Here is an 885824-nt window from a genome sequence, read left to right as displayed (position 1 = left end):
TCGCCTTCATCCATCACCGTCTCGGAGAATCCGGCATTTCGCCGAGTTTCGACGAGATGCGCGAGGCGCTGAACCTCAAGTCCAAGTCGGGCGTCCATCGCCTGATCGGTGCGCTCGAGGAACGTGGCTTCATCCGCCGCCTCGCCAATCGCGCCCGCGCGCTCGAGGTGGTCAAGCTTCCCGAAGGGATGGACACCGCCACCGATACCCCCGCCAAGGCGATGCACGTCGCTCCTGCCCCCGCCAATGACGTGGTGGAAATCCCGCTGCACGGCCGCATCGCCGCGGGCACGCCGATCGAGGCACTGCAGGGCACCGAGGGTTTCCAGGTCCCAGCGGCCCTGCTCGGGCCCGGCGAGCATTACGCGCTCGAGGTGTCGGGCGATTCGATGATCGAGGAAGGCATACTCGATGGCGACTTCGCGCTGATCCGCAAGGTCGATACGGCGCGCGACGGCGAGATCGTGGTCGCACTGGTCGACGAGGAAGAGGCGACGCTCAAGACCTATCGCCGCGAAGGACCGACCGTGCGCCTCGACCCTGCCAACGCGTCCTACGAGCCGCAGCGCTACGAGGAAGCCCGCGTACGGATCCAGGGTCGGCTTGCCGGCATCATCCGGCGCTATTGATGAGCGGCGCGCTTCCCGTCGGCGCCGCGCTCTTGTTGGCGCTGGCCGCCTGCGCCCCGGCGGCCGACGACGAGGCGCGCGAGACGACCACACAGGAGAATGAAGTGCCCAAGGCCCGGCTCGACTATTTCGAACTTCCCGCCAAGGACGCCGAAGCGGTCGCCAAGGCGCGCGCTTTCTACGAACAGGCCTTCGCCTGGGAAATGACCGAGTTCGCGCCCTTCTACGTGGCGACGACCACCGGCGACACCGACATCGGCATCTCGGCCGCCTCCGACGAGGACAAGATCGAATTGCCGCTGCCCGTCATTCGCGTGCCCGACCTTGAAGCCGCACTCGAGGATGTCGAGGCGGCGGGCGGACGCATCACCCGCCCGATCTTCGCCTTTCCCGGCGGTCGCCGCTTCCACGCGGTCGATCCGGCCGGCAACGAGATCGCGGTCTACCAAGTCGCCGAGGAGAACGAGGTGGATGCCGGCTAGTTCTTGGGGCTAGTCTTCGGCGGTGGTCGGGTCGATCACTGCGCGCACGCGGCTGATCGAATTGGCTGGAAATCCCGCCGTTTCGGCATGCTGTCGGATCTGCGCCTCGTCGTCGGCGCGATAGACGCAGTATATCTTGTCGTCGGTGACATAGCTCTGCACCCACTGGATTCCCGGGCCCATCTCGCGCAGCACCGCGCAGCTTCCCTGGCTGGCGCTCTTCAATTCATCGGGGCCGAGCTTGCCGACCCCCGGCATGTCGCGTTCGATCACGAATTCAGGCATGGCGCGCCTCCCTCTGTCGAAGCGCGGAGCATAACACCGTTGCCCTCGCCACCCTAGCGTTGCCAGGGATGCTCTCCACCCTCGCTTCGCACGCTGCGTAGCGCGGGCACGTCGCCGATCCGGATCGAGATGCCGCCGCTTCGTTCGAGCGCGGGCCGGTCGAGCTTGAGCCAGCGCGGCGCACAGGCGTCGGGAAGCCTGCGGTCGGCCACCACGACGTCGGCGATGGCGCAGGCCGCGACGAGATCGCGCCACCGCATGAAATCACGGCTGCGAAGGGCAAGCAGGTCGAGCCGCCGCCCGTTCCGCTCGATCCGTGCCGTGCACGAGTCGCGATTGCACCGCGCGCCCGGAAAGGCGTCGAGTGCGATGGGATCGCCGTCGAAGCCTGCCGCTTCGCTCAACATGTCGCGCGTGAAGTCGCCGCTGCGCGCGCGCAACATCGCAGGCACGCCGCCTTCGATGATCGCCACGTGCCGCCCGTCTCCCGTCACCAGCAGGTCCGGGCCCTCGACGCTTGCCGTGCAGAGGAGCCCTGCAGCCATGGGGACGATGCCCCATCGCCGCACGGGGCCGCGCCACACGAACAGCCACAACCCGCCGGCAACGCACAGCGCGAACGCGACTGTCGGCATCGACGGCACCATGGCCACGGCGCCCTCTGCCCCCGAAACGGTCGTCGCAAGCCCCGCGAGCAAATCGAGCGCCTTGCCCGCGCCCCACCAGAACGGCGCTCCCGCCCCCACGAGATCGGCTGACAGCGCCAGCGCCAGCAGCGGCATCACGACAAAGGTCGTCAGCGGAATGGCGAAGAGGTTGGCGACCACGCCGTACAGCCCCGCCTTGTGGAAATGGTAGAACGCGAACGGCATCAGCGTGACCTCGACCGCGAGGCCCGTCAGCAGCAGCGCCAGCACGCCCCGGCCGAACCGCGCCGGAAGGCTTTCCTCTCGCCGTGCGATCCAGCCCGAGACGCGCGGGTTGGCATGGAGTACGATGATGGCGGTCACCGCGGCGAAGCTCAGCTGGAAGCTCGCCCCCGCGATCGCCTCGGGCCGCACCAGCATGATGAGCAGCGCACCCACCGCGACCAATCGGAGGCTGAGACTGTCGCGCCCGAGGGCCAGCCCGGCCAGCACCAGCAGCGCCGCGATGCACGCGCGCACGGTCGGCACCTGCATGCCGGTCAGCAGCGTGTAGCCGATCCCTGCCGCCGCGCCGAAGGCGGCCGAGACGAGCACGAGGTTGGTCGACAGCGCCAGTCGCGGCGATAGCGCCAGCAACTTGAGCGAGAGCAGCATCGTTGCCCCCACGACCGCGGCAATATGCAAACCCGACACGGCAAGCAGATGGGCAAGCCCCGCCCGCCTCATCGCCTCCGCGAGCCCGTCCTCAACTGCGTTTTTGTCGCCCGTGGCAAGCGCGGTCGCGATCCCGTCGCCCTGCCCGGGCAATCGCTCGCGCACATGCGCGCCGATCGCGGCGCGCACCCCGTCGATCGACTTGCCTCGAGCCGGGCGCAACACCTCGACCTCGCCGAGCGCGGTTCCGACCCCGCCGATCTGAGAAAACCACGCCTTGGCCGCGAAATCGTAACCGCCGGGCAGCGCGCGCGTCGGCGGGGGCATCAGCCGCGCCCGCACGTCGATCCGTGCGCCAGGCCCGATCCCCGGGACGACCTGCGCTTCTCGCAACGTCACCCTGAGGCGCGGCGGCAGCGCGGCACCCTCGGGCACCACCGTCAGCCTGACCTTGTTCTTGGCGACCAGCGGCTCGACACGCTCGACCTCGGCGACGAACCGCTCGACCGACACGCGCTCGATGCGCGGTGCTGCGACCCGTTCGGCGCGCCACCAGATCCATCCCATGCCGGCCGCCAGTAGCAGTCCGCCGACCAGCATCGCGCGCCCCGTGCGTCCGGGCACCGCCACACCGGCGAGCCCCAGCCCCGATCCGGCCGCGATCACCGCGCTCCACGCGTGCGCGTCGGGCAGCGCGAACCACAGCGCGATGCCCGTCCCGAACAGGACGACCGCCCATAGCGGGAGCTGGCCCCGCTCGGCCTCGAGGAATCGTTCGATCTGCCGCCCGAGCAGGCGCAGCCGGGACGTGAATTTTGTGTCGTCTCCCGGTAGCGACGCGGCAGCGTCCGTGTTAGGGGCGCTGGCCAAATCCATCACTGACCAGAACCAAGAGGAAAATGCGCGTGAGCGCAAGCGACAAGATCCCCGGCGTGGTGACGCGCTTTGCCCCCTCCCCGACGGGCTATCTCCACATTGGCGGCGCGCGCACCGCGCTGTTCAACTATCTCTTCGCGCGCCACCATGGCGGCAAGTATCTCGTGCGCATCGAGGATACCGACCGCAAGCGCTCGACCCCGCAGGCGATCGAGGCGATCCACGACGGGCTCGAATGGCTCGGCCTCCTAGGCGACGACAAGCCGACCTACCAGTTCGAGCGCGCCGCGCGCCATGTCGAGGTCGCCAATGCGCTGCTCGAGAGCGGCAACGCCTATCGCTGCTACCTGACCAGCGAGGAACTCCAAGCCCGCCGCGAGAAGGCACAGGCCGAAAAGCGGCCGTTCCGCATCAATTCGGAATGGCGCGACCGCACTCCCGGCGCGGAGCAGGATGGCCAGCCATTCGTCGTGCGCCTCAAGACGCCCAGCGAAGGCGAAACCGTCATCGAGGACGCCGTCCAGGGCCGCGTCGCGGTGAAAAACGAGGAAATCGACGACTTCATCCTGCTGCGCTCGGACGGCACGCCGACCTACATGCTCGCGGTGGTGGTTGACGATCACGACATGGGCGTCACCCACGTCATTCGCGGCGACGATCACTTGAACAACGCCTTCCGCCAGCTTCCCCTGATCCGCGCGATGGGCTGGCCCGAGCCGACCTATGCCCACGTCCCGCTGATCCACGGCGCCGACGGGGCCAAGCTGTCCAAGCGGCACGGCGCGCTCGGTGTCGATGCCTATCGCGACGAAATGGGCCTCCTGCCCGAAGCGCTGTTCAACTACCTCCTGCGCCTCGGATGGGGGCACGGCGATGCCGAGATCATCAGCCGCGAGGAAGCGACCGAATGGTTCGACCTTGCCGGCGTCGGCAAGAGCCCCGCGCGTTTCGACACCAAGAAGCTTCTGAACCTCAACGGCCACTATATCCGCGAGGCCGACGATGCGCGCCTCGTCGAGCTGGTCGCGCCAAAGCTGATGCTCGACGACGAGGCGGGCCGCGCGCTGCTCCTCAAGGCGATGCCCGAACTCAAGGCCCGCGCGCAGGACCTCAACCAGCTCGCCGAGAGCGCCCATTTTCTGTTCGTCACCCGCCCGCTCACGATGAGCGAGAAAGCCGCATCGTTGCTCGACGACGAGGCGCGCCCGTTGCTCGCGCGCGCCTATGCAGCCCTCGCGGCTGCCGAGCGTTGGGATCTCGAGAGTGTCGACGCCGCGATCCGCACGGTTGCGGAAGAGGCGGAGGTTAAGCTAGGGAAGCTCGCCCAACCGCTGCGTGCAGCGCTCACGGGCAGCAATACCTCGCCGGGCATCTTCGACGTGCTCGTCCTCCTGGGACGCGACGAAGCCCTCGCCCGCATTGCCGATCAAAGTGGAGCCAAAGAATGACCGACAAGACCGCTGAACTGAAGACCGAAGGCGGCGACTACCAGTATCCCGTCCTTCCCGGTTCGGTCGGCCCGGACGTCATCGACATCCGCAAGCTCTACGGCCAGACGGGCAAGTTCACCTACGACCCAGGCTTCACCTCGACCGCCAGCTGTCAGAGCGCGATCACCTATATCGACGGCGACAAGGGCGTGCTGCTCCACCGCGGCTACCCGATCGACCAGCTGGCCGAGCATTCGACCTTCATGGAAGTGGCCTATCTGCTGCTCCACGGCGACCTGCCGAAGAAGGATGAGCTCGAGGATTTCTCCAAGACCATCACCTACCACACGATGGTCCACGAGCAGATCGTGCACTTCTTCCGCGGGTTCCGCCGCGACGCGCACCCGATGAGCGTGATGTGCGGCGTGGTCGGCGCGCTTTCGGCCTTCTATCACGACAGCACCGACATCACCGATCCGACGCAGCGCCTGGTCGCCTCGCACCGCATGATCGCCAAGATGCCGACCATCGCGGCGATGGCTTACAAATATTCGATCGGCCAGCCCTTCCTCTACCCGCAGAACGACCTCAGCTACACGGGCAACTTCCTGCGCATGACGTTTGGCGTCCCTGCCGAGACTTATGAGGTCAACCCGGTCATCGAACGCGCGATGGATCGTATCTTCATCCTCCATGCCGACCACGAGCAGAACGCCTCGACCTCGACCGTGCGTCTTGCAGGGTCCTCGGGCGCCAACCCGTTCGCCTGCATCGCGGCGGGCATCGCCTGTCTGTGGGGCCCGGCGCATGGCGGCGCCAACGAGGCCGCATTGAACATGCTGCGCGAGATCGGAGATGCGAAGAACGTCAAGTCGTACGTCGATCGCGCCAAGGACAAGAACGATCCGTTCCGCCTGATGGGCTTCGGCCACCGCGTCTACAAGAACTACGATCCGCGCGCGAAGGTCATGCAGCAGACTGCCGAGGAAGTGCTCAAGGAACTGAACATTTCCGACCCGGTCCTCGACGTGGCGCGCGAGCTCGAGCAGATCGCGCTCAGCGACGAATATTTCATCGAGAAGAAGCTCTACCCGAACGTCGATTTCTATTCGGGTATCATCCTCAACGCGATCGGCTTCCCGACCGAGATGTTCACCGCGCTGTTCGCGCTCGCCCGCACCACCGGTTGGGTCGCGCAGTGGAACGAGATGATCTCGGATCCCGAGCAGAAGATCGGCCGCCCGCGCCAGCTCTATGTCGGCGCGACGCAGCGCGACTACGTCCCGGTGGGCGAGCGCTAGGACTTCTTACAACGACTTAGAAAAGGCACGCAGCCCGATGAGGTTGCGGGCCTTTTTATTCGACGGACGGCAACGTCAGCGTAAAGCGCGCACCTTCGCCCGCCGCGCTGTCGAGCGCGATTTCGCCGTCCATCGAGCGCGCGAGGCGGCGCGAGATAGCCAACCCCAGCCCGGCGCCGGTGCCGTCGTCCATGCCGAGCCTTTCGAACTTCTCGAAGATTCGCTGCTGGTCGGCACGCCCGATGCCCGGTCCCTGATCGGCGATGGTGACCGTCGCGCGTTTGTCCTCGGCATCGAACACGATCGCGACCGTCCCTTCGGCGGGCGAGTGGCGGATGGCGTTGCCGAGGATATTGACGAGGATCTGGACGATCGCGCGCCGTTCGCCGACCGCGTGCACCGGCTCGCCCTCCTCCTCGATTTCGATGTCGATGCGCTTGGCCTCGGCCGCTGCCGTCACGAGTCCCGCCGCCTCGCGCGCGACGTCCTGCAATTCGACCGCCTCGCGCTCGGCGACCACCTGTTCGCTCATCGAGCGGATCACCGACAGAAGATGCCGCCCGGCGGTGGCGATGTCGCCGGCATAGTCGGCGTAGTCCGAACGGATCGGCCCGTCCGAACGGTCGACGATCTGGTCGGCGGCCTTGATGATACGGTCGAGCGGCGAGCGCAGCGTGCGGTCGAGCGCTTCCTCGTCCTCGCTGGCGACATGCGCGGGCTCTCCAGCGTCGATCGCCTCGACCCGCACGCGGTAGCCGGCGAAATCGCCGTCGCGCGAAAAACGCGGCTCGCCCGACAGGAGAACCTCGCGCTTGCTCGCGCGGTGCAGCGCTTTCTGTCCATCGAAGGGCTGGCGCGTCGCCACCGCCTCGAGCAGCGCGAAACCGCCGTCCTCATCCTCCCCGAGCGCGAACAAGCGGGTCAGGCCCCTCCCTTCGTCGAGTGTGCCCAGCAGGCTGGCCGCGTTGTCATTCCCCTTTTCGAGCGCCAAGGCCGGGTCGAGATCGAGCATCGCGCCCTCGCCGCCTTGCACGCCATGCACCTCGTCGTCGGGCCACTTGCTCGTCTCCCCGCCGAAGCGCGGCGCGCTTGCGGGCCGCTCGGACCATTGTTCGATCGACAGCGCATATCCCTCGGCATCGGGCGTCACGCGCAGCCAAAGGTCAATATCGCCGTTCTCGCTCGCCACCATCGCGGGGCGGCTGACCGCGACGCCGAGCGACCGGGCGAGCCGCGCGATCTCGGCCATCTGCGGCGGCGCAAGCGGCGCGCCGATGCGCGCGCCGGCTCCCTGCTGCAACCGTTCGAGCGCGGAATCGGCCGACACCAGGCGCAGGTCGGCGTCGAGTCGGCCGGAAACAGGCAGCGTCATGCTCATGCCGACAGCCTCTCCAGCGCGGTGCGAAATTCAAGCGGGCGTTGCCGGTCGGCGCGGAGCCGTTCGAGCGCGGCACGATCTGCACCGTCGAAGCGCGCGATGGCCCGCGCCGCATCGAGCGACGGCACAAAGGCGATCCACGACGACAACAGGGCCGCCGCGCTCCCTCGGTCGAGGCCCGACAGGGCCAGCAGGTCGCCCAGTACGTCTTCGGCGGGCCGCGTCAGCGCATCGAGCGCACTCGTGGTCGCCCCGCCGGCACGCCGTGCCAGCATCGATGCCAGCAGAACCGCGTCGCCCGTGAAACTGGCCGCGATCAGCCGTTCGGGTCCCATCTGTCCTGCCGCGTCGAGCGCGCGCGCAAGCCGGTCGGCGAGCACGAACAGGCCTCGCGACTCGTCGTAGCCACCCAACATTGACTTGGCCGCTTCGAGCGCCCTGTCGTGCCCGACCCGTGCATCGACTGCCACAAGCGCCGCGGTCCGCAAAAGCAGTGCCCCCGCAGTTTCGGCATCGAGATCCTCGAGAAGGAGCCGCATCGCCGTGCGCCGCCCCTTGCCCGTCACGTAATCCATCGCCGCGGCAGCGACGCTGCCCTGCGCATCGCCGACCAGCTCGACCAGCAACCCTTCGTCGTTCGCCGTCACGGGTGCTGGTCGCAGTTCGCCGGCCTGCGCGAACAGGATCGCGGTCTCGATCAGACCGGGAATGACGACCAGCCCCGTCGCGCGCAGCCGTTCCAGCGCCTTGCTGCCTGGAAGGTCGAGCGGTTCGCCGATCACCACCGCGAACCGGTCGAGCAGGTCGGCCAGCAGCGCTTCCATCCGGCGATCGAGCGCGGCGCGCTGCCGCTCGGTCGGACGGGCCTTGGCGGGGATCACGATATCGGCGAGGATCGCGGACAGCCGGTCGCCCCCCGCGCCGCGCGCGAGGGTAGCGGCCGCATCGCGCACCGCTACGAGGGTCGGACGATCTGCGTTCATGTCGGGCCGAGAATGGCCGAAACAGGTTAATTTGGGGTCAACCTTGCGGCGGATTGCGCACCCCGTGCTGCACCCACAGCGCCGAGACGAGCGCATAGACTGCCACCACGCCAAGTCCGGTCAGCCACGCCCCGAACGCCGCGAAGGGCATCAGGAGGACAATCGCGGGCCGTCTGCGAAAGGTGAACAGGTCGAACCTGGGCGCCCCCATCGCCTTGCGCAGGCCGCGCCCGAGCTCCGCGATGGCCGCCGCGCCGCCGCCGAGCACCGCGGCGCCCCAGCCCTCCGAAAGCGCCAGCGAGCCGCCGAGCGCGAGCAATGCGAGGAGAAAGAAGGGCCAGCTCAACCATTGTTCGATCAACCCTGGCGGCAGCGGCTTCATCCGCAGCGACGCCACCCTTTGCGCGACGAGGTCGAACGGCATCGAGAACAGCAACAGCGCCAGCCCCGCCCACCACCACGACAGCCCGAACGACGCTGCACCCGCCAGTGTCAGGAGCGGCGAAACTGCACCTAGCAGCCGCGGCCGCACGCCGGTTCCAGCCAGCTTGAGCACCATCCAGTCCTCGAGTGGCGCCATCGGCCCGCGCGCCACCCAGTCCTCGCGCCGCGCCTTGGACGCCGCCATCAGCCGCCGGGAGAATTCCGCCCCGTCCGCGGCACTCGCGACGACCAGCGGCCCGCGTCCGTCGCGTTCGTCCGACGGCACCAGCGCCGCATTCTTCTGGATCGCGCGCCTGAGCAGCGTCGAGGGCAGGTCCCAGTCGCCCAGCATCGCCGCTGTCGCGCCGACCTCGCCTCCTGCGACCAGCGCCGCCCCGCCCCATCGGTTGGCAAGGTCGATCCGCTCGAATTTCTCGTGGCGCTCGTCGTCGGGCAGGCTCAGCGCGGCCGGCACGCCCGCTTCGACCAGGGCCGCAAGATCGCCGGTCTCGGGCGCGATGCCATCGGACAGAAGTAGGACCTGCGCATCTCCCTCGAAGCGCGAGGCCGCTTCTCCCGCGCCCTCGGCGAGGATGACGGGCAAGCCTTCGCTGCGCAGCCGCTCGGCCAGTTGCACGAGCGCTGCCGGCGGCTGGTCGACGACAAGCACGATCGGCGCCGCTCCCAGCGCGGCGCAGCAGCGCGCCTGGTAGTCGACGAGCGGCCGCCCGGCGAGCGGCACCAGCGCGCGCAGACGCCCGTCGTCGCATTCGTCATAGGCCCCGATCAGCGCCGCGAGCGCCATGGTCCACCCCCTTGATTCGCCATAAGGTCATGGCCGCTGCTTGGCCGCATTTCCACCCCCGAAACAGGCTTTCGCCCGCGCGCGAAGTTGGTAAACTCCACGGTCATGAGTGCACAGCCCAGGCCCGACATGCCCGCTTACGACCCCGCGACCGACGAGATGCTCCTGACCGAGCCGGCCGCGGCCCCCGAATTCGACGCCAGCGCCTGGCGCGCCACGGTGGAGGAAGAGGAGCCCGCCCGGCCCGGTGCGCGGATCCTGCTGGGCAGCACGCTATCGCTCCTCTCGCTGGGCTGGCTGGCCTATTGCGGATGGTCCGCAGGCCGCGCGCTCGCCTCCTTGCCCGTCACCTCGCCCGACGTGGCCCAATGGGTCGCGATCGCCGCGGCCCCGCTCGCCTTGTTCGCGCTCGTCTGGATCATGTTCGGCCGCACCCGCCGCCGCGAGGCCGAAGCCTTCACCCGCTCCGTCATCGCGATGAAGAGCGAGGCGCACGCGCTTGAAAGCCAGCTGGCCGCGCTCACTCAGTCGCTCGCCACCGGCCGCGACCAGTTTTCCGCGCTCGCCGGCGAGGTCGAGGCGATGGCCACCCAGCGTGCCGAAGCGCTCGCCGGGGTGACCCGTGAACTCGGAATCGGTGCCGAGACGCTGGCCGCGCAGGGCGAACGGCTCGATGCCACCACCTCTCGGGCCCGCGAGGACATGGGCGTGCTGATGAATGACCTGCCGCAGGCGGAAGAACGCGCCCGCGCTTTCGTCGCGCAGCTCGAGCAAGCGGGAAGCAGCGCCGGGAGCGAACTCGAAGCGCTCGAAGCGCGGCTCGCCGCCATCGGCCAGGCCGGCACCGAAGCGGAAACGCGCGTGCGCAGCGCGGGCGAAGCGCTTGAAGCCCAGCTCCACAATCTCACCCAGGCCGGCGACAGCGCGCACCGCAGTGTCGAGGAAACCCGCGCCGCGACTGCCGAGACGGTCGACACGCTGCTCGAACGCACTGCCGACGCGCTCGCCGACATTCGCGGCGGGATCGACATCCAGGCCGCTGCCGTCTCCGCATTGGTCGCACAGGCGCAGGCCGGCATGGCGCACAGCGGTAGCAAGGCCGCCGAACTGCTCGGCAGCAGCATCGAGGGCGCCGATCGCGCGATCGCGGCACTGTCCGAGCGCGTTGCGGCGCAGGACGAGGCCGGACGACGCATGCTCGCCGACCTCGACAGCGCGCTTGCCGGGATCGACGAACGCTATTCGCAGCTCGCCGCCGACGGCGATGCACGCGCCGCCGCGATGGCCTCCACACTTGCCGAAGTGCGCAGCGCGCTCGCCGAGACCGCCGACATGGGCCGCGATCAGTCGGGCGATCTCGACGCGCTCGCCAATCGGACGCGGGACATCCGCAACCAGGTCGACGCGTTGGCCGCCAACGTGCGCGACCAGCTCATCGTCTCCTTCAACGACGCTGAACATGGCGCCGGACGCCTGCTTGCCGCGGGTGAAGCGGCACGCCCCGTCGCCGAAGCCGTCCGCGAGGCCACCGGCGAGGCCGCCGACCGCCTCGAAGCATCGTCCGCCATGCTTGCCGAGCAGCAGGAGCGCGTCGCCGCGCTGCTTGGCGACCTCGAAGGCCGCTTGGGCTCGACCGGCAGCCACGTTTCCGTCCTGCGGGAAGCGCTCGCCGCCGCGCAGCAGGAGGCCGAAACGCTCTCCAGCCAGACCAGCCCGGCGCTGGTCGACGCCCTCGTGCGCGTCAAGGACGCCGCGGCCCATGCCTCCGAGCGTGCCCGCGAAGCGATCCGCAAGGTCATTCCCGAAACCGCCGGCGAACTCTCCGACGCTACTGCCCGGGCGCTCGAAGCGGCGCTACGCGAAGGAGTCGAAAAGCAGCTGTGCGAGGTCGACGCGCAGGCCGCGCGCGCGATCGACGCCGCCAAGGCCGCGAGCGATCGCCTCGCCGGCCAGATGCTGTCGATCGGCCAGACCGCGGCCGCGCTCGAAGCCCATCTCGAAGATGTCGCCAAGACCGATCGCGAAGGGGCCAGCGAGGACTTTGCCCGCCGCGTTGCGCAGTTGATGGAATCGATGAATTCGGCCGCAATCGACGTCGGCAAGATTCTCGCCGAGGACGTCGACGAGAAGAGCTGGAACGCCTACCTCAAGGGCGAACGCGGCGTGTTCACCCGTCGCGCGGTCAAGCTCATCTCCTCGGCCGACGCCCGAGCCATCGGCCAGCACTACGAAAGCGACCCCGAGTTCCACGACGGCGTCAACCGCTACATCCACGATTTCGAGGCAATGCTGCGCCGCGTTCTGGCGGAGCGCGACGGGTCGGTCATCGCGGTCACCTTGATGTCGAGCGACATGGGCAAGCTCTACGCCGCGCTCGCGCAGGCGGTCGACCGCAAGCTCTAGTGGTAGAAGTCGAGGTCCGACGCCTCGACCCATCCGAACGCGTAATTGGCGACAAACAATCCGGTCAGGAGCGCCGCGACGACACAAGCGCGCAGGAGGTGGCGCCTAAGGTCGAACCGGTGCGGTGCGCTGTCGGCTTGCCCGGGTACGAGTTCCTCGCCCGCTTCCTGCGACGTGCGCACACCGAACGGCAGCATCAGGAACGCGACCGCGACGAAAACCAGGAAGTAGATCGCCAGCACCGAGCCGACCTGCATCAGTCGACTCCTGCGAGCATCACTTCGACGATGGGCTTCTTGCCGGTCCAGGTCGTCGCGCAACGCCGGACGGCGAGCCGTACCTTCTCGCGCGCTTTCTCCTCCGATATCCCGGATTCCCAGGCACGCGCCGCGCTATCCGCGCAGTCGGCGATGAAGTCGTCATGATCGGCCTCGACCGGCACGCCCAGCGCGTGCACCGCGACTTCGCCCGCCAGGGCGCCATCCGCGCCAATCGGCAGCGCGACTGCGATCATGCCCTGGAAACCAAGCTTGCGGCGCTGGTTCATCGTCTGCCCGTCGGCAGGCAGGATCACGTCGCCATCGAGGATCAGCCGCCCGGTACGCACCACATCGACCCGCTCGGGATCGCCGGGCGCCAGGCGAATGACGTCGCCGTTGCGCTGCACCACCGCGTGGGGGATGCCGTGTTCGAGGCCGAGCCTGGCCTGTTCGCGCATGTGGCGCATCTCGCCATGGACCGGGACCAGCACGTCGGGCCGGATCCAGTCGTACATCTGCTTGAGTTCGGGCCGTCCGGGGTGACCCGACACGTGGACATGTGCCTGCCGCTCGGTGACCATCGTCACCCCCATGTCCGAAAGCTGGCTCATGATCCGCCCGATCGCGATCTCGTTGCCCGGGATCTGCTTGGACGAAAAGACGACCGTATCGCCCTCGGTCAACTTGAGCTGGTGCTGCCCCGCCGCGATCCGCGCCAGCGCGGCGCGCGGCTCGCCCTGCCCGCCGGTCGCGATGATCATCAGCTGGCGGCGCGGGATCGACATGGCGTCCTCGAAGCGCACCGTTTCAGGGAAATCGAGGAGGTAGCCGGTCGACTGCGCGACGCGGATGATGCGGTCGAGGCTGCGCCCCGCGACGCACAGGGTGCGCCCTGTCTCGGTCGCGATCCGGCCGAGCGTCTCGAGCCTTGCTGCGTTGGAGGCGAAGGTGGTGACCAGCACGCGCCCCTCGGCCTCCTCGACCGCTTTCAACAGCCCGTCATGCACGCCCTGCTCGCTGCCCGAAGGCTTGTCCTGGAAGACGTTCGTGCTGTCGCACACGAGCGCGCGCACACCCTCGTCGCCGATCATCTGCATCGCTTCGTCGCCGGTCGGCGTGCCGAGCACCGGCTGCTCGTCGATCTTCCAGTCGCCGGTATGGAAGATCTTGCCGTGCGGCGTGTCGATCAGCACCCCGTTGCCTTCGGGAATCGAGTGCGACAGCGCGACGAAGCGCACGTTGAAGGGCGCAAGATCGATGCCCCCGTCACGCGGGATCGTCTTGATCTTGAGCTGCCCGGTCAGGCCCTCGGCCTCGAGCTTTTCGCGGATCAGCCCGGCGGTGAACGGGGTCGCGTAGAGCGGGACCTTCAATTCGTCGGCGAGATAGGGAATCGCGCCGATATGGTCCTCGTGGCCGTGGGTCAGGACGATCCCGACCAAGTCCTTCTGCCGCTCCTCGATGAACTCAAGGTCAGGGAGCACCAAATCGACGCCCGGATACCAGGGGTCGGCGAAGGTCAGCCCCAGATCGACCATCAGCCACTTGCCGCGGCAGCCGTAGAGATTGACGTTCATGCCGATCTCGCCCGACCCGCCCAAAGCGAGGAAAAGAAGTTCGTCGCCCGGCGTCATCGCTTAGTGGCTTCCTTGTGCAGCAGCATCAGGCCGCGAATGGTTAGGTCCGGCTCGACCGCGTCGAACAGGCCTTCGGGGAACAAGGTCGCGAGGCCCCCCGTCCCGATCACCGTCACCGGACGCCCGATTTCCTTGCGCGCACGTTCGATCAGCCCCTCGATCATCGCGACATAGCCCCAATAGACCCCCACCAGCATCTGGTCCTGCGTGGTCTTGCCGATGACGCTGTCATTTTCGGGCTTCTCGATCGCGATTTTGGGCAATTGCGCGGTCTTGCCGGTGAGCGCATCGAGCGACAGGTTGATGCCCGGCGCGATCACTCCGCCCTTGTAGGCGCCGGTATAGTCGCAAATATCGAACGTGGTCGCGGTGCCGAAATCGACGACCACGATGTCGCCTTCGTGGCCCGCATGCGCTGCGAGCACGTTGAGCCCGCGATCGGCACCCAGCGTCTCGGGTTCGGGCACATCGAGCCGCATCGGCCAGGCCGCTTCCCCCTGCCCCGCGACGAGCGGTTCGACCTTGAAATAGCGGCGGGCCAGCGTCGAGAGATTGTGCAACGCGCGCGGCACCACCGTCCCGATGATGACCGCGTCGACATCGGCAAAGGCGATTTCCTCGAGTTCGAGCAACTGCTTGAGCCACACGGCATATTCGTCCGCGGTGCGTCGCGCCTCGGTCGCGATACGCCAGCGCGCGCGAATCTCGCCCTCCCCGCACAGGGCGAAGACGATGTTGGTGTTCCCGGCATCGATGGCGAGCAGCATGCGCCCGCCCTAGCCGTTCCGGCTGTCCTTGGCGAGGTCGACGTCGCCCGCGCGCACGATCTCGACTTGGCCGCCGCCCGTGTCGAGCCGCAACGCGCCATCGGCATCGAGCCCCGCGAACGAGCCCGTGATCGGCGCGCCCTCGCCGCCGTGGACAGTGAGTTTCGTGCCGACCGGATGCGCGCGCTGCAGCCAGGCCATGGCTAGGCTCGCCGGGTCCGCGCTGCGCCAGGCGCCAAGGAGCCGCGCGAAGCTTCCCGCCAGCACCGGCGCGAACGCCTGCGGAGCGATCTCGACATGGGACGCGAGCGCTGCCGTCTCGCGCCCTTCGATCGCGGGCGCTTCGGCAAGGTTGACCCCGAAGCCGATCACCACCCGCCCGCTCGAACGCTCGGTGAGGATGCCAGCGAGCTTGGCGCCGTCCAGCATCAGGTCGTTGGGCCATTTGAGCTGCAGCGCGGCCTCGGGTGCGAGCGTGGAGACAGCGTCATGGAGCGCGAGGCCCGCGACCAGCGACAGGCTTGCGGCCTCGGGATCGCGCTCGTTCAGCACGACCAATGTCGAGCCGAAGAAATTGCCGTCGAGGCCCTGCCATTCGCGGCCCTGACGCCCACGCCCGGCGTCCTGCCTGCGCGCGACCAGCCAGTCGCCTTCGACCGCCTCGGCCAGGCCCATCAGGTCGCTGTTGGTCGACCCTGTCTGCTCGACGAGGCGGATGCGTCCCAGCGCGCGCCCCCTAGAACAGCGCCGCGGCGGCGGTGTTGGCCGCTTCGCCGATCGGGCCGATGAGGAGGTAGCCCAAGGGGCTGACGAACAAGGCGGCGATGAGGATGAAGGCCATTTCGAGCGGCGCGCGCACGGTGCCGACCGGCTCGCCATGCTCGTCGTCGAAATACATCACCTTGATGATCTTGAGGTAGTAGAAGGCGCCCACGACGGTGCCGAGGATGCCGACCACCGCCAGCCAGATCAGGCCCGCATCGACCGCCGCGTTGAAGACGAGCAGCTTGGGCCAGAAGCCGAACAGCGGCGGGATGCCCGCGAGGCTGAACATGAAGACGGCGAGCGCCGCCGCCAGCCCCGGGCGCCGCCGCGACAGGCCCGAGATGCGCTCGATCTCCTCGACCGGCTCGCCCTTGTCGTCGACCAGTTGGAGCACGACGAGGAAGGCGCCCACGGTCATGACGACATAGACCGCCATGTAGAAGAGTACGCTCGACACGCCCGCAGCGCCGCCCGCGGCGAGACCGATCAGCGCGAAGCCGACATTGTTGATCGACGAATAGGCAAGCAGGCGCTTGAGGTTCGTCTGGCCCCACGCCGCCACCGCGCCGAGCAGGATCGAGGCGAGCGCCGCGAACACGACGATCTGGCGCCACGCGTCGATCGCCGGGCCGAGCGCCTCGATCGCGACGCGCACGGTCAGCAGCATCGCGGCGACCTTGGGCGCGGAAGCGAAAAAGGCGGTGACCGGGGTCGGCGCGCCTTCGTAGACGTCGGGCGTCCACATGTGGAACGGCACCGCGCTGACCTTGAAGGCGAGGCCCGCGAAGGTGAACACCAGCCCGAACAGGAGGCCCAGCGACATCGTCTCGGCGCGCCCGAAGGCGGCCGCGATGCCGGTGAACTGGGTCGTCCCGGTAAAGCCGTAAAGCAGGCTCATCCCGTAGAGCAGGATGCCCGAGGCGAGCCCGCCGAGGACGAAATATTTGAGCCCCGCCTCGGCCGAGCGCGCGTCGGTGCGGCGGTAGGAAGCGAGGACGTAGGCCGCGAGGCTGTTGAGTTCGAGGCCGACATAGAGGGTGACGAGGCTGGTCGAGGAGACCATCACCGCCATGCCCACGGTCGCCAGCAGCACCAGCACCGGATATTCGGGCCCGTGCTCGTCCTTGTGGCCGAACCAGCGGTGCGCGGCGATGATCGTGACCGCCGCTGAGCCGAAGATTAGAAGCTTGCCGAAGGTCGCGAAACTGTCCGCGACGAGCAGGCCGCCAAACAGCACGCCGCCGGTCGAGGGCTCGCCGGTGAGCAGAAGCACCGCGCTTGCCGCGACGAGCAGGGCAACCGTGCCCCAGGTGGTGATCTTGGTCGCACGCGATCCCATGGTCGAAGCGGTCAGCATCAGCACCGGCTCACCGAAAATGAGGATGAGCTCAGGCAGGATGGCAGCGAAATTGTAGGTCATTGCGCGGCCTCCCCTGCCGCATGGGCGTCTTCATGATGCTCGGCTTCGGCCGCAGCCGCCGAAGGGTCGCCCTCGGTCAAATGCGCATCGCCTTCGGGCGCGGCGGTCTCGAGCCTCTCGAGCAGCAGGCCGACATCGTCGCGCATCGGCGCCAGGAAGCTTTCGGGATAGACGCCCATCCACATCACCACCGCCGCGATCGGAGCCAAGAGCAGCCATTCGCGCTTGTCGAGGTCGGGCATCGCCGCGGCGTCCGCGTTCTTTTGCGTGCCGTAGCAGATGCGCCAGTAGAGCCAGAGCATGTATGCGGCGCCCAGGATGATGCCCGTGGTCGCAACGATCGCGCCCCAGCTCGACATTTCGTAGGTGCCGACCAGCGCGAGGAATTCGCCGACGAAGCCGCTGGTTCCGGGCAGGCCGACGCTCGCCATGGTGAACAGCAGGAACAGGAGCGCGTAGCCCGGCATGTTGTCGGCGAGCCCGCCGTAACGCGCGATCTCGCGTGTGTGGAGGCGGTCGTAGATGACGCCGACGCACAGGAAGAGCGCGCCCGAGACGAGGCCGTGGCTGAGCATGACGACGAGCGCGCCCTCGATGCCCTGCCGGTTGAAGGCGAAAAGGCCGAAGGTGACGAACGCCATGTGCGCGACCGACGAATAGGCGATCAGCTTCTTCATGTCCTTCTGCACCAGCGCGACGAGGCTGGTGTAGACCACCGCGATGCCCGACAGCCCGAACACCAGCGGCACGAAGTCCGCGCTCGCGTCCGGGAACATCGGCAGGCTGAAGCGCACGAAACCGTAGCCGCCCATCTTGAGCAGCACGCCCGCCAGGATGACCGAGCCCGCGGTCGGGGCCTGCACGTGCGCATCGGGAAGCCAGGTGTGGACCGGCCACATCGGCATCTTGACCGCGAAACTGGCGAAGAAGGCGAGCCACAACCACCATTGGACGCCCGGCGCGAAGTCGTAGGCCATCAGGTCGGGGATGAACGATGTGCCGGCGGTCAGCACCATGTAGAGCATCGCGACCAGCATCAGCACCGAGCCGGCCAGCGTGTAGAGGAAGAACTTGTAGGCCGCCTTGATCTTCTCGACGCCGCCCCAGATGCCGATGATCAGGTACATCGGGATGAGGCCGCCCTCGAAGAAGATGTAGAAAAGCATCAGGTCCTGCGCCGCGAACACGCCGATCATCAGGGCTTCCATCAGGAGGAAGGCGGCCATGTATTCTGGCACGCGGTTCTGGATCGCGCGCCAGCTCGCCCCGATGCAGATCGGCATCAGGAAAACGCTGAGCATGATCAGCATCAGCGCGATGCCGTCGATGCCGAGCGCCCAGGCAGGCACCAGTGCTCCTTGCGCAAATTCCGCATATTCGACGAACTGCCAGCGCGGCCCGCCGATCTGGTAGTTCGCCCACAAGACGATGCCGAGCACGAAGCAGGCGAGCGTCGTCAGCAGCGCGGTCCAGCGCGCCGCGTTGGCGCCCATGAAGAGCACCGCGATCCCTGCCACCAGCGGCAGGAGGATGAGGATCGAGAGAATGGGGAATTCCATTACCGCGCCCACCAGAAGGCCCAGCTTGCCGCGGCGATCAGGCCGAGCAGCATGACGAGGGCGTAGCTATAGACATAACCCGACTGGAGGCGCGCGGTGAGCTTGTTGCCAAGCCCGACCACCGTCGCCGCGCCATGCGGGCCGAACCGGTCGATGGTCTGCTCGTCGCCCCGCTTCCACAGGACCCGGCCGAGCCACAACGCCGGCTTCACGAACAGCACATGGTAGAGTTCGTCGAAATACCATTTGTGCATCAGGAAATTGTGCAGCCCCGAGAAATGCTCGACGAAACGCCGCGGCGCGTCGGGGTCGCGGATATAGTTCTGGTAGGCGATGGCGAGGCCCGTCAGCATGACGAGACCCGGCGCAAGCTTCACCCACAGCGGCACTTCGTGCGCGGCGTGGACGAGATGCTCGTCAAACGCGAGGCTACCGGCCCAGAAGGCGGTGCCTTCCTCGCCGAAGAAGTGATGGTGGAAGCCGAAGCCCGCGAACACCGCGCCCAGCGCGAGCACGCCGAGCGGCACGAGCATGGTCCACGGGCTCTCGTGCGGATGGTAGCCCGCCGTGCCCTCGACTGCCTTGACGTCGTGGTCGTGCGCGCTGTCATGGTCGGCCGCCATCTCGCTCTCGTCCTCGTGGACGTGGTGGACGGCGTGCTGGATATGCTCGCTGCCCGCCCAGCGCGCCTTGCCGAAGAAGGTCAGGAAAACGAGGCGCCAGCTGTAGAAGCTGGTCAGCAGCGCCGCGAGGATGCCGATGAAGAAGGCGACCCCGCCCGGCGTCGTGCCGGCCGCGAACGCGCTCTCGAGGATGGCGTCCTTGGAATAGAAGCCGGCGAAACCGAACACGCCGATCACGCCCACGCCGGTGATCGCGAGCGTGCCCGCCATCATCGCCCAGAAGGTGAGCGGGATCTTCTTCCGGAGACCACCGTAGAAACGCATGTCCTGCTCGTGGTGCATCGCGTGAATGACCGAGCCGGCGCCCAGGAACAGCAGCGCCTTGAAGAAAGCGTGGGTGAAGAGGTGGAACATGGCCGCGCCGTACGCGCCAACGCCTGCGGCGAAGAACATGTAGCCCAATTGCGAACAGGTCGAATAGGCGATCACGCGCTTGATGTCATTCTGGACCGTGCCGACCGTCGCCGCGAAGATCGCGGTGGCGGCGCCGACATAGGTGACGACGTCGAGCGCATGTTGGCTCGTCTCGAACAGCGGCGAGAGGCGGCACACCATGAACACGCCCGCCGTGACCATCGTCGCGGCGTGGATCAGCGCGCTGACCGGGGTCGGGCCTTCCATCGCGTCGGGAAGCCAGGTGTGGAGGCCCAATTGCGCCGACTTGCCCATCGCGCCGACGAACAAGAGCAGGCAGATCAGGGTCAGCGTATCGACCCGCATGCCGGCAAAGCCGATGGTCGACCCCGCCATGTCGGGCGCGGCGGCGAGGATCGCGGGGATCGAGACGGTACCGAACACGAGGAACGCGCCGAAGATGCCCAGCGAGAAGCCGAAATCGCCTACGCGGTTGACCACGAACGCCTTGATCGCGGCCGCGTTGGCCGAGGGCTTGTGGTACCAGAAACCGATCAGGAGGTAGGAGGCGAGACCGACTCCTTCCCACCCGAAGAACATCTGCACCAGGCTGTCGGCGGTCACCAGCATCAGCATCGCGAAGGTGAACAGCGAGAGGTAGGCAAAGAAGCGGGGCTGCGAGGGATCTTCCTCCATGTAGCCCCAGCTGTAGAGGTGGACGAGGCTCGAGACTGTCGTCACCACCACCAGCATCACCGCGGTCAGCGTGTCGACGCGCAGCGCCCAGTCGACGCTGAGGTCGCCCGAGTTGATGAAGTCGAGGACGGGCACGACCGTCTCGGCATTGCTGCCGGTGAGGAAGCCGAAGAATATCGGCCAGCTAAGGAAGCAGCTGAGAAACAGCGCGCCGGTGGTGACCAGCTTGGCCGGCATCTTGCCGATCATGCGGCCGCCCAGCCCCGCGATCATCGCGGCCAGAAGCGGCAGGAAGACGATAAGCTTGATCGAGAGATCCATCAGCCGTGCATCCGGTTGACGTCGTCGACGGCGATCGAGCCGCTGCGACGGAAGAAGATGACGAGGATCGCGAGGCCGATGGCCGCTTCGGCGGCGGCGACGGTCAGCACGAACATGGCGAACACCTGGCCGACGAGGTCGCCGAGATAGGCGCTGAACGCCACCAGGTTGATGTTGACGGACAACAGGATCAGCTCGATCGCCATCAGCATCAGGATGATGTTGCGGCGATTGAGGAAGATGCCGAGCACGCCGATCGTGAACAGGATCGCGGCCACGGCTAAATAATGCGACAGACCGATCACAGCTCGACCCCTTTCCCGCTTTCCGGCTGGGTCAGGCGGATCGCTTCTTCGGGATCGCGATTGACCTGGCGGTGGATATTCTGCCCGCGCGCATCGCCGCGGCTACGATGGGTCAGCACGATCGCCCCGATCATCGCGACCAGCAGGATCAGGCCCGACAGTTCGAACGGCACGAGGTAGCGGCTGAACAGGAGGTCGCCGAATGCGATGATGTTGGGCTGCGCGGTGTCGACCGGCTTGTCGCCGATGATCGGCCCCGAGCGGCTCGCGGTGACCGCGATCACGATCTCGGCGAGCAGCACCAGCGCGATCAGGAGACCGAACGGCAGGTTGGCGGTGAAGCCCGAGCGCAGTTTCGCGAAATCGATGTCGAGCATCATCACGATGAACAGGAACAGCACCGCGACCGCGCCCACGTAGACGAGGATCAGCAGGATCGCGATGAATTCCGCGCCCAGTAGGAGCATCAGCCCCGCCGCGTTGAAGAAAGCGACGATCAGCCACAGCACCGAATGGACCGGGTTGCGCGCGAAGATGACGAGCAGCGCCGACAGGACCGTCAGGCTGGCGAACAGGTAAAAGGCGATGGTGGCGATCATGAAGTTGCGCGGCCCCTACCGATACGCCGCATCGGCGGCAAGATTGGCGGCGATGGCGCCTTCCCAGCGGTCGCCGTTGGCGAGCAGCTTGGCCTTGTCGTAGAGCAGTTCCTCGCGCGTTTCGGTCGCGAATTCGAGGTTGGGCCCTTCGACCACGGCATCGACCGGGCAGGCTTCCTGGCACAGGCCGCAATAGATGCACTTGACCATGTCGATGTCGTAGCGCGTGGTGCGGCGGCTCCCGTCCTCGCGCGGTTCGGCCTCGATGGTGATCGCCTGCGCGGGACAGATCGCCTCGCACAATTTGCACGCGATGCAGCGCTCTTCCCCGTTCGGGTAGCGGCGCAGCGCGTGCTCGCCGCGAAAGCGCGGGCTCTGCGGCGCCTTCTCGTAGGGGTAGTTGATGGTCGCCTTCGGCTTGAAGAAATATTTCAGCGTGAGGAGATGCGCCTTCACGAACTCCCACAGGGTGAAGGCCTTGATCGTGCGTGCGATCACAGCGCGCCTCCCGAAGTTTTGGTGAGCATCAGCCAGCCCGAGACGAGAAACACGAAAAGCAGCGACAGCGGCAGGAAGATCTTCCATCCGAGGCGCATCAGCTGGTCGTAGCGATACCTCGGCACGGTCGCCTTGACCCACCCGAAGACGAAGAAGAACAGCCCCATCTTGAGGAACAGCCAGATGATGCCGGGCACCGCGTAGAGGATTTCGATGTCGAGCGGAGGCAGGAAGCCGCCCCAGAACAGGATCGCGTTCAACCCGCACATCAGGATGACGTTGGCATATTCGCCAAGCCAGAAGAGCGCGAAGCTCATCGATGAATATTCGGTCTGGTGCCCCGCCACGAGCTCGCTCTCCGCTTCGACCAGGTCGAAGGGCGTGCGGAACGTCTCGGCCATCGAGGAGATGAGGAACACCACCGCCATCGGGAAGAGAAGCGGGTTGAAGCCGAAGCCGTTGAGGATGCCCAGCACATGGCCTTCCTGCGCGAGCACAATCTCGGTCAGGTTGAAGCTGCCGGCCCACAGGATCACGGTGATGATCACGAAGCCGATCGAGACTTCGTAGCTGACCATCTGCGCAGCGGCGCGAAGCGCGGAAAAGAAGGGATATTTGGAGTTGGACGCCCAGCCCGCGATGATCACGCCATAGACGCCGAGCGAGCCCACCGCGAGGATGTAGAGCAATCCGATATTGATGTCGGCGAGCACCACGCCGACGTCGAACGGCACCACCGCCCACACGATCAACGCGATGGTGAAGGTGATGATCGGCGCGATCAGGAACAGCGCCTTGTTGGCGCTGGACGGGATGATCGTTTCCTTGAGGAAGACCTTGAGGCCGTCGGCGAAGCTCTGCAGCAACCCGAACGGGCCGACCACGTTGGGCCCTCGGCGAAGCGCGATTGCGGCCCAGATCTTGCGCTCGGCATAGATGATCATGGCGACGGCCAGCATCAGCGGCAGCGCGATGAGCAGGATACCCGATACGGTCGCCACGAACCACGCCCAGTCGTGGCTCATGCCGAGACTTTCGAAAAAGGCGGTCATTCGGCAGCCTCCGCGAAGGTCTCGCCATGGACCAGTTCGGCCGAGCAGCGATGCATGGTCGGACTATGGCGCGCGATGGCGTTGGTCAGGTAGAAATCCTTGATCGGATAAGCGATCGGACCCTTACCCTTGGTCTCGATCTTGGGCGGATCGAACGGCAGGTCGACGATCGTCCCGTCCTCGACGCCCAGCGCCGGCACCGCTTCAATCATGGCTGCACGCAATTGGTCGAAACGGTCGAATTTCAACGGCTTGCCGAGGATATCGGAGACGGCGCGGAAGATCGTCCAGTCCTCGCGCGCTTCGCCCGGCGCGAAGGTCGCGCGCTCGGCGCGCTGCACGCGGCCCTCGATATTGACGTAGGTGCCGTGCTTCTCGCTGTAGGCCGCGCCCGGCAGGATAAGGTCGGCCTGCTTGGCCCCCTTGTCGCCATGGTGGCCGACATAGACCTTGAACGCCTTGGGAAAGGCGTCGTCTGCCATCTCGTCCGCGCCTAGCATCAGGACCAGCTTGGGGTTCGCCTTCTGGACGCCCTTGAGGCCGTCCTCGTGCGCGTAGCCGAGCATCAACCCTGCCATTCGAGAAGCGGCGGTGTGGAGGATATTGAAGCCGTTCCACTCGCCGCGGATGACGTTGAGCGCGTGGGCGGCGGCATGGGCATCGCCCTGCCCGCCCGCGGCCAGCAGGCCCGGCCCGGCGATGAAAACCGGCCGCTCGGCCTTTGCGAACGCGTCCGCGACGTGAGCAGGAAGCTTGGCAAGCGTCTCGAGGTCCTCGCCCAGCCACTCGACCGGGTAGGTGAGATCGACTTGCGGCCCGACCGCGAACACCTTGGCCCCGCGTCGCACCGCCTTGCGGATGCGCGTGTTGACCAGCGGCGCTTCCCAGCGCGGGTTGGTGCCCGCGAGGAAGATCGCATCGGCATCCTCGAGATGCGCCAGCGGCGTGTTGAACGCCACGGCACCGAGATTGCCGACGTTATAGTCGAGGCCGGTCTGGCGCCCTTCGAACAGCTTGCCCTTCTGGCCCATCAGCAGCGCCTGGGCGGCGAACATCGTCTCGGCGTCGACGAGATCGCCCGCTATCGCGGCGACCTTGGTCTTGGCCTCGCTCAGCTTGTCGGCGAACAGCTGGAGCGCCTCGGCCCAGCCCGCTTCGCGCAGCTTGCCGTTCTCGCGGATCCACGGACGATCGAGCCGCCCGCGCACCAGCGCGTCGACATGGTGACGCGTCTTGTCGTGCGCCCATTCCTCGTTGACCGCATCGTTGATGCGCGGCAGCGCGCGCAGCACCTGGCGCCCGCGCACGTCGAGGCGGATATTGGTCCCCAGAGCGTCCATCACGTCGATCGAGGCGACCTTCTTGAGCTCCCACGGACGCGCTTCGAAACTGTAAGGCGCCGACAGCAGCGCCCCGACCGGGCAGAGGTCGACGAGATTGCCCGACAATTCGCTCGATACGGCCTTTTCGAGATAGGTCGTGATCTGACTGTCCTCGCCGCGGTAATACATGCCCAGTTCGGGCGTGCCCGCCACTTCCTCGGCAAAGCGCACGCAGCGGGTGCATTGGATACACCGGGTCATGGCCGTCTTGACGATCGGCCCCATATATTTGTCCTCGACCGCGCGCTTGTTCTCGTCGAAGCGCGAGAAACCGCGGCCATAGGCCATCGCCTGGTCCTGGAGGTCGCATTCGCCGCCCTGGTCGCAGATCGGGCAGTCGAGCGGGTGGTTGATGAGGAGGAACTCCATCACCCCCTCGCGCGCCTTCTTGACCATCGGCGTGTCGGTGCGGATTTCCTGCCCCTCGGCAGCGGGCAGCGCACAGGAAGCCTGCGGCTTGGGCGGCCCGGGCTTCACCTCGACGAGGCACATGCGGCAGTTGCCCGCGATCGACAGGCGCTCGTGATAGCAGAAACGCGGGATTTCCTTGCCCGCCAGCTCGCACGCCTGAAGGACGGTCGCGCCTTCCGGGACCTCGAGTTCGACGCCGTCGACGGTCAGCTTGGGCATCAGCCCTCCCCTCCGGTCTGGTTGTGCGCGTAGAGGCGATAGGCGGCCAGCGCGATCAGCGAGCGCAGCCCCTCGCGGGTGAATTCGGCCTTCGCGTCGGCCGGAACGCAGGTCGGCAGCACCGGCGCCAGCGTCTTGAACGCGGCCAGTTCCTCGTCGCTGACGAGATCGGTCGCGAGCAGGGCGGCGGTCTCACCCGGCGCCTTGCGCACGATGCAGTAGGCCATCAGGTCGGCCGGGCTCTGCACCTCGATCGACGGAAGGTCCTCGCGATAGGCGGTGTGGGCCGCCAGATCACCCAGCAGCGCATCCTTGATCAGAAGGCCCTCGGCGATCGAGGCCGCGAACACCACACCCGACGAGCGCAGCCCATGGCTATAGGTCTTGCAGCGTGCCGCAGCCTTGCCGAGCTTATCGCCAAGCTTGCGGTACTCGTCGCTCTTGTAATCCATCGTAACGTACTGGGCGGAAAGATCGGGGCGGCTGGCCGCGACGCAGTGCCCTACGTCCTGCAGTGCCTGCGCCACCTCGGCGTCCGACTTGGCCGCCACCGGCTTGTCGGCGGCACCTGCTGCCGAAGAGAGAACGAGGCCTGCGCCAGCCATCGCGAGGAGCGCCATCCGACCGCTTTTTCTCGCCCGCATGAACATGCCTTCCAACATCTGCCCTTTCCGTTCGGGTCGGAGATCGGCCCCTTCGCGCGAAGGGAAAATCCGCCCGGTCGACACGCGCGCGAACGGCGGGCGCCAATCGGCCCGCCACGCGCGGTGCCTCTTTGGCGGGGACGCTCGTGAAGCGCAACCCTTGAAGCGGGCTTTTGCACCCCAAAAAACGGCGAAACCGGCAGACCCGAAGGTCCGCCGGTCCCGTTCGCTCCCGATGCGGGGCGCGAGGCCGGGTCAGCCGGCCGGTGCGAACAGGTCGCGCGTCGCCTCGTTGACGCTCGCGCGGTAGAGCGCTTCCGAGAGAAACGCGCGCAGCACGCTGCGGCTGAGGTCGGTCGGCCGCTCCTCGCCGGCGCAATAGGGCGCCGCCACGAACATCGCGTCGAGCAGCGCCTTTTCATCCTCGTCGCCCGCGTTCGAGCGCGCCACGCGGTCGGCCAGCGAGAGGTCGCTGAGCACCAGGCAGTCGGCGACATCGATCAGTGCCTTCTCGCCCTCCGTACGACCGGCATTGCGGTCGAATTCGCTCGCACGGAACGCCTTGAGCCGATCGGCGGTGACCGTCGAGGGAAGCGCGGGCGCGGCCGGAAAGGCGACCAGATACGCGCCCTCGGACAGGAGCCCACGGCGCAGCCCGCTCTTGAGAACGTCCTGCGCGTCGCACACACTCGCCTCGTCCTTGAGCCCCTCGAATGCGGCCTTTCCGGCAGCGGAATTGGGTTCATGCGACAGCGCGGCTTCGACCGCGTCCGCCTGCTTGGTCGACACGCAGCGCGCCGCCTCGACATAGGTGCGATAGTGGGCGAACGCCTTCTCGCTGTCGCGATCGGGCAGAAACGGCCCGTAGGATTTGGCGACTTCGGTATCGAAGATCGACCCGTTCGCCATTTTCATGCGGATCTCGCGCATGCGCGTCACGCGCTCGTAATAGCCGCTCGAAAACTGTGCCTGTGCGGTCCCGACCGAAAAATTGGCCACGACCAGGATCATCATCGCCTTGGCGATACGCTTGAGATTGAAGGTCTTCACATGATTCCCCATTACTCGATCGAACTAGCTCGATCCCAAGCCGGTCGTTGCGCTCGCGTTTCTGAAGCGTGGATGAACGCGCGCCTAGCCGCCCATCAGGAAAACGAGCCGGGCTTCCTCGTTGACATGTGCCCGATAGAGAGCGTCCATCACGAAGGCCCGCAGGAACGTCGTGCTGACCCTGTCGGGACGTCTCCCCGCGCATTGCGGCGCCGCGTTGAACAGCGCGTCCATCACGATCGTCTCGTCATCCGACCCGTGCACGGTCCTCGCGAGCAGGTCGGCGATCGCCGGATTGGTCATGACGAGGCAGTTGCTCGCCCCGATCAGCACGGAATCGGCCTCGATGCGGTGTGCGTTCCAGTCGACTTCGCCGTCCACGAAACGCGCGACCGCGGCAGAATCGACGTTGCGCGGAAGCGGCACCTGGTCGGGATGGGCCGCGAGGTAGGCGGCTTCCGACAACATGCCGCGCTGGAGGGCGAGAACCGTCGTCGTCGGAGAGCCGCAATTTCCCCCGCCCGTAAAGAGGGCCGCGAAGAGCTCCTGCTCCTGACTCGACAACGGGCGCATCGCGAGGGCCTGCTCGACGCCGACCCGGTTCGCCTCGACGAGGCATTTCGACACCTCGAGCGCCCTCCCGTAGGCGGCCAGCGTGTCGACGGTATCTCTTTCGGGACGGTAGCGGACTTCCTCGCCCTTGAGCTCGTAGGCGCGGTTCTGGACGCGTTCGGTCAGGATGTCGCGCAGGGCGACGGTCCCGGGCTTGTCGTACTTCTCACCGACATTGTCCTGCGCGAGGAGGGGAAGCGTCGCTCCGGCAAGAAGGAGCGACGCTGCAAGGCATCGCAAGGTCGTGCGCAGGGTCATCGCTGCTCTCGCGCGTGCTCCTTCTTCCTCGTCGGGCCCCGCCCCTGGCGACTAGCCGCCCAGCATGAAGACCGGCTTGCCAATCTCGCTGTTCGAAGCGCGGTAGAGCGCGTCCATGATGAACGCCCGCAAATAGGTCTTGCTGACCACCGTGGGCCGCGCGCCCGCGCAATCGGGGGCCGCGTTGAACAGCGCGTCCATCACCTTTTCTTCATCGCCGGTCCCGTGCTGGGTCCGCGCCAGAAGGTCGGCGACCGCCGGGTTCGAGATGACGAGACAGTTGGCCGCATCGATGAGCATCTTGTCCGCGGGCGAGCGCTCGTCATTCCATTCGCGCTGGCTGTCGCGGAAGGCCTTCACCGCACCCGAATCGACGTGCATCGGCAGCGGCACCTGCTCGGGATAGTCGTTGAGATAGGCCGCTTCCGAAAGCATGCCGCGCTGGAGCGTGAGCACGACCGTGGTCGGCCCGCCGCAGCCCTTGCCCTTGGAAAACAGGCGATCGAACTTGAATTCTTCCTTGCGGGTCGCCGGCTGCGTATCGAGCGCTTCCTTCACCGTGTCGCCGAGCGTGCGGTCGATACAGGCCGAATTGTGGAGCGCCATGTCGTACGCGCCCAGCGTGTCGGGCGTGTCCTTGCTCGGATCGTAGGTGACGTTCTTGCCCTTCAATTCGCCGTAATCGCGAATGCCGCGTTGATCCATGACCTTCTGCCGGGCCTGCCGGCCTTCCTTGCCGGTTATCCCCTGCGCATAGGCACCGCTTGTCGCGACCATCGCCGCGAGCGAACACATCGCCAGAATCTTACGCATCTCGACTGTCCTCCCTACCCAAGGCCCGACTGCGCCGAACCTGTGTTACACAACCAGAATAACCTATTCGCGCGCAAGGAAAAGCCCCGCCGTCGCTGGCGCGACCGAAGCGCGCTGGAGCGCACTGGCAAAGTAGGCGCGCAAATAGGCGAGGCTGATGAACGCAGGGCGCCGATCGCCCGCACAGCGCGGCGCGTTGACGAACAAAGCGTCGATCAGCGCCACTTCCTCTTCGCTGCCAGGCCGGGACCGCAGGAGCGCGTCGGCGGTCTGCAGATCGCTCGCCACCAGGCAGTCGCTCGCCCCCGACAGCCGCACCTCGGCAAGCGGGCGGTGTTCGTTGCGCTTTTCTTCCTCGGCCGCAAAACGGTCGACCAATGTCTCTTCGACGATGGCGGGAAGAGGCGGCGGCGAGGAATGTCTCTCAAGGTAGAGCGCTTCTGCGACCATGCCGCGAGCGATCGCCGGGTCGCCGGGCAGTACTCCCGCACAGCTCGTGCCTTTTCCTGTCAGGCGTGCGAGCGAACGGCGCTCCTTGCTTGACAGCGGGGCATTGGATAGCGCGCGCTCGGCTTCGTCGGACCTGGATGCCACCAGGCATGACGCCAGTTGCGTGCCTGCCGCGTAGGCCGCAAACTGCGCCTCGCTGTCTTCTTCGACGTCGAATTCGAAACGATTGCCGGCCTTTTCGGGCAACCTGACGATGACGAGAAAATTGGGCTGGTCGGCCTCGGCCTGGTCCTTCCCGTAGACCGGTCCCTGGCGCTGCACGGCCGTCTGGGCCAGCGAGGGTGTCGTTCCGCAGAGCCCTACGACCGCGACCGCCGCAATGACCATCGCGCGCATGGCGGAAAGATTACCGCAACTGCGCGCGAATGGAAACTCGGGGGAGCGGGAGGGCCTTACTCGGCCGCTTCGAGCTGCCCGCCCGCTTCGGCGACGCGGCGTTCGAGTTCGGGGCGGAAATGGCGGATGAGGCCCTGGATCGGCCACGCCGCCGCATCACCCAGCGCGCAGATCGTGTGACCCTCGACCTGCTTGGTGACGTCGAACAGGCGGTCGATCGTGCCCGCGTCGGCATCGCCGGTGCGCAGCTTTTCCATCGTGCGCCACATCCAGCCCGTGCCTTCGCGGCAGGGCGTGCACTGGCCGCAGCTTTCATGCTTGTAGAAATAGCTGATGCGGCTGATCGCGCGGACGATGTCGGTCGACTTGTCCATGACGATGACGGCGGCGGTGCCAAGACCCGAGCCCAGTTCCTTGAGCCCGTCGAAATCCATCGGCGCGTCCATGATCTGCTCGGCCGGGACCAACGGGACGGACGAGCCGCCCGGGATCACGGCGAGGAGGTTATCCCATCCGCCCTTGATGCCGCCGGCATGGAGGTCGATCAGTTCACGGAACGAGATCGACATCGTTTCCTCGACGACGCATGGCTTGTTCACGTGGCCCGAGATCTGGAACAGCTTGGTGCCGGCATTGCCCTCGCGTCCGAAGCTCTTGAACCACTCCGCGCCCCGGCGAAGGATGGTCGGGACGACCGCGATCGATTCCACGTTGTTGACGGTGGTCGGGCAGCCATAGAGGCCCGCGCCCGCCGGGAAAGGCGGCTTCAGTCGCGGCTGACCCTTCTTGCCCTCGAGGCTTTCGAGCATCGCGGTCTCTTCGCCGCAGATATAGGCGCCCGCGCCGCGGTGAACGAACAGGTCGAAATCGTAGCCCGACCCGGCGGCGTTCTTGCCCAAGAGGCCGGCCTCGTAGGCTTCGGCGACGGCGTTCTCGAGAACCCGCGCTTCCTGGATGAATTCGCCGCGAATGTAGATATAGCCCGCACGCGCGCGCATCGCGAAGCCGGCCAGGAGTGCGCCCTCGACCAGCTTATGCGGGTCGTGGCGGATGATCTCGCGATCCTTGCACGAACCGGGCTCGGATTCGTCGGCATTGATGACGAGGAAGTTGGGACGGCCCGGCGTCGGCTCCTTGGGCATGAAGCCCCACTTCATGCCGGTCGGAAAGCCCGCACCGCCGCGCCCGCGCAGCCCCGAATCCTTGACCATCTCGATGATCGTGTCCTGGCCGAGCTTCATGAGGTCGGCGGTCTTGTCCCAGTCGCCGCGCGCCTGCGCGCTTTTCAGGTCCGCGCCCTGGAAGCCATAGACGTTGGTGAAGATGCGGTCCTTGTCGGCCAGCGGGGTGGTCGAACCCATCACTTCTTCTCCAGGAGCTTGGTCGCGCCGAAATAGAGCGCCACGGCCAGCGCCACGCCGATCGCGAGGCCCAGAAGACCCTTGAGGATCTTGAACGCGATGACGATGGCGAGGATCGCGATGACGATCTTGACGAGCTGCTGCATCACTCGCCCGCCTTTCGCGACGCGATCGCGATGAAGACGATGCCGATCGTGAGAAGCGAGATGCCGATCGCGGTGTTACCCGTGATCATGAAGGTCGCACCTGCCGCCATGAACGCGGCCCCAGAGATCTTCTTCTTCTGCGCGTCGTTCATCACCATTGTCCCCGATAGTCGTAGTTGCGCTCGGCCATTTTCTTGAGGCTGGTCGGCCCGCCCTCGGGGCAGCTCGCCTGTCGCCCGGTCTGCGGGCCGGGTTTGACGTCCTTGTCCTCGGCCAGCGCGTCGAGGATCTCGCTCATCCGCTTCTCGGTGAGGTCCTCGTAATTGTCGTCGTTGATCTGGACCATCGGCGCGTTGGCGCACGCGCCCATGCACTCGACCTCGGTCAGGGTGAACAGCCCGTCGGGCGTGGTCGCGCCCTTGACCATGCCGCGCTTCTTGCACGCGGCCAGCACCTCGTCCGACCCGCGCAGCATGCACGGCGTCGTGCCGCATACCTGGACGTGATATTTCCCGACCGGCACGAGGTTGTACATGGTATAGAAGCTGGCCACTTCCATCACGCGCACCGTCGGCATCGAGAGCGCGTTCGCGACGAACTCGATCACCGGGATCGGCAGCCAGCCCTGCGTCTCGGTCATCCGCCCGACCTGCCGCTGGGCGAGGTCGAGAAACGGCAGGCAGGCCGACGCCTGGCGCCCTTCGGGATACTTGGCGAGGATGCGCTTGGCTTCGGGCGCGGACGTCGCGTCCCACGCAAAATCGCCCCACTGGCTACGCAGCTCGGGCGTATCGGCGGCGAAGTGACGATAGGCCATTAGCGGTCACACTCCCCAAAGACGACGTCGATGGCGCTGAGCACCGCGGTCGTATCGGCCAGCATGTGGCCCTTCATCATGAAATCCATTGCCTGCAGGTGGCTGAACGCGGTCGGCCGGATCTTGCAGCGATAGGGTTTGTTGGTGCCGTCCGCGACGAGATAGACGCCGAATTCGCCCTTGGGGCTTTCGGTCGCGACATAGACTTCGCCGGCGGGCACGTGATAGCCCTCGGTGTAGAGCTTGAAGTGGTGGATCAGCGCTTCCATCGACTGCTTCATCTCGCCTCGCTTGGGCGGGAAGACCTTGCGGTCGAGGCTGCCGATCGGCCCCTTGGGCATTTCGGCGAGGCACTGGCGCATGATGCGCGCCGACTGGCGGACTTCCTCGACGCGGACCATGAAGCGGTCGTAGCAGTCGCCCTTGGTCCCCACTGGCACGTCGAAGTCCATGCGGTCGTAAACCTCGTATGGCTGCGACTTCCTGAGGTCCCACGGGATCCCCGCGGCGCGGATCATCGGACCCGAGAAGCCCCAGGCCAGCGCATCTTCCTTGCTGACCACGCCGATATCGACGTTGCGCTGCTTGAAGATGCGGTTGTCGACGACGAGGCTCATCGCGTCCTCGAACAGCGGCATGCGCTTGTCGAGAAACTCGCTCATCTGCGCGAGCACCTTTTCCGGGATGTCCTGGTGGACGCCGCCGACGCGGAAATAGTTGGCGTGCATGCGCGCGCCCGACACGGCTTCATAGAGCTGCATCGTGTCTTCGCGCACCTCGAACAGCCACAGGTTGGGCGTCATCGCGCCCACGTCCATGACGTGGCTGCCAAGGTTCAGCATGTGATTGGAGATGCGGGTCAGCTCCGCCATCAGCACGCGGATATATTGCGCGCGCAGCGGCACCTCGAGGCCCAGCAGCTTCTCGACCGCGAGCACGTAGCTGTGCTCCATGCACATAGGCGAGCAGTAATCGAGCCGGTCGAAGTAAGGCAGCGCCTGCGCGTAGGTCTTGTACTCGATCAGCTTCTCGGTGCCGCGATGGAGCAGGCCGACATGCGGGTCGACGCGCTCGACGATCTCGCCGTCCAGCTCCATGATCAGCCGCAACACGCCGTGCGCAGCCGGGTGCTGCGGACCGAAGTTGATCGTGTAGTTCGAGATGGTCTCGTCGCCCGCCGTGTTGGGCTGGTCGAGGACGATCTCGTGATCGACCTTGCGCGCCGCGTCGAAGTCCATCGCGCGCTCATCCGGGAAGGTCTGGATTTCGACCTTGGTCGTCATTCAGTGTCTCCCGTCTCGGGTGCGTCCTTGGCGGTGGTCTCGCCGCCTGCATTGTCGGCCTTCCTGGCAGCCGGCTTGCGCGCCTGCTTCTCGGCCTTCTTGTTGGTCGGCTCGCCGGCCCCGGTGTCCGACTTCTCGTCGGTCGTCTTGGGGACGGGCGGCGGCGCCTTGGCAGCCACCTTCTCGCTCGTCGGCGCCTTGGCGGGCGTCGGCGCGCCGGGCGCCTGACCTTCGGCCTTCTCGTCGCCCGGCAGGCGATATTCGGGCCCTTCCCACGGCATCAGGAAGTCGAAGCTGCGGAAGTCCTGCGCCAGCTTGACCGGCTCGTAGACGACGCGCTTCTCGGCCTCAGAATAGCGCAGCTCGACATGGCCCGTCATGGGGAAGTCCTTGCGCAGCGGATGGCCCTCGAAGCCGTAATCGGTGAGGATGCGGCGAAGGTCGGGATGGTTCGAGAAGTTGACCCCGTAGAGGTCGAACACCTCGCGCTCGAGCCAGTTGGCGACGGGCCACAGCCCCGTCAGCGATGGCACCGGCGTCTCTTCGTCGGTCTTCACCTTGAGGCGCACGCGGTGGTTATGCGTGACCGAAAGGAAATGGTAATTGACCTCGAACCGCTCTGCGCGCTCCGGATAGTCCGCGCCCGCAATCTCCATCAGCTGCTGGTAGCCGAACTCGTCGCGCAGCGCCTTGGCCGCCGCGACCAGCCCGTCGCGCGTGACGGTGAAGGTCAGTTCGCCGACATGGTCCTTGGTGTCGACCAGCGCCTTGCCGATCGCCTTGGCGTACTGCGCGGCAAAGCCATCGCGCTCCGCGATCCTGGGGGCAGCGCTGCTCATCGCTCGATCGTCCCCTCGCGGCGGATCTTCCGCTGCAGCTGCATGATGCCGTAGAGCAAGGCTTCCGCGGTCGGCGGGCAGCCCGGCACGTAGATGTCGACCGGCACGATGCGGTCGCAGCCGCGAACGACGCTGTAGCTATAGTGATAATAGCCGCCGCCATTGGCGCAGCTGCCCATCGAGATGACGTAGCGCGGCTCGCTCATCTGGTCGTAGACCTTGCGCAGCGCGGGGGCCATCTTGTTGCACAGCGTGCCCGCGACGATCATCACGTCGCTCTGGCGCGGGGACGCGCGCGGTGCGACACCGAAGCGTTCGAGGTCGTAGCGCGGCATGTTGACGTGAATCATCTCGACCGCGCAGCAGGCGAGCCCGAAGGTCATCCACCACAGCGAGCCGGTGCGCGCCCACTTGAACAGGTCCTCGGTCGTAGTGACGAGGAAACCCTTCTCGTCCAGTTCCTGGCGCATCGCCTCGAACTGCTTCATGTCCGGCCCGCCCGGGACGAGACCCGCGGCGCGCGCCAGCTCCTCCTCGGTCGGATAGGGATTGGCCTTGGGGTCGAGGATCACTCCCATTCCAGCGCCCCCTTCTGCCAGGCGTAGACGAGGCCGAGCGTCAGCTCGACGAGGAACAGCATCATCGCGACCCACGCGGTCCAGCCGAGGCCGAGCACGCTGACCGCCCACGGGAAGAGGAAGGCGGCCTCGAGGTCGAAGATGATGAACAGAATGGCGACGAGGTAGAAGCGCACGTCGAACTGGTCGCGGCTGTCCTCGAACGCGGGAAAGCCGCATTCATATTCGGAAAGCTTCTCGGCATCGGGCTTGTGGGCGCCGGTCAGCCGCGCAACGATCATCGGCAAGCCGACGAACGCGGTCGACAACGCCAGCGCGATGGCGAGGAAAATAAGGATCGGCAGATATCCTGCGGCGACGTCGGCCAAAGGGGGTCTCCCGGGGAGGATCGAAACTGGCGCGGCTTTAGGACAGCAAGACGAGGCCCGCAACCGCCCAGTTGCTCGAAATTGCCTTTCCGCGCCGCTCTAGCGCAGCGCGCCCGCGACCAGCTTGTGCAGCTTGGTGTGGAGTTCGCCGTTTGCGGCGAGATATTCGCGCCGCTTCATCATTCGGTCCTGGCCGCGATAATCGGTCACGAAGCCGCCGGCTTCCCTGATGAGCAGCAGGCCCGCTGCGACATCCCACCAGTCGAGGTCGTCTTCCCAGAAGCCGTCGATGCGCCCGGCCGCGACATAGGCAAGGTCGAGGCTCGCGGCCCCCATGCGGCGGATGCCCGAGACTTCGGGGGCGATCGCATTGTAGAGCTTGGTCCACTCGGTCGGCTTGCCGCGCCCCATGTGCGGGATGCCGGTGCCGATCAGGCTCTCGTCGAGATATCGACGCGAGGAAACGCGCAGGCGGCGGTCGTGCAGCCATGCGCCGCGGCCCTTCTCGGCCCAGAAGCTCTCGTCGGTGAGCGGCTGGTAGATCATCGCGTGGGTGATCTCGGGATCGCCGTTGGGCTTCTTGTCCTCGACCGCGATCGAGATGGCGAAGTGCGGCAGGCCGTGGAGGAAGTTCGAGGTCCCGTCGAGCGGATCGACGATCCAGCGCGGCTTGTCGGGATTGCCCTTGATCTCGCCGCCTTCTTCGAGGAGCAGGCCCCAGTCGGGGCGCGCATGCTGCAATTCCTCGACGATCGTCTTCTCGGCGCGTTTGTCGGCCATCGAGACGAAGTCGGCGGGGCCCTTCTTGGACACCTGCAGCTGCTCGACCTCGCCGAAGTCGCGGCGCAGGCGCGGCGCGGCCTTGTGCACGGCGCGCTGCATGACGGTGATGAGGCCGGAATGCGAAACCATCTAGTCTTCCTTGTCTGCCGGGTGCGCGACGATCAGCAGCCGCACCTCCCCTTCCGGGTGCGCGACGTGGGATTCGCCCTGCCGGATGACCATCATGTCACCCGTCTCCATCCACACCCGGTGTTCACCGGTCGCGTCGCGATACTGCATGTCGACGCGCCCGTTCAGCACCACGAACAATTCATCGGTGCTGTTTTCGTGCCAATGAAACGGACGATCGGCCCACAGCACCATCGTGCGGGCATTGCCGATCGTCGCGATCGGCTTGCCGTCCCAGGCCTCGCTCGCGCGATAATCTGCGACGCCCGTGACGACCTCCACCATCAGTCGGCGCGCTTGACGTAGGTGCACTCGCCGGTGTCGACGATCACGCGCGTGCCGGTGGTGATGTGCGGCGGCACCATGATGCGCACGCCATTATCGAGGACGGCCGGCTTGTAGCTCGACGACGCCGTCTGGCCCTTCACGACCGCATCGGCCTCGACGATCTCGTGCTCGGAGAATTGCGGCAGCTCGACGCTGATCGGACGCTCGTCATACATTTCGAGCATCACGTCCATGCCGTCGGTCAGGAACGCGACCTGGTCGCCGAGCATGTCGGCGGGGAGCGTGATCTGCTCGAAGCTTTCCTTGTCCATGAAGGTCAGGTCATCGCCGTCGGCGAACAGGAACTGGAATTCCTTGGTATCGAGACGCACGCGCTCGACCGTCTCCGCCGAGCGGAAACGGACATTGTTCTTGCGACCGTCGATGAGGTTCTTCAGTTCGACCTGCATATAGGCCCCGCCCTTGCCGGGCTGGGTGTGCTGGATCTTTACGGCACGCCAGATGCCGCCTTCATATTCGATGATGTTGCCGGGACGAATGTCGACGCCGCTGATCTTCATGATGATCGCCTATATGCTGCTTACGGTTGAAAAGAGCCGGGAACGGCGCGCCGTTCCTTCAAGCGCGTGCCCCTAGCCGTTCGCGCGCCGTCCGGCAAGCAATGGATAGGGATTGATCGGGCGGCCTTCCCACCAGCTTTCCTCGGGCTCCATGCGGTGGATCGCGAAATGGAGGTGCGGCCCGTCTGGCGAGGCGTTGCCGGTCGAGCCGACCGTGCCGAGCGCGTCGCCGAGGCCCACGGCCTGACCTTCCTTCAGCCCCGGCGCATAAACGTCGAGATGGGCGTAATAATAGATCCAGCGTTTGTCCTTCGAGCGGACGTAAACCGTCTTCCCGCCGCCGCCTCGCGAGAAATAGATCTTCTCGACCGTGCCCGGCGCGGAGGCGACCACGGGCGTGCCCGTATCGGCCATGATGTCGATGGCGTCATGACGCCTGGCCCCACCCGCGCGGGCCTGCGTAAAGGTGTCGACCAATTCGTCGGGCGCAATCCCTGCAACCGGCACTGCCATCCCCGACGGCCCCACCTCGATCGCCTCGGCGAGCGTGACGGGATCGGCGTCCGGATCGAGCGCGACCTCGCGCGCCGCGCGGCGCTGGGGTTCGTCATCGTGGATCGGTCGCTCGGCCCGTTGCTCGTTGCCCCCGCCCTTTGCGACCGAGATCATCCCGCTCATGAAGGCGGTCAGCCAGAAGGCGCTGACCAGCACCGCGGTGACGAGGATGGTGCCGAGCGTCCTCACCCTAGGCGACGAACTTGGCCTTGAAGCCCGGATCGAGGATCCGCGACAGGGTCAGCACGTCCCAGTTGGTCATGCGCAGGCAACCGTGGCTCTCGGTATAGCCGATCGTCTGCGGCTCGGGCGTGCCGTGAATGCCGTAATGCTCCTTGGTGAGGTCGAGCCAGGCGACCCCGACCGGTCCGTTGGGACCCGGCGGGAGCATTGTGTCCTTCTTCGAACTGTCGACGTCCCAGAACAGGTCGGGCTGGTAGTGGAACGGCGGCAGGAAGGCGAAGGTCGTCACCTTCCAGTCGCCCAGTGGCAGCGGGTCGTGCTCCGAGCCCGTGGTAACGGGGAAGGTCGCGACCAGTTTGTCGTCCTTGTCCCACACGCGCATCTGCCCGTCCGACTTGTCGACCGTGATCCTCACGCCGCGCTTGCGGGGTTCGGGTTCGATGTTGAGCGCGTTGAACATGTCGCGATATTCGCTCTTCACCGAATAGTCGCGGCTGGTCGGCAGCACGTTGGGCAGCTGCAGCACGGTCCCGATCCTGACGTTGCGCGCCTTGTCGCCGTTGAGCGCGATCAGCGTCTCGCGCGTGGTGTGAAACCGCTCGGCAACTTCCTCGAGCAGGTTCTCGTAGGCCATCGCGTCGAGTTCGGCCTGTTTCTCGGCGTCGTCGGGGATCGTCACGAAGGGCGAGCCGAACTCGGTCTCGTCGATCCGCAGCATCCGCGTCGGCTTGCGCTTGTCGACCTTGAGCGCCTTTCTCGTCGGAGTATCGAGTTCGCCCGTCACCTCGAGCCCGCGGGCTTCCTGGAACCCCTTGAGCGCGGCGGTGAAGTTCTTGCCTTCGCGCCCGTCGATCACGCCCGGCGAAAATTGCGCGCGGTCGAGCAGGACCATCGCGTGGAACACGTCGTTGTCGAGGTCCGCGAAGGTGCGCTGGTCCGAATCCTTCTCGTCGAGCGCGGTCGACCCGTAGGTGCGGCCCGGCTTGGTCGTCGCCTCGCCCGCTGCCTTTTCCTTGCCCTTGGCCGTGGCCTTGGCGGGCTTTTCCGTCTTCGACTGGGTCGCCTGCGCCTCGGCGTCGTCGGCGATGAAAGCGCCGCCCGCGGCAAGCGCGACGACGGCGGCGAAGGTGGTAATGATTGGGAAACGCGGCACGATGAAATCCTTTCGCGGATGGAACATGTTTTCCCACCCAACGCGAAAGCCCGCCGATTTATCCGAAAAAGTTCAGCCTTCTGCCGCCAGCGCGGCGAACTTGGACACCACCGAGGCAGGATCGTCCGATCCCCACACCGCTCCCGACACGGCAAGGAAGTCCGCGCCCGCCGCGATCAATGGCGCGGCATTGTCGGGCGTGATCCCGCCGATCGCCACGCACGGCAGCTCGAACAGGCTTGCCCACCAGCTCAGGATGCCCGGTTCGGGCCGATGCCCGGTGTCCTTGGTGCCGCTGTCGTAGAAGGCGCCGAAGGCAACATAGTCCGCCCCCTTCTCGCCGGCTTCCATCGCCAGGTGGCGACTGTCGTGGCAGGTCACCCCGATCATCTTCGAGGGTCCGAGCACCGCTCGCGCTTCCTTCACGTCGCCGTCGCCCTGCCCGAGATGCAGCCCGTCGGCATCGAGCCGCTTGGCAAGCGCCAGGTCGTCATTGACGATGAAGGCGGTATCGAATTCGGCGCAGATCGCCTGCAAGGGCGCGGCCAGCCGTGCTGCCTCGTGCTGGTCCCTGCCCTTCACGCGAAACTGGAACGCCGCGACCGGCCCGCCCGACAGCGCCGCGCGCAAGCGGTCGGGAAAATCTCCGTCCACCTCGAGCGGGCTGATCAGATAGAGTTCGCACGGGTGCTCGCGCGCGGGCGGCGGAAAAACGGAATTGTCGAAGGGTTCGTTCATCTGGCGCTCATTAGCGGGAAGCGAAGCTGAAAAAAATGGGGATGCTGACGATGATCTCGATGGCCGTGCCGACGGCCCTGTCGCCTGCGGTGACGCTGGGCGAGACGGCGACGCTCGAGACGGTCGAGTTCACCCCGATCGGCGTGGTCGAGGACAGTCGCTGCCCGATCGACGTGGTGTGCATCTGGGCGGGCCGCCTTGCGGTCACGTTCCGCATCCAAGCAGGCCGCGACGTGCTGTTCCGCACGCTCGAGCTCGGGGGAAGCGACAAGGTTCCGGGCGGGCGACTCGAATTCGTGTCCGCCGCGCCCGAAAAACGCTCGGTCGGCACCATCGCGCTCGGCGACTACCGGTTCCGCCTGCGCCTCGTCCCCGATCAGGCGACCGACGCCTCGTAGATCTCGTCGATCGCACCGCCGAGCGCGCCGTCGAACTGCGCATCGTCCATGTCGGCCCTCAAGTCCTCGAGCAGCGCGCGGCTGAAGCTCGCGATCATCCCGCGGTTTCGCGCCAGTTCGGAGACCGCGTCGGCGCGGCTATAGCCCCCCGACAGCGCCACCACGCGCATCACCTTGTCGTGTGCGACCAGCGGCGCGAACAGGTCGGCCTGCTTGGGCAGCGAGAGCTTGAGCATGATCTCGCGACCGCTCTGCTGGCCGGCGAGCGCGCGCATCAGTTCCTGAAGGAGCAGCATGTCGGCTTCGCCGCGGCTCTCCGACTTGATGTTCACTTCGGGTTCGACGATCGGCACCAGCCCCGCATCGAGGATACGGTTCGCCACTTCCATCTGCTGGTCGACGACCGCGCGGATGCCATCCTCGTCGGCATGGTTGATAACCGAACGCATCTTGGTCCCGAACATGCCCTTGGCGACCGACTTCTCGAGCAGCGCATCGAGCTTGATCAGCGGTTTCATCATCTGGACGCCATTTTCTTCCTCGGCGAGCCCCTCGTCGACCTTGATGAAGGGAACGATGCCAAGCTCCTTGAGCTTGTCGGGCACGGCCATGCCGTCGATCTCGCCGTCCATCGTGCGCTCGAACAGGATCGCGCCCAGGATCTTTCCGGTCGAGAAGCTGGGCGACGTAATGACGCGGCTGCGCATCGCGTGGATCAGCGCGAACATCTCCTCCTCGCTGCCCCAGGCGTCCTCGGTCAAGCCGTAGGCCCCGAGCGCCTTGGGGGTCGAACCGCCCGACTGATCTAGCGCGGCGATGAAGCCGTTCCCGCCCCTGATCTGCGCCGTCATCTGGTCCTTGTTCATGCCGTTCTCGCTCCCGCTGGCTTGTCCGAATTGTCCCGCGCCGATTAGCCGCGCCGACGCCGACGCGCAACAGGCCAGCCGGAACATTCGCGCTTCTTGGTTCGTGTTGCGTTCGAGGGAGACGAGCACATGCCATCCGACCAGCAGAAGATCATCTGCGAAGCCGCTGAAGAGGGAATGTTCGCGGGGCTCAGCGCGGTCCTCGTCAACGCCAGCCTCAAGCACCCGTCCGAGCCCAGCCACACCGACACACTGCTCGATGTAGTCGAAGAAATCTTCAAGTCGCAGCAGGTCGAAGTCGACCGTATCCGCCTGTCCGACCACCCGCTTGCGCCCGGCGTCTATCCCGACATGACCGAGCATGGCTGGGCTGCCGATGCATGGCCCGACCTTGCGCCGCGCGTGCTCGGTGCCGACATCTGCATTCTCGGCACGCCCATCTGGCTGGGCGAAAAATCCTCGCTCGCACAAGCCTTCATCGAGAAGCTCTATGCCCATTCGGGCGAGACCAACGAAAAGGGCCAGTACCGCTTCTACGGCAAAGTCGGCGGCTGCGTCGTCACCGGCAACGAGGACGGCATCAAGCATGTCGCCATGGGCGTGCTCTATTCGATGAGCCACGTCGGCTACACGATTCCGCCCCAGGCCGATTGCGGCTGGATCGGCGAGGCCGGCCCGGGCCCCTCTTATGGCGACAAGAAGGACGACGGCACCCGCGTCGGCTTCGACAACGTCTTCACCCAGCGCAACACCACTTTCATGGTCTTCAATTGCCTGCACCTCGCGAAGTTGCTCAAAGACGCGGGGGGCCTTCCCGCGATCGGCAACGTCAGAAGCGAGTGGGATGACGGCTGCAAGCCGGGCTGGCCCAATCCGGAATATCGCCGCGACTAGGAACCGTCGCTTCGCGCCGGGGTTGGAACGCGCGTGAAACTGCTCGACCTTTGCACCGAAAGCCTCAAGGGTCGCCATCGTCCGGACACCTGGGTTCTGTTGGCCTTTCTCGCTGGCGCAGCCATCCTGTTCGGGCTTTTCAGACTTGCGAGCGAGATCGCCGAGGGCGACAGTTTCGCCTTCGACAAGGCGATCATCACCGGCCTTCGTGACAGCGCCAACCTCGCCGAGCCGATCTTCCCGCACTGGGTGACCAGCGCGATGATCGACGTGACCGCGCTCGGCGGGGTTACCGTACTCACCCTCGTCACCATTTTTGCCGTCGGATACCTGGTCGCGATCGGGCGACACCGCGCCGCCCTGTTCGTCGCCTCGTCGGTCGCGCTCGGCGGGATCGCGACCAAGATCATGAAGGACCTGTTCGTGCGCGCGCGCCCCGACCTCGTGCCGCATCTCGTTCCCGTCGACAGCGCCAGTTTCCCGAGCGGCCATGCGATGAACAGCGCGCTCGTCTATCTCACGCTGGCCGCGCTTGTCGCGCGCACCCGCACCCATACGGGCGTGCGCATCTACCTGATGAGCGCCGCGCTCGGCCTCACGCTCCTCGTCGGTTCAAGCCGCGTCTATCTCGGCGTCCATTGGCCGACCGACGTGATGGCCGGGTGGGGAGTTGGCGCCCTGTGGGCCGCCCTCTCCTCGCTCGTCGCCAAGGCGCTTCAGCGCGAACGCAAAATCGAACAGCCGACCGAAGGCGAGGAAGTCGACCCGAAGACCGCGACGGCCTGACGGTCGCCTAGCGCCAGAGTTGGAGTTGGCGGATCGCGCCTGGGATGTCCTCGTCCGTATCGATCCGCGAGACGCTGCGCTCGGCGAGGTTCCACTTGTAGGTGAGGTTGGACAATCGCCAGCAGTCGGTGATCCAGAAGGTCCCTGACCAGTCCCCCCCGTCGAGCTTCATCTCGAGATCGGCAGCGGCCGCGAACCAGGCGGTGTAGCCATGCTTGCGCACGAACACGTCGCGGAAGCGATAGGCCGAGACCGTCCAGCGCGTGCGCGCCGCCTCGATCCAGCTGGGCCGGTCGAGCAGCAGGCTCTTCTGCGCGCCCACGATCAGCATCATGTCGCGCCGCGTCAGCTTGCGGATGACGCGCGTGTCGCCCTGGATCCACCCGCGCATGAGCTGATGCTCGAGCGTCTCGATCTTCGAGGATATGTCGGCCACGATTATTCCTCGAGCGCTGCGACGCCCGGCAATCGCTTGCCTTCCATCCATTCGAGGAACGCGCCGCCAGCGGTCGAGACGAAGCTGAAGTCGTCCGTCACTCCGGCATGGGCCAGCGCTGCGACCGTGTCGCCGCCGCCCGCTACCGAGGTCAGTGAGCCACCCTGCGTCAACGCCGCGGCAATCTTCGCCAGAGCCACCGTGGCGGCATCGAACGGTTCGGTCTCGAACGCGCCTAATGGCCCGTTCCACACCAATGTGCGGCAATTTTTGATCGCATCGCCGAGCGCCTCGACTGCGGCCGGCCCGATGTCGAGGATCATCTCGTCGTCCGCGACCTCGTGCACGTTGCAGGTCCGCAGGCTGTCCGGGTTTGCTTCGAATTCCTTCGCCACCACCACGTCATAGGGCAGATGGATTGTGCAGTCGGCGCGGTCGGCGGCCTCGAAGATCGCCTCGGCATCGCCGAGCAGGTCCTTCTCGCACAGCGACTTGCCGACATCGACCCCGCGCGCGGCGAGGAAGGTGTTGGCCATGCCCCCGCCGATGACGAGGTGGTCGACCTTGTCGACGAGATTGGTCAACACCGTCAGCTTGGTCGACACTTTCGCACCGCCCACGACCGCCGCGACCGGATGCTCGGGATTGCCGAGTGCGGCTTCGAGCGCCTTCAGTTCCGCCTCCATCGCGCGGCCCGCGAAGCTCGGCAGGTGCTCGGTGATCCCGACCGTCGAGGCGTGCGCGCGGTGCGCTGCGGAGAAGGCGTCGTTGACGTAAAAGTCGCCGAGCGCCGCCATGCCGGCAGCGAGCGCGGGATCGTTCTGCGTCTCACCTTCGTGAAAACGGGTATTCTCGAGAATGCCGATATTGCCCGGCAGCATGATCGAGATGGCGCGCGCCGCCTCCTCGCCCTGGCAGTCCTCGATGAACTTGACGCTGCGCCCGGTCAGCTCGTGAAGCGGGCTGACGAGGAGCGCAGTCGACATGTCTGGGCGCTTGCGACCCTCGGGACGCCGGAAATGCGACAGGAGCAGCACGATCGCTCCCTTGTCGGCGAGCTCGGTGATGGTCGGCAACACCGCGCGAAGACGCGTGTCGTCGGTGACGTCGCCGTCGGCCATCGGCACGTTGAGGTCGGCGCGCACGAGCACGCGCTTGCCGCGAAGGTCCTGAGGCAGGTCGTCGAGGGTCTTGAAGGCGGCCATCGTACTTACAGCAGCCCCGCCATCACGCCCGCCGTGTCGATCATGCGGTTCGAGAAGCCCCATTCGTTGTCGTACCAGCTGACGACGCGCGCGAGCTTGCCTTCCAGGACCGCGGTCTCGAGGCTGTCGACCGTCGAGGAGGCCGGGTGGTGGTTGAAGTCGCTCGAGACGAGCGGCTGCGCGGTGAAGTCGAGCACGCCCTTCATCGGCCCTTCGGCAGCCGACTTGAGCGCCGCGTTGATCTCGTCCGCGCTGGTGTCGCGACCGGGCGTGAAGACGAGGTCGATCAGCGACACGTTGGGGGTCGGCACGCGCACCGACGACCCGTCGAGCTTGCCGTTCAACTCGGGGAGCACGAGACCAACCGCGCGCGCCGCGCCGGTGGTGGTCGGGATCATGTTCTGCGCCCCGCCGCGCGCCCGGCGCATGTCCGAATGCATCTGGTCGAGCATGCGCTGGTCGTTGGTGTAGCTGTGGACCGTGGTCATGAAGCCGCGCTCGATCCCCACGAGGTCGTGGAGGACCTTGGCCACCGGGGCGAGGCAGTTGGTGGTGCAGCTGGCGTTCGAGACGATCATGTCGTCGGCGGTCAGGACGTCGTGGTTGACGCCGTAGACGACCGTCTTGAGGTCGCCCTTGGCCGGCGCCGAGATGAGGACGCGCTTGGCACCGGCGTCGAGGTGCGGGCTAGCCGCGTCGACCGACTGGAAGAAGCCGGTGCACTCGAGCACGATGTCGATGCCCATGTCGCCGTGCGGAAGCTTGCCCGGCTCGCGCTCCTTGGTGACCTGGATGGTCTTGCCGTTCACGCGGATCGCGTCGCCGTCGACTTCGACCTTGCCCGGGAAGCGCCCGTGCGTGCTGTCATACTGGAACAGCAGCGCGTTCGAATTGGCGTCGGCAAGATCGTTGATCGCGACCAGTTCGAGATCGTGATCGGTTCGCTCGAGCAGGGCGCGAGCGACGAGGCGGCCGATGCGGCCGAAGCCATTGATGGCGACTTTGGTGGTCATAGTCCCAGTTTCTCCAGGATTTTGGGGGTGATCTGATCGGCGGTGAGGCCGAATTTCTCGTACAGAGCCTCGGCCGGGGCGCTCGCGCCGAACCGGTCGATGCCGAAGTTCATGCCGTGGATGCCGGTGTAGCGTTCCCAGCCGAAGGTCGTGCCCGCCTCGATCGAGACGCGCAGCACCTTGGTGTTGGAAACGTCGGGCAGGATGTCATGGCGATAGGCGTCGTCCTGCGCGTCGAACCGGTCGGTCGAGACCATCGAGACGACGTCGGCGCCGACCCCCTTGGCCTCGAGCTTCTCGGCGACCTCGAGCGCGACGTGCGTTTCCGAACCCGTCGCGATGAGGATGACGCGGCGATCCTTGCCCGCAGCCTTGAGGCGATAGCCACCCCTGGCCGACAGGTTCTCGCCCGCCTTCTCGAGCCGCACCGCGGGCAGGTTCTGCCGCGACAGGGCGATCAGGCTCGGCCCGTCGCTTGCCAGCGCGTCCGCCCAGGCTTCCGCCGTCTCGACCCCGTCGGCAGGGCGATATACGTTGAGTCCCGGCATCGCGCGCAGCGACTGGAGGTGCTCGATCGGCTGGTGCGTGGGGCCGTCCTCGCCCAGCCCGATACTGTCATGGGTCATCACGTGGACGACCTTCGCGCCCTGCAAGGCGCCGAGGCGGATCGCGCCGCGGCTGTAGTCGGAGAAGACGAGGAACGTGCCGCCATAGGGAAGCACGCCCCCGTGCAGCGCCATGCCGTTCATCGCCGCGGCCATGCCGAACTCGCGGATGCCGTAATAGATGTAGCGCCCGCCATAGTTCGACCGGTCGAGCACGCCGAGGTCGCCCGTCTTGGTATTGTTCGAGCCGGTCAGGTCGGCCGACCCGCCGATCGTCGAAGGCACCACCGCGTTAATTGCTTCGAGGGCGACTTCGCTCGCCTTGCGGGTCGCCATCTTGGGCGCCTTGGCGACCAGGTCGTCGAGCAGCGGCGCGAGCCAGCTGTCGTCAAGCTTGCCGTCCATGCGCGCGAGGAATTCCTCGCCCTTCTCGTGGTTTGAAACTCGCTCTTCCCACGCCTTGCGCGTGTCGGCGTGGCGCTTGCCTGCAGCGCGCCACTCCTCGGCGACGTCGTCGGGAATGACGAACGGCTCGGCATCCCAGCCCAGTTCTTCGCGTGCTGCCGCGATCTCGTCAGCGCCCAACGGAGCGCCGTGCGTCGCCGCCGTGCCCTGCTTGGTGGGTGCGCCGAACCCGATGATCGTCTTGCAGCGGATCAGCGAAGGCTTGGGACTTGCCTTGGCCTCCTCGATCGCGTCGTGGACGCTCGAGGCACGGTGCCCGTCGCATTCGACCGTGTGCCAGCCCATCGCCTCGTGGCGCGCCATCACGTCCTCGCGGCGCGACAGGTCGGTCGGTCCGTCGATGGTGATGCGGTTGTCGTCCCACAGAACGATCAGCCGCCCGAGTTCGAGGTGCCCGGCAAGGCCCACGGCTTCGTGGTTGATGCCTTCCATCAAGCAACCGTCGCCCGCGATGACATACGTATGGTGGTTGACTAGCGCCTCGCCATAGGCCGCGTTCAGGTGACGCTCGGCGATCGCCATGCCGACCGCGGTCGCCAGCCCCTGCCCGAGCGGACCGGTGGTCGTCTCGACGCCCGCCAGTTCGAAATTCTCGGGGTGCCCCGCGCACGGGCTGCCGAGCTGGCGAAAATTCTTGATGTCGTCCATCGTCGGACGCGCGTAGCCGGTCAGGTGCAGGAGCGCGTAGATCAGCATCGAGCCGTGCCCCGCCGACAGCACGAAGCGGTCGCGATCAGGCCAATGCGGATCGGTCGGATCGAACTTCAGATGCTGGGTGAACAGCACGGTCGCGGCATCGGCCATGCCCATGGGCATGCCCGGGTGACCGGAATTGGCGGCCTGGACCGCGTCCATCGCCAGGGCCCGGATGGCGTTGGCGAGACGGCGTTGGGTCGGCATGCGCTCTCCATGGTTGGACCGCCGGGGAGAATCGCCCGCCGGACGTGCGCCCCGCTATCGCGGGACAACCCGCAATGGTCAACCGCACCCGGACCGACTTGCCGAGGCCCGCTCCATTGCGTAGGCGTATTGACCGATGAGTGACGCCCGTCTCCTCGCCGCCCTCGAAAGGGCCCGCCAAGCCGCCGCGCGGATCGAATCGGCGCTGGCCGCCCGTCCCGCCGAGAATGCGGACGCTTCCGACGACGCGCTGCGCCGCAAGCTCGGCCCCATCCTCGCCGATCTCGACCGGCTGCTCGCCGACGCGGAGGGACACTGATGGCTGACGTCGAACTCACCATTTGCGGCCGTCCCTACCAGGTCCGTTGCCGCGACGGGGAAGAGGAGAACCTGCGCGCCGCCGGTCGCCTCGTCGACGCCAAGTGCCGCGAGGCCATCGCCGGGCTCGGCACGCTGACCGAGGCACGCCAGTTTTTTTTCGCCGCGCTACTGCTTGCCGACCAGATGAACGAGGGTCCGGGCGAGGCCGCCGTGGCCGGCGCAGAGACCGATCCTCAGGTGGCGATGGCCGCCGAAGCCCTTGCGGAAAAACTCGAATCCATCGCTTCGGCACTTGAGAGCGGGGCCGGTGCGCACTAAATGCGCCTCGACGGGTTCTGCCTGGCACGAGCGTTCGACTATCCCTGAGGCTTTCTACATCCTAGGGAGCCGTCCCTACCCGGACCCTGGTTCGGGATACATGGCGCCCACCTGACGTTTTGGCGTCAGAGGATACAGAGGCAAACGACCATGGCGGTCCCGTCACCCACGCCCCGATCGGAAAAGGACGCGCTGCGACGCGCGGTGCGCAAGGCGCGCATGGCGCACGTCTCCTCGCTCGGGATAGAAACGCGCCACGCGCTCGAAGAACAGCTTGCCGAGCATCTCTCCGCGATCGTCGCCGGCGCGACCATCGTCGCCGCCTACGTGCCTATCGGCACCGAGATTTCCCCCGCCCCGCTACTGGCCCGCGCCCGTCGGCTCGGCAAGACCATCGCCTACCCGGCCTTCGACCACGGCAGCGACACTTTCCGATTTCGGGCCGGCGACCCGGTCATGCCCGGCCCCCACCGCATCCAGCAACCCGGCCCCGACGCGCCCGAGGTCATTCCCGACCTCGTGCTCGTGCCGCTGATCGCCTGCGGACCGGACGGCACGCGGCTCGGCCAGGGCAAGGGTCATTACGACCGCGCGCTCGCCGGGCTCGAACGCGGCCGGGCGCGCTTCGTCGGGCTCGGCTGGAAGGTGCAGCGCATCGACGATGCGATTCCCGCCGACGAGTGGGACGTCGCGCTCGACGGCTTCGCCTGTCCGCGGTTCCTCGAATGGTTCGGCGAGGCCGATGACGCCTGAACACCAGCCCAACCCGCGCCAGCTCGTCGGCATGGCCGGCATCGTCGTGTGGATCATCGCCTGGACCGCCGCGATCGTGTCCTTCGCGGACGCGATCTCGAGCTGGCCGGTGCTCATCCAGGCGCTCTTCTACCTCGTCGCCGGGCTGGTCTGGATCCTGCCCCTCAAGCGCGTCCTGATGTGGATGGAAACGGGTCGCTTCCGCTCCTGAGCGGATCGTCGATACGAAAAAAGCGGCCCCGAAGGACCGCTTCTTAGCCGCTGATTCCTAACGGAAAAAGTGGCGCGAGTGACGGGGCTCGAACCCGCGACCTCCGGCGTGACAGGCCGGCGCTCTAACCAACTGAGCTACACCCGCTTGGTGTGTGGCGGCGCAATTAGGAGAGGGTCTTGACCCTGTCAACACGCTAAGCGCGCTTTTTGCGCCTCAATCGTCTTTTTCCTCGTCCTCGCCGGCATGGGTGAGCGTTCCCTCCTCGAACAGGAAGCCCGCAATGTCGGGCGTCCCGGCGGCGGCGAACACCGTCTTGATGATGATCAGGAGCGGAATGGCGAGCAGCGCGCCGGTGGTCCCCCACACCCACGCCCAGAAGCTCAGCGAGAGGAGGATGAGGAGCGGCGACACGCTCACCCTCTTGCCCACGAGAAGCGGCGTGATGAGGTTGGCCTCGACCGTGTGCAGCCCGATGAAGATCAGCGGAGGAAGCAGCGCCGCCCACGGGTCGACGAAGCTCATCAGCCCGCCGAGCCCGAGCAGCAGCGCGGACGCGATCGGTCCCAGATAGGGGATGAAGTTGAGCACCGCGACGATCCCGCCCCACATCACGGGCGAATCCATGTTGAGCGCCCACAGGACGCCCGCAGTGATCGCGCCCAAGGTCAGGTTCACGAGGCTGATCGTGCCGAGATAGGTCGAGGTCGCCTCGACTACCTGCTGGATCACCCGCGCGGTGGTCAGCGCCCCCTCGAAGCTCCCGCGCGAGACGATCGTGCGCTCGCGCATCGCGGTCCACCCGGCGAGGAGGAAGAACACCAGCAACGTCGCGAAGAAGAACTGGATGACCGCGAACGGCGCCGAGGTGGCGAACAGGTCTAGTAGGCTGTTGGGCGTCTCGATCGTCACCGTCTGCCCCGGCGAGCCCCCGGCCAGTTGGACGAACACATTTTCGATGAACGTGTCGATGGTCGCGTAAAATTCGAGGATCGGCGCCAGCGCGCTGCGCACCCGGTCGATCCGGTCGGGCAGCAGCGCAAACCAGTCGATCGCGGGCAGCACGATCGAGGCGACGACGAAGGTCGCGAACGCCAGGAACAGGACGAGGCTGATCAGCGCGGCAAGCCACGAGGGAAGGCCCCGCCGCTCGAACCACTGGAGCAGCGGCACCAGCGCGATCGCGATCACCATCGCCGCGGTCACCGGCAGGAAGAATTCGGCCCCTGCCCTGAGCGCGAAGGGTAGCGCGAGGATCAGCCCGGTCCCGCCGAACAGCGCCAGCGCGGCGAGCAGCCGCACGCGCTTCACCTCGAGCGTGTGCTGGTCGTCGGGATGGAGCGGCGATTCGCCCGGGCGCGCGGGGTTGGTGGTCATGCCGCCACCCTAGCCGCACGGCAGGCGCGCTAGAAGGGTTGCGGATGCGTAATTAAAAATCGTGGCCGCGACGACACAGCGTTGCGGCGCAGGCCCTGGTACCTCCGGTCGGACTCGAACCGACACTTCTTTCGAAACTCGATTTTGAGTCGAGCGCGTCTACCAATTCCGCCACGGAGGCAGGGCGCGGCCTAGCTAGTGCAGGCTGCCGGTGGGTTCAACCGTTTAAGCGGCGTCGCGCGCGATGTGCTATGATGCCCCGCCAGGACAGACCCGGAGTGCAGTCATGTCGCTACCCCAGCTCGAACGCCCCTTCCTCACCGACGGCGGGCTCGAAACCGACCTCATCTTCAACCACGGCTTCGACCTGCCCGAATTCTCCTCGAGCACGATGTTCTCGAGCCCCGAGCGCATCAAGGCGCTCAAGGACTATTACCGGCCCTATCTCGACACGGCCGAGCGGCACGGGGTCGGCTTCATCCTCGAAAGCCCGTCATGGCGCGCCAGTCCCGACTGGGCCCCGCGCCTCGGGCTTTCGCGCGACGAGCTGGAGGCGCGCAATGTCGCTGCGATCGACATGATGCGCGACCTGCGCGCCGCCTATGCCGGCCGCCTGCCGATCGTCATCTCGGGCCAGGTCGGGCCGCGCGGCGACGGCTATGTCCCGGGGGAGGCGATGACGATCGAGCAGGCACGCGAATATCACCGCTGGCAGGCGGGCATTCTCGCCCATGCCGGGGCGGAGATGATCACCGCGATCACCATGACCAACGTCAACGAGGCCGCAGGGGTGGCGCTGGCCGCGCATGACGCGGGCGTACCCTGCGCGATCAGCTTCACGGTGGAGACGGACGGCCGGCTGCCCGAAGGCGTGACGCTGGGCGATGCCATCCGCGCGGTCGACGCGGCCACCGACAGCTATCCTGCCTACTACATGGTCAATTGCGCCCATCCCGATCATTTCGACGCGGTCCTCGACGCCGACGCCGACTGGGCGCCGCGCCTGATGGGGCTTCGCGCCAACGCCTCGCGCATGAGCCATGCCGAACTCAACGAGATGGAAGTGCTCGACGACGGCAATCCCGACGAACTCGGCGGCCAGCATCGTGCCCTGATGCAGCGCTTCGCGCACCTCAAGGTGCTGGGCGGGTGCTGCGGCACCGACCACCGCCACATCGCCGCCATCGCCGACCAGTGTTTCCCCAGGCGCTAGACGTCACGCCCGCGGCGCCTGGTGACGGTAGCTGAGCGCCTCGGCGACGTGGATCCGCCCCACCTCGACCGCGCCCGCGAGATCCGCGATGGTCCGCGCCACGCGCAGCACGCGGTGGTAGCCGCGCGCCGACAGGCCCATCGCTGCCGACGCCTCGGTCAGCAGGCGCCGTCCGGGTTCGTCGGGCGTCGCCGCCGCCTCGAGCGCTTCGCCTTCCAGCTCCGCATTGGTGCGCATTCCCGACCCGTTGCAGCGCTGGCGCTGCCTCGCCCGCGCCTCGCCGACGCGCGCGGCGACCTCCGCGCTTCCTTCGGCTGGCGGGGGTAACGACAGGTCGGCAGCGCTGACCGCGCCCACTTCGACGCTCATGTCGATGCGATCGAGCAGCGGCCCCGAAATGCGCGCCTGATAGTCGGCCGCGCAGCGCGGCGCGCGGCTGCACGCACGTGCGGGATCGCCGAGGTGCCCGCAGCGACACGGGTTCATTGCCGCGACGAGCTGCACCCGGGCGGGATAGGTGACGTGCGCGTTGGCGCGCGCCACGCTCACCCGCCCGGTCTCCAGCGGCTGGCGGAGACTGTCGAGCACCGGCCGCTGGAATTCCGGAAGTTCGTCGAGAAACAGGACGCCGAGATGCGCGAGGCTGATCTCGCCCGGCCGGACCTTCAGCCCGCCGCCGACCAGCGCGGGCATCGAGGCCGAGTGGTGCGGGCTGCGGAACGGGCGCCGCCGCTTGAGCCTCCCGCCCTCGAGCGTTCCCGACACGCTCGCGATCATCGAGACTTCGAGCGCTTCCGACGAATCGAGCGGTGGCAGGATCGAGGGAAGGCACGCCGCGAGCATCGACTTGCCCGACCCGGGCGGCCCGCTCATCAGGAGATTATGCCCGCCCGCCGCTGCGATCTCGAGCGCGCGCTTGGCGGTCTCCTGGCCTTTCACTTGCTTGAGGTCGGGCCCCTCGCCCAGGGGCTCGGCGTCGCCCGGCTGGGGCGCAGGCAGCAGGCACGTGCCCTTGAAATGTGCGGTCAGCGCGAGGAGGTCGGGCGCGGCCAGCACCTCGACATTGCCCGCCCAAGCCGCCTCAGGCCCCTGCGCTGCGGGGCACACCAGCCCCCGCCCCGTCTCCGACGCATGGAGCGCGGCGAGCAGCACGCCGGGCGAGGCCGCGAGCCTTCCGTCGAGCCCGAGCTCGCCCACTACGACATAGTCGGCGAGCATTTCCGCATCGAGCGCCCCCAGCGCCGCAAGCAGCGCCAGCGCGATCGGCAGATCGTAGTGCGAGCCTTCCTTGGGCAGGTCGGCAGGCGACAGATTGACCGTGATCCGCTTGGGCGGGAGCGCAAGCCCGACCGCGTTGAGTGCCGCGCGCACCCGCTCGCGGCTCTCGGCGACGGCCTTGTCGGGCAACCCGACGATGACGAAGGCGGGAAGGCCGGCCGACAACTGCACCTGCACCTCGACGCTGCGCGCCTCGAGGCCGAGATAGGCCACCGTCATGGCAGTCGCGACCATCAGCGGATCGCCTGGGAATGAAGCACGTTCCTCCTGGCTCGGCACCCGCGATCCTATCGCAAGCGTAACGGTTGGCAAGTCCGTGCGCGATCTTTCCGCACATCTCGTCGAATTGCCCCTTGTCGTGCGCGCCCGCGCGACCCACATGGGCGCCATGGCGGGCGAGCGTAACAAGTGGGTCGACAACGAGCCGGCACGGACCGTCGTGTTCCTCGTCGGCGTGGTCCTCTTGATCGCCTCGCCCGTGGTCGGCGCGCTGCCCGGCCCCGGCGGCGTCTTCGTCGCGGCGGCGGGTCTCGCGCTGATGCTACGCACCTCGAAGTGGGCGCGCCGTCAATATGTCCGCTTCAAGCGCTGGCAGCCCGAGGCGGGTCGATGGACCGACTGGGGCCTGCGCCGCCGCTCCGCCCAGCGCCGCGAGGCACTCCGCAAGGCGGAAAAACGCGGTTCTCGCAACGAGGGCGGATCGGGCAATTGACTTCGTGCACAACTTTGCCTATCCGCGCCCCCAACGAGGCCGCGCCAAGCGGCCCTTTTTCATTCTTTCGTAAGGGCATGAGCCATGAAGCGCACTTTCCAGCCGAGCAACCTCGTCCGCAAGCGGCGTCACGGGTTCCGCAACCGCATGGCGACGGCGAGCGGGCGCAAGGTCCTCGCGGCGCGCCGCGCCAAGGGCCGCAAGAAGCTGTCGGCGTAACCACGCTTACGCGGCGGCAGGATTTCCTCGCCGCCAATCGCGGCAAGCGCGTCCCCACCAAGGGGTTCGTGCTGCTGGTCCGCGACCGCGAGGACGGCGATCAAACTATGCGATACGGTCTCACCGTCAGCCGCAAGGTTGGCGGTGCGGTCGTGCGCAATCGCATGAAGCGCCGGTTCCGCGAACTGGTCCGCGCCCACCTCGCCGAGCACGGCCTTGCCGGCGCCGACCATGTCCTGATCGGCCGCGCCTCGGGAATCGAGCGCGATTTTTCCAAGCTTTCCGACGACCTTCTCTACGCGCTCGCCAAGGCGAAAAGCGCGTGATCGGCAAGCTCATGATCCTTGCCACCCGCGCGTGGCAGAAGGGGCCGTCCAAGATCCTGCCGCCGACCTGTCGCTACCAGCCGAGCTGTTCGGCCTATGCGATCACCGCCATCGAACGCTATGGAGCGGCAAAGGGCAGCTGGCTTGCCATCAAGCGCATCGCGCGCTGCCATCCATGGGGGGGACAGGGGCACGACCCCGTTCCGTGAGAATTCGGAGAATTTGAGTGAACGACAATCGCAACATGATCCTCGCGATCGTCCTCAGCGCGCTGGTGCTGATCGGATGGTCGATGCTGTCGGATCGCTACATGCCGACCTCCGGCCCGCAAACGCAGGAAGTGGTCGAAGGCGAAGTCGTTGCCGTTCCCCAGCCACAGGCCGACCCCGCCCCTGACAGCCCTGCCGAGCTGCGCGAAGTCGCCCAGGTCATCGCCGACACCGACCGCGTCGCGATCGACACGCCCGAACTCAACGGCTCGATCAACCTGACCGGTGCGCGCATCGACGATCTCGTTCTCATCAAGCATCGCGAGGGTCTCTCGGACGAGACTCCGCCCATCCGCCTGCTCACCCCGGCGGGTGCCAAGCAGAGCTATTTCGCCCAGTTCGGCTGGTCGGGTGACGGCATCGAGACTCCGGGCCCGACGACGAAGTGGACCGCCGACAAGTCGCGCCTCGTCCCCGGCGAACCGGTCACCCTGTCGTGGAGCAATGGCACCGGCCAGACCTTCAAACTGATCGTCGCCATCGACAACGGCTTCCTCTTCACCGTCGACCAGCGCGTCGAGAATCGCGGCACCGGCGCCGTGGCGGTCCAGCCCTATGCACTCGCCAGCCGCGCCGAGGCCGGCACCGAGAAGAGCTTCTGGACCATTCACCTCGGCCCTGTCGGCGTGTTCAACGACGCCGCCAACTACGACATCGACTGGGAGGGTCTCGAGGAAGCGGGTCCCAACGGCGAGACGTTCGACAGCACCGGCGGCTGGGTCGGTTTTACCGATAAATACTGGCTCACCGCGCTGATCCCCGCCGACGGCGAACGGGTCACCGCCAGCCTCAAGCAGAACAAGCGCACCGGCGCCTTCCAGGCCGACTATGCCGGCCAGAAGCAGATCGTCGCGGCCGGTCGCCAGGTCACGACCGAGGCGCGCCTGTTCGCGGGCGCCAAGGAAAAGCGCTGGCTCGACGCCTACGAGGACCAGGGCATCCAGATGCTGTCCAAGTCGATCGACTGGGGCTGGTTCGAATGGTTCATGCGCCCGATCTTCGATCTCTTGCGCTACCTGTTCAAAGCGACCGGCAATTTCGGCGTCGCGATCATCATCCTGACTGTGATCGTGCGCGGCCTGCTCTTCCCGCTCGCCAACAAGCAGTTCCGCTCGATGGCCGGCATGCGTCGCATCCAGCCCAAGCTGAAGGCGCTCCAGGAACGCTACAAGGACGACAAGCCGCGTCTCCAGCAGGAGATGCTCAAGCTCTACCAGACCGAGAAGATCAACCCGGCTGCGGGCTGCCTGCCGGTCCTGCTGCAGATCCCGATCTTCTATGCGCTCTACAAGACGCTGATGGTGTCGGTCGAAATGCGCCACCAGCCGTTCGCGCTGTGGCTGCAGGACCTCTCCGCGCCCGATCCGCTGACCCCGGTCAACTTGTTCGGCCTGCTCGACTTCACGCCGCCAAGCTTCCTCGCCATCGGCGTGCTGCCGATCCTGCTCGGCATCTCGATGTGGCTGCAGTTCAAACTCAATCCCGCGCCGATGGACCCTGTCCAGAAGCAGGTCTTCGGCATCATGCCGTGGGTGCTGATGGTGATCATGGCGCCGTTCGCGGCCGGGCTCCAGCTCTACTGGGTGACCTCCAACATCCTCACCATCGCCCAGCAGAAATGGCTCTATCACAAGTATGACGTCGAGCATGCCGGCGACACGATCATCGAGGCGAAGGCGAAGAAGTGACCGACACGCTCGAAGAACGGGCGCGCAAGCTCCTGACGGGCAAGGTCGACTTCCTGAAGTCGGCCCCCGAACTGAAGTTCCTGCCCGATCCGGACGTCCCCGAGATCGCCTTCGCGGGCCGTTCGAACGTCGGCAAGAGCTCGCTTCTGAACGCCCTGACTGCGCGCAAGAAGCTTGCGCGCACGTCGAACACGCCGGGTCGCACGCAGGAACTCAACTTCTTCGACGTGGGTGAGCCGATCGCGTTCCGGCTGGTGGACATGCCGGGCTACGGCTTCGCGGAAGCGCCGCTCAAGCTGGTCGAGCGCTGGCGCCGGCTGGTGAACAGCTACCTCAAGGGCCGCGCGGTCCTGAAGCGCGCTTTCGTGCTCATCGATTCGCGCCGCGGGATCAAGCCGGTCGACCGCGAGGTGATGACCATGCTCGACGAAGCGGCGGTCAGCTACAACCTCGTCCTTACCAAGGCCGACAAGGTCAAGGCGAGCGAGCTCGAGCGCGTACGAGAAGCGGTCGCGACCGAATCCGCCAAGCATCCCGCCTGCCACCCCGTCCTCTTCGCCACCTCGAGCGAGAAGGGCATGGGGCTCGCCGAACTGCGCGCCGCCATCCTCGAGGCCGTCGAACAATAGGAGCCGCGTCCCCCATGAAACTCGTCATCGGCAACCGTGCCTATTCGTCCTGGTCGATGCGCGGCTGGCTCGCTCTCAAGGCCTCGGGCGCCGCATTCGAGGAACTGGTGGTGCCGCTGTTCGGCAAGGAATGGGACGAAGCGCGCGGCGGCAACGAGTTCGCGCCGGGCGGCGGCAAGGTGCCGATCCTGTGGGACGGCGATAACGTCGTGTGGGACAGCCTCGCCATCATCGAGACGATGGCGGAGCGCGCCGAGCCCGGCACCTTCTGGCCCGAGGATGCGGATGCGCGCGCGATGGCGCGCTCGATGGCGGCCGAGATGCATTCGAGCTTCATGGCGCTGCGCCGCGACCTGCCGATGAACACGCGCCGCCGGATCGACGACCACCCGCTTTCGGCCGAGGTCCGCACCGACATCGAGCGAATCCTCACGCTGTGGGCGCAGGCGCGCGCGCGTCACGGCTCGGGCGGCGACTATCTGTTCGGCACGTGGAGCGCGGTCGACATGATGTTCGCGCCCGTCGTCACCCGTTTTGTGACCTACAAGGTCCCGCTGCCGCCCTTCGCGATCACCTATGCCGAGGCCGTCCTCCACCATCCCCACGTGGTCGAGTGGATCGAGCTGGCCGAGGACGAGCCGTGGGTGATCGAGGCCTACGAACCTTCGGACAAGGACGCCTGATGATCGATCCCGTCGCCCTCGCCGCCGACCTTATCCGCGTTCCCAGCGTGACGCCCGCGCGCGGCGAGGTGTTCGACGTGCTCCAGGCCGCGCTCGAACCGCTGGGCTTCACCGTCCACCGCTTCGTGCTGGGCGAGGAGCCCGACGGCCCGACCGAGAACATGGTCGCGATCCGCGAGGCCGGGGCCGGGCCCCATCTCGCCTTTGCCGGCCATCTCGACGTGGTCGAGCCCGGCGGCGGCTGGGAGACCGATCCGTTCGAACCGCATATCGAGGACGGTGTCCTGACCGGACGCGGCGCCACCGACATGAAGAGCGCGATCGCCGCCTTCGTCGCCGCGCTCGACGGCCTGCCGCACAAGGGCACGCTGTCGCTCATGATCACCGGTGACGAGGAAGGCTACGCCACCTATGGCAGCCCGAGGATCATCGAGTGGATCGAAGAGCGCGGCATCCGCCCCGACATGATGCTGATCGGCGAGCCGACGTCGGTGGATCGCCTGGGCGACACCATCAAGCAGGGCCGCCGCGGGTCGGTAAACATGTGGATCACCGTGCCCGGCCACCAGGGCCACGTCGCCTACCCGCACCTCGCCGACAATCCGGTTCCCGCACTGGCGAAAATCATCGCGGCGGTCGAGGCCGAGCATTGGGACGACGGCACCGACGCCTTCCAGCCGTCCAACCTCGAATTCACGGGCATCGACACGCCGACCCATGCCTCCAACGTCATTCCGGGCGAGGCCAGCGCGCAATTGAACATCCGCTTCAACGACCTCCACCACGGCGAAGCGCTGGTCGACCGCGTGCGCGAGATTGCCCATTCGATCGCGCCCGACGCCCATCTTCGCGCGCGCATTTCGGGCGAGGCGTTCCTCACGCCCGAAGGCCCCCTCACCCACATGCTGGTCGCCGCGATCGAGGAGGAGACCGGCATTACTCCCGAACTCTCGACCAAGGGCGGCACGTCGGACGGGCGCTTCTTCCACAAGATCTGCCCGGTGATCGACTTCGGCCTGCCCAATGCGAGCATGCACAAGGTCGGCGAACACGCACGGCTCGAAGACATCGCGAGCCTCGCGCGGATCTACCGGCGGTTCGTGGAAAAGGTGTTCGCCTAGGTCAGGCGACGTTGCGCGCCGCTTCGTCGGACGCGTCGACCCACGCGAAGAATTCGTCGCGCTCCATCGGCTGGGCGAAGAGGTAGCCCTGCACGGTGCGGCAGCCCATGGCGCGCAGGATCTCGGCCTGGCTCTCGGTCTCGACCGCTTCGGCGACGATCTCGGCGCCGACCGCGTGAATCAGCGTGACGACCGCCTGGACGATCTCGCGCGCCTGTTCGTTGGTGTCGATGTCCGCGATCAGCGAGGGGTCGAGCTTGACCCGGTCGAGCGGCATCGCACGCAGGCGGGCGATGTTCGAATAGCCGGTTCCGAAATCGTCGATCGCCACGGTGGCGCCGTCTTCGCGCAGCTGGGCGATCGCCTCGATCTGTTCAGGGCTGCACTGCATCGCGGTGGTTTCGGTGAATTCGAGTTCGACGAGGCTCAGCGGCACGCCGCGCTCGTCGAGGATGGTGCGCATCCGGTTGAAGAAGTCGGCCCGGTCGAGCTGGCGCGGCGAGATGTTGAAGGCGAGCCGTCGTGCTTCGCCGCGGTTTGCCCAGTCGGCAAGCAGCGAGGCGCATTCGGCCATCACCCAGTCGCCGATGTCGGCGATCAGTCCCGACTTCTCGGCAATGCCGATGAAGCTGTCGGGGTGCCGGCGTCCCTCGCGCGGATGGTTCCAACGCAGGAGCGCCTCGGCGCCCGTCATCTTGCCGGTGGCAAGGTCGACCTGCGGCTGCATCGCCATGGCGAATTCGCCGCGCTGCAACGCTTCGGTCAGCGCGTGTTCGGTGGCGATCTTCTCCTCGTGTTCGCGCAGGAGATCGTCGGAAAAGACGATGTGCTGCCCACCGCCCAGCGCCTTGGCGCGGTACATCGCGATGTCGGCCGCGCGCATCAGCTGTTCGATGGTGGTGCCGTGCTCGGGCACCAGCGCAACGCCGATCGAGGCGCCGATGTCGATCGAGTGGCCGTGCAATTCGAACGGTTCCGCGATCGCGAGCGCGATGCGACGCGCGACGCGACCGGCATGGTCGGCCGAGGTCAGGCGCGGGAAGAAGATGGTGAACTCGTCGCCTGCCAGCCTGGCGAGCAACGGGCGCTGGCCGCCCACCTGCTCCATCTCGGCGGTGACGACGACGCGCAGGCGGTTGGCGACCATGGTCAAAAGCTGGTCGCCGCGCGCATGGCCGAGGCTATCGTTGACGCCCTTGAACCGGTCGAGATCGACAAACAGCATCGCGGCGAGCCGGTCATTGGCGGTCTCGCCCAAGGCCTTGTCGGCCTCGGCTCGGAAGTGGAGCCGGTTGGGCAGCGAGGTGACCGGATCGTACATGCCCAACGCGTGGGCATTCTCGATCGAGGCGCGCACCTCGGCGAACAGGTGATCGACCGCCTTGGCGACATCGGGCATGGCGCGCTGCACAATGGCGGGCGCAGGCGTGGCGAAATCGCCGTCCTCGACCGCGAGCAGCCGGTCGCCCAGGGCCGAAAGGGCCCGCGCGCTCTCCGAATTGGGGCGCTCCGAGGCGATGTAGCAGATCAGCAGGCAGAAGGCGCCCGCCACCAAAGAGGCCAGGATCTGCTCGTTGAAATCGGTGATGTAGAGGAACGCGATGAGCGAGAAGAGGAACGACGCAACGCCCGCCAGCCCCGAGAGGATGGCGTTCGAGATCTTCTGCGCGGTCCCGTTCTTCTTCATCGAAAAGGAAAAATCCTGCTCGGCATCGGGCCTTGCGGCCTGCCCCTGTAATTCGAGCAACCAGCCCTAAACGGAGAGGGTTAAGAAAGGGTGGAGGATTGGGGGCTTTTTTGCCGACTTTCCGGTCGGAACGGGGATGGTTACCGCGCCGGGCGCTTGCGCCGCAGGACCAGGTAGAGCGCGCCGCGCCCGCCATGACGCGGATGCGCGCCCCGTACCGCCGCGATCTCGCCCGCATGGCGCGAGGCCGACAACCACCCCTCGACCGCGGCGCGAATCCGACCTCGTTCGATCGGCGGTTCGCCCCTGGGCGCGTGCCCGGTAATCAGGAGAACCAGCCGGTCGCCCGCGTGCAGCGCCTGCTCGATCCCGAAATCGATTGCCTCCCAGGCATCGTCGAGCCGGTGGCCGTGGAGGTCGATCACCCGGTCCGGCGCGACCTTGCCCCCCGCCAGGCGCTTGTCCCACCCCCCGTCGAGCGTCGCGTCCCGATGCGGGCGCGGCGGCGGCGGCGTGGCGGCGCGATGTGCGCTCGGCGGTGCGGATCTGCGAGCGGGACGTACGCGGGGCAACGAGGGAGCGGGTTCGGGCGCGGCCACCGCGCGGTCGGTCCCGTCGCGCGACAGCGGCTCGATGGTTGCCGCCACCTTGGCCCACAATGCCTGTTCCTCAGCGCTGAGCTTGCGCACGGGCCGCCGCCCCTTTGGGAAGAAGGAGGAGCGCGCTTCCCGACTTGGAAAAGCCGCCCGCGATCGCCGCGGCCTCGGGGCCTGCGCCCCAAAAGGTGTCGAACCGGTTGGCGCCCTTGATCGCGCCGCCCGTGTCCTGCGCGACCCACAGTCCGTCGCCGAGCGTGTCGGCGAGATCGAGCCACACCGGCGCGCCCAGCGGAACGAACCTGGGGTCGGCCGCCACCGTCCCGCGCGGCGTCACCGCCACATCCATCGCCCCGATCGGGCCTTCGCCGGTCAGCTCGCGGAAGAAGATGTAGCTCGGATTTTCCTCCATGATCGCGCGGCCCTCGCGCGGGTTCGCGCGCAGCCAGTCCTTGATCTTCTGCATCGTGACCGGGCTGTCGATCAGCCCGCGCTCCTTCATTGGCTTGCCGATCGCGACATAGCTGCGCCCGTTCTGCCCGGCATAGCCGATGCGCATTACGCTGCCGTCGTCGAAGCGCACCCGCCCCGAGCCCTGGATGTGGAGGAAGAACAGGTCGACCGGGTCGGCCGCATAGGCCAGTTCGAGCCCGCGCCCGTCAAGCGCCCCCGCATCGATCGCGGCGCGGTCGTGGTAGAGGACGAAGTCGCCATTCTCGTCGGTGCGTCCCCTGCCCTCGCCGCTGCCGTCGGTGAAGGTCCCGCGAGTGAGGTCCTTGGGCAAGGCGTGGATCGGCGTGTCGCAGCCCGGGCGCGGCATGCGGCACCCGGCGATCTCGGGCTCGAAATAGCCAGTCGCGAAGGCGCTGCCGTCGCCGACCTTCACGAAGGAAAATCGCGTGGCAAAGAAGGTCGCGGCCATCGCGGGATCGACCACCGCCGCCTCGGCGCACAGGGGCGCCCAGTCGCCGGGCTCGGTCAGCCCCGAAACGTCCTCGCGCACCAGGAGCTTGGGGCAGCTGCGGCGGAACGAGAAGAGGGCCCGCTCGGCATCGGCCTGCGGCAACGCCACGGCGGCCGTCACCGATACGCCAAGCGCGAGCGCGCTCGCGGGGACGCTCGGCGCGGTAACGACGGGCGGAGGCGGTGCGACCGGACGGGTCGCGCAGGCGGTCAGGAACAGCGTGCCGGCGAGGGCGGAGAGGCGAAGCCTCATGCCTCCTCGTCGGTTTCGACGAGAATCCAGTTGGGGTCGGCGGCGGCGATATCGCGCTTGAAGGTCCAGCGGTCGCGCGTCTGGACCGCGTCGCTGGTCGAGCCGGCGACGACGTCGCCCGCTTCGTTGCGCGTGACCGCGGCGATGTCGGCCTCGAAGCGCACGTCGATCTCGGCGATGGTTCCGTCGAGCTGGGCGGCCGCGATGAGCGCCTGCTCGACTGCCACGAGGCGATTGTCGAGGGTCAGCTTCTGCGCCTCGCGCTGCGCGATCGCCTCGGCGAAGGCGTCGGCGACATTGTCGGCGACGAACGGGCGAACCGTGTTCATGTCGCCTTTCCAGTAGGCTTCGAGGATCATGCGGTAGGCCGCCTCGGCGCCCTCGAGGAAGCTGCCGACGTCGAAGGAAGGGTCGGCGGCGATCAGCGCGCGCACGCCGGGACCCGCCATCGGCAAGTAGGCCATGCTCGATTCGTCGAACCCGCCGGGCTCGCCCGCTGCGTGGACCGGCACCGTCTTGGGCGCCGGCGCTTCGGGTTCCTTGACCAGCGGCTGCTCGTGCCCGGTACGCTCTCCCAGCACGCTGTAGAGGCGAAGGCCGACGAACAGGGCGACAAGGGCGAGAATGACGATGGCGGTCAACGAAACTACCTTCCGGGGTGAAACGATCGAAGTCCTACATAGTGTCGGTCGCGCCATGTTTCAAAGAGATGAACACGACCAACAGGCCTGAACGCTCGGCAGGCGCGCCGAGTTGCCTTGCCCCGCCCCTGCTGCTAGTCGCGCTAGCGACGAAATCGCCCCTTCGAACGGGGCGAATCCGCTTCTTCAGACTTCCAACCAATCAGGACGATTTTTCCATCATGGCCGACGAAACCCCGCAGCAGCCCATCCAGCCGCAGCAGAATGGCACCACCGAGTCTTCCGGACCGCAGGTCGCGACCCTCGCGCAGTACGTGAAGGACCTTTCGGTCGAGAACCCGAACGCCCCGCAGGTCTACCAATACCGCACCCAGGGTAAGATCGACCTCGACTTCAAGATCGACGTCAACAAGGTCTCCGACGACGTCCACGAAGTGGTGCTCAAGATCGAGGCGCGCGGCGCCTCGGAAGAAGGCGTGCACTTCGTCGTCGACCTGTCCTATGCTGGCCTGTTCGGTATCCGCAACTTCCCCGAGGAGCAGCTCCACCCCTACCTGATGGTCGAGGCACCGCGCATGCTATTCCCGTTCGCGCGCCAGATCCTGGCGACCGCGACGCAGGAAGCCGGCTTCCCGCCGCTGATGCTCGACCCGGTCGATTTCGGCGCCGCCTACATGGCGCAGGCCAATGCCAACGCGCAGGCGATGGCCGCGGCGGGCGAGGAACCGGCGGGCAACGCGTAACCCGCATCGTCACAAGGGGTAGACCGGCATGAACCTGGTCAAGGCCGGCGGCACCATCGGGGGCCTGACCCTCGTCAGCCGCATCCTCGGTTTCGTCCGCGAGATGATCTTCGCGCGGGTGATGGGCGCGTCGGCCGCCGCCGAAGTGTTCGTGTGGGCCTTCACCCTTCCCAACCTCCTTCGCCGCTTCCTCGGCGAGGGCGCGTTCAGCCAGGGCTTCGTTCCCCTGTTCGCGCGCCGCATCGGCGAGGACGGCGACCTTAGCGAGGCAAAGAAGTTCGCGGAGGAAGTGCAGGCGGTGTTCCTGCCTGCACTGATCCTCGTCACCGCGATCTTCGTGATCGCGATGCCCGCGGTTGTCGCGGTTGCGGCGGCCGGCTGGGCGGACGATCCGGAAAAGAGCGCGCTCGCGGTCGCGCTCACCCGGATTACCTTCCCCTACCTCATCTTCATCGCGATGGTGTCGCTGTTCAGCGGCATCCTCAATTCGCTCCACCGCTTCACGGCCGCCGCCTTCGCGCCGACCCTGCTCAACGTGTGCCTCGTCGGTGCGCTGCTGCTGGTGCGCGACGGCGGGCCCGCCACCGCCTTCGCGATGGCATGGGCGGTGATCGCGGGCGGCGTGCTCCAGCTCATCCTGCTGATCGCGGCGACCAAGCGCGCCGGGCTGACGCTGCGCATCCTGCCACCGCGCATGACCCCGCGCGTCAAGGAACTGCTGGTCATCATCCTCCCCGCCATGCTCGGCGCGGGCGGCTATTATGTCAGCCAGATGTTCTACGCCTATTTTGCCACGCGCCTGCCCGAGGGAAGCTATGTCTACCTGAGCCAGGCCGACCGCCTGAACCAGCTTCCGCTGGCGCTCGTCGGCTCGGCGATCGGCACCGCCATCCTCCCCTCGATCAGCCGCTTCATCGGGCAGGACAAGCCGGTCCAGGCCGCCAACGTGCAGGGCCGCGCGACCGAGCTTGCGATGCTGCTGACCATCCCCGCGACCATCGCGCTGATGGTCGCGGCGGGCCCGATCATGACCGTGCTGTTCGAAGGCGGCCGCTTCACCGCAGAGGATGCCGCAACCAGCGCGATGGTCCTTTCGCTGCTTGTCACCGGGCTTCCCGCCTACGTGATGATCAAGGTGCTCGCGCCCGGCTTCTACGCGCGCAAGGACGTCAAGACTCCGGTGTTTGTCGCGATGGGTACGCTCGGGCTCGGCGTCGTCGCCAACTTCGCGCTGATCGACACGTACGGTATCCTCGTCCTGCCCGTTTCGACCGCGATCGCGGCGTGGCTCAACGCGCTGATCCTCTACGTGCTCCTCGCCCGCCGCGGCCATTTCCGGCTCGAGGGCTGGCTCGCCGCGCGGCTCGTCAAGCAGCTCGCCGCGGCCGCCGCGATGGGCGCCGCGATCTACGTGACGCGCGGCCTGCTCGACGGCTGGTTCGCCGCCTCGGTCGGGCGCCGCCTCGTCGGCACGCTCGCGCTGGTCGGCGTCGGCGGCATCGTCTATTTCGCCATCGCCTGGACGATCGGCGCGATGGACAAGGAGGATATCCTCATCCTCCTTCGCAAGAAGAAAGTGACCACGGACACCCAATGACCCAGATGCGTGTAGTTTCGGGCATCCAGCCCACCGGCGACCTTCACCTCGGCAACCTGCTGGGCGCGATCCTGCGCTGGGTGCGCATGCAGGAGGAGGCCGAATGCCTCTTCTTCCTCGCCGACCTCCACGCGATCACGGTCTACAACGATCCGACCAAGCTACGCGCGAACATCCGCGAGATGGCCGCCGCCTTGCTCGCCAGCGGTGTCGATCCGGCCAAATCGACCCTGTTCGCTCACAGCCAGGTGCCCGAACATGCCGAACTGCAATGGATCCTCGGCTGCACCGCGCGCATCGGCTGGCTCAACCGCATGACGCAGTTCAAGGCGAAGAGCGGCAAGAACAAGGAGACGGCGAGCGTCGGCCTCTACACCTACCCCGTCCTCCAGGCTGCCGACGTGATGCTCTACAACGCGACCCATGTCCCCGTGGGCGACGACCAGAAGCAGCATATCGAGCTCGCCCGCGACATCGCGATGAAGTTCAACAACGACTATGGCGTCGAGCTGTTCACCGCGCCCGAGCCGTTCATCGGCGGCGGCGCGGCAGCCCGCGTCATGTCGCTGCGCGACGGCAACGAGAAGATGTCGAAGTCGGCGGAAAGCGACATGACCCGTATCAACCTGACCGACGACGACGACACGATCGCGCAGAAGGTCCGCAAGGCGAAGACCGACCCCGAGCCGCTGCCCGAGACCGCCAAGGGCCTCGAGGCGCGGCCGGAGGCCAAGAACCTCGTCGGCATCCTCGCCGCGATCGAGGATCGCAGCGTCGACGCGGTGCTCGCCGAGCATGCCGGCAAGGGCTTCGGTGACTTCAAGCCGGTGCTCGCCGATGCGCTGGTCGGCCTGCTCTCGCCGCTTCGCGCCCGGCTCGAGGAGTTCCGCCGCGATCCCGCGGAGCTCGACCGCATTCTCGATGCGGGCGCAGCGCGCGCGCGCGAGCTTGCCATTCCCACTGTTGCAGCGGCCAAGAAAGCGGTCGGCCTGAGTCGCTGACCCGACGTTCGGGCTTAAGCATGCGTTCACGACGAAACGTGTTATAACCCCGCCAGAACAACGGTTTATGGCGAGGGATCTGTCATGCGTAAATTTGTGAAAGCGGCGCTCGCGAGCGTGGCCATCATGGGCCTCTCGGCGTGCGCCACCGGGCTGCCGACCAAGGTCAGCCGCTATCAGGCCATGCCGGCGACGGCGGGCCAGAGCTTCGTGGTCGTACCCAAGGATGCCGCCAAGATCGGCAGCCTCGAATTCGAGCGCTTCTCGGCGCTGGTCAGCAACGCGATGCAGCAGCAGGGCTATGCGCCGGCCGCCTCGATCGAGGATGCCACCATGGTCGTCCAGGTCGGCTACGACGTCGACGACGGTCGCACGCGCATCGTCCACGACCCGCTGTACGACAGCTACGCCTATCGCAGCTACTGGGGTGCCCGGGCGCCGTTCTATTACTCGCGCTATCGCCCCTATTATTCGCGCTATCGCTATTACGGGCCGCGCCGCGCCTTCTATTATGGCTGGGACGATCCGTTCTGGTTCTCGCCCTACGGCCAGCGCATCCAGAGCTACACCGAGTATCGCAGCGAGCTCGAGCTCGACATCCGCCGCACCGCGGACAGCCAGATGCTGTTCGAAGGCACCGCGCAGGCGCGTTCGCGCACCGACGACTTGGGCACGCTGATGCCCAACCTCGTCACCGCGATGTTCACCGACTTCCCGGGCAAGTCCGGCGAAACGGTCCGCATCACGGTCAAGCCGGACAAGGACGAGCGCTAGGGCGCGCCTTCCGCGACGGAAACGATCAAGGCCCGCCGGTCACATGTACCGGCGGGCCTTTTTCATGCCAGTTGGGGACTGGACAGGGGTTGCCCTTCGTCAGCCTTCGAGCTGGCGGGTCAGCAGGCGGATGTCGGCGTCCAGCTCGGCGTCGGCGGCGCGCAGCCGCTCGATCTGCTTCACGGCATGGATCACCGTCGTATGGTCGCGCCCGCCGAAGCGACGGCCGATATCGGGCAGCGACTTGGGAGTCAGCTGCTTGGACAGGTACATGGCGACCTGCCGCGGCCGGGCCACTTCGCGGGCGCGTCTGGCTGAGGTCATCTCGGCTTTCCGGATGCGGAAATGCTCGGCGACCTGCGTCTGGATTTCGTCGATCGAGATGCGGCGCTGGTTAGCGCGCAGCACGTTGGCGAGGACTTCCTCGACGAACGGCACGTCGATCTCGCGTCCCGTCATCATCGCGTAGGCGGCGATGCGGTTCAGTGCGCCCTCGAGCTCGCGGATCGAGTTGGAAATGCGGCGCGCGAGGAACTCGATCACCGCCGGCGGCATCTCGACCCCCGGCAGCGCGTCGAGCTTGGCGCGCACGATGTTGAGGCGCAGCTCGTAATCGGCCGGGTTGATGTCGGCGACGAGGCCCCACGACAGGCGCGAGAGGATGCGCGGCGCGATGCCGTCGAGATCCTGCGGCGCACGGTCCGAGGTGATCACCAGGCGGCGGCCCGCGGTGATGATCTCGTTCATCGTGTGGAAGAATTCTTCCTGCGTCGAGTCCTTGCCCGCGATGAACTGGACGTCGTCGATCAGCAGGAGGTCGGCGCTGCGCAGACGATGCTTGAAGCCGATCGTGTCGTTCTCGCGCAGCGCGCGGACGAACTCGACCATGAACTTCTCGGCCGACATGGACACGACGCGCGCGCCTGGATTGGCCTCGAGGAAAGCCTGGCCGATGGCGTGCAGCAGGTGGGTCTTGCCCCGGCCCGTGCCCCCGTGGAGGAAGAGCGGGTTGAAGCCCACGCGGTCCGCGCTCGCCAGCGTGCGGGCAGCCGTCGCGGCGACTTCGTTCGCCTTGCCGACGACGAAGGTCTCGAAACGGTAGCGCGAATCGAAATTGGGCGCGGAGGGATCACGCTCGGCGCTCGCGCCCGCGCTGGCCGGCTCGGCCTTCGGCGTGTCCTCGAGAATCAGAAGCGGCGACGGACGCGGACCATCGGCGGCGGCAACCACCTTGACCGACGTGACGATCGGCAGCGCGCTGGTCCAGGCCAGTTGGAGGCGGTCGCCGAAATGCGAAGTGACCCAGTCGGCCATGAACTGGCTCGGCATGACGATCGACAGTTCGCCGCTCTCGGCATCGAAGTCGCCGAGCTCGGCGGGCTTGAGCCAGCCGTCGAAAGTGCGTGCGCCGCAGTCCCGGCGAAGGTTCGCGCGAATGGTTTCCCAGGCGGCATCGAGCGGGGTCGCAACGACCTCCCTGCCCTTGTCCTGGCGCGCAACCTGTCCTTCGCCCTGCACTGGCTCGCGCCTCCTTGAAGTTGCCTCAGACAGGCAAAGGTCACCCGTCGCGCGGATCACATGGACCCGGCGCCGAAACGGTACCCTCTGACTTGCCCCCCGGGGACGGAATCGCGCCCGGAAGACTATTTTTAAGGACGCGCGGGGGGCGCTTTCAACCCCCGTTTTTTCATAAATGTGAAATAAACAGTCTTGACACTGAAAAGCCGCGAAAAATTGCAGAAACGACGGTTTTCTGGGCTTTCCCTCTTCATGCTGCCAGAACCCCGAAATGCGAATCGCGGGAAATGCTGGCTTTTCATGAAGTCCTGAATCGAGACGGGCCGCCGGCTCTCGCCGACGGCCCGTGTCGAACCTGCGGTAAACGCGGAGTTAACCGAGCGAAGCGACCCGCTTCGACAGGCGGCTGACCTTCCGCGACGCGGTGTTCTTGTGCATCACACCCTTGGCGACGCCGCGGGCGATCTCGGGCTGCGCGGCCTTGAGCGCGGCTTCCGCGTCGGCCTTCTTGCCGCCGGCGATGGCGGTTTCAACGGCCTTGATGAAGGTGCGGATACGGCTCACGCGCGAACCGTTGATCTCCGCACGACGCGCATTGCGGCGGATGCGCTTACGGGCTTGCGGCGTGTTCGCCATAGTGTGACCTCGTCCTGTCTAAATCGTTGTGCGTTCAATGAAAAAACGGCGCGTTGCTGTCCAGCTCGCACCGGGTTGGCGCTCCCCTAGCGACAAGGGCGCCATCCGTCAACACTCTAGCGCTGGCAGGAAGGGCAGAAAAAGGTCGATCGCCCGCCCTGCACGATCCGCTTTACCGCGCCCGCGCACGAACGGCACGCCTCGCCCTCGCGCCCGTAGACGTCGAACGACTTGGCGAAATAGCCGAGTTCGCCGTCGGGGGCGGCAAAGTCGCGCAGCGTCGATCCCCCCGCCGCGATCGCTTCCTCGAGCACTTGCGGGATCGCCGCCGCCAGCAGATCGAGCCGCGCTTTCGCGATCCGCCCGCCCGCGCGGCGCGGGTCGATGCGCGCGCGGTAGAGCGCCTCGCACGCATAGATATTGCCCAGCCCCGCGACGATACGCTGGTCGAGCAGCAGCAGCTTCACCGCCGCGCTGCGCCCCGCGAACCTGTCCTTGAGCCACGCCCCGTCGATCGCCTCGCCGAGCGGTTCGGGCCCCAGTCCGACGAACGGCTGGAAGGCGTCGAGCGAGTCGTTTGCCACCAGGTCGACCGACCCGAACCGGCGCGGGTCGTTGAGCGCCAGGCGCCGCCCCTCCTGCGTCTCCAGCACCAGGTGGTCGTGGGCCCCGATCTCGTCGGGATCGATCCGCCAGCGCCCCGACATGCCGAGGTGGAAGATCATCGTCTCGCCGCGGTCGGTCGCGACCAGTCCGAACTTGGCGCGGCGCGACAGGCCGGTCACGCGCGCCCCCGTCAGCCGCTGCCCCAGCCCATCCGGAAATGGCCGGCGCAGGTCGGGCCGACGCACCTCGACCCGCGCGATGCGCTGGCCGTCGAGGACGCGTTCGAGACCGCGCACGGTCGTTTCGACTTCGGGAAGTTCCGGCATGGCGCCACGCGATAAAGCGGCTTTGTCGCACCGCCAAGCCCTGCTAGGGCCGCCCCCATGAGCGACGACAAAGTCCAGTTCGGCGACCGCCTGGTCGACCGCGACGAGAAACAGCGCCTCGTCGGTGGCGTGTTCAGCTCGGTCGCGCGCCGCTACGACGTCATGAACGACCTTATGAGCGGCGGCATGCACCGGCTGTGGAAGGACCGCTTCGTCGCCAAGGTGAAGCCGCGCCCCGGCGAGGCCATTCTCGACATGGCGGGCGGCACGGGCGACATCGCGTTCCGCATGGCCAAGAAGGGCGCGCATGTCTCCGTCTCGGATATCAATCCCGACATGCTCGCCGTCGGCATGGAGCGCGCCGAGAAGAAGCCCGGTCTGCCGCTCGCCTGGCAGGTCGAGAATGCGGAAGATCTCTCCTTCGAGGATGCGAGCTTCGACGCCTACACGATCGCGTTCGGCATCCGGAACGTCACCGACATTCCTGCAGCCCTCAGGGAGGCGCACCGCGTCTTGAAGCGCGGCGGCCGCTTCTACTGCCTCGAATTCTCGACCAGCGAATGGCCGGGTTTCGGCAAGGCCTACGAACTCTATTCCGAGAACGTGATCCCGAAGATCGGCAAGGCCGTCGCCGACGACGCGGACAGCTACCAGTATCTCGTCGAATCTATCCGCCGCTTCCCGCGCATGCACGACTTCGAGGCGATGATCCGCGAGGCCGGCTTCGTCTCGACGAGCGTCGAACCCATTCTCGGCGGCCTTGTCGCCATCCATGGCGGCTGGAAGATCTAGCGCGTCGATGGCCGGTTCGCTGACCCACCTGTTCCGCCTCATGCGCTGGGGCCGTACGCTGGCCCGCCACGGCGCGCTGACCGGGATCGAGCGCGATCCGCTTACCCCGCCCGGGGCCAAGCGGCTGGCGCGCATCGCCCGCTTCGGTGCCAGCATTCCCGCCAAGCCCGACTATGCCGCCGCGCTCCAGGAAATCGGCCCCGCCGCCATCAAGCTCGGCCAGGCGCTCGCCACCCGCCCCGACCTTGTCGGCGAGGAAGCGGCCACCAACCTCCTCAAGCTCCAGGATTCGCTGCCGCCCGCCCCCTTCGCCGACGTGCGCCGAGCGGTCGAAAAGGCGCTCGAAGCCCCGCTCGAGACGTTGTTCGCCGAATTCGACGAGGAGCCGGTCGGGGCCGCCTCGATCGCGCAGGTCCACCACGCCGTCACCACCGAAGGCCGCGAAGTCGCGGTCAAGGTGCTGCGCCCAGGCATCGAGGACGTGTTCGCCGACGCCATCGAGACCTACGAATGGGCCGCTGCCCATGTCGAACTGCTGGGCGGCGAGGCCGAGCGGCTGCGCCCGCGCCAGGTCATCGCTTATTTCAAGCAATGGACTCGCCGCGAACTCGATCTCCAGCGCGAGGCGGCTTCGGCCTCCGAGCTCAAGGAGAAGATGATCGCCGAACCCGGCTTCATGGTCCCCGAGATCGACTGGAGCCGCACCGCGCGCCGTGTCCTCACCATGGAGTGGATCGAGGGCATCAAGCTGACCAAGCGCGACGAGCTCATCGCGGCGGGCCATGACTTGAAGCAGCTTGCCGAGATCCTCGTGCGCGCCTTCCTGCGCCAGGCGGTCGTCGACGGTTTCTTCCACGCCGACCTTCATCAGGGCAACCTGTTCGCGCTGCCAGACGGGCGCCTGGCCGCGGTCGATTTCGGCATCATGGGGCGCATCGACCGCCGCGCACGGCTGTGGCTCGCCGAAATCCTCTACGGCCTCATCACCGGCAATTACCGCCGCGTCGCCGAAATTCATTTCGAAGCGCAGTACGTGCCCTCGCACCACAATGTCGACGAGTTCGCGACCGCGCTGCGCGCCGTAGGCGAGCCGATTCGCGGCCTTCCGGTCAAGGATATCAGCGTCGGGCGCATGCTCGAGGGCCTGTTCGCGATCACCCGCGATTTCGACATGGCGACCCAGCCCCATCTCCTCCTCCTCCAGAAGACGATGGTGATGGAAGAAGGCGTTGCCACCGCGCTCGATCCCGACATCAACATGTGGGAAGCGGCCGAACCGTTCCTCAAGGACTGGCTGCGCACCGAGCTCGGTCCCGAGGCCTATCTCGCCGACCGCATCGTCGACATCGTGCGCTCGTTGAAGAAGCTCCCCCACCTCATCGACAAGATCGACGCGAGCTACCCCGAACCGGGCGCCGCGCCCCCGCCCCCGCCGCTTCCCGAGGTGCAGGTCATCCGCGGCGGCAGCTGGCTCGGCTACGCGTTCACCGCGCTCCTTGCGGGCGCGGTAGGCGCCGCGGCGATGCTTCTCGCGGGCACGCTTTCCTGACCCGAGCGACGTGATTTTTTCGTGATGACGGGGTGATTTCTTCCGTTTTGCCGCGCGCGGGACTAACCTGCGGCAAGATTGGGGAAGTGCGTTGAACCTTGTCTGGACCCAAGGAGACTCTCCCGGGCCGGCCGCCTTCGAGGACGGCCGCATCGTCCTTGCGCATCTCGACCCCTTCCTGCTCGGCGGTGCCGAAATCCACCCCGCCTCGCTTCTCGTCATCGATCGCCAGCGCCAGGAACACCGCATCGAACCACGCGCGATGCAGGTCCTTGTCGCGCTTCACCGTGCCGATGGCGACATCCTCTCCCGCGAGGACCTGATCGGGACTTGCTGGGACGGGCTCAACGTCTCCGACAACGCGATCAGCCGCGTCATCTCGCAATTGCGCAAGCTCGCCCGCGAACTCGACGAGGAACGCTTCGAGATCGAGACCGTCCCCAAGGTGGGCTATCGTCTCGCCGGTCGCGAGACCGAGCCGCTCGCCCCGAGGGATCGACCCGCCCGCTGGACGCTCGCCCTCGCGGGCGCGCTCGCACTTCTGGGCGGATCGATCCTCGTCGCGACCTTCGTCGAGCGGTCGGGCCCGAGCGTGACCGAAACGGTCGAGGCTGCCGATCACGCGCTGCTGTCCGACGCGCTGTCCGCCTACGAAAAGGGCGATAGCGCCGCGATCGCCGAAGCGATCGATTCGATGAGCGCCCTGACCCGGCGGCGCCCCGACATGGCAGGGGCCTGGGCGATGCTCGCCATGGGACGCCGATTCCAGGAGGAGTTCGGGCTCGAAAGCAAGGACCCGCACGTCAACGCGGCGACGGCCGATATCCTGTTCGACCGCGCGCGCCGCCTCGATCCGGACAATCCCTACTTGCTCCATACCGAGGCCGCGCTGCACATCTTCTTCGACCAGCCCCAGCGCCCCGACCTCGCACTCGCCCTGCTCGACAAGGCGATCGCGCTCGACCCGGGCAACGCGCATCACTGGCACCTCGCGGCCCTGTCCGCCGAACTCGCCTTCGACCACGAGCGCATGCTCGAAGCCTCGAGCCGCTTCGCCCAACTGGCCCCCGACGACTTCAAGCTTCCCACCCACGCCTACATCGCCTGGCGCTCGGGACGGGGGGACGACGCGCGCCGCTGGCTCGAACGCTACGGCGAATCCAACCGCCGCCCCGGCAACCGCGAGGCCGCTCGGGCCCTGCTGGCCGGGATGGAAGGCGACTGGTCGACTTTCGCGGTCGCGATGCGCCAGGCGTCTCGCGCAGCCGGCGAGGCCGACGTGCGCACCTACGAGAACCTTGCCGACGCGGCGATCATGCGCATGGGCTACGCGCCGCTACTGCTGGGCAAGCGACGCGGCGCGATTATCGCCCGGATCGCCGCGGGCAACATCCCCGCCGAGCCTTACGCGCAATGGGACACGGTCAATCGCGTCGGTGCCTGGTTCCTTCCGATCGGCGACATCTCGATGGAGCGCCTGGTCTCGACCGGGCGGAGCGGGGAGGTCGTCGACTTCTACGATGACAATTATGGCAGTCCGGAAGCGCTGATGGCGCGGCACAAATACGGTCGGCTGGCCTTCGTCGAATGGTCGCCCTGGCTCGTCCTGGCGATGCGCGCGCAGGGCCGCACGCAGGATGCCGAGCGTATCCTCGACGTCGCGCTCGACATGACCCGTGCCATCAAGCGCTCGCGCGCGACGCCCGGCACGATGCTCGAGCGCCGCGCGCGCCTCGAGACCCTCGCCGGCAATCGCGACGAAGCGCTGCTGCTGATCGAGGAAGCGAGCCGCCGCGACTGGATGATCGCGATCGACCCTCGCCTCGCAGATCCGGTCGGTCCGCCATCGCTCGCGTCGAACCCCATCTACGCCTCGCTGCGCGATAATCCGCGTTTCCGCGCGATCGACGCCCGCTACGCGGCGAGGATCGATCGCGAGGCGCGGGAATTCGGCGCCGCCGTCGACATGCCGCTCTCCCCGCTGCGCGCACCCGCGTCCTGACCAAGCCCACTTTTTACGCAAATCCAGACATTTACCTTTCGCCCCCGCGCGATTGCGCCTAAGGCGCGCGCCATGCCCCATCAAATTCCCACGGCGCTCGCCGCCGCGCTCGACGCGCGCGGCTACGATACGCTGACCCCCGTCCAGTCCGCCGCCGCCGCCCCGGAGGCCCACGGCCGCGACCTCATCGTCTCGGCGCGCACCGGCTCTGGCAAGACCGTCGCCTTCGGCCTCGCCATGGCGCACGACCTGCTCGAAGAGGACCGCCTCCCCTTCGCCGTCGCGCCGCTCGGCCTCGTCATCGCCCCGACCCGCGAGCTCGCGCTCCAGGTCGCCAAGGAACTCGCCTGGCTTTATGCCGAAGCCGGCGCGCGCATCGTCACCTGCGTCGGCGGGATGGACCCGTTCAAGGAGCGCCGCGCGCTGCAGGGCGGCGCGCACCTCGTCATCGGCACGCCCGGGCGCCTGCGCGACCACCTCGAACGCGGCGCGCTCGATCTTTCGGCGATCCGCACCGCCGTCCTCGACGAGGCCGACGAGATGCTCGACATGGGCTTTCGCGAGGAACTCGAGGAAATCCTCGACGCGACGCCCAAGGAGCGCCGCACCCTCCTATTCTCGGCGACCATGCCCAAGCCGATCGTCGCGCTCGCCAAGCGCTACACCGACGATCCGCTGCGCATCGAGACGCTCGCCGAGCGCGAGGCGCATGCCGACATCGCCTACCAGGCGATGCTGCTCGCCCCGTCCGACCTCGAACATGCGGTGGTCAACCTGCTGCGCCTCCACGAGGCCGACACCGCGATCCTGTTCTGCGCCACGCGCGAGGCGGTCCGCCGACTTCATTCGAGCCTCCACGAGCGCGGGTTCGCCGCGGTCTCGCTGTCGGGCGAGATGAGCCAGTCCGAACGCAACCGCGCGCTGCAGGCGCTGCGTGACAAGCGCGCGCGCGTCTGCGTCGCGACCGACGTCGCCGCGCGCGGCATCGACCTGCCCTCGGTCAGCCTCGTCATCCATGTCGAGCTGCCGCGCGACGCGGAAGCGCTCCAGCACCGCTCGGGCCGCACCGGGCGCGCGGGTCGCAAGGGCACCGCCATCCTGATGGTCCCCTACCGCGCGCAGCGCCGCGTCGAATCGATGCTGCGCCACGCCGGGATCCGCGCCGAGTGGATCGAACCGCCGACGCCCGAAACCGTGCGCGCCGCCGACCGCGACCGCCTGTTCGCCAAGCTTGCGCTGCCCGACGATCCCACGCCCGATGAAACCGAGTTCGCTGCCGAATTGGCCGACGCGCTGACCCCTGAGGCGATGGCGCTTGCGCTCGCTCGCGCGCTCAAATCCGACCTTCCCGAACCCGAGGATATCATCAGGCGCCCGCAGCGGGGCGAAAAGCCCGACGGTGCGCCTCAGCCGCGCGAAGGGTTCGAGGACAGCGTCTGGTTCCGCATCAATGCCGGTCGCCGCCACAATGCCGACCCGCGCTGGCTGCTCCCGGTGATCTGCCGCTACGGCCACATCACGCGCAACGAGATCGGCGCGATCCGCATCGCGGCGGCCGACAGCTATTTCGAAGTGAAGTCGCGCGCCGTGCCGGGCTTTCTCGATGCGCTCAAGCGCGCCACCATCGCGCCCGAGGACGAGGGCATGGTGATCGAGCAGCAGCTGCGCGGTCCTGCCCCGCAGGCGCCCAAGGGCGGACCCTCGCGCCGCAAGCACCAGCAGCAGAAGAACCGCGAGCGTCACGAGCGCCGCCAGGGCAAGCCGCAGCGTCACCGCATCAAGGGCTGACGCGTCGCGGCGCCGATGGGCGCGAAAAAGCCTTCCCTATTGGGATTTCGCCCGCCACCCTCCCCGGCATGCCGACGACTCGCCGTCAATTCGTCTCGCAGCCCGCGATAACCCTTCCTGCGCCCTGCGCCGGAAGGCCGACCCTGCGTAGACTTTCCCTCGCTGGGGAGGTGCGCTGATGGCCCGCCTGCTGCTCATCGTCGGGGGCGGGATCGCCGCCTACAAGGCTGCCGAGCTCATCCGCCTGGCGCGCAAGCAGGGCCACGAGGTGACCCCCGTCCTGACCAACGGCGGATCGCATTTCGTCACTCCGATGAGCCTTGCCGCGCTTGCCGAAAGCCCGGTCTATACCTCGCTGTGGGACCTGAAGGACGAGGCCGAGATGGGCCACATCCAGCTCTCGCGCGCCGCCGACCACGTGCTCGTCTGCCCGGCCACCGCCGACCTTCTCGCCAAGATGGCGGCGGGCGTTGCCGACGATCTCGCTACCACGCTGCTGCTCGCGACCGACAAGCCGGTCACCGTGGCGCCTGCGATGAACGTGCGCATGTGGCAGCACGCCGCGACCCAGCGCAACGTCGCACAATTGCGCGCCGACGGCATTACCGTGCTCGATCCCGACGAGGGCGCGATGGCGTGCGGTGAATTCGGCCCGGGCCGCCTGCCCGATCCCGAAGCGATCCTCGCCGCGCTCCCGCTCGGGGAGGCCACCACCGCGCCACTGGCGGGCCCCGACGGGCCGCTTTCGGGTCGCCACGTGCTCGTCACCGCAGGCCCGACGCACGAACCCATCGATCCGGTGCGCGTCATCGCCAACCGGTCCTCGGGCAAGCAAGGGTTCGCCATCGCCCGCGCCGCAGCCGCTGCCGGTGCGCGCGTCACGCTGGTCGCGGGCCCTGTGGTGCTCGCCACGCCCGCAGGCGTCACCCGCATCGACGTCGAGACCGCGCGCGAGATGCGCGACGCGGTAATGGGCGCGCTGCCCGCCGATGTCGCCATCATGGTCGCCGCAGTCGCCGACTGGCGGGTCGAGCCATCCGACACCAAGCTCAAGAAGGACGCGGGCGCGCCCGACCTCCAATTCGAGCGCAATCCCGACATCCTCGCCGAACTGGGCGAGCATCCCGACCGCCCCGGCCTCCTCGTCGGCTTTGCCGCCGAAACCGACGATGTCGTCGCCAACGCGACCGCCAAGCGGGCGCGCAAAAAGGCCGACTGGGTCCTCGCCAACGACGTCTCGGGCGATGTCATGGGTGGGGACCGCAACCGCATCCACCTCGTCACCGCCGACGGCAGCGAGGATTGGGACGAAGCGTCGAAAGACGCGGTCGCCCAGCATCTTGTCACCAGAATTTCGGAAAGCCTCTCATGACCATCTCGATCCAGATCGCCCGCCTTCCGCATGGCGAAGACCTGCCCCTTCCCACCTATGCCACCGACGGCGCGGCGGGGATGGACGTGGTGTCTGCCGAGGACGTGATCATCCCGCCCGGTGGGCGTCACCCGGTCGCGACCGGCTTTCGCGTCGCCATCCCCGACGGCTACGAGATCCAGGTGCGCCCGCGCTCGGGCCTCGCCTTCAAGCACGGCGTCACCGTTCCCAACACGCCCGGCACGATCGACAGCGACTATCGCGGCGAACTGAAGGTGCTGCTGATCAACCATGGCGGCGAGCCGTTCGTGATCAAGCGCGGCGAGCGCATCGCCCAGATCGTCCCTGCCGCAGTCACCCGCGCCTCCTTCGCCGAAGTCGAGGAACTCGATGACACGGCGCGCGGTGCCGGGGGGTTCGGCTCGACCGGCCAGTGACCAGCCTCAGCGACGACGAACTCGACCGCTACGCGCGGCACATCGTCCTGCCCCAGCTGGGCGGGCACGGGCAGAAGGCATTGAAGGCCGCGCGCGTCGCGCTCGTCGGCGCAGGCGGGATCGGTGCCGGGGTTCTTCCCGCGCTGGTGGGCGCCGGCATCGGCCGCCTCACCCTGATCGATGCAGACGACGTCGACCTCTCCAACCTCCAGCGCCAGCCCCTCTACCGCACCGAGGATGTCGGCAAGGCAAAGACCGACCTCGCCGAGGACTGGGCTACCGCGCGCAATCCGCACGTCGCGTTCGACACCCACGGCGTGCGCATCGATGCCGACAATGCCGCTACCTTGCTCGAAGGCCACGACCTCGTCATCGACGGCACCGACAACTTCGCCACCCGCCTCGCCGTGTCCGACGCCTGCGTTTCGCTCGGAATCCCGCTGATTTCGGCAGCCGGCCAGCAATTCCAGGGACAGGTCGCCCTGTTCAAGGGCCAGCCCTGCTATCGCTGCTTCGTCGGCGACGCGTTCGATGCGGACGATTGCGACACCTGCGCCGAACTGGGCGTGCTGGGCGCGCTGACGCTGACCATGGGAAGCTTCGCCGCCATGCTCGCCATCCGCCACCTCGCGGGGATCGGTCCCGACAGCGCGGGCTCGCTCCATCTGTTCGACGGCGTGCAAGCGAGCTGGCGGCAGATCAAGATCGCCGCCGACCCCGCCTGCCGCGCGTGCGGCCAGGGGAGGGACTAGGCCTTCTTCTTGCGCGTGGTCCGGCGCTTCTTGGCGGGACCCTTGGCGGCCTTTTCGTCGATCAGCCGCACCGCTTCCTCGAGCGTAAGGCCCTCGGGCTCGGTCCCCTTGGGCAGCGTCGCATTGGTCTTGCCGTCGGTGACGTAGGGCCCGTAGCGCCCGTCCATCACCTTGACCTCGGCCTCGCTCGCCGGATGCTTGCCTAGGACCTTCAGCGGTTCGCGGCTCCCGCGCCCCCCGCCGCCCTTCTTGGCCGCGGCCTCGGCGAGCAGCACGACAGCCTGGTTCATGCCGGTCTCGAACACGTCCGCGGTCGACTTGAGCCGCGCATAGTTGCCGTCATGCGCCAGGTAGGGCCCGTAGCGCCCGATCGACGCCGTCACCGGCTTGCCCGTCTCGGGATGGTCGCCCAGCGTGCGCGGCAGCGACAGGAGCTTCTTCGCCATCGCCAGGTCGAGCGCATCGCTCGGCACGTCCTTGGGCAGCGAGGCGCGCTTCTTCTCCCCGTCGACTTCCTGTTCGACATAGGGACCGAAGCGACCGACCTTGAGTTCGATCCCCTCGCCCAGTTCCATCGGCCCGTCCTGCGCCGCTTCGCCGCGCACACCGAAGGGCCGCGTATATTTGCACTCGGGATAGTTGGAGCAGGCGACGAACGCGCCGAACTTGCCCCCGCGCAGCGACAGCGTGCCGTCGTCGCATTTGGGACAGGCGCGCGCGTCCGATCCGTCGCCCTTGTCCGGGAACAGCCAGGGCGAAAGGAAGTCGTCGAGCGCGGCGGTGATGTCGGAGGGCTTCTGTTCCATGACCTCGCCAGCCTTGGGCTTGAAGTCGCGCCAGAAGTCGCCGAGCATCCGCTGCCAGTCGAGCCGGCCGCCCGAGATGTCGTCGAGCTCTTCCTCGAGTTCGGCGGTGTAGTCGTAGTTCACGTAGCGTTCGAAGAAGCGCTCGAGGAAGGCCGTCACGAGACGCCCGCTCTCCTCCGGCACGAAGCGCTGCTTGTCGAGCCGCACATACTCGCGGTCCTTCAGCGTCTGGAGCGTCGCAGCATAGGTCGACGGGCGCCCGATGCCGAGCTCCTCGAGCCGCTTGACGAGGCTCGCCTCGGAGAAACGCGGCGGGGGCTGGGTGAAGTGCTGGGTCGCCTCGACCTTGGTCTTGGCCGGCGCGTCGCCCTCAGACATCATCGGCATCCGGCCCTCGTCCTCGCTCTCGGCGTCGTCGCGGCCTTCCTCGTAGAGCGCGATGAAGCCCGGAAACTTCACCACCTGGCCCGTCGCGCGCAGCGTGCAGCGACCGGTGCCGTCGACCAGTTCGATCGTCGTGCGCTCGAGGCGCGCGGCCGCCATTTGCGAGGCGAGCGCGCGCTTCCAGATCAGGTTGTAGAGCCGCGCCTCGTCGCCGCTCGCGGCATGATCTCGCGAGAAGTCGGTCGGGCGGATCGCCTCGTGCGCTTCCTGCGCATTCTTGGCCTTCGACTTGTACTGGCGCGGCTTGTCCGGGAGATAGCCCGCGTCATAGCGATCCGCGACCGCGCGCCGCGCCGCCGAGAGCGCTTCGCCCGCCATCTGCACGCCGTCGGTACGCATGTAGGTGATCGCGCCCGCCTCGTAGAGCCGCTGTGCGAGGCTCATCGTGTGGCTGGCGGAAAAGCCCAACTTGCGCGCCGCTTCCTGCTGCAGCGTCGAGGTCGTGAAAGGCGGCGGCGGGTTCTTCGTGAGCGGCTTGGTCTCGATGCTCGAGACCGTGAAATGTCCCGCCTCGACCGCCGCCTTGGCCTTGTCGGCGCTGCCCTTGTCGCCGATCGTCAATCGGTCGATCTTGTCGCCATCGAACCGGACCAGCCGCGCCTGGAAGGGTGTGCCGTCAGCCTCGAACGTCGCGCCGACCTGCCAATATTCCTGCGGCACGAACATCTCGATCTCTCGCTCGCGATCGACGATGAGGCGTAGTGCGACCGACTGGACGCGGCCCGCCGAACGCGCGCCCGGCAGCTTGCGCCACAGGATCGGCGAGAGGGTGAAACCGACCAGATAGTCGAGCGCGCGGCGGGCGCGATAGGCATCGATCAGGTCGATATCGAGATCGCGCGGCGCGGCCATCGCGTCGGTCACCGCCGACTTGGTGATCGCGTTGAAGGTGACGCGCTGGACGTGGTCCGGCAGCGCCTTCTTCTTGGCGAGCAGTTCCTGGACGTGCCAGCTGATCGCTTCGCCCTCGCGATCGGGGTCGGTCGCGAGAATCAGCGTGTCGGCGCCGGCCGCCGCGTCGGCGATCGCCTTGACCTGTTCCTTGTTGCGCTTGTCGGCGTTGATCGCCCACTTCATCGCAAAATCGTCGTCGGGATCGACCGAGCCGTCCTTGGGCGGCAGGTCGCGGACGTGACCGTAGCTGGCGAGCACCTTGTGCCCAGGTCCCAAATATTTTTCGATGGTCTTGGCCTTGGCCGGCGATTCGACGATGACGAGCTTCAAGTTGGGGCTTCCCTATACGTGTGTACGCGCGATGATCGGTCGAGCGGCGATCCCGTCAAGCGGGAATGAGACTGACCCGACCCCCTGCATGACGGTCGAGACGCCCGGCCAGGTCGAGTTCGAGCAGGGCAAGCTGGACCTGGGCAAGAGCAACGCCCGACTGGCGCACCAGTTCATCGACCGACACGGGCACCGGCCCGAGCAGCGCCTCGACCTCGGCGCTCGCCGCATCGTCGGGCACGGCGGGAAGCGGCGCGGGCTCACGCTCCTCGGCGACGGCTGCGCTGGCACGCGCATCGAGGGGCGACAGGCAGGCGATGACATCGTTCGCGTCCTGGACGAGGCTCGCCCCGTCGCGGATCAGCCCGTTGCACCCGCGTGCCCGCGGGTCGAGCGGCGAGCCCGGCACCGCCATCACCTCGCGCCCCGCCTCGGCCGCCAGCCGCGCGGTGATCAGCGAACCCGAGCGCGGCGCGGCCTCGACCACCACCACGCCGTCGGACAGGCCGGCGATGATGCGGTTGCGGTAGGGGAAATGGCGCGCCCGCGGTTCGGTGCCCGGCGGCATCTCGGCGACCAGCAGGCCGCGTTCGGCGATGTCTGACTGGCGCGCCTCGTTCTGCGGCGGGTAGGTGATGTCGAGCCCTCCCGCGATGACCGCGATCGTGCCGGTCTCAAGCGAACCGTCATGCGCGGCGCTGTCGATCCCGCGCGCCAGTCCCGAAACGACGACGCGCCCCTCCTGCCCGAGGTCGCGCGCCATGCCGCGCGCGAAGCGGCAGGCGGCCGCGCTGGCGTTGCGCGCGCCGACCATCGCGACGGCAGGACGGTCGAGGAGGTTAAGTCTGCCCTTTGCGGTCAGCAGCGGCGGCGCGTCCTCGAGCGCGGCGAGGCGGCGCGGGTAGAGCCCCTGGCCGAGCGCAAGATAGTGGCCGCCCAACCGCTCGACCCGTTCGCGTTCGCGTTCCGCCTCGGTGGGGGATACAACGCGCGGGGCCTTGCCGCGTCCCCGCCGCGCGAGATCGGGGATCGCCTCGATACCCGCTCGGGCCGAGCCGAAGCGGGTGAGGAGCTGGCGATAGGTGACGGGGCCGATGCCGGGGGTCCGGATCAGGCGGATGCGATCAGTCAGATCCTCGATGGTCGGTCTCGCTCGATTGTTCACGAGAAGAGCCAATGCGCGGCTCTTTTCCAGCGACGAGGCGTCGCAGATTCTCGCGATGCTTCCAGACGATGAGAAGCGTGAAACCGAGCAGCATGGGTACGAGATTTTCCGCCCCGGCAAAGGCGGCAGTGACGGGCGCCGATACGGCAGCGACGAGGCCCGACACCGAAGAAATGCGCACGACGAGAAGCAGGCCGATCCACACCAGCGCGTAGACCAACGCCGCGACCGGCAGCAGCGGGACGAGGACGCCGAACAGGGTCGCGACGCCCTTGCCGCCCCTGAACCTGAGCCAGACGGGGTAGAGGTGGCCGATCAGCGCGCCCGCCGCAGCGTACATGGCGGCAAGATCGCCAACCTGCGTTTTGGCCAGCGCGACCGCGACCGCGCCCTTGATCGCATCGAGCAGGAGGACCGCGGCACCCAGTCCCTTTCCGCCCGCGCGCGCCGCGTTGGTCGCGCCGATATTGCCGGAGCCGACGTCGCGAAGATCGCCCTTCCCCGCCATTTTCGCGAGGATCAGCCCGAACGGGATCGAGCCGAGCAGGTAACCGAGGCCGAGCATCAAAAGGTGATCGAGTGGCGGCATGGCACGAGGCCTATCGGCTTCGTGACGCCAGCGCAATGTTGCACCGATGCGCAGGGACGGCCACATGGGGGCGATGGAGCCCGGCGCCCCCCTCCTCTTCTTCGATTCGGGTATTGGCGGCCTGTCGATCCTCGGACCGACGCGCGCACTGCTGCCCCATGCCCCGATCGTCTACGCCGCCGACAATGCCGCCTTCCCGTACGGGACACGCAGCGAAGGCGAGATCGCGGCGCGCGTTCCGGCCCTTCTCGGGCGGCTGGTCGAACGTTTCCGCCCGCGCCTTGCGGTCATCGCCTGCAACACGGCGAGTACCATCGCGCTCGATCATGTCCGTGCCGCGCTCGATATCCCGGTGGTCGGCACGGTCCCGGCGATCAAGCCCGCCGCCGAGCGCTCGAAGAGCCGCGTGATCGGCGTGCTCGGCACCGAGGCGACCGTGCGCCAGCCTTATGTCGACAATCTCAGCCGCGATTTCGCGGGCGATTGCACCGTCATCCGCTACGGCTCGGCGGCCTTGGTCGAACTGGCGGAGCGCAGGCTCGCGGGCGACACGGTCTCGAAGGACGAGGTGGTTGCCGCCGCGCAGCCCTTGTTCGAGGCCGCAAACGGAGCCGAGATCGACACGGTCGTTCTCGCCTGCACCCATTTCCCCCTCCTCGCCGACTGGCTCGAGGAAGCGCATCCCGGTGTCGCCTTCGTCGACGGCGGCGCGGGCATCGCGCGGCGGATCGACTATCTGACCAAGGGGCAGCCTTGGCCGGACACGGCAGGCGACGGCATCGCGGTATTCACCGCCCCGCCACCCGACACCCTGCGCCCGGCGCTCGAAAAATTCGGATTGAGCCAGATCAAGACGCTTTGACGACAAAGGCCCTAGGGGCTTCGGGTGTGGTAAATTGCCGCAAGTGGCTATAAAGGGCCGCCAAACCGTAACTGAGTGCGAGAGCGGGAACGAGACGCGTGGACTATAACGGCATCTTCAAGGCGGCGATCGATCGGCTCCATGACGAGGGCCGCTACCGCGTGTTCATCGACATCCTGCGCACCAAGGGCGCCTACCCCAACGCGCGCTGCTTCCACGGCCATAACGGCCCCAAGCCGATCACCGTGTGGTGCTCGAACGACTATCTGGGCATGGGCCAGCACGACAAGGTCGTCGCGGCGATGGAAGAAGCGCTCCACGAGGTCGGCGCAGGCTCTGGCGGCACGCGCAACATCGGCGGCAACACCCACCTCCACGTCCAGCTCGAAGAAGAACTCGCCGACCTCCACGCCAAGGAAGCCGCGCTGCTGTTTACCTCGGGCTACGTCTCGAACGAGGCGGCGCTGTCGACCATCGGCAAGCTGCTTCCGGGCTGCATCATCTTTTCGGACGAGCTCAACCACGCCTCGATGATCGCGGGCATCCGCAATTCGGGCTGCGAGAAGCGCGTCTTCCGCCACAACGATCTCGAGCATCTCGAGCAGTTGCTGCTCGAAGTGCCGGCCGACGCGCCCAAGCTGATCGCGTTCGAAAGCGTCTATTCGATGGACGGCGACATCGCGCCGATCGCCGACATCTGCGACCTCGCCGACAAATATGGCGCGCTGACCTATCTCGACGAAGTCCACGCGGTCGGCATGTACGGCGCCAAGGGCGGCGGCATCTCGGAGCGCGACGGGGTCGCGGACCGCGTCACCATGATCGAGGGCACGCTCGGCAAGGCGTTCGGCGTAATGGGCGGCTATGTCGCGGCCAGCAAGATGATCATCGATTGCATCCGCTCCTACGCGCCGGGCTTCATCTTCACGACCTCCCTGTCGCCCGTCCTGGTCGGCGGCGCGCTGGCGAGCGTACGGCATCTCAAGGGCTCGAGCGTCGAACGCGAGGCGCAGCAGGCCGCCGCCGCGCTGCTCAAGCGCAAGTTCGCCGAGGCCAACCTGCCGGTGATGCCGAGCGTGACCCACATCGTGCCGCTGCTCGTCGGCTGCCCGGTCAAGGCCAAGCGGATCAGCGACATCCTGCTCGCCGAATACGGGCTCTACGTGCAGCCGATCAATTTCCCGACCGTCCCGCGCGGCACTGAGCGGCTGCGCTTCACGCCCGGCCCGTGCCACACCGAGAAGATGATGGACGAACTGACCGGCGCGCTGGTCGAGATCTGGGACCGGCTCGAACTCGACTTCGCGAAAGCCGCCTGACGGCGTCCGCGATGGCAGACGCGGACTTCCGGCACGACACTCCCGACGAATTGCAGGCGGCGCTCGACGCCGACGACGCGTTGGCGGCGCGTTGGGACGACCTCACCGATCTAGCGCGCAACGAATATATCTGCTGGATGACCTCGGCCAAGAAAGAGGAGACGCGCGACAAGCGGTTCGCGCGCCTCAAGGAAGAGGTGCTCGACGGCAAGCGCCGCCCTTGCTGCTGGCCGGGATGCCCACACCGGCGCGAATCCGCGCAAAAATGGTTCGACTAGGCGCGAGCGTTCATTCTTCGAGCATCTTCGCGCCGGCCTCGAGCCAGGGCGTCGATTCCACCAACCTGTAGCCCGGCATTTTCGCGGCGAAGTGACGCAGCCAGTAGCTGTGGCCCATGCCGTAGACGATCAGCACGCGGTCGCCCGGCTCAGCGACCTGCATCGCCTTGCCGAAGATCTTGGCGTTGCGCATCATCCAGTAGGCGTAGAGTTCGGGGCCCGGCTGGTCCTCGGTATCGCCCGCCGCCATCATCATCAAATAGGGTGCATGGGCGCGCGCGGCGGACTCGGCGGTGTTGAGCTTGGCGAAATGGGCGGGGATGGTCATCGCCTTCATGTCGGTGGCCATCTCGGCGACGGCAGCCTCGCCATAGGCCATCATCGCCTGCATTTCGGCTTCCATGCCGTGATCCATCGCGAACTGCTGGACGCTGCCGACAGGGAAATAGTTGGGTTCACCCTCGGAAGGCTGCTCGTCGATCGCATAGACCGGCACCCCCGCCAGCCCCGCGACACGGTAGCCGATCTGGATTCGCTCGTTGCGCGTCTCGGCGAGGATCGCGGGATCGAACGCGTCGGAGAAATCGGCGACCAGCTGGCTCTCGTCGCCCGGCTGCTGTTCGATCATCACCTTGGTCGGCTTCCACGCCGCCAACGCGCGACCCATCGCATCGAGTTCGCGCTGATGTTCGGGCGTCAGCACGTCGTCGGCAGCCATGTTGTGCACGTCCCGCCCGGGATTGGCGAAATGATAGCTGCCTACCACCATCACGTGGATCGGCCTGGCTTCTTCGGCGGGCACGGCCTGCGCCAGCGCCAGCGCGGCGAGAATAAATTTCATGGAAGGCTCCCCTGCTCACTGTCTTATCGAACTAGTACACAGGGGGCACTTCCCTCGCAAGAGCCGGGCTAGTCCGCCATGGGCAGCGTTCCCGCGACGGGCCAGTCGCTGTCGCCGATCCGCTCAAGCGTCATCTCGAAGAACTTCATCTCCTCGCGCCCGGGCATCTCGACGAAGCCCGTCTCGTGCCAGCGCCCCTCCTCAAGCCGTGTCTCGTAGCGGATCTTCGCGGGGCCGCGCTCGATGAACCAGTCGAAGCCATTCTCCCGCAGCTCGATCGGGAAGGTACCTCGCTGGCCGTTGGCGACCGCGTTCAATGTGTAAGCCTCGGTCGCCGTATCGTAGTGCACGACCCCGAGCGCGTTGAACTCGACCTTGCCGGTATCGGGGTCGTAGCCGCGTCCTTCGACGACCTTGACGCTGCCTTCGAGGAACGGGCCGACCCGCTCGGTCTGGACCAGTTCGATCCGCCCGCCCGGCCCCACCTGCGACGCGGTTCCGCGCCAGTGCCCGTCCATCCAGGCAAACGGCGCCATCGCCTCGACCTGCTCGGCCATGACCGCATGATGGTCCGGCGCCTGGGCCGCGACCGGGTTCGCCGCCAGCAGCGCGGCGCCGATCATCCATGTCCCCCACTTCATCTTGAATCTCCCTGCCTGTCCGTGCCAGCCAATGCGGCATGGCGATCGACGACAGGAAAACGGCGGGCACGCCGCCGAGCAAGGCGGACTTCGCCAATCCGGCGCAGCGCTTCGCGAACCGGGCCCTGCCGCGCCGCTCCGAGCGCGTACTGGTCCTCGCCACGCTGGTGGCGACCTTGTTCTGCGGCCTGTCTGGTCCGTTCGGCACGTTCGCGATGCCGCTGGGCCAGCGATTGGCCTTCTGGGCGATCCTGTTCGGGATCAACGCCCTCCTGTGGGGCTGGTGGTTCCGCGTGCGGTCGACCCCCCGGATCGGCTGGAAACGCGTGGCGGCAGAGGGGGCCTTCCTCTTCTCGCTGCCGATGCCGCTCGAGATCGAAGGGGTCGGGCGGCTGGTCGGCCAGCCGATGGCGCTCCACTGGCCGAGCATCTGGCTCCAGACGGCGGCGCTGGCGGGGATCGTCGGCATTGCATTGCTCGTCGTCATGGCACGCGGCGAGCGCACGCGGGCGGCCAAGGGCCTGCTGTTCCGCGAGGGGTTCGGCGATGGCAGCGCGCTCGCATCGATCCGCGCCGAAGACCATTTCTGCCGCCTTGCCGACCGCGAGGGACGCGAGAAGCTCGTCTATGCGCGTTTTTCGGACCTGGTAGAGGAAGTCGAGGCGCTCGACGGCCTCGTTGTCAGGCGCGGCTGCTGGGTGGCGGCGGGCGCGGTCACGGGGGTCGCGCGCGAGGGTCGCCGCTGGCAGGTCGCGCTCGCCGACGGCAGCCGCATCGCGGTTCCCGACGGCAAGGTCGGCGAATTACGTGCGGCGGGGTGGATCTGAGCCACCTTCGGGGTGGCGAATCGCGGCCCCCTCCCCTAGGTCTTGGACATGCGCATCGCACTTGCTTCCGACCATGCCGGCGTCGAGCTGAAATCGACGCTTCTCCACTGGCTCAAAGACGCCGGTCACGAGGTCACCGATCTCGGCCCCCATTCCACCGACAGCGTCGATTATCCCGACTATGGCAAGGCACTCGCCGACCATGTCGCGGAGAATGCGGGCACGATGGGGATCGCGATCTGCGGCTCGGGGATCGGCATCTCGATCGCGGTCAACCGCAACCCCGCCTGCCGCTGCGCACGGGTCGACGAACCGCTGTCGGCCGCGCTCGCCCGCCAGCATAACGATGCCAACGTGATCGCGCTCGGCGAACGGCTCGTCGGCGTCGACATGGCCAAGGCCTGCGTCACCGCGTTTCTCACCACCGAATTCGAAGGCGGGCGCCACCAGCGCCGCGTCGACAAGCTCAGCTAGGATTTTCTGCACGATGGCCACCGCGACCAGCGACATCCGCCCCGACGACTTCTTCTCCGCCGGCGTTGCCGACAGCGATCCCGCCATCGCCAAGGCTATTCGAGCCGAGCTCAAGCGCGAACAGTCGCAGATCGAACTGATCGCGTCCGAGAATATCGTCTCCAGGGCGGTGCTCGAAGCGCAGGGCTCGGTGCTGACCAACAAATATGCCGAAGGCTATCCGGGGCGCCGCTACTACCAGGGCTGCGCGCCCTCGGATTCGGTCGAGCAGCTCGCCATCGACCGCGCGAAGCAACTGTTCGATTGCGCCTACGCCAACGTGCAGCCGCATTCGGGAGCGCAGGCCAATGGTGCGGTGCTGCTGGCGCTGGTCAAGCCCGGCGACACGATCCTCGGCATGAGCCTCGATGCCGGAGGCCATCTCACCCACGGCGCCAAGCCCGCGCTGTCGGGCAAGTGGTTCAACGCGGTCCAGTACGGGGTCGACAAGGACACCCACCTCATCGACTTCGACGAGGTCGAGGCACTGGCGCGCGAGCACAAGCCCAAGCTGATCATCGCGGGCGGCAGCGCCTATCCGCGCACCATCGACTTCAAGCGCTTCCGCGAGATCGCCGACGAGGTCGGGGCCTATTTCCAGGTCGACATGGCGCATTTCGCAGGGTTGGTCGCAGCGGGTCTCCACCCCTCGCCCCTGCCCCACGCGCACGTCGTCACCACCACCACCCACAAGACGCTTCGCGGCCCGCGCGGCGGCATGATCCTCTCCAACGACGAGGATCTGGGCAAGAAGTTCAACTCGGCGGTCTTCCCGGGCCTCCAGGGCGGTCCGCTGATGCACGTCATCGCCGCCAAGGCGGTCGCGTTCGGCGAGGCGCTCGAGCCCGGCTTCAAGACCTATTCGAAAGCCGTGATCGAGAATGCGCAGACGCTCGCGGAGACCTTGAAGGGCCGCGGCGCGGACCTCGTTGCGGGCGGCACCGACACGCATGTCGCGCTCATCGACCTGCGCCCGCTCGGCATTACCGGCAAGGACGCCGACGAAGCGCTCGAGCGCAGCGGCATCACCTGCAACAAGAATGGCGTGCCCTTCGACCCGCTGCCGCCGATGAAGACCAGCGGTATCCGCGTCGGCAGCCCGGCAGGCACCACGCGCGGCTTCGGCAAGGCGGAGTTCGAGCAAATCGGCCACATGGTCGCCGACGTGCTCGACGGCGTCGCCAAGACAGGCGGCGAAGGCGACCCTTCGGTCGAGGCGGCGGTCAAGGCCAAGGTCGAGGCGCTGTGCGCCCGTTTCCCGATCTACGAGGGTTGAATTGCGCTGTCCCTTCTGCACCCACGAATCGAGCCAGGTGAAGGACAGCCGTCCTTCCGAGGACGGCGCGGCGATCCGGCGTCGACGCCAGTGCGAGGGGTGCGGCGCGCGCTTCACCACCTTCGAGCGCGTCCAGCTGCGCGACCTCACCGTCGTCAAGAAGGATGGCAAGCGCGAACCGTTCGAGCAGGCCAAGCTGATCGCCGCCATCGGCCATAGTTGCCGCAAGCGCGACATTTCCGAAGGCCAGATCGAGCGGCTGGTAAACTCGATCCAGCGCCAGCTCGAAACGCAGGGCGACGAGGTCAAGGCGCAGGCGATCGGCGAGGCGGTGATGGACGGGCTGAAGGCCTTGGACAGCGTCGCCTACATCCGCTTCGCCTCGGTCTATCGCGACTTCAAGGAAGCCGGCGACTTCGCGGAGATTGCAGGTTCGGTCGACGACGAATAAGGGCTGGCGCCATGCACAAGCCCGTGATCGTCCTCGTCAATCCGCAGCTCGGCCAGAATATCGGCAAGGCTGCGCGCGCCATGCTCAATTTCGGGCTGACCGAGATGCGCCTAGTCGCGCCGCGCGACGGCTGGCCCAATCCGGAAGCCGGCCCTGCCGCGAGCGGCGCCGACATCGTGCTCGAGAAAGCAGAGGTTTTCGAGACCACCGCCGACGCGCTGGCCGACTGCAACCTCGTCTTCGCCTCGACCGTGCGCCGTCGCGACCTCGTCATGCCGGTCGTCGGCCCCGCCGAGATGGCGCGTGAGATCCATGCGAGCGACGGGCGCACCGCCATCCTGTTCGGGCCCGAACGCTCGGGGCTGGAGACAGAGGATGTCGGGCTGGCCGACAAGATCGTCACCGTGCCGATCAATCCCGAGTTCGGCAGCCTGAACCTCGCCCAGGCGGTGATCCTCCTCGCCTATGAATGGTCGAAGTCAGAGGCGCTGGCGCAGCCGACCGACAAGCAGGCCGAACCGCCCGCGCCCAAGGCCGAGCTCGACGCATTGGTCGGGCATCTGAACGAGGCGCTCGACGAGAAGGGCTATTTCTTCCCCGAGGAGCGCACCGAGGCGACCAAGCAAACGCTGCGTTCGATCCTGACCAAGCCGGCCTGGTCGAGCCGCGAGATGAAGGCGATCCACGGCGTCATCCGGGCCCTCGCCCAGCCCAAGCGCGAGCGTTAGTCGCGCGTTTCGTCGTAGCGTTCGAACTCGTAGGCGATCGACTGCTCCATCAGCTCTTCCCACACCGGCCATAGACGCTCGGCGGGCAGCCCGGCCGCGCGCGCTGCGGCGGCGACCTTGGCATGGACGTCGTCCTTACGATCCTGGTCGCGCACCGCCTCGCGGGTCGGCTTGATGCGCGCGGCGGCCTCCATGTAGCCAAAGCGGCGCTTGAGGAGGGCGACGAGCTGGCGGTCGACCTCGTCGACGCCTGCGCGCACGTCGGTCATGGAAGCACAGTCCTGGGGATCGCGAATGTCGGTCATAAGCGGCTCATTGCCAAAGCAATTTGTGCGCCGCAACGCTTGACTGAAACGGGGGGCTGGGCTAGGCGCGCCCTCGCAAATTGATCCCGCATGCCTGGTGAAGCGGAGATCGCATCGAGTGCAACGCTCGATGGTGCGCTCCAGGTGACTGATATAAAAAGCAAATTGGAGATTACTGATGTCGAAGCGTTCCAGCGCCAAGTACAAACTCGACCGCCGCATGGGCGAAAACGTCTTCGGTCGCCCGAAGAGCCCGGTCAACCGCCGCGAATACGGTCCCGGCCAGCACGGCCAGCGCCGCAAGGGCAAGATGAGCGACTTCGGTCTGCAGCTGCGCGCCAAGCAGAAGCTCAAGGGCTATTACGGCGACGTCACCGAAAAGCAGTTCAAGCGCACCTTCCAGGACGCCTCGCGCATGAAGGGCGACACCTCGGTCAACCTCATCGGCCTGCTCGAGCGCCGTCTCGACATGGTCGTCTACCGTGCCAAGTTCGCGCCGACCATCTGGGCCGCGCGACAGCTCGTCAGCCACGGCCACATCATGGTCAACGGCGTGAAGTGCAACATCGCCTCGCGTCGTATCGACGTCGGCGACGAGATCAGCCTCGGCAACAAGGCCAAGGAAATGGCGCTCGTGCTCGAGGCGCAGAGCCTCGCCGAGCGTGACATCCCCGACTATGTCGCGCCCGACGGCGATCACAAGGTGACCTTCACGCGCGTTCCCACGCTCGACGAGGTGCCCTACCCGGTCCGCATGGAACCGAACCTGGTCGTCGAATTCTATTCGCGCTGATCCTTCCAGGAAATCACGCGTTCGAAGAGGGCGGCCCTTTCCGGGTCGCCCTTTTTCGTTCAAGGAGCGCCACATGACAGCACCCCTTCCCGAATGGGCTCATCACGACGCGATGTGGATCGGCTTTCCGAGCCACGCCGACCTGTGGGAGGACGACCTCGCGCCTGCACAGGAGGAAGTGGCCGCGCTCGCCACCGCCTTGTGGGCCGACGGCAAGGGCGAGGAAATCCGCCTCGTCGCCGCGACCCCCGAAGCCGCCGACCGCGCGCAGGCACTATGCCCCTTCGCCAAGGTAATCGTCGAGCCGTTCGGCGACGTGTGGCTGCGCGATACCGGCCCGATCGTGATGGGCAGCGGCGACACGCGGCGCGCGCAGGGCTTCGGCTTCAACGGCTGGGGCGGCAAGTACGAGCTGGAAGGCGACGACACGATCGGCGAGCGGCTCGCGGGAACCGCCTCGCTCGACTACGCCAAGGCAGACTGGATCCTTGAGGGCGGCGCGGTCGACGGAGACGGCACCGGCGTATTGCTGACCACCGAAGAGTGCCTTCTCAACCCGAACCGCAATCCCGAACTCTCGCGCGAGGAAATCGAGGGCCGCCTGAAGCGCGACCTTGGTGCAACCCGCGTGGTGTGGCTCGGCAAGGGGCTCGCCAACGACCATACCGACGGCCATGTCGACAATCTCGCGCGCTTCGTAGGCGAAGGCCGCGTCGCGATCCCCCAGCCCGACGGCGAGGAGGATCCCAACGAGGAAGCCTATGCCGCCGCGGCCGAGGCGCTGCTCGACGCCGACCTCGAAGTCACGGCCATCCCCTCGCCCGGCAAGGTCGTGCGCCCCGACCCGGAGACCGGCGAGCCGACCATCGTGCCCGCAAGCTACATGAATTTCCTGATCGGCAACGCTGCGGTCGTCGTCCCCGTCTATGGCAGCGAGAATGACGGCGATGCGGTCGAGGCGATCGCCGCGCTGTTTCCCGACCGCAAGGTCGTCGGCCTGCGCGCCGACCACCTCCTGACCGGCGGCGGCTCGTTTCACTGTATTTCCCAGCAGGTGCCCCGATGACCAAGCTCAAAGTCGCCGCACTCCAGCTCGCCCTCGGCGGCAGCGCGGACGAAAATATCGCCGCCGTCAGCGAACTCGTGCGCGAAGCCGCGGGCAAGGGCGCCGAGGTCGTGCTGCCCCCCGAACTATTCGAAGGCCCCTATTTCTGCCGGGTCGAGGACGAGGATTATTTCGCGACGGCCAAGCCCACCGCCGAGCACCCTAGCGTACTCGCGATGCAGAAACTCGCCGACGAACTCGGCATTTACATCCCGACCAGCTTCTTCGAGGCGGACGGCCCGCACCACTACAACACGCTCGCCATGATCGGGCCCGACGGCAAGGTCATGGGCACCTATCGCAAGAGCCACATCCCCGACGGGCCAGGCTACGAGGAGAAATTCTATTTCCGCCCCGGCAACACCGGCTTCAAGGTGTGGGAAGGGCCCGCGCGCGCCAGCCTCGGCGTCGGCATCTGCTGGGACCAGTGGTATCCCGAGACTGCGCGCGCGATGATGCTGATGGGCGCGCAGATCCTCTTCTACCCGACCGCGATCGGGACCGAGCCGCACGACCCCGACCTCGACACGAGCCGCCTGTGGCGCCGCGCGATGATCGGCCACGCAGTGTCCAACGTCGTTCCCGTCGTGGCGGCCAATCGCATCGGCGACGAATGCGGGCAGCGCTTCTACGGCCACAGCTTCATCTGCGACGAACGCGGCGACCTGCTCGCCGAATTCGGTGCCGAGGATACAGGTGTGCTGGTCGCCGAGCTCGATCTCGCCGCCGCGAAGAAGCACCGCGCCGCGTTCGGCTTCTTCCGCGACCGCCGCCCAGAGCTTTACGGGCGGCTTGTCGAAGACATCTAGAGGTCGCGCCGCAGGTAGACGCTGTCGACCGGCTTGCCGTCGTAGAGCATCGCGTCCTTCTTGTAGCCCGAGCGCGTAAAGCCGAGTTTCTCCATCAGGCGCAGCGAGCCGCCATTGGCGGGGTCGACGTCGGCGACGAGGTGCGGAACCGAGCGGGTGCGCAAATAGTCGATCAGCGCGCTCATCGCCTCGGTCGCGATGCCCTGCCCCCAATGATCGCGGCGCACCAGCACGCCGAACTCGGGCAATCGCCAAGGCCCGACCTTGCCGAGCAGTTCGCCGTCCTTCTCGATCACGAAATCGTCGCCCAGCGCGGGATCGGATTCGACCATCGACTTCACCCACTTTTCGGTCTGCTGGCGCGAAGCGTGCGGCGGGGTCGACCAGTGCGCCATCGTCTCGGCATCGGTGAAGATCGCAGCAAAGCCGTCGACATCGTCCATCGTCGCGCGGCGCAGCACCAGGCGGTCGGTCGTCAGCCGGTCGGCGCGCTCCCCCGCCATCGGATGCGCGGCAGCCTTCTGCATCGCCTCGAAGAACATGTCGTCGGTGAGGCGGCCGGTATTCTGGTTGTAGCGGCTGCAATGATAGGAACTGACGAGGCGGATGCCGTTTTCTGCCTCGTAGACGGTGCCGTGCCCGAACTTGGCACGGCTCGGCTTGAGGCCCAGCGCACGGCAGGCGGCGTCATGGGCGATCTTGCCAAGCGCGAACAAGGTGCGGACGTTGGGGAGCGTGGCGAGCGATTCCTCGAGGAACGGGCGGCAGGTGGCGATCTCCTGCGTGGTCGGCTTGTTCTCGGGCGGCAGGCATTTGACCGCATTCAGGATGATCGCGCCCTTCAGCTCGAGCCCGTCATCGGCGCTCGCCCCGTATTGCCCGCTCGACAGGCCGAGCCGCATCAGGCTGTCATAGAGGAGGTCGCCGGCATAATCGCCGGTGAAGGGCCGCCCCGTCCGGTTGGCCCCGTGCTTGCCCGGCGCCAGCCCGATCACGGCCAGATGCGCGTTCGCATCGCCGAACGCGGGCACGGGTGCATTATACCAGTGGGGATGCTCGGCGCGGCAAGCCATTCGAAAATCGACGAGCCGCGGACAGAGCGGGCAATCGCGCGGCGGCTCCACCTCGGGCAGCGGCGAAAGGTCGGAAGGGCTGGCCTTGTGCATGGCAAGGGGATAAGCGGCGCCCATGATCGAGGCTAGCCCCCACGTCTATCTGGTCGGGATCGGTTCCAATCGCCGTCACGTCCGCCACGGGCGGCCGACCGGCGTGGTCGAGGCCGCGATCGCGCGGCTCGATGCCGAATTCGACCTGTTCGACGCCTCGCCCGTGATGATCAACCCCGCGATCGGCGGCGCGGGCCGCGACTTCGCCAATGCTGCCGCGATGGTGGTGAGCGCGCTCGCGCCCGAGCCGATGCTCGACGCTCTCAAGGCGATCGAGCGCGATTTCGGGCGGCGCAGCGGCAGGCGCTGGGGCGAGCGCGTGCTCGACCTCGACATCCTCGCCTGGGACGGCGGGCGTTATCGTTCGCGCCGCTTGACCGTGCCGCATCCCGGGCTCGCCGCCCGTCCCTTCGCAGCGCTTCCTGCAGCCAGCATCGCGCCGCACTGGGCATTGCCCGACGGACTTTGTCTGCGCCATGTGCGCGAACGGGTTGGCAAGCGGGTCCCGCGCCGCTAACGAAGCGCCGACCCGGACGGATGGGCCGTTAGCTCAGTTGGTAGAGCAACTGACTTTTAATCAGTAGGTCGCTGGTTCGAGCCCAGCACGGCTCACCATCCGGGTCGCTTTTCCCGCTCCTTCTGCTCCATTATGGCGCAAGTCCGCGCTCGACGCGCCGTCGCGGTTTCAAAATATACGCGTTGGTAACTACCCGCGCCTTACCCCTTGGACTTGGCCGGTCGCCCTTGGCGGTCCGCGCCCAGTCGAAGGAGGGCGAACGTGGAAGAAGTGCCGGTCGAAACGACGCTCTATTCGCTACGCAACACCCCGCCCGCACCCGAGGCCGAACCGGGCGACGACGACCGCCGCGAGGGCGAACGCCACCTGACCTTGTTCCGCGTCGGCTCGATCCTGGTCGACGGCATGCGCGAACTGTGCCTCATCAAGAACGTGTCGGCGGGCGGGATGATGATCCGCGTCTACCGCCCGATGGACGAGGGCACTTCGCTCAGCGTCGAATTGAAGAACGGCCATCCCGTTTCGGGCAAAGTCACCTGGACGAAGGGCAACAGTGTCGGCGTCGCCTTCGACTGCCCGATCGACGTCGTCGACCTGCTCGCCACCAGCAACGAGGGCCCCCGTCCGCGCATGCCGCGGATCGAGGTCGAGAGCGCGGTCACCCTCCATGTCGACGGACTGCCCTATCGCGGCATGGCCTGCGACATCAGCCAGGGCGGCATCAAGGTCGCGCTCGATCGCGATCTCAAGGTCGACGAGGACGTCGTCGTCACCCTGCCCGGCCTCGCCCCTGAAGCCGGCGTCGTCCGCTGGCGCCATGCGGGCGAAATCGGCATTACCTTCAACCGGCTCATGCCGCTGTCGGGACTGGTTGACTGGCTGCAGGGACAGCGCGGCGAATTGCGCAAGGCGAGCTAAGCCGCCAGCTTCCTGTCGTTCGGATCGATGCGGCTCAGCCGAACGGGCGTACGAGCGGATCGCCCCACACGTAATTTTCGGCAAAGCGCTTCTCTTCCGGAGTCAGCTTCTGTGCCGAGAGGCCCGGACGCGCGAATTTCGGCTGCATCTTCGCGCGTTTCTGCGGCACGTGACGCATCACGATATCGATCGGCAGAAGCAGGTCGAAGGCGATGCCCGCCCGATTGCCCTCGCGCCAGGCGACCTTGCCCGATACGCGGATATCCTGCTTGATGAAGAGGAGCTTGTCGCCCTCCCCGGGGAGGGGCTCGCCCTCGATCATGGCGCCGTGGGGCGACAGGTTGCGCAGCTTGACGTCCCGCTCCTCGCCAGCCACGTCGATCGACGCGGTCATGAGGACATGGCTGCGACGGGCGCGGCGATTCTGGCTTGAGCTGCTTTCGTCCATAGCCCCGAGTCTAGCGCGGCAGGTGTTAAAAAGTGGTTAAATCGAGCCCAAAGAACTACGCTTTTCCGGCATTTTCGGCCCTACTCATCTTATTAACGGGGATTATGGGTGGTGCCACGAACGCGTTCGATTCGAACGTCGTGGGCGCACTGGCCGAAGTCCGTTCGCAGCGCCCGGAGTTTGAAGCCGCGTTGGCATCGCTCACCCACCTCGGCGGCGGCGTGACGCTGATCGGCGCCGCGACGCTGGGCGCGCTCGCGCTACTTCTTCGCAAGCAATTCCGCGAATGCCTGTTCCTGATCCTTTCGACCGTTGGGGCTCGCTTCATGATCGAACTGGTCAAGTTCGTCGTCGAGCGCCCCCGCCCCGCGTTCGACGAGCACCCGGTCTATACGACCAATTTCAGCTTCCCTTCGGGCCATGCCGGCAATTCGATGGCGACTTTCCTCGCCCTCGCTTGGTTCCTTTCGCCGCCCGAACAGCGCAAGCCGATGATGGTTGTCGGCGTGTGCGCGTCGCTCGTGATCGGGATGACCCGCCCGGTGCTGGGCGTCCACTGGCCAAGCGACATCATCGCCGGCTGGGCGTTCGGCGCGCTGTGGGTGTGGCTGATGGTGAAAATCAGCGAACGCGGCGCAGGCGCAGCATGAGGTTGTTGGCGGGCATCGCGCGCCTCTCGGAAAGCTGAAGCCCGCGCGCGCCCGCTTCGCGCGCCATATCCTCGACTGTGCGCAAGCCCCATGCGGGATCGCGCGCGCGCAAGCTCTCGTCGAACGCCTCGTTGGACGGCGCGGTCGCCTGTCCCTCCTCGCGCCACGGCCCGTAGAAGATAAGCGGCGCGCCCTCGGGCAACAGCCGCGCGGCACCGTCCAGCAATCCGAGCGTCGCCTCCCACGGTGCGATATGCGCCATGTTGATCGAGACGAGCGCATCCGCCCGCTCGATCGGCCAGACGGGCTGCGCCACGTCTATCCTGATCGGCGCCAGGAGGTTCGGCGTCCCGTGCTCCTCGCGCCACGCGGCGATCGAGGCGAGCGCGTTTTCGTCACGGTCGCTCGGCAGCCAGTCGAGGTCGGGGAAGATGCGCGCAAACGCGAGCGCGTGCTCGCCCGTCCCGCTCGACGTCTCGAGCACCAGCCCGGTGCGCGGCAGCCAGTCGACCAGGACGTCGCCGATCTGGCCGACGTTGCGCAGCGCCGCCGGGGCGTAGCGCTTCGCGTCCGCGCCGAGATCCCCCATCTCGTAGGGGCCTTCGTTCACGAGGCGCTGCGCAGTCCCGCCATCGCGCGCGCACGACGCTCGCGCACCAGCATCCACACGAATAGGCCCAGCGGCCCAGCCATCAACGTCAGGAACAGGATCGGTCCTTGCACCCAGCGGCTGACCATCTTGTGGTCGGCATCCTTGGCGATCCACTGACCGACGAACAGGTCGAAGGCGAGATAGTGGATCCAGCCGATCGTTACGCCCGCGTCGCTCATGAACAGCGTGCGCACTTCTTCGACACTACCGAAGCCCCCGCCCTCGCCCAAGCCGCCGTTGGCGACCAGCAGCGAGACGAGGCTGACGGCATAGGTCAGCGAGAGCAGCCCGATGCCGAGATAGAAGATGAGCGCATGCGTCTTGGGACCGCGCGGCATGAATATCAGCGCGGCCCAGGGCAGCAGCACCGCCGTGTTGGCAATGGTGAAGAGTGTCGCCCAGTCCATCAGCCGCCCCCGTATTTCGCCGCCATGCCGGTACCCGACGCTTCGGGGACAGCCTCCTCGTAGGCGAGCACGGGCTTCCTCGCTGCCTGCGTCTCGTCGAGGCGGCGGCGCGGCGCGTAGTAGGGTGCGGCCTTCATGCTTTCATCGCCCGCCTTGGCGCGCTCCGCGACCGAGCGGAAGGCGGCGATGAACTGGTCGAGGCCCGCCTTGCTCTCGGTCTCAGTCGGTTCGACCAGCATCGCGCCGTGGACGACCAGCGGGAAATACATGGTCATCGGGTGATAGCCCTCGTCGATCAGCGCCTTGGCGAGATCGAGCGTCGAGAGGCCGTCGGCGAAGCCTTTGTCCCCGAACAAGGCCTCGTGCATGCACGGCCCCGAATGGGCGAAGGGCGCATCGAGCACGTCCTCGAGGCTGCGCAGCACGTAATTGGCGTTGAGCACCGCGTCCTCGGCGACCTGCTTCAATCCGTCCGCGCCGTGGCTGAGGATGTAGGTCAGCGCGCGGGTGAACATGCCCATCTGCCCGTGGAAGGCGGTCATACGCCCGAAGCTCTGCATCCGCTTGCCGAAATGCTCCTCGGCGAAGCTGTCGGCTGACTCTTCTTCGACCAGGTGCACCACGCCGTCCGCGGTGCGCGCGGTGTAGGGCAGCGGCGCGAACGGGCTCAAGGCTTCCGACAGCACCACCGGCCCCGAGCCCGGCCCGCCGCCGCCATGCGGGGTCGAGAAGGTCTTGTGGAGGTTGATGTGCATCGCGTCGACGCCAAGGTCGCCCGGGCGCACCTTGCCGACGATCGCGTTGAAGTTGGCCCCGTCGCAATAGACGAACCCGCCCGCCTCGTGGACCGCGTCCGAGATCGCCTTCATATCGCGCTCGAACAGGCCGAGGGTCGATGGGTTGGTGATCATCACGCCCGCCACGTCCGGCCCGAGCCGGCTCTTGAGCGCATCGAGATCGACGCGCCCGTCCGCATTGGCGGGAATGTCCTCGATCTTGTAGCCCGCGAAGGCCGCCGTCGCCGGGTTGGTCCCGTGCGCGCTTTCGGGCACCAGGATCACCTCGCGCGCATCCCCCCGCGCCTCGAGCGCGGCGCGGATGCACAGGATGCCGCAAAGCTCGCCATGCGCGCCCGCCTTGGGGCTCATCGCGACGCCGTGCATCCCGGTCAGCTTCAAGAGCCAGAAGGCGAGTTCGTTGATCACCTCGAGTGCCCCGCGCACGGTGCTGGTCGGCTGCAGCGGGTGGACGTCGGCAAAGCCCGGCATCCGAGCGACCTTCTCGTTCAACCGCGGATTATGCTTCATCGTGCAGCTGCCGAGCGGAAACAGGCCGAGGTCGATCGCGTAATTCTGGCGCGACAGGCGCGTATAGTGGCGCACCGTCTCGGGCTCGGTCAGGCCGGGAAGCCCGATCGCGCCGTCACGCGCGAAGTCGCCGAGGCGGCTGGTCGTGTCGCTCGCAGAGGTGGGCATCTTCGGCTGTTCGACACCGGCAAGGTCGAGCTTGCCGGCAAAGGCGAAATCGACGCCCGTCGTCTCGGTATCGCCGATCTCGAAAATCAGCGGCTCCTCGAGCATCAGTGCGCGATTTCCGGTGGTCGTGTCCGGACCGCTCATCGCATTGTGGCCTTCGACGGGGGTGCCGGGCTTCCAGCCCGATGCGTTGGGATTGCTCATTTCAAGGCCTCCTTCAGCGCACCGCACAGGGCGTCGATATCCTCTTCGCTGGTGGTCTCGGTGACCGCGACGAGCAGCGCATCGTCGAGCCCCTCGCTGTCCGGATAAAGCCGCCCGAGCGAGACGCCCGCCAAGATGCCCTTTTCGACAAGATCGCGCACCAGCGCGCGCGCATCGCGCCCGACCTTGAGGGTGAATTCGTTGAAGAAATGCGCGTTGAGCAGCGTGACGCCCGGAACCGCTGAAAGCCGGTCGGCGGCGATGCAGGCGAGCCGGTGGTTCTCGGCCGCGAGCGCACGAAGCCCCTTTTCCCCCAAGAGGGTCATGTGAACACTGAATGCCAAGGCGCAAAGCCCTGAATTGGTGCAGATATTGCTGGTCGCCTTCTCGCGGCGGATATGCTGTTCGCGGGTCGAAAGGGTGAGCACGTAGCCGCGCTTTCCTTCCGCATCGACCGTCTCGCCGCACAGGCGTCCCGGCATCATGCGGACGTGCTTTTCGTCCTTGACCGCGAATAGGCCGAGATAGGGCCCGCCGAACTGGAGGCCGACGCCGATCGACTGGCCCTCGCCCACCACGATGTCGGCGCCCAGATTGCCCGGCGCCTCGATCGCGCCGAGCGCGACCGGTTCGGTGTTGACCGCGATCAGCAGCGCACCCTTGTCGTGCGCCGCCTCGGCGATGCGCTTGAGGTCGGGGATGCGGCCGAGAATGTCGGGATACTGGACAACGACGCAGCTCGTTTCTTCGTCGATCCGCGCGATCAGCCCGTCATCGTCGGGCCGCGGCGTGAGGCTCGGCGGCGCGCCCGCGATTTCGTCCTCGGTAAACTTGGCCATGGTCCGCACGACCTCGGCATAATGCGGGTGGAGCGCGCCCGAGAGCACGACTTTCTTCTTCTTGCCGCGCGCGATGCGGCTCGCCATCGCCACCGCTTCCCAGCAGGCGGTCGAGCCGTCGTACATCGAGGCGTTCGCCACCGCGCAGCCGTAGAGGCGCGCGACCTGGCTCTGGAATTCGAACAGCATCTGCAGCGTGCCCTGCGCGATTTCGGGCTGGTAGGGCGTGTAGGCGGTCAGGAATTCGCCGCGCTGGATGATATGGTCGACACTGGCCGGCACGTGGTGGCGATACGCCCCCGCGCCGAGGAAGAAGGGCGCATCGGCCGCCGCGAGGTTCTTCTTGGAGAGCGCGCGCATATGCTTCTCGACCGCCATTTCGCTGGCATGGGTCGGCAGCCCCTCGACCAGTCCGGACAGCCGCGCTTCCTGGGGCACGTCAACGAACAGGTCGTCAATCGACTTCGCCCCGACCTTGGCCAGCATCTCGGCCCGATCTCCGTCGGACAGCGGCAAATATCGCATCAGTTCGGTTTCCTCATGGTGAAGCGCAGACGCTTGTAGTCGGCGGTGTCTTGTCCCCAGCGGTCGGCGACCGCGGCGGCGTAATCGTCTCTCTCGTCTTCGGGCATGCCGAGCCTATCGAGCCAGCCCGAGCGGAAGGTGCGGATCCAGCCCGCGACGCCCTCCTCGCCGAGCGGCGTCGGGCGATCGATCAGTTCGGCCTCGATGTCGGCAAAGCCCGCGCGGGCGTAGACGTCGGAAAATTCAGGCGGAGACGGGTACCAGTTGGAAGCCCCCTCGCCTTCGTAGCCGCGCGCTTTCGCCTCGACTTCGAGCGCGCCGAGCAGCCCCGCGATATTGCCCGCACCGCCCATCTCGCCGACGAAGCGCCCGCCGGGCTTCAGCGCGGCATGGATGCGAGTGGCGACGAGGTCGCGGTGCGCGCCGATCCAATGCAGGGCGGCGTTGGAGAAAGCGGCGTCGAATTCGTCCGAGAAGGTCATCGCCTCGGCATGGGCGAGATGCGTGGTGATCCCGCGCTCCGCGGCGACCGCGAGCAGTTCGGCATTGGGATCGACCCCGATCACGTCGGCGCCTGCCTCGACCAGCCTGATCGTCAGCGCGCCGTCCCCGCATCCCACGTCAAGAATGCGTTCGCCCGGCTGCGGCGCGAGGAGGTCGACGACGGGCGCGCCGAGCGCGGGGACGAACGCCCCCGCCCCGGCATAATCGGCGGCCTTCCAGTGGCCGGAAGAGGCCGCCGTCGTCATTACAGGCTCTCGCAGTGCGCCTTGTAGGCGTCCTCGTCCATCAGCCCGTCGAGCTCGCTCGTGTCCGATAGTTTCAGCTTGAAGAACCAGCCCTCGCCCTCGGGATCCTCGTTGATCAGCCCGGGATTGTCGGCGAGCGCGTCATTGCCCTCGGTCACCTCACCCGAAACCGGCGCGTAGACGTCGGAGGCGGCCTTCACCGATTCGACCACCGCCGCATCGTCGCCCTTGGACACTTCGCGACCCGCTTCGGGCGCCTCGGCGAATACGATGTCGCCAAGCGCGTAGGCGGCGTGCTTCGTGATCCCGACTGTGGCGCTGTCGCCTTCGACGCGGACCCACTCATGTTCCTTGGTGTAATAGGTGGTCATGCTCACGCTCCCTGTTTGCGGAAATAGCGGTGGGGGACGAAGGGCATCGGCGCCACTTCGGCCTGGAACAGCTTGCCGCGCTGTTCGAGTTTCACGTGCGTGCCGGGTTCGGCCATCGCGGCGGGCACATAGGCCATCGCGATCGGACGCCCGAGCGAGGGCGAATGGCCGCCCGAAGTCACCTTGCCGACCTCGTTGGCCTGGCGGTCGAGAACGCCCGCACCCTCGCGCACCGGCTGGCGCCCGTCGACGAACAGGCCGACACGAACCGCAACCGGCCCGTTCTCGAGTTCGCCCAGGATCCGCTCGTCGCCCGCAAAGCCGCCTTCGGCGCGGCGGCGCTTGCCGATCGCGAAGTTAAGGCCCGCCATGACCGGCGTGATCTTCTCGTCGAGGTCGTGGCCGTAGAGCGGGAGGCCCGCTTCAAGACGCAGACTGTCGCGCGCGCCCAGCCCGATCGGCTTGACGCGTTCGTCGGCGACCAGAGCGTCGGCCACCGCCTCGACCGCGTTCGCGGCGACCGAAATCTCGAACCCGTCCTCGCCGGTATAGCCCGAGCGGCTGATCCACGCGCGCGTGCCCGCAAGATCGAACAGGCCGCCCTGCATGAAGGCGAGTTCGGCAACCCCCGGCGCAAGTGCGTCGAGCACCGCGGCCGCTTCGGGTCCCTGCAGCGCGAGCAGCGCCTGCTCCTTCATATGGTCGAGCACGACCGTGTCGGGCAGGCGGCGGCGCATGTCCGCGATGTCGCCCTCCTTGGTCGCGCCGTTGACGACGAGGTAGAAATGATCGTCGCGCCGCGTCGCCATCAGGTCGTCGATGATGCCGCCATGCTCGTTGAGCAGCATCGTGTAGCGCAGCCGCCCGTCCTTGAGCGCCTTCAATTCGCCCGGCATCAGTTTTTCCAGCTCGCCGTCGACGTTGCGGCCGGTGAGGATCAGCTGGCCCATGTGGCTGACATCGAACAGGCCGGCATGCTCGCGCGTCCACAGATGCTCGGCGATGATGCCCTCGTACTGGATCGGCATCTCGTAGCCCGCGAACGGGACCATGCGCGCGCCTTTCGCGCGGTGCCAGGCATCGAGGGGTAGGGTCGCGGGGTCGGCCATCGTCATTCGGGTCCTCTCACGGGCAGCAACCGACGGCTGCTACCGATTGATCCGGACCCCCATCTGTCGCGTGACCTGAGAGTTTCCCTTGCCGAATCGACGGCAAGGTTACGCCTTCGGTGGCCGTTGCGCCTTCATCGGGCGCGCGGGCGCTTTCCAGAGTGTCCCAGCGGGTCTCGCGCGGTCCGGATGCCTGAGAGATTCCGGGGGCGGTTGCTCCTTCGGCGACCCGTAGCCCGAGGGCGACGGATACTCTCCCGCGCGATCCCCCGGCAGGCCCGTTACCAGCCCTGCCCGAAGACGCGCACAGCCTTGGCCCAGCGCGAAGCTCCAAGTCAATCGCACGCAGGCGCGCGCGTGAAATTTTCGCCTTATCGGGTCGCGTTGTAGCGCAGCTGCGCATCCGACAGCTGGAAGCCGACAAGGTGCTCGAAGGTCGCACGGGCGACCGCTTCGCGCACCACCGGAATGGTCAGCGGGTCGATGGCGGCATCGACTTCGCCCGGCTTGCGCTCGCGGGTCAGTTCGGCGCGGACGTTGTCGGGCAGCGTGACCGCGGCGCGGCTGACACGAATGGTCGACGTGCCCTGCGCCTGCGCGGTGACGGCACCGTCGGCGAAGTAGAGCGACACCTGCCCGACGCGCTTGGCGACGACCGAGGTGCCGCCCTGCATGGCGACGTTGAAGATCGGGAGCGTGACGGTGCGCGCCGGACCAGCGTCGCGGCGCTGGCCGAGGACGTCGAAGGTCGCGGTCGAGATGACGTCCGCGCCGGTGTCCGAGCAGCTGCCGCGAAGGTTGGTGAGGGTCGCGACCACGTCGATGTTGGCCGAGCTCGCGGCGTTACCCGAGAAACTGGTGACGTCGCCGGTGCCGGCCGGGATCCCGACCTGCGGGCAGAGCGAGCGGGCCGTGTAGACCCCGCCGTCCTCGAGACGGTCGCCGCCCCCGCAGGCAGTGAGCGAAGCAAGCGCGACGAGCGACAGGAGACGGAATTTCACGGCAGCAAACCTCGTGGACTGTTCGAAGAGCGATTGGCGCCATCCATAGGAAGCGCCTTCCAAGCCTGCAAGCAATCGCTTACATCGGCGCTCAAATGAGTGTCTCCAAATCCCCCCTCACCGTCCACGTCGCGGCGCCGCGCGGCTTCTGCGCGGGCGTCGACCGCGCGATCAAGATCGTCGAGCTCGCGCTCGAACGCTACGGCCCGCCTGTCTACGTGCGCCACGAGATCGTCCACAACCGCTTCGTCGTCGACCGACTGCGCGGGCTGGGCGCGGTATTCGTCGAGACGCTCGATTCGGTGCCCGACGGGCGCCCGGTCGTCTTTTCCGCCCACGGGGTCCCCAAGGCGGTGCCCAGCGCGGCCGAAGCGCGCGGGCTCGACTATCTCGACGCGACCTGCCCGCTCGTCTCGAAGGTGCACCGCCAGGCGCAGCGGATGGTGGATAACGGGTTTCACATCGTCTTCATCGGACACGCCGGGCATCCGGAGGTCATCGGGACTTTCGGACAGGTGCCGCACGGCACCATGACGCTGGTCGAGACCGAGGAGGACGCGCGCGCGCTGGCCGTGGCGAACCCCGAGAAGACGGGCTTCCTGACCCAGACCACGCTGTCGGTCGACGATACCGCGGCGATCATCGAGATCCTGAAGCAGCGCTTCCCCGCGATCCAGGCGCCCAAGAGCGAGGACATCTGCTACGCCACCTCCAACCGGCAGGCGGCGGTCAAGTCGATCACCGCGAAGTGCGAGCGCATGCTGGTGATCGGCGCGCCCAACAGCTCCAACTCGCGCCGCCTCGCCGAAGTCGCCGACCGGCTCGGCGTTCCCGCCCGGCTGATCGAGCGGGCGGGCGACATCGACTGGGCGTGGCTCGGCAGTCCGCAGGCGATCGGCATCACCGCCGGCGCGTCGGCCCCCGAGGTCCTGGTGCGCGAAGTGATCGACGCCCTCGCCGAGCGATTCGACGTGACCGAAATCGAAGCCGAGCACGAGCCCGAAGGCATGGTCTTCAAGCTGCCGCGCCAGCTGGTCGCCTGACGTGGCCGGGGGGAGCGGAACCGGGATCGTCGAGATTTTCACCGACGGGTCGTGCAAGGGCAATCCGGGGCCCGGAGGCTGGGGCGCGGTGCTGCGCTGGAACGGCGAGGAGCGCGAATTGTCGGGCGGCGACGTCGAGACGACCAACAACCGCATGGAGCTGATGGCCGCGATCGAGGCGCTCAATGCCCTGAAGCGCCCGTGCCGGGTCGAACTGACCACCGACAGCGTCTACGTGCGCGACGGGATCACCAAGTGGATCCACGGCTGGCGCAAGAACGGCTGGAAGACCGCGGCCAAGAAGCCGGTCAAGAATGCCGACCTGTGGCAGGCGCTCGACGAGGCACAATCGCGCCACCGCATCGACTGGCACTGGGTCAAGGGCCATTCGGGCCACCCGGAGAACGAGCGCGCGGACGAACTGGCGACTGCGCAGGCCAAGAACTGGGCGGGCGACTAGTCGCCGTCAGCGAGACCGGGCGCGACTAGGACAGGCGCGACGGGTCGAACGGCGCCGGGTCGAGGCCCTCGGCCGCCCCCGCTGGAGGGCGATCGAGGAGCAGGGCGGCGGCGAGATCGGCCGCGGCGGGCGCGGTCTGAATCCCGAATCCGCCCTGGCCCGCGCACCAGAAGAAGCCGGGCAACCGCGGATCCCATCCGAACACCGGCACGCGATCGGGGGCGAAGCTGCGCAGCCCCGCCCACTTGCGCTCGACCGCCTCGATCTTCCAGTCGACGACCTGCTCGAAGCGATCGATCGCGGTGGCGACGTCGAGTTCTTCGGGCGCGGCATCGCACGGATCGCTCGCGATCTCGTCGTGCGGGCTAAGCCAGATCGTCCGCTCCCCCTCTCCGCGAAAATAGAAGGTCCCGGCCGCATCGGTGACGAGCGGCAGGTCGCGCAGCCCCGTGCGGTCTAGCCGCAGTTGGACCATCGTGCGGCGCAGCGGCGCGATGCCGACCGGCGCGGCGCCTACCGCGTTCGCGACGTCGTCCGCCCATGCACCGGCCGCATTGACGATGACGCGCGCGGTGACGCTCCGTCCGCCCGACAGCGAGACCAGCCAGCCATCGCCCTCGCGCACTGCCCCGAGGAGACGGCAGTCGGTCGCCACCGTGCCGCCATCGCGGCGGAACGCGGACAGATAGGCCTGGTGGAGCCGCGCGACGTCGATGTCCGAACATCCCGGTTCGGCCAGTCCCGCCTGCCAGCGCGGCGCAAGCCCCGGCAGCAGCGCCTCGAGCGCCCGGCGGTCCATCGCGCGGGTGTCCACCGGGGCCGGGAGGACGGGGAGCGCGGCCGCATCGGGCGCGATGTGCACCGCGCCGCGCCGGCGCAGGAAACTCGTCCCGCCAAGCCTTGCCGGCGGCTCGGCCAGCACCCTGCCCGACGCACTGCTGAGCGGGGCGACGGCGGGGCCGCCATAGCTTTCGAGCCAGAACGAGGCCGAACGCCCGGTTGCGTGGTAGCCGCACTGGCTTTCCGCCTCGACCAGCAGCACCTGCCTGCCTTGCGCGACCAGCGCGGCGCCGAGGCTCGCCCCGGCGATACCGCCGCCGACGATCAGGATGTCGCAAGTGGTGGAAGGCGCGTCCATCGCGGGTTGGTTACGGTTTGGAAAGCCGGATCGTCTAGGCCCTTGTTTCATGATCAACGGCATTTTCACCGAAATCCTGGTCGGCCTCTTCGCGCTGCTGATGGTCTATGCGGCCGTGCGCGATGTGCAGACCTACCTTATCCGCAACCGGTTGAGCCTGGCTGTGGCGCTGCTCGCGCCGCTCTACTGGTGGAGCAGCGGCCTGCCGCTGTGGCCCGACGCGGCGATCCAGGCGGGAATTGCCGCCGGCCTGTTCGCCCTGCTCGCGGTCGCGTTCAGATTCGGCGTGATGGGTGGCGGGGACGTCAAACTGGCGACCGCAGCGGCGCTGTGGTTCTCGCCGATGGGCACCGCGCGATTCCTTGTCGTCATGTCCATCGCGGGCGGAATCGTAACGCTGGTTGCTGCGCTCAATCACAAAATTCGCGGAAAAGAAGGAAATCCGAAGATCCCGTATGGCGTCGCGATCGCCATCGGCGCGCTTTGGAATGTCGCCCAACGCTTTCTTAACCATTTTGCCTGATCTCTAGGCAGCATTGAGGGGACCCATCTGGGGAGGCGTATTCGCCATGAACGCAAAGAAACTGATGTTGCTCGTCGGAGCACTGGTCATCGCGGTGGTTGCCGCTGTCATGGCCAAGAACATGTTTGCCGGGGCCGGTGCCCAGCAAGCCAACGCCGCGCCGGTCATCCCGGTAGGGCCGAAGGTGCTGATCGCCAAGAAGCCGCTTCCGGTCGGCACCATCATCGAGCCTGATTCGCTCGTCTTCCAGCCGTGGCCCAAGGAGATGATCCAGGGCACCTACTACACGGAAGAGGAAGAGGATGCGGATCCGGCCGCGCTGTACGGCACCGTGGTTCGCACCGCGATCGCTGCCGGCCAGCCGATCACCCGCGGCTCGCTCGTCGGCCCCAACGACCGTGGCTTCCTCGCCGCGGCGCTCGGGCCGGGCATGCGCGCCATCACGGTCCCCGTCTCCGCCACCAGCGGCGTCGCCGGCTTCGTCTTTCCGGGCGACCGCGTCGACCTCGTGCTGACCCAGCAGGTGGAAGGAGAGGACGGTCCCCCGCTCAAGACGTCGGAAACGATCGTGCGCAACCTGCGCGTGCTCGCCACCGACCAGCGGATCGACGAGAAGAACGAGGACGGCGAGATCGAGGTGAAGACCTTCTCGACCGTGACCGTCGAAGTCACGCCCAAGATCGCCGAGAAGATCGCCGTCGCGCAGTCGATCGGCGACCTCAGCCTCTCGCTGCGCTCGATCGCCGACAACACGGCCGAGCTCGAGCGTGCGGTGGCGGCGGGCGAAGTGGTCGTTCCCGAGGACGCCACCCCGGGCGAAGAGCGCAAGCTCCTCCTCGCGGTCGCCAATCGTCCGATCGATACCAACCCGACTTATACTGTCGGCGGCCAGGTCTCGCGCTTCCAGCGCTCGTCCATCCCGTCGCAGAACCGCGGCGGCGGCAATACTGGCGGAGGCGGCAATGGGAAGCCGGCCGCGAGCAGCGCCCCCGTCTACGCAAGCGGACCGGTCGTCCGGGTCGCGCGCGGCAACAACGTCACCGTCGTTCCGGTGGGAGCTCGCTAACATGACCTACAAGCATGCCCAAAACCGCCGCCCGCTGATGGCCGCCGCGCTCACCGCGCTGGCGATCGCCACCAGCCCGGTCGGCCTCGCCGCCCCGGCGGCCGCTGCCCAGACGGGCGCCGTGGCCCCGGACGAAACGCTCAACCTGTCGGTCAACACCGGCACCCTGGTCCAGCTGCCCGGCTCGATGAGCGACCTGTTCGTCGCCAACGATGCCATCGCGGATGTCCAGGTGCGCTCGAACCGCCAGATCTACATCTTCGGCAAGAATGCCGGCGAGACGACGGTCTACGCGACCGGTGCCGGCGGCAACGTGGTCTATTCGGCCAAGGTGCGCGTGGGCAACAACGTCTCGTCGATCGACGAGATGCTGCGCCTCGCCATGCCCGAAGCCAGCATCGTCGCCACGCCGATGAACAACCTCATGCTGCTGACCGGCACCGTCGCCGATCCCGACGACGCCTCGACTGCCCAGCGCCTTGTCCAGGCCTATGTCGGCGAGGGCACGGGTGTCGTGAACCGGCTGCGCACCGCGACGCCGCTGCAGGTCAACCTGCAGGTCCGCATCGCCGAGGTGAACCGCACCATGGTCAAGAAGATGGGTCTCAACATCTTCTCGAGCGACAAGACGGACGGGACCCAGTTCTCGATCAACCGCGGGGACATCATCCCCTCGGGCGGTAATAACGGGTTCGCCATCCAGAACGTGCCTGGCGGTTCGACCATCGGTCTGGCCGGCAAGCTGTTCGGTGTCGACCTGATCGGCGCGCTCGACTTGGCGGAGAATGACGGTCTCGTCACCACGCTCGCGGAACCGACCCTGACTGCCCTTTCGGGCGAGACGGCGAGCTTCCTGGCGGGCGGCGAATTCCCCGTCCCGATCAGCGCCGAGCTCGGCCAGGTGACCATCGAGTACAAGGAATATGGTGTCGGCCTCGCCTTCACTCCCTACGTTCTCGCCGACGGCCGCATCTCGATGCGCGTGCGTCCGGAGGTTTCCGAACTGACCGCGGAAGGCTCGATCCGCCTCAACGGCTTCGACGTGCCGGGTATCACCACCCGCCGCGCCGAGACCACGGTGGAACTGGGTTCGGGCCAGAGCTTCATGATCGCGGGACTGCTGCGCAACGCGGCGACCAACGACATCGAAAAGGCGCCGTTCCTCGGCGACCTGCCGATCATCGGGTCGCTGTTCCGTTCGACCAGCTACCGTCGCAGCGAGACCGAACTGGTCATCATCGTGACGCCCTACCTGGTCAAGCCCGTGTCGCAGAAGCTTTCGCTGCCGATCGACGGCTATCGCGCGCCTTACGACGCCGATCGCTACCTCCTCGGCAAGACCTACGAAGGCGTCTCGGGCCCTGAAGGCGTGACCGGTCGCCCGGTCATGGTCGACCAGCCCGCCGTCGCTCCCGGCGTTGCCCCGGCCTCGACGGCCGCGCAGCCCGGCTTCTCGATGTAAGCCGCGGGATAGGAAAGGATCTCACGATGAAGAAAATCGCACTTTTCCTGGTCGCCTCGACCCTCGCCGGCTGCACCTACGGTCCCGAGGACGACGCCCGCCGCGGTCTCGCCGCGGTCAAGGTCCCGGTCGTCGAGCGCACCAACTATGCCTATGACGTGCCAGTCTCGGCCGCGGGCGTCACCCCTGCCGGAGAGGCCGCGCTCGATGCGTGGATGAGCTCGCTCGGCGTGGGGTACGGCGACCGCGTCTATCTCGACGGCATGGGCGCCAGCTATGCCCGCGACGACGTCGCGCGTATCGCCGGCCGCTACGGCCTGCTGCTCGCCCAGGGCGCTCCGGTCACGCAGGGCTCGATCGAGCCGGGCACGGCGCGCATCGTCGTCAGCCGCGCGCGGGCGACCGTGCCGGGCTGCCCCGACTGGGACGACACGTCCAACCCCAACCCGGGCAACGGCACGATGGCCAATTACGGCTGCGCCGTGAACGCCAACCGCGCCGCGATGGTCGCCAATCCCGAGGACCTCGTCTTCGGCCGCGCGGGCACCGGCGTGATCGATCCGCGCACCACCATCCGCGCGCTCGACAGCTATCGCGCGCAGCGTCCGACCGGCGAAACCGGCCTGCAGGACATCACCACCAAGAAGGAGGACAAGTAATGAACGCGCCTTTCCAGGCTCGCGCGGGCCTCCGCGAACCGTTCACCGCCTTCGTCTGCGACGACGAAACCGTCGACATGCTCCGCCCGATCGCGGTCGAGTATGGCTGGTCGCCGGACAAGGTGAACAAGGGTGGACTTCGCAACGCCGTGCAGTCGCTGTCGGTCAGCGCCAGCCCGAACGTCCTGTTCATCGACCTGTCGGAATCGGCCGACCCGCTCAATGACATCAACGCCCTCGCGGAAGTCTGCGAGCCGGGCACGATCGTCATCGCGGCAGGTCAGGTCAACGATGTCCGCCTCTACCGCGACCTCGTCGCGTCGGGCATCCACGACTATCTGCTGAAGCCGTTCACGGTCGACCAGCTGCGCGATACCTTCTCGGCCGCGCAGGCGATGCTGTCGGGTCCGCGCACCGAAGCGCATGTCGACAAGCCCCACGTGATGACCGCGGTCATCGGCGTGCGCGGCGGTGTCGGCGCCTCGACCATCGCAACCTCGCTGGCCTGGATGTTCGGCGAGAAGGCGCATCGTTCGACCGCGCTGCTCGACCTCGACATCCATTTCGGCACGGGCGCGCTCAGCCTCGACCTCGAGCCGGGCCGCGGCCTGACCGACGCGATCGAGAATCCGAGCCGCATCGACGGGCTGTTCATCGAGCGCGCGATGGTGCGTGCCAACGAGCGCCTCTCGGTCCTCTCGGCCGAAGCGCCGATCAACCAGCCGATGATGACGGACGGGACCGCTTTCTTCCAGCTCCAGGAAGAGATGAAGAACGCGTTCGAATCGACCGTCATGGACCTGCCGCGCCAAATGCTGATCCAGTATCCGCACATGGTGCACGACGCCCACGTCGCCGTGGTCGTCAGCGAACTGTCGCTCGCCGCGACCCGCGACACGATCCGCATCCTCGCCTGGCTCAAGTCGAACGCGCCGCAGACCAAGGTCATCGTGGTCGCCAATCGCGTGCCGGGCGGCGGCGCGCTCGAAATCTCCAAGAAGGATTTCGAGCAGTCGATCGAACGCGGCATCGACGTCGTGTTCCCGGCCGACCCCAAGGCGACCGCGCAGGCCGCCAAGCTGGGCAAGCCGCTCGCCGAGATCGCGCCGGGCAAGATCGCCCAGCCGTTCGCGACGCTGTCCAACATGGTGCTCAGCCATGCCTCGGACGACGGGGCGGACATCGTCGAGAAGAGCGGAAACGGCAAGTCGATCGTCGACGGTCTCAAGTCGATGCTCAGCAAGCCCAAGGCCGAAGCCGCGTAACGAACGGGTGAGAGGGGACGGGGCTCACGCGCCCCTCCCCGACCCCGCCACGAGTTGAAGGAAGTCCACCGATGCTGATCGCCATCTTCGCCATCATGCTGCTGGGTGCCGGCATCCTCGCCTACAAGGGGATGAGCGGTCCCTCGCCGCAAAAGGCGCTCAAGCGCCGCGTCGAGGTCATGCGCAACCGCCACGCGGAAGGCGGCGCGCTCAAGGCCAGCGCGCAGATGCAGATCCGCAAGCTGATGGAAAAGCGCCAGAGCAAGGTCGAAGGCCTCGCCTCGACGCTGATCCCGCGCCCCGCGCTCCTCAAGCTGCGTCTCGACCAGACCGGCAAGAAGATCAGCCTGGGCAAGTATGCGATGGTCTCGCTCGGGATTGCCTTCTTCGTGATGGCGCTGCTGCTGCTGCGCGGCGCGCCCTTCTTCCTCGCCTTCTTCGTCGGCCTGTTCGTCGGCATCGGCGTGCCCCACATGGGCGTCGGCTTCCTGATCAAGAAGCGCATCAAGAACTTCAACACCAACTTCCCCGATGCGATCGAACTGATGGTGCGCGGCCTGCGTTCGGGTCTGCCCATCACCGAGACGCTCGGAATCGTGGCGGGCGAATTGCCCGGCCCCGTCGGCACCGAATTCTCGGCCGTGTCGGACAAGATGAAGATCGGCAAGACGATGGAGGCCGCGCTCCAGGAAACCGCGGACCGCCTCGGCACGCCCGAATTCCAGTTCTTCGTCATCACGCTGGCGATCCAGCGCGAGACGGGCGGCAACCTCGCCGAAACCTTGTCCAACCTTGCCGACGTGCTGCGCAAGCGCGCGCAGATGAAGCTCAAGATCAAGGCGATGAGCTCGGAATCGAAGGCCTCGGCCCTGATCGTGGGCTCGCTCCCCTTCATCGTCTTCACGCTCGTGTGGATGATCAACCCGAACTACATGGCCAACTTCTTCGTCGACCAGCGCCTCATCGTGGCCGGTCTCGGCGGCCTCGTGTGGATGTCGATCGGCGCCTTCATGATGGCCAAGATGGTCAACTTCGAGATCTAGGTGGAACCCATGGACACTCTTACCCACCTCATCGTCGCCGCTGCCGGCCCCACCCTTCTGGGCGTGGACGTCATCTGGGTCGCCACCATGCTCTCGGCGGTCGCCACGATGGCGGTGCTGACCGCGATCTACGCGGCGACCACGGTCAAGGACCCGATGGCCAAGCGCGTCAAGGCGCTTAACGAGCGCCGCGAGCAGCTCAAAGCCGGCATCGTCGCCTCGACCAACAAGCGCAAGAGCCTGCGCCACAAGAACCAGACCGCGGATTCGGTCCGCAACTTCCTTTCGCAGTTCAAGATGCTGCAGGAAGACCAGGTCAAGAAGACGCAACAGAAGCTGATGCAGGCCGGTATCCGCAACAAGGATCTGGCCGTCTACATCATCGCCGCGCGCTTCGTCGGCCCGATCGTGCTGGGCGGCATGGTGGCACTGGTCATCTACGGCTTCGACTATTTCCCCGAGTGGGGCTGGTTCAAGAAATATGCGGCCACCGCCTGCTCGATGATCCTCGGCTACAAGGCATCGGACCTGTGGCTGAAGAACAAGATCACCAAGCGCAGCCAGCTGATCCAGAAGGGTCTTCCCGACGCGCTCGACCTGCTGGTCATCTGCGCCGAGGCCGGCCTTACCGTCGACGCCGCATTCGACCGCGTGTCGAAGGAACTCGGCAAGGCCTACCCCGAACTGGGCGACGAATTCGGCCTGACCTCGATCGAGCTGGGCTTCCTCAACGAACGCCGCCAGGCGTTCGAAAACCTGTCGCGCCGCGTCGACCTCGATGCGGTCCGCGGGGTGGTGACGACCATGATCCAGACCGAGAAATACGGTACGCCGCTCGCGTCGGCGCTGCGCGTCCTCTCGGCGGAATTCCGTAACGAGCGCATGATGCGCGCCGAGGAAAAGGCCGCGCGCCTCCCGGCGATCATGACCGTGCCGCTCATCCTGTTCATCCTGCCGGTGCTGTTCATCGTCATTCTCGGCCCGGCGGCCTGTGCCATCTCGGACAACTTCATCAACCGGTAGGCCAGACACACGAGCTTCCCTGGTGGGGGGAAGGACCGCCGTCGTCCGCGTACGTGGACGGCGGCGGTTTCGTTTTCAGGAACAAGCACGCCTCACGCGCGTCGAAGCGGAGAGATCGCAACAATCACGGAGACGCCCATGACCGCCTTCACACCCGACCAGTGGGTCATTCTCGCCCTCGTGTTCGTGCTCGGCATCCTCGTCGGCCTGTTCCTGCTGTCGGGCCGCGGCAAGAAGTGGAAGACGCTGTATCGCGCCGAAGTCGAACGGCGCGAGGCGATCGAGGCCGACTATAAGGCGTCCGAGACCGAATGGCGTGAGCGCGACAGCCTGCGCGCCGCCGCCCTCAAGGACAGCGACCGCGACGGCAAACCCGATATAGTCGACTGATACGCGCCCTTCTTCCGGCGCGTCGGCCTATCCCTCGATCTTCGAGAAGTCCGCGACCCCGTTGACCAGCGCACGGAAGCGCGCGAGCAGGCCGAGGCGCCGCTTGCGCTTGCCCGCATCCTCGTCGTTGACCGTGACATCGTCGAAGAAGGCGTCGATCGGCTGGCGGATGGACGCGAGCGCTCCCATCGCCCTGGTGAAGTCCTCCTCGCCGATCGCCTGCGTCACGACGGGCCCCGCCTTGACGAGCGCATCGGCAAGCGCCCGCTCGGCCGGTTCGAGGTCGGGATCGGACATCGCCGCAGCAGCGCTCGCCTGGCCCTGGTCGACCAGGGCAAGCGGGTCTTCCTCGCCGTCCTGCACCAGCGTGCCCGGGATCGCCCCCTGCCCTTCGACGCCTTCCTTCTTGAGGATGTTGGCGGCACGCTTGTAGGCGGCGTGGAGGTTGGCGCCGTCGTCCGTGTCCATGAACGACTGGAGCGCTTCGACCCGCGCGAGCAGGCGCACGAGATCGTCCTCTCCGCCCAGCGCGAACACCGCGTCGATCAGGTCGTGGCGAATACCCGCTTCCTTCTGCTGGACCTTCAACCGGTCGGCGAAGAAATCGAGCAGCGGATCGATGCCGGCGCGGATATCGGCGGCGAACTGGATATGTTCGAACTGCGCTTCGCGGCCCGACACGGCGCGCTGCAGCTCGCGGATGGTGGGCGAGCGGCCAAGCGCCTTGGTCAGCCCTTCGATCACCGACCGGGCGACGTCGCGACGACGCTCGTCCATGCGCTGCTGGTAAAGGTGGTAGCTCGCCCGCAGCGCCATCATGGCGAGCGAGGCGCGCATCCCGGTCTCGAGCACCTGGCGGATCACCGCGAGCGCGGCGCGGCGCAGCGCGAACGGGTCCTTCGACCCAGTCGGCGGCAGGTCGACCGCGAAGAAGGAGACGAGCGTATCGAGCTTGTCGGCCAGGCTGACCGCGACAGTGACCGGCGCGGTGGGGACATCGTCGCCCTGCCCGACCGGTTTGTAATGGTCGCGGACCGCATCGGCGATCGCGTCGGGTTCGCCCTGCGCCCGCGCGAGGTGGCCGCCGATGATGCCCTGCAACTCGGGAAACTCGCCGACCATGCCGGTGACGAGGTCGTTCTTGGCGAGCCGTGCGGCGCGTTCGACCGCGTCGGGGTCTGCCTTGACGATGCCTTCCTCGGCCATCCAGCGGGCGAGCCGCGCGACGCGCTCGACCTTGGCGGCGAGCGTTCCCAATTTCTCGTGGAAGACGATGTCGCCCAGCTTGGGCGACAGGCTGGCGAGCGGAACCTTGAGGTCGTTTTCCCAGAAGAAGCGCGCATCGGACAGGCGCGCGGCGAGCACGCGCTCGTTGCCCGCAACGACCGCGTCCGGCTCCTTGCTGTCGATGTTCGAGGTCAGCACGAAATTGGGCGCCATGCGCCCGTCCTTCCCGCGCATCACGAAATATTTCTGGTCGAGCCGCGCGGTCAGCTGGATCACTTCCTCGGGCACGTCGAGGAAAGCAGGATCGAAGCTGCCGAGCAGCGGTACCGGCCATTCGGTCAGGCCCGCATTTTCGATCACCAGGCCCTCGTCCTCGATCAGTTCGTGGCCGGCCCTGGCGGCGGCATCGGCCGCGCCCTTGCGCACGATGTCCTGGCGTTCCTCGTGATCGACCAGCACGTGGCAGGCGCGCAGTTTCTCGACATAGTCGTGCGCGCCGCCGATGGTGATCTCGCCCGGGTGGTGAAAGCGGTGGCCGAGCGTGGCGGCGCCTGACGATATACCCGTCGGAATATTCGTAAACCGCGTGTGCGTCTCGTCTCTCGTCACCTTGATCTGCTTCAGATCAACAGGAACGACGCTCTCGCCGAGGATCGCGACGATGCGGTGGAGCGGGCGCACCCAGCGCAGGCTCTCGCTCGAGGCCGAGCGCGGCCCCCAGCGCATCGACTTGGGCCAGGGAAAATCGCGAACGATGGCGGCGATGGCGGGCCCGAGAATGTCGGCGCTCGCCCGCCCCGGCTTGTCGATGACCGCGAAATAGGTCGCACGGCCTTTTACGTCGCGCACTTCGAGCTGGTCGCGCGTCACGCCATTCTTGCGACAGAAGCCCTCGACCGCTTGGTCGGGCGCGCCCTCGGGCGGCCCCTTGGCTTCCTCGCTGACGGCTTGGGTCTGCTCAGGCAGCCCGGTCGCGATCAGCGCCAGTCGGCGCGGGGTCGAATAGGTGGTGATGCCGTCCGCCTTGAGACCCGCAGCATCGAGCTGCGCCCTGAACAGGCGTTCGAGGTCGGCGCGCGCCTGCGCCTGCATGCGGGCCGGAATTTCCTCGGAAAAGAGTTCGAGCAGGAAGTCGCTCACGTGTCATACCCCATATGCTCGATCCACGCCGCGCAGGCGCCCTTGGCGAGGTCGCGCACGCGGCCGATATAGGCCTGGCGCTCGGCCACCGAGATGACGCCGCGCGCCTGCAGCGTGTTGAAGATGTGGCTGGCCTTGATCGCCTGCTCGTAGGCCGCGATCGGGACGCCGTGCTCGAGGCTGTTCTCGGCCTCCGCGGCGGCCTTCTTGAACGCGTCGAACAGGCTATCCGTGTCAGCCACTTCGAAATGCCATTTCGACATCTGCTTCTCGTTCTCGAGGAAGACGTCGCGGTAGGTCATGCCGTGATTGTTGAACTGGAGGTCGAACACGTTGTCGACGCCCTGGATATACATGGCGAGGCGTTCGAGCCCGTAGGTCAGTTCGCCCGCGACCGGCTTGCAGTCGAACCCGCCGACCTGCTGGAAATAGGTGAACTGGGTCACTTCCATCCCGTCACACCACACTTCCCAGCCGAGCCCCCAGGCGCCCAGCGTCGGGCTTTCCCAATCGTCCTCGACGAAGCGGATGTCGTGCTTGAGCGGGTCGATCCCGATCTGGGCGAGGCTCCCGAGATAAAGGTCCTGGAGGTTTTCCGGGCTCGGCTTGAGCATCACCTGGTACTGGTAATAATGGCCGAGGCGGTTGGGGTTTTCGCCATAGCGCCCGTCGGTCGGGCGGCGGCACGGCTGGACGTAGGCGGCGCGCCACGGGTCGGGGCCCAGCGCGCGCAGCACGGTTGCCGGGTGGAACGTCCCCGCGCCCATCTCCATGTCGTAGGGTTGGAGGATCGCGCATCCCTGTTCGCCCCAATAGGCGTGCAGCGTCAGGATCAGGTCTTGGAAACTCAGCATGATGGGGATGCGCTTTGCCCACGCATGCGCCCCCGGTCAAGAAACCCTTGAAATCGAGACGAAATGGAAGGTTATCGCGACATTGTGTCAGGAGTTGTTGACATTGTCAGCGAATCGCGACAATATGTCACCATTACCTGACAAAAGGACGTGATTACATGACTTCGCAAACCGGCCTGAAGCGCAACTCGCCAAAGCTCGTCGCCATCGTCATGCTCTTTGGAGCCGCGGGCATCGCCATCGGCTACGCGCTGGGCAAGCTGATTTTCTGATCCGATGAAGAACGAGCTCAGGGTCCTGCGTGCGATCGCCGGGTGGAGCCAGGCCGAACTGGCCGGCCGCCTCGACGTCTCGCGCCAGGCGGTCAACGCGATCGAGACCGGAAAGCACGATCCCTCGCTGCCCCTCGCCTTCAAGATCGCCCGCCTGTTCGAAAAGTCCATCGAAGAGATTTTCCATGACCAATGATGACAGCATGACCGGTGAACAGCGCCTCGCGGCCCGCCGCGCCCGCTTTTGGAAGACCATCCTCGCCGCCATGGCGGTCAGCTCGATCGCGGGATTCGCCACCGGCGTGGGCGCGGGACGCGGCGGGCTCGACCTCCTGACCAGCCCCGTCTTCGCGATCGCCGCAGTCCTTGTCGGGGTCGTCGGCCTCGTGGTGACGTCGATCTGGTTCTACCGCAGCGTCGACGAACTGGAGACGGCCGACAATCTGTGGGCCAGCCTCTACGGCCTCTATTTCTACATCGCCGCCCTGCCGGCATGGTGGCTGCTGGAGAAAGCGGGCCTCGTGCCTGCGGTCAACCACTGGGCGATCTACGCCGCCACGCTGGTCTTCACCGTCCTCGTCTATGGCTGGCGCAAGCTGGCCGCCCGATAAAATTCCACCAAGACCCCTTCGTAAAAAAAGGAACCACCCGACATGATCAAGACCCTTCTAGCCTCGGTCGCCTTCGTCGCCCTGAGCGGCTGCGCCACCGCCGAGACCGGCATGGACGTCACCGCGGCCGCCGAGGCCCCTGTCGTCGCCAGCGGACCCGCGATGTGGAAACTCGCCGACGAGGACACCACCATCTACCTGCTCGGCACCTTCCACATGCTGCCCGAGGGCCTGGACTGGCAGGATGCGCGCATCCGCCGGGCGATCGACGAGGCCGAGGAACTCGTCATCGAGGTCGACCTCGACCTCGACAACCCGGCCGCGGTGGCGCCCACGCTCCAGGAAATGGGCTTCACTCCCGGCCAGGCCCCGCTGCTCGAGCGCGTGCCCGCCGACAAGCGCGACCGGCTGACCACGATGGTCGCCGAGAGCGGGCTGCCGATACAGGCCTACAACATGATGGAGAGCTGGTTCGCCGCGACCACCCTCGCCTCGCTGCAGATCCAGAAGATCGGGTTCGATCCCAAGTCGGGGGTTGAGTACAAGCTGCGCAGCGCTTTCGTCGAGGCCGGCAAGCCGATCGGCGAACTCGAAAGCCTGCGCAAGCAGCTCGGCTACATGGACACGCTGAGCGAAGAAGCGCAGCGCGCCTTCCTTGCCGACGTCGTCACCGACGAAGAGGAGTATCGCACCATGATGGAGAAGATGCAGTCGGCCTGGGTGGCGGGCGACGTCGCCAAGATCGCGGAGACCTTCAACGACGACTTCGACAGTTCCGAGGAGCTGTACGACGCGCTCCTGGTGCGCCGCAACGCCGACTGGACCGACCAGCTCGAGGCGCGCCTTGCCCAGCCGGGCACGATCCTCGTCGCGGTCGGCGCGGGCCACTTCGCGGGCGAGAACAGCGTGATCGACATGCTCAAGGCCGAAGGGCTGACCGTCACGCGGGTCCACTAAGTCCCCGCGAATACGCGAAAAAGGAAGGGCGTCGCTTGCACAAAGCGGCGCCCTTGCCTATAGGCGCGCTTCGACCGTCGCCATGGTCATCCCTGGAGGCGTGGCGAGAACCGGTCGAACAACGAAATTATCTTTTGGAGACAAGCAAATGAGCGATCAGCTGACGCTGCCCGCCGAGCCGCGCGAAGGGGTTGGCAAGGGAGCCTCCCGTGCACTTCGCCGCGATGGTCGGGTGCCCGCCGTGATCTACGGCGACAAGAAGGATCCGGTTTCGGTTCACGTCGAGGAGAAGCTCCTCGTCAAGATGCTGCAGACGGGCCACTTCATGAACACCGTCGTGTCGGTGGAAGTGGGCAAGGACAAGCACCGCACCCTTCCCAAGGACGTGCAGTTCCACCCGGTCACCAGCCGTCCGGTCCATGTCGACTTCTTCCGCCTTGCCAAGGATGCGACCGTCCAAGTCGCCATCCCGGTGCACTTCACGGGCGAAGAAAAGTCGCCGGGTCTCACCCGCGGCGGCGTGCTCAACGTCGTTCGTCACGAGCTCGAGCTCATTTGTGACGCCAGCAACATCCCCGACCAGATCGTCATCGACCTGGCCGGCCTCGACATCGGCGATTCGGTCCACATCTCGGCGGTCGAGCTGCCGGAAGGCTCGAAGTCGGCGATCGACGATCGTGACTTCACGATCGCGGGCGTCGTGGCGCCGTCGGCGATGAAGTCGAGCGAAGAGGAAGAGGAAGAAGTCGCGGCTGACGAAGTTCCCGCGATGGAGCAGGATGGCGACGAAGCCGAAGGCGATGCCGAGGGCGACGCCGAGGCCAAGGCCAAGGACGGCGAATAAGCCTCCCGCCAATCCGGCACTCACGAAAAAACGGCCGTCGCCCCTGTGGGCGGCGGCCTTTTTCTTGGCTAAGGAGTGCCCATGCAATTGTGGGTGGGGCTCGGCAATCCGGGCGACAAATATCAGGCGCACCGGCACAATGTCGGGTTCATGGCCCTCGACGAGATCGCCGAGGTCCATCGCTTTTCGCCGTGGAAGAAGCAGTTTCGGGGGCTGACCGCCGAAGGGCGCATCGGGAGCGACAAGATCGTGCTCCTGAAACCGCAAACCTACATGAACGAAAGCGGCGGGTCGGTTCGCGCCGCGCTGGATTTCTACAAGCTCGACCTCGGTGACGTCACCGTCTTCCACGACGAGCTCGACCTTACCCCGATGAAGGTCAAAGTGCGCATGGGCGGCGGGCTGGCGGGCCATAACGGCCTGCGCTCGATCGACAAGCATCTCGGCAAGGATTTCCGCCGCGTGCGCATCGGCATCGGCCATCCCGGCTCGAAGGACCGCGTCACCGGCCACGTGCTCGGAAATTATCACAAGAGCGAGATCGACGCGCTCGGCCGGATGCTCGCGGCGATCGGTGCGGAAGCCGACCGGTTGGCCGAGGGCGACGACGCGCGTTTCATGAACGACGTCGCCCTGCGTTGCCAGGACTGACTATTTGGTCTTCGCGGGTGCCTTCTTGCGGCCGTCGACCTTCCTGACGGCGGGTTTCTTGTCGCCACCCGGAAGTTGGGCCTGGCCGTAACCGCCGCGAAGCTGTTCTTCGGCCGCGGCGCGCATCTTGGCGTGATTGACGACGACCTTCGCGTTGAAGGCGATCGTCACGCGCTCCTCTTCCGAGCTGTTGGGGTGCACCCAATGCTTCTGGGTCGACGGGAAAACGAGGAGCGTACCCTCGGTTGGCTTCATCGGGATCGAGCCCATGAAATGCTTGGCTTTCACCAACCCCTGCCCGGTCGGCGCGGAGCGGCAGTCGATGAACTCGATCGCGCCCGCCGAAGGATTCTCGTCCTTCTGCAGCGCTTCGGGAATCTTGACGTAATAGGCGCCCGACCAGAACGCGCCCGGATGGTCGTGCGGGATGTTGTAGCCGCCCGCCGGGTTGACGTTGACCCAGCCGTCGCACTCGAGCTTCAACTTGGCGAGCATGTCCTTCTGACCCGCGACGCGGCGGGTCAGCGCGGCAACCGCCTGCAGGATCGCCTGGGAAAGTTCGCGGTGCGCTGGCTCGGGGCGCTGGAAAAAATCGAGAGTCGAGTGCCAGCCGGCGCGGTTCGAGCGGGTGATCCCCTCCTCCGCCTTGCGCCGCACCTCGATCTCCTCGAGCAACTGCTTGTTGATCCGCTCGAAGTCCTTGATCTCGAACGCCGCGACCGGCGTCGGGAACAGCATCTGCAACGCCTTCAACTCGTGTGCCACTGAACGAAGCCCCCCTGATAGAATGTCACGCCACTATCGGCGGCGAGGGCTTGACGTTGCAAGGCAAAAAGGGATGCAAGGGCGCGCATGACCCGACTATTGTTCGCCTCGCCGCTCCACGAGGGCCGCATCGACGATCCCGACCTGCTCGACGAGCTTGCCTATTCGATCCGCACGCTCGCCGAAGACGACAACGCCGGACGCCGCTGGAGCAGCGAAAAAGGCTATAAGGGCTATACGAGCTACGCATCGCTCGACGACCTGCCGATGCGCGACCCCGTCTTCGCGGACCTGAAGAAATTGCTCGAAAAGGAAGCGCGCGGCTTTGCCAAGGAGCTTGCCTGGGACGTGCGCCCGAAAATCGACAGCCTATGGGTCAACCTGATGAAGCCGGGCGCGGTGCATTCGGCGCATATCCATCCGCATTCGATCCTGTCGGGCACGTTCTACGTCGAGATTCCGGACGGCGCGGGAGCGATCCGCTTCGAGGATCCGCGCCTGGCGATGATGATGGCCGCGCCCATCCGCAACGAGCACGCGCCCGAGCATCTGCGGCCCTTCATCGACATCGCCCCCGAGCCCGGCACCCTGCTCCTGTGGGAAAGCTTCCTTCGCCACGAGGTGCTGCCCCACCGCGGCAAGGGCGAGCGCCTCTCGGTTAGTTTCAACTTCGCCTAGCCGATCGGCGAACCCGGCGGGAGGTCGGGCAACGCGCCCGGCATGGCCAGCCGCGCGTCCATCCGCTCGCGGTCGAGTAGCAGCGCGCCCAGTCCGCGGCCCCAGCTGTCCGCCTCGCTCGACCCGGCATTGCCGACCAGCGAGGCACCCAGCGCGTGCATCCGGTCGTCGATTGCCACTGCGATGCTCGGCGAGAGCGCAGGGTCGCGTGCCGTCTTCGCCAGCGCGAGCACCGCCACGGTCGCCACGCGCCGCATCGCGGCATTGCCGCGCGTGCCGGTGAAGGCCGCACCGATCAGTCTGTCGACCACTTCCAGCGGCGCAGGGACGCTGGCATCGGCGGCATGCTGGGCTTCCATCCGGTCGAGCCGGTCGGGGGCAAGTAGCGGCGCGATCACCGCCATCGCCGCGACTTCGCTGGCTGCCATCGGGTCGAACACCGGCCCGCCGGCCGTGTCGATCAGCTCGATCGCGCGCTGGCGGTCGTAGCTCGCCTCGCTCGCCGAGAGATAGGGCAGCACGTCGGCGGGCACCGCGAGCCGCTCGGGCGTGAGCGCCGAGAGGAGGACGTCGAGCGCCTCGTGCTGCGCCGCCCCGGCCACGGTCTGCGCGCGGGCCGCCTCGCCCGCCAACGCGGTCGGGACATACACCCCGCCCAATTGTTTGGCGGCGGCTTCGGCCTGGTAGCGATGGAGGAGCCAGATCGGCACGAAGGCGCGGCGCAATTCGGCCTGGCTCGCCCCGGCCGGCACCGCCGCGATCGAGAAGCGGTCGACCGCCGCGTCGCGCACCGCGAGCACGCGCTGCAGCTCGGCGACCGGCTGGGCGCCGTCGTCCCACAATCCGCCCTCGGGATGCGCCGCGCCGAGCGGGCGCGCCACCGGATCGGCGACGAAACGCAGGCCCGCGGCGCGCGCTGCCGCGACCTTGGGCGCCGCTTCGGCATCGGTGCGCGCGCCATAGGCATAGTCGACGAGGAACTTGTCCCACGCCCCCACCCCTACGCCGTAGGCGTCGGCGAGCGAGAAGGCCCCGTCCTCGGTGAGCGTCACGCGCGGCGCGGGATAGTCCATCACCGAGTAGCGCTCCTGCGTAGAGGCGGCGAAATTGTGCGAAAAACCGAGCGCGTGGCCGACCTCGTGTGCGCCCAGTTGGCGGATGCGCGCGAGCGCGGCGTCGATCGGATCGTTGGGATCGCCCGTCCCCGTCAGCCCCGCGCCGACCAGCGCCTGGAAGATCATGATGTCCTGCCGCACGCGCAGCGAGCCGAGCTGGACGAGTCCCTTCACCAGTTCGCCCGTGCGCGGATCGAACACCACCCCGCCATAGGACCAGCCGCGCGTCGCGCGGTTGACCCAGTTGACGACGTTGTAGCGCACGTCGAGCGGGTCGGCGCCCTCGGGCAGCAGCTCGACCCGGAACGCGTCGATGAGCCCCGCCGCATCGAACGCGTCGCGCCACCAGCCGACGCCTTCGATCAGCGCCTGGCGCACGCCTTCGGGGGCAGCCGGATCGACGTAGAAGACGATCGGCTTCTTCACCCGGCTGCGCGCCGCGCCCGGCTCTTCCTTCTCGAGGCGGAAGCGGATCATCAGGTCGCGCACCATCGGCTGGCCGAGCGGCGCGGAGGCGTCGACGACCTGCGTCCCGAAACTGTAGCCGTAGGGCGCGAGGCGCGGCTGGTAGCCGGGCTCGGGCAGCGCGATCAGGCTGTGCCGCAGGCGAAAACTAAGCGTCCCGTGATCGGGTGCGATGTTGGCGATCTCTGGCTTGGGCTTGTCCGAAACGACCGTCAGCAGGCTCGAGACTTCCGCGTTCTTCGGGAAGATCCTGACCTCGTCGGCGAGGACCAGGCTGCGCTCCTTGTCGAGCGAGAAATCCCCGCCCCCGCCATCGCCCAGCGTGCGGGCGATGCCGAAATCGTCGCGCAGGAAGAAGGCGGACAGGTCGATGTCGAACGCACCGTCGGCGCGCACCTTGTCGATCTTTCCCGTCCACAACACCGACTTGGCGAAGCTGCGGTCGATCGCGCGCTGTTCGTCCTCGTTGCCGCGCGAGGCGATGAATCGGCTGTTCTGCACCTCGGCGACGAGCCGGTCGCCGACCTTGCGCAGCACCAGCAGGCGGCTGTCGCTCGTCACCCCGCGGTCGAGGACGATCTGCGCCGAGCCCAGCCCGCTTTCGAGCTGCGAGACGTAGATGTAGCGCCCGACCACGCCATCCGCGCCAGGAGCCGGAAAACGGAACAGGAGCTTGCTGTCGGCCTTGCTCGCAAGCGTCATCAGCGGCGCGTCCTGCGCCCCGGCGGGCGTTGCCAGCACCAGCGCTGCCCCCATCATCGCCGTCCCGATCAATCGCTTCATGCCGCCTGCTCCCGATGTCCTTGCGCCGGCGCAATGAACCACACGGACGCCCGCTGCGGTAGCCCCTTCATTTCCGCACCGCTTTTGGCTAGGGGCAGCGGCAACCTCCCCTTACTTTCCAGGACCTCGTTTCATGGGTTTCAGATGCGGTATCGTCGGACTGCCGAACGTCGGCAAGTCCACCCTGTTCAACGCGCTCACCGAGACGCAGGCGGCGCAGGCGGCCAACTACCCCTTCTGCACGATCGAGCCCAATGTGGGCCAGGTCGCGGTGCCCGATCCGCGCCTCGACACGCTCGCCAAGATCGCGGGGTCCGCCAAGATCATCCCGACCCAGCTCGCCTTCGTCGACATCGCCGGCCTCGTGAAGGGCGCGTCGAAGGGCGAGGGCCTCGGCAACCAGTTCCTCGGCAACATCCGCGAGGTCGACGCGATCGTCCACGTGCTGCGCTGCTTCGAGAATGACGACATTCAGCACGTCGACAATCACGTGAACCCGATCGCCGACGCGGAAGTCGTCGAAACCGAACTGCTCCTCTCCGATCTCGAAAGCCTCGAGAAGCGCGTCCCCAACCTCGTCAAGCGCGGACAGCAGGGAGACAAGGAAGCCAAGATCGCCGCCAGCGTGCTCGGTCAGGCACTGGAGCTCTTGCGCGAAGGCAAGCCTGCGCGCCTCGTCGAGCCCAAGGACGACGAGGAGGCACGCGTGTTCTCGCAGGCGCAGCTGATCACCGCCAAGCCGGTGCTCTACGTCTGCAACGTTAACGAGGACGAAGCTGCCGAAGGCAACGAATATAGCGCCGCCGTGTTCGAGAAGGCCAAGGCCGAGGGCGCCAACGCGGTGATCGTGTCGGCCGCAATCGAGAGTGAGCTCGTGGGCATGGACATGGACGAGCGGATCGCCTTTCTCGAGGAGATGGGGCTCCACGAGACCGGGCTCGCGCGGGTCATCCGCTCGGGCTACGATCTCCTCCACCTCATCACCTTCTTCACCGTCGGCCCCAAGGAAGCGCGTGCCTGGACCGTGGAAAAGGGATCGAAGGCGCCCCGCGCAGCAGGCGAGATCCATACCGATTTCGAACGCGGCTTCATCCGCGCCGAGACGATCGCCTACGACGATTATGTCGAACTGGGCGGCGAGACCGCGGCGCGTGACGCGGGCAAGCTCAGGCAGGAAGGCAAGGACTATGTCGTGAAGGACGGCGACGTCCTCCACTTCAAATTCAACGTTTGATTCAGGGCGCCCCGCGCGCCTAGCGTGCGGGCCGATGGAGATCGATCTACAACGCCAGGTGGAGCGCGCGCGGCAGGAACCCCGCCTCCTGCGCGCGGGCGAGGCGCTGGTGGCCAACGACCTTCCGGTCGCCGAACAGCTGCTGCGTCCCTACCTCAAGGAGCGCCCGACCGACGTCTTCGCCATCCGCATGATGGCCGAACTCGCCGCGCGCGTCGGCCGTCTGCCGGACAGCGAGAATCTGCTGCGCCGCGCGCTCGAACTGGCCCCCGACTTCACCGCTGCGCGCGCCAACCTCGCGACCGTCCTTTACAAGCAGAACCGGTCGGGCGAAGCGATCGCCGAACTGGAGCGGATCGAGAAGAGCGGCGAAGCGGGCCTTGGCCATCACAGCCTCAAGGCGGCGGCGCTGAGCCGCATCGGCGGCCAGGAGGAAGCGCTGGCGCTCTACCGCCTCATCCTCGACGCGCGCCCCGACGAACCCAAGTTGTGGATGAGCTACGGTCATCTCCAGCGCACCGTCGGAGAGCAGGCCGAATGCATCGACGCCTACCGCAAGGCGATCGCGCTCGAACCCACGCTGGGCGAAGTCTGGTGGAGCCTCGCCAACCTCAAGACCGTCAAGTTCGACAACGACGACGTGGCGGCGATGAATGCGGCGCTCGAGGTACCCAACCTCGACATGCAGGATCGCTTCCACCTCCATTTCGCGCTCGGCAAGGCCCTGGAGGATCGCCGCGAAGTCGACGCCTCGTTTAGTCATTATGCGCAGGCCAATCGCCTGCGCCGCGCCATCGCGACCTACGACCCGCAGGACATCGCTCGCCATGTCGAACGATCGATCGCGGTCTTCACGCCCGACCTGTTCGCCGCGCATGCCGGTGAGGGATGCGGGCGCGACGATCCCATCTTCGTTCTCGGCATGCCGCGCGCAGGCTCGACGCTGGTCGAACAGATCCTCGCCAGTCATCCGGCGATCGAGGGTACCGCCGAATTGCCCGATATCCCGGCGCTCGTCCGCCGCCTCGACGGCCGCGAGATGCGCGGCGACGACAGCGACTATCCGGAATGCCTCGTCGACATCGACGGCGCGACGCTGAAAGCACTGGGAGAGGAGTATCTCGACCGCGCTCGTATCCAGCGGTTCACCGATCGCCCCTTCTTCATCGACAAGTTGCCCAACAATTGGGCCCATGTCGGCTTCATCCGGCTGATCCTGCCCAACGCGAGGATCATCGATGCGCGGCGCGATCCGATGGATTGCTGCTTTTCCAATTTCAAGCAGCACTATGCGCGCGGCCAGCGCTTCTCCTACGACCTCGCCGACATCGGCGCCTATTATCGCGACTACGTGACGCTGATGCGCCACTTCGACGATGTGCTGCCGGGCGTCGTCCACCGCGTCATCCACGAGGATCTGGTCGAGGATCCCGAAACGCAGGTGCGCGCGATGCTCGATTTCCTGGGCCTGTCGTTCGACCCTGCCTGCCTTGCCTTCCACGAAAATCCGCGCGCGGTGCGGACGGCCAGTTCCGAACAGGTGCGCCAGCCGATCACCCGTTCGGGGATCGGGCGATGGATGCCGTACGAACCGTGGCTGGACCCGCTCAAGCAGGCGCTCGGAACGGTGCTGGAGGACTGGCGCCGCTGAGCGCAAGGCCGTTTCGCCGTCGAAAAGGATTGACGGGACACCCCCAAAAAAGACAGCTTCATGACGGGCTCTCAAGGGGGATTATCCGCATGCGCCTTTTCCAACACGATACGCAGCTTTTGCGGCGGGCCGCCACGGCACTGCTGGCCACCACCATCTTCGTGACGCCGGGGCAGGCCCTGGCGCAGGACGCGGCGCCCGCGGATCCTGCGGATTCGTCCGCCAGGGCCGACGATCGGCCGGTCGAAGGCGAGATCATCATCACGGCGCAGAAGCGCGCGGAAAACCTCCAGGACGTGCCGATCGCCATCACCGCAATCACGACCAAGACGCTCGAGGACCAGCAGGTCGACGACTTCCGCGACTATGCGCGGCTCGTCCCGTCGCTGTCGTTCAAATCCGGCGGCGGCGGCGGCAGCGCCGACGGGCCGGGGACCAACAATGTCTATTTCCGCGGGGTCGCCTCGGGCGAGAACGCCAACCATTCCGCCTCGCTTCCCAGCGTCGGCACCTATCTCGACGAACAGCCGATCACGACGATCCAGGGCGCGCTCGACGTCCATATCTTCGACATCGCGCGCGTCGAGGCGCTGGCCGGCCCGCAGGGCACGCTCTACGGCGCCTCGAGCCAGGCTGGCACGGTGCGCATCATCACCAACAAGCCGGACACGTCTGGCACGTATGGCGACGTCAATCTGGAACTCAACAACGTTGCGCACGGCGGGTGGGGCTATACCGGCGAAGCCTTCGTCAACATGCCGCTGAGCGACCGCGCCGCGGTGCGCGTGGTGGGCTGGTATCGGCACGATGCCGGCTACATCGACAACATCCCCGGTCAGCACGTGATGACCGAATATACCTACGATTCCGACCTCGGCCCGGTCCCGACCGGCAACACGCAGACGCTCGACAATGCCGCGTTCGCCGAGGAGGACTATAACGACGCCGATACCTATGGCGCGCGCGCCGCGCTCAAGATCGACCTCGACGAGAACTGGACTGTCACGCCGTCAATCGTCGGCCAGTCGCAGAAGACCCACGGTTCCTTCGCCGAGGAACGCGGCCTCGGCCCGCTCGAGACGATGCAGTTCAACCCCGAGATGACCAAGGACCGCTGGTACCAGGCGGCGCTGACCGTCGAGGGCAAGCTCGGCAATTTCGACATGACCTATGCCGGCTCGCACATGCAGCGGTCGGTCGATGCCAGCCTCGACTATTCGGATTACGCCTACTTCTACAACGAGCTGTACGGCGCCTACTGGTACGACAACAGCTATACGCCGATCACGCCCAACCAGCTGATCGACATTCGCGATCGCTACAAGAAGCAGTCGCACGAATTGCGTTTCACCTCGCCGTTCGAGAACCGACTGCGCGCGGTCGCCGGACTGTTCTACCAGCGGCAGGAACACAATATCCAGCAGGACTACCAGATCCCGGGGCTCGCCGACTTCCTGGTGGTCGACAACACGAACGACGTGTGGCTGACCAAGCAGCTTCGCGTCGACCGGGACTACGCCGTCTTCGGCGAACTGTCCTACGACATCACGCCGCAGCTGACCGCGACGGCCGGTGGCCGCTGGTACAAGTTCGACAACTCGCTGGTCGGCTGGTTCGGGTTCAACAACTTCACGGACGACGGGCTCGGTTACAGCAGCAATCCGGACTATCTGTGCGCGGCCCCGCCCGTGGTCGACGGCTCGCCCTGTACCAATCTCGACAAGCGCACCAAGGACGACGGCTTCGTCCATCGCCTGAACCTGACCTACAAGGCCAACGACGACCTGCTCGTCTACGCGACCTGGTCGAAGGGTTTCCGGCCCGGCGGCGTCAACCGACGAGGCAGCTTCCCGCCATACAAGCCCGATTATCTGACCAATTACGAGGTCGGCGCCAAGTACAGCTTCGGCCGCGGCGCGCATCTCAACGTCGCGGGCTACATGGAAGACTGGCAGGACATGCAGGTCTCGGTGCTCGGCCTGAACGGACTGACCGTCGTCCAGAATGTCGGCAACGCCCGCATCTGGGGCGCGGAAGCCGACTTGTTGCTGCGGCCGGTCCCCGGTCTGACCTGGAGCACGGGCGTCGCCTACAATAATGGCAAGTTGCGGCAGGATTTCTGTTTCGACCAGGATGCCGCCGACTGCCAGGATACGGGCTTCTACGGCGGGCTCGACCTGCTCGCACCCAAGGGCGCGAGGCTGCCGCTCACCGCGCGGTGGAAAGGCAGCAGCAGCCTTCGCTACGAGTGGGGCCTGACGGAAGCCACGAGGGCCCACGTGCAGAGCTCGGTGACATACGAGGGAACGCGCCGCCGCGACCTGAGGCCCGGGATCAACGAGATCTACGGCAACCTCAAGTCCTATGCCGAAGTCGACGTGTCGGGCGGTATCGAGCGCGGGCCGTGGAGCGTGGACCTGTTCGCCAAGAACCTGTTCGATGTGCGCGGGCAGTTGTCGAAAGGCATCCAGTGCCGCGAGGAAGTATGCGGAGACCAGCTCGGCACGACCTCGATCGGCGGCAAGATCTACACCGTGGTCACGAGGCCGCGCACGATCGGCCTGAGGCTCGGATACAAGTTCTAGTAAAGGTCGTCGGCTCCCCGTTGCGCCGCGCGCAATCCGGCGCAACAAGGGAGCCATGATCTATTTCGAGGACATGGATGTCGGCGCGCGCCACGAGTTCGGGTCGAAGACGGTGAGCCGCGAGGAAATCGTCGACTTCGCGACCCAGTACGACCCCCAGCCCTTCCATCTCGACGATGCGGCGGCCGCCATGACCCCCTTCGGAAGGCTCGCCGCCTCGGGCTGGCATACGGGGGCGATGACGATGCGGATCGTGGTTGACGCGTGGTCCGACAAAGGATTCATGGGGGTCGGTTCTCCCGGCCTCGACGAACTGCGCTGGCTCAAGCCCGTCTATCCGGGCGATACGATCCGCGTCTCGAGCGAGGTCGTCGCGAAGCGCGAGAGCCGCTCGCGCCCCAATCTCGGCTCGGTCTGGTCGGACGTTCTCGTCCACAACCAAGACGACGTGCTGGTGATGAAATATACCTCGATCGTGATGATGTTGCGGCGCCCCGCCTAGGAGCCGCAGCGCCACACGCCCAGCACGGGCTTGGACCCGGGTACGGTCAGTTCGGCGATCTGGGTTTCGATCCCCGTCTCCGACATCGCCCCGCGCGAGCCGGCGGCGCTGATCACGATCGGCATCTCGCGACCGGTAAAGGCCATGCCCCGCCGCAACGCCTCGAACCCGCCCATGCGCGAGCCGTCGACGACGCTCACCGACCCGTTAAGCTTGTAGGCGCCCTTGGCGACCGAGGTCGGCGTCGGCGCGGCGGTCGCGACGAACAGCACGCTGTCCTTGGGACTTTCGAACGCGCAGCCGGTCCCGGCGGGCAGGAGGTCCGCGAACTCGGCATAGGTCATCGGCTGGAAGGCGGGCGCGGGCGCAAGCCCCGGGGTGCCGCAGGCGGCAAGCCCGAGAACGGCGATGGCGGCAGCAGGCATACGCATGACTAGTCTCCCTCGAACGCCATCAGGCTTTTGACGGCGATACCGGCATCCTCCAGTCTGGCCGACCCTCCCAGATCGGGCAAGTCGATCACGAAACGCGCGCCCACCAGCTCGCCCCCTGCCCGCTCGACCAGCCGCGCCGCGGCCATCGCGGTCCCGCCGGTGGCGATCAGGTCGTCGACGAGGAGCACGCGCGCACCCGGCGAACAGGCATCGACATGGATGGCGAGCCGGTCGGTGCCATATTCGAGCGCATAGTCCTCGGCGATGGTGGCGCCGGGCAGCTTGCCGTCCTTCCGCACAAGAAGCAGGCCCGCGCCCAGTTCCTTTGCGAGCGCACCGCCGACCGCGAACCCGCGCGCGTCGATCGCGGCCACGAGATCGACGCGCCCAGAGACGCTGGCTGCCAGCGCCTCGATGGTCGCGCGAAACCCTGCCGGGTCGACCAGCAACGTGGTGACGTCGCGAAACTGGATGCCCGGCTTGGGAAAGTCGGGAATGGTGCGCACCAGGTCGCGCAGGTCGAGGTGGCTCTCGCTCATCCCATGACCCCTAACGAAAAACGGCCCGGTTCGCGAGGAACCGGGCCGCTTTCTTTTCCGGTTGCGAAGACGATCAGCCTTCGACGCCGCGTCCGTGCGCCGCGGCATCCGCCTTGGCGTCCTCGCGGTGGGCCATGTGCTCGGGATCGAGCGGGCCCTTGGGCGCAACCTTACGCTTCGCCTCGGCCCAGATGTTCCGGTAGGACATGTAGGCGAGGATGGTCGCGACCAGCAGGAACAGCAGGCTGGCGACGCCGGCGCGGTGACGCGATTCGAGCTTGGGCTCGGCGGTCCAGATCAGGAAGGCCGAGACGTCCTTGGCCATCTGCTCGACCGTCGGCTCGGGATTGCCTTCCGCGTAGGTCACCTGGCCGTCCGACGTCAGCGGCGGCGGCATGGCGATGTTGAGGTTGGCGAAATAGGGGTTGTGGTGCAGCCCTTCGCCCGGCGCCGCCGAGGGGAATTCCTCGAGCAGCTTCTCCGACGGCGCTTGGTAGCCCGTCAGCAGCGAATAGACGTAGGGAGCCCCGCCCTCGCGCGCCTTGGTGATCAGCGAGAGATCGGGCGGAAGAGCGTTGTTGTTGGCCGCGCGCGCCGCGACTTCGTTGGCGTAGGGGTGCGGGAAGCGATCCGACGGGATCGCCGGACGGGTCGCCGCCTCGCCCGTGTCCGGGTTGATCGAGGGGACCTCGATCTGCCAGTTGGCCGCGATCGCCTTCACCTCGGCCTCGTTGTAGCCGAGGTCCTCGAGGTTGCGGAACGCGACATACTGCAGCCCGTGACAGGCCGCGCAGACTTCCTTGTAGACCTGGAAGCCGCGCTGCAGCTGCTGGCGGTCAAACTTGCCGAGCGGGCCGTCCGAGGCGAAGCTGACCTCCTTCGGGTGAAGGTGGAATTCGTGCTCCGCGGTCGGTGCGGGCGGCTCCGAGATATACTGGGCCAGGTTGGTCACCAGCGAGATCAGGAGGACGCCGGCAAAGCCGAGACCGACGAGAAATCCGAGAATGCGAACCATGTGTCGTTCCGTCCCCTCTTAAGCGTTGTCGCTCTTGGCGAGCCCGTAGGGCGCGCTTTCCTCTTCCTCACCATGCAGCACCGAGGCCGAGATGGACGACGGCAGCGGCAGCGGCTTCTCGAACTTCGAGATGAGCGGCAGGATGATGAGGAAGTGGGCGAAGTAGTAAGCCGCGCAGATCTGGCTGACCGCGACGACCGTCGGGGTCGCCGCCGAACCGCCGGCCCAGCCGAGCAGGGCGACGTCGACGATCAGCAGCCAGAAGAAGCGCTTGAACACGGGGCGATAGTGCCCCGAACGCACCGGCGAGCGATCCAGCCACGGCAGGAAGAAGAGCAGCAGGATCGATGCGAACATCGCGAGCACGCCCCACAGCTTGGCCGGGATGATGAAGTCGACGGTGAAGGCGCGCAGGATCGCGTAGAACGGCCAGAAATACCATTCGGGCACGATGTGCGCCGGCGTCGCCAGCGGGTTCGCCTCGATATAGTTGTCTGCATGGCCGAGCGCGTTGGGCAGGAAGAACAGCACAGCCGCGTAGAGCATCAGGAAGGCGAGCATGAACCAGCCGTCCTTGGCCGTGTAGAACGGGTGGAAGGGCAGCGTGTCCTTCTCGTTCTTGACGTCGACGCCGGTCGGGTTCGACGAGCCCGGGATGTGGAGCGACCAGATGTGGAGCACCACGACGCCCGCGATCACGAACGGCAGCAGGTAATGCAGCGAGAAGAAGCGGGTCAGCGCGGCCTGGTCGGGCGCGAAGCCGCCCAGCAGCCACACGCGCAGCGGCTCGCCGACCAGCGGGAAGGCCGAGAAGAAGCCGGTGATGACCTGCGCGCCCCAGTAGCTCATCTGGCCCCAGGGGAGCACATAGCCCATGAACGCGGTCGCCATCATCAAGAGGTAGATGACGAGGCCGAGCATCCACACCATCTCGCGCGGAGCCTTGTACGATCCGTAGAACAGGCCGCGGAAGATATGGATGTAGATGACGATAAAGAAGAAGCTCGCCCCGTTGGCGTGGGCGTAGCGAAGGAACCACCCGGCGTTGACGTCGCGCATGATATGCTCGACCGACCAGAAGGCCCCGCCCGTGAAGCTGTAATAGTGCATCGCGAGCACGATGCCGGTGATGATCTGGATCGTCAGGAAGACGCCCGACAGGACACCGAAATTCCACAGGTAATTGAGGTTGCGCGGCACCGGGTAGCCGCCACCGATCGCGCCGTAGACGAGGCGCGGGAGCGGCAGGCGGTCATCCATCCAGCGACCGAGCGCGGTGGTGGGTTCGTAGGGTTTTGCCCAGGCAAAGCTCATGGTCTCTTTTCCCCGTTAACCGATCGTCACGACGGTGTCGGACGTGAATTCATACTCGGGCACTGCCAGGTTGAGCGGTGCCGGGCCTTTGCGGATGCGCGCAGCCGTGTCGTAGTGCGACCCGTGGCAGGGGCAGAAATAGCCGCCATATTCGCCGCGATTCTCGCCCTCGCCCACGCCCAGCGGGACGCAGCCCAGATGGGTGCACACGCCCAGCGTGATCAGCCAGTTCTCCTTGCCCTCCTTGGTCCGCTCGGCAAGCGTCTGCGGATCGCGAAGGTCGGACGTCTTGACCGCGTTGGCCTCGGCGATTTCCTTCTTGGTGAGGTTGCGGATGAACACCGGCTGCTTGCGCCAGCTGGTCTTGATCGCCTGGCCCGGCTCGACCTTCGACACGTCGACCTCGATCGAGGCGAGCGCGAGCACGTCGGCGGGCGGCGCCATCTGCCGCACCAGCGGGACGGCGACCGCGGCCGCGCCGACACCGGCGAAGCTGACCGCAGCAATGTTGATGAAATCGCGGCGACGAACGCCTTCTTGTCCGTCGCCTTCCTTCAGAAGCGGGTCAGCCTGTTCGACCGTTGCCATGATGATCCTTCTTGTTCCACGCTTGGGGAACGGCCCGGTAAAGACGCCCGGACCGGCTTGGCGCGCCTGATAGCGTCTCGGCACAAAGTTGCAAACGGTCAATTTCGGCTTTGCGGAGGCGCGCGCTTGTAACAAGGCCCGTTCCGACGCTATCGCGCGGCCCATGCGGATCGCCCTCTACTGCCCCGAAATCGCCGGCAATGTCGGCGCGGTCATGCGCACAGCGGCCTGTTTCGGCGTCGGCGTCGACCTGATCGAGCCGATGGGGTTCGCCTGGGAAGACAAGCGAGTGCGGCGCGCCGCGATGGACTATATCGACGCGGTCGAAGTGAGGCGCCACGCGGGCTGGATCAGTTTCCTCGAGACGGTCGGCGATGCACGCCTCGTCCTCGGCAGCACCAAGGCCAGGGCAAGCCTCTACGACTTCGCGTTCCGCCCCGACGACATCCTCTTGTTCGGGCAGGAGAGCAGCGGGGTGCCGACCCATGTGCGCGCGCGCGCCGATGCCGCCTACCGCATCCCGATCCGCGCCGAGGTGCGCTCGTTCAACCTTGCCATCTCGGCCGCCATCGCCACATCCGAAGCCTTGAGACAGACCGGAGAATTTCCCGCATGAGCCCGCTCGATCCCCAGCAACAGGCCGCCCGCGACTGGTTCGAATCGCTGCGCGACCGCATCTGCGCCGAGTTCGAGGCGATCGAGCGCGAAGCCGGCAGCGATGCGGCCTTCGAATACATCCCGTGGGATCGCACCGACGAGAGCGGCGAGCCGGGCGGCGGCGGGGTGCGCGGCCAGATGACGGGCGAAGTGTTCGAGAAGGTCGGCGTCAACGTCTCGAGTGTCGGCGGCTCGTTCTCCGAGGAATTCGCCAAGGCTATTCCCGGCGCCGAGGAGGATCCGCGCTTCTTCGCCACGGGCATCAGTCTCGTCGCGCACATGAAGAACCCGCACGTCCCCGCGGTCCACATGAACACGCGCTTCCTCACGACGACCAAGCGCTGGTTCGGCGGCGGCGCGGACCTCAACCCCGCCATCCCCTACGAGGAGGACACAGGGGCCTTCCACGCGCGCCTGCGCGCCGCCTGCGCCGCGCACGACCCGACCTATTACGAGCGCTTTTCAAAATGGGCGGACGACTATTTCTGGCTGCCGCACCGCGAGGTCGCGCGCGGGGTAGGCGGCATCTTCTACGATCGGCTCGACGCCGAGGGGGACCGGTTCGAGCCGCACTTCGCCTTCACCCGCGACGTCGGCGAGGCCTTCCTAGATGTGTTTCCCAAGATCGTGCGCGGGCGCATGGACGAGGCCTATGACGACGAGGACGTCGGCAAGCTGCTCGACTTCCGCGGGCGTTATGTCGAGTTCAACCTGCTCTACGACCGCGGCACGTTGTTCGGGCTCAAGACCGGCGGCAATATCGATGCCATCCTGATGAGCCTCCCCCCGCTCGCGCGCTGGCGCTAGCCCATCGCGCCCGTGTCGGGCACTGACGGGGTCGCGGCGGCCTGCGAATAGAGCCGCGCGACGATACCGAGGAAGACGAGGCTGAGGCCCGCCTGCACGCTCGCGGCGAGGAAGCCGAGCAGCAGCGCGGACAGGCTCATCGGTTCGGGCGGCCCGAAGGCGAGCGTCGCGACCAGTCCGAAGACCAGCCCCGCAACCAGCATCACGACCAGCGCCGCGACCGCGATCATCAGGACGAACCCGAACAGGCGCCAGAACTGGCCGCGCGTGAGCGCCCAGCTGCGCTTGATCATGGTGATCGGGTTCGACGTTTCGGTGACCGCGACCGCCGACACCATCATCATGCGCACCGCGACCGCGATGATGACGAGCACCCAGGCGAGGACCAGCATCAGGCCCGCCCCGCCCAGCTGGCCCGCCTCGAGCCGCTGGTCGAGATCCATCGCTTCGTCGGTCCCGATCGCGGCCACCAGCAGCACCATCAGGAGGAGGACCATCGGGATCACCCAGATAAGCATCGCTGCGAGCGCGGGAAACAATTTGCGAAATCCCGTCGCGATCGCCTCGCCCACGGTCGCGCCGCGCTTGAGGAAGACCGCGGTGATCGCCAGCGCACCGGCCTGCCCGACCAGCCCGACGATCAGCCCCATCAGCCCGCCGCCACCCCGTTCGGCATTGGGATTGGTCGCGGACGGATCGATCATCGCGAGAAGCGCGAAGGGCAGCACGATCATCGCGGCGGCCACCAGCACGAGGTGCTTGCCGTCCGCCGCGAGGATTTCGCGGGTCTCGTCCCAGGCGCGTCCGACCGACAGTTTCATGATCAATCCCCCTACATTTGGTTCGCGCCCTTATCGCAGCGCGCCGCGCCGAAAGGCAACGGGGTTGCGCACGCCGCGCGCGCAGCGCAAAGCCTGCCGCCATGATCGACGGTGTCGAATGGCAGGTCTCCCCCGGGCTCGTTCCCTACGATGTCGCGCTGCGCGACATGGAGCAGCGCGTCGCCGACATCCAGGCGGGCGAGGCGCACGAGCGCGTCTGGCTGCTCGAACACCCCCCGCTGTTCACCGCGGGCACCAGCGCCGACCCGGTCGAGCTGATGAACCCGCAGGGCTTTCCGGTGCACGAGGCGGGGCGCGGCGGGCGCTACACCTATCACGGGCCGGGCCAGCGGGTCGGCTATCTCAACCTCGACCTTGCCCGGCGCGGCAAGGACATCCGCCACTTCGTCCACAGCCTCGAAGGCTGGATGATCGCCTCGCTCGCCCGCCTCGGGATCGAGGCACGGCGCGAGGAAGGCCGTATCGGCCTGTGGGTCGGCCAAGGCGAGTACGAGGCCAAGATCGGCGCGATCGGGGTGCGCGTGAAGCGCTGGGTCACCCTTCACGGCTTCTCGATCAACGTCGCGCCCGACCTCGCCCATTTCGGCGGCATCGTGCCGTGCGGCATTTCCGACTATGGTGTCACCAGCCTTGAAAAGCTCGGGCTCGGCGCCGACATGGCTGACCTGGACACGGCCCTGGAGGCGGAATTCCCCGCCTTTCTCTCGGCCCTCGGCAAGGACTGACAGATGCGCAAATTCCTCCTCGTTTCCGCCTTCACCCTCCCGCTGGCCGCGTGCGGCGGCGACAAGACCGAAGAGGAAGTCGTGCCGACCGGCAACGAGGCGGTGGCCCCGATCGGCGAGGAAGGCGGCGACGTCACCGCGATCGATGCCGCGACCAATGCCGACGCCAAGCTGGTCGACGATCTGGGCATCGACGACGAGGACGAAGGTACCGGCGACGGCGCCGAGTAGCGCGTCAGGCCAATCCCAAAATCTTGTGCGTCTGGAGGCTGAGCCTCCAGCGCGGACGGTCCATCACCAGCTGGATCGCGGCCTCGGTATTTTTCTCGATCTCTTCGCCGTCCATCGGCTGAAGCAAGAAGTGGTCGAAATCGAGCGCCTCGAGCTCGTCAAGGTCGAACGGCTGCGGCCAGACGAGCTTCAGTTCGTCGCCCGAGGTCTGCACCAGCTCGCTTCCATATTTGGGGCTGACGCACAGCCAGTCGATGTCCTCGGGCGCCGAAATCGTTCCGTTGCTTTCGACCGCGATGCGGAACCCCTCGGCGTGGAGCGCGTCGATCAGCGGCGTATCGAGCTGGAGCAGCGGCTCGCCCCCGGTGATCACGACGAGGCGGCCCTGCCGCCCCTCGCCCCATAGATCGGCGACCCGCGCGGAGAGCGCGGTGGCCTCGGCGAACTTGCCGCCATTGACCCCGTCGATGCCAACGAACTCGGTGTCGCAGAACTGGCAGACCGCCTTGAATCGATCCTCCTCGCGCCCGGTCCACAGGTTGCAGCCCGCAAAGCGCAGGAACACCGCGCGGCTGCCCGCCTGCATCCCTTCGCCCTGGAGGGTCAGGAAGATTTCCTTGACCGCGTACGCCATCAGGCCGGCTCCACGCCTTCGCCATAGCGCGTGCTGTCGGCGAGCCCCGCCTCGACGAACCCCTTGTGGCGCAGGCGGCAGGCATCGCAGCGCCCGCACGCGCCGCCGTCGGGCAGCGGGTCGTAGCAGCTGTGGCTGATCGACGGGTCGAGCCCGAGCCGCGCTGCCTCGCGCGCGATGTCGGCCTTGGTCATGTGGAGGAGCGGCGCGTGGACGGTGAAGCCGTCGCCTTCGACCCCCGCCTTGGTAGCGCGGTTGGCGAGCGCCTCGAACGCTTCGACGAAGGCGGGGCGGCAGTCCGGATAGCCCGAATAATCGAGCGCGTTGACTCCCACGAACAGGTCGTGCGCCCCGGCTGCCTCGGCCCAGGCGAGCGCGAGGCTCAGGAACACCGTGTTGCGCGCGGGCACGTAGGTGACGGGAATCCCTTCTCCCACCCCGTCCTTGGGCACGTCGATATCGTCGGTGAGCGCGCTGCCCCCGAAGGCCGACAGGTCGAGCGGCAGGATGATGTGCCGATCGGCAAGCCGTGCGGCGACGCGCTTGGCGGCCTCCAGCTCGACGCGGTGGCGCTGGTGATAGTCGATGGTGAGCGCGAGCACTTCGAAGCCCTGCTCGCGCGCGAGCGCGGCGCAGACCATCGAATCCAGCCCGCCCGACAGAAGGATGACGGCCTTGCGGCTCATACCTTGAACCCCATCCGCGAGAGCATGAAGAAACTCAGCCCGTAAAGTACCAGCGTGCCCACGACCGCGATGGTCATCGCCAGCCAGAAGGTCACCCCGTTGCGCAGCATGACGGGAATGGCGATGAACATCGGCAGCGAGGGGATGATGAAGGCGAGCACCGAGGTCGACAGCGCAGCGACCCGCTCGCTGTCGCCCGTCTCGGCGTAGAGCAGGCTCATCGCGAGAATCGAGGTCAGCGGCAGCGCGGCGACCAGCCCGCCCCAGCTGGGCCAGCGCTTGGCGACGACCACGACCAGCGCGGTGACGATGCCGGCGAACGCGGCCTTGGCGAAAAAGGACAACATGCGCCGCGCCTTAGCGGGGCAAGGCGACCGTTGCTAGCGGCAGTTGCCGATGCGGCGGGCGTGGAGCACACGGTGGAAGGGCAGGCCGCGATCGATGCCCTGCGTCTCGATCCGCATCGCGCGCGGCGTCACCATCTTTAGGTGCGACTGGCCGAACCCGCCGCCGGTGCAGCTATAGTGGATCGTCGCGCCAGACGGGCCATCCGATACCGTCGTCATCTCGCACTGGCGGCGCCAATGTTCGGTCCGCGCGAGCATCGCGGGATCGGTGACGCAAAGCTGGCGATGAGCCTCGCGCGCGCCCGGTTCGGTGAGAACCCACAGCCCCGGCTCCGCCCCGCGCAGCGATTCGGGCCCGACACGCGCATCGGCGTCGGACGCTACGATTCCCGCCAAAAACAGGCAGGAAACAAGGGGCAAGGCGAAGTTCATCGTGCGCAGCATAGCGGAATTCATGTTAACGCGCGTTAAATCACTTGGCGACGTGGTCGGGCGCGATCGGGAAGCTGGTCGCGCAAAAAGCGCAATCGACGCGGATCATGCCGTCGTCGCCGACCATCTCGGCGCGCTCGCTTTCGGGAAAGCGCGAGATGACCGACGCGATATAGTCGGCGTTGCAACGGCATCCCTTGACCAGTGCCACCGGTTCGAAGGTGCGCACCTCGTCTTCCTCGTGGAACAGGCGCCACAAGAGGTTGTCGAGCGGAAGGGCGGGATCGGCCAGTTCGGAGTCCTTGACCGAACCGGCGAGGATCGCGACGTGCGGCCAGTCCGGGTGGTCGAGCTTGGTGTGGAGCCGGTCGCGCCCTTCCTCGCCCTCGGGCAGGTGCTGGAACATGATCCCGCCCGCGATCCAGCCCGTCTCCGTCTTCTCGGTCGCGAGCCGCACGACCGACGGGATCTGTTCCGACTGCGCGAAGAAGCTCTCGGCCGCCTGCGCGAGGCTCTCGCCCTCGAGCGGCACGACGCCCTGGTAGCGCTCGTCGCTGGCCGGCTGGTCGAACGTGATCGCCAGATATCCCTTGCCGAACAGCGAAAAGAGCGTCGGGTCGGCCGGCGCTTCGGCCAGCCGAACCGGATCGTGGCGAATGTAGCCGCGCAACTCGCCCGCCTTGTAGTCGCACACGAGAAGGTCGACGATCCCGCTTTCCGTCTGCGCCTGCATCGTCAGCTGGCCGTTGGGATCCTTGAGCAGCGAGCCCAAAAGCGCAGTCAGCGCCAGCGCCTCGGCGAGCAGTTTCTCGAGGACCGGGGGGTAGCCGTGGTTGGCGAGGATCTGGTCGAGGACCGGGCCGAGACGCACCAGCCGCCCGCGCGCGCCGCGCGATGCGATCATCGCGCGGATCGTGACGTCGAGCGTCATGTTCGTCCCGGCCGTCTCGCTCATCAGCCCTCGAATTCGTCAGCCGCCTTCGACAGCTTCTGGACGAACTCCTGGATATGCTCTTCCTCGATGACGAGCGGCGGCAGGACGCGCATCACGTTGTCGCCGGCGGCGACCGCGAGCAGGCCGACGCCCTCGCGCATCCAGTTGACGAAGGCCCGGCTTTCGAATTCCGGCTTCATCTTGACGCCGAGCATGAGACCCATGCCGCGCACGCTCTCGAACTTGTCGGGGTGGTTTCCGATCATCTGCTCGAGGCTCGTGCGCAGACGCTCGCCCATCGCGGTGACGTGATCGAGGAAGCCCGGCGCGGTGATCGCGTCGAGCACCGCCTCGCCCGCCGCCATGGCGAGCGGGTTGCCGCCGTAGGTCGAGCCGTGCGTACCGATGACCATGCCGCGCGCCGCCTTTTCGGTGGCGAGACAGGCGCCGAGCGGGAAGCCGCCGCCGATACCCTTGGCCGAGGCGACGATGTCGGGCTCGATGCCGTACTGCTCGTGGGCGAAGATGGTGCCGGTGCGGCCCATGCCGCACTGGACCTCGTCGAGGACGAGCATCAGGTCATTCTCGGCCGCCAGCCCCTCGAGGCGAGTCATGAATTCCTGCGTAGCGGGACGGATGCCGCCCTCGCCCTGGACCGGCTCGACAAGGAAACCGGCCGTATTGTCGTCAATCAGTGCGGCAGCCGCGTCGGCATCGTTGAACTCACAATATTTGAAGCCGGGCAGCAGCGGCTCGAACCCGTCATGCATCTTGGGGCTGTTGGCGGCCGAGATGGTCGCCATGGTGCGCCCGTGGAAGGCGTTGTTGAAGGTGATGATATCCTTCTTGTGCGGGTTGCCGCCGACATGATGGTAGCGGCGCGCGGTCTTGATCGCGCACTCGACGCTTTCGGCGCCCGAGTTGGTGAAGAAGACCGTGTCGGCAAAGGTCAGATCGACGAGCCGCTGGGCGAGCGCTTCGCCCTGCGGGCTGCCGTAGAGGTTGGAGACGTGCATCAGCTTGGCGGCCTGTTCCTGGATCGCCTTGATCAGCCCGTCGTGGCTGTGGCCCAGGAGGTTGACCGCGATCCCGCTCGCAAAGTCGAGATAGCGCTTGCCGTTCTCGCCGATGAGATAGACCCCGTCGCCTTCGACCGGCCTGGTATCGCAGCGCGGATAGACAGGCATGAGCGGCGTGATCGACATAAAATCAGTCTCCTTCGGGTCCGGGATATGGGGCGCGGCGGACCGTTGTGAAGGGGCCGCCTCCTCGCCGCCGCCTATATCGCGGGGCCGCAGGGCGGCGTCAAAGGAAAAGGGCGCCCGGTGGGGGAACCGGGCGCCCTTCCTGCCGGCGGGCCAGAGGGTTGTCCGCCGGAGTAGGTATTGGTGTCAGGCCCTAGTAGCGGCCGCCGCGATACTCCTCGCGGTCCCAGCGGCCGTCGCGCTCCCAGCGATCGTCGTCGCGGTCGTAGCGGTCGTAGCCCTGGTACCCGTAACCGTAATTGCCCCAGCGGCGCCCGTCGTGCAGCTCGCGCTGGATCGCGGCGCGCAGGGTGCGGATGCCCTGGCGGGCGTTGCGGTATTCGCCACGGCTGAGGCCGTTATAGCCCATCCGGCCGATCCGGTGCTGGAGGCGTTCGGCCTGGCGATCGAGCTGGCGCGCCTCGCGCTTCGAGATGGCGTCGATGCGGTCGAAGTGGCGGATATCGCGGCGCATCTGCGCGACGCGGTCCTGCATCTCGCGGATCTTGCCGTAGGCGAAGTGGCGTCCGCCGCGATAATCCTGGCGGTCATAGCCGCGCTCGTAACCGCGCTCGTAGCGGTCGCCTTGGTGGTTCCAGTCGCGCGCGGCGGCGGGGGTGGCGGCCAGCATGCCCGAAAGAGCGATGGCGGCGGCGGTGGGGACGATGAACTTACGCATGTGTCTCTCCTTGGGGGGGTCTTCAACGATGAATTGAAGACTGCGCCCGCCGCCTTGAGGAGAGCCTGAATGCGCTGGTTATTCGGCGTTCATCAGGGGAAATTCGAGCCAAGCCGTTGACGGGATTTCAGTTTTTGATCTTCCAGCCGCTCTTGAGGAGCGCCCAGACGCCCGCGAACAGCACGAGATTGAGCGCCAGTAAGCCCAGCGCACCGGCCATCACCGGCGAATCGGCGACCCCGAGGAAACCGTACCGGAAGCCCGAGATGACGTAGAAGAAGGGGTTGGCGTGGCTCAGCGCCTGGAAGGTCGGCGACAGGGCCTCGACCGAGTAGAAGGTGCCCGACAGGAGCGCCAGCGGCGCGACCACGAAGTTGGTGACCGCGGCGGCATGGTCGAATTTCTCCGCCCAGATCGAGGTCATCAGCCCGAAAAGCGAAAGGAGCAGCGAGCCCATCAGCCCGAACCACAGGGCGACGAACGGATGCGCCGCATGGACCGACACGCCCGGCGCCAGCCACATCACCAGCCACACGGCGAAGCCGACGAGGAAGGCGCGCGTCACTGAGGCGCCGACCATTGCCGCGATCAGTTCGCCGATCGACAGCGGGGGCATCAGATAGTCGACGATCGTTCCCTGGATCTTGCCGACGAGCAGCGAGAAGCTCGCATTGGCGAAGGCATTCTGGATCATCCCCATGACGATGAGGCCCGGGGCGAGGAAGGTCGCGAAATCGACCCCCATCACCTCGCGCCCGCCGCGCCCGAGCGCGACCGTGAAGATGACGAGATAGAGGAGCGTGGTGATCGCCGGTGCCCAGACAGTTTGCATCTGCACCTTGAAGAACCGCCTCACCTCCTTGATATAGAGGGTCTTGAGGCCTCCCCAGTTGACGCCGCCGAGGATCGGCTCGCCGGGTGGGGTGTTAATCCATCGAGGGGTCTTCTCGTTCACGCGGCAAGCGACTATCTGCTGCCGGCGCGCGAGACAATGCGGAGAAAGAAATAAATGTCCTGGACCGAAGAACGGATCGATCGGCTGAAGAAGATGTGGGCCAAGGGCTCGACCGCCAGCCAGATCGCCGAGGAACTGGGCGGGGTGAGCCGCAATGCCGTGATCGGCAAGGCGCACCGCCTGGGCCTCGAATCGCGTCCGTCACCGGTCAAGGCCGGCGAGAAGAAGAAGGCCGCGCCCAAGAAGAAGGCCGCACCCAAGGAAAAGGCCGCGCCCAAGGCCAAGCCTGCGCCCAAGGCCGCCGCGCCCAAGCCCAAGCCCGCGCCCAAGGAGCCCGCACCCCAGCCCGCCGCCGCCAAGCCCGCCGCATCCGCCGCCGCCGCGCCGCAACCCAAGCCCGCCAAGCCGGGTTCGGAGAACGTCCAGTATCGCTCGGTCGGCCCCGGCGGCTTCATCCGCCAGGGTCCCTCGGACCAGCAGGCGCCGATCCCGCCCGCACCCCCGCGCCGCCTGATCCCGGCCAAGCCGAGCGAGGACGTGGCGCACAAGACCAGCCTGCTCGACTTGAACGAACGCGTCTGCCGCTGGCCGATGGGCCATCCGGGCGAGCCCGACTTCCACTTCTGCGGCGAGCCTGCCAACCCGGGCTTTCCTTACTGCGTCGCGCATTGCGGGGTCGCCTACCAGGCCCAGCTCCCGCGCCGCGACCGCAAGCCCCCGCCCCCGCTGCCGTTCGGCGGCCCGCGGGTCCGCTGACCAACCGGTTCAAAGGAAAAGGCCTCGGATCGCTCCGAGGCCTTTTCCTTTGGGCGCCTGAAATATCCCTAGGCGTCTTCGGGTTCGCGCTGGCGTCTTGCGATCCGCTTGGGCTCGTCCTGCGAGGCGCCACTTCCGATTTCGATCGTCCGCGGCTTCATTGCTTCGGGGATTTCACGCTTGAGCGAGATGGACAGGACACCGTTGTCCATGTCCGCTCCCGTCACCTGCACGTGATCGGCGAGCCCGAAGCGTCGTTCGAATGACCTCAGGGCTATTCCGCGATGGATATAGTCGTGTCCGTCCTCGCTGGCCTTCCTGCCCTTGACGACCAGCTGATTCTGTTGCGCGGTGATCTCGATGTCGTCGGACCGGAAACCGGCAAGCGCGAGATCGATGCGATATTCATCGTCGCGCATCTTCACCAGATCGAAGGGCGGAAAATTCTCGCCCGTCTCGCCGGCACTGTTTTCAAGAAGATCGAAGAGCCGGTCGAAACCGATGGTCGACCGACGATAAGGCGAGAAATCGAATGCGCTACGCATGATAAGTCCTCCTTATGTTGAGCAACCTGGCGGGAGGAGCGCGTTCGCGAGTGAAACGTCGATCCACCCGTCGCCGGACCCTGCAAGGCATCCGGCTACCAGAATCTAGGTCACTGTGAAGACGGTTCAAGGGGTGGGCGCGTCCTCGATACGGACCACCAGGTGCGCGACGGGCTTGTCCTTCCCCATTACGTAGACGGGAGTGTTCACGTCGTCAGTCGGCAACGGCTGGGGGATCGGAAAGGATCAGCACCGGGTGCGACCTATCCCTCATCCAGATAGCAAATCGCATGCAAGCCCCGCTGCCGTTCGGCGGTCCGCGGGTCCGCTGACGGGTTCGTCACGCGTTCATCACGCACGACGAGACAAATCACGTCGCGATCACGCAATCATCACGTTTCCGGCAGGAGCGCCCGGGCCCCTGCCGGTAGGCTTCTCGCCATCAACCTTTGAAGGGAGATGGACGATGAAGACAATGGCAATCGCCGGCCTTGCGGTCTCGGCGCTCGTGCTCGGCAGTCCCGCTTCGGCACACGAGCCGACCTGTTCCGGATTCGGTACTCTCGCCAATCACGGCAACCATGTCGTGGGCGACTACGTGTCCGGGCTCGGCGGGTTCGATCTGGGGGACGGCATGGGCTGGCCGCCTCCGGGCCATGAAGTCGGCGCCGCGAACAAGGCGAATGGCGGCGCGCTCACCCCGGGTGGCCCCGGACCCGGCAGCCACTTCGAATGGGGCGGAGCGCCCGGCGCCTCGTTCTGCAACGATTCCAATTCGCCCGGATATCATTACGACGATCTGGGCTTCTAGGGCTCCATGCGAAGCTCCCGGGAGACGGTAGTCTTCCGGGGGCTTTGCCTAGTCCTCGACCTCGGCTTCGTCCGCCGCGATGCGAACCATCAGGTGCGCGTAGGGCGTGTCCTTCCACATCACGTAGACGGGATCGGCGGGATCGCTCGAGAGGCCTTCATAGGCGGCCGGATCGGGCAAGATCACCATCAGGTGCGGCCCGTCCTTGATCCACTGATTGTCTTGCGTCGGCGCGGTTTGCGTCGGATCGATGTTCGAGACGCCGGGCGCACCGCCCTCGCCCGCCAGCATGTAGGAGATGCCGAAGCTCGACCCCTCGTAGGGCTCGCCCTTCATGAACGCGCCGAGCAGCGCCATCCATGTGGCGTCATTGCACATCGGGCCCATCATCGCGCTCTCGGGCATGCAGGTGAACCCGTTGGTCCCTTCGCGCAGCACGGTGCCGTCGAGCCCGATCACGGTGGCTTCGGCGGTGACGTCGGCGGGGCCGGCGGACAGCGCGCTCTGCATCTGCTCTTCGGGATCGGGCGTGGCATAGGCGGCTGCGGGCAGCGCGGCCAGCGCAAGCATGACGTGACGAATTTTCATGGGCTTTCCCCTCCGGTGGAACGGGACGCAACTGGGGGCTTTATACGCCTCCAGCGCCCTCAAGGCCACACCGGGCCGCCCGAACACCGCCCTCGCCGCTTTGTCGCTTGGCAGTGCCGCTTTGCGCCTCCTATAGCTTGGCCACGATGTCCGACGATCTCTTCGATTCAAAAACTTCCGTCACTTCCTCCGAATACGACGCCTCCGCGATCGAGGTATTGGAGGGGCTCGAGCCCGTCCGGCGCCGCCCGGGAATGTATATCGGCGGAACCGACGCGCGCGCGCTCCATCACCTTGCCGCCGAGGTCATCGACAATTCGATGGACGAGGCGGTCGCGGGCCACGCCAGCCGGATCGAGATCGAGCTCGAAGAGGGCAACCGCCTGACCGTGACCGACAACGGGCGCGGCATCCCGGTCGACCCGCATCCCAAGTTCAAGGACAAGTCGGCGCTCGAGGTGATCCTCACCACGCTCCACTCGGGCGGCAAGTTCGAGGGCAAGGCCTACGCCACCTCGGGCGGCCTCCACGGCGTGGGCGTTTCCGTCGTCAACGCGCTCTCCACCGAGACGGTGATCGAGGTCGCGCGCGACAAGAAACTCTACCGCCAGGCCTTCTCGCGCGGGCACGCGACGGGGAGGCTTGAAGAAGTCGGCGCAGCGCCCAACCGGCGCGGGACCAGTGTCACCTTCACGCCCGATCCCGAGATTTTCGGCGACGATGCCGCATTCAGCCCCAAGCGGCTCTACACGCTGGCGCGCTCCAAGGCCTACCTGTTCGCGGGCGTCGAGATCCGCTGGAAGTGCGCGCCCGCGCTCGCCTCCGAGGATGTGCCGCAAAGCGCGACCTTCAAGTTCGACAACGGCTTGGCCGACCATCTCGCCGAACAACTCGAGGGGCGCGAGTGCATCACCAACCCGCCCTTCACCGGTTCGCAGGACTTTCCGGACGACCAGGGCAAGGTCGAATGGGCGGTGGCCTGGCCGGTCTGGTCGGAAGGCGCGCAAAGCTATTACTGCAACACCATTCCCACCCCCGATGGCGGCACCCATGAAGCGGGCCTGCGCAACGCGCTGACGAAGGGGCTGCGCGGGTTCGGCGACCTGATCGGGGAGAAGAAGGCGTCCAAGATCACCGCCGACGACGTGTTCGGCGGGATCGAGGCGATGCTGAGCGTCTTCATCCGCAACCCCCATTTCCAGAGCCAGACCAAGGACCGGCTGACCAGCCGCGAGGCGACGCGCTTCGTGGAAAATGCGGTGCGCGACCATTTCGACCATTATCTCGCCGACAACATGGACCGTGGCCGCGCGCTCCTGGGCGCGATCATCGAGCGGATGGACGAGCGGATGAAGCGCCGCGCCGAACGCGAGGTGAAGCGCAAGACCGCGACCAGCGCGCGCAAGCTGCGCCTGCCCGGCAAGCTCACCGACTGTTCGTCCGACGATGCCGAGGGCACCGAACTGTTCATCGTCGAAGGCGATTCGGCGGGTGGCAGCGCCAAGCAGGCGCGCAACCGCAAGACCCAGGCGATCCTGCCGATCCGCGGCAAGATCCTGAACGTCGCTTCGGCCACGCGCGAGAAGATCCACGCCAACCAGGAGATCGCCGACCTCAGCCTCGCGCTGGGCTGCGGGATGCGCGACCAATTCTCCGAAGACGCGCTGCGTTACGAGAAGGTCATCATCATGACCGACGCCGACGTCGACGGCGCACATATCGCGACGCTGCTGATGACGTTCTTCTTCCAGGAAATGCCCGAGCTGGTGCGGCGCGGGCATCTCTACCTCGCGCAGCCGCCGCTCTACCGCCTGACCGCGGGCTCGACCTCGGCCTACGCGCGCGACGACGCCCACCGCGCCGAACTCGAGGCGAGCCTCTTCAAGAACAAGAAGGTCGAGGTCAGCCGCTTCAAGGGTCTCGGCGAGATGAACCCCAACCAGCTCAAGGAGACCACCATGGACCCCGAGAGCCGCAGCCTCATCCGCATCACGCTGCCCGAACAGTATCAGGACCGTCATCCCGTCAAGGAGCTGGTCGAGAAGCTGATGGGCAAGAATGCCGAGCATCGCTTCCAGTTCATCCAGGCCAACGCCGCCGGACTGGAAGAGGACGCCATCGACGCCTAGCCGAGGGTTTCACCTGAGCGAAAAGCCGCCTAAGGGTACCGCCATGGAAACGCGCCGCAGACCGCCACAACTGGCGCTGCTCAAGCAGAAGTCGACGCTGGGGGTGGGCGCGCAGCTCACCATCCGCTTCGTCCTTCTGATCCTTCTGCTCGGCGTCATCATCGCCGTCCACTGGATCGAACGCGACAGTTTCCGCGACAATGTCGACGGCTCGATGAGCTTTGCCGACGTCATCTATTTCACCATGATCTCGGCGACCACCACGGGCTATGGAGACATCGTCCCCGTGACCGAGCGCGCGCGCCTGTTCGACGCGCTCGTCGTGACGCCGGCCCGGATCTTCTTCATCCTGATCCTCGCCGGGACTGCCTATTCGTTCGTGATCAAGAGAAGCTGGGACAAGTGGATCATGCGCCGACTGCAACGTACCCTTGAAGACCATATCGTCGTCGCCGGATACGGCACGTCGGGATCGGAGGCGGTCGCCGAACTGGTCGCGCGCGGCTACGACCCGCGCAAGATCGTCGTCATCGACCAGAATGGCGAGGCGCTGTCCAACGCCGAACGGCTCGGCTGCATCATCATGCAAGCCGACGCCACTCGCGACGAGACGCTCGAGGCCGTGCGCATCCGCAACGCCTCGACCATGATCGTCTCGGCGGGGCGCGACGACACCTCGATCCTCATCACGCTGACCGCGCGCCACCTATGCCCCGACCTGCCCATCAGCGTGGCGGTGCGCGCCGAGGACAACGAGTTTCCCGCGCGCGCCGCGGGCGCCACGACGGTGATCAACCCGGTGAGCTTCGCGGGTCTCCTGCTCGCGGGTTCGGCGCACGGCGCGGGCATCGCCGACTATCTCGCCGACCTTGCCTCGGCGACCGGACGCGTGCGCCTCCACGAGCGCGAGATCGAGAATTTCGAGATTGGCAAGGCGCTGAACGAGGTCGCGATCGGGCTGGGCGTGCGGATCCTGCGCGGCGGCAAGACGATCGGCTTCTGGGAAGAAGGCTCGAAGAGGCTCGAGGCGGGGGACCGCATCATCGAGATCATCCCGGGCGTCGCCTTCCCGCCCTGCCCCGTCCCCTAAGCCCCTCTCGAGACGCCTAGATTTCGCCTTGAAGTGCGCGTAAAGGCGCGCCCAATCATGGCAACCAAGATCCCTTCTCCGCCCCGCGTGGGCATGGTCTCGCTCGGCTGTCCCAAGGCGCTGGTGGATAGCGAACGCATCCTGACCAAGCTGCGCGCCGACGGCTACGACATGTCGCCCGACTATGCCGGCGCCGACGTCGTGCTGGTCAACACGTGCGGATTCCTCGACAGCGCCAAGGAAGAGAGCCTCGAGGCGATCGGCGAAGCCATGGCCGAGAACGGGCGCGTGGTCGTCACCGGCTGCATGGGCGACGAGGCCGAGCTGATCCGCGCGCGCTTCCCCGACGTCCTCGCCATCACCGGCGCGCAGCAGTACGAGCAGGTCGTCGAGGCGGTGCACGACGCCGCGCCGCCGTCTCTGAGCCCTTACGTCGACCTGGTGCCGCAGCCCGACGTCAAGCTGACCCCGCGCCACTACAGCTATGTGAAGATTTCCGAAGGCTGCAACCACCGCTGCGCCTTCTGCATCATCCCCTCGCTGCGCGGCGACCTCGTCAGCCGCCGCCCAGACGCGATCCTGCGCGAAGCGGAAAAGCTGGTCGCTGCGGGGACGAAAGAGCTGCTGATCATCAGCCAGGACACCAGCGCCTACGGGCTCGACCTCAAGCATGCCACCTATCCGCTCAAGGGCGGCGACGTGGTGCGCGCGCACATGGTCGACTTGGCCGAGAAGCTGGGGCAGCTGCGCACGCCGGACGGCGAGCAGCCGTGGGTGCGGCTGCACTACGTGTACCCCTACCCCTATGTAGACAAGGTCATCCCGCTGATGGCCGAGGGCAAGCTGACCCCCTATCTCGACATTCCCTTCCAGCATGCGAGCCCGAAGGTGCTCAAGCTGATGAAGCGGCCGGCCAACGAGGCCAAGGTGCTCGAGAGGCTCAAGACCTGGCGCGCCATCTGCCCCGACATCGCGGTGCGTTCGAGCTTCGTGGTTGGCTTCCCCGGCGAGACCGAGAAGGATTTCCAGTACCTCCTCGACTGGCTCACCGAGGCGCAGCTCGACCGCGTCGGCGCGTTCCGCTTCGAGCCCGTCGAGGGCGCGGCGGCCAACGCCCTGCCCGACGCAGTGCCCGAGGAAGTGAAGGAAGAGCGTTACCAGCGGATCATGGCGCATTGCGCCGCGATCTCGGCGGCCAAGCTCGAGGCCAAGGTCGGCAAGGAAATCGACGTCATCATCGACCTCGTCGACGAGGAAACGGGCGGCGCCACGGGTCGCAGCAAGGCCGATGCGCCCGAGATCGACGGCGAGGTGCACCTGCGCGACGCGCGCCACCTCAAGGCCGGCGATTTCGCGCGCGTGATCGTCGAGGATGCCGACGAGCACGACCTGTTCGGGGTGCCGGTCGGAGGCTAGCGCACCCTGCTAGCGCTGCGTCACCGTCTCGACGAGGTCGCCGCTGTCGATCCAGGTCGCGGGCCGCACGTCGGCCGTGGTTTCACCCAAGACGCGCGCAATATTGTCGAAATAGGCCGGCAGTCCTTCGGCGGAGAGGCCCGGGCCGGTCGCGAGCTGGTAGTGAAGGTGGGGGAAGAGCGAGGTGCCCGACATGCCCGCGCGGGCGACCTTCTGGCCCTGCGCAACGCGATCGCCGACCTTCACCGTGATCGAGCCGGTGCGGAAGTGGCCCATCTGGCTGTATTCGCCATTGCCGTGGTCGATAACGAGATAGTTGCCGAACAGCGCCGCGAGCGGATCGCGCGCGAACAGTTCGGGATCGACCCCGGCCGGCGCGTCCCCCGCCTCGTTGTAGAGCGCGACGACGGTGCCCGCGGCGGGCGCGACGACGTCCATGCCGTAGCTGTAATTGTCGTCCGGCGCGTCCGAGCCGGCGGCGTGGAAATTGCCGTCTTCGTCCGCGCGGACGAAGTCGAAGGAATAGCGGCTCGGGTTCGACGTGATCTCGAGCGCCTTCATCATCGGGCTGCTGAACGAGAAACGGCGGTGGTGGCCGTAGAAATCGTGCCCGTCCCACACCAGCACGCGCCCCTCGACCGGCAGCACGAGGCGGGTTTTCGGCGCGTAGGGCTGCGGCGAGACGGTCATCGTTTCGACGATCTCGTTCTCGTCGGCGTCGAGGAACAGGAATTCTAGGTCGATCCGGCCGATCGGGATGTCGGCGGCGAGCGTGTGGAATGGGTTGTAGAGCGTGTGCGGCTCGCCCGGCGCGAAGGAGGTCGCGGGGAGCGTCGCGATTCCCGGCGAGGCCCCGTTGTCGTTGACCTCGAGCCGCTGGACGATCGCACCCGAGGGATCGCGGACCGCAGCGCGGACCGCGTAAAGCTCGAGCGGGCCGTCGGTTTCGTTGGTCAATTCGATGTCGAAATTGATCGCCTGCCCGAGACGGGTGGTCTCGATCAGCGGTTGCGGCGGGTAGAGGCGGTGCGCGACCGGATCTGCCGCGGCGGGTTGGGTCAGGGCCAAGAGCAGGCTGGCGACGAACATCGATTACTCCAACAGTGTGTTGTGTCCCTAATACACAACTTCCAAAGAGGTGCAAGCGACCATGTCGGGTTCGTCGGCGGAAACGCGACGCTCAGGACCGCGAACAGTCAGACGACGCCCGCGATCAGGAGCAGGTCAGGCGGCGCTGGTCGAGGAAGGTCGGGACGGCGTGTTCCATTCACCGAACTTGGCACGATCCCGGGGTCGATCATGGTCGCCATGCGCGATTGGGACTGCCGAACATATGGACGTGGTTCGGAAGGGCTGATCGTGGGTCTTGCATGGAGCCTTCGCAGCCTCCACTCATTTCCCTGACATGACCGACTTCTCCCCGCTCCTGAAGGCCGACACCGGCCAGGCCGCCACCACTATCCATCTCGTCGACGAGAACAGCTTCGCCGACTGGCGCAAACACCAACCCGCCAACATCCGCGCATTGGTCGATGCGCGGCGCTACGACGGCAAGAAGGCGTATGCCTCGATGATCCTGCCGGGCGAAAAGGACGAGGACTGGTCGGTCATCTCGACTGTCGCCAATGTGAAGGAGCTCTCCCCCTGGTGCCTCGCGCGGCTCGGCGAAGTCCTGCCTGCGGGCAGCTACCGTCTCGCGGGTGATCTCACGCCCGGGCCTGCCGCGCTCGGCTGGCTGCTCGCCCAGCACAAGTTCGACCGCTATCTCACGTCCAAGCCCGAACCCGCCGGCCCGCGCGTGCTGCTGACCGGCAAGGCGGCCGACATCGACCGCACCGTTGCGCTCGCCGAGGCCACCGTCATGGTGCGCGATCTCGTCAACACGCCCGCCGAAGACCTGGGGCCGGCCGAGATCGAGGCGGTCATCTGCGACCTCGGCAAGACTCACGGCGCCGACGTCACCGTCCACCAGGGCGACGGGTTGGCGAAAGACTTCCCGATGGTGCACGCGGTCGGCAAGGCCGCCGCCGCGGGCCGCGAACCGCGCCTCGTCGAACTAGAATGGGGCAACAAGGATGCCCCCCGCCTCGCGATCGTCGGCAAGGGCGTGGTGTTCGATTCGGGCGGGCTCGACATCAAGGCGTCCAAGGGCATGCGCATCATGAAGAAGGACATGGGCGGCTCGGCCCATGCCATCGCGCTCGCGCGTCTGGTGATGACCTTGAAGCTGAAGGTGCGTCTCCACCTCGTCATCCCGACGGTCGAGAACGCCATCGACGGGCGTGCGCTGCGTCCCGGCGACATCATCGCCAGCCGCAAGGGGCTCACTGTCGAGATCGACAATACCGATGCCGAAGGCCGCCTGATCCTTGGCGACGCGCTGGCGCTCGCCGGCGAGAAGGAGCCCGGCCTCGTCATCGATTTCGCGACGCTGACGGGTGCGGCGCGCGTCGCGCTCGGCCCCGACCTTCCCGCCATGTTCGCCAATGACGACGCGGTGGCAACCGCGCTCGAGGAAGCAGGGACCGACGAAGGAGATCCGTTGTGGCGAATGCCGCTGTGGGACGGCTACGACAAGATGCTGGCCTCCGACATCGCCGACATGGCCAACAGCTCCGACAGCGGCTTTGCCGGCTGCATCACCGCCGCCTTGTTCCTGCGCCGCTTCGTCGATGCCGGAACGCCGTGGATCCACTTCGACACGTTCGCCTGGAATCCGTCCGCGCAGCCAGGTCGACCCAAGGGCGGCGAGGCGCTGGGATTGCGCGCGGCGTTCGCGTTGATCGAGGAGCGCTACGGTCGTTAGCCCGTAGTTTGTGTCGCCTGTCCGACACTTCCTCGCCAAGTGGTTGGTTTTTATCGACCAAAATCGAAATGGGAACGCAACAAAGTCGGATTTGGGCGGTTAAATCATCGTACGCGACGTGAAAGGATGGCAAGCGATGAGCGATCTCTCGCTGACCCACTGGATGCGCGCACTGATCGGTTATGTTCGTTCGGGGTCCCCGGATCTCACCAACCGCCAGATGGCGCTGCTCCTCTTGGTCTATCTTACCCCCGGGCCCCATACGGTGCGCGGCCTCGCCCGCTCGCTGGGCGTTTCGAAACCCGTTGTCACTCGTGCCTTGAATACGCTCGGCGGTCTCGGCTATCTGCGCCGCGAACGCGATCAGGACGATCGCCGCAACATTTTCATCGTACGCACACACGACGGGGCCGATTTCCTTGAACAGTTCAAACGACAGCTCCGCCTCGGCGGGAACGGATCGACCGAGCCACGGCGGGTCGAAAAGCGCGAGCCGGTCCTCGTCGCACACAACTGAGGAATTCGGGCTCACCGGTCCGTCCGCGGCGCTGCCCGATCCCCTTACGCACGCCTATCGCAAGGATCTTGCCGACGTCGCCCTCGCGGGCACCGTCATCGCGTCGCATTACGCACAGCCCGTCGCCCGGTCGCTCCGGCGCGATGCCACGCTGCGCAGTGAACCAGACGCGGCCGCCGACGCGGTCACGCAGCTGGAGGAAGGCGCACCGTTCGACCTCCTCGATTCGCGCGGGCACTGGGCGTGGGGATACGGCGGCCCGGACCGGCTTGTCGGCTACGTCCCGATCGAAGCTCTGAGCTAAGGCCCGAAGCCTACTTCCCGCGCTTCTTCCGAAGCGCCCGCCAGCGCGCCGCATTCTCGTTGTGCTCAGCCAGTGTCTTGGCGAACACGTGCCCCCCGCTTCCGTCCGCGACGTAATAGAGCGCGTCGGTCTCGGCCGGCGCCAGCACGGCCTTGAGCGCATCGACCCCAGGATTGGTGATCGGCCCCGCAGGGAGGCCCGCGATCGCGCGGGTGTTGTACGGGTTCGGATCGGCCAGTTCGGACTTGCGGATCATCCGTCCGAGCGGGCGCCCCTTCGTGATCGGATAGATTGTCGTCGCGTCCGCGCCGAGCTTCATGCCGAGCCGCACGCGGTTCGAGAGCACGCCCGCGACCATCGGCCGCTCGTCGGCCTTGGCGGTTTCCTTTTCGACCACCGAGGCCAGCGTGACCGCTTCCTGCGGCGTGGTCACGACGCTGGTCTTGGAACGCGTCGGCCACAATTCCTTCAGCGCCTCGTCCATCGCGGCCGTCATGCGGGCCAGCACCGCTTCGCGGGTTTCGCCGCGCTGGTAGCTGTAGGTGTCGGGAAGCACGCTGCCTTCAGGCGGAAGCGGCGCTTCGCCGACGAGATGGGGCGCTGCCTGCAGTTTTTCCTGCACCAGGACGCTCGGCAATCCCTCCGGGATCGTCACCATGCGCTGGACGGGCGTCGCGTGCTGGACGATGTCGAGAATGTCCGCCGGGCTCGCCGCGGCGGGGATGGCGAACTCTCCGGTGCGGATCGGATCGCTTCCCCCTAGCACGCGCGCCAGCAGGCGCCAACGATCGGGCGACATCGCGATCTGCCCGTCATTCGCCAGTTGCTGGCCGAGACCGGCGATGCTGGTCCCCTCCTCCACGACGACGACCGTCTCCTCCTCGATCGGGCCGTCACCCCACCAGCTGTTGGTGACGAGGAAGAAGGCGAGCAGCAGTAGCCCGAGACCGACGACCAGCGCGCGGATCATATAGGCGTCAGATCTTCTTCATGATCAGCGAGGCGTTGGTCCCGCCGAAGCCGAAGCTGTTATTGAGCACGGCATTGACCTCACGCTTCTTCGCCTCGAGCGGGACGAGGTCGACGCCCTCGGTGCCCTCGTCGGGATTGTGGAGGTTGAGCGTCGGCGGCACGATCTGGTCGCGGATGGCAAGGATACAGAAGATACTCTCCACAGCGCCAGCGCCGCCCAGAAGGTGGCCGATGGCGGACTTGGTCGAGCTCATCGAGGCGCCGCCGATATCGTCGCCGAACAGCCGCTTGACCGCGCCCAGCTCGATCGTGTCGGCCATGGTCGAAGTGCCGTGCGCGTTGATGTAGTCGATATCGCCAGGCTCCATGCCCGCTTTCTTGAGCGCCGCCTGCATCGAGCGGTAGGCGCCGTCGCCGTCGGGGGCGGGCGCGGTGACGTGATAGGCATCGCCCGACAGGCCGTAGCCGACCACTTCGGCGTAGATCTTCGCGCCGCGCGCCTTGGCGTGTTCGTATTCCTCGAGCACGACGACGCCCGCGCCCTCGCCCATCACGAATCCGTCGCGATCCTTGTCGTAGGGGCGCGAGGCCTCGGTCGGGCGGTCGTTGAAGCTCGAATTTAGCGCGCGTGCCTGCGCGAAGCCGGCCACGCCGATCGGGCAGATGGTCGCTTCCGCGCCGCCCGCGAGCATGATGTCGGCATCGCCGTCCTTGATCATCCGCGCCGCGTCGCCGATCGAGTGGGCACCGGTCGAGCAGGCGGTCACGACCGCGTGGTTGGGCCCCTTGAGCCCGTACTTGATCGAGACCTGGCCCGAGATGAGGTTGATGAGGCGGCCGTGGACGAAGTGGGGGCTGACGCGGCCCGGGCCGCGTTCCGCCAGCACGAGGCTCTCGCTCTCGATGCCCGGCAGACCGCCGATGCCCGACCCGATCGAGCAGCCGGCACGCAGCTTCATTTCCTCGCTCATATCCTCGAGCCCGGCATCCTCGATCGCCTGGCCCGCGGCGTCGATGCCGTAGACGATGAACGGATCGACCTGGCGCTGCACCTTGTGGTCGACGCGCTTGTCGGGATCGAACCCGTATTCATGGTCCGCCGGTTTCACCTCGCAGGCGATCTGGCATTTCTGGTCGGAAGCATCGAAACGGGTGATCGGTCCCGCGCCGCTCTTTCCGGCGAGGATATTCTTCCAGCTCGTCTCGACGTCGCCGCCCAGCGGCGTCACCAGCCCGAGACCCGTCACTACGACACGGCGCATGCATTCATCCTTCTTGGCGATAAACGAAACAGGCCCAGCCCCTCGGTCTCGCGAGAGCGCTGAGCCTGTCCTTGTCTTCCTCCTGGCCGCCCTTGATGGCAGGCCACCCCTCGTCCAGGCTCAGGGTAACGGAGAAGGGCTTAGCCCTTGTTGTTCTCGATATAGTCGATCGCGTCCTTGACGGTCGTGATCTTCTCCGCGGCATCGTCGGGGATTTCCACGCCGAACTCTTCTTCGAACGCCATCACCAGTTCGACGATGTCGAGGCTGTCCGCGCCCAGATCATCGATGAAGCTCGCATCCTCGGTGACCTTGTCGGCGTCGACGCCGAGATGGTCGACGACGATCTTCTTCACCCGATCCGCAGTCTCGCTCATAAAGATTCCTCCGTTAGAATTTGCGCCTGCCCTAGCCGCCCCGCGCGGCCACGGCAAGCCTGTCGACAGCGTGCCCCGCTTTCCCTAGCGTCGCCGCCATGTCCGACCGCCGCCCCCTCACGCCAGGCGAGATCGATCTCGCCCGCTCCATGTTCGGTGGCGAGATCGACTATGCGCGGGTCGAGATCGTGCGCAGGAAATGGTGGCCGCTCCAGCCCAGAGGGGTCGTCATGGCGCCGACGGGCAATATCCACTTCCACCCGCAATCCGAGCGCTATTCCGACGATTTCTCGAAGGAGAATCTCGGGCTCCAGGGGCTCTTCATCCACGAGATGACCCATGTCTGGCAGACCCAGCGCGGTGGCCGCTGGTTCCTCCCGCTCGCCCGCCATCCGTTCTGCCGCTACGCCTACGAGGTCAAGCCCGGGCGCCCGTTCGACCGGTACGGGCTCGAGCAGCAGGCCGAGCTGGTGCGGCATCTCTTCCTGCGCCAACGTGGCCGCAAGACGCCGCGCGACACCGAAATCGCGGTTCTCGGCGCCGATTTTCTCCCGTTTCGCGGGGTTTAGCGTCGTTTTCCGACCTGTTGCAGGAATGTGACGCGGAGCGGCGAATTAACCATTCTGTCCGAATTTGCCTTTGTGAAAAGGCCCGCGTGACTCATCCTTTCCCCCTACGCGACAAACAGGGGAGTTTCGCGATGAAGATCACCAATTTCGCAACGCGCCTGCTGGCCGGTTCGGCCATGGCGGCGCTTCTGTCGGTACCCGCGTACGCCCAGTCGACCGAAGAGCAGAAGGCGCAGGTCGCCAATACGCCCGAGGAAACCAACGAGGGCGTCATCATCGTGACGGCGACCAAGCGCGCCTCGACGGTGCAGGACGTGCCTTTCTCGATCAACGCGCAGACGGAAGAAGACATCCAGCGCGCGAACGCGTCGACCATGGAAGACCTCTCGCGCGATATCGCAGGTCTCTCAATCCAGAACCTCGGACCGGGGCAGAGCCAAGTGTCGGTTCGCGGCGTGTCGGCCGGCCAGGTCATTCGCGACCAACCGGGCGTCAAAGAGCAGGTCGGCGTCTATCTCGACGAATCGGTCATCTCGCTGTCGCTGTTCACACCCGACTTCGACCTGTTCGATCTCAACCGCGTCGAGACGCTGCGCGGTCCGCAAGGCACGCTGTTCGGTTCGGGCAGCGTCGGCGGCACGCTGCGCTACATCACCAACCAGCCCCGTACCGACCGCATGGAAGGCACGATCGAGGGCAATATCAACATGGTCGAGGAGAGCGATGTCGGCGGCCACTTGAAGGCCGCGATCAACGTTCCGCTCAGCGACACGCTGGCAGTGCGCGCAGTCGGCTATTTCCAGCAGTTCGCGGGATTCATCGATTCCGTCGGCCCGTTCAATAAGGAAAACGTCAACGACGGCAGCCGCGTGGGCGGACGCCTTTCGCTGCTGTTCGAACCGTCGCCGAACGTGCGGATCACCCCGCGCATCGTCTACCAGGAACTCAAGACCAACGGCTTCAACCGCCAGGAATTCTTCAACCTCTACTCGAACGAATTCACGACGCCGTCCTACACCTATGGCGAGCGTGAACAGTATCTGCTGGTCGAGGAAGGCTTCGACGACGAGACGCTGCTCGCGGATCTCACCGCAAGCTTCCAGTTCGGCGGTGTCGAATTGACGTCGATCTCGAGCTTCATGGACCGCGACATCGTGGTCAGCCGCGACGCCAGCGCGCTCACCGGCAGCATCTCGGTCGACTTCGGCTTCTCTGACGACGTCGTCAACCTGCCTTCGAACCTGGTCGACACGACGGATCTCAAGAGCTTCACACAGGAAGTGCGGCTCGCGTCGACCGGCGCGGGCCCTCTCCAGTGGGTCGTCGGCGCATTCCACTCGGAAGTCGATCGCGACTACGGGCAGTTCCTGCCGACCCCGGGCTATGCCGACGTTATCGATGCGGCTGGCGCTCCGGGTGACGCGGAAGCGGCCGCCGGACCGTTCGACCCGGATTCGCCGTACAACTCGGTCGTGCCGTTCGATATCCGTCAGGACGCGATCTTCGGCGAGGCGAGCTACGAGTTCGGCAAGCTGACCGCGACTGCGGGCCTGCGTTACTTCGACTTCAAGGAATCTCGCTCGCTGCTGTTCCAAGGCTTCTTCACCGGTCTTTCGGTGCTCGAACAGGAAACCTCCTCGGACGGGTTCAACCCGCGCTTCCTCTTGAGCTACGAAGCGACGCCGAACCTCAACATCAACGCGCAGGTTTCCAAGGGCTTCCGCCTTGGCGGCGTCAACGATCCGCTCAACGAACCGCTCTGTACGGATGACGACATCGCCATCTTCAAGCCGTTCGCGGGGAGCTACGAAGACGAGTCGTTGTGGAACTACGAAGCCGGGGTGAAATATTCCCGCGGCAACGTCACGTTCAACTCGGCGGCCTTCTACACCGATATCAAGAACCTCCAGACGACCATCGACGCGGGCAGCTGTTCGTCGCGCATCGTGTTCAACGCCGAAAAGGCGCACACGATGGGTGTCGAAGCGGAATTCTCCGTCAGCCCGGCCGACGGTCTCGACCTGTCGCTGTCCGGCTCGCTGGTGGAAGCCGAGTTCGACACGAGCCTGCCGGGCGATCTTCCGTCGATCACCGGCATTCGTGACGGAAACCGCCTGCCGAGCGTGCCGAAGTTCCAGATGGCGGCGAGCGCCTACTACCAGCAGCCGCTTTCGAGCCGTGCCGACTGGTTCGTATCGGCGAGCGTCCAGCACGTAGGCTCGCGCTACACCCAGCCGGCCGACCAGGAACGCAATCCCCGCGACTTCCCGCACGAACTGATGTTCAACGGCATGGACGGGACCGAAGTGACGACGGTCGATCTCGAACTGCCCAGCTACGAGCTCGTCAACTTGTCGGCGGGCGTCAAGCTCTACAACGGGCTCGACGTGTCGCTCTACGTCAACAACCTGCTCGACGAGAACGCGCTCATGTCGTTCGACCGTGAGCGTGGCGGGCGTGCCCGTCTCGGCTACAATATCGGTCAGCCGCGCACGATCGGCCTGACGGTGCGCAAGCAGTTCTAGCGTCATCCGTCACCGCGAAACGAAAGGGCCGGGGGCACGCGCTCCCGGCCCTTTTCATTTGCGATCGAGGCTGGCGGCGCGGCGAATGTCCTTGTCGCGCCCGAACATGTGAAGCAGCGCCTGGATCTCGCGGCGACCGGGCACGTACAGCGGCATGTCGCGCACGCGGATTTCCTTGCGGCTCTCGATGAAGACCCGGCCCCAGTGGTCGCCGTGGCGAACCTCGAGCCCCGCCATGAACTCGACGCGGACGGGCGGGCGCGTCCAGTGTCCGTAAAAATGCGAGCGGAACTGCTCGTGCCCGTCTCCCGCGATGTTTTGAAGACCCAGTCGTGCGAACAGCGGCTCGGCGTCGGGCTCGGCAAGGAGGATGTCGATATCCTCGACCCGGTCCTTCTCGCCGCCCTGCAATGCGACGGCGGCCGAACCGATCACCCACCAGCGCGCACGCGCATTCGCCATGGCCATCCCGGCCATGACCAGGCTTTCCTCGAGCGCGGGGCTCAGGGCTTCCTCGCCACCCCGACCATCGCCGGACGCAGCAACCGGTCCTTGAGCTTGTAGCCGGGCTGCATCTCCTCGACGATAATGCCAGGTTCGGCGTCGTCGGTCGGGATTTCCACCATCGCCTGGTGGACGTTGGGGTCGAGTTCGAGCCCCTTGGCGGGGACGCGCTCGATGCCCTGGCGCTGGAAAATGGCATCGAGTTCGCGCAGCGTCGCCTCGATGCCCTCAATGAAGCTCTTGGCGCGGCCTTCGCGTGCTTCGTCGGGCACATGGCTCAGCGCACGCTCGAGATGGTCGCGCACGCTCAGCATCTCGCGCGCGAAACCCGAGGCGGCGTAGGCGGCCGCGTCGGTCTTTTCCTTCTCCAGCCGGCGGCGCACGTTCTGCACCTCGGCGGCCGCGTAGAGCGTCTTCTGCTGCGCTTCCTCGAGCTGCGCTTCCAATTCGGCCACGCGATCGTGCTCGGCCAGCTCGGGCGAGCCTTCGGCGGTCTCGTTGCGGATTTCCTCCGCTTCGTCGTGAAGATCGTGTTCGTCGTTCATCATTGCATCCGTCTGGTAAGCGCTTCGGCGGTAAAGTCCACCATCGGGACCACCCGCGCATAGTTCAACCTCGTGGGTCCGATCACCCCGACAACGCCCACCACCTGCCCGTCGCTCCCGCGATAGGGCGCCGCGATGACGCTCGAGCCGGATAGTGCGAACATCCGGTTCTCGGACCCGATGAAGATGCGGCAGCCTTCGGCCTCGCGCGCATCGTCGAGCAGGCGCGCGATATCGCGCCGGTCTTCCAATTCTTCAAGGAGCTGGCGCACGCGTTCGAGATCGGCGGTGGCGTCTTCGTCGAGAAGGTTGGCCTGCCCCGAGACGATCAGCACCGGCCGGTCGGCCCCGTCCTTGCGCCATTCGGCGAGCCCCTTGGCGACCAAGGTGGCCGCGGCGCGGTCGAGCTGTTCGCGGCGACTGGCGATCTCGGCGGCGAGCCGCCTGCCCGCTTCCTCGAGCGTCAGGCCCGAAAGCCGCGCGGAGACGTAATTGCCGATTTCGGTCAGCGCGAGCGGGCTGAGGCCGGGTTCGACCTCCATCACGCGGTTTTCCACCTCGCCCCCCTCGCCCACCAACACGGCGAGCGCGCGCGCCTCGTCGAGCGGGACGAAGCTCAGCTGTCGCAGGCGCAATTGCTGCTTGGGCGCAGTCACCACGCCGGCGCAGCAGGACAGGCCCGAAAGCGTCTGCGTGGCGGCGCGCAGCGCCTCTTCCACGCTGCGCCCCTCGATCTCGCGCTCGATCGCCTCGCGGGCATGCCTTGGCGGCAGGCTCGCCTGCATGATGCCGTCGACGAACAGGCGCAGCCCGATCTCGGTCGGCATGCGGCCCGCGCTGGTGTGCGGGTGGGTCAGGAGACCGCGCTCCTCGAGCTGGCTCATCACCCCGCGCACCGAGGCGGGCGAAAGCTGGACACGCTCGGAAATCGCCTTCGAACCGACCGGCTGGCCGCTGTCCAGATAGGCCTCGACGACCTGCGCGAAAATGTCGCGCATGCGGGTCGTCAGGGCGGTAATCGGCTCGCTCATGGGGCCGATGTAGGGTCGGACGGGCGAATGCTCAACGCCCTGCGATCATCGCCCCGATCGGCAGGTGGCGCGGTGCCGCGCGAAGCGCCTCGAACATGGCGGCGTTGCCCTCCATGTCGCAGCCGTAATAGGCGCTCAGCCGGTCGCTTCCGCCGGAATCGGTCCAGCGTACGACGACACCGTCGAGGTCGGTCGCGATCCTGCCGTTGCAGGCGCCATCGACTAGCGACCGATCGCCGTCGGGCCGCCACGGCGCGAGGGTCGCCGCGAAGGCGTCGAACTGGCCGCGCGTGACCGTGAAATGGTGGATGCCGAGCGCGCTTACGTGCTCCTTGCCTTCGAACGTGCCCACGCCGTCGGACGATACGGTTACCTCGTAGACCGGGCAGGCACCGAAACAGTTCTGGGTCTCGTAGGAAATCACCTGCGGCCCCTCGGGGGCCGGCGGAATGGCCATGCAGCCGGCAGTCGTCGCGGCAAGGCCCAGGGCGATCAGGATACGCATTGCACTCTCCCTTCCCTCGCGAGCCTAGCGGGGCTAGGGCGAAGCGCAACCAACAAGGAGAATTGCATGCGCCCGTCTGGCCGCGCCCCCGACGAATTGAGGACGCTCACCATCGAACCCGGTTTCACCAAGCATGCCGAGGGTAGCTGCCTCGTCAGCTTCGGCGACACGCGCGTGCTGGTCACCGCGTCGGTCGAAACACAGCTGCCGCCCTGGCTGCGCGGCAAGGGCAAGGGATGGGTGACGGGCGAATACGGCATGCTCCCGCGTTCGACCCACACGCGCGGCAATCGCGAGGCGGCGCGCGGCAAGCAGTCGGGCCGCACGCAGGAAATCCAGCGCCTGATCGGCCGCAGCCTGCGCGCGGTCGTCGACCTGAAGAAATTGGGCGAGCGGCAGGTCACGCTCGACTGCGACGTGATACAGGCCGATGGCGGCACGCGCACCGCGTCCATCTCGGGCGCGTGGGTGGCGATGCGCATCGCCATCGACAGATTGCTCGAGCAAGGCGCGATCGAGCACGATCCCATCGAGACGCAGGTCGCCGCGGTCAGCTGCGGCATCTTCGAGGGCACCCCGGTGCTCGACCTCGACTATGCCGAGGATTCGAGCGCCGATTCGGACGGCAATTTCGTGCTCACCGGCGACGGCAAGATCGTCGAGGCGCAGATTTCCGCGGAAGGCGACCGGTTCGACGAAGAAGGCCTGCTCCGCCTGATGCGGCTGGCGCAGATCGGGTGTAACGAGATTTTCGAGGCCCAGCGCAAGGCGACCGGCAGATGAAGAAAATCGGCGAAAAACTGGTCATCGCGACCCATAACGAGGGCAAGCTTCGCGAAATTCGCGAACTGCTCGCCCCCTACGGCATCGATTGTGTCGGTGCCGCCGAGGCCGGGCTTCCCGACCCGGAGGAGACCGGGGTGACCTTCGTCGACAATGCCGAACTCAAGGCGCGCCAGGCCGCCGACCTGTCGGGACTGCCCGCGCTTGCCGACGATAGCGGCCTGGCGGTCGACGCGCTTCACGGCGATCCCGGCGTGCGCTCGGCGCGATGGGCCGAGGACAGCGAGGGCAAGCGCGACTTCGGACGCGCGATGGAAAAGGTCTGGAACGCCGTCGAGGATGCGGGCGACGACGCCGGTCACGACGCCCATTTCGTGTGCGCGCTCTCGCTCGCCTGGCCCGACGGGCGCATCGAGACGTTCGAAGGCAAGGTATTCGGTACGCTGTGCTGGCCACCGCGCGGCGACCAGGGGTTCGGCTACGACCCGATGTTCGTCCCCACCGGGCATGACATCAGCTTCGGCGAAATGGACCCTGCGGCCAAGCACGCGATGAGCCATCGCGCCGACGCGTTCGCCAAGCTGGTCGCCTGGCTCGACGCCTAGTCGAGCCTGACGCCGTCCTTGTTGCCGGGCGGCGAATAGCGGCAGACGAAATAGTCCTTGTCGCGCGAGGAGGCGAGCGCGCAGCCGACATGGGTGGTCGTAGGCCAGATGATCTGAGTGTAGTGGCCGACGTCGTACCAGTCGCCCGAGCGACTGTTGTTCGGGAACACGCCCGAGCGAAACAGGCGCACCTCGTCGGTGAAGCTGCCGACCATCTCGTGATAGGTGAAATAGCCGCGCTGTCCGCGCCAGATATTCTCGCCCTGCTTCTTGCGGCGCCCGGGCGTCCTGTCGTGCCCGAACTGCCCGGTGCGCGCCATGTAGCTAGCATGGCCGTAGGCCTCGTCCGCCAGCGTCTCGTCCCACTGGAGCGGCCCCAGCCCGTGCATCGCGCGGGCGCGGTTATGTTCGGCGATCGTCTGCAGGCGCAGATGGTCCTCGCCACGATGTGCCATGTTGGAAGCGGCGGCGGGAATTGCCAGCGCCATCAGTCCCAAGCCCATGAAACTCCTCGACAACATGGCCCCATGCTGGCGCGCGAGGGTTAACAAATGCCTGTTCGCGCGAGCCTTGCGGCGCTAGGGCGCGAGGCGACCATGGCCGCCCCCATCGCCCCATCCCAGGAAGAGCCGCTCGCGCTCTACGTCCACTGGCCCTTCTGCGTCAGCAAATGCCCGTATTGCGACTTCAACAGCCATGTCCGCGAGCGCGTCGACGAGGATGCGTGGCGCAAGGCCCTGCTGGCCGATCTGGCGCACGAAGCGGCGCTGACCGAGGGGCATCGACTGACCAGCATCTTCTTCGGCGGCGGCACGCCGTCGCTGATGGATCCGCGCACCGCCGAGGCGGTGATTGCGGCAGCGCGCGACGTCTGGCCGGTCGCCGAGAATCTCGAGATCACGCTCGAGGCCAATCCCAACAGCGCGGAGGCTGCGCGCTTCGCCGACCTCGCTGCGGCGGGCGTCAATCGCTTCAGCCTCGGCATCCAGCGCTTCGACGATGAAGCCCTCGCCTTTCTCGGCCGCGCCCATTCGGCCGACGAGGCGATGCGCGCCCTCGACATGGCGCAAGGCGCCGCCGACCGGGTCAGCTTCGACCTCATCACCGCGCTTCCCGGCGACACGGTGGAAGGCTGGGAAAGGACGCTGCGCCATGCCCTCTCGCTCGGCACCGAACATCTCTCCATGTACCAGCTCACCATCGAGCCCGGCACCCGGTTCGAAACGATGGTGCGCAAGCAGGACTTCACCCCGCTCGACGAGGACACGTCCGCGGAAATCTTCGAGCTGACGCAGGACGTCGCCGAGGCGGCGGGCATGCCGGCCTACGAGATTTCCAACCACGCCCGGCCCGGTGCTGAGAGCCGCCACAACCTCGCGTACTGGCGCTACCGGCCTTACGTCGGCATCGGTCCCGGCGCGCATGGACGGCGCGGCGGCATGCGCACCTTTCGCCATAAGAAACCCGAGAACTTCCTCTCTGCCGTCGCGCGCAACGGGCACGGGCTGCGCGAGGAAGAGGCGCTGACCCCGCTCGAAGCTGGGCGCGAGGCGCTGGTGATGGGGTTGCGGCTGGCCGAGGGGATCGACCCGGGCGCGCTGGCGCAGCGGCTCGGGGCGCCGCCGCTCCTCGACGAGGAAGCGACCGACCGCCTCGTGGCGCAGGGCCTCCTCGCGCGCGAGCACGGCCGGGTGCGACTGACGCCGCCGGGCCGGCTGCTGCTCGACGCGATCCTCGGGGAAATCGCCGCCTAGAAGGCGCTCGCCGCGGGGTCCGCGACCGCGGTTCCCGTCTGGGTGACCCGGCGGATCTCCAGCGCGCGCTCGGCGACATTGTCGCTGCCGAAGCGGAAGATGCCGTCGACCCCGCCGAACCCGTCCTTGTCGCGCAATTCGCCGACCGGGAAGCGCCCACCCGCGGGCCACTGGCGCGCGAGGCGCACGGTTAGCAGGACCGCGTCATAGCCGAGACTCGACAGGCGATAGGGCGCGGCGTTGTACCGTGCGCGGTACCGCGCCGAGAGCTGGTCGAATCGACCGTCGGGGACCGAAGCGTAGATCGCGCCGCGTAGCGCCGGAACGCTGCCGAGGTCGCGATCGGCGGCCCACAATTCGTTTCCGATCAGGCGGCCGGTCAGCTGCAGCCTGGGCGCGACCGACTTGGCCACCGCGCCGCCGTCACCAATCACGATCGCGTCGATTGTCGAAGCCTTGCCGTTGAGACGACCGATCGCGGCATCGATCGCGCTGCGCGAGCGCTCGTACGTCTCGAGCGCGGCGACTTCGCCGCCGCTGTCGTTGACGGTCTTGAGGAACGCGTTGACCGAGCGCTGGCCGTAGAGGCTGTTGGGAATGAGCCCCGCAAAGCGCTTGACGCCCTGCGAGCGCGCGAACTTCACCGACCGGGCGATCGACTGGGTCGGGGTGAACCCCATGATGTAGACATTGTCGCCCGCCACGCCCTCGTCGTTCGAGAAGGCGATCACCGGCACGCCGCCAGCCTTGGCGATGGGGCCGACCGCGCGGACATTTTCCGACAATAGCGGGCCGAGGATCAGGCGATTGCCCGCCGCGAGCGCCGCATTGGCCGCGCCTTGTGCGCCGCCGCTGGCCGCCGTGTCGTAGATCGTCAGGCGGATCGATTCTTCCTTGCTGTCGAGCAGCGCCATCTTGGCGGCATTGGCGATCGAATTGCCGACCGCGGCATTGTCACCGGTCAACGGGACGAGCACCGCGACGTTGTTGCGCGCGCCAGGCGTCGGAGTGACCGTGCCGGGCGTCGGCGTGGGCGTGGAGATATCCGTCTTGGGTCCCGTCTGGCAGGCACCGAGACCCAGCGCAGCCGCCGCTCCCAGACCAAGCAGAAACGACCGACGAGCTTGCCTTTTTGCCAGAGATGCCATGATGTCCTTCTTCACATGAACCAGCCTTTCCCCCCCGGCCTGTATATCGTCGCCACGCCAATCGGCAATCTTTCCGACCTCACCGGGCGCGCAGCCGAAGTGCTAAAGGGTGCCGATCGCGTGCTGGCCGAGGACAAGCGCGTCACCGCAAAGCTGCTCCACCATATCGGCGCCAAAGTGCCGATGACGGCCTATAACGACCATAGCGACGCGTCCCTGCGCGAGACTGTCGTCGCCGACCTTCACGACAAGGTCGTGGCGCTGGTGAGCGACGCGGGCACCCCGCTCATTTCCGATCCGGGCTACAAGCTCGTGCGGGCAGCGCGCGCGGCGGGCGCGGCGGTCCACACCATCCCCGGCCCCTCGGCCGTCATCGCGGCGCTGACGCTGGCGGGACTTCCCACGGATCGCTTCCTGTTCGCGGGTTTCCTGCCGCCCAAGGCGAAGGCCCGCGGCGATGCGCTCGCCGAGCTGGCGGGACTTCGCGCCACGTTGGTCTTCTACGAAAGCGGGCCGCGCCTTGCCGCCAGCCTCGCCTCGATGGCCGAAGCGCTCGGCAACCGCGAAGCCGCCGTCGTGCGCGAGATCAGCAAGCTCCACGAGGAGACCGTGGCCGGCTCGCTCGCCGAACTCGCCGAGCGCTACGAAGGCGCCCCGCCCAAGGGCGAGATCGTGGTGGTGGTTTCCCCGCCGACCGCGCCACAGGCCGCCAGCGATACGGACCTCGATGCGGCAATCGACGAAGCGCTCACCCGCCTCAGCCCGAGCCGGGCGGCCGCCGAAGTCGCGGAACGCCTCGGTATCCCGCGAAAGCGCGCCTACGCCCGCGCGCTCGAAAGGGCCGGGAACTGAACGCGCGCCGCGACGCCGAAGCGCGCGGGCGGCGCAGCGAGACGATCGCCGCCTGGTGGCTGCGCCTGAAGGGCTGGCGCATTCTCGATACGCGGGTGCGTACGCCTGCGGGCGAGATCGACCTCGTCGCGCGGCGCGGGCGCATCGTTGCCTTCGTCGAGGTGAAGGCACGGCCGACCATCGAGGAAGCCCGCCGCTATCTCGATGCACGCGCCCTGCAGCGGGTCGCGCGCGCCGCCGAAGTGCTTGCCCCCCGCTATGCACGCGAAGGCGACGACATCCGCATCGACGGACTGCTGTGCGCGCCCAAAAGCCTGCCGCGCCACCTTCAAAACGTCTGGCACGGGTGACAAGCGCCCGCTTTGGCCCTACCCGCTGAGCCATGAGCCTGACCGTCGCCGTCCAGATGGACCCCATCGAGACCATCGCCATCAAGGGCGATTCGACCTTCGCGCTGATGCTCGAGGCGCAGGCGCGCGGACACGAGCTGCTCGAGTTCCAGCCCAGGCACCTCAGCTACGAGGATGGCCGCGTCTACGCCGCCGCGCGCCCGGTCTCGGTGCAGCGGGTCGAGGGCGACCACGCCACGGTGGGCGAGCGCAAGCGGATCGACCTCGGACGGGATAGCGACGTTGTGCTGATGCGCCAGGACCCGCCCTTCGACATCGGTTACATCACCGCGACCTACCTGCTCGAGCGCGCCGCGCGCGAAACGCTGGTGCTCAACAATCCTGCCGCGGTCCGCGACGCGCCCGAAAAACTGTTCGTGCTCGATTTCGCCGACTTCATGCCGCCTACGCTGATCACGCGTTCGCTGGACGAGGTTCGCGCCTTTCACGACAAGCATGGCGACATCGTCCTGAAGCCGCTCCACGGAAAGGCGGGCGAAGGCGTGTTCCGCGTCCGCGAGGACGGCGCCAACCTTGCCAGCCTCGCCGAACTGTTCGGCACGATCTGGAAGGAGCCGTTCATCGCGCAGGCCTTCCTCCCCGCGGTCAGCGAAGGCGACAAGCGCATCATCCTCGTCGACGGCGAAGTCGCGGGCGCGATCAACCGCATCCCGGCCAAGGGCGAAATCCGCTCCAACCTCGCTGCAGGCGGGCGGGCGGAGAAAGTGTCGCTGACGGCCCGCGAACAGGACATCTGCGCTAGCCTCGGCCCGATCTTGCGCGAACGCGGGCTGCTGTTCGTCGGGATCGACGTCATCGGCGGCATGCTCACCGAGATCAACGTCACCTCGCCCACCGGCATCGTCGCGCTCGACCAGTTCGAGGGAAGCAACACGGCGGGCATGATCTGGGACGCGATCGAGGCGAAACTGTCCGCATGAGCGACTGGGTCGTCCAGCTGATCGAGCAGTCGTCCTATCTCGGCATCGCCTTCCTGATGCTGCTCGAGACCGTATTCCCGCCGATCCCGTCCGAACTCATCATGTCCATCGCGGGCATCAAGGCGGGCCAGGGGCAGCTCGATTTCGTCTGGGTTGTCGCCGCGGGCACGACGGGCGCGATGCTCGGCAACATCTTCTGGTATCTTGTCGCGCGCGCGCTCGGGCTCCAGCGATTTCGCCCCTTCGTCGAACGGTGGGGCCGCTGGCTGACGTTGACCTGGAAGGAAGTCGAGCGGGCCGAGAAATGGTTCGCGCGCCATGGCGGCTTCTTCGTGATGATTGGGCGCATGGTGCCCACAATCCGAAGCCTCGTGTCGGTCCCAGCGGGCCTCCTCAAGATGCGCTTTCGCACCTTCGTCATCGCCTCGACCCTCGGTACCGCGTGCTGGACCGCCCTTCTCGCCTTCGCGGGGTTCAAGCTGGGCGAGAATTTCGAACAGATCGACGTCTATCTCGGCCCACTCTCCAACGCGGTCATCGTGGTGCTGGGCCTAGGCTATGCGTGGCGGGTGTGGACGCATCGCAATGTCGGGAAAAAGAGCCGGAACGACTAGGTTTCCGGCGCATGTCGGCCAATTTTCGATCCCGAGAATTCATCCGTTCCGGTGATTTAGGACGGCGTTAACCCCGTGCCGCGCCAGTGGGTCTCGCCCGCTTGCGGGTCGGTCGCGTCTGGTCCCGCGATCGTTCGCGATCCCGGTGCCTGCCCGCTCCCCCGCCCGGGCACCGGGGTCGCCTTTGACGATCGCTTAGGCGCGAGGATGCGCGTTGCGCCACACGTCGAGCAGCCGCGCCGCATCCACCTTCGTATAGATCTGGGTCGAGGAGAGGCTGGCATGGCCGAGCAGCTCCTGCAGCGAGCGCAGGTCGGCGCCGCCGGACAGGAGGTGGGTCGCGAAACTGTGGCGCAGCGCGTGCGGGGTCAGCGTATCGGGAAGGCCCAGCTGGTGGCGCGCGTTGCGCACGGCGCGGCGCACCATGTCGGGCGACAATTCGCCCCCGCGAACGCCCCTGAACAACGGATCGCTTGGCGCCAGCGGCCAGGGGCAGTCGTCTGCATAGGCCGCGATCGCCTCGCGCACCGCAGGCACGAGCGGCACGACACGCGTCTTGTTGCCCTTGCCCGTCACCCGCAGCGTCGGCCCGAGGGGAAGGCAGCTGGCGCGAAGGCCGGTCGCTTCGGACACGCGCAATCCCGCGCCGTAAAGCAGGAGCAGGATCGCAAGATCGCGCTTGCCCGCCCAGTCGAGCCGGGCGAGGTCGCGTGCCTCATGGGCGAGCGCGATCGCCTCGTCGGGCGCGGCGGGACGCGGCAATGTCCTGGGGCGCTTGGGCGCGCGCGTGCGGGGCACTTGGGGCGTATTGCCGGCTTCCTCTGCGGCGAAGGTCAGGAAACCGCGCACCGCCGACATCTCGCGCGCTGCCGACGAGGCGCCCAGTCCCGACGCACGGCGGTCGGCAAGGAAGGCGCGCAGGTCGGCGGCAGAGAGCGCCAGCAGGCCGAACCGTCCGATCTCCTCGCCGCGATGTCGGCCCAGAAACTCGATGAAGCGATGCGCGGTCGCCACGTAGGCGCGCACCGTATGCGGGCTGCGGCGACGGTCGTGTGACAGGTGATCGGCCCAGCGCCGCGCGGTCGCGCGTGCCGGATGGTCATCGTCCCCGCTCAGTCGGTACCCCTCAGCCACCGCGAGATGATAGCATCGAGGCTGCGTCCGAGAAAGGCGAGCAACGCCTCGCCTTCGCCCGCGGCAAGATCGCGCCCGGCACGTTCGCCGATGAGGAGGACGCCGAAGGGCGTGCCGCAGCCGCGCTGGCCGATGCGGATCGACGCTTCGCTGGCGATGGACGCGGCATCGGGCCCGAATAGCGGGTCACCCTGTCCGCCGCTGCGCAGGAGCACGGGCGCGGCACGCTCGTGCGCCCTGGCGACCCATTCGCGTTCGAGCGCGAACGTCCCGCTGGGGTCCACACGAAACGCCTTGTCGCCGACGACGAGCGCAATGGTCGCGCAGTCGATCCCGAGCAGCCCCGGCCAGTCGCGCGTGACGACGGCGAAGGAGTCCTCAAGCGTCGGCGCGGCCATCAGCGCCAGTACCGCCTCGTGAATCGCCGCGGTCGCGCCGGCGTGACCGCGCGCGAAGGCGATGAGGTCGGCGCGTGCCGCCTCGGCCTCGCCGAGACGGTCGCGCAGGCGGGCCACCGCCCGCTCCTCGAAGGGAATCACCCGTGCCATCGCGCCAGCATGGCGCGGCAAGGTTAATTTCCGGTGCTCAAAGTCGCGCTTGCAGGGGCCGGCGCGAGATAATCCTTGACCGCCTCAAAGTTCAGCGGGCGCCCGAGAAAGGCCTCGATCATCGCATCGGGCGACCGCTTGCCGCCCGAACGCAGCACCTCGTCTCGATAGGCGTGCGCGGTCGCCTTGTCGTGCATCCCTGCCGCGGTGAAGCGCGTCTGCAGGTCGAGCGCGATCGCCTTCGACCAGTCGTAGGTATAGTAATTGGACGAATAGCCGTAGAGGTGGCCCCACATGCCGAGGAACGCCCCCTCGCCGAGCGGCACCATCAGATAGTCGGTCATCGCCTTGCGGAACACCGCCACGACGTCGACCGGAGGCGGGGTTTCGTACAGCGCAAGCGAGGCCGCGGACAATGCCAACCCAGTTCGCATCGACTGCGCACGGCCGAAACGGCGCGCGAGGTTGGCGCGCTCTACCAGCGCTTCGGGGATCGTCTCGCCCTCGGCATTGCGCGCAAAGGTGGCGAGCGTGGGATAGTCGAACGCCCATTCCTCGAGGAAGGTCGAGGGCGCCTCGCCGAAATCGCCGGGCAGCGCCGAGCGTGATTGCATCGCATAGGGCTGGTGATCGGAATACATCTTCTGCACGAGGTGCCCGAACTCGTGCAGGAAGGTCACCGCCTCGCCATGGTCCATCTGCCCGGCCTTGGAGAAATTGGTGATCAGCGCGGCGACCGGCAGGTCGCCATCGCGCATGCCCTGGCGGATCGAGAATTGCGCGGCATGGTTGAACTTGCCCTCACGCGGGTAGAGGTCGAGATAGAAGCGGCCGAGCGTGCTGCCGTCCTCGTCGCGCATCTCCCAGGTGGTGACGCTCTCGTCCCACACCGGGGTAGCCCACGGCGCGAAGGTCGCGCCGAACAGGCTTGTCATCAGGTCGAAGATGCCCTGCCGGGTCGCGTCGGTCGTGAAATATTGCCGCAGCTCGGCGGCGTCGACGCGGTGGCGCTGACGGTCGAGCTTGTCGGTGAAATAGGGGATGTCCGACCATTCGAGCGTGTCGATCGTCGGGTCGATCGTGCGCGCGAACTCGGTCAATTCGGCCAGTTCGCGCGTCGCGATGTCCTTCGATAGCGCGCCCATCTGCTCGAGAAAGTCCCATGCCCGTTCGGGCGATCCGATCATCCGGTCGGACATCGAGGCAGCGGCGTGGCTGTCGAAGCCGAGCAGCTTCGCGCGCTCGGCACGCTTGTCGATCAGCGCTTCAAGCACCGGCTTGTTCTCCGGCCAGGCGACGTCGAGCATCGCGCGGACGGCCGCGCGCCGGGTTCCGCGCAGGTCTGCGAACTGGATCACCGGCTGGATGTCGGGCGCAGCCGTGGTCACCACCACCAACCCGTCGTCGTCCGCGGGATGCGCTTCAAGCCAGTCGGCCGGCAACCCGACGAGCGCGGCCGGCGAAAATCGGATCTTGCCCTGATTCTCGGCGATGTTGCGCCCGAAGTCCGCGCCGAGCCCGGCGATTTCCTTTTCGAGCGCGGCAATTGTCGCGCGCGCCTCCGGGGCCAGCGTCACCCCCGACAATCGCATCGAATTGAGCTGGTCTTCAAAGCCGTAGCGCAAGTCCTCGGGAATGCTCTGCATCGGGATCGCCGACAGGCGCGCGTAGATCGCCGGCGACAGGAACAAGTCGGTGTCGAATGCCGCCGCGCGCGTCGAACAGGCGATCGCCGCGTCGCGGATCGCCTTGTCCTTGTTGGTCGCGCCGATGACATCGTTCTCGCCATAGACCGCCCGCACAAGTTGGAGCAGCCGGTCGTGGGCAACGAGGTCCTTTTCGAGGCTTGCCGGCCCGGTTTGCGCCTCGAGCCGCGCCTTCCCCGCCTCGAGCAGTGCCATCCCCTCGTCGCAGCGTGCGGACACTGCGGCGGCGTCCTTGGGCACCATCGGCAGCGCGGCGGTAAAGGCATCGACTTGATCGCCCGTCGCGGCGTGCGCGGACGGAACGAGGCTCGCCGAAGCGAGGAAAAGGGCAACGAGATGACGCATGGCAGACAACCCCCTGACGGCCGGGACGGCCGGATCGTCGCCAGCTTAATCCAGGTTAGGCCGATTAGCCAATGGTCTGGCCGGTCGCTTCCCAGTCCTTGAGGAAGGCAGCGAGGCCCTTGTCGGTCAGCGGATGATCGAACATGCGCCAGATGACCTCGGGCGGTGCGGTCATCACGTCCGCGCCCAGCTTGGCGCTGTCGTGGATGTGGATCGGGTTGCGCACCGAGGCGACGAGGATTTCGGTGTCGAAATCGTAATTGTCGTAGATGAGGCGGATGTCGGCGATCAGTTCGATGCCGGGATAGCCGACATCGTCGTGACGCCCGACGAACGGCGAGATGAAGCTCGCGCCCGCTTTTGCCGCGAGCAGCGCCTGGTTGGCCGAGAAGCACAGCGTCACGTTGACCATCGTCCCGTCGCCGGTGAGCTTCTTGCAGGTCTTCAGCCCGTCGATGGTGAGCGGCACCTTGATCGCGATATTGTCGCCCAGCTTGCGTAGCACCTCGGCCTCGCGCATCATCTCGTCATGGTCGGTTGCGACCACCTCGGCCGACACGGGGCCGTCCACGATGCTGCAGATTTCGCGGGTGACGTCCATGATGTCGCGCCCCGCCTTCTTGATCAGCGAGGGGTTGGTCGTCACACCGTCGAGCAGGCCCGTTGCGGCAAGTTCGCGAATGGCATCGGTGTCGGCAGTGTCGGCGAAGAATTTCATGGGGTCGCTCCCGTCTCTGGCGCAAAAGTCGCCCAAGCGATAGCGATTGGGCCTGCCCCCGTCACCCGATTCGAAAGGGAATTTTCCATGAGCGAGCATGTCCGGATCGAACGTGACGGCGCCGTTCTCGCGATCACGCTGGCGCGCCCCGAGCGGCGCAACGCCATCACGGTCGCCATGTACGCCGCGCTCGCCGAGGCGATCGAAGGCGCCAAGGGCGACGAGTCAGTCCGCCTGATCACGCTGCGCGGCGAGGGCCAGGACTTCACCGCGGGCAACGACCTGATGGATTTCATGGCCGAAATGCCGCGCGATGGCAGCGACATCCCGGTGTGGCGTTTCCTGCGCGCACTGGCCGACAACGAGGTGCCGATCCTCGCGGGCGTCCACGGCAACGCGATCGGCATCGGCACCACCATGCTGCTCCACTGCGACCTAGTCGTCGCAGAGCGCGGGTGCCGCTTCAAAATGCCGTTCACCGAACTCGGCCTCGTCCCCGAGGCGGCCAGTTCGATGATCATCCCGCAGCTGGCCGGTCGGCGCGTCGCCGCGAAGGTGCTGCTGCTCGGCGAGAGCTTCGGCGCGGACGAGGCGCTGGGCTACGGGATCGCCAGCCACGTCGCCGACGAAGGCGGGCTCGAGGCGGAATTCGATCGCGTGAAGGCGCGTTTCCTGTCGCGCCCGCCCCAGTCGGCACGGCTCACCCAGACGCTGCTGCGCAAGGTCGACCGCGACGCAGTGCACGAGCGGATGAGGACCGAGAACGGCCATTTCGCCGAGCGGCTCACCTCGGACGAGGTGCGCGAGGTGATTACCGCCTTCTTCGCGGCGCGCGCGAAGGCCTAGTTGGCGGTGTAGACGCGCTTCGACTTGTCGATGGCGACCGTCGGGCCCTCGAAGAAGATGAAGTCGGTCGGCTGCGAATAGCTGATCGCGATCGTCTTGTAGCCGTTGGCGCTATCGGTCGTGATGACAGCATCCTGCAGCGTGCCGTTGTGCGTGCCGAATTCCCGCGCGACGATATAGGCCTTGATCTCGTCGTCGGTCGGGGTGGGGTAGATGTTCGCGTAGCGCGCCCCCTCGCCCAGCGCGTGCTGCACGCCGGCATTGGCCCAGAAGACCAGGCCGAGCTGCCACAGCCCGAGAATGAAGCTCAGGAAGAGCGGGAGGGCGAGCGCGAACTCGACCGCGGCCGCGCCGCGTTCGCTGTCGCGAAGCGTCTTGAAGATCTTGCTCATTGCGTGCGGATCCCTGCGTGGCCGTTGATGTCGTAATTGCCGTTGTCGTTGGCGCCGAACACCTTGAGCGGGAACATCGGCTCGTATTCGCTCTGGATGTCGACCGACAGGTAGCGCGCGTAAGTCGTCCCCGACGTGCAGGTGGTGTCGTAATTGTCCTGGCGAACGCCGTCGCATTCGAGCCACGCATCGACGGTGACCTCGCTGGCATCGACGCCTGCAGTCGCGGCGGCCTCGGCGCGCAAGGTGCCAGTCGTCGTTCCATTTGCCGAACGCTGCATGACCTTTTCGACGGCCCGCTGCGCAGACTGCTCGAGGTTGAGCTTCTCCGAATATGCGAGGCTGAGGTCCGATACGCCGATGATCAGCGTGATCAATACCGGCGCGACCATGGCGAGTTCGATCACCGAAGTGCCGCGCTCGTCCCGCTTGAGAAGGTTGAGAAATTTCTTCATTTTCTTACCCCACCAACCGGATGTGCTGGCCCGCAAAGCTCGATGCGCCGCTGTCGGAATCGCAGGTGTTGGAAATGTCGCTGGTGCCCGAAAAATAGACGCGGCGCGCGACGAGCTGCATGCACGCCGTATTCATCCCTGCCGTACCATTTACCGTCAGCTGCTGGCTCGGGAAGTACAGCGCGCCTTCCAAGATCGCGTCAGCGTGCCCGTTGATCTTGTTGGGGCTCGACGCCGAGCTGGACGAAGTGTCGGTGGCGCGACGATCCTGGTAGATCGCAATGCCCTTGAACGTGCCGCTGTCGGGCGACTCGATCTTGTATTTGGCACCCGCGTTGATATCGACGTTGCCGATCGTCGCGGTGCTGCTCGAGCTGATGTTGGTCAGGACGATGGTGACGCCATCGGTCGCGATCAGGTCGGCCTGAGATCCAAGGTCGAAGTCGCCGCCATTGATGTAATAGATGCCGGGCTCGAACTTGGCCTTCGCGCCGATATCGATATCGCTGTAGCAACCGGGACCGAACGTGTGCCTGCCGCTGGAATCGGTAGAAATGGGCGACGCACCGCCACCGATGACGTTGCCGCTCGAATTGATGCGGATACTGCCGCCGTTGCAGGGCGTGGGCGGCGACGGATTGACGCTGGCAAACGGGTCGGGCTGGGCAACCGTGAACGGCAGGAACGTCGTATCGTCGCCCCAGTTGCCTTCCGTGTCGATGCCACCCACGGCCGCGATCGGCGAGGCGTCGACGGTCGAGGCACCAGTGGCGACCGCCGCGTCGAGCGACGTCGAATTGGTGATCATGCCGCAACCCAGATCGAGCCTCGCGCTACCGGTCGCGGTAATGCCGGTCGCACCCGTATTCTCGAGGCTGACGACGCAATATTCGCCGACCGGGACGATGGCCGCGGTCCCCGCAGCCGTGATCGTGATCGGCTCGGACAAGAACAAGGCCGTGAAGGTCAGCGGGCGCTGAACGCTCAGTTCGACGCGTACCGCCTTGCTGTAGGTGCCGGTGTCGGCGGGATAGGTGATGCCCGGCGTGCCCACGATGGCGAGCCCGGTGGTGTTGTTATGGGCCAGGTCCGTGTTGACTGCATTCGAGACGGTCTGGCCCTGCATTTCGGCGTAGACGCCCGCGAACGCGGCGGAGTCGGCAGCGCGCTGCAGCTGGCGCTTGGTGACGGTCCACTGGACGGTGTCCGTGGCAAGGCCTGCCGCACCGATCACCATCGGCATGGCGGCGGCCGTCAGGATCAGCACGTTGCCGCGCTTGTCGTTCCAGATACGCTTCAAAAGCTTCTTCATACCCACCTCCGGCGTGCGGTTTCCACGCATGGTCATCGGGCCGGATAGCGCGAACAGGGTATGTGAAGCCTTATGAGGCGTGGTTGACGAATGCCTAACCACGTTTCCGATGCGGCAGGTCTTGCAGGGACTTGTCATGCGTATTACATGGATAACACAGTGATTGTTATTGCGTTGCGCCGCCCCGCACGCCACCTTCAAGGCGAACGGGCGACGCACCGATAGAGGGACATTCGATGGAAGAGACCAAGACCGAGACCCAGACGGCGACCAAGATCAAGCTCGATCCGCCCGAGGCGCTGCAGCCGATCGCCGTCCACCAGGCGGAGGGGCTGGTGCCCTTGAAGGAGGAGGAACGCTCCGAACTCGACAAGAAGGTCGACGCCTTCATCGACGAATTGGCCGCGCTCGACCCCAACAGCCCCGAATTCGGCAAGAAGGTCGACCAGCTGACCGCAATGGGCCGCAAGGAAATCTCGGAGGCCGCAGGCGCCAGCTCGCGCTTCCTCGACCGCCCGGTCAAGGCGATCGACAGTGATACCGGCATCGGCGCCGACCTGACCGAGCTGCGCCGCACGGTCGAGGATCTCGACCCGCGCGAGAATTCCAAGGCGCTGACCGGGCGCAAGCTTCTCGGCATCATCCCGTTCGGCAAGCGCGTGAACCGCTATTTCGACAAGTATCGCAGCTCGCAGAGCCACATCAGTGCGATCCTCGGCCGCCTCCAGAACGGCAAGGACGAATTGCTGATGGACAATGCCGCGATCGATACCGAACGCGCCGGCCTGTGGAAGACGATGCACAAGCTCGAGCAGATGGTGCACATCTCCAAGACGCTCGACGGCCAACTCGAGTCCAAGGCGGCCGAGCTCGACGCCACCGACCCGGCCAAGGCCAAGGCGATCCGCGAGACCGCGCTCTTCTACACCCGCCAGCGTACGCAGGACCTGCTGACGCAGATGGCGGTCACCGTGCAGGGCTACCTCGCGCTCGACCTCGTCAAGAAGAACAATGTCGAGTTGGTGAAGGGCGTCGACCGCGCCTCGACCACCACCGTTTCGGCGCTGCGCACCGCGGTCACCGTCGCGCAGGCGATGAGCAACCAGAAGCTGGTGCTCGAACAGGTCACCGCCCTGAACACGACGACCGCCAACATGATCGATTCCACCGGCGAGTTGCTGCGCACCCAGACGGGCGCGATCCACGAGCAGGCGGCCAGCTCGACCATTCCGGTCGAGACGCTCCAGCGCGCTTTCCAGAACATCTATGACACGATGGACCAGATCGATACGTTCAAGCTCGCCGCGCTCGACAACATGAAGCAGACGGTCAACGTGCTCGAGGGCGAGATGAAGAAGTCGAAGGGCTATATCGCGCGCGCCGAAGGCGTCGAGCAGGGCCGCAAGGAGCAGCAGGCCAGCCCGTTCGAGGCGATCGAGAGCCGCTGACGCCACGATGAGCATCTCCGACCTCACGCGTACGATCGAACACCACTTCAAGGAGATGGACCGCGCCGCGGCCGTCAACGTGAAGACCGACCGTGCGCTCGCCCGCGCCGACCGCATTCTCGAGCGCGCCGACGAAGCGCACGGGGCGGCCCGGCAGGCGCGCAAACGCGAATATGAGCGCGTCATGGGCGACCTAGGCGGGCGGCTGGCGCGGATCGGGATGGCGGTCGGAGCGATCAGCCTCATCACCATCGGCATCGGCCTGTTCATGCCGATCGGCTTGTTCGGCTTCATCGCCGCGGTCGGCCTCGCCATCGGCGTCGCCGCGCTGCTCGCCATGTGGAGCCCGAACGATACCGTCCGTCCCTCGCCGGTCATCTCCGACGATCTTTCCAACGCCGAGATGGTGTCGCGTTTCGACAGTTTGCTGACGCGCGCGCGCCCCTCGCTCCCCTCGGCCGCGAGGGTCGAGGTCGACCTCATTCACGCCAAGCTGCCCGACCTCAAGAAGGCGCTGTCGCGGGTCGAGGCGATGAACGAACATGCGCAGGAAGCGCGCCGGCTGATGTCGAAGCACCTGCCCGGCCTGATCGAGCGCTATTCGCACGTGCCCCCTTCCTATCGCGACGCGATCGACGGCGAGGGCCTGACGGTGGACGAGCGGCTGGTCGACGGGCTCAAGGCGGGCCGCGAGGCGCTCGGCGAACTCGGCGAGAAGATGGCGCAGCGCGATCTCGCCGCGCTCGAGACGCAAGGCCGCTTCATCAAGGCCCGCTACAAGGGCGAGGAAGACCTCTAGCCGCTTTTATTCAGGGACCTGAATGTCCCAAGCCGCCGGCGAATGAGTGTAGAAGAAGCATGGAACCTCCGACACGCATTCGTGCCCGTGGAGGCGACCTCCGGCCATCTGGAAATAATGGCCCGGCCCCACCGCGACCCGAGTGCCTCCATCGAGAATATTGACCATCTCGCCTGAAACGAAGACGCCTTCATAGCTGCCCGAATGGGTGTGCATCGGGACACTCGCGCCCGGCGCCAAGCGCACGAACTTGCCGTGACCTTCCTTGGCCCAGTCGCCGAAGGCAGGTGCGAAATCGACCCCAGGTATGATTTCGACCCACTCCAATTCGCTGGCCGCGAGATTCTCGGGGCCGTGGGCAGCTGCCGCCGTGCCCAGCGCAAGCAGGCCGATCGCTAATGTCCTAATCATGTCATTCCCTCCTGTAGAAGGAGGAAGACTAGACCCAAAGTTGCTCCAAGTTAAGGCCGTCAGCCGACGACGCCGCGGGCGCGCAGCGCCGCGATCTCGTCCGCCTCGAGCCACCGCAACAAGACATCGTCCGAATGTTCGCCCAGCGCGGGCGGCGCGAGTTCGGCATCGGCGCGCATCCCGTCGAGGCGGATCGGCGATCCCACCATCGGCACTTCGCCCAAGGCCCCTACCCCGCGCTGCTGCCTCGCGCCGCGGTGCAGCGCCTGCGGGTCGGCGAGCGCCTGCGTGATCGTGTTGATCGGGCCCGCCGGGATGCCCGCCTCGAGCAATTCGTCGAGCCAGTCGGACGCCGGCCGGTCGGCAATCACCGCCCCGATCTTGGCGACGATCGCCTCGCGATTGGCGACGCGCGCCGCGTTGGTTGCGAAGCGCTCGTCGCTCGTCCACTCGGGATGGCCGCAAATCTCTGCCAGCCTCGCGAACTGGCCATCGTTGCCGACCGCGATCACCAGCGGCTGGTCGCTGGCCCGGAAGGGCTGGTAGGGCACGATATTGGGGTGGCCGTTGCCGAGCCGCTGCGGGTCTCGTCCCGAGACGAGCGCATTCGACGCCTGGTTGGCGAGGACCGCGAGCTGCGTGTCGAACAGCGCCATGTCGATCACCGCCCCCTCGCCCGTCCGCTCGCGCTCGTGCAAGGCCGCAAGGATGGCGCTGGCCGTGTACATCCCGGTGAAAATGTCGGCGATCGCCACCCCGACCTTGAGCGGCCCGCCGCCCGGTTCGTCGTCGGGAAGGCCGGTGACGCTCATCATCCCGCCCATCGCTTGGATGATATAGTCGTAGCCCGCGCGCGGCGCGTAGGGCCCGTCCTGCCCGAAGCCGGTCACCGAGGCCGTGACGAGGCGCGGATTGGCGGCGCGCAGGCTATTCGCGTCGAGCCCGTATTTCTCGAGCCCGCCCACCTTGTAATTCTCGACCAGCACGTCGGCATCCGCTGCCATGCGGCGCACGACCTCGGCCCCTTCGGGCGTCGCGAAGTCGAGCGCGAGACTCTTCTTGCCGCGATTGGCGGCGAGGAAATAGGCCGCGACCTTCTCGCCTTCATGCTCGTGCCAGGGCGGCCCCCAATGGCGCGTGTCGTCGCCCGCGCCAGGCTTCTCGACCTTGATCACCTCCGCGCCGAGGTCTGCAAGGAGCTGCGTGCACCACGGCCCCGCCAGCACCCGGCTGAGGTCGAGCACCTTGAGCCCGGCAAGCGGTTTCGCGCTCACGAGGCGCGTTTCCACGGCTTCATGTCGGCGAGCACCGCACGCGCCGCGTTGTGTCCCGGCGCGCCGGTCACCCCGCCGCCCGGATGCGCGCCCGAGCCGCAGAGATACAGGCCCGGCAGCGGCATGCGATAGTCGGCGGCGCCGATCATCGGGCGTGCCGAGAAGAGTTGGTCGAGCCCCATCTTGCCGTGGAAGATGTCGCCCCCGATCAGCCCGAAGCGGCGCTCGAGGTCGAGCGGCGAGTGGATCTGGCGGTCGATGACGCTTTCGGCAAAACCCGGCGCGTAGCGGTCCATGGTCGCGATGACATGATCGGCCGCCTTCTCGCGCACGTCGTCCCAGCTCGTCCCGCCCGGCAATCGGTAGCGGAAATGCTGGCAGAACAGGCTCGCGACATGCTTGCCCTTGGGCGCGAGCGTGGGGTCGAGCGTCGAGGGGACAAGCATCTCGACCACCGGCTCGTCCGACCAGCCGTGGAGCACCGCGCTGGCATGCGCGCGCTCCATGTAGTCGAGGCTCGGGCCGATGATGATGCCGGCGGTGAGGTGATTGCCGCGCCCCGGGAGCGCGGTGAAGTTGGGCAGCCGCGACAGCGCCACGTTCATGCGGAAGGTCGCGCTCTCGCACGACCAGTTGGCGAAGTGGCGCTCGACCGGCCGCTCGACCGCGCCCTCGGGCACCAGCCGTTCGAACAATAGCTTGGGATTGACCCCGGCGATGACGCGGCTCGCGCGGCGCGCCTTGCCGCCCGCGACCACGCCCACCGCGCGGCCTTTCTCGACGATGATCTCCTCGACCGGCGTGTTGAGGACGATGTCGACGCCGGCCTCGCGCGCGGCGCGCGCCATCGCCTGCGTGATCGCGCCCATCCCGCCGATCGCGTGCCCCCACGCGCCTTCGACCCCGTTCACTTCGCCAAAAAGATGATGGAGCAGAACGTAGGCGGTGCCCGGCGTGTAGGGCGAGGCGAAATTGCCGACGATCCCGTCGAAGCCGAACAGTGCCTTGGCCAACTCGCCTTCGAAATAGCTGTCGAGGATCTCGCCCGCGCTGCGCGTCGCAAAGCGGTGGAGCGTGTCGATTTCCTTCGTATCGAGCCCGACGAGGTCCTTGCCGAGCGCCAGGAGCTTCGGCAGCCCCGACAGGCCCGCGCCCGCCTCGACCGGTGCGCGCAGCAGCCACTTCTTGATCAGCCCGACGACGATCTCGAGATCGGCGATGTAGCGGTCGTAGGCGCGCCCGTCATTGGGGCGCCGCCGCGCCAGTTCCTGACGCGTCAGCCCGTCGCGCCCCGCGAGCAAGTAGTCGTGTCCCTTGCCGGGCAGGAAATTGTCGATCTTGCGCAGCACGATCTGCAGCCCGTGGCGCGCCAGGTCCATGTCGGCGATGACCTTGGGATTGAGCAGACTGACCGTGTAGCTCGCCGCGCTGTTCCGGAAGCCGGGCGAGAATTCGTCGGTGACGGCCGCGCCGCCAACCGTTTCCGCCGCCTCGACGATCGTGACCTTAAGGCCCTTCTTGGCGAGGTAATAGGCGCAGACCAGCCCATTATGCCCCGCTCCGATGACAATCGCGTCGCTCATTACCGCATCAACACCAGTTCTTCAGCCATGGTCGGGTGGAGCGCCACGGTCGCGTCGAAATCGGCCTTGGTCAGCCCCGCCTTCACCGCGATCGCTGCAGCCTGAAGAATTTCGGGCGTCTCGGGCCCGATCATGTGGATGCCGACCACCTTGTCGCTGACCGGCTCGACGACGAGCTTGTAGAGCGAGCGTTCGTGGCGGTTGGCGAGCACGTTCTTCATCGCGCGGAAGTCGGACGTGTAGGTCTTTACTTCGTTGCCGAAGCGCTCGCGCGCCTGGCTCTCGGTGAGCCCGACCGCGGCGACCGGCGGGTGCGAGAAGACCGCGTTGGGGACGAAGTCGTAGTCGACCGTGCGCGGCGCGTCGCCGAACTGCGTGTCGGCGAAGGCGTGTCCCTCGCGGATCGCGACCGGGGTCAGCTGGATGCGGTCGGTGACGTCGCCCACCGCGAACACCCCCTTGGCGCTCGTTTGGTTATACTCGTCGACCTTGATCGCGCCCTTGTCGTCGAGCGAGACGCCTGCGACCTCGCAGCCGAGATCGTCGGTCTTGGGGATGCGCCCGGTGGCGAAGACGAGCTGGTCGACTTCCATGTCGTCGCAACCCTTCATGGTCAGGTGCAGGCGGCCGTCGTCCATCTTCTCGATCGTCTCGAAGGTCGAGTTGAAGCGGAAGTCGATGCCCTTGGTCATCGAGATCTGGAGCAGCCGGTCGCGCACTTGCTCGTCATAGCCGCGCAGGATCGTGTCGGAGCGATTGACGATCGTAACATGCGCGCCGAACTGGTTGAAAATGCCCGCGAATTCGTTGGCGATATAGCCGCCGCCCGCAATCGCGACGCGCTTGGGCAACTCGGGCAGGTGGAACACCTCGTTCGAGGTGATGGCATGCTCGATGCCCGGAATGTCCGGCATGAAGGGCCACGCGCCGACCGCGACGAGAATCTTGTCGACGGTCACCGTCTCGCCGGTCGACAGTTGGACCTTGCCCCCGCCCGCGAGCCTGCCGCGCGCCTCGTAGAGGTCGACCTTGTTGTTCTGGAGTGTCTGGCGGTAGAGGCCCTCGAGCCGGTCGACTTCGGCGAGTACGTTGTCGCGCAGCGTCGGCCACACGAAGCGCTTTTCCGGGATGTCCCAGCCGAACATGGCCGCATCCTCGATGTCCTCGGCGAAATGCGCGCCGTAGACGAGCAATTTCTTGGGCACGCAGCCGCGAATGACGCAGGTCCCGCCAACGCGGTAGTCCTCGGCGATGCCAACCTTCGCGCCATGTCCCGCCGCGATGCGTGCCGCGCGCACCCCGCCCGAACCCGCGCCGATCACGAACAGGTCGTAATGTTCAGCCATCTTGTGCCTCGTTACGCGGATCGAGCCGGATCCAGCCGGCGGAAAAGTCGGTGACGATCAGGTAGTGGCGAAGAATCGACGTGCCGACGTTGATGAGGTCCCCGTCGGTCTCGTCGACCGACGCGATCAGCCCGTCGAACGTGCGCCCGGCCAGCGTCAGCGTCGGGAGCGCGACGAGGTCGCGTTCGTGCGCGCCGCCGATCCCGCCCGCCGTCTCGGTGCCCACGACCTCGAGGCCGAGGCGATCGACCAAGGCGCGCGAGACTTGCGGCCGGCTGCCGTTGCCGAGGTCGAACAGCGCGGGCACGACCACTTCGCCGAGCCGCGCCGGGATCGTCGCCAACCCTTGTGCCTCGCCGAGCGGAAGAACGGTGCCGGGACCGATCGCGTTTTCGGCGAGGGCGATGGTGCCGCCCTCGATGTCGATCGCGAGCCGCGCTCTGTCGAACAGCGAGCGGCCGACGATGAGGTCGAGCGGGCGCCCGACGAGCCGCGCCGAGACATCCTGCAGATCGATGATAGCGGCGGGTGCTTCGAGAGCGAGACCGAGCGCGTCGACATGAACGCTTTCCAGCAGCACTGCGTCCTGCGGCCCCGCGCCGGTCCCGCGCGCTTCGGTCGCTTCGCCGTCGGCCTGCAGGCCCGCGCGCGCCGCGAACTCGGGAGAGAGGATGCTGACCTCGGCCCCGCTGTCGAGAAGGGCGCGGGTCTCGACCCCGTTGACGCGCGCATCGAGGAACAGGCGGTTGCCGACCGTTTCGAGCGGTTCGGCCCCGGCCGGAGACGCGCCCAGCAGCGCAAGAAGGACGAAAATACGCTTCACAAGCCTGCCTTTTCCATGAGGGCGCGGGTCGAGGTATCGAATCCTTCGCGCGCCTCCGGGTCGTCGATGGCGCGCGCCATTTCCTTGCCGAGTTCGACCCCGAACTGGTCGAACGGGTTGATGCCGAGAAGCGCCGCCTCGACGAAGGTGCGATGCTCGTAGAAGGCGATCAATGCGCCCAGCGAGTGCGCATCCAGGCGCTCGAGCAGGATCGTCGCCGACGGACGATCGCCCGGATACGCGCGCGCAGGATCGTCATGATCGCGCCCCGTCATCAGCGCCGCCCCTTGCGCGAAGGCGTTGAGGAGCAGCTGACGGTGCTGGCGCGGGTCCTGGCTGTCCTCGTTCTCGATCACCGCGACGAATTCGACCGGAACGAGATGGCTGCCCTGGTGGAGCAGTTGGAAGACGGCGTGCTGCGCATCGGTGCCGACCCCGCCCCACAGAATCGCCGAGGTCGGGCGGTCGAGATGCTCGCCGTTGGCGGTGACGCCCTTGCCGTTCGATTCCATCACCAGCTGCTGGAGATAGGGCACGAGAAGCCGCAGCCGTTCGTCGTAGGCGAATACCGCGCGCGTCTCGGCATGGCGGTTCTGGGTGTAATAGAGGTCGCTGAAGGCCGCGATGACCGGCGCGTTCCCGGCCAGCGGGGCAAGCTTGAAATGGCGGTCCATTGCCGCCGCGCCCTCGAGCATCGCCTCGTAGGCGTCCCAGCCGAGCGCCAGCGCGATCGACACGCCGACCGACGACCACAGAGAATAGCGCCCGCCCACGCTGTCGGCGAAGGGCAGGATGCGCGTCTCGTCGATCCCGAACGCGATCGCCTTGTCCGGGTTGGCGGTCACCGCGACGACCTGCGCCGCCGGGTCCTCGATGCCCGCACCCTCGAGCCATTCGAGCGCTGATTCGAGATTGGCGAGCGTCTCGGTGGTGGTGAAACTCTTGGACACGGCGACGACCAGCGTCGTGCCCGGGTCGAGCCCGATCAGCGCCTCGTCCATCGCCTCGCCGTCGATATTGGCGAGTGTGCGCAGCTCGAGCTTGGTGCCGCCCCGCCCCAGCGCGTCGACCGCGAGCGCCGGGCCGAGCGCCGAGCCGCCGATCCCGATGTGGAGGATCGCGTCGACTTCGCCGAACGCTTCGGCCTCGATCGCATCGACCAGGCTGCGCATGCGCTGGCGCAGCATGGCAGCGATGCGGTTGTCCTCGCCCGCCCCCTCACCGCGCTCGGCGACGTGCGTGGCCGCACGCCCCTCGCTCGGATTGACGACCTCGCCCGCGAACAGCGCGCGGCGCTTGCCCTCGAGATCTGCGGCGCTTGCGAGCGCTTCGAACGCGTCGAGAAGATCGCGTTCGAGATGGGTCTTCGACCAGTCGAAGCGAATCCCCGCCGCGTCGGTGACCAGTCGGTCGAGGCGATCGGGTTCGGCGGCGAAGAGCGCCTCGATCGGCGGAACCTCGAACTCCTCGATCTGGCTCCAGGCGGCGGCAAGGCTGTCGGAATCGCTCATCGCGCTCCTCTTAGCGTTCGTCGATGCGATTGCCATCCCCGCTTGACCTTCCCGCGCGATGCGAGAAGAAGCGCCCTCCATGACCGATCAGCAGACCAGGGCGGACGAGACGCCGGAAAAGAAGGAGGGCTCGCTCTGGCGATTCCTGATCGGCCTCGCCATTTTCGCCTGGATCCTGCGCAGCTTCATCGTCGCCCCTTTCTCGATCCCGTCGGGTTCGATGCTGCCGACGATGATGATCGGCGACTATCTGTTCGTCGCCAAATGGCCCTACGGCTATTCCCGCTACAGTTTCCCGCTGCAGATCCCCTCGTTCGACGGGCGCGTGCTCGAGAATGTTCCCGAACGCGGCGACGTCGTCGTGTTCCGTCCGCCCGGGCAGGAGGACGTCGACTTCGTCAAGCGCGTGATCGGTCTTCCGGGCGACACGATCGAAGTGCGCATGGGCACCGTGATCCTCAACGGCAAGCCGATCCCCAAGCAGCGGCTCGCCAATTTCGCGATGCCGATCAGCGAGAACAGCCCGTGCCGCGTGGTCGGCAACGCGGTGCCGCAGGTGCGCAGCCTCGAGGACGGCACCGAGGCCTGCCTTTACCCCGCTTATCGCGAGACGCTCCCGGGCGGACGCTCCTACGTCGTGCTCGACCAGGTCAACACCCCCGCCGCGGACACGTACGGCCCGATCACCGTGCCAGCGGGGCACGTCTTCCTGATGGGCGACAATCGCGACGACAGCCTCGATTCCCGCTTCTCCCCCTTCCAGGGCGGGATCGGGTTCGTTCCGATCGAGAACCTCGTCGGGCGCGCGATCGGCAATTTCTGGTCGACCGACGGCAGTGCCAACTATCTCCTTCCGTGGACCTGGCTCACCGCGCTCCGGCCGGGCCGCATCGGGGTCGGCTACGGCGGATGACGAGCGCCGCCAAACTCGCTCTTGCGCTATTCGGGGTCGAACCCGCCGATCCGGCCCTGTTCGAGCAGGCGCTGACCCACGGCAGCCGCAAGGGCGACGAGAATTACGAACGGCTGGAATTCCTGGGCGACCGCGTGCTCGGGCTGGTCGTCGCGCGCTGGCTTTACGACCGTTTCCCCCACGAGGCGGAAGGCAAGATGAACCGGCGTTACGCCGCGCTTGTCGCCCGCGAGACCTGCGCCGAGGTCGCGCGCGCGATCAAGCTCGCCTCGCACATCCGCCTCTCCCAGCAGGCGCGCGAGAATCGCGCGGAGACCAGCGACAACGTGCTGGGCGACGTCGTCGAGGCTTTGCTCGGCGCGCTCTATCTCGACCAGGGACTGGCGCCGTGCGAGGACTTCATCAAGGCGCAATGGGCTCCCTTCCTCGACGAACAGCGCAAGGCGCCCGTCCACCCCAAGAACGAGCTGCAGGAACTCGCCGCCAAGCTCAATATCGGCACCCCGCGCTACGAGATGATCGGGCGCAGCGGCCCGCACCACGCCCCCAGCTTCCGCGTCCGCGTGACGCTGGCCGGAGGGCGCGAAGCGGAAGCAGACGGCGCGTCCAAGCAGGAAGCGGAGACCGCCGCAGCGGCTGCGCTGTTGGAGAATTTGCAATGACCAAGACTTGCGGCCTCGTCGCCGTGCTCGGCGCGCCCAATGCGGGCAAGTCGACCCTCGTCAACGCGCTCGTCGGCCAGAAGGTCGCGATCACTTCGCCCAAGGCGCAGACCACGCGCACCCGACTGATGGGGATCGCGATCCACGGCGAGGCACAGCTCTTGCTGCTCGACACGCCCGGCATCTTCGCGCCCGGCCGCCGGCTCGACCGCGCGATGGTCAAGGCGGCCTGGGAAGGCGCCGAAGACGCCGACCGGCTGGTGGTGCTAGTCGATGCCTCGACCGGACTCAACAAGAAGGCGCAGATGCTGGTCGAGGGCCTCGAAGGTCGTCCCGAGGCCAAGATCCTCGTCCTCAACAAGGTCGATGCCGCCAACAAGGCGGATATGCTCAAGCTCGCGCAGGACCTCCACGACCGGCTTTCGCCCGAAGCGGTGTTCTTCATCTCGGCGACGCTCGGCGACGGGGTCGACGATCTGAAGGCGCACCTCGCCTCGGTCATGCCCGAGGGGCCGTGGCACTTTCCCGAGGACCAGCTGTCGGACGCGACCGACCGCATGATCGCAGCCGAGATGACCCGCGAGCAACTCTACCGCCAGCTTCACCAGGAACTGCCCTACGCGTCGGCGGTGGTGACCGAGAAGTGGGAGGATCGTCCCGACGGGTCGACCGCGATCCACCAGCAAATCCGCATCGCCCGCGACAGCCAGAAGGGCATCGTGCTGGGCAAGGGCGGCTCGAAGCTCAAGTCGATCGGCGAGGCGGCGCGCAAGGAGATCTCCGAGCATCTCGGGCGCAAGGTCCACCTCTTCCTCCACGTCAAGGTCGACCCCAAGTGGGACGAGGACCGCGACGTCTACGAGGAAGTCGGACTCGACTGGTCAGCCTAGCAGTTCGTCGACGAAGGAGGGCACCAGCTCGCTTGCAGGGCCCATGCGACTTTCGTCGAAGAAGATGCTGCCCTGGCTCGGCTCGAGGTTGAGCTCGAGCGTCCGCGTGCCGCGATAGCGTGCGGTCTGGACGAAACCCGCCGCCGGATAGACCGCTCCCGAGGTGCCGATGGAGACGAACAGGTCGGCCTGCATCAGCGCCGCCTCGATCGCGTCCATGCCGTAGGGCATCTCGCCGAACCAGACGATGTCGGGGCGCAGCGCCGGCTTGCCGCAAGCGGGGCATGACGGGCCGTCGAGCAATGTTGCGGGGCTTCGGGCGCGCGCGTCGCAGGCGAGGCACCAGGCGCTGTTCAGTTCGCCGTGCATGTGGAGGATGCGCCTCGCTCCTGCCCGCTCGTGCAGGTCGTCGACATTCTGGGTGACGATCAGCAACTCGCCGTCCCATTCGGCATCGAGCCGCGCGAGGGCTTCGTGCGCCCGATTGGGCGCGACGCTCGCAAGGTTCGCGCGGCGCGCATCGTAGAATCGCTGGACGAGCTCGGGATCGCGGGCGAAGGCCTCCGGCGTCGCGACGTCCTCGACGCGGTGCCCTTCCCACAGCCCCTCGGGCCCGCGAAAGGTCGCCAGCCCGCTCTCCGCGCTGATCCCGGCTCCGGTCAGGACGACGATGTTGCGAAAATCACGCATCGCACCGCCATTCGCAGAAAATGGCCCGTTTCGAAACCGTCATGCTGTTGACATCAATGTCAATTATGCGATGGTTCCGACATGGTTGACGCGTATCATCACCAGATCGGCATCCGGCAGGACGACATCGATCACATGGGTCACGTCAACAATGCCGTCTATCTGAAATGGGTACAGGACGCGGTCGTGCGCTACTGGGAATCGATCGCGCCGCCCGATGCGGTCGCGCGCCACCTGTGGGTCGCGCTCAAGCACGAGATCAGCTACCGCCGCCCGACTTTCCTCGACGACGACGTCGTCGCGGACGTGATCGCCGAGAAGATGCAGGGTGCGAAAGTCTTCTTTACCACGATCATCAAGCGCGGCGAGGAAGTGGTGGCCGAAGCCAAGAGCACGTGGTGCTGTCTCGATGCCGCCTCCAGGCGCCCTGCCCGCCTTGCACGCGACGTCGCCCGGCGCTTCCTTCCCGAACTTTGATCCAGGTTAGACTCTTCGCGAAAAACGGCGCATAAGGCCGCCCGCGGGGAGACAAGGCCCCAGACAGATTGCGATCCGCCTGAGGCGTGTGCGTAGACAAGTAGCTCCCCGGGGACCCCGGGCCCGATGGCCCGGCAACAGGGAGACTGACATGAAGAACTGGATGATCGGGGCGGCCGCGGCCGCGACCCTCGCTTTCGCCACGCCTGCAAGTGCGCAGCAATGGCCGCTGGTGGGCGGCGACTATTGGGAAGTGACCGGCATCGACGTCGATGACGGACACGGCCTCGACTATGCGAACTACATCGCCAACCGCTGGATGGCGAACCAGGAATTCGCCAAGTCGCAAGGCTGGATCAACAGCTACTACGCCTTCGCCAACGTCCATAATCGCGAAGGCGAACCCGACATCTATCTCGTGACGACCTTCAACGACTGGCCCGACAATGCCGAAAGCGACCGTCGCCAGGCGGCTTACGAGGCCTACATGAAGCGCACGACCGCCCAGCTCCAGGCCGAGAGCGGCGAGCGCGCCAAGTTCCGCACCATCGGCGGTACGATGCTGCTGCGTCACCTGACCAAACGCTAAGGTTGCAAGACCGGCGACGCGGCCATCGTCGCGTCGCCGGTTGCACAACAGGGCCGAACGCGCCAATCAATCGATCATGGCCCTTTCGCTCAATCTCTTCGCCCCCGACGGCCGCATGGGCCGGGCGATCGCCGACGCCGCCCGCGAGGAAGGCGTTTCCATCGTCACCGAAGGCGGCGACGTGCTGGTCGACTTCTCCGCCCCCGACGCGCTGCGCCAGAGCATCGATGCGGCAGTCAGCGCGGGCATGCCGCTGCTGGTCGGCACCACCGGGCTCGACGAAGGACATAAGGACCTGCTCGCGAGCGCCGCGCAGGACATTCCCGTCCTCTACGCCCCCAACACCTCGCTCGGGGTCGCCTTGCTCGCCGACCTGGTCGAGCGCGCCGCGCGCGTGCTGGGCCGTGACGATTGGGACATCGAGATCCTCGAGGCGCACCACAGGAAGAAGGCCGATGCGCCCTCGGGCACCGCGCTCCACCTCGGTCTTGCCGCCGAGCGCGGACGCGACGAGGACGCCAAGGACGAGATGGGCCGCTGCGGCACCGGGCTGGCGCGCGAGACCGGCAGCATCGGCTACGCGGCGGTGCGCGGCGGCACTGTCGCGGGCGATCATGACGTCCTGTTTCTCGGCCCCGACGAGCGGCTGATTCTTTCGCACCGCGCTGAAAGCCGCGCCATCTTCGCGCGCGGCGCGATCGCGGCGGCGCGCTTTCTCAAGGCCCAGTCGCCCGGCCTCTATGCGATGAGCGACGTCATCGGCTGACATGAAGAAGGCCGACATTTTCGAATTCTATTCGCGGCTCGCCGAGGACAATCCCAACCCCGAGACCGAACTCGCCTACGGCAACCCGTACCAGCTGGTGGTCGCGGTCGCGCTGTCGGCGCAGTCGACCGATGTCGGGGTCAACAAGGCGACGCGCGCCCTGTTCGAAAAGGTGAAGACGCCGCAGCAGATGCTCGATCTGGGCGAGGACAGGCTCAAGGCGCACATCGAGACCCTCGGCCTGTTCAACCAGAAGGCGAAAAACGTGATGAAGGCCGCGCAGATTCTCGTCGACGAGCATGGCGGCGAAGTGCCCGAAGAGCGCGAGGCGCTCGAGAAATTGCCGGGCGTCGGGCGCAAGACCGCCAATGTGGTTCTCAACTGCGCCTTCGGGCACGAGACGTTCGCGGTCGACACGCATATCTTCCGCGTCGGCAACCGCACCGGCCTGGCGCGGGGCAAGACCCCGCTTGCCGTCGAGAAGACGCTCGACAAGGTCACGCCCCAGCCCTTCCGATTGGGCGCGCACCACTGGCTGATCCTCCACGGACGCTATGTCTGCAAGGCGCGCACGCCGGAATGCTGGCGCTGCGTGGTGGTGGATCTGTGCGCCTACAAGCCCAAGACGCCCGCGCCAATGCCGAAGAAAAAGTGAGCCTTCAACGATTTAGCACGACCTCGGCCTAATTGTTACAATATTGTTACGAATCAATGACATAGCCATGACTTTTCCTTTGCAATATCGAGACTCTCCTGTAGTATGTCGGGCAACGACAGCTTGAGGAGACGACCATGCGCACGATGATCCTCGCCGGTATGGCCGCCCTTCTGGCCACCCCTGCCCTCGCCGATGGCGGCGAAGTCAATTATCGCGAAGGCGCGCTCGGCTTCGATGCGATCGTTGCGCAGGATTATGAAAAGGCCGAGGCGCAGCTTCTCAAGGCCAACGGGGTTAGCCGCAACGATCCCGCGCGCCTCATCAACCTGGGACATGTCTTCGCCAAAACCGGCCGCGCTGCCGAAGCCAAGGTCATGTTCACCCGCGCCGCCGACGCACGCGATGTCGCGCTGGTACTGGCCGATGGGTCGGTCGCGAGTTCGCGCGAGCTGGCGCAGGCCGCGCTTTCACAGCTCGACGATTAAGCTCGGTTCCCCTCACCTGCGGGCGTCGCCGGATTAGCTCCAGCGGCGCCCGTATCGCGTCCCGAGACCGGTCAGCACCTCGTATTGCGACAGGCCGGCCTGCTCGGCGACCTGTTCGAGATCGAAGTCGAGCGGCAGCCAGTCGCCTTCGCGCCAGTCGGGCGAGCGGGTGATGTCGACCGCGACGAGGTCCATCGACACGCGCCCGATCAGCGGGAGGTTGGTGTTGGCGAGGCGCACGTGGCCGTGGCCCGACAGGTTGCGCGGATAGCCATCGGCATAGCCGATATTGAGGATGGCGACGGGTGTGTCGCGATCGGCGACGAAGGTGGCACCGTAACCGATGCTCTCGCCCGCCTTGAGTGTGCGCAATTGCAGGATCTGTGCTTCGGGGGTCACCACGGGCCGGATATGGCCGCGAGCTTCGGTGCGCGGAATACCGCCGTAGAGGGCGAGCCCCGGGCGGGTGAGGTCGAAGCCATAGTCGGGGCCGATGCAGGTACCGGCCGAATTGGCGAGGCTGTAACGGGCCGCGTCGAACCGCGCCTTCGCGTCGCGAAAACGCTCGAGCTGGCGCGTGTTCATCGAATGATCCTCGTCGGCACAGGCGAGATGGCTGTGGAGCGTGTCGACCGTCAGCCCCTCGACGGTCCCGAGATCCTCCAGCGACAGGCCGAGCCGATTCATGCCGGTATCGACCATCAGGTCGCAGGGCCGCTCGGGCGCCATCGCGCGCCAGCGGGAGACTTGCGCCATGCTGTTGAGGATCGGGCGTGCCGCGCTGTTCGCTGCCGCCTCGCCATCGTCCGGGCCGACGCCGTGGAGCACGGCCAGACGGACGCCTTCGGGCAGGTCGCCGAGCGCCTCCGCCTCGTCCCAGGTCGACACAAAGAAGTCGCGCGCGCCCGCTTCGGCCAGCTTGTCGAGTACCGCGCGCGCGCCAACGCCATAGCCGTCGGCCTTGATCGCCGCGCCGGCGGGCGCGCCGCCGCGCTCCTGCAACCAGCGCCAATTGGCGACAAGGGCATCGGAATCGAGGTGGAGGCGCAGCGGCTTGTGGGTCACGGCCCTGCCCTAGCCAGCGGCATCGCTGTCGTCGAGCGTCGCCTTGGCCGCATCCCAGTTTTTTCCGTCGAACTCTGTGACGTCGAGCGCGACCCCCTCGTCGAGGCAGTGCGCGTTGACGCTCCACGCGTCGGGATGGCTGCGCGGCTGGTAAAAACTCTTTACGCCGCAATGACGGCAGAAGAGATGTTCGGCCGTCCCCGTCCCGAAGCGGTAGGAGGTCAGCGCCTCCTCGCCTGACAGCAGCGCGAACCGGTCGTGCGGGACGACGAGGTGGAGAAAGCCGGTCATGCGGCACACCGAACAGTTGCAGTCGAGCACGGGGAGCGGCGGCGCGCCGACCTCGGCCTCGAACCGCACGGCGCGGCAATGGCATCCCCCCTTGATCTTCACGTCTCGTCCTTCCCGAGCAGGGTCGAATGGATGTGCATCTCGCCAAGCAGGGTGCGGTGCACCGGGCACTTGTCGGCGATTTCCATCAGCTTCGTGCGCTGATCCTCGTCGAGGTCGCCGGTGAATGCCAGCGTCTTGTCGATCGCCTCGATCCGGTCCTCGCCGCCCGCCACGTCGCTTTCGCAGTCGCGCGCATGTTCGCGGCTATGTTCGAGCTCGACACGCACCGAGGTCAGCGGCCACTTCTTGCGCTGCGCATACATCTGCACGGTCATCGCGGTGCAGGTGCCCAGCGCCGACAGGAGGAGGTCGTAGGGCGTCGGCCCGTCATCCTCGCCGCCCACCGCCTTGGGTTCGTCGGCGATGAAGCCGTGGGTCGCGGTGGTGACGTGCTGCGCGAACTTGCCGCCCGCGGTCTCGACCCTTACCACGCCCTCGAGCGGCGGCTCTTCGTCCTCATGCGGCGTATCGGCGATGTAGCGAGTCATCCATGCCGCGATCATTTCGGCGGCATAATGCGCCGCGCCATCGGCGGTAAGGAGATGGTCGGCCTCGTCGAGGCTGACGAAGCTCTTGGGGTGTCTGGCGGCCTTGAAGATAGCGCGGGCATTGTCGATCCCGACCACCTCGTCGCCCGGCGCGTGCATGACGAGCAGCGCGCGGTCGAGGTTGGCGAGCCGCTTTGCCTGCGGCTGGCCCATCGCCTGCTCGACGAACGCCTTGCCGACGGTGAATTCGCGGCCCGCAATCTCGACCGCAGCGCGGCCTTCTTCCTTCACCGCGTCTAGCTGGTCGCCGAGATGGCCGAGGACGTGAGCGGTGTCGAACGGGGCGCCGATGGTCGCGACTGCGCGGATTTCCTCGATCCGCGGCGCGGCGGCAATGACCGCGGCCCCGCCGAGACTGTGCCCGACGAGGAGGTTCGGCGCGTGTCCCGCCGCGCGCAGCGCGTCGGCCGCCGCGACGAGGTCGTCGACATTGGTGAGAAAGCCGCTGTCGGCGAACTCGCCCTCGCTCTTGCCGAGCCCGGTGAAGTCGAAACGCAGCACCATCACTCCCTTGGCCGCGAGGGCCTGGCTGATGAAGGTCGCCGCGCGGCTTTGCTTGGTGCAGGTGAAGCAGTGGGCGAAGATCGCCACCGCGCGCGGGGCCCCGTAGCGCGGGCGTTCGAGCCGCCCGTCGAGTTGTTGCCCCTCGGCGCCCTTGAAACGAAAGACTTCAGTACTGTGCATGCAGCCTCCAGATGCACAAAGGGGCGGAACCCCTCCGAGTTCCGCCCCCTCGGGAGCCAGCGATGCACTTGCCTAGCGCTTGGCGAGCTGGACCGGACGCGCCTTGGCCAGAACGTCGGCGACGACGTCGGCACGGCACTGCTTGATCGCGGGGCCGCTCATGCGGTCGGCCGAGGAACGGTCCCCGCAGGCGTCGGCGGCGGCATGCTGGGCACGCTGCTCGGCGGTTGCGCGGCCTTCGGCGCTCGAAAGGTCGAGGTCGGCGACCTGGACGCTCACGCGGACGGGTTCGGCATTCGCTACGCCCGGAACGGCGATCGCCAGGCTTGCCAGCGCTGCCATGCTCATCATCAACTTGGTCATTGGTCTTCTCCCATTTTGGGGACCGCCACGCCCGGCGACCCGATGGGGACTCCATTTACGCCTCGAATTTCACGCCCGGCAGCCACAAGATCGCCCGCACGTTCTGCATTTTTGCAGATGCGCGGACTCACGAGGCACGCTATCTTCTCGGCATGTTCGACTGGAACGACCTCAGATATTTCCTCGCCGTGGCCGAGGCGGGCAGCACGCTCAAGGCGGCGCGCGCGCTCGGCGCGAACCAGACGACGGTCGCGCGCCGCGTTCACGCGCTCGAGGCGTCGCTGGGTCACGCGCTGTTCGAGAAGCAACGGTCGGGCTACCGGCTGAGCGAGATGGGCGAACGCCTGCTCGATCTCGCGCGGGCGGTGGAGCAGGCCGCGAACGCGGTGGCCGCCGAAGCCGCGGCAAGCGCCAGAAGCCTGTCGGGAACGGTCCGCCTCACCGCCAACGAGGTCTATTCCGCAGCCGCGATCACGCCGCTGCTCGTCCGTTTCAAGCAGACGCATCCGGAGATCCGCATCGAACTCGATCATTCCTCAGCGATCCGCGACCTGGGCAAGGGGGAAGCCGACATCGGCTTTCGCGTCGACGACGCGATCAAGGGCGACGCGCTGATCGCCAGGCGCATCTGCGAGGATCGCTGGACCTTTTTCTGCAGCGCGCACTATGCGGCCGACCATGGCAAGCCCAGAAGCGTCCGCGACATCGTCAACAGCCACGTGGTCGGGGGCGGCGCGCCCGGCATCCGGGAAATCTACGAGCGCTGGCTGGAAACCCATGCACCGGGCGTCGAGCCGGTGATGACCTACGACAGCACCTCGGGCCTTCTGGCGGCGGTGCGGTCGGGCGCCGGGCTGGCTGCGCTCCCGGTCTTCGCGGTCGGCGACGACCCTTTGCTGATCCAGTGCTTCCCGTCCAATCCGGTCAAGCGCCACATCTGGCTCGTCACCCACGAACGCGTCCGGGCCGCGCCGCACGTGCGCGCGGTGATGAGCTATCTGGGCGACGAGCTGACCAAGCGCGCCCGCGCGCTCGGCCTGCCCTAGGTCACTCGACCGTCACCGATTTCGCGAGGTTGCGCGGCTGGTCGACGTCGGTGCCTTTGGCGACCGCGACGTGATAGGCGAGCAGCTGCACGGGGATGGCGTAGACGATCGGCTGGATCAGCGGGTGCGCCTTGGGCATCTCGATCGTCGCAAGGCAGCCCTCGCCCGCTTTCTCGAGGCCTTCGGCATCCGAGACGAAGATGATCTTGCCGCCGCGCGCGCGAACTTCCTCCATGTTCGAGACGGTCTTCTCGAACAAGGGTCCCGAGGGGGCGAGCACGATCACCGGCACGGCGTCGTCGATCAGCGCGATCGGGCCGTGCTTCATCTCGCCCGCCGCATAACCTTCGGCGTGGATATAGCTGATTTCCTTGAGTTTCAGCGCGCCTTCCATCGCCAGCGGATAGTCGGGGCCGCGGCCGAGATAGAGCACGTCGCGCGCCGGCGCGACGAGGTGCGCCATCGCAGCGATATCCTCGTCATGATCGAGCGCCTCGTTCATGATCTCGGGCACCTTCTGCAGCCGGTCGACTAAGTCGGCCTCCTCTTCCTCGCTCATCCGCCCGTTTGCGCGGGCGAGGTTGGCGGAGAAGGCGGCGAGCACCGCGAGCTGGCAGGTGAAGGCCTTGGTCGAGGCGACGCCGATCTCGGGGCCGGCATGGGTCGGCAGCACGATGTCCGCCTCGCGCGCCATGGTCGAGGTCGGCACGTTGATCACCGCGGCGATGATCTGCCCCTCTTCCTGCGCGTGGCGTAGCGCCGCGAGCGTGTCGGCGGTCTCGCCCGACTGCGAGATGAACAGCGCGAGCCCGCCTTTCTCGAGCACCGGCTCGCGGTAGCGGAACTCGCTTGCGACATCGATGTCGACGGGCACGCGCGCGAACTGCTCGATCCAGTATTTGGCGACCATGCCCGCGTAGAAGCTGGTGCCGCACGCGACGATGGTCACGCGGCGGATCGACGACAGGTCGAGGTCGCTGTCGGGCAGCGCCACCTTGCCCTCGTAGGGGCGCACGTAGGACTGGAGCGTCTGGGCGACCACGATTGGCTGCTCGAAGATCTCCTTCTGCATGTAGTGGCGGTAATTGCCCTTCTCGACCGAGGCGGCAGACGCACCCGACAGGACGATCTCGCGCTCGACGCGCTGGTTGTCCTTGTCGTAGATCTCGATCTCGTCGCGCGTCAGCACGACCCAGTCACCATCGTCGAGATAGGCGATGCGCTGCGACAGCGGCGCGAGCGCGATCGCGTCCGACCCTAGGTAATTCTCGCCCTCGCCATAGCCGACCGTCAGCGGCGAGCCGTGGCGCGCGCCAATGATGAGACCGGGATGGTCGCGGAACAGGAAGGCCATGCCGAACGCGCCGTGAAGGCGTGACAGGACGGCGGCCACCGCGTCGCGCGGCTCGGCCCCGCCCTCGATCTCGCGGGCGACGAGGTGCGCGACGACCTCGGTATCGGTGTCGCTCTCGAAGGTGCGTCCCTCGGCTTCGAGTTCGGCGCGCAGCGGTTTGAAGTTCTCGATGATGCCGTTGTGGATGATCGCGACCGGCCCGACGATATGCGGGTGCGCATTCTTGACCACCGGCGCGCCGTGGGTCGCCCAGCGCGTGTGCGCGATCCCCGTCGTCCCGTGGAGCGGCTTGTCGGCGAGCACGGCGGCGAGATTGTTGAGCTTGCCCTCGGCGCGGCGACGATCGAAGTCGCCTTCGTCGAGCGTGCAAATGCCGGCGCTGTCATAGCCGCGATATTCGAGCCGCTTGAGCCCGTCGAACAGGCGATCCGCCACGGGCCTGTCGCCCACGATCCCGACAATTCCGCACATGGGGCCTGCTTGCGCTCCTTCCTCGCTTGAACGGGCGCTGCTATGCACGTTGGAGGGGCAAGGCACAAGGAGGCGTTCGCCCCACATATTGCAGGGGAATTGCCATGCGTTCGAGCCTGTTTGCCGCGGTTGCCGCCCTCGCCCTTTCGGTCCCTGCGAGCGCCGATGCGCCGCCCGCTTCCTACTACGAGACGAAGGGTCGTCCCGACAGCTGGTCGGGGGGCGTCACCATGCTTCCGATCGAGACCGAGGCGGGCACCTTCAAGGTCTGGCTGAAGCGGCACGGCAACAATCCCGACTACAAGTTGCTGCTGCTCCATGGCGGCCCCGCCATGGGGCACGATTTCCTCGAGGTGATGGATGCCTATCTCCCCCAGACGGGCATCGAATTCTATCAGTACGACCAGCTCGGCTCGGGCTGGAGCGACCGGCCGGACAATGACGACCTGTGGACGATCGAACGCTATGTTGATGAAGTCGACCAGGTGCGCGAGGCGATCGACGGCGATGCGTCCAACTTCTGCCTGTTCGGAACGAGCTGGGGCGGCATCCTCGCGATCGAATATGCGCTCGCCCATCCCGACAAGGTCAAATGCCTGGTCATTTCGAACATGATGGCCTCGATCCCGGCCTATAATGCCTATGCGAAGGACGTGCTGATCCCGCAAAAGGATCCCGAGCAGGTTGCGCTCGTCCTGCAGCTCGAAAAAGAAGGCAAGACCGACGATCCGCGCTACGAGGAAACGCTCGTTCCGATGTGGTACGAGCAGCACGTGATCCGGCGTCCGCACGATCAATGGCCGCACGGCCTGCTCCGCACCTTCTCGCGCGCCAACATGCACATCTACACGCTGATGCAGGGGCCGAGCGAGATGGGAGCGAGCGGTCGGCTGGCCGACTGGGACCGCACCGCCGATCTCCACAAGATCGACGTGCCCACGCTCGTCATTTCGGGCAAGTACGACACGATGGATCCGGCCCACATGGCGTGGATGGCCGAGACCCTGCCGAAAGGCGAACTCCTCGCCACCGAGGGGAGCCACCTTTCCATGTACGACGATCAGGACACTTACTTCGGAGGCCTGATCGCGTTCCTGGAGAAGATGAAGGACTAGCCCTTCTTCGCCTTCTGGCGTTCGCGGAAGCGGGCTGCCCAGCCCTTGAGGCCGCGCTGTTCGCCGCGCGCGATGGCGAGTTCGTCGGCCTCGACATTCTTGGTCACGACGCTGCCCGCGCCGACGATCGCGCCGTCGCCGATCGACACCGGCGCGACCAGCGCACTGTTCGACCCGATGAAGGCGCCCTCGCCGATCTGGGTCCGATACTTGCCGAACCCGTCATAATTACAGGTGATGGTGCCCGCGCCGATATTAGCCTTCGCGCCGATCTCGGCATCGCCGAGATAGGTCAGGTGGTTGGCCTTGGCGCCCTTGCCCAGGCGGGTCTTCTTCATCTCTACAAAATTGCCGACCTTGGAGCTCTCTTCCATCACCGCGCCGGGGCGCAGGCGCGCGAACGGGCCGACTTCGCAGCCGCCCGCGATGCTCGCACCCTCGATGTGGCAGAAGGCGCGGATGGTCGCGCCGTCGGCGATTTCGACGCCGGGACCGAACACGACATGCGGTTCGATGGTGGCGTCGCGGCCCAATTTGGTGTCGTGGCTAAACCAGACGCTATCGGGATCGACCAGCGTTGCCCCCTCGTCGAGCGCCCGGGCGCGGCGGCGCTGCTGCCAGTCATGTTCTAGGTCGGCCAGCTCGCGGCGCGAATTGACGCCCGCGGTCTCGAACGCCTCGCCCTCGATCGCAACCGAGTGGCGGCCTTCGTCGGCCGCGACCATGACCACGTCCGGCAGGTAGAATTCGCCTGCCGCATTGTCGTTACCAACTTTGCCCAGCCAGTCGAACAGATCGCCTTTCATCGCTGCCATCATGCCCGAATTGCACAGGCGCACTGCGCGTTCCGCCTCGTTGGCGTCCTTGAACTCGACCATCTTGGAGATGCGGTCGCCCTCTCCGAGGATGACGCGACCGTACGACTTGGCGTCTGCCGGCGAGGACGCCAGCACGACCACAGCGGGATTGTCGTGCGCACACAGGCGACCGAGCATGCGGGTCAGCGTCTCGGGCGTGACGAACGGCGTGTCGCCGTAGAGCACGACGACAGGGCCCTCGAAGCCTTCGAGCGCGTCTTCGGCCTGCTGGACGGCGTGGCCGGTGCCACGCTGTTCGGCCTGCAGCGCGGTCGCGACTTCGCGACCGGCGAGCGCGGCCTCGACCTGGTCGCGGCCCTTGCCGACGACGACAACGCGCCGCGTGGCCCCCAGCCCGTCGACCGTGTCGAGCAGGTGGAGCAGCATCGGCTTGTCGGCGATCGGGTGCAGCACCTTGTGCGTGTCGGACCGCATTCGCGTGCCCTGGCCGGCCGCCAGGATCACGACGGCAAATTCGCGCATCTGGATCATGGGCAGCGCTCATGCACGGGCGCGCCCGCTTTTCCAAGCGGTTTCACGGTCGTTCCGCCGTGCGGAGCGATCGATCGGGCCTTAGCTGGCCTTGCCCTTGGGTGCGGCTTTCTTCGCGGTCGTCTTGCGCGCCGCGGGCTTCCTGGCGGCGGGCTTCTTGACTGCAGCCGTCTTGCGGGCGGTAGTCGCCTTCTTGGCGGCAGGCTTCTTGGCCGCAGGCTTCTTGGCTGCCGTCTTTCGCGCAGGCGCCTTCTTCTTCGGCGCCGCCTTCTTGGCAGCCGGCTTGGCGGCATCCTCGTCGAGCCAGTCGCCCGACATGGCGCGCTGGGCCGCATCGGCCACAGCCTCGGCGATGACCGCACCCAGCCTGGTCGCATTCTCGACCGCCGCGCTGGTCGCCTTGCTCATCTGGTCGGCGGCATCGACACCGGCATTCTTGATCTTGGCGCGCGCCTTGGGACTGGCCGCGATCATCGCGGCAGCCGCGGTCAGGCCGGCCGCGAGCATCTCGCGGCTCAGCGCCATCTTGGTCAGCTTGTCGAAATCGAAGTCGGGCTTCTTCGCACGGGTCCCGCTGGTCTTGGTGGATTTCTTAGCCATGTCACCCTCCGTCTGCTGCTTCACAAAACAAGACTATTCTAGGCCCGAAACGTTCCGTCTTGCGCCCTTTTCGATCAGACGCGGCAGTCTTCGACGACCCGCGCAAGCCTTGGCCAGGACGGGACGACGAGCGGCATGTGTCCTTCTTCGAGGAACAGGATACGGCCCCGGCTGAACGCCATCCAGTCGCCGATCGCGTCGGAAGCGTGCCACGCGGCCGGCTGAGGCAGCCAGCGATCGCCGTTGGTGGTCGAGATCAGCAGCCGGGTTCCCGGCATCGCCTGTCCGTCGAGAACGACGCTCAGTCGCCGCGTCATCTTGTCGCAGCGCACCTCGACCCGCCCGCCATAGCTCGCGACGCTCGCGAGCGGGGCAGCGGCATAGGTCCACGTACCCGGGGCGACTCCGCGGTCGCGCCACGCCTCGACTACCGGGATGTCGGCAACGAACAGGGCCAGCGCGGGCAGGATCAAAGCTTGTCGACCTTGGCCTTGAGCGCCGCCAGCTCCGCCTTGAGCGCGGCGAGTTCGGCATCCTTCGACGCCTCGTCGGCTCGTGCGGACTTGGCCGCGCCGCTGCCGCCCGAAAAGGCGCTTGCGGCGGACTGGAACATTTCCATGTTGCGCCGCGCCATGTCGGTGAAGGCCGAGGCGTCGAACGCGCCCGCGCCCATCGATCCGCCCATCATCGCCGCCTGCTGCTGCTTGAAGGCGTCCATCGCCGCTTCGAGATAGTTGGGAACCGCGCCCTGCATGTTGCCGCCATACATGCTGATCAGCTGGCGCAGGAAGGAGACCGGCAGCATGCCCGCGCCGCCCGCTTCCTCGTCGACGATGATCTGGGTCAGCACCTGGTGGGTGATGTCCTCGCCCGACTTGGCATCGATCACCTCTACGTCGCGGCCCTCGCGGATCATCCCGGCAAGCGTGTCGAGCGTGATATAGGCCGAACGCTCGGTGTCGTAGAGACGGCGGTTGGCGTATTTCTTGATGACGACCTTGTCGCCCTTTGTCTTGGCCATTCATGGCTCCTTCGCGGCATGAACGAACGAGCCTAGCCCTGCACCTTCCGCACCGCAACATAAGCCTCATGTTGCGCAACATAATCATCGCGAAAAACGCTCGGTGTAACCTTCTGCAGACCCCCAGCGAACAAGGAGCCAGCGGGGTGCTGGTGCCTCCCGCATCACAAAAGGGAGTTCGATGATGAAAACCGTTTCCACCCTTGGCGCTGCGACGGCCTTGCTGGCGCTCGCCGCCTGTTCCGACGGCGCGCCCGCCGCCAATGATGGCGAAGTCGCCGAAGCTGTCGAGCAGGCCGAAATGGCTGCCGACGCAAGCGACCAGGAGAAGTGCTATGGCATCGCGCTCGCCGGCAAGAACGACTGCGCGGCGGGCCCGGGCACGAGTTGCGCGGGCACCTCGAGCGTCGATTACCAGGGCAATGCCTGGAAATATGTCGATGCGGGCGACTGCGAAGCGAGTGGCGGCCAGCTGGAAGCGTTCGAAGGTACGGGCAACCCGGCGCAGGCGGAAGCCTGACCGGGTGGCCGGCGTCCCGCACGACCAGCCCCCGCCGCCGCGTGGAGGAATTGGCCTGAAATCTCAGCATTTCGGCGCCTGCCTCGACGCAGCGGAGCGGGGCGTCGGCCCTTCCTTCGTCGAGGTGCATCCGCAAAATTTCATGATGGAAGGCGGGCCGATGCACGATTGGCTGGGTGCGCTGCGCGACGCGCTACCCGTCAGCTTCCACTCGGTCGGCCTGTCGATGGGCGATCCCGGCGGGCTTGACGAGCCGGAACTCGAACGTCTTGCGATCTTGTGCGATCGATACGCCCCGGCCCTCGTCTCGGATCATCTGAGCTGGTCGAGCCTTGGCGGCGAAAAGGTGCCCGACCTCCTGCCCTTGCCGATGACCGACGAGACGCTCGATCATTTCGCCGCGCAGGTTGGCCGCGTGCAGGACCGGCTCGGTCGTCCGATGCTGATCGAGAATCCCAGCCGGATGACCGCCTTTCGCATGGATGCTTATGACGAGGTCGATTTTCTTCACGCGCTCGCGCGCCGTGCCGGCTGCGGGCTGCTCGTCGATGTCAACAATGTGCTGGTGAGCCAGATCAATCTCGGCATCGACGCATTTGCCTATGTCGACGCGATAGACGGCTCTCTCGTGGGCGAAATCCATGTCGCGGGGCACAGCGTCGCGACGTACGACGACGGCACGAGCCTTGCGGTCGACGATCACGGCTCACCCGTGTCGGAGGAATGCTGGTCGCTGCTCGACCGGCTCGTCTCGCGCATCGGTCCGCGCCCGGTCCTGGTCGAGCGCGACAATGCCGTCCCGTCCTTTGAGGATCTCATGGCCGAAGCAACACGCGCCAACGCGATCCTTGCGCAGGAAGTCGCCCGTGTCGCCTGACCTCCAGACCCAGATGATGCGCGCGCTGCGCGGCGGCCCGTCCTGTTTGCCAAGCGAATTGCTTTCGGGCACGCGCCGGGCCCAGCTGCGCGCGCTCAAGGCCCATGCCAATACGATCAATCATGCGCGCCGCATCGCGCTCGAAGACAGTTTCAAACGGACGCGCGAGCTGGTTGGTCACGACACATTTCACGAAGTCGCCGAGCGCCACCTCGAATCACCCGCCACAGTCGAGTTGCCGCTTCGCTCGATCGGGTGCGGAATGGCGGCGCGCTTTGCAACGCCGCGGGCACGCGATCTTGCGACGGCGGAGTGGGCCTGGCTGGAAGCGCACGGCGCAGCCCGCGCACCCGCGTTGACCCTGCGGACCATTGGCGACCAGCGACCCGAACGGCTGGTCGACATTGCGGTCCAGCCTCATCCGGCTTGCCGCCTCGTGGCGCTCGAAGACGCCGATGCCCTCCTGTGGAATCCATCCCAGACCGGCGCCGGTGACATGCTGCTCGTCACTCGCCCCGCGAACGACATCCGCCTCACGCGCATCGGAAGAAGCGCAACGCGGTTGCTGGCCCTGGCAAGGAAACGCACGACCCTCGGCCGCCTGCTCGACGAGGACGCCGCTGCCACCACGACCCTCGTGCAACAGGGCGCGCTCAGGCCCGTGCTGGAGCTGGTGTTATGAGCCGGCTTTACGCCCGCCTCGTCTCGCTTGCCGATCGGCAGCCAGTGCGCGACCTCGTTCTCCTGTTCGTGCGCATCGCGCTGGGCGCGATCTTCTGGCGTTCGGGTCGGACAAAGGTCGAAGAGGGCAGCCTGTTCGAGATTTCCGACACGACCTACACCCTGTTCCGCAACGACTATTCTTCGGTCCCGCTTCCCGCCGACCTCGCTGCGGTCGCCGCAACGGCTGGCGAACATGTCCTGCCGATCATGCTTCTCCTTGGGCTTGGAACGCGCTTTGCCGCTGCGGGGCTCATCGCGATGACCCTTGTCATTCAGCTGTTCGTCTATCCTTTGGCCTGGTGGAGCGTGCACATGAGCTGGATCGCGATGGGACTGGTGCTGCTGACCCAGGGATCGGGAAGGATTGCGCTCGCCCCGGCAATAAGCCGTAAGATGGCAAGATGATCCTCACCGACGACGATCTCAGGCGGCTGATGGCGCGGGCGCAGGACGGCGACCGCCCGTCCTACCGCGCCGCGCTCGCGGCCGCGCGCGACTGGCTGGTGCGCTATTACACGCGGCGCATCGCGCCCGACATGGTCGACGACCTCGTCCAGGACACGCTCCTCGCGCTCCATGCCAAGCGCGCGACCTACGATGCGACGCGCCCCTTCTATCCGTGGCTGGCGGCGATCGCGCGCTATCGATGGATCGATACGCTGCGCAAGCTCGAACGCGCGCCGCAGACGATCGAGGATGAGGATATCGCCGTCCGCTCGGACGAGGAGCCGGTCCTCGCGCGCCTCAGCCTGGAACGGCTGATGACCCACCTTTCCCCGACCCAGGCCAGCTGTATCACCCTCGCCAAGGTCGAGGGACGAAGCATCGCGGAAACCGCCGAAATCACCGGCCAGAGCATCGCGGCGGTCAAGGTCAACATCCATCGCGGCCTCAAGAAGCTCGCCGCCCTCGTCGAAAGCGAATGACATGAACGACCTCCTCGATCGCCTCGCCGACGATGTCCGGCCCGTCCGCCCGCTGTCGCTCGGTCATGGCCGGATTCTCGCAGGGACGGCGGCGCTCGCGACGATCGCCACGGTGCTGGTCGTCTTTGGCGTCCGGCCCGACCTTGCGGACGGAAACCCCGCGTCGCTGACGCTCCTTGTCGCGGGACTGTTCGCGCTGCTGGCCGTTGCGGCCGGCTGGAGCGCGACCCGGCTCGCGCGGCCCGCCGTCGGGGGACCGCAGGGCGGTGCGCATTGGGTGCTCGCGGCGACGTTGCTGCTGCCTGCGGTGAGTATCGTGGAATTCGTCTCCGGCAGTGCGGGGACGATGGACGTCGCCTTCGGGCTTCGCTGTTTCGCCTGGGGGCTGGCGTCGGGCCTTTTCACCGGGGTCGTGCTGACGCACTGGCTGCGACGGGGCGCCACGGTGCTGCCGGAAAAGGCCGGAACGCTCGTCGGCCTGACCGCAGGCGCGGTCGGAGCGCTGGCCATCACGCTCGAATGTTCGGGCAGCGGGCTTGCCCACCTGGGCCTGTGGCATGTCGCCAGCGTGATCGTCGCCGCCCTGCTCGGCCGCGTCCTCGTGACGCCGATCCTGCGCTGGTAGCCGGGACGCGAAAAGGGCGCCGCCGGGCAAACCGACGACGCCCTCCCTTCTGCCCTTCGGGGGATCAGAAGCCGATCGAGAGCCCGGCCTTCACGCCGTGGCTGTCGAAGCCCTTGGACATGGTCCCGTCATAGCCGATCGAGACCTTCATGCGGCCCTTGGCGTAACCGAGGCCCGCGCCCAGGCGCAGCGCATCCTTGGCGATCGGCATCGCGCCGATCGACGCGCTCGCCGGGCTGTCGGCGAATGCGATCGAGGCACTGCCCATCCGGTCGCCCCAGGCGCGGCGCAGCCCCGCCATGGCGTCGAACGACACACCGTTGGCCGATCCCGCACTGACCCGCAGCCCGGCATCGCCGAACGTCACGTCGCGGTCGAGATCGCTCACGTCCAGCGCGGTGATGCCGCCCGTCTCGGTGAGGTCGTCGAGGGACAAGGAGACATGGCTGAGCCCGACGAACGGCTCGAGCGTGATCTGCGACATCGCGAAGCCGTAGCGCGCCTCGCCATGGAAGGCGGAGACGCTGGCATCCATGTCGCCCACGACCGTTGCCGAGATCGTGCCGAGGCGCGTATCGCGGGTCACGACGCCGTCGCTCCAGCCGAACAGCGCGCCCGCAGTGACGCCGAAGCCCGACTCCGACGACCAGTCGACCCGGCCGTCGAGGAAGCTCATGTCCGCGTCCGACAGATCGAACGCATCGCTGTCCTGCCACAGCCGCCCGCCGCCCAGGCTGACGACGAGGTCGCCCGCATGGTAGCCGAAGCCCGCCGCCAGGCCGCTGCCGTCGAGATCGACTGCTCGGTAATTGCCGCGCGCGTCGGCCTTGGCGTTGGTCAGCACGCCGCGGCCCCACACGAACACGCCGTCTCCCTCGGGCGCCCCCGCGTCGAGCTGACGGCGCAGGAGGTCGGTCGTCTCGATCATTGCCGAGGCGAGCGCGGGATAGGCCTCACCGGTCAGCGTTTCGAAATCGGCCGCGACCTTGTCCTGCCCGAGGACCAAAGCGGCGTCGTAGAGCGCGTTGCCGAAGCCGAGCGCCTCGACCAGCCCGCCCACGATCGACTGGTTGGCGGTGTCGCCATATTCCGAGAAGTCGATATCGTTGCGGGTCAGCGTGAGCGTCACCGCGTTGGCGCCATAATCGAACGTCGGGTCGAGGAAGGCGAAGTTGGTGGTGACCGTGCCGAACTCGCCGGTGACGCCGTCCTCTGCGGTCAGCACCGTATATTCGGTGACTGGCGCGTAGAGCCCGTCCTCGGCAAGGATGGTCGCGGTGGCCCCGCCCAGCTCGGCCGCGCCCGTCACTTCGACGAGGTCGGCGTCGCCCGCGGCATTCACCTCGATCTCGAAGATGCTGTCCGCGTCGAGCGTCAGGTCGCCCGCGATGACGAGGTGGCCGATCGAATTGCCGGCGCCCAGCGTGCCACCGTCGACGACCACGTCGCCGACCGTGCCGTTGCCGCCGAGGCGACCGCCGGTTTCGACGAAGAAGTCGGCCTCGGTCATCGTGCCGTTGACAGCGAGCGTGCCGCCCGTGATCTCGACATCGCCCGCATAGCTGACGTCGCCGGTGAGGTTGAGCGTGCCTTCGCCGTCCTTGACGATGGTGCCCGTGCCGGTGATGTCGCCCGCGAAAACGGTGTCGATCATCTGGTCGAGAGTCAGGACGATTTCGCCGAGGATCAGCGTCCCACCGGTGCCCGACAGCGATGCGATGGTCTGCGCCCCGCCTGCGACACCCGACAGGTCGAACGTGCCGCCCACCAGGTTGAGTTCCGTCGTCTCCGCGAGCGTTCCCGACAGCGAGATGCCGCCGGCGTGGATGGTCGTCAGCCCGCTGTAGGCGTAGTCGCCGGCGAAGAAGAGCGTGCCGTCGCCATACTTGTCGAACTCGCCGCTGCCGGAGAAATCGCCCTCGAACGTGTAGTTTCCGTCACGGTCGAAGATGAAGTTGCCGTTGTTGACGAGATCGCCGGTGAAGTTTCCGGTCGCACCACCCTCGCCAAGCTGGAAGGTGCCGCCCGCGACCGTCTCGACCGTGCCCGAATAATTCGCGCCTGCCCCGGTGATGAGGAAGGTCCCGTTCTCGACGAGGACGCCGCCCGTATTGCCGATGAGGAAGCCGTTGCTGAGCGACAGCGTGCCTTCGCCGACCAGCGCCAGCGTGCCGTCGCCGGTGAGCGTCCCCGACCAGAAGTCGGACGCCTGCGCGGTGCCGGTGATGTCGAGCGCGTAGCGCCCGTCCACATCGACCGCGAGCCCGTAGACCGACGCGACGCCAGCCTCGGCGGCGACGATCAGTTCGGCGCCGTCCGCGATGGTGACATTATCGTAGCTCGATGCGGCGCCATCGGCGCGGAAGCTTCCGCTGACGACCTCGAGATTCTCGACATTGACCGTCTCGGCCACTTCGCCAACCGCCGCCGGGCCGTCCGACTGGACGAGCCGCAGCGTGTCGGTGCCGTCGCCCAAGTCGACCACGCCTTCGATATGACTGGTCTCGGTCGTCTCGACGAGGTCGTTCGACACGGTGCCGAACACGGCGCCGAGATCCCCGCCGATCAGCGTGCCCTCGTTGCGCAGGGTCGCAGCGCCCGCGGTTCCGCTCGTCGCGCCGAAATAGACGGCATATTCGCTACCGCCGGAAATCGTGCCCTGGTTGAGCAAATAGCTCGAACCGTCGGAATAGAGCGCGACACCGGTGGTGCCGCTGGTCACGCTTGCGCCCTCGCTCACCGTCATCGTCGCCGCAGTGCCGCCGTTCGCGATCGCGCCCTGGCGGATAGCGCTGGTGATGTCCCCGTTGACAGTGACGTTCGCCGTGCCGGTCGGGGAATAGGCGTAGGCGCCGTAACGGTAGGTTTCGACCGTACCGTTGATCGTCACGTCCGAAGACGTGCCTCCCTGGACGAAGGCACCGTAGCTGCTTGCCGCCGAGATATCGCCGATGACGACATCGGCCGCACCGCTGGCGAGCACATAAGCGGCGCGCCCGACGCCCGTTCCCATGAGGATCGAGTCGACCGTGGCAGAGATGTCGTGGCCTTCGGCATAGAAGTTGACGCCGTTGGTGCCGGTGCTCTCCGATACGCCGCTGTCGATCGTCACATCGCCACTGGTCACGACCGCGATGGCCGATCCACCAAGGCCATTCGTCACGCTGTACTCGCTGTTGACGGTGACGTTGCCGGTGTCCGACAGCACGAGAATGCCGTCACCGGTATACGAGCCGTTCCATCCGGTCGCTTCCGAGATGGTCGTGCCCGCATTGACCACGACGTCGCCGCTCGTCGTCTCGACGATGATGGCACGGCCTGCCGTGCCCGAGGCATAGGCGACATTGACGTCGACCGTGACAAGGCCGTCCGTGGCATTCACGCCGATTGCATCGCCGTTGTAGGCCGTCGCCGAAACCTGCCCCGCCACGTCGATATCGACCGCGCCGGTGGCGTCCAGGTACATTCCGCTGGTGCCACCGGAGATCCCGCCTTCGACGTCGCTTGAGACGATCGTGATGTCGTTGCCGTAGGCTTGAATGCCGACATTGCCGTAAGACGTGATCGAATTGGCATCGATCAGGATATTCGGCCGATCGCCGTCGGCACCGGTCGCGAAGACGCCGTAATTATTCACTGCAAGCTGGTCGACGAAGACCTGGATCTGGTCTTCGGCGCGCGCATAGATGCCGCGATTGTCGGAGCCGCCGTCGACGATTTCGCCCGCGCTGATCGTGACGCTGCCGGCATCGGCGATCCCGGCGACGATCAGGTTGCCGCTTCCCCAATGGGTCGCCTGGGTCGCCGTGATCGAGACGTCGCCGGCATCGCTCTGTCCGTAGATGAGCGTGCCGTCGTCTCCGAAGCCTTCGGCGACGGTCACCGAGACATCCGCCCCCGTCTGGCCGATCGCGGACAGGAGCGTCGAATTATATCCGTACACCTGGCCCGTGCCGATCGACGCGGTCGCGAACCCGCCGGTCGAAATGGCGGCCATACCGTCGCTGGTCCGGCCTGTTCCGTCATAGTCGGTCCCGGTTGCAGCGATGGTGAGTTCGTTCGCGATCAGCGTGACGTCGCCGCTCGAAATCCCGAGCATGCCGAACGCCTGTTCGCCGTCGAGGTACATCGTATCGACCAGGACGCTGATCGGTCCGCTGTTCGAGTTCGCGTAGAGGCCGGTGACATATCCCTCACCACTAGCCGAAATCGATCCGAACATGCCGTCGATCAGGCCCGCATCCGTTTCCAGATAGACGACCTCGCCATATTCGCCCGGTTCGAAGGTCGAAGTGATCGTGGTGACGTCGGCATCGACATAGCCGCCCGTCGAGATCAGCGAGAGCGCGGCAGGCGCGCCTTCGAGTGCTTCGGTCTGGTAGACGATGCTACCGGCCTGCGAGAGGAAATAGCCGGCCGAAGCGGGCGTCGCGCCGACGAGCAGCGGCAGCGCCGTCGTGGCAGCAAGAGTCGCGTAAAGGCCGCGGCGACCGCGGCAGGAATGATACTTATACATTCAGGTCCCCCGAAAATGGTGGCGCGAATTCGCACCTTCCTCCGGCGGGAAATACCGGCGGGAAGAAATGCCCTCGCCGGGGAACGCGCGACAGGTCGGTACTCGTTCGACCTGTCCGAATTAAATTTGCGTTATTGCCGTGTCATACCACAAATTGATTATGGTCGATGTCCGCGACCGACACGAACTGTCGCACGAGGTCGACCAGTTCGGCCTGGCGTGTGCAGTGCGTCTTCATCATCGCGTTGCGCAGCTGTACACGCACCGTCTGCAAGCTCGTCCCGCGTAGCTTGGCGATCGCCTCGGCGGTCTTGCCGTTGGCGAGATGCCGCACCACGGCTGCTTCGCTCGACGTGAGATGGAATGCCTGTGCGATCGCGCTCTCGTGCGCTTCGCCCAGCGTCTGCGGGAAATTGACGATGAGAACGGCGCGGCGGCCGAACCCCTCGGTTCCGAACGGCATCATGGACAGGACGACCGCGCTGCCGTCGGGACGCACGAAGCGCCCGCTCGTCGCCTGCGCGCCGCTCTTGCTGGTGGCGGCCTCGATCGCGCGCTCGAACCATTTGCCAGACCCGTTAAAGCCCGCGACCTTCCCGCCCGATTCGAGGAGGAGGTCGCCTTCCTTGAGGAACCGCAGGCCCGCCTTGTTGGCCTCGACGAAATGGCCTTTCTCGCCCAGCACGATCGCGGCCGCCTGGAGCCGGTCGGCGACCATCGCGAAACCCTGCTCGGCGACTTCCGAGGTGCGCAGGCGGGCGCGGGATTTCTGCAAAGTCTCCAGCGCATGTCCGAGCCGTGCCAGCTCGGCGACATCCTCGTCGGTGAAATCGCCCTTGTCCGGGCCCTTGTGCAGCGCCATCGCCCCCATGCCGAGCGGCGAGACGGCGGGAAGGCTGAGCGCGTAACAGATGTCGTATCCCCGTGGCAGCAGGAACTTGCGATACAGGTCGCTGGCCACGAAGGCCTCGGTCGGGACGTGGTCCGACATGCGCAATGCACGCCCCGATTCCAGCACCGACATCGACGCCGCCATCCACGGGTCCTTCTCGGAATAATGGAGGAAATAGTCACCCAGGTCGCTCTCGCCGAAATAGTTGGCGGAAATGACCATCCGGAACTCGCCGTCATGACCGAGCCACCCCATCAGCATCGAGGTGAGGTCGAAGCGGTCGATCAACTTGTCTGCGAGGGAAGTCAGGGCGGCATCGTCGTGCGAGGCCTGGTAGATGTGGTCGATCAACGCGTCACGCATAGTGAACTCATCATTGTTTTCGCGACGGTTCTGCCAGAAATTTCCGGCTTGAAAAGATGGATTCGCACCGATGGTTTTGCTCGAGAACCACGCGAGGGCTTGCTCCCCTTCCCCCTTCGGGTTAGGCGGCGCGAACCGGCCGGCATTGCACCCGTAGCTCAGCTGGATAGAGCGCTGCCCTCCGAAGGCAGAGGCCACAGGTTCGAATCCTGTCGGGTGCGCCAGCCGCAAGAGCGAAGGCGGGAGCGATGACGGGCGACGACGGCTTTACCGACTATTACGCCCTCCTGCAGGTCAGCCCCGACTGCGACCCGAAGATGCTCGAGGTCGCGTTCCACTATTTCGCGAAAATCTACCATCCCGACCGCGTCGAGACGGCCGACGTCGACAAGTTCACGCAAGTCCGCAAGGCGTACGACGTCCTTTCGGACCCGGAAACGCGATCGGTCTACGACAGCGCCTACATCAAGCGCGGCAACGGGCAGGCACCCAAGCCCGTCGAGGGCGTCGACTTCGACGAAAAGGCGGCCGTCGACGATGCCGAAAAGCACGCAAGGCTGCTTTTCGAACTCTACAAGCGTCGGCGCGCGAACGGGGCGGAACCGGGCCTAGGCGGCTGGCAGCTCCAGGAGAGCCTGGGTTGCAGCGACAACCAGTTCGCCTTCCATGTCTGGTATCTAAAGTCCAAGAAGCTCATCGAGACGACCGAACAGGGCACAATCGCGATCACGGTGGAAGGCGTCGACCATGTCATCTCGACCAGCCGCACCGAACAGGCGGTGCAACGGATGATCAGCCAGTCCGAAGGCTCGAACGAGGACTGAGCGCACGGCGCTCAGTCGGCCTCCCGCAAACTTTCGAGCAGCGCGGCGAGATGACGCTGCAGGGCCGCCCGGTCGCCTGCCTCCAACCCTCGGACCATATCCGCTTCGACATCCAGAATGTCCGCCGCGATCGAGGCATAGGCCGCCTCGCCCCGGGTCGTGAGGTGCAGATGGCCCAGTCGCCCGTCGCTGTCCGAGGCGCGACGCTCGACCAGACCCTTTTCGATAAGGCTCTTGACCGCTCGGCTGACGATCCCCTTGTCCATCGGGGTCACGGCAACGACTTCGCGCGCGGTGCGGCCCGGCACCTCCGCCACTGCCGCCATCACGCGCCAGTGGGATAGATTGAGCCCTTCGCGGCGTTTCACCACCGTGGCAATCCGGCGCGAGACGAGGTCGGCGAGGAGCACAAGCTGGTAGGGCAGGAATGCGCCTAGTCGGATCGCGTTCTTCGAATTGACATCCATGGCCGCCACCTAGTAAGTTGTGAATACAACCAGTTGCTTATTGCAACAAAGTGTCATTTTTCGCGGGCCAGCGCAAGTCGCCCGCCACAAGAGGACCCGCCCATGCCCGACCTGTTCGACAATCCCATCGGCCTCGACGGTTTCGAGTTCGTCGAATTCTGCGCGCCCGAGAAGGGTCTCCTCGAGCCGGTGTTCGAAGCGATGGGCTTCACCCATGTCGCCAACCACCGCTCCAAGGACGTGCAGCTGTGGCGCCAGGGCGGGATCAACCTCGTCGCCAATTACGAGCCGGGAAGCCCGGCCGCCTTTTTCGCCGCCGAGCACGGGCCGGGCGCGTGCGGCATGGCCTTTCGGGTGCGCGACGCGGGCGCAGCGATGGAACGGCTCCTCGAACGCGGTGCCAAGCCGGTCGACACCGATGTCGGGCCGATGGAGCTATTTATTCCCGCCATCCAGGGCATCGGGGGCGCGCACATCTACCTCGTCGATCGCTATGCCGACGGACCGGACGAGGATGCGCTGACGATCTACGACATCGATTTCGAGTATCTCGACGGCGTCGAGAAATGGCCGAAAGGGGCGGGGTTCACCCGGATCGACCACCTCACGCACAACCTTTACGGCGGGCGCATGAAGTACTGGGCCGACTGGTACGAGAAGCTCTTCAACTTCCAGGAAATCCGCTACTTCGACATCAAGGGCGAGTATACCGGCCTGACCTCCAAGGCGCTGACCGCGCCCGACGGCAAGATCCGCATCCCGCTCAACGAGGAAGGCGAAGGCGGCAAGGGCCAGATCGAGGAATATCTGCGCGAGTATAACGGCGAGGGCATCCAGCACATCGCGCTCATCTGCGACGACCTTGTCGGCTGCTGGGACAATCTCAAGACGTCCGGCGTCCCGTTCATGACCGCGCCGCCCGCGACCTATTACGAGATGCTCGACGAGCGCCTGCCGGGACACGGCGAGAATGCCGAGGACCTCAAGACGCGCGGCATCCTGCTCGACGGGACCACCGAGGGCGGCGCGCCGCGCCTGCTGCTCCAGATCTTCGCCGAGGCGCAGGTCGGGCCGGTCTTCTTCGAATTCATCCAGCGCAAGGGCGACGAAGGCTTCGGCGAGGGCAACTTCAAGGCACTGTTCGAGAGCATGGAACGCGACCAGATCGCGCGCGGCGTGCTCAAGGTCGAGGAGAAAGCGTGATGACCGACCACCCCGTGAAGCTCGGCGGCGTCCACCATGCCGCCTATCGCTGCAAGGACGCCAAGGAGACGGTCGAGTGGTACGGCCGCGTGCTCGGCATGGACTACACCACAGCCTTTGCCGAAGACCATGTCCCCTCGACCGGCGAATACGATCCCTACATGCATGTCTTCCTCGACGCGGGGAACGGCAACATCCTCGCCTTCTTCGAGCTGCCCAATCAGAAAGACATGGGTCGCGACGAGAACACGCCGGCCTGGGTCCAGCACCTCGCGTTCCGCGTCGGCAGCGAAGAGGAACTCGAAGCAGCCAAGGCGCATATCGAGGCGGAAGGGATCGACGTGCTCGGCCCGACGCACCACGGCATCTTCAAGTCGATCTACTTCTTCGACCCCAACGGCCACCGCGTGGAGCTCGCCGCCGACATCGGCACCGACGAGCAATATGCGGAGCTGAAGCGCGTCGCCCCGCTGATGCTCGACGAATGGAGCGAGACCAAGAAGGCGCCCAAGCACGCCGACTGGCTCCACAAGATCGCGCGCGAGGCGCACGGGCTCGAGGATACGTCGCCGCAATAGGCGCTAGGCCGCCGGCCAAGTCTCCAGCACCTCGACGAAGCGACTGAGCCACGCATTGGTCTGGTGGCCGTCGACGACGCGGTGATCGATGGTGAGCGTGACGTAGGCCATCGGGCGGATCACCATCACGTCCTGACCATCGAGTTCGCGCACGACGACGCGCTTTTCCAGCTTGCCGATGCCCAGGATCGCGGCCTGGCCCTGGTGCAGAATGATCGGGCTGGCGAGCAGGCTGCCCGAGACGCCGTGGTTGGAAATCGTGAAGCTGCCGCCCGAGACGTCCTTGCGGTCGAGCTTGCCCTCACGCGCCTTCGTCGTCAGCGCGTCCAATGCCTTGCCCGCCTCCTCGAGACTCAGCGAACCGACGTCGCGCACGACAGGAACGACAAGCCCCTTGTCACCCAATGCGGTGCCGACACCGATGTCGATGGTCGACGAAACCGCGATGCGGTCCTCTTCCCAGCGGCCGTTGATCGCGGGGGCGACCGCCATCGCTTCCGACGCGGCCTTGAGAATGTAGGCGGTGTAGCTGAGCTTCACGCCCTTCGCTTTCATCGCCGCCTTGTGCGCGGCGACGGCGGAGAAATCGCATTCGAATAGCGCGGTGACATGAGGCGCGGCGGTAACCGCTTTCACCATGTTCTCGGCGATCGTCTTGCGCATCCGGTCATGGGGGATGTCCTGCGCGGCGAACGGCTCGACCACGCGCGGCTGCGCAGTCTTGGGCGCGCCGACATGGCTGACGGTGGCGGAGGCGACCGCGCGATCGACATCTTCGAGCGTGATGCGCCCGTTCTTGCCCGTGCCCTCGATATGGCCGGGGTCGATATCGTGCTGGATGACGGCGCGCTTCACCGCGGGCGACAGGCGCGTTTCCTTCATCACCGCAGGCTTGGTCTCGCTGGCGGGCGCGACCTTGGGCGCGTCGACTTTGGCGGGCGCCTCCTCGGCCTCGGGCGTTCCGCTTGCCTCGCCCGACGGATCGATCCTGCCGAGCAGCGCTCCGGGTTCGGCCTCTGAATCGGTGTCGAGAATGATTTGCGTGAGCACGCCAGCCGCAGGCGCGGGCACTTCCTGCGTGACCTTGTCGGTCTCCAGCTCGACCAGCGGATCGTTCTCGGCGACGCTCTCGCCGACCTTGACCAGCCATGCGCGCACGACCGCCTTGGTGCCTTCCTGCTCGTCGGGAACATGGACGTCGATCACGCCTAGAACTCCAGCATTTGGGCGATTTTCGCCTTGATGTCATCGACAGACGGGACCGCCGCGTCGAGTAGCTTGGGATGATGCGGGCTCGGGATATCTGGCATCGTCACGCGCTCGACCGGTGCGTCGAGATCGAGGAACGCCTTGTCGGCGACCACCGCCGCGATCTCCGCGCCGAACCCGCCGGTACGCAAGTCTTCGTGGACGATCAGGCAGCGATGGGTCTTGGCAACGCTTTCCAGCACCATTTCCTCGTCCCACGGCATCAGCGTGCGCAAGTCGATGACATCGGCGGAAACATCCTTCGCCGCCGCCTCGCAGCGCGGCGTCATCGCGCCCCACGTGACGATGGTGATCTTGTCGCCCTCCCTCGTCTTCTTCGCGCGGCCGAACGGCAGCACGTAGCCGTCGCCCGGATAGGGCCGGCGCGCCCAGGCATCGTCGAGCATCGCGCGATGTTCGAAGAAGATGGTGGGATCGTTCGAACGCAGCGCCATGCGCAGCAGCCCGACCGCGTCTTCGGCATTGGACGGCACCGCGACCTTCCAGCCCGGATTGTGCACGAACTGCACTTCATTTGTCTGGCTGTGCCACGGGTCGCCGCACTTGAAGAAACCGCCCGGGATGCGCAGCACCATGGGGGCGGCGAAGCGGTTGTTGGTGCGCCAGCGGATCGTGCCGCAGTCGTTGATCTGCTCGGTCGCGGGCTCGGCATATTTGCGGAACTGGATTTCGGGCACGGGCAGCAGCCCCGCCATCGCCATTCCCACCGCACGCCCGACGATGCCTTCCTCGTTGAGCGAGGTATCGAACACCCGGTCGTGGCCGAATTTCTCCTGGAGGCCCAGCGTGACCGCGTGGACGCCGCCCTTGGGGCCAACATCCTCGCCGAACACGCTCATCTTAGGGTTCGCCTCAAGCTCCTGGTCGAGCACCTTGCGGATCGCGGTGACCATGTTGATGCGCTGGCCCTCTGGACGCGGGTCCTCGTGCGTGCCGTCCAGCGAGAGCCCCGCCTGCCCGCCGACCTTGGCATGGTCGCCCTCGAAATAGACACCCTTCGCCACGTCCTCGGGCGAAGAGACCCCCCTCGCCTCGGCCCGCTGGCGCGCATCGTCGACTTCTCGTTCGACCGAGGCTTCGATCATGTCCCAGTCGAGATTGTTGGCCTTCGCCTTCAGCTTGGGCAGCGGGTCGCGCGCCCATTCGGCGGCGATTTCCTCGTCGCTCTTGTAGGCCTGCGTGTCCTGCGCGCTGTGCCCCTCGAGGCGCGGCACGGTCAGACGGAGCAATGCCGGCCCCTTGCGGCCTCGGACATGGGCGAAAGCCTTTCCGATGAGGGAGGCGGCTTCTTCGGGATCGGTCCCGTCGCCGTTGAAGATTTCCAGCCCCTTGAAGCTGCCGAGATTGGCCGCGATGTCCTGCCCGGGCGTTTGGTAGGTCGAAGGCACCGAGATGCCATAGCCGTTGTCCTCGACGTAGAAGAGCAAAGGCAGCTGCTGCGTCGTCGCGATGGTCAGCGCCGACCAGAAACCGCCCGTCGCGCAGCTGGCATCGCCGCCCAGCACGACCGCGATCGCGCCCGTATCCTTCTCTCCCAGCACCTTGGCCTTGTAGGTGATCGCCTGCGCCCAGCCGGCGGCGGGCGTGTATTGCGCGCCCACCCCGCCGCACATGGGGAGCGCATGTGCGCCGCCAGGGTTGGGATAGTTGAACACGACGCCGATATCGCGCCCGTCCGAATAGCCGCCCTCGCGGCCCATGCCCGACCCGAGCGCATCGGCGAGGTCGACGCCCAGCGCCAAGAGCATCGGGCGCGAGCGGTAGTAGCCGCACGCCGCATCGCCATCGCGCAAATGCAGGCCGAGCATGACCTGCGCCATGTCGTGGCCGCGTGCGGAGAATTGGTAGAGCACTTTCTTGGCCGGGACGAGTTCCTCTTCCTCGAGCCGGTCCATCTCGCGGCTGGTGAGGACGAGGCGCGCGACGTCTTCCCAGCTAAAGGCCGGCTCGTCGGTCGAAGTGTCGTCGCGGTCGAGCACGCTAGCCATCCATCGCCTCCAGCACCGCCGCGGCAAAGCGGTCGACGTCGTGATCGCCCATACCGACCACGTTGAAGCGCCCGCTGTCGGCCATGTAGATCGCGTATTTCTCGCGCAGGCCATCGACCTGTGCGGGGGTGAGCGGGAGCATCGAGAACATGCCCTTCTGCTCGGCGATGTAGGCGAGGCGCGGGTCCTTGGCCGCGATCCGCTTGCGCAGGTCGTTGATGCGCCCGCGCATGATCTCCAGTTCGTCGAGCCACTCGGCGCGCAATTTCTCGTCATCGAGTACGGTGCGCACGACCGCCGCGCCATGATCGGGCGGCATCGACCACATCTCGCGCGCGATCTGCATCACGTGGTCCATCGCGATCTTGCCCTGGCTCTCGTCCGCGGTCTTGAAGAACAGGCAGCCGACGCGGTCGCGATAGACGCCGAAATTCTTGTCGCAGCTCTGCGCCACGATGATCTCGTCGCAGGCCGAGACCAGCCCGCGCAGCCCCGCCGCATCCTCGTCGATCCCGTCGCCCAGCCCCTGATAGGCGATGTCGACGACGGCGAGGATGCCCTTGTCGGCGATCTTGGCGCGCAGCTTGGCCCACTGGCCGGCATCGAGGTCCGCGCCCGTGGGGTTGTGGCAGCAACCGTGAAGCAATGCGACGTCGCCCGGCTCGGCCGCGTCCATCGCCTCCATCATCGCGTCGAAATCGATGCGGCGCTCGTCCTTGAGGTAATAGGGATAGCGCACGATCTTCAGACCGGCGCCTTTGATGATCGGCTCGTGGTTGGCCCAGGTCGGAGTGCCCACCAGCACGCGCGCATCGGGGCGCGCCGCCTTGACCAGCTTGAACGCCAGCGTCAACGCGCCGCACCCGCCCGGCGTCTGCAGGGAGAAGATGCGCTCGTCGCCCGCCAGTTCGTCGCCGAACACGATCGGCTTCAAAAGCTCGGCGTAACGCGTATCGCCCTTCATCCCGAGATAGGACTTTGTCTCCTGCCGCTCGTGGAGCAGCGCTTCTGCTTTCTTGACCGCGGAAAGGATCGGGGTCGCCCCGTTCGAGGAGCGGTATACGCCGACGCCGACGTCGATCTTGTCGGGACGCTCGTCGGCCATCGCCATCGCGATGAGCCTCAAGAGGCTGTCGGTTTCGATCGGCTGGAGCTGGCTCAGCAGGCCCTGTTCGTTTCCCATGCGGGCGGGCTTAGCGGGAAAGCGCCCTTTCCGCAAAGCCCCCAACGCGGCTTCACGCGTCGTAGTCGACCTTGACGCCCTCGCCCTTGGGGACCGACTGGCAGGTCAGCACGTATCCCGCCGCGATTTCCTCGTCTGTAAGGCCGTAGCGGGCGCCCATCTCGACTTCTCCTTCGGTCACCTTGGCGCGGCAGGTCGCGCACACGCCCGCCTTGCAGGCGAACGGCGCGGGCAGCCCCGCTTCGCGCGCGGAATCGAGGATATTGTCGCCGTTGAACTCGACCTTGCGCGCGCGCCCGTCGAGATTGACCCACATGGTCGTGCCCGACGCCTCTTCCTTGGCCTGCTGCATCTGCGCGGCCTCGGCCGCCGACGGGCGGCCCGCGGTGAAGCGCTCGATATGGATCCGGTCCTCGGCGACACCCGCATCCTTGAGCGCGGCTTCGGCGGCATCCATCATCGGGCCGGGGCCGCAGATGAAATAGGCATCGACCTCCTTGGGTGCGTGCACCAGCTCCTCGATCACCGCATCGCACGTCTCGCGGTCGAGCATGCCGTTGAACAAGTCGATGTCGCCTGCTTCGTCCGAGAGGAAGTGGAATAGTTCGAACCGCCCCATGTAGCGATCCTTGAGATCGCTCAGGGCGTCGAGGAAGATGACCGACGAGCTGTCGCGATTGCCGTAGAACAGCGTGAAGCGCGCGTGCGGCTCCACGCTTAGCGCGGTGCGGATCAGGCTCATCACCGGGGTGATGCCCGACCCGCCGGCAAAGCCGACATAGTGACGCGGGGGCGCGTCGGGCGCGAAATCGTAGGTGAAGCTGCCGTGGGGCGGCATCACCTCGATCGCGTCGCCGACATCGAGGTGGTCGCCAACCCAGTTGGAGAAGACCCCGCCCGCGATGCGCTTGACGGTGACCTTGAGCGCCCCCTCGTGCGGCGCGACGCATAGCGAATAGTTGCGGCGCACTTCCTCGCCGTCGATGTCCGCCTTGAGCGTCAGGTGCTGGCCCGCACGAAAGCGGAATTTCTCCGCCAGCTCGTCGGGCACGAGGAAGGAAACCGAATTGGCCTCGTCGGTTTCGGCGACCTTTTCGGCCACCGTCAGCGTGTGGAAATGCTCGCTCATCCTACCACTTCGCGTCCGGATAGGCGCGCGGCAGGAACTGCATCACCGCGAGGAGGTGGCCGAGATGCTCGCTGTGGTGGCCGTGACGCCCGCCCAGGATCGGGCGCTGGTCGTCGGGCACCGTCAGCTTGGCCTCGGCCAGCACAGCCGCGATAGCCTCTCGATATTCGGCCTCGAACTCGCGCGGGTCGACCGCGATGCCGGCGTCGATGACCTTCTGAAGGTCCTCGTCGACATGGAACAGTTCGGGGACGAAGCGCCACATCCAATCGAGCCCTTCGGCCATGCGCCGCGCGCTTTCCTCGGTGCCGTCCCCCAGCCGCACGACCCAGTCGCTCGCCAGTTCGCGGTGATAGGCGACTTCCTTGACGCCCTTGGCGGCAATGGCGGCAAGGTGACCGTCCTTCGAGCCCGCCAGCCGCCCGAGCAGCATGTGGTGCCAAGTAGAATAGAGGAATTGCCGCGCCATCGTCCGGGCGAAATCGTCATTGGGCTGCTCGACCATCAGGCAGTTGCGGAAGTCGAGGACGTCGCGGTGGAAGGCGAGCGCGTCGGCGTCCCTGCCCTCGCCCATCGCGCCGGCTGCGCCACCCAGCAGGTGCGTCGCCTGACCGATCAGGTCGAGCCCCATGTTCGCAAGGCTCAGGTCGACTTCGATCGTCGGCGCGTGGCCGCACCATTCCGACAGGCGCTGGCCGAGGATCAGCGCGTCGTCGCCGAGCATCAGGTAATAGGCGATGGTCGCTTCGTCGCGGCTTCCCGCGGTCGGCGCATCGAAGCTGCCGACGGAAGTGCCGTCTTTGGCCTTCGCCTTCGCTTCTTCTTCGGGCGAGATGGTCGGCAAGCTGGGCATCAGATGTGCTTCACCTCGTCCGGGATCTCGTAGAAGGTCGGGTGGCGGTAGATCTTGTCTTCGGCGGGCGCGAAGGTCGGGCCTGCCTGGTCGGGATCGGAGGCAATGATGTCGTCCGACTTGACGACCCACAGGCTCACCCCTTCGAGGCGGCGCGTATAGGTGTCGCGAGCATGGTGCAGCGCCATTTCCTTGTCGGGCGCGTGGACCGACCCGACATGGCGGTGCGAAAGACCGCCCTTCGCGCGCACGAACACTTCCCAAAGCGGCCAGTCGTGACCGGACATCTCACTCTCCTCGTGTCATGCAGCCTTGTTGCCCGCGCCGGTTGGCACGAGCCTTGACGACAATCAAGCCGCGGCGGCGGCGCGCTTCTTCGCTTCGTGGGCGTCGGCGGCCTCGCGGACCCAGGCGCCCTTGTCCCAGGCGTCGCGGCGTGCCTTCATGCGTTCCTTGGCGACCGGGCCCTCGCCGCGCACGACCGCGTAGAATTCCTCCCAGTCGATCTCGCCGAAATCGTAACCGCCCTTTTCCTCGTTCCAGGCAAGGGCATCGTCAGGGACGGTCAGCCCGATATATTCGGCTTGGGGCACGGTGATGTCGACAAACTTCTGCCTGAGTTCGTCATTGGTCTCGCGCTTGATCCGCCAGCGCATCGAGCGTTCGGTATTGGGCGAATTCTCGTCGGGCGGGCCGAACATCATCAGCGAAGGCCACCACCAGCGGTTCATCGCATCCTGCGCCATGCGCTTCTGCTCGGGCGTACCGGCCATCAGGTGCATCATCGCCTCGTAGCCCTGACGCTGGTGGAAGCTTTCCTCCTTGCACACGCGGACCATCGCGCGGGCGTAGGGACCGTAGCTGGTGCGCTGCAGCGGCACCTGGTTCATGATCGCCGCGCCGTCGACCAGCCAGCCGATCGCGGCGATGTCCGCCCAGGTGAGCGTGGGATAGTTGAAAATGGTCGAGTATTTCGCCTTGCCCGAATGGAGCGCCTCGATCATCTCCTCGCGGCTCGTCCCCAGCGTCTCGGCGGCGCAGTAGAGGTAAAGGCCATGCCCGCCCTCGTCCTGTACCTTGGCGAGCAGGATCGCCTTGCGCCGGAGGTTGGGCGCGCGGGTGATCCAGTTGCCCTCGGGGAGCATGCCGACGATCTCGCTGTGCGCGTGCTGCGAAATCTGCCGCACCAGCGTCTTGCGATAGGCCTCGGGCATCCAGTCCTTGGGCTCGATGAACTCGTCGGCGGCGACGCGGGCCTCGAACGCTTCGACCAGTGCCGGGTCTTCCGCGCCGTCGATCGGCGTGACGTTCTTCTTCTCGGGCTGCTTGTCGAGTTCGGTCGTGTACATGGCAGCCTAGATAGGCGGGAAGACCGGCAAATTCAATTCGCGGCAAAGTCGACCGGGCCCCCGTCCCCCAAGAGCAGGAGCCCGGTCGATGTCCGTCCGTCCTAACGGCGAGCGATGGGGCTGCCGCGATTGGGAAAGGCGCGTCCGAACTGCGAAAAACATCGGTCTTCCGCGGATTCGTCACCAAGTGATGCTTTGGTGATTTTGTCGTGATGGCAGACCGGGATCAGAGATAGTCGGCGGTGACCGTGATGACGCCTTCATAGTCGCCGGCAGCATCGGACGGCACCACGATGGTCCCCCCGACGCCGAAATCGACGCCCTTGTTGCCTGAATTGGGGAGTTGGAGAAGCGTCGGTCCGTCGGCCGTGAAGCCGATCGTCGCGCCGCTCACGGCATTGACGAGATCGGCGCCCGTCACCGAGATACTGACCTGCGCCGAATTCGACCCCATGATGTTGTAGAGGCCCGGGAGCGGCGCCCCCGAACAGCGCAGCGGCACGGGACAGGTCAGGGTTCCGTCCCGCGTCATCGTGACCGCAGTCGGGCTCGCGCCCGCTTGCAGCCCGACGATCAGGCCGAAATCGAGGTCCTGGAGCTTGGTCAGCACGACCGGCTTCTTGAGCTGCACCGAGACCTTGGCCGACGCCTTGACCGACTGCGCATGCGCCAGCGACGGCGCGCCGATCAGGAACGCGGCGAGCAGCAGTCGCAGGAAGGTGGCAGGCAATGTCATCGTGCAATCTGGTCCTTGTCGCCTGCCTTGCTAGGCGAACGAGGTAAAAACGGGGTTAACCAAGCCCACGACGCTTCGGCCCCTTGTGCGCCGCGCGAGCAGGCCTAGAAGAAGCGCCATGACCTACGAGAGCATCCGGATGGAGCGCGACGGGCATGTCGCGCGCATCACCCTCAATCGCCCCGACCGCCTCAACAGCTTCACCCGCGCGATGCACGCCGAACTGCGCGACGCCTTGTTCAAGCTGGACGATGCGCGCGTCGTCGTGCTGACCGGCGAAGGGCGCGGTTTCTGCGCGGGGCAGGACCTCAATGACCGCAACGTCGCGCCGGGCGACGCCGTCGACCTGGGCGAGACGGTCGAGGAAAGCTGGAACCCGCTGATCCGTACGATTGCAACGCTCAAGCAGCCGGTCATCGCACGCGTGAATGGCGTCGCGGCCGGCGCGGGCGCCAATATCGCGCTGGCCTGCGACATCGTCATTGCCGCCAAGTCGGCCAAATTCATCCAGGGCTTCGCCAAGCTGGGCCTCATCCCGGACAGCGGGGGCAGCTGGCACCTGCCGCGCCATGTCGGGCAGGCGCGCGCCCTCGGCCTCGCGCTGACCGACGAAACGCTGACTGCCGAACGGGCCGCCGACTGGGGGCTGATCTGGAAAGCGGTCGAGGACGAGGCGCTCGATGCCGAAGTCGATGCGCTGGCAGCAAAGCTTGCCGCCTCCCCGCCGCTCGGGCTGGCGGCCATCAAGAAATTGATCCGCACCAGCTGGAAACGCAGCCTCGACGAGGAACTCGACCTTCAGCGAGACGAGATGCGCCGCCTCGGCTTCACCGAGGATTACAAGGAAGGCGTCGCTGCCTTCCTCGAAAAGCGCCAACCCGAATTCAAGGGGAAGTGACGTGAAGACCCTCGAACTGCTCAACTATGCCCGAGACGAATGGCAGCGCGGCGACGGGATCCGCGACATTCCCAGCGCGATCGACGGCAGCACGATCGCTTCGACCGGCTCGGACGGGCTCGATTTCGCAGGGATGCTCGACCATGCGCGCAATGTCGGCGGGCCTGCGCTGCGGGCGATGACCTTCCACGAGCGCGCATGGATGCTCAAGGATCTCGGCCTCGCCATCATGGCGCGCAAGGACGAACTTTACGCGCTCAACCCGCACACCGGCGCGACCAAGGCCGACGGCTGGATCGACATCGATGGCGGCGCGCTCACGCTGCTGAGCTACTCATCGACCGGCCGCAAGAAGCTTCCCGACGCGCACGTGCTCCTGGACGGAGAACTCGAACCCCTGTCGAAGGGCGGCAGCTTCGTCGGCCAGCACATCCTCACCCCTCACCAGGGCGCGGCGGTCCACATCAACGCCTACAACTTCCCCGTCTGGGGCATGCTCGAGAAGATGGCGCCAACGCTGCTTGCGGGCATGCCGTGCATCGTCAAGCCCGCCACCGCGACCGCCTATCTGTGCGAGGCCGCGTTCCGCATCCTGATCGAGACCGGCAAGGTCCCCGAGGGCGCGATCCAGCTGATCGTCGGCGGTGTGGGCGACCTGTTCGACCACCTCACGGGCCAGGACGTGGTGAGCTTCACCGGCTCGGCAGCAACCGCAGGCAAATTGAAAAACCACCCCACGGTGCTGCGCGAGAGCGTCAAGTTCGTCGCCGAACAGGACAGCCTCAACGCCTCGATGCTGGGCAGCGACGCCACCCCCGGTACGCCCGAGTTCGACCTGTTCGTCGCCGAGGTGGTCAAGGAGATGACCACCAAGGCGGGGCAGAAATGTACCGCGATCCGCCGCGTGATGGTTCCGCATGGCCAGGTCGACGCGGTGCAGGATGCGATCACCGAAAAGCTCGCCGCGCTGACCATCGGTGACCCGCGCGAGAAGGAGACGCAGCTGGGCTGTCTCGTCTCGTGCTCGCAGCGCGACGACGTGCGCTCGAAGGTCGCCGAGCTGGTCGCAGGCGGCGCGCGCATTGTGTTCGGGGATCCGGATGCCCAGGTGGGACCCGAGGGCGGCGCGGCCCTGTCCCCCATCCTCCTGCGCGCCGACGATCCGTGGGAGAGCGATGCGGTGCACGACGTCGAAGCGTTCGGCCCCGTCGCCACAGTCATGCCCTACAAGGACATGGACGACGCCATCGCGCTCGCCAATCGCGGCATGGGGAGCCTCGCCATGTCGCTGTTCACCCATGACGAAGCGATTGCTGGCGAATTTATCCGCGGCGCGGCTGCCTTCCACGGGCGCATGCTCGTCATCAACCGCGACAATGCAAAAGAGCAGACCGGCCACGGCTCGCCCCTCCCCGTCCTCGTCCATGGCGGCCCTGGCCGCGCGGGCGGCAGCGAGGAGATGGGCGGCGTGCGCGGGGTAAAGCATTACATGCAGCGCACCGCGATCCAGTCGACCCCCTCGATGATCGCCGCGATAGCGCAGCAATACATCCCGGGCGGCCCCAAGCGGAAGCTCGACACGCATCCGTTCAAATTGAAGATGAGCGAGTTAAAGATCGGCGATACGCTGTACACCGACAGCCGCACGGTCAGCGTCGAAGATATCGAACAATTCGCCGAGTTCACCGGCGACAAGTTCTACGCCCACATGGACGAAGAAGCCGCCAAGGCGTCGCCCATCTTCGAGGGGCGCGTCGCGCACGGCTATTTGATCCTGAGCTTCGCGGCGGGCCTGTTCGTCTACGCGCCGCCAGGGCCGGTGTTGGCCAATACGGGGCTCGAGAATTTGCGCTTCCTGACCCCGCTCTATCCGGGCGATTCGATGCGGGTCGAACTCACCGTTCGGACCAAGTCGATCAAGTCGGACGAGACCGGCGTGGTGCGCTGGGCGGTGGAGATTTTCAACCAGCGCGACGAACTCGTCGCAACCTACGACCTTCTCACCGAAAACGTGCCCTAGGGCCGGGAACGTTTCCCCTTCCGTACCGGTTCATCCCTTTGAAACGAAAGTGAAAAAGGGAGTACCGCCATGCAAGTCCGCGAAGTAATGACCGCCAGCCCCAAGACCGTTAGGCCCGAGACCTCGATCCGCGAGGCCGCAAGCTTCATGCTCAGCGAAGATACCGGCTCGCTGCCCGTGTGCGACGGCGAGACCGTCCTCGGCATGATCACGGACCGCGACATCGCGGTTCGCGGCGTTGCAGAGGGCAAGAGCCCGGACTGCAGCGTCAGCGACCTGATGACCGAGCACCTGATCGTCGCGCGAGACACGGACGACACCAGCGCGATCGCGCAGAAGATGTCGGATCACCAAGTCCGCCGTCTGCCCGTGATCGACGAGAACAAGAAGCTGGTCGGAATCGTCAGCCTCGGCGACCTCGCCCGCTCGATCAAGGATAGCGATGCGAGCACCGCGCTCGAAGGCGTCAGCGAGAAGGGCGAACTGCACAATCAGTCCTAGGCGCATGACGCGCCTCTAGCGCAAAAAAAGGCCCGGCGGGATCGCTCCTGCCGGGCCTTTTTGCGTCTCGCGTCGGTGCCGATCAGTCGATCTTGGCAATCGCCTCGTCGACCATCTTCCGGTCGGCTTCGCGATCGGCCTTCTCGGCGATGATCGCGGCAGCGGCGGCCGTGGCGGCATTGGCGGCGCGCGCCTTGACCTCGGCGATCGCGGCGCGGCTTTCGGCCTCGATCTTGGCCTCGGCCATCGCCTTCTTGCGTTCGACCAGCGCCTTGGCGTCCTGGGCAGCCTTGGCGACGATCGCCTCGGCGTCTTCCTCGGCGCGGGCGACGATCGCCTTGGCGTCCTTGGCAGCAGCCTTGGCCTTCTTCTCGTATTCCGCCTTGAGCGCTTCGGCCTCGGCGCGAAGCTGTTCGGCTTCGGCAAGGTGCTCGCGGATCGCGGCGATTTTGGCGTCCAGGGACTTGCCGATCGCGGCAGGCACCTTCTTCCACAGCATGAGGACGATCACGAACGTCATCGCGATCGCGACGATCACGGCGCCATCGGTCAGATAGCCGCCGGCCTCCGCATGGGTCGCGACTTCGGGTTCGATCACGGCTTCGCCGGCATGGGTGGTGTCGGCCATGGCTTACTTCCCCTTGGCCAGAGCGGCAGCGACGGCAGCGCTCGCGGTCTTCTTGTCGACCGTGAGACCGGCAATCTTGGCCACCATGTCCTGCGCCGCCTCGGCCGCGACCGCTTCGATCTCGGCCATTGCCGCCTTGCGGGCGTCCGCCAGCTCGGCAGCCGCAGCGTCAAGCTTCTTGCCGATCGAGGCATCGGCGCGCTTCACGCTCGCCTCGGTCTTCTTCGCGGCAGTCGCCTTGGCTTCGCCGGCGAGCCGGCTAGCCTCGGCACGGCTCTTGTCGAGCGCGGCGCGATAATCTTCCTCGAGGCTGTCCGCGCGGGCGCGGGCTTCCTCGGCCGTCTTGAGGTCGGCCGCGATCTTGGCGTCACGCGCATCGACCGTCGCCTGGATCTTCGGCAGCATGCCGTAGCCCACGACGATCAGGATGAGCCCGAAGAAGATCGCGAGCCAGAACAGCTGCGATGCGTAGATTTCGCCGATTTGGGCGATCTGCGGCATTGGCCGACCCCTAGAAAGCTAGACTTGTGGCTTACGCGACGAAGAGCAGGATCATCGCGACGACGAACGCCAGCAGGCCGAGAAGCTCGGCAGCGGCGAAGCCGATGAACAGGCGACCCTGCTGGCCGTCGGCGGCCGCCGGGTTGCGCAGCGCGCTCTCGAGGAACGAGCCGAAGACGTTACCAACGCCAAGGGCGGCCATGCCGACGCCGATCGCGGCGAGACCGGCACCGAGCAATTTTGCGGCTTCTGCGTCCATGATAAAAACTCCTAGTTGAAATTCAGATTAGTGAAGGTTGATCGCGTCGTTGAGGTACAGCGACGTGAGCAGGGCGAAAACATAGGCCTGGATGGCTGCCACCAGGATCTCCAGCAGCGTGATGCCGACCATCAGCACGAAGCTGGGAATCGACACGATCAGCGCGGTCCCGGCACCCGCCGCGGCCCCGTTGATGACGAAGCCCGCCAGCACCTTGAGGAGGATGTGCCCGGCGGTCATCGCGACGAACAGTCGCAGACCGAGGCTAAAGGGGCGGACCATGAAGCTGACCAGCTCGATCACGAAGATCAGCGGGATCATCGGCAGCGGCGTGCCGTGCGGCACGAACAGGCTGAAGAAGTGAAGCTTGTGCTTGGCAAAGCCGACGATCAGCACGATCGCGAAGCTGACGATGGCGAGGACGCCGGTGATCGTCAGATGGCTCGTCACGGTGAAGGCGTGGACGCCGACCAGCGCGGTCGGGAGCATGCCCAGAAGATTGGCGAACAGGATGAACATGAACAGCGAGAAGACGTAGGGCACGAACTTGCGCCCCTGCGGCCCGATGTTGGTATCCATCATGTCGGTGATGAAGCCGGTGAAGCCTTCGACCGCCATCTGCCAGCGGCCGGGCACGAGTTCGCGCTTCATCCCGCCGAGCATGAAAAGCCACAGCACGACGAGCGTGAGAAGCATCCACGCCGCCGAGTTGGTGAAGGGCACGTGATAGCCCGCCACTTCCCAATTCTGGCCCATCAGCGGATGGACCTCGAACTGGTGCATCGGATCGATTTTACCGGATTCGCCTGACACTGTTCTTCCCGCGTCCCGTTCTATTCACCGGCCCCGTCACGCGGCCGGTTCGCAAGCTTGATAATGCTCCAGAAGCCGCCCACGGTGCCCAGCACCAGGAAGACGACGAGGAGCAGGTTGCCGGTATCGAACAGGCGATCGAGCACCCATCCGACCAGCGCACCGCCGGCAAGTCCACCGATCAGCAGCGAGAGGACCTTGTTGCCCAGCCGTTCGCTTTCGTCGGCCTTCGGGGTCATCGACCCGGTCCGCGTCGCTTCCCGTACCTGCGCGTCGCGAAGTCGCTCTTCGAGCGAATCGATCCGCGCATCCTCGGGGGTCTTCGGCGGTGCCTGCCCGGGCTCGTTTTCGACCATGTCTCTCTTCCTTGCGAGAAGCGCCAACCCATTGGAAAGGCTGGCGCGAGATGCATGGGCCTGTCCACAAGCCCGCCTAGGCGCCGCCCCTTTATGAAGGGGGCCTTATGGTGTCAACCGTTTCAAGCTGCTCTAAGGGGGCAAGTGGCCCCGTGAAGGAGTATTCGTGATGAGCCTGCGCCTGCCTCTCCTGTTCGCCCTTTCGCTCGCCGCCTGCGGTGGCCCTGCTCCGGCACAGGACGTTTCCGACGATCCCACAGAGACCGGCGATCCCGTCGCCAAGTCGGTCGATCCCGTGCCCGAGGCCGTCGAGATCACGAAGAAGGACGACCTCGTCGATTTCTCCTTCGCCTGGCCGATCGAGGCCTCGATGGAAGCGACGCTCGCGCGCCAGCTGATCGCCGAGGCCGAGACGAGCGAGGCGGAACTGCGCACCATGGCCGAGGAAGGCGCGGCCTTCGCCAAGGAGGACGGACGCAAATTCCCGGGCTATTTCACCAAGGTCAGCTATCGCCCGCTCGGCCAGAGCGAGCGGCTGCTCAGCCTTTCACGCGAGTTCGCCACCTTCACCGGCGGCGCGCACGGCAACCAGGGCACGCACGCGCTGATCTGGGACCGCGAGACGGACAGCGAGGTCGAAAGCCTGTTCGCGGGCAAGCCAAGGCGCGACGCGGCGCTGCGCAAGCGCTGGTGCGTGTGGCTCGAAGGCGAGCGGATGGAACGGCGCGGCGGCGAAGTGGTCGACGGCATGTTCGGCGAATGCCCGTCGCTCGACGAGATCACGATCATGCCGATGGACGAGGACGGCAACGGATTGTTCGACCATTTCGTCCTGATCGCCAATCCCTATGTCGCGGGACCGTGGGCCGAGGGCGTCTTCGAGACCAGCGAGCCGATCGACCAGTATATGATCGACGCGATGCGTCCCGAATATCAGTCCTCGTTCGAGGTCGGACAGTAGGACGGTAGCGGCGCGCCCGCGGAGGTGACGGGCGCCCGGCTGCCGTCGGGCATCATCACGAGCCCGCCCTCGGGAACGCGAACGAACAGCTTGCATGCGGTCGCGACCCCGACTTCGTGGGGCGAGATCTTCCGGCGCTGGGCGAGATCGACGTAGAGTGCGCGGCGGCGGATGTTGATCTCGCCCACTGCCTTGCGCAGTGCGGGCTGCGGCGGCTCGGCGAAATCGAGATATCCATCATAGCGTTCGGCGACGCGCCCGCTGCGCATCGCCTCGAAGACCAGCGCGCCGGTGTCGGCAGGGGACTGGAGGACAACGGACGCAAGGAAGAGCGCGAAGCTCATTCGCCTGCCCCCGGCGGTTCGTCGGGCACATCCTCGGGCTCGGTCGGGAAGGCCTCGGGATTGTCGGCGATGAGCGCGTCGACTTCCTGGTCGAGCCGCACCAGCACTTCCTGCTCGATCTTGACGTTGAGGTTGATGTCGATCGGCTTGTCGGGCGGATCGACCGTGATGCAGCCGCCCAGCGGCACCGCCGCCAGCACCGCCACGATCCAGCGTTTGTCCATGCTCACTTCTCCTCCTCGGTGCCGTCCTCGACGGCCTCGGTGTCCTTCTTCTCGTCCTTGACGATGACTTCGGTCGCCACGCCCGGGATCTCGTCGAGCGGTCCGGGCAGGATATCGTTGATCAGCGTCTGGGGGTCCTTGAAGCTTTGCAGCGTCGCGATCAGGCCGCGGAAGGGCCCGTTGATCGTGACGTTCATGTTGACCGGGATGTTGCTCACCGACTTGACGATCTTCGCCGCGGTGGTCTCGCCCAGCCTCACGCCGTCAATGTCCATCCGTGTCGCGAATTCGCCGTCGAGGTCGCCGTCGAGGCGCACGATCATCGCCTCGTACCGCAACGAGCGGATGATGCTCATCGCCAGCTTGGCACCCAGCGACAGTTCCGCGGTCCCGGCCTTGTATTCGATGATCCCGCCGCCGGGCCGCGCATCGAGGCGGCCGCCGGTCACGCGTCCCCCCGCATCGTCGAAGATCAGCGGGAAGGCACCGTCGAAGATCCCCGAGATGAAGACCGTCTCGTCGAATTCGAGCCGTCTGACGAACAGTTCGGCATCGAACGCCTCGACACGGAACGTCAGGCGCTTGTCGCTATCCTTCGAGAAGTCGAGCACGGTTTCCTCGAGGAACAGCGTGCCGCCCATGAAGGGCCACTCGCCATGCTCGATCTTGACCAGCTGACCGCCGAGCAGCTGGTAGGTGACGAAGCCTTCCTCGACCGGGATACCGGGGTTGAGAATATCGACCCGCATCATTTGGTTCGCCGGGGTCTGGAGGTTGAGCAGGTCGGAGAAGTGGATCGTCGTATCGAGCCCGGTGACCGGGCCGAACGGCGCGGCGAGATCGGTATCGATGATGTCGAAGGTGCCCGTCGAAACCACCTCGTCGCCCTCGCCCCACGCGATCCGTCCGTCGCCGCGCACGCGCCCGATGACGAGCGCGATGACGCCTTGCGTGATCGGGGTGAGTTCCTCGGGCTGGAGGCGCTCGTCGAACACGAGGTCGTCGACCCCGAGCAACGCTTCGCCGCGGCCGGTATCGAGATCGTGCGTCACCGCCACGTCGAGGACTTTGATCCCGCTATAGGGGTGGAGCAGGCTGCCCTTGGCCTCGATCAACCCGTCGATCATCGTGAAGGTCACCGCCTCGCTGATCAGCGGGTAGAAACGCGCCGGATCGTTGCGATCCGAGACGGTCAGTTCGCCGTCGATGAACACGTCGCCATCCGAAATGCGCCAGTTCCCGTCCATCTCGCTGACAAGGAGCGGGACGTTGCCGACCACCGCGCTTGCGCCCGAGAAGGTGCCCGACTGCCCGCCCTTGAGATTGCCGCGCACTTCTTCGGCGGTCAGCACCACCGGAGCGTCCGGGCTTCCCATGCGGGTTTCGACGCCGGCTAGCCGGAAGCCCTCTTTGCGGTCGAGCCGCCCGCTCTTCGCGGTCAGGCCGAACGGGTTGCCGCCGAGCGTACCGCGAAGGGTGATCGGGCCGCTCGCGAAGCCCATGCTGATGCGCTGGCCGGGACCTCCCGCGACCATCGAGCCGTCTTCGGGACATAGCCGGATGCGGTTGTCGACGAGGTTGAAGCTGCCGGTCGTCAGTCGCCCGATGCGCGCATCGACGCAGCGCGTCCCGATGCGGAAGACACCGCCGCGCATGATGACGCCTTCGATCGGCACGCGCAGGTCCTGCACCGCGCCGCCGGGGATCGGACCCGTCACGCGCGCCATCGTGGAGAAGCGCACCGTGCCGACGCCGTCCTCGAGAAAGCGGATGTCGCTCAGTTGCACCAGCGACGGACCGGCGCGGTAGGGCGCAACTTCGGCCCGGCCCTGCAACGGCGCGCTGCCCGGCGGATCGCTCAAGGTGGCACGCACGCTCGGCAGGTCGCCGCCCTCGAGCGTGATCCCCGTGTCGAAGCGCATCTCGCCGCCATCCATCGGCATGGCGATGCCCGCGCCGCCCGAAATGTCGAGCCGCGCCCCTGCGTCGGCGACCATCTCGGCGCGGCGTACCGTGAAGAGCCCCGGGCCGTCCTTGCTTTGTTCGACGAGAAGGTCAGCAGTCGCACCGAACGCGCGGGCATTGGCAGCAAGCGCGCGCGCGAGCTTGCGGCCGACCGGTTCGAGCGGGGTCTTCCACAGGCCCTCGGCCGCCTCCACGAGCGCGTTGCGCGCGTCATCGTCGAGCGAGGCGTCGGCCATGCGCGCCTGCGCCTCGACGCGGTAGGTGCCGCCGAGCGCATCGAGCCGATAGTCGCCGGTCAGGCGCAGGTCGTTCGCATCGAGCATCGCGATCGCGGCATCGCTCCCGCGAACGTCGAACTTGCCCACGAGGCGGTCGAACTGGCCCTTCACTGTCAGCCGCGCGTCAATCGTTTCCATCCCGTTCTCGCCGCCCAGCGCGATGCGGCCCGCCGTCAGCCGGGCATCGCCCTTGGCGCTGTCGATGGTTTCGCCGAACTCCATGTCGAGCGCGAGCGTCGGCGACGCCACGCGCACGTCGCCGCAGCCCAGTGCTGCCGCCTTGAGCGGACCGTCGAGCGAGGGCCTTCCCGCCTTTACCGCCAGGGCGAAGCGGCCCTTGGGCGCGTTGAGGCGGCATTCGCCAAACGCGAGGCCCGGAGACGACAGCGCCGCCATGCCCTTGAACCCGCCAGCGAGGTTGCCGCGCCCTGCGATCGCGGCGCCGACCGGTCCGTACGGCGTTGTCAGGCTGATGCGGGCATCGTCGAGAATGACCGCAAGGTCGGGAAGGCGGAACGCTTCGCCGCTCGGTTCGGGGAGCAACTTGTCGAGCTGTCCGAAGCTGACCGTGCCATCCTCGGCGACGCGACCCCGCAAATGCGCGCCGCGCGCCGAAACGCGATAGACGCTGACCTTGCCGGTCAGGGTCACCCGCGTCTTGATCTCCGCGAAGTCGAGCGTGAGGTCGGGATCGTCGGGATCGCCGAGCACGAGGTTGGACAGGCGCTGCGTCCTCAAACCGACGCGATCGAGCGAATAGGTCGCCTGGACGCCCTTGGATTCGAGATATTTCTCGACCGCATCCTCGGCGAGCGGGCGGCGCATCAGCCACAGGGCGAACACCGCCAATCCGACCAGCAACAGGAAGCCGATGATCGCGCGGCGCGTGTAGCGCCAGCCGCGTCGCCGGTGCCAGACCGGGCGCGCCGGAACAGATTCTTGGGAAAACTCGCGATCCATCGGCACGTCAACATCCGCAAGGGGAGACCGTTCCGTGCCCGAACCGAGCTTGATCGGCAAGCCGGTGCGCCCTAGCGTCCAACCGCATGGCAGATGTCGACCCCGAGGAGCTCAAGGGCCACCGCGCGCGGCTGCGCGAGCGGATCGTCAATGGCGATAATGCGCTGCTCGATCACGAGCTGGTCGAATATCTCCTAGGCCTCACCATCCCGCGGACCGACACCAAGCCGATCGCCAAGCGGTTGATCGCGCAATTCGGAGGGATTGGCAGGCTGCTCGGCGCCGACGCTGAATTGCTTCGCAAGGAAGGGTTGAGCGACGCTCAGATCGGCGCGGTGCAGATCGCCCGCCTCGCCGCTCGCCGCCTGCTCGAGGCAAGGGTCGCCGAAGCCGAAGTGATTTCCTCCAGCCAGGCGCTCCACGATTACCTTCGCGTCGCGATGGCGCACCGTGAAAGCGAAGAAGTGCGCGTCCTCTTCCTCGACGCGAAAAATCGACTGATCGCAAACGAGGCGATGTGGGAGGGCACGGTCGACGAAAGCGCCGCCCATGTCCGCGAGGTGATGAAGCGCGCGCTGGAGCTGGGCGCGGCGGCGATCATTCTCGTCCACAACCACCCCTCGGGCGACTCAACCCCCTCTCGCGCAGACATCCTGTTGACGCAGGACATGATCGCGGCGGCAAGACCGCTCAAGATCGAGGTGCACGACCATCTTATCGTCGGCGCGGGCGAGCCTGCCAGCCTGCGCGCGCTCGGCCATCTGTGATTGAAGCTTGGAGCCGCGCTTGCTAGGCGCTCGCCAACGTTGATCCGCCCGTTGAAGGAACGTCATGGTCCCCCGCTACGCCCGCCCCGAAATGTCCGCCATCTGGACGGCCGAGAACCGCTACCGCATCTGGTGGGCGATCGAGATTTTCGCGGCCGAGGCGATGGGCGAGATCGGGATGATCCCCGCCGAGGACGCGAAGAAGCTTCGCAAGGCGTACGACGACGACGTGCTGGGCGAGATCGACGTCCCCGCGATCGACGCGATCGAGGCGGTGACCAAGCATGATGTGATCGCCTTCCTGACCTGGGCGGGCGAGAAGGTCGGCCCCGAGCGCCGCTGGATTCACCAGGGCATGACCAGCTCGGACGTGCTCGACACGAGCCTCGCGGTGCAGCTCAAACAGGCCGCCGACATCCTCGTCGCCGATCTCGAAAAGCTGCTCGAAGCGCTCAAGCGCCGCGCGATGGAGCACAAGCTCACCCCGACCATCGGGCGCAGCCACGGCATCCACGCCGAACCCGTCACCTTCGGGTTGAAGATGGCGCAGGCCTATGCCGAGTTCGACCGCAACCTCGACCGCCTCAAGTCAGCGCGCGACGAGATCGCCACCTGCGCCATCTCGGGCGCGGTCGGCACCTTCGCCAATATCGATCCGCGCGTCGAGGAGCATGTCGCGAAAGAGCTGGGCCTGACTCCCGAGCCGACCTCGACGCAGGTCATCCCGCGCGACCGCCACGCCATGTTCTTCTCGGTGCTTGGCGTCATCGCCAGTTCGATCGAGCGGCTCGCGGTCGAGATCCGCCACCTCCAGCGCACCGAAGTGCTCGAGGCCGAGGAATATTTCTCGCCCGGCCAGAAGGGTTCGTCGGCCATGCCGCACAAGCGCAACCCGATCCTGACCGAGAATTTGACCGGCCTCGCGCGCATGGTGCGCAGCGCGGTCGTGCCGGCGATGGAGAATGTCGCCTTGTGGCATGAGCGCGATATCTCGCACTCGTCGGTCGAACGGTTCATCGGCCCCGATGCGACCATCACGCTCGACTTCGCGCTGGGCCGCCTCACCGGCGTCATCGACAAGTTGCTCGTCTATCCCGACCGCATGATGCGCAACATGGACCGCATGGGCGGCCTCATTCATTCGCAGCGCGTGCTGCTGGCGCTGACCCAGGCGGGGCTCAGCCGCGAAGAGAGCTATGCCATCGTCCAGCGCAACGCGATGAAGGTGTGGGAATCGGACGGGGAGCAGCAGCTGCTCGACCTCCTCAAGGCCGATCCCGAAGTGACCGCGAAGATCAGTCCAGAGAAGCTCGAGGAGAGTTTCGACCTCGATTATCACCTGAAGCGGATCGACACGATCTTCGAGCGGGTGTTCGGCGGTTGAACGCCCGCGCGTCTTTGAAGGCGGCAACGCAGCCCCTGCACGACCGTCTCGACGCGCATTTTTCTGGCTACGACCTTGGCGACGAGGCGCAATATCGCGCCTTTCTCCTCGCCCATGCCGCCGCCTTCCTGCCGATCGAGCAGGCGCTCGACGAGGCGGGCGCCAGTCGCCTGTGGCCCGAATGGACCGCGATGCGCCGAAGCGAGGCGCTGGTCGCCGATCTCGCCGAATTAGGTGCCGACGTGCCCCCCGCGATGGCGGTCCCGACCTTCGCGTCCGACGCCGAGATTGCCGGCGCGACTTATGTCCTCGAAGGCTCGCGATTGGGCGGGAAATTGCTCGACCGGACGGTCGGTACGCATCTCCCGCGACGCTTCCTCTCGCACCGCTCGCCGCTCGCCTGGCGAGACTTCGTTGCACAGCTTGAACGTTTTATGCCATCCAGCGTTGAACGAACTCGGGCCGCAACGGCGGCCGCGTCGGTATTCGGCTGTTTTCTGGATGCCGCGGACTAGCGTAGCGAAGGCGGGGATGAGCGAACAGGATCCGGAATTCGAGGTCGACCTCACCAACTGCGACCGTGAGCCGATCCACCTCCTCGGCGCGATCCAGCCGATCGGATTCCTCATGGCGCTGTCATCCGACTGGATGGTGATGCGCGCTTCAACCAACGTCAGCCAATATCTCCCCACGACCGCGGAAGACATGATCGGCCACCCGGCCAGCGACTTCATCACGGGCGAGGCAATCCATGCGCTGCGCAACCGGCTCGCGCTGCTGCGCGGCGACAATGCGGTCGAACGCCTGTTCGACGTCGAACTGACCGAGCAGGGCGCGCGCTTCGATGCAGCCATCCACATGAACGAAGGCGTCATCATCGTCGAAGCCGAGCCGACCAAGGAAAAGAGCTACGGCGATGCGACCGGCACCGTGCGCGGCATGGTCAGCCGGCTCGACCAGGCCGACGACATGGAAGGTTTCTTCCGCGAAGGCGCACGCCAGGTCCGCGCACTGACCGGCTTCGACCGCGTGATGATCTACCGCTTCGACAAGGACGGATCGGGCGAGGTCGTTGCCGAGGCCGCCAAGTCGGGCATCGGCAGCTTCCTCGGCCTCCATTACCCCGCCAGCGACATCCCGAAGCAAGCGCGCGAACTCTACAAGCGAAGCCTGCTACGCATGATCACCGACATCGAGGCAGAGCCCGTCCCGATCGTGCCGGCCAAGAACGCGCATGGAGAGCCTCTCGACCTGTCGCTCGCCGTGCTGCGCTCGGTCTCGCCGATCCACGTCGAATATCTCAGGAACATGGGGGTGAAGGCTTCCATGTCGATCTCGCTCATCGTCGACGGCGAATTTTGGGGGCTTGTCGCGTGCCACCATTATGCCGGTCCCCGCTGCCCCAGCTTCGAGCGCCGTTCGGTGTGCGAATTGTTCGCGCAGATGTTCGCAATGCGCATCGAATCGCGCGAACGTCAGCGGATGATGGATTACGAGCGGCGCGCTCGCGACATCTCCGACCACTTGCTCGGCTCGGTCGCCTCCGACGAGAGCCTGCTCAACGATCCGCAGTGGCTGTCCGACATCCTCACCCGCGCGATCCCCGCCGACGGGGTGGGCGTGTGGATCAACGGAAACCACGCTTTCTCCGGACAGACGCCCGATGCCGGCCAGTTCGCGCGCATCGTTCGTGCGCTCAACGGGATCGCGGCGGGCAAGGTCTATACGACCGACCATATCGGCGACCTCTTGCCCGAAGCGCACGAATTTGCGAGCCAGGCGGCCGGCATGCTCGCCATCCCGATCAGCCGAACGCCGCGCGACTATGTCGTTCTCTTCCGCCAGGAACGGATCCGTTCGGTGCGCTGGGCGGGCGACCCGCAGAAACCGGTCAGCTACGGACCCAACGGCGCGCGGCTCACGCCGCGAGAAAGCTTCGCCGAGTGGAAGGAGCTGGTCGAAGGCAAGGCCGTCGCGTTTACCGAGTCCGAGCGCCGCGTCGCCGAGACGCTGCGCGCGACGCTGATCGAGGTCGTCCTGCGGCTTTCGGACGAGGCCAATATCGAGCGCCAGGCCGCCAACGACCGCCAGGAATTGCTGATCGCGGAACTCAACCACCGCGTGCGCAACATCCTCTCGCTGATCCGCGGCCTCATCCGCCAGTCCAAGCCGCCCGAAGGCACCAGCGTCGAGGATTTCGTCGCGATGATCGACGGGCGAGTCCACGCGCTCGCGCGCGCCCACAACCAGATTACCGACGACCATTGGGGCCCGGCCCCCCTGAAGGGCCTGATCGATGCCGAGGTGGCCGCCTTCCTCGTCCACCAGAAGGACCGGCTGATGACCAGCGGGTCGCCCGTCATGCTCAAGCCGCAGGCCTATTCGACGATGGCGCTGGTCGTCCACGAACTCGTCACCAACAGCGCCAAGTATGGCAGCCTGTCGGACAGTGGCAACGTCGAGGTCGACTGGCGGCGCAACAATGAAGGCGACCTCATCGTCTCGTGGACCGAAAAGGAAGGTCCGCCCGTTTCCCCGCCCACGCGGCAGGGTTTCGGCACCACCATCATCGAACATAGCGTGCCCTACGATCTGGGCGGTTCGGCCGACCTCGATTATGCCCGGGAAGGGTTCCGCGCGACGTTTCGCATTCCCGCACGTCACCTGAGTGAAGACGGCGACGCCAAGATGGTACCGATGGCCACGCATGACCGGGACGAAGCGGTCGTCGAAACACGCAAGCCGGTGGTCGGCGACCTGTTCGACGGCCAGCATATCCTCCTGGTCGAGGACAGCCTGATCATCGCGCTCGACGCCGAGGACATCCTGACGCGCCTGGGCGCGGCAAGCGTGACGGTCGAGGGGACGGTCGCGGGGTCGCTTGCCGAAATCGAACGCAAGAAGCCCGACTTCGCGCTGCTCGACATCAACCTTGGCGACCAGAACAGCTATGCGGTCGCCGACCGGCTCGATGATCTCGGCATCCCGTTCGTGTTCGCGACCGGCTACGGCGAGCAGGCACACTTGCCCGAGCGCCACGCCAAACGCCTCGTTCTTCAGAAACCTTATACGATCGCGACGGTATCGCGGCGCGTGTCGGAGTGGCTCACTCCGCCATCGTGAGGCTGCGGTGCACGGCGGCGACGAACTGGTCGCCGCTCATGAACCCGTCTTCCCAATCATAACCGTCGGTGAGCTTCTCGGCCTGGATCGCCTCGAGATCCCGGCCGGCATCGATGCCCGCCTGCACACCGTCGCGGATCGCGGTCAGCATTTCGCCATAGGCCGCCAGCCCCGCGCGGTCGGTGACGGGGCCGTGACCCGGGATTACGACCGTGTCCGCATCGGTCATCGCCAGCGTCGCCTCGACCGCCGCGATCATGCCGTTGATCGAGCCGCCGCTGTCGATGTCGACGAACGGCCAGGTCACCTTGTTGAAGAAGGTATCGCCCATGTGGACGACCTTGTTGCGGGTGAAATGGACGATCGCGTCGCCATCGGTGTGCGCGTTCTCGACATGGACCATGACGATCTCGTCGTCGTTCCAGTGGAGCGTCACCCCGTGGAGGAAGGTGATGACAGGGAGGCCCTTGGCGCCCTCCGCGCTGCCCTCGCCCTTGGCTTCCGCCTCAGCGAGCTTCTCCTCCAGCCGCGTGCGGACATTGTCGTGCGCCATGATGAGCGCGCCGCGCGCGCCCATGTTCTCGTTGCCGCCCGTGTGGTCGTAATGGTGGTGCGTGTTGACGAGGAAGCGTACCGGCCCCTCGCCCAGCGTCGCCACTGCGGCGAGGATCTTGTCGGTCAGCGGCGCGAACTGGTCGTCGACCATGACATTGCCGTCGCCGCCCGTGTGAACTGCGATGTTCCCGCCCTGGCCGTAGAGCACCGCGACCTGCGGCGAGACCTTCTCGACCTTGATCTCGACCTCGCTCATGTCGTCCTGCGCGAGCGCGGGACAAGGCATGGCAGTGGCGGCGGCAAGGGCGGCAAGCATCGTGAACGGGCGCATCGGGTCGGCTCCTCCGGTTGGTTCGGAGGCGTACCGATACACGCTCGAACGCGCTTTGCCTAACCCTCGAACATTTCCTTGATGCGCGTGAAGAAGCCCTTGGCTGCCGGGCACTCGTCGCCCGTCTCGGTCTCGCGGAACTGTTGGAGCAGGTCCTTCTGCTCCTTCGACAGCTTGGTCGGGGTCTCGACGAGGATGCGCGCGACCATGTCGCCGCGACCGCGTCCGCGAAGCACGCTCATGCCCGCGCCGCGACGACGGATCGTCTCGCCCGACTGGGTGCCAGCCGGGATCTTGACCTCGATCTTCTCGCCATCGACGCCCGGCACCTCGATCTCGCCGCCCAGCGCGGCGGTGGTGAAGCTGACAGGACAATCGGCGACCAGCGTCGTGCCCTCGCGCGCGAAGATCGGGTGGCGTTTCATGTGGACAAACAGATAGAGGTCGCCTGCCGGCGCGCCGCGCACGCCCGCTTCGCCCTCGCCCGCCACGCGGATGCGCGTGCCCTCATCGACGCCCGCCGGGATGTCGACGGTCACGCGGCGCTTCTTGAGACCGCGGCCCTCGCCGTCGCACTTGGGACAGGGATCGGCGATCGTCTGCCCAGAACCAAGGCATTGCGGACAGCCGCGCTCGACCATGAAGAAGCCCTGCTGCGCGCGCACGCGTCCCGCGCCGCCGCAGGTGGTGCAGGTCTGGGGCTTGGACGTCCCGCGCGACCCGTTGCCTTCGCACGGCTCGCACGGCGACAGTGTCTCGATCTCGACCTTCTTCTCGGTGCCCGCGAAGGCTTCCTCGAGCGTCAGCTCCAGGTCGTAGCGAAGGTCCGAACCGCGCCCGGCATTCTGCGGCCCGCCGCGACCGCCGCCACGACGCTGCGCCTCGTCCATGAAATCGCCGAAGATGGTCGAGAAGATATCGGAGAAGTCGGCGCTGCCGCCCCCGAACGGCCCCTGCCCGCCACCGCCGTTCTGGAAGGCGGCGTGGCCGAAGCGGTCGTAGGCCGCCCGCTTTTGCGGGTCCTTGAGGCAGTCATAGGCCTCCGACACGGCCTTGAACTTGGCTTCGTTTTCCTTGCACCCCCCATTGCGGTCGGGGTGATATTCCTTGGCCAGCCGGCGATAGGCCGACTTGATGGCGGTGCCGTCGGCGTCGCGCGCGACACCGAGCAGTTCGTAATAATCGGTCTGGACGCTCATGACCTAACACTTCCCCGCGCATGGCAAGGGCGGCGCAAAGCCGATCGCTTCACGCCGCCCGCCATGTGCCCTTAGGCCTTTTCGTCTTCGTCGACTTCCGAGAATTCGGCGTCGACGACATCCTCGTCGTCCGCCTTGGCCTCGCCGTCGGCGCCGGCATTCTCGCCCGCTTCCGCGCCGCCCTGGGCCTGCTGCTTCTCGTAGATCGCCTGGCCGAGCTTCATGCCGGCGTGCGCCAGCGCTTCGGTCTTGGCCTTCATCGCTTCCGGATCACCGCCTTCGACGGCGTCCTTGGCTCCCTTGAGCGCGGTCTCGATCTCGGTCTTGACCGCATCGTCGACCAGCTCGCCATGCTCGGACAGCTGCTTTTCGGTCGCGTGGATCAGGCTTTCGGCCTGGTTCTTGGCTTCGGCGCCTTCCTTGCGCTTCTTGTCCTCTTCCGCGAACTGCTCGGCTTCCTTGACCATCTTCTCGATGTCGTCGTCGGTAAGACCGCCCGAGGCCTGGATGCGGATCTGCTGTTCCTTGCCGGTGCCCTTGTCCTTGGCGCTGACGTTGACGATGCCGTTGGCGTCGATGTCGAACGTCACCTCGATCTGCGGCACGCCGCGCGGCGCGGCCGGGATGCCGACGAGGTCGAACTGGCCGAGCATCTTGTTGTCGGCCGCCATCTCGCGTTCGCCCTGGAAGACGCGGATCGTCACCGCGTTCTGGTTGTCCTCGGCGGTCGAGAAGGTCTGCGACTTCTTGGTCGGGATCGTGGTGTTGCGGTCGATCATGCGGGTGAACACACCGCCCAGCGTCTCGATGCCGAGGCTCAGCGGGGTCACGTCGAGCAGCAGCACGTCCTTGACGTCGCCCTGGAGCACGCCCGCCTGGATCGCCGCGCCCATCGCGACGACTTCATCCGGGTTGACGCCCGTGTGCGGCTTCTTGCCGAAATACTTCTCGACCGTCTCGCGGACCATCGGCATGCGCGTCATGCCGCCGACGAGGACGACCTCGTCGATCTCCTCGACCTTCATGCCGGCGTCCTTGAGCGCCTTCTTGGTCGGCTCGAGGGTGCGCTGGACGAGATCGCCCACCAGCTTCTCGAGGTCGGCGCGCGTGATCGTCTCCACGAGGTGGAGCGGAGTCGACGACCCGCCTTCCATGCGTGCGGTGATGAACGGCTGGTTGACCTCGGTGGTCTGCGCCGAGGAGAGTTCGATCTTCGCCTTCTCGGCCGCTTCCTTGAGGCGCTGGAGCGCGAGGCGGTCCTTGCGAAGGTCGATATTCTCCTTCTGATTGAACTTGTCGGCCAGATATTCGACGATCGCCGCGTCGAAGTCCTCGCCGCCCAGGAACGTATCGCCATTGGTCGACTTCACTTCGAACACGCCGTCACCGATCTCGAGGATCGAGATGTCGAACGTGCCGCCACCAAGGTCGTAGACCGCGATCGTCTTGCCGTCTTCCTTCTCGAGCCCGTAGGCGAGCGCAGCCGCGGTCGGCTCGTTGATGATGCGCAGGACTTCGAGACCCGCGATCTTGCCCGCGTCCTTGGTCGCCTGGCGCTGAGCATCGTTGAAGTAGGCCGGGACGGTGATAACCGCCTGCGTGACGGTCTCGCCGAGATAGGCTTCCGCGGTTTCCTTCATCTTCTGGAGGATGAAGGCCGAAATCTGCGACGGGCTGTAGTCCTCGCCGCCCGCCTTGACCCACGCGTCGCCGTTGGCGCCCTTGACGATCTCGTAAGGCACCAGTTCGGTGTCCTTCTTGGTGATCGGATCGTCGAACCGGCGACCGATCAGGCGCTTGACCGCGAACACGGTGTTGTCGGGATTGGTGACCGCCTGGCGCTTGGCCGGCTGGCCGACGAGGCGCTCCCCGTCCTTGGTGAAGGCCACGATCGACGGGGTCGTGCGCGCGCCTTCGGAATTTTCGATGACCTTGGGCTTGCCGCCTTCCATCACGGCGACAGCGCTGTTGGTGGTGCCAAGGTCGATGCCGATGACTTTGGTCATAGGTGATTTCCCTCTCTAATGCCCCCGGGGTCACGCGGGTGCGCCCCCGGAATGAATTCGCTTCTCGGGGGGCGATATAGGTGCGCGAAGATGGCCATCAAGGGTTGCGGGGCACACAAAAAAGCCCCGACGCGGGCGCCGGGGCTTCGTTGATGCCGTAAGGGCAGCGCGCGATCAGGGCATCGCCATGCCGCCATTGACGTGCAGCGTCTGGCCGGTGACGTAGCCCGCCTCGTCGCTGGCGAGATAGGCGACCGCGGCCCCGATATCTTCGCCCGAACCCATCGCACCCATCGGGATTTTCGAAAGGATGCCGTCCTTCTGCTTGTCGTCGAGCGCATCGGTCATGGCCGACGTCATGAAGCCCGGCGCGACGCAATTGACGGTGATGCCGCGGCTGGCGACTTCCTGCGCCAGCGCCTTCGACATGCCGACCATGCCGGCCTTGGAGGCGACATAGTTCATCTGTCCCGGGTTGCCGGTCTCGCCGACCACCGAGCTGATGTTGATGATCCGCCCGCCCCGCGCACGCATCATCGGCTTGCACGCCGCGCGCATCAGGCGGAACGCCGCCTCGAGGTTGACAGTAATGACGTCGTTCCACTCGTCATCCTTCATCCGCATGGCGAGATTGTCGCGCGTGATGCCGGCATTGTTGACGAGGATGTCGAGCTTGCCGCCCAGCGCCTCGACCGCCTGCGGGACGAGCGCGTCGACGCTATCGCCGTCCGAAAGGTTGCAGACCAGCGTCACATGGTCGCCGCCCAATTCGCTAGCGAAAGCTTCGAGCTTTTCCTTGTTCGAGCCCGACAGAGCCAGCCGCGCCCCCTGCGCCGCAAGCGCCTTGGCAATCGCGGAACCCAGTCCGCCCGAAGCGCCCGTGATCAGCGCGGTCTTTCCGGTCAAATCAAACATTAGAGTTCCTTCGCGAAAGCTTCGATGTCCTCGATCGAGACGAGACTGGTGACGGCCGCATCGGGCGCGATCTTCTTGACCATGCCGGCAAGCACCTTGCCGCCGATCTCGACGAATTGCGTCACGCCCGCGTCGGCCATCGCCGAGACGCTCTCGCGCCAGCGAACGCGGCCCGTCACCTGCTGCACAAGCTGACTGCGGATGAGGTCGACGTCGCTCGTCGGCGCGGCGCTCACGTTGGCGTAGAGCGCAACCGACGGCGCGGCCATTGCGGCCCCCGCCAGCGCCCCCGCCATCCGGTCCGCGGCGGGCTGCATCAGCGAACAGTGGAACGGCGCCGACACCGGCAGGCCGATCGCGCGCTTGGCGCCCATGTCCTTGGCCCGTTCGATCACTCGCACGATCGCGTCGGCATGACCCGACAGCACCACCTGCCCGGGATCGTTGTCGTTGGCGACCTCGCACACCTGGTCCTCGGCACACGACTGCGCGATCTTTTCGGCCTGTTCGATGTCGACGCCGAGCAACGCGGCCATCGCGCCGACGCCGACCGGCACGGCGGCCTGCATCGCGTCGCCGCGGATGCGCAGCAGCTTGGCGGTGTCGGCCAGCCCGAACGTCCCCGCTGCGGCCAGCGCCGAATATTCGCCGAGCGAGTGCCCGGCGACGAAATCGGCCTTGTCCGACACTTCGATGCCCATCGCGGCCAGCACGGCGAGCGAGTGCGCCATGATCGCCGGCTGGGCGTTGGCGGTCATCGTCAGTTCGTTCTCGGGCCCTTCGGTCATCAGCTTGTAGAGGTGCTGGCCGAGCGCCTCGTCGACTTCGGCGAAGACGTCCTTGGCAGCGCCACTGGCGCCCGCCAATTCGAGCCCCATGCCGACCTTCTGGCTACCCTGCCCCGGAAAAATGAATGCGCGCATCTGCGCTCCCCTGTTGTTGTCGAGGCGCGGTTAGCGCGGCGCGCGCACTTTGGCTAGGCGGGAGGGTGTGCCAGCCGCGCCTGCGGCAGCTCGGCCCGGAGACGCCGCGCGAAACTGCGCAGGCACACCTCGCTGGTGCCTAGCGGCCCCGGCTCGTAGGCCCCGCTCTCCATCCCCGCCTGCACGCGCTCGATCAGCACCGTGTCCTCGGCGTTGACCTGCCGGTTGATGCGCCAGTTGAGATGGCGCGCGGCGCGCATCTCGCGGCGCTCGTCGGGCAGTGCGTAGCTGATTTCGCGGATCACCGTCTCGGTCGCGCTGACGGGCAGGAACTGCATGAAGTCGACCTGGTCGGGATAGATGTCGAAGGCGACGTTGGGGAATAGCTTGAAATAGAGCCATTTGCGCTGGTGGCTTTCGGGCAAGTGCGGCACGTGCGGGAGCAGCTGCTGGTAGGCGCGCTCGGACAGGTTGGCCGACGGCGCGTCGCGCAGGTCCCCCTCCATCTTGTCGACATGCGCACCCGCCTCGACGCGGTAGCTCTTGCCGAACAGGCGCGTGAGGCCGGGATGGCCGACCGGGATGTGCAGCCCGTCGGAATAATTGTCCGCGATCGTCTTCCAGTTGAGCCGCCGCGGGCGCAGCGTGACGCGGCCGATCGCCTCCAGCTCGGCGAAGCGGTAGGGCGCGATCTCGTCTTCGTGGGGTGCCATCATCTCAGCCACCGACGGCGCGCCGGGCTCCAGCGTGACGAAATGGAAGCCGTGCCACTCCTCGTGCGCGACCGGCTTCAGGCCCAGTCCCTCGACATCCAGCCCGGGATATTCCTCGCGGTGCGGCACGCCCCTCAAGGCACCGTCGCGCCCGTAGCTCCAACCGTGATAGGGGCAGGTCAGCACGCGATCGCAGCCGCCATTTTCGTCGACCAGCCGGCTTCCGCGATGGCGGCAGATGTTGTGGAAGGCGCGCACCTTATCGTCGTCGCCGCGCACCACGATCACGCTCTCGCCCAGATAGTCGAGCTTGCGCCATTCGCCGGGCGCGCGGATTTCGCTGTCGTGGCATACGACCTGCGGCGCCTTGCGCAGGAAGGCCGCCTTCTCCGCCTCGAAGAACGGCTCGTCGTGATAGACCCATCCCGGCAGGCTCAGATCGTCGAGCGGATCGACATCGTTGGCGAAGCGATGGTCAAGCATGGGCACCCTCCAGGCATTCGGTGACGAGCCGCGGTCGTGCCCGCATCAGCCGACCCCTCGTATAGCGCTGCAGCATCATCGGGTAGAGGTTGCCGACGAGGTTGCCCAGGCCGATCGCGGTCGCCCAGCCGTACCAACCGCCGATCGCCGCGCAGGCACTGGTGCCGAGCCCGAACCAGAACAGCACGTGGTGCGCGCGTTCCGACCGCATCCCGCGCTCGACCGCCGCCGCGAGCGCCCCGTCGCCGCGATGGACGACATAGCCCGGGTGGCGTGTCCTGACGTGTCGATTGATCATGTCCCCATCGCTCATCACCGCCCGAAATTCGCGGATGCCGAGCCGGCGGTAGAGGGCGCGGGTCTCGAAGGAACGCGGTCGGTAGTAGGACCCAGGAAGCTTTGCGGCGAGGAGCGCGCTGGCCAGGCTCGCCGCGAACAGCACGGCGACGGGCGCATCGATCGGCGTCGCATCGAACGACAGGAGCGGCCCGAACGCGCGCAGCCAGAACATCGGGAGCATGGCGAGCCACGCGCCGAACAGAGCGAAGGTGAGGTTGTTGTAGCGCATCGCCAGCTTCCTCGCCTCGTCGGCCTCGTGCGTCATCGCGCTCGATTCTCCCTCGTCATCCCCGTCCCAAGGGCTTGCCATCGCGCGGGAAATCCGGCAAGGGGCGCCCCGCAGGACCGGACGGAAGCGATTCCGCCCGAATAATCCTGTTTGAATAGGCGTCGTCCCGGCTTGCCGGGTTCACGCCAAGAATACCGACGATAGCCGGAGGGGCGCTTGCATGGTGCAGCGTCAGCGATCGGCCAAAAAGAGAGAAAAGACTATGGCTCTTTACGAGCACGTCTTCCTCGCGCGTCAGGACCTTGCGCAAGCGCAGGTCGACACGCTGACCGAGGAAGCCGGTAAGATCATCGCCGACAATGGCGGCAAGGTGGTCGAGACCGAAAATTGGGGCCTCAAATCGATGGCCTACAAGATCCAGAAGAACCGCAAGGCGCACTACGTGATGCTGCGTCTCGACACGCCGCCGGCGGCCGTCGAGGAGCTGGAACGCCAGACCCGCATCAACGAAGACATCGTCCGCTACATGACCATCCGCGTCGACGCCCACGAAGAAGGCCCGTCCGCGATGATGCGCAAGGACCGCGAACGCCGCGGCAAGAAGGAGCGCAACTAATGGCTCGCCCGTTTTTCCGCCGTCGCAAGTCGTGCCCCTTCTCGGGCAACGAAGCGCCGAAGATCGATTACAAGGACGTGCGCCTCCTGCAGGGCTTCATCTCGGAGCGCGGCAAAATCGTGCCGTCGCGCATCACCGCCGTGTCGGCCAAGAAGCAGCGTGAACTCGCCAAGGCGATCAAGCGCGCGCGCCACATCGGGCTCCTGCCCTACGTCGTGAAGTAAGGAGACAGACAATGGATGTGATCCTGCTTGAACGCGTCGAGAAGCTGGGCGGTATCGGCGATGTCGTGACCGTCAAGAACGGCTACGCCCGCAACTACCTGCTTCCGAACAAGAAGGCGCTGCGCGCCAATGCCGCCAACAAGGCGGTGTTCGAAGCCAATCGCGAGCGCATCGAGAAAGAGAATGCCGAGAAGCGCGGCGACGCCGAGAAGATCGGCGAGAAGATGGAAGGCACCACGCTGGTCCTCATCCGTCAGGCCTCGAACACCGGCCAGCTGTACGGGTCGGTCTCGACCCGCGACATGGTCGCCGGCATGGACGAGAACGGCTTCAAGATCGAGAAGGCCCAGGTCCAGCTGGTTCGCCCGATCAAGACCATCGGCATGCACGACGTGACCATCGTCCTGCACCCCGAAGTCCAGATCACGGTCAAGGCCAACGTCGCCCGCTCGCCCGAAGAGGCCGAGCTGCAGGCGGAAGGCGTCGACATCCTCGCGCGCATGTACGAGGAAGAACAGGCCGCGATCGCGCAGGCCGCCGGTCCCGTGACCGACGAGCAGCTCGAACCGGGCCAGATCGTGGGCGAGGATGGCGAGATCGAAGAGGCCGAAGCGCCTGCGACCGCTGCCCCGGCTGCCAAGACCGAGGCGGAAACCGCCGAAGTCGAAGCCGAAGACGTCGCTAGCGACGAGGCGGACACCGACAGCGAGGAAGAGAAGGCCTAAGCCTCCTCTCCTTCGACAAGACAAAGAGGCCGTCGGAGCGATCCGGCGGCCTTTTTGCATGGTTGGAACGTCGAGGCGCCCTGCCCCGTTCGGAAAGGGAAAGGAGCAGACATGTCGAACGACAAGAAGACGCCGACCAATGCCGAAACGCCCAACGAGGAAGCCCCCGCGCTCCTCAACGAGGACAAGATTGACGCGCTCGACACCGAGACGTTCGATGCGGTGAAATACCAGGAGCAGGGCCAGGGCGGCCCCGACAAGGGGCTCAAGGCCGACCTTGAGGATTAGGCGCTAGCGGATGCGGTAGAAGTCCGCGACGCGATCGAGCGCCATCACCAGCACCAGCTTGCCTGAACGCGCCGGCCAGCCGAGCGCGCCTTCGGCCTCGCGCATGCCGTCGCCCGCGCACACCACCCGCCACAAGATGTCGGACAGGCCCTTGCCGGCTTCCTCGAGCGCCCCGTCGAAGCGGCGCTTGGCCTCGACCTGCCCCATCGGTGCCTCCGAGGCGCTTGCAGACCCGCCGCGCCCCTTGGCCACCGGCGCCGCGTCCCACGCCATCGTCACGCGCGGCGCCAGCTGCGCGCGTTCGTAATCGAGCCGCAGCCGCTCGCCCGCATCGTACTGCCGCTGCGTCACGTGCCCGCGCGCCAGCAGCCAGCCGAGCGGGCTTTCCAGCCGGTTGACCGTCACGCTGCGCGCGCGACCATGCCGCTTGCCGCCGACCGTCTCGCCTTCGAGCGCGCGCTCCTCGAGCATCCTCTTGGCCATCCACATCTCCCCTGTCCATTTCCGAGTCGAAACACTCTTGCCATGTCGGCGATAATGTAGGACAGGAAGAAAACCGATTTGGTTCAAAGGGGACGATGATGATCTCTCGGATCAGGGATGTGCGCAAGGCCAGGGGCATGACGCTCGACCAGGTGGCGAAGGCCTGCAAGCCGCCCACCACGCCGCAGACGATCGGGCGGCTCGAGACCGGGATGCGGACCGTCTCGGTCGACTGGCTCAACCGCATCGCCGACGCGCTCGGGGTCGAGGCGAACGAGCTGGTCGATCACCCGCAGCGCAACGATGTCGGCGTCGCCGCGATCCTCGGCCCCCACGGCGTCCACGCGCCCAAGAAGACTGCGATCGTCCTTCCCCCCACCCCTGCCGCCGACCTCGTCGCGGTGACCGTCTCGGCGGGCATCGGCGACTATCGCGCCGGCGACGAGATCTGGTGCCGCCGCCTCGACGACGGCGATTATGGCAAGGCCCTGAACCGCGACGTCCTCGTCCCGCGCCCGGCGGGCCGCTTCCTGTTCGGCCGCATGATCGACCGCCAGGACGACAAGTTCCTGCTCCTCCCCGTCACCGCAGGCGGACGCCAGCAGGTCGTCACCGACCCGCCCTGGATCGCAGTCGCCGAAACGCTGGTTCGCGCGCTTTGAAGAGAAATGGTGGGCGGTGACGGGCTCGAACCGCCGACCCTCTCGGTGTAAACGAGATGCTCTACCAACTGAGCTAACCGCCCTTGCTGGCGCTCCCTTAGCGCGGCAATGCGCCCACGTCGACAGGATGATCGGCGATCCGCCAGCGCCCCTGCGAAAAGCGTAGCGACACCGCCTCGCCCGGCCCTGTCCTCGCCCCGATCAGCGGCACGATCGGGCGGCTGAGGCTGCGCCGCGGCGGTTCGGTGAACAGGATGGTCGAACCGTTGCGCGCCACCCCGCGGCAATAGTCGCGAAACGCATCGCCCGGCCGCACCTTGCTGGCCGCGTCCTGGCTGACCAGGTAGGTGATCTTGCGCCGCTCGACACGCGCCGCCTGCAGCACCGGGAAGAAATGATGGCTGCGCCCGCCATGATGCGATACCTGGACGATGGCGAGCGGGTCGAGTTTCCTGAGGAGCGCGCCATGATAGGTGCGTGTGCCCTGCCGCACCGGCCAGTCGCTGCACCCGCTGTCGCCGGTCAGCAGCATCCCCTCCCCGAACGCCTCGAGCCGGAAGATGAGGCTCAGCTGGTTGGATGGCGTGATGCCCTCGAGTGGCAGCGAGGTCATGTAGGCCAGGAGCTGCGCCGTCGCGCGCGGTAGCTTGGCACCATGTTTCGCCGCCAGCCAATTCGACGGACCGAGCAGGTCGATGAGGATAGCGTCGCCCTTCGCACGGACCGAGAAACGCCGCTCGGCGCGCGACCAGCCATAGCGCTTGGGTTTCCCCTTGGTGATCATCGGAAAGCGCATCGCCACGCCCTTGGCGACCAGCGCGCGCACCAGCTTGTGAAGGTGGATAGCCGTGATCGCTCCCGACGCGATCCGGCTCTTCAGGATATCGAGTTCGAGCAGCGCCTTGGCCGCTTCGGCCCGCGAGGGCGCAAAGCCATATTCGCCTTTCCACGCCTCGCCCATCATGTCCTGGAGCCGCGTCACGATACGCAGCGGGAGAGGGCGCCGGTCGATCGGCTCGTCCTCGTCGCGGTGACCGTCGGCAGCCGGGTCTTCGTAGCCGAGGAAGTCCTCCTCGCCCAACGCGCGATCGGCGAAAGGCGCCGTGCGTCCGGCTTCCCGCTCGATTGAGAAACGTTCAGCCAGCTGCCCTGCCGCCCCTTCGACCTGCGCGATCTTGTCGGCCTGGTCGCGCAAGTGACGCTGCAACGCGCTGCCGTCCTCGTCGCGGGCAAACAATTTGCCCAACAATTCGTCCGTACGCGCATCGCGCACGGGCGGGAGCCAGGCCTCGCCAATGTCGAAGGAGGGATGCGCCACGACCGGCACCAGTCCCTTGAGGTGGTCCGCGTCGTAATGCGTCCCCACGAGGAGATCGATCAACTGGCCGCGCGGCCAGCGCTGCGCCAGCCGGTCCCTCACCATGGTCACGGCAACGCCATGCCCGACCCCGCCATCGGCGAGGATGCGGATCGGCTGGTCGTCGCCGGGGTCGAGTTCGACCAGCATCGCCGACCCCAGTCCGACCGGGAACATGTCGATCGCAATCGTACCCATCATGCTACGCCGCGACCAAGGACCCCGCTTCGGCAAAATAGCGGCGCATCGCCAGGCTCGCCTCGGGCGCCAGCTCGACGAAGACGCGGCGCCCGTCATGAGGATCAGCGCGGCGCACGAACAGCCCGTTATCGGCCATCGTCTTCATCCACCGCAGCGCGGTCGTCGGTGGCACCGCTGCGGCCGTGCATAGCGCCGAGACGGGAACGCGATGCTGCGCGATCTCGGCGGCGAGCAGGTCGAGCAGCATGTCCCAGGCCGGATCGGCGAACAGCTCGGCATCGAAGTGCTTCTCGCGCAGCCGGCGCAGCTTGATCGCCCGGCGCACCGTCTCCGCGTCGACCTCGGGCACGCCTTCCTCGCTCGGACGCGGCGTCGCGCCGCGCGCCTTGAAGTCGCTTTGGCCCGCGGTCATGCGCGCCAGTGCGTCGGCGATGCGCGCCACCTCGTCGCTCAATTCGCGCAGGCGCTTCTCGTCGCTCATCGCGCCGCCGTCGCCAACCCCGCTATCGATGCGCCGTTGTAGCGCCACCGCACCCGCCAGCCTGTCGCTCGCCTCCGGGTCGATCAGCAACTCGGTGCGCTCGGATAGGACGTAGACCGCCGGGTCGATCAGCTCGGGATGGATCGAGGCGACCGCGAGAGCCCGCGCATCGGCTAGCGCTTCGTCGATCGCGCACAGCCGCTCGTAGGGGTCGCGCATTCCCTCGCCCAGCTCGAACCAGTAGGCCGCGCCGTCCATACTCGCCGGGTCGAAATCGTCGAGCAGGGTCACCCGCCCCACGCCGATACAGGCCAGGCGCAGCCCCTCGCGCGCGCGTCCGATCGCCGCCTCGTCGCTCGCGACGATGCTCACCGCGCCCTCGAGACGCGCCTCCTGCGAAGTCTTGAAATGCTCGTTCACCGCATCCCCCCAAAAAGCCGCGACTGGCGGCCGGGTGAACCGAGCAGGCTTCAGCTCATAACCGCGCGCTTACGCGTTACGCAAGCGCAACGGTCGAAATGCACCGTTTCGGCGGTGTCGGCAAAGCGGCGCAAAGCATCGCGGATGCATGGATGCGGGCATGACGGACAGGACCCCTTTGTGGAAATCGCCCCCCGCCGTGCCGCGTGCGCGCAGGCTCGCCGCGATCGAAAAGCGTATCGGGGAGGCCGAGGCGCTGCTCGACCATGCCGGCCCACACGCCAGCGCGGCGAACCTCGAGGACTTGCGAAAAAGGCTCATAGCGGCGCGCCGCGAACTGGCGATGCTGCAAGCGATTCCCGCGCCCGAGGAAATCGCCGACGCGCGCGCCTTGCTCGCCCGCTGGCGCGGCAATGACGAGGCGGCGCTCGAAAGCCCGCCCCGCCCGGCGCACGTCACACTCCCTGGGGGATGTCCCCGCCGCCGCTGAAATCGCGCATGAAGGGGCCGATCACCGGCGCCTGCCAGCCCGCAGTCGCGACGAAGCCCGGGTTGAGATAGGCCTTCTTGTCATAAGCGAGCGGCTTGCCGTCGGGCCCGTCGACGCGTCCCCCGGCAGCCAGCAACACCGCATGGCCTGCCGCCGTATCCCATTCGCAGGTCGGCGAGAGGCGCGGATAGATGTCCGCGCGACCTTCGGCGACGATGCAGAACTTGAGGCTCGATCCGACCGACACGCGCTCGGGGGAACGCCCGCCGAACGCCTGGTCGAGATAGTCGATCGTGTCCTGGCTGAGGTGCGACTTTGACGCGACCGCGACGCGCTCCTCGCCCAGCTCGCGCGTGGCGATCGGTCGGCGCGGGCCGCCGCCTTCGAGCCAGGCTCCCTCGCCGACGAGGCCGAGATGCAGTCGCTGCGTAGCGGGCGAGAAGACGATGCCCATCACCGGCACGCCGCCTGCGATCAGCCCGATATTGACCGTGTAGTCTTCGCCGCCGCGGATGAACTCCTTGGTCCCGTCTAGCGGATCGACGAGGAAGAAGGTGTCGTCGTGCGCAGGGATCTTCCCCGCCGCGACCTGCTCCTCGGCGATCACCGGTACGCCCGGCGCATGGCGCGCGAGCGCGGCCAGCAGCACCGCTTCGGCGGCATGATCGGCTTCGGTGACGGGCGACTGGTCGCCCTTCCGCTCGACGTCGAAGCCGCGACGGACGATCTCGAGGATCGCCTCGCCGGCTTCGCGCGCGGCCTCGCCGAGCGCGTCGAGTGTCGCAAGATCACTCATCGCCTTAGCGCGGCGCCATGCGGATGCCGCCGTCGAGACGGATGCTCTCGGCGTTGAGATAGGGCGTCTCGCAGATGAAGGCGGCGAGGTCGGCATATTCCTCCGCCTTGCCGAGCCGCTTCGGGAACGGGACCTGCGCGCCCAGCGCGTCCTGCACCTTTTCGGGCATCATCGCGACCATCGGCGTCTTGAACACGCCGGGAAGGATCGTGTTGACGCGCACGCCGTCATTCATGAGATCGCGCGCGATCGGCAGCGCCATGGCGAGCACGCCGCCCTTGGACGCCGAATAGGCCGCCTGCCCGATCTGCCCGTCCTCGGCCGCGACCGACGCCGTGTTGATGATGCAGCCACGCTCGCCGTCCGCGAGCTCGTCGAGCCCGACCATGCCCTGCGCCGCGTGGGCGATGCAGCGGAACGAGCCGATCAGGTTGATGTTGATGGCCAGCTCGAACTGGATCATCGGGTAGAGCAGCCGCTCGCCCGTTTCCTTGTTCATGCCGACCGTCTTGGCGGCATTGGCGACGCCCGCGCAGTTGACGAGGATGCGCTCCTGCCCGTTGGCCGCGCGCGCCTTCTCGAAGCCCGCCTTGACGCTGTCGTCGCTGGTCACGTCGACTTCGCAGAAGGTGCCGCCGATTTCGCCCGCGACCTGTTCGCCGCGCTCCGCATTGCGGTCGAAGATCGCGACCTTGGCGCCCATCGAGGCGAGTTTGCGCGCGGTGGCTTCGCCCAGACCCGACGCGCCGCCGGTGACGACTGCTGCAACTCCGTTGACGTCCATTTCTATTCCTTTTCCACTTTTGCGAGCAGCGCCTCGACCTGCACCTGCTGGCCGGCCTCTGCCGTGAGTTCGCTCACCACTCCGTCGAAGGGCGCGGTGAGACCGTGTTCCATTTTCATGGCTTCCAACGTCAGCAATCGTTGCCCCTTGGAAACCTTTTCTCCCTGCGAAACGTCGACGCTGGTCACCTTGCCCGGCATCGGCGCGAGGATCGCCCCGTCGCCTGCCGCAGCCCCCGCGACGCCGCGCGATGTCAGCGCGAATTCGGTCGCCTCGCCGCCGACGAACAGCACCACGCGCTCCCCGTCGTCGAAGCCCGCGCCCGGCAGCGTCTCCTCGACCTCGGCGAGGTCGATAACCCGCGTCTCGCCCTTGTGCGTGAGCGCGACGGAAGTGCGCGGGCTCGCGTTGAGGCGAAAGCCCGCCAGCGGCTGCGGATCGGGCTCGGCGACCGCGATCATCGCGGCGGTCTGCCAGTGTGCGTCGCTCGGGCCGCCGTCGGGGATCAAGTCGTCCTCGTGGCGCGCGATAAAGCCGGTATCGAGCTTCGCTTCGACGAAGTCCTCATGGGTCGCCGCGCGCAGCAGGAAGCCCGCATTGGTCTTCACCGGCCACACTTCGAGATCGTCGAGAATGTCGGCCAGCGCCTCGATGGCGTCGTCGCGGTCCTCGCCCCAGGCGACGAGCTTGGCGATCATCGGGTCGTAGTGCGGGCTGATCATGTCGCCCTCTTCGACGCCCGTCTCGATCCGCCCCTCGTCGCCGAGGTCGAAATGGTCGAGCCGACCGGTCGAGGGAAGGAAGCCCGTCGCGGGATCCTCGGCATAGAGCCGCGCCTCGATCGCGTGCCCGTCGATGACGAGATCGTCCTGTTCGACCGGGATCGGCTCGCCCGCCGCGACGCGCAGCTGCCATTCGACCAGGTCGACGCCGGTAATCTCCTCGGTCACCGGATGCTCGACCTGCAGGCGCGTGTTCATTTCCATGAACCAAATGCGGTCGGCGCGTAGGCCCTCGGACGCGTCGGCGATGAATTCGACCGTGCCCGCGCCCTCGTAATTGACCGCCTGCCCTGCCCGCACCGCCGCCGCGCACACGTCGCGCCGCGTTTCCTCGCTCATGCCGGGCGCTGGCGCTTCCTCGATCACCTTCTGGTGGCGCCGCTGGAGCGAGCAATCGCGCTCGAACAGGTGGATCACGTTGCCGTGGCTGTCGCCGAATAGTTGCACTTCAATATGGCGCGGACTCTCGATCCATTTTTCTAGGATCACCACGTCATTGCCGAACGACGAGGTCGCCTCGCGCTTCACACTTTCCAGCGCGTCGCCAAAATCCTTCGCGTCGTCAACCTTGCGCATCCCCTTGCCGCCGCCCCCCGCGACCGCCTTGATCAGCACCGGATAGCCGATCGCGTCGGCCTCCTTCGCCAGCGTCTTGGCCGACTGGTCTTCGCCCATAAAGCCCGGCGTCACCGGCACCCCGGCCTCGGCCATCAATTTCTTGGCGGCGTCCTTCAGACCCATCGCGCGGATCGATGCAGGCTTCGGCCCGACCCAGATCAACCCCGCGTCGATCACGGCCTCGGCAAACTCGGCATTCTCCGACAGGAAGCCGTACCCCGGATGGATCGCCTCGGCGCCGGTCTCCTTCGCTGCCGCGATGATCCTGTCGCCCTTCAGGTAGCTCTCACTGCTGGCAGCAGGCCCGATGCACACCGCCTCGTCCGCCATCCGCACATGCAGCGCCTTGGCGTCCGCCTCGGAATAGACCGCGACGCAGCGTATCCCCATGGCCTGCGCCGTACGCATGACCCGGCAGGCGATCTCGCCACGATTGGCAATGAGAAGAGTGTCGAACATCCGCATTACATCCTGAACACGCCGAACTTCGGCTGGTCGGGCACGGGCGCATTGAGGCACGCCGCGAACGCCAGCCCCAGCACGTCACGCGTCTGCGCCGGGTCGATGATGCCGTCGTCCCACAGGCGCGCGGTGGCGTGCCAGGGGTTGCCCTCGTCCTCGTATTTCTGGCGGATCGGGTTCTTGAACTCCTCGGCTTCCTCGGGCGACCACTTGTCCGCGTCGCGGTGCACGGTCGCCAGCACGCTCGCCGCCTGCTCCCCGCCCATCACCGAGATGCGGCTGTTGGGCCAGGTGAACAGGAAGTTGGGACTGTAGGCGCGCCCGGCCATGCCGTAATTGCCCGCGCCGAAGCTGCCGCCGATCAGCACCGTGACCTTGGGAACCTGCGCGGTCGCCACCGCGGTTACCAGCTTGGCGCCATGCTTGGCGATGCCTTCCGCCTCGTACTTGCCGCCGACCATGAAGCCCGAGATGTTCTGGAGGAACAGCAGCGGGATCTTGCGGTGCGCGGCGAGTTCGATGAAGTGCGCGCCCTTGCGGGCGCTTTCGGAGAACAGCACGCCATTATTGGCGAGGATCGCGACCGGCATCCCGTGGATATGCGCGAAGCCGCACACCAACGAGGGGCCGTAGAGCGATTTGAACTCGTGGAACTCGCTGCCGTCGACGATGCGCGCGATCACCTCGTGCACGTCGTAGGGCGCGCGCACGTCCTCGGGGATGATCGAATAGAGCTCTTCGGGGTCGTATTTGGGCGGGCGGGGTTCGGCGTAGTTGAGATCGCCATTCTCCGCCCCTTCCGGACAGGTCGAGAGGATGTCGCGCACGATGGTCAGCGCATGCTCGTCATTTTCGGCGAGATGGTCGACCACGCCCGACTTCTTGGCGTGGAGCGCGCCGCCGCCAAGGTCCTCGGCCGAAATCTCCTCGCCCGTCGCGGCCTTCACCAGCGGCGGCCCGGCAAGAAAGATCGTCCCCTGCTCCTTCACGATGACGCTCTCGTCGCTCATCGCGGGCACGTAGGCGCCGCCGGCGGTGCAGCTGCCCATCACGCAGGCGATCTGCGGGATCGACTTCGCCGACATGTTGGCCTGGTTGTAGAAGATGCGCCCGAAATGGTCGCGGTCGGGAAACACCTCGGCCTGGTGCGGCAGGTTCGCCCCGCCACTGTCGACGAGGTAGATGCACGGCAGGCGGTTCGCTTCCGCAATCTCCTGCGCGCGCAGATGCTTCTTGACCGTCATCGGGTAATAGGTGCCGCCCTTCACGGTGGCATCGTTGCACACGATCATCGCCTGGCGGCCGCTGACGCGCCCGATGCCCGCGATCATCCCCGCGCCGGGCACCTCGCCCTCGTACATGTCGCACGCGGCAAGCTGACCGATCTCGAGGAAGGGCGAGCCGGGATCGAGCAGCCGCTCGACGCGCTCGCGGGGCAGGAGCTTGCCGCGCGACACGTGCCGCTCGCGGTGCCGCTCGGGCCCGCCTTTCGCCGCTTCGGCGACGTCGGCGCGCAGGCGCTCGACCAGTTCGCGATTATGCTTCGCCCGCGCTTTCGCCTCGGGTCCCTCTAGGTCGACCTTGCTGTCGATGACCGGTGCACTCATGGGGCCAAGGCCCTAGCGAACGGCCATCGACTTGCAAAGCCATGTCGCCTCATTCTGGCGGCAGGTTTTCCGCGCGCGCCTTGAGGTAAGCGTGGAGCGCCGCGATCTCGTCGTCGGTGAAGTTGGCGAAGCGTCCGCGCGCCGTGACTGCCATCAGGCCGAGGTCGGGCTTGGTCTTGCCCACGCCTTCACGCATCAATTTCACGAACTCCTCGGGCTCGTACATCGCCGCGAGCGAGAGGTTGGGCGAGAAATTCTCGAACCCCTGCAGTTCGTTGTTGTGGCACTCGGTGCAGGCCGCGCCCGCGATGTAGCGCCCCTTGGCCGTCTCGGGTCCTGCATCGAGCGGGAGCACGTCCTTCCACTGGCTCGCCATCTCGGCGACGTAGGTATATTCGCCCGCCTCCTTCATCGCCTGGAGCGCCGGGCCAGGCTTGTGGGGCGGCTGCGGCTCGCCCTTCGGCTGGATGTTCGCGCGCAGCCAGGCGATCACCGCGGCAAGGTCCGCATCCGAGGCGTGCTGGAACATCTCGGAAGGCATGAAGGTCATCTCGTGCCCGTCCTTGGGGACGCCTTCCTTGAGAAGCCGCATCAATTCCTCGTCACTGTAATCGGGAAGCTTCAGGCTCGCATTGGCGGCGTAGATGTCGCCGAAAGCCGGATCGCCCTCGGTAATGTTCTGCCCTTCCATGGTGTCGGTGTGGCAGCCGAGGCAGCCCAGCACCTTCACCATCCGGCCGCCATGGGCGAGCTTGTCCGCGTCGGTCGCATAATCGCCGCCGTCGAATGTCAGCGCCGCGGGCGAAATGTCGGGCGCATCGCCCGCCCCCTTCGCCGCATCGTCGCTGTCCGCACTGCACGCCCACAGGCCGGCCGACGCCAGCAGCACCCACATCCGCTTCATCGCTTTTCTCCCCCAGTTGGAGGCGAACTGCTTAACCTGAATCAGGTTCGGCGAATAGAGTTATTGCGCGGCGCGCAGCACCAGCAGGTAGTCGACCAACGCGCTGCGCTCGGTATCGGTCAGCACCGACAGATTGCGCGCCGCGACCAGCCCCATCATCCCCTCGCCATGCGTCGACGCGCCGCCCGCGCCAGTCAGTGCCTCGAGCCCCGCGCGGTCGAAGCGGTCGGCGACCAATCCGATCGGCGGCGCACTCCCCATCTCGCCCGACAGGTCGGGTCCGTGACATTCGGCACAGGTGACCGAGGCGATGTAGCGCCCGTATCCGACCTGGTCGCCGAGATCGGGCGGCATCCGATCGCGATAGGCCTCGACCAGCTCGGGCCCGTCCTGGAGGATACCGAGCTGGAGCAGCGCCGTCGTCGTCTCGCCGTTCTGCGGTTCAGGCCAGTCCTCGCCTGCCGGCTCCAGCGCGCGCAGGAAGGCAACCAAAGCGGCCATGTCGTGGCGCGAGAGGCGCTGCAGGCTCTTTGATGGCATGTACCAGAGGTTTGGCCGACGCGGATGCACGCCCTCGCGCAACAATTTGGTCAATTGCTCGTCCGACAGGCGCGGCACCGCCAGCGTGAGGTTGGAGGCGAACACGTAACCGCCGTCGGCATCCTCGGTATAGGCGCCGCCCTGATAGCTCTCGCCATGGCACGACGAGCAAGCGAGTAGTTCGCCCAGCCGCTGCCCGTGCGCGCGCTTCGCGGCGGGATCAGACACGCCCGCCCCCTGGAACATGTAGGTCGGCCCCGGCCCCTGGACCGGATCGTGCCGCTCGCCGATCGAGCAGGCGGACAAGAGGGCAACTCCCAACAGGCAGGCAATCGCGCGCATGACACTCCTCCTCACCTTCATGCTAGACGAACAGGAATGCGCCCTTCCTTGAGCCAGATCAATCGGCGGATTTTTCCGCCCGTTGCCCCGCCAGCGCACGCACGTAAGAGAGCACGTCCATGCGCTCGTTGGCCGTCAACTTGCCGCCCTCGTGGGGGGCACCCCACCAGGCCTTGAGCACGCGTCCGTCGCGCGCGACGCTCTCGACAAGCAGGGTCTCGAATTCGTCATCGCTGTAGGCAAGCACGCCGTCGACCGGCCCGTCCGCCTCGCCATAGCCATCGAGCCCCGGCCCGTGGCAGCTGGTGCAGGTCGCCGCCGCGATATAGCGCCCGCGCTCCACATTTTCGCCCAGCGAGGGTGCGCGATACTTGGCGTAGAAATCGGCTTCCTCTTCCGCGTTGGGATAGAATTTGCGGCCATATTCCTCGATCCGCCACGCATCGTCCGGCAGGCGTTCGGCAACCGCGTCCTCGAAACCTTCGGGCGGCACCGGGGTCGGCTCGCCCGTCGGCTCGATGGTGCGCAGATAGGCGATCAGCGCGTCCATGTCGGCCTCGCTCAGGAACTGGCTGGTGCGCGATGGCATGAGGTAGATGTCGCGCTCGGGATGCACGCCCTCGCGCAGCAGCGTCTCGAGCTGCTCGTCGCTGAAATTCGGCAGCGTGCGCGAGATGTTGGTCGCCCACAGACCGTCGATCAACGGGATCAACTCGCCGAAGTCGGCACCCGAATAATCCTCGCGATGGCAACTGCCGCAGCCGAGCAGGTCGGCAATCCGCTCCCCGTGCGCGACTTTCGCGTCCTCGGTCGCATAGTCTGCCCCGTCGAAGCTCGGCGCACCTGTCGTGGCTCCCTGTTCGGCGGCCTGACTGCAGCCGGCCAGCAAGGCCGCCAGCAGTGGCACGGTCATGATCCGCATGAATTTCTCCCCATATCCAGAGGGAGACTAGCGCGACCGACGCGAATTCCTAGCCCGCCGCGCCCAGCAGTTCGCGTCCAATCAGCATGCAGCGGATGTCGTCGGGGTCGTCATCCATGGTGTAGCCCGCCTCTCACACTCGCGCCTAGTCGGGCTCCGTCCCATCCTCGACCCGACGCAATCGCGTCAGCGGGCTCCCCTCCCAATATCCGAACCACGCTTCGTCTGCATTTCCTTCGGAAAACGTCAGGAGCTTGGCGAAGAACATGTCCGCACCCGGGTTGGCGAAGGTGCGCGGCCCAATGGGCACATATCGTACCTCATCGTTGGACAACCCGCTCACGAGCAGCGCCTTGTCATCGACCCTGATCTTGATCTCAGTCTCGTCGGGCGTCCGGAAGCTTCCCGCAAACGGCGCGAGGTCGCCGACCTGCGTTGGCCCGAGCACTTCCACCCGATCTGCCAATTCCGGCCTCTTGAGCGCCACGATCCCAAGCGCCAGATCGCGCTCGAACCCCTGGTCGATGCCGTAGCCGAGATGCGCATTGGCGAGCACCGCCACGGTCAGGCCGGGATCGTCGTAACGGATCAGGTAGCTGTGAAAGCCCTGGAAGATCCCGCCATGCTCCACGATCGCCGGCCCCGCCCCATAATGGGTTTCCCAGCCATAACCGTAGCCGACGCGATTTCCGTCGTTGAGCGGCGACGCCTGCCACCAGGCGTCGTAATGCGCGGGGGAAAGAATATCGCCGCGCCGGAGCGCCTGGTCCCAGTGCGCAAGGTCCATGATGCTGAAGTAAAGCGCGCCGTCGCCGGTCCGCAGGAAACCGGGCGAGACCCATTCCTGGTTCTTGAGCACGCCATCCTCGCGCTCATAGCCGCTGGCACGATGCGGGATGATCCTGCGCTCGTCGATGATCTGCGCCGTTTTCATCCCCGCTGGATCGAACACGCGCGCGTCAACGAACTCGCTCCAGTGCGAACCCGTCAGCTTGCTCACCAGCGCGCCGAGAACGACGTAGCAGCTATTGCAGTACGCCCATTGCGCGCCCGGCTCGAACAGCAACTCGGTATCGGCGATAATCCTGACGAGTTCGTCCTCGCCATAATCCTTCCGCCAGTCGACCTTTGGATCGTAATCGCGCAGCCCCGCCGTGTGGCTCAACAGATGGTGAATGCGGATGCCGCTCCAGATGTCGGGCGCGTCCGGATAATATTTGGCGATCGGGTCGTCGAGCGAGAGCTTCCCGTCTTCCTCCAGCAGGATGATTGCCGCCGCGGTAAACATCTTCCCGAGAGAGCCCGACTGGAAGATCGTGTCGGTCGTCACCGGCACGCCATGCTCGATGTCGGCGAGGCCGTAGCCCTGCGCTTTCACCAGCTTCCCGTCCTCGAGGATCGCGATCGAGGCGCCCGGGATCCCGCGCTCGGCAAGAAAGCCCTCGACGTACTCGTCGATAGCGTCCGGCTGAATGCTCTGGGACGATGACTCACATGGGACGGCGACGGCCAGGAGTGCCGAAAGGCCGAGAAAACGATAATCCATCAAAGCATCCACCCGAATGGTTCGAGCGGACGCTAATGCAGATCAGGACTAGTGCCTAGCCCGCCGCGCCCAGCAATTCGCGCCCGATCAGCATGCGGCGGATCTCGTTCGTGCCCGCGCCGATGTCGAGCAGCTTGGCGTCGCGCATGAAGCGTTCGACCGGCCAGTCCTTGGTGTAGCCCGCGCCGCCCAGCGCCTGGACCGCCTCGCCCGCGACCTTGAACGCGCTTTCGCTTGCCAAGAGGATCGCGCCTGCCGCGTCGAAGCGCGTGGTGTTGCCCGCGTCGCAATTCTTGGCGACCGTGTAGACGTAGGCGCGCGCCGAATTGAGCGCGACGTACATGTCGGCGATCTTGGCCTGCATCAGCTGGAAGCTGCCGATCGGCTTGCCGAACTGGGTGCGCTCGCGAAGATAGGGAAGCACCACGTCGAGGCAGGCCTGCATGATGCCCAGCTGGATGCCCGCGAGCACGGTGCGCTCGTAATCGAGCCCGCTCATCAGCACGCCCACGCCGCCATTTTCGGGGCCCATCACGCGATCCTCGGGGACGAAACAGTCGTCGAAGACCAGCTCGCATGTCGGCGATCCACGCATGCCGACCTTTTCGATTTTTTGGCCAATCGAGAACCCCTCGTCACCCTTCTCGATGATGAAGGTAGTGATCCCGCGCGAGCCGTCGCCGGTCTTGGCGTAGACTACCAGCGTGTCGGCGTAGGCGCCGTTGGTGATCCAGAACTTGGTGCCGTTGAGGCGGTAGCCGCCATCGACTTTTTCCGCCTTCAGTTTCATCGAGACGACGTCGGAGCCCGCGCCCGCTTCGCTCATCGCCAGCGCACCGACATGCTCGCCCGAAATCAGCTTGGGCAGGTATTTCGCCTTCTGCTCGTCATTGGCCCAGCGGCGGATCTGGTTGACGCACAGATTGGAGTGCGCGCCGTAAGAGAGGCCCACCGAGGCCGAGGCGCGCGCCACTTCCTCCTGCGCGATGACATGTTCGAGATAGCCCAGCCCCAGCCCGCCATGCTCTTCCTCGACGGTGATGCCGTGAAGGCCCAGCTCGCCCATTTGCGGCCACAACTCGATCGGAAAGCGATCTTCCTCGTCGATCTTGCCGGCGATCGGCTCGATCCTGTCCATCGCGAAGCGGCGGGTCGTGTCGCGGATCGCTTCCGCCATTTCCCCGAGCTGGAAGTCGAGGCCGGGCATGTCGTTCATCACTGTCTCCTGTTTGGCCGCGCGCCTAGCATCGGCGCGGGCCATGAGACAAGCGGGGTCAGTCCTTGGGGCGGTCGGTGAGCGGCTCGGTCGACCCGCGGTGGCAGGTGTAGCAGGTCACCTCGTTCCTGCGCATATCGGTGACGCTCGGCGTGCCCTCGTCGGCGAAATAGCGCGCGTTGATGCCGTGGACCATCTTGAGCATATAGCGCGCGGTGCGCTTTTCCTTCTTGGCGTCCGAGCCGAAATCGTAGGTCGACAGCGGCGCGCCTTCCTCGCCGACATGGCAGTAGCTGCACCGCACTCCTAGCGCGCGGGTAAAATGCTTCATCAGCTCTGTCGTCTCGGCGCGCGGGGTCGACTTGGGGATGACCTTGACGTTCTCGTAGGGCTTCGGTCCGGCATTTTGCGCCGCAGCTCCGGCGGCCATCAGGCAGCCCAGCGAGACGACGAGGAACGCGTTGGCCTTCATCCGCTACTCCATCGGGGAAATTGTCGTGCCGACCGCACCGCACCGAACCGACAGTCCGTCGCTGCGGCAATAGCTATCGGACTTCTTGCGCGGCTGGCGCTCCGATTTCTGGCGCTTGGCGCTTTCGGTATCGTTCTCCCGGGCCGAGTCCTCGCGATACGACACGGCGAGGGTCGCAACGACAACCGTCGACGGCGCGGCTGGCGACATGGCGGCCAACAAGGCAGAAAGGAAGAACAAGTCATCACTCCCGGATACTGGCCCGCATCAAAGCCCACAGCGCCCCGACTTGCAAGGATGCCATTTCGCCCCGCCCGGCGTGCAAGCAAGCTTGGACAAGTGAAGACAAGCGCCTATGTGCAGGTGCAACAAATCTCAATTCCATGGAGCCTTTCATGTCCGACAAGACCGTCATCCTTTCCTACGCGCGCACCCCGATGGGTTCGATGCAGGGCGCGCTCGCAGGTGCCTCTGCGACCGAACTGGGCGCGGCGGCGGTCAAGGCGGCGGTCGAGCGTTCGGGCGTCGAAGGCGCGAAGATCGACCGCATCTACATGGGCTGCGTGCTTCCGGCCGGCCTCGGCCAGGCCCCCGCGCGACAGGCCGCGCTCAAGGCGGGCCTGCCCAAATCGGTCCAGGCGACCACGGTCAACAAGGTGTGCGGCTCGGGCATGCAGACCGTGATCCAGGCCGACGAGGCGATCCGCGTCGGCAATGCCGACGTCATCGTCGCGGGCGGCATGGAGTCGATGACCAACGCCCCCTACCTCCTCAAGAAGCACCGCGGCGGCGCGCGCATCGGCCATGACACGGCCTACGACCACATGTTCCTCGACGGGCTCGAGGACGCCTACGAGGAAGGCCGGGCGATGGGCACCTTCGCGCAGGACACCGCCGACGAATACCAGCTCACCCGCGAGAGCATGGACGACTATTCGATCGAAAGCCTCGCGCGCGCCCAGCGCGCCATCGCCGACGGCGACTTCGCCGACGAGGTGGTCCCGGTGACTATCTCGGACCGCAAGGGCGACATCGTCGTCGACACCGACGAGGCCCCCGGCCGCGGACGTCCCGACAAGATCCCGACGCTGCGCCCCGCCTTCAAGAAGGACGGCACCATCACGGCGGCGACAAGCTCGTCCATCTCGGACGGCGCCGCGGCAATGGTGATCGCCAGCGCGAAGACGGCCGAAGCGCTCGGCAAGGCGCCGGTGGCGACCATCGTCGCCACCGCTGCGCACGCGCAGGAGCCCTCGCAGTTTACCGTCGCCCCGATCGGCGCGATCGAGAAGGTGCTGGAAAAAGCCGGCTGGTCGGTCGGCGACGTCGACCTGTGGGAAATCAACGAAGCCTTCGCCTGCGTCGCCATGTTCGCGATGAAGGACATCGGCATTCCGCACGACAAGATCAACGTCAACGGCGGCGCGACCGCACTCGGCCACCCGATCGGCGCCTCGGGCACCCGCATCCTCGTCACCCTCGTCAATGCGTTGAAGCATCGCGGCCTCAAGAAGGGCGTCGCCTCGCTGTGCATCGGCGGTGGCGAAGCGACCGCCGTCGCGGTCGAGCTGGCCTAGGCCGGCCCTTCGTCTCGACCCAAGTTTTGCTTGTAACTTGGTTCGTATAGGCAGATTGACTCCTCACCGACCCGGGGGCCGTCGCGATCAAGCGCCCCCATTGGATGGAGTTTCTCGACGATGAAGAAGCTTGTTCTCCTCGCGGCGCTCGCCGCGCTTGGCGCCTGCAGCAGCAACGAGGCTGCCGACGATGCCGCTCTCGACAATGCCGCCGTCGACAACGCGATGGTAGCCGACGACACGGCGGCCGACGTCGACATGTCGATGGCCCCCGACGGCAAGCCCGACGCGGGCACCTACACGCTCACCAAGGACGACGGCACGGTCATGAACCTGACCATAAATGCCGACGGCACGTTGACCACCAGCGTCGACGGTGTCGAGACCAAGGGCACCTACACCAAAAAGGACTGGACCTACTGCCTGACTATGGAAGGCCAGACCGAGGCGACCTGCTACACCGACACCATGGACGGAACGACCTGGCGCACGACCAACGACGCCGATCCGACCGACAGCTACGTGGTGGTCCGCACCAGCTGATCGCCTGACGACACGCGTGCCGCTTCGCCCTCGTTCCAGGGCGAAGCGGGCGCTGTTGGAGCCGAATTTCCCGGGATTCGAACGGGCGTATCGCGTCTCCCTTCTTCGTGCTATCTGTCCGATCCCTCAACAGAGGGAGACTTCCCATGAAGATCGTTTGGATGCTTGCCAGTGTCGCGGCGCTTGCCGCGTGCGCGGACAATGACGCGGCCGACGTTGCCGCCAATGAAGCGATGACCAACGACGTGGTGATCGAGGAACCGGCGGCCGACACCTCGCTCGCGCTCAACGGGACGACCTGGGAGTTCACGCGCGAAGGCACCGCCTACGTCGAATCGATCGATGCAGACGGCAACTACATCGCCGAAACGATGGACGGCGAGCATGCCGATCACGGCACCTACGTCACCAAGGACGGCAAGGGCTGTTTCACCAGCGCGATGACCGACGAGGGCGAAGTGTGCTGGAGCCTGTCGCCGCACGAGGTCGGTGCCTCCATGGACACGACCAGCGACAAGGGCGAGACGCTGAGCGTCAAGCGGGTCGAATATCGCGAGATGGCGATGCCGTCCTGATCGGGCGACGGGGGTGCGATGACGCCCCCGTCACGATCTGCTATGGCCGCCCCTTCGAAGTAACAAGGGGACTGTCATGAAGAAACTGATCCTGCTCGCCGCGGTGGCGAGTCTTGCGGCTTGCGGCGGCAAGGACGAGGTCGCGAACGACGCTGCCGGCGACGACGTGATGATGGCCAACGAGGCGGCCACCGACACGGCTGCCGCCGATCCGGCGCAGCCCGGGACCTATGAAGTCCTTGCGGACGGGCAGGTCGTCGGCACGACCACGCTCAACGCCGACGGTACCTACAGCGACACCGACGCCGACGGCGCGGTCATGACGGGAACCTACGAGCGCACGGCCGACGGCCAGATGTGCTTCGATCCCGATGGCGATGCGGGTCCCGAATGCTGGATCGATGGTGCTCCCGGTGCCGACGGCAGCTGGGTTGCGACCAAGGTCGACGGTTCGGAAAGCGTGACGGTCCGTCCCGCGGCCTGATCACGTTCACGAAAGCAAAAGGGCGGTCCGTCGTGGCCGCCCTTTTCACGTTCAGTCGAACGATTCGTCCTCGTCGACGCCCCATAGTGCGCCCTGGACGACCCAGCCGACGCCGCGTTCCTTGCGGCCTACGGTAAAGCTGATCCGGCACCACTGCCCGTCGCACTGCGACAAGCGCCCGACCACCCCCGGGCTGAGGCGATAATGCACCGCGCTCTCGAAGTCGGCCTTGTCGTAGACGTCGATCGGAGTCTCGCCGGTGACCATCCCCGTCCGGCGTTCGGACAGGAGCGCAACCGACATCCAGCCTTCCGCTCCGCCCGGTCCCTCGATGCGCCGCCAGTTGTCGTAGCGCTTGGTCACGCGCACCGGCAGGTCGCGACGCTGGTAGACCCAGATGGTCGGATAGGTGCGCCCCGGTCCGGTGCGCATCTTGGCCTTGCCGCTCGAGATCGAGGCCCAGTAGGGCGTGCCGGATTCCTCCTGCGCTGCCGCAGGGGCGACGAGGCACAGGGCCGCGGCAAGAAAAACGCCACCCCGCATCTCGATCAGGCGCCCGTCAGGATGCGGTCGACCAGCTGCTTCACGGTCGGCACGAACCCGTTCGAATAGAAGGGATCGGACTTGAACCGATAGGCGGCATGGCCCGCGAACATCAGGTTTTCCTCGACCGGCCCGCCATGGGCGATGTCCTGCAGCGTCTTCTGGATGCAGAAGGAGCGCGGATCGGCCAGCCGCCCGGTCGAATTCTTCTCGTTGTCGGCCCAGCTCGAGAAGCTGCACTGCGACAGGCAGCCCATGCAGTCGGCCTGGTCCTTGCGGATTTCCTTCATCTCCTCGGGGGTAACGAAGACGAGCGTGTCGTCGGGCGTCTTCAACGCCTCGGTATAGCCCGCGCCATGCCATTCGCGCGCGTGCTGGAGGTCGCCCTTGGTGACGTAGAAATTCTTGCGCGTGCCGACCCCGACATCAAGCACGAACTTGTGGTCGCCCACCTCTTCCTTGGTGAAAGCGATCTGGCGCTCGCTGCGCGCCTCCAGGCCCCGCAGGAACGGGTTGCGCACGGCAGAGGAATAGAAGCCCGTCGGCGAGAATTTGTGCAGCAGCACGTCGCCCTCGTCGAGCGTCATCAGCCGCGCCTTCCACTCGGGCGGGATCGGGCTTTCCTGGGTCAGCAGCGGGCGGGTGCCGAACTGCCAGGCGATCTGCCCGACTTCCTCGTTCTCGAGCCAGTCGTTCCATTCGTCGAGGCGCCACACGCCGCCCGCCATCACGATCGGCACGTCTTCCGAGACTCCGCCTTCGCGCATCATTTTCCTCAGTTCCGCGACGCGCGGATAGGGGTCCTGCGGTTTCTGCGGATCCTCGGCATTGGACAGGCCGTTATGCCCGCCCGCCAGCCACGGATCCTCGTAGACGACCGCGGCCAGCCCTTCCTCGAACTTCGAATAGGCCCGCTTCCACAACGCACGGAAGGCGCGGCCCGAGGACACGATGGGGAGGTATTTTACCCCGTATTGCTGCGCGATCTCGGACAATTTGTAGGGCATGCCCGCGCCGCAGGTGACGCCGTCGATCAGCCCCTTGCAGCGCTCGAGCACGCCGTGGAGCACGCGCTGCGCACCGCCCATTTCCCACAGCACGTTGATGTTGATCGCCCCGCGCCCCGAGGCCAGCTCGTAGGCGCGCTGGACCTGCGCGGTGGCGCCGTCGATCGCGTATTGCAGCAGTTCCTCGTGGCGCCCGCGACGGGTCATTTCCTCGTAGACCTGCGGGATGATGCGCCCTTCGGCGTCGTAACTGTCGGCATTGACCGCGCTGACCGTGCCGATCCCCCCTGCAGCGGCCCAGGCGCCCGAGCTCATGTGATTGGTCGCGGAGACCCCCTTGCCGCCCTCGATCAACGGCCAAACTTCCTTGCCGTTGTACTGGATGGGCTTCAACCCCTTGAACACGTCATTCTCCTGAAAAGCTCGGGCACCCTATAGGCCTGCCCGCCCCCATTGCGCCAGTGCCTAGGCCTATTCGGCCATCGCATAATCGAGGCCGATGTCGACCGCTGGCGCTCCGTGGGTGATCTTGGATGTGGAAATATAGTCGACGCCGGTCTCGGCGATCGCGCGCACCGTGTCGAGATTGACCCCGCCCGACGCTTCGAGCGGAACGCGCCCCGCGACCAGCGCCACCGCCTCGCGCAGCACGCTTGGCGGCATGTTGTCGAGCAGCAGCCGATCCGCACCCGCAGCGAGCGCGGGTCCGATCTGGTCGATCCGGTCGACCTCGACCTGCACTTCGAGCCCGTGGTCGGCCGCCTTGGCGCGCGCCACGGTGCGCGCGATGTCGCTGCCGTTCACGGCGATATGGTTGTCCTTGATGAGCAGCCCGTCGTCCAATCGCATGCGATGGTTCGATGCCCCGCCCATCCGGCTGGCATATTTGCTGACCGCGCGCATGCCCGGGATGGTCTTGCGCGTATCGAGCATGGTCGCGCCCGTCCCTTCAACCGCGTCCGCGAATTTCGTCGCCATCGTCGCGATGCCCGAGAGGATCTGTAGCGTGTTGAGCGCGGGCCGCTCGGCCGCCAGCATGGCGCGCGCATTGCCCTTGAGGCGCATCAGGTCGGTGCCCGCCGGCACGCGGTCGCCATCCTTGACCAGAAGGTCGATCTCGACGTCCGGATCGAGCCGGCGGAAGAAGGCGGCAGCGATCTCGATGCCGGCCACGCTGATCGCCTCGCGCGTGTCCATCACGGCCGCGAAGCGCGCGTCGGCATCGATAGTCGAGTTGCCGGTCACGTCCCCGCCAGTGCCGAGGTCCTCCTCCAGCGCGCGGGTGACGAAATCGTCGAGGTCGAAATTGTCGATCTTCATGGGCTCCCTGTCGCCCCCCGCTTAGGCGGGCGCCGCGCGCCCTGCAAGCCGCGCCCTTGTCCGGCCTCGCCCGCCATGCCAAGCCATCGCGATGGACAGGACCGACGCCAACACGGGCACGCGCCCCGTCTCCGACCGCCTGCGCTTCGACCAGGCGCGCCTCGCGGGCTGGATGGCCGAGCATGTCGACGGCTTCCAGGGACCGCTACAGGTCGACCAGTTTAAGGGCGGCCAGTCCAATCCCACCTACCGCCTGACCGCGGAAAGCGGCCGTTACGTGATGCGCCGCAAGCCGCCGGGCAAGCTGCTTCCGGGCGCACACGCGGTCGAGCGTGAATATCGCGTGATGGACGCGCTCGGACGCCAAGGCTTCCCGGTGCCCAGAGTGCACGGCCTGTGCGAGGATGCCGACGTCATCGGCACGCCCTTCTTCGTGATGGACATGGTCGAGGGGCGCATCGTGTGGGAAGCGCATTTCCCGGACACCGACGACCGTGCCGCCCACTTCGACGCGATGAACGCGACCATCGCTGAGCTTCACGGCTACGACCCTGCCGCCATCGGCCTTAGCGACTATGGCAAGGGCGAGGATTTCGTCGCACGCCAGGTCGCGCGCTGGTCGGGCCAGTACGAACAGGACGTGGAGGCCGGCCGGCTCGAGACGATGGACTGCCTTGTCGAGTGGCTACGCGCCAACGCCCCCGACCGCTCGGGAGAACCGGTGCGCGTCATCCACGGCGATTTCCGCTGCGACAACATGATCTTCGCCCCCGAGCGGCCCGAGGTGCGCGCGGTGCTTGACTGGGAATTGTCGACGCTCGGCGATCCCGGCGCCGACTTCGCCTATCATTTGCTGATGTACCGCATGCCCTCGGCGGGTAATTTCACCGGACTTCTGGGGCGCGACACGCACGCGCTCGGCATCCCGAGCGAGGCCGACTATGTCGCCGCCTATTGCGAGCGCACGGGCCGCGAGGGGCTCGCCGACCTCGACTATCTCGTCGTCTACAACATGTTCCGGCTGGCCGCGATCGTCCACGGCATCAAGGGACGCGTGGTGCGCGGAAACGCATCGAGCGCCCACGCGGTGGAAACCGCGAAGGCGCTCGAGCCTCTGGCCGAGCTGGCCTGGGCCAACGCCCAGGCCGCCCGACTCTAACCCTATTCCTCGACCGGGAAGCCGCGGCGCTTGAGAAGCGCGTTGACGTCCGGATCGCGCCCGCGGAACTCGCGATAGGCCGCGGCACGGTCGGTCGCATTGCCAGTCGACAGGAGGAAGATGCGGAACCGGTCCGCGGTCGCGCGATCGTAGGGATCGCCCGCTTCCTCGAACGCCGCCCAGGTGTCCGCGTCCATCGTTTCCGACCACAGGTAGCTGTAATAGCCCGCCGAATAGGCGTCCGAGGTGAACAGGTGGTTGAACTGCGGCAGGCGGTGACGCATCACCGTTTCCTCGGGCATGCCGATTTTGGCGAGCGCCTGCTTCTCGAACGCATCGACGTCCACGATTCCGTCGGGATCGGTGTGGAGCATCATGTCGACCAGCGCCGATGAGAGGTACTGGACCGTCTCGTAGCCCTGGTTGAACGTGTCGGAAGCCTCGATCTTGGCGACCAACTCGTCGGGCATCGGCTCGCCCGTCTGGTAGTGCCGCGCGAAGCGATCGAGCACCGGACGGGTCAGCACCCAGTTCTCGTTCACCTGGCTAGGATACTCGACGAAGTCGCGCTGCGACCCGATCAGGCTCGGATAGTCGACGTCGACCAGCATGTAGTGGATCGCGTGGCCGAACTCGTGCCACAGCGTCTGGGTGTCGTCGAGGCTGATCAGCACCGGCTCGCCCGGCCCCGGCTTGTTGAAATTGTTGTTGTTGGTGAACAGGCCCGGCTCGTCCCCGGTCAGCTTCGAGCCGACGCGGAAGCTGTTCATCCACGCGCCCGAACGCTTGCCGTCGCGCGCATAGGTGTCGAAGTAGAACAGGCCGATATCCTCGCCCGTGCGGGTATTGGTCACCTCGAAGGTGCGCACGTCGGGGTGGAAGACGGGCACCGCGCCCGTATTCTCGACCATCTTGATCCCGTACAGCTGCTCGGCCGACCAGATCATCCCCTTCACCATGTTGTCGAGCACGAAGTAGGGCTTCAGCTCGTCCTGGGAGAGGTCGTATTTCGCCTTGCGGACCTTCTCCATGTAGAAGCGATAGTCCCACGGCTCGATCTCGGTGAGACCGTCCTTCCTGGCGAAGACCATCATGTCGGCGACTTCTTCGTCGACCCGCGCGACCGCGGCCGGCCACACCTTCATCATCAGCTCCATGGCGCGCGCCGGCGTGCCCGCCATCGTGTCCTGCATGCGCCAGGCGGCGTGGCTTTCGTAACCGAGCAGGTCGGCGCGATCGGCGCGGATCTTGACGATCTCGGCGATGATCGCGTTGGTATCGGTCGCGCCGCCATTGTCGCCGCGATTGACGAAGTCTTCCCACACCCTTTGGCGCAGGTCGCGGTTGGTCGAGAAGCTCAGGACCGGATCGACGATCGAGCGCGTGTTCTTGAGCGCATACTTGCCTTCGCCAAGCCCTTCGGCCTCGGCCAGCGCGCGCGCCGCCGAGCGGATGTCGTCCGTGACGCCGCCCAATTCGGCCTCGGTCACGGTGATATAGGTCGATTCATCCTTGATCACGCGCGAGGAGAACTCGGAGAAGAGCTCGGCCAACCGGCTGTTGTAGGCCGACAGCTTCGCCTTGCCCGCGTCATCGAGATTGGCACCGTTGCGCACGTAGTAATCGTATCGGCGCTCGAGCACGCGCAGCTGCTGCGAGGTCAGGCCGAGGCTGGCGCGATTGTCGTAGAGCGTCTTAATGCGCTGGAAGAGCGCGGTGTTGAGCGTGACCTTGTCGTCGGCTTCCGACAGCTTGGGGCTCCATTTGGCGTCGAGCGCCTGGACCTCGTCGTTCGACAGGTTCGACGTGTAGATGCCGAAGATGCTGTTCACGCGGTCGAGTTCCTTGCCCGACAGCTCGAGCGCGTCGATCGTGTTGGCATAGGTCGGCGCGTCAGGGTTGTTGGCGATGCCGTCGATCTCGGCCAGGTAATCGGAGATGGCGATCGCGTAGGCACCGTCGACCTGGTCGAGGCTGTAGAGCTGCCACTGCGGCACGCCGCCATAGGGGCCGGTCCATTCGGCCAGCATCGGGTTGGACGCGCGCGCGGCTTCTTCGAGCTGGTCGGCGGCCGCGACCGCGATCGATTCAGCAGTCGCGATGGCCGCGTCCTGGCCGAGTGTTCCGCAAGCGGTAAGGGCAAGCGGGGCAACGCCCGCAAATAGGATCTTCTTCAGCAACGTCTCTCTCCTGAACGAATATGCGGCGCCCTTCTGGCGCAGATGGAGCCGGTCGGCAAGGAAGCGCCCTGCGACCGGTCCTCAGCGTCCTACGAGATAGGCCATCACGCGCACGTCGATCCCGACGCCCTCGCTCCGCTTCTTGGCGACGAAGTCGGCGAGAGAATCGAGCGCGACTTCGTGGACGACGATATTCTCGCCGTGAACGCCGCCGCCCTCGCCGACTTTCACGCAATCGTGCGCGCGCACCAGCGTGAAGGCCTCGCTGACCATGCCGGGCGAGGAATAGAATTCACCGACCGTCTCGATCCGCCCGGCGCGGTAGCCGGTCTCTTCCTCCAGTTCGCGCATCGCGGCGCGCGCGATCGTGTCGCCCTCGCCGCCCTCATCGTCGCCGACGAGGCCTGCAGGCAGTTCGAGACACGGCGCCCCGATCGGCACGCGCTGCTGTTCGACGAGGACCAGCTTGCCCGCGACGATCGCCTCGATCACAACCGCGCTGATCCCGCGCGAGCGGCGGACATATTCCCACTGCCCCTGCTTGACGGCCGTGACGAAGCGCCCGGCCCACATCACCTGTTCGTCGTCGCTCATAGCTCGATCAGCTTGTCCGGAATCTCGTTGGTGTCCTCGCTCGACTTGGGGAAGTGCTCGGCCAGGACGTCCCCGATTTCCTCGATCGCCGCGACGATCCCGTCGGTGACGCGGCCCTCCTTCACGGGCCCCAGCAGCGCGGCCATCGCCTCGCCCCAGGTCTCCGGCGTCACCACCTCGGTGATCGCGTCGTCGTGGATGATCTCGGCGCGGTGCTCGCCCATCGACAGATAGACGAGGATGCCGGTGCGCCCGATCGTGCGCCGCTCCGCGCCTGCCTTGTAGATGTCGATCGCCCGCGCGCGCACCCGCCGCGTCTTGGTCGAGCCCGGTACCAGCTTCATGCGAAGCGGCATCCAGCGCAGAAACAGGAGCACGCCCAGGAATTTGAGCAGCGCGAAGAAGAGGAGCAGCGTCAGCAGCGCCTGGAGGCTCGGCTCCTGCCAGGCACCCAACAGCAACGCATACCAGTTCTCGAGTAGCTGCGGGAAAGCCGCGACCACGCCGAGCATGATCATGACAGCCGCGACCGCCCAGTGCAGCGCGGCGTCGTGATACTTGTCGGAATAGTCTGTAGCGACCGCGATGATCTCGCCATCGGATTTTTCTTCCGCCTTGGCGATCGCCTTCGAGACGCGTTCGTGATCTTCTGCAGTGAGCCTGTGCATCACCATCCTCCCGACGCGCCGCCGCCGCCGAACGAGCCGCCGCCGAGACCGCCGCCGAAGCCGCCGCCTCCGCCGAACCCGCCGCCGCCGCCGAAGCCACCGCCCCAGCCGCCCCGCGACCCGCGCGAGGCCGAACGCGTCGCCGCGTCGAGCCCCCACAGGAGGATCGCGAGATCGCCCGAGTCCATGCCACCGCGCCGACGCTTGCCCTTGCCGCGATAGCGCCTGCCCGAGCGGCGCCGCGCCAGGGCGAGGAAGATGAACATCATGATGAAGAAAGGCATCACCCCGCCAACCGCATAGGCTGCCGGCGAGCCGCGCTCCGCTTCCTGCGCCGCCAGTTCGTCGGCATGCGCCCTGGCCTCTTCGGGGCTCAGCGACAGCGCGTCGAAGATCCTGCTGACGCCTGCGTCGATCCCGTAGGCGAACTCGCCGCTTTTGAAAGCAGGCGTGATCGTGTCGCGAATGATGCGCCCTGCGATGATGTCGGGCAGGAACACGCGCGCGCCATAGCCGGTCTCGATCCGGATCTTGCGCTCCTCGCGCGCGACGAGGAGCAGCACGCCGTCATCCTCTTCGGCATCGCCCACGCCCCATTCGCGGCCCAAACGGTAGCCGAAATCCTCGATCGTGTGGCCCTGGAGGTCGGGGAAGGTCGCGACATAGAGTGCGCGCCCCGTCGAGTCGAAATTGTCCTGCAGCCGCCGGTTGAGCGCGAGCTCCTCCTGGTCGGTGAGGAACTCGCCCTCGTCCACCACCCACGTGTCTTCGGGCGGCGGCGGGAAGTCCTGCGCCCAAGCGGGCGTGGCGAGCGCCGCCAGCAGCAGCGCCCAGCCCGCCAGCAGCGGAGTGAGAAGCGCCCTCACCTACTTGTCGAAGTCGACCGTGACGGGCGCGTCGGCGCCCGGCGCGCTTTCGAAGGGCACCTTGGGTTCGGCGCCGTGAATGATCTTCGCGCCGATCGCATCGGGGAAGGTGCGGATGGTCGTGTTATAGTTCTGGACTGCCTCGTTGTAGTCGCGGCGCGCCACGAGGATCGAATTCTCGGTTCCCTCGAGCTGGACCATCAGGTCCGAGAAGCGCTGCTGCGACTGGAGTTCGGGATATTTCTCCATGATCACCGTGCCCAGCATCGAGCGCGCGCCGGCAAGCTGCGCCTGCGCTTCGGAATAGGCGCGCACCGCCTGCGGGTCGTCGAGCTGGTCGGTCGACAAGTTGGCCGAGGTCGCCGAGGCACGCGCCTCGGTAATCTGGGTGAGGATATCCTCCTCGCTGCCCGCGGCCGCCTTCACCGTCTCGACGAGATTGCCGATGAGGTCGTTGCGGCGCTGATATTCGGCTTCGACATTACCCCATGCCGCGTTCACCTCTTCTTCGGCGGTCGGCACGGAATTGATGCCGCACCCAGCAAGCGTCAGGGCGGCAAGCGGCGCAAGAAGGCCGAAACGGCGCAGTTTGGTCATGGATTTCCCCTCTGGTGTGTACTGTCACTAATACAGGTAGGAAGATCGTTACCCTCTTTCAATGACCGCGCGATTGCATAAAGTGTCATGAGTCCGACACAGGGGGAATCGGCATGCTGGCAGAGTTCAAGAAATTCATCGCCAAGGGGAATGTCCTCGATCTCGCGGTCGCGGTCATCATCGCCGGGGCGTTCGCGCTGATCACCGCAAGCCTCACCGACGAGGTCATCATGCCGCTGGTCGGCTATATTTTCGGCGGCCTCGACTTCTCGAACTATTTTCTGCTGCTCGGCGACTTGCCCGAAGGGTTCAAGGGCAATCCCAACAGCTATGCCGACCTCAAGGAAGCCGGCGCTGCCGTGCTCGGCTGGGGCGCCTTCCTCACCACCGTCCTCAACTTCCTCATTCTCGGCTTCATCATCTTCCTGATGGTGCGCCAGGCGAAGAAGGTGATGGAGCGCGAAGCCGCCAAGGAAGAGGCGGCGCCGTCCGGTCCGACGGAAATCGAGTTGCTTACCGAAATCCGGGACGCACTGAAGAATCGTCCCTAGCCCGTGTGGCCCTGGTTCCTCGTCGGTCTCGCCGCGCTCTATGCCGGCGCCGCCGCCAGCCGCCGCGCCAAGCGCAGGATCGCCGAACGCGCCTGGCGTAACGCGCTTCCCGCCCGCTTCGAGGACGAACTCGCAAGCATGGGCTACGCGCGCGCCGAAGCGCACCTTCTCGCCCCGCAACTCGCCGAAGTCACCGTGCGCGAGCTGATGAGCGGCTTCAACGTGCGCGACTTTTCGGGCCTGATCCACGCGCTGGCGAAAACCGGCGGCGGCAGGCAGGCGGAAATCGAGATGCGGCTGATCAACGCGCTCGTCAGGAAGCTGCCCCGCTCGATCGACCGAGGGCTGGCGCAATCGGGCGTTTCGCGCGCGTTACGTGCGGCGGGCAGCGACGCGATGCGCGCCGCCCGCCAGTCCAGTCACGTCTGAGCCCTATTTCGAGCGCCCGCTGAACCCCGCGGCCTTGCGCAGCGCATCGCCGTCCATCGCAACGCCGTCGCTGACGACGAGATCGATCCGGCGGAGCGCGCCGAGATCGGCCGACACATCCCCGTCGACGAGCAGCAGGTCGGCTTCCTTGCCGACGCGGATCGAGCCCGTCCGTTCATCCACGCCGACCACCTCGGCTGGCACGATGGTCGCGCTGCGCAGCGCTTCTTCCTTCGACAAGCCGGCCTGTTCGTACAGTTCGATCTCGCGAACAAGCTCCATCCCGTACCCGTCGGTGCCCGCCACCAGCGGCACACCCGCTTCGTGCAGGCGGTCGATCAGGCCGAGCATCTTGGCGTAGCTCGCCGCGAAATCCTTGCGCTTCAGGTCCGCAAACAGCGGATAGCCGCCCGCATAGAGGCCCCGCTCGAACACCACCGGCATCGTCCCTGCGTAAGGACCATAGGCCGGTGCCAGCGCGCGCTCGTCGCCCATCGTCATCCAGCCTTCGAAGATCATTATCGTGGGATCGACGATGGTCCCGCGCTCGACCAGTTCGGCGATGAAGGCCTTCATCTCGTCGCTGTCGAGATCGACGTCCTTGCCGTACTGCGCCGGTCCCTCGAAGCGCGCCGCCGTATTCGACACGTCGACCACCGATTGCGGCAGCGCCTGCATGATCGCGAAGTTGAGGTGGGTGATCTCGTCATAGCCCGCGCGCACCGCGTCGAGCGGGCGCATCGTCGCCGGGATATGCCCCGCGACATGCATGCCGAGTCTGTGCGCTTCGGCTGCGGCGGGCGCGATCCAGTCGGGGTTCATCGAGGTGTAGAACTTGACGCCCCACATGCCCGCATCGTGGATTTCGCGCACCGCCTCGATCGCGGCTTCCTCGCTGTCGACCAGGGTCGCGCCCTGCGCCGACAAGGGATGGACCGCATCGATGATCTGCGCCGCGAACGTCTCGGGGGCGAGGATTTCGCCTGCCTTGCGTGCCTTTTCGAGCCGCACATAGTCCTCGATGCCCATGCCGGGGCTGCGATGCGAGGTGTGGCCGTAGGCAAGGTTCTGCAGCATGCCGTAGCCGTCATCGACATGGGCGTGACTGTCCCACAGGCCCGGCACCAGGCTCTTGCCGCGCCCGTCGATCAGCCGCGCGCCTTTGACCGGCGCGATCGAACCGGCAGGCCCGACGGCGACGATCTTGCCGCCCTCGACCATCACCGCCTGGTCGGCGACGAATGCGCCGGCATCGGCATCGAACAGCATGACATTGTCGATGAGGAGCGGCTTGCGCGCCTCATCGGTCAGGAACTGAGCCGCGACCGCGCGCACCTCCTCTCCCGCAATCTCTTCCTGGATCGCCTTCAAGGAGAGGTAGTGCTCCTCATAACCCTTGGGCAGCAGCCCCATGTAGCCGACATAGGCGAAGAAATCGCCGTCCGCAGTCAGCCATACCGGGCGCGGCTGCGTGTCCAGCCCGTCGATATAATAGAGGCCGAGATGCTGGTCGCCGCTCTCGTCCTCAAGATGGATTTCCTTGGCGAGACGCATGCTGGCCGACCCGCCCGGATAAAGGTCGAGCGGCCCTTCATGGTCGTAGAGCGCTTCGGCCAGCGTCCCCATCATGATGCCGGGTCCGCCCTTGTTGAGGTAGAACTTGCCCGCCGGCGCCTCGCCATCGGCGATCCCGTCCGACCATGTCGCCGAACCGTCCGCGATCGAGAACGTCTCCGCGGCATCGCCCTCGGTGGTCACGCCGCGCACTTCGAGCGAAACCGGCATGCCGTGATCGTCGAGCCTCACCAGCGCATCGGTTTCGGTGATCCATCCGCGCAGGCTCTGCGACTTGCGATAGGCGAGCGCGCCATCGTCCGTCGTCCACATCCACTCGCTGCCATGCGTGTTGGTGGGCGAGACGACGAGATATTCCTGCGCGCTTTCGGGCGGCACCATCAGTTGGTCCTTGGGGACCGGCTCGGCAAAGGCGGCGGCAGACGTGCCGGCAAGAAGGGCGGCAAGAAGAAAACGGGTGCGCATGATCGGTCCCCCGGTTGATGCAGGTTAAGTTGCACCCCGATAGATTGTTTCGAGCCGGGAAGGAAGTGGGGGGTTTCTGTTGCCCGGTACCCCCCAAACCGCTGGAATCCCCTTCTGTTGCCCGGTGGGGTCCGACCGCGCTTATGGCTTTGTAACGTTCACCGTGAGGTTACTTGTTACGCAGCAATAGCGAGCGCCTCGTTATCGTTGGCACTTGTGAAAATGAGCCGTCACGGTGGTCTCATACCGATCGGCAACCGCGCCTTTATTGCACTCGTCGATCCTGTTTCGCCCCCATCAGCAATCCCGATCGTGGCGGGGCTGGTGGTGGAGGCGCCGGGGTACTGCCCCCCGGGTCCGAAATGCCTATTCCACGCGATACTCTACCGACATAGCCGGAAAACCGGCCCTCCCTAGATAGGCGCTGCCCTTCGCGCAGACAAGACAATTGACTTTTCGTGACGCAAGCGGAACCGTCTTTAAGTGGCCTGCGTTGGAACCGTTCTGTTGCTGAGGCTTTGACGCCACCACACGGAATGAATTGAAGGGGACTATCCAATGAAGAAAATTGCTTTTGCGATCGCCGGTGCTGCTTCGCTCGCGCTTGCCGCTTGCGGCGGCCAGGGCGACGACGCGCTCGGTGACGCCGTCGAAGACCAGTATGACGCCCAGGCGGAAAGCCTCGAGGATGCGGCCGACAACGCTGCGACCGAGGCCGAGGCCGATGCGCTCGAAGCGCAGGCCGAGCAGATGGAAGAAATGGGCGACGCCAAGGAAGAGGCGATCGACGACGCGGATCCGGTCGTCGAGTAAGTCCGTCTTTCGGGCGGGTCCGCTTTCCTCTAGGAAGCGACCCGCCCCGATTTTTTCGGGAAGGTCGGGCTCGTCCCGGCCTTTTCGTTATGTGCAGAAAGGACAATCATGAAGACCAGCTTGCGTTTTGCCATTGTTGCGGCCGGTTCGCTCGCCATCGCCGCCTGCGGCGGCCAGGGCGATGACGCCGCCGCCGACGCCGTCGAGGACGCCTACGAGAACGAGGCGGATTCGCTCGAGGCCCAGGCCGACGCCGCGATGAACGAGGCTGCCGAGGAGGCGCTCGAAGCGCAGGCCGACGCGCTCGAGGAAGCGGGCGAGAAGAAGGCCGACGAGATCGACGCCGCCGACATCCACGCCGATGGCGGCGAGACCGAGGACGTGGTCGGGCTGTAACGCCCCTGCGAACCTTGCGAGAGGGGCCGGCACGCCGCGTGGTGCGCCGGCCCTTTTCTTGTTCGCGCGCCGTGCCTATGCCGATCCTCAGATGGACGAGCCCGACTATATCCCCGCCGCCACGCTGATCCTCGGTCGCGAGCGCGGCGACCTGCCCGAATATCTCATGGTGCGTCGGACCAGCGACATGGCGTTCGCGGGGGGCGCCTGGGTCTTTCCCGGGGGACGCATCGATGCCGGCGACCACGCCCTTGCCGACGGTGATGAAATCGCGGCCGCCAAGGTCGCGGCGGTCCGCGAAACGCTCGAGGAAGTGGGAATCCCCGTCGGCCTGACGCCACTGCCCTCGTCGCAAGACGGTCGTGTGCTACAGGACGCGGTCAATGATGGCACGACACTCGCCGACCTCGTCGCCGCGCGCGGCCTGTCGCTCGATCTTGGCGGGATCGCCCCTTTCGCGCGCTGGGCACCCAAGATGCAGCTCGCGCGCCGCTTCGACACGTGGTTCATGCTTGCCCGCGTTCCCGATGGCGACTGGGACATCGCGGTCCAGCAAAGCGAACTGAGCGAGGCCTGCTGGACGTCCGCGCGCGCCATGCTGGAACGCATCGCCTCGGGCGAGGCCAGCGCGATCTTCCCGACCAAGCGCAACCTGGAACGCCTCGCGCGCTTTTCGAGCCTCGATGAGGCCTTTGTCGACGCCGCCGCCCAATCGCTCGAGCGTATCGTTCCTTGGGTCGAGGAGCGGGACGGCGGGAAGCACGTCTGTATCCCCGATGGCAGGGGCTATCCGGTCACTTCCGAGCCGCTCGACAGCGCCGTGCGGGCCTGAGGCGGTATTTCTCGCCCCCAAGAAGCCCGATTCCCCTCGTGAGTCGCGCAAAAAGAAAGGGCGCGGCAAACGCCACGCCCTTTCCAAAAACAGTCCCTTGCGGGACGGCGACTAGCTCAGATGCTTCGAGAGATGCTTGTTCATCTCGAACATGGTGCAGCGGTCGGTGCCGAACACCTTCTGCAGCTTGTCGTCGGCGAGGATTTCCCGCTTATTCTGCGGATTCTGGAGGTTGTTGGCACGGATGTGCGCCCACACCTTCGAAACAACCTCGCTGCGCGGAAGCGGATTGGACCCGACGATCGCCGCGAGTTCGGGCGACGGGGTCACCGGGCGAGCCAAGCCGCCCCCTGCTTTCCGACCAGTACCTTCTGCCATTATTTCCCTCCTGTTGTTCTGCCCTAAGGTAGAGCGCAATCCTCTCTAGTGCGCAAGGGGCTTGCCAGAGGAAAATCGCGCTTTCGTGGTTAATTTGCCCGGGAGGGCCGGATCAGGCGCTGCGCGCGCCGAACGGGACCACCCGGTTGGCGGCGTCGTGACCCACGTCGGCAGCACCCGCGAACACGACCCCCGAGCGCGCGCACCAGTCGGCGAAGATGTGACCGACATCGCTGCCGAACGGCCGGTCGTTCTCGGGGATGTCGCTCATCCGCCCCATGCGCATGCGCAGTGCCTTGCGCACGCTGTCCTGCCCGGTGACGTGGAACAGCGCGCGGTCGATCCTGTACTCGTACTCCGAGACTTCCTCGACGATGAGGTCGACGCCCGTGAAATCGGGTTCGAGTTCGGTGCCGAGCAGGTGCGACAGCACCGTGAGATTGAACGCCATCGCGGGTACGCCGTCCGACAGGCCCGGCTCGAGCGCGTCCTTCGCGCCTTGCGCCAGCCAGCCGAGCGCGCGGTCGATTGCCGCCTCGCCTCCCTCGCGAAGCGCGTCCTGCGGCATCGGGCCATGCGCTACCCGGCAGCCCGCCTTGTGCAGCCCCGCGAGCAGGAAGCCTGCGTCCGAATAGCCCATGTAGGTCTTGTCGAACGCTTCGGGCGGCAGCGCGCGCATGATCGAGTGCGCGATCCTGTTCGACCCGTAGCCACCCCGGGCGAACCATACCGCGTCGATCTCCTCGTCGGCCATCACCTCGAGCAACGCCGCGCGGCGTTCGTCGTCCGGCCCGGCGAAATGCCCGGCCTGCGAAAAACATTGCGGGTGGAAGTGAAGCTCCGCGCCGAAGCGGGTCGCACGCTCCGCCGTGCGGCGGGCGGCGACCTCATCGAGCGGGCAACTCGGCGCGACGACGGCGATCTTCATGGGTCCTCCGATTGCCTCAGCGCTCCGCATCTCGCATAGGCGGTCTTGATGACCAACCACTATTTCTTCTGCGGCATCGGGGGGAGCGGCATGCTCCCGCTCGCCGCGATCGTCGCTGCACGCGGGGCCAAGGTGTCGGGCTCCGACCGCTCGCTCGATGCTGGCCGCGTCGCTACCAAGTTCGATTATCTCGAAAGACTGGGCGTCGAACTCCACCCGCAGGACGGAAGCGGCGTAGCGCAGGGCATGACCCTCGTCGCCTCCGCCGCGATCGAGGACAGCGTGCCCGACGTCGCGGCCGCGAATGCGCTCGGCCTGCCGCGACAGACGCGCCCGCAACTCCTCGCCGAACTGCTCAACGCCGCGCGCTGCTCGGTCGCGGTCGGCGGCACCAGCGGCAAGTCGACCGTGACCGGCATGATCGGTTGGATGCTTCATGCCTCGGGGCGCGATCCGACCGTCATGAACGGCGCGGTGATGAAGAATTTCGCGAACGACGACGCCCCCTTCGCCTCCGCGCTGGCGGGCGATCCCGACCTGTTCGTTTCCGAAGTCGACGAGAGCGACGGCTCGATCGCGCTCTACCGCCCGGGTGTCGCGATCATCCACAACGTCACGCTCGACCATAAGGGGCTCGACGAATTGAGGCGCTTATTCACCGACTTCGGCAACGCGGCGGGCGCGGCCCTCGTCAACGGCGACGACGCGGAAGCGACCGCGCTGGAAATCGACGGCGCGCGCACCTACGGCTTCGGAAACGAGGGGCTCGACTATTACGGCGCGGACCTTCGCCTCGAGGCGGACGCCAGTCACTTCGTGCTCCATCACCGCCACCATATCGTCGAGGTCACCGTCCCGATGCCCGGCGCGCACAATGCCTCGAACGCGCTGGCAGCGCTGGCCGCGGCCGATGCGGTCGGCGTGCCGCTCGACGAAGCCGCCGCATCGCTTCGCGATTTCGCCGGGCTCAAGCGTCGCCTCGAAAAGGTCGGCGAGGCGTTCGGGATCACCGTCTACGACGATTTCGGGCACAACCCGGACAAGGTCGCCGCCACGCTGACGACGCTCCGGGCCAGCGGGCGCCCCCTGCACGTGCTTTTTCAGCCGCACGGCTACGGCCCGCTCCGGCAGATGGGCGAAGAGCTGGCGAAGACCTTTGCCGAATTGCTGGGCCCCGCCGACAGTCTTTATTTTCCCGACCCCGTCTACCAGGGCGGCACGGTCGACAGGAGCCGCGGCTCCGACTGGCTGGCGGAGGCGGTCTGCGAGGCGGGCGGCACGGCGACCCACATCGCCGACCGACAGGCGATCGCCACCCGCATCGTCGACCAGGCGCGCGAGGGAGACATCGTCGTCGTCATGGGCGCGCGCGACGACAGCCTGATGCTTCTTGCGAGGTCGATGCTCGACGAGATCGGCGCGCGCGGCTGATGGGGCGCGCGGTGGGCTGGATTTTGACCGACGAGAGTCGCCGCGCGCTGCTCGACCGGTTCCCGCCGCGCTACCCCAATCCGATCGCGCATCACGTGACGCTCGCAGGACACCGTGCAAACGCCCCCGTTCCCGCCGAGGCGTTGATCGAGGTCGTGGGCCACGCCGATGACGGCCGCGCGCTCGAGGCGCTGGTGGTGAGCGTCGACGGCACCCTCGACCGCCCAGACGGCAGCATCTTCCACATCACCTGGTCGCTCGACCCGCAAGCGGGCGTCGTTCCCAAGGACAGCAACGCCCTGCTGGCGACCCGCGTATGGGTCGACGTTGCGCCGCCAATATCCGTCGCGACCCGCCCGGGCTTCACGACGTGACCCGCAAGCTCTTCCTCGACTGCGATGGCGTGCTGGCCGACTTCGACGGCGGCGTCGAACGCCTGACCGGCCTCAGCCCGCACGCGCTCCAGGAGGAGCGCGGGGTCGGCGGCTTCTGGAAGGCGCTCGCGCGCGCCGACGGCTTCTACGAGCATCTCGACCCGCTACCGGGCGCCATGGAAATGGTGGACCGCGTGGCGCACCTTGATCCTGTCATCCTCACGGGCCTTCCGATCGGCAAATGGGCCGAGCCCCAAAAGCGCGCCTGGGCGAAACGTCATTTCCCGCGCCTCGAGGTGATCACCTGCATGGCGCGCGACAAGTGGCGCTACGGGTCGCCGGGCGACGTCCTCGTCGACGACCGCGAAAAGCAGCGCGCGTCATGGGAGGAGCAGGCCAGCGGCCTGTTCATCCTCCATCGCTCGGTCGAGGACAGCCTCGACCAATTGTCGGAAATCTTCGACCTCTAGGCGGCGGCGACGTCGACCTTCTCGACCCACTCGGGCCAGAAGACCGGTTCGCGGGTCGACCAGCCGGGCGCGGTGGCCGCGCTTTCGCTGATCGACTGCAGCAGCAGGCGGCGGCTCTCCGGGTGTAGATGCGGCAGCGCGGCGGCCGAGCAGAAGGCGCTGGGCAGCCACGGGCGCACTGCGGCGCCAAGCAGGCGCTCGTAGAGAAAGCGGTAGCTCGCGAAGCAGCCGAGCCGGTCCTGGCCCAGGTCGTAGGCCGACAGGGTCACCAGCATGCCGAGGAAGGGCTCGAGCATGTCGAGGCCGCTATCGTCGGGGATCTGCATGCGCAGATGGTCGAGCTGCTTGTAGAAGCGGGCCTGCGCGGTGATCGAGGCGGCCTCGATCTCGTCGCGCGCCCAGGTGGCGATGGGGTCCGTGCGACCGAAGGCGACATCGAGCGAACGGCGGATGTAGCGCTGCGTGGCTTTCTCGAAGCTCGCGAACTCCTTCATCTCGCCAATCAGCATCGCGCCGTTGGCCGACTGCTGGTTGCTCGAATATCCGCTCATCGTCACATCTCTCCTTTCGCCCCAAAGTGAGATGTACCCCCGTACCGGTTACCCGTTCGTTAACCAGTATCCCATCCCCGGTTCATCATTGAATCAGGGACACAGGTTTCAGGCAAGCACGGAAAGGCGCGCGTGAGATATTCACGGCGCCACTGTGGGTTTCGGGCAACGATCCGAAAGACTTGTTGCGGTCGCGCTACGACTTCTTCTTTTCGGGAAAGCCCGACGAAGGCACCGGCTCGTCATTGCCGCCACCCGGCTGGGTCGCGCTGATCGGGTCCGACGCATCCATGGATTCGTCCGATCCGACCGTGACCTTGAGATCCTCGTTCTCTGGGTTCTTCTCGAGCTTTTCTTCCAGCTTCTCGCTCGGCTCGTCCTTGGCCGTAATCCTGTCCTCGCCCATCGGGCCCTTCTCCTTGTCGTCGCGGGACGTCCGCCCGCCCTTCCTGCCTCAACGACGACCCCGTCGAAGGCGTTCCCGCCGCTCGTCGTTCGACGGACGGCACGCGACTTCGACCGAAGGGAGGCGATTTTCTACGAACCCGCATCCCGGCGGCTAGGATTGGCGCCCCTATGCGCCTATCAGGGAGGGATGCGACACGTTCCGATTTTGGCCCGGACCCGCCACCCGTTCGGCGACTGGCGTTTCGCGATCAAGACGATCGCGGCCATGTGGGCCCTGTATCTCGCCACCGTGGCGATCCGTGCCTGGCTCCAGGGCGACATGCTCGGCGTGCTCGTCCCGCGCCTGCCGATGGTCGTCAGCGGGATCATCCTCACCGTCTGCATCTACCTCGTCATCCAGTCGGTTGAGGAGGGTGCCGGCACGCGGCGCCGCGCGCTGATCGCGTCGATCGCCAGCCTCGTCGCCGCGATCGCACAGGCGCTGGTCGTCATCGCCGCCGCGCCGCTGATGCAGGACCGGGAGGCCAAGTACAAAATCCAGGCCCGCGAGGGCGCGGTAATCGTCCAGAAAGGGCGCGAGATCACGATCGAGCGCAATTCGGGCGAGCAGCCGCTGGTCTTCACCCTGCCCCGCATCGACGAGCTCGACGAGCTCGAGAAAGCCCGCATCGCCGCCGATGCGGCGGTCGTGTGGCTGTTCTTCTTCGCCGCGTGGAGCGCGGTCTACATCGCTGGCGTCTCCTCGGGTCAGGTCGCTGGCGCCCGCCGCCGCGCCGCCGAGGCCGAGGCCGCCGCCCATGCCGCGCAGGTCCGCGCGCTGCGCTACCAGGTCAATCCGCACTTTCTGTTCAACACGCTCAATTCGCTCTCCTCGCTGGTGATGAGCGGACGTTCGCAGCAGGCCGAGAACATGCTGATGGCACTGTCGACCTTCTTCCGCACGTCGCTCTCGCTCGACCCGGGCGCGAGCGTCTCCCTTAAGGAGGAAATCGGTCTCCAGCGTCTCTACCTCGACATCGAGAAGGCCCGCTTCCCGGAACGCCTCAACGTCGAGATCGACGTGCCAGAGGAGGTCGAGGAGAGCCAGGTGCCGGCGCTCATCCTCCAGCCGATCATCGAGAACGCGATCAAATACGGCGTGTCGGCGACGCGCGCGCCGGTCACTATCTCGATCAAGGCGCAGCCGCTCGCCGACGGGCGCCTCCAGATCGACATCGTCAACTCGGCGCCGCCGGGCGCCAAGATGCGCGAAGATCGCAAGCGCCCGGCCGGGACCGGTACCGGGCTGACCAACGTCTGCCAGCGGCTCGAGGCCCATTTCGGCGGGCGCGCCGATTGTCGCTTCGGGCCGGTCGACAATGGGTACCGCGTCTCCATCGCGATGCCGTTCGACACGAAATTGGAGGGGGAAGATGACTGAGCTGACGCTGCTGATCGCCGACGACGAACCGCTTGCGGCGGAGCGTCTCCAGTTGCTGATCGAGCGCATCGACGGGGTGAAGCTGGTGGGCGTCGCCGAGGATGGCGACGAAGCCGTTTCAAAGGCCGCCGACCATCATCCCGACGTGCTCCTCCTCGACATCGCGATGCCCGGTCTCGACGGGATCGAGGTTGCGCGCGCCCTGTCCAAGCAGGAGCGGCCGCCTGCGGTCGTGTTCGTGACCGCCTTCGACCAGTTCGCGGTCGCCGCCTTCGAAGTGGCCGCGGTCGATTACCTGATGAAACCGGTCGAGCCGGGTCGTCTCGCCGAGGCGATCGCGAGGGCCCGCGCGCTCCTGACCCAGCGCGACCGCACGGCGGCGGACAAGACGGGCGTCGAGGACGACAGCCCCTATCTCGACGAATTCTGGGCCTCCGACCTGTCGGGCCTCGTGCGCATCGCCTCGCGCGACATCGACCGCGTGTCGGCCGAGCGCGACTACATGCGCCTCCATGTCGGCAATCGCAGCTGGCTCATCCACCATTCGATGACCAAGCTCGAGGAAGGGCTCGACCCTGCCTTGTTCGTGCGCCTGCACCGCAGTGCGATCGTGCGCCGCGACTTCATCGCCGGTTTCTCGCGCAACAGTTCGGGCCGCTGGGTCGCGCGCCTCCAGGACGAGACCGAGCAGCCCGTCGGCCGCCTCTACAGCGAGAAGGTCCGCGAGATCGCGGCGCGCTGATCCGATGCAAAATGGGGCGCCGATCTCCCGGCGCCCCCTCGTTTTCCCTACGGACGGATGTTCTGGTTCACCCGGAACAGATTGTCGGGATCGTACTTCCGCTTCACCGCGACCAGCCCGTCGTAATTGGTGCCGTAGGCCGCGCGAATACGCTCCTCGCCCTCGTCTTCCATCATGAAGTTGACGTAGGCGCCGCCGTGGCGGTTGTGGCGGTGGAGCGCCGTCCAATAGTCCTTCGCCCAGTGCATCACTTTTGCCGCGTTGGCCGGATCGGGGTCGATCCCCGCGATCACCATCGACCAGGTCGCATCGCGCGTCCCCCACGCGGTCGCGTCGGCGGCCCTTTCCTGCGGGGCCCCGTCGATCGGGTAGAGATGCATCAGCGACAGGTTGGACGGCGTGTCGGTACCGAACTTGAGATGCTCCTCGATCGCGCCGTCCGACAGTTCATGGATGTAATCGCCCTTCCAATACCACTGCAGTCCCTTGGGGAGCAGCGGGTCGAATGCACCCTGCCAGTCGACGAAGGGCATCTCCATCAGCCCGTTCATCAGCGGCTCGGGAAGTTCGGCGAGCAGCGGCTCGACAACCCCGCGCGCCTCTTCCTCGGGGCCGTCGTAGCAGCAGATCAGCGCGCACACCGGGCGGTTCCAAAGCTCCTCGGGAAACCCTTCCGCCGACGGGCAGCGCTTGAGCCCGAGCGTCATCGACAGCTTGCGCGGCATCGAGGGCAGCACCTCGCGATACCAGCGCATGATCCGGGCGGTATGCTCGGTGTCGTAGAAGACCGGCCCTGCTAGGACATCCGAGACCTCGCGCAGGCGGTAGGTGAACTTCGTCACCACGCCGAAATTGCCCCCGCCGCCGCGGATCGCCCAGAACAGGTCCTCGTTCTCGCGCTCGTTCGCCGTCACGCGGCGCCCGTCGGCGAGCACCATCTCGGCCTCGAGCAGGTTGTCGATGGTGAGCCCGTATTCGCGGGCGAGATAGCCGTGACCGCCGCCCAGCGTGAGCCCAGCGATCCCGGTCGACGAGACGATCCCCGCGGGCACATGGAGGCCGTAGGGTGCGGTGGCACGATCGACCTCGCCCTGGCTGAGCCCGGGCTCGACCGAGACGGTGCGCGCATCGACATCGATGTCGATGCCGGTCATCGGCGAACAGTCGATGACGATCCCGCCGTCGCAACTGCCGAGGCCCGGCCCGTTATGCCCGCCACCGCGGATCGCGAGCAGCACATTGCTCTCGCGAGCGAAGGCGACCACTTCGGCAATTTCGTCGGCGTTGCGGCACGGCACGATCGCCGCCGGCTTCTTGTCGATCATCCCATTGTAGAGCGCGCGCGCCTCGTCGTAATTGGGGCTGGCCGGGGTGATGGCGCGGCGCGCGATCGTCTCGGGAAGCGTCTTCGTGATGTGAATGTCCATTTGTCTTCCTTTCAGAGCATGATGCCGTGGCGTAGGATCTCGAGCCTCCCCGACACGGCGATCGGCGTGCTGAGGTCGAAATAATTGGGGGAGCGGGCGAGGACGCCTTCGTGGATGGCGTAGAGCACCTCGTCGGGTGCATCGCCCGCGACCGTGACGGTCAGGTGGATCGACTGACAGCCGGGCTTGACCCGTTCGTCGATCCCCATGAATCCGCGCATGTCGAGCTCGGCGTCGGTCTCGATGAACAAGGTTTCGAGCGTCACACCCTTGAGCGCCGCGCTGGTCACCCAGCCGATCAGGATGCAGCTGTTGAGCGCGCTCATCAGCAATTCCTGCGGGTTGGGCGCGCTGTCCTGCCCCATTAGCGCGCGCGGTTCGTCGGCGACGATCTTGAAGCGCCGGTCGATCTTCTCGCCGCCGATCTCGTAATGGTCGATGACGGTCTCGCTGCGCGTCTGGCCGGTCCAGCGCGTATTGACCTTGAAGCAGAGCTTGGCGCGCGCGGTATCGGACCGAATGCGTTCGACGAGCCGGTTGAAGCCGGCGACGTTGATGCCGTTGGTACGATCCGCGCGCACCTCGCCCGTGGCCGCCAGGCCGAGGGATGGGGAGAACATGGCGGCCTCAGGCGATGGGAGCGACAGCAAGCAGCACCGAGAAGGTACCGCACACGACGGCGAGAATGCTCACCGCGACAAAGTTTCTCAGCGAAATGCAGTTCATGATCGGACCTTTCGAAATTCGTTTCTTGGCCGCGTTGGCCATGGCCCGCTTGTGATCTCGCCCAGTGGAATTCATCGTGTTAATCTGCGTTTGAAATCGACGATTTCGGGTAAGGTAGGAGATTCCACGGGTGGGCGACGGTCTGGAGCTGAAACTGCTCGGCCCCTTGGCACTGAAGCGCGACGGGGAGAGCTTGGACCTGCCCTCCTCGAAGAAGACGCGCGCGCTCCTGGCCTATCTTGCCACGCAGGAACGACCCTCGCGGCGCGAACGGCTTTGCGACATCTTCTGGGAGACGCCGGACGATCCGCGCGGTGCATTGCGCTGGAGCCTGTCCAAGCTCCGGTCCGCCTTCGCTGACGCCGATCCCGATCCGCTGGTCGCCGACCGAGAGACGGTCGCGATCGATCGGGACGTATTGCCGAGCGACTGGAACGCCCTTCGCGCGCTGGCCCATCGCGGCGATCTGCGGTCGGTCTCGCTGCAGGACCTTTTCCGCGCGGCGGGCAATGACGGCGAATTCCTCGCGGGACTCGAATTGCCGCGCTGCGACGAATACCAGGCCTGGCTGGTCGCCATGCGCGAGGACGCCAAGCGATGGCGGCTGGACGTGTTGCGCGAACTGGTCTCGCGCGATCTCGATCCCAAGCGTGCGCTCGGCTTCGCACGCAGCTGGGCGGCGCTCGACCCTTTCGATGCGGTGGCGCGCATGAAGCTGGTCGACCTGCTCGAGGCTACCGGGCGGCGCGAGGAAGCGCAGCAGCATCGCGAAGCGGGCGCGCGAAAGCTCGACGAAGCCGACCTGCCCGTCCCCCGCGAAATGCGCGGATCGCGCGCGAACCCGGCAGCGTCAAGAGACGGCGGGAGCGACCCGCTGCCCCCGCAGCATACCCGCTTCTGCATGACCGAGGACGGCACCGGGCTGGCCTATTCGATCGCGGGCGACGGTCCGCCGTTGGTCAAGGCCGCCAACTGGCTCAACCATCTCGAATATGACTGGGACAGTCCGCTGTGGCGCCACTGGATCGGCGAACTGGCGGCCTTCAGCACGCTCGTTCGCTACGATGAACGCGGCAACGGCCTGTCGGACTGGGATACGCCCACGATCAGCTTCGAGGCCTTCGTCGACGATCTCGAGACAGTGGTCGATGCAGCCGGGCTCGAGCGGTTCGACCTGCTCGGCATCTCGCAGGGCTGCGCGGTCTCGATCGCCTACGCGGTGCGCCATCCGCAACGCGTGCGGCGGCTCGTCCTCTACGGCGGCTACGCGCAGGGCTGGGCCAAGCGCGGAGACGACCCGGAGGCGCTGGCCGCGCGCGAGGCGATGATGACACTGATCCGCACCGGCTGGGGGCGCGACAATCCGGCCTTCCGCCAGATGTTCACGACCCTCTTCATGCCCGATGCCGACCCTGATGAGACGCGCTGGTTCAACGAACTGCAGCGCGTCTCGACATCGCCCGACAATGCCGTCGCGCTGCAGAAGGCTTTCAGCACGATCGACGTCATGGACATCGTCGATCAGGTCTCGGTGCCTACCCTCGTCCTCCATGCGCGCGACGACGCCGTCGTCCCCTTCTCGCAAGGACGCGCAATCGCGGCGCGGATCAAGGGTGCGGAGTTCGTCGCGCTCGACAGCGCCAACCACATGGTGCTCGACCACGAACCCGCATGGGCGCGCGCGATCGAGGCGATGCGCGACTTCCTGACGCGACCCTAGGCCCTATTCGGGCTTGCGGAAGCGCAGCAGGAAGCGGTCGGTTTTGCCGCGGATATCGGGCGCGAACACGTTGGTTTCGCGACCATCCGCCGGATTGGCGAGCAGCTCGCTTTCCTCCTCGAGTACCAGCCCTGCTGCAGTGAAGTCGCGCACGACGACGGCCGGATCGATGCGGTGATACGCCTCGACGGACTCGCGCGGCGCAGCGCCGGACTTGGCGCGGTGGTCCGCAAGCAGCAGCACGCCGCCCGGCGCCATCGCCTTGGCGATCGCGCCTGTCCATGTGGCAGGCTCCATCCGCGAAATCTTGTACTTCTCCGACTCCCAGTAGACGTCGTGATAGTCGAGGTTCATCAGCACCAGGTCGTAGCCCGATCCCAGGATCGGATTTTCCATCGGCGAGTGGATCAGCACCGTGCGCGGCTGGCGCGCATGAAAGGCCTCGAACCCCGCCTTGGCCTCGGGCGAGAGGAACTGGTTCGGATTCCAGATGACAATCAGCCCGTCGGGGCCGAGCGCGGGCGCCATCAGCTCGCTCCAGTAGAGATTGGCCCCGAACAGGTCGAGCACGCGCATCCCCTGTTTGAGCCCGCCGAACGCGAGCATCTCCACCGGGTGGCGGTTGGCATCGAGCGCGACATTGTCTTCGCGGCGGTTATCGGTGTCGGCCACGGCCGCCGCAATATCGGCGGGTTCGCCCGCGCTCGCCGCCCCGCTCCACGCCAGCGCCAGCGCGCTCGCTGCGATCGTCCATGTCTTCATCGCTCGTCTCCCTGCTGTGCGGGCGCGAGACTAGTGGCGAGAGTGGGAATTGGAAGGGGCGGTTCGACCGATGGCCGGGGAGCGACATGGGCAGGAGCGCTTGCCGGGCGAGCCCCCCCGAAACAGAAATGGGGGCCAGCATTGCTGCTGGCCCCCACTGCGCCGAGCTAAGCGTTACCGGTGTTCGCGACCTTGTCCGCCCCGGAGGGCAAACCGTCTACGATCCTGGCGCAACCGCTCAGGCGTCGCTTCCGGACCGAACGTCCTCCCCGAAGGGAGCCTCGTCTTCCTTCCGGGTGCGCCTGCCAGACTTTCGACTGGCTCCGCTTTCCCTTCCGGAGTTCCAGGCCCTCGACCCGAAGGTCTCGCAGCCATCCGGCGTTCAGCGGCCCTTCTTGGACCGGGCTCTTCGCGCCGCCGTCCGCCCCGAAGGACATCTGGCGCAGCGACCGAGCACCGGCACTTCCGGCGCCTCTGACCGGCTGGTCCGGGCTGCCCCCACATCCCGCTCCCGAAGGAACTAGATGCAGGCTTTGATGGCCACCCATCGCCTGCCGGCGGAGATCGGAACTTCCGTTTCCTTCCTCCCGAAGGAGGCCGGGCGGTCGTCCCGATCACAATTCTGTTATGCACCCCAACCCCTTGTGTCACAACGGCGATTTCGAAGAATCTGCCTGTGGATAACGGGGATATCGTGGAAAAGAGCGGGAATCGGAGGGGCAGTCCGCCATTTCAGCCGCGCCCCTACCCCCTGCCCAGACGATTCGCAACCCGATTCCGCCCCGCGACTCGCTTCCGACTCGCCCGCGACTCGCGCCGCGCCCGCCGAGTCGCCAGCGGGTTGCCCAAATGTTCTCGCGTCCCTACCTGTCGCTGGTGACCGAATCTCCGCCCCCCGCCCCCATGCCCGACGACGCGCCCTGGCTCGCCGGCCTCAACCCGCCGCAGCGCGAAGCTGTGATGACCACCGAGGGCCCGGTTCTTGTCCTCGCGGGCGCGGGCACCGGCAAGACCGCCGCGCTCACCGCGCGCCTCGCGCACCTCATCGCCACCCGCCGCGCCTGGCCGAGCCAGATCCTCGCGGTGACCTTCACCAACAAGGCCGCGCGCGAGATGAAGGAGCGCGTCGCGAAGATCACCGGCGGCGCGGTCGAGACCATGCCCTGGCTCGGCACCTTCCATTCCGTGTGCGCGCGCATGCTGAGGAGCCACGCCGAACTGGTCGGCCTCCAGTCCAACTTCACCATCATCGACACCGACGACCAGCTGCGCCTGCTCAAGCAGCTCATCGAGGCCAACAATCTCGACGTGAAGCGCTGGCCCGCCCGCCAGCTCGCCGGCCTTATCGACCGCTGGAAGAACCGCGGCTGGACGCCCAGCCATATCGACGCCGCCGAGAGCGAGGGTTTCGCCAACGGCAAGGGCGCCGAACTCTACGCCCAGTACCAGGAGCGCCTCCGCGCCGTGAACGCCGCCGACTTCGGCGACCTGCTGCTTCACATGCTCACCATCTTCAAGGCCCATCCGGACGTCCTCGAAGACTATCGCAAGCGCTTCCGCTACCTCCTCGTCGACGAATATCAGGACACCAACAGTTCGCAGTACGAGTGGCTGCGCCTCCTCGCCGCCCCCGACAACAATTTGTGCTGCGTGGGCGACGACGACCAGTCCATCTATTCGTGGCGCGGCGCGGAGGTCGCCAACATCCTGCGCTTCGAGAAGGATTTTCCGGACGCCAAGATCGTCCGCCTCGAACAGAATTACCGCTCGACCGGCCATATCCTCGGCGCCGCCTCGGGCGTCATCGCCCACAATAGCGGGCGCCTCGGCAAGACGCTGTGGACCGAGGCCGACGCGGGCGAGAAGGTTCGCGTGCTCGGCGTCTGGGACGGCCCCGAGGAAGCGCGCCGCGTCGGCGAGGAGATCGAGAACCACATCTCCAAGGGCGGCTCGCTCAACGACTGCGCCATCCTCGTGCGCGCGCAGCACCAGACGCGCGAGTTCGAGGAACGCTTCATCTCGATCGGCCTCGATTACCAGATCATCGGCGGCTTCCGCTTCTACGAGCGCGCCGAGATCCGCGACGCGATCGCCTATCTGCGCCTCATCCACCAGCCTGCCGACGACCTCGCCTTCGACCGCATCGTCAACACCCCCAAGCGCGGGCTCGGCGACAAGGCGGTCGCGACCGTCCACCAGTACGCGCGCGCCGCGGGCCAGCCGCTGCTGCTGGCCGCCGCCTCGATCCTCGACACCGACGAGCTGCGCCCCGCCGCGCGTAACAGCCTCGCGCGCTTCATCGCCGACATCGCGCGCTGGCGGCAGATGTCAGGCGAGCTTCCCGCGCCCGAACTCGCACGCGTCATCCTCGAGGAATCGGGCTACACGTCCATGCTCCAGGCGGACAAGTCGGCCGAGGCCGCAGGCCGCCTCGAGAACCTCGCCGAGCTCGCGCGCGCGATGGAGGAATACGAGACGCTCGAGGCCTTTCTCGAACATGTCAGCCTGGTGATGGACCACGACGCCGACAAGTCGGGCGAGCGGGTCACCATCATGACCATCCACGCTGCCAAGGGCCTCGAATTTCCCAACGTCTTCCTCGCCGGCTGGGAGGAAGGCCTGTTCCCCTCGCAGCGCGCGCTGGACGAAGGCGGCACCTCCAGCCTCGAGGAAGAGCGCCGCCTCGCTTATGTCGCGATCACGCGCGCGAGGCGGCGCGCGACGATCCTCCACGCCGCCAACCGCCGCATCTACGGCCAGTGGACCAGCTCAATCCCCTCGCGCTTCGTCGGCGAACTGCCGGAGGACCATATCGAGGAGGAGCAGACCATGACGGGCGGCGAGAGCCTGTGGCGCGCGCAGTGGAGCGAGCATGGCGACCCCTTCGCTCACGTCGCCCGCCGCCAGCCCGCGCGCACCCTGACCCGCGGCCCCGGCTGGCAACGCGCCAGCGAGCGCTTCTCCACCGACCAGCCCCGCATCGTCGAAGCGAAGGGCAGCGCCGTCAGCCTAGGCAAGAAGGGCCGCAGCGACCTGGAGGTCGGCCAGCGCGTGTTTCACGGCAAGTTTGGCTACGGGAAGATCGAGGCCATCGAAGGCAACAAGCTGGAGATCGATTTCGAGAAGGCCGGCAAGAAGCGGGTCCTCGACAGTTTCGTTTCGCCGGCCTGACCGCTCGACTTTCTGCGCGCGTTGAGTCACTAATTTCGCGCACAGGCTTGGGGGACGGATCGCGTGTCGGACATCTTCATCAGCTACAAGCGCGAGGATGTCTCGACCGCCGCGCGCATCGTCGCCGCGCTCGAGAATGCCGGATACGAAGTGTGGTGGGACGAGGCGATCACTCCGCACCAGGCGTGGGACGCGACGATCGAACAGCAGATCGCGGCCGCCCGCGCAGTGCTCGTCCTATGGAGCCCACAATCGGTCGATTCCGACTGGGTGCGCACCGAGGCCCATTACGGGCAGGACCATAGGAAGCTCGTCCCGGCCGTCATCGAAGAGTGCGAAATCCCCCTCGCTTTCAAGCTGCGCCAGGCAGTCGACCTTACCGGCGGCACGTTCACCACCGACGATCCGCACTGGGTCAAGCTGCTCGACTGGATCGAAAGCGTCCACACGGGCGCCAACCGACTCCCCGACGCTGCTCCGCTTTCCCCCTCCCCTGCCGGCCCCCCTGCCCCCGCCTCCGCCATGAAGGCGCCGCGCCGTCCGATGGCTGCGGTTCTCGGTGGCCTCGCCGTTGCCGCCGCCTTGCTCCTGTTGCTCTTCAAGGGGTCGCTCGGTCTCGCCAGCACCGGCACGCCCGACGTCTATGTCGACCGCTTCACCATCGTCGAAGGCCCCGGCATCCCGCCCGGCTTCGACCAGGCGTTCGCCGACGAACTCGGCGCCATGCTCGACGCCGCCTCGCGCCTGACCCCGCTCGAAGGCGACGGCAAGCGCCACCTGGACGCGTTCCAGATGAGTGGCAACATCCGCCGCGGCGACGGCAAGATCCTGCTCTTCGCCAAGATCTACGCGCCTGAGATTTCTTCCCCGATCCTCAGTCCGCGGATCGAGGTACCGAGCGAGCAGGAGGCAAACGCCGCCAAGTATCTCGGCCACAAGGTCGCGGTCCTCTTGCGCTGCATCGCCACCGCGAGCGATTCGAGCGGCAGCGACATTCATATCATCCCCGAGGCCGCCATCCGTTCTTGGGCGCAAAGCTGCAGCATCGGGCTAACGGGCGAGTTCGACCTCAAGACCGAGATTGCCCGGCTCGAGTCCGTCGTTGCCGAGGACCCGGGCTGCGCAGGCTGCTGGGGTACGCTGGCAGATTTCTACACCTTCGACACGAAGGAGGAGAGCTACAAGAACTTCCGACGCGCGCTCGAAGCCGGTCTGAAGGTCGATCCCTCCTATCCCAAGCTCAAGATGCTCGACGCGCTCGACACTCTCGGGGCGATCCGCCGCGAACAGCCGCTGCGCAACTTCGCCGCGTTCGACCGCCAGGCCGAGGAGGCGAATTCGCTACGCCCGACCGACTGTGGCTGCGAAGCGCAACTCTATCGCGACGCGCTCACCGGCATGGGCCGCCCCGAGGAGGCGATTGCCACCATCGACCGCATCTGGGCCAACGACCCCTCGGACGTGAATTCGCGTTCCGCCAAGGTCATCCTCCTGCTCGATCTCGGACGCACCGCCGACGCCGAGGCCCTGTTGAATAAGCTCAAGTCCGAGTGGCCCGGCACCCCGGGTACCCGGATCGCCGAGTTCGTCTTCGCTGCACGGACGAGCGATTGGCAGGCCCTCGACGCGGTCGTTGCCGCCTCTCCCGATCTACCCGGACGGGCACAGGTCCCCGCGCTCATCGATGCGTTGCGATCGGGTGATCGCGCCGCCATCACGACGTCGTCCGCTCCTCTCGTCTCCCAGCTCGGCCGCATCGAATGGTACGATTCGCGTCTTCCCACGCTCCTTGGTCTCGCGGGGCGCGACAAGGAGTTGGCGGACTTTTTCGTGGCCGGGGCCGAGCGAGAAAGCCTGTGGGGCCTCGTCCATGCCTGGTCGAGCCCGATGAAGGGCGCGCGTGCGCAGCCGGCTTTCCTCGCACTCGTGCGCAATCTCGACCTTCCCGGCTACTGGCGCCTCAGCGACGACCACCGTCCCGCCATCTGCGAGGCGAGCCGCGCGGAACCGGTCTGCGGACTGATTTGAGGCGTTGACCAAAACGGTCATCCTCCTGCGCGCCATCAACGCCGGCGTGCCGCTCAAGATGGACGCGCTGCGCGCCATCGCTTCCGATTGCGGCTACGCCAATCCGCGCACCTATATCGCGAGCGGAAACCTGCTGATCGACACTGATGAGGACGAGGCGGCGATCCGCGCCAATCTCGGCGCGGCGCTCGAGCGTCATGTCGGCGCCCCGGTCGGCCTTCTCGTCCGCACCGCCGACGAGCTCGACGCCGTCCTCGCCGCCGATCCCTTCCCCGACGCACCCGGCAACCGCGCGATGGTGCTGTTCCTCGATTCCCCGCCCACCCGGGCCGACATCGACGCCGCCAAGCACCGCACGAACGAAGAAATCGCGCTCGGCGCCCGCCACCTCTACCTCCACTTCCCGGAAGGCCAGGGCACCAGCCGCCTGTCGCTCCCGCTCTGGAAGATCGGGACCGCGCGCAACGTCAATACGGTAACCAAATTGGCAACCATGGCGCGTGAGGCCTGACGCGCCGGGCCGATTGGCCCGAAATGGATAAATCCTTGTCAAAGCGAAGCATTCCGGCGACCCTCTCCTTGCCGGATCGACATTATTGAGGGCCGCTTTGTCATGATCAGGCAAGACGCACGGGCGTGGCACAAGCCGCGCCTCGCAACCATACCCCTGTCCGAACTGTCGCCCGAACAGACGCGGCTCGCCTTACGGCTCGCGAGGACGACAGACACCGAGTGCAACCGATCGAGATGACGGCACCGTTCAGGACCGGAGACAACGCCTTGCCCCACAGAATGAAACCCGACGATATCGCGCGGCTCATCACCGCCGTGCTCGAAATCGCCGACCAGTCCGATCTCGAACCCACCCAGGTGGTCGAATTCATGGTCATGGCCGCCGGCGCCAATTTCCCGGAATCGCACGCTGCGGCGGGCTATCCCCTGCCCGACATTCCCAAGGTGCCCACCGGAAGCGCCGCCCCCGACATCGTCGATTTCGTCGACGCCTGGCATCACTTGAGGATGCAGCGCAACGACCTCGTCGGCGCCAACCTGTTCCGCGATCCCGCGTGGGACATGCTGCAGGAAATCTTCGTCCACCAGCTGCGCGGCCACCGCCTCGCGGTCAGCAACGCTTGCGACCTGTCGGGCGTGCCCCAGTCGACCGCGCTGCGCCACCTCCACCGGCTCGAGGAGAAGAAGCTGGTGATCCGGCGCGGCGATCCCACGGACAACCGCCGCGCCTGGGTCGAATGCCCGCAGGAAGTGCTCGACCGACTGCTCGAGATGAATGCCGACCTGATGAACCTCGCCCGCCGCGCCTGACGCGCGTGCGGCGGGCCGTTCGGCCCCGCCTTCCCTTCCGCGCCCGCCTCGCTTAGTCTTCGCCCCGAGGGTGAGACGACGGGGGACCTTGCGTGGCCGACATCTTCCTCAGCTACAAGAAGGAGGACCGCCGCATCGCCGAGCGGCTGGTCGAGGCGCTGCGCGCCGAGGGGCTGACCGTCTGGTGGGACGATGCGATCACTCCGCGCGCCGCGTGGGACGCAATGATCGAGGAGGAGATTTCGCAGGCGCGCGCGGTCGTCGTCATGTGGTCTCCCCGCGCGGTCCAGTCCGACTGGGTGCGCACCGAGGCCCATTTCGCGCAGGACCACGGCAAGCTCGTCCCCGTCATGGTCGAACCTTGCGAATTGCCCCTCGCCTTCATGCTGCGCCAGGCGGTCGACCTGTCCGACCACCGGTTCGACGCCTCCAGTGCCGAATGGCGCAAGCTGCTCGACTGGATCGAGGAAGGCGCAGGCCCCGGCGGCGACCGCGCCAGCACCGCGCGCGGCAAACGCTGGTATGCGCGCCCCGCCATCCTCGCCGGCGCGGGCGCGATCGCCCTGCTCGCCGCCACCGGCGTCGCGGTCGAGAGCGGTCTCTTCGAGGAGGAACTGGGCCCGAGCCTCATCGTCGACCCGTTCGAGATGCGCAGCGACGCGCTCCCGCCCGCCTTCGCCGCCTCCATCGTCGACGAGATGAATTCGGGCTTCACTGCCGCCACGCGCGTGCGCCCCACCGCCGGCGACGGCACGCGCGACCTCGACGCCTTCCAGGTCGCCGGCACGATCGACGCCGACGCGGATACCATCACCCTCTATTCCAGGATCTGGGTGCCCGGCATGGACGCGCCGGTGCTCTCGCCGAAGCTCGAATATCCCGCCGCCGATGCCGAGGATGCGAGCTTCTTCCTTGCCATGCGGCTCGCGCGGATCGTGCGCTGCATCGCCACCGGCGGCCTGTCGGCGGGCGGCGATGCGGTCCTGTTGCCCGCGCGGGCGGCGGTGCCGTGGGCGCAATTTTGCTACCTCGACGTGACCGAGGAAAGCCTCGACCAGCGCATCGCGACGCTACGCGACGTGGTCGACAAGGCGCCCGCCTTCGCCAACGGCTGGGCCAATCTGGGCGACATGCTCGCCGATAGCAGCCTGCCGGGCGGCGCCTCGAACGAGGAACGCGCCGCAGCGCGCGCGGCCGCCAGCGAGGCGATCGACAAGGCGCTCGAGATCGACCCGGACAATGCGCGCGCGTTGGGCGTGAAGGCCTATCTCGCGCTCGGGTTGATGGGGAGCACGGATGCCGCCGGCCCGTTCGCGCCATTGCACGACTTCGCCGAGTGGGAGGATCTCTCGAAGCAGGCGATCGCGGCCTCCCTCAGCAATTGCGGGTGCGAGGGCATCGTCTACGCGCAAACGCTGATGGCGCTGGGACGCTACGATGCCGCAATTCCCATCGCGGAGCGCTACTCGCAGGCCGATCCGACCCGCCCTGCCTACGCCATCGTCTGGGCCGAAGCGCTCGAGGGCGCGGGCGACCTGTCGAAATCGGCGCGCGTGCTCGCCGCGCTCGACAATCGCTGGGGCGAGATGCCCGTCGTGCACATGGCGATCATCTTCCATAACCTGCGCGCGAAGCAGTGGGACGCGGCGCGCGCGCACGTCGAAAAGCATCTGACTGGCCAGTACGCCCAGTTCCACCTCGACCTGATCGAGGCGGCCCAGCGCCGCGACCCAGCCAAGCTCGCCGCGATGCGCGCCGAGCTCGCCGGGATGGCGCAGTCGTCTCCTGCGCTCGCGCTACGCGGTTATGCGGTGCTCGGCGACAACGCGCAGGCCGCCGCCGCCATGCGCAACGCGCTCGTCGCCAACGGCCCGTTTTTCCTGTGGCACACCGCCAAGCCCCTCTACCGCGACGTCTGGGCAACCGACGAATTCGCTGCCATCGCGCAGGCTCTTGGCCTGTTCGATTATTGGAAGATGCCGGGCCGCAAGCCCGACATCTGCCTTGCCGGCGACCCGCCAGACTGGTGCGAACGGGTCTAGTCGACCCGCGCGTATCGATACTTGTGCTGGCTGTCGTCGAGCGTCAGCGTCGGTTGGCCGTCTGCATCGCCGATCAATAGCGCCACGCCGCGCCACATGCCGTCAGTCAGCACCACGCTCGCGGTCCCGTCGTCATGTTCGCGCAGCATCACCTTGGACGAGAAGCTCGGCAGGCGGATCCAGTAGTCCTCGCCTTCCTTCACGAGCGTCGCGCGGCCGAGCGCCGTTTCCTCGTAGGTGCCGAGCAACGCGTCCCCGCGATCGGCGTCGACCGGCACGAGCTTCGACCAGAACCGCTCGAGCCCCTCCTTGGAGTTCTTGACCGCTTCCTCGATCGCCTCGTCGGCCTTGAGCTCCTTCGCGTCGTAGACCATCTCGACGAACTTGCGCATCGCGGCGCTGTAGAGCGTGCTGCCGCTGGTGCCGTTGGTGAGGATCGCCATCGCGACGCCCGCGTCGGGCAGCGCGATGTACTGGCTGTGGTGGCCGAACACGTCTCCGCCGTGGAAAGTCGCGGGCACGCCGTTCATGTTCGCGCTCATCACGCCCATGCCGTACCAGGCATCCTTGCCGATCGGGATCGAGTGGACGCGCCGCCCGGTGACCGCGTCGGCCGCGAACACGCGCGTGCCGTCGGAGCGAACGCCCTCGGTCAGCTCGTTGGCCACGTAGGATGCGAAGTCGCCGATGTCGGCCCACGCCGCGCCCGCCGGACGCACCGGATAGATCGAGCGATTGGGCCCCGCCTCGATCGTCACCGCCTTGCCGTCGCCGTCGAGCCCGTGGAACAGCGCCGCGTTGCCGCTGGCGATCGCCTCGTCGACCTTGAACGTCACGCTGTCCATGCCGAGCGGGCCGAACACGCGCTCGTCCATCGCCTTGTCGTAGGCCGCGCCGCGATCGAGGTCGGGATAGAGGACATGCCCCGCGACGTAGCCGGCTGCGGCCGCGATGACGTTGTTGTACTGGAATACCTCGCCGAACCCGCTGGTCGGCTCGGTCCCCGCGAGCAAGTCGTAGGTCCACCCCGCGCCGGCATCGGCGGGCGTGTTGATCACCCACTCCATGTCCTTGCGCGGAAGCCCCGTGCAAGCGCAGATGAGATGGCGCACGAGGACCTTGTCGGTCGTCTCCGCGCTGCCGAGACGGAAATCGGGGTCGTAGTCGATGACCTTGGCGTCATAGTCGATCAGCCCGTCCTCGACCATCGAGGCGATCATCAGCGTGGTCATGCCCTTGGTATTCGAGCCGACCATGAACAGCGTGTCGGGATCGACCGGAGCGCCGCTCGCCAGGTCGCGCACGCCGAGCCCCTCCTCGTGGAGGATCGCTCCGTCCTTGCCGATCAGCGCATAGGCGACGCCCGGCACTTGGAGCGCGTCCATGCTCGCCTTAAGCCAGTCGCGAAACTCGGTCACGAAGGCGGTGTCGATGGCGCGCGCTTCCTTGCCCGCGAAGCTTTCCTTCTCGTAAGCGGTGGGCGCGATCGCGGCATTGATCTCGCCGATCTGTGCGCCACGCTTAGACGCGGTAGCGATGGCGAGGTCGGCAAGCAGCACGGTCCAGCGCTCGCCCTTGCGCAGCGCGACGGCCTGCGCCCCGCGCCCCACGGCGGGCGGAATCGTGTAGGCGGTCACGTAGGCCTCGTCCCAGCCGTTGCTGGTCGGCACTTCGCGCTCGACTGCGACGGGACGCTCGAAATCGGGGCTCGCCGCCATCCAGGCCGCCGCGATCGCCGCCTTTCCGTTGGCTGCCTCGCCCACCTCGACCAGGCGGATCGTGCTGTCGGCCTCGGGCGGTGCCAGCGTGACGATGTCGCCGGCGACCGTCTCGCTCCAGCCTTCGGGGACCGCATAGCGCGTGCCGCCGTCGGTCACCTTAGCGGCCTCCGCCTCCTCGACGAGGATGCTGGCGCTTGCAGGACCGGTCGCGGCCAGCGCGGACGTGGCGAGCAGCAAGGCGGTGAAAACGGACAGGCGAGTAGTCATGAAAAGCCCCTTATTGTGTTAAAATCGGCTCTAAAGCAGGATCGTTGCCTAGCAGAAATGGCCGCGAGTGGCGACCGCTGGGCTGATGCGAAGCGGTGGGATATGCGAGGAGGCTAGCCGCGGACGCGAAGCGAGGCGAACGGATCGCCGTCGCAAAGGCCGCCGCTCCTCAATTCGATCGAGGGCTGGGAGACGAGCTGGGCGCGCGGACCGCGATCGCGCGGTTCGGCGACCGGCGAGCCGCCGGGAACCGACGACGCGGCGAGGGCCATCAGCAGCATGTTGAGGCTCAGCGTCAGCTTGAACACGGCTCGTCTCCTTTCCAAGCCTCGTTCTACCCCGCTTCGATTCGAACCTCCTGAGTCCAGGGCGAAAAGATCATGGAAAGATTCTGATTCAGAAAAGGCCTTCCGAAACGAGAAAGGCGGCCCGGTCGTGATCGACCGAGCCGCCTTCTCCCCTGTGTCCCGCCCGCTCGGGCAGGTTTGTTCAGGCTTGTGCCAGTTCCGCCTTGGCTGCGGCCTCGGCCCGCATCCGTTCCTTGCGCATCTCTTCGGCACGGCGAAGCTTGTCCGCGGCGATCGCGCGGTTGGCGAGCTTCTCCCAGTTTCGCGCGGCGCGTTCGTGAAGCTGCCTGACCTTCACTAGCGTGGAGGCCTTGGCCTTGGCTTTTTCTTCCTTCATGCGCTCGATCAGAAATTCGGTCTGGTGGGCCAATCCATGTCTCCTCATGCAAGAAAGCGCGCTACCCGAGGGGTAACGCGCCGACATGACGTCAGGGAAGTTCGGGCCAAACGCCCGGAAACCGCTCCGTCAATGTTGGAATGCAGGACTCCCGCCCCTCGTGGGGGTGATGGCTCGACGGCCTCGGGGGGAGAGTGATCCTGTCGATAGGCGAATCACTCTAGAGGATGTCGGGAAAAAAGGCAAAAATCCGCCAATTTCGCCGTTTACGCTATGCGGTGCGCGCTTTCAGGAACAGCATGGCGGCCCTCAGGGCCGGAAAAAGCGGGCGCTCGAAATCTTTCTGTTTCATGCCGAACCAACGAAAACGAGCGACCTCACGACCCTCGTTTCGCCCCCGGTGGAGGCTCGGTTCGCCGCCTATCCCTTGTCGAGTTCGAGCCAGTCGCGAAATTCCAGCCCGTAGAGCATGTCGAGCAGTTCGAACTGGAGACCGGTCGGCTGGCTGGTATTCGAATTCCACAGCGCGACGATCCCGGTCTTCTTCTCCGGGTCGAACATGATCAGCGAGCGGTAGCCGTCGACCCCGCCGCGATGACCCACCACGTGGTGCCCGGAATAGTCGTAGCTACGCCAGCCGAGCCCGTAATAGGGATCATGGACGCGCTCGCGATATTTGCGCATCCGCGAATTTTCGTTGGGCGTCTTCACCAGCGCCTCGTGCGCGGTCTCGAGCACCTGCGGCTCGACGATCTCGGGCAACGCGCCGACCTGCGCCTGCAGCCAGATCGCCATGTCCTTGATGTTGCTGTTGACCCCGCCCGCCGCCGGCACGCGGTAATAGGGCTCTTTGACCTCGAGCTCGCTCGCCCAGGCCGAATGGGGGTGCGCCCAGCTCTTGGCGCCGACCAGGCCTTCGCGCGTCAGGCTGGCCGAGGTCATGCCGAGCGGGGCGAACAATTCCTCCTCGACCGCCTGCTGGTAGCTGGTGCCGGTGGTCTTGGCGACGACCTCGGACGCCGTGTCGAAAGCGACGTTCTGGTAGCTCCAGCACGTACCCGGCGGACAGGTCAGGACGAGGCTGCCCAGCTGGCGCCGGATGTCGCGGGGGTCCTGGCCGTCCTCGAGCCGGTCGTCGAAAGCGTTGCGCCACAAGCCGAGGCGATGGCTGAGCACGTCGCGGACGGTCGCGGTGACTTGCGCGCCTTGCGGAAGGAGGAGGGTCGCCGAATAGGTCGCAATCGGCGCATCGAGCTGGAGCGAGCCTTCGCTGGCCAGCTTGGCCGCCATCGTCCCGGCGACCCCCTTGGACACCGACGCCCAGCGGAACACCGTGTCGAACCGGACCTTCTCGCCGCTGTCCTTGGCGGTCTCGCCATAACCCTTGAGGAAGCTGATCCGCCCGTTTTCGACGACGCCGACCGCGAGGCCGACCATCGATCGCTCCTCGCCCACCAGCCGGCTTGCGCGCGCGTCAAGGCGCGCGTAATCGATCGGCCCCTTGGCGAAATCATGCAGCGGGGGCACCGGGATCGTCGCGCTGTCGGTCAGGACGGGGCCGTCCTCGCCGCCTGCGCCGCGTGGCAAGGCAACCGCGACCAGCGCCGCCGCCGCGGCCATCCCACCGGCAATCAAGAGTCTCGAAATCATCGGATGCGAGTATCCCTCCCCAAGCGCCCTGCTGGCAAGGGCGGCCCGGCGTTGCAAGCGGGGAATTTTTCGGGACGCGACAGGAAGTGGGATCGCTGCGGCGAAAGGCCGTGCGGGGTAGCGCGCGCCCGCCCGCTGGCCTAAGGCAGTCAGGACAAGACGCCTTGTGGAGGGGGCCGATGCAATTTCTCAAAACGCTTTTCTGGGTGCTGCTCGCGGTCGTCATCGCGATCTTTGCGACGGCCAACTGGCATGACGTAATGGTAGACCTGTGGGGCGACCTCAGGATGGCGATCAAGCTACCGCTGCTGCTGGCGATCACCTTCGCGCTCGGCTTCGTGCCGACCCTGCTCTACTATCGCACCAAGGTGTGGAGTCTCAACAAGCGGATCGGGTTGACCGAGCGCAATCTCGCGCAGTCGCCGCTGACCCCGCCGCCGCCCACCGTGCAGCGCCGCACGCCCACGCCCCAGTCCTCCAGCCCGTTCGAGGCCGAGTGATGGTCAGCCCCGTCTACGTCGCGATCGACACGCCCGATCTCGCCCGCGCCAGGGAGCTCGCGCAGCAGTGTCGTCGCCACGCCGGCGGGCTCAAGCTGGGACTCGAATTCTTCGTACACAACGGTCTGGGCGGGGTGATGGAGATTGCCGATCTCGGCCTCCCGATCTTTCTCGACCTCAAGCTGCACGACATTCCCAACACGGTCGCCAAGGCAATCCAGGCGATGAATCCGTTCGTTCCCTCTGTGCTGACCGTCCATGCGGGCGGCGGGCGCGCGATGATGGAAGATGCCAAAGCGGCTGCCCCCGTGGGCACCAAGGTCGTCGGCGTGACCGTGCTCACCAGCCTCGACCAGGACGATCTTGCCGCGATGGGCGTCAAGGGCGACCCACTCGGTCAGGTCGAGCGGCTCGCCGACCTCGCCAAGGAAGCGGGGCTCGACGGGATCGTCTGTGCCGGGCCCGAGGTCGCCGCGGCGCGCAATCGCTGGAAGGACGGCTATTTCGTCGTGCCGGGCATCCGCCCCGCCAGCGCCAAGGTCGGCGACCAGAAGCGCGTGATGACCCCGCGCGCCGCGCTCGACGCGGGGGCCTCGATGCTCGTCATCGGCCGCCCGATCACCGGATCGAGCGACCCCGACCAGGCGTTGAAGGACATCGCCGCCACTCTCTAGGGCGCGATATTTACACGCGGGGCGCTTGGCACTAGGCCCCGCCCAAAGGACATGGACAAGGACCAGGCATGAGCTGGATCGACAAGGTTCGCAACGGCATCCCCTTCCTGCCCAAGAGGCAGTCGGACGACCAGTTGTGGCACAAGTGCAAGAGCTGCGAGGCGATGGTCTTCACGCGCGAGTGGGCCGACAATGCCTATGTGTGCCCGCGTTGCGAACATCACGACCGCATCGGTCCGCAGGAACGCTTCATCCTCCTGTTCGACCGCAACGAGTATCAGCGCCTGCCGAGCCCCGAGGTCCGCGAGGATCCGCTCAAGTTCAAGGACTCCAAGAAATATACCGAGCGCATGAAGCAGGCGCGCGCCAAGACGGGCGAGAAGGACGCGCTGATCAACGCCAAGGGCAAGATCGAGGGGCGCACCTGCATCGTGGGCGTCCAGGACTTCGCCTTCATGGGCGGCTCGATGGGAATTGCGGTGGGTGCTGCCGTGGTCGCAGGTCTGCGCGCTGCGATCGCCGAGAAGGCGCCCTACATCCTCTTTACCGCGGCGGGCGGCGCGCGCATGCAGGAAGGCATCCTGAGCCTCATGCAGATGCCCAAGACGACCGTCGCGCTGGCCGAGATGAAGGAAGCAGGGCTTCCCTACATCGTCGTCCTTACCGATCCCACGACCGGCGGGGTAACCGCGAGCTACGCGATGCTCGGTGACGTCCAGATCGCCGAGCCCGGCGCGCTGATCGGCTTCGCCGGCCAGCGCGTCATCGAGCAGACCATCCGCGAGAAGCTCCCCGACGGCTTCCAGCGCGCCGAATATCTGCTCGAGCACGGCATGATCGACATGGTCGTCCACCGCCATGCGCTGAAGGACCGGCTCGGCCGCCTGGTCGACTATCTCGCGCCGGAGAAGGACGCGGCCTGATGACGGACGGGGCGACCTCGTCCCATCCGGCCGTCCAGGCGCAGCTCGAGCGGCTCGGAAAGCTTGGAATGGGCGGCGACGTCCTCGGGCTCGAGCGCGTCACGGAACTTTGCGCGCGGCTCGGCAATCCGCAGGATCGGCTGCCTCCCGTCTTTCATGTCGCCGGGACCAACGGCAAGGGCTCGACCCTCGCTTTTCTGCGCGCCGGGCTGGGAGCGGCGGGCCAACGCGTCCACGCCTTCACCTCCCCCCACCTCGTGCGTTTCAACGAGCGCATTCGGATCGCGGGCACGCTGATCGACGACGAGGCGCTCGCGCCGCTACTCGAGGAAGTGATCGACGCCGCCGAGGGCATGAAGGTCAGCTTCTTCGAGGCGACCACGGCGGCCGCTTTCCTCGCTTTCTCACGCAGCCCCGCCGATGCGTGTCTCGTCGAGGTTGGACTTGGCGGCCGGCTCGATGCGACCAACATCGTCTCGCCCGCATGTACCGGCATCGCTGGGCTGGGTATGGACCATATGCACTTTCTCGGGGACACGCTCGCGGCCATTGCAGGCGAGAAAGCGGGCATCGCGAAGGCGGGCGTGCCGCTGGTGACGATGGACTATCCCGCCGACGCCGACGCCACGATCGAGGCGCGCGCTGCCGAGCTCGCCGTCCCGCGCTACCGGAAGGGCCGCGATTGGGATATTTCCGCACGCGGTGGAGCGCTGCGCTACGAGGATGCGCTCGGCACGCTCGACTTGCCCAGCCCCGCGCTCGGCGGCATTCACCAGGTCGGCAATCTCGGGCTGGCCACCGCAATGCTCCGTCACCAGAGGGTCGTCGAGACGTTCGACATCGCCAAGGGAGCGTTGGCCGCACGCTGGCCGGCGCGGATGCATCGGCTCGGTCCGGGTCCGCTCACGCATGGGATCGAAGCGAAAATCATTCTCGACGGCGCGCACAATCCCGAGGCCGCGCGCATGCTCGCCGACAGCCTCGGCGATGGACCGATCGTGCTGATGGCGGGAATCCTCAGGAACCGCGACTACACGGCGATGCTGGAGGCTTTCAGGGACCGCGTCACGCGCTTCGCGGGCCTCCCCGTTCCGGGCCATGAAGATCACGATACGAAGGACCTGTGCGCCGAAGCCAACCGTATCTTCGGCCTGTCGGGATCCTACCCGACTGGCGATGTCGGCCAGGCCTTCGACTGGCTTCGCGACACCCCGCCCGCATCCGGCGAGACGGTCGTCGTCATGGGCTCGCTCTACCTCGCGGGCGACATCCTGCGACGCAACGAGGAGTGGCCCGTCTAGGCCAGTTCCACCTCTGGCGGCGGCGCGTTATGCGCGGTCCCCAGCCGCTTCTGCCGCGCCCATTCGATCAGGCACAGGACGACCGCGACCCCGCCCATGGCGGTGGTGATGAGGAACACGGTGTAATAGCCGATCTCGTCGATCAGCTGGCCGAGCGGCGCGCGCCCGAGCGTGCCCACCAGCAGCGCCAGCGAGGACAGCAGCGCATATTGCACCGCGCTGTAACCCTTGGCGACGATCGAGGAGAGGTAGGCGACGAAGGCAGCGCCTGCGAGGCCGACGGCAAGGTTCTCGCCGGCGATCGCGACCATCAGCTTGGCCAGCCGCGGATCGCCGCCGAGGCTGGTGACCAACGCGGAAAAACCCGTCCCGTCGGCAACCGCCTGCATCGTCGCACCGCCGATGGCGAGATCGGCATAGAGGAGGTTGGTCGCTGCCGCGAGCACCGCGCCCAGCGTCAACGCCGCCATGCGCCCGATGATCGTCAGAAGCGCCCCGCCCAATGCGAGACCGAGCAGCAGTGCGCCGACACCGAAAAATTTCGACGCCACCGCGACCTCGTCGTTCGTGTACTGCAATTCGCCGAGATAGAAGGGGTAGGCGAAGCTCCCCCAGATTGCGTCGGTGATGCGGTAGGTGAGGACCAGAGCGATGACGAGGATCGCCGCGCTTCCCAGCCGCCCGATGATCTCGGTCAACGGGAGCACCAGCGCCCGGTAGCCATAGTCGATCGTTCGATCGAACGATGTCTTCGCGGGTGCCGCTTCGGTCAGCACGTGACGCCCTTTGCGTTGCTGCGACACCAGCCAGGCCGCGATCAGGCCCGGAATGACGATCGTCGCGAGCATGATGAGCGGGCCCTGCACCGTGATGAACTCGACGGAATCCGGACGCGCCTCGGGATCGGAATTGAGCGACATCACCATGAACGTGCCGACGATGAGGAGCGCGATGCCCCACAGTGCGCCGATGACGGCAAAGGCGGTTTTGCGCACGCGCGGCGTGAGTTCCCCCGGCCGGCGCAGCAGGTCGAGCTCTTCCTCGCCCGCACCGATGCTCGCGGTCGCGGTCTTGGCATCGGGGGCCGCAAGGCCAAGCACGCCGATGACGAAGATCACCCCGCCGAACACGGCATAGGTCTCGGGCCAGCCGACACGTGCGGCGAGGAACAGGGCGCCCGCACCGCCTGCCAGCGCGGCGAGCCGGTATCCCATCTGGTAGATGGTCGAGAGGATGTCGATCGTCGCGACCTCGTCGGCGACGTCGACGCGCCAGGCGTCGATCACCACGTCCTGCGTCGCGGAGGCAAAGGCGGAGATCCCAGCAAGCAGCGAGAACATGCCGAGCGAGCTCACCGGATCGAGCTGCGACAAGGTGAGGAGCGCGAGCCCGATCATGACCTGCGCCGTGACGATCCACTGCTTGCGCTTGCCCAGCCGCCGCAGCCCCGGCAGATCGACCCGGTCGAGTGCGGGCGACCACAGGAACTTGAAGGCATAGGCCAACCCGATCAGCGAGAAGACGCCCATCGTCTCAAGATCGACCTTTTCTTCGGACAGCCACGCGTAGAGCGTGCCGAGCACGAGCGCATAAGGGAGCCCCGCGGCGAAACCGAACAGCAGCATGAAGCCGGTCTTGCGGTTGGACAGCGCCAGCCTGAGCGCCTGCCAACTCGACCTGCTGCGCGATTCGGTTGCCATGGACGGCCCTCCCTTACGTGTACGAAGCGCGCAGGCTAGCAGGCCCGCCGCTGCGGAACAGGGGGAAAACCGCGCCGCCCTTGCACGGCCCGCCGCACGGGCGCACCATTCCGGCCATGGACGCACCCGTCACCCGCCGCCCGACCGCAGGCCAGCGCGCGCTGGCCGAGGCGCTGGCACGCGGGGAAGCGAGCCTTGGCGAACGTATCGAAAGGCTCTCGACCGACCGCTATCTCGACGACTCGCGCCACGCGGCGGAGATTCGCGGCCTGTTCGGCCAGGGCCCCCTGCCCCTCGTCCCCTCGGCGCTGCTGCCCGAGGCCGCCATGGCGGTCACGCACGACGACTATGGTGAGGCGCTGATCGTTACGCGAGACATTGACGGCGCGCCCCATGTCCTCGCCAATGCCTGCCGCCATCGCGGAACGCGGCTGCTGGAGACCGACGAAGTCGTCTCGGCCAAGCGGATCGCCTGCCCCTACCATGCCTGGACTTACAAGGTGGACGGGCGCCTGGTCGGGCTGCCCCGCCCAGATACCTTCCCAGGGTTCGACAAGGCCGAGCACGGCCTCCAGGCCTATCCCTGCCACGAGAGCGCCGGGCTGATCTGGTTCTCCCGTGATCCTTCCGAGCACTTCGAAGAGGTCGACCGCCTCGCCGAGGATTTCCTCGCCATCGGTCTCGATCGCCAGAAATTCTTCCGCCGCCGCACGCACGACGTCGCTGCCAATTGGAAGCTGGTGATCGACGCCTTCCTCGAAAGCTATCACGTCCAGCGGCTTCACGCGGGCAGCATCGCCGAATTCTTCGCCGACGGAATCGCGGTCGCGGACGAGATGGGCGCGCACCAGCGTTTCGCGGTCGGTCGCGCCGACTATGCCGCCAAGATCGACCTCGACGACTGGCCGTCGGTGCGGCAGGTGATGACCTTCACCTACCAGCTGTTCCCCAATGCGGTGCTGATCTTCAGCCCCGACTACGTGAACCTGCTTGTCGTCCACCCGACGTCGGTCGATCGCTGCCGCGTGACCAATTTCATGACCGTCCCGCGCGAGGAATGCGACGGCGAGATGCGCGAGCGGTGGGAGCGCAGCTGGCGCCTCCTCGACGAGAGCACGTTCGGCGGCGAGGATTTCCGCGCTGCCGCCTTATGCCAGCAGGGCCTTGCAGCAAGCGACACGAAGGAAATGCTGCTCGGCACGCTCGAGCACGCCATCACCTTCTTCCACGAAAGGGTCGATGCGGCGGTTCAGGCCGCCGAGGGCGCGTAGAGCGTCATTCCCTTGGGCAATTTCTTGGGCTCCTCGCCCTGCAGCAACAGGTCGACTGCCTTGAGCGCGGCCATCAGCTGGCGGTCGGTATAGGGCTTGACCAGCGAGCCTACCGCGAGGCTCGAACATTCTTCGGGCGGCATGCCGGTGCAGAACAGGACGGGGACGCCGCGCGCCTTGGCTTCGCGCGCAAGGTCGATGCCGGTCCGCTCGCCCGACAGGCGAATGTCGGCCAGCACGAGATCGACTTCGTTCTTTTCGAGATCGGCGAGTGCGTCGGAAAAATTGTCGCGCGTTCCGACGACCTCGTAGCCGGCGGATTCCAGGCGCGATTCATTGTCGAACGCGGTCAGCGGCTCGTCTTCGACGACGAGGATACGCTTGACGATCCGCTTGCGCTTCGAGAACAGGCTCCGGCCCCCTCATTTGGAAAAGAACGTGACCTCTTCTAATCGCCAGAACGGCCCGCGCGGTTCCCGCTTCGGCCCCCGTGGACCCAAAAAAGTTTCGGAAGCGAAACCCGCACGCAAACCCGGTCCCAAGCCCGGCGCCGCGCGCGAGACCGGTCCCCAACGCATCGCCAAGCTGCTCGCGCGCGCCGGAGTCGCCTCGCGCCGCGAGGTCGAGCGAATGATTGCCGAAGGCCGCGTCGCGATCGAGGGAACCACGCTCGACACGCCCGCTACCCTGCTCGAAAATCTCGACGGGGTGACGGTCGACGGCAAGCCGGTGAGCAAGCCCGCGCCGACCAAGCTGTTCCGCTTCTACAAGCCCAAGGGATGCCTGACTGCCGCGCACGACCCCAAGGGCCGTCCGACCATCTACGACCGCCTGCCCGACGGACTGCCGCGCCTGATGCCGGTCGGCCGCCTCGACTACAACACCGAGGGGCTGCTGCTGATGACCAACGACGGCGAATTGAAGCGCCAGCTCGAGCTGCCTGCGACCGGGGTCGAGCGCACCTACCGTGCGCGCGCCTTCGGCGAGGTCACGCAGGAGCAGCTCGAGGCGCTCGCCGAGGGCATCACCATCGAGGGCGTGCGCTACGGCTCGATCGACGCCAATCTGGAACGCTCGACCGGGCACAACAAGTGGATCCAGCTGACGCTGGCCGAAGGCAAGAACCGCGAGGTGAGGAACGTGCTCGGCCATCTAGGCCTCGAAGTCTCGCGCCTGATCCGCACTGCCTACGGCCCCTTCACGGTCGAGGAGCTCGAGCCGGGCCGCATCCGCGAAGTGCCGCGCGAGGAGCTGTTCCACTTCCGCCGGACGCTGAAGTGAGGATTGTCGCGGGCGAGTGGCGCGGGCGCAAGTTGGTCGCGCCGCCGGGCCGCCTGACGCGCCCGACCGCCGATCGCACGCGCGAGACGCTTTTCTCGATGCTCGCCAGCCGGATCGGGAGCTTCGAGGGGTTGCGCGTCGCCGACCTCTACGCAGGCTCGGGCGCGCTCGGGCTCGAGGCCCTGTCGCGCGGCGCAGCGCATGCGACCTTCGTCGAGACCGACCGCGAGGCGCTGGCCGCGATCCGCGCCAACCTTGCCGCATTGGGCGCGACCGCCCGCGGCGAGGTACGCGCGCAATCGGCAGAGAAGCTGCCGCCCGTCACCGCGCCGTTCGACCTCGTTCTCGCAGACCCGCCCTACAAGGTCGGCAGCGGCAATGTGGTGGTCGAAGCGGTAGTCGAAGCGGGTTGGCTTGCGCCGGGCGGCTGGCTGGCGATCGAGACCGACCGCAAGGAGCCGGTCGGAGCCGGCCCCTACACGATCGAGACCGACCGCGGCGTCGGGCGCGCGCGGCTCACCATCCTCCAGGCCTAGGCGTCGCCTTCCTCGTCGTCGGCTTCGTCCTGCCTGTCGCGGGTGCGTGCCGCGTCCATTTCGGCTTTGATGCGCTTGCCGATCGCGGCAGCCGCAGCAGCGCCGGCCACCTTCAACAGGTCGCGCGAGCCTGACTTGACCCCGCGCGCGCTGGTTGCTTTCTTTTCTGCCAGCGCAGCGACTGCGGCGACCGCTCCGGCGGCTACGACATCGGCGACGAGCGGATGGTCGGCCAGTTCGGCAATCTTGCGCACCGCCTTCTCGCGCTTGCCGCCCTCTTCCTCGCGCTCGATCTCGATCTCCTCGGCGATCAGCACCTTCTTGGCCTTCTTTTCCTTGGCGGCCTTCTTGGCCTTCTTCTTTTTCTTGTCCTTCTTGGGCTTCATCGCCTTGGCGGCCTTCGCCTCCTCGACGGCTTCCGCCTCCTTCTTCTGCTTCTTCGCCATGTGCGTCGCTCCTTATGCGAACTGGGTCATCGTCTCGTCGGGAAAGGCCTTCGCCAGCGCGCAGGCCTCGTCGGTCTCGCCATCGAGCCAGCGGTCGTGGTCGTCCGCCGCCAGCATCACCGGCATCGCTTTGGGATGGACCGCGCCCACCATCGTGTTGGGCGCGCAGGTCAGGAAGGCAAAATAGGATTTTTCCTCGCCCGGCCGCCACAGGCCCGCAAAGGCGAACAGGGGCGCGGCTTCGTCCTTGAGCCCGAACCAGTGCTTGAACTTTCGGCCCGTCGAGGGATCGGGCGCGGCCGACCATTCGCAAAAGCGCGTGACGGGCACGAGGCAGCGGCGGTCGGGACGGTTGAGTGCCGAGCGCCAGAAGGGCGACGACAGATTGCGCACGTTGGTCACGGGACGCCCCTTGGCGGCCTGCGGACCGGGAAAGCCCCACTCCATCTCGTCGAGCCTGAGCGTGCCTTCCTCGCGGCGCAGCACCGGCGCCAAGCGGCCCGGATAGATCTCGTCGTAGGAAGGAAGGTTCGCGCGGTCGCCCTCGAACCCACCGAACAGCTTCTTCATTTCATCGACGGTCGCGGTCATCGAATAGAGATTGCACATGTCAGCCCGCTCCCCGTCGCCCGCGCCCGCTCCGCTCGCCGTAAACCCGGATGGTAACGGTTAACCCGCCCGTGACGGTCGGCTTCCGTTCAGGAAGCGGGACGCAGCCTTGTCGCGCAAACACGCCAAAAAGGGAAATCGTCATGCGTCCTCTTCTCACTTCACTGACCGCGCTCGCCCTCGTCTCCACCAGCTTTTCCGCGCCCGCTTTCGCCCACAAGCGCCACGGCTACCAAGGCCCGGTGTGGACCGACAGCCAGGGGCGGTACCGCTGCAAGCGCCCCAACGGCACCACCGGCCTCATCGTCGGCGCCGCGACCGGTGCGCTGGTCGGCCGCGCCGTCGACACGCACGGCGAGCGCGCGACCGGCACCATCATCGGCGCGGCGGCCGGCGCACTTCTCGGTCGCGAAATCGACCGCAACCGCAAGGGCTGGCGCTGCCGCTAGCCCCCGTCCCCGCCCGGTTTCCTTCCCCCCAACCCTGCCGGGCGGGGACCTTCCACTGTCTTATACGGGCAACACGCCAAGGTCGAGCCGGCATTCGACGAACGGCAGCTGTATTGACAATATAATACAGCGAAGCGTAGCCTCCCCGTGACAACAGGGGAGGAACATCCATGTACAGCCAGCAGGACCTCGACGACGCCGTCGCCGCAGGTGCCATTACCAAGGGCTCGGCCGACGCGCTGCGCGCCTACGTGGCCAATGCCCGTTCGGCGGCAATCGTCGACGAGGAGCAGTTCCGGCTGATCCTCGGCTTCAACGACATCTTCGTCACCATCGCGACGGTCATCCTGTTCGTCGCCGTGTCGTGGATCGGCCAGTCGATCGGCGACACGCTCGGCCTGACCGGTGGTGCGGGCAACCCCTCGCCCATCGCAGGGTTGGCGCTCGCCGCCACCGCCTGGGGCCTCGCCACCTATTTCACCGCGAAGAAGCGCATGGCGCTGCCGTCGATCGTGCTCCTCGGCGGGTTCGTCGGCGGCGTGTTCGTCGCAGTCGGCGCGACCCTTGCGATGATCGTCGATGTGGAGGCGATCGAATCGCCCTTGGTCGGCGGCCTGCTCGTCTCGATCGCCTTTGCAGCAGCCGCAGTGGCCGCCTGGTTCCATTGGAAGGCGTTCCGGGTACCGGTCACGGTCGCCGCAGGTGCGGTCGCGGTATCGGGGATTATCGGCGGCCTGATCGCCGCCGGCCTGTCGTCGGCGGGCCTCGCCGGCGAAGCGATGAACAATGCGATGCTGCTCGTCGTACTGCTGCTCGGCCTTGCCGTGTTCGCCTACGCGATGCGGTGGGACGCAAGCGATCCGGACCGCATCACGCGGCGCAGCGACGTCGCCTTCTGGCTGCATCTCGCAGCAGCGGTGATGATCGTCCACCCGGTCTTCACCCTGCTCGGCCTTCGCGACGGCGATGCCAGCATGGGCGAAGGCTTCATCGCCATCGCGCTTTACGTCGCGCTGGGCTTCGTCGCGCTGGCGATCGACCGCCGTGCGATGCTGGTCAGCGCGCTCGCCTATGTATTGTGGGCGCTGTCCGACCTGTTCGAACGCTTCGGCGCGGTCGAACTCAACGTGGCGCTAACCGCGTTGGTGATCGGCTCGGCGCTGCTGCTGCTGTCGGCCTTCTGGGCGCAGGCCCGCGCGAACGTGGTCGCGATGCTGCCCGCGTCTGTCGTCTCGCACCTGCCGAGCCTCGGCTCGCCGGTGGCCGTCAGTCCCGAACCAGCCTGATCAGGCGCCGCTCGAGCGGGGCGAGCACGTAGCTGAGCTCGTGCCCCCGCTTGAGCACCTGCCCGTGTTCGGCGACAAGCGCCCAGGCGCCTTGGCGACGCGCGAGGCGCGGTCGCTTCTCGATGCGGATCTCGGGATTTTCAGCAGTACGGCGGAATGCAGCGAACACCGCCACGTCGCCATCAACGCGGATCGCATAATCGCGCCAGTGGCCCGCCGCGACCATGCGGCCGTAGAGGTCGAGGATGGTCATGAATTCGCGCCGGTCGAAGCTCGCCAGCTGACGCCCGTCCCCGGGCCGGGGAAAGGGCGTCACGACGCTCACGCGCGCCGGCTCCGATCCTGGTCACCCGCCCCGGCTCCCCCCTGTTCGGAGAGCCGCTTGCGCAGCGCCTTGATCTCGCGTTCCATCTCGCACAGCCGGATCTGGATGGGATCGGTCAGCTCGTCGCAGGGCGTGCCATAGGGCATGAACTCGCCCTTGTGCTCGGCACTGACCGGGATCGGCCGCGCCAGCGGCCCGACGATGGTCGCGCCGGACGCGACTTCCTTGGTCACCACCGCATTGGCACCGATGCGCGCCCCCTTGCCGACGGTGATGGGACCGAGCACCTGCGCGCCCGACCCGATCACGACGCCGTCCTCGAGCGTCGGGTGTCGCTTGCCAGGGACCCCGTCGAACGGGCTCGTCCCGCCCAGCGTCACGCACTGGTAGATGGTGACGTCGTCGCCGATCTCCGACGTCTCGCCGATCACGGTGAAGCCGTGGTCGAGGAAGAAATTGCGGCCGATCTTCGCGCCCGGATGGATGTCGATCGCGGTGATGGCGCGCGCGACGTGATTGACGAAGCGCGCGAGGAAATAGAGCCTCCCGCCGTAGAGCCAGTGCGCGATGCGGTGGAAAATCACCGCCCAGACGCCCGGATAGGTCAGGATCTCCCACCGCGAACGCGCGGCAGGATCCCTCGCCTTGATACTGTCCAGATAGTCGATCAGCGCCAAAGTCGGTGCGCCCTTCGCTCGTTTGTCACTCGTCCTAAAATAGGGATTGCGCGCGCGCTTTGCAAAGTCCTTGCCCGAGGCAGCGGTTGGGGGCAGGACGAGACGTCCATTGCAAGAAGGCGCAAGCGTCACCGTGTACGACTGGTTGATGGCCGATCCCGGCCTCCTGTTCGCCTTCGTCGCGATCGGCTTCGCGGCCCAGCTCGTCGATGGCGCGCTGGGCATGGCCTACGGGACCATCTCGACCACTGCCTTGGTCTCGCTCGGCGTACCGCCCGCGGCGGCGTCGGCCGGCGTGCACGGCGTCGAGACCTTCACGACCGGCATTTCCGCGATCAGCCACATCGCCCATCGAAACGTGCTGTGGCCGCTCTTCTTCCGCATCGCGATCCCCGGCATGCTCGGCGGCATCGCGGGCGCCTACCTCCTCACCGGTCTCGACGCATCGGTCGCGCGCCCTATCGTGCTCGCCTACCTGATGGGGATCGGCTTGCTGCTCCTGTGGCGCGGCTGGCGCCACGTCCATGTCGAACGCCCCCCGCGCGTTGTCGAGCCGCTCGGGCTCGTCGGCGGCTTCCTTGATGCGGCGGGCGGCGGCGGCTGGGGGCCGATCGTCTCGTCCAACCTGATGGTCCAGGGTGGTGCGCCGCGCACCGTCATCGGCACCGTCAACAGCGCCGAATTCCTCGTCACGCTGACGACCTCGATCACCTTTCTCCTGACGCTAGGGCTCGAGGGCTTCACGGTGGCGATGGTCGGCCTCCTCGTCGGCGGCGTGTTCGCCGCGCCGTTCGGGGCGCTGGTCGCCAAGAGGGTCAAGGCCGACCGCGTACTGGTGATGGTCGGGACGGTACTCGTCCTCACCAGTGCGGCCGGCCTGTGGAGCTGGATCGGCTAGAGCGTCGCGTGCACGGTGGCTACGCCGTTCATCACCGCCGCGATGCGCACCGCGGTCTGGATGGTTTCCGCCTTCACACCGTGCTGGCCGAGCACCTTCTCGTGTGAATCGATGCACAGGCCGCAGCCGTTGATCGCGCTGACCGCGAGGCTGAACAGTTCGAAGTCGGCCTTGGCGATGCCGTGGGTGCCGATCATGTTCATGCGCAGCTTCGCGGGCATCTTCGCATAGTCCTCGTTCCCGGCGAGATGGGTGAAGCGATAATAGACATTGTTCATCGCCATCACCGCCGCCGCGCCGCGCGCCGCTTCGGCGGTCTTTTCGTCGATCTTGTCGGCGCAGTCGGCCTCCGCGGCCGCAATCAGCGGCTTGGACGCGGTGCCGTGCGCGCAGGCGAGGATCGTCCCGAATTTCTGGACGTCGGTGAGGCCCTGCTCGGTCAGCAGGCTCGACAGGTTGAGTTTGAGGTCCTTGGCATAGGCCGGCAGCTCGCCGGCAAGCGTCTTCAGTGCGGACATGGAGTGTCTCCCGGATTTCAGATGGAAAAAGGGCGGGCGCGGCCGCTGACCGCCCCGCCCTCCTCGCGTCGTTCGTCAGGCCGCGACGGGCTTGAGGACGTCGTCGCCCTCCGACCAGTTGCACGGGCACAGCTCGTCGGTCTGCAGCGCGTCGAGCACGCGCAGCGTCTCGGCCGGGTTGCGGCCGACGTTGAGGCCGTTGACCGTGACGTGCTGGATCACGTTGTCGGGGTCGATGATGAAGGTCGCGCGATAGGCAACGCCTTCCTGGCCGTCGAGGATGCCGAGCGCCTCGGCCAGTTCCTTCTTGTTGTCGGCGAGCCACGGGAAGTCGGCATTGGCAAGCTGCTCGTCCGACTTGCGCCACGCGAAGTGGACGTGGGTGGTGTCGGTCGAGGCGCCGATCAGCACCGCGTCACGGTCGGCGAAATCCTCGGCCAGGTCGCCATAGCCGACGATTTCGGTCGGGCAGACGAAGGTGAAATCCTTGGGCCAGTAGAAGAGGATCTTCCACTTGCCATCGGTCTGGCCGAGATCGAACGTCTCGTCGGAAGGCAGCGCGGCAACGCCCTGCTGGACCGGAACCTTGAGCGCGGGAAGCGTATCACCAACGGTAAGCATGTACGGAAAACTCCTGTTTTTCTCGTTTCAAATGGAAATGTTGCGACGCAGCGAATGGCGCCTTCGGAGGGCGGATATAGGGGTGCTTGCTTATCGTTCAAGACGATTATATCGATGGCATTGAACGGTTTTGTCGATGATTGTGCACCTGCCTACTTTGAAGCAGCTCCACTACCTCGTGGCGCTGCGCGAACATGGCCATTTCGGCCGTGCGGCGGAGCATTGTTTCGTCACCCAGTCGACGCTTTCGGCGGGAATCCGCGAGCTGGAATCGTTGCTCGGCACGACCCTGGTCGAACGCACGCGGCGCGTGGTGCGCTTCACCCCGCTGGGCAATCGCATCGCCGACAAGGCCGAGAAGATCCTGCGCGATTGCGACGAGCTGGCCGGTCTCGCGCGCGCCGAGGGACGACCGCTCGCTGGCGAATTGCGCATGGGGGTGATCCCGACCATCGCGCCATTCATCCTGCCGACCCTGCTGCCGCACCTTCGCGACCATTGGCCCGAACTCAAACTCTATCTGCGCGAGGAAACCAGCCAGGCCGCCTGCGAGGCGCTTCATCGCGGCCAGCTCGACTGCGTGCTGCTAGCCATGCCGTTCGCGTGCGGCGACGTCGTCGAGGAGACGATCTTCGAGGACCGGCTGTTCGTCGCCTTCCCGGCGGGCGAAGCGCCCGACACGCGGGCCATCCATCCCGACGACATCGAGGAAGGCCGGCTGCTGCTGCTCGAGGACGGGCATTGCCTCAAGGACCATGCCCTGTCGGCGTGCAACCGCCCCGAGATCCGCGCCTCGGCCAAGATGATGGGCACCTCGCTCCACACGCTGGTGCAGATGGTCGACAACGGGCTCGGCCTGACCTTCGTCCCCGAGATGGCCCTGAAGGCGGGCCTGCTAGAGCATACCGGGATCGAGGCGCGACCGCTCGATACCGCAAACGCCACCCGCCGGATCGCACTCGCCTGGCGCCGGGGCAGCCCGCGCGAGGAGGAATTCGCGCTGCTGGTCGAAACATTGAAGGGCCTAATGCGCGAGCTGGTCGAGGCCGAGTAACCAGCGATCGAGTTCGACGACGCGCACCTCGGCCCCGTCTAGGTTGCGCATCAGCTCGGCGCGATGCCGCATCACCCACTGCAACCCTTCGACGCGGCTGTCGAAGGTCGGGAATCGCTCGCGGCTAGGCCCGAGCGAACGGCGGTCGACGAGGAAGCGTGCGCCTTTCCTGCAACCGGGCGAGGCCGCCCAGTCGCGCTGCGGCGCGGTGACGGCGGGCACCCAGTAGGTGCGCCGGGGATCGAGCCCTTCGATCTCGCGTCGATGCATCTTCCCTCCCGAGAAAAGCGGACGATAGCGAGCCTAGCGAGCGTTTGCGGGTTTGTGAAATGCGGGCCTTGGTCCGGCCGTCAGTCCATGTGCTTGAGGCCGACGCGCAGGTAATCGTAGCCGGTGATCAGCGTAAGGCCCGCGGCGAGCCACAGCGTCGCGACACCGACATCGTGGATCCACAATTGCGAGGGGATCGCGCCGCCCAGGATCAGCGCGCCGAGACTCATCAGCTGGAAGGTCGTCTTCCACTTGGCGAGTTTCGAGACCGGCACCGACACGTTGAGCGGCCCGAGGAATTCGCGCAGCCCCGAGACGATGATCTCGCGCAGAAGGATGATCAGCGCGGGAATGATGGTAAGGCCTTCGATCACCGGTTCGGGTTCGTCGAGCGTCCGGCGCGTCGCCACCAGCATGATGATGACGGCGGCGACCATGATCTTGTCGGCGATCGGGTCGAGGAACTGGCCAAGACGGCTGATATTGCCGCGCGCGCGGGCTAGATAGCCGTCGAAATAGTCGGTGATCCCAACGAGGCAGTAGAGAATGAAGGTCACCGCGTAATCGAGCGGGCTGGGCTTCCACAGCAGGTAGACCAGGATCGGCACCGCAAGGATGCGCGACAGGGTCAGGATGTTGGGAAGGGTCAGCATCTTGCGCGATGTCTGGCAGGTCGGAGTCGAAACGACAATATGGATTGTCCGCCTTGCCGTAGCGGGAGGCCACGCTACAGTCGGCCCACTGCCCAGCCGGCACGCGAAAGGCGCCCGTGGAACCGACCCTCAAACTCCTCGCCCGGCGCCGTTTCGCGCCGCTCTTCGCGACCCAGTTCCTCGGCGCCTTCAACGACAATCTCTACCGCACCGCGATGGTGCTGATCGTGATCTACGGAATCTATGCCGATCCCGCTCAGGAGGCGACTTTCTCCGCGGTGGCGGGGGGCCTGTTCATTCTCCCCTTCTTCATCTTCTCCGCGCTCGCCGGACAGATCGCCGACAGCCACGACAAGGCGGCGGTCGTTCGGCGGGTGAAGACCGCCGAGATCGTCATCATGGCCGTGGGCGCGGCGGGCCTGATGTTGCAGAGCGTCCCGCTACTCCTCGCCATGCTGTTCGCGACAGGACTACAGTCCACGCTGTTCGGTCCGATCAAGTACGCGATTCTTCCCCAGCATTTGAAGGAAGGCGAAGTTCTCGGCGGCACCGGGCTGGTCGAAGCGGGCACCTATGTCGCGATCCTGCTCGGCATCGTGTGCGGCGGGCTGGTGATTGTCGCCGACGCCTCGGGCGCTCTCGAAGCCAGCTGGGGCGCGGGCGCGGTGATCGTCGTCGCCCTCCTGGGACGGTTCGCTTCGAGCGCCATCCCCCCTGCCCCGCCGCAGCCCGGCATGGAGAAGTTGCCGATCGACTGGAATATCTTCCGCTCGTCCTGGAAGCTGATGGAAAGCGCGATGACCCGTCCCCAGATCCGCCTCGCCATCATCTGCATCAGCTTCTTCTGGGCGATGGGCACACTCCTCGCTGCGCAGTTCCCGCCGCTGGTCAAGAATGCGCTCGGCGCAGACCAGACGGTCGCGACTGCCTTCCTCGCCGCCTTCTCGGTCGGGGTCGCGGCGGGCTCGATCGCGGTCAACCTGCTCCTCAAGGGCAAGGTCTCCGCGCGCTTCAGCCCGGCCTCGGCGCTCCTGATGGGGTTGTTTGTCCTCGACCTCTATCGACGCGTGATCGCCTACGACAGCGGCAGCGCGGACCTGGTCGGCCTGGCCGATTTCGCCGCGCGCCCGCAGGGGATCATGATCTTCGTCGACCTGTTTTTCGTGGCGATGATGGGCGGCATGTATGTCGTCCCTCTCTACGCCTACCTCACCACCCACGTGCCCCCAAGCGAGACAGCACGCACGGTCGCGGCCAACAATATCGTCAATTCGGGCCTGATGGTGGCCGCATCGCTCCTCCTCGCAGGTGCGATCCAGAATGGGGTCGGGGTCGCCGACACGTTATTCGTCGTCGTCGGCGCGACGATCATCTCGGCAGGGCTGGGTTGGCGGCTGGAGAAGGCCGACCGGGCGCTTACGCCAGGAACAGACTGACGAACAGGAAGCCCGCGACGAAAGTCGTGCCGAACAGTTTCAGGTCGTCGCGCAGGGACGAACGCGACGCATCGAGCGCCGGGCTGGCCGTCTGAGCAAGAGGAAACCGTCGATCCATGGCAAGATCCTAACGATCGATTCACCATGAAAGCAACGCCTGCGCACGCAAAAGGCGGCAGTTGTTCTACGTTGGGACAGGTCGGCTAGGCGCGGGAACGCTTTGCGGGTTTGGCCGGTGCCTCGGTGCGCGCTTCCGGCTCGCGCTTGCGCACAAGCTGGGCCGCCTGGTCCGAGCTCATCGGCTTGCCGAAGAACCACCCCTGCCCGAACTGGCAGCCATATTGAAGCAGCGCGCTGTGGGCGCGAGCGGTCTCGACGCCTTCGACCGTCACCGGCACGTCGATCGCGGCAGCCAGTGTTGTCACTGCGCGAATGATCGCCTCGCTCTCCCGGTCGCGGTGAAGGCTGGCGGTAAAGCTGCGGTCGATCTTGATGCGGTCGAACGGCAGCGCGCGCAGGTGTGCGAGCGACGAATAGCCGGTGCCGAAGTCGTCAAGCGCGACGCGCACGCCCTGGTTCTTGAGACTGGTGGTGATCGCGCGGGCGAGTTCGGGATCGGCAAACAGCGAGCTTTCGGTGATCTCGATGATCAGCCGCTCGGCCGGAAAGCCCGTTTCGGCAAGCAGGCGTACGATCTTCTGCGCCAGCCAGCTGTCGTTGAGCTGGGTCGCGGAGATGTTGATCGAGACGTCGACCGGCTTTTCCCATTCTGCCGCGGCGGCGAGCGCCTGGCGCGCGACCTGGTCCGACAATTCGTCGATCAGCCCGTTTTCCTCGGCCACCGGAATGAAGCGATCGGGACCGATCAATCCCGACAGCGGATGCTCCCAGCGCGCCAACACCTCGAACCCGATCACCTCGCCGGTGGCAAGGTCGACTTGCGGCTCGAAATAGGGTTTGAACTGCTCGTTCTCGAGACCGACGCGGATACCTTGCTCGATCTCGCCGTGGGCGACCAGTTCGCGCTCCATCCGCTCGTCGAACCAGACCGGGCGCGCGATGCGGCCCGCACGACCTTCGGCCTGCGCGATGTCGGCGCGGCGCAGGAGGTCGCGAATGACGAGGTCCTCGGGCGGCGTGGCGGCGATTCCGGCAAACGCGCCGACGTGGATCAGCTTCTCGTCGATGAGGATCGGGCGGATCGCGATCTCGAGCAGCGCCTGGGCAAGCGTCTCGATGCGCTCGCGCCGATCGGGCGCCATCGTCGTGAGAATCGCGAACTCGTCGCCCGCGACACGCGCGACGCGCGCATGCTCCCCAGCCGCCTCGGAAATGCCGTTGGCGATGCGCCGCAGCACTTCGTCGCCCACGTCGTATCCGTGGCGATCGTTGATCGATTTGAAGCGGTTGAGCCGCAGCGAGATGATCGTCGCGTGACGCCCCGCCGCGCGGGCGCTCTCGCGCACCTCTTCGCCCGCCTCGGAGAGGCCCTTGCGATTGAGCAGGCCGGTCATGCCGTCGGTCGAGGCGATGCGCGCCGCGCGCTCTTCGCTCTCGGCGCGGCGCTGCACCTCCTGCTGGACGTCGACATAATAGCGCCAGCCGAACAGGATCAGCGCGACGTTGAGCGTCAATGTCGTGGACGCGATCTTGAGGTCGTCGGTGAATTCCTCGCCTGCCGCCTTCATCGTTTCGAAGAAGCTGGTGCCGTTCCAGATCAGGAGCGCGACCGCACCGATCAGGATCGGCAGGACGAACAGGTCCCTGCGATGTCGCATGGATCCCAGCACCCGCCACAGCGGCGGAACGGAGGCGAGAATTCTGGTCACCTCGCGACCTTAAGGCGAGATGCTTAATTTTTTCTCCACGACGTTGCGGAAAAAAGCACGGAAATCCGTGACTGGAATCGGCCCGGTGGTGCGGACGGCGGGACTTGAACCCGCACTCGCTTTCGCGAAGCCGATTTTAAGTCGGCAGCGTCTACCATTCCGCCACGTCCGCCCTCGGGCCGGCGGCGGAGCTGCCCTTAGTCGTTGGCAGCCCCGTTGAGGTTTAACCGCTCGCGCATTTCCTTGCCCGGCTTGAAGTAGGGCACGCGCTTGGCAGCGACCTCGACCGCTTCGCCGGTGCGCGGGTTGCGCCCGGTGCGCGCGTCGCGGTGCCGCGTCGAGAAGGCGCCGAAACCGCGCAGCTCGACCCGGCCGCCTTCGGCCAGCTGGTCGGTGATGGCGTCGAACAGCGACGTCACCACGCTCTCGACCTCGCGCTGGGTGAGGTCGGGAAAGTCCTGGCAGATCTTCTGGACGAGCTCGGAACGGATCATCTGGGCTTGGTCCCCCACTTGTGAATCACTTGTACGCCATCCCCCGATGGCAGGTAGGTGCCTTGATTGTCAGGAAAAAAAGGGCGGCGCAACCCGGTTGCGCCGCCCCCAGTGCCTGAAAGGCAGATGTCAGGGGAACGCTGTGGCTCCCGTGCACCAGCCTTACTTCTTGGCGTCGTCCTTCTGCTTCAGGGCTTCGCCGAGGATATCCCCGAGCGACGCACCCGAATCCGACGAGCCGTATTCGGCCACGGCCTGCTTCTCTTCCGAGATCTGGTAGGCCTTGATCGAGTAGTTCGGCTTCTTCGAACGATCGAAGCCGGTGACCATCGCGTCGAACTTCTGGCCGACCTGGAAACGCTCCGGACGCTGCTCGTCGCGGTCGCGGCCAAGGTCGCTGCGGCGGATGAAGCCGATCGGGCCGTCTTCGCCCGCCTGCACTTCGAGGCCGCCGTCACGCACGTCGAGCACGGTGACGGTGGTCACTTCGCCCTTCTTGACGCCGCTGCCGGCCGCGGTCACGCCGCCACGCTCAAGCTGCTTCATGCCGAGGCTGATGCGCTCCTTCTCGACGTCGACGTCGAGCACGACCGCCTTGACCGTCTCGCCCTTGTGGTGAAGCGCGAGCGCTTCCTCGCCGGTGACGCCCCAGGCGATGTCCGACATGTGAACCATGCCGTCAACGTCGCCGGGCAGGCCGACGAACAGGCCGAATTCGGTCGAGTTCTTGACCTCGCCCTCGACCTCGGTGCCCACCGGATACTTCTCGGCGAACTCGCTCCACGGATTCTCCTGGGCCTGCTTGAGGCCGAGCGAGATGCGACGCTTCTCTTCGTCGACCTCGAGGACCTTCACGTCGACTTCCTGGCTGGTCGAGACGATCTTGCCCGGGTGGACGTTCTTCTTGGTCCAGCTCATCTCCGAGACGTGGACGAGGCCCTCGATGCCCGGCTCGAGCTCGACGAACGCACCATATTCGGTGATGTTCGTGACGCGACCCTTGAAAGTGCCCTCGATCGGGTACTTGGCCGAAGCGCCTTCCCACGGATCGGCCTCGAGCTGCTTCATGCCGAGACTGATGCGCTGGGTCTCGCGGTTGATGCGAACGATCTGCACCTTGACAGTGTCACCGATGCCCAGAACCTCGCTCGGGTGACCGACGCGCTTGTAGCTGATGTCGGTGACGTGGAGCAGGCCGTCGATGCCGCCGAGGTCGACGAACGCACCGTAGTCGGTGATGTTCTTGACGACGCCCTCGATCACCTGACCCTCGGTGAGGCTCTGGATGAGGCCCGAACGCTGCTCGGCGCGGGTCTCTTCGAGGATGGCGCGGCGCGACACGACGATGTTGCCGCGGCGACGATCCATCTTAAGAATCTGGAAGGGCTGCGGGATGTCCATCAGCGGGGTGACGTCGCGCACGGGACGGATGTCGACCTGCGAACCGGGCAGGAAGGCGACGGCGCCGCCAAGGTCGACGGTGAAGCCGCCCTTGACGCGACCGAAGATCACGCCCTCGACGCGGCTGTCGGCTTCGTATTCTTTCTCGAGCTTGTCCCAGGCGGCTTCGCGGCGGGCGCGGTCGCGGCTGAGCATGGCTTCGCCATTGGCGTTCTCGACGCGGTCGACATACACCTCGACTTCGTCGCCGATGTTGAGTTCGGCCTTCTGGCCGGGCGCGGCGAATTCGCGCAGCGGCACGCGGCCTTCGCTCTTGAGGCCGACGTCGATGACCGCGAGGTCGTTCTCGATGCCGGTCACCTTGCCGGTGACGACGCGGCCTTCGAAGCCTTCGTCCTCGCCACCGAGCTTTTCATTGAGGAGCGCGGCGAAATCGTCGCGCGTGGGGAATGCCGTGTCGGCCATACAGATATGTCTTTCGTCTCGATAAAGGTTCGGCCGCAACGGGACGCCACCATGGCGAACCTTCCGCAAGCGGGCTTGGTCAAACCTTGTTGCCGGGGCGGGCCCATCCCGCACCGACATCCTGAGACGCGAAGGCGCGGCGGGCTTCGACAGGAAGGGCGAAGGGGCCGGGCCACTCGGGCCGCTGCCATGTTCGCTCGCCTGGAGACGGGCCTGCCGCGAGCTCCACGCCCGCCGGACGGGCGCGCCTATAGGCGAAGAGGGAGACAAGAGCAAGTCGCGCGCGTGAGCGCACGCGGTCAGGAAATCCGCTTGTCCACCAGAGCGATGGCCGCCGCGATCGCTTCCTCGACGCCAAGGTCGCTCGTATCGAGCAGGTCGGCATCGTCCGCCTGGACCAGCGGGGCGGCATCGCGCCCCTTGTCACGCTCGTCGCGCGAACGGATGTCGGCGAGCACGTCCTCGAAATGCGCGGTGACGCCGCGCGCGAGAATTTCCTTGAGACGGCGCTCGGCGCGCACTTCGGGAGAGGCGGTGACGAACAGCTTGGCGGTGGCATCGGGGGCGATTACCGTACCGATGTCGCGCCCGTCGAGCACCGCGCCGCCCTTCTGTGCCGCGAAGAGGCGCTGGCGGTCGAGCAGGGCCGCACGCACGGCAGGATAAGCCGACACGCGGCTGGCGAGCTTGCCGACCGTCTCTGTCCGCAACTCCTCGTCGTCAGGGTCGATCTGGTGCACGCCTTCGACCGCGCGCAACGCTTCGAACTCGTTGCCGGCATCGCCGCCGAAGCGCCACAGCGCGAGCGCGACCGCGCGGTAGAGCAGGCCTGTATCCATGTGCGGCAGGTCGTAATGGCGGGCGAGCGCCTTGGCGATCGTGCCTTTGCCGCTGGCGGCGGGACCGTCGACCGCGATGAGAAGGGAGCGCTTGGCCATCGACTGCCGCTTTGACAGCGTGGGCGCGCTATGGCAAGGCGCGCGCCGACCCTGTGGCGGACCGCTCCGGCGACGCCGCGCCCGACACTTGATTCTTGAGGAAAATTCGATGGTCAAACCCGAATGGGGCACCAAGCGGACCTGCCCGAAATGCTCGACGCGATTCTACGACCTGGGCAAGGATGACCCCGTGGCCTGCATCGAATGCGGCACCGAATGGGTGCCCGAGCCGGTGCTCAAGTCGAAGCAACCCCTTCCCTTCGAGGCCGACGAGAAGAAGAAGGACGAGGACCTTGCCGCGGACGATCTCGAGGATGTGGGTGACGACGATGGCGGCAGCGCCGACGACGACGTCGATCTCGACACGGGCGACGACGACATCAAGCTGGCCAAGTCGGACGACGACGACAGCGACGACAATTAATCCCGGGCGCCCGAATTTTTCCGTTTGCAAGAGACGGAATTTTTCCTAAAGGGCGCACCCGAACGGGGCCGTAGCTCAGCTGGGAGAGCGCTACAATGGCATTGTAGAGGTCAGGGGTTCGATCCCCCTCGGCTCCACCATTCTTCAAAGGGCGTCGCGAAAGCGGCGCCTTTTTTGGTTTTTCTTCAACGAAATAGGGCGGCGCGACCCGCGCCGCCCTACATCGGGTCAGAAGCTCTTCTGCCAGCCCAGCGTGAGCGTCCAGTCGCGTTCCATTTGCGGCCCGTTGAGATCCTGAACGATCGGGAAGCCGACTTCGGCAGCGAGGCGGTGCCCGCGCGCCGCGCCCTTGGTGCCCGCAAGGTTCACGCCAAACAGGAGGTCGACCGTGTCTCCGCCATGAAAGTCGGGGTTGGCCGTCTGCACGGGCCCCATCACCGTCGCGTCCCGCCCCTCGATCCGCCCTTGCGAGGCGGCGGCAAGGCGCGTGGAGAGGCTGATCCAGTTGGCAGGCTCGTAGGCGACCCATGCGGTCGCGGCGACGCGGTCGCCCAGCGCATAGTCCGCGTCGTTCTCGCCGAGGCGAACGACCGCCGACAGCTGGCCGCCGATGCTGACCTTCTCACCCTGCCAGCGGTAGGTGGTCGAGGGCTTGAGATCCCACGTGCCCGAACCCGGCTGCATCGGGTAGGGAAGCCTGACCGTCGGCATCATCCCCATCGGCGTGAGGATATCGTCCTCTTCGGAAATCGATCCGGTCGGGATCGAGACGGCACCGGTCACCACCCATTCGCGGCGGTTCTTTTCCTTCACGAGCGGCACGATCGCGCCCACGGTCGTATCGCCGAAGCCATCGGCTTTCGTCGTGAACTCGCCGCGCACCATAGTCCCCATCCCGCCCATGTAGGTGACATGGTCCATGCTAGCGGTCCGATAGCTTCCCATCGCCATCAGCGTGACCCTGTCCGACGGCGCCCACATGATGCCGGCCATGTGCATATCCATGCGCATGTCGGTCGGCACCACGCGCAAGGTCGGCGGCTGGCCTTCCATGCCCGCGAACATGTTGGGCACCGTGGTCGCGATGGTATCGGCATCGACGCTCTCGCTTCCGATGCGGTTGCCGCCCATTTCCATGTGCATGAAGCGATAGGAAACCATCACTTCGCCCTTGGCATGGCTATGGTCGGCCATCACCCCGATCGGGGCGTGGGAGGCGGCATGCGTGCCGTCGTGCGCGAGCGCCGGAGCGCTCGCGACGAGCGTAGCGCCGGCCACCATGCAGGCGGCCCGCGCGAAAATCTTGTCAGTCATTGTCTGTCCTTGTCGGATGAATTGCATGAGCGCCGGATGGCGCGGAGAAGCAATCAGCGCGACGGTGGACCAGTCGAGGGAGGAAGGCCGAGCGCAGCCTGTCCTGCGAGGTGACTTGCCGCGACGGTGTCGCGCTCGCCCTCGATCGTGACGAAGGCCGCCAGTTCGATCGGAGGATCGAGCATGGCCGCGCCCGAAACTGCGGCAAAGGCGCAGGTCTTGGTGCCCTTCGCCTCGTCGTCGGCCGGCTCGCCGCTGGGCATCGCATGGCCCATTGCGGCATGATCCTGCGCCGCCGCGGTGTCGATCGACGACGCGACGAAGCCTGAGCAGGGTATGAGCACGACCTGTCCGTGCGCGATGGCGGGCATGAAGCCCGACGGCACCAGGGCCAGCGCCAGCAGCGCCAGCCCTGCCAGCCAATTGCGAATCATGGGAACCGAAAACGGCATCGGCGCCCCCTCTAGAGCGAGGAGACGCCGAACGCGAGGGCGAGAGCCCTGCATACGAAAACGGCGGCGTCTTTCGACGCCAGGCTCGCGTAGCGTACATACGAAAACGGCGGCGTCTTTCGACGCCGCCGCCTCGTTGCTTGCTGAACGCCGGGTCTTAGAGAACGCCCGAGACGTTACCGAACGTGTTGTTCAGCGAGTTACCGATGCCCTGCATCGCGCCAATGGCGGCGACGGCGATCAGCGCGGCGATCAGGCCGTATTCGATCGCGGTGGCACCCGACTCGTTCTTCAGCATCTTAACGAAATTGGTCATGACTGGTCTCCTAAAGGCTCCACAAAATTTTCAGGGACTTGGTCCCCAAAACCGACGCGGTCCTCACGCGTTGGATGAGGCCATTTAGGACCCAAGGAGTTGAGAATTGCTTAAGGCGGCAGGTTATTTCGCGTTAACGATAAAAAACTTCCAAGCCCCTCTAAAGACGGTCCAAAATCCGCCCGATCTCGCGCCCCAGCCGCCCCAGCGCGGAGTCCAGATCGGACCAGTCTTCGGGGACCGGTGAGGGAAGCTGCTTCTGCTCGCCCTGGTGAGGGTCGGGCAGGCGGAACTCGCGCGGCAGGCGCGGCCCGCGCGCGCCATCGACCGACAGCGCGGAGGTCATGAAATTCTTGAACACGCGCGCGGGCGCCCCGCCCCCCGTGACCGACCCGAGCGAGCTGTTGTCGTCGTAGCCGACCCAGACACCCACGACGAGGTTGCCCGCGAACCCGATGAAGACCGCGTCGCGATTGTCCTGTGTAGTCCCGGTCTTGCCGAAGGTCGGAACGCGCAGCGCGGCGCGCCTGCCCGTCCCCTCGTTGGCCGAGGCATAGAGAAGATCGAGCATCGGCGCCCATTCCTCGTCGGAATCCATCTGCGCCGCGCGACCGAGCATCGACTGGCGCGTCGGCGCGTCGAGCATCAGCCCCTCGACCTCGACCGGGTAGCGCCCCGAGGCGACCGCGGCGTAGGCGGCGGTCATCTCGAGCAGGCTGACTTGCGCGGTTCCGAGCGAAAGGCTGGGCGCATCGGGCAACTCGGCGGTAATGCCCAGTTCGCGCGCGGTCCGCATGATATTGTCGCGTCCGACCGCCTCGGCCAGCCGGACGGTGGCCGCGTTCGACGAGCGCGCGAACGCTTCGCGCAAGGTGATCGGCCCGCGATAGCGTCCGTCGGCATTGGCCGGGGTCCAGCCGTCCACCGTGATCGGCGAATCGTCGATCATGTCGGTCGGTTCCCAGCCCGCGCGCAGCGCCGCAAGGTAGACGACCATCTTGAAGGCGCTGCCCGGCTGGCGCCTGGCCTGGGTGGCGCGGTTGAAGGGCGATTTCTTGTAACTGCGGCCGCCGACCATCGCGACCACTTCTCCGGTCGGGCGCATCGCGACGAACGCAATCTGGGCATCGCCGATCGGCGCGTTGATCACGCTTCTCACCGCGATCCGCTGGAGATCGGCGTCGAGCGTTGTCGGGACGCGCGTGACGCCGTAGCCGGGCTTCAATTCCTTGCGCGCCCGCGGCGCGACCCAGTCGGCGAAATAGGTGCCTGTCGGTAGCCTGGCGCGCGTTCCGCGCAGGCGGGCGGGCGAGACCTTTGCCTCGGCCTCGCTCAGCGCCTCGGTCTCGACCATCGCGGCCAACACCTGGCGACTGCGCTCCTGCGCGCCCTTGAGGTCGCGTGTCGGCGCCCAGCGCGAGGGCGCCTTGACGATCCCCGCCAGCATCGCCGACTCCGCGACCGTAAGATCTTGCGGTTCGCGATCAAAATAATGGTGGCTCGCCGCGCGCAGCCCATACACCCCGTCGCCGAAATAGATGGACGAGAGATAGCGCGAGAGAATCTCGTCCTTTGACAGCCACGCTTCGAGCCACAGCGCGATGATCGCCTCCTGCGCCTTGCGCTTCATCGAGCGCTCCGAGGACAAGAAGCTGGTCTTCGCGAGCTGCTGGGTGATGGTCGACCCGCCCTGCGACACGCCCCCCGCCCTGGCGTTGGCGACGATTGCCCGCCCGACGCCGTACGGATCGATCCCCCAGTGCGAATAGAAGCGCCGGTCCTCTATCGAGGTAAAGGCCCGCGTAACGTGGGCCGGAAGCGCGGTCACGTCGACCGGCTCCTCCTTGATCGCGCCGCGGCGCGCGATCGACTGGCCTTCCTGGCTGACGAACAGCAAGGCAGGCTCTTCGAGCGGTTCGAGCGCACGCCCGAGCGGCGCGGTGACGATCAGCCAGATCAGCGTCGCGAAGAACAGGAAGGAGAAGCCGTAGAAGCCCCACTTGAGCCAGCGTCGACGCTTCGGCTTGCCGGTGTCGGCCGGCGGCAATCCGCTGTCGCCACCCGTCGAGGGATCGGGAGCGGCTTCTGCCTCGTTCCAGTCGAAATCACGTTCGGCCATCCCTGCGAATCGTCACCTTCAAGTCCGTGCGACACGGTTGTCGCGTCCACTCTAGCGTCTTATATGATTAATACAGCATGAGTCCATCGCTCCCCCTTGCCCTTTGCGCCGCCCTGCCCCACCCGGGCGCCATGCTGCGCCGTGCCCTTTCGCTCCTCGCCCCGCTCGCCCTGCTGTCGCTCGGTGCGTGCGGTAGCGGAGACCCGGGCGAGACGCGCGTCACGGTCATCGTCGATACCGACGCCGACGCCAAGTCGATCGCGCCTCTCGTCGATCTGGCGAGCGCGCAGGGACTGGTACGGTTCGACGCGCGCGGGGAGATCGTGCCGGGCCTTGCCGAACGCTGGCATGTGAGCGACGACGGCACGAGCTACATCTTCCGTCTCGGCGAGGCCCGTTGGGGCGACGGCGAGGAAGTCGATGCCGAAAGCGTGGCGGCGGCGTTGACGCGGATCCTGCGCAAACCCGGCCCCCAGCTCGACGAGACGCTGGGCGCGATCGACGAGATCGTCCCGATGACCGACGAAGTCGTCGAGATCCGCCTGTCGACCCCGCGCCCGCATCTTCTCCAGCTTCTCGCCCAACCCGGGTTCGCACTGCGCCGGCGCGAGGCGGGGACAGGCCCCTTCGCGCTCGGCGCGCAAGGCGAGGAAGCCGACGGCGAGGCGCTTCATTTCGTGAGAGAGGCGGAGCGCGCGCGCAGCGACACTCCCGACATCGAGCGAGTTCACCTCGAGACGGCCGAAGCGCGCGACGCCGTCGCTCGGTTCGTTGCCGGCAAGTCCGAACTCGTGCTGGGCGGCACGTTCGATGATCTTCCGATTGCGCAAGGCGCGCCGGTGCCGCGCGGAAGCCTGCGCTACGATCCCGCCGCCGGCCTGTTCGGGCTCGTCCCGCGCCGCGCGGACGGTTTCGCCGCCGACTCGGAATTGCGACGGCTTCTTTCGCGCGCGATCGACCGGAAAGCGCTGATCGAGGCGCTGGGCGTGCCGGCGCTGGCGCCGCGCGCGACCGTGCTCCAGGAGGGTATCGACCTCGACGCCTTGCCGGACCAGCCCGACTGGCTCGCGCAGCCGCTCGCCGATCGGCAAGGCGCCCTTGCAGCGGCCGCAAGACGAATGATCGGTCGGACTGACGACGACGAACCCGCGCGCCTCTCGGTCGCGCTTCCCGACGGTCCGGGCGGGAAAATCCTGTTCGACCGTCTCGCACAGGATTGGGGCGCGCTCGGCTTCGACGTCGTTCGGGCCGGCCCCGAAGAGGCCGACTTCCTCCTGATCGACGAGATCGCCCCTTCCGAGAGCGCTGCGTGGATGGTGCGCCGGTTCTCGTGTCGCCGCGTCGCGGTATGCAGCAAGGAAGCCGACACGCTGGCCGAGGAAGCGCGCCATGCGGTCCTTCTCGCGCAGCGCCGCGCGATCCTTGCCGATGTCGGCCAGCGGATCGACGACGCCCAGCTGTTCATTCCCCTCGCCGCGCCCGTTCGCTGGTCGCTGGTCGCTTCCGCCGTAACGGGGTTTGCCGAGAACCGCTTCGCGATCCATCCGTTGACCGATCTCAAGCAACCCCTTGCGGGAGCCGCCCAATGACCCAACCCGACTTCGACCGCATCGTCGCGTCCTCCCGCCGGACCGACCCGCACTCGATCCGAACCCGCGTCGAGGCGCTGGAGAAATTGCTCGAGCGCCTGTTCGTCGTGCCGGGGATCAACCAGCCGGTCGGTCTCGATGCGATCCTCTCGCTCATTCCCGGCGTGGGGACCGTGTCTGCGGCGGCGCTGGGCAGCTACATCATCTGGGAAGCGCGCAATCTCGGCCTGCCCAAGTGGAAGATGGCGCGCATGAGCCTCAACACCGGCTTTGACATGCTGTTGGGGGCGATCCCCTTCGTCGGCGCGGTGCCCGACTTCTTCTTCCGCTCCAACAGCCGCAATCTGGGTATCATCCGGCGCCATCTGGACAAGCATCATCCGCGCAACGATTTCCCCTCTTGAGGGTGCGCCGAACCGTTTTCCATGATCGCCGAGACGAAGACCGTTCCGGTCCCCGATCGCGCCCCCGCCGGGAACAGCAAATACGCTTAAGCGTTTCCGCTACAACCCGAATTTAGTTGAAAGTACAGTATCATGAAGCTGCTAGCCGTCGCGCTGGCCACGACCGCGCTCGCCCTTTCGGCGCCCGCCGGGTCGACCACTGCCAGCACCATCGAAACTCCCGAAGCCAAGGCCGCTGCGAGCGAGCTCGCCGACGAGGCCTATGACGATTTCGTCGACCGCTTCGACGCGACCGAAATCGCCCCCAACAAGTATCGCTGGAACGCCGAGGGCGCATCCGGCCCTTCGCGGGTCGTGATCTCGCTCGATCGCCAGATGGCCTTCGTCTATCGCGGTGACACTCTGGTCGGCGCCGCCTCGGTCTCGACCGCGCGCGACGGGATGATCACGCCCAAGGGCATCTTCCCGATCTGGCTCAAGAAAAAGATGCATTACAGCCGCAAGTACGACAACGCGCCGATGCCCTACATGCAGATGATCGACCAGTACGGCATCGCGCTGCATGCGGGTCACAATCCCGGCTATCCAGCTAGCCATGGCTGCATCCGCCTGCCCAAGTCGTTCGCCGCCAAGCTGTTCGCGATGACCGATATCGGCACCACCGTTCACATCGGCGCCTAGCGTCGGATTGCCGCCGGGATCAGGCGGGGCTTGCCGCTTCGCCTTCGATCCCGGTGCGCGCGCGTGCCTGCTCCATCATTTCGACGAACCGGCTGTCCTCGCGCAGCGTATCGAGGTCGGGATCGACTTCGGCGTGGAGGATGTCGGGCATCGAGGCGTTGGCGAAATAGGGCGCAAGCAGGTCGAGTGCGCGGTCCGTGTCGCCTAGCCTTACGAATGCGCACGCAAGATTGTAACGGGCAAGGAAATTGTCGGGGTCGAGCAGCAGCACCCGGTCCGCCCAGGACCGCGCCCGGTCTGCATCTCCCAGAAAGGCCGCCCCGTAAACACCCGCAGCGAGTGCCGCGCCGTTGCCCGGATCCTGGCGGATACGCTTCTCGGCGCGTTCTAGCGTCAACCGCGCAACGCGCGAGACGTCGTCGACGCGCCCTAGTGCCTCGTAGCAGGTCGTAAGCAACAGCGCGTCGTGGTAATTCCCTTCGTCCAGCGCGACGGCCTTCTCGAAATAGGGGATCGCCTCCTCCAGCCGGTCCTGCTTGAACATGACTTGCCCGGCGATGCGGTTCGCGTCGAAATTGTTGGGGTCGTCGGCCAGCGCCAGTTCGATGTGGCGGTTGGCGTCCTCCGGCTGGTTCTCCGCCTGCGACAAAAGCGCCTTGAGCGCATGCGCCTCGGCGAGGTCCGGATTGATATCGAGCGCGCGGTTGGCGGCGGGCAGCGCGTCGACCACCTGACTGAAGATCACCTTGAGCTGGGCCTGCGCGAGACCCTTCAACGTCCAAGCCTTGGCATAGTCGGGATCGAGCTCGAGCGCCTGCTCGCAGATGCGGATGACGAGGTCCTCGCGGCGCCGGTCTCCCTCGTTGCCGCCGACCCAGTAATTGCGCGCCATCAAATAGAGGTCGTAGGCGTCCGGATTGCTGGTCCCGCGCGTTTCGATCGCCTTCTGCTCCTTGGGCAGCAGGGTCAGCTTGAGCGCGCCCACGATCGCCTTGGAAATCTCGTCTTGGATGGCGAAGATATCGTCCAGTTCGCGGTCGAAGCGGTCGGCCCAGACATGGTTGCCGTTCTTCCCGTCGATCAGCTGCGCGGTAATGCGCACGCGCCCGCCCGCCTTCCGCACGCTGCCCTCGATCACGTGGGTCAGCCCCAGATCCTTGGCGAGCTGCTTGATGTCGACGATCTGTCCCTTGAAGGCGAACGCGGTGTTGCGCGCAACCACGTCGAGCGCGGACACTTTCGACAGGTCGGTGATAATGTCTTCGGTGATGCCGTCGGAGAAATATTCCTGCTCGCTGTCGCCCGACATGTTGACGAACGGAAGCACGCAGATCGTCAGCCCCTTCTTGGCACCGGGTTGCGGTTCGGACGGCGCGGTGGCGAAGGCCGGGCCGGCGAGCGAGGCGACGCTGTCGGCGACCTTGGTCCAGCCGGGATGCGAGGGATCGCCCGACCAGCCGCGAAGATCGGCGCACTGGATCTGGTTGAACGGCAGCGGCGGCACGGTGCCATCGGTCGACAGCTGGACCAACGTCCCCGCCTCGCGCGCGACGTCGGCTTCGGCGCGAACCCATTGCGAACCGAGCGCCTCGGCTGACCACACAACCACGACCGCCTTGGCCGCGCGCAGCCGTTCCTCGATCACCTCGGAATAGTTTCGGTGCGCCGGCAACTCGTCGTCGCGCCACACCTTGTGCCCTCGTGCGCGCAGCGTCTCCGCGATCTGGTGCGCGACGGCTTCGGTCGATCGCGCATAGGAGATGAAGATGTCGCTCATCCGGCCTTGGCCGCCACGCCGGTGCGCGCCTTGGCGGCCGCCATCAATTCCTTGAAGCGCGGATGGTCACGCAGCTTGTTCATGTCGGGATCGGCGTCACAATGCTGGAGCGATTCCGGCCCGATCCTGGCGAAGAAATCCTCGAGCACCTCGAGTGCGCGTTCATGCTCCTCGAGCGTGTTCGAGAGCGTGCAGCCCAGATTGTAGCGCATGATGAGATTGTCGGGATCCACCAGCAGCGCGCGGTCGATCCACTCGATCACGCGGTCGCGGTCTCCCATCTCGGCAAGACCCGCCGTGCCCATTGCCAGCGCGGCCGCGTCGCCCGGATCCTTCTCGAGCGCTTTCTTGCAACGTTCGACCAGCATCTTGGACACTGCGGTCAACTTCTCCTGGTCGCCCACTGCGCGGTAGCAGGTCGTGAGCATGCCGGGTCCGTGATAATCATGCTCGGCAAGCTCGGCCGCCTTTTCGTAAAAGGGGATCGCCTCGCGATACTGGCCGTGGCGGAAGAAGATGCGCGCGGCCATCTTGTTGACCTCGAAGCTTTCCGGATCGACCTCGAGCGCGCGGTCCATCAAGGCCTTGGCCGTGTCGTGATCCTCGCCGAAGCTCGCCATCAGCGCTTTCGCACATAGCGCCTCGGGCAGGTCAGGATCGATCTCGAGCGCGCGATCGGCGGCCGGGTTCGCGTCGACGTCCTTGGAGAAGGTCGCCATCAGATAGACCTGCGCCAGCCCCATCAGCCCCCATGCCTTTGCATAATCGGCATCGATCGCGACCGCTTGGCGGCAGATACGCACGACGATCTCGAGCGGGCGCGGGTCGCCCTCGTTCGAATTGAACCAGTGCTGCCGCGCCATCAGGTAGAGGTTGTAGGCGTCCGAGCTGGTCGTCCCGCGATGCTCGATCGCCTTTTTCTCCTTGGGCAGCAGCTTGAGGCGGAGCGCGGCGACGATCGCCTTGGAAATCTCGTCCTGCAGCGCGAAGATGTCCTTGAAGTCGCGGTCGTAGCGCTCGGCCCAGATCTGGTTGCCGTTGGTGCCGTCGATCAGCTGTGCGGTGATCCGCACGCGCCCCTCCGCCTTGCGCACACTCCCCTCGACGACATGGGAGACGCCAAGGTCGCGTGCCAGTTGCTCGACATCGACCTGCTGGCCCTTGAAATGGAAGGCCGTGTTGCGCGCGACGACATCGAGCGCGGAAACCTTGGACAGGTCGGTGATGATGTCCTCGGAAATCCCGTCCGAGAAATAGGCCTGCTCGGCATCGCCCGACATGTTCTCGAACGGCAGCACGATCAGCCGCATGCGATTGTCGGACTTGCCCGCCGCCGCGGCCGGGCTCGCCGCTGCCACCGGCGCCACCGGCCCGGTCAGCGAGGCGACGCTGTCGAGGATCTTTTTCCAGCCGGGATGCTCGGGATCGCCCGACCAGCCATTGAGGTCGGCGCACTGGATCTGGTTGAACGGGATCGGCGGGACTACCCCGTCGACCGACATCTGTACCATCGTGCCCGCCTCGCGAGCGACGTCCGCCTCGGCGCGCACCCATTGCGACTTGACCGCTTCGGCAGACCACAGGACGACCACCGCCTTGGCCTCGCGCAGTCGCTCCTCGATCACTTCGGAATAGGCGCGGTGGGCGGGTAGTTCGTCATCCCGCCACACGGCGTGGCCGGCCTGACGCAGCAAATCTCCCACGATCCGCGCATGCGGTTCGGTCGAACGGGCGTAGGAGATGAAGATATCCGCCATCAGACCCGTTGCCGTCTCCCCATGTCAGAGTGCCAAGGACTCGCCGCCAAAGGGGAGTCCATACACAAACTGGGTTAAGCTGGCGATTCCCGATTTCGGGAGAAATCAGCGGGTCGTGCCGATCTCCTTCATCAGAAAGCCCCATTCCATCGCTGCGCGCAGCGCATCGGCCTCGTTATCCGAGCCGACCGAGTGTCCGCCTTCCGTATTCTCGCGGTAGTAGACCGTGTTGCCATAGGCGGCGAGCTTGGCCGCCCCCTTGCGCGCATGGCCCGGATGCACGCGGTCGTCCTTGGTCGAGAGGTACCAGAAGGTCGCCGGGTAATCGACGCCCGGCTTGATATTCTGGTAGGGCGAATAGAGCTTCATGAACGCCCAGTCGTCGGGATTGTCGGGATTGCCATATTCGCCGACCCACGAGGCGCCGGCGAGCAGCTTGTGATAGCGCTGCATGTCGAACAAGGGCGAGCCGATGATCGCGGCATCGTAGAGGTCGGGGCGCTGGGTGATCGCCGCACCGGTCAGCACGCCGCCGTTCGAGCGCCCTGAAATCGCGATGCCGTCCTCGCGGGCGATGCCGCGCGCGATCAGGTCTTCGGCCACTGCGGCGAGATCGTCGAAACTGTTCTGGCGCTTGTCGCGCAGCGCGTCCTGGTGCCAGCGCGGGCCGTATTCGCCGCCGCCGCGAATGTTGGCGAGCACGTAGGCGCCGCCGCTTTCGACCCAGAACAGGCCAAGCGGGCCCGAACGGTAAGGCTGCGAGACGAGATAGCCCGGCAGCTGCGGCGCGCGGAACCCGCCATAGGCGTGGATCAGCGTGCCCGTCGCCTCGGTGACGTCGCCGCGCGTAACGAGGAAATAGGGCACCTTGGTGCCGTCCTTCGACGTCGCGAAATGCTGCGCGACCTTCATGCCCGACGCGTCGAACTGGGTCGGCAATTGCTGGATCTTTCTCGCCATGCCGTCGGTGCCCACCGCGTAGAGAGCGGTCGGATCGAGCATCGTGTCGACGGTCAGGAAGACCATGTCCCTCGAGCCCGCATCGCCGACGAGGGTCAGCGTCGAATTGTCGGGCAGGGCAATCATGCCGGGCTGGGTCCAACCCTCCTCGCCGTGCGCAACGAACAGCAGGCGCCCCGAAACGTCGTCGAGGACGCTGATCCACAGGCGGTTGTCGGTGGTGCGGATGCCGTCGACCGCCTGGCTAGCGCTCGGGCGGAAGACGAGGGTCGGTGCCGGGCTCTGACCGCGCGCCATCGCCGCCATGTCCCACGACACGAGATCGCCCTTGGCGAAATTGCCCATCGGCTCGAACAGGGTCGCGACCAGCTGGCCGTCGAGGACGGTCTGCACTTCGGCCGAGATCGGGATGGGCAGCTTCACCGCCTTCCCGTCGACCAGCACGTAGCGATACTGGTTGAAGAAGTCGGGGCCCGACTGGAGCAAATTCCAGCGCGTGTCGCCATCGACCAGCGCGGATGGGAACAGCCACATCTCTTCCCTTGGCACTTCCATTACCGTGACCGCCTCGCTCCACGGCGTGCCGCGGGTCCACAGCTTGGAAATGCGCGGATAGCCGCTCTCGGTAAGCGTATCGCCGCCCTCGTCCATCGAGACGAGCAGCGTATCTTCATCGACCCAGCTGACCTCGGTCTTGCCGAGCGGCAGCGCGAAACCGCCCTCGACGAACTGGCCCGTCTCCATGTCGAATTCGCGGCGCACGTCGGCGTCGGTGCCGCCGGGCGACAGCGCGATGATGCAGCGCTTGTAGTCGGGCGCCATGCAGTCCGCGCCATGCCACACCCAGCTCTCGCCCTCGGCCGCGCCCAAGGCGTCGACGTCGATCAGCGTCTTCCACTCGGGGCTCCCCGCGACATAGTCGTCGAGATCGGCGATCCGCCACAGGCCGCGCTTGTTCTTCTCGTCGGTCCAGTGGTTGAGGACCTTGTCGCCGATCACGTCGGGCGTGACGATGCGGTCGGGCGAGTTGAGCAGCGCCAGTGCGCGCGCCGCGCGTTCCTGGACGCCCGGCATGTCGGCCAGCGCATCCTCGGTCGCCGCATTCCACTCCTCGACCGCGGCCAGCGCTTCGGCGCCCTCGATATCCTCGAGCCACAGATAGGGGTCCGCGCCCTCGACCGTCTTGGTGTCCGACGGCACCACCAGCACCGGCTCGGGCGGAGGCGGCGCTTCCGACAATTCGGCGGGCTGCGCGGCGCAGGCGGTCAGGCTGAGGGCAGCCAGCGAGGTCATCAGGGCAAGACGCATCGAAGTCTCCTTGGGAGCGGAAATGTGTGAGGGAGGGACGTGTCAGTCCTTCTTGAACAGGGGTTTGCCGACGTCGCCCATGCCGACGGTGCCACCGGCCATGTCGAGCATGCGCTGCAGCGGCAGGCGCGCCGCGTCCATCAGCTCGTCGCTCATCTCGATGCGCGGTTCGAGGTCGCGCAGCGCGACGTAGAGCTTCTCGAGCGTGTTCAATGCCATGTAGGGACACATGTTGCAGTTGCAGTTGCCGTCGCCGCCGGGCACGCCGATGAAGGTCTTGTCGGGGCGAGCCTTTTCCATCTGGTGGATGATGTGCGGCTCGGTCGCGACCAGCACCGTGTCGCTGTCGGTCTCGCTGCAGAACTTGAGGATCGAACTGGTCGAGCCGACATGGTCGGCATGGTCGATGATGTGCGGCGGGCACTCGGGATGCGCCGCCACCGGCGCGCCCGGATGCTCGGCCTTGAGCTTCAGGAGTTCGGTCTCCGAAAAGGCCTGGTGGACGATGCAGATGCCCGGCCACAGCAGCATGTCGCGCCCGCTCTTGCGTGCGAGATAGCCGCCGAGGTGCCGGTCGGGCCCGAAGATGATCGGCTGGTCGAGCGGGATCTGGTCGAGGATCTGCTGCGCGCTCGAACTGGTGACGATGATGTCGGAAAGCGCTTTCACTTCGGCCGAGCAGTTGATGTAGGTCAGCGCGATATGGTCGGGATGCGCCTCGCGGAACGCCTTGAACTGGTCCGGCGGGCAGCTGTCCTCGAGGCTGCAGCCCGCGTCCATGTCGGGCAGGATGACGGTCTTTTCGGGGCTGAGGATCTTGGCGGTTTCGGCCATGAAGCGCACGCCGCAGAAGGCGATCACCTCGGCATCGGTCGCCGCCGCCTTGCGCGACAAATCGAGGCTGTCGCCGACGAAGTCTGCGAGGTCCTGGATTTCGGGCTTCTGGTAATAATGGGCCAGGATGACCGCATTGCGCTCTTCCTTCAGGCGCTGGATCTCGGCGAGCAGTTCGTCACCGGCGGGGGGCTTACCCAAGACACTCACGTCATTCTCCTCGTGCGGCCCGGCGGCGTCGCGCCTCGGCCATGGCATCTCGATACGATGTAGAAACGTCGAGCCGTTCCGTCGAGGGGTCGCCTTCGTCGGCGAAACGCGCATCGACCGTCACGTCGTCGATCCCCGCCGCGCGCAGCGGCAGCAGGAAGTTGGTCTCGACTGCGTCGCGCGCGGCGTCGCGGGCAAGCCGCATGGGAACCCCGCCCGACGCCTGTTTGCGAAGGTCGGCAACGGCTGCCTTGCGGTTTGAAGCGTCGAGGATTTCCTCGGCGTCTGTCACCGCCGCGAGCAGCCCGCCCTCGCCATATTCGCGCGCGCCGGCGAGATCGACTTCGGGACCGGCCAACTCGATCGGGGGAAGCGTCACGCGCATGGTGCGGGTCGCCGCGTCCCAGTCGAGGTCCCTGGCATCGAGTTTCGAAAGGTCGAGCTCGTAGCGCACCGTACCTGGGAGGATCAGGGTCCGCTCTGCCTCGAACAGGCCGAGCCGCCGCTGGCGCGAGGAGACGACCGACACGAAGCGCGCGCTGAACGGAACGAGCCGGTTCTGCGCCTGCATCGCCTCGAGACTGGTCGCAGCGACCGTTTCCGGGTCGGGGCCCTTCTCGATCCGGGCGAGCAGCACGAACAGGAGAAGCACGACCAAGAGTGCGCCGACCGCGACGGCGAGCCCGATCCACTGGCGGCGACGTGTCATGCCGGTTTCCATCGATCCCCTTCCATCCGTTCGACGCGCCCCTGCCGTTCGAGTTCCACGAGATGCGCACTGACGGAGCCGCCCGCGGCCGGAACGAGGCGCGGGTCGAGCCCGGGATAGCAGTTGGCGACGATCTCGCCGATTTCGCTGTCGCCCGCTTCGAGGCGCTTTAGGATCTGCCGCTCGCGCTGCATGCGGTGTCCGATCATGTGGCGCACCAGCCGCGTGGGATTTTCGATCGCAGGGCCGTGCGCGGGGTAATAGACCCGGTCCTCGCGGCGCCTCAGCTTGTCGAGGCTTTCCATATAGGACCCCATGTCCCCGTCGGGGGGCACTACCACGGTGGTCGACCAGCCCATCACGTGATCGCCCGTGAGCAGCGCACCGCCGACCGCGTAGCAGAGATGGTTCGAAGTGTGCCCGGGTGTCGCGACCGCTTCGAGCACGATCCCGTCCGCAAACAGCGTCTCGCCGTCCTCGAGAACGCGATCAGGCGCATAATCACGATCGAACGCTGCATCGGCGCGCGGTCCGGTCGCCTCCAGGCTCAGCGGCGCGCACCCGATGATCGGCGCGCCCGTCGCCGCCTTGAGCGGGCGAGAGGCAGGGGAATGGTCGCGGTGGGTGTGCGTGCAGGCGATCGCGACCAACCTGCGCTTGCCGAGCGCCTCCAGCATGGCGGTAACATGGTCGTCGCTGTCGGGGCCGGGATCGACGATGATCGCCTCTGTCTCGCCGCCGACGAAATAGGTCTGCGTCCCCGTGTAGGTATAAGGCGATGGATTGCGCGCGAGCAGTCGCGCGATGCCGTCTTCGAGCGGCTCCAGAATGGCGTATGGGGCGTCCACGGCCTCTCCCTGCCACGGACGCCCCGGCTACGCTAGGGAGCTAGGCTCCCCTCGCGCCGCTTCGAGCTATTGACGTTTGGCCTGTTCCATCTGCGTCAGCGACTGGCGGATGCTGGCTTCGGCCTGTGCGAGCGAGGCTTCCACCTGCGCCTCGATCTGTGCTTCGTTGACCGAAGCCATCGCGCCTTCGACGATCGCGTCGATATCCATCGCCTCGACCGAGGCCATGGCGGCACGGATGCTGGCCTTGATCGCTTCGGGATCGCCGCCATCGGCGATGATCTGGTCACGCTCTGCATCGATCTCTGCCATCGCCTCGGCGATCTCGGCGCGCGCTTCTTCCATCTCGCGGCGAATTTCGTCGCGGTCGATCTCGTTGCGGGCTTCGGCCATGGCCTCCGCGATCTCGGCGCGCACGTCGAGCCGCTCGCGCTGGAGATCCTCGAGCGCCTCGCGCATCTCGGCCATGCCCTCGTCGAACTCGCGCCGTTCCTCGGCGGTCATCTCGCTATACTTCTTGTGCTGGCCATCGATGAAGACGTGGCCGTCGGCCGATTGCATCGCCGCGATCGGAGCGACCGGTGCAGTCGGCGCAAGCGGCGCAAGTGGTGCCTTGGGGGCCTTCGGCGCGGCGGGCGCGGCCGGCGGCGCGGGCGGCTTGGGCACGTCGACATATTCGATGGCCTTGGTCGCGGTCAGCGGCAGGGCAAGCGCCACGCAGCCGATGACGAGCAGCTTGCCGGCCATGCGGCGGCCGCGGGTAGTGTGGTTCATCATCTCTCTCAGTCTCCGTTTGAGGGTGTTCCGGTCGTCGAGCGCCGATGCGAACATCAGCGCGCGGCCCGAAGCGGCCTTGGCGATGGCGCGTCCGTAAGTGACGCGGTCGTCGCCGGCATCGTCCAGCACCCGGGCATCGCACGCGGCTTCCTGGTCGAAGCGGAAAGCGGCGTAGGACATCCAGGCGAGCGGATTGAACCACTGGAGAGAGAGGAGGACGAAGGCGAAGAAGTTGGCGACGAGGTCGCCCGACTTGTGGTGTGCGAGCTCGTGCGCCAGCGCGAGGCGGCGCTCGTCACGCGAATAATGGTCGTTGAAGGTCGGCGGCAGCGCGATCACGCGGTCGAGAACCCCGAAGGCGATCGGGCCGTGCACCGCGTCGGATTCGACGATGCGAACGGAACCGACCTTGCCGACCTGGTGCGCGACCCCGAGGATGTGCCGACGCTCGGTCATGTAGGCGTGCATGCGGTTGGCGAACAGCGCCCCCGCTCCGACCAGCCAGGCGATCAGGAGTAGGGTCGGCCAGCCGCCCAGTTGCTCGATCAGCGAGGGCGAAGCGTCGGGAATCGCCGTCGCGGCATGCGCGGCGGGGGCCAGCGACAGGCCGACGATCGGGGTCGCGGCCGGGACCGTCTCGGCAGCGGGCAAAACAGGCGCAGCGCGTTCGACGGTATGCGTAAGGGTCGGCATCACGGCGCGCGCGGCGGGCAGCGCCCACAGCGCATAGGCTGCTCCTGCCCCGAACTGGCGACGCACCGGCGCGCGCAGCATCAGCACGAGGACCATCAATGCGGTGGTGGCGATCAGCGTATCGAGCAGCCAGTCGGTCATTTCTTGAGCCCCTGCAGCAGCTTTTCGATGTCGGCGATGTCGTCGGCGTCGAGCGCGTCTTCCTCGGCCAGCCGCGCGACGAGCGGCGACAGGCGTCCGCCAAACAGACGGTCGACGAGGCGGCGCGATTCCCCGCCGACATAGGCGTCACGCTGGATCGCGGCGCTATAGAGGAAGCGGCGGCCGTCGCGTTCGTGATCGACCGCGCCCTTGGTGACGAGCCGCGAAAGCATGGTCTTGACCGTCGGCAGCGACCAGTCGCGTTTCGTCGGGATCTTGTCGGCGACTTCGATCGCGGTGAGCTGGCGGCCGGCGCTCCACAACGCCTCCATCACCTCGAGTTCCGCTTCGCTGATCCGCTTGTCCATCGACTCGCTCTCCCGTGTTTCGATGACGGGTGTAGTCGAAACGATTACAGGCGTAAACAATCCGTTCGACGAACCGACGAACGGCGGGCGGCTAGCGTCCGCCCACTACCTCGTCGTCGACCTGGAAATCGACTTCAGGCGCCTCTTCGACCTCCTCGGCCTCGACCGCCAGGATTTCCGCCTCAAGCTGGTCGATGACGCGCGCCCGGCTGGCAACGGTGAGGTCGTCCGCAAGCGCCACGCGCTGGCGGGCACTGCGCAGCATGGTGAGGTAATCGGCAACGTTGTTGCTTCGCGCGCACAACGTCACGCGCGTCTGGCGCGGCCCGGTCTCGGTCTCGTAGTCGGCGACAACCTCGAACTGGCGGGTCGGGCATTCGCGCACCGCGCGCACCTCTTCGATCGGGACCGGCGTGCCGGCATCCTCCTCTTGGTCGCCAGTATCCTCGACCACGGCGTCCACGTCGGCCTCGCCCTCGTCTTCGATCAAAGCATCGATGATCGTGTCGTCCTCGAAGGGATCTTCGTCCACGAGCAGGTCCGGTCCGGCGTCCTCGGCGGCATCCTCCATCGCATCGAGCGTCTCTTCCATGGCGGGAAGATCGTCGAGATCTTGGTCGTCGACCATCCCGACCATCGGCTCTTCGTCGACATCCGGGCCCTCCTCGACGTCCGTGTCGTCGTCGACATCCGCAGCCTCGTCGACGTCCGCATCCTCTTCGACGTCCGGGTCCTCGACGACATCAGGCTCCTCGTCGCCGAAGGGCAACGCGAACAGGTCGGCTTCGTCCTCGTCGCTCGCCGCAGGGTCGTCGACCAGCGCGGGCTCGAGTTCGACTTCCTCCACCGGCGCGGGAACCAGCTGGGTCGCCCCGGGAGCCGCCAGCACGACCGCGAGGGCCGTCATCATCACCTTACGCATCGAAACCCTCTTCATCGCGCCCGCTTCGAGCAGGCCATCGGCACGCTAGCGCTCCCGCCCGCGCGAAGCGAGACGCGTTTTTCGACACCGCGCTTAGCAAAACGTCGGAATATTTTACGCATCACGGATCATTGCCGGCTCCATTGTCTGTATTTTTCCTAGATTTTCGCCGTTTTCAAAAACTGGCACGCGCCCTGCAATACTATTGGCGTCCACTTGGTTCCACAAACCAAACCAAAAGGGACGGTGTCGCGGTTTTCTGGTCCCGCTCCACCGTCCCTTTTTTCATGGGCCGTCGAAATGCGCGAAGGATCAGCCCTCGGCGTTCGCGCCGATCAGCTGCTGCAGTTCGCCGCTTTCGAACATCTCCATCATGATGTCCGACCCGCCCACGAATTCGCCCTTCACATAGAGCTGCGGGATGGTCGGCCAGTCGGAATAGTCCTTGATGCCCTGGCGGATCTCGGGGTCCTGGAGCACGTCGACCGTCTCGAACTCGGTCCCGACATGGTCGAGGATCGCCACCGCGCGGCCCGAGAAGCCGCACTGCGGGAAGAGCTTGGAGCCCTTCATGAAGAGAACGACGTCGTGGGCTTTCACGATGTCGTCGATGCGGGTGTTGGCGTCGGTCATGTCAATTGTCCTGGTCGGGGGTCTTGGTGGTCAACTGGAGCGCGTGGAGTTCGCCCCCCATGCGGCCGCCGAGCGCGGCATAGACCATCTGGTGCTGGCGCACGCGCGGTTTTCCGTGGAAGGCCGCGCTGGTCACCCGCGCAGCCCAATGATCGTTGTCGCCGGCAAGGTCGGTCATCTCGATCTCGGCATCGGGCAATGCCGCCTTGATCAGCGCGACGATTTCCTCGGCGGGCATGGGCATGGCGCGATCAGTCCATGCTCTCGATGAAGTGACGGCGGGCCTCGACCAGCTTGTGGTCGAGTGCCGAGCGGATCGCCGCCTCGTCGATGTCGCAGCCCGCGGTCGTGAGGTCGCCGAGCACCTTGCGCACGACGTCCTCGTCGCCGGCATGCTCGAAATCGACCCGCACCACGTCCTTGGCGTAGGCCTCGGCCTCGACGTCGCTGAGGCCCATCTTTTCCGCCGCCCACATACCGAGCAGGCGATTGCGGCGCGCATTGATCTTAAATTGCATTTCCTCGTCGCGGGCGAACTTGGTCTCGAAGGCGCGCTCGCGGTCGTTGAAGTGGGTCATGGAAGCTCCCTTTTGCTGTCACCGCCGAGATAGGCGCGCGGGCGGGCGAGCGCAATGCGCCCGCGCGTGCCCGAAGCGGGAAACTTCGAGCCTAGCTGGCGGGCGCCGCCGACGTGGCCGTCGCGACCGCCCCGGCCGACTGCGGCTCGGCGGTCGGCACGTTGCGCGCGAGCATCGCCTTGTCGAGCCCGTAGATATCGTCGGCGTAGGCTAGCTGTCCCTCGATCGCGTTGGCGGTGAGGTAGGTCACGTAGACCGGCACTGGCTCGGGGATCAGGACGTGCTGTTCGCGTCCGCCGGTGGCGGGCAGGGCCTGTCCCTGGAACAGCCAGCGCCCGAAGCGGGCGGCATCCTCGAGACGGATGCAGCCGTTAGACAACGCCCGCACGTCACGCTTGAAATATTCTTTCATCGGCGTGTCGTGAAGGTAGATGCCCTCGGAGTTGGCGAAGTCAAACTTCATGTTGCCCATCGAGTTGGCCCCGCCGGGCAGCTGGCGCACCTTGAGGTCGCCGGTCTTGGCAGCCGCGGCCCAGTCGACCGACTTGGGATCGACGATCGTCGCATCCGCCGCCCAGCGGTCGACGACTTCGTAACCGCGCGCCTTGAGATAGCCGACGCCCTGGCGGCGCACGTTGGGCGCGATCGTGTTGCGGATGAGGTGATAGGGCACGTGCCAATAGGGGTTGAAGGTGCCGTAATAGATGGTGCTGGCGATCATCGGGGTCGCGTATTCCTGCTTGCCGACGACGACCTTCATGCTGTCGACCACTTCGCCATTCTCGAACATCCACAGGCGCTGCGTCGCGCTGTCGACGAGGACGAACTTGGTGCGGGTCGGGAACGCGCGCACGCGTTCCAGGCTCGATGCGACCTTGGTGCGCGCCGGATCGTTGGCCGGCAGTGCGCTCGCGGCATGACGCAGGCGATCGTAGACCGGGTTGATCGAGGCCTGTCGCGTGACGAACGCCTCGAGCGAAGGCACGGCAAGCGCGTTCTTGAGCAGCACGCCGCTCGACAGGCGCGAGGGCCGCGCCCAGTTGTCCCCATATTCCACGCCGTAGACCGGCGCATTGAGGACATCCATGTACCCCGCGAAGGCATCGGTCAGGAAACGGTCAGCGGCCTTCCTGTCGGCCTCGACGCCGAGCTTCGCCTTATCGAGCAACGCACGCGCCTGGACCGCCATGGTCGGACCGGCGGCGAACCCTTCGAGATCGGCATGTTCGAGCAAAGCGATGAGCCGGTCGGCGGCGCGCTGCCCGTCCTCGTCCGAGGTCCAGTCGATCGCGGGCGCGACCGCCGGTGCCATCGAGGGAAGGCTGGTCGGCGCCTGTGCGGGCATCGCCTGCTGTGCAGCAGCCGCCGTCATCGGCGCGAGCGCCGCCAAGGCCATCGTCGAGAATTTTCCGATCGTCATCATTCACCCCACCTGCTTCGTGCCCACCTTAATCCAATCATTTCAATAATCGAAGCTAGTTGAACCCTGCATGACGCGCACCGGGCACGGCGTGTCGCGAAAGACACAGGGGACAGGTCAAATCACCGAACGCGGGAACCGGTTCCCGCATCCGGTGTTCGAAGCAGTCCAGGCAATCATGCAGGGGTATTTGCAATGCGTAAGTTTATTTTGGCGGCGCTCGTTTCGACGGCCCTCGCCACGCCAGCCATGGCCCGCGACGGCCAGGGCTATTTCGGCATCGAGGGCGGCGTCCTCTTCGCCGAGGACCAGGAAGCCGATCTCCTGATCGACTTTGCCGATCCTGAGCTCACCGACCAGACCTATGACAATGCCTTCGGGCTCGACTACGACACCGGGTTCGATCTCGATGCCGTGCTCGGCTACGACTTCGGCATGTTCCGTCTCGAAGGCGAAGTCGGCTACAAGCGCGCCGGCATCGGTGCGCTCGAAGTCTCGCCTTCGCTCATCGCCGACTATAACGAGGCCTTCCCGGAAGATCCGGTGGCCGCGAGCGATTTCGACCTCACCGACTTCGACGAGAACGTCAACGTGCTTTCGGGCATGGTCAACGCGCTCATCGACATCGGCGGCAATGACGGTTTCGGCGTCTATGCCGGCGGTGGCATCGGCTACGCGCGCGTCAAGTTCGCGGGCGAAAGCGACAGCGACTGGGCATGGCAGGGCATCGCGGGTCTGCGCATGGCCGTCAGCCCGAACATCGATGTCGGTTTGAAGTATCGCTACTTCCAGACCGGCAATCTCGATTACGACGTCGATCCCATTTTGGTGACGACGGATGGCACGGTCGAATTCGACGTGGACCGCAAGTTCACCTCGCACTCGATCCTGGCGAGCCTGCTGTTCAACTTCGGTGGCAACGAGGCGCCCCCGCCTCCCCCGCCGCCGCCGCCTCCCCCGCCGCCGCCGCCCCCGCCGCCGCAGACGATTACCTGCCCGGACGGGTCGGTGATCCTGGCGACCGAGGTGTGCCCGGCCCCGCCGCCGCCGCCGCCGCCGCCCGAGCCGGAGCCCGAGCCCGAGCGCGGTTAAGGCGACAAGCCAAGGAACGTACCTTGGCTTCCGCAGGTGCGTTTCCGAGGAAGGGGTCGGCAGCAATGCCGGCCCCTTTTTCGCGTCAGTCCATCGTGACGACGAGCTTGCCGATCGCCTTGCGCGCCGCCATCGCGGCGATCGCTTCGCCGCCTTTCTCGAGCGGATAGGTACCGGTCACGCGCGGGGCAATCTTCTCCTCGTCCCATAGGCGGAACAGGGCCGCGACATTGGCCGCATTGGCCTTGGGATCGCGCGCCGCGAACGCGCCCCAGAAGACGCCGCACACGTTGCAGCTCTTGAGCAATGTGAGGTTGAGCGGGATTTTGGGGATCCCGGCAGGGAAGCCGACCACCAGATAGCGCCCTTCCCACGCGATCGCGCGCAAGGCGGGCTCGGCATAGTCGCCGCCGACCGGATCGAAGACGACATTTGCGCCCTCGCCCCCGACCGCGTCCTTGAACTGGGCGGAGAGCTTCTTCTGCGCGTCCTTGTCGAACGGCCCGCGCCCGTAGATGACGCAGTCGTCGGCGCCCGCCTCGCGCGCCGCGCGGGCCTTTTCGGGGCTCGAGACCGCCGCGATCACGCGCGCGCCCCGGGCCTTGCCCAGCTCGACCGCCGCCAATCCGACACCGCCGGCCGCCCCCAGCACCAGCAGCGTCTGCCCCGCCTCGAGCCGTCCGCGGTCGTAGAGCGCGTGGATCGAGGTCGCATAGGTCAGCATCATCGCCGCGCCTTCGCGGAAGCTGCGGCTCTCGGGCAAGGGTATCGCGCTCTTCGCGTAGACCAGGATTTTCTCGGCCAAGCCGCCCCAGCCGGGCACCGCGATCAGCCGGTCGCCCTCGCTCCAGCCCTCGACGCCCTCGCCGACCGCCTCGACTAGCCCGGCAATCTCGCCGCCCGGGGCGAACGGGCGCGGCGGCTTGAACTGATACTTGTCCTCGATGATCAGCACGTCGGGATAGTTGATCGCGGCCGCCTTGACCCGTACCAGGAGCTGGCCCTTGCCCGGCACCGGATCGTCGATCGTGTCGAGCCTGAGCGTCTCGGGTCCGCCAGGCTCGTGGCTCCTCAAGGTGCGCATGCCTCTCTCCTATTCCATGCCGCGCGCGCGCGCGTCGGCGACCACCTGATAGGCGGTCATCCCGTCGAAGGTGCGGCGTCGCAGCGCCTCGACGTCGCGCTCGGCCATCCGCCGTCCGCCGACCGTGTTGAGCGCGCGGTCGAACAGCATACGGTCCTCGATCGGCAGCTGCGAGCGTGCCGCCGCCGCCGAGGCGACGAACTTCTGCTCGTCCGATCCGTCGATGATCACCGCCTGGTCGGGGGCGCAGGCGGCCAGCGCCAAAGCAAGAAGTGCGATCGCCCTCAAAGCGCGACGTCGTAGGAGGCCGTCGTCTTTTCGGCGACTTCTTCCTGCGTCACGCCCGGCGCCAGCTCGATCAGCTCGAACTTGCTGTCATGATCCTTGCGGCGGAACACGGCAAGATCGGTGATGATCATGTCGACCACGTTCTGGCCGGTCAGCGGCAGGTCGCACTGCGGCTTGAATTTCGCGTCACCGTTCTTGGAGACATGCTCCATCACCACAATGATCTTCTTGACGCCCGCGACAAGGTCCATCGCGCCGCCCATGCCCTTGATCATCTTGCCCGGGATCATCCAGTTGGCGATGTCGCCGCCCTCGGACACTTCCATCGCGCCCAGCACGGTCAGGTCGATATGCCCGCCGCGGATCATCGCGAAGCTCTGCGCGCTGTCGAAATAGGACGAGCGGTCGAGTTCGGAGATGGTCTGCTTGCCGGCATTGATGAGGTCGGCGTCGACCTCGTCCGGGTAGGGAAACGGCCCGATGCCGAGCATCCCGTTTTCCGACTGCAGCGTCACTTCCTTGCCCTCGGGGATATAGTTGGCGACGAGGGTCGGGATACCGATGCCGAGATTGACGTAATAGCCGTCCTCGAGCTCCTTGGCGGCGCGCTGCGCCATCTGGTTGCGGTCCCAGGCCATTACGCCTCCTCCCTCTCGCGGGTCGTCACGAATTCGATCTTCTTGTCGTACGGCGCGCCGCAGATGAGGCGGTTCACGTAGACGGCGGGCAAATGGATGCAGTCGGGATCGAGCTCGCCAACGGGGACGATTTCTTCGACCTCGGCGACGCACACCTTGCCGCAAGTCGCGGCCGGCAGGTTGAAGTTGCGCGCGGTCTTGCGGAACATGAGGTTGCCCGCCTCGTCCGCCTTCCAGCCCTTGACGATGGAGAGATCGGCGAAGATGCCGCGCTCCATCACATAGGTCTCGCCGTCGAAGTCCTTGTGCTCCTTGCCCTCGGCGACGACAGTGCCGACGCCGGTCTTGGTGTAGAAGCCGGGAATGCCCGCGCCGCCCGCTCGCATCCGCTCCGCGAGTGTGCCTTGCGGGCAGAATTCCACTTCGAGCTCGCCCGCCAGGTACTGCCGCTCGAACTCCTTGTTCTCGCCGACGTAGGAGGAGATCATCTTCTTCACCTGCCGCGTGCGCAGCAGCTTGCCGATGCCCTCATTGTCGATGCCCGCATTGTTCGAGACGAACGTCAGGTCCTTGACCCCGCTGGCCTTGATCGCGTCGAGCAGCCGCTCGGGAATGCCGCACAGGCCGAAGCCCCCCGCGGCGATCAGCAGCCCGTCCTCGAGCAGCCCGTCGAGCGCGGCCTCGGCACTTTCGTAGATCTTCTTCATGACGCCTCCTGTTGGCGAGCGGACTAGGCGCGATGGCGCGGCATCGTCAACCGGCGCCCATGCAGGCGCGCGCTAGAGGCGGAATTCGTCGAGTTCGAGGCCTTCGTCCTTGATCGCCTTGGCGACGGCCTTGCGCGCGATCACCCGTTCGACGTGCGCCGCCCAGTTTGGATAGCGCGAGACGTCGGCGCCGATGCGCTTGGCCCAGCGGAAGAAGACCGCGAAATAACTGTCCGCGGCGGAAAATTCCTTGCCCACGAGCCAGCCGTCGCCCGCGGCCATTTCCTCCATGCGGGCGAAGTGGACCGAAAGCCGCTTCTGGCCCGCCGTCTGCGCGGCCTTCTTGTTGCCGGCGGCAAAACGCAGCGGGCGAAAGATCATGCCGAAGCTGATGTGGACAGTGGACGCACACCAGCCGAGCAGTTCAGTCGCCTTGGCGCGGTCGTGCTTGTCCTTGACCGGTACAGAGCCCGGCTTGCCGTAATGGTCGCCGATCCAGCCGAGAATGGCGACATTTTCGGTAATCGTGCCCTTGTCGGTGACCAGCGCGGGCACCTTTCCCTGCGGGTGGATTTCGCGGTAGGCTTCGCTGCGATTTTCCTTAGCCGCGAAATCGACCTTCGACGTCTCGTACTTGGCCCCCGATTCCGCGAGTGCGATGTGGGAGACGAGCGAGCAGGCGCCCGGCGAGAAATAAAGCTTGGGATCCATGAATTACTCCGGTGGGGGTAGGTCGGGAATGATCAGCTTGGCACCGTCGGCTGACGCCGGGCGCGCGGGATCGACGGTAGGATTGGCGGCATAGCCCGACGCATCGTGCGGCACTGCCATCAGTGCCTCCGGCATGCCGCCCCCATAGACGGTAACACCGAGCTCGGCCCAGCCGTCCGCGCCCGGCGCGAGCGCGTAGACGGGAAGCTGGGACGGCCCGATCTCGTCGAGGATGCGCCAGCCGCTGCCCGCTTCGCGCAGCACGTAGAGCGAGCAGCCGCCTGTCCCGCACCACATCGGGTCGACCAGCCAGGCCAGCGCTTCCTCGCCGCCTTCCCCGTCGAGATCGGCAAAGCCGACGCGGGTCGCGGCAAGGTCGGGAACGGGATTGTCGCCCTCATCGAGCGCGGAGGCGAGCGCGGCGCGCACGCCTTCCTCGCGCGGATCGGTGTCCGGCGTCGGCAGCTCGGTGATCTGGGTGTCGGGCGCTGCCTCCTCCTCGCCGCCCGTCGGAGCCTGCTCCCCGCATGCGGCGAGCAGTGCGATGGGCGCAAGGAGGAAGAGCCGCATCAGCCGCGCAGCTTGGCGAGAACGCCCTGGAGCTGCATCGCGTTCGACATGTCGCCTTCGACCTTGAGCTTGCCGGTCATGAAGGCGGTCATGCCGTCCAATTGACCGTCGGCCATCGCCTGCCAGTCGTCCCAGGCGACCTTGATCGTGGTGTCGGCGTCGCCGTCTTCCTCGGTGACGCTGTTGCTCGCGCCGTCGAGCATGATGACGCCCTGGTCGCCATAGTCGAGCTTGACCTTCTTGCCCGGCACCCAGGCCTCGGCTTCCTGCATCTTGGCGGCGAGTTCGGACTTGGTCATCGGGGGAGCTCCTTGGAGAGTGGGTTCGAATCCTGACCTAGCTACCCGTCATCCCCCTTTCAAGGCGGCGTGTTCGCGCCTATCTGGCTTGGCATGACCTATCAGACCGATCTCAAACTCTTCATCGACGGCGCATGGCGGGCGGGCGAAGGCCGCGACTGCCACGAAGTCGTCAATCCCGCCACCGCCCAGACCATCGCCCGGCTGCCGCTGGCGACCGAGGCCGACCTCGACGAGGCGCTCCACGTCGCCGAACGCGCCTTCCCGATGTGGCGCGATACCGATGTCGAGAAGCGCTCGGCGATCCTGCGCAAGGCGGGTCGCTACCTGAAGGAGAATGCCAAGGACATCGGCGCGCTCCTGACCCAGGAGCAGGGCAAGCCCGTCAAGGAGGCGATCGGCGAAGTCTACGGCGCCGCCTCGATGTTCGCCTGGTATGCCGAGGAGATCAAACGCGACTATGGCCGCACGCTGGTGCGTCCGGTCGGCCAGCGCTCGATCGTCACCCACCAGCCGGTCGGCGTGGTCGCGACCTTCACCCCGTGGAATTTCCCGATCTACCTTCTCGCCAAGAAGGTCGCCGCGGCGCTCGCGGCAGGATGCAGCGTCATCTCCAAGCCGCCCGAGGAAACCCCGGCCTGCTGCCAGGCGGTCGCCAAGGCGCTCGACGAAGCGGGCCTCCCGCAGGGCGTATTCCAGCTGGTTCATGGCGTGCCCGACATGGTCAGCCGCAAGCTGATCGGCTCGGACGTCGTGCGCAAGATCAGCTTCACCGGCTCGATTCCAGTCGGCAAGCACCTGATGCACCTTGCCGCCGACGGCGTGAAACGGCTCACGCTCGAACTGGGCGGCCACGCGCCCGTCCTCGTGTTCGACGACGTCGATCTCGACAAGACTCTCGACCAGCTCGTACCCCAGAAATTCCGCAACGCCGGCCAGGTATGCGTCTCGCCGACGCGCTTCTACGTGCAGGAAGGCATTTACGACGACTTCGTGAAGGGCTTTGCCGAGCGCACAAAGCGGGTGCAGGTCGGTGACGGGATGGCCGACGGGACGCAGATGGGCCCGCTCGCCAATGCGCGCCGCCCCGATGCGATCCGCGAACTGGTCGACGACGCCCGCGCCAAGGGAGCCAAGGTCCTAGCGGGCGGCGAGCGCGGAAACGAAGGCTTCTTCTTCCAGCCGACGCTGCTCGCCGACGTGCCGCTCGACGCCGATATCATGAACAACGAGCCGTTCGGCCCGGTCGCAGTCGCGCGACCGTTCAAGGACATGGACGAGGCGCTCGAGCAGGCCAACCGCCTGCCCTACGGGCTGGCTGCATTTGCGTTCACGGAAAATTTGCGCCGCGCAAACATTCTGGGCGACAGGATCGAGGCCGGCATGGTCGGAATCAACGGGTTCGCGATCTCCAGCGCCGATGCGCCCTTCGGCGGCGTCAAGGAAAGCGGGTTCGGATCCGAAGGCGGCAAGGAAGGGCTCGAGACCTATCAGGTCGTCAAGGCGATCCACATGTGCTAGCCCCGATTTGTTTCGGGAACGCAACTCATGGCGTTTTGGGGCGTTCGTGCCGGGACCCAATCAACAGCAGAGGGGATTGAACATGGCAGACGGACGCAAGGGCAATAGCCTCCTTTGGATCATCCTGGTGGCAGTCGTCATCTTCGCGATCCTGTGGGCAACCGACATCATCGATTTCGCCGCCAAGGGCGATCTCGAGGCACCGGACGTCGACGTTTCGGTCGAAGGCGGCGAAGTCCCGAACATCGACGCCGACGTCGCGGATATCGACGTGGGCACCGAAACCAAGAACGTCACCGTCGAGGTTCCGGACGTCGACATCGAAGGGGCGACCCCGGACGAGGAATAGGCGACTTTCGAGTCGCTTGAATGAAGGGCGGTGCCGCGAGGCGCCGCCCTTTTCTTTTGCGACCCGCGACTCCCGCGCGCGCCGCTTCCTGTCTGCAGCATGAATGCCGTCCCCCGCTCGTCGAACGCAGACCCTGATTGGCGGATGTAGGCGGCCGCTCGTCGACCGGTCGAATGGGCTTTGCGTGTCGCCCGGGCCCCACTCACAAGGAAGCGGCCCGGTGGCGATGCCCCTTTTCCCCCGCGACACCAGCGTCGCCATCGGGTCACTCCTTACAGACAAGGGATGACGCGCGCTGTGGCCATCGCTAGAGCGAACGCCATGACCAAGGGCATCGCCACGCGGACCGGGGGCCGCATCCTCGTCGACCAGCTGCTCGCGCAGGGAGTCGACCGCATCTTCACCGTGCCGGGCGAGAGTTTCCTCGCCGTCCTCGACGCGCTCCACGACAGTCCGGAAATCGACACGGTCGTGTGCCGCCAGGAAGGCGGGGTCGCCTACATGGCGGATGCCGACGGCAAGATGACCGGGCGCCCGGGCATCGCCTTCGTCACGCGCGGCCCCGGCGCCACCAACGCCAGCGGCGGCGTCCACGTCGCCTTCCAGGATTCGACCCCGATGATCCTGTTCGTCGGCGACCTCGCGCGCGGCGACCGCGACCGCGAGGGCTTCCAGGAAATCGACATGGAGGCCTTCTTCAAGCCGGTCGCCAAGTGGAGCGCGCGGGTCGACGATGCCCGCCGCATCCCCGAATATGTCGCGCGCGCCTTCCGTGTCGCCACTGCCGGCCGCCCTGGCCCGGTCGTGCTCTCGATTCCCGAGGACATGCTGCGCGACGAGGTCGAGGCGGCGGACCGCAAGGCCGTGCCCCCGGTCGCCGAGATGCCCGATCCCGGCGCGGTCGCCGCCCTGTTCGAACTTCTCAAGGAGGCCGCCGCCCCGATCGCGATCGTCGGCGGCGCCGACTGGAGCCCGTGCGCGGGCCACCATTTCGCCAATTTCGCCTACCGCCACGGCATCCCGGTCGCCGCCGCCTTCCGCCGCCAGGACGCGGTCTCGAACGAATGCGGCGTCTATGCCGGCCAGCTCGGCTACGGCCCCAACCCCAAGTTGCAGCAGCGCGTGCGCGATGCCGACCTCGTCATCGCGGTCGGCGCACGGCTCGGGGAATCGACCACCGACGGCTACACGTTGCTCACCCCCGACCATCCCGGCCAGACGTTGGTCCACGTCCACCCCGACCCCAACGAGCTCGGCCGCGTCTACGAGGCCGATCTTCCGATCTGCGCCGACATGGGCGAATTTGCGCAGATGCTCGACGAGTGGCAGGATCCCGACCTCGTCCGCTTCTCGGCCGGCGAGCAAGCGCACAAGGAATGGCTTGACTGGTCGACCCCTGCTCCGCGCGACGGCGTGGCGATGGACCTCGGCCCCTGCGTCGGAGTGATGCGCGACAAGCTTCCCGCCAACACCATCATCTGCAACGGCGCGGGAAATTTCTCGGGCTGGTGGCACCGCTACTGGCATTACGGCCCGCAGCCGACCCAGCTCGCCCCCACGTCGGGCACGATGGGCTACGGCCTGCCCGCCGCAGTCGCCGCCTCGCTGCGTTTTGCCGACCGCCCGGTCGTGTGCGTCGCGGGCGACGGCGATTTCCTGATGAACGGGCAAGAACTGGCGACCGCAGCGAGCCGCAACGCCGACCTCCTCGTCATCCTCGTCGACAATGGCAATTACGGCACGATCCGCATGCACCAAGAGCGCGACTATCCGGACCGCGTGTCGGGCACGCAGTTGGGCGATGGCAACCCCGATTTCGTCAAGTTCGCAGAGGCATTCGGCGGCTGGGGCACGCGGGTCGAGACGACCGACGCGTTCGAGGCCGCGTTCGACGAGGCGATGGGCCGCAAGGGCATCCGCCTGCTCCACTGCCTGACCGATATCGAACAGATCACCAACGCGACCACGCTGACCAAGCTGAAGGCCAAGGCCTAGACCAGCGGAACGAAGCGCACCGGGCACAGCGGGGTCGCTTCGACCTCGCCGCTCCTCTTTTCGTATCGCACCAGCATCTCGCCGCCGGCGTCCCGCACCGGCATGACCAGCCTTCCGCCTTCGGCCAACTGGTCGAGCAAGGCGGGCGGCGGCGCGTCGCCAGTCGCCGCGACGAAGATCGCGTCATAGGGCGCGCCTTGCGGCCAGCCCTGTCGTCCGTCGCCATGGTGGAATTCGACCGTGTCCAACCCGAGCCGCGTCACGCGCTCCCGCGCCGCCTCGACAAGGCTCTCGTGGCGTTCGATCCCGATCACAAACTTGGCAACATGGCCGAGGATCGCGGCGGCATAGCCCGACCCGCTCCCCACCTCCAGCACGCGGTCCCCGGGGCCGAGCCGCGCCGCATCGATCATGGTCGCGACCATGAAGGGCTGGCTGATCGTCTGCCCCTCGCCGATCGGCAACGGTCGGTCGGCATAGGCAAGCTCGAGCCAATCCTCGTCGACGAACAGGTGGCGCGGGACCGACAGCATCGCGCCGAGCAGGCGCGGATCGGCGATGCCGCGCGCCTCGATCGTCTCGCGGACCATGCGTTCGCGCGCGTCCTGCGTATCGGTGGCCATGACGGCCCGCGATCATAGTCGCTGGGAAGAATAATCAGAAGAGCGAGGGGAAAAGGTCGCAAAGCCGCGCCTGGTCGACCTCCTCGCATTGATCGGGATCGAACATGTCGGCCCATCGCCTGCCGCCCCGCGCATCGGGATCGGCGAAAAGCGGCAGGAGATGCTGGGAGGGTTCGACGAAACTGCCATCGGTCGCATCGGGGGCGACCGGATCGCTTGTCTCGTAATGCAACTGCTGGACTGCCATGAGGCGCGCCTCCCGTGCTGCGAACGGGGAGACAATGCGCCGGAAAAGCCCGGCGTTGCGCCATTTCCGGTCCGCATCGGAGGAACCGCGAGGAGTCGCATCCACACCGGATGAAACCGCTTTGGAGCGCTCGACGGCGCGCACAAGAAAGGGGCCGTCCCTTGAGGAACGGCCCCTTTCCCAAAACGCTTCTTGCAGCGTTAGATGTCGTTACCGAGCGCGCCTTCCAGCTCGCCCTTGAGCTGCTGCTTCTCGCCCTTGATTTCCTGCTCGACGCCTTCTTCCATCAGCTCGCTGCTGTCGACGGCGTCGCCCACGACCTGCTTGGTATTGCCGATCGCTTCGTTGGTGTTGCCTTTGATCTTTTCGGTGAGTTCACCCATCGGGCATCTCCTTGACTGAGTTACTGTACACAAGGTCAACGAGCGGTCCGTGCAATCCGTGCCTCGGCTCGCCGCGCCGATGCGTCCGATGAGCGAAGCGGCTCAGATCAGGCCGGCAAGCGGGCTCGACGGGTCGGCGTAGCGGCGCTTGGCCATGCGTCCCGACAGATAGGCCTCGCGCCCCGCCTGAACCGCCAGCTTCATCGCCTTGGCCATGCGCACCGGGTCCTTGGCCTCGGCAATCGCGGTGTTCATCAGCACGCCGTCGCAGCCCAGTTCCATCGCCACCGCGGCATCGCTGGCAGTGCCGACACCCGCATCGACCAGCACCGGTACCGTCGCTCCCTCGACGATGAGGCGGATCGTGACGCGGTTCTGGATGCCGAGCCCCGAGCCGATCGGCGCGCCCAGCGGCATGATCGCCACCGCGCCCGCATCCTCGAGCTGCTTGGCCGCGATCGGATCATCGACGCAGTAGACCATCGGGTGGAAACCTTCCTTGGCCAGCACCTCGGTCGCCATCAGCGTCTCGCGCATGTCCGGGTAGAGCGTCTTGGCCTCGCCCAGCACTTCGAGCTTGACCAGGTTCCAGCCCCCCGCCTCGCGCGCCAGGCGCAGCGTGCGGATCGCCTCGTCGGCGGTGAAACAGCCGGCGGTATTGGGGAGGTAGGTGACCTTCTTGGGATCGATATGGTCCTGCAGCACCGGCTGCGAGGGGTCGGACACGTTGACGCGGCGCACCGCGACGGTGACGATCTCGGCGCCCGACGCCTCGAGCGCGGCGGCATTCTCGGCGAAGTCCTTGTACTTCCCCGTCCCCACGATGAGGCGCGAGGTGAAAGTGCGTCCCGCGACGGTCCACGTGTCGGCGTTATTGGTCACTGGAAATCCTCTGTCCTGGTTCGCGGGCGGCCTATCGGAGCAGGCGGCGTTTAGCCACCCCCGACGAAATGGACGATCTCGAACGCGTCGCCCTCCGCGACCGCGACGTCGCCCAGCGTCGAACGGGGCACGATCTCGCGGTTGCGCTCGACCGCAACCTTGGTCGCATCGAGCCCGATCGCGCCCACCATCGCGGCGATGCTCGCGCCCTTCTCGACGCGCCGCGTCTCGCCGTTGATCGTCACTGCCACCGTTTCGCCCATTGCCGTCCCTTCACGCTTTGACTTCTAATCTGGCTCCAGCGTCCATATAGGGACTGACCATGACAACGCCACAGATCCTCGTGCTCAACGGGCCGAACCTCAATTTGCTCGGCACGCGCGAGCCTCAGGTCTACGGGGCGCAGAGCCTCGACGACATCACCGTGGCGCTCCACGAGCGCGCCGCGCAGCTGCGCGTGCAGGTGACGGTCAAGCAGACCAATCACGAGGGCCAGCTGATCGACTGGCTCCACGAGGCGCACGAGCAGGAGGTCGGCGCGGTCATCCTCAACGCGGGCGGGCTGACGCACACGTCGGTCTCGCTGCGCGACGCGGTCGCCGCCATCGCGGTGCCCGTCATCGAACTTCACTTGTCCAACCCCTATGCGCGCGAGCATTTCCGGCGACAGAGCCTGATCGCGCCGGTCAGCCGCGGCGGCATCATGGGCCTCGGCCCCCAGGGCTATCTCTTGGCTCTGGACGCGGCGGCCCGCATCAGCCTAGGGGGACCGCAAAGCCCGGCGCGTGAGCGCCCGCAACAACAGAGGGAACCCGATGGCCCATCAAAAGAACAACGGCACTGACGACGCCAAGATGCGCGTCGACGGCGCGCTGGTTCGCGAACTGGCCGAGCTGCTCAGCGAGAACGAGCTGACCGAAATCGAAGTCGAGGACGGCGATCGCAAGATCAAGGTGCGCCGCGAAGCGACCGCCTTCGTCGCCGCGCCGATGGCCGCGCCCGCGATGGCCGCGCCGAGCGCGCCTGCGCCCGCAGCTGCCGCGCCTGCGGCTGCCGAAGCGTCGGCGCCCGCGACCGAGGAAGTGAATGGCGACGCGGTCAAGTGTCCGATGGTCGGCACCGCCTACATGTCGCCCGAACCCGGCGCCAAGCCGTTCATCACCGAGGGTGCCAGCGTCAAGGAAGGCGACACGCTGCTGATCGTCGAGGCGATGAAGGTCATGAACCCGATCACCGCGCCCAAAGCGGGCACGATCCGGAAGATCATGGTCGCCGACGCGCAGCCGGTCGAATTCGACCAGCCGCTCGTCGTCATCGGGTAGGCGCCGCGTGGCCAAGATCCAGAAACTGCTGATCGCCAATCGCGGCGAGATCGCACTGCGCATCCATCGCGCGTGCCACGAGATGGGCATCAAGACGGTCGCGGTCCACTCGACCGCCGATGCCGACCAGATGCACGTCCGCCTCGCCGACGAGACGGTGTGCATCGGCCCCCCGCCCGCGGGCCAGTCCTACCTCAACATCGCCAACATCATCTCGGCCGCCGAGGTGACTCATGCCGACGCGATCCACCCGGGCTACGGCTTTCTTTCCGAGAACGCCCAGTTCGCCGAGATCGTCGAGAGCCACAACATCATCTGGGTCGGCCCCAAGCCCGAGCACATCCGCGTGATGGGAGACAAGGTCGAGGCCAAGCGTACCGCCGCCAAGCTCGGCCTGCCGCTGGTCCCGGGAAGCGACGGCGCCCTCGAAAGCGTCGAGGAAGCCCGCGAACTCGCCGCCGAGATCGGCTATCCCGTCCTCATCAAGGCCGCAAGCGGGGGAGGCGGGCGCGGCATGAAGGTCGTTCCCGAGGAAAGCCAGCTCGAAAGCCTGATGGGCCAGGCGGCTTCCGAGGCGAAAGCCGCGTTCGGCGACGCCACCGTCTACATGGAGAAATATCTCGGCGACCCGCGCCACATCGAATTCCAGGTGTTCGGCGACGGCGAAGGACAGGCAATCCACGTCGGCGAACGCGACTGCTCGATCCAGCGCCGCCACCAGAAGGTCATTGAGGAAGCCCCCTCCCCCGTCATCAGCGCCGAGCAGCGCACCGAGATGGGCGAGCGCGTGCGCAAGGCGATGGCCGACATGGGCTATCGCGGCGCCGGCACGATCGAGTTCCTCTACGAAAATGGCGAGTTCTACTTCATCGAAATGAACACCCGCCTGCAGGTCGAGCATCCCGTCACGGAGATGATCAGCGGTCTCGACCTCGTGCGCGAGCAGATCCACGTCGCGCAGGGCGACGGGCTGACCGTTCGTCAGGAAGACCTTCGCCTGTTCGGCCACGCGATCGAATGCCGCATCAACGCCGAGGACCCGCGCACCTTCGCGCCCTCGCCCGGGACGGTCGACCGCTACGTCGCGCCCGGCGGCATGCACGTGCGCGTCGATAGTGGGCTTTACGCCGGCTACAAGGTTCCCCCTTATTACGACAGCATGATCGGCAAGCTGATCGTCTACGGGCGCAACCGCGACAGCTGCATCCTCCGCCTCAAGCGCGCGCTCGAGGAATTCGTCGTCTCGGGCCCCGGCATGAAGACCAACGTCCCGCTCCACCAGGACATCATCCAGACCGAGGCCTTCAGGACCGGCGAGTACACGATCAAGTGGCTCGAACAGTGGCTCAAGGATCAGGAGCAGGAGCAGGCGTGAGTGCGCTGAAGCCGGTACTGTTCGCGCAGGAATACGGCTTCGCCTCGCTCCCCGCGGTACCCGACGGTCTGGTCCCGCTGGCGACTTTCGCCGAAGCGGAGGGCCTCTCGATCATCGCCGAAACCTTGGCGCTTGCGGCGGTCGGCGTCGCGCACCAGGGCGGCCATGCGCGCATCAGCCTCGATCTGGAAAGCGCGCTCGACGGGGTCGGGCTTACCGCCGCCATCGCGGCCGCGCTGGCCGGCGCGGGCATTGCCTGCAACGTCGTCGCCGCGTTCCACCACGACCACCTCTTCGTGCCGTGGGAGCGGCGCGAAGAGGCCCTCGCTCTCATCGCCTCGCTGGAGAACCCGCTATGACCAAGACCGCCCGCATGACCTACACCAGCCGCTGCGGCACCGCGCGCAAGACCAAGGCGATCCTCGAGGAGGAAGGCTACGAGGTCGAGACGATCGATTATCTGGACGGCGCCCTGTCGCGCGAGGAACTGGCCCGGCTGTACGATCGCGCCGGCCTGACCCCGCGCCAGGGCCTGCGCGCCAAGGAGGAAATCGCCAAGGGACTGAACCTCGCCGACGCGTCGGACGAGGAAATCCTCGACGCGATGATGCAGCACCCGATCCTGATCGAGCGCCCGCTGGTCGAGACGGTCAAGGGCGTCGTGCTGGCGAGGCCGCAGGACAAGGTGCGCGAAATCCTCTAGGCTGACGCGCGATGGCGGACGTGCTCGATCCAAGGATGCTGCTGCGCGGTTACGGCGCAGGCATCTTCCCGATGGCCGACAGCCGCGACGCGCCCGACATCTTCTGGGTCGAGCCGCGCGAACGCGCGATCATCCCGCTCGACGGCTTCCGCCTGTCCAAGAGCCTTGCCAGGACACTGCGCCGCGAGCCTTTCGACGTCCGCCTCGACACCGCCTTCCACGACGTCCTGCGCTGCTGCGCGGCACGCTCGGAAACGTGGATCAACGAGACCATCGAACGCGCCACGCTCGGTCTCCACGCGGCGGGACACGCGCATTCGGTCGAATGCTGGAAGGACGGCGAATTGGTCGGCGGGCTCTACGGCGTCCGCCTCGGCGGCGCCTTCTTCGGCGAATCCATGTTCAGCATCGCCACCGATGCCAGCAAGGTCGCGCTCGCCCACCTCGTCGCGCGAATGAAGGCGGGCGGTTTCGCGCTGCTCGACTGCCAATTCATGACCGACCATCTCGCCTCGCTCGGCGCGATCGCGGTCGGGCGGGACGAGTATCTCGAGCGCCTGGCTCAGGCGTTGTCGTCAGGGACTTCCGGGGCCTCAGACGCCTCGGCGCTCGGCGTTTCCTCGGCCGGAGCTTCGTCGCCGCCCTCGCTGGTGGCGCTCGACAGGTTGGACGATCCGGTGCGGGCCGCAGGGGCCGCCGGTCCTTCGGGGAAGCTCATCGTGCAGCTCTTGGGCCAAACGTCGTAGACCGGGTGCTCGACGACGTTTAGCGACGGCGATTCCTTGTAGATCCACCCCGAAAAAACGCGGTCGTACTGGTTGCTGCCGCGCCGCCTCACGTCGAGCTGGATGAAGGCCCCAGTGAGCTTCTCGGGCTCCCACGGGGCGGTCGTCTCGCAGGCCCGCAATCGCACGATCGCATCGCCCACCCGCTGCGCCTGGCCGGGCTTCAGTTCGAGATTCTCGACAAGATTGTTGCGCTTATTGAGCAGGCCGATGACCGCGACGCGCTCGCCCATCGGGGTCACGCCCTCGGTTCCGGGGCCCGCGATCGGCGTATCGGTCGTGACCGGGCCCTCCTCGCCCGCCTCGTTGCGGTCGGGCACGCGCGCGTCGCACGCGGCCAGCGCGAAGCAGGCCGCGAGCGCGGTCAGGGTCGGCTTATTCGGGCTTCCAGGCTTCATAGTCGCCGGTCGCCGCCGGTCGCTTGCCCGCCCCGCCGAGCGAGCCGCCCGGTCGGTAGGCCGACAGCGTGCCGGTCAGGTTGGGAAGCGGGTCCTTCTCGAAGGACCGGCGCGGGGGCAGCGCCTTGTCGGGCACCTCGTCGATCGTCCCGCGCAGCCAGGCGTTCCAGCCCGGCGGCACGCGGCTCGAATCGTTCGAACCCTCGTAGATCACCCAGCGGCGCGACGGGTCCTTGGCGTGGGCGTAATAGACATTGCCCGCCGCATCGCGGCCCATTTCGGTGCCGTGGCGCTTGGTGAACAGGGTGGTGCCGAGGCTGGCCCCGTTCCACCAGGTGAAGAGATTGGCGATCATTCCCATAGCGTGGGTGCCTTTGCCCGCTGGAGCGCCCGCTGGCAAGGCGCTCAATCGTCCCAGCGGACCATGTCGCCGGGCTGGATGCCGAGTTCGGCCGACCGCCCGCCAGGGATCTCGAGCGCCGCGACGGCGGGTTCCTGCGAACTGATCGGCTGGAGCGACATCGGCAGCGCCTGTTCCTCGATCCGCGCGATCGTCCCGTCCTCGCGGATGAACACGATGTCGAGCGGGATGTAGGTGTTCTTCATCCAGAAGCCGAGCAGGTCGGGCGCGGGGTAGAGGAAGATCATCGCCTCGTTCGGCTCCAGCGACTGGCGGAACATCAGCCCGCGCGACTGCTGTTCGAGCGTGCGCGCCACTTCGGAAGTGAACACGTGCTTCTTGCCGTCCTGGGTGGTGATCGTCACGTCGACGAGATCGAGCCCTGCAGGCGACGTGCGCACTTCGGGTTCGGCCTTGCAGGCGGTGGCGGGCGCCGCGAGGCAGGCGGCCAGAAGAAGCGTCAGGGCAGGCGCAAGGCGACCGCGGTCAGCCCTTTCTTGCCCTCGGCGATGCGCGCGTCCATCCGGTCGCCCGGCTGGAGGTCCGGAATTTCGGCGACCCGCACCGTTTCCATGTGCACGAAAATATCGGGCGATTCCTCGCCCGACCTGTTCACGAAGCCGTATCCACGCACGCGATTGAACCATTTGACCTCCACCGGCTCGAACGGACCGGCATCGTCGAGAAGTGCGACGCGATCCGCCCGTTCGCCGTGAGACATGGACGGACGCGGCTCGTACGGCAAGGCCGTCGAGAGGTCGATGTCGTGAACTTCGCGCGCCTGCCAGCCTCGCGCCTGCTCGATGGCGGTAAGGTCGACCGTGGCGCCCTCGGGCAGGCTGCGCCGGTCATGGTCGGCAAGGATGGAGAAATGGACGAGGATATCGCCGTCGATGTCGTCGCTGACGACGAAGCCGAAGCCGCGGGTCGTGTCGAACCACTTGACCTGGCCGCGCACGCGCACGCCTTCCGACGCCGCGGATGGAACGGACGCCGGCACATGCCCCTCTTCGAGTCGCTCGCGGTTTTCCAATACTCTTTCGCCTACTTGCATACGCCAGGCGCCTCCCGGCCATGAATGTAGCACGCTTTTGCTCTGTCGGGAAACCGACACAGCATTGATCTGCAACTGATATTAACCGAAATTAAATCGCTTCCGCCAGTCTTTCGTGGTCGGGCTCCTCGCCAGGCGCCAGATCGACGATCGCGCGCACCAGGGCGAACGGGTGTCCGGCGCGCAGCATCGATGCGATCGCCTTCTCCCGTCTTGCCGGGTCGGGACGCTCGGACGCGTAGGGACCGACGCGCTTGCGGCGTGCGAAATGGAGCGCAGCTTCGACCGAATGTTGCTCGGCGATGCGGCGCGCCTCGCCGGCCTGCTCGTCGGCGATCCCGTCGGCATAGAGCTGCTGGTCCAGCCGGCGCTTGCCGTATCCGCGCGAGGCGAGCGAACGCGCCCGCGAGGCCGCGAAGGCGGCATCGTCGACATAGCCCAGTTCGACGAAGCGGTCCGCGATCCGGTCGGCGTCGGCGGGACGAGCCCCTGCCCAGCCCCGCTCTGCGATCTTGCGCGAAAGGTAGCGCAGCAGCTTGGCGCGGCTGGTGGCATAACGCCCCACATAATGCAGGGCCAGCGCCTCCAGCGCCTCCTCGTCCAACGGTCTGGGCGCCCTGCGGCGCGACGAATTTCGCGTCATTACGCCATGTTTGTGCCATAGTGTCGCGGCAGGTGGCTAGCTGGCTTGGAACAGGGGCCAAAGGGGACGTGTCCCCGTGCCGGACTAACAGCTCAGGAATTTCATTCGTGGTCGAACCCACCGATCTCGCGCCCGAGGGCGCAACCCCGACGACCGACACGCAGGCGCGTCGCCTGTCCGACTTTAGCACGGTCGGTGAAGCGCTCGACTATGCGGCCGAGGGACGTCGCGGGATGAATTTCCACGATGCGCGCGGGACTCTGCTGCGCACCTACCCCTATGCCGAACTTCGCGAAGACGCGCTGGCCATGGCCCAGCGTTTCATGGCGATGGGGCTCGAGCCGGGCGATCGCGTCGCGCTGGTCGCGGAAACCAACCCCGATTTCGCCGCCTGCTTCTTCGGTGCGGTCTATGCAGGCCTTTGGCCGGTGCCGCTGCCGCTGCCGACCAGCTTCGGCGGGCGCGACAGCTATACCGAGCAGCTCGACGTGATGCTGCAGTCGTCCGACCCGCAACTGTTTCTCTACCCGGCCGAACTGGAAAGCTTTACCACCGAAGCGGCCGAACGCCGCGAAGTGAAAGCGATGAGCTGGGAGAAGCTGGCCGAAATGGAGGCCGGCGACGCGCCGCTTCCAGAGGCGGACGAACACGCTATCGCCTATCTCCAGTACAGCAGCGGCTCGACCCGTTTCCCGCACGGGGTCGCGGTCACGCACCGCTCGCTGCTCGACAACCTGCGCGCGCACGGCCTCGGCCTCGACATGCAGGACACTGACCGCGTGATCAGCTGGCTGCCATGGTACCACGACATGGGCCTCGTCGGTTGCATGCTTTCGCCGATGGCGAACCAGCTTTCGGTCGATTACATGAAAACCGAGGATTTCGCCCGCCGTCCGCTGACCTGGCTCGACCTCATCAGCCGCAACCCTGGCACGACCCTCTCTTATTCGCCGACCTTCGGCTACGACATCTGCGCGCGCCGCATTTCCTCGCAGTCGCATCCCTCGGAGCGCTTCGACCTGTCGCGCTGGCGCATCGCGGGCAACGGCGCGGATATGATCCGGCCGGACGTGATGCAGCACTTCCTCGACATCTATTCGCAGGCCGGCTTCCAGGCCTCGTCCTTCTGCCCCAGCTACGGCCTTGCCGAGGCGACGCTTGCCGTCTCGCTGATGCCGCCGGGCGAGGGCATCCGCCTCGAACTGGTCGAGGAAGAGAAATTGTCGGGCGGTTCGCCTGCTCCGGGCGGCGACGACCGTCCGCAGCGCTACCGCGCCATCGTCAACTGCGGCAAGGCCGTCGAGGGCATGGAAATCGAGATCCGCGACCACGCCGACAAAGTGCTCGGCGACCATGCGATCGGCCGCGTGCTGTGCCGCGGCTCGTCGGTCATGGTCGGCTATTATCGCGACGAGGAATCGACCGCGGCCTGCCTCAGCGACGACGGTTGGCTCGACACTGGCGACATGGGCTATATGTCCGACGGCTACATCTTCATCGTCGGCCGCGCCAAGGACATGATCATCATCAACGGGCGCAACCACTGGCCGCAGGACATCGAGTGGGCGGTCGAGCAGCTTCCGGGCTTCAAGTCGGGCGACATCGCCGCCTTCGCGCTGACCAGCGACACGGGCGAGGAACTGCCCGCGGTGCTCGTCCACTGCCGCATTTCCGATCCGGGAGAGCGCGCTACGCTGCACGCCGAGATCAAGGAGCGGGTTCGCTCGATCACCGGCATCTCGCCGATCGTCGAACTGGTCCCGCCGCGTACGCTTCCGCGTACCAGTTCGGGCAAGCTGTCGCGAACCAAGGCGCGCAACCTCTATCTGTCGGGCGAAATCCAGCCGTTCGACGTCGCGGCCTAGGTCCGACCCTCAAAGGACTTGCATCGTCGCAGGCGCGCGGCTAGTCCCGCGCCTCGGCCTAGGGGCATAGCTCAGCTGGTAGAGCATCGGTCTCCAAAACCGAGGGTCGCGGGTTCGAATCCTGCTGCCCCTGCCAGGCCGTTTCGCCGCCGGTCGCAGCGCACTTTTCGCGCTGCGTCGGCAGGCTGCCAGAAAGTCGGGAAGCTGCAGGCACGAGGGGCCTGCAATCGCGTTTCCGTCTCTTGCAAAGCGCCGGTCGCGCCGCTACATCGCGACCCCATGCGGACATGGGTGTTCATGCTCCCCGACACCGGCACCGGCCGGCGGCGGGGGAAAGCTCCTACCCGAAAGCCGCGACGCGAAGAGGATTGAAGACAGTGGCCAAGGTAACCCCCGGCGAATTCATCAGGCAGGTGCGCTCCGAGACCTCGAAAGTGGTCTGGCCGACGCGCAAGGAAACCGTCACCACCGCGATCATGGTGCTGATCATGACCAGCATTCTCGCGATCTTCTTCCTCGGTACCGATTCGCTGTTCAGCGCGATCGTCCAGTTCCTCGTCGGCCTGCTCGGCTGATCGTCCCAGGAGAATTTCTGAAATGGCCCGCTGGTACATCATCCACGCTTATTCCGGTTTCGAGAACAAGGTGAAGGAAGCCGTGCTGTCCGAAGCCAAGCGCCTCGGCCTCGAGGACGCGGTCGAAGCGGTCGAAGTGCCGACCGAGACGATCACCGAGATCAAGCGCGGCAAGAAGGTCCAGACCGAGCGCAAGTTCATGCCGGGCTACGTGCTCGCCAAGCTGACCATGACCGACGACGTGTTCCACCTCGTCAAGAACACGCCGAAGGTGACCGGCTTCCTTGGTCCCAACGGCAAGCCGCAGCCGATCCCCGACGCGCAGGCCAACCGCATGCTCGACACCAAGGACGAGACCGCGGATGCGCCCAAGGTCACGATCAGCGTCGACTACGAGATCGGCGACAACGTCAAGGTGCTCGAAGGCCCGTTCGCGAGCTTCAACGGCATCGTCGAGGAACTCGATTTCGACCGTGGCCGCGTCAAGGTGTCGGTGTCGATCTTCGGTCGCGCCACGCCGGTCGAACTCGAATTCGACCAGGTCGAACTCGTCAAGTAATCGCGTCGGCCTCGCCTACAGCAGGCAGGCCGGCGAATTCCTCAATCGCTCGAACAGCGCCCCCGCCTCCTCGAGGAGCGCGGGGCTTGCGCCCATGTCGTCGCCATATTCGCTCATCGGGCGGAGCAGCATCTCGCCTTGCGCGACCGTGTCCGCATCGGGCGAAAGGCCGAGATGCGCGAGCAGCGCTGCGACCGGTTTCCCTGCGGTGAAGCGCGCCATGTCGAGAAAGCGCGCATGGTGCTGCCCTTCGAGAAAGCGGTAGGCGCAAATCCAGTAGTGCAGCCAGTAGTCGATCGTCGTGGTGGCGTGCGCCCTTGCGGCCGCATGCATGCCGGGAAACAGGATCGGGCGGTGTACCTTGCCGAATTCGAAATGGCCGATCTGCGCGGCGTAGTCGCGCGCGAATTCATGGGCGCCATGCGAGGCGATCGCGGCGCGATGCTGCTTGAGGAGCGAGCGCGCATGATCAATTGGCGCGCGCAGCGGGACCACGAAAAGCGCGTCCGGGAAAGTTTCCGCGAGCGCGTCGAGCCGTGCGATGTTGGCATTGTTCTTGGATACGTAGCGTCGGGTCGGATCGGGCTTGCCCGCGCGCGAGACGATCAGCGCGCGCATATGATCGCGCAGTCTCTCGGCAAAGGCGTCGGGCAGCCGTTCCCACGGCTTGATACCCTCGGGGTGATAATGGTTGGCCTGCCCGCGCAGCCACAGCACTTCCTCGAAGGCTTCCGGACTGTCGACGTCGACCATGATGCCGTCGCCGTGCGAGCGCTCTTTCTTGTCCTGCCGCACTTGGAACCGGCGCGTCATCCCCCGCCACACGATCGGCGAGAGAATGAAGGGCATGTCGCGGTGTGTATGCGTGACCACGGCGGGATGACGGCTCAGGATCTCGAGGAGGATGGTCGTGCCGGCACGCGCGGGCGCGGTGATGAAGATGGGCGCGGTGACCGGCTGCTCGGCGATCGCCTTGCCGTAGCGCTTTCGCTCCATGTCGAGCAGCACCTGCTGCGGCATGGTCGAGCCGAAGGCGAGCTTGTGGACCATGCGGTCCGCCCAGCCATAATCCTCGAGCGCCATCAGGCAGCCCTCCGTGCAACCTTGCGCCACGCCCAGGGCGCAGCGGCGACGGCAATCGTGCCGACCACCACGAGAGGATGGATCGTGAAGGAAAGGAATTCGGTCGGGCTGAACCAGCCGCGCACGTCCCCGAGGATGACGGGAGCGGCAGCCGCGCCGAAGACCACGACCAGCGCCAGCGAAAGCGTGACCGTTCGGATCAGAAGCTGAAGCGCGGCGCGCTGCACCGCCTTCTCCTTCTCCTCGTCGCTCATCGTCGAGCGCAGGACGGCGAATGCCTCGCGCATCCGGGCGAGGAGCGTACGGGTCAGCGGGATGATGCGCAGCCGTTCGGCCGCCACCACAAGGAGGAGGCAACTCGCGACATAGGCCGCGAGGAGGCTCATTCCTCGCCTGCCTCCGCCGCGACGACCGTGTCGTCGGACTTGGCGCGCACGCGCTTGAGCATGCGCTTGACCGGGTACCAGACGAAGCCGAACAGCATCAGCAGCAGAATGCCGAGGAAGCTCAAGGTCGAGCCGAGCGCGCTCAGGCCCGCGCCGACGCCCATATAGGCATGCGCCGGGGCGGGAAGAACGGTGGCCGCGAGGACCAGCGCCGTCATCAGCTGAAGTTTGCGTTGGGACATTTGAGGTCCACTCCTTCGTAGAAATCCGACGGCAGGCGAATGCCGAGGGAGATTAGCGAACTATAGGTGTCGTCGAAAGGCAGGCGGTAATCCCACACGACCTTGCCCGTCTCGGTCACCTCGAGCATGCGGCCCTGCATTGATTCGGTGATAAGGCGATTGCCGTTGGCGAGCAGCTGGTGCGCGCCCATGATCTCGGACGAAAAATAATCGTCCTGTCCCTTGGGGAACAACTTCTCCGTCTTCCCGCTGGCAGGGTCGAAGCGCACGATCTGGCTGCCGGGCTTGCGGTTGCCGTAGGTGCCGGGGCGATTGTTGAAGAGCTCGATCGTGCCGTCGGCCATGATGTCCGGATCGTGCTGCATCACCCACGGCCCCTCGCGGTTCCACAGGATCTTGCCGGTGTCCTTGTCCATGATGACGATCATGTGAAAATCGCGCAGCGACAAAAGGAGGTCGCCCGCTTCGACGCCGTCGATCCTGGCGGCGAGTTCGGGAGTGACGACCTCGATCTCGTTGAGGTGCGTGAGGTCGGCGAAATTGGAGCGCGCGCTGTCGAACATCGCATTCTCGAGGCCGGCCTCGTAGACCGCCTCCATCAGCGAGAATTCGCGCAGCACCTTGCCGTCGGCGCCGAGCAGCATGACGGTATCGTGGAAATAGGTATGGTGGCTGCGCTTCTCGACATCCTCCTTGGTGACCCCGTCGGGCAGGAAGATGGCGGGCGTCTCGTTGATCGGCTTGTGGCTCGGGATCCAGTAGGTGCCGTCCGGATTGGCGGTCACCGCGTGGTGCGCGGGTTTCCTCAGGCGCCACACGGGCTGCGAGCAGCGATCGAGCCGCGCCGCACCCAGATGCCCGAAATTGAGCACGATCGACCCGTCCCTGAGCGGCGCCATGCCCTGGATGAAATAATGGTTCTTCGACGCCGGGATGCGGTGCGCGGGGATGAACTCCTCGGCATCGGGAAAGATGCGGAAGAAGTCGGCGTCCCAGCGATGCAGCTCGCGGCCCTCGGCATCGATCAGGCGGATCTGCGCGCCGCCCGGAAACAGGCCTTGGATCAGCGTCGGGCCAGGCTCGACTTCGTCCTTGGCCAGCGTGATGACGCCCTCGCCGTCGTAGGTCCGCTCGATCAGCATTTCAGGATGATCGCGCAGCTGGGTATCGACCACGCTGTAGACCGTTTCCGCCTGTTCGAGCAGTCCCGCGAAAACAGGGTTGCCGGCCGCGCCGGCAACGCCCGAAAGCGCAGCCAGCGCGACGATCGCCGACATCTTGGCGACGCGGTCCATGACTGAGGTCTTTTCCATCACCGCTCACGCTAGCGGAAAAATGGTAAACGACCGGTTTATAGTCGAGGAAGTCGTGAGCGGCCCTCGCCTAGTCAATGCCGAATTTCCCGTCGACCGCGCGGGCGGCTGGAGAATGGCCGAACGCCTGGTGCTTGGGTGGGACAACGGCTTCCAAGGGGAGAACAAGGGACGGTCCAAGAAAAGCGCTGTTGCGCCAGAGGCTTGGATTCGCTAGGGGGCCGCTCGTCTTCCCTCGCGGAAGGCATTCGCGCGGGAGGCGCGCCTTCGGGCACGCCGTTCGTACCGCTTAGTCAGAGCCCTGCCGCAATGCGGGGCGACAGGATGAAAGAAAGGAACTTCTGGCATGGCCAAGAAGATTACCGGCTACATCAAGCTGCAGGTGCCCTCGGGCGTAGCCAACCCCTCCCCGCCGATCGGCCCCGCGCTGGGCCAGCGCGGCGTCAACATCATGGAATTCTGCAAGGCGTTCAACGCCGCCACGCAGGACATGGAAAAGAACATGCCGATCCCGACGACCATCACGGTCTATGCGGATCGCAGCTTCTCGTTCGTGATGAAGACCCCGCCCGCCAGCTTCCTGCTGAAGCGCGCCGCCAAGCTCAAGAAGGGCTCGAGCGAGCCCGGCAAGTCGTCGGCCGGCACCATCAAGCGTAGCGAAGTCGCGAAGATCGCCGAGACCAAGATGGCCGATCTCAACGCCAACGACATCCACGCGGCGACCAAGATCATCGAAGGCAGCGCCCGCGCGATGGGCCTCGAAGTGGTGGAGGGCTAAACCATGGCGAAGCTGACCAAGAAGCAGAAGATGCTGGCCGACAAGCTCGATGCCGACAAGCTGTACGGCGTCGACGAGGCGATCGCGCTGATCAAGGAGCTGACCAGCACCAAGTTCGACGAGACCGTCGAGATCGCCATGAACCTGGGCGTCGATCCGCGCCACGCCGACCAGATGGTCCGCGGCATGGTCGCGCTGCCCAAGGGCACCGGCAAGGACGTCAAGGTCGCGGTGTTCGCCAAGGGCGACAAGGCCGAGGAAGCGCTCAAGGCGGGCGCCGACAAGGTCGGTGCCGAGGACCTCATGGAAGACATGCAGGCCGGCAACCTCGACTATGACCGCGTCATCGCGACGCCCGACATGATGGGCATCGTGGGTCGCCTCGGCAAGGTGCTGGGTCCCAAGGGCCTGATGCCGAACCCGAAGCTTGGCACGGTCACCCCGAACCCCGCCGCGGCGGTCGAAGCCGCCAAGGGTGGTGAAGTCCAGTTCCGCGTCGAGAAGCAGGGCATCGTCCATGCCGGTATCGGCAAGGCGAGCTTCGACGCGGCGTCGATCCGCGAGAATTTCGACGCTTTCGTCGGCGCGATCGTCAAGGCGAAGCCGTCGGGCGCCAAGGGCAAGTACGTCAAGAAGGTGGCGATCACCTCGACGATGGGCCCGGGCCTCAAGATCGACCTGGCGGAAGTCGAAGGCGCGTAAGCCTTCGCCACTTCCGGCATGAAGAGGCCGGGGCGGCAACGCCCCGGCCTTTTTCATGGGCGCAAATGAAAAGGGCCGGAGCGTTGCTGCCCCGGCCCTTTCCCGTTCGATGCCTGCCGATCAGCCCTTGGGCTTGCCGGTCAGGAAGTCGATGTCCTCGATCGAGATGACCTCGGTTTCCGGACGCAGCGCTTTCAGCGGTTCGATGAACTTCTCGGCGTCGCCGACGATGATCAGCGACACGCGCGCCGGATCGATGAAGCCGGCCAGCGTCGCAGGCGCGGTGGCCGCGTCGGCGCTGTCGATCTTCTCGGCATAGGTCAGCGCTTCCTCGGGGCTCATCCCGTCGAGCACCGCGCCCAGGACCGTGCTGGCGAACCCGCCGCTCGACTGGAGACCACGCTCGAAGCGGCCGGTCAGCAGCGTGCGGCGGCGGTCGAGAACGTCCTCGCTGACGCCTTCGCTACCGATCTTGGCGAATTCCTCGAGCAGGATCTTGGCGACTTCGGCCGCGCTTTCGTTCTTGGTCTGGGCTCCGCCGAAGATATAGCCTTCGCCCTGGCGCAGCGCGACCGAGCTGTAGGCGCCATACGAAAGAGCGCGCTTGGCGCGGATCTCGTTGTAGAGACGCGCGGTGCCCGACCCGCCGAGTTCGGCGTTGGTCAGTTCGGCGGCATAGCGGCGCGGATCGTTCGCGGTCATGCCGCGCGCGACCGCGTAGACTGCCGCCTGGCCGACACCCGGCATGTCGATGACGAGCGTGCGGCGCGGCTGCATGGTGCCGTCGAGATCGGCGGGGAAGGCCGGCGCGCTGCCCGCGACCTGCCAGTCGCCGAACGCCTTCTCGGCAATCGCCTGCGCCGTCCCCGCGTCGATCCCGCCCGAGGCGACGATGGTCGCGTTGGACGGACGCCAGAAGGCCTCGCGGAAGTCGATCATGTCCTGGCGGGTCAGCGAGGCGACCGTCTCGGGCGTGCCCGCGCTGGTTACTGCGTAGGGCGCATCGCCATAGAGGACGGGGCCCACCAGCGTCCCGGCGATCGCGCCGGGATTGTTGTACTGAACCTTTAGGCCGTCGATCGTGCGCTTGCGCTCGCGTTCGAACTCTTCTTCCGGATAGCTCGCATTCTTGACGATGTCGGCGGCGATCATGGTCGCCTCCTCGAGCGTCGCGGTAGGCGCGGTGACGAACAGGTAGCTGCCGTCATTGCCCGACGAGGACGAGATGGTCGCGCCGAGGCTTTCGAGCGCAGCGGCGATCTGCTCGGCGCTGCGGGTCGGCGTGCCCTTCTCGGCGATCGAGGCGGCGAGCGCGGCGCGCCCGGCCTTGGCTGCACCGTCGAGCGCCGAACCGCCCTTGAATGCGATCCCGATCGTGGCGATCGGCACGTTGCCCGTCTCGCCCGCATACATGGTGATGCCGTTCGACAGGGTCGCGCGCTCCAACTCCGGCAGCGGCACGTTCGGGGCCTCGCCCGGACCCGGGATCGGGTCGCGCTCGCCCTCCGGCTTGAGCGCGAGTTCGGGAAGCTGTGCCGCCGGCGGCGTCGAGAAGGTCGGCAGGGGGACCGGGTTGGCGAACTCCTTCACATCGCCCTCGCCCTGCACGTAGCGCATGTCGAGGCGATGTTCGGGGCCCATCAGCGACCGGGCAGCCGCCTGCACGTCCGCCGGGGTCGCCGACAGGATCGCGGCGAGCCGCTTGTTGGCGAATTCGGCATCGCCCGACTGGACCAGCGCTTCGCCGATTTCGTTGGCACGGCCCGCGACCGTCTCGCGCAGCGACAGGCGGTAGCTGAGGATCGTGTTGCGCGCCTCGGCCATCTCGGCCTCGGTCGGCCCCTCGCGGCGGAAGCGCTCGATCGTCTCGTCGAGCGCCTTCTCGACCGTCTCGATCTCCTGCCCGCCCGCAGCCGTGGCCGACGCGTAGAAGATGCCGCCATGTTCCGCCTCGATGATCCCGGTGCCCGCCGAGGTGGCGATGCCGGTCTTCACCAGCGCGGGATCGAAGCGGTTGTTGTCACCGGCCGACAGGATCGTGTCGAGCAGTTCGAGCGCAGCGCCGTTTTCGACCGTCACCGGCGGAGTGCGCCAGGCGCGCACGACCATCGGCAGCGGGACGTTTGGCGCGGTCACCGTGATCCGGCGCGCCTCGAGTGGGGTGTCCTCGTTGGTGATCTCGAGCGACATCGGGTTGGCGCGGCGCGGAATGTCGGCGAAATACTTGTCGACCAGCGCGTCGAGCTGCGCCTTGTCGAAATTGCCGGCCACGATCAGCGTCGCGGTGTCGGGGCCGTAGAAGGCCTCGTGGAAGGCGCGCGCATCCGCGAGCGTCGAGGAATTGATGTCCTCGAGGCTGCCGATCGCCGGGCGGCGATAGGGGTGCGTGTTGTAGACGTTCTCGACCAAAGCGAGGATCAGGCGGCCATAGGGAGGCGCCATGTTGCGCTGGCGATATTCCTCCTGGACGATGTTGCGTTCGGCCTTGAACACGTCCTCGTCGATCACCGGGCGTGCCATGCGCTCGGCGTGGGTCCACAGCATCTGCTCCAGATATTCGGCTGGAACCAGCTCGAAATAGTTGGTGCGGTCGAACCAGGTCGATGCGTTGCGCGACCCGCCGACATCGTCGACCATGCGCGAAATATCGCCGTAGGGGATGTTGACCGTCTTGCGGCTGAGGATGTGCTCGAACAGGTGCGCGAACCCGGACTTGCCCGCAGGATCGTGCTTGGAGCCGACATCGTACCACATCGAGACGTAGACGTTGGGCGTAGTCTCGTCCTGGATGGCGACGACCTTGAGGCCGTTGTCGAGCACGCGTTCCTCGTAGGTCAGCGGCGGGACTTCGAGCTGGGCGACCTGAGCGGCCGTCATCGCCGTCTCGGCGGCGGCCGGCATAGGCGCGGCAAGAGCGATCGCCACGGTCGAGACCGCAGCCAAAAGGTTCAAACGCATTGATATCTCCCCGGAAACGAAAACTGGATGGAGGCGAGCCTAAGCGTCCGCCGTTCGTCGACAAGGGGGCTTCGACGAAAAGGCGCGGGGTGTCGCCATTGGGTCGCATCTGCTTGACACTGGCGACAAATTCTCTAGAGGACGCGCCGAGCCTTCCTTCGGGAGGGCCTCGTCCGAGACAGCTGCTGGGATTCGTCCCTTAATTTGCGGCCTAGACGGGGAAAGAGAGTTACCGGGCCCACGCTCGCGCCTTGTCGCGGCTCCTTGGGACCCCTGCCCTTTCATGCCCCACGGACAATCGGGATGTCGGCAATCGCCGGCGTTCCAAACCGTCTGCCGGATGGGCCGGCAGGCGGAACGATTAGGAGTAAGGCATGGATCGTTCGCAAAAAGCTGATCTGGTCGCCGAGCTGAAGCATGTCTTCGCCGATACCGGCGTGGTCGTCGTCACCCGTAACAACGGTCTGACGGTCGCCCAGTCGTCGGAACTTCGCACGAAGATGCGCGACGCCGGTGCACAGTTCAAGGTTGCGAAGAACCGGCTGGCCCTGATCGCGCTCGAGGGTTCGAAGTACAGCCCGATCGGCGACCTGCTCAAGGGTCCGACCGCTCTGGCCACTTCGGCAGACCCCGTCGCGGCCGCGAAAATCGCGGTCGAATTCGCCAAGGCCAACGAGAAATTCGAAATCGTTGGTGGCGCGATGGGCGAGACCGTCCTCGACGTGAACGGGATCAAGGCTCTGGCAGAGCTGCCGTCGCTCGACGAACTGCGTGGTACGCTCGTGGGCCTCATCCAGGCCCCGGCGACCAAGATCGCGCGGATCGCCAAGGAGCCCGGCGGCATGTTGGCGCGCGTCATGAGCGCCAAGGCCGCGGCCTGAGACTGATTAGGTTCTTATCAACAACGACAATTCGGACCTTCGATAGGGTCCACCAAGGAGTGAAAAATGGCTGATCTTGAAAAGATTGTTGACCAGCTTTCGGAACTGACCGTCCTCGAGGCGGCCGAGCTGGCTAAGATGCTCGAAGACAAGTGGGGCGTTTCGGCCTCGGCCGCGGTTGCGGTTGCTGGTCCGGCTGCTGGTGGCGCTGCCCCGGCCGCTGAAGAAAAGGACGAGTTCGACGTGATCCTCACCGGCGACGGTGGCAAGAAGATCAACGTCATCAAGGAAGTCCGCGCGATCACCGGTCTCGGCCTCGGCGAAGCCAAGGCGCTCGTCGAAGGCGCTCCGAAGCCCCTCAAGGAAGGTGCTTCGAAGGCCGAAGCCGAAGAGATCAAGAAGAAGATCGAAGAAGCCGGCGGCACCGTCGAGCTCAAGTAAGCTCTTCTGCCCTCTCGGGAAAAGGAAAGGGCGGCCCCTCGGGGTCGCCCTTTTTCTTTGCCGCCCGATCAGTCGCGATAGGCGAGCAGGTCCCCGGGCTGGCAATCCAGTTCGCGGCAAATCGCCGCCAGCGTGGAAAAGCGGATCGCGCGCGCCTTGCCGGTCTTGAGGATCGACAGGTTGGCCAGCGTCATCCCGACCCGCTCGGCGAGCTCGGTCAGCGTCATCCTGCGCGAAGCGAGCAGCGCGTCGAGGTGCACTTCGATTTCCATCAGACCGTCCCCTCGAGGTCCTCGCGCATCGCCGCGCCATGACGGAACACGCGCGCCAGCACGAACAGGACAAGGATCAGAAACAGGATGCCGGGATCGAGTTCGACGTTGACCTGGGCCTCGGGCGCGCGCGCCTTGATGAAGAAGGCGAGCAGTCCCATCACGAAGGCGATGCCGAACCCTGCGACCGCGAGCCAGCCCATGCGTTCGAGCCGGTCGGCGTTGGCGGGCACGAACGGATCGCCCTCGCCGACCGTGTCGATGATCGCAAGAAGGGTCCAAAGGAAACGCAGCGCGAGCACCAGCACGGCGATGCCGAGTCCGAGCATGGCGATCAGCGCCCAGCGCGCGGCCGGGTCAGTTCCCAGGTTCAGATCCTCGACCCCTCCAGGCCCCATGAACGGCAGGGCGATCGCAAGCCCGGCGAAGATCGCGCCCGCGATCATCAGCAGGACCATGACAGTCCAGATGACCACGCGCAGGATGGCAAGCAGGCGGTCGTCTGCAGCGGATGATGACATTTCGAACTCCTGTCCTTGATTATCGTTTCTCGATAAATCGACGGAGATTTATTGTCAATCGATAATATCGATAAACGATATTTACAGCAAAGGCGCAGGTCGATCGAGCTTCGGAATTGCACGGGTTGCCGCAGTGCCTGTCCCACAATCGTTACGGGGGCAGCTCTATTGGAACCCGGCTGCGTCTCGTCGATTGGTTCGGTCAAACAGAAACAGAAAAAGAGCCAGTATCATGAAGTCGTTAGCCCTTGCGCTTGCGGCCACGGCCTCGCTCGGCCTGGTCGGCGCCATGACCAATCCCACGCCCGCCGATGCGCAGCCTGCAAAGGACGCGTTCGAGTTCGCCGAAGCCCCTGTCCAGACGATGGATCAGGCGCTTGCCGCAGCGTCCACCACCGCGCGGCTCGTCGACACGATGGCCGACCAGCTCGGCACCACCGACCTCGCGCCCGGCGACTACGCCTGGCTCGACGCCAACGCGGTCAATGGCCGCACCGAGATCGTGGTCGACCTGTCCGAACAGAAAGCGTTCGTGACGAAGGGCGGCATTCTCGTCGGCGTCTCGACGATTTCGAGCGGCAAGCCCGGTCACGAGACCCCGACCGGCACGTTCGAAATCCTCGAAAAGAACGTCGAACATTATTCGAACCTCTACGACGACGCCTCGATGCCCTACATGCAGCGGCTTACCTGGGACGGTGTCGCGCTGCATGCGGGCCGCATCCCGGGCTACCCGGCCAGTCACGGCTGCATTCGCCTGCCCCACGAATTTGCCGAGCAATTGTTCGGCGAAACCGGGATCGGGACGCGGGTCACCGTCACCAGCTAGGAAAGCTTCCCGGCCAACCCCTTTCGGGGGGGACGGGCGTCCTACGGGACGCCCGTTTTTTGTGCGCCGCGTTCATGGCTTCGCAAGCCTTTGTCGTTAGGCAGGGCCGCAATGAACGTGAGTCAACCCGATCGCTACGACAGCGAGATCGAACGCGCCTTCCTGCGCGCGATGGTCGAGCGCGTGCGCACGTCCGTGGTCGCCAACTTTCTCGGCGTCGCGATCCTCTGCTACGTCGCCTTCGTCGCCTCGTTCGGCCGGGCACTCGCCATCGGCATCGCGCTTCGCGTCGTGGCGATCAGCATCACGGCGTTCAACACGCGCCGCATCGTCGCAGCGCTCGAACACGACCGACCGGTCACCCGCGAGGTCAACAATACCGCCTACGGGATGGCGTTCGCGGGGCTGACCTGGGGCGTCCTCTTGTGGTTCGTCCCTCCCGACGGGTCGGGCGGTCTTTCCGCCACCCTGGTCGCGGGCGTCGTCATCACCGGCGTCGCGATGATCAGCGCTACCGCGTCCCCGGTTCCGCGCGTAATGTGGGCGTTCCTGGTCGGGTTTTCGATTTCGGTGTCCGCATGGCTCGTCAAGATGACAATCGAGGTCGGATTCGAACCGGTTGCCTCGGTCCTTGCGATCGGTGCGGCCGTGGTTGCCTGCTCGAGCGGGCTCACGCGCGAGAGCCAGTCTGCGGCGCGCCTGATCGTCGAGAACCGCCAGCTGGCGGACCAGCTCGGCGCGCTCAATGCCGTGCTCGAAAGCGCCGTGGCGGAAAAGGAGCACCTTGCCTGCCACGACTTGCTGACCGCGCTGCCCAACCGCCGCGCCTTCCTCGACAGGACCGGCGCGATCCTCGAGGCCGGCGACGAGCAAAGCTGGGCGGCCATCCTCATCGATCTCGACCATTTCAAGCAGGTCAACGACAAGGCGGGGCACGCCGGCGGCGACCACGTCCTGCGCGCGACCGGCGCCCTGCTCGCCTCGATGGTCGACGCGCTTCCCGACAAGGCGATCGCCGCGCGTCTCGGTGGCGAGGAATTCGTGCTCCTCGTGCGCGGACTCGACGATCCGGGCGTGCGCGACCTTGCCGTGTCGATCGGCGCGCGCTTTCGCATCGTCCCTTCCCCCGCAGGTTATGACGGAAGGATCAGCGCTTCCATGGGCCTTGCCCGCTGGCTTCCCGGCGAAGCGATCGACCGATGCCTGCAGCGCGCCGACGAGGCGCTCTACCAGGCCAAGGCCGCAGGTCGCGACCGTGCGGTGATGGCGGACTGCCCCTTCGCAGTCGCAGCGCGCAGCGAAGCCGACGCTATCATCGCTGCCGACGCCAAGCTGCGCGCTGCCGGCTGACCCATTTTATTGATGTGGCGGGCCGCGCCCGCTTGCCCTACAGTCCGCTCCATCGAAGCGGGAGGAGACAAGGGCGATGCGGGCAGTGCGGCTTTCCTGGGCGCTTACCCTCTTCTACCTCGTCGTCACCGGCAGCATTCTTGCCGCCAGCGCGCTGATCCCGGGTTTCGTCGATTTCCTGCCGATCGGCGGTGCGGAGAACCTGCTGCGCGGGCCCGGCGACGACCCGTTCGACAGTATCGATATCGGCGCGACCCGTGTCGGCACCCTGACCGAAAGCCTCCTCTGGCTGGTATTCGCGATCGGTGGGGCGCTCCTCACCGTCCTGCCCGTCAGCTGGACCTACATGGCGAGCCGCGCGCGCAAGGAATATGACCAGTCGCTGGTCGAGACAATCATCGTGATCCCCATCGCTGTCACCGCGATCGTCGTCATCGTGCACAACAGCCTCGCCCTCGCCTTCAGCCTCGCCGGCATCGTCGGCGGCGTGCGGTTCAGGAACACGCTCAAGAGCTCGGGAGACGCGCTCTACATCCTCCTCGCGATCGGCATCGGCCTTTCGGCAGGCATCGGCGCGCTCGAAGTGGCGCTCGTCATGTCGGTGCTGTTCAACTTCACGATCCTGTTCCTCTGGCTCGGCGACTATGGCGGACTGACCGGCGCGCACCGCTACTTCCGCGACAACCACGAGGATCGGCGCGACGAAGGGGATGTCGACGACGGCGACGAGGAGACGCAGGGCTGAGCATGCGCCGCGCGCTTCTCTGGCTGCCTATTGCCCTAGCGCTCGGTCTTTCCGGGTGCGACCTCAAGCCGCGCGACCGCGTGCAGATCACCCTCCCCGCCACACTCAAGGAAGTCTCGGGCCTAGCGGTCGCCGGACCGAACAGCGTGTTCACCCACAATGACGAGCACGCCATCGTGTTCGAGGTCGACATCAGGCGCGGGCGCACGTTGCGGGTCTTTGCGCTGGGCGACCCCACCATCGAAGGCGACTTCGAGGGAATTGCGGCGGCGGGCGACCTCCTGTTCCTCATCACCAGCGACGGGCTACTTTACGAGACAAGGCCCGGAAGGCACGGGGACCGGGTCGACTACCGCGTGTTCGATACCGGGATCGGCCCGCGCTGCGAGATCGAGGGGCTCAGCCAGGCCCCCGAGCGCGACCACCTCCTCATCCTGTGCAAGCGGTTCCGCGGCGACGAGGGCGCGAAGAGGCTCGACATCTACCGCTGGGCGATCGGCGGGCAGCGCCGCCTCGAAACCGAAACGCCCTGGCTTTCCGTCCCGCTCGACGCGATCATGCCCGAGGACCAGCAGGACGGTTTCAGGCCTTCGGGACTCGAATGGGACGCATCGACCGGGCGTCTCCTGATTGTCTCGGCACGCGACCGGATGATGGTGGCGATCGACGAAAAGGGCGAACCCGTCGCGACCGTCCGGCTCGCCGCAGGACGCCATCCGCATACCGAGGGGATTGCGGTCATGCCCGACGGGCGCGTCGTCCTCGCCGACGAGGGCAGCGATACTCGCAAGGGCCGCCTGTCGGTCTACGAACGGCAGGTCTTCAGCAGCTTGCCTTCGAGCGATTCCTCGCTCGAGATATCGTCGAAGAAATCGTCCAGATAGGACTGCATCTTCTTCTTCTCGCGGGCATCGAGCCCAGCGAGCGAGGAAAGGGTCGACACGAGCGTGCCCCGCGCCGCCAGGAACTCGGGACGCGCGCGCTTGACCGCACCGTTGTGCGCGCACAGCCCCCAATAGTAACGCTGGCGCACGCTGCGGATCTTCAACTGCTCGGACGGGATCGCGTAGGGCGCGTCGACCAGCCCCGACTGGTCGAAGTCGTACGGCACCGGCGTCAGCCCCATGCGGTCGGTCACCGTGGCGCCGATCAGCTTGCTGTTGTGGCAGCAGCGCCCGCCGGGGCCCTGAAGCATCGACCAGTCGGTATTGCCGATCATGTACTGGAACAGCTCGTAACGCGCCGCATCGCCCGTATCGAGCGCGCTGATGCCGATACGCGCGACCTCGACTTCCTTGCCGCTCATGCGCTTGGCGAGGTCGTCAATGTCCTCGATAAAGAAGCCGTAGCGGGTCGCTACCTCCTTCCCGTCGGGGTCGACGTAGCGGATGTTGGCGAGCCGAACCCTGAGGCTTTCCGGCGTGAGCGCGTTGTAGAGCCGATAGGCGGCATATTCGCGCATCGCGACCTGCTGGTAGACCGAATTGTCGCGGCAGTGCGTCACGAGCTTCAGCCGCTTCTGGCCCTTCATCACCGAATTGTCGGGTGCCTTGGCCTTGAGATCGACCCGCAGCGGCGGGAAGGTGCACAGTATCTTGTTGCGCCTGGAAAGGCCGCGCGCCGAAAGCTGGATGGGCAGCGCCTCCGCGCCGACCTGCAGCGTGGCGTCATAGGGCCGCGTGGACTCCGCGGCATTCTTGGCGATCGTGCTGATCGGGCCCTTGATGGTCAGCTGGAGAACGTCGTCGCTGGCGAACAGCGGATCGTCGGCAGCCAGGGCGGGCGAAGCGGCAAGTCCTGCGGCCCCGACCAGTGCGGAAAGAAGACGCTTCATTACATGTCCCCCGGTTGGGGCAGGGTACGGCGAACCCATTCGCCGTCCTGCTTTTCGATCGCGTAGGCGTGTCCGCCGACCAGTTCGAGATAGGTACGCGGGCCGCCATAATGGGCCGAGATGCCGGTATCGATCCGCACCAGCCGTCCACCCAGGCTCGCTCCGATTCCCTTGCGGCGCGGCGTGTGCGCGACCACCAGCCGCTCCGCGCCGTACCGGTCGAGTACCAACGCCAATTCCTCTTCGACGGAAGGCCGCGGCGGCGGCGCGTCGGCAGCAGGCGCGGCGTCGGGTGCTGCCGGGGCCTCGCGCACCACGTTGCCGCGATACCAGAGCGGGCCGAGCGGGTCGGTCAGGATCGATTCAGCCTCGCCCGTCGTCATCGCTTCCGAAACGGCGACGTTGAGCTGGTCGATCGTACGCTCGCTCGCCTCAGCACTGATGCCGCCATGGACGAACAGGCTGTTCCCGATCTTAGCGATGGTGGGAAGCCCGGCCGCCCAACGCCCATAGTCGCCGCCCGGAGCCCAGGCCGCGCGATGCTCCAGCTTTCCGAGCGGGTGCGCGGCCATCCACAGGTCGCGCACTTCGTCTTCGGACGCGTCGGGTTTCTGTTGGTGGACGATCGCGGTGATCGCGCCCTCGTTGGCAGCGAACGTCTTGTCGCGCAATTTCTTGCTGTCGTCGGTGACGAAGGCGGCATATTCGCCCGGGTGGACGTAGCGCAGGTCACCGATCACGTTCATCGCCTCGTGATTCCCGGCCAGCACGACAACGTCGCCGCCAGCCGCTTCGGCCTCGGTGTCGAGCGTGCGCAGGTGCTCGATGATCTTTCGCGAAGACGGCCCTCGATCGGTGACGTCGCCCAGCTGGACGAACACCGTGCTTCCGCCCGACCAGTGGCCGTCGGCATCGACCAGGCCCGCTGCAGCGACGATGTCGATATAGGCGTCATAGTCGCCATGGAGGTCGCCGAGCGCCACGACCCGCTGCCCGGCATCCGATGCCGCGTCGGCACCGGCAGGCGCGCTCGCCAGCGCGATTGCCGCAAGGATCGTCAAGGTGATACGCGTCATGCCGACCTTCCGCTTGGGTACGTTCGCCGCAGGTTTAGCACAGGTTAAACCTGCGTGCATCGTCCATCGTCGGGAAAAGCCGTGCACGCTCTTGCACTTGGCGCCACAAGCGCTATATCGGGGTTATCCAAGACATGTGGCTCCGCCGCACGGGTTCGTGCGTCCGGGGCTTTCCTGCCTTCTCCGGGACACGGGCCAACCGCGCACGGCCTGCACGAATGGGAGAAGGAGCGCCAGGAACCGCGCAGGACTTTGAACCGAAGGCCCGCGAACCTCTCGTCGCGCCCTTCGACAGCGCAGGGAAGCAAATGGCAACCAAAGCGAAAGACGTGCCGGCGGTGAAGGCCGGCTCGACCAAGGCCCGCCGTATCCGCAAGATTTTCGGCAACATCCACGAAATCAGCGAGATGCCGAACCTCATCGAGGTTCAGCGTGAAAGCTACGAGCAGTTCCTCCGCTCGGACAAGGAAACGGGCTATGTCTCGGGTCTGGAAAAGACGCTGCGCAGCGTCTTCCCGATCCAGGATTTCGCGGGCACCGCGCACCTCGACTTCGACGGCTACGAGCTCGAAGAACCCAAGTTCGACACCGACGAGTGCCGCCAGCGTGGCCTGACCTTCGCCGCCCCGATGCGCGTCACCCTGCGCCTCACCAGCTTCGAGATCGATCCCGACACCGACGCCAAGTCGGTCATCGATATCAAGGAGCAGGACGTCTACATGGGCGACATGCCGCTGATGACGGACAACGGCACCTTCATCGTCAACGGCACCGAGCGCGTCATCGTCTCGCAGATGCACCGTTCGCCGGGCGTGCTGTTCGACCATGACCGCGGCAAGACCCACTCGAGCGGCAAGTATCTCTTCGCCGCGCGCGTCATTCCCTATCGCGGTTCGTGGCTCGACTTCGAGTTCGACGCCAAGGACATCGTCAACGTGCGTATCGACCGCAAGCGCAAGCTGCCGGTCACCACGCTGCTCTACGCGCTTGGCCTCAACGGCGAAGAAATCCTCTCCTACTTCTACGACACGGTCAGCTACGTGCGTGGCAAGAACGGCTGGGAAATTCCCTACAAGGCGGAAGCCTGGCGCGGCCAGAAGCCGGCGTTCGACATCGCCGACGCCAAGTCGGGCGAGATCGTCTTCGCGGCGGGCGAAAAGATCACTCCGCGCAAGGCCAAGAAGGCCGAGAATGACGGCCTCAAGGCACTGATCATCCCGACCGAGGAAATCTTCGGTCGCTTCTCGGCCTACGACCTCATCAACGAGAAGACCGGCGAGATCTACATCGAGGCCGGCGAGGAAGTCTCGGCCGAGAATCTCGAGAAGCTCGAGAAGGCCGGCATCGACCGCCTCGAACTGCTCGACATCGACTACGTCAACACCGGTCCGTGGATCCGCAACACGCTCCAGGCCGACAAGGCCGAGGATACCGACCAGGCGCTGGCCGACATCTATCGCGTGATGCGCCCGGGCGAGCCGCCCACCCGCGAGACCGCGGACGCGCTTTTCTTCGGCCTGTTCTTCGATCCCGAGCGCTACGATCTCTCGGCCGTCGGCCGCGTGAAGCTCAACATGCGCCTCGACCTCGACGCCGAGGACACGGTCACCACGCTGCGCCGCGAGGACATTCTCGCGGTCGTCAAGACGCTCGTCGACCTCAAGGACGGCAAGGGCGAGATCGACGACATCGACAACCTCGCCAACCGCCGCGTGCGTTCGGTCGGCGAGTTGCTCGAGAACCAGTATCGCGTTGGCCTCCTGCGCATGGAGCGCGCGGTCAAGGAGCGCATGAGCTCGGTCGACGTCTCGACCGTCATGCCCAACGACCTCATCAACGCAAAGCCGGCGGTTGCCGCGGTGCGCGAATTCTTCGGCTCATCGCAGCTGTCGCAGTTCATGGACCAGACCAACCCGCTGTCGGAAGTCACTCACAAGCGCCGCGTCTCGGCGCTTGGCCCGGGCGGCCTCACGCGTGAGCGCGCGGGCTTCGAGGTCCGCGACGTCCACCCGACGCACTACGGCCGCATCTGCCCGATCGAGACGCCGGAAGGTCCGAACATCGGCCTCATCAACTCGCTCGCCAGCTTCAGCCGCGTCAACAAGTACGGCTTCATCGAGACGCCGTATCGCGTGGTGAAGGATCACAAGGTCACCAACGAGGTGGTCTACCTGTCGGCGATGGAAGAGCAGAAGCACACCATCGCGCAGGCCAACGCCGAGCTGAACAAGGACGGCAGCTTCGTCGAGGAAATCGTGTCGAGCCGCCAGGCCGGCGAATTCCTGATGGCGCAGCGCGAGACCATCACCCTGATGGACGTCAGCCCCAAGCAGCTGGTGTCGGTCGCGGCCTCGCTGATCCCGTTCCTCGAGAACGACGACGCCAACCGCGCGCTGATGGGCTCGAACATGCAGCGCCAGGCGGTGCCGCTGGTTCAGGCCGACGCCCCGCTCGTGGGAACCGGCATGGAAGAGACGGTCGCGCGCGATTCCGGTGCGGCGATCGCCGCCAAGCGTTCGGGCGTGGTCGACCAGGTCGACGCGACCCGTATCGTCGTGCGCGTCACCGAGGACTTGCATGCGGGCGAATCGGGCGTCGACATCTACACGCTGATGAAGTTCCAGCGTTCCAACCAGAACACCTGCATCAACCAGCGCCCGCTGGTGAAGGTCGGTGACACGGTCGAGCGCGGCGAGATCATTGCCGACGGTCCCTCGACCCAGTTCGGCGAGCTCGCACTCGGCCGTAACGTGCTCGTCGCGTTCATGCCGTGGAACGGCTACAACTACGAGGACTCGATCCTCATCTCCGAACGCATCGTGAAGGACGACGTCTTCACCTCGATCCACATCGAGGAATTCGAGGTCATGGCCCGCGACACCAAGCTGGGCCCCGAAGACATCACCCGTGACATTCCCAACGTCGGCGAAGAAGCGCTGCGCAACCTCGACGAGGCGGGCATCGTCTACATCGGGGCCGAGGTCGAGCCGGGCGACATCCTCGTCGGCAAGATCACGCCCAAGGGCGAAAGCCCGATGACGCCGGAAGAGAAGCTGCTTCGCGCCATCTTCGGCGAGAAGGCGTCGGACGTTCGCGATACCTCGCTGCGTCTGCCCCCGGGAGTCGCCGGCACGATCGTCGACGTGCGCACCTTCAACCGTCACGGCATCGACATCGACGACCGCACCCGTGCGATCCAGTCGGAGGAGAAGGAGCGCCTCAAGAAGGACGCCAACGACGAGAAGGCGATCCTCAACCGCGCTACCTTCAAGCGTCTCCAGGAGATGCTCGTCGGTCAGACCGCGACCGCGGTTCCCAAGGGCATAAAGAAGGGCGCGACTATCGACGCCGCGATGCTCGAGGGTGTCGAGACCAAGGATTGGTGGAAGATTGCCGTCAAGGACGATGCTCGCCAGGCCGATCTCGAGGCGATGAAGGCGCAGTACGAAGAAGCGGCCGGGGCGATCAACGCGCGCTTCGAGGACCGCGTCGGCAAGCTGGAAGCCGGTGACGAGCTGCCCCCGGGCGTGCTCAAGATGGTCAAGGTGTTCGTCGCGGTGAAGCGCAAGCTGCAGCCGGGCGACAAGATGGCCGGCCGTCACGGCAACAAGGGCGTCATCTCGCGCATCCTGCCCGTCGAGGACATGCCGTTCCTCGAGGACGGGACCCATGCCGACATCGTGTTGAACCCGCTGGGCGTGCCGTCGCGCATGAACGTCGGGCAGATCTTCGAGACGCACCTCGGCTGGGCCGCGCGCGGTCTCGGCCAGCAGATTGGCGCGATGCTCGAGGACATTCATCATCGCGGCAAGGACGTCGCCAAGAAGGACATCAAGGAGGTTCGCGAGAAGCTCAAGGACGTCTACGGCGACGCCTACCACAAGGCGATCGACGAGCGCGACGACGACAAGGTCATGGAGCTGGCGGGTCACCTCGTCGGCGGTGTCCCGATGGGCACCCCCGTGTTCGACGGCGCGCGCGAGAGCGACGTGTCCGACATGCTGGTCAAGGCCGGCATCGACAGCTCGGGCCAGTCGACGCTGTATGACGGCCGTACCGGCGAGGCATTCGACCGCAAGGTGACCGTGGGCATCATCTACATGCTCAAGCTGCACCACCTGGTCGACGACAAGATCCACGCGCGCTCGATCGGGCCGTACAGCCTCGTCACCCAGCAGCCGCTGGGCGGCAAGGCCCAGTTCGGCGGCCAGCGCTTCGGCGAAATGGAGGTCTGGGCGCTCCAGGCCTACGGCGCCGCCTACACGCTGCAGGAAATGCTCACGGTGAAGTCCGACGACGTGGTCGGCCGCACCAAGGTCTACGAGGCGATCGTCAAGGGCGACGACACGTTCGAGGCCGGCATTCCCGAAAGCTTCAACGTGCTGGTCAAGGAAATGCGTTCGCTCGGCATGTCGGTCGACCTCGTCGACATCAGTGACGACGACGAAGACGAAGATGGCACCGCCGCCATCGCCGCCGAGTAACGAGGATTTCCGGAACCCCCGGCCGCAGTGCCGGGGGCTGAAAGGACGCTAAAGAATGAACGAGCTGACCAACTTCACCAACCCCGCCGCGAAGCCGGAAACCTTCGACCAGATCAAGATCGGCATCGCGTCGCCCGACAAGATCCGCTCTTGGTCGTTCGGCGAGATCAAGAAGCCGGAAACGATCAACTACCGTACGTTCAAGCCCGAACGTGACGGCCTGTTCTGCGCGCGCATCTTCGGTCCGATCAAGGACTACGAGTGCCTGTGCGGCAAGTACAAGCGCATGAAGTACAAGGGCATCGTGTGCGAGAAATGCGGTGTCGAAGTCACCGTCTCGAAGGTCCGCCGCGAGCGCATGGGCCACATCGAGCTCGCCGCGCCGGTCGCCCACATCTGGTACTTGAAGTCGCTGCCCAGCCGTATCGGCCTGCTGCTCGACATGCAGCTCAAGCAGCTCGAGCGCGTGCTCTACTTCGAAAGCTACGTAGTCATCGAGCCGGGCCTCACCAGCCTCGAGAAGTACCAGCTCCTGACCGAGGACGAGCTCCTCGAGGCGCAGGACGAGTTCGGCGAGGACGCATTCTCGGCCGGCATCGGCGCCGAAGCCGTTCGCCAGATGCTGATGGATCTCGACCTGGAGCGCGAGCGCGAGGACCTCATGGAGGAACTCGAGACCACCAAGTCGACGCTCAAGCCCAAGAAGATCATCAAGCGCCTGAAGGTCGTCGAGAGCTTCATCGATTCGGGCAATCGCCCCGAGTGGATGATCCTCGAGGTGATCCCGGTCATCCCGCCCGATCTTCGCCCGCTGGTCCCGCTCGACGGCGGCCGCTTCGCGACGTCGGATCTCAACGACCTGTATCGCCGCGTGATCAACCGTAACAACCGATTGAAGCGCCTCATGGAGCTGCGCGCGCCCGACATCATCGTGCGCAACGAGAAGCGCATGCTGCAGGAAGCCGTGGACGCGTTGTTCGACAACGGCCGCCGCGGCCGCACCATCACCGGTGCCAACAAGCGCCCTCTGAAGTCGCTCAGCGACATGCTCAAGGGCAAGCAGGGCCGCTTCCGTCAGAACCTGCTCGGCAAGCGCGTCGACTATTCGGGTCGTTCGGTCATCGTGACCGGCCCGGAACTCAAGCTGCACCAGTGCGGCCTGCCCAAGAAGATGGCGCTCGAGCTGTTCAAGCCGTTCATCTACTCGCGCCTCGACGCCAAGGGTCTCTCGATGACCCTCAAGCAGGCTAAGAAGTGGGTCGAAAAGGAGCGCAAGGAAGTCTGGGACATCCTCGACGAAGTCATTCGCGAGCACCCCGTACTCCTCAACCGCGCCCCGACGCTCCACCGCCTCGGCATTCAGGCGTTCGAGCCGGTCCTCATCGAGGGCAAGGCGATCCAGCTGCACCCGCTGGTCTGCGCCGCGTTCAACGCCGACTTCGACGGTGACCAGATGGCCGTGCACGTCCCGCTGTCGCTCGAAGCGCAGCTGGAAGCGCGCGTCCTGATGATGTCGACCAACAACATCCTCTCGCCCGCCAACGGCAAGCCGATCATCGTGCCTTCGCAGGACATGGTGCTGGGCCTCTACTACCTCTCGATGGAGAAGGAAGGCGAGCCGGGCGAAGGGTCGATCTTCACCGACATGACCGAGGTCCACCAGGCCCTCAACGTCGGTGCGGTGACGCTGCACACGAAGATCATCGCCCGCGTGCCGCAGGTCGGCGAGGACGGTGTCGAGCAGATGGTCCGTTTCGAGACCACGCCGGGCCGCATGCTGCTCGGCGAGACGCTGCCCAAGTCGCACAAGGTGCCCTTCGAGACGGTCAACAAGCTCTTGACGAAGAAGGACATCGGCGAGGTGATCGACGAGGTCTATCGTCACACCGGCCAGAAGGAGACCGTGATCTTTGCCGACCACATCATGGGGCTCGGCTTCCGTCACGCGTTCAAGGCGGGCATCTCGTTCGGCAAGGACGACATGGTCATCCCCGCGGCGAAGGAAAAGCTGGTCGACGAGACCCGTTCGCTGGTTGCCGACTACGAGCAGCAGTACCAGGACGGCCTCATCACCCAGCAGGAAAAGTACAACAAGGTGATCGACGCCTGGAGCCGTTGCGGCGACCAGGTGGCGAGCGAGATGATGGCCGAGATCCAGGCGATCAAGAAGGACGAGGACGGCCGCGAAAGCCCGGTCAACTCGATCTACATGATGGCCCACTCGGGTGCGCGTGGTAGCCAGGCGCAGATCAAGCAGCTCGCCGGCATGCGCGGCCTGATGGCCAAGCCGTCGGGCGAGATCATCGAAACGCCGATCATCTCAAACTTCAAGGAAGGCCTGACCGTCCTTGAATACTTCAACTCGACCCACGGCGCCCGCAAGGGTCTCGCGGACACCGCGCTCAAGACGGCGAACTCGGGTTACCTGACCCGCCGTCTCGTCGACGTGTCGCAGGACTGCGTCGTGATCGAACCGGACTGCAAGACCTCGAACGCGCTCGAGATGCGCGCCATCGTCCAGGGCGGCACCACCATCGCCTCGCTGGCGGAGCGCGTGCTGGGCCGCACCATCGCCGAGGACATCGTCGATCCCAAGACCGACAAGGTCGCGATCAAGTCGGGCAGCCTGCTCGACGAGGCGATGGTCCGTCAGTTCGACGATCTGGGCGTCCAGTCGCTCAAGATCCGCTCGCCGCTGATCTGCGAGAGCAAGCAGGGCGTGTGCGCCAAGTGCTACGGGCGCGACCTCGCCCGCGGTACGCCGGTGAACATCGGCGAAGCGGTCGGCGTCATCGCGGCGCAGTCGATCGGCGAGCCGGGCACGCAGCTCACGATGCGGACCTTCCACATCGGCGGTGCGGCGCAGCTCAACGAGCAGTCGAACCTCGAGGCGCCGGTCGACGGCACGCTCGAATATCGCGACATGCCCACGATCGTCGATGCGAAGGGCCGTCACCTTTCGCTGTCGCGTTCCGGCGAAGCCGCGATCCTCGACATGGATGGTCGCGAACTTTCGACCCACAAGATCCCCTACGGTGCGCACCTGATCTTCGAGAACGGGCACATCGTCAGCCGCGGCGACAAGATCGCCGAGTGGGATCCCTCGTTCAGCCCGGTCATCACCGAGCGTGCGGGTACCGTGAAGTATCAGGATCTGGTCGACGGCAAGACGCTGACCGAGCAGACCGACGAATCGACCGGTATTACCCAGCGCGTGGTCGTCGAGAACCAGGCCAAGTCGAAGAAGGACGACCTGCGTCCGCGCCTCACCCTGACCGGTGACAAGGACGACGAGGCGGGCGTCTATCGCCTCGCCATCGGCGCGATCGTCGCGGTCGAGGACGGCCAGAAGGTCGAGGCCGGCACGGTGCTGGCGCGTCTTCCGCGCGAAGCCGCCAAGACCCGCGACATCACCGGCGGTCTGCCGCGCGTCGCCGAACTGTTCGAGGCGCGCAAGCCCAAGGACAATGCGGTCATCGCCAAGGTCTCGGGCAAGTTCACCTTCGTCCGCGACTACAAGGCCAAGCGCAAGGTCGCGATCATCCCCGAGGATGGCGGCGATGCGGTCGAGTACCTGATTCCCAAGGCCAAGGTGATCGACGTGCAGGAAGGCGATTTCGTGAAGAAGGGCGACAACCTCGTCGCCGGCTCGCCCGATCCACACGACATCCTCGAGGTGATGGGCGTGGAGGCGCTGGCCGAGTATCTCGTCAACGAGATCCAAGAAGTCTATCGACTCCAGGGCGTGAAGATCAACGACAAGCACATCGAGGTGATCGTTCGCCAGATGCTGCAGAAGGTCGAGATCACCGACGGCGGCGACACCACGCTGCTGCCGGGCGAACAGGTCGATCGCGAGGAGATGGACGAGGCCAACGCCAAGCTTGCCCCGCGCAAGAAGAAGGCGTCGGGCGTGCCCATCCTGCTCGGCATCACCAAGGCGTCGCTGCAAACCCGCAGCTTCATCTCGGCGGCCTCGTTCCAGGAAACCACCCGCGTCCTCACCGAGGCGTCGGTCCAGGGCAAGGTCGACACGCTCAACGGTCTCAAGGAGAACGTGATCGTCGGCCGCCTCATCCCGGCGGGTACCGGCGCGGGCATGAACCGCATGCGCATTGCCGCATCGTCGCGTGACGCGGCGCTGCGCGCCCAGCAGAAGAAGCTGGCCGAGGCGATGGCGGCGACCGCCGAAGCCGAGCACGAAGCCGAACTCGCCAAGGACCCGGCCGACACGGTCAAGGATCCGCTGGCAGAGGTCGTGCCGTCGGGCGAAGGCACCGACGCCGACGCCGGCAACTACGCGACCGAGGAATAAGGGCGCGGGGGCGCCCTGCGTCCCCTCTCCGCCCTCGGGCAAAAAAAAGAGGCCCCGCAGCAAAAGCTGCGGGGCCTTTTTCTTGTGGTCGGTGCGATCCCTAGTTGATCGCGTCCTCGGTCGCATTGGCGGCCGACTGGAGGTCCTGGCCCGCTCCGCGCACCGTGTTGCACGCGGCCAGCGTGAGCGCGGTTCCGAGGAGGAGGACGGTCATGATCTTCTGCATTGGTACAACTCCGTTAGCGATGTCTCGCCCAACTCATGGCAAATCGAAACCGCCGGCGTAAAGCCTTGTTCGACGGTCCGGCACCCCTAGCTTCCCCTTCGCGACCTTGATGTCGGCTGAACCGGCCCACCGGGCAGGAAAAAGCCCCGCCGCGACGAAGCGCGACGAGGCTTTTGCTGTAATGAAAAGAAGCGGGACTAGCAGTCCTGGCCTTCCAGCACGTCTTCACCGCACTGACCGGCGGATTCGATATCCTGGCCCACGCCCTGCACGGTGTTGCAGGCGGCCAGGGTGAGCAGGCCAGTGGCCATCAGCGGCATCAGAATCTTGCGGATCATGCGACATCTCCTGTTGTGGTAGTCGCTGAACGCGAGAGGCACCGAAATAGTTTCGCTTCGTCAACAAGCGGCGGCGAAACGCCTTGTCCGTGCGACCGTCAGACCGCAACCGGTGCCTTGATGTGGGGATGCGGATCGTAGTCCTTGAACGAAAAATCCTCGGGTTCGTAGTCGAACAGTCCCTGGCCGCGATCCGCGATTACCAGCGTGGGAAGCGAACGCGGGTCGCGGGACAGTTGCTCGCGGGCCTGTTCGACGTGGTTCGAATAGAGGTGGACGTCCCCGCCGGTCCACACGAAGTCGCCGACCTCGTTCCCGGTCTCCCGGGCAAGCATGTGCGTCAGCAGCGCGTAGGAAGCGATGTTGAACGGCACGCCGAGGAAGAAGTCGGCCGAGCGCTGGTAAAGCTGGAGAGACAGCTTGCCGTTCGCGACATGGGTCTGGAACAGGCAGTGGCACGGCGCGAGCGCCATCTCGGGCTGCTCGGCAGGGTTCCACGCGCTCACGACCTGGCGGCGCGAGGCGGGATCCTTGCGGATCAGGTCGACCAGCTCGGCGATCTGGTCGACGGTGCGTCCGTTGCCGCCCTCGAAGCGCCGCCACTGCTTGCCGTAGACCGGACCCAGGTCACCCTGCTCGTCGGCCCATTCGTCCCAGATGCTGACCTTGCGGTCCTGCAGGTAGCGCACGTTGGTGTCGCCCCTGAGGAACCACAGGAGTTCGACGATGATCGAACGCAGGTGCAACTTCTTGGTGGTCAGCAGCGGAAAGCCCTTGGAGAGGTCGAAGCGCATCTGCGCGCCGAACACGGACAGGGTGCCGACCCCGGTGCGGTCGGCCTGGACCGCGCCCTCGTCGAGGATTCGCTGCATGAGATCGAGATATTGACGCATGGTCGCAGCCTAGCCGGTTGACCTTGTCGCGCAAGCGTTCAGGTGCAGGGCTCGATGTCCCGCGGCTCGGGTCGCGGCGAGGCGATCACGAAGGCCGTGAAGTAGGCGTCCGCGCCCGCGATTTCCGCACGGCGGACGGGCTTCAGCCCGAGCGCGGCGAACTCGCAATCGAGCCGCGCGGGCGGCATGCCGTGGCGCTTGATGGGCCGGTCGGCATCGACCACGATCACCTCGCCCTTTTCGGCCAGCCCCGCGCGCAGGTTCCACAGGAACTCGTAGGGCTCGGTAACCTCGTGATACATATGGACGAGGAAGATACGGTCGAAGCTTCCCTCGGGCAGCCGCGGGTCCTCGGGTGCGCCGAGCCGCACCGCGACATTGTCGAGTTCCTCGCGCTGGATGCGACGCACGAGGGCATCGCGCACCTCGGGGACAATGTCCTGCGCGAGCACGCGGCCCGTCTCGCCCACCGCGCGCGACAGGCGCACCGTGTAATAGCCCTCGCCCGCCCCGATGTCGGCGACGACCATGCCCTCGCTCACGCCCGCCAGCGTCATCACTTCCTCGGCCTCGCCCAGCCGGTCGCGCGCGTCCTCGGTCGAGAAACGATCGGAGACGATCGGCGCGACGTCGCGGCGCGGCTCGGGGAACCCGTCGTTCGCCTCGCGCGCGTCCCCGCGGCACGCGCCGAGCGCGAGCGCGAACAGCGAGGCAAGGACGAACCTAGTCGACATCTTCCACGTCGACCTTTTCGCCCGTGACGCGCTGCGACAGGGCGGCGGCCATGAACTTGTCGAGATCGCCGTCGAGAACGTCGCCAGGCGCTGTCGAGGTGACGCCGGTGCGAAGGTCCTTGACCAGCTGGTAGGGCTGGAGGACGTAGGAGCGGATCTGGTGCCCCCAGCCGATGTCGGTCTTGGACGCGTTGGCGGCGTTGGCCTCTTCCTCGCGCTTCTGCAGCTCGGCCTCGTAGAGGCGCGCCTTGAGCTGCTTCATCGCCTCAGCCTTGTTCTTGTGCTGCGAACGCTGGTTCTGGCAGGCGACGACGATCCCCGTCGGCACGTGCGTGATGCGCACCGCGCTGTCGGTCGTGTTGACATGCTGCCCGCCCGCGCCCGAGGCACGATACGTGTCGATGCGAAGGTCGCTCTCAACGATATCGATATCGATGTCGTCGTCGACTTCGGGATAGACCCACACGCTGGAAAAGCTGGTGTGGCGCCGCGCCGAGCTGTCGTAGGGCGAGATGCGCACGAGGCGGTGCACGCCGCTTTCGGTCTTGGCGTAGCCGTAGGCGTTCTCGCCCTTCAGCAGCAGCGTCGCCGACTTGATGCCCGCCTGCTCGCCCGCGTGATGGTCGATCAGTTCGACCTTCATCCCGCGCCGCTCGGCCCAGCGTGTGTACATGCGCTGGAGCATCTCGGCCCAATCCTGACTTTCGGTCCCGCCTGCGCCCGCATTGACCTCGACATAGGCGTTGTTGGCATCGGCCTCGCCTGCCAGCAGCGCCGCCACCTTGTCCTTCTCGGCGCGCGCGGCGAGTTGCTCGAGCGAGGCGACCGCATCGTCGACCAGCCCCTCGTCGCCTTCCATCTCGGCCATTTCCATCAGTTCGAGCGTGTCGGCGAGATCCTTCTCGATCGCGCGCGTCGCCTTCATCGCCTCGTCGAGGCGACCGCGTTCGCGCATCAGCTCCTGCGCCGCCTTGGGATCGTCCCAAAGCGTCGGGTCCTCGACCTTGGCATTGAGCTCGTCGAGCCGCTTCGACGCCTTGTCCCAGTCGAGGAAGCGGCGCAGCAGCGCGGTGGCTGCGTTGATCTGGTCGGCAAGGGCCTGTGCCTCGGCACGCATGGCAATCGTCTTTCGAAATTCAGGGTCGCGGGCGCGTTAGTAGATGCCGCCCTGTCGTTGCAAGAAATCGTCGTCCGCGGGCTGCGCGGGGCGCTGCGGACGCGCCTGCGGGCGCGGGTTGGCCGCATCGGGGCTGGCCCGCTTGGGCGTGTCGTCCTCGTCCTCGTCGATCCGCGCGCGCCAGCTGCGCCGCGGCTCGGTCTCGGGCTTGAACGCTTCCCAGATGACCGCCGACTGTTTTTCCTCGCTGGTCGGGAACTCGCCGAAGACCCGCAGGCCCGTGCGACGGTCGATGCGCACCATCCGGATGCCCTCGGGCGCACGGAACGGAATCTTGGGCCGATCCTTGAGGACCTTCTCGGCGAACATCATGAACACAGGCCCCGCGGTATTGCCGCCCTGCGCGTAGCCGCCAAGCTTGCGATTATCGTCATAGCCGACATAGGTGCCGGTCACGATTTCCTGGGTCCCGCCGACGAACCACACGTTGGTCGGGCCAGAGGTCGTCCCGGTCTTGCCGAACAGCTCCATGTCGAGCGCGGCAAGGCGGATCGCGGTGCCGCGTTGGACCACGCCGGTCATCACGTTGACCATCTGGAAGGCGGCCTGCGGATCGACCAGCTGGCGGGCACGGCTGGGCGGACGCGGCATCGCCTTGCCGTCATAGTCCTTGGCATTGCAGCCATCCATCAGCGCGCAGCGATTGTCGGCGCGATAGACGACCTTGCCGCGCCGGTCCTGCACGTAGTCGATCAGCGTCGGCTTCACCTCGCGCCCCTGATTGGCGAGGATCGCGTAGGCATTGGTAAGGTTGAGCACGGTCGTGTCGCCCGCGCCCAGCGCCATCGAGATGTAGGGCTCGTATTCGCCGACCCCGAGCTTCTTCGCATTGGCGACGATCTTGCCCATGCCCGTCTGGTTCGCGGTGCGCACGGTCATCAGGTTGCGCGACTGTTCGACGCCCCAGCGCAGCGTCTTGGGGCCGGCATACTTGCCATCGAAGTTGCGGAAGCATTTCTCGCCGAGCCCCGCGCCCTGCCACACGCAGAAAGGCGCATCGACGATGATCGAGGCGGGCGTGAACCCGTTCTCGAGCGCGGTCAGATAGACGATCGGCTTGAAGGCGGAGCCAGGCTGGCGCTTGGCCTGCGTCGCGCGATTGTAGGACGAGCCGAGCACGTCGAATCCGCCCTGCATGGCAAGCACCCGGCCGGTCGCGACTTCCTCGGCGACGAACCCGCCCGACACTTCGGGGATCGAGCGCAGCGCGTAGCTGCCGTTGCCGACGTCCTTGACGACAATAATCATGCCCTCGCGGAAGTGGTCGAACGCCGCGCCGCCGCCGCCGCGCTTGGGCTGGGTCGCGGCCGAGCGCGGCAGGCTCGCCGTGGTACCGTCGGCAAAACCGATCGTCGCGCGGCGCCCGTCCTTCTCGAGCACGACCGCCTTCTTCCAGTCGGGAAAGCCGGTGCCGACCGCCGCGATGCGCAGCTGGCTCTGCCAGTCCTGGCTCATGTCGATGCTCATGCCGAGATCGCGCCAGCCCTTGCCCCCGTCGAAGCGGGCCAGCTGTTCGCGCATCGCCTCGGCGGCGGCGTCTTGCATCCTTGGGTCCATCGAGGTGCGCACCCACAGACCGCCGGCATAGACGCTGTTCTCACCGTCCTTGGCTTCCTCGCCATAGTCGGCGAGCAGGCGGCGACGCACTTCCTCGAGGAAATAGCCGCCGCGTTCACGGAACGGGCTGGCAGAACCTTGCGGGATCGCGGTCAGCTCGATCGATGACGCGCGCGCGCGCTCCGCCTCGGTGATGAAGCCGTTGTCGGCCATCTCGCGCAGCACATAATTGCGCCGCGCAGTCGCCTTGGCCTTGTTGCGCACCGGGTGATAATTGCTCGGACCCTTGGGGATCGCGGCGAGGTAGGCTGCCTCGTGGAGGTCGAGTTCGTCGACATCCTTGTCGAAATAGGCACGGCTCGCCGCCTGCACGCCATAGGCGTTCCGCCCCAGGAAGATCTGGTTGAGATAGAGCGAAATAATTTCCTGCTTGGTCAGCGTCGATTCGATGCGAAAGGCGAGGATCGCTTCGCGCACCTTGCGCACCGGGGAATAGCTGTCGTCGCCTAGGAAATGCTTGGCAACCTGCTGGGTGATGGTCGACCCGCCCGGCGTGCGCCCGCCGCCGACCACTGATTTGGCGGTATAGTTGAAGACCGCCTTGATCAGCGCGGGATAGTCGATCCCGCCGTGACTGAAGAAGGTCTTGTCCTCGGCCGAAATGAAGGCCTCGACGACGAGATCGGGATAGTCCTCGTAGGCGAGACTGACGCGCCGCTCGCGCGCATAGGTCGCGATCGGGTCGCCGTCATGACCGCGCACCATCGTGGGCAGCGCCGGTTCGTACGCGAGAATGTCCTCGCTGGTCGGCAGCTTGGTGGCGATGAACACCCACATCACCGCAACCAGCAGGAACCCTGCGGCGCCTATCAGGGCGAGCCGCCGCACCCACCGACGCGCGAACAGCGGCGCGACGCGGCTACGCACACGCTCGTTGAAGGCGACGAGGTCGGGAAGGGGAATCCGGGGGACGTTCATGGCTCTCGAACAGGCTCTAGCGCCTCGTGCGGCGCGCGCAAGCTTCAGCGCGATGCGAGATCGGCCTCGATGGCGAGCGCGAGCGCCTCGACGAGGGGCGCTCGCCCTTCCTTGCTTCCCAGTCGCGCGGCGTCCGCGTCGTTCGAAATATAGCCCGCCTCGACCAGCACGCCGGGCGACTGGGCGCGGCGCAGCACGACGAAGTCGGCGAACTGGTGCGGGGTCGGGCGGAGCGGCACGCGCCCTTCGGCCCGTCGCAGGAAACGGCGCGCAAAGGCCGCCGAGGCGGCCATCTGGTCGCGCAGTGCGAGGTCGGTGAGGAGACCTTCAACCGCGTTGTCTTCGAGCGTCACGACCTGCCCCACCCGCTCGCGCTCGGCGCGAACGAGCCTCGCCGCTTCCTCGGTCGAGGCGACGTCGGCGAGTGAATAGACGGTGACCCCGGTCGCCTGCGGGTTGGGTGCGCTGTCCATGTGGATCGAGACGTAGAGCGCCGCACCGATCGCGCGCGCTACCGCCGCACGCTGCTCGAGCGAGAGGGTCGCATCGCCGGGTCGGGTCAGCGCGACGCGCACCCGCCCCGCCTCGGCCAGCCGCTCGCGCAATTCCTGCGCGGTGGCGAGCGTGAGGTCCTTTTCCTTAAGGCCGCCGGGCACGACCGTTCCGGGATCGCGGCCCCCGTGGCCGGGATCGATCAGCACGATCGGCCTGCCCGGCACGCGTGCCTCGATGATCGCAACCGGTGCTTGTGCATCGCGCAGCGCGACGGTCACTTCCCCGCGCCCCGCTTCTCCGACCATCCGTTCGCGGGCGGGCGCAGCGGGGGCATCGGGCGCCCCTGTCCCCAACCCTCGCCACGCCACGACGGCGACGAGCGCCGCCGCGACCAGAACGGTGATGATGGGCCCCCTCCGCATGGCAACATCCTTGGGCGAAGGACACCGCGCCATCAAGTCCCGTCGGTCCGGTAGCGAAACGGGACGGGAATTGGTTGCGGGCGCGAAGCGGCAATGCTAACCGGAGCGCCGGTAACGGCCTTTCGATGGCCGAAAACCGCCGAGCGGCCATTCCGGCCGTCGGTCCACGAGGTTGACGCCGCATGACGCCACAGGACGATATCCGCGCAGACGCATCCCAGCGTCGGCGCGCGTCTTTCACCGGAAACCCGGTGATGGCCCACGCGGCGAAAGCAGTTTCCGTTCAGTCCGCCCTCGCCCCCGGCATGATGCCGGCCGCGTGGGCCGCAACCATGGCGCGCCGCCTGATCGCAAGGTCGCCGCGCGCCCGGAGAATTTTGAATGTCCAAGCGCATGTTGATCGACGCGCGCCACCCGGAAGAGACCCGGGTCGCAGTGGTCGATGGAAACCGGATCGAGGAATTTGATTTCGAATCCGCCGAGCACAAGCAGCTCAAGGGGAATATCTATCTTGCCAAGGTGACCCGCGTCGAACCGTCGCTCCAGGCGGCGTTCGTCGACTATGGCGGCAATCGCCACGGCTTCCTCGCCTTCAGCGAAATCCATCCCGACTACTACCAGATCCCCAAGTCCGACCGCGACGCGCTGCTGCGCGAAGAGGCAGAGCATGCCGCCGAGGAGGCGCGCCTGCGCGAGGAAGCCGGCGACTTCGAGCCGGTCGACGGCCATCACGACGACGACGGCCTTGACGATCGCCCCGAGGAAGACGGCGTCGAGGGGGCCGAGGAAGTCGGCACCGAAAGCGACCGTTCGCCGGTCGACGAGAGCGCGGTCCACGAGGTGCGCAAGAAGCGCCAGGCGCTGCGCCGCCGCTACAAGATCCAGGACGTCATCCAGCGCCGCCAGGTGCTGCTCGTCCAGGTCGTCAAGGAAGAGCGCGGTAACAAGGGTGCGGCGCTCACCACCTACCTTTCGCTCGCCGGCCGCTATTGCGTGTTGATGCCCAACACCAGCCACGGTGGCGGCATCTCGCGCAAGATCTCGAACGGCTCCGACCGTAAGCGGCTCAAGCAGATCATGGCCGATCTCAGCCTCCCCTCGACGATGGGGCTCATCGTGCGCACCGCGGGCCTCCAGCGCACCAAGACCGAGATCAAGCGCGACTTCGACTATCTCGCCCGCCTGTGGGACGAGATCCGCGACAAGACGCTCAAGAGTTCGGCGCCCGCGCTGATCTACCGCGACAGCGACCTCGTGAAACGCGCGATCCGCGACCTCTACAGCCGCGAAATCGACGAAGTGATCGTCGAGGGCGAACCCGGCTTCAAGGCGGCGCGCGGCTTCATGAAGCTGCTGATGCCGAGCCACGTGAAGCGGGTGAGCCTGTACGACGATCCCACCCCGATCTTCCAGCGCTTCGGCATCGAAGACCAGCTGTCGGGCATGTACCAGCCGGTCGTGCAGCTGAAGTCGGGCGGCTACCTCGTCATCAACCCGACCGAGGCGCTGGTGTCGATCGACATCAACTCGGGACGCTCGACGCGCGAGCACAACATCGAGCAGACCGCGTTCGCCACCAACCTCGAGGCGGCGCGCGAGATCGCCCGCCAGCTGCGCCTGCGCGACATGGCGGGCCTGATCGTCATCGACTTCATCGACATGGAGCAGAACAGCCATGTGCGGAAGGTCGAGAAGGCGATGAAGGAAGCGCTCAAGAACGACCGCGCGCGGATCCAGGTCGGTCGCATTTCGGGCTTCGGCCTGATGGAAATGAGCCGCCAGCGGCTGCGCACCGGCGTGCTCGAAGCCTCGACCCACGCCTGCCCGCACTGCGAGGGCACCGGCTTGATGCGCACCGCATCGAGCTCGGGCCTGTCGGCGCTCCGGATGATCGAGGACGAGGCCGCGCGCGGAAAGGGCAGCAAGATCCTGCTCCGCGCCGGGCACGAAACCGCGATTTTCCTCTTGAACAAGAAGCGCGCCGAACTGGCCGAAGTCGAGGAACGCTACGGCGTTACCGTCGAGGTCGACATCGACGAGAATTTCGAGGGCGCCCGCATGAGCGTCGAGAGCCAGGGTCCCAAGCCCCAGCGGCGTCCGCAGGCCCCCAGGCCGATCGAGACTTACGAACCCGACCTCGACGAGGACGAAATCGAGGACGAGGACGAGACGATCGAAGCGTCGGACGAGGACGAGAACGAAGACGACGACGACAAGCCCAAGCGTCGCCGCCGCCGTCGTCGCGGCGGGCGTGGTCGCCGTCGCCGCGGCCGTGATGGCGAGGAGCAGGGTTCGGACGACGAAGGCGAGCCGCAGGGCGCCATGCCGGACGCCGACGCCGACGCCGACGCCGATTCCGGGGAAAAGCCCAGGAAGACGCGCGGTCGTCGCAAGAAGGTCGACGAGGAGTCGCCTGCCGCCGACGCGGCGCCTGATGCCGACGCGGACAGCGAGGACAAGCCCAAGACGCGCCGCCGTCCGCGCGCTCGCAAGGCTGCCGAGACCGAGGCCGAAACCGTGAAGGAAGAGGTCGCCGCCGAGGACAAGCCCAAAAAGGCGACCCGCTCGCGCGCCAAGAAGAAAGACGACGCCGACACGGCGGCTCCTGCGGCTTCCGAACCCGCGGAAGAGAAGCCCAAGAAGGCGACCCGTACCCGCAAGAAGGCGGACGATGCGGCCGCGAGCGAGGCCAAGCCGAAGGCAACCCGTACCCGCAAGAAGAAGGCGGACGATGAGCCTAAGGCGGAGTCGGAAGGCGACGACACCAAGAAGCCCGCGCGGTCGGGTGCCAAGAAGGCCGATACGGCGGCCAAGGCGACCGACAAGCCTGCAAGGAAAGCCGCGCCGAAGTCGGCGAAGGCCGCCGCACCTGCCGACAATGACGGCACCGCAACCGAGGGCGACAGCGACGACGGCCCGCCCCGCAGGGGCTGGTGGCAGCGTACGTTCGGCTGATCAAGACCGGGGCCGCTCCTTCACGGGGCGGCCCCTTTCATTTGCGGTTCAGCCCCCGGATGGTTCAAAAGGCCCCATGACGCGCGCATCCCATTCCGTCCGCTGGCTCTTCACGCTGCTGCTAGCCGCGACATTGTTCGCGAGACCCGCCGCCGCGCAGACTGCCCTGCGCGATGCGGAGACCGAACAGTTCGTCGACGACATCGCAAAGCCGCTGGTGGAAGCGGCGGGGCTGCGGCCCGAGAATGTCGACTTCGTCCTTCTCAACGACGACAGCATCAACGCCTTCGTCGCGGGCGGCCAGGTCGTCTACATCCACTCGGGGTTGATCGAGGAAGCCGACCATGTCGGCCAGCTCCAGGCCGTCATCGCACACGAACTAGGTCATATCGAGGGCGGGCACGTCGTGCGCATGGCGGGCGGCGCGAAAAGCGCGACCGGTATTTCGCTGGCCTCGCTGCTCCTGGGCGTGGCGGCGATTGCGGCGGGTGCAGGCGATGCGGGCATGGGCATCATGATGGCCGGCCAGCAGGCGGCGCTGACCAAGTTCCTCGCCTTCACGCGGACTCAGGAAACCTCCGCCGACATGGCGGGCGCGCGCTACTTGTCGGCGGCGGGCGTTTCGGGACGCGGCAGCCTCGAATTCTTCAAGAAGCTGCAGAACCAGGAATTCCGCCTCAACATTCCGCAGGAGGACAGCTACTGGCGCACCCACCCCTTGAGCGGGGAGCGCATCGCGTCGCTGAGCGATATCTACCAGCGAGATCCCGCGTGGGACCGCCCCGTCGACCCGTTGCTCAACGCCCGCTTCGACAGGGTCAAGGCCAAACTGATCGGCTATATCGACCCCAAACGGGCCGCGCGCGACTATCCGGCGAGCGACCAGAGCGTGCCCGCCCATTATGCCCGCGCCTACGCCTATCATCGCGGCGCCTATCCCGAACAGGCGATGGCCGAGGCTGACACGCTCGTCGCGGCCGACCCGACCGATCCCTATTTCCTCGAGCTCAAGGGCCAGATCCTGCTAGAATCGGGCCATCCCGACCTCGCCATCGCTCCTCTGCGCCGTGCGGTCGAGCTGGCGCCTGAGCAGACGCTCATATCGACGACGCTCGCCCACGCGCTCGTGTCGACCGAAGATGCGACCTACTACAAGGAGGCGGAGGGGCTACTGCGCGCCGCGGTTCATCGCGACCGCGAAAATCCCTTCGCCTGGTTCCAGCTCGGCATGATCTACGACCGCGAGGGCAACGAGGCCGGTGCCGCCCTCGCCTCGGCCGAGCGCTTCAACCTGATGGGCGAACACAAGCTCGCCCTCGCCAGCGCGCAGCGCGCCATGGCCGGCACACCCGAGGCGAGCCCGGACTGGCTTCGCGCGCAGGATATCGCCATGGTAAGCGAGACGGCGATCAAGAAAGACAAGGACAAGTAATGGCGAAAGCGGCGTGGTATGCGGGCCTGGGTGGAGGACTGCTCGGGGCGGTCGCGGGCGTGGGCATCCTGATGATGGCCGGCCCAGCCATGCTCGGCGAGCGGTTGGTGCGCGACACGATGACGGCGCATCCCGACATCCTCGTCGATGCCGCCGACGCGCTGCGGGACCAGCAATATGCGCCGCTGATCGAGAGCAATCGCGCGCTGCTGGAAACCCCGTACGGCTCCAGCTGGGACGGGGCCAAGGAGCCCGAGGTCGTTCTCGTCGAATTCTACGACTATGCGTGCGGTTTCTGCCGCCAGGCCAAGCCCGATATCGACAAGCTGGTCGCCGAGGACGAGGGCCTGCGCGTCGTCTATCGCGAACTGCCCGTGCTAGGCCCCGACAGCGTGATCGCGGCCAAGGCCTCGCTCGCCGCTTCCAAGGCGGGCCGCTTCCACGACTTCCACGAAGCACTGTGGGCGCTCGGTCGCCCCAACGAGGAAAACATCACGCAGGCGCTCACCAAGGTCGGGCTCGACCTCAAGGCGATCGAGGACCCCGCCTTCGACGCGGAGATCGAGCGCAATTACGAGCTCGCGGGTCTGCTCGGCGCGACCGGGACTCCGCTGTTCGTCATCGGCAACCGGGTGATCAATTCGGCCGACGGCTACCAGGCCTATTCCGACGCGGTCGCTGCCGCGCGGCGCGCCCGCGAGGGCTAGGCCTCTCCCGTCCCGTCGCGGTGTCCCTTGAAGCCCTGCGCGACCACGTACCATTCGCTTGAGCCCTTGCGGCTGGCGGGCGGCTTGGCATGCTTGACGCTGGCAAAGTGGCGCCGCATCTGCGCGACGAGATTGTTGTCGGCCCCGCCCGCGAGCACCTTGGCGACATAGGTGCCGCCGGGCGCCAGGATCTCGGTCGCGAACTCCAGTCCCGCCTCGATCAGCCCCATCGTGCGCAAGTGATCGGTTTGCTTGTGCCCGACCGTGTTGGCCGCCATGTCCGAGAGCACCACGTCCGCCTCCCCGCCGAGCGCGTCCTTGAGGAGTTTCGGCGCCGCGTCGTCCATGAAGTCCATCTGGAGGATGGTGACGCCGTCGATCGGGTCGGTCTCGAGCAGGTCGATGCCGACCACGCCGGCCTTGGGCGCGCGCTGGCGCACGACTTGCGCCCAGCCGCCCGGCGCGATGCCGAGATCGACCACGCCCTTGGCGCCCTTGAGGAACTCGAACCGGTCGTCGAGCTCGATCAGCTTGTAGGCGGCGCGGCTTCGATAGCCTTCCGCCTTCGCCTTCTTGACGTAAGGGTCATTCAATTGCCGCTGCAACCAGCGCGTCGAGGACGCACTGCGGCGCCGCGCGGTCTTGACCCGCTCCTTGCCGGCGCGCCCCGAGCGCGGCGAGCGGCTCACAGCTGGTACCCGTCGCGCATCATCAGCGAACGCAGGATGCCCTCGCGGATACCGCGATCGGCCACGCCCAGTTCGGACGCCGGCCAGATGTCGAGGATCGCCTCGAGGATCGCGCAGCCCGCGACCACCATGTCGGCGCGTTCGGAGCCGATGCACGGCAGGGCCGAGCGGCCGGGGAAATCGAGTTCGCTGATCAACGTCGAGATCTCGCGCATCGACCCGGTCGGGACCTTGAGCCCGTCGACCGCGCGTCGGTCGTAGCTCGGCAACTGGAGGTAGACGGAAGCGAGCGTCGTCACCGTCCCAGACGTGCCGAGCAGGCGGATATCGTCGCGGTCCTTGGGGAGCCACTCGGCGAAGCGCGCGAAGCCGCGGCGCGCGCGCTCGCGCATCCGCTCGTAGGCCTTCAAGCGGTCCGGCCCCTCGATCGCCTCGCGGCCTTCGCTTTCGGTCAGCGAGACAACCCCCCACGGCGCCGACCACCACGCGCGGATCTTGGGCGTCTCCTCGTCCGGTTCGACCAGCACCAGCTCGGTCGAGCCGCCACCGATGTCGAAGATCACCGCCGGCCCGTCGCCAGGTCCTAGCAGCGTGTGACAGCCCAGCACTGCCAGTCGCGCCTCTTCCTGCGGCGGGATGATGTCGAGCGCGATGCCCGTTTCGCGGCGCACGCGGTCAATGAACTGGCGCCCGTTGACCGCGCGGCGACAGGCCTCGGTCGCGACCGAACGCGCCAGTGCGACGTTGCGGCGCTTGAGTTTCTGCGCGCAGATGCCGAGCGCGCCGACCGCGCGATCCATCGCGTCGTCGCTGAGACGACCGGACTGGCTCAGTCCCTCGCCCAGCCGGACGATGCGCGAGAAGGCGTCGATGACGGTAAATCCGCCCTGCGTCGGGCGTGCGATCAACAGGCGGCAATTGTTCGTGCCGAGGTCGAGCGCGCCGTAATTGCGCTCGGGAACCCGCCGTGGTGGCGGCTTCTTGCCTCTTCCTCCCCTGCGGCGGGGCGGCGGCGCCTTGGCAGCATCGGGCTGCGCCATGGGCCTTGTCCATTCGTTCTTCTGCACCGCGCGAGCCATTCCGCGCGGCTGACCTGTGGACAGCCTTACCCGCTTTTGCGTGTTTTAGGCAACCGGGCGTCAAAGAGGGCGTTGACAGGGCGGCGCGTCCTTCCTATTCGGCGCCCCCGGCAGGCATTGCCCCATCGTCTAATGGTAAGACTACGGACTCTGACTCCGTCAATTGAGGTTCGAATCCTCATGGGGCATCCAGCCGCCGCCTCCCCGGAAAACCGAACGCGCTCCGCCCTCTAGTGGCTCTGCGTCTGCGTGCCCGCGATCCAGTGTTCGAGGCGCGTCCTGAGGCTCCTGCGCGAGGGAATGAATCCCGGCGCCTCCTCGTCCTCCGTCCCGTGCTCGTAGAGCAGCAGATTGTCCGGCAGCTTCTTGCGCAGCACCTCGCGCCCGCGCATCACGTCCTCCGCCGCTGCCAGTCCGCGGTGGACGTCCTCGGCGGTGAACGGCTTGACCAGGCACCCGAGCGCCAGGTCGGGCATCGGGAAGGAGGGTGCCTTGCCGGTGACGAAGAAGGTGGGAATGCCCAGATCGGCCAGCCGGACTGCCACCGCGAACCCGGTCGATCCGTGCGCCAGCTTGAGATCGACGAGCGCAAGATCCGGATCGTACCGCTCGGCCGCCTCGATCGCCCCGGCCTCGTCTTCTGCGGTCGCCACGACGCGGTAGCGCGGATTGTCCTCCACCAGATATTTGAGCGTGACGGCAAGCTGCGCGTCATCCTCGACGATCAGCATGTTGAGCATCGCTTTGGCTCCCCCCTTGAGGCAACCGGAAAAACGGCTGCGGGCCAGTCACATAAGACAGGAGCGCCACCGCTTTCCCCAATCCCCGTTGAACGGGGTTTACGGCCAGCCGTGGCGCTCCAGCGATGTCAGGAGGATTTTAGGCGCGGTAGAAGATGTGCACGCCGACCTTGGTCACCTGGTTGAGGTTGCGACGCCACGTCGGCGCGACATAGTCGGCATGGTACCACAGCACGTCGCCGCGAACGATTTCGCTTGCCCCGTCGATCGCGATGCGCGCGATCGCCTTGGCATCTTCCCAGGCCTCGTACTCGGTGACCTTGGGAAAGCGACCGTTCTTGACGAAGCTGAATTGCGCTTTCTGCTTCACGACCGAGCACCAGTCCGAGGGGTACTGGCCGCTCTCGGCGCGGTTCAGGACCACGTCGGCAACCGCAAGCTGGCCCTCGAGGCTCTCGCCGCGCGCTTCGAAGTAGACCGCGGTCGCAAGGCAGTTGGCCTCGCGATCGAGTGCATCGCCACCGCGATACTCCTCGACCAGCTGGTCGAGCGTCTTTTCTTCGCTTTCGATGGCCGCATCGGCGGCCTGTTCGACGGTATCGCGATCGAAGACCGCCTTGACCACCGGAATGTTGTTCATCGTCTGTGCCAGCGCCTGCGACCCACCGGTCGACAGCATAATACCGGCCATCGCCGGCAAGATGCCGGCCCCCCAAATCCGCTTCATGTCCGCTCAAAAACGTGCGGCCAGTCATTCGCCGTGTCGGTGGCATCGCATCCCGGGGGATGGGCCAGCGCGCGGGTAGCTCCTGTCCGTCTCGCACTCGAAAACGATCACCCTCCACGGGACCGTTTTCCCTCGCTCTTTCCGTTACAGAGCCCAGATAAGGATTATGCAGACAAACGCAAGTTTAACACTAGATCAACCGTTCCCGACTTGAGACGAACGGGGCAACCCACTGTAAAAACTGAACAAATATTCAGTTGCAGCGCACAAATCTGAATATCCGTTCAGCTTTCATCAGGCATTTTCAAGCTTGCGCGCGTGCTTCTTGCGCTCGTGCGGGTCGAGGTGGCGCTTGCGGATGCGGATCGTCGTCGGCGTGACTTCGACCAGTTCGTCGTCCTGGATGTAGGCGATCGCCTGCTCCAGCGTCATGCGACGCGGCGGGGTCAGGCGGATGCCTTCGTCCTTACCGCTCGCGCGGAAGTTGGTCAGCTGCTTGGACTTCTGGGCATTGACTTCGAGATCCTGCGGCTTGGCGTTCTCGCCGATGACCATGCCCTGATAGAGCTTCTCGCCGGGCGAGACGAACAGGATGCCGCGATCCTCGAGGCTGTTGAGCGCGTAGGCAACCGCCTCGCCCTTGTCCATCGAGATGAGCACGCCGTTCTGGCGCCCCGTGATCTGGCCCTTGTAGGGGCCATATTTCTCGAAGATCCGATTCATGATCCCGGTGCCGCGCGTATCGGACAGGAATTCGCCATGATAGCCGATGAGGCCGCGCGAGGGCGCGCTGAACGTCAGGCGCGTCTTGCCGCCGCCCGAGGGACGCATGTCGGTCATCTCGGCCTTGCGCAGCGCCATCTTCTCGACGACCGTGCCCGAGAATTCGTCGTCGACGTCGACAACGACCGTCTCGTAGGGCTCTTCGCGGCCGCCCTCGCCCTCGCGGAACAGCACGCGCGGACGCGAGATCGACAGTTCGAAACCCTCGCGGCGCATGTTCTCGATCAGCACGCCGAGCTGCAGTTCGCCGCGCCCGGCCACTTCGAACGCGTCCTTGTCGCTGCTTTCGGAGATGCGGATCGCGACGTTCGATTCCGCCTCGCGCTCGAGGCGGTCGCGGATCACGCGGCTCTGCACCTTGTCGCCGTCCTGGCCGGCATAGGGGCTGTCGTTGACCGCGAAGGTCATGCTGAGCGTCGGCGGATCGATCTCGCGCGCGGCGAGCGGTTCGGTCATCGCCGGCGTGCCGATCGTGTTCGACACGGTCGCCTTCACGAGACCCGCGATCGCGACGATGTCGCCCGCCTTGGCCTCTTCCACCGGCACGCGCTCGAGCCCTTCGAACGCGAACAGCTTGGTGCAGCGGCCTTCCTCGACCTTGTTGCCCTTGACGTCCAATGCCTTGATCGGGTCGCCGACCTTGAGCGTGCCGCTCTCGATGCGACCGGTCAGGATACGACCGAGAAAATTGTCGCGGTCGAGCAGCGTGGCGAGCATCTTGAACTCGGCCGTCTCGTCGAGGCCCGGCTCGGGGACATGCCCGACGATCTTCTCGAACAGCGGCGTGAGATCGCCCTCGCGCACGTCGTCGGTAAGGCCGGCATAGCCCGCTCGGCCCGACGCATAGAGGACCGGGAAGTCCAATTGCTCGTCATTGGCGTCGAGGTTGAGGAACAGTTCGAACACTTCGTCGAGCACTTCGGCCGGACGCGCGTCGGGGCGGTCGATCTTGTTGACGACCACGATTGGGCGAAGCCCGAGGCCGAGCGCCTTGCCGGTCACGAACTTGGTCTGCGGCATCGGCCCTTCGGCCGCGTCCACCAGGAGGATCACCCCGTCGACCATCGAGAGGATGCGCTCCACCTCGGCGCCGAAGTCGGCGTGACCGGGCGTATCGACGATGTTGATGCGCGTGCCGTTCCATTCGACCGAGGTGCACTTGGCGAGAATGGTGATCCCGCGCTCCTTCTCGAGGTCGTTCGAATCCATCGCGCGTTCCTCGATCCGCTGGTTTTCGCGGAAGGTGCCCGACTGGCGGAAGAGCTGGTCGACGAGCGTGGTCTTGCCGTGGTCGACGTGCGCGATGATCGCGACGTTGCGAAGAGTCATGATTATTTTTCCAACAGGGAGTTTTCGGGCCGCGCCCTACAGCATCGGCGTCGATGCCGCAATGCAACATGATTGAGGCGAGATGGTGGCGCGTGCAGCGCTAGAGATAGGGAAGCGCGGGCGCCGCGATTCCGAACAGGGCACGACCCGAAATGGCTGCGAGGAACAGCAGCAGCACCAGCGCCCAGACGGCAAGGATGCCGCCCGTCATCCGCCAGCTCTTGGGCGGCAGCCCCTGCGCGAGGAAGGACGCAATCCCGGCAAGGTTCACCGCAACGAGGTTCGTCACGAACAGATAGAGCGCACCGTAGGCTAGCGTCTCGTGCCCGTGCGCGAGGAATAGCCCCGCGGCTGCCAGCGGCGGGACGAGAGCGACCGCGATCATCACCCCGACCAGCGACAGCGCCCGGCCCCGGCTGAAGGCGAGCACGCCTGCCGTCCCGCTGGCCAGCGCCAGCGCGACGTCAGACGGCTTGACCGAGGCGCGCAATCTCAGTTCGTCGACGCCGGGATCGACGTCGATCAGCAGCCCGAGGAGAAACGTCACCGCGACCGCTGCCAAAGCTCCTGCCGCGAGCGCGACTGCCGCCCGCCGCGCGAGCCTCCCGTCGCCGACCGTCGCGCCCAGCGCCAGTCCCATCGACGGGCCGAGCAGCGGTGCGACGACCATCGCACCGATCACCACTGCCGTATTGCCCGCGCGCATGCCCAGCGCGGCGATGATCGCGGATAGGACGACCATGGCGAGGAAGGCGGGCGTCAACTGGACGCTCGGCGCGATATCGTCATGAAGTTCGTCGGTGCTCAGCCGGTCGCGGCTGAAGAAGGCTTCGAGCGCTGAGGGCGGTGCCAGCGTGATCGGCAACGCCGTGGCGCGGCTCTCCTCGAGCGGAGGCACCAGTGCCTCTGTCTCGACGACCACGGCCTCGAAGCCCTCGATGTTCCCGAATTGCTTCTCGATATCCTCGAGGAAACGCTCGACGTAGCGGCTCTGGACGAGGCAGCTAAATTGCTCGAACGGCCCAGGCACGCTGACGCGCCAGAAGCGGCGGCAATGGCGTTCGATCAGTGCCTTCGCGTCGGCGACCTCGGCATCGGGGACGATCACTTCGACCAGCCGCGCCGCCATCGCCCTGCCTTCAGGCCATGCGTTCGAGGATTTCGACCGCGCGTTCGATCGCGCGCAATTCCGACTGGGCGAGCCGCCTCAATTTCTCCGCGAGCGGCCCGCTGTCGAGTCCGCCATCGTCGAGCAGCAACTGCCCCGCCTCGGTCAGGCGAAGCTGGAGCCGTCGGCGATTGTCGGGATCCTGCTGCCGGTCGACCAGGCCTTCGCGCACCGCGGCGTCGACCGCGCGGCTCAGCGCGGGCGCCCCGCGCTCGGTCGCTTCGGCGATCTCTCCCAGAGTCGCGGGCTGGCGCGATGCGATGGCGTGCAACATGGCGCGCTTCTGCCGTGCCGCGCGATCGTCGTCCCGATTGACATCGAGCGCCTCGATGATCGCTGCCAGCCGCTCGGCCAGCAGGTCCGGTGATGCCTGTCCCCACATGGATATTGACTCTAACGAACATTTTCCGCGTGGCAATATTGCAGATCGAAAACTATGGGGCGCTTGCCGCTTCGGCGCTTTCCTGCTCCACCTTCCCGATGCGTCGCCCCCTTCCCCGCACGGTCTGGATCCTCGGCATTGTCAGCCTGCTGATGGACCTGTCGAGCGAGATCTATCACGCGCTGCTCCCGGCATTCCTCACCGTCACGCTCGGCTTGCCCGTCGCCGCAATGGGCGCGCTCGACGGCGCGGCGGAGGGCGCCGCCCAATTCTCCAAGCTCGCCTCGGGTCCGCTCAGCGACCGCAGCCAGCGGCGCAAGCCCTGGGTGCTGCTGGGCTACGGCCTTGCCGCGCTCTCCAAACCGCTCTTTCCGCTCGCGCAGGGCGTGCTCGCCGTGCTCGGCGCGCGGCTTGTCGACCGGGTCGGCAAGGGCATTCGCGGCGCCCCGCGCGACGCGATGATCGCGGACGAGACCCCGCCCGAGGATCGCGGCCGCGCGTTCGGCCTGCGCCAGTCGCTCGATACGGTCGGCGGTTTCATCGGCCCGCTCGCGGCGGTCGCGATGATGTGGTGGCTGGCGGGCGACATCCGCACCATCTTCTGGATCGCGGCGATCCCCGCCTTCCTCTCCTTCCTGTTTGCCGCCGCCATGCTGCGCGAACCCGCGCGAAAGGCGGCGCAGGCGGTCAAGCTGCGTTGGGGCGGTCTCGGCGACCTGGCGCCGGCCGTAAAGAAACTGCTGCTACTCGGCCTGCTGTTCGGGCTGGCGCGCTTTTCCGAAAGCTTTCTCATCCTGCGCGCGATGGACGTCGGGCTCGACCCCATCTACTCGCCAGTGGTGCTGGCGCTGTTCGCGGTGTCCTTCTTCCTGTTCGCCTACCCGGCCGGTGCCTGGAGCGACCGCGTCGCACCGACCCGCGTACTTGCCGTGGGGATCGTGCTGTTGGTTACCGCCGACCTCGTACTTGCCTTCGCCGAAGCCCTGCCGATGGTACTCGTCGGCACGGCCATCTGGGGCGCGCACATGGCGTTCACGCAGGGCATCCTCTCGCGCATGGTCGCCGACGCCGCGCCCGAAGGCCACCGCGCGACCAGCTTCGGCGCCTTCTTCTTCGTGGGCGGGATCGCGGCCTTGTTCGCAAGCCTTGCCGCGGGCCTCATCTGGGACCGCTTCGGCGCACCCGCCACCTTCTTCGCGGGCGCGGGTATGGCGCTGGTCGCGGGACTGTGGCTGGCAGCCTCGCGTAGGGTGGTCGCCTAGATCAGGGGCGCGAGGGCCACATCCGGCCACGTGCCGAGCTCGGGCGGTCGCCGTGGTGGCGAAGCGCGGCGAACACGTGGACGATCAGCAGCGCGACGAACGCGTAGACGAGAATGACGTGGAATTCGCCGATCTCGTGCGCGCTGTCCTTGTCGAAGCCGGGAATGGCCGGAATGGTGATCCCGCCGAGCAGCTCGACCTCGGGGCCACGTCCGGACACGCCGATATAGCCAGTCAGCGGCACGATCAGCATGAAGGCGTAGAGCGCTCGGTGCCCCCACTTGGCAAGCGACTGTTCCCATGCGGGATGGTCGGACGGGAATTCGGGCGCCGGCTTCATCAGGCGCTGGCCGAGACGCAGCAGCACGACGAGGAGGATGAGGACGCCCAGCGTCTTGTGCCACGCCATCATCTCGCCGCGCGCTTCCGAGCCGCGTTCGAGCACCTTGTGAAACATGTAGCCGGTCCACAGCTGCGCGGTGATGAGGATCGCCGACAGCCAATGATAGAAGGCGGCCAGCGCGGAGTAGCGTTTCCCCTGCACGCCCATCTCGTTCATCACCGTCGCCATCATGCACCTCGCTGGAAAGTCGTTTCGGTGACCATGCACAATGGCGCGGCAATGAAAAGTCCCGCCAGCGCTCTTACCGCGCCAATATCTCGGCGAACTCGCTTTGCGCGACGATCGCGTCGGCATCCTCGAGCGCGATCAGCGCCTCGATCGCGGCCCGCTTGTCCTCGGCGCGATCGACGAAGCTTTGCGAGATCCGGCGACCGATCCAGTAGCCCAGCTCGCCCGGCCAGCCTTCGGGCGGCGAGCCCGCATTGATGTGCCAGCGCCTCAGGATGGCCATCATCGGCTCGGTCGTGTCGTCCGGGTCGGCCTCGAGACGCCGCATTTCCGCCAGATCGGTCGCGAATTCGTTGAAAAGATCCTGCTCTCGCTCGCGCGCCCACTTGTCGCGCTCTCGATCGGGTGGCTGGCCGGTCACCAGCGAAGCGACATAGTCCGCCACCCCTTCCGTCATCGTCTGGCGCAACAACAGGTCGTCGTCTTCATCGCCGCGCCCCTGGATCGTGTGCACCGTCTCGTGGGCGAAGAACTTGCGCAACTGCGCGTCGAAGGCGGCACGGTCGGGCGAAGTCCGGCACAGGACTTCTAGCCCGAGAACCTGCATCCCCTCGCCCGCCGTCCCGCCACTATTGTCGGCGCCCACTACGACGGCGATACGCGGCAAGGAATGGTGCGGGAGGAGGCCCGACAACCCCAGGTAGGTGGCGCGCAGCAGCGGCGTCGCTTTCCTCGCCCATGGCAAGCAGCGCGTCACTGCATCGCGGTAGAGCCCAGGGTTGGCCGAAACGGTGGCGGCGAGATGGTCAGCATTCTCGATCCGGCCCGGCGTGAAGATGGCGATCGCCTCCCCGCCTTGCTCCAGATAGCGCGACCGGATGACCGCCGCGTCGGGAACGGCATCGCCTTCCATCAACTCGGCGAACCGCTCCGCATCGTCGAGTTCGAGCCTCACCGTCAGCGGGTCGACGCGGGCGACGAGCAAGCTCAAGGCAAGAAGAAGGGCGGCGCTCATCAGACCGATGAACGCCGCCCCCGGATCGAAGTCAATCCCGCGTCGATCAGCGGGTGAACTTCTCTTTCTTTTCGGCCTTGTCGAGCAGCAGCTTCGAGAAGCTCCAGTCGTCGCCGAGGCGGGCTTCCTGGCGCTTGAGGCCCTCGACGATCGTGTCGAGGCCCTCGCTGTCCGCCCAGTGCATCGGGCCGCCGCGATAGACCGGCCAGCCATAGCCGTAGACCCACACGACATCGATGTCGGACGCACGCTGCGCCTTGCCCTCGTCGAGGATCTTCGCGCCTTCGTTGACCATCGTGTAGAGCGTGCGCTCGACGATCTCCTGGTCGGAAATCTCGCGCTTTTCGATGCCCTTCTTGGCGGCGAAGTCGTCGATGATGGCCTGCACCTTTTCGCTGGGCGACGGGCGGCGGTTCTCGTCATAATCGTAGAAGCCCGCGCCCTTCTTCTGGCCCCAGCGGTCGATCGCGCACAGCGCGTCGCGGATGCTCTCGATGCGGGACGGATCGCGGTGCCAACCGATGTCGACACCGGCGAGGTCGGCCATCTGGAACGGTCCCATGGGCATGCCGAAGTCGACGTGGACCTTGTCGATCTGCTGCGGGGTCGCGCCCTCCATCAGCAGCTTTTCCGCCTGCAGCTGGCGCGGGATCAGCATGCGGTTGCCGATGAAGCCGTAACAGACGCCCGCGATGACCGCGACCTTGCGGATCTTCTTGGCCAGCGCCATCGCGGTGACCAGCACGTCGTCCGCGGTCTTGTCGCCGCGCACCACCTCGAGCAATTTCATGATGTTGGCGGGCGAGAAGAAATGCAGCCCGACCACGTCCTCGGGACGGCTCGTCACCGACGCGATCTCGTTGATGTCGAGATAGGAGGTGTTCGACGCCAGGATCGCACCCTTCCTGGCGATGCCGTCGAGCTTCGTGAAGATCTCCTTCTTTACGTCCATATTCTCGTACACCGCCTCGATGATGAGGTCGCATTCGGCGAGGTCATCGAAGTTGAGCGTCGGGTTCAACAGCCCCATCGCCTGGCCGACCTGTTCCTCGGTCATGCGGCCCTTTTTGGCGGTGGACTGGTAGTTCTTGAGCATGATGCCGGTGCCGCGATCGAGCGCGTCTTGGTTCATCTCGACGATCGTCACGGGAATGCCCGCCGACAGGAAATTCATCGAAATACCGCCGCCCATCGTGCCGGCACCGATCACGCCGACACGCTTGATCTCGCGCGGGGCCACGTTCTCGTCGACGCCCTCGATCTTCGACGCCTTGCGTTCGGCGAAGAAGAAATATTGCCGCGCCTTGGCCTGCGGCCCGACCATCAGTTCCATGAACTTGGAGCGCTCGACCATCACGCCCTTGTCGTAAGGCATCTCGGTCGCCGCCTTGATGCAGTCGAGATTGGCCTGGGGCGCGATGTCGCCGCGAAACAGCTTGGCGTTGGCCTTCTTGTAGTCCTCGAACACCGACGCATCGACGCCTTCGATCTTGTCGGTCCGCTCGGACGACTTGGGGAGCGGGCGCACGTCCTTCACTTCCTCGGCGAACGCCACCGCGTGAGGCAGGAGATCGCCCTCGACGATGCGGTCGACGAGGCCCGCCTCGCACGCTTCGGTCGCGCTGATCGGCTTGCCGGTGGTCGCCATTTTCAGCGCCAGTTCGACGCCTGCGACGCGCGGACCGCGCTGCGTGCCCCCCGCGCCCGGCAGCAGGCCGAGATTGACCTCGGGGAAACCGAGTTTCGCCGACGGCAGCGCCACGCGATAGTGACAGCCCAGCGCCACTTCGCAGCCGCCGCCCAGCGCCGTGCCGTGGATCGCGGCGACGACCGGCTTGGTGCAGGCCTCGATCCGGTCGACCACGGTCGGCAACCACGGCATCACCGGCGGCTTGCCGAACTCGGTGATGTCAGCGCCCGCGAAGAAGGTCCTGCCCTTGCAGGCAATGACGACGGCGTTGATCGCATCGTCGGCCTCGGCCGCCTCGATCTCGCGCACCAGCCCCTGGCGCACGGCGGCGCCGAGCGCGTTCACGGGCGGGTTGTCGCTCCAGATGATACGCACGTCACCATGGGTTTCGGACGAAATCGGGTCGGTCATCAAAGTCTCCGGTGTTTTCAGATTGCAGTGCGGCCATAGGCCTGAAGATTGAACGGGTGCGAGGCCGACAGGCCCCCGTCCACGACCAACGCATGGCCGTTCACGTAGGATGCCTCGTCGGAGGCGAGAAACAGCGCGGCATTGGCGATCTCGATCGGCTGGCCGCCGCGCTTCAACGGATTAAGATGGCCGAGCTTGTCCTCGACGCCCTTGGCGCGGGCGCGCTCGTAGACGAATTCGGTCATGCCGGTCTCGATCAGCCCGGGGCAGATCGCGTTGACGCGGATATTCGAGCCGGTCAGCTGCTCCGCCCCGATCTTGACGAGATTGATCACCGCCGCTTTGGACGCGGTGTAGGCAGGGCCGCCCGCGCCCGAACGCAACCCCGCCACGCTCGCGGTCGCGATGATCGAACCGCCCCCGCGCTTCTTCATTTCGGGCGCTGCATGCTTGATCGCCATGGCAGGCCCGATCGTGTTGACGCGCAGGATTTCCGCCCAGGCGGCCTCGTCCTGCTCGAAAATGCTGTCGAGACCGCCCGAAATGCCGGCATTGGCGAAGAAGATGTCGAGCCCGCCATGCTGCGCCACCGTGTCGGCGACTAGCCGGGCGATGGCCGCTTCGCTGCCCGCATCGCATTCGACGTCCGCGCCCTTGAGATCAGCGCCGACAACGGTGGCCCCTTCCTTGCGGAACAATTCGACCGTCGCCTTGCCGATGCCCGAGCCCGCGCCCGTGACGATCGCGATCTTGCCGTCGAGACGCCCGCTCACAGGCCCGCCCCGATGGTCGCGCCGCCGTCGACCACGATCGACTGGCCGGTCATGTAGCTTGACGCGGGCGAGGCGAGGAACACCGCCGCTCCCGCAATCTCCTCGGGTTCGCCGATGCGCTTTAACGGCATGTGCCGCGTCATCTTGGCGAGAAGGTCGGGATTTTCCCACAGCGCGCGGGCGAAATCGGTGCGGATCAGCCCCGGCGCGATGCAGTTCACGCGCACCTTTTTCGGCCCGAATTCCGCCGCGAGGTTGCGCGCCAGCTGGAAGTCGGCCGCCTTCGACACGTTGTAGGCGCCGATGGTGGTCGACGCGGTCATCCCGCCGATCGAGGAAACGATCACGATCGACCCGTCCTCGCGCGCAAGCATGCCCGGCGCGACCATCTGGATCAGCCAGTGGTTAGAGATGACATTGTTCTGGAGGATCTTCTCGAACTGCTCGTCGGTAATCCCGCCCATCGGCCCGAAATAGGGGTTGGACGCGGCGTTGCAGACGAGGATGTCGACCTGCCCGAATTGCCCGTTCGCGGCATCGACCATCGCCTGCAGCCCGGCCTTGTCGGAAATATTGGCCGCGACCGCGATCGCCTTGCCGCCCCCCGCCGCGTTGATCGCCGCCGCCACCTCATCGCAGGCCTCCTGCGTCCGGCTCGAGATGACGACGTTGGCGCCGCGTGCGGCCAGCGCCTCGGCAATCGCCTTGCCGATCCCGCGCGAGGATCCGGTGACGATCGCGGTCTTGCCGGAGAGGTCGAAGGGGTTGCTCATGCCGCGCCTCCTGCATGCTTTGCATATTCGATGCGCGCGATGGCGCGGTTGTGGACCTCGTCGGGCCCGTCGGCGAGCCTGAGCGTCCTGATGCCCGCCCAGCTGTGCGCGAGCGGCGTGTCCTGGCTGACCCCCGCTCCTCCGAACGCCTGGATGGCATCGTCGATGACCTTCAGCGCCATGCGCGGCGCCTTGACCTTGATCATCGCGATCTCGGCCTTGGCCTCCTTGTTGCCGGCCTTGTCCATCATGTCGGCGGCCTTGAGGCACAGGAGCCGCGTGCAGTCGATCTCGATCCGCGCTTCGGCGACCCGTTGCTCCCAAATCGAATGCTCGGCGATGCGCTTGCCGAAGGCGACGCGGCTGTTCAACCGCTGGACCATCAGCCCGAGCGCTTCCTCGGCCGCGCCGATGGTCCGCATGCAATGGTGGATGCGGCCCGGCCCCAGCCGCCCCTGCGCGATCTCGAAGCCGCGTCCCTCGCCCAGCAGCATGTTCGACGCCGGCACGCGCACGCCCTCGAGGCTGATTTCCATGTGGCCGTGGGGCGCATCGTCATAGCCGTAGACGCTGAGCGCGCGGTGCACCGTGATCCCGTCGGCGTCCATCGGCACGAGGATCATCGACTGCTGGCGATACTTGTGCTCGTCCGGATCGGTCTTGCCCATCAGGATTGCGACCTTGCAGCGCGGATCCCCCGCGCCCGACGACCACCACTTGCGCCCGTCAATCAAATAGTCGTCGCCATCGCGGGTGATCGCGCATTCGATATTGGTCGCGTCCGACGAGGCGACGCCCGGCTCGGTCATCAGAAAGGCCGAGCGGATTTCCCCGCGCATCAGGGGGCTAAGCCATTCGTCTTTCTGCGCGCGCGTCCCGTAGCGGTGGAGCACTTCCATGTTGCCCGTATCGGGCGCCGAGCAGTTGAAAACTTCGCTCGACCACAAGATGCGGCCCATCTCTTCCGCGCACAGCGCATATTCGAGATTGGTGAGCTGTTCGCCCTCGAACGGGAAGGTCTCGTCGACGTGCCGGAGCGCGCCGCCCGGCGGCATGAACAGGTTCCACAGCCCTGCCTCGCGCGCCTTGGGTTTGAGGTCCTCGATGACCTGGAGCGGCTGCCAGCGGTCGCCCTGGGCGATCTGCGCGTGATAATCACCGACTCGCGGGCGGACATGTTCGTCGATGAAGTCGCGGACCGAATTGCGGAAAAATTGCTGCCTTTCCGTAAGGTCAAAGTCCACGGTCTCGATCCCCTTGTTGAAATGGCGCGGTGCAGCCTGCAAAAACGGGCTAAATCCCCCACCCCCAAAGGACAAGGGTCATGACCGAACTTGACGATTTTCGCGCGCAAACCCGTGCATGGCTAGAGGCGAACTGCCCGCCCGAGATGCGCAAGCCGATGAAGTCCGAGAAGGACATCTGCTGGGGCGGGCGCGATTTCACCTTCCAGTCGGATGCGCAGCGCGAATGGCTGGAAGTCATGGGCGAACGCGGTTGGACCGTGCCCGACTGGCCGTCGGAATATGGCGGCGGCGGCCTGTCGGCAGAGGAAGCCAAGATCCTCAAGCAGGAAATGAAAGCATTGGGCTGCCGCGTCCCGCTGACCAGTTTCGGCATCTCGATGCTCGGCCCGGCGCTGCTGGCGTTCGGGAGCGAGGAACAGAAACAGCGCTTCCTGCCTCCCATAGCACGCGGCGAAATCCGCTGGTGCCAGGGCTATTCTGAGCCGGGCGCGGGCAGCGATCTTGCAGGCCTTTCGACCAAGGCCGAGGACAGAGGCGATCACTACCTCGTCAACGGCCAGAAGGTGTGGACGAGCTATGCCGACGAGGCCGATTGGATCTTCTGCCTCGTGCGTACCAGCACTGAGTCCAAGCATGGCGGCATCAGTTTCCTCCTGTTCGACATGGCAAGCGAGGGCGTCTCGACCAAGCCGATCAAGCTGATCAGCGGTTACAGCCCGTTCTGCGAGACCTTTTTCGACGACGTGAAGGTGCCCAAGGACCAACTCGTCCACGAGGAAAACAAGGGCTGGACGGTCGCCAAGTACCTCCTCGGCCACGAACGCGAGATGATCAGCGGCATGGGGCTGGGCGGCGGCAAGGGAAGTTCGCTGCTCTCCGAAGCGCTCGGCGAGGTCGACGATCCGCTGCTCGCGACCGACCTTGCGCGTTTCGACGTCGACGCGCTCGCCTTCCAGGCGATGAGCGAGGCGTTCATCGACCAGTTGAAAGCGGGCGAGGCGCATCCCGCTTTGCCCTCGATGATGAAATATGCCGGCACCGAATTGAACAAGCGCCGCCACGAACTGGTGATGGCGCTGGGCGGGTCGGACGCGCTCGAATGGGAAAGCGATCGCTCGAAGGAGGGTGCCAGGGCCCGCGACTGGCTGCGCACCAAGGCCAATTCGATCGAGGGCGGCACGTCCGAAATCCAGCTCGGCATCGTCGCCAAGCACATCCTCCAGCTCCCGGGAGCCTGACATGCTCAAGTTGAACGACGACCAGCGCATGCTGCAGGATACGGTGCGCCTCTTCATGGCCGAGAAAGGCGCGATCTCGAAGCAGCTGCGCCACTGGCGCGACATCGGCTGCAAGGACGGGTTCGGCCACTCGCTGTGGGAGGAAATGGGCAAGCTCGGCCTGACCGGCATCCTCGTCCCCGAGGCGGCGGGCGGCAGCGCGCTCGGCCAAGTCGAAGCCAACGTCGTGCTCGAGGAAATCGGACGAAACCTCACCCCTTCGCCCTTCCTGACGACCGCGGTCGCGGCCGTGCGCGCGCTCGAGGGCAGCGCGCACGCCGAAAAGTGGCTGCCCGGCATCGCCGAGGGCAAGACCGTCGCCGCGCTGGCCATCGACGAGGGCCCGCACCACGACCCTTCGAAGATCACAATGACCGCGACCCGCTCGGGCAATGGCTTCGTCCTCGACGGCGACAAGCAGTTCGTCGTCCAAGGCGCGAGCGCCGACCTGCTGCTGGTCGCCGCCGCCACCGACGATGGCCCCGCCCTCTTCGCGGTCGCGCCCGATGCGAGCGGGCTAGACATCGAAAACGTCACGCTGGCCGACAGTTCGAAGGCCGCGCGCCTGTCATTCGACAAGGTCGAGGTCGATGCCGACGCGCAGGTCGGCGAGGGCGATGCGCCCCTGAAGCGCGCACTTGCCGCGGGCCGTGCTGGGGTGGCGTCCGAACTGGTCGGCGTCGCCGCCGGCGCGTTCGAGATGACCAATGCCTATCTGCGCGAACGCAAGCAATTCGGCCAACCCATCGGCAGCTTCCAGGCACTTCAACACCGCGCCGCGCATCTCTACGGCGAGATCGAGATCGCCCGCGCCGCGACCCTCAAGGCCGCGCAATTGCTCGACGAGGGTTCCGAGCGCGCTGCGATGATGGTTCACGTCGCCAAGGCCAAGGCCGGCCAGGTCGCGCGCCTCGCGGTGCAGGAAGCGGTCCAGATGCACGGCGGCATCGGCATGACCGACGAGCACGACATCGGCTTCTACATGAAGCGCCAGGCGGTCATCGACCAGCTGTTCGGCGGCCCCGACTTCCACGCCCGCGCTCTCGCCCAACGTTCCTGACGCGTCGACAAACGGACTGGAATTCTCGCCCCTGACGGGACTAGACGAGCGGCATATCCGACCACGAAAGGACCCGGGCCATGCTGCGTACCCTGCTGCTCGCCGCCACCGCATTTCTCTCCACGCCCGCGCTGGCCGCCGACCCCGTCGATTGGAAGGCGATCACGACGGGCGATGTCGAGGCAGCCTACCGGACCTTCGTCGACAACCATCCCGGCTGGCTCGACCCGACCAATCCCGGATTTCGCGACCAGCTCGACGCCGCGCGCAGTGCCGCCCTCGCGGTTGCAAACGAGGCGGAAGGCCCGGGCGCCTATGACGAGGCGCTCGCCGCCTTCTCGACCATTCTTGCCGACGGTCACGCCAAGGTTCGCGCGTTGTCGTCCGGTACGGCCGAAGGCGGGGAAAAGTCGCTCTTGTGGCCGGGCTTCGTCGTCGCGTGGCGCGGCAACGAGGCGCGTATTTTCGACGTGGCCCCGGGCAGCGCCTTCCAGCGCGGTTCGCGCCTGACCGCCTGCGACGGCACGCCGATCAAGCAGTGGATCCGGACGCATGGCCCGGCCCTCGGCATGCGCTCCACGGCTCCGGGACACTGGTGGTCGATCACCCCGCGCCTGTTCGCGCAGTTCGACAATATCGACCCGATCGCCGAACGCTGCAGCATCGTCACGCCCGGCGGAGAAGCGAAGACCGTCGCGCTCGACTGGAGCGAAGCGCCGGCCGACCTGTTCGACCGTTTCCATCTGGCTAGCGACGGCGACGAACTCGACGTCGGCCTGACCGAGCCCGCACCCGGCATCCACTGGATCGCCCTGCCGACCTTTAATCCGGACGATGAAGACGCCGCGCGCTACGACGCGCTTTACGCAGACCTCTCGACCAAGCATGGCGCGATCGTGGCAGGGCGCGCGGTCGTCATCGACCTGCGCGGCAATGACGGCGGTTCGTCGACCTGGTCGCACCGCGTTGCCGCCTCCTTGTGGGGCGAGGATGCGGTCGCACGACGCATTCACGATTATTTCGCCAAGGTCAGCGTCTGGCACCGCGCCAGCGAGGGTAATATACGGTACCTGGAAGAAGCGCGCGAAACCTACGCGGACCGCCCCGAGATCCTTGCCTTCATAAACGATCTGTACGCCCCGATGACCGCCGCGCGCGACAAGGGCGAGGACTTTTACGTCGTGCCTGCAAGCGACCCGGAGGAAGAGGAGCAGATGCGCGGCACATCGCCTGCAAGCGACTTCGCCACCCCGGTCTTCGTGATCGTCCCGGGCCGTTGCGCCAGCGCCTGCCTCGATGCGCTCGACACGTTCACGCGGTTCGAGAACGTGACGCTGGTCGGTGCGCCGTCGGCCTCCGACACGACCTACATGGAAGTGCGCACCGAGGCGCTTCCCTCCGGGCGGGGTCAGATCGTCATCCCGATCAAGTTCTGGCACAACCGCCCGCGCGGGAGCGGCGAGGCCTATTACCCCGCGATCCGCCATGACGGGCTGGACTGGACGACCGAGGCCTTCCTCGCGCTGATCGAGAAGCAGCTCGACTAGTCGATCGCGGGCGCCTTCTCGAAGGCGCCCTGCACCACCGCGCGATCGATCATCGTTGCGACCGAGGCATGGCTGGTGACGTGCAGCCCGGTGAAGACGATGTCGGGGAGCACGTTGACGACGATGAACACCAGCATGAATTCGAGCGGGAAGCCGACCAAGGCGGCGATCGGCGCATAATAGGCGATGAAGGTCGCCGCGCCCGGGATGCCGACCAGCCCCATCTCGAGCACCATGCCGAGCAGGCCTGCGGCGACGAGCAGTCCGAACCCGACCTCGATGCCGTAGACCTGCGCCCCATAATAGGCGGCCAGCACCGCGCTTGCGGGCGAGACGATGCGGAACAGGACAGCCGCGAGCGGCACCGAGACATCGGTCGCTTCGTCGCGCACGCCCATCGCCTTGCACGCCTTGATGGTGAGCGGCATGCAGCCGGTCGAACTCTGCGTCCCCAGCGCGACCGCCTGGACGGACAGGATATGGTGCGCGAAGCGTCCGAGCGGCACGCTTCCGCGGACTGCAACCAGCACGTAGGTAATTGCCAGCAGCACCAACGCCACCGCGATCGACATCAGGATATATTGCGCGAACCCCGCGAAGATACCGAGCCCGTTCTGCTGGATGGTCGGCATGATCAAGAAGGCGACGCCGAGCGGGGACAAACGCAGCACCCAGTCGACGATGACGAACACCGCGTCTGCAATGCCGGTCAACGCCGCGACCACCACGCGGCGCGGCTCCCCGTCGTCCAGCCGCGCGATCGCGGCCCCGAAGAGCAAGGCGAATATGAGGACGGGCAGGAGCGTCGCGCCGGCCATGGCGGAGACGATGTTGGTCGGGATCAGCGACAGGAACGCGTCGGCCCAGGGGAGCGGCTCGGTCGCCACCTTGTTGCCGACCATGTGGCGCAGCGCCTCGCCGATTTCGGGCGTCACCGGCGAAATCGCGAACATCATCGGCACCATGACGAGCCCGACGACGACCGACAGCAGGTACAGGGCAATGATGAGGGCGAAGGAGCGCCGCGTGACCCTGCCGCCCGTCGCCAGCCCCTGCGAACGGATGAAGGTCGTCGAGAGCAAGGCGAACACCAGCGGCAGGATCGTCATCTGCAGCGCGTTGATCCACATCTGACCGGCCACGGCAGCCAGGGCGACCACCCAGTCGATCGTCGCATTGCTCCCGGGCGAAGGCAGCACCAGCCCGACCAACGTGCCCAAAGCGAGCGCTACGAGCACCTTCACGGCCAGATGCAGCGACAGGAGCTTCTTCATCATGCGAGCTCTCCCCCGGTATGCGGGGAAGCTGCGCCCGAAGACGACCTAGATCAAGCGCTAACGTGGGGATGCGGACGTTCGAGGAGGAAGTTGATCTGCGCCGCCGCGATCGGTGCTTGGCGCTCCTTTTGCCACGCGAATGCCTCGACGTTGGCCATGCGCCGTCCCAGCCGCTCGATATAGGCTTCGCAGATCGTGTCGCGATGGGCGCCGCCGCGCATGAAATCGGTCGTCACGGTGACCGGCTTCATGGCGACGTTCTCGTCGCCCAGCGCGCGCTTCAAGGTCTCGAATGCGGTCAGCTCGAGCAGCCCCGCGATCGCGCCGCCGTGAAGGAAGCCCGGCCGTCCCATCACCGCCTCGTGATAGGGCATGACGATGCGGAACACGCCATCCTCGTCGATGCGCGGTTCGAGCTTCAGCAGGTTGGCGTAAGGAGAAAAGCCGCTCATCCGCCTGCGATTAGCAGCGCGCGAGCGCCTCGTCAGCCCCGAGTCTTGTAGCCCGCGACGATGCCGAGCACGAACGACGCGGCCAGCGCGAGTTGCACCTTGCCGTGCGGATCGCTCCATCCGAAATAGGCCGAACCCCACCCGAACAGGGCGATGAAAATCATGGCTGCAAGACCGACGATCATGTGCTTCGCCCTCCCCGGCGAACAGGTTACAGAGACGCTTTGACGGGCAAGGCTCGCAGCAATTGGTTACCAAGTCGTAAAGCTTGCCCCGTGGGCGCTTCCCCGCCATAGGGGCGTCAACCACTTCAAGGAGGGCGAGGGCCGATGAAAGCGCGCGTGACGATCATGCTCAAGAACGGGGTTCTCGACCCCCAGGGCAAGGCGATCCACCATGCGCTGGGCGGCCTCGGCTTCGGCGGTGTCGAGGACGTGCGCGCGGGCAAGGTGATCGAGCTCGACCTCGCCGACGGCACGAGCGAGGACGAGGTCGACAGGATGTGCCGCCAGCTGCTCGCCAACACGGTCATCGAGAACTACTCGATCGAGACGGTCGACTGATGAAAAGCGCGGTCATCGTCTTTCCCGGCTCCAACTGCGACCGCGACCTTGCGGTCGGGTTCGAGACGGTGCTCGGTTCGAAGCCGGCGATGGTCTGGCACGCCGAGAGCGAGCTTCCCGCGGGCACCGACCTGATCGGCATTCCGGGCGGCTTCTCCTATGGCGACTATCTGCGCTCGGGCGCGATGGCGGCGCGATCGCCCATCATGCGCGCGGTCGCCGAGGCGGCCGGCCGCGGAGTGCCGGTGATCGGGATCTGCAACGGCTTTCAGGTGCTCACCGAAACGGGGCTCCTGCCCGGAGCGCTGATGCGCAACGCCCATCTCCACTTCACCTGCCGCAACGCCCGCCTCCGGGTCGAGACGAGCCAGTCGCTCTTCACCCAGGCCTATTCGACCGGCGAGGAGATCTCGATCCCGGTCGCGCATCACGACGGCAACTACCAGGCCGACGGCGAGACACTCGACCGGCTCGAGGGCGAAGGCCGCGTCGCGTTCCGCTATCTCGACGACGTCAACGGCTCGGCGCGGTCGATCGCGGGCATCCTCAACGGCCAGGGCAACGTGCTCGGCATGATGCCCCACCCCGAACGCGCGCTCGAACCTGCCCATGGCGGCACCGACGGGCGAAGATTGTTCGAGGGGTTGCTCGAAACGGTCGCTTAGGCGCGAAAATCGAGTAGCATCCCTCTTTCCCTTGGGCGCCCGTAGCTCAGCTGGATAGAGCACGTGCCTTCTAAGCTCGTGGTCGCAGGTTCGAATCCTGCCGGGCGCACCACCCCTCAAGGGCTCGGCCGAGCCCTTGAGGGGTGGCGTGTCCCCAAGGGAAGACGCTCGTTCGTTTCGGAGCGGCGCAAGGCCGCGGAGACGGCGGAGTGAAGCGACAATCCTGCCGGACTCTAAGGCGCCTCGTACGCCAACACCCGATAGTCGACGCTTGTCGCGCCCGCCGGTGCATTGATCAGGAACGAGATGCCTAGGAACCCGATCAGCAAGGCATCGGGAATGGTGCGCGCGATTTCCCACATTTCCATCGTGAAGAGCAGCGGCAACGAGACGAACAGCGCGCCCGCGAAGCCGCGGGCGAGGTCGCGGATCTCGACCTCGCCGGCAGCGCATTCGACATCGCCGTCGCGCACCTCCTCGTGCCAGGGCGTCGTCTCGATCACGCGCCGGCCGCCGCTCGAATCAGTTCGGGATTGGGACGCACCATGGCCACTCAATGACCAACTGCGCTGGCCGGTTCCCCCGGCTCAGGGAACGAGCTTGCCCGGGTTCATGATCCCGTTGGGGTCGAGCGCGGCCTTGATGGCCCGCATCGCGTGAAGCCGCGCGGGCTCGCCCAGCCGCGCCAATTCGTCGCGCTTCATCTGCCCGATGCCGTGTTCGGCGCTGATCGATCCGCCGTGCGCGACGACGAGGTCGTGGACGAATCGCTCGATTTCCACCCCCTCGCCTTCGCGCCAGTCATCGCTGCCGCGCGTCATCGCGCGCACGTGAAGGTGGATGTTGCCGTCGCCCAGGTGCCCGTAGCCCGACACGTCGACCCCCGGCCAGCGCGCCTCGACCTTGTCCTCGACCTCTTCGAGGAAGGCCGGCATCGCCTCGACAGGCACCGAGATATCGTGCTGGGTGGCCAGCCCGTAGACCTGCTTTTCCGCGTCCGACAGCCCGTCGCGCAGCCGCCACAGCGCCGCCGACTTCGCTTCGGTTGCCGCCACGGTCGCATCGGCGATCAGCCCGTCGGCAAGTGCCTCGCCGAGCAACCGTTCGAGCAGCGTCGCCGACGGTTCGTCGCCGTTTCCGGTCGCCTCGATCAACACATAATGGCCGTGTGCGCGCGCCAGCGGCGCCTTCATCGAAAGGTGACGAAGCCCCGCCTCGAGACTGTCGTGCGGGATCAGTTCGAATCCCTCGACCTGGTCGGTTTCCCCTTCGAGCCGCTGGAGCAGCGCCAGCGCCGCGGCGGGATCCTCAAGGCCGCACAGGGCAGTCGCATGGTCGGCAGGCTGCACCGCCAGCTTGAGACGCGCGGCGGTCACCACACCCAGCGTCCCTTCCGCCCCGATCAGCAGCTGGTCGAGCGAGAAGCCGCGATTGTCCTTCTTGAGCCCCGACAGCCCGTCATGGACGCTCCCGTCGGGCAGCACCGCCTCCAGCCCCGCCACAAGCCCGCGCATCGTCCCGAAGCGAAGCACCTGCGTCCCGCCGGCATTGGTCGACACCAGCCCGCCGATCGTCGCCGACCCCTTCGAGCCCAGCGTCAGCGGGAAGCGCAGGCCCCGCGCCGTCGCCGCCTCGTGCAGCGTCTCGAGCACCACCCCGCTCTCGCAAACGGCGACGCGCGCATGCTCGTCGAGCGACCGTATGCGGTTCATGCGCCGCAATGATAGGAGCAGCACCCCGCCTTCCTCGGGCGGGGTTGCCCCGCCCACCATCGAGGTGTTCCCCCCTTGCGGCACGAGCGGCACGCCCGCCTCGTTCGCCGCCGCGACGATCGTCGAGACTTCCTCGGTGGAGCCGGGCTGCACAAGCGCCGCCGCCTCGCCCGTCCAGCGACCCCGCCAGTCGGTCAGCCACGGCGCGAGCGCGGCGCGGTCGCTCGTCACCACCTTGTCTCCAAGGCGGCCCAGCAGCTCGTGTGCAAGGCGGTCGGCAGCGCTCGTCATGGACGCCCTCCTAACCCTTGTCGCCGCGGCTCGAAAGGTTCATTGGAAGCGCCATGTCCCGCAGGCAGCCCATCACCATCATCCTCGCGCGCGCGCTGAACGGTGCGATCGGCAAGGACAACGACCTGCCCTGGCACCTGCCGGGCGACCTCAAGCGGTTCAAGGCGATCACGATGGGCGGGGCGATGATCATGGGCCGCAAGACGTTCGAGAGCCTGCCCGGCCTGCTGCCCGGACGCCGCCATATCGTGATGACGCGCTCGGCCGACTGGGACGCGCCCGGAGCGGAAGTGGTGCATTCGATCGACGCGGCGCTCGACATCGCCGGGGCCGATCCAGTCTTCGTGATCGGCGGCGCACAGATTTTCGAGATGTTCGAACCCATCGCCGACCGCATCGAGCTCACCGAGGTGATCGCGGAGGTCGAGGGCGACACGTTCATGCCCGACCTGCGCACCAGCGAGAATTGGGATGAAGTCGCGTGCGAGGATCGTCCGGCGGAAGGCCATAACCCCGCCTACCGCTTCATCACGCTCGACCGGGTGCAGCCCTAGGGAACGTCGCGGCGGCCCTTGGAGACGACGCGCGAGCGGAACCGCTTGACCTGCTCGCCGATCACCCCGTCGACCGCGCCCGCCCAGGTCGCACCGTCTCCTGCTGGAAATCCCGTCACCTTGAAATCGAAGACGAGCTTGGAGCCGCCGGCAGCCGGTTCGAGCGACCAGCTCATGATCCCGCTCGCCGGCACGGTGCGCAGCGGTCCGAGCGGCCCCGACAACAGGATCGACTTGCCCGGCTCGACCCCGATCACGCGCATATGCTCGACGAACCCGCCATCGGGCATCGTCTCGCAGAAACAGCCGCCGGGTTTCAGCGTCATGTAGAAATTGGCCGCATCGAGCGAATAGCTATGCTCGCCATTCCACCACTGTGACGGCTGGCCGAGCAGCGCATAGGCCTCCTCCGCCGGGACGACGAGAGTCGCCTGGTGGCGGACATGGAACGCGTTGGGCGATGCGCTGACGACTTTCGCCGCTGCCGGACTGGCGATCAGAAACGGGGCGAGGAACAGGCCAAGGCGCATCGACGGTCTCCCACTTGAGTGACCGTTCAACTAACGCGAATCGGCGGCGAAGTCCACCGGGTCGGGCAAGTGCGCCTAGGCGTCGAGGATCGCGTCGATCGCCGCGGCGACCTCGTCGACCGTCCCCATGCCGTCGACTTCGCGCACCAGCCCCTGGCTTTCGTAGACGGGCAGGATCGGCGCGGTCTTGGCGCGATATTCGGCCATCCGCTTGCGCACGGTTTCCTCGTTGTCATCGGGGCGGCGCTTGAATTCGGTCGACCCGCATTCGTCGCACACGCCTTCCACCTGCGGCGGGTGGGCGGTGTCGTGGTAGAGCGCGCCGCACTGCGCGCACGTGAAGCGCCCGCAGATCCGTTCGACCAGCGCGTCCTCGTCGACCTTGAGTTCGATGACGTGGTCGAGCTTGCGGCCGCGGTCGGCGAGCAGCAGCTCGAGCGCTTCGGCCTGGTGGCCGGTGCGCGGATAGCCATCGAAGATCGCGCCCTTGCCGTTGGACTTGTCGAGGTGTTCGCCGATCAGCGCCGAGACGATCGCGTCCGAGACCAGCTCGCCGCGTTCCATCACCGCCTTGGCCTTGAGGCCCACCGGGGTGCCTGCGGCGATCGCCGCGCGCAGCATGTCGCCGGTCGACAGCTGGACCAGGTCGCGCTCGGCCACCAGGCGCTTGGCCTGCGTACCCTTGCCCGCGCCCGGCGGTCCCAACAGGATGATGTCCATCTTCTCGTATCCCCCTTACGCGACCCGCACGGTTAGCGCCGACGGCCCTTGAGCTTCGCCTTCTTGATCAAATCGCCATATTGGTGCGCGATCAAGTGGCTCTGCACCTGGGACACGAAATCCATCGTTACGTTGACGACGATAAGGAGGCTCGTCCCGCCAAGGTAGAAGGGCACGCCCGCCTGGCTCAGCATGATCTCGGGGATCAGGCAGAGCAGCACCAGGTAGGAGGCGCCGACCACGGTGATGCGGTTGAGGACATAGTCGAAATACTGCTCGGTAGCCTTGCCCGGACGGATGCCCGGGACGAAGCCGCCCGCGCGCTTGAGATTGTCCGCCGTCTCTTCCGAGTTGAACTGCACCGCAGTGTAGAAGAAGCAGAAGAAGGCGATGCCCGCGCCGTAGAGGAACAGGTAGAGCGGGCTGCCGTGCTGCAGGTAGGTCGAGATGGTGATCAGCAGCTCGCTCGACGCCGCATTGGGGTCGGCATTGCCGCCCGCCATCTGCAGTACCGTGAGCGGCATCAGCAGCAGCGAGCTGGCGAAGATCGGCGGGATCACGCCCGCAGTGTTGATCTTGATCGGCAAGTGGCTGCGTTCCTGCTGCATCAGGCCGCGCGCGGTCTGGCGCTTGGGATACTGGACCAGCACCCGGCGCTGGGCGCGCTCGACGAAGCAGATGAACAGGATGAGGCCGATCACGACGACGACGATCGTCATGATGAGCAGCGGATCCATCGTGCCGGTGCGCCCGCCCTCGAACAGCTGCGCGAGGGTACGCGGCAGCGTGGCGACGATGCCGGCCATGATGATCAGCGAGATGCCGTTGCCGATACCGCGGCTGGTGATCTGCTCGCCCAACCACATCAGGAACAGCGTGCCGCCGACGAGGCTGACCGTGGCCGCCGCGCGGAACAGCATGCCGGGTTCGACGACCGCAGCGATTCCCTGGTTGGCGCCCAGCGTCTCGAGGCCGGTGGCGATGAAATAACCCTGCACCGTGGTCAGCACGACCGTCAGGAAGCGCGTGTACTGGTTCAGTTTCTTGCGCCCGACTTCGCCTTCCTTCTTGAGCTGCTTCCACGGTTCGTGGAGCGCGGCGCCCAGCTGGATGACGATCGAGGCCGTGATGTAGGGCATGATGCCGAGCGCGATGATGCTCATGCGCTCGAGGCTTCCGCCCGAGAAGGTGTTGAAGAAGTCGAGCACGCCGCCGCGCTGGGTGTTGAACAGCGACGCCATGGCGCGCGGATCGATGCCCGGGATCGGCACGAAACTGAGGAAGCGGAACAGCACCAGCGCACCCAGGGTGAACCAGAGCCGCTTCTTGAGCTCGGTGGCCTTGCGGAAACTGTCGAAGCTGATGTTGGAAGCGAGTTGTTCGGCGGCGGATGCCATGCGTGGTGACCTTGTCGAAAGCAAACGGGCGGCGGATGGCTGCTAGAGCCCCCCGCCGCCCGATATAGTGAGCCGTTGGAGTTTGCGAACCCCTCGGGCGGCAAGAATTAGGCGTCGGCCTTTTTGGCCTTGGCGCTACCCTTCTTGGCGGCGGCCTTCTCGGCTGCCGGCACGACTTTGATGACGTCGACGCTGCCGCCGGCCTTCTCGACCGCTTCGATGGCACCCTTCGAGGCACCCGCGACGACGAACTTGGCCTTGGCCGAGATCTCGCCCTTGCCGAGCAGGCGCACGCCGTCCTTGCCGCCACGGGCGAGGCCGGCCGCCTTCAGCGCGGCGTGGTCGATGTCCTTCTTGGCGTCGAGCTTCTTGTCGTCGATCGCCTTCTGGACCGAACCGAGGTTCACCACGGCATAGTCCTTGGCGAAGACGTTGTTGAAGCCGCGCTTCGGCAGGCGCATGTGGAGCGGCATCTGGCCGCCCTCGAAGCCCTTGATGGCGACGCCCGAACGGCTCTTCTGGCCCTTCTGGCCGCGACCGCCGGTCTTGCCCTTGCCCGAGCCGATGCCGCGTCCGACGCGCATGCGGCCCTTGCGGGCGCCGTCATTGTCCTGGAGGTCGTTGATCTTGATGGTCATGTCTTAGCACTCGCTTTCGCTGGTTTCGCGCTTGGAAGGATGCGGCCCCGTCCTGGGACGGAGCCGCATTTGGTGATCTTGGGGCTTACGCCTCTTCGACGCTGACGAGGTGGGCGACCTTGCGGACCTGGCCCAGCACCTCGGGGGTCGCGGTGACCTCGACGGTCCGGTGCATCTTGTTGAGCCCCAGGCCGACGAGCGTCGCGCGCTGCGTCTTGTCACGACGGATCGGCGAACCGGTCTGCGTGATCTTGATCTTCTTGGTGTCGTTCTTCGCCATGGAATTACTCCGTCACCGCGTCCGCGGCGGCTTCCGCTTCGGCCTTGTCCATGCCGCCACGGCCGAGAAGGTCGGCGACCTTCTTGCCACGGCGCTGGGCCACCGAACGCGGGCTGGTCTGATCCTTGAGCGCCTCGAAGGTGGCGCGGATCATGTTGAACGGGTTCGAGGTGCCGACCGACTTGGTCACGACGTCATGAACGCCGAGGCTCTCGAACACGGCGCGCATCGGACCACCGGCGATGATGCCGGTACCCGCAGGCGCGGTGCGAACGGTGACCTTGCCGGCACCGAAACGGCCGTTTCCGTCGTGGTGCAGGGTGCGGCCATCCTTCAAGGGCACGCGGATCATGGCCTTCTTGGCCGACGCGGTCGCCTTGTTGATCGCTTCCGGCACTTCGCGAGCCTTGCCGTGGCCGAAGCCGACGCGGCCCTTGCCGTCACCGACGACGACCAGCGCGGCGAAACCGAAGCGCTTACCGCCCTTGACGGTCTTCGAGACGCGGTTGATGTGCACCAGCTTCTCGATCAGCTCTTCGCCTTCTTCCTCGCGGCGATTGTCGCGACCGCGACCACGACCGCGACCGCCGTCACGGCCACCGCGATTGTCGCGACCGCCGGGGCCGCGACCACCGCCACGACCGCCGCGCTTCATCTGCGCTTCGGCCTTTTCGCCGGCATTCTCGAGATTGGCGTCGGCCTGGGCCTGGGCCACCTCGGGGGTCTCGGCGACGACCGGGGTCTCGGTCACTTCTTCGGTCTGCTTTTCGTCAGCCATGATCAGAACTCCAGCCCTTCTTCGCGGGCGGCATCGGCCAGCGCCTTGACGCGGCCATGGAACAGGAAACCGCCGCGATCGAACACGACCTTGTCGACGCCGGCCTTCTTGGCCTTGGCGGCGACGGCCTTGCCGACCGCCGCAGCGGCGTCGACGTTGGCACCCGACTTGACCTTGACGTCCTTGTCGAGGGTCGAGGCAGCAGCGATGGTCTTGCCGAGCGCATCGTCGATGACCTGGGCATAGATGTGCTTACCCGAACGGTGGACCGACAGACGCGGACGACCGGCGGAGCGCGCCTTGAGCGTCGTGCGGACACGACGGCGGCGGCGATCGAAGAGGGACAGTTTTGCCATCTTACTTCTTCTTGCCTTCCTTGCGGAAAATATATTCCCCGCGATACTTGATGCCCTTGCCCTTGTAGGGCTCCGGCTTGCGCCACTTGCGAATTTCTGCCGCGAAATGGCCGACCTTCTGCTTGTCGATGCCGCTCACCTCGATGGTGGTGGCGTCGGGAGTCTTCACGTCCAGCCCCTCGGGGATGTCGATGTCGACGTCGTGGCTGTAGCCGAGCTGCATGTTGAGCGTCTTGCCCTGCACCTTGGCGCGGTAACCGACACCATTGATCTCGAGGACCTTGGTGTAGCCCTCGGTGACCCCGGTGACGAGGTTCTGCACCAGCGTGCGCTGCATGCCCCACACCTGGCGGTTGCGCTGCGCCGTGGTGATCGGGGTGACGGCGATCTCGTCGTTCGACACGTCGAACTTCACGAGGTCGTCCATCATGGTCATCGCCAGCGTGCCCTTGGGACCCTTGATCGAGAGGTTCTGGCCCTCGACCTTGGCTTCCACGCCCTGAGGCAGCACGACGGGTTTTTTGCCGATACGGGACATTAGAACACCTCCGCCAGCACTTCGCCGCCGACGTTCTGCTCGCGCGCCTCGGCGTCGCTCAGAACGCCCTTGGGCGTCGAGACGATCGTGATGCCGAGGCCGTTGCGGATCCGCGGGAGCTCCTTGGAGCCCGAGTAGACGCGACGGCCCGGCTTGGACACGCGCGCCAGGTGCTGGATCGCCGGCTGGCCTTCGAAATACTTCAGTTCGATCCGCAGGCCTGCCTGGCCCGCCAGCTCTTCTTCCGAATAGCCGCGGATGAAGCCTTCGCGCTGGAGCACGTCGAGGACGCGCGCGCGCAGCTTCGAGGCCGGCGACAGGATGCTATCCTTGCGCGCCTGCTGGCCGTTGCGGATGCGGGTGAGCATATCACCCAGGGGATCGGTCATCGCCATCCTTGTTACCCCTTACCAGCTCGACTTGGTCACGCCGGGGATCAGGCCCTTGTTGGCCAGTTCCCGAAGCATGATCCGCGAGAGACGGAATTTGCGATAGTAGCCGCGGCTGCGACCGGTCAGTTCGCACCGGTTGCGCACGCGGGTCGGATTGCCGTTGCGCGGCAGCTCCGCCATCTTCAGGCGAGCGATCAGACGCTCGGTATCGTCGAGCGACTTGTCGTTCGCGATCGCCTTCAGCTTGGCAAGCTTGGGAGCCGTCTGTTCGACGAGCTTCTTGCGCTTCTCGTTCTTGTTCACGGAACTCAGTTTCGCCATGACTTAAGTTCTCTTTCCTTTCAGGGCCGAGACTGCCTTAGGCAGCCTCAGCTTCCTTCTTTTCCGCGGGGAACGGGAAGTTGAACAGGCGCAGCAGTTCGCGCGCTTCTTCATCCGTCTTCGCGGTGGTGGTCACGATGATGTCCATGCCCCGGACCGTATCGACGTCGTCGTAGTTGATCTCGGGGAAGACGATCTGTTCCTTGAGGCCCATGGCATAGTTGCCACGACCGTCGAACGACTTGGGGTTGAGGCCGCGGAAGTCGCGAACGCGCGGCAGCGCGATCGTCACCAGGCGGTCGAGGAACTCGAACATGCGGTCGCGACGAAGGGTCACCTTCGCACCGATCGGCATGCCTTCACGCAGCTTGAACTGCGCGATCGACTTCTTCGCCTTGGTGATGACCGGCTTCTGGCCGGCGATCTTTTCCATTTCCTCGGCGGCGTTCTGGACCTTCTTCTTGTCCTGGGTCGCCTCGCCGACGCCCATGTTCAGAACGATCTTCTCGATCTTGGGCACTTCGTGCTTGTTGGCATAACCGAACTTCTCGGTCATCGCCTTCACGATGCGCTCGTTATAGTCCTGCTTCAGGCGCGGAGTGTAATCCTTAGCCATCGATCTTCTCCCCGGAGCGCGACGCGACGCGCACCTTGTTGCCGTCCTTGGCCGTCTCGAAACGGACGCGGGTCGGCTTGCCGTCCTTGGGATCGGCGATCGCGACCTTGGAGGCGTAGAGCGGCGCTTCGCGACGCTCGAGACCGCCCTGCGGATCCATCTGGGTCGGCTTCTTGTGGCGGGTGATCACGTTCACGCCCGACACGACGACCTTGCCGTCCTTGGTCAGAACCTTGGTGACTTCGCCGGTCTTGCCCTTGTCCTTGCCGGACAGGACGACGACCTTGTCACCCTTCTTGATCTTCTGCGCCATTACAGCACCTCCGGCGCGAGCGAGATGATCTTCATGTGATTCTTCGCACGCAGTTCGCGAACCACCGGCCCGAAGATACGGGTGCCGATCGGCTCTTCGTTCTTGTTGACGAGCACCGCGGCGTTGCCGTCGAACCGGATCACCGACCCGTCGGGGCGGCGAATGTCCTTGGCGGTGCGAACGATGACCGCGCGATGCACGTCACCCTTCTTCACCTTGCCGCGCGGTGCGGCTTCCTTGACGGAAACGACGATGATGTCGCCGACGCTGGCGGTACGGCGCTTCGAGCCGCCCAGCACCTTGATGCACTGGACGCGCTTGGCGCCGCTGTTGTCCGCCACGTCGAGGGTCGACTGCATCTGGATCATGGGATGTCCCTTCTACCTTGACGCAGCCTTAGGCCTCGGCGTCAGCGCCGGCCGGAGCCGCACTGACACGGTCGAGAACCGTCCAGCTCTTGGTTTTCGAAATCGGCTTGCACTCTTCGATGCGCACCGTCTCGCCCAGCGAGATTTCGTTCTTCTCGTCGTGGGCGTGATACTTCTTCGAGACCTTGATGATCTTGCCGTAGAGCGGGTGCTTCACGCGCCGCTCGACAAGCACCACCACGGTCTTGTCACCCTTGTCGGACACCACGGTCCCGGTGAGGATGCGTTTGGGCATCTTATACTCTCCTTACGCCTTCGCCGCGGCGCGGGCGCGCTCGGTCTGCAGCGTCTTGATCTGCGCGATGGTGCGACGCACCTCGCGGACCCGCGACGGCTTCTCGAGCTGGTTGGTGGCGGCCTGGAAGCGCAGGTTGAACTGCTCCTTCTTCAGCGCCGACAGGTCTTCGGCCAGCTGGTCGTCCGACTTGGTTTTGAGATCAGCGATCTTCATCTCATCGACTCCCTACTGAAAGCTCTCGCCGAGACGGGCGACGACCTTGGTCTTGATCGGCAGCTTCTCGGCGGCGCGCTCGAAGGCGGCCTTGGCGAGCGGGCCGGGCACGCCGTCCAGCTCGAACAGGATACGACCGGGCTTGACGCGGGCGACCCAGAATTCGGGGCTACCCTTGCCCGAGCCCATGCGGACTTCGGCCGGCTTTTTCGACACGGGCACATCCGGGAAGATCCGGATCCACAGGCGGCCCTGACGGCGCATGTGGCGCGTGATCGCGCGGCGAGCCGCCTCGATCTGGCGTGCGGTGATCCGCTCCGGCTCCATGGCCTTGAGGCCGTAGGCGCCGAAGTTCAGCTCGGTGCCGCCCTTGGCGTTGCCGTGGATACGGCCCTTGAAGGCCTTGCGGAATTTGGTGCGCTTCGGTTGCAGCATCTTCTATTCCTTAACGACGGTTGTCGCGCGCCGGGCGAACGCCCGAAGTCTGCGCTTCCATCATGAGACGGTCCTGCGCCATCGGGTCGTGACCAAGGATTTCACCCTTGAAGACCCAGCACTTGACGCCGCACACGCCATAGGCGGTGTGGGCTTCGGCTTCGGCGTAATCGACATTGCCGCGCAGCGTGTGCAGCGGCACGCGACCCTCGCGATACCACTCGGTACGCGCGATCTCGGCACCGCCCAGACGACCCGAGCAGGTGATACGAATGCCTTCCGCACCCAGACGCAGGGCCGACTGGACCGCGCGCTTCATGGCGCGGCGGAAGGCCACGCGGCGCTCGAGCTGGTCGGCGACGCCCTGGGCGACGAGACGGGCATCGATTTCCGGCTTACGGATCTCGACGATGTTGAGGCTGACCTCGCTGTCGGTCATCTTGGCGAGCTGCTTCTTGAGCTTCTCGATGTCCGCGCCCTTCTTGCCGATGATGACACCGGGGCGGGCCGCGTAGATCGAGATGCGGCACAGCTTGGCCGGACGCTCGATGACGACCTTCGAGATCGCCGCCTGCGGCAGCGTCTTCATGACGAACCGGCGGATCTTGAGATCCTCGAGCAGCTGCTTGCCATAGTCCTGGCCTTCAGCGAACCAACGCGAGTCCCAGGTACGGTTGATCTGCAGACGCAGGCCGACGGGGGAGCTTTTCTGACCCATTACGCTTCTTCCTGCTCACGAACCACGACGCGGATGCGCGAAAACGGCTTCTCGATCCGGGTCGAGCGGCCACGCGCACGGGTCGCGAAACGCTTCATCGTGATCGACTTGCCGACCGACGCCTCCGAGACGACGAGGGCGTCGACATCGAGGTTGTGGTTGTTCTCGGCATTCGCGACAGCCGACGCGAGCACCTTGTAGACATCCTCGCTCATCGCCTTGGGCGAGAACTTGAGGATGTTGAGGGCGTCCTCGACCTTGCGGCCGCGAATGAGACCGGCAACCAGGTTCAGCTTGCGCGGGCTACCACGAACCATGGTGGCCACGGCCAGCGCTTCCTTGTCGCCGACCTTGCGAGGGGACTTGGGCTTCGACATTAGCGCTTACCCTTCTTGTCGGCGGCGTGGCCCGGGAAGAAGCGCGTCGGCGCGAATTCACCAAGCTTCATGCCGACCATCTCTTCCGAGACGGCGACGGGCACGAATTTCTTGCCGTTGTAGACGTTGAACGTGAGCCCCACGAACTGCGGCAGGATCGTCGAACGACGCGACCAGGTCTTGATCGGCTTGGCATTCGACTGTTCCTGAGCGGCTTCCGCCTTCTTCAGGAGCGACAGTTCGACAAAGGGACCTTTCCAGACGGAACGAGCCATGGTCGTTTAGCCCTTCTTCTTCGCGTGACGCGAGCGGATGATGAACTTATCCGTCGCCTTGTTCTTGCGGGTGCGCGCACCCTTGGTCGGCTTGCCCCACGGGGTGACCGGGTGACGGCCGCCCGAGGTCCGGCCTTCACCACCGCCGTGCGGGTGGTCGACCGGGTTCTTGGCGACGCCGCGGGTCAGCGGGCGCTTGCCCGACCAGCGGGTACGACCGGCCTTGGCCAGCGTCGTGTTGCTGTTGTCGGGGTTCGACACCGCACCGACGGTCGCCATGCAGTCCGAGCGGACATAGCGGGTCTCGCCCGAGTTCAGACGGACGATGACCATGCCCTTGTCGCGGCCCACGACCTGCACGTAGGTGCCGGCAGCGCGCGCGATCTGACCGCCCTTGCCGGGCTTCAGCTCGACATTGTGGACGATGGTGCCGACCGGCATCGAGCCGATCTCCATCGCGTTGCCGGGCTTCACGTCGACCTTCTTGCCCGCGATCACCTTGTCGCCGGGCGCAAGACGCTGCGGCGCGATGATGTAGGCCTGCTTGCCGTCGGTGTAGGTCACCAGCGCGATGTAGGCCGACCGGTTGGGGTCGTACTCGATCCGCTCGACGGTCGCTTCCATGTCCCAGGTGCGCCGCTTGAAGTCGATCAGGCGATACTTCTGCTTGTGACCGCCACCGATGCCGCGCGAGGTCACGTGACCCTTGTTGTTGCGGCCGCCGGTCTTGGTCTTGCCTTCGGTGAGCGCCTTGACCGGCTTGCCCTTGTAGAGCTGCGACCGGTCGACGAGGATCAGGCCACGGCGGGCCGGGCTCGTCGGCTTATATGCTTTGAGTGCCATCGGTTAGATCCCGCTCGTGATGTCGATCGACTGGCCTTCGGCCAGCGTCACGACGGCTTTCTTGACGTCGGTGCGCTTGTAGGGCTGGCCCTTCCAGCGCTTGGTCTTGCCCTTGGTCACGATCGTGTTGACCTTGGTCACCTCGACGCCGAACAGCGCCTCGACCGCTTCCTTGATCTGGGGCTTCGACGCATCGCCGGCGACCCGGAACACCACCGCATTATGCTCCGACGCCATGGTCGACTTCTCGGTGATGTGCGGCGCCAGGATGACGTCGTAGTGGCGGTTCTCGACCGCTTTTGCCTGCTTCTTAGCCATTGAACCGGGCCTCCAGCTTCTCGACCGCGGCGCGGGTCAGGACCAGCGTCTCGTGGCGGAGGATGTCATAGACGTTGGCACCAGCCGCCGGCATCAGGTTGACGCTCGGCAGGTTGGCCGAAGCGTGCGCGAAGCCGACGTTGACGGCGTCGCCGTCGACCACCAGCGCGGTCTTGCCGAAGCCGAGCTTGTCGAGCTTCGCCGCGAGCGCCTTGGTCTTGGCTTCCTTGCCCATGTCGAGATTGTCCACGACGATGAGCTTGCCGTCCTTGGCCTTGGCCGAGAGGGCCATCTTCAGGCCGAGGGCGCGAACCTTCTTGTTGAGGCTCGAGGTGAAGACGCGGGCGCGGGCGCCGTGGGCCTTACCACCACCGATGAAGATCGGCGCGGCGCGGTCGCCGTGACGGGCGGTACCGCCGCCCTTCTGACGGCCCCACTTCTTGCCGGTGCGGGCAACGTCGCTGCGCTCACGGGTCGCGCGGGCGGGCGCCCGGCGGTTGGTGAGCTGCCAGGTGACCACGCGGTGGAGGATGTCTTCACGCGGCTCGACACCGAACACGGTATCGTCGAGCTGGATGTCGCCACCCGCCTTCGCGTCGAGGGTCTGAACCTTGACCTTCATCGCTTAGCCTTCCTTGCTTTCGTCGGCCGCCGGCGCGTTGTCGGCCGGGGCCTCGGCAGCTGCATTGTTCTGCGCCTTGGCGTCCGACTTGAGGCCGGCCGGGAAGGGCGCATTCTCGTTCTTGGGGAGCTTGACCGCGTCGGTGACCATCAGCCAGCCACCCTTCGAGCCAGGGACCGAGCCCTTGACGAAGAGGAGGCCGCGCTCGGCATCGGTGCGGACGATCTCGAGGTTCTGCTGGGTGCGGTTGCGCGCGCCCATGTGGCCGGCCATCTTCTTGTTCTTGAAGACGCGGCCCGGATCCTGGCGGTTACCGGTCGAACCGTGTGCGCGGTGGCTGATCGACACGCCGTGCGTGGCGCGCATGCCGCCGAAGCCCCAGCGCTTCATCGCGCCGGCGAAGCCCTTACCCTGGGTCACGCCCTGGATATCGACCATCTGGCCCTCGACGAAGTGCTCGGCCGAAAGCTCGACGCCGATGTCGAGGAGCGCATCCTCGTCAACGCGGAACTCGACCACCTTCTGCTTCGGCTCGACTTCGGCCTTGGCGAACGCGCCGCGCTGCGGCTTGGCAACGTTCTTCGCCTTCGCCTTGCCGGCACCGAGCTGCACGGCCGTATAGCCGTCGCGATCCATCTCGCGACGCCCGACGACCTGGACACCGTCCATCTGAAGGACGGTCACCGGCACGTGCCGGCCATCCGCCTGGAACAGGCGGGTCATTCCCATTTTCTTAGCGATCACGCCAGTGCGCATGATCCACACTCCTACACAGAGGCCCCTCCCCGCGAACGGATTGGGGCGTGCCGGCCCGTGAAACGATGCGTGCCCCCGCTTGGGCCATTCCTGCTGGAGTGCAGGATGCGGGGGACGCAGACCACGACATCCCTTGCGAGGTGCCGTGCGGTATCCCTTGAACTTGCCGGGCAACCCCGGTGCGACACCCTACAGTCAGGGTGAAGGATGCAGCGATTCTCGCTGCGGTGCCGGCCCTTTAGGCCAGTTTGATCTCCACGTCCACACCCGCGGCGAGATCGAGCTTCATCAGCGCGTCGACCGTCTGCGGCGTGGGCTGGACGATGTCGAGAAGGCGCTTGTAGGTGCGCACCTCGAACTGCTCGCGCGACTTCTTGTCGATGTGCGGCGAGCGGTTCACGGTGAACTTCTCGATACGCGTCGGCAGCGGAATGGGGCCCCGGATGAGCGCGCCCGTACGACGAGCGGTGTCTGCAATATCGCCAGTAGCCTGATCGAGCACGCGATGGTCGAAAGCCTTGAGACGAATCCGGATGTTCTGCGTTTCCATGTCCACTTACCGATGCGAAAGAGCCGAGCCCCTACCCCGATGGCGGGGGCCAACCGTATTAAACTCAAAAGAGAAGCCGCGTCCTACCCCAAGAGGCCTGAACGCAGCCTTACTCCAAACCTTTGGAACACAAGCCGGAATTGGTCCGGTCATGCCCCTCTAAAAGGCAGGCCGCGCGGGTCGGAAACGAATCACCGTCCCGCGCGGCTGGTGCCCTATATTACTTCGTGATCTCGGCGACAACCCCCGCGCCGACGGTACGACCGCCTTCACGGATGGCGAAGCGCAGACCCTGGTCCATCGCGATCGGCGCGATGAGCTTGACACCAATGTTCACATTGTCGCCCGGCATGACCATCTCGGTGCCGGCCGGCAGTTCGATCTCGCCCGTCACGTCGGTCGTGCGGAAGTAGAACTGCGGACGGTAGTTGGCGAAGAACGGCGTGTGACGGCCACCTTCGTCCTTCGAGAGCACGTAGACTTCGGCCTTGAAGTCGGTGTGCGGGGTGATCGAACCCGGCTTGGCCAGAACCTGGCCACGCTCGACTTCGTCACGACCGATGCCGCGGATCAGCGCACCGACGTTGTCGCCGGCCATGCCCTGGTCGAGCAGCTTGCGGAACATCTCGACGCCCGTGACTGTGGTCTTCTGGGTGTCCTTGATGCCGACGATCTCGACTTCGTCGCCCACGTTGACGATGCCGGTCTCGATACGACCGGTCACAACGGTGCCGCGGCCCGAGATCGAGAACACGTCTTCGATCGGCATGAGGAACGGCTTGTCGAGCGGACGATCCGGCTCGGGGATCCACTCGTCGACCGCCGCCATCAGCTTCATGATGGCTTCCTGGCCGATTTCACGGTTCGAATCCTCGAGGGCGGCCAGCGCCGAACCCGCGATGATCGGAATGTTGTCGCCGTCGAAGTCGCGCTTCGAGAGTTCTTCGCGGATTTCGAGTTCGACGAGCTCGAGCAGTTCGGGATCGTCGACCTGGTCGACCTTGTTGAGGAACACGACCATCGTGGGAACGCCGACCTGCTTGGCGAGCAGGATGTGCTCCTTGGTCTGCGGCATCGGGCCGTCGGCGGCCGACACGACGAGGATCGCGCCGTCCATCTGGGCGGCACCGGTGATCATGTTCTTCACGTAGTCGGCGTGGCCCGGGCAATCGACGTGCGCGTAGTGACGCTTCTCGGTCTCGTACTCGACGTGCGCCGTCGAGATCGTGATACCGCGCTCGCGCTCTTCCGGCGCCTTGTCGATGTTAGCGAAGTCAACCGCGGTCGCGCCGCCGGTTTCCGCCAGGGTCTTGGTGATCGCCGCCGTCAGCGACGTCTTACCATGGTCGACGTGACCGATGGTGCCGATGTTCACGTGCGGCTTGTTCCGCTCAAATTTTGCCTTCGCCATTATACGCCTCTTTTTTCTTCTTCAGGAAAGGGCGGCGCCCTATCGACGCGCGCCCATAACGCCAATTTTCGGCTTACGCCAGCTTTGCCTTCAATTCGTCGGCAACATTCTGCGGCACTTCGTCGTAGTGCGAGAACTGCATGCTGTACTGGGCACGGCCCGAGGTGAAGCTGCGCAGCTCGTTGATGTAACCGAACATGTTGGCCAGCGGCACCATGGCCTCGACGACCTGCGCGTTACCGCGGCTGTCGGTACCCTGGATCTGGCCACGGCGGCTGTTGAGGTCGCCGATCACGTCGCCGAGATAGTCCTCGGGGGTCACGACTTCAACCTTCATCACCGGTTCGAGCAGCTTGATGCCCGCGCGCTGCGCGGCTTCGCGCATCGCGGCACGGCCGGTGATCTCGAAGGCGAGCGCCGACGAGTCGACGTCGTGATACTTGCCGTCGAGCAGGGTGATGTCGAAGTCGATGATCGGGAAGCCGATCAACGAACCCGTCTCGGCGGTCTCGCGCATGCCCTTCTCGACAGCGGGGATATATTCCTTGGGAATATTGCCGCCCTTCACTTCGTCGAAGAAGTTGATGCCCTGGCCGCGCTCGCCCGGCTTGAGGGCGACCTTGACCTCACCGAACTGGCCCGAACCACCCGACTGCTTCTTGTGGGTGTAGGTCAGCTCGACCGGCTTCGCGAGCGACTCGCGATAGGCCACCTGCGGGGCGCCGACATTGGCGTCGACCTTGAACTCGCGCTTCATGCGATCGACGATGATGTCGAGGTGAAGCTCGCCCATGCCCTTGATGATGGTCTGGCCCGATTCATGGTCGGTCGAAACGCGGAAGCTGGGATCCTCGGCGGCCAGGCGGTTGAGCGCGACGCCCATCTTCTCCTGGTCGGCCTTGGTTTTGGGTTCCACCGACAGCTCGATGACGGGGTCCGGGAACTCCATGCGCTCGAGGATGATCGGCGCGTTCGGCGCGCACAGCGTGTCGCCGGTGGTGGTGTCCTTGAGACCCGCGATCGCGACGATGTCGCCGGCATACGCTTCCTCGATGTCCTCGCGGTTGTTCGAGTGCATCAGCAGCATGCGGCCGATCTTTTCCTTCTTGTCCTTCACCGTGTTCAGGACCGAGCCCTTGGCGAGCTTGCCCGAATAGATGCGCGCGAAGGTGAGCGAGCCGACGAACGGGTCGTTCATGATCTTGAACGCAAGCGCCGAGAAGGGCGCCTCGTCCGAGCTGGGACGCGTGTCGGTCTTGTCGGTGTCGGGGATAACACCTTCGATTGCGGGCACGTCGACCGGCGAGGGCATGTATTCGACGACGGCGTCGAGCAGGGGCTGGACGCCCTTGTTCTTGAACGCCGAGCCGCACACGACCGGCACGAAGGCGCGGCCCAGCGTGCCCTTGCGGATCAGCGCCTTGAGGGTCGCGACATCGGGCATCTCGCCCTCGAGGTACGCCATCATCGCGTCATCGTCCTGCTCGACGGCAGTCTCGATCAGCTTCTCGCGATATTCGGCGGCCTTTTCGGCCATGTCCGCGGGGATTTCCTCGTAGACGAACTCGGCGCCCAGGCTCTCGTCCTTCCAGACGATCGCGCGGTTGTAGACGAGGTCGACGACGCCCTTGAGCTGGTCTTCCGCACCGATCGGCAGGGTCAGGACCAGCGGGGTCGCGCCGAGGCGATCGACGATCGAGTTGACGCAGTAGTAGAAGTCCGCGCCGGTGCGATCGAGCTTGTTGATGAAGCACATCCGCGGGACCTTGTACTTGTCCGCCTGGCGCCACACCGTTTCCGACTGGGGCTCGACGCCCGCCACGCCGTCGAACACCGCGACCGCGCCGTCGAGCACGCGCAACGAACGCTCGACTTCGATGGTGAAGTCGACGTGGCCCGGCGTGTCGATGATGTTGATGCGGTGCTCTTCACCCTCGGTCTCGCCATCCTTGACCGTCCAGAAGGTGGTCGTGGCCGCCGACGTGATGGTGATGCCGCGCTCCTGCTCCTGCTCCATCCAGTCCATGGTAGCGGCGCCGTCGTGGACTTCGCCGATCTTGTAGGACTTGCCGGTGTAGTAAAGGATGCGCTCGGTCGTCGTGGTCTTGCCGGCGTCGATGTGCGCCATGATGCCGATATTGCGATAGCGCTCGATAGGATGGCTGCGGGCCATGTTTTCAGTCTCCACTTCCCCGTCGGCCCGCCGATGTGGCGGGCCCGGGTTACAATTTGAGGTCGGTTACCAGCGGTAGTGCGAGAAGGCGCGGTTCGCTTCCGCCATGCGGTGCGTATCTTCGCGCTTCTTGACGGCGTTGCCGCGGTTCTGCGACGCGTCCATCAGCTCGCCCGAAAGGCGGGCGGCCATGGTCTTCTCGGCACGCGCACGCGCGGCGGTGATGAGCCAGCGAATGGCCAGCGCCTGCGCGCGCTCCGGACGAACTTCGACCGGAACCTGGTAGGTCGCACCACCAACGCGGCGGCTGCGGACTTCGATCCCCGGCTTCACGTTGTTGAGGGCTTCGTGGAACACACCGAGCGGATCCTTCTTGAGGCGCGCTTCGACATTGTCGAGGGCACCGTAGACGATCTTTTCAGCAGCCGACTTCTTACCGTCGAGCATGATGTTGTTCATGAACTTCGACAGGACGACATCCCCGAACTTGGGATCGGGAAGGATGACGCGCTTTTCAGGGCGACGACGACGGGACATAGGAAATTCCTTATCAAGAGCGGCGCGCCAGCCTCATCGGGCGGCGCTGACCGACGATCCAGTTACTTGGGACGCTTGGCGCCGTACTTCGAACGGCTCTGGCGGCGGTCCTTGACACCCTGGGTGTCGAGCACGCCGCGAAGCACGTGGTAGCGCACGCCCGGAAGGTCGCGCACACGGCCGCCGCGGATCAGCACGACGCTGTGCTCCTGGAGGTTGTGGCCTTCGCCCGGAATGTACGAGATGACCTCGCGCTGGTTGGTCAGACGCACCTTGGCGACCTTGCGAAGCGCTGAGTTCGGCTTCTTCGGGGTGGTCGTGTAGACGCGCGTGCAGACGCCGCGCTTCTGCGGGTTCTGCTCCATCGCAGGGACCTTCGACTTGGTCACCTGCTTGGTACGGCCCTTGCGGACCAGCTGGTTGATCGTCGGCATGAAGCCTTCACCTTTCTTGCGGCCGGGACACCCCGGCGGTTACTTTGTCCAAAGCGAAATGGCGGAAGCGCCACCCCGTGATCGGGGACGGCGGTCCCGCTGTTGCCCTGGAGCAATGTTCAGCTCTTGTCCTCGTGCACGCGGGACAAATCCCGGCGCGCGTCGCGGACGAGCGGCCCCTTAGGGGGATTCGCCCGTTAGGTCAACGGGGTGCAGGTCGAGACGAGGCCTTCGCGCCCCCGCTGGCAGAAAAGGATTGGATCGAGCGCTCCGCGGCTTCACACTCCCCCCGATCGAGAACCGGGAGACCCTGCCATGACCCGTTCGTCCGCCGCCGCGTCCATCGTCGCTTTCGCGCTCGCCCTTTCGGCGTGCGGTTCGCCGCCGGAAAAGCTTCCCGAAACCGACGACCGGGCGCCCGCCGCTGTCGCCGAGCCCCTCGCCCCGCAGGCGCTGTCGCTGGACACGCTCGACGGGTTCAAGATCGTCGCCGACTACCACCCCGCCACCGCCGACCCGGTCGCGACGCTCGTCCTCCTCCACCAGGCGGGGAGCAGTGGCGGCGCCGAATATGCACCGCTCGTCGACACGTTCGCCGCCGCGGGGTTCAACCTTCTCGTTCCCGACCTGAGGAGCGGCGGCGACCTGTTCGGCGGCAACAACCGCACCGCGGCCGCGTTCGACCAGGAGGCGACGGGCTATTGCGATGCCATTCCCGACGTCGACGCTGCCATCGCGCGCGCTGCGGAGGACGGGCTTCCCGTGTTCGTGCTTGGCTCGAGCTATTCGGCCGCCCTCGCAGTTCGCGCCGCCGACGTCCATCCCGACACGGTCGCCGGTTTCATCGCGCTGTCGCCCGCAAGCGGCGAACCACTGGCCGGATGCGATCCATCGGCGCACATGGCGGCCGCACCTCGCGGTTTCGTACTTCGACCTACAAGCGAAACGGAAATCCCGCGGGTCGCCGAGCAGCTTGCGGCCTTCGAGCGCGCGGGTGCGAAGACGATGGTGGTCGAGAACGGCGTCCACGGCGCCTCGATGCTGGTTGACGAGCGCACCGACCACGACATGACCGACGTGCGACAGGCGGTGATCGATTTCGTGAAGGAGCGCGCGACCGCCCTCTAGACGCGCTTGCGTCCGAAAGCGGGACGCGCACGTGCCTGTCCCATCGCGGGCGCCGCGGGTTCGGCGGGCACCTCGTCCTTGCGGTTGGCCATGTAGCGCGCGAAGGCCTCGTCGGCGTCGAAGGCCTCCGGCTCGTCGTGCGCCGCACTGAACAGTCGCTGCGCCTGGCCGTCGACGACCGACTCGACGTGGCGATGGACCACCCCAAAGATCGCGCGGCGGAACATGAAACCGACCATCGCCACGCTTGCCCCGAACCCGCCGGCGAGCACGGTCTCGCCATCGCTGGCCAGCCCGTAGAGCCACCAGACGATGAGCAGCGCGATGACCGAGGTCGCGAATTTGCGCGCGTTGAGCTTCATGGCCCTAAAAGCTGGGCCAAAAAGCTGAAATTCCGGTTACCGGATCAGATGTGCAGCACCCGTCCGAACGCGCTGAGCACGCTCTCGTGCATCATCTCGCTTAGCGTGGGGTGCGGGAAGACGGTGTTGATGAAGTCCTGCTCGACCAGTTCGCCCTGCTTGCCGACGGTATAGCCCTGGATCAGCTCGGTGACTTCCGCCCCGATCATGTGCGCGCCCAGAAGCTCGCCCGTCTCGGCGTCGAACACGGTCTTGATGAAGCCTTCGGTCTCGCCCAGCGCGATCGCCTTGCCGTTGCCGATGAAGGGGAACTTGCCGACCTTGACCTTGTGCCCGGCCTCCTTGGCCTTTTCTTCGGTCAGGCCCACGGACGCCACCTGCGGGTGGCAGTAGGTGCAGCCCGGGATGTTCTTGGGGTCCATCGCGTGCGGATGGACGTCCTTGTTGCCCATCTCCTTGGCGATCGCCTCGACCGCGATGATGCCCTCGTGGCTCGCCTTGTGCGCGAGCCAGGGCGGCGCGGTCACGTCGCCGATCGCCGAAATGCCCTTCACGTTGGTGCGGCACATCGCGTCGGTGTCGATATGCCCCTTGGTCGTCTTCACGCCCAATTTCTCCAGCCCGATTTCTTCCGTGTTCGGCACGATCCCGATCGCGACGATGCAGTGGCTGAACTTGCGCTCCTCGACCTTGCCCTTGACGTCCTTGATCTTGGCGGTGACGCCGGTCTTGGTCGCGGCAAGGGTCTCGACCCCCGCCCCGCTGAGGATCTCGATCCCCTGCTTCTTGAGGCTTTTCTCGAGCTCGGCGGAAATATCCTTGTCCTCGACCGGCACGATCCGGTCGAGCATCTCGACCACGGTCACCTTGGCGCCCATGTCGTTGTAGAAGCTCGCGAACTCGATCCCGATCGCGCCGGACCCGATCACCAGCAGGTCCTTGGGCATTTCCTTCGGGGTCATCGCGTGGCGATAGGTCCAAATCTTGTCCCCGTCGGTCTTGGCGAAGGGCAAGTCGCGGGCCCGCGCACCGGTCGCGACGATGATGTGCTTGGCGCTCAGCTGGCTCTTCTTCCCGTCGGCGCCCGTCACGGTCATCTTGCCGGCCGCGTCGATGTGGCCGGTGCCCATGTGCACGTCGATCTTGTTCTTCTTCATCAGGTGTGTGACGCCCTGGTTCAGCTGCTTGGCGACCCCGCGGCTGCGCGCCACGACCTTGTCCAAGTCCATGCCGACGCCCGTCGCCTTCAGCCCGAACTTCTCTGCATGCTTCATGTGGTGCAATATCTCGCCCGAGCGCAGCAGCGCCTTGGTCGGGATGCACCCCCAGTTCAAACAGATCCCGCCCAGATTCTCGCGCTCGACGATCGCGGTCTTCAATCCCAGCTGGCTCGCGCGGATCGCCGCGACGTAGCCGCCCGGCCCGCTGCCCAACACGATGAGATCGTAACTGTTCGCCACTGGCTCGCTCCTGTTCGAAAGTCTGCGAGCCGCCTACCTGCCTATGCGCGCCAAGCCAAGGGTCAGCTGCGATGCCAGTTGAAGAACATGCGCGCCGCGATCGAGGTGCCAATGAAAAGCGGGATCGAGAAGAGCAGGCCCGGCGAGCGATCGAACGGCGCGATCGTCCCGTACCCCGCCCAGCTGTGCCGCCACACGCCGCCGGTTCCGCCGAAGGCGAGCGGCAGGACGAAGGCGAGGATCGCGCCGAGCATCAGCGCGCTAGTCCATTTCATGGGGATTCCTCTCCTTCCGGTCGCCGTCAGTGTCGCGGAAGCGGGTAAAGAAGAGGTTTAGGCGCGGACCGGGCGCTTCTCGTTGTCGGCCGTCGTGGCGACGAAGGTGAAGGTGCCGCTGGCGACATCGAACTCGCGATCCCCGTCGCGCTCGCGCCCTTTTGCGGTGGCGCGGATGGTCATCGAGGTCGTGCCTTCGCGCTCGAGCGTTGCGTAGACGCTGAGTTCGTCGCCCACCTCCATCGCGCCCGGAAACTGGAGGTCGGTCGCGGCCACGACCACCGCCTTGCCCTTGCTGTGCCGCGACGCCAGCGACCCCGCCGCCAGCGCCATCTGGCTCATCAGCCACCCACCGAAGATCCCGCCATAAGGATTGGTATCCGACGGCATCGCGGTCACGCGGATGAGAGGGACAGCCAATCCGGCCGTTCCGAAAACGAGCTCCTCGGCTGAAACGCCGAACGCCTCCGCATACTTCTTAGCTGCTTCGACGGGGAAACCACGTGTGCCGTTTTCATGCTGGATATACGTAGCGACAGGTACGCCTAAAGCTTCCGCCGCGTCTTTTGCGGATCCGAAGCCTGCTCGCTCGCGGGCAAACCGAAGCCGCTCGGGAGCTTCAGACAAACTAAGCCACCATCCCCAGCGGGTTCTCGACCAGACGCTTGAACGCCTGCATCAGACGCGCGCCGTCCGCGCCGTCGATGGCGCGGTGGTCGAAGCTGCCGGTGGCAGACATGACGGTCGCGATCTGCAAGCTGTCGTCGATCACGTAGGGGCGCTTCTCGCCCGCGCCGATCGCCATGATCATGCCTTGGGGCGGGTTGATAACCGCCTCGAACTGCTTGATCCCAAACATGCCCATGTTGCTGAGCGAGGCCGTGCCGCCCTGATATTCATGCGGCTGCAGCTTGCCTTCCTTAGCTCTGGCAGCGAGATCGCCCATCTCGGTCGAGATTTTCGACAGCGCCTTGTCGTTGGCGCCCGCGACGATCGGCGTGATCAGCCCGTTGGGGATGCTGACCGCGACCGAGATGTCGGCGCGTTCGTACTTGATCAGCTCGCCGTCGCCGAAGCTGACGTTGCACTCGGGCACTTCCATCAGCGCGACGCCGAGCGCCTTGATCAGCATGTCGTTGACAGACAGCTTGATCCCGCGCGCCTCGAGCCCGGCGTTCATCTCGCTGCGCAGCTTCAGCAGCTTGTCGAGCTGGATATCCACCGTGAGGTAGATGTGCGGGACCTGCTGCTTCGATTCCGTCAGGCGGCGCGCGATCGTCTTGCGCATGTTCGAGAGCTTCTCGACGCTGTGCGGGATGTCGCCCGGATCGACGCTCGCGGCCTGCGGGGTCGGCGCGCTGGCCGTCTTGGTCGGCGCGGCGGCTGCACCGCCGGCACCCTTGCCGAGGTCGGCGCGCACGATGCGCCCGCCCGGCCCGCTGCCGGTGATGCCGGTGAGATCGATGCCCTGCGCCTCGGCGAGGCGACGCGCAAGCGGGCTCGCCTTCACGCGCTCGCCATCCTTCTTGGGCGCGGGCGGCGCGGGGTCGGCCTTGGGCGCCGGGGTCTCGCCGCCACCCTTGGCGGGCGGCGCGGGTTCGGGCTTCTTGGCCTCCTTGGCGGCGGGCGCGGCCTTGGCGGGCGCGTCGGCCTTTTCGCCTTCCTCGCCGATCATCGCGATCACGGTGCCGACCTTCACGTTGTCGGTGCCTTCCTCGACCAGGATCTTGAGGACGGTGCCCTCGTCGACCGCTTCGAACTCCATCGTCGCCTTGTCGGTCTCGATCTCGGCGAGGATGTCGCCTGAGGACACCTCGTCGCCTTCCTTGACCAGCCATTTGGCGAGCGTGCCTTCCTCCATCGTCGGCGAGAGGGCTGGCATCTTGAGTTCGGTGGCCATGAAAAATCCCTTTTGTCTGGTCGCACCCCCCAAGCCCAAAGCGACGGGCGGGGTCAAGGGGGCGGCGGGCGGAAGACGCCGATTCTTGCACTTTGAAATGTTTTGACGCAGCGTCCTTGGCGTCTTTTCGGGGGAACGGCGCACACCGCCTATGCAGCAATCCTATCTCGTCATCATGAAGGACAAGCCGGAGGCCAAGGTCGCGCTGAAATTCGCCGCGCGCCGTGCCGCCAAGACCGACCGCAAGGTCGAGGTGCTGGCGGTGGTCGAACCGGCCGAATTCGCGCCCTTCGGCGGGGTCCAGGCCGCGATGGAGGAGGAGGAGCGCCACCGGCTGGAAGCGCTCATCGCTTCCTTCATCGGGCAACTGGTCGAGGAAACGGGGATCGAACCCGAACTGACCGTGCGCCAGGGCGAGCCGATCCCGGTCATCCGCGAGGTTCTTGCCGAGCGAAACGACATCGTCGCGCTGGTCCTCGGCGCGGCGCCGGGCGAAAATCCCGGGCCGATCGTCACCCACTTCACCGGCGAGGGCGCGGGCGACCTGCCCTGCCCCGTATTGCTGGTGCCGGGCGGGATGGACGAGGAAACCATCGAATCATTGAGCTAGACCATCGGGGGAGGATGGATTTGCAGGACAGGATCGGATTTCGCCGCGCGTTCGCGGCCATGGTGGCGGGCCTCGGCCTTTTGGTGGCGATGATGGTCATCGCGGCCTTTGGGGGCGCCGACACCGTCAACTGGAACGGCCGGTATCTCCATGGCTTCGCGGCCTTGCCCGCGGGCCTGATGATCGTACTGGTCGCCAGCCTCGTCATGACGGGGCTGCAGATGATCGGCCAGTGGGTGCTTTCGCTCGCCTCGCGCCTGATGCGCGAGGGGCGCGCGGACGCCTAGAGCGCGTCTGCCAGTCGCCGGCAGAGCGCTTCGCATCCGGCCTGGTCTTCCGCGTCGAAACGATCCGGATCGGGGCTGTCGAGGTCGAGCACCGCGACAAGCTTCCCGTCCTTGACGATCGGCACCACCAGCTCGCTGCGCGAGGCGGCGTCGCACGCGATATGGCCGGGAAAGGCGTGAACGTCGGCGACGCGCTGCGTCTCCATCGTCTCGGCCGCCGCGCCGCACACGCCCTTGCCGAAGGGAATGCGGATGCAGGCCGCGCGGCCCTGGAACGGCCCCAGCACCAGTTCCTCGTCGACGTTGCGATAAAAGCCCGCCCAATTGAGCCCCGGGAGCGTCTCCCAGACCAGCGCTGAGGCATTGGCCATGTTGGCGACCGCGTCGGGCTCGCCCGTCACCAGCGCGTCGAGCGCGGCGAGCAGTTCCTCGTACATCGCGGGCTTGTCGCTCGGATCGATCCGGAAATCGTACATCAGTAGTCCACCTTCCCGCGCATCTTCTTGACCGCCCCGCGCTTGACCTTGGCGTCGGTGCGCTTCGCCTTCGCCGAGCGGCTCGGCCTCGTCTTCTTGCGTGTCTTGGGCTCGAAATGGGCCTTGGCGATCATCTGCGCAAGCCGGGCGCGCGCTTCCTCGCGATTGGCCTCGCGGCTGCGATGCGTGCGCGCGGTGAGGATCAGTTCCTTGCGGTCCTTGGTCACGCGGCTGCCCGCGATGTGCCGCAACCGGTTGAGGACGCGCGGGGCGAGCCCCAGCGCTGCCAGCGTCACGCGCAGCTGGCAGGCGGTCGCATTCTTGTTGACGTTCTGCCCGCCCGGCCCGGTCGCGGCGAGGAAACTCTCCTCGAGCGCGTCCTCGGGAATGACGACTTCGTCAGGCGACATCGTCCGCCCAGTCGGCGAAGCTCTCGGGAAGCGGCGCGGTGACCGAGAGGATCGGCCCCTTCTTGCGCGGGACAGCGAGCTTCCACGCGTGGAGCAGCATGTCGCCGCCCGGAAAGCCGTAGACGCGGTCGCCGACGATCCCCGCGCCCAGCCCCTCGCGCGCGTGTACGCGGATCTGGTGGGTGCGCCCCGTCTCGGGGACGAACTCGACCAGCGTCTTCCCATCGCGGCTCGCGACCTTGCGCCAGCGCGTACGCGCCTCCTTGCCCTTGGCATCGTGCGTCATGCGCCAGCCGGCCGCGGCGCTCGACACCTTGCCGAGCGGCAGGTCGATCAGCCCTTCCTCGCCCTCGACCTCGCCGCCGAGCACCGCGAGATAGGTCTTCTCGACCGCGTGCCCTTCGAACTGCTGCTGGAACCAGCGGCGCGCGGGCTGGTGGCGCGCGAACAAGAGGCAGCCCGACGTGTCCTGGTCGAGCCGGTGCATCGGGGTCGGCGCCTGCTTGTAGTTAAGGCACAGCTCCTCGATCCGTGCCTCGATCGACGGGCCGCCGCGGCGCGGCGTGTCGACCGGGAGACCGGCGGGCTTGTCGAGGACGATCACCTCGCCGTCGACGAAAAGGATGCGCGATTCCAGATTCATAAGTCGGGCCGCGCCCTTGCACGCTCAGCGCCCGTTCACAAGGCTTCACCTAAAGTGAGTCCGAAAAGTCACGGCGATGGCGCAAATTAACTTTTTCGCGCCTTTCACTGCTTGTTAACCTTTTCCCTTCAGGAATGGCATGGTTAATGGACGCTTAGACGTCGTTAAGGCCGTGAAACTTTTTGAAAGTTGAATGACCGCGACGGACTAATCGGGGGATAGAACTATGCGCGTTTTGCTGATCGAAGACGAAGCCACCATCGCCAAGAGCATCGACCTGATGCTCTCGACGGAAGGTTTCAACGTCTACACGACCGACCTTGGCGAAGAAGGCCTCGATCTCGGTAAGCTCTACGACTACGATATCATCCTTCTGGACCTCAACCTGCCGGACATGCACGGCTACGACGTCCTCAAGAAGCTCCGCACCGCCAAGGTGCAGACGCCGGTCCTGATCCTGTCGGGCATCGGCGAGATGGATTCGAAGGTCCGGGCGCTGGGCTTCGGTGCCGACGATTACGTCACCAAGCCGTTCCACCGCGACGAGCTGGTCGCCCGCATCCACGCCATCGTGCGCCGTTCGAAGGGTCACTCGCAGTCGGTCATCCGCACCGGCAAGCTGGCGGTGAACCTCGACGCCAAGACGGTCGAAGTGGACGGCAACCGCGTCCACCTCACCGGCAAGGAATATGCGATGCTCGAGCTGCTCTCGCTTCGCAAGGGCACGACGCTGACCAAGGAAATGTTCCTCAACCACCTCTATGGCGGAATGGACGAGCCGGAACTCAAGATCATCGACGTCTTCATCTGCAAGCTGCGCAAGAAATTGTCGCTGGCCTGCGGCGGCGAGAATTATATCGAGACCGTCTGGGGCCGCGGCTACGTGCTGCGCGACCAGGAAGGCGACAAGAAGGCCGACGAAGCGGCGGCCTGAAACGAATAACCGCAGGCGAGAGCCACGGGGGAGGAAGGGCGGTGCCGGGGGGCGCCGCCTTTTTTCATGGCCGCTACAGCCACCGCTCCATCTCGTAGCGGCGGAAGTCCTGGTCGGCGATCGTCACCACCTGCTCCTCGACCACTTCGAAGCCGTGCTTGGCGAAGGCGGGATGCGCCATCAGGCTGGCGTGGACCCAGATCCGCTCCTCGCCCCGCTCCTGCGCCTTGCCCACGATCCGCGCGAGCAACTGGCGGAACAGCCCGGTGCCCTGCGCCTTGGGGCGGATATAGGCGAAGTCGAGATAGGACTTCTCGCCAAGGCTCATGAAGCCGACCATCTCGCCCTCCTGTTCGGCAACCACCACGTCCTGCGCATCGAGGCGCGCGCTCCAGTCGGCGCCCTTGCGCGGCTCCGGCACCCATACCGCCCGCTGCTCCTCGCTATAGTGGCTTTTGCCGTTGCGCACCGCGTCGTGCATCAACTCGCCCAGCGCCTCGTGATCCAAGCGCCCGGCCCAGCGGAATGTCGTCATCGCTTCCCCCATCGTCATGAAGGTGCGGGCAAATGGCGAAGCACGCGCGGCGGGTCAACCGCCTTGTCCGGAATACCGCTCTAGTCGCCCAGCCAGCGGTACATGACATAGGCATCGACCAGCCCGCGGGTGGGATGCTCGAACCCCTTGGGGATGGTCCCGACGATGCGGAAACCAAGGAGGTGCCAGAGCCTGAGCGCCCCCGTATTGGTCGAGACGACGCAGTTATATTGCATCGCCTTGAAACCCTGCCGCCTGGCTTCCTCGAAACTGTGTTCGGCCATCAGTCGCGCGACGCCCTGCCCGCGCGCGGAAGGGTCGGTGACATAGCCGCAATTGGCGACATGGCCGCCGCCCCCTCCATGGTTGCGCTTGAGAAAGTAGGTGCCGACCGCACCTCCATCATCGTCCTCGGCGATGAACGCCCGGTGGTGGAGCCATTTCTGCAGCAAGCGATCGCGGCTCATGTCGCGGTCGAAGGCATAGGTCTCGCCTTCGCGAATGACGGGTTCGAGCAAGGACCACAGCGCCTCCGCGTCGTCTCTCGTCGCGGGGCGAATGGTGACCATGGTCAGCCGACCGGCTGGCGGGTGCGGTCGATGCGCATCGGCGGAGCCTTGCGGCGTGCCTCGCGCGGGTCGGGATCGGGCATGTCCATTGGCCGCCAGCCCTCGCGCCCGAGCCGTTCCATCGGCTTGAACTTGGCCTTGTAGGCCATGCGCGGACTGCCTTCGACCCAGTAGCCGAGATAGACGTAGGGCAAATCGGCGCGCGCCGCGCGCACGATATGGTCGAGGATGATGGTCGTCCCCAGCCCGCTGCGGGCATCGGGACCGGTGTCGAAGAAGCTGTAGATCATCGACAGGCCGTCCGACTGCTGGTCGGACAGGCACACGCCGACCAGCTTGCCCGGTCGCCCGTCGACCGAAGGCTCGCGATATTCGACCATGTAGGTGCGCACCGGGGTCTGCTCGACCATGTCCGAAAAGTCCTGCTCGTCCATTTCGGCCATGCCGCCGCCCGGGTGGCGCGCGGCCAGATACTGGCGCAGGAGGTCATATTGCTCCGCGGTGGTCCACGGCTTGCAAGCGGTCACCTCGAGGTCGGCATTGCGCTTGATCAGCCGCTTTTGCGTGCGGCTCGGCTCGAACTGCTTGGCGCACACGCGCACCGACACACAGGCCGAGCAGTCGACGCAGGAAGGGCGGTAGGCGACGCTCTGCGACCGGCGGAATCCGATCCGCCCGAGCGCCTCGTTGAGTTCCGCCGCGTGACGGCCGTTGAGCTCGGTGAACACCTTCCGCTCCACCTTGCCCGCCAGATAGGGGCACGGTGCCGGATTGGTGACGAAGAATTTGGGAAAGCGGAACGGTACGCTCACCCGCGAGCTCCTTTCGAATATCCTTACCAACTCCTTTATGCGCACCGTTAACGCGCTTGAAAAGCTTTCGGAGGCGGAAAAGACGGTTAACTGCGGTTCCTGTCCCGGTCAGGGACAGGCGCAGCAGCGGTTCGAACGAGAAGAAGTCCGAGTCGGCGTCAGATGATGCTCGCGCGTTCGACCTTGAAGCCGCACTCGGTAAGCTTCTCGATCAGGGCGTCGATCGCTTCGGCGTCGCGCGCCTCGCATTCGACCTCGATCATCGTGTCCTTGGCCGGTAGCGCGGTGAATACGCGGTGATGGTTGGTCTCGATGATGTTGACGCGGCACTGGTAAAATTTCTCGGTGATCGCGGCGAGCGCGCCGGGGCGGTCCTCCGCCACGATCTTCAGTCGCGCGATGCGCCCGCACCGCACCAGCTCGCGTACCAGGACGTTGGCGAGAAGGTGCGTGTCGATATTACCGCCGCACAAGACGGTGCCGACCTTCTTCCCCTCGTAGCGCTCGCTGTCGTCGAGGATCGCAGCAAGTCCCGCCGCCCCCGCGCCTTCGACAACGCTTTTCTCGATGCCGACCAGCAGCGCGACGGCATGTTCGATCGCCGCTTCGGACACGAGGTCGATGCGATCGACCAGCCGGCCGATGATCTCGCGGGTGATCTGGCCCGGATGCTTGACCGCGATTCCCTCGGCCAGCGTGTCGCCGCCGATTTCCATCTCGCGGCCCTCGATGATGTTCTTCATCGCCGGGAACATCTCGGCCTCGATGCCGACGATCTCGATCTCGGGCTTGAGGGCCTTGGCGGCGGTCGCGATGCCGCCGATCAGCCCGCCCCCGCCGATCGGGACGACCAGCGTGTCGAGGTCGGGCGCCGCCTCGAGCATCTCGAGAGCGACCGTCCCCTGCCCTGCGATGACCGCAGGATCGTCGAACGGGTGGACGAAGACATAGCCCTCGGCCTCCTCGAGCGCGCGGGCGTGGCCGTAGGCATCGTCGAACACCTTGCCGAACAGGACGACGTTGGCGCCGTGCCCCTCGGTCTGGACGATCTTGATGGTCGGGGTGGGCTCGGGCATCACGATCGTGACCGGAATACCGAGCCGCGCGCCGTGATAGGCAACCGCCTGCGCATGGTTGCCGGCGCTCGCCGCGATCACCCCGCGCCTGCGCTCCTCCTCGGTCAGTTGGAGCAACTTGTTGAGCGCGCCGCGCTCCTTGTAGGCGGCGGTAAACTGCAAATTCTCGAACTTGAGCCAGACTTCCGCCCCGCTGATCTCGGACAGGGTGCGGCTCATGTTCATCGGGGTCTTGAGGACCGCGCCCTCGATACGCCGGGCGGCGGCGCGAATATCGTCGATCGTGACTGTCATGGCGAGCGGCCTAGCCCTTTCGGATGGGACAAACAATGCTATGCGGCGTAGCGACCCTTCTCCCCGACAGGAGCCACAGATGCGCCTTTCCCTTCTCGCCGCCACTGCCAGCCTCGCCCTTTGCGCGCCCGCCGCCGCCGACACGCTCTACGCCGACCTTGATGGCCTCCAGGCGAAGGCCGACGGCACGCTGGTGCGCTTCTCGGCCTTGCTGGTCGACGACGCCGGCAAGGTCGTGCGCACCTATTCGGCGGCCGACACGCTGCCGTCCGCTGACCTGCGCATCGACATGGGCGGCGCGCACGTCCTCCCGGGCCTGATCGACGGGCACGGCCACCTTATGGGGCTCGGCCAGACCGCGATGAGCCTCCAGCTCTACGGCACCGATTCCATCGCCAGCCTCCAGAAGCAGCTGGCCGAATTCGCCGCAGCCAACCACGACGCCAAGTGGATCGTCGGGCGCGGCTGGAACCACGAGATGTTCGCCGACGGCCGCTTCCCGAGTGCTGCCGACCTCGACGCCGTCGTGGCCGATCGTCCCGTGCTGCTCGAACGCGTCGACGGCCACGCGGTGGTCGCCAACAGCCTCGCCATGCGCATGGCGAAGATCGTCGACGACACGCCCGACCCGACCGGCGGCGCGATCCTGCGCGACGACAAGGGGAAGGCAACCGGCATGTTCGTCGATACGGCCGGTAACGCGCTCTACGCGCTCGTTCCCGCCGCCACCGGCGCCGACCTCGAAAAGGCGCTCGGCCTCGCGCAAGACTTCATGCTCTCGCAGGGCCTCACCGCGATGGCCGATATGGGGACCAGCGACACCGACTGGCACGCGCTGCGCCGCCTCGGGGACGAGGGCGGCCTCAAGGTGCGCGTGATGAGCTATGCCGCGGGCGTCGACAATCTCGAGAAGATCGCGGGCAACGGTCCGACGCCCTGGCTCTATGACGGCAAACTGCGCATGGCCGGCGTCAAACTCGTCACCGACGGGGCGCTGGGATCGCGCGGGGCGTGGCTGAAGGCCAACTATGCCGATGCCGACACTCGCGGGCTGCAGATGCTGAGCGACGACCAGCTGCGCGGCGCGATCGACCGCGCCGTGGCGCTCGGCCACCAGGTCGCCACCCATGCCATCGGTGATGCCGCCAACGACCAGCTGCTCGACGCGATCGAGGAGACCGAAGGGGCCTCCAATCTACGCTTTCGCGACGAGCACACGCAGATCCTCGACCCCGACGACCTGCCGCGCCTCGCCGCCTCGGGCGTGATCGCCTCGATGCAGCCGGTCCACCAGGCGAGCGACTGGAAAATGGCCGAAAAGCGCCTCGGCATGGACCGCCTGGGCGGGGCCTATGCCTGGCGCAGCCTCAAGGAGAGCGGCGCGCTGCTGGCATTCGGCTCCGATTTCCCGGTCGAGCACCCCAACCCGTTCGCGGGGCTCGAAGTGTCGGTGACGCGCACCGACGCCAATGGCGAGCCCGAGGGCGGCTGGCGCACCGCCGAAGCGATCACGCTCGGCGAAGCGCTCGCCGCTTTCACGCACGGCGCCGCTTTTGCGGGCCGCGCGGAGGACCGGATGGGCGGGCTCGAACCCGGCCGCTACGCCGACTTCATCGTCGTCGACCGCGACATTGCCGAGGTCGACCCCTCCGACATTTCGGAAACGAAGGTGCTGGTCACCTACGTAAGCGGCAAGGAAGCCTACCGCGCCGCCGACTGAGCGCGCTCGACAAGCATAGAGGGCGTCAGCACCTGCGGCAGTTCCTCCGCCTCGCGGCCCGGCGCGTACCATAGGTATAGCGGCACCGCGGCGCGCCCCCGCGCGTCAAGAAAGCGCGTGATGGCGGGATCGTCCTGCGTCCAGTCGGCGACGAACACCGCGACATCCGCCTGTTCGAACGCCGCCAGCGTCGCCTCGCGGTCGATGGCGCCCGCCTCATTGACCTTGCAGGTGAGGCACCAGTCGGCGGTGAAATAGACGAAGACGGGACGTCCCTCGGCCCGCGCCGCCGCGACCGCGTCCTCGCTCCACACCTCGGCGAAGTCGGGCGCGCGCGCTTCGGCCGAGGGGCGATCGGGAAGCAGCATCGCCCCCGCCACCGCCAGCGCCAACGCCCCGCCCATCGCCACCCAGCCGAGCGCCAAGCCGCGCCTCGACAGCAGCAGCAGGCAGAGCAGCAGCACGAGCGCGCCGAGCGCCAGCAGCAGCGCCTCGCTCCCCGCCAGCCGCCAAAGCAGCCACAGCGCGCCGACCAATGTCGCGAACATCGGGATGGCGAGCAGCCGCTGGAGCCGCTGCATCCACGGCCCGGGCCGCGGCAGGCGTTTCCTCAGCGCGGGCACGAAGGCGATGGCAAGGAACGGCAGCGCCAGTCCCAGCCCGAGCGCCGCGAACACGCCGATCGCGCCCGCGGGCGGGAGGATCAGCGCCGTGCCCAGTGCCGCCCCGAGGAACGGCCCCGCGCAGGGCGTCGCGACGAAGGCAGCCAGCGCGCCGGTCCCGAAATGCCCCCCGCGCCGCATCTCGCCGGCCAGCACCGGCAGCCGGTAGAGCCCCATCAAGTTGGCAGTGATCGCGCCCGCCAGCAGCACGAGGAGGAAGATTGTGCGTGGATCCTGCAGCTGGAACGCCCAGCCCGCCGCCGTCCCGCCGGCCCTGAGCGCGAGCAGCACCGCGCCGAGTAAGGCCGTGCCGACCACCGCGCCCGCGGTGTAACCGAGCGCCTCGCGCCGCGCCTCTTCCTTGTCGCCCCCGGCCCGCGCAAGATGCATCGCCTTCATCGCGAGGATCGGAAAGACGCACGGCATCAGGTTGAGGAACAGGCCACCGACCAGCGCGCCGAGGATCGCGACGAGCACTGTGCCTGCCCCGAGCCCGCCGACCGGCTTGCCGCCCGCGGGCACCTCGCCGGGGGCGGCGTCGAAGGCGAGCCCCTGCCCCTCGCCGATGTCGATCACGCCCGACAGGCGCCGCGGATCGCCCGTCCCGCGCCGCGCGAGCTCGGCCACCAGCCAGTCGCCCGAGCGCAAGAAACGCTGCGGCGCGGCATAGTCGATGACCTTGTCCTCGGCGAGGAACAGCGAGGGCTTTCCGAGTGTAGCGGACGCGGGCAGCGGCACCGCGATCCGCACCGTGTTATCGCTCAGCGAAAAGCGCCCCTCGCTCGCCAGCTCGCGCGGCAATTTCGCGCGATAGGCGTCGAATTCGTCGGTGCGGCTCGGCCCGTCGCCGACCAAGAGCGCCAGCGCGAACGTCCCCTTCTCTGGCACGCACACGATATCGGTGCAGGCGAGCCAGCGCCCCTCTCCCTCGATCCTGAGCACCGCGCGATCCGTCGGCGGCACGGTGAGCGTGACGAGGATGGCATGGTCCGACTTGTAGACATAGTTGATCAGTCCCGCCGCCTCGAGCTTGACCGGCGTGGGATAGCGCAACTCGCCGACACTCGCGCCTTCGGGCAGCCGCCACTCGATCCTGAGCGGCAGCCCTGCATCGCCCGGGTTGAGCCAGTAGCCGTGCCAGCCCGGCTCGGTTTCCATCACCAGTGCCAGTTCGACCGTCCCGCCCTCGGCAGGCACAGGGCCCTCGGCGACGAGGTGCGGCACGATATGCGTCGTCTGCGCGGCGGCCGGGGCGGCGGCGAACAGAATCGTCAGGAGAAGCATCAGGCGCGTGAACATCGCCCGGAGCGCTAGCCGCTTGTCGCGCGCTCGTCGAGATTGGGCGCGAGCCACTTCGCCGCCTGCTCGACCGGCACGCCGCGCCGCGCCGCATATTCCTCGAGCTGGTCCGCGCCGATCCGCGCAACACCGAAATAATGTGCTTTCTCGTGCCCGAAATAGAAACCCGACACTGCCGAGGCCGGCCACATCGCGAAATTCTCGGTCAGCGAAATCCCCGCCGGATCGCCGCCCAACAGCTCGAACAGGATCGGCTTGAGGCTATGGTCGGGACACGCCGGATAGCCGGGCGCGGGTCGGATGCCGCGATATCGCTCCGCGATCAGCTCATCGTTGGTGAGCGCCTCGCCCGCCGCATAGCCCCACAGGTCGCGCCGCACGTGGGCGTGCAGCGCCTCGGCGAAGCTTTCCGCGAGCCGGTCGGCGAGCGCCTTCAGCAGGATCGCGCTGTAATCGTCACCCGCCTTTTCGAAGGTCTTTGCGCGCGGTTCCGCCCCGTGGATCGCGACCGCAAACCCGCCGAGCCAGTCCTCGTCCAGCAGGAAATCGGCCAGACAGTCGTTCGACCTTCCCTCGCGCTTGGGGGTCTGCTGGCGCAGGAAGGGCAGACGCACGTCGTGCTCGACGAGGACCGCGTCGTCGCCCTCGCGCCGCACGGGCCACAGTCCCGCGACCCCGCGCGCAGCAAGCCAGCCTTCCTCGATGATCCGGTCGAGCATCGCGTCGGCGTCGGCATGAAGGCTGCGCGCGCTGGTCCCGACGACCGGATCGTCGAGGATCGCGGGATAGGTGCCCGCCAGCTCCCAGGCGCGAAAGAAGGGCGTCCAGTCGATCGTCTGCCGCAGGTCGGCGATCGACCAGTCGTCGAACCGGTGCAGCCCGGTTCGGGCGGGCGCGGACGCCTTGCCCGCGGGATCGGCGACGAAGCCGTTGGCGCGCGCCTCGGCCAGCGGCACCGGTTTGGTCTTGCCCTTGCCCGCGCGCTTGTCGCGAATGTCGGCATAGTCGGCCCCGATCTCGCCGACATAGGTCTCACGGTCCTCGCCGAGCAACTTGGCGACGACGCCTACCGCGCGGCTCGCATCGTTGACGTGGATGACGGGTCCTTCGTAGGCGGACGCGATCCTCAGCGCGGTGTGGACGCGGCTGGTCGTCGCCCCGCCGATGAGCAGCGGCATGGTCAACCCCTCGCGCTGCATCTCGCCAGCAACCGAGACCATCTCGTCGAGGCTCGGCGTGATCAGCCCCGACAGGCCGATCATGTCGGCGTTTTCGCGGCGCGCGGCGGCGAGGATGTCGGGCCAGCCGACCATCACGCCGAGGTCGGTTACCTCGTAGCCGTTGCACTGCAGTACGACGCCAACGATGTTCTTGCCGATGTCGTGGACGTCGCCCTTGACGGTAGCGAGCACGATACGTCCCTTGGCGACGCTCGCGCCGTCGCTTTCCGCCTCGATAAAGGGCAGCAGCTGCGCCACCGCCTTCTTCATCACCCGCGCCGACTTGACCACTTGCGGCAGGAACATCTTGCCCTCGCCGAACAGGTCGCCGACGCGGTTCATCCCGTCCATCAACGGCCCTTCGATAACCTCGATCGCGCGGCCCGCTGCCTTCCGCGCCTCCTCGACATCCTCGAGGATATGGGCGTCGATCCCTTCGACCAGCGCGTGGACCAGCCGCTCGTCGACATTCGCCTCGCGCCACGCGTCGTCTTTCTCCTCGGCCCGCCGCGTGCCGCCGCGATAACGCTCGGCAATCTCGACCAGCCGGTCGGTCGCGCCCGCGTCGCGGTCGAACAGCACGTCCTCGCACGCCGCGCGCAATTGCGGGTCGATCGCGTCGTAGACGTCGAGCTGGCCCGCATTGACGATGGCCATTGACAGGCCCGCCGGGATCGCGTGGTAGAGGAACACGCTGTGCAGCGCGCGCCGCACCGGCTCGTTGCCGCGAAACGAGAAGCTGAGGTTGGAAAGGCCGCCCGAAATCTGGACGTGCGGACAGGTCGCGCGGATTTCCCGCGCGGCCTCGATGAAGTCGACCCCGTAGCGGCGATGCTCGTCGATCCCGGTCGCCACCGCGAAGATGTTGGGGTCGAAGATGATGTCCTGGGGCGGAAAGCCGCTGTCGACCAGCAGGCGATAGGCGCGCTGGCAGATCGCGACCTTGCGCGCCTTCGTGTCGGCCTGCCCCTCCTCGTCGAACGTCATCACCACGACCGCCGCACCATAGGCGCGCACCGACCGCGCGCGGTCGAGGAAAAACTCTTCGCCGTCCTTGAGACTGATCGAATTGACGATCGGCTTGCCCGAGACGACCTTGAGCCCCGCCTCGATCACCTCCCATTTCGAGCTGTCGATCATCACCGGCACGCGCGCGATGTCGGGTTCGGCGGCGATGCGGCGCAGGAACAGGCTCATCGCCTCCGCGCCGTCGAGAAGGCCCTCGTCCATGTTGACGTCGATGATCTGTGCGCCGTTGGCGACCTGTGCGCGAGCGACGTCGACCGCGGCGTCGTAGTCGCCCTCGAGGATGAGTTTGCGAAAGCGCGCCGAGCCGGTGACGTTGGTCCGCTCGCCGACCATCACGAACCGGGTCGAGGCGGCGCTTGCCCTCGTCGCCGCGCGCATTTCCATCAGCTCGCCAGCCGCATCGGCTCTAGCCCCGCGAGCAGCATCGCAGGGTCGGAGTCGGGAATGGCGCGCGGCGCCGCCCCCTCCGCCTCGCGTGCGATGGCCGCGATGTGGGCGGGCGTTGTCCCGCAGCAGCCTCCGACGACGTTGACCAGCCCCTCGCCGATCCACTCGCGAACCTGCCGCGCTGTGTCCTCGGCTGCCTCGTCGTAAGCGCCAAGGTCGTTGGGCAACCCGGCATTGGGATAGGCCATCACCGGGAAGGGCGCGCGCGCCGCCAACGACTTCAGGTGAGGGCGAAGCGCCTCGGCCCCGAAACTGCAGTTGAGGCCGACCGTGATCGGATCGGCATGCGCGACCATGGCAAGGAACGCCTCGACCGTGTGGCCCGACAGGTTGCGTCCCGACAGGTCGGTCAGCGTCATCGAGAGCATCATCGGCAATTCGCGCCCGATCCGCGCCTCGACGTTGAGTGTCGCCATGATCGCGGCCTTGGCGTTGAGCGTGTCGAAGATCGTCTCGATGAGGATGAAGTCGACCCCGCCGCGGGCGAGCGCGGCAACCTGCTCCTCGTACACCTCGACCATCCGCTCGAACGTCACCTCGCGGTATGCGGGATTGTCGACGTCGGGCGAGAGCGAGAGCGTCTTGTTGGTCGGTCCGACTGCGCCGGCGACGAAGCGCCGCCCTTGCGCCGCGTCCGCCACCGCACGCACCAGCCGCGCCGCCTCCTCGTTCATCTCGGCAACGAGGTGCTCGGCGCCGTAATCGGCCTGGCTGATGGCGTTGGCGTTGAAGGTGTTGGTGGCGATGAGGGCGGCGCCCGCGGCGGCGAAGCCTCTCGCGATCTGCGTGACGATCTCGGGCTGTGTGAGATTGAGGAGGTCGTTGTTGCCGCGCTGTTCGGCTTCGAGTGGAAGCGTCCCGGCATAGTCTTCAGGGGTGAGCCCGCGATCCTGCACCATCGTTCCGTAGGCGCCATCCTTGACCAGCACACGCTCGGCGATCAGCGCGAGAAAGTCGCCGCGCGCGCTCATCCCTCGCACCCCAGCATGTGGCAGATCGCCCAGCTCAGTTCTGCGCGGTTGAGTGTGTAGAAATGGAAGTGGCGCACGCCCTCGCGGTAGAGCTGGCCGCACAGTTCGGCGGCCGCCATCGCCGAGACGAGCTGGCGTGCCTCGGGGGCCTCGTCGAGCCCTTCGAAGCGGCGGTCGAGCCAGTCGGGGATCTCGGCGCCGCAGCGTCCTGCGAACTTGCGCGTCTGGTCGACATTGGTGACCGGCAGGATGCCGGGAACCAGCTCGACCTCGCGCCCGCGCGCCGCGATCGCGTCGCGCAACCGCAAAAACGGGTCTGGGGTGAAGAAGAATTGCGTGATGGCGCGCGTCGCGCCCGCGTCGATCTTGCGCAACAGGTGGTCGAGATCCGCTTCTGGGCAGTCGGCCTCGGGATGGACTTCGGGGTAGGCTGCCACGCTCAGGTCGAACGGCGCGACCCGCGACAATCCCTCGACCAGTTCGGCGGCATTGGCATAGCCGTCCTCGCGCGCCGCAAACGCCCCCTCGGGCGGGTCGCCCCGAAGCGCGACGATGTGCCGCACCCCCGCGTCCCAATAGTCGCGCGCAATGGCGTCGACTTCCTCACGGCTCGCATCGACGCAGGTCAGGTGTGCGGCAGGCGTAAGCTCGGTTTCCTCGAGGATTCGCCTGACCGTCGCATGGGTACGCTCGCGGGTCGAACCGCCCGCGCCATAGGTGACCGAAACGAACCGCGGTCCGAGCGGCGCGAGACGTTCGATGGCGCTCCACAGCCGCTGCTCTATCGCCTCGGTGGCGGGAGGAAAGAATTCGAAGCTGACGTCGATGTCGCCGCGCGGGCGCTCGAACAGGGTCTCGCGATGTTCGAACGCCGGGCCGGTCATGCCGCCTCCTCGGTGCGGCCACGCCCTGCACCGCGTCGCGCCGTCCAGATCTTGATGACGAGCGTCCGGCCCGGCAGTTCGATCGGCGTGTCCTGCTCAAGGCCGCAGTCGGCGAGCCAGCCGCCGATGCGCTCGTCGGAAAAGCCGAGGCGCTGGTGGCCGTGGAGGCGGCGCAGTTCCTCTCGCTCGTGCGCAGCGAAGTCGACGACCAGGAGCCGCCCGCCGGGCGCTAGAAGACGCGCGGCCTCGTGCACCGCGGCGCCCGGCGCGTGCGCGAAGTGGAGGACGAGGTGGAGAATGACGAGATTCGCACTCGCGTCGGGCAGCGGCAGCGCGGTCATGTCCCCCTGGCGTAGGCTGGCGTGTCCGATTCGCGCCTCGTCCAACCGAACCCGCGCCACCCGCAACATGTCAGGGCTGCGATCGATCCCGATCGCGCGATCGACGCGGTCGGCGAACAGTTCGATCATGCGCCCCGTGCCGGTGCCGACGTCGACAAGCGTATGAATCCGCTCCGATCCCACTGCCGTATCGAGCGCCGCCTCGATCTGAGCGTCGGGCGCGTGAAGCTGGCGCAATTGCTCCCAGCGTTCCGCGCGCCGGTCGAACCAGCGGCCAGCGGCCTCGGCTCGCTCTCCACGCACCGCCTCGAGGCGCGTTGCATCGGCCTGGAAGACATCGCGATCCCGCTTGTCCTTGGCAGCGTCGATCAGCAGGCGAAGCGCAGTTTCCCGCTGTCCGCGGTCCGCCTCAACGAATACCCAGCTGCCTTCCTTACGGCGCGAGACTAGGGCGGCTTCGGCAAGAATTCGGACATGCCGGGACACGCGCGGCTGGCTTTGTCCGAGCACCAGCGCGATCTCGCCGACGGTCAGTTCCATCGAGCGGACGAGCGCGAGAATGCGCAGGCGGCTTGGGTCGCCCAAGGCGTGAAACAGGCTGGCAAGGGGTAGCTCGGCAGACATGATTTCAAGGCATAAGGAAATCTTTATGTGCGTCAAGGCGAGCGCTTGCGTGGGGTGCCTATCGACACGCGTGAAAATTTGACGATTGCGTGACGGGTCGGAACCCTTTATTTCGGGCCCCAGACCTGCCTGCGAAAGCGGCAGGTCCTATACCTTGTGCGCGCGAGAGAGCGGGCACGCATTGCAAGGGAATGAATTATCATGAAGAAGGTTGCACTGACCGTTTCGGTTCTCGCGCTCGGCCTGGCCGCTTGCGAAGCGAAGACTGACGATGCCGTCGAGAATGCGGCGATCGAAGAAGCCGTCGAAAACGACATGGAAGCTGCCGGCGACGCCGTCGAGAACGCTGTCGACGAGACCGCTGCGGCTGCCGAAGCTGCTGGCGACGAAGCCGAAGCGGCTGCCGAAGAAGCTGCCAACGAAGTCGACGCCGAGATGTAATCTCGCGTCGAAGCTTCCAAAGCTTCGAACAGATCAAGGGGTCGCACTTCGGTGCGGCCCCTTTTTCTTTGACCTGCGTTGATCGGTCATGCGCGTCTTCCTTCCCTTCCTCCTCCTGGCCGGATGTTCCGGACAGGAACCTGCGCGGCCGAGCGCGGCGGACGAGGAGAGGTTCGAGGAAATGGGCGCGATGCTCGATGCGGCCCGCAACGAAAAAGGGGCCGCGCCCGAAGACGCGGCCCCTTCCGTAGAGCCTGAGGCTGCGAGCGCGGACTAGAAGTCCATGCCGCCCATGCCGCCCATGCCGCCCATCGCCGGCGCCGCCGACTTGTCTTCGGGCAGTTCGGCGATCGTCGCCTCGGTGGTGATCAAGAGGCCGGCCACCGACGCGGCGTCCTGCAGCGCGGTGCGCACGACCTTGGTCGGGTCGATGACGCCCGCGGCCACCAGGTTCTCGTAGGTGTCGTTGGCGGCGTTGAAGCCCATGGTGGGGTCGCCACCGTCGGTGAGCTTGCCCGCAACCACGGCACCGTCGAAACCGGCATTCTGCGCGATCTGGCGCACCGGCGCTTCGAGCGCACGGCGCACGATGTCGACACCACGCGTCTGGTCGTCATTGTCGCCGGTCATGCCCTCGATCGCCGACTTGGCGTAGAGCAGCGCAGTACCGCCGCCCGGAACGATGCCTTCCTCGACCGCGGCGCGGGTCGCGTGCAGCGCGTCGTCGACGCGGTCCTTGCGCTCCTTCACCTCGATTTCGGTGGCGCCGCCGACCTTGATCACGGCCACGCCGCCGGCGAGCTTGGCGAGACGCTCCTGGAGCTTCTCGCGGTCATAGTCGCTGGTGGTGTTCTCGATCTGCTGGCGGATCGCGGCGGTGCGGCCCTCGATGTTCGACTTGTCACCCGCACCGTCGACGATGGTGGTGTTGTCCTTGTCGATGGTCACGCGCTTGGCGGTGCCGAGCATGTTCACGGTGACGTTCTCGAGCTTGATGCCGAGATCCTCCGAGATCATCTCGCCGCCGGTCAGGATCGCGATGTCTTCGAGCATCGCCTTGCGGCGATCGCCGAAGCCCGGCGCCTTGACGGCCGCGACCTTGAGGCCGCCGCGCAGCTTGTTGACCACGAGGGTGGCGAGCGCCTCGCCCTCGATGTCCTCGGCGATGATCAGCAGCGGGCGACCCGACTGGACGACGCTCTCGAGGATCGGGAGCATGGCCTGAAGGTTCGACAGCTTCTTCTCGTGGATGAGGATGTAGGGGTCGTTGAGTTCGACCTGCATCTTCTCCGGATCGGTGATGAAGTATGGCGAGAGGTAGCCGCGGTCGAACTGCATGCCCTCGACGACGTCGAGCTCGAATTCGAGACCCTTGGCTTCCTCGACGGTGATCACGCCTTCCTTGCCGACCTTCTCCATCGCCTCGGCGATCTTCTCGCCGACTTCACGGTCGCCGTTGGCCGAGATGATGCCGACCTGGGCGATCTCGTTCGAATCGGCGACGGGCTTGGAACGGCCCTGCAGGTCCTCGACGACCTTCAATACGGCCATGTCGATGCCGCGCTTCAGGTCCATCGGGTTCATGCCGGCCGCAACCGACTTCATGCCCTCGCGCACGATCGCCTGGGCGAGCACGGTGGCGGTGGTGGTGCCGTCACCGGCCACGTCGTTGGTCTTCGAGGCCACTTCGCGCAGCATCTGCGCGCCCATGTTCTCGAACTTGTCCTTGAGCTCGATTTCCTTGGCGACCGAAACGCCGTCCTTGGTGATGCGCGGCGCGCCGAAGCTCTTGTCGATGACGACATTGCGGCCCTTGGGGCCCAGCGTCACCTTGACGGCGTCGGCGAGGATATCGACGCCCTTCATGATGCGCTCGCGCGCGTCACGGCTAAATTTCACGTCCTTGGCAGCCATTGTCTGATGCCTTTCTGTTGGATAATTTCAGGAGGGGAAGTGCACAAAGTACACGGTCCCTTCGAGGTCCGCGTCAGCCTCAGGCGAGAACGCCGAGAATGTCGCTTTCCTTCATGATGATGAGGTCTTCGCCGTCGAGCTTGATCTCGGTGCCCGACCACTTGCCGAACAGGATCTTGTCGCCGGCCTTGACGTCGAGCGGGGTGACGGTGCCGTTCTCAGCACGCGCGCCCGAACCGACGGCGACGACTTCGCCTTCCTGCGGCTTTTCCTTGGCGCTGTCGGGGATGATGATCCCGCCAGCAGTCTTTTCTTCGGCCTCGACACGGCGGACGAGGACACGATCGTGAAGCGGTTTGAAACCCATGGGGCCCCTCTTGTCAGTTAGATGTTGAACCGTTCGCGACTGGCACTCCTACATCGAGAGTGCCAACGTCGCTGCGCATGTGGGTCGCGCATTCCTACTAGTCAACAGTTCAGGCCGGGATTTTTTTGCTCGTCTCGTCGCGGGTCAGCCCCAGCCGCTCGCGCATCGTCCAGCGCGCCATCATCAGCACCGAGACGATCGCAAGGCCGGAGGCGAGGCCGGTCCACAGGCCGATGCCGTCCCAGCCCGCTTCGAAGGCGAGCCAGGCGCCGACACCGATGCCGACCAGCCAGTAGCCGATGAATGCGAACACCATCGGCCAGCGCGTGTCGTGAAGACCGCGCAACATGCCCTGCCCGACCACCTGCGCACCATCGACGATCTGGAAGATGGCAGCGATGCCGAGGAAGGATGCGCCGAGCGCGATCACCTCGCGGTTGGCGGGCACGTCCTCGAGGAACAGCGTCATCAGTTCGCGCGGGACGAGCCACAGAACGACCGCCATCATCGACATGAAGCCGACCCCCATGACGAAGGCGGTCCAGCCCGCGCGCCCCATCCCTTGCGGATCGCGGCGACCGAGCATCAGCCCGACGCGCACGGTCGCGGCCTGGCTGATCCCCCACGGCACCATGAAGGAAATGGCGGCGATCTGGAGCGCGATGGCATGGGCGGCGAGCGGTTTCTCGCCGACCAGCCCCATCAAATAGGCGGCGGCCGAGAAGACGCCGCCTTCGAACCCCATCGACAGGCCGATCGGCAGGCCCAGCTTCCACATCCTGGCGTAGCGTTCCCAGTCGGGACGCCAGAAGCGACCGAACAGGTGGAAGCGGCGGAACTGGCGGTCGGTGAGGACGACGAGGACCAGCGCCACGGCGAGCAGCGCCCAAGTGATCGTCCCGGCAAGCCCGGCCCCGAAGATGCCCATCCGGGGCAGGCCGAATTCGCCGAAGATGAGACCGTAGCCGAGCAGGAAATTGATCGGGATGCCCACCGCCGAAAGCACGAACACCCACTTGGGCCGTTCGAGCGCGGAGACGAAGTTGCGCAGCGTCTGGAAGAACAGGAAGGGCAGCAGCGACCACATGTAGCCGCGCAGGAAGGTCTGGCCGAGCGCGGCAAGACGGGGCTCCTGCCCGAGTGCTTCGATCAGCCCTTGCGCATTCCACATCACCAGCCAGATCGGCGGGACCACGGTCAGCACCAGCCACACCGACTGGCGGAATGAGCGGCGCACGTCGGTGACGCTCTTCAGCCGCGCGCCGAGCGCGGTCGCCATCAGCGGCGAAGAAGCGGTGACGATGCCGAGCAGGATGAGCGTGAAGGCGAAGAACAGGTTGAGCGCGAGCGCGGCGCCCGCCAGCTCGGTCGGCCCGAGCCGTCCGAGCAGCCAGGTGTCGGTCGCACCGATCCCCGCCATCGTCAGGTTGGACAGGATCAGCGGCCAGGCGAGGTTCGCCGTCGCGCGCACTTCGTGCCCCCAACTGCCGGGCGTCCTGGTCGCTTCCCCGTTCATCGTGAGCGGGCGCTAGTGCCCCTGCCCGCCCCCGTCCAGCGAATATGGGTGCAAAGCGCCCTTGTGCGTCCCTATGTTGGCCTCAAGGTCACAGTTTCTTGCAAGGATAAGCGGTCATGGCATTCGCGCGTTGGGTCTGGGCATTGCTGGTGGGGATCAAGGACGCACTGGTCCTGCTCTTCATGATCCTGTTCTTCGCGCTGCTCTATGCGGGGCTCAAGGGCCAGCCCGATCCGGTGCACGCGGGCGTGCTCCACGTCGATCTCGACGGGGTGGTGGTCGAGGAGCCGGCCAGCGAAGACCTTGCCATGGCGCTCGGCGCGGGCAGCGGCGTGCGCCAGTGGGCACGCCGCGACGTGGTGATGGCGCTCGAGGCGGCCGCGAAGGATTCGAGGGTCGAGGCGGTGGCGCTCGACCTCGACGGGTTCGTCGGCGGCGGGCAGACCGCGCTGGGCGATATCGGCGAGGCGATCGAGCGGGTGAAGAAAGCGGGCAAGCCCGTGCTCGCCTACGCGACCGGCTATTCGGACGACCAGTACCAGCTGGCCGCGCATGCCGACGAGATCTGGCTCAACCCGATGGGGATCGTCGCTTTCGCGGGTCCGGGCGGCAACAATCTCTACTTCGCCGAGGTGATGGAGAAGCTCGGCATCACCGCGAACATCTACCGGGCGGGCGGCAACGACTATAAGAGCGCGGTCGAGCCCTATACGCGCTCGGACATGAGCCCCGAGGCGCGCGAGAATGCGCGGGCGCTGGCCGGCGCATTGCTCGAGACGTGGGAAGAGGAAGTCGCCAAGGCGCGGCCCAAGGCCAAACTGCGTCCCTACCTGAGCGATCCGGTTGCAGCGCTTAAGTCAAGCGATGGCGACCTTTCGAAGGCGGCGGTGGCCAACGGGCTGGTCGACACGGTCGCGCCGCGCCGCGCCTGGCACGAGAAGCTGGCCGAACTGGGCGGCAAGGACGAGCGCGCGGTGGGCGGCTACAAGAGGATCGCGCTCGAGGATTATGTCGCCGCCAAGGTCGACGACGACGCGGCGGGCCACATCGGGCTGGTGACCGTAGCGGGCACCATTGTCGACGGGCACGGGCCGCGCGGCACCGCGGCGGGCGCCAGCATCGCGCAGGCGATCGACGAGGCGGTCGCGGCGGGCTGGATGAAGGCGCTTGTAGTGCGGATCGACAGCCCGGGCGGCTCGGCGCTGGCCTCGGAGCAGATCCGCCAGTCGCTGGCCGCGGCGCGCGAGGCGGGCATCCCGGTGGTCGCCTCGATGGGCAACGTCGCGGCCTCGGGCGGCTACTGGGTCGCGACGGGGGCGGACGCGGTCTATGCCGAGCCTTCGACCGTGACCGGCTCGATCGGCGTGTTCGGCATCTTCCCGAGCTTCGAGCGGGCGATGGAGAAGATCGGGGTCGGCATCGACGGGGTGAAGACGACGCCGCTGTCGGGCGAACCCGACTTGCTGGGCGGGCCGTCGGAGGACGCGAACACGCTGATCCAGGCGGGGGTCGACCAGACCTATCGCCGCTTCCTCGCGCTGACCGCCGAGGCGCGCGACATGGAGGTGGCGCGCGTCCACCAGCTGGCGGGCGGGCGCGTGTGGGACGGCGGCAGTGCACGCCAGCTGGGGCTGGTCGACGGGTTCGGCGGGCTCGACGAAGCGGTTGCCAAGGCGGCCGAGCTGGCCGAGCTGGACGATCCCGGCGTGCGCTGGATCGAGCGCGAGAAGAGCTTTTCGGAGCAGCTCGCCGACCTGCTGCGCGGCGATGCGAGAGGCGGGGCGCCCGACGCCTACGCCTTCCTCAAGCGCGGGCCCGATCCCGTAGCGGCGGCGATGGCGGCAGCGCGCGAGCTGATGGCGGGACCGGTCGTGCAGGCGCGCTGCCTCGCCTGCCCGGTGGAGACCATCGCGCCGCGGCCGGCGCCCGCATCGTGGTGGGCGCGGCTGCTGGGCTAGCGCTTCCGGCCGGTCGAGAGCGGGAGCAGCACGAGCGCCACGAGCACGGTGATGAGCGAGAAGGCGGCAAACGTGACGAGCCACGGATTGTGGCTGTCCTCGCGTGTCTGGAGATCCATGATGTGGAGCCCCCAGAAGAAGTCGTAGATCCGCCACCAGCGGGTGCGGACGGCCTCGATCTCGCCGCTGTCGCGCCCGACATAGACATGCGTGCCGTCGGCCAGTGCCAGCTGCCAGGCGGCGCCGGGGCGGCGGAAGTCGAGCGGGGCCTTGCCGTCGGGAAACAGGCGGGCGGAGGTCACCGATGCGCCGCCGCGAATTCCCTTGGCGACGATGCGGCGCGCCTCCGCCTCGTCGACCGGATCGAGCGGGGCGCCCGTGGCGGCATCGTAGCGCTCGAGAGTGCCGTCGGCGCGCGCGAGCGTGGTGACCGCGCGGCCCCACTGCATCGCGGTCACGCGGCGGCGTTCGGGGGACGCTGGCGCGAGCGGGATGGCGAGCGCGGCCGGGTTGCCCGCGGGAAGCGCCTGCGGCTGTTCGATGCGCAGATGCTCGCCGCGCACCTCCTCGATGGGCTTGAGCACCATCGCAAGGCCTGACAGGGTCCACAGCAGCAGCGGGACCCCGACCAGCCAGCCGAGCCAGAGATGCCAGCGGCGCAGCGTCTTGCGCATGGCCATCGACCTAGATGTGGATCGGCTTGCCCTGCACCGCCATCGCGGCTTCCTTGATCGCCTCCGAGTGGGTCGGGTGGGCGTGGCAGGTGTAGGCGATGTCTTCGCTCGTCGCGCCGAATTCCATCGCCTGGGCGGCCTGTGCGATCATCGTACCGGCGGGGACCGCGATGCACCAGACGCCGAGAACACGGTCGGACTTGGCGTCCGAGATGACCTTCACGAAGCCGTCGGGCTCGTGGTTGGTCTTGGCGCGGCTGTTGCCCAGCATCGGGAACTTGCCGACCTTGATCTCGCCGTACTGCTCCTTGGCCTCCTCGGTGGTGAGGCCGACGCCCGCGATCTCGGGCCAGGTGTAAACCACGCCCGGGATGATCGCGTGGTTCACGATTCCGGTGAGGCCGGCGATATTCTCGGCCACCGCGATGCCCTCGTCCTCGGCCTTGTGGGCGAGCATCGGGCCGGGCACGACGTCGCCGATCGCCCAGACGCCGTCGACAGCGGTGCGGAAGTCGTGATCGGTCTCGATCTGGCCGCGCTTGTTGGTTTCCAGCCCGATATTCTCGAGGCCGAGCCCGTCCGTGTTGGGCTTGCGGCCGATCGAGACGAGCACGCAGTCGGCTTCGAGCGTCTCGGCGTCTCCGCCCTTGGCGGGTTCCATGGTGAGGGTCGCCTTGTCGCCGTTGACGGTGACGCCGGTGACCTTGGTGCCGAGCTTGAACTCGAAGCCCTGCTTCTTGAAGATCTTGCGCGCTTCCTTGCGGATGTCGCCGTCCATGCCGGGGAGGATCTCGTCGAGATATTCGACGCAGGTCACCTTCGCGCCGAGGCGGCGCCACACGCTGCCCAGCTCCAGCCCGATCACGCCGCCGCCGATGACGACCATGTGCTCGGGCACCTTGGGCAGTTCGAGCGCGCCGGTCGAAGAGACGACCACCTTTTCATCGATCTGGACGCCCGGGAGCGGGGTCACCGAGGAGCCGGTGGCGATGACGATATTCTTGGCGGTGACGGTGTCGCCGCCGACCACGACGCTGTGCGCGTCCTTGAAGGTAGCGAGGCCCTTGAGCCAGGTGACCTTGTTCTTCTTGAACAGGAACTCGATGCCCCCGGTGAGCTGCTTGACCGCGTCGCGGCGCTGCGCGTGCATCTGGTCGAGGTTGAGCCTGGGTTCGACCTCGACGCCCATGTGCGCCATCGCACCGTTCTTGGCGGCGTCGTAATATTCGGACGCGTGGAGCATCGCCTTGGAGGGAATGCAGCCGACGTTGAGGCAGGTCCCGCCGAGCGTCTCGCGGCTTTCCGCGCAGGCGGTCTTGAGACCCAGCTGCGCGGCGCGGATCGCGGCCACGTAGCCGCCCGGCCCTGCACCGATCACGAGGACGTCATAGTCGAAGTCGGCCATTTGAAATTCGCTCCACATTTCAGAATCGCGGGGGTTCGCGCCGCGCCTTAGCGAACCTCTCGCCAAGGCGCAAAGGTAACCGCCCGTTTACCGCGTTGAGATAGGGAGATGAGCACGATGAACATGCATGCAACCGTGACCGAGCGCGACGCGCACCGGCGCGACCCCTTCCGGTCGGTCCAGTACATGCGCGCGCTGGCTGCGATCGCGGTCGCGATCGGCCATGCCGCCGAGCCGTCGTGGAAATATCTCCTTTATTCGGGCGTCGACCTGTTCTTCGTCATCTCGGGCTTCGTGATGGTCATCTCGAGCGCGCACCGCGCACCGCTCGACTTCCTCAAGAAGCGCGTCTTCCGAGTCATGCCGATGTGGTGGGTGGTGCTGACGGTCGCCTTCGCGCTCGGCATCACGCACAACGAGCAATTCTGGAAGTCGGCCTTCCTCGTCCCGACCTTCTTCATGAACGGGCATATCAGCGGGGTCGCCTGGCTGGTCGGCTGGACGCTGGTGCTCGAGGCAGTCTTCTATTCCTATTTCGCGCTGGCGCTGGCGTTCAGGCGCGCCTGGCTGGTTTTCGCGATCATCCCGGCCGCGGTGCTGTTCAACGGCATGGCCGGCCATTCGCCGGTGCTCAACGCGCTCACGCACCCGATGCTCTACGAATTCCTCTACGGCGCGGCGGTCGCCTACGCGGTCAAAAGCGGACGCACCCTGCCCGGCTTCCTGCGCGTCGCGGGCATCGCGCTGCTCGCCATCGGACATAATCTGGAAGGCACGCGGTCGCTCGTCATCGGGCTACCCGTCGCCTTGTTCTTCGCCGGCGCGGTGCAGGTGAAGCTGCCGCACTGGCGCGTGCCGCACTTCCTCGGCGATGCGAGCTATTCGATCTACCTGTTCCACTGCGTCGCGCTCGAAATCGCCTGGTGGTACATCCCCGAGGCCAGCTGGTGGCCGCTGACCGCAATCGCGGGCATCGGGCTGGGCTGCCTTGCCTACTGGCTGGTCGAACGGCGCATCCTCGCCATCACCAACCCCAAGCACGTCACGCAGCAGCGCGCCGCCCCGGCCGAGATCGAGGCCGCGCGCGAAGCCGCGACGGTCTGATTTTCCAGCCTTAAAGGTCGATCAGGAGGCGCATCGGGTCCTCGAGCGCTTCCTTGACGCGCACGAGGAAGGTGACCGCTTCGCGGCCATCGATCAGGCGGTGATCGTAGCTGAGCGCCAGATACATCATCGGGCGGATGACGACCTGGCCATCGATCGCGACCGGACGCTCCTCGATGCGGTGCATACCGAGCACCGCCGACTGGGGCGGGTTGATGATCGGGGTCGACAGCAGCGAGCCGAAGATGCCGCCGTTCGAGATGGTGAACGTGCCGCCTTGCATGTCTTCCATCGACAGCGTGCCTTCCTTGGCGCGCTTGCCGAAGTCGGCGATGGTCAGTTCGATCTCGGCAAAGCTCATCGCGTCGGCCGAGCGGATCACGGGGACGACGAGGCCCTTGGGCGCGCTGACCGCGACCGAGACGTCGAGATAGTCGTGATAGACGATCTCGTCGCCCTCGATGCGCGCGTTGACCGCGGGCACGTCCTTGGCCGCGAGCGCGCAGGCCTTCACGAAGAAGCTCATGAAGCCGAGGCGGATGCCGTGCTTCTTGGCGAACACGTCCTTGTACTTGGCGCGCGCCTCCATCACCGCCGTCATGTCGACGTCGTTGAAGGTGGTCAGCAGCGCCGCCGTGTTCTGCGCGTCCTTCAGCCGCTTGGCGATTGTCTGGCGCATGCGGCTCATCTTGACCCGCTCTTCGCGGCGCTCGCCAGTGGTCGCCACCTTGGCAGCGGGTTTCGCGGGCGCGGGCGCAGGCGACGGGGCCGGCGTGGGCGCCGACTTGAGCGTCGGGGACGCATCCTTGTTAGCGGCCGCGGCGATCACGTCGTCCTTGGTGATGCGACCATCCTTTCCGGTGCCGGTGATCTTCGACGGGTCGACGCCATGTTCGAGTACCGCGCGGCGCACGGCCGGCGAGAGCGTGACGGGGTCGGACGCGTCGCTGACCCCTTCGGCAGCGGGCGAGGCGTCGGTCGCGGGCTGGGGCGCGGTGTCGGGCGTCGCAGCAGGTGCTGGCGCAGGCGCGTCGCCAGCCTCGCCGATTTTGGCGATGACCGCGCCGACTTCGACCGTGTCGCCCTCGGCAACCAGCTGTTCGGTAAGCACGCCCGCGATCGGCGAAGGCACCTCGACCGAGACCTTGTCGGTCTCGAGGCTCGCGATCGGTTCGTCCTGCGCGACCGTGTCGCCGGGCTTCTTGAGCCATTCGCCAACGGTCGCTTCGGTGATCGACTCGCCCAGCGTGGGGACGGTGACATTCGCCATGGGGTGCTCGTTTCCTTACTTCGTGGTCTGGGGGGCACTATGCCCGAGCGCGTCGGCAATCAAGGCTGCCTGCTGCGCGAGGTGGCGCTTGGCGAGGCCCGTCGCGGGCGAGGCCGAGGCCGCGCGACCCGCATAGGTCGGCCGCTTCGGCGCGACACCCGCTTCGGCAAGGCACTGCTCGATCAGCGGTTCGACGAAGAACCAGTAACCCTGGTTCTTCGGCTCTTCCTGCGCCCAGACGACCTCCTCGAGGTTGGTCATTTCCTTGAGCCGCTTGACCAGCGGTTCGGACGGGAACGGGTAGAGCTGTTCGATCCGCACGATCTGGGTGTGCTCGTCGCCCGCCGCATCGCGTGCCTCCATCAGCTCGTAGGCGACCTTGCCGGTGCACAGGACGAGGCGCTTGGTCTTTTCGGGCGCCGGCGCATTCAGATCCGACTTGATGCGGAAGAAGTGACCTTCGCCGACGAATTCGTCCTTGCTCGAAACCGCCATCTTGTGCCGCAGCAGCGACTTGGGGGTCATGATGATCAGCGGTTTGCGGAAATCGCGCTTCATCTGTCGGCGCAGCACATGGAAATAGTTGGCCGGCGTGGTGATGTTGCACACCTGCATATTGTCTTCCGCGCACAGCTGCAGGAAACGCTCGGGGCGCGCCGAGCTATGCTCCGGCCCCTGCCCCTCGTAGCCGTGGGGGAGCAGCATTACGAGCCCCGACGCGCGCAGCCACTTGGCCTCGCCCGAGCTGATGAACTGGTCGATCATGATCTGCGCGCCGTTTACGAAGTCGCCGAACTGCGCTTCCCACAGGTTGAGCGTCATCGGGTCGGCGATCGAATAGCCATATTCGAAGCCGAGCACGCCATATTCGGACAGCGGGCTGTCGCGGACCTCGAAGCGCGGTCCACCAGTGCGCATTTCGCGCAGCGGGATGAACTTCTCGCCGGTCTGCTGGTCGACCCACACGGCGTGACGCTGCGAGAAGGTGCCGCGCCCCGAATCCTGGCCCGACAGGCGCACCGGGTAGCCGTCGATGACGAGGCTGCCGAATGCGAGCGCCTCGCCCGTCGCCCAGTCGATCCCCTCGCCCGTCTCGAGCGCCTTCTTCTTGGCCTTGAGGATGCGGCCCAGCGTCTTGTGGATCGACAGGTCGTCGGGGACGTGGGTGAGGACCTCGGTCAGCTTGTCATAGCATTCGGGGTCGATCGCGGTGCCGGTGTTGCGGCGGCCGGTGACGTCCTCCTCGGGCGTGCGCAGGTTCGCCCAGCGCCCGCCGAACCAGTCGGCCTCCTTGGGCTCGTAGGCGTTGCCGGCCTCGAACTCCTCGGCCAAATGGTCGAGGAACTGCTGCTCGTGGCTCTTCGCCCAGTCGTCGTCGATCACGCCCTCGTCGCGCAGGCGCTCGGCGTAGATTTCGGAGATCGGGCGGTGCTGGCCGATCGCGTCGTACATGATCGGCTGGGTGAATTTGGGTTCGTCGCCCTCGTTGTGACCGAAGCGGCGGTAGCACCACATGTCGATGACGATGTCGCGCCCGAAGGTCTGGCGATACTCGATCGCGACCTTGCACGCCCATGTCACCGCCTCCGGATCGTCGCCGTTGACGTGGAGGATCGGCGCCTGGATCGATTTGGCGATGTCCGACGGATAGGGCGAGGAGCGCGCGAACTGCGGGCTGGTGGTGAAGCCGATCTGGTTGTTGATGACGAAGTGGATCGTGCCGCCGGTGGCGTAGCCTTGCAGTCCGCTCATCATCAGGCATTCGGCGACGATGCCCTGGCCCGCGAAGGCGGCATCGCCGTGGAGCAGGATGGGGAGCACGGTCTTGCCGTGCTTGTCGCCGCGAATGGTCATGATCGCGCGGCACTTGCCCAGCACGACCGGGTCGACCGCCTCGAGGTGCGAGGGGTTGGGGACGAGGGAAAGGTGTACCTTGTTGCCGTCGAACTCACGGTCCGAAGAGGTGCCGAGGTGGTATTTCACGTCGCCCGAGCCGCCGACATCTTCGGGGTTGGACGCGCCGCCCGCGAACTCGTGGAAGATCGCGCGGTAGGGCTTGCGCATGACGTTGGCGAGGACGTTCAATCGTCCGCGGTGCGCCATGCCGAAGGTCATCTCGGTGACGCCCATCTGGCCGGCATATTTGATCACCGCTTCCAAGGCGGGAATCATCGATTCACCACCGTCGAGGCCGAAGCGCTTGGTTCCGACATATTTGCGGGCGAGGAATTTCTCCCACTGCTCGCCCTCGATCACCTTGGCGAGAATGGCCTGCTTGCCCTCGGGGGTGAAGTGGATCTCGGCGTCCTTGCCCTCGACGCGCTGCTGCAGGAAGCGGCGCTCCTCGAGGTCGTTGATGTGCATGTATTCCACGCCCACCGTGCCGCAATAATTGGCCTGGAGGACGCCGACGACCTGCGCGATCGTGGCCTTCTGGAAGCCGAGCACCCCGCCCAGCCAGACCTGCTGCGAGAGGTCGGTGAAGCCGTGATATTCGGGCGTCAGCTCGCGCGGAAACTCGTGGTGCGCGATGCCGAGCGGGTCGAGCCGCGCGGCGAGGTGACCGCGCACGCGATAGGTGCGGATCAGCATCATCGCGCGGATCGAGGCGTCGGCGGCCTTGTGGACCTCGGCCTCGCTGACGCCGCTCGCGGCGACCGCGGTCTTCACCGCCTCGGTGACCTTCTCGATCGTCGCCTCGGTCGGATCGAGCCCGAGATTGGCCTCGTCGAGCTCGGCGATCGGCCAGTTGTCGCGGGCCCAGCTCGGGCCCTGTTCGCGTTCCACGCTGATGGCGTCCATGTGTGCCTTGTCCTGCCTCTTGAGAGGGCAATGAAGAGCGAGGTGGGAGTGTTCCCTAGCCGTTCAAGAGCGCCTTCAACGTCGTGCCGAGTTCCGAGGGGCTCGGCGAGACGCGGATGCCGGCGGCTTCCATCGCCGCGATCTTGTCGTCGGCGCCGCCCTGGCCGCCCGAGACGATCGCGCCGGCATGGCCCATGCGGCGGCCCGGAGGCGCGGTGCGGCCCGCGATGAAGCCGACGGTCGGCTTGGAGCGGCCCCTCTTGGCTTCGTCGGCGAGGAACTGCGCGGCTTCTTCCTCGGCGCTGCCGCCGATTTCGCCGATCATGATGATGGATTCGGTCGCATCGTCGGCGAGGAAGAGTTCGAGCACGTCTATGAAGTTGGTGCCGTTGACGGGATCGCCGCCAATGCCGACCGCAGTCGTCTGACCGAGACCCTCGTTGGTGGTCTGGAACACCGCTTCGTAGGTCAGAGTGCCCGAGCGCGAGACGACACCCACGCTACCCTTGGAGAAGATGTTGCCCGGCATGATGCCGATCTTGCACTCGCCCGGCGTCAAGACGCCCGGGCAGTTCGGGCCGATGAGGCGCGATTTCGAACCCGTCAGCGCGCGCTTGACCTTGACCATGTCGAGGACCGGGATGCCTTCGGTGATCGCGACAATCAGCGGAATTTCCGCATCGATCGCCTCGAGGATCGAGTCCGCCGCAAAGGGGGGCGGGACGTAGATGACGCTCGCGTCGGCGCCGGTCTTCTCGCGCGCCTCGCGGACGGTGTCGAAAACCGGGAGGCCAAGGTGGGTCATGCCGCCCTTGCCCGGGGTGACGCCCGCGACCATCTGCGTGCCGTAATCCATCGCCTGCTGCGTGTGGAAGGTGCCGGTGTCGCCGGTCATCCCCTGGGTGATGACCTTGGTGTTCTTGTCGACGAGAATGCTCATGTGTCGGTGTCCTTAGGCGAGGGTTTCGTCGAGCTGCTTGCAGGCGACCAGCAGTTCCTCAACCGCGTCGGTCGAGACCTTGAGATTGGCCGCCTCTTCTTCCGAGAGCTCGATCTCGACCACGTCCTCGATGCCGTCGGCACCGATCACCGCGGGAACGCCCACATACAGGCCGTCGAGGCCGTACTTGCCCTCGACATAGGCCGCGACTGGGAGGATGCGCTTCTGGTCGCCCAGATAGGCTTCGGCCATCGAAATGGCGCTGGTCGCCGGAGCGTAATAGGCCGAACCGGTCTTGAGCAGGCCGACGATCTCGCCGCCGCCGCCGCGGGTGCGCTTGACGATCTCGTCGAGGCGGCCCTCGTCGACACCCTTGATCTTGGCCATGTCGGCGACCGGGATACCGTTGACGGTCGAATAGGAAAGCACCGGCACCATCGTGTCACCGTGACCGCCGAGCACGAACGCGTTCACGTCCTTGACCGAGACGTCGAATTCCCACGCGAGGAAGGTGGCGAAGCGCGCGCTGTCGAGGACGCCGGCCATGCCGACGACCTTGTTGTGCGGGAGCCCCGAGAACTCGCGCAGCGCCCACACCATCGCGTCGAGCGGATTGGTGATGCAGATGACGAACGCGTCGGGCGCGTAGGTCTTGATGCCCTCGCCCACGGCCTTCATGACCTTGAGGTTGATGCCGAGGAGGTCGTCGCGGCTCATGCCGGGCTTGCGCGGCACGCCCGCAGTGACGATCACCACGTCGGCGCCGGCAATGTCGGCATAGTCGTTGGTGCCGGTGATCTTCGCGTCGAAGCCTTCCACGGGGCCGCACTGCGACAGATCGAGCGCCTTGCCCTGCGGCAGGCCTTCGGCGATGTCGAACAGGACGACGTCGCCCATTTCCTTCTTGGCAGCGAGATGGGCGAGCGTGCCGCCGATCATGCCGGATCCGATGAGGGCGATCTTCTTGCGAGCCATTAAAGGTCCTTCCGTGGGGTAGAATCGGGCCGGTCCGCGCGCGCGAACCGTCTTCGCCCGCGCACCTAGCCAAGGGGGCGCGCGGGGGCAACCGCCAAGAGGGGATTTTAGCCTAGTCGGCGCGCTCGAGCACGAAGGGGACCTGGCTGACACCGTCCTTGCCGCGCATCGTCACCGTCGCGACCATCCGCCCGAGCGGATCGCCCACGATCGAGAGACCCTTGAAGCGCAAGATGCCTTCCTCGACCCGGTCGGCCTTGAAAGTGACCCACTCGCCCTTGTCCTCCCAAGCGGTGAAATCGGCGTTGAAATGCTTGACCAGCATCTCGAGCCCGCCCTGTGCGTCGTGACGCATCAGCATGAGTTCGTAGAATTGGGGGACGCCCGCCTTCGAATAGGTGAAATGGCCGACCATCTGCCCGCCGCGCGCCGGCGACCACATCTCCTCCACCTCGCCGCCCATGCCGTAGCCGACCCAGCGTCCGACCATCCACGACGCCTCGGCAAGCGCCGGGGAAGCCTCGTTGACCGGGGTCGCGACAGCCGCCTCGTCCTGCAGCGGTACGGCGCCCGCCATCGCGCCAGCCAAGAGAATGGTCGATAACATGTGTCTCTCCCTCCTGATCCCCGACGCATAGCAGGCAAATGGCACCCGGTTAACGATAAAACGGTCTGATCTGCCGCTGAACCGTGCCGCCAAAATGGCGGATGAACGCGTTTTTCAGGCAGGATTCAGCGGGTGATGTTTAAAAGGATGGCCATGACCAACAAGCTTTTCATGCTCGGCCTCGGGGCCGTCGCCTTTGCCGCCACGCCCGCGCTTGCGGGGCCGCCTCCTCATGCCCAGGGCAAGGGGAAGGCCAAGCATCACCAGCAGGTCGCGCCTCTGGGCGCGCAGGGTTATGGCGCGGGCCACTGTCCCAAGGGACTCGCCAAGAAGAACCCGCAGTGCATGCCACCGGGCCAGTACAAGAAACAGTACGAGGTCGGCTATCGCTTCCCCTCGGGCTACAGCCAGTGGACGCCGTACGACCGCATTCCGTACGATCTCAGGCGCCAGTACGGGCTCGATCCCTACCAGCGCTACATCTACGACCAGAACTACATCTACCGCGTCGACCCGACGACGATGATCGTCTCGGAAGTACTGCGCGCCATTCTCTGATCGCCAGTCGCGTAACGGGGGCCCGTGCAACCGCCCCCGCCGGCCGTCCCGCGGGCGTCAATCCGCGGGGCGGCTTTTTTCGTCCGCGAGCCCGTGGCCTTCCTCGAGATAGTCGAGCGCCTGCATCTCCTCGAGACGGCTGACCGTGCGTTCGAATTCGAAGCTGCCGTCCCCTTTCTCGTACAGATTTTCGGGCTCGGCATCGGCGGCGGCGAGCAATTTGACGCGATGCTCGTAGAGCGCGTCGATCAGCGAGACGAAGCGCGCGGCCTCGTTGCGCATGTCGGGACCCATCACGGGGATGCCGACGAGGATCACGGTGTGGAAGCTCCGCGCGATGGCGAGATAGTCGGGCGCGCCGCGCGCCTCGCCGCACAGGCGCTTGAAGCTGAACACGGCGACACCCTTCAATGCCTTGGGGACGTGGAGGGTGCGGCCCTGCCCGACGTCCAGTTCCATCGAAGGCACGGCCTCGCGCTCGACCTCGTAGTCGGTCAGGCGGAAGAAGGCTTCGCTCAACGCCGCCGTCGCCTGCTGGCCGTTGGGGACGTGCCACAGGTCGAGGCCCTTCATGCGGTCGAGGCGATAGTCGATCGCGCCGTTGAGGGCGACCACCTGCATCTGCGCCTCGATCAGGCGGATGAAGGGCATGAACAGCTCGCGGTTGAGACCGTCCTTGTAAAGATCGATGGGCGGGCGGTTCGACGTGGTGACGACGCCGACGCCCGCCTCGACCAGGGCGGTGAACAGGCGGCTCATGATCATCGCGTCGGCGGCGTTGGTGACCATCATCTCGTCGAAGGCGAGAAAGCGGGCTTCCTCGGCGATGGCATGGGCGACCTTGAGGAGCGGCTCCTCGGCGCCCGCGTCGCGTTCGACCTTCAGGCGCTGGTGGACGTCGATCATGAAGGCGTGGAAGTGGGCGCGGCGCTTGGGGGTGACCTCGATCGCCTCGAAGGCGAGGTCCATCAGCATCGACTTGCCGCGCCCTACCTCGCCCCACATGTAGACGCCGCACGGCGCGGGCGTCTCGCGGCCGAACAGGCGCGAGAGGAAGCCGCCGCGGGTCCGCCCGAGGTCGGCGGCGAAACGGTCGAGCGCGGCGACCGCGCGGGCCTGGTCGGGATCGCGCTGGAGTTCGCCTGCCTCGACCAGTGCCGCGTAGGCCTGGCCGACGGGGCCCGGATCAGCCGCGGTCGTCATCGCCGCGGGGTTCTCGCACCTTCTTGAGGGTGCCGGTGAAGCTGTGGGTGGCCTTGCCGTCCTGCTCGCAGTGGCCCGACAGGTGGACCATCCCGCCCGGCGTCACGCCGACCAGGCGAACGAAGGCGTCGAGCGGCGTGCCGACGCGGGTGCGCGCGATGAAGTGGGTCGAGCAGTCGAGCGTGACATAATGCCCCTCGGGCATCGAACAGCAGCGCCCGCCCGCGAACAGCGCGAGATCGATGAAGCTCATCACCGCGCCGCCGTACATCGACCCGCCCATGTTAAGCATGGTCTCGTCGGGGAACATGCGGACCTGCGCGTGGCCCACTTCGTGGAGCGGGCGGAAGATGAGGCGACCGGTGCGCGAGGCGAACGAGCCGGGACGGAAGTCGCTCCAGTGCCACCAGCCCGGATTCTCGGGGTCGGGAGTGGCGCTTTTCGGCGCACGAGCGGCGATGTCCGCCTTGTTTTTGTCAATATCGGTGGTCATGTGGACACTCGCCTTAGGTGATCGGATTGCCGGCTGGCAATGCGCCTTGGGGCGGTGCCCCTCGGGGCGTGGCGATTGGGGCAACGGGGCGAACGACGTGCGCATCGGGTTTCTCTACAATCACGACCAGCCGCACCAGGTCGCCCATTCGCTGCCGATCGCGCTCGAACTGATCCGGCGCGGCGGACACGAGGTCGAACTCGCTTATTCCAATACGCGCATCCGCCAGGAGATCGACCGCATCGCCGGCCTGTTCGGGATGAGGGTCGCGGCCGAGCGCCTGAAGGGCCCCGAGCGGTTTCGGGGTCTCGTGCGGCTGGCAGACCGGTTCTGGCCCTCGCGGCGGCTGGCGGCGCTGTCGCACAATCTCGACTGGTTCGAGAAACTCGACGTGCTGGTGGTCACCGAGCGCACCTCGCTCGCGCTCAGGCGCAGGTTCGGGCTCGATCGGCTTAAGATGGTGCATGCGCGCCACGGGGCGGGCGACCGCGCGATCGGTTTCTCGCCCGACAGCCAGCAATTCGACCTGTCGCTGCTCGCAGGGCCCAAGATCCACGAGCGCTATGTCGCCGCCGGAGTGCCCGAGGAGCGGATGGTGATGACCGGCTATGTCAAGTTCGACCTGCCCGACCCGCCGCGCCCGATGTTCGATTTCGAGGACCCGGACAAGCCCGTCATCCTCTACAATCCGCACCCCTCGCCGCTCCTGTCGAGCTGGTACCGGATGGGCGAGGAGATCGTCGAGCGGATCGCCGAGGACGGTCGCTACAACCTCGTCTTCGCGCCGCACGCGATGCTGTTCCAGCGGCCGGTGCAGGCGAGCCTCGAGCGGTTCACGCTGGCGCGCGCGAGGCGCCCGCGCGCAAGCCTGTTCCACGCGCCTAACGTCCACGTCGATTTCGGCAGCCCGGCGGTGTTCGACATGAGCTACACCACCCATGCCGACATCTATCTCGGCGACGTGTCGAGCCAGATCTACGAGTTCCTCAAGGTGCCGCGCCCCGCGCTATTCGCCGATGCGCACAAGGTCGGGCGCGGCGACAGCGAGGACTACGACCATTGGCGCGCGGGGCCGCTGGTGACGCCGGGCGAGGACATCGTCGCGGCGATCGACGGGTCAGTGGCGAGCCACGCGGACTATCGCCCCGCGCAGGAGCGCCTGTTCGCGCGCACGTTCCATTCGAACGGGATCAGCGCTTCTGCGCGGGCGGCCGACGCGATCCTCGAGCGGTTCGGGTGAGCGCCGCGCTCCAGCGGGTGGGGAAGAATTTCTCGCTGATCCTGTCGGGCAAGACGGTCGGCGCGCTGTTGAGCCTCGCCTACCTCGCCATTGCCGCGCGCGTTCTGGGTCCGCGCGACTTCGGGGTGCTCGCGCTGATGCACGCGGCGATCATGTTCATCGGCGGGATCGTCGCCTTTTCGGGCTGGCAAACGCTGGTGCGTTTCGGTCAGGCCCCGCTTCGCGAGGACGATCGCGAGGGCCTCGCCTCGGTGATCCGGCTGACCGCCCTGATCGAGGCGGCGATGGCGCTCGTCGCGATCCTCGCCGCGGCGATCGCCTTGCCGATCGCGGCGCGCGAAGGCGGCTGGGGGCCCGTCGCAGAGCAGTATGCGCCCTTCTATGCGCTCGCCATCCTCGCCACCGCGCGCCAGACGCCGTTCGGCCTGCTTCAGCTGTTTCGCCGCTTCGACTGGCTCGGCGCGCATGCCGCGGTGATGCCGCTGGTGCGCTTTCTCGGCACGCTCGCCGTGGTCGCGACGGGCGGCGGGCTCGGCGCCTTCATCCTCGTGTGGATGGCGGCGGCGGCGGCCGAAGGATTGAGCCTGTGGGCGATGGCGGGCATCGCGATGGCGCGCCGGTCGATCGCCTGGCCGACGCCGCGCCGGGTCAGCGAGGCGCTGCGCCTCTTCCCCGGGATCGGGCGCTACGCCTTCGTGTCGAATGCCGATTACACGCTGGTCAACATCACCCCGCTGGCCATCCCGCTGCTTGTCGGCGCGGTGCTGGGGCCGACCGCGGCGGGACTGTTCGCACTGGCGACCCGCGCTACCAACGCGCTGCAGCAGCCGGCCCAGCTGGCCGCGCAATCGAGTTTCGAGGTGGTCGCCGACCTCGCCTCGCGCCAGCAATGGGCCGAGCTTAGGGCGATGCTGTGGAAGGGCGGCGCCATCGCGATCGGCGCGGGCGGGATCGTGGCCCTGCTGTTCGTGGCGTCGGGCGAGACGGTGATGGCCGTGTTCGGCGGGCCCGAATTCGCGGCGGCCGGGTCGATCCTCGCGCTCGTCGCGATCGCGCGTGCGCTGGCAATGGCGCAGCCGGGATTGGCGGCGACGCTCGGCGCATTGGGGAGACCGGGCGTGTCGCTCGTCATCTCGGTGTCGGTTGGGCTCGCCGCGCTGGCCGCGATGGTCGCGGGCATGCTCGCCCTCGGCCTCGACGGGGTCGGCTACGCGATGATCGGCCAGTCGCTCGCGGCGACACTGCTCGCAGCCGTCGCCACCGCAAAGGTGATCGGGATCGAGGAACGGCGCGCCTAGGCGGCGCGCTCGGCGATCATCTTCTTGGTTTCGGCGATCGCCTTGGCGGGGTTCAACCCCTTGGGGCACACGTTCGCGCAGTTCATGATCGTGTGGCAGCGATAGAGGCGATACGGGTCCTCGAGCTGGTCCAGACGCTCGCCGGTCGCCTCGTCGCGGCTGTCGGCCAGCCAGCGATAAGCCTGAAGCAGGATCGCGGGGCCGAGGAAGCGGTCGCTATTCCACCAGTAGCTCGGGCACGAGGTCGAGCAGCAGGCGCACAGGATGCATTCGTAGAGGCCGTCCAGCTTGGCGCGGTCCTCGGGCGCCTGGAGCCGCTCCTTGCCCGACGGTTCGGCCGTCTGCGTCTTCATCCACGGCTGGATCGAGGCGTATTGCGCGTAGAAATGGGTGAAGTCGGGAACGAGGTCCTTGACCACTTCCATGTGCGGCAGCGGGGTGATGCGGATGGTGCCCTTGAGATCGTCGATCGCAGTCGTGCAGGCCAGCCCGTTCTTGCCGTCCATGTTCATCGCGCACGACCCGCAAATGCCCTCGCGGCACGAGCGGCGGAAGGTCAGCGTGGGGTCGATCTCGTTCTTGATCTTGATGATCGCGTCGAGGACCATCGGCCCGCATTTGTCGAGGTCGATCGTGTAGGTGTCGTAGCGCGGATTCTCGCCCGTTTCCGGGTCGTAGCGATAGACCTTGAACTTCTTGAGCCGCGTGCCGTCCTGGGCCTTGTAGTCGCGGCCCTGACGGACCTTGCTGTTCTTGGGCAGGGTGAATTCGGCCACGATCGAAGCTTCCTTAACGCTGGAGGTTGCGCCGCCGCTAGCATGGGGCGGGGCGCGATTTCAATCGTGCATGGGGCTTTCGTGCACGAGCAGCTTGAAGACGGCGACGACATCCTCCTTGTCGAGGCCCTCCTCGCAGGCGGCGTCGACATAAGCGAGCGCGCGTTCGAGGAGCGTGTCGGCCATCCCCAGCCGGTGGGCGAGCGCGACCGCGTCGCCGCCGCTGGTGACGACATTGTCCATCTGCGCCTGCGGGCTCCAGTCGCCGGACAGGATCTTGTCGACCTTCACCTTGAGGATCGGGCTCGCCATCTGGCCCGACTTGAGCATCTCGCCGAACACGGCGAGGTCGAGCCCGGCGCGCTTGGCGAAGGCCATCGATTCGACGATGCCGAGCATCAGCGGTACGAGCATGACGTTGGAGGCGAGCTTCATCGCGATGCCGCCGGGCACATCGCCGCAGTCGATCACCTTTGCAGTGAACGGATCGAACAAGGGCAGGACGCGCGCCTTGGCGGCGTGGCTGCCCGCGATCATCGCGACCAGTTCGCCGCGCTCGGCGGGGACGCGGCTTCCAGAGACCGGGGCTTCGACATAGGCGCCGCCCGCCGCCTTGACCGCCACCTCGAGCGCCTCGCTATGGTCGGGGGAGACGGTGGCGAGCTGGACGATGGTGCGGCCCTCGATGTCAAGACCGATCGTGCCATGCTCGTCGCGCTGCAGCACCTCGTCGGCAGCCTGCTCGGTCGACAGGACGAGAAAAATCGTGTCGCAGCTTTCCGCCAGCGCTACCGGATCGAGCGCGACGGTCGCCCCCGCCTCGCCCAGCCGGGCGGCGGGTTCGGGGCTGCGGTTCCACACGACGAGTTCGGGATTGGCAGCAAGGAGGTGCCGGGCGACCGGTTCGCCCAGCGTGCCGAGGCCGATGAGCCCCGGGCGGCTCACAGCGTCTTCACCGCCTCGAGCACTTCGGCGGCATGGCCCTTGACCTTCACCTTGGGCCAGGCAGCCTTCACGAACCCGTCCTCGCCGACGAGGAAGGTCGATCGGATCATGCCCATGAACTCGCGGCCCATGAATTTCTTATTGCCCCAGGTGCCGAACGCGTCCGAAACGCGCCCGTCCTCGTCGGAGACAAGCGGGGTCGACAGGCAGTGCTTGGCAATGAACTTCTCGTGGCGCGCCTCGCTGTCGCGCGAGACGCCGATGACCCGGGCGCCGGCGGCCTCGAACTCGGGAAGGAGGCCCGAGAAATCGATCGATTCGGTGGTGCAGCCGGGGGTCATGTCCTTGGGGTAGAAGAACAGCACCAGCTTGCCGCCCGGCGCGGACAGGTCGAGCGGCTCGCCCCCGATCGGCTCCACCTTCAGGCTCGGCACCTTGTCGCCCACTCCCATCATGTCGTCTCTCCGGTCGATTTCCAGTAGTCCGACACCCTTTGCCGCGCCGCGTCGTGCGCTTCAAGCAGCGCGTCCCAATCGGCGTGGCCGGTCAGCTCCGCCATCAGCGCGCGGGCGGCGCGCGCGGGACGGCGCACGTCGGGCGCGACGAGGCGCATCACGACGAGCATGCGGGTAAGAAGGCGGTGGTCCTCGACGAGGCTCGCAGGCGCCTCGCCCGCCGCGACGAGCAGCTGCACGGCCTTGTCGAGATCGGGGTCGAAATGCTGGCCCAGCATGAGCTGGCGCGTGTGAACCGCGAATTCGAGGTCGACCAGCCCGCCTGGGCCCAGCTTGATATCGAGATCGCCGGTGGGCGGTTTGTGCTGGGCGATCTCGGCGCGCATTTGCCGCGCGGCCTCGAGCGCGGCCACGCGATCGTGCGGGGCGGCGAGGATCGCCTGGAGGTCGTCGAGGAGGCGCTTGCGGCGCTTCTTGGGACCGAAAAGCGGGCGCGCGCGCGCCATCGCCATATGCTCCCACGTCCACGCCTCGCCTTTCTGGTAGGCGAGGAAGGCGTCGATCGGGACGGCGAGTGGGCCGTCCTTGCCCTGCGGACGCAGGCGCGTGTCGACCTCGTAAAGCGGGCCCGAGGCGGTCGGCACGCTGAGCGCGGCGGTGACACGGCTGGCAAGGCGGTTGAAATAGTCGAACGGCCCCAAGGGCTTGCCGCCGCTCGACTGGCCGCTTTCGGGCGCGTCGTAAAGGTAGACGAGGTCGAGGTCGCTGGCGTGGGTCAGCGCTTCGCCGCCGAGCCGTCCGAGGCCGAGGATGACGAGCCCGTCATGATCCTTGAAGCGGCCGTGGACGATCTCGAACTCGCGCACCGTGCGGCGGGCGAGCGCGCGGATCGCGCCCTCGGCGACGGTGGCATAGTCCTTGGCGGCTTCGAGCGGGTCGACCTTCGCATCGACGAGGCGCACGCCGATGCCGAAGCGTTTCTCGTTGATCGAGCGGCGCGCGCGGTCGAGCGCGACGTCGTAGGCGAGCGGGGCCATTTCCTCGCGCAGGCGGCGGGCGAGAGTCTTGGCCTTGGCAGGCGCGTCGAAGGCCGAGCGGTCGACCAGCCCGTCGAGTAGCCCCGGGCGGCGCGCAAGCTGGTCGGCGAGCGCGGGCGCGGTCGAAAGGATGCGGGCGAGCTGGCGCGCGAGGTCGGGGCGCGCGTCGAGCAGGCGGTAGAAATTGATGCCGCTGGGCACATGGTCGACGATGTCGGCGAAGCGGTTGAGTGCGTGACCGGCATCGGGCGCCTCGGCGATCGCACCGAGCATGGTCGGCAGCATCGCCTCGAACGCGTCGCGCGCGGCGGCGGAACGCAGCGAGCGGGCGCGGCCGCTGCGCCATTGCGAGACGAGGCGGACCGCGGTCGAGGGGTCCTCGAAGCCCATGTCGGCAAGGCGCGCGGCGAGGCGCTCCTCGTCGCCGGGGAGGCGGCCGCCCCCCTCGCCCGCGATTGCGTCGAAGCGCTCGCCGGTGGCCTCGACATGGGGGCGCAGCGTCTCGAGCCACACCTTCCCGCTGTCGGCGCCGTCGAGTGCGGCGACGGCTTCGAGCGCCTCGCCTTCGGGGACACAATGGGTCTGGCGGTCGTCGATCATCTGGACGCGGTGTTCGGCGGTGCGCAGTGCGCGGTAGGCGTCGGCGAGGCTGGCGGCGGTGTCGTTGTCGAAATGGCCCGCAAGGCTGAGCGCGCCGATCGCGTCGAGCGTGGCGGGCTGGCGCAGCGCGGGGTCGCGCCCGCCGTGGATCATCTGCTGCGCCTGGACGAAGAATTCGACCTCGCGGATGCCGCCGCGCCCGCGCTTGAGGTCGTAGCCGGGGCCGAAGCGCTGCCCTTCCGAAAAATGATCGCGGACCTGGTTGCCGAGGCTGCGGATTTCCTCGACCACGCCGAAGTCGATCGCGCGACGCCACACGAAGGGCTGGATCGCGTCGAGGAAGCGCTGGCCGAGGACGATGTCGCCACCCGCGGCACGCGCGCGGATGAAAGCGGCGCGCTCCCACCCCATCGCGGCGCTCTCGTAATGGCCGATAGCGGCCTCGACGGGGAGCACGATCGGGGTGACTTCGGGCGCGGGCCTGAGGCGCAGGTCGACGCGCGCGACGTAGCCGTGAGGCGTGCGCTCCTGGAGAAGCGAGACGAAACGGCGGCCGAGGCGCACGGCTTCCTCGGACGCGTCGCGATGGGAGGCGCGCGGCAGGCGCTCCGGGTCGTAGAGGAGGATGAGATCCACATCCGAAGAATAGTTGAGCTCACGGCTGCCCAGCTTGCCAAGTGCCAGCACGGCGAGCCCTTCGAGCGGGGCGCCGGGGTTGCGTTCCTCGATTGCCGCGGCGAGTGCGCGGTCGATGGCGCGGTCGGCAAAGTCGGACAAGGTGCGCGTGACCGCTTCGAGCGGCAATTCGCCCGACAGGTCGCCGAGCGCCACGGCCAATGCGAGCCGTTCGCGCTGGCGGCGGAGCATCACCGCGACGTCCTCGTCGCGTGCTTCGAACACCTCCGCGATGGCCGCGCCTGCACCGGCGGCGAGAAAGATTTCCGCTACGTCATGCTGGCGTTGCCCGGCCGCACGCAGGAAGGGCGAATGCGCGCGTGCCCGTTCAAGGGCGCTCTCTCTGTGCGCGGTTCGGTTCATCGCATCACCCTGCCCGTTCGTCGGCATTTTTCGCAACCTTAGAAGCGACGGATCGTTGTTCGGCCAAATGACTTATGCACCCGCCAGAAAGGCGGGCACGGAAACTGAGATGGACCGCCGTTTGATTCAGGTCGATTTTCCGCCTGCCCATGCCGGAATCGCCGCAGCCCTGCGCCGCGCGTTCGCCGATGCCGCGCGCCCGCGCGTGGCGGAGGATGACGTCGCGCAGGAGTTCGACGACCTGCTCGCGCGTCTCAACTGACGCGCGTCACTTCTCTCCGCTAAGGTCGTCGACCTCTTCCATGATCGCCTGCAACGCCGACTTCTCGGGGTCGGTCTCGTGCTGGCGCCGCGAGGGAAGCGTGTCGCTCTGCAGCAGATTCTCGAGCGCGACGCGCCCGCGCGCGACGCGGCTCTTGATCGTGCCCACCGCGCAGCCGCAGATCTGCGCCGCTTCCTCGTAGGCGAAGCCCCCGGCACCCACCAGGATGAGCGCCTCGCGCTGCGGCTGGGGAAGCTGGAGCAGCGCGCGCTGCATGTCGCCGAGGTCGACATGCTTGTCCTGGTCCGCAGGTGCGGCGAGAATCTTGGCGGCGGTGACGTCGTCCCATTCGCCCTTGAAGCGGGCGCGGCGCATCTGGGACAGGAACAGGTTGCGCAAGATGATGAAGGTCCAGGCGCGCATGTTGGTGCCGGCCTGAAAGCGCTTGCGCGCCGCCCACGCCTTGAGGAGCGTTTCCTGGACGAGATCGTCGGCCGTGTCGCGGTTGCCCGAGAGGGATCGGCCGAAGGCGCGCAGGTGCGGAATGACCTGCGCAAGCTGGTCCTTGAACTCGTCGTCAGGGAGCGGCACCGGGTCGGGCCGGCTCTCTGCCGGTGGTTCGTCCTGATCCTTCATGGCCACGCGGGTCATCCCCCCAAACACAACCGACCGTTCATCGTCGATCCCGCGCCGGTCGGGCACGCCGGGATTCGATACGCTCGTGGAATGTAGGACGCACGGGGCATCGCTACAACCTGCCTGATGGTCCCTCGTTCAGGCGGCCGGAACGGTCGCCGCGTCGAAGAACAGCGCCTGGCTGATCGCCGCCTTCACCGTCGCGCGCTGGAACGGCTTGGTGATGAGGAAGGTCGGCTCTGGTCGCGAGCCGGTCAGCAGGCGCTCCGGGAAGGCCGTGATGAAGATCACCGGCACCTTGAAGTCCTGGAGGATGTCCTTGACCGCGTCGATGCCCGAACTGTCGTCGGCAAGCTGAATGTCGGCGAGCACCAAGCTGGGCGGGTGCGAGCGGGCCTGCGCAACCGCCTCGTCGCGCGTGACCGCGACGCCGGTGACGTTGTGGCCGAGGTCGCGCACGATGGTCTCGATATCCATTGCGATGATCGGTTCGTCCTCGATGATGAGCACGTCGGCTCGGGTCTGCCGCTCGATCTCGCTCATCGCTTCGGAGACGAGGCTCTCGACATTGTCCGGGCTGGTGTCGATCAGGTAGGCCGTGTCCTCGTTGGAGAAGCCTTCGAGGCTGGTCAGCAGCAGCGCCTGGCGCGAGAGCGGCGTGATGCGCGACAGGCGCGCCTGCGCGATGCTTTCGGCCTCGCCGGCGCCGGCGGGATCGACCGTATCTTCGACATGGGCGGTCGACCAGATGGCGTGGAAGGTACGGTAGAGACCGAGCCTGGGATCGACGTCCTTGGGGAACTCGTCGGGATTCTCGACGATCGCCTCGAGCGCGGTGCGAACGAAATTGTCGCCATGGGCCTGACTTCCCGTCAACGCACGCGCGTAGCGGCGCAGGAAAGGAAGATGCGGGGCGAGTTCGTCTCCAAGCGACATAGAATACTCCTGTTCGGCCGTCCGCTCGTTGTGGGAGCGGAACGGCCCCGGTTCAACCCTCAATCGGGCGGGGCTCCGGTGTCGAGTGACAAAATGGAGACAGTCCCGCCCGCTTGCTTTCAGGAGGGGGAACAAAGAAGTCCGCTTTTGGTTTCCCGCCTTGTCCGACGAATGCAACGATAACGTCATTTCGGGCCCACGGCGGCCAATCGTTGACGCGGCAAGGAGTTGGACGGTAGGTGCTACGGGCGCAGCGCACCGGATGGTGATGGTTCGCGCCGTTTTTGGAGTTCTATCGATGGCGCGAGAGCACCCGCGCGAGGGGGACGAGAGGTTGAGTGGTCGCGACAACATGCCACCCGGCAACAACAGTGATGCGTCCCCGTCCGAGGGTGGCCTGGCCAAGCGCGCGAAGGGCGACCATCTCGGTCGTGCCCTCAAGTCGGTCTATGACGACACGCTGCGCGAAGACGTTCCCGACGAATTCAAGGACCTCCTGGGCAAGCTCAAGTAGAGCGGGAGCGCTGGCTTGACGAGCGACCCCAAGCCCCACCGCTTCGCGTCCCTGTCGACGCCGCTGGCGCTGTTCCTCGCCATCCTGCTGGCGTTGCTGCCGATCGGCGGCCTGCTCCTCTATTCGACCTACCAGGAAGTGCGCGAAAGCGAGGAGACCGCACGCGGCGAAGCGGCGGGCATGATGCTCGTGGGTGCACGCGCCGCCGAGGCGCTCATCGCGCGCAACACGCTCGCGCTGCGCGTCGCGGCCAACGGTGCGCTCGAGGCGGGTGCCGACGATCCTTGCGAAAGCGCGCGCAGAACGCTCGATGTCGCCCCCGCGCTCTCGCGCGACTTCTCGATCACGGGCGAGAACGGCCTTGCCATCTGCGGCAACGAACGGTTGCTCGGTCCCGAAGCCGGCGATCCGGTGCGGGCCGGCGACGTCAAATTGTGGGTCGATGAGGACAGCGAAGGCATCCTGATGCGCGTCGCGGTCGCGGGCGGCACCGCGACGAGCGCGATCAGCGCGATGGAACTGGCCGACGCGATCGAGGATGTCGCGCCAGACCTCGTCGATTTTACCATCGACGACGGCGAGCGCCAACTCGACCTGTTCCCCGACAAGCGCAGCGCGACCGGTACCGACGCGCGCCTCACGCTCGAGCTGGCGGGCGGGCGGCTGAAGGCGATCGCGGCGGTGTCCTATGTCGACGAGCGCGGCGTGGACGGGCTGCTGCTCCTCCTTCCCGTGCTGATGTGGATCCTTGCCGCGCTGATTGCCTGGGCGATGGTGCACTGGCTGCTGTCGCGACCACTCAGGCACTTGCGCCAGGCGGTCGTCGACTACGATCCCGACGAGGGTCATTTCGAGCTACCCGACCGCCTCGGCCCGGCCAGCGAAATCCGCGATCTCGGCGAGGCGTTCGTCGAGACGGTCGAGCGGATCGAGCACAGCGAAAAGCAGCTGCACGGCGCGCTCGAAGGCCAGCGCAAGCTGGTGCGCGAGGTGCACCACCGCGTGAAGAACAACCTGCAGGTCGTCGCCAGCCTGCTCAACATCCACAGCCGCACTGCCGAGGGCGAGGAGGCGCAGGCCGCCTATGCCGGGATCGGGCGGCGCGTCGAGGCGCTCGCTGTGGTCCACCGCAACCACTTCGCCGAAGTCGAAGAAAGCCGCGGCATCCAGCTTCGCCCGCTCGTCACCGAGCTCGCTGCGAGCTTGCGCGCGAGCGCGCCCGGTGGCCGCGCCTCGCCGATCCAGGTCGAACTCGACAGCGCCGCGACGACACAGGACACGGCCGTCGCCGCCGCCTTCCTGATTACCGAAATCGTCGAATATGCGATGTACCGCGACACCGGGGCGCCGATCGACATCTCGCTCAGGCGCACGAGCGAACTGACCGCGCGCCTGTCGGTTTCGGGCGAGGCGCTGATCGTCGACAAGGATCGCGCCGCGCTCCCCGAGCACGTCCAGTTCGAGCGGATTCTCGACGGGCTGGCGCGCCAGCTGCGTTCCATCCTCGACCGGAAGGTCGGAAGTTATGCCGTGGAATTGCCGATTTTCCCCGAGAATTGACGGGCCGAACGGTCTTCAAAAAAAATTTATCGCAGCGGTGGAACCCAAGAGGAAAATGCGGCGTTGACGACTTTGGATAGTGACCTTTTGCCCCCCCGCTCTCGCTATCCGCTCAAATGGGCCCGGAACCGCCAACCCTCCCCCCCCCCGGTGGCGTTTCCGGGCCCACATTTGTCTGGGCTCCGGACGCAGGGCCGGCAGTCTCGGGGGTTTCCTTCGACAGCTTCGCTTCCGCTTTCGCGCGCCGCCAATGGGTGATGCGGATCGCGATCAGCGCGAATTCGTATAGCGCGATCAGCGGGATCGCGAGCATGAACTGGCTGATCGCATCGGGCGGCGTGAGCACGGCCGCCGCGGCGAATGCGCCGACGATCATGTAGCGGCGCCCCTTAGAGAGCTGCTCGCGCGTGACGAGGCCGGCGCGTTCGAGGATCATCAGGAGGATCGGCAACAGGAAGCTGAAGCCGAAGCCGAACAGGAATTTCATCGAGAAACTGAGATAGTTGCCGATCGCGGGGAGCGCCTCGGTCTCGACCCCGCCGATCTCGCCCTGGAAACTCAAGAGGAACTTGAGCGCCCACGGCATGGCGACGAAATAGGCGAACGCGGCACCCGCCGCGAAGAAGAAGGGCGTGAGCAGCAGGAACGGCAGGAAGGCGCGCTTTTCCTTCGCGTAGAGGCCCGGCGCGACGAACTGCCATAGCTGGGTCGCGAATACCGGGAAGGCGATCATCAGCGCCGAGAAGAAGGCGACCTTCACCTCCACGAAAAAGGCTTCGAAGATGTTGGTGAAGATGAGCTTGCCCTCGCCCGCAGCGATCAGCGGCTGGACCAGCACCGCGAAGATCGGCTTGGCGTAATAAAGGCAGACGAAAAAGGCGACGAACAGCGCCGCGAGCACCCACAGGAGGCGGCGACGAAGTTCGATCAGATGGTCGAGCAGCGGCGCCTTGGTGTCGTCGATATCCCTCACGGGCAGCCCCGTTCCTCGGGCGGCAGATCCGCCTCGTCGTCACCAAGCGGGAGGTCGCTTTGCGCCTCGTCGGACGGTTGCCGCTTGATCGGCGGCATGTCGTCGGCGCCGGGATACTGGGCCATGATGCGGGCGTTCTGCTCGGCCCACTCCTTTTCCATTTCCTCGAGCTCCGCCTCGCGCATCATCGCCTCGACGCCGGCGTTGAAATGGCGCGCATAGCCCCTCACCTTTCCGATCCAGCGGCCGAGCGTCCGCAGCGTCCCCGGCAATTCCTTGGGGCCGATGAAGACCAGCGCCGCGATCGCGACGATGAACAGTTCGATGCTGTCGACGCCGAACATCGGGCGGGAGGGTCCTGCCTAGGCCTCGTCGCGGTCGGTGGTGCGCTTGGGCTCGACGTCGATCGGGTCGGCGTCGCTGCGCAGCTGGCGCGGTTCGGAGGGCTTGGGTGCCTCTTCGTCTTCCGCGAGGCCCTTCTTGAAGCTTTTCAGCCCCTTGGCGACATCGCTCATCATATTCGAAAAACGGTTGCCGCCGAACAGCAGCAGGATGACGAGGCCGAGGACTAGCCAGTGAATCAGGCTGAATGAGCCCATGATCTTTCTCCGAAGAAACGCGTTCGGGAGCGAATCTAGTCGCTCTCGCGCTCGGTTTCCACCTCCTCGTCCTCATATTCGTCGCCGGGCTCGTCGTCGCCGAGCGACAGCTGCAGCGCTTCCTCGTCGAGCGGGTCGAGCAGGCCCGCCGCCTTGAGGTCCTCGATGCCGGGCAGATCGCGGCGGGTCTCGAGCCCGAAATGGGTGAGAAAGTCGGTGGTGGTGAGGTAGGTCAGCGGGCGGCCGGGCGTCTCGCGGCGCTTGCCGGTCTTCACCCAGCCCGCCTCCATCAGCACGTCGAGCGTGCCCTTGGAGATCTGGACGCCGCGAATCGCCTCGATCTCGGCGCGGCTGACCGGCTCATGATAGGCGATGATGGCCAGCGTCTCGGTCGCGGCGCGCGACAGGCGGCGCGGCTCCTCGCGCTCGCGGCGCAAATGATGGGCTAGGTCGGGGGCGGTCTGGAAGTGCCAGCGCTTGCCGCGCTCGACCAGCTCGATGCCGCGGCCGTCATAATGGGCTGCCAGCGTCTCGAGCGCGGCGGCGACATCGCCCTCGCCCGCGTGCGCGGCGATGTCCTCGAGGGACAGCGGTTCCTCGCTGGCAAACAGGATCGCCTCGATGGCGCGGGCGAAATCGTCCATCAGGCGGCCTTGATCCGGATGTCGTCGAACGCCTCGTCCTGGTCGAGTTTGAGCCGCCCCTGCCGCGCCAGTTCGAGCGCGGCGAGGAAGGAGGAGGCGAGACAGGACTTCCGGTAGGCCGGGTCCTTGGTGACCGGGAGGAAGGCTTCGAGCGTGGTCCATTCGATCGCGGTGCCGAGCAGCGAGGCGACGCGGTGGATGGCGTCCTCGAGCGTCATCACGCGGCGATCGTGGACGACGTGCATCGCGGGCTGCGTGCGCGCACGGACGCGGCCATACGCGGCGAACAGGTCGAAGGCGTTGGCCTGCCAGGCGGTCAGGCGGGTGACGCGAAGGCCCTCGGCAGCGCTACGCGCGAAGACGTCACGGCCCAGCCGGTCGCGGGCGAGGAGGCGCGCGCCCGCCTCGCGCATGGCGTCGAGCCGCATCAGCCGCTGCTGGAGGCGCAGCGCGAGTTCCTCTGGGCTCGGATCGGCTTCCGGGTCCTTGGGCAGCAGCAGGCAGGATTTGAGGTAGGCGAGCCACGCCGCCATGACGAGATAGTCGGCGGCCAGCTCGAGCTTCAGCGCGCGGGCATTCTCGATATAGGCGAGATATTGCTCGGTCAGCTGGAGGATCGAGATGTGGTGGAGGTCGACCTTCTGGTTGCGCGCAAGGCTGAGGAGCAGGTCGAGCGGGCCTTCCCAGCCGTCGATGTCGACGTGCAGTTGCTCGTCTTCGCTCGGCCTCGACTGGAAAAGCGGGTCCCCCATGCGAGCAGCCTAGCCGCAATTGCAGCCCGCGCAAGAGGATCAGGCGAGTTCGAGAAGGGCGTCGCGCTTCTGGACGGCGGCGAGGAAGTCGAGGTCGCCCGTGTCGGGGGCGAGGATGGTCGCCATGGCGCGCGCCAGTCGCGCTTCGCCCTCGGCGGTGAGCGCGGGCACCGCATTGGCGACGAGGATCATTTCGTCGAGCTTGCCCGAGCAGTGGAGCGCCGCGTCGCAGCCTGCGGCGACCACGCCTGCAGCCCGCTCGCCCATGTCGCCGTCGAGCGCTTCCATGTTGATGTCGTCGCTCATCAGGAAGCCGTCGAAGCCGATGCGCCCGCGCACGATGTCGCGGATGACAGTCTCGGACTGGCTGGCGGGATGATCGGCGTCCCAGGCGGTGTAGACGACGTGCGCCATCATCCCCATCGGCGCCTGCGCGAGCCGCTCGAAGGGTTCGAGATCGAGCGCAAGATCGTCCTCGCCGGCGGTGACGACGGGCAGTTCCTTGTGGCTGTCGACCATCGCGCGGCCATGGCCCGGGATATGCTTGACGACGCCCACGATGCCTGCCGAGGCGAGCCCGTCGAGGACCGCGCGTCCGAGGGCTGCGACCTGCATGGGTTCGGCACCCAGCGCGCGATCGCCGATGATGTTGTCGGCGCCTTCCTGGCGCACGTCGAGCAAGGGCAGGCAGTCGACGTTGACTCCGGCCTCGGCGAGCATCAGCCCTATCGCGCGGGCGTTGACGCGCGCTGCCTCGATCGCCGAGCTCGGCGCGGTGTCGTAAAGCGCGGCAATGCGGCCCATGGCAGGGAAAGCCGGCCATTCGGGCGGCTGCATCCGCTCTACCCGCCCGCCTTCCTGGTCGATCAGGATGGCGACGTCGTCGCGGCCGTGGATCGCCTTCAAATCGTCGGTCAGGCGCTTCAATTGCGCAGGATCGGCGCAGTTGCGCTTGAACAGGATGTAGCCTGCCGGATCGGCGTTCTTGAAGAAGGCGCGCTCCTCGTCGGTCAGGACCGGCCCCGACAGGCCGAAGATCGCGCTCATCATGTCAGTTGACCCGGATGCAGTTCTCGCCCGCCGCCTTGAGTGCGGCACAGGCGGCCCCGGCAGCGCCCCCGCTGGGAGCCACGGCCCGCAGGCGATAGAGGGTGCGCCCGTCGACGCGCGCCTCGACGATACGCTTCTCGAGCGCGGCAACCTCGGGGAAGCGCGAGGAGAGCAGCACCCAGCCGGTTTCGGCCTTGGCGCGCGTTCCGTAGGCGCCGAGCTGGATCGTCGGGCCCGATGGCGCGGCTTCGGGCGGGGTGGCGGGCGCCGGGGTCGGATCGGCAGCCGGCGCGGGCGTCGGCCTTGGTGCGGGCGCCGGTGCTGGTGCGGGAGCGGGCGCGGGCGTATCAACCGCGATGCGCGGAGCCTGGGCGAGCTTGTCGGGATCGAGCTGGGCGTCGGGATCCTCGCCCGCCGAGGTCGCGAAAGCGGTGTCGCTGTCGCCGGCGACGTCGAGCCCGCCCGGATCCTCGGGCTTGACCTTGTAGGGTTCCTCGGGCGCTTCGATCAGGATCGGCTTGCCGTCGGCGGAAGGGCCGCTGCGACCGAGATAGAACATGCTGGCCGCGACCAGCGCCGCAGCGCCGAGCACGACGGCAAGGCCGGTCGCCATCTTGGCGGTGGAAATCCCCCGCGGCGCATCCTCGTCATCGACTGCTTCGAGCCAGGGAAGCCGCTCTTCCTCCGCCATCAACGCATCTCCTCGGCAGCCTCCACCCCCATGATGTCGAGGCCGTTGCGCAATACCTGCCCGATCGCGCGCGCGAGGTCGAGACGTGCCGTGGTCGTGGCGGGGTCATCCTCGAGGATGAAGCGCTTTTCCGCGTGATCGTTGCCGCGATTCCACAGTGCGTGGAAGGCCGCGGCGAGGTCGTAGAGATAGAAGGCGATGCGGTGCGGCTCGTGCGCGTTCGCTGCCTGTTCGACGACGCGAGGGAATTGCGCCGCGTGAGCGACCAGCGCGAGTTCCTCGCCATCGAGCAGCGACAGGTCGCCGCCCGCGGTCGCCATACCGAGACCTTCCGCCTTGCGCATCACGCTCGAGATGCGGGCATGGGCGTACTGGACGTAGAAGACCGGGTTGTCCTTCGAGGCTTCGACCACCTTGGCGAAGTCGAAGTCGAGCGGCGCGTCGGCCTTGCGGGTGAGCATCATGAAGCGCACCACGTCCTTGCCGACTTCGCGCACGACGTCGGCGAGGGTCACGAAATTGCCGGCGCGCTTCGACATCTTGATCGGTTCGCCCGCGCGGAACAGGCGCACCATCTGGACGAGCTTGACGTCGAGGTCGACCGCGCCGTCGGTCAGCGCCTTTACCGCCGACTGGACGCGCTTGACCGTGCCGGCATGATCGGCGCCCCAGATGTTGACGAGATGGTCGGCCGCGGTGCCCGAAGCCCAGCCGCGGGCCTTGGAACGGTGGTAGGCGGCATCGGCGCCGAAATAGGTCCAGCTGCCGTCCGACTTCTTCATCGGGCGGTCCTGGTCGTCGCCGAACTCGGTCGACTTGAACAGGGTCAGCTCGACCGGCTCCCAGTCGTCGGGCGTCTCGCCCTTGGGCGCTTCGAGCACGCCTTCGTAAACGAGGTCCTTGGCGCGCAGTTCATCGAGCGCCTTGTCGACCTGGCCCGATGCCTGGAGGTCAGCTTCCGAGGCGAAGGCGTCGTGGTGGATGCCGAGCAGCGCGAGGTCGGCGCGGATGAGGTCCATCATCGCCGCGACGGTCTTGGTCTTGAACAGTTGGAGCCATTCGCTCTCGGGCTTGCCGACCCACTTGTCGCCGAACTCGTCGGCGAGCAGCTTGCCGACGGGGACGAGATAGTCGCCCGGGTAGAGGCCCTCGGGAATTTCGCCGATGTCCTCGCCGAGCGCCTCGCGGTAGCGTAGGTGCGCGGAGCGGGCGAGCGTGTCGACCTGGCTGCCCGCGTCATTGACGTAATATTCCTTGACCACTCCGTAGCCCGCCCATTCGAGCAGCCGCGCGAGCGCGTCGCCGACCACCGCACCGCGGCAGTGGCCCATGTGCATCGGGCCGGTCGGATTGGCCGAGACATATTCGACGTTGACCGTCTCGCCCTCGCCCCTCGTGGAACGGCCGTAGGCGGCGCCTTCGGAGAGGATCGCGGTCAGTTCGTCCTGCCAGACCGTCTCGCCGAGCCGCACGTTGATGAAGCCGGGGCCCGCGATTTCGACCTTCGACACGCCGTCCAGCGCCTCGAGCTTGGGCGCGATGGCCTCGGCGAGCGCGCGCGGGTTGGTCTTCGCCTGCTTGGCCAGCACCATCGCGGCATTGGTCGCGAGATCGCCGTGCGAGGGATCGCGCGGCGGCTCGACCGCGACGCCCTTGCGGTTGGCATCGGCAGGGATCGTGCCCTCGGCGACGAGCGCGTCGAGGATGCTGTCGAGATCGGCGGAAAAACGGGCGTAGAGGCTCACGGGATTATCGGTCCATCAACACAGTGGGGAACAGGGCATGCGCCCTAGCGCAGCGCGCCGCGCGCGTCATCCTTTTGTGTGAAGGCGCAGCGCCTAGTCGGTCGACTTGGGCGCGAAGACGATGCGCCATTCGGTCGGCTTGGCACCGTCACGGACGATCGTCGCCATCGGTCGCGCGGGCCCTTCGGCACCGGTCCCGAACGCGAAGTGGCTGTGGTCGCCCTCGTCGAGGCTCTCGATCAGGCGGTAGCCTGCGGCGCGAAAGGCGGCGGCGATCTGGTGATGGCGCACGCCCGGACGCCGTGCGATGTCGATGGCGCGATTCTTGAGGTGGAAGCTGTTGGGCACGCCGCCGACGCGGCGGTTGTGCGCGGGGCTGCGATAGGTCGAGGTGACGACCCCCCACTGGCGCCCGATCGCGCTGATCGCGCCCATGTCGACCGGCATAATCGCGCCGAGCATCGGCTGGGGCGCGGCCGTGAGGCTGGGAAGTTCACGCACGCCGAAATCGGTCGTGCCCGAATTGTCCGAGCCAGACACCAGCATCGCTGCGACCATCAGTTCAAGCATGCCCACCTCCACCGTCTGATGACGCGTATAACATGGGTTAACCGAGTCGCCCAAATCGGCGGATTTGCCTGTCCCCTATCGGGCCAGTTTGCGGATTTCCGCATTGTGGTGGACGAAGGTGCCGGGTGCGGTCTCGTCCATCGCGGCGCGCATGGCGGACGCGACCAAGGCGGCATCGATGGCCTGAAACTTGGACAACCTGCCGCGCAAGGCGAGGTTGATCGCGGGCGAGAGAAGGATGCCGAAACGCTCCTTCATCCGCCGCTCCTTGCCGCGCTCGCCGCGCAGCAGGCCGGGGCGGAACAGGTCGACGCGCGCGTAGCCGAGGTCGGACACGTCTGCTTCCATGCGGCCCTTGATGGCCAGATATTCGCTCCTGCTACCCACGTCCGCGCCGACCGAGGAGACGACGATGAGCTGGCGTGCGCCCGCCTCGCGCGCGGCTTTGGCGAAATTGGCGACGGCGTTGCGGTCGATGTCCTCGAACGTCGCCCAGTCCTTCGCCTTGGCCCAGGTCGTGCCGATCGCCGCGATTGCGATGTCGAGTTGCTCGCTTTCGAGCATGGAGGGCCACACCTTCATCTCACCGACCTTCTCGCGCCAGCCCGCGCGGCTCGGCAACGTGGCACGGCGGGCGAGCGAGAGGAGCTGCTGGCCCTCGAGCATCGGCACCAGTTTCGAGCCAATGAGGCCGGTCGCGCCGATGAGGGCGATGCGCGCCATCAGAAGCGGTCCGGCAAGTGGACGGGGCCGACCAGCTCTTCGTGGCGGCGGATCGCGAAGGGATCGGTCATGCCCGCAATATAGTCGGCGATGCCGCGCAGGCGATGGGTTTCGGTCTCGCCGCGTTGCCAGCCTTCGGGGAGGAGCGAGGGATCGTCGATATAAGCGCGGGCGAGGTCCGAGACGATGCGCTGCGCCTCGCGGCGGATCGGCTGGAGCGGCGCGCTGTCGTAGAGATGGGCATAGAGGTGGCGCTTCAAGGTGCGCTCCTCGGCCTGCAATTCGGGCGAGAAGCCGACCAGCGGGACGCCCGCGGCACGCACGTCTTCGATCGTCGCGACCCCGGCATCGGCCACGCGGCGGCGCGTTTCCGCGAGCACGTCGCCGACCATCGTGCCGATCATGTCGCGCACCAGCGCGCTTTGCTTGCGCGACGCATCGAGGCCCGGATGGCGCCGCTCCATCGCGGCCCAATGCCGCGCGACTAGCGGGACTTCGGCGATCAGCTGATCGAGATCGAGGATCCCGGCGCGCAGCCCGTCGTCGATATCGTGATTGTCGTAGGCGATATCGTCGGCGATCGCGGCGAGCTGCGCCTCGAGGCTGGGCCAGGAATCGAGGTCGAGCCCGTGCACCGCGTCGGCCTCGGCGAGCGCCCATCCGGGCTCGGCGACGGGGCCGTTATGCTTGGCGAGGCCCTCGAGCATCTCCCAGCTGAGGTTGAGGCCTTCGAAATTGGGATAAGGCGTCTCGATCAGGCTGACGAGGCGGATCGAGTGGCCATTATGATCGAACCCGCCGGCGGCCGCGAGCGTGCGCGACAGCGCGTCCTCGCCGCCATGGCCGAAGGGCGGGTGGCCGAGGTCGTGGGCGAGGCATAGCGCTTCGGTCAGGTCCTCGTTGAGGCCCAGCGCGCGGGCCATGGCGCGGCCGATTTGCGCGACTTCGAGGCTGTGGGTCAGGCGGACGCGGAAATGGTCGCCGTCGGGCGCGACGAATACCTGCGTCTTGTGGCGCAAGCGGCGGAAGGCGACCGAGTGGATGATGCGGTCGCGGTCGCGCTGGAACGTGTCGCGGGGTCCGCGCGGGCCGCGGTCGTCTTCCGCGTGGGCACGCCCGCGCGATCGCTCGGGTCGAGCGGCGAGCGCATCGCCAAGCCTCATGAAAGTCCCCTTACAGCTTCTCGATCTTCAGCTGTGCGGGGCTACGCGTCCAGACGAAACTGTCAATGCCGTTGCCGCGAAGTTTGTTGACCAGCGACTGCGCTGTGTCCTTCGAGGAGAAGGGGCCGATGACGAGGCGGAAATAGTCGACGCCCTGCGTGACGTGACCCGATTGGCCGTCGAGCAGGTTGCCTGCCTTGCCCTGCAGCCGCCTCCATTCGCGCGGCATGCCGTCGGCGCGCGACCCGCCGGCCAGCTGGATCCAGGTCGTGCCCTCGACGCCGATATCGGGCTTCCTGGGCGCGGGCGGCGGGGCCTTGGCCTCGACCTTGGGCCTGGCCTCGTACTTTGGCGTGGGCGCGGGCGGGACCTCGTATTTCGGCGTCGAAGCCGGCGGCGCGGTCCCGAGCGCAGTCTCGTTCGAGGGACTGCCGCTCTTCAGCAGCTTGTCGATGCTCGCCAGGCGCGTCCCGGTCGTCTCGGACGGCGTGGGCGCGGGGGGCGGCGCATAAGTCTCCTGGCTGCGCGCCGGGGGGAGCGAGACGCTCTCGACATTTCCGCGCGGCGGCTCGATCGGGGTGCTCGTCGAAGGGAGACGGAACCCGACATCGACCTCGCGCGGCGCGGCCTGCCCCGACGCGGAGGTCGCTTCCGCCTGTCCGATCGGAGTGCGTACGACGTCGACGCGCTTGCCTACGGCCGGCTTCTTTGCGCTCTTGTCGCGGCGGGACTTGCCGGCCGGTTCGGCCTGCTGGCGCGAAGGCTGGCGCGCCTGCTGCCTGGGGGGCGGCGCGGCTTCCTGGCGCTGGGCAACGGGAGGCGGCGCGGCCTCGGCAAGCTTGATCTCGCCCTCGCCCGGGAACAGGCCGAGATGCACCGCCGCGGCCTTCTGGCGCTTGTCGATGCGCGGCAGCTTCTGGAGGAAGGGGCCGATCTGGTCGGCGGCACCGGGCATCGCGCTGTCGATCGCGCGGCGCGCGCCATCGAGGTCGCCGGTCAGCGCGAGCACGAACGCCTGGGCGCGGCGCGCGGCCGGATCGCCCTGCTGGAGCAGCGGGGTCAGGAAGGCCATCGCCGCGGTCCGGTCGCCGGTGATGGCAAGGCTCAGGGCCAGGCGGCGGCGCGCCTTGGCATCGTCGGCGCGGCCGAGCGCGAGGCGATAGTCGGCCTGCGCCTTGTCGGTATCGCCGAGAAGGTCGTGCGCGAGCCCGCGGTCGGCAGCGAAGGTTTCGGGCCGCCCGCCGCGGCGCGCCGCTTCGTCGAAATAGCGCAATGCGGGCACGGGATCGCCCATCGCCACCATCATCCTGCCCATGCCGGCCTGCGGCTCGGGGTGCCCCGAACGCTCCTCCTCCGCGCGGCCAAAGAAACCGGCGGCAGTGGCGAGATCGCCGATTTCGACCGAGGCGTTGCCGGCCTCGATCAGGGCGTCGAAATTGTCGGGATCGTTGGCGAGGATACGCAGGTTGCGCGACAGCGCCTGCCCCGGCGTCTCGTCATAGGGTTGCGCCGCTGCCGCCGCGGGCATCATGACCCACGCGGTCGCGGCGAGCAGCCCCGCCTTCGCCGCCCCGCTGAGGAATTTGGTTCGCATGGAAAGGCTCATGCCAGATTTTGGCTTTCGCGAAGCTGACAAGAGGTAAAGGTTCGGCGGGCCGTGCGCGTCACGCGACGAACGGCCCGCCCGAAATTAAGTTTCTACTGATTATTCTGACGGTTAAGGAAGCGCGGAATGTCGATCGGCTCGCGGAAGCCCGGACCGTCGGCGAACCCGCCTTCGGCTGCGGCCGTGCCGCGAGCGATGTTGGACATGCGCTCGAACAACGTGCCGCTCTCGACCTGCGCACGGGGCGTCTCGTCGGCGATGTCGGCCGCGATCTCGCCGTCATCCTCGTCATCCATCGGCGGCGCGATCGGCGGGGCACCGACCGGCTGGGTCAGTACGTCGTCCGAACCGAGCAGAAGCTCTTCGCCATCGTCGTCGATATCGGCTTCTTCGGTGAGGTCGAGCGCCTCGCCGTCATCGTCGGCGTCGCGCGACGCCGGTTCGGCTGCCGCGGGCGCCGCCGCAGTCATGGTCTTGCCGGGAAAGGCGAACACCTTGCCCGCATTGCCCATGCCGGTCGAAGTCGACTGGCCGGTCGGCATGGTCGCTTCCTCGCCATCGATGCCGGTGGCGACCACCGAGACGCGGATCTTGCCGTTGAGGTCGTCGTTGAAGGCCGATCCCCAGATGATGTTGGCGTCGTCGTCGACCAGTTCCTTGATGTGGCTGGCCGCCTCGTCGACTTCCATGAGCTTCATGTCCATGCCGCCGGTGATCGAGATGATGACGCCCTTCGCGCCCTTCATCGACACGCCGTCGAGCAGCGGGTTGGAAATCGCCTTTTCGGCGGCTTCGATGGCGCGGTTGTCGCCTTCGGCTTCGCCGGTGCCCATCATCGCCTTGCCCATCTCGCCCATCACCGAGCGGACGTCGGCGAAGTCGAGATTGATGAGGCCGGGCATGACCATGAGGTCGGTGATGCCGCGCACGCCCTGCTGGAGCACCTCGTCGGCCATCTCGAACGCTTCCTTGAAGGTCGTGTCGGCATTGGCAAGGCGGAACAGGTTCTGGTTGGGAATGACGATCAGCGTGTCGACGTGCTGCTGGAGCTCCTCGAGCCCGCTTTCGGCCGAGCGCATGCGGCGCGCGCCTTCGAAGGCGAACGGCTTGGTGACCACGCCGACAGTGAGAATGCCCTTGTTGCGCGCGGTCTTGGCGATGACGGGCGCGGCGCCCGTGCCGGTGCCGCCGCCCATGCCGGCCGCGATGAAGCACATGTGCGCGCCTTCGAGTGCGCGCTCGATCTCTTCCATCGTCTCTTCGGCGGCAGCGCGACCGATTTCGGGGCGCGAGCCGGCACCGAGACCCTGGGTGATCTTCATGCCGAGCTGGATACGGGTGTCGGCGTCCGAGGCGTTGAGCGCCTGGGCGTCGGTGTTGGCGACGAGGAACTCGACCCCCTGCACGTCCGAGCGGATCATGTTGGCGATGGCGTTGCCGCCCGCGCCGCCGACACCGATGACGCTGATCCTCGGGCGAAGCTCGTCGACTTCCGGCCGCATCAGATCAATGCTCATATGATCCCCCATTCCCTCTCAAGACTTTCTACTTGTTGCGATTCTTGCACATCATGAGTCCCGACCCCAAGCAAAAAATGAGGGCGAAACCAAAAAAGTGAACAAGTGATTCAGAATGGGACGCAAGACGCGCCTCACCGTGACTTTTAAGACTCGGTCAAGCGCCCTTCAGGACACGGATCAGGCGGCGCAGCAGCCCCCCGCCGCCCTGTTCGCGCAGCGCGCCCAGGGCAAGGTCGCGAATGTCGCCGCTTTCGGCCGACGCGAGCCGCGCAAGCCCGACCAGCGTCGCGAAGCCCGGCCCCTGCATGGCTTCGGGTAGGCCGGGGATGCGCCGGGGACGGCCGACGCGGACCGAACGACCGAGCACGCCCTGCAGATAGTCGGCGATATTCTTAAGTTCGGCGCCGCCGCCGGTGACCACGACCTGCCGCCCGACGGGGCCGGCAAACCCCAGGTCCTTGAGCGCGCCGTCGACGAGGCCGGCAATTTCCTCGATCCGCTGGCGGATGACGGTGACGAGCTGGGCGCGGGTGATGCGCACCGGTTCGCCGCCATTGCCGACCGCCGCATCGATCATCTCGTGATTGTCGCGCGGGCTTTGCATCGCCGACCCGTAATAGCATTTCATCCGCTCGGCCTCGCGGCGCGGGACTCCGAACGCCATGGCGATGTCCTCGGTCACGTCGCGCGCGCCCAGGGGAATGGTCTTCAGGCCGACCAGCATGCCGCCCATGTGAAGCGATACGTTGGTGATGTCGGCGCCCAGTTCGACCAGCGCCACGCCGAGATCGCGCTCGTCGTCGGTCAGGCAGGCGGTCCCGCTGGCGACGGGGGCGGCGATGATCGCGCCGACACCGAGATGCGCCGAGCGGATCGCGTAATCGATGTTCTTGAGCGGGGCCTCGTCCGCGGCGACGACGTGGATGTCGACGCCGAGGCGGGTGGCGTGGAGTCCGAGCGGGTTCTTGACCCCCTGCACCCCGTCGATCGTGTAGAGCGCAGGATGCGCATGCAGCGTGACCTGACCCTCGCGCTCAGTTGCCTCGCGGCCTGCGGCGAGGAGCTTGTCGATATCGTCATGCTCGACCGCGTGCCCGCCCAGTTCGACCTCGACCGCGACGAGGTCGGAAATGAGCCCGCCCGCGGCAAAGCTCGCCCACACGTCGTCGATGGTCGCACCGCTCATGCGCTCGGCAAGGTCGACCGCCTCGCGCACCGCGACCTCCGACAGGTCCATGTCGACGATCGCGCCGCGCCGGACCCCGCGGCTTTCGCGCTGGCCGGTGCCGAGCACGCGCAGGCTCCCCTCGGCGTCCTTTTCCACGATCAGCGCGGACACCTTGGACGAGCCGATGTCGAGCGCGGCGATAAGCTGTTTTTCGGATGGCGCAGCCATGCTTAGTCTTGTTCCCCGGACAGGCCGGGCACGCGCGCGATCGCCTGCCCCGGCACGCGCAGGTCGTAGCGTTCGATTCCCAGTCCGAGAAGAGGTGTTGCGCGGTCCATCTTCATGAATTTCGCGAGCGCGGCGCGTGCATCGTCCTCGCCTTCGGGAAGGAGGATGATCTCTCCCGACTGGACGTTGAGGTCCCAGCGCCGCCCGCCGACGCGGCGCGCCGAAGCGAGCTGGGCGCGGAGCGCCGGTTCGCCGTCGAGCAAGCGGACGAGTTCGGGATAGGCCTGGTTGGCGCCATCGCCGAACAGCAGCGGCAGGTCGGGCATGTCGCTGACCGGCACGCGGTCGAGCAGCACGCCTTCCTCGTCGATCAGGAACAGTCGGTCCTTGCCTTGCCACAGCGCGGCAGGTTCGCGTTCGAGGATATCGACCACCAGCGTGTCCGGATAGCGGCGCGAGACGCGTGCGTCCTTGACCCAGCCATAGTCGAGCAGGCGGCCGCGGATGCCCTCGACATCGACGAGAGGAAGCGCGGAGGCGCGCTGGTCGAGCGCAAGCGCGTAGACGGGCTTGCTGTCCATCCGCTCGATGCCGACCACGTCGACGCTTTGCACGCGAAAGCCCATGTCGCCGAGCGTCTCGCCCGCAGCCTGTCCGATCCGCGCCGGGACGCCGAGCGCGTAGAGCACGGCCAAAACGACGACGAGGATGAGCGCGGCGAAGGCGCCGCGCGCGACCTTGTCGGCCTGGCTCTGTTCGACGCTGAGGGTCTTGGAAATCGTCTTCGAGACCGCAGCCGTCTTGGGACGGGCCTTGGCGGCCCGCCGCTTGGGTGCGGATCTCTTGACGTGCTTGGCGCTCACCCCTCCAGCGCCTCCTCGATGATCTTCTCGACCAGCTCGCCATAGGAAATGCCGATCGCGGCGGCCTGTTCGGGCACGAGGCTGAGCGGCGTCATGCCGGGCTGGGTATTGGTTTCGAGCAGGAAGATGCCGTCAACGCCCTTCTCGTCGTCCCAGCGGAAGTCGGAGCGCGAGACGCCCTTGCAGCCGAGAATCCGGTGCGCGGCGAGCGCATGGGCCTTCATCGCCTCGGCGATCTCCTCGGGCACGTCGGCGGGGCAGACATGGTCGGTCTTCCCGTCGGTATACTTTGCCTCGTAGTCGTACCAGCCGGCCTTGGGCTTCAATTCGGTGACGCAGAAGGGCGTGTCGCCCATCACCGCGACGGTGAGTTCGCGACCCTCGATATATTTCTCGGCGAGCAGGCGGTCGAAATCCTGCCACGGGCCCTTCGCCCTGGACGAGATGGGGTGGCCGTAATTGCTCTCGTCGGTGACGATCGCGATGCCGACCGAGCTGCCCTCGTTGACGGGCTTGACCACGAACGGCCGCGCCATCGGATCGCCTTCGTAGAGCGAGGCGCTGGTCACTACCTTGCCCGGCGGCATCGGGATGCCATGGGGTTCGAGCACCGACTTGGTCAGTTGCTTGTCGATCGCGACCGCGGAGGTCTCCAGGCCCGAATGGGTGTAGCGGATGCCCATCAGGTCCATCATGCCCTGCACCGTGCCGTCCTCGCCGGGCGAACCGTGAAGCGCGTTGAAGACGATGTCGGGGCGCAATTCCTCGAGCACGCGGGCGATGTTGCGGTCCATGTCGACGGGGGTGACGTTGGTGAAGCCGCGTTCGCCGAGCGCCTCGATCACGCCCTTGCCGCTCATCAGCGACACGTCGCGCTCGGCCGACCAGCCGCCCATCAGCACGACGATATGAATGTCCTTGTCCACGCTCACCTTTCCTTGCGCCCCACTCTTAGGATTTCCCATTCGAGTTCAACTCCCGAATGGGCCTTGACCCTTCTCCTCACCTCTTCGCCGAGGCCTTCGATGTCGGCCGCGGTCGCATCGCCCGTGTTGATGAGGAAATTGGTGTGTTTCTCGCTGACCTGCGCGCCGCCCATCTGCAGCCCGCGACAGCCCGCCGCGTCGACTTCCTTCCAGGCGCTCGTGCCCGGCGGGTTCTTGAAGGTCGAGCCGCCGGTCTTGGTGCGCAGCGGCTGCGATTGCTCGCGCGCTTCGGCGATCCGGTCCATCTCGGCCTGGATGGCTTCGGGATCGCCCTCGCGGCCCTCGAACAATGCCGAGACGACGATCGCGCCCTCGGGCAGTTCGGAGTGGCGATAGGAGTAGCCGAGGTCGGCGTTCGACAAGGTCTTGAGCGTGCCGTCGCGCAGCACGACGTCGGTCTCGACAAGGACGTCGCAGGTCTCCGCCCCGTAGGCGCCGCCGTTCATGCGGACATAGCCGCCGACCGTGCCCGGGATGGAGCGCATGAATTCGAGACCCGCAATGCCCGCGTCGCGCGCACTGCTCGAGACGAGGATGCCGTGCGCCGCGCCGCCGCAGCGAAGGCGATGCCTGTCGAGCGCCTCGACCTTGGCGAAGGGCTTGCCGAGCTTGATGACCACGCCGGGCACGCCGCCGTCGCGCACGATCATGTTCGAGCCCAGGCCGAGCCCCATGACGGGAATGGCGGGATCGAGGTCGCGAAGGAAGGCCTGCAGGTCCTCTACGTCTGCGGGTTCGAACAGGACGTCGGCCGGGCCACCGACCTTGAACCAGGTGAGCTTGGAAATGGCGGCGTCCCGGGTCAACTTGCCGCGCACGGCGGGCATCGAATTCACTTGTCGGCCCTCGCCCTCTGGATGCCGTCGGCGAGGCGTGCGGCCCAGCCGGTGATATCGCCCGCACCCATCATCAGGATGATGTCGCCGGTCGCGGCGATGTCGCGCAGCGCGTTGGCGAGGTCGGCTTCGTCGGCGACGGTACGCACCATGCGGTGCCCGCGGTCGCGAAGTCCCTGCGCGAGCGCCTCGGCGTCGACGCCTTCGATCGGGTCCTCGCCCGCGGCATAGACCGGAGTGACCATGACGATGTCGGCTTCGTTGAAGGCGGTCTGGAACTCGTCCATCAGATCGCGAAGGCGGGTGTAGCGGTGCGGCTGGGCGACCGCGATGACGCGCCCGCCTTCCTCGACCGCATCGCGCGCGGCCTGCAGCGCGGCGCGGATTTCCACGGGATGGTGCGCATAGTCGTCGATGACCACCGCGCCGCCCACCTCGCCAACCTTCGAGAAGCGGCGCTTGACCCCGTCGAAACTGTTGAAGCCCTCGCGGATCTGCTCCTCGGTCACGCCGAGCTCCATCGCTGCGCCGATCGCGGCCAACGCGTTCTGGACGTTGTGGCGCCCCGGCATGGGCACGAAGATGTCGGCCATCGTCGAGACATTGCCGTCGCGATCGGTATGGACCACGTCGAAGCGCGTGCCGCCCAGTTCGGGGCGGACATGGTCGGCGCGAAGGTCGGCCTGCGCCGAGAAGCCGTAGGTGCGGATGCGGCGGTCCTGGACCAGCCCGATCACGTTCTGCACCTCGGGATGGTCGATGCACATCACCGCGAGCCCGTAGAAGGGCACGTTCTCGACGAACTGGCAGAAGGCGGCCTTGACCTCGTCGAAGCCGCCATAATGGTCGAGATGCTCGGGATCGATGTTGGTGACCACCGCGATCGTGCCGTCGAGGCGCAGGAAGCTGCCGTCGCTCTCGTCCGCCTCGACCACCATCCAGTCAGATTTGCCGAGGCGGGCGTTCGAACCGTAGCGGTTGATGATGCCGCCGTTGATGACGGTCGGGTCGATCCCGCCCGCATCGAGCAGGGCGGCGATCATCGAGGTGGTGGTGGTCTTGCCGTGGGTGCCAGCGACCGCGACGGTCTGCTGCATGCGCATCAGTTCGGCGAGCATCTCGGAGCGTTTGACCAGCGGCAGGCGGCGCTCTGCAGCGGCCTGGACCTCCGGGTTGGTGCGCTTGACGGCGGTCGAGCAGACGACGACTTCCGCATCGCCCAGATTCTCCGGCGCGTGGCCGACATGGACGGTGATTCCCGCGTCGCGCAATTTCTGCACGACCGGCCCGTCCTTCATGTCGCTGCCCTGCACGGTGTAGCCAAGCTGGTGCATCACTTCGGCGATGCCCGACATGCCGATGCCGCCGATGCCGACGAAGTGGATGGTGCCGAGGTCGCGCCCGAGTGCCTTCATCATGCCGGCACCCCCATCCCGCTGGGCCGCGGGGTCGGGCGTGCGGGAGCGCCGACGGGGTCGGTGGGAAGCGGGTTGTCGCCCGCGCCGATGGCCAGGACGAGATCGGCGAGTTCCTCGGCCGCATGGGGCTTGCCAACCGACAGGCTGCGCCCGGCCGCGTTGGCGAGCGCCTGCGGGTCGGAGCAGATCTCGGCGACCTGCGCGGCAAGCGTCTCGGGCGTGAAATCGGGCTGCTTGATCATGCGCGCACCGCCCACCCGGGCCAGCTCGCGCGCATTGGCGGTCTGGTGGTCGTCGGTGGCGATCGGCAGCGGCACGAGGATGGCGGGGCGGCCCGCCGCGGTCAGCTCGGCGATGGTCGAGGCGCCCGCGCGCGCGATGACGAGATGCGTGTCGCCGATGCGGCGCGGCATGTCCTCGATATAGGTCATCGTCTCGGCCGGGATGTCGAGCTCCTTGTAGCGCTGGCGCACGCGTTCGATGTCCTCGGCGCGGCACTGCTGGACGATGTGGAGGCGGTGACGCAGCGCATCGGGGAGAAATGCCATCGCTTCGGGAACCACCTCGCCGAGCACGGTTGCGCCCTGGCTGCCGCCGGTGACGAGGATGTTGAGGGGCGCGGTGTCATCGAAGGCCGGGAAGGGCATGGTGCCGAGCGTGGCGACTTCCTGGCGGACGGGATTGCCGACGAATACGGCCTTGGACTTGTCGGCGAGCCGTTCGACGCGCTTGTAGGCGGTGGCGACAGCCCTCGCCTTGCCCGCCAGCAGGCGATTGACGCGGCCGAGCACGGCATTCTGTTCGTGAAGGACGGTGGGCACGCCCTCCGCGCTCGCCGCGAGTAGCGCCGGGAAGGCAGGGTAGCCGCCGAAGCCGACGACGACGTCGGGGGTGAAGTCGCGGTAGAGGCCGCGCGCGGCCTTGCGGCCTTTGAGCACGGCGAAGAAGGCTTTCACCAGCCCGAGCGGGCCTCCGCCGAGGCGCCCCGCGGGAAGCACGTGGACCGGAACGTCGTCGAAAATGGCGGGCACTGCGGCGCCGCGCGCGTCGGTCACCAGCATCACGCCGTGCCCGCGCCGCTTGAGTTCGACGGCCAGCGCGTGCGCCGGCACCATGTGACCGCCGGTGCCCCCGGCGGCGAGGGTAACATTCATGATCGGCTCCAACGAACGACGTAGGGCGAACGGTTGAGATAGGGGTTCGCGCGCGTGAAGGCGAGCAGCAATCCCATCATCACCGACAAGGCCAGCATGGACGAGCCGCCGTAGGAGATGAAGGGCAGCGTCATGCCCTTGGACGGGGCGATCTGGACGTTGACCGCCATGTTGATGAAGGCTTGAAGCCCGAACATCAGGACAAGCCCCGAACCCGCGAGGATCGCCATGCGGTCTTCCTCGTCGAGCAGGCGGATGAGGACGCGCGCGACGATGGCCAAGTAGAGAATGGCGACGAACAGGCAGGCGATGAGTCCGAATTCCTCGCCGATCACCGAGAAGATGTAGTCGGTATGCGGTTCGGGCAGCGAGAATTTGCGCACCCCGGCGCCCGGCCCCGCGCCGAACAGCCCGCCCGACGTCAGCGTGCGCATCGCGTTCTCGGTCTGGAAATTGTCGCCCTCGCCGAACAGGAAGGCGTCGATGCGCACCGTCGCGACGGGATAGAGGAAATAGGCGGCGACGATGCCGATCACCCCGGCCACGCCGAGCCCTGCCAGAATGCGCAGGTTGACCCCCGCGAGCGCCAGCATCGCGACCCACATCGTACCGAAGATGATGGTCGATCCGAAGTCCGGCTGGAGCATCAGGAAGACGGCGATCGCGCCGACCAGGGCGCCCGAGAGAAGCGCCGCCTTCTCGAGGCTGTAGCGGCTGAAGAGGTAAGCGAGCGCGACGATGTAGACCGGCTTGAGGAATTCGGACGGCTGGAAGCCGAGCACGCCCAGGTCGAGCCATCGCTGCGCGCCGTTGCGCTCGAACCCGAAGAGGGGAACGAGCATCAGCGCGACCATCATCGCCGCGCAGCCGATCAGCGAAAGGCGCAGCGCGGTGGCCCGGTCGAGCATCGAGATGACGACCATGAGCGGCACGCTGATCGCGATCCAAGCCAGCTGGCGCGTGAAGAAATAAAGCTCGGGGAACTGGACGTTTCCGCCCGACAGGCGCTGCGCGGCAGCGGGCGAGGCCGCGGCGACCGCGATCAGTCCGAAGCCGATGAGGACCGCGAGCAGCAGCAGCAGCACCTTGTCGACTTCCCAGAACCAGCGGCCCAGCGCCGAACGGTCGGCGCGGCCGTATCGGCCGGGTTCGTTCCAGGGACGCTTGGCGTTCACAGGGCCTCCACCGCGGCGCGGAACGCATCGCCGCGCGCCTCGAAGTCGCGGAACTGGTCGAAGCTGGCGCACGCCGGCGAAAGGAGAACGGTCTCGCCCGCCTTCGCATCGGCGGCGGCGGCCTTCACCGCCTCTGCGAGAGTGCCTGCAACCATCGTCTCGACATGACCATCGAGCAGCCTCGAAAACAAGGGCGCGGCCTCGCCGATGAGGTAGGCCTTGGCGACGCGGCCCAGGTGCGGGAGCAATTCGTCGAGGTCCTCGCTTTTGGCCTGGCCGCCCGCGATCCAGCGGATGCGGTCGTAGGCGGACAATGCGGGCGACACGGACGCGGGGTTGGTCGCCTTGCTGTCGTTGACGAACAGGACGCCGTCTTTCTCGGCAACGCGCTCCATGCGGTGCGGCAGGCCGGGAAAGGTGGCGAGGCCCTGCTCGATCTGCTCGCGCGAGAGGCCGAGCGCGGAGGCGGCAAGAATTGCGGCAACCGCGTTCTGGGCATTGTGCGCGCCCTGGAGCGCGGGCCAACGTGACGTGTCGATCCCGCTGCCGTCGGGCTCGCGGATAGCGATCCCCTTCTCGCCCTGCATCGAGAACAGTCGCTCCTTCGAAGCGCGGTAGGCGTCGAAACCGTCATAGCGGTCGAGATGGTCGGGGGTGACGTTCAAGAGCAAGGCGACGTCGCAGTCGAGGGTCTGCGTGATGTCGATCTGGTAGCTCGACAGTTCGAGCACGTAGACGCCGCCTTCGGGTAGCGGATCCTGCGCGAGAATGGGGATGCCGATATTGCCGCCCATCGAGGCGGGGACGCCGGCTTGCTTGAGGATATGGGTGACGAGTGCGGTAGTGGTCGACTTGCCGTTGGTGCCGGTGATGCCGACGACCGCGTGCTCGGGAAGACCGGCACGGGCGCGAGCGAACAGCTCGACGTCGCCGATGATATCGCAGCCGGCTTCCTCGGCAGCCATGCGGATCGGGTGGCGGTTGAGCGGCACGCCGGGAGAGACGACGAGGCTGTCGAAGCCTGCGAGCCCATGCTCGAGAAAATCCACGCGTTCGGCAAAGGGGGAGGCCTGGTTTCGGGCTTCCTGGCGGTCGTCCCAGCAGGCGACCTTGGCACCCGATCGGACCAGCGCCTCGACGCTGGCGAGCCCCGAGCGGGCGAGACCGTAGACCGCGTAGCGCCTGCCCTGCCAGGCCTTCGAAAGGATCACCGCAGCTTCAGCGTGCTGAGACCCGCCAGCGCCAGCACGAAGCTGATGATCCAGAAGCGGATGACGACGGTCGGTTCGGACCAGCCCATCTGCTCGAAATGGTGGTGGATCGGGGCCATGCGGAAGACGCGCCTGCCGGTGCGCTTGTAGAAGAAGACCTGGATGATAACGCTGACCGCCTCGAGCACGAACAGGCCGCCGATGATGGCAAGGACGAATTCGTGATGGGTAGCGACCGCGACCGCGCCCAGTGCCCCGCCGAGCGCGAGGCTGCCCGTATCGCCCATGAAGACAGCGGCGGGCGGCGCGTTGAACCAAAGGAAGGCGAGCCCCGCGCCGCAGATGGCGAGAAGTAGCACGGTAAGGTCGCCGGTGCCCAGCACGTGCGGGATGCCGAGATAGGAGGCGAACACCGCGTTGCCGACAAGATAGGCGATGAGCGTGAAAGCGACGCTGGCGATGATCACCGGCATGGTCGCGAGCCCGTCGAGGCCGTCCGTGAGGTTCACCGCGTTGCCGAACGCGACGATCACGAACGCGCCGAACGGGATGTAAAGCCATGAGAGGTCGACGACCGCGCCCTGGAAGAAGGGAAGGAACAGCTCGGTTCCCGACACGCGCACCATCAGCCAGGTGGCGAGGCCCGCGATCGAGAATTCGAGGAACAGCCGCATCTTCGCCGACAGGCCCGCGCTGCTCGCCTTCTTCACCTTGTCGTAGTCGTCGAGAAACCCGATCAGGCCGAAGCCCGCAGTCACCAGCAGCACCGACCAGACGTAGACGTTGGTGAGATCCATCCACAACAGCACCGAGACGGCGACCGAGATGAGGATCAGCAGGCCACCCATGGTGGGCGTGCCGCGCTTGGCGAGGTGCGACTGCGGTCCGTCGGCGCGGATCGGCTGGCCCTTGCCCTGCACCTTGCGCAACCAGGCGATGAATGCCGGGCCCAGCAGCAGGCCGATGACCAGCGCCGTCGCGGTCGCCGCGCCCGCACGGAAGGTGATGTAGCGGATGAGGTTGAGCGGGCCCGCGAAATCGACCCATTCTGCGAAGAGGTAAAGCATTAGGCCTGCCCCCCTGCCACCGACGCCACGAGCTTGGCAAGTCCCACGGAATTCGAGGCTTTTACGAGAATCGCATCGCCGGGGCGGATCGTCGACAGCAGTGCCTCGGTAGCCTGGTCGGCATCGGCCACACGGGTCATCGCGAGCTGGCCCGAAAGCGCGTCTTCGAGCGCCTTCATTTCGTCGCCGACGAGGACCAGCTGGTCGACCCCTGCGGCGAGAATCGGTGCGGCCAGCGCGGCATGGAGCGCGGGGCCTTCCTCGCCGAGTTCCTTCATCGCGCCGAGCACCGCGACCTTGCGGCCCTTTTCGGAGGCCAGCGTCTTCAGGGTCGCCTCCATCGAGGCGGGGTTGGCGTTGTAGCTCTCGTCGATCAGCAGCGCCTCGCCGCCATTGACCGGGACCGCGTGCCGCTGTCCGCGCCCGGCGAGCCCGCCCATGTCGGCGAGCGCCAGCCCCGCGACCGCGACATCGCCGCCAGCGACCCCGACCGCCGCCAGCACGGCAAGCGCGTTGGAAACCCAATGCTCGCCCGGCTGGGCGATGGTGAAGGTGAGTTCGCGGCTCGGCAGCCGCGCGGTCACCAGCGTGCCGCGGCGTGCGGGTACCGCGTGAAGCACGGCGGCATCGCCTTCCTCGCCGCCGAAGGTCAGCGTGCGTTCGGCGAGGCCGCGTGCGGCGCGCACGAGGCGGTCGCGCTGGTCGCTCGCCTCGGGAACGATCGCGGTGCCGCCGGGCTCGAGCCCTTCGAAAATCTCGGCCTTGGCGTCGGCGATCGCCTCGATCGAGCCCAGATTCTCGATATGGGCGGGCGCGATCGCATTGACGACGGCGATGTGCGGGCGGACCATGCGCGTCAGCGCGGAAATCTCGCCGGCATGGTTCATACCCATCTCGAACACGCCGAAGCAGGTCTCGCGCGGCATGCGCGCGAGGCTCAGGGGCACGCCGGTATGATTGTTGTAGCTCTTGACCGAACGGTGCGCGGCGCCGTGGCTGGTGCGGTCCAAGGCGGCGTAGAGCGCCTCCTTGGTCGAGGTCTTCCCGACCGAGCCGGTGACACCGATCACGACCGCCTTGTCGTCGAGGCGCGCGCGGGCGGCGCGGCCGAGCGCCTCCAGCGCTTCGTCAACCTTGTCGACGAGGACGTGCGGGTGGTCCTGCGGCTCGGACACGAGGAGGCCCGCTGCGCCCGCGTCGATCGCCTTGCCCACGAACTTGTGGCCGTCATGGACGGTGCCGGGCATGGCGACGAACAGGTCGCCCTCCTGCACCTCGCGGCTGTCGAAGGTGACGCCGCTCACTTCGAAGTCGGCGCTGACGGTGCCGCCGGTGGCTTCGGCGATCTCGGCCGATGTCCACAGCGCGCTCACGCGGCGCACTCCCGTGCCACTTCGGCGTCGTCGAAAGGATGGGTGACCTCGCCGATGATCTGGCCCTGTTCGTGACCCTTGCCGGCAAGGAGCACGATGTCGCCCGCCTCGGCCAGCGACAGCGCCTTCTCGATCGCCTCGCGGCGCCCGCCAATCTCGATGGCGTCGGGTGCACCGCGCATTACCTCGGCGCGGATCGCGGACGGATCTTCGGAGCGCGGATTGTCGTCGGTGACGATCACGATGTCGCTGCTCGCCGCAGCCACTTCGCCCATCGGCGCGCGTTTGCCGGTATCGCGATCGCCGCCCGCACCGAATACGGTGATCAGCCGCTTTTCGACATGGGGACGCAGCGCCGCGATGGCGGCCTCGAGCGCGTCGGGCGTGTGGGCATAGTCGACATAGACCGGTGCACCCTTCTTGGAGATGACAGCGCGCTCTAGCCGGCCGCGCACTGGCGACACGCGCCCCATCGCGGCGAAAACGTCGTCCCACCCGGCGCCGGTCGCGAGCATCAGGCCGGCGGCGGTAAGTACGTTGGCGGCCTGGTAGGCGCCGATCAGCGGAAGCTTGAGCAGCCGCGTCTCGCCGTCATGGGTGATCGCCATCGCCTGGCCGAGCGCGGTCGAGCGGCGATCGCCGAGCCGGATTGTCTCGCCGCGCTCGCCTACCGTCATCAGTTTGAGCCCGCGCTGCTTGGCGCGCGCGATGACCGCATCGGAACTGGGATCGTCGGTCCACACGACCGCGGTCCCATCCTCGGCGACGACCTCGTCGAACAGGCGCATCTTGGCCTCGAAATAGTCCTCCATCGTGGGATGGTAGTCGAGATGGTCGCGGCTGAAATTGGTAAAGGCGGCGGCGGCGACATGGACGCCTTCGCTGCGGTGCTGGTCGAGGCCGTGGCTCGATGCCTCGTAGGCGACATGGGTAACGCCCATCCGCTCAAGGCCGGCCATGTTGTTGAGGAAGGTGACGATGTCGGGCGTGGTCAGCCCGGTCTTGACCTGGTCGTCGGCGGTGGTGACGCCGAGCGTCCCGATCGAGGCCGAGCGCTTGCCCATCATGCGCCACATCTGGCGGCACATCTCGACCGTGGACGTCTTGCCGTTGGTCCCGGTTACCGCGACGATGGTGTCGGGATAAGGCGCATAGAAGGTCGCGGCGATCCGGGCGAAAGTCTCGCGCGGATTGTCGCTCTCGATCCGGAAGGCGGTTCCGGTATCGACGCCGGGACGGCACACGATCGCCACCGCGCCGCGCTCGACGGCCTCGGGGATGAAGTCTTCGCCGTTGAAGCGCGCACCTGCAAAAGCACCGAAGACGTAGCCCGGCTCGATCTTGCGGTGGTCGATGGCGAAACCGGTAACACGCTGTTCCCCGCCGCGGCGGACGAGGTCCTGGAGGAGCATTCGATCAATCCTCGTCTTCGTACACGTAGGGCAGCACCTGGCTCATGTCGGGCTCGCGGCCCATGTTGGGGCGCACGCCGAGCATCGGGGCGACGCGCGCGATGGTCCGGCTGACCACCGGCGCGACGTTCCAACCCGCCGTCCGGAAACCGAACGTTTCCTTGGTGCCCTTGGGTTCATCGAGCATTACGACCGCCACATAGCGGGGTTCGTCGATCGGGAAAACGCCCGCGAAGCTGGTGACCACGACCTGCTTGGAATAGCGACCGTTGATGAGCTTCTCCGCAGTGCCGGTCTTGCCGCCGACGCGGTAGCCGGGCGCGTCGGCCTTCTTGCCGGTGCCCTTCATCACGACGAGGCGCAGGAGCGCGCGCATGCGGTAGCTGGTCTGTTCAGTGAAGACGCGCTTGCCCTTGGGTAGCTCGGTGCCTTCCTCGACCTTGAGGAAGGTCGGCGCGCGGTAGAGGCCGCCGTTGAACAGCGTCGCATAGCCCGAAGCGAGGTGGAGCGGGGTGACCGCGATGCCGTGCCCGTAGCCGACGGTGAGCGTCTCGATCTCGCCCCACTGGCGCGGCGCCAGGGTACGCCCGCGCTCCATCAGCTCGATGTCGGCGCGGTCGAGAAAGCCCATCGCCTTGAGGAATGCGCGCTGCTTTTCCGCGCCGAGCTGCTGCGCGATCTGCGCCGTGCCGATGTTGGAGCTTTCCATCATGATCTCGGCGACCGAGCAGGCGCGCCCGAACGGGTGCGTGTCGGAAATCGTGTGCCGCCCGACGGTCAGCGACTTGGGACAATTGTACATCTGGCCCATCGATCGCACGACGCCCGCGTCCATCGCCATCGCGACGGTGAACGGCTTGAAGGTCGAGCCGAGCTCGTAGACGCCCAGCGCGGCGCGGTTGAAGCGCGCTTCGGGGCTGCCCTCGCCTGCCACGTTGGGGTTGAGCTGCGGCAGCGAGGTCATCGCGAGGACTTCGCCGGTGTGGATGTCCATGATGACGCCCGCCGCGCCAATCGCGGAAAACTGGTCGACCGCCGATTGCAGTTCGTGTTCGAGCGCCTGCTGGACGCGGCTCGAGACCGACAGGACAATGGGTTCCGCGCGGCGCGCGGGATCGGCCAGGCGACCCTCGAAGGCGCGCTCGGCGCCCGCGACGCCCTTGCCGTCGAGGTCGGTGTAGCCGACCACGTGCGCAGCGAGGCTCAGCTGCGGGTAGAGGCGATCGGGCTCGCGGGTGAGTTGGATGCCGGGTTCGCCGATGGCGTTGACCGCCTCGACCAGGCTCGGCGATGCGCGGCGCTTGAGATAGATGAAATTCTTCTTCGAGCGCAGCATCTCGAGGAAGTCCGCCTCGTCCTTTTCGGGCATCAGGCGGGCGAGTTGGCGCGCGAGGTCGAGCTTGTTGCCGATCACCTTGGGCGGCTGGATGGCAATGGTCCACGCATCGATCGTGCGCGCGAGCGTCTCTCCCTCGCGGTCGACGATGTCGCCGCGCGGGGGAATGTAGTGGGAGGCAAATTCGGCGCGCCCCGCGCTGTCGCCGAAGATGGCGAGCCAGCCGATCCGTAGGCCGATCAGCGCGACACCCCCGAAGAACAGGAGCAGCGCGACCATCAGGCGCTGGTGAGTCAGGGCAAGAAGGCGGCGCTTCTGCCCGACCAGTCGCAGGCGCTCTGGGCTCGCGACAAGGGCGGGCTGGGGCGCGTTCATGGCGTCGACGGGGCCTCGGTGTCAGGGTGGGCGGACTTGTCGGCACCGGTCGGCGCCGCTTTCCTTTTGGCCGGGGTCGCGCCCGCGGGCAAGGGGGCGAGCGGGTCCGCGACGGCAATTTCGGCCTTGCGACGAACCGGTTCGTCGGAATCGGTGGTCATCGAAGCGGTGTGGACCAGCCCGGCGAGCGTGTCGGCGGCCTCGTCGCGGTCGGCGGAGGCGAGCACCACCGGCGCTTCGATCGCCTCGCGCTTCTCGGGCATGGCGAGCGCTGCGAGCGCGAAGCCGCTGTCGACGAACTGGTCGGCGCGCGGCGCGGACAGGCGCAGGAAGCGGACGTTCCAGCGTTCGAGCTGGGCAAGGCGGCCGCGCGTGCCGATCTCTGTCTCGAGCGTGCGAATGTCGCGGCTGACATAGGCGATCTTCTGCTCGATCCCCTCCAGTGCGGCGCGCTCGGAGGCGACGCGCAGGCTGATGAGGTAGCAGGACAGGCTCGCGACCAGCACGAGCGCGGCCATGATGACGGGGCGGAAGCTGCGCGTGCGGGTCATGCGGCCAGCTCCTGGTCCCACGCGGGCGCCTCGGTGCGGACCGCAGAGCGGAGCCGCGCCGAGCGCGCGCGCGGGTTGCGGTGAAGCTCGGCCTCGGACGGCGAGACCGGCTTGGCAACCGAAGTGAAAGTGGGGGCGAGCCCGTCGTCGGCGACGGGACGATGGCGCGAGCCGCCGGGCGCCTTGCCGCCGCGGTCGCGCAGGAAGCGCTTGACGATGCGATCCTCGAGGCTGTGGAAGGTCACCACCGCGAGGCGCCCGCCGGGCTTGAGGACGCGCTCGGCGGCGCGCAGGCCGGCTTCGAGTTCGTCGAGTTCGGCATTCAGGTGGATGCGGATCGCCTGGAAGGTGCGGGTCGCGGGATCGGACTTCATGCCCTTGTGATGACCCAGCGCGCGGCGCACGACCTCGGCCAGCTCGCCGGTGCGGGTGAGCGGGCGGGCGCGGACGATGGCGGCGGCGACGCGGCGGGCGCGCGGCTCCTCGCCATAGGTCTTGATGACGCGCGCGATCTCGGCCTCGTCGGCATGATTGAGGAAATCGGCGGCGCTCTCCCCCGCCTGGCTCATGCGCATGTCGAGCGGGCCGTCCTGCGAGAAGGAGAAGCCGCGATCCGCCTCGTCGAGCTGCATCGAGGACACCCCGATGTCGAGCACCACCCCGTCGACTGGGACAAGGTCGCGTTGGGCGAGCTCGACATCGAGGGACGAGAAAGGCGCCTCGATCAGGGTCAGAGCGGAACTGGGGACGCGTGTCGGCCCGGCGCTCACCGCGTCCGGATCGCGATCGAAGCCGATCACGCGTCCCGCCCCCGCTGAAAGGATCGCGCGGGTGTAGCCGCCCGCGCCGAAAGTGCCGTCGACGATGACGTCGCCGTCGGTGATGGAGAGCGCTTCGACCACCTCGTCGAGGAGGACCGGGACATGGGGAGCGCTCATGCCGAAAGCCCCCGCTCTTCGAGCCGGAAGCGCGCGATGTCCTTCATGTCGTCGGGAATGCGCTCGTCGGCGAGGAACAGGGTCGGGTTCCAGATCTGGAAGGTCTCGCCGACACCGAGGAAGAGTGCGAGTTCCTCGACCTGTCCCTTGCGGCGCATCATGGGGGGAAGAACGATGCGGCCGGACTTGTCGTAGGGCACTTCCTCGGTGGCGGCGAAGGCCATCATGTTGGCCTGCATGTAGTCGAGGTCGGCGCCGATCGCGCTTTCGCTCTTCTCGGCGCGGCGCTCCATCTTGGCGTGCTTCAGCGCGGCGTAGGCGGGATCGTACGCGTCGAGGCAGGCGAACAGCGGGTTCTTGGCGAGGACGATGGTGCGGGCATCGCCGCGACGCTCGATCGTCGAGCGCAGGAAGGCGGGCACGGAAACGCGACCTTTCGCGTCCACCGCGTTCAAAGCACTGCCTTGGAACAGATGCTCTAGAGCCACGCCGCTTCCCCTGCGCCGGGCAGACCTTCCCCGTTTCCGGGTGAGCGACATCGTCGCCCGGACACCGGATCATCGCACCATGCAATGGGTTGCCCCGCGCTACAGCCCTTGTTGGTAAACCATCCGAGGACGGGAAACAATGGGTTTTGATGCCATTTCGTGGGTTTTAATGCCACAGCGCGGATTTCTGCGGTTTTTTGATCCAGTTTGGTGGCGCAAGATACCCTGCCGCGATGGGCATGACCCTGTGGATAAGTCTGTTGGAATGTCGCGTTTGCGCGACTCGGAGCGGGTTAGCGAAAAGTTACCGCGCGAGGCTCGCGAGCTCGTTCAGGATCAGCGCGATCCCGGGATCGCTCGCGGCCAGGTCGGCGTCGGCAATGACCGTCACGGCCCCCTCGCCCACCCGGCAGCGCGCGACGAAGCCGTCGTCGTGCAGCGTGCAACCCGGCGAGTCGGAAGAGAGCCTGCCCGGCGCGGTCGCGCCGAGCGCTGTCGCCGCGCCCGCCTCGCCAGCGTCCAGCGGGCCGTCGAGCGTCAGCCCCCAGTGCCCGAGCAGGCCCGTATCGGCGAAGAATGGCGGCGGCGCCTGCGGGTGGCCGAGCGGGAGGCCCGTGTCCCAGGCGAGGCCCGGATCGGCGAGCAGCAGGACATGGCCGCCTGCCCGGACCCATTCGTCGAGATCGACGAGCGCGTCGGCGGGCTGCGCGAGCGGGTGCGCCATCAGGAGCAGGTCGTGGCCTTCGAGACTGGCGGCGTCGGCGACCGCAATCGCCTCGATCTCATGGCCGTCCTCCAGCGCGTCGACCAGCGGGGCGCGCTGTGCGTCGAGGTCGAAACCGGTCCCGAACAGCAAGGGCAGGCTCGACAGGAGGAGGAGGTCGGTCGGGTCGCGGGGCGCGAGCTCTCCCGCAGCCGTGTCCGGCGCATGCCAGCTGGTGCCGACCGCGACCGCGATGCCGCCCACGGCGAGGAACCCCGCCAAACCGCCAAGGAGAAGCGAGCGGTTCATTCCTTTTCGAGCGGCCGCGCGATCTCGTCGACCACCACGTCGGTGGCGGTGCCGTCGAGCGCGGGATCGGGCGGCGTCGCCGGCTGCTCGACCGCAGCCTGGCCCGGCGCGGCGCCCAGCTCGGCAAGCGGCTCGGCCGGCTCGTCGGGCTTCTTCTCGACCACGCCCGTCTCGACCACCGCTTCCTCGCGCGATCCGCCCACCGCGGTACCCAGCAGCACCAGCAGGAAGACGAAGGCGAGGCCGGTGAGTCCGATCCTGATCCGCTGGATCCGCTCCTGTCTGGCCGTCATGGTCATGCAAGAATCCTTATGCATCAGACGCCTGAAGTGCAATCCGGCCTTGACGGAAAGAGGTCGAGCCGCGAAAGGACGCGCATGTTCAAGAAGACCCTCCCCCTGCTTCTCGTCGCCACGCTCGGCATCGCCGGCTGCAACCAGAAGGACGAAGTCATCGAAGTCGGCGGCCCCGCCGATCCGATGAAGGACGAACTCGCCAAGGCCCCGCCGATCGACCCGTCGATGGTCCCGGTGATGGTCGGCAGCGACGACTATCGCTGCTCGGGCAGCAACGCGCTGATTCAGGTCGACTGGATCAAGACCGGCGAAGTCCTCACCGCGCGCGTCACGCCGCAGGGCGAAGCGGGCGTCACCTTCACCCAGGGCGAAGGCGGCGGCTTCACCAGCGAAACCGCCGGTGCCAGCCTGTCGGGCAGCCCGGATGGTGACACGGTCACCTTCAACGGATCGTCCTGCAGCCGCTAAGGCTCGACCCGAAGAGAAACGAAACAGCCCCCCGCAGCACGCCGCCGCGGGGGGCTTTTTTTACCCCGCCACACGCTCTAGAGCACCGCCATGACCGACCAGACGATCACCGCGCAAACCGTCGCCGAACACGGGCTCTCCCCGGAAGAATATGACCGCATCCTCGAGGCGCTCGGGCGCGAGCCCAACCTCGTCGAACTCGGCATCTTCTCGGTGATGTGGTCGGAGCACTGCTCCTACAAGTCCTCCAGGCTGCACCTCAAGAAGCTGCCGACCGAGGCCGCGTGGGTGATCCAGGGGCCGGGCGAGAATGCGGGCGTCATCGATATCGGCGACGGCGATGCGGCGATCTTCAAGATGGAGAGCCACAACCACCCCAGCTACATCGAACCCTACCAGGGTGCGGCGACGGGCGTGGGCGGCATCCTTCGCGACGTCTTCACGATGGGCGCGCGGCCGGTCGCCAACATGAACGCGCTGCGCTTCGGGCGGCCCGACCATCCCAAGATGCGGCACCTGATCGCCGGCGTGGTCGCGGGGATTGGCGGCTATGGCAATTGCGTGGGCGTGCCGACGGTCGGCGGCGAGACCAATTTCGATCCCGCCTATGACGGCAACATCCTCGTCAACGCGATGACGGTGGGCACCGCCAGGACCGACAAGATCTTCTATTCCGCAGCGACCGGCATCGGCAATCCGATCGTCTATGTCGGCTCGAAGACCGGGCGCGACGGCATTCACGGCGCGACCATGGCGTCGGCGGACTTCGACGAAGGCATCGAGGAAAAGCGCCCGACCGTGCAGGTCGGCGATCCCTTCACCGAGAAATTGCTGATCGAGGCGTGCCTCGAACTGATGGCGACCGACGCGATCGTCGCCATCCAGGACATGGGCGCGGCCGGCCTCACCTCGTCGAGCGTCGAGATGGCCACCAACGGCGAGACGGGCCTCAGGCTCGACATGGACAAGGTGCCCCAGCGCGAAGAAGGCATGACGCCCTACGAGATGATGCTTTCCGAGAGTCAGGAACGCATGTTGATGGTCCTCAAGCCCGGCAAGGAAGCCATGGCCGAGGCAATCTTCCGCAAGTGGGAGCTCGATTTCGCAGTGATCGGCGAGGTGACCGACACCGGGCGCATGGTGCTCGAGTGGCAGGGCGACGTAGTGTGCGATATCCCGCTCGGCCCGCTCGCCGATGCGGCGCCCGAATATGATCGCCCGCACCTTTCGCAGGACGACTACAAGGCCTGGGCCAAGGTCGCGCCGCTGGGCGACATTCCCGCCTGCGATCCGGCGAGCGATCTCGTGAAGATGATGGGCAGCGCGCATTTCGCGAGCCGCCGGTGGATTTTCGAGCAATATGACAGCCAGGTCGGCGGCGACACGGTGCAGACGCCGGGCGGTGATGCCGCGGTGGTGCGCGTCCACGGGACGAGGAAGGCCATCGCTATCTCGACCGACTGCACCCCGCGCTATTGCTATGCCGACCCGGTCGAAGGCGGGCGGCAGGCGATCGCGGAGGCCTATCGCAACCTCTCCGCAGTGGGCGCGACCCCGCTCGCGGTCACCAACTGCCTCAATTTCGGCAATCCCGAGCGGCCCGAGATCATGGCCCAGTTCGTCGGCTGCCTCGAGGGCATGGGCGAAGCCTGCCGCGCGCTCGATTTCCCGATCGTGTCGGGCAACGTCTCGCTCTACAACGAGAGCAAGGCGACGGGCGGCGGCTCGGCCATCCTCCCCACGCCCGCGATCGGCGGAGTCGGTCTCCTCAAGGACTGGGAGAAGAGTGTCGGCATCGGCTTTGCGGGCGAAGGCGAGGACATCCTCCTCGTCGGTCCCGACAGCCGCCACCTCGGCCAGTCGCGCTGGCTCGAGATCGTCCACGATCGCCGCGAAGGCGCGCCGCCGCCGGTCGACCTTGACGCCGAGCGTGCCTCGGCCGAATTCGTGCGCGGCCTCATCGCCGAAGGCGTCGCCACCGCGGTTCACGACCTGTCGGACGGCGGATTGGCGATCGCGCTGGCGGAGATGGCGCTGGCGTCGGACATGGGCGCTGCGACCTTCGAGATGGATGCCGGCCAGGCGTTCGGCGAGGGCCAGGCGCGCTACGTCGTCACCACACGCGCGGGCTGGATCGACGGCCTGTCGGAAGCGCCTGTTCGCTTGCTGCGGATCGGTCGGACCGGCGGCGGCGAGCTTCGCATCGGCGCCTCGGCGGTCTCGCTCGACGCGCTTCGAGAGGCGCACGAGGGCTTCTTCCCCGCTCTGATGGCGAGCGAACTCTAGGCGCGCTTATGAAAGAGGTGCCGTCCGTTCCCTATACCCAGCTTCCCGACCTGACGGACGTGGAGCGGGTCGCGGCGGCGCGCGCCTTCTACGAGACGATCCGCGAGCGGCGCTCGTGCCGCATGTTCGCCGACACGCCCGTCCCGCGCGAAGTAATCGAGGAAGCGATCCGCGCCGCGGGCACCGCGCCCAACGGGGCCAACCACCAGCCGTGGCATTTCGCGGTCGTCGAAAGCGCCGAGCTCAAGCACCGCATCCGCCTCGCCGCCGAGGAAGAGGAGGCCAACTTCTACGCGGGCAAGGCGGGGCAGGAATGGCTCGAAGCGCTGGCGCCCATCGGTACCGACGAGGACAAGGAATTCCTCGACATCGCCCCTTACCTCATCGTCGTGTTCGGACAGCGCAAGGGCGGGATCGAGCCGGGCGAGAAGAAGCAGAACTATTACGTCACCGAGAGCGTCGGCATCGCCTGCGGTTTCCTCCTTGCCGCGCTTCACCAGGCGGGGCTGGCGACGCTAACCCATACGCCCTCGCCGATGGGGTTCCTGCGCGAGATTTGCGGGCGTCCCGACGACGAGAAGCCGGTAATGATCATCGTCGCAGGGCTTCCCGCCGAAGGCGCAACCGTGCCCGTCCACGCGACGAAAAAGAAGCCGCTCGAGCAGATCACCAGTTGGCTCTGAGCGCAGGAAGCGCTTGCCAAGGGCTTGACCGAAGTTAGGCTCCCTCCTCGACAGTGGGGGGAATATCCATGGCGACGACTTCACCGATCAGGATCGTCACGCTCGATCTCGTCCGCGGCATCGCGGTGATGGGAATCTTCTCGGTCAACATCGTGGGCATGGGTCTCTACGGACCTGCCTATTCCCACCCTCCCGCTTTCGGTTTCGAGGGGCTCGGCGACAAGCTGATGTGGCTTGCCAACTTCATCCTCGTCGACGGCAAGATGCGCACGCTTTTCACCTTGCTGTTCGGCGCCTCGAGCCTGCTCGTCATCGAGCGTTCGATCGAGGCCGGGCGCAAGGCGGGCCGTGCCCATTATGCGCGCATGATCACCCTGCTCCTGTTCGGGCTCGCGCACTTCTACCTCGTCTGGCAGGGCGACATCCTGACCGAGTACGCGCTCGGCGGATTGCTCATCTTTCTGTGGCGCAACCGGAAGACCAAGACGATCCTCATCTGGGCGGTCGTGCTGCTCGTCATCAACGCGGGCCTCGTCAACAGTTTCCCGGTGCCCGACCAGTTCCGAGCGGCCGAGGAACTACGCTCGGGCACGCTCGAGGGCGACCGGCGCGAACAAGTCGAGTCCATGCTCGAAAGCCTCGATCCCTCGCCCGAGCACATTGCCGAGGAAGCGGAGAAGGAAGAGAATCCCGCCGCCTATCTGCGCGACGGGATCGGGCAGGGATGGCAACCGCATCTCTCGATCCTGTTCTGGGTCGGCGAACTGCTGGGCACGATGCTCGTCGGGATGGCGCTCTACAGGATGGGCTTCTTGTCGGGCGCAATGCGCGACAGCGTCTACCGGCGCTGGGCGATCTGGGCCGCGGGCGGGGGGATCGTGCTGTCGGCGGCGCTCGGCCTCCTCGTCTGGCAAAAGGACTTCGGGTTCGAATGGACCTTTGCGGCGCGCAACGCCTGGCAGACGCTGTTTCGCGTGCCGATGGCGATCGGCTATGCCGCGCTGATCATCCTCCTCTTCCGCCGGGTCGGGGCGCTCGGAGAACGTATCGCCGCCGTGGGCCGGACGGCGTTCAGCAACTATCTAGGCGCCTCGCTCCTGATGGTCCCTGTTTTCCAGGGCTGGGGGCTCGGCCTCTATGACGAATTGAGCCGCGGCCAGCTTTGGCTGTTCTTCGTGCCGGCGGTGTGGGCGCTGATGCTGCTGTGGTCGCCGTGGTGGCTGCAGCATTACCGGTACGGGCCCCTCGAATGGCTGTGGCGCAGCATCGCGCGTGGGCAGGTCCAGCCGCTTCGTCGAGCGCAGCCCGCAGCCTGACGCCGTCTTGCGCCCGTTCGGCCATCCGTCGAACGGGCGGCGCGCATGGCGGCGCAAGAGCCTATGAAGGCCGCGGAAGCGCAACAAGGGAGGGGCCCTCATGGCCACCACGCAACCCGACCGGATCATCTCGCTCGATCTCATCCGCGGCCTCGCGGTGCTCGGCATTTTCTCGGTCAACATCATCGGCATGAGCTTCATGCAGGGCGTCTATTTCGTCCCCACGCTCCAGGGCTTCGACGGCCTTGGCGACCACATCATGTATCTGGTCAATTTCGTCCTCGTCGACGGCAAGCTGCGCAGTCTCTTCTCGATGCTGTTCGGCGCCTCGATGCTGCTGGTGGTCGACCGCGCGGTCGCGGCCGGGCGCTCGGGCGCCAAGGTCCACTATGCGCGCATCTTCTGGCTGCTCGTGATCGGCCTCCTCCACTATTACGTGTTCTGGTGGGGCGACATCCTCTCGCACTACGCGCTGATCGGCGGGATCGCCTACTTCTGGTGGCGCCGCAGCGCCAAGGTGCTGCTGATCTGGGCCGCGGCCTTCCTGACGTTCAACCTCGGCTTCTCGATGTTCATGGGATACCAGAACTATCAGCAGATGCAGGCCGAACTGGCCAAGGCGCAGACCGAGGCTATCGAGGCGGGCAAGCCCGCGCCGACACTCGAGGAGATGATCGCGAAAGAGGATGGCGGACCGCCCCGGGAGGTCTTCGACGAGGCCAAGGCGATCCACGCCAACCTCATCACCCACACCGAGGAACAGGTGTCCAATCACCTTGCCCAGCCGTTCATGGTGTCGGTGTTCCTTCTGCCCGAAACGCTGGGCCTGATGCTGCTCGGCATGGGTCTCTACCGCGCCGGTTTCCTGACCGGCGAGCGAGACGAACGGACCTATCGCAAGTGGGCGCTGTGGGGCTGGGGCGGAAGCGCGCTCTTCACAATCGCGGTCGCCGCCTGGATCGCGGCGGGCAATTATTCGCCGATGCACACCGGGGTGGGGCGCAGCCTGCTGACGCTGCCGACGCGGCCGATCATGGCGATCGGCTATGCCGCGCTGATGATCCTGTGGATCCGCGGCGGCATGAACTGGCTCTCGACCCGTCTCGCGGCCGCCGGGCGCATGGCGTTCACCAACTATCTGGGCGCGACGCTGGTGATGACCCCGATCATGTTCGGCTTCGGGCTTGGCCAGTTCGGCGAACTGACGCGCGGCACCGCATGGCTGTACTTCGTGCCGGTACTGTGGCTGGCGATGCTGGTCGGTTCGAAGTGGTGGCTCGACCGCTACCGCTACGGTCCGCTCGAATGGGTGTGGCGCAGCCTCGCGCGCTGGGAAATCCAGCCGATGCGCAAGGCCGCCCCTGCCCTCGCCGCACCGGCTGCCGCCCAGTAAACTCGCAACGCTCGGAAAGAACCTCATGGCGACCACGACGCGCGACCGGATCCTGACTCTCGACATCGTGCGCGGGGTCGCCGTGATGGGCATCCTGGCAATGAACATCTATGCCTTCGCCGGACCGGAGGCGATGTACTTCAACCCGACCGCCTATGGCGGCGATTCCGGTCTCGACTGGTTCGCCTGGGCGTTCAACTTCGTGATTTTCGACAGCAAGATGCGCGGGCTCTTCTCGATCCTGTTCGGCGCTTCGACCCTGCTGGTGATCGAACGCGCCAAGGCGTCGGGGCGCGCCCCCGCACTGGCGCATTACAGTCGCATGATCTGGCTGCTCGCGTTCGGGTGCGCGCATTTCTGGTTCATCTGGTGGGGCGACATTCTCGCGCTCTACGCGATCACGGGACTGCTCCTGTTCCTGTGGCGCAACAATAGCGTGAAGGTGCTGCGCAACTGGGCGCTCGGGCTGCTGACCGTCGGATTCCTGTTCATGGGGCTGCAGAGTTTCGGGCTGACCATGGCGGAGGCCGGGCGCCTCCCGCCCGAACAGACCCAGCAGGCCGAAAAGGGTCTCGACAAGCTCGAGGAATATTTCGGCGACGATCAGCGCAAGGTGCTCGAGGATCTCGACCACTACCGCTCGGATTACGCGACCATCACCCACCAGCGTTTCGTCGAATGGCGCTTCAAGCCGTTCAAGAACGCGATCGGCATGCTGCCCGAGACGCTCGGCCTGATGCTGATCGGGATGGCGCTGTTCCGCTCGGGCATGCTGACGGGCGAATGGTCGCGCGAACGCTATCGCCGCTGGGCGATCGTGGCGTTCGGCATCGGGGTCCCGATCCTCTCGATGCTGGTATGGCTGCAGGTCGCCTCGGGCTATGCGCCGGTTACAGTCTTCATGTCCTCGATGGTGCTCTCGATGCCGGCCGACGTCCTGATGGCGATCGGCTGGGCGGCACTGATCATCCTTCTCGCCAAGCGCAACCTCCAGGGCGGGATCGCGGCACGCGTGGGAGCGGCGGGGCGGATGGCGTTCACCAACTACCTGACGACCTCGATCGTGATGACCACCATCTTCTACGGGCAGGGTCTCGGCCTTTACGGCAACTTCTCGCGTTCGGCGCTCTATTTGTTCGTGCTGGGCATGTGGGCGCTGATGCTGTTGTGGTCGAAGCCGTGGCTCGACCGGTTCCACTACGGACCGCTCGAATGGTTGTGGCGAAGCCTTTCGCGTTTTAGCGTGCAGCCGATGATCAGGAAGATCGGCTGAGCCGAGCCTGACAGAAGGGGGAATACGACATGGCCACGACGTCGCGGCAACGCATCCTGACGCTCGACATCGTTCGCGGGATTGCCGTGATGGGCATCCTCGCGATGAACATCTACGCCTTCTCTCTGCCGATGGGCGCCTACTTCAATCCCAATGCCTATGGCGGGGACAGCGGCATCGATCTCGCCGCCTGGTACGGCAACTTCATCCTGTTCGACGGCAAGATGCGCGGACTGTTCTCGATCCTGTTCGGTGCCTCGACCCTGCTCGTCATCGAACGCGCCCAGGCCAGCGCGCGCAGCAGCGTCTTCGCGCATTACAGCCGCATGCTCTGGCTCTTCGTGTTCGGTATGATCCACTACTGGTTCATCTGGTGGGGTGACATCCTCGCCATGTACGCGATGGCGGGCGTGCTCCTTTTCCTGTGGCGCAACAACAGCGCCAAGGTGCTGCGCAACTGGGCGATCGGCATTCTTGCGGTCATGTTCGTCTTCTCGATGGTGCAGATGATGGGCCTCGTCGCGGTGCTCGCCAACCCCGCCATGGTCCCGGCCGAGCAATTTGCCGAGATCGAGAAGAGCATGAAGCTCATGGAGCGCTTCTTCGGCACCGACACGAGCGGGATCGCGGCCGAGATCGCGCGCATGAAGGGCGACTACCAGGGCATCATGGAGCATCGCTTCATCGAGGAACGATTCAAGATGCTGACCCTGTCCGCGCAGGGCCTGCCCGTGACCATCGGCATCATGCTGACCGGCATGTGGCTGTTCCGGAACGGCTTCCTCACCGGCGCTTGGGAAAGTGCGCGCTACCGCAAGGTGATGATCGTCTGCCTGGCGATCGGCCTGGGCGGCTCGGCGCTGGTCGGCCAGTACATGATCGGCGCGGACTTCACCCTCGAGGCGATGATGCTGGGCAACACGTTCTCGATGCCGCTCCAGATCATCGCGGCCGTCGGCTGGGCGGCGCTGGTCATCCTGCTGGCCAAGCGCGCGATCGAGGGCGAGCTGGCAAGCCGCATCGCGGCGGCCGGACGCATGGCCTTTTCCAACTATCTGGGCACCTCGATCGTGATGACCAGCGTCTTCTACGGCTATGGCGGCAACTTGTTCGCGGAGTTCTCGCGCGCGAGCATGTTCCTGTTCGTGCTGCCGATGTGGGCACTGATGCTGCTGTGGTCGAAGCCCTGGCTCGAACGTTTCCACTACGGGCCGCTCGAATGGATCTGGCGTAGCCTCAGCCGTCTATCGCTGCAGCCGATGGTGCGCCGCGAGGCACCACCGCTCGCGGTCGAAGGCTGATACGAAAAGGGCGCCCCGCGGGGCGCCCTTATTCGTTGCGGGTTCCGGCGGGTCAGGTGCCCGCGCGGCCGAAGCTCGAATTGGCGACGCGACGACCGAACCCGCCACCGCGCTGCGGGCGCTGCTGGAGCGGGTTGGTGGCCTTGTCGAACAGGTCGACGGTCTGTTGGAACAGGCGCTTGAGCTGGACGACGTCGGGAATGAGTTCGTCCGGGAAGCGTCCGGTTTCGACGCAGTGGCGGGCGACGTTTTCGATCTTTTCGGCCACATCGGACATGGGAATCGCGCCGAACTGGCGGCTTTCGCCCTTGAGCGTGTGCGCCGGGATGATCAGCGCGACCGTGTCCTCGGCGTGCATCGCGCGCTCGATCGCCTCTAGGCTCTTTTCGCCATCTTCGCGAAAATAGCCCAGAATCCGGATAAAGCCGGGACCCAGTTCGGACCGGCTGCGCTCGAAATGCGCCCAATCTACAATGTCGTGGCCTTCGTCCACTCGTCTCACCTTGTCGTGCCCGCCGTCACGCGGGCTGGTTCCACATGGCAAGGGCTACGCCCGAAGGGTAAATTTTAGGTTGATCGCGCGCGCTGGTGGTACGGGTTCTTCTGCATGCGCAGATTGACGCGGATCGGCACCGGGCCGAGCTGGAGGTCCTTGCGCATCGAATTCTCGAGATAGCGCACGTAGCTCGCCGGGAGCATGTCGAGACGCGTGCCAAAGATGACGAAGGTCGGCGGACGGCTCTTCACCTGCGTGATGTAGCGCATCTTGATCCGTTGCCCCTTGGGCGCGGGTGGCTGGTGCGCTTCGATCGCATCGTCGAACCAGCGGTTGAGTTCGCCGGTCGGCACGCGCTGCGACCACTGGTCGCGCAGCACGAAGGCGGCCTCCATCATCTGGTCGACGCCCTTGCCGGTCTTGGCCGAGACCGCGAACAGCGGCACGTCCTTGACCTGGCTGAGCCCCTCGACCAGCGCAGCCTTAACCCCGTTGAACAGCGCCGAAGCCCCCTCGGCAATGTCCCACTTGTTGATCGCGATCATCAGCGCGCGGCCTTCCTGGAGGACCTGGTCGGCGATGCGCAGGTCCTGCGCCTCGAGCCCGCGGGTCGCATCCAGCAGCAGCACGACCACCTCGGCCATGTCGATCGAGCGCTTGGTGTCGGCGGCCGACAGGCGTTCGAGCTTGTCGTCGACCTTGGCGCGCTTCCTGAGGCCGGCCGTGTCCACCAGCTGGACCTTGCGCCCGTCCCACTCCCAGTCGAGCGTAATGCTGTCGCGGGTAATCCCGGCTTCGGGGCCGGTGATCATGCGATCCTCGCCGATCATCCGGTTGACCAGCGTCGACTTGCCGGCGTTGGGGCGCCCGACGATGGCGAGCTTCAATGGGCCGGTCGGCTTGGCGAACGGGTCCTCGTCCTCGGCCTCGACCGGCTCCTCGTCCTCGCGTTCGAGATGTGGACGCAGCGCGTCGAACAGGTCGACGATGCCCTCGCCATGTTCGGCCGACAGCGCGAACGGCTGGCCGAGCCCGAGGCTGTAGGCCTCCATCGCGCCTTCCATCCCGGCCTTGCCCTCGGCCTTGTTGGCGGCGACCACGATCGGCGTGTCCGAGCCGCGCAGCCAGCGGGCGATTTCCTCGTCGAGCGGGGTCACGCCGGCGCGCGCGTCGACCACGAACAGGGCGACGTCCGCCTCGGCGACGGCCGCCTCGGTCTGCTTGCGCATGCGACCGGGAAGCGTGTGTTCGTCCTCGTCCTCGAAGCCCGCCGTGTCGATCAGCTTGAAGTCGAGCCCGAGCAGGTGCGCGTCACCCTCGCGCCGGTCGCGCGTCACGCCCGGCCGATCGTCGACGAGCGCGATGCGCTTGCCTACGAGGCGGTTGAACAGGGTCGACTTGCCCACATTGGGGCGTCCGACGATGGCGACGACGGGTTTGGGCATGATGAGGCAGCGCCCTGCCCGCCCCGCAGGTTCCCGTCAAGCGCGAGTTGGAGCGATCAGCGCCAGGCCTGCAGCGTGCCGTCGTTGCCGAGCACGTAGAGCGTCTCGTTGGCGACCACCGGCTGGAGCGTGACCTCGATGCCCATGTCGCGCTGGGTGAGGAAGCTGCCGCTGTCGGGATCGATCTCGATCAGCGCGCCATTGTTGCCGACCAGCACGAGGCGACCGCCCGCCAGGATCGGGCCTTCGTAGAAGAGCGCGCCCTTCTTCTTCTTGTCGTTTTCCCAGCGCGGCAGCTGGTTGATCCAGCGCACGCGCCCGGTGCCGCGATTGATGGCAATGACCTGCGCCGCCTCGGTCACCGCGAACACCCATTCGCCCGCGACATAAGGCGTCGACATGCCCGCGATGTTGAGTTCCCACATGCGCTGGCCCGACAGGATGTCGAGCGCGACCATGCGGCCGCCCTGCCCGATCGCGATGACCTGGCCCGAATCGATCACCGGATCGGCGTCGATGTCGGACAGCGAGGAAACCGAGGTGGAGATGCGCGTACGCGTCAGCGTGTCCTGCCACACCGCGCGGCCATTCTCGTAGCGATAGGCGGTCAGTTCGCCCGACGAAAAGCCGGCCACGACCGTGCCGCGTGCAATGGCGGGCGTGGCGGTGCCGAACACGCCCGCGATCTCGAGCGCGGCGGCGTTGGTCCAGCGGACCGTGCCGTTCGAGGCGTCGAGCGCGACGATCTGGTTGTCCTGCGTCATCGCGTAGAGCGATCCGTCGGCGTAGCCCGGCGCGCCGCGCAGCGGTCCCGACGGCTTGACCTGCCAGGCGATGCCGCCGTTGGAGGGGTCGAGCGCGACGACATGGCCGAGACCGTTGGTCGCGAAGACATAGCCGCCGCCATAGGCGAGACCGCCGCCGTAGACCGCGGCTTCACCGCCCTCCTCGATCCCGAACGGGGTCGCCCACTTCGGCGCGCCAGTGGCTGCATCGAAGCCGCGCACGACCGAGCCGGTGTCGATCGTGTAGACGGTGCCGTCGACCACGATCGGCGAGGCCGCGAGACGTTCGGAGGAGCTGTTGCCTTCACCGATCGAACGCGACCAGGCGAGACCGAGCTCGCGGCCCAAGGCAAGGTGGCCCATCGAACTGGCGGCGTTGCCGCCCGACTGTTCCCAGTTGGCATTCACGCTCGGCGCCGCGAGCGCCATCGGCAGCGCCGTGGTCCCCGCGTCGATGCCGATATCCGCCTCGGTGTTGAGCACCGCGATGCGGTCTCCGAGGACCGGGGTCGACTTGGTCCCCTTCTTGAAGACGCCGCAGCCCGAAAGCATGGCGGCGGCAAGGGTGCAGGCGATGGCGTTGCGCGTGAAGCGGTTCATGGGCGTCTTCTCGTCCTATTGATTCTGCGATTGCGGGAGCGCGGCGGTGGCATCGACGCCGAGCGTGCCGGCGATCTGGACCGCGCGGCTGCGCAGCGTGGCGGGAACGGTCTCGTCCTCGGCAATGCTGGCGAAAAGCTTGCCGGCATCGGCCTTGCGGTCGAGCTTGAGCATGGCGATTGCGGTCAGCTCGCCCGCGGTGCCGAAGAAGGGTTCGCCCGGCTTGGCGAGCGGCTGGAGGCGCGCGATGACCTCGGCTGGTTCGACGCGGTCGAAGTCTAGCATCGTCTGGCGCAGCAGCGCGACGTCGCGATAGGGAGCGGGCAGGTCGTCATCGGCCGCGAGCGTCTTGTAGAGCTCGACCGCGCGATCGCGATCCCCGCCCTCGACCGCAATCGCGGCTTCGGTGAGCATCGCCGCGGCGCTGGTGGCGCCGTCGGATTCGTCGGCCAGCGTCACGAGACGGTCGGCAAGGCCGTCCTTCTCGCCGTTGGCGAGCGCAGTGTGGATCTTGGCCAGTTCCTCGCTGTGCTCGGCCGCCTTGCTGTCGCGCCGTTCACCGTACCAGATGATCGCGGCGGCCGCGGCGAGGAACAGAACGACCGCGATTGCGATCCATCTGCCGTATTTCTTGCCGAAATCGGCGAGCTGGTCGCGGCGGAGATTTTCGTCGACTTCGCGCTCGAAACTTGCGCTGTCCTGCGGGGGGAGGGCCAAGTGTTACCTCTGAATAATCTTGCGGGGTCGGGAGCCTGCCGCTCCCTCCCTGAACGGTGGATGATTTCCCCTAGCGCGGGCCTGCACGAAAGGCAAAGCTACTTCTTGGCGCGGTAGAGCTGGTCCTCGCGCGGGAAGCAGTTCGAGCGGACCTCGTTGGCGTAGGTCTCGACCGCGTCCGAGATCTGGTCGGCGAGGTCGTGATATTTCTTCACGAAGCGCGGCACGCGTTCGAACAGGCCGAGCATGTCCTCGGTGACCAGCACCTGCCCGTCGCAATCGGCCGAGGCGCCGATGCCGATGGTCGGGATCGGAACCGCCTTGGTGATGTCGCTGGCAATCTCTTCCATCACCCCCTCGATGACGAGGCAGAAGGCGCCCGCGTCGGCGACCGCCTTGGCATCGCGCATCACCTTGTCGGCCTCCGCATCGTCGCGCCCACGCGCACGGTAGCTGCCGAGCACGTTGATCGCCTGCGGGGTGAGCCCGACATGGCCGATCACCGGGATGCCGCGCGAATTGAGGAAGTGGATCGTCTCGGCCATCGCCTCGCCGCCCTCGAGCTTGACCGCGGACGCGCCGGTTTCCTTCAGGATGCGCGCGGCGGACGCGAACGCCTGCTCGGGCGACTGCTCGTAGCTGCCGAAGGGCATGTCGACCGTGACCTGCGCGTGCCACGAGCCGCGCACCACCGCCGCGCCGTGGGCGATCATCATGTCGAGGCTGACCGGCACAGTGCTGTCGAGCCCGTAGATGACGTTGCCGAGGCTGTCGCCGACCAGCAGCATGTCGCAATGCTTGTCGAGCAACTGCGCCATGCGCGTGGTGTAGGCAGTCAGCATGACCAGCGGCTCCATCGCGATTCCGGGCCCACGCTTCATCGAGCGGATCTTGGGGACCGTCATGCGCTTGCCGGGCGCCGGGTTGGGATGGGCGCGACTGGTATCGGTGTCGATGGTGATCTTGGACATGGGCGAAGCTTCTAGCGGGCGCGCGCCGCCTCCGCTAGTTTCGCGCACGAAAGGAGCCGAGCATGGGCGAGGAGAAGGATGTCGCGGGCGTGCTCGCGCCGCCGCCGCTGATCTTCGGGGTGCCGCTGGTGATCGGGCTGGTTCTGCACTCGCTCGACCTCGGTCTCGACTTCACCGAACTGTGGCCGGTGCGCGCGATCGGGGGCGGCGCGCTCGCGGTGCTGGGCGCGACCTTTATCGTGCTCGCGCTCTTGCGCTTCCGCCGCGCGGACACGCCTCCCCAGCCGTGGGAGGAGACGCGCGCGATCGTCACGAGCGGCGTCTACAAGGTCACGCGAAACCCGATGTATCTCGGCATGGCGCTGATCTTCCTGGGGATCGCGCTGATCGCGGGCTGCTACCTGATGCTGGCGCTTCTCGGTCTCGCGGTCGTCACGGTCGACCGCGGCGTCATTGCGCGCGAGGAAGCCTATCTGACGCGCAAGTTCGGGGCCGCCTACACCGACTATCGCAAGGACAGCCGGCGCTGGCTCTAGCCTAGTTGTCGATGCCGCAAAGGACTTCGTAGGCGGTCGAATCGTAGCCGATGATCGGGCTGTCGCCGCCCTCGACGATCGGGCGCTTGATCATCTCGGGGTGCGCCGCCATCAGCATGATCGCCTTGTCGCCGTCGATGTCCTGCTTGAGCACGTCGGGCAGGCCGCGGAAAGTGGTGCCGCGCTTGTTGAGGATCGGCTCCCAGCCGAACTCGAGCACCCACTCCTCGAGCTTGTCCTTCTCGATGCCGGCCTTCTTGTAGTCGTGGAAACGATAGGCGATCGAACGCTTCTCGAACCAGTCGCGGGCCTTCTTGACCGTGTCGCAGTTGGGAATGCCGTAAAGGACGATCTCGCCCATGACGCTACGCTCCTGAATATTCGTCTGTCGGATGGTTGCGCCGCCCTATGGCAAAGAGTGCGCGATTTGGGAAGATGGCGAGCGCAGGCGCGTGTCGTTTCGGGGCAACTGCCCCCCTTTTCAGGCAATCATTCCCACTCGATCGTACCAGGCGGCTTGGACGTATAGTCGTAGACCACGCGGTTGATGCCCTGGACCTCGTTGATGATCCGCGTCGCGACGTTCTGGAGGAAAGCGCTTTCGAACGGGTAGACGTCGGCGGTCATCCCGTCGACGCTGGTCACCGCGCGCAGCCCGCACACGCTGTCATAGGTGCGCGCGTCGCCCATCACGCCGACGGTGCGCACGGGGAGCAGCACCGCGAACGCCTGCCAGATCGCGTCGTAAAGGCCGGCGTTGCGGATTTCCTCGAGGTAGATCGCGTCGGCCTTCCTCAAGATGTCGCAGCGCTCCTTGGTGACCTCGCCCGGGATGCGGATGGCAAGGCCCGGGCCGGGGAAGGGATGGCGCTGGACGAAGGCATCGGGAAGGCCGAGCTCGCGCCCGAGATCGCGCACCTCGTCCTTGAACAGTTCGCGCAGCGGCTCGACCAGCTGCATGTTCATGCGCTCAGGCAGGCCGCCGACATTGTGGTGGCTCTTGATGGTCACCGACGGGCCGCCGGTGAAGCTGACGCTCTCGATCACGTCGGGGTAGAGCGTGCCCTGCGCGAGAAAATCCGCGCCGCCGATCTTGGCGGCCTCGGCCTCGAACACGTCGATGAAGGTCTTACCGATGAACTTGCGCTTGGCCTCAGGGTCGGTGACGCCTTCGAGGCCGGAGAGGAACATTTCCTCCGCGTCAACGTGGACAAGCGGGATGTTGTAGTGGCCGCGGAACAGCGAGACGACCTCGGCCGCCTCGTTGGCGCGCATCAGGCCATGATCGACGAACACGCAGGTCAGCTGGTCGCCGATCGCCTCGTGGATAAGCACCGCGGCGACCGCGCTGTCGACCCCGCCCGAGAGGCCGCAGATGACCTTGCCGTCGCCGACCTGCTCGCGGATCGCGCGGATCTGCGCGTCGCGATAGGCGGCCATCGTCCAGTCGCCCGAAAGCCCGCACACGTGACGCACGAAATTGGCGATCAGCCTGCCCCCATCGGGGGTGTGGACGACCTCGGGGTGGAACTGGGTGCCGTAATATTTCTTCTCTTCGTTCGCGATCACCGCGAAGGGCGCGCCGTCGGACTTGGCGACGATCCGGAAGCCGGGTGCGAAGTCGGTGACCTTGTCGCCATGGCTCATCCATACCTGGTGCCGCTCGCCGACCTTCCACAGCCCGTCGAACAGCGCGCAGTCCTCGGTCACGGTCAGGAAGGCGCGGCCGAACTCGCCGCCCTCTCCGGTTTCGTGACCGGGACGGACCTCCCCGCCCAGCTGCTTTGTCATCACTTGCTGGCCGTAGCAGATGCCGAGGATCGGAAGACCGCTGTCGAACAGCATCTGCGGGGCGCGCGGGCTGCCTTCGGCGGGGACGCTGGCGGGCGAGCCCGAAAGGATGATGCCCGAGGGCGAAAGCTTGGCGAAGGCTTCCTCAGCCATCGAGAAGGGCGCGATCTCGCAATAGACGCCGGCCTCGCGCACGCGGCGGGCGATCAGCTGGGTGACCTGGCTGCCGAAATCGACGATCAGGATCGTCCCGCCCAACTCGTCTGCCAGTTCCATCGCGCTTCGTCCTCGTGCCCTCGGGAGATGTTGCCGGTGCGATAGGAAAGGCGTGCGCGCCTGTCCACCGGCGAGCGCGGCGCGGTACGCAAAAAAGAATGGCGCGGTACTCCCGGAGGAAGACCGCGCCACCCTATGTCCACGGGTGAGGTGTGGACTAACCCTTTGCCCCCTCGATCCCGCGAAGGACGCGAGAGCACATGGCCAATGTTAACGAAAATTTAACCTGAATTATAGCCCCGGGATACGCGCTCGATACAGAGGCGATTTGCTGCACTGGGCAAACTCCAAAGCGTTGGAACAAAAAGAAAATATTCTACCGCGGAGAATTGGAAGAACAGCCGTTGCGACTTTTCCGTCCGAAACGGTCCCGACGGTAGGGCCCCTGATGCGCCAGCGCGCCTATCCTGTGCCCGCCCGAGTCGTTTCGATCGAAGGAGGCCCGCCATGGCGCGCATCATCATTGCCGAGGACGATCCCGTGGTGGCATCGCTCGTCACCGCGCTGCTCGAGAAGGAGGGGCACGCCGTGGGACGGCTCGAGGACGGGGTCGACGTGGCGCGCGTCGCGGCGGCCAAGCGACCCGACCTGTTGATTCTCGACTGCGGGATGCCCGGCAAGTCGGGGCTCGACGCGCTGCGCGAAATCCGCGCGGGCACGCTCGGCACGTCGCTGCCGGTCCTGATCCTGACCGGGCGGACGGGCGCGCGCGACGAATTGATCGCGATGCAGGCGGGCGCCAACGACTATCTTCGAAAACCCGTCGATCCCGACCTGCTCGCGGTGCGCGTGGAAGCGCTGGTGGCCGGATACTGGGCATGAAAAAGGGCGCGCCACCCGAAGGCGACGCGCCCCATTTCCTCACCCGTGGAAATTCCTAGCGACGCTCGATGTCGAGGTCGCGAATGCGACCGTAACGGTCGATCTCGCAATTCCACTTCAGGTCCGGACGCTGGCCGTAGCCGTAGCCGGTGCGGCCGTAGCTGCCGTAGCGCGTGGCGTACTGACCCGACATGGCGACGCCCTTGACGCGCAGGCCGTAGCTCTTGCGATCGACGCTCGTGATGCCGGCGATGCGCGCCTGGCCGTAGCGGTTGCCATAGTTATAGTCGTAGGTGCCGTAGCGCTGGCCATAGGTGCCGTAGCTACCGTAATTGCCATAGCGCGAGCCGTAGGCGGCGTTGGTGCGGCGATTGATCTGGTCCTCGACCACGCGGGCACACTGGTCGACCGCGGTGCGCTCGTTCATGTAGCCCTGCTGGCCGTAGCCGTAATTGCCATACGGGTAGCGGCCGTAATTGCCGGCACCCAGCACGCCGCGGATGATCGCGCCGAGCACGGCATCGCCCGAATTGTTGTAGCCGTAGCCGTAGTTGCGGCTCGGATAATATTGCGCCGACGCCGGCATCGCGAAGCCCGCCGCGGCGATGAGGCCTGCACCGGCCCCGATGAGAAGTTTGGACTTGGCGTTCACTGGCCATCTCCCGTCTGGTTACGCTTGTCACACCGTCATTCTCGGCGATGTTGGGCCCGGTGTAACAGCGACGCCATGGCCTCAAGCTGAACGCGCCTGCGGGGCGCCGTTCATGTTTCCAACGCACGGGCGAAACCTTCCGTGCCTCGGTTCGTCTTGCCTTTATGGGCGCCCAATTCTCCAGCTGGTGGCACGGCAAGACCGGTCCGGGACCGATCATCGCTACCGCCATCCACGACGGCCACGCGCTGCGCGCCGAGGTCGAGCGAGCGATGATCCTGTCGGAGGAAGACCGACTGCGCGAGGAAGACCCGTTCACGGGTCACGCGGTCGCGGGCCAGCCGACCTATCGCATCGCCGACCGGTCGCGCTTCGAGGTCGATCTCAACCGGCCGCGCGACAAGGCGGTCTATCGGACTCCCGACATGGCGTGGGGCCTCGACGTATGGGGCGGCGATCCCGGCGACGAACTGGTCGAACGCAGCCTCGCCATCCACGATGCCTATTACGACGAGCTCGGCCGGCTGACCGACATGGTCGCGGCGCGGCACGGCAAGTTCGTGTTGCTCGACGTCCACAGCTACAACCACCGCCGCGAAGGACCCGACGCGCCCCCTACCCCGCAGGAGGAGGCGCCCGACATCAACATCGGCACCTTTTCGATGCCGCGCGAGGAATGGGCGTGGCTGCTCGATCCGCTGATCGACGAGATTGCGGCATTCGACTTCTTCGGGCGCAGGCTCGACGTGCGCGAGAATGTCGCCTTCCAAGGCAAAGGCGAGCAGACGCGCTTCGTCCACGAGCGGCATCCTGGGGTCGGCTGCGCGATCGCGTTCGAGTTCAAGAAGATCTACATGGACGAGTGGACCGGCCAGTCCGATCCCGAAATGGTCAAGGCGATGCGCCGGCTGATCGACCGCGTCGCCGACAAGGCTCGCGACTTGCTCGAGCGATGAGCCACGCGACCGCCGACCCGCTCGACCTGGCGCTCGAGCATGGCGACCTCGCGCAGGCGTGCGACATGGCAGACCGTGCGCTGGCCGGGGTCGCGGACCGGTTCGACTATCTGCTGAGCGTTTCCCCCGTGAACACCCAGGAAGCGATGCACCGCTGGCTCGACGGCGGGGCGGACGGGACACCCGACTTCCTCTACCGCGACGTCGGGTTCGACGTCTCCTCGCTGCGCAAGGAACTGCACCAAATCGAGCTCACCCACCTGCACGAACCGCTGGTCGAAGGACTGCTGCTCGAAAAGCGGCGCGAACTCGACAAGCAGCTCGAGCTGATCGAGCAGCGCTGCACAAGCGAGTTCCGCGCGACCTCCGAAGAGCTTTACGGCGCGGTGTCCGAGCCGCTGCTCGAGGCGGCACGGGCGATCCTCGAGAGGGTCAAGTATGCGCCGTGCAGGGTCCAGCGCGTGGGCGCCGAGGAGCTTCGCGAACATGCCGCGATGCTGGTCGAGACCTATCGCGAGGAAGATGCCGAGTTCGCGCCCGTCATCGAGATTCGCGACGACGTGACCGGACTGCTGGTGAGCTACCCCAAGCTGATGATCGATGCGGGCGCCTCGGTCAGCGTGCGGCGAGTCGACCCGCTCTTGAGCCACGAACTCTCGATCCACATGGTGACCGGCTTCAACGGCGCGCACCAGCCGCTGTCGCTATTCGCCTCGGGGCTGGCGGGTTACGAGGAAATCCAGGAAGGGCTCGGCGTGTTCGCGGAGTGGGCGGTAGGCGGCCTCTACGCCAGCCGCTTGCGGCTGATCGCGGCGCGGGTGGTGTCGGTCCACTGCATGCTCGAGGGCGCCGACTTCACCGAATGCCACCGCGAACTCGTCCACCATTGCGGGGTCGGGCAGCGCACCGCCTTCAAGATCTGCGCGCGCGTCCATCGCGGCGGCGGATTCGCCAAGGACGCGATCTACCTGCGCGGCTTTTTCCGGGTGATGGATTACATCGCCGATGGCGGCGAACTGTCGCCCTACTGGGTCGGCAAGATCGCCCCGGTCCATGTCCCGATCATCAAGGAACTGGAAGCGCGCGGGCTCGCCGTGCCCGCGCGGCTCACCCCCGAATTCCTTTCGCGCGAGGACGCGAAGGCCCGCATCGCCGACTATGTCGACGACCCCTCCCCCGACAAGTGGCTCAGCCCCGAGCCCGACCATGAAAGTGCCGCGTGATGAACATCGCCTTCTTCGTCAACGACCTCGCCACCGAGTATCCCAACTACGCAACGACCTTCCTCGCCTGGCAAGCGCGCCAGCGCGGGCACGATGTCTATTACGTCACGCCGGGCGATTTCCTCCTGCAGGGCAATGACGACCTGTGCGTCCATGCGCGCCAGGTGCCGTCCGGCAAGTCGAAGGACCACACGTTGTTCTTCAAGACGCTGCGTTCGAAAAGCTCGAAGCGGGTCATGCTCAACGTGCGCGAACTCGATGTGCTGATGCTCAGGAACGATCCTGCCAACGACGTGCAGGACAAGCCGTGGGCGGCCGAGGCGGGCATCCTGTGGGGACGCGAATGCGTCAAGCGCGGGGTGCTGGTGATCAACGACCCCGACAGCCTGAGCCGGGCGACCAACAAGCTCTACTTCCAGTCCTTCCCGCGCGAGGTCCGCGCCGAGACGATCATCACCCGCCACGCCGACGACGTGAAGGCGTTCGCCAAGAAGCACAAGAACGAGATCATCCTCAAGCCGCTCCAGGGATCGGGCGGGTCGGGCGTGTTCAAACTGGGCAAGGACAACAAGACCAACCTCAACCAGATGATCGAGGCGATCACGCGCGACGGCTATGTCATCGCGCAGGAATATGTGCCCGCCGCCAAGCGCGGCGACATCCGCCTTTTTATCATGAACGGGCATCCGCTCGAGGTGAACGGCAAGTATGCCGCGCTGCGCCGCGAACAGGCCAAGGACGATATCCGCTCGAATATCCACGCCGGCGGCAAGGCGGTCGAGGCGCAGGTCACCGAAACCGAACTCAAGGTCGCCGAGATCATCCGTCCCAAGCTGGTCGCGGACGGCATGTTCCTGGTCGGGATCGACATCGTGGGCGACAAGATCCTCGAGGTGAACGTCTTCTCGCCCGGCAACCTCGTCACTTGCTCGAAGATGGCAGGCGAGGATTTCTCAGCCCCGATCATCGAGGCACTCGAGCGCAAGGTCGCGATCAAGCGCGACTATGCGCACGATTTCGACAACCGCCACCTCGCCATCATCTGACCCTGCCCCGGGTGCCGTGTTGACACGTTTCCGCCCGATTGCGGACAATGTCGCGCGTTGACACGGGCGAGTCTCATGCACGTGGCATGAGCGAGCGCCTTCCAATCGAGGAGAAGCCCGCGCGCCTTTCGCGCCGACATCGACAGCCAAGGGGAAAAGACATGACCAGCCTGCGTATCCGGACCGCCATCGCCGCCCTTGCGGCTACTGCGCTTACTGCCGCTCCCGCCATCGCGGAAAAGGCCAACCAGCTGGGCACCCTCGTCGGCCTCGATGCATCGGGCGCCGAAAGCGCGCTCCATTCGCGCGGTTTCAAGCATATCTCCTCACGCGAGACGGCCATGGGCTATTCGAACAGCTATTGGTGGGATGGCGGCGATCGCAGTTGCGTCGTCGTCGAGGAATATGGCGCCAAGGTCATGACCATCAACGACGGGGCCGCTTCCGATTGCGGCCACTCGGAGAGCGGCAGCGGCGCCGGTGCGGCGGTTGCGGCTGTGGCCGGGGCTGCGATCCTCGGCGCGATCCTGAGCCACAAGTCCGACCATCACTCCGACGGGAAGCACCACAGCGATGCCGCCATGGAAGCCGAGTATGACCGCGGATATACCGACGGGCTTCATGGGGCGTCCTATCACAATTACGGGCGTAGCGACGCCTACTCGGACGGATATTCGGCGGGCGTGGACCAGCGCGAAGCCAATCTTTCGCACCATCATCGGCGCGGCGGCTACGTCCAGACCGCAGCGTTCGCCGACCTCCAGGGCGCGCGCGCGTCCGCGATCGACCAACTGTCGGCGCGCGGCTTCCGGCAGGTCGACAATTTCGTGTCGGGCACCGCGCGCTATTCGATCTGGTCGCGGCCGTCCTCCAATCAGTGCCTCCAGGTGATCACTGCCGACGGTCGGCTCGAGGATATTCGCGACATCGGTCGCCATCCCAAGTGCCGCTAGGAGACAGGCGATGAAGATGATCGCGGGATGGGCCGTGCTGGCGCTGGCTGCGTGCGGTGGCGGCGAGGCGCAGGATACGAGCGAACCCGACATGAGCAATGTCGAGGAAGTCGCGGTGATCGGCGACGACCTCGCCCCGTTCGGCGACGGTTATCCGAATGCCGGAGACCCGTGCCGTCGGCTCGGCGAGAGCGAGAAGACCGCCAACTGGCTCGACGACAGCGCGACACTGGTGGGCTGCCCGACCGAAGCGAGCGCCGAGGCGCTGGGCGGCGAGATCGTCGACAATGTCGGCGGTGTCCGGATCGTGTCGGTTCCGATGTCGACCGACCAGCGCGCGGCGGCGCAGGCGGAATTCGTGGAAAGCGAGGATGTGCTCGTCCCGGGCACCGACTATAGCGCGACGACGATCATGGACTGCGGGTTCGGCGGCAAGCCCCCGACCCAGTCGTGCAACGCCGGGATCAAGCGCAACTGGGGCGAGAAGGGCGAAGCGCTGATCGAAGTGATGAAGCCCGACGGGCGCAAGCGCGCCATCTTCGTCAAGGGCCTGGAACCCTATGGAGCCGACAGCGCGCAGGCCGACGGGTCGGCCGGCTGGGACTTCAAGACAAGCCGCGAGGGCGACCGCGTGACCGTGAAGTTCGGCCCCGAAACCTACGTGATCGTCGACGCGATGATCGAGGGCGGCTGATTTTGGCGGAATATCGCGGTTAAGCGGCCTTTTTCGGATTGTCCCGATCCGGGACTGGCCGTCCCTAAGTGACTGATTTCTAACATCCGGGTCGATAAGGTGACTGCGGGCAGCGCGGCTACGCCCCTGTGCCCGCGTGGGGCCGGCTCTCCGGCCGGTCCCTGCCCGCCCCTGCCCGATGAGCGAGTGTCGCATTCGTCCAATCGCATCGCGCGATGGCCTGCTATCGTGCGTGGCAGGTAAGGACAGGAGTGCAGGCATGCGTACCATGACCGAGGACCGGGGTCTGGCCTTCCGGCGCTACCTGATGGTGGCACCGTTCGCTTTCGTAGCGGCGGTGGTGGGCTCGGTCTTCTCGCGCTTCTTCCTCATCTACGGCACCGACACGCTTCTCGTGGCGCCCGCCGCGATGGGCGCGATCATGCTGGTCACGCGCCTGTTCGACGGGGCGAGCGATCCGGTCATCGCCTGGCTGAGCGACCGCAAGGCGCAGCCGAGGCGCAAGCCGCTGATGCTGTGGGGAACGCCGCTATTCCTCCTCATCATCCCGCTAATGTTGCCGCCAGCGGGTCTCAGGGGGATGGCGCTGGTCGCCTACCTCCTCTTCTTCTACCTCCTGTTCGAACTGGGACAGACCTTGCGGCAGGTGCCCTCGGCGGCGCTCGGGTTCGAGGTGGCGAGGACCGCATCGCGGCGCACGCTCGCGCGAACGGCGATGATGGTCGTGTCGATGATCGCCTCGATCCTCGCGATGGTCTTCATCCAGCAGCTGATGACGTCCGAGGACCCCCGCGCGCTGCTCGAACCCGCGCTGCTGATCGGGACGCCGCTGGGCGCGCTGCTCTATTTCATCGGACTGTGGCGACTTCGCGAAGTGCCGACGCCGCACAGAAGCGAGGAACGGCCGCCCCTCAAGATGTTCGCCGAGGTGCTCAAGAACCGCTACCACCGCCAGTATATCGGCGTGCAGATCGCGGAGAGCGTCGCCTATGCGGGCATCTTCACCTCGGTCTTCTACGTCATCCGCTACGTGATCGAGCGGCCCGAGTGGACCTTCATCCTGTTCCTTGCCTACACGCTTGCCTCGATCCTCGGCATGGGGATGTGGTGGCGTATCGTCGGGCGGCTTGGCACGCGTCGGACGTGGATCGCGGGACAGCTGACCTGGCTCGCGACGTTGCTGCTGTGGCCGACCGTCCTCGCCTTTGGCGCGCCTGCCTATCTCGTACTGGTGATCCTCGCGGGGCTGGCGAGCGGGTGCGGGCGCACGGTCGGCTATGCGATGCTTGGCGACATTGCCGACTATGACGCGCGTGAGAGCGGACGGCAGCGCCAGGGCGTCTATGCGACCATCTACAGCCTGATCGACAAGATCGTCGCGGCGCTGATCGGCTTCCTGTTCGGGCTGATGCTACAATATGTGGATTTCGTGCCCAACCAGGCGCAGGGCGACGACTTCACCATGGCGATCAGCCTGTCGACCTCGATCCTGCCCGCCATCTTCATCTTCCTCTCGATCCGGCTCCTGAAGGGCTTCGACCTCTACGAGAAGGAAGGCATCCCGGACGGGCGCGAGGCGCGCGCGGTGCGGCCCAAGCTCGCGCTCGGATAACTTGCCTGCAACTTCTGGCGAGCTAGTCTCGCCGGGATGCCGGTACATGCCTTCCTGCCCCCCGACGAATTGCGCGAGACCGTCCTGCTCCTCGCGATCGTCGATGCGCCGGGGCATCGCCAGCACCTGCTGCGACCTTCAGCGCTCTACATCGCGCTCGATGGGGAAGGCGTGCGGGTCGATGGCCAGCTGCGCCGCGAGCCGGTGCTGGCCTGTCACTTCCCGAGGCCCGCGCCGCTCTTCCAGCTCAAGGGCCGCGCCTTGTTCGTCGACCTGGCGATCGGCGCCTACTCGAGATTGCTTGGGATCGATCCGGCGACCCTGGGTCCCGGGGTCACTGCGCTGGAACGGCCCGACCTCATCGCGTTGGCCGAGCGCTGCGCGGCGGCTGGCGATCCGGTCGCGGCGCTCGAGATGGCGGAAGCGTACCTGATGCAGCGCGCGCGCAGCCTGCCGGGCGATGGCCTTGCGGAACAGGCCCGCGCCCTGCTCTACGGGCGGCGCGAGCGGCTCCCCATCCCGATACTGGCGACGATGCTGGGCACGACCCCGCGTACCATCCAGCGGCAGTTCAAGGCGCGCTACGGAATCACGCCGTCGCGCTACCAGAGGAGCGCGCGCGCCTTACGCTCGCTGCTCAGCCCGCGGGTCGAATGGGCCTCGGTGCCGCCCAATTGCCATTATGCCGACCAGTCGCACTGGCTGCGCGACCTGCGCGAACTGTTCGGGCTGAAGCCGTCGGCGCTCGAGCGTGACGAAACCGACTGGCTGTTCTACCCGCCCGGATCACGCGATCCGGCATCGGCCATGCTCAACGGCTACCCGCAAGCATGGCTCGACGCCTTCGCGGCCGTCGCGCCGCGCCCTGTCACTCCGCCTGCGGGTTGAGCCCCGTGTAATAGGCCATGAAGGCTGCCTTGTCGGCGATCTCCTGGATGATCTTGTCGGTCGGCTTGCCGCTGCCGTGGCCCGCGCTGGTCTCGATCCGGATGAGGATCGGGCCGTCGCCATCGCCGGCTGCCGCCTGCATGGCCGCGGCATATTTGAAGCTGTGGCCCGGCACGACGCGGTCGTCCGTGTCGGCGGTGGTGACCAGCACGGCGGGATAATCCGCCTCGGCGCGAACATTGTGGTAGGGCGAATAGCCGAGCAGGTAGCGCAGCATCTCGGCGTCCTCGGGATCGCCATAGTCGTTGATCCAGTAGACCCCCGAGGTGAACTTGTGGAAGCGGGTCATGTCCATGACGCCGACTTCGGGCACTGCGGCCGCGAACAGGTCGGGACGCTGGTTGAGCACCGCGCCGATGAGCAGTCCGCCGTTGGAGCCACCCTGGATGGCAAGCTGCTCCTTCGTGGTGACGCCGCTGGCGACCAGCGCTTCGCCGGCCGCGATGAAGTCGTCGAACACGTTCTGCTTGTTGAAGCGGCGGCCGCCGTCGTGCCACTTCTTGCCATATTCGCCGCCGCCGCGAATGTTGGCGAGGACGTAGACGCCGCCCGCCTCGATCCACGACATGCGGCTGGTCGAGTAGGACGGCGACATGGTCGCGTCGAACCCGCCATAGGCATAGAGCAGCGTCGGCGCAGGCGTGGTCACGTCCTTGCGCTTGACGATGAACATGGGCACGCGCGTGCCGTCCTTCGAGGCGTAGAAGACCTGCTCGACGCTGATCGCGTCGGGGTCGAAGTTGAGCTTCGGTGCGGTCCACTGGGTGACGCTGCCGTCGGTCAGGTCCATGCGATAGACACTCGGCGGCTGGTTGAAGCTCGAATAGCCGAAGAAGGTTTCGGTCGCGTCGTTCTCGCCGCCGAAGCCGCTGGCTACGCCGAGCCCGGGCAGGTCGACCGTGCCGCGCGCCGTGCCGTCGGCATCGAATACGCGCACTTCGGTCTTCGCGTCGACGAGGTAGCTGGCGAAGAGCTTGCCGCCGACCATCGAGGCGGAGGATAGGCGCTGCTCCTGCTCGGGGACGACGGTGACGAGGCCCTTCTCGGGCGCGGCCATGTCGTAGGCGACGATCTTCTGGTTGGGCGCGTCTTCCTCGGTGGCGATGTAGACGATGCTGCCCTCGTCGCCGAACGGGTAGGCCTTGTGGTCGAAGCTCTCGTAGATGTAGGTCTGCGGGAGCGTCTCGTCGGTGAGGTCGAGATAGCTCAACTCGTAGCCCGGACTCTTGCCGTCGAAGCCGATCAGGAAGAGCGTGTTGCCGTCCTCGCTCAGGCCACCCTGGTAGAGAATGTTGGGCCGCTCGGGGTCTTCGAAGATCAGGCGATCGTCGGCGGGATCGTCGCCGAGCTTGTGATAGAAGATCTTGGCATCGCGAATGACCGCCTGGAACGCCTCGCCTTCCTTGGGGGCGGGGCGGCGGACGTAGTAGAAACCCTCGCCCGTCTTGTCCCAGTTGAGCCCGTAATCCATCGCCCATTCGATCTCGTCGTCGAGGATCGCACCGCTATCGACATCGAGGACACGCAGCGTGCGCCAGTCGCTGCCCGCCTTCTGGATCGAATAGACGAGCTTGGTGCCGTCCTCGGAGATCACGCTCGAGGCGAGCGCGGTCGTGCCGTCGCCTTCCCACTGGTTGGGATCGATCAATACGCGCGGGGCGCCGTCGAGTCCTTCGCGGACGTAGAGCACGTCCTGGTTCTGGAGACCGTCGTTGCGGCTGTAGAAATAGCGTCCGCCCTTTTCTTCGGGCACGCCGATGCGTTCATAGTCGATGAGGGCGGCGGTCTTCTTCTCGAACCAGTCGCGCGCGGGAAGCGCGTCCAGCACCTGCTCGGTCACCGCGTTCTGCGCCGCAACCCAAGCCGCGACCTCGGCGTCCTCGCGCACGTCGTTTTCGAGCCAGCGGTAGGGATCGGGAATCTCGATGCCGGCCTGCGTGTCGACCACGTCGACGCGGCGCGTCTCGACATAGGCGGGGACCGCGATGGTTGCGGAAGGCTGAGTGGTGGCGCTCGCGGTCATCGGTTCCTCATGATCGGTGGTGGTGCAGGCGGCGGTCGACGCCATCAGCAGGGCAAGGGTGAAGGCGCGCATGAAAATCTCCCGCAGACACGAAAAAGGCGGGGATGGATGAACCATCCCCGCCTCTTCTTGTCCAGTCGGGAGAGACGAAGGCTTAGCCTTCGAACTCTTCCTCCGTCATGACCGGGCCCGAATCCTGACCCTTGGCGTCGACATCGCGGTCGACGAATTCGATGACGGCCATCTGGGCGGCATCCGACGCGCGGATGCCGGCCTTGACGATACGGGTGTAGCCGCCGTTACGGTCCGCGTAACGCGGCGCGAGAACGTCGAACAGCTTCTTGAGCTGCGCATCGTCCATCATCTTGGCGTGGGCCAGACGACGGTTCGACAGGCCACCCTTCTTGGCGAGGGTCACCAGCTTCTCGACGTAGGGGCGCAGCTCCTTCGCCTTGGGAAGCGTGGTGGTCACCTGCTCGTGCTTGACGAGCGCGGCGGCCATGTTGCGAAGCATGGCGATACGGTGGCTGCCGGTACGGCCGAGTTTGCGATGGCCAACACGATGGCGCATAATTCTTATCCTTCGTTCGTGGCGGGACCGTGCGAGGTATCCCGTCCCAGGCGCTGGAATGGGGCAGCGCCAAGACCCCTTGAAACCGGGAAGCGCCCGAGGGACGCTTCCCGAACCTTGCTAGCCGAGCAGTTCCTGCTCGAGCTTCTTGGCCATTTCCTCGATATTCTCGGGCGGCCAGCCGGGGATTTCCATGCCCAGGCGAAGACCCATCGAGGCGAGGACTTCCTTGATCTCGTTCAGGCTCTTGCGGCCGAAGTTCGGGGTGCGGAGCATCTCGGCTTCGGTCTTCTGGACGAGGTCGCCAATGTAGATGATGTTGTCGTTCTTCAGGCAGTTCGCCGAACGGACCGACAGTTCCAGTTCGTCCACCTTCTTGAGGAGGTAGCGGTTGAGCTGGTTGGCGTCCTGGCCGTCCTCGCTCGCACCGGCCGACTGGGTCGGCGCCGGAGCGATCGCGCTGTCGTCGAAGTGGACGAAGAGCTGAAGCTGGTCCTGGAGGATGCGCGCGGCATAGGCCACCGCGTCTTCCGGGGTGACGGTGCCGTCGGTCTCGATGGTCAGCGACAGCTTGTCGTAGTCGAGATCCTGGCCGACGCGGGTGTTGTCCACCTTGTAGGCGACCTGACGGATCGGCGAGAACAGGCTGTCGACCGGGATGAGGCCGATCGGGGCGTCCGCCGGACGGTTCATCGCCGCCGGCACATAGCCCTTACCGACGTCCGCGGTCAGTTCCATGTTGAGCGTCGCGCCCTCGTCGAGATGGCAGATGACGAGATCGGGGTTGGTGATCTCGATATCGCCCGGGCACGCGATCTGGCCGGCGGTCACTTCGCCAGGGCCGGTCGCGGAAAGCTGCAGGCGCTTGGGGCCCTCGCCTTCCATCTTGAGCGCGATCTGCTTGATATTGATGACGATGTCGGTGACGTCCTCGCGAACGCCCGCCAGCGACGAGAATTCGTGCAGCACGCCCTCGATCTTGATCGAGGTGACCGCAGCACCCTGGAGCGAGGAGAGAAGGACGCGGCGCAGCGAGTTGCCGAGCGTCATGCCGAAACCGCGCTCGAGCGGTTCCGCGACGAAGGTCGCCTTGCGCTTCACGTCGGCGCCGGCCTTGCGGTCGAGCGCCTGCGGCTTCTTCAGTTCCTGCCAGTTCTTTGCGTTGATCGACATAGGTTTCCCTGCCCTGCGGCGGAGCGTCCTCCGCCTTTTTCCTCAAATTCAAATCCGGTGGGAGTGACGTCGGGTCCCACCGGGATACGATCAGCGCGAAGCGTCAGACGCGGCGGCGCTTGGGAGGACGCACACCGTTGTGCGGGATCGGGGTCACGTCGCGGATCGAGGTGATGGTGAAGCCCACCGCCTGGAGCGCGCGAAGCGCCGATTCGCGGCCCGAACCCGGGCCCTTGACCTCGACCTCGAGGGTGCGAACGCCATGTTCCTGCGCCTTCTTGCCCGCGTCTTCGGCGGCAACCTGCGCGGCATAGGGGGTCGACTTGCGCGAGCCCTTGAAGCCCATCATGCCGGCGCTCGACCAGCTGATCGCATTGCCCTGCGCATCGGTGATGGTGATCATGGTGTTGTTGAACGAGGCGTTCACATGCGCGACGCCCGCGGTGATGTTCTTGCGTTCCCGGCGACGAACGCGCTGCGGTTCACGTGCCATTGTTTCTCTATCCTACTGGAAGCTGTATCAGCGAAAAGAAGGCCCGAAGGCTTACTTCTTCTTGCCCGCGATCGGCTTGGCCTTGCCCTTGCGGGTGCGCGCATTGGTGTGCGTGCGCTGGCCGCGAACCGGCAGACCCTTGCGGTGACGCAGGCCGCGGTAGCAGGCCAAGTCCATCAGGCGCTTGATGTTCATCGCGGTCTGGCGACGCAGGTCGCCTTCGACGGTGTAGTCCGCGTCGATCGTCTCGCGCAGGTGGAGAACCTCCTGGTCGGTGAGATCGGAAACGCGGCGCTCGGGCGCGATGTCCAGCTTCTTGGTGATCTCACGGGCGGTCGTGTGACCGATGCCGTGAATGTAGGTCAGCGCGATTTCGACGCGCTTGTTGGTCGGGATGTTGACACCCGCAATACGTGCCATGAACGTGTATCTCCTCGGCTCCACGGACGACCGGCACTAACGGGTCGCCCATCTCGTAGCGTTGCCCCGCTGCAAACGAAAAAATGGCGCGCGCACCCAGTGCGCCGCCGAGTTCCGTCCTCGCGGGATGCGCGCCATGTAGGAAGGGGCCGCGCGAGAGTCAAGCGCTGCAGTGCAGCATGGCGCGGGCACGTTCGCCTTGCACGATTGCCGTAGAGTTCAGAGCGACGCCCGCTTATGCAAGGGCGAATGAGCGCGCAACCCTTCACCCTGTTTCGTACCAAGGTCGCGCCCGGCAAGCGCACGGCGATCGACATCCCTGTCAGCCGCGATGCCGCAGACAGCGTGGTCAGCCTGCCGGTGCGCGTCATCCACGGACGCAAGGAAGGCCCCGTCCTGTTCGTCAGCGCGGCAGTCCACGGCGACGAGATCAGCGGGGTCGAGGTCGCGCGGCGGCTGATCCGAAAGGTCAGCCCCAAGAGCCTGTCGGGCACGCTGATCGTGGTGCCGGTGGTCAATGCCTTCGGCTTCGTCGCCAACAGCCGCTACCTTCCCGACCGCCGCGACCTCAACCGCAGTTTCCCGGGGCGGGTCGACGGGCCGCTCGCCAGCCGCCTCGCCTACCTGTTCCGCACCGAGATCATGGAACGCGCCGATTTCGGCATCGACCTCCATTCGGCCGCCATGCACCGCTACAATTTGCCGCAGGTCCGGGTCAGCAACGAGAGTCCGCGCGCGCTCGAACTCGCCCGCGCCTTCGCCCCCCCGGTGATCATGACCTCCAAGCTGCGCGAGGGCTCGATGCGGGCGATCGCCCACGAGATCGGGGTCGAGATGCTGGTATTCGAGGCGGGCGAGGCCTTGCGCTTCGATCCGATGTCGACGCGCATCGGGGTCAACGGCGTGCTCAGGACCATGCAGGCGATGGGGATGCTCGCGCTCAAGAGGCCCAAACGTTCGCCGCACCCCACGCTCGAGGCGAGCCGGTCGATGTGGCTGCGTGCCCCGCGGGGCGGCATTTCTTCGATCCGCGCCGAATCCGGCCGCATCGTCAAGGCAGGGCAGACACTCGCCATCGTGCGCAACCCGATGGGCGATGAGGAATTCGCGGTCACCTCTCCCGTCGACGGGATCGTCATCGGCCATTCGCGGCTCGGTGTGGTCAATCGCGGCGACGCGCTCATCCACCTCGCGCAGATCGGCGAGGCGGACACCAGCCTCGATCCGGACACCGAGGAATGGTTCTCGGGCGTGATGCTCGACGAGCACGAGGTCGTATGAGCCTTGATCGCACGCGCGAGGCGGGTAAGGCCTGAAGTCCCATGCAACGGCTGACCCTTTCGACCCCGGTTCCCGACGCGTTTCGCGGCGCGGTGGTGGCGCTCGGCAATTTCGACGGCTTCCATCTCGGCCACCAAGCGGTGGTCGGGCGCGCGGTCCAGCGCGCAGCGCACGAACGTCGGCCCGCCATCGTGGCGACCTTCGACCCGCACCCGGTGCGCCACTTCCGGCCCGACGCCCCGCCCTTTCGCCTGACCACGCTCGACCAGCGCGAGGCGCTGTTCGCCCATGCCGGCGCGGATGCGATGCTGGTGTTCGCGTTCGGCGATGCGCTGGCGGCGACGAGCGCGGAGGATTTCGTGACCAGGCTGCTCGGCGACGAGGTCGGCGCGGCGGCGGTCGTGACCGGCGAGGACTTCACCTTCGGCAAGGGCCGAGCGGGCAATGTCGAGGTGCTTCGCGACCTTGGCGCCAGGGTCGGGATCGCGGCGGAGACGGTCGGTGCGGTGACGCTGGAGGACGCGGTCGTCTCTTCGAGCCGCATCCGCGAGGCGCTCCAGGCGGGCGATCCGCACATGGCGACGCGGCTGCTGACCCGGCCCTATGCGATCGCGGGGACGGTGGTGCATGGCGACAAGCGCGGGCGCGAACTCGGCTGGCCGACCGCCAATGTCGAACTCGGCAGCTATCTGCGCCCTGCCTACGGCATCTACGCGGTGCGGGTGAACCTGCGCGACGGGAGCCGCCATGACGGGGTCGCGAATCTCGGCGTGCGTCCGATGTTCGATCCGCCCAAGGAACTGCTCGAAGCGCACCTGTTCGATTTCGACGGCGACCTTTACGGGCAGACGATCGAGGTCGAGCTCGTCCATTACCTGCGCCCCGAGGCGGCGTTCCACGACATGGACGCATTGAAACGCCAGATGGACGCCGACGCCGCCGAGGCCAAGCGCCTCCTTGCGGCGGGCAGCGCGAGCGAATAAGGCCCCGCCCGACATGTCCGACAAACCGAATTACAAAGACACGGTCTTCCTGCCCAAGACCGACTTCCCGATGAAGGCCGGTCTCCCGCAGAAGGAGCCGGGGATTCTCGCACGCTGGGAAGAGGGCGACCTTTACGGCCGGCTGCGCGCGGCGCGCGAGGGCGCCGAGAAGTTCATCCTTCATGACGGCCCGCCCTACGCCAATGGCGATATCCATATCGGGCATGCGCTCAACCATGTGCTCAAGGACATGGTCAACCGCACGCAGACGCTGCTCGGCAAGGACGCGCCCTACGTGCCTGGATGGGACTGTCACGGCCTGCCGATCGAGTGGAAGGTCGAGGAGCTCTACCGCAAGAAGAAGGTGAGCAAGAACGAGGTGCCGGCGACCGAATTCCGCGCCGAGTGCCGCGCTTATGCGCAGAAGTGGGTCGATGTGCAGCGCGAGCAATTGAAGCGGCTGGGCATCCAGGGGCGCTGGGACAAGCCATATCTCACCATGCGCGCCGAGGCGGAAGCGGACATCGTCGCCGAACTGTTCAAGTTCGCCGAAGGCGGCCAGCTCTATCGCGGCGCCAAGCCGGTGATGTGGTCGCCGGTCGAAGAAACCGCGCTCGCCGAGGCCGAGGTCGAATATGAGGACATCACCTCGACCCAGATCGACGTGGCGTTCGAGATCGTCGAGGCGCCGAATGCGCCCGGCCTCGTCGGCAAGCATGCGGTGATCTGGACGACGACGCCGTGGACGATCCCGGTCAACCAGGCGCTCGCTTACGGCGCCGATCTCGATTACGTCCTCGTGCAATCGGTCCACACCTTTTACTATCACGGCGATCGTGATTACCCGATGCCGAAGACGCAGTATCTCGTTGCCAAGCCGCTCGTCGAAGCCTTCACCAAACGGATTTCCCGCTTCGACACCGACGAGTGGGAAATCGCGGGCGAGTTCAAAGGCACCGACCTCGCCGGCGCGAAGGCACGCCACCCGATGCACGAACTGGGCGGCTTCTATGCCGAACCGCGCCCGCTGCTCGAAGGCGACTTCGTCACGACCGACAGCGGCACCGGGCTGGTCCACATGGCGCCCGACCATGGCGAGGACGATTTCGAACTGTGCCGCCAGCACGGCATCGGCCCCAAGTTCGCGGTCGAGCGCGACGGGCGTTATCGCGACGACTGGCCGTGGCTTGGCGGTGACGACGAGCGTCGCCGCAGCGTGATCAACAAGCCGTTCAACGCGCCCGAGGGCCCGATCTGCTCGGACCTCAAGGAAGCCGGCGCGCTGCTGTCGGCGAGCGAGGACTATCCGCACAGCTATCCGCACTCGTGGCGGTCGAAGGCCAAGGTCATCTACCGCTGCACCCCGCAATGGTTCATCGCCATCGACGAGCCGATTGCGCATCTCGAGGGTCGCACGCTGCGCGGGATCGCGATGGACGAGATCGGCAAGACCCGCTTCGTCCCCGAAAAGGGCCGCAACCGCCTGTCGGCAATGGTCGAGGGGCGCCCCGACTGGCTGATCAGCCGCCAGCGCGCCTGGGGCGTACCCATCGCGCTGTTCGTCGAGCGCGAGAGCGGCCAGCTGCTGGTCGATCCTCAAGTCAATGCGCGCATCACCGCGGCCATCCGCGAAATGGGCATCGATGCTTGGGAAGCGGAACGGATCGCCGAATATCTCGGGCCGGACCGCAACCCCGACGATTACGAGATGATCACCGACATTCTCGACGTCTGGTTCGACAGCGGCTCGACCCACGCCTTCTGCCTCGAGAGCGACGAGTGGCCCGAGCTGCGCTCGCCCGCCGATCTGTACCTCGAAGGCTCCGACCAGCATCGCGGCTGGTTCCAGTCGAGCCTGCTCGAAAGCTGCGGGACGCGCGGGCGCGCGCCTTACAAGGCGGTGCTGACCCACGGCTTCACGATGGACAGCGCCGGCAAGAAGATGTCGAAGAGCCTCGGCAACACGGTCGATCCATTGAAGGTCATGGAGACCTATGGCGCGGACATCATCCGGCTGTGGGCGTTGTCGGTCGACTATACCGAGGACCATCGCATTGGCGACGAGATCCTGCGCGGCGTGGGCGACCAGTATCGCAAGCTTCGCAACAGCTTCCGCTATCTGCTCGGCGCGCTCGACGGGTTCACCGACGAGGAAAGGCAAGCGCCCGCCGACATGCCCGAGCTGGAGCGCTACATGCTCCACCGGCTCGCCGAAATCGACGCGGTGATGCGCCAGGCGACCGAGGATTTCGATTTCAACAGCTACACGCGTACGCTGGCTGATTTCGCGAACGAGGAGCTGTCGGCCTTCTTCTTCGATATCCGCAAGGACTGCCTCTATTGCGACGATCCTGAGGGCACGAAGCGCCGCAGCTATCGTACCGTGCTCGACATCCTGTTCCACGCGATGATCCGCTGGGCCGCGCCGGTGCTGGTGTTCACCGCCGAGGAAGTGTGGGGCACGCGCTATCCGCAGGGCGGCAGCGTCCACCTGCTCGAATGGCCCGAGATCGATGCCGCGTGGAAGGACGAGGCGCTGGCCAAGCGCTGGGATGAGCTGATCGCGCTGCGCGAAAGCGTGACGGAAGCGATCGAACCCTATCGCAAGGACAAGGTCATCCGTTCCTCGCTGCAGGCCGAGGTCGGCGTGCCGTCCGACGAAGATGCCGACTTCCTCGCCGAACTGTTCATCAGCGGCCCGGTCGGACACGCCGATGCGGTCACCATCAAGCCGACGACCCACGCCAAGTGCGGGCGCTGCTGGCGCCATCTGCCGGAGGTCGAGGAAGACGGCGACCTGTGCGATCGCTGCGCCGGGGTGGTCGAATGATCCCGCGGCGTGCGCTGGCGCTCGCGCTCGGCATCTTCATCCTCGACCAATTGGTCAAGTGGTGGGTGGTCGGCCCGCTCGCGCTCGAGGCGAAGGGCAATGTCGAACTGCTTCCCTTCTTCGACTTCACCTGGGTCGAAAATTACGGGATCAGCTTCGGCCTGTTCACTGCGGGCAGCGAAGTGGGCCGCTGGGTACTGGTCGGCGTAACCGCCTTGATTGCCATCGCGGTCGCGATCTGGATCCCGCGCGAAGAGCGCTGGGGGGACCAGGCAGCCCTGTCGCTGGTGTTGGGCGGCGCGCTCGGCAACATCGTCGATCGAGCCCGTTTCGGCTACGTGGTCGACTATGCCGACCTGCATATCGGCACGTTCCGTCCCTTTTTGGTCTTTAACATCGCCGATGCCGCGATTAGCATCGGTGTCCTGATATTGCTGCTGCGGGCATTCCTCGCCCCGGCCAAGGAGAAAACCGACGATGCATAAAGCCGCCATTCTCACCGTCATGACGCTCGCGCTGGCTGCGTGCGGCGGCCGCGAGGGCACGCTCGACGAATTCGCGGTGACGCGCAACGCGCCGCTGATCATCCCGCCCGACTATACGCTCGAGCCGCCGGTGGCCGGCACCGTCTCGACCACCGCCAGCGACGCGCAGGCGAGCGCGATCGAGGCGCTGTTCGGTGGACCGGCCCAGCGCAGCGGCGGCGAAATGGCCGTGATCGACGCGGCCGGCGCCGATCGCACCAGCATCGGCGCGCGCTCGACCGCCGGCGATCCCGCGACCCGCGTGGTCGACAAGGGCGCCGAGACGCAGGCGATCCTCTCCGCGCCCGAGGGCGACGGCCAGGACGCGAGCGCGGACTCGCCGCAGTAATTCGAGGTTGAAGGGGGCAGGCTGATGGCAGCGGACCAGATTTCCACCAAGCTCGTCGATATCGAGAGCCAGCTCGACAAGGCGCGCAAGCGGCTGGAAGACGGTCTCTCGCTCGTCAACGAGGCGCAGCACGCGCTCGCCGAGATCCAGCAGGCAGTGCTCGGCACGCCCGTGCGCATCAGCGCCGAGGATTCCGACGAGGTTGCCTCCAAGCTGCTCGACAGCCTCAAGCGCCAGGGGCAGGACATGCCCGAGACGCTGTGCGGCGGCCGCCTGTCGGTCGACCCCGTCCAGCGCCTTATCCGCATCGACGGTCACCCGATCGGCATCACCGAGATGGAATATCGCGTGCTCGAACTGCTCGCCTACGCGCGCAACAACGTCGTCACCCGCAACATGCTGCTGAAGCATCTCTACCGCCGCGCCGACGACCAGCCGCAGCCCAAGATCATCGACGTGTTCATTTCCAAGCTGCGCAAGAAGCTGCGCAGCGCGTCGAACGGGGCGGAATTCATCGAAACGATTCCGCAGCGCGGCTGGATCCTGCGCGACCTCGACAGCGCCCAGGCCTGATTTCGGACGCAACGATTCACGGCTCCTTTACCACGGTCGTTTAGGCCGGGGGCATGATCCATTTCCTGCCCGAGTCGCACGACACCGCGCCGATCGCCCACGACCCCTACGGGGAAGCGGTCGCGCGATTACGCTCGCTCGGCCGGGCACTGAACGCGATCGAAGGTGCGCGCGGGGCCGACCACGAGCCGGTCGCGACGCAGGACCTCAAGTCGGCGTGGAATGCCGCGAGCCCGGCGCAGCGCCGCTGCTTCGACGCGCGTTCCGAAGAATTGGCGGCCGCAGCCGCGGCGGGTCTCGAAGCGGTCACCGCAGCGCAGGCCGCCGGCCTCACCCCGCACCCGCACAGCCTCGATGCGCTGTCCAACGAACTGCGCGACGGGATCGCGCAGCTCGACCGGCTGATGAGCCTCTAACCCTTCTCCTTGGGCGTGTCGGGATCGGCGCCCCATTCGGACCAGCTGCCGTCGTAGAGCCGCCCCTTTTCGCCACCCAATCGGTGCGCGGCGAACAGGATAGAACAGGCGGTCACCCCCGAACCGCAGCTGGCGGCAAAGTCGGCGCGCGGATCGATCCCTGCTTGCTCGAACAGTCGCGCCAGTTCGGCGTCGGACTTGAGGCACCCTTGCGCATCGTAGAGGGTCGAGACGGGAAGGCTCGCCGCCCCCGGGATATGGCCCGACGCCATGCCCGCGCGCGGTTCGGCGGCCTCGCCGGTGAAGCGTTCGCGGGCCCGCGCGTCGACCACGCGCGGGGCATTGCCGGAGAGCAGTTCGGCCTTGTCGACGATGCGCGCTGGATCCGTCTCGGCGGCGAAGCGTGCGCCGCCGCCCGGTGAGGCAGGACCCCGCTCGACCGGCCGTCCCTCGCGCATCCATTTCTGAAATCCCCCGTCGAGGATCGCGACGCGGCGCGCGCCGTAGTGGCGCAGCATGAACCATCCGCGGGCGGCCGTACGCAGGTCGCTATTGTCGTAGACGACGATGCGGTCGCCCTTCGAAATCCCCATCGCTTCCATCGCGCCGGCGAAGCGAGCGGCGGTCGGAAGCATGTGCGGCGCGGGATGGTCTCGGTCGGCGACCTCGTCGATGTCGAGGAATACCGCGCCCGGGATGTGCGCCGCCTCGAACTCGGCGCGAGGGTCGCGGCCGGTGGTTGGCAGGTGCGCGCTCGAATCGACAATCTTCAGGTCGGGTTCGCCCAGCTGCGCTTCCAGCCATTGCCCCGTCACAAGCTCGTCCATGAAATTCGCTCCCGTCCTGTTTTCCAAAGGGATAGTCTCGCGGGCGCGCGGCTGCTAGAGGCGCGGCCCATGACCCCGAAGCATCTCGGCCAGACCAGCGCGCTCCCCGCTTCTCCGCAAGAGGCCGAGCTCGACTACGTGCCCAATCCACGCGGCGGCGAGCTCTATCTCGTGCGCTTCGCCGCGCCCGAATTCACCTCGCTGTGCCCGGTCACCGGCCAGCCCGACTTCGCGCATCTCGTGATCGACTACGCGCCGGGCGAGACGATCGTGGAGAGCAAGAGCCTCAAACTGTTCCTCGGCTCGTTCCGCAACCACGCGGCCTTCCACGAGGATTGCACGGTCGGGATCGGCAAGCGGCTGTTCGACGAGATGAAGCCGAAATGGCTGCGCATCGGCGGCTACTGGTACCCGCGCGGCGGCATCCCGATCGACGTGTTCTGGCAGTCGGGCACGCCGCCTGAGGGGCTGTGGCTCCCCGACCAGGGCGTGCAGGGTTACCGAGGCCGCGGTTAGCGACTAGTCGCTGTCCGGCGTGGCAGCGGCGACCTGCTGCGGAGGCTCGGATGGCGAGCCCTTCTTGCGGTCGAGCTCCCAATAATCCTCGTAGCGCATCTTGGCGCGGTCGCGATAATCCTCGATGTCCATCGTGGCATAATCCTTCGCTTCGGCGCGCTTGGTGCCGTTGGCGACATCGAAATCGACCAGCGCCTTGACCAGCATGGCCTCCTGCCCCTTGCAGGCCATGTCGACCGCCGAGGCATAGCCCCTGGGCGGCGTATCGTCCTTCTTGTGGCTCGCCTCAACGTCGGCGAGGCATTCTTCGAACGCTTTGCGCGGTGCCACCAGCACCGACGGATCGGGGGCCAGCATCAGCATGGCCAGGCCGGAAACAAGCATATCCCTCTCCCGCGACTCGTTTCGGGAGCGGGAAGCATGACTCTTTTCGTGGCGCTTGTCCAAAAACGGACAGGCGCGGGCGGTCGCCTCAGCGCTTGCCGACTCCCACCGGAATGGCGGAGGAATGACGGCGCACGACCTGCCAACGCCCCTCGACCTTCACCCAGACGTCGGTGAGCAGGACGCGCTCCTCGATCAGCTGGCCGAGATAGCGGACCGTCCAGCAAGCCTCGACGGTGGCGACGAGCGTGTCGCCGAGATCGACGCATTCGCTCACCTTCACGTCGAGATTGGCGACGTCCATGTCCTTGAGCGCGGTCAGCCAGCCGTCGGCATCGACCGCCACGAACCCGCTGGCGCGGACCCCGACCAACTGGAAGCGCGGGTGGAGGATGGCCCGCAATCGCGCCTCGTCCTTGGCGAACAGCGCGTCGCGCCATTCCGCCTCGAGATCGGCGACGAGCTTCTCGTCATCGACCACGGAAAAGCGCCTTCACAAACTTCGACAAAGCCACCCCTATTCCGACAGTTACACCAGCAGCAATTGCCTTGGAGACATCATCGCCAGAGCTTCTCTTTTGCTTCTTGTTCCCAATCTTCTCTCGAACGTAAAAACCTTCACGGCCCGCGTGAGTGTAAGCGTCGCCCTCTGCGTCAATCCCCACTCTCGCTCCCTTGACCCCAACGGATCCTCCCACGCCTCTTTTTGACAGGTTTATCCTTAGAGGTCCGATCTTCACGCTCTTCCTCAGATACCAGCCCAAGGCGCCCTCCTTTGCTCATACTTCCAAGTATGCCTCTCAGGATCGTCTTCCCAATTTCGCGTCCGATCTTACCCGTAATCGTCCGTCGCACTGTGTTTATAATGTGATCGGTGTCGCTCATCCTCTTGCGGCTTGAGGTTTGTGAGCTAGTTCGAGCGTCTTTCGCCTTTCGCTTTTCAGCCTCAGCATCCTCCGCCTCGCGCGCTGCCCGCTTCGCAGCTCGCTCGGCCCGCTCGGCGAGCAGTTCCTCGGCGCTCACGCGGTCGACGACCTCGTCGTAGCGGCTCCCGATCGCGTCCGAGGCGATCACCGCGGCGCGCTCTTCCTTGCTGAGCACGCCCGCGCGCGAGCGGGGCGGCTTGACCAGCGTGCGTTCGACCGGCGTAGGGGCGCCGTCCTCGTCGAGCGTCGAGACGAGCGCCTCGCCAACCTTGAGTTCGGTGATCACGTCCTCGACCTTGATCGCGGGATTTTCGCGGAAGGTCTCGGCAGCGGCCTTGACCGCGCGCTGGTCGCGCGGGGTGAAGGCGCGCAGTGCGTGCTGGACGCGGTTGCCGAGCTGGCCCGCGACATCGTCGGGAATGTCGATCGGATTCTGGGTGATGAAATAGACGCCCACGCCCTTGGAGCGGATTAGGCGCACGACCTGCTCGACCTTCTCGAGCAAGGCCCGCGGCGCGTCCTCGAACAGAAGATGTGCCTCGTCGAAGAAGAAGACCAGCCGGGGCTTGTCGGGGTCGCCGACCTCGGGGAGCGTCTCGAACAGTTCGGACAGGAGCCACAGGAGGAAGGTCGCATAGAGGCGGTGGCTCGCCATGAGCTTGTCGGCGGCGAGGATGTTGACGAGGCCCCGGCCCTCCTCGTCGGTGCCGATGAAGTCGTGAAGGCTGAGCGCGGGTTCGCCGAAGAACAGGTCGCCGCCCTGGCTGCGCAGCTGGAGGAGGTCGCGCTGGATCGCGCCGATCGAGGCGGTCGAGACGTTGCCGTAGTCGAGCGTCAGTTCCTTGCGGCGTTCGCCGACATGACTGAGCAGCGCCTGGAGGTCGTCGAGATCGAGAAGGGCGAGCCCTTCCTCGTCGGCGAGATGAAAGGCGATCGTGAGGACGCCTTCCTGGGTGTCGGAGAGGTTCATCAGCCGCGAGAGGAGCAGCGGGCCCATCTCGGTCACGGTGGTCCGGATCGGGTGACCCTGCTGGCCGAACAGGTCCCAGAACTGCACCGGGAACGCCTCGTAGGCGTAATCTTCGTAGCCGATCTTGGCGGCGCGCTTGGTGAAGGGTTCGTGGAGTTTGTGGGTGGGCGAACCCGGCATGGCGAGGCCGGCAAGATCGCCCTTCACGTCGGCGACGAAGGTCGGGACGCCTGCCTTGGAGAAACCCTCGACGAGACCCTGGAGCGTGATCGTTTTGCCGGTACCGGTGGCGCCCGCGACGAGGCCGTGACGGTTCGCCTTGTCGAGCCTGAGACCTTGCGGACGACCGTCCGCGCTGCCGATGAAAATCGTCTCGCTCATTCGCTCTCCCGCTTCCCCCGTTAGGTCGTCGGGCGACCTTGGGGGAGCGGGGAGCGAGAGGCAAGCGGCTTAGCGGGCGAGTTCGATCCCGACGAAGGCCTCGGGCGAATTGCCCCGCTTGATGAGCATGAGAACGCTCGAGCGACCCGCAGCGCGCGCGGCGGCGACGGCGTTCGCGACACCCTCGACCGTCGTCACGCGCTGACGGTTGACCGAGAGGATCACGTCGCCGCGGCGAAGTCCCTTCTCGCCCGCCGCGCTTCCCGGTTCGACGCCGGCCACCACCACGCCCTGGAGGTCGCTCGGCAGGCGCAGCGCGCGGCGCACGCTGTCGTCGACAGGCTGGAGGACCATGCCGAGCTGGCGATCCGCTTCGGTCGCGTTCTCGTCTTCCATCGGCAGGCCGTCATCCTCGCCCGACTGGCGCGCGAGTTCTTCCTCGGTCGGACGCTCGCCCACCGTCACGCGAACGATCTGGCGCTTGCCGTCGCGATAGACTTCGACGGGCACGGTCGACCCGACCGCGGTATTGGCGATGAGATAGGAGACTGTCTGCTGCGGGTTCACCTCGCGACCGTTGATCGAGAGGATCACGTCGCCCTGCTGGATCCCCGACTTGGCTGCCGCCTCGCCTTCGACCACGGTGCGCACGATCTCGCCCTTGTCCTTGGGCAACCCGAGCCCGTCGGCGATGTCCTCGTCGAGCGGCTGGAGACCTACGCCGAGATAGCCGCGCTGCGGGCGTTCGCCGCGCTTGAGCGCCTCGATGACCGGGCGCGCCGCGTCGGCGGGGATGGCAAGGCCGATCCCCACGCTCGCGCCGGTCGGGCTGATCAGCGCCGAATTGATGCCGACGACGTTGCCGGCCATGTCGAACATCGGGCCGCCCGAGTTGCCGCGGTTGATGCTGGCGTCGGTCTGGATGTAGCGGTCGTAGGCGCCGACCCCCGTGATGTTGCGCTGCATCGCCGAGACGATACCCGCGGTCACCGTGCTGCCGAGACCGTACGGGTTGCCGATCGCGATGATCCAGTCGCCCACGCGCACGCGGTCGCTGTCGCCCCAGTTGACGTAGGGCAGGTTCGACCCCTCGATCTTGAGCAGCGCGAGGTCGGAGGCGGGATCGCGGCCGATGATGCGCGCCTGGTACTCGGTGCGGTCGGTGAGCGTGACGATCACCTCGTCGACGGTGCCTCGGCCGCCCTGACCCTCGATCAGGTGGTTGTTGGTGACGATGTAGCCGTCGGGCGAGATGATGAAGCCCGAGCCGAGCGAGCCGGCTTCGCGAGTCGGGCCCTCGCCTTCCTCGCCCTCCGGCTGCTGCTGGCGCTGCGGCGCGCCGAAGCGGCGGAAGAACTGCTCGAACGGGTCCATCTGGTTGCGCACCGGCACGCGCTGGGTGGTCGAGATGTTGACCACCGCGGGCTGGAGCCGCGCCGCCAGGTCGGCAAAGCTTTCGGGGGCGCCGGGTCGCGGGACGGCCGAGACCGGCTCGTTCTGCGCGACCTGCCCGAGAGCCGTCCCCGTGGTCATCGAATAGGCGGCGCCGCCCAGGAAAAGGGCCGCGGCGACCCCGTAAGCGTAGCGCACAGTCGAATACTCCCTCAGCATGCCTCGTCCTTCAGTCTATCAGTCTTCGTCCACAGGCTAAATCGCCAGTCTGAACGCCTATTGAATGGGTGTCCTAGCGGCCGATGAATTCGTCCAGATATTCGTTGTCGGGCGACAAAATGATGCTGGTCTGCCCCTTGGGCGCTTCGCCATCGCCGACGAAGGTCGTCTGGTAGCTCTGCATCGCCCGGTAGAAATTGTAGAAGTCAGGGTCCTGGCCGAACGCCTGCGCGTAGGTGCGCGCGGCTTCGGCGTCGGCCTCGGCGCGGATGATCTGCGCCTGCTTAGCGCCCTGCGCGCGGATCGAGCGGGCTTCCTGCTCGCGCGCGGTGCGCATGCGCTGGAACGCCGACTGCAGCGGCGTGCCGTCGGGCAGGTCGGCGCGCTTGATGCGCACGTCGATGATCTCGGCGCCGTACTGGCGCGCGACACGGTCGAGGCCGCGGCGGATATTTTCCATCACGCCTTCGCGCTCGGGGCTGAGCAGGGTCGCGAACGGCCGCTTGCCCAGTTCGTTCCTGAGCTGCGAGCCGAGGATCGGACGCAGCGCCGCCTCGACATTTTCCTCGGTGCGCGCGGCGATATACATCTGCACGGGATTGGTAATGCGGTAGCGCGCGAAGGCGTCGACCTCGAGCCGCAGCTGGTCGGTCGAGAGAACCTGCTGCGTGTCCATGTCGACGTCGCGCACGCGCTTGTCGATCCACACGATCTCCTCGGCGAACGGGATTCGCGCGGTCAGACCCGCGCCCGCGCCGCCGAACACCGCGCCCTCCTGGAAGCGGTTGATGGTGCGCTCGGGCTTGCCGAAGCGAACGACGATCCCCTGGCGCGTCTCGGGGACGATGGCGAGCGTCGAGGTGACAATCACGAGCAGCGCGAACAGGAAGAAGACGAGGCGCATGGGATGGGCTCTCAGGCTGGCGAACATCACTGGCCTCCCTGGCTGGCGCGCGGACGCGCCTTGCCGACTTCGTTGAGCGGAAGGTAAGGCGTCACGCCCGGCGTCTCGACGATCGTCTTGTCGACGTCCTTCAGCACGCGCTCCATCGTCTCGTAATACATGCGCCGCTTGGTCACTTCGGGGGCGAGGCGGTATTCCTCGTAGACCTTGTCGAACGCGGTCGCCTCGCCCTGCGCCTTGGCGGTCAGCTGGAGCGCGTAGGCGCGCGCCTGGTTGATGTAGCTCTGCGCTTCTTGCTGCGCGGCGGTGACTTCCTTGAAGGCCTCGTTGACCGCGGCCGGGGGGTCGGCCTGCTTGATCGCGATGCCCTGGATGAGAATGCCCGAGCGGTAGGCGTCGAGCGTTTCCTGCATCTCCTGTTGGACGCGCGCCTCGATCTCGCCGCGGCCTTCGCCGATCGCGTCCTGCAGGTTCACCTGCGCGACGACCTGGCGCATGGCGCTCTCGGCGACTTGGCGGATGGTTTCCTCGGGATTGGCGAGCTCGAACAGATATTGCTCGGGATCGCGGATGTTCCAGCGCACCTGATAGGCGATGTCGATGATGTTCTCGTCACCTGTCAGCATCAGCGTCTCGTCATTGTCGGTGCCGACATTGACTTCGCGGATGTTCTCGACGTCGACCTTCTGCACGCGGTGGATCGGCGCGGGAAGCGTGAAGCCGATGCCCGGCGACAGCGTCTCGACGTAGCGGCCGAAGCGGGTGATCACCCCGCGCTCTTCCGGCGCGACGCGGTGCACCATGGTGAACAGCAGCACGATCAGCAGGAACGCCGCGATGCCCCACATCACCAGCCCGCCCGACGGACCGCCCCCAGCGCCCGGCCCGCCGAAGCGGCCGCGATTGCGCTTGAGCCACTCGTCGAGCGAGGCGACATTGCCGAACTGCCCGCCATTGCCGCCCGGCGTCGGTCGAGGCTGCTTCCACGGACCCTTGGGGCCGTCCTCGGGGGGCTTCTTGCCGCCGCCGTTGCCATTGCCGCCTTCGGGCGCAGAGCCCCACGGCCCCTTGTTTTCGCTGAACAGGCCACGTCCCCGTGCGGCCCAGCCGGAAAAGATGCTCATGGGGTTGTTATAGGAAGAAGCGGCGCAAAAAGAAGTGGCGTTGGTCGAAAATCCGCCTTAGCCCGCGCGCCATGACCGACCTGCTCGCCCCGCTCGACGCCCACCCCGAGGCCGACCGCATCCGTGCCAGGGTCGTCAAGGACGCCCGGGCGAGCCTGATCGTGGAGGCGGGCGGCCTGTCGGGCGAGGCGCGCGACGCGCTCGAGAAGAGCCTGCGCGAAGCCGCCCTCGCCATCGACGGGATCGACGAGGTGCAGGTTGCGCTGACTGCGCCGCGCGTGCAGCGAAAGATGGTCGCGATCGGGTCTGGCAAGGGCGGGGTCGGCAAGTCGACCCTGTCGGCCAACCTGGCGGTCGCGCTCGCGAAAAAGGGCGTCAGGGTCGGGCTGATCGATGCCGACATCTACGGCCCCTCGCAGCCGCGATTGCTCGATGCGCAGCGCAAACCCGAGGCGCGCGAGAAGCAGCTTATCCCAGTCACCACGCGCGACGGGGTGAAATTGCTGTCGGTCGGGCAGCTGGTCGAGGCGGACAAGGCGCTGGCGTGGCGCGGGCCGATGGCGACGGGCGCGCTGACCCAGCTGATCGAGGCCGATTGGGGCGACACCGAACTGATCCTCGTCGACCTGCCGCCCGGGACAGGCGACGTGCAACTGACGCTGGTCCAGAAGGCCAAGCCGCAGGGCGCGCTGGTCGTCTCCACCCCGCAGGACCTCGCGCTGATCGACGCGACGCGCGCGATCGACCTGTTCGAGAAGACCGGCGTTCCGGTGCTCGGCGTGGTCGAGAACATGGCAGGCTACACCTGCCCCCATTGCGGCAAGGACAGCGACCCTTTCGGGCAAGGCGGGGCGGAAGCGTCGGCGAAGCGGCTGCGAGTGCCGTTTCTCGGACGTCTGCCATTGTCGAAAAGCCTGCGCGAGGCGTCGGACGCGGGTCGCCCGCCCGCTGGCGGCGACGGCCCGGCAGCGGACGCGTTCGCGACGCTCGCCGATGCCCTGGTCTCGCAACTGGAAACGATCGCGCACTGAAGCATTGGTGGGGCGAAGGAGAGCCCCATGCCGCTGACCCGTGACGAGGACATCAAGGCACTGCTCGAGGAGACGCGCACCATCGCCATGATCGGCGCGTCCGACCGGCCCGACCGCGCGAGCTACCGCGTGATGAAATTCCTGCAGGACCAAGGCTACCGGGTGATCCCGGTGAACCCCACCATCACCGGCGAACATGTCCACGGCGAATATGTCTGGCGCGATCTGTCGCAGGTCGGGGTCGAGATCGACATGGTCGACATCTTCCGCCGCTCCTCGCATGCGGGCGAGGCGGTCGACGAGGCGATCGCGGCCGGCGCCAGGTCAGTGTGGATGCAGATCGGCGTGATCGACGAGGCCGCAGCGGCGCGCGCGGAAGCCGCCGGGATCAAGGTCGTGATGGACCGATGCCCCAAAATCGAGATCCCCCGGCTGGGCGCGAAAGTCCTGACTTCCCAGTGATTTGACATAGATTAGGAAAAAGCGGACCTTGTCTCCTTGCGCGGTGAGGCGCGACTCGCCGGACCGCGTGTGTAACGAGGGGACGGGACATGAAAAAATCAATCATTCTGGGCGGCGCGGCGGCGCTCGCACTTGCCACGACCAGCGCATCTGCGGGCACGGGTCATCAATGGGCGGATCTTAGATGGGACATTGGCGGCGCGACGCCGGGTGCCGATGCGCTGCAGATGAAAATCTCGCATGTTTTTGCGCCTCCATCGGGGACTGGTTGGTCAGGGACTTGGGATAAATATTATTCGCAGGCAGCTTCACCTACCCAACGTCCCGGCGCTCTTGAGAAATGGCAGAGCGATTTCAGCACGGACCTTCCGTCGCCGATCGTTCTGACGGAAATCACCACCCAGTCGCCAAGGTATGTCGACGGATACGATCCGGAAACGGGTGATCCTGTTACGAACGCGGAAGTCACTTCGTCGCTGTGTCCCGGTATTCCGGGTGAGGTGCTGGTGTGCTCCGACCATTATTCGACCGATGTCGGTTGGGTCGGCATCGCCAATATCGATTACGACCCGTCGACGTTTCACCTTCTCTGGGCCACAGCGCGGATCAACGACAGCTATTTTCGCGATGCGCGCTATTCGAGTGCCTATGACGATGAGGGTCAGCGCGAATTCGTGATGTGCCACGAAATCGGCCACACATGGGGCCTCGGCCATCTCGACGAGGCCTTCTACAATCCGAACAAGGGTAGCTGCATGGACTATACCGCCAACGCCTATGGCGACGGAAAGCGCAGCAAGGACAACCGTGATCCCGGCAAGGTCGACTACGAAGTGCTGCTTTCGACGACCATGTATGGCGACCTGACCTCGACCAAGGGTGGCGGTAAGAAAGGGGGTGGCGGCAGGCCCGGAAACCTCGACCCCTTCCAGTTCCGCGAAGTCGGCGCTGTCGCTCCCGCAAGTGCGGGCAAGGGCCGCTACGGGGAGATCGTCGGCTTCGACAGCGAAGGTCGCCCCAACGAATACGTCAAGGTCATCAATTCGCGGCGAGCCATACGCACGTTCGTGACCTGGGCAAGAGGCTATCGGCCGGAGGGTTCGCGCTAGTCCGGTCAGGTACCATCGAACGAGGGCGTCGCCTGCGGGCGGCGCCCTTTTCGTGTCAGGCGCTGGCGACCGTCATTTCGGGGACCATCAGCGTGGGCGCGTCCATGCCGCGCCACAATTCGAGATCGCTGCCGGGGACCAGCGAGGCGAACATGTCCGTAAGGTTGGACGCGATGGTGATCTCGCTGACCGGGTGGACGATCTCGCCGCCCTCGACGAGGAAGCCCGCCGCGCCGCGCGAATAGTCGCCGGTCACCCCGTTGACGCCATGGCCGATCAGCTCGGTGACGAGGATCGCGCGCGGGACGCTCGCCATCAGTTCGGCTTGCGATTTCTCGCCCGCCGCGAGGTAGAAGTTGCTGGGTCCCGCACCGGGGCTTCCCGCAGGCCCGCGAATGGCGTGGCCGGTGGGCGCGATACCGAGCTGGCGGGCCGCGGCAGAGGCAGCGAACCAGGTTTGCAGCACCCCGTCCTCGACGATGTCCATCCGTTCTACCGGGAGTCCCTCGCCGTCGAACGAGTGACTGCGCAACCCTCGGTCGCGCAAGGGGTCGTCGACGATGCGGATGCCGGGTGCGAAGATGCGCTCGCCCATCTTTTCCTGAAGGAAGCTCGAACGGCGCGCGACCGCAGCGCCGCTGAGCGCGCCTGCCAGGTGGCCGAGCAAGGTGGTGGCGACCCGCGGGTCGAAAAGGATCGGGTAGGTGCCGGGCCTGATCGGCCTGGGGGACAGGCGGGCGGCGGCGCGCGTGCCGGCAAGGCGTCCGATCTCGGCGGGGTCCTTCAGGTCCTCGAGGTGACGCGCGCTGTGCCAGTCATAGTCGCGCTCCTTGGCCGACCCCTCGCCCGCGATCACGCTGACGGAATGGCCGTGTCCGCCGCTCCGGAAGGCACCGCAGAAGCCGTGACTGGTGGCAAGCGCGAAAACGTGCCCCGATGCCGACGCGGATGCGCCCGAACTGTTGGTGATCCCCTCGACGGCCAGCGCGGCGGCCTCGGTCTCGAGCGCGCGAGTCCTGAGGGCATCGGGATCGGGTTCGAGGCCGTCACCGAGATCCAGCGCGGGCGGCTCGCCCTTCAGCAGCAGTTCTTCGGGCGCGAGCCCCGCATAGGGATCCTCGGACGCCTCGCGTGCCATCGCCGCGAGCCGTTCGACCAGCGCATCGAGCGAGGCGTTCGAGAAGTCGGAAGTCGACGCGGCGGCGACCCGGTGGCCGAGAAGGAACCGCATGCCGATGCGCTCGCCCTCCGAGCGGCTGACATCCTCGAGCGCCCCGTTTCGCACGGTGACCGAGGAGGAGCGCTCGCCGACATAGGCGGCGTCGGCACCATCGGCCCCGGCCCTGGTGGCGCGTTCGATGAGGGACTGGACGGCCTCCTGGGCCTCGGCAGGACTTTTCATGGAATGCGAGGTAGGGGCTCAGCCGCCGACCGACAAGCCGACGGTGAGGCAGGCCGCGAAGACGAGCAGGCCGGTGAAGCGGTTCGAGCGGAACAGGCGCAGCGCCCCTGCCCCGTCGGCGGGGTCGATGCGCAGCGCCTGCCAGCCGAGATGGAGCGCGGCCGGAAGCAGCGCGACGACAGCCAGCCAGTGCGGCTTGGCGAGGTGCAGCGCTGCGCCCCACAGGAGGAGCGCGGCAAGGTAGAACAGCGCGACTACCGGGCGGGCGCGGCTCCCCAGCGCTCGGGCACTCGACTTCACCCCGACCAGCGCGTCGTCCTCCATGTCCTGGATCGCGTAGATCGTGTCGTAGCCGATTACCCAGAAGACGGTGCCCGCCCACAGGATGATGGAGGGGATGGCGATCATGCCGGTCACCGCGGGCCAGCCGACCAGCGCGCCCCACGAGAAGACGAAGCCGAGCCATGCCTGGGGCCACCAGGTGACGCGCTTCATGTAGGGATAGGCCGCGACCAGCGTGACGCTGCCCAGCGCCAGCCACTGCGCCATCGTCTTGAGCTGTAGCAGCACGAGGAGCCCGACGAAGCACAAGCCGATGGTCAGCGCCCATGCGCCCGCCAGCGGAACGCGGCCCGAGGCGAGCGGGCGCAGGCGGGTGCGTTCGACCTGCCGGTCGAGATCGCGATCGACGATGTCGTTATAGGCGCAGCCCGCGGAGCGCATCGCAAAGGCGCCCAGCAGGAACCAGGCGAACAGGTCCCAGCGTCCCCCGACGCCCGCCAGCGCGACGCTCCATGCGCACGGCCAGAACAACAGCCACGTCCCGATCGGCCGGTCGAGCCGCATCAGCGAGCCGTAAGGACGCCAGGCACGCGGAAGCGCGCCGATCAGGCCGGTGCGTTCGCTGTCGGGGACGAGATCGGTAGCCATCGCGCTTTCCCTTTACTATCGGGGGGCATGGTCGCAACCCCCGCCTGGCCGCCCAAGTCGACGCCGCGCCTGTTCGTCGAGCAGGCGCTGGGCGAAGGCATCGGCGTCACTGTCGAGGGCAACGGCGCGCACTATCTCGCGAAGGTGATGCGCAAGAGCGTCGGCGATCCGGTGCTGCTGTTCAACGGGCGCGACGGGGAATGGCTCGCGACCATCGGTGAAATTCACAAGAAGCGGCTGCTGCTCGCGCCCGGGCACCAGACCAGGCCGCAGGAGACGGTGCCCGACCTCACCCTCGCCTTCGCGCCGATCAAGAAGGGACGGATCGAATTCCTCGTCGAGAAGGCGGTCGAACTGGGCGTGGCGAAGCTCCAGCCGGTGATCATGCAGCGTTCGGTGGTCGACAAGGTCAATCCGGACAAGATGCATGCCCATATCGTCGAGGCCGCCGAGCAATGCGGGCGCACCGCGCTTGCCGAACTGCTGCCGCCGTTGAAACTCGGCGCCTTTCTCGACCGGCGCGACGCGGGCGTGCCGCTCTACTTCTGCGACGAGGAAGGCGGCGCGCCCGCCCTGTCCGCGTTCGAGCCCGCGCCATCGACGATCCTGGTCGGCCCCGAAGGTGGGTTCACGGACGAGGAACGCGCCGCCGTGCGCGCCGCGCCGGGGGCGGTCGCGATCTCGCTGGGACCCCGCATCCTACGCGCCGAAACCGCCGCGCTCGCCGCCGTCGCCGCCTTCATGGCGGGCGCCGGGGATTGGAAATGACTTTTCGTTGCATCGCGCAACGCGTATGCGCGCGGCGATGACCACGCGCACCGATCTCTCCGAGAGCCCGACCGTCGAAAGCCGCGACGACCTGCTTGCCGTCTTCTCGGGCGGAGAAAAGCCCGAGGAGCGCTGGCGGATCGGCACCGAGCACGAGAAATTCGTCTATCGCGTGAGCGACCACCGCGCGCCCAGCTGGGAGGAGGAAGGCGGGATCCGCGACCTCCTCACCGCGCTCACCGAGTTCGGCTGGAATCCGGTGATCGAGGACGGCAAGCTGATCGCGCTGACCGGCGAGGACGGGACCGTCAGCCTCGAACCTGCAGGGCAGCTCGAACTGTCTGGCGCCGCGCTCGACAATCTACACCAGACCTGCGCCGAGGCCGCACGGCACCTGAAGCAGGTGAAAGCGGTAGGCGAAAAGCTCGGGCTCGGTTTCCTCGGGCTGGGCATGTGGCCCGACAAGAAGCGCGAGGATCTCAGCTGGATGCCCAAGGGGCGCTACGGGATCATGCGGCGCTACATGCCGACCGTGGGCAGCCTCGGGCTCGACATGATGCTGCGCACCTGCACCATCCAGACCAACCTCGACTATGCGAGCGAGGCGGACATGGTGCAGAAGTTTCGCGTCGGGCTTGCGCTGCAGCCGGTCGCGACGGCGCTGTTCGCCAATTCGCCCTTTACCGAGGGCAAGCCCAATGGCTTCAAGAGCTTCCGTAGCCACATCTGGGAAGACACCGACCCCGACCGCACCGGCATGCTGCCGTTCGTGTTCGAGGACGGGTTCGGTTACGAGCGCTGGTGCGACTATGCGCTCGATGTGCCGATGTATTTCGTGATGCGCGAGGGCAAGTATCACGATGTAGCGGGCAAGAGCTTCCGCGATTTTCTCGACGGCAGGCTCGAAGGCTTCGAGGGCGAGAAGCCGACGGTCGCCGACTGGACCGATCATCTTTCGACCATCTTCCCCGAAGTGCGGCTCAAGAGCTTTCTCGAGATGCGCGGCGCCGATGGCGGACCGTGGGGCCGGATCTGCGCGCTGCCGGCGTTGTGGGTCGGCCTGCTCTACGACCAGGGTGCGCTCGATGCGGCGTGGGACCTCGTCAAGGACTGGTCGATCGAAGAGCGCGAGGCTGTGCGCCATGCTGTCCCGCGCCAGGCGCTCGACGCCGCCGTGCCGGGCGGGCGCATGATGCGCGAGTTCGCCGGCGAAGTGCTCGATATCGCGGCGCAGGGCCTCGCGGCGCGCGAACGCTACAATGCGGCAGGCGACAGCGAGGTCGGCTTCCTCGATCCGCTGCGCGACGTGGTGGCGAGCGGGAAAAGTCCCGCGGACCGGCTTCTGGAGCGCTATCACGGCAAATGGGGCAGCGCCATAGATTGTATCTATGAAGAGGAAAGTTTTTAGGCTTCCCCGCGATTTAGCGAAAAATTTGTCGCCTGCTCGACACAGGGCGCGTGAATTCTTCACGAGGGTGACAAGCTCACATTGACTCCGGGCGGCCGGTCAGTAGACGGCCCGAAGCATCGGGGCAGGCGCGGGGGCCTGCTCTTTCAACGAAACATGAAGGTTTCTACCGATGCGCCGCACCCAGCTTCTCACGACCGTCGCCATGGCCGCTGCCATGACGCTTTCGCCCGCCACCGCCTTCGCCCAGGCGACCGGCGACACCGACACCAACGTCCAGGACGCGACCGAGGGGCTCGACGAGATCGTCGTCACCGCGACGCGCCGCAGCGAGAACCTGCAGGACATCCCGCTGTCGGTCGCGACCGTCGGCGACGACACGCTGGCCGCGGTCAATTCGGGCGGCGCCGACATTCGCGGCCTCGCGGGCCGCGTGCCCAGCCTCAACATCGAGAGCTCGTTCGGCCGCACCTTCCCGCGTTTCTACATCCGCGGTCTCGGCAATACCGACTTCGACTTGAACGCGTCGCAGCCGGTCAGCCTGATCTATGACGAAGTCGTGCTCGAGAACCCGATCCTCAAGGGTTTCCCGGCCTTCGACATCGACCGCGTCGAAGTGCTGCGCGGGCCGCAGGGCACGCTGTTCGGCCGCAACACGCCGGCCGGCATCGTCAAGTTCGACAGCGTCAAGGCCGGCGAAGGCCGCAACTACGCCAAGGTCAGCTACGGCAGCTTCAACTCCATCAACGCCGAAGCCGGCGTCGGCGGCGCGCTCAGCGACACGGTTGCGATCCGCATCTCGGGCATGTGGCAGCACCGCGACGACTGGATCGACAATGTCGACGTCGACGGCGACAAAAACCTCGAAGGCTATGACGACATGGCGCTGCGCGCGCAGCTCCTGTTCGAGCCGACCAGCGCACTCAAGATTCGCCTCGTCGGCCAGATGCGCGACCTCGACGGCGATGCGCGCGTGTTCCGCGCCAACGCGCTGGAAGCCGGTACCGGCAAGCTGATCGGCATCGACGGCGGCGAGTTCAAGCGCGACGAGACCCGCGCCGACGGCCTTAACTTCCAGGACCTCAACGTCGAGAACGTCTCGGGCACGATCGAATACGACTTCGGCGCCGCCACGCTCTACTCGGTGACCGGCTACTGGCATGGCAAGCTCGAGAGCCGCGGCGACATCGACGGCGGTTTTTCGGACGCGTTCAGCGATCCCAATAGCGGCCCGGGCTTCATCCCCTTCGCCGCGCAGAGCCAGGACAACATCCCCTCGCTCGACCAGTTCACGCAGGAAGTGCGCGTCGCCTCGAACAATACGGGCGGGCTCGGCTACCAGGCCGGCATCTTCTACTTCAACGAGAAGCTGGACATCGAGAGCTTCGACTTCGGCTCGCCCACCGCGACCGATCCGTCGGCGATCGTCAACCAGATGCAGGACGCCGAGGCGATCGGCATCTTCGGCTCGCTCAACTACGCGTTCGACAACGGCCTCACCCTGCAGGGCGGCCTTCGCTGGAACCATGACGAGAAGACGCTCGTCGCCGAGCGCCTGTTCGACGTGCGCCCGCTCTTCGTCGGCGGCGGCCCGGTCGGCGAGACGACGACCAGCGTCGAGGACAGCGTGCTGACCTGGGACGTATCGGCGATCCAGGAACTGAGCCAGGAGGTCAACGTCTACGCCCGCGTCGCCAAGGGCTACCGCGCCCCGGCGATCCAGGGCCGCATCCTGTTCGACCGTGACGTGACCACCGCCGACAGCGAAAAGACGATGAGCTACGAAGCGGGCATCAAGACGGTCCTGTTCGACCGCCGCGTTCGCTTCAACCTCACCGGCTACTATTTCGAGACCGACGACCTCCAGCTTTCGGCGGTCGGCGGTGCGGCCAACGCCAACCTGCTGCTCAACGCCGACAAGGTGAAGGGTAAGGGCTTCGAGGCGGAACTGCAGGCGCGTCCGGCCCCGGGCTTCACGCTCGGCGCGGGCCTCAGCTACAACGACACCGAAATCGACGACAGCGACCTCGTGGTCGAGACGTGCGGCGCGGCCTGCACCGTGCTCGACCCGATCTTCGCGCCCGCCGCGCCGTTCCAGCCGGCGATCGTCTACATCGACGGCAACGCGCTGCCGCAGGCGCCCAAGTGGACGCTCAACTTCTCGGCCGGCTACGAGCATCCGGTCGGTCCGGGCTCGGTCTACGTGTTCACCGACTGGTACCACCGTTCGAAGATCAACTTCTTCCTCTACGAGGCGGCCGAGTTCCAGGACGAGCAGCTGACCGAGGGCGGTCTTCGCGTCGGCTACAAGACCGACCGGTTCGACATTGCGGGCTTTGTCCGCAACATCACCAACGACGAGAGCGCGGTCAGCGCGATCGACTTCAACAACCTCACCGCGATGGTCAACGAGCCGCGCATCTGGGGTGTCGAGCTTGGCGTGACCTTCTAACCGGAGGCGTACGCGACAACGGGGCGGTCGGTCCGAGAGGACCGGCCGCCCTTTTTTGTGCTATCAGCCCTTCTGCCAAGGAGGGCGCGATGACCGATCCCTATGCCGTCTTCGAGGGCGAGCTCCCTGCGCATTACGATGAGGGGCTCGGCCCGGTCCTGTTCGAACCGTTCGCGCAGGATCTTGCGCAGCGGATCGCGGGCGAGGAAGCGGCGCCCGCCGAATTGCTCGAACTGGCGGCCGGCACAGGCATCCTGACCCGCGCGCTTGCGCGGGCACTTCCCGCGACGATGATCCTCGCTACCGACCTCAACCTGCCGATGCTCGCGCTCGCCAACGAGCGTGTCGGAAGATCGAAGACCGTGCGTTTCGCCGAGGCGGACGCAATGGCGATCGGACTGAAAGATGGAAGCGTCGACGCTCTCGCCTGCCAATTCGGTGTCATGTTCTTTCCCGACAAGGTCGCCTCCTACCGCGAGGCGAAGCGCGTTCTCCGGCCGGGGCGGCCCTACTGGTTCAACTCCTGGTGCGGACACGACGCCAACCCGTTCGCCGCCATCGCGCAGGACGTGTGCGACAAAGCCTATCCGGGCGATGCGCCGAGCTTTTACCGACACCCCTTCTCCTATCCGGAGGCCGACCGGATCGCCGACGATCTGGCGCAGGCAGGTTTTGCAGACATCCGCCTCAAGCGGGTCGCGATCGATTCCCCGGTCGCCGACTGGGACGCATTCTCGCGAGGGATCGTCTACGGCAATCCGCTCCACCACGAGATCCTTGAACGCGACGGACCTTCACCCGAGGAGATGCGGCTGCGTATTCGTGACCGACTGGAAGAGGCGCTTGGAAAGGCGCCGACGGAGATGCCGCTGGCCGCCCACGTGGTGCGTGCGTCGGCCTGACGGGTTTCGCTTGGCCTCGGCCCGACGGCGCGGCTAGGGAGAACGAAACACAGGGGAGCCCATCATGTCCGAGCGTCGCACCTTCTACCCGCCGATCGAGCCGTTCGAGAGCGGGCATCTCGATGTCGGCGACGGGCATTCGCTCTACTGGGAGCGGTGCGGCACAAAAGGCGCCAAGCCGGTCGTGTTCCTGCACGGCGGGCCGGGCGGCGGGATCGGTCCCGACCATCGCCGCCAGTTCGACCCCGACCTCTACGACATCCTGCTGTTCGAACAGCGCGGCTGCGGTCGCTCGACCCCGTTCGCGAGCCTCGACGACAACACCACCTGGCACCTCGTCGCGGACATCGAGAAATTGCGCGAGATGTGCGGCCACGAGCAGTGGATGGTGTTCGGCGGCAGCTGGGGCTCGACGTTGAGCCTGGCCTATGCCGAGACGCATCCCGAGCGTGTCACCGAGCTGGTGCTGCGCGGCATCTTCCTCGCCAGCCAGAGCGAATATGACTGGCTGTTCCGCTACGGAGCGTCGGAAATTTATCCGGAGGAGTGGGAACGCTTCCTCGCCCCGCTGCCCGAGGACGGCCGCGACGATCCCGTCACCGCCTATCGCGCGATCCTCACCGGCGAAGACCGCGACGCGAAGCTGGAAGCGGCCAAGGCTTGGAGCCGCTGGGAGGCAGCGACCGTGACGCTCCTGCCCCAGCCCGCCGTGATGGAGGAATTCACCGAGCCCGAACACGCGCTCGCGGTAGCGCGGATCGAAAACCACTATTTCAAGCACGACTGCTGGCTCGAGGACGGGCAGCTGCTGCGCGATATCGGCAAGATCCGCCACATCCCGGGCATCATCGTCCAGGGGCGCCACGACAGCTGCACGCCGCCGTCGGCGGCCTGGGCGCTCAAGAAAGCGTGGCCCGAGGTCGAGCTCAACATCGTCGACGACGGCAGCCACCTGTTCAACGAGCCGGGCGTGCTCGACGGGCTGATCCGCGCGACCGACCGTTTCGCTGGCAAGAGCGCGCTCTAGAGGTCGGGGAGCACCTGCTTCGCCTCGCCCCAGCCGGCGAGGTCGGTATGGCGCTCGAGCAGTTCGGGAAGGTCGGTGACCGACCAGATATTTCCGCCTTGCGCCTTTGCCAGTTCGTCCCACGTGACGGGCGCTGCGACGGGGGCACCTTCTCGGGCGCGCGCCGAATAGGGCAGCACCGCGGTGGCGCCGCGCTGGTTGCGAAGCCAGTCGATGAAGATGCGCCCCTCGCGCTTTGCCTTGCGGATATTAGCGGTGAAATGGTCCGGATCGTCGGCGGCGAGCGCGCGGGCGAAACGGTCGGCGAAGCTCTTGACGGCGGGCCATTGGGCCTTGGGCTCGAGCGGCACGATGACGTGGACGCCCTTGCCGCCGGTGAGCATCGGGAAGCTTTCGAGCTTCATGGCCTTGAGGATGTCGCGAACGCGCGCCGCAGCATCGCAGACGGCGGCGAAGTCGAGACCCTCGTCGGGGTCGAGATCGAACACGAGGCGGTCGGGCTTCTCGATACTGTCGATGCGGCTGCCCCAGCCGTGAAATTCGATCGTGCCCATCTGGACGCAGGCGAGCAGCCCTTCCGCCGCTTCGGTCCACAGATAGTCGGCCGTCTCGCCGTCCTTTTCGGTGACGGGAACCGTCTTCACCGCCTCGCCCAGCCCGCCATGATCGTGCTTCTGGAAAAAGCATTTCTTTGCGCGCCCCTGCGGGCAGCGCACGAGGGTAAGCGGGCGGCGCGCGGCGGTCTCGAGCATCGCGGGTGCGATGGCGGCGTAATAGTCGGCAAGCCCGCCCTTGGTAATCGCGGCGTCGGGAAAGATCAGGCGGTCGGCGCTGCTGATCCTGATGCCGAGCGAGGCGGCGGTGGGCAGGCCCGGCGCCTCGCGCACGATCTCGCGGGCGGGCTTGTCGGTGCGCAGCCCGATGAAGCTGGGATGGCGCAACGTTCCCGCGCGGGTAAACTCGGTGAAGGCGATCTCGGCGACAAGGTCGGGGGTGACCCAGTGCGCGTCTTTCGCATCGCTTTTGGGGACGTCGAGCGGCGGGGTCTTGCGAGACAGGCGGTCGAGTTTGGCGCGGATGTCGTCCATCAATTCCTGTGTGAAGCCGGTGCCGACCTTGCCCGCATAGCGCAGCGCGCCGCCTTCGTTGACGGCGAGCAGGAGCGACTTGAAAGCGCGCGCGGGCTTGTCGCTCTTCGCCCAGCCGACGATCACGAATTCCTGGCGCGCGATGCACTTGATCTTGAGCCAGTCGCGCGTGCGGCGGTGGCGGTAGGGCGCGCTGGCTTTCTTGGCGATGACCCCCTCGCCGCCCTCGGCGCAGATCGCCTCCAGCATCTTCTCCCCCGCGCCGGTGACATGGTCGGCGAAATGGAGCGGCGGCCCGGCTTTCTTCATCAGCGCGGCGAGGCGCGCCTTGCGCTCGACGTTGGAAAGGCCGGTCACGTCCTCGCCGCGATCGACCAGCAGGTCGAAGGCGAAAAAGGTCAGCGGTGCCAATCCGTCGTCCTTAAGCGCACGCTGCATCGCGCCGAAGTCGGGCTTTCCGTCCTTGCCGAGCACGACTGCTTCGCCGTCGACGAGGCAGCCCGGGGGGAAGGTCTTCGCCGCGGCCTCGACCAGCACGTGGAAGCGATGCGACCAGTCCTTGCCGTTGCGCGTGTAGGCGACGGCACCTTTCTCCCCGGTCGCGATCAGCAGGCGGTAGCCGTCATATTTATATTCGAACATCCAGTCGTCCCCCACCGGCACGCGGTCGGCGAGGGTGGCGAGCTGGGGCTTTTCGAAGCGCGGCGCCTCGGTCACGGCTTGATTCTCGCGCGACAATTGTTTTTTTCGTGCAACGGTTGCATCACGAGAATCAACTTGCCTTGCCGCCGGCAGCCTTGCGTTTGGCGGGCTTTCCGGCGGGTTTCCGGTCGCTTTCGAGGCTCTTCTTCAGCGCCGCCATCAGGTCGACGACATTGTCGCCGCCCACCGGGCGTTCCTCCTCGCTGTCCCCGATCACGCGCTTGCCCTTGGATTTCAATTTCTTGTCGATCAGGTCGCGCAGCGCCTCGACATAGCGGTTCTCGAACTCGGATGCGTCGAATTCGCCCTTCTTCTTGTCGATCAGGCTGACCGCCATTTCGACCAATTCCTTGTCGGGCTTGGCCTCGCCGATCTCGCGGAAATAGGAGGATGCCTTGCGCAATTCCTCCTCGTAGCGAAGCGTCTCCAGCACCATGCCGTCGCCGCACGGCTTGAGGCTGACGACATATTCGCGCCCGCGCATGGCCAGTTGGCCGATCCCGACCGACTTGGTCTTTCGCATCGCCTCGCGCAGCACGATGAAGGCCTCCTCGGCGACATCGTCCGCGGGCACCACGAAATAGGGCTTGTCGAAATAGATCGGATCGATGCCGTGCAGGTCGGTGAACTGGACGAGGTCGAGCGTCTTCTTCGATTCGAGTTTGACCGCTTCGACCTCCTCGGGCTCGATCAGCACGTATTCGCCCTTCTCGACCTCGTAGCCCTTGACGATCTCGTCGCGGTCGACGGGGCCGATGCCCGGCACTACCTTCTCGTAGCGCACGCGCTGTCCCGAGGGTTCGTGCACCTGGTGGAATTCAACAGTCCGCCCGCTCTTGACCGCGGGATAGATTTCGACCGCGATCGAGACGAGCGCGAGCTTGAGATGTCCCCGCCAGGACGGACGCGCGGGCATGAGCTTTCCTTCGTTGGGTCTCCGACGAGAAGGCCAATCGACAAGGGGGCATTCGCGTTCCGGCTTGACCGGCGAGCGGTCGCGGTGGCAAGGCGCTCTTCCGCGCATCCGGGCGGGTATAGTTCAATGGTAGAACATCAGCCTTCCAAGCTGAATACACGGGTTCGATTCCCGTTACCCGCTCCATCCTTCGCCCACCGGGACGAGGAAAATGCGCCGGTCGCGAAACGGGTGGACGACAAGCGGTTGACACGAGGCCGCTTGCCCGCCAAATGCGGCCCCGCCTTGCACCTGTGGACAGGTGGCCGAGTGGTTAAAGGCAGCAGACTGTAAATCTGCCCGCGCAAGCGTACGCTGGTTCGAATCCAGCCCTGTCCACCACCCTTCATCACATCCCTTGCACAAAGAAGTGCCCTCGCCGCAAAGTGACTCCGGGCGACTAATCGACTAGTTAGTCATTAATTCGGCGGAATGAACCGATTGATAACGGTCGTTGCGTGTGCGTAATGGGGGTGCTGAATGGGTTATGCAATGATGAAAGACGATGAGGGCCAAGAGGACGTCGTCGCGCTCGTGTCGCGGCTGACATCGGGGCAACTCGAATGCCTGCTGCTCGTCGCGGAACACCTGTCCTCCAAGGAAATCGCGGCGGAACTCGACATCTCCCCGCACACGGTCGACCAGCGCGTTCGCGGTGCGCTCGCCACGCTCGGCGTCGCCCGACGCCAGCAGGCCGCGCGCCTCGTCGCCCAAGTCCACGGCCCATATCAACGCTTGATACATCAACCGCCGCACGTTGCCGCAGCCCCGGCTCCCATCCAGCAGGAAGGGGCGATCAGCAATCAGATTCGGCACGCTGATCGTGCAGGGGGGACCGTCACTGCGGGGTCTCAAACCGAGCAGGACATCGCTTTAAGACGGTCCCTTCTGCCTTTGCCGTTCGCAACGAGGAGCCAGCCCCGCAACGAGATGAGCGTCGGCTACCGACTGCTCTGGATCGTCCTCATCGCGATCGGCGCGACTTTCTCCGCCGGCATGTATCTCGCCGGTCTCGAGAGCCTCGCGCGGTTGCTAGGGAACTGATCACCCGGAACGGGGCCTCCATAGTGACAAGCATTGCCCGGCGCGTGCGTCGGAGGAGGAACAAGTCATGCGCAAACAAGCCGTCGAAACCGCCGCCTGGGAAGTCGCAAGCCAGATTCGTACCGTCGAGGAACAGATCGAGGAAGCGATCGCGCAGCTCGCCGAGTTGCAGACTCGGATGATCCGCGCCCGTGCAACCGCCAACGTCAATGTCGCGCTGGGCCACGAAGCGCTCGCCAAGGTCGCCAGTTCACTGACCGGCATGGTGTCGGCGCGCGGCGACATCGCGCTCGCCCACGCCATCCTCAAGGAAACCGCCCAGCACGTGCCGGGCCTGCGCACCGTGAGCTTCGGCGACACGACCGAAACCCCGCCGCCGACGCAGGGCGTCGCCGACCTCCGCGTCGTCGCGTAACGGAGCTTGACCGGGCCACGCCCCGCGTGGTCCGGTCTTTTCCGCCATGGCGCCATCGCTCTTCTGGATCCTCCTGTTCGGCATCGCGGCCTACGCCATCGTGCGCGGCGATCGGGAGTTGCGGACGGTTTCGGTCGCCTGCGTCGTGGCGACGGTCCTTTCCCACCTCATCCGCTCGCCGATGAACGATGCCTATAGCGGATATCGCCACGTCGAGATCGGAGTGATGGCCGTCGACGTCGCTTTGTTCGCGCTGTTCCTGGTCATCGCGCTGCGCTCGTCGCGTTTCTGGCCGCTTTGGGTCGCAGGCTTGCACATGGTCACGGTCATCTCGCACTCGGTCAAGGCGCTCCGGATCGACCTGATGCCGTCCGCCTATGCCATCGCGGCCCAGTTCTGGGGGTATCCAGTACTCATCGTGATTGCCGTCGCCGCGTTCCGACACGGCCGGCGATGCGCGCATTCGCTGCCGCCCGGCGACCACGCCATCCTCTAGCCGCCCGCGCCGAGCCCCGCTATCGGTGGCCGCGATGGCAGACACGAACCTCCTTCTCGAAGCGATCGAAGAACCCGCGCTCCTGGTCAGCGGCCAGCGGCTTCTCGCCGCCAACGGAGCCGCGCGCACCGTGCTCGGCCAGCGATTGGTCAACAGCGACATCCGCCTCGTGATCCGTCATCCCGCCGTGCTCGACGCGATCGCCCGGGGCGAGAAGCGCACGCTCGAGGTCGAGGGGATCGGCGGGGTCGACCGCCCGTGGCGCGTCCGGGTGACGCCGATCGACGACGGCGAAGTCCTCGTCCGCCTGACCGACCGCGGCACGGCGCGCGCGACCGAACGCATGCGCGTCGATTTCGTCGCCAATGCGAGCCACGAACTGCGCACCCCGCTGACCACCATCCGCGGCTACGCAGAAACGCTTGCCGACGAAGGCAAGATCGACGTCGAGATGCGCCGGAAATTTGCAGGAATCATCGAACAGGAATCCAAGCGGATGATCCGGATCGTCGAGGATTTGATGAGCCTGTCCCGGATCGAGGCCGACCGCTTCGTGCGACCCTCGCAGGAGGTCGATCTTGGAAAGCTCGTCGAGCGTGCCGTCGAGGCCAATGACGGGCTCGCCCAGCGGTGCGAGTGCGCGATCCGCGCCGATATCGAAGAAGACCTCCCGGCAATCAGGGCCGACGAGGGACAGATCCTCCAGCTGCTCGACAATCTTATCGGTAACGCGGTTCGCTACGGCTGCACGCCGGACAACTCCGAGGTTGCCGTCACGCTGACCCGCCAGAGCCGCGCGCTGCGCCTGTCGGTCACCGACAAGGGTCCGGGCATCTCGCCCGACCACCTGCCTCGCGTGACCGAACGATTCTACCGTGTCGACGAGGCGCGCAGTCGCGAGACGGGTGGCACCGGGCTCGGCCTCGCCATCGTCAAGCACATCGTAGAGCGCCATCGCGGCTCGCTCGACATCGCCAGCATTCGAGGTGCGGGCACTACCGTTTCAGTCGAGTTTCCGCTCGAAACTTGAGCGCGACGGAACGAACGTCGGGCCTGCGGCGTCATCAAACTGTAATAAAAGCGTCACAGGGAGCACCGGACTCGGCGTTAGTGCGTGCCTCGTGGTTTCCGAAAATTTGCACCCACAAGGGAGTTCGAATCTGATGAAGAAGATGCTTTTTGCGCTGCCGCTGGTTGCGCTCGTCGCGGCCTGCGGGTCGGGTGGCTCGGGCGCGGATGCGACCAGCCAGATCAAGATCGTCGGTAGCTCGACCGTCTACCCGTTCACCACCGCGGTGGCCGAGCAGTTCCAGCGCGCCAACCCCGGCACCAGCGTGATCGTCGAATCGACGGGCACGGGTTCGGGCATGAAGCTGTTCTGCGGCGGCGTCGGCGAGCAGCACCCCGACATCGTCAACGCCTCGCGTCGCATGAAGAAGTCTGAATACGACATGTGCGCCGCGGCCGGCGTTAACCAGGTCATCGAGATTCCCGTCGGCATCGACGGCCTTACGATGATTGCTGCGCAGGGCACCGATGCGCTCGACCTCACCGTCGAGGACATCTACGCCGCTCTTGCCAAGAACCCCTACGGCAAGGACCAGGCCGCGCAGAACTGGTCGGACATCCGTCCCGACCTTCCCAACCAGAAGATCCGCGTCCTCGGCCCGCCGCCGACGTCGGGCACGCGCGACAGCTTCGCCGAGTTGATCCTCGAAGCGGGCTGCAAGTCGAACGCCGACATGAAGGCGCTCAAGGACAGCGACGAGGATGCCTTCAAGGCGACCTGCCACACCATCCGCGAGGACGGTGCCTACGTCGAAGCCGGCGAGAACGACAACCTGCTCGTCCAGAAGGTCGCGGCCGATCCGGGCACGCTCGGCGTGCTGGGCTACAGCTTCCTCGAGGAAAATGCCGACAAGGTGCAGCCGGTCTCGATCGGCGGCGTGACCCCGAACGAGGAGACGATCTCGAACCTCTCCTATCCGGGCGCGCGCATGCTCTACATCTACGTCAAGGGCGAGCACGTCGCGGCCAAGCCGGCCATCAAGGACTTCCTCTCGGCCTATTCGGCCGCTTGGGGCAAGGGTGGCATGCTGGCCAACCGCGGCCTCGTGCCGATGGGCGATGCGGACATGGCCACTTCGGCCAAGACCGCGAGCGAGCTGACGCCGCTCGACGGCTCGGTCCTGAAGTAAGAAGGGGACGCGACGAGAATGTCGTTAACGATCGCTCTCGTCGCCGTTCTCGGCGTCGCCGTCCTCGCAGCCCTGTTCGCCTTCCGGCGGGCCAAGGGACTTCGCGGGGGCGGCGCGCGCCTCAACAGCCTGCCATTCTATCACGCCGCCTACACGTTCCTGTGGGCCGCGCTTCCCGCACTCCTGTTCCTGGCGATCTGGTCGCCGGTACAGCAGGGCCTAGTCGACACGGCCGTGCTCGCCACGCCGCAGGGCCAGGCGCTGCCCGACTTCGACCTGCAGCGTAACGCGATCCTCGGCGAAGCACGCGACATCGCGCTCGGAAATCGCAGCGTCGGCTTCAACAGCGAAGCCAGCGTCATTGCCCCGATCTACGCCTCGGCCATGGCGCGCTATGCGGCGGTCGGCGGCGGCATCGCGCTGCTGCTTGCGCTCGGCGGCGCCTTCTTCGCGCTGCGGCGCATCGGCGTCGAGTTCCGCGCCCGCACCGGGGTCGAGCGCTGGATCATGGGGCTGCTCGTCGCCGCCTCGCTGATCGCGATCCTCACCACGCTCGGCATCGTCCTCTCGCTCCTGTTCGAGAGCATCCGTTTCTTCGGCATGGTCAGCCCGACCGAATTCCTGTTCGGCACCCAATGGTCGCCGCAAATGGCGATCCGTGCTGACCAGGCCGGATCGTCGGGCGCGTTCGGGTCCGTCCCGCTGTTCTGGGGCACCGTGTTCATCGGCGCGATCATCGCCATGATCGTGGCGATCCCGCTCGGCCTGATGAGCGCGATCTATCTCACCCAATATGCCCACGCCAACGTGCGCGCCTGGCTCAAGCCGATCCTCGAGATCCTCGCGGGCGTGCCGACCGTCGTGTACGGCTATTTCGCCGCGCTGACCGTCGCGCCGGTGGTGCGCGACCTCGGCATCTCGCTCGGCATCTCCTCGGCCAGTTCGGAAAGCGCGCTCGCCGCGGGCCTCGTCATGGGGATCATGATCATCCCGTTCGTCTCCTCGATGGCCGACGACAGCATCGCCGCGGTTCCGCAGGCGATGAACGACGGCAGCCTCGCGCTGGGCGCGACCAAGTCGGAGACGATCAAGAAGGTCGTGCTCCCCGCCGCGCTCCCGGGCGTGGTCGGCGGCATCCTCCTCGCGGTCAGCCGCGCGATCGGCGAGACCATGATCGTCGTCATGGCCGCGGGCCTTGCCGCCAACATGACCGCCAACCCGTTCGAGAGCGTGACCACGGTCACCACCCAGATCGTCCAGCTGCTGACAGGCGACCAGGAATTCGACAGCGCCAAGACGCTCGCCGCCTTCGCGCTAGGCCTGGTGTTGTTCGTGATCACGCTGATCCTCAACCTCATCGCGCTGCGCGTCGTGCGCAAGTATCGGGAAGCTTATGAATAGCACCGCCCCCTCCTCTTCCGGCGCGAGCCGCTGGACCGACGGGTCGATGTCGGCGCGCGTCAAGAAACGCTACGCCGCCGAGAAGCGCTTCCGTGCCTTCGGGTTCACTGCCGTGGGGATCAGCGTCGCCTTCCTCGCCTTCCTGCTCGTCACCATGGCGGCCAAGGGGCTGGGCGGCTTCACGCGCATGGAAAGCGAGCTGACGCTCGACTTCCCGCGTTCCGACGTCGTGCTCGATCCGCGCGCGCTGACCGGCGCGCAGGCCGAAAGCGCGGTCGCCAATGCCGGGCTCGGCGGGCTCATCCGCGATACGGCGGTCGCGACATATGGCGAAGACGCGCGCCGCCTGTTCGGCGCGGGCGCCAACCGCGAACTCGGCCAGCTGTTGATCGACGATCCGGAAATGCTGACCCGAAAAGTGACGGTCTCCTTGCCGGTCGCCTCCAAGATCGACATCGCTGCCAAGGGAGATGGCGACGCGGCGAGCAAGGCGCTGGTCGCCAAGGTCGAAGCAGCAGGCGGCAGCTTCTCGCGCCACTTCAACGAGGATTTCCTGACAGCGTCCGATGCGACCGACCCGAGCGCAGTCGGCGTATGGGGGGCGCTCAAGGGCTCGCTCCTCACCATCCTCGTGACGATGGCGTTGGCCTTCCCCATCGGCGTGCTGTCCGCGCTCTACCTGGAGGAATTCGCGCCGCGCAATCGCTGGACCGACATGATCGAAGTGTCGATCAACAACCTCGCTGCGGTGCCTTCGATCATCTTCGGCCTGCTCGGCCTCGCGGTGTTCTTGAACTTCATGCACCTGCCGCGCTCGGCGCCGCTGGTCGGCGGCCTCACGCTCGCGCTGATGACCATGCCGGTGATCGTCATCGCCGGGCGCAACGCGATCAAGGCGGTGCCGCCCTCGATCCGCGACGCTGCGCTGGGCGTAGGTGCCTCGAAGATGCAAGTCGTGTTCCACCACGTCCTGCCGCTCGCGCTGCCCGGCATTTTGACCGGCACGATCATCGGCATGGCGCGCGCGCTGGGCGAGACCGCGCCGCTCTTGATGATCGGCATGCGCGCCTTCATCGCCTCGCCGCCCGAGGGGATCACTTCGCCCGCTTCGGTGCTACCGGTGCAGATTTTCCTCTGGTCCGACGAAGTCGATCGCGGCTTCGTCGAGAAGACCAGCGCCGCCATCATCGTCCTGCTCGTCTTCATGCTGTTGATGAACGGGCTCGCCATCTATCTCCGCAACCGTTTCGAACGCCGCTGGTAGGCAGACATGCTCATGAACGACACCACCGCTCCCGAGGCCCAGATGCCGATTGCCCCGTCCGACCTGGACAGCGGCAAGACGCCCAAGATGAAGGCCGAGAACGTCAACGTCTATTATGGCGAGAAACACGCCATCAAGGACGTGTCGATCAACATTCACGACGACAAGGTCACCGCCTTCATCGGCCCGTCGGGCTGCGGCAAGTCGACCTTCCTTCGCACCTTGAACCGGATGAACGACACGATCCCGATCGCGCGCGTGACCGGTCATATCGAGCTCGACGGCGAGGACATCCACGCGCCCCGCATGGACGTGGTCCAACTGCGCGCGCGCGTCGGCATGGTGTTCCAGAAACCCAACCCCTTCCCCAAGTCGATCTACGAGAACATCGCCTACGGCCCGCGCATTCACGGCCTCGCCTCGGGCAAGGCCGAGATGGACGCGATCGTCGAGAAGTCGCTGAAGCGTGCCGGCCTGTGGGAAGAGGTAAAGGATCGCCTCGAAGATAGCGGCACCGCCTTGTCGGGCGGCCAGCAGCAGCGACTGTGCATCGCGCGCGCGATCGCGGTCGACCCCGAAGTCATCCTGATGGACGAGCCCTGCTCGGCATTGGACCCGATCGCCACTGCCAAGATCGAGGAGCTGATCCACGAACTGCGCGGCAAGTATGCGATCGCGATCGTCACCCACAACATGCAGCAGGCCGCGCGCGTCTCGCAGCGCACCGCCTTCTTCCACCTCGGCGAGCTGGTCGAATACGGACGCACCAGCGACATCTTCACCAACCCGCGGGCCAAGCGCACGCAGGACTATATCACCGGTCGCTACGGCTGATCGGGGGAGTGCATACGATGGACAACGGTACCGGACACACGCTCAAGGCGTTCGACGACGATCTCAACCGCCTGCGCGCGCTCATCTCGGAGATGGGCGGGATGGCGGAGCACGCGATCCGCGAGGCGATGCGCTGCCTCGTCCAGCGCGACGAGGAAACCGCCAAGCAGATCGTCACCGACGACAAGAAGATCGATGCGCTCGAGATCGAAACCGAGCGCCGCGCGATCCAGCTGATCGCCTTGCGCGCGCCGATGGCCGCCGACCTTCGCGACGTGGTCGCCGCGCTCAAGATCTCGGGCGTTGTGGAGCGCATCGGCGACTATGCCAAGAATATCGCCAAGCGCGTTCCCGAAATTGAGAACCGCACCATCGAGCCGCTTTCGCTGATGCCCGAAATGGCGCGCATCGCGACCGAGATGGTGCACGACGTGCTCGACGCCTTCGTCGCGCGCGATGCCGAGGCGGCACGCGAGGTGTACGAGCGCGACAAGAAGGTCGACGATTTCTACAATTCGATCTTCCGCACGCTGGTCACCCACATGATCGAGAATCCCAAGCAGATCAGCGAGGCCGCGCACCTGCTGTTCGTCGCCAAGAATCTCGAACGGGTCGGCGACCACGCCACCAATATCGCCGAGATGGTCTATTACGCGGCCACCGGCGAGAACATGGCCGAGCGGCTGGGATAGAAAGCGAAAAAGGGGGACCCTGGCTATGATGCAGACCAAGCGCCTTCTCCTCGTCGAGGACGACCGGACGCTGGCCGACCTGATCGGGTTCACCTTCGACCGCGCCGGCTACGACGTCACTCGCACCGGAGACGGCGAGGAAGCGCTGATCCTGGCCGATGAGATCAATCCCGACATCGTCATCCTCGACTGGATGATCGAGGGGATCAGCGGCATCGAGGTGTGCCGCCGCCTGCGCCGCCGCCAGGACACGGCCAACCTGCCGATCATCATGCTCACCGCCAGAGGCGAAGAGGACGATCGCATTCGCGGGCTGGAGACGGGCGCGGACGATTACATCACCAAGCCGTTCAGTCCCAAGGAACTGGTCGCGCGAGCGAGCGCCGTTTTGCGCCGCGTGCGCCCCGCCATCGCCGCCGAGAAGCTCGATTACGCCGGCATCGAGATGGATCTCGCCGCGCACCGCGTACGCCGCGACGGCGAGCCGATCGACGTCGGGCCCACCGAATATCGCCTGCTGCGTCACTTCCTCGAGAATCCGGGTCGCGTCTTCTCGCGCCAGCAACTGCTCGAGGCCGTGTGGCCGCACAGCGAGGATATCGAGCTGCGCACGGTCGACGTCCATATCCGCCGCCTGCGCATCGCACTGGGCGCCAATGGCGGCAGCGACCTCATCCGCACCGTGCGCAGCGCCGGCTACGCGCTCGACGCCGAGGGCTCGGCCTAGCTTGCCAGCGACGCCGCGAGGCGGCATGGGGCGGCCATGGCCCGCAAACGCAAATCCCGGGGTGGCTCGAACCCCAATCGTCCCCGCTTCTGGGGCAAGCACGCCGTCGCTGCCGCGCTCGACAATCCGGACCGCACGGTCCTGAAGGCCTGGGCGACGCGCGAGGCGGCCAATTTCATGCAATTTCCCCCGCACGTGCAGGTCGTGATGGCCGAAGCGCCCGACCTCGCGCGGCTCGTCCCAGCCGACGCGCCGCACCAGGGCGTGGTGATCGAGTGCGAGCCGCTCGAGGAAATGTGGCTGGGAGACGTGCTCGCCGAAGCCGGCGACGAGGCAATCATCCTCGTCCTCGACCAGGTCACCGATCCGCACAATGTCGGCGCGATCCTGCGCTCGGCCGCCGCGTTCGACGTCGCTGCGATCGTCACGCAGGACCGCCACGCGCCCCCCGAAGGCGGCGCACTGGCCAAGGCCGCGTCGGGAGCGCTCGAGACGGTGCCGTGGGTGCGGGTGGTCAACCTCAACCGCGCGCTCGAGGAAATGGCGGAAGCCGGCTTCTGGCGGATCGGGCTGACGGGCGAAGCGACGCAGACGCTGGCCGAAGCGCTCGGGCCGCAGCGGGTGGCGCTGGTGCTGGGCGCGGAAGGCCCCGGCATGCGCGCCAATGTGCGCGACCATTGCGACGCACTCGCCAAGCTGCCGATTTCCGACGCGATGGAGAGCCTCAACGTGTCGAACGCGGCCGCCATTTCGCTCTACGCCGCGCGCGTCGCCCGCTGATGGTCGCCACGCAGGCCAGCCTCGACAAGTGCCTCGACGCGCTGGCCGGGTGCGAGCCGGCGTTCGCACGGGCGATGGAGACGCACGGACGGCCCGAGCCTCGACTGCGTCCGACCGGGCACGTCACGCTGCTGCGCACCATCGTCGGGCAGCAGGTCAGCGTCGCGGCGGCCAATTCGATGTGGAACAAGCTCGTCGCCCGATATGGCGAGGATCCCGACCTTGAAGCCATTTCTCTCGCCAGCGACGAGGAGATGCGCGCGGCGGGTCTTTCGCGGCAGAAAGCGGGCTATGCGAGGAGCCTCGCAGGGCTCGTGCACTCGGGCGAACTCGACCTCCACTCCCTGCCCGCGGACGACGAGGAAGCGATCGCCCAGCTCACCAAGATCAAGGGCATCGGCCGCTGGTCGGCGGAAATCTACCTGCTGTTCGCCGAAGGGCGGCCGGATGCGTTTCCCGCAGGCGACCTTGCCGTGCAGATCGAACTGGGACGGATGCTCGAGCGGCAGGAGCGCCCGCCCGAGAAGCTGGTGCGCGAATGGGCCGAACCCTGGCGTCCGCATCGCGGGGCTGCCGCAATCCTCGCCTGGCACAGCTATAATGCGCCGCCGCTGACTTGAGGCGCGCCGCCTACTGACGGCGAACGTCGAGGTCGCGGAAGATGCGCGGGCCCTTGTCGGCGCGCAGCGGCGCCATGCGCCCCCCCTCCCCGCCCTTTCGCCCGACGAGGAAGACGCCGCGAGCTGCGGGCTTTTCGGCAGGCGACTGGCCGGCGTGGCGGATCGCGAAGGCAAGCATCGGAAGAAGCAGCTGGCGCCCCTCGACGACCGCGATCTGGGCCTGGGCGAGCGCGAGGCGCGCCGTTCCGCGCAGGGCGATGTCCGAATAAGGTTCGATGACCGGTGCGGGCGGCTTGCCCTTGCCGAGATCGGGATGGCCCAGAAAGGCCTCGATGGCCTGGTCCTGACGGGCGCCGGCCATGATCAGCGCGACGTCGATCGTCGGCGCGCGTGCCGCCCCGGCGCCGCGATTGGCGATCATCAAGTCGTAGTCGATCAGCAGTTCGCTCTCGGTCAGCGTCGCACGGGTCGCTCGCGCTTCGACATGGAGTTCCGGCAGGATACGCGTCGAGATGAGGCCCGAGGTTGCGGGTTGCGCGGGAGCGGGCGCCGGAGCCGGCGCAGGCTCCGGGAGCGGCGCGGCGACTCGCTCTGCGATCGAGGGGCCCTCGAACGCCAGTTCCTCGCGCTTCCGGCGCGAAAACCACCAGTATCCGGCAGCGCCCGCCGCCAGCAGCGCGGCGATCCACCACCACGTCACAAACGCGCTTTCGGGTCCCATCGTCGCATCGCTTTCGGTTCCGGCGAGGCCAGGCTGCCCCGACATCGGCGCATCGAGCAGGTCGTCGTCGAGAACGGGCGGTTCGAGCGGGGCGGGCGCGACTTGCGAACCGTCGCTGGAGACCGGCGTATCGGGCGCGATGACGGGTGAGGGCGTCGGAGCCGAACTAGCCGGCGCGGGCGCGGGAGTCGGCGCACTGGAGGCTGGGTCCGGCCTTGCAGGCGTCGGCGCAGGGCTCGGCGCGGGGGCGGGGGCCGGCGCGGGCGCGGGGCGCGGCGTCCGGGCCGGTGTCCCGCCGAGCGAGAAGTCGCGCAGGCTGTCCGGACCGACCGCGTCCTCCGTCTGCTGCTGTGTCCCGCTCCCGGGCGCGGGGATGGCGACGACATTGCCCTGCCCGGCGGGCGCAGCTTCCTGCGCGGCGAAGGCCGCCGGAACGGCGGTCATGCCCACGGTGGCCAGCGCGAGCCGGACCGCCCAAACCCTAGTCGACAACTTCAAACCCTCCCGGAAAACGAATTGGCGCTGCCCTCGCAGGGGCGGTGCGCGCGAGTCAATCCCGTTGCGGCCTAGCGAGCGTCGACAAGGACGATTTCCGCCTCATCTCTCTGCGATTCGACGCGAATTTCGGTCTCGCCCGTGATCGCGACGCCGTCGCGCGGCCCCGCCTCCACCCCGTTGACCCGCACCGGTGCAGACGCGACGAGATAGAGGTGGCGCGACGGGTCGGCCTCGTACGTCACCGCGCCGCCGCCCTTCACCGTTGCACCAAGGATGCTGGCGTCAGCATGAATGGTGAGAGCGCCGTCGTCGTGGGTCCCGCTGGCGAGCAGTTGGAATGCGCCCTCGCGCTCCTCCTTGGGAAAGGGCATCTGGCCCCATTGCGGCGACGCGGACGGCTTGTCGGTCTCGATCCAGATCTGGAACAGCGTCGTCTCCTCGTCCTCGAGGTTGTATTCGGCATGCATCACGCCGGTGCCTGCGCTCATCACCTGCACGTCGCCAGCGCCGGTGCGGCCCTTGTTGCCCATCGAATCCTGGTGGCTGATCGCACCGGTGCGGACATAGGTGACGATTTCCATGTCGCGGTGCGGGTGGGGGGGAAAGCCGCTCCTGGCCGCGATGCGGTCGTCGTTCCACACGCGGATCGCGCCCCAGCCCATGCGCTCGGGATCGTGATAGTTGGCGAAGCTGAAATGGTGGCGGGCGTCTAGCCAGCCATGGTCGGCGTGGCCGAGCGAGGCGAAGGGGCGGATGTCGATCATGGCTGGAGAGATGGGGACGCTTCCCCCTCGCCTCAAGCCTCGCGCAGCTCCGCAGCGTAACGGGCGGCCTTTTCGGCGTAGTGGGCGGCGGACACGCGCAGCATCTCGACCTGCTCGTCGGTGAGCGTGCGCACGACGCGGGCGGGCGAGCCGACGATGAGGCTGCGCGCGGCGAATTCCTTGCCCTCGGTGACCAGCGCACCTGCGCCCACGATCGACTGCGCGCCGATCACCGCACCGTTGAGGATGCGCGCCCCCATGCCGACCAGCGCCTCGTCGCCGATGGTGCAGCCGTGGAGGATCGCCTGGTGTCCGACGGTCACGCGAGCGCCGAGGGTCAAGGGCGCGCCCGGGTCCGAATGGCCGATCGCGCCGTCCTGGAAATTGGTCTCCTCGCCGAGGATGATGGGGGTGTTGTCGGCGCGGATGACGGCACCGAACCAGACGCTCGCGCGCGCGCCCAGCCGCACGTCGCCGATCAGGTCTGCCGAAGGTGCGGCCCAGGCGCCCTCGCCCAGCTGCGGCGCGTCATTTCCGATTGCGTAGAGCGTCATGCCCAACCCCTAGCCGCGCGCGCTTCCCGAGTCCAAGCCGGAACGGGCCCGCCGTTAACCCTATTTTTGCGATCTGCGCGCTAGATTGTTCCGGCTCGGGATCGAAATCGCGTCCCGCAGAGGGTGCGCGTTGGAACCGACAAGGGAGCGGCCCGATGAATTTGTCCAACGGACGCCAGACCGAACGCCAGACGATGAACGGCGACGTGCGCCTGCGCGAGCCGGGGCGTCCGCGCTACCCGGCATCTATCCTCGACCTGTCGACCGGCGGTTGCCGCATCGAGATCGCGCGCACCATGCAGGTGGGCGATCATTGCTGGATCGGCCTGCCGGGAATCGAGAGCCTCCCGGCGCGCGTCCGCTGGACCGACGGCTGGACTGCAGGCGTGTCTTTCGAGCACACGCTGCACCCTTCGGTGCTCGCGCTGATCGCCAGTCGAATGGGCTGCGGCAGCTAGAATCGCCCGTCGACTCGTTGCGAAGAAATGGTGCCCAGGAGAGGACTCGAACCTCCACGCCCTTTCGAGCGCCGCCACCTGAAGACGGTGCGTCTACCAATTCCGCCACCTGGGCACAGGAGCGTGATCGCTAGGTAGGGGGCGGCGCTTAGAAGGCAAGCCGCGCTTGTGTCAACACGCATTCGCTGCCGCATCCCCCAAAAGTGCAGATTTGCCTTTTCCCGCCCGCGCTTGCATCGTCGCCCTTCGCTCGGGGGACTTCGCGATGATCCTGGATCAGAACAAGTGGCTGCGCCTGTCGATGGTGCTCGCTTTCTATTTCACACAGGGCGTGCCGACCGGCCTGTTCCTGACCGCCGTTCCGGCCTGGATCGCGTCCAATGGCGGCTCGACCATCGCCACCGGACAGGTCGTCTCGGCCTACATGCTGCCGTGGATCTGGAAGTTCCTCACCGCCTTCGTGATGGACCGCTACACCTATTTGCCGATGGGCCGCCGGCGCGCCTGGATCATCGGCGCGCAGAGCCTGCTGGTCCTCGTGTTCCTCGCCAGCGCCGTAATCGAGCCCCCGGTCGGCAACGTCGCGCTCCTGTCCGCCATGGCACTCGCGGCGGGTTTCGCTGCCTCGACGCAAGACGTCGGGATCGACGGCCTGTCGGTCGACATCCTGCGCGAAGAGGAACGCGCGGTCGCCGCGGGCCTGATGTTCGGCGCCTCGACGCTCGGCATCTCGGCAGCCGCCTTCGCGGGTGGGCAACTGATCGCAAACGTCGGCATATCGGCCGCCTACGTGGCCGCGGCCGTGACGGTGGGCACGGTGCTCGTATTCGGCATGGTCGTGCGCGAGCGCGAGGGCGAGAAGCTTCTCCCCTTCTCGCCCGGCTCCGCGCACCCGCGCAACCTCCATATCCAGGTCGAGGCGTGGTGGCCGCTGCTCAAGCATAGTTTCCGCGCGCTGCTGAGCGTGGCGAGCATCGCCTTCCTCGCCGTCTTCATGATGAGCTCGATGCCGTTCGGGGTCGCGGAGACGTTCCACCCGGTCCTGACGACGCAGACCGGCGGCTGGTCGCAGACCAACTACACCAATACCGTGTCGGCGGCCGGGCTCGCCTCCGGGCTCGTCGCGATGGTGGTCGGCGGGTGGAGCGTGTCGAAGATCGGCGAGAAGAACGCGCTGATGATCCTGTTCGTCCTGCTGGCGATGCTCGCGGTAGGGTTCGGCTTCCTCCACGAGCGCTGGGACGAGAAGGCCATGCTGACCGCCATCATCTGGGGCATCGAGGCGATCGGTCTGATGCTGATCGTCGCGGGCATCCCCATCGCGATGCGGCTGTGCAACCCGTCGGTCGCGGCGACCCAGTTCACCATCTACATGGCGCTGAGCAATCTGGGCCGTCCGATCGGCGCGGCGATGACAACCGGAATCATCGCGGTCAGCGTGCCGCAGAACGTCTATTTCGCGCTGGGCGGCGTGAGCGTCTTGGCGCTTGTCATCCTGTGGTTCACTCGCTTGCCGGCCGAGGCGCCCGAAGCCGTCGCAGCGATCGAGCGCGACCTGCCGGTGGTCGAGGAGGAACCGGTGCCCGACCTGCCGGGCGGCTGACATCGGCCCTTGCCAGCACCCCCCGCTTGGGGCCAAGGGAGCGGCACGCATTCACCCGTTCGACAAGAGATGGACATGACCAACGACCCTCGCATCGTCACCCTCATCGGCGGTGGTGGCTTCATCGGCCATTATGTCGCCGAGGCGCTGCTCAAGCGCGGCGTGCGGCTGCGCGTGGCGCAGCGTCGCCCCAAGCGCGCGCACGACCTCCAGCCGCTCGGCAATGTCGGGCAGGTCATGCTGATGGCCGCCGACATCCGCAATCGCGAGAGCATCGCGCGCGCCGTTCAGGGCGCCGACGCGGTGGTCAACCTCGTCGGCACGTTCGACATCGGCCAGAGCGAGGCGCTCCACGCCGAGGGCGCGCGCATCGCCGCCGAGGAAGCCGCCAAGGCTGGCGCCAAGGCGTTCGTCCAGCTGTCGGCGATCGGTGCCGATCCGCATGCCTCGTCAGTCTATGCCTCGACCAAGGGCAAGGGCGAGGAAGCCGTCAGGAAGGCCTTCCCGGGCGCGACCATCCTGCGTCCCTCGACCGTGTTCGGGACCGAGGACGAGTTCACCAACCGCTTCGCGCAGATGGCGGGCCTGCCGATCCTTCCCGTGATCGCGCCAGCCACGAAATTCCAGCCGGTGTTCGTGCGCGACCTCGCCGAGGCGATCGCCAAGGCCGCGCTCGAGCCCGAAACCTATGCCGGCACCAGCTTCGACATCGGCGGACCCGAGGTCATGACCATGCGCCAGCTTAACGAGAAGGTCGCCGCGATGGCGGGCCGCGATCCCGAGATCGTCGAGGTGCCCGACTTCATCGCCTCGGGCATGGCGAGCCTCGGCTTCCTGCCGGGCGCGCCGCTGACCCGCGACCAGTGGGCGATGCTCCAGTCGGACAATGTCTGCCATCCGGATTGCCGCGGCCTCAAGGCGTTCGGCGTCCCCGCAACCGCGATGGAGGACGTCGCGCCGCGCTGGCTGTCGCGTTACCGGAGCGGCGGCCGCTTCGCCGTGTCCGCCTGATCCGACGGAGCGTTCATGTCCACGGTCCTGCTCGTCATCATCCTCGGCATCGTCGAGGGCCTGACCGAATATCTCCCCGTCTCCTCGACCGGCCACCTCATCCTCGCGACCGAGCTGATGGGGTTCAGGGCGCAGGACTGGGCGCTGTTCAACGTCGCGATCCAGCCGGGCGCGATCCTCGCGGTGGTGATTCTCTACTGGAAGACCTTCTGGGGCGTGCTCACCGGCCTGTTCGAGCGTAGCGCGGGGGCGATCGCCTTCACGCGCAACCTCCTCGTCGCCTTCTTCCCGGCGGTCGTGCTCGGGCTCGCACTGGGCGAACAGATCGACAATCTCCTCGAGAATGCCGTGGTCGTGGCCTGGGCGCTGATCATTGGCGGCATCGCCATCCTCGTCATCGAGAAATGGGCAAACCCGCCCGCGCGCCCCGACATTCCCGAAGACCAGGTCGGCGGCGCGGTCGCCACGATGAGCCTTGGCAAGTCGCTCACCGTCGGCCTCGTCCAGTGCCTTGCGATGATCCCGGGCGTGAGCCGATCGGGCGCGACCATCATGGGCGCGATGGCGCTCGGCATCGACCGCAAGACCGCCGCCGAATTCAGCTTCTTCCTGGCCGTCCCCACGCTGACCGGCGCGACCGTCCTCCAGCTCTACAAGGCGCGCGACGCGGTCACCGTCGACGGGTTGCAGTGGATCGGGCTCGGCGCTTTGGTCAGCTTCGTCGTCGCCTACGTGGTGGTGAAGGCCTTCATTTCGATCGTCACCCGTTACGGATTTGCACCATTCGCCTGGTATCGCATCGTCGTCGGGGTAATCGCGCTTGTCTGGCTCGGCGCCATCTGATTTGGTGGGCGCAACCGAATCCTGACTTTTTCCGGGGGGAAAGAATGAAAATTGTGAGCCTGGGCGCCGCGGCGCTCGCCCTTTGCTGTGCCTCGCCGACGCTGGCGCAGTCCGGTCCGAGCGAGACCGACCTCGCCACCGGCGTGGTCGAGGCGATGTGGCCCGACGGCACGACCGACAAGATGATGGACCAGATGTTCGGCCAGATGATGGACCAGATCATCGCCGCGCAGCTCGACGCGGGCGGCGAAGTGGTGATCGAGATGGTTCGCGCGCGCGCCGAGGCGGCGGGCGAGGACCCGGCCGAGATGGAAGCGATGCTCGAGGGCATGAGCGTGCGCGAGATCATGGAGATGGTCGACCCGCATTACGCCGAACGCATGCAGATCATGTCGCGCATCATGGGCGAGGAGATGCGCCCGATCATGATCGAGATGGAGCCCGGCATGAAGGCGGCCTTCGCGGGCGCGCTGGTGCGTCACTACGAGGTCGAGGAACTCGAGGCCGCGCACGACTTCTTCACGTCGCCGATGGGCAGCCGCTTCGCCAACAAGATGATGCTGGCCTACATGGACCCCGACTACATGAACGCGATGATGAGCGAGATGATGCCGCGCCTGATGCAGATCATGCCCGATGTCGCGAAAAGACTGGTTGCCGAAACCGCTCATTTACCGCTGCCCGGCAATGAGGGCGGCATCCAGACCCTGCCGACGGTACCCAACACGGAGAACGACCAGTGAAGACGATCCTCAAGACCAGCCTCGCCGCGCTCGCCCTGACCATGGCGACCCCGGCGCTCGCCGCCGACATGGGCGAAGCGACCGAGATGCAGGCGATGGACGATGCGCGCCTCGCGCTGGCGCATGACGCTGTCGACCTGTGGTGGCCAGAGGGCACCGCCTACGGCTTCGTCGATTACATGGTCGGGCCCTTCGCGGACCACATGCTGACGACGCCGATCGCCCAGCTTGCCGAGGAATTCGGCGCGGCGGACATCATCGCGAGCTTTATGGAAATGGGACAGGCGATGAAGGAGCTCGAGGGCCCGGAAACATGCGAGGAGGGCGAGGAGTGCCCGGCCAAGCCCGAGCTGACGCCCGAGCAGATGGAAGCGACCGCGAACATGATGATCGCGATGATGGGCGACAAGACGCTTAAGGACATCGTCGCGGGCAAGGATCCGCATTTCGAGGAGCGCGTCACAATCTTCCGCGACGTGGTGCGCGAGCAGCTGCCCGCGATCCTCGCCGATGCCGAACCGATGGTGCGTGACGGGCTGGCCCGTGCCTTTGCCGGACGATTCACCGACGCCGAACTGAAGTCGATCGCGACCTTCGCCAAGACGCCCGCGGGCAAGAAGTTCGCGAGCGAAATCTGGAAGGTCGGCTTCGCGCCCGAATATTTCGGCGGGATGATGAAGGCGATGCCGACGCTGGTGAAGGGCATCAAGCCGATGGGCGAGACGCTCGAGGCGCGCATGGCGCACCTGCCGCCGATGTTCCCCGAGCCCGAGCCCGATTGCGTCAGCGAGGAAGACGCCGCCGAGATGGCCGATGACGAGGATGCGGCCGAGGTCGAGATCTGCGTCGACGAGGTCGAGGAAGAGGAGGTCGTCGAGGACGACGCCTGAACGCGTTCAGCCACGATCAAGGCACACCCTTTCACTCTGCTCCCGAGATTTTCTCCAACGATTCGGGAAGGTTGTCGATGGACAGGGTGAAATGGGTCGCCGGTGTGCTGGCGATGGCGAGCATGGCGCCAGGCGCGGCGCTCGCCGAAACACGAGATGACCGGCGCGACGAAGTCGTGGCCGAGATGTCGGACGAGCTCGGCACGATGCTCGCCGATCCGGCGCTCCCGGACCGCATGGCGGCGATGACGCTGGTGCTCGCCAAGATGCTCGAGACGATGCCGGTCGGCGAGATCGAGGCCGCCATCGAGGGCCGCGAGCCGACCCCCGAGGAACGCGCCGAGCGGCTCGAGGTCGATGGCCCCGCCATGGCCGACGAGATGCGCACCGCGCTCGCCGACAACCAGGATACGCTGCGCGCTTCGGCGCGGGGCCTGGCGCTGGCGATGCCGCATCTCTTGGCCGCGATCGACGAGATGCGCGCCGCGGTCGAGCCGACGCTCGACGACGACTAGGCTCGCCTCGCCCGTTAACTTTCGATTTCTGGGGATAAGTCGCGCGTGCCTTATGGACGCGCGCGGCAGGCCTTTTTATGGCTTGGGGCCATGTGGCAGCTCTTCCAGTTTCCCCTGTGTCCCTTTTCGCGGAAAGTCCGGCTCGTGCTGGGCGAGAAGGGCGTCGCGCACGAGTTGAAGCGCGAGAACCCGTGGGAGCGGCGCGACGAGTTCGTCGACATGAATCCCGCGGTCGAGACGCCCGTGCTGGTCGAGGACGAGCAGGGCATCACGCTGATCGGCTCGCAGCCCATCGTCGAATATTTCGAGGAAACGGTGGACAAGGCGCCGATGCTCCACGGCAATGCCGCCGCGCGCGCCGAACAGCGCCGGCTCGCCGAGTGGTTCGACCAGAAATTCTACCGCGAGGTGGTCGGGCCGCTAATGCACGAGCGCATGATGAAGCGGCTCGTCGGTCGCCAGTCACCCGACACCAACGTGTTGCGCCACGCGATGCGGGTGGCCAACGGCCACCTCGACTATTGCGACTATCTCCTCGACCACCGCCGCTGGCTGGCGGGATCGAGCCTCAGCCTCGCCGACTTCACCGCAGCCGCGCATCTCAGCGTGATCGACTATCTCGGCGCACTCGACTGGCGCGGGCACGAGCAGACCAAGAACTGGTACGCGGTGATGAAATCGCGCCCCTGCTTCCGCCCGCTGCTGGGCGAGCGAATGGACGTCATCGTCCCCCCGCAGCACTACGACAAGGTCGACTTCTAGGGCCGCGTGGCGCTGAAAATGTAATTCAGCCGCAAATCCTCGCTCAGGTGCAGCCCCTTCATCGGGCTGGCCGCAATCCCCATGATCTCGCCCATCTCCAGCCCCGCCGCGGCAAGCAGGCCGCGCATCGCTTCGGGGTCGATGAACTGGTCGTAATCGTGCGTGCCCTTGGGGATTTTCCCCATCCCTTCGGCGAGCGTGATGGTCAGGAATCGCGACCATTCGGTGCGATTGGGGGTCGACATGATGAGGAGGCCGCCCGGCGCGAGGTGCTTTTTGAGCGCCTTCACGAACGCCGCGGGGTCGGCGACATGCTCGATCACCTCGAGGCAGGTGACGAGGTCGAACGTGCCGGCGAGTTCATCGAGGTCGCCCGCGCGATAGTCGATCGACAGGCCCATGCCGGCCGCGTGCGCCTTCGCTGCCTCGATCAGTTCGGGCGCGGCGTCGATCGCGGTAACCTGGGCGCCGAGCCTCGCCAGCGGTTCGGCGAGAAGGCCAGCGCCGCAGCCGACGTCGAGCGCGCTGCGCCCGGTCAGCGGGCGGAAGCGATGTTCGTCGAGGTCGAAGTGGCGGTCGATACAATCGCGGATGAACTGGAGGCGCACCGGCTGGAGCTTGTGCAGCATCGCGCTGTCGCCGTCCGGGTCCCACCAGTCGCCCGCGAGGCTGCCGAAATGCGCCGCTTCCGACGCCACGATGCTTGTCTTGCCCATGCCAGATGCCCTAGCAGGACGCGCCCGCAACGACCATGAGGAAAGACGCCGCTTCGCCTATGCCCCGTATCGTGATGAAATTCGGCGGCACGTCGATGGCCGGGATCGAGCGGATCCGCCACGTCGCCCAGCTCGTCGAGCGCGAGGCCGAAGAGGGCAACGAAGTGCTCGTCGTCGTCTCGGCGATGGCGGGCGAGACCGACCGGCTGGTCCAGTTCTGCAAGGAAGCCGCCGCCTCACACGATCCCACCGAATATGACGTGGTGGTCGCCAGTGGAGAGCAGGTCACCGCGGGGCTGCTGGCGATGACGCTCCAGAACATGGGGCGCAAGGCGCGCAGCTTCATGGGCTGGCAACTGGTGCGCGCAAGCGGGGTCCACGGCAATGCGCGCGTCGACAAGGTCGAGAGCGACCTTCTCTCCGAAGCGCTGACCGGCGGCACGATCTGCGTCATCCCGGGTTTCCAGGGCGCGACCGAGGACGGGCGCCTCGCCACGCTCGGGCGCGGCGGTTCGGATACCAGCGCGGTCGCCATCGCGGCCGGCGTGGGCGCGGATCGCTGCGACATCTATACCGACGTCGACGGCGTCTACACGACCGACCCGCGCATCGTGCCCAAGGCTTCCAAGCTCGCGCAGGTGACGTTCGAGGAGATGCTCGAACTGGCAGGCGCGGGCGCGAAAGTCTTGCAGGTGCGCTCGGTCGGGCTCGCCATGCGCGAGAACTTGCCGCTGCGCGTCCTGTCGGCGTTCGAGGACAAGACGGGCACCGAAGTGGTCGCTCAACTGGGAGAGGATATGGAACGCACCGCCATCGCAGGCATCGCCGCCGATCGGAACGAGGCGCGCGTCACCCTGACCGGCATCGCCGATGAAACCGGGTCGCTCGCCAAGGCGATCGCACCGCTCGCCGAAGCCGCTATTCCCGTCGACATGATCGTCCACGCAGCCACGCAGGGCGTGGGCAAGAGCGACCTCAATTTCACCGTGCCGCGCGCGCAGCTGGCCAAGGCGCTGGCGCTGCTCGAGGCGCGCAAGGACGAGCTCGGCTTCGAGGGCATCAAGAGCGACGACCGTGTCGCCAAGGTTTCGATCGTGGGTGTGGGGCTGCGCTCCGACCCGGCGCTCGCCTCGCTGATGTTCGAGACATTGGCCGAGCGGCGCATCAACATCGCCGCCGCCTCGACCGGCGAAATCCGCGCCAGCGTGCTGATCGACGAGAATGACGTCGAACTGGCGGTGCGCGCACTCCACAAGGCCTACGGGCTGGACGACGATAATCAGGGGAATTGACGAATGAGCGGTGAAGGGCTGATCGCCAAGACGCGCACCATGCACGGCACCTCGGGGCATCTGCGCCTCCAGACCTTGATGAAGCGCGGAACCGATTTCCTCGGATGCGAGCACGCCATCCTTGGCGGCGCGATGAGCTGGATTTCCGAGCGCAACCTCGTCTCGGCCATCTCCAATGCCGGCGGGTTCGGGGTGATCGCGTGCGGCGCGATGCCGCCCGACCTGCTCGACAAGGAAATCGCCGCGACCAAGGCGATGACCGACAAACCCTTCGGCGTGAATCTCATCACCATGCACCCCGATCTGGACGAACTGATCGACATCTGCGCGCGCCACGAGGTCGGCCATGTCGTGCTGGCGGGTGGGTTGCCGTCGGGCAAGTCGATCGAGCGGATCAAGGCAAGCGGCGCCAAGCTCATCGCCTTCGCGCCCGCGCTGGCGCTCGCCAAGAAGCTGAAACGCTCGGGCGTCGACGCGCTGGTGGTCGAGGGCATGGAAGCGGGCGGCCATATCGGGCCGGTCTCGACCAGCGTGCTCGCGCAGGAAATCCTCCCCGTCATGGCGGAAGAGATGCCGGTGTTCGTCGCAGGGGGCATCGGGCGCGGCGAGGCGATCGCGGCCTATCTCGAAATGGGCGCGGTCGGCGTCCAGCTCGGCACCCGCTTCGTGTGTGCCGACGAGTGCATTGCGCACGAGAATTTCAAAAAAGCCTTCCTCCGCGCCTCCGCCCGCGATGCGATCCCCTCCGTCCAGATCGACCCGCGCCTGCCGGTCATCCCGGTGCGCGCGATCAAGAATCGCGAGATGGAGAATTTCGCCGCCAAGCAGCGCGAGGTCGCGGGCCTGCTCGACGCGGGCACGATCGAGATGGCCGAGGCGCAACTCCAGATCGAACATTATTGGGCCGGCGCATTGAAGCGCGCGGTGATCGACGGCGACGTCGAAAGCGGCAGCGTGATGGCGGGCCAGTCGGTTGGGATGGTCAAGCGCGAGGAACCGGTCGTCGACATCATCGCCGAACTGGTCGACGAGGCGGCCGCCGCGCTCGAAGCCCGCGGCTAGGCGGCACGCGGCGCGCGCACCGGACAACGCACCGGCTTCGGGCCTTCGCCACTGTCCCTGCCGATCCCTGCAAGCAGTTCGTCCTCGCGATCGAGCCAGGCCCGCAGTTCTCCGAGCATCAACCGCGTCTCGATCCTGAAGCTGCTGCGGTCCGCGCGGATATGCTCGCCCCCGCTCCAGCGGCGGGTGAAGACGTGCGCGATCCCCGAAAGGCCCCTCGCCTCGCCGCGCAACCGTTCGACCAGCCGACGACCTTCGGCACCGGCGCATTCGCCCAGGACCGGGTAGAGATGTTCGCCGTTGCGCGCGAGGTGGCGGGTGACGAGCCCCATCAGCCGCGCGATGTCGAGCGCGAGGATGGCGCAATCCGCCTCATCGGCGCGCTCGACCCGGACATCCTCGTCCAGCCGTCCTTCCACGTGGTCGATGAGGTGCGCGAGCGCGAGGTGGCGTTCGTGGACGAGGAGCGCGGCCTCGTCGCACGCCAGCCGCTGCCCCCTTGAGAGGAGGGCCGAAGAGTCGCTGGAAGGCGAATGGCTTGCCGTCTGCATGATCGACCCCAACGCACGGGCTGCGGCAAGTTTCGCGATTATCCGAACCGATACGGATCAATCCGCGCGCACATTTCACCGAAAGATCATGCGGCCCTCATGGCTTTCACCACATCATCGGCAAGGCTCCGGGCTCGTTCAATTTCCATGGAGTCACGACGATGCGAATCCTCACCTCCCTTTCGATCACGGCGCTAATGCTGGCGACCGCCGCGATCCCGGCACCGGCCGGAGCGTCCCGCCAGGCTGTCGCATCCGCGGTCCGCGACGACGCGGCGATCCGGGCCGAGCTCGCAGCGATTCTCGCCGATGCCTACGACGTCGACGGGCCCGGCGGGGCGGTGATCGTCACCAAGGGCGGGAGGACGATCTTCCACGCCGCTCGGGGAATGGCGGATATCGAGGCCGGCCGGCGGATGGTCCCGACCGAGCGCTACTTTCTTGCCTCGATCAGCAAGGCGATCAGCGCAGCGACGGTCGCGAGCTTGGCCGAGGACGGCCTCCTCTCGCTCGACGACCCGATCGGCAACCATGTCGGCGGCTTCAATCCAAAGGTGGCCGGCGCGACGATCCGCCAACTGCTCAATCACACATCGGGAATCACCGACATCACCAAGCAGCCCGGCTGGATCGAAGAGAACAAGCATCGCTCCTTCTCCAGCCAGCAGATCGTCGACATGCTCTCCGCGCTGCCGGCGAAATCCGAGCCCGGCGAGCGGTTCGAATATAACAATAGCGGCTACATGCTGCTCGGCGTGATCATCGAGAAGGTCACCGGCAAGCCTTGGACCGAGGCCATGGCGACGCGCGTCGCGGGCCCGCTGGGGCTTACGTCGCTGATGGAAAACGAGGTGACCATGGTCGGCTATGACGGCCCCGACGCGTCGGCGGCGGCGGTGCCGGCGTTCGAGGACAAGGGCATCGCCGGGGCCGCGGGCGGGCTCAGCGGGTCGCTTGCCGATCTCGCGACCTTCGCAAACGCCCTTTATCACGAGAAATTGCTTGGCGCGGAGATGACACGCGAAGCGCTGGCCATGCCCCGGCTGGCGAGCGGCGAGGAGTCCCGCTACGGCTTCGGCTTCCGCATCGGCCAGCTCTACGGCGGCAAGACCTATTTCCAGGGCGGCGCGATGGACGGGGTGCGGACCGAAATGCTCTACGTCCCCGAAGGCGACGTGGTCGTCGCGGTCTTCGCCAACAGCACCAGCCCCAAGAGCCAGCCCCGCGCGCTTGCCGAGCGCATGGCGGCGGCAGCGATGGGGCGGCCGTTCCCGATATTCGTCGAAGAGCCGCTCGACATCGCACGGGCCAAGCCGATGATCGGCACCTACGAGGTCGAAGGCCGCAAGATCCAGTTCCTCGAACGCGACGGCAAGCTGTGGTTTGCCGCCGAAGGATCGAGCGCGCTCCCGGTGACCTATTTCGGCGAGCGCCGCTTCTTCTTCGAGAAGGAGCGTGGCGACTGGTTCGAGTTCGTGCGCGGGCCTGACGGCGGGCCGATGCTGCGATTCCATGACGCAGCCTACGAAGAGCCGGTCGACGCGCGCCGGATCGGCGGTATCGAGGAAAGCGTCGTCATCGATCCGGGTCGGCTCGCGGCCCTCGTCGGCGCTTATCGGATGGAAACCGACGTCGTCGTCCATGTCGAGAAGGATAACGAGGGCAAGCTCACGTTGCGCCAGGACGGCAAGGAGGAATCCATGCCGCTGCGGGCACTGGACCAGGCCATGTTTGCCGTCGACGGCACGCCGATGAAGCTGGAATTCATCGGTGAGGGCAGCAGGGTCGAAGAGGTGAAGCTCTATCGTGGTGCGCGGGAGATGACGGGACGCCGTGTCGAATAAAGACGCGGCCCTCGCTTCGACCGCGTGACAGCGGTGGCGGCCGTCTGCTAGCGCACATCCATGCCGCAGACCGCCGCCTCAGCCGCCCGCGAAATTCTTACCGGTCTCCACGACCTGATGGCGAGCCGCGGCTCGACGCAGGCGAAGCTCGACAAGGTCGTCGACATCATCGCCGAGGCGATGAAGAGCGAGGTCTGCTCGATCTACGTCCTGCGCGACAACGCGCTCGAACTTTACGCCACGCACGGCCTCAACAAGGGCGCGGTCCACGTCACGCGCCTGCGCATGGGCGAAGGCCTCGTCGGCACGATCGCCGAACAGGGGCTTATCCTCAACCTCGACGAGGCGTCGAGCCATCCGCAATACGCCTATCGTCCCGAGACCGGAGAGGAAGATTTCCACAGTTTTGCGGGAATTCCGATTGTTCGGCGGGAGGAGCCGATCGGGGTGCTTACCGTGCAACACGAGGACACGCGCCGCTACGAGGATGTCGAGATCGAGGCGCTCCAGACGGTGGCGATGGTGCTTTCGGAACTGCTCGCGAGCGCGGGGATCGCGGACGGGACACGCGGGCGCGCGCGGGACACGGGGGCACAGACGCTGGTCGGGCTCAAGCTGGTCGCGGGCATGGCCAAGGGCGCCGCGGTGTTCCACCAGCCCAAGGTCACCGTCGAGCACACCGTCGCCGAGGACACCGAAGCCGAGCGCGCGCGGGTCTATGCCGCGTTCCGCAAGATGCGCGACCAGATCGACCACATGACCCGCGAGGCCGAATTCGGGGTCGCCGGCGAGCACGAGGAGGTCCTCGAGACCTACAAGATGTTCGCCTACGACGAGGGTTGGGCGCGGCGGATCAACGAGGCGATCGACAGCGGCCTGACCGCCGAGGCCGCGATCGAACGCGTCCAGCAGCGCACGCGCGCGCGGATGCAGGAAATCGACGATCCGTTGCTGGCCGAGCGGATGCACGACCTCGAGGACCTGTCGAACCGGTTGATGCGGATCGTCGCGGGCCGCTTCGGGACTGCAGCCCAGCAGGGCCTCAAGGAGGACACGATCCTCATCGCGCGCAACCTCGGGCCGGCCGAACTGCTCGACTACGACCGGCGCCGCCTGAAGGGGGTCATCCTCCAGGAAGGCTCGCTGACCGCACACGTCACCATCGTGGCGCGCGCGATGGGCGTGCCGGTCGTCGGCCGCATCGACGACATCCGCCACATCGCGTCCGAAGGCGACCCGATCCTGGTCGACGGCGACCAGGGCTCGATCGTGGTGCGCCCCAGCCGCGCGGTCACCCACACGTTCGACCAGCGCATGGCCACGAGCCAGAAGCGCCGCGCCGAATTCGCCGCAATCAGGAACAAGCCGGCCGAGACCACCGACGGCAAGCGCGTCACGCTGATGGTCAATGCGGGCCTGTCCGAGGACGTCGCCCAGCTCGATATCGTGGGGGCCGAGGGCATCGGCCTGTTCCGCACCGAATTCCAGTTCCTCGTCGCCGCGACCCTGCCCGGACGCGAGAGCCAGCTGAAGCTCTACAAGGAAGTGCTCGATGCGGCGGGCGACAAGCCGGTCGTGTTCCGCACGCTCGACATCGGCGGCGACAAGGCGCTGCCTTACCTGCAGGACGTCAAGGACGAGGCCGAGAACCCGGCGATGGGCTGGCGCGCGCTGCGCCTGTCGCTCGACCGTCAGGCGCTGATGAAGGCGCAGGCGCGCGCCTTGCTCGAGGCAGCGGGCGGGCGGCACCTCAAGGTGATGTTCCCGATGGTCTCCGAACCGTGGGAGTACGAGGAAGCGCGCGCCCTGTTCGAGGAACAGGTCGAGTGGCTGCGCAAGAAGAAGCGGATGCTGCCCACGGTCACCGAATATGGCTGCATGCTCGAGGTGCCGAGCCTTGCCGAGATGCTCGACATCCTGCTGCCGCGCCTCGACTTCCTGTCGATCGGCACCAACGACCTCACCCAGTTCCTGTTCGCCGCCGACCGCGCCGAGCCGCGCCTTGCCGAGCGCTACGACTGGCTGAGCCCGGCCATCCTGCGCTTTCTCAGGCGCATCGCGGTCCAGGCGAAGGAAGCCGACGTTCCCGTGCGCGTGTGCGGCGAAATGGGTGGTCGCCCGCTCGAGGCGCTGGCGCTGATCGGCATCGGCATCGAGAACTTCTCGATCACCCCCGCCGCGGTCGGTCCGATCAAGGCGATGGTCCGCTCGCTCGACGCGGGCGAGGCGAAAAAGGAGCTGGACCGGTTGCTCGCCAAGCCCCCGCGCGACCTGCGCAAGACGCTGCTCGCGTGGGCGAAGCGGCACGACGTGGTCCTGGGCTGACGAAACCCGCGATTTCACAGGCGGTTGGCCATTGACTGGCGGCGCGCTCATGTCGATTGTGCGTGCCGGGCGTAGCCGTGAATCTGCGGGGAGTGGGGTATGGACGACGACAGCGTGATGCAGGACGAGCTTCCGGGCGTGGTGCCCGTGGGCGAGAGGCTGCGCGAGGCCCGCGAGGCCAGGAAGCTGTCGGTCGAGGACCTCGCGACCAGCACCCGCATCCCCAAGCGCCACTTGCAGAGCCTCGAGGCCAGCGACTGGGAGAAGCTTCCCGCGCCGACCTATACGATGGGATTCGCCAAGTCCTATGCCGCCGCGGTCGGGCTAGACAAGGAAGAGGTTGCCGCCCAGCTGCGCGAGGAATTGGGCGGGTTCCGCCCGGTCCAGCACGACATCGAGGGTTACGAGGTCAGCGACCCCAAGCGCGCCATGCCGCGCTGGCTGCTGGTCGCCGCCGTCCTCGCGGTGATCGCCGCGATCGTGCTGTTCAGCTGGCTCAACGACCGCCGCCTCGCGGGCGAGGACGTGCGCGCCGACGAGGTGCTCGAGGCGGCGACCGCCGACCCGCAGACGGCCTCGCTCCAGCAGGCCGACAACGTTCTTATCATCGCCAACGAGCCGGTCGACGTGCGCATCGTCAACGGCAGCGAGGTGCTTTACGAGGGACGGCTGGCGAGCGGGGAAAGCTTTGTCGTGCCCGCCGACGCCGCCGCGCCGATGCTTGACGCGTCAGACCCGGCGGCCCTGCGCATTGCGGTGGGTACCGCCGACGCCCCCGCCATCGGTCCGTCGGGGAGCCCCGTCAGCGGCGTGAGCCTGCTCGGCACCGACCTGCTCGCAGGACCGCAGGCGCAGGCCGCCCCTTCGACCACGCCCTCGCCTGCGCCGGCGACGACGCAGCGCGCGCCGGTTCGCCCCGCTGCCAATTCTCCCTCGCCGACTCGCTCGACGCCGCCGCCCGCCCCGGCCCGTCCGGCCACGCAGCAGGGATCGACGACCCCGCCGTCGGCGACCGCCACGCGCCCGGCCAACAGCCCGACGTCGAGCCAGTCGGACACGTCGCCGCCCGCCGCGCCGCCGCCGTCGCCTTCGCAGGGCGCGAGCGACACCGCCGGCGAATAGGTTCATCGGCGGGCAAGCCCCGCCGCGCCACCATCGCACCACGTTCAAGAAGACCCACCAAGGACCCGTCATGAAATTGAAGACTCTCGTTCTCCTCGCCGCCTCGTCCGCGCTGGTCGCGCAACCCGCTCTCGCGCAGGACAGCCAGAGCAAGCGCGAACGCGAGAATCGGGAGCGCGTCGAACGGCTCGAGAAGCAGGTCCGCCAGATGCAGAAGAAGGTCTTCCCGGACGGCCAGCCGGCGGACACGGCGGGTTTCTACGACGAGCCGGTGGCGACCCGCTCGTCGGTCGACCTGTTGACCGGGCGCATCGATGCGCTCGAACGCCAGATGGCGACCCTCATCCGCAATTCCGAAGAAGCCCAGTACCGCCTGGGGCAGATGGAAGCCGAAGTCGCGCGCCTGCGCGCCGCGCAGGAAGTGGCCGCGACCCGCGCCGCGCTGCCCCCGGCCGAGACCGCGCCGCCGCCTGCCGAACTGATCTCGCGCCCGAAGGTCGAGACCGAGACCGCCGCCCTGCCCGCCCCCGCGCCCGCGACGACGCCCGCCATGGAATCGAGCGATCCCGATTTCGAAGCGGCGGGCGAGGATGCCTACGACCGCGGCTACCAGCTGTGGAATTCGGGCAAGTATGACGAGGCGATCACGGTTCTGCGCGCGATGGAGAACGCCTTTCCCGGTCACCGCCGGGTGAGCTGGGCGCGCAACCTCGTCGGGCGTTCGCTGCTCGACAAGGGCCAGGCGCGGGCCGCCGCCGAGGCGCTTCTCGCCAATTACCGCACCGACCCGCAGGGCGAGCGCGCCGCCGACAGCCTCTATTTCCTCGGCCAGGCGCTGATGAAGCTGGGCCAGGCGGGCCAGGCCTGCAAGGCCTATGACGAACTCGCCGACGTCTATGCCGGCAAGATGCGCTCCTACCTCGTCGAGCGGCTCCCGGGCGCGCGCGCCGAGGCGAAGTGCGGCTGATTCCGTGCCCATCTCCAAGGCTGCCAAGGAGCGCTTCGAGACGTCCGTCTCGAAGCTGCTGAAGGACGACGAGAAGCTCGGCCTTGCCGTCTCCGGCGGTCCCGACAGCCTCGCCCTGCTCGCGCTCGCCCACGCGGTGATGCCCGACCGCATCGCCGTCGCGACGGTCGATCACGGCCTGCGCGCGGAGGCGAAGGACGAGGCCGCGATGGTGGTCGAGCTGTGCGAGAAGCGGGGTATTGCCTGCGAGGTGCTGACGGCCAAATGGGCAAAGCCGCCCAAGACCAACGTGCAGGCGCGCGCCCGCCACCAGCGCTATGCGCTGCTCGCCGACTGGGCGCGGCGCGAGAAATTGCCGGCCATCGCCACCGCGCACCATGCCGACGACCAGGTCGAGACGTTGCTTATGCGGTTGCTGCGCGGCGCGGGCGTCTCGGGCCTGTCGGGCATCAAACGGGTGCGGCGTCTGTCGCCTTCGCTGCGCATCGTGCGCCCGCTGCTCGATTTCCCGCGCGAGGACCTGCTCCAGGTGGTCAAGGCGGCGCGCATGACGCCGGTCGAGGATCCGTCCAACGAGGACGACCATCATGACCGCGTCCGGCTGCGCAAGGCGTTGTCCCAAGCCGACCTTGGCGACCCGATGCGGATCGCGGCGACTGCGCGCTACCTGGCCGAGGCCGACCGCGCGCTCGACTGGATGACCAACGGGCTCGCCGACATCCGCCTGACGGGCGAAGGCGACGCGCTGCTGCTCGATCCCGAGGGCCTCCCCCGCGAGATCATGCGCCGCCTGATGCGGATGGGGATCGCCCGGCTCGGCGACCGGCCGCCGCGCGGGCCCGAGCTCAACCGGCTGATCGTCGGGCTCACGCAAGGGCGGACCGCAACGCTGGGGACGCTCAAGTTCTCGCCCGCGGGCAAGCAATGGCGGATCGAGAAGGCCCCTGCGCGCAAGGGCTGATTCGACCGGCGGTCATTGTCGGGAAAGCTTGCGCGCCCTATCTTGTGGTCAAAGGCCCCGCGAAGGCGGCCGCCCACTGACCGAGAAGTAGCCGCAACCCATGGAAAACAAGCCGCAGGACCCGAACAACCCGCCGCCGCCGCAGAACAGCTGGACGAGGTCGCTGTTCGTGTGGATGGCGATCATCTTCGGGCTGGTGCTGTTCGTGCAGGCACTCTCGCCCTCCGATCCGGCCGAGACCGGCGAGGCGATCGCCTATTCCGACTTCATCACCCGCGTCGACGACGGCGACGTGCGCTCGGTGACGATCGCGGCAGGCCCGACCGGCAATGCCACGATCGCGGGGACGATGGACGGCGGCGAGAAGTTCAAGACGGTCGCGCCGGCCGACGCCAACGTCACCGACCGGCTGCTCGGCAAGGGCGTGGCGGTGCAGGTGCGCGAAGAGGAACAGTCGAGCTTCTGGCTGATCCTGCTCTACCAGTCGCTGCCTTTCGTCCTGATCCTGGGCATCAGCTTCTTCGTCATCCGCCAGATGCAGAAGAATGCCGGCGGCGGCGCGATGGGCTTTGGCAAGTCCAAGGCGCGCATGCTGACCGAGAACAAGCAGAAGGTGACGTTCGAGGATGTCGCGGGCATCGACGAGGCGCGCGAGGAGCTGCAGGAGATCGTCGAATTCCTCAAGGATCCGGGCAAATTCGCCCGGCTCGGCGGCAAGATCCCCAAGGGCGCGCTGCTGGTCGGCTCGCCCGGCACCGGCAAGACGCTGCTCGCACGCGCCATCGCGGGCGAGGCGGGCGTGCCCTTCTTCACCATCTCGGGCTCGGACTTCGTCGAGATGTTCGTCGGCGTTGGCGCGAGCCGCGTGCGCGACATGTTCGAACAGGCCAAGAAGAACGCGCCGTGCATCGTCTTCATCGACGAGATCGACGCGGTCGGGCGCCATCGCGGCGCGGGCCTGGGCAACGGCAATGACGAGCGCGAACAGACCTTGAACCAGCTGCTGGTCGAGATGGACGGCTTCGAGGCCAACGAGGGCATCATCATCATCGCGGCGACCAACCGTCCCGACGTGCTCGATCCCGCGCTGCTGCGCCCGGGCCGGTTCGACCGGCAGGTGGTCGTGCCGCGTCCCGACATCGAGGGCCGCGAGAAGATCCTGCTCGTCCACATGAAGAAGACCCCGCTCGCGCCCGACGTCGACGCCCGCGTGATCGCGCGCGGTACGCCGGGCTTCTCGGGCGCGGACCTCGCCAATCTCGTCAACGAGGCGGCGCTGATGGCCGCGCGGCGCGGCAAGCGCCTCGTCGCGATGAGCGAGTTCGAGGACGCCAAGGACAAGGTCATGATGGGCGCCGAGCGCCGCTCGATGGTGATGACCGAGGACGAGAAGAAGATGACCGCCTACCACGAGGCGGGGCACGCGGTCGTCGCGCTGCACGAGCCGGCTTCGGACCCGATCCACAAGGCGACCATCATCCCGCGCGGGCGCGCGCTCGGCATGGTCATGCGCCTGCCCGAACGCGACAGCTATTCCTACCACCGCGACAAGATGCACGCGAACATGGCGGTCGCCATGGGCGGGCGCGTCGCCGAGGAAGTCATCTTCGGCCATGACAAGGTCTCGTCGGGCGCGAGCGGCGATATCCAGTACGCGACCAAGCTGGCGCGCGACATGGTCACCCAGTGGGGCATGAGCGAGGAAATGGGCCCGATCCAGTACGAGGAGCAGCAGGGCGAGACCTTCCTCGGCTACTCGCAGAGCCAGGGCATGCATGTCAGCCAGGAGACCGCCAAGAAGATCGACGCGGAGATCCGCAAGCTGGTCGAGCAGGGCTACGCGCGCGCCAAGCAGGTATTGACCGACCATGGCGACGAGCTCGAAACACTTGCGCAGGCGCTGCTCGAATACGAGACGCTGTCGGGCGAGGAGATCAAGACGTTGCTGGGCGGCGGCGAGATCGATCGCGGCGGGCCTTCGCAGCCCGCATTGCCCTCGGCAGGGAGCTCGATCCCCAAGGCCAAGCGGCCCAAGCCCGGCGGCATCGGCGGCCCGGCAACCGCCTGAGTGTTCGCCGGCTCACGAAACAAGGGGCGGTGCCGTGCGGCATCGCCCCTTTTTCGTCGCGTCAGCTGACGACGCCGATCAGCAGCATCAGCGCTGCGAACATGGCCAAGACCGCGACCGAGAAGATGCTCAGGAGGAAGGTTCGCGCGATCGCGCCGCGACGCGACAACTGGTAGGCACCGCGCAGCTGGCGATACATGTGGAACGGCGGCACCAGCAGCAGGAACGGGATCAGCCCGCCCCCGATGCCGACCGTCACGAGCAGCCAGGCGACGAGGACCAGGAGCATCATGAAGCTGAGCGAATAGGTCACGAAGACCGCGTGGTCGTACATCTTGAAGCGGCGGTTGAACGGAAACAGCAGCCACATGAAGGGCAGCGACAAGGGGATCAGCAGCCAGCTCAATTTGTAGGCCTTGGTCTGCACCTTGTAGAGGTAGAGGCTCGGGTTGGACTCCGCTTTCTGGATCTGCTCGTCGAGCACGTCCCAGCCGCTCATGCCGAAGGTGATCTTCGGGGATTTTTCGACCGGCTTCTCGCCCTTGAGTTCGGCGAGGTGGGAACGCGCGCGCGACAGTTCGGCCTTCACGCCGGTCCTTGCGCCCGAAATGCCCGGGAAATCTTCCTTCTCCAGCTCGGCAAGATTGGCCTCGATCTCGGCGACGACCTTCTCCTGCGCTTCGACGCTGGTCGCGACCGTCGCGGGGGAGCCGATGCCGGATTCGTCGATGTCCACGTCGCCGATCGAGACGACGAAGGCGAACATCGCGACGACGGTGAACAGAAATACCGCGATCGGCGAGATGTAGCGCGCGCGCTGGCCGTGGACGTAGCGGCGGGTCAACTCGCCCGGATGCCACAGCAGCATCGGGATGGTGCGCCAGAACTTGCCGTCGAAGTGGAGGATACCGTGAATGAAGTCGTGCGCGAGGCCCTTCAATGTGCGGTGGACATGCGCCTTCTGGCCGCAATGGCAGCAGAAATTATGTCCTTCGAGCGGGCTTGCGCAGTTGAGGCAGTCGCCGGGGCCCGGGATCTTCTCCCCGCCCTTGCCGTCGGCCACCGGTTCGATCGCCCGCCCGAGCATGCCGCCGCCTACCAGTTCGCCGGCGGCTTCGAATTCGCCCATTCCCAAAATCCCCCTCGTCGCGTCTTGCCCCAATACTACACCCAAGCGGTGGCGCGGGCCAAGGCCCCATGCTAGCCAACCGCCATGGCGCGCATCGGACTTTTGGGCGGCAGCTTCAACCCCGCGCATCGCGGGCACCGCAGGATCAGCCTCGACGCCGCGCGCGCCCTGGGGCTCGACGAGGTATGGTGGCTGGTCTCGCCGGGCAATCCGCTCAAGCCCGCAAAGGGCATGGCCCCCTACGAGGCGCGGCTCGCCTCGGCGCGCGAGATGGCCAAACGCTCGCGCATCCGCGTGTCGGATTTCGAACGCGAGGCAGGCACGCGCTATACCGTCGACACGCTCGACGCACTTCTCAAGCGGTATCCGGCGCACGATTTCGTGTGGCTGATGGGCGAGGACACTGTGGCCCAATTTCACCAGTGGAAGGACTGGCGCAAGCTTGCCTCGACGGTGCCGATTGCAGTGCTATCGCGCCCGGGCTATGATGACGATGCCCGCGCGGCGCGCGCGATGGGCTGGCTCAGGTGGTTCGTCCGTCCCTCGGCCATGGCGAAAAAGTGGACCGAATGGAGTGTTCCGGCGATTACCTTCCTGAGGCTCCCGCCCGATCCGACCTCCGCTACCCGCCTTCGCGCGCAAGACCCGACATGGCATCAACGCTACGCCGATGCGCCCGCGCATCGCGAGAAGGAGTGACCTTGGCCCAGACCGATACGGCGCCAGCCGGAACCACCGCCCGGCCCCCGGCCGACGCGCAGAGCATCGAGAATCTTCACCAGCTCGTGCTCCAGAGCCTCGACGACGATCAGGCCGTCGAAGTGGTGACCATCCCGCTCGCGGGCAAATCGACCATCGCCGACCACATGGTCATCGCCAGCGGCCGTTCGACCCGCCAGGTCGCCGCGATCGCGCAGAAGCTGGCCGAACGGGTCAAGAAGGAAACCGGCCGCCCGGTGCGGGTCGAAGGTCTTCCGACGGCCGACTGGGTACTGATCGACATCGGCGACGTGGTCGTGCACCTGTTCCGCCCCGAAGTGCGCAGCTTCTACAACCTCGAACGCATGTGGGCCTTCGACGACGAGGCCGCGCCGGCGCCCGCCGGCACCGCCTGACCCTCGGACGGGGGCGGCCATGCTGTTGCACATCGTCGCCCGCGGAAAGATCGGCCGGTCCGCCGAGGCCGAGCTGGTCGAGCGTTATCTGAAGCGCATCGCCTGGAAGACCCGGGTGACCGAACTGCCCGACACCGGCGGCAACATCCCCGAGGCGACCTTGACCCCTGCCCGCACCGTCGCGCTCGACGAACGCGGCAAGCTATTGTCCTCCACGCAGTTTGCCGAGCTCGTCGGCCGCTGGCGCGACGAGGGCGTGCGCGAGGTCCGTTTCCTGATCGGTGCCGCCGACGGGCATGACGAAGAGACCAAGCAGGGCGCCGACCTCCTGTTTTCCTTCGGCCCCGCGACGTGGCCGCACATGCTGTGCCGTGCGATGCTGGCCGAGCAACTGTTCCGCGCGACCGCGATCCTGTCGGGTCATCCCTATCACCGCGAAGGCGCGCGCTCGTGAGGCCGCTCGCCGCCGCGCTCGCCGCGCTGCTGGTCGCGACCGCGGCGGGCGGCAGCACGCCCTCGGGAATCGACGCGCGGCTTGCCGCGGTGCGCAGCGAGGCTCGCGACGCGGAGAAGAGCGCGGCGGCGCTGGAGCGCGAGGCACGCGCGGCGCGCGACGAGGCGACGCGGCTCTCGCTCGAGCAGCGCGCACTCGCCGAAACGATTGCCGCCGAGGAAGCGCGCATCAGCGAGGCCGTGATCGGGCTGGCCGCGACGCGGCGCAGCATCGCGGCGCACGAGAAGAAACTGGCCGAGGCCAACGCGCCGGTCGCCAAGCTGCTCGCGGGGCTGGCGACGCTCGGGCGTCAGCCGCCGATTGCCGCGCTGGCCGGGGCGGACACGGTGGACGAGCTGGTGCGGATGCAGGCGCTGATCGACACCAGCCTTCCCGCGATCCGAGCGCGCACCGCGCAACTGCGCGCCGACACCGATCGCCGCCGCAATCTGGCGCGCCAGGCCGAGGCGCAGCTTGCCGAACTGACCGAACGCAAGGCGCGGCTGGGGCGACAGAAGATCCGCTTCGCCGAGGCCGAGGCGCGCGCGCGGGCGACGTCGAGTGCGCTCGCCGGGGCCGCGTTCGGCGCCGAGCAACGCACCATTGCGGTGCGCGAGGAGCTGGCCGAGCTGGGCGAGACCGCCGAGCGCCGCGCCGCCGCCCGCCGCGAGGCGCGCGCGCTGGCGGAATATCCCTCAGCCCCCCAGCGTCCTTCACGCCGCGGCAGCGCCCCCGCAGTCACGCCTTCCTTCGCCTACCGCCTGCCGGTCGATGCCCCCGTCTCTGCGGGGCTCGGCAGCATCAGCGCCGACGGGATCCGCTCGCGCGGGCTGGCGATGGCCACGCGGCGCGGAATGCGCGTGTCGGCGCCTGCCGACGGCCGCCTCGCCTTCGTCGGCCCGTTTCGCGGCCATGACGGCGTGGTGGTGATCGACCATGGCGATGGGTGGACCAGCATGCTGACCGGGATCGTCAGCAGCCTGCCGCGCGGGGGGCGTGTCGCGATCGGCGCGCCGCTCGGCCGGGCGACGGGGCCGGTCACTCTCGAGCTGTGGCACGAGGGACGCCCGCTCTCCCCCGCCCTCATCGCAGGTTCATCTCGCCCGCTGTCCAATGAGGCGAAAGCGGGCTAGAGTCGTTTTGAAGATCGTCATTTCCATGCCGGAAGGTCACGCATGAAACCGTTCGCGAAATTCCTCCCCCCGATCGCCGTGCTCGGCGCGCTCACGCTCGTACCGGTGACCGGCGCCCAGCTCGCCGCGCAGGACGTCGACACCTATCGCGAGCTCGAGAACTTCCTGACGGTGTTCGAGCGGGTGCGCGGCAACTATGTCGAAGAGGTCGACGACCACGTGCTCATCAAGGGCGCGATCGACGGGATGCTTGCCGCGCTCGACCCGCACAGCTCCTACGTCGAGGCGAGCGACTTCCAGACGATGCGGCTGACCACCGACGGCAATTATGGCGGGCTCGGCCTGACCGTGGGCATGCGCGACGGCGCGGTCGTGGTGGTCGCGCCGACCGAGGACACGCCGGCCGACAAGGCGGGCATGAAGGCCGGCGACTACATCACCCATCTCGACGGCAAGCTGCTCTACGGGATGAGCCTCGACGAGGCGGTCGACGAGATGCGCGGCGAGCCTGGCACCGACGTCACGCTGACGGTCGTGCGTCCGGGCCGCGACAAGCCGTTCGACGTCAAGATCACCCGCGCCATCATCGACCTGCGCCCGGTCAAGTGGGAGGTCGAGGACGGCATCGGCATCATCAACATCAACAGCTTCTCGGCCAATGCCGGCGCCGAGGTGGCCGAGGCCATCCGCGGCATCGAGAAGTCGCTCGGCGGGCGTCCCAAGGGCTATGTCGTCGACCTGCGCTCGAACCCGGGCGGGCTGCTCGACCAGGCGATCGAGATCAGCGACATCTTCCTCGAGCGCGGCGAGATCGTTTCCGAGCGCGGGCGCCGCAAGAGCGACATCGAACGCTTCTACGCGACCAAGGGCGACATGGCCGACGGCCTGCCCGTGATCGTGCTCGTCGACGCGGGCTCCGCTTCGGCCTCCGAGATCGTCGCGGGCGCACTGCAGGACCATCGCCGCGCGGTGGTGATGGGCGAGCGGTCGTTCGGCAAGGGTAGTGTGCAGACCGTGATCCAGACCGGCCCCGACGCCGCGCTGCGGCTCACCACGGCGCGCTACTACACGCCTTCGGGCCGGTCGGTGCAGGCTGGCGGGATCGAGCCCGACATCGCCGTGCCGCAGCTCAGCGATCCCGATTATTTCGAACGTCCGCGTTTCCGCGAGGCGGATCTTCGCCGCCACCTGGTCGCGCAGGAAGGCGTCGAGGACGACGTGCTCGAGGAGGACGGCAACGACGATCCGCGCTACGCCGAGACCGCCGAGGGCCTCGAGGCGAAGGGCATCGACGACTACCAGCTTCATTATGCCTTGAAGGCGATCCAGCGGGTCGCGATGGCGGGCTCGCCGGGGCTCGCCGGGGGCCGCCGATAATATGCTGGCGCCGGCCCGCCCCGCTCCCTTCCTGCGCCTCGAAAATGCCCGGCTGATGGCGCTGGGCATCCCGGCGGCACTGCTCGCGGGGGCGATCGGATCGCAGTATCTGGGCGGACTGGCCCCGTGCGAGATGTGCTACTGGCAGCGCTATGCGCACGGTGCGGCAATGGTGCCGGCACTGCTCGCGCTGGCGACCGCGGGGCGGCCCGCGACCAGCCGCCTCCTCACGCTGCTCGCCGCATTGGGCATCGCCGTTTCGGGCGCGATCGGCATCTTCCACGCCGGGGTCGAAGCGGGCCTGTGGGAGGGCGTCACCACCTGCACCAGCAATGCGGTCAGCATGGAAGACATCCTCGCCGCGCCGCTAGTGCGCTGCGACGAGGTGCAATGGTCGCTGCTAGGCATCTCGATGGCCGGATGGAACGCGATCGTCTCGCTCGGCAGCGCCGCGTTGATCGCGCTCGCCGCGCGCCGGAGCCACGCATGAGCGAGATGCAGGGAACCGCTCGGCCCGACACCGGCTCGATGATCCGCGTCGACCAGGCGGGCGAATATGGCGCGACACGCATCTATGCCGGCCAGATGGCGGTGCTCGGCAAGTCGTCGGCCGCCGCCCACGAGATCGCCCGTATGGCCCAGCAGGAAGAGCGCCACCTCGCGCGCTTCGACCAGCTCATCGCCGAACGGGGCGTGCGCCCGACCGCGCTGCAGCCCTTCTGGAACGTCGCCGGATTCGCGCTGGGCGCCGCGACCGCGCTGATCGGCGAGAAGGCCGCGATGGCCTGCACCGACGCGGTCGAGACCGAGATCGATCGCCACTATGCCGAACAGCTAGAGCAATTGGGCGACAGCGATCCCGAACTCGCCGCCGACATCGCGCGCTTCCGTGAGGAGGAACTCGAGCATCGCGACACGGCGCGCGCGCACGGGTCGCAGGAAGCGCCCGCCTATCCCCTGCTCAGCGGCGCGATCCGCGCGGGGTGCCGGCTGGCGATCGAATTGTCGAAGCGGTTTTGAACGGATAAGCCTGCGCGAGCGTTGCTCCCGCGAGTGAAAGGAAATGACGATGTCGAAGATGGTGTTGCTTGTCGCGGGAACGCTGGGCGCAGTCGCGGCAACCGGGCTGGAGGCGCCGGCGTCGGCGCAGGGCCGTCCGGTCACGGAGATCGTCGTGTTCGGCGAGGACCCCTGCCCGCGGTCGACCGACGACGAGGTCGTGGTGTGCGCCCGCAAGCCCGAGAGCGAACGCTTCCGCATCCCCGAGACGATGCGCGACACGTCGAACCGCCAGTCGAACCAGAGCTGGGCGGCGCGCGCGACCTATCTCGAGACGGTCAACGAGACCGGCATCCAGAAATGCTCGCCGGTCGGCGAGGCGGGCTTTACCGGCTGCATGGAAGAGATGCTGAATCAGGCCCGCCGCGAGCGCCGCGCGCTCGACAAGTCCGAGACCGCGCCCGACCTCTAGGCGCCGCCCGCCAGTTCGGCCGCGATCCATGCATCGACCTGTGCCTCGAGCACGTCGAGCGGCACCGAGCCCTGCCCCAGCACGACGTCGTGGAAGGCGCGAAGGTCGAAGCGGTCGCCCAGTTTCTCGCTGGCGCGGGCGCGCAACTCGCGAATCTTGAGTTCGCCGATCTTGTAGGCGAGCGCCTGCCCCGGCCATGAGATGTAGCGGTTCACCTCCGCCTCGATGTTGGCGGCGGTGAGCGCGGTATTGTCGGTCATGAAGTCGATGGCCTGTTGCTTGGTCCAGCCCTTCGAATGGATGCCGGTATCGACCACCAGCCGTGTCGCGCGCCACATCTCGTAGGAGAGGCGGCCCATGTCCTTGGCCGGCGTGTCGTAGAGTCCCATCTCGATCCCGAGCCGCTCGGAATAAAGGCCCCAGCCCTCGACGAAGGCGGTGAAGTACATCTGGCGCCGCCACTCGGGCAGGTCGATTTCCTGCTGCAGCGCGATCTGGTGGTGGTGGCCGGGCACCGCCTCGTGAACCGACAGTGCGGGCACTTCCCACAGCGGGCGCTGGTTCAGTTTCGAGGTGTTGACGTAATAAGTCCCCGCGATGCCGTTCTGGGGGCTGCCCGGATTGTAGTAAGCGGTCGTCGTCCCTTCCGCGATTTCGGCGGGAATCTCCCGGATGCCGTAGGACAGGCGGGGAAGCTTGCCGAACAGGGTCGGCATCATCCCGTCGATCGTCTTGAGCTGGCGCGCGACGACCTGCATCAGTTCCTCGGGCGTTTTGGCGTAATAGTCGGGATTGGTGCGCAATTCCTCGATGAACGCCTCGCGGGTGGCGAACCCGGCGGACTTCGCGACCGTCTCCATCTCGCTGCGGATCCGCGCGACCTCGTCGAGGCCGATCTTGTGGATCTGGTCCGCGGTCAGGTCGGTGGTGGTCATCTGCCGGATGCGGAAGTCGTAATAGTCCGCGCCGCCCGGCTGGCTGGAAATACCGACTTCCTTGCGACACGCCGGCAGGTAGTCGCGTTCGAACCAGGCGAGATGTTCGGCGTAGGACGCGCGTAGTTCGCCGTCGATCAGCGCCTTGGCGCGCGCCTGGAGCGAGGCCCAGTCCGCCTCGGCGATATTGGTAGGGCGGTCGGACGCGAAGGGTTCGTAAAGACGGCTCTGCGTCGCATCGGCGGGGATGACGCCCATGATGCCCTTTTCGAACCCGTCGAGAACGACGCACGGAAGAACGTAGCCGCCCTCGAGCGCGTCGGCCGAGACCGCGAGCGCGGCCTTGTTCTGCGCGGGGTAGGCGGCAAGGCGCTTCAGGTAGTTCTCATAGTCGGAAAGCTCGCGAAACGAGAGGTTGCTGCCGAGCCCCGCCATCGACTGGTGCCAGCCCGAATAGGTCGAGAACAGCATCAGCCGCTGGCCGTATCGGTTGCTCTCGATGCTCTCGGCCAGGCTGCGCGCGAGGATTGCCTTGGAAATGCGGCTGGTCTCGTCGAGCCCGGCGTCGGGAATGGCCTCGAGCGACTTGAGGAACGCGGCCTCGCGCGCCGCGCGGCGGTCCATGGCGGCGACCGAATAATCGTAAAGCCGGTCGTCATAGTCCCTGAGGCCCACCGACGAGGCCAGCGTCGGGCTCTCCTCGAGGCTCCACGCCCAATAGGCGTCGGTCAGCGCCTCGAAATCCTCCTGGGGTCCGGCAAGCGCCGGGGTCGCGAAGGCGAGGCTGGCGGCGGCAAGAGCAAGAAACGAAGCGCGCATGGAAATCTCCCGTTTGTCGCGCGCGACCGTAGGGCCGCCCCCGCGCCCCGTGAAGATTTTTTCGACATATGTCGGGTGGGAGTCTTTCATCGCACGCCGCGAGAACGTAAAGTGAACATATGGCACGGCTCGACACGCGTGAAAAGCTCGGCATCCTCGCCGACGCAGCAAAATACGACGCCAGCTGCGCGAGCAGCGGCTCGTCAAAACGCGACAGTCGTGACGGCAAGGGCGTCGGCTCGACCGAGGGGATGGGCATCTGCCACGCCTATGCGCCCGACGGGCGCTGCATCAGCCTCCTCAAGATCCTGCTGACCAACAGCTGCATCTTCGACTGCCATTATTGCATCAACCGCAAGAGCTCGAACGTACGCCGTGCGCGCTTCACGGTCGAGGAGGTCGTCCAGCTCACGCTCAATTTCTACAAGCGCAACTATATCGAGGGCCTGTTCCTCTCGAGCGGGATCATCTCCTCGTCCAACTACACGATGGAGCAATTGGTTGAGGTCGCGCGCCAGCTTCGCGACGTCCATGATTTTCGCGGCTACATCCATTTGAAGACGATCCCCGACGCCGATCCCGAACTGATCCACCAGGCGGGGCTTTACGCCGACCGCGTGTCGATCAACGTCGAATTGCCGACCCGCGAGGGGCTGACGCGCCTCGCGCCCGAAAAGGACGAGAAGCGGATCGAGACGGCGATGGGGAGGACCAAGGCCGACATCGCCGACAACAAGGACGCGCGAAAGAAGTACCGATCGGCCCCGCGCTTCGCCCCGGGCGGTCAGTCGACCCAGATGATCGTCGGCGCGGACGATGCCAATGACGGTGCCATCGTGACGCGCGCGCGCGGCCTTTACGACCGGTTCGGACTGCGCCGCGTCTATTACAGCGCCTTTTCGCCCATCCCCGAACCGAGCGCGGTGCTGCCCTTGAAGCGCCCGCCGCTGATGCGCGAGCATCGTCTCTACCAGTCGGACTGGCTGATGCGCTTCTACGGTTTCAAGCCGTCCGAAGTGGTCGCGGCGACCGACCACAAGGGCATGCTCCCGCTCGACATCGATCCCAAGCTCGCCTGGGCACTGAAGTTTCGCGACGCCTTTCCCGTCGACGTCAATCGCGCGTCGAAGGAAGAGCTGCTGCGCGTGCCGGGGCTCGGCACCAAGGCGGTCGGGCGGATCGTCTCCTCGCGCCGCTTCCGCACGCTCCGGCTCGAAGACGTCGCGCGCCTCACCGTCTCGGTGAAGAAGGTGCGCCCGTTCATCGTGACTGCCGACTGGCGCCCCACCCTGCTGACCGATCGCGCCGACCTGAAGTCGCTCGTCGTCGCGCCCGCCGCGCAACTCGACCTGTTCGCCGATGGTGGACCAAAGGCGGCCTGAACCGAGACGCGCACGGCGCGTTGATGGGCCGAAGACATGGTTCAAGGAGGCATTCGCATGGCACAGGATATTTTCGATCGTCTCAAGGAAGATCACGAGAAGCATCGCGCGCTGATCGACCAGATTAAGCAGACCACGGGCGACAGCGAGGATCGCCGAAGGCTATTCACGCAGTTCAAGAACGACGCGATGGGACACGCGGCGGCCGAGGAGGAAACCCTCTACGCCTCGATGCTCAAGAAGAGCGAAATTCGCCAGGATGCCAACCATTCGGTATCCGAACATGCCGATCTGGGCATGATGTTCGTCGAGCTCGACGAGATAGACATGGGCTCGAGCGGCTGGCTCAACAAGTTCAATCACCTCGCCGAGGAATATATCCACCACATCGACGAGGAAGAGGAAGAGAAATTCCCCAAGGCCAAGGAAGAGCTCGACGCTGCCAAGGCCAAGGCGCTCGCCGACGAGTTCGACAAGCGCAAGCCCGAGGAAGTCGAGCGTGCAAGCGAAGGCGCGGACCTCGAGGAGATCAAGCACATGATCAAGGAAGAAGGCGGCGACAAATAAGCGACGACGTCCTCCCCGAAGGCCCCGTGATGGCGGCACATCGCGTCACGCTGGCCGGGGAGGACGATTTCGACGGCTGGCGCGATGCCGCGCGCGGCCTGGCTGAGGCGGGCGTTCCCGCCTCCGCTGTCGTATGGGAGGTGGAGGGCGGCGAGGCCGACCTGTTCGGCGCGGGCGATGCCACTGCCGCGCCAGCGCCCACGGGCGCGAGCTTTTCGGTGCCGCGCGATTTCGTCAGCCTTGCAAAGACGGTGGTCTGCCACCGCGATCCCGAACGCTTCGCGCTGCTCTATGCGATGCTGCTCAAGCTGCGCGCGAACAAGCGCGCGCTTGGCGACCGCGCCGATCCGCTGGTCGACCGGCTGAAGGCGATGGAGAAGGAAGTGCGCCGCGACGCGCACAAGATGCATGCCTTCGTCCGCTTCCGCGAAGTGGAAGATGACGACGGCGAACGCTTCGTCGCCTGGTTCGAACCCGACAACCATATCGTTCGGCGCGAGGCGGGCTTCTTCGTGCGCCGCTTTACCAATATGCGCTGGTCGATCCTGACGCCTGAATTGTGCATCCACTGGGACGGCGAGACGCTGACGCAGAGCCCGGGGGCGACCCGAGCGGACGCGCCCGACGGCGATCCTGTCGAGGAGACTTGGAAGACCTATTACAAGTCGATCTTCAATCCCGCGCGCGTGAAGGTGAAGGCGATGACCGCCGAGATGCCGCGCAAGTATTGGAAGAACATGCCCGAGACCGCCGCGATCGGCGAACTGATTGCCGGGGCGCAGGCGCGCGAGGCGGCGATGATCGAGAAAAGCCGCAGCGTGCCCGCCGCGCCCAAGGCACCGCCGCCCTCCAACCGCGAGGCGGCGTGGGCGGCGCTACGAGACGAGGCAATGGGCTGTACGCGCTGCGACCTCCACTGCAACGCCACGCAGACCGTGTTCGGCGAAGGGCCGCTCGATGCGAAGATCCTGTTCGTCGGCGAGCAGCCGGGCGATGCCGAAGATCTTGCCGGGCGCCCGTTCGTGGGTCCTGCCGGGCAGCTGTTCGACGAAGCGCTGGCCGAAGCAGGGATCGAGCGCGCTTCGACCTACGTCACCAATGCGGTCAAGCATTTCAAATTCGTCCTGCGCGGCAAAAGGCGCATCCACCAGTCACCGGGGGCGGGCGAGATCCAGGCGTGCAACTGGTGGCTCGGGCAGGAGCGCGACCTCGTCCGCCCGCCGCTCACCGTCACGCTGGGCGCCAGCGCGGCGCGCGCCGTGTTCGGCAAGGCGGTGACGATCGCGTCGCTTCGTGGCCAGCCTCGCCTTCTGGCGGACGGCAGCGAAGCGCACGTCACCGTCCATCCCAGCTATTTGCTTCGACTTCCCGACAAGGACGCGCGACGCATCGAACACGCCTTGTTCGTCGAGGACCTGCGGCGCGTGCGCGAGCGGGCCGAGGAGTTGACCGCCTGAGCGAGATCGACTGTTGCAATTGAGAATGGTTCGCATTAGCTAGGCTCCAGCAACACCGATTCTTCAGTAGGAATTTTCATGACCCGCAAGATTCTGGTCGCCCTGTCGGCGGCCTCCGCATTCGCACTGCCCCAGGCTGCCCACGCCGACGAGAACGTCTTCGCCTACAGCTACGGCAGCGAGACGCTGCCCAAGGGCGGAACCGAACTCTACGTCTGGGCGACCGACCGCCGCGGCAAGGGCGAGGGCGAATTCAACGCGCAGGACTATCAGATCGAGCTGGAGCACGCGCTTACCAACCGCTTCCAGGTCTCGCTTTACACGACCTTCGCCTCGGTCCACTCGGAGGGTCTGGAACCCTCGATCGACGACATCGACCGCGACTTCGCCTTCAACGGCATGAAGGCCGCGTTCAAATACTCGCTCCTCAGCCCCTACACCGACGGCATCGGCGTCGCGCTCTATATCGAGCCCGGCTACGCGCGCTACAGCTCGAGCTCGGGCGAGCGCGAAGACAAGCGCTTCCTCGAAGGCAAGCTGCTCCTCCAGAAGAACTTCGCCAACGACAAGGCGATGTGGGTCGGCAACATCGTCGTCGAGAAGGAATGGGAGAAGGAGCCCGAGGACAGCGAGTGGGAAGCCGAGACCGAGTTCGAACTCTCCTCGGGTCTCGCCGCGCGCGTCGCCAAGAACGTCCACCTCGGCGCCGAGGGTCGCTACACCAGCGTCTACGAGCATGGCGAGCGCGAGAAATGGGCGCTGTTCGCGGGCCCGACCGTGCATGTCGCCGCGGGCCGCTTCTGGGGCACGCTCAGCTACCAGCACCAGCTCGACGGGGCGCCGAACACGCGTTCGGACAGCCTTAACCTGGGTAGCTACACCAACCGCGAAATCCGCATGAAACTGGGCTACAACTTCTAGCATGACGCAGGCGGGCCACTGGTTTGTCGCAGTGCCGGTCGCGGTGATCGCCGCGACCGCGCCCGCCCCCGCGCATGCCGAACGCTACCTGAGCGTGGCCGAGGCGCAGAAGCATTTCTTCCCCTCGGCCCGCCAGTTCGTCGAGCGTCCGCTCGATCTTAGCGAGGCGCAGCGCAAGGCAATCGGCAAGATCGCCGGCACCAAGCCGCCCAAGCGCCAGCCACTGTTCGAGGCGCGTGGCAGCGGCGGTCGCCAGGGCTGGATGTTCGTCGACCGCGTGCTCGGCAAGCACGAATATATCACCTATGCCGTCGCGCTGTCGCCCGAGGGCCAGGTGCGCGGGGTCGAGATCCTCGACTATCGCGAGACCTATGGCGGCGAGATCCGCCGCCCCGACTGGCGCAAGCAATTCGTCGGACGTCGCCCGGGCCAGAGCCTCAAGCTCGGCAAGGAGATCAAGAACATCTCCGGCGCGACCCTTTCCTCGCGCCACGTGACCGACGGGGTGCGCCGCCTGCTCGTCACCTTCGACAAGCTGGTCGCGCGCGACTGATGCGCCGCGCCCGCCCGCTGCTCGGCACGTTCGTCACGATCGAGAGCGAGAGCGAAGCGGCGATCGCGGCGGGCTTTGCGGCGGTCGAACGGATCCACGCGCTGATGAGCGCGCACGAACCCGAAAGCGAATTGTCCCGGCTCAATCGCAGCACGCCGGACGAGCCGATCGCACTCTCTCCCGATACGCTCGCCGTACTGACTCGTGCGCGCTTCTGGTTCGAGGCGAGCGACGGGGCGTTCGATCCGGTCCGAGCCGGCGCGCGTGCGATCGCCGACGGCGCGATCCCGCTCCACGCGGGCCAGCCGGCACCCGATCCCGAAGCGGACTTTTCCGCTTTGACGGTAGAGGGGACAAACGGATGGCTGGCGCGCCCGGCGACGATCGACCTCGGCGGGATCGCCAAGGGCTACGCGGTCGATAGAGCGCTGGATGCGATGCGCACCGCAGGAGCCCGCGAAGGCTTCGTCAATGCCGGCGGCGACATGGCGAGTTTCGGCGCGCCGCAGCCGATCGTCGTCACCGACCCGCTGACCGGTGCGGCGCGGCTCGAACTGACTCTCGACGGGCGCGCACTTGCGACCAGCGCGGCGCACGAGGGCGAGAACGGCCCCGACGCGCGTCACCTGCCTGGAAGTTCGGCCTACCGGTCGGTGACGGTCGAGGCGGCGCGGGCGATCGACGCCGACGCATTGACCAAGATCGCCTGGAGCGGGCATGGGCGGCTCGCCGACCTGTTCGCGCTTGCCGACGCGCGTGCTGTCGGGATCGCGGCGGACGGCCGCATCGCCGAACTGGCCATGGAGACCGACGCGTGAAAAGCCCGAAACCCAAGTCCCGCCCGACGCGCCTGCCGCGCTGGCAGGAGTGGTCGGTCTACGCCACGCTCGGCGCGCTGATCGTCACCGGATTGCTGTGGCTCGGTCTCGACGAATTCGTTCGGATCGAGGGCGAATTCGGCCCCGAACATCATCCGGGTCAGGCGCTCTCGCTGATGCTCCACGGCATCGCGGGCTACGCCTTCCTCGTCATCGGCGGGGCGATGATCCCGGTGCATATCAAGCTCGGCTGGCATTTGCGGCGCAACCGCAGGAGCGGGCTCATCCTCTCGCTGACCTGCCTGTTCCTCGCGCTCAGCGCCGTCGCGCTTTATTATGCGGGCGCAGAAGGCTTTCGAAGCATGGCGAGCCTCGCCCACTGGCTAGTCGGGATCCTGCTGGTTCCCGCGCTCCTGTTCCACGTGATCCGCGGGCTGCGCGGCGCGTAGGCCTCATTCGGCCGCGAGCAGCTCCTCGGCGGCTCCGAGATCGACCGAAACAAGGCGGCTGACCCCCTGCTCGATCATGGTGACGCCGTAGAGACGGTCCATGCGGCTCATCGTCACCGCGTTGTGCGTGACGATCAAATAGCGCGTGTCGGTCTCCTTGGTCATCCGCTCGAGCAGGTCGCAGAAGCGCTCGACATTGGCATCGTCGAGCGGCGCGTCGACTTCGTCGAGCACGCAGATCGGCGCGGGGTTGGTGAGGAACAGCGCGAAGATCAGCGCGACCGCGGTCAGCGCCTGCTCGCCACCCGACAGCAAGGTCAGGCGGGTCAGCTTCTTGCCCGGCGGCTGCGCGAAGATCTCCAGCCCGGCTTCGAGCGGGTCTTCGCTGTCGATCAGTTCGAGATGCGCCTGCCCGCCCCCGAATAGGGTGGTGAACAGGCTCTTGAAATGGTCGTTGACCGTCTCGAACGCCGCCAGCAGCCGCGTGCGGCCCTCGCGGTTCAAGTGACCGATCGAGCCGCGCAGCCGCGAGATCGCCTCGCCCAGCTCCTCGCGCTCCTCTGCGCTTGACGCCTGCTCGCCTTCGAGCTCGGCCAGTTCCTGCTCGGCGACGAGGTTGACCGGCCCGATCCGCTCGCGCTCGGCGACCAAGCGGTCATGCTCGCCTTTCTCGTCTTCGGCCTTGTCGAGCGCGTCGAGATCGAACCCGAATTTCTCGGGCAGCATGACGGGCGGGCAGCCGAACGCCTCGCCGGCCGCGCGGGCATGATCGGCGCGGCGCTGTTCGGCAGCTTCGGCGCGCGCCAGCGAACCGGCGCGTCCCTCGCGCGCCGACGCGAACGCCTCGCCCGCATCGGCCAGCACCGCCTCGGCAGCGCGCAATTTCTCATGTGCCTCGCGCTCGGCCTCGCTCGAGGTGCGGATGCGCTCCTCGCTCGCGCCCGAATCCTTTTCCTGCTCGGCGATCCTGGTGCGCAGCTGGCCCGGCACGTCCTTAAGTTCGGCGCGCTCCTGCGTCTGTCGTTCGGCGCGCGCGGCCGTCTGTTCGAGCCGCTTTTCGGCATCGCGCGCACGGGTGCGCCAGTCGCCCTGCTCTCGCCCGGCGGCGGCATGGCGTTCGCGCGCTGCCTGCATCTCGCGCTGCTGGGTCGCGGCAGCCGCGCGCCGTTCGGCGACCTGCTGGCCAGCTGCAGCGGCCATCGAGCGCGCCTTGTCGAGCTTGGCGGCGAGCGCTTCCGGGTCGGGCAGGCGCTTCAATGTGTCGCGCGCTTCTTCGAGCCCCTCGTCCGCGGTCTTCATCAGCGGCTCGAGTTCCTCGCGCCGCTGGACAATGCTTTCCTGGCGACTGGCGATGCGTTCGATCGCGGTCTTCGCCTGGTCCGCAGCGCGCGCCGCCTCGCGCCCGCGCCGCTCGGCCTCGGCCATCGCCTCGCGCGCCGCCTCGCCTGCCTTGCGCTGCGCGTCGACTTGCGCGGCGGCGTCAGCCAGTTGCGCTTCCGCCTTGGCGACCGCCCTCTCCAGCCCCGGCAATTCGCGTCCGATCGCGTCGCTCCGGTTGAGTCGCACCAGCCGCTCGGCGGCTGCCGCGCCGCCGCCGCGCACCACGAACCCGTCCCAACGCCGCATCGTGCCGTCGCGCGTCACGAGCCGCTGGCCGGCCTTCAGGCGCTGCCCGTCGTCGCGGTCGACCACCGCAACCTGCTTGAGCCGGCGTAGCAATTCGCGCGGCGCCTCGACCCGCGCGGCAAGCGGCACCAGCCCGTCGGGGAGCGCGGGATCCTCGCCCTCGCCCGGATCGTCCCAGCGGCGTGGCCCGTCGCCGCCCAGTTCCGCCTCGATATCGTCGCCGAGCGCGGCCGCCAGCGCCTGCTCGTAGCCCGGGGTCGCCTTCAATCCTGCGATCGCACCATGCCCGCCCTCGGACAAGGCCCGCTTGAGCGCCTCGGCCTCCGATTTTGCCGCCGCCAGCGCGGCCTTGGCCGCCGCCAGCGCGCTCTCGGCAGCGTCGCGCGCCTCGACCGCCTTGCCGCGTGCCTTTTCCGCCGCCGCCATGTCGCGCTCGGCCTTCTCGGCGTCCTTGGCTGCGTCCTTCGTCGCCTTCTCGGCCTCGGCAAGCGCCGACTTCTCGTCGCCGCCGTCACCCAGTTCGGCTTCGAGCGAGGCGACCCGGTCGAGATCGGCGCGAATGCGCGCGGCCTGCGCCTCGGCGCTTTCGAGCGAGGCCTTGGCGACGCGGCGTTCGGCGCGCATCGCCGCCTCGCGCGCGAGCAATCCAGCAAGCTCGGCCTCGCGGTCGCTCGCCAAGGTCTCCGCCTTGCCCAGCGCCTCGGCCAATTTCGACGCCTCGTCCTCGCTGCCCGCCAGCCGCTGCTCGATCGCGGCGCGTTCCTCGTCGAGCGCGGCGATGGCGCGTGCGGCATCCTCCTTGAGCGCTTCCTCGCGCGCGGTCTCGGCGGCGAGGTCGGTGTAGGCGCGGTCGAGTTCGGCGATGCGGCGCACCGCCGTGTCATGTTCGGCGCGCAGCGTCGCCAGCCGGTGGGCAAGCTCCTGCCCCGCGCTCCTCGCATTGACCGCCTCGTCGCGCGCGGTGGCGAGCGTCTTGGCCGCCACCGCCTGCGCCTCCTGCGCGGCCTTGCGTTTCGCCTCCAGTTCCCCGACCCGCGCGGCGGCCTTTTCGGCTTCCTCGCGCGCGGCGATCGCGGCGCGGTCGGCATCGCGCCAGGCCGCAGTGATCATCTTGGCTTCGTGATAGCGGATCTGCTCGGTCAGCTTGCGGTAGCGTTCCGCCGCGCGCGCCTGGCGCTTGAGGCTGGCGGCGCGCGCTTCCTGTTCGCCCAGCAGCCGGTCGAGCCGTTCGAGATTGGTCTCGGCGGCGCGCAATTTCTGCTCGGCATCCTTGCGCCGCGCGTGGAGCCCAGAAATGCCCGCCGCTTCCTCGAGCATCTGGCGGCGTTCGGTGGGCTTTGCTGCGATGACCTGCCCGATCTTGCCCTGGCTCACGAGCGCGGGACTGTGCGCGCCGGTCGCCGCGTCCGCGAACAGCAAGGCGACGTCCTTGGCACGAACGTCGCGCCCGTTGAGGCGATAGGCCGAACCCGCGCCGCGCTCGATCCGGCGGGTGACCTCGGTCTCGCCCTGGTCCTCGCCGGCTTCTTCTTCGGTGCGTTCGATGAGGAGGGTGACTTCGGCAAAGTCGCGCTGCGGCCGCGAGGCGGTGCCGGCGAAGATCACATCCTCCATGCCGCCGCCGCGCAGCGACTTGGGGCTGCCTTCGCCCATCACCCAGCGGATCGCTTCCAGAAGGTTGGACTTGCCGCAGCCGTTGGGGCCGACCACACCGGTCAGCCCCGGCTCGATCCTGAGCTCGGACGGCTCGACGAAGCTCTTGAAGCCGCTGAGTTTCAGCCGCCGGAACTTCACCTCGTAGTCACTCCCCCCATCGTCGCGTCATTACCCTCCGACGACCGCCTTGAGCTTGGGCTCGAGGCCCGGCCACTGCGACGCTTCGACCGGCAGCGTGGTCCCGTTGAGGATGAAGGTCGGCGTGCCGTTCACTTCGTGATCGGTGGTCGCGATATTGTTCATCTCGATGAGCTTCTGCACCGCCGCCTCGTCGGCAAGGCAGGCGTCGGCCTTGGCCGGCGACACGCCGCGCTGGGCCACGAACTGCTTGAGCCCCGACTGTTCGGCGATCGTCTTGAACTGGTCGGCCGGGGCCATCGCCTGCACCGCTGCGCGATTGGCGTTGAGATAGTCGGCAGCCTTGCCGAACCAGTCGCGCTGGTTGGCGAACAGTGCCTCGCCGATCGGGAAGAAGCTGCTGTCGGCGCCACAGCGCGCGAGCAGCGACGCGGTCACGTCGACCGGATCGCGGACGTAGTTGCGGAACTCGAACGAGACGCGGCCCGACTTCACATAGGTGTCGACCAGCGGCTTCATGCCGCTTTCCTCGAACTCGGCACAGTGCGGGCAGGTGAAGCTGGCATATTCGACGAGCTTCACGGGCGCGTTGGGGTTGCCCATCAGGTAGCCGCCGTCGGCAGTCTTGGAGACGATCTCGCTCCAGTCGCCGCCGTCGGGGGCGGCGACCGATGCGACGGGGCCTTCGGGCGCGTCGATCTTGCCGGGCTTCTCGGCGTTGCACGCGGTCGCGCCGAGCGCAGCAGCCGTCGCGATCATCAGGGGAATGGACTTCATGGCGTTCACTTACTCCGTTTGGAATTCTGGTTGAGGACGGGCGGACCGTCGGAGGCGGCAAGCCCCGCGGCCAGCGATTCGAGGCAGGCGCGAAGGCCCGGGTCGGCAATCTCGCGCAGCCCTTCGCCCAGTTCCTTGGGCACGGGCTGCGGGCGCGGACGCTCGGGTCGCGGCGCGGGGGCGGGCAGGCGCCCCTGGCGGAACACGACCCGCTCGATCGCGGGATAGCCGAAGAAGGTATTGACCTTGTCGATGATCATCGGCGCAAGGTGCTGGAAGAGCGGGGCCTGCGCGCCTTCGACGAGGAGGGTCAGCGTCCCGCCCGACTTGCGGCCGGCGGGAAAGCGGATCGATTCGGGAAGGCTCGCGCGGGCATATTTCTCGCCCACGATTTCGGGCCAGCGCTGGATCACCGCGCCCTGCACGAATCCGAATTTCTTGAAGGCGAGCCCGGCGATGTCGCCCGCGATCTCGCCCGCGCGCCGGACCTTGCCGATCCGTTCGCTGGTGTCGCCCTTGCCGGCTTTTCGAGAAGCTTGCGCCTTCGTCATCGGCGGAGACCATGCCATAGGCAATGCGTGGGAGCCAATCACCAGAATCGCCTGCTCGAATTTTATCGCGAGAATGCACGCGCGCTGCCGTGGCGCGCGCGGCCCGGGAGCAACGTGCCCGCCGATCCCTACCGCGTGTGGCTTTCCGAGGTGATGCTGCAGCAGACGACGGTGGCGACGGTCACCCCGCGCTTCTCCCGCTTCCTCGAAAAATGGCCGCAAATAGAGGATCTCGCCGCCGCGCCGCTCGAGGACTTGCTCGCCGAGTGGGCGGGGCTCGGCTATTATGCGCGGGCCCGCAATCTCCACGCCTGCGCACGCGCCGTGGTCGCCAATGGCGGCTTTCCCCAAGACGAGGCGGGGCTGCGCGCATTGCCCGGCATCGGCGCCTATACCGCCGCCGCGATCGCCGCGATCGCCTTCGAGCGCGATTCGGTCCCTATCGACACCAATGTCGAGCGCGTCGTCGCGCGGCTCGAGGGCATCGAGGGGCCGCTCGCCGAGACGCGTCCGAAGGTTCACGCCGCCGCGCGTGCGCTGTGGCCCGCGGGCAGGGCTGGCGACTACGCGCAGGCGATGATGGACCTCGGCGCGACCATCTGCCGCCCGAAAAATCCGCGCTGCGACGTTTGTCCGATCTGCGAGGATTGCGCGGCCTTCGCGAGCGGCGACCCCGAAGCGATCCCCGCCCGCAAGGCGAAAAAGGTCCGCCCCGAGCGTCGCGGTACGGCCTGGTGGATCGAGAAGGACGGCGCGGTGTGGCTGGTGCGAAGGCCGGGCAAGGGCATGCTGGGCGGGATGGCGGCGCTGCCTGGCACCTCGTGGGAGGACGGCGCGCCGAACGACATCGACGCCCCCCATGTGCGCCACGTCTTCACCCATTTCGCGCTGACGCTGGCGGTCGAACGCCGCGCCTCCCCGCCCGGCGGCGAGGGTTGGTGGCAGCCGCTGTCCTCGCTCGGCGACGCGGGGCTTCCCACCCTCTACGCCAAGGCCGCCGCGCTGATGACCGGGCAGCCCGTGCGCGCCTGAGCCCGCCCGCGCCCGCGAAGCGCTTGATGAATGGGAATGAGCGCCTTAAAGGGGCGGCCACGCTTTCATTCAATGGCAAGGCCGCACGGGGTTTCATGCAAGACCGTAACAACACGATCGCCGGCTGGGTTCTTTTCGCCGGCATTGTCGCCCTGGGCGCGACGCTGGTGACCGGCGAGGCGTTCCATGGCGAACGTCCCGAGGAAATGGGCTACCCGATCGAGGGCGTCGAAGCCGAAGGCGGCGCAGAAGCGGCCAAGCCGGTCGCCTTCTACCTCGCCAGCGCCGACGCAGCCCGCGGCGAGAATGTCTTCAAGAAGTGCGCGGCCTGCCACAATGCGGCCCCGGGCGGCGCCAATGCGCTCGGCCCCGCGCTCTACGGCACGATGGGCAACGCCATCGCCGGTCACCCGGGCTTCGCCTATTCGGACGCGCTCAAGGGCGTCGGCGGCAGCTGGGATTGGGAAAAGATGGACGCGTGGCTGGCCAGCCCGCGCAACTTCGCGCCCGGCACGAAGATGACCTTCGCAGGCCTCGGCAATCCGCAGGATCGCGCCGACCTGATGATGTATCTCAACCAGCAGACGGCGAGCCCGATCGCGGTGCCGCCGCCGCCGGCAGAGGAAGCCAATGCCGACGCCGAAGCGACCGTCGGTGAGGACGCCGAGAAGGCCGATGACGTCGAGGTGCTGACCGAAGCCGAATCGGAAACGGGTGCGGGTTCGAGCGGCGGCCCCGAGGTTCCCGAAGCCGAGTAAGGGTTGGCGGCGATGGTCAGCTCGAAAGCCACGACCGTCGCCGACTATCTCGCCGAGCTGCCGGACGAGCGGCGCGCGGTCATTTCCGACATTCGAGACCGCGTCAACGCGGCCATTCCCGCGGGCTATCGCGAGACGATGGCATGGGGGATGATCACGTGGGAAGTGCCGCTCGAGGTGAGCGGGCCGACCTACAACAAGAAGCCGCTGATGTACGCCGCGCTCGCCGCGCAGAAGAACCACAACGCGCTCTACCTGACCTGCGCCTATGCCGAGCCCGAGCGCTACGCGCGGCTCGAACAGGCGTTCGAAGAAGCCGGCCTCAAGTTCGACATGGGCAAGAGCTGCCTGCGCTTCAAAGGCGCGGAAGAGCTTGCCTGGGACGCGATCGCCGACGAACTCGCCACGTCGAGCCCGGAAGAATTCGTCGCCTATACCGATGAAGCGCGCGCCAGCGGGCGGCGCTGCTGATCCTTAGGGCTGGTGGGCGCAGGCGTCGTAGACGCGGCACACTTCCGTCCAGGCATCCTCCGCCGTCTCGCACCAGGTGATGAGATCGAGGTCGTGCTTGGAGATCGTACCTTCGAGCGCGAGCGCGTCGAAGTCGAACACGCGGTCCCAAAACTCTTCCTTGCCGAACACGAGGATCGGGATCGGGCGCGTCTTGCCGGTCTGGATGAGGGTGAGCAGTTCGAACAGTTCGTCGAACGTGCCGAACCCGCCCGGGAACACCGCGACCGCGCGCGCGCGCATCAGGAAGTGCATCTTCCTCAGCGAGAAATAGTGGAACTGGAAGGAGAGGTCCGGGGTGACATATTCGTTGGGCAGCTGCTCGTGCGGGAGCACGATGTTGAGCCCGACCGATTCCTTGCCCTCGTCATGCGCGCCGCGATTGGCCGCTTCCATGTAGCTGGGGCCGCCGCCCGAGCAGACGACGAAGTGACGCTCGCCATCCTCGCCGACCGGATAGGTGCTGGCGATGCGCGCGAGCTTGCGTGCCTCGTCATAATATTTCGACTTGGCGACGAGGCGCTCGGCGACCTTCCTGTCCCAATCGGTCTCGGCCCTTTCGAGCAGTTCCTTCGCCTTGGCCGGTTCGGGGACGCGCGCCGAGCCGTACATCACGAATAGCGAGGCGATATTCGCCTCGTTCATGAGCAATTCGGGCTTGAGGAGCTCGAGCTGGAAGCGGACAGGCCTCAGATCGTCGCGCAGCAGGAAATCGGTGTCCTGGAAGGCGAGCTTGTAGGCCTCGCTCTCGGTCTGCGGGCTGGTCGGCACCGTCCTGGCGGCGGCGGCGTCGGTCTTCGAGGAGGGGAAGATCGGATCGGAAGGCTTGTGATGATCGGACATGGAGGCCCGCTTAGCCGCTCGCCCCATGACTGACTAGACAAACTTGGCGCAAGGGAGCGGGCCGGCGCCGCTCCCTTGCTGTGCGCGCCTGCTAGGCCTCGACGTCGCTACGGCGAGACCAGTCGAGATTGCGGGTGACGTACATCACCGCGGCCAGCGCCATGAAGATGAGCAGCGAGCCGATCAGCAGCGCATAGGCCTCGAGACCGAGGAGGATGTAGAGCATCGCGTAGAGGATGCCGAGCATCGCGCCGACGATGCCTGCGCGGCGCCAACTGCCGAGCACCGCGGCGAGATAGGCGACGACCAGCCCGATGATCGCGAGGCTGGCGACGAGGTAGGCGGAAGCGAAGCCGATCACCTCGGCAAAGGCGAGCAGCAGCACGAAGAACAGCACCAGCGCCGCGCCGACGAGGAGGTAGGCGACCCCCGCGATGCGCCGACCGCCGACGATGTCGAACATTAAGAGCGCAAGGAAGGTGAAGCCGATGTGCAGGAAGCCGTATTTGGTCGCGCGGTTGACCCGCGAATAGAGGTCGACCGGCTGGATCAGCTCGACCACCGCGAGGTTGCCCTCGGGGCCCGCGCGCATCTCCGGCATCGGAACGCCGCGCTCGCGCTGGCCGTCGGTCGCGACCAGCGACTTGCCGAGCGCGAGGTTGCCGATCCGCCAGGTCGCGGTGAACCCGCGTTCGGAGACGCCGCGATCCTCGGGCAGGAAGCTGCCGGTGAAGCTGGGATGCGGCCACGGCGATGTCACCTTCCAGCGCGTCTCGCCCGCCACCGGGTCGAGGCCGATGGCGCGATTGCCGCGAACGGTGAAGGCGAACTCGGTCTCGAGCGGGCCGCTGCGCAGCGCGCTCGCATCGATGAAGGCAAAGAAGCCCGTGCCGCCGTCGCTGCCGCCGCCCGGCTGGAGGCGGACCGCCTCGCCGCCGACTGAGACGGTCGGGTTGGCGCCGAGGCCGCGCGGGTCGGCGATGCCGAAGCGCAGTTCGGCGCGCTCGAGCAGCAGGTCTTCGGGCGCGATCCCATAGCGGTCCAGGTCGCGCGGGAAGGCGAAGCGCGCGTTGCCTTTGGCCTCGGTCTCGTAGACCACCGCCTCGTAGATCGAACGCGAGCGGCGCTCGGGATCGACCGCGGTGTCGAGGTCGAGCAGTTCTGGGGCGAGCGTCATCTCGAGCACGACGTTGCGCGTCGTCGTCACGCGGCGTCCGTTCTCGACCACCGATTCTTCTCGGGTCGCGCGGTACGGGATGGCGATCAGCGGGCCGGTCAGCGTTTGCGAGCCGCCCCACCCTTGCGTGATCGATTCCTCGGCCGTGCGCGATTGGCTCTGCCGGTCGTAGACCAGCGCCCAGACCGAGAAGAGCGGGATGGCGAGGAGCGCGCCGATGAGGATGGCGATGACCAGTTTCGCCTGCGGGGTCCGCTCACTCCGGCTACGCAATTCGATCGCCATTCATCCCTCCATTCGTCGCTATTTTTGCACGGTTCAACGACTCATCTACAGAAATGCACGGTTCGTCGTCAAGTTCCACGGCTGATTGCGCACGGAAAAGAGTGCGCCACCAAGGTGACGCGCCTCAATGAACCGCTGGTGAGCAGCTAGGCCATCGCCCTGGTTTCGACGCTGAAAGTCTCGTCGACCCCGTCGGCGTGCGGGGCAAACCCTAGCTATCTGGCGTTAGGAGCAACTCATCCTTCGCCTTGGGCGGCAGCGGCTGCGGGTTGAGGAGGACCGGCGAAACGTCGTCGGCCTTGGGCGGCAGCGGCTGCGGGTTGAGCAGGACCGGCGAAACGTCGTCGGCCTTGGGCGGCAACGGCTGCGGGTTGAGCTGGACCGGCGAAACGTCGTCGGCCTTGGGCGGCAGCGGCTGCGGGTTGAGCAGGACCGGTGCCGGATCGTTGACCGGCTGACGAACGTCGACAGTCGCGACCGATGCGACCGGAAGGGCAGGCCCGACCTTGCCGCATATATTCGGACGCTCGCGGCGTGCGGCGTGAGCGCCGGTCGGCTTGGCGGCGACGCGCTGGCCGCAGCGGTCCTGCGCGACGGGCACGGTCTCCTGTGCCTGTAGAATTGTTGCCGCAAGCGTCCCTAGCAGGATCGCGAGTATTGCACGGAGAATGTTCATGTGACGTCTCCCCGAATTATTTCACGATCGGGCCTGGCGCATCCATGCGACGAGAAGCCGCCGCGCGATTGTCGGCTTTCACCTTGTCGCGGCGGGCAGGTGGCACGCATACGAAGTCCTCGGCGATTGCTTCACGCCAGACGAACCCGCTCAGACAGGGCTGCGGAGCCATCGTTGGCGCGCTCGCGCAGGCCGATGGATTGATACAGACGGAAGATAGCTGGACGACGCGCTTGTCCAGCGGGACCGTTCTCTCACCCGCAAGCTGCTTGTCGACCTTGACCTGCGCACGTTCTTCCGGGGTGACGCACACCAGGTCGTCGGACTTGATCTGTCGCCAGACGAAGCCGCTCTGGCAGCGATTGTCGACGATCTTGTCTCCTGTCCCGAGCAGGACGAGGAACATGTCGCCGGGAGCGTAGCGCGTCTCGATCACGCCGAAGCCGCGATTGCACGCCGCCGCACGTAGCGGCGCGAGCACCGTGTCGGGAACTGCCGCGGCGAAGCCCCGGTCGCTCTGCAGCGCGTTGCGCAATTTCCCTTCGAGCAATCCATCGACGAGCGGATAGACGAATTCGACGATGTCCCCGGTGACGTTTTGCCCTTTGGGCGCGGAGATGTTGGTCACGAGAACCGAGCCCTGAACCTGCGGATCGCACAGAGATCCGGGTCGCGGCATTGCCAGCGAGGCGACGACTTTGATGTCGAACGTCACCGAAAGGCGCGGATCCATCGACTGCGAAATGACCGGTGCAGTGACGTTCGTGGTGAACCGGTTGCCGATCAGGTCGAGATGGATCGCGAGCGTATCGGTCCCGGCAAAATAGGCGCGCGCCCGGCACGGCGCGATATCGGTACGGTACCGGACGAGCGTGAAATCCGATCCGGCCTGGCGGTGCAGCTCGCCGTTCGCCTGGACCACGGCATCATTGATCGCGTCCTGAATGACAGGACGCTGATTGTCGAATGCGGCACACAGACTCTCTTGCGAGAGGAGCGACGCAGAATCGAACAATACCTGCGGTGGGGCTTCGATACGCAGCCCGTTCACCGACGTGCCAGGACCGAAGCCCTGCGAGGCCGCGACTTGAGCGGGAAATCCGAGCGAGAGAACCAGGAACGGCAAGAAGCGAAGGAAATGCATGACCATTGCAGGTCTCCAACACGCCTGAGTCGCATGACTTATAGGTGTTATTGATCTGTATTGCATCCACATTCGGCGCATTTGCCAGTAGCGCACACGAAAAAGGGCGCGCCACCAAGGTGACGCGCCCCGATGAACCGCTGGTGAGCGGTCCTTAGTAGACCCGCTTCTTGGGTTCGATATAGCCGATGTCGTCGGTCAGCGTGTAGTCGTGGACCGGGCGGTAATCGATCTTGGTATTGCCGCCCTTGCCGCCCCAGCCGTCGACCCAGATGAGCGAGTGTTTCATCCAGTTCGCGTCGTCGCGATCGGGATAATCTTCGTGCATGTGCGCGCCGCGGCTTTCCTTGCGGTTGGCGGCGAGGTGCATCGTCGCCTTGGCCTGGCCGAGCATGTTGTCGAGCTCGAGCGTTTCGACGAGGTCGCTGTTCCAGATGAGCGAGCGGTCGGAAACGCGCACGTCCTGCATCCGGGTGAACACCTTGTCGATCCGCTCGACGCCCTCGGCGAGGGTGCGCTCGGTGCGGAACACCGCGCAGTCCGACTGCATGGTGCGCTGCATCTCGTCGCGGATCTCGGCGGTCGAGCTGCCGCCCTCAGCGTGACGGAACGTGTCGAGCCGGGTCAGCGCCAGTTCGCTGTCGGCATCCGTGATCTTGGCCTGCGGCGCGCCGGGCTTGATGATCTCGGCGAGGCGATGCCCCGTCGCACGGCCGAACACGACGAGATCGATGAGGCTGTTCGAGCCGAGGCGGTTGGCGCCGTGGACCGAGACGCAGGCCGCCTCCCCCACCGCGAACAGGCCGGGCACGACCGCGTCGGGGTTCCCGTCCTTCAACGTCACGACTTCGCCGTGATAATTGGTCGGGATCCCGCCCATGTTGTAGTGCACCGTCGGCACGACCGGGATCGGCCCGCGCGTCATGTCGACGCCCGCGAAGATCTTCGCGGTTTCGGTGATGCCGGGGAGCCGCTCGGCGAGGATCGCCGGGTCGATATGGTTGAGGTGCAGGTAGATGTGGTCCTTGTGCTCGCCCACCCCGCGGCCTTCGCGGATTTCCATCGCCATCGAACGCGACACGACGTCGCGCGAGGCGAGGTCCTTGGCGCTCGGCGCATAGCGTTCCATGAAGCGCTCGCCCTCGGCGTTGGTGAGGTAGCCGCCCTCGCCGCGCGCGCCCTCGGTGATGAGCACGCCTGCGCCATAGATGCCGGTCGGGTGGAACTGGACGAATTCCATGTCCTGCAACGGGAGCCCCGCACGCAGCACCATCGCGTTGCCGTCACCGGTGCAGGTGTGCGCGGAAGTCGCCGAGAAATAGCAGCGCCCGTAGCCACCGGTCGCGAGCACCACGGCCTGCGCGCGGAAGCGGTGGATCGACCCGTCGTCGAGGCACAGCGCGACCAACCCCTTGCACTCGCCGTCCTCCATGATGAGGTCGAGCGCGAAATATTCGATGAAGAAGTCGGCGTCGTACTTGAGGCTCTGCTGGTAGAGCGTGTGAAGCATGGCGTGGCCGGTGCGGTCGGCCGCCGCGCAGGTGCGCTGCGCCGCCGGGCCCTGCCCCATGTTCTGCGTCATCCCGCCGAACGCGCGCTGGTAGATCTTGCCGTCCTCGGTGCGGCTGAACGGCAGGCCGGCATGTTCGAGTTCATAGACCGCAGCGGGCGCCTCGCGGCACAGATATTCGATCGCGTCCTGGTCGCCGAGCCAGTCGGAGCCCTTGACGGTATCGTACATGTGCCAGGTCCAGTGGTCCGGCCCCATGTTGCCGAGCGAAGCGGCGATGCCGCCCTGCGCCGCGACGGTGTGGCTGCGGGTCGGGAAGACCTTGGTCACGCAGGCCGTCTTGAGGCCCTTCTCGGCCGCGCCCATGGTCGCGCGAAGGCCCGAGCCCCCGGCGCCGACGACGACGACATCGTAGACATGGTCGATGATCTTGTAGGCGCTCATGGGTCAGGCGGCTCCGAAGGCGATCTTGGCCAGGGCGAACAGCGCCAGCGCGGCGCCGCCGATCGCGGCCATGGTGAGGATGAAGTGAAGGGCAATGCGGTTGCCCTCGTGATGTACATAGTCGTCGACGACGACCTTGAGCCCGTCGAGGCCGTGCATGAAGGCAGTGATCACGAACAGCGCCATCGGCACCGCGCCCATCGGGCTGCGCAGATATTCCGCAAGCGTGCGCTGGTCGAGGTCGGGCAGCATGAGCAGCGAAGCGAGCAGCCAGGCCGACAGCAGCAACAATGCGACCGCACCGAAGCGTTCGGCCAGCCAGTGATTGCCGCCCTCGTGCGCGCTGCCGAGGCCGCGCACCTTGCCGAGCGGGGTGGAAGACTTGCCCGTGCTCATCACAGCATCCCCATGAACATCGCCCAGCTGAGCGCGGTGAAGAAGAGAGAGGCAGCGATCGTCATCACCGCCCAGAAGCGATTGACCTTGAGCTCGTAGCCCGCGCCGATGTCGAGGACGAGATGGCGTAGGCCGGAGAAGAGGTGCTGCCAGAAGGCCCAGGTCAGGCCGACGAGCACCAGCATGCCGAGCGGATGGGTGGCCGCCGCGACGAAGCGCGCGTGACCCGCCGCATCGCCCGACAGCGCCACCAGCCACCATACGAGGATGGCCAGCCCCGCCACGGTCAGCGCGCCGCCCGTGATGCGGTGCAGGATCGAGACCAGCATGTGCGGTCCCCACTTCCAGATGGTGAGATGCGGCGACAGCGGTCGCGGATGCTTTGGAGTCATGAATTTCCTCTTTCCCCGTCGGGCGCCGCCCCGCTTAGGCAAGGCGCGCCAAAGAGGCAAGATCGTGTGCCACGGCTAACCCGCCCTTAACCATTTCAGGGCAAGGAGGAAGCCAAGCGTAAACCCCACCAGTGTGAAGAGGGCTCAGACAAGGACATGGCGACCGTGATTCAGGGTGACAGCATGGGCGAATACGATCTCAAGCGCGGACTTCGGTTCTACGACCTTACCGACGACTTGGCCGACAGGGCCAAGCGCCTCTACGCGGCCATCGAGGGTGCGGAGCACGAAATGGCGCGCGAATTCTGGCGCCGCTACGCCAAGTCGCCCGAGATCACCGACGCATTTCCCGAGGAAAAAATCGAGCGGCTGGCCGACAAGATCGTGCCCTATATCCGCAACAAGTTCCTCGGCATCGCCGAAGAGGAGTGGATCCTCCAGTCGCGCGACTATGTCGAAAACGCCTTGAAGGGCGGGGTTAGCCTGTCGACGCTGCTCGCGGGCGTATCGGCCGAGACCGAGGCCGCCTTCATCGCCATCCGCAGCGCCGACATTTCCGAAGAGGATATCGTGCTGTTCGCGCGCACCCTGTCGGAAGTCCAGGCGATCGAGATCGACTGCTTCATCCACTACGCCATCGCCATGACCCGCCGCGAGAGCGAGATGCTCCAGTCGCGCCAGGCCAGCGAATTCAACGACAAGGTCTTGGGCGTCGTCCAGAACTGCACGACCGAGAGCGAGGCCTTGAAGAGCCAGGCCCAGTCGACCGCCGCCTCGGCGCGCGGCATGCTCGGTAAGACCAGCGAAGTCGCTGCTGCTGCCGAACAGTCGGCCGTCGCGATGCGCGAAGCGGCACAGACCGCTGCCGGCCTCATCCGCGCCATCGAGGATGCGCGGGGCGAAGTGGAAGGCGCTGCCGACGTCGCCAGCCGCGCAGGCGCGCAGGCGATGGACGCGGTGACCGTCAGCCAGGCGCTGTCGGGCCATGTCGAGGCGATCGAATCGATCCTCGGCCTCATCCGCGACATTGCCGGCCAGACCAACCTCCTCGCGCTCAACGCCACCATCGAGGCGGCGCGTGCGGGCGATGCGGGCCGCGGCTTCGCGGTCGTCGCGCAGGAAGTGAAGTCGCTCGCCAGCCAGACGGCGCGCGCGACCGACGACATCACCACCAAGATCGCCGCGATTATCACGGCGACCAAGCAGACCGTCGACAGCAATGCCTCGATCCAGAAGACGGTCGAGGAAGTGCAGTCGTCGGCGGAGAAGATTCGCCAGGCGATGGAAGCGCAGGCCCAGACGGTGACCACCATCACCGCCGCGGTCGACGAGACGGCGCTCGCCGCCGATTCGATGAGCACCACCATCGCCGCCATCCGCGAAGATACCGAAAACGTCGCCAAGGACATCGACAGCGTCGAGCAGGGCTTCGGTCGCTTCTCGCAGCAGATCGCCGCCTTCCGCGACACGACGAGGGACTTCATCGCCCGCTTTGCCGCCTGACGGGCGGCTCGGCGGGCCCCTCGGGGGGGACTGACCAATGGGCCGGAACGAGACTGGATTGCAGCCGCTGAGCGACCAGCAGGTCGCCAACCGCGTCGACGCCTACCTGGCGGACGGACGCTTCACTGCTGCCCATGCGCGTATCTGGCCCGCCCTTGAAGACGAGATCCGCGGTGCCGCCAGCGAGACGCTCGGCGAGATCGGCGAGAATTTCGTCGCGCGCCTGTTCACCGGGCCGGTCGATGCCGACTGGATCCGCAGCGTCGGCGAGATCGGCCAAGCCATCTTCCTCGACGGGACCAGCGTGCCGCACTGGAACGTCAAGCGCGTCGCGATGACCCGCAGGATGCTCGAAGCCGCCGACGCACGCTGCGGCGGCGACGCGCCCGCGATCCGCGACGCGATCCTCACCACCATGCTCTATTCGGCCGACATCATCCTCGCACAGGTCGCGGTGTGCGAAGCGCACCAGGCCGCCGAGGAACGCGGCGCGCATGGCGATACTTTCCAGGAACGCGTTCGCGCCATCAGCGCGCGGGCGACCGATAAGGCGCGCGCGGTGCTCGGCAAGGCCAACGCCACGTCCGCCTCGGCACGCGGCATGCTCGGCAAGACCAGCGAAGTCGCCGCCGCCGCGGAGCAGTCGGCGGTCGCGATGCGCGAGGCCGCGCAGACCGCTGCCGGGCTCATCCGCGCGATCGAACAGGCCCGCGAGGAAGTCGAGGGCGCGGCCGGGATCGCGCACCGCGCCGGCGAGGAAGCGCGCGACGCGGTTGCCACGTCCGAGGCGCTGTCGGGCCATGTCGAGGCCATCGAATCGATCCTCGGCCTCATCCGCGACATCGCCGGGCAGACCAACCTCCTCGCGCTCAACGCCACCATCGAGGCGGCGCGCGCGGGCGATGCGGGCCGCGGCTTCGCGGTCGTCGCGCAGGAAGTGAAGTCGCTCGCCAGCCAGACGGCGCGCGCGACCGACGACATTACCGCCAAGATCGCCGCGATCACCGAGGCCACGCGCCGCACCGTCGCCGGCAACGCGTCGATCGAACGCACCGTGCGCGAGGTCGAGAAGTCCGCGGAAGGGATCCGCAAGGCGATGGAAGCGCAGGCGCAGACGGTCACGACCATCACCGCGGCGGTCGACGAGACCGCGCTCGCCGCCGACTCCATGAGTTCGACCATCGGCGCGATCCGAGAGGACACCGAACAGGTCGCCAGCGACATCGACAGCGTCGAGAAGGAATTCGGCGACTTCACCCGCCAGATGGACGATTTCTCCAGCGCCAGCGCCGAATTCGCCGCCAACGTCGCGCGCTGACCCCTTCCCCAATCGTGCCTGCCCGGTCTAGGGCTTTGCGATGCACATCCTCCTCACCGGAGCCAGCCGCGGCATCGGCGCGGCGACCTACCAGGCGCTGAGCGCTGCAGGACATCGATTGGCCGGCCAGTCGACGAGGGGCGGCAACGGCCTCATCGCTGCCGATTTTGCCGACAAGGACGCGCCGCGCCGCCTGTTCGAGGACGCGTTCCACGCGCTCGACGGGCGGATCGACGTGCTGATCAACAATGCCGGCATCTTCGAACCCGTCGCCGACAATGCGGGGGACGAGGACTGGCACGGGGCCTGGGGCCGCACGCTGCAGGTCAACCTGCAGGCCGCCGCCGACCTGTCGCGTCTCGCCATCGCCCACTGGCGCAGCCGCATCGACCTTGGCGACCGGCCGGAGGGGCGCATCGTCAACGTCGCCAGCCGCGCCGCCTATCGCGGCGACAGTCCCGAGCACTGGCATTATGCCGCCTCCAAGGGCGCCATGGTCGCGATGACCAAGTCGATCGCGCGCGGCTACGCGAGGGAGAACATCCTCGCCTTCGGGGTCTGCCCCGGCTTCACCATGACCGGCATGGCCGAGGACTATCTCGACAGCCGTGGCGGCCCCTCCTTGCTCGCCGACATCCCGCTGGGGCGCGTCGCCTCGCCGCAGGAAGTCGCCGAGACCATCCGCTGGCTCGCCCTCGACGCCCCGCCGTCGGCGACCGGCACCATCCTCGACGTCAATGGAGCCAGCTATGTTCGCTAGGATTACGCTTGCCGCCGCCGCATTTTCGCTGGCTGCCGCCCTGTCCGCGCCCGCCGAGGCGAAGCCCGCCAAGCCCGAAGAATGGGCCGCGGCCTGCGGGGATTGGGACGAATGGGCCAAGCCCGCGCCGCCGGTGCACGTCTTCGCCAACGTCTACCAGGTCGGCACGTGCGGGATCAGCGCGATCCTCATCACCGGCTCGGTGCCCGAGGGGATGAATTACGGCGGCAAGGAAAAGCATATCCTGATCGACGGCGGCCCGGCCGAGGCGGCCGACCTCGTCCTTGCCAATATCGAGCAGGCGGGCTTCGACCCCGAGGGCATCCACGTCATCCTCTACAGCCACGAACATCTCGACCATGTCGGCGCGCTGGCGAAGATCCGGCAGGACGCGAAGGCGGCGCTCTACGCGCATCCGCGCGCGCTGACCGTGATGCAGACCGGCGAGACCGCCAAGGACGACCCGCAATACGGCGCGATCGACAATTTCCCGGGCGCGCGGGTCAGCGCCCCGTTGCGCGACGGACAGACGATCGGCGTTGCCGACAACGTCATCCGCGTCCTCTTCACCCCCGGCCACACCAAGGGCGCGATGAGCTACACGTGGCGCGCCTGCGACTATGAGGACTGCAAGACCATCGTCTATGCCGACAGCCTGTCGGCGGTCAGCGCCGAGGGCTATCGCTTCACCGACCACCCCGAAGTGGTCGCCGACTTGCGCCGCTCGATCGCGCTGGTCGGGTCGCTCGAATGCGACATCCTCCTCACCCCGCACCCCTCCGCCAGCGAAATGCGCGACCGCTTCGCCGGCACCCGGCCGCTGGTCGATCCGACCGCGTGCAAGGCCTACGCCGACGCCGCACTCGCCAAGCTCGAAGCGCGCATCGCCAAGGAGCAAGGCGGGCAATGAGCTGGCGAGTCACGCTCGATTGCTCGAAGGCGGAAGCCGAGGCGGTCTCGGTCGACGGCGACGCGCTGTTCGCGCTCCACGACAGCCCGCCGGTGCTGGTCGCCGAGGAACCCGACGCCAACCAGCCCGAAGAGTGGCGCCTCCACGCCTATTTCGACCATGAGCCGACCACGCAGGAGCTGGTGCTGCTCAAGCGCCTCGCCGCCCACGGCGAACCCGAGGTCGAACATCTGCCCGACACGACCGACTGGGTGTCGATCAGCCAGGCCGGGCTCGATCCGATCCGCACCGGGCGCTTCTTCGTCCATACCCCGCTCCACTTCCGGGACCGACCCGACGACACGATCAATTTCGAAATCGACGCGGGGCTCGCCTTCGGCACCGGCCAGCACGACACGACCGCGGGCTGCCTCGCCGCGCTCGACCGGCTCGAGACGTCGGGGCGGCGATTTGCCAACATCGCCGACATCGGTACCGGCACCGGCCTCCTCGCCTTCGCCGCGCTGGCGCTGTGGCCCGAAGCCAAGGGCATCGCGACCGACATCGATCCGGTCGCGGTCGCGGTGAGCGAGGAGAATGCACAGATCAACGGGGTGACCATCGGGCACGGTGCGGGCGAACTGCTGCTCGCGACCGCCGACGGGATGGATCATCCGATGCTGCAGGCGCGCGCGCCGTTCGACCTCCTCATCGCCAACATCCTTGCCGGCCCGCTGCAGGAACTCGCCCCGGGCTTCGCCGCCGCGCTCGCCCCGGGCGGCGTCGTGGTGCTCGCGGGCCTCCTCGACACGCAGGCCGACGCGGTCATCGGCGCCTACCAGGCGCAAGGCCTGACGCTGCTCGAAGGCGGCGACGGCGAATGGCGCGTGCTGGTGCTGGAGAAGCCGGCCTAGGCCTTCGCCACCTCGGCGAGCCATTCCTCTTCGGTCATGGTGCGCACGCCCATTTCCTGCGCCTTCTTGAGCTTGGAGCCCGCGCCGGGCCCAGCGACGAGGAGGTCGGTCTTCTTCGAAACCGATCCCGCCGCCTTGGCGCCCATGCGTTCGGCCTGCGCCTTGGCCTCGTCGCGGCTGACGCTTTCCAGCTTGCCGGTGAAGACGATGGTCTTGCCGCTCCATGCGGTGTCCTGGACGTCCGACACGTAGTCGGCGGGCGCTGCGCGTTCGAGCAGGCGCGCGACTTCCTCGCGATTATGCTCCTCGTGGAAGAAGTCGACGACCGCCTGCGCGACCACTTCGCCCACGCCATCGACCGCGCTCAGTTGCACGATCGCGTCGTCGCTTCGCGCGACCCGTTCGAGCGTCGCGACATTGGTGAAGGCCTTCATCAGGTCCTTCGCGGTGACCGCGCCGACATGGCGGATGCCCAAGCCGAACAGGAAGCGGCCCGGGTCGAACCCGCGCCTGGCGTCGATCGCGGCAAGCAAATTGTCGACCGACTTCTCCTGCCAGCCCTCACGGCCCAGCAGGGCGTCGCGATGGTCGCGGAGGATGAAGATGTCCGAGGGCTTCTCGACCCAGCCGAGCGCGAGGAATTCCTCGAGGCTTTTCGCGCCGAGCCCGTCGATATCCATCGCCCCGCGGCTGACGAAATGTTTGAGGCGCTCGAACCGTTGGGCGGGGCAAATGAGGCCGCCGGTGCAGCGCACGTCGACCTCGCTTTCCTCCGCGACCGCCTCGGAGCCGCATTCGGGGCAATGATCGGGGAAGATGTAGGGCGCGCGCTTCTCGTCGCGGGTGAGATTCTCCACCACCTGCGGGATGACGTCGCCCGCGCGCTGGATCCTGACCCGGTCGCCGACGCGCAGGCCCAGCCGGTCGATCTCGTCGCGATTGTGGAGCGTGACGTTGGAGACGATGACGCCGCCCACGCCGACCGGCGCCAACCGCCCGACCGGGGTCAGCTTGCCCGTGCGCCCGACCTGGATGTCGATCGCCTCGAGGGTGGTTTCGGCCTGCTCGGCCGGGAACTTGTGCGCCAGCGCCCAGCGCGGGGCGCGCGCGACCTGGCCGAGACGGTGCTGCCAGTCGAGCCGGTCGACCTTGTAGACAACGCCGTCGATGTCATAGGGCAGCGCGCCGCGTTCACGCCCGATCGTCTCGTAGACGCCCAGCGCCTGCTCGACCGTCTCGCAGCGCGTGAAATGGTCGGCGACGGGGAAGCCCAGCTCCTCCAGCCAGCGCACCATCGCTTCCTGCGTCGGCTTGGGCTCGGCGGAAATCTCGCCCCAGCCGTGCGCGAAGAAACGCAGGGGCCGCGCCGCGGTGACGCTGGCGTCCTTCTGGCGGAAGCTGCCCGCAGCAGCATTGCGCGGGTTGGCGAAGATCTTGCCCCCCAGTTCCTCCTGCCGCGCGTTGAGCGCCGCGAAATCGTCCTTGGCCATGTAGACCTCGCCGCGCACCTCGAGCACGGGCGGCGCGTCTTCGAGCACCTGCGGGACGTCGGAGATCGTGCGCGCATTGGCGGTGACGTCCTCCCCCACGCTCCCGTCCCCGCGCGTGGCGGCGAGCACCAGCCTGCCGTCCTCGTAGCGCAACGAACAGGACAGGCCGTCGATCTTGGGTTCGGCGGTCAGCACGACCGGCTCGTCCGGCCCGAGTGACAGGAAGCGCCGCATGCGCCCGACGAAATCGCGCACTTCCTCGTCCGAGAAGGCGTTGTCGAGGCTGAGCATCGCCTGCGCGTGCGTGACCTTGGACAGCGGCGAGGACGGCGTGTGTCCGACCTTCCGCGACGGGCTGTCGTCGCGCACGAGATGCGGGAAGGCGGCTTCCAGCGCGCGGTTCTCCGCGACGAGCGCGTCGTAATCCGCGTCGGAAATCTCCGGATCGTCGCGGTCGTGGTAGAGTTTGTCGTGCTTCGCGATCTCGCGCGCCAGCCGCATCAGCCGATTGGCGGCCTCGGCCTCTGACAGGGTATCGGGGTCCACTAGCGCATCGTCTCCGCGAGCAGGTCGCAGAAGCTGTCCCAGCTGCGCGAGGCGGCATTGGCATTGTGCGCGACCCCGTCGATGCCGAGCTTGGATGCGTTGGGGTTCGTGAAGGCGTGGCCGACGCCGCCATAGGCATGGATCTGCCAGTCGCACGCGCCCTGTTCGGTCAGCTCCTGCCCCAGCGCGACGACATCGGCAGGCGGCGCCATCGGGTCGTCCCAGCCGTGGAAGACCGCGACCTTGGGCTTGATTTTCCGCGTGCCGAAATCGGGAATCTTGAGCAGGCCGTGGAAGCTGCCGGCGACCTGGAAATCGGCGCCCGAGCGCGCGAGGTCGAGCGTGCACAGCCCGCCGAAGCAGAAGCCCATCACCGCGACCTTGGTGCCATCGATACTGTCCTGCGCCTTGGCGAAATCGAGGATCGCCTGCTGCTGTTTCACGTAGGCGCCGCGGTCTTCCATCTTGGCGTTCATCGTATCGAACGCCTTCTGCTTGTCCTCATCCTTGCCGACGTCGAGGCCGATCATGTCCTTGCCGAAAATGTCGGCGACCAGCACCGAATAGCCGAGATCGACCAGCCGCCCGGCATAGTCCTCCTCGACCGCCGCGCGGTTGGCGAAGCTCGGCAGGATCACGACGCCCGGACGCGCCTGCCCCGAGCCGTCGTCCATCACCAGGTGGAGCAGTTCGGTGCCATCGTAGGTCTGGCTCGTCTCGGCGGTGTTGATCATGCTGCCTCCATCAATTTCGCGGCCTGCGCGCGGGCTTCGTCGGTAATGTCGGCCCCCGAAAGCATACGCGCGATTTCCTCGCGCCGTTCCTCGTCCGACAGGCGCGACACCGAGGTGCGCGTCACCTGCCCGTCGCTCGCCTTGGCAATCCGGTAATGATGCCTGGCGCGTGCGGCCACCTGCGGCGAATGGGTGACGACCAGCACCTGCGCATCGCCCGCCAGCCGCGCCAGTCGCTCGCCGATCGCGCTTGCTACCGCGCCGCCGACGCCGCGATCGATCTCGTCGAAGATGATCGTTCCGGCATGACCGACCTCGGCCAGCGCGACCTTGAGCGCGAGAATAAAGCGCGACAATTCGCCGCCCGAGGCGATCTTGGACAAGGGGCCGAACGGTGCGCCGGGATTGGTCGAGATGGTGAAGCCGACATGGTCGCAGCCCGAGGGTCCGGGCTCGGCACCGCCGATGTCGGTGCGGAAGCGCGCCGCATCGAGCTTGAGCGGGACCAGTTCGGCCTCCACCCTGGCGTCGAGCGTCTGCGCCGCCTTCACGCGGGCCTCGTGAACCCGGGCGGCCTCGGCATCGTAGGCGCCCTGCGCCGCGTCGATCGCCTTTTCGAGTGCTGCGAGCCGTTCGGCACCGGTCGAGACCCGTTCGAGCTTGGCCTGCATTTCGGCGAGAAGGCCGGGCAGCGCATCGGGATCGACCCGGTGCTTGCGCGCGAGCCCGCGGATCGCGAACAGCCGCTCTTCCGCCGAGTCGAGATCGGTCGGGCTGTGCATGAGGTCGCGCCGCGCCTCGAGAATCTTCTCCTCCGCCGCGTCCGCCTCGATGATCGCGCGGTCGGTTGCCGACAGCGCCTCGGCCAGACCGGGATGGACTTCGGAAATGCGCTGCAGCCGCCGCGCCGCCTGGCGCATCTGCGACAGCGCGCCTTCGGCCCCCGACAGGAGCGGGTCGAGCGCATCGAGATCTTCCTCGATTCGGGCCGCGTCCTTCATCCGCTGGCGCATCGAGGCGAGTTCCTCCTCCTCGCCCACCTGCGGCGCGAGCGCTTCGAGCTCCCCCACCGCATGGTCGAGAAAATCGCGATCGGCTTCGGCGGCGTCGACTTCGGCGCGGGCTTCCTCGAAGGCCTCGCGCGCCGCGCACAGGGCGCGCCACGCGCTTGCGACCGACGCGGTATCGATCCGCCCGAATTCGTCGAGTAGGCGGCGATGGCCTTTGGGATCGAGCAGCCCGCGCTCGTCATGCTGGCCGTGGATCTCGACCGCCGCCTCGCCGACTTCGCGCAAGGTGCGCGCGGCGACCGCGCTGCCCGACAGGCTTGCGCGGCTGCCGCCGTCAGCCTTGACCGTGCGCTTGAGGATGATGGGTTCGCCGTGCTCGCGCTCGATGCCCTCGTCGTCGAGCGCGGCGAGCGCAGGATGGTCGCCCGGAAGCTCGATCTCGGCGCTGGCCTCGGCGCGCTCGGCACCGCTTCTCACCAGCGCACTGTCGGCGCGGCGGCCCAGCGCGAGGCCGAGCGCGTCGAGCAGGATCGACTTGCCCGCCCCGGTTTCGCCGGTGAGCACGGTCAGCCCGTCCTCGAACTCCAGTTCCAGCCGCTCGACGAGGACCACATCGCGGATGGCGAGTTGCCTCAGCATGGCGGCCCGGGTCTCCTAGCTCGTCGCGCCGTGCTTCTGCATCAGCGCGTAGGAACGCTCATACCATTCGCTGTCGGGATAGTTCTTCCCGAGCACAGCGGCGGCCTTGAGCGCCTCGTCGCGCACGCCGAGCGCGAGATAGCTTTCGACCAAGCGATGCAGCGCCTCGGGGGCGTGCGCGGTGGTCTGGTAGTTGTCGATGACGTGGCGGAAACGCATCGTCGCCGCGAGCCACTGGCGCTGGCCTTGGTAGAAGCGACCGACTTCCATTTCCTTGCCCGCCAGCTGGTCGTTGACGAGGTCGAGCTTGATGCGCGCGTCGGCGGCATAGCGGCTCGAGGGATAGCGGCGCAGCAGTTCGGAAAAGCTGTCGCGCGCGTCCTGCGTGATCGACTGGTCGCGGGTCACGTCCTCGATCTGGCGATAATAGGACATCGCGATCAGATAGTGGGCGTAGGGCGCATCCTTGTTGCCCGGGTAGATGGTGAGGAAGCGCTGGCCCGCATTGATCGCGTCCGAATAATTGTGCGCCATGTAGTGCGAGAAGGCGCCCATCAGCTGCGCGCGGCGCGCCCACACCGAATAGGGGTGCTGGCGCTCGACCTCGTTGAACAGCTCGGCGGCACGCTTGTAGCTGCCATTGTCGAGCCGCTCCTTGGCAAGCGCGTAGAGCGTGTTGACGTCGCGCGCGACATAGTTGGTGTCGAGGCCCTTGTCCTTCTTGCCGGCACAACCGGCGAGCGAGGTGGCGAGAGCAGCGGCGACGAGGACCGCGGCGGGTCGGAAATTCTTCAGCATGACCTCTCCTTAACCTGCACCATTGCCTCCGCCAAGCGCCCTGAACGGGCGCTTGACGAATTGATGGCTCAGGCTGCCCCGCCGGGCCGCGCGGGGCCGACGGCGGGAGCGTCATCGTGGACGAAACTGTCGGGCGTGACCCCCGTCATCACCAGGATCGGCGCGGAGATGTAGATCGACGAATAGGTGCCGATGAACAGGCCGAGGAAGATGGCGATGGTGAGCCCGAAGATGACCTCGGGGCCAAGGAGGAGAAGCGCGCCGATCGCGAGCAGCAGCGCGACCGAGGTGGTGATCGTGCGGCTGAGCGTCTCGTTCAACGAGAAATTGATCAGCTCGACGATCCCCATCTTGCGATACTTGCGCAGGTTCTCGCGGATGCGGTCGTAGATGACGACCGTGTCGTTGAGCGTGTAGCCGACGACCGTCAGGAAGGCGGCGACGATGTTGAGGTCGACCTGGAGCTGGGTCCAGGCGAAAAATCCCAGCAGCAGCGAGATGTCGTGGAACAGGGTCGCAAGCGCGCCCACGCCGAACTGCCATTCGAATCGGAACCAGATGTAGGTCGCGATCCCGATCATCGCGAACAGCAGCGACAGCGCGCCGTCCATCGCGAGTTCCTCGGACACGTTGCCCGATACCGACTGGCCCGAGCCGACGTCGACGCCGGGATAGGCCTGTTCGAGCCCGGCGCGAAGGTCCGAGACGACCTTGTTCGCCGCGCCCTCGTCCCCGTCGGGGATCGGCAGGCGGATCTGGAAGGTGGTGGGCGACCCGAATTCCTGGATCGAGGCATCGGCGAGGCCGAGCCGCGCGACGTTGCCGCGCAGTTCCTCGATGTCGACCGGCTTTTCGAATTCGGCCTGGACGACCTGGCCGCCGACGAAGTCGATTCCCAGGTTGAGGCCGCGATAGGCGGTGAAGATCAGCGAGGCGACGGCCAGGCTCATCGTGATGACGATGGCGACCTTGCGCCAGCGCATGAAGTCAATGTTCGTGTTGTCGGGAACGAGCTTGAGCAGTTTCATGTCTTACAGTCCCGTCAGATCTCGAGCGTCTTGGGACGCGCCTTGCGCACCCACAGACCGACCAGCATGCGCGTGAAGTTCACCGCGGTGTAGACCGAGGTGATGATGCCGATCAGCAACACCACCGCGAAGCCGCGGATCGGGCCCGAGCCGAAATAGAGCATGATCACCGCCGCGATCGTGTTGGTGATGTTGGCGTCGAAAATCGCGGTCGAGGCTTCCTTGTAGCCGCTCTCGATCGCGTCGAGCGTCTTTCGCCCTCGTCGCTGTTCTTCGCGGATGCGCTCGTTGATCAGCACGTTGGCGTCGACCGCCGCGCCGATGGTCAGCACGAAGCCCGCGATGCCGGGCAAGGTGAGCGAAGCGTTGAACACCGCCATCACGCCCAGGATCAGGAAGGCGTTCACCACCAGCGCCATGTTGGCATAGACGCCAAAGCGCCCGTAGGTGACGAGCATGTAGAGCAGCACCAGCGCGGTCGCGACGACCGAGGCGAGCACGCCTTTCTCGATCGAGTCCTTGCCGAGATCGGCAGAAACGGTGCGCTCCTCGATGACGTTGAGCTTGACCGGCAGCTTGCCCGACGACAGCGCGATCGCCAGCTGGTTGGCGCTGTCGACCGTGAAGTTGCCCATGATCTGCGCCTGGCCGCCGAGGATCGGCTCGTTGATGTTGGGGGCGGAAAGAACCTGCCCGTCGAGAATGATCGCGAAGGGCTTGTTGACGTTTTCCTGCGTGACGCGGCCGAAACGGCGCGCACCGGCTGCGTTGAAGGTGATCGACACGGTCGGATTGCCGTCCTGGTCGAACGCCTGCTTGGCATCGACCAGCTGGTCGCCCGAGACCATCACGCGCCGCTGGACGGCGATGGAGGCGGTGCCGTCGGCCATCGGAAGCACTTCGGAGCCCGCGGGCGCACGGCCCTGCGCGACCAGCGCGGGATCGGCAGACATGTCGACCAGCTTGAATTCGAGGCGTGCGGTCTGGCCGATCAGGTCCTTGAGGGCCTCGGGATCCTCGACGCCCGGCACCATCACCTCGACGCGCTTCTCGCCCGAGGTGCGCACGGTGATTTCCTTGGTGCCCGACGGGTCGATGCGGCGGCGCACGACGTCGCGCGCGACGGTCATCGCGTCCGAGATCGCGGCGCGCGCGCCTTCCTCGGTCGGGGTCACGGTGACGCGGGTCGAATCGACCACCGCCACGTCCCAGTCGCGGCGCCCGGTCAGCGCGACCGGCTGGGTGATGGCGCGCAGGCGCTCGACCGCCTCGTCTACCTGCGCAGGGTCGCGGACCATGAACGAGACACGCCCGTCCGACGTCGACACGTCGCCGATCCGCACGCGCGGCTCGTTGCGGCGAAGCTCGGTCTGGATAGTATCTTCCATCGCCTGGAGGCGCTGCTTGGCGGCGTCGGGCTCGTCCGCCTCGAGCAGCAGGTAGCTGCCGCCGGCGAGGTCGAGGCCGAGGCTGATGCGTGCGGAAGGAAGGAAGCCCGGATACTGCTCCTCTGCCATCTGCTTGGGCATCAGGCTGGGGATCGAGAGAAGGATGCCGAAGAGGATGATCCCCCAGATCGACAGGACCTTCCAGCGCGGGAAGTCGAGCATCAGTCGTTCGCCGGCTTGGAGCGCGCACCGACGACCGAGTTGAGGGTCGCCTTGACCGCAGTGACGCGCGTGCCGCCACCCAGATCGATCTCGACCTCGTCGTCGGTGACCCGCACGACCTTGCCGATCAGCCCGCCGCCGGTGACCACCTTGTCACCCTTCTGGACCGCGGCGATCTCGGCCTGGTGCTCGCGCATGCGCTTCTGCTGCGGACGGATGAGCAGGAACCAGAAGATCACGAAGATCAGGACCAGCGGGAACATCTGGACGAAGAAGGCGGCGGCGCCCGACGGCTGGCCGGTGGCCGCACCGAGCGACAGGGAGACGAGGTCGAAGGTCATGGGAAAGGCGATTCTCTTGTTTCCGGGCGGGCAGGAAAATCCCTGCCCTCAAAGACATCGGCGGAGCGCCTATCACGCCGCCCCCCCGACTTACAAGCATCTGGTGCTTGCATGGGACGGGTTCAATGGCTAGAGGCGCAACCGCACCGCAGCCACCCATAAGGCTGACCGGTCGGTCGGGGAGTAGCGCAGCCTGGTAGCGCATCACACTGGGGGTGTGGGGGTCGCAGGTTCGAATCCTGTCTCCCCGACCATTTTTAACACGCTTGCATTGACGGGACGCTTCGGCAGGGTCGGGGCATGACCCGTCGTCGGCGCAAGCGCCCCTCGCGCGCCAAGCGCATCCTCCTTGCGATCCTCGCGCTGCCCTTGGTCTACGGGGTAGCCGCGCTGATCGGTGCGCTCGTCCCGGTCAACGCCAACTGGGAAGAGCCCGATGAAGGCATCCCGGTCTACATCGCCTCGAACGGCGTCCATCTCGATTTTATCCTCCCGGCGAGCGCGGGCGGGCGCGACTGGCGCGGCGATTTTCCGCCCGGCGATGTCGGCAACCCGCAATGGGCCGCGGCCGACTGGGTGATGATCGGCGCCGGCGATCGCGGCATCTATCTCGACACGCCGACCTGGGCCGACCTCGAGCTCGACACGGCCGCAGAAGCGATGGTCGCGGGCGAGCGCGTGATGCACGTCCAGTGGGTGTCCGCACCCGAAGCCTATGCGGTCGCCGCGCTGCGCCTGCGCCCCGAGGAATATCGTCGCCTTGCCAGCGCGATCCGCGCCGATTTCGATCTGTCGGCCGAGCGGCTCCCGCAGCGGATCGACCATGACGGCTACTGGGACAGCGACGCCTTCTACGAGGGACGCGGCAACTTCAACGCGGTGAGGACCTGCAACCAGTGGGTCAACGCGAAGCTGAGGATCGCGGGCGTCGAGGCGAGCCTGTGGACGCCCTTTTCGACGGGACTTACCTGGCGCTTTCGCCCAATCCCAGAAGGTCGAGAATAAGGTCGGTCCCATTCTCGCCGTTGGTCGTCACGACCATTCCGTCCCCGGTTTGGGGATCGAACATCGCGAGCGAGCGATACTGGCCGTTATTGCCGGTGTGGGCGACGAGGTCGCGGCCGCCCAGCCTGACCGTGCTCCAGCCGATCAGCCGCGCGGTGGGAAGCCCGACATCCTCGTACCAGTCGGACTGGACCGAGAGCATTTCGGCATGCGCTGCCGTGCTCAGCCCCTCGCCGCGGCAGACCCTGGAGACGAAGTGCGAAAAATCCTCTGCCGTCGTCAGGAGCGAGGCCGCCGCGACCCCGTTGCCCTCGACCTGCATCAGCGGACGGCTCGACCCGTTGCCGTACCCCCTGCTGGCACGGGCGCCTGGCGGGACCGGGCCGGCGAACTGGCTATGCGGCATGTCCGCGCCGAGCAGAGCGCCGAACAGGTCGGGGAGCGTGCGCCCGGTCTTCCATTCGACATAGGCCTGGAGCAGTTGGATGCCCTCGCCCGAATAGACGTAGGTGCCGACCGGCTCCTCGAACTCGATCGGCGGCGCTGCCCCTGCCGTCAGCGGGTTGCCCGCCCAGTTGGGCAGGCCCGATCGGTGCGACAGCAACAAACGGGGCGTCAGCTTGGCGTAGGACTGCTGGTCGACGATGCGCGGGTAGGCGAAACCGTCGGTCGCCAGCGGGCGGTCGAGGTCGATCACGCCATCATCGACGAGGGTCATCACGAGATAGGCGAAGACGGTCTTCGACAGCGACGCGGCCTCGAACAGCGTATCGCGCGCGACCGGGGTCGCATTCTCGACGATCGCCGTCCCCGCCTCGAGCGCGGCAACCGGCCGACAGGCTTCGAGGTCGACCAACTGCAGCCCGGGTACGCCATGCTTTTCAAGGAGCGCCTCGACCGCCGCGCGCCGCGCGGGATCAACGTCGGCAAGGCCCGCAGGCGCCACCACGGCATCGCCCACGCTCGCCATCGGTCGGGGCGCGCACCCCGTCACGGCGAGCGCCGCCACCATCATCGCCAGCTTCCCGTCCATCTTCCCCCCGTCCGCTACAGTTAGAGCACGTAGCGCGACAGGTCGGCGTTCCGGGCGATTCCCGCAAGCTGCTTTTCGACGAAGGCGGCGTCGACACGGATCGTCTCTCCGGCCCGTTCCTCCGCCTCGAAGCTAATGTCCTCGAGCAGTTTCTCCATCACCGTCTGAAGGCGCCGTGCGCCGATATTTTCGACCGCCTCGTTGACCTCGGCGGCGATGCGCGCGAGTGCCTCGATCCCGCCGCGGTCGAACTCGACCGTGACGCCCTCGGTGCCGAGCAGCGCGCGATACTGATCGGTCAGGCTGGCGCGGGTCGATTCGAGGATCGCCACGAAATCCTCCTGCGTCAGCGCCTTCAATTCGACGCGGATCGGCAGGCGGCCCTGCAGTTCGGGAAGCATGTCCGACGGCTTGGCGACGTGGAACGCGCCCGACGCGATGAACAGGATGTGGTCGGTCTTCAGGGGCCCGTACTTGGTCGAGACCGTCGTTCCCTCGATCAGCGGCAGTAGGTCGCGCTGGACGCCCTCGCGGCTGACCGAGCCGCCGCGCACGTCGCTGACCGCAATCTTGTCGATCTCGTCGAGGAAGACGATGCCGTTGGCCTCGGCATCCTCGAGCGCGGTGCGGTTGACGTCGTCGAGGTCGAGCCTCTTGTCCGCTTCCTCCTCGATTAGCTTCTCGAGCGCGGATTTCACCTTGAGCTTGCGCCTCTTCTTGGGCGCGCCGCCGAACGCCTTACCCATCATGTCCGACAGATTGATCATCCCGACCTGCCCGCCGCCCGGCATCTCGAACGGCATCGAGGGCTGTTCGGCGACCTCGATCTCGACCTCGGCCTCATCGAGGCTGCCGTCGGCGAAGCGCTGGCGGAAGCTGGCGCGCGTCGCCTCGCTCGCACCCTTGCCGGTCAGCGCATCGAGCAGCCGGTCCATCGCCGCTTCCTCGGCCGCCTGGCGCACCGCCTCCCGGCGGCGGTCGCGTTCGAGCCGCACGGCTTCCTCGACGAGGTCGCGCACGATCTGTTCGACGTCGCGCCCGACATAGCCGACCTCGGTGAACTTGGTCGCCTCGACCTTGACGAATGGCGCATCGGCGAGCTTGGCCAACCGGCGCGAAATCTCGGTCTTGCCGCACCCAGTCGGCCCGATCATTAGGATGTTCTTGGGCGTCACTTCGGCCTTCAACTCGTCATCGAGCTGCTGGCGGCGCCAGCGGTTGCGCAGTGCCACCGCGACCGCCTTCTTGGCGTCGGCCTGGCCGATGATATGCTCGTCCAGTGCGGCGACGATTGCCTTGGGGGTGAGGGCCTCGGGCCCGTTACGCACGATCTGGAAATTCTGGTTCACTTAGACGGTCTCGATGGTCAGCTGGTCGTTGGTGAAGACGCACACTTCGGCGGCGATCGCCATGGCGCGGCGGGCGAGTTTCTCGGGGTCGGGCTCGTATTCGGTCAGCGCGCGCGCGGCCGCGAGCGCATAATTTCCGCCCGAGCCGATCGCGGCGATCCCGCCCTCGGGTTCGAGCACGTCTCCATTGCCGGTGAGGATCAGCAGGCTCTCCGCATCGGCGACGATCATCATCGCCTCGAGGTTCCTGAGATACTTGTCCGTTCGCCAGTCCTTGGCCAGTTCGACCGCGGCGCGCATCAGCTTGCCGTTCGAGGCCTCGAGCTTCTTTTCCAGCCGCTCGAAAAGGGTGAACGCATCGGCCGTCGCTCCGGCGAACCCGCCGATCACGTTGCCGTCCGCGCCGATGCGCCGAACCTTCTTCGCGTTGGGCTTGATCACCGTGTTGCCGAGACTGACCTGCCCGTCACCGGCGATGACGGTCCTGCCGTCCTTCTTGACGCCGAGGATGGTGGTTCCGTGAAACTGTTCCAATCGCCTCTCCCTTGGGTACGGGATGCCATGTGGGGAGCGCGCGCACCGGCTGCAAGTTCAGGCGAGCTTGTCCTTCAGGAAGGCGATCATGTCCTCGACGAACGGATATTTGGTCCGGAACAGCGGCGAGAAGCTCTTCACCGGGTCCGAATGGACCGCGCCGCGATAGAGCTTCAGCGTGACGTCCCCGCCTTCCTTCTCGATCGCGTGGGCAAGCTGCTGCGAGTTGCGCGCGCGCACCGTGATGTCGGCGGTGCCGGTCTGGATCAGGATCGGCGGCGCATCGCCGCGCGCGAAGCGGATCGGCTGGGTCTCGAGCGGTTCGGGCCAGTGACCGAAGGCGGCGATTGCGCGCGGGTCCTTGAACGGAAGGAAGTGGGTCGGCGCGCTCATCAGCACCGCCGCGCCCACCACGCCCGGATCGAGCCCGAGTTCGCCGAGGTAACGGCGGTTGAGCGTGAGCATCGCGGCCAGATGTCCACCCGCGCTATGCCCCGCGACCGCGATGCGCGCGGGATCGCCGCCATATTCCTCGGCATGGTCGATCAGCCATTTCACCGCCAGCGCCCCGTCCTCGATAAAGTCCGGGAACTTGGCCGACGGCGCGAGGCGGTAGTCGGGAAGCACGGCGAGGAAGCCCTGCGCCGCGAGCGCGCGTCCGACATAGCCGAACTCGCCGCGCTCGCCCCCGACCCAGCCGCCGCCGTAGAAGAAGACCACCACCGGCAGCGGCCCGTCGACCTGGCGCGGGGCCCAGATGTCGAGGCTCTGGCGCGGCTCGTTTCCATATTGCTTGCCCGCAGCGAGGCAGTGCGTGTCCTTGTCGCCGAGGAAGCGGCTGGTCGTGTCGAGCAGGGCGACCGGCGACAGGCCGACCCGTTCGAGCGCCCACAGCGACGCCTCGCCCGCCGCTCCGACGCGGCGACGCATCCGCTTGACGCGGCGCTTCATCTTGGGCGCCTTCCAGTCGATCAGCGCTCGACTCCCTTCACCTTCCCCCACGTCCTTGCCGCCGTGTAGCCAAGATAACCGGTGCCGAACAAGGCGTAGAGGCTCTCGGGAATGCCGGAGAGGTAGGCCGTCATCCCGCTGGCGATCGCCTCGGCGGTGGCGCGGTCGGCGGCGCTGATCAGCCCCATCGGAATCGCGAACAGGATCAGCGTGTACATCACGTACATGAAACTGGGGCGCGCGCGGCTGGTCCACGGATCCGCCGACTGCGCCTCGGCCACGATCGCCTGCATCTGCACCGCGATGGTCTCGAGTTCCTGCGAGCCCTGCAGGCGGATGAGTTCGAGCTGCGCCTTGGCGCGCGCTTCTTTGTCGGGGATGATCTTGTCGATCAGCTTGGCGAGCGGGCCGATGATGGCGTCGACGAGGGCCATGATAGTCTCCTGTTGCTAAAGGTTGATGCTGTCGATCTGGCCGATCCGGTTGGCGAGCCATCCGTAGAGAAAGGCCTCGTTGGCGGGGCGGCGCTCCGCGAGACGGAGGTAGCGTTCGCCCTGAAGCGCCTCGAGGGCGCGGCGCAGCACGGTCTCGCCCCCCTGCCCTGCGCGCACTGCGAGATAGGCGTCGAGCGCGGCCAGCGTCTGCGCGCCCACCCGCCCGTCCGGGACGAGATCGGCATAGTCGCGCTGCTCGCGGTTCAACGCGTTCAAGGCACGCTGGAGAAACGTGATCGCGACCGCGGGCCCCATGTTGACGCCGGTGTCGAACAGTTCGGCGGCGATCAGCGGCAGGCGCCGCGCGATGCGGTCGAGCCCCGGGCGAAGCCAGTAGAGGCGGCGATAGATGGCACGTGCCTCCTCGCGCGGCAGGTCGCGCATGTCGGCCATGTATCCTTGCGCGCGGGCGACCTCCTGCGTGATCCCAAAATTGGTGGGACCGCCGCGGTCTGCGGGGTGATGGACATATCCGCCCTCTCGTTCGATCAGCGCTTCGACCAACCCGTCGGCGAGCGTGGCGATGCTTTCGGGGGTGGCAAGTTGGGGTCGGGTCATCGCGCATTCTCCTGTCGAGTCGCACTGGATTAACCGATTTGGCACATTGTAGGACAGCGATTTTCTCCAATCGCTCGCATTGCGCTGTTGCCGAGTGCTGCTAGGCTGCCGCCATGTCCCGCCTCGCCCTTGCCGCGCTCTTCGCCGCCTTTGCCCTCCCCGCTCCCGCCGCCGCGCAGCTTTCGCCCGCCGAACGGACCATGATCGAGACCGTCGATGCCAAGCAAGACGAGACGGTCGACCTCCTCGCGCGGATCGTGAACATCAATTCTGGAACGATGAACCACGAGGGCGTGCGCGCGGTCGGGCGCGTGATGGCGAAGGAATTCGACGCGCTGGGCTTTGCGACCGAGTGGGTCGAGGCGCCGGGCACCGACCGTGCCGGCCACCTGATCGCGCGCCACGCCGGCGACGGAACCGGCAAGCGGCTCCTCCTCATCGGCCATCTCGATACCGTGTTCGAACCCGACAGCCCGTTCCAGCGCTGGGAGCGCGACGGCAATTTCGGGCAAGGGCCGGGCGCGGGCGACGACAAGGGCGGCATCGTCACCATGCTCCTCGCGCTGCAGGCGATGAAGGCGGCGGGCACGCTCGATGGTGCCGACATCGTCGTCGTCCTGATGGGCGACGAGGAGGATTCGGGCGAGCCGCAATCGGTTTCCCGCGCCGCGCTGATTGCGGCCGCTGAAGCGAGCGACATCGCGATTGGCTACGAGGGCCTCATCGTCGACGACGGCAAGGACATGGGCTCGGTCGCGCGCCGCTCGGCGGGCAGCTGGACGGTCACCGTCACCGCGCGCTCGGGCCACAGCTCGGGCATCTTCTCCGACTATCTCGGCAACGGCGCGGTGTTCGAGGCGGCGCGGATCATCGACGATTTCCGCGAGAAACTGCGCTACGGCGAGGATCGGCTGACCTACAATGTCGGGCTCATCGTCGGCGGCGAGGAAGCCGAGATCGACGCCGACAAGATCCGCGGAACGGCGCGCGGCAAGACCAACATCATCGCCCCCATCGCCTACGTGCGCGGCGACATGCGGGCGATGACGCTCGACCAGATCGAACGCACCCAAGCCGCGATGCGCGCCATCGTCGCCGAGAACCTACCGGGCACCGAGGCGGCCATCGAGTTCGACGAATATTATCCGCCCATGCCGCCGACCGCGGGCAACCGCGCGATCCTCGACGCGCTCAACGAGGTCAACGCCGATCTCGGCCTGCCCGCGATGGACGCGCTCGACCCGCTGCGGCGCGGCGCGGCCGACATCAGCTTCGTCGCGCATCTCGTCGACGGGCTTGCCGGCATGGGCCCCGCGAGCCGCGGCGACCACACGCCCGAAGAAGCCGTCGACATCGCCTCGATCTGGCGCCAGGCCAAGCGCAGCGCGATCCTGCTCAGTCGCCTGGCCGACACGCCGCGCTGAGTTTTCCGCCAAATATAACAAATGTTGTAGCATTACTGTCACGCGCCACGTGACTTCGACGAACGGCACCAAAGTCGGGGTTGCGACCCCGCGCCCGCGCACGCAATCCCGGTAGCGTTTCGAAACCCGTGCCCGCCCGGGCGACGCTAGGAGTGCATTTCTTTCATGACCAAGACCCGTTTGCTTGCGGCGAGCCTTCTCGCCACCGCGGCGATGATGCCGCAGGCCGCCCATGCCCAGCGCATCGACCGCATCGTCGCCTTCGGTGACAGCTATGCCGACCAAGGCAATGCCTTCGAGATCATCGACGCGTTCGGCGACATTCCGGCCTCTGCCAAGCTCGCCTACCCGACCGGTCGCTTCTCGGGCGGGACCAACTATATCGACACGCTCGCCCAGCTGCTCAACGTCGACGTCGACAATTTCGCGATCGGCGGCGCGCTAACCGACAACACCAACACCAACGCCGGCCTGCCGGGCTTCGCGACCGAATGGAACGTGTTCCTCGGCGGCGGCGGCGACGTGTTCCCGGCGCCTACCGTCTTTCCGGAAGTCAGCGGCACGTTCGGCGAGAACGACCTGCTCGCCATCTCGATCGGCGGCAACGACGCGCGCTTCTACCAGCAGAATGGCGGCTTGCTCGCCAACGCGCCGCTGGCCGGTGCGGTCTCGGCAGCCTACGCCACTGCCGGTCTCGACGCGCTTGTCGCGGCGGGCGCGCAGAACATCTCCTATCTCGCGGGCAACACCGCCAACCTTCCCGAGGTGCAGTACCAGCCCGACCCGGCCGCCGCCTTCGCGGTTCGCGATGCCTATTATCAGGCATTCGACGCGCAGATGCGCGATACGCTGGCCGGCTACGCCGCCAATGGCGTGATGGTTCACTATCTCGATCTGAACGCGGTTCTCGGCAACCTCGAATCCAACCTCGCCGCGTTCGGCTTCCAGGGCATCGCCTGCCCGCCCTTCCTGCTCGACACGATCTGCATCGCCGACAAGTCGGTCGCCAACAGCTACGTCGTCTACGGCGACCAGCTGCACCTCACCTCGGCGGGCTTCGAGGTTGTCGCCAAATATGTCGCCGCGCAGCTCCAGGCGCCGCTTTCGATGACCGCCAGCTCGGACCTCGCGATCGACAATGCGCGCCAGTTCGGCCGCGTGATGACCCAGCGCATGGACGGCACCTCGCCGCGCGACGGCGACATGGCCGAGGGCCTCAAGGTCTATGTGGGCGGCGACGCGATGAGCCGCTCGATCGACATGACCCAGACGCAGGACCCGCTCAAGGTTCGCACCGCCGGCGTCCACGGCGGCATCGAATACGGCTTCGGCAACGGCGTCGTCGGCCTGATGGGCCGCTACTCGATGCCCGAGGCCGAATATGCCGAGGGCTATGCCGAAGCCGAGGCGACCTCGCTTCAGATCGGCGCGTTCGCCGGCTACGCGATGGGCCCGGCGTTTGTGCAGGCCTATGCGGGCTGGGGCACCGACGACCATGAAGTCGAGCGCGAGGGCATCATCGAGGATCTCGCCCGCTCGGCGGAGATGGACGGCGATCACCTCGTCCTCGGCGCGAAGGCCGGCTACCTCGCCAATGTCGGCAAGCTGCGCGTCGGTCCGGTGCTCGCGCTCGATTACGCCACCGTCGACGTCGACGGCTACACCGAGAGCGGCGATCCGGCGCTCAACCTCAACGTCGATTCGATCGAGTACAGCTCGCTTCGCGGCGCGGTTGGCGTCGAACTGCGCGGCGACTTTGCCGGCAGCGGCGTCCAGCTTCGTCCGCACGCCAGCCTGATGCTCGAAAAGGATCTCGACGGCGACGGCCGCGTGTTCAGCTTCTCGCAGACTGCCAGCCCGACCATCGTCAACAGCTTCGATGTCGGCGAAACCCCCGACGACCTCTACGGTCGCATCTCGGGCGGCTTCTCGGCCCAGATCTTCTCGAGCGTCCGTCTCGACGTCGCCGCCAACGCGACGATCGACAAGACCGACGGCGACGAGACCGGCGCCAGCGTCGCGCTGAGCTTCGGCTTCTAAGCGCCGCACGCTCGGCAGATGGGGGCGGTGGACCTGGGTCCGCCGCCCCTTTTCTTTGCCGGCCGGATGTCCCACACACGGCCCCGATGAACGAGACTGCCGACACCCGGTCCGAACAGGAGGCCGACGCCGAAACCCTCATCGCCAAGCGGGAGCGGCTGCGCATCTACGCGTCGATCCGTCAGTGGTGGCGGCGCAACTTCGTGCGGACCGTCGACCAGACCGAGGCCTATCGCCGCGTGCGCGAGGAAGGCGGGCTCGACGGGCGCTACATCTTCATGACCTCGATGTCGGCCGGCATCGCGGTACTCGGGCTGATCCAGTCCTCCCCTGCGGTCGTCATCGGCGCGATGCTGCTGTCGCCCCTGATGGGGCCGATCATCGGCTCGGGCCTGGCGCTCGCCATCGGCGACATCCGCTGGCTGCGCCAGACCGGCAAGACCCTGCTCTACGGCGTCATCGCGGGCGTGCTGATCAGCGCGTTCATCACCTACCTCTCGCCGATCCAGACGGTCACGCCCGAGATCGCCGGGCGCACGCGCCCGACGTTGATCGACCTTGCCGTCGCGCTCTTTTCGGGCCTCGCGGGCGCCTACGCGATGATCAAGGGGCGGCAGGGCACGATCGTCGGGGTCGCCATCGCGACCGCCCTGATGCCGCCATTGTCGGTCGTGGGATTCGGGCTCGCGACGTTCAACTGGACCGCGTTCGGCGGCGCCTTGATGCTGTTCATCACCAACCTGATGACCATCGCGCTGACCACCGCCGTGATGGCGCGGCTCTACGGCTTCCGCACCAACCTCTCCAAGAAGCAAACGCAGATGCAGGTCGCGGGCATCGTGCTCGCCTTCGTGGTGCTGGCCGTGCCGCTGAGCTTCTCGCTGCGCCAGATCGTGTGGGAGGCCAACGTCACCCGCCAGGTCAACCAGGCGCTCGCTCGCGAATTCGACAAAAGGGCGCGGGTCAACCAGGTCGACATCGATTTCGATGCCGAGCCGGTGCGCGTGACCGCGACCGTTCTTACTCCCGATTTTCGCGACCAGGCAGACGTGCGCGCGTCGGCGGCGCTGAGCGACACGATCGGACAACCGGTCGCGGTCTCGACCGACCAGTTCCGCGTCGGCGCGGAAGGCGGCGATGCCGAGGCCGCCGAACTGGCCGCGGCACGCGCCCAGCAGCAGGCCGAGGCTAGCGAGCGCCAGATCCGCGAGATCGTCGCCGAGCTGGCCCTCGTCGCCGGCGTCAGTCGCGAGGAAGTCACCGTCGACCGCGACAAGAAACGCGCGATCGTCAAGGCGACCCCGATCGAAGGCGCGACACTCGGCGCCTACCGGACCCTCGAACGCCGCGTCGCGCGCTCGGCCGAGGGGTGGGACATTCGATTGATCCCGCCCGCGCGCCCGCTCCCCGCCATCCCGCTCGACAAGGAAGGCAATCCCGACGGGATCGCGATCGCGCTGATCGCCTGGGCGCAGCAGCGCATCGACGCACCGATCATGCTGTCGGGCCCGCCCGAGGCGACGAGCAAGGTGCGCGGCGCCCTCGCCGCGGCTGGCACCCGTGCGTCGCGCATGGAGGAGGCGCCCGGCGACACCGTCACCGCCCGCTGGCTGGCGCCGGGAAGCGCGAACTAGGCGGCGGGTTGCGCCTCGTCGTCGTCATTGCGGGCCGGCGCGGCGGGTCCGAGACAATTGTCGAGAACCATGCCGACCTCGGGTCCGCCCGTCAGAACCAGCGGCTCGGCGCCGGTCGTGCTGACGTTGACCGGATCGGGTCCGCGGAACACCGCGCCAATGCTCTGTGCGAGCGCACCCGGATCGAGCGTCGCCGACAGGCGTCCGCCCGGACGCCCCTCGTTGGCCTCGGCAACCACCGGCACGCTGGCGATCGCACCGTTGCCGGTCAGCGTCAGCGTCCCCGCCCCGCTCGGCACCGTCGGCAGGAAGCGCGAGACGACCAGCGCCTTCTCGCCGCCATCCTCGTCGCACCGGAGCATCAGCTGCGCGGACGCGCGGTCGGCCCCGTAGAGCGCGGCATTGGCCGGTTCGTCGATCTCCCAGCGCATGCCGGGCGTCAGCGGAAGCGCTTCGCGTTCCGCGTCCTCGGCGGGCAGCGCAGCCGGGACGTCGGCCTTTTCGACCACATTGTCGGTGATGGGTTCGGTGCGCGCGCAGCCGGCAAGCAGCAACGCGGCTATTAAGGGAAGGCTTTTCATCTGCATGGCTCCATCATGCGCGAGCTTGGCGGTCACCGCCAGCATTATCCCGGCGCACCCGGACGTTCCATGTGCAGCGCTCGTTCGACCGCCGTGCCCCGGCGCTTGACAGATGGCAGCCGATCCCCGCTCATACGCGCGAGGGGTGATCGCGTAGAAATCGAACAAGGGGGTATCATGGACACGACTGCAAAGACGCCGGTGCACCTGTGGATCGTCGGCATCGTCTCGCTCTTGTGGAATGCGGGCGGCGCGTACGACTATCTGATGAGCATGACGCGCAACGAGGACTATCTCGCCATGGCCGGGATCCCGGTCGACGAGATGCTGGACTGGATCGACGCCTTCCCGGTCTGGGCGGCCGCGGGCTGGGCGCTCGGCGTGTGGGGCGCGGTGGCCGGATCGGCGCTGCTCCTGATGCGCAACCGCCACGCCGTCACGGCCTTCGCCATCTCTCTCGTCGGCATCGCCCTGTCGTCGATCGCGCAATATCTCGTGGTCGACACGCCCGCGGCGCTGCAGGGCGCGGGTCACGACTTTTTCGCGCTCTTGATCATCGTCGTCGGGATCGCGCTCTTCTTCTACGCTCGCGCCATGCGCGCGAAGGGCGTGCTTCGCTAGGAGGCAGCGGGATGACCATGCGCAAACCGACTCCGGCGCATCTCTGGATTGTCGGCCTGCTGTCGCTCGTGTGGAACGGGTTCGGCGGCTACGACTACTGGATGACGCGGACGCACAACGAGGCGTACCTGTCGCAACTGCCGCTGCCCGTCGAGGAGACCGTCGCCTACATGGAAAGCGCCCCGCTCGTCGCGGACATCGCCTGGGGCCTCGGCGTCTGGATGGCGGTGCTCGGCTCGATCCTGCTCCTCTTGAGGAAAGGACACGCGGTCACCGCGTTCGGTCTTTCCCTGATCGGGGCGGTGGTCGGGATCGGCTACGATCTCGTGTTCGCGGACAAGCCCGAGGAACTGACCGGCGGGGTCTTCACGATCATGCCGATTGTCGTCGTCCTCGTTGCGCTGATGCTGTTGATGTACGCGCAACGACAGAAAGCGGCCGGCATCCTCGCTTGAGTTGAACGATCAATCAAGTTGCGGTAAGCGGGGCTCATGACCGAGCCTCGCAACCGCGACACGCGTACCCGGATCGTCGAGGCCGCGCGCGACCTGTTCTGGGAAAAGGGGTTCAACTCGACCTCGATCGCCGACATCCTGTCGCGCACGCAGGTCCACTCGGGCAGCCTCTATCATTTCTTCCCCGGAAAGCAGGACCTGCTCGTCGCGGTCCTCGAATGGTATCGCGACGGGATCGAGGAGAACCTCCTCGCCTACGCCTGGCACGGCGTCGATGACCCGATCGAGAAGGTTTTCGCGCTTCTCGACGGCTACCGGATCCAGCTCCTCGCGAGCGACTTCGCGCACGGCTGCCCGATCGGCAATCTCGCGCTCGAGATCAGCGAACCCGACCCCCGCGTGCGGGAACTGATCGCGGCCAATTTCGCCCAGTGGGCGGATGCGGTCGAGGCCTGCCTCATCGATGCCGGGGAACGGCTACCCGCCTCGACCGACCGCCGCGCGCTGGCGGAGTTCATCCTGACCGTGATGGAGGGCGGCATCATGCAGGCCCGCACCCACCGCGACATTTCGCTGTTCGATCGCAACGTCGCGATCTTGCGCGATCACTTCGCCCTGCTGACTCGTCAAACGCAGGCCGCCTGAGAGGGGATTGGAATGGACACGAGTGGACGAGTGAGGCGCATGGCGGGCGTGCTGGCGGCCGCGATCCTCGCCGCGCAGGTGCCTGCCACTGCGACCGCCGCCGCCGGTGAAGAGGACACCGTTCTTATTGGCAAGGACGGGCAGCTTTTCCTGCGACAGGAAGTCGTGCTCGACACCGACGTCGCGTCGGTATGGGCGCTGTGGACCACGGCCGAGGGCGTGCGCTCGTGGATCGCTCCCGTCGCCGAGGTCGACCTGCGTCCGGGCGGGGCGATGCGCTCCCATTATGACGCGGACGCCAAAATCGGAGATCCCGGCACGATCGAGACGCGCATCGTCAATTATATTCCCCAACGACTTCTCACCCTTCAGGCCGATCTCGAACCGGTCGAGGCGGACTGGTTGACCGATGCGATCCGCGTCGAGGCCGCCAACCTCTACAACGTCGTCTCCTTCGAGCCTCTGGGGAGCCACCGCACCCGCATCGTCAGCTGGGGCATCGGCTATCGCGACACGCCCGAATGGCAGCCGATGATCTCCTTTTTCACCCGCGCCAATCGCTGGACGTTCGGCGAACTGGAAAAGGCTGTCGCCCGTGCCAGGCCCGAAACGGCGGCAGTCGAGGATCGCCTCGCACCCTTGCGCTTTCTGGCGGGGAAATGCTGGCGGGGCACGTTCGGCGACGGGCCTGCCTACGACGTGCTGTGCGCCGACGACATGGCGGGCGGCCACCTGCGCACGCGCCACCTCGTGCGCGGAGTCGACACCGATTATCGCGGCGAGACGATCTACCATTTCGACGGCGAGGCGCAGGCCATCGGCTTTACCTATTACGCCTCCTCGGGCGGGGTGACCGAGGGGCTGACTTCGCTTGAGGATGACGGTTCGCTGCGCTTCCTCGAAGCCCGATACCAATATCCCGACGGCAGGTTTCACCGCGTCCGCGGCCGAACCATGCGCCTTGCCGACGGCACCTTCCGCACGGAGAGCGCGATGATGCGCGAAGGCGAATGGGAAGAGCAGCCGATACTGGACATGAGACCGATCGCCTGCGCCGACTGGGACGCGGTCGAGAAAGGCTGCGACTGAGCTTAAAAAGCGAGGCCGCGCTGGCCCCAGCTCTTCTCCCAGCCGACCGCCATGCAGCCGGTCCAGCCGCCCGGCCCGACGGGCGCGCAGCGCCCCATCCGGTCAGGCATCGCCTCGGTCAGTCGCGAGCGTTCCTGCATCACCATGATGTCGCCGCGGCTGTTGAGCGGCGGCGGTCCCATTTGCGGCATGCGCAAGTTCGTCTCGCGCCGGCCGCACACGGTGATCTCCGCGTCGGGGTCGGGCGCGCAATCGGTCACCGCGCGTCGTTCCTCGGTGATGCGCGGCATGGGCGGCACGTCAGGCTCCAGCCCCGGCTGGCGCGGCAAGGCGGCGGCCTGCATCCCGAAGATGGCGATCACGCTCCACATGCGATTTGCTTAGCGCGCACCGAACGCAGTCCCAGCGCGCTTCGACCAACGGGCACGGATTCGACCAAAGGATCGCAAATGCGTATGCTGCCGCAGGTTAAGCGTAACAGGGGAGAGTCAAATGAAAGGCGTATTTCTTTCGACCGCGCTGGTGTGCCTGATGGCCTCGAGCGCTTCCGCCCAGACGACGTCGGTCGCCAAGCCACAGGTCAAGGTGCCGGTCCCGGTGATCAAGCCGGTCAAACCCACCGCACAGGCAGTGACCACGCTTCGCCGCGAGGGCCCCTGGATCGGAAGGCTCGATTGCTACACCGGCGGCAATTTCCGTTTCTACCCATTCACGAATAATCGTGGCGAATTTCTCTCGCTGGATCTCTACTTCGAGTGGGCAGATCCGAATGGTCCGAACGAACAGCCCGGCACCTGCATTCGGCCTAATGGCATGACCGATTTCGAGGCGCGGTATCCCGACAAGTTGTTGCGCTTCGACTTCACATTGCCGGTTCAGATCAGGAAATATGAGCGCAACCCGACCTTCAAGATGACCACCGAGCCATCCGATACGGGCGTGTGGATGACCGCGGTCATGCGCCCCGGCGCCTATTTCGTCGTCGACGCCGAGCAAAAAGGCAGCGTCTTCACGGTGACTAACGTCGACGATCGACCGTTCTAAGGCCGCCCACCCATCTTTTTGTAGCGGGTCTTGCCGAAGCGTGTCTTTCGGGTCCCAGGGCGCCCGGCGTTCGAGTAGCCGACACGCGGCGCCGCGCGGTCGGCGTCGGGGATGCCGAGTTCGTCTTCCTCGAGCTTCCTGATCTCGTCGCGTAGCCGCGCCGCCTCCTCGAACTCGAGGTCGGCGGCGGCCTTGCGCATCTTCTCTTCGAGTTCGCCGATATAGGCGCGCAGATTGTGGCCCTGCATCGGCGGCGTATCGGGCACGCCCGCAATCGCCTCGCCGTCCTTGTCCTTCACGTCCTTGAGGAGGTCCGCGATCTCGCGCCGCGTACTCTCGGGGGTGATGCCGTGTTCCTCGTTGTAGGCGACCTGCTTCTCACGGCGGCGCGTGGTTTCGGCCAGCGCGCGCTCCATCGAGCCGGTGACGCGGTCGGCGTAGAGGATGACCTTGCCGTCGACGTTGCGCGCGGCGCGGCCGATGGTCTGGACCAGCGACGTCTCTGAACGCAGGAACCCTTCCTTGTCGGCATCGAGGATCGCGACCAGCCCGCATTCCGGAATGTCGAGCCCCTCGCGCAGCAGGTTGATGCCGACCAGCACGTCGTAGACGCCCACTCGCAGGTCGCGGATCAGCTCGATACGCTCCAGCGTCTCGACGTCCGAATGCATGTAGCGCACCTTTAAACCCTGCTCGTGCATATATTCGGTGAGGTCCTCGGCCATCCGCTTGGTGAGCGTCGTGACGAGCGTCCGGTACCCCTTCTGCGCGGTCAGTCTCGCCTCGTTGACGAGGTCGTCGACCTGGTCCTCGACCGGGCGAATGTCGACCGGCGGGTCGATCAGCCCGGTCGGGCGGATGACCTGTTCCGAGAACACCCCGCCCGTCTGCTCGAGCTCCCAAGGGCCCGGCGTCGCCGAGACGAACAGCGACTGCGGGCGCATCGCGTCCCACTCGTTGAAACGCAGCGGGCGGTTGTCGATGCAGCTGGGCAGGCGGAAGCCGTATTCGGCGAGCGTGATCTTGCGGCGGTGGTCGCCCCGCGCCATCGCGCCGATCTGCGGCACGGTCTGGTGGCTCTCATCCACGAACAGCAGCGCGTTGTCGGGGAGATATTCGAACAGGGTGGGCGGCGGCTCGCCCGGAAGTCGCCCGGTGAGGAAACGCGAATAATTCTCGATCCCCGCACAGCTGCCCGTCGCCGCGATCATCTCGAGGTCGAAATTGGTGCGCTGCTCGAGCCGCTGGGCCTCGAGCAGCCGTCCGTCGGCTTCGAGTTCCTTCAATCGTTCGGCCAGCTCGTGCCGGATCGCCTCCGTCGCCTGTTTCAAGGTCGGGCCGGGCGTGACGTAGTGCGAGTTGGCGTAGATCTTGACGCTGTCGAGCTTGGCGCCCGGCTTGCCGGTCAAGGGATCGAACTCGAGGATTTCCTCGATGTCGTCACCGAAGAAGCTGATCCGCCACGCCATGTCCTCGTAATGCGAGGGGAAGATTTCGAGATTGTCTCCGCGCACCCGGAAGCTGCCGCGCACGAAGTTGGTGTCGTTGCGCTTGTATTGGAGCGCGACCAGCTTGCGGATGATCTCGCGCTGGTCGACGACCTGGTCCTTCTTGAGCTGGAAGGTCATCGCCGAATAGGTCTCGACCGAGCCGATGCCGTAGAGGCACGAGACCGACGCTACGATGATCACGTCGTCGCGTTCGAGCAGCGAGCGGGTGGCCGAGTGACGCATCCGGTCGATCGCCTCGTTCACCGAGCTTTCCTTCTCGATGTAGGTGTCCGAACGCGGCACGTAGGCCTCGGGCTGGTAATAGTCGTAATAGCTGACGAAATATTCGACCGCATTGTCCGGGAACAGCCGCTTGAACTCCCCGTAGAGCTGGGCCGCGAGGATCTTGTTGGGGGCGAGCACGAGCGTGGGACGCTGGAGCGTCTCGATCACCTTGGCCATCGTGAAGGTCTTGCCCGAGCCCGTCACGCCCAGCAGCACCTGGCTGACCTCGCCGTCGTCGCGGATGCCCTCGACGATCTCGCGGATCGCGGTCGGCTGGTCGCCCGCGGGTTCGTAGTCGGACTGGAGCACGAACTTGCGCCCGCCCTCCGCCTTGTCGGGGCGCGCCGGACGGTGCGGGACGAAGCTCTCGCCCGTCTCGGGTTCCTGGAGGGTGGTGCGAATCTGGATGGCCATCGTCACCCTAATTGGGGACGCGGGCAAAAAGTTGCCACCCCTCGCCGCTATTGCGCACGCGCGCGGCGGTGATAGGCTCGCGCCGACCAATCGAGGGGAAGTCTCATGCGTATGCTCATCTCGTTGCCGCTCGTCGCCATCGGCCTCGCCGTCGCGGGGGCCACGGCGGGCTCCGAGATCCAGCCCGGCAAGTGGCAGGGCGAAGGCACGATCGTCGAGGTCGACGCGCCCGACATGCCGCCCGGCGTCGCGAACATGATGAAGGGCAGCCCCACGAAGTTCGACTATTGCGTGACCCCCGAGCAGGCCGCCGACAGCCCCAAGGCGATGTTCGACCAGACGGGCGGCAAGTGCAGCTACGACAGTTTCGCGATGACCGGCGGCAAGCTCGACGCGAAGGCGACCTGCAAGCACGACATGGGCACCATGAAGATGCACATGACGGGCACCTATACGAAGACCAGCTACGCCGCGAAGAACCGCATGACGATTGCCAGCCCGATGGGGTCGATGACGATGATCGCGGACGTGAAGGGGAAGCGGATCGGCGCGTGCTGATCCGCTCCGGACATTAAGGGGGACCGATGGACCGCACCACGCCGCTGGACGCAGACGAGCCTCCTGCCACCTTCCTCGGCCATCCCAAGGGCCTCCTCTTCCTCGCCTTCACCGAGGCATGGGAGCGCTTCTCCTTCTACGGGATGCGCGCGCTTCTCGTCCTCTACCTTGCCGACGAGCTGCTGACCGCGGGCCATATCGAGAATGTCGCGGGCATGGGGGCGTACCGCGCGCTCGTCGAAAGCATCTTCGGTCCGCTCTCGACCGTCGCGCTCGCCAGCCAGACGTTCGGTCTCTACGCCGGGCTCGTCTATTTCACGCCCCTGTTCGGCGGCCTCCTCGCCGACCGCGTGCTGGGCGCCAAGCGCACCGTCATGCTCGGCATCGCCCTGATGACAGCGGGCCATTTCGCGATGGCGTTCGAGCCACTCGTATTGCTCGCGCTGGCCCTCCTGATCCTGGGATCGGGCTGCCTCAAGGGCAATATCGCCGCGCAGGTCGGCCAGCTCTATCCGCCCGACGCCGAAGGCATCCGCTCGCGCGGCTTCACCCTGTTCACCCTCGGCATCAATGTCGGTGCGGTGCTCGGCCCGCTGGTGTGCGGCTGGCTTGCGCAGGAATATGGCTGGCATGTCGGCTTCGGCACGGCCGGCATCTTCATGCTCGGCGCGGCGATCGTCTACTTCACGGGGCTGCGCCACTACGGGGCAGACCGGCCACGCGGCAAGGATCGCGAGGTCGCGCCCGCGATGACGCCCAACCAGCGCCGCCTCCTCGCGCTCGTCCTCCTTGTCATGCTGGCAAGCGTGCTACAGAGCCTCGTCTTCGACCAGATGTTCAACATCGGCATGATCTGGATCGACCAGCGCGTGTCCCTCGACAGTTTCCTCGGTCCGATCCCGGTGCCGTGGTTCAGCTCGGTCGAGCCGGGGGCGGAAATCCTCCTCATCCCGGTCCTCTTCTGGCTGTGGCAGCGGCAGGCCGCGCGCGGCAGCGAACCCGACGACCTGCGCAAGATCGGGATCGGCGCGACGCTCCAGGCGCTGGGCGCACTGGTCCTCGTGTTCGGCGAAATGGCGGCAGGCGGCGGCAAGGTTGGCCTCGTCTTCCCGCTCGTCGCGATGGTCGTGACCGCGATCAGCTTCCTCTACCAATGGCCGACTTTGCTCGCCTTCGTCTCGCGCCGCGCACCCGCTCCGGTCCAGTCGCTGATGATGGCGGCGGTCTATCTCACCGCCTTCTTCTCGGGCACCGGCTCGGGGATCGTCGGCACGCAGTACGAAACGCTCGGGCCGACGGCCTTCTGGTCGCTCCATGTGGCGCTTTCCGGTGCGGGTGCGGTCTTCTTCCTGCTGCTGGGACCTGCCTTGGGTCGCGCGATGTCCCGGCTGGAGACCCCGACCACCCCATGAGCGACGGCCAGCCCTGCTGGCTGTGCGGGAGGCCGCTCGGCCATCGGGTCGAGTGGCACCACCCCGTCCCCAGGTCGCAGGGCGGCCGCGAGACGGTGCCGCTCCACGCGATCTGCCACCGCACGCTCCACGCCAGCCTCGACAACAAGGCGCTTGCCGCGTTCGGCGACGACCGCGCCGCACTAGTCCGCGACGGGGCGATCGCCCGCTTCTTGCGGTGGATCGCGAACAAACCGCCTGACTTCCACGCTCCGACCCACCGCGCGGGGCCAGACCGACGCGTCTGACCTGCCGGGTTGCACTCGCCCCAAGCCTTGCTAGGCTGGCTTGGTCGCAATCGGGGGAGGCGCCAACATGCCGCGAACCATCCACCTGCTTTCGGGCGCCGCACTGGCGCTGGGGCTGGCCGCCTGTTCGAGCGAACCGGCGGTCGAGGGCGAGAACATGACGGCAGAACAGGTCGCCAAGGAAATGCGCGATGCGGCCGCGACCGGAAGCTTCTTCCGCGCGGGCCAGTGGGAATCGACCGTCGAGATCAAGGCGATGGAGATCGACGGCGTAGCGCAGGGCATGGACAATTCGATCCGCGACGCGATGGGCCAGCAGACATTTTCGGTCTGCCTCACCGAAGAGGACGTCAAGCAGCCCGACGAGGACTTCTTTACCGGCGCGGACAGCGACTGCACCTACGAGAATTTCTCGCTCAAGGGCGGCAAGATGAACGCCAAGATGCGCTGCACCTCGGGCGGCGCGATCCAGGACATGACGATGAGCGGCACCTACGATGCCGATAACTACGCGATCGACGTGTCGACACTTGCCAGCGGGACGCCGGGCGGCATGTCGATGGACATGGCGATCCGGGCCAAGCGGGTCGGCGACTGCGCCGCGGCGGAGGAATTACCAGGGGGAGAGTGAGAATGAACGCATATTGGTTGGCCGCAGGATGTGCGGCACTGGCGCTGTCGGCGTGTGGCGGCGGCGGCGACACCGCGGCACCCGAGGAAAAGGCCGGTCCGGTCGACCTGCTGCTCCCGGGCGAATACGAGATCACCACGATCGTCACCCAGCTCGACAGCTCCGACGGTTCGACGCCCGCCACGTCCGCGACGCTCGACACTAGCCGCACGCACACGGTTTGCGTCGGCGAGGACGGCCTGCTGCCGCCCGAGACGTTCGGCGAGGACGGCGACACCTGCACGATCGAGAACCCGTATTTCCGTCGCGGCAAGATCCGCCAGCAGCTCGCGTGCCAGCGCGAGGCCAATGCCGGGCAGATCCAGCTCCAGGTCGATGCAGAATTCACCGCTGAGGGCGTCGACGGCACGGTGAAGTCGGGCACCTATTTCGCGGGCGACGGCGACTATTCGATGACGCGCAGCCTGTCGGGCAAGCGCGTCGGCGACTGCACGCTTGCCGAGGCCGCCGAGGAGCTCGAGGGCACCAAGATCGAAGAATGATGCGATGATCGGCTATGTGACGCTGGGTACCGACGACCTCGAGCGGGCACGCGCCTTCTACGACGCGTTGCTCGAACTGATCGGCGTCCGGCGTCTCATGACCCTCGACAACGGGTTCACCATCTATGCCGAAAGCGCCGACGAGCCCGCTATCTGTCTCACCCGCCCGCAGAACGGGGAGCCGGCCACTGACGGCAACGGCCAGATGGTCGCGCTGAGGCTCGACAGTCGCCGCCGCGTGCGCGAACTGCACGAAAAGGCCCTGAAGCTCGGCGGCCTCGACGAAGGCGCGCCCGGCTATCGCGAACCCGAGGAGATGGGTTTCTACGCTGCCTATTTCCGAGACCCCGACGGCCACAAATTGTGCGTCTACGCGCTGGTACCCAAAGCCGACTGACTATTCGGGCGTCGCGGCCCACATGTCTTCGGCCATCCGCCACTTGCCGTCCTCCCCGCGCTTCCACACGACGAGGTAGCGCCCGGCGAAGACGCGCAGCGTCCCGTCCTTCTTCGAACTCCCGCGATAGGTGCCACGGTCGATCGCCACGTCGCCTTCGATCCGCAAGTCCTCGCTGACCGTCTCGTGATCCTCCACCTCGACGCCGTCGGGGACGGTCCAGTAGCGCCGGAGCGCCGCCTGCCCGACGATTGCACGACGCCCGCCCGGCATTCCGACCGCACTTTCGGTGTAGAAATCCATCAGCGCGTCGATGTCGCCAGCGACATAGGCCGCCGAGAACGCTTCCGCGCGCGCGGCGATCGCCTCGGCCTCGCGCGCGTCGCGGTCCGGATCGAGACTCTCGAACAGCTGCACCATGTTGCCGGCAGGATCGCGCAACAGGAGGAAGCGGATGCCCTGGTCGTCGGTGACGGGCCCGTAGGCGATCGCGATGTCGCGGTCGACCAGCCAGCCGTGCGCCGCCTCGAAATCGGCCGCGACCAGCCCGAACTTGAACGGTCCCGCGGCGATTCCCCCGCCGGCAGGGCGCGATGGCGCCGGCCCACCCGCGGGCACCAGTTCGAGCGACAGTCCGCCGCATTCCAGGATGTGGACGATGGGCCCTTCTTCCCCGCCGAGCCTGGCGCGCCGCTCGAAGCCGAGCAAGTTCACGTACCAGTCGGCGAGCCTGTCCGTGTTTTCGGTCGCGAGGGCGGCACTCGCGCGCGGCGACGACTGCCCGCAGATCGGCGAGATGGTGGCCGGCGGAAGCGGCGCGGCGAGGAACGCGATGGCGACAAGCGGACTCAAGGCATTTCTCCCGGCGACCGTGACATTCTTGCAGCTTTCACTGCCTGCCCCGACCTGTAAAGACGGGCTCGACGAGCGGACGTTCGCGCGCGCCCTCTGTGCGCTGCAGCGCAGCAAGATTCCGGTCCCGAAATGGCACGCGAATCCGGGCAAAAGAAAAAGCGTGGAAGCGCGCGGATTTAGCCCCGCGCAACCCCAATTTTTTCATTTCTCGTTAATTTTGGCCTTGCGCGCGGACTCGCGGTTGGACACTATAGGTTGTGTAGCGACAGGGGACGCAGCCCAACCACTGGTATGGAGGGCCCGGAATACCTATTTCCGGGAACGGGGAAGCTGTGTGTAACGGGGATAGCGGGGATGCCCGCTCTGATGCGTCCCCTGGAGCTTGTGGGGAAAGCCGGTGAACGGACTCGCAAAACCGGCTGAACAAAGCTAGAACATCGAGTCCCGACCGGACCGAATCACGGGGAAGCACCATGGACCTTTCGACTGGAACCAACGTCACTGCCGACGACGTCACCGAAGAGGTGTCGGATTCGAAGAAGGTGCATGAGCGTCGCTTCAAGATCGCGACCGATTCGAAGCGCGATGCAAAGCTCACCGAGTTCGGCAAGGAAACGCTGCGCGACCGCTACCTGCTCCCGGGCGAGAGTTTCCAGGATCTCTTCGCGCGCGTCGCCTCGGCCTATGCCGACGACCAGGAGCATGCCCAGCGCATCTACGACTATATCTCGAACCTGTGGTTCATGCCCGCGACGCCGGTCCTCTCGAACGGCGGCACCGGTCGCGGCCTGCCCATCTCGTGCTACCTCAATTCGGTCTCCGACAGCCTCGACGGCATCGTCGGCACGTGGAACGAGAATGTCTGGCTGGCCTCGAAGGGTGGCGGCATCGGCACCTACTGGGGCAGCGTGCGCGGCATCGGCGAGCCGGTCGGCCTCAACGGCAAGACCAGCGGAATCATCCCCTTCGTGCGCGTGATGGACAGCCTCACTCTCGCCATCAGCCAGGGTTCGCTGCGCCGCGGGTCGGCCGCCTGCTATCTCGACATCTCGCACCCCGAGATCGAGGAGTTCCTCGAGATCCGCAAGCCATCGGGCGACTTCAACCGCAAGGCGCTCAATCTCCACCACGGCGTGCTGATCACCGACGAGTTCATGGAAGCGGTCCGCGACGGCAGCGAATTCGAATTGAAGTCGCCCAAAACCGGCGAGGTGCGCGGCAAGGTCAACGCCCGCAACCTGTTCCAGAAGCTGGTCGAGACCCGCCTTGCCACCGGCGAGCCCTACATCGTGTTCGCCGACACGGTGAACAACTCGATGCCCAAGCATCATCGCGACCTCGGCCTCAAGGTCTCGACCTCGAACCTGTGTTCCGAGATCACGCTGCCGACCGGCAAGGATCACCTGGGCGCCGACCGCACCGCGGTCTGCTGCCTCTCCTCCTTGAACCTCGAGACCTGGGACGAGTGGAGCGGCAACAAGCGCTTCATCGAGGACGTCATGCGCTTCCTCGACAACGTCCTGTCCGATTACATCGCCCGCGCCCCCGACGAGATGGCGCGCGCCAAGTATAGCGCGGAACGCGAGCGTTCGGTCGGCCTCGGCGTGATGGGCTTCCACTCCTTCCTGCAGGCGCGCGGCCTCCCGTTCGAAGGCGCGATGGCGAAGAGCTGGAACATGAAGATGTTCAAGCATATCCGCGCGCAGGCCGACGAAGCCTCGATGATGCTCGCCAAGGAGCGCGGCCCCTGTCCCGACGCTGCCGACATGGGCGCGATGGAGCGCTTTTCCTGCAAGATGGCGATCGCGCCGACCGCGTCGATCTCGATCATCTGCGGCGGCACCTCGGCGTGCATCGAGCCGATCCCGGCCAACATCTACACCCACAAGACGCTCTCGGGCTCCTTCGTGGTCAAGAACCCCCACCTCGAGGCGCTGCTCAGCGAGAAGTCGAAGAACAGCGACCAGGTGTGGAACTCGATCCTCGAGAAGGGCGGCTCGGTCCAGCATCTCGACTTCCTCTCCGAGGAGGAGAAGGCGACCTACAAGACCAGCTTCGAGATCGACCAGCGCTGGCTCCTGGAACTGGCCGGCGACCGCGCCCCGATGATCGACCAGGCGCAGAGCCTCAACCTCTTCATCCCGGCCGATTGCGACAAGTGGGATCTGCTGATGCTCCACTTCCGCGCGTGGGAGCTGGGCATCAAGTCGCTCTATTACCTGCGCTCGAAATCGGTGCAGCGCGCGGGCTTCGCGGGCGGGGTCGAGGCGGACAACACGCCCGAGGCCGCCAAGTACGAGCTGCCCACCACCGATTACGACGAGTGCCTGGCCTGCCAGTAGGACGATGAACCGCCATGCCCCCCGTTTCGACCCCGGTCGCCACGATCATCATCGCGGCAGCGCTGGCGCTCGGCTGGGGCATGACCTTCCGCACGACGGCGCTGATGCGCTGGCAGCGGCGATGGATGCTGAGGCAGCTCCGGATGATGCGCTCTGCGCGTGCCGCGACCTTCGTGAAGCTCTATGGCGCGCTCTTGCTCATACTCGCGACGATGGCGGGGCTACTGCTCTTTGTGCTGGTGACGGCTGGGAGATGAGGCCGTGAACACGACCATGTTCGCCGTAGCGCTCGCCGCCTTCGTCACCGGGCTGATCGTCCTCGCCCGTCGCGGCGGCGGGCCGGAGAAGGCCACGCCACGCCACATCTTCGGGATGATGGCGGTGGCACTCGGCCTCTTCCTGTTCGTTTTTTCCATCGGCCTGGGAGGCACCGCCTGATGCGCGCCTCCCTCACTTCAACCTCCAACCTTTTCACTCTCGGAGCCTGACATGTCCCTGCTCGAAGCCCGCAAGACCTACAAGCCGTTCGAATATCCGTGGGCCTACGAATATTGGAAGCGCCAGCAGCAGGTGCACTGGATGCCCGAGGAAGTGCCGCTGGGCGAGGACTGCCGCGACTGGGCGCAGAAGCTCACCGAGCACGAGCGCAACCTCCTCACGCAGATTTTCCGCTTCTTCACCCAGGCCGACGTCGAGGTGCAGGACTGCTACCACGAGAAATACGGCCGCGTGTTCAAGCCGACCGAGGTCAAGATGATGCTCGCGGCCTTCTCCAACATGGAGACGATCCACATCGCGGCCTACAGCCACCTGCTCGACACGATCGGCATGCCCGAATCTGAATATTCGGCCTTCCTCCAGTACAAGGAAATGGCCGACAAGCACGACTATATGAACCAGTTCGGGGTCGAGACCGACGAGGACATCGCCAAGACGCTGGCCATGTTCGGCGGCTTCACCGAAGGCCTCCAGCTGTTCGCCAGCTTCGCGATGCTGATGAACTTCCCGCGCTTCAACAAGATGAAGGGCATGGGTCAGATCGTCAGTTGGTCGGTGCGCGATGAATCGCTCCACTGCGAGGGCATCATCCGCATGTTCCACGAATTCGTGAAGGAGCGCGATTGCCTGACCCAGTCGGTCAAGGACGACATCGTCGACTGCTGCCAGAAGGTGGTGCGGCTCGAGGACGCCTTCATCGACCTCGCCTTCGAGATGGGCCCGGTCGAGGGCATGACCGCCAAGGACATCAAGAAGTACATCCGCTACATCGCCGACTGGCGCCTGGGCCAGCTGGGCTTCAAGCCGATCTACATGGTCGACGAGCACCCGCTCCCCTGGCTTGCCCCGCTCCTCAACGGCGTCGAGCACGCCAACTTCTTCGAGACCCGCGCGACCGAATATTCCAAGGGCGCGACGCGCGGCGACTGGAAGGACGTCTGGACCAACTTCGACCGCCGCATGAAGGCCAAGGCCGGCGCGAAAGAGGTCGAAGCGGAGGGCGAGGCGGATATGTTCGAGGGGGCTGCGGAGTAAGGGTGGCGACAAAAGAAACTCTTTAGTCGTGGGTTACGGAAGCCCTTCACGCTTCCGGACCCGCGACGGTTACTGAAGTCGCAAAGTTCATCTGGGAAAACCACGAAGATGATCTCAGGAACTCTGGTGACCTGTTTTACACTTGGCAATACGACATGCGTTGGGCAGCGCAGTCTCTCCAGGACAAGAATATAGTGAGAAAGAACGGCCCCAACAAAATGTGGAGCTTGGTTGGTTAGTTAGCGACCAAGTCGTTTCGCCTTACCGCCCTCTCCACCGTTTGCGGCGCTTCTGCTGGCGCACGGCACGCATTAATTCCTTCTGCTCGAGCGGGTGATTGCGCAGGTCGCGGTTGCACGAGACGTGGCAAAGCACCTTGTTCGACAGCGCCGAACTTCCCCCGCGAGATAGCGGCACGAGATGCTCGATCGACGGGGCCGCATTGCTGTTGGGCCGCGCCTCGAACTGGATCGCGCCGCCGCACAGCCAGCAATGGTCGCCGTCGCGGCGACGGATGACTTCGCGGTCGCTCGGCAATTCGCCATTCGAGCGACGCCACCGGCCTGCGATACGCATCAGGTCGAGATGGATACCCATGCCCAATCATTGCCCCGAGATGCTTTCGGAAGCGTTAGCGTGGGGCCGAGGCAAGGGCGGCCTTGCCTCGTCGAACGGGTTCGGCTGCGCCGACCCGCCGGCCGGCCGCAAGCCATCTCTTCGCGCTGCTCCGGCGACGCGTCCCGCGTCGGCGTCGCTGCGCTCGGTGGCTTGGGCTGTTTACCTAACGTTTACTGATCTGTGTTTAATTCTCGCATACCCACCGCCCATTCATGGGAGGAAGTGATGCTCGACCTGTATATCGTCCTGCTGCTGATTGCCGTGCCGCTGCTGCTCGTCGCCACGCGCTGGCGCGACGAGGTGGCGCCGCTCATCGACCGTCTGTTCGAACGCTTCGACCTGCCCCAGCGCCGCCGCGACTTCGACCCCGACGCCCGTTAGGCGACCGCCGAACCCGCCTGCGGCATCGCCGGTGCCGGACGCTTGCCCGCCTGCCAGCCGAGCCAGCTCGTCGCCGCGCCGATCGCGACGCCCAGCGCGACCATGCCGACGCTCGGGATTCCGCCCACCACGCGCAGCACGTCGGCGATCCACGCGACGTCGCTGGTCGTCGCCATCACCGCCATCTGCAACCCGACGAACGCGCCCGTGACGAGGAACGGCCGCGCGCGCGGCCCCACCCTGGCGTAGACGATCAGGCAGAAGGCCAGCGCCACCGCGTCCGACCAGACGATCGAGGGCATGATCTTCCCGAAATCCTCGGGCCCCCGCACCGCGAAGGCGGGAACGCCCAGGATATCGACCAGGCGGCTGAACGGGCTCTCGAACAGGATGATCGGCGTGCCCAGCAGGTAGCCCGCGTGCGGCCACACCTTCCGCCGCTCCTTGAGCGCGCGATAATAGAGCGTCACGTAGGCAGCCGCCGCGACCAGCATGCCGGTCAGGAAGGCGGGGCCGTGCATCATCGTCACGGGATTTTCCGCCGCGTCGCCCACCACGAAATTCTTGGCGGTGACGTCGATGATGCCGAACAGGCCGCCGATCAGGAACGGAAACAGGAACAGGCTCGCCTGCCCCGTCGCGCGGTGGAGCGGGAGCTGCGTCTTGCGATGCGCGGTCCAGCTCTGCGTGAAGACCATCAGCACCCATACGCTGGCGATCACCCCGTGCAGGTGGAACTGCCAGCGCGACGTGCCGATCACCGACCAATAGCTCGGCCAGAAGCCGCCCAAGATGACCGCGATGCACAACAGCACCCACCAGTGCGCGTGACGATAAGGCATCGAGACCCCCTTTTCCCGTTTGCGCAGGAGTAACATGGATCAATCCCGCGGGGAAAGCGCGAACGATCTTGTGCCCTTGGGGCAATACTGTACTAGTACAGCAATACAGTAGCTCAGGAGACAGTCGATGCCGCTCAGCCTTGCCCTTCTCGCCACCCTCGCCGCCGCCGAGCCGGCGCCCTTCCCCGAGTACAAGGCGATGCGCGCCATGATCGTGAAGGCCGACGCCGACCTCTTCTGGGGGGCGTTCGAGGGCTGCGATCCCGACCTGGTCGAGGCGCAGATGCTTCCCGACTTCCGCATGATCCACGACAAGGGAGGGCTTGCCGAGGAGAGCCGCGAGGCGCTGGTGTCGGGCGTGCGCCGCCGCTGCACCGAAAATCCGGGTTACAAGAACCGCCGCCTCCTCACCCCGGGCACCCGCGTGATCCGCCCGATGGGCGATTGGGGCGCGCTCGAGGAAGCCACCCACACTTTCTGGGAATTTCACGAAGGCGAGTGGCAGCTGACCGGCGGCGCGCGCTACATGCACGTGTGGCAATGGATGCCCGAGGAAGGAAAATTCCGCCTGTCCGAGAGTCTCAGCTACGACCACGGCGCGGTGAGCCCCTACCCGCCCAAGGCCGACTAGCGCTCGATCGGGTCGCCGGGCCTCAGCGCGCGGGCACGCAGGTCGACGAAGCGTTTCGCTTCGGCCAGCCCGCACCCCGCGTCCTGCCGCGCCACCCGGATCGCCTCGAGCTTCTCTCCCCGCGCGATCAGCGCGTCGATCCGCGCCAGCGCGTCGCTCGACAGCCGCGCGGGATCGAGCGGCTCGATCGGCGCGCCGCCCCCGCTTTTCTTGCCCAGCGAGAAGCCGAGCCAGAACAGGCTGACCCAGATCAGCAGGTCGAGAAATTCGATGTCCATGCCCCCTTGTCGCGGTGACCGGGGGCGCGCGCAAGTCTTCGAACTGTCACCCGCGCCACTGCGCCGAGTCATGTTCGCGCGCTAGAGGGAAGCTGTCCGCTACCACGGGGAGGGGAAAATGGCCTTCTGGTTGTTCGTCGCGACGCTTGCTGCTGGCGCCGTTGCCGCTGTTGTCAGGCTGCGTCGTTGTCCGGTGATGCGGCTGGTCGGGCTCGGCTTTTCGAGCATGGCCGGCCGCGAGCGCCGCCGCCGCCCGCTGCCGCCCACTTATTCGCCCGTTCCCGACTACGCACCGCCCCGGATCGAGCCGGCCACTGTCGCCGCCGCCCGCCGCGTCGCCTAGTCCTCGCCAAACGGCGCGATCGGCTTGAGCAGCGCGAATTCTTCGTCGAGCGGCGCGTGGCCCAGCGATGGCCAGTCGATCGTTTCTTCGGGCACGTGCGTGTCGGGCAGCCGGTCGAGCAGGTCGCGGATGAGGGTCAGCCGCCCCAGTTTCTGGTCGTTATAGTCGACCACCGTCCACGGCGCCCAATCGGTATGCGTTGCCGCGAACATCGCCTCGCGCGCCTTGCTGTAATCCGCGAACCGCGTCCGCGCCGCGACATCGATCGGCGAGAGCTTCCAGCGCTTGAGCGGATCGGCGAGCCGCTCGGCGAAGCGCTCCTCCTGATGCGCCTGGTCGCAGCTGAGCCAGTATTTGAACAGCCGGATGCCGTCCTCGACCAGCATCTTCTCGAACCTGGGCGCGGCTTCGAGGAAGGCGGCGACCTGGTCTTCGGTCGCGAACCCCATGACCCGCTCGACGCCCGCGCGGTTGTACCAGCTGCGGTCGAACAGCACGATCTCCCCCGCGGTCGGCAGGTGCTGGACGTAGCGTTGGAAATACCATTGTCCGCGTTCGGTCTCGCTCGGCTTGGACAGCGCGACGGTGCGGCACTGGCGCGGATTGAGCCGCTCGGAAATCGCCTTTATCGTCCCGCCCTTGCCCGCCGTGTCGCGGCCCTCGAACAGCACGCAGATGCGCTCGCCCTTCGCCTTGGCCCAATGCGCCATCGCGACCAGCTCGTGCTCGAGCGGTTCGAGCAGTTCCTCGTAGACTTCGCGCTTCATCAACGACCTCCGAAACACCATTCCGCCTTGCGTCCGAGATAGGGCTCGGCGAGCCCCGCGTCGACCAGCCGGTCGCCGATCGACACGGTGCGCCCGTCTTCCTCGCGCTCGATCCGCATCAGCTCGCGCCCGTAGCGGTCGCGCTCCTCGCGCCGGTCGCGCACCATCTCGAACGGTCCGCGGTTGAGTTCCTCGAGCAGGATCGCGGTAGCGCGTTCGGCAAGGGCCCTCTCCTCCATGCAGCGCGGCTCGGCCAGTTCGGGCGCGTCGATGCCGAGGAGGCGGATCTTGCGCCCGTCGATGCGAAACGTGTCGCCGTCGTGGACGCAGGCGCGGTTGGGCCCCGAACCGCAGCGCACGAAGCGCGCCTCGACCCTCTCGCGCCCCGCGACCAGCGGCCCGATGGCCGGCACGATCCCCGGCGTCGCAAGAGCGTACGCTGCGACGAGCACTACCATTAGCAACACCGTCCGGATCGTCCCCCAACCCAATTTCGCGCTCCCTCGCATCGTAAATCAGATGTTAACCAACGCAGGTTTACAAGCATTCTCGAAAGCTTCTCGCTTTCTTCATGATGTTCCCGATCATTCCTCGGGCCGGCCCTGCAACGCAAGGCCGGCCCTTTTTTCATGCGTTGACGATCCGGCGGCCAGCCTTCATGCGAAGCGCGATGAGCTTTTTCTCGGACAATGCGGCCCCGGCCTGCCCTGCGGTGATGGACGCCCTCGTCGAGGCCAACCGGCTCGACACCGCCTACGATGGCGATCAGTGGTCGCAGGCGATGGACCGGGCCTTTTCCGACCTGTTCGGAACCGACGTCGCTGCCCTTTGGGTGGCGACCGGGACCGCGGCCAATTGCCTTGCCCTGCAGGCGCTGTGCCCGCCCGACGGCGCGATCCTGTGCCACCGCTATGCGCATATCGAGATGGACGAGGCGGGCGCGCCCGGCTTCTACACCCACGGGGCCAAGCTCACCCTGCTCGATGGCGACGGCGCCAAGATTTCGCCCGATGCCATCGAGGAAGCGGTGGCGCGGGTGCGCAAGGACGTCCACCAGGTCCAGCCGCGCGCGGTCTCGATCACCAACGCGACCGAGTACGGGCTCACCTATTCGCCCGCCGAAACCGCCGCGATCGGCGAGGCGTGCGAGCGGCTCGGCCTTGCCTTCCACATCGACGGCGCGCGCTTTGCCAACGCCGTCGTCAGTACCGGTGCCGATCCGGCCGACTTGACCTGGCGCGCGGGCGCCAAGGCATTGTCGTTCGGTTTCATCAAGAATGGCGGGATGAACGCCGAGGCGCTGATCCTGTTCGACCCTGCCATGGCCGACCAGGTCCGCCGCGCGCGCAAGCGAGCCGGCCACCTTTCGTCCAAGGGTCGCTTCGCCGCCGCCCAGATCCTCGCCATGCTGGAAAACGACGTGTGGAAGGACAATGCCCGTGCCGCCAACCGTGCCGCCACGACGCTGGCCGAGGCGTGCGGCGACAGGCTCTTCCTCCCGGTCGAAGCCAACGAACTGTTCGTGCGCATGAGCGCGGAGGAAGCGGCCAGCCTTCGCGACCAGGGGTTCGACTTCTACGACTGGGGACCGGGCGAGATCCGCCTCGTCACCAGCTGGGACCAGGACATGGAGGCGGTCCGGCGCCTCGCCGACGCGATCGCCGCGCTGTGAACGAGGATGGCACCGACCGACTGAAAACGGTCGTCATTCCCTTCATCATCTTCACCGCAATCTGGGGTTCGACCTGGATCGTCATCCGCGACCAGTTGGGAGTCGTGCCCGCACAATGGTCGGTCGCCTACCGTTTCATGATTGCTGCCGTGGGGATGGCTCTGGTCACGCGCTGGAAGGGTCATAGCCTGATGCCCAGCCGCGACCTGCTGATCGCCGCAAGCGTGGTCGGGATCGCCCAGTTCACGCTCAATTTCAACGCGGTCTACATGGCCGAACATTATGTCACCTCGGGCCTCGTCGCGACCGTGTTCGCGCTGCTTATGGTACCCAACGCGCTGCTTGCCTGGGCGGTGCTCGGCCAGAAGCCGACCGGTCGCTTCCTCCTCGCCAGCGCCATCGCGGCGTGCGGCATCGCGCTCCTGTTTCTCCACGAATGGCGCTCCAATCCAGATGTCGACCTCGATGGTCTGTGGCTCGGCATCGGCTGGACGCTGTTCGCGATGGCCGGTGCGACGGTCAGCAACGTCTATCAGGCGCGCGAACAGGTGAAGCATCTCTCGCTATTCGCGCTGCTCGCCTGGGCGATGGCGATCGGCGCGGCCCTTGACGCGATCATCGCCCTTGCCATCGCCGGCCCGCCCGTCATCGAGACGCGCGTGGGATACTGGCTCGGCCTGCTGTGGCTCGCGCTGGCGGCGTCCGTCGTCTGCTTTTCGCTCTATTACCCGGTCGTGCGCCGCATCGGTCCGGGCAAAGCCGCTTATTCGTCCGCCATCGTGCCGATCATCGCGATGGCACTCTCGACCCTGTTCGAGGGTTTCCAGTGGACTGCGCTGTCATTGGGCGGCGCGGCACTGGCGATTGGCGGCACCGTTCTAGCCATGCGGGCCCGCCGTCGCCCGCAAATGGTGACCAATCCCGACGCGGCTTGAGAGAGTGCTGGTATGGCCGATACGCGAATGAACCCGGAAGCGCCGCCCGCGCCCGAACATGCCCCCATCTTCCGCAAGGATTACGAGCCGCCGCGCTGGTGGGTGCCCGAGATCCATCTCGACCTCGACCTCTCCGCGGCAAGTACACGCGTCACCGCCACGCTGGAAGTGACTCGCAACGGCGATCATGACGAACCGCTGCGGCTTGCGGGTGACGAGCTACGCCCACTCGCGGTGCGCGTCGACGGGAAGGACGCCGCCTGGACGCTCGACGGCGACGACCTCGTCGTGCCAATCGAGGGCGACAAGGCGACGGTGGAGACGCAAGTCGAGATCGCGCCCGAGAAAAACAGCCAGCTGATGGGCCTGTACGCGTCCGGCGGCCTGCTCTGCACGCAGTGCGAAAGCGAGGGCTTCCGCCGCATCACTTTCCACCCCGACCGGCCCGACGTGCTGTCGCGCTACCGCGTAACCATGCACGCCGACAAGGCGCGCCATCCCGTCCTCCTCGCCAACGGCAACGAGGTCGAGACGGGCGACGAGGAGGACGGACGCCATTACGCCGTGTGGGAAGACCCCTTCCCCAAGCCGTCCTACCTGTTCGCACTGGTCGCGGGCGATCTCGCCGCCAACCGCGACCACTTCACGACCATGAGCGGGCGCAAAGTCGACCTTGCCATCTGGGTGCGCGAGAAGGACCTGCCAAAGACCGCCCACGCGATGCAGGCGCTCAAGGATTCGATGAAGTGGGACGAGGAGGTTTACGGGCGCGAATACGACCTCGACCTGTTCAACATCGTCGCGGTCGACGATTTCAACTTCGGCGCGATGGAGAATAAGGGCCTCAACATCTTCAACTCGCGCTACATCCTCGCCGACGAGGATACCGCGACCGATGGCGACTTCGACAATATCGCGGGCGTCGTCGCGCACGAATATTTCCACAACTGGTCGGGCAATCGCGTCACCTGCCGCGACTGGTTCCAGCTCTCGCTCAAGGAAGGCTTCACGGTCTTTCGCGACCAGTGTTTCAGCCAGGACATGGGCTCCGAAGCGGTCAAGCGGATCGAGGATGTGCGCCTGCTCCGCGCCGTCCAGTTCCCCGAGGATAGCGGCCCGCTCGCCCATCCGGTGCGTCCCGAATCCTATATCGAGATCGCCAACTTCTACACCGCCACCGTCTACAACAAGGGCGCCGAGCTCATCCGGATGATGCACACCATCCTCGGCCCCGAGAAATTCCGCGCTGGCTCCGACCTCTATTTCGACCGCCACGACGGCGAAGCGGCGACTTGCGAGGATTTCGTCAAGGCAATGGAGGATGCGAGCGGCGCCGACCTGTCGCAATTCCGCCTGTGGTACTCGCAGGCCGGCACCCCGACCGTCACGGCGCATCTCGACCATGACCCGGCATCGGGACGCGCGGTGCTCAGGCTGCAGCAGGAGGTACCCGACACGCCGGGTCAGACCGACAAGCAGCCGATGGCGATCCCGCTGCGCGTCGCGCTGCTGTCCGAACAGTCGGGCGAGCCGATCGGCGAGGAGCGGCTCGTCATGCTCGGCGAGACCCGGCAGTCGGTGACCTTCGAGGACGTCAACGAGCCGCCGCTCCTGTCGATCAACCGCGGCTTCTCCGCGCCGGTGACGATCAAGACCGATCGCGACGACCGCGAACTGCAACTGCTCGCCGCGAGCGATCCAGACCCCTTCGCTCGCTACGAGGCCGGGCAGGACCTGATGATGCGTGCCCTCCTGTCGGCGATCGACGGCGAGCCGCTTCACACCGATGCGGCCATCGAGGCGGCGCGCGCGACGCTCGCCGACGACAGTCTCGACCCCGCCTTCAAGGCCGAAGCGCTGATCGTCCCGTCCGAGAGCATGATCGGCGAGAGGCTCGACAGCATCGACCCCGACAAGGTGCACGGTGCCCGCGACGCGCTGCGCAAGGCGATTGGCGAGGCGCTCTCCGATCCGCTCCGCGCGGCGCAGGCCGACGGCGCGCCGGGCGCCGACCGGTCGGGCGAGGGGATGGGCAAGCGCAAGCTGCGCGGCGTCGCGCTGGCGACCCTCGCCGCCGCCGATCCGGCCGAAGGCGCCCGCCTCGCCAAGGCGCACTACGATGCCGCCGACAACATGACCGACCGCAGCCACGCGCTGGGCGTGCTGGCGAGCCTCGACGCGCCCGAGCGCGACGCTGCCTTCGCCGATTTCTACGCGCGCTATCGCGAGGACAGTCTTGTCCTCGACAAATGGTTCGCGCTGCAGGCGATGGCGCAGCGCGAGGCCGCGCTCGACGAGGTCGAGGCGCTCGCCTGCCATCCCGATTTCTCGATGAAGAACCCCAACCGCCTGCGCGCATTGGTCGGCAGTTTTTCGGCCAACCAGTGGGTGTTCCACCACGCCTCGGGGCGCGGCTACAAGTTGCTCGCCGACATGATCGTGGCGGCCGACAAGCTCAACCCGCAGGTCGCCGCGCGCATGGTCCCGCCGCTAGGCCGCTGGCGCCGGTTCGAGCCGGGCCGCGCACAGCTGATGCGCGAGGCGCTGGAGCGGATCGCGGGCGAGGCGGGACTTTCGAAGGACGTGTTCGAACAGGTCTCGAAGAGCCTGACCTAGCCGCCGATCCAGGTGGCGACGTCGACCGCGACCTGGTTGGCCGCCTCGTTGAGAGCCGCCGCGGTTCCGGACGCCATGCCATCGGCGGGACGGCGCGCTTCGAAGCGCCGTGTCTCGACCGCGGTGCCGTCCGAACGAGCGATCGCGGCATCGTAGCGCACCACGACCTCGCCCGACCGGCTGTCATAGTCGAAACGCGACAGGCTGCCCGTCACGCGCAGGCCGGGATTGAGCATCGCCTGGCCCGGGTCGAGCACCACGCGCCCCGTCAGCCGCGACAGGCTTTCCGAGAGCATCTGCTGGAACAGGACGTCGGGTGTGTCGACCCACACGAGATCGGTCACGTAGGCGATCGCCGTGTCGCCGACCTTGACCGGCACGCGGTCGGTGTCGAGCGCCTGCGGGATGAGCGGCAGCAGCACGGTGACGGCGTCCTCGCGCGCCGCGCTCCGCGCGCCCGGTTCGATTTCGGGCGCGGTCGAAGTCAACGTCGCGAGCGTGTCCGGCAGGTCGCGTCCCCCACCCAGGCAGGCGGAAAGCGCAAGCGGCAAGGCGAGCACGGCAATGAGGCGCATCAGCGGTTCCTTCCGGGCTTGTAGTCGGGCAGCTTCTTGGGCTTCATCGCGCCCCCGATCCCGTCATTGTCGAGACGGGTCGTGAAATCGTTGAGGCTGTCGGTCAGCTGGCGCAGGTCGCGCACCAGCCGGTCGGCCTCGGGCAGCGTAGACTGCGAGAAGTTCTCGAGCCCCGGTCGCGCCGCGCCGACTGCGGAATCCAGGTTGTTGGCCGCGCTCTCGACCGCGCCGATCGCTTGTCGCAGGTCGGCCATGGCGGGTCTGGCCTCCTGGTCGATCATGCCCTGCGTCGACTGGGCAAGGTTGCCGACCTTCTCGGCCGCGATCCCGGCCTGGCGGGCCGCGACGCGCGCATCGGAAATGGCGTCGGCAAGGTCGGGTGCGCGATCGGCCAGCACCGCGGTCGAGCGCTCGACATTGTCGAGAATGTCGGCGACCGCGTTCTGGTTCTCGTCGCTGAGCAGTTCGGTCAGCCGCTCGGTCAGGCGCTGGATACGGTCGATCAGTTCGGGCGCGCTGTCGAGCACCGCCGACAGGCCGCCGGTGCCAGCCGGGATCACCGGGCAGCCCTGCGGCCCCAGCTCGGTGACCGGCTTGGCGCCTTCGACCGCGCCGTCAAGCACGACTTCCGACACGCCGGTGAAACCGACGCCGTTGATCGTCGCCTGCGTGCCCTGGAGGACGGGCGTGCTGGCGTTGACGCTGATGCGCACCCACACGAATTCCGGACGCTCGGGCAGCAGGTTGATCGATTCCACTTCGCCCACGGGCACGCCCGCGAAGCTGACGTTCGAGCCGCGATTGAGGCCCGCCACGCCCTGGCGGAAATAGACGTCGTAACAGGCCTTGGCGCTGGACGAGAGGCCGGCCAGCCAGACGACGAAGACGAGGAGACCGATCATCAGGGCGAGCGTGACCGCCCCGACCATCACGTAATTCGAGCGCGTTTCCATCTAACTCGCAGCCCCCCCATGCAGTACGTCGTGACCCTTGTGGACGGCGCGTCCGCGCGGGCCGTTGAAATATTCCTGGATCCAAGGATGGTCCAAAGCGAGCAATTCCTCAATGGTTCCGACCGCGATCACCTTCTTGTCGGCAAGCACCGCCACCCGGTCGCAGATCGCGTGGAGCGTGTCGAGGTCGTGGGTGATGAGGAACACGGTGAAGCCCAGCTTGCGCTGCAGCGACTTCAGCTGCTCGTCGAACGCCGCGGCGCCGATCGGGTCCAGTCCCGCGGTCGGCTCGTCGAGAAACAGGAGTTCCGGGTCGAGCGCGAGCGCGCGCGCGAGGCTCGCACGTTTCCTCATGCCGCCCGACAATTCGCTCGGATACTTGGTCGCGGCCGATGCCGGCAGCCCCGCCATGATGATCTTGTAGGCCGCGATCTCGTCGAGCAGCGCGCCCTTGATGTAGGGGAAATATTCGCGCAGCGGCACCTGCACGTTCTCGGCCACCGTCAGCGTGGAGAACAGCGCGCCGTTCTGGAACAGGATGCCCCAGCGCCGCCGGACGTTGTGCGCCTCGGCTTCGTCGCGGTCGATCATGTTCTCGCCAAGGACCTTGATCGATCCGTCGACGGGGGTCTGGAGCCCGATGATCGAGCGCATCAGCACCGACTTGCCCGCGCCCGATCCGCCGACCACGCCGACGATCTCGCCGTGGCAGACGGTGAGATCCAGATTCTCGTGCACGACCTGATCGCCGAAGGCATTCTTGAGCCCCTCGATTTCGATCACCGGGATGCAGTTCTTGGGGGTCTCCATCAGATCCACCCCACCTGGCTGAAGAAGACCGCGAACACCGCGTCGAGGACGATCACGATGAAGATCGAGTGGACCACCGCGGTCGTCGTGCGCATGCCGACTTCCTCGCTATTGCCTTCGACCTGCATCCCCTGGAAGCAGCCGACCAGCGCGATGAAGAAGCCGAATACGGGCGCCTTCAACAGGCCGACCCACAGGTCGGTCAACGGAGTCACTTCCTGTAGGCGCTGGATATAGCTCAAGGGCGGGATATCGAGCCCGAGCCAGACGAACAGGCCGCCGCCAAGCAGGCTCATGAACATCGCCCAGAAGGCAAGAAGCGGCATCATGACGACCGCCGCCAGCAGGCGCGGGAGCACCAGCGCCTCCACCGGAGAGACGCCGATCGTGCGCATCGCGTCGATCTCCTCGGTGATCTTCATCGTGCCGATCTGCGCCGCGAACGCGCTGCCCGAACGGCCCGCGACCATGATCGCGGTCATCAGGGTGCCCAGTTCGCGCACCGTGATGCGACCGATCAGGTTGATCGTGTAGACCTCGGCGCCGAACTGCTGGAGCTGGACCGACCCCTGCTGGCCGACGACGATGCCGATCAGAAAGCTCATCAGCCCGATGATTCCGAGCGCGCGCACCCCGACGAGGTCGAAGCGCTGCACGACCGCGTTGAAGCGAAATTTCTTGGGGCGGCGCATGACGTGCGCGATCGCCAGCAACACCGCGCCGAAGAAGCCAATGAGCCGCACCATGTGGAACCCGAACTCGATCGTCCAGCGACCGAGATCCTCGATCAGCTTCCTGGGCGTGATCGGCGGGTCCTCGTGGATCTTGGGTTCGGCCCGGTCGGCATCGGCGACCTGCTTCATCAGCGCCGTGATCTCGTCGTGCGCCCCGGCAATGGTCGCGTTCCGGTCGCGCACCGCCCGGTGGAGCAGCCAGGCACCGACCGTGTCCATATGGTCGACGTTGGTCACGTCGATGACCAGCGGATCGGCAGCGTGCTCGATGTCGCGTTCGACCGTCCCGGCCCGCGAGATGGTCAGCGGGCCATGGATATCGATCCTGCCGCCGGATGTGCTTCCGGCGGGGTCGCGGGTTGTCTCTTCCCCCATGCGAGCCAACCCTTGCGCGAAAGCGAAGCCCGGGACAAGACCAAGCGGTGAAGAAGGAAAACGGCCGCCAGCCGCTCGCGCAGGCATCGAACGAGGACGCAGACGCCCGCCCCGCCTTGTTCGTGCCCGTCGGCGAGAACCCGGTGCACCTGTTCGGCCAGCACGCCGCGACCCGTGCCTATCGTCTCGCCGCGGCGGCGGGAATGGACCCGGGACGAGCCGACCGCCTGTCGGACGAGGGAGGCCGCTCGGTCGTCCTCGCGGACATGGACTTCGTGTGGGACCCGGCCTGGCTTCCGATCCTGCTCGAACAGCGGGGGCGCGTCCTCGTCGCCAACGAGCGCATCGTGCTCGCCCACTGCACAAGGCCGGCGGAGCGCGAAGCGGTGATGACGGCGATGGCGCAGGATCGTCTCGTCCCCGATCTCGGCATGGACATCCTGACGCCGGCCGATCATCCGCGCCGGTTCGTGATGCCGCTCGAGGAGGAAGAGCGCATCGCGGCGGGCAAGGCCGCGTTCGTGGCCGGGTGCGATCCCGTTACCGACGTGGTCACCAACTTGCTGCGCGCCGGTCCCGCCTTCCACCTCGCGCGCTGGAGCGCGATTGCCGGAATCGGCCCGGCCGGCATGACGCTGATCGGACTGGCGCTCGCCGCGCTGGCCGCCTTGTTCTTCTGGGAAGGGTGGTTCGGCGCGGGCCTGCTGTTCGGCGTCCTCTCCGGGATCGCCGCCACCGCGGGACGCGGGCTGGTGCGGGTCATCGGTCGCCCCGCTCCTTGGCGTGCATTACACGGCATGCTGTCCGGGCTTCTCGTCCCGGCCCTGTGGTGGATCGGGTGGGCACACGGGCTCGCCGACGGGACCTTCGAACCCGTCTATCTCTCGGGGCTGGTACTCGTGACGGCGGGCGGGCAGGTCGCCGACTCTGCTGCGCGCTTGTGGTTCCGCACCCGCTTCGGCTTCCCGCTCAGGCGCTGGCGCCCGATAGACGGCACAGTCCGCCTGGTCGCGGCCGGGCGCAACGTCGGGCTCCTCATTCTCGCTGCCGGCTGGCTGGTCGGCCTGCCCGCGCACGCATTCGAATCGCTCGCGCTCTGGACGCTGGTCTCGCTGATCGTTACCGCCGTGCGCCTGACGCAAGCGGAGGGACGGTCCCTGCGCGGGCAGAAGCTGGAGAGCTGGATTCGTTGACCGAGTGGACTGCCATCCTGCTGGCGGGCGCACGGCCCGGCCATGACCCGTTCGCCGCGGCGCACGGCACCGATCTGAAGCCGCTGATCCCGGTCGCGGGCACGCCGATGGTGGCGCGGGTCGCAACCGCATTGCTCGAAGCGGACGGGTTCGGCCAGATTCGCGTCCTCACCCAACAGCCGGAGCGGATCGGCGAAGCGCTGCCCGCCGAAGCGCGCCTCAAGCTCGGCCTGTCGGACGAGACGATCGCGGCGACCATCGACCGCGTACTCAAGGACCCGGAAACCCGTTTCCCCGTACTCGTGACGACCGCCGACCACGCGCTGCTGACGCCCGCCATGCTCGGCGACTTCATGGCCAAGGCAGCGGGCGCCGACGTCGCCATCGGTCTTGTCGAGCGCGCCAACCTCCTCCAGCGACTGCCCGGCTCGCAGCGCACCTGGCTCAAATTCCGCGGCGGCGCCTATTCGGGCGCCAACTTGTTCGCCTTCTCCAGTCCCAAGGCAGCAGAAGCGGTCGCGCTGTGGCGCTCGGTCGAGCAGGACCGCAAGAAGGGCTGGAAGATGATCGGCGCGCTCGGCCCCGCCATCCTGATGGGTGCGGTGCTGCGCCTCAAGACGCTCCAGCAGACGCTCGATACGGTCGGAAAGCGCCTCGGCCTCACTGTGCGCGCGGTCGAAATGGACGATCCCCTGGCCGCGGTCGATGTCGACAAGCCTGCCGACCACAACCTCGTCTCCGCCATCCTGGAAGGAAAAGCATGACCGATCTTGCGATCTACGACATGGACAAGACGGTTACGCGGCGGCCGACCTACACGCCGTTCCTGATCCACTGCGCGATGCGGCGCAACCCGCTGAGGCTGGTCTTCTTCCCGCTAGTGATCCTCTCGATGCTCGCCTACGTCGCGAAGCTGATCGACCGGGGAACGCTCAAGGAGATCAACCACCGCCTGCTGCTCGGCCACCGCCGCAGCCAGGCCGAGCTGAAACCCTTGGTCGACAGTTTCGCCGAAAAGACGATCGCCCACAATATCCGCCCTGGCGCCCGAGCCGCGATCGCGCGCGACAAGGCCGAGGGGCGCATGGTCGTCATGGCGACCGCGAGCTACCGCTTCTACGCCCAGGAAATCGGCGCGCGGATGGGCTTCGACCATGTCATCGGCACCAACACCATCTTGGGGCTGGACGAGGAAGTGCATGCCAAGATCGACGGCCAGAATTGCTACGGTCCCGCCAAGATGGCGATGATCCTCGACTGGGAAAGCCAATCGGAAATCGTGCGCGGACACGTCCGCTTCTACTCGGACCACGTCACCGACCGACCGGTCTTCGAATGGTCGGACGAGCCGGTCGCGGTGAACCCGCACGGCAAGCTCGAGGAACTCGCCAAGGAGCAGGGCTGGCGCATCGAGGATTGGGGCTAGTCGCAAGCCGCCGAGCGTAGCGTAGATTTCGCCAGCGAAATCCTAGCAGCGCGGAGAGACGGCGCAGCGCGGACGGCCTGCGGCGAAGCCGACAGGTCCGACGGGGTCAGGCCGCCCTGACCCCCTTCAGCGCCTAGATCGCGTCCAGCGCGTTCGAGAAATCCGCGATCAAATCGTCGGGCTTCTCGATCCCGATCGACACGCGCACCAGATTGTCCTGGATGTCGAGCGCCTGGCGCCGTTCCTCGGGCACCGACAAATGCGTCATCGCCGCGGGCGCGGAGGCGAGCGTCTCCGTGCCGCCGAGGCTGACCGCGAGTTTCGCGAGCTTCAGCGCATCGAGGAAGCGGAACGCCTCCGCTTCGCCGCCCTTCACGAACAGCGAGAAGGTCGAACCCGCACCGGTGCAGTGGCGATCGTAGATATCCTTCTGCCGGCTGCCTTCCTCGAGATGGCCGAGATAGCCGAGCCGCTCGACCTTGGGATGGTCCTTGAGGAAGTCGCACACCGCGCGCGCGCTTTCCGCGGCCCGCGTCATGCGCAATTCGAGCGTCTCGAGGCTTCGCAGCAGCATCCACGCGGTATTGGCGTCGCAGATTCCGCCCAGCGTGTTGCGCATCGGAATGATCTTGTCGATCAGCGTCTTCTTGCCCGTGATCCCGCCCGCGATGAGATCGCTGTGACCGCCGACATATTTGGTCAGGCTGTAGACGCTGAGGTCCGCGCCCTGGTCCTGCGGCTTGGCGAAGATCGGGCCGAGGAAGGTGTTGTCGATCGCGATCGGCGCGTCGGGCAGCTTGGCCTGCCGCGCGGCGTGCACCGCCTCGACGTCGACCAAGGCGTTGGTCGGGTTGCCCGGGCTCTCGAGATAGATCAGCGAAACCTTGCCGCCCTTTTCCTCGGCCATGGCCTTGGCCTCGTCCATCTTCGCCTCGATCTCCTCCCGCGTCGCCGAGGCGGGGAAATCGACATAGGAAATGCCGAACTGCGGCAGGATCTTCATGATGATGCTCTCGGTCGCCGCGTAGAGCGGGCCGCTCATCAGGATCACATCGCCCGGGCGCGCCATCGAGAGGAGCAGCACCGAAATCGCGGTCATCCCGCTCGAGAAGACCAGCGCGTCCTCGGCGCCTTCCCAAAGTGCGAGGCGGTCCTCGAGGATTTCCTGGTTGGGATTGTTGAAGCGCGAATAGACGAGCCCGCCCGCGCCGCCCGGGCGCTTGCCGGTGATGCCCTCGAAGAAATGCTTCCCGTCGGCGGCCTTCTGGAAGACGAAGGTCGAGGTGTGGAAGATCGGCGGCTTCAATGCGCCCTCGGACAGATGCGGGTCGAACCCGTAGCCCATCATCAGCGTGGCGGGGTCGATCTGGTGGTTGCCGATCTTGGTGTCGTTGCTCACGGGAAAACTCCTCGGGGAAAGTGTCGGGCGCGGCTTAGCGCGTCTTAGGGGCAAGGCCAATCATGCTGATCTGGCGGCCATAGGTGGGCGCGTTCTCGTGGGTCGCGCGGCGATAGGAATAGAAGCGGTCGGGTAGCGCATAGGTATCGAGCCCCGCGGCCCACACCTGGCGCACGCCCGCCGCCGCGACGCGCGCCGCGACATAGGCTTCAAGGTCGAAATGCGGCTTGTCGGCGGGTCCTTCGAGGAAGAAGCGCGCATTGTCCGGGTCCTCGGCGAGGAACGGGTCGGGAAAGGCGTAGTCGACCTCGTAGCTCGCTCGCCCGATGCACGGGCCGACCGCAGCCGTGATCTGTTCGATCTTCGCGCCGAGCTTCAGCATGGCGGCGATCGCGGCATCGGTGACCCCGCCGATGGCCCCGCGCCAGCCGGCATGCGCCGCGCCCACGACGCCTGCCTCGGTGTCGGCGAGCAGCACCGGCGCGCAGTCGGCGGTGACGATGCCCAGCAGGAGGCCGGGCCGGTCGGTGACCAGCGCGTCGGCATGCGGGCGCTCTTCGATCGGCCACGGTTCGGTCGCGACGACGCAGGTTGCGCTGTGCACCTGATGGACCGAGGCGAGCGGCGCCCCTGCGATCAGCGCGTCGGCGGCGAGGCGGCGATTGGCGCGCACCATCTCGGGATCGTCTTTGGCCCCGAACCCGCAATTGAGCCCCGCGACCGCGCCCGCCGACAGGCCGCCCGTATGGCCGAAAAAGCCGTGTGGGACGCCGAGCGTGGGCGCGGTGACGATGTCGAGGTTCATGCCGGAAAGCCCGCTGGTGCGGGCCAGCCGGGCGCGTGGACGGCCATCACCTTGAACAGGGTTCCCATCTGCGCCTCGTCGCACAGGCGGCGGCGGTCGGCGGCGATCGCCTCGGTGCGATCCGGGTTGGCCGCCGCCAGCGCCATCGCGCGCGCGCCGATGCCGAGATTTTCGAGCCAGCTGCCCTGCGCGATCATGCGGGTGAGCGACGCGCCCTCGCCTGCAGCCGCCTTCGCCAGCGCGCCGAAATCGACATGGGTGGTGAGGTCGTTCTCGCCCGGGTCGGCGAGCGGGTCGGCATGATCGTGCGCGCGCATCGCCTGGAGCGTGTCCGCGCCGCCTTCCCAGAATCCGTAATCGATGACGAGCGCGACGCCGCCATTGGCGACGAGATGCCGCGCGAGCGAAGCCATCGTCGCCTCGCGTTCGGGACTTTCCTCGCGGTCGACATGCGAGGTGGTATAGGTGAATCGGCCGGCCTCGACCTGCACCTTGCGCTCGCCTTCGGGGCCGAATTGGCGGGTCGGCAGCGCGTCGAAAAATTCGTTGGCGACGCACAGGAGAGGGCGCGTGGGCAAGTCCTCGATAGACACGTGATGCACCGCGCCCGGCACCGCTTTGGCCTGCATCTCGCGGAGCACCGGGCTGGTCTCGACAAGGTGTTTCCCGCCCTCGAACCGTGCCTTGGCCAGCAGGCGCAGCGCGTCTGACGCGAGCGTCCCTCGACCCGGGCCGAGCTCGGCATAGACCGCCTCAACCGGCGCCCCGGCGCGCAGCCACGCATCGGCCAGCGCCGCGCCAACCAGTTCGCCGAACATCTGGCTGATTTCGGGCGCGGTGGTGAAATCGCCCTCCTGCCCGAGCGGATCGCGCGTGCCGTAATAATGCTGGTTGCAGGCGGTCATCCAGCGGTCGATGCCGACCGGCCCGTCGCGCTCGATTTCGGCCTTCAGCGTGTCCTGAAGGCTCATGCCACGCTTTGCGTGCCGACCGTAGGCTCCACCCGCACGCGACGGCCCTTGGCGGTCGCCATCAGGTAGAGGCCGCCCAGGATCATCGGCAGGCTCAGCCACTGGCCCATGTGCAGCCCCGTCGCCATCGCGAAGTCGGATAGGTGCGCGTCGGCCTCGCGGATATATTCAAGCCCGAAGCGGAACGCTCCGTAGAAGAAGATGAACGCACCGACGAGCTTGCCCGGCTGGTAGCGCGCGTCGGTTCGCCAGAACATGAAGGCGAGGATCAGGAACAGGAGGATGCCCTCGAGCCCCGCCTCGTAAAGCTGGCTCGGGTGACGCGGCGGCCCGAGCATCCACTGCCCGTTGAGATATTCGGGGAACCGGATCGCCCAGGGCACGTCGGTCGGCGCGCCCCACAATTCCGCGTTCACGAAATTGGCAAGCCGCCCGAAGAACAGGCCGAAGGGCACGGTGCAGGCGACATAGTCGTGGACGCGCAGCCAGTTGAGCCCCTGCGAGCGGGCGAACAAGATGATCGCGAGTGTGGTGCCGAGTACCCCGCCGTGGAAACTCATGCCCCCGTCGCGCAGGTTGAGGATCTGGAGCGGGTGATCGAGGTAGTAAGCGAGGTTGTAGAACAGCACGTAGCCGACGCGCCCGCCAAGGATGATGCCGAAGGTCGCCCACAGGATGAAGTCGTCGGCGTGGCGCCGCGCCATCGGTGCGCCCGGCTGCTTGAGCAGCTTGAGCAGGTACCAGTAGCCGACGACGATCCCGGCCAGGTAAGCGAGGCTGTACCAGCGCAGCTCGTAGAAGCCGAAATCGATGGCGACCGGATCCAGACCGAGGTCCGGAAAGGCGATGCCTTCATCATTTTGAATACGGTCGTTCGTCATGGCTTCCCTCTTGTTCCCCTGCCTCATAGGGTGGACATCCCCAAAGGCAAAGGAGTGTTGGATGCCGAGTGCGCTCGATCAGCAATATGAAGCGGTATTGGAGAAGCTGACCGGGCCGGACGGAATGCTCCAGCTGGCCGAGACGCCGGACGGCAAGAAATACGTCTCCAACTTCCCGCCGACTCTGCCCATGCTGTTCGACGCCTTCGCGATGATGAACGCCGACAAGGTCGCGGTCATTTCGGGCGAGGAGCGGCTGACCTTCGCCGAACTGAACGCGCTGTCGACGCGGCTCGCCAAGGCGTTGGTGGCGCGCGGCACCAAGAAAGGCGACCGCATCGGCATCGCGATGCGCAACTGCACCGCGTGGATCGTCGCCTACCAGGCAATCCTCAAGGCAGGCGGGGTCGCGACGCTCATCAACGGCTGGTGGCGCGAGGAGGAATTGCGTCACGCACTCGAACTCACTTGTCCCGCGATGGTGATCGCCGCCAAGCCTCATACGCAGATGGTCGCGGGCCTCGATCTGGGTATCGCGGTGGTCGACGTCGACATTTCGAAGCCTGCCGTAGAGGCTTTCTCCTCGCTGCTCACCGGCGGGCACGATGCGATCGCGCTGCCGACCGTCGCACCTGATGACGATGCGACGATCCTATTTACCTCGGGGTCGACCGGCGATGCTAAGGGCGCGCTCTCGACCCACATGCAGGTCTGCCAGGCCGCCTATATCTACACCGTCTCGCTGATGGTGCTGAAGGGCGTGCTCGAGAGCCAGGGGCGCTACAAGGACCTGCCGCTGCGTGCGCTGGTCTCGGTCCCCTTGTTCCACGTCACCGGCGAAGTCCCCGTCATGCTCACCAGCTACGTCATCGGACGCGCGCTGGTGCTGATGCCCAAGTGGGACGCCGAGCATGCGCTCCAGCTGATCCAGGACGAGGGCGTCACCCATTTTACCGGGGTTCCGACCATGGCGATGGAGGTGATGAACCATCCAAAGCGCGACGACTACGACCTCTCCTCGATGGGCTATATCAATTCGGGCGGCGCGCCGCGCCCGGCCGCGCACGTGCTGCGCCAGGCCGACGAGATGCCCGAGGCGCAGTCGATCCAGGGCTATGGCCTGACCGAGACCAATGCGGTCGGCTGCGGCATCTTCTTCGAGAATTATCTCGACAAGCCGACGTCGACCGGCCGCGAGCAGGTGCCGTTCGTGGAGATCGCTATCCTCGGGGAGGACGGCGCCCACCTTCCCAAGGGCGAGACCGGCGAGGTCGCGATCCGTTCGGTCGCGACCATCAAAGGCTACTGGGACAACCCGCAAGCCACTGCGGCCGCCTATACCGAGGACGGCTATTTCCGCACCGGCGACATCGGCTATCTCGACGAGGACGAATATCTGTTCATCGTGGATCGCAAGAAGGACATCATCCTGCGCGGGGGCGAGAATATCGCCGCTGCCGAGGTCGAGGCCGCGCTCTACGCCTGCGAAAAGGTCGACGAGGTCTGCGTGTTCGGCGCGCCCGACGAGCGCCTGGGCGAAGTCCCGGTCGCGGTCGTCCATTCCGCAGAAGGCATCTCGGAAGACGATCTGCGCGACTTCCTCAGGACCAAGCTTGCCGCCTTCAAGGTGCCCGAGCGCTTCATCTTCGCCGACGGGCCGCTACCGCGCCTCGGCACCGGCAAGATCGACCGCGTCGCGTTGAAGGCGGCCCATGCCGGCTAGGCCATGGCGCGGCTGACCCGCCGCGACCTGCTCGTCGGAGGCGGCGCCGGCGTCGGGCTGGTCGTCGCCTACGCGCTATGGCCGCGCGGCGCCCCGCCGCCCCGCTTCGGCAGTCTGTCCGGCGGCGGTGCGAGCTACGGTCATTACCTGCGCATCGCCGAGGACGGGCAGGTCACGATCGCCGTCCCGCAGGTCGAGACCGGCCAGGGTATCTGGACCGCGCTCGCCGCGCTGGTCGCAGGCGCGCTCGGCGCTGATCCGGCGTTGGTCGGGGTGGAGCCGCTTCCCGTCGGCGCGGGCGGAGCGTCCAATCCGCTCCTCGCCGATGTCGCAGGCGTCGACGAGTTCCGCGCCACCGCTGCGGCCACCTCGGTGCGCGCTTTCGAGGAAGCAATGCGCCTGTCGGGCGCGACCGCACGCGCGATGCTTCTCGCCGAGGCCGCCGACCGGATGGGCGTCGAACCCGAAGAATGCAGTCTCGACAAGGGTTGGGTGTCGGCGGGCCCCAAACGCGTCTCGATCGGCGATCTCGCCGCTGCCGCCGCCGACCGCTCTGTCCCGAACGTCGAGCTCGTCGACGCCCCCGCCTTGCCGCTCGCGCGCCTCGACGGCCCGGCCAAGGTGCGCGGAAGCTGGCGGCTGGCAGGCGACGTGCGCTTGCCCGGGCTGCTCTATGCCTCGGCGCGCCTCGCGCCTCGCGGAGGCTCCATCCTCGGTCTCGACCGCGCCGCTGCGCGCGCGCGTCCCGGCCTCATCGAACTGGTCGAGCGCGAGGACTGGATCGCGGCGGTCGCCGACACATGGTGGGCGGCGGACCAGGCGATGCAGGCCGCCGACATCCGCTATCGCGCGGCGGGGCCCGACGGCGCGTCCATCGAACTCTCGCTTACGGACCGGCTCGGCACCAGCGGCGACACGCTGGTCGAAGAAGGCGATGCAGCGGGCGTCCTCGCCGATGCAGACCGCGTACTGCGCCACGACTTCCTCTTCGCCGCGACCCCGCATCATGGGCTCGAACCGCTCACCGCCACCGCGCGCCCGACCAGCGAGGGCGGGATCGAAGTGTGGGCCCCCAGCCAGGCCCCCGAAGCGGTTCGCGACGCGGTGCGGCGCGTCACCGGCCTGCCCGGCGAGAAGGTCGCCGTCTTCCCGATGCCCGTCGGCGCCGACGACGGACGCGCGCTCGAGGCCGATGCCGCCCCCATCGCCGCAATCCTCGCCATCCAGCTGGGGCGCCCGGTCCAGCTGACCCTTCCCCACGACCATGCCGCCTTGTTCGATCCGCTCCGCCCGCCGCTCGCGATGCGTATCGCCGCCGTGCCCGGCGAGGGCCGCATTGCCGCCTGGCACGCGCGCTATGCGAGCGCGCTGGGTACGACCGCCGCGCTGCGTCGCGTCGCGGGAAAATCGGGCGGCGGCCTCGACACGGACGGCGCGGTCCCGCCCTACGGCATCGCCGATATCGCAGTCGAAGCGCACGAGGTCGACCTGCCCATCCGCACCGGCTACCTGCGCGGCGGCACCGGTGCGCTCACCCGCTTTGCCGGCGAGGTCATGGTCGATGTGGTCGCGCGCGCGATCGGCGCCGAACCGCTCGGCTTCCGCATCGGCATGCTCGGCCACGACCCCGCGCTTGTCGCCAGCCTGCGCCGCGTCGGCGAACTTTCAGGCTGGGACGGCGGCGGCATCGGCAGCCGCATGGGGATCGCCGCCGCGCGCATCGACGGCAGCGCGATCGCCCTCGTCGCCGAAGCCGCCCGCGCGCCCGACGGCGGCGTCGAAGTGCACAAATTGACGGCCGTGTTCGACTGCGGCCGGGCAGCGCACACAGCACTTGCCGCGCAACAGGTCGAAGGCGGACTGCTTTCCGCGCTCGACCATGCCACCGCCCCTGCGCCAGACTGGCGCGCCGGCTTGGCGCATCCCGGTCGTCGCTCCGCCACCCCGACGAAGCTCCCGGCCGTCACCGTCGAGCGTATCGCCAGCAGCGCGCCTCCGGGCGGGGTCTCGCAGCTCGGAGCCTCGGTGCTCGCGGCCGCGATCGCCAATGCGCTCGCAGCGGGCGGGAGCGAACCCGTCACCCGCCTGCCCTTCACTGCCACCATCTAGGAACGCCCCATGCCCGAAGCCTATATCGTCGCCGCCCGCCGCACTGCCGGGGCCCGCCGCAAGGGCGCGCTGCGCGAATGGCATCCCAACGACCTCGGCGCCGCCATTCTCGACGCGCTGGTCGACGACACGGGCATCGACCCGGCTGCGATCGAGGACGTGGTCATGGGCTGCGTCAGCCAGGTCGGCGAACAGAGCTTCCACATCGGGCGCAGCTGCGTGCTCGCCTCCTCGCTTCCCGACAGCGTCCCTGCGGTCAGCATCGACCGTCAGTGCGGCAGCTCGCAGCAGGCGCTCCATTTCGCCGCGCAGGGCGTGATGAGCGGGACGCAGGACGTCGTCATCGCCGCGGGCGTCGAGAGCATGACCCGAGTGCCGATGGGCAGCCCGACCATGCTCGCGCTGCAGGCGGGCGTCGGCACAGGGCCGTGGAGCCCGGCCCTCCTCGAACGCTACGGCGTCACCCAATTCAGCCAGTTCACCGGCGCCGACATGATCGCCGAGAAATACCAGTTCTCGCGCGAGGAACTCGACGCCTTCGCGCTCGAAAGCCATCGCCGCGCCGCTGCCGCGACCGAGGCCGGTGCGTTCGACCGGGAAATCCTCGCGCTCGACGGCCTCGACCGTGAGGGCAGGACGATCCGTCATGACACGGACGAGGGCATCCGCTTCGATGCCTCGATGGAAGGGCTCGCCGCGCTCGATGCTGTCACGCCGGGCGGCAAGATCACCGCGGGCAATGCCAGCCAAGTTTGCGACGGGGCGAGCGGGGTGATGGTAGTCTCCGAAGCGGCACTCAAGCGCTTCGACCTGACCCCGATGGCGCGGATCGTCAGCCTTGCGGTGACTGCGGGCGACCCGGTGATGATGCTGTGGGAGCCGATCCCGGCGACCGAGCGCGTGCTGACACGCGCCGGCCTCACCCACGAGGACATCGGCCTCTACGAAGTCAACGAGGCCTTCGCCCCGGTCCCCCTCGCCTGGCTGCGCGAGACAGGCGCCGACCCCGACAAGCTCAACGTCAATGGCGGCGCGATCGCGCTCGGCCACCCGTTGGGCGCGAGCGGTACCAAGCTGATGGCGACCCTCGTCCATGCCTTGAAGGCGCGCGGGCAGCGCTACGGGCTGCAGACGATGTGCGAGGGCGGCGGCATTGCCAACGCCACCATCGTCGAGGCGCTCTAGGACCAAGTCCCGTCCTTGCCAGCCGGCGAAAAGCGTGGAAATGGCGGCAAGGATGGAGCGCCCAGACGATCATCCGCAATTTCCCGCGCCGAGGGTCGGCGTGCTTGTCGCCAATCTCGGCACGCCCGACGCGCCGACGCCGGGCGCGGTCAAACGCTACCTCAAACAATTCCTGTCCGATCGCCGCGTGGTCGAGATCCCTCCCATCGCCTGGCAACCGATCCTACGCGGCATCATCCTCAACACACGCCCGAGGAAGAGCGCGGCGGCCTATCGCGAAGTGTGGACGAAGGACGGCTCCCCGCTTGCCGCGATCACCCGCCGCCAGGCCGAAGCGCTGCAGCAGGCGCTGGGCGATGCCGCGATGGTCGAATGGGGCATGCGCTACGGCAATCCGTCGATCGATAGCGCGCTCGAACGCCTGTGGGACAAGGGCGCGCGCCGCATCGTCTTCATGCCGCTCTACCCGCAATACAGCGCCGCCACGACCGCGAGCAGCCACGATGCATTGTTCGCGGCGGTCGCGAAGCGTCGCTGGCAGCCCGCCATCCGCACCCTGCCCGCCTATCACGACGACCCGCTCTACATCGACGCGCTCGCGGACGACCTCACCCGCCAGCTTTCCGCGCTCGATTTCGAGCCCGAGCTGCTGCTGCTCTCCTATCACGGCATGCCCGAGCGCACGCTTCAACTCGGCGATCCCTATCACTGCCATTGCCGCAAGACTTCGCGGCTGTTGTCGAACCGGCTCGACATTCGCGTCGAGACGAGCTTTCAGTCGCGTTTCGGCCGCGCCAAGTGGCTCGAGCCTGCCACCGACACGATGCTGAAACAGTTGGCCTCTAGCGGGACGACCAAATTGGCGATCGCAGCCCCCGGATTTGCGGCCGACTGCCTCGAGACGATCGAGGAGCTGGGCATTCGCGGGCGCGAAGATTTCCTCGCCTCGGGCGGAACTCATTTCGCCCGGCTCGATTGCCTCAATGACGGCGCGGCGGGTATCAGGATGCTCGAAGCGCTCACGCGACGCGAACTGGCCGGCTGGATCGACTGACCCGCCGGCCCCAACAGGGGATGACGAACATGGCACGGGTAGCAGTGGTGACGGGTGGCACGCGCGGGATCGGCGAAGCAATCGCGGCGCGCCTCAAGGACAAGGGGATGAAGGTCGCGGCGACCTATGCCGGCAATGAGCAGAAGGCTGCCGAATTCACCGAACGCACCGGAATTCCCGCCTACAAGTTCGACGTCGCCGACTTCCAGGCGTGCCAGGAAGCCGTCAGGCAGATCGAGAACGACCTCGGCCCGGTCGACGTCCTCGTCAACAATGCCGGCATCACCCGCGACGCGACCATGAAGCGCCAGAGCCACGACCAGTGGCAGGAAGTCATCGACACCAACCTTGGCGGCTGTTTCAACATGGCCAAGTGCGTGTTCGAAGGCATGGCCGAGCGCGGCTACGGGCGCATCGTCAACATCGGCTCGATCAACGGGCAGGCCGGCCAGTACGGCCAGGTCAACTATGCTGCCGCCAAGTCGGGCATCCACGGCTTCACCAAGGCGCTGGCGCAGGAAGGGGCGCGCAGCGGCGTCACGGTCAACGCCATCGCGCCCGGCTATATCGACACCGACATGGTCGCCGCGGTCCCCGACAACGTGCTCGAGAAGATCGTCGCGCGCATTCCCGTCGGACGCCTCGGCAAGGCCGACGAGATCGCGCGCGGGGTCGAATTCCTGACCAGCGAGAATGCGGGCTTCATCACCGGCTCGACCCTGTCGATCAACGGCGGGCAGCACATGTACTGATCCGATGGACGACGTTCCCCTTCCCGCCTCGCCGCTCAAGCGCTCGGTGACGATCGCGGGGCACGAGACCTCGATCAGCCTCGAACCCGTCTTCTGGGAAGCGCTCTCGCAGGCTGCAAAGGCACGCCGCCTGCCCTTGAACGCGCTGATCGCGGAAATCGACCTGTGGCGCTTTTCCGGCGGGGCGAGCGCGCGCACCAACCTCGCCTCGGCAATCCGCCAGTGGATCTATGCCGACAGCATGGCTCTGATCGACGAGACGAATGCCGCGCCCTTGTTGGGGGCGTAGCGCAGGAACAGGTCGGGCTCGACCAGTTCCAGCTCCATGATGCGCGGGACCTCGCCGTCCTCGACGATGTCGACGCGCGCGTAGGCGGTTTCGGCAGGCGCGGCCGCGAGCGCGGCCTCGGCGAGTGCCACCATCGAGGCCGACGGTTCGACCTGCTCTTCGCTGCCGCCGAATTCCGGCTGGACGCGATAGTCCCCGGGCTTGGCTCGCTTGGTCGCGGCATGGCTGTAGCGCCCGCCGAAATAGACTAGCGAGGTCTCGCCCTTGTCGAGGATTGCGGGAAGGAACGGCTGAACGAGCAGGCGCCGCTCGCGCAATTCGTCGGGAAGCACCGCGCCGGGCGCGAGCCGGTAAGTGCCCGCGGCCGAGGCCGACACCATCGGCTTCACCACGAGTTCAATATCGCCATATTCGCTCCGCGCGCGCTCGAGCAGCGCGGCGCCTTCTCCGCCATGGCCGACGATGCCCGGCACTGTCGCGACGCCCTTCGCGTCTAGTTCGCCCAGATAGGCCTTGTCGCTGTTCCAGCGCAGCACCTCGACCGGGTTGGCGACCGGCACCTTGCGGAAGGCGATCCGGTCGAGAAGGTCGAACCAGCGCCCCGGATCGAGGTGATAGCCCCAAGCGATCAGCGGCAGCACGCCCTCGACGCTTCGCAGCACCGCGTCGTCGCACTGCGACCAGACGGTCGGCACGGCCTCGATCCCGCCCTCGCCCAGCATTTCGACCATCCGGCCGAGCTCGTGGAACTGCGGGTCCCACGACGCGGGCGTGAGGAGCGCGACCTTCATCGAAACGTCGTTCAGCGGCCGAGCAGGATACGCGCCTGGTTGGCGATCTGGGCGAGCATTGCCGAGGTCGCACCGCCATGGTTGCGTGCCCGGTCGACCAGCTTCCTGAACTGCTCGATCCGCGCGCCGTTGCGGTCGACCCAGCGCGCCACGTTGGCGTCGGGTTCGTCACCACGCTGGCGCGACAGGAAGTCGATCCGCAACTGTTCGAAGTCACGCGCGAGACCCGCGACGAGCAGGCGCTCCCAGTGATCGGTCGGCACGTAGCGGACCAGCTGGTGCTGCGCCCAGTCGAGACCGAGCGTCTCGCCAAGCGCCGTATAGGCCTTGGTCAGCGGCAGCGGGTCGATATGCTTGCGCGCGGCCAGCGCCGCCAGCCCGAAGATGCCGTCGAGCTGGTAGAGACGCACGAGGTGCTCGACCAGCGCCTCGTCGGCGCCCAGCCCGATCAGCGCGACGCGGCGCGCCTCGGCCTCGGCCCGCACTTCGGAGCGGATGACCTTGGACGCGGCCTTGTTGATCGCCTTGAAGCCGGGTTCGAGCATCTCGACCAGCTTGGTGATGCTGGTTTCCGAGCCCGCCGAGCGAAGGATGTCCGACAGGTGGACGCGGATCGACTTGGCCGCGGTCGCGAACAGTTCGATGCGCGCCTGCTCGTCGATCTGCGCTTCCTCGATCCGCTTCCACAGCGTCTTGAGGTCGAGCAAACGCTCCGCGACGAGGAAGGCCGCGACGACCTGGCCCAGTGCGGCGCCTTCCTCCTCGGTCATGTCGAGCGCGACCGACGGGCCGAGCCGGTTGACGAGACGGTTGGCGACCTTGGTCGCGATGATCTCGTTCTCGAGCCGGTGATGCGCCACTGCGTCCTTGTGCTTGGCGATCATCGGCTTGGGGAAGGCCGCGAACAGTTCGGCTTCCATCAACGGATCGTCGGCCAGCCCGATATGCTCCGCGGCATCCTGCAGCGCGATCTTCGACATCGACAGTACGACCGCGAGTTCGGGCCGCGTCAGGCCGCGATTTTCCTGGGCGCGGCGAAGCAGCGCGTCGGACGAGGCCAGCCCTTCGACCTTGCGGTCGAGACGACCGGAGGCCTCTAGCATCTCGATCGTCCGCACGAAGCCCGGCAGGCCCGCCGCCCCGCGCGCCTCGGCGATCGACAGCGCCAGCGCCTGGAGGCGATTGTCCTCGAGCACGATCGCGGCCACGTCGTCGGTCATCTTGGACAGCAGCGTGTTGCGCGCGTCCAGCTTGAGCCTGCCCTCGCGCATCTCGCGGTTGAGCGGAATCTTGATGTTGACCTCGTTGTCCGAGCAGTCGACGCCCGCACTATTGTCGATGAAGTCCGTATTGATGCGACCGCCGGCCATCGCGAACTCGATGCGGCCGGCCTGGGTGATGCCGAGGTTGGCGCCCTCGCCGATCACTTTCGCGTTGAGCTCGACCGCGTCGACCCGTAGCGCGTCGTTGGCGGGGTCGCCGACATCGGAATGGGTCTGCCCGCTCGACTTCACGTAGGTGCCGATGCCGCCGAACCAGATGAGGTCGACCGGCGCCTTGAGAATCATGCTGATCAGCGTGCGCGGCCCGACCGTCTCTTCCTCGATGCCGAGCGCCGCGCGCGCTTCGGGGGAGAGCTTGATTTCCTTCTGGTCCCTCGGGACGATCATTCCGCCCTTGGAGAGGAGCTTGGCGTTATAGTCCTCCCAGCTCGAACGGGGCAGGTCGAACAGGCGCTGGCGCTCCTTCCAGCTCTTCGCGGGATCGGGATCGGGATCGATGAAGATGTGGCGGTGATCGAACGCCGCGACCAGCCTGATCGCCTTCGACAGGAGCATGCCGTTGCCGAACACGTCGCCCGACATGTCGCCGCAGCCGATCACGCTGACCGGATCGGTCTGCACGTCGATCCCCATTTCGAGGAAGTGGCGCTGGACCGAGACCCATGCGCCGCGCGCGGTGATCCCCATCGCCTTGTGGTCGTAGCCGTTCGACCCGCCGCTGGCGAAGGCGTCCCCGAGCCAGAAGTTGCGCTCGAGCGCGATCGCGTTGGCGACATCGGAAAAGCTCGCCGTGCCCTTGTCGGCGGCGACCACGAAATAGGGGTCCTCGCCGTCGTGGACGACAACACTCTCGGGGTGGACGACCTTGTCGTCGAGAATGTTGTCGGTGATCGAAAGGAGCGAGCGGATGAAGATGCGGTAGGCCTCGGTGCCTTCCGCCAGCCAGCCGTCGCGGTCGACCGCCGGGTTGGGCAATTGCTTGGCGTAGAAGCCGCCCTTTGCACCAGTCGGGACGATCACCGCATTCTTGACCAGCTGCGCTTTGACGAGGCCGAGGATCTCGGTGCGGAAATCGTCGCGCCGGTCCGACCAGCGCAATCCGCCGCGGGCGATCGGCCCGCCGCGCAGGTGGATACCCTCGATGCGCGGGCTGTAGACCCAGATCTCGCGCCACGGCACCGGCGCCGGCAGCCCCGGGATGTTCTTGCTGTCGATCTTGAACGCCAGCGCTTCCTCGGCGGCGGGCGAAAAGGCGTTGGTGCGCAGCGTCGAGGCGACCACGCTACGCATCAGGCGGAAGATGCGGTCGTCGTCGATCGCACGCACCTTGGCGAGCGCGGCATCGAACCGCTTGAAGGCCTCCGCCGTGGCGGCGTCGCGGCCGTTCTTCGCCGCCGGATCGTGCGCAGCGGTGAAGGCGTCGATCAGCGCGCGGGTCGCCTCGGGCGAGCGCGCGAGCGCCTCGACCACGGTGGCGAGACCGAAGGCGACGCCGGTCTGGCGCAGGTAGCGGAACCAGGCGCGCAGCCACACGACCGCGCGCGGTTCGAGCCCGGCGAACAGGACGAGTTTGTTGAACTCGTCGCTTTCTTCCTGGCCGCCCATCACTTCGGCGATGGCGCTTTCGACCATGGCCGCGCGCGCGAAGATCGCGTCGACGTCGGTGCCGACCGGCAGTTCGAGGTGGAAATTGTGGATGTAGCCGAGCGCCCCGTCGGCCAGCGAGGTCGGGATTTCTTCGAGCACCCGGAACCCGAACTCCTCGAGCACGGGGACCGCATCGGACAGCGGGATCAACCCGCCGCGGCGATAGGTCTTGAGGTGCAGCTGGTGCGAATCATCGAGATCCGAACGATAGAGCCGCGCATCGCGCGCGTCGGAATCGGCAGGCAGCGAGGAAATGCGCAGGATATCGCTCGCCCCTTCGGACGGCTCGGTGCGGGTGCGATAGCCCTCGGGCATCGCGGCCAGATAGGTCAGCGCGAGCCGCGTCGCGCGCCCGGGCCCGACCGCCTCGATGAGGTCCGCCTCGACCGCTGGCGCCCAGCCGCGCACCATCTCGACGAGCGCGGCGTCGAGCGCTTCGACGTCGGGCAGCGGCTCATTGGGGTCGGTCGCCATGATGAAGCGCAGCAGCGCCAGTTCGCCGTCGCCCAGTTCGACCGCCCAGCTCGTGATGGGCGAGCCGACCTCGTCCTCGAGCATCATCTGGATCGCCTTGCGGCGCGAGGTCGACAGCTCGTCGCGCGGCAACCACACGAAGGCATAAAGATGCCGCCGGATCGCGCCCTCGAGGATCATCAGCGTCGGGCGCGGCCGGTCGGCGAGCGACATGGCGGTCAGCGCGGCCTGGCGCACTTCATGCGGGTCGAAGCTGATGACGAGATCGTGCGGCAGGGTCGAGATGGCGTGGACCAGCGCCTTGGCGCCATGGCTCGACGGCGCGAAGCCCAGCTCCTTGTCGAGCGCCGAAAGGTGCTGGCGCAGGATCGGCACCTCGTCGGCAGGCGCGCGCAGCGCCGCCGACGTCCACAGGCCGCAATGGATCGACACGCTACCGTCGTCGTTGGCGACGAGGATCACGTCGAGCGGCACGCGGCGATGCACCGGCGAGATGCGGTCGGCCTTCATGATGAGGAAGGGTCGGTCCTTGCCGACTTCCTCGATCGCGGCCCGCGTGACGGTTTCGTCCCACAGTTTCAGTCCGCCGCGCAGGATGCCCAGACCGGACGAAAACTTGCCCTTGGCATCGAGGTCGGCATGACCGAGCAGCGTGAAGTTGTTGTCGCCGAGCCAGCGCAGCAGCGCGGCCGCTTCGGGCGCGCGGTTGGCGATGGCGTCGGCGTCGTCCCCGAGCTTGGCGACCATCTTCTTCCAGTCGGAAACCGCGGCACGCACATCAGCAAGAACGTCGCGCAGTTCGACCGACAGGTCGTGGCGCCCGCGCGCGTCGGCGCGGTCTAGCTCGATGTAGATCAGCGATTCGGGATGGTCGCCCGCATAGTCGAGCAGCTTTCCGTCCTTGTCGCGCGTCGCGGGCAGGATCGGGTGGAGCAGGCGATAGACCGACAGGCCCTTGGCCGCGATCGCGCCGGCGATGCTGTCCACGAGGAACGGCATGTCGTCGTTGACGATGGCCAGGCGCATGCGGCGATGACCCGCCTCGCCGCCCATCGATTCCAGCGCGAGCGCCAGTTCGCCGGGCCTGCGCTTGGCAGCGACGTCGGTGACGAAACGCGCGGCCTCGTCGAGGCCGGCCTTGTCGAGGCCTTCCAATTCTCCAGGTAGTGCGCCCTTGCGCAATGCATTGCGGAGAGTGTCGGCGAGCGCCTCGTCGACGAGCGTTGCAGCAGAAGCCATGCGAACTCGCTTGTCCCTTTTGTCCCGTGACCGGTCGGGCGCGGGCTATAGACCCGCTGTCACAGGGCCTCAAGCGCGAGTTTGGGAAAAGTGGACCCTAGCGGGCGGCCTTGATCAGCGCGCGGTCGAGCAGCTTGTCGTCGACGACGCGCGCGATCACCTCGTGGCGCCCGTCGGGCGTGCGGCGGGTGACGACCAGGGCGAACTCGTCGTTGGTACTGATCTCGGACAGGTCGATCGCCGGGACGCCGCGCAATTTCTCGCGGGCCAGCGCGGCCTTGTCGATCGTCGGTGCTGCACCGCGGCGCGCCTTGCGCTCTTCGGCGACGAGCCCCTTGAGGCCGCCGTCGCTTTCCTCGACGAACTTCGTGAAGCCGCCGAAATCGACGTCGCTGCGATGCGCGTAGCTGAGCGCCGCGGCGAATTCGGTCAGGCGGGTCTTGTCGTAGTCGATGCCGAAGACGAGCTTGACCACCGGGGTCATCGGCGCGCGTTCCTGCGCCTTCACGCCGGCATCGGACAGGATTTCCTCGTAGTCCTCGGGCCGGCGCTTGGCCGCGACCGAGAAATCGTAGGCCATTGCCAGCGCCTTGTAGAGCGCGGCGCGGCTGCGCCCGTCGGCCTGCTTGCAGACCTCGGCGCTTTCGCGTGCGGCACACAGCCAGTCGGCGAGGCCGTCGTCCTCCGACGGGCCTTCTGCCTCGAGCAGGGCGTCCTCGTCGTCCATGTCGAGCCCGCCCACGGTGATCGCGTCGGCCAGCGCCGCGACCGCCACCGGATCGGCCTCGGCCGCCGCTTCGGCGAGCGGGCCGTCTTCCCATTGCGGGTGCGACCCTGCCGCGACGAAACCGGGCGAGGGCACGGCCTCGACCGGATCCTCAAGCGGCGGCAACGCGGCCTTGATCGGGGTATCGGCGGCAACCTCGTCGCCGCGATCCTTCCAGTTGATTACGCCATAGATGAAGTCGATCGTCTCGCCGTCGGAGCTGAACGGCATCATGATGCCGCGGTAGCAGATCTCGTGGTTGCGCTGGTTGACGAACTCGGCCTCGAAGCCGACCGGCGCGCGGTTGGCGATGATCTGCATGTAATGGTCGGTCAGGCGGGACAATAGCGAGCGCGGCGGCACGTCACCGATCCGCTTGATGTCAGATTCGAGCCCGCATTCCTCGCGGATCGCCTCGCCGATATAGGGGGTCGCCGGATTGTCGATGCCGGCGGTGAAGTCGAGCAGCACGCTATGCGGGCCGAAATCGCGGATATCGCCCGGCTCGAGGTCCTCGATCGAGGGATAGTCGCGCCCTTCGAGCAGCGAGCACCAGTAATTGTAGGCGCGCACGTGCATGCGGCGTTCGTCGGTGCCGATCGCGTCGGCGACGTCGGCGCCCGGTGCGACCTCGTCCGCGACGTCCGCGTCATAGCCCTGGCTCTCGGAATAGCTGTCCATGCGAATCCCGCCCGTTAAATCTCCAAATCGAACGGAAAATGCCCGAAAGCGTTAAAGAAACCGTTAAGCATGATGGGCCGCACGCAGCCGCTTGTGCCGGACGGCAGAGCCTGTTAGATGCGCCGCGCTTCGTCGGGCGATGCGCCCGATCCGGATGCCGCTTTAGCTCAGTTGGTAGAGCACCTCATTCGTAATGAGGGGGTCACAGGTTCGAGTCCTGTAAGCGGCACCATTCTTCCCATCCCGTCAGACGAAAACGGCCGCCGCGACGGGATGCGGCGACCGTTTCCTGCGTCCCCCGTCCGGCACCGCCGGGGGCATGGCGGTGTCCGAAGGGTACGAGGGACCTACTCGGTGACGAACGTGATAGTGCGCAGCTGCCCGCCGCCGATCGCGAGGCCCGCATACTTGGACAGCTTGTCCTGCATGCGCGCAAATTGCAGCTGCCGCTTGGCATCGGCCGTGGCGTCGCTGCGGCACTGGTCGAACCCGCCTTCGCGCACGCTCTGGTGGTCGGCGCTCGAGCAGACGATTTCGATCGCGTTGGCAACCCGGCCCTTGAGCGCGGAGAAGTCGCTCGCCTCGGTGAGGTCGAGATCGGCATAGCTCACCTCGACGATCGGGGCGGACTCGCCCTCGACGATGACGGGATCGGCCTGCATGGCCATCGCGTTGCCGGAAATCAGGAGGCTGGCACCGGCCAGCATGGTCAGGGTCTTTTTCATCGCTCTTCCTTCCCTTCGAAAAGGTTCGTTTTTCCGCGACCAACCCTGATCCCAACCTAGCGAGACGGGGCGCGAAAGCACGTCCGCTTCGACGGCGCTCAGGGGCGCGAAAAGCCGAACGGGGGAAAGCGACGACGAAGCGCGTTCGCACATCGACGAAACGGCGAGGGCGGCCTCAGCGACCCTCGTTCGCCGCGACCATCGCGGCTGCCGCATCGGCACGCGCCTCGAGCGTTTCGTGCCGGTCCCACACTGCGAAGAGCGCGTCGTACCACGGTTTAGACTCGCCCCCTGCCAGCCCTACCGCGACCGGATAAGGGACGTAATCGTCGCCCGGCACGTCCCGCGCCGCCATCGCCGAGGCGGTGAAGAGGAGGTGGTGCCAGAAACGCTCGTTGGCGAGACCGTGACGGGCCAGCGCCGCCTCCGCAGCGGCCTCGAACCGGTCGCCCAGCGGCGCGCGGTGCGAACTTTCGTGAAACACCATCTCAAGCGGGCGGGCGCGCATGTCGGGATCGAGCGCGGCGATCACTATCCGCCGCTGCGAGGTATAGGCGCCCGCCCGCGTCGCGTAGGGCACGAGGTCGACGCGGATCGGAAGCTCGCCCCACTCGCTGCCGAGACTGTCGGCGAGGATGGCAGCCATGCGGTCGCCGCGGCGATCGAGCGCGCCCTCGAGGTCGTTCTTCATTGCCAGCGCCTCGGCCTCGTGCCGCGGCCAGAAATGCGTCCGGTAGACGGGCATGAACGCCTCGAGTGCCTCACGAAGCGCGGGATCGAGTTGCGATCGGTCGAGCGAGGCGGCCAGCCCGATCCCGTACAATTCCTTCGAGAATAGGGGATGCATATCGAAAGTGGGCGCATAGGCGGCGGCAAGTGGCGCGAAGGCCTGCGCGATGTCGGGACGCTCGAGCAGCGCACGGTCGACGTCGTCGATCCTCGCGCGGCTTCGCAGCTTGAGCCCCGACGCGTTGCGCGCCGCATTCCAGGCAAAGCTGTGCAGGGAGAACCAGGGGTCGACATGGACGTCGTAACGCGCGGTGCCGACCGGCGCCGCGACCGATGGCGATGAGGCACCTGCGCGCTTTGGGGAACAGCCGGTCGTCATCAGTGTGATCGCCGCCGCGGCGACTGCCGCCCATGTGCTTGCACGCATCGCGCCCTCCCCTTCGTGGAGAGGCACGCTATCGGCACGTTCGCGAAACGAAAACCCCTAGCCGCGCGCCGGCAGTACCTGGCCGGCGCATTTGCCGAACCCGATCGGGACCGCGCCGTCCGCCTCGCAGCGCGCCACCAGCGTCACCTCGTCGCCGTCCTCGAGGAAGGTGCGCGTCTCGCCGTTGGGCAACGCGATCGGCTGCTTGCCCGCCTTCGAGAGTTCGAGCAGCGAGCCGAACCCGTCCTCGTCCGCCATCGACAGCGTGCCCGTGCCCAGGAGATCGCCCGGCTGGAGGTTGCAGCCGTTTGAGGCGTGGTGGGTCACCACCTGCTGCGCAGACCAGTACATGGCGGCGTCGGCCTCGCCCTTGCTGAGGCGATAGGGCGCCTCGCCCGCCTCGCGCATCTTCGCGGTCGTCAGCAGCACTTCGAGCCGGACGCCCAGCGCGCACTTCTCCTCGCCGCCGGTGAGGTAGGGCAGCGGGGCGGGATCGCCGTCGGGGCGCGGCTTCATCGGCTTCATGAAGGGCGCAAGTGCCTGCGGCGTGATCACCCACGGGCTCACCGTCGAGAGGAAATTCTTGGCGAGGAACGGCCCCAAGGGCTGGTATTCCCAGCCCTGAAGGTCGCGCGCGGACCAGTCGTTGAGCAGCCCGTAGCCCGCGATATGCTGTCCCGCTTCCTCGATCGGGATCGGTTCGCCGAGCGCGTTGCCCTCGCCGATCCAGATCGCCATCTCGAGCTCGTAGTCGAGCCGCGCCGAGGGCCTGCGCACCGGCACCTCGGCGTCGGGCGCCTTGACCTGCCCCGACGGGCGCACCAGCGGATGGCCCGACACGCGGATCGAGCTGGCACGGCCGTGATAGCCGATCGGCACGTACTTGTAGTTGGGCAGCAGCGGATTGTCGGGACGGAACACCTTGCCGACGTTGGTCGCGTGATGGATGCCGACGTAGAAATCGGTGTAGTCGCCGACATGGGTCGGCAGTTGCATCTCGGTCGCGTCCATCGCCACGAGATGCGGTTCGACTTCGGCGCGGTGGGCTTCGTCCGACAGCAGGACCGACAGGCGCGCGCGCAGGTCCGCCATCGCGTCGGCACCGAGCGCGAAGAGCGCGTTGAGCACGCGGCTGCGCAGCGCTTCGGCGACATCCTCGTCCTCGATCAGCCCGCGTTCCGCGATGGCCCTCAAATCGAGGATCTTCTCGCCGATCGCGGTCCCGATCCGCGCCCCCTTGCCGGCCGTCGAAAAGACGCCCAGCGGCAGGTTCTGGATCGGCCATTCCGGGTGGCCGTCGGCGCTCTCGACCCAGCTCTTGAGATCGGGATCGTGGGTCGCGTCGAGGGTCATGCCGGGCTCCGTCGGTTCTTGGAAGGATGGGCGCGAGGTGGCGGCTTGCCACGCGCTTGTCAATTCGGGCGGGCGCGACGCGTCAGTCGTCGATCGCGGGCGGTGTCGGGGACGGTTCCTCGACATCGATCCGGTCGGGGATGTCGACCTCCATCGTCGGAGTCCCGATGCCGAGTTCCTCGCGGAACATGAAGACGAGCAGGAGGATCGCGACGATCAGGAGGACGACGGCGATGATCCCGCCGCCGCCGACGGAATCCTCGAATGGATCGTCGGTCACGTCGTTCGGATCGTGTCCGATCGGGTCGTCGATCACCATGGCCTTCTTTCCTTGCCTGAATCTCGAACGGGCTCGTGCTTTGTCAGGTTCCAGACATTAATCGGAAACGGCGGAATTCCGCCACCCTCATTCAAAGAAGACCCAGATCGCCACCGTCAGGATCGCGGCACCGGCGGCGATCCCGTAGGCGGCGATCCGGAGCCCGCCGCTATTGGGCGGATCGACATGGTTCGAGGACAGGCGCTTGATCGCGTGGCAGGCACGCCGCTGGGCGCTGATCACGACGACGATGGCCAACACCATGAAGAAGGTCGCGATGAGCCGCGGCAGCCAGGGCGGCTGGACTTCGCCGAAGATGGCGCGAAAACCGAGGCCGACGCCGATCGCGCCCATGCTCGCGCCCATCCAGCTCGCCATCGTCCGCTCGACCGCCATCAGCGTGCGATCCTCGGCAAGATCGGTCCGCTCCTCGGCCAGCTCCTGCTTGTCGACCGGTGTGCCGTCGCGTGCGCTCACAAAGACTCCCCTTTGGATGGAAACATGGACCTTGCCGATCCGTTACGTGACCATAACCAACAGGAGGGCCAGTCGTTGCGTTCGCATCCTTTCGCCTACGGGATTTTCGTCGTCTTCTGCGCACTGGGCTTTGGGGCTCGATGGGCGATCGGCAGCGTCTATTCGGCCGGCGAGGCGCTCCAGCTGGTCGATGCGCTGGCCTCCTCGGGCCTCTATCTCGGCTCGGCGAGCGCGACCGCGTCCGCGACGATCCTTGCGCTGATGCTGACGCTGACCGGCTTCATCCGGCGGGTCGATCAGGACTTCGACGAGGACGTGTGGTGTTCGGTCAAGCGCGTCGCGCAGGTCGCGACGACCTCGCTGATGGCGAGCCTCTTCCTTCTGCTTGCGCTGGTCTTCCCTATCGGCGAATTCGAGAAGTTGCCGGCCCAGTGGTATTTCTGGCTCTACAACATCCTGTTCGGCATCACCGTGCTGGTGATCGCGTTGCTCGCGATGACGGTGGCGCTGCTCTATTCGACCATCCGCGCGGTGATCCACGAGGTCACGCCCGACTTCTCGTCGGACGATGAGGATAGCGAATGAAGGCTGGTGCTGCCGGAGAGATTTGAACTCTCGACCTCTCCCTTACCAAGGGAGTGCTCTACCCCTGAGCTACGGCAGCATGCGCGGAGAACGGCGCGCCTATGACCATAGCGCCCTGTCCAAGTCAACCCGGCTTGGCAGTGCAAAAGCAATTATTTAGAGGCAGGTCATGACCGCCCCCAAGGACGACCCCAAAGACGACAGGGCCAGGCGGCTCGCCGAGGCTCTTCGCGCCAACCTGCGCCGCCGCAAGGCGCAGGCGCGCGGCGGCGCCGACGAGCCGAAAAAACCCGATTCGAAAGAGATTTAGAGCGGCGCGCAGGCGGCGACGAGCCAGTCGCGCTCCTCGCCTTCGAGCTGCGGCGCGATCTTCTCGACCACCTCGACATGATAGTCGTCGACCCACTGCCTTTCGGCCGGGGTCAGCAGCGACACATCGATCAGTCGCCGGTCGATCGGCGCGAAGGTCAGCGTCTCGAAGCCGAGCAGTTTCTTGTCGGCCTCGGGGGCCGCGCCCTCGACCTCGACCACGAGAACGAGGTTCTCGATGCGGATGCCGTATTCGCCCGCCTTGTAGTAGCCGGGTTCGTTCGAGAGGATCATGCCAGCCTTGAGGGGCTCGTCCGCGCCCGCATAGGCGCCGCCCGGGGGCGAGATGCGCTGCGGGCCTTCGTGGACCGCGAGGAAGGCGCCGACGCCGTGCCCGGTGCCGTGCCCGTAATCGAGCCCGACCTGCCACAGATATTGGCGCGCGAAGCTGTCGAGACGCCCGCCGCTGATGCCTTCGGGGAAGCGCGCGGTGGCGATCGCGATATGGCCCTTGAGCACGCGCGTGAAGCGGTCCTTCATCTCCGCACTCGGCTCGCCCACGATCACGGTGCGGGTGATGTCGGTCGTGCCATCGAGATACTGCCCGCCCGAATCCACGAGATAGATCGAGTTCATCTCGAGCTTATGGTTGCTGTCCTCGTTGACGCGGTAGTGCGGCAGCGCGCCGTTATGGCCCGCGCCCGAGATCGTGTCGAAGCTGAGGTCCTTGAGCTCGCCGGTTGCCTCGCGCAGCTCGTAGAGCTTGGCCGCGACCGACAGTTCGTCCTGCCCGCCCTTGGGCGCTTCCTCCTCGAGCCATTTGAGGAACTTGGCGATCACCGCGCCGTCGCGCGCCTGCGCGTCGCGGTGGCCCTGCACTTCGGCCTCGTTCTTGATCGCCTTGGGCAGCACCGCCGGGTCACGCCGCGCAAGCACGCGCGCCCCGCCCGCCTCGAGCGCCTGCTCGATCGCGGCGACCGAGCGATCGGGATCGACCGCGACCAGCTTGCCCTTGAATTCGCGCGTCAGGAACGCCTCGAAATCGCTGCGCTCGTGGATCCGGATCGCGCTGCCGAGGAAATTCCTGAGTTCTTCATCGACCTTGTCGCTCTCGACGAACAGGTCGGCGCTAGCATCGTCATGGACGATGAGGAACGCGAGCGCGACCGGCGTGTGGGTCACGTCCTTGCCCCTTATGTTGAGCGTCCAGGCGATCGAATCGAGTGCCGCGATCACGCTCGCGTCGGCTTTCTCGGACTTGAGCCAGTCGGCGATTTCCTTGCGCTTGCTCTCGCTGCTGCGCCCGGCGAGGTTCTGCGAATAGGGTTCGAGCCGCGCCTTGGACGGCTCGGGCCGTCCGGCCCAGACCGCGTCGATCGGGTTGCGCTCGACCGCGACCAGCTCGGCCTTGCCGGCCAGCGCCTTCGACGCCTGCTTGACCCACGCGCGCGTGTGCAGCCACGGATCGTAGCCGATCCGCCCGCCCTCGGGCGCGGTATCCTGCAGCCACTTGGCGATCGAGGTCTCGGGCACCGACTGGTAGGAGAAGAGGTCGCCGTCGACCTGGTCGCGCACCTGGATCGTGTAGCGCCCGTCGACGAAGATCGCCGCTTCCTCGGGTAGCACCGCCGCCGCGCCCGCCGATCCGTCGAAGCCGGTCAGCCAGGCCAGCCGCTGCGCGTAGCTTCCGACATATTCGGACATGTGTTCGTCGGTCAGCGGCACGACGAACCCGTCGAGCTGGTCGTTCCTGAGCTGCGCGCGCAGCGCGTCGAGGCGATCGGCATGGGTGGACATGAGTGACAAAACTCCTTTTCGCGGCCCCTTTAGCGATTCTTGGGGCTGGACGCGACCGTCTGCGAGGTTACACCTCTCGCCACACCAGAAGGAGTCTTCACGATGAAGCGTTCCACGCTGACGACCGCCGCCATGGCGGCCGCCCTTATCGCCTCCCCCGCTCTTGCCCAGAAAGACGACATGCTTCCCGATCCGCCCGTTGCCGAGCAGCGCCCCCACAGCTTCACCACCCACGGCATCACCGTCGAGGACCCTTACGCCTGGCTCAAGGACGCGAGCTACCCCAAGGTCGATGACGAAGACGTGCTCGATTATCTCAAGGCCGAGAACGCCTATTTCGAGGCCTGGAAGAAGCCGCACGAGGCGTTCATCGAGTCGCTCTTCGAGGAGATGAAGGCGCGCATCAAGGAGGACGACAAGACCGTTCCCATCAAGGACGGAGACTATCTCTACTGGTCCGAATTCGCGCCCGGCACGCAGTATCGCCTGTGGTACCGCAAGCCCGTCACCGGCAGCGACGCCGACATCAAGCCCGAAAACGGCACGCTCATCTACGACGAGAACAAGCAGGCCGAGGGGCTCGACTATTTCCGCCTCGGCGGCTTTGCGGTCAGCCCCGATGCGACCAAGATCGCGACCCTGACCGACAGCAACGGGTCGGAGCGCTTCGTCCTCAAGGTGCGCGACATCGCCACCGGCAAGGATCTCGAGACGATCACCGAAGTCGGCATCGGCCAGCCGGTATGGGCGGCAGGCTCCGACGGGCTCGTCTACACCGAGGTCAACGACAACTGGCGCAGCTACCGCGCGCTCTACCACTCGCTCGGCGCGAACCCGGCGGACGACAAGGTGATCTACGAGGAGACCGAGAACGTCGCCTTCTCGGTCGGCGTCGGCCAGACCACCGACGAGAAATACATCCTCATCGAGACCGGCGAGAACAGCTCGAACGAGGTCCGCTTCGTGCCGGCCGACAACCCGCTTGCCGAGCCCGTGCTGATCATGCGCCGCCGTCCCGACATCCAGTACGACGTCGACAGCGCGCACGGAAAATTGTGGATCGTCACCAACGACAACCACGTCAATTTCCGCCTCGCGGAGGCCGACCCGGCCAAGCCCGGCGTGTGGAACACTATCATCGCGGGGGCGGACGACTTCTACCTCCAGGGCGTCGACACGCATCGCGACCACATGCTCGTCGAGGGCCGCCGCGACGGGCTCGACCAGCTCTACCTGCGGCATTACGACACGGGCGAGATGGAGCGCGTGCCCTTCGAGGAGGCCGCCTATTCGGCGAGTTTCGCGGGCAATCCCGAATTCGCCCCCGCCTCGTATCGTGTCTCGTACAGCTCGATGGTCACGCCCGGCACGGTCTACGATTACCACCCCGAGGACGACCGGCTCGAGACGCTCAAGGTCCAGGAAATCCCGTCGGGCTACGATCCCACGCTCTACACCGTCGACCGGCTGATGATCGAAGCGCGCGACGGCGCCAAGGTCCCGGTCTCGGTGCTGCGCCGCAAGGACTTCCCGCTCGACCAGTCGGGCAAGCTGTTCGTCTACGGCTACGGTGCCTACGGCATCGCCATCCCGCCGAGCTTCTCGACCTCGAAGTTCAGCCTGGTCGATCGCGGCTTCGCCTACGCCATCGCGCACATCCGCGGCGGCGACGACATGGGTTACCAGTGGTTCCTCGACGGCAAGCTCAAGAAGCGCACCAACAGCTTCAACGACTTCGTCGACGTGACCAGGGGCCTGATCGAGGCGGGCTATGCCAAGCCTGGCATGGTCGCGGCCGAGGGCGGTAGCGCGGGCGGCGAGCTGATGGGCGCGGTGGTCAACCAGGCCCCCGAACTCTACGGCGCGGTCGCCGCGCACGTTCCCTTCGTCGACGTGCTCAACACGATGCTCGACGACACGCTGCCGCTGACGCCCGGCGAATGGAACGAGTGGGGCAACCCGATCACCGATCCGGACGCCTTCACGCTGATCCGCAGCTACAGCCCCTACGACAACGTCACCGCGCAGGACTATCCGGCGATGCTGATCACCGGCGGCCTCAACGATCCGCGCGTGACCTATTGGGAGCCGGCCAAGTGGACCGCCAAGCTGCGCGCCACCAAGACCGACGACAACCTGTTGCTCATGAAGATCAACATGGGCGCGGGCCACGGCGGCAAGTCGGGTCGCTGGAACCGGCTCTACGAAGTCGCCGAGGCGTACGGCTTCATCCTGACCCAGCTGGGCGGCGCCGACGAATGATCGCGTGGCTCGCGGCGCTGGTCGCCCTCCTCGTCCCTTCGGCGGCGAGCGCGACCGGCGCCCAGGTCACCCTGACGCGCCACGGCGACGACTGGGTCGCCCATTACGTCCTGCCTTCCGACGAGGAAGGCTGGTCGTTCCAGCGCTCGTCGACCATCGCGGGCACCGACCGCCCGTGGCGTCTCGCAAGCTGGACGCCGCACCCCGACGACGCGCGGCTCGCCCGGATCGGCGACGTCGACGTGCTGCTTCCGCCCGACGGTCGCGCCACCGTGCCGCGCGACGTGCGCATCGCCTTCCGCCCCTACGAAGGCGGCCTCAACGCGGACTATGCCCCCGCGCTCGCCTTCACCGACGGGGCGCTCGCCTTGTTCACCGGCCATTTTGACGTCCAGCCCTGGTCCCGCGCGGGCGGCCCGGACGAGGACCGAAGCTTCCATGCCTCGGTCTCGCTCGAGGCGCCGGGCGACACGATCCTCGTCGGCGGCACGACGCGGCGCGACCGCGCGCGTGTCGAGGGTGCCCCGACCTACGCCCTGCTCGGGGCGTCGACGCCCCTGTCGAGCGACTATCTGACCGCGTTCGTCGACCCCCAGCTTCCGGCGTGGCTGCGCGAGGAGCTGTTCGACTTCATGCCGCGCACGCTCGAACTCTACGCCGAGCGGATGGGGCCGCGCCGCGGGACGGCGAAGCCGACCGTGATGATCGACTGGGACGGCCCGACGCCAGGGCGCAACAGCCTCGGCGGATCGACCCTCGAAGGCCTCGTCGTGATGGCGATGGAGGGCGATGCGGTGCTCGATCGCAACCAGGACATGCTCGATCGCATCCACTGGTTCATCGCGCACGAAAGCGCCCATTTCTGGCTCGGCCAGACGGTCCAGTATGCGCAGGAGAAGGACGCCTGGATCATGGAAGGCGGGGCCGACCTCGCCGCCATCCGCGCCTCGCTCGACAGCGATCCGGCATATGACAGCGCGACCTGGCTGGCGCGCGCCTGGAACGACTGTCGCCAGACGCTCGCAGGAGGCTCGCTCGAGACCGCCCGCGAGCGCGGCGACTATCGCGGTCCCTACGCGTGCGGCGCGGTCCTCATGATGGGAGCGGAGAGCATCGAGACCGCGCGCGGCGGCGACTATTTCAGCTTCGTGCGCAGCCTGATCGAGCGCCATGACGACCCCGCGACAGGGGTGGACGGCGACGAATGGCTCGCGGCCTTCGCTAGGGCGGGTGCGAGCAGGCGGGCGGTCGATCTTGCGCGCGCCATCATCGAAGAGCCCGGCGATAACCCGGCCGCCCTCCTCGCCGATTTTGCCCGCGCGAGCGGAATCGTGACGCTGTTCCCGCCGCCGATCGCGACGCCCGACGCGCGATGACCCCCGTTTTCGAACTGCCGATCACCGCCGAGGCGCGCCACATCGACGAGCTCGGCCACGTCAACAATGCGGTCTGGGTGCAGTGGATCCAGGACGTCGCCGTCGCCCACTGGTCGAGTGTCGCCGAGCCATCCCACCAGGACGACTATGTGTGGGTCGTGGTGCGCCACGAGATCGACTATCTGCGCGCCGTCCACGAAGGCGAGACGGTCACCGCGCGCACCTGGGTGGGAGAGGCGCCACGCGGCGCGCGCTTCGCCCGCCACATGGAATTTCTCGGCGAGGACGGAAAGCCGCGCGTGCGCGCCCTTACCCAGTGGGCGATCATCGACCGGAAATCGGGCCGCCCGATCCGCGTGCCCGAAGAGGTGGTGAGACCGTTTCTTTCCCGCACCGATTGACGAACAGCCCGTTCGCGTTCCAATCTCCCGCTCCATGACGCGACCCGTCCTCTACGACTATTTCCGCTCGTCGGCCTGCTACCGCGTGCGCATCGGCCTCAACCTCAAGGGGGTCGACTATCACATGGAGAAGGTGAACCTCGTCGAGGGCGACCAGAAGGGCGAAGAGTATCGTGCGGTCAATCCGCAGGGCCTGGTTCCCGCGCTCCATGTCGAGGGCCACCCGGTGATGACCCAGTCGCTCGCCATCCTCGACTGGCTCGATGCGACCTATGGCGATCCGCCCTTCCTGCCCGGCGACAAGGACCAGCGGGTTCACGTCCTCGCCATGGCGACGCTGATCGCGTGCGACATCCACCCGCTCAACAATTTGCGCGTGCTCAGATATCTGCGCGCCGAACTGCGCTGCGCGGAAGCCGCCAAGGACGATTGGTACCGCCACTGGATCGAACAGGGCTTTGCCGCGCTTGAGGAAATGGCGCGTCCGCACGCCGGCGCCTACCTGTTCGGCGACCAGCCGACCCTCGCCGACATCTGCCTCGTGCCCCAGCTCTACAATGCGCGGCGCTTCTCGATCTCGGTCGCGGACTATCCGACGCTGCGGCGCGCCGACGAGACCGCGAGCGGCCATCCGGCCTTCGCCGCCGCCCACCCCGACAAGCAGGAGAGCCACGCATGACACGCGCCGAAGGCATGACCAGGGGTCTGGAAAACGCCGACCGGCTCGCCAGCGTCGAGGTCCCCTCGCTCGAGGGCAAGGTCAGCGACGAGGAATGGAAGGTCCGCGTCGATCTTGCCGCCGCCTACCGCCTGATCGCGCATTTCGGGTGGGACGATCTCATCTTCACGCATCTGTCCGCGCGCGTGCCGGGGCCCGAACATCATTTCCTGCTCAACCCCTACAACCTCACCTTCGACGAGATCACCGCGTCCTCGCTGGTCAAGGTCGACAAGGACGGGATGCCGGTGGGCGAGACCCCGTTCGCGACCAACCCTGCCGGCTTCACCATCCACAGCGCGCTCCACATGGGGGTCGAGGACGCCCATGCGGTGATGCACCTTCACACCGCCCACGGCATGGCGGTCAGCGCGCAGGAAGAAGGCCTGCTGCCCCTCACCCAGCACGCGATGCTGGTGCTGGGCGAGATCGCCTATCACGAATATGAAGGCGTCGCGGTCGACCATGACGAGCGCGAGCGCATCCTCGCCGATCTCGGCGACAAGTCGATGATGATCTTCCGCAACCACGGCACGCTCTCTACCGGCCGCACCGTGGGCGAATGCTTCCTCAAGCTCTTCTATCTCGAAAAGGCCTGTCAGGCGCAGGTGATGGCGCAGGCCGCCGCCTGTTCCGTGCCGCCGCAGGGCGCGCCCGAAGTCGCGGCGCAGCAGGGCATGGCCGGATTGCAGATCATCGCGGCCGTCAACTGGCAGGCGATGCTGCGCAAGGCCTACCGGCTCGACCCCTCTTTCGCGACCTGAACTAGCTGGCCAGCGCGCCGCGCAACTGGTCGACGACGCTCTTGAGGTGCAGCCGGTCGGTTTCGCTCTCGGCCTCGGTGAAGAAGTCGCGGCGCGGGCCGGCCCCGTCGTCCCACTCGACCGCCAGCACCCAGCCGCCCTCCTCGACGATGAGGTTGGACAGGCCGTGGATCAGCGACGTGCGGCGGCGATAGAGCGCCATGAAGGTTTCGAGCGCGCCGTAGCCGGCATCGTCTTCGCCCAGATGTGCCGCGAGCTGCTGCGCGCGTTCGCTGGTGTGGAGCGGAATCTTGCCCTCGCCCTGGCGGCGCCGCAGCGCCTTGGCGATCAGCATCTCGCCGCGCGCGAACAGGTCGACCATCGCGCCCCGCCACTGATTGGCGTCGCTGAGCGCTGCGTTGCGCAGGCTCGGGGGTTCAATGGCAAACGGCGCGTTCATGACACCTGCCTACAACCAAATCATAAAAAAATGCTTATCCGCGGGGGCGATCCCCAACGCTGCCGACGTCGATCCACAGCGCGCGCGCAAGGGCGATCGCATGGCCCGCCTCGTCGTGGATCACGCTTCCCGCATGATATTTGCGCCCCTCATGCTCGAGCGGCCAGGCCGTCACGGTGAGCTTTTCGCCCGGCGCGATGGGCCGTTCGATCCTGACCGCGAACCCGGCGAGCAGCGCGGTCCGGTGTGTCCGCCCGAGCGCGAAATAGGTCGGACAGTCGAGCGCGGCATAGACGTAGCGTGTGCGCACGTGCCCGTCGGACCCGGCAAGATCCTCGTTCGGCACCCAATCCGCCACCGACACGTCTCGGTGCGTGCTCTCGCCCGCGAAGATGCACAGGGCGTCCTCGGGGTCGCGGTCGATGCCGCAGACGAAACAGTTGGGGGCCATATGCTCGTCGGCCCCGGGAAAGCGCCCGCTCGCCACCTCGATCTCCTCTTCGGTCGGCTTGGCGGGAATTGGATCGAGGTCGAGCGGCTTGCCGAGCGGTTCGGCCTCGACCAGCACGCGCCCGTCCTTGAGCAGCCGCGCGATGCCGTCCTCGACTTCGAGGTGGAGATCGGTTTCGAGCGGGGTCGGCGCGTGGAGGCGGCACTTGGTCGGCCCGCCCACCGCCTCGGACACCAGCCCGGCGACATAGCCGCCATTGCCGATCCCGTCGGGACCGGTGAAGCGCCGCGACACGCGGATCGGATCGTCCTTGTGCATCGAGGCGTTACTGCCACGAACCACCTCAAAAGGAAACGGACACGCCATGAACATCCTCATCGTCCTCACCAGCCACGACAAGCTCGGCGATACCGGCGAGAAGACCGGCTTCTGGCTCGAGGAGCTGGCCGCTCCCTATTACGCGCTCAAGGATGCCGGCCACGATCTCGTCCTCGCGAGCCCGAAGGGCGGCCAGCCCCCGCTCGATCCCAAGTCGGACGCCCCGGACGCGCAGACCGAGGACACCAAGCGCTTCAAGGACGATCCCGAGGCGCAGGCCCGGCTCGCCACTACGCGGCTCCTGTCGGACGTCTCGCTCGACGAGTATGACGCGATCTTCTTCCCGGGTGGCCATGGCCCGCTGTGGGACCTCGCGCAAAGCGTGCGCGTGAAGGAATTGATCGAAGGCGCGCTGGCGGCGCAGAAACCGGTCGGACTTGTCTGTCACGCGCCCGCGATCCTCAAGAACGTCTGCGCTGCCGACGGCGGCCCGCTGGTCAAGGGCCGTAAGGTCACGGGTTTCACCAATGCCGAGGAAGAGGCGGTCGGGCTGACCGATGTGGTGCCTTTCCTGCTCGAGGATGCGCTCAAGGAGCAGGGTGCCGACTTCAGCGAGGCCGGCGTCTTCCAGCCGCACGTGGTGACCGACGGACTGCTTGTGACGGGCCAGAACCCACCCTCGAGCGCGCCGACCGCCGAGGCGCTGATGCGCGTGCTCGAAAAGGAAAAGGCGTCCGAAGACGCCTAGAGGAAAATGGTCGGGGAGAGAGGATTCGAACCTCCGGCCCCTGCCTCCCGAAGACAGTGCTCTACCAGGCTGAGCTACTCCCCGACTTTTGCTCGGATGCGGAACCGCGTGCGGACCGGGGCAAGGGCGAGGGCCTGTTAGCCGCGCGCCCCTCGCGATGCAAGCCGCAAAAGCTCAATGGCCCAGGATGCGCAGCATCTCGGCGGGATCGACGATTTTCTCTCTCGGGGAGCCGGCGCGCGCGGCAGCTTCCTCGGCCGCCTCGATCTTGCGCCAGTCGGTGAAGCTGGTCGCGGCCACGTCGCGCTCGCACAAGAGCGAATCGAGCCCCTCGCCGCCTGCCTTGCCGCCGTCCGAACCGACCGCCATCGCTTCCTCGATCTGAGACGCGACATCGTAGCCGTCGGGACGGTTGGTGCCGATCGTGCCGGTCGGCCCGCGCCGCGCCCAACCGACCGCGAAAAAGCCTTCGTCGATCCGCCCCTCGTCATTCTCGTAGCGGCCCTTGGCGTGGTCGTAGGGGACGCCCGGGATGTGTGGGCTCGAATAGCCGATGCAACTCACCACCAGCCCCGAAGGCACGTCGTAGGTCTTGCCCGTGCCGACGCACTTGCCCCCCTCGACCCGCGTTTCCTCGACCACGACCCGCTCCGCCTTGCCGTCGCCCTCGATCCTGAGCGGGCGCGCGAAGAAGTCGAACACGACCGTTTTCCGCTTCTCCTGAGGCTCGGCCGCGAACTGGCGCAGCAAGCCAACCGATTTTGCCAGCCCGCGATCCTCGAGCGCCTCGTCCGTCTCCGCGGGCGGAAGGTCCGCCGCATCGACATCGGGTGCGGCCTCCTCGAGACGGCCCAGTTCGCCCAGCTCCTTGGGCGTCATCGCGATCTGGTGCGGCCCGCGACGCGCAAGGATGGTGATCGTCTCGATACTCGATCCCATCAGGCGCTCGAGCGCGTGGCCGACAATGTCCGAACCTTCGAATTCGACCCTGGTTTTCGACAGGATGCGCGCCACGTCGAGCGCTACATTGCCCGCCCCGATGACCACCGCATGACCCGCATCGAGCGGCGGATCGAGGTCGGCGAAGTCGGGGTGGCCGTTATACCAGCCGACGAACGCCGCCGAACCGACCACGCCTGCAAGTTCTTCGCCCGGAATGCCGAGCTTGCGGTCGTGCGGCGCGCCGGTTGCCATGACCACCGCGTCGTAGAGCCCGCGCAGCTCCTCGACCGAGACCGCATCGCCCACCGCGACATTGCCGACGAAGCGCACATTCTCGCTCTCGGCGACCTTCTCGTAGCGCCCCGAGACCTTCTTGATCGACTGGTGGTCGGGCGCGACCCCGAAACGGATCAGGCCGTAGGGAACGGGCAGCTTGTCGATGATGTCGATGCGCGCGCTGTCGCCATAGGCCTTGGCCAGCGCCTCGGCCGTGTAGAACCCGGCCGGCCCCGAACCGACGATCGCGAAATGCCGCATCAAGCCCACTCCCGCTGTTGGTTGCGGGAAAGGCTAGGCCATCGCCGCGCGCGCGCCTAGTCCTCGCTGCGATCTTCGAGCAGCAGGTCGTCCCCGCGCGAGCGCAGCATCGCCTCGATAGGTCCTGCAAACAATGCGAGCATGCCCGGCAATTCGATCCGGCAGTGGACGTTCTTCTCTTGCACGTCGATCAGCGCATTGACCTCCTGGCCCATTGCGCCGACGACAAGCTTGAGCCGGTCGCCCTCCCAGTCCGCCTTCACGTCCGCCACCCCGCCCGGGATATGGTCGGACAGGGTGTGCATGTTGCCGGAGATCCGGCGCTTGGCTTCGTCGCGACCCAGCTGGTGCGGAAGGTCGACTTCAATCGGTCGTTGCATGGGGGTAATGTGTTGGTGCGCGGGAGCCTTTGCAACCGCCATTCGTCGAAAGCGAGATGATGCGTCTTCTGGTCCTGTTCCTCGCCGCCCTGTTCCTCGCGGCCCCCGCCCCCGCACAGCGCAAGGTCGACTGGCACTGGCCGGCGAGCGACTATGTCGAGCCCGGCCAGGACGAAATCGGCTTCGCGCGCTGGCTGAGGAGCGATCCCGCCAACTGGCGCGAGTTCAAGCGGTTCGAAAGCTTCCTCATCGCGCAAGGCGTCGCGGACGTCGTGCCCAGCTGGCAGCTGACCCGCACCGCGAGCGACTGGCGCAAGTGCAATGCGTCCGCGTTCGAGGTGCCGCCCGAAACCTTCTGGGTGAACATCGTGCGGACGCTACGGTTTACCAAGAATTCGGTGCTGCCCACGACCGGCGATCTCGACGCGGTGTCGGTCTATCGCAACCCCCACCTCAACAGCTGCGCGGGCGGCAGTGCGCGCTCGGCGCACCGCAGCAACTTCGCGATCGATTTCGTGCCGCGCTGGAATTTCGAGCGCGGCGACCTGATGCGCCGTCTGTGCGCGGTCCATCGCCGCGACGGCCAGCCGCTCGAGATCGGCTTCGGATTCTACCAGGGTATCCGCTTCCATCTCGACAATGCGGGCTATCGCCTGTGGGGGATCGATCCCGAATTGGGCGGCGCGCATTGCCGCCTGGCGCTGGCCGCCCGCGAGGCTGCGCGCGACGCGCAAGCTCCCTGAACCCCACCCCCGGTCGAAAGTCCGATTGATTCCGGCTCGCGGCGCTTTAGCGTCGTTGGCGAACAGCAACTCTCTCCCGAGGTCAATTCCATGCGTTTTCTTGCAGCCGCGCTCGTCGCCCTGTCGGCCACCAGTGCGATCGCCGAAGTCCCGTCGTTTTCCGCCGACCGAATCGAGGCCGATGTCGCCTTTCTCGCCGACGATGCGCTCGAGGGGCGCGAGGCGGGCACGCGAGGCTACGACCTCGCCGCCCTGTTCGTCGAAAGCCGGATGCGCGCCCTTGGCCTCAAGCCCTCGGGCGATCCGGGCTCCTATCTGCAGAAGGTCAATTTCGTCCGTTACCGCGAGAACGAGGACGTCGCGCGCACGATGACTATCGGCGACAAGGTCATCGAGAATCGCGACGGCGTTCTCGTCGGTTCGAGCCCGCTCCATCTCGATATCGACGGCAGCGCGCCCGCCGTGTTCGTCGGGCGCGGCCTGGTCGATCCGACCTTCGGATACGACGACTACGAAGGCCTTGATGTCGAGGGCAAGATCGTGGTCACCGTGCAGGACATCCCGGAAGAACTTCCTGCCGACGTCGCCGCGCACTTGCGCAACTCCACGTCGGTCAATGCCGCCAAGCGCGGAGCGATCGGCATGGTGTCGCTATGGACGCCCGCGCGCGAGAAACGCTTCGCGTTCGAACGCATGACGAAGGGCGGCGGTCGCGACCGCATGACGCTCGCCGATGCCGACGGCAAGGCGGTCGAACGCGCCCCAGAACTGGTCATCGGCGGCGTCATTTCGGGCGACACCGCGCCACTCCTGTTCGAAGGCAGCGGGCACACGTGGGACGAGATCGTCGAAGCGCTCGAAAAGGGCACCGAACTGCCCCGCTTCGCGCTGTCCAAGTCGATCGGCACGCGCGCCGCGACCCTCGTCGAACCCGTCTCCAGCCACAACGTCATCGGCATGATCGAAGGCAGCGATCCGGTCCTGAAGAACGAGGTCGTCCTCCTCACGGCCCATCTCGATCATCTCGGCGTGCGCGAGCGGCGCGAGGACGACGAGGAAGGCGCGGATCTCATCTTCAACGGTGCGATGGACAATGCCAGCGGCGTGGCGACCATGCTCGAAGCCGCGCGCGCGTTCGCGACGAGCGACAAGCGGCCGCGTCGAAGCGTCGCGTTCGCCGCGCTGACCGGCGAGGAGAAGGGCCTCCTGGGCGCCGAGCATCTCGCCTCGAACCTCCCGTTCGACGAAGGCATGAAGCTGGTCGGCACGGTCAATCTCGACATGCCCATCCTGACCTACGACTACGACGACATCGTCGTGTACGGCGCGGACCACTCGACGCTCATCAAGGCGGTCGAGAAGGCGGTCGCCGAGGTCGGCGTGAAGGTCGTCCCCGACCCCCAGCCGCAGCAGGGCTTCTTCGTGCGTTCGGACCATTACCGCTTCGTCCAGAAGGGCTATCCGGCGGTCTCCTTCGATCCCGGCCCGGGCGGAGACGGGGCCGAGAAGAGCGAGGATTTCCTCGAGCATCACTATCATGAGGAAAGCGACGACATGTCGCTTCCCATCGACTGGGAAGCCGGCGCCAAGTTCGCGCGGATGAACTACCTCATCGCGCGCGAGATGGCAGACGCGGACGAGGCGCCGCTGTGGTATGCCGACAGCTTCTTCGGCAACGCGGTCGCGCCCGACGCGCCCAAGGCTGAGCGCTAGGGCAAGCGGGCGGCGGCCCTACTGGCCGCCGCCCTTGCCCGCCCGCTCGACATTGTTCTCGGCCCCGCCCAGCGTCGGCCTCGGCGGCAGCACCCACACGGGCAACCGCATCCGGAACCGGCGCGGATCCGCCGTCGGACTGCCCGACGCCGCCTCGGGATCGGGATTGACGACCAGCCCGCCAGTGTCGAACTTGAGCCGCGGCGCCTCCGAGATTCCGTCAGGATCGCCCGGGTTGATCAGGATGACGCCGACCTGGACTTTCTTGCGCGATTCCAGCGCCTTCTGCATCTGCCGCCGACAAATATCGAGGCTGAGAGGGCAGAATTTCCCGCCGCCATTGGCGTCCGAGGGCTGGTACCCTTCGAGATAAGGATTGGGCGGCGGCACATCCCCCGAATCCGTATCCGTATCCGTATCGGTGTCAGCGTCGGCTTCCTCGCGTTGCCGTTCGCGTTCGGCTTCGCGCCTCTCTCTCAGCTCCTGGCTCTCTTTCTCGATGCGCCTGTCGTGTTCCTCGCGCGTCTCGCGGCGAACTTCCACATGGCCGTCCTTGTCCATGTTCTTGGTCGTCACGGTGCCGTTGCCATTGTCGTAGAAGACGGTTCGGCGGCTCGTGATCACGCCGTCGCGCTCGATCCGGCCGGTCGACTCGATATTTCCGTCCGGGCGATAGTGCACCGAGTAGGATCCATACACCGTCTGGTCCCAGCTCTCCGCTTCCCAGGTCCAGCCATTCTCGAACTTGGTGACGACGGCGGTACCGACGATGTCACCGTCGATGATCCACAGGTCGGCGGGCTGCGTGACCCCGTCGCCCGATGCGATCCCGCCGAACGAGGGGAAGGCTGAGACGAAGTCGTTGCCGGGCCAGTTGCCCGGGTCCAACAGGTTCGGCACCAGTCCGTTGGGGCCGATTCCACCCGGTGTCACCAGACCCGGCACGAACTCGATCGCATCGATGTTGAGGCCTGCATAGTCGACCAGCTCGGCCAGCTCGCGAAACGCGCGCGCGGCGTCCGCGTCGCGGATCGCCGCCGACCCTTCGGCGAAGGCGTCGTTGCGCTTGTCGAGCGTGGCAAGGTGCGCCGTAACGGCGCGCTGGATGCCGCCGACGTCTTGGAATCCCTCGATCAGCGCACCCGACTGCTCCAGTGCCGCATAGTCGACCTGCGTATCGCTCGGCGGCGCTTCGTCCTTTTGCTGGCAGGCTGCTAGCATCGTGACGGCGACTGCCGCGAGGAGGCTCTTGCGCATGGTGTTCTCCGATCGTCCCCAACCAAACGGCAAGCGTACACCAATCTGCACTCTTAAAGTAGGTTAAGATTCGGTCCTGAAAAGCCACGAAAAACGCCATTCCTTTTCAGAGAGATGAAGGGAAAGATAACGGCTTGGCGGTGCGCGTCGGTGGGAATGTCGCCGATCGGTCGGCGGGCGTTGGTGGTGAGTCGCACTCGCGCCATCACACCCCTTGTGTTGCCCGCCTAACACACCATATGTCGTGCAAACGCACAGAATTTCGAGGGGCATATGAACCTGGAACAATTGACCGAACGGGCGCGCGGGTTCCTGCAGGCAGCGCAGACCATCGCGGCGCGCGAGAACCACCAGCAGATCACCCCGCAGCATCTCGTGAAGGCGCTGCTCGACGACGAGCAGGGCATGGCCGCGGGCCTCATCCAGATGGCAGGCGGCGACCCCAAGGCGGCGCGCAAGGCCATCGACGCGCTGGTCGACAAGTTGCCGACCGTGACCGGCTCGGGCGCGAGCCAGGCGCCGGGCGTCGACGGCAACACGATGCGCCTCCTCGATAAGGCGCAGGAGATCAGCGAGAAAGCCGGCGACAGCTATGTCACGGTCGAACGGCTGCTACTCGCCGCGACGATGGGCAAGGACGCGGTCGGCGACGCGCTGGAGAAGGCCGGCGTCAAGCCGCAGGCTCTGAACGCTGCGATCGAGCAGCTGCGCGGCGGGCGCAAGGCCGACAGCCAGAACGCCGAAGACCGCTACGACGCGCTCAAGAAATACGCCGTGGACCTCACCGAACGCGCGCGCGCGGGCAAGCTCGACCCCGTCATCGGGCGCGACGAGGAAATCCGCCGCACCATCCAGGTGCTTGCGCGCCGCACCAAGAACAATCCGGTCCTCATCGGCGAGCCCGGCGTCGGCAAGACGGCGATCGCGGAAGGCCTGGCCTTGCGCATCGCCAATGGCGACGTCCCCGACGGCCTCAAGGACCGAAAGCTGCTGAGCCTCGACATGGGCGCGATGATCGCGGGTGCGAAATATCGCGGCGAGTTCGAGGAACGCCTCAAGGGCGTGATCGACGAGGTCAAGCAGTCGGACGGGCAGATCATCCTGTTCATCGACGAGATGCACAACCTCGTCGGCGCGGGCAAATCCGAGGGCGCGATGGACGCGGGCAACCTGTTGAAGCCCGCCCTCTCGCGCGGCGAACTGCACGTCATCGGCGCCACCACGCTCGACGAATATCGCAAGCATGTCGAGAAAGACGCCGCGCTCGAGCGCCGCTTCCAGCCCGTCATGATCGAGGAGCCGACAGTCGAGGACACCATCTCGATCCTGCGCGGCCTCAAGGAGAAATACGAGCTACACCACGGCGTGCGGATCACCGACGGCGCGATCGTGTCGGCGGCGACCCTGTCCAACCGCTACATCACCGAGCGCTTTCTCCCCGACAAGGCGATCGACCTGATGGACGAGGCGGCCAGTCGCCTGCGCATGGAGGTCGAATCCAAGCCCGAGGAAATCGAGGGTCTCGACCGCCGCATCATCCAGCTCAAGATCGAGCGTGAGGCGCTGAAGAAGGAGAGCGACGCGGGCTCGAAGGACCGGCTCGGCAAGCTCGAGAAGGAACTCGCCGACCTCGAGCAGCAGTCGGCCGAGCTGACCCAGCGCTGGCGCGCCGAGAAAGAGAAGATCGACGCCGAGGGCGACCTCAAAGGCGAACTCGACACCGCGCGCATCGAGCTCGAAAAGGCGCAGCGCGAAGGCGACCTCGCCAAGGCCGGCGAATTGCAATACGGGCGCATCCCCGAACTCGAGAAGAAGCTCGAGGAAGCGTCCGCCGCGACCGAAGGCGCGATGCTGCGCGAGGAAGTCACCGAGGACGATATCGCATCGGTCGTGTCGCGCTGGACCGGCGTCCCGATCGAGAAGATGCTCGAGGGCGAGCGCGAGAAGTTGCTGCAGATGGAGGATCTCCTCGGCAAGCGCGTGATCGGCCAGGAAGAGGCGGTCCGCGCGGTCGCCAAGGCCGTGCGTCGAAGCCGCGCCGGCCTGCAGGATCCCGGCCGCCCGCTCGGCAGCTTCCTGTTTCTCGGCCCGACCGGCGTCGGCAAGACCGAGCTGACGAAGGCGCTCGCCGAGTTCATGTTCGACGATTCATCCGCAATGGTCCGCATCGACATGAGCGAATTCATGGAGAAGCACTCGGTCGCCCGCCTGGTCGGCGCGCCGCCGGGCTATGTCGGCTACGAGGAGGGCGGCAAGCTCACCGAAGCCGTCCGCCGCCGCCCCTACCAGGTCGTGCTGTTCGACGAAGTCGAGAAGGCGCACTCCGACGTCTTCAACATCCTCCTCCAGGTGCTCGACGACGGCCGCCTGACCGACGGACAGGGCCGCACGGTCGACTTTACCAACACGATCATCATCCTCACCTCGAACCTCGGCAGCCAGTATCTCGCCAGCCAGGGCGAGGACGCCGATCCCAAGGAGGTCGAGGAACAGGTGATGGAAGTCGTGCGCGGCCATTTCCGCCCCGAATTCCTCAACCGGCTGGACGAGATCATCCTGTTCCACCGCCTCAGCCAGACCCACATGGGCCCGATCGTCGATATCCAGGTCAAGCGCCTGCAGAAGCTGCTCGACGACAAGAAGATCGTGCTCGACCTCACCGACGGCGCGCGCGGGTGGCTCGGCCGGGTCGGTTACGACCCGGTCTACGGGGCGCGGCCGTTGAAACGGGCGGTGCAGAAATATTTGCAGGACCCGCTCGCCGACGAGATCCTTGCCGGCCGCATCCATGACGGGATGACGGTCAGGGTCGACGAAGGCGACGGCAAGCTGGAAATCGCCCCCGCCTAGGCGTCCTTGCCGTAAGCCTTGAAGAACGGGCCCATCATGTCGCGATAGGGATCGGAAACCCCGATCCCCTTGCGATTGATGGGCTCGCGAACCTGCGCCGCCGACGCCGTCGTTACGCGCCGCTCGACCTGATGCGGGCTGGCCTGCTGGGGTTCGACCGCGAGGCCGCAATGCGCGCCGATGGCCTCGATCCACCTTTCCGGCTCCTCGACGAGGTCGCGGTACGGGACGACGAGGATGCGATCGCCCGCGACCGCGGTCCAATGATCGAGCAAGCGGTCCTCGTTACGGAAATAATGGCCGACCCCTTCGAGCGAACCGCTCCAGTGGGCGCCATTGGGAAGCATGGTCCGGAACACCGACCAGGCGCAATCGGCGGGATCGCGGCGCACCCAGACGACCGGGGCGTCGGGAAACAGCGACAGTTGCAGACCGAGATAGCGGCTCGCGCCGAGCGACTTGTCGACGACGCGCCCGGTCCCGGGATAGCGTTGCCCCATGAGACGGAGGTAGAGGTCGCGCAGCGGGCGCGCCGACCCGTGGGCGGCCATCCATCGCTGCCAGTCCTCGACGGCAAGGCCCCCCATCTGCTCGCCGACCTGGAGAAAGAGGTTCAATTCCTCGCCCCCGTCGACGGCCGAGTGCGCTGCCAATATCTGTTCGACCAGGGTGGAGCCGGTGCGCGGCAGGCCGGTCACGAACAGCGGGCGCGGCGTCGGTTCGTCGCCAAGGGCGCGACGCGCCTCCTCGATCCGCTCGCGGGTCCAGAAGGCGATGGCCTCGTCGCACAGCTTGTCGTCGAGGTCGCGGTCGAATGATCGGATCGCGTCCATTGTCGCTGCCGACCGCGAGAAGGCGTCGAATGCTGCCGCGGGATCGCCGCGGCGATGGTGGACCTGGCCGACGGCGTTCAGATATTTCGCGCGCTCGCCCGGGTTGGGATGCCCTTCGAACAGGTCGGCGCGCTCGAGCAGCTGCCGGGCATCGGCCTCGTCATCGCTCGTCTCGATGAGGCCCAGCCACGCCTGCCCAGACGTGTCGTTCGCGCGGATCGACCGACGAAACTCGCTCGCGGAGCGCTCGAAATCACCCTCGATGCGGGCCTGCACCGCCTTGTTGTAGGCGTTGGCGGCGGCATTCGGGCAGTCGTCGGGAAGCGCGTCGAGCGCGGCGAGCGCCTCCTTCGAGCGGCCTGCCCGCGCCAGCGTCATCGCGCGCACGAAGAAGGGAATGACGTTTGACGGCGCGATGGTCGCGACCCACCGGTCCGCCATGGCCAGCGCGAGATCGTGCTCCGCGAGCATCTGCGTGTCGCGGACGAGCTGTTCCCACAGCGGATCGGGCAGCCGTGCCTGCTGCGCAAGGGCGCTTCCGGCTGCGATCATTTCGTCGCGGTCGAGCTGCTGGAAGGCGGCGCGGAAGCGCTGGACCGTCATCTGGTCTATCGGGTTGACGAACGCGACCATCTAACGACCCTCCCCCTCGTAGACGTCGAAGAAGGGCGCCATCCACTCGCGGTAGGGACCCGCAACGTCGAGCCCCTTGCGATTGATCGGTTCGCGCACCTGCGCCGCGCTTGCGGTGGCAACGGTCCGTTCGACCTTGTGGCTCTCGAGTTGTGCGACTTGAGGTTCGAGTCCGAGGTGACGCGTGATCCGCTCGGTCCACGTCGCGGGCTCCTCGACCAGGTCGGCATAGGGCACGACCAGCATGCGTTCGCCCATCTCGCGCGACCAATGTTCGAACAACTTGTCCTCCAGGTTGAAATGGCGCGCAATGTCGTCGAGCCGCCAGCCCCAGTCGACGCTCTTCACGAAGAAGGTCCGGAAGGTCGACCAGGCGCAATCGGCCGGATCGCGGCGCATCCACACGAAGTTCGCCTTTGGATAGAGCGCTGCCACCAGGCCCATCGTTCGGCTGAGGTAGAGCGTCTTGTCGACGACGTGACCGCCTTGCGCGAACCGCTCGTCGAGCAGGTGGTCGTGCAGGTCACGCAGCGCATCGAGCGTGCCGCCCCGCGCCAGATAGGCGTCGAGCGCCTCGGGCGAGTTGCCGCGAAGATCGTGCTCGAGCTTGGTCATCAACCCAAGCTCCCCGCCGCCCGCGACATCGCTGTGCGCGGCGAGGATCTGTTCGACCAGCGTGGTGCCGGAACGCGGCAGGCCCGACACGAACAGGGGCCGGCTGTGCTCGCGCGGCGTCAGCGTCGCGGCGAGCGCATCGATCCGCTTCCGGTCGAACTGGATCGCGTTCTCGAAGTTGCGCACGTCCTGCTGCGGATCGGACTTGCGCTCCGCCGCCATCATCTCGCCGCCGGCGCGATAGGCCTCGAACGCGGCACGATGGTCTTGCTGCCGTTCCTTCCAGCGCCCCAGCGCGAACTGGTAGGCAGCCCGCTCCACGACGGGGGCCTGCGCGAACGCGTTCGACGCGGCTTCCAGCCTCGCCCCGTCGGCTTCGTCCATCCGCCCGGTCATCGCCAGCGCCAGCCAGCTCTGTCCGGACGAGGGCGCCGCGGCGACGGCCTCGCGCAGATAGTCGGCGGCAAAGTCGAGATTACCGAGGTCGGTCGACAAGGTACCCTTGAGATAGTTGATCGCCAGTGGGGAGACGCCCGTCAGTTCGATCTTGCGCACGATCTCCCAGGCTTCCTTGGGATCGCCCGCTTCCGCGAGCATGCGCGCCCGTTCGCACAACACGGCGGGCGAGGCGCCGACTTCGTGCTGCCATTGGTCGAGCACGCGGCGCATCAGGGCATACTCGCCGTTGAACTGGGTCAGTTGCGCCATCGCGCGCCACTGGTTGCCGAGCGGGATTCGCCGCCTGACCATCACTTCGATGAGACGGTTGATCTTCGCGCGGTCGCGATTGGCCATGGCCTGCTTGAGCAGTTCGAGCAGGTCGCGCGGCTGCATCCGTTCCATCGCGTCGTCCACGGGCGACGGCGCGGGCGAAGGAGCCGGTGTCGGCGCGTTCGCCTTCGGCGACACCGCGATGCCGTCGGACAGCGGGCCGAGCCAAGCCCGATACGGTTCGGCGACCCCGATCCCCTTGCGGTTGATGGGTTCGCGCACTTGCTGCGCACTCGCGGTCGCGACCGACGAGGGGGCGAGGTGCGGCGTCAACTGCATCGGCTCGAGAACGAGCCCGCAATGGCGCGCGAGCGTGCCGATCCACCTTTCGGGATCCTCGATGAGATCCCGGTAGGACAGGACAAGGAGCCGGTCGCCCAATTGCTCCTGCCAGTGGGCGAGCAGCTGATCCTCGATCTTCATGTGGTCGGCGATATCCACGAGCGACCAGCCCGCGACCACGTTCCCCGAGAACCACGAGCGGAAGATCGACCATCCGTTGTCGAGCGGATCACGCCGCATCCACACGATCGGCGCATCCGGGAACAGGGCCGCCAGGGGGCCGAGCGAGCGGCTCTGGTTGAGGCTCTTGTCGACGAACATCCCGGTGCCGGGCAGGCGTTCGGCGGCAAGCCGGAGATAGAGGTCGCGCAGCGCGAGCGCCCCGCTGCCCGACGCGAAACGGTCGAGGTCTTCAGGGGCGAAGCCGCCTGCGGTCGCTTCGAGGTGCAGCGCGAGGCCGAGCTCGCCGCCCCCGTCGACGGCCGAGTGGGCCGAAAGGATCCGCTCCACCAGCGTCGTGCCGCTGCGCGGCAGTCCGGTGACGAAGATCGGCGTTCGCGGGCTGTCTGCCTTCAGCGAGAGGCGATCGAGCCAGGCGCGGTCCCAGCGCATCGCGACCCTGGCGGAGGCGCGATTGTCCTCGCCGTCATAATGCAGTTTCTCGCCTTGGATCTCGGTCGCGCGGGCGAAGTGGGCGAACGCGGTCTCGTGGTCGCCGCTCTTGTCGGCGAGAATGCCGAATGCGTTCTCGATCGCGGCACGATCGATCATGTCGCGTACCGCGCCGCCCTGCGCGAGTTGGCGCAGTTGCTTCTCGTCGGTCTCGGTCGCCCGCCCGTCCTTGACGATTTCGATCCATGCCCGCCCCGCCTCGGGGTGAAGCGCGATCGTGCGACGGTAATGGCGCTCGGCCTCGTCGCCCTTGCCGAGCGCAGTCGCGATCGAGCCGCGCAGGTAGGCGTTGGCGAAGGGGGTGGGCGTTGCGTCGGGAATGGCGTCGAGCAGCGCCTGCGCCTCGGCGGAGCGGCCGACCAGGGCCAGCAGAACCGCCTTCTCGTAGGCCGCCTCGTCGGCCGTGCCGTCCTGCTGTCCCCACAGGTCGAAGGCCGACAGGGCCTTTTCCACCTCCCCCCATTGCTTGAGGTGGAGCGCGACGTCGAGCCACTGGCGACCGAGCGTCGCTCGCCCTTTGATCAGGGCGGTGGCGGCGGCAACGAGGGCGGAACGGTCGCCCGCCTTGGCGGCGCGCCGGAAGCTCTCCGCGGTGACGTTCAAAATGTCGGAATTCATGGCACGGACCTAGCAAAGAAAAAGGGGCGGTGAAACACCGCCCCTTCCCCTTTTGGCTGTCGGTTACCCGACGGTGAGGACTTACTTGTCCTCGCCGAAGCGCATGGCCAGCGTGAAGCGGACCGAACGCGGAGCCTGGTAACCGGTCACACGACCGTAGCTCTCGTTGATACCGCCGTAGCTGACATCACCGAACTCGTTGAAGTCGAGCTTCTGGTCCCAGTTGAAGATGTTGAACACGTCGATACGGAACTGCGAACCCGGCAGCGAAAGCGGCGCGAGGTCGAACGACAGACCGAAGTCGACACGCTTGTTCCACTGCGATTCGAACGCCGTGCCGCGCGGGACGAGGACCGAACCGGTGCCCGCACCGTCAGCCGCCGTACCCGACGACAGGCCGTCACCACCGAACTCCGCCTGACGGCAGTAGTAGGAAGCGGCGCCGTACGAGTATTCGAACGTGCTCGAGTCGTTCTTGTAGTTACCGATACAGCTGAACTTACGCGGCGATTCCACGATGATGTTCGTCGAGATGCCGAGCCATTCGATGGGCTGCACGTAACCGTAGAACTTGAACGAGTGCTTGCGTCCGTTGGCGAGATCGCCAAAGGCACCATCCAGGAAGCCCGGCTGGTCGAAGTCCTGCGTCAGACCGGTGTCGGTCTGGTTGTTGTCGGACTTCACGCCACCTTCGAAGTTACCGCGCAGATCGGTGTACGTGTAGTTCGCATTGAACTGGTACAGACCGTTGAACGCCTTATCGATGGTGAACTGCACCGCGTCGTACTTACGAACGGCTTCCGGATAGCCGATGTCTTCCGCGTTCAGCGTCACGACATCGCACTGGCCGTCGATCGTGCAATCGCCGTCCAGGCGCACCGTCACGTCCGAACCCGGATTGATCAGCACGTACTGGTGGAAACCGGTCCAGACCGAAGCGCAACCCGTCACGCCGTTGGCGTCGCAGTAAGCGAGCACACCGGCGTCGATGGCGGCGTCTTCGAGCGTCTGGCCGAGGCGACGGTTCACGTAGTCGACACCGAACGTCCAGTCGCCCATGCGGTGCGACAAGCCGATCAGCCATTCGTCCGACTTCGACGGCTCGAGGTTCGAGCTGACGAGAGCGTCGGTCGCGGCAAGCGTACCATCGGCGAAGATGGCGCACTTCTCGCCCGCCTTGCCGGTGAGGGCAACGTAGGCATCCGGACAGTCGCTGCCGTAGAAGCCGGTGCCGTCGAAGTTGGTGACGTCACCATTCTCGTTGATGATGTAGTTGTCCGGGATGCCGTCGCCGTCGGCGTCGACAATGCTGCCGGTGCCGTAGAAGTCGACCTGCTGGACGTAGAGTTCTTCACCGGCGAGACGAAGGTTGGTGTTCGTCGCGATCGGGAGGAAGTAACGACCCCAGAAGACGTTCAGCTTGGTGCGCTTGTCACCGAACACGTCGATGGTCGCGCCCAGACGCGGAGCCCACAGATCGCCCGAGTCATAATAGAGCTCGTCGAACTTGGTGTAGTTCCGGAAGCGATCGTTACGGACGCCCAGCTGCAGGTTGATGCGGTCGTTCATGAGCGACCAGCTGTCCTGCAGGTAGAAGGCCCGCATGTTGGTGTTGAACTCACCGTAGTTGCTGTACAGGCGACGCAGCGTCAGGTTGCGACGGAAGTCGTAACGATAGCCGTCACCAGTGTACCGCGTGGCTTCACCCGCGAACAGCTTCTCGTAGTCGAAGCCGGCACGGAAGTGGTGCGAACCCATGAAGTCGAGATAGAGGTCCGCATCCGCGCGGTAGATCTTGCGGATGTTGATGTCTTCGACGTCGCCGGTAACCGTACCGTAGACGTTGTAGACAGGCGCCGCGAGACACGAGCCGAGCACGGCGCAATCGCCGATGCGCGAGATGCCCTGCGCGATGTTCGGCACAGCGTGCTGCGTCGACACGTCGCGGTTCTCACCATAAGCGAGCGACAGGGTGAACCAGTCGGTGAACTGACCGGTGTAGCTGGCGATGAAGTTGTCGCCACCGTCGTCGTTTTCGACGTTACCGCGAAGGACGCCGAGACCGTTGTAGACGTAGTCCAGGCCACCTTCCGGATCGACCGTGTTCGGGGCCGGAGCCGTCGCACGGGTCAGATCGATGGTGTTGTACGCCGTCTTCACGGTGCTCTTGTCGTTGAAGTAGGTGAACTCGAGGCGATGACCGTCGAACAGGATCGCGTCGAGCTTACCGCCCCAGAACGCGTCGTCCGAAGTCGAGCGCGTACGGGTTTCCGAGCTGGCGCCCGTGTTCTCGGTCTCGAACCAGCCGGGGCTGTAGATGCCGTAGAAGAACAGGCGGTCCTTGATGATCGGGCCCGACAGGTAAAGGTCGGCACCGACGTTCATCGAGTAGTCGAGCTCGTTGATCGACAGGTAGGTGTTGGGCGAATCTTCACGCAGCCAGTCCGGCGAGTAGGTGATGATCGCGCCGCCCTTGAGGGTGTTCGAACCCGACTTGGTAACAGCCGAGGTCACGCCGCCGAGCGCACGACCGTATTCGGCCGGATAGCCGCCGGTCTTGACGTCGAAGGTGCGGTAGAACTCGAACGGGATGTCCGACTGGCCGAGGAAGCCACGGAAGTCGGTCACGTTCAGGCCGTTGATGTAGTAGGCGTTTTCCGCAACCGTCGCACCCGAGATCGAGGTGAGGTTGCCGAAGCCCGCGTCACCCGCGGTCGTACCCGGAGCGAGCTGGATCAGCGCGTTCGCGTTGCGCGAAACCGGAACGGTCTCGGCCAGTTCCTGCACGTCGATCGTGGCACCGGTCTGGGTCGAGGCAAAGTCGTCGACCTGGATACGGGTACCGGTAACGACGATGACGCCGTCCGGCTGCTGATCGACGGCAGCTTCGCCGGCGATGTACGAGAAGGTGTTGTTCTGACCGGCGACGACGGTGACGCCACGGTCTTCGACCTGCACCTGGCCGTCCTTTTCGACGATCACGGTGTAGGTGCCGCTCGCGAGAGCGACGACACGGAAGTTACCGTTGGCATCCGTGACGGTGGTCGACGAATAGCCCTGCTGGTTGTTGGTGACGGTGACGGTCGCGCCGGCCACCGGGGTACCGCTGGCGTCCTCGACGGTGCCAACGATGTTACCGCGCGTATAGTCCTGCGCCGCCGCCGGGGCGGCCGCGATAAACGCGGTCGACGCACCAGCGCCGAGAAGCGCAAGAGCCTGCCAAGCGGCAGTCGCGCGCAAAGTTGCTTTCTTCATTACAGTCTCCTGAAATTGGTGGCCTTTTGGCCTCCCCAAATTCTCGCAGGCGCAATTCACCCCCACGTGGGGACGTTGTTAACGGGAAATGAGGGGGGTGTGTAAAGCGTCGCCAGAGGGGAAACGGGCTTTTGTGACTCAACTGTGTCACGAATGTCACATGGCCGACGGAGCCCTTTAACGGGGGTCAATATTGGCCGCGCGGCGCTCCGCTTCGAGGCTCGCGGCGGCGTCGAAATAGGCCTCCTGGCGCGCCACCGACCAGTAGCGCAGTTCCGACAGGAGAATCGACTGGCCGGTCACCGCGCAGCGCACGTGATCGCCATGGCCGAGCACCCGGAACGTCCCGTCGAGATAGTGCAGTTTCGCCTCGCGGCCGCCGCGGTTGAGCATCAGTCGTCTCCCTGGGCGCCGGGATCGTCGAACAGGCCGGGCTGCGGCGCCGAGGGCGTGCGATAGGGCCTGCGTCCCCGGGGCGCAACCGGGGCCTTGGCCGCGCTCGCGGCGCCGTCCGTGCGCGCGTCCACCGACCCGTCGCGAAAGTGGAGCGTGACCTCGACCGCGCGGCGCGCCGCCTCGGCGGACGTCACGCTCGCCCCGTCGCCGGCGCTGACCCGCGCGAATCCGCGATCGAGCGGTCGCTCGGGATGCGCGAGGTCCGCCAGCCGCCAGAGCGAGGCCAGCCTTTCCGACCTCGCCGCGAGATAGCGATCGGCGCGCGGCATGCGCCGCACCAGTTCGAGCAGCCGCGCCTCGCCCTCCCTCGCCCGCTTGCCGAGCAGTCGCCCCGCATCCAGCCGTCCGGTCCATTCGGCCAGCCGTCCGCCCGCCTTAAACAACTGGCCCGACAGGCCCTGCCCCAGCCGCCGCGTCAACTCGTCGACCCGCTGTTCGCGCTGGTCGACGAGGCTGGCGGGCTCGGGCAATCGCTCGGCCGCCAGCGCGAACCGTTCCGCGCTCCGGTCGAGCCGGCGGGACAGGCCCTTGCCCGCGCGCTGCGCGAGATCGCCCACGAACGCGACGAGGTCGCGGCGCACCGGCACCGCCATTTCGGCGGCTGCGGTCGGAGTCGGCGCGCGGCGGTCGGCGGCGTGGTCGATCAGCGTGACGTCGGTCTCGTGCCCGACCGCGCTGATCAGCGGGATCGAGCAGTCGGCCGCCGCGCGCACCACCGCTTCCTCGTTGAAGGCCCAAAGATCCTCGATCGACCCGCCGCCGCGTGCGACGATCAGCAGGTCGGGGCGCGGAACCCGCCCGCCGCTCGCGGGTAAGGCGTCGAAGCCGCGGATCGCGCTCGCCACCGCAGGCGCCGCCGCTTCGCCCTGTACCGGCACCGGCCACACCAGCACGTGGGTGGGGAAGCGGTCCTCGAGCCGGTGGAGGATGTCGCGGATGACCGCCCCCGTCGGACTCGTCACCACGCCGATCACGCGCGGCAGGTAGGGCAGGTCCTTCTTGCGCTCGGACGCGAAGAGGCCTTCTGCGGCCAGCGCGCGCTTGCGTTTCTCGAGCAGCGCCATCAGCGCCCCCTCGCCCGCCAGTTCGAGGCTGGTCACGCTGATCTGGTATTTCGAGCGCCCGGGATAGGTCGTCACCTTGCCGGTCGCGATGACCTCGGCCCCGTCCTCGGGCGAGAAAGCGAGCCGCTGCGACTGGCCGCGCCACAGCACCGCGTCGATGCAGGCATTCTCGTCCTTCAGGGTGAAATAGCAGTGGCCCGAGGCGGCGCGCTTCCATCCCGAAATCTCGCCGCGCACGCGCACGTGGCCGAACGCGTCTTCCACCGTGCGCTTCAAGGCGCCCGACAGGTCGGAGACGCTGAGCGGCGCCGCGTTGTCGCCGGCAGCCGACTTCGCTAACAGGCCGGGGGCTTCATCTTCGGGGAACGACATGCACATCCTGGTACTGGGTTCGGGCGGACGCGAGGATGCGCTGTCCTGGCGACTTTCGCAATCGCCGAGCTGCGACAAGCTCGTCTGCGCGCCGGGCAATCCGGGCATGGCCCGCTGGGCCGACCGCCTCGCCGCAATCGACCCGTGCGACGCGGACGCGGTGATCGCACTGGCTCGCGAGGAGGCGATCGACCTTGTCGTCGTCGGCCCCGAAGCGCCGCTGGTCGCCGGCGTCGCCGACCGGCTGCGCGATGAAGGGATCGCCACGCTCGGCCCGTCGGCCGCCGCCGCGCAGCTCGAGGGATCGAAGGGCTTCACCAAGGATCTGTGCGCACGCGCGAACATTCCGACCGCAGGATACGAACGCACCGCCAGCCAGGCCGCCGCCCTGGCCGCGCTCGACCGCTTCGGCGCCCCCGTCGTGGTCAAGGCCGACGGGCTCGCCGCGGGCAAGGGCGTGACCGTCGCGATGACCCGCGAGGAAGCCGAAGAAGCCATCCGCGAGGCGGGCGACGCCCCGCTCGTAATCGAGGAATTTCTCGAGGGCGAGGAAGCCAGCCTGTTCGCTTTCGTCGCGGGCCGCGAAGTGCGCTTCATCGCCTCCGCGCAGGACCACAAGCGCGTGGGCGAAGGCGATACTGGCCCCAATACGGGCGGCATGGGCGCCTATTCGCCTGCCCCCGTCCTCACCGACGCGCTGCGTGACCGGGCGATGGACGAGATCGTGCGCCCCACCGCCGAAACGCTCGCCGACGAGGGCACGCCCTTCAACGGCATCCTCTATGCGGGCCTCATGCTGACCGCCGACGGCCCCAAGCTGATCGAGTATAATGTCCGCTTCGGCGATCCCGAATGCCAGGTGGTGATGCCACGCATCGAAGGCGACTTCGCCGAGATGTGCCTCGCGGTCGCCGAGGGCGAACTCGCTGACCTGGAGATCCTGCTCGAAGACGCGCACGTCATGACCGTGGTCGTGGCCGCCGACGGCTATCCGGGCACGCCGAGGACAGGCGGCGCGATTTCGGGCATCGAGGAGGCCGAGGAAGACGGCGCGATCGTCTTCCAGGCCGGCACCGCCGAAAAGGACGGAGAGCTCGTCGCCTCGGGCGGGCGCGTGCTCGCGGTGACGGCTGCCGGCGGCACGCTCGCCGAGGCCCGCGACGCGGCCTACGCCGCGCTCGGGAAGATCGACTATGTCGACGGTTTCGCGCGCCGCGACATCGGCTGGCGCGAACTGGAACGCGCGGCAGGATAGGTGCTTGCGGGGCTCCGCGCGATCATGCCACAGGGAATACGATGAAGCCGCGCCAGATCGTCATCGCCGGGATCGCCGCCGTGATGGCCTTTGCCGCGCTGTGGCACGGTCCGCTCGGCCAGGCCGGCGTGCGGTTCGCCGCCAGGGCGGAAGCGCTGACGCGGCTCAACCTCGATTATTACGACATGGACGAGATCGACGGCTTCATGCAGCGCGGACCGCTGACCCGCCGCATGTGGCTGGCGGGCCCCGCCGACGACTTCCAGCGCGGCGAGCTCGACCGCATCATCGGCGGCGTACCCGGCGTGGTCGATGTGCGCTGGTGGCGCCCCGGCGGCGGCACCGTCACCGCCCCCATCGTCCTCCCGCTCGTGGTCGAAGCGGAACTTGTCGCGCTTGGCATGTTCGCACTCGGCTTCATTATCGCCTATCTTGTCGCGCTGCGTCGCCGCGCGATCGCCTGGTCACCCATCTGAGGGAGCACTTCATGGACGCCTTTCTCGCTGCCTACTGGCCCATCCTTCTCGTCGCGCTGGTCGTCGGCATGGTCGTCGGCTTCCTCGTCCTCCGGCCCAAGCAGACGGTGCGCCTGTCTGACGACACGCCGGTCCGTCCGCACATGGTCGCCGACGGTCGCAGCCGCGAAGGGCGCGGGATCGTCGACGAGGCCGCCGCCGCGGCGAGCGACGTGGCCGGGCATATCCTGCGCTCCGACGTGCACGAGCACCTCCCGGGCGCCGTCGGCGCGCCCGACGATCTGCGCAGACTCAAGGGCGTCGGTCCGAAGCTCGCGCGCATGCTCGGCGAGATGGGGATCGTGCGTTTCGACCAGATCGCCAAGCTCTCGCCCGGCCAGGTCGACGCGATCGACGCGCAGCTCGGTGCTTTCCGCGGCCGTTTCCAGCGCGACCGGATCGTCGAGCAGGCCGACTATCTCGCGCGCGGCGATACCGACGGCTACGAGGCGAAGTTCGGCAAGCTCTAACCGTCGGCGACGGGCGACTGGGCGGCCTTGCGCTTCTTGCGCTTGGGCGCCGCGATCAGCTTGTCGATCTTGCGCCCGTCCATGTCGACCACCTCGAACGTCCAGTTTTCGCTGGAGAATTTCTCGCCTTCCTCGGGAAGCCGCTTGAGCACCGACAGGGCGAACCCTGCCACGGTCGAATAGTCGCGCTCCTCGCCGAGCCGCATGCCGAGACGATCCTCGAGCACGTCGGCACTGGCCGCACCGGAAATGAGGTAGCTACCGTCGTCGCGCGCGATGACGGGGTCCTCGCCCTCCTCGTCGCTGATGAAGTGCCCGGCCAGCGCGACCAGGATCGAACCAGGCGTCACGATCCCGTCGAGATGACCATATTCGTCGTGGACCAGCGCCAGCGGGACTTCCGCGGCGCGCAGCACGGCCAGCGCATCCATCGCGTCCATCAGGTCGGGAATGACCGGCGCGGGCCGCGCCAGCGAGCGCAGGTCGAGCGGCTTGCCGTCGAGCTGGGCGGCCAGAAGGTCGCGCGTCGAGACCACGCCGATGATCTCGTCGACCGACCCTTCGGCCACGGGCAGGCGGCTGTGCGGGCTCGCGGAAAGGGCCATGCGGATGTCCTCTCGGGTGCAGCCAGCGTCGATCCAGTCGATCTCGGTCCGCGGTGTCATCACCTCGCGCACCGGTCGGTCGGCGAGGCGCACCACGCCCGAGATGATCGCACGCTCCGATTCCTCGAGCAGTCCGGACGTCTTCGCCTCCGCGACGACGAGATGGAGTTCCTCGGCGGTCACGACCTTGTCGGCTTCGCGCTTGAGGCCCGCCAGCTTGAAGATCAGCGCGCTGGTCTGGTCGAGCAGCCACACCAGCGGCGCGGTCAGTCGCGCAAGACCGCCCATCGGGCGCGCGACGAGCGCGGCGATCGGCTCGGGGTTGCGCAGCGCGAACTGCTTGGGCACGAGCTCGCCGATAACGAGGCTGACGTAGGTGGTCAGGACGATGACGATGCCGAAACCGACTGCCGATGCCGTCTCCGGATCGACACCGAGGAGCGCGACGCGCTGTCCGACCGGCTCGCCCAGGCTGGCACCCGAATAGGCACCGGCGAGGATGCCGATCAGGGTGATCCCGATCTGGACCGTCGACAGGAATCGCCCGGGCTCCGCACCGAGGGCCAATGCGCGCTCGGCCCCCTTGCTGCCGTCACGCGCCATCGCCTTCAGCCGCGCCTCTCGCGAGGACACGATGGCCAGTTCGCTCATCGACAGCAGCCCGTTCATCGCGATCAGCGCGATAATCAGGAGGACATCGATCCAGGGGATGGGAAGCAAGGTCTCGCTCATGGGCGTCTTTGCCCCTCATGCCGCCAAAACGGCGGCGCGACAAGCGGGTGCGATGAAGCGTGCAAATCCCGTGCTGGCAGCGGAACAAAGGGCGCCGCGGGGCGATTGAGCCGGAGAACAGCAAGACTCAGGAGTTTTCTTCTCATGCGTATTTCAAAGTTTCCCGTGATTCTCGCAGCGGGCGCCATGGTTGCGACCGGCGCCTGCACGACGGACGCCATGACCGGACAGAAGCGGATCTCGACCGAGGCCGGCGTCGGCACGGTGCTGGGCGCGCTCGGCGGCTACCTGCTCGGCGACGTGATCGGCGGCAAGAACGACCGTACCGAACGCATCATCGGTGCCGGCATCGGCGCCGTCGCGGGCGGCGCGATCGGCGCCTACATGGACAAGCAGGAGCAGGAACTGCGCCGCGAGACCGAAGGCACCGGCGTCGACGTCATCCGCCAGGGCGACGATCTTCTCCTGCGCATGCCCGCGGGCATCACGTTCGGGTTCGACAGCAGCGAGGTCCAGCCCGAGTTCCGCTCGACCCTCAACGAGGTCGCGCAGACGCTCACTGCCTACGAATCGACCTTCATCGACGTGATGGGGCACACCGATTCGGTCGGCAGCGACGCCTACAACCAGCAGCTCTCGCAGCGCCGTGCCACGGCAGTCGCCGACTATCTGACCATGCAGGGCGTCAACCGCGCCCGCATCGCCACCGTCGGCTATGGCGAGAGCCAGCCGATCGCGAGCAACGACACCGAGGAAGGCCGCGCGCAGAACCGCCGCGTCGAGATCAAGGTGACACCGGTGAGCCAGCAGGACGTCGGCGCCGCCGGTTACTGATTTTCCATCCTGTCCCCCCACCCAAGGATGGACGAGAGGGCGACCCTGCGTATCAGGGCCGCCCTTTCTTTTTGGGTAGAGAAGCGCGCGGCTAGCGGCGCGCTGCAAAGAAATCCCTGAGCTGGCGCGCGGCCTCGGCCTCGCCGAGCCCGCCCATCACCTCGGGCCGATGGTGACATGTCGACTGGGTGAAGACTTTCGCGCCGTGCACGACCCCGCCACCCTTGGGGTCCTCGGCGGCGAACACGAGCTTGTCGATCCTCGCCAGGGCGATCGCGCCCGCGCACATCGCGCACGGTTCGAGACTGACCCACAAGGTGCACCCGTCGAGCCGCGAGGTCGCAAGCGCCTCACCTGCGCGACGGATCGCCAGCATCTCGGCATGGGCGGTCGGGTCGCTCCCGCCGCGCATCGCGTTGCGCGCCTCGGCCACGATAGTCCCCGCGGGGTCCGTGATCACCGCGCCGACAGGCACTTCGCCGTCGGCAGCGGCCTCGTCGGCCAGCGCCAGCGCGCGCCGCATGGGTTCGGGAAGAGGAAAGCCGCCGGTCATCGCCCACCCGCTAGCGCGGGGGCGGGCCCGGGGAAAGGGTCAGCCTGCAGGCTTCGACTTGGTGGAGCCGCTCGCAGGCTTCTCCTTGGCCGGCTGGACGTCGAGCGTCGGCACGGTCACCGCCTTGGTCTCGCTGCCGACCGAGATGGTCCCGGTCTCCACGTCGAACGCCGGTTGGCGACCGCCCTTGGCCGCGATGCCGTTCTCGTCGGCGTGGAATTCGGGAACCTTGGCGGCCTGAGTCTGGCGGATGTCGACCATCCCCGTGCCGATCACCGCGATCAGCGCCACCACAACTAGAATGAGAATCACAATGATCGTACGCACGGTTCGCGCCCCTACAGTCCTTCGTTCCCTTCATTGACCCAACGCGCGAGCCTGTGTCGGGTTTCCGACATGGCGCGAGAGAATGGCCGGGAATGGCGAACCGGTTGACGATTGGCGCATCAGCGGGTATCGGGCGGCGCTTTCCGGGCAATGCTGCCCGCAAGAGATCAGGATAAGAATCATGTCGCGCGTTTGCGAACTGACCGGCAAGGGCCGGCAGGTGGGCAACAATGTTTCCCACGCCAACAACAAGACCAAGCGGGTTTTCCTTCCGAACCTGCAGAATGTCACGCTGATCAGCGAGGCGCTCGACCGCCGCGTTAAGTTCCGCGTGTCGACGCAGGGCCTGCGCTCGGTCGAACATGTCGGCGGCCTCGACAACTGGCTCACCAAGACCAGCGACGACAAGCTCTCGGCCAAGGCCCAGAAGCTGAAGCGCGAGATCGCCAAGGCGAAGACCGCGGCCGCCTAATCGGCGGAGCGGTGCGGGGCGCCCTCGAGCGCCCGCGCTTCCACGTCCCAGGCAATCAGCACGCTGGCCAGCGCGGCCAGCCCGTTGTCGTCGGACACCAGCCAGAGCCGCAGGTGCCCATGCGCCAGCGGCTCTACTGCTATGCCCTCCATGTTGGCGTTGGACGGGGTCGCTAGCGGTACGATCCGCTCGACCCGAACGGTGTCGCCATCGACTCGGCCAAGCGCGAGCGAGGACGAGAATCCCCGCACCCCCAGATGGCGCTGCAGCAGCAGCAGGCGCCCGTTCCCAAGGGTCGCGGCGCCGGTGACCGGGCCGGTAGCGCCCGTCACTTTCACCCGGCGCCAGCGCTCGCCGACCCGGATCGCTCCGACCCGCCCCGATTCGCCCAGCAACAGCGGCGCACCCCCGACCATGGCGATCGCCTCGAACCCGCGATTGGGACGCCAGGGCGGGCGTCCCAGCCGCATCGTCGCGACGAGCGATCCGTCATCGCGATAGAGATTGGCACCGTGGGACTGCTCGACCGCCACGCGCCAGCGGCCACCCTCGCGCACCACGCCTTCGGCATCGGCGGTTCCCCGCGCACCGGGACCGCGCCCCAGCGTCAGCGCCCGCGCGATCGCCGTCCTGTCCCCCGCCGCCGGCGTCTTCATCCGCACCATCGCCCCGATGTCGCTGACCATCACGAGATCGCCGTCGTCCCAATCCATGCCCGACAGGCCGACCAGGCGCGGGTCCGCCTTTGCGCCGATCTTCCATGCCCCGTGAAGGGTCCAGCCCGAGGGCGCCGGACCGGGGTCGAACGACCGCAGCTCGACTTCGAACGATGAGGGGGAAACCCCCTTGAAATCAGGCCTTTCGCGCAGGAACGGCCAGGCGGCCAGAATAGCCACGGACAAAGCAAAAAAAGGTAATGATCTAAGTCGGTTAGCCGACATATGAAGCTGAATGGATGCTGTCATCGGCATTCAGCAAATCTGCACCGCGAGTCACTTATAACCCATTGCATAGGCGGGGTTTTCCCCTTTTCCCCGCCGCTTGATTCCCTCGCGTCGCGTAACGAGGGGGGCCCGGCATGGCGTAAATCGTGCCGGGCCCAAGTTTTTTCAGGCCCCATCGAAGAGGCTCGCAAGCTGTTCGACCAGCGCGCCGCCCAGTTGCTCGACATCCATGATCGTCACCGCGCGGCTGTAATAGCGCGTGACGTCGTGCCCGATCCCGATCGCCGCCAATTCGACCGTCGAGCGCGTCTCGATCCAGTCGATCACGCTGCGCAGATGGCTTTCGAGATAGGTGCCGCCATTGGCCGACCCGGTCGAATCGTCGACCGGCGCGCCATCGGAAATCACCATCAGGATGCGGCGCTCCTCGGCGCGCGCGATCAGTCGCTGGTGCGCCCAGAGCAGTGCCTCGCCGTCGATATTCTCCTTGAGCAGCCCCTCGCGCATCATCAGCCCGAGGCTGCGCCGCGCGTGACGATAGGGTTCGTCGGCCTGCTTGTAGACGATGTGCCTCAAGTCGTTGAGCCGCCCCGGGCTGGCCGGCCGTCCCGCCGCGAGCCAGTCCTCGCGCGATTGTCCGCCCTTCCACGCGCGCGTGGTAAATCCGAGAATCTCCGATTTCACCCCGCACCGCTCGAGCGTGCGCGCGAGCACGTCGCCGCAGATCGCCGCGATCGAGATCGGCTTGCCGCGCATCGAGCCCGAATTGTCGATCAGCAGGCTCACCACCGTGTCCTTGAATTCGGTGTCGCGCTCGATCTTGTAGCTGAGGCTGTGCGCGGGGGAGACCACCACACGCGCCAGTCGCGCCGCATCGAGCAGCCCCTCTTCCTGGTCGAACGCCCAGCTCCTCGCCTGCTGCGCCATCAGCCGCCGCTGCAACCGGTTGGCGAGCCGCGTAACAGTGCCCGTCATCGAACCCATCTGCTGGTCGAGATAGGCGCGCAGCCGTTCCAGCTCCTCCGCGTCGCAAAGCTCCTCTGCCTCGACCACCTCGTCATGCGCAGTGGTGAAGGCGCGGTAGGGGACGGGCGGCCCATCGGCGAGATTGCGGCGCGGCTGCGGCGCGGGGCTGAGCTCGTCGCTGGCATCGCCCGACTGCGTCTCTTCCTCGCCCGGCTCGTAGTCGCCCGGCTCTCCAGCTTCCTCGCCGTCGCTTTCCTCGGGACGCTGCTCGGCGTCGCCCTGCTGGTCGCCGGCCTCGTCGTCCTCGCCTTCCTGGTCCTGGTCCTGGTCGCCCGATTCCGGATCCTCGCCGTCCTCGTCAGGTTCCTGCTCCTCGGCACCCGGGTCCTCGACGGGCAGGTCGAGATCCTCGATCAGCCTGCGCGCGAGCGTCGCAAAGGCCTGCTGGTCGTCGATCGTCAGCGCCAGCGCATCGAGCTCGGCCCCGGCCTTTTCTTCGATCCAGTCGGCGACAAGGGCCAGCCCATTGCGCGCCGCGACAGGCGGCTCCTCGCCCGTCAGTCGCTGGCGTGCGAGCAGCGCCACCGCGGTATCGAGCGGTACTTCCTCGCGGCTCCTCGCGCGGATGATCGCATCGCCCTTTATCCGCGCCGCGAAGGCCGCATCGAGATTGGCGCGCACGCCCGGATAGGCCTTGGCGCCGAGCGCCTCGACCCGCTGCTCCTCGAGCGCCGAGAAGACCGCACCGGCCTCTTCGTCGCGAGGGGCGCGGGCGCCGTGGATCGAGGGATCGTGGTGCCGCCTGACCAGCGCCGCCGCATCGGCCGCCCCGCGCGCCTCGGCCACCGCGCGCGGATGAAGATCGTTGCCGGGCAGCGGGACGCTGGCGCGCGACAATGTCCGGTCGCGCAGCGGGTCGGAGGAAAAGCCGAGTTCCAGTTCCGCATCGCGAGCGATCGCCCGCGAGGCGCCGAGCAGCGCGCGGCGGAAGCGATCGAGAGAGTCGGGCTGGCTCATCGCGCACGGCTCTGCCGCGCCAGGCAACGAAAAGCAAACCGTCCCACCCGTCCCGATCCGGGAAAATCGCACTCCAGAGTCCGCTTCCAGACTCAAAAAGTGACCTCGAAGACACGATTTTCCGGTGGAGCAGAAAAATTGGTTAATGCCGTATTGACGTTTACATTCAGCAGCTTCCACGCTGCGAAATTACGGAGGCCGCGGGTGTCACCGCGGGGGTGCTCTCCCTGACATCGATGAACAGCAGGCAGGAGACTTGTCTTGGGTAAGGCTTTTCACAACCTATTGGACCGCGACGGGCATGATCACGATCTTTCGGGCCTTCCCGGTCAGCCGCGCGCGGTCGACCGCGGTCATCAAATTCTGGACCGCAGCGATCTCACGTTAGACAACTTTCCCTATTTCGGAGTGAACGGCGCCAACGGTCTTCCGATCCTCGATCTCGATGGCGTGGTCGAACAGATCAATGGCGAAGGCTACAAGATCGACGCTTCCAACGGCGTCATCACCTACAGCTTCTTCGATGGGCCCGTATTGACCGGCCTCTACAACCAGCAGAGTGGATCGAAGGACGGGTACGGGTCGCAGGGTCTCTCGCCCTTCACGCCCGCACAGGAAGCCGCTGCGCGTGAGGCGATCCAGATGTGGGACGATCTCATCCCGCAGACCTTCGTCGAGAAGAACGGCAACGGCGCGGACATCCTGTTCGCCAACAATCTGATCGCGGGTCAGGCGTACGCGTTCCGTCCGGCCTACCAGCAGGGGTACAAGTTCCAGAGCGACGTGTTCGTCATGGATCCCGAGTACAACCCGAGCAATAAGTGGTTCTCGCCCGGCGGCTATGGCAACACGACGCTCATCCACGAGCTCGGCCACTCGCTCGGCCTCAGCCATCCCGGCGGTTACAATGGCGACGGGACCTATGGGGGCGATGCCGAATACGCTCAGGACACGACCCAGTTCTCGATCATGTCCTATTTCGACCAGCCCAATTCGGGCGCCTTCGCGCTCAACTGGAATCTGTTCATCGCCGTGCGCGATGCGAACGGGAACCTCCTTTACCGCGACCCGCTGATCACCTTCGCGCAGACGCCCCAGCTGCATGACATCTACGTCATCCAGCAGGCCTACGGCGCCGATCCGACCACGCGCGCGGGCGACACGACCTATGGCTTCGGCAGCAATGCCGGCCTTTGGGTCTACGACTTCGAGCAGAACCCCTATCCCGCCATCTCGATCTACGATGCGGGCGGCGAGGACACGATCGACGCTTCCGGCTTCACCGTGTCGCAGTTCATCGACCTGCACGAGGGCTCGTTCAGCTCGATCGGCGGTGCGCCGCCGACGGCGGACGAACTGTATGCGGCGACCGTATCTGTCTACTTCGAGACCTATAGCGAGACGCTGGGCGGGGGCTATCTCTTCCAGTATCTCACGAGCCAGGCCGAGATCGACGACGCCTTCGATTTCTATTCGAACTACTTCGCGGCGAACCTGGCGCAGGATACCTTCTTCCTGTCTGTCGGCGCGGTCCCTGGCTACGAAGGCACGACGCCGATTACCGGCCTTCTCACCAGCCAGTACATGAACGTCTCGATCGCCTATGGCGTGACCATCGAGAATGCCATCGGCGGCCAGGCGCGCGACGGCATCCTGGGCAACGAGGCCAACAACTTCCTCGACGGCCAGGCGGGCGACGACGTGATCTTCGGCTATGGCGGCGACGACACGATCGTCGGCGGTCTCGGCGCGGACGAGATGACCGGCGGCGCCGGTTCGGACACGTTCGTGTTCGACGATCCCGACGCACCGGGCATCGTCGACATCATCACCGATTTCTCGGGCGAAGACTTCATCGACCTGTCGGGCCTCGGCGACGACAGCCTCGGCGAGCTCGCGTTTATCGGTGATGCCGGCTTCTCGAACACGGCGGGCGAGGTCCAGTACCTCAACGGCATGCTGTCGGTCGATCTCGATGGCGACGGCGCTGCCGACGTCCAGATCCAGCTGACCAACATGCCGACCCTCGACGAGGCGCAGCTGATCCTCGACGCGGGCACGTAACACCCGCTCAAACACGAAAGAAAAGCCCCGCTCCGGTCCGTCCGGGGCGGGGCTTTCTTTATGCCTGCGACGCGAGCCTACTCGGCGCGGTGCGCGACGCTTTCGGGCAGGTCATCGCCGAACACGCGCTGGTAATATTCGGCGATGATCGTCCGCTCCGCCTCGTCGCACTTGTTGAGGAACGACACGCGGAAGGCGTAGCCGACGTCGCCAAAGATGAGCGCATTCTGCGCCCAGCTGATGACGGTGCGCGGGCTCATCACGGTCGAGATGTCGCCATTGACGAAGCCCTGCCGCGACAGGTCGGCGACCTTGATCATCTTGCTCACCGTCTCCTTGCCGTCGGGCTTGTCATATTCGCCCGACTTGGCAAGCACGATCTGCGCCTCGGTCTCGGCCGGCAGATAGTTCAACGTGGTGACGATGTTCCAGCGGTCCATCTGCCCCTGGTTGATTGCCTGGGTGCCGTGATAGAGGCCCGTCGTATCGCCCAGCCCGACCGTGTTGGTCGTCGCGAACAGGCGGAAATAGGCGTTGGGGTGGATCACCTTGTTCTGGTCGAGCAGGGTCAGCTTGCCCTCGGTCTCGAGGACACGCTGGATCACGAACATCACGTCGGGTCGCCCCGCGTCATATTCGTCGAAGACGAGCGCGACCGGGTGCTGGAGGCACCACGGCAGGAGGCCTTCCTTGAATTCGGTGACCTGCTGCCCGTCCTTGAGCACGATCGCGTCGCGGCCGATGAGGTCGATGCGGCTGATATGCGCATCGAGGTTGATGCGGATGAGCGGCCAGTTGAGCCGCGCCGCGACCTGTTCGATGTGGGTCGACTTGCCGGTGCCGTGATAGCCCTGGACCATCACGCGGCGGTTGAACGCGAAGCCCGCCGCGATCGCCAGCGTCGTGTCCGGATCGAACACGTAGGCGGGGTCGAGATCGGGGACGCGCTCGTCGGCCTCGCTGAACGCGGGCACTTCCATGTCGCTGTCGACCCCGAACGCCTCGCGCACCTTCACCATCTTGTCAGGAGCGGCGAGGATCGTCTCGGCGCGGCTCGCTTCGTTCGTGTTGGGCAAGTCGGTCATGCGCCGCTCTTAGGCGAGAGGCCCGCGCGGCTCAACAAGAGTCACGCCCCGACCTTAGGCGGCAGGGTGAACAGCGACAGGAATTCGCCCGCCGCCGCCACATCTCCCTCGATCTCGACGAGCTCGCGCGGCGCCCCGCCATAGACCACGGCAGCGAAGTTTTCGGGCGCGCCGCGAATTACGAACTCGGCCTCGTCGTCGGCTCCTTGCGCGAACGAAAGCGCGCCGCCCTCGAGCCGCCCGACGAACTGCTGGTCGCCCATCTCGATGCCGAACCGGCGGTCCAGCCCGGCCGCGCGCTCGGGCACGATCATGGTGCGGAAGGAGAGGATGATCGAGACCGCGCTGACCGGCAGGCTCGGGTCGTGCGAGGGGCTTCGCGCAGCCCAGCGGCCGAGTTCCTGCAGGATCGGTTCGGCCTCGAGCCCCCATTCGGTCGCCTCGTAAGCCTGCACGCTGGCCGGCGGCGGCAGGGTGACGCGGCGCACGACGCCGCGCTCCTCCAGTTCGGCCAGCCGCTGCGTAAGGACACGCGCGCTGATGCCGGGAAGGTCGGACCTGAGCGAGGAGAAGCGGCGGGGGCCGAGCATCAGTTCGCGCAGGACGAGCATCGTCCAGCGGTCGCCGAGCAATTCGAGGCCATGAGCGGCGCCGCAGGCATCCTCGTAGCGGCGTCTGGGTGCGGGATCGAAACTCATTGTTACTTAATGTAACCTATTTGTTGTAATTTTCAACTCTTGCGGTATGCATAAGGCGACTCGCGAAGGAGAGACCTCATGTCCAAGATGATTTTCGTGAACCTGCCGGTCAGCGATCTCGAAAAGTCGAAGGCTTTCTACGAGGCGGTCGGCTTCGTCAACGAGCCTCGCTTCACCGACGACACCGCCGCCGCGATGCAGTGGAGCGACACAATCGTCGTGATGATCCTTTCGCACCCCAAGTGGAAAAGCTTCACCGACAAGGCGATGGTCGACGCGAAGACCCACGCGCAGGTCGCGCTGTGCGTGAGCATGGACAGCAAGGATGCGGTCGACCGCATCACCGAGACCGCGGGCGCGAATGGCGGAACCGCCGATCCCAACCCGCCGCAGGACTACGGCTTCATGTACGGTCGCAGCTTCGAGGATCCCGACGGGCACGTGTGGGAGCCGATGTGGATGGACCCCGCGATGGCCGAAAGCGGACCGCCCGACATGGTCGAGGCGGGAGCGGGCGCATGAGCTATGTCGACGGCTACCTGATCCCGCTGCCGCAGGGGAAAGAGGACGAATATCTCGCCATGGCGCGCGACATGGCCGGGCGCCTCAAGGACTGGGGCGCCAGCCGGGTGGTGGAAGCGATCGAGGACGATTGCCCCGTCGGCAAGCAGAACGATTTCCACACCGCGGTGCTGGCAGAGGATGGCGAGAGGACCGTGTTCAGCTTCGTCGAATGGCCGTCCAAGGAGGCGCGCGACGAAGGATGGAAGAAGATGGAGGAGTGGATGGAGAATGAGCCACCCCACGCTCCGCCCTTCGACGGCAAGCGCATGATCTATGGCGGCTTCAAGCCGATCCTCGACCAATGAGCGGCGCCTTCATCTGGTACGAGCTGCTGACGCCCGATCCGGCGGCAGCCAAGGCGTTCTACGACGCGGTCGTGGGCTGGGACATCGCCACCGACCCGGTCGCGCCAGGGCTGGAATACCGCATGATCGGGCGCAGTGACGGCGGCAATGCCGGCGGGGTGATGACGCTCAACGAGGAGATGCGGGCGAACGGCGCGCGGCCGGTATGGCTCGGTTATGTTCACGTCGAGGATGTCGATGCGACCGCCGCGGCGATCGAAAAGGACGGCGGGACGATCAGGATGTCGCCGTGGGACCAGCCGGGCGTCGGACGGCTCGCGATGGTCACCGACCCGTCGGGCGCGCCTTTCTACCTGATGGATCCGATCCCGCCCGAGGGACAGCCTGACGCGGTCAGCGACGTCTTCTCGGTCGACCGGCCTCAGCACGTCCGCTGGAACGAACTGTCGTCAACCGACCAGGATGGCGCGATCGATTTCTACACTCGCCGTTTCGGTTGGGTACAGGACGGCGCGATGCCGATGGGTGAGATGGGCGACTACAAGTTCATTCACCATGATGGCACCGCGATCGGCGCGATCATGAAGAAGCCCGACGCGATGCCCGTGTCGCTGTGGACATATTATGTCGGGGTCGACGATATCGATCGCGCCGAGCGGGCGATCAGCGAGGGCGGCGGACAGGTCGTCCAGCCGCCGATGCAAATCCCGGGCGGTGAATATTCGCTGGTGGCGATGGACCCGATGGGTGCAAGCTTCGGCCTCGTCGGCCCCCGCAACTAGGAGCAAGCGATGAGCGATCTGAGACCCTGCCTGTGGATCGACGGGGACATCGACGAAGCGGCACGCTTCTACGAGGATGCCTTCCCGGACAGCCGCATCGCCGACATCGCCACCTCGCCCGCCGACTATCCCGGCGGCAAGGCGGGCGATCCGATCACCGTCGACATGACGATCGCGGGCACGCGCGTGATGCTGCTCGCGGGGGGCACGCATTTCGCCCCCAGCGCAGCGACCAGCCTGATCGTGATTACCGAAGACCAGGCCGAGACCGACCAAGCCTGGAACGCGATCCTGGCCAAGGGCGGCCAGCCGATGGCGTGCGGGTGGATCACGGATCATTTCGGATTTGCCTGGCAGGTGACCCCGCGCCGCCTGCTCGACCTGATGGCCGATCCGGCCACTGCAGCGGCGGCGTTCGCGGCGATGCAGAACATGGTGAAGATCGACATCGCCGCGCTCGATGCCGCAGTGGCCGATGCGTAGCATCATCGGTGCCGCATTCGTCTCGCTCGACGGGGTCATGCAGGCCCCGGGCGGGCCGGGCGAGGACAACCAGGGCGGCTTCGACCAGGCCGGCTGGGTGTTCAAGATGTGGGACCCGGGGATCGAGGAGACGCTGGGCACGGTCTTTTCGGGCGACTACGACCTCCTGCTCGGACGGCGAACCTACGACATCTTCGCCGCCTACTGGCCCTATGCGGAGGGCGACAACAAGCCGATGAGCGAAGCCTTCGACCGGGCGAACAAATAGGTCCTCACGCGCGGCGACCAACCGCTCGAATGGCAGAACAGTCATCGTCTTGGCGGCATCAACGAGGTTGCGGAGCTGAAGAATGGCGAGGGACGCAGGATCGTCATCCAGGGATCCTCGACCCTCTATCCGCCCCTGCTCGACGCCGGGTTGATCGACGAGTTGATCCTGATGACCTATCCGGTCACGCTGGGTTCGGGAAAGCGGCTGTTCGGCGAGGGCACGCCAGTGGGCCGGCTCGAGATGATCGACCACAAGGTCACTGACAAGGGGACGGTCATCACGCGGTTACGGCCCGGCGGCGATCTTCCGCCTTACCCGCCCGAAGCGCCTATCCCGATCATGAGCGAACGCGAGATCGCGCGGCAGAAGCGGCTGGCAGACGGCACCTGGTAGCGCTTGACGCTCTGATGTTATAGTATAACATCCGACGCTCCCCATCAGGAGAGTGTCCATGCGTATCCTTGCCATCCTCCCCGTCCTCGCCCTTGCCGCCTGCCAACAGGCCGGGGCCGATCCGCGCGGCGTCGACCGCGACGAGACCCTGCTCACCGTCAGCGCCACCGGCCAGGCAGAGGCCAAGCCCGACGAGGCGCGCTTCACGCTGGGCGTCGATACGCTGGCGGGTTCTGCGCGCGAAGCGACCCGGCTCAACAACGAGAAGACCAGCAAGGTGATCGCCGCGCTGATGGAGCTCGGCGTCAAGGAAGAGCAGGTCCAGACCCGCACGCTCAACCTCGGGCGCATCGATTATGGCAAGGATCGCGGCCGTTACCGCGCCTCCAACATGGTCGAGGTGCGTATGGGCGCGGTCGAGAAGGCTGGCGACGCGGTCACCGCCGCGACCGAAGCCGGCGCCAACGTGATGCGCGGCCCGCAGCTGGTCGTGTCCGATCCCGAGGCCGCGACCAAGTCGGCCTATGCCGAGGCCTATCGCAACGCACGCATCCGCGCCGATGCCTATGCCGAAGCGGCAGGGCTCAAGGTCGGGCGCATCCTCACCATTCGCGACAATGGCGCCTATGGCGGCGGCTATCCGCCCCCGATCGTCTCGATGGACGCGGCGATGAACGAAAGCGCAGCCGTTGTGCAAACCGCGCCCGCGCCGCCGCCCGCGCCGTTCCAGCCGGGCGTCAATCGCCAGACGGTCAGCGTCTCGGTGGCCTTCGCGCTCGAGCAAGCCTCCTAGGCGAACGCCTTCGCCTTGCGGAGCGTCTGCCAGGCCTCGATGACCCTGGTCAGCCGGGCCTCGTGACGCCGGTCGCCGCCATTGCGGTCGGGGTGATAGCGCCGCACCAGCTCCGAATAGCGCCCGCGCACGGCGTGGAGATCGGTGTCGCTCTTGAGGCCGAGCACGTCGAGCGCGGCCTGCTCGGAACCCGAGAAGCGCGATGATGCGCGCGCCTCGCGTAGCGATCCGCTTTCGCGAAAGCGCGCCGCGATCGCATCGAGCGGGTCGTCGAAATCGGCCCAGGCCGGCCCCGGATCGCTGTCCTTGGCGAACGAGAAGGCGCGCGCGCGGCGCGGATGCTTGGGGATCGGCGACTGGGCCTCCCAAATCTCCTCCGCGCTCATCCCGGCGAAGAAGTCCCACTTGGCATTATGCTCGCGGATATGGTCGAGGCACAGCAAGCGGTATGCGCCCGGCCCGTCGAAATCGCCCGCGCTCAGCGGCGCGCGATATTCGCCCGGCGCCTCGCACCCGGCGACCGCGCAGGCGCCCTCGGCACCCTCGACCCGTCCGTCATAGCTCTTGCGTCCCATGCTCCCTATATAGTCGTCATGACCGAGACGACCACCACGCGCGGCCCCGTCGCCGCCGAGATGATCCGCCGCCTCACCGAGGCCCTCGCCCCGACCCTGCTGAAACTCGACAACCAGTCCGACCAGCATATCGGTCATGCCGGCCATGACGGGTCGGGCGAAAGCCACTTCGCGCTCGTCGTCGAAAGCACGGCATTTGCCGGACGGAACCGCGTCCAGCGCCAGCGACTTGTCTACCAGGCACTGGGCGACCTGATGCGCGAGAAGGTCCACGCGCTCACGATCAAGGCGCGCGCCCCCGGGGAGGAATGATGGCCGACACAATCGAGATCACCCCCACCGTCCACGACCTCGGCGCGTTCAAGGTGCGCCGCGTCCTACCCAGCCGCCCGCGCACCATGGTCGGCCCGTTCATCTTCGTCGACGAGTTCGGCCCGGCGCAGATGGAAACCGGCCACGGCATGGACGTGCGCCCCCACCCGCACATCAACCTCGCCACGGTCACCTACCTGTTCGAGGGCGCGATCCACCACCGCGACAGCCTCGGCAGTTCCAAGACGATCCGCCCGGGCGCGATCAACCTGATGACCGCGGGCCGCGGCATCGTCCATTCCGAGCGCAGCCCCGAGGAAGAGCGCGCCGCGGGGCCGAAGCTCTACGGCATGCAGACCTGGCTCGCGCTGCCCGACGGCAAGGAGGAGATCGACCCCGCCTTCGACCATGTCCCAGCCGACAACCTACCCGAGATCTCGGACAAGGGAGCGGGCGCGACCGTCCTGATGGGGACGCTGTGGGGCGCGAGCGCCGCGACGCCCCAGCACAGCCCCACCATCTACGCCGACATCCGCCTTGCCGGCGGCACGCTCCCGATCGAGGCCGAAGCGGACGAGCGCGCGGTGCTCGCGACCGAGGGCGAGGTTACGCTCGACGGCGCGCGGCTCGACAATTTCACGCTCTATATCCTCGCCCCCGGGCACGAGGCGGCGATCGGCGGCAGCGGCCGCGCGATGCTGCTGGGCGGCGCCGCCTTTTCGACCAAACGCCACGTGTGGTGGAATTTCGTCTCCTCCAGCCGCGATCGCATCCGGCAGGCCAAGGAGGACTGGCAGGAGCGCCGCTTCCCGCTGGTCCCGGGCGACGAGCAGGAGCGCATCCCGCTCCCCGAGGTGCCCAAGACGGTCAGCTATCCGTGAACCAACAGCGCATCGCGCTCTCGACCGGCGTCACGCTCAACGTCGCGACTGCGGGGCCCAAGGGCGGCAAGCCCGTCATCCTCCTCCACGGCATGCCCGAATCGCACCGCACGTGGCGTGCGCTCGCGCCATTGCTCGAAGACGAATTCCGCCTCGTCATGCCCGACCAGCGCGGGTTCGGCGCGTCGGACAGGCCCGACGACGTCGACGACTATCGCGCCCATGTCGTCGTCGCCGATCTCCTCGCGCTCGCCGACACGATGGGGATCGAGCGGTTCGCGCTGGTGGGCCACGATTTCGGCGGCGCGGTGGCATGGGCGGCGGCGATCCGCGGCGGCCCGCGCATCGAGCGGCTCGCAATCATCAACGCGCCCCACCCGCTTATCTTCCAGAAGACGATCATCGACGATCCCGACCAGCGCGCGGCCAGCCAGTACATGCGCCGCTTCCGCGAGACGGGCATGGAGGACGCGGTCCGCCGGATGGGCTTCGACACCTTCTTCGAAAAGAGCTTCGGGCCCCATGTCGATCTTGCGACCATCGCGCACGAGGAACGGCAGCGCTACATCGACCAGTGGAGCGCCGATGGTGCGCTCGAAGCGATGTTCGACTGGTACCGCGCCTCGCCGGTGCTCGTCCCCGCGCTCGGCGAAGAGGCACCCTATCCCGACTGGGTGCTAACCGGTGTTCCCGACATCCACGTCCCCGTGAAGATCGTATGGGGGATGGACGACGTCGCGCTGCGGCCGTGCCAGCTGGATGGGCTCGACGGGCTCATCGACGATCTTCAGATCGACCGGCTCGAGGGCGTCGGCCACTTCGCGCCGTGGCAGTCGCCCGAGAAAGTCGCGGCTTCGCTGAAGCCTTTCCTTGCCGCCGCAGACCTTTAGCGGCTAAGGGCGCGCCCATGTCGAGATCGCAATCCCGTTCCGCTGCCCGCCTCGCCGCGGTCCAGGCGCTCTACCAGCAGGAAATGGAAGGCACGCCCACGGCGCAGCTGATCCACGAATTCCACGAGCATCGCCTCGGCGCGACCATCGAGGACGTCACCTATGCCGAGGCCGAGGTACTGTTCTTCGACGATATCGTCGCGGGCGTGCTCGCGCGCCGCGAGGAGATCGACGGCAAGATCGGCGACAAGTTATCCGAAGGCTGGACCATCGAGCGGCTCGACCGCCCGATGCGCGCCATCCTTCGCGCGGGCACCTACGAGTTGGTCGCGCGCCCCGACGTGCCCCGCGCCAGCGTCATCAGCGAATATGTCGACGTCGCCGACGCCTTCTACGACAAGAAGGAAAAGGGCTTCGTCAACGGCCTCCTCGACGCGATCGCCAAGGACGTGCGCGGCTGACGCGCGGCCCCAGCCTCGAAGCGCAGCTGATTGCGCGGATCAGGCGCAAGGCCAGCCATCCCGACGCGCGCGGCCTGCTCGACGACGTCGCCACGCTCGGCGATCTCGTTCTCACCCACGACACGATCGCGCAGGGCATCCACTATCGCGCCGACGACCCGCCCGAGAGCGTCGGGTGGAAGCTCGCAGCAGTGAATCTTTCCGACCTCGCCGCCAAGGGCGCCGAACCGGTGGGCGCCCTGCTCTCGCTGACCCTCGCCCCGCCTGCCGATGGCGAGGAGCCGGGCGCGTGGGAGGAAGCCTTCATCACCGGCATCGAGGCGGCGGGCGAAAGCTACGGCCTCCCGCTTCTGGGCGGCGACACGATCGCGCTTCCCGCAGGCGCACCGCGCGTGCTCGGCCTCACCGCCATCGGGCGCTCGATCAATGGCGTTCCATCGCGCTCGGGCGGCAAGCCCGGCGACGAGCTGTGGCTGGTCGGCGCGATCGGCGACGCGATGGCCGGGCTCGCCTTGCTCGAGACCGATGCCGAAGCGACTGGCCCGCTGGTCGACATCTATCGCCGCCCGGTACCCCAGCTCGCCGCGGGACGCGCCCTCGCCCCGCTCGCCCATGCGATGATGGACGTGTCGGACGGGCTGTTGCTCGACGCCGACCGCCTTGCCGGGGCGAGCGGGTGCAGCGCGACCATCGACCTCGACTCGCTGCCCTTGTCCGCCGCGTTCCGCGACGCGCGCGGCGTGACGCGCGATGCCCGCCTGTTCGCCGCGACCGGCGGCGACGATTATGCCCTGCTCGCCGCCATCTCGTCCGAAAGGGCGCAGGCGGTAAGACAATCTTTACCATCCGGTACCATCTTCACCCGGGTCGGGACGCTCGGGTCCGGCGAGGGACTGTCCCTCGTCGCGGGCGGAAAACCCGTCGAATTGCCGGAGACCCTGGGTCATGAACATCGCGCGACATGATGCCCGCCAATGGCTGATCGGACTTGCCGGCCTCGTCTCGGGCATGGCCGCCGCGCTGCTGCTTCACTGACACTCGTCGTTGCCGCGGTGCGCGCGATGGGTTGCCACGCGCGCTAGGAACATTACACCTTCCCTTCCACTCGTCGGTCGACGGCCGGATCCCCCGGCACGGAGACCGCTTCGAAAATGGGGGAATTCAATCACATGAACCTGGTTCTCATTGCGATTGCCTGCGGCATCCTGGCGGTGCTGTACGGCATGGTGACCAGCCAGCAGGTGCTCAAGTCGCCTGCCGGCAACGAACGCATGGTCGAGGTGGCCGGCGCCATCCAGGAAGGCGCGAAAGCCTACCTGCGCCGCCAGTACACCACCATCGCCATGGTCGGCGTGGTCGTCGCCGCGCTCGTCTTCTTCTTCCTCGGCGGGCTCAGCGCCATCGGCTTCCTGATCGGTGCGATCCTGTCGGGCGTCGCCGGCTTCATCGGCATGAACATCTCGGTCCGCGCCAACGTGCGCACCGCCGAGGCGGCGCGTGTCGGCCTGCAGAACGGCCTCACCGTTGCGTTTCGCGCGGGTGCCGTCACCGGCCTCCTCGTCGCCGGTCTCGCCCTGCTCGCCATCGCGGTGCTCTACTGGTACTTGACCGGCCCCGCCGGCTTCGCTGCCAACGACCGCACCGTGGTCACCGCGCTGACCGCGCTCGCGCTGGGCGCCAGCCTCGTGTCGATCTTCGCGCGTCTGGGCGGCGGCATCTTCACCAAGGCCGCCGACGTCGGCGCCGACCTCGTCGGCAAGGTCGAGGCGGGCATTCCCGAGGACGATCCCCGCAACCCGGCCGTGATCGCCGACAACGTGGGCGACAATGTCGGCGACTGCGCCGGCATGGCCGCCGACCTGTTCGAGACCTATGTCGTGACCGTCGGCATCACCATGGTGATGGTCGCGCTGCTCGTGTCGGGTCCGCTGCTCGCCCCGATGATGGCGCTCCCGCTCCTGATGGGCGGCGTGTGCATCGTCACCTCGATCATCGGCACCTACCTGGTGCGCCTCGGCAAGGGCGGCTCGATCATGGGCGCGCTCTACAAGGGCTTCTGGACCGCGACCGTGCTCGGCGCGATCGCCATCTATTTCGCCACCAGCTACGCGTTCGGCGGCGACATGGGCCAGGCGATCGAAGTGTCGACCGGCGCTACCTTCCCGGTGATGAACCTGTTCTGGTCCTCGCTGGTCGGCCTCGCGGTGACCGCGCTGATCGTCTGGATCACCGAATATTACACCGGCACCAACTATCGCCCGGTCAAGACCATCGCAAAAGCGTCGGAGACCGGTCACGGCACCAACGTCATCCAGGGCCTCGCGATCAGCCTTGAATCGACCGCGCTGCCGACCATCGTCATCATCACCGGCGTGATCGTCAGCTTCCAGCTGGCGGGCCTGCTCGGCGTGGCCTTCGCGGCCTCGGCGATGCTCGCGTTGGCGGGCATGGTCGTGGCGCTCGACGCCTACGGCCCGGTCACCGACAATGCCGGCGGCATCGCCGAGATGTCGGGCCTCGAGGACGAGGTGCGCCATCGTACCGACGCGCTCGACGCCGTCGGCAACACCACCAAGGCGGTGACCAAGGGCTACGCGATCGGTTCGGCGGGCCTTGCCGCGCTGGTGCTGTTCTCGGCCTATGTCGAGGACCTGCGCGTGTTTGGCTCGGAGATCGGCGTGACCACCGACCTCGACAAGATGTTCTCGCTGTCGAACCCTTACGTCATCGTCGGCCTGCTGCTCGGCGCGCTGCTCCCGTACCTGTTCGGTGCGATGGGCATGACTGCGGTCGGGCGTGCCGGCGGCGCGGTGGTCGAGGAAGTGCGCGGCCAGTTCCGTGACAATCCGGGCATCATGGATGGCTCGGCGCGTCCGGACTATGCCCGCACGGTCGACCTCGTCACCCGTTCGGCGATCCGCGAGATGATCATCCCCTCGCTGCTCCCCGTCCTCTCGCCCATCGCGGTCTATTTCGTGATCGGCGCGGTCGCGGGCCAGGAGAACGGCCTCGCCGCGCTGGGCGCGATGCTGCTCGGCGTGATCGTCTCGGGCCTGTTCGTCGCCATCTCGATGACCTCGGGCGGCGGCGCCTGGGACAATGCCAAGAAGTATATCGAGGACGGCAATCATGGCGGCAAGGGCAGTGAAGCCCACAAGGCCGCGGTCACCGGCGACACGGTGGGCGACCCGTACAAGGATACGGCGGGCCCGGCGGTCAATCCGATGATCAAGATCACCAACATCGTCGCGCTGCTGCTGCTGGCCGCGCTCGCCGGCCACGGTGCGATGTAAGGGTCTTCATTTCTGACCAATCGGGAAGGCGGGGGCAGCGATGCTCCCGCCTTTCCTTTGAGCGCATTTCCCTCTAAGAGCCTGCAACCCGAAACGAACGCACAAGGAATTACATGGCCAAGGAAGAACTTCTCGAGATGCGGGGTCGGGTGGTCGAGCTGCTGCCCAACGCGATGTTCCGCGTCGAGCTGGAGAATGGCCACGAGATCCTGGGTCACACCGCAGGCAAGATGCGCAAGAACCGCATCCGCGTGCTGACCGGCGACGAGGTGCTCGTCGAACTCACCCCCTACGACCTTACCAAGGGTCGCATCACCTACCGTTTCAAGTAGTGTCATGAAGCTGGTGCTGGCCTCGGCAAGCCCGCGCCGGCGCGACCTTCTCGCGCGCATCGGCGTGGTGCCGGACGCGATCGACCCTGCGGACCTCGACGAGGAGCCGCTCAAGGGCGAATTGCCGCGCCCGCACGCCCAGCGTCTCGCCGAGGAAAAGGCCGCCGCGGTCGCCGCGCGCCATCCGGACGCGCTGGTCCTTGCCGCCGATACGGTCGTCGCGGTGGGCCGCCGCATCCTCCCCAAGGCGGAGGACGAAGCCACACTGCGCGCCTGCATGAAGCTGCTTTCGGGACGGCGCCACCGCGTGATGACCGGCGTCGCCCTCGTCGGCCCTGACGGCCGCAAACAGTCGCGCGTGGTCGAGACGATGATTGCGATGAAGCGCCTTAGCGAGGCGGAAGTCGACTATTACGCGGCCCACGGCGAATGGAAGGGCAAGGCCGGCGGCTATGCGCTGCAGGGATATGGGGAGGTCTATGTCCGCCACATCGCGGGCAGCTATTCCAACGTCGTCGGGCTGCCGCTCGCCGAGACCCGCCACATGCTCAAGGCAGCGGGGTTCCCCATTGCCTGAGTGGCTGATCGAGGACGGGATCGGCGAGACCCGCGCCGCCCTGGTCGAGCCTGACGGGACCATCCTCGAAGCCCGCGTGCGCCGCGAAGGCGTCACCCCGGCCGGCACGATCCTCGAAGCCAAGCTGATCGCGGTCGCCCCGCGCGTGACCGTCGAGGCGGGCGGCGAACAATTCCTTCTTCCGCGCGGCGCCAGCGGCATCACCGAGGGCGGCAGGCTCTTTGTCGAGGTCACCCGCGAGGCGCTCGGCGGCGCCGAACCGTGGAAGCGCGGTCTTGCGCGCCGCACCGACGAAGCCCCCCGCCCCGCCCCACCGCTCGCGGAAGGGCGCCATGCGAAAATCGAGGGCTGGGACGACCTGCTCGAGGAAGCGCGCAGCGGTCGTGTTTCATTCGACGGCGGCGAACTCCGGATCGAGCCGACCGCCGCGATGACCATGATCGACATCGACGGCTGGCTGCAGGCCGACAAGCTGTCGCAGATGGGCGCATGGGCGAGCGCGCTCGCCGTTCGCCGCCTCGACATTGGCGGGCCGGTCGGCATCGACTTCCCTGCCCCCGAAGGCAAGGACGCCAAGAAGGAAGTCGGCGGGATTCTAGATCACTATCTCGACAAGCCGTTCGAGCGGACCGCGATGAACGGCTTCGGCTTCGTCCAGCTCGTGCGCCCGCGCTCCCGAGCCTCGCTCGTCGAACTGGCCGCGGACCGCGCGGCCTTCGAGGCTCGCGCGCTGATGCGCCGTGCATCGCGCGAGACCGGCGCGATCGCGCTTCATGCCCATCCGGCGGTGCTCAACGTGATACCGGCGGGCTGGACCGAGCGCCTCGCGCGCCAGGTCGGCGGCGCGGTGACCTTGCGTCCGGAGCCAGGCCTCGCCATGTCAGGCGCCCATGCCCAGAAAGTCTGACCCTTCCTGCCCGCTTTGCGGTGCGCCGTCAGCCCCCGAATTCAAGCCCTTCTGCTCGCGCGGGTGCAAGGATCGCGACCTGTTGAACTGGCTCGGCGACGGCTATCGCATCCCCGGTCCGCCGGCCGACAATCAGGGGGTTGCAAGCGAGGATGAGGGCGGCTAGACGCCCCTTCGCTAGAGCGAGGCGCCAATCTGATTTGACGTGCTCGCGACCGGTGCGCCTAGGTAGCTCAGTTGGTAGAGCATGCGACTGAAAATCGCAGTGTCGGCGGTTCGATCCCGTCCCTAGGCACCATCCCCCAAATTCGCTGGACCGAGGTCCCCGAGCCTAGACGACGTCGCGCCAGAGCCCGCCCGACAGGCGCAGGTTTTCCGGCGCGTCGCGCATCGCATTGCGCAGGTGGCCGAGGAACGCCTCGCGCCACGCGTCGAGGAATTCGTCGAGGTCGCGTGCCCGTTCCGGGTCCGGCATGTGCGCGAGGTCGAACTCGATCCGCCCGTCCTTCCAGCGCGGCTTGGCCCAAACCGACGGCGCCTTCTGCTTGAACGACAGGCGCGCGGCGAACGAGGAGTAGGTGATCATCTGCCCCTCGAACTCGACGCGCGGCGCGTCCATGCTCATCGCCCCGTCGATGGCGACGGTCAGCACCTTGCCTTCCGACAAGGCACGCATCGACTGGCGCACCACCTGCGCCTCGGTCTGGTCGACCGTGCTGATCAGCTGGTCGGCAAAGCCCAGCGTCGGGATCGAGGGCACCGAGGCGAGCCACTTGTTGTCGTAGCCCAGCAATTCGAGCGCGAGCGGCCCGGCGAACATCAGCCCGATATGGCCCGAAGCGACGATCAGGCCCTTGCCGCGATCGAGCAGCGGCTGGAGCGTACGGCCCGCCGCGTCGAGATCCTCGATCAGCGGCAGCGCCTCTTCGACGCGGTCGGTGCGGCATTCGAGCCAGTTATAGAGCAGCTTGTCGGCAAGCGCGCCCCACTTGGCACGCGCCTCCCATTCCTCGCGGTCGCTCCAGGCGTCGGCATCGCGCAGGCTCCAGGCCCAGTCCATCCGGCCCTGCGGCAGGCTCAATCGCGCCGAGGCGTCCCAAAGATCTTCCATGCCCTTGACGAGATCGTCGGGAAGCCCCTCGTCGCGCTTCTCGACGAGGCTGTCGTAAATCGCGATCGCCTCGTTGTTGCGCCCCGCCTGGTTCAGCCCCGCGACCGCGAGCTTGCGGATCGACTCGTTGGCCGGCTCGAGCGCGAGCGCCTCGACGAACAGGTCGGCGGCCTGCTCATAATCGCCTGCCGCCTTGAACGCGCGGCCCAGCGCGACGCGCGCCTTGTTGAGATGCGGCGCGAGCTGGAGCGCGAGCGAGAGGTCGGCGATCGCCGCCTCGCCATTGCCGAGCGAGAGATGGAGTTCGCCGCGCCGCAGCACCGCGCGCACTTGGCGCGGGTCCTGCGCGACCGCAGCGTCATAGGCGGTCAGCGCTTCCGCATGGCGGTCGGAGCGCTCGAGCGCATCGGCCAGTTCGACGCGAAGCGCCGCGCTGTCCGCACCCCCGGCGCGCGCCTGCCCGGCGAGCGCGATGGCCTCGTCATAGTGTCCGGCCTCGTTGAGCAGCCGCATCCGCGCGACGGCCTCGGCGGGGGACGTCGGCATCGCCTGCGCGTCGGTCATCGCGGCCACTTCCTCGCGCATGCCGCCCCGCGCGAGCGCCTTGGCGGCCAGCGTCTGGAGCCGGTCATCCTGCGGCCAGGTCCGCCAGTTCGCGGCGAGCGCGGCCGCGCATTCGTTTTCCTGCCTCAGGAGCAAACGCGACAGCCCGAACGCCATGATGTTGGCGTCCGCGCCTTCGGCCACCAGCCCAGCCAGGGCATCGACCGCGCCCGGGTCGTCGGCCTCGTTGAGCAGGCGCGCCCGCTCGAGCCGGTCGCGCGGCCCCGAGAGCGGACTACGACACAGGATGCCAAGCAATTCCGCCGCGCCCGCCAGATCGCCTTCGGCGATCATCGCCGGCACGACCGCGTGGCGCCAGTGCGCGTACGCGACGCGGCTGGTCGAGACGAGCTGGACGCTCGGAAGATCGATCTGGTCAGGCATCGTTGTCCCTGCGGCGGCGAAGCATGGCGTAGCGGACCGCGATATAGAGCGCGAGCGCACCGGCGAGCGCCAGCGACATGTCGAACAGGCGCGAACGCGTCGGGCCCTCGGGCAGCATCGGCTTGGCAATCACGACGAGATACTTGCGCTGGTCGACCCCGCGCACGCGGGCGCGATCATAAGTCTCGCGCGCCGCGGCAAGCGCGGTCTCGGCAGCGACCTTTTCGGCCTGCGCATTCTCGAACAGGGCGATCGAGCGCTGGACCGTATTGCCGTCACGCGCCTGGACGAGGCGCGCTTCCTGGCGTGCGATCTGAGACTTGAGCGCCGCGATGCGGGCGTTGATGCGCGGCAGGAGCGGGCTCTGGTCGAGCCCGTTCGAAAGGATCGCGGCGCGCTGCGCTTCCTGCTCGGCAAGATTGGTCTCGAGCTCGTTGATGATCGTGAAGATGCCCTCGGCCGACATGCGCGGATCGATCTCCGAACGGGCGACCTGCAGCGTCTGCAATTCCTTGAGCGCGGTCTTGAGCTGGCGTTCGCTGTCCTCGACCTCGTCCTTGAGAAGCGCCAGCTGGTCTTCCTCGATCTGCGCGGCGATCTCGCGCACCTTTGCCTGGCCGAGATCGAGCAGCGCGTTGGCGAAGCGGACGCTGTCCTCGGGCGTGCGCGCATCGACGCGCAGCGCGACGATGCCTTCCTGCTGGTCGACCGTCAGTCCGATCCGGTCGCGGTAGAATTCGAGCGCGCCTTCGCCCTGCGACTTGTCGAAATGGTCGAGGAACTTCTCCTGCTTGTCGACCAGCGCCATCGCCTCTGCCGACCGCAGATATTCCTTCACCGTGTAGCTGTCGGTGAGCTGCGGCCCGAAGCCGATCCCCATCATCGACCCGGCCGGACCGGCATCCGATTCCCCCGCCGAAAGCACGCTGAAGGACGAATAGCTCTGGAAGTAATGCGGGGCGACGAGACCGAGATAGGCGGCCAGCAACAGCAGCGGCAGCAGCGCGTAGAGCGCGATCCGCTGCAACCGTGCGCGACCGTCGGCATAGGCCGTCTCGACCAGCTTGCGCCGCTGCGCGGCCAACGCCTCGTCGTCGGGAAGCAGGTCGTTGAGGCGACGCGTATCGCCGTCAATGCGCGCGGCGGCGGTCGCAGCGCGCGGCGGCACGGGGCCGGCGCGCCGCGGCGATGCCCCGGGCGCTGCGGCGGCCAGTTCGGCTGCGCTCGGCCCTTCGTATTCGGAGGCCTGCCGCGTGGGCGGCGCTTCGGGCAGATCGACGGGGTCGACGGTGCCGGACTGGTGCCCGATGCTGCCGCCTTCGGCTTCCTTCTTCTTGCGCCACTTGGCGAGACGTTCGCTATTGTCCATCGTTCTTTCTCTAGCCCATCGCCTCAGATACCGAAAAACCCGTCCAACACGAAGGACAGGTCGTCCTCGCGCTGGTTGGCGCTTTCCAGCCAGGCCTTCGCCGCCACGAAACTCGCGACCGGCTCGAATTGTCCTTCCTCGAGGACGTAGAATTTCTCGCCGTACTTTTCCGCCTGACGCGGCGCGCTGGTGATGAAGAACATCCCGGCATTCTCGAGCTTGCGCTCGAACGCGACTTCCGCCTTGGCGCGAAAGCTGGGCGAACCCGAGCCGACGACCGTGTCGACGACGTAGGTTTGCGCCGGCATCGCGATCGACAGGCTCGTGGCGAGCTGACCGCGCATGGTCGACGAATAGGTCTGCAGCGGGTGATCGAGCACCTCGCCAAGCCCCGAGAATTCCATCACGTAGGCAAGCAGGTCCGCGCGCGGCACGCCCGCCAGGTCGGCGATGATCTCGACATTGTCCGCGCCCGAGATCGCGGGATGCATCACGCCCGAGAAGCCGATCGGCCACGACAGGCGCGCATCGCGCAGCACGTGGCCCTTCTGCGGTTCGGCGAAGCCCGCCATCAGATGCGCGATGGTGGTCTTGCCCGATCCCGCGGGGGCCATCACGCACACCTTCTCGTGCGGTTCGAACAGCAAGGTGGCGTCGCGCAGGATCTGGCGACGGAAGCCCTCGTGGACATAGGCCATCGAGACGCGGTCGAAGCCGATCATATCAGCTCCTCCTCGCTCTCGCCCTCGAAGGGCAGGCTCTCGGCGTTGAGGACGATGAGCCCGAGCGCAAGACACGCGCCGATGAAGGCGACCGGAACCCAGCCGTTGGCGAGTACCGAGTGATAGCCCGCGAACATGCCTTCGCGCAGCAGTTCGACGGCGTGGAAGAGCGGGTTCCACGAGATCGCCGTCAGAAAACCGAGCGGCAACTCGTTCGCGACGAAGAACACTCCCGAGATATAGAAAAGCGGGCGCAGGAAGATGGGGTTCGATTTCGGGATGACCGGGCTGATCCGCGCGAGGGCGACGAGCAGGAACCCGAATGCGCCACCGCTCCCGATGGCCAGGAAGAAGCCCCACAGGACGAGCCCCGGATCTGCCATCTCGAAGAAGCCGAACACCGCGTAGTTGAGGAGAAGCAGCCCGGAGAACATGGCGATGCCGTTGGCCAGCTCGAGCAGGAAGATCGAGAAGATGACTAGCGTGATGTCGACCTGCGGCAGGATCAGGATGTGGCGGTAGGCGGTGCGCGCGCGCACGACCGCGTTGATCACGAAACGCGTGCCGAGATAGGGCAGCACGCCCGAAAGGAGGAAGCTCACGATGTCGGTATCGATCGGGGAAGTCCGGCCGAAGGCGATGAAGGCGAGATAGATCACCGCCATCCACGACAACGGGAAGATGTAGGCCCACAGGTAGCCGACCGTGTCGCCGGCATAGCGCGAGCCGATCTCGCGGCGCATGATCGCGCGCATCCGGCGGATTTCGCCGAGCGCATCGAGGCGCGCGCGCGGCTTCATCGCGCGATCTGGGCTACCGAACCGCCGACGCTGATCGTCCCGCTGATCGCACGCAGCACCTTCTGGGTCTGCGCGAAACTCGTGTAGCTGACGTAAACGACGTCGCCGTCGCGAAGCGCGAACTCGCTGCCCGCGACGATGTCGAGCGGGTTGCGCATGTCCATGTGGTAGATGGCGGGGGCAACCGGTGCGGTCGCGTCGCCATGCCCGGGCCGGAACAGGAAGATACCCTTGGGGTCGGCGGCATTCCCGTCGAGCCCGCCAGCAGCGCCCAGCGCCTGGACGAGCGACAGACCGCCCGCGGGCAGCGTCACCAGCTGGCCCCGCCCGACCGAGCCGAGCACGGTGATCTGGCTGACCGTGCGCGCCAGCCGCACGACATCGCCGGGGGCGAGCGCGACGTCGTAGGCGGGATCGCCCATCACCAGATCGTAGGGCAGCGAGACTCGTTCGTCGCCGCGGCGAAGCTCGACCGCATAGGTCGCGTCTTCCTTGAGGGCAGTGCGGCTCGCCGCGATCACGGTCGCAAGGCTGTCGCGCCCCGAGGAGAGCGTCACCTGTTCGCCGCCCGCGTCGCCGACCACGGTCACCGTGCGCCGGTCCGAGCCGGTCAGCGAGACCTGCACTTGCGGACGATAGAGGATCGAATCGAGGCGACCGGCGATGCGCGCGGCTGCCTGCGAGGCCGACAGTCCCTCGACGTCGAGCGTGCCCGCGTAGGCGACGCGGATGCTGCCGTCCTCCTCGACCCGCACCCCGTCAAGCGTCAGCGGGGCGGCAAGCGTCTGCAGGAAGGCGCCGTTCGAGGCGGATTCGGCGATGAGGATGCGCAGTTCGTCGCCCGGGCCGAGCCGGTCCGATGCGTAGGCAGGGGCCGCGTCGAACCAGGCCGGCAGCTGCGGGGAGACGGCCGCCTGTCCGTCTGCTTCGAGGACAGTCGAGACGGGCAGGATGACGAGCCCGCTATCGCTGTTCGTCACCTCGCCGAAGCTCGGACCGGTACGCGGCACGGCGCACCCGCCGAGGAGGAGAATCGCCATCAGCAGCGGTAGAAAACGCGACGTCATCGTCAAACCCCTTGTCTCGTGGCCGCCGGGACACCGGACGCCAGCAGTCCACCGAAGACCTCGACGGCCCGGCGGTCGGAAAAACTCGTGCGGACGAACTCGCGTGCACGGTCGGCCCGGCCGGGATCGCGCGCAAACCGTTCGAGGATCGCCAGCACGCGCGCGCAGGCCTCCTCGAGATCGGGATTCTCCGCGCAGCCCAGAATGTGCCCCGTCTCGCCCTCGAGGAAACATTCGGCCGCGCCGCCTGCAGGCGTCGAGACGACCGGCGTTCCCACCGACTGCGCCTCGATCAGCACGTTGGGCAGTCCTTCGTAGCGCGACAGCAGCACCTTCACGTCCATCTTGTCGTACCAGTAGCCGACGCTCTTTGAATGGCCGACGAGCAGCAGCCGGTCGGCGATGCCGTTTGCCCGCGCATAGTCTTCCACCTTCTTGCGCAGCCGCCCGTCGCCGACGATCACGAAGCGCGCGTCGGGCCGCTCGGAAAGCAGCATCTTGGCCATCTTGAGCCAGCGGATCGGCTGCTTGTCGGATTCGAGCCGGAACACGCCGCCGATCGTGACCGCGTCCGTGCCGGTGCGCGCCTCGAAGTCGGCCCATTTGGCCTGGTCGAGCGTAGTCGCTTCCTGAATGCAGGGCGAGACCGCGTTGTAGAGCACGTCGATCTCCGCCTCGGGCAGGCCGAGCCAGGCGGCATATTCGCGGGCCACGACATGGCTGTTGGTCACGAACCGCACCCCGGGGATCTTCGCGAGCCCCTTGAACAGCACCGGATACTCCGCGCGGTTGCGTTCGCGGCGGATGTTGGGGGGCAGACCGCGGAAGACCAGCTGGACCTGCCCGACCCCGGCGAACAAGGCCGCGAGCCCGGCGAACAGCACGGCCCCGTCCTGCCAGATGCTGGCCACGTCGAACTCGCCGTCGCGCAGCACGGGCGCGAGACGGTTCAGGCCGAAATGCACCGCGGGAGGGAGCATCGAGTATAGGATCGCCTCGTCCTCGCCCATCGCGACCTGGCGGTCGGCATGGACCGGCTTCATGCGGTCGACCTGGCGCACCGGAATGTCCGCCTCTTCGAGCACCGGCAGAAAGAAGTCGGAGGCCTTGAGCTTGCTTTCATGCGAGCGCACGATCACTTCGAAGTCGTTGCCGCCGACGTCCTTCATCAGGCGCGTCAGCTTGGTCAGCTGCCGTTCCGCACCGCCCGCGCCGAGCGTTCCGGTGATCATCGCCACCTTGCGCGGGCCCTTGCCGGGCGCCACGGAGCGCCCTTCGAACGTGCGCAACACCAGCTCGAGCGCGATCAACCGGCAATCCTCGCCATGAAGGTCGCGCTCGGCGGGCAGCACGCGCTCCAGGCAGGACAGCTTGACCTTGCTGTCCTCGAACAGCGCCTCGCCTTCCTCGCCGAGCGGCCCGATCGCCGCCTCGCAAAGCTCGACCGCCTCCTTGAGGCGCCCCAGCTTGACCAGGCTCTTGGCATAGTCGACGCGAAAACGCGGTTCGGCCGGATAATGGTCGACCAACTCGCGGAACAGCGCGAACGCCTCGTCGTGGAGCTTGATGTCGTCGAGCAGCTTGGCGCGGAAATGGCGCGACAGCCGGTCCTGCTGCTCGTCGCCGATCTCGGGGCAGGCCCGCTCGATGATCGCCATCGCCTTGTCGAAATCGCGCACGCGGTAGAGCGAGACGACCTTGTAGCGCACGACCACCGGATCGTCGGGACGTTCCGCATAGAGCGCGGCCCAGCCCGGCCCGGTTTCCTCGCCGAGCCCCGCTTTCTCCATGAGCTGGAGATGGATCAGGCGAATGTCGAACAGGTCGCTGGCAGCGGCAGTCGCGCCGTAGCGGTCGAGCGCCGTCTTGGCGCCCGCGACGTTGCGCGCCTGTTCGAGCGCCTCGGACAATTCGGCGACGAATGCACGCTCGTCGGCGGCCGGGGAGAGATTGGGACTGGCCATTACGCGGCTCGTTCGATCATCAGTTTGCACTTCTTGATGTTGCGCTCGACCTGGTCCTTGTTCTCGGTCAGCGGACGCATGCGTTCGAAATAGGCAAGCGCGTCTTCATAGCGCTTGGCGCGCAGCGCCGCCATGGCGGCCGCGCGCGCCCCGAATTCGGACTGGGGATCGAGCGACAGCAACAATCTCCCATAGTCGAAACGACGGTCATGGTCACCCGGCGCGAGTTCCTTGATGCGCAGGCGCAGGGCGCGCTGGTTGGCCTTCATCGCGCGTTCCACCCGCCCGTCCAGCGCATCCGCCCTGAACGCCTTGCCGAGAAGACGGTGCGCCTCCTCGAACGAGCCCTCCTCGGTCAGCGTGCGCGACGCCTTGAGGAGATGGCCCGCGAGGCTGCGCACCTGACGTCGGCTCTCCGCCACCTGCTGGGGGTCGGCTTCGTCATGTTCGATCAGCGCGAGGTGGGCATCGACCGCGAGGGCGGGATCCCCGATCTTGGTCGCGGACCGCGCCAGGAGCCGCAGCATGAACGCGTCGGCGTCGTCCTTCGTCAGATGGTCTGACAGCAGGCGGACCGCCTGTTCGAAATCGCGCGCATTGTAGGCGGCGCGGCCGGCCGCATCGTGCAGGTCCTCGAGTTCGATATCGGCCGCCCTTGCCGCCGAGACGAATTCCAGCGCGCCGCGATGGTCGCCCGACGCCAGCGCGTCCTGCGCCGCCTTGCGGATGGCCGCGGTCAGCGAACGCAGCCCCTCCTGTGCGTCATGGTTCGCGGGCTTGAGAACGAGGACGGCGCGGACCAGCTGGGCCGCGATCGCGAAGTCCCGCTGCCCGAGGGCATCAAGGCCGCGCTCGAGCCAATCGTCGAGGCGGTCGACGGCCCATTGGCGTACGGGGCCGATTGCCGGCGCATGCTCGACCAGCAGCGCGACGGAATAATGCAATCCGGCGTCGGCTCCTCGCTGCGCGAGCGCCAGTCTCGACGCATCGTCGAGCTTGCCGGAAAGCGCGGCCAGCCGCCCCAGTTCGGGAAGATCCCGCGCCTCGAGCGCCAGCTCCCACAGTTTCTCGACCGCGCCCGGATGATCGGCAACGCGGCGCAACACGCGCTGCGCCCAACCGCGAAGATCGTCACCGTCGGATACGCCGCCAGCCACGAGGTCGAGGATGGCATGGCCTGCCTCGACCACTTTGTCGCCGCCGTAGAAGAGCCGCTTCCACAAGGTCATGGCCTTTGCTTCGTCACCAAGGCGATGAGCGGCGATCGCGCTCGCCCGGACGATGTCCGCCGTTTCCGCCTCGTCGCCGATCAGTCGTTCGCCGAGCCGGAGCGCGGCATCGTAGCGTTCGAGCTCGACCAGCGATCCGATCAGCGCCTCGTGATCCGACGCACCGAAGAAGCGACCGCTGTCGAGGGAATCGTAAAGCGAGACGGTCGTCTCGTGATCGCCCAGCCGGTGTTCGAGCCGCGCGAGCGCACGCACGAGGCGGTCGTTCGGGTCGGGCTGGCGCAATCGGTCGCGCAGCAGGCGCGACGCCGCGAAGACGTCGCCCTGTTCGAGCAGTCGCTCGTGTTCGGCGAGGAGTTCGCGCGTGGCCGCCTCGTCCTGCGAGACCGCAAGCACGCCGCCCAGGATGGTCTCGTTCCAGTCGAGCAGCAGCCTGTCGGCGAAGAGGTCGGTATAATGGGTCAGGTCGAGACCGGCCTTTTCCATCGCACGCGACTGGCCGAATTCCGTCATCAGCGCGGTCGGATTGTAGACCGGAACGCCGAGCGCGGCGGCCTGCGCCTCGACCGACCGGATCAGGCGATCACGGCTCTCGACGCGTTGTCCTTCGGCATTGAGTGCGTTGACGTGGGTCACGAAGGCGACCCTGTCCTTGCCCGTCATGGCGATGATGTCCGTCATCGCGGCGCGCATGTCGTCGTCGTCGGCGAAGTCGAGACGGATCGAGCGAACCAGCGCCTTGTCGTCGTCGGACAGCCTGGCGAAGGTCGGCTGCTCGTCGAGCCATGCGTCGAGTGCCGCGCGATCGTCACCACCCGCCAGCCGCCAGAAGGCGCGCGTTCGCTCGGTATCCGAGAAGAACTCGCCGAAATGGCGGTAGAGATAGTTGATCTGCACGCAGACCTCTCCGACCCGCACCAGCTTGGCCGAGCTGATCTCGACAATGTAGAGATCGGGTTCCTCGAACCGCTGGTCGGCGATCCTTCGTTCCTCGTCCTCGGACCGCAGCAGGATCGGCCGGACCGCTTCGGGAACGGCGAAGTCCCCGTGCAGGTAGCGCAACTGCTGGACGGCCTCGCGCGCCGTGTGGGTGAAGCCGTAATTGCGTGCCAGACGGACGTCGATGTCGAACGATTCCTGCGCCCGCGACAGCGGGATATGAATTCGGCAGGTCCCGATCGGTACGACGGAGAACATCGCCTGGCCTCCTAGAGCGACCAGTAGTTGTAGGTGCCCTCATACTCCTTCGGATCGAGCACCGACTTGATGTCGAGCAGCACGCCGCGCGGCTTGAGCTTCTGGGCGATGAGGTCCTTGAGACCGTCCATGTAGGCATCGTGCGGCACCGCGAGGATCAGCGCGTCCATGTCGCCGAACTTGTCGAGATCGACCAGCGCGTGCCCGTATTCCTCCTCGAACTCCTCGGGATCGGCGTGCGGATCGGCGATCTGGACGCTCATGCCGAACTTCTCGATCTCGATCGCCAGTTCGGCCGACTTAGAATTGCGCACGTCCGGGACGTTCTCCTTGAACGTCGCGCCCAGCATGCCGATGCACGCGCGGCGGATCGGAAAGCCGTTGGTCGCCAATTCCTTCAGGAGCTCGGTTGCCACGAAGCGGGGCATGTTGTCGTTGATGCGGCGCCCGGCCAGGATCACCTGCGGGTGATAGCCCAGCTGCTCGGCACGCGAGGTCAGATAGTAGGGATCGACGCCGATGCAGTGTCCGCCGACCAGGCCCGGCGTGAAGGGCAGGAAGTTCCATTTGGTCGAAGCGGCTTCGAGCACGTCCTTGGTGCGGAACCCCGCGAGCCGCGAGATCATGGCGACCTCGTTCATAAGCGCGATATTGATGTCGCGTTGCGTGTTCTCGAGCACCTTGGCCGCTTCGGCGACCGCGATCGAGGAAGCGCGGTGGACGCCGGCATCGATAATCGTTTCGTACATCGCGGCGACCTTCTCGAGCGTCTCGGCATCCTGGCCCGAGACGACCTTGACGATCTTCTCGATCGGGTGCGCCTTGTCGCCCGGGTTGATGCGCTCGGGGCTGTAGGCGAGCTTGAAGTCGACGCCCGAGGTCATGCCCGAGGCCTTCTCCAGCGCCGGCCCGCAGATTTCTTCGGTTGCGCCCGGATAGACGGTGCTTTCGAACACGACGATCGCGCCGCGCTTGAGATTCTTGCCCACCGACTTGCAGGCGGCGCGTAGGATCGAGAAATCGGGCGAGCGGTTGGCATCGACCGGGGTCGGCACTGCGACCACGATGAAGTCCGCGTCCGCGATGCGCGCGGCATCGTCCGTGAACTCGATCGCGACCTCGTCCAATTGCGCCCGCGTGAGCTCGCCCGTGCTGTCGTGGCCCTTGCGTAGCTCTGCGATGCGCCCGGCCGAAACGTCGAAGCCGATGACGCCTGAGAACTTCTTGGCGAAGGCATGCGCTACCGGCAGCCCGACATAGCCTAGACCCACAACACAGATCCGGTCGTTCAAACTCACGAATACCCTTTCACTGATAGTCCCGGAGCCTCAGCACCCCGGCATTCCCGCTCCGCAAGCAATGAGGCGCCTAAATCGCTCTTATTATGGCCTTTTCATGACCGGCCATGGCCGTATTGGACATATTGCAGTCGATGCGCCGGCACCCGCTCCGGATAGCGTGCGCGCTCATGTCATGCTTAACCTTGTTAGGCAACCCTGCTCGGCCCCGCGAAGAGCACAACAAAGGTGAATGTTTACTGTATCTTGCAGCCGCCAATCTAAACCATAATTCGCCGGACGCGGCGGCGTGGCTAGGCGCGGCGTCGAAGCTGCGGTAGACCGCCGCGCCATGCACCTGTTCGTCGTCACGCGCGGTTACCCGTCCGAGGAGCGCCTCTATAATCACGGCTTCGTGCACCGGCGCGTGCTCGCCTATCGCGAGCGCGGCATCCGCACCACCGTCTTCTGGCTGCGGCGCCAGAAGGAGCTGACGCGCTATTCCTATGACGGCGTCGACGTGATCGTCGGCCCGACCGAGGCCTGCCTCGAACAGATCGAAAAAACCCGCCCCGACGCGGTCGCCGCCCACGCCCCAGCCGACGATTTCGGCGACCTGTTTCGCGCGCTCGCCGGCAAGGTGCGCACCGTCGGCTGGATTTACGGCTCGGAGATCATGCCCTTCTACAAGGTCACCGAACGCGAGGCCGACGATGCCGCGCGCTGGGACAAGGCGAAGGCGACCTTCGAGCGCCGGATCGATTTCTGGCGCGACTTCCTGTCCGAGCCCGAACCGGGCTTCACCCTCGCCTTCGTGTCGCATTACGCCCGCGCCACCGCCGAGCAGGCGGTCGGCTTCCCGATCCGCAATTCGGTCGTGCTCCCCTCGCCGATCAACACCGACCTCTACGCCTTTGAGCCCAAGTCGCCCGAACAGCGCTTCGAGATCCTCTCGGTGCGTCCGTTCAGCGACTGGCGCTACGCCAACGACCTGTCGGTCGCGGCCATCCTCCAGCTGCGCGACCACCCGCGTTTCGCCGACATGCATTTCCGCTTCGTCGGCACCGGCCATTTGTTCGAGCGCACCCTCTTGCCCATCCGCGACCTGCCCAACGTCACGTGCGAGGAGAGCTTCGTCCCGCAGCAGGAAATCGCGCGCCTCCATCGCGGTGCCGGCATCTTCCTTTGCCCGACCCGCGACGATGCGCAGGGGGTCGCGCGCGACGAGGCGATGAGCTCGGGGCTCGTCGTCGCCACCAACCGCGTCGCCGCCATTCCCGAATTTGCCGACGACGACTCCGCCATCCTCGCCCCGCCCGAGGACGCGTCCGCGCTGGCCGAAGGCATCGCCCGCCTGGTGGACGACCCGTCCGAATTCGAGCGTCGCAGCCGAAACGCCGCGATGCGCATCCGCGCCACCATCGCGATGGACCTCGTCATCCCGCGCGAGCTGGAATTGCTCGCCGCATCAAGCACCTAGCCAGCCGCGCGCCGCTCGGTTAGGGAGCCGCCCGCAATCCCGAAATCCCCCGAGTCCCGAAGGAATGTCGATGGCCACCTGGTTCGAACGCGAAGACCAATCCAGCCTTGCTGAGGCCGTGCGCGCGACGCGTCGTCGCTGGCTGGTCACCGGCGCGGCCGGCTTCATCGGCTCGAACCTCGTCGAAAGCCTGCTCCAGCTCGGACAGGACGTGGTCGGCTTCGACAATTTCGCGACCGGCCACCAGCGTAACCTCGACATGGTCGCCGACATCGCCGCGGGCGCGCCCGGAACGCTGTCCTTCATCGAGGGCGACATTCGCGACCGCGAGGCCGTGGCTGCCGCGCTCGACGGGGTCGACCTCGTCCTCCACCAGGCCGCGCTCGGTTCGGTCCCGCGTTCGATCGCAGACCCGCGCACCAGCCACGACGTCAACGTCTCGGGCTTCCTCAACATGCTCGACGAGGCGCGCCTGCGGGGCGTCACCAACTTCGTCTACGCCGCGTCGAGTTCGACCTATGGCGACGAGCCCAACCTGCCCAAGGTCGAGGAGCGGATCGGCAATCCGCTGTCGCCCTACGCCGGTACCAAGCTGTTTAACGAGATCTATGCGGACATCTGGTCGCGCAACTACGGCTTCGGCTCGACCGGTCTTCGCTACTTCAACGTGTTCGGACCGCGCCAGGACCCGGACGGCGCCTATGCTGCGGTCATCCCGAAGTGGATCGACCGGATGATCAGTGGCGACGAGGTGGTCATCAACGGCGACGGCGAGACCAGCCGCGACTTCTGTTTCGTCGACAATGCCGTGCAGGCCAATATCCGCGCCGCGCTTTCCGAAAATGACGGCTCGGCCAAGGTGTTCAACGTCGCGGTCGGCCAGCGCACCAGCCTCAACGAGCTGTTCACGCGCATCCGGACCGAACTTGCCGACTACCAGGTCCATTACGACCGCGAGCCGACCTATGCCGATTTCCGCCAGGGCGACGTGCGTCACTCGTTGGCCGCGATCGACAAGGCGAGGGACGCGCTCGGCTACGCCCCCACCCACACTGTCGGACAAGGCCTCGGCGAGGCGATGCCTTACTATCTCGACTTCAGCCGCAACCGCTAAGCTCTCGACTTTCGAGCGCCCGCCTGTCTATCAGGCGGGCCATGGCTTCGACCCCAAAGCAGATCCAGGCGCAGGAGAAGCTCGCCGGCCTCGTCCTCATCGGCGCCGCCGCGCTCGCGCTGGTCTTCGCCAACACGGGGCTCGCGCACCATTATCACGACCTCCTCGCGTTCAAGTTCGGCCCCAGCTGGCCTCGCTTCGGCCAGTTCAGCGTGGAATACTGGATCGTCGACGGATTGATGGCGATATTCTTCCTGCTCGTCGGGCTGGAAGTGAAGCGCGAGTGGTATGAGGGACGTCTCGCCACGCCCGAGGCGCGCCGCCTGCCGATCATCGCGGCGCTCGGCGGCATGGCGATCCCCGCACTCGTCTACCTGCTCGTCACCGGCTTCTCGCCCCCGCTCCAGTCGGGTTGGGCAATCCCCGCGGCGACCGACATCGCCTTCGCGATCGGCGTGCTCGCCATCCTCGGCCGCTATGCGCCCGCCTCGATCAAGCTGCTGCTGGTCACAATCGCGATCGTCGACGATATCGGCGCGGTAGCGATCATCGCGCTCGTCTATACCGCCGACCTCAACGTCCTCGCGCTGGCCGCCGCGCTCGGCACGACCGCCATCATGGGCACCATGTCGCTCTATGGCGTGCGCAAGCTCACGCCCTTCATGATCGGCTTCGCGATCCTGTGGTTCTTCACCCTCGCCTCGGGGGTCCACGCCACCATCGCGGGCGTGCTCGCCGCGCTCACCATCCCGCTCGGCCGCGGCGAGAAGCGCAGTCCACTCCGCAAGCTCGAACATGACATCCACCCCTGGGTGATGTTCCTCATCGTCCCCGTGTTCGGCTTCGCTGCCGCGGGCGTGCACGTGCCGTCTGACATGGGCGCGATCCTTTCGCCGCTGCCGCTGGGCATCATGCTCGGCCTGTTCGTCGGCAAGCAGCTCGGCATTTTCGGCGCGATCTACGTCGCCATCCGCTTCAAACTCGCCTCGCACCCGCACGGCGCGCGCTGGCGCCAGATCTACGGCGCTGCGATCCTGTGCGGCATTGGCTTCACCATGAGCCTGTTCATCGGAAAGCTCGCCTTCCCGGGCAATCCGGAAGCGGTCGACGCGGCCAAGATCGGCACGCTCGCCGGCTCGCTCCTGTCGGCCCTCGTCGGCTTTATCGTGCTGCGCCTCGGCCATCCGCGCCCGTCGGCCAACGCCGACATCGAAGAGATGCGCGACGTGCTTCACCCCCGTTCCAAGCTCGAAAAGGGCGAAGTGCCCGACTGACAAGGAGACCGCCATGCGACTGTCCGTGATTGCCCTCGCCGCCGCAAGCCTCGCCGCCTGCGCCGCAGAGCCCCCCGCGACGAGCATGGCGCCGCCGGCCCCGACCCTCGACACGATCGCCGAGGCCTATGTGAAGACCAGCCTCGAGATCGGCACCCACGAGGACGGCTATATCGACGCCTATTACGGCCCCGCCGAGTGGCGCGCCGCCGCCGAAGCCGATCCGCGCCCGATCCCCGCACTGAGGGCCGAGGTCGCCAGCCTGCGCGCCGCGCTCGCCGCCATGTCGCCGGTCGACCCGATGGACGCGGCACGGCGTGCGTCGCTCGACGCGAACTTACGCGCCGCCGATGCGCGCATGCAGATGATGGAGGGCACGCGTTTCCCCTTCGACGAGGAAGCCCGCCTCCTCTACGGCGCCGCGCCGCGGGTTCGCGAGCTAGCCGAATTCGATCCCGTCCTCGAACGGCTCGACGCGCTCGTCCCGGGCGAAGGCACGGTCGGGGATCGTGTCTCGGCCTATCTCGGCCGCTTCGTCATTCCCGACGACAAGGTCGAAGCCGCCATCCTCGCCGCGACCGCCGACTGCAAGGCGCGTACCGCACCGCATATCGACATGCCCGAGGGCGAGGCCTTCACCCTCGAACTCGTCCGCGACAAGGTGTGGAGCGGCTACAACTGGTACAAGGGCGACGCGCAGAGCCTCATCCAGGTCAATCTCGACAGCGAGGTGTCGCCGCACCGCGCGGTCACATTGGGCTGTCACGAAGGCTATCCCGGTCACCACCTCTACAACGCGCTGCTCGAACAGGAACTCGCCGACGGCAAGGGCTGGGTCGAATACCAAGTCTACCCGCTTTATTCGCCGCAGTCGCTGATCGCTGAAGGAAGCGCCGACTATGGCGTCAAGCTCGCCTACCCCGGTAACGAGCTGCTGCCGTTCGTGCGCGACACGCTGTTCCCGATCGCCGGGTTCGATCCGGTCGAGGCGGAACGCTACCTCGCGGTCGTCGAGGCGATGGACGGGCTCGAGGAAGCCAACCCGATGATCGGCCGCGCCTATATCGACGGGCACATCACCGCCGCCGAGGCCGAAGCGCTGCAGCGCAAGTACATGCTGCGCTCCGAAGCGCAGGCCAAGCGCACCGTCGCCTTCGCCGACGCCAACCGCGCCTACATCATCAACTATGTGACCGGCGAGCAGCTGGTGAAGCAGTGGATCACCGAGCGCGTCGCCGAGGGCATGAGCGAATGGGACGCGATGGAGCTGTTGCTGACCAACCCGGTCGTCCTCACAAACTAACACGAAAAGGGCCGCGCGCTTCGACAGCGCGCGGCCCCTTCATGATCGATCCGGGCAGCGCCTAGAGCTTCTCGGTCAGCTCCGGCACGATCTTGAACAGGTCACCGACTAGGCCGATGTCCGCGACCTGGAAGATCGGCGCTTCCTCGTCCTTGTTGATCGCAACGATGGTCTTGCTGTCCTTCATCCCCGCGAGGTGCTGGATCGCGCCCGAGATGCCGATGGCGATGTAGACTTCCGGGGCCACGATCTTGCCGGTCTGGCCGACCTGGTAGTCGTTGGGGGCATAGCCCGCATCGACCGCCGCGCGCGACGCGCCGACGGCAGCGCCGAGTTTGTCGGCAAGCGGGTCGAGCAATTTGTGAAAATCCTCGTTCGAACCGAACGCGCGCCCGCCCGAGACGATCACGCCCGCGCTGGTCAGCTCGGGGCGATCGCTCTTGCTGACTTCGGCGCCGACGAAGTCGGACTTGGCGCTGCCCGCGCCCACGTCGATCGCCTCGATCGTGCCCGAACCGCCCTCGGCGGCCGCCTTAGCGAAGCCGGTCGAGCGCACGGTAATGACCTTCTTGGCGTCGTTCGACTTGACCGTCGCGATGGCGTTGCCGGCGTAGATCGGACGCTTGAACGTGTCGGCGCCCTCGACGGCGATGATGTCGGAGACCTGCATCACGTCGAGCTTGGCGGCGACGCGCGGCGCGACGTTCTTGCCCGTCGTGGTGGCGCTCGCCATCAGCACGTCGTGGTGGCCCATCTGCGCGATCAGGATCGGCGCCACGTCTTCGGCCAGCTGGTGTTCGAGATGCGCCGCGTCGGCGACGTGGACCTTGCCCACCCCGTCGATCTTCGTGGCGGCATCGGCTACCGCGCCGACATCCTTGCCCGCGACCAGCAGGTGGACCTCGCCACCCAGTTCCTTGGCGGCGGTGACGGTGGAAAGGGTGGCGTCCTTGATGGCGGCGCCGTCATGTTCGACGAGAACGAGCGTCTTCATCTTAGGCAACTCCCAGGGCTTTGAGTTTCGCGACCAGCTCGTCGACCGAGCCGACCTTGATCCCCGCTTCGCGCTTGGGCGGTTCGGAGACGTTGAGCGTTTCCAGCCGCGGCGCAATGTCGACCCCGACCTCGTCGGGCGTCCTGGTCGCCAGCGGCTTCGACTTGGCCTTCATGATATTGGGCAGCGAGGCGTAGCGCGGCTCGTTCAGGCGAAGGTCGGTGGTGACCACCGCCGGCAAGGCGAGCTTGACTGTCTCGAGACCGCCATCGACCTCGCGCGTCACGCTGACGCTGCCGTCGGCCGGTTCGACCTTGGAGGCGAACGTGCCCTGCGGCCAGTCGAGCAAGGCGGCGAGCATCTGGCCCGTCTGATTGCTGTCGTCGTCGATCGCCTGCTTGCCGAGGATCACCATGTCGGGATTTTCCTCCGCGGCGAGCTTGGCGAGGATCTTGGCGACGCCGAGCGGTTCGACCTCGTCGTCGGTCTGCACCAGGATGGCGCGGTCGGCGCCCATGGCCAGCGCGGTGCGCAGCGTTTCCTGCGCCTTGGCCGGGCCGATCGAGACCGCGACGATCTCGGTGGCGGTGCCCTTCTCCTTGAGGCGGATCGCCTCTTCGACGGCGATTTCATCGAACGGGTTCATCGACATCTTGACGTTGGCGAGGTCGACCCCGCTCCCGTCCATCTTCACCCGGGGCTTCACATTATAGTCGATCACCCGTTTGACGGCGACGAGCAGCTTCATGGGAAACATTCTCCTTGCGGGAGGTGTGGAATTTCATGGGCCATATGGTCGGACGGACAGCGCGCGTCAAATGGGCAAAGTTCCGTAAGGGCACGCTTGCGCAACGAATGAAGCTGTCGCTTAGTTGTCGCCACCATGAGCGTTCATTTCGGCACCGGACGATTCGGCGTCCCCCATTCAGTGGGCGACGTGCTGCGCTGCCTCGAGCAGCTTGCCGCGGAACAGGGCTCGGTTTCGATCAGCGACGTGGTCGACGCGCTCGGCACGCGCACCTACGGTCCGATGCTGATGGTCCCGGCGCTGATGGAGATTACGCCGATCGGCGCGATTCCCGGCGTCCCGACCTTCCTTGCTTTCATCATCGCCATCGTCGCGATCCAGATGCTGGTCGGTTCGCATCGCATCTGGCTACCGAGCGTGATCGAGAAGCGCTCGATCCATTCGGACAAGCTGGACGCCGCCAGCCGCAAGCTCGAACCGCTCGCGTCGAAACTCGACCACTGGTTTCACGGCCGCCTGCGCTGGCTGACCCACGGCTTTCCCGTGCGCATCTCCGCACTGGTCGTGATCGGTCTGTGCGCGACCGTCCCGCCGCTGGAATTCCTGCCGTTCGCCAGCAGCGGCCCGATGCTTGCCATCGCGGCGTTCGGGCTGGCGCTGCTGGTGCGCGACGGCGCGCTCATCCTCGTCGCGATCGCGATCGGGACGAGCGCCGCAGCGCTCGGCATCTATTCGCTGATGGGCAGCGCCGCCTAGGCGGGCTGCTTGACCTCGGCGACGATCTTGCGGGCCGCATCGCCCAAGTCGTCCGCCGCGATGATCGGCAGGCCCGAATTGGCGAGGATGTCCTTGCCCTGCTTGACATTGGTGCCCTCGAGGCGAACGACCAGCGGCACGTCGAGATCGACTTCCTTGGCCGCCGCGACGATGCCTTCGGCGATCGTGTCGCAGCGCATGATCCCGCCGAAAATGTTGACGAGAATGCCCTTCACCGCCGGGTCCGAGAGGATGATCTTGAACGCCGCGGTGACCTTCTCCTTCGAAGCGCCGCCACCGACGTCGAGGAAGTTGGCCGGGAAGGCGCCGTTCAGCTTGATGATGTCCATCGTCGCCATGGCGAGGCCCGCGCCGTTGACCATGCAGCCGATGTCGCCGTCGAGCTTGATGTAGGCGAGGTCGTACTTCGACGCCTCGACTTCCATCGGGTCTTCCTCGGTGAGGTCGCGCAGTTCGGCGATGTCCGGGTGGCGGAACATGGCATTGCCGTCGAAGCCGACCTTGGCGTCGAGGACGAGCAGGTCGTCGCCCGACACGGCCAGCGGGTTGATCTCGATCTGCGAGGCATCGGTACCGAGGAACGCCTTGTAGAGCGCCGTGGTGACCTTGGCCGCCTGCTTGGCGAGGCTGCCGGTGAGGCCGAGCGCCGCAGCGACCGAGCGCCCGTGGTGCGGCATCAGGCCGGTCGCGGGGTCGATCGTGAAGGTGTGGACCTTTTCGGGCGTGTCGTGGGCGACCTGCTCGATGTCCATCCCGCCTTCCGGGCTCGCGACGATGGCGATCCGGCCGGTCGCGCGGTCGACCAGCATGGCGAGGTAGAATTCGCTGTCGATGTCGACGCCGTCGGTGATGTAGAGGCGCTGGACTTCCTTGCCCTCTTCGCCGGTCTGCACGGTCACCAGCGTGTTGCCGAGCATGTCCTTGGAGTGCGCCTCGACTTCCTCGAGGCTCTTGGCGAGGCGGACACCGCCCTTCGACCCTTCGGGCAGTTCCTTGAAATGGCCCTTGCCGCGCCCGCCGGCGTGGATCTGCGCCTTGACCACCCACAGCGGCCCGGGAAGCTTCTTGGCCGCCTCGACGGCTTCCTCGACGCTCATCGCGGCGTGACCGGCGGGCACCGGCGCACCGAACTTCGCGAGCAGTTCCTTGGCCTGATATTCGTGGATGTTCATGGGGCTGTCCTGATGAAAAGATCCTTGGGAAGAGTCGCCGCGCCCTAAAGCATATCGGGCGCGAGGTGAAAAGGCGCTAGGAAGACCGACGTGACGCTTTCGCCCGATTCCCGCTTCGATCCGGCCGACCTGCCCGAACCCGGCGCCGACGGGCGCAAGGTGATCCATGTCGACATGGACGCCTTCTTTGCCAGCGTCGAACAGCGCGACAATCCCGACTTGCGCGGGCGCCCGGTCGCGGTCGGCGGCGGGCATCGCGGCGTGGTCGCGGCGGCGAGTTACGAGGCGCGCGAATATGGCGTGCGCTCGGCCATGCCCTCGGTCACCGCCAGGCGCCGCTGCCCCGACCTCGTGTTCGTCAAGTCGCGCTTCGACGTCTACCGCGCGGTCTCCAGACAGATCCGCGACATCTTCGCCTACCATACCGACCTCGTCGAACCGCTGAGCCTCGACGAGGCCTATCTCGACGTCACCGAGGATCGTCACGGGCTCGGCACCGCCCGGGCCATCGCCGAGGACATTCGCGCGCGTATAAGGGCCGAGACCGGGCTGACCGCGAGCGCGGGCGTGTCCTACTGCAAGTTCGTCGCCAAGCTCGCCTCCGACCAGAACAAGCCTGACGGGCTGTGCGTCATCCCGCCTCATCGCGGCGCCGCCTTCGTCGAGGCGCTGCCGGTCAAGCGCTTCCACGGCATCGGGCCCAAGACCGCCGCGAAGATGGAGACGCTCGGCATCCTCACCGGCGCCGATCTCAAGGCATGGCGCCACGAAGACCTGCGCCGCCAGTTCGGCAGCAGCGCCGACTGGTATTACCGCATCTGCCGAGGCATCGACGAGCGCCCCGTGCGCAGCCACCGCCAGCGCAAGTCGGTCAGCGCCGAGCGCACCTTCGACACCGACCTCACCGACCGCGACGCGCTTCTCGCCGAGTTGGCGCGCGTCACCGACTATGCCTGGGAGCGGATCGAGAAGGCCCAATTCCGCGGCCGTACCGTCACGCTCAAGGTCAAGTTCGCCGACTTCACGCTCATCACCCGCTCGACGAGCTTCGCCGACACGGTCGCCGACAAGCCCCGATTCGCGGCTGCGGGCGTGCGCCTGCTCGACGCGCTGCTGCCTGTGGAAAAGGGCATCAGATTGTTGGGACTCGGCCTCTTTTCGCCTTCCGAGTCGCCCGAGGGAGGGCCCGAACAGCTGGGACTCGCAATCTGAGGCGTTTTTTGTTATAATTCAGCCACAAGCCGTCGCCCTCTCGCGGCGGCATCATCATAGACGGACTGGACGCAACATCTGGAACCCTGGCCGGGGGGTCGCTGTTTGGGGGGCGATACGGCGGGAAGGTTCCTGAAGGCGTCCGAGTTAGGCGAAAGGTTTCTACCATATGGCGAGCAAGGCAGTGAGTTTCGACGTCGGCGACTACGTGGTCTACCCCAAGCACGGCGTCGGAAAAGTGATCGAACTGCAGTCGACCGAGATCGCCGGCATCAGCCTCGACCTCTACGTCCTTCGTTTCGAGAAGGAAAAGATGACCCTGCGCGTTCCGGTCAACAAGGCCGAATCGACGGGCATGCGCAAGCTGTCCTCGGACAAGGCGATGAAGGACGCGATGGAGACCCTCAAGGGCAAGCCCAAGGTCAAGCGCACCATGTGGTCGCGCCGCGCCCAGGAGTATGAAGCGAAGATCAATTCGGGCGACCTCATCCAGATCGCCGAAGTGACCCGCGACCTGTTCCGCGCGGACGACCAGCCCGAGCAGAGCTATTCGGAGCGCCAGATCTTCGAAGCGGCCTCCTCGCGCCTGGCCCGCGAACTCGCGGCGATGGAAAAGACCGACGAGAAGACCGCGCTCAAGAAGATCCTCGAGATCCTCGACAAGGCGGCCAAGATCTGGAACGCGGAAAAGGAAGACGCCTAAGAGCGTCCGGGGGACGATCGGCGCGTTTTCCGACGCCTAAGTCTCCCTTTTCGCTAGCGACATAAAAGGGCGTCGGGAGTGATCCCGGCGCCCTTTTGCTTGCCCCCTTGCCATCGCGCCCCTCGTAGGTGTATTAGGCGATCAATACACATTGAACACCAAGGGGTTGACCATGATCATGAAAACTTTCGCCTCGATGGCCGCACTGATGACCGGCGCGCTGGGCGGCTGCGTCGACATGGGCGGCGACAGCGTCGACATGTCGGTCGGCGCGGCGACCAGCCAGGTCGTGCAGGTCGAAGGCTTCGACCGTCTCGAAGTCGCCGGACCCTACGACGTCACGGTCACGCCCGGCGACGCGCTCGGCCTCACCGCAGATGGGCCCGAGAACGTGATCCGCTTTACCGAGTTCAAGGTCGAGGACGGCAAGCTGACGATCCGGCCGATGAAGAAGGAAGGCGACCGCATCCGCTGGGAGGGCAACGCGGTCGTCAAGATCGCCATCACCGGCGCGATGCTCAAGGCCGCCGGAATCGCCGGTTCGGGCGACATCGACATCGCGCAGGTGTCGGGCGACCGCTTCGACGGCGATATTGCGGGTTCGGGCTCGCTGATGGTGCGCCAGCTCGCGGTCAAGACCGCCGAATTCGACATTGCCGGCTCGGGCGACATGGCGATGGCCGGAACCGCCGACTCGATCGATGTCGATATCGCCGGGTCGGGCAGCTTTGCCGCCAACGAACTCGTGTCGAAGGCCGCGCAGGTCGAGATCGCAGGTTCGGGCGATGTCGCGACCTCGGTCACGGACACTGCGGACATCTCGATCGCGGGCTCGGGCGACGTCGCGATCAGCGGCGGCGCGAAGTGCACCGTGTCCAAGGCCGGGTCCGGCAACGTCGTCTGCAGCTAGGCATGACTTGTTAACCATGATGCGCGATGGTGCGGGCATGAAACGCCCCGCCATCGCCTTCCTTGCCCTCGGCCTCTGCGCGCCCGGCCTCGCTGCCGAACGCAACTACACCGTCACCGGGTTCGACAAGGTTCGCCTCGAGGGTCCGGTGCGCCTCGTCGTGCGCACCGGCACGCCGCCTTACGCCAAGGCCAAGGGGCCGACCGCCGCGCTCGACGGCGTCATCGTCGACGTGCGCAACCGCACGCTCGTCGTTTCCTTGCGCCAGGGAACCGGCCGCGAGGCGAACTCCGCGCCGATCGAGATCGAGGTCGGCACGCACGAGGTCGAACGGGCCTCGGTCAACGGCACGGGCAGCCTGCTCGTCGACGGGGTGGAAGGGCTCGACTTCACGCTCAGCCTCGGGGGCACCGGCTCGGCCGACCTCACCGATATCGACGTCGACAATCTCTCGGTGACGATGGTCGGCGCGGGCATCGTGCGCGCCTCGGGCGAAGCGAAGAAGGCGCGCATGATCCTGCGGGGGATGAGTTCGCTCGAAGCCTCCGCACTCGAAGTCGGCGACCTCACCATGCAGGTCGGCGGCCCCGCCTTCGTCCATGCTTATGCCGAGAACAGCGCCGATCTCGTCATTCGCGGCGCCGCGGACGTCACCCTCGGTGGCAGTCCCGCCTGCAAGATCGATCTCGAGGGATCGGGCCGCCTGACGGGCTGCGCCGACTAGACCAGCGCCAGCGCCGCCAGCTTCATGTAGAGGCGAGGCGGCAATTCATCGAGCCCCGACCCGTCGCCCTCGGTTCCGGGCGCGTTCTTTTCCTCGAGGTAGCGCCAACCCTGGTGCGCGCGCTTGGGGAGCGCGGCGACCATTTCGAGCTTGTCCGAACAGACGATGTCGATGCGCCCGTCCTTGCGGTCGTCGAGCCTGAGGATCGGAGAGCGGGCAATGATGCGATGCTTGACGATCCAGTGGAGCGCGCCCCCCGCGACGACCTCGTCTGCGCGCTTGGGACGCATGCGCGTGACCACCTTCACCTCGCCCCCCGACGCACGGCGGGCGATGCGCTTCTCGAGCGCGGTCAGGCTGGCGCAGCCATAGGCGACCTTAGTAAGATGAACGCACGGCACGCCTTGCTAACTGGCGGCGCACGCGTTGGGTTTCAAGGGGTTAGCGCAATGGTGGCGAGCCCGAGGAAGGCGAAGAAGCCCATCGTGTCGGTGACTGTCGTCACGAACACCGAAGAGGCGACCGCGGGATCGGCCCCGGCCCGTTCGAGCGTCACCGGCACCAGCACGCCCGCGAGCCCGGCGATGACGATGTTGAACAGGATCGCCGCCGCGATCACCCAGCCCATGGTCGCATCGAGCGTAAGCCCCACGCCCAGCCCCAGCAGCACCGCGATGGTCAGCCCGTTCATCAGCGCGACCTTGAATTCGCGCCGCACCGCGCGCCACCGGTTGGACCCGGTCAGCTGGTTGGTGGCGATCGCGCGCACGGTCACCGCCAGCGCCTGCGTCCCTGCATTGCCGCCCAGCGCGGCAACGATCGGCATCAGCGCGGCGAGGATCGCGATGCGCGCGATCGTGTCTTGGAAAAGCGAGATGACGAAGGTCGCGATCAGCGCGGTGCCGAGATTGGCGATCAGCCAGCGCACTCGGTCGCGATAGGCCTCGCGCACCGGCTCGTTGATGTCGCCTTCGCCCGCACCCGAAAGGAGCAGCGCGTCCTCGCTCGCCTCCTCCTCGATGATGTGGACGATGTCGTCGACCGTGATCATCCCGACCAACCGTCCCGACGGGTCGATCACCGCGGCCGAGATAAGCGCGTATTTCTGGAACTTGAGCGCCACTTCCTCCTGGTCCATCTCGACCGGGATCAGCGTCTGTTCCTCCTGCATGATCTCGCGCACCGGCACGTCGCGCTTGGTGCGCAGCAGGCTCGACAGCTTGGTCGTCCCGACCGGGTGATGCTGCGGCCCGACCACGAACACTTCCCAGAAATCGTCGGCCAGCTCCTCGTCCGAGCGCAGATAGTCGATCACCTGGCCGACCTTCCAGTGCTCGGGCACCGCGATAAGGTCGCGCTGCATGATGCGGCCGGCGGTCTCCTCGGGGTAGGACAAGGCTTCCTCGACCGCCACGCGGTCGTCGGGCTCCATTTCCTCGAGGATCGCCTTCTGGTCCTCTTCCTCGAGATCCTCGAGCATGGCGACCGCGTCGTCGGTCTCCATGTCCGCGGTGATGCTCGCCGCGATCGCCGGGTCCATTTCCTCGATGACGAGCTCGCGGACGTGCTCGTTCATCTCGGCATAGACGTCCGCGTCGACCGCATCACCAAGCGCGCTGATCAGGTCGGGGCGGTCCTCGGCGGGCGCCAGTTCGATGAGATCGGCGATGTCGGCGGGATGGAGCGGCTCGACGAGGTCGCGCGCATCGTCAGGGCGGCCTTCCTCGACCGCCTCGAGCACGTCGCGCACATATTCGGGAAGGAGGCGGTCCTCCTCGTCGTGGATGCCGTCTTCCTCGGGAAGGAGCGTGGTCGTTTCGGTCATCGCGCGTCCCCTCCGGTGCCTTGCTCCTCCCTATGCGCAAGCGGGGCGGGGGCGCAACTACAAGCGCACTATTGTATTGCTGCACTAATACACTATGTTGCCTGTCGGACAGACAGGGAGGAAATCGATGATCCGACGTTTTTCGATGCTTGCGTCAGGGCTGGCCATGACTGCCGCCCTCGCGGCGCCCGCTCTCGCAGGGGCAAGCGAGGGCGATCTTCTCATCAGCAACGTGACCGTGATCGACACCGAAACCGGGACGGTCGCAGGCGGGCAGGACGTGCTGATCGACGACGGACGGATCGTGCTCGTCGCGGCTCACGGCGCCGCGGATGCGAAGGCCGACGAGGTCGTCGACGGTACCGGCAAGTATCTGATGCCCGGCCTGTTCGACATGCACGCGCATTCGAACTTCGCGCCGATCCATCGCCAGACGCTGGCGATGATGATCGCCAACGGCGTGACCGCGGTGCGCGAGATGGGAAGCGACTGCGTGAAGCCCGGGGGCATGGGCATGTGCATCGCCGACATGCGTGCCTCGCAGGCGTCGATCGACGCCAACGAGATGCTCGGCCCGCGGATGCTCCAGTTGGCGACCGCCAAGATCGACAGCAACCGTTCCGAGGACGCCGACGCACAGGAAATCGCCTATCGCCCGACCAGTCCCGAGGACGCCCAGGAGACAGTCGACTTCATGATCGCGCGCGGCGCCGACATCCTCAAGACCAGCCAGGAATTCGAACCCGAGACGTTCCGCGCCTTTGCCGCCGCCGCCAACGCGCGCGGCATCCCGTTCGGCGGGCATATCCCGATGATGTTCTCGGTCGCCGACGTCTCGAAGATGGGAATGAAGTCGATCGAGCACGCGCGCGACCTGCCGCTCGATTGCTCCACCGCGGGCGCCCCGTTCCGCGCGCAGATCATGGCGATCATGAAGGGCGAAAGCCAGGAATGGCCCGACCGAAAGGCGGTTCCGGGTGCCGCCGTCGCCGGCTTCGACGAAAAGCTGTGCGCCGAACAGATCGCCGCGATGGTCGAGAACGACGTCTATTACGTTCCCACCCACCTCACCCGCGAGATGGACTATCGCGCCGGCGACAAGGACTATCGCGAGGATCCGCGCCTCGGCTTCATCTCCCCGATGCAGCAGCGCCACTGGAACGGCGACCTCGACCGCACCGCCAACGGGACCGCCGATATCCGCGACGACCTCGAAGCCTTCTTCCTCCTCGGCCTCAAGACGACCAAGCTGGCGCACGATGCCGGGGTCAAGGTGATGGTCGGCACCGACGCCAACGACACGATGGTGTTTCCGGGCTTTTCGATCCACGACGAGCTCGGCCACCTCGTGAAGGCCGGTTTCACGCCGATGGAGGCGCTCCAGGCCGCCACCAGCGTGCCGGCCGGCTATTTCGGGCGGACGGAGGATTTCGGCGGGATCTCGGCGGGCAAGATGTCCGACCTCGTGCTCCTGACCGACGATCCGATCGCCGACATCGGAAATTCCAACCACATCGCGATGGTGATCAAGGGCACGCGCACCTACGACCGCGCCACGCTGGACGCGATCCTCGAGGAGGTCCGCGCCTTCGCCACCGCCCCCGAGGCCGCCGGCGACGCGGAATAATGTCGCCACGGGCGGGCTAGCCACGGCGCGGCCCGCCCCCTAAATGGCGGCGAACCCCATTTTCAGGAGACACGCCCCATGGCCGACGAAACCCTCACTTTCACCCTCTCGACCGGCGGCGACGTCGTCATCAAGCTGCGCCCCGACCTTGCGCCGGGCCATGTCGAGCGCATCACCAGCCTCGCCAAGGACGGATTCTACGACGGGGTCGTCTTCCACCGCGTGATCCCGGGCTTCATGGCGCAGGGCGGCGATCCGACCGGCACCGGCACCGGCGGCAGCGACCTGCCCGACCTCAAGGCCGAATTCTCGAACGAGCCGCACGTGCGTGGCACCTGCTCGATGGCCCGCACCGCGGTGCCCGACAGCGCCAACAGCCAGTTCTTTATCTGCTTCGACGACGCCCGCTTCCTCGACGGCCAGTACACCGTCTGGGGCGAGGTCACCTCGGGCATGGACTATGTCGACCAGCTGCCCAAGGGCGAGCCGGTCCCCAACCCGGGCAAGATCGTCAAGGCGACCGTCGCCTAGTCGTTCGCGGCTTTCGATACGGCGAGGCGCATCGGTTGCGCCTCGCCATAGGTCAGCGAGCGCCACACCCATTCGAGCGGCCCGAAGCGGTAGCGCGCCAGCCACCAGCGCGAGAACAGGATCTGCGCGAAGAAGATGGCCAGCGTAATCGGCACGACCGCAACGAACGGAACCTTGCCCATCAGCCCCGCGCCCCATCCGAGAAACAGGACGGAATTGAGCACCGACTGGGTGATGTAGTTGGTCAGCGCCATCCGCCCCGCAGGCGCGAACAGCGTGAGAAGCCCGTTCTTCCCGGCGCTCCACGCAAGTCCCGCGAGCGAGGCATAGGCCAGCGTCAGCGCGGGCGTTCCGAACCCGTAGCCGACAGCGCCGAGGAATTCGCCGGTCGCGGTCCGATCGAAGATCCACCCCAGCGTGATCGCGCTCGACAGCGCTGCCATCGGCAGCCCGACGACCAGACCCCAGCGCGCGACCTTCTTCATGAGCGGTCGGAAGGCCTCGAGATTGGACGGGATCGCGTGACGCCCGATCCAAAGGCCGACCAGGAACAGGCCGAGCACCTTGGTATAGCGCATCTGGTAGAGCAGGTCGGTGTAGCGCAGTAGCAGCTCCGGGATGTGCGCGCGCAGCCCCTCGCCGAAAGTCGCGGTCGTGTAGAACTGGTACGGCCCTCCGCCGTTCATCGGCGCACCGACAGCCGCCCCGACCTCGCGGATCGTCGGCATGAAGGCGGTCCATGGAAACCATTCGGTGAGGATCATGAATGCCGACCAGGCGATCGTGAACAGCCACAACCCCGCCGCCCAGACCAGCAGCGTGCGGTCCGACGCATTGCGGAACAGCAGCAGCGGGAACCCCAGCAGCGCGTAGAGTGCGACGATGTCGCCCATCCACAAGAGCAAGAGGTGGGCAAGCCCGATCAGCAGCAGGATGAACAGGCGGCGCATGTAGCGCGCGACCCCCTCGCCGCGTTCGCCCAGCCGCTTGATCTGGAGCGCGAACCCGATCCCGAACAGGAGCGAGAAGAGCCCGTAGAACTTGCCCACAACGAGCCAGTCGAGAAGGAAGTCGAAGACCCGATTGGCGCCGCCCATCGGCAGCGCGGCCCTCTGTGCCTCATCCATGAAGAACCAGCCGCTGAACACCGCCATGTTGGCGATCAGGATTCCGCACAGCGCCAGCCCGCGAAGCCCGTCGAGAAAGAGGATGCGCTTGGCCGCATCGATCGGCCCGGCAGGCCGGTGGACGGTGTCGTTCATGAATGAGCTCCCCAGTTGCCCCGAACGCCCCTTAACATGGATCAACGCGTCTGTCGCGCCATCGACTTTCGACCGCGCGCAACTCCCCATCGACGATCCGCGTTGCTATCAGCGACACATGACCAGCCCCGTCACCCTCGTCACCGGCGCCTCGGCCGGACTCGGCGTCGAGTTCGCCCGCCGCTATGCCGCGCGCGGCGACCGCCTCGTCCTCGTCGCGCGCCGCGCCGACCGCCTCGAAGCGCTCGCTGCCGAACTCCCCAATGCGCGCTGGTTCGCGCTCGACCTGTCGCAGCCCGGCGCCGTCGACACGCTGATGGCCGACCTGGAGGGCGAGGGCGAACATGTCGAGACGCTGATCAACAATGCGGGCTTCGGCGTGATCGGCAAGCTCGCGCACGCCGACCGCAGGCGCCAACGCGAGATGGTCGACCTCAATTGCGGCGCGCTGGTCGAACTCGCCCAGGCGGTGCTTCCGGGCATGATCGAACGCCAGTCAGGCGGCATCATGAACATCGCCTCGACTGCCGCCTTCCAGCCGGGCCCCGGCATGGCCGTCTATTTCGCCACCAAGGCCTTCGTCCTCTCTTTCTCCGAAGCGCTCCACGAGGAAGCCAGACCGCACGGCGTCCACGTCAGCGCGCTGTGCCCGGGCCCGACGTCGACCGAGTTCGGCGACGTCGCTGGATACAAGGGCAACAAGGGCGTCGAAACGTTCAAGATGGAGGCCGCCCCGGTGGTCGACGCCGGCATCAAGGGGCTCGACGCCAACAAGGCGGTGGTGGTGCCGGGCGCAATGAACAAGGCGACCGCGGCGCTCTCGAGCCTTCTGCCTAGCAGCCTCACCCGCAAGATCGTCGCCCGCGCGAAATATTGAGCGGTCGCACAATTCGCACTTGCACAAAGAATGTTGCGGTGCGATAACGATCCTGCCTGCAAAGGCATCCTCTCCTGAAGGGCCCGGCGCTCCCCCGCGCCGGGCCCTCTCTTTTATCTCGCGCCGTCCACCCCATCTGGGGACGAACGAACCCTTTTGCGCGGCCCGCCGTTCAAGGACTGGGCGTAGCGAGAGACGAGAGGACTGCATGGCGGACGTCGAGACGAAGAACAGGGTCCAGGTCGCAAGCCTTCCCCCGGGTGACAGCGGGCGCGGCATTGCCCGCCTCTCCGCCGCCTTGATGAAGGAATTGAAGCTTGCCGAGGGCGACGTCGTCGAGATTCGCGGCAAGCGCATGACCCCGGCGCGCGCGCTCGCCCCCTATCCCGACGATACCGGGCTCGACATTATCCGCATCGACGGGCTGCTGCGCTCCAACGCGGGGGTCGGCGCGGGCGATTTCGTGACCGTCGCCAAGGCCTCCTCCAAGCCCGCCAAGCGCGTCGTCTTCGCCCCCGCCCAGCGCAACGTGCGCCTCGCCGGCTCGTCGGAAGCGCTCCAGCGCAGCTTCGCCGGCCGCCCGCTGACCGAAGGCGATCTGGTCGCCACTACCGCCCAGCAGCGCATCAACACCGACATGCCCGAGGCGCTGCGCCAGATGCTTGCCGCCCCCGCCTTCGCGCTCCAGGAAATCCGTCTCAAGGTCGTCGAGACCCAGCCCGAGGGCATCGTCCATATCGATGCCGACACCGAGGTCGCGCTGCTGCCCGACAGCGAAGTGCCCGCGGGCGAGCGCCGCCGCGACGTCACCTATGACGACCTGGGCGGCATGACGGGTACGATCGACGCGCTGCGCGAGATGGTCGAGCTGCCGCTGCGCCATCCCGAACTGTTCCAGCGCCTCGGCGTCGACCCGCCCAAGGGCGTGCTTCTCCACGGCCCGCCCGGCACCGGCAAGACCATGCTCGCGCGCGCGGTAGCCAACGAAAGCGATGCGAAATTCTTTCACATCGCGGGACCCGAGATCATGGGCTCGGCCTATGGCGAATCCGAAAAGAAGCTGCGCGGCCTGTTCGAACAGGCCGCCAAGGAGGCGCCCTCGATCATCTTCATCGACGAGATCGATTCGATCGCCCCCAAGCGCGACCGCGTGTCGGGCGAAGCCGAAAAGCGGCTCGTGGCCCAGCTCCTGACCCTGATGGACGGCCTCGAGCCTCGCCAGAACACGGTCGTCATCGCCGCCACCAACCGGCCCGACGCGATCGATCCCGCGCTGCGCCGCCCAGGCCGCTTCGACCGCGAAATCGTGGTCGGCGTTCCCGACGAGGCCGGGCGCCGCGAGGTGCTCGGCATCCACACGCGTGGCATGCCGCTGGCCGAGGATGTCGATCTCGACGCGCTCGCGCGCCGCACCTACGGTTTCGTCGGGGCCGACATTGCCGCCCTGACCCGCGAGGCCGCGCTCGAGACGGTGCGCCGCATCATGCCCAAGCTGACCTTCGGCGACACGGGCATCCCGGCCGACGTCCTCGAAAGCCTGTCGGTAACCAGCGACGATTTCTCCGAGGCCCTCAAGCGCGTCCAGCCTTCGGCGATGCGCGAGGTGATGGTGCAGATGCCGCGCATCGGCTGGGAGGATATCGGCGGGCTCGACAAGGCGCGCGACAAGTTGCGCGAAGGGATCGAGCTTCCCCTCAAGCATCCCGACGCCTTCAAGCGGCTCGGCATCCGCCCGGCAAAGGGCTTCCTCCTTTACGGGCCGCCGGGCACGGGCAAGACCCTGCTCGCCAAGGCTGCGGCGCGCGAGAGCGAGGCCAATTTCATCGCGACCAAGTCGTCCGACCTCCTGTCCAAATGGTATGGCGAGAGCGAGCAGCAGATCGCGCGCCTGTTCGCCCGCGCACGCCAGGTCGCGCCCACCGTCATCTTCATCGACGAACTCGACAGCCTCGTCCCTGCCCGGGGCGGCGGGCTGGGCGAGCCGCAGGTTACCGAGCGCGTGGTCAACACGATCCTCTCGGAGATGGACGGGCTCGAGGAGCTCAACAACGTCGTCCTGATCGGCGCGACCAACAGGCCCAACCTGATCGACCCCGCATTGCTCCGCCCGGGCCGCTTCGACGAATTGGTCTATGTCGGCCCGCCCGACACGGCGGGGCGCCGCCGCATCCTCGCTATCCACACCGAGAAGATGCCGCTTGCCAAGGACGTCGATCTCGAGGCGCTCGCACAGCGCACCGAGCGCTTCACCGGCGCCGATCTGGAGGACCTGGTGCGCCGCGCCGGCCTCACCGCGCTCCATCGCGGCGCCAAGGAGCCCCGGGTCACGATGGCCGATTTCGAGGAGGCGCTGAAGGAAACCCGCGCCTCGGTGACGGAGCAGATGCTCGAGGAATACGAGCAGATTCAGGACACGCTCAAGGCCGATGCCTTGAAGCCCAAGGGCGGGATCGGGTTCGTGCTGCCCGGAATGCTCGACCCCGAAGGCCGCGCCGACAAGGGCAAGAAGGAAGACTAGAGCCGGGTGCGGTAGAGGAGCGGCGGCAGCGCGAGCAGGACCGCGCAGGCCAGGAATGGCAGGTGCATCTCCCAGCCGTAGAAAAGCAGGCCCAGCGTCGGCGCGAACACGAACGCGAACCCGTTGACCGAGGTGATCAGCCCCGCCACCGCGCCCTGTTCGACGAGCGGCACTGCAAGGCTGGCCCCCGCGGTGAAGCCGGGCCGCGTCAGCCCGAAACCAAGGCAGGCAAGCCCGTAGGCGAGCACCAGCGCGTGGAGGCTGGCCGAGAACATCAGCGCGAGCGTACCCACCATCGCGACCGCCGAGCCCCACAGCACCAGTTGTCGCGGGCTCCAGCCGCTGCGCGGAATGATCCCCCACTGCGCGACCAGCGTCGCCGCCGCACCCGCCATCAGCACCAGCCCGACCTGCTCCTCGGCGCCGACCGGGGCGAGGTCGAGGCGATCGATCGTATAGAAACCCACGACCGTGATCAGCGCCGCGAGCGCGTTGTTGGTGATCGCGCCTGCCACGATCCAGTCGCGAATGCGCGGGTCGTTCCACTTGAGGTGCGCCGTGCTCGGCAGGCTCGTCGCCGCCTTGACGCTGGCTCCCGTCGGGCTGGCGGAGGGGTAGCCCATCGCCGCCGCGCGCGCCGCGCGGACGCGGTCGCGGTCGTCGGGCAATTGCATCGCGACCGCCGCGAGCACCACGATCCCCGCCGCCGCGAACACGAACAGCGGTCCGGTCAGGCCGAAGAAGGGCATCACGAACAGGGGCGCGAGCGCGGGGCCGATCACCGTGCCCAGGCCGAAGCTTGCCGACAGGTTGCTGAGCGCGCCGGTTCGCGCGCCGCGCCGCGTGCGCGCCGCGAGATAGGCCTGCGTTCCCGCCGGAGTCGCGCATCCCAGCAAGCCGTAGAGCAGGCGCACGCACGCGAAGGCGACCATCGTCGCGGCCGCCCCCAGCCAGCCGTTGAGCCCCAACCACAGCGCGATTCCGCACAGCAGCGTCGAGACCACGAAGCCCGTCAGCCCGACGAGAATCAGCGACTTTCTCCCGTGATGGTCCGACCGCCGCGCCCAGATCGGCGCGAACACCACCCAGGCCAGCGCCGACGTGGTGAAGGCGAGACCGATCCACAGGTCGGCGATGCCAAGCGATCGCCCGATCGAAGGGATCACCGATTGCAGCGCGGTGTTGCCCGTGGCGGTCACCAGCATGGCGACGAACAGCAGCAGGAACTGGCGGCTCGTGAGGGCCGAGCCGGCCACCTTGCCGAAGGGCGTGCGCATCGTCATGTCCGCCTGATGTGGCGTGGCGCAGGCGCGGTCAACGCCCTTTCCCTCGCTTGTGCGAGGCGCGGCGATCTGCCACCACGTCGCGATTACCTTTCGAGGATGCGTAGCCGCCTATGTCCCAGCGCCCCGCTTTGCCCAAGTGGCACTTCCTGCGCGGTTTCCTGAAGCACCCCCGCATGGTCGGCTCGGTGATCCCGTCGAGCGACCGGCTGATCGCCAGGATGCTCGCGCCGGTCGACTGGGCCAACGTGCGCCTGTTCGTCGAATACGGCCCCGGGGTAGGCACCTTCACCCGGCCCATCCTCGACCGCCTCGGCGCCGATGCCGCGCTCGTCGCGATCGACACCAATCCCGATTTCGTCGCCTTCCTGTCGCAGACCATCGACGACCCGCGCTTTCACGCGGTTCACGGGTCGGCAGCCGACGTCTCCTCGATCATCGCGGAGCGTGGTTTCGACGCGGCCGACTACGTCGTCTCGGGCCTGCCCTTCTCGACCCTTCCCGACGGGGTCGGCGCGGAAATCGGCGCGGCGACCGCGGGCGTGATCCGCGACGGGGGCGCCTTTCTCGTCTACCAGTTCAGCCCCAAGGTCCTCGACTATATCGCCCCGCATTTCGAGCGGATCGAGCGGGGATTCGAATGGGTCAATGTCCCCCCCGCGACGCTGTTCTGGGCGTGGCGCGACCGCCAAGGCCAGGTGCGCGCGGCCTGATCCCTATTCGCCGGTGAGCGGGAAGTTGAGGCGCCGCGACACGGTGTAGTCCATCGTCGTCACGAGCCAGCGCGACACCCGCCACTTGATCCGCCGCCACAAGGTCGCGCGTTCGTTGTGAATCTTGCAGGTGATCTCGTTGCTCGCGTTCATCTCGCAGCGCGCGAAGTCGTGCATCGCCTTGGCGAACGCCTCGTCCTCGATCCGGAGCATCAGCTCGAGATTGATGTAGAGGCTGCGGAAATCGAAGTTCGACGAGCCGATATAGGCCGCGTCGTCGACCACGATCAGCTTCATGTGCAGCCGGCACTTGCAGAATTCGAACATCTTCACGCCGCGCCGGAGCAGCCGCGTGTAGGTGTAGCGCGCCGCCGCGATGGTCGCGTTGTTGTCGGACTTGGCCGCCGTCAGCACCGCCGCTTCGCCGCCCCGCGCCGCGATGTCACCGATCCGCCGCAGCATCGAGCTCGAAGGCGAGAAATAGGCCGCCACCATGTGGAGCCGTTTCGCCGCCGACAGATCCTTGACGATCGAGGCGAGCATCGGGCTGATGCGCGGCCGAGGCCCCCCGAACAGCCAGCGCAAGCGCCCTTCCGTCTGGCTGAACTCGCAGATGAGGTTCATCAGCGCGGTGGTGCTCTGCCGCTTGTCCTTGGTCCACTTGTCGAGCGCGTCGAAATAGTCCGCCGCGTGCGCCACCGTCGGCCCGTCGATGTGCAGCCACAGGTCGCGCCAGCACGTCTCCTTGCCGTCCGAGAGATAGTCGTGCGCCAGGTTCGCGCCGCCGATCAGGGCGCGCTGCGTATCGGCGATGGCGAGCTTCTGGTGGTTGCGGATGAAATAGCGGCGCCCGAAGCGCGGATGGAAGACGCAGCTGTCGCCCCCGGCTTCGTTGATCGGGTCGAAGAAGTCCTTGGGCGCATTGTTCGAGCCGAAATCGTCGACGATCATCTGGACCCGGACCCCGCGCCCGGCGGCACGCGCCAGCGCGTCGCGCACGCGAACGCCTTCCTCGTCGTCCTCGAAGAGGTAGAAGAGCAGGCGGACGCTCTCCTCGGCGTCATCAATCAGCTTGACGATCGCATCGACGCGGTCCGCGCCTGCCGGGATCAGGCGCAGCGCGTTGCCCTCGACCTCCGCTTCGACCGGGGTCGCCTTGTTCTCGTGCTCGATGGTACGCTGTTCCTGTGCGTCGGCCATGTGCGCTACCCTTGGGGCGCGAAGGCCGCGCTGGCAAGCCGTGATGATTGACTCTTCGCCCTCGCGTCCCTATTTCGCCCGTTCCTCGAAGAACTTGTTTCTGAAGCTGAAAGCGGAGCGACCATGGCGCGCGTGACTGTCGAAGATTGTGTCGACAAGGTTTCCAATCGTTTTGACCTCGTCCTTCTGGCGGCGCAGCGTGCGCGTCAGATCTCGGGCGGTGCCGACCTCACCATCGATCGCGACCGCGACAAGAACCCGGTCGTCGCGCTGCGCGAGATCGCCGAAACGACGGTCAAGCCCAAGCATCTCGAGGAAGCGGTCATCTCCAATCTCCAGCGCGTCCAGGTCGACGACGACGACGAGATCGATGAACTGGCCGGCCTGTCGGAAAGCGCCGAAGCGCTGCGCCTGACCGCAGCCGCGCCGCCGCGCCCGACGCCGAGCGCGGCCGACAAGTAAGGCTTCGCCTATACGATTCGAAAGAGGCGGCTCGCAGGGGCCGCCTTTTTTGTGCCTAGAGCTTGGCGTCCGACGCCTGGTGGCGCCGGAGCGTTGCGCCCGTACGCCGGTCGATCCACATGAGATCGGACAAGGCCAGTTCGCGCCCGTCCTCGGCGCGAAGCCGCAGCGTCTTGACCGGTTTTCCCGTCTGCTGGTCGGCAAGCTGGATGTCGGACGGGCCGTGGCACCATTCCTCGCCCCACTGGCGCAACGCCACCACCACCGGCAGCAACGCCTCGCCCTTGTCGGTCAGCGAGTAGATCTTCTTGCGCCCGTCGGCCGGATCGGAGGCGCGCGCGAGGATCCCGCCATCGACCATCTTCGAGAGGCGGTCGGACAGGATGTTGCGGGCGATGCCGAGGCCCGCCTGGAACTGTTCGAAATGCTGGAGGCCGTTCAACGCCCCGCGCAGGATGAGGAACGCCCACTTCTCCCCGATCAGCTCGATCGCCTCGGGGAGGGGACAACGAAGCGCTGCAGCCCGGAACGCTTCGATATCGGGTTCAATACCGCTCAAGACTCGACACTTTCCTTCCCTCTCTGGGGGTTAGCCATAGACCCCCCCGGGACAAAAGAATAGTTGCGTATTGAAATCTATCTGATAGGTAAGTTTCCGAATGCAACCTTATCAGGGAGTTCCTTCCATGCGCTTCGTTCCCGTCCTCGTCGCCGCCGCCGCCTTCGCCGCCCCCGCGCTCGCCGCCGCCCCCTCGATGACCGCCACGCCGGCCGCCGCGCAGCAGGGCCGCATCCTCACGAACGGTGCCGCCTGGGCCTGCGTCGGCGCCACCTGCACCGCCTCGTCGGCCGCCAGCCGCCCGGCCATCCTGTGCGAGCGCCTCGCCAAGGAAGTCGGCACGCTCGAGGCCTTCGCGGTCGACGGCAAGGCGTTCGACGACAAGGCGCTCGCCCGCTGCAACGCCAAGGCGAGCTAGGCGCATTTCCCTGCGAGGGCTTTTCGCTCTTGCACAATGACCTCCACGCCCCCCATTTAGGGGGCGTGTTGAGGCAATATGAACTTGTCGAGAAGGTCCGGGCCTACGATCCCGAAGCCGACGAGGCGCTGCTCAACCGCGCCTACGTCTTCTCGATGAAGGCGCACGGCGCCCAGGTGCGCGCCTCGGGCGACCCCTATTTCAGCCACCCGATCGAGGTGGCCGGCATCCTCACCGATCTGAAGCTCGACGACGAGACGATCGTCACCGCGATCCTCCACGACACGATCGAGGACACGGTCGCCACCCATGACCAGATCGAGAACCTGTTCGGCCCCTCCGTCGCGCGCCTCGTCGACGGGGTCACCAAGCTCTCCAAGATCGAGGCTCAGTCGGAAAACGAGCGCGCCGCCGAGAACCTGCGCAAGTTCCTCCTGGCCCTGTCGGACGACATCCGCGTGCTGCTGGTCAAGCTTGCCGACCGTCTGCACAACATGCGGACGATCCACCACATCCCAAAGCCCGAGAAGCGCCGCCGCATCGCGCGCGAGACGATGGACATCTATGCCCCGCTCGCCGAGCGGATCGGCATGTACGAGATGATGAAGGAGATGCAGACGCTCGCCTTCAGCCAGATCGAGCCGGAAGCCTACGATTCGATCGTCAAGCGGCTCGACCAGCTCAAGAACGAGGGCGGCGACCTCGTCAACCGCATCGGCCTCGGCCTCCAGCTCCACCTTGCCGACAACGGGCTCGATGCCGAGGTGACGGGCCGCGAGAAGCATCCCTATTCGATCTGGAAGAAGATGGCCGAACGGCACATCAGCTTCGAACAACTGTCCGACGTGATGGCGTTCCGCGTGATCGTCGAGGATGTCGAGGACTGCTACCGCGCGCTCGGCCTCATCCACCAGCGCTGGCCGATGGTGCCGGGCCGCTACAAGGACTTCATCTCGACGCCCAAGCGCAACGGCTATCGCTCGCTGCACACTTCAGTCATCCACGATTCGAACATGCGTATCGAGATCCAGATCCGCACGCGAGCGATGCACGAACAGGCCGAACGCGGGCTTGCCGCGCACTGGGCCTACAAGGAAGGCAAGCCCGCCGCCGACGTGAAGGTGCCGTGGATTTCAGACCTCGTCGAGATCCTCGACCACGCCGCCAGCCCCGAGGAGCTGCTCGAACATACCCGCATGGCGATGTACCAGGATCGCATCTTCGCCTTCACGCCGAAGGGCGAGCTGATCCAGCTTCCCAAGGGCTCGACCCCGGTCGACTTCGCCTACGCGGTGCACACCGATCTCGGCGACCAGACCGTCGGCGCCAAGGTCAACGGGCGCGTCGTTCCGCTGCGCACGATCCTCGAGAATGGCGACCAGGTCGAGATCTTCGCTTCCGAGGCGCAGCATCCCCAGCCGTCATGGCTGCGCTTCGTCGCCACCGGCAAGGCGCGCGCCGCGGTGCGCCGCTTCGTGCGCCACAAGGAGCGCGACGAGACGATCGCGCTGGGGGCCAAGATCTTCGAGGAGATTCTCGACCGGCTCGAAGGCAAGCCGCCCAAGAACGCCGTCAAGCGCGCCTTGAAGGCGCTCAAGGTCGAGGACGAGGACGCGCTGATGATCGCGATCGCGCGAAAACGCCTGTCCGACGAGGCCGTGATGGAGGCGATCGTCCCGGGCTCCACCGCCGACCGCTCCAAGAAGAAGGGCGCCGCCAAGGGGCCCAAGCGCCCCTCCGCCCAGCGCAGCGCGATTTCGATCAAGGGCCTGACCGCGGGGGTGGCCTACAACCTCGCCGATTGCTGCCACCCGATCCCGGGCGACCGCATCGTCGGCCTGCGCCGCGAGGACGAGGGCATCGAGGTGCACGTGATCGGCTGCGACCAGCTTGCCAGCGGGGTCGACAGCGACTGGCTCGACCTCGCCTGGGGTGACGGATCGGACGGCGGCACCGCGCGGCTCGCGCTGATCCTGCGCGACGTGCCGGGCGCGCTCGGCAAGATGGCGGGCATCTTCGGCGCCAAGGATGCCAACATCGTCAACCTGAAGCTGGTCCACCGCGACGGCAGCTTCCAGACCTTCCACGTCGACACCGAACTGCACGACCTGGCGCATCTTCACGCCATCATCGCCGCGCTGCGCGCTAGCGATGCGATCAGCCAGGCCGAACGGATCTAGCCTCTAGCCGATCGCGTCGCGCGCCGCCGCGACCGCCGCGCTGGGCGCCCCGCGCCGGATCGAATCCGCCCCGCCCGCCGCCAGCACCGCCAGCGTCACGAGGTCGCTCGACGTTGCCGTCATCGGCGCGATCTGCACCGGCAGGCTCATCCCCATCAGGTAGGGGCCGAGCACGTTCTCGCCGCCGACCGCCTTCAAGAGTTTCGCCGAGATGTTGGCCGACTGCAGACCCGGCATGATCAGGATGTTGGCCGGGCCGCTGAGGCGCGAGAAGGGATAATATTTGCGCTGCGCCTCGATGTTGAGTGCCACGTCCGGCCCCATCTCGCCCTCATATTCGAAGTCGGTGGTCATCCGGTCGAGCACCTTCACCGCGTCGCGCAATTCCTCGATATGCCGCCCCGGCGGGTTGCCGAAGGTGGTGTAGGACACGAACGCCACGCGCGGCTCCTGCCCCATGCGCCGCGCGAACGCCGCCGAGCGGATCGCGATCGCGGCCAGCTGCTCGGCCGACGGGCGTTCGGTCACCGACGTGTCGGCGATCATCACCGTCTGGCTCTTGCCGACGACGACGTTGATCCCGAACGGCTCGGCGCCATGTTCGTCGTCGATCACCGTGCGCACCTGCGCGAGCGACTGGCTGAACGGGCGCGTCGTGCCGGTGATCATCGCGTCGCCTTCGCCCAGCGCGAGCATCGCGGCGGTGAAGTAATTGCGATCCTGGTTGACCATCCGCTCGACCTGGCGGCGCAGCATCCCGCTGCGCTGGTGCCGCTCGTAGATGAAGTCCACCGCCTTGGCGACCAGCGGCGAATTGCGCGAGTTGAGAACCTCGTAGTCCTGCGGGTTCTCGACCCCCAGCTCGGCCAGCTTCTCGTAGGTCGTCTCGCGCCCGACCAGCACCGGAATGCCGTAGCCACCCTCCTTGAAGGCGATCGCGGCGCGCAGGACATTTTCTTCCTCGCCCTCAGCGAACAGCACCCGCTTGGGATTCCGCTTTGCCGCCTCGTAGGACAGGCTCAGCACCGAGGCGGTGGGGTTCAAGCGGCTCGCCAGCTGCCGACGATAGGCGTCCATGTCGGCAATCGGCTTCTGCGCGACGCCCGTCTCCATTGCAGCCTTGGCGACAGCGGCCGGCACGACCTCGATCAGGCGCGGATCGAATGGCGCAGGGATGATGTAGTCGGGGCCGAAGCTGCGCGCGATCCCGCCATAGGCCGCCGCGACCTCCTCGGGCACCGCTTCGCGGGCCAGTTCGGCGAGCGCGGTCGCCGCCGCGATCTTCATCTCGTCGTTGACCGCGGTCGCGCGCACGTCGAGCGCCCCGCGGAAAATGAAGGGGAAGCCGAGCACGTTGTTGACCTGGTTGGGATAGTCCGACCGCCCGGTCGCGACGATCGCGTCGGGGCAGGCCGCCTTGACCTCGGGCGGGGTGATCTCGGGATCGGGATTGGCCATCGCGAAGATGATCGGCTGCTTGGCCATGTTCTTGACCATGTCGCGAGTGACCACGTTGCCGACCGAAAGGCCTAGGAACACGTCGGCGCCGACCAGCGCGTCCTCAAGGCTGCGCGCCTTGGTGACGATCGCCTGCGCGCTTTTCCACTGGTCGAGGTCGCCGCGGCCTTCGTAGATGACGCCCTTGCGGTCGCACATCGTGACGTTCTCGCGGCGGACGCCCATGCACTTGATGAGATCGCTGCACGCGATCGCCGCCGCGCCCGCGCCGTTCACCACGACCTTGACGTCCTCCATCTTGCGACCGGTGATCATGCAGGCGTTGATGAGGCCGGCCGCTGTGATGATCGCGGTGCCGTGCTGGTCGTCGTGGAACACCGGAATGTTCATCCGCTCCTTGAGCGTCTGCTCGATGATGAAGCAGTCGGGCGCGCCGATATCCTCGAGGTTGATGCCCCCGAAGCTCGGCCCCATCAGCGCGACGGCCTCGATGAACTTGTCGCAATCCTCGGTGTCGAGTTCGAGGTCGATCGAATCGATGTCGGCGAAGCGTTTGAAGAGGACGCTCTTGCCTTCCATCACCGGCTTGGAGGCGAGCGCGCCCAGATTGCCCAGCCCGAGGATCGCGGTCCCGTTCGAGATCACCGCGACGAGATTGCCCTTGGCGGTCAGTTCGTAGGCGCGGCCCGGGTCCTCCGCGATCGCGCGCACCGGCACGGCGACGCCCGGCGAATAGGCCAGCGCGAGGTCGCGCTGCGTCGCCATCGGCTTCGAGGCGACGATCTCGATCTTGCCCGGGCGCCCGCGCGCGTGGAAATCGATCGCCTCGGCTTCCGAGAACTTGACGTTGGCTTCACTCATGACTGCATCCTCTCGAGGCGGGCCAATAGGGGATCGGACTTGGCCGAGTCACGCAAAAATCGGGGTTCAGAAAGGGATGCCGGGGCGCAGGATCAGCTGGAATCCGGCCAGCAGCACGCCCGTGGCGACCAGCCATTTCAAGGGCAGCGGGTTGAAATTGCGCGCCGGGGCGACCGCGCGCTCGTCGGCGCGCATCATCCAGCCCAGCGCAATCATCCACAACATCCCGCACGCCGCCATGATGGCCGGGTTGACGATCACCCGATCGAGCTCGCCCGGCAGGCGGAACAGGGCGATCAGTGGAAGACCCAGAAACGCAGGCAACAGCACCACCCGCACCATGCGCCGCGTAGGCCGATTGACCGGCTGCGGTCCGACCGCGAGGAAGTCGGGCACGATTGCGCGCATCACGACGGGAATGGCTAGCAATCCGACCAGCCCGATCAGCGTCTGCACGAACGGCGACAATTTAAGGTAGGCAAAGGCCCTTGCGATGTCGTTGCCGGGATCGAGCACTCCTGAAGGCAGCTGGATCAGCGCCATGATCCACGCCCAGAAGGTCACCCACGACAGCAGCAGGCGCGCACCCGCATGACGCGGCGGATCGCGCTGCAGCACAAGCATGGCGACGACGCCGAGAACGAGCAACGCGGCGACGCCCCCGCCCTGCATCAGGTCGGCGACCGGGTCGGCGGGCGTATAATTGTGGTTGTTGTGGAAGAGGACGGGGTCGAGCCCCGGCACGAACGCCTTGGGTACGACCAGCCCCAGTTCCTGCACCAGGAAGACGAGGTTGAACGCGATCGCGAAGGCGAACGTCGACTTGAGCACCCGCCGTGCGCTCACCCGCGGCGCGTGCGCTCCGCGCCGCCCCTGCTGCGCGCGGATCCCGAACGCGAGCAGGAGGACCGGCGCGACCAGCAGGACGACCGGGATGGCGATCGCCAACACCAATGGGATGTCGTGATCCATCAAGCCCTCTCCGGCCTAAGCGCTAACAAAGTTGCGGACCGAACGCCATGCCCCCATGGCATCGGCTCGACGAAGGGGCTACCGTCGGGCGCAAATGGCACGTGACGACACCAGCAAGATGACGCCGATGATGGCGCAATATTTCGGCTTGAAGGAGGAAGCGGGCGACGCGCTCCTCTTCTACCGCATGGGCGATTTCTTCGAACTGTTCTTCGAGGATGCCGAGGTCGCGTCTGCCTGCCTCGACATCGCGCTGACCAAGCGCGGCAAGGAGAAAGGCGAGGACGTGCCGATGTGCGGCGTGCCGGTGCATGCCGCCGAGACCTATCTCGCCAAACTGATCCGCGCCGGCCACCGCGTCGCCATCGCCGAACAGGTCGAGACTCCCGCCGAAGCCAAGGCACGCGACGGCTCCAAGGCGCTGGTCAGGCGCGCCATCATCCGGCTCGTCACACCGGGCACGCTGACCGAGGAGAGCCTGCTCGAATCGGGCAGCGCCAACTGGCTCGCCGCGATCGGCAAGGCGGGCGGCGACTATGCGATCGCCGCGTGCGACATCTCGACCGGCCGCTTCGAACTGATTGCCTGTGCACCCGGCGACCTGCGCGCCGAACTCGCCCGCCTCGATCCCGCCGAGACCATCGCCGCCGAGCCTGTCGCGGGCATCGAAGCGCGCTGGGGCCATGACGGGTTCGACAGCGCCAGGGGCGAGGCCGCATTGAAGGCCCGCTTCGGGATCAGGAGCATGGACGGGTTCGGCTCGCCTACCCGCGCCGAACTCGCCGCGGCCGGCGGCCTCCTCGCCTATCTCGACGCGACCCAGAAGGAGGCCGCGAGCTTCCTCGCCGCCCCGCGCCGGATCGAGCGGGCGCGCCGCATGGCGATCGACCCCGCCACCCGCGACAGCCTCGAGATCACCCGCTCAGCACAGGGCGGGTACAAGGGCAGCCTGCTTCACAATCTCGACCGCTGCGTGTCGGCGGGGGGCAAGCGCCGTCTTGCCGAGGACGTTGCCGCCCCGCTCACCGACCGCGCCGCCATCGAGCGCCGCCTCGCGCTGGTCCAGCACTTTGCCGAAGACCAGCTCACCCGCGAAGACGTGCGCCGACGCCTCAAGGCGATGCCCGACATCGCCCGCGCGCTCGCCCGCCTGGTCGCGGGGCGCGGCAATCCACGCGATCTCGGCCTGCTGCGCGACGGCCTCGATGCCGCGCGTAATCTGGCCACTGAGCTGGACGGTGCCGACCCCGCGCCCGACCTTCTCGCCAGCCTGCTGCCCGACTGCCGCGGCCACGACGAGCTGATCGACCTGTTCGCCAGCGCGCTCGTCGCCACCCCGCCGATCGACGCGGCCAAGGGCGGCGCCATCGCGCCGGGCTTCGATCCCGAGCTCGACCGGTTGCGCGAGACCGCCGCGGGCGGGCGCAAGGCGATCGCCGCACTCGAGTCCAAGTATCGCGAGGCAACCGGCATCTCGGCGCTTAAGATCCGCCACAACAACGTCCTCGGCTACCATATCGAGGTGCCCGCCAAGCATGCGCCCAAGCTGATGGACGAAGGCTCGGGCTTCACCCACCGCCAGACCATGGCCAACGCGGTGCGATTCAACTCGCCCGACCTTCACGAGGAGGCTCGCGCGCTCACCGAAGCCGGGGCCGAGGCCCTCGCGCGCGAGCACAAGCATCTCGCCGACCTCACCGACCGCGCCGTCGCCGACGCCGCCCGCCTCGCCGTCACCGCCGAGGCCGTCGCGCGCATCGATGTCGCCGCCGCGCTGGCCGCGCGCGCCATCGAGGGCGGCTGGACGCTGCCCCATCTGCTCGACCAGCCCTGTCTCGAGATCGAGGGCGGGCGTCACCCGGTGGTCGAAGCCGCGCTCGAGGCCGAGGGCGACCGCTTCGTCGCCAACGATTGCGCGCTCGGCCCGCCCGACCGGCTGTGGCTGATCACCGGCCCCAACATGGGCGGCAAGTCGACCTTCCTGCGCCAGGTCGCGCTCGTCTGCCTGCTCGCCCAGTCCGGCAGCTATGTCCCGGCATCCTCGGCGCGCATCGGCGTCGTCGACCGCCTGTTCAGCCGCGTCGGCGCGTCCGACAATCTCGCGCGCGGCCGCTCGACCTTCATGGTCGAAATGGTCGAGACGGCCGCCATCCTCGCCCAGGCCACGAAGGACAGCCTCGTTATCCTCGACGAGATCGGGCGCGGCACCTCGACCTATGACGGGCTCGCCATCGCGTGGGGCGTGGTCGAGGCGATGCATGACGACATCAAGGCGCGAACGCTGTTCGCGACCCACTATCACGAACTCACCCGCCTGGCCGACCGGCTCGACGCGCTCTCGCTGCACCATGTCCGCGCGCGCGAATACAAGGGCGAACTGGTGCTCCTCCACGAAGTCGCCGACGGCCCCGCCGACCGCAGCTACGGCATCGCGGTGGCCAAGCTCGCGGGCCTTCCGCCCAAGTTGTTGAAGCGCGCCCGCGCGGTCCTCGCCAAGCTCGAGGAAGGCCGCGAGGCGACCGGCGGCATCGCTGCGGGCCTCGACAGCCTGCCACTGTTCGCCGCCGCCCCCGAGGCCGAGCCCGGCCCCTCGCCGCTCGCTGAAGCCCTCGCCGACCTCGACCCCGACGCGATGAGCCCGCGCGAGGCGCTCGACGCGCTCTACCGCCTCAAGAAACTTGCCGACGAGGACGCGGGATGAACCTCCAGCGCCTCCCGCTGGTCGAGGATCGTCGCGACATCATCGATCGTCGCCGCCTCGCCGACCGGCTGATGGCGCTCGAGGGCGGAGTTGACGCGCAGCGCGCCGCCGCGCTCGACATCCTCGTCGAGGCCAACGACGTCGCGCGCGCCGAAATCGCGATCCGACTTGCCGCCGAGCCCAATCGCGGCCGCGTCGTCGCCGCCTCCTACGCCTTTCTCGCCGACCAGCTCGTCCGCCTCGCTTGGGACTTCGTCACCCAGCGCATGTCCCCCGCCCCGGCCGACGATCTCGCCCACCGCGTCGCCATCGCCGGCGTCGGCGGCACCGGGCGCGGCGAGATGGCGCCGTTCAGCGACCTCGACCTGCTTCTGATCGTCCCCGAGACCCGCGCGCCATGGTGCGACGAAGCGATCGAGGCCCTGCTCTATCTCCTCTGGGACCTCCAGCTGAAGGTCGGCCACGCGGTCCGCACGCCCAGCGAGATCGTCGCGCTGTCCACCGAAGACATGGCGATCCGCACAGCGACGCTCGAAGCCCGCTATATCTGGGGCGACGAGGCGCTCTACGAAGGCGCCATCGCCCGCTTTCGGGCCGAGGTCGTCACCGGCAGCGCATCCGAATTCGTCGCCGCCAAGATGGAGGAACGCGATGCCCGCCACGCGCGCATGGGCGACAGCCGCTACCTCGTCGAACCCAACGTCAAGGACGGCAAGGGCGGGCTGCGCGACCTCCACACGCTCTACTGGATCGGCAAATATCTGTTCGGGGTCGAGCGCCCCGCCGACCTCGTCGCCAAGGGCCTGTTCGACGCGCGCGAGTTCCGCCGCTTCGAGCGCGCCGAGCGCTTCTTGTGGTCGGTCCGCTGCCACCTCCACCTCGTCGCGGGCCGCGCCGAGGACCGCCTCGGTTTCGACCACCAGAAGGCGATTGCCGAAGCGATGAATTATGCCGACCGCCCGGGAAAGTCGGCGGTCGAGCGTTTTATGCAGTTCTACTTCCTCAATGCGAAAGCCGTCGGCGACCTCACCGGCGTCTTCCTCGCCCAGCTCGACGAGCAACTCGGCAAGTCGGGCCGCCGCTTCGCGCTCCCCACCGTGCGCCGCCGCCCGCGCCGTCTCGACGGGTTCGCGCTCGACCGCGGCCGCCTCACCATTCCCAAGAAGGACTGGCTCAGGCGCGACCCGGTCCGCCTCGTCGAGATGTTCCGCGTCGCCCAGCGCGAGGGGCTCGAAATCCATCCCGACGCGATGCGCGCCGCCGCGCGCGACGCCCGCCGCGTCGACGAGGTGCGCGACGATCCGCGCGCCAACGCCCTGTTCGTCGAGCTGCTGACCGGACGCGACGACACCGACACGGTGCTGCGCTGGATGAACGAAAGCGGCGTGTTCGGGCGCTTCGTGCCCGACTTCGGCCGCGTCGTCGCGCAGATGCAGTTCGACATGTACCACCACTACACGGTCGACGAGCACACCATCCGCGCGCTCGGTCTGACCGCCGCCATCGACCGCGGCGAGATGACCGAGGACCACCCGCTTGCCTCCGCGCTCATCAAGCAGCTCGCCAGCCGCCGCACCCTCTATGTCGCGGTACTGCTACACGATATCGCCAAGGGCCGCGGCGGCGACCATAGCGAGCTCGGGGCCGACATCGCGCGCGAGCTCGGCCCTCGCTTCGGGCTCGACGAGGGCGAGGTCGAGACCGTCGCCTGGCTCGTCCTCCACCACCTCCTGATGAGCCGCACCGCCTTCAAGCGCGACCTTGCGGATCCCACCACGATCGAGGATTTCGTCAAGGAGGTGCAGAGCCCCGAGCGTCTGCGCCTGCTGCTCATCCTCACCGTGGTCGACATCCGGGCGGTCGGGCCCGGCACCTGGACCGACTGGAAGCGCCGCCTGCTCCGCACGCTCTACGAAGCCGCCGAGGAGCGGCTGCGCCTCGGGCACAAGCAGCACGGTCGCGCCGAACTGGTCGCGGCGAAGAAGGAGCGTCTCGTCGGCAGTCTCCACTGGCAGGCCCGCGCCGCTGCCGCGCATGCACGCCGCCTCCCCGACAGCTACTGGCTCGCAGAACCCCTCGACTGGCAGCTCGCCAACGCGCGACAGGTCGCCGAAGCCGAAGCGCGCATCGGCGAAAGCGGCCCGAGTATCGTCATCACGACCGACAAGGATTCGGGTGCGACCCGCGTCAGCGTGTTCGCCGACGACCGCCCCGGCCTCTTCTACCGCGTCTGCACCGGCCTCGCGCTCGCGGGTGCGAGCATCATCGACGCGCGCATTCATACGACCAGGGACGGCAAGGCGCTCGACAACCTCCTCGTCACCGACGCGCAGGGCCGCGCCTACAAGGATACGCGCCGCCGCAAGCGGCTCGACAAGGCGGTGCGCGATGCACTGGCCGCCGACATCGCGCCGAGCCCGCCTGCCTACGCCTCGCTCAGCCCGCGCCAGGAAGCCTTCACCATCGCGCCTTCGGTGCTCGTCAGCCAGGCGGCCTCGAGCCGGATGACCGTGGTCGAGATCAACGGGCGCGACCGCACCGGTCTCCTCGCGCGCCTCGCCCAGGCCATCTTCGAAGCAGGCGCGGTGGTCCACAGCGCCCACGTCGCCACCTATGGCGAGCGCGCGGTCGACACCTTCTATCTGACCAGCCCCGAAGGCCGGAAGCTCGACGGCGACAGCGCCGAGGCGCTCCGTCTCGCGCTGCTCGACGCCGTCCGGCCATAAAAAAGGGGCCCCGCCGAAGCGGAGCCCCTCCCCCTTTTTAAGCGGGGTGCTGCGGGACCTAGAACTTGCCGCGCAGCGTGATGCCGTAGGTCCGCGGTTCGCCGAGGAACGCGCCGAACAGCTGGTTGGCGATCGGGTAGAGACCCTCGTCGACGCCGCGCGACGTGTTGGTAGCCCGCGACCCGTTGAGGCCCTGCAGCGGCGCATCGAACGCGACCTGGATGTAATCCTTGTCGAACACGTTGTTGCCCCACAGCTCGACCGCCCATGCATCGTCGGGTCCGCGCACGCCGACGCGCGCGTTGAACACCTCGAAGCTCGGCTGGATCTTCTCGACGTCGAGGTCCGAACCGGTGTTGAGGCTGCTCATGTGGCGACCGCCGAAGTAGAGCAGGCCGGTCAGGCCGCTGTTGCCGAGTTCGGGCGTGTACGAGATCGAGCCCGTCAGCGTCAGCTGGTTCGAGTTCGAGATGCGGCGCCCGGGCAGCTGGAACAGCTGCGGCGAGACCGCTTCACCCGTCGCGCCGACGATATTGTCGCGATACTTGGTGTCGACGTAGGTGCCGCCGAACTGCAGGTTCACGTCGCGGATCGGGCGGGCGAAGACTTCCCATTCGACACCCTTCGAGATCACGCCGCCGCGCAGGTTGCCGTCGCAATTGCCGGTGGTGGCATCGGCGTCTTTGTCGCCGCCGTCGACGTCGAGCTTGGTGCAGCTGTTGATGTTCTCGACCTCGAAGGCGATGCCGTTGAACTGGTTCAGCTGGAAGCTCTTGAACGTCTGGTGGAACGCCGCGACGTTCACGTCGAGACCGCGACCGTTATACTTGAAGCCCAGCTCGAACGCGTTGTTCGTCTCGGGGGCGAACTTGAGCGCCTCGAGATCGGTCGTCGGCAGGATCGCGCCGGTCAGGCCCGAGCGGTTGAGCGGCGTACGGTCGAGGTTGAACCCGCCCGCCTTGTAGCCGCGCGAGTAGCTCGCATAGGTCAGCAGCTGGTCGACCGGACGGAAGCTCACCACCGCGGTCCCCGACAGCTTGCCCTCGGTCTTCTTGTCGCTGACGGTCAGGTTGCCGCCGGGCGTCGCCGGGACGATACACGGAAGCAGCTGCACCGAAGGCAGCGCCGCCGAATAGAACGAACACAGGTTCGCATCGTCGTTGAGGTTGGCGTCGAGCGTCTTGCGCTCACGCGTGTAGCGCAGGCCGACCGTGATATCGATCTTGTCGTTCACCTCGAAGATGTTGTGGGTGAACAGCGCCCAGTTGGTCGACCGCTGTTCCCACAGGTCGTTCACCGTCGGCTGGTAGTTGAAGGGCACGAACGCGCCCGGGTTCATCGGGTCGAAGGTGAACGCGTTGGCGAGGTTCACGTAGCCCGAGTTGCCGAAGATCGGCCCCGCCCCGAAGTCGGGGAACTGCCCGCCCGGGATACCGAGATCGATCGCGCCGAGACGCGCGAACGCGCTGATCGCGGCGATGTTCGTCACCAGCGAGGTGACCGCCGGGTTGGTCGGGTCGGTCAGCAGCAGGTAGTTGAGCTGCTCGACGAGACCCCAGGTGGCCGGCGGATCGACGAGGATGTTGGCTCCGGTGCTGCGCACCTGGCTCGCGACCGCGCTGTTGAAGCAGGTCGGGCTGTCGGGCGCGATGATCGCGCTCGGCACGCCGGCCGACACGAAGTTCAGCGCGGTCAGGCAGTTCGCCCATTTCGGGAAGTCCGCGCCGATCGTGAGGTTGTCGCTGACGGTGAGGTTCTCGCGGGCGAAGTAGCCGCCGACGAGCCAGTCGAGCTTGCCGCCCATCGCCTCGCCCTGCAGGCGCAGTTCCTGGCTGAAGGTCTTGAACTTGTTGAACGCGCCGCCGTCATCGTCACGATAGAGGATATCGAGCGAGTTGAAGTCGGCATCCTGACCGCGGACATAGTCGTTGACGCGATAGGCGGTGATCGAGGTCAGCTCGGCGCCGCCAAAGTCGTAGACCAGCTCGCCCGACAGGCCGTAATCCTCGACGTCCGACCGATAGGAACGGCCCGGCGTGATTTCGGTCTCGCGCACGAACGTGTCGTCGTTGATGTTCGCGCCCATGCCCTCGAGGAGATACTTGAAGGTCGAGGGGGCCGAACCGATGCCCGAGATATAGTCCTGCGCGGGAAGATAGGTCGCGCCGCAGCACTCTTCGTCGCGCTTGGCGTAGTCGGCGACCAGGCGGAAGCTGACATCGCTCGACGGTTCGAACAGCACCTGGCCGCGCAGCAGCCAGCGGTCGCGATCGTTGATATCGCGGCCCGAGATGGTGTCGGTGAGGAATCCGTCGCGCTTCATGTAGACGCCGTCGATGCGACCGGCGACCGTGTCCGAAAGCGGGCCGGTGACCGACAGCTCCCCGCGGCGATAGTCGAAGTTGCCATAGGTGAGCGAGCCCGACGCCTGCGCATCGAAGCGCGGCTTGGCGGTGATCACCGAGATGAGGCCAGCCGAGGCGTTACGCCCGAACAGCGTGCCCTGCGGTCCGCGCAGCACCTCGATGCGATCGACCGGGCCGAGCTCGGTCAGGCCGACGCCCGTGCGGCTGCGATAGACGCCGTCGATGAACACCGCGACCGAGCTTTCGAGGCCGGGGTTGTCGCCGACCGTGCCGACGCCGCGGATACGCGCCACGCCCGCGCCGGCTTCCGACGAGGTCGAGGAGACGAGCAGCGAGGGGCTGACCTGGGTCAGGTCGCGGATGTCGTTGGCGCCCGCGTTCTGCAGCGATTCCGCGGTCACCGCCGAGACGGCCAGCGGCACGTCGCTCAGCGCCGCGTTACGGCGCGTGGCGGTCACGACGATCTCGCTCGTGTCCTGGTATTCGTCGGTCTCGACCGCATCGTCCGACACGGCGGCGGCCTCGGCCGTCGCGCCCTGCGTCGCTTCCGCGCCGCTGCCGTCGGTATCGGTTTCCTGAGCGTAAGCCGGCACCGAAAGCGCCATGAGGCCCGCCGACATCATCCATACGGACTTGCGCATCACTGTCTCCCCTGTGGAAATTTGCAAGAATGTCAGTCGGATTCCTTAGTGGAGCCGAGACCGGTTGCAAATCAATCCGAAGGTCCATCATCGCCTATTCGACGAACAGTGCGGCAAAAACGCAACAATCTGGCCGCAGAACCTCGTGTTGCAGTGCGAAATAGGTTTCTTGTCGCAACCAATACTGCACTGCACAAAGTAAAACGCCGCCGGTTTCCCGACGGCGCTTAGTTGGTCCTGTGGCGGGCCTACTTGGGCGCGACCACCATCAGCATCTGCCGGCCTTCCATGCGCGGGCGCTGTTCGACCTTGGCGATTTCCGCCGTGTCCTGCTCGACGCGCTCGAGCACGGCCATGCCGAGCTGGTTGTGCGCCATCTCGCGGCCGCGGAAACGGATGGTGAGCTTCACCTTGTCGCCATGTTCGATGAACTCGACGACCTTCTTCATCTTCACCTGGTAATCGTGGTCGTCGATATTGGGACGCATCTTGATCTCCTTGATCTCCTGCGTCTTCTGGGCCTTGCGCTTGGCGTTGGCCTTCTTTTGCGCCTCGTACTTGTGGCGCCCGATATCGAGGAACTTCGCGACCGGCGGGTCGGCGTTGGGGGAAATCTCGACGAGGTTGAGGCCAATCTCGTTGGCCTGCTCCATCGCCTCGCGCGTGTACATCACGCCCAGATTGTCGCCGTTTTCATCGATCACCCGGACCTTCTGGGCCTGGATGAAATTGTCGTAGCGCGGGCCGGTCAGCGGCGGGGGCGTCATCGGGCGGCGCATGCGAGGCGGTCTTATCGTCTTTTCTCCATCAGAGTCGTTTCGTTTGCGCCGAGGTAGGGATTTTCTCCCCTCTTGAAAAGAGCGCGCCGCCGAAAAGCGGGACGGAACGCTCCTTAAGCCGCCTTGAGTCCCGCGATGAAGCCCTCGACATCGACCCGGACCGCCTCGGCGAGCCGCGACAGTTCGCCCGAAGCGCCCTTGACCTCGCTGGCCGCGGCCATCGCTGCGGCGGCGGTCTGTTCGACCTTGGCGGCGCGTTCGGCGACGCGCCCTGCTATCCCGGCCGCGCTTTCGACGCCGCCCGAGAGTTCGTGCGTGGCCATCGACTGCTGGCGGATCGAGGCGGCGATCGCGGTGGCGGCCTGGCTGACCCGCTGGATCGCCTCGTCGACCTCGGCGAAACCCGTCACCGAATGCTCGATTGCGTGGACCATCTGCCCGACGGTCTCGCCCGCCCTGGCGGTCGCCTCGCCGGTCTGTTCGGAAAGGGTCTTCACCTCGCCCGCGACGACCGCGAAGCCACGCCCGGCCTCGCCCGCCCGCGCCGCCTCGATGGTGGCGTTGAGCGCGAGAAGGCTGGTCTTCTTGGCGACGTCGTCGATCATCTCGACCATCTGGCCGACCGCCTGGGTGGCACCCGACAGGTTGCGCACCTGGCCGGCGGTCATGCTCGAACGGTCGGCAGCCGCACCCGAGGCGCCGCGCTGTTCCTCGACCCGCGCCGCGATGTCGGCGATCGCCTGGCGGATCTGCTCGGCGGCGGCGGCGGCGGCATTGACGTTGGCCGATGCCTCGCTCGTCTCGCGGCTGACCGCGCCGAGCGCGCCGGTCGTCTCCGACAGGTTGGTGACCATCAGGTCGGCGGTGGCGTTGAGTTCGTCGGCTGCGGCCGCGAGCGCGCTGACCGCCTCGTGCATCTGGCGGCTGAACGTCTCGGCCGTCTTCGACAGCGCTTCGGCGCGAGCCTCGCGCTCCTCGACCGCACGCGCCTCGCTTTCGAGACGGATGCGGCGTTCCTCGGCCTGCGCCTTCTCGGCCTCGGCCGCCTCGCGGGTCAGCCGCTCGCGCGCATCCGCCGATTCCTTGAACCGCGCGAGCGTGATCGCCAGCTGGCGCACCTCGAGGGCGCGAGCCCCGGTCGGCAGTTCGACATCGTACTTGCCCTTGAGGATGCGGCGCGTCGCCCGATCGAGCATGTCGAGCGGGTTCGCGATCTCGCGGCGCACCACCCAGACGAGCCCGATGCAGGCGAAGACCGCGAGCGCGGACATGAACGTCTGGAAGGCGATCGCGAAATTGGCGGCGCGGGCGCGGGTCGCGGCGATGTCGGCAGCGACCGATTCGGCGACCGAAGTGATCGCGATCAGCGAGCCGATCGCATCGGTGGAGCGGTCGAACCACTGGTAGGCCCCGACCGGATAGCGCAGGCCGGCGTCGCTCGCGCCGTAGACCTGGCCGCGCAGCTGGTCGTAGTCGACGAAGAAGGACTGGCGGGCCTCGTGCATCGCGTCCGCAAGGCGCGGATCCGGGAAGGCATGTTCGACCGTCGCGCGCGCGGCGTCCCACGCCTCGAGCACGCGGCCGCGATTCTCGATGATGGTAGCACGCGCCTGCGGCGAGATCGGCTCGCGCGCGGCGATCGCGCCGGCGACCAGCGCCCGCTCGCGCCCGGCATATTCGCTCATCACCCAGGCCTGCTCCTTGAGCTGCAGCAGGTAGGCGGTCGAGCCGTCGGCCTCGCCCAGGTTCGCAGCCATCGCGCGGCGCAATTCCTGCGCGGCGACGATGCGCGCGGTGGCGGCGGCCAGGTAGCGATCGGCAAGCGCCGGATCGCGCTCGGCGACCGGGCGACGCAACGCGCGATCGGCGACCTTGCCGATCTCGTCCTCGGCAGCTTCGAGCTCGCGATAGACATCGAGCGCCTTGGTCTCTCCCGCCCCTCTGGGATCGAACCCCTTGAGCGCCTGCGCCATGTAGCGGTCGCCCGACGCCCGCGCCGACAGGATGGTCGTGAGCTGTTTCTTGCTGGGTCGCGCAGGTGCCTTGAGCGCCAGATAGGTCAGCCCGCGCGCCTCGGCCCAGTCCTCGCCCGCCTCGATCACCAGGGTCGTGCGGCTATCGGCCTCGTCGAACCGCTTGGCGAGCGTGCGTTCCCGATACCCGTCCCACAACATCGACATGGCCATGCCGAAGATGATCAGGCCCATGATGGAAATGGTGATGATGACCGCGCGGCTGACGGCGAACTCGCCGTTGCGAACGCGCCGGATGGTCAGCATCGACTGCGAAACGGCATTGGACAGGACGGACAAACTGGCCTCCATTCGAACAGGTCTGGAGGCCGGCGTGCCACGAGCACCCCTCCCCCGGTCGGAATCGGGGTTAGGGCACGGGTTCAAAAGAAATGGTTAACGCGGCCTACACCAGTGCGAGGGCCACATTTGCGCGCCTAACGAAGGTCGGGCGGGGTCGCCTCGTCGCGCATCATCGCGATCAGCTCGTCGAGCTTCATCACCTTCTGATGCTCGTCCGAGCCTAGCCGGCGCAGCGCCACGGTGCCCTCCTCCGCCTCGCGCTTGCCCACGACGAGCAGCAACGGGACCTTGGCAAGCGAGTGTTCGCGTACCTTGTAGTTGATCTTCTCGTTGCGAAGATCGCTCGTCACGCGAAAACCTTCGGCTTCAAGGCGCGCGCGCACCTCGTTGGCATAGTTGTCGGCGTCCGAGACGATCGTCGCGACCACCGCCTGCGTGGGGGCCAGCCACAGCGGCATCTTGCCGGCATAATGCTCGATCAGCATGCCGATGAAGCGCTCGTACGATCCGAAGATCGCGCGGTGGAGCATCACCGGCCGGTGGCGCTCGCCATCCTCGCCGACATAGCTCGCGTCGAGGCGCTCGGGCAGCACGCGGTCCGACTGGATCGTGCCGACCTGCCAGGTGCGCCCGATTGCGTCGGTCAGGTGCCATTCGAGCTTGGGCGCGTAGAAGGCGCCTTCGCCCGGCAGCTCTTCCCAGCCATACTCGTCATTGTCCATGCCTGCGGCCTTGACCGCGTCGCGCATTTCCTGCTCGGCCTTGTCCCACATCGCGTCGGTGCCGAAGCGCTTCTCGGGGCGCGTCGCCAGCTTGACCGAATAGGTATAGCCGAAGTCCTTGTAGATGCGGTCGGCGAGGCGGCAGAACTTGTGGATTTCCTCCACCACCTGCCCCTCGGTGCAGAAGATGTGCGCGTCGTCCTGGGTGAATTGGCGCACGCGCATCAGCCCGTGGAGCGCGCCGTGCGGCTCGTTGCGGTGACAGCAGCCATTCTCGTAGAGGCGCAGCGGCAGGTCGCGGTACGACTTGATGCCCTGGTTGAAGACGAGGATGTGCGCCGGGCAGTTCATCGGCTTGATCGCCATCCAGTCGGCATCCGGCGCCACGTCGGGCGCGGCAGCCTCCTCCTCGCTCTCCACGTTGGGGACGATGTCGGGGACCGCGAACATGTTCTCGGCATATTTCCCCCAGTGGCCCGAACGGGTCCACTGCTTGACGTCCATCAGCTGCGGGGTCTTGATCTCGCGATAGCCGCCCTCGTCGATCGCGCGGCGCATGTAGGCCTCGAGCGCGCGCCACATCTTGAAGCCCTGCGGGTGCCAGAAGACGCTGCCATGCGCCTCCTGCTGCAGGTGGAACAGGTTCATCTCGGCGCCCAGCTTGCGGTGGTCGCGCTTGGCCGCTTCCTCCAGCCGGTGGAGATGTTCGGCAAGCTGTTTCTTGTCGAGCCAGGCGGTGCCGTAGATGCGGCTCAGCATCGGGTTCGACTGGTCGCCGCGCCAATAGGCGCCCGACACGCGGGTCAGCTTGAACGCCTTGGGGTCGAGATAGCCGGTCGAGGGCAGATGCGGCCCGCGGCACAGGTCCATCCAGTCGGCCTCGCCATGCCCGGTCTTGTACATGGTGATCGGCTCGTGTTCGGGCAATTCCATCACCCACTCGGCCTTGAAGCTCTCGCCGTGGTCGAGGAAGAACTGGCGCACCTTTTCGCGGTCCCACACTTCGCGGATGAGCGGCTTGTCGGCGGCGATGACGCGGCGCATCTCCTCCTCGATCGCAGGCAGGTCCTCTTCGGTGAACATGCCGCGGCCGGGGGCGGGGGCGAAATCGTAATAGAAGCCGTCGTCGGTTGCGGGACCGAAGGTGATCTGGGTGCCGGGATAGAGATTCTGCACCGCCTCCGCGAGCACGTGCGCGAAGTCGTGGCGCACCAGTTCCAGCGCATCCTTTTCGTCGCGCCTGGTGACGAGCGCGAGGTTGGCATCGCCGTCGAACGGGCGCTTCAGGTCGCGCAATTCGCCGTCGACCTTGGCGGCGATCGCCGCCTTGGCAAGGCCGGGGCCGATCGCGGCCGCCACGTCGTAGGGGGTCGCGCCCTCGGGCATTTCCTTCACGCTGCCGTCGGGCAGGGCGATTTTCAGCATCTCGGTCATGCCCACTCACCTAGTGCAGTGCAGCAACCCGTTCAACCAAAAGGACAATTCAAGCGTCCTTGTCATGATGTCAATGTCGCTTGACAAAAAGCGAATCATGTGTCAAATACCCTTTACAGATTGAAAAGGGAGTTTGACTGATGGACAAGTTGCAATCCGGCGCGCTCGGTTACGCGCTTCTCATGATCATCGTCGCGTTCGCGATGCTCGGCGGCCTGATGGGCAGCGCAGCCGCCGCGGCCACCCTGCTTCCCGCCTCGCTCGTCATGCTGGCCGTCGTCGTTCGCGAACGGCGCGCGCGCGCCTGATTTCACAAAAAGGAATACATCAATGTGCACCAATCCCGCCCGCCCGCTCTTCTGGGGCTGCGCCATGATCATGCTGTCGCTCGTCGCGGTCTATGCCGACTGGAATGACGGCGCCTTCTGGGCCGTCTTCGCCGCCTTCCTCGCGATGGCCGTCGGGGACCTGCGTCGTCATGCGAGGAGCTGCTGACATGGCGACCAATCCCAACCGGGCCGCCGCGCGCCGCTACACGATCCGCCTTTTGGCCGTCATGACCGTCTACGTCGCCGCGCTGGTCGGTGGGCAGCTGGCGATGAAGAATGGCCTCCTGCCCGACACTGCGGCGATCGCGATCGCGCTCGTGTGCGGCCTGTGCATCGCACTGACCTTTTTCGTGATGGGCCGTTTCATGGTCGAGATGCAGGACGAGTTCCTGCGCATGCTGATGGTCCGCCAGACGCTGATCGCTGCCGCCTTCGCGCTCAGTCTCGCCGCTTTCCACGGCTTTCTTTCCGACTTCGACGCGATCCCGCGCGTCGATGCCTACTGGTGGCCGGTCCTGTTCTTCATCGGCCAGTTCATCGGCCAGGTGTCGAACCGTCTCACATACGGGACGTGGGGATCGTGCAAATGAAGAACCGGCTGAAAGTCCTGCGCGCCGAGCGCGACTGGAGCCAAGGCGACCTTGCCGAACGGCTCGAGGTCTCGCGCCAGAGCGTGAACGCCATCGAGACGGGCAAGTACGACCCCTCGCTCCCGCTCGCCTTCACCATCGCCGAGGTCTTCGGCCTCCCCATCGAACAGATTTTCGACCCGAAAGGATAGACTCATGAAATCGCTGACCATCCTTGCCGCCGCGCTCGCGGCTACCGCCCTCCCCTTGCCCGCGTTGGCCGCCCCGGCGCAGCCCACGACGGAGGCGCAGACCCTGACCCACGACCATATCCGCACGACGCTCCACGGCACGTCGGGCCCGGTCGCGGTCCTCATCCCCGGCATGTCGACCCCCGGCGCGGTCTGGGACGATACGGTCGAGGCCTTTGCCGGCGACCACCGCCTCCTCGTCGTCACCGTGCGCGGCTTCGACGGCGAGCGCGGCACCGCCAACGAGGCCGAAGGCGCAATCCCCGGCATCGTCGCCGACCTTGCCGCCGACCTCGAGCAGCGCGACCTCGGTCCCGCGACCATCGTCGGGCACAGCCTTGGCGGTCTCCTCGCGCTCAAGTTCGGGCTCGACCATCCCGAGCTCGCGACCAACCTCCTTATCGTCGACGCGCTGCCCTTCTTCGGCACGGTGTTCGATCCGAACGCCACGCTCGAGAGCGCCGAACCGCAGGCGATCCGCATGCGCGACATGATGATCGCGGGCGCCGAGATGATGCGCGCGATGGGCGAGAAGGGCACCGACAGCGGCCAGGGCGCGATGGGCATGTCGGTCGACGAAGCCACCCGCGTGAAGATCGCCAACTGGTCGATCGACGCCGAGCCGCTCGCCGTCGCGCAGTTGGTCTACGAGGATACGATGATGGACCTGCGCCAGGACATCGCCGCGCTCGAGATGCCGGTCACCGTGCTCCACTTCGCGACCGGCGAACATGCCGACATGGCCAAGGCGCGCTACGCGACCGACTATGCCGCGCTCGACGGCGTACGCATGGTTCCGGCCGACAATAGCGCCCACTTCGTCCAGCTCGACCGGCCCGACCTGTTCCGCGCCGAGCTCGCCGCGCTTCTGAAACGCTGACGCGCAGTCTTCTTCTTGCTAGTCGGGGGGCGATGACCACGCCCTCCGACGCCCGATTCCACGATCTCGCCGATGGCCGCCGCCTCGCCTTCCGCCTGCGCGAAGGCCATGCGCCGACCCTCCTCTTTCTCCCGGGCTATGCCTCCGACATGGACGGCGGAAAGGCGACCGCGCTCGACGACTGGTGCGCCCGCAACAGCCTCGCCTGCCTGCGCTTCGACTATTCGGGCACCGGCCTGTCGGACGGCGAATTCGCCGACGGCACACTCGCGCGCTGGCACGACGAAGTGCTCGCGATGATCGACGAGGTCGCGCCCCCTGGCCCGATCCTTCTCGCCGGTTCCTCGATGGGCGGCTGGCTCGCGCTCCACGCCGCCATCGCGCGTCCCGATCGCGTCAAGGCGCTGCTCGGCATCGCCGCCGCGCCCGACTTCACCGACTGGGGCTTCACGCCCGAGCAGAAGGCGACGATCCTTTCGACCGGCAAGCTCGAGGAGCCCAACCCCTACGGCCCCGAACCTTACGTCACCCACAAGGGTTTCTTCGAGGCGGGCGAGGCGATGAAGCTGCTGGGCGATGCCATTCCGTTCGAAGGCCCCGTGCGCTTCGTCCATGGCGCAGCGGACGCGGACGTCCCCTACCGCATCGCCATCGCCGCGATGGAGCGTCTGGCCACCAGCGACGTTCAGTTGCGGCTCATCAAGAAAGCCGGACACCGCCTTTCCGAACCCCATGAAATCGACGCGATCCTGTCGGAAGCGTCGGCACTGCTGGATACGATTGCATGATCACGACCCTTCTCCTCTCGCTCGCCCTCCAGGACGCCGACGTCGCCGGACCACCGCGCATCGAGGCGCCTGCCGAGCTGTTCAGCTGCGGGACCGACGTCAGCGCCCGCAGCGCGCTGTGCCGTGCCGCCACTGCCGAGGGACAGGGCCGCTATGCCGATGCCGCCGAAGGCTTTGCCGAGGCAGCCACGTTGTCGGTCGACGATACGCTCGACCGCGTCGTCGCGGAGATTGCCGCAGCCAACATGTGGCTCGCCGCCGGCGAACCGGGCAAGGCCGACGCCGCGCTTGCCCGCGCGATTGCCGAGGAGGCCGTTCTCGATCCCGTGCAGCAGGGCCTCGCGCGCATCGACCGCGCCCGTGCCGCGCTCGCGCTGGGCGAACCCGACCGCGCCCGCATCCTCCTCGCCGAGGCCGAGACGCTGGTCGACGAGGATCCGTTCCTCTTCTGGATGAAGGGCACGCTGGCGCTCGACGCGGGCGATGTCGCCGAGGCGCGCGCAGACGTCGACAAGGGCCTGATGCTCGCGGCCGACAGTCCCGAACTCCTCTACCTTGCGGGCCATGTCGCGCTCGCGGAGGGCGACGCCGCCAGGGCGCGCAGCGAGTGGAGCGTCGCTGCCAAGTTCCTCGGCAACCCGTCGGGCAAGGCCGCCGCCGACGCGCTCGCCGAACTCGACGCGCCCCAGCAGGGAGCCGGCAATTGAACTTTCTCCACACCATGCTGCGCGTCACCGATCCCGACGCTACCGTTCGCTTCTTCGAACTGCTCGGCCTCGAGGAGCGGCGCCGCCGCGATGTCGAGGCGGGCCGCTTCACCCTCATCTTCATGGGCGTGCCGGGCGAGGAAGCCGAGGTCGAGCTGACCCACAATTGGGACGGCGAGGCGGACGATTTCGGAGGCGGGCGCAACTTCGGCCACCTCGCTTACCATGTCGATGACATCTACGCCCTGTGCGCCAAGCTCCGCGACCATGGCATCACCATCAACCGCCCCCCGCGCGACGGGCGCATGGCGTTCGTGAAATCGCCTGACGGCATCTCGATCGAACTTCTCCAGAAGGGCGGCGCGCTCGATCCCGCCGAGCCCTGGGCCTCGATGGACAACGAGGGCAGCTGGTGAGCGGGCCCGCCCGCCTCGAGATCGCCTGCGTCCCGGCTTTTGCCGACAATTACCTCTGGCTGCTCCACGCCCCCGCGACCGGCGAGACCGCGGTCGTCGACCCGGGTGACGGCGAGGCCGTGCTCGCCGCCGCGAAGGAACGCGGCTGGACCCTGACCCATGTCCTCAACACCCACTGGCATCCCGACCACACGGGCGGAAACGTGCGCGTGAAGGAGGCCACCGGCGCGACCATCTACGGCCCCGCGCCCGAGGCGGAAAAGATCCCCGGCATCGATCACGAACTCGGCGAAGGCGACCGCCTCTCCTTCGGCGGCGAGGACGCCGAGATCTGGCACGTCCCCGGCCACACGCTCGGCCACATCGCCTATGTGTTCCGCGGTGCAGGGTTCGCCTTCGTCGGCGACACGCTGTTCGCGATGGGCTGCGGCAAATTGTTCGAAGGCACGCCCGAACAGATGCACGCCTCGCTCCAGCGCTTCACCGACCTGCCCGCCGACATGAAGCTCTATTGCGCGCATGAATATACGCTCTCCAACGCGCGCTTCGCCGCCCATGCCTTCCCGGGCGATGCGCCCATCGCCGACCGGCTCGAGGCGGTCGCCAAGGCGCGCGAGGCGGGCGAACGCACCGTGCCCACGACCGTGGAAAAAGAAATCGCGACCAACCCTTTCCTGCGCGCGAAGAACGCCGAAGAATTTGCGCAACTGCGCGCCGCAAAGGATCGTTTCTAAGGCAAGGAGACCTGTCATGACCCGCCTCGCATTCGCCCTGCCGCTGCTCGCCGCAGTCGCCGCATGCAGTGCCGACGACCGCCCGTTCGAGCGAAGCCCGCGAGCCGCCGACCGGCTCGCCAGCGCGCTCGAAGGCTACGCCCCCAGCGAGACGAAGAAGTGCATCCCCGACACGCGCTTTCCCGACATCGAGGCGATCGACGAGAAGGCGATCCTGTTCAAGCAGGGGCGCACCATCTGGCTCCAGACCCCCGATTTCGGCTGCGCGCGGATCGGCAGCCCGGGCTACGCGCTCGTCACCGAATCGCGCACCGGCCAGATGTGCGCGGGCGACACGGCCAAGATCCTCGACACCGCGACCGGGATGATCGCGGGCACCTGCGCCTTCGGCGAGTTCACCAAATACGAAAAGGCCGACTGACCCCTAGCGCTTGTAGAGCGCGGCCAGCCGGTCGCCATAGACCTCGCCGATCTTATGGCGGCGGATCTTCATCGAGGGCGTGAGCATCTCGTTGTCGGTCGTGAATGGCTCATCGGCGATGATGAAGCGCCGCACCTTCTCGATCACACTGAGGTCCTTGTTGACCCGGTCGACCGCCTTTGAGAGCGCCTTCCTCAATCCCTCCTCGTCGCCCTTGTGCTTCGCCAGCACTTCGGGGTCGGGAACGAGCAACGCGACGAGGTTGGGGCGGCGGTCGCCATAGACCATCGCCTGCGCGATCTCGCTCTGCAGCGTGAGGATGCCCTCGACCCGCTGCGGCGAGACATTGTCGCCCTTGTCGAGGACGATGAGGTCCTTCTTGCGGTCGGTGATGACGATCCGCCCCTTGTCGTCGAGATGGCCGACGTCGCCGGTCAGCAACCACCCGTCCGACAGCACGCGCGCAGTGTCCTCCGGGTTGCGCCAATAGCCCTGCATGACGAGCTCGCCTTTCACGCAGATCTCGCCATCCTCGGCGATCCTGACCTCGGTATTGCGCATCGGCGGCCCGACCGTTTCCATGCGAATGCCGGCTGCGGGACGGTTGCAGCTGATCACGGGGCCCGCCTCGGTCTGGCCGTAGCCCTGCAGCATGGGCAGCCCCATCGCCTGGAAGAACAGGCCGACGTCGGGATTGAGCGGCGCCCCGCCCGAGACCATCGCCTTCATCCGCCCGCCGAACTTCTGCTTCACCTTCTTGCGCAGCGTGACCGACAAGAGCCCGTCCATCGGCAGGTCGAGCGGGTTGGATTTGCCGTGATAGCGCTTGGCCTCGATCGAGACCGCGCGATCGAGCAGGTAGGCCGCAAGCCCGCCCTCCTTCTCGATCGTCTTGAGCATCTTAGCGCGCAGCATCTCGAACAGGCGCGGCACGACCACCATGATGGTCGGCTTCACGTCCTCGATATTGGCCGCCAGTTTCTCGAGGCTCTCGGCGTAATAGATCTCGCCCCCGATCGCGACCGGGAAGTGCTGGCCGCCGGTATGCTCGTAGGCGTGGCTGGCGGGCAGGAAGGACAGGAACACTTCCTCGTCCCAGCCGAAATCGTTGGCGATGATGTCGACGCAGCCTTCGACGTTGTGGAGGATCATGCCGTGGTGCTGCATCACCCCGCGCGGCGCGCCGCCGGTGCCCGACGTGTAAATCAGGCAGGCGAGATCGTCGCGCTTCACCTTCTTGGCTTCTTCCTCGAACTTGATCACGTCCGCGTCGCCGCCGACCAGGTCGCTCCAGTGATGGAACTGGGCGACGTCGGGCGATTGTCCGGTGATGATGTCGTCGATCGAGATGATGTGGTGGCACTCGCTCGCGAACAGGACCGCCGGGATCAGCGGCTTGGCGAGGTTCTGCGTCGAGACGATCACCGCGCGCGCGTCCGAATTGCCCAGGATATGCTGGTGGTCGCGGGTCGTGTTGGTGGTGTAAGCGGGCACGGTCACGCAGCCCGCGGCCATGATCGCGAGGTCCGAGATCAGCCACTCGGGCCGGTTCTCGGAGACCAGCATCACCCGGTCGCCCTTCTTGAGTCCGAGATCGCGAAGCGACTGGGCGAGGCTCGCAACCTGCCGGGCGGCCTTCGCCCAGCTGATCGATTGCCACTCGCCGTCTTTCTTCGCCCACAGGAAGGGCTTGTCGCCCTTGGCCCTGGCCCGCGTGAAGAACATCGTCACGAGGTTGGGAAAATGCTCGAGCTGCAGGGTTGCGCCAGCCATGAAGTCTCCTCTCGCGCCTCCGATCCGCACTTTCGCCGGTCGCAGGCATCCGGCGCTTGATAATGATTTTTGCGGCCAGCGCCAGATGGACGCGGCCGCGCCTGTTGCCTAGACGCATGGCCATGCCCCTACGCTCCCTGCTGGTCCTGTTCGCCTTGCTGCTCGGCTCCTGCGCTACCGTGCCCGCGTCCGCGCCGAACCGCGAAAAAGCCTTCGTCATCGCCGCCAATCCGCTCGCGGCGAAGGCGGGCATGGACGTGCTCGAACGCGGCGGCAGCGCGATCGACGCGGCGGTCGCCATCCAGGCGATGCTGAGCCTCGTCGAACCGCAATCCTCGGGCGTCGGCGGCGGCGCCTTCATCCATTATCTCGACGCCTCGTCGGGCCGCGCCATCGTCTATGACGGACGCGAGGTCGCCCCTGCACAGGCGACTGCCTCGATGTTCCTCGACGCGAACGGCGAAAAGCTCGACGCGAAGGGGGCGGCGCTCACCGGCCGCGCGGTCGGCGTTCCCGGTGCCGTCGCCGCACTCCACCACGCGCACCGGCGTCATGGCCGCCTTGCCTGGAACAGCCTGTTCGGCAGCGCCATCGCCGCCGCGCGCGACGGCTTCGTCGTCTCCCCGCGCCTGGGAAGCTTTCTTCCTCGCAGCGACATCCTCCAGCTGACCCAGCCCGACGCGATCGCCTATTTCTCGGACGGCCAGGGTCGGCGCCTGGAGACCGGCGACCGCCTCGTCAACGCCGCCTATGCCGACTTCCTCGAGCGGCTCGCAGCGCAGGGCCCCGACGCGCTGCTCAAGGGCGAGACCGCCGCGCGCATCGTCGAGAAGACCCGCAGCGGCCCGCTCGGCGGCACGATGACCATGGCCGATCTTGCCAACTACAAAGTGGTCGAGCGCGAGCCGCTGTGCACCTGGTACGAGGCCACCCGCATCTGCGCCCCGCCCCCGCCTTCCTCGGGGGTCGGTTTCCTCCAGCTGATGGAATTGCTCGAGCGCACCGCGATTTCCGAACTCGGTCCCGACGATCCGCGCGCCTGGTACCTGTTGGCCGAGGCCAGCCGCCTGATGTACGCCGACCGCGACCATTTTGTCGGCGACAGTCCCGACGTCCCTGTCGCGGGCCTGCTCGATCCTGCCTATCTCGACACGCGCGCCGACCTCATTGTCCCGAGGGCCTCGGCGAACGTCGTCCACGGCATCCCGGCCGGCGCCCCGACGCACGCCCCCGACGCGACCCGCGAGATGGCGGGCACCAGCCATTTCATCGTCCGCGACGCCGCCGGCAATGTGGTCTCGATGACCACGACGGTCGAGGCCGTGTTCGGCTCGGGCCTGATGGTCGACGGCTTCTTCCTCAACAACCAGATGACCGATTTCGATTTCTCGCCGGTCGACGAGGACGGCCACCGCTCCTCCAACGCGGTCACGCCGGGCAAGCGGCCGCGCTCCTCGATGGTCCCGCTCCTTCTCTACGATGCCGATGGAAATTTCGCGGGGGCGGCAGGTTCGGCGGGGGGCAGTTCGATCCTCGCTTATGTCGGCAAGTCGCTGGTCGCGGCGCTCGACTGGGGCCTGCCCATGCAGGACGCGATCGCACTTCCCAATCTCGTCGCGCGCGACAACGAGACCGGCGCCGAGGCCACGCTCGATCCGAGGATCGTGCGCGACCTTTCCGCACGCGGCCTCGTCGTCACCGATCTCGGCGGCGAAGGATCGGGGGTCCATGCCGTCCTCGTCCGCGAGGATGGCCGCATTGACGGGGGCTACGATCCACGCCGCGAAGGCGTGGTGCTGATCGCCAACTAGGCGTCGATCCCGATCGCCTCGGAAATGTTGGAAAGCCCGGCGCGTTCGAGCCGCAGCGTGAGGTCACCCGCGATCCGCATCGCCAGCCCCGGCCCTTCATAGACCAGCGCCGAATAGAGCTGGACGAGGCTCGCGCCCGCGGTGATCCGCCTCCACGCGTCCTCGCCATTCTCGATCCCGCCCGCCGCGATCAGCGGGATGTCGCCCCCGGTCGCGGCGCGGAACGCCTTCAGTGCCTCGAACGCCTTGTCCTTGAGCGGCCGCCCCGACAGACCGCCCGCCTGCCCCGAGAAAGGCGAGCGCAGGCTCTCGGGCCGCTCGATGGTGGTGTTGGAGACGATCAGCGCGTCCATTCCCTCGTCGATCGCGACGCGCGCGATGCGCTCGGGGTCGTCCGCCTCGAGATCGGGGGCGACCTTCAGAAATACCGGCGGTCCGCCTTCGGGCCGCGCCTCGGCCACCGCCTGCAGCAGGTCGCGCAGCGCGGCTTCGTCCTGCAGTTGCCGCAGCCCCGGCGTGTTGGGCGAGGAGATGTTGACCGTCAGATAGTCCGCCACGCCCGCCATCGTCTTCACGCCCGCGACATAGTCGGCGATGCGGTCCTCGCTGTCCTTGTTCGCCCCGATATTGACGCCGACCACGCCCATCGTGCGCCGCCGCCCTTCGAGCCGCGGGATCGCCGCCGTCTGCCCGCCATTGTTGAAGCCCATGCGGTTGATCACCGCGCGGTCCTCGCGCAGCCGGAACAGGCGCGGGCGCGGATTGCCGCCCTGGGGGCGCGGGGTGAGCGTGCCCACCTCGACCGAGCCGAAGCCGAAGCCCAGCATCTCGCGCCACACCTCGGCATCCTTGTCGAACCCGGCCGCCAGCCCCACCGGCGAAGGGAAGCGCAATCCCGCCACGTCCTGCTTCAAGCTGTCGTGATGGAACGGCACCCGCTTGCTCGGCAACCGCTTCAGGGCGGCGATGGTGGCGCGGTGCGCGTCTTCCGCATCGAGCGCGAAGAAAGCGGGTCGGAACAAGGAATAGAGGCCCATGGCCCGCCCCTTAGCGCAGACCGCCCCCCGATTTCACCCCCGCAGTTGGTGGAAAACCCCATTGGCAAGCCGCGTCCCAGCCGTCAGGGTCGCGCGCGAAACGACCTTTTCAGGAGAAACGCCCATGACCCGCCTCCTCCTCATCGCCACCAGCAGCCTCGCGCTCGCCGCCTGCACGACCACGACCACTGCACCCGTCGTCCTCGCCCCCGCCGCCGAGACGAGCGAGCCCGCCGCCTCCGCCGAACTCGCTCAATTGTTCGAGCGCTACGACGCCGCCGACCTCGCCCTGAGCCCGATGAGCAAGTCGTATCGCGGCATCATCGACGACGATTATGCGCGCTGGGGCGACTTTTCCGACGCCAACCAGGCCGCGAGCCTCGAGCTCAAGCGCACGACCGCCGCCGCGATGAAGGCCGCCTTCGACCCCGCCACCTTGTCGCAGCAGGACCGCCTCTCCTACGAAATCTTCCTGCGCGACCTAGCCGACGCCGAGGCGAACCGCCCGTTCGACCGCCATGGCTACATCTTCAACCAGATGAGTGGTCTCCAGTCCGCGCTCCCCGCCTTCCTCATCAACATCCACCGCGTCGCCGAGCCCGCCCACGCCGAGGCCTATATCGGGCGCATCGCCGACATGGGCCGCCTGCTTCACGAGCGCATTGCCGAATCGAAGGCCCGCGCCGAGATGGGCATCGCGCCCCCCGACTGGGTCTATCCATTCGTCATCAACGACATCGACAATCTCGTCTCGGCGGGCATGGACAATGCGGTGCTCGAGGACTTCGCGGCCAAGGTCGACGCGCTGTCGATCGACGATGCCGCCAAGGCCGACCTCAAGGCCCGCGCCGCGCTCGCCTGGGACGGCAAGGCCCTTCCCGCGCTCGCCGCGCTCAAGGCCGAGATGGTTCGCCAGCAGGCCAGTGCGCGCACCACCGACGGCGTCTGGGCGCTCCCCAACGGCGAAGCCTATTACGCCGCGCAACTTGCCAGCTACACCAACAGCGACATGACCCCCGACGAGGTCCACGCGATCGGCCTTCGCGAGGTCGAACGGATCCACGGCCTGATGCGCGGCATCATGGCGAAGGTCGGCTATACCGGCACGCTAGCCGAATTTTTCGAATTCACCCGCACCGACCCGCAATTCTTCGCCAAGAGCCGCGAGGAGTATCTGGCCAAGGTCGACGCGGCCTACGCGGCGATGACGCCCGCGCTGAAGGACTATTTCGGCATCCTCCCCGCCGACCCGCTGGTGGTGAAGCCGGTCGAGGCGTTCCGCGAGAAGAGCGCGGGCAAGGCCTTCTACCAGTCGCCCTCGCCCGACGGCACGCGCCCCGGCACCTATTACGTCAACCTCTACGAACTCGATTCGATGAGCCTCAACGAGCTCGAGGCGCTCGCCTATCACGAGGGCGTCCCCGGCCATCACCTCCAGCGCTCGATCCAGACCGGGCTGGACGGCCTGCCCGCCTTCCGCCGCTTCGGCGGCTGGACCGCCTATACCGAAGGCTGGGGCCTCTATTCGGAGGAGCTGGGCAAGGACATGGGCTTCTATCAGGATCCCTATTCCGACTTCGGCCGCCTCGGCATGGAGCTGTGGCGCGCCGCGCGCCTCGTCGTCGACACCGGCCTCCACCACAAGCGCTGGAGCCGCGAACAGGCGATCGACTATCTCCTCACCAACACGCCCAACCCCGAGGCCGATGCGCGCAAGGCGATCGAGCGCTACGCCGTCTATCCCGGCCAGGCGACCGCCTACATGATCGGCAAGTTGAAGATCATGGAACTGCGCGAGCAGGCCAAGGCCGACCTCGGCGACAAGTTCGACTATCGCGACTTCCACGATGCGGTGCTCGCGCCGGGCCCGGTGCCGCTCGACATTCTCGAGGAGAATGTGCGCACCTACGTGGCGGCGAAACTGATGGACGACGCGATCATGGAGTGACGGCGCGCAGCCGCCTTTGCGGTTGATTTCCCGCCAGAACTCCCTATCTGGCCAATTCGGAACGGATAAGTCCGAATATGCGCCTGACCCATCTTGCCGATTACGCGGTCGTGATGATGACCGCCGCTGCCCGTCGTGGCGGCGATGCGCTGCTGTCCGCGGCGGCGCTGGCGGAGGAGACGGGCGTCCCGCTTCCGACCGCGCAGAAGCTGATGCAGCGTCTCGGCAGCGCCGGCCTGCTCGAGGGCCAGCGTGGCGCGAACGGCGGCTACCGCCTCGCGCGCGGCGCGGACGCGATCAGCCTCGCCGACATCGTCGAGGCGGTCGAGGGCCCGTTCGACATGACCCAGTGCAGCGGGGTGGAAGGCCCCTCCGACTGCGCGCTCGACAGCCACTGCCGCATCAAGCCGCACATGGGCATCGTATCGCAAAAGGTGCGCGGCGCATTGGACGCCGTCAGCCTCGAGGAATTGAGCCAGTGAACGACCAGCGCGACCTGACCAAGCGCGAGGAAATGAACCCTGAGGCGCGCGAGCATCTCTCGAAGGACTACGAGTGGGGTTTCTCCACCGATATCGAGCAGGAATTCGCGCCCAAGGGCCTCGACGAGGACACGATCCGCTTCATCTCGGCCAAGAAGGACGAGCCCGAGTGGATGCTCGAATGGCGCCTCAAGGGGTACCGTGCCTGGCTCGAGATGGAGGAGGTCGACTGGGCCAAGCTCAAGATCCCGCCGATCGATTTCCAGGACGCCTACTATTACGCCGAGCCCAAGAAGAAACCGACGCTCAAGTCGCTCGACGAACTCGACCCCGAAATCCGCCGCACCTACGAGAAGCTCGGCATCCCGATCGAGGAGCAGAAGGTGCTCGCGGGCGTCGAGGGCGCGCGCAAGGTCGCGGTCGACGCGGTGTTCGACAGCGTTTCCGTCGCCACCACCTTCCGCGAGGAGCTCGAGCGTGCGGGCGTCGTCTTCATGTCGATTTCCGAAGCAGTGAAGAAACATCCCGAGCTGGTGAAGAAATATCTCGGCTCGGTCGTCCCCCAGCGCGACAATTTCTACGCCTGCCTCAACTCGGCGGTCTTTTCCGACGGCACCTTCGTCCACGTCCCCGAGGGCGTGCGCTGCCCGATGGAACTGTCGACCTATTTCCGCATCAATGCCGAGAATACCGGCCAGTTCGAGCGCACGCTGATCGTCGCCGAGAAGGGCGCCTACGTCTCCTATCTCGAAGGCTGCACCGCGCCGATGCGCGATGAAAACCAGCTCCACGCCGCGGTGGTCGAGATCTACGCCCACGAGGATGCCGAGGTGAAATACTCGACCGTCCAGAACTGGTATCCGGGCGACAAGGAGGGCAAGGGCGGCATCTACAATTTCGTGACCAAGCGCGCGTTGTGCGCGGGCGCCCGCTCGAAGGTCAGCTGGACGCAGGTCGAAACCGGCAGCGCGATCACCTGGAAATATCCCAGCTGCATCCTCAAGGGCGAGGGCAGTGTCGGCGAATTCTACTCGGTCGCGCTGACCAACAATTTCCAGCAGGCCGACACCGGCACCAAGATGGTGCATATCGGCGCCAACACCCGCTCGACGATCATCTCCAAGGGGATCAGCGCGGGCAAGTCGGACAATACCTATCGCGGTCTCGTGCGCGTGCTTCCCAAGGCGGAGAACGTGCGCAACTTCACCCAGTGCGACAGCCTGCTCCTGGGCGGCGAATGCGGCGCGCATACCGTGCCCTATATCGAGGTGAAGAACCCGACCGCCACGATCGAACACGAGGCGACCACCTCGAAGATTTCCGAAGACCAGATGTTCTACGCCCAAGCCCGCGGTCTCGACGAGGAAGAGGCAGTCGCGCTGATCGTCAACGGCTTCGCCAAGGAGGTCCTCAAGGAGCTCCCGATGGAATTCGCGGTCGAGGCGCAGAAGCTGCTCGCATTGTCACTGGAAGGGAGTGTCGGATGATCCGTTACGTACCCAAGGACCTCGCCGGCGAGGTTGCCACGTTCGTCGAGAAGAATTGCAAGGACACGGCCGTTCACAAGGACGACAAGACTGGCCGCGTCGCGATCGCGAGCACGTCGGAAAAGGATCTCGAGAAGATCCGCAAGAAATTCGCGGAAAAGGGGTTCGTCGTTTGAAGAGCGCTAGTGCCTTGATCGCGCTCGAGGTGCGGGGCGGCTGCGCCCAGGCCGACGCCAACAGCTGCCGCGTCCACGAGGATCGCGCGATGGCCGCGACGCAGGAGATCATCCGGCGCGCGCCCGGTATCGCTGCGCAGGCGGGCAACCCCCGCCAGCCCAATCCCGAGGCGGTCGCGAAGGCGCGCGCGATGCACGACGACATGCGCGAGGTGCTCGTCACCTTCCAGCGCGAGGCCAAGGACTGCACCGGCCCCAGGCGCGGCGGCGCCTACAAGGGCTTCTACGAAGACGTCCCACCGGCCATCGAATTCCCCCCTTACGAGTGAACGACACGACCATGCTCAAGATCGACAATCTCCACGCCACGGTCGGCGACAAGCCGATCCTCAACGGCCTCTCGCTCGAGGTCCCGGCCGGGGAAGTCCATGCCATCATGGGGCCCAATGGCGCGGGGAAATCGACCCTTGCCTACGTGCTCGGCGGCAAGCCCGGCTACGAGGTGACCGGCGGCTCGGCGAGCTTTGGCGGGCAGGACCTCCTCGCCATGGAGCCGCACGAGCGCGCCGCCGCGGGCCTGTTCCTTGGCTTCCAGTACCCTGTCGAGATTCCGGGCGTCTCGATGCTCCAGTTTCTGCGCGAAGGCCTTAATGCCCAGCGCAAGGCGCGCGGGGAAGACGCGCTCTCGGGCGCCGACTTCATCCGCCTCGCCAAGGACAAGGCGAGCCTCCTCGGCCTGCCCGCCGACATGCTCAAGCGCCCGGTCAACGTCGGCTTTTCGGGCGGCGAGAAGAAGCGCGCCGAGATGGTCCAGATGGGTATCATGGACCCCGCCTTCGCGGTCCTCGACGAAACCGACAGCGGGCTCGACATCGACGCGCTCAAGGCCGTCGGCGAGGGCATCAACGCGATCATGCGCCAGGGCGACAAGGGCGTCCTCCTCATCACCCACTACCAGCGGCTCCTGAACTATGTCCGCCCCGACAAGGTCCATGTCCTCGTCGCCGGGCGCATCGTGAAGAGCGGCGGCCCCGACCTCGCGCTCGCGCTCGAGGAAGAGGGCTATGCGGAGGTGCTTGCGTGACGGTCCTGCCCACCCGCAAGGACGAAGCCTTCCGCTACGCCGACATCGAGGCGCTCGGCGAGGTGTGGGACGATCTCGCCCCGCCCGGCGAAATCCGCGTGGCCGAGGGCGAGACGCTTGCCCAAACGCGCCTCCCCTCGGGCGATGCGATCGACGTCGCGCGCCTCTCGGTCACGCTCGAAAAGGGCGCGAGTTTCCGCTTCTACGCGCTCAACAGCGCCGCGCGTTACGGGCGCCTCGAACTTGACGTGACCCTGCACGAAGGCGCCGACTTCGCCTTCCACGCCGCCAACCTGGGCAGCGGCGAGGCCACGCTCGAAATCGTCACAACCGTGCGCCACGAAGGCCCCGCAGCGACGAGCCGCCAGGTCGTCCGCTCGGTCCTCGGCGACACGGCGACCGGCTCCTATCTCGGCAAGGTCGCGGTCGCGCGCGCCGCGCAGCGCACCGATAGCGAGCAGGACGTCAAAGCGATGCTGCTGACCCGCGGCGCCACTGCCAACGCCAAGCCCGAACTCGAAATCTACGCCGACGACGTCGCCTGCGCGCATGGCGCCACGGTCGGCGAACTCGACGCCCAGCAGCTCTACTACGCCGCCGCGCGTGGCCTCCCGCCCGAAGCCGCCAAGGCGTTGCTCCTCGAAGGCTTCATCGGCGGTCTGTGGGACGATCTGGGCGAGGACGCCGCAATCGCTGCCGAGGCCCGCGACGGCTTGAGGACGTTGGTCGGATGAACGCCCTGGCCAACATCGCCGCGCTCGACGTGCGCGCCCAGTTCCCGGGGCTGCCCGAGGGCTGGCACTATCTCGACAGCGCCGCCACCGCGCAGAAGCCGCAGGCGGTGATCGACGCGATCACGCGCGCCTACGCCCACGACTACGCCACCGTCCATCGCGGCGTGTACGAGCGCTCGGCCGCGATGACGCGCAGTTACGAGGAAGCCCGCGGCGCGGTGGCAAGCCTCGTCGGCGGGAGCGCGGAAGGTCTCGTCTTCACCCGCGGCGCGACCGAGGCGATCAACCTCGTCGCCGCCAGCTGGGGGACGACCAACTTGAAGGCGGGCGACCGCATCCTCCTCTCGCAGCTCGAACATCACAGCAATATCGTCCCGTGGCAGCTGCTTGCCGACAAGGTCGGCGCGGCGATCGACGTCTGCCCGATCACCGCCGAGGGCCGCATCGATCTGGGCGCGCTCGAAGCCATGCTCACCGAAGAGCACAAGCTCGTCGCGCTCGCCCACGTGTCCAACGTTTTCGGCTCGGTGCTGGACGCCGCCGAAGCCACCCGTCTTGCACATTCGGTCGGGGCGAAGATGCTGATCGACGGCTGCCAAGCGGTCCCGCGCATCGACGTCGACGTGGCCGCGATCGGCTGCGATTTCTACGCTTTCTCCGCGCACAAGGCCTATGGCCCGACCGGGATCGGCGCCTTGTGGGCGAAGCCCGACCTGCTCGACGCCATGCCCCCCTACCAGGGCGGCGGCTCGATGATCGACCGGGTCACTTTCGAGGGCACGACCTACGCCCCCGCCCCGACCCGTTTCGAAGCGGGCACCCCGCACATCGTCGGCGCGGTCGGCTTCCACGCCGCCGCCGACTGGCTGACCGGGCTCGGCCGCGAAGCGGTCCATACCCACGAGGCCGGGCTCGTCGCCTTCGCGCGCGAGGAACTCTCGAAGATCGAGGGCCTCACCCTTTACGGGCCCGACGACAGCGCGGGCATCGTCAGCTTCAATCTCGGGGACGTGCATGGCCACGACGTCGCGACCATCCTCGACGATGCCGGCGTCGCGGTGCGCGCGGGCCACCATTGCGCCCAGCCGCTGATGGATCATCTCGGCGTCCCCGCCACCGTGCGCGCCAGCTTCGCCGCCCATTCGGGCCCCGAAGACGTCGCCGCGCTGGTCGAGGGACTCCACAAGGTCAAACGGATTTTCGGATGAGCGATACGCGCAAGATCGAGATCGAGAAGGTCGACAGTGTCGAGACGCCCCCGCGCGCCCGCGTTGCCGACGAGACGCCTGCGGAAACGATGGAGCGCAAGCGCGACTATCTCGCAGGTTTCCTCTCGAAGACTCCCGACAGCGTCCCCGCGACCGCGCCGGGCGGCGACCTCCAGGAAGCGGTCATCGAGGCGCTCAAATCGATCTACGATCCCGAGATCCCAGTCGACATCTACGAGCTTGGCCTGATCTATGACGTCGCGATTTCCGAGGATGGCGACGCCGTCGTCACCATGACGCTCACCACCCCGCACTGCCCGGTCGCCGAATCGATGCCGGCAGAAGTGGAAATGCGCGTGCTTTCGGTCCCCGGCATCCGCGATGCCGAGGTCAAGCTCGTCTGGGACCCGCCTTGGGACCCGTCGAAGATGAGCGACGAAGCCCGCCTCGAACTGGGAATGCTCTGATGGCCGAAATCAACCGCCCCGAACGCCCCGCCGCGATCAGCCTGACGCCTGCCGCCGAGCAGCGCGTCGCCGACCTGATGGCCAGGGCCCCCGAAGGCGCGATCGGCGTCAAGCTGTCGACCCCGCGCCGTGGCTGCTCGGGGCTCGCTTATTCGGTCGACTACGTTACCGCCGAAAGCGCATTCGACGAGAAGATCGTCACCCCCGGCGGCACGTTCTACGTCGACGGCGCGTCGGTCCTCTATCTCGTCGGGTCGGTGATGGACTGGAAGGAAGACGATTTCGCCGCCGGCTTCGTGTTCGACAATCCCAACGCCAAGGGCGCATGCGGCTGCGGCGAGAGCTTCACCGTCTGATTTTTGCGACTCCCTGCGCGATGGGCTAGGCTCCCTTTGTCGCGAAGAGAGGGAGGCCGAGAATGTTCAAGTTCGTCCTCGTCGCCGCAGCGCCGTTGATCGCGCTCGGGGTCGCCGAGCCGCTGACCGAAACCCCCAAGCCGCAGCCGCTCAAGTCGGCCCAGTGGACGCCCAAGAAGGCGTGCCCCGACGCAAGACTGTCGCAGGCCGAAAAGGGCGAACGCCCGATCCGGGTCGACCGGCTCGCCGACCTGCCGCCCGCGCGCCACGAAAAGGCGGTCCACTACAGCGAGGACGGCTGCGTCAAACCCGTCGTCGTCAGCGAGAATGTCGAGAAGTCCCGCCGCTGATCCTGCGCAAATTTGGGCGCTTGAACAAACGGTGTTAACGTTCCCCTCGCTCAACTGGGGGAGAGCTTCAAATGACCCGTGCACTGGCGCTGATCTACGCGCTCGCGGCCTACCTGGCCTTCTTTCTCGTCTTCCTGTGGTTCGTCGCCTTTGTCGGTGACATTCGCGAAGTGGCGGGCATCTCGCCGCCGACCACCGTCGATCTCGCGCCATCGAGCGCCTCGATGGGCATGGCGATCTTGATCAACGTCGCGCTGGTCGCCGTGTTCGGCATCCATCACAGCGTCGCCGCGCGCATGGGCTTCAAGGACAAGCTGACCCGCACGGTTCCAAAGAGCGTCGAGCGCTCGACCTACGTGCTGGTCGCGAGCCTGATCCTCGCCGCGGTAATGTATTTCTGGCACCCGATCGATATCACCGTTTGGTCGATCGGCGGGATCGGCGCGACCATACTCTGGGCGCTGTTCGCAATCGGCTGGGTCGTCCTGTTCACCTCGACCTGGCTGCTCAACCACTTCGAGCTGTTCGGCCTCCAGCAGGCCTGGCACCACGGTGACCCCGACGGTCCGCCGGTCCAGAAGATGCGCACCCCGCTCTTCTACAGGCTGGTGCGCCACCCGCTCTACCTGGGCTTCTTCATCGCGCTGTGGGCGACGCCCGAAATGAGCGTCGGCCACCTCGTCCTGTCGGCCTCGCTGACGGCCTACATCCTCATCGGCATCCACTACGAGGAAAAGGACCTCGTTGCGCATTTCGGCGCGCAGTACGAGGATTACCGCCGCAAGGTGGGAAGCCTCATCCCGGGTCTCGGGCGGCGCTGACAGGCACCGCCCTTACCCGATCCTAGAAGCCTTTCGAGAAGCGGACCGCCGCGCCGACATCGGCCGGCGCGTCCGCGATATGCCCGGGCTGGCGACGCAGATAGGCGTTGGCGCCGAGGCTGCCGCCCCACACGCGGGCCGAATAGCCCATTTCGCCGACCAGCTCGCGGCCCGAGGGGCTGAGCGAATATTGCTGCCAGCCCATCGTCGCGCTTTCGGTCGAATAATCCCACGCCAGCGCGGACCACAGCGAGAAGCCGCCCGTCTCGACGCGCAGCGGCTGCGAGACCCGGAAAGCGAGCGTGTCGCCGGCCCGCAAGAGGTTCGTGCGCGAGACGTCGAACGCGTAGGCGCCCGTCTGGAAGGCGCCGCCCCCGAAGACGGTCCAGCCGCGCCGCGCGTTGAGGCCGAGCGAGAAGCCCTTGCCCATGTCGCGGCGGAAGGCCGCGTCGACGAAGTGGGTCTTCGCGCCCGTGCCGGCATCGCCGAGCGCGGCCGAGAATCCGCCGCCCAACAGGGTCTCGCGCTCGTCGAGCAGAGAGACGCCGAGCGAGGCGTGGGCCTTGCTGCCGAACGCCTTGTCGAGGCTCGCGCCGTAGAGGCTGTAGGGCGCGCCCGAACCGAGCGCTTCGACGCGAGTGAACACGTCGCCGGTCTCGCCGGTCAGCGTCATGCCGAAACCCTTGCCCAGGTCGCGGTGGACGCCGAACGCGCCGTCGCGGTCGGCCTGGAAGCCGAGCGAGGCACCGCCCTGCTTGGCGACGAGGAAGGCATCGCCCGCGACGCCCGACAGACGGCGCTGGAGCGCATCGGCGCTTTCCGCGAAGCCGAAGCCCGCCAGCGTCTTGGCATCGAGGCGCGCGATCGCGCTGCCCGCGACCAGCCGCGCCCGTTCGAGGTCCTCGGGCCCGATGTGGAGACCGTCGATTTCGGCCTTGGGGGCCATGCCGAGCAGCTGTTCGCCCGGCTTGATCGTCATCGCCAGCGAGAGCGGTCCCGCCGTGAAGCCGCGATTGCGAAGCGCGGCGCCCGACAGCGCGTCCCTGAGCGGCGTCGCGCCTTCCGCGCGGGCCAGCGTCTTGCCGACGTCGAGCGTGTAGGCGCGGTCGTACTTGTCGGTGAACAGCATCTGCATCGCGCCCTGCGTCTGCAGCGCGTCGCCCGCTGCGGCGGGAAGCTGGCCATTGCTGCTCGTCGAGAGCGGCGTGGAGGTCCCCGCCACCGTGGTCGCGCCCGACGGCATGAACGCCGCCGCGATATTGAGACGGCCGTGACCGAAGACGCTGTCGTTCCCGGCAGCCCCGAGGTCGGTCGCGCTGTTGAACAGGATCTCGACGATTTCCTGGCCGGTCAGGCTCGGAAAGGCTTCCGCCATCAGCGCAACGGCGCCGGTGATCACGGGCGCCGAAAAACTCGTCCCCGACCACAGGAAGGTGGTGCCTTCGTGATCCGGCGCCTGCATCTGGAAGCCGGGCGCGGCGAGATAGTAGGCCGCCCCCGTGCCCGCCTTGTTCGAGAAGGAGGAAAGTACATCCCAGCCGCTCGTGTCGCCGACCGAGCCCGCGATGATCACGACCCCGCCGGTCGTGTCGAGCGCGGCCTGCAGCGCGAACGCGTCCGGATTGGCCCGTCCGTCGTTGCCCGCCGAGATGACGATCACGATGCCCGCGTCGGCCGCACGCTGGAGCGCGTCCGACAGCACCGTCGTGGGCGCGCCGCCGCCGAGCGAGAGGTTGATCACGCGCACGTCGGCCGCGATCGCGGCATCGACTGCGGCGGCGATCGCGGGATCGCTGAACTCGCAATCGCTCGGCGGCGTGCAGCTGCCGAGATCGTCGACGCGGTAGTTGACGATGGTCGCACCGAAGGCGACGCCGAGGATGCCGGTGCCGTTGGCAGCGGCTGCCGCGACCGCCGACACGGCAGTGCCGTGCCCGTCCTCGTCGGAGATACCGCGCGAGCCGACCATGTCGCCGCTGTTGACGAGGTCCACGCGGCCGGTGAATTCGGACAGGTTGGGATTGATGCCGGTGTCGATCACCGCAAGCGACACGCCCTTGCCCGACGTACCGGCGTTATAGGCCGCGATCGCGTTCGACACTTCCGCGCCGTCAGAGCGCGCATATTCGGTCGAGCTGACCTTGATCCCGCCCGTCGGGGTGGGCGTCGGCGTGGGCGTAGGTGTGGGGGTCGGGGTCGGAGTCGGCGTCGGGGTCGGCGTGGGTGACGGCGTCGGCGCGGGGGCCGGCGCGGGCGTCGGGGCCGGGGTCGGAAGCGGGCGCGTGCTCGTTCCGCCACCGCCGCCACCACCGCCGCAAGCGGCCAGCGACAGCGCCAGGCCAACGGCCGTCATCGTCTTCATCCCACGTACCTTCATTGCCCAATTCCCCGCAAATCTCTGATCTGAAACCCGTTTCTGAACTTTTATAGTGAAGAAAAACTTACATTTTGCTGAAAGACGGACTTGAGGCTAGGAGCAGGGCACCGATGGACCCGCGCTTCGCCCATATCCGCGACTGGATCTTCGATCTCGACAATACGCTCTACCCGGCGTCGAGCGGACTGTTCACGCTGATCGACGCCAGAATGAACGCTTATATCCGCCGGCTGCTCGACGTCGACCATGCCGAGGCGCACCGCGTGCAGAAAGCGCACTTCCGTGACCATGGGACCACACTGGCGGGCCTCATGGCCGAGCATGGCGTCGACCCGCACGATTTTCTCGCCGACGTCCACGACATCCCGCTCGACCGCATCGCCCACGACCCGCAACTCGCGCGCGGCCTCGGACGCCTGCCGGGGCGCCGCTTCATCTTCACCAACGGCGATGCGCCTTATGCCCGCCGGGTCCTCGGGCGGCTGGGGATCGAGGAGCATTTTCACGACCTTCACGACATCCACGCTTCGGACCTCAGGCCCAAGCCCGATCCCCACGGCTACGAGCTGATGCTCGACAAGTTCGCCATCGACCCGGCGCGCGCGGTGCTGGTCGAGGACATGGCCAAGAATTTGAAACCCGCCAAGGCGCTGGGCCTTACGACCATCTGGGTCGACAACGGCTCCGAACAGGCGCATCACGCGCCCGACCCAGCCATCGTCGACCATCGCATCACCCATGTCGGCGACTGGCTGACCCAAATCCTCGACGGAGAGACCGAATGAGCGACCTCAAGACGACCATCGAACAGGCCTGGGACGCGCGCGACAGCATCGACGCGTCGACCTCGGGCGCGGTGCGCGAGGCGGTCGAGGCAGCCATCCTGCGCCTCGATTCGGGCGAAGCGCGCATCGCCGAGAAGGTCGACGGCGACTGGCAGGTCAACCAGTGGCTCAAGAAGGCAGTGCTGCTCTCCTTCCGCTTGAACCCGATGGAAGCGATCCCTGGCGGGCCCGGCGGCGCGCCCTGGTGGGACAAGGTCGAGAGCAAGTTCCTCGGCTGGGGCGAGGATGCGTTCAAGGCCGCGGGCTTTCGCGCGGTGCCCGGCGCGATCGTGCGTCGCGGCGCCTATATCGCCCCCGGCGCGGTGCTGATGCCGAGCTTCGTCAACCTCGGCGCCCATGTCGGCGAGGGCACGATGGTCGACACCTGGGCGACCGTCGGCAGCTGCGCGCAGATCGGCCGCAACGTCCACATTTCGGGCGGCGCGGGCATCGGCGGCGTGCTCGAACCGCTCCAGGCCGGCCCGGTCATCATCGAGGACGACTGCTTCATCGGCGCGCGCTCCGAAGTCGCCGAAGGCGTCGTCGTCGAACAGGGCGCGGTGCTCTCGATGGGCGTGTTCCTCGGCGCCTCGACCAAGATCGTCGACCGCGCCACCGGCAAGATCATGTACGGCCGCGTGCCCGCCTATTCGGTCGTCGTGCCCGGCACCTTGCCGAGCGACAAGGGCGGCCCCTCGCTCGCCTGCGCGGTGATTGTGAAGACGGTCGACGAGCGCACGCGCTCGAAGACGGGCATCAACGAGCTTCTCAGGGACTAGCGCGCTTCGCCAAGCAGCGTCGCGGCTTCCTCGCCGGTCCAGTCGAGATCGCCGACATAGCGCCAGATCTCGCGCCCGTCCGAGCCGTAGAGCACGGTCGTCGGCATCACCTGCACCGCCAGCGCGTCGGTCATCGCCATCGCGGGATCCTGCCATGCCTCGATGCCCTCGAGCCCCTTCTCCTCGATGAAGGCCTCGACCGAGCTTTGCGGCCCCATGTCCTGGTTGAGCGTCAGCACCGCCGGCGCTCCCTCGCGCGCGGCGAGCGCCGCCAACGTCGGCAGTTCCTCGACGCACGGCGCACACCAGCTCGCCCACAGGTTGACCAGCAGCGGCTCACCCCCGGCGATGTCGGCCAGCGGCACCTGTTTTCCGTCGGGCGTGGTCACCGAGATCGCGGGCAGCTCCGACCCGACGAACTCGCGCTGCAATCCGGCTCCGGCGAGCGTCGGCGTCGGCGTCCCGTCATGGCCTGCATCACAGGCAGCGAGCGAGAAGGCGGCGAGCAGCATCAGCAGGAAACGCGTCATGGCTGACGGGCTAAGCGCCGCGGTGCCGTCATGCAAGCTTGGCATCGCGCCAAGCCTCGGGCTAAGCCCGTAGCGATGACCCGCAAGTTCCTCCCGCTCGTCACGCTTCTCGCGCTTGCCGCTTGCGGGCGCGCCGGCGAATTGCGCCCGGCCGACGGACAGGACCTGCCGCCGCGTCCCGCGATGGCCGACCACACGCCCGACGCCGCCGAGCTGCTCACCCCGCCGCCTTATGCGCGACCCGAACGCGTCGACGAGCTGGTTCGCCGTTCGACCCCGCGCGAGCCCGATCGGTTCGACCTGCCCCCGCCCGAAGGCGGCATGGCGCCCGAGCCCGACCCCGTATCCGACATCGACGACGCGTCCCACGACGAAAGCGACATCACCGGCCCCGACCCCGTGCCCGAAAGCGACGAGGAACAACCCGAATGACGCACAAGGTACGCAAGGCCGTCTTCCCGGTGGCGGGGCTCGGCACGCGGCTGCTGCCCGCGACCAAGACGATGCCCAAGGAGATGCTGACGATCGTCGATCGCCCGCTCATCCAGTACGCGGTCGACGAGGCGCGCGAGGCGGGTATCGAGCAGCTCGTGTTCGTCACCGGGCGCGGCAAGGCCAGCCTGGTCGACTATTTCGACATGGCCTACGAACTCGAACGCACGATGGGCGAAAAGGGCAAGGCGCTCGACCCGCTCGCCTCGAGCCGCGCGGGCTATGGCGAACTCGTCACCGTGCGCCAGCAGCAGCCGCTCGGTCTCGGCCACGCCGTGTGGTGCGCGCGCGAAGTGATCGGCGAGGAACCCTTCGCGGTCCTCCTCCCCGACGACCTGATGGTCGGCAAGCCCGGCGCCCTCAAGCAGATGGTCGACGCCTACGCGCGTCTCGGCGGCAACATCGTGTGCGCCGAGGAAGTGGCCGCCGAGGCGACCGCCAGCTACGGGATCGTCGATCCTGGGGCGACCGAGGGCAACGCGACCGAGGTCAAGGGCCTGGTCGAGAAGCCCGACCCCGCGTCCGCGCCTTCGCGCCTCGCGGTGATCGGCCGTTACATTCTCCAGCCGCAAGTGATGGAGGAACTGTCCGCCCACGAGACCGGCGCGGGCGGCGAGATCCAGCTCACCGACGCGATGGCCCGGCTGATCGGCAGACAAAGCTTCCATGCCGTCAAGGTCGACGCCACGCGCTACGATTGCGGCAGCAAGGCCGGCTTCGTGCTCGCCAATTGCGCGCTCGGGCTTGCCGATCCCGACATCGCGCCGCTGCTCAGGGAAAGACTCGGCTAGGCCTTCTGGCCGCGCTCGAATGCGGCGAGGCGATCCTTCAGTTCGCCGATCTGGATCGAGCGTTCGACCACGCGCGCGTCGAGCGTCGCCTTGTCGCGCTTCAGCTCGCCCAGCGAGCGCGCCCGTGCGAAGCGGCGCTTGATGCGCGCCACCAGCACGTCGGTGTCGAACGGCTTGGCGATGACATCGTCGCACCCGGCCTCGTAGCCGAGCACCGCGCCTTTTCTGTCCGACCGCCCCGTGATCAGCATGACGTGGAGATCGGCCAGCGCGGTCTCGTCGCGAATGAGCCTTGTCAGTTCCAGCCCGTCCTTGCCGGGCATGCGCAGTTCCGACAGCACCAGGTCGACCCGGTGGCGATGGAGCATCGCGAAGGCATCGATGGCATTGTCGGTGGGAAGGACCTTGAGCCCCGCTTCCGACAGGCGGCGCGCGAAAACGCCCAGCGCATTGCGCTTGGGCTCGACGATGAGGACGGTCGGCGCGACCGTGGGATCGAACATCTCGAACATGGCGGAAATCCTAGGCCCGCAATGGTTAACGACCGGTTAGGATCAGGGCTCGAGTTCGACGTCCCAGTAAAGATAGTCGTGCCACGTATCGTGCAGGTAGCCCGGCGGGAAACTGCGCCCGTGATCCTGCAGCTGCCAGCTGGTCGGCCGGATCGGCGAGCGACTCATCGGCATGCCGGCCTGTTCGGGCGTGCGCCCCCCTTTCCTGAGGTTGCACGGCGCGCAGGCGGTCGCGACATTCTCCCAGCTGGTGCGCCCGCCCTGGCTGCGCGGCACGACATGGTCGAAGGTCAGTTCCTTGCCCGATCCGCAGAACACGCATTCGAACCGGTCGCGCAGGAACAGGTTGAACCGGGTGAAGGCCGGATATTCGTTGGGCTTCACATATTGCCGAAGCGCGATCACCGAGGGCAGCTTGAGCGCCGCCGACGGGCTGTGCACTTCGCGGTCGTAATGGGCGACCACGTCGACCCGCTCGAGGAACATCGCCTTGACCGCGGTCTGCCACGGCCACAGGGAGAGCGGGTAGTAGGAGAGCGGCGTATAGTCGGCGTTGAGCACGAGCGCCGGGCAACTCTCTGGGTGTCGAAGGAGATCCGGATGGTGGTACAAGCAAAACCCTCCCGCGTGTCCGTCTTCGGACGCCGCCCCCGGGCCTGTCGCACTCGTCCGCGGGAGACTGGCAGCCGAAGCCCGTCTTTCCGTTTAACGTGCACCCGGATGCCAACCCGGGATGACGTACGCATGACACCATGGCGCGACTCGCCGGGTCAAGAGTCACTTTTGCAACACTGCTGAGTCATGCCGGTCACCCGTTTCGCCCCCTCGCCCTCGGGCCGCCTCCACCTTGGCCACGCCTTTTCCGCCGCGATGGCGGCGGACGCGGGCGGCGGCAGCTACCGCCTGCGCATCGACGATCTCGACCCCGCGCGCAGCCGCGAGGAATTCGTCGACGGGATCTTTGAGGACCTTCGCTGGCTCGGCCTCGACTGGTCGGGCGAGGTAATGCGCGAGAGCGAGCGGCTCGCGCGCTACGATGCCGCGCTCGAGACGCTGAAGGCCGATCGCCTCGTCTATCCCTGCTTCTGCACGCGCGCCGACATCGCGGCGGTGCTCAGCGCGCCTCACGGCGACCCGGGACATCAGTATCCCGGCACCTGCCGCGGCCTGCCCGACGATCCGGGGCGACGGGCGTCCAGCCCGCACAGCTGGCGGCTCGACCATCGCCGCGCACTCGAACGGATCGGCCTTCCCTCATGGACCGAACGCGACGGGAGACATTTCTCAGCCACGCCCGACCAGCTCGGCGATGCTATCCTCGCGCGCAAGGACGCACCGTCCTCCTACCACCTCGCCTGCGTCCTCGACGATGCCGACCAGGGGGTGGAGATGGTCGTGCGCGGCGCCGACCTGAGACCCTCGACCCCGATCCAGCGCCTGTTGCAGCACCTTCTCGGCCTGCCCGAGCCGACCTATTTCCATCACGAGCTCGTGGGGCACGCCGACGGCCGCCGCCTTGCCAAGCGCGACCAGGCGCCGACGCTTGCCGCGATGCGTGCCGACGGCGTCGACGGACCCGCGCTTGCTGCATCGCTTACGGCCCGAAGTCTGCCCTTGGGCTTTGCCTTCATCGCGCCTACATAAGGGCCATGAACACGCTCCTCATCATCGCACTCGTCGCCGCCATGGGCGCGACCGCCTATGTCCTCGTTCGCGGCGTCATGGCCATGGCCTCGGGCAAGGACCTCTCGGGCGAGAAGCAGCAGGGCTACATGCAGAAGCGCGTGCTCTTCCAGGGCATCGCCATCCTCATCGTCGCCCTGATCCTCGCGCTCGCCGGCAAGGGTAGCTGAGCTGGTCAAGCTCAACCGCATCTACACCCGTACCGGTGACGAAGGCACGGCCGGCCTCGTCGACGGCAGCCGCGTTTCCAAGGCGGGGGTCCGCATGGCCGCGATCGGCGAAGTGGACGAAGCCAACAGCGCGCTCGGCGTCTCCATCAGCGCGCTTGAGGCGGGAGGCCACGACGCGACCGCCTTCCGCCGCATCCAGCACGACCTGTTCGACCTCGGCGCCGACCTCGCCACGCCCGAGGGGATCGACGGCGCGCTGCGCATCGTCGAGACGCAGGTCCACCGGCTCGAGGCCGAGATCGACGATGCCAACGCCTCGCTCGAACCGCTGACCAGCTTCCTGCTTCCCGGCGGCAGCGCGGGGGTCGCCCACCTCTATTACACCCGGGCCGTCGTGCGCCGCGCCGAACGCGCCGCCGTCGCCCTGAACGAGGTCGAGCCGGTCAACGCGCACGCGCTGGCCTATCTCAACCGCCTGTCCGACCACCTGTTTGTCGCCGCGCGCGCGATCGCCGCGGCGGAAGGCGGCGATATCCTGTGGACTCCCGGCGCCAACCGCGACTGACACGAAAAGGGAACGTTGCGGCTCCACAACCGCTCCCGACCTGTTAGAGTGGAGAAGTCGTGGCCCGTTCCGACGAACCATCGAAGGCGAATCTCGCCGACCGCTTCCGCGCCACGCGGGGCCTGACGCTCGACCTCGCGCGGCCGCTGTCGGACGCCGATGCGACCCTCCAGCCGCATCCCGACGCGAGCCCCGCCAAGTGGCACCTCGCGCACACGACCTGGTTCTTCGAGACTTTCATCCTGCGCGACCACGTGCCGGGCTATCGCCTCCACGACGAGAAATGGCCGTTCCTCTTCAACTCCTACTACGAGGGCGAGGGCGAAAGGCAGGCGCGCGCCTGTCGCGGCATGATCAGCCGACCCTCGCTGGCCGAGATCGCAGGCTACCGCGTCGCCGTCGAAGAGACGCTGCTGGCCGCGCTCGACAGCCTGTCCGACGAAGTGAAAGCTTTGGTCGAACTCGGCATCCAGCACGAACAGCAGCACCAGGAACTGTTCCTCACCGACATCCTCTGGACGCTGAGCGAGAACCCACTCGATCCGGCCTATCTCGACGGCCCGCCGATCGCGGCCGGCGACGCGCCGGCGCTCGGCTGGACGACCTTTGCGGGCGGCAAGGTCGCCATCGGCACGGACGCGGGCGAGCCCTTCAGCTACGACTGCGAACGTCCGCGCCACGACACGCTGCTCGCCCCCTATGCGCTTGCCGACCGCCTCGTCACGCAGGGCGAATGGGCCGCCTTCATGCTCGACGGCGGCTATTCGACCCCCTCGCTATGGCTTTCCGACGGCTGGGCGTGGGTGCGCGAGAAGGGGATCGAGGCGCCCAAATATTGGCGCCGCGACGAGGACAATGCCTGGACCCGATTCACGCTAGCGGGCCGCCGCCCGATCGAGCCGTCGCGCCCCGTCACCCACGTCAGCTATTACGAAGCCGATGCCTATGCACGCTGGGCCGGCGCGCGCCTCCCGACCGAGGCCGAGTGGGAAGCCGCCTACGCCGACGCCGATCCCGATGCGGGGACCCAGCTCGACACCGCCGCAGCGGTCATGCCGACGGGCGGCACCTCCCCCTTCGGCGACTGCTGGCAATGGACCCAGTCGGCCTATCTTCCCTACCCGGGCTTCACCCCCGAGGAAGGCACGGTCGGTGAATATAACGGCAAGTTCATGTGCGGGCAGTTCGTCCTCAAGGGCGCATCCTGCGCCACCCCGCGCGGCCATTCGCGCGTCACCTACCGCAACTTCTTCTACCCCCAGCAGCGCTGGCAGTTCACCGGAGTCCGCCTTGCCCGAAACGCTTGAGGCGCCCCCCGCCCCCGACGTCGATCCCGCCTTTCGCAAGGACGTGCTCGACGGCCTCGCCGCCCCCATTCCCGCCATCCCCGCGCGCTGGTTCTACGACCGACGCGGTTCGGAACTGTTCGACGACATCACCCGCCTTGACGACTATTACCCGACCCGCATCGAGACCGGCATCCTCACCGAACGCGCCGCCGAGATCGCGGACGCAGTCGGCAAGGGCGGCGCGCTGATCGAATTCGGCGCGGGTTCGGCGACCAAGACCCCGCTCGTCATCGATGCGATCAAGCCCGAACATTACGTCCCGATCGACATTTCGGGCGACTATCTGCGCGATGCCGCCAAAGCGCTGATGGCCGATCATCCGGGCCTCGCGGTCGATCCGGTCGAGGCCGACTTCACAAAACCTTTCGATCTCCCCCACGAGATCGACGGCCTCCACCGCGTCGGCTTCTTCCCGGGTTCGACCATCGGCAATTTCGTCCCCGCCAGCGCGACCGACATGCTGCGCCACTTCCGCGCCATGCTCGGCGACGGCGCGCACCTGATCATCGGCATGGACCGCGTCAAGCCGATCGAGCGCCTCAAGCGCGCCTATGACGACAGCGAAGGCGTCACCGCCGCCTTCAACAAGAACCTCTTGAAGCGCATCAACCGCGAACTCGCAGGTACCATCCCCGAGGACGCGTTCGACCACGAGGCGCGCTGGAACGAAATGATGGGCCGCATCGAGATGCACCTCGTCGCCAATCGCGACGTCGATTTCACCGTCGAGGGCCGGCCTTTCTCCTTCGCGAAGGGTGCAAGCATCCACACCGAAAACAGCCACAAATACGGCAAGCGCGCTGCCCGCGCCCTGCTCGCGGCGGGCGGCTGGACCCCGATCGCGGAATGGACCGATGCGGACGACGACTTCGCGCTGATCCTCGCCGAGGCGCAGCCCCCGCGCACCGCCCCCTAGGCCCTGCGCGCGCCCTAGTCGTTGCGGCGATGCAGCAAGGCGGCTAAGCCTCCCTCCATGATTTTCGCCCTCTTCCAGATCGTCGACATGCTGCTGCAGGTCCTGACGTGGATCATCATCGGCCAGGTCATCCTGTCCTGGCTGTTCGCCTTCAACGTGATCAACCCGCATTCGGGCTTCGTGCGCACCCTCGTCGAGGTGCTCGAGCGGATCACCGCGCCCTTCTACCGGCCGATCCGCAAGTTCATGCCCGACTTCGGCGGGCTCGACTTCTCGCCGCTCGTCCTGCTGCTCGCCATCTACATTGTGCGCCAGCTGCTTTACGGGGTCGCGCTCGAATTGGGGCCGACCGTCCTGTGAGCCTGATCGACGGCAAGGCCAGCGCCGCACAAGTTCGCGCGCGCGTCGCGCAAGGCGTCGCCGCCTTTCGCGAGAAGACGGGCCGCGCGCCCGGCCTCGCCGTCGTCCTCGTGGGCGAAGACCCCGCCTCGTCCGTCTATGTCCGCTCGAAGGGCAAGGCGACGCTCGAGGCCGGCATGGAAAGCTTCACCCACCGCCTTCCCGCCGACACCGACGAAAACACGCTCCTCGCGCTCATCGACCAATTGAACGGCGATCCGCGCGTCGACGGCATCCTCGTCCAGCTGCCGCTTCCCGGCCATCTCGATGCCGACAAGGTCATCGCCGAGATCGATCCCGCCAAGGATGTCGACGGCTTCCACGTCATCAACGCGGGCCGCCTGTCGGTCGGACAGGACGCGCTCGTCCCGTGCACGCCCTACGGCTGCATCCACCTGTTGAAACAGCAGCATGGCGACCTGTCGGGCCTGCATGCGGTCGTCGTCGGCCGCTCCAACATCGTCGGCAAGCCGATGGCGCAATTGCTCCTATCGGAAAACGCCACCGTCACCATCGCCCACAGCCGCACGAAGGATTTGCCCGCCCTGGTCCGCCAGGCCGACATCGTCGTCGCAGCGGTCGGGCGCGCGGAGATGGTCAAGGGCGACTGGATCAAGCCCGGCGCGACCGTCATCGACGTCGGCATCAACCGCCTCGATCCCGCGCCCGGCGAAGACAAGGGCCGCCTCGTCGGCGACGTCGCCTTCGCCGAGGCCGAACCGCATGCGGGCGCGATCACCCCGGTCCCGGGCGGGGTCGGCCCGATGACCATCGCGATGCTCCTTCGCAACACGCTCGTCGCCGCCCACCGCCGCGAGGGCCTCGCCGATCCGGAGGGCCTGTGATCCTCGCCGCGCTCCTGCTTGCCGCCAGCGAACCGGCCAGCGAACCGGCCAGCGTCATCGACGCCGAGCGCGCCTTCGCCGCCGACGCGCAGGAATTCGGCCAGTGGACCGCCTTTGCCAAGTGGGCGCGCGAGGACGGCGTGCTGGTCGGCCGCAGCGTGGTCAACGCCAAGGAGTTCGCCGGCGCGCAGGAAAATCCCGCGCAAGCGCTGCGCTGGTGGCCGGTCAGGAGCTTCCAGAGCTGCGACGGCAAGATGGCGGTCAATATCGGCGGCTGGGAAGACCCGGAAAGCGGGCATGCCGGCCGCTTCCACACCGTCTGGTCGCTCGGCGAAGAGGGCTGGCGCTATGTCGTCGACCTCGGCGCGACGGGCGCTGCCGCCCTTCCCGATACGGGCGGCGTGGAAATCGAGCGCGCGACGTGCCGCAATCGCGAAAATGCCGCGATGGACAAGATGGCCCCACCGTCGCTCGATCCCCTACGCGGCGCCTCGGACGACGGGACGCTGCTGTACGTCGCGGGTGTCGGGCCCGACGGCGACAAGCACCTCATGATCACCCTGTGGGACGGGGACCACCCCGAACGCGTCTACGTGTTCGAAACCCCGCGCGGAAAGCCTGCCCAATGATCGAATTGTTCACCACCGCGCTCATCACCTTCATGGTGATCGTCGATCCGCCGGGCAACGCGCCGATCTTTGCATCGCTGACGCGCCACGCGAGCGCCGAGCAGAAGCGCCGCATGGCGATCCGCGCCGCGGTCGTCGCCTGGTGCATCCTGCTCTTCTTCGCGCTTCTGGGCGAACCGATGCTGGCCGCGCTCGGCATCAGCCTCGACGCCTTCCGCATCGCCGGCGGCATCATGCTGTTCATGATCGCGCTGGACATGGTGTTCGAAAAGCGCACCGAGCGCCGCGAGGAACGCGCCAAGGAAATCGAGGGCACGCCCGAGGCCGAGGACGTGTCGGTCTTTCCGATGGCGATCCCGATGATCGCGGGCCCCGGCACGATCGCAGCGACCATGCTGATGACGGGGCGCGCCGCAGGCACGACCGAGTGGCTGATCGTGATGGGCGCGCTCACGCTGACCATCCTCGTCACGCTCCTCGCCTTGCTCGCCGCAGGCCCGCTGATGCGACTGATCGGGGCCAAGCTCGAAGCGATGATCACCCGCCTGCTCGGCGTCATTCTGGCCGCGCTTGCCGCCCAATTCGTGGTCGACGGGCTGCGCGCCGCCTTCGGCCTCTAGCGCAGCTTCCAGACCCGGTTCGGGTTGCCCTCGGGCAGCGCGATCTCCTCGAGCCAGTCGAACCGCTCGCCTGCCGAAAGCCTGGCGACCAGCGTGCCCCTGGTGCGATCGCTTTCGCGGTCGAACAGCGCGATATGCGCGCGGCACAACAGCAGATAGTCCGCCTTCGCATCGGCCAGCCTCGCCCGCGCTTCGTCGGGCTTCGCGCGCAGCGTCTCGAACACCGCGACGATCTCGTCGTCGTTGCGATGGTAGGGCCCGGTCACCGTCGTATGCGGGGTCATCACCACCAGCCGCGGCGCCATGTCGATAAAGGTGTAGACATGCCCCGCCGGCAGCGCCGCGATCGGCGCCATGTTCGTACGCGTCGAGCAGGCCTTGCGCGACACCGAGCCCGCGGCCGCTTCCTCGACTTCGGTCTGCTCGTCCTTGGACTTGGGCAGATATTCCCCGGCCAGCAGCGGCAGCGCTCCGAGGCCCATGACCGCCACGACACTGGTGCCGAGCACGCGCACCAGCGCCCGTTTCGAGGTCCATGTCATCGGCACCAGCATCCACAGGAAGCCGACCGCGCCGGGCAACGCGAGCAGCTGCGCCGCCGCCACCACGCGCACCTGCCAGAATGCCAGCAGGAAGCCGAGCAGTGTCGCCAGTCCGATCGCGATCGTCGAGCGCAGGGGCCGCCCTTCCCGCCGGGCGCGCAGGAACAACAGGACATAGCCAGTCACCCCGATCAATGGCAGCGACATCAATCGCATCTGGCTCGACAGCGACATGTCGAAGGCGGGCTTGGCTTCGCGCACGTTGGACAGCCACAAGCGGTCGGCCGCTTCCGAGACGCCTTCGAGCCGCTGCAGGCAGTGCGGGAAGGCGAACGCGTGGAAAGCGGCGAGGACCATGGCGGCACCAACGGCGAGTGCGAGGCGTACCTGCCAGCGCGCGGACGATTTCCATCCGATCGCGACCAGCAACGCGCCGCCGACCAACGCATCGGAGAGCCATACGCTCGACAGCGCATCGCAAACCGCGCCCCGGTTGGCTTGGGACGCGAATACGAGATAACTCACCGCGGTTCCGCCTGCAGTCGCCGCGCCATAGGCCAGGAGACGACCGCGCTGTTCCGCGAAGAAGGTCCAGCTCATGACCGCGCCCGCACCCAGCAACGCGAGAAACAGGATCATCTCCAGCCCGACGCCCAGCGAGAGCGCGGTGGCAAGGCCAAGGACCGCACCGCCGCGCGCCGGATTCCGATCGGACAGGCCTGCCATGGCGAGCGCGAGGAAGGCGAGCTGCCAGTTGTGGTGGTCGATCCTGAGCGGCATGAAATTGGTGCTGACCGCGCTCGCAAAGAACAAGGCGACCATCGCCAGCGGCCATGCCTCGGAAGCCACCAGCCGTCGCACTGTCAGCGCGATCGCGAACGCGGCGATCAGCCCCGGCACGAACGGCGCCAGTGCCACTGCCCATTGCTCCGCAAGAACGCCGCCCAGCATGGGCGACAGCAGCAGGATCAGCCCCGCGATCGGCAGGTCGGCCAGGCGCGACCAGTGGATGTTCGCCCCGCCGGGCGGCTCCATCCGGTACTGCCTGAGGTCGTACCAGCCCTGACCGCCCAGCCAGTCGCGAACCTGCGCGAGGCGCGTATTGTCGTCCGTATCGCCCAGCTGAAGATCGGCCAGCCAGTGATAGCGCAACACGAGCATCACGACCGCGAACAGCAGCCACAGGAGCAGCACGCCCGCCATCCAGTGACGCCGCGTCCACTCGATCACCCGTTGTGTCATACCCTTCCCCCTCGCTCGCCCTTGCTGTAGCGAACGGGCAAAGAGGGGCAAAGGGAAACACGATGCGACGCCACATCGAAGCGCTCGATCCGGAGCATCGCGAAGTCGCCGGCCAGGTCGTCCGCTACGCCATCGCGGGCCTCGCCATCACCGTGTCCTTCGCCTTCGTCTACTGGCTGGTCACCGAGCTGACCGGGATCGATCCGATGATCTCGCTGACCATCGTGTTCATCGCCTTCAGTTTCCTGAGCTACGCGGTCCACGGTCGCTTCAGCTTCCGCGGGCACGGATCACGCGACCGCCCGCACGTGCGCACCGCGCGCTTCTTCGTCACCAACATCACGGGCTTCCTCGTCAACCAGTTCTGGGTGTGGTGGCTGGTCCACCGGCTGGGCGGCGAAACCTGGTGGCCGACAATCCCGTTTGTCCTCGTCACCCCGTGGGTCACCTTCTTCCTCCAACGCAAATGGGTCTACGCGTAAACTTTCCGTTCAACGGACAGTCAGAAAGGGAGGCCTAGCCTCCCCGCCACCGAAACCAGTGGGAGACAGGAACATGAGGTTGAGGTCCCTGATCATGATGACCGGCGCGGCTTTCGTCGCGCTGCCCGCCGCCGCCGCGCAGGACGAACCAGGCGAGGACAAGGTGATGCGCCACGAAGTGCGCGCCTTCGCCTTCGCGGGCGCCGACACGCGCGAGGAAGCCGCCAAGCGCGCGGGCGAGCGGTTCGACCGCCGCGACAAGAATAAGGACGGCTATCTCGACGCCGAGGAACGCGTCCCCGCGATGCTGCGCCACCGCGAGCGGATGGCCGGCATGCCGCCGATGCCGCACGCGATGGGCATGAAACACGACCCGGCCGAGATGTTCGACAAGATGGACACCGACAAGAACGGCGCGATCAGTCGCGAGGAATTCGACGCCCATCACGAGGCGATGAACGGCGAGCACGGCATGCACGCCATGATGCTTCCCGACGCGGACGGCGAGGGTCACAAGCGCGTGATGATCCGCACGCTCGAACTCGACGGCGATGCCGACCTCGACGAGGAGACCGACCGCATCGTGTCGCAGGTCATCGAGGATGAAAATCTCGAGCCCGGCGAGAACGTGATCGTGCGCCGCATCGAAGGCGGCAAGGACGGCACCTGGCACGGCAAGGACGGCGGCAAGCATCGCATGATGCGCCTCGGCCGCGCGATGGAGCGCTGGGAAGACAGCGACACCGACAAGGACGGCCGCATCAGCCGCGACGAGGCGATCGCGACCGCGCTCGCGCGCTTCGACGAGGCCGACACCAATGGTAACGGCAAGATCGACGAAGACGAACGCAACGTCGTCGTCGAGCGCATCGTCAAGCGCGACTGACGCGCCACACCGGCGTCCCAATACGGGCCGGGCACACCGCCGGGTGTCGCCCGGCCTTTACGCATGAGGGCAATGCGGGTCATACTCCGCCCCTGTTGCGTGATGGCCTTTGGGGGGCACGATGGACGTCAGCTTGCATCGCCAGATGGCGAGGACCGACGAGGTGCACTGGTGGTATCGTGCGCGGCGCGCGATCCTGGCCGACTTCATCACGCGCCGTGTAGAGCTGCCGGCTGCCGCCCGCCTGATCGAGATCGGCACCGGCACCGGACACAATCTCGGGATGCTCTCCCGCTTCGGCCAAGTCGACGCAGTCGAACTAGAAGCGGAATCGCGAGCAGTTGCTCAGCAGCGCCTCGGGAGACCAGTGATCGATGCCGCGATGCCGGACCTGGAGGGAGTTCCTGACCGAGCCTACGATCTAGCGTGCCTGTTCGATGTGATCGAACATGTCGAGCATGACATTCCAGCCTTGTCGGGGCTTCACCGGCTTCTCAAGCCCGGCGGAACCGTCGTCGTCACAGTGCCTGCATACCAATGGTTGTGGAGTGAGCATGACGAAGTGAACCAGCATTTCCGCCGCTATACGCGAAGGCGACTGATCGACGCAGCAAACGCAGCAGGATTCGACGTTTCCTTCGCGAGTTACTTCAACACCTTTCTGTTTCCAGCGGTGGCTGTAGCGCGCATCGCCTCGCATGCGAAAAAGGGGGCTGCCGTCGGCACCGAGTTGCCTCGTCCCTCTATCAATCGCCTCTTGCATTTCATCTTTTCGTTGGAGCGACCCTTCGCGGGCCGCCTTCCACTCCCGTTCGGTGTTTCGATCGTCGCGCATCTCGTGCCGCGACAAGCGTGACCTCAGGAGTAATCTAATGGAACTGAGCATCATCGTGCCCGTCAAAGACGAGGAGGCGTCGGTCGCCCGCTTCGTCGATCACGTCGTGCCGATCCTCGAGGCGCTGGACGATCCGGTCGCCTCGTCGTTCGAGATCATCTTCGTCGATGACGGGAGCGGCGACGACACCTTGCCCAGGCTGGCCGACCTCCATGCGCGCGATGCGCGCGTCAAGGCGATCAGCCTGTCGCGCAATTTCGGCAAGGAAGGCGCGCTGGCCGCCGGCATCGAACATTCGCGAGGCCGCGCTGTCATCCCCATCGACGTCGACCTGCAGGACGACCCCAAGGCGATCCCTGCCATGATCTCCAAGTGGCGAGAGGGCGCGGACATCGTCTACGGCATCCGTGCCAATCGCGAAGCCGACAGCTTTTCCAAGCGCATGACCGCCGATCTCTATTACCGCACCCACAACATGATCAGCAGTGAGAAGATCCCGATGCATGCCGGCGACTATCGGCTGATGGATCGCAAGGTGATCGACGTCCTGCGGTCGATGCCCGAACGCAATCGCTTCATGCGCGGCCTGTCGACCTGGGCCGGTTTCCGCGAGGAGGCCGTCGAGTTCGTCCGGCCCGACCGCGAAGAGGGAGAGAGCAAGTATAATTACCGGCGCATGTGGATGCTCGCGATGGACGGGATCACTTCGTCCTCGACCCTGCCGCTTCGCGTCTGGAGCTTCCTCGGGGCCGGGATCGCCACCCTCACTTTGCTCTACGCCGCCTTCATCGTCGTGCGGACCCTGATCTTCGGTCGTGACGTCCCGGGTTATGCCTCGCTCATGGTCGCGGTCCTGTTCTTTGGCTCGATCCAGCTCATTTCGCTGGGCGTGCTCGGCGAATATGTCGGGCGCATCCTCGTCGAGACCCGCCGCCGACCGCTCTACATCGTGCGCGAAGGGATCGGGATCGACCTCGACGATCCGCGCGTGGCTCGCAGCTTCGATCGCCGCCTCTAGCGGTCGACCTCGAAAAGCGTCATCGACCCGCGCCCGGCCACCGGGCGCAGGTCCGGGCTGGGCTCCACCGGCATCTCGCCCACGACCAGCACATTGTCGAACGCGGCGCGCGGGAAATTCGCCATCGACCATTCGAACGGCCTGGTATCCTTGCGGCCGCACGGGGCGTGCTTGGTCACCTGACTGGGATCATTCTGCCATTCGCCCGCAGGAAGATGAGAAATTTCGAGCCCGTTCGCTCCCCCCATCTTCCACTGATCGTTTGAGAAGCCGTCATTCAGTGCGACATTGAAGGCCCCAAGATGGCCTGACCGCGGCAGCGCCCAGATGTTTCCGCAATCGGGCAGCGTCAGTTGCAGCAGTCGCGTGCCCTGCGGCAGCGGCTCGATCAGCGCGATCGCATCACGTTGATCGCGTGTCGCGATGGCGCCGCTCGCCGCAAGCAGCCCGACCCTGACCGCCAGCAAGCCGAGGATGCCCCATGCGAACAGCGCCTCTCGTCGCTCGTCCCGCTTGCCGGCCGCCACGATCGCCAGCAGGCCCAGCGCCAGCGCAAACTGGTAGATGCGCATGTCGGCATAGTTCGACCCGAACACGATCCGCGGGAGAAGGAGGAAGACGAGGAACATGATGCCTGCAGGCAGCGCGAGTTCGCCGTCGAACCGCACGCCCTTGCGCCGCGCGGCGAGATACAGGGCCAGCAGCGGGACGGTGAAGAGGTAGACGTCCGCCAACAGCCAGCGGTCGCGCAAGGGGGCTACCAGGAACATGCCCTTGGTCTTGAGGTCTGCCCAGTAGGCGATTTCGGCGCTCGCGCCCGCCCGCCAGAAGACGAGCTGTGCCAACGGAAGGCACAACGGAAGACAGTCCATTCCCGCCTTCCATGCCGCCGCGATCCACCCCGCTCCCTGCGCACGGTGACGCATCAGCTGGTGCGAACCCACCATCAGGCCGAGGACGCCCCACGCGTAGACGTGCGAGAAATAGACGATCAGCGATAGCGGCACGATCAGGAGCGCACGCAGCCACCCCCGCCCGTCCAGACGTATCCATAGCCAGAAGACCCAAAAGGCCAACGCGATCCCCAGCGCGAAGTTGACGAACCCGAAGATGAAATGATGGCCCGTCACGAACGGGATCGCGAGCAGGGTGAAGGGGTGCAGGCGCCCGTGCACCTGCCTCGCCACCGCCCAGAACCCGGTGACGGTCAATGGCGGGATCGCCAGCACGGTCCACTTGACCGTCGCCAGCAGGCCGACGTGCGGCGCGAGCGCGAGCACCACGAGGTCGACGCCGAGGTTGCCGACCGGCGCCATGCTGTAGCGATACCATTGGGACAGGGTCGCGGACTGCCCGCCGTCGAGCATGACCGCATAGCGCCCGACATGGCCCGGCAGGTCGGTCAGCGGCGGGATCGGCGCGAACGCGAACGGCAGGGCGAAGACTAGCCCGAGCAAGAGCCAGGTCGACCCGCGCTCCCACCAGTCGTGCGTGTCGCCCGCCGGCATTGCCCTATCCCGCCAGCCGCTCGCGGTAGAGCGCTTCGGTCTCGACCATGTAGTCGCGCGTGATCGGCAGTGCGCGCCGGTCGCGCACGTACTGGACCTGGTAGTTGCACGCCGCCCCGTCCTCGAACATCACGATCCCGCCCGACAGGTAGAAGCACCACATCCGGTAGAAGCGCTCGTCGTACAGCCGGATCACGTCCTTGCGATGCTTCTCGACCCGCTCGAGCCAGTGCCTGAGCGTATAGGCGTAATGCAACCTGAGCGTTTCGACGTCGCTCGCGATCAGTCGCGATTTCTCGCTCGCCGTGCACATCTGCGAGAGCGAGGGGATGTGATAGCCCGGGAAGATCCATTTGTCGGTGAACGGGTCGGGCGCGCCCGCGCTGCCCAGCTTTCCGATCGTATGCAGCAGCATCACCCCGTCGGGCTTGAGCAGCCGCCGGCACGCCGCGTAGAATTCATCGTAATGCGCCTCGCCGACATGTTCGAACATGCCGACCGAGACGATCCGGTCGAACTGCCCCTCAAGCTTGCGATAGTCGACCAGTTCGAACTTCACCTTGTCGGCCACGCCCGCCGCCTCCGCCTTGGCGCGCGCGTAGGCGAGCTGCTCGGTCGACAGCGTGATGCCGGTGACCCTGACGCCCGCGACCTTGTTGAGTGCCAGTGCGAGCCCGCCCCAGCCCGAGCCGATGTCGAGGACATGGTCGCCTTCGCGCATATGCAGCTTGGCCGCGATGTGCGCGAGCTTGTCGCGCTGCGCGGTCTCGAGGTCGTTGTCGGGGTCGGTGAGGTAGGCGCAGCTATACTGGCGGCGCTGGTCGAGGAAGAGATCGTAGAGATCGTTGCCCAGATCGTAGTGATGCGCGACGTTGCGGCGCGAGGCGGCGGGCGAGTTGCGGCGGATCCAGCGCTTGACGCCGGTCAGCTTGCCGCGCGCGAAGAAGCCGCCAGACGCCTTGCCTTCCTCCCAGCGATTCGACTTCTGCACGATTTCGAGGAAGTCGAGGATCGAGCCGTTCTCGATCGTCAGCCGCCCGTCCATGTAGGCCTCGCCCAGCTTGAGGCGCGGGTTGAGGACCAGTTCGCGCGCGACCTTGCGGTCGTGAAGCCGCACGACGAGCGGCTCGCCCGAACCCTTGCCGACCTCGTGCACCTCGCCGTCCGGACCGACCAGCTTCAGCCGTCCGTCGGTCAGCAGGCCGTCGACCAGCTTGGACACCATTGCGAGCATCATCGTCTCCCCTCGAATTGATCGCGACCCTGCCCGCTGCGTTCGCGCGGCGCAAGCGCACTCGCGATTGCCCCAGATCAATTCGAAGCGTAATGTCCGCTCCACGACACAAAGGGGGAGGGTCTCATGGAAGACCAGCTGAAGACCGGCGCCGCGCCGGTCACGTCGGCCGAGCGTATCGGCGAACTCGACGTGCTGCGCGGCTTCGCCCTGTTAGGCGTTCTCCTTGCGAACCTCGGCTGGTTCGCATTTACCGGCAACACCGCCACCGGCGAGCAGCGCGAGGCGTGGCTGGCCGCAAGCGACAACCGCGCCGCGCTGCTCGGCCTGTCCTGGCTCGTCTCGGACAAGGCCAACACCTTGTTCGGTACGCTGTTCGGCATCGGCTTCTGGGTGATGATGGAGCGGCTTCGCGCCAAGGGCGCGGACTTCGAGCGAATCTACCTGCGGCGCCTCGTCGTCCTGACCGTCTTCGGCTTCATCCACATGTTCTTCATCTGGCCGTGGGACATCCTCCACATGTACGCGCTGATGGGCTTCGCCCTGTTCGCGCTGCGCGGCCTTTCGATGAAGGCGATGCTGTGGGCAGGGCTGGTCCTAGGCCTGTTCGCCAAGCCGACGATCGACTGGATCCGCAAGATCACCGGGCTCAAGGACTGGTCGGAAGGCGTCGTGTTCAACGATAGCGCCGAAGCCGCTCGCCAGCAGGTCCTCCATGGCGGCGATTACGGCGCCTGGGTCGCCAACTATTACGAGGTCGCCAAGTACGAATACGTGCTCGGCGCGCTGGTCGTCGGCTGGCTGCTCTACGTGCTCGGCCGCTTCCTCGTCGGCGCGTGGATCGCGCGCAAGGGCTGGTTCCAGCGCATGGGCGACCTGCTCCCGCAGGTGCGCCGTCTGTGCATGGTCACCCTGCCGCTGGGTCTCGCGATGGAGGCGCTTTACACGGCGATGGAGTTCGACTTCCTGTCGGCCCCCGAACCGCTCCCGCATTTCCTTCACTATCTCGGCGTGCCGATCCTCGACATCGGCTATGCGACCGGGCTCATCCTTCTGTTCCACTCGGGAAGCTGGTCGTTCCTCGCAAGGATGTTCGCACCGGTCGGGCGCATGGCGCTCACCAACTACGTGATGCAGAGCTTCCTGCACATGTTCGTGCTGACCGGGATCGGCCCGGGCCTCGCGCTAGCCGGCCGCATCGGACCGGCGCAGGTGATGGCGCTCTGCTTCGCCTTTTTCGCGCTGCAGATCGTCTTCTCGCACCTGTGGCTCAAGGCCTTCCGCTTCGGCCCGCTCGAATGGGCGTGGCGCGCGCTGACCTACGGGGAGATGCCGGCGATGCGGCGCCTGGCTCAGGCCTGACCGGCCGCCGCCTCGCGATCGATCTGCGCGCGTGACTTCTTCTCGGCCGCGGTCTTCAATTGGCCGCACGCCGCATCGATGTCGCGGCCGCGGGGCGTGCGCACCGGCGCGGAAATGCCCGCTTCGAACACGATGTCGCTGAACCGCTTCACGCGTTCGGGGGTCGAGCATTCGTAGGGCGCGCCGTCCCACGGGTTGAACGGGATGAGATTGACCTTCGCGGGCAGCTTGTAGTGCTTGAGCAGCCGCACCAGCTCGCGCGCATCCTCGTCCGTGTCGTTCTTGTCCTTGAGCATCACATATTCGAACGTGATGCGGCGCGCATTGTTGGCGCCAGGATAGTCGGCGCACGCCTGCAGCAGTTCCTCGATGCCGTACTTCTTGTTGATCGGCACGATCTCGTCGCGGATTTCCTTGGTCACCGCGTGGAGCGAGACGGCAAGGTTGACGCCGATCTCGTCGCCGCAACGCCCCATCATCGGCACCACGCCCGATGTCGACAAGGTGATGCGGCGCTTCGACAGGCCGAGCCCATCGCCGTCCATGACGATGTGAAGCGCCTGGCTGACATTGTCGAAATTGTAGAGCGGCTCGCCCATCCCCATCATCACGATGTTGGTGAGCATGCGGCCTTCCGGACGGCTCGGCCATTCGCCCAGCGCGTCGCGCGCCAGCATTACCTGCCCGACGATCTCGTTGGGTTCGAGGTTGCGGACAAGACGCATCGTGCCGGTGTGGCAGAAGCGGCAGTTGAGCGTGCACCCGACCTGGCTCGACACGCACAGCGTCCCGCGGTCGGCATCGGGGATGAACACCATCTCGTAGTCGTGGCCGTCATGCGTGCGCAGCAGCCACTTGCGCGTGCCGTCGGTCGAGACCTGCGCCTCGACCACGTCGGGACGGCGGATGGTGAAGCGCTCCTCGAGCCACGGCTTCTGCGCCTTGGCGATATCGGTCATCGCCTCGAAATCGGTCGCACCGCGATTGTAAATCCAGTGCCAGATCTGCTTGGCGCGCAGCTTGGCCTGCTTCTCCGCCATGCCCGCTTCGATCAGGACCGTGCGCAGCACCTCCTTGGGCAGGCCGACGAGGTTGATCCGCCCGTCTGCCATGGGCTGCGGGGCCCGCGCGACAGGCACGGGATCGACTTGGCCGGGAATCGGCATCAGGTTGGTATCGGCGCTCATGAGTGGGCGCCACATAGGGGCAAGCCCCTCATTTTTCCAGTGAATTCGCGCACGCTGCCGCGGCCGCGTCGATCGCCGTATTGACCCCGTCGAGGGGGTAATAGTCGGTGAAACGCCCGCCCGAGGTCGCGTGCCCCGTCACCCGCATCCGCGCGCCAGTGCGCAGCGCATCGACGATCGCCAGCCCCTGTTCGCCGTCCTTGGTCCACGCCTGCCGCCCCTCGCCTTCGAGAAGGAAGCTCGCTTCGTCGACCGCCAGCATCACGCTCGATCCGGCCCGCTGCAACCGACGCAACTGGACGTTGAGCCCGACCATCCGCCCGCTTTCGTCGAACACGAAGCGGGCCAGCGGTTGGCGCTCCTTGTCCGTCAGATGCCGCCAAGCGCGCCCGCGCGCCTCGCACGTCCCGTCGTCCAGCCGGAAGGCAGCCCAGCGTCCGTCGGCGGCCACCGTCTCGGGCGCCACCAGCGCTGCGAGCAGCGCCGCGATCATCACACCAGTCCGCGCTCGAATGCGGCCATCAGCAGCGAGCCGGCCGCCACCGCGACGCCGTAGCTGACCATCCGGCCGCGCTTCTTCTCGCCCAGCCCGACGCCGCGCGTGACCATCGTGACGATGACCAGCACCGCCCCCGCCAGCGCGATCGCGGCCAGCGTCTGCAGCGCGCCGATGACCGAGAACCAGACGAGCGCCGCCACCGTCAGCTTGACGTCGCCGCCGCCCATCCAGCCGGCCGAGAACATGAAGGTGCCGAGTGTCAGTCCGACGACGAGGATGGCGAGGTTCTTCCACGCGTCGACCTCGAAGCCGACCACGAAGATCGCCGCCACTGCCGCGACCAGCAGCGCGAGCACGGTCCAGTTGCTGATCTTCATGCGCCACACGTCCTCGACCGCGGCGGCCAGCAGGAGCGCGGCGAAGATGGCGGCCAGCCAGTCGGGCACCATTGCGATCAAATTCATTTCTTCCCCCCGATCCGCGCCAGATTGTCGGCGGCGCGCTTGTACCATCGGCTAGAAGCTTCGAGCGCGCGGGTAAAGGCGGCGACGGCCTTGGGCTTGTCCCCCTGCGCCGCCGCGACCACCCCCGCATCGTTGAGGCGCGCGGCATAGTTCGCCCCGTTTTCCCCCGGCCTTCGCACCGGCAATTCCGCGCTCATCGCCATGCGGGCCAGGTCGCGATTAGCGAGGATTTTCGGGTTTTCGGGTGCCAACCGCGCCGCCGCCTCGAGCGGGACGAGCGCATCGGCCCATTGCCCCTGCAGCAGCAATGACCAGCCGAGATTGTTGAGCAACTTGGGTTCTTCGGGCGCCATCGCCAGCCCCGCGGCATAGGCCTCGCGCGCGACCTCGTAGCGCCCGTCCCGGTCGGCCATCACTCCCATCGCGTTGAGCGTTGTCCAGCGCGTCGCCTGCGCGATCGAGAGGCGCGACAGGAGCGCACGCGCCTCGGTCTCCTTGTCCAGTTCGAGCGCCGAGATCGCGGCGCGTTCGATCAGGATCGCGTCGTCGGGATTGGCCGCGAGCAGCTGGCGATAATAGGCCAGCGCGCGCTCATGCTTGCCTTCGGCAAAGTCGAGGTCGGCCATCAGCCGGTCGAGCGGCTCCCCGCGCGCGCCTTGCCGCACTGCTTCGGCCAGCATCGCGCGCGCCTGAATGGTCCGCCCCATCGAAAGCGCATGCGCCGCCTCGTCGAGTTGGGCGCGCACCTCGGTCGGGAGCGGCTGGGCCGCCCCCAGCGCGAGGGCCAGTGCTAGGATCATCAGCCGCGAACGGCCGGCTGCCAATCGAACCCGGCAGCATCGCTACCGAGGTGGAGCACCATCTCCGTGACCGGCCCCGGCTGCGCGACGATGCGGAAGCCGAAGCGCCGCGCCAGTACCAGCGCTTCCTCGCGCCGACCCTTGGGATAGAGCAGGATCGAATGGCGCCGCGCGGTGGGCGACCGGTCGATCGTGACGTTGGCCAGCCCCTGCGCGTCGAGATGCTCGCGCGCCAGTTCGGCAACCCGCGTCGATTGGCCCGCCGCGACCAGCAGGACGGGCGCGGGCTCGACCGCCGAGCGTGTCAGCGCAGGCGGGTTGAGCAGCGGCCGCGCGACCTTTGGCATGTCGAGCAGGGCGACCTTGTCGCTGCGGATTTCGAGCGGACGATCAGCGGGAAGTTCGGGCCTTTCGGGCGCGCTCGCCAGCGTCACCACCGGCGGCTCCTGCCAGATCGGATCGGCACTGGTGACGAGCGCCACCTCGCCCCCGCTCAACCGCTCGAGCCGCGGGCCCGGTGCGGCCACCGGCGCGGCCACGGCGACAAGATCGGGCTCGGGCGCGGCGATGCGCTGCGGCGCGAACTCGACCGTCTCGGTCACGAGCGAGCCCGACACGACCTTGGTGCGCACTCCAGGCGCCTTGGGCGCATTGGCCATCACCCGCGCGGGCGCGGCAACGCGTTGCGGCATCGGCCTGGCGGCGGCGGCGGGCAGGCGCACGGTCACGCCGGACGCGCGCAGTGGCTCGGGCACGACCGCAAGCGATCCTGCAACCAGTTCGGGCCGCGAGGGCGGGCCGAGAAACTCGACCGGGCGTTCGGGAAGGCTCGCGAGCGCCTTTTCGGCCGCGGCCAGCGCCTCGCGCGCCTCGATCGCTTCTGCGGCGAAATCGGGACGGGCGTGCGCCGCGGCCAGCACGCGCTCGCGCTCCGCCGTCAATTCGGCTTGGTCGAATTCGGGTTCGGCAACGGGAGCCGGCATCGGGGCCGGCGCCTCGGTCTCGGCCTCGACCGACGCCATCGTCGCCAGCGCCTCCTCGCGAGCCGCCAGCGCGGCCGCACGCGTCTGCGCTTCGGCCATCACGCGCGCGGCGTCGACCGGGCGACCCTGGCGCTTGAGCGATGCTGCGAGCATCCGGTAGAGCCGCGGCTCGTCGGGCCGCAGTGCCAGCGCTTGCTGGTAATGGTTCATCGACAGGTCGAAGCGTCCCATCTGGTCGTAGGCGCGCGCGATGCCAGCATGCGCCCCGACACTGGTCGGCGAGGTGCGCAGCGCCTTCCTGTACGATTCGAGCGCCAGGCCGATATTGCCGAGCCGCATCTGTCCGGCCGCTTCCGCGAGCCGGTCAGCGACCGCCATGTCGCCCTGCTGGATGGGCGAGGCGATCTGACGGATCTCGATCTTGTCGGATGCACAGGCCGCGACCGCCAGGGCGGTGAGCGAGCTAGCAGCGAGCGTGAACGTACGGGTCATGGATCATTCTCCCCCCAATGCAGGCAGCATCACGCGCACCATGCGGATCACCGCGGGCACCATCAGCACGCCGATCATCACCGGCAGCATGCAACCGACCAGCGGCACCGACAGCAGCACCGGCAGGCGGTGTGCCTTTTCCTCGGCGCGCATGCGGCGTTTGTCGCGCATTTCCGCAGCATAGGTGCGCAGCGTCTGCGCGACCGACGACCCCAGCTTGGTCGACTGGATCAGCAGCGTCGCGAAGGCGCGGATCTCGTCGACGCCGGCGCGGTCCGCCATGCGCCTGAGCGCGTCCTCGCGACTGCGACCGGCGCGCAACTCGAGCACGACCGCGCCGAACTGTTCGGCGAGCAGCGGGTGCGATCTTGCCATTTCCATGCCGACGCGGCTGAAGGCCGTCTCGATCCCGAGCCCCGCTTCGACGCACACTAGCATGAGGTCGAGCGCGTCGGGAAACCCATTGATGATGGCTTCGCGCCGGCGGTCGGCCTTGGCACGAATGAACAAGGAGGGGACGTAAAGGCCAGCGGCTGCGGAGATGATCGTCGCGAAGTAGAGTTTGACGAGGCTCGGACGCTCGCCGAGCAGGTAGGTGTAGGTGATGACGAGGATCGGCAGCACGATCACGGCAGTCAGCCGGACCAGCGTGTAGACGCGCGGGGCGACCGGCGACTTGTAGCCCGCTGCGATCAGCCGTTTGCGCAGCGTTTCGTCCTTCGTGTCGACGAGGTTGACACCGGCTTTCTCGACCGCGTTGACAAGATCCACCCAGCGCCCGCGCGTGACGTCCGCACGCAGGGACAGTCCGTCGGCGTCGACTTCATGTTGGCCGGCCGCGGCGTCGAGACGCTCTCGCACCGCCGCTCGCCCCGTCACCGACTGGCCGACGAAATAGACCAGCGCGACGACCGCGAGAAAGAGAAGGGCGAGGACGACCAGGCGCGCGCCGTCACTTTCTAGGATCAAGTCGAACATCGGCTACACCTTGAGGTCGATCATCTTGCGGATCATCATGACGCCGATCACCCACATCAGGATGAGAACGCCGAACGAGGGAATGAACATCGGGTCATCGGCGACGTCGAGGAAGAAGGACGAGTTGCCGAGGAAAGTGATTACCAGCGCGACCAGCGGTAGGACCGAGAGCATCAACGCGGTCATGCGCCCCTCGCTGGAGAGGGCGCGGACCTTCATCACCATCGCCTGACGTTCGCGGATCACCTTCGTGAGGTTCTCTAGGATCTCCGCCAGATTGCCGCCCGTCTCGGACTGGACCGACAGCGACACGACGAACATGCGGATGTCCTCGATGTCCCAGCGGTCGGCCATCTCATCGAGCGCGTCACGTAGGTCGGCGCCATAGGTCACCTCGTCGACCACGAGGCCGAATTCGCTGCCGATCGGGTCGGGCATTTCGGTGGTCAGCAGTTCGAGCGCGGCCGCGACCGGGTGGCCCGCGCGAAGTCCGCGCACGAACACGTCGAGCGCCACCGGGAACTGTTCGCCCATCCGGCGCCGGCGCCGCGTCGCCATGACCCGCAGGATCGTCATCGGGAAGGCTACCCCGAGAACCGCCGCGACCGTTCCCAGAAGCAGGATGCGTCCCGGGGAAATCACGTACCCGGCCAGCGAAAAGAGCAGGACGAAAGCCAGGAAGATCGCCAGCGGCAACACCATCAGCAGCACGACGATGCGGCCCGCCCCGGTCGTGATCCCTGCCTGGACCAGCAACTGGTGAATCCAGCTTGCCCACCCGCCCAGAATGCTCGGCATATTGCTGCGCGGATCGTAATCGCCGCGACGCAGGATGAGCATGGTCTCTTCGTGCGTCGCACCCTTGGCGATCATGTCGAGGCGCTTGTTGATCGCCCCACCCGCCGCGCGGCTGCGGATCACACCGCCGACGATCCGCTCGACGATGATCAGCACCGCCGCGAAGACGAGCGCCAGGATGAGGGCGCGCAGCCAGATATCCATCAATCGAACCTCGTGTCTGGCCGGAAGAGTTCGGGCGACAGGTCGACGCCATGCGCCATCGTCTGGTCGAGGAAGCGGGGCCGGATGCCGGTCGCCTCGAACACGCCCTTGACGATGCCCTCGCTATCGATACCGGTCTGGCGGAAGCGGAAGATCTCCTGGAGCGTGATGACGTCGCCTTCCATGCCAGTAATTTCCGACAGGCTGACCAGCTTGCGACGGCCGTCGGACAGACGCGAGACCTGGATCACGACGTTGATTGCAGACGCGATCTGCTGGCGCGCGGCCTTGGCGGGAATGTCGATCCCGCTCATGCCGATCATCTGCTCGACGCGGCTCAGACTGTCGCGCGGCGTATTGGCGTGAACCGTGGTCATCGATCCCTCGTGACCCGTATTCATCGCCTGGAGCATGTCGAATGCCTCCCCGGCGCGCACCTCGCCGACGATGATGCGGTCGGGACGCATGCGCAGCGCGTTCTTGACGAGGTCGCGCTGGGTTATTTCTCCGCGCCCCTCGATGTTGGGCGGGCGGGTCTCGAGCCGAGCGACGTGATCCTGCTGCAGCTGGAGTTCGGCCGAATCCTCGATCGTGACGATACGCTCGCTGTGGTCGATGAACGCGCTCATCGCGTTGAGCATGGTCGTCTTGCCCGAACCGGTGCCGCCCGAGATGAGCACGTTACGGCGTGCCTTGACGATACCCTCGAGCACTTCGGCCACCTGTTGCGGCACCGAGCCGATCTCGACCAGGCGGTCGAGGCTGATCGGTACCTTGGCGAACTTGCGAATGGAGAGCAGCGACCCGTCGAGCGCCAATGGCGGCACGACCGCGTTGACGCGGCTTCCGTCGGCGAGGCGCGCGTCAACCAGCGGTGAACTTTCGTCGATGCGGCGGCCGACCGCCGAGACGATCTTCTGGATGATACGGATGAGGTGACGCTCGTCCTTGAACCGCACCTTGGTCGGCTCGAGCACGCCGTAGCGCTCGACGTAAATGCGCTCGAACCCGTTCACCAGAATGTCGGTGATGGTCGTGTCCTTGAGGAGCGGCTCGAGCGGGCCGAGCCCGAGCAGTTCGTCGAGCACGTCCTCGACCATCTGCTTGCGCTCGGCAGCGTTGAGCGCGTGCTCGGTCCTGGCGAGCTCCTCGGCGACGAGGTCGCCGATCTCGTCGGCGATCTGCTCGCGCGACATGCTGTCGAGGGCGGAAAGGTTGATGCGGTCGAGCAGCCGCTGGTGCAGTTCCACCTTGAGGTCGGTGTGGAGGTCGCGCTGCGCAAAGGCCCCGGCATCGCCGGTGGTCATCAGTTTGCGGGCTTCCTCCCGATTGCGCCTGGCGAAATCGTCGTTGGCGCTGCCGTCATGGGCGTCTTCTGCGGTCATGCCCTTGGATTTCTTGATCTGCCACATCGTCTAGCGCTCCAGTCCGAGACCGGCGGCCAGCCCGCCGTCGAGCAGGTCGAGATCCTTGCCCAGGGCGCTGCGCCGCTTCACGTGCGCGATGGGCACCCCGCGCTCCAGCGCCTCGCTCATCGTCGCATGGTCGTTGCAGACAGTGTAATCGACCTGTCGGCCCAGCACATGCTCCGCGTCCGCGCGCGTCAGTTTCTTGAACAGTCCCTTTTCGAACCGGTTGACAACGACCCGAACGTCGATGTTCCCGAGTCCCTGTTCCGAAAGGAGATCGAGCTGGCGTCGCGCCCGGTTGAGCGACGGGATCGACAGTTCGGTCACCATCACGACGATGTCGGCGCGCCCGACCAGAGACAGCGACCAATTGGTCCAGTTCATCGGCAGGTCGACGAATACCGTTCCGAACTCGCGCTTGGCCAGATCGAGTATGCGAAAGGCGTGGTCGGCGTCGAGCGCCTCGAGCGGCAAGATCTCGGGCGGCGCCGCGACGATCTTGAGTCCGCTGGGATGGTCGGTCGCGGTCGACCGCAGCAATTCGCCGTCGATCCGGTCGCCGGCTTCCACGAGATCCGCAAGGGTAAGTCGCGGACGCAGGCCGAGCACGAAGGCGGCATCGCCGAACTGCATGTCGAGATCGAGCAGGCAGACTTCGCGCCCTGCCGCAGCCTCGCTCTCGGCAAAGCGCGTCGTGAGCTGGGACAGGAGCGAGGTCGCTCCCACTCCGCCCTCGGACTTGATGAACATGACGGAGCGTTCGTGGCCGGACGCCTGGCTGCGCTTGCGAGCGGCAAACTCTTTCGCCAGCGGATGGATCGATGCTTCAAGGTCGGCAATATCGAGCGGGAGCGGAACGACGTCGTGGGCGCCCGCGCGGATCAGCTGGCGGACGAACGCCAGCGGCGGCTCGAACGCGGCCGCCAGGAGCGGGGTCGACGTCGCGGCTGCGATCTCGGCGAAACGCTGGATGCCCTCGTCATCGTCCGGCCGGATCTGGATTACCGCCGCCGCCGCGCCGCGTAGGTCGTTCGGGCCAAGCTCCGTCTTGTCGTCGATGATCGAAAGCTGGAGCGGAAAGCCGGCCACTTCGACGCCGGCCAGTGCCCCGGGATCGCCCGCCGCACCGGTCAGGAACAGCAGCACCGGCGGGTGGTGTCCGCCTGCGTGCCATCCCTTGCGGTCGTGGGCATTGGGATCGATGATCGACATGACGCCTTACGCTCCTAGTGACTCTGAGTGCCCGATATGTCCTCGGCGGTCAGCGAGGCGCGTTCGGTCGGAAGGGTAAACGAGGTCAGCAGCATCGCCGTGACCGGCTGGAACTCGAGGCCCGAAACGGTCACCGTGACCAGAGGGGAGATGTCCGGGCCGCCAGGGTTTCCTGCATAGCCAAGGCCCGATCCTGAATAGGTGACGGTGACATTGTCGGCGGCGATCTGCGGATAATGGAGTCGCATGCGCGCCACGATCGCGTTGAACGCCGCCGAACTGTAGGTCGTCCCGCCAAGCGGCGAGCAGGTGCCCGTGCAGGTGCAGCTCGTGTCGTCGCACACGACCTTGCCCAGCCCGGCTGCCGGAATCCGGTCTCCTTGTGTCAGCGTGACCCCACCCACCGTCTTCCCGACATAGTCGGCCGACGCGAGCTTGCCCTCGACCGGGTCGGTGACGATGGCGAAGCGCACGCCCTGCGCCGCGGCCTTCTTCACCTCGTTGAGTTCCCACATCATGCGGCCGGCATCGATGATGCCGAGCATGAACAGGGCGAGCAGCGGCACGACCATGGCGAACTCGGCGGCACCGGCGCCGCGCGTGTCGAGAAGGAGGCGGCGCAGCGTCATATGCCCATCACCGCGGCTTGGCCCCGGGCATTGAGCTGGGTCATCGGGTCGAACCCGAACAGGACGAACACCGACTGGTGCGGGATCGATGCACGCACCGTGACGACCGGTGCCCCGCTCGTAGAGTCGGCGTAGATTCCATCCATCGTGACATTGTTCCCCGAGTAGGAGACCGCGCTGACGCAGCTGAGCGTCATCGTGAAGCTTTCGCCTGTCTCACCCCAGCCCCACAGGAGATCGGGGTCCGAACTGTCCAGCGAACCCTTCTGGACGATCCGCTTCGTATTGGTCGACAGCGTACTCGACGGCGTCCAGCCGGAGCAGGTCGCGAATTCGGAAAAGGGTTGGCGCGACGCATAGCGAG

At 66.7% G+C, this 885824-nt stretch carries 913 protein-coding genes, 18 tRNA genes, 1 other RNA gene, 4 pseudogenes and 2 riboswitches (2 of these 938 cut by a window edge); of the genes and pseudogenes, 429 read left to right on the top strand and 507 right to left on the bottom strand.

Going from position 1 to position 885824, the window contains the following annotated elements; all coding sequences use genetic code 11:
* Positions 1–629, top strand: the 3' portion of a protein-coding gene (gene lexA, locus NNY25_RS06600; protein WP_265570553.1) for a transcriptional repressor LexA. It extends 28 nt beyond the left edge of the window; only the last 629 of its 657 coding nucleotides appear in the window; its start codon lies off the left edge, out of view; the stop codon is at positions 627–629.
* Positions 629–1111: a VOC family protein gene (locus NNY25_RS06595; protein WP_338112481.1), complete on the top strand. Its 483-nt coding sequence runs from the start codon at positions 629–631 to the stop codon at positions 1109–1111. Before lexA ends, NNY25_RS06595 begins: the two co-directional genes overlap by 1 nt.
* Positions 1112–1120: 9 nt before the next feature.
* Here the strand turns inward: NNY25_RS06595 and NNY25_RS06590 are convergent, their stop codons facing one another.
* Together NNY25_RS06590 and NNY25_RS06585 are read right to left on the bottom strand one after the other, a co-directional pair.
* On the bottom strand, positions 1121–1396 hold the full coding sequence (locus NNY25_RS06590; protein WP_265570552.1) for a DUF4242 domain-containing protein: 276 nt from the start codon (positions 1394–1396) through the stop codon (positions 1121–1123).
* Positions 1397–1449: 53 nt separating this feature from the next.
* Positions 1450–3573: a ComEC/Rec2 family competence protein gene (locus NNY25_RS06585; protein WP_265571500.1), complete on the bottom strand. Its 2124-nt coding sequence runs from the start codon at positions 3571–3573 to the stop codon at positions 1450–1452.
* Between the two features lie 23 nt (positions 3574–3596).
* On the opposite strand from NNY25_RS06585, the gene gltX reads away from it, so the two are divergent.
* Complete coding sequence (gene gltX / locus NNY25_RS06580) at positions 3597–5021, top strand: glutamate--tRNA ligase (RefSeq protein ID WP_420854321.1); 1425 nt, start codon at positions 3597–3599, stop codon at positions 5019–5021.
* Complete coding sequence (locus NNY25_RS06575) at positions 5018–6304, top strand: citrate synthase (RefSeq protein WP_265570550.1); 1287 nt, start codon at positions 5018–5020, stop codon at positions 6302–6304. Before gltX ends, NNY25_RS06575 begins: the two co-directional genes overlap by 4 nt.
* 55 nt (positions 6305–6359) lie before the next feature.
* On the opposite strand, the gene NNY25_RS06570 is transcribed toward NNY25_RS06575, so the two are convergent.
* The 3 genes from NNY25_RS06570 to NNY25_RS06560 are packed head-to-tail and all read right to left on the bottom strand — an operon-like array spanning position 6360 to position 9893.
* Complete coding sequence (locus tag NNY25_RS06570) at positions 6360–7682, bottom strand: sensor histidine kinase (RefSeq protein ID WP_265570549.1); 1323 nt, start codon at positions 7680–7682, stop codon at positions 6360–6362.
* Entirely contained in the window at positions 7679–8665 is a 987-nt protein-coding gene (locus NNY25_RS06565) for a hypothetical protein (RefSeq protein WP_265570548.1), read from the bottom strand. Before NNY25_RS06565 ends, NNY25_RS06570 begins: the two co-directional genes overlap by 4 nt.
* A 37-nt stretch (positions 8666–8702) precedes the next feature.
* Positions 8703–9893: a hypothetical protein gene (locus NNY25_RS06560; protein WP_265570547.1), complete on the bottom strand. Its 1191-nt coding sequence runs from the start codon at positions 9891–9893 to the stop codon at positions 8703–8705.
* Positions 9894–9998: 105 nt separating this feature from the next.
* Between NNY25_RS06560 and NNY25_RS06555 the strand changes: the two genes are divergently transcribed.
* Positions 9999–12296: a coiled-coil domain-containing protein gene (locus tag NNY25_RS06555; protein ID WP_265570546.1), complete on the top strand. Its 2298-nt coding sequence runs from the start codon at positions 9999–10001 to the stop codon at positions 12294–12296.
* On the opposite strand, the gene NNY25_RS06550 is transcribed toward NNY25_RS06555, so the two are convergent.
* The 31 genes from NNY25_RS06550 to thiE form a co-directional block, all read right to left on the bottom strand.
* Positions 12293–12553 (bottom strand): DUF1467 family protein, encoded by a 261-nt coding sequence (locus NNY25_RS06550; protein WP_265570545.1) that lies wholly within the window; start codon positions 12551–12553, stop codon positions 12293–12295. The genes NNY25_RS06555 and NNY25_RS06550 overlap by 4 nt on opposite strands.
* The gene (locus NNY25_RS06545) at positions 12553–14190 is read right to left on the bottom strand and encodes a ribonuclease J (RefSeq protein WP_265570544.1); all 1638 of its coding nucleotides are present in this window, start codon (positions 14188–14190) and stop codon (positions 12553–12555) included. Before NNY25_RS06545 ends, NNY25_RS06550 begins: the two co-directional genes overlap by 1 nt.
* On the bottom strand, positions 14187–14960 hold the full coding sequence (locus NNY25_RS06540) for a type III pantothenate kinase (protein ID WP_265570543.1): 774 nt from the start codon (positions 14958–14960) through the stop codon (positions 14187–14189). The genes NNY25_RS06545 and NNY25_RS06540 overlap by 4 nt, the downstream gene beginning before the upstream one ends.
* A gap of 9 nt (positions 14961–14969) precedes the next feature.
* Positions 14970–15677 (bottom strand): biotin--[acetyl-CoA-carboxylase] ligase, encoded by a 708-nt coding sequence (locus NNY25_RS06535; protein ID WP_265571498.1) that lies wholly within the window; start codon positions 15675–15677, stop codon positions 14970–14972.
* 19 nt (positions 15678–15696) lie between these two features.
* Positions 15697–17145 (bottom strand): NADH-quinone oxidoreductase subunit NuoN, encoded by a 1449-nt coding sequence (gene nuoN / locus NNY25_RS06530; protein ID WP_265570542.1) that lies wholly within the window; start codon positions 17143–17145, stop codon positions 15697–15699.
* Complete coding sequence (locus tag NNY25_RS06525) at positions 17142–18704, bottom strand: NADH-quinone oxidoreductase subunit M (protein ID WP_265570541.1); 1563 nt, start codon at positions 18702–18704, stop codon at positions 17142–17144. Before NNY25_RS06525 ends, nuoN begins: the two co-directional genes overlap by 4 nt.
* Entirely contained in the window at positions 18704–20758 is a 2055-nt protein-coding gene (gene nuoL / locus NNY25_RS06520) for an NADH-quinone oxidoreductase subunit L (protein WP_265570540.1), read from the bottom strand. Before nuoL ends, NNY25_RS06525 begins: the two co-directional genes overlap by 1 nt.
* Complete coding sequence (gene nuoK / locus NNY25_RS06515) at positions 20758–21063, bottom strand: NADH-quinone oxidoreductase subunit NuoK (RefSeq protein ID WP_265570539.1); 306 nt, start codon at positions 21061–21063, stop codon at positions 20758–20760. Before nuoK ends, nuoL begins: the two co-directional genes overlap by 1 nt.
* Positions 21060–21662: an NADH-quinone oxidoreductase subunit J gene (locus NNY25_RS06510; protein ID WP_265570538.1), complete on the bottom strand. Its 603-nt coding sequence runs from the start codon at positions 21660–21662 to the stop codon at positions 21060–21062. Before NNY25_RS06510 ends, nuoK begins: the two co-directional genes overlap by 4 nt.
* Before the next feature lie 15 nt (positions 21663–21677).
* Positions 21678–22160 carry an NADH-quinone oxidoreductase subunit NuoI gene (gene nuoI / locus NNY25_RS06505; RefSeq protein ID WP_265570537.1) on the bottom strand — a complete coding sequence of 161 codons (483 nt, stop codon included), beginning with the start codon at positions 22158–22160 and terminating at the stop codon, positions 21678–21680.
* A complete protein-coding gene (gene nuoH, locus NNY25_RS06500; protein WP_265570536.1) occupies positions 22157–23212 on the bottom strand; it encodes an NADH-quinone oxidoreductase subunit NuoH in 1056 nt (351 codons plus the stop codon). Before nuoH ends, nuoI begins: the two co-directional genes overlap by 4 nt.
* Positions 23209–25224 carry an NADH-quinone oxidoreductase subunit NuoG gene (gene nuoG / locus NNY25_RS06495; RefSeq protein ID WP_265570535.1) on the bottom strand — a complete coding sequence of 672 codons (2016 nt, stop codon included), beginning with the start codon at positions 25222–25224 and terminating at the stop codon, positions 23209–23211. Before nuoG ends, nuoH begins: the two co-directional genes overlap by 4 nt.
* Positions 25224–25844, bottom strand: coding sequence for a hypothetical protein (locus NNY25_RS06490; protein ID WP_265570534.1), 621 nt, complete (start codon positions 25842–25844; stop codon positions 25224–25226). The genes nuoG and NNY25_RS06490 overlap by 1 nt, the downstream gene beginning before the upstream one ends.
* A 279-nt stretch (positions 25845–26123) precedes the next feature.
* Entirely contained in the window at positions 26124–26918 is a 795-nt protein-coding gene (locus tag NNY25_RS06485) for a hypothetical protein (RefSeq protein WP_265570533.1), read from the bottom strand.
* Between the two features lie 84 nt (positions 26919–27002).
* A complete protein-coding gene (locus NNY25_RS06480) occupies positions 27003–27788 on the bottom strand; it encodes a hypothetical protein (protein WP_265570532.1) in 786 nt (261 codons plus the stop codon).
* A gap of 51 nt (positions 27789–27839) precedes the next feature.
* Positions 27840–28601, bottom strand: coding sequence for a hypothetical protein (locus tag NNY25_RS06475; RefSeq protein ID WP_265570531.1), 762 nt, complete (start codon positions 28599–28601; stop codon positions 27840–27842).
* A 63-nt stretch (positions 28602–28664) separates the two neighbouring features.
* Positions 28665–29447: a hypothetical protein gene (locus tag NNY25_RS06470; RefSeq protein WP_265570530.1), complete on the bottom strand. Its 783-nt coding sequence runs from the start codon at positions 29445–29447 to the stop codon at positions 28665–28667.
* A gap of 56 nt (positions 29448–29503) precedes the next feature.
* Positions 29504–30808 (bottom strand): NADH-quinone oxidoreductase subunit NuoF, encoded by a 1305-nt coding sequence (nuoF, locus tag NNY25_RS06465; protein ID WP_265570529.1) that lies wholly within the window; start codon positions 30806–30808, stop codon positions 29504–29506.
* Positions 30808–30954: a hypothetical protein gene (locus NNY25_RS06460; protein WP_265570528.1), complete on the bottom strand. Its 147-nt coding sequence runs from the start codon at positions 30952–30954 to the stop codon at positions 30808–30810. Before NNY25_RS06460 ends, nuoF begins: the two co-directional genes overlap by 1 nt.
* Positions 30954–31106, bottom strand: a complete 153-nt coding sequence (locus NNY25_RS06455; protein WP_265570527.1) for a hypothetical protein — start codon at positions 31104–31106, stop codon at positions 30954–30956. Before NNY25_RS06455 ends, NNY25_RS06460 begins: the two co-directional genes overlap by 1 nt.
* Positions 31106–31771: a complex I 24 kDa subunit family protein gene (locus tag NNY25_RS06450; RefSeq protein WP_265570526.1), complete on the bottom strand. Its 666-nt coding sequence runs from the start codon at positions 31769–31771 to the stop codon at positions 31106–31108. Before NNY25_RS06450 ends, NNY25_RS06455 begins: the two co-directional genes overlap by 1 nt.
* The gene (locus tag NNY25_RS06445; protein ID WP_265571497.1) at positions 31771–33009 is read right to left on the bottom strand and encodes an NADH-quinone oxidoreductase subunit D; all 1239 of its coding nucleotides are present in this window, start codon (positions 33007–33009) and stop codon (positions 31771–31773) included. Before NNY25_RS06445 ends, NNY25_RS06450 begins: the two co-directional genes overlap by 1 nt.
* Positions 33010–33050: 41 nt before the next feature.
* A complete protein-coding gene (locus tag NNY25_RS06440; protein WP_265570525.1) occupies positions 33051–33893 on the bottom strand; it encodes an NADH-quinone oxidoreductase subunit C in 843 nt (280 codons plus the stop codon).
* Positions 33890–34471, bottom strand: a complete 582-nt coding sequence (locus tag NNY25_RS06435) for a NuoB/complex I 20 kDa subunit family protein (protein ID WP_265570524.1) — start codon at positions 34469–34471, stop codon at positions 33890–33892. Before NNY25_RS06435 ends, NNY25_RS06440 begins: the two co-directional genes overlap by 4 nt.
* Positions 34462–34839, bottom strand: a complete 378-nt coding sequence (gene ndhC / locus NNY25_RS06430) for an NADH-quinone oxidoreductase subunit A (RefSeq protein ID WP_265570523.1) — start codon at positions 34837–34839, stop codon at positions 34462–34464. The genes NNY25_RS06435 and ndhC overlap by 10 nt, the downstream gene beginning before the upstream one ends.
* A 99-nt stretch (positions 34840–34938) precedes the next feature.
* A complete protein-coding gene (locus tag NNY25_RS06425) occupies positions 34939–35751 on the bottom strand; it encodes an inositol monophosphatase family protein (RefSeq protein ID WP_265570522.1) in 813 nt (270 codons plus the stop codon).
* Positions 35752–36075 carry a cupin domain-containing protein gene (locus NNY25_RS06420; protein WP_265570521.1) on the bottom strand — a complete coding sequence of 108 codons (324 nt, stop codon included), beginning with the start codon at positions 36073–36075 and terminating at the stop codon, positions 35752–35754. It lies immediately after the preceding gene.
* Positions 36075–36638 (bottom strand): elongation factor P, encoded by a 564-nt coding sequence (efp, locus tag NNY25_RS06415; RefSeq protein WP_265570520.1) that lies wholly within the window; start codon positions 36636–36638, stop codon positions 36075–36077. The genes NNY25_RS06420 and efp overlap by 1 nt, the downstream gene beginning before the upstream one ends.
* Positions 36639–36710: 72 nt before the next feature.
* On the bottom strand, positions 36711–37382 hold the full coding sequence (locus NNY25_RS06410) for a M23 family metallopeptidase (protein ID WP_265570519.1): 672 nt from the start codon (positions 37380–37382) through the stop codon (positions 36711–36713).
* 1 nt (position 37383) lies between these two features.
* Entirely contained in the window at positions 37384–38529 is a 1146-nt protein-coding gene (locus tag NNY25_RS06405) for a L,D-transpeptidase family protein (RefSeq protein ID WP_265570518.1), read from the bottom strand.
* A 72-nt stretch (positions 38530–38601) separates the two neighbouring features.
* Positions 38602–39267 (bottom strand): thiamine phosphate synthase, encoded by a 666-nt coding sequence (gene thiE / locus NNY25_RS06400; RefSeq protein WP_265570517.1) that lies wholly within the window; start codon positions 39265–39267, stop codon positions 38602–38604.
* A 41-nt stretch (positions 39268–39308) separates the two neighbouring features.
* Here thiE and NNY25_RS06395 point away from each other — a divergent pair, with 41 nt between their 5' ends.
* Positions 39309–39665, top strand: a complete 357-nt coding sequence (locus NNY25_RS06395) for a hypothetical protein (protein WP_265570516.1) — start codon at positions 39309–39311, stop codon at positions 39663–39665.
* Here NNY25_RS06395 and NNY25_RS06390 read toward each other — a convergent pair.
* The gene (locus NNY25_RS06390) at positions 39644–40531 is read right to left on the bottom strand and encodes a fructose bisphosphate aldolase (RefSeq protein WP_265570515.1); all 888 of its coding nucleotides are present in this window, start codon (positions 40529–40531) and stop codon (positions 39644–39646) included. The genes NNY25_RS06395 and NNY25_RS06390 overlap by 22 nt on opposite strands.
* Before the next feature lie 129 nt (positions 40532–40660).
* On the opposite strand from NNY25_RS06390, the gene NNY25_RS06385 reads away from it, so the two are divergent.
* Both NNY25_RS06385 and NNY25_RS06380 read left to right on the top strand, forming a co-directional pair.
* Positions 40661–41425: a flavodoxin family protein gene (locus tag NNY25_RS06385; protein ID WP_265570514.1), complete on the top strand. Its 765-nt coding sequence runs from the start codon at positions 40661–40663 to the stop codon at positions 41423–41425.
* Between the two features lie 33 nt (positions 41426–41458).
* Positions 41459–42211: a phosphatase PAP2 family protein gene (locus NNY25_RS06380; protein ID WP_265570513.1), complete on the top strand. Its 753-nt coding sequence runs from the start codon at positions 41459–41461 to the stop codon at positions 42209–42211.
* Positions 42212–42218: 7 nt separating this feature from the next.
* On the opposite strand, the gene NNY25_RS06375 is transcribed toward NNY25_RS06380, so the two are convergent.
* Genes NNY25_RS06375 through tkt form a run of 4 tightly spaced genes read right to left on the bottom strand, consistent with a single transcriptional unit; the run spans position 42219 to position 46835 of the window.
* Positions 42219–42647 (bottom strand): DUF4440 domain-containing protein, encoded by a 429-nt coding sequence (locus NNY25_RS06375; RefSeq protein WP_265570512.1) that lies wholly within the window; start codon positions 42645–42647, stop codon positions 42219–42221.
* A 2-nt stretch (positions 42648–42649) separates the two neighbouring features.
* Positions 42650–43852 (bottom strand): phosphoglycerate kinase, encoded by a 1203-nt coding sequence (locus tag NNY25_RS06370; protein WP_265570511.1) that lies wholly within the window; start codon positions 43850–43852, stop codon positions 42650–42652.
* 5 nt (positions 43853–43857) lie between these two features.
* Positions 43858–44865, bottom strand: coding sequence for a type I glyceraldehyde-3-phosphate dehydrogenase (gap, locus tag NNY25_RS06365; RefSeq protein ID WP_265570510.1), 1008 nt, complete (start codon positions 44863–44865; stop codon positions 43858–43860).
* Positions 44862–46835 carry a transketolase gene (gene tkt, locus NNY25_RS06360; RefSeq protein WP_265570509.1) on the bottom strand — a complete coding sequence of 658 codons (1974 nt, stop codon included), beginning with the start codon at positions 46833–46835 and terminating at the stop codon, positions 44862–44864. The genes gap and tkt overlap by 4 nt, the downstream gene beginning before the upstream one ends.
* A 136-nt stretch (positions 46836–46971) precedes the next feature.
* Between tkt and NNY25_RS06355 the strand changes: the two genes are divergently transcribed.
* From NNY25_RS06355 to NNY25_RS06340, 4 genes are all read left to right on the top strand, one after another.
* Positions 46972–47154 carry a hypothetical protein gene (locus NNY25_RS06355; protein ID WP_265570508.1) on the top strand — a complete coding sequence of 61 codons (183 nt, stop codon included), beginning with the start codon at positions 46972–46974 and terminating at the stop codon, positions 47152–47154.
* Complete coding sequence (locus NNY25_RS06350; protein ID WP_265570507.1) at positions 47154–47474, top strand: cell division protein ZapA; 321 nt, start codon at positions 47154–47156, stop codon at positions 47472–47474. Before NNY25_RS06355 ends, NNY25_RS06350 begins: the two co-directional genes overlap by 1 nt.
* A gap of 150 nt (positions 47475–47624) precedes the next feature.
* Positions 47625–48227: a 5-formyltetrahydrofolate cyclo-ligase gene (locus NNY25_RS06345; protein WP_265570506.1), complete on the top strand. Its 603-nt coding sequence runs from the start codon at positions 47625–47627 to the stop codon at positions 48225–48227.
* Positions 48217–48438, top strand: coding sequence for a DUF2842 domain-containing protein (locus NNY25_RS06340; protein WP_265570505.1), 222 nt, complete (start codon positions 48217–48219; stop codon positions 48436–48438). The genes NNY25_RS06345 and NNY25_RS06340 overlap by 11 nt, the downstream gene beginning before the upstream one ends.
* A gap of 70 nt (positions 48439–48508) precedes the next feature.
* Here NNY25_RS06340 and NNY25_RS06335 read toward each other — a convergent pair.
* From NNY25_RS06335 to NNY25_RS06325, 3 genes are all read right to left on the bottom strand, one after another.
* A tRNA-Asp gene (locus NNY25_RS06335) sits at positions 48509–48585 on the bottom strand.
* Positions 48586–48654: 69 nt separating this feature from the next.
* Positions 48655–49815, bottom strand: coding sequence for an AI-2E family transporter (locus NNY25_RS06330; RefSeq protein WP_265570504.1), 1161 nt, complete (start codon positions 49813–49815; stop codon positions 48655–48657).
* A gap of 96 nt (positions 49816–49911) precedes the next feature.
* A tRNA-Leu gene (locus NNY25_RS06325) sits at positions 49912–49996 on the bottom strand.
* 105 nt (positions 49997–50101) lie between these two features.
* On the opposite strand from NNY25_RS06325, the gene NNY25_RS06320 reads away from it, so the two are divergent.
* Entirely contained in the window at positions 50102–51028 is a 927-nt protein-coding gene (locus tag NNY25_RS06320; RefSeq protein ID WP_265570503.1) for a homocysteine S-methyltransferase family protein, read from the top strand.
* Between the two features lie 3 nt (positions 51029–51031).
* Here NNY25_RS06320 and NNY25_RS06315 read toward each other — a convergent pair whose 3' ends face one another.
* Positions 51032–52540, bottom strand: coding sequence for a YifB family Mg chelatase-like AAA ATPase (locus NNY25_RS06315; protein WP_265570502.1), 1509 nt, complete (start codon positions 52538–52540; stop codon positions 51032–51034).
* A gap of 82 nt (positions 52541–52622) precedes the next feature.
* On the opposite strand from NNY25_RS06315, the gene NNY25_RS06310 reads away from it, so the two are divergent.
* The 8 genes and pseudogenes from NNY25_RS06310 (at position 52623) to dapE (ending at position 57953) form a co-directional block, all read left to right on the top strand.
* The gene (locus NNY25_RS06310; protein ID WP_265570501.1) at positions 52623–53018 is read left to right on the top strand and encodes a hypothetical protein; all 396 of its coding nucleotides are present in this window, start codon (positions 52623–52625) and stop codon (positions 53016–53018) included.
* A gap of 84 nt (positions 53019–53102) precedes the next feature.
* Positions 53103–53237 (top strand): 50S ribosomal protein L34, encoded by a 135-nt coding sequence (gene rpmH, locus NNY25_RS06305; protein ID WP_265571495.1) that lies wholly within the window; start codon positions 53103–53105, stop codon positions 53235–53237.
* A 14-nt stretch (positions 53238–53251) separates the two neighbouring features.
* Positions 53252–53563, top strand: a pseudogene (gene rnpA, locus NNY25_RS06300) (ribonuclease P protein component); the annotation flags it as partial.
* Entirely contained in the window at positions 53560–53772 is a 213-nt protein-coding gene (gene yidD / locus NNY25_RS06295) for a membrane protein insertion efficiency factor YidD (RefSeq protein WP_265570500.1), read from the top strand. The pseudogene rnpA and the gene yidD, both read left to right, overlap by 4 nt.
* 17 nt (positions 53773–53789) lie before the next feature.
* The gene (yidC, locus tag NNY25_RS06290) at positions 53790–55520 is read left to right on the top strand and encodes a membrane protein insertase YidC (protein ID WP_265570499.1); all 1731 of its coding nucleotides are present in this window, start codon (positions 53790–53792) and stop codon (positions 55518–55520) included.
* Positions 55517–56149 (top strand): ribosome biogenesis GTP-binding protein YihA/YsxC, encoded by a 633-nt coding sequence (gene yihA / locus NNY25_RS06285; RefSeq protein WP_265570498.1) that lies wholly within the window; start codon positions 55517–55519, stop codon positions 56147–56149. The genes yidC and yihA overlap by 4 nt, the downstream gene beginning before the upstream one ends.
* Before the next feature lie 14 nt (positions 56150–56163).
* A complete protein-coding gene (locus NNY25_RS06280; protein ID WP_265570497.1) occupies positions 56164–56832 on the top strand; it encodes a glutathione S-transferase family protein in 669 nt (222 codons plus the stop codon).
* Positions 56832–57953, top strand: a complete 1122-nt coding sequence (gene dapE, locus NNY25_RS06275; RefSeq protein ID WP_265570496.1) for a succinyl-diaminopimelate desuccinylase — start codon at positions 56832–56834, stop codon at positions 57951–57953. The genes NNY25_RS06280 and dapE overlap by 1 nt, the downstream gene beginning before the upstream one ends.
* 1 nt (position 57954) lies before the next feature.
* Here the strand turns inward: dapE and NNY25_RS06270 are convergent, their stop codons facing one another.
* The 4 genes from NNY25_RS06270 to NNY25_RS06255 all read right to left on the bottom strand — a co-directional run bounded on the left by NNY25_RS06270 (position 57955) and on the right by NNY25_RS06255 (position 62093).
* Entirely contained in the window at positions 57955–59640 is a 1686-nt protein-coding gene (locus tag NNY25_RS06270; protein ID WP_265570495.1) for a putative bifunctional diguanylate cyclase/phosphodiesterase, read from the bottom strand.
* 140 nt (positions 59641–59780) lie between these two features.
* The gene (locus tag NNY25_RS06265; RefSeq protein ID WP_265570494.1) at positions 59781–60329 is read right to left on the bottom strand and encodes a Smr/MutS family protein; all 549 of its coding nucleotides are present in this window, start codon (positions 60327–60329) and stop codon (positions 59781–59783) included.
* Entirely contained in the window at positions 60310–61452 is a 1143-nt protein-coding gene (mltA, locus tag NNY25_RS06260) for a murein transglycosylase A (RefSeq protein WP_265570493.1), read from the bottom strand. Before mltA ends, NNY25_RS06265 begins: the two co-directional genes overlap by 20 nt.
* A complete protein-coding gene (locus tag NNY25_RS06255; RefSeq protein WP_265570492.1) occupies positions 61449–62093 on the bottom strand; it encodes a Tim44/TimA family putative adaptor protein in 645 nt (214 codons plus the stop codon). The genes mltA and NNY25_RS06255 overlap by 4 nt, the downstream gene beginning before the upstream one ends.
* Positions 62094–62314: 221 nt before the next feature.
* On the opposite strand from NNY25_RS06255, the gene secB reads away from it, so the two are divergent.
* The 4 genes from secB (at position 62315) to NNY25_RS06235 (ending at position 66208) form a co-directional block, all read left to right on the top strand.
* Positions 62315–62836 carry a protein-export chaperone SecB gene (gene secB / locus NNY25_RS06250; protein WP_265570491.1) on the top strand — a complete coding sequence of 174 codons (522 nt, stop codon included), beginning with the start codon at positions 62315–62317 and terminating at the stop codon, positions 62834–62836.
* A 28-nt stretch (positions 62837–62864) separates the two neighbouring features.
* A complete protein-coding gene (gene murJ, locus NNY25_RS06245) occupies positions 62865–64433 on the top strand; it encodes a murein biosynthesis integral membrane protein MurJ (RefSeq protein WP_265570490.1) in 1569 nt (522 codons plus the stop codon).
* Between the two features lie 5 nt (positions 64434–64438).
* The gene (trpS, locus tag NNY25_RS06240) at positions 64439–65434 is read left to right on the top strand and encodes a tryptophan--tRNA ligase (RefSeq protein ID WP_265571493.1); all 996 of its coding nucleotides are present in this window, start codon (positions 64439–64441) and stop codon (positions 65432–65434) included.
* Positions 65435–65518: 84 nt separating this feature from the next.
* Positions 65519–66208, top strand: a complete 690-nt coding sequence (locus NNY25_RS06235) for a DUF4136 domain-containing protein (RefSeq protein WP_265570489.1) — start codon at positions 65519–65521, stop codon at positions 66206–66208.
* A gap of 99 nt (positions 66209–66307) precedes the next feature.
* Here the strand turns inward: NNY25_RS06235 and dnaA are convergent, their stop codons facing one another.
* The 3 genes from dnaA to mutM all read right to left on the bottom strand — a co-directional run bounded on the left by dnaA (position 66308) and on the right by mutM (position 69294).
* The gene (dnaA, locus tag NNY25_RS06230; protein ID WP_265570488.1) at positions 66308–67726 is read right to left on the bottom strand and encodes a chromosomal replication initiator protein DnaA; all 1419 of its coding nucleotides are present in this window, start codon (positions 67724–67726) and stop codon (positions 66308–66310) included.
* 372 nt (positions 67727–68098) lie between these two features.
* Complete coding sequence (rpsT, locus tag NNY25_RS06225; RefSeq protein WP_265570487.1) at positions 68099–68362, bottom strand: 30S ribosomal protein S20; 264 nt, start codon at positions 68360–68362, stop codon at positions 68099–68101.
* Between the two features lie 116 nt (positions 68363–68478).
* Entirely contained in the window at positions 68479–69294 is an 816-nt protein-coding gene (gene mutM, locus NNY25_RS06220) for a bifunctional DNA-formamidopyrimidine glycosylase/DNA-(apurinic or apyrimidinic site) lyase (protein WP_265570486.1), read from the bottom strand.
* Between the two features lie 57 nt (positions 69295–69351).
* Here mutM and NNY25_RS06215 point away from each other — a divergent pair, with 57 nt between their 5' ends.
* The 7 genes from NNY25_RS06215 (at position 69352) to NNY25_RS06185 (ending at position 77986) form a co-directional block, all read left to right on the top strand.
* Positions 69352–70086, top strand: a complete 735-nt coding sequence (locus NNY25_RS06215; protein WP_265570485.1) for a class I SAM-dependent methyltransferase — start codon at positions 69352–69354, stop codon at positions 70084–70086.
* 7 nt (positions 70087–70093) lie between these two features.
* Positions 70094–71635 (top strand): 2-polyprenylphenol 6-hydroxylase, encoded by a 1542-nt coding sequence (gene ubiB / locus NNY25_RS06210; RefSeq protein WP_265570484.1) that lies wholly within the window; start codon positions 70094–70096, stop codon positions 71633–71635.
* Positions 71636–71726: 91 nt separating this feature from the next.
* Positions 71727–73637, top strand: coding sequence for a winged helix-turn-helix domain-containing protein (locus NNY25_RS06205; protein WP_265570483.1), 1911 nt, complete (start codon positions 71727–71729; stop codon positions 73635–73637).
* 72 nt (positions 73638–73709) lie between these two features.
* Positions 73710–75425, top strand: a complete 1716-nt coding sequence (locus NNY25_RS06200; protein WP_265570482.1) for a DEAD/DEAH box helicase — start codon at positions 73710–73712, stop codon at positions 75423–75425.
* 178 nt (positions 75426–75603) lie between these two features.
* Positions 75604–76797, top strand: coding sequence for a bifunctional phosphopantothenoylcysteine decarboxylase/phosphopantothenate--cysteine ligase CoaBC (coaBC, locus tag NNY25_RS06195; protein WP_265570481.1), 1194 nt, complete (start codon positions 75604–75606; stop codon positions 76795–76797).
* The gene (gene dut, locus NNY25_RS06190; RefSeq protein WP_265570480.1) at positions 76794–77234 is read left to right on the top strand and encodes a dUTP diphosphatase; all 441 of its coding nucleotides are present in this window, start codon (positions 76794–76796) and stop codon (positions 77232–77234) included. Before coaBC ends, dut begins: the two co-directional genes overlap by 4 nt.
* A complete protein-coding gene (locus NNY25_RS06185) occupies positions 77231–77986 on the top strand; it encodes a HesA/MoeB/ThiF family protein (RefSeq protein ID WP_265570479.1) in 756 nt (251 codons plus the stop codon). Before dut ends, NNY25_RS06185 begins: the two co-directional genes overlap by 4 nt.
* On the opposite strand, the gene topA is transcribed toward NNY25_RS06185, so the two are convergent.
* From topA to plsY, 3 genes are read right to left on the bottom strand one after another with little or no spacing between them, the layout of a single operon-like run.
* Positions 77983–80460 carry a type I DNA topoisomerase gene (gene topA, locus NNY25_RS06180; protein ID WP_265570478.1) on the bottom strand — a complete coding sequence of 826 codons (2478 nt, stop codon included), beginning with the start codon at positions 80458–80460 and terminating at the stop codon, positions 77983–77985. The two genes, NNY25_RS06185 and topA, sit on opposite strands and share 4 nt — an antisense overlap.
* A 55-nt stretch (positions 80461–80515) precedes the next feature.
* A complete protein-coding gene (gene dprA, locus NNY25_RS06175; RefSeq protein WP_265570477.1) occupies positions 80516–81625 on the bottom strand; it encodes a DNA-processing protein DprA in 1110 nt (369 codons plus the stop codon).
* Complete coding sequence (gene plsY / locus NNY25_RS06170) at positions 81585–82214, bottom strand: glycerol-3-phosphate 1-O-acyltransferase PlsY (protein ID WP_265570476.1); 630 nt, start codon at positions 82212–82214, stop codon at positions 81585–81587. The genes dprA and plsY overlap by 41 nt, the downstream gene beginning before the upstream one ends.
* A 73-nt stretch (positions 82215–82287) precedes the next feature.
* Here plsY and murI point away from each other — a divergent pair, with 73 nt between their 5' ends.
* The 3 genes from murI to NNY25_RS06155 all read left to right on the top strand — a co-directional run bounded on the left by murI (position 82288) and on the right by NNY25_RS06155 (position 84673).
* Positions 82288–83076, top strand: a complete 789-nt coding sequence (gene murI, locus NNY25_RS06165; RefSeq protein ID WP_420854351.1) for a glutamate racemase — start codon at positions 82288–82290, stop codon at positions 83074–83076.
* 98 nt (positions 83077–83174) lie between these two features.
* A complete protein-coding gene (hemA, locus tag NNY25_RS06160; protein ID WP_265570474.1) occupies positions 83175–84395 on the top strand; it encodes a 5-aminolevulinate synthase in 1221 nt (406 codons plus the stop codon).
* Between the two features lie 11 nt (positions 84396–84406).
* The gene (locus tag NNY25_RS06155) at positions 84407–84673 is read left to right on the top strand and encodes a YdeI/OmpD-associated family protein (RefSeq protein ID WP_265570473.1); all 267 of its coding nucleotides are present in this window, start codon (positions 84407–84409) and stop codon (positions 84671–84673) included.
* Between the two features lie 10 nt (positions 84674–84683).
* Here NNY25_RS06155 and NNY25_RS06150 read toward each other — a convergent pair whose 3' ends face one another.
* Both NNY25_RS06150 and NNY25_RS06145 read right to left on the bottom strand, forming a co-directional pair.
* Positions 84684–85514 carry a DUF5694 domain-containing protein gene (locus NNY25_RS06150; RefSeq protein WP_265570472.1) on the bottom strand — a complete coding sequence of 277 codons (831 nt, stop codon included), beginning with the start codon at positions 85512–85514 and terminating at the stop codon, positions 84684–84686.
* Between the two features lie 68 nt (positions 85515–85582).
* Positions 85583–86155 (bottom strand): DUF1579 domain-containing protein, encoded by a 573-nt coding sequence (locus NNY25_RS06145; protein WP_265570471.1) that lies wholly within the window; start codon positions 86153–86155, stop codon positions 85583–85585.
* A 38-nt stretch (positions 86156–86193) separates the two neighbouring features.
* Here NNY25_RS06145 and NNY25_RS06140 point away from each other — a divergent pair, with 38 nt between their 5' ends.
* From NNY25_RS06140 to NNY25_RS06120, 5 genes are read left to right on the top strand one after another with little or no spacing between them, the layout of a single operon-like run.
* Positions 86194–86982, top strand: a complete 789-nt coding sequence (locus tag NNY25_RS06140; protein ID WP_265570470.1) for a hypothetical protein — start codon at positions 86194–86196, stop codon at positions 86980–86982.
* A 48-nt stretch (positions 86983–87030) separates the two neighbouring features.
* Positions 87031–87456: a ribose 5-phosphate isomerase B gene (gene rpiB, locus NNY25_RS06135; RefSeq protein ID WP_265570469.1), complete on the top strand. Its 426-nt coding sequence runs from the start codon at positions 87031–87033 to the stop codon at positions 87454–87456.
* A gap of 13 nt (positions 87457–87469) precedes the next feature.
* The gene (gene glyA, locus NNY25_RS06130) at positions 87470–88771 is read left to right on the top strand and encodes a serine hydroxymethyltransferase (protein WP_265570468.1); all 1302 of its coding nucleotides are present in this window, start codon (positions 87470–87472) and stop codon (positions 88769–88771) included.
* 1 nt (position 88772) lies between these two features.
* Positions 88773–89222: a transcriptional regulator NrdR gene (gene nrdR, locus NNY25_RS06125; protein WP_265570467.1), complete on the top strand. Its 450-nt coding sequence runs from the start codon at positions 88773–88775 to the stop codon at positions 89220–89222.
* A gap of 11 nt (positions 89223–89233) precedes the next feature.
* On the top strand, positions 89234–89950 hold the full coding sequence (locus NNY25_RS06120) for an RNA methyltransferase (RefSeq protein WP_265570466.1): 717 nt from the start codon (positions 89234–89236) through the stop codon (positions 89948–89950).
* On the opposite strand, the gene NNY25_RS06115 is transcribed toward NNY25_RS06120, so the two are convergent.
* Positions 89947–90219 carry a chorismate mutase gene (locus NNY25_RS06115; protein WP_420854319.1) on the bottom strand — a complete coding sequence of 91 codons (273 nt, stop codon included), beginning with the start codon at positions 90217–90219 and terminating at the stop codon, positions 89947–89949. The genes NNY25_RS06120 and NNY25_RS06115 overlap by 4 nt on opposite strands.
* 214 nt (positions 90220–90433) lie before the next feature.
* Here NNY25_RS06115 and rpsD point away from each other — a divergent pair, with 214 nt between their 5' ends.
* The 3 genes from rpsD (at position 90434) to aguB (ending at position 92962) form a co-directional block, all read left to right on the top strand.
* Positions 90434–91048 (top strand): 30S ribosomal protein S4, encoded by a 615-nt coding sequence (gene rpsD, locus NNY25_RS06110; protein WP_265570464.1) that lies wholly within the window; start codon positions 90434–90436, stop codon positions 91046–91048.
* 73 nt (positions 91049–91121) lie between these two features.
* On the top strand, positions 91122–92114 hold the full coding sequence (locus NNY25_RS06105; protein ID WP_265570463.1) for an agmatine deiminase family protein: 993 nt from the start codon (positions 91122–91124) through the stop codon (positions 92112–92114).
* Complete coding sequence (gene aguB / locus NNY25_RS06100; protein ID WP_265570462.1) at positions 92111–92962, top strand: N-carbamoylputrescine amidase; 852 nt, start codon at positions 92111–92113, stop codon at positions 92960–92962. The genes NNY25_RS06105 and aguB overlap by 4 nt, the downstream gene beginning before the upstream one ends.
* Here the strand turns inward: aguB and NNY25_RS11640 are convergent.
* Positions 92959–94128, bottom strand: a complete 1170-nt coding sequence (locus NNY25_RS11640; protein WP_420854318.1) for a GNAT family N-acetyltransferase — start codon at positions 94126–94128, stop codon at positions 92959–92961. The two genes, aguB and NNY25_RS11640, sit on opposite strands and share 4 nt — an antisense overlap.
* Positions 94129–94150: 22 nt before the next feature.
* Here NNY25_RS11640 and folK point away from each other — a divergent pair, with 22 nt between their 5' ends.
* From folK to NNY25_RS06075, 3 genes are all read left to right on the top strand, one after another.
* Positions 94151–94645: a 2-amino-4-hydroxy-6-hydroxymethyldihydropteridine diphosphokinase gene (folK, locus tag NNY25_RS06085; protein ID WP_265570461.1), complete on the top strand. Its 495-nt coding sequence runs from the start codon at positions 94151–94153 to the stop codon at positions 94643–94645.
* A gap of 22 nt (positions 94646–94667) precedes the next feature.
* Positions 94668–94743: transfer RNA gene (locus NNY25_RS06080), tRNA-Lys, on the top strand.
* A 163-nt stretch (positions 94744–94906) separates the two neighbouring features.
* Positions 94907–95563 carry a PilZ domain-containing protein gene (locus tag NNY25_RS06075; protein ID WP_265570460.1) on the top strand — a complete coding sequence of 219 codons (657 nt, stop codon included), beginning with the start codon at positions 94907–94909 and terminating at the stop codon, positions 95561–95563.
* A 34-nt stretch (positions 95564–95597) separates the two neighbouring features.
* Here NNY25_RS06075 and NNY25_RS06070 read toward each other — a convergent pair whose 3' ends face one another.
* A complete protein-coding gene (locus NNY25_RS06070) occupies positions 95598–96011 on the bottom strand; it encodes a PilZ domain-containing protein (RefSeq protein ID WP_265570459.1) in 414 nt (137 codons plus the stop codon).
* 32 nt (positions 96012–96043) lie between these two features.
* Here NNY25_RS06070 and NNY25_RS11590 point away from each other — a divergent pair, with 32 nt between their 5' ends.
* On the top strand, positions 96044–96661 hold the full coding sequence (locus NNY25_RS11590; protein ID WP_265570458.1) for a phosphatase PAP2 family protein: 618 nt from the start codon (positions 96044–96046) through the stop codon (positions 96659–96661).
* Here NNY25_RS11590 and NNY25_RS06060 read toward each other — a convergent pair.
* The 8 genes from NNY25_RS06060 to NNY25_RS06025 all read right to left on the bottom strand — a co-directional run bounded on the left by NNY25_RS06060 (position 96633) and on the right by NNY25_RS06025 (position 103993).
* Positions 96633–97250, bottom strand: coding sequence for a DUF938 domain-containing protein (locus tag NNY25_RS06060; RefSeq protein WP_265571489.1), 618 nt, complete (start codon positions 97248–97250; stop codon positions 96633–96635). The two genes, NNY25_RS11590 and NNY25_RS06060, sit on opposite strands and share 29 nt — an antisense overlap.
* Positions 97251–97267: 17 nt before the next feature.
* The gene (locus tag NNY25_RS06055) at positions 97268–97720 is read right to left on the bottom strand and encodes an ABA4-like family protein (RefSeq protein ID WP_265570457.1); all 453 of its coding nucleotides are present in this window, start codon (positions 97718–97720) and stop codon (positions 97268–97270) included.
* The gene (gene gcvPB, locus NNY25_RS06050) at positions 97720–99339 is read right to left on the bottom strand and encodes an aminomethyl-transferring glycine dehydrogenase subunit GcvPB (RefSeq protein WP_420854350.1); all 1620 of its coding nucleotides are present in this window, start codon (positions 99337–99339) and stop codon (positions 97720–97722) included. Before gcvPB ends, NNY25_RS06055 begins: the two co-directional genes overlap by 1 nt.
* Before the next feature lie 56 nt (positions 99340–99395).
* On the bottom strand, positions 99396–100763 hold the full coding sequence (gcvPA, locus tag NNY25_RS06045) for an aminomethyl-transferring glycine dehydrogenase subunit GcvPA (RefSeq protein ID WP_265570455.1): 1368 nt from the start codon (positions 100761–100763) through the stop codon (positions 99396–99398).
* Complete coding sequence (locus NNY25_RS06040; protein WP_265570454.1) at positions 100763–101512, bottom strand: class I SAM-dependent methyltransferase; 750 nt, start codon at positions 101510–101512, stop codon at positions 100763–100765. Before NNY25_RS06040 ends, gcvPA begins: the two co-directional genes overlap by 1 nt.
* The gene (gcvH, locus tag NNY25_RS06035; protein ID WP_265570453.1) at positions 101512–101883 is read right to left on the bottom strand and encodes a glycine cleavage system protein GcvH; all 372 of its coding nucleotides are present in this window, start codon (positions 101881–101883) and stop codon (positions 101512–101514) included. The genes NNY25_RS06040 and gcvH overlap by 1 nt, the downstream gene beginning before the upstream one ends.
* Positions 101884–101885: 2 nt before the next feature.
* Entirely contained in the window at positions 101886–102992 is a 1107-nt protein-coding gene (gene gcvT, locus NNY25_RS06030) for a glycine cleavage system aminomethyltransferase GcvT (protein ID WP_265570452.1), read from the bottom strand.
* 53 nt (positions 102993–103045) lie between these two features.
* Positions 103046–103162: riboswitch (glycine riboswitch) on the bottom strand.
* Between the two features lies 1 nt (position 103163).
* A riboswitch (glycine riboswitch) is annotated at positions 103164–103262 on the bottom strand.
* Positions 103263–103363: 101 nt separating this feature from the next.
* Positions 103364–103993, bottom strand: a complete 630-nt coding sequence (locus tag NNY25_RS06025; protein ID WP_265570451.1) for a hypothetical protein — start codon at positions 103991–103993, stop codon at positions 103364–103366.
* 95 nt (positions 103994–104088) lie between these two features.
* On the opposite strand from NNY25_RS06025, the gene ispH reads away from it, so the two are divergent.
* Together ispH and rnhA are read left to right on the top strand one after the other, a co-directional pair.
* On the top strand, positions 104089–105036 hold the full coding sequence (gene ispH / locus NNY25_RS06020; protein WP_265570450.1) for a 4-hydroxy-3-methylbut-2-enyl diphosphate reductase: 948 nt from the start codon (positions 104089–104091) through the stop codon (positions 105034–105036).
* A 1-nt stretch (position 105037) separates the two neighbouring features.
* Positions 105038–105496 carry a ribonuclease HI gene (rnhA, locus tag NNY25_RS06015; RefSeq protein WP_265570449.1) on the top strand — a complete coding sequence of 153 codons (459 nt, stop codon included), beginning with the start codon at positions 105038–105040 and terminating at the stop codon, positions 105494–105496.
* A gap of 25 nt (positions 105497–105521) precedes the next feature.
* Here the strand turns inward: rnhA and NNY25_RS06010 are convergent, their stop codons facing one another.
* Positions 105522–106634: an NAD(P)/FAD-dependent oxidoreductase gene (locus NNY25_RS06010; RefSeq protein ID WP_265570448.1), complete on the bottom strand. Its 1113-nt coding sequence runs from the start codon at positions 106632–106634 to the stop codon at positions 105522–105524.
* Between the two features lie 49 nt (positions 106635–106683).
* Here NNY25_RS06010 and NNY25_RS06005 point away from each other — a divergent pair, with 49 nt between their 5' ends.
* From NNY25_RS06005 to NNY25_RS05970, 8 genes are all read left to right on the top strand, one after another.
* On the top strand, positions 106684–107157 hold the full coding sequence (locus NNY25_RS06005) for an A24 family peptidase (protein WP_265570447.1): 474 nt from the start codon (positions 106684–106686) through the stop codon (positions 107155–107157).
* Between the two features lie 46 nt (positions 107158–107203).
* Positions 107204–108223: a Flp pilus assembly protein CpaB gene (gene cpaB, locus NNY25_RS06000; RefSeq protein ID WP_265570446.1), complete on the top strand. Its 1020-nt coding sequence runs from the start codon at positions 107204–107206 to the stop codon at positions 108221–108223.
* Between the two features lies 1 nt (position 108224).
* The gene (locus NNY25_RS05995) at positions 108225–109685 is read left to right on the top strand and encodes a type II and III secretion system protein family protein (RefSeq protein WP_265570445.1); all 1461 of its coding nucleotides are present in this window, start codon (positions 108225–108227) and stop codon (positions 109683–109685) included.
* Positions 109686–109711: 26 nt separating this feature from the next.
* The gene (locus tag NNY25_RS05990) at positions 109712–110344 is read left to right on the top strand and encodes a CpaD family pilus assembly protein (RefSeq protein ID WP_265570444.1); all 633 of its coding nucleotides are present in this window, start codon (positions 109712–109714) and stop codon (positions 110342–110344) included.
* Positions 110344–111609 carry a pilus assembly protein CpaE gene (locus NNY25_RS05985; RefSeq protein ID WP_265570443.1) on the top strand — a complete coding sequence of 422 codons (1266 nt, stop codon included), beginning with the start codon at positions 110344–110346 and terminating at the stop codon, positions 111607–111609. Before NNY25_RS05990 ends, NNY25_RS05985 begins: the two co-directional genes overlap by 1 nt.
* A gap of 77 nt (positions 111610–111686) precedes the next feature.
* Entirely contained in the window at positions 111687–112652 is a 966-nt protein-coding gene (locus NNY25_RS05980; protein WP_420854349.1) for a type II secretion system F family protein, read from the top strand.
* A 9-nt stretch (positions 112653–112661) separates the two neighbouring features.
* A complete protein-coding gene (locus NNY25_RS05975) occupies positions 112662–113675 on the top strand; it encodes a type II secretion system F family protein (protein ID WP_265570441.1) in 1014 nt (337 codons plus the stop codon).
* Between the two features lie 138 nt (positions 113676–113813).
* The gene (locus NNY25_RS05970) at positions 113814–114065 is read left to right on the top strand and encodes a hypothetical protein (RefSeq protein ID WP_265570440.1); all 252 of its coding nucleotides are present in this window, start codon (positions 113814–113816) and stop codon (positions 114063–114065) included.
* A 27-nt stretch (positions 114066–114092) separates the two neighbouring features.
* Here the strand turns inward: NNY25_RS05970 and glyS are convergent, their stop codons facing one another.
* Positions 114093–116432, bottom strand: a complete 2340-nt coding sequence (gene glyS / locus NNY25_RS05965; RefSeq protein ID WP_265570439.1) for a glycine--tRNA ligase subunit beta — start codon at positions 116430–116432, stop codon at positions 114093–114095.
* Positions 116429–117286, bottom strand: coding sequence for a glycine--tRNA ligase subunit alpha (locus NNY25_RS05960; RefSeq protein ID WP_265570438.1), 858 nt, complete (start codon positions 117284–117286; stop codon positions 116429–116431). Before NNY25_RS05960 ends, glyS begins: the two co-directional genes overlap by 4 nt.
* A 276-nt stretch (positions 117287–117562) precedes the next feature.
* On the opposite strand from NNY25_RS05960, the gene NNY25_RS05955 reads away from it, so the two are divergent.
* The 5 genes from NNY25_RS05955 (at position 117563) to pth (ending at position 120621) form a co-directional block, all read left to right on the top strand.
* Entirely contained in the window at positions 117563–117754 is a 192-nt protein-coding gene (locus tag NNY25_RS05955; RefSeq protein ID WP_265570437.1) for a helix-turn-helix transcriptional regulator, read from the top strand.
* Positions 117744–118169 (top strand): hypothetical protein, encoded by a 426-nt coding sequence (locus NNY25_RS05950; RefSeq protein WP_265570436.1) that lies wholly within the window; start codon positions 117744–117746, stop codon positions 118167–118169. The genes NNY25_RS05955 and NNY25_RS05950 overlap by 11 nt, the downstream gene beginning before the upstream one ends.
* A 42-nt stretch (positions 118170–118211) precedes the next feature.
* Positions 118212–119126: a TraB/GumN family protein gene (locus NNY25_RS05945; RefSeq protein WP_265570435.1), complete on the top strand. Its 915-nt coding sequence runs from the start codon at positions 118212–118214 to the stop codon at positions 119124–119126.
* 148 nt (positions 119127–119274) lie between these two features.
* Complete coding sequence (locus NNY25_RS05940; RefSeq protein WP_265570434.1) at positions 119275–119970, top strand: 50S ribosomal protein L25/general stress protein Ctc; 696 nt, start codon at positions 119275–119277, stop codon at positions 119968–119970.
* 81 nt (positions 119971–120051) lie between these two features.
* Positions 120052–120621 carry an aminoacyl-tRNA hydrolase gene (pth, locus tag NNY25_RS05935; protein ID WP_265570433.1) on the top strand — a complete coding sequence of 190 codons (570 nt, stop codon included), beginning with the start codon at positions 120052–120054 and terminating at the stop codon, positions 120619–120621.
* Here the strand turns inward: pth and NNY25_RS05930 are convergent, their stop codons facing one another.
* Entirely contained in the window at positions 120622–121386 is a 765-nt protein-coding gene (locus tag NNY25_RS05930) for a TIGR02466 family protein (RefSeq protein WP_265570432.1), read from the bottom strand.
* 87 nt (positions 121387–121473) lie between these two features.
* Here NNY25_RS05930 and NNY25_RS05925 point away from each other — a divergent pair, with 87 nt between their 5' ends.
* Complete coding sequence (locus tag NNY25_RS05925; protein WP_265570431.1) at positions 121474–122064, top strand: TIGR02466 family protein; 591 nt, start codon at positions 121474–121476, stop codon at positions 122062–122064.
* Here the strand turns inward: NNY25_RS05925 and NNY25_RS05920 are convergent.
* Positions 122061–124427 (bottom strand): zinc-dependent metalloprotease, encoded by a 2367-nt coding sequence (locus NNY25_RS05920; protein WP_265570430.1) that lies wholly within the window; start codon positions 124425–124427, stop codon positions 122061–122063. The genes NNY25_RS05925 and NNY25_RS05920 overlap by 4 nt on opposite strands.
* 133 nt (positions 124428–124560) lie before the next feature.
* Here NNY25_RS05920 and ychF point away from each other — a divergent pair, with 133 nt between their 5' ends.
* From ychF to NNY25_RS05900, 4 genes are all read left to right on the top strand, one after another.
* A complete protein-coding gene (gene ychF, locus NNY25_RS05915) occupies positions 124561–125661 on the top strand; it encodes a redox-regulated ATPase YchF (protein WP_265570429.1) in 1101 nt (366 codons plus the stop codon).
* Positions 125662–125695: 34 nt separating this feature from the next.
* Complete coding sequence (locus tag NNY25_RS05910) at positions 125696–127312, top strand: tetratricopeptide repeat-containing sulfotransferase family protein (protein ID WP_265570428.1); 1617 nt, start codon at positions 125696–125698, stop codon at positions 127310–127312.
* Between the two features lie 89 nt (positions 127313–127401).
* Entirely contained in the window at positions 127402–129897 is a 2496-nt protein-coding gene (locus NNY25_RS05905; RefSeq protein WP_265570427.1) for a TonB-dependent receptor, read from the top strand.
* Between the two features lie 34 nt (positions 129898–129931).
* Positions 129932–130399 carry a MaoC family dehydratase gene (locus tag NNY25_RS05900; RefSeq protein ID WP_338112497.1) on the top strand — a complete coding sequence of 156 codons (468 nt, stop codon included), beginning with the start codon at positions 129932–129934 and terminating at the stop codon, positions 130397–130399.
* Here NNY25_RS05900 and NNY25_RS05895 read toward each other — a convergent pair.
* The 5 genes from NNY25_RS05895 to petA all read right to left on the bottom strand — a co-directional run bounded on the left by NNY25_RS05895 (position 130396) and on the right by petA (position 134289).
* Entirely contained in the window at positions 130396–130830 is a 435-nt protein-coding gene (locus NNY25_RS05895) for a hypothetical protein (protein ID WP_265570425.1), read from the bottom strand. The two genes, NNY25_RS05900 and NNY25_RS05895, sit on opposite strands and share 4 nt — an antisense overlap.
* 2 nt (positions 130831–130832) lie before the next feature.
* A complete protein-coding gene (locus NNY25_RS05890) occupies positions 130833–131372 on the bottom strand; it encodes an adenine phosphoribosyltransferase (protein WP_265570424.1) in 540 nt (179 codons plus the stop codon).
* A 73-nt stretch (positions 131373–131445) separates the two neighbouring features.
* Complete coding sequence (locus tag NNY25_RS05885; protein ID WP_265570423.1) at positions 131446–132387, bottom strand: cytochrome c1; 942 nt, start codon at positions 132385–132387, stop codon at positions 131446–131448.
* 18 nt (positions 132388–132405) lie between these two features.
* The gene (locus tag NNY25_RS05880) at positions 132406–133701 is read right to left on the bottom strand and encodes a cytochrome b (protein ID WP_265570422.1); all 1296 of its coding nucleotides are present in this window, start codon (positions 133699–133701) and stop codon (positions 132406–132408) included.
* 15 nt (positions 133702–133716) lie between these two features.
* A complete protein-coding gene (gene petA, locus NNY25_RS05875) occupies positions 133717–134289 on the bottom strand; it encodes a ubiquinol-cytochrome c reductase iron-sulfur subunit (protein ID WP_265570421.1) in 573 nt (190 codons plus the stop codon).
* 163 nt (positions 134290–134452) lie between these two features.
* Here petA and NNY25_RS05870 point away from each other — a divergent pair, with 163 nt between their 5' ends.
* Together NNY25_RS05870 and hemF are read left to right on the top strand one after the other, a co-directional pair.
* On the top strand, positions 134453–134905 hold the full coding sequence (locus NNY25_RS05870) for a tRNA (cytidine(34)-2'-O)-methyltransferase (protein ID WP_265570420.1): 453 nt from the start codon (positions 134453–134455) through the stop codon (positions 134903–134905).
* Entirely contained in the window at positions 134902–135753 is an 852-nt protein-coding gene (gene hemF / locus NNY25_RS05865) for an oxygen-dependent coproporphyrinogen oxidase (RefSeq protein WP_265570419.1), read from the top strand. The genes NNY25_RS05870 and hemF overlap by 4 nt, the downstream gene beginning before the upstream one ends.
* On the opposite strand, the gene NNY25_RS05860 is transcribed toward hemF, so the two are convergent.
* Positions 135750–136574: a DUF7847 domain-containing protein gene (locus NNY25_RS05860; protein WP_265570418.1), complete on the bottom strand. Its 825-nt coding sequence runs from the start codon at positions 136572–136574 to the stop codon at positions 135750–135752. The genes hemF and NNY25_RS05860 overlap by 4 nt on opposite strands.
* Positions 136575–136606: 32 nt before the next feature.
* Here NNY25_RS05860 and lipB point away from each other — a divergent pair, with 32 nt between their 5' ends.
* Both lipB and NNY25_RS05850 read left to right on the top strand, forming a co-directional pair.
* Entirely contained in the window at positions 136607–137320 is a 714-nt protein-coding gene (lipB, locus tag NNY25_RS05855) for a lipoyl(octanoyl) transferase LipB (RefSeq protein WP_420854348.1), read from the top strand.
* 3 nt (positions 137321–137323) lie between these two features.
* Entirely contained in the window at positions 137324–137551 is a 228-nt protein-coding gene (locus NNY25_RS05850) for a hypothetical protein (protein ID WP_265570416.1), read from the top strand.
* 4 nt (positions 137552–137555) lie between these two features.
* Here NNY25_RS05850 and queE read toward each other — a convergent pair whose 3' ends face one another.
* The 8 genes from queE to NNY25_RS05810 form a co-directional block, all read right to left on the bottom strand.
* On the bottom strand, positions 137556–138185 hold the full coding sequence (queE, locus tag NNY25_RS05845) for a 7-carboxy-7-deazaguanine synthase (protein WP_265570415.1): 630 nt from the start codon (positions 138183–138185) through the stop codon (positions 137556–137558).
* Positions 138185–138871 carry a 7-cyano-7-deazaguanine synthase QueC gene (gene queC, locus NNY25_RS05840; protein ID WP_265570414.1) on the bottom strand — a complete coding sequence of 229 codons (687 nt, stop codon included), beginning with the start codon at positions 138869–138871 and terminating at the stop codon, positions 138185–138187. Before queC ends, queE begins: the two co-directional genes overlap by 1 nt.
* Positions 138868–139218: a DUF3147 family protein gene (locus NNY25_RS05835; protein ID WP_265570413.1), complete on the bottom strand. Its 351-nt coding sequence runs from the start codon at positions 139216–139218 to the stop codon at positions 138868–138870. The genes queC and NNY25_RS05835 overlap by 4 nt, the downstream gene beginning before the upstream one ends.
* A gap of 33 nt (positions 139219–139251) precedes the next feature.
* Positions 139252–139614: a DUF3617 domain-containing protein gene (locus NNY25_RS05830; RefSeq protein WP_265570412.1), complete on the bottom strand. Its 363-nt coding sequence runs from the start codon at positions 139612–139614 to the stop codon at positions 139252–139254.
* A 76-nt stretch (positions 139615–139690) separates the two neighbouring features.
* Positions 139691–140605 carry an Hsp33 family molecular chaperone HslO gene (gene hslO, locus NNY25_RS05825; RefSeq protein WP_265570411.1) on the bottom strand — a complete coding sequence of 305 codons (915 nt, stop codon included), beginning with the start codon at positions 140603–140605 and terminating at the stop codon, positions 139691–139693.
* Positions 140605–141789, bottom strand: coding sequence for an aspartate aminotransferase family protein (locus tag NNY25_RS05820; protein WP_265570410.1), 1185 nt, complete (start codon positions 141787–141789; stop codon positions 140605–140607). The genes hslO and NNY25_RS05820 overlap by 1 nt, the downstream gene beginning before the upstream one ends.
* A 193-nt stretch (positions 141790–141982) precedes the next feature.
* Positions 141983–142507, bottom strand: a complete 525-nt coding sequence (locus tag NNY25_RS05815; protein WP_265570409.1) for a hypothetical protein — start codon at positions 142505–142507, stop codon at positions 141983–141985.
* A 127-nt stretch (positions 142508–142634) separates the two neighbouring features.
* Positions 142635–143462 carry an ABC transporter permease gene (locus NNY25_RS05810; protein ID WP_265570408.1) on the bottom strand — a complete coding sequence of 276 codons (828 nt, stop codon included), beginning with the start codon at positions 143460–143462 and terminating at the stop codon, positions 142635–142637.
* A gap of 54 nt (positions 143463–143516) precedes the next feature.
* Between NNY25_RS05810 and NNY25_RS05805 the strand changes: the two genes are divergently transcribed.
* Entirely contained in the window at positions 143517–144218 is a 702-nt protein-coding gene (locus NNY25_RS05805) for a GcrA family cell cycle regulator (RefSeq protein ID WP_265570407.1), read from the top strand.
* Between the two features lie 68 nt (positions 144219–144286).
* On the opposite strand, the gene NNY25_RS05800 is transcribed toward NNY25_RS05805, so the two are convergent.
* Positions 144287–144763, bottom strand: a complete 477-nt coding sequence (locus tag NNY25_RS05800; protein WP_265570406.1) for an Hsp20 family protein — start codon at positions 144761–144763, stop codon at positions 144287–144289.
* A 466-nt stretch (positions 144764–145229) separates the two neighbouring features.
* Between NNY25_RS05800 and NNY25_RS05795 the strand changes: the two genes are divergently transcribed.
* Positions 145230–145574, top strand: coding sequence for a hypothetical protein (locus NNY25_RS05795; protein ID WP_265570405.1), 345 nt, complete (start codon positions 145230–145232; stop codon positions 145572–145574).
* Between the two features lie 48 nt (positions 145575–145622).
* On the opposite strand, the gene NNY25_RS05790 is transcribed toward NNY25_RS05795, so the two are convergent.
* On the bottom strand, positions 145623–146162 hold the full coding sequence (locus NNY25_RS05790) for a hypothetical protein (RefSeq protein ID WP_265570404.1): 540 nt from the start codon (positions 146160–146162) through the stop codon (positions 145623–145625).
* A 146-nt stretch (positions 146163–146308) separates the two neighbouring features.
* Between NNY25_RS05790 and parE the strand changes: the two genes are divergently transcribed.
* From parE to rimO, 3 genes are read left to right on the top strand one after another with little or no spacing between them, the layout of a single operon-like run.
* Positions 146309–148291: a DNA topoisomerase IV subunit B gene (gene parE, locus NNY25_RS05785; RefSeq protein WP_265570403.1), complete on the top strand. Its 1983-nt coding sequence runs from the start codon at positions 146309–146311 to the stop codon at positions 148289–148291.
* A 43-nt stretch (positions 148292–148334) separates the two neighbouring features.
* Positions 148335–149381: a potassium channel family protein gene (locus NNY25_RS05780; RefSeq protein WP_265570402.1), complete on the top strand. Its 1047-nt coding sequence runs from the start codon at positions 148335–148337 to the stop codon at positions 149379–149381.
* A 57-nt stretch (positions 149382–149438) separates the two neighbouring features.
* Entirely contained in the window at positions 149439–150797 is a 1359-nt protein-coding gene (gene rimO / locus NNY25_RS05775; RefSeq protein WP_265570401.1) for a 30S ribosomal protein S12 methylthiotransferase RimO, read from the top strand.
* 9 nt (positions 150798–150806) lie between these two features.
* Here rimO and NNY25_RS05770 read toward each other — a convergent pair whose 3' ends face one another.
* The gene (locus NNY25_RS05770; RefSeq protein ID WP_265570400.1) at positions 150807–151886 is read right to left on the bottom strand and encodes a M23 family metallopeptidase; all 1080 of its coding nucleotides are present in this window, start codon (positions 151884–151886) and stop codon (positions 150807–150809) included.
* Between the two features lie 316 nt (positions 151887–152202).
* Here NNY25_RS05770 and NNY25_RS05765 point away from each other — a divergent pair, with 316 nt between their 5' ends.
* The 3 genes from NNY25_RS05765 to NNY25_RS05755 all read left to right on the top strand — a co-directional run bounded on the left by NNY25_RS05765 (position 152203) and on the right by NNY25_RS05755 (position 154424).
* On the top strand, positions 152203–153603 hold the full coding sequence (locus NNY25_RS05765; protein WP_265570399.1) for a leucyl aminopeptidase family protein: 1401 nt from the start codon (positions 152203–152205) through the stop codon (positions 153601–153603).
* Between the two features lie 163 nt (positions 153604–153766).
* Positions 153767–154120 (top strand): MarR family transcriptional regulator, encoded by a 354-nt coding sequence (locus NNY25_RS05760; RefSeq protein ID WP_265571487.1) that lies wholly within the window; start codon positions 153767–153769, stop codon positions 154118–154120.
* A complete protein-coding gene (locus tag NNY25_RS05755; RefSeq protein WP_265570398.1) occupies positions 154023–154424 on the top strand; it encodes a hypothetical protein in 402 nt (133 codons plus the stop codon). Before NNY25_RS05760 ends, NNY25_RS05755 begins: the two co-directional genes overlap by 98 nt.
* A 10-nt stretch (positions 154425–154434) precedes the next feature.
* On the opposite strand, the gene mltG is transcribed toward NNY25_RS05755, so the two are convergent.
* The 3 genes from mltG to NNY25_RS05740 all read right to left on the bottom strand — a co-directional run bounded on the left by mltG (position 154435) and on the right by NNY25_RS05740 (position 157035).
* Complete coding sequence (gene mltG, locus NNY25_RS05750; protein WP_265570397.1) at positions 154435–155394, bottom strand: endolytic transglycosylase MltG; 960 nt, start codon at positions 155392–155394, stop codon at positions 154435–154437.
* A 7-nt stretch (positions 155395–155401) separates the two neighbouring features.
* On the bottom strand, positions 155402–156658 hold the full coding sequence (gene fabF / locus NNY25_RS05745; protein ID WP_265570396.1) for a beta-ketoacyl-ACP synthase II: 1257 nt from the start codon (positions 156656–156658) through the stop codon (positions 155402–155404).
* 140 nt (positions 156659–156798) lie between these two features.
* On the bottom strand, positions 156799–157035 hold the full coding sequence (locus tag NNY25_RS05740; RefSeq protein WP_265570395.1) for an acyl carrier protein: 237 nt from the start codon (positions 157033–157035) through the stop codon (positions 156799–156801).
* 98 nt (positions 157036–157133) lie between these two features.
* On the opposite strand from NNY25_RS05740, the gene NNY25_RS05735 reads away from it, so the two are divergent.
* Positions 157134–157604: a vgr related protein gene (locus NNY25_RS05735; RefSeq protein WP_265570394.1), complete on the top strand. Its 471-nt coding sequence runs from the start codon at positions 157134–157136 to the stop codon at positions 157602–157604.
* A gap of 131 nt (positions 157605–157735) precedes the next feature.
* Positions 157736–160129, top strand: a complete 2394-nt coding sequence (locus NNY25_RS05730) for a TonB-dependent receptor (protein WP_265570393.1) — start codon at positions 157736–157738, stop codon at positions 160127–160129.
* A gap of 54 nt (positions 160130–160183) precedes the next feature.
* Here the strand turns inward: NNY25_RS05730 and NNY25_RS05725 are convergent, their stop codons facing one another.
* The 4 genes from NNY25_RS05725 to NNY25_RS05710 are packed head-to-tail and all read right to left on the bottom strand — an operon-like array spanning position 160184 to position 162714.
* Entirely contained in the window at positions 160184–160606 is a 423-nt protein-coding gene (locus NNY25_RS05725) for a hypothetical protein (RefSeq protein WP_265570392.1), read from the bottom strand.
* 26 nt (positions 160607–160632) lie between these two features.
* Positions 160633–161181 (bottom strand): nucleotide exchange factor GrpE, encoded by a 549-nt coding sequence (gene grpE, locus NNY25_RS05720; RefSeq protein WP_265570391.1) that lies wholly within the window; start codon positions 161179–161181, stop codon positions 160633–160635.
* Complete coding sequence (hrcA, locus tag NNY25_RS05715) at positions 161178–162209, bottom strand: heat-inducible transcriptional repressor HrcA (RefSeq protein ID WP_265570390.1); 1032 nt, start codon at positions 162207–162209, stop codon at positions 161178–161180. Before hrcA ends, grpE begins: the two co-directional genes overlap by 4 nt.
* 31 nt (positions 162210–162240) lie before the next feature.
* Complete coding sequence (locus NNY25_RS05710) at positions 162241–162714, bottom strand: DUF6438 domain-containing protein (RefSeq protein ID WP_265570389.1); 474 nt, start codon at positions 162712–162714, stop codon at positions 162241–162243.
* A 66-nt stretch (positions 162715–162780) separates the two neighbouring features.
* Here NNY25_RS05710 and rph point away from each other — a divergent pair, with 66 nt between their 5' ends.
* Complete coding sequence (gene rph, locus NNY25_RS05705) at positions 162781–163497, top strand: ribonuclease PH (protein WP_265570388.1); 717 nt, start codon at positions 162781–162783, stop codon at positions 163495–163497.
* Positions 163494–164102: an RdgB/HAM1 family non-canonical purine NTP pyrophosphatase gene (gene rdgB / locus NNY25_RS05700; protein ID WP_265570387.1), complete on the top strand. Its 609-nt coding sequence runs from the start codon at positions 163494–163496 to the stop codon at positions 164100–164102. Before rph ends, rdgB begins: the two co-directional genes overlap by 4 nt.
* On the opposite strand, the gene NNY25_RS05695 is transcribed toward rdgB, so the two are convergent.
* Complete coding sequence (locus NNY25_RS05695) at positions 164099–164605, bottom strand: CAP domain-containing protein (protein ID WP_265570386.1); 507 nt, start codon at positions 164603–164605, stop codon at positions 164099–164101. The two genes, rdgB and NNY25_RS05695, sit on opposite strands and share 4 nt — an antisense overlap.
* Positions 164606–164653: 48 nt before the next feature.
* On the opposite strand from NNY25_RS05695, the gene hemW reads away from it, so the two are divergent.
* Complete coding sequence (gene hemW / locus NNY25_RS05690; RefSeq protein ID WP_420854317.1) at positions 164654–165856, top strand: radical SAM family heme chaperone HemW; 1203 nt, start codon at positions 164654–164656, stop codon at positions 165854–165856.
* Here the strand turns inward: hemW and NNY25_RS05685 are convergent.
* Positions 165853–167004, bottom strand: a complete 1152-nt coding sequence (locus NNY25_RS05685; RefSeq protein WP_265570385.1) for a penicillin-binding protein activator — start codon at positions 167002–167004, stop codon at positions 165853–165855. The two genes, hemW and NNY25_RS05685, sit on opposite strands and share 4 nt — an antisense overlap.
* 15 nt (positions 167005–167019) lie before the next feature.
* On the opposite strand from NNY25_RS05685, the gene rsmI reads away from it, so the two are divergent.
* The 4 genes from rsmI to NNY25_RS05665 are packed head-to-tail and all read left to right on the top strand — an operon-like array spanning position 167020 to position 169800.
* Positions 167020–167856: a 16S rRNA (cytidine(1402)-2'-O)-methyltransferase gene (gene rsmI, locus NNY25_RS05680; protein WP_265570384.1), complete on the top strand. Its 837-nt coding sequence runs from the start codon at positions 167020–167022 to the stop codon at positions 167854–167856.
* A complete protein-coding gene (locus NNY25_RS05675) occupies positions 167853–168206 on the top strand; it encodes a YraN family protein (RefSeq protein WP_265571484.1) in 354 nt (117 codons plus the stop codon). Before rsmI ends, NNY25_RS05675 begins: the two co-directional genes overlap by 4 nt.
* 32 nt (positions 168207–168238) lie before the next feature.
* Positions 168239–169186 (top strand): glutathione synthase, encoded by a 948-nt coding sequence (gene gshB, locus NNY25_RS05670; protein WP_265570383.1) that lies wholly within the window; start codon positions 168239–168241, stop codon positions 169184–169186.
* Positions 169183–169800: a DedA family protein gene (locus NNY25_RS05665; protein ID WP_265570382.1), complete on the top strand. Its 618-nt coding sequence runs from the start codon at positions 169183–169185 to the stop codon at positions 169798–169800. Before gshB ends, NNY25_RS05665 begins: the two co-directional genes overlap by 4 nt.
* Before the next feature lie 195 nt (positions 169801–169995).
* Here the strand turns inward: NNY25_RS05665 and NNY25_RS05660 are convergent, their stop codons facing one another.
* The 4 genes from NNY25_RS05660 to fsa all read right to left on the bottom strand — a co-directional run bounded on the left by NNY25_RS05660 (position 169996) and on the right by fsa (position 174251).
* Positions 169996–170934: a tyrosine recombinase XerC gene (locus tag NNY25_RS05660; RefSeq protein WP_265570381.1), complete on the bottom strand. Its 939-nt coding sequence runs from the start codon at positions 170932–170934 to the stop codon at positions 169996–169998.
* Positions 170913–171482: a DUF484 family protein gene (locus NNY25_RS05655; protein WP_265570380.1), complete on the bottom strand. Its 570-nt coding sequence runs from the start codon at positions 171480–171482 to the stop codon at positions 170913–170915. The genes NNY25_RS05660 and NNY25_RS05655 overlap by 22 nt, the downstream gene beginning before the upstream one ends.
* Before the next feature lie 23 nt (positions 171483–171505).
* Positions 171506–173533, bottom strand: coding sequence for a M3 family metallopeptidase (locus tag NNY25_RS05650; protein WP_265570378.1), 2028 nt, complete (start codon positions 173531–173533; stop codon positions 171506–171508).
* Between the two features lie 64 nt (positions 173534–173597).
* Entirely contained in the window at positions 173598–174251 is a 654-nt protein-coding gene (gene fsa / locus NNY25_RS05645; protein WP_265570377.1) for a fructose-6-phosphate aldolase, read from the bottom strand.
* 87 nt (positions 174252–174338) lie between these two features.
* On the opposite strand from fsa, the gene NNY25_RS05640 reads away from it, so the two are divergent.
* A complete protein-coding gene (locus tag NNY25_RS05640; protein WP_265570376.1) occupies positions 174339–175097 on the top strand; it encodes an enoyl-CoA hydratase-related protein in 759 nt (252 codons plus the stop codon).
* On the opposite strand, the gene NNY25_RS05635 is transcribed toward NNY25_RS05640, so the two are convergent.
* The 3 genes from NNY25_RS05635 to NNY25_RS05625 are packed head-to-tail and all read right to left on the bottom strand — an operon-like array spanning position 175094 to position 177256.
* Positions 175094–175489: a TadE/TadG family type IV pilus assembly protein gene (locus tag NNY25_RS05635; RefSeq protein ID WP_265570374.1), complete on the bottom strand. Its 396-nt coding sequence runs from the start codon at positions 175487–175489 to the stop codon at positions 175094–175096. The genes NNY25_RS05640 and NNY25_RS05635 overlap by 4 nt on opposite strands.
* Positions 175486–175944, bottom strand: a complete 459-nt coding sequence (locus NNY25_RS05630) for a TadE/TadG family type IV pilus assembly protein (RefSeq protein WP_265570373.1) — start codon at positions 175942–175944, stop codon at positions 175486–175488. The genes NNY25_RS05635 and NNY25_RS05630 overlap by 4 nt, the downstream gene beginning before the upstream one ends.
* Positions 175945–175948: 4 nt before the next feature.
* Positions 175949–177256: a pilus assembly protein TadG-related protein gene (locus NNY25_RS05625; protein WP_265570372.1), complete on the bottom strand. Its 1308-nt coding sequence runs from the start codon at positions 177254–177256 to the stop codon at positions 175949–175951.
* A 236-nt stretch (positions 177257–177492) separates the two neighbouring features.
* On the opposite strand from NNY25_RS05625, the gene NNY25_RS05620 reads away from it, so the two are divergent.
* Both NNY25_RS05620 and NNY25_RS05615 read left to right on the top strand, forming a co-directional pair.
* A complete protein-coding gene (locus tag NNY25_RS05620; RefSeq protein ID WP_265570370.1) occupies positions 177493–178704 on the top strand; it encodes a toxic anion resistance protein in 1212 nt (403 codons plus the stop codon).
* A 7-nt stretch (positions 178705–178711) separates the two neighbouring features.
* The gene (locus tag NNY25_RS05615) at positions 178712–179503 is read left to right on the top strand and encodes a hypothetical protein (RefSeq protein WP_265570369.1); all 792 of its coding nucleotides are present in this window, start codon (positions 178712–178714) and stop codon (positions 179501–179503) included.
* Positions 179504–179509: 6 nt separating this feature from the next.
* Here the strand turns inward: NNY25_RS05615 and NNY25_RS05610 are convergent, their stop codons facing one another.
* Genes NNY25_RS05610 through pgi form a run of 6 tightly spaced genes read right to left on the bottom strand, consistent with a single transcriptional unit; the run spans position 179510 to position 186451 of the window.
* Positions 179510–179914: a cupin domain-containing protein gene (locus NNY25_RS05610; RefSeq protein ID WP_265570368.1), complete on the bottom strand. Its 405-nt coding sequence runs from the start codon at positions 179912–179914 to the stop codon at positions 179510–179512.
* Positions 179915–179973: 59 nt separating this feature from the next.
* A complete protein-coding gene (locus NNY25_RS05605; protein WP_265570367.1) occupies positions 179974–181188 on the bottom strand; it encodes a CaiB/BaiF CoA transferase family protein in 1215 nt (404 codons plus the stop codon).
* A complete protein-coding gene (locus tag NNY25_RS05600; protein ID WP_265570366.1) occupies positions 181185–182771 on the bottom strand; it encodes a phytoene desaturase family protein in 1587 nt (528 codons plus the stop codon). Before NNY25_RS05600 ends, NNY25_RS05605 begins: the two co-directional genes overlap by 4 nt.
* Entirely contained in the window at positions 182771–184117 is a 1347-nt protein-coding gene (gorA, locus tag NNY25_RS05595) for a glutathione-disulfide reductase (protein ID WP_265570365.1), read from the bottom strand. Before gorA ends, NNY25_RS05600 begins: the two co-directional genes overlap by 1 nt.
* Complete coding sequence (locus NNY25_RS05590; RefSeq protein WP_265570364.1) at positions 184110–184940, bottom strand: pepsin/retropepsin-like aspartic protease family protein; 831 nt, start codon at positions 184938–184940, stop codon at positions 184110–184112. Before NNY25_RS05590 ends, gorA begins: the two co-directional genes overlap by 8 nt.
* Positions 184937–186451 (bottom strand): glucose-6-phosphate isomerase, encoded by a 1515-nt coding sequence (pgi, locus tag NNY25_RS05585; protein ID WP_265570363.1) that lies wholly within the window; start codon positions 186449–186451, stop codon positions 184937–184939. The genes NNY25_RS05590 and pgi overlap by 4 nt, the downstream gene beginning before the upstream one ends.
* A 79-nt stretch (positions 186452–186530) precedes the next feature.
* Between pgi and lepB the strand changes: the two genes are divergently transcribed.
* Genes lepB through era form a run of 3 tightly spaced genes read left to right on the top strand, consistent with a single transcriptional unit; the run spans position 186531 to position 188916 of the window.
* Complete coding sequence (lepB, locus tag NNY25_RS05580; protein ID WP_265570362.1) at positions 186531–187364, top strand: signal peptidase I; 834 nt, start codon at positions 186531–186533, stop codon at positions 187362–187364.
* Positions 187361–188026 carry a ribonuclease III gene (rnc, locus tag NNY25_RS05575; RefSeq protein ID WP_265570361.1) on the top strand — a complete coding sequence of 222 codons (666 nt, stop codon included), beginning with the start codon at positions 187361–187363 and terminating at the stop codon, positions 188024–188026. Before lepB ends, rnc begins: the two co-directional genes overlap by 4 nt.
* On the top strand, positions 188023–188916 hold the full coding sequence (era, locus tag NNY25_RS05570) for a GTPase Era (protein WP_265570360.1): 894 nt from the start codon (positions 188023–188025) through the stop codon (positions 188914–188916). Before rnc ends, era begins: the two co-directional genes overlap by 4 nt.
* Here era and NNY25_RS05565 read toward each other — a convergent pair.
* On the bottom strand, positions 188908–189606 hold the full coding sequence (locus tag NNY25_RS05565; protein WP_265570359.1) for an NAD-dependent deacylase: 699 nt from the start codon (positions 189604–189606) through the stop codon (positions 188908–188910). The genes era and NNY25_RS05565 overlap by 9 nt on opposite strands.
* An 81-nt stretch (positions 189607–189687) precedes the next feature.
* Here NNY25_RS05565 and NNY25_RS05560 point away from each other — a divergent pair, with 81 nt between their 5' ends.
* The 5 genes from NNY25_RS05560 to NNY25_RS05540 all read left to right on the top strand — a co-directional run bounded on the left by NNY25_RS05560 (position 189688) and on the right by NNY25_RS05540 (position 192581).
* On the top strand, positions 189688–190083 hold the full coding sequence (locus NNY25_RS05560) for an acyl-CoA thioesterase (protein WP_265570357.1): 396 nt from the start codon (positions 189688–189690) through the stop codon (positions 190081–190083).
* 151 nt (positions 190084–190234) lie between these two features.
* On the top strand, positions 190235–190672 hold the full coding sequence (locus tag NNY25_RS05555) for a hypothetical protein (protein WP_265570356.1): 438 nt from the start codon (positions 190235–190237) through the stop codon (positions 190670–190672).
* Positions 190673–190748: 76 nt separating this feature from the next.
* Positions 190749–191438 (top strand): 4-hydroxy-tetrahydrodipicolinate reductase, encoded by a 690-nt coding sequence (dapB, locus tag NNY25_RS05550; RefSeq protein ID WP_265570355.1) that lies wholly within the window; start codon positions 190749–190751, stop codon positions 191436–191438.
* A 1-nt stretch (position 191439) separates the two neighbouring features.
* Entirely contained in the window at positions 191440–192093 is a 654-nt protein-coding gene (gene nth, locus NNY25_RS05545; RefSeq protein ID WP_265570354.1) for an endonuclease III, read from the top strand.
* 137 nt (positions 192094–192230) lie between these two features.
* A complete protein-coding gene (locus tag NNY25_RS05540; RefSeq protein WP_265570353.1) occupies positions 192231–192581 on the top strand; it encodes a tetratricopeptide repeat protein in 351 nt (116 codons plus the stop codon).
* Positions 192582–192614: 33 nt separating this feature from the next.
* Here NNY25_RS05540 and alr read toward each other — a convergent pair whose 3' ends face one another.
* From alr to NNY25_RS05520, 4 genes are all read right to left on the bottom strand, one after another.
* On the bottom strand, positions 192615–193646 hold the full coding sequence (gene alr / locus NNY25_RS05535; protein WP_265570352.1) for an alanine racemase: 1032 nt from the start codon (positions 193644–193646) through the stop codon (positions 192615–192617).
* Positions 193647–193655: 9 nt separating this feature from the next.
* Positions 193656–194039 (bottom strand): GFA family protein, encoded by a 384-nt coding sequence (locus NNY25_RS05530; protein ID WP_265570351.1) that lies wholly within the window; start codon positions 194037–194039, stop codon positions 193656–193658.
* Entirely contained in the window at positions 194036–195271 is a 1236-nt protein-coding gene (locus NNY25_RS05525) for a bifunctional alpha/beta hydrolase/OsmC family protein (RefSeq protein WP_265570350.1), read from the bottom strand. The genes NNY25_RS05530 and NNY25_RS05525 overlap by 4 nt, the downstream gene beginning before the upstream one ends.
* 72 nt (positions 195272–195343) lie before the next feature.
* The gene (locus tag NNY25_RS05520) at positions 195344–195634 is read right to left on the bottom strand and encodes a UrcA family protein (RefSeq protein WP_265570349.1); all 291 of its coding nucleotides are present in this window, start codon (positions 195632–195634) and stop codon (positions 195344–195346) included.
* 152 nt (positions 195635–195786) lie between these two features.
* On the opposite strand from NNY25_RS05520, the gene NNY25_RS05515 reads away from it, so the two are divergent.
* Positions 195787–196680 (top strand): LysR family transcriptional regulator, encoded by an 894-nt coding sequence (locus tag NNY25_RS05515; RefSeq protein WP_265570348.1) that lies wholly within the window; start codon positions 195787–195789, stop codon positions 196678–196680.
* 1 nt (position 196681) lies between these two features.
* Here the strand turns inward: NNY25_RS05515 and glmS are convergent, their stop codons facing one another.
* Complete coding sequence (glmS, locus tag NNY25_RS05510) at positions 196682–198505, bottom strand: glutamine--fructose-6-phosphate transaminase (isomerizing) (RefSeq protein ID WP_265570347.1); 1824 nt, start codon at positions 198503–198505, stop codon at positions 196682–196684.
* Positions 198506–198609: 104 nt separating this feature from the next.
* Between glmS and NNY25_RS05505 the strand changes: the two genes are divergently transcribed.
* Positions 198610–199620 (top strand): proline iminopeptidase-family hydrolase, encoded by a 1011-nt coding sequence (locus tag NNY25_RS05505; protein WP_265570346.1) that lies wholly within the window; start codon positions 198610–198612, stop codon positions 199618–199620.
* Here NNY25_RS05505 and glmU read toward each other — a convergent pair.
* The 4 genes from glmU to phaR form a co-directional block, all read right to left on the bottom strand.
* Positions 199617–200966, bottom strand: coding sequence for a bifunctional UDP-N-acetylglucosamine diphosphorylase/glucosamine-1-phosphate N-acetyltransferase GlmU (gene glmU, locus NNY25_RS05500; RefSeq protein WP_265571483.1), 1350 nt, complete (start codon positions 200964–200966; stop codon positions 199617–199619). The genes NNY25_RS05505 and glmU overlap by 4 nt on opposite strands.
* 84 nt (positions 200967–201050) lie before the next feature.
* Entirely contained in the window at positions 201051–201569 is a 519-nt protein-coding gene (locus tag NNY25_RS05495) for a hypothetical protein (protein ID WP_265570345.1), read from the bottom strand.
* A 74-nt stretch (positions 201570–201643) separates the two neighbouring features.
* Positions 201644–202042, bottom strand: a complete 399-nt coding sequence (locus tag NNY25_RS05490) for a hypothetical protein (protein ID WP_265570344.1) — start codon at positions 202040–202042, stop codon at positions 201644–201646.
* A complete protein-coding gene (gene phaR, locus NNY25_RS05485) occupies positions 202039–202590 on the bottom strand; it encodes a polyhydroxyalkanoate synthesis repressor PhaR (protein WP_265570343.1) in 552 nt (183 codons plus the stop codon). Before phaR ends, NNY25_RS05490 begins: the two co-directional genes overlap by 4 nt.
* A gap of 184 nt (positions 202591–202774) precedes the next feature.
* Between phaR and NNY25_RS05480 the strand changes: the two genes are divergently transcribed.
* From NNY25_RS05480 to NNY25_RS05455, 6 genes are read left to right on the top strand one after another with little or no spacing between them, the layout of a single operon-like run.
* Positions 202775–203110 carry a BufA1 family periplasmic bufferin-type metallophore gene (locus tag NNY25_RS05480; RefSeq protein WP_420854314.1) on the top strand — a complete coding sequence of 112 codons (336 nt, stop codon included), beginning with the start codon at positions 202775–202777 and terminating at the stop codon, positions 203108–203110.
* Positions 203111–203114: 4 nt separating this feature from the next.
* Complete coding sequence (bufB, locus tag NNY25_RS05475) at positions 203115–203987, top strand: MNIO family bufferin maturase (protein ID WP_265570341.1); 873 nt, start codon at positions 203115–203117, stop codon at positions 203985–203987.
* Positions 203988–204000: 13 nt separating this feature from the next.
* Positions 204001–204669 carry a hypothetical protein gene (locus NNY25_RS05470; protein WP_265570340.1) on the top strand — a complete coding sequence of 223 codons (669 nt, stop codon included), beginning with the start codon at positions 204001–204003 and terminating at the stop codon, positions 204667–204669.
* The gene (locus NNY25_RS05465; protein ID WP_265570339.1) at positions 204666–205115 is read left to right on the top strand and encodes a DoxX family protein; all 450 of its coding nucleotides are present in this window, start codon (positions 204666–204668) and stop codon (positions 205113–205115) included. Before NNY25_RS05470 ends, NNY25_RS05465 begins: the two co-directional genes overlap by 4 nt.
* Entirely contained in the window at positions 205112–205636 is a 525-nt protein-coding gene (locus tag NNY25_RS05460) for a sigma-70 family RNA polymerase sigma factor (protein ID WP_265570338.1), read from the top strand. The genes NNY25_RS05465 and NNY25_RS05460 overlap by 4 nt, the downstream gene beginning before the upstream one ends.
* Position 205637: 1 nt before the next feature.
* Positions 205638–206261: a DUF1109 domain-containing protein gene (locus tag NNY25_RS05455; protein ID WP_265570337.1), complete on the top strand. Its 624-nt coding sequence runs from the start codon at positions 205638–205640 to the stop codon at positions 206259–206261.
* Between the two features lie 64 nt (positions 206262–206325).
* Here NNY25_RS05455 and NNY25_RS05450 read toward each other — a convergent pair whose 3' ends face one another.
* Both NNY25_RS05450 and NNY25_RS05445 read right to left on the bottom strand, forming a co-directional pair.
* Positions 206326–210777 carry an autotransporter domain-containing protein gene (locus tag NNY25_RS05450; RefSeq protein WP_265570336.1) on the bottom strand — a complete coding sequence of 1484 codons (4452 nt, stop codon included), beginning with the start codon at positions 210775–210777 and terminating at the stop codon, positions 206326–206328.
* Between the two features lie 142 nt (positions 210778–210919).
* A complete protein-coding gene (locus NNY25_RS05445) occupies positions 210920–212032 on the bottom strand; it encodes a helix-turn-helix transcriptional regulator (RefSeq protein WP_265570335.1) in 1113 nt (370 codons plus the stop codon).
* 147 nt (positions 212033–212179) lie between these two features.
* Here NNY25_RS05445 and NNY25_RS05440 point away from each other — a divergent pair.
* Together NNY25_RS05440 and NNY25_RS05435 are read left to right on the top strand one after the other, a co-directional pair.
* Positions 212180–212256: transfer RNA gene (locus NNY25_RS05440), tRNA-Arg, on the top strand.
* A gap of 24 nt (positions 212257–212280) precedes the next feature.
* Positions 212281–212856 (top strand): J domain-containing protein, encoded by a 576-nt coding sequence (locus tag NNY25_RS05435; protein WP_265570334.1) that lies wholly within the window; start codon positions 212281–212283, stop codon positions 212854–212856.
* Between the two features lie 11 nt (positions 212857–212867).
* On the opposite strand, the gene NNY25_RS05430 is transcribed toward NNY25_RS05435, so the two are convergent.
* Entirely contained in the window at positions 212868–213323 is a 456-nt protein-coding gene (locus tag NNY25_RS05430) for a MarR family winged helix-turn-helix transcriptional regulator (RefSeq protein ID WP_265571481.1), read from the bottom strand.
* Positions 213324–213425: 102 nt separating this feature from the next.
* On the opposite strand from NNY25_RS05430, the gene hppD reads away from it, so the two are divergent.
* Both hppD and NNY25_RS05420 read left to right on the top strand, forming a co-directional pair.
* A complete protein-coding gene (hppD, locus tag NNY25_RS05425; RefSeq protein WP_265570333.1) occupies positions 213426–214526 on the top strand; it encodes a 4-hydroxyphenylpyruvate dioxygenase in 1101 nt (366 codons plus the stop codon).
* Positions 214526–215104, top strand: a complete 579-nt coding sequence (locus NNY25_RS05420; RefSeq protein ID WP_265570332.1) for a VOC family protein — start codon at positions 214526–214528, stop codon at positions 215102–215104. The genes hppD and NNY25_RS05420 overlap by 1 nt, the downstream gene beginning before the upstream one ends.
* Before the next feature lie 3 nt (positions 215105–215107).
* Here the strand turns inward: NNY25_RS05420 and NNY25_RS05415 are convergent, their stop codons facing one another.
* The 8 genes from NNY25_RS05415 to NNY25_RS05380 all read right to left on the bottom strand — a co-directional run bounded on the left by NNY25_RS05415 (position 215108) and on the right by NNY25_RS05380 (position 223611).
* Positions 215108–216310, bottom strand: coding sequence for a dihydrolipoamide acetyltransferase family protein (locus tag NNY25_RS05415; RefSeq protein WP_265570331.1), 1203 nt, complete (start codon positions 216308–216310; stop codon positions 215108–215110).
* Positions 216311–216312: 2 nt separating this feature from the next.
* Positions 216313–218361, bottom strand: coding sequence for an alpha-ketoacid dehydrogenase subunit alpha/beta (locus tag NNY25_RS05410; RefSeq protein WP_265570330.1), 2049 nt, complete (start codon positions 218359–218361; stop codon positions 216313–216315).
* Positions 218354–219544 (bottom strand): amino acid aminotransferase, encoded by a 1191-nt coding sequence (locus NNY25_RS05405; RefSeq protein ID WP_265570329.1) that lies wholly within the window; start codon positions 219542–219544, stop codon positions 218354–218356. The genes NNY25_RS05410 and NNY25_RS05405 overlap by 8 nt, the downstream gene beginning before the upstream one ends.
* A 52-nt stretch (positions 219545–219596) precedes the next feature.
* Entirely contained in the window at positions 219597–220673 is a 1077-nt protein-coding gene (locus NNY25_RS05400; RefSeq protein ID WP_265570328.1) for a ferredoxin--NADP reductase, read from the bottom strand.
* A 1-nt stretch (position 220674) separates the two neighbouring features.
* On the bottom strand, positions 220675–221526 hold the full coding sequence (gene paaC / locus NNY25_RS05395; RefSeq protein WP_265570327.1) for a 1,2-phenylacetyl-CoA epoxidase subunit PaaC: 852 nt from the start codon (positions 221524–221526) through the stop codon (positions 220675–220677).
* Complete coding sequence (gene paaB, locus NNY25_RS05390) at positions 221526–221813, bottom strand: 1,2-phenylacetyl-CoA epoxidase subunit PaaB (protein ID WP_265570326.1); 288 nt, start codon at positions 221811–221813, stop codon at positions 221526–221528. Before paaB ends, paaC begins: the two co-directional genes overlap by 1 nt.
* Before the next feature lie 63 nt (positions 221814–221876).
* The gene (gene paaA, locus NNY25_RS05385) at positions 221877–222875 is read right to left on the bottom strand and encodes a 1,2-phenylacetyl-CoA epoxidase subunit PaaA (protein ID WP_265570325.1); all 999 of its coding nucleotides are present in this window, start codon (positions 222873–222875) and stop codon (positions 221877–221879) included.
* Positions 222876–223101: 226 nt separating this feature from the next.
* The gene (locus NNY25_RS05380) at positions 223102–223611 is read right to left on the bottom strand and encodes a DUF4402 domain-containing protein (RefSeq protein ID WP_265570324.1); all 510 of its coding nucleotides are present in this window, start codon (positions 223609–223611) and stop codon (positions 223102–223104) included.
* 118 nt (positions 223612–223729) lie between these two features.
* Between NNY25_RS05380 and paaG the strand changes: the two genes are divergently transcribed.
* From paaG to NNY25_RS05365, 3 genes are all read left to right on the top strand, one after another.
* Complete coding sequence (paaG, locus tag NNY25_RS05375) at positions 223730–224509, top strand: 2-(1,2-epoxy-1,2-dihydrophenyl)acetyl-CoA isomerase PaaG (protein WP_265570323.1); 780 nt, start codon at positions 223730–223732, stop codon at positions 224507–224509.
* A 1-nt stretch (position 224510) separates the two neighbouring features.
* Entirely contained in the window at positions 224511–226529 is a 2019-nt protein-coding gene (paaZ, locus tag NNY25_RS05370) for a phenylacetic acid degradation bifunctional protein PaaZ (protein ID WP_265570322.1), read from the top strand.
* Between the two features lie 69 nt (positions 226530–226598).
* Positions 226599–227030, top strand: a complete 432-nt coding sequence (locus tag NNY25_RS05365; RefSeq protein WP_265570321.1) for a CBS domain-containing protein — start codon at positions 226599–226601, stop codon at positions 227028–227030.
* Between the two features lie 82 nt (positions 227031–227112).
* Here NNY25_RS05365 and NNY25_RS05360 read toward each other — a convergent pair whose 3' ends face one another.
* The 5 genes from NNY25_RS05360 to NNY25_RS05340 are packed head-to-tail and all read right to left on the bottom strand — an operon-like array spanning position 227113 to position 229587.
* Positions 227113–227658 carry a F0F1 ATP synthase subunit B family protein gene (locus NNY25_RS05360; protein WP_265570320.1) on the bottom strand — a complete coding sequence of 182 codons (546 nt, stop codon included), beginning with the start codon at positions 227656–227658 and terminating at the stop codon, positions 227113–227115.
* A gap of 3 nt (positions 227659–227661) precedes the next feature.
* Positions 227662–228159, bottom strand: coding sequence for a F0F1 ATP synthase subunit B family protein (locus tag NNY25_RS05355; RefSeq protein ID WP_265570319.1), 498 nt, complete (start codon positions 228157–228159; stop codon positions 227662–227664).
* A 31-nt stretch (positions 228160–228190) separates the two neighbouring features.
* Positions 228191–228418 carry a F0F1 ATP synthase subunit C gene (locus tag NNY25_RS05350; RefSeq protein WP_085217225.1) on the bottom strand — a complete coding sequence of 76 codons (228 nt, stop codon included), beginning with the start codon at positions 228416–228418 and terminating at the stop codon, positions 228191–228193.
* A gap of 27 nt (positions 228419–228445) precedes the next feature.
* Positions 228446–229231, bottom strand: coding sequence for a F0F1 ATP synthase subunit A (locus NNY25_RS05345; protein ID WP_265570318.1), 786 nt, complete (start codon positions 229229–229231; stop codon positions 228446–228448).
* Between the two features lie 20 nt (positions 229232–229251).
* Complete coding sequence (locus NNY25_RS05340) at positions 229252–229587, bottom strand: AtpZ/AtpI family protein (RefSeq protein ID WP_265570317.1); 336 nt, start codon at positions 229585–229587, stop codon at positions 229252–229254.
* 169 nt (positions 229588–229756) lie between these two features.
* On the opposite strand from NNY25_RS05340, the gene NNY25_RS05335 reads away from it, so the two are divergent.
* Entirely contained in the window at positions 229757–230548 is a 792-nt protein-coding gene (locus tag NNY25_RS05335) for a PdaC/SigV domain-containing protein (protein ID WP_265570316.1), read from the top strand.
* Here the strand turns inward: NNY25_RS05335 and NNY25_RS05330 are convergent.
* From NNY25_RS05330 to NNY25_RS05320, 3 genes are read right to left on the bottom strand one after another with little or no spacing between them, the layout of a single operon-like run.
* On the bottom strand, positions 230521–230892 hold the full coding sequence (locus NNY25_RS05330) for a YdbL family probable chaperone protein (protein WP_265570315.1): 372 nt from the start codon (positions 230890–230892) through the stop codon (positions 230521–230523). The two genes, NNY25_RS05335 and NNY25_RS05330, sit on opposite strands and share 28 nt — an antisense overlap.
* Positions 230889–231116: a YnbE family lipoprotein gene (locus tag NNY25_RS05325; protein WP_265570314.1), complete on the bottom strand. Its 228-nt coding sequence runs from the start codon at positions 231114–231116 to the stop codon at positions 230889–230891. Before NNY25_RS05325 ends, NNY25_RS05330 begins: the two co-directional genes overlap by 4 nt.
* 2 nt (positions 231117–231118) lie before the next feature.
* Complete coding sequence (locus tag NNY25_RS05320) at positions 231119–234319, bottom strand: intermembrane phospholipid transport protein YdbH family protein (RefSeq protein WP_265570312.1); 3201 nt, start codon at positions 234317–234319, stop codon at positions 231119–231121.
* Positions 234320–234405: 86 nt separating this feature from the next.
* On the opposite strand from NNY25_RS05320, the gene radC reads away from it, so the two are divergent.
* The 4 genes from radC to NNY25_RS05300 all read left to right on the top strand — a co-directional run bounded on the left by radC (position 234406) and on the right by NNY25_RS05300 (position 239593).
* Positions 234406–235086, top strand: a complete 681-nt coding sequence (gene radC / locus NNY25_RS05315; RefSeq protein WP_265570311.1) for a RadC family protein — start codon at positions 234406–234408, stop codon at positions 235084–235086.
* Positions 235087–235150: 64 nt separating this feature from the next.
* Positions 235151–236470 (top strand): adenylosuccinate lyase, encoded by a 1320-nt coding sequence (gene purB, locus NNY25_RS05310; RefSeq protein ID WP_265570310.1) that lies wholly within the window; start codon positions 235151–235153, stop codon positions 236468–236470.
* 14 nt (positions 236471–236484) lie between these two features.
* Entirely contained in the window at positions 236485–236985 is a 501-nt protein-coding gene (locus NNY25_RS05305; protein WP_265570308.1) for a biliverdin-producing heme oxygenase, read from the top strand.
* 16 nt (positions 236986–237001) lie between these two features.
* Entirely contained in the window at positions 237002–239593 is a 2592-nt protein-coding gene (locus NNY25_RS05300) for an HWE histidine kinase domain-containing protein (protein WP_265570307.1), read from the top strand.
* Here NNY25_RS05300 and NNY25_RS05295 read toward each other — a convergent pair.
* The 7 genes from NNY25_RS05295 to NNY25_RS05265 form a co-directional block, all read right to left on the bottom strand.
* On the bottom strand, positions 239577–240479 hold the full coding sequence (locus NNY25_RS05295; RefSeq protein WP_265570306.1) for an MBL fold metallo-hydrolase: 903 nt from the start codon (positions 240477–240479) through the stop codon (positions 239577–239579). The two genes, NNY25_RS05300 and NNY25_RS05295, sit on opposite strands and share 17 nt — an antisense overlap.
* Positions 240480–240538: 59 nt before the next feature.
* Positions 240539–241678, bottom strand: coding sequence for a molecular chaperone DnaJ (gene dnaJ / locus NNY25_RS05290; RefSeq protein WP_265570305.1), 1140 nt, complete (start codon positions 241676–241678; stop codon positions 240539–240541).
* A gap of 71 nt (positions 241679–241749) precedes the next feature.
* A complete protein-coding gene (gene dnaK, locus NNY25_RS05285; RefSeq protein ID WP_265570304.1) occupies positions 241750–243684 on the bottom strand; it encodes a molecular chaperone DnaK in 1935 nt (644 codons plus the stop codon).
* Between the two features lie 174 nt (positions 243685–243858).
* Positions 243859–244599 (bottom strand): 3-oxoacyl-[acyl-carrier-protein] reductase, encoded by a 741-nt coding sequence (fabG, locus tag NNY25_RS05280; protein WP_265570303.1) that lies wholly within the window; start codon positions 244597–244599, stop codon positions 243859–243861.
* Complete coding sequence (fabD, locus tag NNY25_RS05275) at positions 244599–245522, bottom strand: ACP S-malonyltransferase (protein ID WP_265570302.1); 924 nt, start codon at positions 245520–245522, stop codon at positions 244599–244601. Before fabD ends, fabG begins: the two co-directional genes overlap by 1 nt.
* A gap of 53 nt (positions 245523–245575) precedes the next feature.
* Entirely contained in the window at positions 245576–246718 is a 1143-nt protein-coding gene (locus NNY25_RS05270) for an aromatic ring-hydroxylating oxygenase subunit alpha (protein WP_265570301.1), read from the bottom strand.
* Positions 246711–247367 (bottom strand): glycosyl-4,4'-diaponeurosporenoate acyltransferase CrtO family protein, encoded by a 657-nt coding sequence (locus NNY25_RS05265; RefSeq protein ID WP_265570300.1) that lies wholly within the window; start codon positions 247365–247367, stop codon positions 246711–246713. The genes NNY25_RS05270 and NNY25_RS05265 overlap by 8 nt, the downstream gene beginning before the upstream one ends.
* 181 nt (positions 247368–247548) lie before the next feature.
* Here NNY25_RS05265 and rpsF point away from each other — a divergent pair, with 181 nt between their 5' ends.
* The 4 genes from rpsF to NNY25_RS05245 all read left to right on the top strand — a co-directional run bounded on the left by rpsF (position 247549) and on the right by NNY25_RS05245 (position 249139).
* A complete protein-coding gene (rpsF, locus tag NNY25_RS05260; protein WP_265570299.1) occupies positions 247549–247902 on the top strand; it encodes a 30S ribosomal protein S6 in 354 nt (117 codons plus the stop codon).
* Positions 247902–248126 (top strand): 30S ribosomal protein S18, encoded by a 225-nt coding sequence (gene rpsR, locus NNY25_RS05255; RefSeq protein WP_265570298.1) that lies wholly within the window; start codon positions 247902–247904, stop codon positions 248124–248126. Before rpsF ends, rpsR begins: the two co-directional genes overlap by 1 nt.
* 11 nt (positions 248127–248137) lie before the next feature.
* Positions 248138–248851, top strand: coding sequence for a 50S ribosomal protein L9 (rplI, locus tag NNY25_RS05250; RefSeq protein WP_265570297.1), 714 nt, complete (start codon positions 248138–248140; stop codon positions 248849–248851).
* Between the two features lie 111 nt (positions 248852–248962).
* Positions 248963–249139, top strand: coding sequence for a hypothetical protein (locus NNY25_RS05245; protein ID WP_265570296.1), 177 nt, complete (start codon positions 248963–248965; stop codon positions 249137–249139).
* A 3-nt stretch (positions 249140–249142) separates the two neighbouring features.
* Here NNY25_RS05245 and NNY25_RS05240 read toward each other — a convergent pair whose 3' ends face one another.
* Entirely contained in the window at positions 249143–249622 is a 480-nt protein-coding gene (locus NNY25_RS05240; RefSeq protein WP_420854313.1) for a DUF6456 domain-containing protein, read from the bottom strand.
* A gap of 98 nt (positions 249623–249720) precedes the next feature.
* Between NNY25_RS05240 and NNY25_RS05235 the strand changes: the two genes are divergently transcribed.
* Positions 249721–250284: a helix-turn-helix domain-containing protein gene (locus NNY25_RS05235; RefSeq protein ID WP_265570295.1), complete on the top strand. Its 564-nt coding sequence runs from the start codon at positions 249721–249723 to the stop codon at positions 250282–250284.
* Between the two features lie 7 nt (positions 250285–250291).
* Here the strand turns inward: NNY25_RS05235 and NNY25_RS05230 are convergent.
* The 3 genes from NNY25_RS05230 to NNY25_RS05220 all read right to left on the bottom strand — a co-directional run bounded on the left by NNY25_RS05230 (position 250292) and on the right by NNY25_RS05220 (position 252743).
* Positions 250292–250367, bottom strand: a tRNA-Val gene (locus NNY25_RS05230).
* A gap of 14 nt (positions 250368–250381) precedes the next feature.
* On the bottom strand, positions 250382–251842 hold the full coding sequence (locus tag NNY25_RS05225) for a ComEC/Rec2 family competence protein (RefSeq protein ID WP_265570294.1): 1461 nt from the start codon (positions 251840–251842) through the stop codon (positions 250382–250384).
* A 1-nt stretch (position 251843) separates the two neighbouring features.
* The gene (locus NNY25_RS05220; protein ID WP_265570293.1) at positions 251844–252743 is read right to left on the bottom strand and encodes a MarR family winged helix-turn-helix transcriptional regulator; all 900 of its coding nucleotides are present in this window, start codon (positions 252741–252743) and stop codon (positions 251844–251846) included.
* 160 nt (positions 252744–252903) lie between these two features.
* Between NNY25_RS05220 and NNY25_RS05215 the strand changes: the two genes are divergently transcribed.
* The gene (locus tag NNY25_RS05215; protein WP_265570292.1) at positions 252904–253233 is read left to right on the top strand and encodes a hypothetical protein; all 330 of its coding nucleotides are present in this window, start codon (positions 252904–252906) and stop codon (positions 253231–253233) included.
* Here NNY25_RS05215 and cysQ read toward each other — a convergent pair.
* From cysQ to NNY25_RS05160, 11 genes are all read right to left on the bottom strand, one after another.
* Positions 253199–254029: a 3'(2'),5'-bisphosphate nucleotidase CysQ gene (gene cysQ, locus NNY25_RS05210; protein WP_265570291.1), complete on the bottom strand. Its 831-nt coding sequence runs from the start codon at positions 254027–254029 to the stop codon at positions 253199–253201. The two genes, NNY25_RS05215 and cysQ, sit on opposite strands and share 35 nt — an antisense overlap.
* A gap of 4 nt (positions 254030–254033) precedes the next feature.
* Positions 254034–254813, bottom strand: coding sequence for an SDR family oxidoreductase (locus NNY25_RS05205; protein WP_265570290.1), 780 nt, complete (start codon positions 254811–254813; stop codon positions 254034–254036).
* A 2-nt stretch (positions 254814–254815) separates the two neighbouring features.
* Positions 254816–256672 (bottom strand): acetyl/propionyl/methylcrotonyl-CoA carboxylase subunit alpha, encoded by a 1857-nt coding sequence (locus NNY25_RS05200; RefSeq protein ID WP_276591654.1) that lies wholly within the window; start codon positions 256670–256672, stop codon positions 254816–254818.
* Between the two features lie 5 nt (positions 256673–256677).
* On the bottom strand, positions 256678–258282 hold the full coding sequence (locus NNY25_RS05195; protein WP_265570288.1) for a carboxyl transferase domain-containing protein: 1605 nt from the start codon (positions 258280–258282) through the stop codon (positions 256678–256680).
* Between the two features lie 49 nt (positions 258283–258331).
* Positions 258332–259186, bottom strand: coding sequence for a c-type cytochrome (locus NNY25_RS05190; RefSeq protein WP_265570287.1), 855 nt, complete (start codon positions 259184–259186; stop codon positions 258332–258334).
* Between the two features lie 60 nt (positions 259187–259246).
* Positions 259247–260068 carry a c-type cytochrome gene (locus NNY25_RS05185; protein WP_265570286.1) on the bottom strand — a complete coding sequence of 274 codons (822 nt, stop codon included), beginning with the start codon at positions 260066–260068 and terminating at the stop codon, positions 259247–259249.
* Between the two features lie 58 nt (positions 260069–260126).
* Complete coding sequence (locus NNY25_RS05180; RefSeq protein ID WP_265570284.1) at positions 260127–260990, bottom strand: c-type cytochrome; 864 nt, start codon at positions 260988–260990, stop codon at positions 260127–260129.
* 145 nt (positions 260991–261135) lie between these two features.
* A complete protein-coding gene (locus NNY25_RS05175; protein WP_265570283.1) occupies positions 261136–262536 on the bottom strand; it encodes a serine hydrolase domain-containing protein in 1401 nt (466 codons plus the stop codon).
* 55 nt (positions 262537–262591) lie between these two features.
* Positions 262592–263743: an isovaleryl-CoA dehydrogenase gene (locus NNY25_RS05170; RefSeq protein ID WP_265571477.1), complete on the bottom strand. Its 1152-nt coding sequence runs from the start codon at positions 263741–263743 to the stop codon at positions 262592–262594.
* A gap of 67 nt (positions 263744–263810) precedes the next feature.
* Positions 263811–264224 (bottom strand): c-type cytochrome, encoded by a 414-nt coding sequence (locus tag NNY25_RS05165; RefSeq protein WP_265570282.1) that lies wholly within the window; start codon positions 264222–264224, stop codon positions 263811–263813.
* A gap of 3 nt (positions 264225–264227) precedes the next feature.
* Positions 264228–264464 (bottom strand): hypothetical protein, encoded by a 237-nt coding sequence (locus NNY25_RS05160; RefSeq protein ID WP_265570281.1) that lies wholly within the window; start codon positions 264462–264464, stop codon positions 264228–264230.
* Between the two features lie 155 nt (positions 264465–264619).
* Between NNY25_RS05160 and NNY25_RS05155 the strand changes: the two genes are divergently transcribed.
* The 4 genes from NNY25_RS05155 to NNY25_RS05140 all read left to right on the top strand — a co-directional run bounded on the left by NNY25_RS05155 (position 264620) and on the right by NNY25_RS05140 (position 267403).
* Positions 264620–265801, top strand: coding sequence for a thiolase family protein (locus NNY25_RS05155; RefSeq protein WP_265570280.1), 1182 nt, complete (start codon positions 264620–264622; stop codon positions 265799–265801).
* 120 nt (positions 265802–265921) lie between these two features.
* Positions 265922–266344, top strand: coding sequence for a hypothetical protein (locus tag NNY25_RS05150; protein WP_265570279.1), 423 nt, complete (start codon positions 265922–265924; stop codon positions 266342–266344).
* A gap of 146 nt (positions 266345–266490) precedes the next feature.
* The gene (locus NNY25_RS05145; protein WP_265570278.1) at positions 266491–266919 is read left to right on the top strand and encodes a hypothetical protein; all 429 of its coding nucleotides are present in this window, start codon (positions 266491–266493) and stop codon (positions 266917–266919) included.
* Between the two features lie 76 nt (positions 266920–266995).
* On the top strand, positions 266996–267403 hold the full coding sequence (locus tag NNY25_RS05140) for a hypothetical protein (protein WP_265570277.1): 408 nt from the start codon (positions 266996–266998) through the stop codon (positions 267401–267403).
* 51 nt (positions 267404–267454) lie between these two features.
* Here NNY25_RS05140 and NNY25_RS05135 read toward each other — a convergent pair whose 3' ends face one another.
* The 3 genes from NNY25_RS05135 to nadC all read right to left on the bottom strand — a co-directional run bounded on the left by NNY25_RS05135 (position 267455) and on the right by nadC (position 270273).
* Positions 267455–267946, bottom strand: coding sequence for an SH3 domain-containing protein (locus tag NNY25_RS05135; protein WP_265570276.1), 492 nt, complete (start codon positions 267944–267946; stop codon positions 267455–267457).
* 5 nt (positions 267947–267951) lie between these two features.
* Positions 267952–269358 (bottom strand): NAD(P)H-dependent flavin oxidoreductase, encoded by a 1407-nt coding sequence (locus NNY25_RS05130; RefSeq protein WP_265570275.1) that lies wholly within the window; start codon positions 269356–269358, stop codon positions 267952–267954.
* Between the two features lie 66 nt (positions 269359–269424).
* A complete protein-coding gene (gene nadC / locus NNY25_RS05125) occupies positions 269425–270273 on the bottom strand; it encodes a carboxylating nicotinate-nucleotide diphosphorylase (protein WP_265570274.1) in 849 nt (282 codons plus the stop codon).
* A gap of 91 nt (positions 270274–270364) precedes the next feature.
* Here nadC and NNY25_RS05120 point away from each other — a divergent pair, with 91 nt between their 5' ends.
* Entirely contained in the window at positions 270365–271432 is a 1068-nt protein-coding gene (locus NNY25_RS05120) for a phosphotransferase family protein (protein ID WP_265570273.1), read from the top strand.
* A 2-nt stretch (positions 271433–271434) separates the two neighbouring features.
* Here the strand turns inward: NNY25_RS05120 and NNY25_RS05115 are convergent, their stop codons facing one another.
* The 5 genes from NNY25_RS05115 to NNY25_RS05095 all read right to left on the bottom strand — a co-directional run bounded on the left by NNY25_RS05115 (position 271435) and on the right by NNY25_RS05095 (position 276337).
* Complete coding sequence (locus NNY25_RS05115; RefSeq protein ID WP_265570272.1) at positions 271435–273612, bottom strand: M3 family metallopeptidase; 2178 nt, start codon at positions 273610–273612, stop codon at positions 271435–271437.
* Between the two features lie 81 nt (positions 273613–273693).
* Entirely contained in the window at positions 273694–274206 is a 513-nt protein-coding gene (locus NNY25_RS05110; RefSeq protein ID WP_265570271.1) for an NUDIX hydrolase, read from the bottom strand.
* A complete protein-coding gene (locus NNY25_RS05105) occupies positions 274203–274874 on the bottom strand; it encodes a TPM domain-containing protein (RefSeq protein ID WP_265570270.1) in 672 nt (223 codons plus the stop codon). Before NNY25_RS05105 ends, NNY25_RS05110 begins: the two co-directional genes overlap by 4 nt.
* The gene (locus NNY25_RS05100) at positions 274874–275740 is read right to left on the bottom strand and encodes a TPM domain-containing protein (protein ID WP_265570269.1); all 867 of its coding nucleotides are present in this window, start codon (positions 275738–275740) and stop codon (positions 274874–274876) included. Before NNY25_RS05100 ends, NNY25_RS05105 begins: the two co-directional genes overlap by 1 nt.
* Positions 275741–276337 carry a LemA family protein gene (locus NNY25_RS05095; protein WP_265570268.1) on the bottom strand — a complete coding sequence of 199 codons (597 nt, stop codon included), beginning with the start codon at positions 276335–276337 and terminating at the stop codon, positions 275741–275743.
* Positions 276338–276444: 107 nt separating this feature from the next.
* On the opposite strand from NNY25_RS05095, the gene mscL reads away from it, so the two are divergent.
* Together mscL and NNY25_RS05085 are read left to right on the top strand one after the other, a co-directional pair.
* Positions 276445–276888 carry a large conductance mechanosensitive channel protein MscL gene (gene mscL / locus NNY25_RS05090; RefSeq protein WP_265571475.1) on the top strand — a complete coding sequence of 148 codons (444 nt, stop codon included), beginning with the start codon at positions 276445–276447 and terminating at the stop codon, positions 276886–276888.
* 3 nt (positions 276889–276891) lie between these two features.
* Positions 276892–277317 (top strand): hypothetical protein, encoded by a 426-nt coding sequence (locus NNY25_RS05085; RefSeq protein WP_265570266.1) that lies wholly within the window; start codon positions 276892–276894, stop codon positions 277315–277317.
* Between the two features lie 3 nt (positions 277318–277320).
* On the opposite strand, the gene NNY25_RS05080 is transcribed toward NNY25_RS05085, so the two are convergent.
* Both NNY25_RS05080 and ssrA read right to left on the bottom strand, forming a co-directional pair.
* The gene (locus NNY25_RS05080) at positions 277321–279357 is read right to left on the bottom strand and encodes an amidohydrolase family protein (protein WP_265570265.1); all 2037 of its coding nucleotides are present in this window, start codon (positions 279355–279357) and stop codon (positions 277321–277323) included.
* A gap of 103 nt (positions 279358–279460) precedes the next feature.
* Positions 279461–279804, bottom strand: a transfer-messenger RNA (tmRNA) gene (gene ssrA, locus NNY25_RS05075).
* A gap of 111 nt (positions 279805–279915) precedes the next feature.
* Between ssrA and NNY25_RS05070 the strand changes: the two genes are divergently transcribed.
* From NNY25_RS05070 to NNY25_RS05060, 3 genes are all read left to right on the top strand, one after another.
* Entirely contained in the window at positions 279916–280170 is a 255-nt protein-coding gene (locus NNY25_RS05070; RefSeq protein WP_265570264.1) for a hypothetical protein, read from the top strand.
* Positions 280171–280278: 108 nt separating this feature from the next.
* Positions 280279–280566 (top strand): hypothetical protein, encoded by a 288-nt coding sequence (locus NNY25_RS05065; RefSeq protein ID WP_265570263.1) that lies wholly within the window; start codon positions 280279–280281, stop codon positions 280564–280566.
* Positions 280567–280624: 58 nt separating this feature from the next.
* Complete coding sequence (locus NNY25_RS05060; protein WP_265570262.1) at positions 280625–281398, top strand: NUDIX hydrolase; 774 nt, start codon at positions 280625–280627, stop codon at positions 281396–281398.
* A gap of 111 nt (positions 281399–281509) precedes the next feature.
* Here the strand turns inward: NNY25_RS05060 and NNY25_RS05055 are convergent, their stop codons facing one another.
* Together NNY25_RS05055 and NNY25_RS05050 are read right to left on the bottom strand one after the other, a co-directional pair.
* Positions 281510–281776 carry an SWIB/MDM2 domain-containing protein gene (locus NNY25_RS05055; RefSeq protein ID WP_265570261.1) on the bottom strand — a complete coding sequence of 89 codons (267 nt, stop codon included), beginning with the start codon at positions 281774–281776 and terminating at the stop codon, positions 281510–281512.
* Between the two features lie 112 nt (positions 281777–281888).
* Positions 281889–282704, bottom strand: coding sequence for an LD-carboxypeptidase (locus NNY25_RS05050; RefSeq protein ID WP_265570260.1), 816 nt, complete (start codon positions 282702–282704; stop codon positions 281889–281891).
* 48 nt (positions 282705–282752) lie between these two features.
* On the opposite strand from NNY25_RS05050, the gene NNY25_RS05045 reads away from it, so the two are divergent.
* The 3 genes from NNY25_RS05045 to NNY25_RS05035 are packed head-to-tail and all read left to right on the top strand — an operon-like array spanning position 282753 to position 284979.
* Positions 282753–284135, top strand: coding sequence for a glutamate ligase domain-containing protein (locus tag NNY25_RS05045; protein ID WP_265570259.1), 1383 nt, complete (start codon positions 282753–282755; stop codon positions 284133–284135).
* 11 nt (positions 284136–284146) lie between these two features.
* Positions 284147–284509, top strand: coding sequence for a hypothetical protein (locus NNY25_RS05040; RefSeq protein WP_265570258.1), 363 nt, complete (start codon positions 284147–284149; stop codon positions 284507–284509).
* Positions 284506–284979: a 5' nucleotidase, NT5C type gene (locus tag NNY25_RS05035; RefSeq protein WP_265570257.1), complete on the top strand. Its 474-nt coding sequence runs from the start codon at positions 284506–284508 to the stop codon at positions 284977–284979. Before NNY25_RS05040 ends, NNY25_RS05035 begins: the two co-directional genes overlap by 4 nt.
* Here NNY25_RS05035 and NNY25_RS05030 read toward each other — a convergent pair.
* Positions 284976–285530: a hypothetical protein gene (locus tag NNY25_RS05030; RefSeq protein ID WP_265570256.1), complete on the bottom strand. Its 555-nt coding sequence runs from the start codon at positions 285528–285530 to the stop codon at positions 284976–284978. The two genes, NNY25_RS05035 and NNY25_RS05030, sit on opposite strands and share 4 nt — an antisense overlap.
* 196 nt (positions 285531–285726) lie before the next feature.
* A complete protein-coding gene (locus NNY25_RS05025) occupies positions 285727–285936 on the bottom strand; it encodes a hypothetical protein (RefSeq protein WP_265570254.1) in 210 nt (69 codons plus the stop codon).
* A 207-nt stretch (positions 285937–286143) separates the two neighbouring features.
* Here NNY25_RS05025 and NNY25_RS05020 point away from each other — a divergent pair, with 207 nt between their 5' ends.
* Positions 286144–287358 carry a sensor histidine kinase gene (locus NNY25_RS05020; protein ID WP_265570253.1) on the top strand — a complete coding sequence of 405 codons (1215 nt, stop codon included), beginning with the start codon at positions 286144–286146 and terminating at the stop codon, positions 287356–287358.
* A complete protein-coding gene (locus tag NNY25_RS05015; RefSeq protein ID WP_265570252.1) occupies positions 287351–288100 on the top strand; it encodes a LytR/AlgR family response regulator transcription factor in 750 nt (249 codons plus the stop codon). The genes NNY25_RS05020 and NNY25_RS05015 overlap by 8 nt, the downstream gene beginning before the upstream one ends.
* Positions 288101–288147: 47 nt before the next feature.
* On the opposite strand, the gene NNY25_RS05010 is transcribed toward NNY25_RS05015, so the two are convergent.
* From NNY25_RS05010 to NNY25_RS05000, 3 genes are read right to left on the bottom strand one after another with little or no spacing between them, the layout of a single operon-like run.
* Positions 288148–289527, bottom strand: coding sequence for an FAD-binding oxidoreductase (locus NNY25_RS05010; protein ID WP_265570251.1), 1380 nt, complete (start codon positions 289525–289527; stop codon positions 288148–288150).
* Between the two features lie 11 nt (positions 289528–289538).
* Positions 289539–290147, bottom strand: a complete 609-nt coding sequence (locus NNY25_RS05005) for an OsmC family protein (RefSeq protein WP_265570250.1) — start codon at positions 290145–290147, stop codon at positions 289539–289541.
* A gap of 7 nt (positions 290148–290154) precedes the next feature.
* Positions 290155–290295: a hypothetical protein gene (locus NNY25_RS05000; RefSeq protein ID WP_265570249.1), complete on the bottom strand. Its 141-nt coding sequence runs from the start codon at positions 290293–290295 to the stop codon at positions 290155–290157.
* An 88-nt stretch (positions 290296–290383) separates the two neighbouring features.
* Here NNY25_RS05000 and NNY25_RS11585 point away from each other — a divergent pair, with 88 nt between their 5' ends.
* Positions 290384–291973, top strand: coding sequence for a bifunctional AfsR/SARP family transcriptional regulator/alpha/beta hydrolase (locus NNY25_RS11585; protein ID WP_265570248.1), 1590 nt, complete (start codon positions 290384–290386; stop codon positions 291971–291973).
* A gap of 3 nt (positions 291974–291976) precedes the next feature.
* Here the strand turns inward: NNY25_RS11585 and NNY25_RS04990 are convergent, their stop codons facing one another.
* On the bottom strand, positions 291977–292735 hold the full coding sequence (locus NNY25_RS04990; RefSeq protein WP_265570247.1) for a methyltransferase: 759 nt from the start codon (positions 292733–292735) through the stop codon (positions 291977–291979).
* Between the two features lie 849 nt (positions 292736–293584).
* Between NNY25_RS04990 and NNY25_RS04985 the strand changes: the two genes are divergently transcribed.
* The 5 genes from NNY25_RS04985 (at position 293585) to NNY25_RS04965 (ending at position 301299) form a co-directional block, all read left to right on the top strand.
* A complete protein-coding gene (locus tag NNY25_RS04985) occupies positions 293585–295906 on the top strand; it encodes an ATP-dependent helicase (RefSeq protein WP_476749670.1) in 2322 nt (773 codons plus the stop codon).
* A 63-nt stretch (positions 295907–295969) separates the two neighbouring features.
* A complete protein-coding gene (locus NNY25_RS04980; RefSeq protein WP_265570245.1) occupies positions 295970–297934 on the top strand; it encodes a TIR domain-containing protein in 1965 nt (654 codons plus the stop codon).
* A 4-nt stretch (positions 297935–297938) separates the two neighbouring features.
* Positions 297939–298445, top strand: a complete 507-nt coding sequence (locus tag NNY25_RS04975; RefSeq protein ID WP_265570244.1) for a DUF1697 domain-containing protein — start codon at positions 297939–297941, stop codon at positions 298443–298445.
* Between the two features lie 281 nt (positions 298446–298726).
* Positions 298727–299257 carry a helix-turn-helix domain-containing protein gene (locus NNY25_RS04970; RefSeq protein WP_265570243.1) on the top strand — a complete coding sequence of 177 codons (531 nt, stop codon included), beginning with the start codon at positions 298727–298729 and terminating at the stop codon, positions 299255–299257.
* 92 nt (positions 299258–299349) lie between these two features.
* Positions 299350–301299, top strand: a complete 1950-nt coding sequence (locus tag NNY25_RS04965) for a TIR domain-containing protein (RefSeq protein WP_265570242.1) — start codon at positions 299350–299352, stop codon at positions 301297–301299.
* Here the strand turns inward: NNY25_RS04965 and NNY25_RS04960 are convergent.
* From NNY25_RS04960 to NNY25_RS04945, 4 genes are all read right to left on the bottom strand, one after another.
* Positions 301296–303287 (bottom strand): serine hydrolase domain-containing protein, encoded by a 1992-nt coding sequence (locus tag NNY25_RS04960; RefSeq protein ID WP_265570241.1) that lies wholly within the window; start codon positions 303285–303287, stop codon positions 301296–301298. The genes NNY25_RS04965 and NNY25_RS04960 overlap by 4 nt on opposite strands.
* Before the next feature lie 113 nt (positions 303288–303400).
* Positions 303401–303595 carry a hypothetical protein gene (locus NNY25_RS04955; RefSeq protein WP_265570240.1) on the bottom strand — a complete coding sequence of 65 codons (195 nt, stop codon included), beginning with the start codon at positions 303593–303595 and terminating at the stop codon, positions 303401–303403.
* A gap of 181 nt (positions 303596–303776) precedes the next feature.
* A complete protein-coding gene (locus NNY25_RS04950) occupies positions 303777–304004 on the bottom strand; it encodes a hypothetical protein (protein WP_265570238.1) in 228 nt (75 codons plus the stop codon).
* Between the two features lie 387 nt (positions 304005–304391).
* Complete coding sequence (locus NNY25_RS04945) at positions 304392–305621, bottom strand: serine hydrolase domain-containing protein (protein WP_265570237.1); 1230 nt, start codon at positions 305619–305621, stop codon at positions 304392–304394.
* A gap of 179 nt (positions 305622–305800) precedes the next feature.
* Between NNY25_RS04945 and NNY25_RS04940 the strand changes: the two genes are divergently transcribed.
* The 4 genes from NNY25_RS04940 (at position 305801) to NNY25_RS04925 (ending at position 309019) form a co-directional block, all read left to right on the top strand.
* On the top strand, positions 305801–306121 hold the full coding sequence (locus tag NNY25_RS04940) for a hypothetical protein (protein ID WP_265570236.1): 321 nt from the start codon (positions 305801–305803) through the stop codon (positions 306119–306121).
* Positions 306121–306795 carry an orotidine-5'-phosphate decarboxylase gene (gene pyrF, locus NNY25_RS04935; protein ID WP_265570235.1) on the top strand — a complete coding sequence of 225 codons (675 nt, stop codon included), beginning with the start codon at positions 306121–306123 and terminating at the stop codon, positions 306793–306795. Before NNY25_RS04940 ends, pyrF begins: the two co-directional genes overlap by 1 nt.
* Before the next feature lie 68 nt (positions 306796–306863).
* Complete coding sequence (accD, locus tag NNY25_RS04930) at positions 306864–307718, top strand: acetyl-CoA carboxylase, carboxyltransferase subunit beta (protein ID WP_265570234.1); 855 nt, start codon at positions 306864–306866, stop codon at positions 307716–307718.
* Positions 307718–309019, top strand: coding sequence for a bifunctional folylpolyglutamate synthase/dihydrofolate synthase (locus NNY25_RS04925; protein ID WP_265570233.1), 1302 nt, complete (start codon positions 307718–307720; stop codon positions 309017–309019). The genes accD and NNY25_RS04925 overlap by 1 nt, the downstream gene beginning before the upstream one ends.
* Here NNY25_RS04925 and NNY25_RS04920 read toward each other — a convergent pair.
* Positions 309016–310719, bottom strand: a complete 1704-nt coding sequence (locus tag NNY25_RS04920; RefSeq protein ID WP_265570232.1) for an AmpG family muropeptide MFS transporter — start codon at positions 310717–310719, stop codon at positions 309016–309018. The two genes, NNY25_RS04925 and NNY25_RS04920, sit on opposite strands and share 4 nt — an antisense overlap.
* A 116-nt stretch (positions 310720–310835) precedes the next feature.
* Here NNY25_RS04920 and NNY25_RS04915 point away from each other — a divergent pair, with 116 nt between their 5' ends.
* Positions 310836–311990, top strand: coding sequence for an aromatic ring-hydroxylating oxygenase subunit alpha (locus NNY25_RS04915; RefSeq protein ID WP_265570231.1), 1155 nt, complete (start codon positions 310836–310838; stop codon positions 311988–311990).
* Here the strand turns inward: NNY25_RS04915 and NNY25_RS04910 are convergent.
* Positions 311969–312367 carry a response regulator gene (locus tag NNY25_RS04910; RefSeq protein ID WP_265571472.1) on the bottom strand — a complete coding sequence of 133 codons (399 nt, stop codon included), beginning with the start codon at positions 312365–312367 and terminating at the stop codon, positions 311969–311971. The genes NNY25_RS04915 and NNY25_RS04910 overlap by 22 nt on opposite strands.
* A gap of 61 nt (positions 312368–312428) precedes the next feature.
* Here NNY25_RS04910 and NNY25_RS04905 point away from each other — a divergent pair, with 61 nt between their 5' ends.
* Positions 312429–313271, top strand: coding sequence for a pseudouridine synthase (locus NNY25_RS04905; protein ID WP_265570230.1), 843 nt, complete (start codon positions 312429–312431; stop codon positions 313269–313271).
* Entirely contained in the window at positions 313268–313807 is a 540-nt protein-coding gene (gene rsmD, locus NNY25_RS04900; protein WP_265570229.1) for a 16S rRNA (guanine(966)-N(2))-methyltransferase RsmD, read from the top strand. Before NNY25_RS04905 ends, rsmD begins: the two co-directional genes overlap by 4 nt.
* Here the strand turns inward: rsmD and NNY25_RS04895 are convergent.
* Together NNY25_RS04895 and NNY25_RS04890 are read right to left on the bottom strand one after the other, a co-directional pair.
* Positions 313804–314253, bottom strand: coding sequence for a hypothetical protein (locus NNY25_RS04895; protein WP_265570228.1), 450 nt, complete (start codon positions 314251–314253; stop codon positions 313804–313806). The two genes, rsmD and NNY25_RS04895, sit on opposite strands and share 4 nt — an antisense overlap.
* Positions 314254–314265: 12 nt before the next feature.
* Entirely contained in the window at positions 314266–314862 is a 597-nt protein-coding gene (locus tag NNY25_RS04890; RefSeq protein ID WP_265570227.1) for an SOS response-associated peptidase, read from the bottom strand.
* Between the two features lie 143 nt (positions 314863–315005).
* On the opposite strand from NNY25_RS04890, the gene NNY25_RS04885 reads away from it, so the two are divergent.
* Entirely contained in the window at positions 315006–315311 is a 306-nt protein-coding gene (locus NNY25_RS04885; protein ID WP_265570226.1) for a glycine zipper 2TM domain-containing protein, read from the top strand.
* 170 nt (positions 315312–315481) lie between these two features.
* Complete coding sequence (locus tag NNY25_RS04880; protein ID WP_265570225.1) at positions 315482–316597, top strand: hypothetical protein; 1116 nt, start codon at positions 315482–315484, stop codon at positions 316595–316597.
* Here the strand turns inward: NNY25_RS04880 and NNY25_RS04875 are convergent.
* Both NNY25_RS04875 and epsC read right to left on the bottom strand, forming a co-directional pair.
* On the bottom strand, positions 316578–316922 hold the full coding sequence (locus NNY25_RS04875) for a DUF2794 domain-containing protein (protein WP_265570224.1): 345 nt from the start codon (positions 316920–316922) through the stop codon (positions 316578–316580). The two genes, NNY25_RS04880 and NNY25_RS04875, sit on opposite strands and share 20 nt — an antisense overlap.
* On the bottom strand, positions 316919–317599 hold the full coding sequence (gene epsC / locus NNY25_RS04870) for a serine O-acetyltransferase EpsC (protein WP_265570223.1): 681 nt from the start codon (positions 317597–317599) through the stop codon (positions 316919–316921). The genes NNY25_RS04875 and epsC overlap by 4 nt, the downstream gene beginning before the upstream one ends.
* A gap of 133 nt (positions 317600–317732) precedes the next feature.
* Here epsC and NNY25_RS04865 point away from each other — a divergent pair, with 133 nt between their 5' ends.
* Complete coding sequence (locus tag NNY25_RS04865; protein WP_420854312.1) at positions 317733–318497, top strand: sulfite exporter TauE/SafE family protein; 765 nt, start codon at positions 317733–317735, stop codon at positions 318495–318497.
* On the opposite strand, the gene NNY25_RS04860 is transcribed toward NNY25_RS04865, so the two are convergent.
* The gene (locus NNY25_RS04860) at positions 318494–319015 is read right to left on the bottom strand and encodes a carboxymuconolactone decarboxylase family protein (RefSeq protein ID WP_265570222.1); all 522 of its coding nucleotides are present in this window, start codon (positions 319013–319015) and stop codon (positions 318494–318496) included. The genes NNY25_RS04865 and NNY25_RS04860 overlap by 4 nt on opposite strands.
* A gap of 75 nt (positions 319016–319090) precedes the next feature.
* Positions 319091–319636 carry a peroxiredoxin gene (locus NNY25_RS04855; RefSeq protein WP_265570221.1) on the bottom strand — a complete coding sequence of 182 codons (546 nt, stop codon included), beginning with the start codon at positions 319634–319636 and terminating at the stop codon, positions 319091–319093.
* A gap of 136 nt (positions 319637–319772) precedes the next feature.
* Here NNY25_RS04855 and NNY25_RS04850 point away from each other — a divergent pair, with 136 nt between their 5' ends.
* Positions 319773–320690: a hydrogen peroxide-inducible genes activator gene (locus tag NNY25_RS04850; RefSeq protein ID WP_265570220.1), complete on the top strand. Its 918-nt coding sequence runs from the start codon at positions 319773–319775 to the stop codon at positions 320688–320690.
* Here the strand turns inward: NNY25_RS04850 and NNY25_RS04845 are convergent.
* Together NNY25_RS04845 and pgsA are read right to left on the bottom strand one after the other, a co-directional pair.
* On the bottom strand, positions 320661–320960 hold the full coding sequence (locus NNY25_RS04845) for a hypothetical protein (protein WP_265570219.1): 300 nt from the start codon (positions 320958–320960) through the stop codon (positions 320661–320663). The two genes, NNY25_RS04850 and NNY25_RS04845, sit on opposite strands and share 30 nt — an antisense overlap.
* Before the next feature lie 80 nt (positions 320961–321040).
* Entirely contained in the window at positions 321041–321613 is a 573-nt protein-coding gene (pgsA, locus tag NNY25_RS04840) for a CDP-diacylglycerol--glycerol-3-phosphate 3-phosphatidyltransferase (RefSeq protein WP_265570218.1), read from the bottom strand.
* A 116-nt stretch (positions 321614–321729) separates the two neighbouring features.
* Here pgsA and NNY25_RS04835 point away from each other — a divergent pair, with 116 nt between their 5' ends.
* On the top strand, positions 321730–323049 hold the full coding sequence (locus NNY25_RS04835; protein ID WP_265570217.1) for an MFS transporter: 1320 nt from the start codon (positions 321730–321732) through the stop codon (positions 323047–323049).
* On the opposite strand, the gene NNY25_RS04830 is transcribed toward NNY25_RS04835, so the two are convergent.
* The 6 genes from NNY25_RS04830 to cmk all read right to left on the bottom strand — a co-directional run bounded on the left by NNY25_RS04830 (position 323030) and on the right by cmk (position 328176).
* Positions 323030–323167, bottom strand: coding sequence for a hypothetical protein (locus NNY25_RS04830; RefSeq protein WP_265570216.1), 138 nt, complete (start codon positions 323165–323167; stop codon positions 323030–323032). The two genes, NNY25_RS04835 and NNY25_RS04830, sit on opposite strands and share 20 nt — an antisense overlap.
* 85 nt (positions 323168–323252) lie before the next feature.
* The gene (locus NNY25_RS04825) at positions 323253–324827 is read right to left on the bottom strand and encodes a putative bifunctional diguanylate cyclase/phosphodiesterase (protein WP_265570215.1); all 1575 of its coding nucleotides are present in this window, start codon (positions 324825–324827) and stop codon (positions 323253–323255) included.
* Between the two features lie 137 nt (positions 324828–324964).
* Positions 324965–325050, bottom strand: a tRNA-Leu gene (locus NNY25_RS04820).
* 25 nt (positions 325051–325075) lie between these two features.
* Entirely contained in the window at positions 325076–325372 is a 297-nt protein-coding gene (locus NNY25_RS04815) for an integration host factor subunit beta (RefSeq protein WP_265570214.1), read from the bottom strand.
* A 162-nt stretch (positions 325373–325534) separates the two neighbouring features.
* Positions 325535–327238 carry a 30S ribosomal protein S1 gene (gene rpsA, locus NNY25_RS04810; RefSeq protein WP_265570212.1) on the bottom strand — a complete coding sequence of 568 codons (1704 nt, stop codon included), beginning with the start codon at positions 327236–327238 and terminating at the stop codon, positions 325535–325537.
* 299 nt (positions 327239–327537) lie between these two features.
* Entirely contained in the window at positions 327538–328176 is a 639-nt protein-coding gene (cmk, locus tag NNY25_RS04805) for a (d)CMP kinase (protein WP_265570211.1), read from the bottom strand.
* Between the two features lie 109 nt (positions 328177–328285).
* On the opposite strand from cmk, the gene NNY25_RS04800 reads away from it, so the two are divergent.
* Complete coding sequence (locus tag NNY25_RS04800) at positions 328286–328600, top strand: FYDLN acid domain-containing protein (protein WP_265570210.1); 315 nt, start codon at positions 328286–328288, stop codon at positions 328598–328600.
* 64 nt (positions 328601–328664) lie between these two features.
* Positions 328665–328740 (top strand) — tRNA-Ala (locus NNY25_RS04795).
* Positions 328741–328828: 88 nt separating this feature from the next.
* Here NNY25_RS04795 and NNY25_RS04790 read toward each other — a convergent pair.
* The 4 genes from NNY25_RS04790 to NNY25_RS04775 all read right to left on the bottom strand — a co-directional run bounded on the left by NNY25_RS04790 (position 328829) and on the right by NNY25_RS04775 (position 332801).
* On the bottom strand, positions 328829–329914 hold the full coding sequence (locus NNY25_RS04790; RefSeq protein WP_265570209.1) for a transporter: 1086 nt from the start codon (positions 329912–329914) through the stop codon (positions 328829–328831).
* A 53-nt stretch (positions 329915–329967) separates the two neighbouring features.
* On the bottom strand, positions 329968–330348 hold the full coding sequence (locus NNY25_RS04785) for a hypothetical protein (RefSeq protein ID WP_265570208.1): 381 nt from the start codon (positions 330346–330348) through the stop codon (positions 329968–329970).
* Between the two features lie 175 nt (positions 330349–330523).
* Positions 330524–330682: a Flp family type IVb pilin gene (locus NNY25_RS04780; protein WP_265570207.1), complete on the bottom strand. Its 159-nt coding sequence runs from the start codon at positions 330680–330682 to the stop codon at positions 330524–330526.
* A 160-nt stretch (positions 330683–330842) separates the two neighbouring features.
* The gene (locus tag NNY25_RS04775) at positions 330843–332801 is read right to left on the bottom strand and encodes a transglycosylase domain-containing protein (protein WP_265570206.1); all 1959 of its coding nucleotides are present in this window, start codon (positions 332799–332801) and stop codon (positions 330843–330845) included.
* Positions 332802–332932: 131 nt separating this feature from the next.
* Between NNY25_RS04775 and NNY25_RS04770 the strand changes: the two genes are divergently transcribed.
* From NNY25_RS04770 to NNY25_RS04760, 3 genes are all read left to right on the top strand, one after another.
* The gene (locus tag NNY25_RS04770; protein ID WP_265570205.1) at positions 332933–334390 is read left to right on the top strand and encodes an ABC transporter substrate-binding protein; all 1458 of its coding nucleotides are present in this window, start codon (positions 332933–332935) and stop codon (positions 334388–334390) included.
* Positions 334387–334794, top strand: coding sequence for a DUF4112 domain-containing protein (locus tag NNY25_RS04765; protein ID WP_265570204.1), 408 nt, complete (start codon positions 334387–334389; stop codon positions 334792–334794). Before NNY25_RS04770 ends, NNY25_RS04765 begins: the two co-directional genes overlap by 4 nt.
* Positions 334795–334926: 132 nt before the next feature.
* A complete protein-coding gene (locus tag NNY25_RS04760; RefSeq protein ID WP_265570203.1) occupies positions 334927–335475 on the top strand; it encodes a L,D-transpeptidase family protein in 549 nt (182 codons plus the stop codon).
* 19 nt (positions 335476–335494) lie between these two features.
* On the opposite strand, the gene NNY25_RS04755 is transcribed toward NNY25_RS04760, so the two are convergent.
* The 13 genes from NNY25_RS04755 to NNY25_RS04695 all read right to left on the bottom strand — a co-directional run bounded on the left by NNY25_RS04755 (position 335495) and on the right by NNY25_RS04695 (position 349413).
* Positions 335495–337252: a TIR domain-containing protein gene (locus tag NNY25_RS04755; protein ID WP_265570202.1), complete on the bottom strand. Its 1758-nt coding sequence runs from the start codon at positions 337250–337252 to the stop codon at positions 335495–335497.
* On the bottom strand, positions 337249–339009 hold the full coding sequence (locus tag NNY25_RS04750) for a TIR domain-containing protein (protein ID WP_265570201.1): 1761 nt from the start codon (positions 339007–339009) through the stop codon (positions 337249–337251). The genes NNY25_RS04755 and NNY25_RS04750 overlap by 4 nt, the downstream gene beginning before the upstream one ends.
* Positions 339010–339114: 105 nt before the next feature.
* Positions 339115–341277: a prolyl oligopeptidase family serine peptidase gene (locus NNY25_RS04745; protein ID WP_265570200.1), complete on the bottom strand. Its 2163-nt coding sequence runs from the start codon at positions 341275–341277 to the stop codon at positions 339115–339117.
* Positions 341278–341319: 42 nt separating this feature from the next.
* A complete protein-coding gene (gene nadA / locus NNY25_RS04740) occupies positions 341320–342321 on the bottom strand; it encodes a quinolinate synthase NadA (RefSeq protein WP_265570199.1) in 1002 nt (333 codons plus the stop codon).
* A gap of 1 nt (position 342322) precedes the next feature.
* Positions 342323–343030 carry a DUF4230 domain-containing protein gene (locus tag NNY25_RS04735; protein WP_265570198.1) on the bottom strand — a complete coding sequence of 236 codons (708 nt, stop codon included), beginning with the start codon at positions 343028–343030 and terminating at the stop codon, positions 342323–342325.
* Positions 343027–343878, bottom strand: coding sequence for an MBL fold metallo-hydrolase (locus NNY25_RS04730; protein WP_265570197.1), 852 nt, complete (start codon positions 343876–343878; stop codon positions 343027–343029). The genes NNY25_RS04735 and NNY25_RS04730 overlap by 4 nt, the downstream gene beginning before the upstream one ends.
* A gap of 66 nt (positions 343879–343944) precedes the next feature.
* Positions 343945–345489, bottom strand: a complete 1545-nt coding sequence (locus NNY25_RS04725) for a M56 family metallopeptidase (RefSeq protein WP_265570196.1) — start codon at positions 345487–345489, stop codon at positions 343945–343947.
* Positions 345486–345857, bottom strand: a complete 372-nt coding sequence (locus tag NNY25_RS04720; RefSeq protein WP_265570195.1) for a BlaI/MecI/CopY family transcriptional regulator — start codon at positions 345855–345857, stop codon at positions 345486–345488. Before NNY25_RS04720 ends, NNY25_RS04725 begins: the two co-directional genes overlap by 4 nt.
* A gap of 91 nt (positions 345858–345948) precedes the next feature.
* Positions 345949–346779, bottom strand: coding sequence for a hypothetical protein (locus NNY25_RS04715; protein ID WP_265570194.1), 831 nt, complete (start codon positions 346777–346779; stop codon positions 345949–345951).
* Positions 346780–347091: 312 nt separating this feature from the next.
* Entirely contained in the window at positions 347092–347412 is a 321-nt protein-coding gene (gene grxD / locus NNY25_RS04710) for a Grx4 family monothiol glutaredoxin (protein WP_265570193.1), read from the bottom strand.
* 1 nt (position 347413) lies between these two features.
* Positions 347414–347656, bottom strand: coding sequence for a BolA family protein (locus NNY25_RS04705; RefSeq protein ID WP_265570192.1), 243 nt, complete (start codon positions 347654–347656; stop codon positions 347414–347416).
* A 7-nt stretch (positions 347657–347663) separates the two neighbouring features.
* Positions 347664–347990 (bottom strand): DUF1476 domain-containing protein, encoded by a 327-nt coding sequence (locus NNY25_RS04700; protein ID WP_265570191.1) that lies wholly within the window; start codon positions 347988–347990, stop codon positions 347664–347666.
* Between the two features lie 91 nt (positions 347991–348081).
* On the bottom strand, positions 348082–349413 hold the full coding sequence (locus NNY25_RS04695; RefSeq protein ID WP_265570190.1) for a L,D-transpeptidase family protein: 1332 nt from the start codon (positions 349411–349413) through the stop codon (positions 348082–348084).
* A gap of 192 nt (positions 349414–349605) precedes the next feature.
* Here NNY25_RS04695 and NNY25_RS04690 point away from each other — a divergent pair, with 192 nt between their 5' ends.
* Entirely contained in the window at positions 349606–350502 is an 897-nt protein-coding gene (locus NNY25_RS04690) for an outer membrane protein (protein ID WP_265570189.1), read from the top strand.
* An 85-nt stretch (positions 350503–350587) separates the two neighbouring features.
* Here NNY25_RS04690 and NNY25_RS04685 read toward each other — a convergent pair whose 3' ends face one another.
* The 7 genes from NNY25_RS04685 to NNY25_RS04655 form a co-directional block, all read right to left on the bottom strand.
* Complete coding sequence (locus NNY25_RS04685; RefSeq protein WP_265570188.1) at positions 350588–351586, bottom strand: NADPH:quinone oxidoreductase family protein; 999 nt, start codon at positions 351584–351586, stop codon at positions 350588–350590.
* Between the two features lie 9 nt (positions 351587–351595).
* Positions 351596–351874, bottom strand: a complete 279-nt coding sequence (locus tag NNY25_RS04680; RefSeq protein WP_265570187.1) for a hypothetical protein — start codon at positions 351872–351874, stop codon at positions 351596–351598.
* Positions 351871–352512, bottom strand: a complete 642-nt coding sequence (locus tag NNY25_RS04675; RefSeq protein WP_265570186.1) for a CoA transferase subunit B — start codon at positions 352510–352512, stop codon at positions 351871–351873. Before NNY25_RS04675 ends, NNY25_RS04680 begins: the two co-directional genes overlap by 4 nt.
* A complete protein-coding gene (locus tag NNY25_RS04670) occupies positions 352512–353219 on the bottom strand; it encodes a CoA transferase subunit A (protein ID WP_265570185.1) in 708 nt (235 codons plus the stop codon). The genes NNY25_RS04675 and NNY25_RS04670 overlap by 1 nt, the downstream gene beginning before the upstream one ends.
* Before the next feature lie 72 nt (positions 353220–353291).
* On the bottom strand, positions 353292–353930 hold the full coding sequence (locus NNY25_RS04665; protein ID WP_265570184.1) for a glutathione S-transferase family protein: 639 nt from the start codon (positions 353928–353930) through the stop codon (positions 353292–353294).
* 3 nt (positions 353931–353933) lie between these two features.
* The gene (locus NNY25_RS04660; protein WP_265570183.1) at positions 353934–354500 is read right to left on the bottom strand and encodes a hypothetical protein; all 567 of its coding nucleotides are present in this window, start codon (positions 354498–354500) and stop codon (positions 353934–353936) included.
* The gene (locus NNY25_RS04655) at positions 354500–354799 is read right to left on the bottom strand and encodes an SCP2 sterol-binding domain-containing protein (protein ID WP_265570182.1); all 300 of its coding nucleotides are present in this window, start codon (positions 354797–354799) and stop codon (positions 354500–354502) included. Before NNY25_RS04655 ends, NNY25_RS04660 begins: the two co-directional genes overlap by 1 nt.
* Positions 354800–354892: 93 nt before the next feature.
* Between NNY25_RS04655 and NNY25_RS04650 the strand changes: the two genes are divergently transcribed.
* The 3 genes from NNY25_RS04650 (at position 354893) to NNY25_RS04640 (ending at position 358664) form a co-directional block, all read left to right on the top strand.
* A complete protein-coding gene (locus NNY25_RS04650; RefSeq protein WP_265570181.1) occupies positions 354893–356320 on the top strand; it encodes an NAD-dependent succinate-semialdehyde dehydrogenase in 1428 nt (475 codons plus the stop codon).
* A gap of 82 nt (positions 356321–356402) precedes the next feature.
* Entirely contained in the window at positions 356403–356669 is a 267-nt protein-coding gene (locus NNY25_RS04645; RefSeq protein WP_265570180.1) for a hypothetical protein, read from the top strand.
* Between the two features lie 321 nt (positions 356670–356990).
* Entirely contained in the window at positions 356991–358664 is a 1674-nt protein-coding gene (locus NNY25_RS04640; protein WP_265570179.1) for a thiamine pyrophosphate-binding protein, read from the top strand.
* Here NNY25_RS04640 and NNY25_RS04635 read toward each other — a convergent pair.
* The 4 genes and pseudogenes from NNY25_RS04635 to thiS form a co-directional block, all read right to left on the bottom strand.
* On the bottom strand, positions 358661–359287 hold the full coding sequence (locus NNY25_RS04635) for a protein-L-isoaspartate(D-aspartate) O-methyltransferase (RefSeq protein WP_265570178.1): 627 nt from the start codon (positions 359285–359287) through the stop codon (positions 358661–358663). The genes NNY25_RS04640 and NNY25_RS04635 overlap by 4 nt on opposite strands.
* Positions 359288–359321: 34 nt before the next feature.
* Positions 359322–359534: a hypothetical protein gene (locus NNY25_RS04630; protein WP_265570177.1), complete on the bottom strand. Its 213-nt coding sequence runs from the start codon at positions 359532–359534 to the stop codon at positions 359322–359324.
* A 200-nt stretch (positions 359535–359734) separates the two neighbouring features.
* Positions 359735–359917: a CsbD family protein gene (locus NNY25_RS04625; protein WP_265570176.1), complete on the bottom strand. Its 183-nt coding sequence runs from the start codon at positions 359915–359917 to the stop codon at positions 359735–359737.
* Between the two features lie 102 nt (positions 359918–360019).
* A pseudogene (gene thiS / locus NNY25_RS04620) lies at positions 360020–361062 on the bottom strand (sulfur carrier protein ThiS).
* Between the two features lie 59 nt (positions 361063–361121).
* On the opposite strand from thiS, the gene aroQ reads away from it, so the two are divergent.
* Genes aroQ through aat form a run of 6 tightly spaced genes read left to right on the top strand, consistent with a single transcriptional unit; the run spans position 361122 to position 364945 of the window.
* Positions 361122–361643: a type II 3-dehydroquinate dehydratase gene (gene aroQ / locus NNY25_RS04610; RefSeq protein ID WP_338112478.1), complete on the top strand. Its 522-nt coding sequence runs from the start codon at positions 361122–361124 to the stop codon at positions 361641–361643.
* Complete coding sequence (gene accB, locus NNY25_RS04605; protein WP_265570173.1) at positions 361615–362121, top strand: acetyl-CoA carboxylase biotin carboxyl carrier protein; 507 nt, start codon at positions 361615–361617, stop codon at positions 362119–362121. The genes aroQ and accB overlap by 29 nt, the downstream gene beginning before the upstream one ends.
* Before the next feature lie 7 nt (positions 362122–362128).
* The gene (gene accC, locus NNY25_RS04600) at positions 362129–363496 is read left to right on the top strand and encodes an acetyl-CoA carboxylase biotin carboxylase subunit (protein ID WP_265570172.1); all 1368 of its coding nucleotides are present in this window, start codon (positions 362129–362131) and stop codon (positions 363494–363496) included.
* The gene (locus NNY25_RS04595) at positions 363493–363855 is read left to right on the top strand and encodes an ACT domain-containing protein (protein ID WP_265570171.1); all 363 of its coding nucleotides are present in this window, start codon (positions 363493–363495) and stop codon (positions 363853–363855) included. Before accC ends, NNY25_RS04595 begins: the two co-directional genes overlap by 4 nt.
* Entirely contained in the window at positions 363852–364199 is a 348-nt protein-coding gene (locus NNY25_RS04590) for an ArsC/Spx/MgsR family protein (RefSeq protein ID WP_265570170.1), read from the top strand. The genes NNY25_RS04595 and NNY25_RS04590 overlap by 4 nt, the downstream gene beginning before the upstream one ends.
* An 11-nt stretch (positions 364200–364210) precedes the next feature.
* Positions 364211–364945 carry a leucyl/phenylalanyl-tRNA--protein transferase gene (aat, locus tag NNY25_RS04585; protein WP_338112477.1) on the top strand — a complete coding sequence of 245 codons (735 nt, stop codon included), beginning with the start codon at positions 364211–364213 and terminating at the stop codon, positions 364943–364945.
* Between the two features lie 35 nt (positions 364946–364980).
* Here aat and NNY25_RS04580 read toward each other — a convergent pair.
* The 5 genes and pseudogenes from NNY25_RS04580 to NNY25_RS04560 form a co-directional block, all read right to left on the bottom strand.
* Positions 364981–365217, bottom strand: a pseudogene (locus NNY25_RS04580) (DUF2155 domain-containing protein); the annotation flags it as partial.
* Positions 365218–365359: 142 nt separating this feature from the next.
* Positions 365360–365743, bottom strand: a complete 384-nt coding sequence (locus tag NNY25_RS04575; RefSeq protein WP_265570169.1) for an NADH:ubiquinone oxidoreductase subunit NDUFA12 — start codon at positions 365741–365743, stop codon at positions 365360–365362.
* Between the two features lie 44 nt (positions 365744–365787).
* On the bottom strand, positions 365788–366183 hold the full coding sequence (locus NNY25_RS04570; RefSeq protein WP_265570168.1) for a DUF192 domain-containing protein: 396 nt from the start codon (positions 366181–366183) through the stop codon (positions 365788–365790).
* 59 nt (positions 366184–366242) lie between these two features.
* Positions 366243–366782 carry a cold-shock protein gene (locus NNY25_RS04565; protein ID WP_265570167.1) on the bottom strand — a complete coding sequence of 180 codons (540 nt, stop codon included), beginning with the start codon at positions 366780–366782 and terminating at the stop codon, positions 366243–366245.
* 145 nt (positions 366783–366927) lie between these two features.
* Positions 366928–367479, bottom strand: a complete 552-nt coding sequence (locus NNY25_RS04560) for a regulatory protein RecX (RefSeq protein ID WP_265570166.1) — start codon at positions 367477–367479, stop codon at positions 366928–366930.
* Positions 367480–367586: 107 nt separating this feature from the next.
* On the opposite strand from NNY25_RS04560, the gene NNY25_RS04555 reads away from it, so the two are divergent.
* From NNY25_RS04555 to nusG, 4 genes are all read left to right on the top strand, one after another.
* Positions 367587–369344, top strand: a complete 1758-nt coding sequence (locus NNY25_RS04555; protein ID WP_265570165.1) for a fatty acyl-AMP ligase — start codon at positions 367587–367589, stop codon at positions 369342–369344.
* Positions 369345–369404: 60 nt separating this feature from the next.
* Positions 369405–369480, top strand: a tRNA-Trp gene (locus NNY25_RS04550).
* Between the two features lie 241 nt (positions 369481–369721).
* Positions 369722–369919, top strand: a complete 198-nt coding sequence (secE, locus tag NNY25_RS04545; RefSeq protein WP_265570164.1) for a preprotein translocase subunit SecE — start codon at positions 369722–369724, stop codon at positions 369917–369919.
* A gap of 22 nt (positions 369920–369941) precedes the next feature.
* The gene (gene nusG / locus NNY25_RS04540) at positions 369942–370478 is read left to right on the top strand and encodes a transcription termination/antitermination protein NusG (protein ID WP_265570163.1); all 537 of its coding nucleotides are present in this window, start codon (positions 369942–369944) and stop codon (positions 370476–370478) included.
* Positions 370479–370493: 15 nt separating this feature from the next.
* Here nusG and NNY25_RS04535 read toward each other — a convergent pair whose 3' ends face one another.
* The 4 genes from NNY25_RS04535 to NNY25_RS04520 are packed head-to-tail and all read right to left on the bottom strand — an operon-like array spanning position 370494 to position 373502.
* On the bottom strand, positions 370494–371561 hold the full coding sequence (locus NNY25_RS04535; protein WP_265570162.1) for a sulfotransferase: 1068 nt from the start codon (positions 371559–371561) through the stop codon (positions 370494–370496).
* Entirely contained in the window at positions 371561–371947 is a 387-nt protein-coding gene (locus NNY25_RS04530) for a hypothetical protein (protein ID WP_265570161.1), read from the bottom strand. Before NNY25_RS04530 ends, NNY25_RS04535 begins: the two co-directional genes overlap by 1 nt.
* Entirely contained in the window at positions 371944–372189 is a 246-nt protein-coding gene (locus tag NNY25_RS04525) for a hypothetical protein (RefSeq protein WP_265570160.1), read from the bottom strand. Before NNY25_RS04525 ends, NNY25_RS04530 begins: the two co-directional genes overlap by 4 nt.
* The gene (locus NNY25_RS04520; protein WP_265570159.1) at positions 372165–373502 is read right to left on the bottom strand and encodes an arylsulfotransferase family protein; all 1338 of its coding nucleotides are present in this window, start codon (positions 373500–373502) and stop codon (positions 372165–372167) included. Before NNY25_RS04520 ends, NNY25_RS04525 begins: the two co-directional genes overlap by 25 nt.
* Positions 373503–373848: 346 nt before the next feature.
* Here NNY25_RS04520 and rplK point away from each other — a divergent pair, with 346 nt between their 5' ends.
* Entirely contained in the window at positions 373849–374280 is a 432-nt protein-coding gene (gene rplK / locus NNY25_RS04515) for a 50S ribosomal protein L11 (RefSeq protein WP_265570158.1), read from the top strand.
* Positions 374281–374283: 3 nt separating this feature from the next.
* The gene (gene rplA / locus NNY25_RS04510; RefSeq protein ID WP_265570157.1) at positions 374284–374982 is read left to right on the top strand and encodes a 50S ribosomal protein L1; all 699 of its coding nucleotides are present in this window, start codon (positions 374284–374286) and stop codon (positions 374980–374982) included.
* A 120-nt stretch (positions 374983–375102) separates the two neighbouring features.
* On the opposite strand, the gene NNY25_RS04505 is transcribed toward rplA, so the two are convergent.
* Positions 375103–377940 (bottom strand): M16 family metallopeptidase, encoded by a 2838-nt coding sequence (locus NNY25_RS04505; protein WP_265570156.1) that lies wholly within the window; start codon positions 377938–377940, stop codon positions 375103–375105.
* A gap of 374 nt (positions 377941–378314) precedes the next feature.
* On the opposite strand from NNY25_RS04505, the gene rplJ reads away from it, so the two are divergent.
* The gene (gene rplJ, locus NNY25_RS04500; protein WP_265570155.1) at positions 378315–378821 is read left to right on the top strand and encodes a 50S ribosomal protein L10; all 507 of its coding nucleotides are present in this window, start codon (positions 378315–378317) and stop codon (positions 378819–378821) included.
* Positions 378822–378887: 66 nt separating this feature from the next.
* Positions 378888–379262, top strand: a complete 375-nt coding sequence (rplL, locus tag NNY25_RS04495; RefSeq protein ID WP_265570154.1) for a 50S ribosomal protein L7/L12 — start codon at positions 378888–378890, stop codon at positions 379260–379262.
* A 68-nt stretch (positions 379263–379330) separates the two neighbouring features.
* Here the strand turns inward: rplL and NNY25_RS04490 are convergent, their stop codons facing one another.
* Together NNY25_RS04490 and NNY25_RS04485 are read right to left on the bottom strand one after the other, a co-directional pair.
* The gene (locus NNY25_RS04490) at positions 379331–379534 is read right to left on the bottom strand and encodes a helix-turn-helix domain-containing protein (RefSeq protein ID WP_265570153.1); all 204 of its coding nucleotides are present in this window, start codon (positions 379532–379534) and stop codon (positions 379331–379333) included.
* Complete coding sequence (locus NNY25_RS04485) at positions 379534–380055, bottom strand: DUF2975 domain-containing protein (protein WP_265570152.1); 522 nt, start codon at positions 380053–380055, stop codon at positions 379534–379536. Before NNY25_RS04485 ends, NNY25_RS04490 begins: the two co-directional genes overlap by 1 nt.
* 232 nt (positions 380056–380287) lie before the next feature.
* Here NNY25_RS04485 and NNY25_RS04480 point away from each other — a divergent pair, with 232 nt between their 5' ends.
* The 4 genes from NNY25_RS04480 to NNY25_RS04465 all read left to right on the top strand — a co-directional run bounded on the left by NNY25_RS04480 (position 380288) and on the right by NNY25_RS04465 (position 383863).
* Positions 380288–380884 carry a L,D-transpeptidase family protein gene (locus tag NNY25_RS04480; RefSeq protein WP_338112476.1) on the top strand — a complete coding sequence of 199 codons (597 nt, stop codon included), beginning with the start codon at positions 380288–380290 and terminating at the stop codon, positions 380882–380884.
* Between the two features lie 111 nt (positions 380885–380995).
* Complete coding sequence (locus NNY25_RS04475) at positions 380996–382234, top strand: GGDEF domain-containing protein (RefSeq protein WP_265570151.1); 1239 nt, start codon at positions 380996–380998, stop codon at positions 382232–382234.
* 85 nt (positions 382235–382319) lie between these two features.
* Positions 382320–382979 (top strand): DUF4956 domain-containing protein, encoded by a 660-nt coding sequence (locus NNY25_RS11580; protein WP_265570150.1) that lies wholly within the window; start codon positions 382320–382322, stop codon positions 382977–382979.
* 2 nt (positions 382980–382981) lie between these two features.
* On the top strand, positions 382982–383863 hold the full coding sequence (locus NNY25_RS04465; RefSeq protein ID WP_265570149.1) for an SdiA-regulated domain-containing protein: 882 nt from the start codon (positions 382982–382984) through the stop codon (positions 383861–383863).
* Here the strand turns inward: NNY25_RS04465 and NNY25_RS04460 are convergent.
* Both NNY25_RS04460 and NNY25_RS04455 read right to left on the bottom strand, forming a co-directional pair.
* Positions 383785–384813, bottom strand: a complete 1029-nt coding sequence (locus NNY25_RS04460; protein WP_265570148.1) for a hypothetical protein — start codon at positions 384811–384813, stop codon at positions 383785–383787. The two genes, NNY25_RS04465 and NNY25_RS04460, sit on opposite strands and share 79 nt — an antisense overlap.
* On the bottom strand, positions 384813–385889 hold the full coding sequence (locus NNY25_RS04455; protein ID WP_265570147.1) for a metallophosphoesterase: 1077 nt from the start codon (positions 385887–385889) through the stop codon (positions 384813–384815). The genes NNY25_RS04460 and NNY25_RS04455 overlap by 1 nt, the downstream gene beginning before the upstream one ends.
* A gap of 308 nt (positions 385890–386197) precedes the next feature.
* On the opposite strand from NNY25_RS04455, the gene rpoB reads away from it, so the two are divergent.
* Positions 386198–390373, top strand: a complete 4176-nt coding sequence (rpoB, locus tag NNY25_RS04450) for a DNA-directed RNA polymerase subunit beta (protein WP_265570146.1) — start codon at positions 386198–386200, stop codon at positions 390371–390373.
* A gap of 55 nt (positions 390374–390428) precedes the next feature.
* Positions 390429–394688: a DNA-directed RNA polymerase subunit beta' gene (rpoC, locus tag NNY25_RS04445; protein ID WP_265570145.1), complete on the top strand. Its 4260-nt coding sequence runs from the start codon at positions 390429–390431 to the stop codon at positions 394686–394688.
* 100 nt (positions 394689–394788) lie between these two features.
* Here the strand turns inward: rpoC and NNY25_RS04440 are convergent, their stop codons facing one another.
* From NNY25_RS04440 to NNY25_RS04410, 7 genes are all read right to left on the bottom strand, one after another.
* Entirely contained in the window at positions 394789–394914 is a 126-nt protein-coding gene (locus NNY25_RS04440; RefSeq protein ID WP_265570144.1) for an entericidin EcnAB, read from the bottom strand.
* Between the two features lie 197 nt (positions 394915–395111).
* Entirely contained in the window at positions 395112–395252 is a 141-nt protein-coding gene (locus tag NNY25_RS04435; protein WP_265570143.1) for an entericidin A/B family lipoprotein, read from the bottom strand.
* Positions 395253–395350: 98 nt separating this feature from the next.
* The gene (locus NNY25_RS04430; RefSeq protein WP_265570142.1) at positions 395351–396145 is read right to left on the bottom strand and encodes a thymidylate synthase; all 795 of its coding nucleotides are present in this window, start codon (positions 396143–396145) and stop codon (positions 395351–395353) included.
* Positions 396146–396183: 38 nt separating this feature from the next.
* On the bottom strand, positions 396184–396879 hold the full coding sequence (locus NNY25_RS04425; RefSeq protein ID WP_265570141.1) for a class I SAM-dependent methyltransferase: 696 nt from the start codon (positions 396877–396879) through the stop codon (positions 396184–396186).
* Positions 396869–397996 (bottom strand): peptide chain release factor 2, encoded by a 1128-nt coding sequence (gene prfB / locus NNY25_RS04420; RefSeq protein ID WP_265570140.1) that lies wholly within the window; start codon positions 397994–397996, stop codon positions 396869–396871. Before prfB ends, NNY25_RS04425 begins: the two co-directional genes overlap by 11 nt.
* Positions 397997–398032: 36 nt before the next feature.
* On the bottom strand, positions 398033–400591 hold the full coding sequence (locus NNY25_RS04415; protein WP_265570138.1) for a penicillin-binding protein 1A: 2559 nt from the start codon (positions 400589–400591) through the stop codon (positions 398033–398035).
* A gap of 44 nt (positions 400592–400635) precedes the next feature.
* Positions 400636–401508 (bottom strand): N-acetylmuramoyl-L-alanine amidase family protein, encoded by an 873-nt coding sequence (locus NNY25_RS04410; protein WP_265570136.1) that lies wholly within the window; start codon positions 401506–401508, stop codon positions 400636–400638.
* Positions 401509–401889: 381 nt separating this feature from the next.
* Here NNY25_RS04410 and NNY25_RS04405 point away from each other — a divergent pair, with 381 nt between their 5' ends.
* From NNY25_RS04405 to NNY25_RS04395, 3 genes are all read left to right on the top strand, one after another.
* Entirely contained in the window at positions 401890–404463 is a 2574-nt protein-coding gene (locus NNY25_RS04405; protein WP_265570135.1) for an Rne/Rng family ribonuclease, read from the top strand.
* Positions 404464–404539: 76 nt separating this feature from the next.
* Positions 404540–405895 (top strand): M48 family metalloprotease, encoded by a 1356-nt coding sequence (locus tag NNY25_RS04400; protein ID WP_265570133.1) that lies wholly within the window; start codon positions 404540–404542, stop codon positions 405893–405895.
* Positions 405895–406602 carry a DsbA family protein gene (locus NNY25_RS04395; RefSeq protein ID WP_265570132.1) on the top strand — a complete coding sequence of 236 codons (708 nt, stop codon included), beginning with the start codon at positions 405895–405897 and terminating at the stop codon, positions 406600–406602. The genes NNY25_RS04400 and NNY25_RS04395 overlap by 1 nt, the downstream gene beginning before the upstream one ends.
* On the opposite strand, the gene NNY25_RS04390 is transcribed toward NNY25_RS04395, so the two are convergent.
* Together NNY25_RS04390 and NNY25_RS04385 are read right to left on the bottom strand one after the other, a co-directional pair.
* Complete coding sequence (locus tag NNY25_RS04390) at positions 406599–407291, bottom strand: RlmE family RNA methyltransferase (RefSeq protein WP_265570130.1); 693 nt, start codon at positions 407289–407291, stop codon at positions 406599–406601. The two genes, NNY25_RS04395 and NNY25_RS04390, sit on opposite strands and share 4 nt — an antisense overlap.
* Complete coding sequence (locus NNY25_RS04385) at positions 407288–408370, bottom strand: Ppx/GppA phosphatase family protein (protein ID WP_420854311.1); 1083 nt, start codon at positions 408368–408370, stop codon at positions 407288–407290. Before NNY25_RS04385 ends, NNY25_RS04390 begins: the two co-directional genes overlap by 4 nt.
* Before the next feature lie 118 nt (positions 408371–408488).
* Between NNY25_RS04385 and NNY25_RS04380 the strand changes: the two genes are divergently transcribed.
* A tRNA-Gln gene (locus NNY25_RS04380) sits at positions 408489–408562 on the top strand.
* Between the two features lie 38 nt (positions 408563–408600).
* Here NNY25_RS04380 and NNY25_RS04375 read toward each other — a convergent pair.
* From NNY25_RS04375 to NNY25_RS04355, 5 genes are all read right to left on the bottom strand, one after another.
* Positions 408601–409110, bottom strand: coding sequence for a response regulator (locus NNY25_RS04375; protein ID WP_265570128.1), 510 nt, complete (start codon positions 409108–409110; stop codon positions 408601–408603).
* A gap of 139 nt (positions 409111–409249) precedes the next feature.
* Positions 409250–409837 (bottom strand): cell wall hydrolase, encoded by a 588-nt coding sequence (locus tag NNY25_RS04370; protein ID WP_265570127.1) that lies wholly within the window; start codon positions 409835–409837, stop codon positions 409250–409252.
* Between the two features lie 294 nt (positions 409838–410131).
* Positions 410132–411949 carry a translational GTPase TypA gene (gene typA / locus NNY25_RS04365; RefSeq protein WP_265570126.1) on the bottom strand — a complete coding sequence of 606 codons (1818 nt, stop codon included), beginning with the start codon at positions 411947–411949 and terminating at the stop codon, positions 410132–410134.
* A gap of 100 nt (positions 411950–412049) precedes the next feature.
* On the bottom strand, positions 412050–413078 hold the full coding sequence (locus NNY25_RS04360) for a TIGR00341 family protein (RefSeq protein WP_265570125.1): 1029 nt from the start codon (positions 413076–413078) through the stop codon (positions 412050–412052).
* 10 nt (positions 413079–413088) lie between these two features.
* On the bottom strand, positions 413089–413499 hold the full coding sequence (locus NNY25_RS04355) for a MarR family transcriptional regulator (RefSeq protein WP_265570124.1): 411 nt from the start codon (positions 413497–413499) through the stop codon (positions 413089–413091).
* A 98-nt stretch (positions 413500–413597) separates the two neighbouring features.
* Here NNY25_RS04355 and NNY25_RS04350 point away from each other — a divergent pair, with 98 nt between their 5' ends.
* Positions 413598–414761 carry an MFS transporter gene (locus NNY25_RS04350; protein ID WP_265570123.1) on the top strand — a complete coding sequence of 388 codons (1164 nt, stop codon included), beginning with the start codon at positions 413598–413600 and terminating at the stop codon, positions 414759–414761.
* Between the two features lies 1 nt (position 414762).
* Here the strand turns inward: NNY25_RS04350 and NNY25_RS04345 are convergent, their stop codons facing one another.
* From NNY25_RS04345 to NNY25_RS04320, 6 genes are all read right to left on the bottom strand, one after another.
* A complete protein-coding gene (locus NNY25_RS04345; protein ID WP_265570122.1) occupies positions 414763–415335 on the bottom strand; it encodes a cytochrome b in 573 nt (190 codons plus the stop codon).
* A gap of 70 nt (positions 415336–415405) precedes the next feature.
* On the bottom strand, positions 415406–416347 hold the full coding sequence (locus NNY25_RS04340; protein WP_265570121.1) for a DUF2268 domain-containing putative Zn-dependent protease: 942 nt from the start codon (positions 416345–416347) through the stop codon (positions 415406–415408).
* A 46-nt stretch (positions 416348–416393) separates the two neighbouring features.
* A complete protein-coding gene (locus NNY25_RS04335) occupies positions 416394–418448 on the bottom strand; it encodes a 3-hydroxyacyl-CoA dehydrogenase NAD-binding domain-containing protein (RefSeq protein WP_265570120.1) in 2055 nt (684 codons plus the stop codon).
* 17 nt (positions 418449–418465) lie between these two features.
* On the bottom strand, positions 418466–419221 hold the full coding sequence (locus tag NNY25_RS04330) for an SDR family NAD(P)-dependent oxidoreductase (RefSeq protein WP_265570119.1): 756 nt from the start codon (positions 419219–419221) through the stop codon (positions 418466–418468).
* Positions 419218–419994: an SDR family NAD(P)-dependent oxidoreductase gene (locus NNY25_RS04325; RefSeq protein WP_265570118.1), complete on the bottom strand. Its 777-nt coding sequence runs from the start codon at positions 419992–419994 to the stop codon at positions 419218–419220. Before NNY25_RS04325 ends, NNY25_RS04330 begins: the two co-directional genes overlap by 4 nt.
* The gene (locus NNY25_RS04320) at positions 419991–421238 is read right to left on the bottom strand and encodes an acyl-CoA dehydrogenase family protein (RefSeq protein WP_265570117.1); all 1248 of its coding nucleotides are present in this window, start codon (positions 421236–421238) and stop codon (positions 419991–419993) included. The genes NNY25_RS04325 and NNY25_RS04320 overlap by 4 nt, the downstream gene beginning before the upstream one ends.
* Positions 421239–421318: 80 nt before the next feature.
* Between NNY25_RS04320 and NNY25_RS04315 the strand changes: the two genes are divergently transcribed.
* From NNY25_RS04315 to NNY25_RS04305, 3 genes are all read left to right on the top strand, one after another.
* Positions 421319–422479, top strand: coding sequence for an acyl-CoA dehydrogenase family protein (locus NNY25_RS04315; RefSeq protein WP_265570116.1), 1161 nt, complete (start codon positions 421319–421321; stop codon positions 422477–422479).
* Position 422480: 1 nt separating this feature from the next.
* On the top strand, positions 422481–423578 hold the full coding sequence (locus tag NNY25_RS04310) for an acyl-CoA dehydrogenase family protein (RefSeq protein WP_265570115.1): 1098 nt from the start codon (positions 422481–422483) through the stop codon (positions 423576–423578).
* An 80-nt stretch (positions 423579–423658) separates the two neighbouring features.
* Positions 423659–425125 carry a S41 family peptidase gene (locus NNY25_RS04305; RefSeq protein WP_265570114.1) on the top strand — a complete coding sequence of 489 codons (1467 nt, stop codon included), beginning with the start codon at positions 423659–423661 and terminating at the stop codon, positions 425123–425125.
* On the opposite strand, the gene NNY25_RS04300 is transcribed toward NNY25_RS04305, so the two are convergent.
* From NNY25_RS04300 to NNY25_RS04290, 3 genes are read right to left on the bottom strand one after another with little or no spacing between them, the layout of a single operon-like run.
* Positions 425122–426402, bottom strand: coding sequence for a dicarboxylate/amino acid:cation symporter (locus NNY25_RS04300; RefSeq protein ID WP_265570113.1), 1281 nt, complete (start codon positions 426400–426402; stop codon positions 425122–425124). The genes NNY25_RS04305 and NNY25_RS04300 overlap by 4 nt on opposite strands.
* Before the next feature lie 50 nt (positions 426403–426452).
* Positions 426453–426854, bottom strand: coding sequence for a PaaI family thioesterase (locus NNY25_RS04295; protein ID WP_265570112.1), 402 nt, complete (start codon positions 426852–426854; stop codon positions 426453–426455).
* Between the two features lie 32 nt (positions 426855–426886).
* Positions 426887–427039: a hypothetical protein gene (locus NNY25_RS04290; RefSeq protein ID WP_265571540.1), complete on the bottom strand. Its 153-nt coding sequence runs from the start codon at positions 427037–427039 to the stop codon at positions 426887–426889.
* Between the two features lie 144 nt (positions 427040–427183).
* Here NNY25_RS04290 and purS point away from each other — a divergent pair, with 144 nt between their 5' ends.
* The 3 genes from purS to NNY25_RS04275 all read left to right on the top strand — a co-directional run bounded on the left by purS (position 427184) and on the right by NNY25_RS04275 (position 428194).
* The gene (purS, locus tag NNY25_RS04285) at positions 427184–427417 is read left to right on the top strand and encodes a phosphoribosylformylglycinamidine synthase subunit PurS (RefSeq protein ID WP_265570111.1); all 234 of its coding nucleotides are present in this window, start codon (positions 427184–427186) and stop codon (positions 427415–427417) included.
* Positions 427417–428082, top strand: coding sequence for a phosphoribosylformylglycinamidine synthase subunit PurQ (gene purQ / locus NNY25_RS04280; RefSeq protein ID WP_265570110.1), 666 nt, complete (start codon positions 427417–427419; stop codon positions 428080–428082). Before purS ends, purQ begins: the two co-directional genes overlap by 1 nt.
* A gap of 35 nt (positions 428083–428117) precedes the next feature.
* A tRNA-Arg gene (locus tag NNY25_RS04275) sits at positions 428118–428194 on the top strand.
* Positions 428195–428315: 121 nt separating this feature from the next.
* On the opposite strand, the gene NNY25_RS04270 is transcribed toward NNY25_RS04275, so the two are convergent.
* Complete coding sequence (locus NNY25_RS04270; RefSeq protein ID WP_265570109.1) at positions 428316–428585, bottom strand: DUF2391 family protein; 270 nt, start codon at positions 428583–428585, stop codon at positions 428316–428318.
* An 84-nt stretch (positions 428586–428669) separates the two neighbouring features.
* Positions 428670–430085, bottom strand: coding sequence for an FAD-binding oxidoreductase (locus NNY25_RS04265; protein ID WP_265570108.1), 1416 nt, complete (start codon positions 430083–430085; stop codon positions 428670–428672).
* 53 nt (positions 430086–430138) lie between these two features.
* On the opposite strand from NNY25_RS04265, the gene NNY25_RS04260 reads away from it, so the two are divergent.
* Positions 430139–430639 carry a dihydrofolate reductase gene (locus NNY25_RS04260; protein WP_265570107.1) on the top strand — a complete coding sequence of 167 codons (501 nt, stop codon included), beginning with the start codon at positions 430139–430141 and terminating at the stop codon, positions 430637–430639.
* Here the strand turns inward: NNY25_RS04260 and NNY25_RS04255 are convergent.
* The 28 genes from NNY25_RS04255 to rpsL all read right to left on the bottom strand — a co-directional run bounded on the left by NNY25_RS04255 (position 430636) and on the right by rpsL (position 447846).
* Complete coding sequence (locus NNY25_RS04255; RefSeq protein ID WP_265570106.1) at positions 430636–431169, bottom strand: SRPBCC family protein; 534 nt, start codon at positions 431167–431169, stop codon at positions 430636–430638. The genes NNY25_RS04260 and NNY25_RS04255 overlap by 4 nt on opposite strands.
* Positions 431170–431244: 75 nt before the next feature.
* Positions 431245–431889 carry an adenylate kinase gene (locus NNY25_RS04250; RefSeq protein ID WP_265570105.1) on the bottom strand — a complete coding sequence of 215 codons (645 nt, stop codon included), beginning with the start codon at positions 431887–431889 and terminating at the stop codon, positions 431245–431247.
* A 32-nt stretch (positions 431890–431921) separates the two neighbouring features.
* A complete protein-coding gene (gene secY, locus NNY25_RS04245; RefSeq protein WP_265570104.1) occupies positions 431922–433286 on the bottom strand; it encodes a preprotein translocase subunit SecY in 1365 nt (454 codons plus the stop codon).
* A 107-nt stretch (positions 433287–433393) separates the two neighbouring features.
* Positions 433394–433924 (bottom strand): 50S ribosomal protein L15, encoded by a 531-nt coding sequence (gene rplO / locus NNY25_RS04240; protein ID WP_276591648.1) that lies wholly within the window; start codon positions 433922–433924, stop codon positions 433394–433396.
* Between the two features lie 85 nt (positions 433925–434009).
* The gene (gene rpmD / locus NNY25_RS04235) at positions 434010–434204 is read right to left on the bottom strand and encodes a 50S ribosomal protein L30 (protein ID WP_265570103.1); all 195 of its coding nucleotides are present in this window, start codon (positions 434202–434204) and stop codon (positions 434010–434012) included.
* A gap of 4 nt (positions 434205–434208) precedes the next feature.
* Positions 434209–434982: a 30S ribosomal protein S5 gene (gene rpsE / locus NNY25_RS04230; RefSeq protein ID WP_265570102.1), complete on the bottom strand. Its 774-nt coding sequence runs from the start codon at positions 434980–434982 to the stop codon at positions 434209–434211.
* 2 nt (positions 434983–434984) lie between these two features.
* The gene (gene rplR, locus NNY25_RS04225) at positions 434985–435338 is read right to left on the bottom strand and encodes a 50S ribosomal protein L18 (protein WP_265570101.1); all 354 of its coding nucleotides are present in this window, start codon (positions 435336–435338) and stop codon (positions 434985–434987) included.
* Between the two features lies 1 nt (position 435339).
* Entirely contained in the window at positions 435340–435876 is a 537-nt protein-coding gene (gene rplF, locus NNY25_RS04220; protein WP_265570100.1) for a 50S ribosomal protein L6, read from the bottom strand.
* Positions 435876–436271: a 30S ribosomal protein S8 gene (gene rpsH, locus NNY25_RS04215; RefSeq protein ID WP_265570099.1), complete on the bottom strand. Its 396-nt coding sequence runs from the start codon at positions 436269–436271 to the stop codon at positions 435876–435878. The genes rplF and rpsH overlap by 1 nt, the downstream gene beginning before the upstream one ends.
* A gap of 12 nt (positions 436272–436283) precedes the next feature.
* Positions 436284–436589, bottom strand: coding sequence for a 30S ribosomal protein S14 (gene rpsN / locus NNY25_RS04210; RefSeq protein WP_265570098.1), 306 nt, complete (start codon positions 436587–436589; stop codon positions 436284–436286).
* A gap of 37 nt (positions 436590–436626) precedes the next feature.
* On the bottom strand, positions 436627–437205 hold the full coding sequence (gene rplE, locus NNY25_RS04205) for a 50S ribosomal protein L5 (RefSeq protein WP_265570097.1): 579 nt from the start codon (positions 437203–437205) through the stop codon (positions 436627–436629).
* A complete protein-coding gene (gene rplX, locus NNY25_RS04200) occupies positions 437198–437518 on the bottom strand; it encodes a 50S ribosomal protein L24 (protein ID WP_265570096.1) in 321 nt (106 codons plus the stop codon). Before rplX ends, rplE begins: the two co-directional genes overlap by 8 nt.
* Positions 437518–437886 carry a 50S ribosomal protein L14 gene (gene rplN, locus NNY25_RS04195; RefSeq protein WP_265570095.1) on the bottom strand — a complete coding sequence of 123 codons (369 nt, stop codon included), beginning with the start codon at positions 437884–437886 and terminating at the stop codon, positions 437518–437520. The genes rplX and rplN overlap by 1 nt, the downstream gene beginning before the upstream one ends.
* Before the next feature lie 28 nt (positions 437887–437914).
* Positions 437915–438181 (bottom strand): 30S ribosomal protein S17, encoded by a 267-nt coding sequence (gene rpsQ, locus NNY25_RS04190; RefSeq protein WP_265570094.1) that lies wholly within the window; start codon positions 438179–438181, stop codon positions 437915–437917.
* 12 nt (positions 438182–438193) lie between these two features.
* Positions 438194–438397, bottom strand: a complete 204-nt coding sequence (gene rpmC, locus NNY25_RS04185) for a 50S ribosomal protein L29 (protein ID WP_265570093.1) — start codon at positions 438395–438397, stop codon at positions 438194–438196.
* A 12-nt stretch (positions 438398–438409) separates the two neighbouring features.
* Positions 438410–438832, bottom strand: coding sequence for a 50S ribosomal protein L16 (rplP, locus tag NNY25_RS04180; protein ID WP_265570092.1), 423 nt, complete (start codon positions 438830–438832; stop codon positions 438410–438412).
* A 10-nt stretch (positions 438833–438842) separates the two neighbouring features.
* Positions 438843–439550, bottom strand: coding sequence for a 30S ribosomal protein S3 (rpsC, locus tag NNY25_RS04175; RefSeq protein WP_265570091.1), 708 nt, complete (start codon positions 439548–439550; stop codon positions 438843–438845).
* Positions 439550–439927, bottom strand: coding sequence for a 50S ribosomal protein L22 (rplV, locus tag NNY25_RS04170; RefSeq protein WP_265570090.1), 378 nt, complete (start codon positions 439925–439927; stop codon positions 439550–439552). The genes rpsC and rplV overlap by 1 nt, the downstream gene beginning before the upstream one ends.
* A complete protein-coding gene (gene rpsS / locus NNY25_RS04165; protein WP_252113583.1) occupies positions 439927–440202 on the bottom strand; it encodes a 30S ribosomal protein S19 in 276 nt (91 codons plus the stop codon). The genes rplV and rpsS overlap by 1 nt, the downstream gene beginning before the upstream one ends.
* Before the next feature lie 6 nt (positions 440203–440208).
* Positions 440209–441045: a 50S ribosomal protein L2 gene (gene rplB / locus NNY25_RS04160; protein ID WP_265570089.1), complete on the bottom strand. Its 837-nt coding sequence runs from the start codon at positions 441043–441045 to the stop codon at positions 440209–440211.
* A 3-nt stretch (positions 441046–441048) separates the two neighbouring features.
* A complete protein-coding gene (locus NNY25_RS04155) occupies positions 441049–441363 on the bottom strand; it encodes a 50S ribosomal protein L23 (RefSeq protein WP_265570088.1) in 315 nt (104 codons plus the stop codon).
* Positions 441356–441985 (bottom strand): 50S ribosomal protein L4, encoded by a 630-nt coding sequence (gene rplD / locus NNY25_RS04150; protein WP_265570087.1) that lies wholly within the window; start codon positions 441983–441985, stop codon positions 441356–441358. Before rplD ends, NNY25_RS04155 begins: the two co-directional genes overlap by 8 nt.
* Before the next feature lie 3 nt (positions 441986–441988).
* Positions 441989–442741: a 50S ribosomal protein L3 gene (gene rplC, locus NNY25_RS04145; RefSeq protein ID WP_265570086.1), complete on the bottom strand. Its 753-nt coding sequence runs from the start codon at positions 442739–442741 to the stop codon at positions 441989–441991.
* Positions 442742–442979: 238 nt separating this feature from the next.
* Positions 442980–443291, bottom strand: a complete 312-nt coding sequence (rpsJ, locus tag NNY25_RS04140; RefSeq protein ID WP_044450118.1) for a 30S ribosomal protein S10 — start codon at positions 443289–443291, stop codon at positions 442980–442982.
* Between the two features lie 220 nt (positions 443292–443511).
* Positions 443512–444702, bottom strand: coding sequence for an elongation factor Tu (gene tuf / locus NNY25_RS04135; protein WP_265570085.1), 1191 nt, complete (start codon positions 444700–444702; stop codon positions 443512–443514).
* 73 nt (positions 444703–444775) lie between these two features.
* On the bottom strand, positions 444776–446875 hold the full coding sequence (gene fusA / locus NNY25_RS04130; RefSeq protein WP_265570084.1) for an elongation factor G: 2100 nt from the start codon (positions 446873–446875) through the stop codon (positions 444776–444778).
* 66 nt (positions 446876–446941) lie between these two features.
* The gene (gene rpsG / locus NNY25_RS04125) at positions 446942–447412 is read right to left on the bottom strand and encodes a 30S ribosomal protein S7 (protein WP_265570083.1); all 471 of its coding nucleotides are present in this window, start codon (positions 447410–447412) and stop codon (positions 446942–446944) included.
* Positions 447413–447474: 62 nt separating this feature from the next.
* Positions 447475–447846, bottom strand: coding sequence for a 30S ribosomal protein S12 (gene rpsL / locus NNY25_RS04120; protein ID WP_265570082.1), 372 nt, complete (start codon positions 447844–447846; stop codon positions 447475–447477).
* Between the two features lie 315 nt (positions 447847–448161).
* On the opposite strand from rpsL, the gene NNY25_RS04115 reads away from it, so the two are divergent.
* Positions 448162–448974, top strand: a complete 813-nt coding sequence (locus NNY25_RS04115; RefSeq protein WP_265570081.1) for an alpha/beta hydrolase — start codon at positions 448162–448164, stop codon at positions 448972–448974.
* Here the strand turns inward: NNY25_RS04115 and NNY25_RS04110 are convergent.
* The 6 genes and pseudogenes from NNY25_RS04110 to NNY25_RS04090 form a co-directional block, all read right to left on the bottom strand.
* Positions 448971–449336: a hypothetical protein gene (locus NNY25_RS04110; protein ID WP_265570080.1), complete on the bottom strand. Its 366-nt coding sequence runs from the start codon at positions 449334–449336 to the stop codon at positions 448971–448973. The two genes, NNY25_RS04115 and NNY25_RS04110, sit on opposite strands and share 4 nt — an antisense overlap.
* A gap of 44 nt (positions 449337–449380) precedes the next feature.
* Positions 449381–450796: a dihydrolipoyl dehydrogenase gene (gene lpdA, locus NNY25_RS04105; RefSeq protein WP_265570079.1), complete on the bottom strand. Its 1416-nt coding sequence runs from the start codon at positions 450794–450796 to the stop codon at positions 449381–449383.
* 62 nt (positions 450797–450858) lie between these two features.
* Positions 450859–451071 (bottom strand): hypothetical protein, encoded by a 213-nt coding sequence (locus NNY25_RS04100; RefSeq protein WP_265570078.1) that lies wholly within the window; start codon positions 451069–451071, stop codon positions 450859–450861.
* Between the two features lie 57 nt (positions 451072–451128).
* The gene (locus NNY25_RS04095; RefSeq protein WP_265571467.1) at positions 451129–451461 is read right to left on the bottom strand and encodes an acyl-CoA thioesterase; all 333 of its coding nucleotides are present in this window, start codon (positions 451459–451461) and stop codon (positions 451129–451131) included.
* 60 nt (positions 451462–451521) lie between these two features.
* A pseudogene (locus tag NNY25_RS11635) lies at positions 451522–451698 on the bottom strand (helix-turn-helix domain-containing protein); the annotation flags it as partial.
* A 1-nt stretch (position 451699) separates the two neighbouring features.
* A complete protein-coding gene (locus NNY25_RS04090; RefSeq protein ID WP_265570077.1) occupies positions 451700–452971 on the bottom strand; it encodes a pyruvate dehydrogenase complex dihydrolipoamide acetyltransferase in 1272 nt (423 codons plus the stop codon).
* Positions 452972–453122: 151 nt separating this feature from the next.
* On the opposite strand from NNY25_RS04090, the gene NNY25_RS04085 reads away from it, so the two are divergent.
* Positions 453123–453581 carry a universal stress protein gene (locus tag NNY25_RS04085; protein WP_265570076.1) on the top strand — a complete coding sequence of 153 codons (459 nt, stop codon included), beginning with the start codon at positions 453123–453125 and terminating at the stop codon, positions 453579–453581.
* 14 nt (positions 453582–453595) lie between these two features.
* Positions 453596–453868, top strand: coding sequence for a hypothetical protein (locus tag NNY25_RS04080; RefSeq protein WP_265570075.1), 273 nt, complete (start codon positions 453596–453598; stop codon positions 453866–453868).
* Here NNY25_RS04080 and NNY25_RS04075 read toward each other — a convergent pair.
* From NNY25_RS04075 to NNY25_RS04065, 3 genes are read right to left on the bottom strand one after another with little or no spacing between them, the layout of a single operon-like run.
* Positions 453865–454344 carry a GAF domain-containing protein gene (locus NNY25_RS04075; protein ID WP_265570074.1) on the bottom strand — a complete coding sequence of 160 codons (480 nt, stop codon included), beginning with the start codon at positions 454342–454344 and terminating at the stop codon, positions 453865–453867. The genes NNY25_RS04080 and NNY25_RS04075 overlap by 4 nt on opposite strands.
* Entirely contained in the window at positions 454344–454754 is a 411-nt protein-coding gene (gene arfB / locus NNY25_RS04070) for an alternative ribosome rescue aminoacyl-tRNA hydrolase ArfB (RefSeq protein WP_265570073.1), read from the bottom strand. Before arfB ends, NNY25_RS04075 begins: the two co-directional genes overlap by 1 nt.
* Positions 454744–455397, bottom strand: a complete 654-nt coding sequence (locus NNY25_RS04065; protein ID WP_265570072.1) for an RluA family pseudouridine synthase — start codon at positions 455395–455397, stop codon at positions 454744–454746. The genes arfB and NNY25_RS04065 overlap by 11 nt, the downstream gene beginning before the upstream one ends.
* Positions 455398–455623: 226 nt before the next feature.
* Between NNY25_RS04065 and ctrA the strand changes: the two genes are divergently transcribed.
* A complete protein-coding gene (gene ctrA / locus NNY25_RS04060; RefSeq protein WP_265570071.1) occupies positions 455624–456331 on the top strand; it encodes a response regulator transcription factor CtrA in 708 nt (235 codons plus the stop codon).
* A gap of 73 nt (positions 456332–456404) precedes the next feature.
* On the opposite strand, the gene NNY25_RS04055 is transcribed toward ctrA, so the two are convergent.
* From NNY25_RS04055 to NNY25_RS04040, 4 genes are all read right to left on the bottom strand, one after another.
* Positions 456405–456866, bottom strand: coding sequence for a GNAT family N-acetyltransferase (locus NNY25_RS04055; RefSeq protein WP_265570070.1), 462 nt, complete (start codon positions 456864–456866; stop codon positions 456405–456407).
* 80 nt (positions 456867–456946) lie between these two features.
* Entirely contained in the window at positions 456947–457435 is a 489-nt protein-coding gene (locus tag NNY25_RS04050; RefSeq protein ID WP_265570069.1) for a GNAT family N-acetyltransferase, read from the bottom strand.
* A gap of 2 nt (positions 457436–457437) precedes the next feature.
* The gene (locus tag NNY25_RS04045; RefSeq protein WP_265570068.1) at positions 457438–458247 is read right to left on the bottom strand and encodes an arginyltransferase; all 810 of its coding nucleotides are present in this window, start codon (positions 458245–458247) and stop codon (positions 457438–457440) included.
* 158 nt (positions 458248–458405) lie between these two features.
* On the bottom strand, positions 458406–459617 hold the full coding sequence (locus NNY25_RS04040; RefSeq protein ID WP_265570067.1) for a threonine ammonia-lyase: 1212 nt from the start codon (positions 459615–459617) through the stop codon (positions 458406–458408).
* Between the two features lie 79 nt (positions 459618–459696).
* Between NNY25_RS04040 and NNY25_RS04035 the strand changes: the two genes are divergently transcribed.
* Complete coding sequence (locus tag NNY25_RS04035) at positions 459697–461337, top strand: amidohydrolase (protein WP_265570066.1); 1641 nt, start codon at positions 459697–459699, stop codon at positions 461335–461337.
* Here the strand turns inward: NNY25_RS04035 and NNY25_RS04030 are convergent.
* The 5 genes from NNY25_RS04030 to NNY25_RS04010 are packed head-to-tail and all read right to left on the bottom strand — an operon-like array spanning position 461319 to position 468814.
* Positions 461319–463298 (bottom strand): protein-disulfide reductase DsbD family protein, encoded by a 1980-nt coding sequence (locus NNY25_RS04030; protein WP_265570065.1) that lies wholly within the window; start codon positions 463296–463298, stop codon positions 461319–461321. The two genes, NNY25_RS04035 and NNY25_RS04030, sit on opposite strands and share 19 nt — an antisense overlap.
* Positions 463299–463309: 11 nt before the next feature.
* Positions 463310–465931, bottom strand: a complete 2622-nt coding sequence (gene metH, locus NNY25_RS04025; protein WP_265570064.1) for a methionine synthase — start codon at positions 465929–465931, stop codon at positions 463310–463312.
* Positions 465931–466965 (bottom strand): homocysteine S-methyltransferase family protein, encoded by a 1035-nt coding sequence (locus tag NNY25_RS04020; RefSeq protein ID WP_265570063.1) that lies wholly within the window; start codon positions 466963–466965, stop codon positions 465931–465933. Before NNY25_RS04020 ends, metH begins: the two co-directional genes overlap by 1 nt.
* The gene (gene metF / locus NNY25_RS04015) at positions 466962–467849 is read right to left on the bottom strand and encodes a methylenetetrahydrofolate reductase [NAD(P)H] (protein ID WP_265570062.1); all 888 of its coding nucleotides are present in this window, start codon (positions 467847–467849) and stop codon (positions 466962–466964) included. Before metF ends, NNY25_RS04020 begins: the two co-directional genes overlap by 4 nt.
* Positions 467846–468814, bottom strand: coding sequence for an ArsR/SmtB family transcription factor (locus tag NNY25_RS04010; protein ID WP_265570061.1), 969 nt, complete (start codon positions 468812–468814; stop codon positions 467846–467848). Before NNY25_RS04010 ends, metF begins: the two co-directional genes overlap by 4 nt.
* 201 nt (positions 468815–469015) lie before the next feature.
* Here NNY25_RS04010 and NNY25_RS04005 point away from each other — a divergent pair, with 201 nt between their 5' ends.
* Positions 469016–469255 carry a hypothetical protein gene (locus tag NNY25_RS04005; RefSeq protein ID WP_265570060.1) on the top strand — a complete coding sequence of 80 codons (240 nt, stop codon included), beginning with the start codon at positions 469016–469018 and terminating at the stop codon, positions 469253–469255.
* A 273-nt stretch (positions 469256–469528) separates the two neighbouring features.
* Here NNY25_RS04005 and groL read toward each other — a convergent pair whose 3' ends face one another.
* From groL to NNY25_RS03990, 3 genes are all read right to left on the bottom strand, one after another.
* Complete coding sequence (gene groL, locus NNY25_RS04000) at positions 469529–471169, bottom strand: chaperonin GroEL (RefSeq protein ID WP_265570059.1); 1641 nt, start codon at positions 471167–471169, stop codon at positions 469529–469531.
* 79 nt (positions 471170–471248) lie between these two features.
* Entirely contained in the window at positions 471249–471536 is a 288-nt protein-coding gene (gene groES / locus NNY25_RS03995; RefSeq protein ID WP_265570058.1) for a co-chaperone GroES, read from the bottom strand.
* A 109-nt stretch (positions 471537–471645) separates the two neighbouring features.
* Positions 471646–473052: an MATE family efflux transporter gene (locus NNY25_RS03990; RefSeq protein ID WP_265570057.1), complete on the bottom strand. Its 1407-nt coding sequence runs from the start codon at positions 473050–473052 to the stop codon at positions 471646–471648.
* Positions 473053–473168: 116 nt separating this feature from the next.
* Here NNY25_RS03990 and sppA point away from each other — a divergent pair, with 116 nt between their 5' ends.
* Positions 473169–475010 carry a signal peptide peptidase SppA gene (gene sppA, locus NNY25_RS03985; protein ID WP_265570056.1) on the top strand — a complete coding sequence of 614 codons (1842 nt, stop codon included), beginning with the start codon at positions 473169–473171 and terminating at the stop codon, positions 475008–475010.
* Here the strand turns inward: sppA and NNY25_RS03980 are convergent.
* Both NNY25_RS03980 and lpdA (NNY25_RS03975) read right to left on the bottom strand, forming a co-directional pair.
* Positions 475007–475690: a PepSY domain-containing protein gene (locus NNY25_RS03980; protein ID WP_265570055.1), complete on the bottom strand. Its 684-nt coding sequence runs from the start codon at positions 475688–475690 to the stop codon at positions 475007–475009. The two genes, sppA and NNY25_RS03980, sit on opposite strands and share 4 nt — an antisense overlap.
* A gap of 4 nt (positions 475691–475694) precedes the next feature.
* Positions 475695–477089, bottom strand: a complete 1395-nt coding sequence (lpdA, locus tag NNY25_RS03975; RefSeq protein WP_265570054.1) for a dihydrolipoyl dehydrogenase — start codon at positions 477087–477089, stop codon at positions 475695–475697.
* A 117-nt stretch (positions 477090–477206) separates the two neighbouring features.
* On the opposite strand from lpdA (NNY25_RS03975), the gene NNY25_RS03970 reads away from it, so the two are divergent.
* Positions 477207–478193, top strand: coding sequence for an acyltransferase family protein (locus tag NNY25_RS03970; RefSeq protein ID WP_265570053.1), 987 nt, complete (start codon positions 477207–477209; stop codon positions 478191–478193).
* Between the two features lie 10 nt (positions 478194–478203).
* Here the strand turns inward: NNY25_RS03970 and odhB are convergent, their stop codons facing one another.
* The 5 genes from odhB to NNY25_RS03945 all read right to left on the bottom strand — a co-directional run bounded on the left by odhB (position 478204) and on the right by NNY25_RS03945 (position 484787).
* Positions 478204–479463 (bottom strand): 2-oxoglutarate dehydrogenase complex dihydrolipoyllysine-residue succinyltransferase, encoded by a 1260-nt coding sequence (odhB, locus tag NNY25_RS03965; protein ID WP_265570052.1) that lies wholly within the window; start codon positions 479461–479463, stop codon positions 478204–478206.
* Positions 479464–479478: 15 nt separating this feature from the next.
* Positions 479479–482265 (bottom strand): 2-oxoglutarate dehydrogenase E1 component, encoded by a 2787-nt coding sequence (locus tag NNY25_RS03960; RefSeq protein WP_265570051.1) that lies wholly within the window; start codon positions 482263–482265, stop codon positions 479479–479481.
* Positions 482266–482320: 55 nt separating this feature from the next.
* Positions 482321–483205 carry a succinate--CoA ligase subunit alpha gene (gene sucD / locus NNY25_RS03955; protein ID WP_265570050.1) on the bottom strand — a complete coding sequence of 295 codons (885 nt, stop codon included), beginning with the start codon at positions 483203–483205 and terminating at the stop codon, positions 482321–482323.
* A gap of 12 nt (positions 483206–483217) precedes the next feature.
* Positions 483218–484180, bottom strand: coding sequence for a malate dehydrogenase (gene mdh, locus NNY25_RS03950; RefSeq protein WP_265570049.1), 963 nt, complete (start codon positions 484178–484180; stop codon positions 483218–483220).
* A 112-nt stretch (positions 484181–484292) separates the two neighbouring features.
* Positions 484293–484787: a DUF6265 family protein gene (locus NNY25_RS03945; protein WP_265570048.1), complete on the bottom strand. Its 495-nt coding sequence runs from the start codon at positions 484785–484787 to the stop codon at positions 484293–484295.
* Between the two features lie 153 nt (positions 484788–484940).
* On the opposite strand from NNY25_RS03945, the gene NNY25_RS03940 reads away from it, so the two are divergent.
* Positions 484941–485345 (top strand): hypothetical protein, encoded by a 405-nt coding sequence (locus NNY25_RS03940; protein WP_265570047.1) that lies wholly within the window; start codon positions 484941–484943, stop codon positions 485343–485345.
* Positions 485346–485402: 57 nt separating this feature from the next.
* On the opposite strand, the gene zapE is transcribed toward NNY25_RS03940, so the two are convergent.
* Both zapE and NNY25_RS03930 read right to left on the bottom strand, forming a co-directional pair.
* The gene (gene zapE / locus NNY25_RS03935; RefSeq protein ID WP_265570046.1) at positions 485403–486548 is read right to left on the bottom strand and encodes a cell division protein ZapE; all 1146 of its coding nucleotides are present in this window, start codon (positions 486546–486548) and stop codon (positions 485403–485405) included.
* On the bottom strand, positions 486532–487041 hold the full coding sequence (locus NNY25_RS03930) for a PaaI family thioesterase (protein WP_265570045.1): 510 nt from the start codon (positions 487039–487041) through the stop codon (positions 486532–486534). The genes zapE and NNY25_RS03930 overlap by 17 nt, the downstream gene beginning before the upstream one ends.
* A gap of 97 nt (positions 487042–487138) precedes the next feature.
* On the opposite strand from NNY25_RS03930, the gene NNY25_RS11575 reads away from it, so the two are divergent.
* Positions 487139–488281: a hypothetical protein gene (locus tag NNY25_RS11575; protein ID WP_265570044.1), complete on the top strand. Its 1143-nt coding sequence runs from the start codon at positions 487139–487141 to the stop codon at positions 488279–488281.
* On the top strand, positions 488278–489579 hold the full coding sequence (locus tag NNY25_RS03920) for a lipopolysaccharide biosynthesis protein (RefSeq protein WP_265570043.1): 1302 nt from the start codon (positions 488278–488280) through the stop codon (positions 489577–489579). The genes NNY25_RS11575 and NNY25_RS03920 overlap by 4 nt, the downstream gene beginning before the upstream one ends.
* On the opposite strand, the gene NNY25_RS03915 is transcribed toward NNY25_RS03920, so the two are convergent.
* Genes NNY25_RS03915 through glnE form a run of 4 tightly spaced genes read right to left on the bottom strand, consistent with a single transcriptional unit; the run spans position 489576 to position 494430 of the window.
* Positions 489576–490355 (bottom strand): succinate dehydrogenase iron-sulfur subunit, encoded by a 780-nt coding sequence (locus NNY25_RS03915; RefSeq protein WP_265570042.1) that lies wholly within the window; start codon positions 490353–490355, stop codon positions 489576–489578. The two genes, NNY25_RS03920 and NNY25_RS03915, sit on opposite strands and share 4 nt — an antisense overlap.
* Before the next feature lie 60 nt (positions 490356–490415).
* Positions 490416–491300, bottom strand: coding sequence for an NAD(P)-dependent oxidoreductase (locus tag NNY25_RS03910; protein WP_265570041.1), 885 nt, complete (start codon positions 491298–491300; stop codon positions 490416–490418).
* The gene (locus tag NNY25_RS03905; protein ID WP_265570040.1) at positions 491297–491755 is read right to left on the bottom strand and encodes a peroxiredoxin; all 459 of its coding nucleotides are present in this window, start codon (positions 491753–491755) and stop codon (positions 491297–491299) included. The genes NNY25_RS03910 and NNY25_RS03905 overlap by 4 nt, the downstream gene beginning before the upstream one ends.
* Complete coding sequence (gene glnE, locus NNY25_RS03900; protein WP_265570039.1) at positions 491752–494430, bottom strand: bifunctional [glutamate--ammonia ligase]-adenylyl-L-tyrosine phosphorylase/[glutamate--ammonia-ligase] adenylyltransferase; 2679 nt, start codon at positions 494428–494430, stop codon at positions 491752–491754. Before glnE ends, NNY25_RS03905 begins: the two co-directional genes overlap by 4 nt.
* A 109-nt stretch (positions 494431–494539) precedes the next feature.
* On the opposite strand from glnE, the gene NNY25_RS03895 reads away from it, so the two are divergent.
* On the top strand, positions 494540–494692 hold the full coding sequence (locus NNY25_RS03895; RefSeq protein WP_265570038.1) for a hypothetical protein: 153 nt from the start codon (positions 494540–494542) through the stop codon (positions 494690–494692).
* 6 nt (positions 494693–494698) lie between these two features.
* On the opposite strand, the gene NNY25_RS03890 is transcribed toward NNY25_RS03895, so the two are convergent.
* Positions 494699–495343: a sigma-70 family RNA polymerase sigma factor gene (locus tag NNY25_RS03890; RefSeq protein ID WP_420854310.1), complete on the bottom strand. Its 645-nt coding sequence runs from the start codon at positions 495341–495343 to the stop codon at positions 494699–494701.
* Between the two features lie 123 nt (positions 495344–495466).
* On the bottom strand, positions 495467–496264 hold the full coding sequence (locus tag NNY25_RS03885; RefSeq protein WP_265570037.1) for a response regulator: 798 nt from the start codon (positions 496262–496264) through the stop codon (positions 495467–495469).
* A 298-nt stretch (positions 496265–496562) separates the two neighbouring features.
* Between NNY25_RS03885 and NNY25_RS03880 the strand changes: the two genes are divergently transcribed.
* Positions 496563–496778, top strand: a complete 216-nt coding sequence (locus NNY25_RS03880; protein WP_265570036.1) for a NepR family anti-sigma factor — start codon at positions 496563–496565, stop codon at positions 496776–496778.
* Between the two features lie 15 nt (positions 496779–496793).
* Positions 496794–498338 (top strand): sensor histidine kinase, encoded by a 1545-nt coding sequence (locus tag NNY25_RS03875; RefSeq protein ID WP_265570035.1) that lies wholly within the window; start codon positions 496794–496796, stop codon positions 498336–498338.
* A gap of 112 nt (positions 498339–498450) precedes the next feature.
* Here NNY25_RS03875 and tatC read toward each other — a convergent pair whose 3' ends face one another.
* The 30 genes from tatC to NNY25_RS03725 form a co-directional block, all read right to left on the bottom strand.
* Entirely contained in the window at positions 498451–499311 is an 861-nt protein-coding gene (tatC, locus tag NNY25_RS03870; RefSeq protein WP_265570034.1) for a twin-arginine translocase subunit TatC, read from the bottom strand.
* Positions 499308–499655 (bottom strand): Sec-independent protein translocase subunit TatA/TatB, encoded by a 348-nt coding sequence (locus tag NNY25_RS03865; protein WP_265570033.1) that lies wholly within the window; start codon positions 499653–499655, stop codon positions 499308–499310. The genes tatC and NNY25_RS03865 overlap by 4 nt, the downstream gene beginning before the upstream one ends.
* A gap of 18 nt (positions 499656–499673) precedes the next feature.
* Complete coding sequence (locus NNY25_RS03860; RefSeq protein WP_265570032.1) at positions 499674–499910, bottom strand: twin-arginine translocase TatA/TatE family subunit; 237 nt, start codon at positions 499908–499910, stop codon at positions 499674–499676.
* Positions 499911–499945: 35 nt separating this feature from the next.
* The gene (gene scpB / locus NNY25_RS03855) at positions 499946–500554 is read right to left on the bottom strand and encodes an SMC-Scp complex subunit ScpB (protein WP_265570031.1); all 609 of its coding nucleotides are present in this window, start codon (positions 500552–500554) and stop codon (positions 499946–499948) included.
* The gene (locus NNY25_RS03850) at positions 500554–501306 is read right to left on the bottom strand and encodes a segregation and condensation protein A (RefSeq protein ID WP_265570030.1); all 753 of its coding nucleotides are present in this window, start codon (positions 501304–501306) and stop codon (positions 500554–500556) included. Before NNY25_RS03850 ends, scpB begins: the two co-directional genes overlap by 1 nt.
* Before the next feature lie 39 nt (positions 501307–501345).
* On the bottom strand, positions 501346–502356 hold the full coding sequence (gene nagZ, locus NNY25_RS03845; RefSeq protein ID WP_265570029.1) for a beta-N-acetylhexosaminidase: 1011 nt from the start codon (positions 502354–502356) through the stop codon (positions 501346–501348).
* 1 nt (position 502357) lies between these two features.
* Positions 502358–503047: an SPOR domain-containing protein gene (locus NNY25_RS03840; protein WP_265570028.1), complete on the bottom strand. Its 690-nt coding sequence runs from the start codon at positions 503045–503047 to the stop codon at positions 502358–502360.
* Positions 503047–504792: an arginine--tRNA ligase gene (gene argS / locus NNY25_RS03835; protein ID WP_265570027.1), complete on the bottom strand. Its 1746-nt coding sequence runs from the start codon at positions 504790–504792 to the stop codon at positions 503047–503049. Before argS ends, NNY25_RS03840 begins: the two co-directional genes overlap by 1 nt.
* A 93-nt stretch (positions 504793–504885) precedes the next feature.
* The gene (locus NNY25_RS03830; RefSeq protein WP_265570026.1) at positions 504886–505362 is read right to left on the bottom strand and encodes a D-Ala-D-Ala carboxypeptidase family metallohydrolase; all 477 of its coding nucleotides are present in this window, start codon (positions 505360–505362) and stop codon (positions 504886–504888) included.
* A 75-nt stretch (positions 505363–505437) separates the two neighbouring features.
* Complete coding sequence (locus tag NNY25_RS03825) at positions 505438–506085, bottom strand: Rossmann-fold NAD(P)-binding domain-containing protein (RefSeq protein ID WP_265570025.1); 648 nt, start codon at positions 506083–506085, stop codon at positions 505438–505440.
* Positions 506085–507248 (bottom strand): deoxyguanosinetriphosphate triphosphohydrolase, encoded by a 1164-nt coding sequence (locus NNY25_RS03820; RefSeq protein ID WP_265570024.1) that lies wholly within the window; start codon positions 507246–507248, stop codon positions 506085–506087. The genes NNY25_RS03825 and NNY25_RS03820 overlap by 1 nt, the downstream gene beginning before the upstream one ends.
* A 10-nt stretch (positions 507249–507258) precedes the next feature.
* Positions 507259–508842 carry an SPOR domain-containing protein gene (locus NNY25_RS03815; RefSeq protein WP_265570023.1) on the bottom strand — a complete coding sequence of 528 codons (1584 nt, stop codon included), beginning with the start codon at positions 508840–508842 and terminating at the stop codon, positions 507259–507261.
* Positions 508843–508946: 104 nt separating this feature from the next.
* On the bottom strand, positions 508947–510371 hold the full coding sequence (gene ftsZ, locus NNY25_RS03810) for a cell division protein FtsZ (RefSeq protein WP_265570022.1): 1425 nt from the start codon (positions 510369–510371) through the stop codon (positions 508947–508949).
* A gap of 157 nt (positions 510372–510528) precedes the next feature.
* Positions 510529–511770 (bottom strand): cell division protein FtsA, encoded by a 1242-nt coding sequence (gene ftsA, locus NNY25_RS03805; RefSeq protein WP_265570021.1) that lies wholly within the window; start codon positions 511768–511770, stop codon positions 510529–510531.
* 2 nt (positions 511771–511772) lie between these two features.
* A complete protein-coding gene (locus NNY25_RS03800; RefSeq protein ID WP_265570020.1) occupies positions 511773–512633 on the bottom strand; it encodes a cell division protein FtsQ/DivIB in 861 nt (286 codons plus the stop codon).
* A complete protein-coding gene (locus NNY25_RS03795) occupies positions 512630–513598 on the bottom strand; it encodes a D-alanine--D-alanine ligase (RefSeq protein ID WP_265570019.1) in 969 nt (322 codons plus the stop codon). Before NNY25_RS03795 ends, NNY25_RS03800 begins: the two co-directional genes overlap by 4 nt.
* Positions 513562–514446 (bottom strand): UDP-N-acetylmuramate dehydrogenase, encoded by an 885-nt coding sequence (murB, locus tag NNY25_RS03790; protein WP_265571464.1) that lies wholly within the window; start codon positions 514444–514446, stop codon positions 513562–513564. The genes NNY25_RS03795 and murB overlap by 37 nt, the downstream gene beginning before the upstream one ends.
* Positions 514447–514451: 5 nt before the next feature.
* Positions 514452–515870, bottom strand: a complete 1419-nt coding sequence (murC, locus tag NNY25_RS03785) for a UDP-N-acetylmuramate--L-alanine ligase (RefSeq protein ID WP_265571462.1) — start codon at positions 515868–515870, stop codon at positions 514452–514454.
* On the bottom strand, positions 515870–517027 hold the full coding sequence (gene murG, locus NNY25_RS03780) for an undecaprenyldiphospho-muramoylpentapeptide beta-N-acetylglucosaminyltransferase (protein WP_265570018.1): 1158 nt from the start codon (positions 517025–517027) through the stop codon (positions 515870–515872). The genes murC and murG overlap by 1 nt, the downstream gene beginning before the upstream one ends.
* Complete coding sequence (locus tag NNY25_RS03775; protein ID WP_265570017.1) at positions 517024–518202, bottom strand: FtsW/RodA/SpoVE family cell cycle protein; 1179 nt, start codon at positions 518200–518202, stop codon at positions 517024–517026. Before NNY25_RS03775 ends, murG begins: the two co-directional genes overlap by 4 nt.
* A complete protein-coding gene (locus tag NNY25_RS03770) occupies positions 518199–519413 on the bottom strand; it encodes a Mur ligase family protein (RefSeq protein ID WP_265570016.1) in 1215 nt (404 codons plus the stop codon). The genes NNY25_RS03775 and NNY25_RS03770 overlap by 4 nt, the downstream gene beginning before the upstream one ends.
* Complete coding sequence (mraY, locus tag NNY25_RS03765) at positions 519410–520480, bottom strand: phospho-N-acetylmuramoyl-pentapeptide-transferase (protein ID WP_265570015.1); 1071 nt, start codon at positions 520478–520480, stop codon at positions 519410–519412. Before mraY ends, NNY25_RS03770 begins: the two co-directional genes overlap by 4 nt.
* Entirely contained in the window at positions 520480–521853 is a 1374-nt protein-coding gene (locus NNY25_RS03760; RefSeq protein ID WP_265570014.1) for a UDP-N-acetylmuramoyl-tripeptide--D-alanyl-D-alanine ligase, read from the bottom strand. The genes mraY and NNY25_RS03760 overlap by 1 nt, the downstream gene beginning before the upstream one ends.
* Positions 521850–523265 (bottom strand): UDP-N-acetylmuramoyl-L-alanyl-D-glutamate--2,6-diaminopimelate ligase, encoded by a 1416-nt coding sequence (locus tag NNY25_RS03755; protein WP_265570013.1) that lies wholly within the window; start codon positions 523263–523265, stop codon positions 521850–521852. The genes NNY25_RS03760 and NNY25_RS03755 overlap by 4 nt, the downstream gene beginning before the upstream one ends.
* Before the next feature lie 4 nt (positions 523266–523269).
* Positions 523270–524976, bottom strand: a complete 1707-nt coding sequence (locus NNY25_RS03750) for a peptidoglycan D,D-transpeptidase FtsI family protein (protein WP_265570012.1) — start codon at positions 524974–524976, stop codon at positions 523270–523272.
* Positions 524973–525527 (bottom strand): hypothetical protein, encoded by a 555-nt coding sequence (locus NNY25_RS03745; RefSeq protein WP_265570011.1) that lies wholly within the window; start codon positions 525525–525527, stop codon positions 524973–524975. Before NNY25_RS03745 ends, NNY25_RS03750 begins: the two co-directional genes overlap by 4 nt.
* Positions 525524–526465 carry a 16S rRNA (cytosine(1402)-N(4))-methyltransferase RsmH gene (gene rsmH, locus NNY25_RS03740; protein ID WP_265570010.1) on the bottom strand — a complete coding sequence of 314 codons (942 nt, stop codon included), beginning with the start codon at positions 526463–526465 and terminating at the stop codon, positions 525524–525526. The genes NNY25_RS03745 and rsmH overlap by 4 nt, the downstream gene beginning before the upstream one ends.
* Complete coding sequence (locus NNY25_RS11570) at positions 526462–526911, bottom strand: division/cell wall cluster transcriptional repressor MraZ (RefSeq protein WP_265570009.1); 450 nt, start codon at positions 526909–526911, stop codon at positions 526462–526464. Before NNY25_RS11570 ends, rsmH begins: the two co-directional genes overlap by 4 nt.
* Before the next feature lie 346 nt (positions 526912–527257).
* On the bottom strand, positions 527258–527965 hold the full coding sequence (locus tag NNY25_RS03730; protein WP_265570008.1) for a hypothetical protein: 708 nt from the start codon (positions 527963–527965) through the stop codon (positions 527258–527260).
* Positions 527962–528264 (bottom strand): hypothetical protein, encoded by a 303-nt coding sequence (locus NNY25_RS03725; protein WP_265570007.1) that lies wholly within the window; start codon positions 528262–528264, stop codon positions 527962–527964. The genes NNY25_RS03730 and NNY25_RS03725 overlap by 4 nt, the downstream gene beginning before the upstream one ends.
* A gap of 78 nt (positions 528265–528342) precedes the next feature.
* On the opposite strand from NNY25_RS03725, the gene NNY25_RS03720 reads away from it, so the two are divergent.
* The 7 genes from NNY25_RS03720 to NNY25_RS03690 all read left to right on the top strand — a co-directional run bounded on the left by NNY25_RS03720 (position 528343) and on the right by NNY25_RS03690 (position 536981).
* Positions 528343–528729 carry a hypothetical protein gene (locus tag NNY25_RS03720; protein WP_265570006.1) on the top strand — a complete coding sequence of 129 codons (387 nt, stop codon included), beginning with the start codon at positions 528343–528345 and terminating at the stop codon, positions 528727–528729.
* A 90-nt stretch (positions 528730–528819) separates the two neighbouring features.
* Entirely contained in the window at positions 528820–531015 is a 2196-nt protein-coding gene (purL, locus tag NNY25_RS03715) for a phosphoribosylformylglycinamidine synthase subunit PurL (protein WP_265570005.1), read from the top strand.
* A gap of 8 nt (positions 531016–531023) precedes the next feature.
* Positions 531024–531698, top strand: a complete 675-nt coding sequence (locus NNY25_RS03710) for a nitroreductase family protein (protein ID WP_265570003.1) — start codon at positions 531024–531026, stop codon at positions 531696–531698.
* 68 nt (positions 531699–531766) lie between these two features.
* Positions 531767–533014: a DUF418 domain-containing protein gene (locus NNY25_RS03705; protein ID WP_265570002.1), complete on the top strand. Its 1248-nt coding sequence runs from the start codon at positions 531767–531769 to the stop codon at positions 533012–533014.
* A gap of 100 nt (positions 533015–533114) precedes the next feature.
* Positions 533115–534407, top strand: coding sequence for a DUF418 domain-containing protein (locus tag NNY25_RS03700; protein WP_265570001.1), 1293 nt, complete (start codon positions 533115–533117; stop codon positions 534405–534407).
* A 25-nt stretch (positions 534408–534432) separates the two neighbouring features.
* The gene (locus NNY25_RS03695) at positions 534433–535680 is read left to right on the top strand and encodes a DUF418 domain-containing protein (RefSeq protein ID WP_265570000.1); all 1248 of its coding nucleotides are present in this window, start codon (positions 534433–534435) and stop codon (positions 535678–535680) included.
* 29 nt (positions 535681–535709) lie between these two features.
* The gene (locus NNY25_RS03690) at positions 535710–536981 is read left to right on the top strand and encodes a DUF418 domain-containing protein (RefSeq protein ID WP_265569999.1); all 1272 of its coding nucleotides are present in this window, start codon (positions 535710–535712) and stop codon (positions 536979–536981) included.
* Between the two features lie 52 nt (positions 536982–537033).
* On the opposite strand, the gene NNY25_RS03685 is transcribed toward NNY25_RS03690, so the two are convergent.
* From NNY25_RS03685 to panB, 5 genes are all read right to left on the bottom strand, one after another.
* Complete coding sequence (locus NNY25_RS03685; protein WP_265569998.1) at positions 537034–537474, bottom strand: Hpt domain-containing protein; 441 nt, start codon at positions 537472–537474, stop codon at positions 537034–537036.
* Positions 537475–537548: 74 nt separating this feature from the next.
* The gene (der, locus tag NNY25_RS03680; protein ID WP_265569997.1) at positions 537549–538922 is read right to left on the bottom strand and encodes a ribosome biogenesis GTPase Der; all 1374 of its coding nucleotides are present in this window, start codon (positions 538920–538922) and stop codon (positions 537549–537551) included.
* A gap of 56 nt (positions 538923–538978) precedes the next feature.
* Positions 538979–540307 (bottom strand): outer membrane protein assembly factor BamB family protein, encoded by a 1329-nt coding sequence (locus NNY25_RS03675; RefSeq protein WP_265569996.1) that lies wholly within the window; start codon positions 540305–540307, stop codon positions 538979–538981.
* Positions 540308–540322: 15 nt separating this feature from the next.
* A complete protein-coding gene (locus NNY25_RS03670; RefSeq protein ID WP_265569995.1) occupies positions 540323–541024 on the bottom strand; it encodes a tetratricopeptide repeat protein in 702 nt (233 codons plus the stop codon).
* Between the two features lie 98 nt (positions 541025–541122).
* Positions 541123–541995, bottom strand: a complete 873-nt coding sequence (gene panB / locus NNY25_RS03665; protein ID WP_265569994.1) for a 3-methyl-2-oxobutanoate hydroxymethyltransferase — start codon at positions 541993–541995, stop codon at positions 541123–541125.
* Positions 541996–542057: 62 nt separating this feature from the next.
* On the opposite strand from panB, the gene NNY25_RS03660 reads away from it, so the two are divergent.
* Entirely contained in the window at positions 542058–542531 is a 474-nt protein-coding gene (locus NNY25_RS03660) for a methyltransferase family protein (RefSeq protein ID WP_265569993.1), read from the top strand.
* 1 nt (position 542532) lies between these two features.
* Here NNY25_RS03660 and NNY25_RS03655 read toward each other — a convergent pair whose 3' ends face one another.
* Complete coding sequence (locus tag NNY25_RS03655; RefSeq protein WP_265569992.1) at positions 542533–542892, bottom strand: arsenate reductase; 360 nt, start codon at positions 542890–542892, stop codon at positions 542533–542535.
* A gap of 128 nt (positions 542893–543020) precedes the next feature.
* Positions 543021–544598: a glutamine-hydrolyzing GMP synthase gene (guaA, locus tag NNY25_RS03650; protein WP_265569991.1), complete on the bottom strand. Its 1578-nt coding sequence runs from the start codon at positions 544596–544598 to the stop codon at positions 543021–543023.
* Between the two features lie 447 nt (positions 544599–545045).
* Between guaA and NNY25_RS03645 the strand changes: the two genes are divergently transcribed.
* Positions 545046–545420 carry a response regulator transcription factor gene (locus NNY25_RS03645; protein WP_265569990.1) on the top strand — a complete coding sequence of 125 codons (375 nt, stop codon included), beginning with the start codon at positions 545046–545048 and terminating at the stop codon, positions 545418–545420.
* 55 nt (positions 545421–545475) lie between these two features.
* On the opposite strand, the gene NNY25_RS03640 is transcribed toward NNY25_RS03645, so the two are convergent.
* A complete protein-coding gene (locus NNY25_RS03640) occupies positions 545476–546072 on the bottom strand; it encodes a hypothetical protein (protein WP_265569989.1) in 597 nt (198 codons plus the stop codon).
* Positions 546073–546236: 164 nt separating this feature from the next.
* Between NNY25_RS03640 and NNY25_RS03635 the strand changes: the two genes are divergently transcribed.
* From NNY25_RS03635 to NNY25_RS03605, 7 genes are all read left to right on the top strand, one after another.
* A complete protein-coding gene (locus tag NNY25_RS03635) occupies positions 546237–547028 on the top strand; it encodes an N-formylglutamate amidohydrolase (protein ID WP_265569988.1) in 792 nt (263 codons plus the stop codon).
* On the top strand, positions 547025–548251 hold the full coding sequence (locus NNY25_RS03630; protein WP_265569987.1) for a tyrosine/phenylalanine carboxypeptidase domain-containing protein: 1227 nt from the start codon (positions 547025–547027) through the stop codon (positions 548249–548251). Before NNY25_RS03635 ends, NNY25_RS03630 begins: the two co-directional genes overlap by 4 nt.
* Positions 548251–549297 carry a glutathione synthetase gene (locus NNY25_RS03625; RefSeq protein ID WP_265571460.1) on the top strand — a complete coding sequence of 349 codons (1047 nt, stop codon included), beginning with the start codon at positions 548251–548253 and terminating at the stop codon, positions 549295–549297. Before NNY25_RS03630 ends, NNY25_RS03625 begins: the two co-directional genes overlap by 1 nt.
* 161 nt (positions 549298–549458) lie before the next feature.
* Positions 549459–550250 (top strand): hypothetical protein, encoded by a 792-nt coding sequence (locus NNY25_RS03620; protein WP_265569986.1) that lies wholly within the window; start codon positions 549459–549461, stop codon positions 550248–550250.
* A gap of 10 nt (positions 550251–550260) precedes the next feature.
* Entirely contained in the window at positions 550261–550944 is a 684-nt protein-coding gene (locus NNY25_RS03615; protein ID WP_265569985.1) for a hypothetical protein, read from the top strand.
* 259 nt (positions 550945–551203) lie between these two features.
* Entirely contained in the window at positions 551204–552556 is a 1353-nt protein-coding gene (locus NNY25_RS03610; RefSeq protein WP_265569984.1) for an MFS transporter, read from the top strand.
* Positions 552557–552592: 36 nt separating this feature from the next.
* Complete coding sequence (locus NNY25_RS03605; protein ID WP_265569983.1) at positions 552593–553444, top strand: helix-turn-helix domain-containing protein; 852 nt, start codon at positions 552593–552595, stop codon at positions 553442–553444.
* Here NNY25_RS03605 and NNY25_RS03600 read toward each other — a convergent pair.
* From NNY25_RS03600 to rpsM, 5 genes are all read right to left on the bottom strand, one after another.
* Entirely contained in the window at positions 553425–555599 is a 2175-nt protein-coding gene (locus NNY25_RS03600) for a prolyl oligopeptidase family serine peptidase (protein ID WP_265569982.1), read from the bottom strand. The two genes, NNY25_RS03605 and NNY25_RS03600, sit on opposite strands and share 20 nt — an antisense overlap.
* A gap of 82 nt (positions 555600–555681) precedes the next feature.
* Positions 555682–556098 carry a 50S ribosomal protein L17 gene (rplQ, locus tag NNY25_RS03595; protein WP_265569981.1) on the bottom strand — a complete coding sequence of 139 codons (417 nt, stop codon included), beginning with the start codon at positions 556096–556098 and terminating at the stop codon, positions 555682–555684.
* A gap of 120 nt (positions 556099–556218) precedes the next feature.
* Positions 556219–557271 carry a DNA-directed RNA polymerase subunit alpha gene (locus NNY25_RS03590; protein WP_265569980.1) on the bottom strand — a complete coding sequence of 351 codons (1053 nt, stop codon included), beginning with the start codon at positions 557269–557271 and terminating at the stop codon, positions 556219–556221.
* Positions 557272–557374: 103 nt separating this feature from the next.
* The gene (gene rpsK / locus NNY25_RS03585) at positions 557375–557764 is read right to left on the bottom strand and encodes a 30S ribosomal protein S11 (RefSeq protein WP_265569979.1); all 390 of its coding nucleotides are present in this window, start codon (positions 557762–557764) and stop codon (positions 557375–557377) included.
* A 51-nt stretch (positions 557765–557815) separates the two neighbouring features.
* Entirely contained in the window at positions 557816–558184 is a 369-nt protein-coding gene (gene rpsM / locus NNY25_RS03580; protein WP_265569978.1) for a 30S ribosomal protein S13, read from the bottom strand.
* A gap of 249 nt (positions 558185–558433) precedes the next feature.
* Between rpsM and NNY25_RS03575 the strand changes: the two genes are divergently transcribed.
* The 7 genes from NNY25_RS03575 to NNY25_RS03545 are packed head-to-tail and all read left to right on the top strand — an operon-like array spanning position 558434 to position 565140.
* The gene (locus tag NNY25_RS03575) at positions 558434–559465 is read left to right on the top strand and encodes a succinylglutamate desuccinylase/aspartoacylase family protein (RefSeq protein ID WP_265569977.1); all 1032 of its coding nucleotides are present in this window, start codon (positions 558434–558436) and stop codon (positions 559463–559465) included.
* Between the two features lie 41 nt (positions 559466–559506).
* Positions 559507–560448: a bifunctional riboflavin kinase/FAD synthetase gene (locus tag NNY25_RS03570; RefSeq protein ID WP_265569976.1), complete on the top strand. Its 942-nt coding sequence runs from the start codon at positions 559507–559509 to the stop codon at positions 560446–560448.
* Positions 560449–560461: 13 nt separating this feature from the next.
* Positions 560462–563278 (top strand): isoleucine--tRNA ligase, encoded by a 2817-nt coding sequence (gene ileS / locus NNY25_RS03565; protein ID WP_265569975.1) that lies wholly within the window; start codon positions 560462–560464, stop codon positions 563276–563278.
* Positions 563275–563763, top strand: a complete 489-nt coding sequence (lspA, locus tag NNY25_RS03560; protein WP_265569974.1) for a signal peptidase II — start codon at positions 563275–563277, stop codon at positions 563761–563763. Before ileS ends, lspA begins: the two co-directional genes overlap by 4 nt.
* A complete protein-coding gene (locus NNY25_RS03555; protein WP_265569973.1) occupies positions 563756–564151 on the top strand; it encodes a DUF3035 domain-containing protein in 396 nt (131 codons plus the stop codon). Before lspA ends, NNY25_RS03555 begins: the two co-directional genes overlap by 8 nt.
* Positions 564152–564175: 24 nt before the next feature.
* A complete protein-coding gene (locus NNY25_RS03550) occupies positions 564176–564724 on the top strand; it encodes a winged helix-turn-helix domain-containing protein (RefSeq protein WP_265569972.1) in 549 nt (182 codons plus the stop codon).
* A gap of 53 nt (positions 564725–564777) precedes the next feature.
* Positions 564778–565140, top strand: a complete 363-nt coding sequence (locus NNY25_RS03545) for a hypothetical protein (RefSeq protein ID WP_265569971.1) — start codon at positions 564778–564780, stop codon at positions 565138–565140.
* Here the strand turns inward: NNY25_RS03545 and NNY25_RS03540 are convergent.
* The gene (locus NNY25_RS03540; RefSeq protein WP_265569970.1) at positions 565137–565967 is read right to left on the bottom strand and encodes a sulfurtransferase; all 831 of its coding nucleotides are present in this window, start codon (positions 565965–565967) and stop codon (positions 565137–565139) included. The genes NNY25_RS03545 and NNY25_RS03540 overlap by 4 nt on opposite strands.
* Before the next feature lie 69 nt (positions 565968–566036).
* On the opposite strand from NNY25_RS03540, the gene queF reads away from it, so the two are divergent.
* Positions 566037–566483 carry a preQ(1) synthase gene (gene queF / locus NNY25_RS03535; protein WP_265569969.1) on the top strand — a complete coding sequence of 149 codons (447 nt, stop codon included), beginning with the start codon at positions 566037–566039 and terminating at the stop codon, positions 566481–566483.
* 3 nt (positions 566484–566486) lie between these two features.
* Here the strand turns inward: queF and NNY25_RS03530 are convergent, their stop codons facing one another.
* The 7 genes from NNY25_RS03530 to hflK form a co-directional block, all read right to left on the bottom strand.
* Positions 566487–566867 carry a hypothetical protein gene (locus tag NNY25_RS03530; protein WP_265569968.1) on the bottom strand — a complete coding sequence of 127 codons (381 nt, stop codon included), beginning with the start codon at positions 566865–566867 and terminating at the stop codon, positions 566487–566489.
* Between the two features lie 88 nt (positions 566868–566955).
* A complete protein-coding gene (locus NNY25_RS03525; RefSeq protein ID WP_265569967.1) occupies positions 566956–567348 on the bottom strand; it encodes a nuclear transport factor 2 family protein in 393 nt (130 codons plus the stop codon).
* On the bottom strand, positions 567338–567565 hold the full coding sequence (locus NNY25_RS11630; protein ID WP_420854309.1) for a hypothetical protein: 228 nt from the start codon (positions 567563–567565) through the stop codon (positions 567338–567340). The genes NNY25_RS03525 and NNY25_RS11630 overlap by 11 nt, the downstream gene beginning before the upstream one ends.
* Entirely contained in the window at positions 567522–569144 is a 1623-nt protein-coding gene (locus NNY25_RS03520) for a helicase HerA-like domain-containing protein (RefSeq protein WP_265569966.1), read from the bottom strand. The genes NNY25_RS11630 and NNY25_RS03520 overlap by 44 nt, the downstream gene beginning before the upstream one ends.
* 69 nt (positions 569145–569213) lie before the next feature.
* Positions 569214–570755 carry a Do family serine endopeptidase gene (locus NNY25_RS03515; RefSeq protein ID WP_265569965.1) on the bottom strand — a complete coding sequence of 514 codons (1542 nt, stop codon included), beginning with the start codon at positions 570753–570755 and terminating at the stop codon, positions 569214–569216.
* Between the two features lie 73 nt (positions 570756–570828).
* A complete protein-coding gene (gene hflC / locus NNY25_RS03510) occupies positions 570829–571686 on the bottom strand; it encodes a protease modulator HflC (protein ID WP_265569964.1) in 858 nt (285 codons plus the stop codon).
* Positions 571686–572783: an FtsH protease activity modulator HflK gene (gene hflK / locus NNY25_RS03505; RefSeq protein WP_265569963.1), complete on the bottom strand. Its 1098-nt coding sequence runs from the start codon at positions 572781–572783 to the stop codon at positions 571686–571688. Before hflK ends, hflC begins: the two co-directional genes overlap by 1 nt.
* A 71-nt stretch (positions 572784–572854) precedes the next feature.
* Here hflK and NNY25_RS03500 point away from each other — a divergent pair, with 71 nt between their 5' ends.
* From NNY25_RS03500 to NNY25_RS03490, 3 genes are all read left to right on the top strand, one after another.
* Complete coding sequence (locus tag NNY25_RS03500; RefSeq protein WP_265569962.1) at positions 572855–573814, top strand: Mrp/NBP35 family ATP-binding protein; 960 nt, start codon at positions 572855–572857, stop codon at positions 573812–573814.
* Positions 573815–573841: 27 nt separating this feature from the next.
* On the top strand, positions 573842–574276 hold the full coding sequence (locus tag NNY25_RS03495; RefSeq protein WP_265569961.1) for a CoA-binding protein: 435 nt from the start codon (positions 573842–573844) through the stop codon (positions 574274–574276).
* Positions 574277–574365: 89 nt separating this feature from the next.
* Entirely contained in the window at positions 574366–575385 is a 1020-nt protein-coding gene (locus NNY25_RS03490; protein WP_265569960.1) for a hypothetical protein, read from the top strand.
* A 55-nt stretch (positions 575386–575440) separates the two neighbouring features.
* Here NNY25_RS03490 and NNY25_RS03485 read toward each other — a convergent pair whose 3' ends face one another.
* Positions 575441–576787, bottom strand: a complete 1347-nt coding sequence (locus NNY25_RS03485; RefSeq protein ID WP_265569959.1) for a TldD/PmbA family protein — start codon at positions 576785–576787, stop codon at positions 575441–575443.
* 18 nt (positions 576788–576805) lie between these two features.
* On the bottom strand, positions 576806–577717 hold the full coding sequence (gene ubiA / locus NNY25_RS03480; RefSeq protein ID WP_265569958.1) for a 4-hydroxybenzoate octaprenyltransferase: 912 nt from the start codon (positions 577715–577717) through the stop codon (positions 576806–576808).
* A gap of 27 nt (positions 577718–577744) precedes the next feature.
* Between ubiA and NNY25_RS03475 the strand changes: the two genes are divergently transcribed.
* The 5 genes from NNY25_RS03475 (at position 577745) to pip (ending at position 584274) form a co-directional block, all read left to right on the top strand.
* Positions 577745–578485 (top strand): 16S rRNA (uracil(1498)-N(3))-methyltransferase, encoded by a 741-nt coding sequence (locus NNY25_RS03475; protein WP_265569957.1) that lies wholly within the window; start codon positions 577745–577747, stop codon positions 578483–578485.
* A gap of 37 nt (positions 578486–578522) precedes the next feature.
* Positions 578523–579893, top strand: coding sequence for a glutamate--cysteine ligase (locus NNY25_RS03470; protein ID WP_265569956.1), 1371 nt, complete (start codon positions 578523–578525; stop codon positions 579891–579893).
* 172 nt (positions 579894–580065) lie between these two features.
* A complete protein-coding gene (locus NNY25_RS03465) occupies positions 580066–582345 on the top strand; it encodes a TonB-dependent receptor (RefSeq protein ID WP_265569955.1) in 2280 nt (759 codons plus the stop codon).
* Between the two features lie 89 nt (positions 582346–582434).
* Complete coding sequence (locus NNY25_RS03460) at positions 582435–583247, top strand: class I SAM-dependent methyltransferase (protein WP_265569954.1); 813 nt, start codon at positions 582435–582437, stop codon at positions 583245–583247.
* A 64-nt stretch (positions 583248–583311) separates the two neighbouring features.
* Positions 583312–584274, top strand: a complete 963-nt coding sequence (gene pip / locus NNY25_RS03455; protein ID WP_265569953.1) for a prolyl aminopeptidase — start codon at positions 583312–583314, stop codon at positions 584272–584274.
* Here pip and ligD read toward each other — a convergent pair.
* Together ligD and ku are read right to left on the bottom strand one after the other, a co-directional pair.
* Complete coding sequence (gene ligD, locus NNY25_RS03450) at positions 584271–586079, bottom strand: DNA ligase D (RefSeq protein WP_265569952.1); 1809 nt, start codon at positions 586077–586079, stop codon at positions 584271–584273. The two genes, pip and ligD, sit on opposite strands and share 4 nt — an antisense overlap.
* A gap of 55 nt (positions 586080–586134) precedes the next feature.
* The gene (ku, locus tag NNY25_RS03445; protein WP_265569951.1) at positions 586135–586980 is read right to left on the bottom strand and encodes a non-homologous end joining protein Ku; all 846 of its coding nucleotides are present in this window, start codon (positions 586978–586980) and stop codon (positions 586135–586137) included.
* Between the two features lie 112 nt (positions 586981–587092).
* Here ku and NNY25_RS03440 point away from each other — a divergent pair.
* From NNY25_RS03440 to NNY25_RS03375, 14 genes are all read left to right on the top strand, one after another.
* A tRNA-Gly gene (locus tag NNY25_RS03440) sits at positions 587093–587166 on the top strand.
* A gap of 109 nt (positions 587167–587275) precedes the next feature.
* Positions 587276–587361 (top strand) — tRNA-Tyr (locus NNY25_RS03435).
* Positions 587362–587499: 138 nt separating this feature from the next.
* Positions 587500–588063 carry a response regulator transcription factor gene (locus NNY25_RS03430; RefSeq protein WP_265569950.1) on the top strand — a complete coding sequence of 188 codons (564 nt, stop codon included), beginning with the start codon at positions 587500–587502 and terminating at the stop codon, positions 588061–588063.
* A gap of 67 nt (positions 588064–588130) precedes the next feature.
* Entirely contained in the window at positions 588131–588478 is a 348-nt protein-coding gene (locus NNY25_RS03425) for a hypothetical protein (RefSeq protein ID WP_265569949.1), read from the top strand.
* Positions 588479–588524: 46 nt separating this feature from the next.
* Positions 588525–588974 (top strand): hypothetical protein, encoded by a 450-nt coding sequence (locus NNY25_RS03420; protein ID WP_265569948.1) that lies wholly within the window; start codon positions 588525–588527, stop codon positions 588972–588974.
* A 34-nt stretch (positions 588975–589008) separates the two neighbouring features.
* Positions 589009–590004: an ATP-binding protein gene (locus tag NNY25_RS03415; protein ID WP_265569947.1), complete on the top strand. Its 996-nt coding sequence runs from the start codon at positions 589009–589011 to the stop codon at positions 590002–590004.
* A gap of 133 nt (positions 590005–590137) precedes the next feature.
* Positions 590138–591172, top strand: coding sequence for a substrate-binding domain-containing protein (locus NNY25_RS03410; protein ID WP_265569946.1), 1035 nt, complete (start codon positions 590138–590140; stop codon positions 591170–591172).
* 18 nt (positions 591173–591190) lie between these two features.
* Positions 591191–592573: a phosphate ABC transporter permease subunit PstC gene (gene pstC / locus NNY25_RS03405; protein WP_265569945.1), complete on the top strand. Its 1383-nt coding sequence runs from the start codon at positions 591191–591193 to the stop codon at positions 592571–592573.
* Positions 592566–593837, top strand: a complete 1272-nt coding sequence (gene pstA, locus NNY25_RS03400) for a phosphate ABC transporter permease PstA (RefSeq protein WP_265569944.1) — start codon at positions 592566–592568, stop codon at positions 593835–593837. The genes pstC and pstA overlap by 8 nt, the downstream gene beginning before the upstream one ends.
* A gap of 6 nt (positions 593838–593843) precedes the next feature.
* Positions 593844–594671, top strand: coding sequence for a phosphate ABC transporter ATP-binding protein PstB (gene pstB, locus NNY25_RS03395; RefSeq protein ID WP_420854308.1), 828 nt, complete (start codon positions 593844–593846; stop codon positions 594669–594671).
* 17 nt (positions 594672–594688) lie between these two features.
* A complete protein-coding gene (phoU, locus tag NNY25_RS03390; protein ID WP_265569943.1) occupies positions 594689–595363 on the top strand; it encodes a phosphate signaling complex protein PhoU in 675 nt (224 codons plus the stop codon).
* Between the two features lie 28 nt (positions 595364–595391).
* Positions 595392–596090 (top strand): phosphate regulon transcriptional regulator PhoB, encoded by a 699-nt coding sequence (gene phoB / locus NNY25_RS03385; RefSeq protein WP_265571456.1) that lies wholly within the window; start codon positions 595392–595394, stop codon positions 596088–596090.
* Positions 596091–596126: 36 nt separating this feature from the next.
* Complete coding sequence (gene rlmB, locus NNY25_RS03380; protein ID WP_265569942.1) at positions 596127–596870, top strand: 23S rRNA (guanosine(2251)-2'-O)-methyltransferase RlmB; 744 nt, start codon at positions 596127–596129, stop codon at positions 596868–596870.
* A complete protein-coding gene (locus NNY25_RS03375) occupies positions 596870–597490 on the top strand; it encodes a DNA-3-methyladenine glycosylase family protein (protein WP_265569941.1) in 621 nt (206 codons plus the stop codon). The genes rlmB and NNY25_RS03375 overlap by 1 nt, the downstream gene beginning before the upstream one ends.
* A gap of 10 nt (positions 597491–597500) precedes the next feature.
* Here the strand turns inward: NNY25_RS03375 and NNY25_RS03370 are convergent, their stop codons facing one another.
* The 3 genes from NNY25_RS03370 to NNY25_RS03360 all read right to left on the bottom strand — a co-directional run bounded on the left by NNY25_RS03370 (position 597501) and on the right by NNY25_RS03360 (position 600027).
* Complete coding sequence (locus NNY25_RS03370; protein ID WP_265569940.1) at positions 597501–598655, bottom strand: hypothetical protein; 1155 nt, start codon at positions 598653–598655, stop codon at positions 597501–597503.
* 122 nt (positions 598656–598777) lie between these two features.
* The gene (locus tag NNY25_RS03365; RefSeq protein WP_265569939.1) at positions 598778–599473 is read right to left on the bottom strand and encodes a pirin family protein; all 696 of its coding nucleotides are present in this window, start codon (positions 599471–599473) and stop codon (positions 598778–598780) included.
* A 32-nt stretch (positions 599474–599505) separates the two neighbouring features.
* Positions 599506–600027: a gamma carbonic anhydrase family protein gene (locus NNY25_RS03360; protein ID WP_265569938.1), complete on the bottom strand. Its 522-nt coding sequence runs from the start codon at positions 600025–600027 to the stop codon at positions 599506–599508.
* A gap of 155 nt (positions 600028–600182) precedes the next feature.
* Between NNY25_RS03360 and NNY25_RS03355 the strand changes: the two genes are divergently transcribed.
* Positions 600183–600485 carry a PilZ domain-containing protein gene (locus tag NNY25_RS03355; protein ID WP_265569937.1) on the top strand — a complete coding sequence of 101 codons (303 nt, stop codon included), beginning with the start codon at positions 600183–600185 and terminating at the stop codon, positions 600483–600485.
* 28 nt (positions 600486–600513) lie between these two features.
* Here NNY25_RS03355 and NNY25_RS03350 read toward each other — a convergent pair.
* Positions 600514–600600 (bottom strand) — tRNA-Leu (locus tag NNY25_RS03350).
* A gap of 150 nt (positions 600601–600750) precedes the next feature.
* Between NNY25_RS03350 and NNY25_RS03345 the strand changes: the two genes are divergently transcribed.
* From NNY25_RS03345 to NNY25_RS03315, 7 genes are all read left to right on the top strand, one after another.
* On the top strand, positions 600751–602088 hold the full coding sequence (locus NNY25_RS03345) for an MFS transporter (RefSeq protein WP_265569936.1): 1338 nt from the start codon (positions 600751–600753) through the stop codon (positions 602086–602088).
* A gap of 75 nt (positions 602089–602163) precedes the next feature.
* Positions 602164–603099 carry a complex I NDUFA9 subunit family protein gene (locus NNY25_RS03340; RefSeq protein ID WP_265569935.1) on the top strand — a complete coding sequence of 312 codons (936 nt, stop codon included), beginning with the start codon at positions 602164–602166 and terminating at the stop codon, positions 603097–603099.
* Between the two features lie 15 nt (positions 603100–603114).
* A complete protein-coding gene (locus NNY25_RS03335) occupies positions 603115–603942 on the top strand; it encodes an undecaprenyl-diphosphate phosphatase (protein ID WP_265569934.1) in 828 nt (275 codons plus the stop codon).
* A 44-nt stretch (positions 603943–603986) separates the two neighbouring features.
* Entirely contained in the window at positions 603987–604685 is a 699-nt protein-coding gene (locus NNY25_RS03330) for a DUF2059 domain-containing protein (protein WP_265569933.1), read from the top strand.
* Positions 604682–605575: a DUF2059 domain-containing protein gene (locus NNY25_RS11565; protein WP_265569932.1), complete on the top strand. Its 894-nt coding sequence runs from the start codon at positions 604682–604684 to the stop codon at positions 605573–605575. The genes NNY25_RS03330 and NNY25_RS11565 overlap by 4 nt, the downstream gene beginning before the upstream one ends.
* Before the next feature lie 77 nt (positions 605576–605652).
* On the top strand, positions 605653–606090 hold the full coding sequence (locus NNY25_RS03320) for a hypothetical protein (RefSeq protein WP_265569931.1): 438 nt from the start codon (positions 605653–605655) through the stop codon (positions 606088–606090).
* Between the two features lie 90 nt (positions 606091–606180).
* Entirely contained in the window at positions 606181–606852 is a 672-nt protein-coding gene (locus tag NNY25_RS03315; protein WP_265569930.1) for a glutathione S-transferase family protein, read from the top strand.
* Here NNY25_RS03315 and ubiG read toward each other — a convergent pair.
* Positions 606849–607568 carry a bifunctional 2-polyprenyl-6-hydroxyphenol methylase/3-demethylubiquinol 3-O-methyltransferase UbiG gene (gene ubiG, locus NNY25_RS03310; RefSeq protein WP_265569929.1) on the bottom strand — a complete coding sequence of 240 codons (720 nt, stop codon included), beginning with the start codon at positions 607566–607568 and terminating at the stop codon, positions 606849–606851. The two genes, NNY25_RS03315 and ubiG, sit on opposite strands and share 4 nt — an antisense overlap.
* Positions 607569–607627: 59 nt before the next feature.
* On the opposite strand from ubiG, the gene NNY25_RS03305 reads away from it, so the two are divergent.
* Both NNY25_RS03305 and NNY25_RS03300 read left to right on the top strand, forming a co-directional pair.
* Positions 607628–608860 (top strand): aspartate kinase, encoded by a 1233-nt coding sequence (locus tag NNY25_RS03305; RefSeq protein WP_265571454.1) that lies wholly within the window; start codon positions 607628–607630, stop codon positions 608858–608860.
* Positions 608861–608899: 39 nt separating this feature from the next.
* On the top strand, positions 608900–609922 hold the full coding sequence (locus NNY25_RS03300) for an NAD(P)H-dependent flavin oxidoreductase (RefSeq protein WP_265571453.1): 1023 nt from the start codon (positions 608900–608902) through the stop codon (positions 609920–609922).
* On the opposite strand, the gene NNY25_RS03295 is transcribed toward NNY25_RS03300, so the two are convergent.
* Positions 609919–610473: a hypothetical protein gene (locus tag NNY25_RS03295; RefSeq protein WP_265569928.1), complete on the bottom strand. Its 555-nt coding sequence runs from the start codon at positions 610471–610473 to the stop codon at positions 609919–609921. The genes NNY25_RS03300 and NNY25_RS03295 overlap by 4 nt on opposite strands.
* 161 nt (positions 610474–610634) lie before the next feature.
* On the opposite strand from NNY25_RS03295, the gene NNY25_RS03290 reads away from it, so the two are divergent.
* From NNY25_RS03290 to ftsH, 6 genes are all read left to right on the top strand, one after another.
* A complete protein-coding gene (locus tag NNY25_RS03290) occupies positions 610635–612317 on the top strand; it encodes a serine hydrolase domain-containing protein (RefSeq protein ID WP_265569927.1) in 1683 nt (560 codons plus the stop codon).
* A 60-nt stretch (positions 612318–612377) separates the two neighbouring features.
* Positions 612378–614642 (top strand): phosphoenolpyruvate--protein phosphotransferase, encoded by a 2265-nt coding sequence (ptsP, locus tag NNY25_RS03285; RefSeq protein ID WP_265569926.1) that lies wholly within the window; start codon positions 612378–612380, stop codon positions 614640–614642.
* Positions 614643–614741: 99 nt separating this feature from the next.
* Entirely contained in the window at positions 614742–615764 is a 1023-nt protein-coding gene (locus NNY25_RS03280; RefSeq protein WP_265569925.1) for a helix-turn-helix domain-containing protein, read from the top strand.
* 70 nt (positions 615765–615834) lie between these two features.
* On the top strand, positions 615835–616731 hold the full coding sequence (locus tag NNY25_RS03275; protein WP_265569924.1) for a tetratricopeptide repeat protein: 897 nt from the start codon (positions 615835–615837) through the stop codon (positions 616729–616731).
* Positions 616732–616735: 4 nt separating this feature from the next.
* Positions 616736–617692 carry a tRNA lysidine(34) synthetase TilS gene (gene tilS / locus NNY25_RS03270; RefSeq protein WP_265569923.1) on the top strand — a complete coding sequence of 319 codons (957 nt, stop codon included), beginning with the start codon at positions 616736–616738 and terminating at the stop codon, positions 617690–617692.
* A 100-nt stretch (positions 617693–617792) separates the two neighbouring features.
* On the top strand, positions 617793–619760 hold the full coding sequence (gene ftsH / locus NNY25_RS03265) for an ATP-dependent zinc metalloprotease FtsH (protein WP_265569922.1): 1968 nt from the start codon (positions 617793–617795) through the stop codon (positions 619758–619760).
* Positions 619761–619821: 61 nt separating this feature from the next.
* Here the strand turns inward: ftsH and NNY25_RS03260 are convergent, their stop codons facing one another.
* Positions 619822–620889: a DUF3667 domain-containing protein gene (locus tag NNY25_RS03260; protein ID WP_265569921.1), complete on the bottom strand. Its 1068-nt coding sequence runs from the start codon at positions 620887–620889 to the stop codon at positions 619822–619824.
* 84 nt (positions 620890–620973) lie between these two features.
* Here NNY25_RS03260 and NNY25_RS03255 point away from each other — a divergent pair, with 84 nt between their 5' ends.
* Genes NNY25_RS03255 through NNY25_RS03220 form a run of 8 tightly spaced genes read left to right on the top strand, consistent with a single transcriptional unit; the run spans position 620974 to position 626478 of the window.
* Complete coding sequence (locus NNY25_RS03255; protein ID WP_265569920.1) at positions 620974–621588, top strand: nicotinate-nucleotide adenylyltransferase; 615 nt, start codon at positions 620974–620976, stop codon at positions 621586–621588.
* Positions 621540–622004: a ribosome silencing factor gene (gene rsfS, locus NNY25_RS03250; protein WP_420854306.1), complete on the top strand. Its 465-nt coding sequence runs from the start codon at positions 621540–621542 to the stop codon at positions 622002–622004. Before NNY25_RS03255 ends, rsfS begins: the two co-directional genes overlap by 49 nt.
* Before the next feature lie 19 nt (positions 622005–622023).
* The gene (locus tag NNY25_RS03245; protein ID WP_265569919.1) at positions 622024–622458 is read left to right on the top strand and encodes a 23S rRNA (pseudouridine(1915)-N(3))-methyltransferase RlmH; all 435 of its coding nucleotides are present in this window, start codon (positions 622024–622026) and stop codon (positions 622456–622458) included.
* Entirely contained in the window at positions 622455–623630 is a 1176-nt protein-coding gene (locus tag NNY25_RS11560) for a murein hydrolase activator EnvC family protein (RefSeq protein ID WP_265569918.1), read from the top strand. The genes NNY25_RS03245 and NNY25_RS11560 overlap by 4 nt, the downstream gene beginning before the upstream one ends.
* A 42-nt stretch (positions 623631–623672) precedes the next feature.
* The gene (locus NNY25_RS03235) at positions 623673–625007 is read left to right on the top strand and encodes a S41 family peptidase (protein WP_265569917.1); all 1335 of its coding nucleotides are present in this window, start codon (positions 623673–623675) and stop codon (positions 625005–625007) included.
* A gap of 1 nt (position 625008) precedes the next feature.
* Entirely contained in the window at positions 625009–625497 is a 489-nt protein-coding gene (locus tag NNY25_RS03230) for a disulfide bond formation protein B (RefSeq protein ID WP_265569916.1), read from the top strand.
* Positions 625494–626027, top strand: a complete 534-nt coding sequence (locus NNY25_RS03225) for a demethoxyubiquinone hydroxylase family protein (RefSeq protein WP_265569915.1) — start codon at positions 625494–625496, stop codon at positions 626025–626027. The genes NNY25_RS03230 and NNY25_RS03225 overlap by 4 nt, the downstream gene beginning before the upstream one ends.
* A 49-nt stretch (positions 626028–626076) precedes the next feature.
* A complete protein-coding gene (locus tag NNY25_RS03220) occupies positions 626077–626478 on the top strand; it encodes a hypothetical protein (RefSeq protein ID WP_265569914.1) in 402 nt (133 codons plus the stop codon).
* Here NNY25_RS03220 and NNY25_RS03215 read toward each other — a convergent pair.
* Entirely contained in the window at positions 626475–628232 is a 1758-nt protein-coding gene (locus NNY25_RS03215; RefSeq protein WP_265569913.1) for a DUF885 domain-containing protein, read from the bottom strand. The two genes, NNY25_RS03220 and NNY25_RS03215, sit on opposite strands and share 4 nt — an antisense overlap.
* Positions 628233–628351: 119 nt before the next feature.
* Between NNY25_RS03215 and NNY25_RS03210 the strand changes: the two genes are divergently transcribed.
* From NNY25_RS03210 to NNY25_RS03180, 7 genes are all read left to right on the top strand, one after another.
* Positions 628352–629614 carry a putative DNA modification/repair radical SAM protein gene (locus NNY25_RS03210; protein ID WP_265569912.1) on the top strand — a complete coding sequence of 421 codons (1263 nt, stop codon included), beginning with the start codon at positions 628352–628354 and terminating at the stop codon, positions 629612–629614.
* Between the two features lie 57 nt (positions 629615–629671).
* Positions 629672–630181 (top strand): hemerythrin domain-containing protein, encoded by a 510-nt coding sequence (locus NNY25_RS03205; RefSeq protein ID WP_265569911.1) that lies wholly within the window; start codon positions 629672–629674, stop codon positions 630179–630181.
* A 29-nt stretch (positions 630182–630210) separates the two neighbouring features.
* Complete coding sequence (locus tag NNY25_RS03200) at positions 630211–631638, top strand: UdgX family uracil-DNA binding protein (protein ID WP_265569910.1); 1428 nt, start codon at positions 630211–630213, stop codon at positions 631636–631638.
* A 78-nt stretch (positions 631639–631716) separates the two neighbouring features.
* The gene (locus tag NNY25_RS03195) at positions 631717–632559 is read left to right on the top strand and encodes a DUF6662 family protein (protein WP_265569909.1); all 843 of its coding nucleotides are present in this window, start codon (positions 631717–631719) and stop codon (positions 632557–632559) included.
* Position 632560: 1 nt separating this feature from the next.
* The gene (locus tag NNY25_RS03190; protein WP_265569908.1) at positions 632561–633112 is read left to right on the top strand and encodes an FMN-binding protein; all 552 of its coding nucleotides are present in this window, start codon (positions 632561–632563) and stop codon (positions 633110–633112) included.
* Positions 633112–633930, top strand: coding sequence for an FAD:protein FMN transferase (locus NNY25_RS03185; RefSeq protein WP_265569907.1), 819 nt, complete (start codon positions 633112–633114; stop codon positions 633928–633930). Before NNY25_RS03190 ends, NNY25_RS03185 begins: the two co-directional genes overlap by 1 nt.
* On the top strand, positions 633927–634379 hold the full coding sequence (locus NNY25_RS03180) for a hypothetical protein (protein ID WP_265569906.1): 453 nt from the start codon (positions 633927–633929) through the stop codon (positions 634377–634379). Before NNY25_RS03185 ends, NNY25_RS03180 begins: the two co-directional genes overlap by 4 nt.
* Before the next feature lie 3 nt (positions 634380–634382).
* On the opposite strand, the gene NNY25_RS03175 is transcribed toward NNY25_RS03180, so the two are convergent.
* The 3 genes from NNY25_RS03175 to NNY25_RS03165 are packed head-to-tail and all read right to left on the bottom strand — an operon-like array spanning position 634383 to position 639127.
* A complete protein-coding gene (locus tag NNY25_RS03175) occupies positions 634383–637799 on the bottom strand; it encodes a chromosome segregation SMC family protein (protein ID WP_265569905.1) in 3417 nt (1138 codons plus the stop codon).
* A gap of 30 nt (positions 637800–637829) precedes the next feature.
* Complete coding sequence (locus NNY25_RS03170) at positions 637830–638576, bottom strand: thioredoxin domain-containing protein (protein ID WP_265569904.1); 747 nt, start codon at positions 638574–638576, stop codon at positions 637830–637832.
* 5 nt (positions 638577–638581) lie between these two features.
* Positions 638582–639127: a DUF721 domain-containing protein gene (locus tag NNY25_RS03165; protein ID WP_265569903.1), complete on the bottom strand. Its 546-nt coding sequence runs from the start codon at positions 639125–639127 to the stop codon at positions 638582–638584.
* A gap of 27 nt (positions 639128–639154) precedes the next feature.
* Between NNY25_RS03165 and NNY25_RS03160 the strand changes: the two genes are divergently transcribed.
* From NNY25_RS03160 to NNY25_RS03150, 3 genes are all read left to right on the top strand, one after another.
* Entirely contained in the window at positions 639155–640159 is a 1005-nt protein-coding gene (locus tag NNY25_RS03160) for an A/G-specific adenine glycosylase (RefSeq protein WP_265569902.1), read from the top strand.
* A gap of 95 nt (positions 640160–640254) precedes the next feature.
* Positions 640255–640917, top strand: coding sequence for a c-type cytochrome (locus NNY25_RS03155; RefSeq protein WP_265569901.1), 663 nt, complete (start codon positions 640255–640257; stop codon positions 640915–640917).
* 12 nt (positions 640918–640929) lie between these two features.
* On the top strand, positions 640930–641388 hold the full coding sequence (locus NNY25_RS03150; RefSeq protein ID WP_265569900.1) for a DUF1801 domain-containing protein: 459 nt from the start codon (positions 640930–640932) through the stop codon (positions 641386–641388).
* A gap of 3 nt (positions 641389–641391) precedes the next feature.
* Here the strand turns inward: NNY25_RS03150 and NNY25_RS03145 are convergent, their stop codons facing one another.
* The 7 genes from NNY25_RS03145 to sdhC all read right to left on the bottom strand — a co-directional run bounded on the left by NNY25_RS03145 (position 641392) and on the right by sdhC (position 648294).
* Positions 641392–642270, bottom strand: a complete 879-nt coding sequence (locus tag NNY25_RS03145; protein WP_265569899.1) for an LOG family protein — start codon at positions 642268–642270, stop codon at positions 641392–641394.
* 91 nt (positions 642271–642361) lie between these two features.
* Entirely contained in the window at positions 642362–643732 is a 1371-nt protein-coding gene (gene creD, locus NNY25_RS03140) for a cell envelope integrity protein CreD (RefSeq protein ID WP_265569898.1), read from the bottom strand.
* Between the two features lie 211 nt (positions 643733–643943).
* A complete protein-coding gene (locus tag NNY25_RS03135; RefSeq protein WP_265569897.1) occupies positions 643944–644408 on the bottom strand; it encodes a hypothetical protein in 465 nt (154 codons plus the stop codon).
* A gap of 16 nt (positions 644409–644424) precedes the next feature.
* Positions 644425–645534, bottom strand: a complete 1110-nt coding sequence (locus NNY25_RS03130; RefSeq protein ID WP_265569896.1) for a hypothetical protein — start codon at positions 645532–645534, stop codon at positions 644425–644427.
* Positions 645535–645706: 172 nt separating this feature from the next.
* Complete coding sequence (gene sdhA / locus NNY25_RS03125; protein ID WP_265569895.1) at positions 645707–647506, bottom strand: succinate dehydrogenase flavoprotein subunit; 1800 nt, start codon at positions 647504–647506, stop codon at positions 645707–645709.
* Between the two features lie 3 nt (positions 647507–647509).
* On the bottom strand, positions 647510–647902 hold the full coding sequence (gene sdhD / locus NNY25_RS03120) for a succinate dehydrogenase, hydrophobic membrane anchor protein (protein WP_265569894.1): 393 nt from the start codon (positions 647900–647902) through the stop codon (positions 647510–647512).
* Positions 647902–648294 carry a succinate dehydrogenase, cytochrome b556 subunit gene (gene sdhC, locus NNY25_RS03115; RefSeq protein ID WP_265569893.1) on the bottom strand — a complete coding sequence of 131 codons (393 nt, stop codon included), beginning with the start codon at positions 648292–648294 and terminating at the stop codon, positions 647902–647904. Before sdhC ends, sdhD begins: the two co-directional genes overlap by 1 nt.
* Before the next feature lie 156 nt (positions 648295–648450).
* On the opposite strand from sdhC, the gene NNY25_RS03110 reads away from it, so the two are divergent.
* From NNY25_RS03110 to NNY25_RS03090, 5 genes are read left to right on the top strand one after another with little or no spacing between them, the layout of a single operon-like run.
* Complete coding sequence (locus NNY25_RS03110) at positions 648451–649797, top strand: methyl-accepting chemotaxis protein (RefSeq protein ID WP_265569892.1); 1347 nt, start codon at positions 648451–648453, stop codon at positions 649795–649797.
* A gap of 37 nt (positions 649798–649834) precedes the next feature.
* Positions 649835–651115 carry a methyl-accepting chemotaxis protein gene (locus tag NNY25_RS03105; protein WP_265569890.1) on the top strand — a complete coding sequence of 427 codons (1281 nt, stop codon included), beginning with the start codon at positions 649835–649837 and terminating at the stop codon, positions 651113–651115.
* Between the two features lie 40 nt (positions 651116–651155).
* The gene (locus tag NNY25_RS03100) at positions 651156–651875 is read left to right on the top strand and encodes an SDR family NAD(P)-dependent oxidoreductase (protein WP_265569889.1); all 720 of its coding nucleotides are present in this window, start codon (positions 651156–651158) and stop codon (positions 651873–651875) included.
* Complete coding sequence (gene bla / locus NNY25_RS03095; protein WP_265569888.1) at positions 651865–652785, top strand: subclass B3 metallo-beta-lactamase; 921 nt, start codon at positions 651865–651867, stop codon at positions 652783–652785. The genes NNY25_RS03100 and bla overlap by 11 nt, the downstream gene beginning before the upstream one ends.
* Positions 652782–653678: a 50S ribosomal protein L11 methyltransferase gene (locus tag NNY25_RS03090; protein WP_265569887.1), complete on the top strand. Its 897-nt coding sequence runs from the start codon at positions 652782–652784 to the stop codon at positions 653676–653678. The genes bla and NNY25_RS03090 overlap by 4 nt, the downstream gene beginning before the upstream one ends.
* Here NNY25_RS03090 and ligA read toward each other — a convergent pair.
* The 7 genes from ligA to yajC all read right to left on the bottom strand — a co-directional run bounded on the left by ligA (position 653675) and on the right by yajC (position 661874).
* On the bottom strand, positions 653675–655669 hold the full coding sequence (ligA, locus tag NNY25_RS03085) for an NAD-dependent DNA ligase LigA (protein ID WP_265571449.1): 1995 nt from the start codon (positions 655667–655669) through the stop codon (positions 653675–653677). The two genes, NNY25_RS03090 and ligA, sit on opposite strands and share 4 nt — an antisense overlap.
* Before the next feature lie 44 nt (positions 655670–655713).
* On the bottom strand, positions 655714–656448 hold the full coding sequence (locus NNY25_RS03080; RefSeq protein ID WP_265569886.1) for a dienelactone hydrolase family protein: 735 nt from the start codon (positions 656446–656448) through the stop codon (positions 655714–655716).
* On the bottom strand, positions 656445–658097 hold the full coding sequence (recN, locus tag NNY25_RS03075) for a DNA repair protein RecN (RefSeq protein ID WP_265569885.1): 1653 nt from the start codon (positions 658095–658097) through the stop codon (positions 656445–656447). Before recN ends, NNY25_RS03080 begins: the two co-directional genes overlap by 4 nt.
* Positions 658098–658112: 15 nt before the next feature.
* On the bottom strand, positions 658113–658895 hold the full coding sequence (locus NNY25_RS03070) for an outer membrane protein assembly factor BamD (RefSeq protein ID WP_265569884.1): 783 nt from the start codon (positions 658893–658895) through the stop codon (positions 658113–658115).
* A gap of 68 nt (positions 658896–658963) precedes the next feature.
* Entirely contained in the window at positions 658964–659923 is a 960-nt protein-coding gene (gene secF, locus NNY25_RS03065; RefSeq protein ID WP_265569883.1) for a protein translocase subunit SecF, read from the bottom strand.
* A gap of 14 nt (positions 659924–659937) precedes the next feature.
* Positions 659938–661533, bottom strand: coding sequence for a protein translocase subunit SecD (gene secD, locus NNY25_RS03060; protein WP_265569882.1), 1596 nt, complete (start codon positions 661531–661533; stop codon positions 659938–659940).
* A complete protein-coding gene (yajC, locus tag NNY25_RS03055; RefSeq protein ID WP_420854303.1) occupies positions 661533–661874 on the bottom strand; it encodes a preprotein translocase subunit YajC in 342 nt (113 codons plus the stop codon). The genes secD and yajC overlap by 1 nt, the downstream gene beginning before the upstream one ends.
* A 177-nt stretch (positions 661875–662051) precedes the next feature.
* Between yajC and NNY25_RS03050 the strand changes: the two genes are divergently transcribed.
* Positions 662052–662128 (top strand) — tRNA-Pro (locus tag NNY25_RS03050).
* A 46-nt stretch (positions 662129–662174) separates the two neighbouring features.
* Entirely contained in the window at positions 662175–662879 is a 705-nt protein-coding gene (locus NNY25_RS03045; protein ID WP_265569881.1) for a TIGR02117 family protein, read from the top strand.
* On the opposite strand, the gene NNY25_RS03040 is transcribed toward NNY25_RS03045, so the two are convergent.
* Genes NNY25_RS03040 through NNY25_RS03015 form a run of 6 tightly spaced genes read right to left on the bottom strand, consistent with a single transcriptional unit; the run spans position 662839 to position 667798 of the window.
* Positions 662839–663912 (bottom strand): serine hydrolase domain-containing protein, encoded by a 1074-nt coding sequence (locus NNY25_RS03040; protein WP_265569880.1) that lies wholly within the window; start codon positions 663910–663912, stop codon positions 662839–662841. The two genes, NNY25_RS03045 and NNY25_RS03040, sit on opposite strands and share 41 nt — an antisense overlap.
* A 20-nt stretch (positions 663913–663932) precedes the next feature.
* Positions 663933–665261, bottom strand: coding sequence for an ATP-dependent protease ATPase subunit HslU (gene hslU, locus NNY25_RS03035; protein ID WP_265569879.1), 1329 nt, complete (start codon positions 665259–665261; stop codon positions 663933–663935).
* The gene (gene hslV / locus NNY25_RS03030) at positions 665262–665795 is read right to left on the bottom strand and encodes an ATP-dependent protease subunit HslV (protein WP_265569878.1); all 534 of its coding nucleotides are present in this window, start codon (positions 665793–665795) and stop codon (positions 665262–665264) included.
* 57 nt (positions 665796–665852) lie between these two features.
* On the bottom strand, positions 665853–666746 hold the full coding sequence (locus NNY25_RS03025) for an alpha/beta hydrolase (RefSeq protein ID WP_265569877.1): 894 nt from the start codon (positions 666744–666746) through the stop codon (positions 665853–665855).
* A 20-nt stretch (positions 666747–666766) separates the two neighbouring features.
* The gene (locus NNY25_RS03020) at positions 666767–667180 is read right to left on the bottom strand and encodes a holin family protein (RefSeq protein ID WP_265569876.1); all 414 of its coding nucleotides are present in this window, start codon (positions 667178–667180) and stop codon (positions 666767–666769) included.
* Between the two features lie 15 nt (positions 667181–667195).
* Positions 667196–667798 (bottom strand): glycoside hydrolase family 108 protein, encoded by a 603-nt coding sequence (locus NNY25_RS03015; RefSeq protein WP_265569875.1) that lies wholly within the window; start codon positions 667796–667798, stop codon positions 667196–667198.
* 113 nt (positions 667799–667911) lie between these two features.
* Here NNY25_RS03015 and NNY25_RS03010 point away from each other — a divergent pair, with 113 nt between their 5' ends.
* The 3 genes from NNY25_RS03010 (at position 667912) to NNY25_RS03000 (ending at position 672896) form a co-directional block, all read left to right on the top strand.
* Positions 667912–669222, top strand: a complete 1311-nt coding sequence (locus tag NNY25_RS03010) for a M20/M25/M40 family metallo-hydrolase (protein WP_265569874.1) — start codon at positions 667912–667914, stop codon at positions 669220–669222.
* Positions 669223–669387: 165 nt separating this feature from the next.
* A complete protein-coding gene (locus tag NNY25_RS03005) occupies positions 669388–671262 on the top strand; it encodes an autotransporter domain-containing protein (RefSeq protein ID WP_265569873.1) in 1875 nt (624 codons plus the stop codon).
* An 86-nt stretch (positions 671263–671348) separates the two neighbouring features.
* Entirely contained in the window at positions 671349–672896 is a 1548-nt protein-coding gene (locus NNY25_RS03000; RefSeq protein ID WP_265569872.1) for a TIGR00341 family protein, read from the top strand.
* On the opposite strand, the gene NNY25_RS02995 is transcribed toward NNY25_RS03000, so the two are convergent.
* On the bottom strand, positions 672893–673477 hold the full coding sequence (locus NNY25_RS02995; protein ID WP_265569871.1) for a hypothetical protein: 585 nt from the start codon (positions 673475–673477) through the stop codon (positions 672893–672895). The two genes, NNY25_RS03000 and NNY25_RS02995, sit on opposite strands and share 4 nt — an antisense overlap.
* A 177-nt stretch (positions 673478–673654) precedes the next feature.
* On the opposite strand from NNY25_RS02995, the gene NNY25_RS02990 reads away from it, so the two are divergent.
* Genes NNY25_RS02990 through NNY25_RS02975 form a run of 4 tightly spaced genes read left to right on the top strand, consistent with a single transcriptional unit; the run spans position 673655 to position 676287 of the window.
* On the top strand, positions 673655–674098 hold the full coding sequence (locus tag NNY25_RS02990; protein WP_265569870.1) for a hypothetical protein: 444 nt from the start codon (positions 673655–673657) through the stop codon (positions 674096–674098).
* 11 nt (positions 674099–674109) lie between these two features.
* Positions 674110–674553, top strand: coding sequence for a hypothetical protein (locus tag NNY25_RS02985; RefSeq protein WP_265569869.1), 444 nt, complete (start codon positions 674110–674112; stop codon positions 674551–674553).
* Between the two features lie 36 nt (positions 674554–674589).
* On the top strand, positions 674590–675198 hold the full coding sequence (locus tag NNY25_RS02980; protein WP_265569868.1) for a TetR/AcrR family transcriptional regulator: 609 nt from the start codon (positions 674590–674592) through the stop codon (positions 675196–675198).
* A gap of 39 nt (positions 675199–675237) precedes the next feature.
* Positions 675238–676287 (top strand): SRPBCC family protein, encoded by a 1050-nt coding sequence (locus NNY25_RS02975; RefSeq protein ID WP_265569867.1) that lies wholly within the window; start codon positions 675238–675240, stop codon positions 676285–676287.
* Positions 676288–676289: 2 nt separating this feature from the next.
* On the opposite strand, the gene NNY25_RS02970 is transcribed toward NNY25_RS02975, so the two are convergent.
* Positions 676290–676658: a hypothetical protein gene (locus NNY25_RS02970; RefSeq protein ID WP_265569866.1), complete on the bottom strand. Its 369-nt coding sequence runs from the start codon at positions 676656–676658 to the stop codon at positions 676290–676292.
* Between the two features lie 121 nt (positions 676659–676779).
* Between NNY25_RS02970 and NNY25_RS02965 the strand changes: the two genes are divergently transcribed.
* A complete protein-coding gene (locus NNY25_RS02965) occupies positions 676780–677331 on the top strand; it encodes a hypothetical protein (RefSeq protein WP_265569865.1) in 552 nt (183 codons plus the stop codon).
* Here the strand turns inward: NNY25_RS02965 and uvrB are convergent.
* Positions 677328–679520: an excinuclease ABC subunit UvrB gene (gene uvrB / locus NNY25_RS02960; RefSeq protein WP_265569864.1), complete on the bottom strand. Its 2193-nt coding sequence runs from the start codon at positions 679518–679520 to the stop codon at positions 677328–677330. The genes NNY25_RS02965 and uvrB overlap by 4 nt on opposite strands.
* A 105-nt stretch (positions 679521–679625) precedes the next feature.
* Here uvrB and NNY25_RS02955 point away from each other — a divergent pair, with 105 nt between their 5' ends.
* From NNY25_RS02955 to NNY25_RS02930, 6 genes are all read left to right on the top strand, one after another.
* Entirely contained in the window at positions 679626–680078 is a 453-nt protein-coding gene (locus tag NNY25_RS02955) for a DUF3617 domain-containing protein (RefSeq protein WP_265569863.1), read from the top strand.
* Between the two features lie 26 nt (positions 680079–680104).
* On the top strand, positions 680105–681490 hold the full coding sequence (locus NNY25_RS02950) for a peptide MFS transporter (RefSeq protein WP_265569862.1): 1386 nt from the start codon (positions 680105–680107) through the stop codon (positions 681488–681490).
* A complete protein-coding gene (locus NNY25_RS02945) occupies positions 681487–681777 on the top strand; it encodes an HNH endonuclease (RefSeq protein ID WP_265569861.1) in 291 nt (96 codons plus the stop codon). Before NNY25_RS02950 ends, NNY25_RS02945 begins: the two co-directional genes overlap by 4 nt.
* A gap of 67 nt (positions 681778–681844) precedes the next feature.
* Positions 681845–682408: a DUF3617 domain-containing protein gene (locus tag NNY25_RS02940; protein WP_265569860.1), complete on the top strand. Its 564-nt coding sequence runs from the start codon at positions 681845–681847 to the stop codon at positions 682406–682408.
* A 2-nt stretch (positions 682409–682410) separates the two neighbouring features.
* Positions 682411–682950 carry a DUF3617 domain-containing protein gene (locus NNY25_RS02935; RefSeq protein ID WP_265569859.1) on the top strand — a complete coding sequence of 180 codons (540 nt, stop codon included), beginning with the start codon at positions 682411–682413 and terminating at the stop codon, positions 682948–682950.
* A 4-nt stretch (positions 682951–682954) separates the two neighbouring features.
* On the top strand, positions 682955–683347 hold the full coding sequence (locus NNY25_RS02930; RefSeq protein ID WP_265569858.1) for a VOC family protein: 393 nt from the start codon (positions 682955–682957) through the stop codon (positions 683345–683347).
* On the opposite strand, the gene NNY25_RS02925 is transcribed toward NNY25_RS02930, so the two are convergent.
* Positions 683348–684199 carry a DUF4440 domain-containing protein gene (locus NNY25_RS02925; protein ID WP_265569857.1) on the bottom strand — a complete coding sequence of 284 codons (852 nt, stop codon included), beginning with the start codon at positions 684197–684199 and terminating at the stop codon, positions 683348–683350.
* Positions 684200–684675: 476 nt separating this feature from the next.
* Here NNY25_RS02925 and NNY25_RS02920 point away from each other — a divergent pair, with 476 nt between their 5' ends.
* From NNY25_RS02920 to NNY25_RS02905, 4 genes are read left to right on the top strand one after another with little or no spacing between them, the layout of a single operon-like run.
* A complete protein-coding gene (locus tag NNY25_RS02920) occupies positions 684676–686544 on the top strand; it encodes a ribonucleoside-diphosphate reductase subunit alpha (protein ID WP_265569856.1) in 1869 nt (622 codons plus the stop codon).
* 14 nt (positions 686545–686558) lie between these two features.
* Positions 686559–686801, top strand: coding sequence for a hypothetical protein (locus tag NNY25_RS02915; RefSeq protein WP_265569855.1), 243 nt, complete (start codon positions 686559–686561; stop codon positions 686799–686801).
* A 4-nt stretch (positions 686802–686805) separates the two neighbouring features.
* On the top strand, positions 686806–686982 hold the full coding sequence (locus tag NNY25_RS02910; RefSeq protein WP_265569854.1) for a hypothetical protein: 177 nt from the start codon (positions 686806–686808) through the stop codon (positions 686980–686982).
* A gap of 51 nt (positions 686983–687033) precedes the next feature.
* A complete protein-coding gene (locus tag NNY25_RS02905) occupies positions 687034–688077 on the top strand; it encodes a ribonucleotide-diphosphate reductase subunit beta (protein ID WP_265569853.1) in 1044 nt (347 codons plus the stop codon).
* A gap of 261 nt (positions 688078–688338) precedes the next feature.
* Here NNY25_RS02905 and NNY25_RS02900 read toward each other — a convergent pair whose 3' ends face one another.
* On the bottom strand, positions 688339–688674 hold the full coding sequence (locus NNY25_RS02900; protein ID WP_265569852.1) for an HNH endonuclease: 336 nt from the start codon (positions 688672–688674) through the stop codon (positions 688339–688341).
* A 246-nt stretch (positions 688675–688920) separates the two neighbouring features.
* On the opposite strand from NNY25_RS02900, the gene NNY25_RS02895 reads away from it, so the two are divergent.
* The gene (locus NNY25_RS02895) at positions 688921–689076 is read left to right on the top strand and encodes a hypothetical protein (protein WP_265569851.1); all 156 of its coding nucleotides are present in this window, start codon (positions 688921–688923) and stop codon (positions 689074–689076) included.
* On the opposite strand, the gene NNY25_RS02890 is transcribed toward NNY25_RS02895, so the two are convergent.
* Positions 689073–689918, bottom strand: a complete 846-nt coding sequence (locus tag NNY25_RS02890) for a hypothetical protein (RefSeq protein WP_265569850.1) — start codon at positions 689916–689918, stop codon at positions 689073–689075. The genes NNY25_RS02895 and NNY25_RS02890 overlap by 4 nt on opposite strands.
* A 127-nt stretch (positions 689919–690045) precedes the next feature.
* Between NNY25_RS02890 and NNY25_RS02885 the strand changes: the two genes are divergently transcribed.
* Positions 690046–690549: a DUF4440 domain-containing protein gene (locus NNY25_RS02885; protein WP_265569849.1), complete on the top strand. Its 504-nt coding sequence runs from the start codon at positions 690046–690048 to the stop codon at positions 690547–690549.
* On the opposite strand, the gene NNY25_RS02880 is transcribed toward NNY25_RS02885, so the two are convergent.
* Positions 690546–690827, bottom strand: coding sequence for a hypothetical protein (locus tag NNY25_RS02880; protein WP_265569848.1), 282 nt, complete (start codon positions 690825–690827; stop codon positions 690546–690548). The two genes, NNY25_RS02885 and NNY25_RS02880, sit on opposite strands and share 4 nt — an antisense overlap.
* Positions 690828–690945: 118 nt before the next feature.
* Between NNY25_RS02880 and NNY25_RS02875 the strand changes: the two genes are divergently transcribed.
* A complete protein-coding gene (locus NNY25_RS02875) occupies positions 690946–691170 on the top strand; it encodes a hypothetical protein (RefSeq protein ID WP_265569847.1) in 225 nt (74 codons plus the stop codon).
* Here the strand turns inward: NNY25_RS02875 and ppk2 are convergent.
* Positions 691167–691937 (bottom strand): polyphosphate kinase 2, encoded by a 771-nt coding sequence (ppk2, locus tag NNY25_RS02870; RefSeq protein ID WP_265569846.1) that lies wholly within the window; start codon positions 691935–691937, stop codon positions 691167–691169. The two genes, NNY25_RS02875 and ppk2, sit on opposite strands and share 4 nt — an antisense overlap.
* Positions 691937–692389 carry a thermonuclease family protein gene (locus tag NNY25_RS02865; RefSeq protein ID WP_265569845.1) on the bottom strand — a complete coding sequence of 151 codons (453 nt, stop codon included), beginning with the start codon at positions 692387–692389 and terminating at the stop codon, positions 691937–691939. The genes ppk2 and NNY25_RS02865 overlap by 1 nt, the downstream gene beginning before the upstream one ends.
* 218 nt (positions 692390–692607) lie before the next feature.
* On the opposite strand from NNY25_RS02865, the gene NNY25_RS02860 reads away from it, so the two are divergent.
* The 3 genes from NNY25_RS02860 to pepN are packed head-to-tail and all read left to right on the top strand — an operon-like array spanning position 692608 to position 697160.
* Positions 692608–693609 (top strand): threonine aldolase family protein, encoded by a 1002-nt coding sequence (locus NNY25_RS02860; RefSeq protein WP_265569844.1) that lies wholly within the window; start codon positions 692608–692610, stop codon positions 693607–693609.
* Entirely contained in the window at positions 693606–694544 is a 939-nt protein-coding gene (locus NNY25_RS02855) for a DMT family transporter (RefSeq protein ID WP_265569843.1), read from the top strand. Before NNY25_RS02860 ends, NNY25_RS02855 begins: the two co-directional genes overlap by 4 nt.
* A gap of 12 nt (positions 694545–694556) precedes the next feature.
* Positions 694557–697160: an aminopeptidase N gene (gene pepN, locus NNY25_RS02850; protein ID WP_265569842.1), complete on the top strand. Its 2604-nt coding sequence runs from the start codon at positions 694557–694559 to the stop codon at positions 697158–697160.
* Here the strand turns inward: pepN and NNY25_RS02845 are convergent.
* The 4 genes from NNY25_RS02845 to NNY25_RS02830 are packed head-to-tail and all read right to left on the bottom strand — an operon-like array spanning position 697157 to position 700607.
* Entirely contained in the window at positions 697157–697735 is a 579-nt protein-coding gene (locus tag NNY25_RS02845) for an ABC-type transport auxiliary lipoprotein family protein (protein ID WP_265569841.1), read from the bottom strand. The two genes, pepN and NNY25_RS02845, sit on opposite strands and share 4 nt — an antisense overlap.
* Positions 697735–698688: an MlaD family protein gene (locus NNY25_RS02840; RefSeq protein WP_265569840.1), complete on the bottom strand. Its 954-nt coding sequence runs from the start codon at positions 698686–698688 to the stop codon at positions 697735–697737. Before NNY25_RS02840 ends, NNY25_RS02845 begins: the two co-directional genes overlap by 1 nt.
* Positions 698689–699498 (bottom strand): ABC transporter ATP-binding protein, encoded by an 810-nt coding sequence (locus NNY25_RS02835; RefSeq protein WP_265569839.1) that lies wholly within the window; start codon positions 699496–699498, stop codon positions 698689–698691.
* Positions 699498–700607, bottom strand: a complete 1110-nt coding sequence (locus NNY25_RS02830) for an MlaE family lipid ABC transporter permease subunit (protein ID WP_265569838.1) — start codon at positions 700605–700607, stop codon at positions 699498–699500. The genes NNY25_RS02835 and NNY25_RS02830 overlap by 1 nt, the downstream gene beginning before the upstream one ends.
* Before the next feature lie 47 nt (positions 700608–700654).
* Between NNY25_RS02830 and NNY25_RS02825 the strand changes: the two genes are divergently transcribed.
* The 3 genes from NNY25_RS02825 to NNY25_RS02815 are packed head-to-tail and all read left to right on the top strand — an operon-like array spanning position 700655 to position 703226.
* On the top strand, positions 700655–701800 hold the full coding sequence (locus tag NNY25_RS02825; protein WP_265569837.1) for a hypothetical protein: 1146 nt from the start codon (positions 700655–700657) through the stop codon (positions 701798–701800).
* On the top strand, positions 701797–702564 hold the full coding sequence (locus tag NNY25_RS02820; protein WP_265569836.1) for an NTP transferase domain-containing protein: 768 nt from the start codon (positions 701797–701799) through the stop codon (positions 702562–702564). Before NNY25_RS02825 ends, NNY25_RS02820 begins: the two co-directional genes overlap by 4 nt.
* The gene (locus NNY25_RS02815; protein ID WP_265569835.1) at positions 702561–703226 is read left to right on the top strand and encodes an HAD family hydrolase; all 666 of its coding nucleotides are present in this window, start codon (positions 702561–702563) and stop codon (positions 703224–703226) included. The genes NNY25_RS02820 and NNY25_RS02815 overlap by 4 nt, the downstream gene beginning before the upstream one ends.
* A gap of 133 nt (positions 703227–703359) precedes the next feature.
* Here NNY25_RS02815 and NNY25_RS02810 read toward each other — a convergent pair whose 3' ends face one another.
* Genes NNY25_RS02810 through lgt form a run of 4 tightly spaced genes read right to left on the bottom strand, consistent with a single transcriptional unit; the run spans position 703360 to position 707282 of the window.
* Positions 703360–704625, bottom strand: a complete 1266-nt coding sequence (locus NNY25_RS02810) for a cystathionine gamma-synthase family protein (RefSeq protein WP_265569834.1) — start codon at positions 704623–704625, stop codon at positions 703360–703362.
* 34 nt (positions 704626–704659) lie between these two features.
* The gene (gene pgeF / locus NNY25_RS02805; protein ID WP_265569833.1) at positions 704660–705430 is read right to left on the bottom strand and encodes a peptidoglycan editing factor PgeF; all 771 of its coding nucleotides are present in this window, start codon (positions 705428–705430) and stop codon (positions 704660–704662) included.
* Positions 705427–706401, bottom strand: coding sequence for a class I SAM-dependent methyltransferase (locus NNY25_RS02800; RefSeq protein WP_265569832.1), 975 nt, complete (start codon positions 706399–706401; stop codon positions 705427–705429). The genes pgeF and NNY25_RS02800 overlap by 4 nt, the downstream gene beginning before the upstream one ends.
* Complete coding sequence (gene lgt, locus NNY25_RS02795; protein ID WP_265569831.1) at positions 706398–707282, bottom strand: prolipoprotein diacylglyceryl transferase; 885 nt, start codon at positions 707280–707282, stop codon at positions 706398–706400. The genes NNY25_RS02800 and lgt overlap by 4 nt, the downstream gene beginning before the upstream one ends.
* 61 nt (positions 707283–707343) lie before the next feature.
* Here lgt and NNY25_RS02790 point away from each other — a divergent pair, with 61 nt between their 5' ends.
* From NNY25_RS02790 to NNY25_RS02765, 6 genes are read left to right on the top strand one after another with little or no spacing between them, the layout of a single operon-like run.
* Positions 707344–709005 carry a class I adenylate-forming enzyme family protein gene (locus tag NNY25_RS02790; protein WP_265569830.1) on the top strand — a complete coding sequence of 554 codons (1662 nt, stop codon included), beginning with the start codon at positions 707344–707346 and terminating at the stop codon, positions 709003–709005.
* A gap of 3 nt (positions 709006–709008) precedes the next feature.
* Complete coding sequence (locus tag NNY25_RS02785) at positions 709009–711114, top strand: molybdopterin cofactor-binding domain-containing protein (protein WP_265569829.1); 2106 nt, start codon at positions 709009–709011, stop codon at positions 711112–711114.
* Between the two features lie 9 nt (positions 711115–711123).
* Positions 711124–712299, top strand: coding sequence for an acetyl-CoA C-acetyltransferase (locus tag NNY25_RS02780; protein ID WP_265569828.1), 1176 nt, complete (start codon positions 711124–711126; stop codon positions 712297–712299).
* A gap of 52 nt (positions 712300–712351) precedes the next feature.
* Complete coding sequence (gene hemH / locus NNY25_RS02775) at positions 712352–713353, top strand: ferrochelatase (RefSeq protein ID WP_265569827.1); 1002 nt, start codon at positions 712352–712354, stop codon at positions 713351–713353.
* Between the two features lie 29 nt (positions 713354–713382).
* Complete coding sequence (phbB, locus tag NNY25_RS02770) at positions 713383–714105, top strand: acetoacetyl-CoA reductase (protein WP_265569826.1); 723 nt, start codon at positions 713383–713385, stop codon at positions 714103–714105.
* A gap of 4 nt (positions 714106–714109) precedes the next feature.
* On the top strand, positions 714110–714394 hold the full coding sequence (locus NNY25_RS02765; RefSeq protein ID WP_265569825.1) for a ribbon-helix-helix domain-containing protein: 285 nt from the start codon (positions 714110–714112) through the stop codon (positions 714392–714394).
* Here NNY25_RS02765 and NNY25_RS02760 read toward each other — a convergent pair.
* From NNY25_RS02760 to NNY25_RS02750, 3 genes are all read right to left on the bottom strand, one after another.
* Complete coding sequence (locus NNY25_RS02760) at positions 714334–715185, bottom strand: ATP-grasp domain-containing protein (protein WP_265569824.1); 852 nt, start codon at positions 715183–715185, stop codon at positions 714334–714336. The genes NNY25_RS02765 and NNY25_RS02760 overlap by 61 nt on opposite strands.
* 11 nt (positions 715186–715196) lie before the next feature.
* Positions 715197–719828: an NAD-glutamate dehydrogenase gene (locus NNY25_RS02755; RefSeq protein WP_265569823.1), complete on the bottom strand. Its 4632-nt coding sequence runs from the start codon at positions 719826–719828 to the stop codon at positions 715197–715199.
* Positions 719829–719925: 97 nt separating this feature from the next.
* Positions 719926–721275 (bottom strand): PAS domain-containing protein, encoded by a 1350-nt coding sequence (locus NNY25_RS02750; RefSeq protein WP_265569822.1) that lies wholly within the window; start codon positions 721273–721275, stop codon positions 719926–719928.
* 156 nt (positions 721276–721431) lie between these two features.
* Here NNY25_RS02750 and NNY25_RS02745 point away from each other — a divergent pair.
* Positions 721432–721507: transfer RNA gene (locus NNY25_RS02745), tRNA-Thr, on the top strand.
* A gap of 115 nt (positions 721508–721622) precedes the next feature.
* Here NNY25_RS02745 and NNY25_RS02740 read toward each other — a convergent pair.
* The 5 genes from NNY25_RS02740 to NNY25_RS02720 all read right to left on the bottom strand — a co-directional run bounded on the left by NNY25_RS02740 (position 721623) and on the right by NNY25_RS02720 (position 725305).
* Positions 721623–722000, bottom strand: coding sequence for a UrcA family protein (locus NNY25_RS02740; RefSeq protein WP_265569821.1), 378 nt, complete (start codon positions 721998–722000; stop codon positions 721623–721625).
* Between the two features lie 175 nt (positions 722001–722175).
* Positions 722176–723156 (bottom strand): hypothetical protein, encoded by a 981-nt coding sequence (locus NNY25_RS02735; RefSeq protein WP_265569820.1) that lies wholly within the window; start codon positions 723154–723156, stop codon positions 722176–722178.
* Between the two features lie 57 nt (positions 723157–723213).
* Positions 723214–724509 carry a fumarylacetoacetase gene (gene fahA / locus NNY25_RS02730; RefSeq protein ID WP_265569819.1) on the bottom strand — a complete coding sequence of 432 codons (1296 nt, stop codon included), beginning with the start codon at positions 724507–724509 and terminating at the stop codon, positions 723214–723216.
* An 82-nt stretch (positions 724510–724591) separates the two neighbouring features.
* The gene (locus NNY25_RS02725; RefSeq protein ID WP_265569818.1) at positions 724592–724828 is read right to left on the bottom strand and encodes a hypothetical protein; all 237 of its coding nucleotides are present in this window, start codon (positions 724826–724828) and stop codon (positions 724592–724594) included.
* Positions 724829–724915: 87 nt separating this feature from the next.
* Positions 724916–725305 (bottom strand): YidH family protein, encoded by a 390-nt coding sequence (locus tag NNY25_RS02720; RefSeq protein WP_265569817.1) that lies wholly within the window; start codon positions 725303–725305, stop codon positions 724916–724918.
* A gap of 75 nt (positions 725306–725380) precedes the next feature.
* Between NNY25_RS02720 and NNY25_RS02715 the strand changes: the two genes are divergently transcribed.
* A complete protein-coding gene (locus NNY25_RS02715) occupies positions 725381–725890 on the top strand; it encodes a hypothetical protein (RefSeq protein ID WP_265569816.1) in 510 nt (169 codons plus the stop codon).
* Positions 725891–725894: 4 nt separating this feature from the next.
* On the opposite strand, the gene NNY25_RS02710 is transcribed toward NNY25_RS02715, so the two are convergent.
* Positions 725895–725969 (bottom strand) — tRNA-Thr (locus tag NNY25_RS02710).
* Positions 725970–726059: 90 nt separating this feature from the next.
* Here NNY25_RS02710 and NNY25_RS02705 point away from each other — a divergent pair.
* Positions 726060–726200: a hypothetical protein gene (locus tag NNY25_RS02705; protein ID WP_265569815.1), complete on the top strand. Its 141-nt coding sequence runs from the start codon at positions 726060–726062 to the stop codon at positions 726198–726200.
* Here NNY25_RS02705 and NNY25_RS02700 read toward each other — a convergent pair.
* Complete coding sequence (locus NNY25_RS02700; RefSeq protein WP_265569814.1) at positions 726197–727996, bottom strand: aminopeptidase P family protein; 1800 nt, start codon at positions 727994–727996, stop codon at positions 726197–726199. The genes NNY25_RS02705 and NNY25_RS02700 overlap by 4 nt on opposite strands.
* Positions 727997–728128: 132 nt before the next feature.
* On the opposite strand from NNY25_RS02700, the gene NNY25_RS02695 reads away from it, so the two are divergent.
* The 5 genes from NNY25_RS02695 to NNY25_RS02675 are packed head-to-tail and all read left to right on the top strand — an operon-like array spanning position 728129 to position 733517.
* The gene (locus tag NNY25_RS02695) at positions 728129–730258 is read left to right on the top strand and encodes a S9 family peptidase (RefSeq protein ID WP_420854347.1); all 2130 of its coding nucleotides are present in this window, start codon (positions 728129–728131) and stop codon (positions 730256–730258) included.
* Positions 730255–731634: a M1 aminopeptidase family protein gene (locus tag NNY25_RS02690; RefSeq protein WP_265569813.1), complete on the top strand. Its 1380-nt coding sequence runs from the start codon at positions 730255–730257 to the stop codon at positions 731632–731634. Before NNY25_RS02695 ends, NNY25_RS02690 begins: the two co-directional genes overlap by 4 nt.
* Positions 731631–732035, top strand: a complete 405-nt coding sequence (locus tag NNY25_RS02685; protein ID WP_265569812.1) for an acyl-CoA thioesterase — start codon at positions 731631–731633, stop codon at positions 732033–732035. Before NNY25_RS02690 ends, NNY25_RS02685 begins: the two co-directional genes overlap by 4 nt.
* Positions 732036–732069: 34 nt before the next feature.
* Entirely contained in the window at positions 732070–732714 is a 645-nt protein-coding gene (maiA, locus tag NNY25_RS02680) for a maleylacetoacetate isomerase (protein ID WP_265569811.1), read from the top strand.
* Positions 732711–733517, top strand: coding sequence for a class II aldolase/adducin family protein (locus NNY25_RS02675; protein WP_265569810.1), 807 nt, complete (start codon positions 732711–732713; stop codon positions 733515–733517). Before maiA ends, NNY25_RS02675 begins: the two co-directional genes overlap by 4 nt.
* 1 nt (position 733518) lies before the next feature.
* Here NNY25_RS02675 and NNY25_RS02670 read toward each other — a convergent pair whose 3' ends face one another.
* Together NNY25_RS02670 and NNY25_RS02665 are read right to left on the bottom strand one after the other, a co-directional pair.
* Positions 733519–733956 carry a hypothetical protein gene (locus NNY25_RS02670; RefSeq protein WP_265569809.1) on the bottom strand — a complete coding sequence of 146 codons (438 nt, stop codon included), beginning with the start codon at positions 733954–733956 and terminating at the stop codon, positions 733519–733521.
* 34 nt (positions 733957–733990) lie between these two features.
* On the bottom strand, positions 733991–734725 hold the full coding sequence (locus NNY25_RS02665) for a hotdog family protein (RefSeq protein ID WP_265569808.1): 735 nt from the start codon (positions 734723–734725) through the stop codon (positions 733991–733993).
* A gap of 46 nt (positions 734726–734771) precedes the next feature.
* Here NNY25_RS02665 and NNY25_RS02660 point away from each other — a divergent pair, with 46 nt between their 5' ends.
* On the top strand, positions 734772–735473 hold the full coding sequence (locus NNY25_RS02660; RefSeq protein WP_265569807.1) for a type 1 glutamine amidotransferase domain-containing protein: 702 nt from the start codon (positions 734772–734774) through the stop codon (positions 735471–735473).
* 7 nt (positions 735474–735480) lie between these two features.
* Here the strand turns inward: NNY25_RS02660 and NNY25_RS02655 are convergent.
* From NNY25_RS02655 to NNY25_RS02645, 3 genes are all read right to left on the bottom strand, one after another.
* Positions 735481–735557: transfer RNA gene (locus NNY25_RS02655), tRNA-Pro, on the bottom strand.
* A 90-nt stretch (positions 735558–735647) separates the two neighbouring features.
* A complete protein-coding gene (locus NNY25_RS02650; RefSeq protein ID WP_265569806.1) occupies positions 735648–736952 on the bottom strand; it encodes an FAD-dependent oxidoreductase in 1305 nt (434 codons plus the stop codon).
* Between the two features lie 56 nt (positions 736953–737008).
* Positions 737009–737332 (bottom strand): polyhydroxyalkanoic acid system family protein, encoded by a 324-nt coding sequence (locus NNY25_RS02645; protein ID WP_265569805.1) that lies wholly within the window; start codon positions 737330–737332, stop codon positions 737009–737011.
* 59 nt (positions 737333–737391) lie between these two features.
* Between NNY25_RS02645 and NNY25_RS02640 the strand changes: the two genes are divergently transcribed.
* Complete coding sequence (locus tag NNY25_RS02640) at positions 737392–738075, top strand: hypothetical protein (RefSeq protein ID WP_265569804.1); 684 nt, start codon at positions 737392–737394, stop codon at positions 738073–738075.
* A gap of 90 nt (positions 738076–738165) precedes the next feature.
* Positions 738166–739788 carry a M28 family metallopeptidase gene (locus tag NNY25_RS02635; protein WP_265569803.1) on the top strand — a complete coding sequence of 541 codons (1623 nt, stop codon included), beginning with the start codon at positions 738166–738168 and terminating at the stop codon, positions 739786–739788.
* Positions 739789–739806: 18 nt separating this feature from the next.
* On the opposite strand, the gene NNY25_RS02630 is transcribed toward NNY25_RS02635, so the two are convergent.
* Complete coding sequence (locus tag NNY25_RS02630) at positions 739807–741045, bottom strand: lipoprotein (protein ID WP_265569802.1); 1239 nt, start codon at positions 741043–741045, stop codon at positions 739807–739809.
* 273 nt (positions 741046–741318) lie between these two features.
* Between NNY25_RS02630 and clpB the strand changes: the two genes are divergently transcribed.
* Positions 741319–743895 carry an ATP-dependent chaperone ClpB gene (clpB, locus tag NNY25_RS02625; RefSeq protein ID WP_265569801.1) on the top strand — a complete coding sequence of 859 codons (2577 nt, stop codon included), beginning with the start codon at positions 741319–741321 and terminating at the stop codon, positions 743893–743895.
* On the opposite strand, the gene NNY25_RS02620 is transcribed toward clpB, so the two are convergent.
* From NNY25_RS02620 to xseA, 5 genes are all read right to left on the bottom strand, one after another.
* The gene (locus NNY25_RS02620; protein ID WP_265569800.1) at positions 743892–745361 is read right to left on the bottom strand and encodes a tetratricopeptide repeat-containing sulfotransferase family protein; all 1470 of its coding nucleotides are present in this window, start codon (positions 745359–745361) and stop codon (positions 743892–743894) included. The two genes, clpB and NNY25_RS02620, sit on opposite strands and share 4 nt — an antisense overlap.
* Positions 745362–748319, bottom strand: a complete 2958-nt coding sequence (locus tag NNY25_RS02615) for a tetratricopeptide repeat-containing sulfotransferase family protein (protein ID WP_265569799.1) — start codon at positions 748317–748319, stop codon at positions 745362–745364.
* Positions 748320–748400: 81 nt separating this feature from the next.
* Positions 748401–751574, bottom strand: coding sequence for a TonB-dependent receptor (locus NNY25_RS02610; RefSeq protein WP_265569798.1), 3174 nt, complete (start codon positions 751572–751574; stop codon positions 748401–748403).
* 177 nt (positions 751575–751751) lie between these two features.
* A complete protein-coding gene (locus NNY25_RS02605; RefSeq protein ID WP_265569797.1) occupies positions 751752–751967 on the bottom strand; it encodes a DUF2093 domain-containing protein in 216 nt (71 codons plus the stop codon).
* Positions 751967–753466 carry an exodeoxyribonuclease VII large subunit gene (gene xseA, locus NNY25_RS02600; RefSeq protein ID WP_265569796.1) on the bottom strand — a complete coding sequence of 500 codons (1500 nt, stop codon included), beginning with the start codon at positions 753464–753466 and terminating at the stop codon, positions 751967–751969. The genes NNY25_RS02605 and xseA overlap by 1 nt, the downstream gene beginning before the upstream one ends.
* On the opposite strand from xseA, the gene purD reads away from it, so the two are divergent.
* Genes purD through NNY25_RS02585 form a run of 3 tightly spaced genes read left to right on the top strand, consistent with a single transcriptional unit; the run spans position 753465 to position 755706 of the window.
* Positions 753465–754721, top strand: coding sequence for a phosphoribosylamine--glycine ligase (gene purD, locus NNY25_RS02595; RefSeq protein WP_265569795.1), 1257 nt, complete (start codon positions 753465–753467; stop codon positions 754719–754721). The genes xseA and purD overlap by 2 nt on opposite strands.
* A 41-nt stretch (positions 754722–754762) precedes the next feature.
* Positions 754763–755197 carry a hypothetical protein gene (locus NNY25_RS02590; RefSeq protein WP_265569794.1) on the top strand — a complete coding sequence of 145 codons (435 nt, stop codon included), beginning with the start codon at positions 754763–754765 and terminating at the stop codon, positions 755195–755197.
* 11 nt (positions 755198–755208) lie between these two features.
* Positions 755209–755706, top strand: coding sequence for a hypothetical protein (locus NNY25_RS02585; protein WP_265569793.1), 498 nt, complete (start codon positions 755209–755211; stop codon positions 755704–755706).
* Here NNY25_RS02585 and NNY25_RS02580 read toward each other — a convergent pair.
* A complete protein-coding gene (locus tag NNY25_RS02580) occupies positions 755703–757043 on the bottom strand; it encodes a hemolysin family protein (RefSeq protein WP_265569792.1) in 1341 nt (446 codons plus the stop codon). The two genes, NNY25_RS02585 and NNY25_RS02580, sit on opposite strands and share 4 nt — an antisense overlap.
* Positions 757044–757187: 144 nt before the next feature.
* On the opposite strand from NNY25_RS02580, the gene NNY25_RS02575 reads away from it, so the two are divergent.
* On the top strand, positions 757188–757877 hold the full coding sequence (locus NNY25_RS02575; protein WP_265569791.1) for a YiaD family glycine zipper/OmpA-like lipoprotein: 690 nt from the start codon (positions 757188–757190) through the stop codon (positions 757875–757877).
* 91 nt (positions 757878–757968) lie between these two features.
* On the opposite strand, the gene NNY25_RS02570 is transcribed toward NNY25_RS02575, so the two are convergent.
* Both NNY25_RS02570 and NNY25_RS02565 read right to left on the bottom strand, forming a co-directional pair.
* Positions 757969–758430 (bottom strand): nucleoside deaminase, encoded by a 462-nt coding sequence (locus NNY25_RS02570; RefSeq protein WP_265569790.1) that lies wholly within the window; start codon positions 758428–758430, stop codon positions 757969–757971.
* Between the two features lie 39 nt (positions 758431–758469).
* On the bottom strand, positions 758470–758757 hold the full coding sequence (locus NNY25_RS02565; protein WP_265569789.1) for a hypothetical protein: 288 nt from the start codon (positions 758755–758757) through the stop codon (positions 758470–758472).
* 181 nt (positions 758758–758938) lie between these two features.
* On the opposite strand from NNY25_RS02565, the gene rpmB reads away from it, so the two are divergent.
* Positions 758939–759229, top strand: a complete 291-nt coding sequence (gene rpmB, locus NNY25_RS02560) for a 50S ribosomal protein L28 (protein WP_265569788.1) — start codon at positions 758939–758941, stop codon at positions 759227–759229.
* Here the strand turns inward: rpmB and NNY25_RS02555 are convergent.
* Both NNY25_RS02555 and cobT read right to left on the bottom strand, forming a co-directional pair.
* Complete coding sequence (locus NNY25_RS02555; RefSeq protein WP_265569787.1) at positions 759226–760125, bottom strand: esterase-like activity of phytase family protein; 900 nt, start codon at positions 760123–760125, stop codon at positions 759226–759228. The genes rpmB and NNY25_RS02555 overlap by 4 nt on opposite strands.
* Positions 760126–760338: 213 nt before the next feature.
* A complete protein-coding gene (gene cobT / locus NNY25_RS02550) occupies positions 760339–762156 on the bottom strand; it encodes a cobaltochelatase subunit CobT (protein WP_265569786.1) in 1818 nt (605 codons plus the stop codon).
* Between the two features lie 408 nt (positions 762157–762564).
* On the opposite strand from cobT, the gene NNY25_RS02545 reads away from it, so the two are divergent.
* Complete coding sequence (locus NNY25_RS02545; protein WP_338112469.1) at positions 762565–764220, top strand: M10 family metallopeptidase; 1656 nt, start codon at positions 762565–762567, stop codon at positions 764218–764220.
* 77 nt (positions 764221–764297) lie between these two features.
* On the opposite strand, the gene cobS is transcribed toward NNY25_RS02545, so the two are convergent.
* Positions 764298–765305, bottom strand: coding sequence for a cobaltochelatase subunit CobS (gene cobS / locus NNY25_RS02540; RefSeq protein WP_265569785.1), 1008 nt, complete (start codon positions 765303–765305; stop codon positions 764298–764300).
* Positions 765306–765346: 41 nt separating this feature from the next.
* Complete coding sequence (locus tag NNY25_RS02535; protein ID WP_265569784.1) at positions 765347–766003, bottom strand: winged helix-turn-helix transcriptional regulator; 657 nt, start codon at positions 766001–766003, stop codon at positions 765347–765349.
* Between the two features lie 78 nt (positions 766004–766081).
* On the opposite strand from NNY25_RS02535, the gene NNY25_RS02530 reads away from it, so the two are divergent.
* The 7 genes from NNY25_RS02530 to NNY25_RS02500 are packed head-to-tail and all read left to right on the top strand — an operon-like array spanning position 766082 to position 769594.
* Positions 766082–766525, top strand: a complete 444-nt coding sequence (locus NNY25_RS02530; protein WP_265569783.1) for a VOC family protein — start codon at positions 766082–766084, stop codon at positions 766523–766525.
* The gene (locus NNY25_RS02525) at positions 766522–766872 is read left to right on the top strand and encodes a DUF1428 domain-containing protein (protein ID WP_265569782.1); all 351 of its coding nucleotides are present in this window, start codon (positions 766522–766524) and stop codon (positions 766870–766872) included. The genes NNY25_RS02530 and NNY25_RS02525 overlap by 4 nt, the downstream gene beginning before the upstream one ends.
* Positions 766869–767654 (top strand): VOC family protein, encoded by a 786-nt coding sequence (locus NNY25_RS02520; protein WP_265569781.1) that lies wholly within the window; start codon positions 766869–766871, stop codon positions 767652–767654. Before NNY25_RS02525 ends, NNY25_RS02520 begins: the two co-directional genes overlap by 4 nt.
* Positions 767655–767663: 9 nt before the next feature.
* Complete coding sequence (locus NNY25_RS02515; RefSeq protein WP_265569780.1) at positions 767664–768137, top strand: VOC family protein; 474 nt, start codon at positions 767664–767666, stop codon at positions 768135–768137.
* Positions 768130–768405 (top strand): dihydrofolate reductase family protein, encoded by a 276-nt coding sequence (locus NNY25_RS02510; RefSeq protein WP_265569779.1) that lies wholly within the window; start codon positions 768130–768132, stop codon positions 768403–768405. Before NNY25_RS02515 ends, NNY25_RS02510 begins: the two co-directional genes overlap by 8 nt.
* Before the next feature lie 57 nt (positions 768406–768462).
* Positions 768463–768801 (top strand): dihydrofolate reductase family protein, encoded by a 339-nt coding sequence (locus NNY25_RS02505; RefSeq protein WP_338112496.1) that lies wholly within the window; start codon positions 768463–768465, stop codon positions 768799–768801.
* Positions 768802–768859: 58 nt separating this feature from the next.
* Positions 768860–769594 carry an SIMPL domain-containing protein gene (locus NNY25_RS02500; protein ID WP_265569778.1) on the top strand — a complete coding sequence of 245 codons (735 nt, stop codon included), beginning with the start codon at positions 768860–768862 and terminating at the stop codon, positions 769592–769594.
* Here NNY25_RS02500 and NNY25_RS02495 read toward each other — a convergent pair.
* A complete protein-coding gene (locus tag NNY25_RS02495; protein WP_265569777.1) occupies positions 769591–770169 on the bottom strand; it encodes a J domain-containing protein in 579 nt (192 codons plus the stop codon). The genes NNY25_RS02500 and NNY25_RS02495 overlap by 4 nt on opposite strands.
* Positions 770170–770187: 18 nt before the next feature.
* On the opposite strand from NNY25_RS02495, the gene NNY25_RS02490 reads away from it, so the two are divergent.
* From NNY25_RS02490 to NNY25_RS02440, 11 genes are all read left to right on the top strand, one after another.
* The gene (locus tag NNY25_RS02490; RefSeq protein ID WP_265569776.1) at positions 770188–770481 is read left to right on the top strand and encodes a BolA family protein; all 294 of its coding nucleotides are present in this window, start codon (positions 770188–770190) and stop codon (positions 770479–770481) included.
* Positions 770478–771362 carry a pirin family protein gene (locus NNY25_RS02485; protein ID WP_265569775.1) on the top strand — a complete coding sequence of 295 codons (885 nt, stop codon included), beginning with the start codon at positions 770478–770480 and terminating at the stop codon, positions 771360–771362. Before NNY25_RS02490 ends, NNY25_RS02485 begins: the two co-directional genes overlap by 4 nt.
* A complete protein-coding gene (locus tag NNY25_RS02480) occupies positions 771359–772252 on the top strand; it encodes an alpha/beta fold hydrolase (RefSeq protein ID WP_265569774.1) in 894 nt (297 codons plus the stop codon). The genes NNY25_RS02485 and NNY25_RS02480 overlap by 4 nt, the downstream gene beginning before the upstream one ends.
* Positions 772253–772269: 17 nt before the next feature.
* Positions 772270–772713, top strand: a complete 444-nt coding sequence (gene nusB / locus NNY25_RS02475) for a transcription antitermination factor NusB (RefSeq protein ID WP_265569773.1) — start codon at positions 772270–772272, stop codon at positions 772711–772713.
* On the top strand, positions 772710–773678 hold the full coding sequence (gene thiL, locus NNY25_RS02470; RefSeq protein ID WP_338112495.1) for a thiamine-phosphate kinase: 969 nt from the start codon (positions 772710–772712) through the stop codon (positions 773676–773678). Before nusB ends, thiL begins: the two co-directional genes overlap by 4 nt.
* Before the next feature lie 204 nt (positions 773679–773882).
* On the top strand, positions 773883–776006 hold the full coding sequence (locus tag NNY25_RS02465) for a sodium-translocating pyrophosphatase (RefSeq protein WP_265569772.1): 2124 nt from the start codon (positions 773883–773885) through the stop codon (positions 776004–776006).
* A 113-nt stretch (positions 776007–776119) separates the two neighbouring features.
* Positions 776120–776338, top strand: coding sequence for a translation initiation factor IF-1 (gene infA, locus NNY25_RS02460; protein ID WP_147042814.1), 219 nt, complete (start codon positions 776120–776122; stop codon positions 776336–776338).
* 4 nt (positions 776339–776342) lie between these two features.
* On the top strand, positions 776343–776915 hold the full coding sequence (locus NNY25_RS02455; protein WP_265569771.1) for a Maf family protein: 573 nt from the start codon (positions 776343–776345) through the stop codon (positions 776913–776915).
* The gene (locus tag NNY25_RS02450; protein WP_265569770.1) at positions 776908–777822 is read left to right on the top strand and encodes a ribonuclease; all 915 of its coding nucleotides are present in this window, start codon (positions 776908–776910) and stop codon (positions 777820–777822) included. Before NNY25_RS02455 ends, NNY25_RS02450 begins: the two co-directional genes overlap by 8 nt.
* The gene (locus NNY25_RS02445; protein WP_265569769.1) at positions 777806–777988 is read left to right on the top strand and encodes a DNA gyrase inhibitor YacG; all 183 of its coding nucleotides are present in this window, start codon (positions 777806–777808) and stop codon (positions 777986–777988) included. The genes NNY25_RS02450 and NNY25_RS02445 overlap by 17 nt, the downstream gene beginning before the upstream one ends.
* Positions 777989–778044: 56 nt before the next feature.
* Positions 778045–778120: transfer RNA gene (locus NNY25_RS02440), tRNA-Phe, on the top strand.
* A gap of 33 nt (positions 778121–778153) precedes the next feature.
* Here the strand turns inward: NNY25_RS02440 and NNY25_RS02435 are convergent.
* From NNY25_RS02435 to NNY25_RS02400, 8 genes are read right to left on the bottom strand one after another with little or no spacing between them, the layout of a single operon-like run.
* Complete coding sequence (locus tag NNY25_RS02435; RefSeq protein ID WP_265569768.1) at positions 778154–779920, bottom strand: tetratricopeptide repeat protein; 1767 nt, start codon at positions 779918–779920, stop codon at positions 778154–778156.
* Complete coding sequence (locus NNY25_RS02430; protein WP_265569767.1) at positions 779913–781289, bottom strand: KpsE/RkpR family capsule polysaccharide export protein; 1377 nt, start codon at positions 781287–781289, stop codon at positions 779913–779915. Before NNY25_RS02430 ends, NNY25_RS02435 begins: the two co-directional genes overlap by 8 nt.
* A gap of 23 nt (positions 781290–781312) precedes the next feature.
* Positions 781313–782011: an ATP-binding cassette domain-containing protein gene (locus NNY25_RS02425; RefSeq protein ID WP_265569766.1), complete on the bottom strand. Its 699-nt coding sequence runs from the start codon at positions 782009–782011 to the stop codon at positions 781313–781315.
* On the bottom strand, positions 782008–782811 hold the full coding sequence (locus tag NNY25_RS02420) for an ABC transporter permease (protein ID WP_265569765.1): 804 nt from the start codon (positions 782809–782811) through the stop codon (positions 782008–782010). Before NNY25_RS02420 ends, NNY25_RS02425 begins: the two co-directional genes overlap by 4 nt.
* Positions 782808–783878, bottom strand: a complete 1071-nt coding sequence (locus tag NNY25_RS02415) for a polysaccharide biosynthesis/export family protein (protein ID WP_265569764.1) — start codon at positions 783876–783878, stop codon at positions 782808–782810. The genes NNY25_RS02420 and NNY25_RS02415 overlap by 4 nt, the downstream gene beginning before the upstream one ends.
* A gap of 2 nt (positions 783879–783880) precedes the next feature.
* The gene (locus NNY25_RS02410) at positions 783881–785842 is read right to left on the bottom strand and encodes a glycosyltransferase (protein WP_265569763.1); all 1962 of its coding nucleotides are present in this window, start codon (positions 785840–785842) and stop codon (positions 783881–783883) included.
* Entirely contained in the window at positions 785842–788268 is a 2427-nt protein-coding gene (locus NNY25_RS02405; RefSeq protein WP_265569762.1) for a hypothetical protein, read from the bottom strand. The genes NNY25_RS02410 and NNY25_RS02405 overlap by 1 nt, the downstream gene beginning before the upstream one ends.
* 11 nt (positions 788269–788279) lie before the next feature.
* Positions 788280–789539 (bottom strand): nucleotide sugar dehydrogenase, encoded by a 1260-nt coding sequence (locus NNY25_RS02400; protein ID WP_265569761.1) that lies wholly within the window; start codon positions 789537–789539, stop codon positions 788280–788282.
* A 316-nt stretch (positions 789540–789855) separates the two neighbouring features.
* On the opposite strand from NNY25_RS02400, the gene NNY25_RS02395 reads away from it, so the two are divergent.
* From NNY25_RS02395 to NNY25_RS02380, 4 genes are all read left to right on the top strand, one after another.
* The gene (locus NNY25_RS02395; protein WP_265569760.1) at positions 789856–791025 is read left to right on the top strand and encodes a glycosyltransferase family 4 protein; all 1170 of its coding nucleotides are present in this window, start codon (positions 789856–789858) and stop codon (positions 791023–791025) included.
* 70 nt (positions 791026–791095) lie between these two features.
* Complete coding sequence (locus NNY25_RS02390) at positions 791096–792139, top strand: SDR family oxidoreductase (protein ID WP_265569759.1); 1044 nt, start codon at positions 791096–791098, stop codon at positions 792137–792139.
* A gap of 41 nt (positions 792140–792180) precedes the next feature.
* Positions 792181–793413, top strand: coding sequence for a Na+/H+ antiporter NhaA (gene nhaA, locus NNY25_RS02385; protein ID WP_265569758.1), 1233 nt, complete (start codon positions 792181–792183; stop codon positions 793411–793413).
* 13 nt (positions 793414–793426) lie between these two features.
* Positions 793427–794716, top strand: coding sequence for a hypothetical protein (locus tag NNY25_RS02380; protein WP_265569757.1), 1290 nt, complete (start codon positions 793427–793429; stop codon positions 794714–794716).
* Between the two features lie 61 nt (positions 794717–794777).
* On the opposite strand, the gene NNY25_RS02375 is transcribed toward NNY25_RS02380, so the two are convergent.
* Both NNY25_RS02375 and NNY25_RS02370 read right to left on the bottom strand, forming a co-directional pair.
* Positions 794778–795710, bottom strand: a complete 933-nt coding sequence (locus tag NNY25_RS02375; protein ID WP_265569756.1) for an electron transfer flavoprotein subunit alpha/FixB family protein — start codon at positions 795708–795710, stop codon at positions 794778–794780.
* Position 795711: 1 nt separating this feature from the next.
* Positions 795712–796458 carry an electron transfer flavoprotein subunit beta/FixA family protein gene (locus NNY25_RS02370; protein ID WP_265569755.1) on the bottom strand — a complete coding sequence of 249 codons (747 nt, stop codon included), beginning with the start codon at positions 796456–796458 and terminating at the stop codon, positions 795712–795714.
* 135 nt (positions 796459–796593) lie between these two features.
* Here NNY25_RS02370 and NNY25_RS02365 point away from each other — a divergent pair, with 135 nt between their 5' ends.
* Positions 796594–797214, top strand: coding sequence for an exopolysaccharide biosynthesis protein (locus NNY25_RS02365; protein ID WP_265569754.1), 621 nt, complete (start codon positions 796594–796596; stop codon positions 797212–797214).
* Here NNY25_RS02365 and sucC read toward each other — a convergent pair.
* Positions 797211–798407 carry an ADP-forming succinate--CoA ligase subunit beta gene (gene sucC, locus NNY25_RS02360; protein ID WP_265569753.1) on the bottom strand — a complete coding sequence of 399 codons (1197 nt, stop codon included), beginning with the start codon at positions 798405–798407 and terminating at the stop codon, positions 797211–797213. The genes NNY25_RS02365 and sucC overlap by 4 nt on opposite strands.
* Before the next feature lie 129 nt (positions 798408–798536).
* Between sucC and dinB the strand changes: the two genes are divergently transcribed.
* The 4 genes from dinB to NNY25_RS02340 all read left to right on the top strand — a co-directional run bounded on the left by dinB (position 798537) and on the right by NNY25_RS02340 (position 801956).
* The gene (gene dinB, locus NNY25_RS02355; protein WP_265571439.1) at positions 798537–799619 is read left to right on the top strand and encodes a DNA polymerase IV; all 1083 of its coding nucleotides are present in this window, start codon (positions 798537–798539) and stop codon (positions 799617–799619) included.
* Positions 799620–799788: 169 nt separating this feature from the next.
* Positions 799789–800322, top strand: a complete 534-nt coding sequence (locus tag NNY25_RS02350; RefSeq protein WP_265569752.1) for a CarD family transcriptional regulator — start codon at positions 799789–799791, stop codon at positions 800320–800322.
* A 172-nt stretch (positions 800323–800494) separates the two neighbouring features.
* Positions 800495–801232 (top strand): head GIN domain-containing protein, encoded by a 738-nt coding sequence (locus NNY25_RS02345; protein WP_265569751.1) that lies wholly within the window; start codon positions 800495–800497, stop codon positions 801230–801232.
* Between the two features lie 37 nt (positions 801233–801269).
* Positions 801270–801956 carry a head GIN domain-containing protein gene (locus NNY25_RS02340; protein ID WP_265569750.1) on the top strand — a complete coding sequence of 229 codons (687 nt, stop codon included), beginning with the start codon at positions 801270–801272 and terminating at the stop codon, positions 801954–801956.
* Here NNY25_RS02340 and NNY25_RS02335 read toward each other — a convergent pair.
* Together NNY25_RS02335 and mgtE are read right to left on the bottom strand one after the other, a co-directional pair.
* A complete protein-coding gene (locus NNY25_RS02335; RefSeq protein WP_265569749.1) occupies positions 801953–802357 on the bottom strand; it encodes a DUF1489 family protein in 405 nt (134 codons plus the stop codon). The genes NNY25_RS02340 and NNY25_RS02335 overlap by 4 nt on opposite strands.
* Positions 802358–802389: 32 nt before the next feature.
* On the bottom strand, positions 802390–803781 hold the full coding sequence (mgtE, locus tag NNY25_RS02330; protein WP_265569748.1) for a magnesium transporter: 1392 nt from the start codon (positions 803779–803781) through the stop codon (positions 802390–802392).
* Between the two features lie 166 nt (positions 803782–803947).
* Here mgtE and NNY25_RS02325 point away from each other — a divergent pair, with 166 nt between their 5' ends.
* Positions 803948–805408 carry an amidohydrolase family protein gene (locus NNY25_RS02325; RefSeq protein ID WP_265569747.1) on the top strand — a complete coding sequence of 487 codons (1461 nt, stop codon included), beginning with the start codon at positions 803948–803950 and terminating at the stop codon, positions 805406–805408.
* Between the two features lie 78 nt (positions 805409–805486).
* Positions 805487–805939: a peptidylprolyl isomerase gene (locus NNY25_RS02320; protein WP_265569746.1), complete on the top strand. Its 453-nt coding sequence runs from the start codon at positions 805487–805489 to the stop codon at positions 805937–805939.
* Here the strand turns inward: NNY25_RS02320 and NNY25_RS02315 are convergent.
* A complete protein-coding gene (locus NNY25_RS02315) occupies positions 805936–807201 on the bottom strand; it encodes a DUF418 domain-containing protein (protein ID WP_265569745.1) in 1266 nt (421 codons plus the stop codon). The two genes, NNY25_RS02320 and NNY25_RS02315, sit on opposite strands and share 4 nt — an antisense overlap.
* A 118-nt stretch (positions 807202–807319) precedes the next feature.
* Between NNY25_RS02315 and NNY25_RS02310 the strand changes: the two genes are divergently transcribed.
* Both NNY25_RS02310 and NNY25_RS02305 read left to right on the top strand, forming a co-directional pair.
* Entirely contained in the window at positions 807320–808078 is a 759-nt protein-coding gene (locus NNY25_RS02310) for an SDR family NAD(P)-dependent oxidoreductase (RefSeq protein WP_265569744.1), read from the top strand.
* Positions 808079–808286: 208 nt separating this feature from the next.
* Positions 808287–810596 carry a CDC48 family AAA ATPase gene (locus NNY25_RS02305; RefSeq protein WP_265569743.1) on the top strand — a complete coding sequence of 770 codons (2310 nt, stop codon included), beginning with the start codon at positions 808287–808289 and terminating at the stop codon, positions 810594–810596.
* On the opposite strand, the gene NNY25_RS02300 is transcribed toward NNY25_RS02305, so the two are convergent.
* On the bottom strand, positions 810593–811879 hold the full coding sequence (locus tag NNY25_RS02300; RefSeq protein ID WP_265569742.1) for an MFS transporter: 1287 nt from the start codon (positions 811877–811879) through the stop codon (positions 810593–810595). The genes NNY25_RS02305 and NNY25_RS02300 overlap by 4 nt on opposite strands.
* Positions 811880–811992: 113 nt before the next feature.
* Here NNY25_RS02300 and NNY25_RS02295 point away from each other — a divergent pair, with 113 nt between their 5' ends.
* Positions 811993–812592 carry a class I SAM-dependent methyltransferase gene (locus tag NNY25_RS02295; RefSeq protein ID WP_265569741.1) on the top strand — a complete coding sequence of 200 codons (600 nt, stop codon included), beginning with the start codon at positions 811993–811995 and terminating at the stop codon, positions 812590–812592.
* 3 nt (positions 812593–812595) lie between these two features.
* On the opposite strand, the gene NNY25_RS02290 is transcribed toward NNY25_RS02295, so the two are convergent.
* Positions 812596–813792, bottom strand: coding sequence for a phospholipase D-like domain-containing protein (locus NNY25_RS02290; protein WP_265569740.1), 1197 nt, complete (start codon positions 813790–813792; stop codon positions 812596–812598).
* A 123-nt stretch (positions 813793–813915) separates the two neighbouring features.
* Here NNY25_RS02290 and rpoZ point away from each other — a divergent pair, with 123 nt between their 5' ends.
* On the top strand, positions 813916–814254 hold the full coding sequence (rpoZ, locus tag NNY25_RS02285) for a DNA-directed RNA polymerase subunit omega (RefSeq protein ID WP_265569739.1): 339 nt from the start codon (positions 813916–813918) through the stop codon (positions 814252–814254).
* A gap of 55 nt (positions 814255–814309) precedes the next feature.
* Here the strand turns inward: rpoZ and NNY25_RS02280 are convergent, their stop codons facing one another.
* A complete protein-coding gene (locus NNY25_RS02280) occupies positions 814310–814813 on the bottom strand; it encodes a winged helix-turn-helix transcriptional regulator (RefSeq protein WP_265569738.1) in 504 nt (167 codons plus the stop codon).
* 127 nt (positions 814814–814940) lie between these two features.
* On the opposite strand from NNY25_RS02280, the gene NNY25_RS02275 reads away from it, so the two are divergent.
* Both NNY25_RS02275 and NNY25_RS02270 read left to right on the top strand, forming a co-directional pair.
* Positions 814941–815231 (top strand): CC_3452 family protein, encoded by a 291-nt coding sequence (locus NNY25_RS02275; RefSeq protein WP_265569737.1) that lies wholly within the window; start codon positions 814941–814943, stop codon positions 815229–815231.
* A gap of 65 nt (positions 815232–815296) precedes the next feature.
* Positions 815297–817411, top strand: coding sequence for a RelA/SpoT family protein (locus NNY25_RS02270; protein ID WP_265569736.1), 2115 nt, complete (start codon positions 815297–815299; stop codon positions 817409–817411).
* 3 nt (positions 817412–817414) lie between these two features.
* On the opposite strand, the gene NNY25_RS02265 is transcribed toward NNY25_RS02270, so the two are convergent.
* Together NNY25_RS02265 and NNY25_RS02260 are read right to left on the bottom strand one after the other, a co-directional pair.
* On the bottom strand, positions 817415–819730 hold the full coding sequence (locus NNY25_RS02265; RefSeq protein WP_265569735.1) for an NADP-dependent malic enzyme: 2316 nt from the start codon (positions 819728–819730) through the stop codon (positions 817415–817417).
* A gap of 66 nt (positions 819731–819796) precedes the next feature.
* A complete protein-coding gene (locus NNY25_RS02260; RefSeq protein WP_265569734.1) occupies positions 819797–820702 on the bottom strand; it encodes a hypothetical protein in 906 nt (301 codons plus the stop codon).
* A gap of 94 nt (positions 820703–820796) precedes the next feature.
* Here NNY25_RS02260 and mutS point away from each other — a divergent pair, with 94 nt between their 5' ends.
* Together mutS and NNY25_RS02250 are read left to right on the top strand one after the other, a co-directional pair.
* Positions 820797–823403 (top strand): DNA mismatch repair protein MutS, encoded by a 2607-nt coding sequence (mutS, locus tag NNY25_RS02255; protein ID WP_265569733.1) that lies wholly within the window; start codon positions 820797–820799, stop codon positions 823401–823403.
* A complete protein-coding gene (locus NNY25_RS02250) occupies positions 823400–826129 on the top strand; it encodes a [protein-PII] uridylyltransferase (RefSeq protein WP_265569732.1) in 2730 nt (909 codons plus the stop codon). The genes mutS and NNY25_RS02250 overlap by 4 nt, the downstream gene beginning before the upstream one ends.
* 58 nt (positions 826130–826187) lie before the next feature.
* Here the strand turns inward: NNY25_RS02250 and NNY25_RS02245 are convergent, their stop codons facing one another.
* From NNY25_RS02245 to thrS, 4 genes are all read right to left on the bottom strand, one after another.
* Positions 826188–829136 carry a TonB-dependent receptor gene (locus NNY25_RS02245; RefSeq protein ID WP_265569731.1) on the bottom strand — a complete coding sequence of 983 codons (2949 nt, stop codon included), beginning with the start codon at positions 829134–829136 and terminating at the stop codon, positions 826188–826190.
* 248 nt (positions 829137–829384) lie between these two features.
* Positions 829385–829915, bottom strand: a complete 531-nt coding sequence (gene infC, locus NNY25_RS02240; RefSeq protein ID WP_265569730.1) for a translation initiation factor IF-3 — start codon at positions 829913–829915, stop codon at positions 829385–829387.
* Positions 829916–830028: 113 nt separating this feature from the next.
* A complete protein-coding gene (locus NNY25_RS02235) occupies positions 830029–832227 on the bottom strand; it encodes a methyl-accepting chemotaxis protein (protein ID WP_265569729.1) in 2199 nt (732 codons plus the stop codon).
* Positions 832228–832364: 137 nt separating this feature from the next.
* Positions 832365–834386, bottom strand: a complete 2022-nt coding sequence (gene thrS, locus NNY25_RS02230) for a threonine--tRNA ligase (RefSeq protein WP_265569728.1) — start codon at positions 834384–834386, stop codon at positions 832365–832367.
* A gap of 140 nt (positions 834387–834526) precedes the next feature.
* On the opposite strand from thrS, the gene NNY25_RS02225 reads away from it, so the two are divergent.
* Genes NNY25_RS02225 through NNY25_RS02180 form a run of 10 tightly spaced genes read left to right on the top strand, consistent with a single transcriptional unit; the run spans position 834527 to position 839481 of the window.
* Positions 834527–834694, top strand: coding sequence for a hypothetical protein (locus tag NNY25_RS02225; protein WP_265569727.1), 168 nt, complete (start codon positions 834527–834529; stop codon positions 834692–834694).
* 22 nt (positions 834695–834716) lie between these two features.
* Entirely contained in the window at positions 834717–834881 is a 165-nt protein-coding gene (locus NNY25_RS02220) for a hypothetical protein (protein ID WP_265569726.1), read from the top strand.
* Position 834882: 1 nt separating this feature from the next.
* Complete coding sequence (locus NNY25_RS02215; RefSeq protein WP_265569725.1) at positions 834883–835305, top strand: hypothetical protein; 423 nt, start codon at positions 834883–834885, stop codon at positions 835303–835305.
* Complete coding sequence (locus tag NNY25_RS02210) at positions 835302–835496, top strand: helix-turn-helix transcriptional regulator (protein ID WP_265569724.1); 195 nt, start codon at positions 835302–835304, stop codon at positions 835494–835496. Before NNY25_RS02215 ends, NNY25_RS02210 begins: the two co-directional genes overlap by 4 nt.
* Positions 835497–835500: 4 nt before the next feature.
* Complete coding sequence (locus NNY25_RS02205) at positions 835501–836415, top strand: alpha/beta fold hydrolase (RefSeq protein ID WP_265569723.1); 915 nt, start codon at positions 835501–835503, stop codon at positions 836413–836415.
* Between the two features lie 32 nt (positions 836416–836447).
* Entirely contained in the window at positions 836448–837203 is a 756-nt protein-coding gene (locus tag NNY25_RS02200) for an alpha/beta fold hydrolase (RefSeq protein ID WP_265569722.1), read from the top strand.
* Complete coding sequence (locus tag NNY25_RS02195; RefSeq protein ID WP_265569721.1) at positions 837200–837910, top strand: tetratricopeptide repeat protein; 711 nt, start codon at positions 837200–837202, stop codon at positions 837908–837910. The genes NNY25_RS02200 and NNY25_RS02195 overlap by 4 nt, the downstream gene beginning before the upstream one ends.
* 14 nt (positions 837911–837924) lie before the next feature.
* Positions 837925–838326: a VOC family protein gene (locus NNY25_RS02190; protein WP_265571438.1), complete on the top strand. Its 402-nt coding sequence runs from the start codon at positions 837925–837927 to the stop codon at positions 838324–838326.
* Positions 838323–839060, top strand: coding sequence for a hydroxyacylglutathione hydrolase (gloB, locus tag NNY25_RS02185; RefSeq protein ID WP_265569720.1), 738 nt, complete (start codon positions 838323–838325; stop codon positions 839058–839060). Before NNY25_RS02190 ends, gloB begins: the two co-directional genes overlap by 4 nt.
* Positions 839061–839076: 16 nt before the next feature.
* Entirely contained in the window at positions 839077–839481 is a 405-nt protein-coding gene (locus NNY25_RS02180; protein ID WP_265569719.1) for a hypothetical protein, read from the top strand.
* Between the two features lie 3 nt (positions 839482–839484).
* On the opposite strand, the gene NNY25_RS02175 is transcribed toward NNY25_RS02180, so the two are convergent.
* The gene (locus tag NNY25_RS02175) at positions 839485–841254 is read right to left on the bottom strand and encodes an AMP-dependent synthetase/ligase (protein WP_265569718.1); all 1770 of its coding nucleotides are present in this window, start codon (positions 841252–841254) and stop codon (positions 839485–839487) included.
* A 122-nt stretch (positions 841255–841376) separates the two neighbouring features.
* Here NNY25_RS02175 and NNY25_RS02170 point away from each other — a divergent pair, with 122 nt between their 5' ends.
* Positions 841377–843065 (top strand): gamma-glutamyltransferase family protein, encoded by a 1689-nt coding sequence (locus NNY25_RS02170; RefSeq protein WP_265569717.1) that lies wholly within the window; start codon positions 841377–841379, stop codon positions 843063–843065.
* Here NNY25_RS02170 and NNY25_RS02165 read toward each other — a convergent pair.
* Positions 843062–844102 carry a quinone-dependent dihydroorotate dehydrogenase gene (locus NNY25_RS02165; protein ID WP_265569716.1) on the bottom strand — a complete coding sequence of 347 codons (1041 nt, stop codon included), beginning with the start codon at positions 844100–844102 and terminating at the stop codon, positions 843062–843064. The genes NNY25_RS02170 and NNY25_RS02165 overlap by 4 nt on opposite strands.
* 124 nt (positions 844103–844226) lie before the next feature.
* On the opposite strand from NNY25_RS02165, the gene NNY25_RS02160 reads away from it, so the two are divergent.
* The 12 genes from NNY25_RS02160 to mddA all read left to right on the top strand — a co-directional run bounded on the left by NNY25_RS02160 (position 844227) and on the right by mddA (position 853215).
* Entirely contained in the window at positions 844227–846050 is a 1824-nt protein-coding gene (locus NNY25_RS02160; protein WP_265569715.1) for a DUF885 domain-containing protein, read from the top strand.
* Positions 846051–846127: 77 nt separating this feature from the next.
* Positions 846128–846532, top strand: coding sequence for an SUF system Fe-S cluster assembly regulator (locus NNY25_RS02155; RefSeq protein WP_265569714.1), 405 nt, complete (start codon positions 846128–846130; stop codon positions 846530–846532).
* A gap of 32 nt (positions 846533–846564) precedes the next feature.
* Complete coding sequence (gene sufB, locus NNY25_RS02150; protein ID WP_265571436.1) at positions 846565–848019, top strand: Fe-S cluster assembly protein SufB; 1455 nt, start codon at positions 846565–846567, stop codon at positions 848017–848019.
* Positions 848016–848195, top strand: coding sequence for a hypothetical protein (locus NNY25_RS02145; RefSeq protein WP_265569713.1), 180 nt, complete (start codon positions 848016–848018; stop codon positions 848193–848195). The genes sufB and NNY25_RS02145 overlap by 4 nt, the downstream gene beginning before the upstream one ends.
* Positions 848192–848524 carry a hypothetical protein gene (locus NNY25_RS02140; protein WP_265569712.1) on the top strand — a complete coding sequence of 111 codons (333 nt, stop codon included), beginning with the start codon at positions 848192–848194 and terminating at the stop codon, positions 848522–848524. Before NNY25_RS02145 ends, NNY25_RS02140 begins: the two co-directional genes overlap by 4 nt.
* 11 nt (positions 848525–848535) lie before the next feature.
* A complete protein-coding gene (gene sufC, locus NNY25_RS02135; RefSeq protein WP_265571434.1) occupies positions 848536–849279 on the top strand; it encodes a Fe-S cluster assembly ATPase SufC in 744 nt (247 codons plus the stop codon).
* Complete coding sequence (locus NNY25_RS02130; RefSeq protein WP_265569710.1) at positions 849276–850013, top strand: SufB/SufD family protein; 738 nt, start codon at positions 849276–849278, stop codon at positions 850011–850013. Before sufC ends, NNY25_RS02130 begins: the two co-directional genes overlap by 4 nt.
* A complete protein-coding gene (locus NNY25_RS02125) occupies positions 850010–851221 on the top strand; it encodes an aminotransferase class V-fold PLP-dependent enzyme (protein ID WP_265569709.1) in 1212 nt (403 codons plus the stop codon). Before NNY25_RS02130 ends, NNY25_RS02125 begins: the two co-directional genes overlap by 4 nt.
* The gene (locus NNY25_RS02120) at positions 851218–851688 is read left to right on the top strand and encodes an SUF system Fe-S cluster assembly protein (RefSeq protein WP_265569708.1); all 471 of its coding nucleotides are present in this window, start codon (positions 851218–851220) and stop codon (positions 851686–851688) included. Before NNY25_RS02125 ends, NNY25_RS02120 begins: the two co-directional genes overlap by 4 nt.
* Entirely contained in the window at positions 851688–852044 is a 357-nt protein-coding gene (locus NNY25_RS02115) for a HesB/IscA family protein (protein WP_265569707.1), read from the top strand. The genes NNY25_RS02120 and NNY25_RS02115 overlap by 1 nt, the downstream gene beginning before the upstream one ends.
* A 62-nt stretch (positions 852045–852106) precedes the next feature.
* On the top strand, positions 852107–852394 hold the full coding sequence (locus tag NNY25_RS02110; RefSeq protein WP_265569706.1) for a hypothetical protein: 288 nt from the start codon (positions 852107–852109) through the stop codon (positions 852392–852394).
* A 71-nt stretch (positions 852395–852465) separates the two neighbouring features.
* Positions 852466–853215 (top strand): methanethiol S-methyltransferase, encoded by a 750-nt coding sequence (gene mddA / locus NNY25_RS02105; protein WP_265569705.1) that lies wholly within the window; start codon positions 852466–852468, stop codon positions 853213–853215.
* A gap of 22 nt (positions 853216–853237) precedes the next feature.
* On the opposite strand, the gene NNY25_RS02100 is transcribed toward mddA, so the two are convergent.
* Positions 853238–855577, bottom strand: coding sequence for a S8 family peptidase (locus NNY25_RS02100; RefSeq protein ID WP_265569704.1), 2340 nt, complete (start codon positions 855575–855577; stop codon positions 853238–853240).
* Positions 855578–855702: 125 nt separating this feature from the next.
* Here NNY25_RS02100 and NNY25_RS02095 point away from each other — a divergent pair, with 125 nt between their 5' ends.
* Together NNY25_RS02095 and dapD are read left to right on the top strand one after the other, a co-directional pair.
* A complete protein-coding gene (locus NNY25_RS02095; RefSeq protein ID WP_265569703.1) occupies positions 855703–856377 on the top strand; it encodes a pyrimidine 5'-nucleotidase in 675 nt (224 codons plus the stop codon).
* The gene (gene dapD, locus NNY25_RS02090) at positions 856374–857195 is read left to right on the top strand and encodes a 2,3,4,5-tetrahydropyridine-2,6-dicarboxylate N-succinyltransferase (protein WP_265569702.1); all 822 of its coding nucleotides are present in this window, start codon (positions 856374–856376) and stop codon (positions 857193–857195) included. The genes NNY25_RS02095 and dapD overlap by 4 nt, the downstream gene beginning before the upstream one ends.
* Here the strand turns inward: dapD and NNY25_RS02085 are convergent.
* Complete coding sequence (locus tag NNY25_RS02085; RefSeq protein ID WP_265569701.1) at positions 857192–857725, bottom strand: TlpA family protein disulfide reductase; 534 nt, start codon at positions 857723–857725, stop codon at positions 857192–857194. The two genes, dapD and NNY25_RS02085, sit on opposite strands and share 4 nt — an antisense overlap.
* A 75-nt stretch (positions 857726–857800) precedes the next feature.
* Between NNY25_RS02085 and NNY25_RS02080 the strand changes: the two genes are divergently transcribed.
* A complete protein-coding gene (locus tag NNY25_RS02080; protein ID WP_338112462.1) occupies positions 857801–858157 on the top strand; it encodes a hypothetical protein in 357 nt (118 codons plus the stop codon).
* A complete protein-coding gene (locus tag NNY25_RS02075) occupies positions 858154–859008 on the top strand; it encodes a UTP--glucose-1-phosphate uridylyltransferase (protein ID WP_265569700.1) in 855 nt (284 codons plus the stop codon). The genes NNY25_RS02080 and NNY25_RS02075 overlap by 4 nt, the downstream gene beginning before the upstream one ends.
* Here the strand turns inward: NNY25_RS02075 and NNY25_RS02070 are convergent.
* Positions 859005–859520 (bottom strand): response regulator, encoded by a 516-nt coding sequence (locus NNY25_RS02070; RefSeq protein ID WP_265569699.1) that lies wholly within the window; start codon positions 859518–859520, stop codon positions 859005–859007. The genes NNY25_RS02075 and NNY25_RS02070 overlap by 4 nt on opposite strands.
* A gap of 42 nt (positions 859521–859562) precedes the next feature.
* Complete coding sequence (locus NNY25_RS02065) at positions 859563–860132, bottom strand: HNH endonuclease (protein WP_265569698.1); 570 nt, start codon at positions 860130–860132, stop codon at positions 859563–859565.
* Positions 860133–860321: 189 nt separating this feature from the next.
* Between NNY25_RS02065 and gluQRS the strand changes: the two genes are divergently transcribed.
* From gluQRS to NNY25_RS02020, 9 genes are read left to right on the top strand one after another with little or no spacing between them, the layout of a single operon-like run.
* Positions 860322–861164: a tRNA glutamyl-Q(34) synthetase GluQRS gene (gene gluQRS, locus NNY25_RS02060; RefSeq protein WP_265569697.1), complete on the top strand. Its 843-nt coding sequence runs from the start codon at positions 860322–860324 to the stop codon at positions 861162–861164.
* A 5-nt stretch (positions 861165–861169) separates the two neighbouring features.
* Positions 861170–861373, top strand: a complete 204-nt coding sequence (locus NNY25_RS02055; protein ID WP_265569696.1) for an HIG1 domain-containing protein — start codon at positions 861170–861172, stop codon at positions 861371–861373.
* A gap of 1 nt (position 861374) precedes the next feature.
* On the top strand, positions 861375–861938 hold the full coding sequence (locus tag NNY25_RS02050) for a cob(I)yrinic acid a,c-diamide adenosyltransferase (protein ID WP_265571433.1): 564 nt from the start codon (positions 861375–861377) through the stop codon (positions 861936–861938).
* A 59-nt stretch (positions 861939–861997) separates the two neighbouring features.
* Positions 861998–863245, top strand: coding sequence for an ergothioneine biosynthesis protein EgtB (egtB, locus tag NNY25_RS02045; protein ID WP_265569695.1), 1248 nt, complete (start codon positions 861998–862000; stop codon positions 863243–863245).
* Complete coding sequence (gene egtD, locus NNY25_RS02040) at positions 863229–864203, top strand: L-histidine N(alpha)-methyltransferase (protein ID WP_265569694.1); 975 nt, start codon at positions 863229–863231, stop codon at positions 864201–864203. The genes egtB and egtD overlap by 17 nt, the downstream gene beginning before the upstream one ends.
* 57 nt (positions 864204–864260) lie before the next feature.
* Positions 864261–864563 carry a YggT family protein gene (locus NNY25_RS02035; protein WP_265569693.1) on the top strand — a complete coding sequence of 101 codons (303 nt, stop codon included), beginning with the start codon at positions 864261–864263 and terminating at the stop codon, positions 864561–864563.
* Positions 864560–865447, top strand: a complete 888-nt coding sequence (gene folD / locus NNY25_RS02030; RefSeq protein ID WP_265569691.1) for a bifunctional methylenetetrahydrofolate dehydrogenase/methenyltetrahydrofolate cyclohydrolase FolD — start codon at positions 864560–864562, stop codon at positions 865445–865447. The genes NNY25_RS02035 and folD overlap by 4 nt, the downstream gene beginning before the upstream one ends.
* The gene (locus NNY25_RS02025) at positions 865444–866076 is read left to right on the top strand and encodes a hypothetical protein (protein WP_265569690.1); all 633 of its coding nucleotides are present in this window, start codon (positions 865444–865446) and stop codon (positions 866074–866076) included. Before folD ends, NNY25_RS02025 begins: the two co-directional genes overlap by 4 nt.
* Positions 866073–866696: a MarC family protein gene (locus tag NNY25_RS02020; RefSeq protein WP_265569689.1), complete on the top strand. Its 624-nt coding sequence runs from the start codon at positions 866073–866075 to the stop codon at positions 866694–866696. The genes NNY25_RS02025 and NNY25_RS02020 overlap by 4 nt, the downstream gene beginning before the upstream one ends.
* Here the strand turns inward: NNY25_RS02020 and NNY25_RS02015 are convergent.
* A complete protein-coding gene (locus NNY25_RS02015) occupies positions 866693–868468 on the bottom strand; it encodes an AcrB/AcrD/AcrF family protein (protein WP_265569688.1) in 1776 nt (591 codons plus the stop codon). The two genes, NNY25_RS02020 and NNY25_RS02015, sit on opposite strands and share 4 nt — an antisense overlap.
* Before the next feature lie 74 nt (positions 868469–868542).
* Here NNY25_RS02015 and NNY25_RS02010 point away from each other — a divergent pair, with 74 nt between their 5' ends.
* From NNY25_RS02010 to NNY25_RS01995, 4 genes are all read left to right on the top strand, one after another.
* Positions 868543–868962, top strand: a complete 420-nt coding sequence (locus tag NNY25_RS02010) for a GtrA family protein (protein ID WP_265569687.1) — start codon at positions 868543–868545, stop codon at positions 868960–868962.
* Between the two features lie 73 nt (positions 868963–869035).
* Positions 869036–869848 carry an EF-hand domain-containing protein gene (locus NNY25_RS02005; protein WP_265569686.1) on the top strand — a complete coding sequence of 271 codons (813 nt, stop codon included), beginning with the start codon at positions 869036–869038 and terminating at the stop codon, positions 869846–869848.
* 145 nt (positions 869849–869993) lie between these two features.
* On the top strand, positions 869994–870704 hold the full coding sequence (locus NNY25_RS02000; RefSeq protein ID WP_265569685.1) for a class I SAM-dependent methyltransferase: 711 nt from the start codon (positions 869994–869996) through the stop codon (positions 870702–870704).
* Between the two features lie 16 nt (positions 870705–870720).
* On the top strand, positions 870721–871701 hold the full coding sequence (locus tag NNY25_RS01995; RefSeq protein WP_265569684.1) for a glycosyltransferase family 2 protein: 981 nt from the start codon (positions 870721–870723) through the stop codon (positions 871699–871701).
* Here NNY25_RS01995 and NNY25_RS01990 read toward each other — a convergent pair.
* Together NNY25_RS01990 and NNY25_RS01985 are read right to left on the bottom strand one after the other, a co-directional pair.
* The gene (locus tag NNY25_RS01990) at positions 871698–873209 is read right to left on the bottom strand and encodes a hypothetical protein (RefSeq protein ID WP_265569683.1); all 1512 of its coding nucleotides are present in this window, start codon (positions 873207–873209) and stop codon (positions 871698–871700) included. The genes NNY25_RS01995 and NNY25_RS01990 overlap by 4 nt on opposite strands.
* A 4-nt stretch (positions 873210–873213) precedes the next feature.
* Positions 873214–874446: an SAM-dependent methyltransferase gene (locus tag NNY25_RS01985; protein ID WP_265569682.1), complete on the bottom strand. Its 1233-nt coding sequence runs from the start codon at positions 874444–874446 to the stop codon at positions 873214–873216.
* 123 nt (positions 874447–874569) lie between these two features.
* On the opposite strand from NNY25_RS01985, the gene NNY25_RS01980 reads away from it, so the two are divergent.
* On the top strand, positions 874570–875805 hold the full coding sequence (locus NNY25_RS01980) for a DUF418 domain-containing protein (RefSeq protein ID WP_265569681.1): 1236 nt from the start codon (positions 874570–874572) through the stop codon (positions 875803–875805).
* Here the strand turns inward: NNY25_RS01980 and rlmN are convergent.
* From rlmN to NNY25_RS01925, 11 genes are all read right to left on the bottom strand, one after another.
* Positions 875796–876992, bottom strand: coding sequence for a dual-specificity RNA methyltransferase RlmN (gene rlmN, locus NNY25_RS01975; protein ID WP_265569680.1), 1197 nt, complete (start codon positions 876990–876992; stop codon positions 875796–875798). The two genes, NNY25_RS01980 and rlmN, sit on opposite strands and share 10 nt — an antisense overlap.
* A gap of 28 nt (positions 876993–877020) precedes the next feature.
* Positions 877021–877485 (bottom strand): hypothetical protein, encoded by a 465-nt coding sequence (locus tag NNY25_RS01970; RefSeq protein ID WP_265569679.1) that lies wholly within the window; start codon positions 877483–877485, stop codon positions 877021–877023.
* Positions 877485–877955: a prepilin peptidase gene (locus NNY25_RS01965; protein WP_265569678.1), complete on the bottom strand. Its 471-nt coding sequence runs from the start codon at positions 877953–877955 to the stop codon at positions 877485–877487. Before NNY25_RS01965 ends, NNY25_RS01970 begins: the two co-directional genes overlap by 1 nt.
* Positions 877952–878755 (bottom strand): tetratricopeptide repeat protein, encoded by an 804-nt coding sequence (locus NNY25_RS01960; RefSeq protein ID WP_265569677.1) that lies wholly within the window; start codon positions 878753–878755, stop codon positions 877952–877954. The genes NNY25_RS01965 and NNY25_RS01960 overlap by 4 nt, the downstream gene beginning before the upstream one ends.
* Positions 878755–880230: a tetratricopeptide repeat protein gene (locus tag NNY25_RS01955; RefSeq protein ID WP_265569676.1), complete on the bottom strand. Its 1476-nt coding sequence runs from the start codon at positions 880228–880230 to the stop codon at positions 878755–878757. The genes NNY25_RS01960 and NNY25_RS01955 overlap by 1 nt, the downstream gene beginning before the upstream one ends.
* A 3-nt stretch (positions 880231–880233) precedes the next feature.
* On the bottom strand, positions 880234–881208 hold the full coding sequence (locus NNY25_RS01950; protein WP_265569675.1) for a type II secretion system F family protein: 975 nt from the start codon (positions 881206–881208) through the stop codon (positions 880234–880236).
* Between the two features lie 3 nt (positions 881209–881211).
* A complete protein-coding gene (locus NNY25_RS01945) occupies positions 881212–882210 on the bottom strand; it encodes a type II secretion system F family protein (protein ID WP_265569674.1) in 999 nt (332 codons plus the stop codon).
* The gene (locus NNY25_RS01940; RefSeq protein WP_338112494.1) at positions 882210–883517 is read right to left on the bottom strand and encodes a TadA family conjugal transfer-associated ATPase; all 1308 of its coding nucleotides are present in this window, start codon (positions 883515–883517) and stop codon (positions 882210–882212) included. Before NNY25_RS01940 ends, NNY25_RS01945 begins: the two co-directional genes overlap by 1 nt.
* A 108-nt stretch (positions 883518–883625) precedes the next feature.
* On the bottom strand, positions 883626–884831 hold the full coding sequence (locus NNY25_RS01935; protein WP_265569672.1) for a CpaE/TadZ family protein: 1206 nt from the start codon (positions 884829–884831) through the stop codon (positions 883626–883628).
* A gap of 14 nt (positions 884832–884845) precedes the next feature.
* Positions 884846–885460 carry a TadE/TadG family type IV pilus assembly protein gene (locus NNY25_RS01930; RefSeq protein WP_265569671.1) on the bottom strand — a complete coding sequence of 205 codons (615 nt, stop codon included), beginning with the start codon at positions 885458–885460 and terminating at the stop codon, positions 884846–884848.
* On the bottom strand, positions 885457–885824 hold the 3' portion of the coding sequence (locus NNY25_RS01925) for a TadE/TadG family type IV pilus assembly protein (protein ID WP_265569670.1). 157 nt of this gene lie beyond the right edge of the window; the window shows 368 of its 525 coding nt (coding positions 158–525); its start codon lies off the right edge, out of view; it ends in the stop codon at positions 885457–885459. The genes NNY25_RS01930 and NNY25_RS01925 overlap by 4 nt, the downstream gene beginning before the upstream one ends.

The sequence above is a fragment of the Sphingomicrobium nitratireducens genome (assembly GCF_026157035.1).
Lineage (GTDB): Bacteria > Pseudomonadota > Alphaproteobacteria > Sphingomonadales > Sphingomonadaceae > Sphingomicrobium > Sphingomicrobium nitratireducens.
This window is presented reverse-complemented; position numbering and strand designations above follow the sequence as displayed.

Bases quoted from the DNA above. Each gene is read 5' to 3' on its own strand.
- NNY25_RS06595 (WP_338112481.1), top strand. From the start codon at position 629: ATGAGCGGCGCGCTTCCCGTCGGCGCCGCGCTCTTGTTGGCGCTGGCC.
- NNY25_RS06590 (WP_265570552.1), bottom strand. From the start codon at position 1,396: ATGCCTGAATTCGTGATCGAACGCGACATGCCGGGGGTCGGCAAGCTC.
- NNY25_RS06585 (WP_265571500.1), bottom strand. From the start codon at position 3,573: ATGGATTTGGCCAGCGCCCCTAACACGGACGCTGCCGCGTCGCTACCG.
- gltX (WP_420854321.1), top strand. From the start codon at position 3,597: ATGCGCGTGAGCGCAAGCGACAAGATCCCCGGCGTGGTGACGCGCTTT.
- NNY25_RS06575 (WP_265570550.1), top strand. From the start codon at position 5,018: ATGACCGACAAGACCGCTGAACTGAAGACCGAAGGCGGCGACTACCAG.
- NNY25_RS06570 (WP_265570549.1), bottom strand. From the start codon at position 7,682: ATGAGCATGACGCTGCCTGTTTCCGGCCGACTCGACGCCGACCTGCGC.
- NNY25_RS06565 (WP_265570548.1), bottom strand. From the start codon at position 8,665: ATGAACGCAGATCGTCCGACCCTCGTAGCGGTGCGCGATGCGGCCGCT.
- NNY25_RS06560 (WP_265570547.1), bottom strand. From the start codon at position 9,893: ATGGCGCTCGCGGCGCTGATCGGGGCCTATGACGAATGCGACGACGGG.
- NNY25_RS06555 (WP_265570546.1), top strand. From the start codon at position 9,999: ATGAGTGCACAGCCCAGGCCCGACATGCCCGCTTACGACCCCGCGACC.
- NNY25_RS06550 (WP_265570545.1), bottom strand. From the start codon at position 12,553: ATGCAGGTCGGCTCGGTGCTGGCGATCTACTTCCTGGTTTTCGTCGCG.
- NNY25_RS06545 (WP_265570544.1), bottom strand. From the start codon at position 14,190: ATGACGCCGGGCGACGAACTTCTTTTCCTCGCTTTGGGCGGGTCGGGC.
- NNY25_RS06540 (WP_265570543.1), bottom strand. From the start codon at position 14,960: ATGCTGCTCGCCATCGATGCCGGGAACACCAACATCGTCTTCGCCCTG.
- nuoN (WP_265570542.1), bottom strand. From the start codon at position 17,145: ATGACCTACAATTTCGCTGCCATCCTGCCTGAGCTCATCCTCATTTTC.
- NNY25_RS06525 (WP_265570541.1), bottom strand. From the start codon at position 18,704: ATGGAATTCCCCATTCTCTCGATCCTCATCCTCCTGCCGCTGGTGGCA.
- nuoL (WP_265570540.1), bottom strand. From the start codon at position 20,758: ATGGATCTCTCGATCAAGCTTATCGTCTTCCTGCCGCTTCTGGCCGCG.
- NNY25_RS06510 (WP_265570538.1), bottom strand. From the start codon at position 21,662: ATGATCGCCACCATCGCCTTTTACCTGTTCGCCAGCCTGACGGTCCTG.
- nuoH (WP_265570536.1), bottom strand. From the start codon at position 23,212: ATGACCGCCTTTTTCGAAAGTCTCGGCATGAGCCACGACTGGGCGTGG.
- nuoG (WP_265570535.1), bottom strand. From the start codon at position 25,224: ATGCCCAAGCTGACCGTCGACGGCGTCGAACTCGAGGTCCCGGAAGGC.
- NNY25_RS06490 (WP_265570534.1), bottom strand. From the start codon at position 25,844: ATGGCGCTCCTCGCGATGGCTGGCGCAGGCCTCGTTCTCTCTTCGGCA.
- NNY25_RS06480 (WP_265570532.1), bottom strand. From the start codon at position 27,788: ATGACCCTGCGCACGACCTTGCGATGCCTTGCAGCGTCGCTCCTTCTT.
- NNY25_RS06475 (WP_265570531.1), bottom strand. From the start codon at position 28,601: ATGCGTAAGATTCTGGCGATGTGTTCGCTCGCGGCGATGGTCGCGACA.
- NNY25_RS06470 (WP_265570530.1), bottom strand. From the start codon at position 29,447: ATGCGCGCGATGGTCATTGCGGCGGTCGCGGTCGTAGGGCTCTGCGGA.
- nuoF (WP_265570529.1), bottom strand. From the start codon at position 30,808: ATGGGTTCGACCACCCCGCTGGCCGACAAGGACCGCATCTTCACCAAC.
- NNY25_RS06460 (WP_265570528.1), bottom strand. From the start codon at position 30,954: ATGCAGCAGCTCGTCAAGATCGTCATCGCGATCCTCGCCATCGTCATC.
- NNY25_RS06455 (WP_265570527.1), bottom strand. From the start codon at position 31,106: ATGAACGACGCGCAGAAGAAGAAGATCTCTGGGGCCGCGTTCATGGCG.
- NNY25_RS06450 (WP_265570526.1), bottom strand. From the start codon at position 31,771: ATGGCCTATCGTCACTTCGCCGCCGATACGCCCGAGCTGCGTAGCCAG.
- NNY25_RS06445 (WP_265571497.1), bottom strand. From the start codon at position 33,009: ATGGACTTCGACGCGGCGCGCAAGGTCGATCACGAGATCGTCCTCGAC.
- NNY25_RS06440 (WP_265570525.1), bottom strand. From the start codon at position 33,893: ATGAGCAGCGCTGCCCCCAGGATCGCGGAGCGCGATGGCTTTGCCGCG.
- NNY25_RS06435 (WP_265570524.1), bottom strand. From the start codon at position 34,471: ATGGGAGTGATCCTCGACCCCAAGGCCAATCCCTATCCGACCGAGGAG.
- NNY25_RS06425 (WP_265570522.1), bottom strand. From the start codon at position 35,751: ATGGTTTCGCATTCCGGCCTCATCACCGTCATGCAGCGCGCCGTGCAC.
- NNY25_RS06420 (WP_265570521.1), bottom strand. From the start codon at position 36,075: ATGGTGGAGGTCGTCACGGGCGTCGCAGATTATCGCGCGAGCGAGGCC.
- efp (WP_265570520.1), bottom strand. From the start codon at position 36,638: ATGAAGATCAGCGGCGTCGACATTCGTCCCGGCAACATCATCGAATAT.
- thiE (WP_265570517.1), bottom strand. From the start codon at position 39,267: ATGAACGAACCCTTCGACAATTCCGTTTTTCCGCCGCCCGCGCGCGAG.
- NNY25_RS06395 (WP_265570516.1), top strand. From the start codon at position 39,309: ATGCTGACGATGATCTCGATGGCCGTGCCGACGGCCCTGTCGCCTGCG.
- NNY25_RS06390 (WP_265570515.1), bottom strand. From the start codon at position 40,531: ATGAACAAGGACCAGATGACGGCGCAGATCAGGGGCGGGAACGGCTTC.
- NNY25_RS06385 (WP_265570514.1), top strand. From the start codon at position 40,661: ATGCCATCCGACCAGCAGAAGATCATCTGCGAAGCCGCTGAAGAGGGA.
- NNY25_RS06370 (WP_265570511.1), bottom strand. From the start codon at position 43,852: ATGGCCGCCTTCAAGACCCTCGACGACCTGCCTCAGGACCTTCGCGGC.
- gap (WP_265570510.1), bottom strand. From the start codon at position 44,865: ATGACCACCAAAGTCGCCATCAATGGCTTCGGCCGCATCGGCCGCCTC.
- tkt (WP_265570509.1), bottom strand. From the start codon at position 46,835: ATGCCGACCCAACGCCGTCTCGCCAACGCCATCCGGGCCCTGGCGATG.
- NNY25_RS06355 (WP_265570508.1), top strand. From the start codon at position 46,972: ATGAGTGACGCCCGTCTCCTCGCCGCCCTCGAAAGGGCCCGCCAAGCC.
- NNY25_RS06350 (WP_265570507.1), top strand. From the start codon at position 47,154: ATGGCTGACGTCGAACTCACCATTTGCGGCCGTCCCTACCAGGTCCGT.
- NNY25_RS06345 (WP_265570506.1), top strand. From the start codon at position 47,625: ATGGCGGTCCCGTCACCCACGCCCCGATCGGAAAAGGACGCGCTGCGA.
- NNY25_RS06340 (WP_265570505.1), top strand. From the start codon at position 48,217: ATGACGCCTGAACACCAGCCCAACCCGCGCCAGCTCGTCGGCATGGCC.
- NNY25_RS06330 (WP_265570504.1), bottom strand. From the start codon at position 49,815: ATGACCACCAACCCCGCGCGCCCGGGCGAATCGCCGCTCCATCCCGAC.
- NNY25_RS06320 (WP_265570503.1), top strand. From the start codon at position 50,102: ATGTCGCTACCCCAGCTCGAACGCCCCTTCCTCACCGACGGCGGGCTC.
- NNY25_RS06315 (WP_265570502.1), bottom strand. From the start codon at position 52,540: ATGGTCGCGACTGCCATGACGGTGGCCTATCTCGGCCTCGAGGCGCGC.
- rpmH (WP_265571495.1), top strand. From the start codon at position 53,103: ATGAAGCGCACTTTCCAGCCGAGCAACCTCGTCCGCAAGCGGCGTCAC.
- NNY25_RS06280 (WP_265570497.1), top strand. From the start codon at position 56,164: ATGAAACTCGTCATCGGCAACCGTGCCTATTCGTCCTGGTCGATGCGC.
- dapE (WP_265570496.1), top strand. From the start codon at position 56,832: ATGATCGATCCCGTCGCCCTCGCCGCCGACCTTATCCGCGTTCCCAGC.
- NNY25_RS06270 (WP_265570495.1), bottom strand. From the start codon at position 59,640: ATGAAGAAGAACGGGACCGCGCAGAAGATCTCGAACGCCATCCTCTCG.
- mltA (WP_265570493.1), bottom strand. From the start codon at position 61,452: ATGAGGCTTCGCCTCTCCGCCCTCGCCGGCACGCTGTTCCTGACCGCC.
- secB (WP_265570491.1), top strand. From the start codon at position 62,315: ATGGCCGACGAAACCCCGCAGCAGCCCATCCAGCCGCAGCAGAATGGC.
- murJ (WP_265570490.1), top strand. From the start codon at position 62,865: ATGAACCTGGTCAAGGCCGGCGGCACCATCGGGGGCCTGACCCTCGTC.
- trpS (WP_265571493.1), top strand. From the start codon at position 64,439: ATGCGTGTAGTTTCGGGCATCCAGCCCACCGGCGACCTTCACCTCGGC.
- NNY25_RS06235 (WP_265570489.1), top strand. From the start codon at position 65,519: ATGCGTAAATTTGTGAAAGCGGCGCTCGCGAGCGTGGCCATCATGGGC.
- rpsT (WP_265570487.1), bottom strand. From the start codon at position 68,362: ATGGCGAACACGCCGCAAGCCCGTAAGCGCATCCGCCGCAATGCGCGT.
- mutM (WP_265570486.1), bottom strand. From the start codon at position 69,294: ATGCCGGAACTTCCCGAAGTCGAAACGACCGTGCGCGGTCTCGAACGC.
- NNY25_RS06215 (WP_265570485.1), top strand. From the start codon at position 69,352: ATGAGCGACGACAAAGTCCAGTTCGGCGACCGCCTGGTCGACCGCGAC.
- ubiB (WP_265570484.1), top strand. From the start codon at position 70,094: ATGGCCGGTTCGCTGACCCACCTGTTCCGCCTCATGCGCTGGGGCCGT.
- NNY25_RS06200 (WP_265570482.1), top strand. From the start codon at position 73,710: ATGCCCCATCAAATTCCCACGGCGCTCGCCGCCGCGCTCGACGCGCGC.
- coaBC (WP_265570481.1), top strand. From the start codon at position 75,604: ATGGCCCGCCTGCTGCTCATCGTCGGGGGCGGGATCGCCGCCTACAAG.
- dut (WP_265570480.1), top strand. From the start codon at position 76,794: ATGACCATCTCGATCCAGATCGCCCGCCTTCCGCATGGCGAAGACCTG.
- plsY (WP_265570476.1), bottom strand. From the start codon at position 82,214: ATGCCGCCACTCGATCACCTTTTGATGCTCGGCCTCGGTTACCTGCTC.
- murI (WP_420854351.1), top strand. From the start codon at position 82,288: ATGGAGCCCGGCGCCCCCCTCCTCTTCTTCGATTCGGGTATTGGCGGC.
- NNY25_RS06155 (WP_265570473.1), top strand. From the start codon at position 84,407: ATGGCAGACGCGGACTTCCGGCACGACACTCCCGACGAATTGCAGGCG.
- NNY25_RS06150 (WP_265570472.1), bottom strand. From the start codon at position 85,514: ATGAAATTTATTCTCGCCGCGCTGGCGCTGGCGCAGGCCGTGCCCGCC.
- NNY25_RS06145 (WP_265570471.1), bottom strand. From the start codon at position 86,155: ATGAAGTGGGGGACATGGATGATCGGCGCCGCGCTGCTGGCGGCGAAC.
- NNY25_RS06140 (WP_265570470.1), top strand. From the start codon at position 86,194: ATGGCGATCGACGACAGGAAAACGGCGGGCACGCCGCCGAGCAAGGCG.
- rpiB (WP_265570469.1), top strand. From the start codon at position 87,031: ATGCGCATCGCACTTGCTTCCGACCATGCCGGCGTCGAGCTGAAATCG.
- glyA (WP_265570468.1), top strand. From the start codon at position 87,470: ATGGCCACCGCGACCAGCGACATCCGCCCCGACGACTTCTTCTCCGCC.
- NNY25_RS06120 (WP_265570466.1), top strand. From the start codon at position 89,234: ATGCACAAGCCCGTGATCGTCCTCGTCAATCCGCAGCTCGGCCAGAAT.
- NNY25_RS06115 (WP_420854319.1), bottom strand. From the start codon at position 90,219: ATGACCGACGTGCGCGCAGGCGTCGACGAGGTCGACCGCCAGCTCGTC.
- rpsD (WP_265570464.1), top strand. From the start codon at position 90,434: ATGTCGAAGCGTTCCAGCGCCAAGTACAAACTCGACCGCCGCATGGGC.
- NNY25_RS06105 (WP_265570463.1), top strand. From the start codon at position 91,122: ATGACAGCACCCCTTCCCGAATGGGCTCATCACGACGCGATGTGGATC.
- aguB (WP_265570462.1), top strand. From the start codon at position 92,111: ATGACCAAGCTCAAAGTCGCCGCACTCCAGCTCGCCCTCGGCGGCAGC.
- NNY25_RS11640 (WP_420854318.1), bottom strand. From the start codon at position 94,128: ATGCACAAGGCCAGCCCTTCCGACCTTTCGCCGCTGCCCGAGGTGGAG.
- folK (WP_265570461.1), top strand. From the start codon at position 94,151: ATGATCGAGGCTAGCCCCCACGTCTATCTGGTCGGGATCGGTTCCAAT.
- NNY25_RS06070 (WP_265570459.1), bottom strand. From the start codon at position 96,011: ATGGACGAAAGCAGCTCAAGCCAGAATCGCCGCGCCCGTCGCAGCCAT.
- NNY25_RS06060 (WP_265571489.1), bottom strand. From the start codon at position 97,250: ATGGGGGATCTCGGCGCGGACGCGAAGCGCTACGCCCCGGCGGCGCTG.
- NNY25_RS06055 (WP_265570457.1), bottom strand. From the start codon at position 97,720: ATGGACTGGGCGACACTCTTCACCATTGCCAACACGGCGGTGCTGCTG.
- gcvPB (WP_420854350.1), bottom strand. From the start codon at position 99,339: ATGAGCGGTCCGGACACGACCACCGGAAATCGCGCACTGATGCTCGAG.
- gcvPA (WP_265570455.1), bottom strand. From the start codon at position 100,763: ATGCGATATTTGCCGCTGTCCGACGGAGATCGGGCCGAGATGCTGGCC.
- NNY25_RS06040 (WP_265570454.1), bottom strand. From the start codon at position 101,512: ATGACGACGGCGGCCTCTTCCGGCCACTGGAAGGCCGCCGATTATGCC.
- gcvH (WP_265570453.1), bottom strand. From the start codon at position 101,883: ATGACCACCTATTACACCAAGGAACATGAGTGGGTCCGCGTCGAAGGC.
- gcvT (WP_265570452.1), bottom strand. From the start codon at position 102,992: ATGGCCGACCCCGCGACCCTACCCCTCGATGCCTGGCACCGCGCGAAA.
- ispH (WP_265570450.1), top strand. From the start codon at position 104,089: ATGAGTGTCTCCAAATCCCCCCTCACCGTCCACGTCGCGGCGCCGCGC.
- NNY25_RS06010 (WP_265570448.1), bottom strand. From the start codon at position 106,634: ATGGACGCGCCTTCCACCACTTGCGACATCCTGATCGTCGGCGGCGGT.
- NNY25_RS06005 (WP_265570447.1), top strand. From the start codon at position 106,684: ATGATCAACGGCATTTTCACCGAAATCCTGGTCGGCCTCTTCGCGCTG.
- cpaB (WP_265570446.1), top strand. From the start codon at position 107,204: ATGAACGCAAAGAAACTGATGTTGCTCGTCGGAGCACTGGTCATCGCG.
- NNY25_RS05995 (WP_265570445.1), top strand. From the start codon at position 108,225: ATGACCTACAAGCATGCCCAAAACCGCCGCCCGCTGATGGCCGCCGCG.
- NNY25_RS05990 (WP_265570444.1), top strand. From the start codon at position 109,712: ATGAAGAAAATCGCACTTTTCCTGGTCGCCTCGACCCTCGCCGGCTGC.
- NNY25_RS05985 (WP_265570443.1), top strand. From the start codon at position 110,344: ATGAACGCGCCTTTCCAGGCTCGCGCGGGCCTCCGCGAACCGTTCACC.
- NNY25_RS05975 (WP_265570441.1), top strand. From the start codon at position 112,662: ATGGACACTCTTACCCACCTCATCGTCGCCGCTGCCGGCCCCACCCTT.
- NNY25_RS05970 (WP_265570440.1), top strand. From the start codon at position 113,814: ATGACCGCCTTCACACCCGACCAGTGGGTCATTCTCGCCCTCGTGTTC.
- NNY25_RS05960 (WP_265570438.1), bottom strand. From the start codon at position 117,286: ATGCTGAGTTTCCAAGACCTGATCCTGACGCTGCACGCCTATTGGGGC.
- NNY25_RS05955 (WP_265570437.1), top strand. From the start codon at position 117,563: ATGAAGAACGAGCTCAGGGTCCTGCGTGCGATCGCCGGGTGGAGCCAG.
- NNY25_RS05950 (WP_265570436.1), top strand. From the start codon at position 117,744: ATGACCAATGATGACAGCATGACCGGTGAACAGCGCCTCGCGGCCCGC.
- NNY25_RS05945 (WP_265570435.1), top strand. From the start codon at position 118,212: ATGATCAAGACCCTTCTAGCCTCGGTCGCCTTCGTCGCCCTGAGCGGC.
- NNY25_RS05940 (WP_265570434.1), top strand. From the start codon at position 119,275: ATGAGCGATCAGCTGACGCTGCCCGCCGAGCCGCGCGAAGGGGTTGGC.
- pth (WP_265570433.1), top strand. From the start codon at position 120,052: ATGCAATTGTGGGTGGGGCTCGGCAATCCGGGCGACAAATATCAGGCG.
- NNY25_RS05925 (WP_265570431.1), top strand. From the start codon at position 121,474: ATGACCCGACTATTGTTCGCCTCGCCGCTCCACGAGGGCCGCATCGAC.
- NNY25_RS05920 (WP_265570430.1), bottom strand. From the start codon at position 124,427: ATGAAGCGATTGATCGGGACGGCGATGATGGGGGCAGCGCTGGTGCTG.
- ychF (WP_265570429.1), top strand. From the start codon at position 124,561: ATGGGTTTCAGATGCGGTATCGTCGGACTGCCGAACGTCGGCAAGTCC.
- NNY25_RS05910 (WP_265570428.1), top strand. From the start codon at position 125,696: ATGGAGATCGATCTACAACGCCAGGTGGAGCGCGCGCGGCAGGAACCC.
- NNY25_RS05905 (WP_265570427.1), top strand. From the start codon at position 127,402: ATGCGCCTTTTCCAACACGATACGCAGCTTTTGCGGCGGGCCGCCACG.
- NNY25_RS05895 (WP_265570425.1), bottom strand. From the start codon at position 130,830: ATGCGTATGCCTGCTGCCGCCATCGCCGTTCTCGGGCTTGCCGCCTGC.
- NNY25_RS05890 (WP_265570424.1), bottom strand. From the start codon at position 131,372: ATGAGCGAGAGCCACCTCGACCTGCGCGACCTGGTGCGCACCATTCCC.
- NNY25_RS05885 (WP_265570423.1), bottom strand. From the start codon at position 132,387: ATGGTTCGCATTCTCGGATTTCTCGTCGGTCTCGGCTTTGCCGGCGTC.
- NNY25_RS05880 (WP_265570422.1), bottom strand. From the start codon at position 133,701: ATGAGCTTTGCCTGGGCAAAACCCTACGAACCCACCACCGCGCTCGGT.
- petA (WP_265570421.1), bottom strand. From the start codon at position 134,289: ATGGCAACGGTCGAACAGGCTGACCCGCTTCTGAAGGAAGGCGACGGA.
- NNY25_RS05870 (WP_265570420.1), top strand. From the start codon at position 134,453: ATGCGGATCGCCCTCTACTGCCCCGAAATCGCCGGCAATGTCGGCGCG.
- hemF (WP_265570419.1), top strand. From the start codon at position 134,902: ATGAGCCCGCTCGATCCCCAGCAACAGGCCGCCCGCGACTGGTTCGAA.
- NNY25_RS05860 (WP_265570418.1), bottom strand. From the start codon at position 136,574: ATGAAACTGTCGGTCGGACGCGCCTGGGACGAGACCCGCGAAATCCTC.
- NNY25_RS05850 (WP_265570416.1), top strand. From the start codon at position 137,324: ATGCGCAAATTCCTCCTCGTTTCCGCCTTCACCCTCCCGCTGGCCGCG.
- queE (WP_265570415.1), bottom strand. From the start codon at position 138,185: ATGGCGTACGCGGTCAAGGAAATCTTCCTGACCCTCCAGGGCGAAGGG.
- queC (WP_265570414.1), bottom strand. From the start codon at position 138,871: ATGAGCCGCAAGGCCGTCATCCTTCTGTCGGGCGGGCTGGATTCGATG.
- NNY25_RS05835 (WP_265570413.1), bottom strand. From the start codon at position 139,218: ATGTTGTCCTTTTTCGCCAAGGCCGCGTTCGCCGGCATCGTCACCGCG.
- hslO (WP_265570411.1), bottom strand. From the start codon at position 140,605: ATGAGCGAGACGGCCGGGACGAACATGACGCTCGACGTCACGATCCGC.
- NNY25_RS05820 (WP_265570410.1), bottom strand. From the start codon at position 141,789: ATGTCGATCACGCCGCTCATGCCTGTCTATCCGCGCTGCGATACCAGG.
- NNY25_RS05815 (WP_265570409.1), bottom strand. From the start codon at position 142,507: ATGCGTAAGTTCATCGTCCCCACCGCCGCCGCCATCGCTCTTTCGGGC.
- NNY25_RS05805 (WP_265570407.1), top strand. From the start codon at position 143,517: ATGTCCTGGACCGAAGAACGGATCGATCGGCTGAAGAAGATGTGGGCC.
- NNY25_RS05800 (WP_265570406.1), bottom strand. From the start codon at position 144,763: ATGCGTAGCGCATTCGATTTCTCGCCTTATCGTCGGTCGACCATCGGT.
- NNY25_RS05795 (WP_265570405.1), top strand. From the start codon at position 145,230: ATGAAGACAATGGCAATCGCCGGCCTTGCGGTCTCGGCGCTCGTGCTC.
- NNY25_RS05790 (WP_265570404.1), bottom strand. From the start codon at position 146,162: ATGAAAATTCGTCACGTCATGCTTGCGCTGGCCGCGCTGCCCGCAGCC.
- parE (WP_265570403.1), top strand. From the start codon at position 146,309: ATGTCCGACGATCTCTTCGATTCAAAAACTTCCGTCACTTCCTCCGAA.
- NNY25_RS05780 (WP_265570402.1), top strand. From the start codon at position 148,335: ATGGAAACGCGCCGCAGACCGCCACAACTGGCGCTGCTCAAGCAGAAG.
- rimO (WP_265570401.1), top strand. From the start codon at position 149,439: ATGGCAACCAAGATCCCTTCTCCGCCCCGCGTGGGCATGGTCTCGCTC.
- NNY25_RS05770 (WP_265570400.1), bottom strand. From the start codon at position 151,886: ATGTTCGTCGCCAGCCTGCTCTTGGCCCTGACCCAACCCGCCGCGGCA.
- NNY25_RS05765 (WP_265570399.1), top strand. From the start codon at position 152,203: ATGACCGACTTCTCCCCGCTCCTGAAGGCCGACACCGGCCAGGCCGCC.
- NNY25_RS05760 (WP_265571487.1), top strand. From the start codon at position 153,767: ATGCGCGCACTGATCGGTTATGTTCGTTCGGGGTCCCCGGATCTCACC.
- mltG (WP_265570397.1), bottom strand. From the start codon at position 155,394: ATGATCCGCGCGCTGGTCGTCGGTCTCGGGCTACTGCTGCTCGCCTTC.
- fabF (WP_265570396.1), bottom strand. From the start codon at position 156,658: ATGCGCCGTGTCGTAGTGACGGGTCTCGGGCTGGTGACGCCGCTGGGC.
- NNY25_RS05740 (WP_265570395.1), bottom strand. From the start codon at position 157,035: ATGAGCGAGACTGCGGATCGGGTGAAGAAGATCGTCGTCGACCATCTC.
- NNY25_RS05735 (WP_265570394.1), top strand. From the start codon at position 157,134: ATGTCCGACCGCCGCCCCCTCACGCCAGGCGAGATCGATCTCGCCCGC.
- NNY25_RS05730 (WP_265570393.1), top strand. From the start codon at position 157,736: ATGAAGATCACCAATTTCGCAACGCGCCTGCTGGCCGGTTCGGCCATG.
- NNY25_RS05725 (WP_265570392.1), bottom strand. From the start codon at position 160,606: ATGGCCGGGATGGCCATGGCGAATGCGCGTGCGCGCTGGTGGGTGATC.
- grpE (WP_265570391.1), bottom strand. From the start codon at position 161,181: ATGATGAACGACGAACACGATCTTCACGACGAAGCGGAGGAAATCCGC.
- hrcA (WP_265570390.1), bottom strand. From the start codon at position 162,209: ATGAGCGAGCCGATTACCGCCCTGACGACCCGCATGCGCGACATTTTC.
- NNY25_RS05710 (WP_265570389.1), bottom strand. From the start codon at position 162,714: ATGCGTATCCTGATCGCCCTGGGCCTTGCCGCGACGACTGCCGGCTGC.
- rph (WP_265570388.1), top strand. From the start codon at position 162,781: ATGCGCCCGTCTGGCCGCGCCCCCGACGAATTGAGGACGCTCACCATC.
- rdgB (WP_265570387.1), top strand. From the start codon at position 163,494: ATGAAGAAAATCGGCGAAAAACTGGTCATCGCGACCCATAACGAGGGC.
- NNY25_RS05695 (WP_265570386.1), bottom strand. From the start codon at position 164,605: ATGGGCTTGGGACTGATGGCGCTGGCAATTCCCGCCGCCGCTTCCAAC.
- hemW (WP_420854317.1), top strand. From the start codon at position 164,654: ATGCCTGTTCGCGCGAGCCTTGCGGCGCTAGGGCGCGAGGCGACCATG.
- NNY25_RS05685 (WP_265570385.1), bottom strand. From the start codon at position 167,004: ATGGCATCTCTGGCAAAAAGGCAAGCTCGTCGGTCGTTTCTGCTTGGT.
- rsmI (WP_265570384.1), top strand. From the start codon at position 167,020: ATGAACCAGCCTTTCCCCCCCGGCCTGTATATCGTCGCCACGCCAATC.
- gshB (WP_265570383.1), top strand. From the start codon at position 168,239: ATGAGCCTGACCGTCGCCGTCCAGATGGACCCCATCGAGACCATCGCC.
- NNY25_RS05665 (WP_265570382.1), top strand. From the start codon at position 169,183: ATGAGCGACTGGGTCGTCCAGCTGATCGAGCAGTCGTCCTATCTCGGC.
- NNY25_RS05655 (WP_265570380.1), bottom strand. From the start codon at position 171,482: ATGGCACGGGTGATTCCCTTCGAGGAGCGGGCGGTGGCCCGCCTGCGC.
- NNY25_RS05650 (WP_265570378.1), bottom strand. From the start codon at position 173,533: ATGCGTCATCTCGTTGCCCTTTTCCTCGCTTCGGCGAGCCTCGTTCCG.
- fsa (WP_265570377.1), bottom strand. From the start codon at position 174,251: ATGAAATTCTTCGCCGACACTGCCGACACCGATGCCATTCGCGAACTT.
- NNY25_RS05640 (WP_265570376.1), top strand. From the start codon at position 174,339: ATGAGCGAGCATGTCCGGATCGAACGTGACGGCGCCGTTCTCGCGATC.
- NNY25_RS05635 (WP_265570374.1), bottom strand. From the start codon at position 175,489: ATGAGCAAGATCTTCAAGACGCTTCGCGACAGCGAACGCGGCGCGGCC.
- NNY25_RS05630 (WP_265570373.1), bottom strand. From the start codon at position 175,944: ATGAAGAAATTTCTCAACCTTCTCAAGCGGGACGAGCGCGGCACTTCG.
- NNY25_RS05625 (WP_265570372.1), bottom strand. From the start codon at position 177,256: ATGAAGAAGCTTTTGAAGCGTATCTGGAACGACAAGCGCGGCAACGTG.
- NNY25_RS05620 (WP_265570370.1), top strand. From the start codon at position 177,493: ATGGAAGAGACCAAGACCGAGACCCAGACGGCGACCAAGATCAAGCTC.
- NNY25_RS05615 (WP_265570369.1), top strand. From the start codon at position 178,712: ATGAGCATCTCCGACCTCACGCGTACGATCGAACACCACTTCAAGGAG.
- NNY25_RS05610 (WP_265570368.1), bottom strand. From the start codon at position 179,914: ATGATTAGGACATTAGCGATCGGCCTGCTTGCGCTGGGCACGGCGGCA.
- NNY25_RS05600 (WP_265570366.1), bottom strand. From the start codon at position 182,771: ATGAGCGACGCGATTGTCATCGGAGCGGGGCATAATGGGCTGGTCTGC.
- gorA (WP_265570365.1), bottom strand. From the start codon at position 184,117: ATGGCTGAACATTACGACCTGTTCGTGATCGGCGCGGGTTCGGGCGGG.
- pgi (WP_265570363.1), bottom strand. From the start codon at position 186,451: ATGAGCGATTCCGACAGCCTTGCCGCCGCCTGGAGCCAGATCGAGGAG.
- lepB (WP_265570362.1), top strand. From the start codon at position 186,531: ATGACCGATCAGCAGACCAGGGCGGACGAGACGCCGGAAAAGAAGGAG.
- rnc (WP_265570361.1), top strand. From the start codon at position 187,361: ATGACGAGCGCCGCCAAACTCGCTCTTGCGCTATTCGGGGTCGAACCC.
- era (WP_265570360.1), top strand. From the start codon at position 188,023: ATGACCAAGACTTGCGGCCTCGTCGCCGTGCTCGGCGCGCCCAATGCG.
- NNY25_RS05565 (WP_265570359.1), bottom strand. From the start codon at position 189,606: ATGCGTGATTTTCGCAACATCGTCGTCCTGACCGGAGCCGGGATCAGC.
- NNY25_RS05560 (WP_265570357.1), top strand. From the start codon at position 189,688: ATGGTTGACGCGTATCATCACCAGATCGGCATCCGGCAGGACGACATC.
- NNY25_RS05555 (WP_265570356.1), top strand. From the start codon at position 190,235: ATGAAGAACTGGATGATCGGGGCGGCCGCGGCCGCGACCCTCGCTTTC.
- dapB (WP_265570355.1), top strand. From the start codon at position 190,749: ATGGCCCTTTCGCTCAATCTCTTCGCCCCCGACGGCCGCATGGGCCGG.
- nth (WP_265570354.1), top strand. From the start codon at position 191,440: ATGAAGAAGGCCGACATTTTCGAATTCTATTCGCGGCTCGCCGAGGAC.
- NNY25_RS05540 (WP_265570353.1), top strand. From the start codon at position 192,231: ATGCGCACGATGATCCTCGCCGGTATGGCCGCCCTTCTGGCCACCCCT.
- NNY25_RS05525 (WP_265570350.1), bottom strand. From the start codon at position 195,271: ATGCACAGTACTGAAGTCTTTCGTTTCAAGGGCGCCGAGGGGCAACAA.
- NNY25_RS05520 (WP_265570349.1), bottom strand. From the start codon at position 195,634: ATGACCAAGTTGATGATGAGCATGGCAGCGCTGGCAAGCCTGGCGATC.
- NNY25_RS05515 (WP_265570348.1), top strand. From the start codon at position 195,787: ATGTTCGACTGGAACGACCTCAGATATTTCCTCGCCGTGGCCGAGGCG.
- glmS (WP_265570347.1), bottom strand. From the start codon at position 198,505: ATGTGCGGAATTGTCGGGATCGTGGGCGACAGGCCCGTGGCGGATCGC.
- NNY25_RS05505 (WP_265570346.1), top strand. From the start codon at position 198,610: ATGCGTTCGAGCCTGTTTGCCGCGGTTGCCGCCCTCGCCCTTTCGGTC.
- NNY25_RS05495 (WP_265570345.1), bottom strand. From the start codon at position 201,569: ATGGCTAAGAAATCCACCAAGACCAGCGGGACCCGTGCGAAGAAGCCC.
- phaR (WP_265570343.1), bottom strand. From the start codon at position 202,590: ATGGCCAAGACAAAGGGCGACAAGGTCGTCATCAAGAAATACGCCAAC.
- NNY25_RS05480 (WP_420854314.1), top strand. From the start codon at position 202,775: ATGAAAACCGTTTCCACCCTTGGCGCTGCGACGGCCTTGCTGGCGCTC.
- NNY25_RS05470 (WP_265570340.1), top strand. From the start codon at position 204,001: ATGATGCGCGCGCTGCGCGGCGGCCCGTCCTGTTTGCCAAGCGAATTG.
- NNY25_RS05465 (WP_265570339.1), top strand. From the start codon at position 204,666: ATGAGCCGGCTTTACGCCCGCCTCGTCTCGCTTGCCGATCGGCAGCCA.
- NNY25_RS05460 (WP_265570338.1), top strand. From the start codon at position 205,112: ATGATCCTCACCGACGACGATCTCAGGCGGCTGATGGCGCGGGCGCAG.
- NNY25_RS05455 (WP_265570337.1), top strand. From the start codon at position 205,638: ATGAACGACCTCCTCGATCGCCTCGCCGACGATGTCCGGCCCGTCCGC.
- NNY25_RS05450 (WP_265570336.1), bottom strand. From the start codon at position 210,777: ATGTATAAGTATCATTCCTGCCGCGGTCGCCGCGGCCTTTACGCGACT.
- NNY25_RS05445 (WP_265570335.1), bottom strand. From the start codon at position 212,032: ATGCGTGACGCGTTGATCGACCACATCTACCAGGCCTCGCACGACGAT.
- NNY25_RS05435 (WP_265570334.1), top strand. From the start codon at position 212,281: ATGACGGGCGACGACGGCTTTACCGACTATTACGCCCTCCTGCAGGTC.
- NNY25_RS05430 (WP_265571481.1), bottom strand. From the start codon at position 213,323: ATGGATGTCAATTCGAAGAACGCGATCCGACTAGGCGCATTCCTGCCC.
- hppD (WP_265570333.1), top strand. From the start codon at position 213,426: ATGCCCGACCTGTTCGACAATCCCATCGGCCTCGACGGTTTCGAGTTC.
- NNY25_RS05420 (WP_265570332.1), top strand. From the start codon at position 214,526: ATGACCGACCACCCCGTGAAGCTCGGCGGCGTCCACCATGCCGCCTAT.
- NNY25_RS05410 (WP_265570330.1), bottom strand. From the start codon at position 218,361: ATGGCTAGCGTGCTCGACCGCGACGACACTTCGACCGACGAGCCGGCC.
- NNY25_RS05405 (WP_265570329.1), bottom strand. From the start codon at position 219,544: ATGGGAAACGAACAGGGCCTGCTGAGCCAGCTCCAGCCGATCGAAACC.
- NNY25_RS05400 (WP_265570328.1), bottom strand. From the start codon at position 220,673: ATGAGCGAGCATTTCCACACGCTGACGGTGGCCGAAAAGGTCGCCGAA.
- paaC (WP_265570327.1), bottom strand. From the start codon at position 221,526: ATGCCCAGCTTGCCGACCATCTCGCCCGAAGAAGAAGCGAAGGCGAAG.
- paaB (WP_265570326.1), bottom strand. From the start codon at position 221,813: ATGTCCGGTCACGACTGGCCGCTTTGGGAAGTGTTCGTGCGCGCGAAG.
- paaA (WP_265570325.1), bottom strand. From the start codon at position 222,875: ATGTACACGACCGAACTCGACAAGCAGCCCGAGAAGAAGAACGTCACG.
- NNY25_RS05380 (WP_265570324.1), bottom strand. From the start codon at position 223,611: ATGACATTGCCTGCCACCTTCCTGCGACTGCTGCTCGCCGCGTTCCTG.
- paaG (WP_265570323.1), top strand. From the start codon at position 223,730: ATGACCTACGAGAGCATCCGGATGGAGCGCGACGGGCATGTCGCGCGC.
- NNY25_RS05365 (WP_265570321.1), top strand. From the start codon at position 226,599: ATGCAAGTCCGCGAAGTAATGACCGCCAGCCCCAAGACCGTTAGGCCC.
- NNY25_RS05360 (WP_265570320.1), bottom strand. From the start codon at position 227,658: ATGGCCGACACCACCCATGCCGGCGAAGCCGTGATCGAACCCGAAGTC.
- NNY25_RS05355 (WP_265570319.1), bottom strand. From the start codon at position 228,159: ATGCCGCAGATCGCCCAAATCGGCGAAATCTACGCATCGCAGCTGTTC.
- NNY25_RS05350 (WP_085217225.1), bottom strand. From the start codon at position 228,418: ATGGACGCAGAAGCCGCAAAATTGCTCGGTGCCGGTCTCGCCGCGATC.
- NNY25_RS05340 (WP_265570317.1), bottom strand. From the start codon at position 229,587: ATGGTCGAAAACGAGCCCGGGCAGGCACCGCCGAAGACCCCCGAGGAT.
- NNY25_RS05335 (WP_265570316.1), top strand. From the start codon at position 229,757: ATGAGCCTGCGCCTGCCTCTCCTGTTCGCCCTTTCGCTCGCCGCCTGC.
- NNY25_RS05330 (WP_265570315.1), bottom strand. From the start codon at position 230,892: ATGAGCTTCGCGCTCTTCCTTGCGTCCGTTGTCCTCCAGTCCCCTGCC.
- NNY25_RS05325 (WP_265570314.1), bottom strand. From the start codon at position 231,116: ATGGACAAACGCTGGATCGTGGCGGTGCTGGCGGCGGTGCCGCTGGGC.
- NNY25_RS05320 (WP_265570312.1), bottom strand. From the start codon at position 234,319: ATGGATCGCGAGTTTTCCCAAGAATCTGTTCCGGCGCGCCCGGTCTGG.
- radC (WP_265570311.1), top strand. From the start codon at position 234,406: ATGGCAGATGTCGACCCCGAGGAGCTCAAGGGCCACCGCGCGCGGCTG.
- purB (WP_265570310.1), top strand. From the start codon at position 235,151: ATGGTCCCCCGCTACGCCCGCCCCGAAATGTCCGCCATCTGGACGGCC.
- NNY25_RS05300 (WP_265570307.1), top strand. From the start codon at position 237,002: ATGAGCGAACAGGATCCGGAATTCGAGGTCGACCTCACCAACTGCGAC.
- NNY25_RS05295 (WP_265570306.1), bottom strand. From the start codon at position 240,479: ATGCGCCCGTTCACGATGCTTGCCGCCCTTGCCGCCGCCACTGCCATG.
- dnaJ (WP_265570305.1), bottom strand. From the start codon at position 241,678: ATGAGCGTCCAGACCGATTATTACGAACTGCTCGGTGTCGCGCGCGAC.
- dnaK (WP_265570304.1), bottom strand. From the start codon at position 243,684: ATGACCAAAGTCATCGGCATCGACCTTGGCACCACCAACAGCGCTGTC.
- fabG (WP_265570303.1), bottom strand. From the start codon at position 244,599: ATGTTTGATTTGACCGGAAAGACCGCGCTGATCACGGGCGCTTCGGGC.
- fabD (WP_265570302.1), bottom strand. From the start codon at position 245,522: ATGCGCGCATTCATTTTTCCGGGGCAGGGTAGCCAGAAGGTCGGCATG.
- NNY25_RS05270 (WP_265570301.1), bottom strand. From the start codon at position 246,718: ATGCTTGACCATCGCTTCGCCAACGATGTCGATCCGCTCGACGATCTG.
- NNY25_RS05265 (WP_265570300.1), bottom strand. From the start codon at position 247,367: ATGGCAAGCCCTTGGGACGGGGATGACGAGGGAGAATCGAGCGCGATG.
- rpsF (WP_265570299.1), top strand. From the start codon at position 247,549: ATGGCTCTTTACGAGCACGTCTTCCTCGCGCGTCAGGACCTTGCGCAA.
- rpsR (WP_265570298.1), top strand. From the start codon at position 247,902: ATGGCTCGCCCGTTTTTCCGCCGTCGCAAGTCGTGCCCCTTCTCGGGC.
- rplI (WP_265570297.1), top strand. From the start codon at position 248,138: ATGGATGTGATCCTGCTTGAACGCGTCGAGAAGCTGGGCGGTATCGGC.
- NNY25_RS05245 (WP_265570296.1), top strand. From the start codon at position 248,963: ATGTCGAACGACAAGAAGACGCCGACCAATGCCGAAACGCCCAACGAG.
- NNY25_RS05240 (WP_420854313.1), bottom strand. From the start codon at position 249,622: ATGGCCAAGAGGATGCTCGAGGAGCGCGCGCTCGAAGGCGAGACGGTC.
- NNY25_RS05235 (WP_265570295.1), top strand. From the start codon at position 249,721: ATGATCTCTCGGATCAGGGATGTGCGCAAGGCCAGGGGCATGACGCTC.
- NNY25_RS05225 (WP_265570294.1), bottom strand. From the start codon at position 251,842: ATGATGGGTACGATTGCGATCGACATGTTCCCGGTCGGACTGGGGTCG.
- NNY25_RS05215 (WP_265570292.1), top strand. From the start codon at position 252,904: ATGACGGACAGGACCCCTTTGTGGAAATCGCCCCCCGCCGTGCCGCGT.
- cysQ (WP_265570291.1), bottom strand. From the start codon at position 254,029: ATGAGTGATCTTGCGACACTCGACGCGCTCGGCGAGGCCGCGCGCGAA.
- NNY25_RS05205 (WP_265570290.1), bottom strand. From the start codon at position 254,813: ATGGACGTCAACGGAGTTGCAGCAGTCGTCACCGGCGGCGCGTCGGGT.
- NNY25_RS05200 (WP_276591654.1), bottom strand. From the start codon at position 256,672: ATGTTCGACACTCTTCTCATTGCCAATCGTGGCGAGATCGCCTGCCGG.
- NNY25_RS05195 (WP_265570288.1), bottom strand. From the start codon at position 258,282: ATGAGTGCACCGGTCATCGACAGCAAGGTCGACCTAGAGGGACCCGAG.
- NNY25_RS05190 (WP_265570287.1), bottom strand. From the start codon at position 259,186: ATGAAGCGGATGTGGGTGCTGCTGGCGTCGGCCGGCCTGTGGGCGTGC.
- NNY25_RS05185 (WP_265570286.1), bottom strand. From the start codon at position 260,068: ATGCGCGCGATTGCCTGCCTGTTGGGAGTTGCCCTCTTGTCCGCCTGC.
- NNY25_RS05180 (WP_265570284.1), bottom strand. From the start codon at position 260,990: ATGCGGATCATGACCGTGCCACTGCTGGCGGCCTTGCTGGCCGGCTGC.
- NNY25_RS05175 (WP_265570283.1), bottom strand. From the start codon at position 262,536: ATGGATTATCGTTTTCTCGGCCTTTCGGCACTCCTGGCCGTCGCCGTC.
- NNY25_RS05170 (WP_265571477.1), bottom strand. From the start codon at position 263,743: ATGCCCGGCCTCGACTTCCAGCTCGGGGAAATGGCGGAAGCGATCCGC.
- NNY25_RS05165 (WP_265570282.1), bottom strand. From the start codon at position 264,224: ATGAAGGCCAACGCGTTCCTCGTCGTCTCGCTGGGCTGCCTGATGGCC.
- NNY25_RS05155 (WP_265570280.1), top strand. From the start codon at position 264,620: ATGTCCGACAAGACCGTCATCCTTTCCTACGCGCGCACCCCGATGGGT.
- NNY25_RS05150 (WP_265570279.1), top strand. From the start codon at position 265,922: ATGAAGAAGCTTGTTCTCCTCGCGGCGCTCGCCGCGCTTGGCGCCTGC.
- NNY25_RS05145 (WP_265570278.1), top strand. From the start codon at position 266,491: ATGAAGATCGTTTGGATGCTTGCCAGTGTCGCGGCGCTTGCCGCGTGC.
- NNY25_RS05140 (WP_265570277.1), top strand. From the start codon at position 266,996: ATGAAGAAACTGATCCTGCTCGCCGCGGTGGCGAGTCTTGCGGCTTGC.
- NNY25_RS05135 (WP_265570276.1), bottom strand. From the start codon at position 267,946: ATGCGGGGTGGCGTTTTTCTTGCCGCGGCCCTGTGCCTCGTCGCCCCT.
- nadC (WP_265570274.1), bottom strand. From the start codon at position 270,273: ATGAAGATCGACAATTTCGACCTCGACGATTTCGTCACCCGCGCGCTG.
- NNY25_RS05120 (WP_265570273.1), top strand. From the start codon at position 270,365: ATGGACAGGACCGACGCCAACACGGGCACGCGCCCCGTCTCCGACCGC.
- NNY25_RS05110 (WP_265570271.1), bottom strand. From the start codon at position 274,206: ATGAGCGACGACGAACAGGTGATGTGGGCCGGGCGCTTCGTCACGGCC.
- NNY25_RS05105 (WP_265570270.1), bottom strand. From the start codon at position 274,874: ATGCACAGGCTCACTGCAGAAGATCACGAACGCGTCTCGAAGGCGATC.
- NNY25_RS05095 (WP_265570268.1), bottom strand. From the start codon at position 276,337: ATGACCAAACTGCGCCGTTTCGGCCTTCTTGCGCCGCTTGCCGCCCTG.
- NNY25_RS05080 (WP_265570265.1), bottom strand. From the start codon at position 279,357: ATGCGCACCCGTTTTCTTCTTGCCGCCCTTCTTGCCGGCACGTCTGCC.
- NNY25_RS05070 (WP_265570264.1), top strand. From the start codon at position 279,916: ATGAAGAAAATTGCTTTTGCGATCGCCGGTGCTGCTTCGCTCGCGCTT.
- NNY25_RS05065 (WP_265570263.1), top strand. From the start codon at position 280,279: ATGAAGACCAGCTTGCGTTTTGCCATTGTTGCGGCCGGTTCGCTCGCC.
- NNY25_RS05055 (WP_265570261.1), bottom strand. From the start codon at position 281,776: ATGGCAGAAGGTACTGGTCGGAAAGCAGGGGGCGGCTTGGCTCGCCCG.
- NNY25_RS05050 (WP_265570260.1), bottom strand. From the start codon at position 282,704: ATGAAGATCGCCGTCGTCGCGCCGAGTTGCCCGCTCGATGAGGTCGCC.
- NNY25_RS05045 (WP_265570259.1), top strand. From the start codon at position 282,753: ATGACCAACCACTATTTCTTCTGCGGCATCGGGGGGAGCGGCATGCTC.
- NNY25_RS05030 (WP_265570256.1), bottom strand. From the start codon at position 285,530: ATGAGCGGATATTCGAGCAACCAGCAGTCGGCCAACGGCGCGATGCTG.
- NNY25_RS05025 (WP_265570254.1), bottom strand. From the start codon at position 285,936: ATGGGCGAGGACAGGATTACGGCCAAGGACGAGCCGAGCGAGAAGCTG.
- NNY25_RS05015 (WP_265570252.1), top strand. From the start codon at position 287,351: ATGACTGAGCTGACGCTGCTGATCGCCGACGACGAACCGCTTGCGGCG.
- NNY25_RS05010 (WP_265570251.1), bottom strand. From the start codon at position 289,527: ATGGACATTCACATCACGAAGACGCTTCCCGAGACGATCGCGCGCCGC.
- NNY25_RS05005 (WP_265570250.1), bottom strand. From the start codon at position 290,147: ATGTTCTCCCCATCCCTCGGCCTGGCGGCCACGGGCGAGGTGCGCGCG.
- NNY25_RS05000 (WP_265570249.1), bottom strand. From the start codon at position 290,295: ATGGCCAACGCGGCCAAGAAACGAATTTCGAAAGGTCCGATCATGAAC.
- NNY25_RS04990 (WP_265570247.1), bottom strand. From the start codon at position 292,735: ATGAAGACATGGACGATCGCAGCGAGCGCGCTGGCGCTGGCGTGGAGC.
- NNY25_RS04985 (WP_476749670.1), top strand. From the start codon at position 293,585: ATGTTCTCGCGTCCCTACCTGTCGCTGGTGACCGAATCTCCGCCCCCC.
- NNY25_RS04970 (WP_265570243.1), top strand. From the start codon at position 298,727: ATGAAACCCGACGATATCGCGCGGCTCATCACCGCCGTGCTCGAAATC.
- NNY25_RS04960 (WP_265570241.1), bottom strand. From the start codon at position 303,287: ATGACTACTCGCCTGTCCGTTTTCACCGCCTTGCTGCTCGCCACGTCC.
- NNY25_RS04945 (WP_265570237.1), bottom strand. From the start codon at position 305,621: ATGATTTCGAGACTCTTGATTGCCGGTGGGATGGCCGCGGCGGCGGCG.
- NNY25_RS04940 (WP_265570236.1), top strand. From the start codon at position 305,801: ATGCAATTTCTCAAAACGCTTTTCTGGGTGCTGCTCGCGGTCGTCATC.
- pyrF (WP_265570235.1), top strand. From the start codon at position 306,121: ATGGTCAGCCCCGTCTACGTCGCGATCGACACGCCCGATCTCGCCCGC.
- accD (WP_265570234.1), top strand. From the start codon at position 306,864: ATGAGCTGGATCGACAAGGTTCGCAACGGCATCCCCTTCCTGCCCAAG.
- NNY25_RS04925 (WP_265570233.1), top strand. From the start codon at position 307,718: ATGACGGACGGGGCGACCTCGTCCCATCCGGCCGTCCAGGCGCAGCTC.
- NNY25_RS04920 (WP_265570232.1), bottom strand. From the start codon at position 310,719: ATGGCAACCGAATCGCGCAGCAGGTCGAGTTGGCAGGCGCTCAGGCTG.
- NNY25_RS04915 (WP_265570231.1), top strand. From the start codon at position 310,836: ATGGACGCACCCGTCACCCGCCGCCCGACCGCAGGCCAGCGCGCGCTG.
- NNY25_RS04895 (WP_265570228.1), bottom strand. From the start codon at position 314,253: ATGGCGAAGAAGCAGAAGAAGGAGGCGGAAGCCGTCGAGGAGGCGAAG.
- NNY25_RS04890 (WP_265570227.1), bottom strand. From the start codon at position 314,862: ATGTGCAATCTCTATTCGATGACCGCGACCGTCGATGAAATGAAGAAG.
- NNY25_RS04885 (WP_265570226.1), top strand. From the start codon at position 315,006: ATGCGTCCTCTTCTCACTTCACTGACCGCGCTCGCCCTCGTCTCCACC.
- NNY25_RS04880 (WP_265570225.1), top strand. From the start codon at position 315,482: ATGTACAGCCAGCAGGACCTCGACGACGCCGTCGCCGCAGGTGCCATT.
- NNY25_RS04860 (WP_265570222.1), bottom strand. From the start codon at position 319,015: ATGTCCGCACTGAAGACGCTTGCCGGCGAGCTGCCGGCCTATGCCAAG.
- NNY25_RS04855 (WP_265570221.1), bottom strand. From the start codon at position 319,636: ATGCTTACCGTTGGTGATACGCTTCCCGCGCTCAAGGTTCCGGTCCAG.
- NNY25_RS04850 (WP_265570220.1), top strand. From the start codon at position 319,773: ATGATTGTGCACCTGCCTACTTTGAAGCAGCTCCACTACCTCGTGGCG.
- NNY25_RS04845 (WP_265570219.1), bottom strand. From the start codon at position 320,960: ATGCATCGACGCGAGATCGAAGGGCTCGATCCCCGGCGCACCTACTGG.
- pgsA (WP_265570218.1), bottom strand. From the start codon at position 321,613: ATGCTGACCCTTCCCAACATCCTGACCCTGTCGCGCATCCTTGCGGTG.
- NNY25_RS04830 (WP_265570216.1), bottom strand. From the start codon at position 323,167: ATGGATCGACGGTTTCCTCTTGCTCAGACGGCCAGCCCGGCGCTCGAT.
- NNY25_RS04825 (WP_265570215.1), bottom strand. From the start codon at position 324,827: ATGCGACATCGCAGGGACCTGTTCGTCCTGCCGATCCTGATCGGTGCG.
- NNY25_RS04815 (WP_265570214.1), bottom strand. From the start codon at position 325,372: ATGATCCGTTCCGAGCTCGTCCAGAAGATCTGCCAGGACTTTCCCGAC.
- rpsA (WP_265570212.1), bottom strand. From the start codon at position 327,238: ATGGCCGACACGGCATTCCCCACGCGCGACGATTTCGCCGCGCTCCTC.
- cmk (WP_265570211.1), bottom strand. From the start codon at position 328,176: ATGGCCAAGCGCTCCCTTCTCATCGCGGTCGACGGTCCCGCCGCCAGC.
- NNY25_RS04800 (WP_265570210.1), top strand. From the start codon at position 328,286: ATGGTCAAACCCGAATGGGGCACCAAGCGGACCTGCCCGAAATGCTCG.
- NNY25_RS04790 (WP_265570209.1), bottom strand. From the start codon at position 329,914: ATGACTGACAAGATTTTCGCGCGGGCCGCCTGCATGGTGGCCGGCGCT.
- NNY25_RS04785 (WP_265570208.1), bottom strand. From the start codon at position 330,348: ATGATTCGCAATTGGCTGGCAGGGCTGGCGCTGCTGGCGCTGGCCCTG.
- NNY25_RS04780 (WP_265570207.1), bottom strand. From the start codon at position 330,682: ATGACCAATTTCGTTAAGATGCTGAAGAACGAGTCGGGTGCCACCGCG.
- NNY25_RS04775 (WP_265570206.1), bottom strand. From the start codon at position 332,801: ATGGCCGAACGTGATTTCGACTGGAACGAGGCAGAAGCCGCTCCCGAT.
- NNY25_RS04770 (WP_265570205.1), top strand. From the start codon at position 332,933: ATGCTGCGCCGTGCCCTTTCGCTCCTCGCCCCGCTCGCCCTGCTGTCG.
- NNY25_RS04765 (WP_265570204.1), top strand. From the start codon at position 334,387: ATGACCCAACCCGACTTCGACCGCATCGTCGCGTCCTCCCGCCGGACC.
- NNY25_RS04760 (WP_265570203.1), top strand. From the start codon at position 334,927: ATGAAGCTGCTAGCCGTCGCGCTGGCCACGACCGCGCTCGCCCTTTCG.
- NNY25_RS04755 (WP_265570202.1), bottom strand. From the start codon at position 337,252: ATGAGCGACATCTTCATCTCCTATGCGCGATCGACCGAAGCCGTCGCG.
- NNY25_RS04750 (WP_265570201.1), bottom strand. From the start codon at position 339,009: ATGGCGGATATCTTCATCTCCTACGCCCGTTCGACCGAACCGCATGCG.
- NNY25_RS04745 (WP_265570200.1), bottom strand. From the start codon at position 341,277: ATGCGTCTTGCCCTGATGACCTCGCTGGCTGCCCTCAGCCTGACCGCC.
- NNY25_RS04735 (WP_265570198.1), bottom strand. From the start codon at position 343,030: ATGACACGTCGCCGCCAGTGGATCGGGCTCGCCGTCGCGGTCGGCGCA.
- NNY25_RS04725 (WP_265570196.1), bottom strand. From the start codon at position 345,489: ATGACCGACTGGCTGCTCGATACGCTGATCGCCACCACCGCATTGATG.
- NNY25_RS04720 (WP_265570195.1), bottom strand. From the start codon at position 345,857: ATGGACAAGCGGATCAGCGAAGCGGAACTCGAGGTGATGGAGGCGTTG.
- NNY25_RS04715 (WP_265570194.1), bottom strand. From the start codon at position 346,779: ATGCGTAAGGTGATGATGACGGCCCTCGCGGTCGTGCTGGCGGCTCCC.
- grxD (WP_265570193.1), bottom strand. From the start codon at position 347,412: ATGACCGACGCCAACACCCGCATCGACGACATCGTGAAAGCCCACGAC.
- NNY25_RS04705 (WP_265570192.1), bottom strand. From the start codon at position 347,656: ATGCCCATGCCCGCCGAGGAAATCGTCGCGCTGATCAAGGCGGCATTG.
- NNY25_RS04700 (WP_265570191.1), bottom strand. From the start codon at position 347,990: ATGACCCACTTCAACGACCGCGAGCGCGCCTTCGAGACCAAGTTCGCC.
- NNY25_RS04695 (WP_265570190.1), bottom strand. From the start codon at position 349,413: ATGATGACGATCGGAAAATTCTCGACGATGGCCTTGGCGGCGCTCGCG.
- NNY25_RS04690 (WP_265570189.1), top strand. From the start codon at position 349,606: ATGCGTAAGTTTATTTTGGCGGCGCTCGTTTCGACGGCCCTCGCCACG.
- NNY25_RS04685 (WP_265570188.1), bottom strand. From the start codon at position 351,586: ATGCGCACCTTGAGGAGCCACGAGCCTGGCGGACCCGAGACGCTCAGG.
- NNY25_RS04675 (WP_265570186.1), bottom strand. From the start codon at position 352,512: ATGGCCTGGGACCGCAACCAGATGGCGCAGCGCGCCGCCAAGGAGCTC.
- NNY25_RS04670 (WP_265570185.1), bottom strand. From the start codon at position 353,219: ATGAAGAAGATCTACGAAAGTGCCGAGGCCGCGCTCGACGGGCTGCTC.
- NNY25_RS04665 (WP_265570184.1), bottom strand. From the start codon at position 353,930: ATGGATCCCAAGCTTTATTTCTCGCCGGGCGCCTGCTCGCTCGTCTCC.
- NNY25_RS04660 (WP_265570183.1), bottom strand. From the start codon at position 354,500: ATGCGGCTCTTCCTCCTTGCGCCCATCGCACTGCTCGCCGCATGCGGG.
- NNY25_RS04655 (WP_265570182.1), bottom strand. From the start codon at position 354,799: ATGACCAAGTCCGAACTCGCCGCCAAGATGCAGGAAGCCGAGGCCTGG.
- NNY25_RS04650 (WP_265570181.1), top strand. From the start codon at position 354,893: ATGACCTATCAGACCGATCTCAAACTCTTCATCGACGGCGCATGGCGG.
- NNY25_RS04645 (WP_265570180.1), top strand. From the start codon at position 356,403: ATGGCAGACGGACGCAAGGGCAATAGCCTCCTTTGGATCATCCTGGTG.
- NNY25_RS04640 (WP_265570179.1), top strand. From the start codon at position 356,991: ATGACCAAGGGCATCGCCACGCGGACCGGGGGCCGCATCCTCGTCGAC.
- NNY25_RS04635 (WP_265570178.1), bottom strand. From the start codon at position 359,287: ATGGCCACCGATACGCAGGACGCGCGCGAACGCATGGTCCGCGAGACG.
- NNY25_RS04630 (WP_265570177.1), bottom strand. From the start codon at position 359,534: ATGGCAGTCCAGCAGTTGCATTACGAGACAAGCGATCCGGTCGCCCCC.
- NNY25_RS04625 (WP_265570176.1), bottom strand. From the start codon at position 359,917: ATGGGTGAACTCACCGAAAAGATCAAAGGCAACACCAACGAAGCGATC.
- aroQ (WP_338112478.1), top strand. From the start codon at position 361,122: ATGACAACGCCACAGATCCTCGTGCTCAACGGGCCGAACCTCAATTTG.
- accB (WP_265570173.1), top strand. From the start codon at position 361,615: ATGGCCCATCAAAAGAACAACGGCACTGACGACGCCAAGATGCGCGTC.
- NNY25_RS04590 (WP_265570170.1), top strand. From the start codon at position 363,852: ATGACCAAGACCGCCCGCATGACCTACACCAGCCGCTGCGGCACCGCG.
- aat (WP_338112477.1), top strand. From the start codon at position 364,211: ATGGCGGACGTGCTCGATCCAAGGATGCTGCTGCGCGGTTACGGCGCA.
- NNY25_RS04575 (WP_265570169.1), bottom strand. From the start codon at position 365,743: ATGGGAATGATCGCCAATCTCTTCACCTGGTGGAACGGGGCCAGCCTC.
- NNY25_RS04560 (WP_265570166.1), bottom strand. From the start codon at position 367,479: ATGACGCGAAATTCGTCGCGCCGCAGGGCGCCCAGACCGTTGGACGAG.
- nusG (WP_265570163.1), top strand. From the start codon at position 369,942: ATGGCCCGCTGGTACATCATCCACGCTTATTCCGGTTTCGAGAACAAG.
- NNY25_RS04535 (WP_265570162.1), bottom strand. From the start codon at position 371,561: ATGGCGCTCGAGGATTATGGCTGGGCGGACCGCATGGTCCACAAGCTC.
- NNY25_RS04530 (WP_265570161.1), bottom strand. From the start codon at position 371,947: ATGAGCCTCCTCGCGGCCTATGTCGCGAGTTGCCTCCTCCTTGTGGTG.
- NNY25_RS04525 (WP_265570160.1), bottom strand. From the start codon at position 372,189: ATGTCCCAACGCAAACTTCAGCTGATGACGGCGCTGGTCCTCGCGGCC.
- NNY25_RS04520 (WP_265570159.1), bottom strand. From the start codon at position 373,502: ATGGAAAAGACCTCAGTCATGGACCGCGTCGCCAAGATGTCGGCGATC.
- rplK (WP_265570158.1), top strand. From the start codon at position 373,849: ATGGCCAAGAAGATTACCGGCTACATCAAGCTGCAGGTGCCCTCGGGC.
- rplA (WP_265570157.1), top strand. From the start codon at position 374,284: ATGGCGAAGCTGACCAAGAAGCAGAAGATGCTGGCCGACAAGCTCGAT.
- NNY25_RS04505 (WP_265570156.1), bottom strand. From the start codon at position 377,940: ATGCGTTTGAACCTTTTGGCTGCGGTCTCGACCGTGGCGATCGCTCTT.
- rplJ (WP_265570155.1), top strand. From the start codon at position 378,315: ATGGATCGTTCGCAAAAAGCTGATCTGGTCGCCGAGCTGAAGCATGTC.
- rplL (WP_265570154.1), top strand. From the start codon at position 378,888: ATGGCTGATCTTGAAAAGATTGTTGACCAGCTTTCGGAACTGACCGTC.
- NNY25_RS04490 (WP_265570153.1), bottom strand. From the start codon at position 379,534: ATGGAAATCGAAGTGCACCTCGACGCGCTGCTCGCTTCGCGCAGGATG.
- NNY25_RS04485 (WP_265570152.1), bottom strand. From the start codon at position 380,055: ATGTCATCATCCGCTGCAGACGACCGCCTGCTTGCCATCCTGCGCGTG.
- NNY25_RS04480 (WP_338112476.1), top strand. From the start codon at position 380,288: ATGAAGTCGTTAGCCCTTGCGCTTGCGGCCACGGCCTCGCTCGGCCTG.
- NNY25_RS04475 (WP_265570151.1), top strand. From the start codon at position 380,996: ATGAACGTGAGTCAACCCGATCGCTACGACAGCGAGATCGAACGCGCC.
- NNY25_RS04465 (WP_265570149.1), top strand. From the start codon at position 382,982: ATGCGCCGCGCGCTTCTCTGGCTGCCTATTGCCCTAGCGCTCGGTCTT.
- NNY25_RS04460 (WP_265570148.1), bottom strand. From the start codon at position 384,813: ATGAAGCGTCTTCTTTCCGCACTGGTCGGGGCCGCAGGACTTGCCGCT.
- NNY25_RS04455 (WP_265570147.1), bottom strand. From the start codon at position 385,889: ATGACGCGTATCACCTTGACGATCCTTGCGGCAATCGCGCTGGCGAGC.
- rpoB (WP_265570146.1), top strand. From the start codon at position 386,198: ATGGCAACCAAAGCGAAAGACGTGCCGGCGGTGAAGGCCGGCTCGACC.
- rpoC (WP_265570145.1), top strand. From the start codon at position 390,429: ATGAACGAGCTGACCAACTTCACCAACCCCGCCGCGAAGCCGGAAACC.
- NNY25_RS04440 (WP_265570144.1), bottom strand. From the start codon at position 394,914: ATGCAGAAGATCATGACCGTCCTCCTCCTCGGAACCGCGCTCACGCTG.
- NNY25_RS04435 (WP_265570143.1), bottom strand. From the start codon at position 395,252: ATGATCCGCAAGATTCTGATGCCGCTGATGGCCACTGGCCTGCTCACC.
- NNY25_RS04430 (WP_265570142.1), bottom strand. From the start codon at position 396,145: ATGCGTCAATATCTCGATCTCATGCAGCGAATCCTCGACGAGGGCGCG.
- NNY25_RS04425 (WP_265570141.1), bottom strand. From the start codon at position 396,879: ATGTCGACTAGGTTCGTCCTTGCCTCGCTGTTCGCGCTCGCGCTCGGC.
- prfB (WP_265570140.1), bottom strand. From the start codon at position 397,996: ATGCGTGCCGAGGCACAGGCCCTTGCCGACCAGATCAACGCAGCCACC.
- NNY25_RS04415 (WP_265570138.1), bottom strand. From the start codon at position 400,591: ATGAACGTCCCCCGGATTCCCCTTCCCGACCTCGTCGCCTTCAACGAG.
- NNY25_RS04410 (WP_265570136.1), bottom strand. From the start codon at position 401,508: ATGCGGAGGGGGCCCATCATCACCGTTCTGGTCGCGGCGGCGCTCGTC.
- NNY25_RS04405 (WP_265570135.1), top strand. From the start codon at position 401,890: ATGTCCAAGCGCATGTTGATCGACGCGCGCCACCCGGAAGAGACCCGG.
- NNY25_RS04400 (WP_265570133.1), top strand. From the start codon at position 404,540: ATGACGCGCGCATCCCATTCCGTCCGCTGGCTCTTCACGCTGCTGCTA.
- NNY25_RS04395 (WP_265570132.1), top strand. From the start codon at position 405,895: ATGGCGAAAGCGGCGTGGTATGCGGGCCTGGGTGGAGGACTGCTCGGG.
- NNY25_RS04385 (WP_420854311.1), bottom strand. From the start codon at position 408,370: ATGGCTCGCGCGGTGCAGAAGAACGAATGGACAAGGCCCATGGCGCAG.
- NNY25_RS04375 (WP_265570128.1), bottom strand. From the start codon at position 409,110: ATGCTCAACATGCTGATCGTCGAGGATGACGCGCAGCTTGCCGTCACG.
- NNY25_RS04370 (WP_265570127.1), bottom strand. From the start codon at position 409,837: ATGAAGCGGATTTGGGGGGCCGGCATCTTGCCGGCGATGGCCGGTATT.
- typA (WP_265570126.1), bottom strand. From the start codon at position 411,949: ATGACTCTTCGCAACGTCGCGATCATCGCGCACGTCGACCACGGCAAG.
- NNY25_RS04360 (WP_265570125.1), bottom strand. From the start codon at position 413,078: ATGGCGGCGCGGCTGGTCGAAGTGATCGTCCCCGATGCCGAGGTCGCC.
- NNY25_RS04355 (WP_265570124.1), bottom strand. From the start codon at position 413,499: ATGTGGGGACAGGCATCACCGGACCTGCTGGCCGAGCGGCTGGCAGCG.
- NNY25_RS04350 (WP_265570123.1), top strand. From the start codon at position 413,598: ATGCGTCGCCCCCTTCCCCGCACGGTCTGGATCCTCGGCATTGTCAGC.
- NNY25_RS04345 (WP_265570122.1), bottom strand. From the start codon at position 415,335: ATGATGGCGACGGTGATGAACGAGATGGGCGTGCAGGGGAAACGCTAC.
- NNY25_RS04340 (WP_265570121.1), bottom strand. From the start codon at position 416,347: ATGAGCGCCGCCCTTCTTCTTGCCTTGAGCTTGCTCGTCGCCCGCGTC.
- NNY25_RS04335 (WP_265570120.1), bottom strand. From the start codon at position 418,448: ATGACCGACCCGATTTCGTCCGAAACCCATGGTGACGTGCGTATCATC.
- NNY25_RS04325 (WP_265570118.1), bottom strand. From the start codon at position 419,994: ATGAGCAACCCCTTCGACCTCTCCGGCAAGACCGCGATCGTCACCGGA.
- NNY25_RS04315 (WP_265570116.1), top strand. From the start codon at position 421,319: ATGACCGAACTTGACGATTTTCGCGCGCAAACCCGTGCATGGCTAGAG.
- NNY25_RS04310 (WP_265570115.1), top strand. From the start codon at position 422,481: ATGCTCAAGTTGAACGACGACCAGCGCATGCTGCAGGATACGGTGCGC.
- NNY25_RS04305 (WP_265570114.1), top strand. From the start codon at position 423,659: ATGCTGCGTACCCTGCTGCTCGCCGCCACCGCATTTCTCTCCACGCCC.
- NNY25_RS04300 (WP_265570113.1), bottom strand. From the start codon at position 426,402: ATGATGAAGAAGCTCCTGTCGCTGCATCTGGCCGTGAAGGTGCTCGTA.
- NNY25_RS04295 (WP_265570112.1), bottom strand. From the start codon at position 426,854: ATGAGCGGCTTTTCTCCTTACGCCAACCTGCTGAAGCTCGAACCGCGC.
- NNY25_RS04290 (WP_265571540.1), bottom strand. From the start codon at position 427,039: ATGATCGTCGGTCTTGCAGCCATGATTTTCATCGCCCTGTTCGGGTGG.
- purS (WP_265570111.1), top strand. From the start codon at position 427,184: ATGAAAGCGCGCGTGACGATCATGCTCAAGAACGGGGTTCTCGACCCC.
- purQ (WP_265570110.1), top strand. From the start codon at position 427,417: ATGAAAAGCGCGGTCATCGTCTTTCCCGGCTCCAACTGCGACCGCGAC.
- NNY25_RS04265 (WP_265570108.1), bottom strand. From the start codon at position 430,085: ATGACGAGCGCTGCCGACCGCCTTGCACACGAGCTGCTGGGCCGCCTT.
- NNY25_RS04260 (WP_265570107.1), top strand. From the start codon at position 430,139: ATGTCCCGCAGGCAGCCCATCACCATCATCCTCGCGCGCGCGCTGAAC.
- NNY25_RS04255 (WP_265570106.1), bottom strand. From the start codon at position 431,169: ATGCGCCTTGGCCTGTTCCTCGCCCCGTTTCTGATCGCCAGTCCGGCA.
- NNY25_RS04250 (WP_265570105.1), bottom strand. From the start codon at position 431,889: ATGGACATCATCCTGTTGGGACCGCCGGGCGCGGGCAAGGGTACGCAG.
- secY (WP_265570104.1), bottom strand. From the start codon at position 433,286: ATGGCATCCGCCGCCGAACAACTCGCTTCCAACATCAGCTTCGACAGT.
- rplO (WP_276591648.1), bottom strand. From the start codon at position 433,924: ATGACCATCAAGATCAACGACCTCCAGGACAATGACGGCGCCCGCAAG.
- rpmD (WP_265570103.1), bottom strand. From the start codon at position 434,204: ATGGCGAAGAACGACACCAAGAAGATCAAGATCACGCAGACCGGTTCG.
- rpsE (WP_265570102.1), bottom strand. From the start codon at position 434,982: ATGGCTGACGAAAAGCAGACCGAAGAAGTGACCGAGACCCCGGTCGTC.
- rplR (WP_265570101.1), bottom strand. From the start codon at position 435,338: ATGGCAAAACTGTCCCTCTTCGATCGCCGCCGCCGTCGTGTCCGCACG.
- rplF (WP_265570100.1), bottom strand. From the start codon at position 435,876: ATGTCCCGTATCGGCAAAAAACCCGTCGTGCTGCCTCAGGGCGTGGAA.
- rpsH (WP_265570099.1), bottom strand. From the start codon at position 436,271: ATGGCGATGACCGATCCCCTGGGTGATATGCTCACCCGCATCCGCAAC.
- rpsN (WP_265570098.1), bottom strand. From the start codon at position 436,589: ATGGCGAAACTGAGTTCCGTGAACAAGAACGAGAAGCGCAAGAAGCTC.
- rplE (WP_265570097.1), bottom strand. From the start codon at position 437,205: ATGGCTAAGGATTACACTCCGCGCCTGAAGCAGGACTATAACGAGCGC.
- rplX (WP_265570096.1), bottom strand. From the start codon at position 437,518: ATGGCGCAGAAGATCAAGAAGGGTGACAAGGTCGTCGTCCTGTCCGGC.
- rplN (WP_265570095.1), bottom strand. From the start codon at position 437,886: ATGATCCAGATGCAGTCGACCCTCGACGTGGCGGACAACAGCGGCGCC.
- rpsQ (WP_265570094.1), bottom strand. From the start codon at position 438,181: ATGCCCAAACGCATCCTCACCGGGACCGTGGTGTCCGACAAGGGTGAC.
- rpmC (WP_265570093.1), bottom strand. From the start codon at position 438,397: ATGAAGATCGCTGATCTCAAAACCAAGTCGGACGACCAGCTGGCCGAA.
- rplP (WP_265570092.1), bottom strand. From the start codon at position 438,832: ATGCTGCAACCGAAGCGCACCAAATTCCGCAAGGCCTTCAAGGGCCGT.
- rpsC (WP_265570091.1), bottom strand. From the start codon at position 439,550: ATGGGTCAGAAAAGCTCCCCCGTCGGCCTGCGTCTGCAGATCAACCGT.
- rplV (WP_265570090.1), bottom strand. From the start codon at position 439,927: ATGTCGAAGCCCAAGTCCCCTCGCAAGGTCGGCGACAAGGAAGCGCTG.
- rpsS (WP_252113583.1), bottom strand. From the start codon at position 440,202: ATGGCTCGTTCCGTCTGGAAAGGTCCCTTTGTCGAACTGTCGCTCCTG.
- rplB (WP_265570089.1), bottom strand. From the start codon at position 441,045: ATGGCACTCAAAGCATATAAGCCGACGAGCCCGGCCCGCCGTGGCCTG.
- NNY25_RS04155 (WP_265570088.1), bottom strand. From the start codon at position 441,363: ATGGCTAAGAAGCAGGCAAAAGCGGTCGAGAACCGCCACTACGACGTC.
- rplD (WP_265570087.1), bottom strand. From the start codon at position 441,985: ATGAAGGTCAAGGTTCAGACCCTCGACGCGAAGGCGGGTGGCGACATC.
- rplC (WP_265570086.1), bottom strand. From the start codon at position 442,741: ATGCGCACTGGCGTGATCGCTAAGAAAATGGGAATGACCCGCCTGTTC.
- rpsJ (WP_044450118.1), bottom strand. From the start codon at position 443,291: ATGGAAACGCAGAACATCCGGATTCGTCTCAAGGCTTTCGACCATCGC.
- tuf (WP_265570085.1), bottom strand. From the start codon at position 444,702: ATGGCGAAGGCAAAATTTGAGCGGAACAAGCCGCACGTGAACATCGGC.
- fusA (WP_265570084.1), bottom strand. From the start codon at position 446,875: ATGGCCCGCAGCCATCCTATCGAGCGCTATCGCAATATCGGCATCATG.
- rpsG (WP_265570083.1), bottom strand. From the start codon at position 447,412: ATGTCCCGTCGTCGTCGCCCTGAAAAGCGCGTCATCCTTCCCGATCCC.
- rpsL (WP_265570082.1), bottom strand. From the start codon at position 447,846: ATGCCGACGATCAACCAGCTGGTCCGCAAGGGCCGTACCAAGCAGGTG.
- NNY25_RS04115 (WP_265570081.1), top strand. From the start codon at position 448,162: ATGACCCGTTCGTCCGCCGCCGCGTCCATCGTCGCTTTCGCGCTCGCC.
- NNY25_RS04110 (WP_265570080.1), bottom strand. From the start codon at position 449,336: ATGAAGCTCAACGCGCGCAAATTCGCGACCTCGGTCATCGCGCTGCTC.
- NNY25_RS04100 (WP_265570078.1), bottom strand. From the start codon at position 451,071: ATGAAATGGACTAGCGCGCTGATGCTCGGCGCGATCCTCGCCTTCGTC.
- NNY25_RS04095 (WP_265571467.1), bottom strand. From the start codon at position 451,461: ATGCCGTCGGATACCAATCCTTATGGCGGGATCTTCGGTGGGTGGCTG.
- NNY25_RS04090 (WP_265570077.1), bottom strand. From the start codon at position 452,971: ATGGCCACCGAACTCAAGATGCCAGCCCTCTCGCCGACGATGGAGGAA.
- NNY25_RS04085 (WP_265570076.1), top strand. From the start codon at position 453,123: ATGCAGCAATCCTATCTCGTCATCATGAAGGACAAGCCGGAGGCCAAG.
- NNY25_RS04080 (WP_265570075.1), top strand. From the start codon at position 453,596: ATGGATTTGCAGGACAGGATCGGATTTCGCCGCGCGTTCGCGGCCATG.
- NNY25_RS04075 (WP_265570074.1), bottom strand. From the start codon at position 454,344: ATGTACGATTTCCGGATCGATCCGAGCGACAAGCCCGCGATGTACGAG.
- arfB (WP_265570073.1), bottom strand. From the start codon at position 454,754: ATGTCGCCTGACGAAGTCGTCATTCCCGAGGACGCGCTCGAGGAGAGT.
- NNY25_RS04065 (WP_265570072.1), bottom strand. From the start codon at position 455,397: ATGAATCTGGAATCGCGCATCCTTTTCGTCGACGGCGAGGTGATCGTC.
- ctrA (WP_265570071.1), top strand. From the start codon at position 455,624: ATGCGCGTTTTGCTGATCGAAGACGAAGCCACCATCGCCAAGAGCATC.
- NNY25_RS04055 (WP_265570070.1), bottom strand. From the start codon at position 456,866: ATGACGACATTCCGCTGGGCCGGGCGCTTGGATCACGAGGCGCTGGGC.
- NNY25_RS04050 (WP_265570069.1), bottom strand. From the start codon at position 457,435: ATGGTCACCATTCGCCCCGCGACGAGAGACGACGCGGAGGCGCTGTGG.
- NNY25_RS04040 (WP_265570067.1), bottom strand. From the start codon at position 459,617: ATGACAGTCACGATCGACGATATTCGCGCCGCCGCCCGGCGTATCGAG.
- NNY25_RS04035 (WP_265570066.1), top strand. From the start codon at position 459,697: ATGCGCCTTTCCCTTCTCGCCGCCACTGCCAGCCTCGCCCTTTGCGCG.
- NNY25_RS04030 (WP_265570065.1), bottom strand. From the start codon at position 463,298: ATGTTCACGCGCCTGATGCTTCTCCTGACGATTCTGTTCGCCGCCGCC.
- metH (WP_265570064.1), bottom strand. From the start codon at position 465,931: ATGGAAATGCGCGCGGCGACGAGGGCAAGCGCCGCCTCGACCCGGTTC.
- NNY25_RS04020 (WP_265570063.1), bottom strand. From the start codon at position 466,965: ATGAGCGCGCGCGGCGACTTTCTCGCGCTGATCGCCGAGCGTGTGCTG.
- metF (WP_265570062.1), bottom strand. From the start codon at position 467,849: ATGACCGGCCCGGCGTTCGAACATCGCGAGACCCTGTTCGAGCGCCCG.
- NNY25_RS04010 (WP_265570061.1), bottom strand. From the start codon at position 468,814: ATGTCTGCCGAGCTACCCCTTGCCAGCCTGTTTCACGCCTTGGGCGAC.
- NNY25_RS04005 (WP_265570060.1), top strand. From the start codon at position 469,016: ATGAAGAAGGTTGCACTGACCGTTTCGGTTCTCGCGCTCGGCCTGGCC.
- groL (WP_265570059.1), bottom strand. From the start codon at position 471,169: ATGGCTGCCAAGGACGTGAAATTTAGCCGTGACGCGCGCGAGCGCATC.
- groES (WP_265570058.1), bottom strand. From the start codon at position 471,536: ATGGGTTTCAAACCGCTTCACGATCGTGTCCTCGTCCGCCGTGTCGAG.
- NNY25_RS03990 (WP_265570057.1), bottom strand. From the start codon at position 473,052: ATGAACGGGGAAGCGACCAGGACGCCCGGCAGTTGGGGGCACGAAGTG.
- sppA (WP_265570056.1), top strand. From the start codon at position 473,169: ATGGCATTCGCGCGTTGGGTCTGGGCATTGCTGGTGGGGATCAAGGAC.
- NNY25_RS03980 (WP_265570055.1), bottom strand. From the start codon at position 475,690: ATGGCCATGCGCAAGACGCTGCGCCGCTGGCATCTCTGGCTCGGCTGG.
- lpdA (WP_265570054.1), bottom strand. From the start codon at position 477,089: ATGGCCGACTTCGACTATGACGTCCTCGTGATCGGTGCAGGGCCGGGC.
- NNY25_RS03970 (WP_265570053.1), top strand. From the start codon at position 477,207: ATGAACATGCATGCAACCGTGACCGAGCGCGACGCGCACCGGCGCGAC.
- odhB (WP_265570052.1), bottom strand. From the start codon at position 479,463: ATGGCGAATGTCACCGTCCCCACGCTGGGCGAGTCGATCACCGAAGCG.
- NNY25_RS03960 (WP_265570051.1), bottom strand. From the start codon at position 482,265: ATGGACGCCATCAGCGTGGAACGCGAACAGGGCCCGAGCTGGGCCCGC.
- sucD (WP_265570050.1), bottom strand. From the start codon at position 483,205: ATGAGCATTCTCGTCGACAAGAACACCAAGGTCATCACCCAGGGGATG.
- mdh (WP_265570049.1), bottom strand. From the start codon at position 484,180: ATGGCTCGCAAGAAGATCGCCCTCATCGGATCCGGCATGATCGGCGGC.
- NNY25_RS03945 (WP_265570048.1), bottom strand. From the start codon at position 484,787: ATGTTATCGACCATTCTCTTGGCTGGCGCGATGGCGGGCGCCGTACCG.
- NNY25_RS03940 (WP_265570047.1), top strand. From the start codon at position 484,941: ATGACCAACAAGCTTTTCATGCTCGGCCTCGGGGCCGTCGCCTTTGCC.
- zapE (WP_265570046.1), bottom strand. From the start codon at position 486,548: ATGACGACCGCGGCTGATCCGGGCCCCGTCGGCCAGGCCTACGCGGCA.
- NNY25_RS03930 (WP_265570045.1), bottom strand. From the start codon at position 487,041: ATGACCACCGATATTGACAAAAACAAGGCGGACATCGCCGCTCGTGCG.
- NNY25_RS03905 (WP_265570040.1), bottom strand. From the start codon at position 491,755: ATGATGGGAGTGGGCGACAAGGTGCCGAGCCTGAAGGTGGAGCCGATC.
- glnE (WP_265570039.1), bottom strand. From the start codon at position 494,430: ATGAACCGAACCGCGCACAGAGAGAGCGCCCTTGAACGGGCACGCGCG.
- NNY25_RS03895 (WP_265570038.1), top strand. From the start codon at position 494,540: ATGGACCGCCGTTTGATTCAGGTCGATTTTCCGCCTGCCCATGCCGGA.
- NNY25_RS03890 (WP_420854310.1), bottom strand. From the start codon at position 495,343: ATGACCCGCGTGGCCATGAAGGATCAGGACGAACCACCGGCAGAGAGC.
- NNY25_RS03885 (WP_265570037.1), bottom strand. From the start codon at position 496,264: ATGTCGCTTGGAGACGAACTCGCCCCGCATCTTCCTTTCCTGCGCCGC.
- NNY25_RS03880 (WP_265570036.1), top strand. From the start codon at position 496,563: ATGGCGCGAGAGCACCCGCGCGAGGGGGACGAGAGGTTGAGTGGTCGC.
- NNY25_RS03865 (WP_265570033.1), bottom strand. From the start codon at position 499,655: ATGTTCGGCGTCGACAGCATCGAACTGTTCATCGTCGCGATCGCGGCG.
- NNY25_RS03860 (WP_265570032.1), bottom strand. From the start codon at position 499,910: ATGGGCTCATTCAGCCTGATTCACTGGCTAGTCCTCGGCCTCGTCATC.
- scpB (WP_265570031.1), bottom strand. From the start codon at position 500,554: ATGGACGATTTCGCCCGCGCCATCGAGGCGATCCTGTTTGCCAGCGAG.
- NNY25_RS03850 (WP_265570030.1), bottom strand. From the start codon at position 501,306: ATGGGGGACCCGCTTTTCCAGTCGAGGCCGAGCGAAGACGAGCAACTG.
- nagZ (WP_265570029.1), bottom strand. From the start codon at position 502,356: ATGATGAGCGCGATCTTCGGCCTGTCGGGGCCGGTCCTGACCGACGAG.
- NNY25_RS03840 (WP_265570028.1), bottom strand. From the start codon at position 503,047: ATGGCGGAGGAAGAGCGGCTTCCCTGGCTCGAAGCAGTCGATGACGAG.
- NNY25_RS03830 (WP_265570026.1), bottom strand. From the start codon at position 505,362: ATGCTTGAACTGATGGTCGCAGCGATGCTGGTGTCTGGCTCGGACAAT.
- NNY25_RS03825 (WP_265570025.1), bottom strand. From the start codon at position 506,085: ATGGCGCGCATCGCCCTCATCGGCGCGACCGGCCTCATTGGCTCGAAA.
- NNY25_RS03820 (WP_265570024.1), bottom strand. From the start codon at position 507,248: ATGAGGCTTGGCGATGCGCTCGCCGCTCGACCCGAGCGATCGCGCGGG.
- NNY25_RS03815 (WP_265570023.1), bottom strand. From the start codon at position 508,842: ATGCGAACCAAATTCCTCAGCGGGGCGGCGAAGGCGGGGCTGCTCGCC.
- ftsZ (WP_265570022.1), bottom strand. From the start codon at position 510,371: ATGAGCATTGATCTGATGCGGCCGGAAGTCGACGAGCTTCGCCCGAGG.
- ftsA (WP_265570021.1), bottom strand. From the start codon at position 511,770: ATGGCTGCGCCATCCGAAAAACAGCTTATCGCCGCGCTCGACATCGGC.
- NNY25_RS03795 (WP_265570019.1), bottom strand. From the start codon at position 513,598: ATGGGAAATCCTAAGAGTGGGGCGCAAGGAAAGGTGAGCGTGGACAAG.
- murB (WP_265571464.1), bottom strand. From the start codon at position 514,446: ATGCCCGCCGTGCGCGGCAAGTTGACCCGGGACGCCGCCATTTCCAAG.
- murC (WP_265571462.1), bottom strand. From the start codon at position 515,870: ATGAAGGCACTCGGGCGCGACCTCGGCACCATCCACTTCGTCGGCATC.
- murG (WP_265570018.1), bottom strand. From the start codon at position 517,027: ATGAATGTTACCCTCGCCGCCGGGGGCACCGGCGGTCACATGGTGCCG.
- mraY (WP_265570015.1), bottom strand. From the start codon at position 520,480: ATGCTTTACCTCTTCGCAGAATGGGTCGATTTCGCGGGCCCGCTCAAC.
- NNY25_RS03755 (WP_265570013.1), bottom strand. From the start codon at position 523,265: ATGCTCCTCCAGGACCTCGTCCGCCGCGGCGGGGAACAGCGTGTTACC.
- NNY25_RS03750 (WP_265570012.1), bottom strand. From the start codon at position 524,976: ATGAACGCGCCCCAGCCCGCCCTTGTCGCGAGCCCAGAGCGCCTGCGA.
- NNY25_RS03745 (WP_265570011.1), bottom strand. From the start codon at position 525,527: ATGACCCGCACGCGCAGCTTCCGCCCCGTCATCATGGCCGCGCTCGTG.
- rsmH (WP_265570010.1), bottom strand. From the start codon at position 526,465: ATGAGCGCTCCCCATGTCCCGGTCCTCCTCGACGAGGTGGTCGAAGCG.
- NNY25_RS03730 (WP_265570008.1), bottom strand. From the start codon at position 527,965: ATGAACCGCTCGCTTCTCCTTGGCGGTTTGGCGGGGTTCCTCGCCGTG.
- NNY25_RS03725 (WP_265570007.1), bottom strand. From the start codon at position 528,264: ATGACCATGACGGCCAGACAGGAGCGGATCCAGCGGATCAGGATCGGA.
- NNY25_RS03720 (WP_265570006.1), top strand. From the start codon at position 528,343: ATGTTCAAGAAGACCCTCCCCCTGCTTCTCGTCGCCACGCTCGGCATC.
- purL (WP_265570005.1), top strand. From the start codon at position 528,820: ATGACCGACCAGACGATCACCGCGCAAACCGTCGCCGAACACGGGCTC.
- NNY25_RS03710 (WP_265570003.1), top strand. From the start codon at position 531,024: ATGAAAGAGGTGCCGTCCGTTCCCTATACCCAGCTTCCCGACCTGACG.
- NNY25_RS03705 (WP_265570002.1), top strand. From the start codon at position 531,767: ATGGCGACGACTTCACCGATCAGGATCGTCACGCTCGATCTCGTCCGC.
- NNY25_RS03700 (WP_265570001.1), top strand. From the start codon at position 533,115: ATGGCCACCACGCAACCCGACCGGATCATCTCGCTCGATCTCATCCGC.
- NNY25_RS03695 (WP_265570000.1), top strand. From the start codon at position 534,433: ATGGCGACCACGACGCGCGACCGGATCCTGACTCTCGACATCGTGCGC.
- NNY25_RS03690 (WP_265569999.1), top strand. From the start codon at position 535,710: ATGGCCACGACGTCGCGGCAACGCATCCTGACGCTCGACATCGTTCGC.
- der (WP_265569997.1), bottom strand. From the start codon at position 538,922: ATGCCCAAACCCGTCGTCGCCATCGTCGGACGCCCCAATGTGGGCAAG.
- NNY25_RS03675 (WP_265569996.1), bottom strand. From the start codon at position 540,307: ATGAACCGCTTCACGCGCAACGCCATCGCCTGCACCCTTGCCGCCGCC.
- panB (WP_265569994.1), bottom strand. From the start codon at position 541,995: ATGTCCAAGATCACCATCGACACCGATACCAGTCGCGCCCATCCCAAC.
- NNY25_RS03660 (WP_265569993.1), top strand. From the start codon at position 542,058: ATGGGCGAGGAGAAGGATGTCGCGGGCGTGCTCGCGCCGCCGCCGCTG.
- NNY25_RS03655 (WP_265569992.1), bottom strand. From the start codon at position 542,892: ATGGGCGAGATCGTCCTTTACGGCATTCCCAACTGCGACACGGTCAAG.
- guaA (WP_265569991.1), bottom strand. From the start codon at position 544,598: ATGGAACTGGCAGACGAGTTGGGCGGGACGATCCTGATCGTCGATTTC.
- NNY25_RS03645 (WP_265569990.1), top strand. From the start codon at position 545,046: ATGGCGCGCATCATCATTGCCGAGGACGATCCCGTGGTGGCATCGCTC.
- NNY25_RS03635 (WP_265569988.1), top strand. From the start codon at position 546,237: ATGGGCGCCCAATTCTCCAGCTGGTGGCACGGCAAGACCGGTCCGGGA.
- NNY25_RS03630 (WP_265569987.1), top strand. From the start codon at position 547,025: ATGAGCCACGCGACCGCCGACCCGCTCGACCTGGCGCTCGAGCATGGC.
- NNY25_RS03625 (WP_265571460.1), top strand. From the start codon at position 548,251: ATGAACATCGCCTTCTTCGTCAACGACCTCGCCACCGAGTATCCCAAC.
- NNY25_RS03620 (WP_265569986.1), top strand. From the start codon at position 549,459: ATGACCAGCCTGCGTATCCGGACCGCCATCGCCGCCCTTGCGGCTACT.
- NNY25_RS03615 (WP_265569985.1), top strand. From the start codon at position 550,261: ATGAAGATGATCGCGGGATGGGCCGTGCTGGCGCTGGCTGCGTGCGGT.
- NNY25_RS03610 (WP_265569984.1), top strand. From the start codon at position 551,204: ATGCGTACCATGACCGAGGACCGGGGTCTGGCCTTCCGGCGCTACCTG.
- NNY25_RS03605 (WP_265569983.1), top strand. From the start codon at position 552,593: ATGCCGGTACATGCCTTCCTGCCCCCCGACGAATTGCGCGAGACCGTC.
- NNY25_RS03600 (WP_265569982.1), bottom strand. From the start codon at position 555,599: ATGCGCGCCTTCACCCTTGCCCTGCTGATGGCGTCGACCGCCGCCTGC.
- rplQ (WP_265569981.1), bottom strand. From the start codon at position 556,098: ATGCGCCATCGTGTTGGCCATCGCAAACTCGGCCGTACCGGCAGCCAC.
- NNY25_RS03590 (WP_265569980.1), bottom strand. From the start codon at position 557,271: ATGTCGATCAACGCAAAGAACTGGCAGGAACTGAAGAAGCCGCAGGCG.
- rpsK (WP_265569979.1), bottom strand. From the start codon at position 557,764: ATGGCACGTGAACCGCAGCGCGTTCGTCGCCGGGAACGCAAGAACATC.
- rpsM (WP_265569978.1), bottom strand. From the start codon at position 558,184: ATGGCACGTATTGCGGGTGTCAACATCCCGACCAACAAGCGCGTCGAA.
- NNY25_RS03575 (WP_265569977.1), top strand. From the start codon at position 558,434: ATGAGCGCGCAACCCTTCACCCTGTTTCGTACCAAGGTCGCGCCCGGC.
- NNY25_RS03570 (WP_265569976.1), top strand. From the start codon at position 559,507: ATGCAACGGCTGACCCTTTCGACCCCGGTTCCCGACGCGTTTCGCGGC.
- ileS (WP_265569975.1), top strand. From the start codon at position 560,462: ATGTCCGACAAACCGAATTACAAAGACACGGTCTTCCTGCCCAAGACC.
- lspA (WP_265569974.1), top strand. From the start codon at position 563,275: ATGATCCCGCGGCGTGCGCTGGCGCTCGCGCTCGGCATCTTCATCCTC.
- NNY25_RS03555 (WP_265569973.1), top strand. From the start codon at position 563,756: ATGCATAAAGCCGCCATTCTCACCGTCATGACGCTCGCGCTGGCTGCG.
- NNY25_RS03550 (WP_265569972.1), top strand. From the start codon at position 564,176: ATGGCAGCGGACCAGATTTCCACCAAGCTCGTCGATATCGAGAGCCAG.
- NNY25_RS03545 (WP_265569971.1), top strand. From the start codon at position 564,778: ATGATCCATTTCCTGCCCGAGTCGCACGACACCGCGCCGATCGCCCAC.
- NNY25_RS03540 (WP_265569970.1), bottom strand. From the start codon at position 565,967: ATGGACGAGCTTGTGACGGGGCAATGGCTGGAAGCGCAGCTGGGCGAA.
- queF (WP_265569969.1), top strand. From the start codon at position 566,037: ATGACCCCGAAGCATCTCGGCCAGACCAGCGCGCTCCCCGCTTCTCCG.
- NNY25_RS03530 (WP_265569968.1), bottom strand. From the start codon at position 566,867: ATGCTTGTTTCCGGCCTGGCCATGCTGATGCTGGCCCCCGATCCGTCG.
- NNY25_RS03520 (WP_265569966.1), bottom strand. From the start codon at position 569,144: ATGAGCGAGACGATTTTCATCGGCAGCGCGGACGGTCGTCCGCAAGGT.
- NNY25_RS03515 (WP_265569965.1), bottom strand. From the start codon at position 570,755: ATGCTGAGGGAGTATTCGACTGTGCGCTACGCTTACGGGGTCGCCGCG.
- hflC (WP_265569964.1), bottom strand. From the start codon at position 571,686: ATGTTCGCCAGCCTGAGAGCCCATCCCATGCGCCTCGTCTTCTTCCTG.
- hflK (WP_265569963.1), bottom strand. From the start codon at position 572,783: ATGAGCATCTTTTCCGGCTGGGCCGCACGGGGACGTGGCCTGTTCAGC.
- NNY25_RS03500 (WP_265569962.1), top strand. From the start codon at position 572,855: ATGACCGACCTGCTCGCCCCGCTCGACGCCCACCCCGAGGCCGACCGC.
- NNY25_RS03495 (WP_265569961.1), top strand. From the start codon at position 573,842: ATGCCGCTGACCCGTGACGAGGACATCAAGGCACTGCTCGAGGAGACG.
- NNY25_RS03490 (WP_265569960.1), top strand. From the start codon at position 574,366: ATGAAAAAATCAATCATTCTGGGCGGCGCGGCGGCGCTCGCACTTGCC.
- NNY25_RS03485 (WP_265569959.1), bottom strand. From the start codon at position 576,787: ATGAAAAGTCCTGCCGAGGCCCAGGAGGCCGTCCAGTCCCTCATCGAA.
- ubiA (WP_265569958.1), bottom strand. From the start codon at position 577,717: ATGGCTACCGATCTCGTCCCCGACAGCGAACGCACCGGCCTGATCGGC.
- NNY25_RS03475 (WP_265569957.1), top strand. From the start codon at position 577,745: ATGGTCGCAACCCCCGCCTGGCCGCCCAAGTCGACGCCGCGCCTGTTC.
- NNY25_RS03470 (WP_265569956.1), top strand. From the start codon at position 578,523: ATGACCACGCGCACCGATCTCTCCGAGAGCCCGACCGTCGAAAGCCGC.
- NNY25_RS03465 (WP_265569955.1), top strand. From the start codon at position 580,066: ATGCGCCGCACCCAGCTTCTCACGACCGTCGCCATGGCCGCTGCCATG.
- NNY25_RS03460 (WP_265569954.1), top strand. From the start codon at position 582,435: ATGACCGATCCCTATGCCGTCTTCGAGGGCGAGCTCCCTGCGCATTAC.
- pip (WP_265569953.1), top strand. From the start codon at position 583,312: ATGTCCGAGCGTCGCACCTTCTACCCGCCGATCGAGCCGTTCGAGAGC.
- ku (WP_265569951.1), bottom strand. From the start codon at position 586,980: ATGCCCGCGCGTCCGTCCTGGCGGGGACATCTCAAGCTCGCGCTCGTC.
- NNY25_RS03430 (WP_265569950.1), top strand. From the start codon at position 587,500: ATGGGTTATGCAATGATGAAAGACGATGAGGGCCAAGAGGACGTCGTC.
- NNY25_RS03425 (WP_265569949.1), top strand. From the start codon at position 588,131: ATGCGCAAACAAGCCGTCGAAACCGCCGCCTGGGAAGTCGCAAGCCAG.
- NNY25_RS03420 (WP_265569948.1), top strand. From the start codon at position 588,525: ATGGCGCCATCGCTCTTCTGGATCCTCCTGTTCGGCATCGCGGCCTAC.
- NNY25_RS03415 (WP_265569947.1), top strand. From the start codon at position 589,009: ATGGCAGACACGAACCTCCTTCTCGAAGCGATCGAAGAACCCGCGCTC.
- NNY25_RS03410 (WP_265569946.1), top strand. From the start codon at position 590,138: ATGAAGAAGATGCTTTTTGCGCTGCCGCTGGTTGCGCTCGTCGCGGCC.
- pstC (WP_265569945.1), top strand. From the start codon at position 591,191: ATGTCGTTAACGATCGCTCTCGTCGCCGTTCTCGGCGTCGCCGTCCTC.
- pstA (WP_265569944.1), top strand. From the start codon at position 592,566: ATGAATAGCACCGCCCCCTCCTCTTCCGGCGCGAGCCGCTGGACCGAC.
- pstB (WP_420854308.1), top strand. From the start codon at position 593,844: ATGCTCATGAACGACACCACCGCTCCCGAGGCCCAGATGCCGATTGCC.
- phoU (WP_265569943.1), top strand. From the start codon at position 594,689: ATGGACAACGGTACCGGACACACGCTCAAGGCGTTCGACGACGATCTC.
- phoB (WP_265571456.1), top strand. From the start codon at position 595,392: ATGCAGACCAAGCGCCTTCTCCTCGTCGAGGACGACCGGACGCTGGCC.
- rlmB (WP_265569942.1), top strand. From the start codon at position 596,127: ATGGCCCGCAAACGCAAATCCCGGGGTGGCTCGAACCCCAATCGTCCC.
- NNY25_RS03375 (WP_265569941.1), top strand. From the start codon at position 596,870: ATGGTCGCCACGCAGGCCAGCCTCGACAAGTGCCTCGACGCGCTGGCC.
- NNY25_RS03370 (WP_265569940.1), bottom strand. From the start codon at position 598,655: ATGACCGCCGTTCCGGCGGCCTTCGCCGCGCAGGAAGCTGCGCCCGCC.
- NNY25_RS03365 (WP_265569939.1), bottom strand. From the start codon at position 599,473: ATGATCGACATCCGCCCCTTCGCCTCGCTCGGCCACGCCGACCATGGC.
- NNY25_RS03360 (WP_265569938.1), bottom strand. From the start codon at position 600,027: ATGACGCTCTACGCAATCGGAAATGACGCGCCGCAGCTGGGCGAGGGC.
- NNY25_RS03355 (WP_265569937.1), top strand. From the start codon at position 600,183: ATGAATTTGTCCAACGGACGCCAGACCGAACGCCAGACGATGAACGGC.
- NNY25_RS03345 (WP_265569936.1), top strand. From the start codon at position 600,751: ATGATCCTGGATCAGAACAAGTGGCTGCGCCTGTCGATGGTGCTCGCT.
- NNY25_RS03340 (WP_265569935.1), top strand. From the start codon at position 602,164: ATGACCAACGACCCTCGCATCGTCACCCTCATCGGCGGTGGTGGCTTC.
- NNY25_RS03335 (WP_265569934.1), top strand. From the start codon at position 603,115: ATGTCCACGGTCCTGCTCGTCATCATCCTCGGCATCGTCGAGGGCCTG.
- NNY25_RS03330 (WP_265569933.1), top strand. From the start codon at position 603,987: ATGAAAATTGTGAGCCTGGGCGCCGCGGCGCTCGCCCTTTGCTGTGCC.
- NNY25_RS03320 (WP_265569931.1), top strand. From the start codon at position 605,653: ATGGACAGGGTGAAATGGGTCGCCGGTGTGCTGGCGATGGCGAGCATG.
- NNY25_RS03315 (WP_265569930.1), top strand. From the start codon at position 606,181: ATGTGGCAGCTCTTCCAGTTTCCCCTGTGTCCCTTTTCGCGGAAAGTC.
- ubiG (WP_265569929.1), bottom strand. From the start codon at position 607,568: ATGGGCAAGACAAGCATCGTGGCGTCGGAAGCGGCGCATTTCGGCAGC.
- NNY25_RS03305 (WP_265571454.1), top strand. From the start codon at position 607,628: ATGCCCCGTATCGTGATGAAATTCGGCGGCACGTCGATGGCCGGGATC.
- NNY25_RS03300 (WP_265571453.1), top strand. From the start codon at position 608,900: ATGCACGGCACCTCGGGGCATCTGCGCCTCCAGACCTTGATGAAGCGC.
- NNY25_RS03295 (WP_265569928.1), bottom strand. From the start codon at position 610,473: ATGCAGACGGCAAGCCATTCGCCTTCCAGCGACTCTTCGGCCCTCCTC.
- NNY25_RS03290 (WP_265569927.1), top strand. From the start codon at position 610,635: ATGCGAATCCTCACCTCCCTTTCGATCACGGCGCTAATGCTGGCGACC.
- ptsP (WP_265569926.1), top strand. From the start codon at position 612,378: ATGCCGCAGACCGCCGCCTCAGCCGCCCGCGAAATTCTTACCGGTCTC.
- NNY25_RS03280 (WP_265569925.1), top strand. From the start codon at position 614,742: ATGGACGACGACAGCGTGATGCAGGACGAGCTTCCGGGCGTGGTGCCC.
- NNY25_RS03275 (WP_265569924.1), top strand. From the start codon at position 615,835: ATGAAATTGAAGACTCTCGTTCTCCTCGCCGCCTCGTCCGCGCTGGTC.
- ftsH (WP_265569922.1), top strand. From the start codon at position 617,793: ATGGAAAACAAGCCGCAGGACCCGAACAACCCGCCGCCGCCGCAGAAC.
- NNY25_RS03260 (WP_265569921.1), bottom strand. From the start codon at position 620,889: ATGGGCGAATTCGAAGCCGCCGGCGAACTGGTAGGCGGCGGCATGCTC.
- NNY25_RS03255 (WP_265569920.1), top strand. From the start codon at position 620,974: ATGGCGCGCATCGGACTTTTGGGCGGCAGCTTCAACCCCGCGCATCGC.
- rsfS (WP_420854306.1), top strand. From the start codon at position 621,540: ATGGCATCAACGCTACGCCGATGCGCCCGCGCATCGCGAGAAGGAGTG.
- NNY25_RS03245 (WP_265569919.1), top strand. From the start codon at position 622,024: ATGCTGTTGCACATCGTCGCCCGCGGAAAGATCGGCCGGTCCGCCGAG.
- NNY25_RS03235 (WP_265569917.1), top strand. From the start codon at position 623,673: ATGAAACCGTTCGCGAAATTCCTCCCCCCGATCGCCGTGCTCGGCGCG.
- NNY25_RS03230 (WP_265569916.1), top strand. From the start codon at position 625,009: ATGCTGGCGCCGGCCCGCCCCGCTCCCTTCCTGCGCCTCGAAAATGCC.
- NNY25_RS03225 (WP_265569915.1), top strand. From the start codon at position 625,494: ATGAGCGAGATGCAGGGAACCGCTCGGCCCGACACCGGCTCGATGATC.
- NNY25_RS03220 (WP_265569914.1), top strand. From the start codon at position 626,077: ATGTCGAAGATGGTGTTGCTTGTCGCGGGAACGCTGGGCGCAGTCGCG.
- NNY25_RS03215 (WP_265569913.1), bottom strand. From the start codon at position 628,232: ATGCGCGCTTCGTTTCTTGCTCTTGCCGCCGCCAGCCTCGCCTTCGCG.
- NNY25_RS03210 (WP_265569912.1), top strand. From the start codon at position 628,352: ATGGCACGGCTCGACACGCGTGAAAAGCTCGGCATCCTCGCCGACGCA.
- NNY25_RS03205 (WP_265569911.1), top strand. From the start codon at position 629,672: ATGGCACAGGATATTTTCGATCGTCTCAAGGAAGATCACGAGAAGCAT.
- NNY25_RS03200 (WP_265569910.1), top strand. From the start codon at position 630,211: ATGGCGGCACATCGCGTCACGCTGGCCGGGGAGGACGATTTCGACGGC.
- NNY25_RS03195 (WP_265569909.1), top strand. From the start codon at position 631,717: ATGACCCGCAAGATTCTGGTCGCCCTGTCGGCGGCCTCCGCATTCGCA.
- NNY25_RS03190 (WP_265569908.1), top strand. From the start codon at position 632,561: ATGACGCAGGCGGGCCACTGGTTTGTCGCAGTGCCGGTCGCGGTGATC.
- NNY25_RS03185 (WP_265569907.1), top strand. From the start codon at position 633,112: ATGCGCCGCGCCCGCCCGCTGCTCGGCACGTTCGTCACGATCGAGAGC.
- NNY25_RS03170 (WP_265569904.1), bottom strand. From the start codon at position 638,576: ATGAAGTCCATTCCCCTGATGATCGCGACGGCTGCTGCGCTCGGCGCG.
- NNY25_RS03165 (WP_265569903.1), bottom strand. From the start codon at position 639,127: ATGACGAAGGCGCAAGCTTCTCGAAAAGCCGGCAAGGGCGACACCAGC.
- NNY25_RS03155 (WP_265569901.1), top strand. From the start codon at position 640,255: ATGCAAGACCGTAACAACACGATCGCCGGCTGGGTTCTTTTCGCCGGC.
- NNY25_RS03150 (WP_265569900.1), top strand. From the start codon at position 640,930: ATGGTCAGCTCGAAAGCCACGACCGTCGCCGACTATCTCGCCGAGCTG.
- NNY25_RS03145 (WP_265569899.1), bottom strand. From the start codon at position 642,270: ATGTCCGATCATCACAAGCCTTCCGATCCGATCTTCCCCTCCTCGAAG.
- creD (WP_265569898.1), bottom strand. From the start codon at position 643,732: ATGGCGATCGAATTGCGTAGCCGGAGTGAGCGGACCCCGCAGGCGAAA.
- NNY25_RS03135 (WP_265569897.1), bottom strand. From the start codon at position 644,408: ATGAACATTCTCCGTGCAATACTCGCGATCCTGCTAGGGACGCTTGCG.
- sdhA (WP_265569895.1), bottom strand. From the start codon at position 647,506: ATGAGCGCCTACAAGATCATCGACCATGTCTACGATGTCGTCGTCGTC.
- sdhD (WP_265569894.1), bottom strand. From the start codon at position 647,902: ATGAGCACGGGCAAGTCTTCCACCCCGCTCGGCAAGGTGCGCGGCCTC.
- sdhC (WP_265569893.1), bottom strand. From the start codon at position 648,294: ATGACTCCAAAGCATCCGCGACCGCTGTCGCCGCATCTCACCATCTGG.
- NNY25_RS03110 (WP_265569892.1), top strand. From the start codon at position 648,451: ATGGCGACCGTGATTCAGGGTGACAGCATGGGCGAATACGATCTCAAG.
- NNY25_RS03105 (WP_265569890.1), top strand. From the start codon at position 649,835: ATGGGCCGGAACGAGACTGGATTGCAGCCGCTGAGCGACCAGCAGGTC.
- NNY25_RS03100 (WP_265569889.1), top strand. From the start codon at position 651,156: ATGCACATCCTCCTCACCGGAGCCAGCCGCGGCATCGGCGCGGCGACC.
- bla (WP_265569888.1), top strand. From the start codon at position 651,865: ATGTTCGCTAGGATTACGCTTGCCGCCGCCGCATTTTCGCTGGCTGCC.
- NNY25_RS03090 (WP_265569887.1), top strand. From the start codon at position 652,782: ATGAGCTGGCGAGTCACGCTCGATTGCTCGAAGGCGGAAGCCGAGGCG.
- ligA (WP_265571449.1), bottom strand. From the start codon at position 655,669: ATGCGGCTGGCGCGCGAGATCGCGAAGCACGACAAACTCTACCACGAC.
- NNY25_RS03080 (WP_265569886.1), bottom strand. From the start codon at position 656,448: ATGATCAACACCGCCGAGACGAGCCAGACCTACGATGGCACCGAACTG.
- recN (WP_265569885.1), bottom strand. From the start codon at position 658,097: ATGCTGAGGCAACTCGCCATCCGCGATGTGGTCCTCGTCGAGCGGCTG.
- NNY25_RS03070 (WP_265569884.1), bottom strand. From the start codon at position 658,895: ATGCTGAAGAATTTCCGACCCGCCGCGGTCCTCGTCGCCGCTGCTCTC.
- secF (WP_265569883.1), bottom strand. From the start codon at position 659,923: ATGAAACTGCTCAAGCTCGTTCCCGACAACACGAACATTGACTTCATG.
- secD (WP_265569882.1), bottom strand. From the start codon at position 661,533: ATGCTCGACTTCCCGCGCTGGAAGGTCCTGTCGATCTGGGGGATCATC.
- yajC (WP_420854303.1), bottom strand. From the start codon at position 661,874: ATGACCTTCGACCTCGTCTCCCTGTCGCTCGGTGCGGCCACCGGCCAG.
- NNY25_RS03045 (WP_265569881.1), top strand. From the start codon at position 662,175: ATGACCCGTCGTCGGCGCAAGCGCCCCTCGCGCGCCAAGCGCATCCTC.
- NNY25_RS03040 (WP_265569880.1), bottom strand. From the start codon at position 663,912: ATGGACGGGAAGCTGGCGATGATGGTGGCGGCGCTCGCCGTGACGGGG.
- NNY25_RS03025 (WP_265569877.1), bottom strand. From the start codon at position 666,746: ATGAAGCGCCGCGTCAAGCGGATGCGTCGCCGCGTCGGAGCGGCGGGC.
- NNY25_RS03020 (WP_265569876.1), bottom strand. From the start codon at position 667,180: ATGGCCCTCGTCGACGCCATCATCGGCCCGCTCGCCAAGCTGATCGAC.
- NNY25_RS03015 (WP_265569875.1), bottom strand. From the start codon at position 667,798: ATGACCCGACCCCAACTTGCCACCCCCGAAAGCATCGCCACGCTCGCC.
- NNY25_RS03010 (WP_265569874.1), top strand. From the start codon at position 667,912: ATGTCCCGCCTCGCCCTTGCCGCGCTCTTCGCCGCCTTTGCCCTCCCC.
- NNY25_RS03005 (WP_265569873.1), top strand. From the start codon at position 669,388: ATGACCAAGACCCGTTTGCTTGCGGCGAGCCTTCTCGCCACCGCGGCG.
- NNY25_RS03000 (WP_265569872.1), top strand. From the start codon at position 671,349: ATGAACGAGACTGCCGACACCCGGTCCGAACAGGAGGCCGACGCCGAA.
- NNY25_RS02995 (WP_265569871.1), bottom strand. From the start codon at position 673,477: ATGAAAAGCCTTCCCTTAATAGCCGCGTTGCTGCTTGCCGGCTGCGCG.
- NNY25_RS02990 (WP_265569870.1), top strand. From the start codon at position 673,655: ATGGACACGACTGCAAAGACGCCGGTGCACCTGTGGATCGTCGGCATC.
- NNY25_RS02985 (WP_265569869.1), top strand. From the start codon at position 674,110: ATGACCATGCGCAAACCGACTCCGGCGCATCTCTGGATTGTCGGCCTG.
- NNY25_RS02980 (WP_265569868.1), top strand. From the start codon at position 674,590: ATGACCGAGCCTCGCAACCGCGACACGCGTACCCGGATCGTCGAGGCC.
- NNY25_RS02975 (WP_265569867.1), top strand. From the start codon at position 675,238: ATGGCGGGCGTGCTGGCGGCCGCGATCCTCGCCGCGCAGGTGCCTGCC.
- NNY25_RS02970 (WP_265569866.1), bottom strand. From the start codon at position 676,658: ATGTGGAGCGTGATCGCCATCTTCGGGATGCAGGCCGCCGCCTTGCCG.
- NNY25_RS02965 (WP_265569865.1), top strand. From the start codon at position 676,780: ATGAAAGGCGTATTTCTTTCGACCGCGCTGGTGTGCCTGATGGCCTCG.
- uvrB (WP_265569864.1), bottom strand. From the start codon at position 679,520: ATGGCCATCCAGATTCGCACCACCCTCCAGGAACCCGAGACGGGCGAG.
- NNY25_RS02955 (WP_265569863.1), top strand. From the start codon at position 679,626: ATGCGTATGCTCATCTCGTTGCCGCTCGTCGCCATCGGCCTCGCCGTC.
- NNY25_RS02950 (WP_265569862.1), top strand. From the start codon at position 680,105: ATGGACCGCACCACGCCGCTGGACGCAGACGAGCCTCCTGCCACCTTC.
- NNY25_RS02945 (WP_265569861.1), top strand. From the start codon at position 681,487: ATGAGCGACGGCCAGCCCTGCTGGCTGTGCGGGAGGCCGCTCGGCCAT.
- NNY25_RS02940 (WP_265569860.1), top strand. From the start codon at position 681,845: ATGCCGCGAACCATCCACCTGCTTTCGGGCGCCGCACTGGCGCTGGGG.
- NNY25_RS02935 (WP_265569859.1), top strand. From the start codon at position 682,411: ATGAACGCATATTGGTTGGCCGCAGGATGTGCGGCACTGGCGCTGTCG.
- NNY25_RS02930 (WP_265569858.1), top strand. From the start codon at position 682,955: ATGATCGGCTATGTGACGCTGGGTACCGACGACCTCGAGCGGGCACGC.
- NNY25_RS02920 (WP_265569856.1), top strand. From the start codon at position 684,676: ATGGACCTTTCGACTGGAACCAACGTCACTGCCGACGACGTCACCGAA.
- NNY25_RS02915 (WP_265569855.1), top strand. From the start codon at position 686,559: ATGCCCCCCGTTTCGACCCCGGTCGCCACGATCATCATCGCGGCAGCG.
- NNY25_RS02905 (WP_265569853.1), top strand. From the start codon at position 687,034: ATGTCCCTGCTCGAAGCCCGCAAGACCTACAAGCCGTTCGAATATCCG.
- NNY25_RS02900 (WP_265569852.1), bottom strand. From the start codon at position 688,674: ATGGGTATCCATCTCGACCTGATGCGTATCGCAGGCCGGTGGCGTCGC.
- NNY25_RS02895 (WP_265569851.1), top strand. From the start codon at position 688,921: ATGCTCGACCTGTATATCGTCCTGCTGCTGATTGCCGTGCCGCTGCTG.
- NNY25_RS02890 (WP_265569850.1), bottom strand. From the start codon at position 689,918: ATGCCTTATCGTCACGCGCACTGGTGGGTGCTGTTGTGCATCGCGGTC.
- NNY25_RS02885 (WP_265569849.1), top strand. From the start codon at position 690,046: ATGCCGCTCAGCCTTGCCCTTCTCGCCACCCTCGCCGCCGCCGAGCCG.
- NNY25_RS02880 (WP_265569848.1), bottom strand. From the start codon at position 690,827: ATGGACATCGAATTTCTCGACCTGCTGATCTGGGTCAGCCTGTTCTGG.
- NNY25_RS02875 (WP_265569847.1), top strand. From the start codon at position 690,946: ATGGCCTTCTGGTTGTTCGTCGCGACGCTTGCTGCTGGCGCCGTTGCC.
- ppk2 (WP_265569846.1), bottom strand. From the start codon at position 691,937: ATGAAGCGCGAAGTCTACGAGGAACTGCTCGAACCGCTCGAGCACGAG.
- NNY25_RS02860 (WP_265569844.1), top strand. From the start codon at position 692,608: ATGAGCTTTTTCTCGGACAATGCGGCCCCGGCCTGCCCTGCGGTGATG.
- pepN (WP_265569842.1), top strand. From the start codon at position 694,557: ATGGCCGATACGCGAATGAACCCGGAAGCGCCGCCCGCGCCCGAACAT.
- NNY25_RS02845 (WP_265569841.1), bottom strand. From the start codon at position 697,735: ATGCGCCTCATTGCCGTGCTCGCCTTGCCGCTTGCGCTTTCCGCCTGC.
- NNY25_RS02840 (WP_265569840.1), bottom strand. From the start codon at position 698,688: ATGGAAACGCGCTCGAATTACGTGATGGTCGGGGCGGTCACGCTCGCC.
- NNY25_RS02835 (WP_265569839.1), bottom strand. From the start codon at position 699,498: ATGGAGACCCCCAAGAACTGCATCCCGGTGATCGAAATCGAGGGGCTC.
- NNY25_RS02830 (WP_265569838.1), bottom strand. From the start codon at position 700,607: ATGGGGGAAGAGACAACCCGCGACCCCGCCGGAAGCACATCCGGCGGC.
- NNY25_RS02815 (WP_265569835.1), top strand. From the start codon at position 702,561: ATGACCGATCTTGCGATCTACGACATGGACAAGACGGTTACGCGGCGG.
- pgeF (WP_265569833.1), bottom strand. From the start codon at position 705,430: ATGAACCTCGACATCGTCACCGCGCCCACGCTCGGCGTCCCACACGGC.
- NNY25_RS02800 (WP_265569832.1), bottom strand. From the start codon at position 706,401: ATGAGCCTTCAGGACACGCTGAAGGCCGAAATCGAGCGCGACGGGCCG.
- lgt (WP_265569831.1), bottom strand. From the start codon at position 707,282: ATGACGAACGACCGTATTCAAAATGATGAAGGCATCGCCTTTCCGGAC.
- NNY25_RS02790 (WP_265569830.1), top strand. From the start codon at position 707,344: ATGCCGAGTGCGCTCGATCAGCAATATGAAGCGGTATTGGAGAAGCTG.
- NNY25_RS02785 (WP_265569829.1), top strand. From the start codon at position 709,009: ATGGCGCGGCTGACCCGCCGCGACCTGCTCGTCGGAGGCGGCGCCGGC.
- NNY25_RS02780 (WP_265569828.1), top strand. From the start codon at position 711,124: ATGCCCGAAGCCTATATCGTCGCCGCCCGCCGCACTGCCGGGGCCCGC.
- hemH (WP_265569827.1), top strand. From the start codon at position 712,352: ATGGAGCGCCCAGACGATCATCCGCAATTTCCCGCGCCGAGGGTCGGC.
- phbB (WP_265569826.1), top strand. From the start codon at position 713,383: ATGGCACGGGTAGCAGTGGTGACGGGTGGCACGCGCGGGATCGGCGAA.
- NNY25_RS02765 (WP_265569825.1), top strand. From the start codon at position 714,110: ATGGACGACGTTCCCCTTCCCGCCTCGCCGCTCAAGCGCTCGGTGACG.
- NNY25_RS02760 (WP_265569824.1), bottom strand. From the start codon at position 715,185: ATGAAGGTCGCGCTCCTCACGCCCGCGTCGTGGGACCCGCAGTTCCAC.
- NNY25_RS02755 (WP_265569823.1), bottom strand. From the start codon at position 719,828: ATGGCTTCTGCTGCAACGCTCGTCGACGAGGCGCTCGCCGACACTCTC.
- NNY25_RS02750 (WP_265569822.1), bottom strand. From the start codon at position 721,275: ATGGACAGCTATTCCGAGAGCCAGGGCTATGACGCGGACGTCGCGGAC.
- NNY25_RS02740 (WP_265569821.1), bottom strand. From the start codon at position 722,000: ATGAAAAAGACCCTGACCATGCTGGCCGGTGCCAGCCTCCTGATTTCC.
- NNY25_RS02735 (WP_265569820.1), bottom strand. From the start codon at position 723,156: ATGCGTGCAAGCACATGGGCGGCAGTCGCCGCGGCGGCGATCACACTG.
- fahA (WP_265569819.1), bottom strand. From the start codon at position 724,509: ATGACCCTCGACGCGACCCACGATCCCGATCTCAAGAGCTGGGTCGAG.
- NNY25_RS02725 (WP_265569818.1), bottom strand. From the start codon at position 724,828: ATGGTGATCGACGACCCGATCGGACACGATCCGAACGACGTGACCGAC.
- NNY25_RS02705 (WP_265569815.1), top strand. From the start codon at position 726,060: ATGACCGCCCCCAAGGACGACCCCAAAGACGACAGGGCCAGGCGGCTC.
- NNY25_RS02700 (WP_265569814.1), bottom strand. From the start codon at position 727,996: ATGTCCACCCATGCCGATCGCCTCGACGCGCTGCGCGCGCAGCTCAGG.
- NNY25_RS02695 (WP_420854347.1), top strand. From the start codon at position 728,129: ATGGCGGCCGCCCTTATCGCCTCCCCCGCTCTTGCCCAGAAAGACGAC.
- NNY25_RS02690 (WP_265569813.1), top strand. From the start codon at position 730,255: ATGATCGCGTGGCTCGCGGCGCTGGTCGCCCTCCTCGTCCCTTCGGCG.
- NNY25_RS02685 (WP_265569812.1), top strand. From the start codon at position 731,631: ATGACCCCCGTTTTCGAACTGCCGATCACCGCCGAGGCGCGCCACATC.
- maiA (WP_265569811.1), top strand. From the start codon at position 732,070: ATGACGCGACCCGTCCTCTACGACTATTTCCGCTCGTCGGCCTGCTAC.
- NNY25_RS02675 (WP_265569810.1), top strand. From the start codon at position 732,711: ATGACACGCGCCGAAGGCATGACCAGGGGTCTGGAAAACGCCGACCGG.
- NNY25_RS02670 (WP_265569809.1), bottom strand. From the start codon at position 733,956: ATGAACGCGCCGTTTGCCATTGAACCCCCGAGCCTGCGCAACGCAGCG.
- NNY25_RS02665 (WP_265569808.1), bottom strand. From the start codon at position 734,725: ATGCACAAGGACGATCCGATCCGCGTGTCGCGGCGCTTCACCGGTCCC.
- NNY25_RS02660 (WP_265569807.1), top strand. From the start codon at position 734,772: ATGAACATCCTCATCGTCCTCACCAGCCACGACAAGCTCGGCGATACC.
- NNY25_RS02650 (WP_265569806.1), bottom strand. From the start codon at position 736,952: ATGCGGCATTTCGCGATCGTCGGTTCGGGGCCGGCCGGGTTCTACACG.
- NNY25_RS02645 (WP_265569805.1), bottom strand. From the start codon at position 737,332: ATGCAACGACCGATTGAAGTCGACCTTCCGCACCAGCTGGGTCGCGAC.
- NNY25_RS02640 (WP_265569804.1), top strand. From the start codon at position 737,392: ATGCGTCTTCTGGTCCTGTTCCTCGCCGCCCTGTTCCTCGCGGCCCCC.
- NNY25_RS02635 (WP_265569803.1), top strand. From the start codon at position 738,166: ATGCGTTTTCTTGCAGCCGCGCTCGTCGCCCTGTCGGCCACCAGTGCG.
- NNY25_RS02630 (WP_265569802.1), bottom strand. From the start codon at position 741,045: ATGCGCAAGAGCCTCCTCGCGGCAGTCGCCGTCACGATGCTAGCAGCC.
- clpB (WP_265569801.1), top strand. From the start codon at position 741,319: ATGAACCTGGAACAATTGACCGAACGGGCGCGCGGGTTCCTGCAGGCA.
- NNY25_RS02620 (WP_265569800.1), bottom strand. From the start codon at position 745,361: ATGGTCGCGTTCGTCAACCCGATAGACCAGATGACGGTCCAGCGCTTC.
- NNY25_RS02615 (WP_265569799.1), bottom strand. From the start codon at position 748,319: ATGAATTCCGACATTTTGAACGTCACCGCGGAGAGCTTCCGGCGCGCC.
- NNY25_RS02610 (WP_265569798.1), bottom strand. From the start codon at position 751,574: ATGAAGAAAGCAACTTTGCGCGCGACTGCCGCTTGGCAGGCTCTTGCG.
- NNY25_RS02605 (WP_265569797.1), bottom strand. From the start codon at position 751,967: ATGCTCAACCGCGGCGGCCGCGAGGCGAAACTGCACTATCTCGACGGG.
- purD (WP_265569795.1), top strand. From the start codon at position 753,465: ATGCACATCCTGGTACTGGGTTCGGGCGGACGCGAGGATGCGCTGTCC.
- xseA (WP_265569796.1), bottom strand. From the start codon at position 753,466: ATGTCGTTCCCCGAAGATGAAGCCCCCGGCCTGTTAGCGAAGTCGGCT.
- NNY25_RS02590 (WP_265569794.1), top strand. From the start codon at position 754,763: ATGAAGCCGCGCCAGATCGTCATCGCCGGGATCGCCGCCGTGATGGCC.
- NNY25_RS02585 (WP_265569793.1), top strand. From the start codon at position 755,209: ATGGACGCCTTTCTCGCTGCCTACTGGCCCATCCTTCTCGTCGCGCTG.
- NNY25_RS02580 (WP_265569792.1), bottom strand. From the start codon at position 757,043: ATGAGCGAGACCTTGCTTCCCATCCCCTGGATCGATGTCCTCCTGATT.
- NNY25_RS02575 (WP_265569791.1), top strand. From the start codon at position 757,188: ATGCGTATTTCAAAGTTTCCCGTGATTCTCGCAGCGGGCGCCATGGTT.
- NNY25_RS02570 (WP_265569790.1), bottom strand. From the start codon at position 758,430: ATGACCGGCGGCTTTCCTCTTCCCGAACCCATGCGGCGCGCGCTGGCG.
- rpmB (WP_265569788.1), top strand. From the start codon at position 758,939: ATGTCGCGCGTTTGCGAACTGACCGGCAAGGGCCGGCAGGTGGGCAAC.
- cobT (WP_265569786.1), bottom strand. From the start codon at position 762,156: ATGAGCCAGCCCGACTCTCTCGATCGCTTCCGCCGCGCGCTGCTCGGC.
- cobS (WP_265569785.1), bottom strand. From the start codon at position 765,305: ATGACCGACTTGCCCAACACGAACGAAGCGAGCCGCGCCGAGACGATC.
- NNY25_RS02535 (WP_265569784.1), bottom strand. From the start codon at position 766,003: ATGAGTTTCGATCCCGCACCCAGACGCCGCTACGAGGATGCCTGCGGC.
- NNY25_RS02530 (WP_265569783.1), top strand. From the start codon at position 766,082: ATGTCCAAGATGATTTTCGTGAACCTGCCGGTCAGCGATCTCGAAAAG.
- NNY25_RS02525 (WP_265569782.1), top strand. From the start codon at position 766,522: ATGAGCTATGTCGACGGCTACCTGATCCCGCTGCCGCAGGGGAAAGAG.
- NNY25_RS02520 (WP_265569781.1), top strand. From the start codon at position 766,869: ATGAGCGGCGCCTTCATCTGGTACGAGCTGCTGACGCCCGATCCGGCG.
- NNY25_RS02515 (WP_265569780.1), top strand. From the start codon at position 767,664: ATGAGCGATCTGAGACCCTGCCTGTGGATCGACGGGGACATCGACGAA.
- NNY25_RS02510 (WP_265569779.1), top strand. From the start codon at position 768,130: ATGCGTAGCATCATCGGTGCCGCATTCGTCTCGCTCGACGGGGTCATG.
- NNY25_RS02500 (WP_265569778.1), top strand. From the start codon at position 768,860: ATGCGTATCCTTGCCATCCTCCCCGTCCTCGCCCTTGCCGCCTGCCAA.
- NNY25_RS02495 (WP_265569777.1), bottom strand. From the start codon at position 770,169: ATGGGACGCAAGAGCTATGACGGACGGGTCGAGGGTGCCGAGGGCGCC.
- NNY25_RS02490 (WP_265569776.1), top strand. From the start codon at position 770,188: ATGACCGAGACGACCACCACGCGCGGCCCCGTCGCCGCCGAGATGATC.
- NNY25_RS02485 (WP_265569775.1), top strand. From the start codon at position 770,478: ATGATGGCCGACACAATCGAGATCACCCCCACCGTCCACGACCTCGGC.
- nusB (WP_265569773.1), top strand. From the start codon at position 772,270: ATGTCGAGATCGCAATCCCGTTCCGCTGCCCGCCTCGCCGCGGTCCAG.
- NNY25_RS02465 (WP_265569772.1), top strand. From the start codon at position 773,883: ATGAACCTGGTTCTCATTGCGATTGCCTGCGGCATCCTGGCGGTGCTG.
- infA (WP_147042814.1), top strand. From the start codon at position 776,120: ATGGCCAAGGAAGAACTTCTCGAGATGCGGGGTCGGGTGGTCGAGCTG.
- NNY25_RS02455 (WP_265569771.1), top strand. From the start codon at position 776,343: ATGAAGCTGGTGCTGGCCTCGGCAAGCCCGCGCCGGCGCGACCTTCTC.
- NNY25_RS02445 (WP_265569769.1), top strand. From the start codon at position 777,806: ATGCCCAGAAAGTCTGACCCTTCCTGCCCGCTTTGCGGTGCGCCGTCA.
- NNY25_RS02435 (WP_265569768.1), bottom strand. From the start codon at position 779,920: ATGCCTGACCAGATCGATCTTCCGAGCGTCCAGCTCGTCTCGACCAGC.
- NNY25_RS02430 (WP_265569767.1), bottom strand. From the start codon at position 781,289: ATGGACAATAGCGAACGTCTCGCCAAGTGGCGCAAGAAGAAGGAAGCC.
- NNY25_RS02425 (WP_265569766.1), bottom strand. From the start codon at position 782,011: ATGATCGGCTTCGACCGCGTCTCGATGGCCTATGTCCACGAGGGCTTC.
- NNY25_RS02420 (WP_265569765.1), bottom strand. From the start codon at position 782,811: ATGAAGCCGCGCGCGCGCCTCGATGCGCTCGGCGAAATCCGCCGGATG.
- NNY25_RS02415 (WP_265569764.1), bottom strand. From the start codon at position 783,878: ATGACGTCGCGTTTTCTACCGCTGCTGATGGCGATTCTCCTCCTCGGC.
- NNY25_RS02410 (WP_265569763.1), bottom strand. From the start codon at position 785,842: ATGGCCAGTCCCAATCTCTCCCCGGCCGCCGACGAGCGTGCATTCGTC.
- NNY25_RS02405 (WP_265569762.1), bottom strand. From the start codon at position 788,268: ATGTTCTCCGTCGTACCGATCGGGACCTGCCGAATTCATATCCCGCTG.
- NNY25_RS02390 (WP_265569759.1), top strand. From the start codon at position 791,096: ATGGCCACCTGGTTCGAACGCGAAGACCAATCCAGCCTTGCTGAGGCC.
- nhaA (WP_265569758.1), top strand. From the start codon at position 792,181: ATGGCTTCGACCCCAAAGCAGATCCAGGCGCAGGAGAAGCTCGCCGGC.
- NNY25_RS02380 (WP_265569757.1), top strand. From the start codon at position 793,427: ATGCGACTGTCCGTGATTGCCCTCGCCGCCGCAAGCCTCGCCGCCTGC.
- NNY25_RS02375 (WP_265569756.1), bottom strand. From the start codon at position 795,710: ATGAAGACGCTCGTTCTCGTCGAACATGACGGCGCCGCCATCAAGGAC.
- NNY25_RS02370 (WP_265569755.1), bottom strand. From the start codon at position 796,458: ATGAAGCTGCTCGTCGCCGTCAAACGGGTGATCGACTATAATGTGAAG.
- NNY25_RS02365 (WP_265569754.1), top strand. From the start codon at position 796,594: ATGAGCGTTCATTTCGGCACCGGACGATTCGGCGTCCCCCATTCAGTG.
- sucC (WP_265569753.1), bottom strand. From the start codon at position 798,407: ATGAACATCCACGAATATCAGGCCAAGGAACTGCTCGCGAAGTTCGGT.
- NNY25_RS02350 (WP_265569752.1), top strand. From the start codon at position 799,789: ATGGCGAGCAAGGCAGTGAGTTTCGACGTCGGCGACTACGTGGTCTAC.
- NNY25_RS02345 (WP_265569751.1), top strand. From the start codon at position 800,495: ATGATCATGAAAACTTTCGCCTCGATGGCCGCACTGATGACCGGCGCG.
- NNY25_RS02340 (WP_265569750.1), top strand. From the start codon at position 801,270: ATGAAACGCCCCGCCATCGCCTTCCTTGCCCTCGGCCTCTGCGCGCCC.
- mgtE (WP_265569748.1), bottom strand. From the start codon at position 803,781: ATGACCGAAACGACCACGCTCCTTCCCGAGGAAGACGGCATCCACGAC.
- NNY25_RS02325 (WP_265569747.1), top strand. From the start codon at position 803,948: ATGACTGCCGCCCTCGCGGCGCCCGCTCTCGCAGGGGCAAGCGAGGGC.
- NNY25_RS02320 (WP_265569746.1), top strand. From the start codon at position 805,487: ATGGCCGACGAAACCCTCACTTTCACCCTCTCGACCGGCGGCGACGTC.
- NNY25_RS02315 (WP_265569745.1), bottom strand. From the start codon at position 807,201: ATGAACGACACCGTCCACCGGCCTGCCGGGCCGATCGATGCGGCCAAG.
- NNY25_RS02310 (WP_265569744.1), top strand. From the start codon at position 807,320: ATGACCAGCCCCGTCACCCTCGTCACCGGCGCCTCGGCCGGACTCGGC.
- NNY25_RS02305 (WP_265569743.1), top strand. From the start codon at position 808,287: ATGGCGGACGTCGAGACGAAGAACAGGGTCCAGGTCGCAAGCCTTCCC.
- NNY25_RS02300 (WP_265569742.1), bottom strand. From the start codon at position 811,879: ATGACGATGCGCACGCCCTTCGGCAAGGTGGCCGGCTCGGCCCTCACG.
- NNY25_RS02295 (WP_265569741.1), top strand. From the start codon at position 811,993: ATGTCCCAGCGCCCCGCTTTGCCCAAGTGGCACTTCCTGCGCGGTTTC.
- NNY25_RS02290 (WP_265569740.1), bottom strand. From the start codon at position 813,792: ATGGCCGACGCACAGGAACAGCGTACCATCGAGCACGAGAACAAGGCG.
- rpoZ (WP_265569739.1), top strand. From the start codon at position 813,916: ATGGCGCGCGTGACTGTCGAAGATTGTGTCGACAAGGTTTCCAATCGT.
- NNY25_RS02275 (WP_265569737.1), top strand. From the start codon at position 814,941: ATGCGCTTCGTTCCCGTCCTCGTCGCCGCCGCCGCCTTCGCCGCCCCC.
- NNY25_RS02265 (WP_265569735.1), bottom strand. From the start codon at position 819,730: ATGAGTGAAGCCAACGTCAAGTTCTCGGAAGCCGAGGCGATCGATTTC.
- NNY25_RS02260 (WP_265569734.1), bottom strand. From the start codon at position 820,702: ATGGATCACGACATCCCATTGGTGTTGGCGATCGCCATCCCGGTCGTC.
- mutS (WP_265569733.1), top strand. From the start codon at position 820,797: ATGGCACGTGACGACACCAGCAAGATGACGCCGATGATGGCGCAATAT.
- NNY25_RS02250 (WP_265569732.1), top strand. From the start codon at position 823,400: ATGAACCTCCAGCGCCTCCCGCTGGTCGAGGATCGTCGCGACATCATC.
- NNY25_RS02245 (WP_265569731.1), bottom strand. From the start codon at position 829,136: ATGCGCAAGTCCGTATGGATGATGTCGGCGGGCCTCATGGCGCTTTCG.
- infC (WP_265569730.1), bottom strand. From the start codon at position 829,915: ATGCGCCGCCCGATGACGCCCCCGCCGCTGACCGGCCCGCGCTACGAC.
- thrS (WP_265569728.1), bottom strand. From the start codon at position 834,386: ATGACCGAGATGCTGAAAATCGCCCTGCCCGACGGCAGCGTGAAGGAA.
- NNY25_RS02225 (WP_265569727.1), top strand. From the start codon at position 834,527: ATGGACAAGTTGCAATCCGGCGCGCTCGGTTACGCGCTTCTCATGATC.
- NNY25_RS02220 (WP_265569726.1), top strand. From the start codon at position 834,717: ATGTGCACCAATCCCGCCCGCCCGCTCTTCTGGGGCTGCGCCATGATC.
- NNY25_RS02215 (WP_265569725.1), top strand. From the start codon at position 834,883: ATGGCGACCAATCCCAACCGGGCCGCCGCGCGCCGCTACACGATCCGC.
- NNY25_RS02210 (WP_265569724.1), top strand. From the start codon at position 835,302: ATGAAGAACCGGCTGAAAGTCCTGCGCGCCGAGCGCGACTGGAGCCAA.
- NNY25_RS02205 (WP_265569723.1), top strand. From the start codon at position 835,501: ATGAAATCGCTGACCATCCTTGCCGCCGCGCTCGCGGCTACCGCCCTC.
- NNY25_RS02200 (WP_265569722.1), top strand. From the start codon at position 836,448: ATGACCACGCCCTCCGACGCCCGATTCCACGATCTCGCCGATGGCCGC.
- NNY25_RS02195 (WP_265569721.1), top strand. From the start codon at position 837,200: ATGATCACGACCCTTCTCCTCTCGCTCGCCCTCCAGGACGCCGACGTC.
- NNY25_RS02190 (WP_265571438.1), top strand. From the start codon at position 837,925: ATGCTGCGCGTCACCGATCCCGACGCTACCGTTCGCTTCTTCGAACTG.
- NNY25_RS02180 (WP_265569719.1), top strand. From the start codon at position 839,077: ATGACCCGCCTCGCATTCGCCCTGCCGCTGCTCGCCGCAGTCGCCGCA.
- NNY25_RS02175 (WP_265569718.1), bottom strand. From the start codon at position 841,254: ATGGCTGGCGCAACCCTGCAGCTCGAGCATTTTCCCAACCTCGTGACG.
- NNY25_RS02170 (WP_265569717.1), top strand. From the start codon at position 841,377: ATGCCCCTACGCTCCCTGCTGGTCCTGTTCGCCTTGCTGCTCGGCTCC.
- NNY25_RS02165 (WP_265569716.1), bottom strand. From the start codon at position 844,102: ATGGGCCTCTATTCCTTGTTCCGACCCGCTTTCTTCGCGCTCGATGCG.
- NNY25_RS02160 (WP_265569715.1), top strand. From the start codon at position 844,227: ATGACCCGCCTCCTCCTCATCGCCACCAGCAGCCTCGCGCTCGCCGCC.
- NNY25_RS02155 (WP_265569714.1), top strand. From the start codon at position 846,128: ATGCGCCTGACCCATCTTGCCGATTACGCGGTCGTGATGATGACCGCC.
- sufB (WP_265571436.1), top strand. From the start codon at position 846,565: ATGAACCCTGAGGCGCGCGAGCATCTCTCGAAGGACTACGAGTGGGGT.
- NNY25_RS02145 (WP_265569713.1), top strand. From the start codon at position 848,016: ATGATCCGTTACGTACCCAAGGACCTCGCCGGCGAGGTTGCCACGTTC.
- sufC (WP_265571434.1), top strand. From the start codon at position 848,536: ATGCTCAAGATCGACAATCTCCACGCCACGGTCGGCGACAAGCCGATC.
- NNY25_RS02125 (WP_265569709.1), top strand. From the start codon at position 850,010: ATGAACGCCCTGGCCAACATCGCCGCGCTCGACGTGCGCGCCCAGTTC.
- NNY25_RS02120 (WP_265569708.1), top strand. From the start codon at position 851,218: ATGAGCGATACGCGCAAGATCGAGATCGAGAAGGTCGACAGTGTCGAG.
- NNY25_RS02115 (WP_265569707.1), top strand. From the start codon at position 851,688: ATGGCCGAAATCAACCGCCCCGAACGCCCCGCCGCGATCAGCCTGACG.
- NNY25_RS02110 (WP_265569706.1), top strand. From the start codon at position 852,107: ATGTTCAAGTTCGTCCTCGTCGCCGCAGCGCCGTTGATCGCGCTCGGG.
- mddA (WP_265569705.1), top strand. From the start codon at position 852,466: ATGACCCGTGCACTGGCGCTGATCTACGCGCTCGCGGCCTACCTGGCC.
- NNY25_RS02100 (WP_265569704.1), bottom strand. From the start codon at position 855,577: ATGAAGACGATGACGGCCGTTGGCCTGGCGCTGTCGCTGGCCGCTTGC.
- NNY25_RS02095 (WP_265569703.1), top strand. From the start codon at position 855,703: ATGGACCCGCGCTTCGCCCATATCCGCGACTGGATCTTCGATCTCGAC.
- dapD (WP_265569702.1), top strand. From the start codon at position 856,374: ATGAGCGACCTCAAGACGACCATCGAACAGGCCTGGGACGCGCGCGAC.
- NNY25_RS02085 (WP_265569701.1), bottom strand. From the start codon at position 857,725: ATGACGCGTTTCCTGCTGATGCTGCTCGCCGCCTTCTCGCTCGCTGCC.
- NNY25_RS02080 (WP_338112462.1), top strand. From the start codon at position 857,801: ATGACCCGCAAGTTCCTCCCGCTCGTCACGCTTCTCGCGCTTGCCGCT.
- NNY25_RS02075 (WP_265569700.1), top strand. From the start codon at position 858,154: ATGACGCACAAGGTACGCAAGGCCGTCTTCCCGGTGGCGGGGCTCGGC.
- NNY25_RS02070 (WP_265569699.1), bottom strand. From the start codon at position 859,520: ATGTTCGAGATGTTCGATCCCACGGTCGCGCCGACCGTCCTCATCGTC.
- gluQRS (WP_265569697.1), top strand. From the start codon at position 860,322: ATGCCGGTCACCCGTTTCGCCCCCTCGCCCTCGGGCCGCCTCCACCTT.
- NNY25_RS02055 (WP_265569696.1), top strand. From the start codon at position 861,170: ATGAACACGCTCCTCATCATCGCACTCGTCGCCGCCATGGGCGCGACC.
- NNY25_RS02035 (WP_265569693.1), top strand. From the start codon at position 864,261: ATGATTTTCGCCCTCTTCCAGATCGTCGACATGCTGCTGCAGGTCCTG.
- NNY25_RS02020 (WP_265569689.1), top strand. From the start codon at position 866,073: ATGATCGAATTGTTCACCACCGCGCTCATCACCTTCATGGTGATCGTC.
- NNY25_RS02010 (WP_265569687.1), top strand. From the start codon at position 868,543: ATGCGACGCCACATCGAAGCGCTCGATCCGGAGCATCGCGAAGTCGCC.
- NNY25_RS02005 (WP_265569686.1), top strand. From the start codon at position 869,036: ATGAGGTTGAGGTCCCTGATCATGATGACCGGCGCGGCTTTCGTCGCG.
- NNY25_RS02000 (WP_265569685.1), top strand. From the start codon at position 869,994: ATGGCGAGGACCGACGAGGTGCACTGGTGGTATCGTGCGCGGCGCGCG.
- NNY25_RS01995 (WP_265569684.1), top strand. From the start codon at position 870,721: ATGGAACTGAGCATCATCGTGCCCGTCAAAGACGAGGAGGCGTCGGTC.
- NNY25_RS01990 (WP_265569683.1), bottom strand. From the start codon at position 873,209: ATGCCGGCGGGCGACACGCACGACTGGTGGGAGCGCGGGTCGACCTGG.
- NNY25_RS01985 (WP_265569682.1), bottom strand. From the start codon at position 874,446: ATGATGCTCGCAATGGTGTCCAAGCTGGTCGACGGCCTGCTGACCGAC.
- NNY25_RS01980 (WP_265569681.1), top strand. From the start codon at position 874,570: ATGGAAGACCAGCTGAAGACCGGCGCCGCGCCGGTCACGTCGGCCGAG.
- rlmN (WP_265569680.1), bottom strand. From the start codon at position 876,992: ATGAGCGCCGATACCAACCTGATGCCGATTCCCGGCCAAGTCGATCCC.
- NNY25_RS01970 (WP_265569679.1), bottom strand. From the start codon at position 877,485: ATGATCGCGGCGCTGCTCGCAGCGCTGGTGGCGCCCGAGACGGTGGCC.
- NNY25_RS01965 (WP_265569678.1), bottom strand. From the start codon at position 877,955: ATGAATTTGATCGCAATGGTGCCCGACTGGCTGGCCGCCATCTTCGCC.
- NNY25_RS01960 (WP_265569677.1), bottom strand. From the start codon at position 878,755: ATGATCCTAGCACTGGCCCTCGCGCTGGGGGCGGCCCAGCCGCTCCCG.
- NNY25_RS01955 (WP_265569676.1), bottom strand. From the start codon at position 880,230: ATGACCCGTACGTTCACGCTCGCTGCTAGCTCGCTCACCGCCCTGGCG.
- NNY25_RS01950 (WP_265569675.1), bottom strand. From the start codon at position 881,208: ATGTTCGACTTGATCCTAGAAAGTGACGGCGCGCGCCTGGTCGTCCTC.
- NNY25_RS01945 (WP_265569674.1), bottom strand. From the start codon at position 882,210: ATGGATATCTGGCTGCGCGCCCTCATCCTGGCGCTCGTCTTCGCGGCG.
- NNY25_RS01940 (WP_338112494.1), bottom strand. From the start codon at position 883,517: ATGACCACCGGCGATGCCGGGGCCTTTGCGCAGCGCGACCTCCACACC.
- NNY25_RS01935 (WP_265569672.1), bottom strand. From the start codon at position 884,831: ATGTCGATCATCGATCCCAATGCCCACGACCGCAAGGGATGGCACGCA.
- NNY25_RS01930 (WP_265569671.1), bottom strand. From the start codon at position 885,460: ATGACGCTGCGCCGCCTCCTTCTCGACACGCGCGGCGCCGGTGCCGCC.